The organism is Massilia sp. LjRoot122 (assembly GCF_964252725.1).
Taxonomy (GTDB): Bacteria; Pseudomonadota; Gammaproteobacteria; order Burkholderiales; family Burkholderiaceae_D; genus Telluria.
The window spans coordinates 2,670,330-3,585,632 of the sequence record NZ_CAXUPB020000001.1 but is presented as its reverse complement, the minus strand read 5'-3'; the positions used below and the strand labels follow the sequence as shown (position 1 = coordinate 3,585,632).

Genomic DNA, 915,303 nt, shown 5'->3' with positions numbered 1-915,303 from the left:
CGACGAGAAGCGCGAAGGCTATCTGCTTCCCTGCGTGGCGGCGGCGCGCGGCGATCTCGAGCTCGAGCTGCCCCTGGCGCGCCGCATCGCCTGGGAAGATTAGGGACGGCCCAGGGCGCGTTCGATCACGGCCAGCACCTGCGGCCAGGCGGGCGAGGTCGCCGCCACCTCGTCGTAGTGGCTGGCGCCGGGCAGGATCACGACTTCGGCGGCGTCGCCGGCCTTGCGCGCCCGCATCGCGTAATCCTGGGCCACGCGCGGCGGCGAGATGGTGTCCAGCTCGCCCGTGACGAGCCAGGTGCGGCTGCCGTTCGGCATCAGTTCCGCCGCATTCGTATCCACGAACACGTCCGGCCGGTCCGGGCCCGGCATGCCGGCCAGTTCGGCGGTGTCGCGCCCGCAGCTGGACTTGATCAGGGCTGCTTCGTTGCGCAGGTCGGCCAGGCCGCCCAGGCTGACCACCGCCGGCACCTTCAAGGGACTGGCTCGGTGCAGCGGGCCGCTCGGGATACGCCCGCGTCCCGCCATCCACTGCACCAACTGGCCACCGGCCGAGTGGCCGACCGCGACCAGGCGCTGCAGGTCGAGCGGGTAGCGCCCGGCCTGCGCGGCCAGCAGCGCGAGCGCCGCATGCATGTCCTCGTAGGTGCCGGGATAGCCGCCGCCCGCTTCGTCGGTACGCCGGTATTCGACGTTCCAGACCGCGATGCCGCGCGCCGCCAGTGCGCCCGCCATGTTGCGCAGCTGGGTGATGCCGCCGAACTTGCTGGTCCAGCAGCCGCCGTGCACCAGCACCGCCACCGGGAAGGGCCCGCTGCCGGCCGGCAGGAACAGTTCCGCATACTGCGAGGGCGCCGCACCATAGGCGAGGCGCGCGGTCGGGTCCGGCCCATTCAGCGCCAGGTAGTCGGCCAGTTTCATGGGCGTGGCGGCGCAGGCGGTGTGCATGCCGGCCGCGAGCAGGGCGGCGAACAGGAGGGGGCGGAGATTCATGGTCGGTCAGCAAATAGTCGAGCAGTGACTATAGCGCACGATTGAAAACCCGGCCTCGGCATCCATGCTAGGCTGCATCCAACGTAACCACGTCAACAAGGAGGAGTGCTATGAGCCAATCGAAATCAGGCGGCAACCAGACCAACAAACAGTCGGACAACATGTCCGAGGAAGACCTGGCCAAGCAGCGCGCCGGCAAGACCGAGAAGAGCAGCCATGACCACATGTCGCGCCAGAAGGCCGGCAAGGGCGAGGGCGCCGGCGGCGGCGCCAAGCAGAAGGCGCAGCGCTGACCGCTGCCGGGCATGCCGCCTGCGCGGCATGCCTGCACCCCTGTCACCACCATCCGAGAGGCTGACCATGACCATGCTTGCTCAAGATACCAAGCTGCACGGCTCATCCCCCGTGCATGCCCACAGTACCCCGGAACCGGACGTCCACGATCCGAAGCCGACGCCCGACCCGCGCCCGCCGGTGCCGGACGACGTCCCCGACCCGGTCAATGCGCCGGTCGAAGAGCCGCGCTTCCCCGAAGCCCCGATCCGCGCCGGCTAGGCGCCACACTCCTCAGGCCGGCCTGGTGCGGGCGTGCAGCCTGTAGCCGGCCGGGCTGGACTTGTAGAGCCAGCCGAACAGCACCGAGAAGACCAGGAAGATCAGCACGTTCAGCCAGGCCGTGGCGGGCGTCGCGGCGTAGCTCAGTTGCCTGAACAAGGTGACCAGCAGGGCGATGCTTGTCATCGCCAGGTTCCCCAATAGTACGTAATGGATCTCCGCGATCTGCGGCGCAGTGCTGGCGGCCCAGTTCATCACTGCCCACCCCAGCAGCATGGCGCCGGACAGCATGGCGAAATACACACCGGAGTCTACGAGCAAGGGCGAGCCGTACATGGCCATCAGCGCGTTCGGCGCGATGATCTGGATGATGCCGTACAGGGTCGCGACGACTGCTGCACTCCTGAGAACGATGCGATGGTTCATGATGAGCTCCCTCGATGTCCGACCGCCCGCGTCTGCGCGCAGGCCTGCCGCAGTCCGGCGGGCTGCCCTTCCAGCATAGGATGGATATGCGCCAGTGCAAGCGCGACTGATGGGGGAGTTTTGCCTGCCCGGCGGTGAGCGAGCAGGCAGGCCTGGCGCTCAGGCGCCGGACTTTTCGGGGGTGGTGGACGATTCCTGGCGGGCCTGGCCGCCGGACGCGGGCAGCGGGGGAATCTGGCGGATCATTTCCTCGGTTTCCAGTTCTCCAGGCGATTTCTCGCCGCTGCCGATATCTGCTTCGTGAAACACGTTCGGGCCGTTTGCCGCAGGATCGACTTGGCGGGTCGGGTCGTTCATGGTGCGCTCCAGTGGGTTGTCGATATGGATGATCCTAGCAGGGCTCCCCCGGCGTCGGCGCGCGGCTGGCCGATCCATGTCATGTTCCTGACACGTTTGCTTGCCTATAATGGTTCGAGACACAAGACCAGCCAGCGACCCCGGAGAAACCATGGGCCACACCTTGTACAACACGATCTACCTGGGCCGCAGCCCGCTGTATTACTCGCGCCGGGCGCGCCTGGCACTGGCCTTCGGCGTCGCCGCCAGTGCCGGCCTCGGCTGGTTGGCCTTGCGCGCACTGCGCTGATGCTTGCTCTCGGCCGGCGCGCCTTGTACCATGGCGCCCCTGACGCATAGAAAAGCAGAATGAAAAACGAACAACTGACGACGGACGAATACGACGCCCTCGAACTGGTACGCCGCGGCGTGAAGCGCGATAACCCGGGCGCTTGCGTTGGGCGCAATGCCAAACGCCTGTCGGGACTGAAGATGATGGAGACCACCCGCGACGGGCGGATCGTGCTGACGGAGAAGGGTCAGCAGGTGCTGTTCCTGCGCCGCTGCGTGCGCGCGCTGGAAGCGCTGGCCGCCGACCCGGCAGCGAGCGTGGATGGCGACGTGGCCCGTTTCCTCAGCGCCAAATCGCATATCGCGCCGCTGGAAGCCGGCGGCTACCTCCTCACCGACAGAGGCCGCGAATCGCTGGCCGATATCGCACAGCAACAACAACAACAGCGCCGCTAGGGCGCTGTTGGTTCACTATCGGACTGCCACCTAGTTTGAACGGCGGCGGCTCGGGTATACCAGCACCCGCACCGCCACTTCCGCCGGCACGTTCATCGTCGCCAGGAATTCCGCTGCGCGCTGCAGTCCGAGGGTCGGGACCGAGGCGATCGCCTGGTTGACCAGGTCGCGTGTGCGGATGTCGGTGCGCTGCCGGCGGACGCTGGCGTCGGCGGAGGTGTTCAGCTCACCTAGTTCATTCATCATCATAGATATCCGTATGTCTGGGGTTGCAAAAGAGACACGGCTATTCTATCGCTAACAATGTTGTATAGCTAGAAATAAATGGCGTTTTGAAACTTATTTCAGCAATGCAATAGAGAACCTTGATCGGGATCAGGCCAGAGCGGGATCATCGGCCTTTTCCGGGGCCGCCTGGCGCGGCGGCGGCAGCGCGCGGCGCTGGATCAGCAGCTGTTCGAAGTCCTCGGCCGCCAAGGGCTTGCTGAAGAAATAGCCCTGCATTTCGTCGCAGCCATGGCTGCGCAGGTAGTCGAGCTGCTCGGCGGTCTCGACGCCTTCGGCGATCACGGCCAGTTTCAGGTTGTGGGCCAGCGCGATGATCGAGGTGACGATCGCGGCGTCATTGGCATCGTGGGTGATGTCGGCAACAAAGGAGCGGTCGATCTTGAGTACGTCGATCGGGAAGCGCGACAGGTAAGACAGGCTCGAATAGCCGGTGCCGAAATCGTCGATCGACAGGTTCACGCCCAGCGACTTCATGCGGTGCAGCAGTTCCACCGCCGGCGTGACGTCGCTCATGAACAGGCTTTCGGTCAGTTCGATCTCCAGGCAGTCCGGGTCGAGCATGGTGTCGGTGAGCACCGATTCCAGGTTGGCGATCAGGTCGGGTGCGCCGAACTGGCGTGCCGACAGGTTCACTGCCACCCGCAGCCTGCCCAGGCCGGCATCCTGCCAGGCCTTGTTCTGGGCGCAGGCGGTGCGCAGCACCCAGGCGCCGATCTGGACGATCAGGCCGGTCTCCTCGGCGATGCCGATGAAGCGCACCGGCGGCACCATGCCCATCTCCGGATGCTTCCAGCGGATCAGCGCTTCCATGCCGACGATCTGGCCGGTCTTGAGGTCGACCTGCGGCTGGTAATGCAGCACGAATTCGTTGCGGTCGAGGGCATTGCGCAGCGCGCTTTCGATGCGCACCCGCTCCATCGACGCCTCGTTCATGGCCGGGGTGTAGAACTGGAAGTTGTTGCGCCCCATCTTCTTGGCGCTGTACATCGCGATGTCGGCGTGCTCGATCAGGCTGTCGGCCGGCGTGCCTTCGCTCGGGTAGACGGCGACCCCGATCGAGCAGGTGACGAAGAATTCCTTGGTGCCGAGCATGACCGGCTGGGCTACCGAATCCATCACGCGCTGCACGATCTCGGCGCCCAGCGGCTCGTCGTGATGCTCGGAGACGATGACCACGAATTCGTCGCCCGACAGGCGCGCCACGGTGTCGGTGTCGCGCAGCGAGCCGGTCAGGCGCGCCGCCACCGTCATCAGGAGCACGTCGCCGGCCTTGTGGCCCATCGAGTCGTTGACGAACTTGAAGCGGTCGAGGTCGATCAGCATCACCCACATCGGGCGGCCGCTGCGGTTGGCGAAGGCGATCGCCTGGCCGAGGCGGTCCTGCAGCAGCGAGCGGTTGGGCAGGCCGGTCAGCACGTCGTGCTGGGCCACGTGGTGCACGCGCTGCTCGGTGAGCTTGCGTTCGGTGATGTCGCTGCCGGTGCCGCGGTAGCCCAGCAGGGCGCCGCCGTCGTCGAACACCGGCTGGCCGTTGACGCAGAACCAGCGGGTGTCGCCCTGCGCATCGACCACTTTGTATTCGAGGTTGGCGAAGGGTTCGTGGGCCTTGACCTGGGCGATGTGGGCGCGTCCGGCCTCGGTCTCCAGCAGCGCCGGCGCGTGTTCCCAGCGTGTCTTGCCGAGCACCGACTCGACGGCGACGCCGGCCTTTTCGGTGAAGCCGCCCGTGACCATGGTGAAGCGCAGGTCGCGGTCCTGTTCCCAGTACCAGTCCGAGGACATCGACACCAGCTGGCGGAAGCGCTGCTCGCTCTGCTGCAGGGCGCGCTCGGCGCGTTCGCGCGCGGCCATGTCCTCGACCAGGCGGCGGTTGGTGCGGCGCAGGTCGGCGGTGCGCTGGCGCACCAGTTGCTGCACCTTGCGTGCGCGCTGGCCCGAGGCTTGCACGAAGGCCGTACCCAGCAGGGTCATCAGGATGCCGCCGACCAGCAGGGCGCTCGAGGCCATGTGGTCCTGCAGGAAGGGACGCGGCGCGCTGGCCACCTCGACATGCCAGGACTTGGCGGCAATGCGCAGGGTCCGGGCGCTGTGGCCGGTGTGGCCGGTCGAGAGGAAGCCGGCCAGCCAGCTGTCGGCGGGCTTGCGGGTATCGCCGGTGGAGAACATCAGGTTGGCCGGGCTGGCCTGGTTGCCGGCATAGACCGACACGAAGATGTCGCCCGAGGCCTCGCGCGGCTCGAGCAGGCCGGTGGCGGCCAGCGAGGCACGCACCAGTTCCGGGCCGCGGATGACGATGGCAGTGTCACCGGCCAGCGTGCCGTGGCGGTCGAGCACCGGCATGATCAGGCTGAAGGCCGGCTGCTTCTGTTCGTCCTGCGCCAGCTGGAACAGCTCGGTGGCGGCGGCGCGTCCCTCGCCCCTGGCCACCGCGAGTGCGCTCATCACCTGCACGTTCTCGGTGATGTTCAGGCCGAAGGCGCGTTCATTGCCGGCCATCGGCTCGATGAAATCGACGATGTGATAGCGCGCGCGCTGCGGCGCCTTCACCAGGCCCTGGGGCTGCAGCTCGGTGAACACGGTGCCCGGACGGATGCGCTGCAACTCGGCTTCGACGGCGGCGCGTTGCTCGCCCGCGACCGTGCGGTGGAAATTGAAGGCCTGGATGTAGGGATGGCGCTGGAGCAGGGCCGCGGTGAAGTCGCGGAAATGCTCGCGGCTGACCGGCTCGCCGCGGGCGAACAGCTGGTTGGTCACGGTCAGCACTTCGACCGCCTGGTCGATGCCCTGGCGCACGGCCGCCACGCGCTCGTCGGCGCGCTGGGCGAATGCGAGCGACATGTTGTCGTACTCGAGGTGGCTCACCCCCAGGAACAGGGCGCCGGATACGGCAAGGCCGCCCCCGAGCGTGAGGGCTGCCGCGAGAGTCAGCGACAGGGACAGGCGACGCACCATGGAAGCTTCCAGAAAGTCCGTAAAAAGCTGTCGGGCCAAGCCTGCATCAAAGCTTGCCAACAGGCATCAGGACGGAAGTGTGTCACAACCGGACGCTGTTGGGCAAACGAAATGTCGCGAACTGTCACACCGCCAGCACAGGCTCAATGGCGGCGCCATGCCAGCCAGGCAAGGACGCAGCGCGCCAGCAGGCGGTTGAGCGGCGCCGCGCCCAGGCCGCGGTTGCGCAGCAGGTCGCGCAGGAGGCGCAGGGGACGGCCGGGGGCGGCGAGGGCAACACGCGGGCGCTGGGCCAGCAGGATCTGGTTGTTGCCGGCGATGCCGGACAGCCAACAGGCATGGCCGTCGAAGGCCGCCTGCAGGCGTTGTACGGCGGTCACATAGTCGGGATCGTAGGTGAAGATGTTCGCCGCCAGCACGCCGCCGGGACGCAGGAAGCGCCGGCAGTGCGCATAGAAGGCGGCGCTCGACAGGGCGGGCGGCAGGCCCGCGGCATCGAAGCCGTCCACCAGCAGAACGTCGGCGCCAGCGTCGCCGGCATGGGCCAGCCAGTGCGCCGCGTCGCAATGCAGCACTCGCAGGCGCGCATCGTCGGGCGGGACATGGAATTGTTCGCGCAGTGCGATCACGTCGGCCCGCACTTCCAGGACGGTGATGCGGGTCCGGGGAAAGTGGCGGTGGCAGAACTTCGCCAGCGAACCGCCGCCCAGGCCGACCATGACGATGTGGCGTGGACGCGGCGCCAGCAGGGCGAAGCACATCATGGCGCGCGCATAGGGCAGCACCAGGGCGGCAGGTCGCGACAGCCGCATCGCGCTCTGGATGTCGCCGGGCGTGAATTCCAGCGTGCGGCGATCGCCCCGGGTGGTGACGATGGGTGGGGTGGACATGATGCCAGTATAGGGGAGGGCGGTGCTGTTGCGCGCTTCGGCTTGTTCTGCGGCATCGCTTTCTGATAAGCTGACCATTCGAACAAGCCGACCACTCCCATGTTCCTGGACCATCCTTCGATCACCGCCACCAACGCCCAGACCGAGTCCGACCGCCTCGAACGCCTGCAGCGCGTGTACGGCTACGCGATGGCCCTGGCCGATAGTGCCGGCAACACCGGTTTCGTCGACAAGCTGACCCAGCTGCACGACCACAAGGGCACGCTGATCGTGTTCTGGCAGGCGCCGCCGTCCGCCGAAGAACAGGCGTATTTCAGCCGCGCCTGGGCCAGCAAGGTCGGTGACGGCACCACCCTGGTCGAACACGAATTCTGATCTAGCCCATGACAAACCTGGACGCGACCACGATGGTGCTGGTGCTGGCCCTGGGCAACCTGGCCCTGTGTGCGCTGCTGACCTTCTTCGACCACGGTCCGGTGCGCCCGCCGGCCTTGAACGCGTGGGCGCTGTCGAAGCAGGTCCAGGCCGGCGCCTGGACCGTGCTGGCGCTGGGCAGCGCCGGCGTGGTGCCCGAGGCCCTGGCGCTGCCGGGCGGCTATGCCCTGCTGTTCGCCGGCGTCGCCATCGAAGCCGGCGCGGCCTGGGAAGAGGCCGGCCGCCATGGCTGGCGCCGCCCCACGCTGCTGGCGGGCGGACTGGCGATCCTGGCCTTCTTCGTCTGCTACCTGATCGACGAGCAGGGCCTGCGCAGCCTGGCCGCCTCGCTGCTGCTCGGCGCCCTCTACCTGAACGGCGCCGCGGCGCTATCCAGCGGCTGGCGCCAGGCCAGCCTGCTGCAGCGCTTCCTGGCCCTGGTCACCGCCGTGCTGGCGCTGGTGGTGGCGGCGCGCGGCCTGTCGGTGCTGCTGTTGCCGGGCGGCTGGCGCTGGCTCTCGAGCGAACTGCTGCGCCAGCTGTCCAGCGCCGCACTCTACCTCCTGATGCTGGCCAACGCCTTCGGCGTGCTGCTGCTGGCGCGCGAACGGGCCGGGCGCGAGCTGGCGCGCCTCGAAGTGGTGGACCCGCTCACCGACGTGCCGAACCGGCGCGGCTTCTTCAATGCGCTGGCGCCCTGGATGGCCCTGGCGCGCCGCCCCGGCCTGCCGACCGCCCTGGTGGTGCTCGACCTCGACCAGTTCAAGCGCGTCAACGACGGCTACGGCCACCCGGCCGGCGACGCCGTCCTGCGCCATGTGGTGGAGCTGTGCAAGCGCCAGCTGCGCGATTCCGACCTGCTGGGGCGCCTGGTGGGTGTCGAGTTCGCGATCCTTCTGCCGCGCACCCAGCTCGACGAGGCCGTACTGGTGGCGGAGCGCATCCGCGCCGCGATCGCCAGCTCGCCGGTCAAGAGCGAGCGCGCGATGATCGCCATGACGGCCAGTTTCGGCGTCACCGTGATCCGGCCGGAAGACAGCACCGTGACCCTGTTCCAGCGCGCCGACGATGCACTGCGCGCAGCCAAGGGGGCGGGGCGTAACCGGGTCAGCCAGGCGGTGGCGGCGACGGTCGAGGTGTAGTAGCGGTCTCGCTGCCTTACCTGAGGTGAGAGCCAGGGGCAGGTCTGACAATCAGACCCGGCCTCAACAGGGATCTGGGTCAGGTCTAGCAGTCAAGCACGGCCTCAACATGAACCGTGGAAGAGGACTGTCCAAAAGTCAGACCTGACCCCTTGCGAGGTCCTGCCTTACCTGAGGTGGGCATCCACGTCGCGAGGATCGGTCAACTTGATCACGCCTTTTGCGACATACAGCACGATCAGGATGCCGACGACATCGCCGGTGATCATCGCCGTCATTGCAGCCCAGTCCACCATCCCTGTCTGCACCCAGATGAAGGCATGGTGAAACGCCGGGCTCATAAGTCCACATAACAGCCCGGTGAACAAGAGCCGTTGCGCCGTGAGGTTCCCGAGTCGCGGCCCCAGGTCGAACCAGTGTTTCGCGAAAAGATAGGCGAGGTAGGGACCACCGGCTCCGGCGATCGCGCCGTACACGGCACGGGCTTCATCCTGGAACAGGAAATGATGGAAGTTGAGGTAGAAGCCTGCCACCAGCAGGCCGAGGAAGCCGGGGAGCCCGAACAACAGTGTTGCCAGGAGCCGGATTCCGGCAGGCAGGAATACCCAATTGACGCCACTGCTTTGCTCGAGTTGAATAAACAAGAGCTCGTTAACCCAGTTGAGCCCGAGAAACGCGATCACCGTGATCGCCACGCTGCCCAGGTCTTGTACGGTTTTTTCTTTTAGAAGGGACATTGCATCAACCGGTATATTTTGTTGCCTTTAAGTAAGGCATTGTACCTATTTCAGATCCTCATGCATGGTCTTCATTCGTGACTGGCGCTCGCCAGGCGCGTCACATTCCCGTCACATCGCGGACGTATCCTGCAGCATCCCCGCTGCCGGACCCGCCCATGTTCCATCCGACTCCCACGCCTTCCCGTTACGCCGCCGTCGAACTCGGCTCCGACAGTTTCCGCCTGCACGTCGGGCGCATCGAGCAGGGCGAACTGGTACTGGAGGCGACCCTGTGCGAGCGGGTCGCCCTGGGCGCGTCCTTCGAGGAGGACGGCAGCCTGTGCGACTCCGCGATGCGGCGCGCGTTGGCCTGCCTGCGCGAATTCGCCGAGACGCTCGACGCCTGGCATCCGCAGGCGGTGCGGGTGGTCGCCACCGCCGCACTGCGCATGGCGCGCAACGGCGCCGTCTTCCTGCCTGCCGCCGAACGGGCGCTGGGGCGTCCCATCGAGCTGATTGCCGGCGACGAGGCCGGACGCCTGGTCTACATGGGCGTGGCCAGCACGCTCGGCGACGGCGATGAGTCGCGTTTGGTGGTCGACATCGGCGGCGCCTCGACCGAGCTGGTACTGGGACGCGGCGCGGCGATCGAGCGCATCGAATCCTTCAGGGTCGGCGCGGTGCGCCAGAGCCTGAGCTTCTTTGCCGATGGCCGCATCGACGCCGCCGGCTTCGATGCCGCCGTGCGCTCCGGGCGCAGCCGCTTCGCCGAGACCGCGCTGGCCGGCCGTCACCGGGAGAAAGCCTACGGCGCCTGCGGCACCGTGCGGGCGCTCAGCGAAATCGCCCGCGCAGACCGGCTGGCCGGCGAAAGCCTGACGCCGGCAGTCCTGGACGAACTGCGCCAGCGCTTCCTGCGGGCCGGTCACGTGGCGCGGGTAGGCCTGGCCTGGCCGGCGGCGGCGCGCACGCCGCACCTGGCTGGCGGCCTGGCGCTCCTGATTGCACTGGTGGAGGAGTGCGGCGTCGGCGAGGTGGTGCCGGTCCATGCCGGCTTGCGCGTGGGCGCCCTGTGGGACCTGCACCGGCGCGCCGGCCCGGCCGCTGGAGCGGCGCGGCGGCTGCCGGAGCCGAGAGGAATGTCACTCCGCGGCTGACTGTCGTTTCCGTGCTAAAAATTCATTTTTGCTGTTGTTTGGAAACGTCTGGTGGCATACTTGTGTTGTTTGTTCAACCACGCCCGCCACCCGTTTTCCATGCGCCGCCGCTTATCCCGACCCGCCCTGTCCGCCCTGGCCGCCTGTTGCCTGCTGCTGCAAGTGCGGGCCCAGGCCGCGCCGGCCGACCACATCACCCTGTGCTTCGAGCGCCAGGAAGTGCGGCCCTGGCGCACGCTGGACGGCGGCGGCCTGAACTTCGAGCTGCTGGCCGAAGTCGCCAGGCGCACCGGCGTCACCTTCGACTACCAGAGCATGCCCTGGAAGCGCTGCCTCGAGCAGCTCAAGGCGAACCAGGTCGGCGGCGCCTTCGCGGTCAGCTTCAACCGTGAACGCATGGCCCTCGGCGCCTACCCGGGCGTGGCGCCGGGCGCGTCCGAGCCCCATGCCGACCCGTCCAAGCGCATGCATATCGATACCTACATGCTGGTGCGCCGGCGCGGCAGCCGCCTCGACTGGGACGGCAAATCCTTCCGCAACCTGGACGGGCGGGTCGGCTTCCAGCTCGGCTACTCGGTGGGCGACTTCCTGCGTGCCCAGGGTGTGGCGATCGACGACGGCAGCCAGCGCTCGGACGAGCTGGCGCAGAAACTGATCGCGGGCCGCCTGGCCGGCGCCGCGCTGGGCGGCGGCGACGCCGCGCGGCTGATGCGCGGTCCCTACGGCAAGCGCCTCGAGGTGCTGCCGCTGCCGCTGATCGAAAAACCTTATTTCCTGGTGCTGTCGAGCGCCCTGGTGGCGAGCCGGCCGCAGCTCGCCGCACGCCTGTGGGACGCGGTCGAGGAGGTGCGCAATACGCCCGCCTACCGCAAGCGCGAGCAGCAGGCGCTGGGCGCCAGCCCGGCGGGCGGCCTGGGAGTGCATCATTAAGCGCCGCCAGGGCCGCCTGCGCGTGGTGCCGCGCCGCCTGGTCGAGAACTGGCGCCAGAACATCGTGTTCCGTCTGGGCGCCGGGATCGTGCTCGCGGTGGCCCTGTCGACCGGCGTGTATACCACTTACACGCTGCACACCCTGCGCCTCGACGCCGATGCCCGCCTGCAGGAGCGCATCGAGCGCCAGGCCAAGGTGCTGCAGCACGCGCTGGCGCGTCCGCTGTTCGACATCAACAGCGCCGCCGTGAACTCGGTGGTCGACGCACTCGGCGCCACCCCCGAGGTCCAGACCCTGCGCGTGCTGGCGCCGGACGGAAGCCTGATCGCGGGCCTCGGCAACCCGGACGAACCCGAGGCCGACCTGCGCGTGCGGCGCCGCATCAACTACCACGACGGCACCCGCACCTATGCGGTCGGCGCGATCGAACTGGCCTTCTCGCGCCAGCAGATCGACGAAGACCTGCGCAAGCAGATCGTGCACACCGCCGCCGCCAACATCCTGCTCACGCTGGCCATCGTCGCCTGCGTGTTCGTGGTGGGGCGCCGCATGTCGCAGCCCTTCGCCGACATCCAGGACGCACTCGAGAAGCTGGCGCGCGGCGAGACCGACATCCGCCTGTCCGGCATCGGCCGGCGCGACCAGGTCGGACGCCTGTCGTCCGCGGTGCGCAGTTTCCGCGACACCCTGAACCGCCTGCGCCAGGCCGAGCAGGCTACCTCCGGCCTGCTGCGCGAGAAGAGCCGCATCGAGCAGCAGTTGCGCGAGCTGAACGAAGACCTGGAACAGAAGATCGCCGCCCGCACCGAGGAACTGACGCAGTCGAACCTGCGCGCGGAAGCGGCAAACGTCGCCAAGTCCGAGTTCCTGGCCAACATGAGCCACGAGATCCGCACGCCGATGAGCGCGATCATCGGCATGGCCTACCTGGCGCTGCGCACCGACCTCAATCCCAAGCAGCAGGACTACGTCGGCAAGATCCACCGCGCCGCGCTGTCGCTGCTGGGGATCATCAACGACATTCTCGACTTTTCCAAGATCGAGGCCGGCAAGCTCGACGTCGAGCAGGTGCCGTTCTGCCTCGACGAAGTGCTCGGCAACGTGGCCAGCGTGACCAGCCAGCGCGCCGCCGACAAGCGCCTCGAATACCTGTTCCACGTGCCGCACGCGGTGCCTCGCAAGCTCGTGGGCGACCCGCTGCGCCTGGGGCAGGTCCTGATCAACCTGGTCAACAACGCGGTCAAGTTTACGCCCGCCGGCGAATTGCAGCTGTCCTGCATTCCACTCAAAGGGGCCGAGCCGGGACGCGTCAAGCTGCGCTTCGCCGTGCGCGACACCGGCATCGGCATCGGCGAGGAGCAGCAGGCGAAGCTGTTCCGCGCCTTCAGCCAGGCCAACGGTTCGACCACGCGCGAGTACGGCGGCACCGGCCTGGGACTGTCGATCTCGCAGCAGCTGGTCGGCCTGATGGGTGGCCGCATCGCCGTCGACAGCGCGCCGAACGCCGGTTCGACCTTCCATTTCGACCTCGACTTCGCGCTCTCGGGCGAACCCGAATCGACCCTGGTGGGGCCGGCGGAACTGAACGGCGCGCGCGTGCTGGTGGTGGACGACAGCGCGCTGGCGCGCGCCATCCTGCGCGAGGCGCTGGCGGCGTTGCCGCTGCGGGTCGAATGCGCCTCGGACGCGCGCCACGCCGAAGGCGCAATCATCGCCGCCGACGCCGCCGGCATGCCTTACCGGCTGGTGCTGACCGACTGCAGCATGCCGCGCATGGACGGCATCGAGCTGGTGCGCCGCATCACCTCCAACCAGGATTTGTGCGCGCCGCCGCTGACCGTGCTGGTGACGGCTTTCGGGCGCGAGGACGTGCAGGCCCGCGCCGAAGAGGCGGGCGTAAACGGCTTCCTGTTCAAGCCCTTCGTGCAGTCGGCGCTGTCGGCCACCCTGGCGGGCCTGTTCACGGCCGCTGCCCCGGGCGCGGCCGGCGCCGGCGTGGTGCGCGCCCACCAGCAGGGGGCGCGGGTGCTGGTGGTGGAGGACAACCTGGTCAACCAGCAGATCGCGCGCGAACTGCTCGAGGCCCAGGGCGTCGACGTGGACGTCGCCTCGACCGGCCACCAGGCGCTGGAAAAACTGTTCGATGCCGGTCCGGGCGCCTACCGCCTGGTGCTGATGGACCTCGAGATGCCCCAGCTCGACGGCCACGCCGCCACCGTGGAACTGCGCAAGGATCCGCGCTTCGACGACTTGCCGGTGATCGCGATGACGGCGCATGCGCTGTCCGAGATCCGCGAACGCTGCCTGAACGAGGGCATGCAGGACTACATCACCAAGCCGGTCGACCCGGAAAAGCTGTACGCCACGCTGGCGCGCTGGATGGGCAAGGCGATGCCGGCACGCGCCGCATTGCCTGCGCCCGACCTGGCCCCGCTGCCCGGCCTGGCCGGCATCGACTCGGCCTTCGGCCTGCGCAACGTCGGCGGCAACAGCGCGCTCTACGTCGAGCTGCTGGACCGTTTCCGCGTCTCCCAGCGCGACGCCGGCTGCAGTATCCGCAGCGACCTCGATGGCGGGCGCCTGCGCGACGCGGCCAGCCGTGCGCATTCGCTGCGCGGCGTGGCCGGCAACATCGGCGCGCGCGAACTCATGGCGCTGGCCCAAGAGATCGAAGAGCAGGCCTCCCGGCCTGCGCCGAATGCCACTGAGCTCGACCGCAGCGTCGGGGCGCTGGAACGCGCCATGGCCGACCTGATGGACTCGCTCGACTGCTACTTCGCCAACGCGCCCGAGGTGCCGGCCGCCGCGCCGGCCGCGGGCGGGCAGCCGGCCGCCGACGATGCGCAGCTCGCGCGGGAGGCCGCGGACCAGCTGGAACGCCTGCTGGCCGAGTTCTCGGGCGAGGCTACCGACTATTTCGACACCGTGCGCGCCCCGCTGGGCCGGCTGCTCGGCTCCGGCGCGCTGGCGCGCCTCGAGGCGCACCTGTCGCGTTACGAATTCGAAGAAGCGCGCCTGGTGCTGGCCCAGGCCCGGGGTGCTTCTTCCTCCATCGCGGAACACATATGAACGCCCTGCAGGACAAACACTACCGGCCGACGATCCTGATCGTCGACGACACGCCGGACAACATCATGCTGCTGTCGCGCCTGCTGAAGGACAAGTACCACACCAAGGTGGCCACCAACGGCAGCACCGCGCTGCAGGTCGCCGCCGCCACCCCGGACCTGGACCTGGTCCTGCTCGACGTGATGATGCCGGGGATGGACGGCTACGAAACCTGCCGCCAGCTGAAGGCCAACCCGGCCACCGCCGACATTCCGGTGATCTTCCTGACCGCCAAGAACCAGATCGAGGACGAGGCGATGGGCCTGTCGGTCGGCGCGGTGGACTACCTCGGCAAGCCGATCAGCCCGCCGATCCTGTTCGCGCGCGTGTCGACCCACCTGACCCTGCGCGCGGCGCGCAAGCTGCTGCAGGAGCACAACCAGAACCTGGAGCGCATGGTCCAGCAGCGCACCGCCCAGCTGCTCCTGATGCAGGAGGCGCTGATCCTGGCGATGGCCTCGATGGCCGAGACCCGCGATGGCGGCGCCAACCACATCCGCCGCACCCAGCACTACATGCGTGCGCTGGCCCTGAAACTGCGCAGCCATCCGCGCTTCGCCGCCAGCCTGAGCGACGAAAACATCGAGCTGATGACCAAGTCGGCGCCGCTGCACGACATCGGCAAGGTCGCGATCCCCGACCACATCCTCCAGAAGCGCGGCAAGCTCGACCCGGAGGAGTTCGAGGTGATGAAGCTGCATGCCGCCTACGGGCGCGACACCATCATGCTGGCCGAGAAGCACCTGGGCGGCAGCAACAGCTTCCTGATGTTCGCGCGCGAGATCGCCCATTCGCACCAGGAGAAGTGGGATGGCAGCGGCTATCCGGAAAGCCTGCGCGGCGAGGACATTCCGGTGTCGGCGCGCCTGATGGCCGTGGCCGACGTGTACGACGCGCTGATCTCGCGCCGCGTGTACAAGCCGCCGTTCACGCACGCGCAGTCGCTGGACATCATGGGCCAGGGCCGCGGCACGCATTTCGATCCGGACGTGCTCGACGCCTTCTTCGCGCTCGAAGAGGAATTCGCGCGCATCGCGCAGGAGTTTGCCGACGAAGAGGAGCCGGCCTAGCGTATTGGCAGTCAGGGGCCAAATCGACTATATTGTTTAGCTGTTTGAACGATGGAGTCAGTAATGCCCAGGAAGTCAGCTGCCGTCCCGGCGGCAGCAAAGGGTGCCGCGCGCGCCAAGGCCGCGCCGGCGAAAGCCGCGAAACCGGCGCCGAAAACGCCGGCCAAGTCCACCAAGCCTGCCGTCAAGGCGGCCGCCAAGGCGGCGGCGAAGTCGCTGGCGGCCCCCACGCCGAAACGCGCCCCGCGCAAGCCGGCTGTAGCACCAGCGGCAGTGCGCGACGTGCCGGCTGCCGCGCGCCCGGTACTGGTGCGCGACAGCTTCACCATGCCCGAGCAGGAATACGCCGTGCTGGCCGAGGTCAAGCAGGCCTGCCTGCGCGCCGGCATCGACGTCAAGAAGAGCGAATTGCTGCGCATCGGCGTGGCCCTGCTGGGCCAGGTCGACATCGGCACGCTCAAATCGGTGCTGGCGGCACTGCCCCAGCTCAAGACCGGACGGCCTCCGGCCACACCGTAGCGCATCCTGCGCCAACGGCCCCGCAAAGCCGGTCCGTGCGGGTTGTCAGTGGATCGAGGCGCTGGTCAGTTCCTTCAGTTCGCGGATCGGGATGTTCGACTTCTCGTGCATGCGCAGCAGGATGGTTGCGCCGACGTTGAGCTTGCGGTGGCGGATCTTGCTGATGATTGGCGGCTGCACCTCGAGCACGCGGCACAGCTCGGCATCGTTTTTCAGCTGCATGCGCTCGATCAGGGTATCGAGCAGCTTGTTGGGCACGAAGCTCGACGGCTCCAGGGCGCGGGCCCGGTGCATCGCGGCGAGCATTTCCTGTTTTTTCTGTCTGACGCTCATGTTGCTTCTCCGAATTTGTAAACATGGATTCGGGACAGATCGACTGTTCTGGAAATAAGCCCTGCCTGTTGTGATCAGGTATTTGGTGGCGGGTCGTTGTGATATTACTACGATTGCGCCACGCACGTTTCACGAATTGAGCGCAACTCGTCGGTAACTTGCTTATTTCTTCGCGGAATTTACGCTAATTTCAATCCGGAACGAGTCAGGAGCAAGACCTGGTCGGCCATGGCGGCCGCGGCGTGGGAGTGGGTGACCATGATGGCGCCGGCGCCGCTCTGACGGGTCTCGCGGCGCAGCAGCGCGAGGATGCCGCCGGCGGTCTCGGGGTCGAGGTTGCCGGTCGGTTCGTCGGCCAGCAGCAGGGCGGGGCGGTGCACCAGGGCGCGCGCGATCGCCACCCGCTGCAGCTCGCCGCCGGACAGCTGGCGCGGGAAGTCGGCGCCGCGCCCGGCCAGCCCGACCGCGGCCAGCATCTCGTCGGCGCGCGCATCGGGCTCACGGTTCAGCAGCAGCGGCAGTGCGACGTTCTGGTGCAGGGTCAGGTGCGGCAGCACGTGGAAGGCCTGGAAAATGAAGCCCATGCGGGTGCGGCGCAGGCGGGTCGCGGCCGCGTCGTCGAGCGCCGACATCGGCGTGCCGTCCACCAGCACCTGGCCCGAGTCCGGGGCGTCCAGGCCCGCGATGATGTTCAGCAGGGTCGACTTGCCGACCCCCGACTCGCCCATGATCGCCACGAATTCACCGGCGCGGAAGGTATGCGACAGCCCCGACAGCACCGTGCGGCCGCCGTAGGACTTGCTCAGCTTGTCGAGTACGAGCATGGTTCTCCTTGATATCAGCGCGTCAGCGCGCGGCGCAACAGGAAACTGGCGGCATCCACCGCCGCCACCAGCAGCAGCATCGCCAGCACGACGGTGGCCGCGCTCTGCATCTGGAACAGCGACAGGTGGTATTTCAGCATCTGGCCCAGGCCGCCGGCGCCCACCACGCCCAGCACGGCGGCGGCGCGGATATTGTTCTCCCAGCGGTACAGGGTATAGGACAGCATTTGCGGCAGGGCTTGCGGCAAGGTCGCATACAGGAAGGCCGCCAGGGCCGAGGCGCCGTTGGTGCGCAGGCTGGCTTCCGGCAGCGGCTCGGTGTTCTCGAGGGCGTCCGCGAACAGGCGCCCCAGCACACCGCTGGTGTGGGCGGCCAGGGCCAGCGTGCCGGCGAAGGGCCCGAGGCCGGCCGCGACCAGCAGCAGCGCGGCCCACACCAGTTCGGGAATCGAGCGCAGGATGTTCAGCAGGACCCGCGTGATGCCGCGCAGGGCGGCGCCGGCACGTCCGGCCGCGGGCAGGGCCAGGGCCATGCCGCCGGCCGCCGCCAGCAGGGTGCCGACCAGCGACATGGCCAGGGTCTCCCACAGGGCGGACCCGGTCTTCGCGAGGAAGGCCGGGTCGGTCTCGGGCGGCGTGAAACCGGACAGGAATTCCGCTGCCGATCCCAGGGCTTCGGGTGTCAGGAAAGCGGCCCACTGCAGCGGCAGCGAGGCGAAGCTGGCCACGACCAGCGCAAGCAGGGCGGCAAGCAGCACCAGCGTGCCGAAAGCGCGCGGCGGTGGCGGAGGCGCGGACTTCATGCCAACCTCCGGCGCAGCAGCTTCGAGACCAGGTCGGCCAGCGCCACCAGCAGCACGAACATGATCAGCATGGTCGAGACTTCACCGCCCGCCATCATCTTGGTGGATTCCTCCATGCGCTGGCCGAGGCCGCCGGCGCCGACGAAACCCATCACCGCCGAGCCGCGGATCGCGCACTCCCAGCGGTACACGGTATAGGACACCAGTTCGGCGCTCGACTCCGGCAGCGCCCCGTACAGCAGCGCGCTCAGGCGCCCGCTGCCGTTGGCCAGCAGGGCGTCGGTGGCGTGGGCGTCCGACGATTCGAGGATTTCGGCATAGACCTTGGCCAGCATGCCGCAGTAGGTGAGGGCGATGGCCAGCACGCCGGCGGTCGGCCCGAGGCCGACGATGCGCACGAACAGCAGCGCCCATACCAGTTCCGGTACGCTGCGCAGCAGCACCAGCACCCAGCGCAGCAGCTGGCGCAGCAGGGCCGCGGCCGGGTGCATGCGCCCGGTGCCGAGCCGCGAAATGGACAGGCGCTCGCTGATCAGCATGGTGGCCGGGACCGCCCCCAGTAGCGCCAGGCTCAGGCCGGCGGTGGCGATGGCGACGGTCTGCCAGGTCTCGCGCAGCACCAGGGCCAGGAACTCGGCCCCGAGCGCCGGGCGCAGGAAATCGGAAAGGAAGCCCCAGGCCGCCGCCAGGCTTTGCGGATCGAACAGCAGCCAGGGCTTGAATTCGCTGGCCACCAGCATCGGCCACAGGAGCAGCAGGCACACGAGCGTGGCGGCGACGCGGCCGCGCCAGGCCGGATCGGGATGGGCGGCAGACATCAGAAGCAGGCGCCGACGGCGATGCGGTCGGGCGATTCGTGCGGGTGCTGCGGGTGCGGCTGGACCTGGTCGTTCTCGTAGAGCGCGGCGATCATGGCGTCGCTGACGGCTTCGCGCGGCGCATCGAACACGATGCGGCCTTCGCGCAGGCCGACCAGGCGCGGGAAATGGGCGCGCGCCATGTCGACCTGGTGCAGGCTGCACACCAGGGCCGCCTTGCGCTCGGCGGCTTCCTGCTGCAAAGTGGCCAGCGTGTGGCGGGCCAGCGCCGGGTCGAGCGCGGAGATCGGCTCGTCCACCAGCAGGGCTTCGGCACTGGACAGCAGCAGGCGCGCCAGGCCGCAGCGCTGGCGCTCGCCGCCGGACAGGCGGTCGACCCGCGCATACAGCTTGTCGCCCAGGCCGAAGCGCGCCAGGGCGGCGTGCGCCGCGTCCGGATCGCCGGGGCGCAGCAGCGAGGCGAAGGCTTGCCACAGGCTCATGTGGGGCAGGCGCGCCGCCAGCACCGCTGTCACCACGCGCTGGCGCGGCGGCAGCGGCGGCGTCTGCGGCGCCAGGAACAGGCGCGCGCGCAGGCGGTGGCGTGCGCCCTGCGACAAGGCCCAGGGTTCTTGCCCGAACACGGAAAAGCCACCCGCGGCCGGACGGTGGGCGCAGGCCAGGGTGGCGAGCAGGGTGGTCTTGCCGGCGCCGGAAGGGCCGATCAGGGCCAGCTGCTCGCCGGGTGCGATGGCCAGGTCGAGGTCATGCAGGGCGGGAGCCGCATGTGGGGCCGCCGCCAGGTGCCTGACCGTGAGCTTGTCGAGCCGGAAGCTCATCGCGCCCCGGGATTACTTCAGCAGGCCGGCGTTGCGCGCCGCCGCTTCAATCGCCGAGTAGTTCGACGTCCTGGTGGGGATGAACTTCGTGGCGCGCTGCAGTTCCAGGATCTGCTTGCCTTCCGGGGTCGAATCGTCCAGCGCCAGGAAGGCGTCGGTGATCTTCTTCTGCAGGGCCGGGCTCATGTCGCTGCGCACGGTCCAGTTGTAGTCGTAGTAGCCGGGCGTGGTATAGAACACGCGCACCGCCTTCGGGTCGACCTTCTTCGCTTCCACCAGCTTTTCCCAGACTGAGATGTTGAGGGCGCCGGCATCGACCTTGCCGCCCGCGACCGCGGCCACGGTGGCGTCATGCGCGCCCGAGAAGGCGACGCGCTTCAGGTCGGTGTCCGGATTCACCTTGGCGCCCAGCAGGAAGGAGCGCGGCATCAGGTGGCCCGAGGTGGACGACTCGGAACCGAAGGACAGGGTCTTGCCCTTCAGGTCTTCCAGCTTGTTGATCTCCGGCTTGGTGGTGACGAACACCGAGCGGAACTTCTCGTCCTCGGCGCGCTGCACCAGCGGGGTGACCTGGCCCTTGCTGCGAACATTGGCCTGCACGAAGGTGAAGCCGCCAAACCAGACCATGTCGATCTTGCGGTTGATCAGGCCCTCGACCGAGGCGGCGTAGTCGGTCACCGGGGTGAACTCGACCTTCAGGCCGGTCGCCTTGGCCAGGTAGTCGCCCAGCGGCTTGAACTTGCGCTGCAGTTCGGTCGGTGCTTCGTCGGGAATGGCCGAGACGCGCAGCACACCCGGCGTGTTCTGGGCATACGCGCCGCCGGCGGCGAACATCAGGCCGGCCGTGGCGGTAGCGGCGAACATGGTTTTCAGAACACGCGAAGGGGAGAACGGAGTCATGTTGGCTTTCTTATCGAACATATTGAATGTGGGAACTAACGAACCGCGGTCGTCACGCCTGCACCGCAGGCGAAAACGGTGGATGGCCGAATTCCGCTATGATGGCCAAAACGGCAACCCGGCTTCGGCTCTGCAAGCTTGGGGCATCCCTCAGCCATTCTGCATGGTGCGGCATGGCGGCACGAATGATAACGCTTATGCACATCTCCTGCACGGAAGACCGCCCGCGCGCCGCCAACGCCCACGTGGCGGACGAGCTGCACGCCGGCCTCGAGGCGCCTGAGGCCTGGATCTCGCCCAAGTTCCTCTACGACGCCCTCGGCTCCAAGCTGTTCGAGGCCATCTGCGAACTGCCCGAGTACTACCCGACCCGCACCGAGGCGGCCATCTTCGCGCGCCACGGCGCCGAGATCGCGCGCGTGGCAGGCAGCGGCGCCACGCTGGTCGACCTGGGCGCCGGCAACTGCGCCAAGGCCGCCTCGCTGTTCCCGCTGCTCCAGCCGGCCCAGTACGTCGCGGTCGACATCTCGGCCGAATTCCTGTGCGATGCCCTGGCGCGCCTGCGCCAGCGCTTCCCGCACATCGACATGCAAGGGCTGGGCATGGACTTCTCCAGCCGCTTCGAACTGCCGCCGACGGTAGCGGCGGCGCGCCGCCTGTTCTTCTATCCCGGCTCCTCCATCGGCAACTTCACGCCCGACGAAGCGCAGGGCTTCCTGCGCCGCCTGCGCCTGCAATGCGGCGACGATGGCGGGGTGCTGATCGGCGTCGATCTGGCCAAGGACAAGGACACGCTGGACGCCGCCTACGACGACGCCCTCGGCGTCACCGCGGCCTTCAACCTGAACGTGCTGCGCCACGTGAACCACCTGGTCGGCGCCGACTTCGACATCCGCGCCTGGCGCCACCACGGCTTCTACGACCCGGCACGCGGCCGGGTCGAGATGCACCTCGAGGCCGTGCGCGACCAGGAAGTGCACTGGCAATGCGGCGGCCAGGCGTGCAGCCGCAGGTTTGCGGCCGGCGACACCATCCACACCGAGAACAGCTACAAGTACCAGCAGGCCGACGCGATCGCGCTGCTGGAACGCTCCGGCTTCGAGGCCACCCGCGTGTGGACCGATCCGCAGCGCTGGTTCGCGGTCATCCACGCACAGGCGATCCACTGATGGGCATCGGGCAGCGCGAAGACATCCTGCACGCGTTCTCGCGGGTGCGCGGCCGTTCGCTCGAGATCGCCGCTCCCTTGTCGGGCGAGGACTGCTGCGCGCAGTCGATGCCCGACGCCAGCCCCGTCAAGTGGCACCTGGCGCACACCACCTGGTTCTTCGAAACCTTCATCCTGGAAGCGCACGAGGAGGGCTTCGCCCCCTTCCATGCCGTCTTCCGGGTGCTGTTCAATTCCTATTACAACGGCATCGGCGCCAAGCACCCGCGTCCCCAGCGCGGCCTGCTCACGCGGCCCTCGCTCGACGAGGTGCGCGCCTACCGGCTCGACGTCGACCGCCGCATCGGCAGGCTGCTGGGGGCAGGCGCCGACTCGAACGTGGCGGCGCTCGTCGAACTCGGCCTACAGCACGAACAGCAGCACCAGGAGCTGATGCTCACCGACGTCAAGCACCTGCTTGCGCAGAATCCGCTGTACCCGGCGTATTCGGCGCAGGCGATGGAAGCGGGCGCGGCGCCGGAACCGCAGACCTGGATCGAATTCGACGGCGGCCTGGCCGAAATCGGCTACGGCGGCAGCGGCTTCTGCTTCGACAACGAGCTGCCGCGCCACCTCACCTATGTCGCACCGTTCGAGCTGGCCTCGCGCCTGGTCACCAACGGCGAATACCGCGAATTCATCGACGCCGGCGGCTACCGCGATCCCGCGCTGTGGCTGGCCGAGGGCTGGGACCGGGTCTGCGCCGGCGAGATGCTTCACCCGCTGTACTGGATCGCCGGCGAGGATGGCGGCTGGAGCGAGTTCACCCTGCACGGCGTGCAGGCGCTCGATCCGGGGCGCCCGGTCACCCACGTCTCGCTGTACGAAGCGGACGCCTATGCGCGCTGGCGCGGCCTGCGCCTGCCGACCGAGGCGGAGTGGGAATTCGCCGCGCGCCAGGCCCTGCTGGACAGCGGCGGCCTGCACCCTGAGGCGGCCGAAGGCGACGGCCTGCTGCAGATGTTCGGGGCCTGCTGGCAGTGGACCAGCAGCAGCTACGCGCCTTACCCCGGCTATGCGCCGGCCGCCGGCGCCATCGGCGAGTACAACGGCAAGTTCATGGTCAACCAGTACGTGCTGCGCGGCTCCTCCTGCGCCACCCCCGGCGGCCATGCGCGCGCCAGCTACCGCAACTTCTTCCCGGCCGGAGCGCGCTGGCAGTTCACCGGGATCAGGCTGGCGCGATGAGCCGTCGCCGGAGCTGGCGCGAGCGCCTGCTGGACCAGCGCGCGAACGTCTGGATCCTGTCGCATCCCTTCGCCTTCACCCTGCAGGTCATCCGCGGCTTCCGCGCCAACCAGGGCCTGCTGCTGGCCGGCGCCGTGGCCTATTACGCCCTGCTGTCGATCGTGCCCTTCCTGATGCTGGTGGTGGTGGCGCTGTCGCATTTCATCGACCAGGCCGAGCTGCTCGAGACCATGCGCCGCTACCTCGGGCTGCTGGTGCCCGGGCAGACCGGGCCGATCGTGGACGAGGTGGCCCACTTCCTCGGCAACCGCGAGCTGATCACCTGGCTGCTGGGCGCGACCATGCTGTTCTTCAGCTCGCTCGCCTTCACGGTGCTGGAGAACGCGATGAGCGTGATCTTCGTCCACCGGGTGGCGGTCAGGCGCCGCCACTTCCTGGTGTCGGCCGTGCTCCCGTACTGCTACATCCTGGCGCTCGGCCTCGGCGTCATGATCGTCACCCTGGTGGCGGGGACGCTGGAGGTGATGGGCCAGGAGAGCGTCTGGCTGTTCGGCGTCGAGTGGTCGCTGGGCGGCGTCTCGGGCGTACTGCTCTACCTGCTCGGGCTGCTGGGCGAAATCCTGGTGCTGACCTCGATCTACCTGGTGATGCCGGTCGGGCGCCTGTCGGTCTGGCATGCGCTGGTGGGCGGCATCACCGCGGCGCTGCTGTGGGAGATCGCGCGCCACGTGCTGATCTGGTACTTCTCGACCCTGTCGCAGGTGAACGTCGTGTACGGCTCGATGACGACCGCGATCGTGGTCATGTTCAGCCTCGAGATTGCCGCCACCTTGCTGCTGCTTGGCGCCCAGGTGATCGCCGAGTACGAACGCGTCGGGCATGGGGAGGTCGACCGGCCGCCGGAGCCGATGCACACCGAGCCGCCGGGCTAGGCTGGGGCTTGTGTTCACGGGATCTGCGCAAAGTCGTTCTCGACGGAAACTCGAATTAACTTGGAGCAATTTCTTTATTCGCTCGATGGTTACAGTAGGGTACATGGCCGCGCTGTCGCGGTCATCCCCTCGACCAACTACCAGGAGAGCCATCATGCGCCTTACCATCCCATCCGCCGCCGCCATTGTCGCCCTTGTTGCCATCGTCGCTACTCCGCTAGCCGGAGCTGCGGAAATGGGACCAGCGAGCACGCAACAAATGGCCGAGGTCGCGGGCGATTACGAACTGAGCGATGGTCGCCGTTTGGAAATCAATTTTGATGGGTTCAAAGTCTATGCCCGCCTCGACAAGGGGCCTCGCGAGAGAATGCGTGGCACCAGCAACGGCGAATTCAGCACGCTCGATGGCAAGATCCTGGTTCGGCGCAAGGAGGCAAGCGAGGGCCCGGCGGTCGAAGTCAGGCTTCGCAATCAGCCTGAACTGGCGCTTCGCTGAGTCTCCACTTTTCCCTTCCACGACCTGAGCCATGCCCGGCAAACCGGGCCTTCGGCTACACTGCCGGGCATGGCGCACTTCACTCTTTGCTGGGAACTCGGCGGCGGGCTCGGACACGCGGGCCGCCTGAAATCGATCGCACTGCCGCTGCGCGCGCGCGGCCACCGGGTGAGCTTCGTGTTGCGCGACCTGGTCCTGACGCGCCGCCTCCTGCTGGGACTGGATATCCCGACCCTGCAGGCGCCGGTCTGGCTGCACCGCACCGCCGGCCTGCCGCCGGACCAGGCCAGCCTGGCCGAGATCCTGCTCGCCTGCGGCTACCTGGACGCCGACGCGCTGGCCGGCCTGTGCGAGGGCTGGCGCGCCTTGTTCCAGCAGGGGCGTCCCGACCTGGTCATCGCCGACTACGCGCCGACCGCACTTCTCGCGGCGCGCAGCCTGGGCTTGCCCGGCGCGGCGGTGGGGCCGGGCTTCACGATGCCGCCCGCCGGCGAGCCGCTGCCGCCCTTGCGCGGCTGGGAAGCGCCGCAGCCGGAACGCCTGCGTGCGACCGAGGCGCGCCTGCTCGACAGCGCCAATACCGTCCTGGCCGCGCATGGCGCGGCGCCGCTGGCACGCGGCGCCGAGCTGCTGCTCGGCGACCACCCGCTGTTGTGCACCTGGCCCGAGCTCGACCACTTCGGCCGCAGCGGCGGCGGTCCCTGGCTGGGGCCGAACCTGCCGCAGCCGGCCGCAGGGCCGGCGCAGTGGCCGTCAGGGGAGGGGCGGCGCGTGTTCGCCTACCTGCGCCGCGGGGTGCCGGAATCGGCCGAGGTGCTGGGGGCGCTGGTGCGCCGGGGCTGCCGGGTGCTGTGCTACATGCCCGACGTCGCGGGCGGCGCGCCGGTCCCGGTCGACAGTCCCCTGATCCACTATGCATCCGCGCCGGTGGGGCTGCCCGCGGCATTGACAGGCTGCGAACTGGTGGTCAGCCACGCGGGCGAAGCGCTGGTGGCGCAGGCCTTGCTGGCCGGACGGCCGCTGCTGATGCTGCCGCATGCGGCGGAAAGCTTCCTGATGGCGCGCCGGGTGGCGCAGCTGGGGGCGGGGATCAATGCGATGGGGCTGCCGCGTCCGCGCGACTGGGATGCGATGGTGGCGGCGCTGCTGGAACGCCCGGCCTACAGCGAGGCCGCGGCGGCTTTCGCGCACCGCCATGCGGATTTCGATCCGGCGCGCCAGGCCGAAGTGCTGGCGGACCGTTTCGAAGGGATGGTCTCTTAGGCGACGCTGACCCGGGGCGTGCCTGCTTCCATGCGGCCGATCACCGCCGCTTCGGCGAAGCCTTCGCGCGCGAACAGCGCGAGCACCTCGTCCACGCTGGCCGGATCGCAAGACACCAGCAGGCCGCCCGAGGTCTGCGGGTCGGTCAGCAGGGCGCGCTGGGCCGGGGTGACGGCGGCGCCGAGTTCCACGTCCTTGCCGTAGGCGTCCCAGTTGCGGCCGGAGGCGCCGGTGAAGAAACCGTCCTGCGCCAGCTGCAGCACGCCCGGCAGCAGCGGCACCTTGTCCATATCGAGCGTGGCCGACAGTTTCGCGCCGCGCGCCAGTTCCAGCAGGTGGCCGAGCAGGCCGAAGCCGGTGACGTCGGTCAGCGCGTGCACGCCGGGCATGTCGGCCAGCAGGCGGCCAGGCTTGTTCAGTTTGGTCGTGTTGGCGATCATCGCCGCATAGCCGTCTTCGCCCAGCGCATCCTTCTTCAGGGCGGCCGACAGCACGCCCACGCCGAGCGGCTTGCCGAGGACCAGCACGTCGCCCGCGCGGGCGTCGGCATTGCGCTTGACCTTCGAGGGGTGCACCAGGCCCAGCACCACCAGGCCGTAGATCGGCTCGACCGAATCGATGGTGTGGCCGCCCGCAATCGGGATGCCGGCGTCGGCGCACACGGACTCGCCGCCGCGGATGATCTGGCCGATGGTCTCGAGCGGCAGCTTGTTGACCGGCATGCCGACCAGGGCCAGGGCCATGATCGGGGTGCCGCCCATCGCGTACACGTCCGAGATCGCATTGGTCGCGGCGATACGGCCGAAGTCGAAGGGATCGTCGACGATCGGCATGAAGAAGTCGGTGGTGGCGATCAGGGCCTGCTCGTCGTTGAGCTTGTAGACGGCGGCATCGTCGGCGGTCTCGATGCCGACCATCAGCTCCTTCGGCACCGGGAAGCCGGCGGACTTGTTCAGGATTTCGGCCAGCACGCCCGGGGCGATCTTGCAGCCGCAGCCGCCGCCGTGCGAGAAGGAAGTGAGTTTGATGGCTTGCTCGGCCGTGGTGCTCATCGTGGTGCTCATCGTTATTCCGTGTTTGTGCTTGCGTCTGGCGCATGAAGGAGAAGATTATCCACCAAGTCGCGCAGCGCCGCTTGCTCGGCGCTTGGGGCGAACAGGGCGGTGCGGGCCGCGCACTGGCGCCGCAACAGGGCGTCGAAGGCGGCATCGCCAATGATCCGGTCGATCAGGCGCGCCAGCGCGGCCGCGTCGCCCGCCGTGAAATAGCCGGCGTAATCGTCGCCCAGCATGCCGCGGTTGCCGTTGATATCCGAGGCCAGCACCGGCACGCCGCTGGTGACGGCTTCGATGATCACGTTGGCGCCGCCTTCCATACGCGAGGTGATCGCCATCGCGTGGCAGCGCTTGAGGCGCTGGCGTGCGGCGGCGTGGGGCAGGGCGCCGAGCCAGCGGTAGCGCAGGTTGTGCGACTGGCAGCGCTCGGCGGCCCGGCCCAGCGCCGGGTCGAGTGCCGCGCCGATGTGCTGCAGGCGCGCGGCAGGATGCGTCACCAGGTCCGCGGCGCGGATGAAGCTCATGGGGTCTTTCTCGTCGCGCAGGTGGCCGATCATGCAGATGTCGCGGTAGCGCGGCGTGGCCGATGGGCGCCATGGACGCAGGGCCGGCGCCGACTGGTAGATGACGCGGGCCTTGCCGTGCAGCGCCTGCGGCAGCAGGGCCAGGCCGGCCGGCTGCAGCAGGACCAGGGCCGTGGCGCGATCGAGGGAAGCGCGTGCCTGCGCGTCGGAGCCGATGTCGCGGTAGAGGTCGGTGCCGGTCAGGACCAGCACGGACGGCCGGTCGGGATGGGCATTACTGAAGGCTGCCAGCGCAGCGGCCGAGCGGCGCGCATGCAGGGCGATCATCAGGCTAGGCGCCGGATCGCCGGCCGACCAGCCCCCCGCGATGTGCACCTCGTGGGCGCCGCGCAGGAAACGCGCCCAGCGGCTCGCGGTCTGCCAGTTGCCGTTGTTCTCGCGGGCGGTCGCGGGGCTGACGATCACGATGCGCTTGCGCACTGCCGGGTTCTCCAATAGTCGGGATTGCGATTATACGCCGGGAGCAGGGACGAAAAAAATGGCTGCCGAGGCAGCCATTTTTCATGGGACGTTCAACGATCAGTATTCGCCGAAGCTGCGGCGGGTGCCGTCGGCCGAGCGCGGATGCGCCGGCTTGGCAAAGCCGCCTTCACGGCGTGCGCCTTCCGGGCGGTTGCCACGGTAGCCGCCTTCGCGCGGTGCGGTGGCCGGTGCGCCTTCGCGCGGTGCCGCGTCGCGGCGGTAGCCGCCTTCACGCTGCGGACGGTCGCCGTAGCCACCGGTACGCGGTGCGCCGAAGCCTTCACGCGGACCGCGGTCGGCATAACGGCTGTCCGCAGGACGGGCATAGCCGGCTTCACGCGGCGCGCGGTCGGCGAAACCACCTTCACGCGGTGCACGGTCGCCATAGCCCGGCTTGGCGAAGCTGCGCTGGCCCGGCTTGGCGGCATTGCGGCCGTCGCCCGGTTTCCAGCCTGGACGCGAACCCGAGCGGGCAGGCGCCGAACGCTTCGGCTCGAAGCCTTCCACGACGTCGACCGGAATCAGCTGCTTGGTGAAGCGCTCGATGCGCTTCACGTTCATGCCTTCCGCGTGGTTCACCAGCGAGATCGCCAGGCCGTTGCGGCCTGCACGGCCGGTACGGCCGATGCGGTGCACGTAATCTTCCGGGAACTTCGGCAGGTCGTAGTTCACCACGTGGGTGATGGTCGGCACGTCGATGCCGCGGGCGGCGACGTCGGTCGCCACCAGCACGCGCACCTGGCCGCGGCGCATGCCGTCCAGGGTGCGGTTGCGCGCGCCCTGGTGCATGTCGCCGTGCAGGGCAGCGGCCGCGAAGCCGGCGATGTTCAGGCGGTCGGCGATCATGTCGGCGTCACGCTTGGTGGCGGTGAACACCACGGCCTGGTCCATCGTTTCGTCGCGCAGCAGGTGGTCGAGCAGGCGGTTCTTGTGCGACAGGTCGTCGACGAAGTGCACCTTCTGCACGATGTTCTCGTGGCGGTTGGTCGCGCTAAGGATCTGGATGGTCTGCGGATCCTTGGTGATGCGGCGCGCCATGTTGCCGACGACGCCGTCCAGGGTGGCCGAGAACAGCATGGTCTGGCGACTGGCCGGGGTAGCGGCGACGATTTTTTCGATATCGTCGATGAAACCCATGTCCAGCATGCGGTCGGCTTCGTCCAGCACCAGGATTTCCAGTTGCGAGAAGTCGATCTTGCCCGATTCCATGTGGTCGATCAGGCGGCCCGGCGTTGCCACCAGGATTTCAGGATTCTTCGACAGCAGTTGCATCTGCTTCGGGTAAGGCATGCCGCCCAGGATCGACACGGCGCGGATGCGGCGCATGTCCGAGGTATATTGTTCGGTCGCGGTGGTCACTTGCAGTGCCAGTTCGCGGGTCGGGGTCAGGACCAGCATCTTCGGCTGGGCCGGGGTGAAACGGACGCGTTCGCCACGGGCGCGCGCCGACTGCGCGCTCTGCGCAGGGGTGCGGCTCTGGGGCGCCGGTTCGATGCCGGCCAGCTTGTGCAGGGCCGGCAGCATGAATGCCGCGGTCTTGCCCGAGCCGGTCTGCGAGGACACCAGCAGGTCACGGCCGGCGATGCCGGCGGGGATGGCCTGTTCCTGCACCGGAGTCGGCTTGGTATAGCCGGCGGTGGCAACTGCCTTGACGAGCGACGCGTGTAAACCTAGTGCTTCAAAACTCATGTGTACTTTTACTTTCGGAATAAATCATGATCGCGCGTGTCGAAACGACGAGCGCAAAATAGCAACGCGAACCAACACTACGAAATGACTCAGAAATGAAAGAAATTTCGGCACAAAAGCTTTGCGCCGGGACGGTGTCTTGGTGCTGACACACAGGGCGGGAGGGCTTTTCAGGAGGGCGATAAATGTATCGCCAGGCTTGCGATGCTGCTTGGGTACTGCTGTGGTGAACTGCTGGATCCTGTCTGTTCGGACCTGCTATTGCAGCGCACAAACGACACTATACAGGAGTTTGAAAAAGTCTGCACGCGTTCGCACAGTTGTGCGAACGCGGCGGGCGCAGCGGGCGTTAGATTAAGGCCGGCTTAAGTGCCGGCATGTTGCAGTGCGCTTCAGCGCTGCTTGCGCTTGGACGAGGTGTTGCGGGAGATACGCTTCTTGCTCGACGTGCCTGCCTTGGCCTTGTAGCGCGAGGCCGAGGCCTTCACGCGTGGGCTGCGTTCGGCTTCGAAGGCCACCACCGCATTCTCGATGATGTTCTCGGCGATGTCGCCGGCTTGCGAGGCCGAGGCCTTCGGCACCAGGATGGTGGAGCCGGCTTTCAGGGTCGTTTTCGCCGGGATGTTATTGGCTTGGCGGATGATTTCCGGGGTGGTGCCGAATTTCGATGCCAGCGAGGCGATGGAGACGCGCGCACCGGTGATCTTGTGCGTGGTCCAGGTCGACAGCTCGCGGCCCCACTGCGCCAGGTTCAGATGGAACTTTTCGGCGTTTTCCTTCGGCAGCAGGATCTTGGTCTTTTCGCCGCCGGTGATCACCGGCTTCTTGAACTGCGGATTCAGCGCGCGGAATTCGTCGAGCGACATTTCGGCCAGCTGGGCGGCGACGGCGACGTCGATGTCGCTGGTCTTGTCGACGGCGGTGAAGTAGGGCTGGTTCTCGATCGCCGGCAGGGCCACGTTGTATTGCGACGGGTTGGCGACGATATTCTTGACTGCCTGCAGCTTCGGTACGTAGTTGCGGGTTTCGGCCGGCATCAGCTCGGCGAGGCTGTCGAAGTCGGTGCCCTTGCCGAGCGCCTGGTTCTTCTTGATGATGCGCTGGATGTTGCCTTCGCCCCAGTTATATGCTGCCAGGGCCAGCTGCCAGTCGCCGAACATCGTGTACAGGCGCTGCAGGTAGCTCAGCGCCGCATCGGTCGAGGCCAGCACGCCGCGGCGCTCGTCCTTGAACATGTTCTGCTTGAGGTTGTAGTCCTTGCCGGTGCCCGGCACGAACTGCCACAGGCCGGCCGCATTGGCGGTCGACAGGGCCTGCGGGTTGAAACCGGACTCGATCACCGGCAGCAGGGCCAGCTCGGTCGGCATGCCGCGCTTTTCCAGTTCCTGCACCACGTGGTAGAGATAGGGCGAAGCACGGCCCGAGATGCGCTTGAGGCTGTCCGGACGTGCGCTGTAGGCCTGAGTGTGGCGTGCGACCAGGCTGTTGTCGAGGTCGGGAATGGCGTAACCGCTGCGGATACGGCCCCAGACGTCGGTTTCCTTGTACTCGTCGACCTTCAGCAGGCCGGGCGCCAGCGGCGCGGCGCTACGGGCGCTCAGTACGGCGGCGGGTGCGGCGCCGGCAGGCGCGGTGTCCATCGCGTAGGTGATCGGGGAGGTGGCCAGCAGTGCCAGCGCGGCAGTCGCTACAGTCTTGCGGATCATGTCGTGCATCGCTTTCCAATGTTGCGTTCGAGAACGAACGTACTGGTCAAGAGGGCAGTGTACGTAGTCATGCTTGAGTCAGTCAAGGCATATGTCCTCATCGTTACAAATTTCTTGCCGCACTTCATTCCCGAAAATTAACATCATGAAAACAGACATTGCCGGAAGATGCAGGCGAAATCGCGGCAGGAAGCTGCGGATGGCCGGTGCTGGGGCAAGCCCCGGCTGGCCCGTCCGTTTTATGGCTAGCCTAGCTTCCGAGGGGTGTCAATCTATGAGGGCGCGCAAAGTGTGCGTACAATCCGGCTTCTGCCATCCGCGTTTTTTTTGATTTGTCATCCATGAGTATTGCAAACCCGAACGCCGACGACGACGCCATCGTCGCCGCCACCCGCCGCTGGCTGGAGCGGGCCGTCATCGGCCTGAACCTGTGCCCCTTCGCCAAGTCCGTCTACGTGAAGGAGCAGGTGCGCTACGTCGTCTCGAGCGCGACCACGCCGGAAGCGCTGCTGGAGCAGCTCATGGACGAGCTGCAGCATCTGTCGGATACCCCGGCCGAGCAGGTCGACACGACCCTGCTGATTCATCCCTTCGTGCTGAACGATTTCGCGGACTACAACGAATTCCTGGACGTGGCCGACGCGGCGGTCGAGGACATGCAGCTCGACGGCGAACTGCAGGTGGCGAGCTTCCATCCGGACTACCAGTTCGCCGACACCGATCCCAACGACATCGCGAACTACACCAACCGCGCGCCGTATCCGATCCTGCACCTGCTGCGCGAGGACAGCATCGACCGTGCGGTCGAGGCTTTTCCGGAGGCGGCCGAGATCTTCGAGAAGAACATCGATACCATGGAAAAGCTCGGCCACGACGGCTGGGACAAGCTCGATGTCGGACCAGCGCGCTAAGCCGGCCGAGCGTCCGGACACGCCTTGTGTCGCGGTATGCTCGACCACCTTCGACGAGATCTGCCGCGGCTGCGGGCGCACCGTGGCCGAAGTATCGCAGTGGGTGGTGATGAGCGCCGACGAAAAGGAGCGCGTGTGGGAACGCATCCTGGCGCAGGGTTATCCGCGCAGGAATACGTAGGGGTGATCTGGTCCAGTGGACCAGATCACGCTATGCCGCCCACGCGTTCAGCTGTCCTCAGTGCGGTCGCGGCATATTATCTTTTGGCTATCACCGCTCGCACATCAAAGACCCAGGTAATCCCGTTTCCCGATCGGCACGCCGTTGTGGCGCAGGATCGCGTACGCGGTCGTCACGTGGAAGAAGAAGTTCGGCAGCACGAAGCCGGTGAGGTAGTCGTCGCCGCGCTCGAAGTGGCGCGCGCGCTCGCCGGCGCCGTGGGTGACGGCGCGTTCGCCGGCCGCGTCGAAAGCCTCGCGCGGCAGCGATTCGATGTAGCCGAGGGTCTTGGTGATGCGCTGCTGGAGTTCGGCGAAGCTCTGTTCATTGTCCTCGTAGCGCGGCACTTCCTCGCCGGCCAGGCGCGCGCTCGCGCCCTTGGCGAAGTCGGTCGCGATCAGCACCTGGCCCGTCAAGGGGAACATGTCCGGGAACAGGCGCGCCTGCAGCAGGGCCGCCGGCTCGATCTTGTTCTGCTGGGCGTGGGCTTCCGCCTTTTCCAGCACGCCTCCCAGGGCGCGCAGCATTTTCTGGAATACCGGAACCGACGCGGAATACATTGACAGGCTCATAGTTTCTCCTCTGAAAGATTCAATCATAACAAGTCTTGTCGCGTCCTGCCGACACTGCCCCGGCAAGCCGCCATTTGCTACATGCAATTTGCTGACTCTTCGTCATTCAAGATGCATAATCAGGCCATACCTATTGCCATAAGTAAATAATAATTCCTGCCAGGCGGCGGGGACAGGCCCGACACCGATGCCCCTGCGACGTTTTTCTCTCCCAGCGCCAGTCCGCGGCCTGTTCGCCAGGCTGCGCAAGCTCTACGGCCGCTCGATCTACGGCGCGCTGCTGCTGGTGGTGTTCGGCGGCCTGGCCGTGCCGGCCGTGGTGGGCGGCTACTTCCTGATCGGCGTGCAGGAGCACGAAGCGACCGTCCACACGCTGAACGATGCCTTGCAGCGCAATGCCGACATCCTGGCCCTGGGCGTCCAGGAATCATTATGGGACATGAACACCGAAGCGGCGCGTGCGCTGGTCGATTCCTTCGTGCGCGATCCGGCCATCGTGCGCGTCGAAGTGCGCGACCTGGCCCAGGCCGACTTCATCAACCGCCACAATCCGGTCCCTGCGGGTGTCCGCCTGTACCGCGCCGAGCGTGAGATCGTGGTGCGCGGCCAGGTCATCGGCCATGTCGCGATCGAGATGGGCGACCACCATTTTCAGGAAGATCTGCGTGTCAAGCAGCGTAACTACGCCGTGGTGCTGGCGATCCAGCTGGCGGTGTCGCTGCTGCTGATCGCGCTGCTGCTCAGGCGCCGCCTGCTGTCGCCGCTGCGCACGCTCACCGGTTTCTCGGACCGCCTCGCGCGCGGCGACTTCGACACCCCGCTCGACCTGCCGGCCGACGACGAACTGGGGCGCCTCGGCGGCCAGATGGAGCGCATGCGCACCGCGATCGGCCAGCTGTTCGCCGACATCGGCCGCCGCGAAGAACAGTTCCGCACCATCGTGACCCAGGTGCCGGGCGCCGTGTTCCGTGCCCGCCCCGGTGGCCACATCGACTTCGTCAGCGACGCCATCGAAGAGATCTCGGGTTACCCGGCCGAGCGCTTCATGCTGGCCACCACCGACGACTGGGGCAACATCGTCCATCCGGAAGACCGGCGCATGCAGCGCCGCGCGACCCGGGATGCGCTGGCCGCCGGCAGCGCCTATGAAATCGAGTACCGGATCATCGACGCCGGCGGCATCGAGCGCTGGGTGCTGGAGAGCGGCCAGCCGCAGGGTGAGTGGGGCAGCGAGGACTTCCGCGTCGACGGCATCATCTACGACATCAGCGAGCGCAAGCACGACGAGATGCGGATCGAGGCCTTGCTCACCGAGCAGGGCGCGATCCTGGACAACGTGATGTTCGGCGTGCTGTTCGTGCGCGAGCGCCGCATCGTCTCGGCCAACCGCCGTGCCGAGGAGTTGTTCGGCTTCCGCGAGGGCGAGATGGTGGGCCGCGCGATCGAGATCCTGTTCCCGGGCCGCACCGGCTACGAGCGCCTGTGGCTCGAGAAGTACCCGAGGATCGCGCAGGGTCCGGATACCGGCGAGGAGATCCAGTTCCGCCGCCGCGACGGCTCGGTGTTCTGGCTGCTGGTGAGCGCTTGCGCGCTCGATGCCGTGCGCCCCAACGAGGGCAGCATCTGGGTGTTCGCCGACATCACCGAACGCAAGCTGGCCGAGGAAAAGCTGCGCCTGTCCGCCACGGTGCTCGAGCACATCGCCGACGGCGTGGTGGTGCTCGACGCGACCGGCCGTGTGGTCGCCACCAACCCGGCCTTCACCCAGATCACCGGCTACACCGAGCGCGAGGCCCTCGGCCAGCAATCCAGCCTGATGCGCGCCAGCCGCCATGATCCGGCCTTCTACCAGCAGTTGTGGCATGACCTGGCCGACACCGGCTTCTGGCGCGGCGAGCTGTGGGAGACCCGCAAGAACGGCGAGGGTTTCCTCGAGTCGCTTACCGTCTCGAGCGTCCAGAACGACGAAGACGAGGTGACGCACTATGTCTGCGTGTTCAGCGACATCACCAAGGTCAAGGAATCCCAGGACAAGCTCGACCACCTGGCCCACCACGATCCGCTGACCGCGCTGCCGAACCGGCTGCTGTTCCACGACCGCCTGCAGCACGCGCTGATCCGCTCCGCGCGCGAGGACCGGCAACTGGCGGTGCTGTTCATCGACCTGGACCGCTTCAAGAACGTCAACGACACCCTCGGCCATCACGTCGGCGACGAGCTGCTCAAGCAGGTAGCAAGCGCGCTGTCCGGCTGCCTGCGCGAGGGCGACACCCTGGCGCGCCTGGGCGGCGACGAATTCATCGTCCTGCTGGAAGACGTCGACGGCGCCTTCGGTGCCGGGCATGTGGCGAACAAGCTGATGACCCTGTTCGAGCAGCCTTTCACCGTGTCCGGCCACGAGCTGTTTGTCACCGGCAGCGTCGGCATCAGCCTGTTTCCCCAGGACGCCACCGACCTGAACATGCTGGTGCGGAACGCCGACATCGCCATGTACCAGGCCAAGGCGCGCGGCCGCAACGGCTTCCAGTTCTATGCGCCCTCGATGAGCGGAGAGGGCGTCGAGCGCCTGCGCCTGGAAGCCCTGCTGCGGCGCGCGATCGAGAAGCACGAAATTTACCTCCACTATCAGCCCCAGGTCGACATCGACAGCGGCCGCCTGGTCGGGGTCGAGGCGCTGGTGCGCTGGAGCAGCCCGGAGCTCGGGCAGGTCAGTCCGGCGCGCTTCATCCCGGTGGCCGAGGATACGGGTTTCATCAACCAGCTGGGCCAGTGGGTGCTGGCCGAGGCCTGCCGCCAGATGGTCCGCTGGGACCGCGCCGGCCTGCAGGTGCCCAAGATGGCGGTGAACCTGTCGGTGCGCCAGTTCGAGCGCGGCAGCATCGCGCCGACCGTGGCCGCGGTGCTGCGCGAGAGCGGACTGGGTGCCGGACGCCTGCAGCTGGAGGTGACCGAATCGGTCATCATGAACACGGGCGATGCGCTGGACTACATCAACGACCTGCGCGCGGTCGGCGTCGGGCTGGCGATCGACGATTTCGGCACCGGTTATTCCTCGCTGGCCTACCTGAACCAGTTGCCGGTCCAGACCCTGAAGATCGACCGCAGCTTCATCCAGGACATCGCGACCGATGCCAACAACGAAGCGATCGCGGTGGCGATCATCCAGCTCGGCAAGAGCCTGAACCTGTCGGTGGTGGCCGAAGGCGTGGAGACCGAAGCGCAGGCGGCCTTCCTGCAGCGCCACGGCTGCCGCCTGGCGCAGGGCTACCTCTACGGCCGCCCGGCGGCGCCTGGCGATATACTGTCGCGCTGGAGACAAGGACAGGAAGGGCAGGATGAATCGACCGGGGCTGGAGTATCCGAACGAAGCGAAGCTTGAGGAGGCGGCGCCAAGGAAGACTGCCGCAAGGCGCGGACTCTCGCGGCGCGGTTTCCTGTTGGGCGGCATCCTTGCCGGTGGCAGCCTGCTGGTCGGCTGGGGCCTGCAGCCGCCGCGCCAGCGCCTGCATAGCGCCAGTCCGCTGGCGCTCGGCGACGCCGTTGCCCTGAACGGCTGGATCGCCATCGCGCCGCACGGCGCGGTGTCGGTGGTGGTGCCGCGCAGCGAGATGGGGCAGGGCGTGCACACCGCGCTGCCGATGCTGGTGGCCGAGGAGCTGGACCTGTCCCTGGCCGCGGTGCGGATCGTCCAGGCCCCGATCGACAAGATCTTCGCCAACCTCACCGTGCTGCGCGAAAACCTTCCCTTCCATCCCGACGACGCCGGCAGCACGCGCCAGGGCGCCCAGTGGCTGATGGCCAAGCTCGGGCGCGAGCTGGGCATCATGTTCACCGGCGGCTCCACCAGCGTCAAGGATGCCTGGATGCCGATGCGCGAGGCCGGCGCGGTAGCGCGCGCCATGCTGCTCAAGGCGGCCGGCGAACAGTGGAAGACGCCGGTGGCGCGCCTGCGTACCGAAGACGGCTTCGTGCTGCACCCGGACGGGCGCCGCGCCGGCTACGGCGCGCTGGCGGGCGAGGCGGCGCGGGTCGGCGCCGGCATCGATGCCGGCGGCGTGCGCCTGAAGGAGCCGAGCGAGTTTCGCCTGATCGGCAAGCCCGTGCCGCGCCTGGACAGCCGCACCAAGGCCGATGGCAGTGCGCGCTTCGGCATCGACGCCCGCGTGCCCGGCATGGTGTATGCCGCCGTCAAGATGGCGCCGGCGGTCGGCGCCACCCTGGCCGGCTTCGAGGGCGCCGCGGTGGCCTCCATGCCGGGCGTGCTGCAGGTGGTCGCGCTGCCCGGCGTGCCGGGAGAGCGCACCGGCGCCGGCGCCGGGGTGGCGGTGGTGGCTGGCAGCTGGTGGCAGGCGCGCCAGGCCGCGCAGGCGCTGCCGGTCACCTGGAACGAAGGCGACGCGGCCAAACTGTCGACCGCATCGGTGTTCGCGGACTTCGCGCGCGCCCTCGACGAAGAGAGCGGCTACGTCTACCACGAAGCGGGCAGCCAGGACGTGCAGGGCGCCGCCATGACGGTGACGGCCGAGTACCGCGCACCCTTCCTGGCGCATGCGGCGCTGGAACCCATCAACTGCACCGCGCAGGTAGCAAGCGGCAAGGTACGCCTGTGGGCCTCGACCCAGGTGCCGAGCGTGGCGGTGGACGTGGCGGCGCGGGTGGCCGGGGTCGACCGTGCCGACGTGGCGATCGAGGTCATGCTGCTGGGCGGCGGCTTCGGGCGCCGCCTGGAAGCCGACATGGTGGCGCAGGCGGTGACGGTGGCGATGGCGGCGGGCGGCCGGCCGGTGCAGCTGATCTGGACGCGCGAAGACGACACCACCCACGACGTCTACCGCCCGGCCGCGCTGGCGCGCTTCCGCGCCCGCCTCGATGCGGACGGCGGGATCCTGGCCTGGGACAACAAGTCGGCCAGCGGCGCCATCGGGCATCAGTACTTCCCGCGCAACCTCGGCTTGCCGGGCCTGGGGCCGGACAAGACCACGGCCGAAGGGGAATACGACATGCAGTATGCGATCGCCAACCAGCGCATCGCCCACGTGATCGTGGACAGCCCGGTGCCGCTCGGCTACTGGCGCTCGGTCGGGCATTCGCATAACGCCTTCTTCAAGGAGAGCTTCATCGAGGAGCTGGCGCACGCGGCGCAGCGCGACGGCGTCGCCTTCCGGCACGCGCTGCTGCGCGATCACCCGCGTGCGCTGGCGGCGCTGGATGCCGCGGTGGCGCGCGCCGGCCGGCCGCCGGCAGGACGCGCCCACGGGGTGGCGCTGCACCGCTCCTTCGGCAGCACGGTGGCCCAGGTGGCCGAAGTCTCGGTGGAGGGAAAGCAGATCCGCGTGCACCGGGTGGTGTGCGCGATCGACTGCGGACTGGCGGTGAACCCGAACATCGTGGCCCAGCAGGTGGAAGGCGGCGTGCTGTTCGGGCTGTCGGCCGCGCTGCACGGCGAGATCACCCTGAAGGATGGGCGGGTGCAGCAGTCGAACTTCGGCGATTATCCGGTGCTGCGCATGCACGAGGCGCCGCTGGTGGAAACCATCGTGATGCCGAGCGCCGCGCATCCCGAGGGCGTGGGCGAGCCGGCGGTGCCGCCGGTCGCGCCGGCGGTGGCGAGCGCCGTGTTCAAACTCACCGGGCAGCGGCTGCGCAGCCTGCCGCTGCGCCTGGCCTAGACGGCCAGCAGCGTGCGCAGATTGCAGTCGCGCTGCCAGGCGCGCCGCTCTTCGCTGGAGCTGGCCCAGCGCGCCATTTCTTCATCGCTCTGGGCGGCCTGGGCCTGCACCAGGCGGTCGGCCACGGCGCCGTCGGGCAGCATGGTGCCGAAGAAGGCGACCGTGTCGCCGCGCTGCACCAGCAGGGTAGGGAAGTTGTCCACGTCGAGGTCGCCCACGATGTCGGCCTGGTCTTCGATGTCGATCCAGACGAAAGTCTTGTCGGGATGGCGCTGGGCCAGCTCCTCGAAGGTGGCGCGGTAGGACGAGCAGGTGCCGCACCAGGCGGCGCACAGGCAGGCGACGGTCAGGGCCTCGCCGCCAATGGCGGCAGCGATGTCCTCGCGGTTGTCGGAATCCAGGGTCAGGCTTTGCATGGGATGAATTTTACCGTGTGTAGCCGAGCGGGTAAAATATGGGCATGTCCACCATTCTCGCCATTGAAACCTCGTCCGAGCTCGCGTCCTGCGCGCTGCTGGCCGGGGACCACGTCATCGCCCGTTCCACATCCGGCGTGCGCACCCATTCGCAATCGATCCTGCCGATGGTGCAGGAACTGCTGCGCGAAGCCGGCCTGGGCCTCGCCGACTGCGACGCCATCGCCTTCGGAGCCGGTCCCGGCTCCTTTACCGGCGTGCGCACCGCCTGTGGCGTGGCCCAGGGCCTGGCCTTCGGCGCCGGGCTGCCGGTGCTGCCGATGGTGACCCTGGAAGCGATGGCCGAAGCCTGCCGCGCGCGCACGCAGGCCACCGAGGTGCTGGCCGTGCTGGATGCGCGCATGGGCGAGGTGTACTGGGCGCAGTACCGTCATGACGCCGCGCGCGGCGCCTGGATCGAGGTCGCGGCGCCCGCGCTGTGCGCCCCGCAAGACCTGGAACCGCTGCCGGCCGAAGGCCTGGCCGCCTGCGGCAACGGTTTCTCGGCCTATCCGGAGGCCTTTGCCGGCAAGGCCTTCGCGGCTGGCGCCCTGGACGACATCCTGCCGCATGCGCGCGAGCTGGCGCTGCTGGGCGCTCCGGCGCTGGCCGCCGGGCTGGCCGTGCCGGCGGCCCAGGCCCAGCCGCTCTACCTGCGCAACAAGGTCGCCTACACCAGCGCCGAGCGCCAGGCGATCAATGCCGCGAAGGCCGGGGCATGATGGCATTGCACGACGCCGCCGCGCTCAGCTTCACGCCGATGAGCTTGGGCGACGTGGACGAGGTCCATGCGCTCGAATGCAGCGTGTTCCCGCACCCCTGGAGCCGCGGGAATTTCACCGATTCGCTGGCCAGCGGCTACGACGCCTGGACCGCGCGCGATGCCGCGGGTGTGCTGGCCGGCTACTACATCCTGATGTACGCGGTCGACGAAGCCCACCTGCTGGACGTGGCGGTGGCCGCCGGCCGCCAGGGCCAGGGCCTGGGGCGCCTCCTGCTCGACCGCATCGGCGCCCGCGCCCGTGAGCAGGGCATGGAATCGGTGCTGCTGGAAGTGCGTCCGTCGAACGAACGCGCGCTGGCCGTGTATCGCCGCTACGGCTACCGCGAGATCGGACGCCGCAAGGGATACTACCCGGCCCACGGCGGACAGCGCGAGGACGCCATCGTGATGAGGATCGCCCTGTGAATAGCTTGAGTAGTCGCGACGCGGCCTTCCTGGCCGAGATGGGCATCGGCCCGCTGTGGAAGCTGCGCGCCGTGCCGGAGACCATGACGGAAGCCGTCGCGGAATCAGCGCCGGAACCCCTGCCGCAAGCGGCGCCGCCGGCCCCGGCCCAGCCGCTGGCGCCGCCGCCGATGCCGCGCCAGGTGGCCGAACCCGCCGCGCGTCCGGCCTGGACGCCGCCCGTCAGCGAAGACCGGGCCTGGGGCGCCGAAGCCGAACCGGAACGCCTCGACGTATCGGCGCTGGACTGGCCGGCCCTGCGCCAGGCCATCGCCGCCTGCAAGCATTGCAGCGCCTGCAGCGAGGGCCGCAAGCCGGTGCTCGGCGCGGGCGCGCGCCAGGCGCGCTGGCTGGTCGCCGCCGGCACCGCCAGCGCGGCCGATGAAAAAGCCGGGCAGCCGCTCACGGGCGAGGCGGGCAAGCTGCTCGACAATATGCTGCTCGCCGTCGGCATGTCGCGCGAGACCGACGTCTACGTGACGCCGCTGGTGAAATGCCGCCCCGCGAACGCGAACGGCGGCGACCGCGCGCCGACCGCCGAGGAAGCGGCGGCCTGCCGTCCCTTCCTGGAGCGCGAGCGCGAACTCACGGGCGCCGGCCTGGTGCTGACCCTGGGCCAGGTGGCGGCCAACGGCCTGCTCGGCAAGCCCCTGCAGGAGCCGCTGGCCGGCAGCCGCGGCGCGGTCCACGCGCTGGGCGCGGTGCCGCTGGTGGCCACCCTGCATCCGGGCGAGCTGCTGCGCCGCGGCGCCGACAAGGCCCTGGCCTGGGCCGACTTGTGCCGTGCACGCACCGCCGGCGAACGCGATGGACGCGCCGGCTGAGACCTACCAGCAAGGCTTCCACCGCCGCTGGGGCCACCTGCGGCGCGCGCGGGTGCGGGCGCTGGCCTGGCTGCTCGACGCGCCCGACCTGCTCGATGCGCAAGATCCGCTGTGGGCCGGCCGCATCGCCAGCCTTGGGCCGGTGACGCCGGAGGTCGCCGCCTGGCTGGCCCGGCTCGACCACGATCCTGCCGCCCTCGACGCGGCGCTGGGCGGGAAGATCTACACCCGCCTCGGCCTGTATGCCGAAAAGCTGCTGGCCTTCTATTTCGCACAGCAGGGCCGGCTGGTGGCGCATGGCCTGCAGGTGCGCGCCAGCGCCAACGACACCGTCGGCGAATTCGATTTTCTGTTGGAGGATGGTCCGGACGCGGTCGAGCACATCGAATTCGCGACCAAGTTCTATCTGCTCGACGGAGAAGCGGGCCAGGAACAGGATTGGCAACTGAGCGCCTTGGTCGGCCCCAACCTGGCCGACAGCCTCGGCCTCAAGATGCGCAAGGTCTTCGAGCGCCAGCTCAGCCTGGGCGGGCACCCGGCCGCGCAGGCCTTGCTGCCGCGTCCCGTGGCAAGGGCGCGGGCGCTGGTGAAGGGCTGGCTGTTCTATCCCTCCGGCAGCTGGCCGGCGATGCGCGGGATCGCCGCCGGCCATTGCCGCGGCTTCTGGTGCGCGCTCGAGGAGATCGATGCCTTGGCAGGGGAGGAATTCCTGATCCTGCCGCGCCTGCAGTGGCTGGCGCCTTTCCGCGCCGCCTCGGCGGTCTGGATGTTGAACCGCGCCCAGCTGCACGCCGAACTGTCGGCGCAATTCGAGACCTCGTCGACCCCGGTACTGGTCGCGGTGGTGCGCCACACGCCGGGGAAGATCGAGGAAATCGAGCGCGGCTTCATCGTGCCGAACGACTGGCGCGAGCGCGCCGCCGCGAGAAGGATGGTGAAAACCGTCTGAATCAGTGCTTGCCTTCGCCGATCAGCGCCAGCGAATCGTGCTCGCGCTGGTTGGCCGCATGGCGGCGCCCGATGAAGTACATGATGCCTGCCACCGACAGCCCGAACATGACGACGATGATGTCCAGGTCGAGGTTCAGGGTGATCATGATCGCGTACAGGGCCAGCATGGTCAGGATCGACAGGTTCTCGTTGAAGTTCTGGACCGCGATCGAGTGGCCGGCGCTCATCAATACGTGGCCGCGGTGCTGCAGCAGCGCGTTCATCGGCACCACGAAGAAGCCCGACAGGAAACCGATCAGGGTCAGCAACGGGTAGGCCAGGCTCACCGAGGTCACGAAGACCATGCTGCACACAACCAGGCCCATGATGATCCCGAGCGGGATCACGGTCAGCGATTTACGCAGCGGGATCATGCGCGCCGCCATGGCCGCGCCCAGCGCGACGCCGATCGCGACCACGCCGATCAGGTTGGTGGCTTTATCGAGGGGCATGTGCAGCGAGCGCTCGGCCCATTTCAGCACGATGAACTGCAGGGTGGCGCCGGCGCCCCAGAACAGGGTGGTGACGGCCAGCGAAATCTGGCCCAGCTTGTCGCGCCACAGGGTGGCCGAGCAGTTGGCGAAGTCGGCGATCAGCTTGGCCGGATTGCGCTCCTGGTGTTCGTAGCGGGCGCCGGTATCCGGAATGCGCAGGTTGAACAGGGCGGCCAATATATAGACGCCGACCACCACCGCCATCGCGGCCTCGGCGCCGGTGTCGATGCCCGGCAGCTCCAGGCCCAGCAGGAAGCCGGAACCGCGCTCGCTCACCAGGGCGCCGCCGGCGACGGTGCCGAAGATGATCGACATGACGGTCAGGCCCTCGATCCAGCCGTTGGCCGGCACCAGCTTCTCGGGCGGCAGCAGTTCGGTCAGGATGCCGTACTTGGCGGGGGAGTAGACCGCCGCGCCGAAGCCGACCACGGCATAGGCGAGCAGCGGGTGCACGCTCAGGAACATCAGCGCGCAGCCGGAAATCTTGATCAGGTTCGCGATGAACATGACGCGGCCCTTGGGCAGCGAATCGGCGAAGGCGCCGACGAAGGCGGCCAGCAGCACGTAGAAGAGCACGAATGACAGCTTCAGCAGGGGTGTCAGCGAAGCCGGGGCGTTCATCGACGTCAGCAGACTGATCGCAACAAAGAGGAGCGCATTGTCTGCCAGCGACGAAAAGAACTGCGCCGCCATGATGGTATAAAAGCCACGGTTCATTCGAAAAGAGTAAAAACTGGTTCGAGTTGCTTTATACCATGAATGACCCTTGCGCCAAAAGAAAACCGGCCATGTCAAAAGCGCGTATGAGCCCGGTCCGGTAAAATAGACCCTCTCCGTCATCCGCCCTCAAAAGCTGGTTTTCGCCATGCCACGACCGCTTTCCGCCACCATCCACCTCGAATCCATGCAGCATAATCTGCAGCGGGCACGCGCCGCGGCGCCGCAGGCGAAGATCTGGGCCGTGGTCAAGGCCAATGCCTACGGACACGGCCTGGAACGCGGCATGCGCGGCTTCGCCCAGGCCGACGGCCTGGCCCTGGTCGAGACCGAGAACGCGGTGCGCCTGCGCGACAGCGGCTGGATCAAGCCGATCCTGCTGCTCGAGGGGATCTTCGATGCGTCGGACGTGCCCCTGCTGGCCGAGCACAACATCAACAGTGCGGTGCATAACATCGAGCAGATCAAAATGCTGGAATACACCCGGCACTACCGCCCGATCGACGTGCACCTGAAGATGAATACCGGGATGAACCGCCTGGGCTTCCGCCCCGACGACTACGCGGCCGCCTACAAGCGCCTGCGCGCCATCCCCGACGTGCGCCACATCACCCACATGACGCACTTCGCCAATGCCGACGAGCTGGAACACCCGCGCCTGACCATCGCCGAGCAGGTGCGGCGCTTCCGCTTCGGCGCCGGCGAACTGCCGGGCGAGCGCAGCCTGTCGAATTCCGGCGGCGTCCTGCACCAGGCGGAACTGGGCGACGCGCTGTCGAACGACTGGGTCCGGCCCGGCATCATGCTCTACGGCGGCACCCCCGGCGGGCGCAGCGCCCAGGACTATGGCTTGCGGCCCACCATGACCCTGCGTTCCGAGATCATCGGCATCCAGCGCATCGAGGCCGGCGACACCGTCGGCTACGGCAGCCGCTTCGAGGCGACCGGGCCGATGACGGTGGGCGTGGTGGCCTGCGGCTATGCCGACGGCTACCCGCGCCACGCGCCGCACGGCACCCCGGTGATCGTCGACGGCGTGCGCACGACCTTGGTCGGCCGGGTCTCGATGGACATGATGACGGTCGACCTGACGCCGATCGCGAATGCCCGGGTCGGCAGCAGGGTGACGCTGTGGGGCGATGGACTCCCGATCGACGAGGTGGCCCAGGCCGCCGGCACGATCGGCTATGAACTGATGTGCGCACTCGCGGGGCGGGTGCGCGTACTTGAAGGAAGAATGGGAACCGATGGCTAAGACCCGAACCGCCTATACCTGCAGCGAGTGCGGCGCGACCGCCGCCCGCTGGTCCGGCCAGTGCCCGGATTGCAAGGCCTGGAACACGATGGTCGAGAGCGTGATCGAGCCGCAGGGCGTGAACCGCATGTCGCAGACCGCGCACAAGGCGCTGGCGCAGACCGCGCCGGTGCTGTCCTTGAAGGACATCGACGCGCTCGACGTGCCGCGTTTCGGCACCGGCATCGAGGAATTCGACCGCGTGCTGGGCGGCGGCCTGGTGGCCGGCGGCGTGGTGTTGATCGGCGGCGACCCGGGTATCGGCAAGTCGACCCTGCTGCTGCAGGCGCTCGCCAACCTGGCCGCCACCCGCAGTACCTTATATGTGAGCGGCGAGGAATCCGGCGCCCAGATCGCGCTGCGCGCACGCCGCCTGTCGGTCGACTCGGCCGAACTGAAGCTCCAGGCCGAGATCCAGCTCGAGAAAATCCTCGGCACCCTGGCCGACCTGAAGCCGGAAGTGGCCGTGATCGACTCGATCCAGACCCTGTATTCGGATGCCCTGACCTCGGCCCCGGGCTCGGTGGCCCAGGTGCGCGAATGCGCGGCCCAGCTCACCCGGGTGGCCAAGCAGACCGGGGTGACCATCATCCTGGTAGGCCACGTCACCAAGGAGGGCGCGCTGGCCGGCCCGCGCGTGCTCGAGCACATCGTCGACACCGTGCTGTACTTCGAAGGCGACACCCAGAGCAGCTTCCGCCTGGTGCGCGCCATCAAGAACCGCTTCGGCGCGGTGAACGAGCTGGGTGTGTTCGCGATGACCGAGAAGGGCCTGAAGGGGGTGTCGAATCCCTCGGCCCTGTTCCTGTCGCAGCACGACAGCCAGGTGCCGGGTTCCTGTGTGATGGTGACCCAGGAGGGCACCAGGCCCTTGCTGGTCGAGATCCAGGCCCTGGTCGACGCCAGCCACCTGCCGAATGCGCGCCGGCTCTCGGTCGGCCTGGAGCAGAACCGCCTGGCCATGCTGCTGGCGGTGCTGCACCGCCACGCGGGCATTGCCGCCTTCGACCAGGACGTGTTCATCAACGCGGTCGGCGGCGTCAAGATCACCGAGCCGGCCGCCGACCTGGCGGTGCTGTTGGCGATTAATTCGTCGATGCGCAACAAGCCGCTGCCGCGCGGCCTGGTGGTGTTCGGCGAAGTCGGCCTGGCCGGCGAGATCCGCCCGGCGCCGCGCGGGCAGGAGCGCCTGCGCGAAGCGGCCAAGCTGGGCTTCTCGATCGCCATGATCCCGAAGGGGAACGCGCCGAAGCAGAAGATCGAAGGCATGACCATCGTTGCCGTGGAGCGCATCGACCAGGCCTTCACCAAGCTGCGCGAGCTCGACTAACTCATCCATATCAAGCATAACAATTCAACGTGTATTCAGAACAAAGAAAATCCGAACGTAAAGTATTGCGGACGCGCGCCCGCGTCACCATGGAGGGCGAGGCGCCCGTCAGCGGCCGTACCAGCGACCTCGGCGCCAACGGCGTCAGCATCAGCCTGCCGGACCCGCTGCTGGTCGGGCAGACCGGGCAGCTGAGCTTCGACCTGCTGGTCGACGGCAAGATCGTGCCGATCAGCGCGCGCGCCAAGGCGCTGTATTGCATTTTCAGCAACGGTGAATTCAAGATCGGTTTCCAGTTCCTGAACCTGGAGCTGGCGGCGATGACGGCGGTGGCGCGCTTCCTGCGCTAAGCTTCCGGCCAGACAAATGAAAACGGCGAGCGCCCTGTGGGCCTCGCCGTTTTTTCGCTTTATGACATTGGTCCGAATCCGGACCGGCACTATTCGTGATAGTGATCGTAGAACCCGTCTTTGCTGCCCCGCACCTCTTGGAAGATCTCGAAAGCAACGAGTCCCGCCAAGCCGCTGAGGATGCCAAATACCATGATGCTGAACATAAATCCGAACGCCTTTCAGCATTCCCTCCCTATAAAGATTACAGTTTCAGCTTAGCAGAAGAGGGCGTATTTACAAGGGCAGGGGGAGGCCGGACGCATGAATATTTTCATGTCGCCAAAGCGCGTGACACAGCCGCAGAAACTGCGTCAATATACGGCCGCGCGCCGAATTATTACATCTGTCATGAACTTGTCATATTCGGCCAGTAGACTTCGCAGCGTCAATGAACGGGATGTCCCCGAGCCTCTCTGAAAAGGATCCATCATGCGCATGAAGCATCTGTTTGTCTCGATCGCCATCGCCGCCTCCGGCCTTGCCGCCACCGCCCAGGCCGCCAACATCACCGGCGCCGGCGCCACCTTCCCCTACCCGGTCTACGCGAAATGGGCCGAGCTCTACAAGAAGGCATCGGGCACCGGCCTGAACTACCAGTCGGTCGGCTCGGGTGCGGGCATCAAGCAGATCAAGGCCAAGACCGTGCATTTCGGCGCCTCCGACATGCCGCTGCCTGCTGCCGAGCTGAACGCCGCCGGCCTGTTCCAGTTCCCGGCGATCATGGGCGGTGTCGTTCCTGTCATCAACCTGCCGGGCGTCACCCCGGGCCAGGTGCGCCTGTCCGGCGCCCTGATCGCCGACATCTACCTGGGCAAGATCACCAAGTGGAACGCGCCGCAGATCGCCGCGCTGAACCCGGGCGTGAAGCTGCCGGCCGAGGACATCACCGTCGTGCGCCGCGCCGACAGCTCGGGCACCTCCTTCCTGTGGACCGATTTCCTGTCGCAGGCCAGCCCGGAATGGAAGCAGAAGATCGGCGCCGGCACCGCGGTGAAATGGGCCGTGGGCGTGGGCGGCAAGGGCAACGAAGGCGTCGCCGCCAACGTGCAGCGCATCAAGGGCTCGATCGGCTACGTCGAGTGGGCTTACGCCAAGAAGAACCGCATGCAGCACACCCAGGTCCAGAACCGCGAAGGCGCCTTCCTGCAACCCAGCGACGAGGCCTTCATGGCCGCCGCCGCCGGCGCCAACTGGGCCGGCACCCCGGGCTTCGCCGTGGTGCTGACCAACCAGCCGGGCAAGGCGAGCTGGCCGATCACCGGCGCTTCCTACATCCTGCTGCACAAGAGCCAGGCGGACGGTGCGGCAGCCAAGGAAGTGCTGAAGTTCTTCGACTGGGCCTACAAGAACGGCGATGCCGCAGCGGCCGAGCTGGACTACGTGCCGATGCCGGACACCGTCACCAAGCTGGTGCAGGACGCCTGGCGCGCCAACCTGAAAGACGCTGCGGGCAAGGCGGTCTGGTAAACCTTCGCGCGTGCCGGGAAGGGTCGCCCCGAGCGACCCTTCCGTTTGCCAGAAAGATTGACAAAAAATTATGAGCGTACAACCATCCGTCGCGCTGAATGACCTGGCCGACCCGGCAGCGGTCGATGCCGCCCACCAGTCCGCCGCCCTGCGCAAGACCATGCGCAAGCAGCGGATCCAGGACTTCTTCTTCCACAAGATCACGCTGCTGTTCGCCGCCTCGGTGCTGGTGGTGCTGGTCGGGATCATCGTCTCGCTCGCCATCGGCGCCGCGCCGGCCTTCAAGGAATTCGGCGCCGGCTTCGTTACCCGCGTCGAATGGGACCCGGTGGGCGACCAGTACGGCGCCATGATCGCGATCTGGGGCACGCTCGCCACCTCGATCATCGCGCTGGCGGTGGCCTTCCCGATCAGCTTCGGCATCGCCCTGTTCCTGACCGAGATCTGCCCGGCATGGCTGCGCCGCCCGATGGGCACCGCGGTCGAGCTGCTGGCCGGCGTCCCCTCGATCATCTACGGCATGTGGGGCCTGTTCGTGTTCGCGCCGCTGTTCGCCGACCACGTCCAGCCGCTGCTCAAGTCCACCATCGGCCAGCTGCCGGTGATCGGCCAGCTGTTCCAGGGCCCGACCATGGGCATCGGCATCCTGACCGCGGGCCTGATCCTGGCCATCATGATCATCCCCTTCATCGCCTCGGTGATGCGCGACGTCTTCGAGATCGTCCCGACCGTGCTGAAGGAATCGGCGTACGGCCTGGGCTGCACCAAGTGGGAAGTGGTGCGCAAGGTGGTGCTGCCCTATACCCGCAACGGCGTGGTCGGCGGCGTGATGCTGGGCCTCGGCCGCGCGCTGGGCGAGACCATGGCCGTCACCTTCGTGATCGGTAACGCCCACGACCTGTCCTGGTCGCTGTTCTCGGCCGGTAACTCGATTTCCTCGACCCTCGCCAACGAATTCGCCGAAGCCGCCTCGCCGCTGCACGTGTCCTCGCTGTTCGCGCTGGCCCTGATCCTGTTCGCCATCACCTTCATCGTGCTGTCGGCGGCCAAACTGATGCTGGTCGGGATGAACCGCAAGGAAGGCACCAAATAATGAACACCATCGCCAAAAACCCGGTCTACCGCAAGCGCCTGCTGGCGCACCGCATCGGCATCGTCCTGTCCGTGCTCGCCATGGGCATCGGCCTGGCCTTCCTGGCCTGGATCCTGGCCACCCTGCTCATCAACGGGCTCGGGGCACTGTCGACCACCATGTTCACGGGCGACACGCCGGCCCCCGGCAGCGAAGGCGGCGGCCTGCGCAATGCGATCCTCGGCAGCCTGATGATGGTCGGCCTGTCGACCCTGATCAGCACCCCGATCGGCATCCTGGCCGGCATCTACCTGGCCGAATACGGCGAGAACAACAAGTTCGCCCAGATCACACGCTTCGTCACCGACATCATGCTGTCGGCCCCGTCGATCGTGATCGGCCTGTTCGTGTACGCGCTCTACGTCGCCAAGGTGCAGCACTTCTCGGGCTACGCCGGCAGCATCGCGCTGTCCCTGATCGCGGTGCCGGTGGTGGTGCGCACCACCGACAACATGCTGCGCCTGGTGCCGAACAGCCTGCTGGAAGCGGCTTACGCCCTGGGCGCCCCGCACTGGAAGGTGGCGATGACGGTGCGCCTGCGCGCCGTGAAGGCCGGCGTCATCACCGGCGTGCTGCTGGCCCTGGCCCGCATCTCGGGCGAGACCGCGCCGCTGCTGTTCACCGCGCTGAACAACCAGTTCTTCAGCACCGACATGAACGCGCCGATGGCCAACCTGCCGGTCGTGATCTACCAGTTCGCCATGAGCCCGTACGACGACTGGCGCTCGCTGGCCTGGGGTGGCGCGCTGCTGGTGACCTTTACCGTGTTGATGCTGAATATCCTGTCGCGGACCATGTTCAGCCAAAAAACTCCGCGCTAATCTACTTATACAAAACGTGATGACCCAAGCCATGCACAACCCGGCACCCAGCGCCGCCAAGAGCAAGACGATCGAGATCTCGGGCCTGAATTTCTTCTACGGTAAAACGCAGAGCCTCAAGAACGTCTCGCTCGACATCCACGACAAGCAGGTGACGGCCTTCATCGGCCCCTCGGGCTGCGGCAAGTCGACCCTGCTGCGCACCCTGAACCGCATGTACGATCTGTACCCGGGGCAGCGCGCCGAGGGTTCGATCATGTACCGCGGCCGCAATATCCTGGAGCCGGGCGTCGACGTCAACATGCTGCGCGCGAAGGTCGGCATGGTGTTCCAGAAGCCGACCCCGTTCCCGATGTCGATCTACGACAACATCGCCTTCGGCGTGCGCCTGTACGAGAACCTGTCGAAAGGCGAGATGGACGAGCGCGTGGAGTGGGCGCTGAAGAAGGCGGCCCTGTGGGAAGAAGCCAAGGACAAGCTGAACAAGAGCGGCCTGTCGCTGTCCGGCGGCCAGCAGCAGCGCCTGTGCATCGCGCGCGGCGTGGCCGTGAAACCCGACGTCCTGCTGCTGGACGAGCCGACCTCGGCGCTGGACCCGATCTCGACCGCCAAGATCGAAGAACTGATCAGCGAGCTGAAGCAGGACTACACGATCACCATCGTGACCCACAATATGCAGCAGGCTGCGCGTTGCTCGGATTACACTGCCTACATGTACCTGGGCGAACTCGTGGAGTTCGGCGAGACCGACCAGATCTTCATGAATCCGGCCCGCAAAGAGACGCAAGACTACATCACCGGCCGTTTTGGATGATGGGACCTCGATAAACCTACTGCGCGTCGGAGTGACGCCCTGCGATGCTCGCCGTACCGGAAGTACGGCTGCGCTTCTCGGACGCCACTCCTTCCGCTCGCTACGGTTTCTCGAGGCCCTGTGACGATAACAATATATTGGTACTAGGAGAGTTTTTATGACGGGCGAGCATTCATCCAAGCAGTATGACCAGGAACTGGAAGCGATCAGGTCCAAGGTCCTGCTGATGGGCGGCATGGTGGAAACTGCGTTCGACGAAGCGCTGGAGTGCTTCCGCGTGGGCGACAGCGCGCGCGCCGACCGCGTGATCGCCGACGACCAGGCCGTCAACCAGCTCGAAGTGCAGCTCGACGACGCCTGCAGCCACCTGATCGTGCGCCGTCAGCCGACCGCGAACGACCTGCGCACCGTGATGGCCACCATCAAGGTCATCACCGACCTCGAGCGCATCGGCGACGAGGCCTCGAAGATCGCCCGCACCGCCAAGAGCCTGCACGAGCGCAACAGCATCACCTTCGCCCACTACGACATGGTGCGCACCATCGCCAAGGGCACGGTCGACCTGCTGCACAATGCACTGGATGCCTTCGCGCGCCTGGACGGCCGCCAGGCGCTGGAGCTGATCGCCGCCGACGAAGTGATCGACCACGAGTTTCGCACCATCCTGCGCAACCTGATCACCTTCATGATGGAAGATCCGCGCACGATCTCCTCGGCGCTGGACACCCTGTGGGTCGCCAAGGCGATCGAACGCATCGGCGACCACGCCAAGAACATCGCCGAGTACGTGATCTACGTGGTCGAAGGCCGCGACATCCGCCACAGCAAGCCGGTGGCGAGCGAACCGGCGGCGTCCTGAGCATGGCGGACAACACGAGCGTCCTGGTAGTCGAAGACGAACCGGCGATCGTCGAGCTGGTGAAGTACTCGCTGCGCGAAGCCGGCTGGGATATCCGCACCGCCGATACCGCGGGCGGCGCCTGGGACAGCATCGCGCGCGGCAAGCCCGACCTGGTGCTGCTGGACTGGATGCTGCCCGACCAGAGCGGCCTGCGCCTGCTGTCGCGCCTGCGCGCCGACCGCGACTTCCAGGAGATCCCGGTCATCATGCTGACCGCCAAGAGCATGGAAGAGGACAAGATCGCCGGCCTGAACACGGGCGCGGACGACTACGTCACCAAGCCGTTCTCGCCGCGCGAACTGCTGGCCAGGAGCCGCGCGCTGCTGCGCCGGAAAAGCCCGCACCTGGCCGAAGCGCCCCTGCGTGCAGGCGCCGTGGTGCTGGACCCGAACAGCTGTACGGTGTCGGTCGAGAACCAGCAGATCGACATCGGCAATGCCGAGTACAAGCTGCTCAAGTTCCTGATGGCGCACCGCGAGCGCGTGTTCTCGCGCGCCCAGTTGCTCGACAAGGTATGGGGCGACCATGCCGTGATCGAGGAGCGCACCGTCGACGTGCACGTGCTGCGGCTGCGCAAGGCGCTCAAGAGCGCCGATGGCCTGATCCGCACGGTGCGCAGCGTCGGCTACATGCTGTCCGAGAAATAAATGCGCTCCATGAGTCCCAAGCTACTGTTCTGGGTGCCGGCGGTCCTGCGCCTGGGCCTGGTGTTCGTCGCCGCCGGCATCGTCTGGTGGATGTCGAGCCTGGTGGAAGCCCTGGCCTTCACGCTGGCGGCCGTCATCATCGCGCTGTTCGTCCAGCTGCGCTACCTGCACGAACTGGGCGAGTGGCTGAACGCCCCGCACAGCAGCCGCTTGCCGGACGGCTGGGGCGCCTGGACCGACGTCTTCGCGCGCCTCTACCGGCTGCGGCGCGAGGACGAACGCCACCAGGCCGAAATGGCCGAGTGGCTGGCGCGCTTCCGCGAGGCGATGCAGCTGCTGCCGGAAGGCGTGGCGATCATGGACGACGTTCTGTTCCTGGAGTGGTGCAACGAGGCCGCCGAGCGCCACCTCGGCCTGACCATGGCGCGCGACAAGGGCCTGCGCGTGACCAACCTGGTGCGCCATCCCGAATTCATCGACTACGTGATCCTGGGGCGCTACGAGCAGCCGCTGACCCTGTCCTTCCGCGGCCGCAAGCTGGAATGCCGCATCATTCCATTCGAGAACCGGCGCCAGATCCTGGTGACCCACGACGCCACCGATACCGAAAGGATCGAAGCGATGCGGCGCGACTTCATCGCCAACGCCTCGCACGAGCTGCGCACGCCGCTCACCGTCATTGTCGGCTTCCTCGAGATCGCGATGTCGGACCCGGGGCTGGACGTGGCCACGCGCACCGCCCACCTGAGCCTGATGACCGAACAGGCGCAGCGCATGCAGCGCCTGATCGGCGACATGCTGACCCTGTCGCGCCTGGAGTCGGACGACTTCCCGCTGAGGCGCGAGCGGGTGGACATGAAGGCGATGGTCGATTCGGTGGCGGCGGAAACGCGCGCCCTCTCTAGCGGCCGGCACCAGGTCGAGGTCGAGTTCGACGGGCCGGACGTGATGGGTAGCCAGGAAGAACTGCGGAGTGCCTTTGCCAACCTGGCCTCGAACGCGGTGCGCTACTCGCCGGACGGCGGCACGATTCGCCTGAAATGGACGCGCGGAACGGACGACCTGCGTTTCTCGGTGATGGATTGCGGCATCGGCATCGAGCCGATCCACATCTCGCGCCTGACCGAGCGCTTCTACCGCGTCGACAAGAGCCGCTCGCGCGAGACCCAGGGTACCGGCCTCGGTCTGGCGATCGTCAAGCACGTGCTGCTGCGCCATGGCGGGCGTTTGCTGATCAGCTCGGTGCCGGGGCAGGGGAGCAGCTTTACTGCCGTCCTGCCGAACACCTCGCTGCCGGGCTAGTCCCAATGTTCTGGTCGGTCGCTGCTCGGGTTACAATCGTGCCTCGTTCTTTTCGGCACCCCATATGTTCTCTCGTCGTAGCTCCCTGATCGCCTGCGCCGCACTGTTTCTTACCGCCTGCGGCAGCACCCCGACCCAGCCTCCCGCAACGCCCGTCGCCCAGCAGGTCACGCCACCCGCGCCGCCGCGCAAAGTGAAGATCGGTCTCGCCCTCGGCGGCGGCGCCGCGCGCGGCTTCGCCCATATCGGCGTCATCAAGGCGCTGGAAGCCCAGGGCATCGTGCCCGAGATCGTGGTCGGCACCAGTGCCGGCTCGGTCGTCGGCTCGCTGTACGCCTCCGGCCTGAACGGCTTCGCGCTGCAGAAGACGGCGCTGGCCATGGACGAAGCGACGATTTCCGACTGGGCCCTGCCGCTGTTCGGCAAGTCCACCGGCGTCCTCAAAGGCGAAGCGCTGCAGAATTACGTCAACAAGGCGGTCAACAACGTGCCGATGGAACGCCTCAAGATCCGCTTCGGCGCCGTCGCCACCGACCTCAAGACCGGCCAGCCGATCCTGTTCAACAAGGGCAATACCGGCATGGCCGTGCGCGCCTCGTCCGCGGTGCCGAGCGTATTCCAGCCGGTGAAGATCGGCGCCAAGTCCTATGTCGACGGCGGCCTGGTCGCGCCGGTGCCGGTGAAGTTCACCAAGGACATGGGCGCCGAGTTCATTATCGCGGTGAACATCTCGAGCGCCACCGAAGGCGCGGCCACCGCCAGCTCGCTCGATGTGCTGATGCAGACTTTCAGCATCATGGGGCAGCGCCTCAACTATTTCGAGCTGAAGGAAGCCGACGTCGTCATCACGCCGAATCTCGGTAACATGGGCAGCGCCGACTTCAGCAACCGCAACCTGGCGATCCTCGCCGGCGAGCAGGCGGCGGCGGCCGTCATGCCCCAGATCAAGGCCAAGCTCAAGGCCAAACAGCAACCCCAGTAAAAGGATCCATCATGCAATCGAAGCCTTTCCTCACCCTCGAAGACGTCAAGAAGATCGCCGCCGGCGCCGAAGCAGAAGCGCTGCGCAACAACTGGGCCGTGTCCTTCGCCATCGTCGACGACGGCGGCCACCTGCTGTGGTACCAGCGCCTGGACGGCGCCGCGCCGGCTTCCTCGTACATCGCGCCGGCCAAGGCGAAGACCGCCGCCCTCGGCCGCCGCGAGTCGAAGATCTATGAAGACGTGATCAACAATGGCCGCGTGTCCTTCCTGTCCGCTCCCGAGCTCGAGGGCATGCTGGAAGGCGGCGTGCCGGTGATCGTCGACGGCCACGTCATCGGCGCAGTAGGGGTGTCGGGCGTGAAGTCGAACGAAGATGCGCAGATCGCCAAGGCCGGGATTTCGGCATTGACGGGTGCATAAGGCTGAGCCTTGCACCTCGTTGGCATCGGAAGGCACCTGCGGGTGCCTTTTGTTTGTGCGCCCAGCATGGGCGCACTCTTGTGGGTGAAAGTCCCGCCGCGAGCTGACCACAGCGAGCGAAGCGAAGCACAACTGCATAAGGGCGACCGAGTGTGGGGAGGAAGTGTGGAGCGAAACTGCGAGCCGATGAACAAGAATCGGATATGAGGCGCTGCCGAGCAGGGCGAGCGGGCAAACAACCGCGAAGCTCTTGTGGTCAAGGTGAAGTGGCGTAAATCCGGCGGTTGTGCAGGGAAGGAGTGCGTTCTTACCTGGGGAGATCTCGTCTTGTGCCTGAAAGGGCGACGAAAAAAAAAAATCGGAGCGAGAAGTCAGCAGAGGCCGTAGTAGTCGCAGTGTGGGCGAAGGGCCGAACGAGTAGGAGTGTCGAACAACTTGTCGATGAATCGTGTACGGCATCAGATGCCCGCTCAAGCGGGGCAGGTCGCGGCAAGGCGGGGTGAAGCCTCGTCCAAAGCGATCAGCGATGAAACACGATTCCCGCGACAAGACTTGGCAGGCACAGGGCGAGACTTGCTTGCGCAAGCGCTCGCTAGAGAGAACATGCAACGCGCGTGGAAACGCGTGAAGGCGAACAAGGGAGCTGCAGGTGTCGATGGCCTGGACATTGCCCGGACCGGACAGCGCCTGAAGCACGCTTGGCCCCTCATCAGGCAGCAACTGATGAATGGCACGTACCGGCCCATGCCGGTACGGCGCGTGGGCATTCCGAAGCCAGATGGAAGCGAACGTGAACTGGGGATACCCACCGTGACCGACCGTCTGATTCAGCAGGCACTATTGCAGGTGCTGCAACCGCTGATCGATCCCACCTTTAGTGAGCACAGCCACGGATTCCGGCCCGGCCGGCGTGCGCGTGATGCCGTGCTTGCAGCACAGCAGTACGTGCAGGAAGGCTACCGCACAGTGGTCGACGTCGATCTGTCGAAGTTCTTTGATCGGGTCAACCACGACATCCTGATCGACCGCCTAAGGAAACGTGTGCACGACGCTGGAATCATCCGGCTGGTGCGCGCCTACCTGAACGCGGGCATCATGGATGGCGGCATGGTGGTCGAGCGGAGCGAAGGGACGCCGCAAGGCGGTCCGCTCTCGCCGCTATTGGCCAATGTGCTTCTCGACGAGGTGGATCGGTTGCTGGAACGACAGGGACACCGCTTTGCCCGCTATGCCGATGACTGCAATGTATATGTGCGCAGCCAGAAGGCAGGCGAGCGGGTGATGGCCCTGCTCAAGCGCCAATACGACAAGCTGCACTTGAAGATCAATGAATCAAAGAGTGCGGTAGCCAGTGCGTTCGGCCGAAAATTTCTGGGCTATGCCCTATGGGCTGCCCCGAAAGGCGAGGTTAAACGCGCCGTGTCGAAGAAGGCATTGGAGACGTTCCGGCAGAAGATCAGGCAGCTTACTCGCCGGACTGGTGGACGCAGTATTCGCGAAGTAATTGAACGTCTGCGCTCTTACGTGTTGGGATGGAAAGGCTATTTCGGCTTGGCACAAACATCAGGCGTCCTGCGCAAGCTGGATGAATGGATGCGTCACCGAATGCGTGCGATTCATCTCAAGCATTGGAGGCGAGGCACGACAATCCACCGGGAGCTACTGAAGCTAGGGGCCAAACCGAACGTCGCGCTGCTGGTGGCCAGAAATGGCCGTCGCTGGTGGCACAACAGCCGACTCGCCCTGAACAACGTGCTGACGATTGCCTACTTCGACCGCCTTGGCATGCCTCGGCTCACTTAACCTCAACTACTCGAACCGCCCGGTGCGGACCCGCATGCCGGGTGGTGTGGGAGGGGCCCGGCCAGGCTCAATGGCCGCCCCTATCCCGATTATTTCGCAAAAGCAGCAAAACAGGGCCTTGCGCGCCGGTTTCGGGCAGCTTTGGGCAAAATCAGCGCCACTTTTGTAAAATTGCTGCATTGCCGAATAGGGGCATTTCGCGCTATAATTTGGAAGTTTAACCATTCACACATTTGCCGTAGCGCCTACCCACCATCCCTCATTCAACTAGATGTCCAGCTACCGGCACAGGCACGTCCGCCCGGGTTTGTTGGATGTCGGTCTGACGTGGCGCAGCTACGGTAACTTTATTGGGAGTTACCCTTGCCGCCATTTTTTTCTGGCCCAGCCGTCCCGGCCATCCTGGCCCTCGCTGACGGAACGATTTTCAAAGGAGTTTCCATTGGTGCCGCCGGTCATACGACCGGTGAAGTGGTGTTCAACACCGCGATTACCGGCTACCAGGAAATTCTCACCGACCCCAGCTATTCGCGTCAGATCGTCACCCTGACGTACCCGCACATCGGCAACTACGGCGTCAACCCGGCCGACGTCGAGGCCTCCAAGGTCCACGCCGCCGGCCTGATCATCCGTGATCTGCCGCTGCTGGCATCGAATTTCCGTTCCACCCAGTCGCTGTCGGACTACCTGAAGCAAGAAAACGTGGTCGCCATCGCCGGCATCGACACCCGCAAGCTGACCCGCATCCTGCGCGAGAAGGGTGCGCAGGGCGGCGCCATCGTCACCGGCACCCAGGGCAACCAGCCCTCGGAAGCCCAGGCGCTGGAACTGGCGCGTTCCTTCCCGGGCCTGTCGGGCATGGACCTGGCCAAGGTCGTCTCGGTGAAAGAGCCCTACGTGTTCACCGAAACCGAATGGAAGCTCGGCGAAGGCTTCGGCAAGCAAGAGAATCCGCAGTACCACGTGGTCGCCTTCGACTACGGCGTCAAGCGCAATATCCTGCGCATGCTGGCCGAGCGCGGCTGCAAGGTTACCGTGCTGCCGGCCCAGTCCACCGCCGCCGACGCGCTGGCGCTGAACCCGGACGGCATCTTCCTGGCCAACGGCCCGGGTGACCCGGAACCCTGCGACTACGCCATCAAGGCCAGCGCGGAGCTGATCGAGAAGGGCATCCCGACCTTCGGCATCTGCCTCGGCCACCAGATCATGGCGCTGGCATCCGGTGCCAAGACCATGAAGATGAAGTTCGGCCACCATGGCGCCAACCACCCGGTGCAGGACCTCGATTCGAAGAAGGTACTGATCACCTCGCAAAACCACGGCTTCGCGGTCGACCCGGAAACCTTACCTAGCAACTGCCGCGTCACCCACGTGTCGCTGTTCGACGGTTCGCTGCAGGGCTTCGAGCGTACCGACAAGCCTGCCTTCTGCTTCCAGGGCCACCCGGAAGCCTCGCCCGGCCCGACCGACGTTGCCTACCTGTTTGACCGCTTCATCAACATGATGCAAGCCGCGGAGAAGAAATAAATGCCAAAACGTAGTGATATCAAAAGCATCCTGATCATCGGCGCGGGCCCGATCGTCATCGGCCAGGCGGTCGAATTCGATTACTCGGGCGCCCAGGCCTGCAAGGCCCTCCGTGAAGAAGGCTACAAGGTCATCCTGGTCAATTCGAACCCGGCGACCATCATGACCGACCCGGAAACTGCGGACGTCACCTACATCGAGCCGATCACCTGGAAGGTCGTCGAGCGCATCATCGACAAGGAGCGCCCGGACGCGATCCTGCCGACCATGGGCGGCCAGACCGCGCTGAACTGCGCGCTCGACCTGCACCACAACGGCGTGCTCGAAAAGTATAACGTCGAGCTGATCGGCGCGACCCCGGAAGCGATCGACAAGGCCGAAGACCGCTCCAAGTTCAAGGACGCGATGACCAAGATCGGCCTCGGTTCGGCACGCTCGGGCGTGGCGCACTCGATGGACGAGGCCTGGACCGTGCAGCGCGGGCTGGGCTTCCCGACCATCATCCGCCCGTCCTTCACCATGGGCGGCAGCGGCGGCGGCATCGCCTACAACGAAGAAGAGTTCGAGCAGATCTGCAAGCGCGGCCTCGAGGCGTCGCCGACCAACGAGCTGCTGATCGAAGAGTCGCTGCTCGGCTGGAAAGAGTACGAGATGGAAGTCGTCCGCGACAAGAAGGATAACTGCATCATCATCTGCTCGATCGAAAACCTGGATCCGATGGGCGTCCACACCGGCGACTCGATCACCGTCGCGCCGGCGCAGACGCTGACCGACAAGGAATACCAGATCATGCGCAACGCGTCGATCAACGTGCTGCGCGAGATCGGCGTCGACACCGGCGGCTCGAACGTGCAGTTCGCGATCAACCCGAAAGACGGCCGCATGATCGTCATCGAGATGAATCCGCGCGTGTCGCGTTCCTCGGCGCTGGCCTCGAAGGCCACCGGCTTCCCGATCGCGAAAGTGGCGGCCAAGCTGGCTGTTGGTTTTACCCTTGACGAGCTGCGCAACGAGATCACCGGCGGCGCGACCCCGGCCTCGTTCGAGCCCTCGATCGACTACGTGGTCACCAAGATCCCGCGCTTCACCTTCGAGAAATTCCCGACCGCGGACAAGCACCTGACCACCCAGATGAAATCGGTGGGCGAGGTGATGGCCATGGGCCGCACCTTCCAGGAATCCTTCCAGAAGGCCCTGCGCGGCCTGGAAGTCGGCGTCGACGGCCTGAACGAGAAGACCCGCGACCGCGAAAAGATCGAAGAAGAACTCGGCGAACCGGGTCCGGAACGCATCTGGTACGTGGGCGACGCCTTTGCCCAGGGCTTCACCCTGGAAGAGGTGCACAACCTCACCAAGATCGACCCGTGGTTCCTGGTGCAGATCAAGGAGATCGTCGACATCGAGCTGTGGCTGGACCACCAGAAGCTCGACAGCCTGGACAAGCCGCTGCTGTACAAGCTGAAGCAGAAGGGCTTCTCGGACCGCCGCCTGGCCTTCCTGATGCAGACCACGCCGCAAGCCGTGCGCGAGCGCCGCCATGCGCTGGGCATCCGCCCGGTGTACAAGCGCGTCGACACCTGCGCCGCCGAGTTCGCGACCAACACGGCCTACATGTACTCGACCTACGACGAGGAGTGCGAGTCCAACCCGACCGACAAGAAGAAGATCATGGTGCTGGGCGGTGGCCCGAACCGCATCGGCCAGGGCATCGAGTTCGACTACTGCTGCGTGCACGCGGCCCTCGCCATGCGCGAAGACGGCTACGAGACCATCATGGTCAACTGCAACCCGGAGACCGTGTCGACCGACTACGATACCTCGGACCGCCTGTACTTCGAATCGCTGACCCTGGAAGACGTGCTGGAAATCGTCGACCTGGAGAAGCCGGAAGGCGTGATCGTGCAGTACGGCGGCCAGACCCCGCTGAAGCTGGCACTCGACCTCGAAGCCAACGGCGTGCCGATCATCGGCACCTCGCCGGACATGATCGACGCGGCCGAAGACCGCGAGCGCTTCCAGCAGCTGCTGCAGAAGCTCGGCCTGCGCCAGCCGCCGAACCGCACCGCGCGCACCGAGGCCGACGCCCTGGCGCTGGCCGAGGAAATCGGCTACCCGCTGGTGGTGCGTCCGTCCTACGTGCTGGGCGGCCGCGCGATGGAGATCGTCCACGAGCAGCGCGACCTCGAGCGCTACATGCGCGAAGCGGTCAAGGTGTCGCACGATTCGCCGGTGCTGCTGGACCGCTTCCTGAACGACGCCATCGAAGTCGACGTCGACTGCATCTCGGACGGTGAAGCCACCTTCATCGGCGGTGTGATGGAGCACATCGAACAGGCCGGCGTGCACTCGGGCGACTCGGCCTGCTCGCTGCCGCCTTACTCGCTGTCGCAAGAGACCATCGCCGAACTGAAGCACCAGACCTCGCAGATGGCCAAGGCCCTGAACGTGGTCGGCCTGATGAACGTGCAGTTCGCCATCCAGCAAAAGGAAGTCGACGGCAAGACGGTCGATACTGTGTTCGTGCTGGAAGTGAACCCGCGTGCCTCGCGTACCGTGCCTTTCGTGTCGAAGGCGACCGGCCTGCAGCTGGCCAAGATCGCGGCGCGCTGCATGGTGGGCCAGACCCTGGCCCAGCAGGGCATCACCCAGGAAGTGACGCCGCCGTTCTACAGCGTCAAGGAAGTCGTGTTCCCGTTCGTGAAGTTCCCGGGCGTCGACACCATCCTCGGACCGGAAATGAAATCCACCGGCGAGGTGATGGGCGTGGGCATGACCTTCGGCGAAGCCTTCGTGAAGTCGCAGCTGGCGGCCGGCATCATCCTGCCGACCAAGGGCACGGTGTTCCTGTCGGTGAAGGGCACGGACAAGCCGCGCACCGTCGGCGTCGCGCGCGAGCTGGTGGCGCTCGGCTTCGAGCTGGTGGCCACCAAGGGCACGGCCGCCGTCATCGAGGCGGCCGGTATCCCGGTGCGTTCGGTGAACAAGGTGATGGAAGGCCGTCCGCACGTGGTCGACATGATCAAGAACCGCGAAATCGTCATGGTGGTGAACACCGTGGAAGAGAAGCGTTCGGCGATCAAGGACTCCGCCACCATTCGTACCTCGGCCCTGCAGTCGCGCGTGGTCACCTACACGACCATCGCCGGCGCGGAAGCCGCGATCGAGGGCATGCGCCATCTGGAAGACCTGCGCGTCTACGATTTACAAGGTCTCCATAAAACCTTAAACTAAGCAGCAAGTAGTACCTCTGAACCACAGAGCTCGCGTGGCTTGCGCCACGCGCCTCTGTGGTTTTCACTTGGTACGTCCAATCACGAACAAGTACAGACAGACATGAACACTACCGTACCACTGACCAAATACGGCGCCGAGCTCCTGAAGGACGAGCTGCACCAGCTCAAGACCAAGGAACGCCGTATCGTGATCGATGCGATCGCCGAGGCGCGCTCGCATGGCGACCTGTCCGAAAATGCCGAGTACGATGCAGCGAAGGAGCGCCAGGCCTTCGTGGAAGGCCGTATCGCCGAACTCGAAAGCAAGCTGAGCGCCGCACAGATCATCGATCCGGCCACGCTGGATGCGGAAGGCCGCGTCGTCTTCGCCTCGACCGTCGACCTGGAAGACCTGGAAAGCGGCCAGAAGGTGAGCTACCAGATCGTCGGCATCGACGAAGCCGACCTGAAACTGAACAAGGTATCGGTGACCTCGCCGATCGCCCGCGCCCTGATCGGCAAGTATGCCGGCGACGTGGTGGAAGTGCAGGCCCCGTCGGGTCCGCGCGAATACGAAATCCTCGAAGTCCGCTACGTCTGATGCCGGACAGTCTCCCGCGTTCAGCGTCGCGAGTGGCGGCCGCCCGGCTGCTGGTGGCGGTGCTGTGGGCGGGCGCGCTGTGGGCGCTCGGCTATATCGCGGCGCCGGCGGTGTTCGCGGCGGTGCCGAGCACGGTGGCGGGCGACGTCGTCGCGGTTCTCCTGCATCGCCTGGGCTGGGTGTCGCTCGGCTGCGCGGTCCTGATGCTGGCGCTGGTGCGGCTGTCCTCCGACCTCGACGCCGGACGCCGGCGTTTCCTGAACCTGCTGGTGCTGGCGATGCTGGCCTGTGCGCTGGTGATGTGGGCCGGGCTGCAGCCGGCCATGGCGCAGATGCGTGAACTGGCGGGGCCGGGCGGGGTGAGGGCGTCGCCGTACTGGACGCAGTTCGCCGTCATGCACGGGGTGTCGCAGCTCTTTCACGTGATCGAGAGCCTGCTGGCGGCGATGCTGGTGCTCAAGAGCCGCTAACGACATTATTCTCACCATTAGCGTAAGATCCGTCGCTCCGGCGTAGGCCGGAGCCTAATTTCCCCTGAATACCAAAGCCTGCGCCGAGATGACGGCTCATAGGTTAATGGTGAAAGCAGGCAAACGACAGGCGAAAAAAAACCGGGTCACCCCGGTTTCTGTCACTTGTTCAGTGAATTCTTCTTGGTCGAAGCCTGACGCGGTTTGGCGCGCTTGATGTTGCCGCCCGCGGTAACGCGTTCATTCCCCTTCAGCATGACCTTGGTGACGCTCGGCTTCTTGGTGCCGCTGGCGCTGGCCTTGACGATGGTGACTTCGCGCATGCCCTTGCCGGCCTTGCTGCTGCGTTCCTTGACGGTTTCCTTCTTCGGACGGTAGAGCACCAGCAGCTTGCCAATGTGCTGGACCGGCGCTGCGTCGAGTTCCGCGCAGATCTGCTCGTACATGGCGATGCGTGCTTCGCGGTCGTCGCCGAACACGCGGACCTTGATCAGGCCGTGTGCGTCGAGGCTGGCTGCGATTTCCTTCATGACCGATTCGGTCAGGCCGGATTCGCCGATCATGACGACTGGGTTGAGTCCGTGGGCTTCGGCGCGCAGTGCGCTGCGCTCGGCCGGAGTGAGTTTAAGCATAATAATTTTTAGGTGTACCTTTAAAAGCAGTATTCTACGCGAATGGCCAAGAACAAATTAAACAAAAACTGGTTGCACGACCATATTAACGACCCTTACGTCAAACTGGCCCAGAAAGAGGGCTACCGTGCCCGGGCGGCCTACAAGCTGAAGGAAATCGACGAAAGCGAGAAGCTGATCAAGCCGGGGCAGGTCATTGTCGATCTCGGCTGCACCCCGGGCAGCTGGGCCCAGTACACCCGGCGCAAGCTGGCCGGTGCGGACGGCGGCGGCATCCACGGCACCATCATCGGCCTCGACATGCTGCCGATGGAACCGATCTCCGACGTCCAGTACATCCAGGGCGATTTTCGCGAAGAGGAAGTGCTGGGCCAGCTCGATGAACTGTTGCAAGGACGCAAGGCCGACCTGGTGCTGTCCGACATGGCGCCGAACCTGTCGGGGATTCCAACCGCCGATGCGGCGCGGATGGAACACTTAATCGACCTGGCAATTGAGTTTTCGCAAATGCATATGAAGCCGAGCGGGGCATTGCTGGTGAAATGCTTTAAAGATATGGGATTTACCCAGATACTGGAAAAGTTTCGTACTGAATTCAAGACGGTCAAGCAGGTCAAACCCAAGGCGAGCCGGGACAAATCGTCCGAAATTTTCCTGCTTGGGCGTGGTCTGAAGAATCCGGCAGCCTAAATTTACCGAAAACGCTGCTTTGCCCTTGATATTCGGCGCGGCAACCGCACATCAGCCGCGTGAGGCTGGCTGCGCGAATGCTTGCGTGGCCGGTGTAGCATGAAAAAATGGCATTTCAGCACTATTGCTGTGCGTCGCGTAGCGGCGTCGGCTTATTGCGGTTAAAATCGTCATACTGAAATCGGTAGAGATGCAATCCGCATCGGAGGAGTTTTCGTGAATAATATGTTTTCCAAATCCGCCATCTGGGTGGTCGTTGCGCTGCTGTTGTTCATGCTGTTCAAGCAGTTCGACAACCACAGCGTCGCCGGCGGCAGCAAGACCATCGCTTATTCCGAGCTTCTCGATGAGGTGAAGGCACGTCGCATCAAGGACGTCGTGATCGAAGGCTCGAATATCACCGCGACCCGCCAGGATGATTCCAAGGTGCGCGCCACCGCGACCATCCTCGACCGCGGCCTGATCGGCGACCTGCGCGAAAACGGTGTGCGCTTCGACGTGAAGCCGCCCGAGGAGCCTTCGTTCCTGCAGCAGGTCTTCATCTCCTGGTTCCCGATGCTGCTCCTGATCGGCGTGTGGGTGTTCTTCATGCGCCAGATGCAGGGCGGCGGCAAGGGCGGCGCTTTCTCCTTCGGCAAGTCGAAGGCGCGCATGCTGGATGAAACCAACAACACCGTCACCTTCGCCGACGTCGCCGGTTGCGACGAAGCGAAGGAAGAAGTTTCCGAGATCGTCGACTTCCTGAAAGACCCGACCAAGTTCCAGAAGCTGGGCGGCCGTATCCCGCGCGGCGTGCTGATGGTCGGTCCTCCGGGTACCGGTAAAACCCTGCTGGCGCGCGCCATTGCCGGCGAAGCGAAAGTGCCGTTCTTCTCGATCTCCGGTTCGGACTTCGTCGAGATGTTCGTCGGTGTCGGTGCGTCCCGCGTCCGCGACATGTTCGAGAATGCCAAGAAGCACTCGCCCTGCATCATCTTCATCGACGAGATCGACGCCGTCGGCCGCCACCGCGGCGCCGGCATGGGCGGCGGCAACGACGAGCGCGAACAGACCCTGAACCAGCTGCTGGTCGAGATGGACGGCTTCGAAGCCTCCTCGGGCGTGATCGTGATCGCCGCGACCAACCGCGCCGACGTGCTGGACAAGGCGCTGCTGCGTCCGGGCCGTTTCGACCGCCAGGTGATGGTGGGCCTGCCGGACATCCGCGGCCGCGAACAGATCTTGAACGTGCACATGCGCAAGGTGCCGATCGGTACCGACGTCAAGGCCGACATCCTGGCGCGCGGCACCCCGGGCTTCTCGGGCGCCGACCTCGCCAACCTGGTCAACGAGGCCGCGCTGTTCGCGGCACGCCGCAGCAAGCGCCTGGTCGAGATGATCGACTTCGAGGACGCCAAGGACAAGATCTACATGGGTCCGGAGCGCAAGTCGATGGTCATGCGCGAGGAAGAGCGCCGCAACACGGCCTACCACGAGTCGGGCCATGCGGTCATCGCCAAGCTGCTGCCGAAGGCCGACCCGGTGCACAAGGTCACGATCATGCCGCGCGGCTATGCGCTCGGCCTGACCTGGCAGCTGCCCGAGCACGATGCCTTGTCTGGCTACAAGGACAAGATGCTGGAAGAAATCTCCATCCTGTTTGGCGGCCGTATTGCTGAAGAGATCTTTGTCGGCCAGATGTCGACCGGCGCCTCGAACGACTTCGCCCGCGCCACCAAGCTGGCCCGTTCGATGGTGACCCGTTTCGGCATGTCCGAGAGCATGGGCGTGATGGTCTACGAAGACAGCGAGAACGAAGGCTTCTTCGGCGGCGCCACCAAGACCATCTCGGAAGCGACGCAGCAGAAGGTCGATGCCGAGATCCGCAACATCCTCGACACGCAGTACGCCCTGGCGCGCCGCCTGCTCGAAGAGAACCGCGACAAGGTCGAGATGATGACCAAGGCGCTGCTCGACTGGGAAACCATCGACGCCGACCAGATCAACGACATCATGGCCGGCCGTGAGCCGCGCCAGTCGAAGACCAGCATCCTGACCAAGCGCAACCCGCCGGGTGACAGCGGCCCGGGCGGCGTGGCACCAAACGCCACCGCGCCGGCTTGATCGCCTGAACCACCCCTGCAAAAGGCATCCATCCGGATGCCTTTTGCTCGTTAACACGTCCTTTTTTGCCATGCCCAAGAACCTGCAATGCGGCCAGTACAGCTTCGCGCTGGAAGGCCCGGCCTCCACCCATCCGGTCGTGATGGGCATCCTGAACGTCACCCCGGATTCGTTTTCCGACGGCGGACGTTACCAGGGCCTCGAATTCGCGCTCTCGCACGCCGAGGAAATGATCCGCGACGGCGCCGCCATGATCGACATCGGCGGCGAATCGACCCGCCCGGGCTCGCCGAGCGTGCCGGTCGCGGAAGAACTGGCGCGCGTGATGCCCACCTTGTATGCTTTGCGCACCCTGGACGTCGCCTTGTCGGTCGACACCTGCAAACCGGAAGTCATGCGCGAGGCGATCATCGCCGGCGCCGACATGATCAACGACATCAACGGCTTCCGGGCGCCGGGCGCCGTCGAGGCCGTGCTCGACAGCGATTGCGGCCTGTGCCTGATGCACATGCAGGCCACGCCGCAAACCATGCAGCAGGCGCCGGAGTACGGCGACGTGGTGCGGGAAGTGATCGACTTCCTGAACGAACGCGTCGACACCCTGGTCCGCGCCGGCATCGCGCGCGAACGCATCTGCATCGACCCGGGCTTCGGCTTCGGCAAGACGGTCGAGCACAACTATGCGCTACTGCGCCAGCTCGGCCGCATCCGCGCCGAGGTCGGCCTGCCGGTGCTGGCCGGGCTGTCGCGCAAGTCGATGATCGGCGCCGTCACCGGCCGTCCGGTCGAGGCGCGGGTGGCCGGCAGCATCGGCGGGGCATTGGCTGCGGTCGCGCATGGCGCTAGAATTGTGCGTGTGCATGATGTGGCAGAGACGGTCGATGCGCTGAAGGTATGGCGCGCCGGAACTGAAGCTTAGAGCGCCTAACAATTCCCCCGATGGCTGCGTTGCATCGTCTCGCCGTACTAGCGTACTGTCTTCGACGATGCGCCTTGCCCTTGGGGTTTTGTTAGGCGCTCTTAGTAGTTAAGATTAATAATTCACGATTGATTCGGAAAAGAGAACAAGAATGGCACGGAAATATTTCGGTACGGATGGCGTTCGCGGCCTGGTGGGAGAAGCACCGATTACGCCCGACTTCGTGATGCGCCTCGGCTACGCAGCGGGTACGGTGCTGGCCAAGGGCAGGAAATCGAGCAGCGGCCGCCCGGTGGTCCTGATCGGCAAGGACACCCGTATCTCGGGCTATATGCTGGAAGCCGCGCTGGAAGCGGGCTTCTCGGCCGCCGGCGTCGACGTGATGCTGGCAGGCCCAATGCCGACCCCGGCCATTGCCTACCTGACCCGCGCGCTGCGCCTGCAGGCGGGCGTCGTGATCTCGGCCTCGCACAATCCTTTCCAGGACAACGGCATCAAGTTCTTCTCCGAGCACGGCACCAAGCTGCCGGACGCGGTGGAACTGGAAATCGAAGGCGCGATCGATCAGCCGATGGGCTGCGTGCCTTCGGACAAGCTGGGCCGCGCGACCCGCCTGCGCGATGCCCAGGGCCGCTACATCGAATTCTGCAAGAGCACCTTCCCGAACGAGCTGGACTTGCGCGGCCTGAAGATCGTGGTCGACAGCGCCCACGGCGCGGCCTACAACATCGCGCCGCACGTGTTCCACGAACTCGGCGCCGAAGTCGTCTCGATCGGCGCCTCTCCTGACGGCCTCAACATCAACGCCGGCGTCGGCGCGACCGCGCCGAAAGCGCTGTCGGAAGCGGTGGTGGCCAACAAGGCCGACCTCGGCATCGCGCTGGACGGCGACGCCGACCGCCTGATCATGGTCGACGCCGGGGGCCGCGTCTACAACGGCGACGAGCTGCTGTACCTGATGGTGCGCGACCGCATGTCCACCGGCCCGGTGGCGGGCGCCGTCGGCACCCTGATGACCAATATGGCGCTGGAAGTCGCCTTCAAGCAGATGGGCGTGGGCTTCGCGCGCGCCAAGGTCGGCGACCGCTACGTGCTGGAAGTGATGCAGGAGCGCGGCTGGCTGTTCGGCGGCGAGAGCTCGGGCCACCTGCTGGCCCTGGACAAGCACACCACCGGCGACGGCATCGTGTCGGCGCTGCAGGTGCTGTCGGCGCTGGTGCGCAGCGGCAAGTCGCTGGCCGAATGCTGCAGCGAGCTCAAGCTGTATCCCCAGACCCTGATCAACAAGCGGGTCGCGCCGGGCTTCGACTGGACCAGCGACCAGGCCCTGGTGGCCGAGAAGGAAGCGGTTGAGCGTGAACTGGGCGATACCGGCCGCGTCCTGATCCGCGCCTCGGGCACCGAGCCCCTGATCCGCGTCATGGTCGAGGCCAAGGAAGCCGATGTGGCCGAATCCATGGCGCGCCGCATCGCGGACAAGCTGGCCGCCTGACAGCAGGCAAGGGTGCGCGATTTGACGCGCACCCGTTGCGGGAGTATGATCAATACCATATCGGAGTGTAGCGCAGCCCGGTAGCGCACCTGGTTTGGGACCAGGGGGTCCAAGGTTCGAATCCTTGTACTCCGACCATAGCTTCCCCTGCGGGCTGTCGTTCGACAGCCCGTTTCATTTCCGTCGGCCTGGCCTGGGCGCCTGCCGTCTTCATCTGCCCATAGCTCAGTTGGATAGAGCATCAGCCTTCTAAGCTGAGGGTCGCTGGTTCGAACCCAGCTGGGCAGGCCATCCCCGATCACGCGCTTGCGCAAACCGCTGCCGCGGCACTTTCACGAATGCCGCCCGCTGCAGTAAGATCACGGTCCCGGCGCCGTGTCGCCCGTTCCCGACCATTACTTTCGGATCTCAATGCTTTTCCTGACTGTTCCCTATGCCGAGAAGGATGAAGCGAAAGCGCTCGGCGCCCGCTGGAATCCCACCAAACGCCGCTGGTATGTCCCGGACGGCGTCGCCACTGATGCCTTCGCGAAATGGGCCGGGCAGGGCGCCGATGGCGCTGCCCCGGCCGCTGCGGCGGGGGCGGGAAAGCGCGTCGACAGCTACCAGGGCAAGACCGTGACCGGCACGCACTACGTCGCGCTCGACCACGACTGCAATCCTTTCGAGCCCTGCGCGCAATGTGCCGCGGCGCTGGCCGATACCGAATGGCAAAAGGCGCGCCTGCACCTTGCCGGGCTGGTCGCCAAACTCTAGCCGCCCTCTAGGATCGCAGAGGCAAGCGAACGCCGTCCACCGCGCTGCCGTGTTAACGTTCCGGCAGCGCAGGCCGTCCCGGGCTGCGCGTTTCCGGAGGCCGACCATGTCGTTCGCACGACTGTTCCAGCGTTGTATTCGTGTTTGCGTTCCATTGCCGATCCTGTTTGCAGCGCTGTGCGCCACGGTGTCCGTCGCCCACGCCGACGCGACCGCCACGCCGGCCCAGGGCGAGACCTTCACGCTGCAGCTGGCGGCGGACGCTGCTCCGGCGCAGGCTCTTGAGGCCGGCACGGGCACGGTGCAGTTCATCGGCACGGCCACGGTCATCATCCGCTTCCAGGGCTTCACGATCCTGACCGATCCGAATTTCCTGCACAAGGGCGACCACGTGCACCTCGGTTATGGCCTGACCTCGGAACGCAAGACCAACCCGGCCATCAAGTTCGAGGAATTGCCGCCAATCGACCTGGTCGTGCTGTCGCACTTCCATGGCGACCATTTCGACCAGCTGGTGCAGAAACGGCTCAAGCGTTCCACCCCGATCGTCACCACCAAGGAAGGCGGCGAACGGCTCAAGCGCCACGGGTTCACGCGCACCTTCGGACTGAGCAGTTGGGACCGGCTCGAGGTCAGCAAGGGTGATGCGCGCCTGCGCGTGACCGCCACCCCTGGCCGCCACGGACCGGCGGGCGTGGCGGTGCTGCTGCCCAAGGTGATGGGCTCGGTGCTGGATTTCGGCGCCGATCCGGCCGCACCCGACTACCGCATGTACATCAGCGGCGATACCCTGGTCTACGACGACATCCGCGCGATTCCGCAACGCTTCCCGAACATCGACCTGGCGCTGCTCCACCTGGGCGGGACCCGCATCCTCGGCGTGGTCAAGGTCACGATGGACGGCAAGGACGGGGTGCGCATGATGCAGGTGGTGCGGCCGAAGAAGACCGTGCCGATCCACTATAACGATTACGACGTGTTCAAATCGCCGCTCGAGGACTTCGCGCGCGAAGTCAAGGCGGCGGGACTGGAAAAGGACGTGGTCTACCTCGCCCACGGCGAGACGTATTCGTTCAGCCGGGTACAGCCTTAGCCGGCCGGGTCGGGAAGCAGATCTGCTCAATCGTGCGCACTCGCCATACTGCCGAGTAAACGCTATGATGCTAGCCTGACAATAATTGCTTCCAAGCCAGGCATGCCCCGAGCGCACGACTCCAGCCCGAACGATTCCCTGGCCCAGCGCGACCGGCGGCTCGTCACCGGCATCGCGGTATCGGCCTTGCTGCACGGCCTGCTGCTGTCGCTGCAGTTCGGGATCCCCGGTTTCGATGCCGGCTCGGGCGGGCCGATCCAGGTCACGCTGGCCCCGCCGGCGCCGGCGCCTCCACCCTTGCCGGCTCCCGTGGACCTGCCCGCATCGCCCCTGCCGCCGCTGCCGCCCGTGCCGGCGCCGTCCGCTGCGCCCGCCAGGGGCTTGCGCCTGGTCGACCCGCGCCCTCAGCGGGTCGAGCTGGCGCAAGCGGTACAGCCCAAACCTGCCGCCAGGCCGGTGCGGCGCCAGAAGCCGAAGCGCCGCGCCCCGGTGGCGGCGCCGGTGATCGCATCGCTGGCCCAGCCCGATGCACCCTTCGTCGTGGCGCCTCCGCCAGCCGAGATCGAACCCGACACCGTCCCGAGTGCCGTCAGCAGCGACGCCGACGCCCCGCCCGCGCCTGACGAGGTGGCCATCGCGGCGCGCGAGGACGAGCAGGCCAGCGAGGCCGAGCGCCAGCGCCAGGAAGAAGCGGACCGGGTCGCCGCGGCCGAAGCGCGCCAGCGCCGCGAAGCGGAGACCGCGCGCCTGCTGCGCGAAGAGCAGGAACTCGTGACCAGGCGCGAACGCGAAGCGCTGGCCCAGCGCGAAGCTGCCCTGCAGGCGGAAGAGCGGCAGCGGCTGGAACGGCAGCAGGCGGAGCAAAAATTCGCCGAACAGGAGCTGGCGGCACGCCAGCTTGCGCAGCAGCAGCTGGTCGAGCGCGAGCAGGCCGAGCAGCGCGCTGCCGAACAGCGCCAGGCCACCCAACTGGCGGCTGAGCGGCTGGCGGCCGAGCAGCAGGCGGCCGATCAGGCGCGCGTCGCCCGGCAGCAGCTGGAAGAGCGCCAGCGCGCCGAAGCCGAGCAGCAGCGCCTGGCCCAGCTGCGCGAGCGCGAAGAGGCGCTCGCGCGGCAGGCGGAGCAGCAGCGTGCGGCCGAGCGACTCGCCGCCGAACGCCTTGCGGCCGAGGAAATCGCGCGCCGCCAGGCCCAGGCGCAGGTCGAGGCGGAGGCGCGCCGGCGGGCCGAGGAACTCGCGCAGCGCCAGGCCGCCGAGGAGCAGGCGCGTCGCCTGGCAGAGGAGCGCCTGCAATCGGAACGGCTGGCGCGCGAACGTGCCGAAGAAGCGGGGCGGCGTGCCGCCGCCGAGCGGCTGCAGGCGGCCTCGGGCCCGGCCCTGGCGGGCAACGGCATGCCCGGGTCCGGCGCTGGCGGCCATGGAAGCGCGCCCGGCGACGGCGCGGGAGACCGCTCCGCAGGCGGCGCTCCGGGCAGCGCCACGGCCAGCCGGGCGCGCGAACTGCTGCGAGGCATCACGATCCCGAACGTGGCGCCGCCCCCGGCGCGGCCTTTCGGCGATGCCGCCGGATCGCGCCGGGCGCTGGCCGACGGTGCCGAGCGCGACGTGCCGCTGCGCCTCTACGTCGACAGCGTGCGCCAGAAGCTGGAACGCACGGCGGTCCTTGGCGGCGCCCAGTTTGCACGCAGCGAGGTCAGGATCGATCCCCTGGTCAGCCTGTCGCTGCGCAGCGACGGCAGCGTCGACGAGGTCACCATCGTGCGTTCGAGCGGCCGTGCCGACATGGACGATGCGGTACGCCGCTTCGTCCGGCTCAACGCCCGCTACTCCGCCTTCCCGCCGAATGTCGCGGCACGCTTCGACGTCATCGAAATCCGCCGCATCTGGCGCTTTGCCGACGGCTTGAAGTTACTCGAGGAATTACGCTGAACTGCGCCGCAGCCGCTGTTTGATCAACTACAAAGCCAAGCCTGATGGACACCGTACGCTGAACTGAACCGTTCAAGTAAGACGTCTATTTTTGATAGGCAACAATCATGGCTGCGATTTGTTCAGTTGCAATATCGGCTTGCCGGCTGCTCGTGCTGGCATATGCCCTTTTCCTTGTCCTGCCGGGCTGCACGACGGGCATCGGCTTTGCCGGTGGCGGCGGCAAGGATGGCGGCGGGGGCGACGCGCCGCCGACAGAACTGATCACCGAGAAGCTGATCGACAGCGAGCGGCGCGCGCTGGCCGAGCAGTCGCGGCAAGACCTGTCGCCGCTGATCGTGCCCAATCCCGCCCCGTACACCATCGGCCAGGGCGACATCCTGTCGATCGTCGTGTGGGACCACCCCGAGCTTGCCGGCGGCGGCATGACCGCTGCCACTGCCGCCAGCGACAGCGGCACCCCGGCGCCGAACGTGGTCCCGCCAGGCTTCGCCGTCGACCATATGGGCCGCATCCAGTTTCCCCTGATCGGCCTGCTGCACCTCGAGGGGCAGACCGAAGAGCAGGCCAGGGCGCTGCTGAGCAAAAAGCTGGCGCGCTACATCGCCCAGCCGAGCCTGACCCTGCGCGTCCAGTCCTACCGCAGCAAGCGGGTCTACATCGACGGTGAAGTCAAGGCGCCCGGCCTGCAGGCGATCAACGACATTCCCATGACCCTGGTCGAAGCGCTGAACCGCGCCGGCGGCATGCTGCCCAGCGCGGACCAGAGCCGCATCATGGTCGAACGCGGTCCGCGCCGCTACATGATCAACCTGCGCGACCTGGTGCAGAAGGGCGTCAACCCGGGCACCGTGCTGCTGAAACATGGCGACGTGGTGCGGGTGCACTCGCGCGACGAGAGCAAGGTCTTCGTTTCCGGCGAGGTGGTCACGCCGAAGGCGCTCACCATGCACAACGGCCGCCTCACCCTGAACGAGGCGCTCGGCGAGAGCGGCGGCGTCAGTCCCCTGAGCGGCGACGCGCGCCAGATCTATGTGGTGCGCAAGACGCCCGAGCGCACCCGCGTGTTCCAGCTAGACGCGCGCGTGAGCGGCGCCCTGGCGATGGCCGAATCCTTCGAGCTGCGGCCGAAGGACGTGGTGTACGTTGCCGCCTCGCCGCTGGCCAACTGGAACCGCCACCTGAGCCTGTTGTTCCCGGGGGCGCTGACCTCGGCGGTCGGCGTGACGACCCGGCCCTGAACACCAGCCTCCGAGCACCCGATCCCGAGCACCCGTTACCGAGCGAGGTCCGCCACCATGAGCAATCCTGCCGACGCCCATCCGCTGACCCACATTTCCCACAGCCCGCCCGTGCTGTCGGTGCCCTTCGACCCGCGGCCGCCCGAGCCCTTGCCGGAAGAACCGACCGTCGACCTGAAGGGCTATTTCAACACGCTGTACGACAGCCGCTGGCTGATCGGCAGCATCACGGCCTTCATCACCGTCGTCGCGGTGCTGTATGCGCTCGTCGCCAAGCCGGTGTACGAGGCCAACCTCATGATCCACGTCGAAGAGGAAAGCCCGAACGCGTCCAAGAACATCCTGAGCGAGGCTTCATCCCTGTTCGAGACCAAGAAGGCGGCCATCGCCGAGATGGAGCTGCTGCGCTCGCGCATGGTGGTGTCGCGCGCGGTCGACAACCTCCAGCTTTACATCGAAGTCCAGCCGAAATACTTCCCGGTGGCCGGCTTCTGGTTCGCAACCCAGAACGCGGGCAACCTGTCCAACCCCGGCCTGTTCGGCTATGGCGGCTACGTGTGGGGCGGCGAGAAGGCCGACGTCTCGGTGTTCGAGGTGCCCGAGTCCTGGCTCAACCGCGAATTCGTGCTGACCGCGCGCGCCGGCAATCGTTACCGCTTTTCCGGCGGCGGGCAGCGGCTGGCCTTCGACGGCACCGTGGGCCAGCGCTACCGGGTGCCGCTCCCCGACGGCCTGCTCGAGATCAAGGTGGACCGCCTGTATGCGAATCCCGGCGCACGCTTCCGCATCAAGCGCAAATCGCGCCTGGGGACCATCCAGGCCATCCAGAGTTCGATGGTGATCACCGAGCAGGGCAAGCAGTCGGGCGTCATCGAAGTCAAGCTGCAGGGCGAGAGCTCGGCGCGCATCAACAGCCTGCTGAGCGAGATCGGGCGCGAGTACATGCGCCAGAACCTGGCCCGCAAGACCGAGGAAGCCGAGAAGTCGCTGGCCTTCCTGAACCAGCAGCTGCCCATCCTCAAGCGCCAGCTGGAGCAGTCCGAAGACCGCTACAACCAGTTCCGCAATGCGCATGGCACCGTCGACCTGCGTGAGGAAGCACGCATGAGCCTGACGCAGGCGGCGGCGGCGCGCACGCGGCGCATGGAACTGATCCAGAAGAAGACCGAGCTGCTGTCACGCTTCACCGAAGACCACCCGGTGGTGGTGGCGATCAACCGCCAGCGCAAGGAAGTCGATGCCGAGATCGAGGCCATCGCCGGCCGCATCCGGACCTTGCCGGTGATGGAGCAGGACGAAGCGCGCCTGACGCGCGACATCAAGGTCAACACCGACCTCTACACGGCGCTGTCGAACACCGCGCAGCAGCTGCGCCTGATCTCGGTCGGGCGGGTCAGCAACGTGCGCCTGGTAGATGCCCCGATCGCGCCGGAGAAACCCATCAAGCCGAACCGGCCGCTGATCGTCGCGATGGCGGTCGTGACCGGGCTGTTCCTGGGCACCCTGATCGCCTTCACCCGCAAGGCCATGCGCGGCGGGATCGACGACCCGCAGAAGATCGAACGCATGCTGCGCGCGCGGGTCGTGTACGCCTCGATCCCGCACAGCGGTAACCAGGACAAGCTGATGCGCAAGTGCAAGCCCGACGGCGTGCTGCCGCTGCTGGCCCAGATCCTGCCGGAAGACCCGGCGGTCGAGAGCCTGCGCAGCTTCCGCGCGGCGCTGCAGTTCTCGATGCCGCACTTCAAGAACAACGTGGTCATGATGGCCGGCCCGACCCGCGACCTCGGCAAGTCCTTCATCGCCGCGAACTTCGCCGCCGTGATGGCGGCCAGCGGCAAGCGCGTGCTGCTGATCGACGCCGACATGCGCAACGGCCACCTGCACCGCTACTTCGGTGTGGAGCGCGGCAAGGGACTGTCGCGCGCGATTGCCGGCGGCGCCGGCGTGGACGAAGTCATCCACCGCAACGTGCTGGACCGGCTCGACTTCATCCCGACCGGCGAATTGCCGACCAACCGGGCCGAATTCCTCCTGCACCTCAATTTCGGCACTCTGCTGGAGACGGTCAGCCCGCAATACGACCTGGTGCTGATCGATCCGCCGCCTTTGCTCGCAGTGGCCGACGCCCTCATCATCGGGGCGCATGCGGGCGCCGTATTCCTGGTGACCCGCTCGGCGGTGACCACGGAAGGGCAGATCAACGAGTCGATCAAGCGCCTGAACCATGCGGGGATCTCGCCGCGGGGGGTGCTGTTCAACGACATGGCGCTCCGGCTGGGAGACTACCGTTCGCAGTATGGGGGCGGGCCGCAGCTGGCTTATGTCGCCTGAGCCGCCCTTGCGTGACGGGTGAATCGATGGGCCGGCGCAGGCTTGCTCATCGATTCGATCGGTCTGTAAGGCCAGGCGGTGCGCGCGCCTGAGGAGCGCCTGACAGAAGCTTCTACTTGCTTGTCGAGCAACACCTCCGCTTACTGCGCCTTAACGAACTGCTGCAACCGACCAGAAGCGGACCTGCGGCAAGCCAAAGCTTTCGTTTTCAAGGGCGTATGAATGCGACCATTCAATGAGCACACGGAAGTCTCAGTAACTAAAGATTCGAAAAATGAAGGGCCGATACCGTCAGCATGGCGGCCGACTTTAAAGAGCATCGTTGATGCCTTCGTTCGTCATGACTACCGTCTTGCAGATGGCGTTGCCGGAGTCGCTCCGGTATCCGAGAAGACCGCGACGCAGATTCGCACGTACATTCAAGAGTACGGCGCGGAGCTGGTTTCACTTCCACAAGAGTCGTGGGCGACATCGGTGTGTATCTGGATGGGCGATCATTGGGACGCCCTGATCGATCTCTGGACGGAAGAGGAGGGAAGTAGCGATCTCGTGTTACAGGTTCACGTATCAGAGGTGGGCAGTGAACCTCTTGTGACCGTCTACATGGTATACGTCCCCTGACACAAGTCCGGCCACGTGCGGTCCCTGACCGATATTTTGTTCGCGGCGCCGGCCAATTGACTTGCCTCCTGTGTAGCTTGGATAAGCCAGCGGAGCAAGTGTTTTCCCGTTGGGAGCGCCGTTCACGCATCCAACTTACCTGACCATCACTAAGCTTCCGTCCCTAGGGTCTCGTTGACGGCGCCGATACAGGCGACGGCGGAAGTCTTTCGCTGATGGGCGCGTTAGCCAGGCGCCAATCGCCATGGCGCTTGGCCCCCTGTATGTCGGCGATGGTCTTGCTGCGCCGATTACGCGACACCGGGTGCTGGCGCGCCTTTGCTGCCGGTAGAGCGGCAGCAAGCCGATCCGGGCGGCCGTCCGCTACGACCGCCCGCATGACGCCGCATCAGTCCGGAGATAGCGCGACGCGGACCGGCTTGGAGCGCGGCGTCAGCAGCCAGTTCTTCATGGCGTTGCGGATCCGGACGGTATGCCGTTCGAACAGCAGGTAGAACACGTAGGCCACCAGCACGACCATGCCGAGTACGAAGAAATACCACAGGAAATCCGTCGCGACATTCGGGTTGAGACCGTCGCGGCCGAGGTACTGGTGTCCCAGGTAGCGCATCAGGTCGATGACCGGGATATGGAGCACGTAGAGAGAGAACGAAAACTCCGAGAAGAACACCGCCACCCGGTTGGCCCGGGCATAGGCCGGCGCCGATGTGTCGACAGCTTGCTGGAGCGAGGCAAGCAGGAGCAGGAAGGGAATGCCGCAGATGATGTCCTGCACGAAGGAGCCGGGCACCAGGTCGTCATTGTTCCCGCGCAGCCGGTAATACACGAACAGCGCCAGGGTCAGCACCAGCAGCAGGCCGCGGCAGACCTGGCCGCAGTCGATGCGGATGCGCGAGAACGCGGCGCCGAGCAGCCATACGGCGAAGTACAGCGAGATCATGTCGCGCAGCGTCGACAGCAGCAGGACGAGGGCTGCTGCTGCGGCGGCCCGGCGCAGCACGCCGCCGCCGGCGAGCACCAGCAGCAGTAAGGGGAACTGGATGTAGTACCAGGTTTCGTGCGCCAGGCTCCACAGCGGATAATTCCCGCCGAAGTCGGGCACGGTGACCGTCTGCAGGCCGAACAGGTTGCCGGCAAACGCAGCCGCCGAAAACTCGTTGGCCGGGTCGAAGTCCATCGGTCCGGGCGCGGCGGCGCCGATGACCAGGCCGACGGCCAGGGTCAGCAGCAGGGTGGGGAGCAGGACGGTCCAGAGCCGGGTGAAGCGGTCGATCGCATAGTGGGCCAGGGCCTGCGGCTTGCCGAAGCGGTTCATCAGGCTGCCGCCTACCAGCCAGCCACTGATGAGGAAGAACACGACCACCGCCTGGTGCGCGAAACCGGTGAAGAAGGCCAGTCCCAGGTAGGCCAGGCTTGGGTCTTCCAGGGTGCGCAGGCCCGGATAGATTTCGGCGCGCAGGTGTGAAGCCGCGACCTGCAGGGCGGCAAGGCCGCGCAGTGCGGAGATCAACAGCGACTGCACCGCGTTCTCGCCCAAAGGCGCTCGTGCTTGCCAATGTATCGAGGGGAAGGAAATCATGTGTCTCTCCATTGGTAGAAAACTGCTAGCCGCATGTGTCCCAGGAATAGGGCTGCGTATTGCCGGACAACACCAGCGCGAGCCGGATCATCCAGTAACCGACATGCGCCGACTGCATCAGCGAGGCCGATGCGACGAAAACCGCTACTGCGCAAACCGCGGAGGCCGGGCCGGCAGCGGCGCCGTGCGGCCCGGCCTGGTGACCGGTTTGATGCCTGGCTTGATGCTCGGCCTGATGCTCGGCCTGATGCTCGGCCTGATACAAGGTGCCGACGCTGGCGCAGGCGCCGAGCAGCCAGCCGGTCGCCGCTTCCGCGACCGCATGTTCGTCTTGCCCCACCAGCACGACGGCCATTGCCAGTCCCAGTCCGAGGCCGGCGCCCGCGGCCGTCAGCGCAAGTCCGCGTCCGGCCGGGCGGCACAGCAGGTAGCCCAGCACCGGGTACACCGCCGTCACACCGGCGGCGTGACCGCTGAAGGCCTTGAAATCGAGCACGGCGATATCGAGGCCCCAGCCCAGGTAGGCGACCTTGCTGCCGCCGACCAGGGCCATGGCGCCGGTGTACAGCAGTGCCCAGGCGATCGCCCCACGCCAGGCACGGGCGGCCAGCAGCCAGGCGCCGGCCGCCGCGGCCAGCGGCAGGGTCAGCTCGAGGTCGCCGAGGTGCATCAACTGCATCGCAGGTTCGCCGTTCAGCGCACGACGGCCAGCAGCGTGTGCGCCAGGATGCGCACATCGCCCCAGAAACTGCGTTCCTTCACATAGCGCACGTAATAGTCCAGCTTGACCGGCAGCACGGCTTCGACATAGGCCCGCTCAGGATCGGCGGCACGCGCCAGGATCGCGTTCTCGTCCTTGTAGCGGATTGCGGCCCAGTCGGTAATGCCGGGCGCGACCGACAGCACCAGGCGCCGCTGCTCGGGCGGATAGCGGTCGACGTAGCGCGGCACCTCGGGGCGTGGACCGACCAGGCTCATGCTGCCCTGGACGACGTTCCATAGCTGGGGCAACTCGTCGAGCTTGTAATGGCGCAGGAAGCGGCCGGCGCGGGTGACGCGCGGGTCGGCACCGACCGTCAGCTGGGGCCCGTCTACCGTACGCTGCTGCATGGTGCGGAATTTATAGATCGTGAACAGGCGGCCGCAGCGCCCGACGCGTTGCTGGCGGTACAGCACCGGGCCCGGCGAATCGAGCCTGATCCAGAAGGCGATCAGCAGCAACACGGGCGCCAGCACGAGCAGGCCCGCTGACGCGCCCAGCAGGTCGAAGGCGCGCTTGCTCATGACAGCAGCTCGTGCAGCGCCGCGACCACGCGGTCCTGGTCCGAATCGAGCATCCGGGTGTACAGCGGCAGCGTGAGCATGGCCTCGAAGCTGGCTTCGGCGACCGGGAAGGCATCCGGATTCAGTCCGTAGCTGTCGCGCCAGTAGGGCTGGCGGTGCAGCGGAATGAAGTGCACGCTGGTGCCGATGCCGCGTTCGGCGAGTTCGCCGATCAGTTCGTCGCGGCCGATGCCGGCGCCTTTCTGGAGGCGGATCACGTACAGGTGCCAGGCATGGGTGCTGCCCAGTTCGGGACGGGCCGGCAACTGCAGGGGCAATTCGGCCAGGGCCTCGTCGTAGCGCTGCGCCAGCCAGCTGCGGCGCTGCTGGAAGCGGTCGATCTTGCGCAGTTGCTCGATGCCGATTGCGGACGCGATGTCGGTCAGGTTGTACTTGAAGCCGGCGGCGATGACCTCGTAGAACCAGGACGGCACGCGCGAGGTGTAGCGGTCGAAGGCGTCCCGGCTGATGCCGTGCAGGCGCATGGTGCGCATGCGCGCGGCCAGTTCGGCATCGCGGGTCACGACCATGCCGCCTTCGCCGGTGGTCATGGTCTTGTTCGCATAGAAGCTGAAGACGGTGATGTCGCTGCCGAGCGTGCCTACCAGCTTGCCGTCCAGCCTGGTAGGGAAGGCGTGGGCCGCATCGTCGATGACGCGCAGGCCGTGGCGGGCGGCCAGCGCCAGGATGGCGTCCATGTCGCAGGCCAGGCCGGCGTAATGGACCGGCATCACGGCCCGGGTGCGCGGGGTGATCGCGGCAGCAAGGGCGGCAGGCGAGATGTTCAGGGTGACCGGGTCGACGTCGACGAATACCGGCCGGGCACCGAGGTAGCGCACGACTTCGGCGGTGGCGGTGAAGGTCATGGTGGGGACGATGACTTCGTCGCCCGGCCCGATGCCGACGCATTCCAGCGCCAGGTGCAGGCCGGCGGTGGCGGAATTGACCGAGATCGCTTCCACGTCGCCGCCCAGGTAGGCGCGGAATTCCTGTTCGAAGTTGCGGGTGACCGGTCCGGTGGTGACCCAGCCGGAGCGCAGGCAGGCCGACACGGCACGGATCTCCTCGTCGCCGATGTCGGGCAGCGCAAAGGGCAGGAAGCGTGGTGGGATGTCGTCAATTGGGTCAGTGCTCGGCTTTGCTGCGGCCAGTGCCTGTTCAGCCATGAGAAACCTCGTGTGCGAAAGTGGTCAGGAAACGTTGTCCGAGGACGGGATAGGTGAGCTTGGCCAGCGCGTAGGCGCGCCCGCGCTCGCCCAGCGCGCGCCGTTCACTCCTGGACATGCCCAGCAGTGCGGCCAGCCCATGGGCAAGGGCGGGCGGGTCTTCGGGTGTCACGGTCAGGCCGCAAGCGGCCTCGCGCACCGGGTCGTTGCCGGCTTCGACCGCGTGCAGCACCGGGCAGGCCCCCATCATGTAGTCGATCAGCTTGTTCGGCGCGATGCCGAAGCGGTACAGCGGCTGGCGCTGCCAGCCGAGGTAGGCGATGTCGAGCTGCGCCATCAGGGCCGGGATCTGCGCCTTCGGGATCGGTGGTGCGAAATGCAGGTGCGCGAGCCCCAATTCACGGGAACGCCGTTCGAGCCGCGCTTTCTCGGGGCCGTCGCCCACCAGCACGAAGGCCAGCGGCTGGTCCCGCATGAGCGCGGCCGCGTCGAGCAGGGTGTCGAGCGCATTGGCCAGGCCGTGGCTGCCGGCATAGCCGACCACCGTGCGTCCCTGGGCCCGCAGGCCGGCCAGCAGGGCGTCGAGCGCCTCCGGCAGCGCCGGCGGCGCCGCCAGCCACTCGTCCGGATCGGTCCCGTTCGGGATCAGGTGCAGCTTGTGCGGCGCCATGCCGCGCGCCTCGAGGTGTTCGCGCACCTTGGGCAGGATCGAGACGATGGTGTCGGCGTGGCGGCAGGCGTAGTCTTCGGCTGACTGCAGCAGCCGGATGAAAGGATGGTGACGTGAGAAGCCGCCCAGTTCCATCGGCGACAGCGGCCACAGGTCGTGCACTTCGTGCAGCAGGCGGGCCCCGGCCAGGCCTGCGATCCGGTGTGCCGGCCAGATGTCGAGCGGGTAGGTGCTGGAGGCGATGACGACCTGCGGCGCGACCTCGAGCGCCAGCGCGCGTGCTTCGCGCCACAGGCGCAGGACGAAGGACGCCATGTTGCGGACCCGCGCCAGGCCGTTGCCGCGGTAGGGCGGCGTGGCGAACCAGGTGTAGTCGATGCCGTCGATGGTCTCGTCGCGCCGCGTGCGTCCGGCCATCTCGGGCCCACGGGCACGCACGTGGGCATGGCTGGCCGCGACGATCCGCACCCGGTGCCCGCGCCGCACCCATTCGCGTGCCAGGTAGTAGGGCCGGTATTCCATGCCGTGGTGAACCGAGCCGGCATAGTGATTGATCAGGAGGATGTTCATGGCCATATTCGTGTCGTGTCTGCCTTGTGGGCGCCTGTGTGCCTCAGGCGCGCCATGCGACTTCTTCGACCAGGCGGCGCACGTTGAAGCGCGTGCTTTCGACCCAGTTGGTTTCCCACTGCACCGGATGGGTCAGCAGGCAGATGTGCTGGTACTTCCCCAGCGCCTCGAAGGGCGACAACGGGTAGTAGTAGACCGGATGCTTGCGGTCGCTGATGTAGACGTCGAAGCAGCGCAGCAGTTCGGCATCGTAGGATTCGCATTCGATCCCGCAGCGCTTGCGCAGGGCCTCGTCGCGCAGCAGCTCGTGGTTGATGACCTTCAGGCGGCGGTTGGCGAAGTCGCCATGGCTTGCCACTGTGGTGATGGGAAAGCCCAGGCGTTCGACGATCTGGCCGACGTTGCGCGCGAACAGTTCGCGGATCTCGGGAAAGCGCTGGCGTACGGCATCGGCGCAACGCAGGCGATGCCGTTTGGCGAAGTCGGCCACCTCTTCGTAGTGATAGCTGGCTTCGCTGCCGGCGGCTTCGATGTCGCGCATGAAGCCGTAGTCGAGGGTACACAGGCGGAAGTAATAACTTGCGTGTACGCCATGGCGCGACTCGATGGCGAACATCTTCTTGGCGGTGCGCAGGTCGCTGTCGATGTCATGCCGGTGTACGAAGCTGCGCCCGGTCGGGGTACCGGGCGGGCTGCCCGCGCCATGGACCTGGCGGAAGAATTCGCGCACCGACAGCTGGGCGTAGCCTGCGGCGGCCACCTCGCGCACCAGGGCATCGTATTCGCCCAGCCGGCTCGGCATCAGGTAATCGGCATACACACGGTTGAGCATGGCGTTCATTGCAGGCTGTAGCTGGCGCGATAGGGGCGGAAACCCAGGATGGTCTTGAAATGGCGGAGTCCCGGCTGGGCACCGAAAAAGGTGTCGTACATGACGTAGCGGACTTGGCCGGCATCGATCAGCCGGCAAACCGCCTCGCTCAGCAGCAGGTGCATGATGCCGTCGTTATTGCGGATTCCCATCATTTGGGAAAAGGAGGCGAAATTTCCGTAAATTCCCAGCGTCGCATAAGCGACGAGCTTGCCTTCCGGATTCAATACTCCCCAATAGATAAAATGTTTTTGTTGGTTGAAACTTTCCTGCTTCGCCAGGTATTTCTCGTCCATTTTCCGGCCCTGGCGGACATCGAGGCTGGTGTTAATCTCGTGGATATCATCGACATGGTTATTCCGGTCGATTTCGCGCACGACATATCCGCGGCTGCGGGCCCGTTTGGCATGGTAGCCACCCTGGTTCTTGCCCTTGATGTGTTCGAGGTAGGCTTCGCGCGTCGGATATTCCGACAGGTCGATCAGGGCAGCGCCGAGGGTCTTGTGCCGGATGATCTTGAATCGGGGATGCGGTTTCGTGTAGGCGCGATAGGTCGCCTTGATATCGACCGGATCGATTTGTTGCGAGAAATGAAGCCGGGCACGCGGCAATTTCATTACCTCTAGAAACGTATTGTAATGTTGCAAGAACATGCTGGGTCTCATATTTCTTTGATAACTAAACAATACGGCCGATGGCGCTGGTTCTTCTTGAACTAACGTAAATCCCGGTCTTCAAAATCAATCGATCGGACGGATTGAATGCGCGGGCAAGCCGGGCTTGCCGAAAAACCTTTTTCGATATGGCCGGGGCGCCAGCAAGTCTGCGTAAAACGCAATTAATTTATCGGCTTCGTTTTCCCAGTTATAGCGTTCGAGGACGGCACGGCGGCCATTCGCGCCCATCTCGCGCGCCTGCTGCGGATGGCTGGCCAGGTGGTCGATGGCGGCGGCGATCGCGGCCGGGTCGTGCGGGTCGACACAGAGGCCGCAACGGCTGCCTTCGACGATGTCGCGCCAGAGGGGAAAGTCTGAAGCGATCACAGGAATGCCGGCAGCCATGTATTCGAACATCTTGACCGGCAGGGCTTCGCGGTAGCTGGCGGTCGGGTGCAGCGTGACCAGGCCCAGGAAGGCGCGCGCCATCACCCCGGCCACACCCCCGCGGTCGAGGTGGCCGAGTGCATCGACCCGGCGCCAGCCCGGAAGGCACCGGACCTCCGCTTCCAGTTCGGGCTCGGCGAAGCTGCCGGCCAGCGCCAGCCGCGCCGGCGAGCGCAGCAGCGCGCATGCCTGCACCAGTTCGCGTACGCCGCGGATCGCCGAGATGCTGCCCACGTAGCAGAAGCTGTTGCGTGTTTCCGAGGCCGTCCGCGTGGCAGCAGCGCTTGCGGCCGCTGCGAATTCCTCGGCGCGCGGATAGTTGTTGACGTCCACTGTCAGGGGATTGTGGGTGGACAGCCGGTCGCGGATCAGCGGCGTGGCCGCCAGCACTCCGTCGAAACGGCGCAAGGCGGCGCGTTCGAGCTGGACGAAGGCGCGTGACAGCAGGCGCGCGCTGTGCGGCGACAGGTAAGGCTTGTCGAGCAGCTGGGAAGGCACGTCCTCGTGGGCGTCGAACACCACTTTGCGGCCGCCAAAGGCGAGCCGGAGGCCGACCGGGATCAGCTCGGGGTCGTGCAGATGGTAGACGTCGGCATCGAGTGCCAGGGCCGCACGGCCGACCCGCCAGGTGCTGCGCAGCATGCGTTCGCGCCGGCCGGACGGGCATCCGACGTCGACGATCCGGATGCCGTCGCGGCAGGCGTCGCCGAGGCCGTCCGCCACCACGAGGGCGAGCTCATGCCCGTGGCTGGCGAGGCTGCGGCACTGCTTCACGAAAATCCGGGTATCGAAGCGCGGATGTGCCGAGCTCAGGTGCACGATGCGGGCCATGTTTCCTCTCGTAGGAGTAACGCGCGCAGGCGCCGAGGGTGGCGCTGAGCAGCATGTCGGTGAAATAGTGGGACGTCAGCAGCAGCAGGACGGTGACGCAGGCAAACGCGAAAGCGCACATGAACAGGCCGCGTGCGCGGGCGGCGAAATACTCGTGGAAGAACATCGGCGTGATCGGCACGATCGCCAGCGCCGCCAGGTAGACCATGCCGAACAGGCCGAGGTCGACCCAGGCCGACAGCACGTTGTGCGAGTAGTAGCCCGGCTTGTAGCTGGCATAGTCGCCGAACAGCGGATGCGCGGCCACGGTCTGCCAGGCATGCACGGTCAGTTGCTGGCGCTTGTTGGCCGAGGTCGAATGCGACAGGTCGAGCAGCTCGAGGATGCGGTTGGAGGGCAGGGAGGCCAGGATCTGGTCGAAGTACATGGCCAGCAGCGCCCCCAGCATGACGGCGGCCAGCAGGAAGTAGAGCTTGTGGCGCGAATAGTAGAACTCGACCAGCGGGATTGCGAACATCAGGGCCGCGAACTCGCTGCGCGCCGTGTTGACGAACAGGGTGGCGGCCCCCAGCGCATGCAGGACCAGGCGCAGCGGCAGGCTGCGGGTAAAACAGACCACCGCCAGGTAAGTAAACAGGTAGGAGCGCGAAAATCCCTGGTAGGTAGCGAGCGCGTCGGCGTCCTTGGCGATCCCCAGCGCGCCCAGGTAGAACACGCCGTCGACCGAGTTCGCGAAGGCGATCGAGGACATCGCAGCCAGGCTGAGCAGCCCGACGACCCGGAAGCGCCGGCCTTCGAAGTCGATGAAGCTGAACTGGATGAAGACGAGCACCATGAACAGGACACCCAGGATGTGATTCGTCACGATGGCGCGGTTCGCGCCGGCGGCAGCGTTGACCACGACGACGGTCAGGAAGTAGGCGAAGAACAGGCCGTAGTGGAGGTCCACCATCGTCAGCCGGCGCCGGTCGCGCCGCATGCGCGACAGGTAGATCAGGCACATCGGGGCGGCGAACAGCACCGCGACCGGCGCGAAATAGCCACCCAGGAAGGCACCGGTCATCCCGGTGCCGAGCAGGGTGTGGTAGAAGAAGAAGCCGGGGAAGAGCGCAAAAAAGCAGCCGATCAGCACCAGCTGGTCGCGCCGCTCCCACCCGCGCAGTTCCCCTCCGCCCTTGCGCAGCGTCTTCATGCAGCCGCCAGCAGGTTGCGCGAGCACTGCCAGGACATGTGCAGGTAGATCAGGTAGAGGCAGCAATACCCGATCACGTAGCACAACACGTTCTGCGCCACGCTGCCAGGCGCCAGGAAGGCGCCGAAAGTCATGGCGAACAGCGCGACCTGCCACCACAGGTCGGCCTTCTGGCGCCCGGCGACGAAGAACACGTAGCTGAGCGGACTGGCGACGAAGTTCAGCAGGAACAGCGGGGCCATCAATTGGGCCAGCTCGCCGGAGGCGCGCCAGTTGGCACCGAATACCCAGGCGAACAGCTGCGGGGCGAACAGCAGCAGGAGCAGGGCCGGGCCGGCGCCGAGCGCCATCAAGGCCTTGAAGGTATGGCGGTAGGCACGGGCGCAATTGCCGTGTTCCTCGAATTCGCGTACGGATTCGCGCTTGAACACTTCCAGCACGGAAGCGGCGAGCAGCGAGACCGGGGCCGACAGCACGCGCTGGGTCAACGCGAACAGGCCGGCGGCCAGCGCGCCGTGGCGCATGCCGATCAGGAACAAGGGCAGCTGGCTGACCATGCCGTTGAGCAGGTTGGATGGCAGCGAGTAGCGCCAGAATTTCTGGTGCCGCAGCAGGTGGGCGCGCTGTTCGGCGTCGAGACGCCAGCCGATCGGCGCGCTGGGCGGGCGCAGCAGCATGCGCGCGGTGGCGAAGCCGGCGGCCGTCCCGAACAGGTGCCCGAGCACCAGGCCGACGCCGCCCAGGCCAGCATGCAGCAGGGCCAGCTGGGTGGCGACGATGATGGCGGCGGTGGTGACCTTGGCGCGCGCCGCCTTGCCGAAGGCATTGTGCGAGGTGGCGAAGGCCAGCATGGTCTGCATGCAGGCGGTGAGCCAGGTGGCGGCGCCGATGCTCAGCAGGGCGGTCCAGGGCAGCCGCGCAGCGGCATCGATGCCCGCCAGCCGCGCCCCGGCGGCCAGCAGGGTCAGCGCCAGGGCGGTGACGCTGCTGCTGTAGAACACGACCCGGAAGCAGGCGCGCTGCCGCTCCGGCTCATGGTCGAGGATCATCGCGGCTTCCATGCGCAGGGTGGCGCCGATTGCCGCGACCGCGACGATGCCGAGCCAGACGCTGTAGGCGCCCAGCTCGCCGGGGGTGCACATCCGGGTCAGGAGCGGCGCGGCCAGCAGCGGCAGAGCCTGGGCGCCAATGGCCCCGCCCAGCACCGTGGCCACGTTACGCCAGAACGGCGGCACCGGCATCGAGCGCAGCCTCATGCCGCCAAGCTCATGCCGCCTTGCCGGCCTGGACGGACGCCCGGAGCGCCTCGCCGAGGGCCTGCACCACGCGCTGCGCGCTCGGGCGGTCGAGGTAGGGACCCATCGGCAGACTCAGCACCTCGTGGGCCAGGCTGGCGGCCACCGGGCAGCCACCTAGGCTGGCCCAGTGCGCGTAGGCGGGCTGCTGGTCGATCGGCACCGGATAGTGGACCGCGGTCGGGATGCCGGCCGCCTGCAGGGCTTCCTGCAGCCGTTCGCGCTGCGGGACCAGTACCGTGTACTGGGCGTAGACGCTGCTGCGGTCCGGCCGGCAGCCGACCGGCTCGAGCAGGTCGCCAAGCATGCTGCCGAGCAGGTCATCGTAGCAGGCTGCGGCGCGCTGGCGCTGCTCGATCTCCCATTCGAAGCGGTCGAGCTTGGCCAGCACGACCGCGCATTGCAGGGTATCCATGCGTCCGCCCACGCCGACGCGGGTGTGCACGTAGCGGCGCGACTGGCCGTGCACGCGGATTTCGCGCATGGCTTTGGCGAGGCTGTCGTCGCTGGTGAAGAGCGCGCCGCCGTCGCCGTAGCAGCCGAGCGGCTTGCTGGGGAAGAAACTGGTACAGCCGATGGTGGACAGGTTGCAGCTCGGGCGGCCGCGGTAGGTGGCGCCGAAGCTCTGGGCGGCATCTTCGATTACCGCCAGGCCATGGCGCTCTGCGATGGCGTTGATCTCGTCCATGTCGGCCGGCTGGCCATACAGCGACACCGGAATGATGGCGCGGGTGCGCGGGGTGATGCGCGCCTCGAGCAGGCGGTGGTCGAGGTTGCAGGTGCCGGCCTCGACGTCGACGAACACCGGCGTGGCGCCCAGCAGCACGATTGCCTCGGCGGTCGCGATGAAGGAGAAGGGCGTGGTGATGACTTCGTCGCCGGGCTGGACGCCGAGCGCCATCAGCGCGATGATCAGCGCCTCGGTGCCGGACGAGACCGTGATGCAGTGGTGCGCGCCGGTGAAGGCGGCCAGCCGGCCTTCCAGTTCGGCCACCTCGGGCCCCATGATGTACTGGCCGTGGTCGAGGACGGTCTGGATCCTTGTGTTGATCAGTTCGCGGGATGCGAGGTATTGCGACTTGAGGTCGATGAAATCCATGGGGTCCTCGTCAGGGTTGGGGGGCAGCGCGTTCGAGATGGCAGGCGCCGTCATGCAGCACGTACAGGTCGCCGGTGTGGGGGCAGCGCGCTTCGCCATCGAGCTTGCCCTCGGTGTCGGCGCCGGGCAGCGGAAGCGCGAGGCGTTCGCCGAAGCGGCTGATCCAGCCGATCTGGCGTGCCGGGACCCCGGCCACCAGCGCGAAGGGCGGGACGTCGCGGTTGACGACGGCGCCGGCCGCCACGAAGGCGTACTCGCCGACGGTCACGCCGCACACGATGGTGGCGTTGGCGCCGATGGTGGCGCCGCGCCGCACCAGGGTGCGCCGGTATTCGTGCTTGCGCATCACCGCCGCGCGCGGGTTGTAGACGTTGGTGAACACCATGCTCGGACCGCAGAACACCTCGTCTTCGAGCGTGACGGCGTCGTAGATCGAGACATTGTTCTGGACCTTGCATTGGTTGCCGAGGACGACGTCGTTGCCGACATAGACGTTCTGGCCCAGCGAGCAGTCCTCGCCGATGCGGGCGCCGGCGCAGACGTGGGCGAAGTGCCAGACCCGGGTGCCGTCGCCGAGGGCGGCGCCGTGGTCGACGATGGCGCTGGAGTGGATGACGATGGCCATGTTCAATACTCCAGCGGCAGCGCGATGCGCTTGCCGTCGCGCGCCGAGCGGTAGGCGGCGACCAGCACCTCGAGCGACTTGAGGCCTTCGCGCCCGTCGGTCTCCGGCTCGGCCTCGCCGCGCAGCACCTTGATCACGTTGTCGTAGTAGAGCGGGTGGCCGAAGCCGTAGACCGAGGTGGTCTGGTAGCTGGCTTCCTTGACGTGTTCGTCGTCGGGATCGGGTTTGGCGAATTCCCACTGCTGCACTTCGTTGACGGCGACGCCGCCGATGCGCACGCTGCCGTGCTCGCCCAGGATGGTGATCGAGCCTTCCATGTTGCGCGGGTAGGTCAGCATGGTGACGTTCATGGAGCCCAGCGCGCCGTTGCGCCAGCGCAGGCTGATGACGCCGGTGTCCTCGACCTCGATGTCGCGCGCCAGGGTGGCGGTATAGGCCTGCAGGCTTTCCACCGGACCGACGATCCAGTCGATCAGGTCGACATAGTGGCTGGCCTGGTTCATGAAGGCGCCGCCGTCGAATTCCCAGGTGCCGCGCCACTTGGCGCTGTTGTAGTACTCGTCGGGGCGGGTCCAGAACACGTTCAGGTTGACCATGTAGATGCGCCCGAAGCGCTTCTTCTCGACCGCACTCTTGAGCAGCTGCAGGGTGGCGTTGCGGCGGTTCTGCTTGACGACGAACAGGTGCCGGCCTGCCGCATCGGCCGCGGCCACCATGGCCTTGCCGTCTTCCCAGCGCGTTGCCATCGGTTTTTCGGTGACGACGTGGTGTCCGGCGCGCGAGATCTGGATCGCCTGCTGCGGGTGCAGCCCGGACGGCGTGCACAGCACGAAGGCGTCGGCTTCGCACTCGGCCAGCATACGGTCGAGGCTGCGCCAGGCGCGCGCCCCGGTGGCGCCGGCGGCACTGTCGAGCGCGCGCGGGTCGATGTCGCAGACCCCGACCAGCTCGCAGCGGTCGTGGTGTTCGCGGATGGCATTCATGTGGTTCTTCGCAATGCGGCCGCAGCCGACCAGGGCGAAGCGGATCTTGCGGTCGGTGATGGCAGGGGGGTAGGAACGCATCTTGTTCTCCGGGTGTCGGGCGCTTGTTGGTCGGTAGGTCGGGCTCAGGCCTTGACGACGTTCGGCAGGCGTTCGGTGTAGACGCCGCGGGTGTCGACGATCAGGTTGGCGTATTGGCGCACCAGTTCGTAGTCGAAGGCGCTGTGCGCGGTGGCCAGCAGCACCACGTCGTAGGACGCGATGAGGTTCGGGGTGAGCGGCACGCTGGACAGCTCGAAGCGGTGTTCACGCATGCGCGGGAAGACCGGCACGTGCGGGTCGGAGTAGTCGACGGTGGCGCCCTTGCGGCGCAGGATCTCCATCAGGGCCACCGAGGGCGATTCGCGCATGTCCTCGACGTCCTTCTTGTAGGCAATCCCGAGCACCAGCACGCGGCTGCCCATGATCGAGCGGCCGCGCTCGTTGAGCGCATCGGCCACCTTGCCGATCACCCAGTGCGGCATGTCGCTGTTGATCTCGCCGGCCAGCTCGATGAAGCGGGTATGTACGCCGTACTCACGCGCCTTCCAGGTGAGGTAGAAGGGGTCGATCGGGATGCAGTGGCCGCCCAGGCCCGGCCCAGGGTAGTAGGGCGTGAAGCCGAAAGGCTTGGTGGCGGCCGCCCGGATCACCTCGTGGATGTCGATGCCCATGCGGTCGGCGATGATCTTCATTTCGTTGACCAGGCCGATGTTGACGGCGCGGTGGATGTTCTCGAGCAGCTTGGTGAGTTCGGCGGCGCGCGTGGAGCTGACCGGCACCACGCGGTCCACCGCGGCCCGGTACAGGGCCAGACCGGCCTCGAGACAGGCGGGGGTGCTGCCGCCGCAGACCTTGGGGATGGTGCGGGTCTGGAAGTGCGGGTTGCCCGGGTCTTCGCGCTCGGGCGAGAACACCAGGAACAGGTCGCGTCCCACGGTGAAGCCGCGCGACTCCAGACGCGGGCGCAGTTCTTCTTCGGTGGTGCCGGGATAGGTGGTGCTCTCCAGCGACACCACCTGGCCTTCGCGCACATAGGGCAGCAGGGCGCTGACGGTGCCCAGCACATAGGACAGGTCGGGCTCGCGGAAGGCGTTCAGCGGCGTCGGCACGCAGATGATCAGGGCGTCCGCCTCGCCGGCGCGGGTGAAGTCGGCGGTGGCTTCGAAGCCGAGTTCGCGCGCCGAGCAGATCGCATTGGCGTCGATGTGCTTGATGTAGCTCTCCCCGCGGTTCAGTCGCTCGACCTTGTCGGTGTCGATGTCGATGCCGAGCACCTTGAAGCCTTGGGCCGCGTAGCAGAGGGTCAGCGGCAGGCCGACGTAGCCAAGTCCGACGATGCCGATGACGGCAGTGCGGTCCTGCAGCTTGTCCAGCAGCTGCTCAAGGTGAGGGGAGATGTTCTCGTCGCGCATGTGTTTCCTCGTCGGTCAGTGGCAGTGGTGAAGGGTGTGAATGCGGGGCTGCGCGGATCTAGATCCGGAACGGCACGAATTTCTTGATCAGGCTCGGGCCCTGGGTGTCGGCCACCAGGGGCGGCGGCGCCAGCGGCGAGGTCGGCACGTACTCGGCGACGATGGCCTTGACCATCGATTCGATGGTGCCGCGCTCGTGGGTCTCGCAGGCCATCATCAGGCAGGTGATGCAGGTCTCCAGTACGCTGGGACGCAGCGCGCTTTCCTTCATGCGCATGATGCGCGGGTGCTCGCTCGGGAAAACGGTGCCGTCGGTCAGCAATTCCTCGTGCAGCTTCTCGCCGGGGAACAGGCCGACGAACTGGATCTCGATGTCGCCGCGCGGGTTCTGCGGCGTGCGCTCGGTCAGGCCGGACATGGCGATCATGGTGCGTGCGAGGTCGACGATCTTGACCGGTTCGCCCATGTCGAGCACGAACACGTCGCCGCCCTTGGCCATGGCGCCGGCCTGGATCACGAGCTGGGACGCTTCGGCGATCAGCATGAAGTAGCGCGACACTTCCGGATGGGTGATGGTCATCGGCCCGCCGCGCGCGATCTGGCGCTGGAACAGCGGAATCACCGAGCCCGACGAGCCGAGCACGTTGCCGAAGCGGACCATGCAGAAGGTCGTGTGGGCGCCGTGGCGCACCGCGGCCGCCTGGAAGATCAGCTCGGCGATGCGTTTGCTGGCGCCCATGATGTTGGTCGGGCGTACCGCCTTGTCGCTCGAGATCAGCACGCAGGTCTCGACCTGGTGGCGGGCGGCGGCGCTGGCCACCACCTGTGCGCCCAGCACGTTGTTGCGCAGGCCCTCCACGATGTTGGCCTCGACCAGGGGCACGTGTTTATAGGCGGCCGCGTGGTAGATCGTGTTGACCTTGCCGTCGCGCAGGACGCGGTCGATCAGGTCATTGTTGCAGACCGAGCCCAGGTGGGCATGGATGGCCAGGCCGGGGAAGCGCGCGGTCAGTTCCTGGCGCACCGTATAGAGCGCGTACTCGGAGTGGTCGATCAGGTGCAGCTCTGCCGGGGTGAGGGTGACGATCTGGCGGCACAGCTCGCTGCCGATCGAGCCTCCGGCGCCGGTGACGAGCACGCTCTTGCCGCGCACGCAGCGGGCGAACAGGTCGAGCCGCGGCGGCACCGGCGGGCGCCCGAGCAGGTCTTCGAACTTGAGCTCGCGGATTGAATCGCGCGCCGGTGGACGGTCATCGGCCAGGTCGACCAGGCGGCTCAGGATCTTGACCGGCACGCCGGCCTGGCCCAGGCGTTGCATGATGTCGCGCAGGCGCTCCGGCGACACCGAGGGCAGGGCGATCACGATGGTGCGGATGCCCTGGGCCGCGACCAGTTCGGCCAGGCGCGTGGTATTGAACACGCGCAGGCCGGCGATGGTGCGCTCGTTCAGGGCGCGCTTGTCGTCGAAGAAGCAGACCGGGCGGTATTCGTCGCTGTGCCGCATCGCCTGCACCAGGCGCGCCCCGGCATCGCCGGCGCCGTAGACGGCGACCGCGTCGGAACTGCCGGCGCGCCGCCCGCCGTAGGCGCGCAACAGGTTGCGCAATCCGATGCGGGAAATGACGACATACGAGAAAACCACGAACCAGTAAATGGCGAGCGCGCTGCGTGGAAAACGCGGCTCGTTCATGATGATTAATATGACATAGACGCAGAGAATGGCGAATGCAAGCGCGGCGCCGGTAAAACTCAATAAGCGCTGGTCGATAAAGCGGATAACGGCCCGGTATAAATCGGAAATGGAAAATGCGGCGATCGTGACGATGGCTACCAGCGCATAAGAAGCCGGCCCGAAATTCTTCGCAAGCTGTAAATCGCCGCCCCGCAATATCATCGCGATCAGGAAGCATGCCGGTAATGCCAGCAGGTCGACGCCCACCATCAGGGCGATTTTGCTGGTCCGGCTCATCGACACCATCCGTACGCAAAGCTGGCTGAAAAGATCGGAGCTGAAATTGGACATGGCAATCCGCTGCGGGTTAATAATGCATTGAAAAAGCGAGAACGCGGGTTCGAGCGCAACGATACATAAGGCGAGATAATCCTTGTCCTTATCCAGAAATTATCTGGAACATATATCCAGAAGACGGGAAGGAAGTTTTGTAAATTTATTATCTGGCGACCACTACTTACGGAGTTTGACCTGACTCAACGGCGGCAAGTGAATTAATTAGAAACCGCCTAAAAATAATAATAGGAAATGAAAATAGGAAATAAATCGCCTATTTAATTTCCATTGATTATTTAATTGATGAGCGGAACTGATGAGCAGGACGCGGCCGTGCCCGGGGGGATAAAAGAGCGGGGAGCTCGACTCGAGTCGAACCAAATGTAAGCTGAAGTGTCCAAATGTGATGATGGAAATCACAATCGGGATCGGACAGGCCGCGAGGCTGGTGGGGGCCACGGTGACGCTGCAGCGCTGGGACCGGGAGGAGCGGCTCGTCCCGGTAGCACGCACCGCCAGCAACCGGCGCCGCTACACCGAGCACCAGCTGCGCGTGGCAATGGAAAGCGACCATGTTGCTGGCACACCGGATCAGGATTGACGCGAGCACAGCCCAACGCGACTATTTCGCGCGTGCGGCCGGCACCGCCCGCCGCGTCTGGAATTGGGCCTTGGCCGAATGGCAGCGCCAGACCGCGCTGGGCTTGTCGCCGAACGCGATGGCGCTCAAGAAGCAGTTCAACCGCATCAAGTACAGCGATCCGGCCTGGCTCGATGCCGACGGCCAGCCCTGGCTGCGCACCATTCACCGCGATGCCCACGCGCAGCCTTTCGCCAACCTGGCCAGGGCATGGAGGCGCTACTTCGATCAGCGCCGCGCGGGCCAGCATGCCCACCCGCCGCGCTTCAAGAAGAAAGGCCGGTGTGTCGACAGCTTCTACCTCGCGAACGACAAATTCCGCCTGGATGGGATGAGCGCCGTGCTTCCCAAGCTCGGCCGGGTGGCGCTGCGCGAGGCGCTGCGCTGGCCGGGCAGGATACTGGGCGCAAGCGTCGCGCGCGAGGCGGGGTACTGGTTTCTTACTGTCCAGGTCGACGTTCCGGAGCAGGAGGCGCGACGGTCCCGGACCGGGGATGGGGTCACCGGCGTCGACCTGGGCGTGAGCAGCGCCGCGACCCTGTCGAGCGGCGAGAAGATCGCCGCGCCGCGCCCCTTGAAGGCAGCGCTGCGCCGGGTGCGCATCCGCAATCGCCGCCTGTCGCGCAAGCTGGAGAGTGCCAAACTTGCCGCCGGGATCACAGGCCGGATCCCGAAGGGCACGCGCTTGCCGGTATCGAACAACCGGACCGGGGCAAGCAAGGCACTGGCGCGCCTGCACGCCCGCATCGCGCGGGTGCGCCACGATTTCCTCCACAAGCTCACCACCCGACTCTGCCGCGAAAACCAAGCGGTCGTGATCGAGGACCTGAACGTGAAGGGCATGCTGGCCAACGTGCGCCTGTCGCGCGCGATTGCCGACGTCGGTTTCTACGAAATCCGGCGCCAGCTGCAGTACAAGGCGCTGCGCTACCGCACGGAGCTGGTGCTGGCGGACCGCTGGTATCCGTCGAGCAAGCTGTGTTCCAGGTGTGGCACGAGAAACGGCGGTCTCGCCCTCGGCCAGCGCAGTTGGACCTGCGGCGAGTGCGGCGCCGACCACGACCGCGACGTGAACGCCGCGATCAATCTGCAACGGCTCGCCACCGGCGCCTTCGCGGCGGCAACGGCGCTACCCGTGGCGAGCCAGGCGGTAACGCCCGGCACTGCCGCCGGCCTGGTGCCGGCGGGAGGCGGGAAAGTCACGCCTGTCAGGTACGAGCCCGGTCAGCAGGACGGCTCGGGGCAGGAAGAGAACGGTACACACTTTTGTCCACGTTTTCGATAGCAGGGGTCAGGCGCCGGGGCGGCCCGGACGCGGCTGCGGCGCCATCGGCGGCACCGTGATCTGTTCGTTCAGGCGCAGGAACTTGAAGCCGGCCAGCACCTGGCCGGGCTTGCCCTCGCGGGCATTGCGCGCTTCGCGTTCGGCCGCGCGCGCGATGAAGGAGTCGAAGCTCTCCTCGCGCACCTGCGGCGCCTGCGAGTGCAGGAAGCGGCGCTCGCCGTCGGGGCCCAGCACCACCAGGCCGACGTGCGAGGCCCAGTATTCGCCATTGCGGGTCGAGATCACGTTCACGAAGTCGCCTTCCTGCAGGCGTCCGGCGATCGCCGCCACCCCTTCCTTCGGCACGTAGGCCTGGCGGCTGGTCTCGACCGGAATCTCGCGCACGGTGTTGTGGCGGGTGCGCAGGAAGCGCGCGCGGTCCACGGTCATCGCGTACGAGGGCCCATCCGGGCCGGCCAGTTCGGCGCTGACGTCCGTCACCAGCCAGCGGTTGGCCACATTCCAGTCCATCTCGGTGTAGTGATTACGGCTGGCCACGCCGATCACGCCGTCGCGGTAGCGGATGCGCTGCAGCATCCAGAAGAATTCTTCCCATGACTGGGAAAGTGCCATCGCGTAGGTGTGTTCCGCAAACACGACGCAGTCGCTTTCCTTCAGGCTGAACAGCGGCAAATTGTCGTGTATTTCATACGGAAATTCGCCCAGCAAGTGCAGCGAGTAGGGCTGGCCGAGGTTCTTGCGGCCGATTGCCGCGATGCGCTTGCGCAGGTCGGGCTCGGCCGTGTGAACGTGGGCGATGTAGCGGCCCGCCTCCTGCGGCGTCATCTGGTAGATCGGTTTCTGCAGCACGGCCGCGAGCGGGATTTCCGCGGCCGGGGTGGCGCTTGTCGGGGCAGGCGTGCTGGCGCAGCCGCCGAGGGCGGCGCCGGCGAGCAGCAGGCAGCTGAGGCGTACGGCAGTGGACATGGTGGATACCGGTGTCAGTTGAAGGTGCGGTCACGCTACTCCTGCGTGCGCGCGCATGGGTAATGAAATTATGTTTATTCGGTATAACTTTTGCAATGCTCGCATATGTACATTCCTCAAAGTTATATAGCCGCGAAAACAAGTGATTATTCAGCAACGTGCACTTCATCAATACTCCCGAGAATGGCAGCGATGGCGCCTGCCATTGCAGACCAATAGCTATAAAACTCAGGAGAGACTCTATGTTCAAGCAGAAGCCGCTCGCAGCGGCCGTATCGATGGCGGTACTGGGACTGGCCGCCGTGCCGGCAATGGCGCAGGATGCCCCTGCCGGCCCGATCCAGACCGTCGAGGTCACCGGCATCCGCGCCTCGCTCGCCAAATCGCTGGCCGTCAAGCGCGACGCCGCGGCCAACGTCGAGGTGATCACCGCCGAAGACGTCGGCAAGATGCCGGACAAGAACCTGGCCGACTCGCTGCAGCGCCTTTCCGGCGTCGCCGTACGTACCGACTACGACGAGGCCGAAAAGGTCTCCATGCGCGGCACCAATCCGGACATGTCGCTCATCATCTTCAATGGCCACTCGGTCTCGAGTGCGGACTGGTACGTGTCCGACCAGGCGTCGAGCTCGCGTTCGACCAGCCTGTCGCTGATGCCTTCCCACGTCCTGCAGCAAGCCGTCGTTTACAAGACCTCGCAGGCGAACATCATCGACGGCGGTCTGGCCGGCACCATCAACGTCAGCACGCGCAAGCCGCTGTCGCAAAAAGAGAAGGTCTCCGGCCTGATCAGCGTCGGCGCCAGCTATGCCGACCTGCCGGGCCGTTATGCGCCGGACATGAACGGCTCGGTCACCTGGAAGAACGATGCCGGCACCTTCGGCGTGCTGGCCGCACTGTTCTCGGAAAAGCGCTACGTGCGCCGCGACTCGGTGTCGCGCTTTGCCTACGGCACCAGCAGCGGCTGGGGCGAGATCAACACCGCGACCATGCTGGGCATCACCGACGCTTCGCTGGCCGGCACCGGCTACAAGGCCGCGGACCTGAACGGCGTGCGCCTGCCTGGTTCGATGAGCTCGGAATTCGTGGAGTCCGTGCGTGACCGCAAGGGCGGCATGCTGTCGATGCAGTTCAAGCCGAACCAGGACCTCGACATCACCATGACCGGTTTCCACTCCAAGATGGAAGCCGACAACCACGGCCGCCTGACGTCGAGCGCGATCTACTCGATGTTGCTCGGTAAAAACCAGCCATTGGGCTCGACCGTCGCCACTGCGGCCAACACCAATTCGAACGGCCAGCGCGTGTACGCGCAGATCCGCAATCCGGTCATCGTCAACGAGACCACGGTCTACGGCCACCAGCTGAAGGTGCTGAAAGCCGCCGACATCGTGTTCGCCGACGGGACCACGCCGCAATACGTCGGTAACTCGGAAGGCTTCTTCCGCGAAGGCGCAACTGCTGAAGGTTCCTTCCTGGACCTGGATGCGAAGTACCGCGTCAACGAGGACTTCACGATCAAGTCACTGCTGTCGACCACCCGCGGCATCGGCGCCACCCAGCTCGACCAGGGCCTGACCCTGGCCCGCTACGGCACCGGCATCTCGTACGCCCTGGGCGGGCTGCACGATGCGCCCTACGTCAAATACCACAACGCCGGCAGCAACCAGCCTGGCCTGAACGCGGACGGCAGCGGCTACACCATCGTCGACCGCGCCGCATCGGGCGTGCGCACCGTCGACAAGGAGTGGAGCGCGCAGTTCGACGGCGAGTACAAGCTGAACAAGGGCTGGATCCAGTCGCTGGAAAGTGGCGTCCGCTTCGCCGATCACGAGCGTACCAGCGCCCGTCGCGGCCCGGCCTTCCGCAGCGGCATCTCGGTCGATCCCGCCACCGGCAAGGTCGTGTCCAACACCCCGACCCCGACCAGCGGCTGGCAGCCGTATCCGGGTGACTTCGGCGCCGACCTGGGCGGCGGATTCTGGGACAACACCGGCTTTACCTACACCCGCCAGGCTACCAAGGACTACATCGCTGCCAACACCAAGGTGACCAGCGCCGAATGGGAGCGCCGTGTGAACTCGGAGCTCAATATCAAGGAACGCCAGACTGCGGCCTACCTGATGGCCAACCTGGAGAACGGTCCGTGGTCGGGTAACGTCGGCCTGCGCTTCACCCGCACCGAGATCGACGCCCTGATCCCGACCCCGATTCCGGCTGGCGCCTGCGATCGTACCGAGCCGGGCAAGCCGGCGACCACCTGCGCCGCCTATCCGGGCGCGATCACGACCACGGGCGACGCCACCGCGTATTTCGACGGACAGCCGTTCAATCCGAAGTCGGGCATCCTGTACTACAAGACGCCGACCAACCGCACCTTCGACAACTGGCTGCCGAGCTTGAACGTGCGCTACGAGGTGTCCAAGGAGATGCTGGTGCGTTTCGGTGCCGGACGTACGATCGGCCGCCAGAACTACAACCTGCTGGGTGCCGGCTTCGGTACGCCGGTCTGCGACGCCAATGGTTGCCGCGTGACCGGCCCGAACCCCGACATGCGCCCGCTCACCGCGGACAACCTGGACCTGAACTGGTCCTGGTACTTCGCGCCGCGCTCGATCGTGGCAGTGAGCCTGTATCACTCGAAGATCGACGGCTACGTCAAGACCGGCGCCACCGGCACCTCGACCGTGGACCTGCTCGACCCGCGTGACCAGACCGTGAAGACCTTCGCGATCAACACGGCCTCGCAGCAGGGCGCACGCATCAAGGGCATCGATGTCCAGTACGAACAGCCGTTCGGCAAGACCAACTTCGGCTTCACCTCCAACGTCAGCCGCGCTTCGACCAAGGTCGACGACGGCCGTCCGATGGTCGGCGCATCCGAATGGACCGGCAATTTCGGCCTGTACTACGAAGACGACAAGCTGTCGACCCGCCTCGTCGCCAATTACCGCGGCGACTACGTCAACAGCAGCACCGCGCCGGCGCCGACCGCGAACAGCCAGGGCCTGTCGACCATCAACGGCGTCCTGATGCCGACCGCACCGACCTACGCCGATGCGGTGACCACGCTGGCGTTCTCGCTGAACTACTACTTCAGCAAGAACCTGGAACTCGCGTTCAGCGCGACCAACCTGACCAATGCCAAGCGCGCTCAATATCGCTACAGCGAGGAAGAGCAGCAGAAGCTGGACGTCAGCGGCCGCCAGTACTACCTGAACCTGCGCTACAAGTTCTAAGCCTCGTTCGACCCGTGTGCAAGGGGAGCTTCGGCTCCCCTTTTTTGTATGCCGCCGGGGTGCCGCTTCCGTCAGGTCCCGGCGCCTTGTAGGAGACGGCCTATCGAAAAATGTGCGGCACCTAACGGTGGTTTCGAGAGCCCATCGCTAAGATGGGAACCGTCTGAGTGAGGGACCTGTGCGGCAAACGCGCGGTAGCCAACAGCTCAACAGGTTAGCCGGTCGCCTCGAGGACCGGCACCAATTCGGGCCGGCGCGCATGCGGCGGCTCCCAACGGAAGTGGAGGTCGCCATGTCCGAGATCAAGCAGCCACCCAAGCACCTGGTACGCGAATACCTCGAGCGCCGCGCGCGGGAAAGCGCGCCGCCGCCGACGCCAGAGGAAATCCGCCGCCAGCTCGGCTGGGGCATGCTGATGCCGTCCGATCTGAAGATGGGCACCAACCGCTCCTAATTCTTCCCGCGCCAGGACGGCGCGGGCCACCACCGTGCAGACGGTGTCCACCCAGGAGACGTTCATGACCAAGAGTATCGGCAACAAACACGAGGCACAACACCGCGGCAAGAAAGAGCGACTCGAGATCCGCCGCACCAACATCGCGCGTGAAGCCGTGAAGATGGCCGAAGCACGCGCCAAGTACCGCAACCAGGTCAAGGGTCGTCCACAGATGGACCTGTCGGCATCGGCCTGAGCCCAGTTCTTCCGTATTACGCTGCCCATCTGGCCCGCCCTCGAGGCGGGCTTTTTTTCGTCCTTCGCCGGCGTCCGCCGAAAATTTCGCCATTCACCGCCCGCGCGCCGCCATTCACCGAAAGGCGCTTTCCCGGTTGCCGGGCCTTCGGTATCGTGTGTGCATTCCAATCACAGATGGAGTCACGCAACATGCATACCGAAGAAGCTTACCGCTGGCGCAAACAGGTGGTCTGGGGCTTGCTCCTGATCGCCGTCGGCACGGTCGTCCTGCTCGATCGCCTGGATTATCTCGACCTGGGCGCCTACTGGCACTATTGGCCGCTGCTGCTGGTCGTGGTCGGCATCAACCAGACCATCGGCTATCCGAGTCCACGCGAATTCGGCAACGGCCTGTGGACCGTCTTCATCGGCCTGTGGCTGTTCGCCTGCTTCGAACACATCTTCGGCCTCACTTTCGGTAACAGCTGGCCGCTGTTCATCCTGGCCTGGGGCGTCAAGCTCGTGTTCCAGCCCCTGGTCGCGCGCCGCTTTGCGCAACAGCCTGCCCTCAAGCACATGGAGAACAAGCATGAAGGATAAACTCCAGACGAAGGGCCTCACCAGCCAGGTCGTGCTCGGCCTGCTCGTGATCCTCATGGGACTGCTGTTCCTGCTCGATAACCTCGACGTCATCGAGGTCCGCAGCTTCATCTCGTTCTGGCCGATGGTGTTCATCATCCTCGGCATCGTCAAGCTGTGCGACACGCAGACCCGCGGCGGCCAGATCCTCGGCGCGGTCTTCATCGGCGTCGGCGTGCTGTTGAGCCTGGACCGGATGGACATCATCGATTTCAACTGGCGCACCCTGTGGCCGCTGTTCTTCATCGGCTTCGGCGTCTACACGCTGTACAAGGCACGAACCGGGCGGCGCCTGATCTCGATCGACGGCGTCAAGGGCGAGAACGACCTCGGTGGCGAGGGCGTGGTGGACGTCACCGCCATCCTCGGCGGCTTCGACCGGCGCGTCTTCACCCCCAACTTCCGCGGCGGCGAGATCACGGCGGTGATGGGCGGCTGCGCCCTCGACCTGCGCAATTCCTCGATCCAGGGCGAGGCCGTGGTCACCGTGTTCGCCTTCTGGGGCGGGGTCACCCTGAAGGTCCCGACCGACTGGACGGTGGTCCTGAACGGCACGCCGATCATGGGCGGCTTCGAGGAAAAGACCATCGCGCCGCCCGATAACAGCAAGCGCCTGATCGTGCGCGGCTACGCCATCATGGGCGGCGTGGAAATCCGTAACTGATGACGGGGGCCTTCTGGGCGCGGCGCAGCGTCGCGCTCTACCTGCTGGCCTGGCTGATGCTGGGCGTGCTGCTGGCGGGGCTGATCGTCACCGCCACCGACGCCGGTCCTGCCGCCGGGCTGCTGTTCGCGCTGCCGCTGACGCTGTGCTACGCCTTCGCCTGCGGCTTTTCCGCCTACTACCTGTGCCGCGCCTATCCCCTGGCCCAGCGCAGGCTGGGCGCCGTACTGACGGTGTTCTTCTTCAGCGGGCTGAGTGCGGCGCTACTGTGGTGCGCGGCCGGCAGCGCCTGGGCCGCCCTGTGCCGCCTGCTGGTGCCGGAAGCAGCGGTGGCGGTCAACCGGCCCTTCGCGGCGCTCATGTTCGGCATCGGCATGCTGCTGTACTGGATGACCGCAGTGGCACACTACCTGGCGCTGGAGTTCGAGCGGGCGCGCCGCGCCGAGACGCGCGAACTGGAGTCGCGCCTGCTGGCCCAGGACGCGGAATTGCGCATGCTGCGTACCCAGATCGATCCGCACTTCCTGTTCAACAGCCTGAATTCGATCAGCGCGCTTACCGCGATCGACCCCGGCCGGGCGCGTGACATGACCCTGCAACTGGCCGGCTTCTTTCGCCAGACGCTCGGATTGGAAGCGCACCGAAAGGTATGCTTGAAGGATGAGCTGGCGCTGGTCGAGCGCTTCCTGTCGATCGAACAGGTTCGCTTCGGCCCGCGCCTGATGTTCGAACACAGCGTAGGCGAGGGCGCCGGCGCATGTTTGCTGCCGCCGATGATCCTGCAGCCGCTGGTGGAGAACGCGGTCAAGCACGGCATCGGCGGCATGCTCGAAGGCGGCACCATCCGCGTCGACGCGGAACGTGCGGGTTCGCTGCTGCGCATCCGTGTCGAGAACGATGTCGATCCGGATGAAGCCGGGCGCGCGGCGGCCGGCAATGGCATCGGGCTGGTAAACGTGCGCCAGCGGCTGGCGGCGGCCTATGGCAGGGAAGCCAGCGTGCACTGGGCACGCGAAGACAATACATTCCGGGTGGACCTGGTGCTGCCCGCGGACACGGAGGAGACGTAGGTCATGCGAGTACTGATCGTTGACGACGAACACCTGGCGCGCGCGCTGCTGCGCGAGTACCTGGCCGGCCATGCCGACATCGAGATCGTGGGCGAATGCGCGAACGGCTTCGAGGCAGTGAAGGCCATCGGCGAGCTCGATCCGGAACTGGTCTTCCTCGACATCCAGATGCCCAAGCTGGATGGTTTCGAAGTGGTCGAGCTGGCGGGTGCCGGGCCGCACTATGTCTTCGCCACCGCCTACGACCAGTTCGCGCTGAAAGCCTTCGAGGTGCATGCGATCGATTACCTGCTCAAGCCCTTCAGCCGCGAACGGCTGGCGCAGGCGCTGGACCATGCGCGCAGCCGCCGTCCGCAGGCGCCGCGGCTGGACGCGGTGGTGCAGGAGGCGGCGCAACGGCGCGGCTACCTGGAGCGTGTGCTGATCAAGGAGGGAGCGCGCGTGCACGTGGTGCCGAGCGCCAGCATCGACTACATCGAGGCGCAGGACGACTATGTGCAGGTGGCGGCCGGCGGCAAGGCCCACCTGAAAAACCAGCGCATGTCCGAGCTCGAGGCCCAGTTGGATCCGCAGGTCTTCATCCGCATCCACCGCTCCTACATCGTGAACGTCGGGGCGATCGCGCGCATCGAACCGGCCAGCAAGGACAACTACTGCGCGGTGCTGAAGGATGGGACGAAACTGCCGATCAGCCGCAGCGGTTACCAGAAAGTCCGCGACATGCTGAATTAAACGCGGCCATCGACGACCCACCAGGCGGGCAGCAAGGCCCGCACGTCGGGGCGCCCGAAGCGGTCGTCGATCAGCCAGACCACGCCGCGGTCGGTCTCGGTGCGGATCACCCGGCCGGCCGCCTGTACCACCTTCTGCATGCCCGGATAGAGGTAGGTGTAATCGTAGCCCGCGCCGAACATCGCCTGCATCCGTTCGCGCAGCTGTTCGTTCACCGGGTTCACCTGGGGCAGGCCGAGCGTGGCCACGAAGGCCCCGATCAGGCGGTCCCCCGGCAGGTCGATGCCTTCACCGAAGGAGCCACCCAGTACCGCGAAGCCGACACCGCGCCCCTCCGGCGTGAAGCGTTCGAGGAAGGCGGCGCGCTCCGGCTCGCTCATGCGCCGCTCCTGGCGCCAGGCCGGGACCTCCGGATGGCCTTGCGCCAACTGCTCCAGCACCTGCTCCAGGTAGTCGAAGCTGCTGAAGAAGGCGAGATAGTTGCCGGGCCGTTCGGCGTACTGGCGCGCGACCAGGTCCGCGATCGGGCCCAGCGAGGCAGCGCGGTGCTGGAAGCGGGTCGAGATGCCGCCGGCGATATGGACCTCGAGCTGGCTGGCGCTGAAGGGCGAGGCGACGTCGGCCCAGGCGGTATCAAGCGGCATGCCGAGCAGGTCGCAAAAATAATGCCAGGGGCTGAGCGTGGCCGAGAACAGGGTCACCGAGCGCGCCAGCGTGAAGCGCGGCGCCAGGAAGGGCGCGGGTACCACGTTGCGGATGCTGATCGTCGAGTCGCGCACGCCCGCGCGGGTCAGGTCGCACAAGGAATGATCGCCGAAGGACTCGGCCAGGCGGATGAAGCCCAGGGCGTCGAAATGGAAGCGCTGCAGGTCCGGGTTGAGCGGGCCAGGGTGCTCCGCCAGGAAGTCGTTGACGGTGCTGGTGGCGTTCTGCAGCGCGTCGAGCAGCTTGCCGGGCACCTCGGGCAGCACCTGATAGGGCGCCGGGGCTTCCTTGTCGACGCCGGTCCAGGCGCGGCCGACGCGTTCCAGCGCCTTGTTGACCAGCTCCGGCGCATTGGCGCGTGCCGCGCGCAGGTTCGCGCGTTCCAGTTCCGCGCTGTACATCGAGCGCGCGCGCGATACCATGTTGTGGGCCTCGTCCACCAGCACGCTGGCCTTCCAGCCGCGTTCGAGCGCCAGCGCGTAGAGCATGGCGCTGCCGTCGAAATAGTAGTTGTAGTCGCCCACCACCATGTCGGCCCAGCGCGCCATCTCGCTGCCCAGGTAATAGGGGCAGACTTCGTGGGCCAGCCCGAGCTCGCGCAGGGCGTCCCGGTCCAGCAGCGCGACCTGTGCCGCGGCCGCGCGCGCGGCAGGCAGGCGGTCATAAAAACCTTTCGCCAGCGGGCAGGCATCGCCCTGGCAAGCCTTGTCCGGATGCTCGCAGGCCTTGTCGCGCGCGGTGAGTTCGAGCACGCGCAGCGGGATCGTGGTGCCGGCGCCGAGGCTGGCGGCGGCGTCCAGCGCCAGCCGCCGTCCCGGCGTCTTGGCGGCCAGGAAGAAGACCTTGTCGAGGCTTTGCGAGGGCATCGCCTTCAGCACCGGGAACAGGCTCCCCACGGTCTTGCCGATGCCGGTCGGCGCCTGCGCCAGCAGGCAGCGCCCGCTGGTGTTGGCGCGGTAGATGTTCTCCGCCAGCTCACGCTGGCCCGGGCGGAAGTCCGCGTGCGGGAAGCGCAGCGTGCCCAGGGCCGCATTGCGGGCGGCGCGCTGCGCGGCCTCTTGTGCGGCCCAGTTCGAGAAGCGTTCGCACAAGTCGGCGAAGAGGGCGGACAGCTCGGCCGCATCCCGGGTTTCGCGCAGTACCGTTTCCTGGCCGCTGCCGATGTCGTAGTAGACCAGGGCCAGGTTGACCTGCTCCAGGCCCAGTTGCCGGCACAGCAGGTGGCCGTAGACCCGCACCTGCGCCCAGTGCAGGTGGCGGTGGTTGTCGGGGATGGAGGAGAACTTGCCGCGGTGGGTCTTGATCTCTTCGATCAGGTTCTGGTCCGGGTCGTAGCCGTCGGCGCGCCCGCGTACCTGGAGATTGCCCCAGCAGCCCTCCAGCGCCAGCTCGGTGCGGTAGTTGGGGCCGCGCCGGCTAGTGACCACCGCATGGCCGGCGATGCCTTCCTGGGCGGTGGGCGAGGGCGTGAAGCGCAGGTCGAGGTCGCCCTGTTTGGCGGTGAACTCGCACAGGGCCCGCACTGCGACGCTGTAGCCCGCGTCGACCGTCAAGCGGCCTGCTCCCACTGCAGGTAGCACACCGACACCGGCATCCCATGCGTCGCGCAGTAATCGATCCAGCGCAGCTGGTTGTCCTGCAGGCGGTCGCCCGGGCCCTTCACCTCGATCATGGTGTAGCGGCCCTCGGCCGGCCAGAACTGGATCAGGTCGGGGAAACCGGTATGGTTGGCCTGGACGTCCGCCAGGATGCGCTCGCACCACTTGCGCAGGTGCTGCGGCGGGATGCAGGCCAGCGCCAGCTCGAGCAGTTCCTCGCTCAGCGCGCCCCAATACACGAAGGGCGAGGCGATGCCCGCCTTGTCGCGGTAGTTGGCGCGGATGGTGCCGCGGTAGGCGCCGCTCTCCAGTTCGGCCAGGCAGGCCGCGAATTCGGCTTCGCGGCGCTGGTGAAAGTCCGGGCTGTACAGGTCGGCCGGTCCGCGGTGGAAGGGGTGGAAGAAGGCGCCGGGTAGCGGCGCGAACACGGCGCGCCAGCACAGCAGGCCGAACAGGGAATTGGCGAGTGCATTCTCGACGTAGAACACCGGTGCGTCCTCGCTTGCCAGGTGCTCGCGCACCACGCCTTCGACCCACCATTCTCCGCCCGGCATCGGCAGGCTCAGGTCCAAGCGCTCGACCGGGGCGCTGCGGCGCGCCGGCAGCCTGGCGTGGCCGAGCCGGCGCGCCAGGCGCGGTCCGATGCGCAGCAGGTGCTGGCGTTCGGCCTCGCTCTCGGGCGCGGCCTGGGCCAGCTGGAACAGGGCATAGGCATCAATGAAGCGCTCATGCTTTTCCAGCACCCGGATGGCGCGCCCGCGCGCGCCCAGGTAACGGCATTGCGCGTAGACGGCATGGGCATTGTCCCAGTCCTTGAGTTTTTCATAGCCCTGGCCGATCTGGAACAGCAGTTTTTCGCGCCGGCTGACCAGCCAGTCGTTGTCGAAGACGTGCGAGGGCAGGTCGCGCAGCACCTCGTCCAGCGCTTCGCCGGCGTAGAAGCGTTCCTTGCAGTCGTGCAGGCGCAGGTAATGCTCGACGTCGGCGCGCGAGCGGAAGCCGCGCGAAGCCTGCGAGATCTCGACCTGTTCGAAGCGGAACATGCCGAGGTCGGACAGCACGAATTCGGTCCAGTCCTGGTGCAGGTTGCCGAAGAAGATCAGGCGCAGGCGGTCGCACAGGGGCTTGACCAGGATGCGCAGGGCGACATCGCTGCAGCCGGGGTACCAGCTTGAAAAAGGCCGGTCGTCGCCGCATACGGCGCGCAAGGCTTCCAGCTGCTCGGCCTTGCGCGCGTTCTTTTGCTGCAGCCGGGACTGGAAGGCGTCGGCGATCTCGGGCTTGGACAGCAGCTCGAACAACTCGTCGAGCGAGAGCAGCGGATCGGTTTCGATCCAGCCGGTGTCGAGCAGGAGATGCGCGGCCTCGACCGGGCAGCCGATCTCGGCATAGACCAGCTTACTGGCGCGGAACAGATTCCCCTTGCGCATGACCATGCGCACGAACAGGGCGCGCGCATTCTGCGGCAAGCCGGGGAAGGCGGCAAGGAAGGCGAGCTCGTCGGTGTCCAGCAAATCGCGATACCGCTCACCGATCCAGTCAAGGACGCGCTGGAAATTGTCCAGATAATAAAACTCGTTTTCCAGAACCCTGATCATCTCGTGCCGCCGTACTGTGCTTATGTACAGTATAACTCCACGAGGAATCAATAGCCCAGCAGTATCCCAATTTTTCGCCGGTTTTCTTTGTCATTTGCAGGCTTTTCGCCACGTTACTGGCGTGCCGGACGGGCCTGGCAAGCGTCGTTCGGACACAGCAGCTCGGTCATCTGCGAGCCTTCCGGGGCGTGGCCGTTGGCGTGCACGATGACGGCGGAGATCAATGCCACGTCCGCATCCACCGGGCCTTCCGTGGCCTTGCCCGGGGTGGCGCCGCGCTGGGCCTTGGGCGCTACCGGACGAACGGCGCCTTTCGCGACCATGACCGGCTTGGGTCTGGCGGGCGTGACGACCGGCGGACGGGGCGGCGCTGCGGCCCTGGCCACGCGCGGCGCCGGCGCGGCTGCCGCGGGCGCAGGTTTCAACAGGCGCAGGGGCGGTACCGCGTCGCCCGGGGCGGGCTGGTCCACCTGGTCGACGATCAGGGCCGCTTCGGCCGCCGGCGCCATGGCGACTTGCCGCAGGAGCGCGCCGACCGTGGGCTGCTGCGGCACTTGCCGCGCTTCGGCCAGCACCGTGTCTTGCGCTTCCAGCCGCGGACCCTCGTTGTTGGCGGCCAGCCAGACCAGCGCCCCGGTCAGTGCCACCGCCAGCGAAGCGCCGGTGCCGTACCAGGCCAGCCGCACGCCCGATGCCTTGCTGCCGCGCTTGCGCGCAGGTTCGCGCTCGAGCAGGGCCAGGATGCTGTCCTCACCGGAGGTAGCGACGCGGCGGGGCGACATCAGGTTCGGACGCATGGACGTGGATTGATTTTCGTCTGTAGGCCGCACGGCAACCCTCCTAAGATTGGTTCTTCCAATTCTGATTAGAAACAATCTTGGAGCTAGCGATGCTGATTTTTCTCGCCCTTCTGTACTTTTGTCTGGCGACGGCAGCGATCTGGCTTGCCTTGTTCCCGGGCGGACGTGCCGTTCTCGCACGCGCGCTGACCGCATTCAGGCATCGCCTGTCGCAGCGCGCGGTCGGCTGGCAGATCGCGGGCAGCCAGTATGCCGGTGCGGTGCGGGGGAATATTCCGCGCGATCTCCTGGGCAGCATCGTCGCGTTCGTCCGGCGCCACCGCATCGCCTGCGCGATCGGCGTGCCCGCCGTGCTGATTCCCTCCCTGCTGGCGCTGGCCCTGAGCAGTCCGGCCATGCTGCCGGTCTACGAAGGCGAAGCCGCCGCCCCGGACGTCCAGGTCGCGGCCCTGCTGCAGGGCGAGCGCCTGGTGCCGCCGGTGGCGCTGCCGCCGATGGCCTTCACCACTGCGGAAGTCGCGCTGGTGCGGCCGATGCTGGTGAACGCAAGCCGTAACTGGGGCCTGCTGCACCCCGACTTCAGCCAGCGTCTGCTGCTGGCCTTCAAGATCATGAAGGAAAAGCACGGCTACGAAATGGCGCTGCTCGAAGGCTACCGCAGCCCGGCGCGCCAGGACGAGCTGGCGCAGGCCGGCAGCCACGTCACCAATGCACGCGCCTTCCAGAGCTGGCACCAGTACGGCCTGGCCGCAGATTGCGCGTTCTGGCGCAACGGCAAGCTGGTGATTTCCGAAAGAGACCCCTGGGCGATGCGCGGTTACCAGCTCTATGGCGAGGTGGCCGAATCGCTCGGCCTGACCTGGGGCGGGCGCTGGAAGATGATGGATTTCGGCCACACCGAACTGCGGATGCGCGGCGTGATGCGGCGCTGAGAAGAAGCGGCGGCCGCGAGGGGGGAATCGCCTTGCCGGGCAACCCTTGAGCCGTCGCAAGTGTCGCCCAGCGAGGGCGTGCGAGCATTTCCTATAGAACATCCCTCCAACCTACCCACCTTGCTCCCGCTATGGCACGAATCTGGCAGTTACTGACCGACAGCCGAGTGCTGGTCGCGATCGGCATCGCCGCGCTTGCGGCTTGCCTCTTCATCGGCGCCGACCTGATCGGCATCGACCCGCTCTGGGCGCTCATCGCAGGGCTGCTGCTGCTTGCCTGTTGGGGCATCTGGTGGGCGGTCCGGCGCTATCTCCGCGGGCGTGCGGCGAAGCGGCTGGGCGAGGCCATCATCCCCGGCGACGACAAGCTTGAGGCCGGCGCTACCGGCGACATGGCGGTCCTGCGCAAGAACATGCTGGAGGCGATCGCCACCATCAAGACCTCCAAGCTGGGCCTGACGCGCGGCGCCTCGGCGCTCTACGAGCTGCCCTGGTACATGATCATCGGGAACCCGGCGGCAGGAAAGAGCAGCGCCATCGCACGTTCCGGCCTGAGCTTCCCGATCCCCGGCAACAAGGCGCTGCAGGGCGTGGGCGGCACCCGCAACTGCGACTGGTTCTTCACCACCGACGGCATCCTGCTCGACACTGCCGGCCGCTATTCGGTGCAGGACCAAGTCCAGGAAACCGACCGCGCGGAGTGGTTCAGCTTCCTCGACCTGCTGAAGAAACACCGTCACAAGGCCCCGATCAACGGCATCCTGATCGCCGTCAGCGTGGCCGAACTGGTGGCCGGGCCGACCAGCGCCTCGCACGAACTGGCCAAGAGCCTGCGCACCCGCGTGCAGGAGCTGACCGAGCGCCTCGGCGTGCACGCGCCGGTCTACGTGGTCTTCACCAAGGCCGACCTGGTGGCCGGCTTCACCGACTTCTTCGCCGACACCGAACGGGCGGAACGCGACCGCATCTGGGGCGCCACGCTGCGTTACAACCGGCGCAGCGCGCCGCAGGACGTGCTGGGCTTCTTCGACGAGCACTTCGACGAGCTGTACGACGGCCTCAAGGAGATGAGCCTGGCGAACATGGGCGCCAACCGCAGTACCCAGATGCGCCCCGGAGTGTTCACCTTCCCGCTCGAGTTCGCGGCCATCAAGACGCCGCTGCGCGCCTTCCTGTCCACCCTGTTCGAAGAGAACACCTACCAGTTCAAGCCCGTGTTCCGCGGCTTCTACTTCACCAGCGCGCTGCAGGAAGGCTGCGTGCAGGACCTGTCGAGCAAGCGCGTGGCCAGCCGCTTCGACCTGGCCTTGCGCGAGCACAAGGGCGAGGAAGTCGCCGAGCAGTCCGGCTACTTCCTGCTCGACCTGTTCCGCAAGGTGATCTTCGCCGACAAGGAGCTGGTCAAGCGCTACACCAATCCTTCCGCGGCGCGCTGGAAGGTGGCGGCCTTCTTCGGGGCGACCATCCTGCTCGGCTGCGCGCTGGGCGGCTGGAGCTGGTCCTACATGGGCAACCGCCAGCTGGTGGCCAAGGTCCAGTCCGACCTCGACAAGGTCGCGAAGCTGCAGGCCGGCCGCATCGACCTGCAGTCGCGCCTGGAAGCGCTCGACATCCTGCAGGACCGCATCGAGCAGCTCGACAAGTACCGCAAGGAGACGCCGTGGGCGCTGGGCCTCGGCCTGTACCAGGGCGAGGCGCTGGAGCGCAAGCTGCGCGACGAGTACTTCGCCGGCGTACGGGCGGTGATGGTGGAACCGGTGACCGCGGCGCTGGAAACCATGCTGGCCGAGGTGAATGCGAATGCGGCCCAGCTCACCCCGGGCACGGCGCCGGATGCGGCTGCCGCACATCTGGTGTCTGCCTCCGCAGCGGCGCCAGGCGCGGGACAATACCAGAGCGTCTCCGCCACCAGCGTGGCCGATGCCTACAATGCGCTCAAGACCTACCTCATGTTGGGCGACAAGACCTATGCCGAGCCCGGCCACCTGAACGACCAGCTGACCCGCTACTGGCGCACCTGGCTGGACGCCAACCGCGGCAGCATGCCGCGCGAGCAGATGATCCGCAGCGCCGAGCGCCTGCTGACCTTCCACCTGTCGCAGGTGCAGGACCCGGCCTGGCCGCAGATGACGCTCAAACTGAGCCTGCTGGACAGCACCCGCGAGCACCTGCGGCGCGTGGTGCGCGGGACCCCGGCGCGCGAGCGCGTCTACAACGACATCAAGACCCGCGCCGCGACCCGCTTCCCGGCGGTGACGGTGGCGCGCATCGTCGGCGAGCAGGACCAGGGCCTGGTGGCCGGCAGCCATGCGGTCTCAGGGGCATTTACCCGACAAGCCTGGAAGGAATATGTGCTGGGCGCGATCCGCGACGCTTCCAGCAGCGAGGCGCAGAGCGCAGACTGGGTGCTCAAGACGGTATCCAAGGACGACCTGACCCTGGAAGGCAGCCCCGAACAGATCCAGAAGGCCTTGATCGAGCTGTACAAGGCCGAGTATGCGCGCGAGTGGCTGAAGTTCGTGCAGGGCGTGGCGATCGCCGACCTGAAAGGCTTCGACGGCAGCGTGCAGGCCATGAACCGCCTGGGCGACCCGCAGGCCTCGCCGATCGCCAAGCTGCTGAAGACGATCTACGACGAGACCGTGTGGGACAATCCGGGCGCCGCCGGCGCCGGCCTGAGCAAGACCGAGCGCGGCTTCGCCGACTGGTTCAAGGAAAAGATCCTGCGCCGCGCACCCGCCGACGCACGCACGCTGGCCAATGCGGTCGACCCGGCCGCGCTGCTGGGCGCCCAAGGAACGGGTCCGATCGGGCGTGAGTTCGCCGGCGTGGCGCGCCTGGTCGGGACCAGGGAAAAGGATGCCTCCCTGATGACGGGCTACCTCGACGCCCTGTCGAAACTGCGCACCCGCCTGAACGCGCTGAAGAACCAGGGCGATCCCGGCCCCGGCGCCAAGCAGTTCATGCAGCAGACGCTGGAGGGCAGCGGCTCCGAACTGGCCGACGTGCTGCGCTACGTCGACGAGCAGATGCTGACCGGGATGAGCGACAGCCAGAAAGCGGCGCTGCGCCCGCTGCTGGTGCGCCCGCTGATGCAGACCTTCGCCATGATCGTGCTGCCGTCCGAGGCCGAGATCAACAAGACCTGGCAGCTGCAGGTGGTCGAACCCTTCGAGCGCACGCTCGCCACCAAATACCCGTTCGCGGCCGGCGGCAACGTGGAGGCCACTGCCGCGGAGATCGGCCAGATCTTCGGCCCCGAAGGCGAGGTGGCCAAGTTCGTCAACACGGCGATGGGGCCGCTGGTGGTGAACCGCGGCGGGGTGCTGGCGCCGCGTACCTGGGCCGACATCGGCATTACCCTGGCGCCGCAGGTGGTGTCCGGCTTCCCCGGCTGGATCGCGCCGCTGTCCTCGAAAGGCGTGGCGACCGGCGGCGGCCCGCAGACCGTGTTCCAGATCCTGCCGCAGGCGGCGCCCGGCACGCTCGAGTACACGCTCGACATCGATGGCCAGCAGCTGCGCTACAAGAACACCCAGCCGGCCTGGACCAATATGGTGCACCCGGGACCCCAGGGCGTGGCCGGTGTGCGCATCAGCGCCGTCACCTTCGACGGGCGCAGCGTCGAGCTGCTGAATGAACCGGGGCAGGCCGGCCTGAAACGCATGATCGACGCGGCCCAGAAAAAGAAAAAGGACGGCGGCGTGTACGAACTGCGCTGGAGCGCGGGCAACGTGGCGGTGACGGTCGACCTGAAGATCGTCAGCAGCGCGGCCGCCAACGGCAGCGGCGAGCAGGGGCAAGGCTACCGCGGGCTGAAACTGCCGAGCACCATCGTCGGCCGCCAGCCCGAAGGTGAATCCGGCCAGCCGGCCCTGGCCAGCGTGAACGGAGGCCAGTGATGCGCGGCCCGGCTTCGGAACGGATCGGCTACTTCGGCAAGGTCCCGGCGCGTGCGGATTTCGTCAAGCTGTCCGACGATCCGGCCGCGATCGCGATGCTGGACCGCTGGCTGGCGCAGGTGATGACGCAGCTGGCAGAGGATGCGCGCTGGCGCATCAACTACGACGCCATGCCCCCGGTCAGCTTTGCGCTGGTCGGACCGGCGCGCCGCCACGCCATCGCCGGCCACCTGCTGGCCAGCCACGACCAGTCGGGCCGGCGCTTCCCCTTCCTGGCCGCGCGCACCCATGCGGTGCTGGACCCGGCCGCGTTCGTCACGCGCTGCCCGCTGGCCTTCGCGCCGCTGTGGACCTTCCTCGAGTCGCGCTGCCCGCGGGTGCTGTGCGACGCCGATCCCGGCCCGCACCTGCAGGCGATCGCCGAGGCCGCCGTCACCCTGGGCGACGCCGAGCCGACCCTGTCGCACCTGCTGGCCAACGGCACCGTCGGCTCGCTCGGCGCGCTCTTGGGCGAGCGCCAGTTCGCGCGCATGGTGCTGGCGCTCGGGCTGCTGCTGCAGCCGGTGATGCACAGCCAGCCGGCCGAATTGCACAAGAGCCTGGTGCTGCCGCTGCCGAACGACGCCCAGCAGCGCTACCCGGTGGCCGCCTTCTGGCTGCAGCTGGTGGCGCCTTTCCTGCGCCGCTCCAACTTCGACCTGGCGATCTTCATCACCCGCCAGGAAGGCCGGCCGGTGCTGGTGGTGGGCTTTTGCGCGGCCCTGGCCGAGACCCTGCGCGCGCTGGTCGATCCGCTGGTCGGCGCCGAGCAGCAGGTGCGCCTGAGCGATACCGGCTGGATCGACGAGCAGCTGTACATCGACATCGACGTCCGGTCGCTGGCCAGCTACCTGGCCCAGGCCGACCTGCCGCTCGGACTGGCGCGCGACATGTTCATGAAGACCTTCATCGGAGCTGCGACGTGAAATTATCCGCATTGATCTTGTCCGTGCTTTTTTCCGGCGCCGCGCATGCCCAGCAGGAAGCGCCGGTGGTCGTCAGCGGCACCGTGGCCGATGAAGCCACCAGGGCCGCGCTGCTCGAGCGCCTGCGCAGCGTCTATGGCGCCGCGCGCGTGGTCGACCAGCTGTCGGTCGGCACCGTAGCGGCGCCGGCCAACTGGAACGAGTACGTGGCGAAGCTGATCAACCCCAACCTCAAGCTGGTCAGCCGCGGCGAGCTCAAGGTCGAGGGCAGCAAGGTCAGCCTGCGCGGCGATGTCGCCAGCGAGGAGCAGCGCCGCCAGATCGCCGGCGACATCGCGGCCAGCCTGAACCCGACCTACACCGTCAACAACGGGCTGCGGGTGGCGGTGTCGGAACAGGGCGTGCTGGATGCCGCGCTGGCCGACCGGATCATCGAGTTCGAGTCGGGCAAGGCGGCGCTGACCGAAGCGGGGATGGCCGTGCTGGACCAGATGAGCGCGGCGATGCAGAAGCTGAAGGGCGTGAAGGTGGAGGTGATCGGGCATACCGACAATGCCGGCTCGCGCGCCGGCAACCTCTCGCTCAGCCAGGCGCGGGCGGAGGCGGTCAAGGCCTATATCGTCGGCAAGGGCATCGCGGCGGACAGCATCGCGGTGTCGGGGGAGGGGCCGGACCGGCCGGTGGCGGACAACCGCACGCCGGAGGGCAAGGCGCGCAACCGCCGGATAGAGTTCAAGGTGATTCAGTAGGTGTGCTTGCAAACTTGGATCCCGGCCTGCGCCGGGATGACGGTCTTTAGGCCAACGGTGCAAGCACGTCGTCCCGGCGCAGGCCGGGACCCAAGTTGACTCTAGTACTAAGGCAGGGTAATCGTCACATGCGCCGCCTTCGGCGGCAGCTTCACCAGGTCGTTGTACGCGGCCATCTGCATCCCGGTCTCGTTCGACAGCGCCGTGCGGAAGCCCAGGTAGGCCCCCAGCCCCGCCACCATGAACACGGCGCCCAGCACCCACAGCGACAGATCGCTCTGCAGCCGGTTGACCACCTGGTCGGGACGCTCGGCGTGGGGCGCGAAACCGCGGGTGCGGCCGCGCATGCGGGCGATCTCGTCGCCGAGGCGCGCCACCAGGTAATCCAGCTTGTCGCGGCCGTCGAGGGCGTAGCGGCCCTGGAAGCCGAGCAGCAGGCACATGTGGAAGACTTCGAGCGCCTCCACGTGCACCTGGCCCTTGGCGCGCAGGTCCTCCAGACGGTGGAAGAAGTGTTCGCCGGCGAGCTGGTCGCCGAACACGCGCAGCTGCAGCGGCCGGGTCTCCCAGGCCTCGCGTACCTCGAAGGTCGAGCGCAGGATGATCTCGTCCACGGCCGAGCAGAACGCGTACTTGGCCGCGGTCACGTCGTCGGCCGAGATGCCGAGGGCCTTGGCGTTGCGGTCGACGTCGGCGAGGAAGCCGGTCATGTTGTCGGAGAAGGCCACCTTGTCCTGCGGCCCGCAGCCGTTCTTCAGCAGGAACAGGGCGTAGAAGCCCTCATACATGATGTCCACCAGGCGCTGGGGCGGGCGCGCGGCTTGCAGCCCGGGTTGCGGCGCCACGCGCCGTTCGACGAAGGCGCTCATGCCGCCACCGCGATCAGTTCGAGGCGCAGGTCGCGGATCCCGTTCGGGACGTAGATCGAGATCGCCTGCGATTTCAGCATCGTTTCATACAGCATGCCACGGTTCTCCAGGATGAAGTAATAGGTATCGGGCCGCACCGGCACCGCCGCCGGCACCTGGGGCGCGTGCACCAGCTTCACGCCGGGCAGGGCCGACAGCACGAACTTGTCGACGTCTTCCGGCGCGCCCACCTTGAACTGCAGGGGCACCACGTCCACCAGCTGCAGCGCCGGCATGTCGGCCGCTACCGCCAGGTAGAGCGTGGTCTGCAGGTTGATGCGCCCCGAATCGAGCGCGCCCAGGTAGTACGAGGGGCGCTCGCGGTTCAGGACGATCGTGAAGTAGCGCGACGAGATCACGGTGTCGAGCAGGTCGCGGATGATGCCGTCCAGGCGCGCGAATTGCGGGCCCGGGTCGGCGTGCACGTAGGCCGGAAGATCTTCCAGGCGGTAGCTGCGCGAGTAGGTCATCAGCCCGCCGGCCAGCGCCAGCAGCTCGCCGAACAGGCGTTCCGGGTGCAGGTCGCGGTGGCCCAGGTAATGCGAGAGGGCGGCGTAGCCGGTGCTGGCCGTGTGCAGCAGCCAGAAGGCGGACACGTCGCCGCCGCGGATCTCGATCACGTTCTTGCTCGGCTCCCGCAAGTGGCCGTACAGGGCGTTGACCTTGGCCAGCAGTTTTTCCATCAGGCGCGCCAGGTTCAGGTGCAGGCCCGGCGCGGCGTCGATCGACAGGCTGGGCGGCACGAAGGAGGGATCGGCCTCGAAGCCGCCGGTCGGCACGCGCCTCAGCCGCACCAGGGGAAAGCTGTCGTAGGCTTCCAGCGGCTCGGTGTCGGCCACCAGCCGCAGCGCCTTGCGCAGGTAGGTGACCGGGGCCTCGGCGGCGCGCGTGTACAGGTCCTGGGTCTCGCGCTCGTGGGTGGTGAAGCGGGCGTCGGGCTGTACCTCGCCTTCGGGTGCGGCGTTGTCGCCCCAGGCCTTGAGCGCCGGCAGGGCCGCATGGAAGGTCACCGACTGCAGGCCGGCCGGCAGTTCGCCCAGGCGCACCTGCAGTGGCAGCGGATCGCCTTCGGGCGCGCGAACCACCTCGCCGTCCGGGAACAGCACCGACAGCTCCTCGACCCGCAGGATGTCGTGGCGCAGGGCGTCGTAGTCGACCACCAGCTTGCGCACGCCCCAGGCATAGGGATGGAGCGCGCAGGCCGTCTGGTTCAGGCGCGCCTCGTGGTAGCGGTCCTGCTGCTGGAAATGCTGGGGCCGGAGGAACAGTCCCTCGCCCCACAGAAGCTTCGCTGGCATGCTCATCAAGCGCCTCCCGGCTCAAGAAATTCCTAGCTTGGCGGAAACAACGTTAAGTTCATTGACAGCGCACAGAAGAAAGCATCGAGGATTGGGAACCACTGGTCAGGGCGCAGGCATGCAGGCCGACCGTCAGGCCGCCGCGTTCGGCATCGGCCGCCGCCACCGTCGTACGCCAGCGCCCCTCCGCCGGGCGCTGGAACAGGGCGACCAGCGCCAGGTGGCTGGCTTCGCGGCTGATTTTTTCCGTCGCCTCGTAGCGCTGGCCCGGGACCAGCATGATCTCGCGCACCGCGACCAGGTCGCTGCCCAGCGCCGCGCGCTCGGCCTGCGGGTCCAGGAAGGCGGCGTAGGGCGCCTGCTCGAAGGCATCCTTCTGGCGCAACGCATACAGGCGCACCGAGAGCGCGAGCGGCTGGCCGCGCTTGTCGAGGTTGAGCTTGGAGGAAGCATGCAGGCGCAGTGCCACGCTGCGCGGCGGCTTCTGCGCATCGGGAATCTCGGGCGGCTTGCGCAGGCCGGTGGCTTCGAGGGCTGCGCCGGCGATCCCGTTGCTGCCGCAGCCGGACAGCGTGCAGGCGGCCAGCACGATACCAAGGAGTGAACCTTTCCTCATTGCCATTTCCTTTACTCATAAATTGCAAGGTCAAGGGGGGATTGAACCGCAGTGGTAGGCAAAGCTTGTGATCACGCGCAAGCGCAAGCCCTCTACGCGCAAAAGAAGGCGAACTCGGCTTTGGTTGACAGTGCGCAACTTCACCACAAAGCGCTTGCGAATAATGGTGGCTGGTTTAACTGTCGTGGAGAAAACAGCATGATGTACACACGCTTGATGCCTTTGATCGTGGGAGTCGTCGCCCTGGCCGGGTGCGCCAGCACCCCACCGTCAGCACCCGCCAAGTCGACCGCCGCCGTGGGGGAACAGGTCTTCACCCAGGCCGATGCCGCGATTGCGGCGAAACAGGAAGAGAAGGCCTATGCCATGCTCAAGGCCGCGGGCGAGGCTCACCCGGTCGACAAGCGGCCCTGGGTGAAGATGGCGCAGATCCGCTTCAATGCCGGGGTCTACGGCGAGGCGATCACCAATGCGCACGAGGCCCTGGAGCGCGATCCGGACGACACGGTGGCGCACAGCATCGTCGCCGTCGCCGGCCTGCGGGTGGCGAGCGAGGCGCTGGCCGACCTGACCCGGCAAAACAACCTGAACGGCGACGTGAAAAGCGAGGCCCAGGACCTGGCCAAGCTGCTGCGCACCGCGCTGGGCGAGCAGCACCTGTTCAAGAAAGCCGATATGCCCAGGGCGGCGACCGTGCGCTCGCGGCCCGCATCGGCCGCTGCGTCGTCCGCACGCAAACCGGCGGCCGGCAGCGGCAACGATCCCTTCTCCGGACTGAAATAAAACCCGCGCGGCCGGTCCCGCCGGCTGTCCCATCCCCCGCAACCTGGAGTCGACATGGCCAAGAGTGAAAGCGTGCAGAAACGCTTGCAGAAGGTGCGCGCGCCGCGCGTGCAGATGACTTACGACGTCGAGATCGGCGACGCCATCGAAAACAAGGAACTGCCCTTCGTCGTCGGCGTGGTGGGCGACTTCGGCAACGACCCGGCGGCCGAGAAGAAGCGCCTGAAGGACAAGAAGTTCGTCAACGTCGATGCCAGCAATTTCGACGAGGTGCTGGGGGCGGTGGCGCCGGTAGCCAGCTTCCGGGTGGACAACCACCTGTCGCAGGAGGGCGGACAGTTCGCGGTGCAGCTGCAGTTCAAGGAGATGAACGACTTCCGTCCCGAGTCGGTGGTGCGCCAGGTGGCGCCGCTCAACGGCCTGCTGGAAGCGCGCACCAAGCTGGCCGACCTGCGCAACAAACTGGCCGGCAACGACAAGCTCGAAGACATCCTCAGCGAAGTGCTGGGCAATACCGAGAAGCTGGCCAGCCTGAAAAAACAAGGCAAACCTGAAGGGGAGGCATGATGGCGGCAGTCCTCGATACCGCAAGCAAGGCATTATCCACCGTCGAACTCGACAGTTCGCTGCTCGACCAGATCGTCGAGCAGAGCCGGGTCGCGAAATCCAGCAGCGAACACGAACGGGCCCGCGACATCATCTCGGAACTCGTGACCCAGGTCATGCAGGGCACCATGGTCATGTCGAACAACCTGTCGGCCATGATCGATGCGCGCCTGGCGGAGCTGGACCGCATGATCTCCGAGCAACTCTCGGCCGTGATGCACGCGCCCGAGTTCCAGAAGCTGGAACGCAGCTGGACCGGTCTCAATTACCTGGTCAGGAACAGCGCCACCAGTGCCAATTTGCAGATCCGCATGCTCAACGCCAGCAAGCGCGAACTGGTGAAGGACTTCCAGTCGGCCCTGGAATTCGACCAGAGCACCATGTTCAAGAAGGTCTACGAAGAAGAATTCGGCACCTTCGGCGGCGCCCCCTACGGCACCCTGATCGGCGACTTCGAGATCTCGCGCCAGCCCGAGGACATCTACTTCCTCGAGCAGATGTCGCACGTCGCCGCCGCCAGCCACGCGCCCTTCATCACATCGAGCGACCCGGGACTGTTCGGCATCGAGAGCTTCGGCGACCTGGGCAAGCCGCGCGACCTGGCCAAGGTCTTCGATACCGTCGAATACGCCAAGTGGAAGGCCTTCCGCGAATCGGAGGATGCGCGCTACGTCGGCCTGACCCTGCCGCGCTTCCTGGGCCGCCTGCCATACAACCCGATGGACGGCATGACGACCGAAGGCTTCAATTACGTCGAGGACGTGGACGGCAGCGACCACTCGAAATACCTGTGGTGTAACGCCGCCTATGCCTTCGCGAGCAAGCTGACCAAGGCCTTCGAATCCTATGGCTGGTGCGCGGCGATCCGCGGCATGGAAGGCGGCGGCTGCGTGGAAGACCTGCCGACCCACACCTTCAAGACCGACGAAGGCGAGGTGGCGCTGAAGTGCCCGACCGAGGTGGCGATCACCGACCGCCGCGAGAAGGAGCTGTCGGACCTCGGCTTCATCTCGCTGGTCCACTGCAAGAACACCTCGTACGCGGCCTTCTTCGGTGCCCAGTCGGCGCAGAAGGCGAAGAAGTACAACAACGAGGCGGCCAATGCCAACGCCGTGCTGTCCTCGCAGCTGCAGTACATCTTCGCGGTCTCGCGCATCGCCCACTACATGAAGGCCATGATGCGCGACAAGATCGGCAGCTTCGCCGCCGCATCCAACGTCGAGGACTACCTGAACCGCTGGCTGACCCAGTACGTGCTTCTCGACGACAACGCGAGCCAGGACCAGAAGGCCCAGTTCCCGCTGCGAGAGGCCAGCGTGCAGGTGTCCGAAGTCCCGGGCCGGCCGGGCGTCTACCGCGCAGTGTCCTTCCTGCGCCCACACTTCCAGCTCGACGAGCTGTCCGTTTCGCTCCGACTGGTCGCGGAGTTGCCCCAATCGACCAATGGCTAAGCATTTTTCTTAAACCTGAATGGAGTAGAACATGGCAATTGACGTGTACCTGCAGATCGACGGTATCAAGGGCGAATCGATGGACGACAAGCACAAGGACTGGATCGAGTGCCTGTCGGTGGACTGGGGCGTGAAGCAGCCGCGTTCCGCGACCGCTTCGACCGGCGGCGGCCATACCGCAGAACGTTGCGAGCATGAGGAAATCAAGTTCATGAAGCTGGCCGACCTGTCCTCGCCGATCCTGCTGCAGACCTGCTCCGCAGGCAAGACCATCCCGAAAGCCAAGCTGGAATTCATGCGCGCCGACGGCCAGGGCGACCGGGTCAAGTACTTCGAGATCGAGCTGGAGAACGTGCTGATCGGCGCCGTCGAGCCGAACGTGAAGGAGGGCAGCATCATCCAGGAGAAGGTCGGCCTGAAGTTCTCGAAGATCAAGTGGAAGTACACCCAGCAGAAGATCGGCGGCGGTTCGGGCGGCAATACCTCGGGCGGCTGGGACCTGGCGGCCAACAAGGTCGTCTAAAGTCTGACGCCTGCGCGCGGCGCTCGCGGCTGGATCGCGGCGCCGCGCGCATTTTTTTCGAAGTGTCCCGACACCGGAGGCAGCATGAAAGGCTTCAAGCCGGGCCTGCTGGACCGCCTCATGGATGAAGGCCCCGAGGGCAGCGCCGGCACACTCCTGAGCGCCGAGCAGCTCAAGGACAGCGTGGCGCGCGACCTAGAAGCACTGCTCAACACGCGCCTGGCCTTCGACCCGGCCGTCCTCAACGCCTATCCGGAAGCGCGCGGCTCCTTGCTCCACTACGGCCTCCAGGATTTCGCCGGCTACTGCCTGACCAGCAGCATCGACCGCGCCGCCGTCTGCGCCAGCATCCAGGACGCCATCGAAGCCCATGAACCGCGCCTGCGCGAGGTCAGCGCCACGCTCGAGCTCGTGCCGGGCAGCGTCAACCGCCTCAACTTCGTCATTCACGCCCGGCTGGCCTCCTGCGACATCAGCGAGCCGGTGAACTTCAACGCGGTGCTGCAGCCCTCGTCGCTGCATTACGCCGTCAAGCGCAGCGGCCGGCGGACCTGATCCGCGGCCGGCCAACCACCACAAGGACCCGACACGATGGACATCAACCTCAAGACCCTGATCGGCAAGCTGAACGACACCACCCGCGCCGCCGCCACGCGCGCCGCCTCGATCTGCGTCGGCCTCGGGCAGTACGAGGTCGAGATCGAGCACCTGTTCCTGGGCCTGATCGAGCAGCCGGGCAGCGACCTGTCCGTGATCGCGCAGGGCTGCGACGTCAGCCTGACGGGCCTGGAGAGCGATTTACGCAAGGAGATCGCGCGCTTCGCCACCGGCAGCGCGCGCACGCCGGTGTTCTCGCGCCACCTGCCGGTACTATTCGAGCATGCCTGGCTGATCGCGTCCTTGGGGAATGGACAGCCGAACCAGATCCGCAGCGGCCACCTGCTGCTGGCGCTGCTCACCGAAGCGTCGCTGTCGCAGCTGGCGATGCGCGCTTCGCCGCTGTTCAGGCAATTCCCGATCGACCGGCTGAAGCACGAGTTCCAGAAGATCACGCGCGGCTCGCAGGAGGCGCAGCCTGTGGTGATGGAGCAGCCAGATTCTCCGGGCGACGCCGCCGACGAGATCGCGGCCGGTCCGGCGCGCGCGACGCCCGCGCTCGACCAGTACACCACCTGCCTGACCCAGCGCGCGCGCGACGGCACGGTGGATCCGGTGATCGGGCGCGATCCCGAGATCCGCCAGGCGATCGACATCCTGATGCGGCGGCGCCAGAACAACCCCATCCTCACCGGCGAGGCCGGCGTCGGCAAGACCGCCGTGGTCGAAGGCCTGGCCCTGCGCATCGCGCAGGGCGACGTGCCCGAGGTGTTAAAAGGCGTCGAGATCCACACCCTCGACATGGGCCTGCTGCAGGCAGGCGCCAGCGTCAAGGGCGAGTTCGAGAACCGCCTGAAGAACGTGATCGACGAGGTCAAGAAGAGTCCGCACGCGATCATCCTGTTCATCGACGAGGCCCACACCATGATCGGCGCCGGCGGCACGGCCGGCCAGAACGACGCCGCCAACCTGCTGAAGCCGGCCCTGGCGCGCGGCGAGCTGCGCACCATTGCGGCCACCACCTGGGGCGAGTACAAGAAGTATTTCGAGAAGGACGCGGCGCTGGCGCGGCGCTTCCAGGTGATCAAGGTCGAAGAGCCGGACGAGCCCACCGCCTGCGCCATGCTGCGCGCGATGGCGCCGCTGATGGAGAGCCATTTCAAGGTGCGGATCTACGACGATGCGGTGAGCGAGGCGGTGCGCCTGTCGCACCGCTACATCAGCGGCCGCCAGCTGCCGGACAAGGCGATCAGCGTGCTCGATACCGCCTGCGCCAAGGTCGCGCTGGGCCAGAGTTCGACCCCGGCGGCGCTGGAAGACTGCAGCCGCAGCATCGAGCGCATCGACGCCCAGATGGCTGCCCTGCAGCGCGAGGCGAATGCCGGCGCCAGCCACGAGGACCAGCTGCTCCAGCTGCGCCGGCGCCGCGGCGCCCTCGACGACGAGCGCATCGGCCTGCAGCGGCGCTGGGACGAGGAGCAGAAGATCGCCGCCGAGATCGGCGAGATGCGCACCGCGCTCGAAGAAGGAAGAACCCAGGACGCGGGCGAACTGCGCGCCCGGGTCGACCGCCTGCGCAGCCTGCAGGGCGAGATGCTGCTGGTGCCGGTGCAGGTGGACGGCCACACGGTGGCCGAGATCGTCGCCAGCTGGACCGGCATCCCGCTGGGCCGCATGGTCAAGGACGAGCTGAATACGTTGATGAAGCTGCAGTCCCTGCTGGACGAGCGCATCCTGGGCCAGTCGCATGCGAGCCAGGCCGTGGCCCAGCGGGTGCGCACGGCGCGCGCCAACCTGGACGATCCGAACAAGCCGAAGGGCGTGTTCCTGTTCGTCGGTACTTCTGGCGTGGGCAAGACCGAGACCGCGCTGGCCCTGGCCGACATCCTGTACGGCGGCGAGCGCAAGCTGGTCACCATCAACATGAGCGAATACCAGGAGGCGCACAGCGTCTCGGGCCTGAAAGGTTCGCCGCCGGGCTACGTCGGCTACGGCGAGGGCGGCGTGCTGACCGAGGCGGTGCGCCGCAATCCCTACAGCGTGGTGCTGCTCGACGAAGTGGAAAAGGCCCATCCCGACGTGCTGGAATTGTTTTTCCAGGTCTTCGACAAGGGTGTGCTGGACGACGCCGAAGGCCGCCAGATCGACTTCCGCAACACCATCATCATCCTGACCTCGAACGTGGGCTCGAGCCAGATGATGGGGGCCTGCCTGAACAAGCCGCTCAGCGAAGTGCCGGCGCCCGAGCAGTTGACTGAGCTGATCCGCCCGCAGCTGATGAAGCACTTCAAGCCGGCCTTCCTCGGCCGCCTGGCGGTGGTGCCGTTCTACCCGATCCGCGACGAGGTGCTCACGAATATCATTCGGCTGAAGCTCGAGCGCATCAAGGCGCGCATCACGGACAACCACCTCGCGCGCTTCGAGTACGACGACGCCCTGGTGTCGGCGGTCCTGAGCCGCTGCACCGAGGTCGATTCCGGCGCGCGCAACGTCGACAACATCCTGAACGGCACGCTGCTGCCCGAGATCGCGGACAACGTCCTGGCGCGGATGGCCGAGGGCGGCACCATCACCCGGGTCAAGGTGGGCGCGACCAAGGCCGGCAAGTTCAAGTACGCGATCGAATAAGGAGCCCTCATGCTGGATATCGAAACACTGCTGGCGCCAGTCAGTGCGGACCGGCCCTGCGGCGAGGACCTCGCGTTCTCGCCCGAGTTCGACGCCATCAACCGTGCGCGCCAGGCCGACGATCCCTCGATCGAGCAGGGCGCCTGGGTGACGACGCTGAAGGAGGCCGACTGGAAGTTCGTGTCGAAGCGCTGCATCGAGCTGATCGAGACGCGCAGCAAGGACTTGCAGCTGGCGGTCTGGCTGGCCGAGGCCGAGGCCAGGACCGCCGGGCTGCCCGGCCTGGCAGGCAGCCTGCGCCTGCTTGCCGCCCTGTGCGAGCGCTACTGGGAAGACGTGCATCCGCTCCCCGACGAAGACGGCAACGAGCGCCGCATCGGTAACCTGGCCTGGATCGCTGCGCGCATCGCGCCCCTGGTGAAGGAGGTGCCGGTGGCCGCGGGCGTGACCCTGATGGCCTGGGAAGCGGCGCGGGCGCGCGGGCCGGACAGCGTGGCGGAACTGGAAGCGGCGCGTGCCAAGGTGGCGCCGGCCGCGCGCCAGGCGCTGGCCGAGGCGGCGCACGACTGCCTGGCCGCGCTGGCGGAACTGGAGCGGGTCGTCGACGCGCGGCTGGGCGCCGACGGTCCGAGTTTCGGCGCCGCCCGCGCGGCCCTGCGCGACGTCGAGGACCTGGCGGTGCCGGACACGCCGCGCTCCACGCCGGCGCAGGCCATGCCCGTGGTCGTGGCTGCCGGCGCGCCGCTGCGCGTGCAGGGAGCGGCCAGCGATGGCCCGCTGCAAAGCCGCGAGCAGGCGCTGGCGCAGTTGCGCGCCGTGGCCGAATTCTTCCGGCGCACCGAGCCGCACAGCCCGGTCGCCTACCTGGCCGAGAAGGCCGCGCGCTGGGGCGAGCAGCCCCTGCACGCATGGCTGCGCTCGGTCATCAAGGATGAGGCGTCGCTGGGACGGCTGGAGGAATTGCTGGGGATTGAAACGGAGGGGAGCTGAAAGAAGATTTCATCCTGGAGCCCAGGATGAAATCTTATGTCATTTCTTAGGTAACTTATTACTCGGCTGGCTTTTGCGTGCCCGGCTGCACCAGCGAAGTCGCTTTCGCGATCTGGGCTTCGACGGTCTGCACCGCCTGGCGCGTGGCCTGGGTGACCTGCTCGTAACCCTTGAAGGCATTGTCGATCGCGGTCTTGATGATCTCGACCGCGTTCTCCGAGCCCGGCTTGACGTTCTGCGTCACGTCGTAGATCAGCGCCGACAGGGTGCTCTTGGCTTCGGCCACGTGGGTATCGGCGGCCTGGCGGAATTCCTGGTGCATCTCGTCGATGATGGACTTGAGCTGCTCGCGGTATTCCGCGGCGCCGGCGGCGCCCGGCTGCATGCGCGCATGCAGCTCCGCGATGGCCGCTTTCGGGTCGCCAAACTTGGCCATCCCCGCGGCCATCCCGCCCGTCATCCCCTTGGCCATTTCCTGGCCGGCAGCGATCGACCCTTCCATCGAGCTTTTCGCTGCATTCATGTTCAGCGCCATTACCTGTTCCACGCCCTTGACCGTCTTGTCGGCCAGGGTGTTGAAGGTCTGCATCTGCAGGTCGAACAGGGTCTTGGTGGCGTTGGCAAACTGCTCCGGACTCGTGAACATCGGTGTCTCCTCAGTATTGGAATAGATCGGATGAGTCTTGCTACCCCATTATTTAGCAACAATGAGTTTTTCGCAACGCGCGTCTCGGTAGGGGCCGCCAGATTTTTCCCAGCCGGCGCCCAAAGGCGTCTGCGAACAGGCGAGGGCGCCATTCAGCTTGCTGCGCCACTGGTAGTACGGCGCCGGGCCGGCGAGGGCGCCATGGGCCGCCAGTCCGAGCGCGAGGAGGAGAGTGAAGTGCTTCATGAGCTGTCGAGCTTACCCCCATCGTGCAACAAGTCAAGCATTGCGTCGACTTTCCTCCTCGCCGAACCACAGGCGCCTATGCCAGCCTGTTGTAGCGCAGCACGATCTCGTAGCGGCTGTCTTCGTCGTCGCTGATGTATTCGCGCCGTTCGCGGTACTGGCCGGGAATCTTGTCGAGCGGCGTTACCCTTACCCTGATTCCTTGCGGCGTGATATGTTCGCTCGCCGCGGGCAGCGGGACGTCCACATTGGTCAACCCGGCCAGGTCCTCGGCAGTCGGGCCGATGATGTCCTCGATGATCGGATCGGCCGGCGCCCACAGCGCAACGAACACATCGATCGCGACGACCACCGCGGCCGCGATGGCGGCGGCGATCAGACCCTTGAGGCCGAAGCCGGCCAGCTTCGACGCGATGCCGCCGGCCTCCTTGAGGTGGTCGAGTACGAAGGCCAGCTGGTCTTTCAGGATGTCGATGAAGGCATCGAGCGTGCTCTCGATCTGGCGTTCGAATGCTTCTTCGCCATCGATCTCGAAGCCCCGGATCGACAGCGCGGCACCCAGGATCGGCTGCTGGTGCGAGAACAGCAGGTGGTCCATGGCGCGCGTTTCGCCCGTGTCGACGTCGCCGAAGCGGATCGGCGCGCCGCCATTGGGCAACTGCGCCTCGCCGGAGCTCAGGTCGGGAAACAGCGGCAGCGCCAGGATCCGGATGCCGACTTCGTCCGAGCCGAAAGAAGCGGGAGACGTCTCCGCACGCGCGTACAGGGTCTCGCTCCTGATCTGGAAGCGCGCGCTCGACGGCGTGGCGACGCTGACGTACTCGACGTTCGACAGCAGCACGGGCCCATGGCCGGGGAAGGGACTGAGGTTGGGCACCGCGACCTGGAAGCCGTACACGCCGGACGGCAGGTCGGCGGGCACCTCGAAGCTGAGGCGGTCGTGCACGCGGCAGTCGAGGATGGTGCGGTCCTGCCCGCCGATGTTTTCCGAGAGCGGCGTCTCGTCGTCGCCGCACACCTGCGCCGGGACTTCGCGCAGCACCGTCCCGGGTGCCGACCGGGCCGATATCCGCACCGTCGCATCGATGCTGGAAAAGTTCACTCCCTCCAGCAGCACGCCCTGGCCCGCTTCGATCTGCGGCACACGCTGGCAGGCGCCGCTCAGGGTGTTGCCGGGGCAGTCGGTGGTCTGCACTTCGCATACCTGTTTCGGTTCGTTGCCTTCCAATATGACGCGGCAACGCTGCTGCAGTTCGTCCGGCGTGTACTCGCCCGCGGCGAGCGGCGGCGTGAAATAGCCGGTACGCAGACCGTTGACGCGGCAGATCCGCACCAGCGGATCGAAATTCTCTTCGCCGGGGATGTAGGGGCGCACCCGCACCCGTCCCGGATGTTCTTGCGTGGCACAGGCTGCGTCGCCGAAGGCCTGGACGCCGACGCGGTCGGCAATCTCCTGGGCAAAGCCCACCGACAATTGCTCAAGGTCGAGCGCCTGGTCGATGGAGGGCAGCAAACCGGGTGCGAACAGGCGCTTGCGCTCGCCATTGCTGAGGCTGTCGAGCGAATCGCTGGCACAGGCCAGTACCCGTTTCAGTTCCGCCGGCAGCCGGCGCAGGGTGGCAAAACCATGCTCCTCGAGCGCATTGGCGGGCGTTTTGCCCGCGAGGAAGCGCCGCGTCAGGTGGAAGAACGAGGCGCCGAGCGCGCTCGGGACGGGCTGGTTAGCCAGCAGCCTGTCGAGTTTGTTGCGCCGGCTCTGCTTCGGCTTGGCGCCGAGCGACACCGGCACGCAGGCGCCGGGAACGCCGGGCGGACAGGGATGCTCGCCATCCGGCGGCGGGCATGGCGCCCCGCCCGGCGGCGGCGCGGAGCAGTTATAGATATGGATGGTGCCGCTGTTCTGGATCTGGATGTTGATGCTGCAAGCGCCTTCATGTCCAGGCCGGGTAGTGCCCGACAGATTGTCTTTGCTCGATTTCATGATGTAATCTCCGTAAAGAGGCGGCCGCAGGCCGTGGATCAACAAGCAGACTCGACACTAGTGACCGTAGCGCGGGATCCGGCGAGGCCCTTGGATTGGGCTCAATGGCCGCGTCGGCCGCCGAAAAGGAGAAATCAGAAATGACCATGCAGCAAAGCAGCACGCTGCTCAATATTGGCGACGCCGCGAAGGCTTCCGGCGTGTCGGCCAAGATGATCCGCCACTACGAATCGATCGGCCTGCTCAAGGAGGCGAAGCGCACCGAGGCCGGTTACCGCGTGTACAGCGAAGAGGATGTGCGCGTGCTGCAGTTCGTCCATCGCGCGCGTGCGCTCGGCTTTTCGCTCGAGCAGATCGGCAAGCTGCTCGACCTGTGGCAGGACCAGGACCGCGCCAGCGCCGACGTGCGGGCGCTGGCGCGCACGCATATCGATGAACTCAACCGCAAGATCGCCGAGATGGAAGCGATGCGCCGCACCCTGGAGGCGCTGGCCTCGTCCTGCCATGGCGATGCACGCTCGAGCTGCCCGATCCTGGACGATCTGGCCGCGCAATAAGGGGAGGAGGTAAACGCAAAACGCCGTAAGCCTTTTTCAAAGCTTACGGCGTTTTGCGGGACCGTAGTCCTAGGTAGAGTTTGGTGCCCACGGAGGGACTCGAACCCCCACACCTCGCGGCACATGGACCTGAACCATGCGCGTCTACCAATTCCGCCACGTGGGCACTGATACTGCTACAACAAAACTGCTTGCGGAGATACATCCAGTAGATGGTGCCCACGGAGGGACTCGAACCCCCACACCTTGCGGCACATGGACCTGAACCATGCGCGTCTACCAATTCCGCCACGTGGGCACTGATACTGCTTACATCTCACAACGGTACAACGAACTGCTTGCGGAAAACTGCTCCGGTAGAGTGGTGCCCACGGAGGGACTCGAACCCCCACACCTCGCGGCACATGGACCTGAACCATGCGCGTCTACCAATTCCGCCACGTGGGCACTGAACTGCTAACTCTGCTACAATATCAGGCTTTGTCATTTTTCGCTAGATCAACTTTCGTCGGATCGCAGCGTAGAACGTACTTCCTGCTACTGCTTTCTCTCTCGCTTCGGCTTGCGGCCGTTGCTGAAGAGACCGAGATTATAGCGGAAGGATTTCAAAAGTCAAAGTCCCCGCGCTGGGGTTTCCACCAGACTTCCCCGAGCACGGTTCGCTGCATATGTTAGGCGAATCGCATCGCTCTCCGTTACACTACGCCTGTCAAGGTGTCAATCTATCCCCGGCGGCCGCATCGGCGGCGCCCATCACTAAGAGAAATAAGAAAACGATTTGAAGCAACCTACTCATACCATTCCTAGCCGCGAGGAAATCCTCGCAGTCTTTCGCAGTGCCAAGGGTCCGATCGGCGCGGCCGAACTGGCGCGCGCCCTCAAGGTCAAGCCGGCCGCGCAGGAAGTGCTCGGCCGCCGCCTGAACGCGATGGAACGCGACGGCCAGATCCGCGCCGACGTCAGCGGCACCTATCTGCTGGCCGACCAGTCCGGTTTCATCACCGGCCGCGTGAGCGCGCACCGCGACGGCTTCGGCTTCGTCATTCCGGACGAGGGCGGCGACGATCTCTTCCTGAACGACAAGGAAATGAACAAGGTGCTGAATGGCGACCGCGTGCGCGCACGCGTCACCGGCACCGACCGCCGCGGCCGCCCGGAAGGCACGATCGTCGAAGTCATCGCGCGCGCCAACACCCACCTGATCGGCCGCCTGATGAACGAAGGCGGCGTCTGGATCGTCTCGCCGGAAGACGTCCGCATCAGCCAGGACGTGCTGGTGGCGGACGGCCCCGGCAAGGCCAAGGCAGGGCAGGTGGTCAGCGTCGAGCTGATCGAGCAGCCTTCGCGCTTCCAGCAGCCCACCGGCAAGATCGTCGAGGTGCTCGGCGAACTGGACGACCCCGGCATGGAAATCGAAATCGCGGTGCGCAAATTCGGCGTGCCGCACGTCTTTTCCGCCGCCGCGCTGAAGCAGGCCAACCGCCTGCCGAACGAAGTGGTCGAGGCAGACCTGCTTGATCGCGTCGACTTGCGCGACGTGCCGCTGGTGACCATCGACGGCGAAGACGCGCGCGACTTCGACGACGCGGTCTATTGCGAGCCGGTCAAGATCGGCGCTACCCGCGGCTACCGCCTGCTGGTGGCGATCGCCGACGTCAGCCACTACGTCAAGCCGAACGATGCGCTCGACGTCGACGCGATCGAGCGCAGCACCTCGGTCTACTTCCCGCGCCGCGTGATCCCGATGCTGCCCGAGAAGCTGTCCAACGGCCTGTGTTCGCTGAACCCGGCGGTCGACCGCTGCACCCTGGTGTGCGACATGGTCGTGACCCAGGACGGCGAAGTGACGGCCTACCAGTTCTACCCGGCCGTGATGCACTCGGCCGCGCGCCTGACCTATAACGAGGTCGCCGACATCCTCGGCAACACCGGCGGTCCGGAAGCGCAGCGCCGCCCAGGCATCGTGCCGCACCTGCTGAACCTCAACGAGGTGTTCCGCGCGCTGCTGAAGGCGCGCCAGGAACGCGGTGCGATCGACTTCGAGACCACCGAGACCTACATCGTCTGCAATGCCGTGGGCAAGATCGAAAAGATCATCCCGCGCACCCGCAACGATGCGCACCGCCTGATCGAAGAATGCATGCTGGCCGCGAACGTGTGCGCGGCCGACCTGCTGATCCGTCACAAGCATCCGGGCACCTTCCGCGTCCACGCCACGCCGACCGAAGAGAAGCTGCTGCAACTGCGCACCTTCCTGAAACTGGTCGGCCTGAACCTGGGCGGCGGCGCCAAGCCGAGCGCGCGCGACTATGCCGAGGTGATGCAGAAGATCAAGGAGCGTCCCGATGCGGGCCTGTTGCAGACCATGCTGCTGCGCTCGATGCAGCAGGCCGTCTACAGCCCGGACAACGTCGGCCACTTCGGCCTGGCCTACGAGGCTTACGCCCACTTCACCAGCCCGATCCGCCGCTATCCCGACCTGCTGACCCACCGCGCGATCAAGGCCATCCTGCTCGGCAAGAAGTACGAGCCGAAGGGTATCGAGCTGGGCAAGCTGAATACGACGGTGTCGAATTCGGCGCGCAAGCAGGCGGCCAAGGACAAGGCGGCCGGCACCCAGAAGAACGAGAAGGACCTGACGATCTGGGACGCCCTCGGCGTGCACTGCTCGGCCAACGAGCGCCGCGCCGACGAGGCCTCGCGCGACGTCGAGAACTGGCTGAAGTGCTACTTCATGCAGGACAAGCTGGGCGAGGACTTCACCGGCACCGTGTCCGGCGTGACCCCGTTCGGCATCTTCGTCACGCTCGACCAGCTCTACGTCGAGGGCCTGGTGCACATCAGCGGCCTGGGTACCGATTACTTCCAGTACGACGAAGCGCGCCACGAACTGCGCGGCGAGCGCAGCGGCCAGATCTACAAGCTGACCAGCAAGGTCAACGTGAAGGTGGCGAAGGTCGACCTCGAGTCGCGCAAGATCGACCTGGTGCTGGCCGAAGCCGCCGAGAGCGTCCCGGCGCCGATGGAGCGCGCCCGCAAGGCCGCGGTCGATGCAATGGAAGGCAAGGCGCCCAAGGGCCGTAAGGGCAAGGGCGCAGCCGCTCCTGCACCGGTGCAGGCTTCGCGCTTCACGAGTACCGAAGACGAGGCCGGCGAGGAAGACGAGGATGTCGTCTTCGTGCCGCCGCCGCGCGTGCCGCGCAGTGCCCGCAAGCCTGCCGCCAAGACCGAGGCCAAGACCGCGGCCAAGGGCGCGGCCAAGAGCGCCGGCAAGACCGCCAGTAAAACACCAACCAAGCGTGCGTCCAAGAGCGCACCAGCAACCAAAGCGGTGGCCAAGACCCCCGCGTCCAAAACCAGCAGGAAGAAACAGTAATACATGAAAAATAAAATGTTATTCGGGTTCCACGCGGTGACCTCGCGGCTGCGCCACGAGGCCCAATCGGTGGAAGAGATCTTCGTCGACGCCGCACGCCAGGACCGCCGCATGCAGGACCTGATCGCCAACGCCAAGGCGGCCGGCGTACGCGTGATGCCGGTCGACGCATCGCGCCTCGACAAGATCACCGGTACCCGCCGCCACCAGGGCGTGATCGCCTTCGCCAGCCAGCTGGCGCTGGCACGCAACCTGGACGAGCTGCTGGACGCCATCGAAGGCCCGCCGCTGCTGCTGATCCTCGACGGCATCACCGACCCGCACAACCTGGGCGCCTGCCTGCGCGTGGCCGACGGCGTCGGTGCACATGCCGTGATCGTCCCGAAAGACCGGGCTGTGGGCTTGAACGCGACCGCCGCCAAGGTGGCGAGCGGCGCGGCCGAGAGCGTTCCCTATATCACCGTGACCAACCTGGCGCGCACCATGCGCGACCTGAAAGATCGCGGTATCTGGCTGATCGGCACCTCCGACGACGCCGACAAGGGCCTGTACGAAGCCGACTTCACGGGCCCGGCCGCGCTGGTGATGGGTTCGGAAGGCGAGGGCATGCGCCGCCTGACGCGCGAGACCTGTGACCTGCTGGTCAATATTCCGATGTTCGGCTCGGTCGAGAGCCTGAACGTGTCGGTGGCCTCGGGCGTGTGCCTGTATGAGGCACGGCGCCAGCGGATCGCGCGCGAGGGCTAACGGTCTTCACGTAAATTGGGTACCGGCCTTCGCCGGTACGACGTGCTTGTGCTAGTGGTAAGTCTCACTGTTAGCGAGACGCTAACGGGGTTTCCCCCTCAGCCGTAAAACCGTCATCCCGGCGCAGGCCGGGATCCAATCCCCTCGCTCAGCCACAAGCGCATCCTTCCCCCCGCAGTCCCCCCCAAGCAAACCCCCGCAACATACGCTACCATCCCAGTTGGTTTGCGATCATCCTTATTATGTTTTCCAACTTACGCGACGATATCCAGAGCATCATCCAGCGCGACCCCGCCGCCCGCAACGGCTGGGAAGTCCTGACCTGCTACCCCGGCCTGCACGCCGTGATCATGCACCGCTGGGCGCACGCCTGCTGGACGCTCGGACTGAAGTGGGTCGGCCGCTTCATCTCCTACCTCGCCCGTATCATCACGGGCATCGAGATCCATCCCGGCGCCACCATCGGCCGCCGGGTCTTCATCGACCACGGCTTCGGCGTCGTCATCGGTGAAACCGCCGTGGTCGGCGACGACTGCACCATCTACCAGGGCGTCACCCTGGGCGGCACCACCCTGGTGGCCGGCACCAAGCGCCATCCGACGCTGGAGCGCGGCGTGATCGTCGGCGCCGGCGCCCAGGTGCTGGGCGCGTTCACGGTGGGCGAGTACGCCAAGGTCGGCTCCAACGCCGTGGTCATCAAGCCGGTGCCCACTGGTGCCACCGCGGTCGGCAATCCGGCTCACATCATCCGCAAGGAAGACCAGTCGCGCAGCGCCCACCTGTTCGCCGCCTACGGCGTCACGCCCAACGGCGACGATCCGCTGTCGAAAGCCCTGCGCGGCCTGATCGACCACGTCGCGCGCCAGGACGAGCAGATCGAACGCCTCACCAACACCATGCGCGAGGCCGGCCTGTGCTGTCCGAAGGTGGCGGAGGGTGATAAACTCGATTCGGAACAATTGAACCGACTGGTCGACTGAGGAATCGCATGACGAATGAAGTGACGGGCACGCCCGACGGCGCCGTATTGGACCCGATGGAAATCCGCGTGCTCGCGGTGCTGGCAGAGAAAGAGGCGCTGACGCCCGATAATTACCCGATGTCGGTGAACGCGATCGTCAACGGCTGCAACCAGCTGTCGAGCCGCGACCCGATCATGCAGATGACCGACGAGACGGTCCAGGACACCCTGCAGCGCCTGATCGAGAAGAAGCTGGTGAATGCGATCTCGCAGGCCGGGGCCCGGGTCGTGAAGTACGAGCACCGCATGCGCATCAAGTGGACCCTGGAGCAGGACAAGGTGGCCGTCCTCAGCATCCTGATGCTGCGCGGCCTGCAGACGGCCGGCGAGATCCGGACCCGCACCGGCCGCCTGCACGAGTTCAGGAGCGTGCCGGAAGTCGAGACCGTACTGCAGTTCCTGATCGATAAATACCCGCCGCTGGTCGCCCGCCTGGACCGCGCGCCCGGCACCAAGGAGGCGCGCTACGGCCACCTGCTGGGTGGCGAGCTCCCTGCCTTCGAGGCGCCCGCCGCCGGCGCCGGCCTCGGTGGAGGAGGCGCCAGCCGCGTCGGCCAGCTGGAACAGGAAGTCGCCGCCCTGCGCGGCGAACTCGAGGAACTCAAGGCGCAGTTCGAGGCGTTTCGGCAGCAGTTCCAGTAGGCGCTTTCGGTTCCGCGAACGTCAGTTCGATCACGGCATCGTCGCTCCAGCTGAAGTTACCGATCGGTACGTGGAAGGTCCCTCCCTTGACTTCCAGTTTCGCCGAGCGGTTCGCGTCGACGAGCACTGCGCCGGCAAGCGGCTGGTCGCTGCGGAAGGGAAAGTGTGCTTTCTTGCTCACACCTTCCCAGCGAAAATCTTCCGGGTCGCCGAAGAAGTCGCACCAATCCGTCCGCAGCAGGATGGTATTGATGGTCAACACCCAGAAGGTCGGGATCTCCGCCTTGGCCATTGCCACCGTCACCTTGCACTCTAGCCGCAAGTCGCCCAGGCGCCGCTGGTTGGCGGACAGGCCGGGCGTGCGGATTTCGGGATCGGTGCGGTAGCTGCGGCGCTTGCGGTTCAGCTCCAGCTCGCTCTCCGCGTCCGCCGCAGCCTCGCTGCGCGGCACCACGAAACGCATGTCAGCATCGATTGCGATCGGCATGTTGAAGCCGCTGTCGCCCACGAGGCGAATCGCCAGCGGCTGCTCCGACTCGTCCTTCGCCTGCGACCTGAGCCGGAACCGCAGCCGATCGGCCGCAGGCGCCAGTTGCCGGTGCCTGTCGAAGGCATCCAGGCCGGCCAGGATGACCTTGTATTTGCGGACTTCCGGATTGCGCATGGCGTTCACATGCACGGGCTCGAGTTCGCGGACCGGCTTTTCCTCCGCGGCGGCAACGCTGCCGCAGAGGAGCAGGGCGCCGAGTGCGATCGCATGAATGGCGCGCATGCGAATCAGCCCTCGTCGCGCCAGCGGCGCAGGCGTACCGCGACGGCGATCATGGCGACGCCGATGGCGGCGGCGATCCAGACGCCCGGGCTGGCGAGCGTGGAGTAGGACACGCCCAGCAGCGTCATCGGATCCAGGCCGTACTGCTGGTTGATGACTTCGATGTCCGGCTGCGACAGCCAGATCCCCGGCACCAGGCCGCCCAGGCCGCGCACCACCACTTCGCTGACGAACCAGTCGACGTCGAACACGGTGTTCGACACGTGGCCGACGATGAAGTTGAACCACTTCAGCACCAGGGCCACGACCAGCGGCGTACCGACCGCCCACAGGAAGACCTTGGAGCGCGCCCAGCTCGACACCATCAGGAGCCAGCCGACGGTCGGCAGCGCCCAGATGATGTACAGCGGCAGGAAGGCCAGCAGGTATAGGGGGCTCAGGTAGAGGTTCGGCTCCATCAGCACCGGTGCGAACAGGTTCATGCCCTTGCCGGTGGCGCTGATCATGCCGAGCACCAGCAGCACCAGCGCGGTGGCGGTACCGATCGCGATCGTGATCACCGGAGCGACGACCAGGGCGGTGACGACTTTCGACAGCACGGTGTCGCGGTCCGACAGCGGCAGCGACTTCCAGAACAGGATGCTGCGGTCGCGGCGGTCGTCATGCAGGGCCGACAGGCAGTAGAAGAACACCACCACGGTCAGCACCAGGAACAGCGGCGCGGCCAGGCCCATGTAGCTCGAGGCGGCGACGTGGGCGATCTTGTAGCGCAGCGCCGACGGCACGCCCTGGATCGATACCACGGTCTGGCCGTCGATCTGGATGTTCTCGTGGCCGCCGAAGCTCATGGCGTACATGAAGCCCACGCCGACCAGCAGGACCATCGCGGCCGCCACCGCCACCGGCGTCCAGAAGAAGGCGCCCTTGTGCTCCCAGAACTCGCGCCGGAGCAGCCATTTCATTGTTTTCATGCGTAGGTTCCTTTCATGGTTGCCACGAACAGGTCGGCAACGCTGGGATTGCGGGTCTCACCGAGCTGGGCCAGCTGGGTGCGCGACACGCCGTCGAACAGCATCACCGACTTGCCGAACACGCTGCGCTGGTCGATCGGGGCCAGCGCATTCGCCGCGCCGACCTTGTCGGGCGGGACCATCACTTCGGTGTAGCGCTCGCCGATCTCTTCCATCGACGCGGCCAGCACGATCTTGCCGTCGCGGATGAACATCAGGTCGGTGAGGATGTGCTCGACTTCTTCCACCTGGTGGGTGGTGATGACGATGGTCTTCTGCTCGTCGAAATAATCTTCCAGCAGGTTCTGGTAGAACTGCTTGCGGTAGAGGATGTCGAGGCCCAGGGTCGGCTCATCGAGGACCAGCAGCTTGGCGTCGATGGCCATCACCAGCGCCAGGTGCAGCTGGACGATCATGCCCTTCGACATTTCCTTGACCTTCATGGTCGGCTTCAGCTTGGTATGCGCGATGTAGCGCTCGGCCTTGGCGCGGTTGAAGCGCGGATGCACGCCTTCCACGAAGTCGACCGCGTCCTTCACGCGCATCCAGCGCGGCAGGATGGCGACGTCGGCGATGAAGCAGACTTCCTTCATCAGGTCGTCGCGCTGGGTGCGCGGGTCGAAGCCCAGCACCGACAGCTGGCCGTCGAAGTCGATCAGGCCCAGGGCGGCCTTGAGCGTGGTGGTCTTGCCCGAGCCGTTGGGGCCGATCAGGCCGACGATGCGGCCGGCGGGAACCTCGAAATCGATGCCGTCGACGGCGCTGCGCTTGCCGTAGCGCTTGCTCAGGCCGCGTGCGGAGAGCACGGCATTCATGCTGAGCCTCCCGGAGCATTGCCTGCGGAGGCCTGCAGCAGTTGCTCGACGTTCAGGCCGAGGCGGCGGATACGTTCGACCATGGCCGGCCATTCCTCGCGGATGAAGCGTTCGCGTTCGGTGGCCAAGAGTTTCTCGCTTGCTCCTTCGGTAACGTACATGCCAATCCCCCTTCGTTTTTCCACCAGGTTTTCGTCGACCAGTTCCTGATAAGCCTTGGACACGGTGATCGGATTCAGTTGATATTCGGCCGCGATCTGGCGAACCGAGGGCAGGGCGTCGCCGGCTTTCAGAATACCGTCGAGCATCATGCCCACCACCCGCTCCTTGAGCTGGCGGTAAATGGGTGCGTTGTCATTCCAGCCGACTGTCATGTCCAGTCCTCCCTTGTCTTGGCACTGCATTGTTCATGGTGGTCTCCCGTGTCGTACTCGGTGGTGATGCGTTGAGGTGGTGTTGTAGTGAAGTATAACAGTGGCTTGGTAAATGTAAACATACATATTGAACAAAAGTGCGGGCGCGGCATCCAGGCGCACTTTGGTAGGATGGGAGGATCGATAAGGAAGGAGGGAGCGATGCTGACGTGCCCGAACTGTGGCCTCTCGCCGCTGACGCATGCGATCAGGGAAATGCAGTACAACTACAAGGGACAGAGCACGACCATTCCCGATGTGTTGGTCGAGCATTGTGCCGGGTGCAAGGAAGTGATGTTCGCGGCGGGCGAGCACGACCACTACGGCGAACTGGTCGCGGCCTTCCGCAAGCAGGTGGATGCGGACGAGCTCAAAACGATCCGGGCGATGCGCAAGCGGCTGGGTTTAACCCAGCACAAGGCGGATGAGATGTTCGGGGACGGGGCAGGGGATTTCGCGCGCTATGAATCGGGCGAGGCGCATGCGCCGGTGGCGCTGGTCAAGCTGTTGCGGCTGCTGGGGAAGCACCCCGAGTTACTGGATGCGGTCCGGTAGGGTGGGCGGGTCTCCCGCCCACGCGTTCAAGCAGCTGAAGATTAGCCCTAGCGTCTGCTCATATCGGATTTGAACGCGTGGGCAGGAAACCTGCCTACCCTACGGTAACCCGTGCTGCGTGATGGTGCCATCGTCAGCGAGTTCTATCCACCCGCCACGCCGCGGCTCGGCATCCAGTTCCCAGTCCGGCAGCACGTAACGCAGCTTGCCGTTCGTTTCATGCACGGCCGGCCGGTGCGTATGCCCATGAATGATGACGCTCGCATCCGTCTCGCCGTACAGCTTCTCGACGGCCTCGGGCGCGACGTCCATGATCTCGTAAGACTTGCCCGCCTGCGCCTCGCGGCTGCCTTCACGCAGTCCGGCAATGATGGCCTTGCGCTGCGCCAGCGGCATGCCGAGGAAGTGCTGCTGCCACTCCCGGTCGCGTACCTGGGCGCGGAAAGCCATGTACTTGAGGTCGGCGGTGCACTGGGCGTCGCCGTGGACCAGCGCAATGCGCTTGCCGCCGGCGCTGATGACGTGCGGCTCTTCCAGAAGGCTCAGTCCGGCCGCTTCGGCAAAGCCCGGTCCGACGAGAAAATCGCGGTTACCGGCCAGCCAGTACACGGCCGTGCCCGCAGCGCTCACGGCGCGGATGGCCGCGATGACCTGCTGGTGGAAAGGCTCGGCAAGATCGTCGTCGCCGGCCCAGTATTCGAAGATGTCGCCGAGCAGGTAGAGCCGCTCGGCATGCACGGCGCGCTCGGCCAGGAAGCGGAAGAAGGCTTCGGCCGTGCGCGGGTGTGCGGCCTGCAGGTGCAGGTCGGAGATGAACAGCGCAAACGTGCGCTTGGGCGTGGTCATCGAACTGATGGGTATTGCTTGCCCTGGCGCACTGCGATCATCAGATGACTTCGACTTTCTCGATGACGACCGGATCGGCCGGCACGTCCGAGTGCATGCCGCTGCGGGTGGTCTTCACGCCGTTGATCTGGTCGACGATGTCCTGGCCTTCGGTGACCTTGCCGAACACGGCATAGCCCCAGCCGTCCTGGCCCGGATAGTTCAGGAAGGCGTTGTCCTTGGTGTTGATGAAGAACTGTGCCGATGCCGAGTGCGGCGCCGAGGTGCGGGCCATGGCGATGGTGTACTTGTCGTTCTTCAGGCCGTTCTTGGCTTCGTTCTCGACGGTCGTCTCGGTCGGCTTTTGCTTCATGCCCGGTTCGAAGCCGCCGCCCTGGATCATGAAGTCCTTGATCACGCGGTGGAAGATGGTGTTGCTGAAGTGACCCTTGTTGACGTAGTCGATAAAGTTGGCAACGGTCTTCGGCGCTTTTTCGGCGTCCAGTTCGACGGTGATGTTGCCCATGTTGGTAGTCATGCGTACGCTGGTCATCTTGTGTCCTGTTCCTTGGTTATTGTTGAGATGCGAGATTGCACATCCGCTATTTTACAAGCTTGTCGCCTTTGAGCACGCTCACGGACTTAATGAAGATCGGCGTCACCGGCACGTTCTGCATGCCGCGCACGTCGTCCACCACCACGCCCTTGATCTTGTCCACGACTTCCTGGCCTTTCACGACCTTGCCGAAGACGGTATAACCCGAGCCCTTGTAGTTCGGGTAGTCGATGCCCGAATTGTCGGCCACGTTGATGAAGAACTGGGAAGTTGCCGAATCCGGATGGTCCTCGCGCGCCATCGAAATCGTGTACGGCTGGTTCGACAGGCCGTTATTCGATTCGTTCTTGACCGGCTTGTTGGTCTTGCGGCCCTCGAACTTCTCGTTCATGCCGCCGGCCTGGATCATGAAGCCGTCGATCACGCGGTGGAAGATCGTGCCCTTGTAGAAGCCCTGCTTGACGTACTGCATGAAGTTGGCGACCGTCTTCGGCGCCCGTTCTTCGTCGAGCTGGACGACGATCTCGCCCATGCTGGTCTTGATCGATACTTGCGGACCCTTGACGACGGGCGCGGCGGGCGCTGCCTCGGCGGCGGGTTCGGTCTGTGCTTCCTGGGGCGCGGCCAGTGCGGCGCCGGAAAGGAGCAGGGCGCCGGCGCCCAGGGCGATGCCCTTGAGCAGCGAGCGGCGGAAGGCAGTAGTCATCGTCTTGGCTCTCCTCTGATGGACACCGCGCAAAGCGGTGTCAAGTCTTTTCCCGAAAAATAAAGCTGAGCCATATGCGGCCAGACGGGATTTTAACAATGCTATACTTTGCGCAGAACGTCCCATTCTATCAAAGAAGAATAACACCCGAGGGTACAGACGGTCTCGACGCAATACCCACGGTTTGCCCCGATCCGCTCCCTCACCAGATTACACCCATGAGCCAACTCAAGATTTACAACACGCTCGCGCGTGACAAGCAGGTATTTGTCCCGATGGAAGCCGGCAAGGTCGGCATGTATGTGTGCGGCATGACCGTCTACGATTACTGCCACGTCGGGCACGCGCGGATGATGATGGCCTTCGACGTCATCTATCGCTGGCTCATGGCATCGGGCTACGAGGTTAACTATGTCCGTAACATCACGGACATCGACGACAAGATCATCAAGCGCGCGGTCGAGAACGGCGAGACCATCGGCGCCCTGGTCGAGCGCAACGTGAAGTACATGGACGAAGACATCGCCGCGCTCAATATGCTGCCGCCGACCGTCGTGCCGCGCGCCACCGAGTACGTGCCGCAGATGCTGTCGATCATCGAGCAGCTCGAGTCGAAGGGCCTGGCCTACCGCAGCGATGACGGCGACGTGAACTACGCCGTGCGCGGCTTCGAAGGCTACGGCAAGCTGTCCGGCAAGTCGCTCGACGACCTGCGCGCCGGCGAGCGCGTCGACGTCAACAGCGGCAAGCGCGATCCGCTCGACTTCGTGCTGTGGAAGGCCGCCAAGGAATCCGAACCCGCGGAAGCCAAATGGGACTCCAAGTGGGGCAAGGGCCGTCCGGGCTGGCACATCGAGTGCTCGGCCATGTCCTGCGCTACCCTCGGCCAGCATTTCGACATCCATGGCGGCGGCGCCGACCTGCAGTTCCCGCACCACGAGAACGAGATCGCCCAATCAGAAGGCGCGTTCGGCGGCAACATGGTCAACTACTGGATCCACAACGGCTTCGTGCGCGTGGATAACGAGAAGATGTCCAAGTCGCTGGGCAATTTCTTCACCATCCGCGACGTGCTCAAGCAGTATGACGCCGAAATCATCCGCTTCTTCATCCTGCGCGCCCACTACCGCAGCCCGCTGAACTATTCCGACGCCCACATCGACGACGCCAAGGGCGCGCTGACCCGCCTGTACACGGCGCTGTCGACGGTGGACATCGACGCCGAGCAGCCTGCGGTCGACTGGGACGAAGCCCACGCCCTGCGCTTCCGCGAAGCCATGGACGACGATTTCAACACGCCGCTGGCCGTGGCCGAGCTGTTCGACCTGGCCAGCGAAGTCAACCGCAGCAAGTCTGTGGAAGCCGCGCGCCAGCTGAAGGCCCTGGCCGGCGTGCTGGGCCTGCTCGAACGTGCGCCGCAAGCCTTCCTGCAAGGCGGCAGCGAGGGCGGCGATGCCAGTATTGACGATGCCATCGCACGCCGTGCCGCCGCCAAGAAAGCCCGCAATTTTGCCGAAGCGGATGCCATCCGCGCCGAACTGACTGCCGCCGGGATCATCCTGGAAGACAAGCCGGACGGAACGACGACCTGGCGCCGCGCATAATGGCGGCCGACAAGGACACGCCGGGCCTCGAGGCCGGGGCGCAGGACGAACTTTCCGTCCCCGCCTACTGGGCGGAAGCGAAGGCCGCACTGATGGGGCGCGACCGCATCATGGCCAAGCTCATCCCGCAATTCGGCGACCTGCACCTGCGCGGTCATCCCGACCCCTTCACCACGCTGGCGCGCTCGATCGTGGGCCAGCAGGTGACGCCGAAGGCGGCCGACGCGGCCTGGGGCAAGCTGCTGGCGATCTGTCCGAAGCTGTCCCCGAGCCAGGTGATCAAGGCCGGCGCCGCCGAGCTGGCCGGCTGCGGCCTGTCCAAGCGCAAGACCGAATACATCCTCGACCTGGCCGACAGTTTCAAGGCCAAGCGCGTCCATGCCGACCTGTGGTCGCAGATGGACGACGAGGCCGTCATCGCCGAGCTGGTCCAGATCCGCGGCATCAGCCGCTGGACAGCGGAGATGTTTTTGATATTTAATCTGCTCCGGCCGAATGTGCTGCCGCTCGACGACCCCGGCCTGATCCAGGGCATCAGCCAGAATTATTTCTCTGGCGAACCTGTTTCGCGCAGCGATGCGCGCGAGGTCGCGGCCAACTGGGAGCCCTGGCGCACGGTGGCCACCTGGTATCTGTGGCGCAGCCTGGACCCACAACCCTGATGTGATATCCGACGCGGGTACGGTAAAATAACGCCCAAAACAGGGCCAGAGCGGCTGCGCCCCATCCATAAGCGCTGCTGCCACGAAACAATCCGGAGGTACAATGACTAAAACAACTTTCCTCAATTTTGAGCAGCCGATCGCCGAGCTCGATTCCAAGATTGAAGAGCTGCGCTTCGTGCAAGACGACTCCGCAGTGGACATCTCCGAAGAGATCGACCGCCTGGCCAAGAAAAGCCAGCAGCTCACCAAGGACATCTACGCCAAGCTGACCCCGTGGCAAGTGTCGCAGATCGCCCGTCACCCGCAGCGTCCGTACACGATGGACTACGTGAACGCGATCTTCACCGACTTCCACGAACTGCACGGCGACCGCACGTTCGCCGACGACCAGTCGATCATGGGCGGCCTGGCGCGCTTCAACGGCCAGGCCTGCATGGTCATCGGCCACCAGAAGGGCCGCGACACCAAGGAGCGCGCGATGCGCAACTTCGGCATGCCGCGTCCGGAAGGCTACCGCAAGGCCATGCGCCTGATGAAGCTGGCCGAGAAGTTCAACCTGCCGATCTTCACGTTTGTTGACACCCCAGGAGCGTTCCCGGGCATCGACGCCGAAGAGCGCGGCCAGTCGGAAGCAATCGGCCACAACCTCTACGTCATGGCCGAGCTGAAAGTGCCGCTGATCGCCACCATCATCGGTGAAGGCGGCTCGGGCGGCGCGCTGGCGATCGCCGTCGGCGACGCGGTGCTGATGCTGCAATACTCGACCTACTCGGTGATCTCGCCGGAAGGCTGCGCCTCGATCCTGTGGAAGACCTCGGAGCGCGCCTCCGACGCCGCCGACGCCCTGGGCCTGACCGCACATCGCCTGAAGGCCATGGGCCTGATCGACAAGATCGTCAACGAGCCGCTGGGCGGCGCGCACCGCGATCCGAAGCAGATGGCCCAGCTGCTCAAGCGCGCGCTGGCCGACACCCTGCGCCAGTTCCAGGGCATGAAGACCAAGGACCTGCTCGAAGCGCGTCACCAGAAGCTGATGAGCTACGGCAAGTTCAAGGAAACGCTGCCGAGCGAAGAGTGAGTCCCAAGCATGCCGGAGGCGCTCCGGCAGTCTTTGCGCAGGCCATGGACGGCCTGCGCGACATCCATACCCCTTCCTCCATGGCGATTGCCTGCAGCGGCGGCCTCGATTCGATGGCCCTGCTGCGGCTGGCGCACGCCTGGGCGGCGGGGCAGGGCATTCCCCTGCACGCCTTCCACGTCCATCACGGGCTGAGCCCGAATGCGGATGCCTGGCTGGCCCACTGCGCGCAAGCCTGCGCGGCGCTCGGCATCGCCTTCGACCATCGCCACGTCGAGGTCGTCAAAGGCAAGGACGGCATCGAGTCGGCGGCGCGCAAGCTGCGCTACCGCGCCCTGGGCGAGCTGTGCGTGCAGCACGGCGTGCCGCTGCTGCTCACCGCCCACCATCTCGACGACCAGGCCGAAACCGTCCTGCTGCAACTGCTGCGCGGTTCCGGCCCGGCCGGCCTGTCCGGCATGGACGCCGCCAACCGCGCGCCCGGCCTGCTGGGCGATCCTGATCTGGTGATGGCGCGGCCTCTGCTGGCGCTGTCGCGCGCCCAGCTCGAAGCCTATGCGCAGGACGAAGGCCTGGACTGGGTCGAGGACGAATCGAACAGCGATCCGCGCTACGCGCGCAATGCGCTGCGCCATGGCGTGATGCCGGCGCTGGCTGCCAGCTTCCCCGGCTACCAGCAGCGGCTCGCGCGTGGCGCGTCCCACGTGCAGGCGGCCCAGCGCATCCTCGACGAGGTGGCGGAGCAGGACCTTGCCGCCTGCCAGGACGGTGAGGCCATCGACCTGGCCCGCGTCCAGCGCCTCAGCCGCGACCGCACCGACAATATGCTGCGCCACCTGTTCTCGGTGCGTGGCCTGGCCATGCCCTCGACTGCCTGGCTGGGAGAAATGGTGTCCCAGCTGTTCTCGGCGAGAGAAGACGCCCAGTTGAAAGTGACGCATCCGGCCTGCCACATCCGCCGCCACCGCGGCAAGCTCTACCTCACACCGAAACTGCCGGACCTCGCCGGCATGCGCGACCCCGACGACGAAGGCGTGCTCGTCAAGGAAGGCGAGGCTTTCCGCTGGAATGGGGAAGCCGCGCTGGCGTTTCCGGCCTACGGCGGCGTGCTGCATTTCGACCCTGCGCCGCAGGGCTTCGATCCGGCCTGGCTGCGCAGCCAGCCTTTGATGATCGATTTCCGCAAGGGCGGCGAACGTTTGAAACCCGCCGCGAATCGTCCCAGCCGCGGGCTAAAGGCGCACTACCAGGCGCTGGGCGTACCGGCCTGGGAGCGCGAACGCGCGCCGCTGGTCTGGGCCAGCCACGCGCTGCTGTTCGCCGCCGGCATCGGCATGGATTGCCGCTGCATGCCGGACGGGGAAGGGGAGCGGGTCGCCTTGCGCTGGGTGCCCGATCCTATTCAGGCTGGGTAGAGAGTTACTATACGAAAAAGGTATTACTTTATTTTCTTTTCGTATAGCTTTTTCTCCCACCAGCCTTGTGATACTGCGCTGCAGCATGCTAGAGTAAAGGTCCCCTTTTGATCTTTCTACAAGCTGGAACCCTTCCTGATATGGCTTTAATTGTCCACAAATATGGCGGAACGTCGATGGGCTCGACGGACCGTATCAAGAATGTCGCGGCCCGTGTGGCCAAGTGGCATGATGCCGGCCACCAGATCGTCGTGGTCCCCTCGGCAATGTCCGGTGAAACCAACCGCCTGATTGGACTGGCCAAGGAAATCATGGCGCAGCCGGACCCGCGCGAACTGGACATGATTGCCTCGACCGGCGAGCAGGTCTCGGTCGGTCTGCTGGCGATGGCGCTGCTGGCCATCGGCAAGGACGCCGTCTCCTACACCGGCTGGCAAGCCGGCATTCGTACCGACTCCTCGTTCACCAAGGCCCGCATCCAGTCGATCGACGACACCCGCGTGCGCGCAGATCTGGAAGCCGGCAAGATCGTGATCATCACGGGTTTCCAGGGCATGGACGAAGATGGCAACATTTCGACCCTGGGCCGCGGCGGTTCCGACACCTCGGCAGTGGCGATCGCCGCCGCGCTAAAGGCCGACGAATGCCTGATCTACACCGACGTGGACGGCGTCTACACGACCGACCCGCGCGTGGTGCACGAGGCGCGCCGCCTGGAGAAGATCACCTTCGAGGAAATGCTCGAGCTCGCATCTTTGGGCTCGAAGGTCCTGCAGACCCGCTCGGTCGAGTTCGCAGGCAACTACCAGGTCCCGACGCGCGTATTGTCGTCGCTGACCGATCCCCTGATGCCGCTGGACGAAGAAGCGAAGTCCGGCACCCTGATTTCGTTTGAGGAAGAAAGCAACATGGAACAAGCCGTCATCTCCGGTATCGCCTTCAATCGCGATGAAGCCAAGATCACCGTCCTGGGCGTGCCGGACAAGCCTGGCGTCGCCTTCCATATCCTCGGCCCTATCGCCGAGGCCAACGTCGAAGTGGACATGATCATCCAGAACCAGTCGGTGGATGGCAAGACCGACTTCACCTTCACCGTGTCGCGCAACGACTACGTGAAGGCGATGAGCGTGCTGGAAGGCCAGCGCGAGGCCCTGGGCGCGGCCAAGATCCTGGGCGACGCGAAAGTGTCGAAGGTCTCGGCGGTCGGCGTGGGCATGCGCAGCCACGTCGGCGTGGCCTCGCAAATGTTCCGCACGCTGGCGGAAGAGGGCATCAACATCCTCATGATTTCGACCTCGGAAATCAAGATTTCGGTGCTGATCGACGAGAAGTACATGGAGCTGGCGGTACGTGCTCTGCACAAGGCTTTTAACCTCGAGCAAGCTTAACAATTTTCAAAATTTTTAGGCGTGCGTCCTTGACGCAACAGGCACCAGCCCTTAAGATGCCTGCACTCAGCGCTGACTGACAACAGTTGGTTCTGATTGGAGACGTGGCCGAGTGGCCGAAGGCACTTCCCTGCTAAGGAAGCATACGGCTTATACCCGTATCGTGGGTTCGAATCCCACCGTCTCCGCCAAGACAATTGTTTTAGAGAAATCTTTAACATTCATGAGACTCGCTAGCTATGAGAGCTAGCGGGTCTTTTGTCTTTCTGGGCCTTAGATTTTCTATCAATACGGGTCCGCTTCGGGATTTGTATTGGTCGGCTTGGCTACAGCGGACCGTTGCCGATGGGATGTTGGAACTGAACCGGACATACTGCCGTACCAGCATGCGCGCCCAGCCGCTCTGGGGATATGCAGGAGTGCCTGCAAGGCGCCGCCCGGCCCGCCGATGCTGGCCGCTGATCGAGATCACGACCAATGGCTTGTTCCCTCAGCTTCGGGAACGATGCGCGTCGAACCGGTATCTCCGCTGCCTTTGCCGGCCCAGCCACATCATTTGCAATGCTGGCGCATCATCTCCATGTGCCGCTGGCGCATCTCGGGCGACATTTGCTGCATGTGGCGATCCATCATTGCCTGGCGCTGCTCGTCGGGAGCGCGCTGGATGTCGCGGTGCATCGCGCACATCTGCTTCATGTCCATGCCGCCCGGGCCCATGTGGCCTTCCGTGGCCGGCGCGCCTGGCTGCCCGCTTGCGGTCGCGGCCCCCGTCGTGCCGCCCATCGTCATGTCGGCGCTGGGTCGTCCAGCGCTTCCCGCCGTCTGGGCGGGATGATGGTGAGCGTGCATGTCGCTGCTCCCGGGCGCCGTGCAGGCCGACAGTCCCGCCGCAGTAATCAGCGCTGCGAGGAAGTGGACAGAGTTGTTGTACATGGTTGCCATATCAGTTCTCCTCAGTAAGATGTCCATGGGCCCGGATGGGATCCCTTGGTCGAACAAACACCGCTGCCGTCGCTGCGACAGCGGTGTTGATGCGCGCATCGCTTCCTGCAGGCTGATACGGCATGAAGGCAGGCGCGTTGTTCATCGCAACCTGAGCGCATTGCCGATTACCGATGCGGAGCTCAGGCTCATCGCCAGTGCGGCAATCATGGGCGATAGCAGCCATCCGGTCGCCGGATAGAACACCCCTGCCGCAATCGGAATGCCGAGCGCGTTGTAGAGGAGGGCGAACAACAGGTTCTGCTTCATGTTGCGCACCGTCGCCACCGACAGCTGGCGGGCGGTTGCGATGCCGCGAAGGTCCCCTTTGACCAGGGTGAGCTGGGCGCTGTTCATGGCCACGTCGGTGCCGGTGCCCATGGCCACGCCGACGTCGGCCTTGGCCAGTGCGGGCGCATCGTTGATGCCGTCGCCGGCCATCGCGACGATGCGGCCCTCGCGCTGCAGGCGCTCGACCAGCGCCAGCTTGTCGGCCGGCTTGACCTCGCCATGGACTTCGTCGATGCCGAGTCGCCGTCCAACCGCCTGCGCGGTCGTGCTGCCGTCTCCGGTGGCCATGACGACCCGGATGCCGGCTTTGCGCAGTGTGTCGAGCGCCTCCCTGGTACTGGACTTGACGGGATCGGACACCGCCAGCAGGCCGGCCGGCGCGCCGTCGACAGCCAGATACATGACGCTGGCCCCTTCCGCACGGAGGGCTTCGGCCTGCGATCCGAGCACTCGCACGTCGACCCCGCATTCCGTCATCAAGGCCGTGTTGCCCAGTGCAAGCCGGCGCCCGCCGACGCTGCCGCGCACTCCGATCCCGCTGGCGGACTCGAAGCCGTCCGCCTTCTCGAGAGCAAGCCGACGCTCGCGCGCAGTGCGGACGATGGCATCGGCCAGCGGATGCTCGCTTCCCTGGTCGAGGCTGGCGCCCAGGCGCAGCACTTCGTCCTCAGTAAAGCCAGGAGCGGCGACGGCACGCTCGAAGGCCGGCCTGCCTTCGGTCAGGGTGCCGGTCTTGTCGACGATCAGGGTATCTACCTTGCGCAGATGTTCGATCGCGGCGGCGTCGTGAAACAGCACGCCGCGGGTCGCCGCCTTGCCCGTCGCTACCATGATCGACATCGGCGTGGCCAGACCAAGCGCGCAGGGACAGGCGATGATCAGGACCGCAACCGCATTGATCAGGCCAAACACCCAGCGCGGCTCGGGTCCGAACAAGCCCCATGCGAGCAGGGTCAGAATGGCGATCGCGACCACGCCGCTGACGAAATAGCCGGCCACGACATCGGCCATGCGCTGCATCGGCGCTTTGGTGCGCTGCGCCGCCGCGACCATTTGCACGATCTGGGCCAGCACGGTCTGTGCGCCGACCTTCTCGGAGCGCATGACCAGGGCGCCGCTGGTGTTCAGCGTGGCGCCGATCAGGGCGTCGCCCGGACGCTTCGCCACCGGCATGGGCTCGCCGGTCAGCATCGATTCGTCGACCGCGCTGTTGCCGTCAGTGACCACGCCGTCTACCGGCACTTTCTCGCCCGGACGGACGCGCAGCAGGTCGCCAACGTGGATCTGCGCGAGCTCGACGTCCTGCTCGCTGCCGTCGGGGGCGATCCGGCGTGCCGTCCTGGGCGCCAGGCCGAGTAGCGACTTGATCGCGGCCGAAGTCCGGGACCGGGCTTTCAGCTCGAGCAGCTGTCCCAGCAGGGTGAGCGAAATGATGACGGCCGCCGCCTCGAAATAGACGCCGATGCGGCCCATCGACAAGAAGGACGCCGGGAACAGTTGTGGCGCGACGGTCGCCACGACGCTGTAGACGAAGGCGGCGCCGGTTCCCAAGGAGATCAGGGTCCACATATTTGGACGACGGGTGCGCACCGAGCGAATGCCGCGGACAAAGAAGGGCAGACCGGCCCAGAGCACGACCGGCAAGGACAGTATCAACTCGATCCAGCTCTGGGTACGCGCGTCCAGCAGGCCTGCCTGGTGGCCGAACATCGCCAGCGCGGTGACGGCGACGGTCAGGGGCAGGGTGAGCCAGAAGCGCCGGCTGAAATCGCGGAGTTCGGTGTCGTCTTCCTCAGCGGTTGCGGGAAGCAGCGGTTCGAGCGTCATGCCGCATATCGGACAGTTGCCTGGATGGTCCTGCCGTATCTCTGGGTGCATGGGACAGGTGTAGATCCCACTGACAGCGGTGGCCGGATCGGAGCGAGGCGGATGCGGTCGCGCGAACCCCGGTGGAGCGGCATCGTGGGGCGCATGCAGGTGTGTTTCCATGACTTCCGCGCCGTCTAGTGCGCCAGCAGTACCGGCAGCGTCATCGACCGCAGGACTGCTGCGCTGACCCCGCCCAGCAGCGATTCGTGCAGGGGCGAACGCCCATAGCCCCCCATGACCAGCAGGCCGGCACCGGTCTCGGCTGCCGCCGACAGCAAGGCGCCGGCGACGTCGAAGCGGCCGCCCTGGTGGCGGCATACCTGTGCGGCGACACCCTGGCGGCGCAAGTACTGCAGCATCGCCTGTGCCGAGGCACGGGCCTCGTCCGGCCACGCACGGCCATCGTCCACGTGCACGATGCCGACGCCGGGTGCCGTCCGCATCAGGGGTAGGGCCGCGATGAGGGCACGGGTCGCTTCCACGCTGCCGTCCCAGGCGAACAGGATGTCGCCTTCGAGGCCGGCTGCACCGGCTTCCCGGGGCACGACCAGCAGGGGCCGCCCGCACTCGCGCAGCAGGTAGCCGGGCAGTTCGCTGGCGGATCCGCGCGTGGGCAGCGCCTGGTCGGGCTGGCTGACCACGACCAGGTCGGCATAGCGGGCATGCAGGGCGATCCCGCCGGCGTCATCGTCGATCATGCGTTCTTCCACCAGCGCGACCCCCTCTTGCGAAGCGACCTGCGCGAAGCTGCGCAGCGCGTCGGCCGCATTCGCGCGCATGGCGGCGCAACATTCCGCCAGTGGCGTCCCTTCCCGCACCAGCACGTCCGGCGGAAGGAAGCGCGAGATGCCCGTCGGCGCACAAGCGCTCAGGTGCGCATCGAAGCGGCGCGCCAACTGGGCGGCGATGCGGAAGCGGGCAAGCGCGGACGGGCTGGCATCGGCATGCACGAGTATGCTTTTGTACGTCATCGGCGCTCCTGGAATGATCCCCTGTCCCAAGGGTAGGCCAGGGCCTGTGGCCCGTCCACCACGACAGCGCAAATAGCATGTCTGAGTGCGGCCAATTTGATCTCAGTCAAATTTTTTGTCAGATCCTTGTTTAATCTCTGGGGTATATCTACCAATCGAGAGGCCGGGTCCGATGAGTGTCAGGAATCTGGAGCATTTTTTTAGTGCGCAGTCGATCGCCGTAGTCGGCGCCTCGGCGCGCCTGGGCAGTGTGGGTGCGACCGTGCTGGCGAACCTGATGAGCGGCGGCTTCCAGGGGAAGATCTGGCCGGTGAATCCGAAATACCGGCAGTTGGAAGGCCTCGCCGTGTTTCCGGAGATCGATACGCTGCCAGGCTGCCCGGACCTGGCGGTGATCTGCACCCCCGCAGCCACCGTACCGGGCATCATCGCCAGCCTCGGCCGACGTGGTTGCAGGGCGGCGATCGTGCTCAGTGCCGGGCTGGACGCCACGGGGGCGGATGGGCGCAGGCTGCGCCAGGCCATGCTGGCAGCGGCCCGGCCTTTCCTGCTACGCATCCTCGGCCCCAACTGCGTCGGCCTGCTGGTGCCGGGCATCGGCCTGAACGCCAGCTTCGCACCCGGCGCCGCACTGCCCGGACGGCTGGCGTTCGTCGCGCAGTCCGGGGCGCTGGTCACCACGGTGCTGGACTGGGCGAGCACGCGCCGGATCGGCTTCTCGTGTTTCGTTTCGCTGGGCGACGGCAGCGACGTCGATTTCGGCGACCTGCTCGACTACCTGGCTGGCGATCCCGACACCGATGCCATTCTCCTGTATGCGGAGAGTGTGCGCCAGGCGCGCAAGTTCATGTCCGCCGCACGCAGCGCCGCGCGGGCCAAGCCGACCGTGATCGTCAAGGCGGGCCGCGTCCAGGAGGCTGCGCATGCCGCCTACAGCCATACCGGGGCGATGGCGGGCTCCGACCTCGTCTATGACGCGGCACTGCGCCGTGCAGGCATGCTGCGGGTGCATACCACGGCCGAATTGTTCGATGCCGTGGCCGTCCTGGCGCAGCCGCGCCGCCCGGCCGGAGGGCGCCTGGCGATCCTGACCAATGGCGGCGGTCCCGGCGTGATGGCCACCGATGCACTGATCAGCGGCGGCGGAAGCCTGGCGCAACTGTCGGCGGCCACCATCGAAAGGCTGTCGCAGGGATTGCCGCAGACCTGGTCGCATGGCAATCCGGTCGACATCATCGGCGACGCGCCTGTGGAACGCTACCGGCTGGCGCTCGACAGCCTGCTGGAAGATCCCGGCGCCGATGCGCTACTGCTGATCCATGCACCGACCGCCATCGTCTCCAGCGCGGAGATCGCGCGCGCCCTGCTGCCGCCGATGCGTTCCAGCCGCCGGCCCGTACTGTGCTGCTGGCTGGGCGGCGACAGCGCCGCCCAGGCGCGCAGCCTGTGCCGCGATGCCGGCCTGCCGGTGTTCGACACGCCGGAAGAGGCCGTGCGCGGCTTCCAGCAACTGGTGGATTACGGCCGCAACCAGCGCCTGCTCGAACAGGTGCCCCCGGCCGGCGCGTTGCCGGCTCCCGACCGGGCCGCCGCGCGCGCGCGTGTCGCGGCCTTGCTGGCGGAGGGCGCAAGCGGGGTGGGTGAGGCGGATGCAAAAATGATCCTCGGCGCCTACGGGATCCCGGTCGTGGCGACCGACACCGTGCGCGACGCGACCCAGGCGCTGGTGGCGGCGCGCCGGATCGGCTACCCAGTGGCGCTCAAGATTCTGTCGCCGGACATTGTTCACAAAAGCGACGTGGGGGGCGTCGCACTCGACCTGGCCGACGACGCCGCACTGGCGGTAGCGCTCGACGCCATGGTCGCGCGCATACGCCGGCTCCAGCCGCAGGCGCGGCTGGACGGCTTTACGGTGCAGGCGATGGCGCGCCGTCCCCAGGCCCACGAGCTGATCGTGGGCCTGGCCACCGATCCGGTATTCGGCCCGGTGGTGCTGTTCGGCCAGGGCGGTGTTGCGGTCGAAGTGGTGGATGACCGGGCGGTGGCCTTGCCGCCGCTGAACCGGGTACTGGCCGCCGACCTGGTGGCGCACACCCGCGCGGCGCGCCTGCTGGCCGGTTTCCGCGACCGCCCCTGCGCCGACCTGGAGGCGCTGTACGACGTCCTGGTGCGGGTAGGGCAGCTGGCGGTCGACCTGCCCGAGCTGGTGGAACTCGACATCAACCCTCTGCTCGCCGACAGCGCAGGGGTCGTCGCCCTCGACGCCCGCATGCGCCTGGCGCCGGTGGTGGCGGGAAGCGATCCGTTGGCGCGCCTGGCGATCCTGCCTTACCCGGACGCGCTCGAGCGCCATGTCGACAGCGCGCTCGGGCCGCTGGTCCTGCGTCCGATCCGGCCGGAGGATGCGCCGGCGCACCAGGCATTCTTCCAAGCCCTCGCGCCGGAAGACGTGCATTTCCGCATGTTCGGCATGATGCGCGAACTTTCGCCGTCCCAGCTGGCGCGCTTCACCCAGATCGACTACGCGCGCGAAATGGCCTTCATCGCCACTCGGCCAGCGGAAGGCGGGGAGGAGACGCTCGGCGTGGCGCGTGTGAGTATTGATCCCGACAATGTCGTGGGTGAGTTCGCCATCGTGGTGCGGTCCGACCTCAAGGGCAATGGTCTTGGGCGCATGCTGATGGCCTGCCTGCTCGACTACTGCGGCGGACGCGGACTGGCCCGGGTGCGCGGTACCGCACTTGGCGACAACGCGAGCATGCATGCCCTGGCTCAGGCCTGCGGCTTCGAGGTGAGCCCGGGTGCCGACGGCACCGTCGAGATGACGCTCGACCTGCAGGCGTCCGGAGCCCGCTGATGGGTACCCGGATCCTCATCGTGCAGGGCCACCCCGACGGCGGCCGCCAGCACCTGTGTCACGCGCTGGCGGCTGCATATGCGGACGGCGCCCGCTCCGCCGGACATGAGGTGGACGCGGTCGAACCGGCTCGGCTGCGGCTGCCACTGCTGGTCAGCCAGGAGGAGTGGGAGTCCGCTGCCCCGCCCGCCGTCGAGGCGGCGCAGGAGGCGATCCGGCGCGCGCAACACCTCGCTTTTTTCTACCCTCTCTGGCTGGGTGACATGCCCGCCATGTTGAAGGGCTTCATGGAACAGGTGGCACGGCCAGGCTTCGCGATCGATCCTGCTTCGCGCAATCCGCTGCGGGCCGGGCTGTTAGGCGGGCGCAGCGCACGCCTTGTGGTGACGATGGGGATGCCCGCGCTGGCCTATCGCTGGCTCTACGGTGCCCACAGCGTCCGGCTGATGCACCGGAATATCCTTGGTTTCGCCGGCATCGACCCGGTGCGCAGTACGATCGTCGGTGGCGCAGGAACGCTCGATCCGGCGCGCGTCGAGCGCTGGTGTGCGCGCCTGCATGCCTTGGGTGCCGCGGCCCGCTGAAGCGCTCAGGGCTTCAGCACATAGCTGCCCGGTGCCGGCGCACCTCCTGCGGCGGGCGGCGGCGCTACCAGCGACCCGGCCTGGCCAGCCAGCCATGCTTCCCATGCCGGCCACCAGCTCCCTTCGTGTTCTACCGCCGCGCGTTCCCAGCTGTCTGGATCGACGTAGGACGCGTCGTGCGCATGCCTTGCCAGCTGGTAGCTGCGCCGCGGCGTACCCGGCGGCGACACCACGCCTGCGTTATGTCCGCCGGAGGTCAGCAGGAAGCTGACTTCGGTGTCCGTCAGGGGCAGGATCTTGTACACGGAGCGCCACGGCGCCACGTGGTCGGTGCGGGTGCCGACCGCGAAGATCGGAAGGCGGAGGTCGGCCAGCGAAACCGGGCGGCCGTCGACGAGGTAGCGCGCAGCGGCCAGGCTGTTTCCGAGGAAGAGCTTGCGCAGGTACTCCGAATGCATACGGTAGGGCATGCGGGTGGCGTCTGCATTCCATGAGGCCAGGTCGTTGTCCTTGTCCGGAATGTCGAGCAGGTAGTGGCGCAGGCGCCGCGACCAGACCAGGTCATTCGAGCGCAGCAGCTGGAATGCACCGGCCATCTGGCGCGCATCGAGGTAGCCCTGTTGCCACATGGCCGCTTCCAGGAAAGCGACCTCGCTGTGGTCGATGAACAGGGACAGCTCCCCCGGTTCGGTGAAGTCGACCTGGGCCGCCAGCAGGCTGAGGCTGGCCAGGCGGGTGTCGCCGTCGCGCGCCATGGCGGCGGCAGCGATCGCGAGCAGGGTCCCACCCAGGCAGTAGCCGCAGGCGTTCAGCCGCGGCGCGCCGGTCTGGGAGACGATGGCGTCGATGGCTGCCATGACGCCGAGCCGGCGGTAGTCTTCCAGCGACAAGTCGCGGTCTTCCGGTCCCGGGTTCTTCCAGGAGATCATGTAGACGGTATGCCCGCGCTCGACGAGGTAGCACACCAGCGAATTCTGCGGCGACAGGTCGAGGATGTAGTACTTCATGATCCAGGCCGGCACGAACAGCAGCGGTACTTCGTGCACCGATGGCGTGGCCGGATCGTAGCGCAGCAGTTCGATCAGGCGGTTCGACATTACCACGCGGCCGGGCGTGATCGCGACATCGCGGCCGGGCAGGTAGGCGAGCGGCGGACGGGAGGTGGCGAGTGCATTGCGGGCGTCACTGGCAGCGCGCTGCATGCCGTGCAGGAGGTTGCGGCCGCCGCTGGCGGCGGTCGCCTGCTGTGCGGCGGGATTGGTCGGGATGAAATTGGAGGGCGCAGCCGCATCGAGCAGCTGGCGCGCCACGAAGGTCACGACATCGGTGTGGTGGGGCGCGACGCCGCGCACGCCGCAGGTGGCGTGGTGCCACCATTGCTGCGTCAACAGGAATCCCTGGCTGAGCACATTCCATGGCCAGGCATGCCAGGCCTGGTCGGAGAAGCGCTTGTCCTGTGCTAGGGGCTGCAAGGGTTCGGCGCCGTGCCCGATGGCCGCAGCCGTTCCGTATTCCAGCCAGCGTCCGACGCTGGACTGCGCCAGCAAGGCCAGTTCCAGCTGCTTGTCCGGCGACAGGACCAGGTGGCTGGCCCAGTCCTGCCAGGCCAGTGCCAGCGCCGCCGGCGACACGTGCGCCGTGAAACGGCCGAGCCAGGCGTTCAGGACCAGGTCGGCCGAGTACTGCTCGCCGCGCCATTCGGGCGACGGCGTGTGGCGGCCGCCTTGCCAGGTACTGCCTTCGCGCCGCAGCTCGCTGCGCGGGATGTCTCCGGGACTAGCTTCCACGGATCAATGCGCGATGAGCAGCGGGATGGATGCGCTTTCCAGCAGTGCGCGGGTAACGCCTCCGAGCACCCACTCGCGGAACCGGCTGTGGCCGAAAGCGCCGGTGACCAGCAGGCCTGCGCCGCAATCGCGCGCCAGCCCCATCAGGACGTCGCTGTCGACCACCTTGGTGCGCTCGACATGCACCTCGACGCGCACGCCATGGCGCGCAAGATACAGGGCCATGTCGGCGCCGGGCTGCTCGCCGTGCAGCCCGGACCGCTGGTCGGGATTGATGATCGCGAGCTGGACATTCTGGGCGCGCTGCAGCAAGGGCAGGGCGGCGCTGATGGCGCGGATCGCCGGCATGCCGCCATCCCAGCCGATCACCGCGGTGCCGGGAATGACGGCATTGTCATAGTCCGGCGGGACCACCAGTACCGGGCGGGCGCCGTGCAGGGCGACGTACTCCGGAAGGTGGGCGACCCGCGACAAGGGACTCGGCACGGCGACGGCGGACGAGGGGAGGTCCTGGCTGAGCACGACGAGGTCGGCGTAGCGCGATTCCAGCAGCAGGGCGTAGGCCGCGTCGTCGTCGCTCGCGTGGGCTTCGAACGATTCCACCCTGAGGCGGCTCGCCTCTTTTCTGAACGCATCCAGGCGCGCCTGTGCGGCATCGCGCAAGCCCTGGAAGTCGGACTCGGGCAGCGGCACCGGGGCGCCAAACGAGCCCGTCAGCACCGCATAGTCGAGCCAGCTGACGCCGGTGGCAGCCATGCCGACAAGGTGAGCCCCGTGGTCGTTGGCAAGCAGGGCGGCGGCGCGCAGGCGGCTGTCCTGCGCCACGCCGCCGTCGATGTGCACTACGATGGTTCTGTACATGGGAGGTCCTTTCAGGAAGGGTGAGGGAACATTCCCGGCAAATGTCGGCTGCTGCCCTGTCGACCGCGCACCATCCGTCACAACTGTAAGATGTCTGCGAGCAGAAGTCAGGATGAGATTTGATAGAGATCAAATGCAACAGCAATTTCGCGGCAATCTACGCAAGCCTCAGTCGGCACGTAACCTCTGGAGCAGGGCGGGATCGCTTCGGTAGATGTCGTCGGCGAACAGCGCGCGGCCCTGGCGGTCGGTCACGGCGGTCGCGTAGAACAGGATGACCGTCACCGGTTCGCCCAGCACGACCCGGCGGGTCGGCCCCGGCCGCATGGCTGCGGCCACGCGAGCGGCACTCCATTCCACGGGATCGGCCAGCACGAACTGCGCGAGCTCGGCGGGCCGTGCGACCCGGATACAGCCGTGGCTCAGGTCGCGTCGAGCGCGGCTGAACAGCTCTTTCGCGGACGTCGAATGCAGGTAGATGTTCATCGGATTCGGCATGGCGAACTTGACTTCGCCAAGCACGTTCATTGCCCCCGGCCGCTGCCTGACGCGGACCGCGCCCGAGCGGATCAGGGAGATCGTCTCGGCGCCGGCCGCCGGCAGCAACTGTCCCCCGGTCGACACCAGTTCCATGTCGTTTTGCCGCAGGTAGGCGGGGTTGCGCACCAGCTTGGGGACGATCTCGCCGACTTCGATGCTGCGCGGCACATTCCAGTAGGGATTGAACTCGAGATAGCGCATGGTTCCGATGAATAGGGGCGTGGGTGTCTTGGCAGCCTTGCCCACGATGACCCGCATTTCGAGGACCTGCGCCGCCGCTCGTTCCCGAGGGTCGAATGCCCACAGGCGATAGGCGGGCACGTTGACGGTGATCGTCCGCCCCGACAGTGGCGGCAGCCAGCGCAGGCGTTCCATGGTCAACGCGAGCTGTTCGGCGCGTCGACCGGGAGCGACCGACAGGGCGGCGATGGACGCGGCCCCCAGCATGCCGTCTTCGGCCAGGCCGTGTCGCGACTGGAAGCGCCGGACCGCGTCCGCCAGGACACTGCCATATATCCCGTCGTCCTCGATGGCGGCGTCCGGGGCAAGGTCGCCCAGCAGCTGCAAGCGCTGGTGGAGCAGGGCGGCGCCGGCATATGGAGCGCCTGCGACGATGCCCGCGGGTCCGGCCGGCGGCAGGACCGGCCACTGCGGCGCCAGCCTGGCGAGCTCGCGGTAACGCGCCAGCGTCTCCTTGACCCTCCGGTACAGTGGAAGGGCCGGTGCGGCGGCGTCGACGGCATGCGGCAGGCTCCCGCCATTGACGGCGCTGCGCAGGTGTTCGACCAGGTCAAGGCCTGCGGGTGCTTCCGCCTGGCGATAAGGGGAGCGGGTGCGGCCGGCATGCAGGTCGGACAAAAACTGCAGCATGGCGGTGCTGAGGTCCCGCTCGAATCCGCCGGCATCACCGCGCAAGCCATCCAGCCTGCGCGCCAGGGCGTCGGCGCCGTAGTGTCGGGGATCGAGGCCGTGCGCGGCGGCGTCGCCCAGAATCTGAAGCGCCAGCCGCGCCTGGGACTGGCCATCGTCCAGCCAGCGCGGGGGAGAACCGGACGCATACAGGCGCGCCGCCAGGACGCCGGCGTCGAGAGGGGCGGCGGCCGCAGGCATGCTGGCTGCCAGGAATAGCAGGAACGCGAGGCCATACTTGGCCGGAAGGGAAGATTGCATTGGTCGTGCTGCTGAAGTAATGCCTAGAGGATAAGGGCGTAAGACGAACAGCGTCTTTGACCTGAGTCAAAATGCTAACGAATAAATGTGCTAGGACGGATTCGCTGCATAAGCCGTGCTTGATCTGAGTCAAACAAATAATTGACTGATCGCTCCACACTGATCTCGGTATCGGATATCGCACCACTCGTTCCAAGGCTCCCATGTTTCACAAAATCCTTGTGCCCACCGACGGTTCAGCGCTGTCGGAAGCCGCCGCGGCCGCCGCGGTGGCGCTCGCGCGCGGCAGCGGCGCCGAGATTGTCGCGCTGTCGGTCGCTCAGCAGGGCGATCCGGCGCGTGAGCAGGTCGAAAATGGCGACTGGGCGGCGCAGCGGATCCGCGCGCTGAATGCGGCTGCGCAGCGCGCCGGGCGCGTGGCCCGGCTGGCGCAGGAGGCCGGCGTGCCGCACAGCCTGGTGACCACCATGGCTTCTTCCCAGCACGATGAAATCATCCGTGTCGCGCTCGAGCTGCATTGCGACCTGATTTTCCTGGCTGCGCATGGCCAGTGCGGGGTGACCAGGCTGATCGCCGCGCGTGTACCTCAGCTTGTGCTGGCTTACTCGCCCATTCCGGTGATCTTGTACCGGGGCGGCACGGTGCCTGCCTGATTCTCAACGCCGGCCGCCCGGCATTCTTGCGGAGGTTCATCATGTACAAGCGAATCCTGCTGCCGACCGACGGGTCGCAAGCATCCATGCGCGCGGTCCGGGCAGGCGTCGACTTTGCCAGGAGCGTGGGGGCCGAGGTAGTCGCCATGACGGCGACGCCCAAGTTTCACTCCTTTACTACCGATGCCGTCATGCTGGAGGAAACTCCGCAGCAATACGCACAGTCCAGCCGGGAGCGAGGACAAGCGCTGCTCGATGCCGTGGCAGTCGTCGCGCGCGAAGCCGGTGTGCCTTGCACTGTCGTACAGCTCGTCTCTGACGATCCCTATGAAGCCATCATCGCCACCGCACGCGAACAGACATGCGACCTGATCGTCATGGCTTCACATGGCCGCCGCGGCATCAAGGGGCTGTTGCTGGGCAGCGAAACCCAGAAAGTGCTGGTGCACAGCGCCATTCCAGTCATGGTGCATCGTTAACTGCCGGCTATTTGTCAGGACATCCCATCATGTACAAACGTATCCTGGTACCCACCGACGGCTCGCCCGTCTCCGCGCTGGCGGCCGATGCCGCGATCGAGATGGCCCGCTCCACCGGCGCCGAGATCGTGGCGTTGTCCATCGTGGTCCCCGAGGCCGTCCTGCCATCGATCGAGGGTGCGATGGTGTTCGACCCGGGCCAGCAGGTCAACGTGCTGGAGGAGCACGCCCATGGCTTCGTCGGCGCCATGGCCGAACGGGCCCGGCGCGGCGGTGTCGGATGCCGTCCCGTCACCCGGATCGATCCGGACCCCGCCAGGGCGATCGTCGAGGCCGCGCGCGAGTATGATTGCGACCTGATCGCCATGGGTTCACACGGACGTCGGGGGCTGAGCCGCTTGCTGGCCGGGAGCGTGACCCAGGCCGTGCTCGCCTACGCACCCGTCCCGGTCATGGTATTCCGGCCGGCGCTGCCTGGCGAGCAGGCGCAGGCGCTGGCGCGGGAATGCCCCAGCGCTGCGCCGGCCTGAGGCAGGGGCGGCATGCATCGCGCCAGGCACTGGTTTGCCATGTCCGCCGTCCCGGCCCAGGCGACGGCTAGCCCATGGCGCCGCATGCACGCCGCATGTGGGCGCCTGCTTGGGACGCTCGAGCCGGAGGAGGAACGCGAATTCGGCGTGGCGCTCGACCGCATGCTGTCGGCCATGCTTCCAACCCTCGGCCTCGTGTTCGGCATTGCGGTCGTGCTGTTCAGCGCCTGGGATTACTGGATCGCTCCCGAGTGGGCCGGCGCGACCGCGCTGCTCCGCCTGTCGCTCGTGCTGGTCGGCAGCCTCGGGTATGTCTCCTGGAGTACCCGGTTCCCGGTAGCGTGGCGCGGCGGCCTGGTCTACGTGACGCACACGGGAGCGATGATCCTCAGCTCGGCGGCGCTGCCGGATGGACTGGTGTTGGCCTTGCCGGCGATAACCGGCGTAATGTTTCCCCTCGCCTTGGTCGAGCCGCGCCTGCACCGGCTTTTCCTGATGGTCCTGTTGCCGTCTCTCCTGTTTACCATCCTTGGCGCCGCGGCGCTGCAGAAGCACGTCTTTATCGGCTGCCTGCTGGTCTACCTGGTATCGCTCGTACTCATGGCAGCCATGGCGGTGTCGCAGGGGCGATGGCGCCGTGCAGCCTTTCTCACCGAACGGGCCCTTGCATTTGCCGCCCATCACGATAGCCTCAGCGGTGTTCTGGCACGAGGCTACCTGATCGAACTGGCGAACCACGACGTGGCGCTGGCAAAGCGTTATGGACGGCCTCTGACCATCTGCATGATCGACATCGACCACTTCAAGCGGGTGAACGACACGTTTGGGCACCCCGCCGGCGATGCACTGCTGTGCGAGGTCAGCCGGGTGTGTGCGGCGCAGTTGCGGGCCAGCGATTACTTTGGACGGATCGGCGGTGAAGAGTTTGTCAGTGTCATGCCGGAAACCAACGAGGAGGATGCCTATGCCTGCGCCGAGCGGATGCGCCGCGCGGTTGCCGCCATCCGGCACGACACGCCGAATGGGACGATCGGGTGCACCATCAGCATTGGCATCGCGGCCCTGCACCAGGAACACGGGGAATTCGCTACCCTGCTGGCCGCGGCCGATGCCGCCTTGTACCAGGCCAAGTCACAGGGCCGCAACCGTACTGTGCTGGCGCCGCCTCAGGCTTTCTCCTGACTGCTGCCCGGCTCACCGGGCGCAGCCGATATCAATGCTTCCAGCTGTCCGGGGGCGAGCAATTCGATGTCGCGCTTGTCCAGGGCGATCCACCGCTCGTCACGGAAACGCCCCAGCAGGCGGCTGATGCTTTCGATCGTCAATCCCAGGTAGTTGCCCATGTCGGCGCGCGACATGCGCAGGCGGAACCGTCGTCCCGAATAGCCGCGCTCGGCGTAGCGTGCGGACAGGTCGAGCAGCAGGGTGGCGAGGCGTTCGGCTCCGCTCATGTCCGTATGCAGCAGTGCCGTCTGCTCGCGCACGATCTCGTGGCTCAAGGCGGAATGAAAGCGCTGCATCAAGGATGCGGAATGATGCAGCGTTTCCTGGAATCTGTTGTAAGGGATCTCGCATACTTCGCTGTCTTCGAGCGCAATCGCGGTCGAGGAGTGCCGCCCGGCGTAGATCGCGTCGAGCCCCATGAGATCGCCGGCCATGTAGAAAGCGGTGACATGCGGATGACCCCGGTGGTCGGGCCGCGATGACTTCAGGTGGCCGAAGCGGACCGCGTAGATCATGGCAAAGGAATCGTCCTTGCGGAACAGTACCTCGTCGCGGGCCAGGCGTCGCCGGTAGCCGATCAGTTTGTCGAGCCGAAGGATGTCGCGCGCATCGGTGCCCGATGGAAGACACAGGTCGCGCGCAACGCAGCGGGAACAGCTCGCTATCGAGGGCGGCGCGACCGGCGCGCAGGGTTCGGCATGGAACGTCATGTCGTTCATATGTCCTCCCATGTGCCAGGAGCGGCTCATGGGTCAGTATCGGGCAAAGCGGCTGATCCGGCAAGGCGGATGTGGCGCCGTGCGCCCGGCCTCTCCCCGCGTAAGGCCGGCGCATGAGGTTCGCGATCTATGTTTTTTGCTAATTTTTGATTTGGATCAAATGCACTTCAAGACAACAGGCTTGCTGTCGGCTTAGAGTTGGGCAAGCTCGCCTGCAAGCGGGCAAACCGGGGAGGGCAATGGTCAAGGATTCTTTGATGCCGGGCTTGCTTTGGAGTCTCGATGATGCCTGACGTTTCAGAAACCTCTTCGCATGGCCTGGACGGCGCCGAAGCCGCGCGGCGCCTGGCGCGGGACGGCCCCAACCGGCTGCCCGACGCCGGTGGCAGGCGCTGGCAGCGGATCGCCGCCGACGCCGCACGCGAGCCGATGTACCTGCTGCTGGCAGGCGCCGCCGTTCTCTACCTGTTGCTGGGCGAGCCGCGCGAGGGCGTGTTTTTGCTCGGCATGGTTGTCCTGATGCTCTGCATGACCCTGTTCCAGGAGGGACGCACCGAACGCGCGCTGCAAGCCCTGCGCGACCTGAGTTCGCCGACCGCGCTGGTATGGCGCGACGGCAGGGCACAACGCCTTCCGGCTGGCGACCTGGTCGAAGGGGACCTGATCGAACTGTGCGAGGGTGACCGCGTACCTGCCGATGCGCTGCTGCTGGAGGCGGCCGGCCTGATGGTGGACGAATCCCTGTTGACGGGTGAATCCGTCCCCGTCGGCAAGCTGGCATCGCCGCAAGGAAGTGAGCCGGCGGCCCCGGGTGGCGCCGACCAACCATGGGCGTACTCCGGCACGCTGGTCGTGCAGGGCCACGGACTGGCGCGGGTCAGCGCCACCGGTGCGCGCAGCGAGATCGGGCGTATCGGCGCGGCGCTTGGCGCAATTGCCGCGCCGCCCGGGCGCCTGCAGCGCGAAACCGCGCGGCTGGCACGCCGCTTTGCGCTGCTGGGCGGGGCGGTGAGCGCCTTGCTGGTCGGGCTGCTGCTGGTCAGGGGCAGCGAGCTCGTGCAGGCGCTGCTTGCCGGTATCGCCTTGTCGATGTCGATGCTGCCCGAAGAGTTCCCCGTCATTCTCACGGTGTTCCCCGCCATCGGGGCGTGGCGCCTGGCGCGCAGCCAGGTGCTGACACGCCGCTTGTCCGCCATCGAAATCCTTGGCTCCACTTCGGTACTGTGCGTCGACAAGACCGGCACGCTGACCGAGAACCGCATGGCCGTGGCCCGGCTGTGGCGAGACGGTGCCGCATACGATCCCACATCGGCTGCGCCGATGCCGGCGCCGCACCAGGAGCTTCTGAGGCAGGCCTTGCGGGCCAGTCGCGCGCTGGGCAGCGATCCTATGGAGGCTGCATTCTGGCGCCTGGCAGCCGACGTCTTGCCCGACCGCGGGGCCGTACCGGACGGCTGGTCATTGCAGCATGAATACGGATTGACTCCGCAGCGGCCGGCGCTGGTGCATGTATGGGATCGTGGTGAGGGCACGGTCCAGGTGGCGGCCAAGGGCGCACCCGAAACGGTGGTGGCGCTAAGCTGCGCGGCCGCGTCCGTCCGGCAAGAGGTTCTTGCGGCAGCCGCCGAGATGGCGGCCGCCGGGCTGCGGGTGCTGGCGGTGGCCCGCTCGTCCGCCGCCCATCAACCGTGGCCGGAGGATCCCGCCGATCTGGGGCTCGACCTGCTTGGGCTGGTGGCACTGGCCGATCCCTTGCGAGCAGACATTCCCGACGCCGTAGCAGCGTGCCGGGCCGCAGGCCTGCGCATCGTGATGATCACCGGCGACCATCCCGACACCGCCCGCGCCATCGCACGCCAGGCCGGTATCGGCGCCGGCGAGACGCTGACCGGCGCCCAGATCGCGGCCCTGGATGGCGAGGCGCTGGCACGCCGGCTCGACGGCGTGGACGTGTGCGCGCGCATCGCGCCACAGCAAAAGCTGGACATCGTGCAGGCGCTGCAGCGCGGTGGCGCCGTCGTGGCCATGACGGGGGATGGCGTGAACGACGCACCGGCCCTGCGCGCTGCCAACGTCGGCGTCGCGATGGGGCGGCGCGGTACCGACGTGGCACGCGAGGCGGCCGAGTTGACCCTTCTCGATGACCGGTTCGCTTCACTGGTCGAGGCGATCGCATCCGGGCGCCGGATTTTCGGCAACATGCGCAAATCGATGTGCTATGTGATGGCGATGCACGTGCCGATCGCCGGCATGGCCCTGGTTCCGGTACTGCTGGGCTGGCCGGTCATGCTGTATCCGCTCCACATCGTCTTCCTCGAGCTGGTCATCGACCCCGCCTGTTCGCTGGCTTTCGAAAACGAGCCGCCGGAGAAGGACCTGATGCGCCGGCCTCCACGCGCGCCGGACGAATCGCTGTTCGGCCGGGCAGCCGTCGTCAGCGCGCTGGTGCAGGGCGCATGGGTACTGGGGCTTCTGGTCGCACTGTATGGATGGACCTTGTCGCACTTGCCCCAGCCGGAAGCACGTACGGTCACGTTTGCTGCACTCGTCCTGTGCAACCTGGCGCTGCTGATGTCGAACCGCCAGCGCGCTGGTGTCGGCGGCATTCTTCGGATCGCCAATCCGGTGTTCTGGGGGATTACCGTGGTCGCGCTGCTGCTGCTGGCGCTGGCGATCTACCTGCCGGCTGCCGCCGCGATGCTGCGACTGACGCCGCCGCCGCTGTCATTCCTGGCGGCCGCCGGCCTTGTTGCGGCCGCCGCACTGGCCGGACTCGAGTTGCGCAAATGGGGAAGGGATGGTCCGCGTCGTTTTTGACTTGCATCAAACACCTTCCATGATGAAGCGCACAGACTGCCCACTCTGAAACGACGACGAGAACAGGCCCGGTGATGATATCCAATTTGTTGCTGACCAGACATCCGCACGGGATCGTGCATGCAATGACGCTTGCCCGCAAACGGCTGCTCATCTGTATCAGCAAGGCCGCGCAGGAACCGGACGAACAGTTCTCCAGCGCTTTCGTGCGGCTGGTCGCCGCCGCCGAGTGCACCTTCCGCAACGAAGAGACGCTCATGGAAACCGCCGGCCACCCCGGCTTCCGGGACCGGCGCCGCGACAACGCATTGCTCCTCGGTGCCCTGCATCACGCGGCCTCCCAGGTGGAGGCTGGAAACCTGGCGCTCGGTCGCGAGGTCATGGCGGCATTGCCTGGACTGCTTTCCCTGCATCGAATCAGCGCACTGCGCATGCTGGCATCCAGCGCACCGCGCGGGTTTATCCGGGGAGGCATGTTCCGCACCGGACGCCTGCTCACGAAGGCGGGAAGCCGTCCGGGACGGGAGGGCGTGCGATGAGCTATCGGACCATCGTCGTGCATGCCGACCTGTCGCGGCACGCGCCGAAGCGCATCCGTCTTGCAGCCCAGCTGGCCCGGGCCCACGACTCCCATCTGATCGGCGTCGCTGCCACGGGCGTGTCGCGTGAGGTGTTCCCGCACGGATACCAGGCCCAAGCGGGGACGCTCGAAGCAAGTGTCTTCGGTCCCCTCCACGACAGCGCGACACGGGCCATCGAGCATTTCGACAGGATCGCCGCGGAAGAGGGCGTCTCACACGAATCGCGCCTGGTCTGGGACCTGGCCAGCGACGCTCTCGCCAGGCAGGCCCGGTTCAGCGACCTCGTGGTGGTCAACCAGGACGACCTGAGCGAAGCGCTGGCTGAGACGATCGGGCGTATCCCAGAGTATGTTGCCTTTACCAGTGCCCGCCCGGTGCTGGTCGTGCCGTGTGCGCCCGTCGCGGGGGCACCAGGCCAGCATGTCCTGCTTGCCTGGAACGGCAGCAAGGAGGCTTCGGCCGCCATTCGGGCGGCGATACCGCTGCTGCGGAAAGCGACTCGTGTCAGCGTCGTTGCCTTCCGTTCACCCGACGACACCGATTTGCACGACCTGCGCTACCAGGCCGATCTCGCTGCCTACCTGGCCCGGCACGACGTCGCGGCCGAGATCATGGCCTTCGACCGCCACATCGATGGCGGCCATGCCCTGCTCGCGATGGCCGCGCAGGAAGCCTACGACCTCATCGTGATCGGCTGCTACGGCCATTCCCAGTTCCGCGAGCTGTTCCTTGGCGGCGTCACCAGTACGCTGCTCCACGACGCCACGATACCGGTGCTGATGGCCCGCTGAGCGGGTGAAAGACCGGGGCCGCACACCTTCAGGGGGCGACATGCAGATGATGAATGCAGCAGTATTCACCGGTCCGGGGCGCATTGCGCTCGACCGCAAGCCGGTGCCGGTCCCCGGTCCGGGAGAGGCCCTGGTCAGGGTGACGATGACGACGATTTGCGGGACCGACGTGCATATCCTGAAGGGTGAGTATCCGGTTGTGCCGGGACTGACCATCGGCCATGAACCGGTCGGCGTCATTGCCGAACTCGGTGCGGGGGTAGAGGGCTACGAAGTCGGGCAGCGAGTGGTAGTCGGCGCGATTACTCCTTGCGGACAATGTCATTCCTGCCTGGAGGCACATCAATCGCAATGTGGTGGCCATGCCATGGGAGGGTGGCGGTTCGGGAACACGATCGATGGCTGCCAGGCGGAATTTGTACGGGTACCGTTTGCTATGGCCAACCTGGCGCCGATACCGGATGAGCTGAGTGACGAACAGGTACTGATGTGTCCCGATATCATGAGCACCGGTTTCGGCGGCGCAGAGAATGGCGCGATTCGGATCGGCGACACCGTGGCTGTCTTCGCCCAAGGTCCGATCGGCCTGTGCGCCACAGCTGGTGCGCGTCTGCGCGGCGCCAGCCGGATCATTGCGATCGACACCGTACCCGCTCGTCTCGAGATGGCCAAGCGCCTGGGCGCCGACCATGTCGTCGATTTCCGCACGACCGATCCGGTGCAGGTGATCCTCGACTATACCGACGGTCAAGGCGCCGATGTTACGATCGAAGCACTGGGTACCCAACAGACCTTCGAAAGTTGTCTGCGCGCCCTGCGTCCGGGCGGCACGCTTTCGAGCCTGGGTGTCTATTCTGGCAAGTTGCACTTGCCGCTCGATGCGTTCGCTGCGGGGCTAGGCGACCATAAGCTCGTCACCACGTTGTGCCCTGGCGGCAAGCACCGGATGCGTCGTCTCATAAACATCGTGGCATCGGGAAGAATCGATCTGCGGCCTCTGGTGACCCATCGCTTCCCGCTCGAGAAGATTGAAGAAGCCTACGAGCTGTTCGCTAACCAGCGCGACGGTGTACTGAAGGTGGCGATCTTGCCCTGATAGAAATCTGGCATAAGCTCGGTGCATGTCAAAATGTCGTTCATGCGTCAGCCTCGCAGCGACAGAAGTTCATGCCAGATGGGCTTCCGGGAAATCTGGTGGCGCTGCATCCCGTGGGTCACGCAACAACAAAACCGGAATTGCAGAGTTTGCGAGGACGTGCTGCGCGACGCTGCCGGCAAAGAGCTTGTTTGCGTCGTTGGGTCCGTGCGTTCCCATGACAATCAGGTCACAGCCGTACTCTTCCGCCACCCGAATGATCTCTGGACCTGGCGCAGAAGACAGCGGAGTAAGCGCCTCACAATCCACGTGGCTGGCCTGAGCAATGCGCGCTACCGTGTCGACATGAGCGCGAGCAGCTTTACGAGCGCGTATCAACTCCGCCTGCGCATCGGGCACTTCTGCGGCTTCGTCCCGCATTGAGAAATACGGTTGCGCAACCGACACCGCGACGATGCGCCCTGCGCCGGAGCGTGCGAGCTCGATGCCCATTTGTGCAGCCCGGACCGCCAAGTCCGAGCCATCGGTAGCAATGCAAATTCGTTCGAGGAACATGATTGTCAATCAGTGGCTAAGCAGAGCACAGCATTACCATTTCGCGCACACAGCGGTTTGACCATTGTCAAAAACGAAGCAGATTCTGCGTGGCGGAATGGTGGCGCCTTTTGCGGTCAGAAGCGGACCTCAGCGGTCCACACTAAGCCAAATAGAGACCGGTCAATAAGTTATTTGATCTGACTCAAAAATAGATGAAGTTTGATAGGAGACTACGCAAAATACCGAATGGCCGAAGCCCGCGAGCGCGGGACCGCAGTAAGATTGTCGAACCCACTTGCTGCATGCCGCCGCTGGACAGCACCGGGCACCACGGCGCCTGCAATCGACGCCAAAAGTGAAAGCCCGTCCGTTGCGGCGGCCTGATGCACAGATGATGGAGGACGCAGCATGCGACGATTTTTTCCTGCCTTGGCAGTTGCTGTGCTCGCACTGCCACACATGGCGGCAACGGCAGCACCCGCATATGTTCCGTACACGGTCGTCAGCGGGAAATATGCTTCAGCAGTTGCCTTGAACGACAAGGCACACTATGCAGTGAACAGTTCTCCACCCGATGTACCGTTTCAGGTCGCATCCATTTCGGATGGACTGTCCAGCTTCAATATTGGACACATAGGCGGTTCCACGACGCGCATCCGTTCGCTCAACAATCATGGCGATGCCGTGGGAGAGGGCACGACGCACGAGGGCGCCCTCCAGTCCTTTCTTTATTCCGATGGGCAGATGCGCAACCTGACGGTGGCCTACGGGCTTCGCGCGGCTTCTGCGATAAACGACGCCGGAACCATCACCGGGCAAAGCGCAGACAACCGTGCAATGACGATCAGGGACGGTAAGGCCGAGGTCTTCGGCCCTCCGAATAGTACGGCGGACGCCATCAACGACAGGGATGACGTGCTGGTCGGCTATGCGCCGGAAGGCTTCGGTACCCGTACCGCGATATACAGTCGTGTCCTCGGAACACTGGAGCTCCTTCCATTGCTCGGCGGCCCGCACTTGGTCGGGACCGCTATCAGCAACGACGGCTGGGCGACCGGATATGGCTTTACCGGCGATAATCGGGTACATGCCTTCCTGTACGATGGAGCAGGGATGCTCGACCTGACCCCATCGGCCGGGAGTAGCACTGCCTACGACATCAATAACTTGAATCATATCGTCGGCAGCATGGACAATCGGGCCTTCTGGTACGGCGGTGGCGTCCTCGTTGACCTGAATACACTCATCGATCCGGAAGCGGATATCCTGCTCACGGCGGCCATCGCCATCAATGACCATGATCAAATCCTCGCGAAAGGATGTGACCGGGCAGGTGTATTTTGCTATGACACCGTCTTATTGAACAGTGTCACTGCAATCCCGGAGCCAGAGACGTACCTGATGCTGGTAGCTGGTCTGGCATTTCTGGCCGCGCGAAGACTGGCCGCCATCGTTCGGTGGCACCGATTGTCGTCATGATACGCGCGCATCTGGACAAGCCGGAGACCTTCATGTCCATCTCTATCAAACGCAACTGTCTGCTGTTGCTGGCGCTACCGGGCATTGCCTTGGCCGATCCGATGCCGGTGACAACGCATTCGGTCGGCACCAGCCATATCGATAACACCGTCCTGAGCGTGCTCGGTCTCGCCAATCTGACCACGACCACGCCGCTGCCCTTTGAGTTGACGCTCACTTCGACATTCGACCCTGATACGATTCCGTCGTTCTGGGCTTTCAATGATGGTGGTGAGGTCACGATTGACTTTCGCATAGGTAGCCAGGCCTACCGCTACGCAGGCAGCGCTACCAGTTCTGTGAATGTCTATAACCAGTCCCCCACTACCTACGCATATAGCCATTACATCTGGTTCGACAAGCAAGGCCCGTCCGAGGCAAGCTATACGGTCCGCTTCTCACATACCCTGTATTACCTGCCGGGTAGTCTTGGACTCAGCGACCCGCTTATGCCATTTCGCGCTGACGAGAAGGATGGCCTATACGGTTATTACACCATTGACGCGGTTCCAACCGATCCTGATGTGCCACTCAGTTGGCAGATGTCATCGTCCAACACCAATGCTGCACTCTCTGTACAGGTTGGAGTCGTGCCGGAACCTGCATCGTTCGCCCTGCTGGCGGCGGGTCTTTTGACCCTCGGTTTGCGCCGGATTTCGGGGTGACTGGTTGTAGCAGCGCGACTGGCACCAACCCAGCGTTGTGACGCTCGCCGTTTAGTATCGAAGCCTTGCGCATTTCCGCAGGCATTGGCTCATCTCCTTTTCGAGCATGGGAGAAGCCGTCGCTTGGGGTAAGGCTTACTCGATAGAGACCTCGTTGACAAGTTTTTCGCCGCGTTCGAAGGCGCTTATGCTGTCGATCGTCGTCTGCATGATCTGCCCGATCGCTTCGACCGTAAAGAAGGCCTGGTGGCCGGTGACGATCACGTTTGGGAAGGACACGAGGCGTTGGATAACGTCGTCGCAAATAATCTTCGAGGACAGGTCCTGGAAGAACAGGCTGGCTTCCTGTTCGTAGACGTCGATCGCCAGCCCGCCGAGCTGCCCGCTCTTGAGCGCAGCAATGGCGGCCTCGGTATCGACCAGGCCACCCCTGCTGGTGTTGATAAGGATGCAGCCGCGCTTCGCGCGGGCAAGGCTGTTCGCATTCACGATGTATTTGGTCGCGTCGGTGAGCGGGCAGTGCAGGGAGACCACGTCGCTTGACGACAGCAGTTCGTCAACCGGCACATAGCGCGCGCCGGCCGCTTCGAAGGTGGAATTGGGATGCGGGTCATGGCCGAGGACTGTGCAGCCGAAGCCCGTCATGATCCTGGCGAAAATGCTGCCGATCTTGCCGGTGCCGATGACTCCGACCGTCCTGCCGTGCAGGTCGACCCCCATCAGGCCGTCCAAGTCAAAATTGCCGTCGCGAGTACGGGCGCTGGCGCGGGCGATCTTGCGGTTTACCGCCAGCAGCAGGCCGACAGCGAATTCAGCCACGGAATAGGGCGAGTAATCGGTGACGCGTACCACGGCAATGCCGTGCCGTGCCGCCGCCGCGATATCAATCTGGTTGTAGCCGGTGGAGCGCGTTGCCACCATGCGGGTGCCTTGCTTCGCCAGTATATCCAACACCTCGGCATCGACACTGTCGTTGACGAAGACGCAAACAGCTTCGCATCCCTCGGCCAATACCGCACTGGCCGTTGTGAGGCGATCGTCGAAGAAGCGCAGTTCGTGGCCCGCGCGCTCGTTGGCCCGCGCCAGCATGGTTCTGTCGTAGCGCCGTGCGCTAAATACTGCCGTCTTCATATTCTCTCCCTCAGCGCACCTGTGTCGTTAGCACGATTACGCTTTGCTAAATTCGCTAATCCGCTAATCGCTGGCAGGTGACCTCGTGCGGAAGACCGTAAAAAATGCTGGTGTTTTTTCCATCTGTTGACCTAGTTCGCTGTACAGATGCGCATTGTCATGCTCTCGAATCACGTATAAATCCCGAAAATTGTTAGGACACGCATAACGGTCCGCAACCGGGCCAAGAGTTGGCCTTCTCCTATGCTGTCACAGAGCGCTGGGTTTAAGTGTTCAATGCCCAGATCATTTCTTATTAATCTAGATTTTGGCGAAGCAGGATCGATTTGTGTACACCTTCCAATAGGCCTTGCTCTTAGCAAGCAGGGATCTAGACTGGCAATGCCCACCTTGGGCATCGTATTTGCTGGGTATCAGCGTTAAGCTTAGGAGAGCATTATGGCTCGCAAGTTTGGTCCTCGCATAGACCGGCGGAGCGACCAATGCACTTCGTCAATTATCGATGCGGCAATAACCACATCGGCCACAAATGATTTGTTTTCTGTTGCGAAGGCCTTAGGTGAGAGAGGCGTTGAGCTGAAAGTGATAGCGCGTACCCTAATCAAGCCGGCGAAACGCCGCGCCGCGCCGCGCTAAGTCTGCTTCAATGTCGTGCATCAGACGCACGAGCGTTCTCATGTACGACACCGTGTATGCATTTACGACACTATGGTTTCGTGCTGCAGGATCTCCGAGGACTCCGCTTAACGAGGCACTTCGCCCGACTTCTCGTCGGGTCTCTTTTTTGTGCCCGTAGCGTGTTCATTCTACGAGTTCCCCCTTGAAGTGTGAAGTATTGGCTCCACTCCTCTCTAAGAGGGAGGAGACATGAAATCCGCATTGTTGCTTGAGCAAGATATAGATTCTTGCGCCCGAACAGCTCAGGCGCTAAAGTGGCTTGGCTACACTGTTGCCCCGATTCGCACTGCACAGCAGGCATTGAGTGCGGTTCGAATGCTAAAGTTCGACCTGATCGTGACCAGTACAGCTGAAAAACCAAATGATCGGAGAGCACTTACTGGAGAACTTAAACGCTCGGCTCCCGGGTCATCAATTGTTCTTATTGCCGACGATAGAGCTCAGCAGCAGGAAAAACAACTGAAGAGCTATCCCGGAGTTAGCGCCGTGATCAAGCGTCCTGCGTCGCTTGAAGCCTTGCGAAAGGCGGTCGAATACCAACTGGACTATGAGTTGCTGCCAGCGCGCTTTTCTACAGAGCAGGAGCGTCGGCGGTCCTGAGCTAGATTGCACCTTTAACGGCCGGTTGCCGCCATTCCGTGGTCGGCATGTCGCTGGATCAGAGTAAACTCAAGCACTGTGCGGCAAGCCAAGGTTCTGGTTGGCCGGTACCGCCACGTCGATTAGCTTCGGCTTCGGAAGCTTCAGCTCGCCCATGAGCTGGACAAAGTCCGCGCGGCTCCGGTTGACCATGCGTGCGTTATGACGTTTTTCCCAGCCGATCGTCGACACCGCTTGGCCCTTGTAGTCGTGGCCGGGCCACATCAAGGTGTCGTCCGGCAGCGTAAACAGCTTGCTCGTGACGCTGTCGTACAGTGATTCCGCGCTGCCGCTTTGGAAGTCGGTGCGCCCGCAACCGTCGATCAACAGCGTATCGCCCGTGAACACGTTGCCGCGCCAGACGTAGCTCATGCTGCCGGCGGTATGACCTGGCGTGTGCAGAACGCGGATCTCCTCATCGGCGCCGAAGCGGATGACGTCGCCATCTTTCAGCTGCAGCTCGGCAGGCGTGATGCCGCAACCACCTGGAACTGCAGCAACCGCGCCAGTCAGTTCGCACAGCCTGCCAGCCGAGGTCACGTGATCGGCATGGGCATGGGTCTCGAACACGTAGCGCAGCTTTAAGCCGAGGCGCTGCAGGTGCTGAAGGTCGCGTTCCCAGTGTCGCTCTACAGGGTCGATGATGACCGCTTCCTTTTCTCCTGGCGCGACGAGGATGTAAGTAAAGGTCGAAGAGTCGGTATCAAACAGCTGGATTGGGTTCAGGTTCATCTCGTTCTCCAAAAAACTTCACGTAATGCAATCAAGAGAGCAGGGCCTTGGCCCCCATGCCGAGCGCGGCGAGGGCCGACACTACGGCGAACGCCTTTTGTAAGGCGGGTCCCGCCACCCGGGCTGCGAGCGAGCGGCCGCCGAGCATCCCGGCGAGGGCACCACCCGCGAAAGGCGCCGCGGTGGACCAATCAATACCGCCCTGTGTCGCCGAGGTGGCGACCCCTGCGATGGAAATGATGGCGATGACGGCAAGGGAGGTCGCCACAGCCGACTTCATCGTCAGGTCGGTGTAGCGCTGCAGGGCGGGCACCATCACGAAGCCACCACCGACACCAAGCAGTCCCGAGAGGAAGCCAGCAAGCGCGCCCGACAGACTGAGCGCCCGCATGCATGGGCGGGTCCAGACGAAGCGGCCGGTCTGTTCGCCGCGCACACATACGAGCTTGTCCGGGCCCTGTGCTGCCGTCGTCCCGGCAGCCTGGCGCCAGGTCTTGGCAGCGACATAGAGCAGGGTCATGGCGAACAGCAGGCCCAGCCACCGTCCATCAACCGCACGTGCAGCCCATAGGCCAACCGGCGACAGCAGCATCCCGGTCACCGCGATCAGAAGCGCGGCGCGGTAACGCACTTGTCCCCCTCGCAATCCCAGTACCGCACCCAGCGCCGCCGCCATCCCGACCGCCAGCAGGCCGATCGGTCCCGCCTCGGCTACGCTCATACCAGTGCCGAACACGAGCAGTGGGACAGCCAGGATGCCGCCGCCGGCACCGGTCAGCGCCAGGATCAACCCAACGACGAGGCCGAACACGGCGGCCAGCGGCAGTGCGTCCATGGCTCAGGCCTTCCCGGTGGCGAGAGCCTTGCGGCCGTTAAACCATTCGAGCAACTCGAACAGGCTCATACCGGCCACCATGGCCAGCGCAAAGATCCATGGCTTGGGATCGCCGGTCGCCAGCGAGGCCAGCGCCGGACCAGGGCAGTAGCCCGCCAGACCCCATCCGGCACCGAAGGCCAGCGAACCGAGCACCAGTCGGCGGTCGATCCGGGTTGCGGTCGGAAGACGCATCGCTTCTCCGAGCAGCGAGCGTTCGCGCTTGCCGGCAATGCGGAATGCAACCAGACCGACGAGGATTGCGCCTCCCATGACGAAGGCCAGCGACGGGTCCCAGTTACCAGCAAGGTCGAGGAAGCCGATCACCTTGGCCGGATCTGTCATGCGCGAAACGATCAGGCCGATGCCAAATACAACTCCAACAATGAATGCCATCAGGATGTTCATATCGGTGTCCCTATGTCTCAAACGAAGAGGTGGCGCGTCACGAAGACGGTGGCGAAGCCGGCCAGCATGAATGCGGCGGTGGCGACTAGTGAACGCGGCGATTGCCGCGACAGGCCGCAGACGCCGTGCCCGCTCGTACAGCCTGCGCCATAACGGGTGCCCAGGCCAACCAACAGTCCAGCGATGGTCAAGGTCACGTCGTCGGCAGCGACTGTGGCAACCGGGAGCGCCGAGAACATTGCGTAGGCGAGGGGGGCGGCAGCGAGGCCAAGCGGGAAGGCCACACGCCAGCCGATGTCGCCACACGCGGGACGCAGCAGGCCCCCGAGAATGCCGCTGATACCGGCGATCCGGCCGTTGAACAGTACGAACCCAGCTGCAGCGGTGCCGATGATCAGTCCGCCTGCGAGCGAGGTCCAGGGGGTGAAGTGGATCCAGTCGATGTTCATGTTTTTACTCCTTGGGTGGGCAGGCAGAACTGTTGATACAGGACCTGCATAACCGCAAGCGCTTCACTGCTGTCGATGCGATAGAAGATCTGCTTTCCTTCACGGCGCGTACTGACCAGATTTTCCTCGCGCAGTACGGTTAGCTGCTGGGACAGGGTAGGCTGGACGATCCCCAGAAGGGTCTCTAGCTCGCTGACGCAGTATTCGCCCTGTGTCAGCTGGCACAGCAGCATCAGCCGGTCGGGATTGCTCAGTACTTTCAGAAGGGCGCAAGCCTGCGCCGCTGCAGCCCGCATTTCGTGCAAATTGAGTTGTTGTGTGTCAGCCATGGCTCACCTCAGTTAATCTATTGAGATACATTATATCGACACACAATCTATCTTTCAATATACTGTGGTTTTGTTTCGATATACAGGAGAGCACCATGACCATTCGTTACCTCAACAAGGACTATGCAGTGGCGCCACAGGTCTTGCCGTCAGATGTCGCCCATTTGAAGGAAAAGGGCTTCGCCACGCTGGTCTGCAACCGGCCTGACGGCGAGGGCGGCGACCAGCCGTCGTTCGCCGAGATTGCCGCTGAAGCGCAGAAGCACGGCATGCAGGCACTGCACCTGCCGGTCATTCCGGGGAAGATCACGCTGGCCGACCGCGATGCCTTTGCCGCGCTGTACGCAGCGGCGCTGAAGCCTGTGCTCGGGTTCTGCCGCACGGGCATGCGCGCCGAGATGCTCTGGAACGATACACATGATCGACTGCAAGGTCAGTCGGGGACTGTTGGGAACGGTTTTGAAGGTAGAGGTGCTCAGCTGTGACCAGACTCCGTGCCTCCGGCCTGGCGTTCGCGATTAACGATGCATTGCGGATTCTGGGCCGCGGACATAACGCGAAAATCGGGGATGATGATGCCATTTGCTAAATCGAGCCGATCTCTACGTTCCGGCGTCGTCCATTCGATGAGGACCCTGCATGACAGGCATGCGCATGGTCCGCCGTCTCCATGGGTTTCTTCTGTCTCGAAGAAGCTCTTCTGGACGGCCGGTGGCCGTGCGTCGCTTTATCAGGCGCTGACGCCTGACTTTGATTGCCCGGGAGTCCGCGTAAAGAGGTTTTTGCGCACACAAACCGTCCATCATGACCATCGCTAGCGGCCCCATCTCCGCCTTGTACTGCGCAGCCGTCACTCAGGCCGGGAGTGGCAAGCTATTTGTCAGCAACAGCATTGCCGGCGTTGCTGCGCGCGTGACATCGCCGCTACCCATGCCCGCTAGCTGATACGCTGGTGGTCGTTCGGTCCGTCGGTGCGAAGGCAAGCGACCTTATGACGCTATCTGCAGGTAGAATTTGGCCGTGGGAAGTCGCGCAATGTTGAGTGCAGGATTCTCCTTCATTGTCCTGCTTCGACCAGGGTATGTAAGCGAATGAGAAGGGGTAGGCTCCAAAGTGGTATTGGCTGAACATCAGTAACCATGCAGGCCTTGCGCCGCAATACGAATTCCACCGTCTCCGCCAAGTTGCAAAAGAAGAAGCCACCGCAAGGTGTAATGCCGTTCAGTTAAGACTGAGCGGCATTTTTCTTTTGGGGTGTTGTAAACGGTAGCTAAGGCTGTTAACCTGCGTCACCATGTTTGATGACGCGCTCCATTTCCTCGTGCAGGCCCAGGAAGACCCAGACTGGGCCCGCCTAGGGCAGCACTTGCCTTACGAGTGGATCGAGCAAGCGGTTGCATATACTGGCAAAGCGAGCATTCGACAGCGCCGCTTACCGGCCGAGCAGGTAGTGTGGTTGGTGGTGGCCCTGGCGCTGTACCGTCACCAGTCCATCAGCGAAGTGGTCGACGACTTGGACTTGGCATTGCCGGATGCGCAGGTGCCTTTCGTCAGTAAAAGCGCAGTCGCCCAGGCACGGCAGCGTCTTGGCGCCGAACCGCTTCGGGCACTATTCGAAATCTCGGCAAAGGCTTGGTCTGAGCAGGATCGAAAGCAGTACTTGTTCAAGGGCCTGAGCCTGTTCGCGATGGACGGCACGACCTTGAAGACTGCCGACACGCCGGAGCTGCGTGAGCATTTTGGAGAGCAGGTCTATCCCAGCGGACGCATCTCCAGCTATCCGCAGGTACGCGGCGTGACCTTGACCGCGGTGCCGACCCACTTGATCCGTGATGCGAAATTTGGTCCTTATGGGATCAATGAGATGCTCTATGCAAAAGAGCTGCTTGCATCGATTCCAGACGACTCCCTTACCGCCTTCGACAAAGGGTTTCTGTCGGCTGAGATTCTGTGCGGCCTGACCATGGTTGGAGCAAACAGGCACTTCATCATCCCAGCCAAGGCCAACACCAAGTGGGAAGTCGTCGGCGGCACATCTGACGATGCCGTAATCGAAATGCGCGTATCGCCCCAGGCACGCAAGAAGTGCCCGGACTTGCCTGAAACCTGGCGCGTGCGCGCGATTACGATCATCGACCAGAGTGCACGCAAGCACGTATTGCTGACATCACTGTTCGACACCAAGCGCTACACAGCCAAGGACATCGCCGCTTGCTATACCCAGCGCTGGCGGATTGAAACGAGCTATCGCGAGCTTAAGCAAACAATGATGGGCATGGCGCTAACCCTGCGCAGCCGCACCGTCGACGGCGTGTATCAGGAAATTTGGGGAGCCCTGACCGCTTACAACCTGATCCGGCTGGAGATGTCCAAGGCGGCACTAGAGGTGAAATGCGAGCCGACCGAGATCAGTTTCATCCGCGCCTTCCACATCATCCAATACGAACTACATTGGGCAGCGGTGACCCGAGCATACGGCAAGTTGCCTGCGTTAATGCAGCGCCTTCGCCAACGCCTCGTCATGCTCCTGAATGAAGAACGGCCCGGCCGAAAAATCGACCGGGCCGTCAAGGCCTTACCTCATCGTTACACCGTTCGTGTCCTGAAGAAGGACCTTAACTGAACGGCATTACACCGCAAGGTGGCTTTTTCTTTTGCAAATGCGGAGACGAGGAAAGCGCCTGCGCGCTCTCCGTGTGGGATTCGAAGGGTTTCGCGTACCCGCGAAACCGCGGCCCGCGGAACGTGGGTGAATCCCTCTGTCTCCGCCAGATTGATGTTTGCTGAGCTTTAGCAAACACTTGAAACCCAGGCACTCGTACCAGTAACTTTCCCACAATCTCTAGCGATGAGTTGCCGCTGTTTCTTGAAACGTTGCGCAGCAATGAGGCATGCATGCAAGCGGTGACGGGATGAAAATTGGTGTTATCACACTGATCCTCGCCTAGTCAGAACTCCCAGTGAAGTGATGCACACCGCCTTGCGGTCGACCGCGGATCACTTCCGCGGGTGTGGCCTCGGATACGGACCATGGGTCAGTCCCAGCGCCCATTTGATGGCTTCGCTATACATCCTGACGATCTCAGGGTCCGAGTACGCTTCGTGCGTATGCCCAAGGCTCGATGCGAAGACCCGTCCGTTGCCATACGATTTGATCCATGCGACGGGCATGTCGTGGTCGGACGGCACTTCGTTTTCTATGCCGAGCGTTGGGACCGCGGTCTCGTCGATGCGCAGCAGAACATCGATGTCCTCGCGCGACCAGTTGCGTACCGTGTACAGTTCGTCCTGCTTCACGAAGCGAGCTGGAAAGAATGCGGTGGCGGGGAATGCCGTATTTTCAGTTCGAAGAGGGAAGGGATAGATGGGCTGCTCCACCGTATTGAATGGATGGCCTACCTGTTCCGCACCGACCATGTCGATGTAGTCTGGCCAGTCATGATTCGCATCCAGGCCGCCGTGCATGACAACGAGGCCCTTTCCTTTGCGAACGAAGTCCAGCAGCGCCTTCTTCTGGAGCGGAGACAGTTGCCAGTCCCCATCCGCACTGGCCACGACGACAGCATCGAAGTCGCCGAGCCCCTTCGGCTGGAAGCCTGCATTCATAGGGCCGCCGCCCGCGGGATTCACGAGTGTGAAGTCGGTGCGCAATTCCGCCTCCCATAAGCCGCTGTCCCGGCCCCAGCGATGCACTCCTGCCATTGCCGTGGAAATCGAGTCGTGCTGGAACTTGCGCGCGCCGCCGAGCACGAGCACCCGCTTGACGGTGGGCGAGCGCGGCCCGGTTTTCAGCTTAAGAAAATAGTCCTCGATGGACTGGCCAGGGGCCGGGCCCGGACCGGGCAGTTTCATGGTGGACGGTCCGGGCCAAGTTCCCTTGAAGACCTTGCTTGGCGCCTTATCGTTGACTGCCGACGCGCCAATCGGCAGGGCCAGCAGCAAGCCGAGAAACGCGGCGACGGTGCGCAGGCCATTGCCTGCTTTGGGGGTGTTGCGCTTCATCAGTATTCTCCGTGGCCTTGGATGCGTACCGACTCTAGTCCATCGGCGCCGGCCCGGGCAGTCGCCATTGCTGATGGCAGCAATCGGATTTGATGATTGGAATTCCTCCAGTGCTTGTGTCTTAATTGCAAGTGGCAGCAACAGCCAGCACCAAGGCAGTCTTCGAACTCGTAAACCTGACTAGGAATCGAAATGCAAGTAAGAAACATCGCAGCAGCTTTTCTGGCCGCCTGCGGGTTTGGCCTGGCCGCCACCGCCACGGCCCATCCGCCGGCGCCGGAGGGCGTGCGCTACCAGAACCCGGTCCTGCCCGGATTCTATTCCGACCCGAGCGCCTGCCGGGTCGGGAACGACTACTACATGGTGCACAGCAGCTTCGGCTACTTCCCGGGGGTACCCATCTTCCACAGCAAGAACCTGGTGAACTGGGAACAGATCGGCCATGTGCTGACGACGGCGCGCCAGGCGCCGCTGGAAAAGGCCGGGATCACGCTCGGCATTTTCGCGCCGACCCTGCGCTGCCATGGCGGCACCTATTACATGATCACGACCAACGTGACCAATAAAGGCAATTTTTTCGTGACCGCGAAGGATCCACGCGGCCCTTGGTCCGACCCGGTCTGGATCGACATTCCGGGCATCGACCCGAGCCTGTTCTTCGACGACGACGGCAAGGTATGGGTGACGTCCACGCTCAACTGGGGCAAGGATATCCACGAAGGCATCTACCTGGCGCAGGTCGACCCGGTGAGCGGCAAGCTGCTGTCCGAGCGCAGGAACATCTGGGCGGGTACCGGCGGGCGCTATCCCGAAGGGCCGCACCTGTACAAGAAGGATGGCTATTATTACCTGATGATCGCGGAAGGCGGCACCCAGTTCGGCCACAAGGTCACCATCGCCCGCAGCACGCACGTTGATGGACCGTACATGGCCAATCCCGGCAATCCGATCATGACCCATGCGGACAACAATGCCAGGGACAAGCTGTTCCAGGGTGTGGGCCATGGCGATCTGGTGCAGGCACAGGATGGCTCCTGGTTCATGCTGGCGCACGCCTTCCGCGTCAACGGCGAGCACCAGCACCTCGGCCGCGAGACCGTGCTGGCGCCGGTCCGCTGGGACAAGAACGCGTGGCCGGTCGTCAACGGCGACGGCACGATCGCGGCGGATATGATCGCGCCATCCCTGCCGGCGCCGGTGCGCAAGCAGGGCTACGCCCAGAAGGACGGCTTCGACGGCCCGCGCCTGGGCCTGGCATGGAATTACCTGCACAACCCCGTCGCGGCGAATTATTCGCTGACAGCGCGCCCTGGCTACCTGCGCCTGCTGGGCGCGCCGGCGACCCTCGCCAAACCGGATGACCTGACTTTCATCGGCCGCCGCCAGCAGCACTTCGATTTCGAGGCCAGCACCGAGCTCGAGTTCGATCCGAGCGCCGCCGGGCAGGAGGCAGGACTCACGCTGTTCAAGGATGGCGAGCACCACTACAAGCTGTCGGTCCAGGCGAGCGGTGGGCGCCGCGTGCTGGTGCTGGCCTACCACCTCGGCAAGATCCGCCACGTGGAGCGGCAGGCCGAGCTCGCGCCCGGCCCGGTCCGGCTGCGCGTCTCCGGCGACAAGGACAGCTACGCCTTTTCCTATGCGCAGGGTAGCGGCAAATGGCAGGAACTGGGCCAGGCCGATACCCGCTACCTCAGTTCGGTGACCGCGGGCGGCTTTACCGGGGTGTATATCGGCTTGTATGCCTCCGGACCGGCCGCGCCGGCGGACATCAACTGGTTCGACTACCGGCCGAAGGGCGAATGATGCATTAGCGCAAGCCGGACGGAGGCCAGTTCGTTCCGTCCGGCAAGCCTCGGAAATTCCGATAGCTGGTATCGGCGAAAACCATTGTCCGTCTTTACAAGCTGGGGCTAATCTGACCATCGTGCCAATGCAAATTGCATACATAAATAGAGCACGTTATAGGAGACAGACATGACGATCCTCAAGCACGCCGCTGGCGCCTGCATTTTGGTGCTGGCCGCCGCCGGCGCCGACAGCCTCCTGTCGGCCCCTGCGCCGAACCAATCCAACCCGGCCGTCCAAGCGGCAGGTGGCCACCCGCCGACCGTCGACATGCGCCAGTTCCAGCGCGTATTCAATTGACCCGAATCGCATGAGCGCCGCGCCCGTTAAGGGCGCAGCGGCGTGGGTACAGCCGCACCGATAGCGGGCTATCGGAATACGTGACTGGTGGCGGCAGGGCGGATGTTCGTAGAGTAGGGACTTCACCCTCCTACAGGATTGCTCGTCCATGCCACCCCTGACTCCCTCTTCGAACGGCGTGAACCGCCGCCTGTTCCTGACCCTGTGCGGCATGCTGGCCAGCGCCGCCGTCGCGCCCACGACATTCGCCGCCCCTTTTCGTTCGCCCCGCATCGACAAGCTGATCGCCCGTATGAGCCTCGAAGAGAAGGCCGGGCAGCTCAGCTGCTTCACCGACGTGGTGCGCTGGTCGCTCACCTTCATCAATCCCACCGTCAATCCGGCGCTCAAGGAGCAGCAGCTGGCCGACGTACGCGCCGGGCGGATCGGGGTGCTGATGAACGGCTTCGGCGTCGAGGGCGGACGCCGCCTGCAGAAGGCCGCGCTGGAAGAATCGCGCCTGGGCATTCCCTTGCTGTTCGCGGGCGACATCATGCACGGCTACAAGACCGCCTTTCCGATCGGCCTGGGTGAAGCGGCCAGCTTCGATACGGCACTGGCCGAGCGCACCGCGCGCGCCGGCGCCAGCGAAGCCACCGCCGAAGGCGTGCACTGGAATTTTGCCCCGATGGTCGATGTCGGGCGCGACCAGCGCTGGGGCAGGGTGGCCGAAGGCGCCGGCGAAGATGTCCTGCTGAATGCGCGCATGGCAGCAGCGCGCGTCAGGGGCATCCAGGATGGCGACCTGCGGCGCGACGATACGATGGCGGCCACCGCCAAGCACTTCGCCGGCTATGGCGCCGTCAGCGGGGGCATGGACTACAACACTGTCGATATCAGCCAAGCGGCTTTCCGCGACATCCACCTGCCGCCATTCAGGGCCGCCTTCGAGGCCGGCGCACCCACCACCATGGCCGCCTTCACGGTGCTCAATGGCGTGCCGTCGACGGGCAATCCATGGTTGCTTCAACAGGTGCTGCGCAAGGAAATGGGGTTCAAGGGGCCGGTTATTTCCGACTATGCGGCCGATGCCGAACTGATCGTGCACGGCTTCGCGGCCGACGAACGCGATGCGGTGCGGATCGCCTTCCTGGCGGGTATCGACATCAGCATGCAGAGCGGCTTGTACAACAAGCACCTGCCGGCGCTGGTGCGCGATGGCGTCATCCCGGTGGCCGCGGTGGATGCGGCGGTGGGGCGGGTACTGGCGCTGAAGGAGGCGCTGGGCCTGTTCGACAATCCCTACCGCTCGCTCGACCCGGAAGCGCCGGCCAGGCGGATCGGCACCCCCGAGAACCGGGCGCTGGCGCGCGAGGCGGGCGCACGGTCGATCGTGCTGCTGAAAAACGAGAACAGCCTGTTGCCGCTGCGCGCGAACATGCGCATCGCGCTGATCGGTCCGTGCGCCAGCGGCAAGGACAATGTGGTGGGTCCCTGGGCCTTCTTTGCGCAGGCCGACGCGGTCGACCTGGAAGGCGGCCTGCGCGCGGCGCTGGACGGCGGGACCACGCTCAGCGTGACGCCGGGCTGCGGCTACGAGCTGCCGATCGAGGGCGGTGTCACGGCCGCAGTGGCCGCGGCCATGGCTGCCGACGTGGTACTGCTGGCGGTCGGCGAAAGCCAGGACATGTCGGGTGAAGCGGCCTCGCGCGCCGACATCGGCTTGAGCGCGGCGCAACTGGAACTGGTCGAGGCGATCCGCCGCACCGGCAAGCCGGTGGTGGCGGTGCTGCGCCATGGCCGCGCACTGGCGCTGCCGCCGGCGCTGCAGGCCAGCCGCGCCATCCTCGCCACCTGGTTCCTGGGCAGCCAGGCCGGCCATGCGATCGCCGACGTCCTGTTCGGCAAGGTCAATCCGTCCGCCCACCTGCCGGTCAGCTTCCCCCTGGTGAGCGGGCAGCAGCCGTTCTTCTACAGCCACCTGGGCACCGGCCGCCCCGACGACCCGGCGGGCCAGAACCACATGTTCAAGGCGCGCTACCGCGAGGCGAGCAATGCCGCGCTCTACCCGTTCGGCCATGGACTGAGCTATACCCGGTTCTCGCTGTCCGGATTGCGCCTGTCGTCGGCCCAGCTCGCCTGGGATGGCAGCTTGAATGTGCAAGCGAGCTTGCGCAACGTGGGCGAACGGCGCGGCGCCCGGGTGGTGCAGTTGTACGTCCGCGACCACGTGGCCTCGCTGGCCCGTCCTGTGCGCGAGCTCAAGGATTTCCAGCGGGTGGAGCTCGACCCGGGCGAGTCGCGTGAAGTCTCGTTCACACTGACCCGCAGCCAGCTCGGCTTCGTCGGCGCCGAAGGACGCACGTTGAGCGAGCCCGGCGCATTCACGCTATGGGTAGGCGACAGTTCGCTCGGTGGGCTGAGCGCCGGGTTCGCACTGATGGCGCGCTGATCACCGTTGCATGTTGTAAACACCGCAAGGCGGGAAAGCATTTACCCGCCGCTCCGTTCTTTCACTTGTTGCCCTTATTTTTCCTTCGGTGTATTGTTGGAAAAAAAATGAAAGCGCTTTCCCGCGTCAACAAGGAGACTAGACATGAACGTTCAGAGCATGCGGTTCAACCGCCTCGACCTGAATCTGCTGATTGGTTTGGATGTGTTGTTAACGGAATGCAGTATCACGCGGGCAGCGCGCAGGCTATGCCTGAGCCAGTCGGCGGCCAGCGGCATCCTGGCCCGCCTGCGCGAATACTTCGACGATGAGCTACTGGTGCAATCCGGCCGCAACATGGTGCCCACGCCCCTGGCCCTGTCGCTGATGCAGTCGGTGCGCGAAATCCTCATGAAGATCAAGCACACGGTCGAGACGGCGGTGGAATTCCGCCCCGAGACCACGACCCGGCACTTCCGCATAGTCGGGTCCGACTTCGTGAGCTCGGTGGTGCTGACCCACCTGACCACCTACCTCAACCATGTCGCGCCTTTCGTGACCATGGAAATCCTGCAGCCGAACGAGCGCTCGCAGTCCCAGCTCGAGCGGGGCGAGATCGACCTGCTGTTGATGCCGGAACGCTACCTGTCGCGCAGCAATCCGAGCGAAGTGCTGTTTTCCGACGATTTCAGCTGCATCGTCTGGAAAGGCAATGCAGAGGTCGGTAAGCAGCTGAGCGAAACCGACTACCTGCGCCTCGGACATGTGGCGACCTCGTTCGGTTCGCACCAGCACGTCGCCTTCGATGAGTGGTTCTTCAAGAGCATCGGACTGAACCGCCGGATCGAGGTCATGTGCTCCTCGTTCAGCATGCTGCCGCAGTTTGTGATCGGCACCCAGCGCATCGCCACGCTGCAGCGCCAGCTTGCGCTGCAGCTGGCGCGCTATTACCCGGTGCGAGTGCTCGAACCTCCGGTGACCATTCCCAAAATCGTCGAATGCATGCAGTGGAACCAGTCCAACGACAGCGACCCGGCCCACGTCTGGCTGCGCACGCTGCTGCGCCGCGCCGCCCAGGAAAACACGGGCGAGGCGGGGATGCCTTATTGCGCCAAGCCGGCGACGCAGGTGGCGCGCGGAGCTGACATCAGCTGGACCGGCCCGACCAGGCCGGAATCGCGCAAGGGTGCGCTGGCGGCGTAGACGGCGGTCACGCCGGTGACACGCTCGGCGCCCGGCTGGGCGTCGCCCACCAGCCGGTTGACCCACAGGTTGGTGACACGGATCTCGAGTTCGTTCGGCCCGGTACGCAGCAGGTCACGGGTATCGAAGCGGTAGGGCGGCTTCCATGCGGTGCCGAGCAATTTGCCGTTCAGGCTCACCTGCGCCAGGTCGTGGACCTGGCCGAGATCGAGCACGATACGCCCTGGTGCATGTCCATCGATGGCGAAGGTCTTGCGGTAGCTTGCCGTCCCAGAATAGTGACGCAGGCCGGGCAGGGCGCTATGGTTCCACAGCTGCAGCCGGTCCATCGTCAGCGGTGCCTCCGGTCCGCCCCGTCCCACGTCGAAACTCAGCTGCCACGGACCGTCGAGTGTCTGCAGCGCCGCCGGCTCGGCGGTGCTGGCCATGCGGCCCGGCGTCGCCGCCTTGCGCGGGAATACGACGAACAGGGATTGCTGCGGGCCCAGTTGCAGCGGGACGCTGGCGCCGCCGGCCTGTTTGTCATAGCTGGCCACGGCCACGCAGCCGGTGTCCGGATGCCAGATCTCGGGCGCCAGCGGCGCATCGCGGAACGAGGCCGCCACTGCGCGCGGCTCGGCACTCGTATTCGCGACAAAATAGACCTCGTGCTCTGGAGTATGCCGTTGCGTCACCATGACGCCGTCCTGCCCGCCGCTCAGGGCGACCGCGGGACGCAGGCCACGCCTGGCCAGCACGCCGGCCAGGTCGCCGCTGCCGTGGACAATGCCGCGGCCGAGCTTGCGTATGGTGGGCGCGCTGCCGACAGGCCCCCACAGTCTATCGGCCAGGCGCGCGAACTCGTCGGTCTTGTCGGCCAGGCTGGGTGTACCAAGGGGGCGCCGGCCGACCACGGTGGCGCCGGCCTCGGCCAATGCCGAGATGCGCTTCAAGGCGCCGACCGTCATGCGCTGGCTCGATCCGCCCAGGTACAGCACCTGGTAGCGGCCGCCGCTGCGGCTGGTCAGCTGGCCATCCTTGACCGAGAACTGCTGCGCCAGGGCGGTGAGGTTGACGTAATCGAAGCCGTAGCCGGCCGGGATGTCCTCGTTCGGCCTGGCGCCGAACAGCGCGGTGATTGGCGCTTCTTCGCCATAAAAGTAGGCGATATCGGCCGCGTGCCGACCCTGCTGCAGCATGAAGGAGGCGCGCGCCAGGTAATCGATCCAGGGCCGGGCCTGTTCCGCCCAGGTCTCGTGGCGCGAGAAATACTGGCCCAGGAAGGGCGCCAGCGACATGCCGGGCGTGAGGCCTTCGAGTGGCTGGTGGGCCGAGGTATGGATCACGATGCGGTTCACGCCCAGCGCGAACTCGATGTCGGCAGTCTTCTTCAGGTCGCGCGGCGCGAAGCCCCAGGGCTGGCCGAAGGCCGTCATAGACTCCGCCGCGACCAGGTTCCGGCCCCAGACGCTCGCCACAGAGGCCGCGCCCTGGATGTCGGCCACGAAGGTGGTGCGCGGCTGCCCCCCGGCCGGGACCGCCCACATGGCGGCCATCGGCACGTCGGCATGGCGGCGCATGTCCATGTCGTCGCCCAGTTGCGGGCGGTTGTCTTCCAGCGCTTCGCCGTAGACTTTCAGGCCCTGCCTGTGCGCGCTGGACGCCACCGTGGCGTAGTGCCCATCCGTGTACAGTTCGGAAATCGTGCGGCGGAAATCCCACAGGAAGCGATCGCTCGCCGCCGCGTCGTCGACGATCCGGCCGGTCAGCGCCGGCAGCCACTGCACCAGCGGATAGCCGCGCCGCTCGGCAAACGCCGTTTCCATCCCGTCGGTCCAGTTCTGGAACCCGGACTCGATGCTGTCGTTGAGCAAGGCGCCCACGCCGCGCCGTCCCAGCAGTTCCGGGCCCACCGCCTTGGCTACCCGTCCCAGGTAATCGTCCATGTACTGGCGCACGTGCCGGGCATTGAGCTTGTCGACTTCGAGGCCGGTCGCTTCCTTCGGCGCGGGGCCGTTCTGCTTGCCGGTCAGGCTGTAGCCGAAGCGCAGGATAGTCCATCGTCCGGGTGGCACGGTCCAGTCGAGGCGGCCGTCGGCTTGCAGGTGGCGGGTCAGGTCAATGACGCGCCGGGCCGGAATGCCCTGCGCCGCTGTTGGCGTATCGATCGCATAGTAGTCGCGGGCGGCGGCGAAGCCGGCTTTTTCCTCGGCCCGGTGCACGCGCGCCTGCGCATGGAGCATGACTTCGGCCAGCGGGAAGCGTTCGGCAGCCTTGCCGAAAGGCGGCAGCAGCACGCCGGGCGCGGCCGGCGGCGGCCCGCCCGCGGCGCTGGCCTTGAGCAGTACGCGCCAGTGCTTTGCCGTATGTGCGGGAAAGGCGATGGTCTGCCGTGGTGCGGTGCTGAGCGGGACCGGCGCGATGTCGCTGAAGTGCACGCCATCCAGGCTTGCCTGCAGCACGACCTCCGGCAGCGGCGCGGTGCCGAAGCCGGTCGGCGCCGGGATCGCCAGCGTCAGCGCCTGGAAGCTGACTGCCTGCGGGTAGTCGAGCGTGACCCAGGTAGCGCCGTCGCCGCCAAGCGCGAGCTGCACCGGCTGGCCCAGGCGCCCATCGCTCAGCTGCGCCGTCACGTCTACTCCAGCGCGGCTGAGGATGCGCGCCGGGACCGGTGCGGGGGCGTCGGCCGGCAGCGCCAGCACCGCGACGTCGCGGTACCAGCCCGGCGCGGCGGCGTGGTCCGGGCTTTCGGCGTGGGCGGCCAGGTCCAGGAAGGGGCCTGCCACGGAGGGCGGCGCGGGCACGGCCGGGTTCCTGTTGCCGCCTTCGACCGTCAGCTCGCTCCATACCAGCTTCTTCATGGCCTGCGCCGGTTTCACCCAAGGGCCCCCGGTCAGGCTCCAGCCGGGCGAACTGGCAACGGCGAATTCGAGGCCCAGACGCTGCGCCTCGCCGGCGGCCGTGCGCAGGTAAGCCTGCCAGGCCGGGCTGCCGTACACGGTGCGCTCGGCAACGATTTTCGGGGTCTGCAAGCTGGCGTCGAATTGCTGGAGCCCGCCGAGCCCGACCCGCTTCATCCACTGCAAGTCACGCAGGATGCCCGGCTCGCTGACGTTCCCGTCCATCCAGTGCCACCATGCGCGTGGGCGCGCCGCGTCGGGGGGATTCACGAAGCCCGCATGCAGCGGACCGGCAAAGCTTGGCGCTGCGAGCAGCGAAGTGATCAGGAGCGCGAGTGTCTTGCGTTGCATGGCGATTGGGTCACAGGATGGCGGGAGCCCCAGTGTAGTCGGGCAGCGGGTTCAGGTGGAAATTGCCATTGGCGATAGCTGGCGTCGGCCAGGCTGATAGCAGGCGTATCAGGCAAACGAATAGGTCAACATCGACAGCGACAACTTTGCCGATGCGTCAGGCTGAAGTAGTCTTGGGTCATCGCTCGCACCACAGCGACCCACAACAAGAGACCCGAGCCTCGATCCGCGGGGACGTCATTGGAGATACCATGCAATACAAACGACTTTTGGAATGCCTGCTGACCAGCGGCGCGCTGCTGATTTCCAGCCAAACCGCTTTCGCCCAGGTGGCGCCGCAGCCTGCCGAAGAGTCCGCAGCGGGCGGCCAGGACGCGGCACGCGCACCAGCCAAGAAGCAGGATGACAGCGTGGTCGTGGTGACGGCCAACCGTGTGCGTACCAATGCCCAGACCACCGCCGTGGCCCTGAACGTGTATAACGGCGCGGCACTGGCCGACGCCGGCGTCAACAACGTGCAGGCGCTGCAGACGATCGACCCGAGCATCAACGTCACCAGCTCGACCGGCGCGGCCTATGTGGCAATGCGCGGCATCGCCTCGACCGACGTGACCGAGATCGGCGATCCGGCAGTGCCGATCGCGCGCGACGGCTTCTTCACCAACCGCTCGTTCACCATTGCCTCGTCGATGTACGACGTGCAGCGCGTCGAAGTGCTGAAAGGCCCGCAGGGCACGCTGTTCGGGCGTAACTCGACCGGTGGCCTGATCAACATCATTACCGCCAAGCCGACCGAGGAATTCGGCGGCTACCTGAGCGCGGAGCTGGGCAACTTCAGCGCGCGCAACCTCGAAGGCGCGGTGAACATCCCGCTGAGCGACAAGGTACAGATGCGCTTCTCGGCCGTGTCGCGCCAGCACGACGGCTACCGCACGCTCACCGGCATCGGCCTGGAAGGCGACGACGAGAACACCAAGTCGGCGCGCCTGCAGCTGGCCTTCCAGCCGGTGGACGGATTCGACGGCCTGGTGTCCTACCAGAAGGACCGCATCGATGCGGTGGGCGACGTGACCAAGGTGTTCCCGCTGGCCACGGTGGCGCCGATCGGCGACGCCAGGACCTTCCCGGGCTGGGCGCCGACGGTGACCGATCTCACGGGCGAACGCCTGCGCTGGGAATTCAGCTACAACAAGCTGCCGTGGGACCTGACGCTGACCTATGCCGGCGGCTACGACAAGCAGGATTACCACCACGAGACCGACGCCACCGGCGCCGGCTATCCGGGGATCCGCCAGTTCATCCAGAACGAAGATCCAGCCACGCGCAACCACGAGATCCGCATCGCGACGCCGCTCAAGGGCCGCTTCACCGCCCAGGCCGGCTACTTCTACTTCGAAGAAAAGAACGTGATCGACAACGGGGTGTTGACCCTGTCGGTCAATCCCGGCCTGCCGCAGACCTATGCGAACACCTACGGCATCAAGTTCGACTACCAGATCAAGACCAAGACCGAAGGCCTGTTCTCGCAGGTCGGGGCCAATCTGACGGACGACCTGAAGCTGACGCTCGGCGCCCGCTATTCGCGCGATGAAAAGACCCGCACCGGGTCGGCACGCCTGACACTGGGCGCGCTGGTCAACCCCTTCATCGGTGCCCCGCCGGTCACCAATCCCGGCAACGGCCAGATGAACGATTCGAAACCGACCTTCCTGGTCGGCCTGGACTGGACGCTGACGCCGCAGAACTTCCTGTATGCGAAGTTCGCCACCGGCTACAAGGCCGGCGGCTTCAATTCGAACGGCAGCGCCGCCTCGGTGCCCTACGATTCCGAAGCCGTGAAGTCCTTCGAGGTCGGCAGCAAGAACCAGTTCTGGGACCGCAAGATCAAGTTCAATGCCGCGCTGTTCTACCAGGACTACACCAATTACCAGGCCTCGCAGTTCTCGGATGCGCTTTCCAGCGGCAATGGCGTCTTCAACGTCGGCAGCGCCACCATCAAGGGCCTGGAAACCGAACTGGTGGCCAATGTCCCGGATGTTGCGCGCTTCGACCTGAACGCGACCTTCCTGGACGCGACCTTCGGCAAGGGCATCATCGTGCGTGATGGCTCGAACCCATCGGTGGCGCGCAACATCGGCGGCAACCACCTGCCGAACGCACCGAAATACGTGCTGACCGCGGGCGTCCAGCGCAGTTTCGACATCGGCAGCGGCGAGCTGATGGCGCGCCTGTCGGCCAAGCACTCGAGCGAGTACTACTACACCGTGTTCAATTTCCCGGACACGCGCTCGCCGTCCTACACCACGGCCAATGCCTTGCTCAGCTATAAGCTGCATAGCGGCAACTGGGAGTTCCAGGCCTTCGTCAACAACCTCACCGACAAGGTGGTGCTGGCCAATGCACAGCGTAACTACGTCGGCGGAACCAACCCGGTGCAGTTCCAGCCGCCGCGCACCTTCGGCGTGCGCGTGCGCCATACCTTCTAAGCGAAGGTGGCAGCACACGGCGGCTTACCGCCGTGCGCCGACCTGACATTCGAGCGGCAGGCAGGTACCTTCACCGGGCACCGCCTGCCGCTTTTTTATTCCCAGTGTAAAAGGAGCTGTTTGTTGAAACGAAAATCGCACGCATGCCGCCTGGCGTTCGCCCTCGTCGTGCTGGCCGTCCAGGGCTTGTCGACGGCAGCGGATGTAGAGAGCCAGCCCAAACCCCGCTTGTTCGTGTTGACCGATATGGGAGCGGATCCCGACGACACCCAGTCCCTGGTCCGGCTGCTGCTGTACGCGAACGAGATCGATATCGAAGGGATCGCCGCCACCACGTCGATGCCGCAGAAGACCAGGGTAACCCCTGAGTTGGTGCACGAAGTCCTGCGGGCCTATGGTGTCGTCCAGGGCCAGCTGGCGGTACACGACCCTGCCTTTCCGCGCGCCGGGCTGCTCGCACAACGCGTTGTCGCAGGACCGGCGCGATACGGCATGGCGGGAGTCGGCGCGGACCAGGGGTCGCCGGCATCCAGGGCCCTGGTGAGCGCCCTGGAATCCAGCGACCCCAGGCCGCTGTGGGTGTCGGTCTGGGGTGGCCCCAATGTGCTGGCCCAGGCCTTGTGGTCGATTCGCGCCAGGCACGCTGCTGGAGAAGCGGAAAAACTCTATGCGAAGCTGCGCGTGTATGCGATCTCGGACCAGGACGATTCGGGACCGTGGATACGAAAGTCCTTTCCATCGGTCTTCTATATCGTGACACCCGGGAGCTGGGGCCGGGCAACCTGGCGGGCAATGGCCAGCGCGCAGGCAGGATCGGATGCCGAGGTGGTCAGTCCGGCCTGGCTCGCGCGGCATATCCAGCAGGGGCATGGGGCGCTCGGCGCCATGTATCCCGACATCGCTTACGGCATGGAGGGCGATACCCCGTCCTGGCTGGGACTGATACCGAACGGATTGTCCGATCCCGAACGCCCGGACTGGGGCGGCTGGGGCGGGCGCTACGAGCTGGCAACGCCACCACTGCTTCCTGCAGATCCGCGCATGCCTCCAGGCGCCGAGTTGAGAATTCCTGAAACGCGGCCAATCTGGACCAACGCGCAGGACAGTTATCCGCCCCCGACCGCGTCATCGCCCTTCGCCCACGCCTCGCACGCCACGGCCGTCGCACGCGTTCGCGACAACTTCGTCACCCTCTGGCGCTGGCGTACCGCGGTCCAGAACGATTTTGCGGCGCGGATGACGTGGGCGCATTCGCGTTTCGAAGACGCCAATCATCCGCCCCTTGCGCGCCTTGCCGGACCACGCGACATCCGGGTGCGCTCAGGCGGCAGCTTCGATCTGGACGCAAGTCCCAGTTCGGATCCGGACGGCGATTCGCTGAGCTTTCGCTGGTATCAATACCCGGAGGCAGGCTCTTACCGGAAAACGATCGGTCTTGGCGGACGTTCCCAGAACCTCAGGACCATCCACGGCATCGTCGCTCCCGAGGTGAGCAAGCCGGAAACGGCCCACTTCATCCTCGAGGTGACGGACAAGGGGACACCGCCACTGACGCGATACCAGCGCGTGATCGTACACATCAGCCCCTGAGCTTACAGGTCCAGCACCAGCAGCGGCGATGTCGAGCGCGAGCAGCAGACGGTCATGCAATCGTTGGCTGCGTGTTCCTCGTCGGTCAGGAACAGGTCGCGGTGGTCCGGGGACCCGGCGAGCACGCGGGTGATGCAGGTACCGCAGACACCCTGTTCGCAGGAGGTTGGGACCACGATTCCTTCGATCTCCAATGCCGCTGCGATGCTCTGTTCCGGCGCCACCTGGATGATCTTGCCTGTGCTGGCGATCTGTACGCCAAAGGCTCCGCCGCCAGCGCCCGCGGTCTCATTCGAGAAGTACTCGCGGTGCAGGCGGGCTTCGTTCCATCCGAGCCTGCGGGCTGCGTCGAGCGCGGCGCCGAGGAATCCGGGCGGACCGCAGACATACAGGTGTTTTCCTGCATGCGGCGCGCCGATGATGGCGCCGAGTTCAGCGCCGCCCTGGTCGTCGAAGTGCGTACGTGCCTGGCCGGCCCAGGCCGCGCCGGAGATCCGGTCGAGGAAGGCTGCCGTGCCCGCGCTGCGTGCAAAATAGTCGAGCGAGAAGCTCCGGCCGCGCATGGACAGGTGCTCGGCCATCGCCAGTATCGGCGTGATGCCGATCCCGCCGGCCAGCAGGACAGATTCGGACGCCCCCTCGTGCAGCGCGAAGTGACACCGCGGCTCACTGATGGTCAGGACGTCGCCGATGTGCACTTCTTGATGCATGGACCGCGATCCGCCGCGTCCGCCCGGCTGGTCGAGCACGCCGAGCAGGTAGCGATGACGCTCCGCAGGGGAATTACAGAGTGAGTATTGGCGAATGTGGCCTCCCGGCAGCGCGACGTCGATATGGGCGCCCGCGGCGAAGACGGGCAAGGGTTCGCCCAGCGGGTGCCTGAGTTCGACGACGCAGATGCCCGGGACGACCTCGGTTTTAACGGTGACCCTGACCGCCAGCCGGGAACCGTGGATCATGCCTGCTCCTGCGCGATCAGCTTGTCGAGCACACGGCGCGCGCGGATGGCGCCGGCATCACTGGCCAGCAGGACAGGCTTGAGCGACCAGAAATCGCGGTCGCCGATGGCTTCCTGCTGTGCCTCCAGCATCGGCAGATCCTCTTCTTCGAAGGGTTGGCGCGCGCCTGCGACAATGTTCTCTACGACAGACTCACCGTGCGGGCCGGCCGCGCGGGCCATGGAAACGGCATACCAGTAATGGGTCGTGCTTTCGGTCTCGGGACTGAACAGGTGCGGGAACATTGGTGCACCGGGATTCTTCTCGCGTGGCGTGCCGGAAGGAGTTGCGCCCGCATCGAGCAGCATGCATGCGGGCGCATCCCAGCGCACATCGAACCAGCGGTCCACCGCGATACCTTGCGGCAGCCTCATGACGTCGTACAGGAAATCCGACATCCGGTCGTTGGAGGTGCTGCGCGAGATCGTCACCTGGTTGCCCGATTGTGCGACCTTGGTGGCGGCATCCTTTACGCCAGGGCTGCCCAGCGTGCCGGGATGCAGGAACTCGATGTGCGACAGGTCCAGGATGTTGTCGGTTTCAAGGACATAGTTGGCGCGCGCGTGCAAATAGCGCTTGCCGACGTAGTGCGTCGCCGGGTCCATGCAGGAAAAGTCCGGAATCAAGGCCGGGTCGGCCTTGTCGGCATCGCCCATCCAGACCCAGACCACGCTGTAGCGCTCGACCGTCGGATAGGCGCGCACGACGGCGGCCTTGGGGATGACGCCATTGCCGTGCGGGTTGTGCACGCAGGCGCCGCTGGCGTCGAATTCCAGCCCGTGGTAGGGGCAGCGCACGCAGTCGCCCTTGTGGGTGCCTTTCGACAGGGGGGCAAAGCGGTGCGGGCAGCGGTCGAGCAGGGCATGCACGACCCCTTGGGTGTCGCGGAAAAACATGAGCGCTTCGCTCAGCAAAGTCCGGCGGAACAGTTCATCCTTGCCGATTTCATGATTCCAGGCTGCGACATACCAACAATTCTTCAAGAACGCCATCGTAGTTCCCCGTGCGGTTAAAAAATGGACAGGCCTCACTGTATTACTGCGGAGCGGCGCAAGCTAGTCGCCATTCTTGATGGCAGAAATCGGAACTTTCGATTGGCAAAAACGCGTTTTTGATGACTTAATTCAGGCTCGGATGCGTCACAAATTCCCCGGCACCGGCTGGAAATAATTCCCCTGGGTGGAGAAAGGTATGGAATAATCGCCTCAGCGAATACGAATACGAATTCGGATTCGATAAAAGATACACGCCGGCTCGGCCGATACCTGAGGAGATTGAAAACATGCTTGAACGCACCCTTGTACAAAGTACCGGGTTTCGCAATGTCGGCGCTGAAGGCGCCCGCACCGGTTTCGAGTTTCGCCTGAGACTCCCGTCGTACCGCGGCCTGCGCGCCAGCCTGGTCGACGGCGTCGACGTGACCGTGAATGGAGAGCGGTTTTCCTGCGAAGACAATCGCTACGCGCTGGCAGATCGTGAGTTGAGCATCGGGCAGTTGCGGGATGCCGTCGATTTGCGCTGGCCGCTTGGCGAGACCTGCGTCGTGCGGGTCGCGCGGCCTGGAGGCCTGGCCACCGGCACCCATCAGATCACCGTCGGGATCCGCATCCGCCAATCGTATATCCCGATCGAATTCCAGCCATCGGTGTTTACCGAAACGCGTTACGCCACGGTGGTCCAGCCATGAACACGGCACTCAAATACGGGGTGTCCCTCTATAGCTATACCGACGATCTCACCACCGTCATGAACCTGGAGGATGCGTTCGACGCCATCTCCGACCTGGGCGCTACCGGCATTGAAATCCTGGGCGAAGCGCATGTGCCGGGGTATCCGGCGCCATCGGCGGCCTGGATCGACCGCTGGTTTTCCCTGCTCGAACAATTCCGGCTCGAGCCCACGAATTACGGAAGCTGGATCGATACCCGCCTGCACCATGCCCGGAGCATGACGGCAAGGGAGGGCGCCGAGGACCTGGCCCGCGATATCCGGATCGCTTCCCAACTGGGGTTTCGCTACGTGCGTCCGAAGATCGGCGTAGTGTCCTTCGACCTGGTGCCTGACCCGATCTGGGAAGAAGCGGTGGAGCGCTGCCTGGACCTGGCCCACCAGTCCAACGTGATCATTTGCCCCGAGATCCACGCGCCCACACCGATCCGCCACCCGGTCGTCGACGCGTATATCGCATTCATTGAGCGCACCGGAACCAGCAATTTCGGCCTCTTGATCGACACCGGCATTTTCCAGGACCGCCCGCTCCCGTATTTTCCCGGAGAGACCCCCGAGATGCGCCGCGACTTCCTTGACGGGATCAAGGTGCCGCCCGCTGACTTCCTGGCGATTGCGAAGTACGTCGTCTTCATCCAGGCCAAATTCCATTCGATCACGGACGCCTTGGTCGACGAAAACATCCCTTGGGAAGCCATCATTCCGGTGCTGAAGCAAGCCGGATATGCGGGTTATATCTCGTCCGAGTACGAAGGAGACCGGGCGCCATGGCGGGCGGTGGAGCAGGTACGCCGGCAGCACGCGCTGATCCGCGAGATCGAGCGCGAATACGACGCAAAAACCTGATAATGAGGAGACCACAGGAATGAGCAAAGGGAAGATCGCCATCGTCGGGGCTGGCCCCGGAGGCATGGCTGCGGCCTTGGCCGCGCACAAGAAAGGCTTCGAGGTTCAGCTGTTCGAGCGCTATCCGGAGGTTAAGCCGGCGGGAAATATCTTGAACCTGTGGCCGCCACCACAGAAGATTCTCGAACTGATCGGCGTCGACACGCACCATCTGGGCGCGCCTTGCTCGATCCGCTTCGAGCGCAATGATGGGCGCAAGCGCGCCGATGTCGTGCTGCCTGAGGACGTGGTGCGCGAGTACGGCGGCGGGTTCATCGGCTTGATCCGCTGGGGCCTATACAAGCGCATGTTGGATAGCATGCCGGCCGGCATGCTGCAGCTGGACCACGACTGTGTCGCCATCGAGGATCGCGGCAGCGACGTCTGCCTGAAGTTCAAGAACGGCCGGGAGTACGTCGCCGACATCGTCATCGGCGCCGATGGCCTGAACTCCTTCGTGCGCCGGCACTTGTGGGGCGAGGAGCCAATTCGTCATCAAGGGCTGCACCTCGTCGGTGGCTACCTGCTGTGGGACGGCGAAGCGCCGACCGAAGGCGTCATCGCGCACGACCGCACTACCCAATGCAGCCACACGCCGATCCGGCACGGCGACCAGGTCGGCTACGAGTGGTGGGTGCTCGAGGCCTGTGACCCGGATGCGCCGCCACCGCCTGATTTGCTGGGGTGGGCCGCCGAACGTGCGCGCCGCTTTTCGCCATTGGTACAGGACCTCATCGCCCGCACCCCACGCGAACACGTGCAGCGCTGGCCGATCCGTGACCGCGTGCCGCGCAAGCGGTGGTCACGCGGACGCATCACCCTGGTCGGCGACGCCGCGCATCCGACGTCGCCCTACGCCGCCTATGGCGCCGGGATGTCGATCGAGGACGGTTACTTCCTGGCGCACGAACTGGCGGCGGTGGACCTGCGCGATCTTGTGGCGACCCGGGGCGCCTTGCAGGCCTATGAGGAACGCCGCAAGCCGCATACGGCGCACGTCGTCCAGGAGGCCTACATGACCGGGAAGGTGTTCCACCACACCCCGGCGCCCTTGCGTGCGTTGCGCGACCTGGTGTATGACTACACGCCGCTGCTGCAGAAAGTCGTGGGTGACGCAACGCCAAGGCATATCTGTGCGCAGCTGGAGGAAATCCGCCAGACGCTCGCCCCAAGAGAAGAGGGTGTCGCTGGTGCCGGGGTCTAGCAACCGGGTAAACTTGGCGGGTCTAGACATGGAGAATCGATGAAACCGCTAAAACCCGCCAAGCCAAGCGCCACCCCCCAGCAGCAGCGCAGCCGTGAATCGCACGAACGCGTGATTTCCGCAACCTGCCGCCTGCTGGTCGAAGAAAAGGGCGCGGACTTCACGCTGGCCGATGTCAGCCGTGAATCGGGTGTCTCGGTCGGCGGCATCTACGGGCGTTTTGCGAACCGCATGGCGCTGGTTCAGGAAGTGCAGCTGCGCACCAACGAGCTGATCGCGCAGGAGAACGGCGCGAACATCGCGCAGGCGCGCCGGGAGTGCACGAGCGGCAAGGAGCTGATGGTGCGCATGGTGCGCGATGCTGCGGAGTCGCTGCGGCGGCACAAGGACATCGTCAAGGCACTGGTCGATGCCTCGCTGTCCGATCCGGTGGTCGCCGCCGAAGGCCTGCGTGCATATGCAAGCCACCTTGGCCTGTTCAAGGAAGCCTTGCTCGACTACCGCGACGAGATTGCGAGCCCGGCGCCGGAGCAGGCCATCGAATTTTGCTTCCTCAGCATCTATGAACTGCTTGCCAGCCATTTTGGCTTCGGCCGCAGGCACAGTGCCGGCGACGGACAATGGGAGCTGCTGGTCGCCAACCTCCAGCATCAATGCGTGGCCTTCCTGACGCTGCCGCCGGCGCCGGCGCCTCAATTGAAACCGACAAGCAGCAAAACAAGAAAAAAGGAAAAACCATGAATCAGACTATGTCCGCGCCGGGCGCGGGCGGCAGGGTGGCAGGCAGGTCGCAGGGCCTGGCGCTGATCTTTATCGCGGGATTGCCGACGATGGCCATCGTGTCCCTGGTGCCGAACCTGCCGCAACTGTTCGGCCGTTTCGCCAGCGTTCCACATGCGGGCTTCTGGGTGCCGATGATTCTGACGCTGCCATCGCTGTGCATCGCCTTGTTCTCGCCGCTTGCCGGCAGCCTGTGCGACAAGATAGGCAGAAGGCCCGTCATGCTGGCGTCGCTGGCGCTGTTTACCTGCGTCGGGGTCCTGCCCGGCACGATGGACGATCTCACGTCGGTTCTGATCACGCGCTTTTTTGTCGGTGTCGCCGAAGCCGGCATCCTCACGTCGCAAAATGCGCTGATGGGCGACTATTTTTCTGGCAGCACCCGCCAGCGCTGGTTGGGATTACTTAGCGTCATCAGCCCGATGATTGCGGCCGCTTTCGTGCTCGCCGGAGGCATGCTCGGTTCGATCAGCTGGCATGCTCCCTTCTTGCTGTACCTGCTCGGCGCGCCGACCTGCATCTGGGCGGCGCTCAGTCTTCATGAGCCAGACCGCGTCGCTGAGGTGCGCAGCGCGGCGACTCATGCCGGTTCCGCTTTCCCCTGGCGTGCGGGCTTGCTGGTAGCGCTGGTCACGATCGGCATGTCGGTTCTGTATTTTGTCCAGGCGGTCCAGCTGGGACGAATATTCCATGAACATGGGATCGCCTCGCCGGCGAGCATCAGCCTGTACGTCACGCTCGCCAGCACAGGCGTGGTTCTCGGCGGTATCGTGTTTGCACGCATGACGGGACTCTCCCTCCCGGCGCGCATCAGCCTGATGCTGCTGACCTTGGGCATCGGCTACACGGGCCTTGGCCTGGCGCCCAATGCCGGCAGCGCGCTCGCGTTCGCCCTGGTCGCCCAATTCGGCAATGGCCTGACGATCCCGACGCTCATCGGCTGGGCGCTGGACAAGTTCAGCCTGGAACACCGGGGCAGGGGCATGGGCGTTTGGGCGAGCAGCTTCTTCATCGGGACCTTCCTGAGTCCGCCGCTGCTCGATGCGGTCATTGTCATGTCGGGCTCGTTCCTGGCGGCCGTGGCGGCCACCGGCGTCTTGTGCGTGGTCCTGGCTTGCCTGGTGTTCGTGATGCGCGGTAGCGCGGCGCAGCCAGCCGTGAACAAGACAACTTGAACTGCACGATGCAGTCTGCTCCGGCCGGCGACGGGCGTCCGGGGCAGGCAGCGTGCAAAACACCTTGCTCAGGCGCGTCGAATGTCGCGCTATTGCTTAGCGGTTTTTTGCAGCAGTTGTATCCGTACCGTGCCGATCTTGTTCAAGAGGAGCAGGCCCAGGCGCTGGTCGCCATTCAGGCGGCGGCCCGGGACCCAGCGTCCTCCGGCGAACTTGCCTTCTTCGACCACATCCAGTTCGGCCAGCTTTCCATCCTTCGCGAAGTCCGCCGTAAAGTCATGCCCGACCAGATAGAACTCGCCTGGCTTGCCGGCTACGATCAGTCCGAACGGACGGGTATCGGAAAATGACGGGCCGTGTGCCGCGTTGACGGTTTCCGCCACCGCGGTGGCGGCTTTCGGTGGAACTGGAATGCCGGCATCGAGCAGCATCTTCGCGGTCGTCGCGGCGGTGCCGCGCACCGTGATCTCGTAGCCGGCCAGGCTCTGCGTCACCGGTGCCGCATTCTCCAGAAGGACCGCGCGCACCCGGTCGCTTGCCTGCGCGGCGGTGATCAGCGGCGCCATCGACCCCAGCGCGGCGTAGGCTTGCGAAAGCTGGTTGCCCGGGAAACCATCTTCGATACCGAACACGGAGAATCCCAAGGCCTTGTGACGTCCGATGGCCCAGAATGCGTTACCGGTCTGGAAGCGCGCTTCCGGGATGAAGATCGGGTTGTCGGCGCGGTCGAAGTCCGCAAGCGTGCCCTTGAAGTCGTCGATGTAGATGTCGGGGGCAAGGAAAGCGATTGGCGGGGCTGCGGCTTTCCAGACGTCCGCCACGCGCGGTACCGGCCCGCCGCTCGGATAGTCGCCTGCCTGCGGCTGGCCCGGCTGGGGGCCGAGCCAGGCGTTCACGTACATCGGCAAGGGCAGCACTTGCGCGGCGTCCTGCACCACCGCATTGATGAAGCGTCCATAGGCCCACGCCATGAACACTTCTTCGGCCTGCCAGTCGGTGCCGAACACCTCCGCCCAGCTACCTTGCTGGCGGTATTGCTGGCGGCCCCAGACTGCGGCAAGCTCCGGCCTCAATGTGGCCCGATGGCTGGCCAGGTAGGCCATCAAATCGGCCGGCACCGGCGCCTCCCACTGCTGCTGTGCCAGCGCGGAGCGGTCGCGGCTGTCTCCAAGCAGGCCGATTTCATTATCGACCTGCAGCATGACGACAGTGTGCCCGGGGTCGGATTGCTTCAGATGGCGGACCAGCGCGGTGAATGCCTTGCGCTCGGCATCCTGCAGCGCGCTCGAAAACGGCGACAGTACAGGATTGGGCATCGCTCCCGGATAGGTGAAGCGCTGCGGCTTGGTCGGATGAATGAGCACGCGTGCGAAGCGCGCCTGGTCGGCCCTGATCCAGCCGGGGGCGTAGGTCGAGCGTGCGTTCTTGAAGGATCCGAACCAGATCAGCACCAGCCGCAGGCCATTGGCGCGGGCCGCGGCGACCTGGCTGTCCAGGGAGCGGAAATCGAAGTGTCCTTCGCTGGGCTCGACCATATCCCAGCTGACCGTGCTGACCACCGTATTCAGATGCATGGCCTTCAGTTTCGGCCAGATCGGGGCCATGTAGGCGTCCGACGACGCACTGGAATTGTGCAATTCGCCAGCCAGCATCAGGAACGGCTTGCCGTCCACATGAAGCTGCGTGACCGGGCCCGAGCGCACCAGTTTCGGCATCGGCGCGGCGTGCAGCGGGAACCATGAGATGGCAAACGCCGCAATTACGATGGCAGCACAGTTTCTTAACACTTTTCTTTCTCCGGTAGATGATAAATGGGTGAGCTCAGGCGTTCTTGCGGTCGCGATACTCAGCCAGGATGGTGCCGACTCTAGCGCATGCGTGCTGCCTGGAGAAGTCGGGGTTTCTGATACTGAGGCATCGGAACTTGCAATTGGTCTCTCGCGCGGAAATTGTAGTTACAGGGAAGCGGCCCCGCTGATGTCGAGCTATCGGAATATACGACTGGTCATGACGCTGCGCTTATCCATAGAGTAGGGATTTGGCTCTCACACAGGAAATACGCTTTCATGATCCCATTATCCGCTTCTCCGTCGGCTGGCTTGAATCGCCAGCGATCCAGGTACCTGCGCAGTAGGTCGGTAGGTATTGGGGTGACATTCCTGGTCCTCTCCACCAGCCTCGCTCCCCAAAAAGTGAGGGAGTTCTAATGGTTACTCCAGTCATCAGCCCCGCTAGCACCGCAACTAAACAACTGCCCTCGGGCATCGGCAATACTGCCGTGTTGTCGCTGTTGTCGAGTTTGTTCTTCACGTGGGGATTCATCACTGTCATCAACAATACGCTGCTGCCCCATTTGCGCAGCGTTTTCGACCTGAACTACACCCAGACGACAATGATCGAGTCGGTCTGGTTCATCGCCTACTTTGTCGCCTCGATTCCATCGGCGCGCCTGATCGAGCGGGTCGGCTACAAGAAGGCGATGGTCATGGGTTTGATCATCATGGCGATCGGCGCACTGATGATGATTCCAGCGGCACGGCTTCCATCCTATATGGTCACACTGTGCGCGCTGTTCGTGATCGCCTGCGGCATCACTCTGCTGCAGGTGTCGGCCAATCCTTATGTGGCCGTGGTTGGTTCGGCCGCGACGGCCTCGTCGCGCCTGAACCTGGTACAAGCTTTCAACTCGCTCGGTACCACGCTGGCGCCCTTGTTCGGCGCCTACCTGATCCTGGGGCGCTCGAATTCGGGCACCGCCGTGGCGGGACAGGTCCTGACCCAGGCCGAACGCCTGGCGGACGCGCGGGCAGTCCAGTTGCCATATCTGATTGTGGCTGCTGTGCTGGTGCTGCTGGCGCTGGCGATCGCCCGCTTTCCACTGCCGGCACTGCACGCTGCCAGCCGTCGGGCGAGCAGGGAGGAGCGTGCCTCCTTGTCGCTGTGGCGTCACCGAAATCTGGTTTTCGGTATCCCGGCCATTTTCATTTACCTGATCGCCGAGATCGGCGTCGCCAACCTGTTCATCAACTTCGTCGCGCTGCCTGATATCGCGAACCTGAACCATGAACAGGGCGCGCACTTTCTATTCCTCCTGTGGGGAGGCATGATGCTTGGCCGCTTCGGCGGTAGCGTGCTGATGCGCTGGATGTCCGCTGAGCGTGTCCTGGCCGTGGCGAGCATTGGCGCCTTTGTCGTGATGCTGATCGCTGCGTTGGGAACAGGACATGTCGCAATGTGGGCGCTAATTTCCGTCGGCCTGTTCCACTCAGTAATGTTCCCAACCATCTTCACACTGGGGATCAAGGGCCTGGGTCCGCTCACCGAGGAGGGGGCCGGCCTGCTTATCATGGCAATTGCGGGCGGCGCGCTGGTGATCGTGCAGGGCTGGCTGGCCGATACGATTGGCTTGCAACTGTCCTTCCTCCTGACAGCAGCGTGCGAACTGTATATTTTGTTCTTCGCAGTGTGGGGAGCACGCACCAACGACCTCCGCGCTCATGAATAGTTCGACATTTCTCAAACGCTCTGGGTAAGTGTAATCATGGACAGGCTAGGAGACTGCGTCTCCTAGCCTGATGTTTTTTCCTGAACGATCAATATGAAAGTCCGAACCCGATTCGGAATAGTGGTGCGGCACTGTCGTGCGGCACATCCGGCCGCTGCCCCGCGACGGCGACCTCGGACGACGGCAACTCGAGCGGCAGCTTGCCTTGTGGCTTATGTTTGCCAGTCAGGACATCCAGCAGGGCCGCATCGCTGACTCCGAAATTGGCAATGACCGCGCTGGCCTTGTCGACAATGTTGGTGAGGATGGCCGGACGATCCAGGTACACCGTGACGATGGTTGGAAGCTTCGCGCTGATCTGCCTGATGGCGTCGTAATCGGCGTTGCCATCCCGGAATGCCAGGCTGCCCTCGTGCGTCATGGCGCCGAATATATACGTGGGGTGCAGCGCTTCGAACGGCGCCGCCGTCCTGACGATCGCCAGGTCGGCCTTGGCCGGATCGTCGACCACCTGCAAGCCATACTGTCTTGCCACGCCGGCGTCGACGCCGCGCAGGAAAACCCTGGTGCCCGAGGCCTTGAACGGAAGCAGCTTGCCTTTGTTTTGCAGCAGCACCAGTGAGCGGCGCTGCGCATCGAGCGCCTCGGCCTGGAAGGCCGGGGTGTTGACGCGCGCGGCGGCCGCGGCCTCATCGACGAAGGGATTGTCGAACAGGCCCTGCTCGAACTTCTGCAGCAGGATGCGTTTCGCCGAGCGGTCCACCAGTTCGATGCCCAGCTCTCCGGCCCTGACCGCTTCGATGAGTTCTTCCGAGGCTTCGGTGCCGCCGAACTGGTCCACGCCCGCCTGGACCGCCTTGACCATGCGTGCACGTTCGCCGAGGTGTTCGACACCCCAGGGCGTTCCCCACTTATGGAAGAAGGCAAACGGATTCGCCCCTTTGGGAATGCCTTCCGCGCAGTCTTCCCTGCAGTCCTTGGTGACCGCCCAATCGCTCAGGACCACGCCCTGGAAGCCCCTGCGGCCGCGCAGCAGGTCGGTCAGCAAGGTCTTGCTGAAGGCGCCTCCGACCGGTTCGAGGGTGATCCCTTCGACCGTGACAGTTCCGTCAGGCACAGAATAGGTGGGCATCACCGAGCCGACTTTGGCAGCGAATGCGCCGTCGAACGCCTTCAAGTGGTCAGCAAAACTGCCCCCCGGGAAGGTCATCAGCTTTCCGTAGGGATTGTGGCTGTCCCAGCCGTCCTTGGCGGCGCCGTAGCCCACCCAATGCTTGACCACTGCGACCACGCTGCCGGGATGAATCCCGCCGCTGCCGTTTTGCAGTCCCTCGATATACGCCTGCACATGCCTGCTCGCGATACCGGCGTCTTCGCCGAAGGTGCCGAAGCTGCGCGACCAGCGCGGCTCGGTCGCCAGGTCTGCCATGGGCGACAGGCCGACGGCGACGCCGAGCGCACGGTATTCCTGGCGTACCGTATCGCCGAAGCGCCGGGTCAGTGCCGGATCATCGATGGCGGCCAGGCCGAGCGTGTCGGGCCAGGTCGACAGGGATCCGGCCGCGACGCTCTGGCCTACAGTTGCCTGGAAATGGTTGCGTGGATCGGTGCTGACCGAGATCGGGATGCCGAGTCGCGTCTGTTCCGCAAGCGCCTGCAGGGTGTTATGGGTGGCTGCCAGCGTGGCCGCATCGCCGTTCTGGCGGGTGAGGAAGGTGTTCATCGACTTCCCGGCGAGCAGCTTGCGCGTTGCCTCGATGTTCAGCCTGGCGTTGCGTTCGTCCAGCACCACGGTCGCATGGATCATGACGCCCGCTTTCTCTTCGAGCGTCATCAGCGCGACCAGGTTTGCGGCCCGCGCCTGGGGCGACAGGCGCCAGTCTTCATAGGGATCGAGCGCCCCATTACGATTCAGGTCGCGGAAGCGCAGGCCGCCGATGACGAGTGTCGGGGTAGAACGGCTGCCGAGGTTCGGCTGCATGCTGTCCGGCATGTTTCCTGGACCGGTGGCGCAAGCGCTCACGAGGATGCTGCTTGTCAGCGTCACGACGATGGGAGCTCTCATCTTGTATTCCTGTTGTTATATGTGTTTTATTGCGGGACGCCAGCCTGAGGTTCCGTGACCTCGTGCCCGCCGGGCAGCGCCGGCAGGTGCCAGCCGACCAGGCCCGCAGCGACCAGCAGCGCCAGGAACAGCGGCAGGGTCTGCAGGTAGGCGCTGCCGAATTCCGCTGCGCTGCCGGAAGCCGACCAGCCGCGCCCGTAGAAAAACAGCAGGCCGGACAGCGCCACGCCGATCGCGCCGGCCAGCTGCTGCACCGCGCTGAGCAACCCTGAAGCGACGCCGGCGGCGGCCAGCGGCACCTCGTGCAGGGTGGCGTTCGTCAGCGGCGGTCCGCACAGGCCCAGGCCGACGCCCATCCCGAACTGGCCCAGCGCCAGCGGCAGCAGCAGCAGCACCGGCTGCGTCACCACCCAGCCGATCAGGCAGCTAGCTGCGGCCAGCGCCAGCAATCCGGGGAAGAAAGCCCGCACGCCCAGGCGCCGGTGCAGGCGCGGCCCCAGCAGGCTGATCCCGACCATGGCGCCGATCGCGATCGGGGCGCAGGCATAGGCCATCCGGGTGGCCGACAGACCATGCCCGTTCTGCAGCACGAAGGTCATCACCAGCAGGTAGCCGGGGATCACGGGCTAGACCAGCAGGTTGCACAGCAGGCCCAGCGCGATACGCGGACGCTCGAGGAGCAAGGGCGGCACCAGGGCGTCGCCATGGCGCCGTTCGCGCCAGTCCAGGTAGCGCCAGGCACCCCAGCCGATCGGCGCCGCCAGCAGCAGGAGCGTCACGCACCATAGCGGCCAGCCGCGCCCCGGGCCCTCGATCAGCGGCACCAGGATGCACAGCGCCAGCACGATCACCAGCCAGGCGCCGGGATGATCGATCCGCACCCGCCTGGCCGCATGGGTCGCGGGCAGCAGCAGAGCGCCCGCGGCCAGGCTGAAGACCCCGATCGGCAGGTTGATCAGGAAGGCCGAGCGCCACCCCAGCCCGAGGAAGTCGGCATCGATCAGCAGGCCGCCGACGATCGGGCCCAGGGCAGCGGAAAAACCGCCGAGGAAGCCGAACACGGCAAACACCTTGTAGCGCTGCGCCGGCGGGTACATCACCTGTACCAGCGCCATCACCTGCGGCACCATCAGGGCGGCGCTGGCGCCCTGCAGCACGCGGCCGATGGCCAGCGCCTCGCTCGACGGGGCCAGGCCGCACAGCAGCGACGTTCCGGTAAACAGCGTGACACCGACCAGGAACACGCGGCGGTAGCCATAGCGGTCGCCGAGGCGCCCACCCACGATCAGGAGCACGGCGAAGGCCAGCGCGTAGCCGGCCACGATCCATTCCAGCACGGCCTTTTCGGCATGCATGGTCGCGCTGATCGAGGGAATCGCGACGTTGACGATGGTCACGTCGAGCAGGTCCATCACGAAGGCCAGGGCTACCGTGAGCAGCGCGGCCTGGCGGCGGCGCGCGGACATCGGCGCGGTCGTGACTTCCGGTACCGGCTCCGTGTCCGCCGCGGCGGGAGAGGGGAAAGCGGTCATCGCGGCCCTTACTCGCAATGCGCGAAACGCGGCTGGTCGAGCGCACTGGCGGCGCCGGTGAGGGCGGCCAGGGTGTCGGTGATGACATGGGTCGGCACCGCCTCCAGGTAGCCGCGGAAACGTCCCTTGGCCTCGAAGCATTCGCGGAACCGGGTGGCGAAGAAGCGCTCGCCCAGGCGCGGAATGATGCCGCCGCCGATGAAGACGCCGGCGCGGGCGCCCAGCGTCAGGGTGACATTGCCGGCGAAGTTGCCGAGCAGGGCGCAGAACACGTCAACGGTGTCGATGCACAGCGGGTCCTGGCCGGCGAGGGCGGTCTCGATGACCTGCTCGGCAGTCAAGGCTTCGGCCTGGCGTCCCGCCACCGCCGCCACCGCTTCGTGCAGCAGCGGCAGGCCAATGCCTGCCAGCAGGCGCTCGGCCGATACATGCGGCAGGCGGGTGCGCACATAGGCGAGCAGGGCGCTTTCATGGTCGTTGGTCGGCGCCAGGGTCGCATGGCCGCCCTCGCCCGGGATGGCGATCCAGCCGCCAGGCGTGCGCACCACGCCGCCGACGCCCAGGCCGGTGCCGGGGCCGATGGCGGCCATTACCGCGCCGCCGCCGCTGCGCTGGCGGTCGGTGCGCAGCTGGCCCGGCTTCAGGTGCGGCAGGGCCAGCGCCAGGGCTTCGAAGTCGTTCAGGATCGCCAGCGTTTCCAGGCCCAGCTCGCGCTGCAGGGCGGCGCGCGAGAAGCTCCAGCCGTTGTTGGTCATTTCGATCAGGTCCGAGCGCACCGGGGTGGCCACCGCGAAGCTGGCGGCCACCGGACGCGCGCCCGTTCCGTCCAGGTAGGCGCGCGCCGCCTCGCCGAGGCCGGCATGGTCGGCCACCTTGAGGCTGGCAATCGCAGCGGGCGCGGCGCCCGGCTGGCCTATCAGGCCGAAGCGGACATTGGTGCCGCCGACGTCCGCGACCAGGCGCGGATAGCCGGTCGCGGCGGCGCTTCCGGTGTGTGCCGCAGGGGCAGGCGTGGCGGGGGCGCTCGTGGCGGTACGGCTGGCAATCGCTTCCATGGTGTGTCTCTCGCTGTGTTGTCGTGATGGCGGCCGCAGGCCGCCAGGGGAAATACGTGGCCTAGATGCGCGACGCGGTGTCGATCAGGCGCTGGCGCAGCCACAAGACGGCGGCGTCGTTGTTGCGGTACTTGTGCCACTGGAGCATCTGCACCAGGCGCGGAATTTTGAGGGGCGGCTCCCACAGGCGGATCGGCAGGTAGGCCTGCGCCTGCTTCGCGACGCGGCGCTGCACGGTGGCGATGCGGTCGGTGCCGACCACCAGCGCGGGCAGGGCGGCCATGGTCGGAGCCGAGACCTCGATGCGGCGCTTGACGTCGAAGCTGCCGATGAACCAGCCGTCGAAGGTGGAGGCCTGCTGCTCGCCGGAGAAATTCGCGACCACGTGGCCGCAGGCGAGGTAGTCGTCGAAGCTCATGCACTCGCGCACGCGCGAATTGCCTTCCCAGGTGACGCAGACGTATTCGTCCTCGAACAGCGCGGCCGAGGGGTGGCCCTTGGCCAGGTACTGCGAGGGGATGACCAGGAAATCGGCCTTGCCCTGCTCCAGCATTTCGTCCGGGCGTGCGGTCTGGCTGCGCAGGTGGATGCGGATGCCCGGGGCGTCCCGGTAGAGCGACGCGAGCAGTGGCGGGATCAGCACGGTGGTGGTGAAGTCCGAGGCCAGCAGGGTGAAGTCGCGCTGTTCGGTCGTGGGGTCGAACTCCGGCTGCGTCGCGATGGTGGAGTCGATCCGCATCAGTATTTCACGCACCGGTTCGATCAGTCCCAGGGCACGCGGGGTAAGCAGCAGCTGGCGCCCCGATGCAACCAGCAGCTCGTCTTCGAAATAGGCGCGCAGGCGCGACAGCGCATTGCTGGTCGCCGGCTGGCTCAGGTGGATCTTTTCGGCCGCCCGGCTGATGCTGCGCTCGGTCAGCAGTGCGTTCAGGACCACCAGCAGGTTCAGGTCGAGCTTGTTGAATCGCATGCGCGGCCCCCGTGCTTCAGGCCGATTCGCGCACGACCAGGGCGTGCTGCAGGGTGCGCGACTGCGGCATGCCTCCGGCCAGCTGCTCGAGCAGCAGCTCGGCGGCCGCCGCGCCCAGCTCGAACATCGGCTGGGCGATCGTGGTCAGGGTCGGCTCGAACACCTGGGAGAGCGGAATATTATCGAAGCCGACCACGGCGATGTCCTCGGGAACCCGGCGGCCGGCGCGGCGGAAGGCCTTGATCGCGCCGATCGCCAGCGTGTCGGACACGGCGAACAGGGCGTCAGGGGAGGTTTCCAGCGCCAGCAGGGCGCCGGCCGCTTCCATGCCGAAGCTGTAGTCGGTGCCGCGCGCGATGCGCACCAGTTGCGGATCGAGCTCGATGCCGGCGCGGCGCAAGGCCTGTTCGTAGCCGGCATGGCGCTGGCGCGCCCACAGGTAGTTTTCGTCGGCGCTGATCAGGGCGATGCGGCGGCGGCCGCGGTTGATCAGGTACTGGACCGCATCGATGGCGGCCTGCTGGTGGTCGATGCTGGCGTGGGGAATGCCGCTGTCGGGGATGAATTCCGAGCAGGACACCCAGGGCAGGTCCGGGATTTCCTGCAGCAGCGGCTGCATCTGCTGGAAGTTGGCCAGGCTGATGACGCCATCGGCCAGGCGGTTGTACAGGGCGTCGAGCGACTGGCTGTCGCGCGAGACGGTGTCCGAGGTGCCGCTCAGGACGATGCTGTAGCCGCCGCGGCGCGCCGCCGACTCGACGCCCTTGACGATCTCGGAATAGAAGGGGTTGGCGAAGTCGGGCACCAGCACCAGCAGCAGCCGGCTCTCGCCGCGCATCAGGCTGCGCGCCAGCGCATTGGCCCGGTAGCCAAGCGCGGCCACGGCGGTCTCGACCCGCTCGCGCGTCTCGGCGCTGACCGGTTTGCTGTCGTTGAGTACCCGCGAGACGGTCGCGATCGAGACGCCGGCGCGGGCGGCGACGGCCGAGATCGAGGTGGCGCGGCCATTGGTGGAGGCGGCGGAACTGCTGCTGTTGCGTTTCGAATTCATCGGTGCTTTGTTTTGTAATTCTTATGGGACTTGGGGAAAGCGTTTTCCTAATATACCTGAGAAATCTGCTGCTGCAACATTCCGTGTATTGGAATTTCGGATAGCTGCCATTGATAAAATGATGGGCTTAAAGCGGGAAAAGATGAGGAAAAGAACGGGAAAGCGAATATCATTGTTTTGTCATGTTTTTCCCGCATGAATCTGTGATGAGCAAATGATGCAGTGAGCACACTGCACAAAAGAACAAGGAGACATTGTATGCCCCATCCCACACGTGTCGGCAACGCCGCGTCGCCGGCATGCGCCGGGTATTTCACTGCGCCGGCTCTCGGCCTGGCTGCACCCTCCGACCCTACCAAAAGGAGCTGACGTGACCACACACATCCAGGCTAGGCGCCAGGCTGACTGGCGCCAGGGATGGATCCTCGTCTTCGCCGGCTTCCTGCCGGTAATGGCGATCATCGCCCTGACGCCCACGCTGCCCACCCTGATGGCGCACTTCAAGGACGTCCCGAATCCGCAGCTGATGATTCCGCTCCTGATTACGGCGCCGAGCGCCTGCATCGCACTGTTCGCGCCCGGTGCCGGCCTGATCACCGACCGCGTCGGCCGCCGCAACCTGATGCTGTGGGCGATGGCCCTGTACGGCGTGGGCGGCTTCATCCCCATGTTCATCGATAATTTCTGGGCCGTGGTCGCCGGCCGCGTCGTGATCGGGATCGGCGAAGCCGCCGTGCTGACCGTCGCCAATACGCTGATGGCGGACTACTTCGACGAGAAGGAACGTCATAAATGGCTGATGCTGCAGGGCATGGTCGGTTCGATCCTCGGCTCGGTGACCATCGCCTGCTCGGGCTACCTGGCTTCGCTCGGCTGGCAATGGCCCTTCGTGGTGTACGGCATCGCCTTCCCGATCCTGGTGGCCAGCTGGTTCTACCTGTACGAACCGCAAGCGCGTTCGGCGGCACAACTGGAGCAGGCGGCGCGCGCCCCGGCCGGGCGCTTCCCCTACTGGGTCGCGATCTGCATCTGCGCGGTCACGATCGTGCTGGGGATTATCTATTACGTCCAGGTGATCCACTTCTCGGTGCTGCTCAAGGAGCTCGGCGTGAGCGACCCGAAATCGATCGGCCTGGCGATGGCGATCCCGAGCATCGGCGTGCCGATCGGATCGGTACTGTTCAAGCTGACCGCCCGCTACGGCGCCGGCACCCAGATCGCCCTGGTGTTCCTGGGCTACTGCGTCGGTCTGACCGGCATCGGTCTGGCGCCCGACTACAAGATTGCGCTGGGCTTCGCGTTTATCCAGCAACTTGCCAACGGCATCATCATCCCGGCACTGATCGCCTGGACCCAGAGCAAATTCGCGTTCGAGCACCGCGGCCGTGGCATGGGCTGGTGGGCCAGTTCCTTCTTTGCCGCCCAGTTTGTTTCGCCAGCCTTCGTCAACATGGCGCGCGGCCAGTTCGGCGGCCTGCAGCCGGCCTTCGTGGTATTCGGCGTCATCGCCGGCGTCTGCGCCCTGTTCGCCGTGCTGGCCAGGATCCGCGCCGTCCCGCCCGCCGTTGCCGCAACCAGCAATCCCTGAAGCTTCGCCTGTCCAACCTGAAAAGAACGAGCATGAACAAACAACACAATATCAAGCGTGGGGTATCGCTCTACAGCTACCAGTACGAGACCTTCCTGGGCAAGATGACGCTGGACGACTGCATCGCCCATGCGGCCGGCACCGGCGCCAGGGGCATCGAGATCCTGGGCGAGCAGTCGTTCACGAACTTCCCGAACGTGCCGCAAGAGCAGATCGACGGCTTCTTCGCTTCGCTGGAGCGTCACGGCGCCTATGCGCAGTGCCATGACATGTTCCTGGACACCAAGCTGTACAAGCACCGAAAGCTGAACTTCGATGAAATGGTGGCGTCGATGCAGCGCGACCTGCGCTTCGCCAAGCGCCTGGGCGTCAAGACCATGCGCATCATCGTCAATACGCCGCCGGAAGTGGTGGTGGCCTGCGTGCCGCTGGCCGAGGAACTCGACATCCGCATGGGCATCGAAGTGCACTCGCCATTCCACTTCGACCATCCGTGGATCCTGCGCTATACCGAACTGACCCGCGCCACCGGGTCCGACCACGTCGGCTACATCCCGGACATGGGCATGTACATCAAGCAGTACCCGCGCGTGTTCCGCGACCGCTTCCTGCGCATGGGCGCGACGCCGAAGATCGTCGAGTTCATCCTGGAAGCGCATGCCGCGCGCGTACTGCCCGACTACGTGCTGATGGACATCCGCAAGATGGGCGCGACCCCGGTCGACCTGCAGATGGCGGAAACCCTGCGCCACAACATCTGGAGCAATCCGCGCCGCATGCTCGAGTTCATGCCATGGATCTTCCACATCCACGCCAAGTTCTTCGAGATCGACGAGACCGGCAAGGAACCGGCGATCCCGTACGAGGAAATTATTCCGGTGCTGATCGAGGGCGGCTACACCGGCCACCTGTCCAGCGAATACGAGGGCCAGCGCCACATCGAGGATGCCTTCGAAGTCGACGGCCGCGAGCAGGTAAAGCGCCAGCAGGACATGTTCAAGCGCCTGCTGGGCGAATAAGAAAGGGAAGACCATGTACGACCAACACATCATTTATCCGGGCAGCCTGCGCAACATGGATGGCGAGGGCTGGAGCATCGGAGCACGCCTGCCTTACTACCGCGGCCAGCCGCTGTCGATCGTCGAAGACATCATCCTCACCATCGACGGGGCCACGGTGCCGCGCGAGCAGGTGCGCTTCTCGGTGCGCGGCAAGACCTGGAGCCTCGACCAGCTCGACGACTGCACGGCCGAGCGCTGGGAATTCGGCGAAGTGGCCACCGTGACGGCCGTCGGCCAGCAAGGCCTGGCCGCCGGCGAGCACCAGGTCGGCGTCGCGGTACAGCTGCGCATTTCCTACCTGCCGTGGAGCCCGACGACCAGTTGCACCCGCACCGAAACGCTGGCGGGCTGACCGGAACGACACCATGACCACCACCATCAAGGGCCCGGCCATTTTCCTGGCCCAGTTCGCGGGTGACGCGGCGCCCTTCAACTCCTGGGAGTCGATCACGCGCTGGGCCGGGAACCTCGGCTACAAGGGCGTGCAGCTGCCCTCGAACGATGCGCGCCTGTTCGACCTGGCGCGCGCCGCCGAAAGCCAGGACTATTGCGACGAGATCGCCGGCATCGCGCGCGCCAACGGCGTCGAGATCACGGAACTGAGCACCCACCTGCAGGGACAGCTGGTGGCCGTGCATCCGGTCTATGACGATTCCTTCGACGTGTTCGCGCCGCCCGAGCTGCGCGGCCGCCCGCAGGCGCGCCAGGAGTGGGCGGTCGGGCAGATGCTGCTGGCCGCGAAGGCGTCGCGCCGGCTCGGGCTGGACGCCACCATCAGCTTCTCCGGTGCATTGGCCTGGCCCTACCTGTACCCGTGGCCGCAGCGTCCGGCCGGCCTGGTCGAAGCCGCATTCGATGAGCTGGCAAAACGTTGGCTGCCGATCCTGGACGCCTATGACGAGGCAGGCGTCGACATTGCCTTCGAGCTGCATCCGGGGGAAGACCTGTTCGACGGAGCCACGTTCGAGATGCTGCTGGAACGGGTCGGCCATCACCCGCGTCTGGCGATCGCCTACGACCCTTCGCACTTCCTGCTCCAGCAGCTGGACTACCTGGAATTCATCGACCTCTACCATGACCGAATCAAGGTCATGCACGTGAAGGACGCCGAATTCCGCCCCAGCGGCCGCCAGGGCGTGTACTCGGGCTACCAGGGCTGGATCGACCGGGCCGGGCGTTTCCGCTCGCTGGGCGACGGCCAGGTCGACTTCAAGGCGATCTTTTCCAAGTTCGCGCAGTACGGCTTCAAGGGCTGGGCGGTGCTGGAATGGGAATGCTGCCTGAAACACCCGGAGCAGGGCGCGCTCGAAGGCGCTCCCTTCATCCGCGACCACATCATCAAGGTGACCGACAAGGCATTCGACGATTTCGCCGGCGGGCAAAGCGACCCACAGCAGATCCGCCGGATGCTCGGCCTCATCGAAGCATAAGCAAGGAGACAAGATGGACCGCAGAACCCTGCTAAAGCGCATTGCGCTGGTTGCCACCGCTACCTACTGGAGCGGTGAGACGCTGGCGATGGAACTGGCCCAGGCCGCGGCCGGCCGCGACGAAGGCGCTGCGGCCGCCGTGGAGACCTTCCCGGTCGCCCAGCGCGCCACCCTCGCGGCCGTGTGCGAACTGATCATCCCGAAAACCGACACGCCGGGCGCGATCGAGGCCGGTGTGCCGGCCTTCGTCGCTGACATGTATGCCCACTGGATGCTGCCGGCCGAGCGCAAGACCCTGCTGGCCGGCCTGTCCGACCTCGACGCGGCAAGCGCCAAGGCCCATGGCAAGGGCTTTGCCGGCGTCACCCCTGCGCAGCAGGCCGCCCTGTTCGGCGCGGCGCGCGCGGCGGCAAGCGGCTACCAGTCGCGCGGCTTCGGCGCGCGCATGGCCGATCCCGGCGCCCCCTTCTTCTTCAAGATGCGCGACCTGGTCACGCTCGGCTACTTCACGTCAGAAGCAGGCGTGAACGCGGAACTGGCCTACGTCCCGGTGCCGGGACGCTGGGACGGCGACATCCCGATCAAAACCTGGAATAAGCAGATTCAGTTATGAGCTACGAATTCGATGCAATCGTGATTGGCTCCGGCATCACCGGCGGGCTGGCGGCCAAGGAGCTGACCCAGCGCGGCATGCGCGTGCTGGTGCTGGAGCGCGGCCGCGCCATGGAACACCAGAAGGACTACAAGACCGAGTTCGTGCCGCCCTGGGATGCGCCGCACCGGGGCCAGTTCGACCGCGACGAGATTGCACGCGACTATCCGATCCAGTCGAAGCAGCCGCACGGCCAGTTCAAGTGGGACAACAAGGACTACTGGGTCAAGGACAGCGAAAACCCCTACGTCCAGGCCAAGCCGTACTCCTGGATCCGTTCCAGCGTGCTGGGCGGACGCTCGATGCTGTGGGGCCGCCAGGTCTACCGCTGGAGCGACCTCGATTTCGAGGCCAACAAGCGCGACGGCCACGGCAGCGACTGGCCGATCCGCTACAAGGACGTGGCGCCGTACTACAGCCGGGTAGAGAAATACATCGGCGTCTCGGGCGAGAACCTGGGCCTGGCGCATTTCCCGGACATGGAGATGCAGCCGCCGATGGAGCTGACGGCGGCCGAAAAGCACCTGCGCACCGCGATCCGCGCCAAGTGGCCGGAGCGCTACCTGACCATCGGGCGCACCGTCAACCTGACGAAAGAGCACAACGGCCGCGGCCCCTGCAACTACCGCAACATCTGCCAGCGCGGCTGCTCCTTCGGCGCCTATTTCTCGTCGCTGTCGGTGACCCTGCCGGACGCCCAGAAAACGGGCCTGCTGACGGTCAAGACCGACAGCGTGGTGCACCGGATCGTGACCGACCCCAAGACCGGGCGTGCCCGCGGCGTGGAAGTGATCGACGCGAAGACCCGCGAGCGCCGCGTCTACACTTCGCGCATCGTGTTCCTGAACGCCGGCACCGAAGCCAGCGTGCAGATCCTGCTGCAGTCGACCGATGCGCGCAACCCGAATGGGCTCGGCAACAAGGGCGACGTGCTGGGCCGCTACATCGTCGACCATGACGCCGCCAGCGCCTTCGGCGTGCTGCCGGGCCTGGCCGACCGTTATTTCTACGGCCGCCGTGCCAACGGCATCTACGTGCCGCGCTTCCGCAACCTGAAGGGTTCGCGCGAAGAAGGCATCGATTTCGACCGGGGCTACGTGATGCAGGGCGGTTCGACCCGCATGGGCTGGACCGACATGGCCGGCGATGGCGACGATTTCGGCGCCGACTTCAAGAAGCGCCTGGCCACTCCCGGGCCCTGGGTGGTATTCCTGGGTGGGGCGCTCGAAGTGCTGCCGCGCCACGAGAACCGCATCACGCTGGACGCGGCCGCGCGCGACCGCTTCGGCCTGCCGCAGCTGCGTTTCGACATCAGCCGCAGCGCCAACGAAGCGAAGATGGCCGAGGACGCGACCCGCGAAGCGAGCGCGATGCTGGCGGCTGCGGGCGCCCAGGGCATCCGCAGCATGCGCTTCGGCGACCTGCCGGGCGTCACGGTGCACGTGCAGGGCGGGGCGCGCATGGGCAATGACCCGATGCAGTCGGTGCTCAACCGCCACAATCAGGTACATGGCGTGCCGAACGTGTTCGTCACCGACGGCGCCGCCATGGCCTCGGCCGGCAATGTCAATCCGTCGCTGACCTTCATGGCGCTCACCCTGCGCGCGGTCGAGTATGCGGTCGGCCAGGTCAAGGCGGGCAAGCTGTGACGCCTGCACAAGGATCGCATCGGCTCCGGCTCGGCATGGTCGGCGGCGGCGAGGGCGCCTTCATCGGCGCCGTGCACCGTATCGCGGCGCGTCTCGACGACCGCTACGAGCTGGTGGCCGGCGCATTCTCGTCCGATGCCGGCACCTCGCAGCGCTCCGGCCAGGCGCTCGGGCTGGATCCGCAGCGCGTGTATGCCGACTACGCCGCGATGGCGCGCCAGGAAGCGGCGCGCCCGGACGGCATCGAGGCGGTCAGCATCGTCACCCCCAACCACCTGCATGCGCCGGTGGCGCGCGCCTTCCTGGAGGCGGGCATCCACGTCATCTGTGACAAGCCGGTGACCACGACCGTGGAAGACGCACGCATGCTGCAGGCGCTGGCGCGCAAGCAGGGCCTGCTGTTCGCCGTCACGCATAACTACTCGGCCTATCCGATGGTGCGCCAGGCGCAGCAGATGGTGCGCGAAGGCCAGCTGGGCGAATTGCGTGTGGTGCAGGTCGAATATGCGCAGGACTGGCTGGCCGAACCGCTCGAGCAGGACGGCCAGAAGCAGGCCGCCTGGCGCACCGACCCGGCGAAATCGGGCGGAGGTGCCATCGGCGACATCGGCACCCACGCCTGGCAACTGGCCGACACCATCGTCGGTCGCCCGGTACAGGCGCTGGCCGCCGACCTGGCCTCGCTGGTGCCGGGCCGCGCCGTGGACGACAATGTGCAGGTGCTGCTGCGCTACCAGGGTGGCGCACGCGGCATGCTGTGGGCCAGCCAGGTGGCGATCGGCCACGCCAACGGCCTGCGCATCCGCGTCATCGGCAGTGCGGGCGGGATCGACTGGTGCCAGGAGCAGCCCGACGAGCTGCTGTACACGCCGCTGGGCGAAGCGACCCGCATCCTGCGGCGCGGCACCGCCTCGGCCGGCGCTGCGGCGGCGCGCCTGTCGCGCATTCCGGGCGGCCACCCGGAAGGCTACCTGGAAGCCTTCGCCTCGCTCTACAGCGAGATTGCGGCGCACCTGCTCGCGCGGCGCGGCGGTGGCAACGCTCCCAGCGATGCCCAGTTCCCGACCATCGACGACGGCCTGCGCGCCGTGCAGTTCATCGAAACCGTCCAGGCTTCCGCACGCGCCGGCGGCAGCTGGATCACCGTCCCCCATTGAAGGACCATCATGAAGAACAATTTTAGCGATTACCTGATCGCCGCCGAGGGCAGCGCGGTCCTGGACGGCATGCTGCGGCTCGAGGTCTGGCTGCCCTGGTACCGGACCCTGCCCCTGTCGGTGGTCGAGGTGGCCGGGCTGAGCGTCGATGGCGTTCCGATCTCCCTGGACGGCGCCGAACTCGAACTCAACGGCAAGCGCTTCGGGCTCGCCGCCCTGGCCGAGCTGACCGAGGAACGCTGGTTCGTGCAGGACTCCGCCTGGCTGCACGTGCCGCTGGCGACAGCGAAGGCGGGAGCGCCTTGCCGCGCCGAGCTGCTCGTCAAGCTGTATCCGCCTTATATCCCGATGCTGACCTGGGTCACGCGCGGCAGTGCCAACGTCTGAAAAGGAACCGACATGCAATCGCAACCATCCCAAGGGATGCAACTGGGCGCGACCCTGTTCGCCTTTACCAATGAATGGCATGCCCGTGAGTACAATCTCGAGCAGCTGATCGCCAAGATCGCGCAGCGCGGGCTCGGACCCGGCCTGGAAGTCATCGGCTTCCAGAGTTTCCGCGACTTTCCGCAGATCAGCGACAACACCGCCGCGCGCTTCCGCGACCTGGTGGCCGAGCATGGCCTGACTCCGTCGTGCTTCGGTCTGAACGCCGATGTGGCGATCCGCCGCGGCCGCATGATGAGCGTGGACGAGCAGGTGGCCTACCACATCCCGCAACTGGAATCGGCCGCCAAGCTCGGTTTTCCGGCGGTGCGCCTGCAGTTTGCCGCGCCGGCCGAGGTGGCGATCCGCCTGCTGCCGCTGGCCGAGGAATACGGCATCAAGATGGGGCCGGAAATCCATGCGCCGCTGTCGCCCGATTCACCGCCGGTGCAAGCCTGGCGCGAAGCCTACGCCAAGGCCAATTCGCCGCTGCTCGGCTTCATCCCCGACTTCGGCTGCTGCGCCCGCACGCTGCCGCCGAGCTATCTCGACAACCTGCGCGAGCAAGGCATGCCGGAAGACCTGCTGCAATTGGCGATCGAGGTCTGGCACCTGCCGCAGGATGCGGGCTGGAAGCGCGGCGAATTCGCGCGCCGTGTCGCGCCCCTGGGCGCCGATCCGTCCGTCGTCAGCGCCCTGTCGGTGATGTTCAACATCGTCAGCCCGAACCGGGCGGAGGTATGGCGCGAGATGGTGCCGCAGGTGATCCACATCCACGGCAAGTTCTACGACTTCGATGCCGATGGCAACGAGTCGGCGATTCCCTACGACGAGATCCTGCCGGTGTTCCAGCAGGGCGGCTACCAGGGCTTCATGTCGAGCGAATGGGAAGGGCATCTGTATTCCCGCGCCGACGCGTTCGACATGGTGGAGCGCCACCAGGCGCTCTGCCGCCGTATCCTGGGGCAGGCAACATGAACGGTGCCATGAAGCCGGCGCTGGCGGCCTGCCTGCTTGCGGCATCGGCTTTCAGCCATGCCCAAGCCGACCTGGCGAAAGAAAAGAGCTGCATGGCCTGCCATGCGCTCGATGCCAGGATCGTCGGCCCCGCCTTCAAGCTTGTCGCCACGAAGTACCGCGGCCAGAAGGACGCCGAGGACCAGCTGGTGCGGAAGGTCATCAAGGGCAGTGCCGGCGCCTGGGGACCGGTGCCGATGCCGCCCAATCCGCGCGTAACCGAGCCCGAGGCGCGCAGCCTTGTGAAGTGGGTGCTGTCCCAGCAATAGGGACAGGCGGCGTTCAGCTGCGGATCAAGAACGCCAAGCCCAGGGAGAAGCCCTATACGCTTGCCGATGGTGGTGGCCTTTACCTCGAAGTGACGCCAGCCGGCGGAAACCATTGGCGCATGAAGTACCGCCAGTCGAATGGCAAGGAAAACAAGCTTCACTTCATGCTCGCGAAGTGGCAGCCGCAGACGGCCCACGATATCCTCCACCGCTTCGAACAGGACGTCTTCCCTCAGCTTGTTGCCTGCCCTGCTAGCAAGGGCACGCTGGAAGGGTTCCTTGAACGTACCCGAAGGACTCGACTGGAGCGATGGTTGTTGCCCGATGAAGTGGCACGCGAAGATCGATGAGCGGCAGTAGCATTTGAGACCTCACCGCATCGCATTCGCCGGTCTCCGCAGTGTCGCAGACCCGTGCCTGAACGAAGCGGATGCAAGTTGCAGCACGCGGATTGATCATGCAAAGCCTCCGGTTGGCAGCTGCGTCCGCTGGCCAAGACCCTGGAGGGATAACCGACAGATCAAAGCGCAGATAGTCGAGGCGGATATGCTCGTGCGTAATAGGCGGCGCAAGCACAAGTTCTCCAGGTCCGTCCCTAAAAATGGCATGCTGCCGCACTGCGTCAGTTCCAGTGGTGTCGGTCGGGTATACCTTGACTGCTGCTGCGGCAGCGCGGCGCGTCACCTCTTGCAAGGTATTGAAGACATACAGCAGGCGGGCCGTTTCGATGATCCCGAAAACGAGGGAGAAAAAAATTATCGCGAGCAGGGAAAACTCCACGGCGGCCGTGCCGCCCTGCATCCTGAGATGGCGCTGGACTTTGCGCCTTGGTAGCTTAGTTGCCGACATAGCGCATGGTATGGTTAGCAGTAATGCGTACGCCGTACCATCCAACGTCAACCATGCCGAATGGATCGGACATTGTAAACGTCAGCCTGACACGTACAGTCCTGGGCAATGTTCCTTCACCCAGGTCCCCACAGTTTTCGGCATCGCAAAATGCCCTCGGCCCCGTGATTTCCGAGTCTGGGGCGAGTTCGGCGATCTCCCGGCGTGCGATCTCGATGGCCAGGTCTCCGGCTTCTTCGGCAAACCCTGGCGACATCATTTCCGAGCGCGGTACGGTTGACAGGTAGCGTGCAGCATCCTGGGCCGCTTTCTGTGCCGCCGTGTAATGCCACAGACAGCGTGCAAAAAATAGCGGGAAAAAAATGAGTGCTACAAGGATTGGCAGCAGGATCGCTAGCTCGATCGCCGCAACACCGGTTTCACGCTTCCCCGGCCTTTTCGCAAGTATCAACGTCTTCTTGTTCATGGGAAAAGCTCCACGCGGCCCGATAATGACTGTTCAGGGACGATGCCGGCGAACTCAGCGACGAGGCTTTCGTCTGTGGCGGGGATCGTCATGAAAAACCGTCCGATGCCCGCTACGGTCGCCTGCGCATTTGCCCCAGCAGGAGCAGGCGAGCATGATAGGAGCGGAATGTTCAGCACCCGCCGGCGCGGTACCGCGAGCGGCCTATTGGCAGGACCAGGCGCCACGTAGTTGCCGCTGCCCGTCAGGCCGGACTGGTACGGTGTCGGAGGTGAGCCAGGGTATCCCGACGCAGTTGGGCCGAACTTGTACAGGTTCTGCCAGTCGCTAGTCGCAAACGTAGGGTAGCCGCTGGCTGGCTCGGACGCATTGACAGGGGAGGGAGCCTTGGCGGCTTTGGCAAATGCCCAAAGGGGGCCGTAAGCGCCGGGAGACGATGGCGGGGTTGACAGGTCTGCCACCGTCTCGAGCTTAGCTTGGGCTACTGCCGGTTCTGCGGCCCGGCTGCCAGTTCCCGGGTTCATCCACCTGACTGCGCCAGCGGTATCGTAGGCATAGGATTTGATGTTGATGTCCGGCGGGGCGCCGTTCGGTAGGCATGCAGTGCCGGCATACTGGTCGAATCGTGTGTTCAGAGCCGCACGCAAGGAGGCTAGCGGAGCAGACGAGGGCAGTTCTGATACACGGATTTGGCCTCCCGTGACCCGTTGCACCCACATCGAACCACTGCATACAAAAGGTTCCAGCGATGAGATGCTGAACGAATTGCTGCTCGTTCCAGGCGCAGCAACCGGGTTGACCGCGAACCGCAGCGGTTCAGTGCCGCCAGGATTGAGCTTCATAAGGTCATAGCTTATTCCACGGCGAAAGCCAAATTGCACTAGCTCGGACAGTGTGGCGCCGGATGCACTGCTTGCAGTGCGTACCGCAGCTGCATCGGGCGACATTGCACAGATTCCGATCGGGGTCACATCCACCGACGTTCTGCCGGCAACCGCGCTATCGGCGATCTGAATCGAAGCGAAGTCGCTACTGAAGATTTGTATAAAAATGGTATCTACCTGGCCAATCGCCGGGTCGAGGCGGGAAGTGTCGACCTGTGCAAAGTAGAGCGCGCCTACCAACGCGGCTGAAGATCCTGCAGCTGACGACGATGGAATCCACGTCCCAGCGCGCTCGGAAGAAGCGCTAAAGCTCAGCGCTTCGTCGCTCCATGTAAAAGCTGCGCCATCGTTGAAATGCTGGTATCGGAGGGTTTCTGCAGTTTCCCTGGCTGCGGTTCTTGCTGCAGCGATTCCTGCCGGTGTGCCGTTAAGCTCGCGTGCAGCCGCAAGCGCCGCAGCTTTAGCCACACCGTAGACGTCGACTTTGCGGTTATAGAGCCGCCCGATATCGACCGCCAGGCCACAAAAGCCAATGATCACGATCAGTAAAGGAACGAACATAATTGCAAAGGCGCCGTTCTGACGGGGAGGCAGGACGCCTGGCTTATGGCTCAACTGGTATGTGCTAGCGCTGGAGCGAAGGCGCAGTGCATTTCGCTGTGGTCCCATATTTTGCCTCGTCAATTCCTGTAGGTGCATTCAATGGCTCTGCGGATCTAATAGGGTTGGGCCGCACTGGCGCAGGCAGACGCATATTTGCCTGAAACTTGTTCGTCCACGGATAAACAAGCGGGTCTGGCTAGGTGTCGAAAATAGCCGGATGGATGCCGCCTTTGACCGCTGTGCTTTGCGCAGCCATGCTGCGTTTCGATCGGCGCGATTGTTCTGCCACCTGCATCAGCCCAATACAGGCAGCTACCCAGAACGCCCAGGCCGCGAAAGGGAGAAACATGACGTCGATTGCCTGATGCCGAAGCCATAAAGCCGCCGCAAATCCGCCAGTAGTCATTGCGCAGGACAGGGCGGGGTGGTGCCGGCTCAGCGGCAGCCGGCCCCAGGGCACATAGTTGAGCGCCATGGCAACGGCGGCCAGCAGAAAGACGCTTCCGTTAGCGACCAGGCTGCCAAGAACAGCGCCCATTGCTGACAGGAGCAGGGCCGTTGAAAGTGCGCCGCCGCGGGAGACCCCCGGCGAGCCAGCTTGTCCTGCGGTGCTGAGCTGCCCGTTTGCAAAATGCCAGGCCGGCCAGGCAGCAATTACTAGTCCAAGAACTGCCACCGCTATGTGTGCCCGATGATTTGCACCTATCAGGAAGAACCATGTGTGAAGGAACGCCCACCCAACAAGCGAAAAGAACAGCGGTATGAATGGCCTGTATAGGCCAGGCTTCTTGAGCTGCACGGCGCCCGAGTCCATGAATAAACCTTTCGTTGCTATGCTGGCCACCTCGGCAAGGTCGCTCAGTCATTGACTGCTTGCATAAGGAGTGTGAGCTTTGGGAGGGCATGCTGCAAGTAAAGTGCTTTTGAACATTGACGAGCGTCAGCGAACCACGACGAGCGTTTTATGTGCGGAGTGTCAAGACACTTTAAAGCTCTGTAGGATAGGAATACCGGCACCAAGCGGGATGACCGGAGGGGTTATGCAAATAAAGAAGCCACCCGAGGGTGGCTTCCTTATTTGCAACTTTCCGGAGACGAGGAGAGCGCTGCGTGTTCTCCATGTTCCGATAACGGACCGTCATGCGCGAAAACCAAACAGACTCTCGCTTGCCTTGCACGGGCATTAAATGATTTCGCCCCTCAACGCCCGGGTGATGTCAGTTGTCACACCATTCGCACAGACATCGGTCAATCCACCGGCAATCTTGTGCGAAACGCCGCCCGCTTCGATCGTGACGAAATAGCTGATCTGCGCCATGGCGCGCCGCTTGTGGTTGGCCACGGCAACAACTGCATTGCTCATCGCATTGGCGGCCACGACCGTGCCCACCGTCATCGCGTTACCGGCCGCGACATAGCCGGTCATCGGCAATTCGTAGGTGTTGTCGAATGCGTTCTTGATCACCAGGCGATGAATATCGTTGGCGCGAAAGAATTCTTTCGAACCGGCTAGCGTGACACCCTGTGAATTGACCAGCAACTCGACATCATAGGCATGCCGTCCCTCAGTCTGCTTGCGCAAGAACCAGCTGCTGAACCACTTATACGACTTGTACCAGCCATAAAAAAACGCGACCGCGGTAGCCATCGCATAGATTGTCATCAGGAACCCGTTCAGGCCAATGCCGAGTGCCGAAAGAATCGGGCCCGCGATCATGCCCAGCACAGTGCCGGCGAGCGAGAAAAATACCCACGCGGGGATTGTGCACAGCAGCAGGCGCGCGATGGAAAAACCGGCATCAGGGGAGCTGGCAGGGGTGATCCTGAATGTGACGCCGTCAGGGCCAACGGTCTTGCTGTATGAGGCTTCGATGTTAGGCATACTTCTTCTCTCCTGAATTGAGCAACTATCAGTGTCATCTTAAATGCCAAAGATAATGAAATTGCTAATTTGCAATGTCATTATCATAACTCCCGTCAACTTCGGGATTCTATCCAATCGTTGCGGCAGCATTGTTTTGTGCATTCCTTACCCTAAAACGCCTGTTTTCGCGATTTTTTAAAAAAAAAACCGAAGCAGGCGTTATAGCTGTAGATGGCTCAGCCATTGGCTATTTATGCTAACTGACTAACAGGAAAAACAGCTCATGTACAAACGTTTACCGTTGCGCTATGCTTTGTCTAATTTCAAAAAGACAACATCGATCTTGTCCGCCGAGGGCAATACCGAGTGCAATGCAAGCATGCCGTAACCATGAGTGACCAGGACAAAATCGTCGAATATTGGAATCGTCGCGGCCGCGGCCTCAGCGAGGTCGAGTGGACGGAGTTCTATCAACTCCTCGTACCGCTCCTGATGCGTACCCGCCTCCCCGCCGAGTTTGCCGATGAGGCCAGGCGCCGGGACCTCGTCAATATTTTTTTCCAGGACAAGGTCTTCCTGAATGCAGCGACGACCAAGGCCGGACCTCTGGTGCACGCCCATGCCTTGCACGCCTACCTCAAGCGCTTCGCATCGGACTTGCTTAGCGAGCCGGAAACCTCGCCATCGCTGGACACAATAGGCTTGCGCGAGCCTGCTGCACCCGACTTCCCGGCGCATGAGCGGCTCCTGCGGGAAGCCGGTATCGATGTGCGCGAAGCAATGCGCCGCGCCGATGAGCTCCTCGGTATGCTCAACGCCGGTGAAGCCGCTTACCTTCGGCATAACACCTGCGCCAACCGGGAGGAAAGCGAGCCGATCTCGATCATTGCCCAGCGACTCGGGATCGGCACCGCTTTCCATTTCAAGGCGCGAAAGCTCGGCATCACGCGCAGCAAGGGCGAGACCTATCGGGGTTACGAACAAACCCGTATCGGACGCTGGCTGGTCGACGTCGGGGCGCGGCTCGAACTCGACTGGCGCGAGGAGATCGCGGCCCTGCTCATCCTGTTGTGCGAGCGCGTGCGCTCGCAGTTGCGGAGAGCCGCGTGAGGCCTTGCCTGTACCCGCCGCTGGCACGGATCGAGGCTGACCTGTTTGGTGAGGATCGTGGCGTGCAAGACGATCACGAAGCGGCAACCATCCCCGCTTCCACCGCAGCCTGCCATGCCGACATGCCCGAGTTCCTGGTCGACCTCGTGCGGCGGCGTATCGCCGTCCAGTCGGCACACCCGCCCCAGGCGCTGGCAGTGGGTCAAATTCGGCAACTCGACCACATCGCCTTGCCGCACGGTTCGTCGCGCCAGATCGGCCGCAGCTGTGCGGTCCTTCTCGGTGCCTGCCTCGGGGGCGCACGCTGGAGCGGTTGGATGGTCGCCCAGGAGTCCGACTATGCGGGCGACTGCGACCTGGTGCTGCAGGAGGACGACGGCGTGATCGCGCCCGAGGCGGCGATGGTACAGGCATGGAATCCGGTGGAGTGCCGCCTGCGCGGCGACGAAGCGATACTGGGCAGCTTGTCGGCGCGGGCGCTTGGCGCAGTCATGCATCTTGCCGATCCACTGCGTGCCGACGGGGACTGGATTGCGCCGCGTCCGGGCCGGATCGGCGCATGGGACCTCGACGGCCGCATTCCGGTGGTCACCGGCACTCCCTTGGGCGGAGAAGACGATCCGCGGCGTGCCTACCAGGTCCTGTACGGCAGGCTCGCGCAGGAACTGCGTGCGGCCGCTGTGGCGCATGGGCGTACAGCCGGGCGTACTGCGCCGCGGGAATTGTTCGAGCGGCTGCGCACAAACCTGGTCCGGCCCGCATGGACCTTCGGCGCCATCGCGCTGGCCGCTTTTCAGGGAGCGTGGATACTCGGTGCGCAGCATGCACCGGTCACTGGCGCGACGGCCTATCGGAGCGGGACCAAGGCAGCCGGCATGCATGCCTGCACGCCACGCGTGCGCATCGTGTTTCGCGCGGATGCGCCCTTTGCCGACGTCGTGCTGGCCTTGCGGCGCGCGGGCGCGACGGTGATGCAAGGTCCTTCCGAGGATGGGGAAATCTGGGTGTCGCCGGAGGAGGGTAACGAGGCGGGCCGGATGGCGCAGGCGCTGGAGCGAAGCCCGCTGGTCGAGCAGGCCGACCTCGTTGTGCCGGACAGCGGTCCTTGCGCCGAATGATGCGCGCCCTTGTCGTGCTTGTCCTGTGCCTGGTTCTCCTCGTGGGCGGCACGCCGCCGGCCGCCGCAGCCGGGGCCGCGAAGGTGGCGCTGGTACTGGGTAATGAGCGCTATGGCGCAGGCAATGCGCTGCCGAACGCAGCCAATGACGCACGGCTGATGGCCCGGACCCTGGCCGGCCTCGGATTCACGGTCGTCGAAGCCTACGATCTGGATCGCGACCGGCTTGCACGCACTGTCGCTGATTTTTCGGCGCGAATGCCGGCAGGTGCCACGGCCTTCGTCTATTACGCAGGACACGGCATGCAGATTGGTGGGGCCAGTTACCTCACACCCGTGGACATGCCGGTCACCGGCGAGCAGGGCGCGCGCCTGCGCGCATATCCGCTCAAGAACATGCTCGAGCGCCTGGCGCATGCCGGGTCGGCGGTCAACATCGTCGTGCTGGACGCGTGCCGCAATAACCCCTTCCAACCGTCGGGCACGGTTCGCTATCGCAGCCTGCGCGACCTGGGCCTGTCCAGGACGCGGGCTCCGCGAGGCACCTTCATCGCGTATTCCACCGCGCCCGGCCAGCTGGCGGCAGACGGCAAAGGACCGAACAGCATCTACACCGCGACGCTGGCGCAGGCCCTGCGTGGAGCGGACCAGGAACTCGAAGCCATCTTCCGCAAGGTGGGCCAGGAGGTAAGGCGCAAGACGCTCGACGACCAGATTCCCTGGTATGAATCGTCCCTGGCGGGGGCGGTCCACGTTGGGCCGCAGGCCGCCCGGGACGCCGGGCCCCGTGTCGCAAGCGCCGGCGTCGGCCAGCCATCGGCCAGCCGCGGCATGGCGGTCGAGGATGGAAGCCGGCAATGGTACCGCCAGATGAGCGGAGCCGACTGGCAGCAGGTGGACTGGGAAATCAGGCAGCGTGTACGCCACCTGACACCAGACGAAATTCCCGCCCTGACGCACGTGGCGAGCGGTGGTAGCGTGCTTGCCCAGACGGTGCTCGGCATCGCGCTGCGCGACGGCGTCGACCCGATCCGGCATGCCGATGGCGGACCGACCGCCCGGCTGCGTGCCAACAATACGGCGGCATGGCGTTGGCTGCGCAGGGCGGCCCAGGCTGGTTTTCCGGTAGCGCAGGCCGAGATCGGCGAGATGTATTACCGCGCACACGGGACGGCGCGCGACCTGCGCGAGAGCCGCCGCTGGCTCGAACAGGCCGCCTCCGCGAATTATCCGCGCGCCAGCCTGGACCTGGCACAGCTCGACCTGGAAACCGGGTCTGGCGGCGACATGCAGGGTGCTGCGCGGTCGCTGCTCGAGATCCTGCGGCCGCCGTCCATGCCGGCCACGCCATGAATCGCGGTGCGCGCATGCATGCCGATTTTTCAAAATCGGACCAACTGGACGTTTTACAAGGACGCCGCCGTCTGGCCCGCTGGCGGCGACGGTGCGCATCAACGCTGCAGGAACCGCATCACATGACCCGGATGAACTTCACCTTGCCAATCCTCGCGCTCCTGTCCGCGGCCGTTGCCGGCTGCGCCGTACAGGGCACGCCCGGCCGCGACATGCGCCTCGCCATCGACAACGCCGCGCTGTTCGGCCGGACGGTCGAGGAGTTCGTTCTGCCGGACGGCAGCGCGGCTTCGCTGCGCGAGTTCGAGCGACGTTTCTCGCTCAAACTGGGCGCCTATGCCCGCGTCGTCGAGATCGACAAGGCCACGACGGTGCGCTTCCGTTCGGCCCAGGAAGTGGACGGCTTTACCCTGATCGTGCTCGACAAATCGGAGCCGGGCTGTCGCCACAAGCTGCACCTGCTGGCAGTGAAGGGCCCCGAAGTGCGCGCCTGGGAGGTCGGCAATTGCAAATCGACCCCATCGGCTTCCGTCGGCGGCGGCGTTGCGAATTTCGATGTGTCGACCGGTGCCCGCACGACCCGCTACCAGTTTTCCGGGGGGCGCCTGCTGTACAGCGACCTGGGCCCGGGCCGTGCGCCGATCGTGGCCGGCAGGACTGAGGCTGCCGCCAGCCAGTCCATTCCGGTGGCCGCTGTGCCGGCGCGCCCCGCACCTGCCGAGTCGGTCGCCCGGGCGGGGAACGGCGGCAGCGGACGTGGCCCTGCCGCCAATGTGGCCAATGCGGCTGGCGGCAGCATGCCCGCCGCGGGGAAACCGCTACGGCGGATCTCGACGCTGCCGCACGGCGAGCTCGATTTCGAGCGCAAGGAGCAGGCGCCGCGCACCATGTACCTGAATCGCTGATGTCGACCCGCGCGACCGTCTGGCTGGCGATCCTTACAGCCGTCTACCTGTGCCTGGAACTGGGTTTCAATGCGCGTCTGGTCGATGCGCTGGGCGGTCACGTGAGCGTCGACCAGGTGCATCGGCTGGAGAATTACGGACGCGCACTGTCCGGGGCTGCGGTCGCGCTGCTGCTGCTCCAGCTGGCGGTGCATTTCCGGCCTGCCGTGCGGGCGTGCACCCGAGGTGCTGGCGCCCTCGCTTATTGGGTCGCGACCATGGCGCTGTGTGGCGCTGCTGCCACCGGGGTTTTCGTTTCGCTAGAAGACCTCACCGAGCGTCTGGTCGACGGCAGCAGCGGCGACTTCCGGCGCGCCAGCATGACGGCGGTACTGGCGAAAGCGGCCATGGTCGACGGCGTGGTTCGCCTCGGCGACCTGTCCGGCGCCGACCAGGTGTCGAGCACGCCCGAAGGAAAGGCCTTCCTGGCGCTGTTCCCGCTGTTTGCCGGGTCCATGGCCTCGCTCGAATCGGCGTTTGCACCCGACAAGAAACCCCAGTTGCGCCGCATGGTGGAGCAGGAGATGGGCGGTGCTGCCGATTACTATGCCGCTTATCGGAAGGCGATCGAGAAGACACACGCGCGCTGGCGCGACTATGACCGGGCCGACCACGCGAAGGTGGAGGCCAGGCTCGCGCAGTCGCTCGAGGCCGAGCAGGACAGGGCTTGGGCGCAATACCTGCGCGACCTTGGCCGGCGCGGCTGGTCGCCTTACACCGTGCCCTATGAGGCGCAGGAACGCGTGCGTGCGAAGATCCGTACCCGCGTTCCGGTACCGGACAACTGGGACCTGACCGACGAGGACGCATTCCGCGAAGCGCTTGCGCGCAAGGCGCGGGGCGCGGCCGGCAAGCGGACGGTGGCCCGCGCGCTCAGGGTCAACGGCCGCGCGGTGCCGCTCGGTCTCGGCTGGGAGCAATTCCTGGCCCATCCGGCCGTGCAGGCCGAATTGCGCGATGGCCTGCGGCTGCCCCGCAACGTGGACGTGCAGCCGCGCTACCCGACCGGCGAGGCATTCCGCCGCCGCGTGTTCGATCCGGCGGTAGACCTGCAGTTCAGGAAGCAGTGGGTTGCCTACGAAGCGGACGGCGCCAAGCTCGGCAATGGCGGCCGTTACGAGAAGCAGGGGCGTGACGCCGCGCGGGCCGTCATCGTGCCGCCGCTGGCCCTGTTCTTCTCGCTGCTGGGGGCGTTGACGCACATGACCAAACTGGCCTGCATGCTCAGCTACGCCGCGCTGCGGCAAAGAGCGGGCAGCGCCCGCTACACCGGACGCGTCATGGCCGTCATCGTCGCGATCGCCGCCGCCGGCACCGTTTCGCTTTGCTATCTCGACAACGCGTTTACCCGGAGTCCCGGCTATCTGCTGCTCGAAAAAAGGATCGCCGATTCCGACCAGGCGCCCGTGCAGGCATGGGCCATGGCCCGGGCGCTGCATGGCGTCGCAGTGGGGCAGGGACTGTTCTTCCCCGTGAACGAAGCGATCCGGACGCGCTTGCTGTTCAATCTGAAGTATGGCTTCGAGCCCCAAGACCATGACGAACACTGAAACGATGACCTCGACCACGATCGCAGTCCTGCTGGCACTGGGCCTCGCCGGCCTGGCGCACGCGCAGGAAACCGCCCCGCGCCACCTTGCCGACCTGGAGGCAAACGGCGTGGTCTTCATGGACGACATCAATACGCCGCTGCTGCACCATGCCGCCACCGGAACGGCATACAACCCGCGGGTGTTGGCACGCGGCGACGAGCATACTAAGGTCCCGCGTCCCGAAGGCCGGCTCCGGGACCGGTTGCACGAGCAGGACGAGTTCGTTCGCCAGGAAGCCATGCCGCTCTGGCAAACTTTTCTCGACGGGCGGATCGCGGTCCTGCGACAGGCCCGCGCCTACCTGATCCCGGTGAATGTGCGCTGGATGGATTACGACTTCGCGCGCGCGCGCTTTCCTATCGCGCTGGAGATGAACAAGCGTGCGTCTCTCAACGCCGGGCCGACCTATCACTGCGCCGGCGCCTTCGATGTCGGGCCGCAGCGTTCGTTCAAGACGGCTTGTCTGCACGCGGTGAACGAGGATCAGAACGATGCTTTCCTGCGCTCCTTCCCGGTCGAGGACCACGTCCTGGCGCGCCGGCTGCGCCAGGAGCGGGACAAGTACCTGATGTTCGCCGTCGCCGAACCTGCCGGCAAGTACCGCGTCCTGCGCGGCAACGAGATCCGCTACATGCCGCTGGAGATCTATGCGGCCGCGGGCTACCAGCCGGTAAGGATCACCCAATTGGTCCTCGCCACGCCGGAGGGCGAGGTAATCGCCGTCGCGCGCAAGAACTCCACGCTGCCCCGGGCGGAGCCTGCGGCCAGACCTGTACGGTCCGATGGCGGTGCCGCCGCCCCGGCCAGCCCGACAGCCCCCCCTGGCTGGACGCTGGTGGGGCAGGACGCCACGTCGGCTCTTTACGCCGACCCGGACAGCGTCCGGCGCGAGGGAGCCATCGTCATGCTCAGGACGCTGACGGACTTGGGCGAGCAGGCCGGCATCGGCATGAAGTCGGCGGTGTCCTTGTACGAGAGCGACTGCGGCCGGCGAACCACCCGGCTGTTGCGCCACAAAGGCTTCGCCGGGCGCTTCGGCAAGGGTGGCGTGTTCGCCGAGGCGCTGGAGCCGCAGCCAGCGATGGCCATTGTCGTGGGGAGCATCGGCGAATCGCTGTTCAATTACGCCTGCAACGCTAGTTCCGCGGCGCGCTAGCGCGCCGTCCTTCGCCAACATGAAGCACCTCCAACTACCATGAAGATCACGCACTCCGCCCTGTTTGCCGCACTGCTGTGTATCGCCGCCGCGCCGGCCGCCGCAACGCCTAGCCTGCAAGGAGGACTGGGCCCGCAGGTGGTGTTGGACGACCTGAACATCCTGTTGCTGTACGGTGCTCGGACCGGGGCGGCCCTCGATCCCCTGGGACTGGTCGAGATGACCGATGGCCGGTCTTCGCCGGACATGCAGGAGGCACTCGCGCGCTACCGGCAGGCGCAGAATGCACGCGAGCGCTTCGAACGCAAGGCCCTGATCGAGTATGCGCTCAAGGAACGCCGGGACAGACTGAGCGAGGGACTTCCTTATGTACTTCCGCTGGCGTCCGCCATCGGTCCTTTCGATGCGACGCGCCGCTTGTTTCCGCTGCAGTTGCGGCTCGATGCCGAGGGCCGGGATCGCGAGCCCGGCAAGCAATGCCTCGCGCCCTACCGGTTCGGCCGTCTGAGCGTGGTGGCCTGCCTGGCTTCATCGAGCCTGGCGTCGGGAGACCCGATCTTCACCACGCTGCCGGTCGAGAATCCGGCCAGCGCCGCGCTGATCGCCGAACGTCACCGCCAGGGCAAGTTGCGCTTGTACGCGCTGGCGCGCGATGCCGGGCCCCATGCCGTCACCGACAAGACGGAGGGCGTGGACGGCATCAGCCGAACCTGGACACAGCCCCTGCATCTGACGGGCCTGGTCCTGATCGACAGCGACACACATCAGGTCCTCGGCGTCGCCCAGGCACAAGGGCGCGCGCAGCCTGACGCCAGCCCGGGGACGTCTGCTGGTCTCCCCGGTAGCGCGGGCAGATCCGGCAGTTCGGAAGGTCCGGGGAGCTCGGGCAGCCCGGCTGGCGGCACCCTGGCGGACGGGTCGCCGCCAAGCCGCGATCCGGTCACGCCGGCCCCGCGGCAGGGACCGGGCGGAAACCCGCGCGACCCCTGGCAAGCACCGGAACCGGCAGGGCCGCCGGGGCCGGCCGACGGCAGCCCGCCGCCCATGGTGGCCCAGGCGCCGGACTTCGACCGACTCCTCGCCCTGCTTTCCTTTGCGGTTTATAGCGACAACGAAAAATACGTGCAGACCCGCGAAGAAATCGAGGAACTCAGCGCCAAGATGGCCCGTATCGAGAGCGATCCGGCCAGGAACCCTGGCATTAGGGCGAAAGAGCTCAAGAAACTGGCGCGCATGCTGGAAAGCGCGCAGCGCACGCTTGCCGAACACGCCCAGATGCTGGCGGTAAAGGACAAGCTGCCGACGACGCATGGATTGATGGCGGTCGAGAACGACCGCGCGCGCAAGAGCGACCGAATGTTCTTCGAGCATTTCCGGACCAGGGAGGGGCGTCACGTGATCGTCTTTCGCGGGACCGACAACCGGGCCGACTTCGAAACCGATTTCCAGCTCGCCACCACTCCCGAGATGCTTGGCGAGATCGCAGAGAAGCTCAAAGGTGGCAGGGCCGGCGGCATGCGCGCCGCGCTGGGCGGTTGGGTGCAGGAGCGCGCTGATCGCCAGGTTGCCGGCAATCCGGCCGCCTTCGTTCTGGCCGACACCCTGGTCCAGTCACTGGTACGCACTGGCATCAAGCCGGCAGATATCATCCTGACCGGACATTCGCTCGGCGGCGGACTGGCACAGTACGCCGGCCGGCGCAACGGTGTTGGGCTGGTGGTGAGCTTCAATCCCGCGCCCCTGAGTCCACGGCAGCTGGAGTTGCTGCCCGCACGGAATCCGGCCATGCAGACGGTCACCCGCAATTACATTGCATTCGTTCCGGCGCCGAACGGCGATGGCGGCACCTTCGATCCGGTATCGAGTGCGCTGGCCGATATCACGACGCTGCGCAATCCCCGCAGCCTGCGGGTTCTTGGGGACAAGCACATCGTCACGGTGTGCAACGATCTCGATACCGCGCACTTCAAGGCATTCGAGGACAGGGCGCAGGCGGTGGTGTCGACCCTGACACTGGCGACGATGTCGGCCGGCCGGGGGCGCATCGTGAACGGCGCAACGGGGCTCGGCATCGCGAGCGGCGTCAACGGGGCCGGTACCGAGCGGACCTCGGCCATTGTCCAGGGCGGGCTATCGGGACGCAAGGCCGGGATGGGGGTGGGTGCCGTCATGAACTGCATGCGCAACCCCTTTCTGTGCAGTGCCGTCGCCGCCGGCGGCGGCATTGCCAGCATTGGTGCCCGCATCAAGACGGCCGAGTACTACAGCATGTACACCGCACATAGCATGAAGCGGATGTATGAATCGCTGAACGGGATCGGCCCGAACACGTGCAACGCGCCTGAACCTTCCCTGGTGCCGGCCGGCGCCGAGGCCGGGGAGCCGGATCTGGATACGATGCCCCGGGAAGTAACACAGGGTGCAGGTGGATAGCGGCGGCCTGATTCCAGGGCCCGCCGTCCGCCTGCCATTTAACATCAACCACATTTTTCAGTCTCTCAAATCATCCATCCATGAGTAAGCGTAAAGTCGGCTACGGCCTGTTCTCCCCGAAGACACTAGGCGAAGCCTTGCAAAAAGTCCGGCCGGGAGATGTCCTGAGCATTGCAAGTGACCACCGGCCGGGCGGAGTGCCCCTGGCCATGGCAACCGCCCTGACCATCGAACCACGGAGCCCGGAAGAAAAGCTCGTACTGGGCGAACCGATCAACATCACCAAGGGCGCCCGGGTGGTCTTTCGCGACCTCACGATCGCAGCACCCCTGTCGCTCCAAGGCCCATGCGAAGCCGTCTTCGAACGCTGCATTTTTACGGCGGGCGGTGATGCGCTCAGAATGTCAGGGAGTGCACGGCTGGTGATCCGGCAGGGACAGGGCAGGGGCAGGATCGTGGCGGGGGGCGAAACCGGTGCGGCGGCCACGCTCGAGATGCACAATCTTCGTTGGGAGGGCTCGGAAGAGGGCGCCCTGGCGCTTTCCAACGTGAACGCGGAACTGAAGTCACTGATCGTGGCGGGCGGAGGCATTGTTGCAGACGGGAACGGCAGCCTGTCCTGCGATCAGCTGGTCGTCGACGGACTGGCGAGGCACGGCCTGGCCTTGCGTGGCAACGTACGCGCCGAGGTGAGCGGATTGGCGATGAGCGGTTGCGGTATTTTGGTGGACGGCAGCGCGATTCTCCTGCTTCGCCAGGCACGCATCGATCGTTCGGCACAGGCGGCGATGACGCTGAAAGGCAAGGCGCGCGCCGAGGTTGAGGCGCTTGAAATGACGGGCAATCTCGATAGTGGATTTGTTCTCCAGCAGCAGGCCAGCCTGAGGGCGACCGGTTGCAGGCTCAGTGACGGACAGAAGGGCTGTGTGTGGGCGAACGACACGGTCCAGGTCGCACTGGTCGACTGCGAGCTCCTGGGCGGCGGCCCCAAGTTTCCTGCCATTGTTGCGACGTCGAAGGCGCGTGTTACCGTCCAGGGTGGTCGCATCGCCGATACCAACTCCAACGGCCTCTGGTTGCGCGACGAAAGCGTGACCGAAGTCGCGGGAACAACGATCGAATTCACCCTGGCGGCCAATGCCGAGACCGAGGACAGCGCACAGCTCAAGCTGGTCGACTGTACGTTGAACGGCGGAAAGGGCTACGCGCTGCAGGCTGAAGGCGGGTCACGGATACAGGCGACGGGCTGCCGCATCCATGGCCATGCAAAAGGTCGCATGCTGCGTGATCCGGAGGCGACGATTGACCTGCAGCGCTGCAGGCTGCGCGACGATGTTGCCCTTGCGATGGCGATCGCCGAACTCAATTCCCTGGAGGGGCTTGCCACCGTCAAGTCCGAAGTAAGCAAGCTGATCGACCTGGTGGAGGCGGAGCGGCGCCGTGCCGAGGCTGGCGTGGCGGGCAGCACGATCGCCCTGAACCTGGTCTTTACAGGAAATCCGGGTACCGGGAAAACGACGGTAGCGCGCCTGGTCGGCAAGGTGTTTTCGGCGCTCGGCCTGCTCAAGCAGGGACAACTCGTCGAGACCGATCGCAGTGGCCTGGTCGGCGAACACATCGGCCACACCGCGCCGAAAACCCGGAAGGTCATCGATTCGGCCGTGGATGGCGTGTTGTTCATCGACGAAGCCTACACCTTGTACGTGCCCGACTCGACTCGCGACTTCGGACCTGAGGCGATCACGACGCTGATGAAGGAGATGGAGGACCGGCGGGGAGCGATGGCGGTGATCGTGGCCGGATACGAAAAGGAGATGAACAACTTCTTCGATGCGAATCCGGGCATGCGCTCGCGCTTCAACCGCTATGTCCATTTCCCGGATTACGATGCTGCCGAGTTGACCCGCGTCTTCTCCGCGCTGGCGAAGAAGCGCCAGTTTGCATTGACCCGCGATGCGCAGGCACGGGCCGGACATGTCTTCGAACAAATGGTACGTACCAAGGGCAAACACTTCGGGAATGCGCGCGCCGTGCGAAGCTACCTGGACAGCGCGATCGAACGCCAGGCGAGCCGCCTGCGAGTGCAGACTCAGGCCGATCCGCTCGTCCTGGAAGTCGACGACCTGCCGCCGCTCGGCCGTGCCGAGGAACTCGACTTCAATGCCCTGCTGGGCAAGCTGGACGCCTTGACCGGGCTTCGATCGGTGAAGGCGGAAATCCGCAAGCTGGCGAGCCTGGTGCGGGCGCAGGAACGGCGCCGCGAAGCCGGCATGGTTTCCACACCCGTGTCGCTGCACCTGGTGTTCGCGGGAAGTCCCGGTACCGGCAAGACGACGGTCGCGCGCCTGGTCGGTGAACTGTATGCCGCTCTCGGCCTGCTGGAGAAAGGCCATGTCGTGGAAGTGCAGCGTTCCGACCTGGTGGCAGGCTATATCGGGCAAACCGCCACGCGCACAAAGGCAAAGATCGAAGAAGCGTATGGCGGCGTGCTCTTCATCGACGAAGCCTATACCCTCGTCAACGGCAACGAGCGGGACTTCGGCACGGAAGCAATCGATACCCTGCTGAAGGAAATGGAAGATAATCGTAACCGGCTCGCGGTGATTGTCGCGGGCTATACCGACAAGATGAACGGATTCATCGCCTCCAACCCTGGACTCGCTTCCCGTTTCACCCGGTATGTCGAGTTCGAGAATTACTCGGCTGACGAACTTGCCCAGATTTTCAGGACACTGGCAAGCACGCACGGGTTTGAGCTCAGCGCCGAGGCGCAAGCGCGGGTAAGGCGGGCGATCGACGATCTGCTCATGATTGCCGACCCCCACTTCGGCAATGCAAGGGTGATGCGTACCCTGTTCGAGGCCGCCATCGAGCAGCAGGCCGTGCGGATCGGCGACGACGAACATGCCCCGGTAAATGCGATTGAACCGACCGATATCGAACTTGCATCGATGGCGTGAGCTGGTGACGCAGGGTTCAGAAAGCGCAATCGTGTCATTGAGCTAGGGAGGCGATGGATATAGGGGGATGGCGCGAATAGGAATCCCGCACGGAGAGCGCTTCCGTGTGGGATTCGCAGGGTGCCGCGTACGCGCGTCAGCGCGTCCCGCGGAACATCGGCGAATCCCCGGGGTGGGCCAGATTACTTCGCCTTCCTCGACGACCAGTGCACATGCACGATCGCCCAGCCATCGCCTTTTTTCTCGAGCACAAGCGTCCCGGTACCGAGCTGATGCACCGGCTTGCCGTTGGCGGTACCGGTCGTCTCGGTCTCCTCCATCACCAGGGCGATATTGCCGTCAATACGCTCGGTCTGCTTGAGGACCTTGCGCGTCGAAGTCTTGGCAAACGCCATGTCGCCCCCAAGGTGATGGTGCGCATACTCATCGCGCGACCGCTCGACATATCCCGCCTCATAAATTGCGACCTCGGGCGCCAGCAGCGCGAGCGCCTTCGCCTTGTCGCCGCTGGTAAGCGCGTCATGAAACGCCGCCACGGTCTCCTTGGGCGAGGCCGCGAGGCTGCTCCCATGCACGCCGAAGAGCGCGCCTGCGATGAGGCATACTGCGAGTGACTTCGTGAACATCAATGCTCCTTGTATTGTCGTTGTTGTTTAATCCGCCGTAGGCGGCGGGGTCGAGGTAAGAACAGCCGCGGCAATGAGGGCCGCGACCAGAACGATTGCTTCGATGCGCAGCACCGTCGCGAACCGGCGGCCGGCGTCACGCTGCGATTGTGCGGTATCCCGCAGGGATGCGAGCAACGATGGCATCACAAAGAAGCGGTTGAACCCGCCCAGCGCCGCCGCGCCCAGGACGAGCCCGAGCTTGACGAGCAGGGCACTCCCGTAGGGATTCCCGATCAGATCCTCGGGGCTGTCCAGCACGCGCCAGGTGCTGGCCACACCGCTCAAAACGATGCCGCTCAGGGCGACGGTCGCGCTGCGCGAGAGCGCGTCGACGTAGCGCGCACAGTCCGACCTGCTTTCCGAAACACTGCCAGGCTGGGCGCGCAAGACGACCAGCCCCGCCACGATCACTTCGCCCACCCAGACGCTGACCAGCACCAGGTGAACCCAATCGGTAAGCAGCGCCCAGGTAAAGTCGCCACCGGCCCCCGCATGGCTGACCATGCTGCGGCTGTACAGCAGCACCCCGAGCGCGGCGATGCGGACCGCCGACGAAGCGCCGCCCGACTGGACGCGCACATCGGCAGCACAGACCGCGCCCGTCACGACCAGCGCCGCAGCCCCGATCATCCAGGCAAGGCCGTAATGCGTCGCCGTGAGCACCGAGCCTACCGCGGGCAAGGCCTCGGCCAGGGGTACTTCCGCCATCGACGCGGCTTCGAGCCACAGGATCGCCACCAAGGCAGCCATCGCCGCGCCAGTCGCCCCGAGCAGGGTCCGGCGCAGGTGCGGCAGCAGCGCGGCGGCCCAGGGCGACCGCGCGCTGCGCAGCCACAGCCCCGCCGCGCTCCCCCCGACGAGCACCGCACACGCCAGGTTCAGCGCAACGGTGAGGGCACGCTGCAGCAAGGCGAAGTCGGTTTCCACTTACTTGACCCGGAACCCGAACTCGCCCTTGACCTTGTGCCCGTCGCGGGTGACGGTGCTCCACTGGACGCGGTAGGCGCCTGCATGCAGGGCAGGCATGGCCGCGACCAGTGCTTTCGGGTTTGCAGGATCCACCTCGATTTTCGAGGGAGTAAGCACGGCACCGTGTTCGTCGACCAGCTTGATCTTGCTGAACGGGAGTTCGAGCGGGTCGCTGAACTGCAGGCGCAACTGTGCCGGCGCCGGGCTGACCATGCTGTTCGCCTGCGGCGACGAGGTTTCCAGCCTGGTGTGGGCGAGGGCGGCAGAGGTGCCGATCAGGGATGCGGCCGCAGCGGCGGTGACGATGAGGTGTTTGAAGTGCATGCGATTCTCCTTACTGCGCCTTCTGCATGTGCACGATGGTCACCGCGCCGTTCATGCGTTCGGCCGCAAACCTGACCTGGTCGCCCACCTGGACGCCGTCGAGCATCGCAGGCGCCTTCACACGCAGGACCATGGTCATCGGGGCCATGTTGAGATTTTTGATCTCACCGTGGCGCAGCGTGATCTTGCCGGCCTCCTTGTCGATCTTCTTCACCTCGCCCTCGGTCAGGGCGGCCGCTGCCGGGGCTTCGTGGCCGGCCGCATGCGGGCCGTGCGCGCCATGGCCTGCATGTGCGCCGTCCTGGGCGAGTGCGAACGGGCTTGCGGCTGCCATCAGGATGGCCAGGGTCAGAGTCGAGAGTGCATTCATGGTGTATTCCTTGTGGTTGTGGTGTTCGAAAATACTGCTTGCTTCGTCAGTGATGGCCCTGGTGGCCCTTCGGTTTGCGTACAGTGACCTCGACTTCCGGCGCTTTCGCCGCGGGCATAGCCTGGCCGCCCGCATGGTGGTGGCGCACCGCCGCCGGCGCTTCGCCTTTCCATTCATACGCGACCGTCCCGGCCGGATGCTTGTACCAGCCCGGATCCTTGTAGTCGCCCGGCTTCTGGTCCTTGCGCACCTTCAGCACGGTGAACATGCCGCCCATTTCCACGCCGCCGAAGGGGCCCTGGCCCGTCATCATCGGCAGCGTGTTGTCCGGCAGCGGCATCTCCATGTCGCCCATCGAACCGCCTTTCTCGCCCATCACCATGTAGTCGGGGACCAGTTTGGTGATCTTTTCGGCGACGCCGCGGTGGTCGACCCCGATCAGGGTCGGTACGTCGTGGCCCATGGCGTTCATGGTGTGGTGCGACTTGTGGCAGTGGAAGGCCCAGTCGCCCGGTTCATCGGCAATGAACTCGATGGCGCGCATCTGGCCCACCGCGATGTCGGTCGTGACTTCCGGCCAGCGCGACTCGGGCCGGGTCCAGCCGCCGTCGGTGCCGGTCACCTCGAACTCGTGTCCGTGCAGGTGGATCGGATGGTTCGTCATCGTCAGGTTGCCGGTGCGGATGCGCACGCGGTCGCCCTGGCGCACGTTCATGGTGTCGATGCCCGGGAAGACGCGGCTGTTGAAGGTCCAGATATTAAAGTCGAGCATCTCGTTGACCCGGGGCGTGTAGCTGCCCGGCTCGATGTCGTACGCGTTCAGCAGGAACACGAAATCGCGGTCGACCTTGTGATGGGCAGGGTTCTTCGGGTGCGTAACCCAGAAGCCCATCATCCCCATGGCCATCTGCACCATTTCGTCGGCATGCGGGTGGTACATGAAGGTACCCGCCCGGCGCGCGACGAATTCGTAGACGAAGGTCTTGCCCGGCTGGATGCCTGGCTGGGTCAGGCCGGTTATGCCGTCCATCCCGTTGGGCAGGCGCTGGCCATGCCAGTGGATGCTGGTGTGCTCGGGCAGCTTGTTGGTCACGAAAATGCGTACGCGGTCGCCTTCCACCACTTCGATGGTCGGCCCCGGACTCTGGCCGTTGTAGCCCCACAGGTTGGCCTTCATGCCGGGTGCGATCTCGCGCACCACGGGTTCGGCGATCAGGTGGAACTCCTTGACCCCATTGTTCATGCGCCAGGGCAGGGACCAGCCGTTCAGCGTAATAACCGGGTTGTAGGGGCGACCGTTGGGTGGCGGCGGTGGCGGCTGGGTGGCCGCGCTGCGCATGATCGGCGCTTCCGGGAGGGTAGCCGCGCCGGCGCGGCTCACCAGGCCGGCGCCGACCAGCGCCGCGGCGCCGGTAAAGAAATCTCGACGAGAACTCATTTCACTTCCTTGTCAGTGTGCAGGCGCCGCTGCCGCGGAGGCGGAAGGGGCGGCCGTCAGGGACGCCGTTGCTCCGCCGCTGCCGTTGATGGCGGCCTGCAGTTCGGTTTCGGCGATCCAGAAATCGCGCTGGGCTTCGATCGCGGCGTTCACCCCGGTGATCTGGGCGCGCGCATCGGCCAGCAGCTCGAAGACGCTCATGAGCATGCCGTTATAGCGCAGCAGGGTTTCTTCTGAAATCTTCTTCTGGAGCGGAATGACTTCGTCGCGGTAGTGCATGGCGACGTCGTAGTTCGTCCGGTAGGCCGACCAGGCCTCGCGCACCTGCGAGCGGGCGGTGATGGCGGCTTGGGCGGTCCGGTGGACCGACTGCATGTAGAGCCCCTCGGCCTTTGCGACCCGTGCGCCGCCCCAGTCGAACAGCGGGAGGGCCAGCTCGATCTCGTAGCCGTTCTCGCGCGGCGCGCCGGTCTTGCTCGCGTTGGCGTAGCCGGCTTCGAGCACGTTGACGACGCCGGTCGCGCGCGTCAATCCCAAGGCGCGTGCGGTCGATTCGGCCTCCAGCTTCGCGAGCTGGACGTCGAGGCGCTGCTGCATCGCCAGGCTTTCGACATTGTTCCCGTCGCGCGGCGCCGCCGGCAGGTCGGGCAGGCGCTCGGGAAGCCTGAACGCGGTCTGCGTTCCCCACACGCCCAGCAGGCGGGCAAGCCCCTCGCGCGCGGCGGTCGCACGATGGCGCGCACGCGCCAGCTGCGCCGTGGCCTCGGCCGAGAACACCTGTTCTCTGGCCTGGTCGAGCGCACTGAGATTCCCGGCCTTGGCCATGCGCTGGGCCAGTTCGGCGCTGGCCTGGGCGGCTTCGCGCACCTGTTCCGCGTAGCGCGCGGACTGGCTTGCGGCGACCGCGGTGAACCAGGCCTTGCGCGTATCGGCGGCCAGGCGCACCACGTCGAGGGCGGCAGTCAGTTGCGCGCCCTTGAAACGGCGCGCTTCGATGTCGCGCCGGATCGGCATGGTCAGCAGGCCGACGAGGTCGAACATGACGCTGCGTTCGATCTCGGTTTCGCCGTGAGCAGACATGCGGCTGAAGCTGAAGCCCGGGTTGCGCATCCGTCCGGCCTGGACCAGGTCGGCTTCGGCGACGCCCAGTCCTGCAAGCGAGGCGCGCAAGCCGCGGTTATTGAGCAGGGCAACGCGCACGGCGCTGTCGGCCGTCAGCGGCTCCTGCAGGAGCCGGTCGAGTTCCGCCCGGCCGGAAGCGCCGTCGTCGGCTGTCTTCGGCAGGCGGACGTCCTGGCCCGTACGGACCGTGGCCATGCTGGACACCGTGTCGAGGCCACCGTCCTGCGAAAAGCCGGCGCAGCCGCTCAGTACCAGCACGAGCGCGCCGGCGGCGATGGCGCGCAGCCGGGGTGGCAAAGTTTGCTTTGTCATGATCTTGCCCTGGCGTTAATGGTGTTGGTGGTCCGCGGGTGCAGGCTTGTCCGGCTGAGCGGGAGCCGCCGGGGAATGCCCGTGGCCCGGCGCCGCGGCGACTGCCTCGTTCGCCTGGCGCCAGTTGTTGTCCGGGGTGGCGCCGCCGTCACGCGGCTGGCGCGAATAGCCGGTCATCGCCGACTCGTACACGGGTTGGGGGACCGTCACGGCCGGGTCGCTCGGATCGGGCGAGCGTGACGGCTGCTGGGCGTGCGCCGGGGCCGTCGCCACCAGGACGCCGAAGGCGGCAGCCAATAGCATTGGTTTCATCGTGAATCCTCAACGTCAATCATGGGACGTGCGCCGGGCGCACGGTCGCTTGGGATGCAGGCGCGGCGTGCGCACAGGCGGCCGGCGTCAGCTTCCGGATCGATCAGGCGGATGGATGCCGGGGAGGTCGCTGCGGACCGTCCGGGATGAAGCCGTCGGCCAGGGCCGAAGGCGACACGAGGACGGCGTCCGAGCCGTCGAAGCTGGGGAGAGGGAGGAAGGCGGAAGGCGGCGCCACTGCGCCCGCACAGACCGCCGAACAGGCGCTGCAGGAAGAATGCGGCTTTTTCACGATGTCCGGCGCGGATGCGTGTTCGTCCGCTGCCGGGCTGGCGCCGTGCTCCATGTGCGCGGTATGATCGCCGCCATGATGCGCCACGTCGGCTGGGCTGGATGCGTGCTGCTGAACCGGCGCGCAGGACATCCCGACGCTCGCGGCGACCGCATGGAGCGGCAGCATGAGCATCAGTAGCCAAACGAGCAATGTCTTGACGGTGCGGTTCATAGATGGGCGGAGTATAGCACGGCGATTTTCGGCTGATAACCGGCTTGTTGCAGCGTCATGAAACCCCTTGACCTTCCCACCATCGGAAGGATTACAGTGGAATCAGCCAACTCCTGGAGTCCCATCATGAAACCAATCGAGCAAGTCAATCAGTCGTCCGCCATGCGCCCGACGCTTCCCTCGCTGCCGGACAGCCGTCAAGACCGGCAAGAACCCGGCACCTGCATGTTCTGCCGATACCGGCGTGCGCCTGCGCAGCAGCAGGAGACTTCCCATGCCTAAGATACGTGTCCTTCCTCACCCGGAATGTGCGCCCGCGGGGGCGTTGATCGAGGCCGCGCCCGGCACCAGCATCTGTGACGCCTTGCTCGCGCAACGTGTGGAAATCGAGCACGCATGCGGCAAGGTCGGAGCCTGCACGACCTGCCACGTCCTCATCCGTGAGGGGTTCGCATCACTGAATGCGGCGAGCGACGCCGAAGAAGACATGCTGGACCGCGCCTGGGGTGTCGAAGCGCAGTCACGCCTGTCGTGCCAGGCCATCCTTGCCGACGCCGACCTGACGGTCGAGATCCCGCGTTACACGCTGAATCATGCCAAGGAAAACGGCTAGCGCGCCAGCAGCGCTTCGATCGCCTCCGCCTCGCCGGCGCTGAGCGCCGCCATGCGCGCCGCCTGCACCGCCTCGATGACCTGCGCCGGCCTGCTGGCGCCGATCAGCGCCGAGCTGACGGCCGGCTGGCGCAGCACCCAGCGCAGGGCCAGCTGGGCCAGCGATTGCCCGCGCTCCTGCGCGAAGGCGTGCAGGGCGCGCGAGGTCCGCAGGCGCTCGTCGGTGAGGTGCTCCTTGCGCAGGAAGCCCACGCTGCCGGCCGCACGCGAGTCGCCGGGCGGCTCGCCGCTCAGGTAGCGGTCGGTGAGCAAGCCTTGCGCCAGCGGCGAGAAGGCGACGCAGCCGATGCCTTCCCCTTCCAGCACGGGGAGCAGGCCGTCTTCGACCTGGCGCGTATACATGTTGTAGCGCGACTGGTTGACGATGCAGGGCGTGCCCAGCCTGCGCAGTTCGGCCGCCGCAATGGCGGTCTGCTCGCCGGAATAGTTCGAGATGCCGACGTAGAGCGCGCGGCCGCTGCGCACGATGTGGTCGAGCGCGGCCATCGTCTCTTCGATCGGCGTGGCCGGGTCGGGCCGGTGGTGGTAGAAGACGTCGACGTAGTCGAGTCCCATGCGCTTCAGGCTCTGGTCGAGGCTGGCCACCAGGTATTTGCGGCTGCCCCAGTCGCCGTAGGGGCCGGGCCACATGGTGTAGCCGGCCTTGGTGCTGACCACGATCTCGTCGCGGTAGGGGCGCAGGTCGAGGTCGAGCAGGCGCCCGAAGCTGCTTTCCGCCGATCCCGGCGGCGGTCCGTAATTGTTGGCCAGGTCGAAGTGGGTGATGCCCAGGTCGAAGGCGGTGCGCACGATCTCGCGCTGGCGCGCCGGATCGTCCACGCCGCCGAAGTTGTGCCACAGGCCGAGCGAGACGGCGGGCAGGCGCAGCCCGCTGCGGCCGCAGCGGCGGTAGGGGACGGCCTCGTAGCGGTCGGCGGCAGCCTGCCAGCTCATGCGACGATGCCGGCGCCGGCCGCGGCGCGGCAGACGTAGACGGTCGCGCGCATGCCGTTCGGCGCGGTGTAGGAGCGGGCCACGGCTTCGCGGGCGGCGTCGACCAGATTCTCCGGCACCAGGGCCACCACGCAGCCGCCGAAGCCGCCGCCCGTCATGCGTACGCCGCCGGCCTTGCCAATGACGTCCTTGACGATGCCGACCAGCTGGTCGATGGCCGGCACGGTGATCTCGAAATCGTCGCGCATCGAGGCGTGCGAGGCTTCCATCAGCTCGCCCATGCGCGCCAGGTCGCCAGCGGCCAGCGCCTGGGCGGCGGCCGCCACGCGGGCGTTCTCGGTGACCACGTGGCGCGCGCGGCGCAGCACGGTCGGATCGAGTTCGGCGCCGCGCGCCTCGAGCGTGGCCAGGTCGAGGTCGCGCAGGGCTGGCAGGGCGAAGTGGCGGGCGGCAGTCTCGCACTGTTCGCGGCGGGTGTTGTAGGCGCTGTCCACCAGGCCGCGCGTGACGTGCGAGTTGAAGATCATGATCGCGGCCCCGGCAGGCATCGGCACCGGTTCCACCGCGAGCGAGCGGCAGTCGATCATCAGGACGTGGTCCTGGACGCCGCAGGCGGAGCTGATCTGGTCCATGTTGCCGCACTTGCAGCCGACGAAGTCGTTCTCGGCGCGCTGGGCGACCAGGGCCATGTCGACCGGGCTCAAGGCCTCGAAGCCGGGCAGGGTGGCGAACAGCCGGCACACCGCGACCGACAGCGAGGCGGACGATGACAGCCCGGCGCCCTGCGGCACGTCGCCGGCGATGGACAGGTCCATGCCCTGCATCGGCAGGCCGCGCTGGACCAGTTCGCGGACCACGCCGCGCACGTAGTTCGCCCACATCGGCGCTTCGAGGCGTTCGATCGGCGCATCGAGCGAGTATTCGTCGATCGCGCCTTCGTAGTCGGCGGCCAGCACCCGGACCAGGCGGTCCTCGCGCAGGCGCGCCACGATCACGGTGCGGTAGTCGATCGCGCAGGGCAGCACCAGGCCGTCGTTGTAGTCGGTGTGTTCGCCGATCAGGTTGACCCGGCCCGGGGCCTGGACCTGGATGCTGGGGACCTGGCCGAAGGCGGCCTGGAAAACGGCGGCCGCGCGGGCCAGTGGGGTGTCGTTCATCTTACTGTCAGGAAGTAGGCTGGGTATGGAGGTAATGCACGCTTGATACCGCGCGCAGCTGGGCGGCGGCCTGCTCGGGCGTCAGGTCGCGCTGGGTTTCGGCCAGCATCTCGAAACCGACCATGAACTTGCGCACCGAGGCCGAACGCAGCAGCGGCGGGTAGAAGTGGGCGTGCAGCTGCCAGGGCGCGGTATCGTCTTCCGAATAGGGGGCACCGTGCCAGCCCATCGAGTACGGGAAGGAGGCCTGGAACAGATTATCGTAGCGCACCGTGAGCTGCTGCAAGGCCAGGGCCAGGTCGGCGCGCTGGGCCCCGTTCAGGTCTTCCAGGCGCTTGACCGGAAAACGCGGCAGCAGCAGGGTCTCGAAGGGCCAGCTGGCCCAGTAGGGGACCACGGCCAGCCAGTAGTCGGTCTGGACCACGACGCGCTCGCCGTCGGCCGCTTCGCGTTCCACGTAGTCGAGCAGCATCGGCTTGCCCTGTTCGGCGAACCAGGCGCGCTGCTGGCGGTCTTCGGCGGCCGGCAGGTCGGGCAGGAAGCTGGTTGCCCAGATCTGGCCGTGGGGGTGCGGATTCGAGCAGCCCATCACCGCGCCCTTGTTCTCGAATACCTGCACCCAGCGGTGGCTGGCGCCGAGTTCCGCGCATTGCTCGCACCAGGTGTCGACCACGCCTTCGATGGCCTCCAGGCTCAGGAGGGGGAGCGACTTGCTGTGGTCCGGCGAGAAGCAGATGACGCGGCTGGTGCCGCGCGCGCTCATGCTCTGGAACAGCGGATCGGCACCCGGCGCGGCGTCAGGCGTGTCGGCCATCAGGGCCGCGAAGTCATTGGTGAACACATAGGTGCCCGTATAGGGCGGATTCTTCTCGCCGTTGACCCGCGTGTTGCCGGGGCAGAGGTAGCAATCCGGGTCGTGCGCCGGCTTGGCCGCGCGGTCGACGGCTTCCTGCTGGCCCTGCCACGGGCGCTTGGCCCGGTGCGGCGATACCAGCACCCAGTCACCCATGAGCGGGTTGTAGCGGCGGTGAGGATGGTCGGTGGGATTAAACATCGAGGGCCTCGCGTTGTTGAACGTCACTGTCAAAGGATGAATGGTAATGGGTTTCGCTTTCCAAGCACGCATGCTTGGCAAAATGCTCAGGTTTGTGACTGCTTGGAACGGCCACTGCCGAACAGCAATCAGCTTCGTGAGTGTTTCGGGCAAGGCGTCGTATTCGCTTGCGGCGCGCGGCGGGCTTTACATAGACTGGCAGCCCGCTCATGTTGCTCATCGCACACCATGCACTCTTTCGATTTCGCCGGCGCCGGCCCGCTGCGCAAGCTTGCGGCCCGCGTTTGCCTGTCCTGCCTGTCCTTCCTCATGCTGGCTGGCGCTGCGCAGGCGGCCACGACCAGCCTGAACGGGGGCTGGCAGTTCTACCGCGACGACAGCCGGCGTATCGGCAGTGCCGAACAGGTGCCGGCGAACGCCTGGACCCGGGTCGAGCTGCCGCACGCGGCGCGCCTCGAGCCGCGCGTTCCGACCGACCCCTGGCAGGGCACCGCGTTCTACAAGAAACGGCTCGAGGTGAAGCTGCGCCCGGGCGAGCGCGCCATCCTGCGCTTCGAGGGCGTGATGAACGTGGCCGACGTCTGGCTGAACGGGAAGCACCTGGGCCAGCACCTGGGCGGCTATCTGCCCTTCGCCTTCGACATCACCGATGTGTTGCGCGCAGGTGGCGGCAACGAACTGGTGGTGCGCGCCAATAACGAGGACAACCCCATCACCGGCCCCAAGCCGCTCAAGCAGCTGGACTATATCCAGCACGGCGGCATCTACCGGGGCGTCAAGCTCATCATCAAGCCGGCGGTGCACATCACGGACGAGATGCTGTCGGACACCCCGGCCGGCGGCGGCGTCTTCGTCAGCTATCCGCAGGCCGACAAGGCGGCCGCGGTGGTGCAGGTCAAGGTCGAAGTCAGCAATACCTCAGGTAGCGCGTACACGGCGACCGTGCGCCACACGCTGGCCTGGAAGGGCCGGCAAGTGGCCCAGGCCGAACAGCAGCTGCGCCTGGCGGCCGGCGAGCGCCGCCACCTCAGCATCCCGCTGCGGCTCACCGGGCCGAAGCTGTGGTCGCCGAAGGAACCGAACCTCTACCAGTTGACCAGCAAGGTGCTGGCCGCCGGCCGCGAAGACGTGGTGGCGACCCGGATCGGCGTGCGCCGCCTGGCCTTCGAGGGCGGAAAGCTGCTGCTCAATGGGGAAGCGGTCCAGCTGCGCGGCGTCAACCGGCACCAGGAATATCCCTACGTCGGCTATGCGCTGTCGGAAGGGGCCGACTATCGCGATGCGCTGCTGATCAAGAAATACGGCTTCGACTACGTGCGCCTGTCGCATTACCCGCAGTCCCCAAGCTTCATGGCCGCCGCCGACGAACTGGGCCTGCTGGTCGTGCCGGGCATCCCCGGCTGGCAGTTCTACCATCCCGACCCTGCCTTCAGCCGCCAGGCGCTGCGCACCTGCGCCGACATGATCCGGCGCGACCGCAACCATCCGAGCGTGCTGGCCTGGGAGTGCTCGCTGAACGAGACCCAGATGCCGGATGCCCTGGTGCAGGCCCTGCACGACACCGTGCATACTGAATACCCGGGCGACCAGGCCTTCTCGGCCGGCTGGGTGCCGCAACACTACGACATCTACCTGCAGGCGCGCCAGCACCGCCTGGGCAAGAAGCATGCGCTCCCAAGCAAGCCGCTGATCGTGTCCGAGTATGGCGACTGGGAGTACTTCGCCCAGAACGCCGGCTTCAACCAGGAAGCCTGGGCCGACCTCAAGCCGGCCGACCGCTCCAGCCGCCAGGCGCTGGGGCAGGGCGAGACCCGCCTGCTGCAGCAGGCCAGGAACCTGGCCGAAGCCCACGACGATAATTTCACCACGCCGGCCTTCGCGGACGGCTACTGGGTCATGTTCGACTACGCACGCGGCTATGCCCAGGACCTCGAAGAGTCGGGCGCGATGAGCATCGAGCGCCTGCCCAAGTTCGGCGCCGAGTTCTTCCGCTCCCAGCGCGATGCCGGGGAACGCTCACCGCGCTGGGGCGGCGGGCCGATGGTCTTCATCGCCAGCTACTGGCAGCCCGATTCCTCGCCGCGCGTGCGCGTGTTCACGAATGCCGAGGAAGTCGAGCTGCGCCTGAACGGTAAGACGATCGCGCGCCACAAGAGCAAGCCGTCAGCGGCGCATCCGCGCCTGGCCCATCCGCCGCTGGAATTCGATACCGGCGGCTTCGCGCCCGGCGAGCTGGTGGCGCTGGCCTATTCGGGCGGGCGGGTGGTGGCCGAGCACCGCGTGCGCACGCCCGGCGAGCCGGCGAAGCTGGCGCTGGCGCTCGATGACCTGGGCGTGCCGGCAGCCAAAGGGGATCTGGTCTTCGTGCGCGCCCGCCTGCTCGACGCCACAGGGACGACCGTGCCTGCGAACGGACGCGAAGTCCGCTTCGCGGCCGGTCCGGGAACGGAAATCGTCGGGAGTGCCAATGTGAGCACCGAGGCCGGGATCGCCAGCGTGCTGGTGCGGGTCCAGGGGCCGCGCGTCCATCTGAAGGCGGAAACGGGCGCCTTGATCACCGACATGACAGGGTTCGACACCGGGCCGCCCTGACCCGTGCAGCACATCTCAGGCATACGTAGGCATTACACATACATCAGCCAACGGAGACAGCATGTTCTATAACAAAGCCAGAGCCTCGACCTTCCTCCTTGCACTGCTGGCCGCGGCCGGCAGCGCCAGCGCAGTCATCACCATTCCCGGCATGCAGGTCGAAAACCTGAACCGCGGCGTGGTCGCCATCACCTCCGGTTCCGGCGTGTTCATCAGCTGGCGCCAGCTCGCCACCGACGCCTCAGGCACGGGCTTCAACGTGTACCGCGGCGCCACCAGGCTGAATGCATCGCCGCTGAGCGCGCTGAATTTCACCGATACATCCGGCACGGCGACCGACGTCTACACCGTTCGTGAGGTCGTGGGCGGCGTGGAGCAGGGCGCTTCCAGCGCCGGCCCCACCTGGGCCAAGGCCTACAAATCGATCCCGGTGCAGGCGCCGCCGGCGGGCGTCACGCCCAAGGGCGAGGCCTACACCTATGAGCTGAACGACGGCGCGCCTGCCGACCTGGACGGCGACGGCAGCTACGAGATCATCGTCAAGTGGCAGCCCACTAATGCCAAGGACAACTCGCAGTCGGGCTACACCGGCAACACCTACCTCGACGCCTATCAACTCGACGGCACCCGAATGTGGCGTATCGACCTGGGCAAGAACATCCGCGCCGGCGCCCACTACACCACCTTCCTGGCCTACGACTTCGATGGCGACGGCCAGGCCGAAGTCATGGCGAAGACCGCGGACGGCACCGTCGACGGCAAGGGCGTGGTCATCGGCTCCCCGAGCGCAGACCACCGCAACACGAACGGCTACATCCTCACCGGGCCGGAATTCCTGACCGTGTTCAACGGCCTCACCGGCGCGGCCATGAAGACCGTGAACTACCTGCCGGCGCGCGGCAGCGTGGCGGCCTGGGGCGACAACTACGGCAACCGGGTCGACCGCTTCCTGGGCGGCGTGGCCAACCTGGACGGCAACCGTCCGAGCGCGATCTTCTCGCGCGGCTACTACACGCGCGCGGTGATCGCCGCCTGGGACTGGCGCGACGGCGCGCTCACCAGCCGCTGGGTGTTCGACACCGACGTCGCAGGCAGCGCGGCGCGGGGGCAGGGCGCGCACTGGTTCGCCACCGGCGACGCCAATGGCGACGGCCGCGACGACATCGTGTACGGCGCCGCCACCATCGACAGCTACGGCCAGCTGCTGTACACCACCCGCCTGGGTCATGGCGACGCACTCCACTTCGGCAAGTTCGACCCGGACCGCGCGGGACGGCAGGTCTACATGATCCACGAAAGTCCAAGCGTCTATGGCGCCACCGGCTCCGGCATGCACGATGCCGCCACCGGCGCCCTGATCTGGGGCGCGAGCGGCTCGAACGCGGACGTGGGACGCGGGGTCTGTTTCGACGTCGATCCGGCTTATCCGGGCGCGGAATGCTGGGCCTCGCGCGGCGGCCACCGCACCGCCACCGGCGCCCTGATCAACGCGAGCGCACCGGGCTCGATGAATTTCGCGGCCTGGTGGGACGGCGACCTGTTGCGCGAAGTGATCGGCAGCGTCGCGGTCCAGAAGTGGAACCCGGCCACCCGGACCCTGTCGACACTGATCGACCCGGCTAGCTTCGGCGCCGTTTCCAACAATGGCACCAAGGCGAACCCGGTCCTGACGGCGGACCTGCTCGGCGACTGGCGCGAAGAAATCGTCTACCGCAACAGCAGCAACACCGAGCTGATGGTGTTCAGCACCACGACCCCGACTGCTACCCGCATCAACACCCTGATGCAGGACCCGCAGTACCGCGGCCAGGTGGCGGCGCAGAACGCCGGCTATAACCAGCCGCCGCACCCGAGCTTCTTCCTGGGCCATGGCGCCACCTCCTTCCCGCAGGCGCCGGTGCACGTGCCCTACGACGGTACCGGAACGATCCAGGCCGAAACCGCCATCGTGGGCGGCAACACGGCGGTCAAGGATGAGGGCGGCGGCTTCCGCCACCTGGGCTTCCTGAACTTCCCACTGGACGGCGGCAGCGCGGAGTTCAAGCGCATCAATGGCGGGGCGGGCGGACCGAAGACCATCACGATCCGCTACGCGAACGGCGACCAGGCGACGCGCACCGGCATGCTGCGGGTGAACGGGGTGCCCCACGGGCTTGCGTTCAGGCGCACCGGCGGCTGGAACACCTGGGCGACCATGAGCGTCACCGTCCACCTGGCCCCCGGCCAGAGCAACACCTTGCGCTTCGAATCCACGGGCCGGGGAATGGGCAACATCGACGAGCTGATGGTGCCCTGAGGGCGAAGGACACACGCATACAAATGAAAAAGCTTCACAACTCAGTTGCCGCCGGCGTGCTGCTGGCGGTTCAACTGCTCTGGGCCGGCCAGGCATGGGCCGCAGCGCCTTCCGACGTCCACGTGGCCCGGGCGGTGCTGCCGGACCAGCCTTTGACAGTCAGCCTCGATCGTCCCGACTGGACTTACCGCGCGGGCGATCCGGCCATCTTCCAGGTCAGGATCGACAAGAAGCCTTACCCGCGCGAAGGCATCCGGATCACCTACCGGCTGGGGCCGGACATGCTGGAGGGGCCGGAACGCAGCGCCGTGGTGCCGGAGGACGGTCTGTTGCTGGCGGCGCCCGGCCACTTGAAGCCGGGCTTCGTGCGCTGCATCGTCAAGGCCGCCATCGACGGCAAGGCGCTCGAAGCGGTGGCGACGGCGGCCTTCAGTCCGCTCGAGCTGCGCCCGGTCCAGACCGAGCCCAAGGACTTCGACGCTTTCTGGGCCGCGCAGAAGCGCGACCTGGCAGCGATCGAGCCGGCCTTCCGGCTGGTGCCGGCGCCCGCGCTCTCCACGCCCGAGGTCGAGGTGTCCTACCTCAGCTACCAGAACGTCGGTCCGGGCAAGCGCGCGACCCGCATGTACGGGGTGCTGTCGGTGCCGCGCGGGGTGGGTCCGTTCCCGGCGGTGCTGCACGTGCCGGGCGCCGGCGTGCGCGGCTACAAGGGCACGCCCGAGCTGGCGGCGAAGGGCTTCATCACGCTGCAGATCGGGATCCACGGCATCCCGGTCGACCTTCCGGCCGAACTGTACGAAGGGCTGAACTACGGGGCGCTGGATGCCTACAACCGCTTCAACCTGGACGACCCGCGCAGCTACTACTACCGCCGCGTCTACCTCGGCACCCTGCGCGCGCTGGACTACCTGGTCCAGCACCCGAAGTGGAACGGCAAGCAGCTCGTGACCCAGGGCGGCAGCCAGGGCGGCCAGCTCTCGATCATGGCCAGCGCCCTGCATCCGCGGGTATCGCTGACGCTCGCCTCCTACCCGGCCTACAGCGACGTCACCGGCTACCTGCACGAGCGCGCCGGCGGCTGGCCGGCTCTGTTCCGCAAGGACGGCGAGGGCCGCCGGCAGGACCAGCCGGTCGAACCGAAAGCCGCCACCTCGGCCTACTACGACACGGTGAACTTCGCCAAACGCCTGCGCACCCCGGTGCTGTACTACGCCGGCTACAACGACACGGTGACCCCGCCGACCTCGGTGTTCGCCGTGTATAACGTGATTCCCACCGCCCGGACCCTGATCGTCGAGCCGCAGCAGGTGCACCTGACTTCGCAGGCGCACCGCGAGACCATGGACCGCTGGCTGATCGAACACGCGCAAGGGCGGCGCTGAAGCCATGGGAGCGGGAAGCAATCAAGAAGGTGATTACTTCGCGCCGGCTGGAGGATTGCCGTCCCGCCCCTCGTCTTACCTGTTGACGGTGTCGTGCACGCACCCTTGGGCGCATGCAAGCCGTCGACTCCATGGGTTTCTCCCGCTTGGCAGAAACTCTTCCGCACGGCCCATCCGGCCGTGCTTTTTTTTGTCCGAACACCCGTACCAGGAGCACCCATGAGCAAGTCCACCGCGCGCACACCATCCAGCATCGCCGCCCTCGCGGGCGCGCTGGCGGCGGCGCTGTCCTGCGCAGCCGGCGCGCAGGCAGTGAGTAGCGCGCCGGTCGTCTTCGACCGGATCGCCGACGTCGCCGCACGGGTCGCCAGTCCGCCGCTTGACGCCCGCCCGCTGGTGCGCTGGTGGTGGTTCGGTCCCGCCGTCGTCCCTTCCCAGCTGGAACGCGAGATCGCGGCCATGCAGGCCGGCGGTTTCGGCGGCTTCGAGATCCAGCCGGTGTATCCGATGGAGCTCGATGACGCCGCGCGCGGCATCCGCAACATGCCGTATTTGTCGAAAGACTTCCTGGACGCCGTCTCTTTTGCCAACCGCAGCGGCCGCGCCAAGGGGCTGCGCGTGGACATCACGCTGGGTTCGGGCTGGCCTTTCGGCGGCCCGCATGTCGGCATCCACCACGCGGCGGCGCGCCTGCGCATGGCGGCCATCGAGGTGCCGGCCGGGAGCGCCGGCTTTGCACTGCCGGCCGTAATGAACGGCGAGCGCCTGCTCGCCACCTTCGTCGCCCCCGGCAGCGCCAAACAATACGAGGCCGCCCGGCTGCAGCCGTTTGAGGCCGTTCCCGGCGCGGGCGGGCGCGCCGCCATCGCCCCGGCCGCCGCCGACCGGGTGGTGCTGGCCTACATCGCCAGCCGTACCGGCCAGCAGGTCAAGCGCCCCGCGCTCGGCGCCGAGGGCTTCGTGCTCGACCACCTCAGCCGTGACGCCGTCGACCACCACCTGAAAACCGTGGCCGAACCGCTGCTGAAGGCCTTCGGCGACCAGCCTCCCTACGCGGTGTTCTCGGACAGCCTCGAGGTCTACGGCAGCGACTGGACCGCGGACTTCGTCGAGGAGTTCAGGAAGCGCCGCGGCTACGACATCCTGCCCCAGCTGCCGGCCGTGTTCAACGGCATCGGGGAGCATGCTGGCGCGGTCCGGCGCGACTGGGCGCTGACCCAGACCGAACTGGTCAACGAGCGCTACCTGACCCCGATGGACGACTGGGCCAGGGCGCACAAGACCCTGTTCCGCTCCCAGACCTATGGCGAGCCGGCGGTGTCGATGTCGAGCAATCGCCTGGTCGCGCTGCCGGAAGGCGAGGGGCCGCAGCACCGCGCCTTCTCCTTCACCCGCCTGGCCACCTCGGCCGGCCACCTGTACGGCCGCCCGGTGATCTCGGCCGAGACCTGGACCTGGCTGAACTCGCCGGCCTTCACCGCCACGCCGCTCGACATGAAGGCCGAGGCCGACCGCATGCTGCTCGAGGGCGTGAACCTGTTCGTCGGCCACGGCTGGCCCTACACGCCGCCCAACACGCCCGAACCCGGCTATTCCTTCTATGCGGCGGCCGTGTTCAACGACCACAACCCCTGGTGGAACGTGATGCCGGACGTGACGGGCTACCTGACCCGCATGAGCTGGCTGATGCGCCAGGGCGCGCCGGCCAACCAGGTGGCGCTGTTCCTGCCCAACGACGACGTGTATGCCAGGGCCGTACCGGGCAAGGTGTCGCTGTCGGCCGGGATGCACCACTATGTCACGCCGGAGCTGAGCGCGCAGATCCTCGACGCCGGCCACAACCTCGACTACGTCGATGCCGAATCCATCCTCGCGCTCGGCCTGAAGCATCCGGTACTGGTGATGCCGCGCGTGAGCCGACTGGCGCCCGAGGTGCTGGACAAGCTGGCGGCCTACGTGCGCGGCGGCGGCAGGATCATCGCGGTGGGCGGCACGCCCTCGCTGGCGCCGGGCTTCAAGGACGCGGCGCGGATCTCCGCGAAAGTCGCCGCCGCCTCGAAGGCCTTGTTCGCATCGGGCCCGAACGTGCAGCTGGTGCCTGACGATGGCGCCGTCGGCGCGGCGCTCGGCAAGGCGCTGGCGCCGGACCTCGAGCTTGCCTCGCATGCCGCCGACGTCGGTTTCGTGCGCCGGCAGCTGGCGGACGCCGACATCTATTTCATCGCCAACACCGGCAACGGGGCAGTAGAGACCACCGCCACCCCGGGCGTACGGCGCGCCCACGCGGCCTGGCTCGATCCGGACAGCGGCAGGCTGACCCGCGCCCCGGCCGGCGCGGCGCTGCCGCTGTCGCTGGCGCCTTACGAGTCGCGCGTGCTGGTGCTGTCGGATGCGCCGCTGAGTGCCGCCGAGACGCCGCGTCCCGCAAGCTCGCGCGTACTGGCCGAGCTGGGGCGCGACTGGCAGCTTGCCTTCCCGGGCAAGCCCGGCCTGCGGGCGATGCCCCAGCTGCGCTCCTGGACCGAGGAGGAAGACACGCGCTATTTCTCGGGCGTGGCGACCTACGGCAAGCTGGTCGAGCTGGACGCCGCCCAGCTGGCCGGGCGGCGTATCGTGCTGGACTTCGGGCCGGGCACGGCCCTGGCCAGCTCGCCGAAGGTACCCGCCGGGATGCGCGCCATGTTCGAGAGCCCGGTGCGTGAAGCGGCCGAGGTCTACGTCAACGGCAAGCGCGCCGGCGCGGTCTGGCATCCGCCTTACCGCGTGGACGTGACGGGGCTGCTGACCCCGGGCCGCAACCGCATCGAGGTCAAGGTCGCCAACCTGGCCGTCAACGCGCTGGCGGGCCAGGCCTTGCCGGATTACCGGCTCCTGTCGGCGCGTTACGGCCAGCGCTTCGTTCCCCAGGATACGGCGCTGATCGCGCCACGGCCGGCGGGGCTGCTCGGGCCTGTCAGGCTGATCGGTGAAAAGAGCCCGTAGGAGGCGGACACGCCCCATCGCCTATCCATGGCAGACTAGGGCACCTGACTGGAAACGGACACCGCATGAACGAGCACATCCAACCCGTACCCCTGGACAAGGCTTACCGCCTGCTCAACCACGGGCCGACCGTGCTGGTCTCGGCCAGGCACGAGGGCGTGGACAACGTGATGGCAGCGGCCTGGGCCTGCGCCCTCGATTTCGCCCCGCCCAGGCTCACCGTCGTGCTCGACAAGTCGACCCGCACCCGCGCCCTGGTCGAGGGCAGCGGCGCCTTCGTCATCCAGCTGCCGACCGTGCGCCAGCTGCGCCTGACGCACGAGGTGGGGAATCGCAGCCTGCTTGCCGAGCCGGACAAGCTGGCGCGGGCCGGCGTCAGCCTGATGCCCATGGACGGCGTCGATGCGCCCTTCGTGGAAGGATGCTCGGCATGGCTGGCCTGCCGGCTGCTGCCCGAGCCGCACAACCAGCAGGCCTACGACCTGTTCATCGGCGAGGTGACGGCGGCTTGGGCCGATGCGCGCGTGTTCCGCGACGGCCACTGGCATTTCGAGACGGCCGATCCGGCCTGGCGCAGCATCCATCACATCGCTGGCGGCAATTTTTATGCGATCGGCGAGGCCATGCGCGCGCAAGATGAATGAGGGGGCAGCGGCGTCGCCCTTGTCGTGAGTGTCATCCTATTCCCGTTTTTCGACACATTGTTGTAAATCGGATACTAAAATTCTGTTCTGGAAATTTGGTATCTGTTAAAGTTCCGCCTGGACGGCGGCCACGCCGTCACTGAATGAACGGATGTGTATGCCTGCTGCTCTCTTGCCCCCAGACGAACTTGACCGGCTGTCGATGCTCGATGCCCTGCACCTGCTCGACACTCCGCCGGAACCGGTATTCGACCGCGTCACCCGCCTTGCCAGCCGCCTGCTGGACGTGCCGATCGCGCTGTTCTCGCTGGTCGACGCCGACCGCCAGTGGTTCAAATCGTGTGTCGGCCTCGAGGTCGCGCAAACGCCGCGCGAAGACGCCTTCTGTGCCCATGCGATCGGCATGAGCACGCCGCTGGTGGTGAACGATGCGCGCGAGGACGAGCGCTTCCAGGACAACCCCCTGGTCAACGGACCGCCGAATATCCGTTTCTATGCCGGGGTGCCGATCCGCACCACGGCCGGCCTCGCGGTCGGCACGCTGTGCGCGCTCGACACACGGCCGCGCACGCTCAGCGAGGACGAGGCGCAGGTCCTGAACGACCTGGCCGCGATCCTGACCAAGGAAGTGCAGTACCGCGAGCGCATGGCGGTGGCGCGCGACCACCTGGCGCGCTCGGGCGACGTGCTGGACGCCAGCGAGGCGCGCTTCCGCAGCGTGTTCGAGATCGCCGACGTGGGCATCGCGCTGGTGGCGCCGGACGGCGGCTGGATCAGCGTTAACAAGGCCCTGTGCGACATCGTCGGCTACAGCGAAGAAGAACTGTGGGGCCTGAGCTTCCAGCAGATCACCCATCCGGATGACGTCGCGGCCGACCTCGGGCAGCTGGGGGCGCTGCTGCGCGGCGAACTCGAGCATCACCAGATCGAGAAGCGCTACATCCGCAAGGACGGCCGCGTGGTCTGGGTCAGCCTGAACGTGTCGCCCAAGCGCAACGCCGAGGGCCAGGTCGAATACTTCGTCTCGGTGATCAAGGACATCCAGGCCCAGAAGACGGCGCAGGGCGAGATCGCAGCCCTCAACGCCGACCTGGAGCACCGGGTGCAGGAACGCACCGCCGAACTGCTGGAGGCCAACCGCATGCTGACCGCGGCCGTCGAGCGCCAGCAGGCGACGGAAAGGGAGCTGCGCGCGCGCGAGGCGGAAATCCGCAACGTGGTGGAGAACGCCAACGACGCCTACATCAGCCTGGACGAAGCGGGCGCGGTCACGGCCTGGAACCGTCAGGCCGAGGAGACCTTCGGCTGGCCGCGCGCGGAGGCGCTGGGGCAGAAGCTCGAAGAGCTGATCATTCCCGAGGAATACCGCGACCGCCACCGCGACGGCATGCGGCGCTTCCTGTCGACCCGGGTCGCGCGCGCCGTCGACCAGCGCCTGGAGCTGCCGGCCCTGCGGCGCGACGGCAGCAGCCTGACGGTCGAGGTGCGCATCCGCGCGCACGACCTCGAGGACCGCACCATGTTCAGCGCCTTCCTGCATGACATCACCGCGCGCAAGCAGGAGCAGGCCCAGCGCGAATACGAGAGCCGGCACGACGTGCTGACCGGCCTGCTGAACCGGCGCGCGCTGCTGGAGTCGATCCCGCTGGCCCAGGCCAGGGCCGGCCGCAACGGCAAGACGGTGGGCATGCTGTTCATCGATCTGGACGGCTTCAAGGCCGTCAACGATTCGCAGGGCCATGAGGCCGGCGACGCCTTGTTGCGCGAGATCGCCGCGCGCCTGCGCGCCGGGGTGCGCAAGACCGACAGCGTGTACCGCCTGGCGGGCGACGAGTTCACGGTGCTGCTCGAAGACATGGCCGACACCTTCGACGACGCCCATACCGTGGCCGAAAAGCTGATCTCGAGCATTGCCGAACCGGTGCTCTTGCCGGGCCGGGCGGTGCGCGTGCGCGCCAGTATCGGCATCGCCCTCGACAGCGGCAAGGCGGAGCGCGCGCCGGACGAACTGCTGAAGGAAGCCGACCACTTCATGTACCAGGCCAAGAAGGCCGGGCGCGGCCGGGTGTGCTCGGCGCGCCATCCCTGTTAAATAAGTGCTTGACCTTCCCATCGTGGGAAGGAATATCCTTCGGGTATGGAAATCCTGCACGAAGGAGGCAATATGGATACGAGAACCACATCCGGGGACGGCACGGTCCTGCGCATCGAGGGCATGACCTGCGCCTCCTGCGTGGCACGGGTCGAGAAAGCGCTGGGCAAGGTCGCCGGCGTGACCGGCGCGACGGTCAACCTCGCCACCGAAAAGGCGACGGTGCACGGCCAGGCCGCGACAAGCGCGCTGGTGGCCGCGGTGCGCGAGGCCGGCTATGAGGCCATCGAAGCGGCAGCCCACGCCCCGGCGCAGGCGGTGCGAGGAACAGCGGCGCAGAAGGGCGGCTTGCCGGCCTGGTGGCCGGTCGCCGCCGCGGCCCTGCTGAGCCTCCCGCTGGTGGCGCCGATGCTGGCCCAGCCTTTCGGCCTCGACTGGATGCTGCCCGGCTGGCTGCAGCTGGCGCTGGCCACGCCGGTGCAGTTCTGGCTTGGCGCGCGCTTCTACCGCGCCGGCTGGAAGGCGCTGCGCGCCGGCAGCGGCAACATGGACCTGCTGGTCGCGATCGGCACCAGTGCCGCCTACGGCCTGTCCTTGTACCTCTTGCTGCGCCCCAGCCACCATGGCGCCCCGCACCTGTATTTCGAATCCTCGGCCGTGGTGATCACCCTGGTCCTGCTCGGCAAGTGGCTCGAAGCCCGCGCCAAGCGCCAGGCGGTGGCGGCGATCGGGGCGCTGGAGGCCCTGCGCAGCGAGGAAGCGCTGGTGCGGCGCGGCGCGACGGACCTGCGCATTCCCCTGGCCGAGCTGCGCGTGGGCGACCTGATGGTGGTGCGGCCGGGCGAGCGCGTGCCGGCCGACGGCAGCGTGGAAGAGGGCCGCAGCCACCTCGACGAATCCCTGCTGACCGGCGAGAGCCTGCCGGTGGCCAAAGGGCCGGGCGAGCGCGTGGCCGGCGGCGCCGTGAATGCCGACGGTCTGCTGCTGGTGCGCGCCACCGCGGTCGGCGCCGAGACCATGCTGTCGCAGATCATCCGCATGGTCGAGGATGCGCAGGCGGTCAAGGCGCCGATCCAGCGCCTGGTGGACCGGGTGAGCGCCGTGTTCGTGCCGGTGGTGCTGCTGGTGTCGCTCGCCACGCTGCTTGGCTGGGGCCTGGCGACCGGCGACTGGCAGGCGGCGCTGCTGAATGCGGTGGCGGTGCAGGTGATCGCCTGTCCCTGTGCGCTCGGATTGGCGACGCCGGCCTCGATCATGGTCGGTACCGGGGTGGCGGCGCGCCACGGCATCCTGATCAAGGACGCCGAGGCGCTGGAAACCGCCCATGCGCTCGGGGTGGTGGTGTTCGACAAGACCGGTACCCTGACCGAGGGCCGGCCGCAACTGGTGGCAGTGGAGGGCGCGGACCCGGCGCGGGTGCTGCAGCTCGCCGCCGCCGTGCAGCAGACCAGCAGCCATCCGCTGGCCCGGGCGGTACTCGACGCCGCCACGGAGCGCGGCACCAGCCTGCTGCCGGCGGCGGAGGCGCGTGCGCTGCCGGGCCGCGGCGTTCAGGCCGGGGTCGGCGACGCCGTGGTCCTGCTCGGCAACGCACGCCTGATGCTGGAGCAGGGCGCGGCGCTTGGCGAGCTGGAAGCGCGCGCCGCCGCCCACGAAGCCCTGGGACGCACCGTGTCCTGGCTGGCGCTGCGCCATGCCGGCGGCGCGGGCAGCATCGAGGTGGCCGGGCTGCTGGCCTTCGGCGACACCCTCAAACCCGGCGCCGCCGCCGCGGTGACGCGCCTGCGCAGCATGGGCATCGAGGCGGTGATGCTGACCGGCGACAGCGAGGGCGCGGCGCGCGCTGTCGCCGCCCAGGCCGGCATCGAACGCTATCATGCCGGCGTGCTGCCGGGCGACAAGGCGCGCGTGGTGGCCGAGCTGATGGCGGCCAAAGGCCGGGTGGCGATGGTCGGCGACGGCATCAACGACGCACCGGCGCTGGCCGCGGCCGACGTCGGCATCGCGATGGCGAGCGGCACCGAGGTCGCCATGCAGACCGCCGGCATCACCCTGATGCGCACCGACCCCGGCCTGGTGGCCGATGCGGTGGCGATCTCGCAGCGCACCTACGCCAAGATCCGCCAGAACCTCGGCTGGGCCTTCGTCTACAACGTGGTCGGCATTCCGCTGGCGGCCTTCGGTTTCCTCAATCCGGTGCTGGCCGGCGCGGCGATGGCGCTCAGTTCGGTCAGCGTCGTGGCGAATGCGCTGCTGCTGCGCGGTTGGCGCCCCAGCGAGGCATCCACGCAACACACTTCCATCACCCACCGGGCCGAAGCGCCCATCCAACAAGGAGCACATAACATGCATACATTGACTGTGGAAGACATGAGCTGCGGACATTGCGTCGGCCGCGTCACGAAGGCCGTGCAGGGCGTCGACGAGGCCGCCAAGGTCAGCATCGACCTGCCGAGCAAACGCGTGACGATCGACAGCGACGCCGACCTGGAGCGGATCGTCGCGGCAATCGACGCGGCCGGCTATCCGGTGAGCGCACGATCCTGAAATATTAAAAAAACAACTGCTCAGTTGCGGCAAAAATGCGTTATATTTTTAAGCACGTTGGATAAAAGGCTGGCGCACGGACGGAGCACGACTTCTCGAGCAGCATTCCCCTGGGATGATAGATGCGATACGGTGTTTTGGCAGAACCGGCAGATCTTGCGAAACACCCTCCCTCCGGGGCGCAGCAGCGCAGCGTCCTCGTTGTGCTCGGCGTGCTGGCCGTGCTGTTCTCGCTGCTGGCGCCGTTCGCGAGCACGGCGCTGCCGGTGGCCCCGGAATTCATCCCGATGTACCAGTCGGTACTCATCGGCAGCAACCTGCTCACCGGCATCCTGCTGCTGGGCCACGTCCACACCAGCCGCTCCTGGTCGCTCGGCATCCTGACGCTGGGCTATTTTTTTACTGCCCTGATCGCGCTGGCCCACATGCTGACTTTCCCGGGCCTGTTCTCGGCGCACGGCGTGTTGGGCGGGAACGACCAGACCACGCCCTGGCTGTTCATGATCTGGCATGCGCTGTTTCCGCTGTTCGTGATCGGCTATGCGAGCAGCTACCGGCGTCCCTTGCCGGCCCACTTCCTGCGGGTCGGTACGCTGTTGACCGCCCTGTTCGTTGCCGTGCTGGTGTTGATCTGCACCAACGGGGCGCCCTACCTGCCCGAGCTGATGGACGGATACCGCTTCCGGCCCGCCTACCGCTGGATCAGTGCCACGGTGCTGGCGCTCTCGCTGGTCGCCCTGTGGAAGACCGCGCGCAAGCGCCCGCGCGCCGTGCTCGACGTCTGGCTGACGATCTCGATGTCGGCCTGGGCCTTCGAGGTGATGCTGTCCTGCCTGCTCAACGGCGGCAGTTTCGACCTCGGCTTCTACGCCGGGCGCCTGTATGGCCTGTCGGCCTCGCTGTTCGTACTGGGGGCGGTCGCCATCGACAACATCGCCCTGCATGCACGCCTGCGCGACACCGTCGAAGAGATGTTCGAGACGCGCGCCCGCGCCCAGTGGCAAAGCCTGCTCGGCGAGGTGCTGCGCCAGTTGCCCGATGGCGTCCTGATCGTCGACCGCGAGGGCCGCTGCGTGATGGCCAACGACCAGGCCGAAGAAATGGCGGGCCGCTTCGAGCACGCCGGGACGGAAGGCATGCCCGGTCCGGCGGCGATGCTGTCCCTGATCGGCGCACCGGTGCGGCGCGCGATCGCCGGCGAGGCCTTCCACGACGCCGTGCTCGAGAGCGCGACGCGCGACGGGCGGCGCGTGTTCACGGTGAGCGGTGCGCCGCTGCGCGATGGCGCGGCCGAACTGGCGGCGGCGGTGATCGTGCTGGACGACGTCACGGAGCGTACCGAAGCGAGTGCCGCGCTGGCGCGGGCGCTGGACCAGACCCGCTACCTGATCGAGAACACGCCGCTGGCGGTGATCGAGTGGGACCGCGACTTCGTGATCCGCCTGTGGAACAAGCGTGCCGAGGAGCTGTTCGGCTGGAGCGCCCAGGAGGCGGTGGGACGGCGCATCGACGCGCTGCCGGTGATCCATGAAGAGGACGCCGGCAAGGTGGCGGGCGCAATGGGACGCCTGCTCGATTCGGCCACGCGCTACGTCAAGTCGAGCAACCGAAACCGCACGCGCGACGGCCGCACCCTGTGCTGCGAGTGGTACAACTCGGTGCTGCACGACGAGGAAGGGCAGATCGACCGGGTATTCTCGCTGGTGCTGGACGTCAGCGAGCGCGAGGAAGCGATGGAAGGCCTGAAGGAGGCCGACCGCCGCAAGGACGTCTACATCGCCACCCTGGCGCACGAGCTGCGCAACCCGCTGGCGCCGATCGCCAACGCCGCCTCGCTCCTGCGCGGCAAGCAGCTGGCCCAGGATCGCATCGAATGGATCGCCGCGATGGTCGGGCGCCAGACCGCCCAGATGGCGCGCCTGCTCGACGACCTGCTCGACGTGACCCGCATCAGCCGCGGCAAGATCGAACTGCACCGCGCGCCGCTGGAGCTGGGACGCCTGCTGCGCGACACCCTGCAGACCAGCATGCCGCTGATCGAGGCCGGGCGCCACACCGTCGCGCTCGACCTGTGCGAGGAACCGGTATGGGTCGACGCCGATGCCCTGCGCCTGACCCAGGTGCTGGCGAACCTGATCAACAATGCCGCCAAGTACACGCCGCCGGGCGGGCGCATCCAGATCCAGCTGCGGGAAACCGACGGCGAAGCGCAGGTGAGCGTGAGCGACAACGGCATCGGGATCGAGCCGGACATGCTGGCGCGCGTGTTCGACGCCTTCGTGCAGGTGTCGAGCGCCAGTCACCTGGCCCAGGGCGGACTGGGAATCGGGCTGTCGCTGGCCAAGGGCCTGGTGGAGCTGCACGGCGGCCAGCTCGGGGCCCACAGTGAAGGCCCGGGGCAGGGATCGCGCTTCAGCGTGCGGCTGCCGGCGATCCAGCCGGCGCCCGCCGTCGACGCGGCCGAACAGCAGGCGGCCGGCGGCGCGGGCCTGCGCAAGCACGTGCTGGTGGCGGACGACAACGTCGATGCGGCCGAATCCCTGGCCTGGCTGCTGCGCTCCGAAGGAGCGACGGTGGAAGTCGGCCATGACGGGGCCCAGGCGCTGCGCCTGTACCACGAACACCCGGCCGACATCGTGGTCCTCGACCTTGGCATGCCGGAAGTGGATGGGCTGGAAGTCGCAAGCATCCTGTCGCGCCGCACGCCGCGCCCCTTCCTGGTGGCGGTCACCGGGCGCGGACGCCAGGAAGACCGCGCGGCCTCGCTGGCGGCGGGCTTCGACGAGCACCTGACCAAGCCGGTGGCGCCGCAACAGTTGATCGACCTGCTGGCGAAGCTGTAGGCCGGCCGATGTTGCCGGCCATGCCAGCGACTGTTAGCATGCTGGCGACATTACTTGGAGGGGCCATGCACATGCTGTTTCGCCTGTTTGGCCCACGCCTCAGGAAAACCCAGGAAGACATCGCCGGCCGCGCGGCCGAGGTGATCGCCCACGTGCTCTTCGATGTCGGCCTCGACCGCTTCCTGGCGGGCAGCATGGTGCTGGACAGCCAGTTCCGCCTCCACTTCTACGCGGCGGCGCCCCGGCTTTCCTCCACCATCCTGGCCAGCGTCGCCGTTCACGAGATCGAGGAAGCGCGCGTATTCCGCACCCACGTGATGGAGCGCGGCATCGACACGCCGACCCTCGAGACCCATACCCGCATCATGGCGGACAGCATGATGCGCGTGCTGCGGCTCCAGTCATCCGACCTGCGCGCGCTCCCGGCCGTGCGCATCGAGCGGCGCAGCCTCCTGCGGCGGCGCTGAGCGGTCCGGTGCGCGCCGCCTTGCGAAGCGGCGCTATCCTTCCAGGCGTGGCGCAAGGGCGCCCGCTTCACCGAGGAAAGGTCACCGGCATGAGCGTACGCAACCTCGAGCACCTGTTCGCACCGAAGTCGCTCGCCCTGATCGGCGCCTCCGAGCGGCCGGGCAGCCTGGGCGCGACGCTCCTGCACAACCTGCTGGCCGGCGGCTTCAAGGGCGAGGTCTGGCCGGTCAACCCCAAGTACGGCGAGCTGGCCGGGCGGCGCTGCTACGCGAGCGTGGCGCAGCTGCCCTCGGTGCCGGCGCTGGCCGTGATCTGCACGCCGCCCGCCACCATTCCCGCCATCGTGCGCCAGCTGGGCGAGCGCGGCACCCGCGCGGCGGTGGTCCTGAGCAGCGGCGTGGCGGATGGACGTGAAGCACGTGGACGCAGCCTGCGCCAGGCCATGCTCGACGCCGCCAATCCCTACCTGCTGCGCCTGCTGGGGCCGAACAGCGCCGGCCTGCTGGCGCCCGGTCTCGGGCTGAACGCCAGCGTCGCCACCAGCGGGGCGCTGCCGGGGCGGATCGCCTTCGTGTCGCAATCGGGCGCGCTGATGGTCGGGGTGCTGGACTGGGCGCGCACGCGCGGCATCGGCTTCTCGCACTTCATTGCGCTGGGCGACGCCGCCGACGTCGACCTGGGCGACGTGCTCGATTACCTGGCCAGCGACGGCGGCACCTCCGCCATCCTGCTCTACCTGCAGGACCTGCGCTATGCGCGCAAGTTCATGTCGGCGGCGCGGGCGGCGGCGCGCAGCAAGCCGGTGCTGGTGCTGAAGGCCGGGCGCGAAGACGATCCGGCACCTAGTGCCGCCAGCGAAAGCGGGGCGCTGGCGGGTCGCGACGACGTGTTCGACGCCGCGATCCGGCGCGCCGGCATGCTGCGCGTGTACACCACCGACCAGCTGTTCTCGGCGGCCGAGACCCTGGCCTATGCGCGCCCGTTGCACGGCGAGCGCCTGGCCATCGTCAGCAACGGCGCCGGCCCGGGCGTGCTGGCGCGCGATGCGCTGGCCTATGGCGGCGGGGTCGAGGCGCAGTTCTCCAGCGAGGCGCGGGCGCGCCTCGATGCGCTGCTGGCCCCCGGCTGGGGACGCGGCAACGTGGTCGACCTGCAGGGCGGGGCGGCGCCCGAACTGTACCGCGAGACCCTCGAGATCCTGCTGCAGGACCCGGGCGTCGATGCGGTGCTGGCGATCCAGTCGCCCACCGCGACGGTCGCCAGCCGTGACGTCGCCAATGCCATTGCGCCGCTGGTGCGCAGCGCCTCCAAGACCCTGCTCTCGTGCTGGCTGGGCGGGGCCGCGGTATCGGAAGCGCGCGCGATCGCATCCGGCGCGCGGCTGCCGGCCTTCCGCACGCCGGAAGACGCGGTGGCCGGCTTCATGCAGCTGGTGCACTACCGGCGCAACCAGAACCTCCTGATGGAAGTCCCGCCTTCGATGGCCGGCACGGTGGCGCCCGACCGCGCCGCGGCGCGCGCCCTGGTGCGCGAAGCGATCGCGGGCGGGCGCTACCTGTTGTCCGACCCCGAGACCAAGGCCATCCTGCGCACCTACGGCATGGCAGTGGTCGAGACGCGCCAGGCCGCGACCGTCGAGGAAGCGGTGAGCGCGGCCCGGCGCATCGGCTATCCGGTGGCGGTCAAGATCCTGACGCCCGACGTGATGCACAAGTCCGATTTTGGCGGCGTGACGCTCGACCTCGACAGCGAGGAGGGTGTGCGCGCCGCGGCCACGCGCATGCGCAGGCGTCTCGCCGAACTGTTCCCGCAGGCGCGCTTCGAGGGCTACTCGGTGCAGGCCATGGTCCGGCGCAACAACGGGCACGAGCTGATCGCGGGCGCGGCCCTCGACCCGGTATTCGGGCCGGTGATCGTGTTCGGGCAGGGCGGGGTGACGGTGGAGGTCACGCACGACTATGCGGTGGGCCTGCCGCCTTTGAACCTGGTGCTGGCGCGCGACCTGGTCGACCGCACCCGGGTCGCCAAATTATTGGCCGGCTATCGCAACCGGCCCGCGGTGAACATGGACGCGGTGCTGGCCTCGCTGGTGCAGGTCTCGCGCATGGTCTCGGACATCCCGGAGATCGTGGAGCTGGACCTGAACCCGCTGCTGGCCGACAGCCGCGGCGCCGTGGTGCTGGACGCGCGCATGCGCCTGGCCCTGGCCGACCGGTCCGGCAGCACCCTCGACCGGCTGGCGATCCGGCCCTATCCGCGCGAGCTGGAGCAAACCATCGAGTGGCAGGGTGCGCCGCTGCTGCTGCGGCCGATCCGGCCCGAGGACGGCCCGGCCCACCTGGCCTTCTTCGACGCCTTGACGCCGGACGACGTGCGCTACCGGATGTTCGTACGCATCCGCGAGTTGCAGCCTTCGCAGCTGGCGCGCTTCACCCAGATCGACTACGACCGCGAGATGGCCTTCATCGCGACCCGCCCGAACGCGCAGGGCGTGGCCGAGACGCTGGCGGTCGGAAGAGTGGTGGCTGACCCGGACAACATCACGGCCGAATTCGCGGTGACGGTGCGCTCGGACCTGAAGGGCATGGGGCTGGGGAAGATCATGATGCAGAAGCTGATCGACTACTGCCGTTCGCGCGGGACGCGCGAGATCGTGGGCGAGGCGCTGCCGCAGAATTCGCGGATCACGGGGATGGTCAAGAAGCTGGGGTTTACGGTCAAGTCGACCGGGCTCGAAGGCATGCGCGAAATGCGGCTGGTCTTGTAGGGTGGGCGGGTCCCCCGCCCGCGCGTTCAAACCCCCGTAAAGCAGTCTGCGCGGTCGTTCTAAGGGTGGTTGAACGCGTGGGCAGGAAACCTGCCCACCCTACGAAAGAATTTTTCAATGCGGGCGTTTAGTTGAAATAATATTTCACCGCCTGAACCGAACGTCTTCCTGCACCACTTTCGCATCCCCCTTCGGCTTCTTGGGCTTCTTCGGCTTCTTGACGATCTTCCCGCCCGCTTCCGTCACCGGCACCCGGTGCTCCGGTTCGAAGCCGCCTTCTTCCACCCGCTCCAGGGTCTGGCGGGTCAGGGCCTCGATCGCCGCCAGGTATTCCACTTCGTCGGCGCACACCAGCGACACCGCCTCGCCCGAAGCGCCGGCGCGCCCGGTACGCCCGGTGCGGTGCACGTAGTCCTCGGCCACGATCGGCAGGTCGACGTTGACCACCACCGGCAGGTCGTCGATGTCGAGACCGCGCGCGGCGACGTCGGTCGCCACCAGCACTTTCACATCGCCCGCCTTGAAGCGCTCCAGCGCGCGCAGGCGCGCCGGCTGCGGCTTGTCGCCGTGGATGGCGTCGGCCGGGATGCGCTTGGCGTCCAGCAGGCCGACCAGCTCGTCCACGCCCTTGCGGGTCTTGGCGAAGGCCAGCACCTGGGTCCAGCCGTGCTTCTCGAGCAGGTGCAGGAACAGCTCCGGCTTGCGCTTCTTGTCGACCGTGACCAGCCACTGCTTGACTGCGCTGACGGTGGTGTTGCGCGGCGTCGCCTCGATCCGCACCGGCTCGCGCAGCAGCTGGTTGGCCATGGCGCGGATCTGGTCCGAGAAGGTGGCCGAGAACAGCAGGGTCTGGCGCTTCTTGGGCAGGGCCGCGAACACCTGGTCGAGCTCTTTTGAAAAGCCGAGGTCGAGCATGCGGTCAGCCTCGTCCAGCACCAGAGTCGTCACTTCGTTGAACTTCACGGCATTCTGGCGGTGCAGGTCGAGCAGGCGGCCCGGCGTGGCCACCAGCACGTCCACGCCCTTGCGCAGATTCATCATCTGCGGATTGATGCTGACCCCGCCATAGGCCACCATGGTGCGCAGATTCAGTCCGGCGCCATAGGTGCGGAAACTCTCGTGCACCTGCTCGGCCAGTTCGCGGGTCGGCACCAGCACCAGGGCGCGCGCGGCATTGCTGCCGACCGGCGTGCTTTTCTTGAACAGGCGCTGCAGGATCGGCAGGGCGAAGCCGGCGGTCTTGCCGGTGCCGGTCTGGGCCGCGGCCATGACGTCCTTGCCGGACAGCACGGCAGGAATCGCCTGTTCCTGCACGGCGGTCGGGGTGGTGTAATCGAGCGAAACGAGGGTCTGGACGATCGGTTCGATCAGTCCGAGGGCAGCAAAGGGCATGGAAACCTAACGGCAAGTAAATGTACAGGCCGTAGTTTAGCTTGCCGGAGGCCGGTATGCGAGGCGAAAGCCTCCGGTCAGGCGGAGACGACGATGTCCGACAGGTCGACGATCGGCTTGGCCGGCTCGCGCTGGTCCTTGCAGCCGCCCATCAGGAGGCAGGCAAAAACGAACGCAACAGGTAAGAAGCGGCGCGGTGGCATGATGGCTCCTTGATAAGAGATGCCATCATACGCCGTCCGCGTCGGAGATGCATACAAGTTTAGAAGTTGTACGTGATGCTGGCGCGCAGCACCGGGTAGACCTTGTAGTCCGCGGCTTCTTCGCTCAGGCGCAGTTCCTCGACGGCGACGTCACTGGCCAGCTTGCCGCACACGGCGTTCGAGGTGGTGCAGCCGCGCGGGATCAGGTTGACCTGGGCCTTGCCCTGGTAGATGGCGCCGATGTCGGTGGCGAAGTTCCAGCGCTTGTTCGGGGTCAGGGCGTTGCCCCAGCCGATGCCGATGTAGGGCGCGGCGCGGCGGAAGCTTACGTCGCCCTCGAGGCGGCCGATGTCGCTGGTCGAGTAGGTGTTGCCGTTGAAGCTGAAGCTGCCGCTGGCGCTCGGCACGCCGACCGCCTTGAAGCGGGTGCCGTTGTACACGAGGCCGCCGGTCAGGCGGAAGCTGCTCTGCGAGATCAGGTACCAGTCGAACAGCACGTCGAAGGTCGCCAGCTTGCCGTCGAACTTGTAGTCGACCAGGCCCGAACGCTTGTCGAAATCGTGCTTGAGGTAGTTGGCGCCGAAGCGGCCGTTCAGGTTGCGCTCCATCGGGACGACCAGGTGCAGGCCGGCGCCGGTGGTGCCGAGGTCGGCGGTGACGGCCGCGCCCAGCTGGGCGTGGGCCGATGCGCCCATGGTGATGGCGGCGAGGGCAAAGAGGGTGTGCTTGAGTGCCATGCTGTAGAACCTTTCGAATTCAAATCAGCGGGCATTGTAGCCGCACAGTCCGCCAGCAGCGGAAAAACCGCAGGCGGGTGAGGGCAATGTGCAACGGTTTTTTTGTGCCCATGCGGACCGGTTTCGTCGCCGCTATCCCGCCTCCGTCGCATAATGTCACCTGGCAATCGAGACCGGACGTAATCTGGCGCTGCCCTTCCTACTGAAAGAACATCATGATCGCAAGCATTATTCACCTCGGACGGCTGCTGCTGGCCTGGCTCGGCTGCTACCTGTTCCTGTGCATCCTCCTCAACGAGACCGTCTTCCATCCGCTCGAGCGCGACCCGGGCGGCTGGTTCGCCGTGGGAGCGCTGCTGCTCGGCACCTGGGTGGCGTCCGGCGTGTTCTCGCACATCCGCCGGGTGCGCCTGGTGGCGGGTGTCGTCAACGGCGGCACGCTGTCGAACCGCCAGCGCCGCCAGATCGAGATCCCCTTCGAGGCCGGCGAGGCCTTCGACCTGATCGACGCCGCGATCCGCGAACTGCCGGGCATCGAGATCGTCGACTCGGCCCGCGACAGCCTGCAGGTGCGCGCCAAGGTGGCCCGCATCGATCCCTACGGCGGCCATGGCCGCAACCAGGGCGAGGGCCAGGTCGCCAGCTGGGCCCTCGACCGCTTCGGCACCCACCGCAACCAGATCCTGGCCACCGTCACCCCGAACGGCGACGACGCCGGCAGCGTGACCCTGATCTGCGAGCCGGAACCGGCGGCCTGGACCGACCTGTTCCTGGTCGACCATGGCACCAACCTGGAGAATGCCGAAGCCGTCGTGCGCGCCGTCACCCGCCGCGTGGCCGAGCGCCGCCGCGGCGAGGCGGCCCAGGTGCGCCAGACCGCCACCGAGAAGGAACTCACGGTGGCCAAGCTGAACCTGCTGCACGCCCAGGTCGAGCCTCACTTCCTGTACAACACCCTGGCCAGCGCCCAGGTGCTGACCCGGACCGACCCGGCGCGCGCCGACGAGATGCTCGGCAACCTGATCCAGTACCTGCGCCATTCGCTGCCGCGCACCGAGGACGCGCCCTCGACCATCGGCGAAGAGCTGGAGCGCGCCCGCGCCTACCTCGACATCCTCAAGATCCGCATGGGTCCGCGCCTGCAGTTGCAGATCGACGTCCCGGAACCGCTGCGCGGGGTGCTGTTCCCGACCATGATGCTGCAGACCCTGGTCGAGAATGCGATCAAGCACGGGCTGGAACCGAAGCCGGGCGGCGGCACCGTGTGGATCCTGGCGCGGCAAGTCGACAGCGCGGTGGCGGTGACGGTGGCCGACGACGGCCGCGGCTTCACTGCCGAAGGCGGCGGTACCGGGGTGGGCCTGCGCAACGTGCGCGAACGCCTGCGCCTGGCCTACGGCAATGCGGCTTCGTTCTCGATCGTGGCCAACTTCCCGAACGGCGTGGCGGCCACCATCACCGTGCCGAACGCCGTCAACGGCACCACCACCCTGAGCGGCGCCGTCAAGGCCGCGGGAGCCTATCATGACTGAGCGCCTCAAATGCGTCGTCGCCGAAGACGAGACCCTGCTGCGTGAATCGCTGGTGCAGCTGCTCGGGCAGGTATGGCCGGAACTCGACATCGTCGCCGCCTGCGAGGATGGCGGCAGCGCGCTGGAAGCGATCGCCGAACACCGTCCGCAAGTCGTGTTCCTCGATATCCGCATGCCGGGCCTGAGCGGGCTGGAAGTGGCCTCGAGCCTGGTCGAGGCGGGCATCAAGACCGAGGTGGTGTTCGTCACGGCCTACGACCAGTATGCGATCGACGCCTTCGAGCGCGGCGCGGTGGATTACCTGCTCAAGCCGGTGGCGCGCGAGCGCCTGGCCGGTACGGTGGGCCGGCTCCGCGAGCGCCTGGCGAAGGGCGGACCGGACGTGCAGCAGCTGCAGGCGCTGCTGCAGCAGCTGGCGACGGTCGCGCCGCCCCAGCCGAAGGCGCCGCCGCTGGTGTGGCTGACCGCCAGCCGCGGGCAGGAGACGCGCCTGATCCTGGTCGACGACGTCGCCTACTTCCAGGCCGACAGCAAGTACACGGTGGTGATGACGGCGGACGGCGAGGCGCTGCTGAGGAAGCCGATCCGCGACCTGCTGGACGTGCTGGACCCGACCATGTTCAAGCAGGTGCACCGCTCGACCATCGTCAACCTGCGTGCGGTGGCCGGCGTCTCGCGCGACGAGAGCGGGCGCGGCACCCTGCGCCTGAAGAACCGGCCCGAGACCCTGGCGGTGAGCCAGCCCTTCATGGCGCTGTTCCGTAACATGTAGGATGTAACGGGATGTTAAAAGTTGCGCAGAGTGTAAGAGTGTGGGCTGCCGCACATAAGGATGAGTGTTTCCAGTGGTAAAGTACACCCATCAACGCAACTTATAGAGGCACCCATGAAAGCCCTGATTCTCTGCGCAGCCCTCGCGGCGGCTTCCTTCCCGGCCCTGGCCCAGACCAACGTCAGCATCAGCGTCGGCCAGCCCGGCTTCTACGGCCGCCTCGACATCGGCGACTTCGGCCCGCCGCCGGTGTATGTGGCGCAGCCGATCATCGTCGAACGCTACGAGCGCGTGCGTGCCCAGCCGGTCTATCTGCGCGTGCCGCCGGGCCACCGCAAGAACTGGAGCAAGCATTGCCGCAAGTACGGCGCCTGCGGCCAGCCGGTGCTGTTCGTGCAGGACCGCTGGTACTCGGACGTGTACGCGCCGCGCTACCGCGAAGTGCACTACCGTGAACGCTACGACGACCGTGGCGGCCGCGCCGAGCGCTACGATGACCGGGACCACGGCCGGGACCATGGCCACGGCCATGGCAAGCACAAGGACAAGGACAAGGGCCATGGCCACGGCAAGGGCCACGGCAAGGGCCACGACTAAGCGTCGCACAGACGGCCGCATGGAATCTGCGCGGGCTGCTATTCCGGCAGCGGCGCTTCGGGCGGCAACAGGCCTTCGTGCACCAGTTCCTGCCAGAAGGGTGCCGGAATCTTCACCTCCATCTGGTCCGCATTGCGGCGCAGGTGCCGGGTGCTGCTGGCGCCGGGGATGGTCGCGGCCACCACCGGATGGGCCGCGCCGAACTGCAGCGCCGCCGCGGCCAGGTCGACGCCGTGGCGCGCCGCCACCTGGCGCAGGCGTTCGCGGCGTTCATGGTGCTGCGACTTGGCCGGCACGTAGTCGTAATGGTCGCCGCCGGCCAGGAAGCCCGAGTTGAACGGTCCACCCAGCACGATCCCCGCGCCGCGTTCGGCGCACAGCGGGAACAGTTCCGCCAGGGGCGTGGTTTCCATCAGCGTGTAGCGACCGGCCAGCAGGAAGATGTCGGGGTCGGAATCGCGCAGCGCGCGCAGGCAGGGTTCGACCGTGTTCACGCCCAGGCCCCAGCCCTTGATCAGGCCTTCTTCCCGCATCCGCACCAGCTCCTCGAAGGCGCCGCCCGCGCCGGCCGCGATCCGGTAGTGATGGTCGAACCCGTCCCCCAGGTGGTCGGGCGAGAGGTCGTGCACATAAACGATGTCGATGCTGCCCAGGGCCAGCCGCTGCAGGCTGTCCTCGACCGAGCGGCGCGCGCCCGCTGCCGTGTAGTCGGTCACGCGCCGGAACGGCAGCGAGGACACGAAGGGCGGGGCGATGTCACCGGCCGGGTCGGGCACCAGCACCCGTCCGACCTTGGTCGACAGCGTGTAGTGCCGGCGCGGGCGGCTGCGCAGGGCCTGGCCGAAACGGTGCTCGGACAGGCCGGTGCCGTAGTGCGGCGCCGTGTCGAAATAGCGGATGCCTGCTTCCCATGCCGCGGCGACGGTGGTGTGGGCCGCCTCGTCGCCGGTGCTGTGGTACATGTCGCCCAGCCCGGTGCCGCCAAGGCCCAGGCGCGTGATCGGTCGGTAACGCTGGTTCATGGTGTCCTTTCGTGTCGGTGGTCGCGCCATGCTACACCGGCGGCGGGTGCCACGCGCTTTGCGCCAACGTAGTAAGATGACCACATCGCCCATGTGCCGGCATTGCCGGACGGGTGCCATGACGGAGGCTTACTTTGCGTAGCGAAATCGTGATCGTGGGTGGCGGTGCGGGCGGCCTCGAACTGGCCTGCAAACTGGGCCGCAAGCTCGGTCCGTCGAAGGTGACGCTGGTGGACAGCCGGCTTTACCATATCTGGAAGCCCTCGCTGCACGAGGTGGCGGCCGGCACCCTGGACATCCACCAGGAAGGCCTGTCCTACCAGATGCTCGCGCATGACAATGGCTTCAACTTCGTGTTCGGGCCGATGACGGCGCTCGATGCGGCGGCGAAGACCATCACGGTGGGCGCGATCGTCGCCGCTACCGACAACGACGAAGTCCTGCCCGAGCGCCGCATCCATTACGGCTCGCTGGTGCTGGCGGTGGGCAGTACCTCGAATTATTTCGGCGTACCCGGCGCCCAGGAACATACCATTTCCCTGAATGCCACCGAAGACGCCGAGCGCTTCCGCCTGCGCATGCTGCGCCTGATGCTGGCGGCCGAACAGGAGCATGAAGAAGGCAAGGGCACCGGACTGGATGTCGTCATCATCGGCGGCGGCGCCACCGGCGTGGAGCTGGCGGCCGAACTGCGCGAAGCCTCCGGGGCCTACGTCACCTACGGCTTCGACCAGCTCGACGTCAAGCGCGACGTGCGCATCACCATCCTCGAAGGCGCGCCGCGCGTTCTGGCGCCCTTGCCCGAAAAGGTATCGGCGGCGGCGAGCGAGCTGCTGGCCAAGCGCGGCATCCGCGTCGTCACCGACTGCCGGGTCACCCGGATCGAGCGCGACAAGGTGACCGACAAGGAAGGGAACGTCTATCCTGCCAAGCTGTGCGTCTGGGCGGCCGGCATCAAGGCGCCCGACCTGCTGGCGACCCTCGGCCTGCCGACCGCGAAAGGCGGGCAGGTCGAGGTCGACGCACACCTGCGCGTGAAAGATGCCGCCGATATCTATGCGTTGGGCGACTGCGCCGCCTGCGTGGACGGCAACGGCAATGCGGTACCGCCGCGCGCCCAGGCCGCCCACCAGCAGGCCGACTACCTGGTCACCAGCTTCATCCGCAAGTCCAAGGGGCAGGCGCCGCAGGATCGGCCCTACGAATACCGCGACTACGGGTCCCTGGTGTCGGTCGGCCGCGACACCAGCGTGGGCAGCCTGATGGGTTCATTGCGCGGCGCCAGCTGGTTCGTGCAGGGCACGATGGCGCGCCTGATGTATACCAGCCTGCACCTGATGCACCACCGCGCGGTGCTGGGAACGATGCGCACCGGCGTGCTGGCGCTGGCGCGTTTCCTGGTGCGGCGCGCCACGCCGCTGGTGAAGCTGCACTAGGCGCGCGGCGCCTGCTTCGGCAAGGTCACGCGCAGCACGGCGCCGCCCGACTCGCCGGCGCCGAGTTCCAGCGTGCCGCCCAGGAAGCGTGCGCGCTCGCGCAGCAGGCGCAGGCCGTGGCAGCTGGTGGACTCCAGGATTCCGTCGTGGCGCGGCAGGCCGGCGCCGTTGTCGCGCACGGTCAGCATCACTTGCTCGCCGTCGTCGTCCAGGATCACCTCGGCTTCGGTCGCGCGCGCATGCGCCACCACGTTGCGCAGGCCTTCCTCGGCGCAGCGCAGCAGCACCACGCCCTGGGTGCGGGAATAGGTGGCGTCGTCGTCGGGCAGGCTGGCGCGCGCCTTGATGCCGTGCGCCGCGGCGAAGCCGGGCACCAGTTCGGCCAGCGCGGCCTTCAGGCCGAGGAACTCGAGCTTGTCGTTCCACAGGTCGAGCTGCATCTTGCGGTTGGTCTCGATGATGTTCGCCAGCAGCTGCTTCATCTGCGCGCTGCGGTCGCGCATCGACTGGTTGTCGGCCGGGATGTGCTGGCTGAGCAGCGCCAGGTGCATGGTCAGCGCCGTCATCGACGAGCCCAGGCTGTCGTGCAGCTGGCGCGCCAGCAGGCGGCGTTCCTCGTCCCAGCGGGCGGCGAGGTAGCCCAGCATCTCGGTGAGTTCAGCGGTGCGGTCCGTGCCCGGCGCCGCGCTTGCGGCAGCGGCCAGGTCGGGCCGGAGATGTGCCGGTTCGGTCATCGTAGGCTCGGTTAAAAGTTTCCCAAATCATACAACAGTTGGCGTTTTGGCGGCGCGCAATGGCGCTGCAGCGTGGCGGCGCGGGAACACCTGACAGCGTGTGCTGCCGTACAGTCGGGTTGGCGGATTCGGGCGAAGCTTGGGGCGTGGCGGATGCCACCTTGCCAACAAACGAGTGAAAAAACGGGGGTACTACAATGACGACCGCAAGCAAACCGCAGGATGCCATCACGCTGCTGACCGCGCAGCACCGCGAAGTCCACGCCATGTTCGAGAAGTTCGAGAACATGACCGACCGCGCCAAGGTCAGCAAGAAAAAGCTGGCCGACGAGATCTGCCAGGCGCTGATCATGCACACCACGATCGAGGAAGAAATCCTGTATCCGGCAGTGCGCGAAGCGACCGAAGAGACCGAGGACATGGTGGACGAAGCCGTGGTCGAACACGCGTCGGCCAAGGACCTGATCGCCCAGATCCAGGAAATGGACCCGGGCGACGACCTGTACGACGCCAAGGTGAAGGTGCTGGGCGAGCTGGTCGACCACCACGTCGAGGAAGAAGAGAAGGAAATGTTCCCGAAGATGAAGGAACTGAAGCTGGACCTGCAATCGCTGGGCCAGGAGATGGCGGCGCGCGCCGCGGAACTGCAGTAAGAACCAACGCGGGCGCCGCCGGACAGACCGGCGCCCCGCCTCAGGCCGCGTCCGCCGCCTGCACGCCGGCCGGCACCAGTGCTTCCAGCAGCTGGTCCATGCTGACCGGCTTCACCAGGTGCTGGTCGAAGCCCGCTTCCATCACGCGGCGCTTGTCTTCCGCCAGCCCATAGCCGGTGAGGGCAATCAGCCGGATATGACGGGTGGCCGGGTCGCGCCGCAGGCGGCGCGCCACTTCGTAGCCGTCGATGCCCGGCAGGCCGATGTCCACCAGCGCCGCCGCCGGCTTGCCGGCCAGCGCGGCCGCCACGCCCTGCAGGCCGTCCGCCGCCGTGGCCACCGGGAAGCCGTGGGCCGACAGCATGGTCGCCATCATCTCGCGGCCGTCTTCATTGTCTTCGATCAGCAGCACCGCGGGCTTGCCGAGGCCGTCGCCGAGGGCGTTCTGCGGCGCCGTGTTGGCGACCACGGGTTCGGTGCGCGGCAGGCGGATCATGAAGGTACTGCCTTGGCCGCTGCCGGAACTGGCGGCGCTGACGCTGCCGCCGTGCAGTTCGACCAGGCGGCGCACCAGCGACAGGCCGATACCGAGTCCGCCCTGCGAGCGGTCGATCGAGATCGCCCCCTGCACGAACACGTCGAAGACGTGCGGCAGCAGTTCTTCTGGAATGCCGACGCCGCTGTCGCGCACCGTCAGCACCACGTCCTCGCCGGACTGGGCCACGTTGATGTCGATGCTGCCGCCCGCGGGCGTGTACTTGAGCGCGTTGTCCAGCAGGTTGGTCGTGATCTGTTCGAGGCGGGTCGGGTCGCCGTCGACCCAGCCCGGTGCCAGGTCGACGCTGAAGCGGTAGCCGGCGGTGCGGCCGGTGGCGCGCAGGGTTTCCAGGCAGCCGCCCACCAGGTTCGACAGGTCGGTCGGCTTGCGGGCCAGCAGGATCTTGCCGGACATCGCGCGCGACAGGTCGAGCAGGTCGTCGACGATGCGCGACAGGTGCTGGCTCTGGCGCTGGATGATCTGCTTGGCGCGGGTGACGGTTTCGGAGTTGGCGCCCGCCATGCCGATCAGCGAGGAAGCGCTGCTGATCGCCGACAGCGGGTTGCGCAGCTCGTGCCCGAGCATGGCGAGGAATTCGTCCTTGGCGTGGCTCTTGCGCTCGGCGTCGCGGCGCTCTTCCATCTCACGCACCAGGCGGCGGTTGGTCGCGGTCAGCTCGGTGGTGCGCTGCGACAGCTTCTCGGCCTGGCGCTTGAGCTGTTCGTTCTTCATCGCCAGCGCCACGAACACCGAGACCTTGGCATGCAGGATCTGCGGGATCACCGGGGTGAACAGGAAATCGGCGGCGCCGCGCTGGTAAGCCTTGAGGCGGTCGATCTCGTCGGCCAGGAAGGCGGTGACGAAGATGATCGGGATGTCGGCCGAACGCGCGCGCTGGTGGATCGCCTCGGCGGTCTCGAAGCCGTCCATGCCGGGCATGTTCACGTCGAGCAGGATCACGGCGAAATCGTGGAGCAGCACCTGGCGCAGCGCTTCCTGGCCGGACCGTGCGGAATGCACGGTGTAGTTGCTTTCATCCGCCCATTGGTCGAGCAGGCTCGTCAGCGCAAGCAGGCTGGCGGCATCGTCGTTTACGACCAGGATCTTCGGTTTGTCAGTGTGTGCCACGATGGTTCTTCATGCTTTCGCTAAAAGGCCTTGCCTTCCGGAAAGATCATACCCAAGTTTGTTACGTTTAGGAAAGCCCTGTAATAACAGAGAATGATATCACGGGCAAATTAAGTGCAAATAGGCAAAACTTCAATCGTGCGCCTCGTGACGATGTACGCTGCCGCACATACGCCACGAGGCGCTTGTGCGATAGTAAATCCGTCCAGTTCAACCGACTTTATGGCGGACGGGGCTGCCTACATGAAAGGACGCACAATGAATATCGACTCTATCGTCAAGCAGGATTATCGCGGCAAATCGCTCAGTGAGCTCGTCAATTCGCCGCTGACCGCCCTATGTGGCGTCAACGAACAACAGGCCAGTGCCTTCGCCGCCGCGGGCGTACATACCGTGGGCGACCTGGCCAACCTCCAGATTGTGAATTATGCAATAGCCATCAAGGCCCTGGCCGGCTGCGACGCTGCTTCCGGCAAGGACCAGGCGGAAGAGGGGCTGCTCGACGACGCCGTCGAGATGACCTTCCCGGCCAGCGACCCGGTCTCGGTCCAGTCCAGCATCACCCGCATCGAAGTGGCGCCGGACAGGGTAGACGCCAGCCGCGACCACCAGGCGGCGCAGTCGATCGAGGCGCACAATGAAGATGCCTTGCGCACGGCGGAAATCAACACCCGGTATTTGCAGAAGGATGAGGGCGGGAATCGCTGAACGTTAGCGGTTCTGAAGCTTCAAGCGGGCCATGGGCGGCGGAAGCTGCCTGTGGCCCGTTTGCTTTGGTGGCGTGCGGCGAACTTGGGTTCCCGCCTGCGCGGGAACGACGGTTTTAAGGATAACAAATAAAGGATTTGCGGCCTGCAGCCTCAGCACGTCGTTCCCGCGAAGGCGGGAACCCAATTTTGCGTGCCCGAAGGCGATCCGCTCAACGATGCGCCGCCGTCTCCGGCACGGGTGCAGCCACCGGCGCTGGCGCCTTGGCCGCCGTCTGGCGATTGGCTGCCGGCGAGCAGAAACGGTTCTTGCCGGCGCGCTTGGCTTCGTACAATGCGTAGTCGGCGATGCTGATCAGGGCGTCGACCGATTCGGCGTCGTCCGGATAGATGCTGATGCCGATCGAGGTCGACAGGCGCAGGGTCAGGTCGTTGATGAAGTAGGGCTCGGACACCGCCTCCACCAGCTTGGCGGCCGGGCCCTGGGCGTCGGCCAGGCAATGGATGTCGCCCAGCACCACCATGAATTCGTCGCCGCCGAGGCGCGCCACCGTGTCTTCCTTGCGCGAGCTGGCCAGCAGGCGCTGCGACACCATTTTCAGGATGTCGTCGCCATAGGCGTGGCCATAGGTGTCGTTGATCGCCTTGAAGCCGTCCAGGTCCAGGTACATGATCGCGGCCTTGGTGTGGCTGCGGTTGGCGTGCTGGAGGGCGGTTTCGATGCGGTCTTCCAGCAGGCGGCGGTTGGGCAGGCCGGTGAGGGCATCGTGCAGCGCCAGTTCCTGCTGCGCACGCGAATACTGGGCCAGCTCCTTGTAGAGCAGGCGCACTTCAAGCATGTTGTGGATGCGCTTGTGCACCTCGAGCAGGTCGAAGGGTTTGCTGATGAAGTCGCGGGCGCCGGCTTCGAGCGCGGCAATCTTGAAGCTCGGCTGGGCGGTCAGGGCCAGCACCGGCAGGTAGCCGCCCTGTTCGATTTCCTTCAGGCCCTTCATGACCTGGAAGCCGTTCAGGCCAGGCATCTGCAGGTCGAGCAGGATCAGGTCGTAGTTGTGCTCGCGATGCAGCGGGCATACCTGTTCCGGCAGCATCGTCGAACTGACGCAGGTGTAGCCTTCTTCGCGCAATATCTCTTCCATCAATTCGATATTGTCGGGCGAGTCGTCCACCACCAGGATCTTCGCGTTCAAAATGTCTTGTCTGCTCGGCATGCTCGGTCTCTTCTATGCTGTCGGAAACGTGTTCCATTTCCTTTTGGAATGGCCACCTCCCATATCTTCATAGTCTAGCAAAGCCCATAAAATTTCTTGTAGGACAGCGCCGCGTGTCTGGGTAGGATCATTATTGACCATAGTCGCGCGCGCCGCCATTCACCATTTGTGCAGTCGGCGTGGCCACCGACGCCACCGCGGCAATCAGCTCGCCGGGTTCCACCGGCTTCGAAATATGGGTCGAAAAACCCGCTTCCAGCGCCTTCAGCCGGTCTTCCGGCCGGGCGAAGGCGGTCAGGGCGATCGCCGGCAGCTGCCCGCCTTCGGCGCGCGGCAGGGCCCGCACCCAGCCGATCAGCTCGAAGCCGTCGACCTCGGGCATGCCCAGGTCGCTGATCAGGACGTCGGGCCGCTCGGCCCGCAGTGCCTCGAAGGCTTCGCGCGCGCTGGCCGCGACCCGGACCCGGGCGTGGCAGTCGGTCAGGATGCGCGCGATCAGTTCGCGGCCGTCGCGCGTGTCGTCCACCACCAGCACCGTCAGCCCGGCGAGGTCGCGCACCGCGGCCTCCGGCGCTTCCGGCGCCGGCAGCGGCGCCGGCGTCGCGCGCCCGGCACGGCTGAGGCCCGCCGGCGCCTCGGCGCGCGGCAGTTCGATCGTGAAGCTGGCGCCCAGGCCTTCGCCCGCGCTCTCGGCGCGCACCGTGCCGCCATGCTGCTCGACCAGGTGCTTGACGATCGACAAGCCCAGGCCCAGGCCGCCGTGGCGGCGCGTCATCGAGGCGTCTTCCTGGCGGAAACGCTCGAACACGTGGGTGATGAATTCGGGGCGGATGCCGGCGCCGTTGTCGCGTACCGTGATCGCCACCACCCGGCCGCCCGGCGAATTGTCATTGCCCCGCTCGTCGACCTCGACCACCACCTGGCCGTCGCGCGGCGTGAACTTGATCGCGTTCGACAGCAGGTTCCAGATGACCTGCTGGAGCCTGCCGGCGTCGCCGGCCACGAGCGCGCCCGGCGCGGCATAGAGTTTCTCGATGGCAATGTGCTTGGCGTCGGCTGCCGGCCGCACGGTTTCGATCGCGGCGTCGATGAAGGAGGCGGGGGCGATGGCCTGCATGTCGAGCAGTACCTTGCCCGAGGTGATGCGGCTCATGTCGAGCAGGTCCTCGATCAGCTGGGCCTGGGCGCGCGCGTTGCGCTCGATGGTCTGCAGGCCGCGCTGCAGGTCGGCGCCGTCGCGGCTGCCGCGGCGCAGCACCTGCGACCAGCCGAGGATGGCCGACAGCGGGGTGCGCAGCTCGTGCGACAGCGTGGCCAGGAATTCGTCTTTCATCTGGCTGCTGCGCTCGGCCTCGGCGCGCGCCTCGCGCTCGTTCTCCAGCAGCACCTCGCGCTCTTCGGCGGCGCGGCGGGTGGCTTCGTACAGGCGGGTGTTGTCGACCGCGATCGCGGCCTGGGCGGCGATGCCGCGCACGATGCGCTCGCTGCGCTCGGTGAACACGGCGGGTTCCGGGTGGCCGAAGAACATGGTGCCGAGCAGCTCGCCCGAGCGCGCCGCCACCGGGACCGCCATGTAGCTGCGCACCGCCGGGTGGCCGCTGGGAAGACCGAACTGCGGCGCACTGCCGGCGTGGCGCGGGTCGTCGCCGATGTCGTCGACCCGCACCAGGCCCTGGGCCCGCAGGGCGGGGCCGAACAGGGCATTGGTGCGCGGCTCGGCGAAACTCTGGAACTCGCTCGAGGTGGCACCCGACAGCGTCACCATCGAGAACAGGGTGCCGTCGCCTTCCTGGTCGTAGTGGATGAAGGCGCCGAAGCGGGCGCCGCTCACGGCCAGGGCCGCCTCGGTGGCGGTGCGCAGCAGCGAGCGCAGGTCGCGGGTCGAGGCCAGGATGCTGCCGGTATTGTTGAGCAGTTCGAGCACGTGCGACTCGTCGCGCAGCGCCTGCTCGGCGCGCTTGACCTGGTCGACGTCGGTGTTGGTGCCGAACCAGCGTATCACGCGACCCTCGGCGTCGCGCACCGCGCTCACGCGGGTCAGGTACCAGCGGTAGCTGCCATCGGCGCCGCGCAGCGGGAATTCCATCTCGAAGGGCTCGCCGGTGCGCATGGTCTCGTACCAGCGCGCCATCACCGGCTGCAGGGTGCCGGGCTCGATCACGTCTTGCCAGCCCCAGCCCACGCTCTGCTCCGGCGTGCGCCCGGTGTAGGCATACCAGCGGTCGTTGAACCAGACGATCGCGCCGTCGGTGCCGGCCATCCAGGCCAGCTGCGGGATGGTGTTGGCCAGCGCGCGCAGCAGTTCCTCGCTCTGGCGCAGGCTGTCCTCGGCGCCCTTGCGGCCAGTGATGTCCTGCACCACGCCGGTCATCCCGACCAGGGTTTCCTGGCCTTTGAGGTCGGCGTAGTCGGGGCGTCCGACCAGGGCCACCCAGCGCGGCGCGGCATCGCTGCCCTCGTGCGGGTTGACCCGGCATTCGATGTTCAGGTCGGCGCGCGCCTCGAAGGCCTTGAGCACGGCGCGCCGCACCTGGATCCGGTGTTCCGGGTGCAGGCGGGCGCGCAGCTGCGGCCAGGGCAGGGGCGTCTCGGCCGGCAGGCCCAGGATGCCGGCCGCGCGCGGGCCCAGGATGACGCGGTCGAGGGCGGCGTCCCAGCGCCAGTCGCCCAGGCGGCCGGCCGCCAGCGCCACTTGCAGGCGGTTGTTGTTCTCGACCAGGGCCTGCTGGTCCAGCTTGCGCTGGGTGATGTCCTGGAAGTAGAGCGTCAGTCCGTCGGGCGAGGGGTGCAGGCGCATCTCGAGCCAGCACTGCAGGCGTGCGTAATAGAAGTCGCGCACCACGGTCTCGCGCTGCTCCATGGCGCGCCGGCAGTCCTGGGCCACCGAGGTGCCGTGCAGGTCCTCGAACTCGTCCCACAGGTTCTTGCCGATCAGGCCGGCGCGGCTTTTCTCGAGCGGGGCGATCATGTCGAGCGCGCGCCCGTTGATATAGATGATGCGCCAGTCGCGGTCGACCGCGCAGAAGCCGTCCGACAGGCTCTCGAGCATGTTCTCCATGCGCTCGCTGGCGCGGCGCAGCGCCTGCTGGGCGGTCAGCAGCTCTTCCTCGGCGCGCTGGCGCGCGGCCAGCACGCTCTGGGCGTTGCGCAGCGCGGCCGAGCGCATCATCTCGAGTTCGCGCTCGTCGCTCATGCGGCCCGCTCCAGGACGGCGGCAGCCAGCCGCGTGCCTTCGACCCGCGCGCGCACCTTGGCAAAGGCCGTGGCGCGGCTGACGCTGTCGTCGTCGAAGAAGGGGGCGAAGCCGGCATCGTCGGTCGTGCCCAGGCGGCGCGGGTCGAGGTAGCGTGCCGCCAGCAGGACCCGGTCGCGTACCTGTTCCGCGCTCTCGATGCGCGGATCGGCGGGATCGGTCACGCCGACGAAGATGCGCTGGTCCGGGCGCGCGTAGTCGCGCGCGATGCGCAGCACGCGCTCGGGTTCGGGCTGGCCGGCCATCGCAATATAGAAGCTGCCGGCACGGATCTCGAACAGCGCCGGCAGCAGTTCGGCGTAGTCGATCGCGCCCGTTGCGTCGACCCCGGAGGCCGACACGTGCAGCCCGATCAGGGCGCGCTCGGCGCCGGAAAAGCGTTCCAGCGCCATATTGTTCAGGTGGACGAAGCTGGCCAGCAGGGCGCCGCTCGGGTCGAGCCGCATCGCCAGCGGGCCTTCGGCGAAATCGACCTGCACCTTGTGCGCGCCGGCCTCGAGGCAGCGCCGGATCTCGGTCTCGTGTTCGCGCACGAGGTCGTCCAGGAATTGTTCGCGCGAATAGCCGGGCAGGCCGTCGGGCGGGTAGAGCAGCGACAGCGCCGAGGGCGAGATGATGGCCTGCTTGACCGGCTGGGTGGCGTGCAGCCGCGCCGCGCGCAGGTACTGATCGGCGTAGCGCTGGTAGCGGAACGGACCGTGGGTGAGGCGCGGCATGCGGTGGGTGGCGCCGCCCGCTCCGCTGCGCAGGGGAATCCGGAAGCCGTCGGGCGCGGTGTTGGCTGCGCCGTGGACCGGATAGCTCCAGAAGTTCTCGAGCTTGCCCTGTTCGCCGTCGCTGATGACGCTTGAGCCGGTCGCCTCGAACGCGGCCACGGTCGCGCGCACGGCGTCGTCGAGCAGGAGCGCGAGCTCGCGCATCCCGGCGTCGCCGCGGATCGCGGCGACCAGCTCGGGCGGGCGGGGAATGCTGCCGATCGGTTCAGTCGGAATCATCGTCGCTGGCATGGTGGCAGGCCGCTGGCGCGCGGCTGCGCACGGTCCAGCATGACCAATGTCGTCCATTGTAGCCCAGCCGAAGCCCGCCGGCACAGGGCACCGGGCTCACCTGGCCTGCGCCGGCTGGCGCGCCACTTTCGCCAATGCATCCTGGAGCTGGTCCAGCTCGTAGGGCTTCTGCAGCGACAGGTAGGGAAACTCGAGGTGCCGCAGCAGCGAGTCGCCATAGCCTGACGCGAAGATCACTTTCAGTGCCGGATTGTCCGTGAGCGCGCGGCGCGCCAGGTCCACGCCGGACATGCCGGGCAGGCTGACGTCGGAGAACAGCACCTGGTAGCGCCGTTCTCCCAGAAGCTTGAGAGCGTCGTCCGGATGGGCCACGCCGTCGGCTTCGTGGCCGAAGGCCTTGAGCATCTCGCACACCAGGTATTGGGAGTCGAGGTTGTCTTCGACCACCAGGATGCGCAAGGAGGCGTTGTCCGGTTCCGGTTCGGCCTGGACCGGCTGGGGCGCGGGCGGGGCCAGCAGGAAATGCACGCCGCCGACACCGCCGCCGCCGTCGGGCAGCGGGGTGAGGTGGAGGTCGCAGCGGTGCTCGCGCAGGCCGTCCGCATGGCGGAAACCGAGCGCGGCCCCGGCCACCAGGCCCGGTTGCCCGGCCCAGGCCTGTTGCAGCGCGCTGCCGGCGCTCGAGAGCGGCGGCGGCAGCACCGAGGGCACCGAACCGCCCGGCACACGGCCGCAACCGAGTCCGGCCAATGCGGCATAGGCCTCGTTGAAGACCAGGATCGTTTCGCGTCCCCACACGAGCAGTCCCGGCAGGGGCGAATTGAGCAGCAGGTCGGCGGCGACGCGCAAGGGGGCCGGCCAGCCGGCCGGCTCGCCCAGGCTGCTGCCGGACCAGTCGTAGGAGACGGAGCTGCGCGGATGGTGGGCGCTGCGCGGATCGTGATCAGGCATAGGCGAACTGTTGTAGGAACGAAAACATGGCGGCCATCCTACACCAAATGCTGCCGAACCGCCGCCTCCATTCGTGCGTGCGAACAGCCAAAAAAAAGGTTCTTCACGGATTTCCGGGAAACGCGGCTTTGATCTTCAGGAAGAAGAATTCGCTATCCCGGTATCCGTAGGCCATTCGCTTCATCACCTTGATACGGTTGTTGATGCCTTCGAGCTGTCCGGTGTGCATCGGCCAGCGCAACCGCGCTGCGATGCCTCGCCAGTAAGGTTTGAGCTTGGCGGCAAACTTCCTTAGCGGCTCGATCCCGCTGTCGCGTGCCATCTTCAGCCAGTTGCGCCAGGCGAGAAGCCACTGCCATCCGCCGGATGTCTGCCAGAGTTCCTTGAGTGCCGTTTTCATCACATACACCGTCATCAAGGCTTGGTTGGCGGCCAGCAGTTCGTCCAGATTCGCCTGCTGGCTCGGCGGGACGTTTTCCCGATTACGCAGCAGAAGCCAGCGCGAGCGCTTCACGACTTTGCGCTGGGGTCGGTCGTCTCGCAGGCGATTGGCTTCGTCGACTCGCACCCGGTCGATCACCTCACGGCCGTACTTGGCGATGACGTGAAACAGGTCGTAGACCACGCGTGCCTTCGGACATTGCTGCTGCACTTCCAAATCAAACGCGGTATTCATATCCATCGCGACAGCTTCGATGTTGGCGCAGCGTTCAGGGCCTAGCCATTCAAAGAACGGACGGATGGCCTCGCGGCTGCGGCCTTCGCCGACCCACAACACACGTCGGGTGTCGGCATCAAGCACAACTGTGGCATAGCGGTGGCCTTTGAACAGCGCAAATTCGTCCATCACGAGGCGGATCGGCTGCGCCGGGGGCAAGTAAGCAAGTTGCCGCTCCAGGCGCGCGCGCTCGATCTGCCGCACCGTCCCCCAATGCAGGCTAGCGAGCTTGCACACATGGGCCACCGGAAGCTTCTCACACCACGCCCCGACAAAATCGGCCAACGCACGCGTCACCCGCGCATGGCGGTCAAGCCAGGTCACGCGTTCGGTTCTGGTGCCGCACATGCTGCACTTCAGACGGCGCAATGGCACCCGCAGCCGCACCGCCCTTCCTTGCATCGGCAACTCTCGAATGATGCGCGTAGCGACATCATGGACTTGGTAGCAATGCATCCCGCACCGGCTACAGACCATCGCCGCAGCAGGATCACGACACAGTGTGATCCAGACAGCATCTTCCTGAACATCCAATTTGGTGGCGGTAAAGCCTTCCCAGAACGGAAGGCTAAGATTATGATCCGGCATGAGAGCGGTAAGTTGAGTTGGTTGAGTTTGGTCGCACAAACACAATAACTCTTCTTTACTGCTCTCTTGCGTTTACAACAGGTTCATCCCGGAAATCCGCGATGAACCAAAAAAAAGCCCGCTTCAGGGAAGCGGGCTGAATCTATTTCCTTGGAGGAGAATAGAGGAGACAGGAAGGATGATGCTGCATTGCCGCAAATTCGTCCAATTTATATTTCAAATGACTGCCATCAATTTTATTAATAAGCATTTGTCAACCGGGCCGTGGCTTTCGCGCGACGGCGGCGCAGCCTCTATCGTGCGCTCTTGGTGCAGGACAGAAAATGTTCTACGATGGCAACTATGTTAAAACCCTCCCAGCTTGCCTGCGTCTGTGCGGCATTGTTCGTGCTGCACGCAAGTGGCGGGCAGGCGGCCGTGCCGGCCGGGCAGGCCGCGCAAGGCGAGCCGGCGCTGGAAGACTATTCGCTCGAACAACTGGCCGATATCGTCGTCACCTCGGTATCGCGCCAGCAGGGCCGGCTCAGCAATGCGCCGGCTTCCGTCTACGTCATCAGCGGCGCCGACATCGCGCGTTCCGGCGCGGCCACCATCCCCGAAGCCCTGCGCCTGGCGCCCAACCTGCAGGTGGCCTTGACCAGTGCGCAGGAATATGCGATCAGCGCGCGCGGCTTTTCCTCGCCGCTGGCGAACAAGCTGCTGGTGCTGATCGACGGCCGCAGCGTGTATTCGCCGCTGTTCTCCGGCGTCTTCTGGGAAGCCCAGGACGTGGTGCTGGCCGACGTCGACCGGATCGAGGTGATCAGCGGTCCGGGCGGCACGATCTGGGGCACCAATGCCGTCAATGGCGTCATTAATATCATCACGAAGAGCGCCGCCGACACCCAGGGCGGCCTGGCGGTGGTACACGCAGGACATCGCTACGCGGGCGCCGTCGTACGCCATGGCAAGCGCCTCGCCAACGGCAGTCATGTGCGCGTGTACGGCAAGCGCGACGAGGCCGCCGCCGCGCCGGCGGAGGGCCCGGCGGGCGAGGGCGGTGGCGTCGGCCGGCGCCAGGCGGGATTCCGGCTCGACTGGGACGGCGCCGACCAGGCCCTGAGTGTCAGCGGCGACCTGCACGCCGGCGCCCTGCGGGCGTCGCGCGAACCACGCACGGATTTTTCCGGCGCCAACCTGGTGGCCCGCTTCGACACAAGGCTGGCCGGCGACGCCGAATTGCGGCTGCAGGCCTGGATCGACCAGGAACGGCGCAGGCAGCCCGGCGTCGGCAAGCATTCGCTCGACACGGCCGATATCGAAGCCCAGGTCGCCATGCGGCCGGGTGCGCGCCACGCCTTGACCTGGGGCGGCGGCTACCGCCATGCGCGCGACCGCTTCGAGAACGGCCCGATCCTGCAGTTCGCGCCGACCCGCCGCCGCATGCGCTGGAGCAATCTATTTGTCCAGGACGAGTTCGCCGTGACGCCGGTGCTGCGCGCGACCGCCGGGCTGCGCCTGGAGCACAATGACTATACCGGCACCGAAGTACTGCCGAGCCTGCGCCTGGCCTGGGACCATGCGCCGGACGCCATGCTGTGGGCGGCCATCTCGCGCACGGTGAGGGCGCCGGCACGGATCGACCGCGACATGCGCCTGGTCGACCCGCGTTCCGGCGGCCAGCGCTACCTCGTGGCGGGCGGGCCCGACATGCAGTCCGAAACCGCCCGGGTGCTGGAACTGGGCTACCGGGCCCAGCCCACCACGGCGCTGTCGTATGCGGCGACCCTGTTCTACAGCAATTACGAGCGCCTGCGCACCCTCGAGCCGCAGCCCGGCGGGGCGCTGATCCGCAACCTCGGCCATGGCCGGGCGCGCGGCCTGGAAGCCTGGGGCAGCTGGCAGCTCATGCGCGGCTGGCGCGTCTCGGCGGGCGCCGTGTTGCAGGATGTCGACACCGGCGTCGCCCCGAACCGCATCGATGCCTCGTCACTGCTGGGCCTGGCAACGAACGACCCGCGCAGTTACTGGATGCTGCGTTCCTCGCACGAGCTCAAGCGCGGCCTGGCGGCCGAGCTGCTGCTGCGCCGCGTCGCGCGGCTGCCGCAGCCGGCCGTGCCGGGCTATCATGAACTCGACGCACGGATCGCATGGCAGTATCGTCCCGGCGTCGAACTGGCCCTCACGGGCCGTAACCTGTTGCATGCCCGCCATCCCGAATTCGGGAGAGCGGGCGTGCGCCAACTGGCCGAACGCAGCGTGTTCGCCAGCGCATCGCTGCGTTTCTGAAGGTCCATGACAAAATTAAAGACACACCTCCCTGACCGAATGCGGCGCCGCCTGGCTTGCCGGGCGCTGGCAGCGGCAATCCCGGCGCCGCTGCTCCTGGCCGCGGCCGCGGGGACGGCGCCGCCCGCGTTCGCCGACGGGGGCGGCACCCAGGCGCTCGAACGCCGGGTCAAGGCGGCTTTCCTGTACAAATTCCTCGGTTATGCCGAATTCCCGGCGCAGTCCTTTGCCGATCCGGCCGGTCCGCTGACGATCGCCGTGGTCGGTTCGGAGGACATGGCGGCCGAGCTGGCGCGCATCGTCGCCGGCCGCGTGATCGCGGGGCGTCCGATCGCGGTGCGCGCGGTACGCGAGCAGGAGGCGCCGCCGCCGGTGCATCTGCTGTTCGTGGCCGGCGCCGACAGCGAACGGGCCGGCCGCGTGCTGCGCACCGCGCCCGGCTCCTACCTTACCGTCACCGAATGCGAGGGCGGCCTGCGTTATGGCAGCGTCATCAATTTCCGCATCGTCGACGAGCGCGTGCGCTTCGACGTTTCGCTGGACGCCGCCGAAAAGAAGAACGTGAAGCTCAGTTCGCGCCTGCTGACCGTGGCGAACCGGGTGCAGAAGGGAGGGTCGTGATGGGCATGCACGATACCGGTTCGGTCCGCAGCAAAATGATCCTGATGGCAGTGGCGACCACGATCGTCGCCCTGCTGTCCGCCGCCGTGGCCATGATCGTGGTCGACGTGCGTACCTTCCAGAAGGTCTGGGTGGACGATCTCACCACCCAGGCCGACATCGTCGCCGACGTCGCGGCGCCGGCGGTCTCGTTCAACGACACCGCCGCCGCCGCGCGCAGCCTCGGCGTGCTGCGGGTCCGTCCCCAGATCCTGTCCGGCGCCATTTATACCAATAGCGGGCAACGCTTCGCCACGTACGCCAAGACGGGGGCGGAGACGCGGTTCCCGGCGCGCCCGGAAGCGGCGGGCTACCGCATCGAGCAGGGGGAACTGGTGGTGTTCCGCCCGATCGTCGAAAATGGCGAGCCGCTCGGCACCGTCTACCTGCGCTCGCGCTTCGGCCTGCTCGACCGCGTGCTCAGCTACGGCGCCATCCTCGGCGGCGTGATGCTGGGCGCGCTCGTGATCGCCGCGCTGGTGGCGTCGCGCCTGCAGGCCTCGATCACGCGCCCGCTGGAAGCGATGACGGACGTGGCGCGCCAGGTGATGCTGCGGCGCGACTTCACCCTGCGCGTGCCGGGCAAGGAAAAGGGCGAGATCGGCGTGCTGGTCGAGGCCTTCAACGACATGCTGGCCGAGATCGGGCGCCGTTCCGATGCCCTGCAGGCGGCCAACCGCACGCTCGAACACGAGATGACGGTGCGCGAACGCGCCGAACAGGCGCTGATCGTGGCCGACCGCAGGAAAGACGAATTTCTCGCGACCCTGGCGCACGAATTGCGTAATCCGCTGGCGCCGATCCGTACCGGCCTGGACATCCTGCGCATCCGCAGCGGCGACGCCCAGGCGACCCAGCGCGCCACCGACATCATGGAACGCCAGCTGCGCCAGATGGTGCGCCTGGTCGACGACCTGCTGGACGTCTCGCGCATCAATACCGGCAAGTTCACCATCAAGATGGGCCGGGTCGAGCTGAAGGCCGTGGTCAACGATGCCCTCGAGGTGGTGCGTTCCTATATAGAACTGCATGGCCACGAACTGGTGATCGACTTGCCGGACCGCCCGGTGTTCCTGCACGGCGACGCGACGCGCCTGGCCCAGGTGCTGTCCAACCTGTTGAACAACGCGGCCAAATACACCAACCGCGGCGGGCGCGTCACCCTGAGCGCCGGCGTCGAAGACCGCACCCTGGTGGTGGAAGTGGCCGACACCGGCATCGGCCTGGCGCCCGACATGCTGGACTCGGTATTCGAGATGTTCGTGCAGGTCGATTCGACGCTCGAGCGCAGCAATGCCGGCCTGGGCGTCGGGCTGTCGCTGGCGCGCAAGCTGGTGGAGCTGCACGGCGGGACCATCGAGGCGAAGTCGGAAGGTCTGGGCCTCGGCAGCCGGTTCGTGGTGCGGCTGCCGATCGTGGTCGATCCCGAGCCGATCGCCAAGCCGACGCCGGCTGCCTTCATCAGCACCGAGAGCTACCGGATCCTGCTGGCCGACGACAACGTCGACTTCGTCAACAGCATCGGCGCGCTGCTCACGGCCATGGGCCACAGCGTGGTGATCACCCATAACGGCCCGGACGCACTGGCGGCGGCGGCACGCTTCTGTCCGGACTACGCCTTCCTCGACATCGGCCTGCCGCACATGTCGGGCTATGACCTGGCGCGCGGGATCCGCAAGCTGGCCTGCGGATCGATCACGGTGCTGATCGCCGTCACCGGCTGGGGCCAGGAGAAAGACCGCCAGCTCGCCTTCGAAGCCGGCTTCGACCACCACATGGTCAAACCGGTGCGCTTCGAGCAGATCGAGGAAATCCTGGGTAACCGCAGCCTCATCAAGAAAATGCGTACCTGAGCCGGACAAGCGGCTGGCGCGCTGCCCTGAATACCTGGCCGGGACAGTCCGGCCAGGTCGGTAAGCCTGTCCACCTAGGTCAGCGGCCAGAACCAGACCTTCGAGGACATCCAGTAGCAGTCTCCCTCACACGTGCTTCTGCGCGAGGTAGGCGGAAAGGTCCCGCTGGCTCGGCTGAAGCTGGCGCCGCATGTATTTGCCTGCTTTGACAATCAGGCGGGGACACGGCGTGGCAATGCCGGCGCCGTTGAGCGCCAGGCTTACACGGATGGCACAGGTGTTTTCCCATGCCGGCACGCCGATAAGCTCCGGATAGCCGATCCAGGTGTACAGTTCCTCAGCCGGGATGCTGTGCTTGTCCGGGTAGTGACGCCGCAGGGCAGCGTATGGTGGGCGGTTCATGATTTGTCCTTCCCAGACTGGCAAGGGTATTTCACCCGCCATATCTCGACGAACAGGTCTGCGGCGTTCCTCTTGAGTTGCTCTGGTGAGAGACCCTTGATCCCGTCGATCACCGCATCCTCGAGGACGTCGGGCTTTGGCTTGTATGGCTGCCCGTAACACCAGCCCTTACCCTCGGTTGCGTCGTGCACACCGTGGATATACATCCTGGCCCTCTGCTCGTCCACGTGCACCTGCAGGCTGCTCTTGCCTTGGATGGGTGGAAAGGCGACTAGCGAGAGGAAGCGCTCACCAGTCATCCATGGGGCCTGGCTGACATTCTGGCTCCAGGACGGCGCCACCGATAGCAAGGATGCGAAAAAGAGCGCCCGCATCACGCAATCCTGTTCGTGGCCAAGTCCCAGCCGCCGGCCGTATTGCCGCCGCTGCCGCCGCTGATCTTTTGCTGCGCGTACTTCCAGCGCACCCTAGAGAACTTCAGTCCCATACTCTCGCTAGGAGCGTCGCCACCTGCAAAGCTTGGTGCGACATGCGCGATCAGAACGTTTTCCAGTTCGACCTCGAAGTACTTGATCGGATCTCCGTTGCCGTCTGCCCGCATCATTTCCAGCTTGGCTTTCGGGATCGTCTTTCCGCATGCGCAGAGCTGAGCCAGCATAGGCGACGCCAGGTCGATCAGCTTGGTAATGCTGATCTCGCTTAGCTCGGCTCGCTCAGCGGTGTGGCCGCCGCCAGTCGATGCCGTCGCGCTCTTCGGTTGATGGATATTCCAGTTGATCGACGTGCACTCGATCCAGCCGAGGTGCTGTGAGTCTGCCGACTCGCCCTTTATACCGTCAAGCTGCAGGTAATAGTCTGCTGCCATGATTCCTCCCGTGTCGTGATCGTGGAATCATGATGGGATAGGCGACCAGTAACTTGGCAGTAGTCAACGATCGGGGGGCGACAGATCAATGAGGTCGCTTGCCCGCTATCTCAAGTACTGGAACATACCCAGCCTGGCCAGTCATGGATGGCGGGGTAGCGCCCCCACACGGATTCGACGGGCGAAAAAAAACGGAAGCGCTTGCGCGCTTCCGTCATGTGCTACGCCGGGCTGCTATCAGGCCTGCTTGGCCTTGCGGCGGCGTGCCAGGAAGCCCAGGACGCCGAGGCCGCCCAGCATCATGCCGTAGGTTTCAGGTTCCGGAACCGGAGCCAGCATCACGGCACCGCCGAACGAGGCGCCGGCATCCGACACCAGGTTACCGCTGACCCGCAGGTAATAGTCACCGGCGGCCAGGTTGCTGGAGGTGATGCTCCAGACATCGATGGCGCCGCTTTGCAGCATGGTGCCATTGGTGATCAGGGTGTCGTCTTCGCCATACAGGGCCAGGCCAGTGATGTCCAGGCCCACGTCGGCGCTACGGCTGATCGACGAGATGATCGCATCGAGATTCATACCGACATCACCGTCGACAGTGAAGGTGAAACGGTCAGCGAAGGTGTTCCCTTCGTTATCAGCTTCGAAGGTGTCGCCGAAGAAGGCGCTGTTGTCGATCAGCTCGAGCTCCTGTGGGGAGTTGCCGACGACTTCCTGGGCCATTACAGCCGACGAACCAAACGAAGCGGAAGCAAACACAATTGCAGCAATCAGAGATTTTTTCATTTCTTTCCTCGCTTTAGAATCAGCCGCGTCCTGCAGCCTGGGTTTCAAGTATCGGGGAACTTCATGCTATCAAAAGGATAAAAAAAAGCACGCGAAAGTGTGATTGAACGGTCAACGTGTGGTTTGCATTCCATCAATCAACAAATTTCCACGAAGATTTACTGATCTGGGCTTCTCTATAGGAGAACTCGTCCAATAGAGGTTGATGAGTAGAAAAAAATTATTGGGTTGCTGAAAATGTGTCAGCACAGTCCTACGAAAAGAGAAGGGCCTTTCCGGCGCCGGCCTCCCGCCGTTTCAGCCCGGTTTAATGAAGGAAGCGTAGAAGTTAGTGTGTTTTGCTTGCTGTTGCTGAGTTACCCCAGCAGCGGAAGCTGTGCGCTGGCGACGCGCCGGCAAGGCGGCGCAGCGAATACGCCTACCGAAGTGGGAAAAACGAGGAGGGTAGGGCGGAAAAGAAAAATGGCCCAGAATTGCTTCTGAGCCATTTTAAAAAAGCTTGGTGCGGCTGGCAGGAATCGAACCCACGACCCCTTGGTTCGTAGCCAAGTACTCTATCCAGCTGAGCTACAGCCGCCCGAGGCACGCATTATAGCAGCACTGAATGGTTTGGCAAACCCCCCGATTCGTTGACCCAGGACCATTCGGATCCGATCCGCTCCGCCCCGTTGCGAGGAGGACGCCTTGTCGATCAGGCGCCTGCGGGAAGGAGGGACCGAATTGTGCTGCCGTGAGATGCATCTTCCCAGAGCCATCTTAGGAAGTCCTTAAGCAGCCGGGTTGGCCGCTGATGCTCGGCCCGGTGCTGAAGCGGAGGAGCGGTCGCGCAATGAAAAAAGGGACCAGATGTTTCCATCTGGTCCCTCAAATTCTGGTGCGGCTGGCAGGAATCGAACCCACGACCCCTTGGTTCGTAGCCAAGTACTCTATCCAGCTGAGCTACAGCCGCCCGATGCACGCATTATAGCAGGGGTTCGCGCATTGGCAAAGCCTCATTGGCATCCGAGCAAAACTTGCTCGAAACGACGCGATCGCCGTCTCACCCGTACTGACAAGGCCCTGTCACCGCTGCGCATGCGAGCACTACTATCGGCATGGCCACGCCAACGACTAGCAGCAATCGAACTCATCCCCAGGCAAAGGTGACAGCGCGACGAAAAAAGGGACCAGATGTTTCCATCTGGTCCCTCAAATTCTGGTGCGGCTGGCAGGAATCGAACCCACGACCCCTTGGTTCGTAGCCAAGTACTCTATCCAGCTGAGCTACAGCCGCCCGATGCACGCATTATAGCAGCGCGTTTTTATTTCCGGAAGTGTCATTTTTTTCCGTAGGCAAACCAGCTCTGGTAGATTAACCGGGTTGATCGATCTAGGATGCCTATGTTTGCCTTGAAGCCGGGAGCGCGCCTCGCCCTGGCCGCGCTCTTGCTGTTGTTATTGTCATGGATCTGGGCGGGCTGCGCCTCGGCCGCGCCGCGCAGCCTGCGATTCGAACGCATGTCGATCGAGCAGGGCCTGTCGCAGCAGTCGGTGCTCACCATCCTGCAGGACCGGCGCGGCTTCATGTGGTTCGGCACCCAGGCCGGCCTGAACCGCTTCGACGGTTACCGCGTCACGGTCTTCCGCAACGACCCGAACAATCCCGACAGCATCCCCGACAACTATGTCATGGCCTCCTATGAGGACGAGCAGGGCCGCCTGTGGTTCGGCACCAAGGGCGGGCTGACCCGCTTCGACCACGTCAGCGGAAAGTTCGTGCGCCATGCGCCGCCGCACGATGCGGCACGCGGCAATGGCAACCGCAGCGTGCCGGCGATCGTCCGCGCGCCCGGCGGCGGGCTGTGGCTGGCAAGCGGCGACGGCCTGCTGCACTTCGATCCTGCCGGCGGGCGCTTCCGCAGCTACCGCCACGATCCGGACGACGCGGGCACGCTGCGCGACAACCGCATCAGCGCGCTGGCGCTCGACGGCCAAGGCAATCTGTGGATCGGCACCGCGGCCGGTCTCGACCGCCTGGCCCCCGGCGCCGGCCGTTTCGAGCACTACGACATCGATGCCGGCGATCCACAGCGCAATACGGTTCTCGCCCTGTCGATGGGACCGCGCGACACGCTCTGGATCGGCACCGAGCTCGGCCTGCATGCCTGGCGCCTGGACCGCGGGCGGCCGGCGCAGGCAGGGCGGCGCCGGATCGACCTCGCCACGGTGCCGGGCGATGTGCGCGTCAATTCCCTGTATCACGACGCCGGCAACACCCTCTGGGCAGGCACCGACGTGGACGGTCTCAAGTGGCTTGACCCGGCCAGCGGGCGCTTCCTGGGCTACCGCAACGACCCGGCCGACCCGCATACGCTGTCCGACAACCACGTCGGCGCGATCCTGGTCGACCGCACCGGCACCCTCTGGGCAGGCACCCACTACGGCGGCGTCAACCGCACCGACCTGGCCAGCGGCGGCTTTACCCGCTACGGCGGCGCCCAGGGACTGGGACGCGCCAAGGTGCGCGCGATCGCGGACGGCGCCGGCGGCGGGCTGTGGATCGGCACCAGCGGCGATGGCCTGATGCACATGGACCGGCCCGGCGGACGCATCGTGCGCGCCGGCGGGGGCGCCGTCCTGGGCGACGTCGTCTCCGCGCTGGCACTGGCACACGGCCGCACCTGGATCGGCACGCCGACCGGCCTCGCATGGCGCGACGCTGGCGGACGCTTCGGCCGGGTAGCGCTGGGCGCCGACCCGGCCGCCAATTACGTGCAGTCGCTCCATGCAGGGCGCAGCGGCATGCTGTGGATCGCTACGCGCGGCGGGCTGGCCGCACTGGCGCCGGGCGCCCGCATGGTGCGCAGTTGGCGGCACGATCCGGACGACCCGGACAGTCTGGGCGAAAACTACGGTTTCGCGGTGCTGGAAGATCGTCAGGGCATCGTCTGGATCGGCACCGAGACCGGCCTGGAGCGCTACGATCCGGCCACCGGCCGGTTTTCGCGCTACCGCCACGATCCGGACAATCGGGCCAACCCGCACGGACTGCGTCACAGCCGCATCTATTACCTGATGGAGTCGGCGCGCGGCGAGCTGTGGGTGGGCACCGCGGGCGGCCTGCACCGCATGGAGCAGGGCAAGGACGGCGTGCGCTTCCGCTTCTATCCCTTCGCCGGCGGCCAGGAAGCCGTGCCGATCGGCGCCGTGCTCGAAGATGACCACGGCTACGTCTGGGCCAGCACGACGGTCGGGATCACGCGCGTCGACCCGGCCAGCGGCAGCGTCAAGAACTACACGGCGAAGGACGGCCTGGTGGACGGCTCCTACTTCGTCGGCGCGGGACTGCGCGGAGCCGGTGGACAGATGTATTTCGGCGGCATCAACGGCCTGACCGCCTTCGAGCCGGATGCGATCCGCGACAACCCGTATGCGCCCGCAGTCGTGCTGACCGACCTGCTGGTGCTGAACCGCTCGCGCGCCGCGCCCAACTTCCACGGGCAAAAGGAATTGACGCTGTCGCACCGCGATTCGGTGTTCTCGCTGGAATTCGCCGCGCTGCATTACGCCGACCCGGACGGCAACCGCTACGCCTACCAGCTGGAGGGCTTCGACCACGAATGGGTCGACACCGACGCCCGCCGCCGTTATGCGACCTATACCAACCTCGATCCGGGACCCTACGTGTTCCGGGTGCGCGCCAGTAACAAGGACGGTGTCTGGAGCGAGAAGCCGGCCACCCTGCGCATCACGATCACGCCGCCGTACTGGAAGACCTGGTGGTTCCGCAGCCTGGCCGCGCTGACGGTCGCGGCGCTGGTCACGGCCGGCTACCGCCTGCGCATCCGCGCGCTGGTGGCGCAAAAGCTCCTGCTCGAAAGCGAGGTCGGCACGCGCACCGACGAACTGCGGCGCCAGAAGGAATCGGCCGAGCGCCGCAAGCAGGAAGTCGAGGAACAGAAGGAGGTCGTGGAGCAGGCGCACCGCAACATCGCGCTGCTGTCCGACATCGGGCGCGCGCTGACCGCCAACCTCGAGCAGGAAGCGATCATGCGTACCTTGTATGAACACGTCCATGCGCTGATGGACGCGCGCCTGTTCGCGGTGGTGCTGCGCCAGGCGGAACGCGGCACGCTGTCCTATGCGTATGTGGTGGTCGATGGCGAACGGCGCGAGGCCTTCGAGCTGGCGGATGATCCGGAGCGGAACCTCGCCGCCTGGGCCATCGTGCGCGGGCGCGAAGTGCTGGCCGGCGATATCGGGCCGGCCTTGCCGGACTACCTGCCGGCGCTGCCTCCCGGGCGCGAACTGGAACTGGCCTTGCCCTGCGCCTGGCGCGCCGGCATGGCGCCGCGCTCGCTGCTGCTGGTGCCGGTGATGGTCGGCGAGCGGGTGCTGGGCGCGCTGATCGTGCAAAGCCCGGCACCGCAGGCCTTTGGGCAGGTCCACCTCGACATGCTGGAAACCCTGGCGGCCTATGTCGGCGTCGCGATCGACAATGCCAGCGCCTACCGCCAGCTCAAGGATACCCAGGCGCAGCTGGCGGCCCGGGAAAAGCTGGCCTCGCTCGGCTCGCTGGTGGCGGGGGTCGCCCACGAGCTGAATACCCCGATCGGCAACAGCCTCCTGATGGCCAGCACGCTGCAGGAAAAGACCAGCGACATCGCGACCCGCTTCGACGGCGCGAGCCTGCGCCGCTCCGACCTGGCAGAGTATGTGGAGGCCTCGCGCGAGGCCTCCAGCCTGATCATGCGCAGCCTGCACAATGCGGCGGAACTGGTGAACAGCTTCCGCCAGGTCTCGGTGGACCAGGCCAGCGCCCAGCGGCGCCGCTTCGACCTGGCCCAGGCCTGCCAGGAAATCGCGGCCACCCTGATGAACACCGTGCGCCTGGCCGGGCACCGGCTCGACCTCGCGGTGCCACCGGGGATCGTGATGGACAGCTTCCCGGGGCCGCTGGGACAGGTGATCATCAACTTCGTCAACAACGCGCTGCTGCATGCCTTCGACGGGCGGTCCGGGACCATGGTGCTGGAAGCCGGCCTGGGGGACGGGGGCAGCGTGCGCATCGTATTCCGCGACGACGGGCGCGGCATCCCCGCGCAAGACCAGGCGCGCATCTTCGATCCCTTCTTCACCACCCGCATGGGGCAGGGCGGCACCGGCCTGGGCCTGAACATCAGCTGGAACATCGTCACCACCCTGCTCGGCGGGACGGTGCGGGTCGAGAGCAGCCCGGGGCAGGGCGCCGCCTTCATCCTCGAACTGCCGCTGCGCGCGCCGGATCCGCAGGCGCCGCAGGGAGCGGCGCAGGCGGCGGAGACGCTCGGGGGGACTTAAGCGACCACGTTCTGCGGCCGCCCCGCGGCCCAGGCTTCGATGTTATCGACCAGCATGTCGGCCAGGGTCTGCATCGCGCCGCCGCTGGCCCAGGCCACGTGCGGCGTCAGGATGAAGTTCGGCAGGCGCAGCTGCAGCAGCGGATTGTCGGGAAGCGGCGGTTCCTTGCTCAGGACGTCGAAACCGGCGCCGCCGATGCGGTTCGACAGCAGGGCCGCGGCCAGTGCCGCTTCGTCGACCAGGCCGCCGCGCGCCGTGTTGATCAGGAGGGCAGTCGGTTTCATCAGCCCCAGTTCGCGGGCGCCGATCAGGTGGCGCGTCGCTTCGGTGAGCGGCAGGTGCAGGCTGACCACGTCGGCGCTGGCGAGCAGCTCGTCGAGCGGCAGCTGCAGCACGCCGGGATCGTCGACCGGCGAGCGCGAGCTGGCGGCGATCTCCATGCCGAAGGCGCGCCCCAGCTGGGCCACCTTGCGTCCCAGCGCGCCGTAGCCGACGATGCCGAGGCGGCTGCCGGCCAGGTCGCCGATCGGGTGGTCCAGCAGGCAGAAGCGGCTCGAGCGTTCCCAGCGTCCGGCTTCGACGTCGGCCACGTAGGCGCGCAGCTGGCGGCGCAGCGCCAGCAGCAGGGCGAAGCAGTGCTCGGGCACCGATACCAAGGAATAATCGCGGATGTTCGAGACCACGATGCCGCGCGCCCGGCAGGCGGCGAGGTCAACGTTGTCGGTCCCGGTGGCGGCCACCGCGACCATCTTCAGGTCCGGCAGGCGCGCGATGGCCGCGGCGCGCAGCGGGACCTTGTTGGTGACGGCCACGCTGGCCCCGGCCAGACGCGCGACGACCTCATCCTCACTGCTTGCGGCGTGGTCCTGCCATGCGTGGTCGAAGGCGGGGGCGCGCACCCGGGCCTGCAGGCTGTCGCGGTCGAGGAAGACGATACGGTGCATGGCGTACTCGCGGCTGGGAAAAGCCTTATTGTAGACGCCGGAAATGACAAAGGACAGGCGAACCTGTCCTTTGGTATATGGGGGCCTGGGCGGCGTCTATCTGGTGGCGGCAGTCGTCATCTGCTCGCTCTTGGTTTCGGCATGGTCTGCTGCTTTTTCCGCCTTCGCTTCAGCCTTGTCGGCCTTGGCTTCGGCTTTCTTCTTGTCGGCTTTGGCCTTGCTCTTGGCGACGTCCTTGCGTGCATCGGCAGCGGCCTTGTCTGCTTTCGCATCCGCCTTCGCGACCTGCTTGTCGTGCTTGGCTTCAGCCTGGGCAACTTCCTTGGCGGCCTTGGCGTCGGCCTCGGCGACGGTCGCCTGTGCGAACGCCGAGGTGGCGAACAGGCCGGCGATCAGGGTAGCAACGATCTTGCGCATAGTGGCTTCCTCATTCAGGTTGGCAACCGGGAAGATTCCCGTGTTGGCAGGCATTCAACGAGAGCGGAAACCACAGGTTGACCGCATTTACATCCGCTTACACTTGGGGGGCAGGGTTAACTGGCGTACAGTCGCGCCGGCCAGCGTGAACCTACACTGTTCCTACGCCGTTAGCCGGGAGGTGCCACATGCCAGACGCGCTCAAACTGTACAAGGCCAAGCGCAATTTCGATATCACGTCCGAGCCAGCGGAAGGCGGCTTGCCCGCGACGGAGGCGCTGACCTTCGTCATCCAGAAGCACTGGGCCAGCCGCCTGCACTACGATTTCCGCCTGGAACTCGACGGGACGATGAAAAGCTGGGCCGTGCCCAAGGGGCCGAGCTACGATACCCACGACAAGCGCATGGCCGTGCACGTCGAGGACCATCCGATCTCGTATTCCGACTTCGAAGGCACCATTCCCCCCAAACAATATGGAGCGGGCAAGGTCATCATCTGGGACAAGGGCACCTGGGAGCCGGTCGGCGATCCGCACGAGGGCTACCGCAAGGGCAACCTGAAGTTTGAGATCCATGGCCACAAGATGCACGGGCGCTGGGTGCTGGTGCGCATGAAAGGACGTGGCGAGGACAAGCAGGAACCCTGGCTGCTGATCAAGGAAAACGACGAGTACGCCCGCCCGGCGGCCGAGTTCTCGGTGGTGGACGAGATGCCCGACAGCGTCAAGCAACTGCCGATGCCGAAACCGGCGCGCGGCAAGGTGGCGGCGCTGAAGGCCGAGGCGCAAGCCGAAGCGCAGTCTGAAGACGGGGTCAAACCCGCGCGCAAGCGGGCGGCCAGGACGGCTGCCAAGCCCGCAGCTAAATCCACGCGCAGCAGGAAGAGCGCGGCGCCCGGCCTGCCGGAGGGCGTGGTCGAAGCGGCGCTGCCCGAGGCGTTTTCGCCCGAACTGGCGACCCTCGTCGACGCGCCGCCGCACGATCCGGAAAACTGGGTGTTCGAGATGAAGTTCGACGGCTACCGCATGCTGGCGCGGGTCGAGAAAGGCGAAGTGCGCCTGATCACGCGCAATGCCAACGACTGGACCGACAAGCTGCAGCCGCTGCGCAAGGAGCTGGAGCGCATGAAGCTGCCGGACGGCTGGTATGACGGCGAGATCGTCGTGCACGACGACAAGGGCAAGCCGAACTTCGGCCTGCTGCAGCTGGCCTTCGACGGCGTGCGCACGGCCGACATCGTGTACTTCGTGTTCGACGCCCCCTACTGCAACGGCTACGACCTGCGCGACGTGCCCCTGGTCGAGCGCCGCGCGGCACTGGAACAGATCCTCAAGAAAGCCAAGTCCGACAAGGTGCGCTTCTCGGCCGAGTTCGGGAACAATCCCGACGAACTGGTGGTGGCCGCCTGCAAGGTCGGGCTGGAAGGCGTGATCGGCAAGCGGCGCGATTCGCGCTACGTGTCGCGCCGCTCGCCCGAGTGGATCAAGCTCAAGTGCGGCCTGCGCCAGGAATTCGTGATCGGCGGCTTCACCGATCCGAAGGGCTCGCGCAAGGGCGTCGGCTCGCTGCTGCTCGGCACCTACGACCGCGAGGGCGTGCTGCGCTACGCCGGCAACGTGGGCTCGGGTTTCAACCACGCTTCCCTGATGGACATCAGCGAGCGCCTGGAGGCGCTGCGCACCGACCAGAGCCCCTTCCCGCCGCGTGCGGTGCCGGGACGCCAGCACCATTGGGTCAAGCCGGTGCTGGTGGCCGAAGTCAGCTTCTCGGAATGGACCAGCACCGGCTCGGTGCGTCATCCGGTGTTCCAGGGCCTGCGCCAGGACAAGCCGGCCAAGGGCATCACGCGCGAAGAGCCGCGCCATATCGAGGACATCGACAAGCCCGCCCTGGCCGACGAACCGGTGAGCCCGCCGCCCGCCGGCCTGCACGGCAAGCTGCCGGAAACCCTGCGCGTGACCAACCCGGAACGGGTGGTCGACCCGTCCACCGGCATCACCAAGCTCGACATCATCCGCTACTACGCGCTGGTGGGCGAGCTGATGATGGAGCACCTCAAGCGCCGTCCGCTGACCCTGGTGCGCGCGCCGGCAGGGATCGGCGCCGAGCTGGTGTTCCAGAAGCATGCCGACGTCAGGAAGCTGCCGGGCGTGAAGCAGATGGATGCGGCGCTCGATCCGGACAACCCGCCGATGCTGGAGATCGTGGGCGTCGAGGGCATCCTGTCGGTGGCGCAGTGGAACGCGATCGAGCTGCACACCCAGAACGCCTTTGCCAAAAGCTACGAAACCCCCGACCGCATGGTGTTCGACCTCGACCCGGGCGAGGGCGTGGAGTGGCAGCAGATGCAGGAAGCGGCGCAGATCATGCACGCCTTCCTCGACGAGCTGGGCTTGCCGTCCTTCCTCAAGACCAGCGGCGGCAAGGGCCTGCACGTGGTGGTGCCGGTCAAGCCCGAATACGGCTGGGACACCGTGAAGGCCTTTTCGCAGGCCATCGTGCGCCACCTGGCGGCGACCCTGCCGGACCGCTTTGCCTTCAAGAGCGGGCCGAAGAACCGGGTCGGCAAGATCTTCATCGACTATCTGCGCAACGGGCGCGGCGCGACCACCATCTGCGCCTGGGCGGCGCGCGCCAGGCCGGGGCTGGGCATTTCGGTGCCGCTGGAATGGGACGAGCTCATGAAGCTCAAGTCGAGTGCCCAGTGGACCGTCGCGAACGTGCACACGCGCCTGGACAAGGGCAACGAGCCCTGGGCCGGCTATGCAAAGGCGGCCAAGGGCTTGACCAGGGCAATGAAGGTGCTCGGCTTCGACGAGTGAGCGGTGGCTTAGAGCGCCTAACAATTCCCCCGATGGCTGCGTTGCATCGTCTCGCCGTACTAGCGTACTGTCTTCGACGATGCGCCTTGCCCTCGGGGTTTTGTTAGGCGCTCTTAATCGGTCGTGCGTCCCAGGGCGGCCAGCGAGGTCCGGACACCACGCCCGTAGGCCGGGTCGGCCTTGTCGAACTGGCGCAGCTGGCGCTGCAGGATCTCCTCATCCACGCCGCTCAGCGGCCCCGCCAGGTTGTCGCACAGGTTCTGGCGCTCTTGCCTACCCATCAGGCGGAACAGATTGCCGGCCTGGGTGTAATCGTCCTCCATGCCGCGGAAATCGTAGCGGCCGGCGTCGCCCGTGATCGGCAGCTCCGGCTCGCCGTGCCCCATGCCCAGCGCGCCACGGCCTTCGCTGTCGATGGTCGCGTAGTTGCGCGCAGCGCCGCCATTGGCGATCGCCATCGCGCCGTCGCGCTGCTGGTTGTGGAAGGGGCAGCGCGGGGCGTTGACCGGCAGGTGCTGGTGGTTGGTGCCGACCCGGTACAGTTGGGCGTCGTGGTAGGCGAACAGGCGGCCCTGCAGCATCTTGTCGGGCGAATAGCCCATGCCCGGCACCACGTTGGCGGGCGAGAACGCGGCCTGCTCGACCTCGGCGTGGTAGTTGTCCGGATTGCGGTTCAGTTCCAGTACGCCGACCGGCAGCATCGGGAAGTCGCCATGCGGCCAGACCTTGGTGAGATCGAAGGGATTCCAGCCGGTGCGCTGTTCCCAATCGGCCAGCTGGGCGGCCGTTGCCACCTGCATCTTGACGTCCCACTGGGGGAAGTCGGCCCTGGCGATGGACTCGAACAGGTCGCGCTGGGCGTAATCGGCGTCAAGGCCGGCGATGCGGGTGGCTTCGGCCGTGCTGAGGTTCTTGATCCCCTGGCGGGTCTTGAAGTGCCACTTCACGTAGACGCGTTCGCCGGCGTCGTTGATCAGGCTGTAGGTGTGGCTGCCGAAGCCGTCCATATGGCGGTAGCCGTCCGGGGTGCCGCGATCCGAGAACAGGATCGTTACCTGGTGCAGGCTTTCCGGCGCCTTGCTCAAGAAGTCGAACATCATGTTGGCCGACTTCAGGTTGGTCTGCGGATCGCGCTTCTGGGTGTGGATGAAGTCGGGGAACTTGATCGGATCCTTGAGGAAGAACACCGGGGTATTGTTGCCGACCAGGTCCCAGTTGCCTTCCTCGGTATAGAAGCGCAGAGCGAAACCGCGCGGGTCGCGTTCGGTGTCGGCGCTGCCTTTTTCGCCGCCCACGGTCGAAAAGCGCAGGAACACCGGGGTCGTCTTGCCTATCTCCGAGAACAATTTCGCCTTGGTAAAGGGGCGCAGGTCGTGGGTGACGGTGAAGCTGCCGTAGGCGCCCGAGCCCTTGGCGTGGACGACGCGCTCGGGAATGCGCTCGCGGTTGAAGTGCTGCAGCTTCTCGATCAGGTGGAAGTCCTGCAGCAGCAGCGGGCCGCGCGGGCCGGCGCTGAGCGAATTCTGGTCGTCGGCGACCGGGATGCCGGAAGCGGTGGTCAGGCGGGGTTGGCTCATCGGGAATCTCCTTGTGATTAATCAATAAGGAAATTCTATGGCTCAACGGTAAATTAATAAATTTAATTAATTAGATCGGTTCAATAGTTTTTTCCTTAGGCGTCGCCGGAAGCCGCGACGCCCGTCCTGGCGGGTGCCGCTTCCTCGTCCTCGCGCTTGTCGGAGCGGACCCCGGGCAGCCGGTCCACCGCGATCAGCTTCTCGGCTGCGGCATGCGAGGCCGCGAACACGCTGTCCGGCGAGAGCACCAGCTGGATGCCGGTGCTGCTGACTTCGTCGATGAGCCGGTCGAGCGCATCGATGCGCGAAGGGTCGGGGTTGACGCTGCGGATGTAGATCATGCGCACCGCGCCCGGACGGCGCCGCACGACCTCGGTATAGATCTCCGGATCCTGTTCGCCGCTGTCGCCGATCAGGACGAACTGCATGCCGGGATAGAAGTCCAGGATGCGCTCGATCTGCTCCAGCTTGTGGTTGCCGTGCTCGTTGATCTTGAGGACCTGGCGCACGCTCAGTTCGCGCAGCAGCAGCGGGCCGAGGGGGATGTCCTGCAGTTTCAGGAATTCCACCAGCGGTCCATACAGGTGCCAGGGGCTGCTCGAGACGTAGAACAGGGGATTGTCCTCGGCCCCGCCGGCGCCGTCGCGCAGGGCGCGGTAGAAGGCGGCGACGCCCTTGAACGGCTTGCGCGTGTGGTGGTTGGTGCGCGCCAGCATCAGGGCCATGTTCAGCTTGTTGGTGACGTTGGTCCACAGCACGGTGTCGTCGATGTCGCTGATGATGCCGAAGCGCGCCGTCGCGGCCGGCACCAGCACCTCGGCCACCGTGCGCAGGGGCTGGCCGTCGGGCTGGATATTGTCCGGGAATTCCAGCTCGATGGTATGGCGCCCGCCCGCCAGCGGCGTCGCGGCCTGGATATCGAAGGAAAAATAGCCGCCGCGGTCGGTACGCGCCTCATGGGTGGCGCCGCCGAAGTGCGCCAGCACCCGCGCATCGGCCACCTCGTCCGACTCGAGGCGCTGGTAGAAGGCGACCAGGTTGGCCCAGCCGCTGTCGGCGACGCTTTGCTCGCGAAAGCCGTATTCGTCCAGCAGCCGGCCCTTGAGCCAGATGCGGGTGGCGTTGCCGAAGCCGAGGTAGGGCACGGCCATCAGGGCGCGCCCCTGTTCGGGCGAGCGCAGGCGGCGCAGCACGCCGCTGGCGAGGGCGCCGGCGGTGCGCGCCAGGCGCCGGCGCAGCGGCGTGGTCGACACCACCGGTGCGTCGGCACGCTCCACCTTGTCGGTCGAGGTGGCCGAGCGCGGCGCGCCATGCTCGACCCAGACGCTCGCCATGTCGTTGCGGGTGAGGAGCAGGGCCTGCTGCACCTCCTGCGGCTTGGCCGGATTGACCGGGGTCGCCATCACGTGCACCGCGGTGCCGCTCTCGCGCAGGCGCGCGATGTCGTCTTCCGACAGCAGTCCCGGATTGAGGAAAAGACTGGCCCGGCCGAGGTCGACCCGGCGGGCGATGTCGTCGAAACCCGCCCTTGTCAGGACGAGGAAGGGCATGCTGCTCATGCGGATTCCTCTTTCGCCACCGGTTCGTTCTTGAAGATGCCGCGGATGTTGGTGACCATCAGCGCCGCCTGCAGCGCGATCAGCGCCCAGGCCTCGTCGTGGATGCCCCACACGATCCACAGGATGTTACTGACGATGAAGGTGCAGAAGCCGAAGACGCGGCGTCCGGCGCGTTGCGATCCGATCAGGTAGGCGGCGAGCAGGGTGACCAGCATCGCCGGCCACTGGAGGAAGTCGATGAATTCATCCATCCGTCAGGCCGCCTTCCTGCGGCGCGCGGGGGCCGTCGATGCTGCGCCGGTGGACTTGGCGGCGGCTTTTTTGGCAGCCGGCTTGGCCGCTGCTTTCGCGGCGGTCTTGCGCTTGGGGGCGGCGCCGCTGGCGGCCACGCGGTCGGTGCCGTGCGCGGCGGCCTTGCGCGCGCGCGGAGGCGACGCTTCCTCTTCGTCTTCCTCTTCGGCGGCGGGCCGGCGCTTCTTCGGCGGCGGCGGTTCGTCGTCGTCATCATCCTCGGCGGCGGCCGCCTTCCCGGGCTTCTTGCCCAGGCTGGCCTGCAGCAGCGAGACCAGGTCGATGACCTTGCCGGTCTCGCGCTTCGGTTCACTCGGCTCGGGCATGGTGATGGTCTTGGTCTGGTGCGCCTTGACCTTCTTCTCGATCAGGGCCAGCACGTCCTCGCGGTAGGTGTCGTGGTACTGCTCGGGCTCCCAGTCTTCGGCCATGCCCTGCACCAGGGCCATCGCCATCTTGAGTTCCTTGTCGGTGATGGCCGCCTTCTTGTCGCTGGCCGTCGGGATCTTGAGGTCGCCCGCGTCGCGGATCTCGTCGGCGTAGCGCAGGGTGTTCATGACGATGGTATCGCCCACGCACACCAGGGCCGCGAGGTGCTGCTTGACCCGGATGACGACGCGCGCGATGCCGATCTTGCCGGCCTTGCGCAGGGTTTCGCGCAGCAGCGCGTACACCTTGTCGCCGCCCTTGCCGGGCGCGAGGTAATAGGGCTGCTCGAAGTAGAGCAGCGAAACGTCTTCGGCGTCGACGAAGGCCAGGATGTCGATGGTCTGGGTGGCCTCGGGATTGGCGCGCCGCAGGTCCTCGTCCGAGAGCACCACGTATTCGCCGCTGGTGTACTCGTAGCCCTTGACGATGTCGTCCCAGGAGACTTCCTTGCCGTTGCCCTTGTTGTAGCGCTTGAAGCCGACCGGCGAGAAGTCGCGGCGGTCGAGCATGGTCAGGTCGAGCCCCTTGTTGTCGACCGCCGGATACATATCGACGGGGATGTGCACCAGCCCGAAGCTGATCGCACCCTTCCACATGCTGCGCGGCATGGCAGTCTCCTTGTCTGGTTATTCTTACTCGCCCACGACCCCGGTGATCGGCAGGACCACCCCGGTGATGTAGCCCGAGCATACCGGCGAGGCCAGGAACACATAGGCCGGCGACAGCTCTTCCGGCTGGGCGGCGCGCTTGAAGGTGGTGCTGGCGCCGAATTCCTTGATCTTCTCGGGCGACTGGTCGGCCGGATTCAGCGGGGTCCAGACCGGGCCAGGGGCGACGCAGTTGACCCGGATGCCCTGCTCGATCACGCTGGCCGCCAGCGACATCGTGAAGGCGTGGATCGCGCCCTTGGTGGCCGAATAGTCGAGCAGCTTGCCCGAGCCTTTCAGGCCGGTCACCGAGCCGGTGTTGATGATCGACGAACCCTGCTTGAGGTGGGGCAGGGCGGCGCGCGCCATGTGGAAATAGCCGTAGATATTGGTGCGGAAGGTCTCGTCGAGGCGTTCCTCCGTGATGTCGAGCAGGGAACCGGCATGCTCCTGGAAGGCGGCGTTGTTGACCAGCACGTCGAGGCGGCCGAATTCGGCGACCACCTTGTCGACCGCGTCCTTGCAGAAGGCGGCATCCTTGACGTCGCCGGCGATGGTGACGCAGCGGCGGCCTTCGGCCTCGATGCAGCGCTTGGTTTCCTCGGCGTCTTCGTGTTCGTTCAGGTACATCACCGCGACGTCGGCGCCTTCGCGCGCGAACAGTACCGCGACCGCGCGCCCGATGCCCGAGTCGGCGCCGGTGACGATGGCGGCCATGCCTTCCAGCTTGCCGCTGCCCTTGTACTGCTCGGCCATGAACTTCGGCTTCAGCGCCATCTCGGCTTCGATGCCGGGCTTGGCCAGGTGCTGCTCAGGCATCGGCGGCGCCGGCTGCGGGATCCCGGTCTGCACCGCCTCGCTGCTTTCCGCCTTCTGCATGCTGGCGTCCTTCTGGTCCTGGCGGCTCTGGATCGCCTTCTGCTTGTTCGCTACGTCATCCTGATGTGCCATTGCTAACTCCATGAACGTTCAATCGACCGGGAGAGTATCGATGCGGCACCGGCAAGCGACGGTGCGCTTCCACACACTCCAAGACAATTCTTCACTATCCGCTCGCGTGGCTATCTGGCAAACTTGTCATTGATTTTTAACAAACTGCTTGTCAGGAAATAAAAATGAAGGAAGGGATGCCTCCACAGGCAAGCACACAAGGCGCTCTGTCCGGCCTGTTCGTCAACCCGGCCGCGCAGCGCCGCAGCGACTTCCAGCGCGCCTGCGCCGGCCTGTTCGACGGGCTGCGCGTGGCCGACGGCGCCGAGCAGGCCGCCACGCTGCTGGCGCAGCAGCCGGCCCGCGTGCTGGTGCTCGACCTCGAGCGCTTCGAGATCGGCATCGACCTGCCGGCGCTGGGCCAGCTGATCGCGCAGCGCGCCGGCGCCCCGACCCTGGTCCTGTGCCCCTTCACCAATGCGCGCTGGCTGCCGGCGCTGATGGCCTACGGTCCCCTGTCCTATGTGATCACGCCGCTGGTCCCGGAACACCTGAGCGCCGCCGTGGCCGCGCGCCTGCGCGAAGGCTTCGCGCCGCCGCCCGCGGCCGGTCCGGTGGAAACCGAACTGGCGGCGCTGCTGGCGGTGCGCAGCGAAGCGCAGCAGGCGCTGGCCGAGGCCGACGACAGCATCCGCTTCGGCGAGCGCCTGTGCGTGGCCCTGCTGGGCTGGCCCGGCGTGACCCATGCCGCGATGTTCCAGCTGCACGACGGGACCGATCTGCGCCTGGAAGCGCAGCACGGCAAGGCCGGCCTCGACCTGGGGGCGCTGCTGGGGCGCGGCGAGCGCCTGCTGCAGTCGCCGCTGCGCCACGCCTTTCCCGGCTTGCTGGCGGCGGCCGGCGGCGAGACCGTGCTGCTCGACGACGTCGCCAAGGCCGGCGAAGCGGAGCTGGCGCAGGCGCTGGGCGCGCATGGCGTGCAGATGGTGCTCGGGCTGCCGATTCCGGCTGCCGGTCCGGGCGCCCCGCGTGGATCGCTATGCCTGCTGTTCGAGCATGGGCGTGCGTTCTCGCGCGCCCAGCTGGGCGTCTTCGACGACCTGGCGCAGCTGGCCGCCTTCGGCCTGCGCATGGCGGAACTGATGCGCGAAAGCGAAGAACTGCTCGGCCGCGTCACCCAGCTGGCGACCCTCGACGCGCTCACGGGCGTGGCCAACCGCCGCCATGGCGAATTCCTGCTGGAGCAGGAGATCCGGCGCGCACGCCGCTACCGCCTGCCGCTGGCCCTGATCGCCTTCGACATCGACCGCTTCCGCAACGTCAACGACGCCTACGGGCATCCGGTCGGCGACATGGCGCTGCGCGCGGTCACCGACACGGCGCGCGCACTGCTGCGCTCGAGCGACGTGCTGGTGCGTTCGGGCGGCGAGGAATTCCAGGTAATCGCGCCGCATACCAGCGCCATCGATGGCCTCAAGATGGCCGAGAAACTGCGCGCGGCCATCGAGCAGACCGAGATTCCGGGCTGCGACCACGTGACGGTCAGCCTCGGCGTGGCCCAGCTGGGCGAGACCGAGAACGGCGATTCGTTGATGGTGCGGGTCAACGCGGCGCTGGCGCGCGCCAAGCGGGCGGGGCGCAACTGCGTCGAGCTCGCCATGCAGTAGGTGGCATGATAGGCTAGCGGCTTTTCTGGCAGGCAATACCCTATGCTTCAGTGGCTGCAGCACTACCGGCGCGCGATGCTGCCGGGCGACATCAGCGCCGGCATCGTCGTCGCGATGATGATGATCCCGCAAGGCATGGCCTACGCCCTGGTGGCCGGCCTGCCGCCGGTCGCCGGGATCTACGCCAGTATCGTGCCGCCGCTGCTGTACGCCCTGTTCGGTACCAGCAGCACCCAGTCGATCGGCCCGATGGCGATCATTTCGCTGATGACGGCATCGAGCCTGGCGCCCCTCGCCGCCCCGGGCAGTGCGCTGTACGGGGTGCTGGCGGCCCAGCTGGCGCTGCTCTCGGGCGCCGTGCTGCTGGCCTGCGGCTTGCTGCGCATCGGCTTCCTCGCCAACTTCTTTTCCCGCCCCGTGATGAGCGGCTTCACCATCGGCTCGGCGATCCTGATCGCCTGGGGCCAGCTGCGCCCGCTGCTCGGCGCGATGCCGCCCGCCGTGCACTGGCCGAGCGCGGTGCTGGGCCTGGGCGCGCTGGCCCTGCTGGTGTGGGCGCGCCACTTCATGGCCGCTACGCTGGCGCGCCTCGGCCTGTGGCCGGTGGCGGCCGACATCGGCGCCAAGCTGGCCCCGATGCTGGTGGTGATCGGCGCCACCGCGCTGGTGGCCGCACTCGGGCTGGACGCGCAGGGCGTGGCCGTCACCGGCGCCGTGCCGGCCGGGCTGCCTGGACTGAACCTCGCCACCTCCGGCGCACATTGGCAGGCGCTGCTGCAGCCGGCGCTCCTGATCGGCTTCATGATCTTCCTGATCAGCATGTCGGGCGCGCAGGCGCTGGCGCTCAAGCGCGGCGAAAAGCTGGGCAGCAACCGCGAACTCGTGGGCCTGGGCGCGGCCAACCTCGGCAGCGCCCTGAGCGGCGGCTTCCCGGTCACCGGCAGCATCTCGCGCTCGGCGGTGAACTTCGCGGCCGGCGCCAACACCCAGCTGGCCAGCATCATCACGGCCGGCCTGCTGGCCGTGGCCCTGGTGGCGCCCACCGGCTGGCTGGCGCTGCTGCCCTTGCCGGTGCTGGCGGCCACGATCATCGTCGCGGTGCTGGGCATGCTCGACCTGTCGCTGCTCCACACCGCCTGGCGCTACGACCGCGCCGACGCCGCGGCGCTGCTGGCCACCGGCGCCGGCGTGCTGGTGCTGGGTGTCGAGGCGGGCGTGGTGGTCGGTCTGGCGCTGTCGATAGGGGCGCTGATCTGGCGCGCCAGCCGCCCGCACATCGCGGTGCTGGGCCGCATCGCCGGCAGCGAGCACTTCCGCAACGTCGACCGCTATTCGGCCGAGACGGCGCCGGGCCTGCTGATGCTGCGCGTGGATGCCGGCCTGTTCTTCGGAAACGTCGAGGCGGTGAACGAACGCATCGAGGACGAACTGGCGGCCCGTGCCGGTACCCGCCACCTGGTGCTGGTGCTGTCGGCGGTGAATGCGATCGATACCTCGGCCCTGTTCGGGCTCGGCGAGCTGAATACCTCGCTGCGCCAGCGTGGCGTGCTGCTGCACCTGGCCGAGGTGAAGGGGCCGGTGATGGACCGGCTCAAGCAAAGTACCCTGCTGCAAGCGCTCAACGGGCGCCTGTTCCTGAGCGCCGCTATGGCCTGGGACGAACTGGCCGTGCGGCACGACAGTGCCTGAATCCCAAGCTTGTATTGACGCCAGGTAATTGGGCAATTAGGATGGGTTCGGCGCAAAACTAATATGACGCGCGACCGGCCGGTGGCCGCGATCGCACGCGCCGAATCAAAAGGGTAGGGATGACCCGACAACAGACGCCGGCGGCCCGTGTCGCCGTTCGCAGCACAGCTGCGGCCCTTGCGCTTGCCGCGCTCGCAGCCGTCGAGGTCCATGCGGCCGAGATCAAGGCCAGCGGCCGCCTGTTGGCGGGCAATATCTACCGGGTCCAGGAGCGCGACCCCCATCTGCTCACCAGTGTGAATGCCGGCGCATCCGGCCTGTCCGGCCTGGGCGGCGGCGGCAATGCGGACGACGCCAACCTCAACTACGCCAGGGGCGAGGCGGCCTCGCGCGCCATCCGGGCCGTGGTGGAGCTTGCGGCGGTGGAAGGCAACTGGTCGGGCCTGGTACGCGCGAAGGCCTGGCATGATGCCGGTCTCGCGCGCGACGGCCGGCCCTGGGGCAACGTTGCGAACAGCTATGCCGCGGGCGCGCCGCTGTCGGACAGCGGTGCCCCGCGCCTGTCGCGCTTCTCCGGCATCGCGCTGCTCGACGCCTGGGTGCAGGGCAAGGCCACGCTGGCGGGCATGCCGGTGCTCGGGCGCGCCGGACAGCAAACCCTGGCCTGGGGCGAGCGCTCGATGACGCCGGGCGGCCTCGAGTCGCTCAACCCGCGCGACCTGGCTGGCCTGCACCGGGCGGCGCCGGTGGCGGCCGAGACGATGCTGCCGCGGCCGATGCTGTTCGGACGCATCGAGCCCCGCATCGGCCTGCGCTCCGGCGTGGCGTTCGAGGCTTACTACCAGACCGGCTTCCGTCCTTCGGCACTCGACGTCTGCGGCACGCTATGGTCGATGAGCGACTACCTGGTGGACGGCTGCGACCGGGTGATGAGCGGCCAGCCGATGCTCAGCGACCGCGCGCGCATCCCCCTCGGCGCCTACCTGAAGCGGCTGCCGACACCGAAGCCGGAGACAAAGGAGTTCGGCGTCGGCGCCACCTGGCGGATCGATGAAGCCAGCGAGTTCGGCCTGTATCACGCGCGCTACAACGCGCGTACCGCGCTGCCGGGCCTGCGCCGTTCGACCCGGCCCGGCGGTCCGGCGCTGATCCCCGGCGATCCGGATGGGCGCAACATGGCCTATTTCACCGAGTACGCCGAAGGCCTGCGCATCACGGCGGCGACCTTCTCGCACAAGCGTGCCCGCACCAGCATGCACGGCGAAGCCTCGTACCGGCCCGCAGTGCCCTTCATGCTGGCGCCGGGCGACGTGCTGCCGCCCTTCATGAGCGCGACCACGCCCTCGCTGCTGCGCGCGCGCGCCGATGCGGTGGCACCGGGCGACATTTTCCATGGCTACGACCTGTATGCGGTCTGGCAGGCGCAGGCCGGCGTACGCCACGAATGGATGCTGGCGGGGCTGGGACTGGCGGCCGGCGCGGAAGTGGTCGGCAAGCACACCCGGGGCCTGCCGGATCCGGCAAGTCTGCGCTACGGCCGCGCCGACATCTTCGGCGTCGGCGCGGTCAACGGAAGCTGTGCGGTGAATACCGCCGATGCGGCGCGCCAGTGCAGCCTGCGCGGGTATGCGACGCCGAACGCCTGGGGCTACCGGCTGCACCTGGACCTGCGGCTGCCGAAGCTGGCGCCGCAGCTGGCGGGCAGCGCCAGCCTGCTGTTCGTGCACGACGTGAAAGGCTGGTCGGGAGACCTGCTGCTGAACGAAGGTCGCAAGTCCGCCAACCTGGCGCTGCGCTTCGAGTACCGCCAGCGCTACCTGGCGGAGCTGGGCTACCAGCCGTCCTGGGGTGGGGATTACCATGCGGCGGCCGACCGGGATACTGCCTCGGTGGCGCTGGGCCTGAAATTCTGAGCTGCGCCGGGGCCGGGGCCCCCGATCAGGCGCGGCGGCGTTGCGGCTCGGCCGGGTCGCGCGGCGGCGCCAGCTTGATCGGCGCGGCCTGGTCCGGATAAAGCGCCTGGCGCCCCTCGTAGACCGCCGCGATGGCGGCCATGTCTTGCTCGGTGTCGCCGCTCAGGGTGAGGGTGTGGACCACGCTCAGTACCTTGGCGCGGTAGTCGATGTAGACCAGCAGCAGCGGCACCCTGGCGGTGGTGGCCAGGTGGTAGAAACCGCTTTTCCAGTGCGGGCGGTAGCTGCGCGTTCCTTCCGGCGTGATGCCGATCCAGCACCAGGGCGAGGCGAGCATGTTCTGGGCCAGCTGGCGGGTCGCGCCCATCGAGGCGCGGCGGTCGACGGCGATGCCGCCCCAGTAGCGCATGATGGCGCCCATCGGGCCGCGGAACAGCGAATCCTTGGCGAGCCAGCTGAACTTCAGGCCGATCGCCCACTTGCCCAGCAGGCCAACCAGGAAGTCCCAGTTCGAGGTGTGCGGATAGACGACGGCGATTCCATGCGGTCCCGGCAAGGGTTTGAAGTGCACTTGCCAGCCGGCCAGATTCAGCAGGCGAAGCGCAGTGCGCTGGCCCCAGGTGGGAAGTGCCGCGGGACGCAGCAGGTGTTCGCTCATCGATTCTCCGTCGCTGTACAAAATCTTATTTTGCGGCAGCTAATATTTGCCGCCGGAAAATAAGCGAGGAATTCTATAGCGAGCCGCAGCGGGGAACAAGGGAAAAAGCTGGCGCCGGACATGAGCTGTGGTTATGATGCCGCTAATTTTTCAGCAATATTGACGAGCATTCAACACATGGATATCACGATTTACCATAACCCGCGCTGCGGGACCTCGCGCAACACCCTGGCGGCGATCCGTGAGAAAGGCGTGGAGCCGCAGGTAGTGGAGTACCTGGCGACGCCGCCTTCACGTGAACAGCTGCGGGCGATGATCGCCGCCTCCGGACTGACGGTGCGCGAGGCGGTGCGCAGCAAGGAAGCCCTGTTCGGCGAACTCGGGCTGGACCAGCCGGGCGTCGACGACCAGGCCCTGCTCGATGCCATGGCCGCGCATCCGGTCCTGATCAACCGGCCCTTCGTCGTCACGCCGAAGGGCGTGCGCCTGTGCCGGCCGTTCGAACTGGTGCACGAAATCCTCTGAGCCGCAGCTTCCTACTGTGCCCCCGGCGAGGGCACGCCCGCGGGTTCGGATTCGGTATAGGGCACGGCGCCGATGTCGATCTGCCTGCGCGGACGCAGGGCCACCGCGTCGCCGGCGCCGGGCGCCATGCCCTTGCCGATGGCCGGCGAGCCCGGCTGGAGCCGGAAGTCGGGCGTGGTGAGCGTCCGGCTGTAGTCGGCGAACAGCGGCGCGGCGGTGACAGTGCCGCTATGCTGGCGCCCGGCCGACAGCTTCCAGTCGCCGCCCGCGTTCTGGAACACGAGGTTGTTGCGGTAGCTGATGTTGGCGCCGGTCGCCCCCTGTTCGAGGATGCCGTGGCCGTTGTCGTAGACGATGTTGTTGGCCGTGTGCGTGTGGTCGTTCGGCCCCTTGCTGTGATAGAAGTCGCCGCCCCCGACCACGATGCCGGTGCCGCAGCCGACCACGGTGTTGCCGCGGATCGTCACGTGGCTGGCGTCGTGCCACAGGTGGATGCCGGCGCCCGAGGCGCGGTAGATGATGTTGTCGCGCACGCTCGCTGTGGTGCTGACGTAGATGCCGTGCATGTAGCGGCATTCGGGCGGGCCGATGTCGTGCACGTGGTTGCCGACCACCTCGGCGTCGTTGCCCTTGTAGTAGCTGTCGATGCCGATGCCGGCGCCGCCCTTGGCCTCGCAGGGCACGTCGTTGCCGACGTGGTGGATGTGGTTGTGGTGGATGCCGTTGTGCGAGCCGCCGTTGTAGATGCCGCTCAGCCACTTCATGCCGCTCTGGTACTGGCTGCCGTCGATGTCGAAGCCGATGATGTCGAGGTAATTGGCGCGGTTGTCCCAGGCCGCCGGCTGGCGCGAATCGAGCGGCGGCACCAGCCGCGCGGCGCCGCGTTCGATCGATTCGAACACGATGCGCGCCTCCGCGGTGCCGTGCGTATTGGTGCGCACACCGCCGAAATAGGTGCCCGGGGCGACGTGCACCGTGGTGCCGGGCGTAACGGCCTGGGCGGCGCGGGTGAGCGTGCGGAAGGGCTCGTCGCGGGTGCCGGGATTGCTGTCCGAGCCGGACGGCGACACGTACAGGTGCGTGCGCACCAGTTCGGGGATGACGAGGTCTTCCTGCCCCGGCTCGCGCAGGCGGCAGCCCGACAGCAGCATGGCAAGGAGCAGCGCTGGAAACAGTGCATGCTTGGCGGACCGGACGACGGTGAACGGGTAGTGGCGCATCTTTCCCTCGCGGCAGCGAACGTGAAAGGCCAGTTTGACCCGGCATAAGCGGGAAGGGGGCCGGTTGCCTCAAATGTGTACTTTGAGGGTGCGCAACACGCGGCGCAGCCGCCTGTTATGCCGCCTGCGCCACCGCCGGCATATACGTGTCGATGAACTCGGCAGGCATGCGGCGCGGACGGCCGCTGCTGATCTCGATGCAGACCAGGTCCCAGCGCCCGCGCAGCACGGTGGCGCCGTCGCTGTCGCGCACCAGCTGGAAGCGCCGTTCCATCGCCAGCTTGCCGTCGCCCCCCACCAGCCAGGTGGCCAGGGTCAGGGCCTCGCCCAGCAAGGTGGGCAGCAGGTAGTCGTACTCGCCGCGCCGGATCGCCATCGCACGGTCGAGCCGGCGGTAATCGTCCAGCGTCAGGCCCAGGCGTTCCGAATGCGCCCAGCCGGCCTGCTCGCACCAGCGCACGTAAACGGCATTGTTGGTGTGGTTCAGGCCGTCGATGTCGCCGGCTTCCGGGGTGACGGGCAGGGTGAAGGGTTGCGGGTAATCCCAGTCCAATGTGGCCTCGACGCAATAAGGAAACCGCCATTGTACGGCCCGCCGCACGGGGTGCTGTCTTGACGCCTCAGCCGTCCCAGTCGAGCTCCACCAGCAGCGCCTGGTGGTCGGAGCCTTGCTCGCTCGCATCCACCCGTACGCGCCGGACGTGCCCGGCCAGGTCGGCGCTGGCGAACACGTAGTCGAAGGTGAAGGGGGCGGAGGCGTCCGGGTTGGGGTCGTGCAGGCCGACGGTCGGGGCGTGGCGCCGGCCCGGCTGGGCCAGCTGCCAGCAGTCGCGCCAGGGCTGGACGCCGTCGCCGAAGGGCGCCAGCAGGCGCTGGTGTTCGGGCGAGCCCGGCAGCATGTTGAAGTCGCCTGCGAGCAGCGCCGGCATGGCGCGCGGTGGCACGGCGAAAGGACCATGGCCCGGCGCCGGCGGACAGCAGGCGTGCAGGCTGGCTTCGCGGTGCAGTTCGCGCAGGCGCTCGACCTGGGCCATGCGCTGGCGCTGCGAAAAATACTCGAGGTGGACGGCCATGACGCGCAGCGGGCCGCCGGGCGCGGCCACGGTCAGCTCGAGGCCCGTGCGCGGCATGCTCATGACCTCCGGCTCGGCGGGCCAGGGCAGGGAGTGGCGCAGCGCCTGCAGCACCGGATGGCGCGAGAATGCCATCATGCCGAAGCGGCGGCGCGCACCCGCCTTGCCGTCCGCCGCCCCGGTATCGCAGGCGAGGGCCGCGAATCCGGCATAGCCCGGCAGGCGCTCGCGCAGCATGGCGAACTGGTCTTCGCCGCCCGCGGTGTAGCCGCTTGAAACTTCTTGGATACAAAGCATATCAAAACTGCAAAAGCGGTCGAGGCATGCGATGATGCGGTCGAGGTCGGTCTTGCCGTCCGGGCTGCGGCCGGCCTGGATATTCCAGGTAACGAGCTTGAACATGGAAGGTCCTTTCTGTGGACCTTCAGGCTAGCGCGCGGCCCGGGCGGGCCGTTTGAACAAGGTCAGGCGTGCAGGAGAACCCGTCCGCCGCCAGTACGGGAGTGCAATGTTTACGATGATCCTGCTGCTCTATCTGCAGCAGCACCGTGATGTCATGCTCGAGAGCACGAGCCTGCGCGGAACTTACAAGACGAAGAAAGCCTGCGAGGCTGCTGCCGTGCGTGCGCGCGGACCCTTGCCGACGCCGCAGGGCTATGCGGCTGCCTGGCATGACGCGATGTGCATTCCGATCAACCGCAACGTGATCGTCAACGAGGGCAAGCCGGTCAACCTGGGCAAGCTGCTGCAGGGCCGGCCGCCGGTGGTGTGCGAGGGCACCGGGGCCTGGCGCCGGGTGGCGGAGCTGTGCGCGCCGCCGTCGGCGCCGCCGGGCGGCAAATGACTCAGGTCCTTGCTGCCGGATAGACGCGCCGCCGCAGGAAGCCGAGGCCGGCAGCGCCGATGGCAAGCAGCGCGATGCCGCCCGGCTCCGGAACCGCCGTAAAGAAGCCGCGGATCTCGCCGCCCCCGAAGGCGGTGGTGTGGATATTGAAGTAGGCGCGCTCGGAGGCCAGTCCGGCAAGGAAGGCCGCCCGGGCCCCTGCAACCGTGCCGCCGTTGGCGGTGATGAATCCGGGATTGTAGGTCGCGGCTTCGGTCAGGCTGAGGAGGCGCTGATAGCTGCCCGATGTGGTGCCGACGGGGAAGTCCGGGAAGGTCGGCACGACGGTGGCGGGCGAGGCGGTGCCGGTCAGGGGAAGCGCGGTGCAGCAGTGGATATGGGCGATCGTCGTGGTGCCGGTCAGCCCGGTCCAGTTCACCAGGACCGCCATCGTACCGGCGACGTCGTCGATGAGCAGGCTTGCCGTGCCGATGCCCGGTGAGTCGTTACGTGGCGACTCCTTGGGGCCGGTCATGGTCGTGGTGAAGGTGAGGATGGCTGCCTGCGCCGCAACATTGGCGAACAGAAGCAGGAAAGTGCAGAAGCTCAGAACGATACGTTTCATGGCTACTCCTTTCAAAAGGTATAGCTGAGCTGAAGCATAAACCGTGCCCTTGCGGCTGTACGCAGGAGAGACGGAGCGCGTGCCAGCCGATGCCGCAGCAAGGTGTAAATACTTCCGACACCTGCCTGACATGCAGCTCCACAACTAATCACCCTTCCAGTCGGCATGGCTGGGACAGCGGATCGCACCAGCGCTGCCTCCGCCTCCCTGCGTGTCGAACATCGTTGCCCCGCCACCCTCGGCGCCGCCGATGCGCGGCTTGACGCCGCCGCCAGTGCGGCACCAGACCTTGCCTCCCTGGCGGAAGCGGTAGATCACCTGGCCGTCCGGTGCAGTGTAGCTGTCGCTGGTCAGGCTTCGGCTGCTGTCCTTGTGGGCGCCCGCGAGGGCCTCCCGCAAGCGCGCGATCGGCGTGTCGGCCACCTCGGGCACGCCCGATTTCCCCTTGCGCAGTTCGCGGTCGATGAGTACGGCGTCGCGCCTGGCGCGGCCGACCATCGCGTCCAGTGCCGATTCCGCCGGCGCGGGCGCTGCGGTAATGGCGAAAGGATCGGCGACGCTTGCCGGGGATTCCGGCGCGGGAGCGGCCGGTTCCGGCTCACGGGCCGCGGCCGCCGGCCTGCTGTCGGCGCGCGTATCGCGTGTGTTTGGCGTGGGGCGAGGAAGCGGCGGCGCCGGCGGCGGCACGGGGACCAGCTCGATCACCCGTTCCCCGCGGGATTCCTGGGGCGGCGGATGCGCGATCCGCCAGCTCCAGGCCAGCAGCAGGTGGACGCCCAGCGTGGCCAGCAAGGGCCAGCCGCGGCTGACAGCCGGGCGGCGCGGGAATGCCGCCTGCACCGGGTGTTACGACTTCGCCGTCATGACCTTCTTGATCGCCACGCAGCGCTGGTCTTCCTGCAGCGTGTCGAGCAGCGAGCGGCGGGTGCCGGCCGACAGTTCCTTCATGGTGTCGGCGGCGCGCTGCAGGCGCTGCACGCTGCTTGGGGTGCAGCTGGCCGGGATCATCGTGCCGGCGTAGCTGCGCATGAAGACCGGGCCGGCCGCCTTGTCGATCGCCGGCAGCTTCGCCAGGCGCTCGGCTGCGGTCTGCTCGGCCAGCTTGTGCTGCTCGACCGGATACATGCTGCCCATCGCGGTGCGGATGCGCGAGAACGGCAGCTTGGTCTTCAGGTCTTCGACGGTGCTCATCCACTCGGCCTTGACCTTCGGATCCGGACGGACAACGGTCGCGGCCAGCGCGGCGCCCTGGCCGGTGTCGGACTTGTCGCGCGCCTGCTCGGCCTCGAGCAGGGCAGCCGCGCCCGGATAGTTGAAGCGGTTCAGGCGATTGATGATGGCCCAGCGCTGGTCCTGGCCGATGTTCAGGCCTTCGGTGCCGCGTCCATCGAGCATGCCGGCCAGGCGTGCCAGCGCTTCCGGGCTGTTCGCCATGCCCATATAGGTGCCGAACCAGCGGCGCTGGAAGTTGGCGTTGCCCTTGTGGGCGACGACGCCGTTCCAAGCCATCTCTTCCAGCTTCTTCCTGGTCCCGTTCGCGTAAGCGTTGTCCAGACCCATCGCGTCGAGGTAGTACTTCGACGAGCCGACCTTGCCCAGCACGTCGCCCAGCAGGGTGTAATCCTTCTCCTGCGGCGCGTTGGCCAGGGCCACGTCGATGAATTCATTCAGCGGCAGCTTGGCGTCGCGCACGCCGTCCCACAGGGCTTGCCACAGCATGGCGCGCAGCAGCGGGTCTTCCACGCCGCTCAGGGTAGTGCGGGCGGTCTCGAAGGAGCGCTTGTCGAGGTTGACCTTCACGAAGCCCCAGTCCTCGTAGTTCGGATAGACCAGGTCGGGGCAGGCCGTGCCGACCATGCCCGGCACCTTCGTGGTGGCGCCCTTGTAGGTGACCGGCACGTTCTTGGCCAGCACCAGCTTGCCGTTCTCCAGCTTGAAGGCGCCTACCTGGACGCGCTGCTCGCGCAGGGTCGGCAGGGTCTTGCTCGGCGCGGTCTGCGCCAGCGAGAAGGCCTTGATCTTGCCGTTCGAGCAGCTGTAGTTGGCGGTGATGGTGTTCACGCCGGCCTGGTACAGCCAGTCCCTGGTCCACTTGCTTAAATCGCGGCCGGCGGCCTCGCCCAGGCTGCCGATGAAGTCTTCCAGCTTTGCGTTCTGCCACGAGTACTTGACCAGGTAGTTGTGCACGCCCTGGCGGAACACTTCCTCGCCCAGCATGTGGCGCAGCTGCTTCAGGGTCGAGGCGCCCTTCGAGTAGGTGATCGCGTCGATGTTGTCGAAGGCGTTGGCCGACGACGGCACCGGCACCTCGATCGGGTGGGTCGAGACTTTCTGGTCCTGGTTGTAGGCGCCCTGCTTGTCCTGCTGGTAGAAGGACTGCCAGGCGTCCTTGAACTCGGTGGCTTCGGCGGTGGCCAGGGTCGCCATGAAGGAGGCGAAGCTCTCGTTCAGCCACAGGCCGTTCCACCACTTCATGGTGACCAGGTCGCCGAACCACTGGTGCGCCATCTCGTGCATGATGACCTCGGCCAGGCTGGCTTTCTGCGCCGGCGTCATCTCGGACTTGTACAGGAAGCCGCCTTCGGCGAAGGTAATCGCGGCGGCGTTCTCCATGGCGCCGTACAGGAAGTCGGGCACCAGCAGCTGGTCGTATTTCTCGAACTGGTAAGGGATGCCGAAGTAATTGTCGAAGAACTCCAGGCCGCTCCTGGTGTAGCGGAACCAGTCGTTCGGCGTCACCTGCTTGGCGACGGACTGGCGCGCGAACAGGCGCATCGGGTACTTGCCGCTCTTGTCTTCCCAGACCTGGTAGGGGCCGGCGTGCAGCGAGAAGTTATACGGGCTGAGGCTCTTGGTCTTCGGGAAGGTCCAGCGCTTGCCGCCGGCGGCGTCGGCGACAGCCGACTCGCGGGTCGCGGTGATCACGTGCCAGTCGCCTGGTGCGTTGACGGTGACGGTGTAGGTGGCACGCAGGTCGGGCTGGTCGAACACGGCGAACATCTGGTGCGCGGCGGCCGGCTCGAAATGCGAATACGTATAGACCCGGTTATCGACCGGATCGACCATGCGGTGCAGGCCTTCGCCATTGGTGCTGTGCAGGCGCTCGTAACTGATGGTGACGGTGTTGCGGCCCTTGACCAGGTCTTCCGGTGCGAGGGTGATGAACCAGTTGTTATAGCGCGTGGCGACCTGCTTGCCATTGACGGTGACCGATTTCACGGTCGCCTTGTCCAGGTCGATGGTCAGGGCCGAGTCGGTGTCCTTGAGGTCGAAGCTGGCCGTGGTGGTGCCGGCGAAGCTCTCCTTGCCGGTTAGCGTGAAATCGAGCACGTAGTCCACGTTCGACACGCGCGCCGAACGCGCCATCGCGTCGGCTTCCGACAGGTAGGCGTTCTCGGCGCGGGCAGGGGCCGGGGCAGCATTGGCGGTGTTGAAGGCGAAGGCGGAAGCGATGGCGAGGGCCATCACGCGGGGGGCGAAGTGTTTCAACGTGGTCTCCTGGGACAGCGCAGGCTTGGTGCGCGGAAAAATAATCGCGCAAGAATAGCATGAGCGGAGTGCCGTTTACACCACATACATATACGATTGCGGGGCGTATGTACGGGCGAAAGGAGAGGGTGGTGGTGTGCGGAGAACTTGGGTTCCGGCCTTCGCCGGAACGACGGTTTTGGAGCTAACATCGAGAAGGACTGTGCAATTCTGCCACTGGCCTAAAGACCGTCATCCCGGCGAAGGCCGGGATCCAAGTTGCTAGCGTTTAGTTGGCTTAACCAAGCGTCGGATAGTCGATATACCCCTCCGCCCCCGGTGCATAGAACAGCTCCGGCTTCGGCTGGTTCAGCGGCGCATCTTCCTTCAGGCGCTTCGGCAGGTCCGGATTGGCGATGAACCACACCCCGAAGGCCACCGCATCGGCTTCGCCCGAGGCGATCAGGGCTTGCGCGCTTTCCTTGGTCAGCTTCTCGTTGGCGATGTACACGCCGCCGAATTCCTTCTTCAGGTAGGCGCGCAGGCTGTCGTCGCCGATGGCTTCGCGGGCGCAGATGAAGGCGATGCCGCGCTTGCCGAGTTCGCGTGCGACGTAGCCGAAGGTCTCACGGGGATTCGCATCGCCCATGTCATGCGAGTCGCGGCGCGGCGCCAGGTGCATGCCGACGCGCTCGGCGCCCCATACCTCGATGCAGGCGTCGGTCACTTCCAGCATCAGGCGGGCGCGGTTCTCGACCGGGCCGCCGTACTGGTCCTTGCGCTGGTTGGTCGAATCCTGCAGGAACTGGTCGAGCAGGTAGCCGTTGGCGCCGTGGATCTCGACGCCGTCGAAGCCGGCCTTCTTCGCGTTCTCGGCGCCCTTGCGGTAGGCGGCGACGATCTCGGGGATCTCGGACAGCTCGAGCGCGCGCGGCGTGGTGTAGTCGCGCTTCGGGCGCACCAGGCTGACGTGGCCCTTCGGCGCGATGCTGGACGGCGCCACCGGCAGCTGGCCGTCGAGGAACACCGGATCCGAGATGCGGCCCACGTGCCACAGCTGCAGGACGATGCGCCCGCCCGCCTTGTGCACGGCCTCGGTGACGATCTTCCAGCCTTCCACCTGCTCGTCCGACCAGATGCCCGGGGTGTCGGCATAGCCCACGCCCATCGGCGTCACGGCGGTCGCTTCCGACAGGATCAGGCCGGCCGAGGCGCGCTGCACGTAGTATTCGGCCATCATCGCATTCGGCACGCGGCCCGGGCCGACGGCGCGCGAACGGGTCAGCGGCGCCATGATGATGCGGTTCGGCAGTTCGAGTGCGCCCAGCTTGATCGGGTCAAACATGCTCGTCATGGTGGTCATTGTGTACTCCTAAAGTCCGTCGTTCAGTTGGTCGAGGAAGGCCTGGATGACTTCCTCGTTTCGCTGGAAGAAGATGAACTGTCCGACGCGCCGCGTATGCACCAGCCCCGCCTTGTGCAGGGTCGCCAGGTGGGCCGACACGGTCGATTGCGACAGGCCGGTGCGCTGGTCGATCAGCTTGCAGCACACGCCCAGGTCGAGCGGGTGCTCCTGCTCGGCGAAATGCTGGTGCGGATCCTTCAGCCAGTGCAGGATCTGGCGCCGTACTGGGTTGGCCAGGGCCTTGTGGATCGCGTCGATGTCCATATGCTCTTCCTTGTATCGGGTTCTTTCGATCCGAATATCGTCATCTTACGATATGTTCGGAAATCCTGCTGGCGACGCCATCGCTTCTAGCGATGGCGCCGTGATCGGTGCTTACTCGCGGCCGAAGCTCGGGTTCGGGCGGGTCAGGTAATACCACTCCGAGTTGGCATTCGCCTTCGCGTCCGGGAACAGGATGCGGCCGCTGAACTCGGCCACCACCTTGCTGCCGTCGGCGCGCACGCCGACCTCGTCGCCTTCCTGCACCGGGTCGAAGCTTGCCCAGGCGCGCTTGAACTGGTCGTCGGCATGCAGCTTGTCGTGCACCACGACCATCGACAGCGCTTCCATCTCCTCGAAGGGCACCGGTTCCGGGTCCGGGGCCGCGATCAGCTTCAGGTGGGCCAGCGTGTTCATGATGGCGCGGTAGGCCACCTCGGGCGCCGCCGGGTCCACGTGCTGGCCGCACTCCAGGGTCAGCGCATAGCCGCCGGTGGTGCGCATGTACTCGGTGGTGCCGACGCCGTAGCGCAGCACGGTTTCCAGTTCGTCGGCATTGCGGCTGCGGCGCTTGACGCCGTCGCCGTAGGCCGCCAGCCAGCCGTCCACGAAGCGCTTCACGCCCAGGCGGCGCGCCCAGGCGCGTTCCTTCTCCGCATGCTGGAAGGGCTGCAGCGGGCCGTCGTTGTTCAGCGGGCCGACCATCACGAAAGGCTGGCCGCCGACCGCATTGAAGGAGTGCAGGTCGAGCAGCACCTCGTGTTGGGCGAGCAGGGGGCAGAGCCAGTTGGCGATCTGGTCCTCGAAGTCCTGCGGGTCGTCCTTGGGAAACAGGTTGCGGTTCAGGTTGCGGTCGCCGTTGCGGGTGTTCTGCTCGTAGGCCTTCGGGTTCACCACCGGCACGAAGGTGACGCTGCCGGCCGTGATCCGCAGCGTGCCGCTGTCGAGTTCTTCCATCACGCGGCGGATCGCGATGGTGCCGCAGACTTCGTTGCCATGGGTCGCGCCCATGATGATGACGCGCGGGCCGGCCTGCAGGCCGGTGTAGTTGACGGACTTGAATTGGTACTTGCTCGGGGAAGTCATTGCGGTGGCGATCCGGGGAATAAAAGGTGCCGATATTTTATCGGACATTTCGGGAGAGCCCATGGCATCATTCGCCATTTACTCACTGCGCTGACCAGCATGTCCCCTGCAAGCATCCGCGTCCATGGCCTCGATACCCTGCGCGCAGTCGCCGTCACCCTGGTGGTGCTGCACCATTACGTGCTGTTCGTGAGCGACGCGCCGACCTTCGGCTGGGTGGGCCAGGTCGGCTGGGTCGGCGTCGACCTGTTCTTCGCGCTGTCGGGCTACCTGATCGGCAACCAGATCTTCGCCGCAATGAAGAGTCCGGGCGGCTTCTCCCTGAAGCACTTCTACGCGCGGCGCCTGCTGCGCACGCTGCCGAACTACTGGGTGGTGCTGGCCCTGTACTTCCTGTGGCCTGCCTTCCGCGGCGATGCTCCCTTGCTGCCGCTGTGGGAGTACGCGAGCTTCATCCAGAACTTCGCGCTGGAGCCGGGCAGCGCCTTCTCGCACAGCTGGTCGCTGGCGATCGAGGAGCAGTTCTACATGTTGCTGCCGGCAGTGGCGCTGCTCGGCGCCCTGTTCGGGGGATCCCTGCGGCTGGCCTGGACGGGCATCGCGCTGGCCTTCGTCGCCGGCGTGCTGCTCCGCGCCGGGCTGTGGCAGGAGATGAATGGGCAGAACTATAAGCTTTACTTCTATTTCAAGTACATTTATTACTCGAGCTTATGCAGGTACGACGAGCTGCTGGCCGGGGTGGCGCTGGCGCTGCTGCGCAACCACCATCCGCGCATCTGGGGACAGCTGACCCGGCGCGGCAACCTGATGGCCTGCCTCGGCTTGCTCGTAACGGCGGTCGCATTCTGGTTCTTCGTCGACGACCGCTACGGCTTCGGCATCACCGTGTTCGGCTTCCCCGCCATGGCGCTCGGCTTCTCGCTGCTGATCGTGGCCGCCGTGGCGGAAGGCGCGCTGCTGCGCAGCCTGCGCGTGCCCGGCGCGGGGCCATTGGCGCTGTGGTCCTACGCCATCTACCTGCTGCACAAGCCGCTGTGCGTGCTGGCCGCGAAGTGGATGAAGGCGCAGGGCTTCGGCGCCGAGCATCCGCTGACGATCGCGGCGCTGCTGGCGCTGTCGGTGCTGAGCGGCTGGCTGCTGTTCAAACTGGTGGAGACGCCCTTCATGCTGCTGCGCGAGCGCTATGTGCCGAGCAATGCGGCGCGTCCGGCGCTGCTCAGGCCCGCGCCTCGATGACGCCGAAGGCGGCCGGCGCATCCGCCAGGAAGGCGAGGATGGCATTCGCCTGCACGTGCGGCTCGTAGCCGGAAGTATCGCGGATGGCCTGGCGCAGGCCGGGCACGGTTTCCACCGTATGCGGGCTGCGGTAGGCCGCGACCAGCAGCTGGGCCAGGTCGCCCGGGGCGCCTTGTCCGCGGCGCAGGCGCTGTTCGATGATGCCCAGCAGGGTGCGCTGCATGCGCGGGGTCGGATTCAGGATCTCGCCGAACAGTGAGGGCGTGTTGGCGATGGCCTCGCACATGCGCTGCTCGATCGCATCGGGTTTCAGGTCGGAGGGAATGTCGAAATAGGCCTTGTTCCAGCGCGTGCGTGCGTAGGCATGGCCGGGCGGGAAGGAGTCCGCGGTGTCGAAGCCGAGCGCGCGGCTGGCGCGCGCCAGCAGGTCGGCGACGGTGTCGATCAGGGGCATAAAAAAAGGTTCTTCACGGATTTCCGGGAAACGCGGCTTTGATCTTCAGGAAGAAGAATTCGCTATCCCGGTATCCGTAGGCCATTCGCTTCATCACCTTGATACGGTTGTTGATGCCTTCGAGCTGTCCGGTGTGCATCGGCCAGCGCAACCGCGCTGCGATGCCTCGCCAGTAAGGTTTGAGCTTGGCGGCAAACTTCCTTAGCGGCTCGATCCCGCTGTCGCGTGCCATCTTCAGCCAGTTGCGCCAGGCGAGAAGCCACTGCCATCCGCCGGATGTCTGCCAGAGTTCCTTGAGTGCCGTTTTCATCACATACACCGTCATCAAGGCTTGGTTGGCGGCCAGCAGTTCGTCCAGATTCGCCTGCTGGCTCGGCGGGACGTTTTCCCGATTACGCAGCAGAAGCCAGCGCGAGCGCTTCACGACTTTGCGCTGGGGTCGGTCGTCTCGCAGGCGATTGGCTTCGTCGACTCGCACCCGGTCGATCACCTCACGGCCGTACTTGGCGATGACGTGAAACAGGTCGTAGACCACGCGTGCCTTCGGACATTGCTGCTGCACTTCCAAATCAAACGCGGTATTCATATCCATCGCGACAGCTTCGATGTTGGCGCAGCGTTCAGGGCCTAGCCATTCAAAGAACGGACGGATGGCCTCGCGGCTGCGGCCTTCGCCGACCCACAACACACGTCGGGTGTCGGCATCAAGCACAACTGTGGCATAGCGGTGGCCTTTGAACAGCGCAAATTCGTCCATCACGAGGCGGATCGGCTGCGCCGGGGGCAAGTAAGCAAGTTGCCGCTCCAGGCGCGCGCGCTCGATCTGCCGCACCGTCCCCCAATGCAGGCTAGCGAGCTTGCACACATGGGCCACCGGAAGCTTCTCACACCACGCCCCGACAAAATCGGCCAACGCACGCGTCACCCGCGCATGGCGGTCAAGCCAGGTCACGCGTTCGGTTCTGGTGCCGCACATGCTGCACTTCAGACGGCGCAATGGCACCCGCAGCCGCACCGCCCTTCCTTGCATCGGCAACTCTCGAATGATGCGCGTAGCGACATCATGGACTTGGTAGCAATGCATCCCGCACCGGCTACAGACCATCGCCGCAGCAGGATCACGACACAGTGTGATCCAGACAGCATCTTCCTGAACATCCAATTTGGTGGCGGTAAAGCCTTCCCAGAACGGAAGGCTAAGATTATGATCCGGCATGAGAGCGGTAAGTTGAGTTGGTTGAGTTTGGTCGCACAAACACAATAACTCTTCTTTACTGCTCTCTTGCGTTTACAACAGGTTCATCCCGGAAATCCGCGATGAACCTAAAAAAACGGGATGCACGTTCGTCATCCCGTCAGTGTATCAGGCAGCGAACTTGCCCGCCCTGAAGTCATCGAAGGCCTGGTACAGCTCCTCGGTGGTGTTCATCACGAAGGGGCCGTGCTGGGCGATCGGCTCGTTCAGCGGGCGTCCGGCCAGCAGGATCAGCCGGGTCGGCTCCAGCGCCTTGATGCGCACGCCGTCCGCCCCCGCCGCATTGTCGAGCACCGCCATGCGGGTCTTCGCCACGGCCTTGCCCTCGACCACCACCTCGCCGCGGTACACATACAGGAAGGCATTGTGCCCCTGCGGGAGCGGCTGTTCGAAGCTCACGCCGGCCGGGATCTCGAGGTCCAGGTACAGCGGCTCGGTGTGCTCGCGCTGCACCGCACCCGCCACGCCATGGGTTTCACCGGCGATCACCTGCACCGTCACGCCGTCTTCATTCGTGAAGCGCGGCACTTCCTCTGTCGGGATGTCGCGGTACCACGGGTCCATCAACTTGTCCTTGGCGGGCAGGTTGAGCCACAACTGGAAGCCCTCCATCAGGCCCTCGTCCTGCTCCGGCATCTCGGAGTGGATCACGCCGCGGCCGGCCGTCATCCACTGCACGCCGCCGTTGGTCACCAGGCCTTCGTTGCCGGCGCTGTCGCGGTGGCGCATGCGGCCGTTGAGCATATAGGTCACGGTTTCGAAGCCGCGGTGCGGGTGCTCCGGGAAGCCGGCGATGTAGTCGCCGGCCTTGTCGCTGCCGAAGGCGTCCAGCATCAGGAAGGGATCGAGGCGGCGCTGCAGGGAACCGGTGAGCACGCGGTTGATCTTCACGCCCGCGCCCTCCATCACGAACTGGCCCTGGACCAGGCGTTCGACGCCGCGCGATTTGACCAGCGTTGCGGTAGTTTGGGTCATGCTGTTCTCCTTGTGTGTCGGTTCTTCACGCGCCGCCTCCAGGCGGCGATTCTCAGGCCAGTGCTGCTTCCACCGCTTCGTTGGCTGCCTGCTGGCCCTTGGCCGCGGCATCCGGACCCATGTTCAGGCCCGACGAGTAGATGAAGGTGTGGTCGGTCATGCCCAGGAAGTTCAGCAGCATGCGGATGTGCGGCACCTGCGGATCGGCTTCCACCGGGTAGACGCCGCCACGGGCGGTGGCCACGTAGACCTTCTTGTTCTTCAGCAGGCCTTCCGGACCGGTCTCGGTATAGCGGAAGGTGACGCCGGAGCGGGCGATCGCGTCGAACCAGTTCTTCAGCTGCGCCGGCATGCCGAAGTTGTACATCGGGGCGCCGATCACGATCACGTCGGCAGCCTGGGCTTCGGCGATCAGGGCGTCGTCCAGGGCCACGCGGGCAGCCTGTTCGTTGCTGCGCTGTTCCGCCGGAGTGAACAGGGCGCCGACGGCGGCGCCGTCCAGCAGCGGGTGCGGCTCGGCGCCGAAGTCACGGCGGACCAGCTTGGCGTCCGGGTTGGCGGAGACCAGTTTATTGACGATCAGATTGGTGACGCGGGTCGATTCCGAATCATTGCCGCGGACGCTGGAGGTGATGTGCAGGATGTTCATGTTTGTGTCCCTTCGTTTCCAAGAAAAGTGTTGATGGACACACTTTAATGGTTCCATAATCGTGGCGGAAGCCCGTAGAATGGATAACATTATTCTGCTGATGGAACAATCATGGACGTAGAACCGAATGACTTGCTGCTGTTCGCCCGGATCGTCGAGGCGGGCAGCTTCAGCCGCGCCGCCGAGCGCGTGCAGCTGCCGAAATCGACCGTGTCGCGCCGCATCGCGCTGCTCGAACAGAAGCTGGGCGAGCGCCTGCTGCAGCGGACCACGCGCAAGCTGATGGTGACGGAATTCGGCGCCAGCCTGCTCGAGCACGCGCGCAAGGTGGTGGAAGAGGTCGAGGCGGCCGGCGCCCTGGCCCAGCACCGCCAGGCCGCACCCAGCGGCAAGCTGCGCCTGTCGGTGCCCGGCGACTTCGCGAATATCGGCCTGCACGAGGTGATCGCGCGCTTCATCGAGCGCTATCCGGCCGTGTCGCTGGAGATGGACCTGTCGCCGCGCAGGGTCGACCTGATCGCCGAGAACTACGACATCGCGATCCGCATGGGCGATCTGCCGGACGATTCCTCGCTCAACGCCCGGCCGATCAACGTGGAGTATTTCGGCCTGTATGCCTCGCCGGCCTACCTGGCGCGGCACGGCCTGCCCGAGCATCCGGACGATTTGCCAAAGCACGATGTGCTATGCCTGCTGAGCCGCAACGGCGGCGCCGTGCCCTGGGTGCTGAGCCGCGGAAAACTGCGCTGGGAGCGGCAGCTGCAGGCGCGCCTGACCGCCAACTCGCCCGAACTGCTGGCCAGGATCGCGGCGCGCGGCGCCGGCATCGCCGGCAGTTCGCTGACCTTTGCCCAGCCCTACCTGCGCACGGGTGAACTGGTGCGGGTGCTGCCGGAGTGGGATCTGCCGACCGCCAGCGGCTGGGCGGTGTTCCCGGGCCGCCGGCTGATGCCGGCCAAGACCCGGGCTTTCCTGGATGTGATGGAAGAGGCCTGCCGCGAGCGCGGCCACGGGAAGGGCGTCAGCGCGGACGGTTCCCCATGACTTCGCCCAGGCGTACCGGACGCTCCGGCGCCCAGTCGCCGTTGAAGGCAATCGTGCCCTTCTTGAACAGCATGACCACGGTGGAGCCGAGCAGGAAGCGGCCCATCTCTTCGCCCTTTTTCAGCACCACCGGCTGCGAGTCGTAGTTCCATTCGCAGATGCGCGGCATGCGCGGCGGGTTGACCACGCCATGCCAGGCGGTGGCCATGCTGCCGACAATGGTCGCGCCGACCAGGGTCATGACGAAGGGGCCGTGTTCTTCCGATTCGAACACGCAGACCACGCGCTCGTTGCGGGCGAACAGGCCCGGCACGCCGCGCGCCGTGGTCGGGTTCACCGAGAACAGCTTGCCCGGCACATAGATCATGCGCGTCAGGCGGCCGTCGCAGGGCATGTGGATGCGGTGGTAGTCCTTCGGGCTCAGGTAGAGGTTGGCGAAGTGGCCGTGCCGGAAGTGCTCGGCCAGCGAGGCGTCGCCGCCCACCAGTTCGGCGGAAGTGAACTTGTGCCCCTTGGCCTGGAAGATGTGGTGGTCGTCGATGTCGCCGAACTGGCTGATCGCGCCGTCCACCGGGCACACGAAATCGGCCTGCGCCAGCGGACGCGCGTCCAGGCGCAGCGGGCGCGTGAAGAATTCGTTGAAGCTGCTGTAGCTCGCGATGTCCGGGTTCGCCGCTTCATCCATGTTAACGCCGTACTTGCCCACGAACCAGCGGATCAGGCGCGTCGTCATGGCGCCGCCCTTGGCGCCGGCCACGCGGCCTGCGAAATTGGTCAGCGCCGTTTTCGGCATCACATATTGCGGTAGAACTTTTAGACGGGACACTTTTACGGGCCTCTCGGTGTGAAATCGATCGCGCATTATAGCGGCCTTGTCGCAGGGAAATGTACAGAAATGCATGAGGGGGCCGCCTCAGGCGCAGTGTACTCCACTGTGGTAAGCCGGGGCGTATGCATCAAAAGTTGCCACATGCATATTCGATTCTTGCAGACAGGCCATGTTGCGTCTGAGACAATTGCCACCCCTCTCACTTTTGACGTAACCATGTCCTCCATCTTCCGTCCCTTCCGCCTGACCGCACTCGCCGCCGCGGTCAGCCTCTGCCTCCCGGCCCTCGCTGTATCCGCACAGGAGGCCCAGGCGCCGAAAGCCGACGCCAAGGCCGAGGGCGGCAAGAAGATCTCGCAGGTGGAAGTGAAGGGCACGGCGGACACCTACGATGCGCGGCGCGACGACACCGCCACCAAGATCGTGGTCAACAGCGAAGAGATCACCAAGTACGGCGACACCAATGTGCTCGACGTGCTCAAGCGCGTGCCGGGCATCACGGTCAACAGCAGCAACGGCCGCGGCGGCGAGATCCGCATGCGCGGCCTGGGCGCGGGCTATACCCAGATCCTGGTGAACGGCGAGCGCGCGCCGGCCGGCTTCTCGATGGATTCGCTGGCGCCGGACTCGATCGAACGCATCGAGGTGCTGCGCGCCGCCAGCGCCGAGTTTTCGACCCAGTCGGTGGCCGGCACCATCAACATCATCCTGAAGCGCTCGGTGAAGAACCGCCTGCGCGAACTGAAGCTCGCGGCCCAGGGCTCGAGCAACGGCTACGGCCCGAACGCCAACCTGCAGATGTCGGACCGCGACGGCGCCTTCTCGTACTCGCTGTCGGCCAACGCCTTCCAGGATCGCTTCGAGTTCGAATCCTGGGGCACGGAGACGGCCACGGCGCTCAATGGCCAGACCACCTCGCTGCGCACGCTGCGCCTGCCGCAAAAAGGCCAGGTCAGCGGCCTGAACCTGGGCCCGCGCCTGAACTGGACCCTGGGCCAGGACAATATCCTGACCTCGCAGACCTTCCTGAACTACCACCGCTTCAAGAACCGCTTCAACCAGGACACCACCACCCTGATCGGCGCGCCGCCGCCTTACCCGGACCTGTTCAACGCCTTCGAGAACGAGAACGGCTTCCTGCGCTCGGACCTGAGCTGGGCGCGCAAGTTCGAGTCGGGCGCCAAGCTCGACCTGAAGGTCGGCGTCAACGCCGGCAATAGCGACAGCAGTTCGCACCGCACTGCCGCCACCATTGCCGGTGTGCCGCTGCTGGACACCACCAGCGAGCTGACCGGCCGCGACCGCGGCGTAAACAGCACCGGCAAGTACAGCCGGACCATCCAGAAAGGCCATACCTTCGCCTTCGGCTGGGACGGCGGCGTCGATACCCGCGACGACGAACGCAATGAAATCAATCGCGTGCGCGTGAGCGGCAACCTGCCGCAGTATGAGGTCTCGGAAGCACGCGTGAAGCGCCTGGCCGTGTTCGCGCAGGACGAGTGGAACATCACCCCGGCCTGGTCGATGTACCTGGGTGCCCGCTGGGAAGGCATCCGCACCCGCGTCACCGGCAATACCTTCGGGCGCGGCGAGTCGAGTTCCAACGTCTGGAGCCCGATCATGCAGACCCTGTACAAGTTCCCGAGCAAGAGCGGCAAGGGTGGCGGCGACCAGCTGCGCCTGGCGCTGACCCGCACCTACAAGGCGCCGAACGTCGGCAGCCTGACCCCGCGCCGCCAGGTCAGCGAAAACAACAGCCCGACCGAACCTGACTTCCGCGGCAACCCGAACCTGAAGCCGGAACTGGCCTTCGGCATCGACGCGGCCTATGAACATTACTGGGCCGAGGGCGCGCTGGTGTCGGTGAGCGTGTCGCAGCGCCGCATCGACGACTTCACCCGCAACCTGACCTTCTTCGACGGCGAGCGCTGGATCCAGACCCCGAGCAACCAGGACAGCGCGCTGACCCGCTCGCTGGAAATCGAGACCAAGTTTCCGCTCAAGGCCGTGATGCAGGATGCGCCCGCGGTCGACCTGCGCGCCAGCGTCAACCGCAACTGGTCGCGCGTCGAATCGGTGCCGGGTCCGGACAACCGCCTCGACCAGCAGACCCCGCTGACGGTCAACCTGGGCGCCGACTACAAGCTGGGCGCCTTGACCACGGGCGGCAGCTTCGCCTTCCGCAAGGGCGGTCCGGTGCGGGTATCGGTGAACCAGCGCGCCTACGTCGCGCCGCGCCGTGAGCTCGACTGGTATGCGCTGTGGAAGTTCGATGCCAAGCGCCAGCTGCGCTTTGCGATCAGCAATATGTTCCACCAGGACTTCGTCAACGACAACACCTACGAAGATGCACGCTTCGGTTCGCAGAACCGCAGCTTCACCTTCCCGCAAGGGGTGCGCTACCGCGCGACCTACGAGCTGAAGTTCTGATCGCCCAGCCGTTCAAAGCGAGCCCGGCCGGCGTGCCGGGCTTTTTCTTGCCCATGGAATCGTAAATTGCTATGTCATAGCAATAAAAGAGTCCATGCGACGTTTACATTCTTCTATCAACTGGAATATAGTTGTTCACATTAATTGAACAACTATTTCTGGAGACTGGAGAATGGCTTTGCTGAAACCTCGACATCTTGCTGTCCTCATCGCCGGCGTATGCGCCCCGGCACTCGCCCAGCAATCCACCACGGGCGAGCCCATCCAGCAGGTCGAGGTGAAAGGCGCGAACTACGACGCACGCCGCGACGACACCGCGGCGCGCGTCGTCATCAAGAGCGAGGAGATCGTCCGCTACGGCGACACCGCCGTGGCCGACGTGCTCAAGCGCATCCCCGGCGTCACCGTCACCACCGGCAACGGGCGCAGCACCCAGATCCGGATGCGCGGCCTGAGTGGCGGCTATACCCAGATCCTGGTGAACGGCGAACGCACCCCGGCCGGCTTCGCGCTCGATACCCTGTCGCCCGACATGATCGAGCGCATCGAAGTGCTGCGCGTCGCCACCGCCGAGTTCTCCGCCGAATCGGTGGCCGGCACCATCAACATCGTGCTGCGCAAGAAGGTGAACAAGCGCCAGCGCGAAGCCAAGCTGGGCTACCTGCTGTCGAGCGACTTCCGCGGCCCGACCTTCAGCACCCAGGTGGCCGACCGCGGCGACAAGTCGTCCTGGTCGTTCTCTGCCAGCGGCAACCACGACAGCCTGTCGCGCGACTGGAGCGGCCGGGAGGAGAACATCCGTCCCGACGGCGTGCGCGACATGCTGCGCACGACCTACGCGCGCGAGGAGGGCCGGATGAACCGGCTGAACCTGAGCCCGCGCCTGAACTGGACCCTCGACAACGGCGACACCCTCGCATGGGAAACCATGTTCAACAGCGCCAGCTTCCGCAACAACGGTCATCCGGTGGTGACCACCGTGCTGGGACGTCCGCCGCGGACGCCCGACCTGTGGACCTTCGGCGAGTTCGACGACCGCACGCTGAAGTCGGACCTGCACTGGACCCGCAGCCTGGCCTCCGGCACGAAGCTCGACACCAAGCTCGGGGCCGAATGGTCGTCGCACAAGCGTTTCGTGCGCCGTAGCGGCCGCGATGCGGCGGGCTTGCCCGAGACCGAGGGCAGCACCCTGTCGGATACCCATGCGCGGGGCCTGAACTCGACCGGCAAGGCGACGCGCGGCATGGAAGGCGGCCATGTGCTGGCGATGGGCTGGGACCTGCGTGTCAACGCAAGTTCGGAAATCCGCTCCGAGCGCGACCGGGTCCGGCGCTTCGCCCCCGGCCAGCTGCTCGACGAAGGCTTCCGCGCCAACGTGAGCCGCGCCGCCTTCTACCTGCAGGACGAATGGACCATCGATCCCCAATGGTCGGTCTACCTGGGCGCCCGCTGGGAAGGCGTGCGTACGCGCGTGTCGGGCGATGCCGTCGAATCGACACGGGTGCGTTCCAGTGTGCTGAGCCCGATCCTGCAAACCCTGTACAAGATCCCGTCGAAGGATGGCAAGCAGAGCGACCAACTGCGCCTGGCCCTGAGCCGCACCTACAAGGCCCCCGACCTGGGCAGCATCGTGCCGAAGCGCTCGGAATGGGAGAACAACAGCGCCACCGAGGCCGATTACCAGGGCAACCCGAAGCTGAAGCCGGAACTGGCCTGGGGCATCGACGCCGCCTACGAACACTACTGGGCGGAAGGCGCGATGGTCTCGGTGAGCGGCGCGCTGCGCCGCATCGACGACTACACCAGCAACCGCATCTACTTCGACGGCCTGCGCTGGATCTTCACGCCCGTCAACGACGACCGCGCCGTCCTGCGCAGCCTCGAGATCGAGACCAAGTTCCCGCTCAAGGCGCTGTACGCCGGGGCGCCGGCAATCGACCTGCGCGCCAGCGTCAGCCGCAACTGGTCGCAGGTCGACTCGGTGCCCGGCCCGCACAACCGGATGGAACAGCAGATCCCGCTCACGGCCAACCTCGGCGCCGACTACAAGTCGGGAGCGCTGGCGGCCGGCGCCAGCGTGGCGCACCGGCGCGGCGGTTACGTGCAGGTGGCGGCCAATCGCGGTTTCTACAGCATCGCGCGCACCGACCTGGACGCCTACGCGGCCTGGACCTTCAATCCGAAACTGGTCCTGCGGCTTGCCCTGTCCAACCTGCTGGGCGAGGACAGCGCCTTCGAGCCGAGCTACTTCGACCCTGTCACCGGCCTGGAAAAGCGGCGCTGGGACTACCCCAGCGGCATCAAGCTGCGCACCACGCTCGAGATCAAGTTCTAGGCAAGCCGCAGCAGCGCCGCGCCGCCCGCGATCAGGACGGCGCCGGCGATGCGCGCCGGGCCCACGCGTTCACGCAGTACCCAGGCCGCGATCGCTGCCGCGAACACGATCGAGGTCTCGCGCAAGGCGGCGACCACCGCGATCGGCGCCAGCGTCATCGCCCACAGCGCGCTGCCGTACGACGCGGCGCTGGCGAAGCCGCCGCCGAGCACGAGCCAGGGTTTGGCTGCCAGGTAGGGGCCGAGCCGGCCGCGCAGCCGGGGCCGCGAGGTGATGGCGACGCCTGCGCCGGCGAGCACGAACAGCCAGGCCGTGTAGGCCGCCGGCGCGCCGGAGCGGCGTACGCCCAGCCCGTCCACCAGCGTATAAGCGGCAATCACGAGCGCGGTGAGCAGGGCGAGCACCAGGGTCCGGCGCGAGGAGCGCAAGCCGCCACCGATGCAGATCACGGCGCCGCCGGCACACACCAGGGCGACTGCGCCCCACTGGACGGGATGCAGCGCTTCGCTGCCGCTGTTCGCGAGCGCCACCAGCACCGGCGCGGTTCCGCGCATCAGCGGATAGGCATGGCTGATGTCGGCATCGCGGTAGGTGGCGGCCAGCAGCGTGTAGTAGCCGACCTGCAGCAGGCTGGAAGCTGCGATGTAGGGCCAGCTGGCGGGATGCGGCGCCGGAAGCCAACACAAGGCGAGCGCGCCGAGCAGCCCGGCGCCGAGCGTGACCGCGACGGCCGCGAGCAGCTTGTCGTGCTCCGCCTTGATGGCCGCGTTCCAGGACGCGTGCAGCAGCGCCCCGCCCAGCACCGCGACGAGCACGGACGTCGGCATCAGGCGCGCATCTTTTCGTTCTGCTCCCTGGCGTGGGTGTCGTGCACCCGGTGGGTGCGGAAGTAATGCCAGGCCACCAGGACCGCCAGCGCCTGCAGCGCGGCGCACAGCAGGAAATGGCTGCCCATGCGCCAGTCGCCCGGCGGCAGGTGGCTGACGGTGGCCAGGATGGCGGTGCCGAGCAGCGGGGTGACGATCACGCCCAGGCTGCTGATCGACTGCAGGGAACCCATGAGCTCACCCTGCTGGTCGGCCGGGGAAGCCTTGGACACGATCGCCTGCAGCGCCGGGGTGGCGGCGAAGGCCAGCACATTGCAGAGGATCAGGGCATACATCATCCAGCCTTGCGTCGCCAGGCCATAGCCGAGGAAGGCGAAGGCGCTGGATGCGATCCCCATGAGCGCCAGACGCACCTCGCCGAAGCGCCGGATCAGCACCGCCAGCAGGCCTGCCTGCACCACCGCCGACACCAGCCCGACGCAGAACATGGCGATGCCGTTGTCGCGCGGCGTCCAGTCGAAGCGGAAGGTGGTGTACAGCACCCAGGTCGATTGCAGCATCATCTGGCCGAAGGTCACCAGGGTGATCACCAGCACCAGGCCGCGGATCTCCTTGCGGCGCACCAGGCGCAGCAGGGCGCCGAGGGGATTCAGGCGCGCCCAGGCGAAGGGCGGGCGCTGGCCCGGCGCGAGCGATTCCGGCACCATGAAATAACCGTAGACCAGGTTGGCGGCGCCGAACAGCGCGGCCACGTAGAAGGGCAGGCGCAGGTCGTTGTTGCCCAGCAGGCCGCCCAGCATGGGGCCGCAGATGAAGCCGAGACCAAAGGCGGCGCCGATCTTGCCGAAGCTCTTGGCGCGGTTCTCCCTGGTCGAGATATCCGAGGCATAGGCCGAGGCCACCGACATGCTGGCCGAGGACATGCCGCCGATGATGCGCCCGACGAACAGCCAGAACAGGGACGGCGACCAGGCGGTGATGAGGAAGTTGATGCACATGCCCGCCATCGAATACAGCAGCACCGGGCGGCGCCCGACGCGGTCGCTGAGCGCGCCCAGCGCCGGCATGAACAGGAACTGCAGTACGCCGAAGGTCGCGGCCAGCACGCCGAACCACAGGGCCTGGTCGTCGCGGCTCGGCACGAATTGTCCGACCAGCAGGGGCATCACCGGGACGATCAGTCCGATGCCCAGCATGTCGATGAAGATGCAGACCAGGACGAAGTTGAGGTTCCCCGGAGTGGTCTTCGTGGTATCGGACTTCGGCGCGGTCGGACTGGTCATGGGTGTCTCGGAGGGCTGACGTCTGGCTATCTTAACATCGAGCAAGCGTCAGTCGAATGCCGCACCATCGGATACGCCGCACTCGGCGGCAAACTCCTCGCGGAAGGCCAGCAGGCGCGCCAGCCGTTCCCCGGCCAGCGCGCGGCCTGCTTCCGTCTGCATCATCCCCGGCAGCTTGGCCAGCTTGACCATGATGTGGTCGAGCGCGTAGCTGCGGTCGTCGAATTCGCGTGCCCGTCCCAAGGGGTCGTCCGGATGCGCGAGGCCGCTGCCCATGCGGCCGGCAATATAAAACATGCGCGCCAGGCCGACGGCGCCGAGACCGTCGAGGCGGTCGGCGTCCTGCACGATCTTCGCTTCCAGCGACTCGGCCGGGATATTCGCCGAGAAGCTGTGCGCCTCGATGGCATGCGCCACCGCGTCCAGGCGCTCGGGCGGGAAATTCATCCACGCCAGCTGGTGGCGCGCCAGCTGCGCCGAGCGGCGCGAGGCCTGGTTGCGGTCCGGGTCGTTCTTCGGCAGGTTGACCAGGTCGTGCAGGTAGCAGGCCGCCATCACCACCAGGGCGTCGGCTTCCGGATACTGTGCCAGCAGGGCCTGGGCATTGCGCCAGACCCGTTCGAGATGGGCGCTGTCATGGGCGCCGTCGCCGCCGCTGGCGCCCGCGGCCATGGCGCCCAGGCGCGGGCGCCAGGTGGCGAGCTCAGTCTTGGGTGGATCGTTGGTCGGATTCATGGTGGTCATCAGTGGCGGGGAGCGGCACGGCGCGCTGCGACAGCGCGTCCGCCTGGCCGTTCTTGTGGCGGGGTATCCAGCGCAGGCCGGCGCCGGGCAAGCGGCCCAGCAGGGCGCGCGCCCGCGCGCGGTAGGCACGCAGCGCCAAGGCGCTGGCGCTGTCGGGCGCATTGACGTCGTCGATCACGACCTGGCTGTCGCCATGGACGATGAGCGTGTCCGCGCCGTGTTCGAGCGCCGCTTCGAGGACGGCGATCAGGGCCAGGTATTCGGCTTCGCTGCTGTTGCCGTAGCCGGCGGCGCGCGACAGTTCGATGCGCAGGCCGCCCGGGCCTTCGAGCACCGCGCCAATGCCGCAGCGGCCGGGGTTGGGGTGGGCCGAGCCGTCGAACCAGGCGCGCCAGGCCGGCGCCGAGGCGGGAGCGGCACTGCGCCGGGCCAGCGCCGCCGCGGCTTGCGCGCGGCGGGCGGCGGCGCCGTGTTCACTGCGCAGGCGTTCGGCGGCGCGCGCCGCCAGCAGCTGCTCCAGTCCGGCGACGCCGGCGCGTTGGCTCAGGGTGGCACGCAGTGCCTCAAGCTCGGACATCCCGGTACGGGCGGCGAGCTTGCGGCTGGTGGCGAGTTCTCCCTTGAAGGCGGCAGCGAAAAGGGCGTCGTAATCTGGCATGGGCGCAAGAATAGCAAAAAGGCAGCCGAAGCTGCCTTTTTCCGTTGATGGACCCTTGATGGTGCGATCAGCGGCGGTAAGGATTTTCCGGCCGGCTGTCGTAGCGGTTCGGTACCCGGTCGCCGTCGACGTCGCGGTCGTGGCGGTTGGGGATGCCGTCGTTGTCCAGGTCGCGGTCGTAGCGGTTCGGCACGCCGTCGCGGTCGGTGTCGCGGCGGCCGCCACGCTCGTAGCGGTCGGGCATGCCGTCGCGATCGCGGTCGCGGTTGTAGCCGTATCCATACCCGCGGCCGTCGCGGTAGTAATCGCGGCCGTCACGGTAGCCGCCCGCGTACACCGGGGCATAGCCGCGGCGCTCGTAGCGGTCGGGGATGCCGTCGCGGTCACGGTCCCAGCGCCCCGGCTCCATGTACCAGCCGTTCTGGCGCTGGTGCCAGCGCGGCGGGGCATATACATACCCCGGGCGGGCCGAGACCCAGTGACCCGGCACCCAGGCGTGGCGGTGGCCGCGCCATTCCCAGTAACCCGGGGACCAGACATGGCCGTGGCGCGGGCCCGGCACGTGTTCATAGATGGGCGCCGGCGGGGCCGAGCCGATGTAGAGTTGGAAATCAGTCTGCGCCATGGCCTGTGTCGGCGCGAAGGCGGCGCCAAGGGCGATCAGGGCAGCGAGGGTAAGCGTGCGTTTCATGTCGGGTCTCCAGATCCAAAAACGGATGACCCACTATATCGCCGGATGTCGGCGGAAGGGAGCGTTGAAGCAGTTGCTTACATCTGAAACAGATGGGGAGGCGAAGCACCCAGCTACCTGATACATATTGCGCTGCCGGCTGCCGCCCGCTGTCGCGCCTGGGCGACAACGGGCAGGCCTGCGGCACTCATCCACGAGCCCCGGTTGCTTGCTTCTCTTCGGCCGACAGACGCTTGGCGCTGACCGTCACGGTGGCCATCCGGTCGCCGCTGGCGACCATGGCGGCGTCGGCGCTGTAGTTGCGGGCATGGGCGTCCGGGATGGCATCCATCAGGTAGCTGCCCGAGACGGTGAGGCCCATCGCGACGACGAAAGCGGCTTCCATATGTTTCATGAGGTTCATGGTGTTTCTCCTTGCGGGTGGGTGGTCGATGTGTGCACTGTAGGCCAGTGCATTCCGTGGCGCGAGCCGATTGCGACGAGACGCGGAAAACGCGGGACGACCTGTCGAAAAGCCCGTGCGAAGCTGCACGCGCTTGACGCGAACGGATGGGTTTCAGCCGCCCCCCGCTAGTCATCCGCGAAGCGGCCTGGCCGGGCCGCGCCAACCAGGCAGACCGATGACAGCGACACTCGCCTCACTGATGGGTTTCATCGCCGCCGGACGCACCGCGCGGCGCCGTGCGCGCAACCTGCGCCTCGGCGCGCGCGCCGCGCCTGCGCACCGGCTGGCCTTCGATCCCTGGCTGCTGCTGGGCTGCGCCGCGGCGCTGCTCGGGGCCGTGGTGCTGGCGCTGGCGGCCCGTTCGCTGTCGGCAGCGGATGCCGCCGCACCGTCCGGCCACGCCGCATTGTCCACCCTCCAGCCGCTGCTCGGCGGCGTGACCGTGCGCGTGCCGCGTGAGCCCGGCATCGCGGTGGTCCAGCACGGCACCGGCGCGCTGGTGGTGGCGTCCGGCATGCGCCTGGAGGCGCCGCTGCGCATCGACCTGTGCACGCAGCTGTCCGACCCGCAGCGCGCGCGCCTGCTGCCGCTGCGCATCGCTTACCCCTTCGCCGAAGCCGCCGGCGCCTCTCGCAATCTGCTGCTGGCCGTACCGGGCTCCGGCATGCCCCGCATGGAGCTGCGCGGCGATGCCGGCGGAGACCTGCGGCTCGGCTGGAGCGCCGGCGTGGGGCGGGCGGCGTGGATCGGCGACGCCGGCCAGGGCGTCGCGACGCGCGCTGCCCGCGGCGAAGGCCTGCTGGGCAAATCGGGCTGGCTGGTATGGAAGGACGGTGCCCTCAGGTTTACGCGCCGTGCGAGCAGCACCTGTCCGCAGGCCGGCGAGCTGCTGCTCCAGCGCGCGGTCGCGGGCGCGGCCGGAGTGGGGCTGGTGCAGGCTTTCGGGGACGGCGTGGCCCTGCCGGCGCTGACCCTGGCAGCCGGTGAGTACCAGGTACCGGCGGCCCGGCCGCGCGGCCTGGAAGACGCCTTGTTGTTCGAACAACTGCAGGCGCGCGGACTGGTGCGCCTGGGCCGCAACGGCCTGGCCGAGCTGGCGCCGCGCGACCTGGCCGCCTGGCTCGCCGCAGGGCCGGGCGGGCGGGCGCCGCTGCCCGGCTGGGAACAGCTGCGCCTCGACGATGCAGGCCGCAAGCTGCTCGAGCGCCTGTACTACCGCGCCGACGGCGCCTTCGTGCGCGAGCAGCTGCGGGTCTTCAACAGCGAACGCCGGCTGCTGGCCTGGCGCCAGCGGCCGGGCAGCCATGCGGCATGGCAGGCCAGCGTCGGCGGCGTGCCGGCGGCGCAGGACGAAGGCTTGCCGGTCGCGGCGATGCGCCTGTTCGCACGCCTGCCGGAAGGCTGGGCGCCGTGGCGCCGCATCGGTGCCTGGGACGGCGGCGGACCGGCCGCCAGCGCGGTGCTGGTGCTGGACCGCCCCGAACGCAGCGAGCTGCTGCTGGCCGGGCGCCTGCGCCGGGTCGAGGGCGCGACGGCAAGCGTCGTGGATGCCTGCGACGGGCGCGCCTGCCGCGATCCCGGCGCGGTCCAGCGGGTGCTGCTGGCGCCGCTGCCGGGCGCGCGCCGCATCGTGCTCGAGCTCGAGCCGCTCGACCTGGCGCGCCTGGCCGGCAGTTCGGATGCCGCCTACCGCCACCTGCGCGCCGAGGGCGGGCGCCTGGCCTGGCACGCGCTGCCGGCGGCGGACGGCGCGCCGCGCACGGCATTGGCCGAGGTCAGTCTCAGCGGGCGCGATGGGAAAACCCTGTGGACCGACGGCAGGGCCAGCGCCGAGGCCCAGGCGGCCGGCCTCGGTCCGCTGCTGGGCGTTCACCGCGAGCATGGGTCGAGCGTGGCCGGCATGCTGGCGCGCCTGCCGGGAAGCAGCCACACGGCGCGTCTCAGCCTGGATCTGGGCCTGCAAGGACTTGCACAGGCGGCGCTCGACTGCGTCGGCCTGCGCGAAGGGAGCTGGGACGGCAAGCGCTGCAGCGGCGCGCGGGTCGCGCCGGGCGGGCGGCAAGCCGGCCTGGTACTGCTCGACGCCGGCAACGGCGACCTGCTGGCCGCCGCCGGCGGCGGCATGGGCGCGGCGGATGCCGGACGCTGGGCGGAACTGCGCGACTTCGACCGCGCCGATCCGGCGCGCAGCCCCTTGCGCCTGCCGGCCTTCCAGCACGACGGCGGCGCGCAACGCGCCGCCGGCTCGACCTTCAAGGTGGTCACCGCCCTCGGGCTGGAAGCGGCGGCGCGCGGCGACGCCCGCTTCGAACGCCTGCTGCAGGGCATGCCGCTGGCCGAGATCGACGCCATGGCGCGCAATGCCGGCTACGGCTTCCGCACCGGTGCCCCGGCCTATCCGCTCGAAGGCGGCGCCCGTATCACCAACTTCCGCGAACAGCTGGCCGGCGCCCGCGCCGTCGAAGGCCGCCTGGGCCTGGCGCAGGCCATGACCCACAGCGTGAACACCTGGTTCGCCTGGACCGCCGAACTGGGTGACCGCAGCCTGGGTGGCCGCCCACAAGGCGGCGTTCCCGGCGTACGCGAACTCGAGCCCGGCGCGCTGGATGGGCTGCGCCCGGTGGCCGGCATGGCGCGCCGGCTGGGCTTCGGCAGACCGCTGCGCCTCGACGGCGGCCTGCTGCCCGAGGACTTCCGCTGGTCGGCCTGGGACGCACTGCAGGCCAGCCCCTCCATGCTGGACCCGATTGCCACCTGCCATGAGGTGCGCCAGATGGCGATCGGCCTGCGCATGCAGGCGACCCCGCTGCAGATGGCGCTGGTCGCCGCGGCGGTCGGGCAGGGCCGGACGGTGACGCCGCGCCTGCTGCTGGAACTGGACGGGCGCGAAGCGGCCGTGCAGCCGGGCGCCGGCCTGGGCGTGCGCCTCGACCGGGTGCGCGCCGGCATGAAGGGCGTGGTCGATGGCGGCACCGCGGCGGCAAGCTTCCGCGGCAGGGAATTCGACCGCCTGCGGCCCGGCCTGTTCGGCAAGACCGGCACGGCGCCGACCGGCGAAGACGGGATGGCGACGGTCTGGTTCATGGGCTGGCTGGAGCCGGGCAGCCTGCCGGGGCAGACGCGCCGGCTTGCCTTCGCCGCCTTCGTCAGCCAGTCGCAGCTGACCGGGGGCGCGCATGCCGCCCCGATCATCGCCGCCTTGTTGCGTTCCATGCAAGATTCCGGACAGGCCCGGTCCTCTGAACAGAAGGGCGATTGAGCCTCATCTGCGCGCCTCGATTTTGTGTTTGTATGGCATCATCTATTGACAATCCGCCCCGGGCGGATGGCCATCGAGGATGAGGAAGGTATGCGTTTGCCGGGAACCCGGTACCAGGAGCACGGTTGGGAGCAGGTCCGCAAGTTGCTGGGTCAGTGCTCGCTGCAGGCGCTCGCCCGCATCGACCCTGCCGGGCTGGCCGGGCCGGAGGCCGACGCACTGCTGGCGGACTACGTGGAGGCGATGGCGCCACTGCTGCATGGCGGCGGCCGTGGCGACTTGCCCGGCAACAGCTATGGCGACACCGTCCGCGAGCTGGCCCTGAGCCTGCTGCTCGAACTGCAGGCGCGGCCGGCCGAGTGGGCCGGGCTGTGCACGGCGCTGGCCGGCGAGCACGCGCGCATGGGGGCGTTCTGGACCCTCCCTGGCGGCGAGGCCCTGCTGCGCAAGAAATTCAACGACCTGTACGCCGTCCTGCGCGACAAGGTGGACAGCGACAACTACCAGGCCGCCTGCGGCCGTCCCTGCAGCCCGAACCGGATCTACGCCTACCGCATGCTCGACACCGCCTACGGCGAGCTGGCGCGCCTGTTCGCGGCCTGGCGCGAGCACCGCGCTCAGGTGGGCGCGATCCTCGGGCGCGTGCTGGACGCCGAGCCGATCGAGGCGCGCCGGCTGCGCAGCATCGGCGACTGCCGCCCCGAATGGATCCTGGGCTGGAGCGCGACGCTGGAGGGATTCACGGGCGCGGCCGGACCGCTGCACACCCGTTCCAAGCGCTTCGCCAGCCTGAAGGACAATCCGGCCAGGATCGGCGCCATGCTGCGCGAGATCGGGGAATACGACACCCTGTCGGCGAACCGGGACCGCGACTGGCTGCAGGATGCGCACGACGCCGGTGCCTGGCTGGACGATTACTGGCGCGTGCTGGGCGAATCGGAAGAGGCGAGCACGCCGGGCCCGGACCGCATCCTCGAAGCTCGCCAGGATGAACTCGACCTTGCCGTGGCGGACGAACAGGACGCATCGGAGCTGGAGCCCGTGCCGCTGCTGGACCAGGCCTTGGCCCAGCGTGTTTCACTGTCCCCCCGCTACCTCCAGGAAGCGGCGGCGGCCCAGGAGCGCGGCAGCTGGGCGCTGCGGATGATGGAGGGAGATTCGCTGCCGGTGCGGCTGGCGGTCTACCTGAAGCTGCTCGGGCCTTTCGACGACAGCTATCCGTCCGAATGGCTCGATGCAGCGACCGGCGAACTGCCGACCATGCAGCAGCTCGCGCTGCTGGACGAGGTTTCGCTGCCGACCCTGCGCAAACGGCGCGACGCCGCCATCGCCAGACTGGGCACGGCGGCCGGCACCAAGGAGGATACGTGATGGGCATGACGGAACTGGACCGCAAGCTGCAGGCGCAGCTGGTGGCGGGACGCCGGGTCGACGGCGACCGGCTGATGCTGGACGATGCCGTGCTGCTGGGGGCGCTCGACGGCAGCCGTCCGCTGACGGCGAGCGAGCGGGCGGCGCTGCAGGCGTCGCCCCTGACCGCGCGTCGCCTGCGCACGCTGGCCGACGGACGCCGTGCTCAGGCGACGGCACGCGGCTGGCAGGGCAGCCGCGGCATGCTGCGCGCCGCCGACGGCGGCGGCGGATTCGACGCCCTGGCGACCGACGACGGCGCCTGGCGCCTGCACGTGGTCGAGGGTCGGGTGATCCTGCAGCTCGATCCGCAGTCGCCCTTCGCCGCCGGACTGCTGCGCGGCGGACAGCGACTGCGCGTGCTGGATGGCGCAGGCGGCACCGTGCTCGAAGGGGTGCTCGACAGCGACGGCGAGTGCGAAGGCCCCTGGCCTTTCGCGGAGCCGCCGGCCCGCCATTTCCAGCAGCACGGCGGGCGTTTCAGCGTGGAACCGGCCCGGAACTAGCATGCTGAACCTGTTCACACGGCCCTTCCGCCAGCCGGCCCCGGATCTCAGCGGCCTGGGTGCGGACTTCATCGCGCTGCCGCTGGCGAAGGGCTGCACGGTGCCGGCCGGCTGCTTCGCCGTGCTGGCCAACCCGGAAGGGCGTACCCGGCGCCTGAGCGAAGGCGCGCGCGTCATGCCGGTCGACGGGGAAAGCGCCTGGTGCGTCCATCCGGGGCCCTACGCCTGTGACCTGACGCCCTTCGCCGCCGCGCCGGAAATCGGCCTGCGCGTGAGCATCGCCATCGACACGCCGGATCCGCGCGAGCCCCAGCAGCGCTTCGACCTGTTCCTCGCCAGCGAAGCGGAAGAACGGCTGGCGCTCAACGCGTTCGTCGCCGCGCTGCAGGCGGCCCTGCAGCGCGAACTGGCCCAGGGCAACCTGGATCTTCCGCCCTGCACCAGCTTCGAGGAGTGGAATGCCTTCCGTACCGGCTTCAACCAGCTGCTGTACACCCGCTTCGGCGTGATGGTCGACGACTGCGTGCCGGTCGACCTGGGCGCGGCGCGCGACCTGGCGGCGCTGCTGGCGGCGCGGCTCGCGATGCAGCCCGCCCCGTCTCCCGCAGTCTTGCCGGCGCAGGAAGCCTTCGATCCCGCCCTCGAGGATGCGAAGGCACTGCGCCGCCTGTTCCTGGAACTGCCGGGCCTGATGTGCGGCCTGCGCCTGGCCGTGCTGCCGGCCGACTGTGCGGGCTTCCGCCGCCACCAGGAACTGCTGCGCCGGCTCGACCTGGTCAGCCTGTCGGTGGGCACCATGCCCGCGCTGGCACTGGCCGCGCCCGGCCAGCCGCTGGCGGGGAGCGAGCAGTTGCGGCGCGCGCGCCACAGCCGGCGCGCCGCTGCCGCGCTCGACGAAGCCTGGGCTCTGCTGGCGCGCATGAAACTCAGCGACGTTGCGGCGGTACCGGCCCTGTTGGAAGAGCTCGACCGCATCGTCGCCAATCTCGAATGCGACTGCGCGGCGCGGCGCGAAGTCGCCGGGGAGGGCGCATGAACGCAGCCGTCGTCACCGTCCGCAGCATCGCGCCGGACGGCTCCTTCCTGAGCGTCACCGCGAGCCTGCGCCCGCGCGCGGGCCGCGCCGACCTCAAGTGCAGCGTGCCGGATGCGCCGGCGCTGGCCCAGCGCATGCAGGAGGTGGTGCGCCTGGCGCGCCATACCGAGCCGCGCTTCGACAGCCGCGACCAGGTGGTGCTCGGCCTCGACCGTGCACCCCTTGCGGGCAGCCGCGACTGGGAACTGGCCTGCGTGCTGGCCGACCGCATGGTGCGCGGGGTCTGGCAGCCGCAGCGTCCGGTCGTCGCGAACGGCTGGTCCGACGCCTGGCAGCTCGGACGGATCGACGGCCATGGGCTGGGCCAGGTGCCGGTCGGCGTGCTGGCCGGCGGAGAAGCCGGCCTGCCGCACCTGGGCGCCCTGACCGGACATCCGGATCCGGCGGCGGCGACGTCCACGGCGCGCGCCTGGTTCCCGCTGGTCAGCGGCGGCGCCGGCGACAGCCTGTGCTGGGTCGAGGTCAGCGTGCGTCCGGCCCCGCATGAAGGCGACGAGGAGGCCAGCATCGCGGCCCCGGGCGTCGATGCCGCCCTGCAGGCGCGGGTGCGCGCGGTCTTGGGCGCGGCGCGCCACTTCGACGGCCGCGGCCTCGGACAGTGGCGCAGCACGGTGCGGTTCGGCGAAGCGCGCTTCCAGGGCGGCTCCTTCGAGCTGGCTCTGGTGATGGCCGACCGCATGGCGCGCGGACGCGAGTTCCTGGCGCGCGGGCGGGTGCTGGCCACCGGCCAGTCCACGGCCTGGCACGCGGGGCGGGTCGAGGCGGTCGAGGGCATCGAGGCCAAGTGCGCGCTGCTCGGGCGCGAAGCCGCGCCGGGTGACCGCATCCTGCTGCCGCGCGCCTGGGAGGCCGGGCTGGCGCCGGGCTGGCGCGAGGAGCTGAAAGCACGCGGGGCCAGCCTGGCCTGCGTGGACAGGATCGGGATCATTTGAATCGCGGCCCGGTTTGCTAGAATCGATGGGCAGTGTGTTGCACGGAATGAAACGGAGTCGACTATGTTCCAGATGTTCGGAGTGAAAGGCGCCAGCTGCCCGCGCTGCGAGCGCAAGCAGGGCGGCGACGCGCGCTATTGCCCCGGCTGCGGCCTGATCCTCGGCGCGCCGCGCAACCCGCCGGTGCTGCGCGAGAACCGCTGGGTCGCCGGCCCGGACGAACTGGCCGTGTTCTTTGGCGTGCGCGAACTGTCCGGGGTCTTCGTCAAGACCCTGCGCGTGCCGGCCACGGCGCGCGCCTACATCCTGCAGGGCGACCAGGCCACCGAAGTGCCCCAGGGCGAGTACGAGATCGAGGGCTTCTTCACCCGCCTGAACCACCTGCTGCGCGACCAGCACGCCGAGATCCTCGTCACCCGCACCGGTGCGCTGCCGGTCGACTTCCGCTTCGATGACGTGCTGACTTCCGAACAACTGGCGGTGAGCGTACGCCTGGCGGTCAGCCTGCGCATCGAGAACGTGCCGGCCTTCGCGCGCCATTTCATGACCTTGCCGGGCACGATCGGGGTGAACGAACTGCGCGAACTCCTGGCGGCGCCGATGCGCCAGCTGGCCGAGGAATTCGTCGGCGCGCGCTCGATCCGCGAGATGGCCGGCAATCGCGCACTGCGCGAGCAGCTGGACGAGCGCCTGCAGGGCGGCCTCAGGCTGCTGCTGGCCGAATACGGGCTGGCGGTGGTCAAGGTGGACACCGTCGAACTGCGCCACGACAAGTACGACGCCAACCGCGCCAGGGTCGGCAGCCTGTGGCTGGCCGCCGACGAGCGCCACGTGCAGGTCGAGCACGCGAAGCAGCTCGACGACCTGTATGACGCCGAGGAATGGCAGCGCCTGCGCCGCGCCGAACAGGCCGCGCGCGTGCGCCAGCGCGAACGCGAACTGCGCCAGGACGACGCCATCGCGCGCGCCGAGCTCTCGCTCACGGGCGCCGACCGCGCCCATGCGGTGCGGGCGCGCCAGATCGAACTGTATGCCCGCATCCTCGACGCCACTTCGCGCAAGCAGGCGCTGGAACGGGGTGCCGGCGACGTGCTGGCCGAGCTCGAACACGAACTCGCCAAGAAGGGCGCACGCCGCCTTGATGAAGCCCTGGAATGGAAGCACCTGCGCGTCCTGGCCCAGGTCCGCATGCGCAGCGAGCTCGAAGTGGCGCAGCAGGATGCCCGGCAATCGCAGGCGATCGCGCGCCAGCGCTTTTCGCAGGGACTGCTGCAGCAGCAGATCCGCTACAAGATGGAACAGGCCGCGCTGATCGAGGATGGCGCGCGCAAGCAGGAGCAGCTCACGCGCCTGCGCGCCGATGAGGCGGATGCCGCGCGCCGCGCCCGCGCGATCGACGAGGAAGAACACCTCACGCGCCACCAGAGCCTGGCGCTGGCCAATGCGGCGCGCCGGCGCGAGGCCGAACGCCTGCAGGAGTGGGAAGACGAGCAGGCGCGCCAGCGCATCGACAGCACCCGCACCGCGGCCCAGCAGGACAAGCTGAGGCGCACCATCGAACTCGATGCGCGCCAGGCGCAGGCGATGCAGGACGTGCAGCTCGATGGCGAGGAACGCCGCCATGCGCTGGAGTTGCGCCGCCTGGAGGCCTTCGCCGCGATGGACGATACGGCCAAGCTCGCGCTGGCGGCGGCGCCGAACGCGGCCGTCCTGAACGATTTCATGAAAACCCGCGTGCACGCGAGCATGGACGCCGACCAGCTGGCCGCGCTGGCCAAACTCGCGAGCGAAGGCAAACTGAGCTCCCAGGAAGCCTTGCAACTGGTGCGCGAGGAACAGGCGCGCCGCGAGCTCGAGGTCGACCGCGACCGCCGCCACCAGGTCGAGCTCCTGGCAACTCAGGCACGCTTCGGCGCCGGCATCGCGGCCGCCGTGCGCGCCTGCGCCCACGGTCATCCGGCACGCGAAGGCGAAGCTTTCTGCGGCACCTGCGGCGCGGCCTTGCCCCATTGATGCAAGCGATGCAGACCGCCATCGACAAGATCCGCGAATTGCGTGCCCTGCACGAGGATGGCCTGCTGAGCCGGACCGAGTTCGACCTGCGCAAGAACGCGATCCTCGATGCGGCCTATCTGCCTGCTGCGCCGGAGCCCGAGGTGGTCGAAGCACCTGGCCGGCGCGAGCGCCCCGGCACCGAGCTGGGCCTGATGGCGGGGCAGGAACTCGGCCCGCAGAACCGGCGCTACCGGCTCGAGCGCCTGATTGCCCACGGCGGCATGGGCCAGGTCTGGCAGGCGACCGACCTCGCCACCCACGCGGAACTGGGCCACAGCGCCCAGGTGGCCCTGAAGATCCTGCCGCCGCAGCTGACGCAGTCGGCGCTGCAGTCCAAGCTCCTGATCCAGGAAGCGACGCGGGCGCGCCGCCTGGCGCATGAGAACATCGTGCGGGTCTACGAATGGGCCCAGGACCCGGCCACCACGAGCTATTTCATCATCATGGAATGCCTCGAGGGCGAAGACCTCGACAGCCTGCTGGCGCGCGAGGGACGCTTGCCCTTCGAACGCGTGCTGGACCTGCTCGAACCGGTCGCCGCCGCCCTCGACTATGCCTGGGACAAGCATGGCCTGGTGCACCGCGACATCAAGCCGGGCAACGTATTCCTCACCAGGCGCGGCGAGGTGAAGCTGCTCGACTTCGGCATCGCGGCGCGTGCCCGTGCGGGCGGCAGCGCCGGCGCCGTGCTGGAGGCGCCGGCCAGTTCCGGCACCGCCGGCTACCGCGCGCCCGAAGCCGGCCAGCCGGCGGGACAGCCGGCGCCGGCGCTGGACGTGTATGCGGTGTCGATGATGATCTACCAGATGCTGGACGGCGCGCTGCCGCCGGATCCCGGCGTGGCGCCGGAGGCGCTGAAGCCGCACCAGTGGCAAGCCCTGCGCGCGGGCTTCGCGCACGATCCGGCGGCGCGTCCCGCGAGCGTGCGCGCCCTGCTGGACGGCTTGCGCAATGCCGCCGGCCCGTCGCCCGAGGAGCTGGCGGCGCAGGAGGCGCTGGCGCGCGCCGGGCAGGAACGCCGCGAACGCGAGCTGGCGGCGCGCCGCCTGGCCGAAGAGCAGGCCCGGGCGGCGGCCAAGGCCGTGATCGACCGCCAGCGCCGCGAGCAGCAGCGCCTGGAGCGCGCCGCCCAGGAAGAATCGCGGGCGGCGCGCAAGGAAGCGCTGCGCCGGCAACTGCTGGCCAAACGCGAGGAAGAAGCCGCCAAGGCGCGCCTGGCGCAGGAAGAGGCCCAGCGCAAGGCGGCCCAGGCCAGGCTGGCCGCAAGCTACCTCGCCGAACAGAAACGCGCGCGCGAACTGCAGGCGGCGCGCAGCGCCGCCGAGCTCCAGCAGCTGATCCCGACGCCCGGCAGCCCCGTCGCCGATGAGGACGGGGTGCTGCGCGATCCCTTCCTCGAGGGCGAAGGCAGCGGGCCCGCGCTGGTGCTGGTCCCGACCGGACGCTTCCAGATGGGCTCCCACGAGCACGAGCGCAAGATCGCGATGGCGTCCGGCGCCCAGCAGAAATGGCTGGAGCGCGAGACGCCGCAGCGCTGGGTCGGCATCGAGCGCCCGTTCGCACTGGGGCGCTATCCGGTCACGGTGGGCGAGTGGCGCGTGTTCGTCGAGGCCACCGGCTGGGAGCCGCAGGGCGAAGTCAACTGGCTGGCGCCGGGCTTCCCCCAGACCGACGCGCATCCGGTGGTGGGCGTCACCTGGCACGACGCCCAGCGCTACCTGGCATGGCTGTCGGCCGGCACCGGCAAGCGCTACCGCCTGCCGAGCGAAGCCGAATGGGAATACGCCTGCCGCGCCGGCACCCGCACGGCCTTCAGCTTCGGCGACACCATCAGCCCCGAGCAGGCCAACTACGACGGCCGCTTCAGCTACAACGGCGGCCCATGCGGCGCCTACCGCGCCGGCACCACCCCGGGCGGCATGTTCCCGCCCAATCCCTGGGGCCTGTTCGACATGCACGGCAACGTGTGGGAGTGGGTGCAGGACGTGGTCCATGACGGCTATGAAGGCGCGCCCCTGGACGGCAGCGCCTGGGAAGCGGGCGGCGACGCGGCCCGCCGCATCCTGCGCGGCGGCTGCTGGCTGTACAACCCGCGCTACCTGCGCTCGGCCCTGCGCAACGGCTTTTCCAGCGTACTGGCGAACGACATCGTGGGCTTCCGGGTGCTGCGTGAGCTGATGTGAGGCGCGCGGATGGTGTACATTAAAAAGCATCATCCAGCACAGAGGAACCGCCATGCCCATTGCCCACCTCTTCAAATCGCATGACAAGGACCTCGGCGGCGGCTTCACGGTCCGGCGCATCCTGCCGGCGGCCGCGCGCCAGTCGGTCGGCCCCTTCCTGTTCTTCGACCACATGGGGCCGGTGGAAGCCCAGCCGGGCGCACGCCACGACGTGCGCCCGCATCCGCACATCGGCCTGGCCACGGTGACCTATCTGTTCGAGGGCGCCATCATGCACCGCGACAGCCTCGGTACCGAGCAGCGCATCGAACCGGGGGCGATCAACTGGATGACCGCCGGCAGCGGCATCGTCCATTCCGAGCGCACGCCGGACGACCTCCTGGACCGGGTGCGCCGCACCCACGGCCTGCAGCTGTGGGCGGCGCTGCCGCGCGAGCACGAGGAGGCGCCTGCCGCGTTTTCGCACACGCCGGCACAGGACATCCCGGAAATCGAATTCGAGGGCGCGACCGTGCGCGTGCTGGTCGGCAGCGCCTTCGGCCGCAGCTCGCCGGTGCCGACCTTCAGCGACACGATCTACCTGGACGTGCAGCTGGCGCCGGGCGGCGCGATCGAGCTTGGCGGCCTGCCCGAGGAAAGCGCCGTGTACGCGCCGATCGGCGCCATCGAGGTGGACGGCGAGCCGATCCCGGGCAACACCATGGCGATGCTGGAGCCGGGCCTGCCGGTACGGGTGTCGTCCAGCGCCGGCGCGCGCTTCGTGCTGGTCGGCGGCGCGCCGCTGGACGGGCGCCGCTACATCTTCTGGAACTTCGTCTCCTCCAGCCGCGAGCGCATCGAGCAGGCGGCGCGCGACTGGGAGGCGAATGCCTTCGTGCCGGTGCCGGGCGACGCCGAGCGTATTCCGCTGCCGGCCTGGCCGGCGGCATGGAAGCACGACGAACGCCGCGACTAGCTGATCGCTTCGATGCGGTAGGCGCAGCGGCGCGCCCCGGCCAGCTGGTGCTCGACCCGCTCGACCCGGACGTCAGGGCCCAGCACGCGCCTGAATACGTCCAGCTCCGAGCGGCAGAAATTCTGGCAGCTGCGCGCGGCGGCGCAGATCGGGCAGTGGTTCTCGACCAGCAGCACGCTGCCGTCGGGCTCCACCTGGGCCTCGGCCATATAGCCTTCGGCGTCGCGCATCAGGGCCAGCGCGGCAGCGCGCTGGGGCAAGGGAGCGCCCGGGTCGACCGCCGCGCGGTAGGCCGTTTCGCTGGCCGCTTCGCGGGCATCGATCAGGCGGTCGATGGCGCTTTCCCCGAACAGGGTCCTGACCTGGGCGATCAGGTCGACCGTGAGCGCCGCGTGGCGGTCGGGGAAGCGCGCATGTCCCAGCTCGGTCAGCTGCCACAGCCGCACCGGGCGGCCGACCTTGCCGGCGGTGTCGACGTGGCTGACCAGGCCTTTCTCTTCGGCCGCCTCGAGCTGGCGCCGCACCCCCATCGAGGTCAGGTGCAGGGTATCGGCCAGTGCCTGGGCGGTCTGCGCGCCCCGGGTCTTCAGCAGCAGCAGTGTTTGTTCAGCCGTATTCATTGGTGATTCCTATGCGAATTCCTGATGTGCCGGCGCGGCCTGGCGGCTCCAGCGCCGCATCGAAAGCGCCGCCCAGCCCGCCAGCAGGCCGCCCGCGACCAGCACCAGCCGGGTATCTAGCAGGGCCAGCAGTCCGCCGCCGAGCGCCATGAGGATCTGGGCAAGGCAAAAGGTGGTGGACAGCAGGCCCATGACGGCGCCCTGGCCGTGCCCGGCGAACTGCTCGGCCGCCCAGGCCTGCAGCGTCGCATTATAAAAGGCATGCGGCAGGCCGAACAGGATGATGGCCGCCATCCCGACATGCAGGCTGCCGATCCCGACGCACAGCAGGGCGAGCGCCACCGCGCCGGCGTGGTTGCCGGCGCGCAGGCGCGGGTCGAGCGCGTGGGCGCGGCCCGCGAACAGGGCGGTGACGGTCATGGTGCCGCACAAGAGCATGTTCACCAGGGCGATCCCGGCCGCGTCGTAGCCGCCGGTCTCGACCAGCCACAGGGGGAAGAATTCGTAGAAGCCGGCCACCCCACAGGAGTAGGCGAGGTGGATGAGGAACAGGGTCTGCAGCGGCCCGTGGCGCAGCAGGGTGAAGGCATGGCGTTCGCGCGCCAGCGACCACCAGCGGCCGCCGCTTGCACGATCGCGGACTGGCTCCCGCTCCAGCACCAGCATCGCGAGCAGGCCGCCAAGCAGCAGGCCGCCGGTCGCGATAAAGAAGGGCAACGTGATGCTGTAGCCCGCGCTCAGGCCGGACAGCAGCGGACCGGCGAGCCAGCCCAGGTGCGAGGAGCCGTTCAGCCAGGACAGGGCATGCTTGCGCAGCGGACCGTCGAGGCGTTCGGCCAGCAGGGCGCGCAGGATGGCGCCGTTCCCCTCCAGCACACCGGTGCCGAAGCGCGCCGCGATCAGCAGCGGATAGGACTGGATCAGCAGCGCGTAGGCCGTCAGCAGGTGGCCCGCGGCGGCGCCGACGGTGGTCAGCAGCAGGATGCGGCGGCGTCCGAGGGCGTCCGACAGGGAACCCAGCACGGCACTGCCGAGCAGCATGCCGGCCGGGTTGACCATCAGGGCGATGCCGAACAGCAGCTTGGGCGGCAGGCCGAGGAAGCTGGCCAGCCCGCCCGGTGCGGCGCTGGAAAACAGCGGCGGCAGCAGCGGATAGGCCAGCGATGCGCCGATGGTCGACAGCAGAGCGAGCAGGCAGGCGCTCCCGATGAGCAAACCGTTCTTCATACGAATCCCCGGCAGTGAAGTATTGCCGGAAGTGTAAGCCGAGTTCAGCATATAAGTAAACGAAAATGTTTATTTATTTGTGCTTGATCGCAAGCTCTTGTTGCATGGCTAGGTGGCGCCCCGCGGGATCTGGTCGGCGTAGATTGGGAGTCCCACCCAGGGTAAGTCCACCTTATGGAAGGACGCGCCATGAAAATTCCAGACCATCTCCGGATTCCCGTCATCGTCTTCGCGCTGCAGGCCGCGCTGCTGGCGGGTACTGCGCTGATCTTCCTGGTACTGCGCCCGCCGGGCTCCTGAGGGCTTGACGCCGGTTCAGGCGTCGAGCCAGGCAGCGGGCAGGCCGGCAGGCAAGCCGCGCCGGCGCACGCCGGCGCGGGGAGTGCGTGCGCGCATCTCGATCTGCGCTTCCGGGTAAGGCTCGGCAGCAAAGCGCAGCTGCGGGCCAAGGCCGCGCAGGTGCTCGATGGCGGCGCCCGGCGCCAGCGGCGTCTCGATGCCGGTAGCCGGGTCCAGGTGCCAGAAGCCGCCCTCGCGGTGGAACAGGACCGGCATGCCGGCCGCGCGCGGCTGCGCGGCGATGTCCGCTCGTCCGGGATCGCGGGTGGGATCGGTATCCGGCGCGAGGATGTAGAAGGCTTCGGCGCACGCCCCCGCATCGACGCGGTGCAGGACCACGCCGTGCGGCAGCAGGGCCGTGACTTCCAGCTCGACCACGCCGCGTATGCTGGCCGTCAGTGCAATCCGCATGCCGAGCCGCAGCGGCGCCGGCGCATGCTTGCCAGGCCAGACGCCGTCGAGCAGCAGGCCGTAGCGCGACACGTCTTCGATCTCGAAGCCATGCCGGCCCTGGCGGATCAGGGCATGGCGGCCGGACAGGCGCCGCGTCAGCCCGCCGCGCTCTTCGCCGTGCTCGCCGTAATGCGTCAGCAGCAGGTCGGCCTCCGGCTCGAATTCCTCGAAGCGTCCCAGCACGCACTCGTCGAGCGCGAACAGGCGCAGGTGGCGCTGGGTGCTCGAATCGGGTTCGGCATGCACCAGGCAGGCGCTGTCGGCCGGGCAGGGATGGATGGCCGGGCCGACCGGCACGTCGATTTCGATCAGGTCCTCGTCCCAGGCGATGGTGGAAAAGCCCAGGTCGACCTTGCCGCCGCCGTCGCGCGGATCGCGCAGGTCGAGCTGGGCGATCGACGCGTTGCGCGCCGTGACGTCGATGTCGAGACTGCCGCCGCCCGGTGCCTGCACGCGGGCGATGCCGGCGTCGTCGGCCGTGACGCGCACGTTTTTATGGGTGGCGAGGAAGGTCTGGTGGATGTCGCCCAGGCTGGCGTCGGGGCGCGGGACCAGGATCACCGGCGAGCAGGTCCAGGTACGTGCCGCCGCCGGCTGCTGCGGATGGCGGCTGTGCAGCTCGACGTCGATGCGGTACTGCCCGTGCTCCAGGCCGCGCGAGGAGAATTCGAGGAAGACCAGGCGCCAGTCGCCGCGCGAGGTGCGCTGGAACAGATAGCTTTCGCCGTCGCGCAGGCGCAGGCCGGAACGCACCAGCATCCTCACCTCGGCGGCGCAATCCATCGGCATGCCGCGCAGTTCCAGCTTGATGGCCTGGCGGCCGCCCGCCGCGCGCGGGTCGAAACCGCTGATGTGCAGTTGCGGGCGCTGTAGCGGCGCGGCGGATTGTGGGGCAGTCGCCGGCGCGCGCTGGGCGCGCAAGGCGCTGATGACGTCAAAACTCGCGGGCAAACCGCCGGCGGCTGCGGCCTCGGCCGGCTGGGAATGCCCGTGCTCGCAGGCCTGCTCGCCTGGCATGACCCAGACGGTGCAGTGCGGATGCTCGGGATTGCGGCAGCGGTTCATGGCGCGGTGGCGGGTTCGATTACGTTCGACAACATGGCAAGCTTACGCTGTTTTCCAGCCCAGCGGCGCGCCGCATTCATTGATTAGCAACATTATTTTCTGTTAGGAATTTTTTAATTCCGGGACTCGCCCGGCAGGGCCGTCTCGTCGGCATGCGCACCAAGCTGCGGATGCAGCGGACGCAGCACCAGGGCGGTCAGGTTGTCCGCATGCAGCCCGTCCGGCGGGGCGCTGTCGAGCTCCTTGAACAGGCGCCCGACCATGGCGGCGGCGTCCGGCGCCCCGGCCAGCAGCGCGGGCCAGCGCCCGACGAAGCGTTCAGGGTCGGTGCAGGACCAGAAGCCGTCCGTGGCCAGCAGGTAGGCCGCGTCTGTGCGCAGGGACAGGACGCGCCGGTCCGGCAGCGCGCTCAGCCAGGACGGCAGGTTCAGCGGCGTGAGTTCGAACAGCGGGTCGGACAGCTGGGCAGGGTTGCTGAAGGCATTCCCGAGGATGAAGGCCTGGGCGATCTGGGGCGAATGGGCGCCATGGACCTGGCGCCACCACGCGTCCGCGTCGAGGCGGCCGGCCAGGGCCGCCGCGGTGGCGGGGACGTGGTCGACGGTGAGCGGCATGGCCTGCTGCGGGCCGATCTCGTACAGGCGCGAATCGCCCACGTGATACAGCAGGGGCGGGGCGCCGGCCGGCAGTTCCAGCATGGTGAGGGTGGTGCCGGGACGGGCGCCGGCCTCGAAGGCGAAATGGCGCTGCAGCTCGGCGTGCAGCAGGTCCAGGTGGCGCCCGAGTTCGGGCGCCGTGCGGCAGGGTGGAATGCCCAGCAGCCCGGCGGCGACCGCCTCGGCCGCCTCGCGCCCGTGGCCATGCCCGCCCATCCCGTCCAGCACCGCCACCCGGCCATGGCCGGAGGGCCAGCCTGGCAGCCGGGTGCGCCGCGCTTGCTGGCCGAGCAGGTGGACGGCCTGGCCCGCGAAGTCGATGACGACGAAGTTGTCCTGGTTTTCCAGCCTTTGCTGCGGACCGCTGCCGCGCCGGCTGGCGACGGCGACCTCGTAGTGCGGGGCGAACTGGAAAGCGGACAGGATGTCGGAGGCGTCGGGCATGGGCTGGATCGTGATGGCAATCCGGCTACTTTACACCTGAACAAGGCCGCCCGAAGCGCGGATCAGAGGGGATTTTTCCGGTTTCCGGCCATCAGGATGAGGGCATTGGCCAGCACGCAGGCCCCGGCGGCGCCGAGGGCGGCGCGCACGCCCCAGGCATCGGCCACCTGGCCCCAGACGATGCTGCCGCCGACGTAGCCACCGGACATGACGAACAGGTAGATCGACAGCGTGCGGGCGCGGACCTCGGCCGGGAAGGACAGCTGGGCCGCGGCGTTCAGGGTCGAGACCGTGGCCGACCAGGCCATGCCGCCGCACAGGATCATGGGCGCCAGCAGCGCCAGCGAGCTGCCCAGCGACATGCTCACCAGCATCAGGCCGTACACGACGAGGGCGCCGGCCAGGACGCCGGACTTGTCGAAGCGGACCCGCACTTGCGGCAGGAAGAAGGCGGCCAGCACGCAACCGCCGCCCAGGCAGCCCATCAGGGTGCCGTAGGTGCCGGACTCCATGCGCAACACGTCGCGCACGAACACGGGCAGCAGGCTGGCGAAGGCGATGGTCGAGAAGAACACCGAGCAGACGTTGCGCAGGATGCGGCGGTAGCGCGCGCAGCCGAAGGCAGTCCTGACGCCGAGTACGAAGCGGGTGCGGAAGCCTTCGCGTTCCGGCGCCTGGGGTGTGTGCTCGCGCCACCAGACCCAGTACACACCCAGCAGGCCGGCAAACGAGAGGGCATTGGCCAGGAACAGGGCGCTCGGCCCGATCCAGCCGAACAGCAGCCCGCCCAGCGCCGGCCCGATGATGGCGGACAGGTTGTACGAGAGGTTGTTGAGGGTGGCCGCGGCCTCGACTTCGTCCGGATCGACCAGCCCCGACATCGCGGCCTGCCAGGCCGGCCAGACGAAGGCCGTGCCGACGCCGATGCAGAAGGTCAGGATCAGCACCGGGGTGGCGGCCCCCAGCCCGGTGGTCACCAGCAGCGCCATGGTGGCGGCGCACAGCGCCATGTAGAGGTTGCAGTAGAACAGGAACTTGGGCCGGTGCACGGCGTCCGCGACCACGCCCGCCAGCAGGGCGAACAGGAAGATCGGCACATAGCTCGCGGTCTGCACCAGCGAGGTGATCGAGGCCGACCCCGACAGCGAGGCGACCAGCCAGGCCGAGGCGAAGGTCTGGATCCAGGTGCCCATGTTCGACACCATATTGGCCAGCCAGATGTTGCGGTAGCGCGGGTGGCGCAGCGGACGGGTCAGGGGCACCCTGGCGCGGCGCGCAGGAGCGGAAGCACCCAGCGGGATGGCGGCGCCGGACTGGTTGTCGGCAGCTGTGGCGGCGCTGGTGCTGGAGTCTGGCATGGTCTGGACAGTGTAGGTGGCTTCCCAGCCTACGGTCAATTAAATTGCCCTGCGGAAAATGTTTTCTATGATATTGTGGCGTTCCCAAAACACGTTTGCCATGACAGACATGCTGATCCGACCGCTGGTGGCCACGGACATCCCAGCCGTGGCTGCATTGCTGCGCGAGCTGGCGCGCGAATACATCGTGCACGAATCGCCGCCGGAGGGCGCATCCACCTTCCTTGCCGAGAACGACGAGATGGGCGTGCGCGGCTTTCTCGCGCGCGGGCATGTGTATCACGTGGCCCTCGTCGACGGTGCGCTGGCCGGCTTCGTCGCCGTGCGCGACCGCAGCCATCTGTTCCACCTGTTCGTCGGCAAGCGCTGGCACCGCTGCGGGGTGGCACGCGCCCTGTGGGACGCGGCACGCGATGCGGCGCTCCAGGCCGGCGGCGACGGCAGCTTCACGGTGAACTCCTCGAATTTCGCGGTGCCGGTGTACGAGGCCTTCGGCTTCGTGCGGGTCGGCCCGACCCAGTGCGCCAAGGGACTGTACTTCAACCCGATGCGCCTGGTCGGTTCAGAAGAAGCCTGAGCGCGGAGCCGCAACGCTTTCGTCGGCCCGGCGCAGCCACAGGCTGCTGGCCCAGCCGTCCAGGCGGCGCCCATCCACCACGGCGCTGACCTGCCACCAGTCGCCCCGGCGCAGGCCGGTCACGGTCACGCGCGTCCCGGCAGGGACCACGGCCAGGCGGCGTGCGTGGATGCCAGTGTCCTCGCGCAGGTTCAGGTGCTCGCGCACGCGGTAGTGCGCGCCGGCGACCGGGGCTTGCGGCCCGGCGCCATGCGCCAGGGCCGGCGCGGCCGGGTCCGGCCGGAAGGCCGCGTGCAGCAGTCCGCCCAGCAGCGCCGTCCCGCACACCAGCACAGCCAGGGCACGCGCATTCGGCCGGCGCCACCAGGCGCGTGGAGTGAGCCAGGCCGCCAGGCACAGGGTCAGCAGCAGGCCGGCGCCATAGGCCGCGAGGGTGGTCAGGCTGGGCATGGCATCCCTCAGGCGTCGAAGCGCAGCACGTAGTGGCCGGCCACCAGGTGGTGGCCCGGCGGGACCAGGTAGGGCTGCTCCTGGCTCGCGTCCAGGATCTGCGCCACCATGCGCAGCTCGGCATCGAGGTGGAACAGGGCCTGCGTCTCGGACAGGCGCACCACGCGCAGGCCCTCGGCCGTGGCTTCCCAGCTGAAGGCATTGCGCGACAATCCCAGGCGGTCGGCGCTGCTCGCCGCGCTGCCGTCGGCGTGGCGCAGGAAGCGGGGCGCATCGAGCACGCGTAGCGCGGCCAGTGCCGGCATGCCGCGTCCGAACACCAGGCGGGTGCCGGCGGCGGCCGGCTGCACCGGTCCCTGCGGGACGGCCAGCAGCGCCGCGTAGCGGTCCGCCATCTGCGGCGGCACCGCGTGCAGCTGGACGCTGGCGCCGTCGAGCGGCGCGAAGCGCGCGGGGACGCCGACGCGCTGGCGTCCCGCCGAGGTGATCGCATGGACTTCGTCGGCATCGTCGACCAGGAAGCGGATCACGCTGTCCTTGCCCGGCGCCGCCGGGGCGAGGCCGGCGCCGAGGCCGATCTCGAGCGAGGCGGCGCCGGTGTCGCGGTAGCGGCTCAGGCGCGGCAGCGCCAGCGCGGCCAGCGTGATGCGGTGGCGCGCGACCGGCGCATAGGTGGCGTCGTTCTCCGGCGGCAGCGGCGCCGCCGCCGGCACCGGTGCAGATTCGGGCACCGCCAGCGGCATCGCGGTCATGTCGTTATCTGCGGCGGCGCGCGGCTTCCAGACCGAGGGCGTGCGCAGGGGCGGCGCGCCCGGCGCGTCGGCCGCTGCCGGCGCCCCGACGCGGCTGATCTTCAGCAGCAGGCGCTGGCCGCCGGTTTCCTGTTTGCCGCGGATGACGTAATAGCCGTTGGCCTCGTCGAAGCGGCAGTCGAGGCTGTCCTTGGGCCTGACCTGGACCTCGACCGGCGCATCCGGGCCGTCGTTGACCAGCAGGATGCCGCCCTCGTCGCCGAAGGGCCAGCCCGGCACCGCGAAGGTGGCCGCCGCTTCATCCTGCCCGATCAGGGTCAGGCGCTGGTTCGGGTAGACCGCGCATACCGGCTGCCAGACCGCGCTGTCGCGCGAGGCCGTGACGGTGTACAGCAGCTGTTCGCCCGGGGCCGGCAGGTAGACGGCGTGCCCGAACTTCACCTTGACTTCGCCCGCATCGACCGCATCGGTGCCGACCACGTGGTAGCGCACCTCGTCGCCCTTCAGCAGGTCGCCGAAATCCTTCTGGTGCAGGGCCGCCAGCGACGCCGCCAGGTCGCGCACCCGCGCGCCGCGCGTCAGGTGGCGGTCGTCGTCGACCTCGTCCTGGGGCAGCATCAGCGTGACGTGGGAGAAACAGCGGGTGGCGGCGCGGCCGCGCTGTTCGCGCGGCGAGCGCTCCAGCAGGTCGCGCAGCAGCGGCCGGCGCGAGAACAGCGCCAGGCCGGGCGCCTGCCACAGCGCCTCGGCGTTGAACACATCCCCTACCTTGGCCAGGATTTCGTGTTGGACGTAGACCGGCATCTTGGATTCTCCTCGAAAGATTGAACGCTCGCCATGCCGAACGCTAGCAGGGGGCAGATGAAAAACAGCAGGTGCGAGCCGCCGGCCGACAGAAAGCTCATCGGCTGGCCCATGATGGGAAACAGCGCCAGGTTGGTACCCCAGGACAGCAGGAAGTGCCCGGCCAGGAAGGCCGCGCCGCCGGCCAGCAGGAAGCACTGGAAACGCCCGAGCCAGGCGCGCCGGAAGTCGCCAGCGCCGGCCGCCGCTGCCCAGGCCGCGGCGGCGGCGTGCAGCAGGGCCGCCAGCAGCGCCGCCTGCAAGATCCACATCAGCAGGCCGCCGGCCAGGCCATGGCGGTTGATCAGGAAGGAGGGGGCGAAGTCGTCCTGCACCGCCGGGATGCGCAGCGCCTCGCCGCCGGGCCCGCCCAGCGAAGCGATGCCGAGCAGGCCGTCCGCGCCGAGCCAGCCGCCTGCGCGCACGGCACCGGCCCCGAGCAGCATCTGCTGGCCGGTGTGCGGGTGGGCGGCCGGGTCGGCCCAGACCTGGAAACGCTCGGCGTAGAAGCCGCCGGCGAATCCGGGCGCGGCCGACTGCAGCGCAAGCGCGCCGCCCAGCAAGGCGCAAGCCAGGCCGCCCGCCAGCGCCGCCTGCAGCCGGCGGCCGGTGGCCAGGCACCAGGCCAGCAGAGTGACGGCGGCCCACACCAGCAGCAGGATCAGGGGCGAGTAATCGTCCACCTGCACCAGCGCCACGGCGAGCAGCAGCACGAACAGCAGCACCGGCGCCAGCATGCGCAGCCAGTCGCGCCAGTTGCGGCGGCCACCTGTGGCGGCGCCGGTCGCCAGCGCGAGGCAGTGGGCACTGAGGGCGGCCAGGGCGAGCTTGGCGAATTCCACCGGCTGGACGTCGAACACGCCGGTCTCGTCGCCGAAGGCGACCTGCAGCACCAGGCCGGCCAGCGCCGTGACGGCGAGCGCCACCAGCAGCCATTCGGTGCCGGGCCGCGACAGCATGCCGCGCGCCAGGCCGCCGAGCAGCAGCAGGCCGAGCGGCAAACCCGCAGCCAGCAGCACGCAGCTGGTTTCGACGTGGCGCAGCCAGGCGGTGTCGCGCGCGCCTAGTCCCAATTCCAGCTGGACCAGCAGGCCGGCGCCGAGCAGCAGCACGGCGAAAATGCCGAGCATGGACAGGCGGCGCGGCCACAGCAAGGCATGCCAGAGCGCGGCCCAGGCCAGCAGCAGGGACCACCCGGTGCCGGGTGCGTCGCCGCCGCGCTGCATCACGAGCAGCAGCAGCGCAATGGCGGGAAGGGCGCTGGACAGGGCGATCCGCACTGCCGCGGCGGCGCTGCGTACAGGGCCCGACAGGCGCAGGCCCGCGGCACCCGCCAGCAGAAACATGCACAACGCGGCGCAGCAGGCCGGCGTGGATGGTAGCGGCGAGTGCCACAGCGCGCGTTCGCTCCAGTTCCGGTGCACGCTGGACGGCAGCTCGGCCTTCGGCTCCGCGAACAGCGCCACCTGGCCGGCCGGCTGCAGGATCAGGGAGTCGGCGCTGCGCGACAGGGTGAAGCGCGTGCGGCCGACCGCGATCGCATCCACCCCGTCGAGCGCATGTTCGCGCTGGGCGGCGTCGATCCAGTGGCCGCCGTCCTGCAGCAGGACGGGCTGGGTGCCGCGCACCTCCAACGCCAACCCGCCCATCGCGGAGCGCGCCAGGGTCAGCTTGCCGGTGTCGAGCCCCGGGACCGGCAGGCGGTTGCCGCAATAAAGGTGAGCGCCGAAGGCCAGCGGCCGGCGGAAGGCGAGGGCAGCCGGTGCGATGCGGTTCCAGGCGCCGGCCAGGCGCGCCGCCATGCCCGCATCGGGGCAGGCTGCTTGCGGCCTGCCGTCGCGCCGCAGCAGCGCGCCGTCGTACTCCCAGTCATGGCGGCCGTCGCGCAGCAGCACGCGCTCATGATCCGCCGCGACGATCTCGAACAGCGCGGCCCCGGCCTGCAGCTGCTGGCCTGCGGCCAGGCTGAGGCTGCCGGTACGCAGGCGCTGGCCGCCGCGGGTGAGTACGGCGGCTTGCGCCGGACTGGCGTTGCGCAGCCACCAGCGTCCCGCGCCATCGCGGCGCACCACGAACTGCTGCGCCGCCGCGCGTGGGGCAGCCAGTTCGGCATGGCCGAGCGTGGCCGAGGTGCCAGGCGCAAGGCGCAAGCTGATCGACTCGGGCAGGTAGCGCGGCGGTGCCAGCAGCATGGCGAGGAGCTGCAGCAAGCAGACGCAGGCCAGGGCGAGCGCGGCGCCGGCCAGGCGCAGCTTCATGCCGCCCTCGCCAGCGCTGGCGTCATCGCTTCGCGGACCGCGCCCAGCATGCGGCTGATCTCGAGTGCGTGGGCAGGACGGCCGTCCGGTGCGGCTGCCAGCAGGGCGCGCAACAGGGCGCTTGCCTGCGGTCCGCCTGCGCCGAAGGCTTGCGCGAAGCCGGCCGCTTCGTCAGGGTGCAGGGTCGGCGGCAGGCCGCCGTGTTCGCGGCGCAGGATAGCGGCGCCTTCGCGGCCGTGGCTGGCAAAGGCCTGGCCGCAGGCCGCGCCGTAGCGCAGCATGCGGCCGCACACCAGCCAGTAGAGCAGGGCGCCGAGCCCGAAGTAGTCGCTGCGCGGCTCGCTCAGGTACTCGCCGCGGGCGTGGGGAAAGAACTGCTCCGGCGCCTGCCAGCTGGCGGTGCCGGTATAGGCATGGGCGCCCGCAGCGCGCAGCGCGCGGCTGGTGCCGAAATCGGCCAGCTTCAGGTTCCCGCTGCGGCGGTCGAGCAGCAGGTTGCCGGGCTTGAGGTCGAGGTAGCGGAACCCGGCCGCATGTACCTTGGCCAGGGCCTGGTTGACCTGGGCGGTCCAGTCGAGCGCCTGCAGGGCGTCCGGCAGCTGCCTGGTGGCACGGCGGACGCCGAGGTGGGTGGCCAGATCGCCGTCCAGCAGTTCCAGGGCCATCGCCGGCAAGCCTTCGTGAACGCCGCTGTCGAGCAGGCGCACGATATGGCGTCCATCCCAGGGCGCCAGCCGGGCCAGGAACTGTTCTTCGGCGCGGGCGGCGTCGCTCCAGTGGTGGCGCAGGGCGGCGGGAGCGCGCGCCATCTGCCTGGTGTTGACCAGCTTGACGGCGACGCTGCCGACCGGCGCCTCGGCGCGCCACACCACGCCGTAGGCGGAGCCGCCCAGCGTTTCGCACAGCCGGTACTGGCCGCGCGCCATCGAAACGATTGTGCCTTGCTGGACCATGCCCGCCTCCGCAACTGGCGCCGTGCGCCCTCGGGGAGGCCAAGCGGGGGGAGGGAGAAAAGGAAGAGAAAACGGTGGGCGTAAAAAAGCCGCGCAGTGCGCGGCTTTCCTGATCAGCGGCCGTAACGATCCCAGCGGTCACCGCGGTCCCAGTCGCGGCGGTCATGGCGATCGTGGCGGTCCCAGTCGCGGCGGTCGTGACGGTCCCAGTCGCGGCGATGCTCGACGTAGACCGGGCGCGGCTGGACATACACCGGACGCGGTTGCACGTAGACCGGACGCGGCTGGACGTACACCGGGCGCGGCTGGACGTAGCCATAACCATAGCCGCGGTTGTCGTACTGACTGTAATGACGGTTGTCGTAGTAGCGGCGGTCGTCGCGGGTCGAGATCGAGTTGCCCAGCGCCGCACCCAGCACGCCGCCCACCAGGGCACCGCTGCCGCCGCCGGCGCTGTGGCCGATCGCCGCGCCGACCACGGCGCCGATTGCAGTATTCCGGCCACGGTCGTCTGCCATTGCCGCTGGGGAGACGGCAACCGCGGCCAGGACCACCGCACCAACAATTTTAGGTGTCAACATGGCTTTTCCTTTTGCCTCTGCGGGGATCAGGATGATCGAACGACGCCAGGCATGGATCGAACTATAGACGTCGTCGTTCGCGCTGCCATCCGTTAATACAGATTATTACAAACGGACATCTAAGCGACACAAGCGAAGCGGCCCTTGCAGAGGGGCGGGCCTGCCCCATCTAACAATTGTTACCGTTTTCCGCCGTCGAGCGTCCTTTCGTGAACCGTTCCTTCGCCACCATCCTGTCCCTGCTGGTCCTGCTGCAGGTCTATATAGGCATGCGCCTCTTGCCCGACCTGGCGCTGGGCCTGCTTTTCAACGTGGCGGGGGTATTGCTGCTGGTCCTGCTCACCGTGCTGGTGCCGGTCGGCTTGATGTCGGCCTCGCTGCGCCGGCGGCGCTGGTCGCCCCTGGTTTCGTGGCTGGGCCTGCTCTCGATGGGCTTCTTTTCCTCGCTGCTGGTCACCACCCTGGCGCGCGACCTGGTCCTGCTGGCCTTGCGCCTGGCCGGGCAACTGAGTCCCGAATTCGTGCGCGGCAGCGCCGCCGCGGCGCCCTTGCTGGCCTTGGCCGTCACCGTGCTCGGCTTCGTCAACGCGCGCCGGCTGGCGCGGGTGGTAAAAGTCGAGGTGCCGATCGCCGGCCTGCCGCCGGCCCTGCACGGCTATGCAATCGCCCAGGTCTCGGACATCCATGTCGGCCCGACCATCAAGCGGCCCTACCTGAATGCCATCGTCAACCGCGTCAACAAGCTGGGCGCGGACGCGATCGCCATCACCGGCGACCTGGTGGACGGCAGCGTGCATCGCCTGGGCCTGCACACCCAGCCGCTGGCCCGCCTGTCCGCCCGCGACGGGGTGTTCTTCGTGACCGGCAACCACGAATACTATTCGGGCGCCGAAGAGTGGATCGCCGAGGTGCGCCGGCTCGGCATTACCGTGCTGCTGAACCAGCACGTGATCCGGCGCCGTAACGACGCCACCCTGATGATTGCCGGCGTGGCCGACTACACGGCCCACCACTTCCACCCGGCGCACAAGAGCGATCCGCGCGCCGCCGCGTCCGGGGCCGGGCTGGTCCCGGACGTGCGCATCCTGCTCGCGCACCAGCCGCGCAGCGCGCCGGAGGCAGCGGCGGCGGGCTTTCATCTGCAGTTGTCGGGCCATACCCATGGCGGCCAGTTCTTCCCGTGGAATCTGTTCGTGCCGCTGCAGCAGCCCTTTGTCGCCGGCCTGCACCGGGTGCGCGACATGTGGGTTTACATCAGCCGCGGCACCGGCTACTGGGGGCCGCCGAAGCGCTTCGGTGCGCCGTCCGAGATCACACTGGTCAAACTGGTGCCCGCCTGAGCGCCGGTGTAAAGACGCTAACATTTCTCCCAAAAAACTTTCCGTTTGCGCTATCGTTGGAATCCCAAGCGCACACCAAGGATTCGACGCATGAACCGCAGCAGCCGCCATCTTCCCGTCCTGACCGTTCTTGCCGCCGCGCTGTTCAGCAGCGCGGCCATGGCAGCCAGCCCCGGCAACGATCCCGCGGCGCTCGCGAAGATCCGCGACACGGCGATGCAAAGCGACTATGCCTGGGAACGCATCGCGGACATGACCGACCTGATCGGCCCGCGCCTGTCCGGCTCGCCCGGCGCCGCCGCGGCGGTGACCCAGGTGGCGGAAGCGATGCGCAAGCTCGGCGCCAAAGTGAGCCTGCAGCCGGTGAAGGTGCCGCACTGGGTGCGCGGCGCCGAGACCGGCGAGCTGGTCGAGTACAGCGGTCGCCCGCAGGGCATCACCCAGCGCGTCGTGCTGACCGCCCTCGGCGGTTCCGGCGCGACCCCGGCGGCCGGCCTCACCGCGCCGGTGGTCGTCATCAAGAGCTTCGATGAACTGAAGGCGCGCGGCGCCGAGGTGAGGGGCAAGATCGTCCTGTTCGACGCCGCCTTCGACCAGCACCAGGCCGACCGCGGCCTGGCCGGACAGGCCTATGGCCAGGCCTCCGCCTACCGCCGCGACGGTCCGCGCCTGGCGGCCGAGCTGGGCGCGGTCGCGGCACTGGTGCGCTCGGTCGGCGGCGCAGCCTACCGCCTCCCGCATACGGGCTCGACCGGCCTGCAGGACAATGCGCGCATCCCGGCCGCGGCAGTCACCGCCGAAGACGCCATGTTGATGAGCCGCCTGGCGAAGCGTGGCCCGCTCGCCATGAAGCTGGTACTGACGCCCCAGAACTTGCCGGATGCCGACAGCTACAACGTGATCGCTGACCTGCCGGGTACCGACAAGGCGGACGAGATCGTGATCGTGTCCGGGCACCTGGATTCCTGGGACCTCGCCACCGGCGCCCACGACGATGCCACCGGCGTCGCCAGTGCGATGGCCGTGCTCGAGACCCTCAAGAAACTCGACTACCGTCCGCGCCGCACCATCCGCATGATCGCCTGGATGAACGAAGAGAACGGCACCCGTGGCGCGCGCGGCTACCTGGCCGCAGAGCAGGCCAATGCCGAGAAGCACATCGGTGCGATCGAGAGCGACAATGGCGCCGGCCGTCCCTTCGGCCTGCGTGCCAGCGTGCCTGCCACTTCGAGCAAGCTGTTCGCTCCGCTGCAGGCGGCGCTGCAGCCGATCGGCGCAGGCATCTTCCGGCGCGAGGATGCGCTGTCGACCGGCGACCTATCCGGCCTGGAACGTGCAGGCGTACCGAGCTTCGCGCCGCTGATCGACACCTCCGCCTATTTCGATTACCACCACACCCCGGCCGATACGCTCGACAAGGTCGACCCCGACCACCTGCGCCGCCACGTGGCCGTGATGGCGGCCACGAGCTGGTTCCTGGCGAACATCGAGCAGCCGATCGGCCGCGCGAACGTTCCCGAGCGCTGATCGGCACACACCGCCCGGTCCCGGCAGCGCGCCGGGACCGGGCCGGCCTCAGGGCACGGCGATGCGCCGCACCGCGCGCGCATGGCCCCGGTAGGGGCGTCCGTAGATGGTCTGGATGCCGCTGGCGAAATTCTGCCCCCAGACCAGCTGGGTGCGCGTTTCGTGCGGCTCGCTCGACCAGTACCAGTTGCGTTCGAAGGCTTCACGCTGGTTGGCGAACAGCAGGGCCAGTTCGCGCCGCGTCGGTAGCACGCCGCCGCGCGCGACCGCCCAATCGACGGCGCTCGGCCAGCTGACGTCGACCGCTTCGCCCGGCAACAGCACCAGGTGGTAGTCAGGATCTTCTTCCTTGCCCAGGATTAGTCCCGCATAGGCTTCGCCTTCTTGCAGCAAAGCCCGCACTTGCATGTACTCGCCCATTTAACACATCCCTTTAGTTGGTAGCCACTTTTTAAGACCGCTTGAGGCGAGCTTTGGTTGCGTGCGTCGATTCGATCTAGCTCATGCAAGTGTTTGATTTCCATGGAGAAAGTTATCTTAAAGGATTAATACTCCAAGAAAATATTTTTGGAAAAACGTTGAACTAAGGAAGTTTCCACCGCTCAAAGGGTTACATTCACTTTGATGAGGCATGGAATCTGCATGACACAATTCAGTATCAAATCCCTGCTGTGCTGCAGCGCCGCCGTCGTGCTGACCGCCTGTGGCGGCAACATCGACGCAGGCGGCGAGCAGCTGTCGGCCACCGCCGCCGGCGTGACCACCGATGCCGGTGCCGCAAGCGCCCCAGGCATCGCCGCACCGGCCGCAGCAGTCGAAGCAGTCGACGCAATCGCTGAAGCAGCACCCACGGCAAAGGCTGAAGCAGCCCCCGCAGCAAATACCGAAGCGGCACCCGCCGCACGCACCGCCGGCGCCACAGCCCAGGCGGCAGACGTGACGACAGCGGCATTTGAACTGGCCGGCTACGACAGCACCCCGCCTCAAGCGCGGGCCGGGCAGCAGGACGCCTCCATCAAGCAGTAACCAGCAGTTCCATCCCGCACGGGCGCTTAGCGCCGCCCGCGCACCCAGAGGCACACATGTGTGTGCCTGATTAAGCAACCAGGACGATGCCACCGCTCTTTCACAGGTGGCCGGCTGTACCGGATTCCCGGTGCACCGGGGCTTTTTTTGCCCGCTGTTCCCAGCCCACTCAGTCGGGCACACAGGAAAACTACAAATGACCAAGACCTTCGCTTTCGCTTCGAACTTCCGCCACAACGCCGCCCTCTGCGCAAGCGCCGCTGCCCTGCTGGGCGCCTTCGGCAGTGCCGCCGCCGCGACGCCGGCCACCACCTATAACTACTACGTGTCGCCGACCGGTTCGGACACCGCCGCCGGCACCAAGACCGCACCGTTCAAGACCCTGGCGCGCGCCGCCAAGGCAGCCATCAAGCCGAGCACCACCGTCTGGGTCGCTCCGGGCACCTACGCCGGCGGCATCAAGACCACCGGCAACGGCAGCGCGACCGGCCGCATCTACTGGGTCTCGACCACGAAGTGGGGCGCCAGGATCGTCCCGCCGGCCAGCTCGACCAACAAGACCGCCTGGGACAACCGCGGCCACTACGTCAGCATCATCGGCTTCGACGTCGACGGCAGCAAGATCGGTTCGGGCACCAAGTGGACCTTGGGCATCTACACCGGCGGCTCGTACAACGTGATCGAAGGCAACCACGTGCACCACATGGCCACCACCATCCCGTGCAGCAGTGCCGGCGGTTCGGCGATCGGCGTGGACAGCTACTTCAAGGGCGTCAAGGGCGACGTGATCGGCAACGTCGTGCACGACATCGGCCCGGCCGGCTGCACCTACGTCCAGGGTATCTACCACTCGACCTCGGGCACCATCAAGAACAACGTGGTGTACCGCATCGGTTCGGCGGCGATCCACCTGTGGCACGACGCGACCGACGTGAAGATCATCAACAACACGGTGAGCTCCTCGGTGTTCGGCATCATCGTCGGCGGCGGTGACTATTACTTCACTTCGGCCGGCGCCAACAACGTTCACGTGCACAACAACATCGTGTTCGACAACAAGTACGGCATTTCGGAGCAAGGCAAGACCGGTACCGCCAACACCTACAAGAACAACCTGGTGTTCCAGAACCCGACCTACAACATCTCGCTGCGTAACGGCCTGAAGGCGACCAACACGATCAGCTCGAACCCGCTGTTCGTCGGCTACTCGCGTACTGCCGCCATGCCGAACTTCAAGCTGACCACCAGCTCGCCGGCAATCGGCCGTGGCCTCGCGACCTACGCGCCGGCCACCGACATCGATGGCCGCGCACGTAACGCGACCACCGGTTTCGACCTGGGCGCCTACCAGCACTAAGCAGTACCCCGCAGGACCCCGTAGTACCAAGCAAGTAGTTCCATCCCGTGCAGGCGGCCTCCGCCGCCTGTGCACCCCGAGGGCGCACGCACCGCGTGCGCCTGATTAAGCAACCAGGAACACGCCACCGACCTTTTACAGGTGGCCGTCGTACCGGATTTCCCGGTGCATGGGGCACTTTTTGCCCGTGATTCCAAGCCCACTCATTCGGGCACACAGGAAAAACACAGATGAACAAGACTTTCGCTTTCGCTTCGCACATCCGCCACCACGCTGTCCTCTGCGCCACCGCAGCAGCCCTGGTCACCGCCTTCGGTGGCGGCAACGCAGTCGCCGCCACCTCGGCCACCTCGCCGACCCTGGAAGCCGCGACCACCGCGCAAACAGAACAGATCCGCCAGCTGTACCTGGATCTGCTGGGCCGTGAGCCGGATGCCGCAGGCCTGGCCTGGTGGGCACAAGCGCTGGACAACGGCGTCACCATGGAATTCATCGCCGCCCAGCTGAAGGCAAGCGAGGAATACGCGAAGCGCACGAATACCGGCTCGACCGCGACCGGCGGCATGCCGACCATCCCGGCCACGACCTACAACTACTACGTGTCGCCGACCGGTTCGGACACCGCGGCCGGCACCAAGACCGCACCGTTCAAGACCCTGGCGCGCGCCGCCAAGGCAGCCATCAAGCCGAGCACCACCGTCTGGGTCGCTCCGGGCACCTATGCCGGCGGCATCAAGACCACCGGCAACGGGAGCGCATCGGGCCGCATCTACTGGGTCTCGACCACCAAGTGGGGCGCCAAGATCGTCCCGCCGGCGAGCTCCACCAACAAGACCGCCTGGGACAACCGCGGCCACTACGTGAGCATCATCGGCTTTGAAGTCGACGGCAGCAAGATCGGTTCGGGCACCAAGTGGACCCTGGGCATCTACACCGGCGGCTCGTACAACGTGATCCAGGCCAACCACGTGCACCACACCGCCACCACCATCCCGTGCAACAGCGCGGGCGGTTCGGCGATCGGCGTGGACAGCTACTTCAAGGGCGTCAAGGGTGACGTGATCGGCAACGTCGTGCACGACATCGGCCCGGCCGGCTGCACCTATGTCCAGGGTATCTACCACTCGACCTCGGGCACCATCATGAACAACGTGGTGTACCGCGTGGGCTCGGCGGCGATCCACCTGTGGCACGACGCGACCGACCTGAAGATCATCAACAATACGGTGAGCTCCTCGGTGTTCGGCATCATCGTCGGCGGCGGTGACTACTACTTCACTTCGGCGGGCGCCAACAACGTCCACGTGCACAACAACATCGTGTTCGACAACCAGTACGGCATCTCGGAGCAGGGCCGTACCGGCAAGGGCAACACCTACAAGAACAACCTGGTGTTCCAGAACCCGAAGTACAACTACCGACTGCTGAACGGCCTGACCTACACCAACACGATGACGTCGAACCCGCTGTTCGTCGCTTACTCGCGTACCGCGGCGACCCCGAACTTCAAGCTGAGCGCCAGCTCGCCGGTGATCGGCCGCGGCCTCGCGACCTATGCACCGTCGACCGACATCGAGGGCCGCGCACGTAACGCGACCACTGGTTTCGACCTGGGCGCTTACCAGCACTAAGCAATCCGTGTAGGCGAACAAAAAACTCGCAGGCGCAAGCCTGCGGGCTTTTTTACGTTTGGTAAAAAATCAGTCGACCAGGGGCAGGGCCATCTGCGGATCCTGCGCACCGGCCCGGTTCACCGCGGGCGTCACCTTGTACCATTCGAAGGCGTCGCAGGGCAGGGCGGCGCGGCGCGCCAGGTCGAGGGCTTCTTCGGGCGAAAGCTCGGGATTGAGCCAGAGTTCGGCATCGGCCGCTTCCAGCACCACCGGGCGGCGGTCGTGGATGTCGAGCATGCCTTCGTCGGCCGCGTCGGTAACCAGCACGAAGCCCGCCTCGGCCCGGTTCTCGGTGAAGCTGCCGAAATTCGCCAGCGCCAGGAAAAACAGCGGCGCACGGTCCTTGCGGTGGATGTGCCAGGGCTGCTTCTTTCCCTTCTCGCCAGTCCATTCGTACCAGCCCTCGGCCGGGACGATCGCGCGGCCTTTCTTCAGCAGCGGTTTCCAGTAGCGGTTGGTGAGCTTGTCCATGCGCGCATTGACCATGATCGGCACCTTGCCCTCGGCCCAGCGTGCGCGGTAGCTCCAGAACACGTCGTCGATGCGGCGTTCGCCGTCCTGCAGGTGCATCACCGGGCGGTAGCTGCCGGGCGAGACGTTCCAGGCAGGCGTGGATTCGCTGTCGTAGACCGCATCGGTCCATCCGAACACACTGGCGTAGTAGCGAGCCGTCTGGCTCTGGTCGAATCGTCCACACATGCTTTCATGGTAGCGCAGGCGCGCGCAGGGCGCGGCACGCTAGCGCTCGGATGAGTTCGCGTGCCCGTGGTGCGCGGTGGTATGCTCGCGGGTAAATCGAATTCAATGGAGAAGGCTGATGGCAACTGGCTGGTGGAGCGTACTGAAAACGGTGCCGTGGAGCGAAGTGATCAATGCGGCGCCGCAGGTGGCGACCGGCGCGCGCAGGCTGTGGGACACGGTGGCGCGCAAATCCGGCACGGCGCCCGGCATGCCTGCGGCGGGAATGGAAGCGGCGCCCGAAGAAGACATCTTCGGCCACCTGCTCATGCGCGTCGAAAAGAACGAGATGACGCTGGCCGACCTGCGCACCCAGATGCTGCAGGCTTCCGAAATCATCGCCAACCTGGCCGACCAGAACGCCCAGCTGATCGCCAAGATGGATGCGGCGCGCAGCCGCATGCTGTGGCTGGGCGTGGCGACCGGGGTGTCGGCTATCCTGACGCTGGTGGCGCTGGCGCTGGTCCTCGCACGTACCTGATCCGGCATGAAGATCGTCCTGATCCTGGCGACGCTGTTCGTCTTCGTATCGATGCTGCTCAACGCGGCCCGGCGCCGCGGCAAGCTGGACAGCAAAGCCGACCGCGCCGTCGCCGAACTGGCGACCTCGATGCGCATCTTCGTGTATGGCCTGCTGTTCTTCGTGGGCCTGGTCTGCCTGGCAGTGGCCTACGAATCCCTTTACTGAATGCCTTGCTGCATGTTTGTGCGAACACGCTGACAAACTCGCGGGAGAAAACGGCGCTTGCAGGCCGGGAGAGCGGACCTATCTTGGTTACGTTCTCTGGTGGATAGTTCTACCTCTCTCCGCGTGTCTCCAGCTCAGTGTTGACTGAGTTCTTGGCCGCTGCCGGAACCGGCAGCGGCATTTTTTTGCCACTGTCCGGTCTAACGCAATTCGATCTTCCCGTACAGTCCACGCGTCTCATTTGCCGGCCCGGCCGTGAAGAACAGGGTATTGGTGGCCTGTCCCTGCACGCCATTTCCGAACGCAATGCCCCACAGTCCATCGATCACGATGGGCGTGCGGTCTTCCTTGTTCAGACTGCCGAGCAGGGCTCCGGAATGGGGGCTGTATGCATGAATCCTGCCGTCACCCGAGTTTGCCACCAGCAAGGCATTGCTGAAGTCGCCGAAATTCGCCGGTGCGATCGTCATCCCCCATGGCGCATCCAGCACGCCGCCGGTGACAAGGCGTCCGATGAAGGCGCCATTCGTGCTGAACACATTGATGATGCCCAGGCCGGCACCCGTGGTTTCGTCCAGGTTGGTGCCGCTTTTCTGGGCGTAGGATACATAGATGCGATCGTTGACGCCCTGTATGCCAAATGGAACATAACCCGCCGGCAGCCCTGGATCGATGAAGTTACCGCCAGGCAGGGTGACGCGCTGGTAGTTGGTGTCGTACACGTCGACCCGGCCATTGCGGAAGTCGGTCGCGTACAGGAAACTGGCGCCGGCCGACGTGCCGATGGCCAGGCCCTTGTAGACGGCGCCGGCCGCGCCGGTATCGACCGCGGTCACTGCATTCAGGCGGTTCACGGCCGGCGACCAGCCCGACACCGTGCCGGCTTCGCCCACGAAGATGAAGGCGCTGGGTCCGGTGATGCCGTTCTGGGTGACGCGGAAAGCCTGGGCGCCATTGAACACGATGCCGGTCGGCCGTGCCGGGCCGGCGGTCCCCGCAGGGATCGCGACCACCAGCGTTTGCGGCGCCCCGGCGCCATCGTAGAGGGTGGAATTGTTGGTCGCGTTGTTCGATATCCAGACGAAGCCGGTCGGATTGAACGCGATGCCCCAGGGGTTGACCAGGCTGGCGTCGTTGCGGGCCGCTGCGCCGGCACTGTCGGCAACCAGCGCGGTGCTCGCATAGGTGCTGCTTACGGTCGGCACCACGACAGGTGGCGGTTGGGTGGAGATCGGCGCCATCATGGGGGAATCGCTGCCGCCGCCTCCACAGGAGACCGATGCTGCGGCGAGCGTGAAGGCGAGCATGGCCGCCCTGAACAGGGCGGTGTGTCTGGACTGGATGGTCATGATTACTCCTGTCAGTGGCGGGAAGGTCGCACCTGGGTGAATACCGCCGCAGCGCTGAAAGGTTCTCTGCTTGCCCTAGAAAGCATAGCTGGCGCTGGCAGCCAGTGCGCGCGCATGGCGCGCCCTGGCAACCGGGTCGCGCTGCCGCGCCAGCCATGCGAGCTGCAGCGTGCAGTCGCCCACATCGGCGTCCAGTCCCAGCCGCAGGTCGGCCCGGTTGCGACGGCTGCTGCCGTGTTCCCCGATGCGGTGCAGCAGTCCTGCGCGCGCCACCAGGCGCAGGCGCTCGCCCAGTGGATGAAAGGCATTCAGCTCGAGATACGCTGTCTTGCCCGCGCCGTAGTAGGACGGCGACAAATAGAACCGGACGCCCGCGCGATCGAAGGACAGGCCGGCGTAGGCCTCGAGGTAGTCGTAGCGGCGTTCACCCGGGAAGACCGCCTGGCTGGCGCCGAGCTCCCAGCTGGCGCCGGACGCAAGGCGGCGCGCGTGGCCAGCGTAGGCCACCAGCTGGGACTTGGCGCTGCTGCCCGGCAGCTCGACCATGGAGAGGAAGGTCCCTGCATACCATCCTGCAGCGGCGTCGTGCTCGATCCGCAGCTGCAAGGCCGGCCGTCGGCTGCTCAGGGACAAGCCGCGCAGGCTGTGCTCGGATACCAGGGCAATGCTGCCGCTGGTCTGGGCGCCTGCATGGCGGGATGTGGGCAGGGCGAGGAGGGCAAGGGCGGTGCGCAGGACGATGCGCCGGAAGGGGAGGCGCAGGAAGCCGGTCAACGCAGTCGCGGCGGGATGGCGGCGGGACGGGGCGGGCATGGGCAGGCGCAGGCTCCGGCAAGGCGCGCCAGGATGGCGCATGTCCCCATGTTAGCAGTGTCCGTCCCTGTACAGCAGGCCGCGTCCATTCCGGGGATGTCTCCCAGCACCTGACGCAGCAGCGCAGGCCGCGCCGCGGGGGCCACGCCGGCCACCAGGGCCAGCAGCCCGCTCACATGGGCGGCGGCGTAGGACGAGCCCGAAACGAAGCCCCAGCGTCCGCCAGGCACGCTGGTCGGAATATCGCTGGCGGGTGCCAGCAGGGCTCGATGGCGCAGCGCACCGGCGCTCGCCGCGTCGCCGGCCACCGCGAGCACACCTGGGTGGGAAGCAGGGAAGCCACCGTCGGGCCGCGCCGGATCGATCGCACCCACCACCAGTACCCCACGCGCCTGGGCGGCGTCCAGCAGGGCGGCCAGGAGGCGGTCGGGCGGTCCGCCGAGGCTCAGGTTGATGACCCGCGCCTCGTTCATCATGGCGAAGTTGATGGCCTTGCCGAGGCTGAGGCTGGTGCAGCGGGCGCGTTGCCCCTCAGCTTCCCGGCAGGCGCGCAGCGCCATCAGGCTCGCTCCCGGCGCGATACCGGCAATGCCCGCCCCGTTGCCTTCACGCGCGCCGATGATGCCGGCCACCGCGGTGCCGTGGCGCTCTGCAGCCACGGCGGCGCCGTCGACAAAGTTCCTGGCGATGCCGACCTGGCCCTGCAAATCGGGATGCGCGGCATCGACCGCACTATCGATGACCGCGACCCTGACGCCGCCGCCGGTACCGATGCGGTGCAGGTCTGCAAGCGGCCAGTGACGCGCCGCCGGCTGCAGCGGCAGCAAGGGATCGGGGCCGCTCAGGCCTTCGAACTCTTGTACCGCCTGCGCCCATTCCACGCGCGGATCCCGGCCCAGGGCGTCGAGCAAGGCATCGAAAGCCATTCCGTCTCGCGCTTCCATGACGAAGCAGTCGACGCCGATGATGGGCATGGGCCAGTCGCTGACCAGCTTCAGTCCGTACTCCTGCGTGATCGCGAGCGCTGTGCGGCGGCGCGCGGCCCTGCCGGCGTCGTTCAGGTAGGAGCCGCCGTAGCCTGCGTCGGGCCGGTAGTGCCGGGGCGGCAGGCGCAGCATGACCAGCAGCTGGCGTGCTTCGCCCGGGACGGCCGCCACAGGAGCGCCTGCCGGCGCCGGCGGCGGGGCGGCCGCGGCCGGCGGCAGCAGGACTGCCGGCAGGCACAAAATGGCCGCGGCGAGCCTCATCATGGCGCAGGGGCGCCGTCCAGCGGCTGCGCCAGAGTGACGGTCTTTTCAGCCCGCATGCGCTCCAGCGCCGGTGCGAGCTTGTCATGAGGCAGTGCAAGCACGTAGGCGCCGGCTGCGCTGGGACCGTCGACGACGCGGGCACTGCCGGCCCGAAGGATGCGGCGCAGCTCGCGTTCCGGGGTGCCAGGAGCGAAGCGCACGACCGCGTTGGCCTCCGGCGAGGTGCTGCCGAGCGCCTGGTAGGTGGCCGCGGGGTCGCCAGGACGGACCAGTAGCCCCAGCAGTAGCACGATAAGGCCGAACTGGGCCGCACTGGCAATCCGTAGCCAGCGGCTATCGTTGGCGGCGGGACGCTGCTCCGGGCCGGGGAAAGGGGCCGGCGCCGCCCGCGGGGCCGGGGGCAGGTCCCCTTGTTCCAGCCGCGGACGCAGGCGTTCCAGGGCCCGTTCGGGGTCGAAGGCGGGCGGCTGCGGCGCGGCGCGGCGTATGGCCTCCAGTGACGCCAGGTCCCTGCGGCAGGCAGAGCAGACCCGCAGGTGCGCTTCGGCGCGAACGCGCTCCTGCTCGGCCAGTGTTCCGTTGAGCAGCCACGGGAGGATCAGCTGCGCCTCCGCGTGCGGCATGTCGCCGACATCGGCGAACTGATTCATGTTCGTTCCTCCATCTGCGTGGCAAGCAGGCTTGCCAACCTTTGGCGGGCATGGAACAGGCGTGTCTTGACCGTGTTGACGGGGCATTCCACAATCTGCGCAATCTCGGCATAGCCCATGTCGTGGTAGAAGCTCAGCTCGAACACGGCGCGTTGCGCCAAGGGCAGGGCCTGCAGCGCCAGCGCAAGCGCCTGGCCCAGGCAGGCGATCTCGAACAGGCGTTCGGGCTGCGCGTCGGGGCTGCCCTGGCACGCATCCGGGCAGTCGGCCTGGGGCTCGTCCAGTCCGCGCAAGGCATTGCAGGCCCGGCGGTAGGCGATCGCGAAGATCCAGGTCGACAACTTGCAGCTGCCGTCGAAGCTGCCTGCCTTTTGCCAGACGACAAGCATGGTATCGTTGACGATCTCCTCGATCAGCTGGGTGCTGGGCGTCATGCGCCAAAGGAAGCGCGCCAGACGTGGAAAATACAGCCGGTAGAGCTTTTCGAAGGCGCAGCGGTTGCCGGCAGCGACCTGGCCGATCAGCCAGGGTTCACCGCCTGGTCCTGCGGCACTTGCCTGGGCCGGGCTCTTCACGCCGTCGCTCTCCTGTTTGCCGTCTATACCGGCGCGCCTTCGAAAAGTTCATGGACGCGGCATCGACCACAGTATCATGGACAATCCAACAATGTCTCAGGGTATGTTAGAATCTCGCGCGCTGCCCGGATGGTGAAACTGGTAGACACCCGGGACTTAAAATCCCGTGCTCGCAAGGGCGTGCCGGTTCGATCCCGGCTCCGGGCACCAGTATTCATGCGTGTCTCAAGAGAATACGGTGCTGAGGCAGTATTTCCGCAAAGTGGGCAATCCTGTGCCGCAGCCATGCCCCGACATTCCTCCTTATTGCCTGCCGTTTGGCCGCGTCATGGGTCGCCCGCTACCCTGGCCGTCAACGTAGGGGTCGCTCCCCGGGTTGGATGAGGATAGGGCAACGGACCTTGTTCCCTATTTGTGATCGCTGGCAAGTTTCCAATGGTATTAGCAATGCGCACAACTGATAAGAATACGCCATTAAGTGAGCCCTTCTCGCTGTACCTCGACCTGACAAGGTTTCTAGCAGCCTTAATGGTTGTGTTTGCTCACTATATACAGTCCGGAATCGTCAGCGGCGCCGAGTCTTTCTTGTTCCCGAATATGGGACGAGAGGCTGTTGTAATTTTTTTCGTACTTTCTGGATTCGTCATTGCGTTCGTTACGGAAAACAGGAGTGCATCTGCGCGAGAATACGTGGCAGCGCGACTCGGGCGTATCTATTCAGTCGCGATACCGACACTGATCATTGCATGGATTCTTGCTTCTGCCGTTGGCGGCCTGGATTCATACCAGCTGGCGAAGCCGTACATCTATATTCCATTGCATCTGCTCTTCCTTGGGCAAAGCTGGAGTCTATCCGAAGTGCCTCCCATGATGGTACCGTTCTGGTCATTGTGTTATGAGGTTTGGTACTACGCGCTTTTTGGTGTCGCTTATTATTTGAAAGGGTGGAAAAGGACTGCTGCGCTTCTAACCGTGCTGGCAATCATGGGATTCAAGCTGTGGCTTTTACTCCCCGTGTGGCTCAGCGGCGTGGCCTTGTACCACTTGCAGCACAGGATTGCGTTGACGCAGCGCGTCGCGCGCATTGGACTCGTTTTCACTGTTTTGCTTCTGCTGATGTATAACCTGACCGGTACGGAACAGGAACTCCGGGCATTAGGCATAGCAATCTGGCCATTTTCCTCATTCGCGCTCGGCAGCTCTGACCGATTCCTGGCGGACTATGTAGTATGCGCTTTGGTCGTTATTAACTTCCTATGCGCGCGTCATGCTGGACTGCGTGGGCTTGTGCAGTATGGCAGCCAGATCCGGGCAGTCGCCTCCTATACCTTTACCCTTTACTTGTCACACATGCTCGTAGTGCTGGTATGGCTGAAGTTGTATTCTCATAACAGCAATCGCTGGTTGGATATTGTTGGGCTTACGCTGTGTATAGGGCTTGCTACAGTTGCATTGGCTCAGCTGACGGAACGGCGCAAGGACAAGTTTCGGCGCCCCATCGATTGGATGCTGCGGCAATCGATGCCCTTCAAGGCTTGAACGACATCGCCGGCAGCGCTATTGCGCCCCGTAAAATTACCGTCAGCGTCGTCCTCACATTCTTCGAGGTGAACTAAGGCGAGGGCACGATCGCTGCCACTTTACGCCCTTGCTCATCCGGCGGCGGCGTGTTCCCGCGCGCCGTGATGTCGCGATCCGCCCGCTCGTACACCTGGCTGCTATGGCGCCACCACAGCACGCCTGCGACCACGCCGGCGGCGATCGCAATCGGCGTGGGTGTGGACAGCAGCACCATCAGATTATTGACGGCGGCACCGGTCCATACCGCGCCCGAGCTCTTGATCACCAGGCGCTTTTCGTCTTGCGGCAGGTCGTCGGCCAGTTTCACCAGGCCGATCTTGGCACCGGTGAGCACGATCAACCCGGCCGGCGAGGTCGTGATCAGCGGATTCATTTCGAGCGCGCCGGCCGACAGCGCCAGACCGGTAGTGATGCCGTCTGCCATCGCCGCATGCATGGCGTTCTTGTCGAGCCGCTCCAGCCGCTTCTCGGGGGAGGGCACCGTCTCGCCGGCCATGTCCTGCGCCGCTCGCGATGGCGGATTCCCGGTCGCGCACCCTGTGAGTGTGGGAACGACCAGCAGGATGGCGGCTGCAAGCCTGATCAGGCGCTGTGCGAGTACGGTGCTTAGCTTTGGCATGATCCAACTCCTTGCGATAACGGTGCGATCGGAATTCGCCGCTCATAGGCGCTGCCGGCTGGCAATGGTCAATTAAGCAAGCTTAATAATCAGTACATACCTTTTTGATAAGATTGGCATGCGAAACCACAATGCATGAAATGAGAAATGTCAGGGAAGGGATCGGGATGCCGATGTTCATCGGAGGCCGCATTTTGCGGTGCTCATCCATTGGTCCTGCCGCCGGTATGGTGTAGCATGCCGGACGGCGGCTCAATTCGTTGCCGCAGCAGCAAGAGGACACCAATTGAACATCACCATCAACGACGAACTGCGTGCCTTCGTCGACCCACTGACCGACATCGAATACGCCGCGCTCGAGCGCAGCCTCCTTTCCGAAGGCTGCCGCGACGCGCTGGTGCTGTGGCGCGATACCCTGATCGACGGTCACAACCGCTACGAGATCTGCCAGAAGCATGGCATTCCCTTCCGCACCGTCCACAACAACAACTTCGCGTCGATCGACGACGTGATGCTGTGGATGATCGACAACCACCTGGCGCGCCGCAGCGTGTCGGACTTCCAGCGCGGCGTGCTGGCTCTCAAGAAGAAGGAAATCGTCACCGCCCGCATGGCGGAGAAGATGGCCGAGGAGCCGCCCAAGCCGGAAGCCGACGACCTGGATTCGCGCCCCCCGCCGCCATGGAATACCCGCGAAGAAGTGGCCAAGGCCGCGCGCGTGTCCGCCAATACCATCAGCCAGATCGAACGCATCCAGAAAGCCGCGACCCCTGAGCTGCGCGAGGCCGTGCGCACCGGCGCCATCTCGATCAATGCCGCCGCCAACGTGGCCCAGCTGCCCGAAGAGATGCAGAAGGCCGCCGTCGCCGGCGGCCGCAAGGAGCTGCAGCAGGCTGCGCGCCAGGTGCGCGAGCAGAAGATGGCGACCCGCCCGAAGAAGGAAGCGCCGGCGGGCGATCCGGCCGACGAGCTGGCCGCGGCGCGCGCCGAGATCGCCTCGCTGAAAGACCGCGTCGCGACCCTGCTGACCGAGAACGAAGTGCTCAAGCAACGCCTGATCCACGCCGGCATCACACAATAAAAAGGAGACACCGCATGTCGCAATCGCGCACGACCACCACCCGCATCCTGCTGCCGGCCATCCTGGCCTGTGCCCTGGGCGCTGCCGTTCCCGTCCTGGCCGCGCCGGCATCCGCGCCGTCCGCCACCCAGGCGCCCGGCGCGAGCGAGCTGGCGCGCTGGAAGAAAACGGCGGAGCGGGTGACCATCATGCGCGACAAGTGGGGCATTCCCCACGTGTTCGGTAAAACCGATGCGGACGCGGTGTTCGGCCTGCTGTACGCCCAGGCCGAGGATGACTTCAACCGCGTCGAACTGAATTACATCAATGCGATGGGCCGCCTGGCCGAGGTCGAGGGCGAGAAGGAAATCTGGCGCGACCTGCGCATGAAGATGTACATCACGCCCGCCGACATGCAGGCCAAGTATGCCGCCAGCCCGGCCTGGCTCAAGGAGCTGATGAATGCCTTCGCCGACGGCCTGAATTACTACCTGCACACCCACCCGGAAGTGAAGCCGAAGCTGATCACCCGCTTCGAGCCCTGGATGGCGCTGAGCTTCAGCGAAGGCAGCATCGGCGGCGACATCGAGTCGATCGACCTGAGGGACCTCGAACGTTTCTACAAGGCGCGCCCGCAGGCGACGATGGCGTCCAAGGTGGCGGCGCTCGACAATGCGCTGGACGCCGAGCCGCGCGGCTCGAACGGCTTCGCGATCGCGCCCAAGCTGTCCGCTTCCGGCAACGCGCTGCTCCTGATTAACCCGCACACCTCCTTCTACTTCCGCCCGGAAGTGCACATGGTCAGCGAAGAAGGCCTGAACGCCTATGGCGCCGTCACCTGGGGCCAGTTCTTCATCTACCAGGGCTTCAACGACAAGGCCGGCTGGATGCACACCTCCGGCGGCGGCGACGTCATCGACGAATACCTCGAGACCGTGGTCGAGCGCGGCGGCAAGTTCTTCTACAAGTACGGCAATGAAGAGCGTCCGATGCGGGCGAGGGCGGTCACGCTGCCGTATAAAACCCCGTCCGGCGCGATGGCGAGCAAGACCGTCACCGCTTACTTTACCCATCACGGCCCGGTGGTGCGCGAGCAGGGCGGCAAGTGGGTGTCGGTGAAGATGATGGACGAGCCGCTCAAGGCGCTCACCCAGTCCTACACGCGTACCAAGGCGCGCGACTACGATGCCTTCTACAAGGCGATGGAGCTGCGCACGAATTCCTCGAACAACACCGTGTACGCGGACGCCAAGGGCAACATCGCCTATTTCCACGGCAACTTCATCCCGAAACGGGACCCGCGCTTCGACTGGAGCAAGCCGGTGGACGGCAGCACGCCCGCCACCGAATGGCAGGGTCTGCACGCCATCAAGGAAACCATCACCCTGTTCAACCCGGCCAGCGGCTATATCTCGAACACCAATAACTGGCCCTTCAGTGCCTCGGGCGCGAACAGCCCGAAGCGCCAGGACTGGCCCGACTACATGTGGTCGCTGCCGGAAAATGCCCGCGGCCGGCATGCCGAGCGCGTGCTGAAGGATGCCAAGGGCTTCACCATCGACAGCCTGATCGCCGCCGCCTACGACAGCCACCTGACCGCCTTCGAGCCCCTGGTGCCGCAACTGCTGAAGGATCATGAGGCGCTGCCCGCAAGCGATCCGCGCAAGGCCGGGCTGGCGGCCCAGGTCGCGGCACTGCGTGATTGGGACTTGCGCTTCGGCGTGGCCTCGGTGCCGACTTCGCTGGCCATTTACTGGGGTCAGGATATGGTGGCCCAGCACGCGCCGCGCGCTCGCACGGCCCGCGTGCCGACCGTCGACTTCATCACCAGCAGCCTGAATGCCGAGGAGCGCCTGGCCTCGCTGCAGCGCGCCTCCGATAAGCTGACGGCCGATTTCGGCACCTGGCAGACCCCATGGGGCGAGATCAACCGCTTCCAGCGCATCAGCGGCGACGTCGAGCAGCAGTACGACGACGGCAAGCCGAGCTGGCCGGTAGGCTTCGCCTCGGCCAACTGGGGTTCGCTGGCTTCCTTCGGCATGGTCGCCAAGCAGAAGACCAAGCGCATCTACGGCGACCGCGGCAACAGCTTCGTCGCGGTGGTGGAATTCGGCCCGCGCGTGCGTGCCAAGAGTATCCTTGCAGGTGGCAACAGCAACAAGCCGGCCTCGAAGCACTTCGCCGACCAGGCCGAAATGTACAGCCGCGGCGAGTTCAAGGACGTGCTGTTCTACAAGGAAGACATCGAGAAGCACCTGGAGCGCAAGTACCAACCAGGTCAGTGAGGGCTTTATGCGCATGAGCGAGCGGCACAAGATGCTGGCAGGCGAGCCTTACCACGCCGGCGACTCCGAGCTGGTGGCCGAACAGTCCGTCACCGCCGCCTGGCTCGCGCGCTACAACGCCGCGCTCGGCCAGCCGGCCGCGGTCTGGCGCACCCTTCTGGCCGAGCGCCTGGCGGCGCTGGGCGAGGGCAGCATCGTGCGTCCGCCCTTTCATTGCGACTATGGCTGGAACATCCGGCTCGGCAGCCGGGTCTTCATCAATTTCAATTGCGTGATCCTGGACGTCGCCCCGGTCTCGATCGGCGACGATACGCGCATCGGCCCGGCGGTGCAGATCTATACCGCCGAGCATCCACTGGATGCGGCGCAACGGCGCAGCGGGCTGGAATCGGGCCGGCCGGTGGCGATCGGCAGCAACGTCTGGATCGGCGGCGGCGCCATCATCCTGCCGGGTGTGACGATCGGCGACGATGCCGTGGTCGGCGCGGGCAGCGTGGTGACGCATGACGTGCCGGCCGGCGCCCGCGTCGCCGGCAATCCGGCGCAGGTGCACGCCCGCTGAGGCTGGTGCTGGGGCAGGGGCGCTTGTTATAATCCGGCAATTATCCTTAACGACAACGTAGTCCAGCTCAGCGCCGTGGCAAAACTCTATTTCAGGTATTCGGCGATGAACGCCGGCAAATCGACCGCCCTGTTGCAGGTGGCGCACAACTACGAAGAGCAGGGCCAGAAGGTCAAGCTCTACACGGCGGCGATCGACGACCGCTACGGCGTCGGCCTGATCACCTCGCGCCTCGGCCCGCAGCGCCAGGTCGACCTGTTCGACAGCGAGACGGACTTCCTGGCGAGCGCGCCGCCGGTCGCCTGCATCCTGGTCGACGAGGCCCAGTTCCTCAGCACGGCGCAAGTGCAGCAACTGCACCAGGTGGCGCAGGTGCGCGGCATCCCCGTGATCTGCTACGGCCTGCGCAGCGACTTCCGCGGCGAGCCTTTCCCCGGCTCGGCTTACCTGCTGGCGCTGGCCGACGACATCGAGGAAATCAAGAACATCTGCAGCTGCGGCAAGAAGGCGACCATGAACATCCGCGTCGATGCCGAAGGGCGCCGCATCCGCGAGGGCGAGCAGGTCAGCATCGGCGGCAACGAAAGCTACCGCCAGGCCTGCGGCCGCTGCTTCTACGCCCGCTGAGCCGCTGCCGGCGGCGGGTTCTCCATGGGCGACATGCTGTTGTACCTGCTTCCCTCGGCCGCGCTGGCGCTGCTGCTGTGGATCGGCTCGGGCGCGCATCCTTTCTTCTTTCTGTTCACCGCCGCCGGCACCCTGTGCCACGAGCTGGCGCATTTCTCGGTCGGCCTGCTCACCAATGCCGAGCCCATCGGCCTGAGCGTGATCCCGAAGCGCATCAAGAAAGCAGGGAAGGGGCACAACTGGGAACTCGGCTCGGTCACCTTCGCCAACCTGCGCTGGTACAACGCGGCGCCCAGCGCGCTGGCGCCGCTGCTGGTACTGGGCCTGCCTTTTGCCGTGGCCTGGTGGCGCACCCGCCATGGCCTCGTGTTCGAACCGCTCGACCTGGCGCTCGCCTTGTTCCTGGCGCCGCAGTTCCTGTCCTTCTGGCCCTCGCCGGTGGACTGGCGCCTGGCGGCCCGCTCCTGGCCCTGGATTCCGGTGCTGTTGCTTGCCGGCCTGACCATGTATTACCGCGCGGAATTGCTCCAGCTTGTCAAAGGGTGAATGCCTGGCTTATGCCAGCCTTAATTGGCGGGCGTAAATCAGCAGATGCTGGCTCTGGCTCCCCCAAGCTTCCTGTAGAATGGCCCACGAAGGGCGTATTGACCGGCTTGCCTCGCCGGTCGCGCCGAGGCACTGTATTTTCGTTTCGGAGAGACGACGAATGAAGAAGCACCACCTGATCATGGCCGCAATGGCCTTCGCGATGTCCGCCCACGTGGTGACTGCCCAGCCCGAGAAAGTTGCCGCCGTTGCGCCGCTCAAGGCTGCCGGCGCCGGCGCCGGGTCGGCCGCCGCCACGCTGCAGCTGAAACCGCTCGCCGAACAGACCCAGGCGGCGCTGTGGGCCTCGCGCGTGCTCGGCCGCTACCACTACAAGGCGGTGCCGCTCGACGACGCCATGTCGGTCAAGATCTTCGATAAGTTCTTCGAAGGGCTCGACAGCGAAAAACTGTACTTCGTGCAGACCGACGTCGACCAGTTCGCGCCGATGCGCACCAAGATGGACGATGCCATCAACAACGAGAATCTCACCGTTCCGTTCGCCATCTACAACCTGTACCAGCAGCGCTTCACCGAGCGCATGAACTACGCGCGCCAGCTGCTCAAGACCAAGCCCGACTTCACCCTGGACGAGTCGATCGAGCTCGATCGTGAAAAATCGCCCTGGGCCAAGAACGAAGACGAAGTCCGCGAACTCTGGCGCAAGCGCGTCAAGAACGACTGGCTGCGCCTGAAGCTGGCGGGCAAGGAAGAAAAAGCCATCCGCGAGACGCTCGACAAGCGCTACGAGAACTACGTCAACCGCATCCGCAAACTGAACAACGAAGACGTGTTCCAGATGTTCATGAACGCGTATGCCACCGCGATCGAGCCGCACACCAACTACCTGGGCCCGCGCTCGGCCGACAACTTCGACATCGCCATGCGCCTGTCGCTGGAAGGCATCGGCGCCGTGCTGCAGTCGCGCGACGAATACACGGTCATCCGCGAAATCGTGCCGGGCAGCCCGGCTGCGCTGTCGGGCAAGCTGAAGGTGGGCGACCGCATCACCGGCGTGGCGCAGGGCAACGGTCCGTTCACGGACGTGCTCGGCTGGCGCATCGACGACGTCGTGCAGCTGGTGCGCGGCGAGAAGGGCAGCACCGTGCGCCTCGACGTGCTGCCGGGCGATGCCGGTCCGGACGCCAAGCACGTGACGGTGTCGATGGTGCGCAAGAAGATCAGCATGGAAGAGCAGGCCGCCAAGAAGTCGATCATCGAAGTCAAGGATGGCGCCTTCAAGCGCCGCGTCGGCGTCATCTCGCTGCCGACCTTCTACCTCGACTTCGAGGCGCGTCGCCGCGGCGACAAGGATTACCGCAGCGCGACCCGTGACGTGGCCCGCATCCTCGGCGAGCTCAAGAAAGAGAAGGTCGACAACGTCCTGATTGACCTGCGCAACAATGGCGGCGGTTCGCTGACCGAGGCCATCGAGCTCACCGGCCTGTTCATCGACAAGGGACCGGTGGTGCAGCAGCGCGACGCCCAGGGCCGCATCGAGGTCGAGTCCGACCAGCAGCCGGGCCTGTCCTGGGACGGTCCGATGGGCGTCCTGATCAACCGCGGCTCCGCCTCGGCCTCGGAAATCTTCGCCGCCGCGGTCCAGGACTACGGGCGCGGCATCGTCATCGGCGAGCCGAGCTTCGGCAAGGGCACGGTCCAGACCTTGATCGACCTGGACCGCTTCTCGCCGGCCGAGAAGGTGCGCTACGGCGAGCTCAAGATGACCATCGCGCAATTCTTCCGCATCAATGGCGGCACCACCCAGCTGCGCGGCGTGACGCCGGACATCAAGCTGCCGCTTCTGTCCGACCTCGAGAGCTTCGGCGAATCGTCCTACGACAATGCGCTGCCCTGGGTGGCGATCAAGCCGGCCAGCTATGCGGCCGCGGGCGACCTCAAGGAGCTGATCGGCCCGCTGCAGAAGCGCCACGAAGCCCGTATCGCGAAGGACAAGGAGTTCCAGTTCCTGCAGGAAGACATCGCTGAAATCCTGAAAATCCGCAAGGAGAACGCGATTTCGCTGAACGAAGCGGTGCGCCGCAAGGAACGCGACGCCCAGGATGCCCGCGCCAAGCTGCGTGAAGCACGCCTGGCCGGCGCCAGCGGCACCAACACCGACGAGCCGGCCGCCAGCCCGGCCGGCAAGGAAGCGCGCGGCAAGGTGCCGGCGCCGACCAAGCCGGCCAAGGCCGTGACCGCAGTGCGCGGCTCGCCGCGCCAGGACGATGGCCTGCAGTACGACGAGCGCGACCTGCAGGCGGAGCTGGCGGCAGAAAAGGCCGCCAAGGACGCCAAGGACATCCTGCTGCAGGAAGCCGCCAACATCCTGGCCGACGAGGTGGGCATGCTGCGCACCGACACGCGGATGGCCTCGCGGGCCATGCCTTACATGGCGACGCCGCGCGCCGGCAACTGATCTCCGGGCGCCGGGCGCGCCCGTGCTGAACCGGCACCATGGCCGGGTCTCGCGAAAGCGGGCCCCGGCCATTTTCTTTGGCGCGCTGCGCGGTGCCACAAATAACCATTAAGACATCAAAACGTAGAACAAAAGTGGACTTATGGTCAGGTCAGGTAGGACGGTTCCTACCGCTTTTCGAGCAGATTTCTCAGTTCCATACCCTGCGCACGGTTGAGTAATGTTTTGCAGGATCTTCTTTTTTACTTGTGATAGGATAAGTCCACGGTTGTAATAAAAACAATTGAACATCACTCAAGGAGTTAACTTTATGCTAATCCGCCGCCTCGTGATCGCTAGCCTTCTGGCCTGCGCAACCGCTGCCCATGCCGACACCATTACCACCCAGGCCGCACCGCCGTCCGGCGTCGTGTCCGGTTGGACCACCGCTAATGGAACCGACGTGCTGAGTTCCGGTGTGCTGCAAAGTAATCTCAACCTCGTCGCCGGCGTGGCCCACGGCGCCGGTGCGAGCCTCGCAGACGCGCTCTTCAGTAAAGTCTCAAGCAACGGCGCTGGCCAGTCGCTCGTGTTCCAGCAAGGCATCGAGGCGAACTACCTGCTGGCGTCCGGCCATGGCATCCTGGCTGCCACCGCAGGTCTGGGCGCGTCGGTGGTCGGTTCCGCTGAAGGTGCGATCATTTCGAATGGTGGGAGCGCGGCGCCTGGACTGGTTGCCGGCGGCGGCAACCAGACCGTCTCCAACGGCGGCGGCAACGGCGGCGGCAACGGGGGCGGCAACAACGGGGGCGGCACGAACGGCAACGGTTCGGGCGGCACGGGTTCGACCGGCAACGGCGGCCAGGCCGGCGACAACGGCAATCAGCCGGAGGTGATCTTCATCCCGCCACAGGCCAACAAGCCGAACGACAAGGGCCTGGCCATTCCGACCCTGGTCACCCCGGAAGCAAGCGTGCCGGAGCCATCGAGCATCGCGCTGATGCTGCTGGGTATGATGGGCGCCGGCGCGGTCGCCCGCCGCCGCACCCGCTGATTCTCTGCAGGGTGGCTATCCACTCTGCATGGTTTCAAAATTCTTGACTGGACGGCAAAACTGTCGGGTACAATCCTTGTGAACGATCGTGCTTTTCTAGGCGGCGACAACAAGGAGACGACATGGACCTGCACTACACGGACGAGGACCTGGCCTTTCGCGACCAGGTCCGCGCCTTTCTCGATTCCCACCTGCCGAAAGACCTGCAAGCCAAGGTGCTCAAGCACCTGCGGCTGAGCAAGGACGACTTCGTCCGCTGGCACAGGATCCTTGCCGAACAGGGCTGGGTCGCGCCCGGCTGGCCGGCTGAATTCGGCGGCCCCGGCTGGACGCCCGTACAGCGCCACATCTTCGAAGAAGAATGCGCCCGCGCCGGCACCCCGCGCGTGATGCCATTCGGTATCGACATGGTCGCGCCGGTCATCATGGCCTTCGGCAGCCAACAACAAAAAGACTATTTCCTGCCGCGCATCCTGTCGTGCGAAGACTGGTGGTGCCAGGGCTATTCGGAGCCGGGTTCCGGTTCCGACCTCGCTTCGCTCAAGACCACGGCCGTGCGCGGTGTGGACGCGGAGGGTGAGCACTACATCGTCAACGGCCAGAAGACCTGGACCACGCTGGCCCAGCACGCCGACATGATCTTCTGCCTGGTCCGCACCGACCCGTCGGTGCGCAAGCAGGAGGGCATCTCCTTCCTCCTGATCGACATGCATGCGCCCGGCGTCACCGTGCGTCCGATCATCATGCTGGACGAAGACCACGAGGTGAACGAAGTCTTCTTCGACAATGTCCGGGTGCCGGCCGCCAACCTGGTCGGCGAGGAAAACCGCGGCTGGACCTATGCCAAATACCTGCTGGGCCATGAGCGCACCGGCATCGCGGCGGTCGGCCGCAGCAAGCGCGAGCTGGCTTTCCTGAAGCGCCTGGCGCTGCGCGAGCACAAGAACGGCCGCCCGCTGCTCGAGGATCCGCTGTTCGGCGCCAAGGTCGCCGAGCTCGAGATCGAGCTGATGGCGCTGGAGATGACCGTGTTGCGCGTGCTGGCCAAGGGGAACAAGGCGCCCGGGCCGGAAGCCTCGGTGCTGAAGGTGCGCGGCACCGACATCCAGCAGGCCCTGACCGAGCTGATGCTGGAAGCGGCCGGCCCGCTGGCGCTGCCGTTCGACCCGGCCTACCTGGAGGGCGAGAGCGAGCAAAGCGTGGCCGGGGACGACGATGCGGCGCCGCTCGCGTCCTATTACTTCAACTACCGCAAGACCTCCATCTACGGAGGCTCGAACGAGATCCAGCGTAACATCATCGCCCAGATGATCCTGGGGCTGTAAGGAGAACCCAATGAACTTCGATTTCAAGGAAGAGCAGCTCCAGTTCGCCGATGCGCTCAAGCGCTGGATCGGCCGCGACTACGGCTTCGAGCAGCGCCGCGCCATCGTGCGCTCCGAACAGGGGACGTCCGATGCGGCCTGGGCCACGCTGGTGGAGCTCGGCATGACGGCGCTGCCGGTGCCGGAACAGCAGGGCGGCTTCGACGGCACGGCGGTCGACCTGTTCGTCGTGATGCGGGAACTGGGGCGCGGCCTGGTGGTGGAGCCGTATCTCGCCACGGTGCTCGGCGCGCACTTTCTGAAACTGGGCGGCGCCCACGGCGCGCTGCTCGAGCGGGTCGCCGCCGGTGAGCTGAAGCTGGCCTGTGCGCTGGGCGAGCGGCAGTCGCGCCACGACTTGCGCGACATCCTCACCCGCGCGGAACAAGCCGGCGGCGGCTGGCGCCTGAGCGGCGCCAAGAGCGCGGTGGTGCACGGGCTCGAGGCGGGCGTGCTGGTGGTGTCGGCGCGCAGCGCCGGCGGCCAGCGCGACGAAGCCGGCATCACGCTGTTCGCAGTACCGGCCGATGCGCCCGGCGTGCAGCTGAGGACTTATCGTAGCCTGGACGGCCAGCGCGCTGCAGATGTTCGCTTCGACGGCGTCGAACTGCCCGCCAGCGCCATGATCGGCGTGCCGGGCGCCGGCTGGGACATCCTGGAAGCGGCGGCCGATTATGGCGCCGGCCTGCTGTGCGCCGAGGCATTGGGCGCGATGGAAGCGCTGTTCGATGCCACGCTGGAGTACCTCAAGACGCGCCAGCAGTTCGGCGTCCCGATCGGCAAGTTCCAGGCGCTGCAGCACCGCATGGCCGACATGGTCATCCACCTGGAGCAGGCGCGTTCGATGGCCTTGCTGGCGGCGGTGAAGCTCGATGCCGGGGACAGCGCGGAGCGCCGCCGCGTGGTGTCGGCGGCCAAGTACCGCGTCGGCCAGGCGGCCCGCTTCATCGGCCAGCAGGCGGTGCAGCTGCATGGCGGCATGGGCGTGACCGACGAGCTGGCGGCCGCCCACTACTTCAAGCGCCTGTCGATGATCGAGCTGACGCTGGGCGACCGCGACCACCACCTGGCGCGCTTCATGGCGCAGCCGGGCTTCCGGCAGGCTGCCTGAGGAGGGCACATGACGCGTCAATGGTATTTCGAGGATTTTTATCCCGGCCAGGAGATCGCGCTCGGCGAGCGCCCCGTGACCGAAGAAGAGATCATCGCCTTCGCGCGGGAGTATGACCCGCAGCCCTTTCACGTCGACCGCGACGCGGCCGCCGCCTCGATCTATGGCGGCGTGATCGCCAGCGGCTGGCATACCTGCAGCATGATGATGCGGATGGTGGTCGACGGCATGATGTGCAGCGCGTCGAGCATGGGTTCGCCAGGCCTGGACGGCGTGCGCTGGCTGCGCCCGGTGCGTGCCGGCGACACGCTCAGCGTGCGCTACCTCACCACCCAGGTCAAGGCCTCGAACTCGAAGCCGGATCGCGGCGTGGTGTGGTCGAAGTGGATCGCCACCAACCAGCACGGCGAAGAGGTCTGCACCATCGAGGGCATGGGCATGTTCGGGCGCCGTCCCGCGGGAGCGGGCGATGCCTAGATCGATCCCGTTCGCCGACCTGCCGCGGCTGGTCGGCACCGAAGTGGCGGCATCAGGCTGGTTCACGGTCGGGCAGGAGCGTATCGATGCCTTCGCCGAGGCCACCGAGGACCGCCAATGGATCCACGTCGATCCGGAGCGCTGCGCGCGCGAGTCGCCCTTCGGCGCACCGGTGGCACACGGCTTCCTGACCCTGTCGCTGCTGCCGGCGATGCTGGAGAGCGCGCTCGTCATCGAAGGCATGCGCATGGGGCTGAACTATGGGCTGAACCGGGTGCGTTTCCCGGCGCCGTTGCCGAGCGGGAGCCGGGTGCGCGGGCGCTGGCTGCTCGCGGCCTGCGAGCCGATCGAGGGCGGGGTGCAGTTGACGTGGAGCGTGACGATCGAGCCGGAAGGCGAGGGCGCCAAGCCGGTCTGCGCCGCCGAGTTCCTGGTGCGCGCTTACGTTTGACTAGGAAAAAGTGTTCTTCCCTGAGTTAGCAGTAGATCCGTCATCCCGGCGCAGGCCGGGATCCAATTCCGTAGCGTAGTGCTGCAATCCGCGTTAGCCGATACGCGAGCAAACTTGGGCCCCGGCCTTCGCCGGGGCGACGGGCTGACTACTTCGGTACAGCAGGTGGTGCGCTGCTGAACTAAGCTTGCGGCCCCGCGTACTTCGCCAACTCCAGCTTCGCCACGGCATTCCGGTGCACCTCGTCCGGCCCATCCGCCAGCCTGAGCGCCCGGTTCCCCGCCCACTGGTAAGCCAGCGGGAATTCATCCGACACGCCCGCCGCGCCATGGGCCTGGATCGCCCAATCCAGCACGTCCTGGGCCACGTTGGGTGCCAGCACCTTGATCATGGCGATCTCCGCCTGCGCCACCTTGTTGCCGACCGTGTCCATCATATAGGCGGTCTTGAGGGTCAGCAGGCGCGCGGTGTCGATCCGGATGCGGGCTTCGGCGATGCGTTCGCGCCAGACGCCCTGGTCCGACAGCTTGCGCCCGAAGGCTACCCGGCTCTCGAGCCGCCTGCACATCAGCTCCAGGGCGCGCTCGGCCACGCCGATGGCGCGCATGCAGTGGTGGATGCGGCCCGGCCCCAGGCGGCCCTGGGCGATCTCGAAGCCGCGACCCTCGCCGAGCAGCATGTTCGCGGCCGGCACGCGCACGTTCTCGAACCGGATCTCGCAATGCCCATGCGGTGCGTCGTCGTAGCCGAACACCGGCAGCGGCCGCACGATGCTGATGCCCGGGCTGTCGGCCGGGACCACGATCATGGATTGCTGCTGGTGGCGTGCGGCAGCCGGATCGGTCTTGCCCATCACGATGAAGACCTTGCAGCGCGGGTCGCCGGCGCCGGAGATCCACCATTTGTGGCCATTGATGACGTAATGCTCGCCGTCACGTTCGATGCGGGTGGCGATGTTGGTCGCATCCGACGAAGCGACGTCGGGCTCGGTCATGGCGAAGGCCGAGCGGATGTCGCCGCGCAGCAGCGGCTCCAGCCAGGTGTTCTTGATCTCTTCCGAAGCGTAGCGCTCCAGCGTTTCCATGTTGCCCGTGTCGGGCGCCGAGCAGTTGAAGACCTCGGGCGCCCAGGGCACCCGGCCCATGATCTCGCACAGCGGGGCGTAGTCGAGGTTCGACAGGCCTTCAGGCGCGCGGGTGGAGCGCGGCAGGAACAGATTCCACAGTCCGGCCTCGCGCGCCAGCGGCTTGAGGCGCTCGATCAGGTCCAGCGGCAGCCAGCGCGTGCCCTTGTCGCGGGCATTGGCCGCGATCTCTTCGCTGAAGGCGCGCTCGTTGGGATAAATGTGATCAATCATGAAGGCGAGCAGGCGCGCCTGCAGTTCCTTGCAGCGCTCCGAATAGGCGAAGTCCATGTGCTTGTCCTTGCAATAGGGGGATCAGTTGCTGCGCGAGGCGAACTGCCAGGCCATCTCGGCCATGGGGCGCGCCGCCTTGCCGTTCTCCAGGGCCTGGGCGCTCGCGGCGGTGCCGTCCACGTAGCGCTTCATGATCCCCTGCATGATGCCGGCCAGGCGGAACATGTTATAGGCCAGGTAGAAGTCGAAGTCCTCGGCGCGGATCGTCTTGCCGGTGCGTTCGCAATAACGCGCCACGTAGTCGTCCAGGGTGGGTATGCCGAGCCCTGCCAGGTCGAGGCCCGCGATGCCGCGGAAGCGCCCAGGTGGGATGTGCCAGCTCATGCAGTGGTAGGAAAAGTCGGCCAGCGGATGGCCCAGGGTGGACAGTTCCCAGTCCAGCACCGCCAGGATGCGCGGCTCGGTCGGGTGGAAGATCATGTTGTCCAGGCGGTAGTCGCCATGCACGATGCTGGTGTCGTCGCCGGGCGGGATGTGCCGGGGCAGCCATTCGATCAGGCGCTCCATCGCCTCGATTGGTTCGGTAACCGAGGCCTGGTACTGCCTGGTCCAGCGCTCGATCTGGCGCGCGAAATAATTCCCCGGCTTGCCGTAGTCGGCGAGGCCGACCGCCGTGTAGTCGACCGTGTGCAGCTTGGCGATCACGCGGTTCTGTTCGTCGTAGATGGCGGCCCGTTCGCTCGGGCTCATGCCGGGCAGCGACTGGTCCCACAGCACGCGGCCCTCGACGCACTCCATGACGTAGAAGGCGCGCCCGATGATGGCCTCGTCCAGGCACAAGGCGTACTGGCGCGGCACCGGGAAGCCGGCACCGTGCAGCGCCGTCATCACGCGGTACTCGCGGTCGATCGCATGGGCCGAGGGCAGCAGCTTGGCGGCCGGCCCGGGCTTGGTGCGCAGTACGTAGCGTTGGCCGCCCGCGGTGAGCCTGAAGGTGGGGTTGGACTGGCCGCCCTTGAACTGCTCGGCGAGCGGGGCACCGCCGGGGTAGCCCTCGACCTGCGCGGCGAGCCAGGCGCCCAAGGCGTCGACGTCGAAGCGCTGGCGTTCGGACACCTCTTTGGTGCCCATCATTTCCTCGTACATGGCGTCTCCATGATTGTGCTTTGTTCTTTATTCTAGCGTGGAAGCGTACGGCCGTGCTATTTTTGAATGCGCCTATCTGCCTTTGCTGTATTGGGCGAACAATTGCTCCATGGTGGTGGCGCGCGCATCCGGTTGCAGCGGTCCCGGCGGCACGTAGTTGACGAAGCGGACCACCCAGTCGGCCGGGTCGTCGCCGACGTCGAGCGCATTGATGCAGCCGGCCGCCTGCGCCAGCCCGCCCAGGAACAGGCGCTGGCCGGTCAGGGCAAGCGACAAAATCGCGCAGTTGACGCCGCCGTGCAGCACCAGCAGCAGGGTGTCCCAGTCCCGGTCCGCGCGCAGCCGCGCGATGGCGGGATGGACCCGGTCCATCATCTCGCCCACCGATTCGCCGCCGAGGAAGCGCTGGTCCTCGTCCACCAGGCCCTCGAAGGCGCCGGTGAAGGCGCGCTTCAGTTCATCGGTCGGAATCGCGGACAGGCGGCCGCCGCGGATCTCGTGCAGGTCCGGCCAGGTCTCCGCTTCGATCGGCTGGCCGCTCGCCGCCAGCACCCGCCGGGCCGTTTCCACGGTGCGCGGCAGGCCGGAGACGATCACGCGGTCGAAGCGCACGCCGGCCTCGCGGAAGGCGTGGCCGGCAGCGTCGGCCTGGAGCTGGCCGGCCGGGTTCAGTGCCACGGTCTCGGGAAGATGGGGGCGGCCGGTGTCGTCGAAATAGGTAACGCTGCCGTGCCGCATCAGGTAGATGCGGCGACGCTGCGCCGGTGTGCGGGGCTCATCCATGGGGGCGTCCTTGTCGTTTTTTCTTGGCCATCTTACACGCGATGCCATTTCATCGAGGCGAAACGGCGACACTTTTCGTCACTATCGATAATTCCGGCAGTCAATTTTTGTATGTTCTGGCATAAAATATTCGCTGCAAGTAATAAAACAAGGGATGTCATGGCAAGGCCGGAAAAAATTCGCCTCGGCGAGGTGCTGATCCAGCAGAAACTGCTGTCGGAAGAGCAGCTCAACCAGGCGCTGGCGGACCAGAAGCGCACCGGGCGCAAGCTGGGCCGCGTGTTCGTGGAGAGCGGTTTCGTCACCGAAGACCAGATCTCGGGGGCACTCGCGCGCCAGCTGAACATCCCCTACATCAATCTCAAGTTCTACAACATCAACGCCGAACTGGTGCGCCTGCTGCCGGAAACGGCCGCGCGCCGTTTCCGCGCCCTGGTGCTGGAAGACCGCCGCGAAACCCTGCTGGTGGGTGTCTCCGACCCGACCGACTTGTTCGCCTACGACGAGATCGCGCGCCTGCTCAAGAAGACCGTCGAACTGGCCGTGGTCAACGAGACCGAGGTGGTGGGCGCGATCGACCGCATCTACCGCCGCACCGACCAGATCACCGACTTCGCGCGCGAGGTCGAGCAGGACCTGGGCGACACCTCGATCGACTTCGGCGCGCTGGCCGCCAACCCAGGCCTGGAAGAGGCGCCGATCGTCAAGCTGCTGCAGTCGGTGTTCGACGACGCCGCCCAGGTGCGCGCCTCCGACATCCACATCGAGCCGCAGGACGGCCGCCTGCAGATCCGCTTCCGCATCGACGGCGTGCTGCACCTGCAGACCGAGGCCGACCTCAAGGTGGCCACGCCGCTGGCGCTGCGCCTCAAGCTGATGGCCGACCTCGACATCTCGGAAAAGCGCCTGCCGCAGGACGGCCGCTTCGCGGTCAAGGTGCGCAACCAGCGCATCGACGTGCGTATCTCGACCATGCCGACCCAGTACGGCGAATCGGTGGTCATGCGTCTGCTGAACCAGGGCGGCACCACGCTGCGCCTGGACGCGATCGGCATGCCGCCGCGGATCGTCGAGCGATTCCGCGCGCTGGTGCAGCGTCCCAACGGCCTGGTGCTGGTCACCGGCCCGACCGGTTCCGGCAAGACCACCACCCTGTACAGCGCGCTGTCCGAGCTGAACTCGGTGGAGAAGAAGCTGATCACGGTCGAGGACCCGGTCGAATACCGCCTGAAGGGCATCAACCAGGTGCAGGTGAACGACAAGATCGACCTGTCCTTCGCGCGCGTGCTGCGCTCCGCGCTGCGCCAGGACCCGGACATCGTGCTGGTCGGCGAGATGCGCGACCAGGAAACCGCCCAGATCGGCCTGCGCGCCGCAATGACCGGCCACCTGGTGCTCTCGACCCTGCACACCAACGATGCCGCCTCGACCCCGCTGCGCCTGATGGACATGGGCGTGCCGCGCTATATGGTGGGCGGCTCGCTGCAGGCGGTGCTGGCCCAGCGCCTGGTGCGCGTGATCTGCGAAAGCTGCACCACGCCTTACCAGCCGACCCCGGGCGAAGTGACCTGGCTGCGTTCCGAACTGGGCGAGCGTGCGGCCACCACGGCCTTCTTCCACGGGAAGGGCTGCTCGCACTGCAACGGCACCGGTTTCCGCGGCCGTACCGGCGTCTACGAACTGCTCGAGATGACGCGCGCCGTCACCGAGGCGGCCAACCATCCGGACCCGGGGCACTTCCTGAAAGTGGCCCACGCCGAGATGGAGGGCGAGACCTTGCGTCGCCACGGCGTCAGCCTGGCAGTGCAGGGCAGGACCACCATCGCCGAGGCGATGCGCATCAGTAACCAGTACGACGACTGATGCCTTACTTTTCCTACAAGGCGCGCAACGGCGCCGGCGAACTCCTGCAGGGCATCCTCGAAGGCGCCGACAGCGGCGCCATCGCCGACCAGCTGTTCGGCAGCGGCGCCACGCCGATCGAGATCAGCCCCAGCCGCAAGGGCCCGGGCTCGAAAGCGGGCGGCGAGGGCCTGCTGGCGCGACTGAACGAGAAGAAGGTCACGTCGATGGACGTCCAGCTGTTCAGCCGCCAGATCTACACCCTGCTCAAGTCCGGCGTGCCGATCATGCGCGGCCTGGCCGGCCTGCAGGAATCGGCCATCAACAAATCCTTCGGCAAGATCATCAAGGACCTGCGCGAGTCGCTCGACGCCGGCCGCGAGCTGTCGACCGCGATGGCGCGCCATCCCAAGGTCTTCGACACCTTCTATCTGTCGATGGTGCGGGTGGGCGAGATGACCGGCCGCCTGGAAGAAGTCTTCCTGCGGCTGTTCGACCACCTCGAGTTCGACCGCGACATGCGCGAGCGGGTCAAGACCGCGCTGCGCTATCCGACCTTCGTCATGATCGCGATGGCGATCGCGATGGTGATCGTAAACGCGTTCGTGATACCGCAGTTCGCGTCGGTGTTCAAGTCTTTCAAGGCCGAGCTGCCGCTGATGACCCGAATCCTGCTGGCGACCTCGAACTTCACGGTCGCCTACTGGCCGGCCATGCTGGCCATGGTAGGCGGCGCGGTGTTCGGCTTCCGCAGCTGGGTCGCAACCAGCAAGGGCCGGATGGCCTGGGACCAGTACAAGCTGCGTTTGCCGATCGCCGGCAAGATCATCCACAAGGCGACCATGGCGCGCTTCGCGCGCAGCTTCGCGCTCTCGACCCGCAGCGGGGTGCCGATCGTGCAGGCCCTGACGGTGGTGTCGCAGACCGCCGACAACGCCTACCTGTGCTCACGCATCGAGGGCATGCGCGACGGTGTCGAGCGCGGCGAGAGCATCCTGCGCACCTCGGTGGCCGCCAACGTGTTCACCCCGATCGTGCTGCAGATGATCGCGGTGGGCGAGGAATCGGGCTCGCTCGACGAGCTGATGGACGAGATCGCGCAGATGTACGAGCGCGAGGTGGATTACGAACTGAAGACCCTGTCGAGCCAGATCGAACCGATCCTGATCACCTTCCTCGGTGTGATGGTGCTGATCCTGGCGCTGGGCATCTTCCTGCCGATCTGGGACCTGGGCAAGGCTGCCCTGCACGGAGGGAATTGATGCGGCTCATCCGGGCCCGGGGAGCGACCCGCTTCGAGTTCGCCGTCTGCGCCATCGTGACGGCGCTGCTGGCGGGGGTGCTGCTCGGACGGCTGCTCGAGTGGCGCGCGCAGTCCGAGCGGACCGCCGCATACCACGTGGTGGGGGCGCTGCGCACTGCCATGGCGGCGCGGGCGGCCCAGTCCGGAGCGGCGGGCGGACAGGAAGCTTTAGTTGCCTTATTGCAAGAGAACCCGATGACCTGGCTTGCCAGAAAGCCAGCGAACTATCTTGGCGAGTACTACTCGCCCGACCTGGCGACATTACGGCGTGGCGCATGGTTCTTCGACCGTACTGATCGCACTGTCAATTATTTGCTAAGTAGCGACACTTTTTCTTCTGGGACATCTAACTTGCTCAAGTTCAAGGTAGAATTATCCAGTTCGAATTATCCGGCCGGTAATAGCGGGCGGAGCCGGAAGCTCGGCGCCCTGGTCATCGACGAAGTCGGGGCCGGAAACCAATAACCCAAGACCGCGGGCTCACCCGCACAATTTCTACGGAGAGAATTACATGAACAAATATTCCAGCAAGGGCGCGCAGGGCGGTTTCACCCTGATCGAACTGATCGTCGTGATCGTGATCCTGGGCATCCTGGCTGCGACCGCGCTGCCGAAGTTTGCCGACCTGGGTGCTGATGCCCGTCTGGCCAGCCTGAAGGCCGCCAAAGGCGCCGTGTCTTCGGCTTCCTCGCTGGTGCATGCGAAGGTATTGGTGAAGAACCATACACAGTCGACGATCAACATGGAAGGCGTGACCGTCAGCCTGGACGATGGTTACCCAAGTGCCGGCGCTTCGCTGGCTCAGGTTGCTGGCCTGAGCGCGACCGACTACGATTTCGGCACCGTAGCAGCAGGCGGCGTTCAGACCTTCAAGGTGAAGGGCGCAGCCGATGAGAGCAAGTGCGCATTCACCTACACCCAGGCAACGTCGACCAGCGCACCGGTGATCGCGGACGTTACCGGTCTGGATTGCAAGTAATCGACCGTCCCAGCTTCGCTGGGAACTCTCACCCTGGACAGTGATGATGAACCGATGAACCATCGTTTCAACATGGCGCGCCAGGGTGGTTTCACGATGGTCGAACTGATCATCGTGATGGTCCTCGCCGGCATCCTGGCAGCCGTCGCCGGCAGCCGCTTCTTCGAGCGCAGCGGTTTCGACGCCGATGCTTTCGCGGACCAGACCCGCGCCTTGCTGCGCTACGCCCAGAAGGCGGCTATCGCGCGCAACACCCCCGTCTTCGTCCAACTCGACGACAACCGGATCGCCCTCTGCTATGACAAGCCGCAGGGCAACTGCGCAGCCGCGAACCGGGTCGCCGCACCCGCCAGCGGTATCGGGGGCGCCGCTTCCGAAACCCACTGCCAGGATGAGCGCTGGTTCTGCCTCGGCTTGCCTGAGGGTGTGCAGGTCTCGCTGTCCGCGGCCATGACCGAATTCAGCTTCGATGCCCTGGGGCGCCCGATCGCGACCAGCGGCAAGTTCGACGGCCTCGTCATGACCATCGCCAGCCCCGGCGAAACCCGCACCGTGTCCGTGAACCAGGAAACCGGCTATGTCCAGTAAGCCGGCGCGCACAAGCTTCCAGGCGGGCCTGACCATGATCGAGCTGATCATGTTCATCATGATCATCGGCGTCGCGCTGGCCGGCATCGTCGGCGTCCTGAACCTCACCACCAAGGCCAGCGCCGATCCGCTGCGCCGCAAGCAGGCCCTGATGATCGCCGAAGGCCTGCTCGAGGAAGTCCAGCTGGCGCGCTTCACCTACTGCGACCCGACCGCCGACAAGGCCGGCGACGAGGCGGTCAATGGCAGCGCGGACTGCGACGTGCCCGAGAACTGGGGCCCGGAAGCGGGCGGCAAGCGCCCCTTCGACAACATCAACGATTATGCGGCGGCCGCCAACGGCGCTGTGAACGCTTTCAACAATGCCGACGGCAAGCTGACCGACGCCAACGGCGAGCCCATGAACGTCGAAGGCTATACGGCCAGCGTCAGCATCACGCCGGAATCGATCGGCGGCATCCCCATTGCCAATCCAGCCTCGGCCGACGTCGACGTGCTGCGCATCCGCGTCGAAGTCCGCTACGACGGCGAGAGCATCGTGCTCGACGGCTACCGCACGCGCTACGCGCCGAATTTCCTATGAAGACGCCGATGACTACCGGCCGCGCGCGCGGCTTCACGCTGGTCGAGGCGGTCCTGGTGATCGTCATCATCGGCATCATCGGCGCCATCGTCGCCGTGTTCATCCGCGCCCCGGTGCAGGGCTACGTCGATACCGCCGCGCGTGCCGCCGCGACCGACGAGGCCGACCTGGCGCTGCGCCGCATGGCGCGCGACCTGCGCCTGGCGCTGCCCAACAGCGTGCGCGTCAACGACGAGGGCAGCGCGGTCGAATTCCTGCTGACCAGGACGGGCGGACGCTACCTGACCATGGACGACGACGTGGACAAATTCCCCGTCCTCGATTTCGACAACGAAACGAACCGCAGCTTCACTGCCGTGGGCGGCACCATGCGCCGCATCGAGAAGGGCGACTTCATCGTCGTCTACAACGTCGGCGGTGGGGCCGCGGATCTCGAGTCGGACGCCTATCAGTACAGCTCCGGCGCCAAGGGCAGGAACATCGAGCGGGTCGCCGCCGTCGACTATGCCTCGCCCGACAATCCGATCGTGACGATGGACAGCAATCCCTTCGCCACCCAGACCATGCCGATGCGATCGCCCAGCGACCGCTTCCAGGTCGTGACCGGTCCGGTCAGCTATGCCTGCGAGCCCCTGCAAAACGGGGGCAACGAACTGGTGCGCTATTGGGATTACGCGATCTCGCCCGGCCAGAACGCGCCGCCAAAAGGCAAGCCGCAGCGCGCCGTGATCGCCTCGCACGTGGCCGACTGCAGCCAGATCTTCCGCTACGGCAGCGACGCCACCCGGCGCAGCGCGCTGGTGATCCTGAACCTGGCGCTGCGGGTCGGCGAGGACAGCGATGCCCTGGTCCGCCTGGTCAGCCAGGTCCACGTGGACAACACCCCATGAAGCCGATCGCACAGTTTGTTCTCCGTTCGCGCCAGGCCGGTGTCGGCCTGGTCACCGCGATTTTCCTGCTGGTCGTGCTGGCCGGTCTCGGGGTGGCCTCGGTCACCCTGTTCACCTCGCAGCAGGCCAGCGCCAACCTCGACCTCGAGGGCGCCAAGGCCTACCAGGCGGCGCGCGCCGGCATCGAGTGGGGGCTGTACGAACAGCTGCGCCACGGGCGCTGCGTGGACGGCACGTCCTTCGGCTTTCCCGCCACCAGCACCCTGGGCAGCTTCCGCGTGACGGTGGGCTGCATCCCGCTCAACGAGATGAAGAACGCCGACGGCGATCCGGTGATGCGCTGGCGCCTCCGTGCCGTGGCCTGCAACCAGCCGGTCGAAGGCGCCTGCGGCCAGCAAGCCCCGAACAATCCCGATTACGTACAACGCCGGCTCGAGGTAGAGATATGAGAACGCTGCTGAACTTCACCCGCATGGCGCTGTGCGCCGGACTCGGCGTCCTGGCCGCACCGGCCGCCGCCGAACCCCTGGCCCTGACCAAGTCCTTCGAAGGCAACCTCAATTTCGCCGGCACCCAGGCCAGCCTGCAGAGCAAAAGCAGCGGCGCCAAGGTGTGCGACCTGACCAGCAGCGCACAGGCAGGCATCACGCTGCCCACCGGGAGCAGCGTGGTCTCGGCCACCCTGTACTGGGCCGGCACCGGTGCGATCGATACCGAAGTGTCCTTGAATGGCAGCGCGGTGACCGCGCCGGCGGAACGGCGCTACAGTTCGTCGATCGACGGCCTGACTTACTTCGCCGGCGCAGCGGACGTGACCGCGCTGGTGCAGGGCAAGACTTCGTTCACCTTCGCCGGCCTGAGTGTGTCCACGGCCGACATCTACTGCTCGAACAAGCAGAAGGAAAACGCGATCGTGGCCGGTTTCGCGCTCGCCGTGGTGTACTCCCACGCGTCCGAGCGCTACCGCACGGTGAATGTGTACGAAGGCCTGCAGGCCGTGAAGAACACCAGCCTGACGGTGCAGATGCCCGACTATACGCCGCCTGCCGTGAACACCGGTTCCGGGCGCTTCGCCTACATCGTCTGGGAAGGCGACAAGACCGGCCAGCAGAAGGGCGACTATGTCACGTTCGCGGACCAGGTGGTGCATTACTCGCCCTACGTCCAGAAGGACAATGCCTTCAATTCCAAGAGCAGCGCCAACTTCGACGAAAATTCGGGCGGCATCGACTTCGACGTCTTCGATCTTCCCGGTCCTCCCGCGTCGACCGGCGATGCCAAGGCGGTGTTCACGACCGCGAACGACCGGGTACTGCTCGGCACTGCCATCGTCGCCCTGCCGTCGAAGCCGGCCGACCTGTCCATCAAGAAGACTCAAGCCGGAGAATTCAAGCTCGGCAACGAGATCACCTATACCCTGGCCGTGAGCAACGAGGGTGCCCGTGCCGACGCCAACGTGGTGGTCCGGGACACGCTGTCGGGCCTGCTGACCTATGTGTCGGCCAGCGGTACCGACTGGACCTGCACGCTCGCCGAGCGGACGGTCACCTGCAAGTACAACAAGCCCCTGGCCCCCGGCGCCGGCGCCAGCGTCCAGATCAAGGCAAAGATCACCACCGACGGCAAGGTCACCAACACCGCCGAGGTGTCGGGAACGGCCGATGGCGTCCCCGGCAACAACAAGTCGACGGTCGAAGGCGATACCGGCGGCCTGCCGGTCAGCCGGGATGCGTATGTGTTCACCACCGGCCCCTGCCTGGCGAATGCGGTGATCAAGCCCTCGGGCGAGGGCTGCGCCCGGTTCACGGGACCGGTGCTGGCCGGCAGCAAGCCCACGATCTACATCACCAGCGCGCAGAGCGGCGTCGCCAAGGCGCCCAGCACGACCGGCGCGACCAACGTAAACGTCGTCTTCAGCCTCGAATGCAATAACCCGACCACGACGGCGGGCACCGACGCCAGCTATGCAGGCAAACCGCTGGGCGACTGCGTGGCGAACGATACGCCGGCCGGCAGCGCCGGTGCGGCGGCCACTCTCCAGTTCGCGGCGAACGAGGTGTCGAAGCCCTACGAGTTCCATTATCCGGACGTGGGACGGGTAACCCTGCGCATGCGTGACGCCGTCGGCAATGTCATCGCCAGCAGCTTCAGTTCGCTCCCGAGCTCCCTGAAGGCCGCCTACAGGCGCGGCGATGGCGTGCTCAACCCCGGCAGTTCGGCGCTGACGGAAGCGGGCTTTGCCGAGGCCGGCGAGCCCTTCCAGGTCGTCGTGTCCGCCTACGGGGTGGACGGGAACACGGTCATGCAGAACTTCGGTCGCGAGTCCGGCGAGTTCGCACTGGCCGGCAAGCTGGAAGTCCTGGTGGATGGGGATGACCTCGAAACCAGGCTGCTGGAGTCGCAAAGCGAATGGAATGTCAGCGCGGGGACACTGTCCCGTGGCTTTGTGTGGAACGAGGCGGGGACGGCCCGGCTCAAGACCAGCCTGAACGGCTACCTGGGCAGCAGCGTCACGCTGGCGACCGATTTCGTGACCGTCGGCCGTTTCTATCCCGCCTACTTCAGGACCGAAACCGATGGCGGCTTCGGCTGCCTCAAGCGCATGGGATGCCCGGCGGATGCCCCTCAGCTGGTGACCCGCGCAAGCTTCTCGAAACAGTCTTTCGATGCCATCGTCCGCGCCTACGGACGCAATGGACAGGTGCTGCAGAAGTTCAAGGATGCCCTGGTGCCGGCCATTACCCTGACCGCCGTCAGCATGCCCGGTGAAACCGGCAAGGAACTCGACAAATTCAGCAAGGGCGCCGACCCGGCCGCTGCGACCGAGCGCCAGGTCGCCTACCGGCTGGCCACGGGCTACGACGCCAAGGCCGGCACCCGCAACTGGACCGTGCCGACCGCCGTGCACGTGCGGGCCAGCGCGCCGGAGCTGCGCAAGACCGCGGCCGGCGCCGAGCCGCACACCATCAGTTCGCTGCGCGCGGGCACCCCGTCGGTTGAAGGCGGCATGATGGTGATCAACGGCCGCCTCATGGTGGGCAATACGCTCGGCACGCCGCTGGCGAAAACGCCGGTGCCGCTGCGCGCGCAGTACTGGAGCGGCAGCGCCTGGGAGGCGAACAGCCTGGCCGAGCAAACGGAGCCGGTCATGGGGACGGTGGAGTTTTCCGAATGCCGCCGCAGCCTGCGCCTGAACACGGCGGCGAACGGCGCCTGCGACATGAGCGTCGTCATGGTCGCCGGCACGAAATCCGGCACCGAGCAGGTCGCGCTGCCGATGCTCAAAGACGGCAAAGCCAACCTGATCCTGGCGCCGGTCGGAGACCGGACCGGCAACGTCGACCTGTTCATCAATGGCGAGGAATACCTGCCGAGTACCTTCGGCCGCGTGAGCTTCGGGCAGTTCAAAAGCCCGGTTATTTACGTGCGCGAGATGTATTGACAAATAAACGTGGCAAAGCGGCCCTAAAAACTGCTTGTTTTGAGGGTCAAGTCTAGATTTTGTGATCCCATGAGGCTCGGCTTGAATATAATCAAGTCTTTGCCGTACCGAAATCATTTCCGGGATTACAGACCGCTTGCATGCGTTTTTTTAAGAGAGCCAAGAAAAAAGATGGCTGGCTGACCATTGCTGTCCTCGACGACGCGGTGGTGGCCACCAGCATCAAGCCGGTCACGGAGGGCATGCCCTTCGTGCGCTTCGCCCATTTCTTGCCCGGCAAACCCGACGTGGAGGCCCTGGAAAAGGCCGCGCGCGAAGGGCAAGCCAATGCCTACCGCTGCGTGACCCTGCTCGGCCCCGGCGAATACCAGCTGATCAGCCTCGAGGCGCCCAACGTGCCGCGCGAGGAAATGAAGACCGCGGTGCGCTGGCGCCTGAAGGACATCCTCGACTTCCCCGTCGACGAGGCGACCGTCGACGTGCTCGACATCCCGGTCGACGCCAGCCAGATGCGCGCCCAGCAGTCGGTATTCGTGGTGGCAGCCCGCAATAGCGTGGTCAAGCCGCGCCAGCAGCTGTTCCGCGATGCGAAGGTCGGGCTCAGCGTGATCGACATTCCCGAAATGGCACAGCGCAATATCTCGGCCATGCTCGCGCCTGAAAGCCGCGGCATCGCCATGCTGTCGTTCAGCCCGGATGGCGGCCTGCTGACCGTGACCTATCGCGGCGAGCTCTACCTGTCGCGCCGGATCGACGTCACCCTCGACCAGCTGCTCGAGCCGGACCACGACCGCAAGCACGCCAGCTTCGACCGCATCACCCTGGAACTGCAGCGCTCGCTCGACAACTTCGAGCGCCAGTTTTCCTTCATCAGCATCGCCAAGCTGCTGCTCGGGCCCTCGAGCGTGAGCGGCCTCGACGATTACCTGTCGAGCAACCTGTACACACCGGTCGAGACGCTCGACCTGGCCAAGGTGTTCGACCTGAGCAGCACGCCCGACCTGCTCGACGCCGCCATGCAGCAGCGCTTCTTCATTCCGCTCGGCGCCGCCCTGCGCACGGAGGAGGCGGCATGAGCCAGCAGATCAACCTGTTCAACCCGCAATTCGAGCCGCAGAAGAAGGTGCTGTCCGCGGCCACGATGGCGTTCTCGCTGCTGGTGCTGGCGGCCGGCCTGGCCGCGCTGGCCAGCTACGGCAGAGTGCAGACGACGTCCTTGCAGGCCGAGGCCGATGCCGGCGCCAAACGCCTCGAACGGAAGCAGGCGCGCCTGGCCGGCGTCAGCGCCGAGTTCGCGCCGCGCCAGAAGAACAAGGAGATCGACGCCGAGATCGCCGAGGCCCAGGTCCAGCTCGCGGCCTTGCGCAACATCTCGCGCGTGATCGAGCGCGGCGAGCTGGGCGACACCGCCGGCTATGCCGGCTACTTCAAGGCTCTGGCGCGCCAGAGCGCAACCGGGCTGTGGCTCACCAACGTCTCCGTATCCGGCGGCGGCAGGGACATCGGCATCCGCGGACGTACCACCGACCCCGCCACCATACCGGGCTACCTGTCGCGCTTGACCGGGGAGCCGCTGATGCAGGGGAAATCCTTCGCCAGCCTGTCGATCAGCCAGCCCGCAGCCGTCAACGGCCCGGACGGCAAGCCCGCCGCCGCGCCCTGGGTCGAGTTCAGCCTGCAGTCGGTGCCCGAGGAGCCGCGCAAATGAAACAGCGCCTCCTTGCCCTGATGGCGCGCGTCGACGCGCTGACCCTGCGCGAGCGCGGCCTGCTGTTCGCCGCCGTCGCCGCGGTCATCGTCTTCATCGGCCACACCGTCGTGCTGGGACCGATCTACCGCGAGCACGCCGCGCTGCGCACCCAGATCGGCCAGCAGCAGAACAACCTGATGGGCCTGGACGGCGAGATCACCGCCAAGGTGCTGGCCTACCAGGTCGATCCGGATGCCCCGGCGCGCGAGAAGCTGGAAGCCATCAGGCAGGAGACCGCTGCCCTGGGCGACTCGCTGCTGGCCATGGAACACGGCCTGGTGCCGCCCGAGCGCATGGCCCCGCTGGTCGACACCATCCTGCGCGCGAATGCCCGCCTGAAGCTGGTGTCGATGCGCACGCTGCCGGTCGAATCGATGACGGCGCTGGGCGCGGAGCCGCAGGCCGTTTCTGCTCCTGCTCCTGCTCCCGCTCCCGCGGCGGCCGGCGCCGCCCCCACCCCTGAATTGCTGTACCGCCACGGCGTCGAAGTCACCGTGCGCGGCAATTATCTCGACATGGTCGATTACATGAGCGCGCTCGAAGCGATGCCGACCCGGCTGTTCTGGGGCAGGGCGCAGCTCGACGTGGAAGAGTACCCGGCGTCGCGCCTGACGCTCACGCTCTATACCCTGAGTCTGGACCGCAAATGGATGAAGCTGTGAAAAAACTCACCCTGACAATCGTCTCCGGCCTGCTGTATGCAGGCCTCCCGGCCGCCGCGCAGACCCTGGCCGATCCGACCCGCCCGCCGGCCGCCTTCGATGTGAGCCGCCCCGAGGGCGCCGCCGACGGCCTGCCGCGCCTGCAGTCGGTGCTGATCGCGCCGCGCAGCGGCGGACGCCATGTCGCCGTGATCGACGGCGAGACGGTGCGCCTGGGCGACAGCTTCCGTGGTGCCCGCGTGGCGCGCATGACCCAGAACGAGGTCGAGCTGGTGCGCGGCCGCGAACGCCAGGTGCTGCGCCTGGATGCGGCGGCTGACGCCGTCGCGGGCATGACCCGCGCGGCCCAATGACGAAGCCTTCGATGACCAGGACCACGATGATCAAGCTCTCCCTGTTGTCGGGTGCCGTCGCCGGCGCGCTGCTGCTGGCCGGCTGCCAGAGTACGGGGCAGCACGAGACCTATGATGCGATCGGCAAGGAGATGGCCAAGGCCCAGGCCCGCCCGGCGGCTGCGCCGGCGGTCGACGACGCCGTCGCCAACGCGCTGCTGCCCCCGCCCAGCGCGCTCGCCAGCCAGCTGCCGAAGGCCAGGCCGGCCCTCGAGGAACGTTTCAACGTCGCCTTCAACAATGTGCCGGCGCAGCAGTTCTTCCGCTCGATCGTGGCCGGGACCCGCTACAACATGCTGGTCCATCCCGAGGTCAGCGGCAGCATCAGCGCCAACCTGAAGGACGTGACCATCGCCGAGACCCTGGAAGCGATCCGCGAGATGTACGGCTACGACTACAGGATCGACGGCACCCGCATCACGATCCGCCCGCTGACGATGCAGACCCGGATGTTCCAGGTGAACTACCTGACCGCCAAGCGGCGCGGCAGCTCGAACCTGCGGGTCAGCTCGACCTCGGTCGCGAACGCGGGCCGGGAAGGAACCGGCAACCGCAACAACCAGGGGAGCGGCCAGGGCAACCAGGGCGCCAACAACGGGCCGGACACGCTCGGCAACGGCAACGCCCAGGTCGACAGCACCGACATCCGCACCACCTCCGACAACGATTTCTGGGGCGAGCTGAAGCTGGCGCTGGAAGCCATCGTGGGCTCGAAGGAGGGCGGGCGCAGCGTCGTCATCAGCCCGCAATCGGGCGTGCTGGTGGTGCGCGCCATGCCGGATGAATTGCGCAGCGTGGACGCCTACCTCAAGGCGACCCAGCTGGCGGTCGACCGCCAGGTGATCCTGGAAGCCAAGATCCTCGAGGTGGAGCTGAACGACAGCTTCCAGAGCGGGATCAACTGGGCTTCCTTCGCCTCGATCAAGAGCTCGCACCCGAACCGCGTTTCGGGCGGGATGATCGCGCCGGGCGCCAGCTTGGCGCCGCTGCCGTACACCGGCGGCCAGCCGGGGCTGATCAACAATGGCCAGGGCCTGGCCGCCAGCACCGGCTTCTCGCTGTCGAATGCGGCCACCGCGGCCGGTTCGCTGTTCGGCTTCGCCTTCCAGACGAATAACTTCGCCGCCCTGATTTCCTTCCTGGAGTCGCAGGGCCAGGTGCACGTGCTGTCCAGCCCGCGCGTGGCGGCGATGAACAATCAGAAGGCCGTGCTGAAGATCGGCACCGACGAGTTCTTCGTCACCGGCGTAACCAACACCATCAACAGCAACGACAACGGCACCACCAATACGCCGAGCGTGACCCTGCAGCCCTTCTTCTCGGGCGTGGTGCTGGACGTGACGCCGCAGATCGACGACAAGGGCAACATCCTGCTGCACGTGCACCCGTCGGTGAGCCAGGTCTCGACCGTCACCAAGAACGTCGATCTCGGTTCGGCCGGCACCCTGACCCTGCCGCTGGCGGCGTCGGAGACCTCGGAGCTGGACAGCCTGGTGCGCGGCCAGAGCGGCCAGGTGGTCGCGATCGGCGGCCTGATGCGCCAGGTGTCGCGCGGCGATGTCGACCAGCTGCCGGGCGCCGACAAAGTACCGGTGCTGGGCGCGCTGTTCCGCAACAAGCAACGCGTCAGCCAGAAGCGTGAGCTGGTGGTGCTGATCAAGCCGACGATTGTCGAAGGCGCCAACGACTGGAGCCAGGACCTGCTGGATTCGAGCCGGCGCATCGAGGCACTGGACCCGCGGACCCGGGAGCGCAAGTAATGTACGCGGCCCATTTTGGCCTGCGCGAGCTGCCTTTCGGGATCACCCCGGATACCAGCTTCTTCTTCGGCAGCGCGCATTCGCAGGAAGCCTTGAACACCCTGCTGGTGGCGGCGCGCAGCGGCGAAGGCTTCATCAAAATCACGGGCGAGGTCGGCACCGGCAAGACCCTGTTGTGCCGCAAATTCATGGCCACGCTGGGCGAGGGCTTCGTCACCGCCTACATCCCGAATCCCTACCTGGAGCCGCGCACCCTGATGCTGGCCCTGGCCGACGAACTGGAAATCGTGCTCGAGCGCGACGTCGACCAGCACCAGCTGCTCAAGGCGATCAACCTGCGCCTGCTGGAACTGGCGGGCCAGGACCTGCGCGTGGTCCTGTGCCTGGACGAAGCCCAGGCGATTCCCGTGGAGAGCCTGGAAGCCCTGCGCCTGCTGACCAACCTGGAAACCGAAAAGCGCAAGCTGCTGCAGATCGTCCTGTTCGGCCAGCCGGAACTGAACCGCAAGCTGGAACTGGAATCGATCCGCCAGCTGGCCCAGCGCATCACCTTCCATTACCACCTGGGCGCGCTCAGCCGCGACGACCTGGATTACTACGTGGCGCACCGTCTGCGCGTGGCCGGCTTCACCGGCGCGCGCCTGTTCACCCGCTCCGCGATCCGCGGGCTGTACCGCGCCAGCGGCGGCGTGCCGCGCCTGGTCAACATCATGGCGCACAAGGCCATGATGCTCAGCTACGGCCAGGGCAAGCGCGAAGTCGCGGGCAGCCATGTGGCCACGGCGGCGCGTGATACGATCGGCGTGCAGCGCACCATCAATGCCTGGCTGGCCGGGGGCGCCGTGGCCGCATCGGCGGCCGCCGGCCTGGCATGGGCGTTTGCACGATGAGTTTGATCAACAAGATGCTGCAGGACCTGGATGCGCGCGCCGGACAGCCCGGCGCGGCGCCGCTTCCGTCCGACATCAGGCCGGTTGCGCCGACGGAGCGCAGCCTGCCCTGGAAGCGCGTCGCCGTCGTCGGCGGCGTCGCCGTGGCACTGGTGGCGGCGGGCCTGGCCGGCTGGCGCTTGCTGGGACAGAAGCCGGCGCCCGCCCAGGTGGCGGCTCCGGCGGCAGCTGCCGTGCCTGTGAAACCCGCCGAAGTGGCGCCCGTGATTGCCCTCGAGATTCCGGTGCCGCCACGCCAGGATGCCGCCGCCTCGGCTGCGCCTGTCGAGGCGCCGATGGCCGCCGAGCCTGCGCCGGCGGAGGAAGCGCCGCGAGCGGTGGCCAAGGCCGACAAGCCGGCCGCGCCCAAGCTGGCCAAGGCCGTTCAGCCGGCCGAGCGCAAACCGGTGCCGAAGGCGGTGAAAGCCGCGGCGCCGGCGCCTGCCGCGAAGGGCGGCCGGGACGAGACCCCGGCGCAGCGCGCCGAGAATGCCTACCGGCGCGCACTGGCCAGCCTCGACGACGGCCGCGTCACCGAGGCGATCGCCGGCCTGCAGGGAGCCTTGAAAGTCGATCCGCGCCACGAACCCTCGCGCCAGACCCTGGTCAGCCTGCTGATCGAAGCGAAGCGCCCGGACGAAGCGCTGCGCCAGCTCGGCGCCGCCCTGGCGCTCGACGCGCGCCAGCCGGCGATGGCGATGCTGATGGCGCGCCTGCAGATGGAGCGCGGCAGCCCCGGCATCGATACGCTGCTGCGCACCTTGCCTTACGCGGCGGGCAACGGCGAATACCATGGCTTCCTGGCCGGCGCCCTGCAGCGCGAGGGACGCCACCGCGAGGCGGCCGAGCACTACGGAGTGGCGCTGCGCACGGCGCCGCACAACGGGGTATGGTGGATGGGGCTGGGCATCTCGCTGCAGAGTGAGAAGCGCAACCCGGAAGCTGCCGGGGCCTTCCAGAAGGCGCTCGACAGCGGGACGCTGACGCCGGAGCTGCAAGGTTTCGTGGAGCGCAAGCTCAAGCAGCTGGTTCGGTAGGGTGGACGGCTTCGCCGTCCGCGCGTTCAACTCCGGCGTGCGTTGCGGCGACTCGACCGATAGTTGAACGCGCGGTCGGCAGAGCCGACCACCCTACGGCTTACAGGCGGCTTAAGGTCTCCAGCGCCTTCTCGAGCGTCTCGTCCTTCTTCGCAAAGCAGAAGCGCACCACACCCGATTCGGTCGGCTGGCTGTAGAAGGCCGACACCGGAATCGCCGCCACCTTCGCCTCGACGGTCAGCCACTTCGCAAACTCCGCTTCCGGCAAATCCGAGATCGCGCCATAGCGCACGCACTGGAAATAGGTGCCGTCCGCCGGCAGCAGTTCGAAACGCGAGCCGGCGAGTCCCTCGCGGAACAGGTCGCGCTTCTTCTGGTAGAAGGCCGGCAGCTCCAGGTAGGGCGCCGGGTCGGCCATGTAGGCGGCGATCCCATGCTGCATCGGGGTGTTCACGGTGAACACGTTGTACTGGTGGACCTTGCGGAATTCCACGGTGAGTGCGGCGGGGGCGGCCACGTAGCCGACCTTCCATCCGGTCACGTGGTAGGTCTTGCCGAAGCTCGAGATCAGGAAGGCGCGCTCGGCCAGCACGGGATGCCGCGCCACCGAGGCATGCTGCGCGCCGTCGAAGACCATGTGCTCGTACACCTCGTCGGACAGGACCAGGATCTCGGTGTCCGCCACGATCGCGGCCAGTGCTTCCAGGTCGGCGCTGCGCAGGATCGAGCCGGTGGGATTGTGCGGCGAATTCACGATGATCATGCGGGTGCGCGGGCTGACCGCGGCGGCCACCCGGTCCCAGGGCACACTGTAGCCCTGCTGGTCGACCCGCATCGCCACCGGCACCGGCACGCCGCCCGCCAGCGCGATCGCGGGCAGGTAGCAGTCGTAGGCAGGTTCGATGACGATCACCTCGTCGCCCGGGTGCACGCTGCACAGGATGGCGTTCTGGATTGCCTGCGAGGCGCCGCTGGTGACGGTGATCTCGGCGGCCGGGTCGTAGTGGCGGCCGTACAGCGTCTCGACCTTGGCGGCGATCGCCGCGCGCAGGGCCGGCACGCCGCTCATGAAGGGATACTGGTTGTGGCCGGCGCGCATGGCGTCGTCCACCAGGTCGATCAGCTTGGGATCGCAGCCGAAGTCGGGGAAGCCCTGGCCCAGGTTGACGGCGCCGTGCTCCATGGCGAGCTGCGACATCTGGGTGAAGACGGTGGTGCCGACGGCGGGCAGGCGGGTACGCAGGACGGGAGTGCTCATGACGGAAGAAAGAATCGCATTGGTCTTATTCTAGCGCGGCGGCGGCATGGAGCTTGAGCCAGGCCTCGGGCAGCATGATCTTGAACAGCCCTTCGCGCGCGGTGCGCCGGGCCAGCTTGAGCAGGGCCTTGTCCTTGGTGACCAGCACCTCGGCGCCGGCGTCGCGGGCGATCTCGAGGAATTTCTGGTCGTCGCGGTCGGTGCAGACCGGCAGGCGCAGGTGTTTCGCATCCGGCGCCACCACCCGCAGCAGGGTATCGAAGCGTTCGACCGCCCGGGCGCGGCTGGTTTCGTCCAGCGGCAGGTGAGGGTACTTGAGCACCGCCAGGTATTCGTCGCGGCAGTCGGCACGCGTCACGGCGACCAGGGCCCCGGATTCCAGCGCAGCCAGCAGGGGCGCCCAGCGCGCATCGTGGAACACGAACAGGTCGAGGCAGACATTGGTGTCGATGACGATGGGTTTGTCTGAAACGGGTATCATGTGGGCAATTTTTCTTTAGTTAGTCTGTCTGAACCGATGCTGATTGTCCTGTCGCCCGCAAAATCCCTCGATCTCGAATCCCCAAGCACCACCAAGAAGAGCAGCACACCGGACTTCATCCCGCGCGCCGCCGAGCTGATCGAGGTGCTGCGCGGCTATTCGCCCGCTAGAATAGCCGAGCTGATGGATCTGTCGGATACGCTGTCCATGCTCAACGTCTCGCGCTATGCGCACTGGAGCGAAGACCATGGCGAGGCGCGCCAGGCGATCATGTCCTTCGATGGCGACGTCTACACCGGCCTCGACGCGCGCAGCCTGGGTGCGAAAGAAATCGACTATGCGCAAAAGCACCTGCGCATACTGTCCGGCCTGTATGGCCTGCTGCGTCCGCTGGACCGCATGCATCCCTACCGCCTGGAAATGGGAACGCGCCTGAAGAACCCGCGCGGCAACAACCTGTATGCCTTCTGGGGCGACAGCGTGACGGAGGCGCTCAATGCCCAGATCGCGGCGACCAGGGCCAAGGCGCTGGTCAACCTGGCGTCGGAAGAATACTTCAAGTCGGTCAAGCCGAAGCAGCTCGGGGTGCCGGTGATCACACCGGTGTTCGAGGACTGGAAGAACGGCAAGTACAAGATCATCTCGTTCTTCGCCAAGCGCGCCCGCGGCATGATGGCGCGCTATGCGGCCCAGCACGGCATCAAGGACCCGGAACAGCTGAAGGGCTTCGACCTCGACGGCTATGCCTTCGAGGCCGCGGCTTCCGGCGAGAACACCTGGGTGTTCCGCCGCAAGCTGGCCGCCTGATTACAGGGCGTCCTTGGGAGCAGCCTTCGGGCCCGACTTCGACCAGAAGCGCCACCATGGGGCGTCGCCCACCGCGTTCGGGTTCAGGAAGCGGCTGTTCGGGTAGTTCAGCAGCAGCACGCGCTGGGTGTCGTCGCGCAGGACCGGCATGCCGAGCTTGTCGTAGGAGCGCATCATGAGGAACAGCGCTTCTTCGCGGGCCGGCGCGTCGCTGTATTCCTGCACGGCGAGCTGGGCGCGGTTGAGCGCAGCCAGGAAGGCGCCGCGGCGGTAGTAGTAATTCGCCACGTGCACTTCGTACTGGGCCATCGCGTTGACCAGGTAGTTCATGCGCGCGATCGAATCTTCGCGATACTTACTGTTCGGGAACTTGTCGACCAGGGCCTTGAAGGCGGCGAAGGCTTCACGGGTGGCCTTCGGGTCACGCTCGGTCGGATCCTGCGAGTAGATGAAGCTCAGGAAGCCCAACTGGTCGTTGAAGTTGATCAGGCCACGCAGGTAATACATATAGTCGACCTGGGCGTGGTTCGGGTGCAGCTTGATGAAGCGCTCGACCGCGGCCAGGGCCTGGGCCTGGTCCTGGGCCTTGTAATGAGCGTAGGCAATTTCCATCTGCGCTTGCGCGGCATAGGTGCCGAACGGGTAGTTGGATTCCAAGCGCTCGAACAGCTTGATTGCTGCTTCATAGTGGCCGCCGCTCATCTCATCGCGTGCCTCAGCGTATAATTTCTCCGCTGTCCAATTTTTGGTGTCGTCATCCGACTTCGGCAGGATGCTGCAGGCGGACAGACTCAGGGCCAAAGCGGCAACCAACACAGACAATTTTTTTTGCATAGCTCTTTGCAAGAAAGTTTTACCTAGATTCAACGAACGGCTGATTATAGCCGATGGGACTCACGTGATATTAACTCCTGCGCCGAATTCGGCGGAAATGCCTCTCGACCCCGATCTGGACGAGACCTTAGACGATGAACTGGAAGGCGGGTTCGAGCTCGCTCCCGGTACCGACCTGTCGCCGATCACCCTGCAGCTGAGCCCCGAAGCCTGCGGCCAGCGCCTCGACAAGGTGGTCGCCGGCCTGGTGCCGCAGTTCTCGCGCAGCCGTCTGCAACTGTGGTTCGACGGCGGCTTCGTCAAGGTCGACGGCAAGTCCGCGCGCGGCAAGGACACCGCCTACGGCGACGAAACCGTGCTGATCGAGCCGCAGGCCGCGCCGGAAGACACCGCATTTGCGCCGGAAGCCATGACGCTCGACATCGTGCACGAGGACGAGGACATCCTCGTCATCAACAAGCCGGCCGGCCTGGTCGTGCATCCGGGCGCCGGCAACTGGTCGGGCACGCTGCTGAACGGCCTGCTGCACCACTGCCCGCAACTGGTGGGCGTGCCGCGCGCAGGCATCGTGCACCGCCTCGACAAGGATACCAGCGGCCTGATGGTGGTCGGCAAGACCCTGGCCGCGCAGACCGACCTGGTGCGCCAGTTGCAGGCCCGCACCGTCAAGCGCGAGTACTTCGCGCTGGTCTGGGGCACGCCGCAGCTGTCCGGCACCATCAACGCCCCGATGGGCCGCCACCCGCGCGACCGCGTCAAGATGGCGGTGTCCTCGGGCATGTTCGGCAAGCCGGCCATCACCCATTACAAGCGCGTCGCCAGCGGCGACCTCGATCGCCGTCCGGTGTCGCTGGTGCGCTGCAGCCTGGAGACCGGCCGCACCCACCAGATCCGCGTCCACATGCAGCACCTGGGCTTTGCGCTGGTGGGCGACTCGGTCTACGGCAAGCAGCACCTGGTACCGGTGTTCCACCGCCAGGCGCTGCAGGCGCGCCGCCTCGGCCTGGTCCATCCGGGCACCGGCGAGCCCTGCGAATGGACGGTGCCGCTGGCAGCCGACTTCGCGGAACTGATCGCCAGGGCCGGCATCCCCGAGCCGGGCGACGACGACGCCGAGGAATGATGGAGCGCTCTGCACTGGTCTGGCCGGACTGGCCCGACCTGCCCTCGAAGGTCGGGGCGCTGGCCACCAGCCGCGACGGCGGCGTCAGTCGGGGTCCGTATGACGACGGCAAGGGCGGCGGGGGACTCAATCTCGGCATGCATTGCGGCGATGACCCGGACGCCGTGCGGACCAATCGCGAACGCCTCCAGGCGTATTTGCCGGGCCGCCCGGCCTGGATCGCCCAGGTGCATGGCGCCGACGTGGTCGACGCCTGTACGGTCGGTCCGGACCAGCCGGTGAGGACCGGCGACGCCGGCATCGCGTCTGATGTGGGCGTGGTCTGCGCGATCCTGACCGCGGACTGCCTGCCGGTGCTGTTCGCCGACCTCGACGGCAAGGTGGTGGGTGCGGCCCATGCCGGCTGGCGCGGATTGGCGGCGGGTGTGCTGGGCGAGACCGTGCGCGCCATGCGCGCGGCCGGCGCCGGCGAGATCACTGCCTGGATGGGGCCGGCGATCGGACCGCAGGCCTTCGAGGTGGGTGAAGACGTGCGCGAGGCTTTCATGGCCGCGATGCCGGGAGAAGCGACCCTTGCCGCGTTCCGGCAAAAATCTGACCAACCGGTCAAATTCTTGGCCGACATGCCGGCGCTGGCGCGCCTGATGCTGGCGCGCGACGGCGTCACGCGTGTCCATGGCGGCAATCTCTGCACCGCCACGGCGCCAGAGCGCTTCTATTCCTACCGCCGCGACGGGGTGACCGGCCGCCAGGCCAGCCTGATCTGGATCAAATGATGGGGGCGGGCCTGGGCGAGAATGCTCAGTCGCCGCCACCGCCACCGTCGCCGCCGTCGCAGCCGGCGTCATCCGTTGCACAGGACTTGCCGCCGGCCATCGCCGGCACGCCACCGTCGCCCGCCGACCCCGCTGTCGCGTTGCGTGCCTGCGCTTCACGCCGCGCACGCCGCCGTTTTGACCCTGTGAGATAAAAAACAATGGATAATGGCAGGGCGCAATAGAACACGAAGGTCATCAGGCCGTGCACGATGGTCGGTTCGGTCGCTGCCATCAGGGCGACCACGTAAATCCAGGCAACGGCGACGATCCACATGAGCTTCTCCAAGGTTTCTACTCTGTACTGTACCCCGATTCTAAACAACGGATGCCGACATGAACATGCCTGACCCCCAAGCTTTTGCTGCCTCCTGGATGACCCAGTTCGCCGATCCCAACCTCTGGCAGGGCTGGATGACGATGCCGAGCATGCCGGCAATGGCGCCCCAGGCCGCCGGGGCCAACCCGCTGGCCGGCCTGCTGAAGGATGTCGGCGCCGGCATCGCGCCGGCCAGGCTCGAAGCCATCCGCGACGACTACCTCAAGAAGGCCGGGCAGCTATGGCAGGACTTCGTCAGCGGCAAGACGCCCGAGTTCCATGACAAGCGCTTCTCGTCCACCGAATGGCGCGAACACCCGATGTCGGCGTTTTCCGCCGCGTCCTACCTGCTGAATTCGGAATTCATGCTGGCCCTGGCCGACGCCGTCGAGGCCGGCCCGCGCGAGCGTCAGAAGATCCGTTTCGCGGTCCAGCAGATGGTCGATGCCATGTCGCCGGCCAATTTCTTCGCCACCAATCCGGAAGCGCAGAAGAAGCTGATCGAGACCAAGGGTGAAAGCCTCACCAAGGGCCTGGCGAACATGCTGGCCGACATGCAGAAGGGCCGCATCTCGCAGTCCGACGAATCGGCCTTCGAAGTCGGCCGCAACGTCGGCACCACGCCGGGCCAGGTCGTGTTCGAGAACGAGCTGTTCCAGCTGATCCAGTACACCCCGGCGACCCCGACCGTGAAGGCGGTGCCGCTGCTGATGATCCCGCCCTGCATCAACAAGTTCTACATCCTCGACCTGCAGCCTGAAAACTCCCTGGTGCGCTACGCGGTGGAGCAGGGCAATACCGTGTTCATGGTCTCCTGGCGCAATCCGGACCGCAGCCTTGGCAACACCCGCTGGGACGACTACGTCGAGACGGGCGCCATCAAGGCGATCGAGGTGGCGCGCGAGATCAGCGGCCAGGACAAGACCCACGTGTTCGGTTTCTGCGTCGGCGGCACCATCGCCGCCACCGCGCTGGCGGTGCTGGCGGCGCGCGGCCAGCAGCCGGCAGCCAGCCTGTCGCTGCTGACCACGCTGCTCGACTTCCAGGACACCGGCGTGCTCGAAGTCTTCGTGGACGAAGCCCAGGTGGCCCTGCGCGAGCAGGCCCTGGGCAGCGGCGGCCTGATGCCGGGCCGCGACCTGGCCACGACCTTCTCGGCCCTGCGCCCGAACGACCTGGTGTGGAACTACGTGCAGCAGAACTACCTGAAGGGCAAGGAACCGCCGGCCTTCGACCTGCTGTACTGGAATGCCGACAGTACCAACCTGCCGGGCCCGATGTTCTGCTGGTACCTGCGCAATACCTACCTGGAAAACAAGCTGAAGCTGCCGGGCGCGCTGACTGTTTGCGGCGTGCCGGTCGACCTCGGCCGGATCGATTGCCCGGTCTTCCTCTATGGTTCCAAGGAAGACCACATCGTGCCCTGGGAAGCCGCCTTCGCCTCGATGGACCTGCTGAATCCGAAGAACCCGAAGGCCAACCGCTACGTGCTGGGCGCCTCGGGCCACATCGCGGGCGTGATCAACCCGGCCTCGAAGAACAAGCGCAGCTATTGGGTCAATGACAAGGCCGGCAAGGCGCGCCCGAAGACGGCCGAGGCCTGGTTCGCGGGCGCGACCGAGCAGAAGGGCAGCTGGTGGCCGGAGTGGGCGAAATTCCTGGCCGAGAACGGCGGCGCCGACGTGCCGGCGCCTGCGGCCTTCGGAAACGAGCGCTACCAGCCGACCGAAGCGGCGCCGGGCCGCTACGTCAAGGCCAGGGCAGACTGATCGCGCACATATCAAAATAACCACGGAAGTTTGTAGTCTAATAATTGCTGCACCTGCGCGCAGGTCGTGGTATGGTGTGGGCTTGTCCGTCCCGCTGGGCAACAATCGTCTTTGCGGAACGGGCTCCGGACCGGCTACTTTGGTAAGCAATCAAGAAAAATAGCGTGCGGTCGACGCTACCGCAACGCACAACATGAGACATGAAATGAGTAGTGTGAAAAAGAGTGCTGAACGCCTGATCAAGAAGTATCCGAACCGCCGTCTGTACGACACCCAGACCAGTTCCTACATCACCCTGACCGACGTGAAGCAACTGGTGCTCGACGCCGACGAGTTCACCGTCGTCGACGCCAAGAGCAACGAAGACCTGACCCGCAGCATCCTGCTCCAGATCATCCTGGAAGAGGAGGCCAACGGCGTCCCGATGTTCTCGAGTTCGGTACTGGCCCAGATCATCCGCTACTACGGCCACGCCATGCAGGGCATGATGGGTTCTTACCTCGAGAAGAACGTGCAGGCCTTCACCGACATCCAGAACAAGTTCACCAGCAATGCCGCCGGCGCCCTGGAGGGCAAGCCCTTCAGCCCGGAAATGTGGACCCAGTTCATGAACGTCCAGGGCCCGATGATGCAGGGCATGATGAACAACTACATCGACCAGTCGAAGAACCTGTTCCTGCAGATGCAGGAACAGATGCAGAACCAGAGCAAGGCCATGTTCGGTGCCTTCCCGTTCCCGGGCATGACGCCGCCGCCGACCGACAAGAAGTAAGCAAGTAGCAAGAGTCGTCGTTTTACGACATCAGTCGGCCCTGTCCTGGGCCGGCTTCCCACCCCACCGGTTCCCCCGAGGGACCCGCTTCGGGTACAATCGTGGATTGCCCAGATTCTTTGTCGTCCGCCCATGACCGAACTTCGCCGTATTCCTTCCTCCGCCAACACCGCAGCCGCCCCAGCCGCAGCCGCCGCGCCTTCGCTCGTCATCCCGAGCCCGGCCGCAGGCATCGCCGCGCCGAAAGTCGGCTTCGTGTCGCTCGGCTGCCCGAAGGCGCTGGTCGATTCCGAGCAGATCCTGACCCAGCTGCGCGCCGAAGGCTACCAGACCGCCAAGTCCTATGACGGCGCCGACCTGGTCATCGTGAACACCTGCGGCTTCATCGACGCCGCGGTGCAGGAATCGCTGGACGCGATCGGCGAGGCGCTGGCCGAGAACGGCAAGGTCATCGTCACCGGCTGCCTGGGCGCCAAGAAGGATGCCGCGGGCGACGACATCATCACCAAGGTGCACCCGAAGGTGCTGGCCGTGACCGGCCCGCACGCGGTCGCCGAGGTGATGGAATCGGTCCACCTGCACCTGCCGAAACCGCACGACCCCTTCCTCGACCTGGTGCCGGACCACGGCGTCAAGCTGACCCCGAAGCACTACGCCTACCTGAAGATCTCGGAAGGTTGCAACCACCGCTGCAGCTTTTGCATCATCCCGTCGATGCGCGGCGACCTGGTGTCGCGCCCGATCCACGAGGTGCTGCAGGAAGCCGAGAACCTGTTCAAGGCCGGCGTCAAGGAACTGCTGGTGATCTCGCAGGACACCAGCGCCTACGGCGTCGACGTCAAGTTCCGCACCGGCTTCTGGAACGGCCGCCCGGTCAAGACCCACATGACCCAGCTGACCGAAGAACTGGGCAAGCTGGCGCGCCAGTACGGCGCCTGGGTGCGCATGCACTACGTCTATCCGTACCCGCACGTCGACCAGGTCATCCCGCTGATGGGCGACGGCCATGTGCTGCCTTACCTCGACATCCCGATGCAGCACGCGCACCCGGACGTCCTGAAGCGCATGAAGCGCCCGGCCAGCGGCGAGAAGAACCTCGACCGCATCCAGGCGTGGCGCAAGATGAACCCGGACCTGACCATCCGCTCGACCTTCATCGCCGGCTTCCCGGGCGAGACGGAAGCCGAATTCGAATACCTGCTGGACTTCCTGCGTGAAGCGCAGATCGACCGCCTGGGCTGCTTCGCCTATTCGCCGGTCGAGGGCGCGACCGCCAATCTGCTGGACAATCCGGTGCCGCAAGAAGTGCGCGAAGAGCGCCGTGGCCGCGTCATGCTGCTGCAGGAAGAGATCTCGCTCAAGCGCATGCAGGCCAAGATCGGCAAGACCATGCGCGTGCTGGTCGACGAAGTCGGCGCCCGCGAAGCGATCGGCCGTACCGCCGCCGACGCGCCGGAGATCGACGGCGTGGTCCACATCAAGCGCGCCCTGGCGCCGGGCAAGGCCAAGCCGGCCGTGGGCCAGTTCATCGACGTGGTGATCACCAAGGCCGACGCCCACGACCTGTGGGCCACGGTGGCCTGAAGCGGGCAGCAAACATGACCCAGAAGACCGTCCAGACTTCCCTGATCCACAGCGATTACGAAGCCCCGGGCGGCTTCGACGCCTTCCCGCCCGGCGTGCACCGCGCCTCGACGGTCCTGTTCGAGAACGTCGCCGCGATGCGCTCGGGCCAGTGGAAGGACAAGACCTCCTATACCTACGGCCTGCACGGCACGCCGACCACCTTCACGCTGGAAGCGCGGCTCGCGCAGATCGAGGGCGGCAAGCACTGCCTGCTGGCGCCCTCGGGCCTGTCGGCGATCGCGATGATCAACTTCGCGCTGCTCAAGAGCGGCGACGACGTGCTGCTGCCCGAGAACGTCTACAACCCGAACCGCGAACTGGGACGCTGGCTGTCACAGGACTTCGGCGTGAGCGCGCGTTTCTACGATCCGATGATCGGCAGCAGCATCGCGGCGCTGATCCGGCCGGAGACAAAGCTGGTCTGGACCGAGGCGCCGGGTTCGGTGTCGATGGAAGTGCCGGACCTGCCGGCGATCTGCAAGGCGGCGAAGGACAAGGGCGTGCCGGTAGCGCTCGACAACACCTGGTCGGCCGGCCTGGCGCTGCGCGGCTTCGACGTCGGCGCGGACATCGTCATGCACGCGCTGACCAAGTACCAGTCGGGCGGTGCCGACCTGCTGATGGGCGCCGTGATCACGCAGGACCGCGCGCTGAACGACCAGCTGGCGCAGGCGCACATGCGCCTCGGCCTGGGCGTGGGCGCCGACGATGCCTACCTGGTGATGCGCGGCCTGCCGAGCATGAAGCTGCGCTTCGAGGCACATGACCTTGGTGCGCGCAAGCTGGCGGCCTGGCTCAAGGCCCGTCCCGAGATCAGCAAGGTGCTGCACCCGGCCTTCGAGGATTGCCCGGGTCACGCCAACTGGAAGCGCGATTTCCAGGGCGCCGGCGGCCTGTTCTCGGTGCTGTTCGATCCGCGCTATACGGAAGAGCAGACCGACCGCTTCGTGGATTCCCTGACGCTGTTCGGCCTCGGCTACAGCTGGGGCGGTCCGAACAGCCTGGTGATGCCTTACCGGATCCGCGCGATCCGCAGCCAGTGGCAGGAAGAGGGCGTGCTGGTGCGCTTCAATGTCGGGCTGGAAGACACGGACGACCTGATCGCCGACATCGGGCAGGCGCTCGCACAGCTCTAACACCCCGAGCGGCGGCAATGGAAGATCAGCCAAGCGGCCCGGCTGTCAGCTACAAACGCTGCGCACTTGATTCCATGGACGGATAGCCGGGCGACCTGGCTTCCGCCTGAGCCGGGGCCCGCTGGTTCAGGACACTGTTGTATTCATGACGATCATCATTTCCACAAGGAAACTTCCGTGATAAACTTGCTTTAGAGTAAGTTTAATTATTTCGCAGCAATATTGCGAAAATCATATAGGGAAGAATGATGACCACCACCACTTCGTCCGTCAGCACCACGCTGAATGCCACCACCGACGACCTGATCCTGACCGGAACGGCTGACATCAACGGTACCGGCAATTTGCGCAACAACACGATCACCGGGAACTCCGGTGCGAACGTTCTGAACGGACTGGCCGGCGCGGATACCCTGATCGGCGGTTCCGGCAACGATACCTATGTGGTGGACAATATCGGAGACAGGGTGGTCGAACAGCCGGGCGAAGGCGTGGACTCGGTCCAGGCCAGCGTTGCCCATACCCTGTCCGAGGATGTCGAGCACCTCACCCTGACCGGTACCGGGAGCATCGCGGGCGGCGGGAACGCGCTGGACAACACGATCACCGGCAACAACGCCAGCAATACGCTCAGCGGCGCGGCCGGCGACGATAGCCTGGTCGGCAACGGCGGCAACGACCTGCTCGACGGCGGGGCGGGTGCCGACACGATGCTGGGCGGAGTGGGCAACGATACCTATGTGGTCGACCAGGCCGGCGACAGCGTGAGCGAAGCGGCGGCTGCCGGTGCCGACACGGTCAAGTCGGGCATCAGCTATACGCTGGGCGACAACCTCGAACACCTGACCCTGACCGGGGATGCGGCTATCGATGGTGTCGGCAACGCCCTCGACAACGTCCTCACCGGCAATGGCGGGAACAACAGCCTCGGCGGCGGAGCCGGCGACGATACCCTCGACGGCGGCCAGGGCGCGGACCGGATGAACGGCGCCAGCGGCAACGATACGTATGTGGTCGATGATGCGGGTGACCTGGTGGACGAACTGGCGGACGAAGGCGTGGACTTGGTCGAGTCCGGCATCAGCTACACGCTGACCGCCAATGTCGAGAACCTGGTGTTGACCGGCGGCGCCGCCACCAGCGGCACCGGCAACGAGCTCGACAACGATATCACCGGTAATGCCGCGTCCAACGTCCTGTTCGGGCTGGCCGGCAAGGACACCATCAACGGCGGCGCCGGCGCCGATCAGTTGCACGGTGGAACTGGCGATGATACCTATATCGTCGACAACGCGGGAGACGTGGTCTTCGAACTCGACGGCGAGGGGACGGACAAGGTACTGTCGAGCGTCACCCACGTCCTTGGCGCGGCGGTCGAACACCTGACACTGACCGGTGGCGGCAACGCCGCGGGCAGTGGCAATGAGCTCGACAACACGATCACCGGCAACACCGGCAGCAATATCCTGAGCGGCGGCACCGGCAACGACAGCTTGCAGGACAATGGCGGCAACGACCTGCTCGACGGCGGCACGGGCGCCGACACCATGCAGGGCGGCATCGGTAACGATACCTATGTGGTCGACGACGCCGGCGACCTCGTTTCCGAAGCCTTGAGCGCCGGCCTCGACACCACTCGCTCCGGCATCGACTACACCCTGACCGACAACGTCGAGAACCTGGTGCTGACCGGCGTGCAGGACCTGAAGGGCACGGGCAACGCACTGGGCAACGTCATGACTGGCAACAGCGGCAACAATACGCTGAACGCGGATGCCGGCAACGATACCGTGAACGCCGGCGAGGGCAATGACCTGGTGGACGGCGGCGAGGGCAACGACCAGCTCAATGGCGAAGCGGGCGAGGACACCCTGAATGGCGGGACCGGCAACGACAGGCTGGACGGCGGCATCGGTGCCGACAGGATGACCGGGGGCATTGGCGACGACATCTACGAGGTCGACGATAACGGTGACATCGTCGCCGAAGACGCGGGCGCCGGCACCGACCTGGCCGAGTCGAGCATCTCCTATACCCTGACCGCGAACGTCGAGAACCTGACGCAGACCGGCAGCGCAGACATTCACGGTAGCGGCAACGAACTCGACAACATCATCAACGGCAATGCCGGCGCCAATACCCTGTATGGCCTGGACGGCAATGACACGCTCAATGGCAATGGCGGCAGTGATTCCCTGTCTGGCGGTAACGGCAACGACCTGCTCAACGGCGGCCTTGACGCCGACAGCATGAGCGGCGGCACCGGCGACGACGTCTACATCGTCGACCACGCCGGCGACATCGTTGTCGAGAACGCCGGCGAGGGCGTGGACAAGGTGCAGTCGAGCGTCGCCTATACGCTGACGGACAAGGTCGAGAACCTGAGCCTGACGGGCATCGGCTCCATCAGCGCCAGCGGTAACGAGCTCGACAACACGATCATCGGCAACAGCGGCCACAATGTCCTGTTCGGCGGTGCGGGCAACGACACCCTGAACGACAACGCCGGCGACGACCGGCTCGACGGCGGCACTGGCGCCGACACCATGGCCGGCGGCGCTGCGAACGACACCTATGTGGTCGACAACGCGGGCGACGTCGTGATCGAGGGCGTGGGCGCGGGCACGGACACGGTCGAATCCAGCGTCGACCATACCCTGGCAACCAACGTCGACAACCTGGAGCTGACCGGTTCGCAAGACCTGGTGGGCAACGGCAATGCGCTGAACAACGTCATTACCGGCAACAGCGGCAATAACAGCACCGATGCCGGCGCGGGCAACGACACGGTCCATGCCGGCGAAGGCAAGGACGTGGTCAGCGGCGGCGACGGCAATGATGCGCTGTACGGCGAAGGCGGCGACGACCGCTTGCAGGGCGACGCGGGCAATGACCTGCTCGACGGCGGCCTGGGTGGCGACCACATGGCCGGCGGCCTCGGCGACGATACCTACAAGGTCGACGATGCGGGCGACCTGGTCGTCGAAGACGGCGCGGCCGGCACCGATCACGTGCAATCCAGCATCACCTATACGCTGACCGCGAACGTCGAGAACCTGACGCTGACCGGCGCGGCGCACATCGACGGCGCCGGCAACGCGCTGAACAACATCATCGTCGGCAACAGCGGCAGCAACCGGCTGGATGGACTGGGCGGCAACGACACCATCCGCGCAGGCGCCGACAACGACACGCTGAGTGGCGGCGACGGCAACGACACGCTGTATGGCGAAGCGGGCGACGACCAGCTGCAGGGCGACGCCGGCGACGACGTGCTGAACGGTGGCGTGGGCAACGACAGCATGCAAGGCGGCAGCGGCGACGACACCTATGTCGTCGACAGCGCCGCCGACCTCACGGTCGAGGCGGCAGACGAGGGCACCGACACCGTGCAGGCGGGTGTCAGCTACACACTGGCGGCGCAGGTGGAAAACCTGGTGCTGACCGGTTCGGCCAATACGGCCGGCACCGGCAACGCGCTGGACAATGTCATCACGGGCAACACCGGCGCCAACGAGCTCAGCGGCGGCGCGGGCAACGACACCCTGGTCGCCAACGCCGGCAACGACATGCTCGACGGCGGCACCGGTGCCGACACCATGCACGGCGGGGCCGGTAACGACACCTATGTGGTCGACGTCCTCGGCGACGTGGTGGTCGAAGGCAGCGGCGCCGGTAGCGACACGGTCGAGGCCGGCATTGACTACACGCTCGGCGCCAACGTCGAGAACCTGGTCCTGACGGGCGACGCCCTGAACGGCACCGGCAATGCGCTCTCCAACACGATCACCGGCAACGCCGGGGACAACCTGATCGACGGCGGCGCGGCCGCGGATACGCTGAGCGGCGGCGCCGGCAACGACACTTATATCGTCGACACCGGCAGCGACGTGATCGTCGAGGCGGCGGGTGGCGGGATCGACCTTGCGCGCGCCAGCGCCAGCTACGTGCTGGGCGCCAACGTCGAGCACCTGGTGCTGACCGGCCTTGCGGCGATCAACGGCACCGGCAACGCCCTGGACAACAGCATCACGGGCAACGATGCGAACAACGTCCTGAACGGCGGGGCCGGCGCCGACGCGCTGGCAGGTGGCGCTGGTAACGACAGCTACGTGGTGGACGACGCCGGCGACACCGTGGTGGAGAACGCGGGCGAGGGCCTGGACCTGGTGCAGGCCAGCGTCAGCCACCATCTCTCCGCCAACGTCGAGAACCTGACCCTCGTGGGCAACGGCGCCATCGACGGCAGCGGCAATGAACTGGACAACGTCATGACCGGCAATGCCGGCGCCAACCGGCTCGATGGCGGCGCCGGCAGGGACACGCTGTCCGGCGGGGCCGGCGCGGACGTCCTGGCTGGCGGCGCCGGCGACGATACCTACCGCTTCGGACGCGGCGACGGCGCCGACCGCATCGTCGATGCCGAGGGCGGCAACACCCTGCACCTGGCCGGCGGCCTGACCCAGGCCGACCTGGTGGCGAGCATGTCGGGCAATGATTTGGTGCTCGGCATCAAGGGCACGAGCGACAGCGCGCTGCTGACCGACTGGTTGAATCAGGCCGAGGGCGCGAGCCGCGTGGTCTTCGACAATGGCAGCGCGCTCGACCGTGCGGGCCTGATCGGGCTGCTGGGCAATGTCCCGATTGCGCTTGCCGACAAGCTGGGAGCGCGCGAGGATGGCGGCGTGGTCCAGGTCGCGACCAGCGCGCTGCTGGCGAACGACAGCAACCCGGCCGCGGGCGTGGTGGCGGTCGGCGCATCGGCCCTCGGCGCTCAGGTGGCGCTGGCCGGCGACACGGTACGGTACGACATCGGCGCCGGCTTCCAGGAACTGGGGCAGGGCGAGGTGCTCAAGGACAGCTTCAGCTACACGGTCCAGGACGATCTCGGCCGCAGCGCCACCGGGGTCGTCCATGTCGAGATCACGGGCGTGAACGACGGCCCGGTCGCGACGCTGGACAGTGCCGCGTTCAAAGAGGGCGAAGCGATGACCGGCAACGTGCTTGCCAACGACAGTGACATCGACCGCGGCACCGTGCTGCAGGTGGCGACGCCCGCCACCATGGCCGGCGCCTACGGCACCCTGCTCATCGACAAGGCGGGCAACTACAGCTACACCCTGAACGCCGCCGGCGCCTACGACGCTTCGCAGGCCGTGGACGGCGTGTTGACCGAGCGCTTCGACTACGTCGCCACCGACGGCATCGCCAGCGCGTCCTCCACGCTGGAGATCCGGGTGACCCTGTCCAACCAGGCCCCGGTCGCGGCGGACGACGCAGTGCAGGTCGCGGAAGACGGCGTGGGCGTCAGCGGCAATGTGCTCGCCAACGACCGCGACGCGGATGCCGGCACGGTCCTGCGGGTCGTGGCGCCGGGCAGCTACGTCGGCACCTACGGCACCCTGGTGCTGGCGCAGGACGGCAGCTACACGTACAGCCTGGACAAGGGCGATGCCCGGATACAGTCGCTGGCCGAGGGCCAGACCCTGGTCGACAGCTTCGGCTACGGCGCGACCGACGGCAGCGCCGCGGTCCAGTCGAGCCTGACCGTCACGATCACCGGCAGCAACGACGCGCCAGTCGTCATGGCCGATGCCGCCTCGGTGGCAGAAGACGGCGCCGTGACCGCGAGCGGCAATGTGCTGAGCAACGACAGCGATGCAGATGCCGGCGCGCTGCTCACGGTCGTGGCCCCGGGCACCTACACCGGTGCCTATGGCACGCTGACGCTGGCGCAGGACGGCAGCTATACCTACCGTCTGAACAATGACGCGAAAGACGTGCAGTCGCTGGCGCAAGCTGCCGTCGTGGTTGACCGCTTCAGCTACGGCGCCACCGACGGCAGCGCGACGGTCGGCGGCAGCCTGGCCATCAGCATCACCGGCAGCAACGACAAGCCGGTGCTGGCTGCCGATACCGCATCGATGCTGGCCAATCAGCGCTCCGTCAGCGGCAACCTGCTGTTGAACGACAGCGACATCGACGCCGGCACCGCGCTCGGCACGCTCGCGGGCAGCTTGTCCGGCAAGTACGGCACGCTGGTGCTGACGGCCGATGGAAGCTATACCTACGAGCTCGCGGTATCCGCCGCGATCGCATCGATGGGGCGCGGCACGAGCGTGGTCGAGCAGTTCGACTACACCGGCAGCGACGGCCTGGCTTCGCTCCTGTCTTCGCTCGCGATCACGGTGAACGGCATCAACGACGCTCCGGTGCTGGCGAAGGCGCTGGCGGACATGCACATCAACTTCAACAAGGGCTTCTGGTTCCAACTGCCGGCCGGCAGCTTCGCCGATGTCGACAAGGGCGACACCCTGGTCTATTCGGCGACGCTGGCCGACGGCTCGGCCCTGCCGTCGTGGCTGAAGTTCGACGGCGCCACCGGCACCTTCTCCGGTACCGCGCCGAAGGCAGTCACCTCACTCGAGCTGCGGCTCACCGCGACCGACAAGGCCCTTGGCGCCGGCGGCAACCTGTCGGTCTCGGACGTGTTCAAGCTGTTTGTGAACCACGGCAACAACGGCGGCGGCAACGGCGTCGATGCGGCGCCGTCGGGCCAGCAGACCGACAAGGACAGCCCGCCGGTGGACAACCCGTGGGTCCTGCAGGGCGGCCAGAGCGGGGGCGGCAAGCTGGTGCTGCCGGCAGCGGCTGCTACCGATGCGGGCTACCACTACGGTGCGGCCGATAGCGGCCCGGCACTCCTGGTCGGCGTCCAGGACACGTATGGCGCCGACCTGCTGATCGGCTGAGCCAGAACGCGCGCCGGCATGCAAGAAGGGGCGTTCGCATCGCTGCGAACGCCCCTATCTCTTTTATTCTTGCATGCCGACGCGACACGCCGTCGGACACGCGGCCGATTCAGCCCGGCATCGAGCGGTTGCTGTTCAGGTCGACGAAGCCGCGGATGATGCGGTAAGCCGCCCACAGCCAGGCCGCGCCCCACACGACCACGGCAATCGGGATCCCGATGATGGTGGCTGCCATTACCCAGGCGACGATCGACCAGACCAGGTACCACCAGAACGAACGGATCATCCAGCTGTGGTGCGAATACACGATGGTGCCCTGGGTCTCGGGGCGCTTGACGTAGTTGACGATCAGTACCAGGATCGACAGCACACCTGCCGAGAACAGGAAAGTCAGGGCGTGTGCGACATACAGGATGCGCGCGAACTGCTTGGCGTCTTCGGTTCCGCGATCCATTACCAGGTCTTGCGACATCAGCTTTCTCCTCAGTGGGAAACCGGGAACGCCCCGTATGCGACGCATTGTAGCAGCGAGTGCTGCCGTTTTGCCAACATGAGGGCGAGGACGCCTTTCTTCAAGATTAGCGCAGTTGCGATTCGACCCAGGCGACCAGCCGGCCGGCATCCATGGCGCCGGCCTGGCGCGCCACTTCACGGCCTCCACGGAACAGCGCGATCGTCGGGATGCTGCGGATCGCGAACTGGGCCGACAGGTCCTGGCTGCGCTCGGTATCGACCTTCAGCAGGCGCACGGCCGGCTCGAGCCGCTGCGCCGCCTGCGCGTAATACGGCGCCATCATCTTGCAGGGACCGCACCACTCGGCCCAGAAATCGACCAGCACCGGGATGTCGTTGCGCGTGACGTGCTTCGTGAAGCGGGCGCTGTCGACGTCGAGCGGACGGCCGCTGAACAGCGCCTGGCTGCACTTGCCGCACACGGGCGCATCGCGCAGGCGCTCGGCGGCCAGCCGGTTCACCGCATCGCATTGCGGGCAGACGATATGGATGGGGTCGCTCATTGTTTTCTCCTCCGTTCAACATTTGCGATTATTGTAAGCCCATCATCCCACGTCCGCAGGCATGCGCCGCCGCACCCGGGCATTCCGTAGAATCTGGCCATTGCCATTTTTGCCAGACCATGACCGATCAACCGACATCGCCCGGCCGCCTGCTGGTCGGCTGTGCGGGCTGGAGCCTGCCGAAGGCCGACGCCGCCCACTTTCCTGTCGAGGGCAGCCACCTCGAACGCTACGCCGCCGTGTTCCCGGCGGTGGAGATCAACACGTCCTTCTACCGTCCTCACAAGCCCGACACCTACGCCAGGTGGGCGGCCTGCGTGCCGGAAGACTTCCGCTTTGCGGTCAAGGTGCCGCGCACGATCACGCACGAGGCCCGCATGGAGGATGCCGGAGCCCTGCTGGAGCGCTTTGCCGCCGAAGCCGGCCAGCTCGGCAACAAGCTGGGCTGCCTGCTGGTCCAGCTGCCGCCGAAGTTCGGCTTCGTCGACGAGCCGGCGCGCATCTTCTTCCGCCAGTTGCAGGAGCTGTTCGGCTGTGCGGTGGCTTTCGAGGGGCGCCATCCGAGCTGGTTCTCCGAGTCCGCCACCGCACTGCTGCAAGAGAGCGGCGTCACCCGCGTGATCGCCGACCCGGCGGCCGGCCAGCCCGGTCCGCACGTGGCGACCAGCAGCGACACCGTCTACGTGCGCCTGCACGGCAGCCCGCGCATCTATTACTCGCGCTATTCGGCCGAGTACGTCGAGTCGGTGCGCCGCGAGCTGGCGCGCCAGACCGCCGCCGGGCGCAACTGCTGGTGCATCTTCGATAACACGGCGGCCTTCGAAGCCGTGCCGAACGCGCTGCAGCTGCTGCACGGGCTGGAAGGACAGGCAGTGGACGAAGCTGCCATCCTGTCGCCGCCATGGTGAACGCCAGCTTCCGTTTCTACGACGGCCTGGGCGACTTCCTGCCGCGCGAGCGGCGCGGCCGTGAATTCGACACGCCCTGCGCGCGCGAGGCCACCGTCAAGCACATGATCGAGGCGCTCGGCGTGCCGCATACCGAGCTTGAGCTCATCCTGGTGAACGGGGAGCCGGCCGGCTTCGAGCACCTGCTGCGCGAGGGTGACCGGGTAGCGGTCTATCCGGCCTTCGGACAATTCGAGGTGCGCCCGCTGCGGCCACTGCGCGCCTGGCCGGAAGGGCGGCTGCGCTTCGTCGCCGATGCCCACCTGGGCGGCCTGGCCCGGCTGCTGCGCATGGCCGGCTACGACACCCTCTACGACAACCATTACCACGACGACGAGATCGAAGGCATCGCACGCGAAGAGGGCCGGGTACTGCTCACGCGCGACCGCGAGCTGCTCAAGCGCCGCACCGTGGAACTCGGCTGCTACCTGCATGCGATCGATCCGCCCGAACAGTTGCGCGAACTGTTCGCGCGCCTGCGCCTGGGCGGCGGCATGCGCCCGTTCACGCTGTGCCTGCACTGCAACCTGCCGCTGCGGCCCGTTGCCAAGGACGAGGTGCTGGCGCGCCTGCCGCCGCGCGTGGCCGAGACCCACGAGGACTTCACCACCTGCGACGCCTGCGGCCGGGTGTACTGGAAGGGCTCGCACCACGCGCGCATGCAGGGACTGCTGGAGGGCGTGGCGGCCGCGCCGACTGAGGTAAAATTGCCGCCGACCCCAGACTTCATCCCATGACAGCGTGACTGAACCCGTTTCGCCGTTTCCCTTTCCTGTCCGCACAGAGTGCCCACCCGGCGCCTGCGTGTGCGAGCGCGAGCGCGTCATGGCCGACCCGCAGGCCGACCACCGTCCGCTCGCGCTGACGCGCCAGCAGGAACAGAAGCTGGTCGAGCGCATCGAGCGCGTCGAGAGCTACGAGGACCTGAAGCACGTGCAGGCCCTGATCCGGAACAACCTGGGCGCCGAGCTGCGCATCGAGCCGGGACCGAACGAGGTGCGCACGGTGCGCGGCATTATCGTGGTGCTGGAAGAGAAGCCCGGGCTGTGCAAGAAGGCGCGCCAATCGGTGCCGGCCGCCGTGCGCCGCTGCCTGAGCGAACGGCCCGAGATCGCCTATGCGCTGCTCGATGCCCACGACCTGTTCGGCTAGGCCGGAAGCCTAGCCGGCCAGTTGCAAACCGTTCTCTTCGCACCAGCGCTGCAGCGCGGTCCGGGTGACGTCTTCGTGAAAACGTTCCCAGTCTTCAGCTGCGCCGCGCTCTTCCAGCAGGCGGGCGAAGCCTTCGGTGTTCCGGTCGCGGAACAGGTCGCGCACCCTGTCCTGGTCGTCAGCCAGGTAGGTCGCGGCGAAGCGAAGGACGAGTCCGTCTCCGATGCCAAGCGTAGCCGCGGAGGGCACAGGAACGTAGCCTTCGTTACCCCCGCTCGCCGTCGGTATTGGCGCCTCCTCGTCCGTGTACTCGTCGTTCAAGAGGTGGATCATGCCTGTTTCGCGCGACACCATGGCCGTGACCGTACCCCCGCCATCCTCGACCATCATGGCCGCTCCTTCGAGTTCATCCAGATCGACTGTTGGCATGGCTAGTCCTATGCGAGTAATCGGAGATGAGCAGTATGAAGCGGGTAGGCGCGGCACCTGCGCACGGTTGACCGCCAATGAAGAGCGATGGCGAAGCGGCGCCAGGGAGGATCAGATTTCGTCCTCGATCAGCCCAGTCGGTAAGCTTTCCGCATACACCGGAACGGCGGGTAGTTCATCAAGGAAGACCAATCGTTCGCTGCTTAGCACAGCCTCGTCAACTTCATGACAGTCATTTAATTTCTCGAGCATAATTTCTCCCTGTTGCGTGAGCAGATACGACGACAATAAGTGAGTGTCCTGCGCCGCACAATTCAAGAGGGCCTGTATTTCTGTAGGTCTTTCCCTACTCAAGGGTAAGTGCTGCTGCAGCTGCACACTGCCGGCTTGAGATGACGTGACCATGCGACGACGCTTCAGCCCCTAAGGATGTCGGTGGCCACATGGTCGTCGGGCACACCAGCTACCAGGAATATCGCGCCACTGGCGTGGCCGGTCCGCAGCGGCAGGATTGTCTGGTACGCAGGCGATGCGTACCATTGCCGCGCGGCCGTGATGTCGGGAAATTCGATAACGATCAGGTCGCCGTGGAATTCGCCTTCCAGCAGCTCAACGGGATCGCCATGCACCCGGAATTTGCCGCCGAATGGGGCCAGGGTCGCATCGATTCCTTTCAGGTAGGCGACGATGGCTGGGCCCATTTCTACCTGGGTCAAGTGGCCGACCGCGAATGCACTCATGGTGTTCTCCTTCCTCTCATGCGACTGCCGGGATGGCTGTCAGTGAATGCAGTGTCTTCCCGGCCGCGCATCGCGGCAATTACCTGTCACGTAATAGGCAAGCTGGCGCCGCACGCTTTTTGCTTGGCTCTTATACAATGTGGACGAAGCGGCAAGCGCCGCATGTTTCGTTTTCAGGAGAAGAACAATGTCGGGCTACAGCATCAACATCGAACAGAAAACCCTCAGCGGCAACAACTTTCGCGAGGTGTTGTACACCACCAAGCGCAGCCAGCTCGTCATCATGACCTTGCAGCCGGGCGAGGAAATCGGGATGGAACACCATGAGGGCCACGACCAGTTCATCCGCGTCGAAGCGGGCGAGGGCGTCGCGATCCTGGACGGCGAGAAGCATGCGCTGGAAGACGGCGTGGCGCTCGTGATCCCGGCCGGCACCGAGCACAACGTCATCAATACCTCGCAGACCGAGCCGATGCGCCTGTACACGCTGTACACCCCGCCGGAGCATCCGGACGGCATCGTCCACGCCACCAAGGCCGAGGCGGACGAGTACGAGAAGCACCATCACGAGGGTTGATCCAAAAAAAGGGCCGGCATTCCTGCCGGCCCTGGTCGTCCGAGCGTTCGCTCAGCGGCGATAGTGGAAGGGGAAGCGCGTCCCGATGTGGCCACCCCAGCCACGATGGCGTCCCCAGCCGCGGCCGAAGTCGAAGCCGAGGCCGATCGAGATCGGCGGGTAGTAGTAGCGCGGCTGGTACACCGGTTCCGGCACGTAGACGGGCTGCGGCACGTACACCGGCGCCTGCTGCACATAGACCGGCTGCTGCTGCACGATGACCGGCGTGCTGCTGTAGCTCGTGGTGGTGCCGGTCTGGCCGGCAGCTGCGGCGCGCGCGCCCGTGCCGAGCGGGACCGGCGTCACCGACACCACTTGCCACTGGCTCGGGTCGCCCGAGCGGGGATAGCCCTGGCCGGCGTAGGGGTTCGGGCCGGGCGCGGCGCAGCCGGCCAGTACGGCCAGCGACGCGCTAACAATGATGAGTTTCTTCATGGCGGTCCTCCTGATTTTCCCATGATAAGAAAACCCGGTCACCTTGCCGCGCAGCTTTACAGCTTGTTACAACCGCATCACGCCAGCATGGCCGTCAGCTCGCCGAGCGGCACGGCCGCCGCCAGCGCCTGGTAGCCGGCATCGTTCGGGTGCAGCCAGTCGCGGCTGTTGTAGGCGCTGCGCAGGCGTGTCGGCGCCGCCGGATCGCGCAGCACCATCTCCCAGTCGATCAGCGTGTCGAACTCGTTCGCGGAGCGCAGCCAGCTGTTGACCTGCTGGCGCACCGCCTCGCGCGCCGCCGTGTAATAGACGAAGCCGGCCATCGGCGGCAGGGTCGCCCCCATCACCCCGATGCCGCGTGCGTGCGCCCGCGCGATCAGCTGGCGGTAGCCGGCAATCAGGTCGTCGCGCATCTCGCTCAGCGCCGTCCCCGAGGCGTACACGATGTCGTTGATCCCGATCGCCGCGATGACGGCGCTGACGCCGGGTGTGGCAAGCACGTCGCGGTCGAAGCGTTCCAGCACGTCGCGGCCGGCCAGCAGGGCGTTCGGGTCGTCCAGCAGCAGGCGGTTGCCGGCAATGCCGCGGTTGACGACGCCGATCCGGCCCGCCGCACCGAGTTCCGCCTGCAGGCGGCGCGCAAGATAGTCGGGCCAGCGCCGGTTCTGGTTGCCGGTGCTGCCCTGGCCGTCCGTGATCGAATCGCCGATCGCGACTACGCAGCGCGCACCGCCATCGACGTCGAGCTCGGTGAGGAAAGGCCAGGAGGCGATCGAGCGCGAGATGGTGAAGGTGCTGTTGGCCGTGAAATTTCCCGAGGTCGACACGTAGTTGGTCTGCCAGGAATCGCGGTGGATCGAGGTGGCGTACACGGTTCCCGGGAAATACAGGCTGATCGCCACGTCGGCAAAGGGCGTAATCTGCAGGTAGACGGGATCGGACACCATGGGCGAGCCCGGCTGTATGGTGACCGAGGTCCGGCCGCCGAAGGTCAGCGAATGGTTGGATCCGGCCACCACGGCCTGGCCCGCGCTGCGCAGGCCGATCTGCGCCGCGCCGATCGTCAGCGGCGTGCTGCCCATCTCGTTCGACAGCCGCACCCGTACCCGGCTGCCGCCGATGCTGGCGCGCACGATCATGCGCAGCGTTTGCGCCGAAAAACTCATGGTACTGGCCGACGGCGGCGGTCCTGCGGGGGCACAGCCCCAACTCGCACACCAGCCCGGACGCCATGTTTGCGCAGATGCGAGAGGCGGGGCCAGGAGCGATCCTGCCACTGCGGGAAGGCCGCGCAGGAAGTGCCGGCGGCCGGGATGAGGACTGGAAAGAGAACGATGCGACGCGCGGAAAGCCGGGAAAGTCATGGCGTGCTCCTGTCGAATGAGGGGCAGCCGCGGCGCGGCCGCATCACCAACATAGACCAGCAGCGCCACTCATCCAATCGTGCATGCGCCAGCTTTTGCGCTGGCTCGTGCTTTCGCAAAGAACACGCTATGCGTGGGAAACTAATGCAAATGGCGCGGGTTCACGCGCGCATGAAAATTATTTCTGCAAGATTGTCAGCAGGCCATCCAGGCCGGAGAAGTTCAGCGCCACGGATGCCTGCGCGCGCACCACCGGCTTGGCGCGGAAGGCCACCGACAGGCCGGCGATGCCCATCATCCTGAGGTCGTTGGCGCCGTCGCCCATGACGATGGCCTGGGCAGGGTCGATGCCGTATTGCGCGCACACGCGCTGCACGGTGCGCATCTTTTCTTCCGCATCGACGATGCCGCCGAGCACACGGCCGGTCAGCTTGCCGTCCGCCACTTCCAGCACGTTGGCATGGGTCACGTCGAGCGACAGGCGCTGCTGCAGGCGTTCCGTGAAGAAGGTGAAGCCGCCCGACACCAGCAGGGTCTTCAGGCCGGCCGCCCGCACCGCCTGCAGCATCGCTTCGCCGCCCATCGAGATGCGCAGGCGCTCGTCGTAGACGCGCTGCAGGGCGCCGGCGTCGAGGCCTTCGAGCAGGGCCACGCGGCGCGCCAGGCTGGCGGCGAAATCGAGTTCGCCGCGCATGGCCGCTTCGGTGATCTCGGCCACCTGGGGCTTGAGCCCCTGCATGTCCGCGATCTCGTCGATGCACTCGATGGTGATGAGGGTCGAGTCCATGTCCATCGCCACCAGGCCGAAGTCGCGCAGGCTGCGGCCCGCTTCGATGAAGCAGGCATCGACCTGGGCGGCGAAGGCTTCCGCGTCGATGCGCTCCTTGAGTTCGGCGGAGAAGGGAACATCCTCGCAGCGGACGGCGTGGCCGCCGAGGCGGGTCACGCGCGCCGGCCCGGCGATTGCCGCCAGGCGGTCGAGCGTATCGGAAGAGGCCTGCGGCCCCTGAAGCACCAGGTTCATGGTCATGGATTAGGCGAGCAACTGTTTGATGGTCTGTTTTACCTGCGTCACGCGGGCGGCGAGGTCGGGCATGCTGGCGCTGATGCGCAGCTTGTCCTGGCCGGCGAGCTTGATGTGGTGGTTCTTCTGGATCAGGGTGATGATCTTGATCGGGTCGATCGGCGGCTTTTCCATGAACTGCAGATTGGCCGCTTCGCCGTGGGCGTCGATCTTGACGATGCCGACCGCCTTCGCGGCAATCCGCAGGCGGTGGGTCTCGATCAGCGCCTGGACCTGTTCCGGCATCTTGCCGAAGCGGTCGATCAGTTCTTCCTGCATGCCGTCGATCTTGTCCTGGCTGTCGCAATTGGCCAGGCGCTTGTAGATCGACAGGCGCTCGTGCACGTCGCCGCAGTAGTCCGAGGGCAGCAGGGCCGGCACGTGCAGGTTGATCTCGGTGGTGCTCGACAGCGGCGCCGCCAGGTCGGGCTCCTTGCCCGCCTTGAGCGAACGCACCGCCTCGTTCAGCATGTCCGAGTACAGCTGGAAGCCGACTTCGAGCATCTCGCCCGACTGGTTCTCGCCCAGCACCTCGCCGGCGCCGCGGATCTCGAGGTCGTGCATCGCGAGGTAGAAGCCGCTGCCCAGTTCTTCCATGGCCTGGATCGCGTCCAGGCGGCGCTGCGCCTGCTTGGTCAGGCCGCTCACGTCGCTCACCAGCAGGTAGGCATAGGCCTGGTGGTGCGAGCGACCCACGCGGCCGCGCAGCTGGTGCAGCTGGGCCAGGCCGAAGCGGTCGGCGCGGTGCATGATGATGGTGTTCGCGGTCGGCACGTCGATGCCGGTCTCGATGATGGTCGTGCACAGCAGGATGTTGAAACGCTGCGCCACGAAGTCGCGCATCACCTTTTCCAGGTCGCGTTCGTGCATCTGGCCGTGGGCCACGCCGATGCGCGCTTCCGGCAGCAGCGCCGAGAGCGAGGCGCGGCGGTTCTCGATGGTCTCGACCTCGTTGTGCAGGAAGTAGATCTGGCCGCCGCGCTTCAGTTCGCGCAGGCAGGCTTCGCGGATCACGGAGCCGTCCTCGCTGCGCACGAAGGTCTTGATGGCCAGGCGCTTCTGCGGCGCGGTGGCGATGATCGAGAAGTCGCGCAGGCCTTCGAGCGCCATGCCGAGGGTGCGCGGGATCGGGGTCGCGGTCAGGGTCAGCACGTCGACTTCGGCGCGCAGGGCCTTAAGCGCCTCTTTCTGGCGCACCCCGAAGCGGTGTTCCTCGTCGATGATGACCAGGCCCAGGCGGGTGAACTTGACGTCCGGCGACAGCAGTTTATGGGTGCCGATCACGATGTCGAGGGTGCCGTCGGCCATGCCCTTGATCGCGTTGTTGATCTCCTTGCCGGTGCGGAAGCGCGACAGCTCGGCGATCTTGACCGGCCAGTCGGCGAAGCGGTCGGCGAAGGTCTGGGCGTGCTGCTCGGCCAGCAGGGTGGTCGGCGCCAGGATCGCAACCTGCTTGCCGCCCATGACGGCGATGAAGGCCGCGCGCAGCGCCACCTCGGTCTTGCCGAAGCCGACGTCGCCGCACACCAGGCGGTCCATCGGACGGCCCGAGGTCATGTCCTTGATGACGTTGTGGATGGCCTCGGCCTGGTCCGGCGTTTCGTCGAAGCCGAAGCTGCCGGCGAAGTTCTCGTAGTCGATGCTCGAATACTCGAAGGCGTGGCCCTGGCGCGCGGCGCGCCGCGCGTACAGGTTGAGCAGCTCGGCGGCGGTGTCGCGCACCTGTTCGGCGGCCTTGCGCTTGGCCTTGTCCCACTGGCCGGAGCCGAGCGAGTGCAGCGGTGCGTCCTCGGGCGAGGTACCCGAATAACGCGAGATCACGTGCAGCTGCGAGACCGGCACATACAGCTTGGTCTCCTTGGCGTATTCCAGGTGCAGGAACTCGGTCTCGCCTTCGCCCAGGTCCATGCTCATCAGGCCCATGTAGCGGCCGATGCCGTGGTTGATGTGGACCACCGGGTCGCCGATCTTCAGCTCCGACAGGTCGCGCACCATGGATTCGACCTGGCTGGTCGCTTCCTGCTTCTTCTTGCCGGCGCGGCGGCCCGAACCGGCGTACAGCTCGGTCTCGGTGATGAAGACCAGCTGGCCGGCGGCATCCTCGCTCAGCTCGAAGCCGGCCTGCAGCGGCGCGACGCCGAGGGCCAGCTTCGCGCCGGTGGCGCGGAAGCCCTCGAAGCCTTCGACCGGGGCCAGCTCCAGCCCGTACTCGTGGAAGTACTGCTGCAGGGTCTCGCGGCGGCCGGCCGAATCGGCGGCGATCATCACCCGCGTATCGGTACGCAGCAGGTAGGCGCGCAGATTGGTGAGCGGATCGTCCAGGCGGCGGTTGACCGAGATGTCGGGCAGAGGCGCGGACAGCTCCGAGGCCGGCGCGGCGGGATCGCGCGCGATGGTCCAGCGGCCATGCGGCTTGGCGCAGGTGAAGAACTGCTCGGCGCCCAGGAACAGCTCGCGCGGCTCGAGGATCGGCCGTTCGCGGTCGCTCTTGAGGAACTTGTAGCGCGACTCGGTATCGAGCCAGAAGCGCTGGATGGCCGCTTCGATGTCGCCCACCAGGGCCAGCGTGGCATCCGGCGGCAGGTAGTCGAACAGGGTCGCCGTCTCTTCGAAGAACAGCGGCAGGTAGTACTCGATGCCGGCCGAGGCGATGCCGCTGCCGATATCCTTGTAGACCGGCGAGCGCGAGGGATCGCCCTCGAAGCGCTCGCGCCAGCGGCCGCGGAAGGCGGTGCGGGCCGCTTCGTCCATCGGGAACTCGCGCCCCGGCAGCAGACGCACTTCCTTTACCGGATACAGTGAGCGCTGGGTGTCGGCATCGAAGGTACGGATCGATTCGATCTCGTCGCCGAACAGGTCGAGGCGGTAGGGCAGGACCGAGCCCATCGGGAACAGGTCGATCAGGCCGCCGCGCACCGAGTATTCGCCCGGCGACATCACCTGCGACACATGGGTATAACCCGCCAGGGTCAGCTGGGCCTTGAGCTTCGCTTCGTCCAGGCGTTCGCCCTGGCGGAAGAAGAAGGTGTAGGCTGCCAGGAAGGACGGCGGGGCCAGCCGCACCAGTGCGGTGGTGGCCGGTACCAGCAGCACGTCGCACTGGCCGTTGCGGATCTCGTGCAGGGTGGCGAGGCGTTCCGAGACCAGGTCCTGGTGCGGCGAGAACGCGTCGTAGGGCAGGGTTTCCCAGTCAGGCAGCAGGTGGCAGGACAGTTTGCCGTCCGCGAACCAGGGAATCTCGTCGAGCAGGCGCTGGCCGTCGCTGGCATTGGCCACGAGGACGGTGAGCATCTGCTGCTTGTCCTTGAGCGCCAGCGCGGCGGTGGCGAGCGCATAGGCGTCGCCGGAGCCGTGCAGCGTCGGCAGGGCAAAACGGGTTCCGGGCTTGGGAAGATTTTTCTTGAGATCGAAGGGCATTGAGCGCGCAGTGACGTTCGCAACAGTGGCTGACCATTATAGACGAATGGTCGGGCGCTTGCCGGGGCAGGACGCCTCGGGAAGCAGCCGTCACGGGGCCGGTGCCTTTGGCGAGCGAGGTGAAGAATGAGAAGTGCAATGAGGCATTTTAACGATCCGGGCGCGGTGGCCCAATACCACCAGGGACCGCCGCGGCTGGTGCCGGGCTTTTGCGACCTGCAGCGCATGGCCCTGGTGCTGCTGGCCGAGCGCGCGCCGCCTGACGCGCGGGTGCTGGTGCTGGGCGCGGGCGGCGGGCTGGAACTCAAGGCATTCGCCGATGCCCAGCCGGGATGGACCTTCGACGGCGTGGATCCTTCGCATGAAATGCTGGCGCTGGCGCAGGACACCGTCGCCGAGCACGCCGATCGCATCCATCTGCACGAGGGTTACGTCGACGTGGCCCCGGACGGCCCTTTCGATGCCGCGGCCTGCCTGCTGACCATGCACTTCATGCCGCTGTGCGAGCGCCGCCACGCGCTGCGCGCCATCCGCCAGCGCCTGCGGCGCGGGGCGCCCTTCGTGGTGGCCCACATGAGCTTTGCGCAGGACGAGGACGAGCGCGCGCTGTGGCTGGCGCGCGACGAGGCCTATGCGGTGGCGGCCGGCGCGCCGCCCGAGGAAGCGCAGCACCGGCGCGAAGTGATCGAGCGGGTGCTGCCGGTGCTGGCGCCGCAGCAGGACGAGGCACTGCTGCGCGAAGAAGGCTTCAAGGATGTGAGCATGTTCTACGCGGCGGGTGTGTTCCGCGGATGGATCGGGTATGCGTGAGTGGCGCGGGGCGATGAAGGCCTACTGTTCGTCCGCACGCAGCTTGGCGTAGATGCGCGCCTGCTCGGCCGGCAGAGATGCCGCCAGTTCTTTGCTGCCGTCCAGGCCCGCATCATCCAGAACCTGCAGCTTGGCAAGTCGATCTCCCTGGTGCAGGGCCTGCGCCAGCGGCGTGGCCTCGTCCTGTCCGGCGTGCAGGATCGCCTGGCCCACCGCTGGCGGCAGCTCCCACAGCAACGCGATCCGTGCCGACAGGGTGCGCGCGCTGTCCAGCAAGGCGTGGGCAAAGGCATCGGACTGCGGCAGCGGCGCCGTCCCCGCCACTTGGTCGATCAGGCGGAAGGCGACGATCAATCCGACATTCTGCATCAGTCCCGCGAGGTAGGCCTCGAAGGGATCGGCGCCGAGGGCGGGCGCCGCCATCGCGGCCGCGAGGGCGCACTTCTCGGACTGGCTCCACAGCTGGGGCGCGGCCTGGCGCGCCAGCCGTCCGGCCTGGGCGCCGATCACCGGGCGGAAGGCGACCCGCGCCAGCAGCATCCGCAGGCCGTTCTGGCCCAGCAGCATGAGTGCGCCTTCGATGTTGACGATCCTGGACGCGGGGCGGTAATACGGGCTGTTCACTTCGCGGATGACTTCGGCGACCAGGGTCACGTCCTGCGCCACCTGGCGCGCCAGTTCGGCCCCCGGCAGGGTTTCATCGCGCAGGCTGCGCAGGAGTTGCGGAATGACGGCGGGCACACGCGGCACCAACTCGGCCGCTGCTTCCGGCTGGCGCGCGAGGCGCCCCAGTTCATTGAGGATCAATTGTTCCGGCGCATCTCCCAGGTGCGCGCTGCCGCCCGCCAGCCAGCGATAAAAAGCCAGGTCGAGGTCGAGGTCTGGTGGCGGATTTACAACGCCGGAGGGCGCTGGAGCGAACTGTGCCGGAGATTCTTGGGTGTCTGGACGGGACGGTCCGCCGAACAGGCGTGCGAGCCAATTCTTCATATCGGGAAGATGCAGTGCGGCCCGTAGGGACGAGCGACAGCCCGGCCGAGCGGCCTCACGAGGGCCGCAGCCAGGCTGCGGGGCCGGGAACTTTCGGCCGGAAGACTGCGGACAGGCGCGGGAGAGCGCGCGCCAGCCCGGTGCTTGCCGCTCAGCGGCCGGTACCCGAGGTCGGCGGGTTGGTGACCGGCGGCGTCGTGGTGGTCGGCGTCGCCGAGGTGCCGGTGCCGGTGCCGGTATCGTTGGTGGTGCCGGTATTGGTACCGCTCTGGCCTGACGGGCTGCTGGTGCCGGTGGCACCGGTGCCCATCGACGAGCCTGAAGTGGTGTCCGAATCCATGCCGGTCGTTTTGCAGGCGGTCAATGCCAAGGCCATGATGCCGCCCAGCAGGGCGGTTTGCATCTTGTTCATCGTGTTCTCCTCAATGTGGATGGGTCAGATCATCATGCGAGGTGCGTAGTGCGCGTGAAATAGGAACAGAGCGTCAGTCGCTGTAGGACCGAACGTACGTATTGTGCGGCATACCCCCGGACTCAGCGGCCGGTAGGCGGCGTGCTCGTGTTCGACACGCCGGTGCCGGCCTGGCCGGCCGAGGACGGGACGCCGCTGCCGGTGCTGCTGTCGCGCACGACGCCGTTATTGCTGCCGCCCATGCCGGTGGCGGTGGTCGCGCCCGGCGAGGTCGAGCCGGAGGTGGTGGAATCGGTCGCGGTGTCGGTGGTGCTGCAGGCGGCCAACGACAGGGCCAGCATGCCGCCCAGCAGTGCGCTGTGGAATGCTTTCATGGGACTCTCCTACGGTGGATGGGTCCGCCAATCATGCGAGGAGCCTGCCGCAGGTGAAATAGGAGCAGGGCGGCAGATGATGTAGGACCGGCCGCACAAACTGATCAGCTCAGCTCAGGCCGCCATTTGCTCGTGGGCGGCCAGCCAGGCGAGCAGCGCGTCGGACGGCAGCGGGCGGCTGTAGAAGTAGCCCTGGCCCTTGGCGCAGCACTGGGCGCGCACGACGTCCGCCTGGGACTGGGTCTCGATGCCTTCGGCCACGGTCTTCATGCCCAGGCTCTGCGCCACCTTCACCGTCGCTTCGATCAGCACGCGGTGGTGGTGGCTGGTGTCGGCCTGGCTCACGAAGGAGCGGTCGATCTTGACCGTGTCCACCGGCAGCAGGTGCAGGCTCGACAACGACGAATAGCCGGTACCGAAATCGTCGAGCGCCAGCTGGATGCCGAGCGCCTTCAGTTCATGCAGGCGCTGCTGGATTGCCTGGTCCTGGGCCGCCAGGCTCTCGGTGACTTCGAGCTGGAGCTGCTCGGGCGGCATGCCGGTGACCTGCAGGACGCGGCGCACGCTGTCGATCCAGCCCGGCTGGCCGAGCTGGGCGCGCGACAGGTTCACCGCGATCAGGCGCGGCGCCGCCTCGCCCAGGCGAGCGCGCCAGTCCATGAAGTCGCGGCAGGAGCGTTCGAGCACGAAGTCGCCCACCGCGCCGATCAGGCCGCACTCTTCGGCGACGGCGATGAACTCGATCGGCGGAACGATGCCGCGCACCGGATGGCGCCAGCGCACCAGGGCCTCGACGCCGGCCGCATGGTCGGTGCCGCCGTCCGCCAGCAGGCCGACCACCGGCTGGTAGACCACGAACAGCTGTTCTTCCGCCAGGGCCTGGCGCAGTTCGGCCTCGATGCCGGCGCGGCGTGCCGCACGTTCGCGCATGGAGGCTTCGAACACCAGGTGGCGCGCACCGCCGGCGCGCTTGGCCTCGACCATCGCGATGCCGGCATCGCGCAGGATTTCGTCGGCATCGCGCGCGCCGCCCTGGGCACCGTCGGCGCCCCAGGCCAGGCCCAGGCTGGTGCCGCACACGACTTCCTGGCCCTGCACGCGGTAGGGACGGGCCAACGCATCGAGGATGCGGCCGGCGACGCGCTCGGCGTCCTCGCGCGAGCGCATCCCGTCCAGCAGGACGACGAATTCGTCGCCGCCCACGCGTGCCGCCAGTTGGCCGGAACCGCTGGAAGCATCGATATGGTCGCTCGGCGGACGCAGCGCGCCGCGGATGCGGTCGGCGATCTGCACCAGCAGTTCGTCGCCGGCGGCCTGGCCGAGGGTATCGTTGATGCGGCGGAAGCGGTCGCAGTTCATGAACAGCACGGCAAACTCACCACTGGCGAGCGGCCGGGCGACCAGGTGCTGCAAATGCTCGCGCACGGCTTCGCGGTTCGGCATGCGCGTCAGCGCGTCGGTGCGCGCGGCATTGCGCAGGCGCCGCAACAGGGTTTCCTGCTCGCGCTGGACTTCCTGGGTGGCGTCGGTGACCACCGCCATCAGGCGTTCGCTGTCGAGCTTCATCAGGCTGATCGCCAGCACCTGCGGGCTGCCGGGCGCGGTCAGTTCGGGCGGCAGCGTCGCACGCAGGCCTTCGCAGATCACACCCGAGGCTTCGCGGAACTCGCCCGCCAGCTGCGGCAGCTGCGGCGCGATCGGCGCCAGTACCGCGTACAGGTTGTCGAGGCCGGTGTTGCGGGCGATCGGCATCAAGAGGTTCGAGGCCATCGGGTTGAGCATGTCGACCGTGCCGTCGGACGTGATCTGGGCCAGGCCGATCGGCGCGCGGTACAGGAACTGTACCAGGGCTTCGTAGGCGTCGCTCGGGTCAGGCAGCATGGGGCTCACCTTCGGCATCGCCATCTTGTTCCGGCTGGTGGACGGGACTGGCCCCCAGTTCCGGGCGCCAGCGTTCGACGCGGTTGCGGCCGGCCCGCTTGGCGGCATACAAGGCCTGGTCGGCGCGCTTGAGCAGCAGGTCGATGCCGCCGTCGCCGTCGTCCAGGCTGGCGACGCCGGCGCTCACGGTGTAGCGGATGCGCGCGCCGTCGAAGTGCACGACCTGGGCCGCCACCGCCGCGCGCAGGCGCTCGGCCACCACGGCCGCGCGCGGCAGGTCGGTGGACGGCAGCAGCACCGCGAACTCCTCGCCGCCGATGCGCGCCACCACGTCCACCTCGCGGAAGGTCTCGGCCAGGATCGCGGCAAGCTGCTGCAGCACCGCGTCGCCGCCCGGGTGGCCGTGGCGGTCGTTGATGGCCTTGAAGTGGTCGGCGTCGAGCGCGATCACGGCGGTCGGCCGCGGGACCGCCGTGCTGCGTGTAAGTTCCTGTTCGGCCGCCTCGAAGAAGGCACGGCGGTTCGCCAGGCCGGTCAGGTAGTCGCCGAAGGTTTCGCGGCGGCGCCGCTCGCTGGCTTCGCGCTTGTCGGTGATGTCGCGCAGGATCAGGCAGTAGGCCGCGCCGTCCGGCTCGGCGCCGCCCGGCGGCTCGCGCTCCGGTAAGGGTGCGATCAGGGCGCTGCCCCAGAAGCCGCTGCCGTCGGCGCGCACGCGCCGGCCTTCGTCCAGGCTCCAGCCGTCGCGCTCGGCGTCGCGCAGGCGGTCGAGCAGGTGCTCTTGCGTCATGGCGTCGGGCGGATAGAAGATGGAATAGGGGCGGCCCACCGCCTCCTCGCCGAAACCGGTGACGCGGCCGATGCTCGGATTCCATTCGGTGATGGCGCCCTGTGCGTCGAGGCCGGCCAGGGCGTAGTCGGTGATGCCGGTCAGGATGGCGTTGAGCCAGGCGTCGTTCTGGCGTAGCTGGCGATCGCGGCGCACCTGCTGGGTGACGTCGTCGATCACGGCCATCAGGCGCGAAGCGTCCAGCTTGAGCAGGGTGAGCGCCAGGATCTGCGGGACCTTCTTGCCGGCGCCGCCGGCGTTCAGGTGCAGGTGCAGGCCGTCGCAGATCTTGCCGGACGGCGGGGCGTAATCGGCGCACAGGTGGCGCAGCTCGGGGGCGACGCCTTCGAGGGCCGTGAACAGGTTGTCGAGGCCGCCGTCGCGCGACAGCGGCATCAGGAGCTGGGCCGAGATCGGGTTCATCATGACGATACCGCCGTCGATGTCGGCCTGCACCAGGCCCACCGGCGCCAGGTACAGGAACTGGATCAGCGCCTCATGCTCGGCGCGCAGCTGTTCGTGCAGTTCAGTGGTGTCCACCTGGTCGCCTGCTCTGTGCTCAGCGCGGCTGGCGCTGGACCAGCACGTAGCGGTTGGCGCTGGCCGGACTGGCCAGCAGGCGCAGGGCCACTTTGACCGGGCGCATGCGGAGGGTCAGGACGTAGTCGATGGTGTCGTCCAGCGCGCTGCCGCCGTCCATCGCGTCTTCGAAGCGCTGGGCGACCATGAAGTTGTTCAGGCAGGGCGCCACGTTGGTGAACAGCGGCTGTCCGATCACGCGCTGCGGCGACAGGCCGGCCGCCTGCGATTCGAAAGCGTTGTAGCGCTGCACCTTGGTGTCGGCATCGAAGCCGATCACGCCGAAGTCGAGCTGGTCGAGCTGTTCCGGCGAGCAGTTGTCGAGCTGTGAGACCAGGTCGGCGGTCGAAAACGACAGGGTAGGTGCATTCATGGCGTAATTTTCCGGGCGAGCGCGTCCGTTGATTTGAGGAAATTGATGTTGACATGCCGTCAGTGTCCTTGTCAATTGTGTGTGGCCACTCTTTGACAGTTGGCGTTGTCAAACATCACTTTTGAGCTCAGCCGCTGCCGACTTGACAGCACGGGGCGGCGTCGGCACCATCGGCGACTCCCGACGCGATGCCCCGACATGACCATATTGACACCCCTTGATGCGCGCTGGTGGACGCACCGGCCGACCCTGCTGCGCGTCCTGTCCGACCTGCTGGCCGGCGAACTGGCCCTGATGCGGCCGGGTATCCTGCGTCGTCCGCTGCCGTGGCCGCCGGAGCTGGACCTGAAGGCCGAGCTCGGCGCCGATTCACTCGAACTCCTCGGGCTGGCGACCGCGATGGAACAGGTGCTCGGGATCGGCTGCATCGGCGAGGAGCGGGTGCTGGCCTTTCCGCGGCTGGACGCCTGGGTCGAGGCCGCGGCCGCCGGGCTGGACAAGGGCACCGATTCGCTCAGTTTCCGCACTTCCGGCAGTTCCGGCGCGCCGAAGACCTGTACCCATACCCTGGCCGACCTGTGGCAGGAGAGCGCTGCGCTGGCGGCGCTGTTTTCCGGCACCCGGCGCATCGTCGGCCTGGTGCCCTCGCACCACATCTACGGCTTCCTGTTCACGGTCCTGCTGCCGCGCGCGCTCGGACTGGGCCCGGAGGCGGTCGTCGACCTGCGCGGCGCCTCGCCCGGTACCGTGGCGCGGCAACTGGCGCCGGGCGACCTGGTGGTCGGCTTCCCCGATTTCTGGCGCGCCGTCACGCCTGTGGCCGGTGCGCTGGCCGAGGGCGTGACCGGCGTGAGCTCGACGGCGCCATGCCCTGACGAGGTGGCGCGCGCAGTCGCCGCAAGCGGCGTGGCGCGCCTGGTGCAGGTCTACGGCAGCTCGGAGACGGCCGGTGTCGGCTGGCGCGACAGCCCGGACGAGGATTACCGGCTGTTTCCGTACTGGCAAAGGGACGACGATCCCGCGCTCTTGCGCCGGGTGCAGCCGGACGGCAGCCAGGCCGTGTATCCGCTTCAGGACCGTCTATCCTGGAGCGCAGCAGGCCGCTTCCGTCCCGTCGGCCGGGTCGACCACGCCGTGCAGGTAGGGGGCATCAACGTCTTTCCCAACTACGTGGCCGACGTGCTGCGCATGCACCCGATGGTCGGCGAAGTGACGGTACGCCCCATGCGACCGGACGAAGGCCATCGCCTGAAAGCCTTCGTGGTGCCGCGCGGGGGCAAGGATACGGCCGATTTGCGCGCCGAGCTGACGGCGTGGATCGGCGAGCGCCTGTCCACGCCGGAACGTCCCGCAGCCTGGTCGTTTGGCGCCGCGTTGCCACGTCAGGCCAACGGCAAGCTGGCCGACTGGATCATCGAGGCGTGGGACTGAGCCTGCTCAGCGTTCAATGAACATCTCGAAGCCGCCCCAGAACATGCGCTTGCCGTCGAAGGGCAGGCCGCCGGGCGACATCATGGGCGCCAGGCGCGGGTCTTTCATTACCTTCTCGTTGACCTCGTCGCGCTTCGCGCGCGATTCGTAGATGATCCAGGCGAATACCACGGTCTCGTCATCTTGAAGGTTGACGCTTTGCGGAAACGAGGTCAGTTGGCCCGGCTTGACGTCGTCGGCGATGCATTCGCGGTACTCGAGCGCGCCGTGTTCGCGCCACACCGTGGCCGACAGGTTCGCGAGCTCGCGGTAGCGTTCGATATTTGCCTTGGGAAGGGGAAGGACGAAACCGTCGACGTAGGCCATGCTGTTCTCCTCAGGATGAATGAATTCGGACCCTCCGCTAACAGACCTGGAGCCGGCCCGCCTTGTTCCCGCACTGGACAGGAAAACGTCAGCATAGCATTAGAAAATCGTGGATGGGGGTGGCGGCGGTGGCGGTGGCGCGGGAGTCGCCGGTGGGGGCAGGGGCGGCTCGCCCGTAACCGGATCCAGCTCGACCGGCGGGTTGTCGAGCCCCGGATCGATGTCGATGGCGCGCAGGTCGGGCCTTTCCATGAACTCCTCGAGCACCCAGTCGTCGTCTTCGCGCACCACGCCCTCCGGCTCCAGCTGCTCTTCCTGCGGCGGCACTTTCGCCAGGGCCACGCGCATGTAGTCGATCCAGATCGGCAGCGCCAGCGTGGCGCCGAATTCGCGGCCGCCGAGGGAGCGCGGTTCGTCATAGCCCATCCAGGCCACCGCCACCACCTTGCCGCCGTAGCCGGCGAACCAGCCGTCGATGGCGTCGCTGGTGGTGCCGGTCTTGCCGGCGATGTCGCTGCGTCCCAGCTGCTTCACGGCGGCCGCGCCGGTGCCGTAGCGGGTCACGTCGCGCAGCATGCTGTTGGCGATGAAGGCGGCGCGTGGGTCCAGCACGCGGTCGGCATCCTGGGGTGCGGCCGGCTTGTTCTCCTGCAGGATGGTCCCGTTGCCGTCGCGGATCTGGGCGATCAGGTAGGGCTTGACCCGGTAGCCGCCATTGGCGAACACCGCATACGCGCCAGCCATCTGCAGCGGCGTCACCGCGCCGGTGCCCAGCGCCAGGGTCAGGTTCTGCGGATGGCGCGCGAGGTCGAAGCCGAAGCGGCCCAGGTAATCATGGGTGTAGTCGGTGCCGAGCGCGCGCTGCAGGCGCACCGTGGGGACGTTCTTGGAATGCGCCAGCGAGTAGCGCATCGTGATCGGGCCGTCGAACACGCCGTCGTCGTTCTGGGGCGTCCAGGTCTCGCCCGCGTTCTCGCCCGGCATCTCGAGCGGCTCGTCGAGGATGCGGGTGCCCGGCGAATAACCCTTGTCGAGCGCCGCCGCGTACACGAAGGGCTTGATCGCGGAACCGGGCTGGCGCCAGGCCTGGGTCACGTGGTTGAACTTCTGCAGCTTGAAGTCGAAGCCGCCCACCAGCGCGTGGTAGGCGCCGGTCTCGGCGTCGATGGCGACGAAGGCGGCCGCCACCTGCGGCACCTGGGAGATCGCCCAGCTTTGCTTGTCCTTGTCCTTGCGCTGGCTGATGCGCACCACTGCACCCGGCGCGATGCGCAGCGCTTCCTTCGCGTTGGCGGCGAGGCCGCGCGCGGCGAACTTGAGGCCCGCGCCGTCGATCGTGATCTCGTCACCGTTCAAGGTCTCGACCCTTACCTGCTGCGGCGAGGCCGCAATGACCATGGCCGGCAGCAGACCATCGCTCGGGGTGCGCTTCTGCAGCGCCTCGATGATCGCTTCCTCGCGCTCGACCGGGTCTTGCGGCAGTTCGATGCGCGCCTCCGGGCCGCGATAGCCATGGCGCTGGTCGTAATCGAGCACGTTGCGGCGCACCGATTCGTAGGCCGCATCCTGCTCCGCCTTGAGGATGGTGGTGGTGACCACGATGCCGCGCTCGTAGGCTTCTTCGCCGAACTGGGCGAAGACGGCCTGGCGCGCCAGCTCGGCCACGTAGTCGGCCTTGGTATCGAAGACCTGGCCGCCGCGCTTGAGGCGCAGGGGTTCGTCCAGGGCCTGGCGGTATTCGGCTTCGGTGATCTGGCCAAGTTCGTATAGCCGCTTGAGCACCGTGTGCTGGCGCTGCTGCGCGCGTTTCGGATTGGCGATCGGGTTGTGGCGCGACGGGTTCTGCGGCAGGCCGGCCAGCATCGCGGTCTCGGCCAGCGTGAGTTCGTCGAGCGACTTGCCGAAGTAGCTTCGCGCGGCGCTCGAGAAGCCGTAGGAGCGGTTACCGAGGAACATCTGGTTCATGTACAGCTCGAGGATCTGGTCCTTGGTGAGCGCATCCTCGATGCGGTAGGCCAGCGCCACCTCGGTGATCTTGCGCGACAAGACCTTTTCCTTGGACAGGAAGAAGTTACGCGCCACCTGCATGGTGATGGTCGAGGCGCCGCCGGACCCGAAGCCTTCGCGCAGGTTGGTGAAGACCGCGCGCGCCGCGCCGCGCCAATCGATGCCCTTGTGCTGGTAGAAGTGCGCGTCCTCGATGGCAAGCAGGGCCTGTTTCATCCGGGTGGGGATCTTGTCGATGGTGACGAAGTCGCGCCGCTCGACGCCGAATTCGCCGATCAGGTGATTGTCGGCGGTGTAGACGCGCAGCGGGATCTTGGGCTGGTAGTCCAGCACCGCGTCGATCTTGGGCACGTTCGGCAGGATCACCGTCATGGCGTAGACCGCGATGCCGGCCGCCAGCCCGACCAGCAGGGCGAGCGTGAAGAACAGGAACATGCGCAGGCGCCGGGGGCGCTTGGCGGGCTTGGTGGCAGGCTTGGTCACTACGCTACTCTCGAAAGATGGCTGTATGTACGGCTGGTACGGCCCATTGTATCCCTTCGCATTCTAACCGTTCAAACCGCTTTCATTCCATTTGGGCATATGCGATAGTCACGCCTTCAGCTCTACCAGAGTATGTATTCCAGAGGACCATCCATGCCTTACGATTCGAATCCGGCCGGCTTCAAGCCCTATATCCCGGCCAGCGCCAGGCTGCCCGAAATGACCCTGCGCGCCCTCATCATGGGCACGGTGCTGGGCATGATTTTCGGCGCCTCTTCGTTGTACCTGGTGCTGAAGGTCGGCCTGACGGTCAGCGCCTCGATCCCGGTGGCGGTCATCGCCATCACCCTGTTCCACACCGCGAAGAAGTTCGGCGCGCGCGAATCGACCATCCTCGAGAACAGCATCACCCAGACCGCCGGCTCGGCGGGCGAATCGCTCGCCTTCGGGCTGGGCGTGACCATGCCGGCCATCATGATCCTCGGCTTCGACCTGGAGCTCTCGCGCGTGATGCTGGTGGGCGTGCTGGGCGGCCTGCTGGGCATCCTGATGATGATCCCGATGCGCCGCACCATGATCGTCGACGCCCACCGCGAACTGAAGTACCCGGAAGGCACGGCCTGCGCCGAGGTGCTCAAGGCCGCGGCCACCGAGACCTCGCGCGCCGCCGCCGGCGAGGAGCGCATCGAAGGTTCGGACGCGGCGCGCGACGCCAAGCGCCGCGCCATGCTGATCTTCGGCGGCTTCGGCATCGGCCTGCTGTACAAGACCCTGAGCGTGTCCTTCAAGGGGTGGCGCGACTACGTCAACTTCGAATTCGGCAATCCGCTCAGGGGCGGTTCGGCCGGCGCCGAAGTCTCGCCGGAACTGCTCGGCGTCGGCTACATCATCGGCCCGCGCATCGCCTTCACCATGGCGGCGGGCGGGGTGCTGTCCTACCTGCTGCTGATCCCGATGATCAAGTTCTTCGGCGAGCTGCTGACGGTGCCGCTGGCGCCGGCGACCACCCTGATTAAGGACATGGGCCCGGACGACGTGCGCAACGCCTACGTGCTCTACATCGGTGCTGGCGCGGTTGCCGCCGGCGGCCTGATCGCGCTGGCGCGCTCGATGCCGGCCATCTGGAACGGCTTGCGGGGCGGCCTGGCGGGCATGAGCAAACAAGGCGCCGTTGGCGGCAAGGCGGACGGAGAAACCCTGCGCACCGAGCGCGACATCCCCCTGAAATGGGTGCTGATCGGCTGCCTGGCCATCATCGCCATCATCACGGTGGCGACCCCGCTGCACATGAACCTGCTGGGCGCACTGTTGATCCTGGTGTTCGGCTTCCTGTTCGCGACCGTGTCCTCGCGCCTGACCGGCGAAGTCGGCTCGTCCTCGAACCCGATCTCGGGCATGGCGGTCGCCACGCTACTGTTCACCTGCCTGATCTTCCTGCTGATGGGCTGGACTGGCGGCCAGTACTACGTCACCGCGTTGTCGGTCGGCGCCATCGTCTGCATCGCCGCCAGCAATGCCGGCACCACCTCGCAAGACCTGAAGACCGGCTTCCTGGTCGGTTCGACCCCGCGCATGCAGCAGTACGCGATCCTGTGCGGCGCCTTCGCGTCGGCCCTGATCCTCGGCCCGATCCTGCTCAAGCTGAATGACGCCGGCACCGTGTACGTGCCGGCGGCCCAGGTGGCGCCAGGTATCACGGTCGACGCCTCGAAGCTCACCGAGACCGCCCGCCTGCAGGGCCCGCAGGCGGCCGATGATGGCAAGACCTACAAGGTCTGGCAGAAGACGGATACCGCCGGCGGACCGGCCGGCAAATACCTGGTGGCGGACGACGGCAGGCTGGCCTACCTGGTCGATCCGGGCATCAACGGCACCCACAAGACCCGTCCGGACGGCACCGAGGTGAAGAAGTACGATGCGCCGAAGGCTGTCCTGATGTCCTACATCATCAAGGGCATCCTCGACCAGGAACTGCCCTGGACCCTGGTGCTGTTCGGCGTGATGATCTCGGTGGTGCTCGAGATGGCGGGGGTGCATGCACTGGCCTTCTCGGTGGGCGTCTACCTGCCCCTGATCTCGACGCTGCCGATCGCGGTGGGCGGCATGGTGCGCTGGCTGGCCGACCGCCGCAACAACAAGCTGCCGCAGAATGCCGCCATGAACGCGGAAGAGCGCCAGGCCGCGGGCGACCGCAGCTCGGGCACGCTGCTGGCGTCGGGCTACATCGCGGGCGGTGCGCTGGCCGGCATCATCATCGCCATCACCGCCGGCGTGCTGACCGATTTCGACAGCACCATGGCGAAGTGGGCGGAGGCCTCGAATCCCTTCTTCGCCGGTCCGAATGCGAACCTGCTGACCTTGATACCCTACGGCCTGATCATCGCCCTGCTGTACTGGGTGGCGCGGGAAAAAGCGAAGAAGTAAACGACAAAGGCCCGGATCGCTCCGGGCCTCTTTTTTTTATGGCCGCAAGCTCAAACGAAGGCCAGGTCGTGTTGCCGGATCACGTCATCCAGCCAGTCGCCGGTATGGCCGAAACGGTAGCCAAGCGCCTTGGCACGCGAGGTGTCGAGCGCCAGAGGCGTGGCGAAATCGAAGGGCGACAGGATGCCCGGTGCGTCGGCAGCCAGGTTCAGGCTGCGTGGGGTCTCGTCGAGGACCTCGGCCACGCGCGCATGCAGGTCGAAGGCCGACAGGGCCCCATCCGAGGCCGCGTTGACCGGGCCGCGGAAATCCTGCATGCCGGTCCACAGCAGGAAGTCGGCCGCTTCCTGGGCTTCCATGAACGAGACCTTGGCCGCCGCGTTGGTGTAGCGCAGGGTGCCGCGCAGGCGCACCAGGTCGACGTAGTGGGCCAGGCGGCCGGTGAAATCTTCCGGGCCGCCCAGCACGTGGGCCAGGCGCACGGTCGCCAGCGGCAGGCTTCCGTCGCGCTCCAGGTAGGCCTCGGCCTGCAGCTTGCCGGCGACGTAGCTCTCGATGGCGCGCGCCGGGTCGTGCCAGGGATAGGCCGTATCGATGCGCTGGGCCAGCACCGGCAGGTCGGCCTCGCGCAAGGCGGTGTCGCGCGGCGCGAGTTCGCGGTAGGCGTCGATGGTCGATGTCATGACGTAGCGGCCGACCTTGCCGGCGAAGACGCGCACCGAGATGGCGGCATCCAGCGGCGAATAGCACATCTGGTCGAACACGACATCGTAGCTGCGGTCGCGGAAAGCATTGCGCATCGCGTGCTCGTTGCGGCGGTCGACGCGGATGCGGGAAATCCGCTCGCCGAAGGGATCGGGTGCGTAGCCCCGGGTGGCAACGGTCACGCGGTGGCCTGCGCGCAGCAGGCGCTGGACGAGGAGCTTGCCGAAATATCGGGTTCCGCCGATCACCAAACAATTCTTTTGCATGACTTTCCCTTGTAGGATCGAGTATATTTTCTGCAAAGCAGCAAAAACCATCAACCGAGAAAAAGTGCAGGCGTTGAATAAGAAAAACTTATGCAAGGAGGCGGTATGAAGCCCTTACGCAGCTTGTCGGGCCTGATCGACTTCGATTGCGCGGCGCGCTGGGGCAGTTTCAAGCTGGCTGCGCGCGAGCTGCACAAGACGCCGGCGGCGGTCAGCCTGCAGGTGAAACAGCTCGAAGAGAACGTCGGCTTTCCGCTGTTCGTGCGGCATCCGCGCCACATTTCGCTGACCGAGAAGGGCCAGGAGCTGGCGATCGCCACCGGACGCATGCTGGCCGACCTGCGCGCCAAGGTCGCTGCACTGCAGCGTGGCGACGAAGAAGCGGTGCTGCGGATCTCGACCACGCACTCGTTCGCGATCAAGTGGCTGGTGCCGCGCATGCACCGCTTCACCAAGCTCTACCCGGAACTCGACATCCGGATCGATTCCAACGACGCGCCGGTGGACCTGCAGGCCGACAGCACCGACGTGGCGGTGCGCTATGGCCCGGTGAGCGAAGGCGACCCGACGGTGCTGTTCCGCGAACGCCTGGTGCCGGTCTACAGCCCCGAACTGCTGGCGCCCGGCCAGGACGCCTTGAGCCTGGCCGACCTGCCGCAGCATAACCTGCTGGTGGTGCAGTCGCCGGAAGCCTGGCTGCAGCTGCTGAACGAGAACCGCGCGCTCAAGGGCAAGTACGATTTTTCGCGCGTGTACACGCACTGGGGCGTGCTGGTGCAGGCCGCCGTGGCCGGGCAGGGCGTGGCCCTGGTGCCCTACGGGATCGCCTTCGAGGACATCAAGTCGGGCGCGCTGCGCCAGATTCCCTGCCGCAGCGCGCGCTTCGAGAGCGGCTACCGCTTCCTGGTCAATCCGCACAAGGAGCACATGCTCAAGGTGCAGCGCTTCCGGGACTGGATGGTGGCCGAGATGCGCGAGATGGAATCGACGCTGGACCGGCGCTGAAACGCCAGTCCCAATGAAAAACGGCAGCCCGCGGGGCTGCCGTTTTTATTTGAAGCGGAAATCCGCTTACTTCACGCCGTGCATCAGTTTCTGGATGAGCGGAGCCAGCAGGAACAGCAGCACGCCGCCGACCAGCAGGATCCAGAAGCCCGAGGTATAGCCGTCCAGCGCCGAAGCCACCGACATGCCCGATTCGCCCGAGACGTGCGAAGCGAAGATGCCCGACAGGTTGTTGCCGATACCGGTCGACAGGAACCAGCCGCCCATGCCCAGGCCGACCAGGCGGGTCGGGGCCAGCTTGGTGACCATCGACAGGCCGATCGGCGACAGGCACAGCTCACCGATCGACTGGATCGTGTACACCGCCAGCAGGGTCCAGGCCGGGATGTGGCCGGTCGAGTCCAGCAGCTGCGACAGTGCGTACATCAGCAGGCCGAAGGCCAGGCCGTTGATGATGATGCCCAGGCCGAACTTGCGCGGGATCGACGGGTTCGCGTTGCGCTTGCCCAGCGCCACCCAGATGGCGGCGACGATCGGCGCGAACAGGATGATGGCAACCGAGTTCACCGACTGATAGTACGCGACCGGGATTTCCCAGCCGAAGAAGTTGCGGTTGACGATCTGGTCGGCCAGGAAGGTGAAGGAGCTGCCGGCCTGCTCGAAGAAGCACCAGAACAGGATGTTGAAGAAGAAGATGATCATCATCGCGATGGTCTTGTCGCGCGATACCTTGCCTTCGCGGACCCCTTCGACGATCAGCATCAGCGCCAGGATCACGAACATGATCGACAGGACGATCTGCAGGTTGGCGGCGCCGGCGCGCAGCAGGAAGTACACGACCGGGATCACGAGGAAGGAGCCGACGATCACACCGATCAGGCGCTTCGGGCTGGCGAGTTCGCCGACCGGGGCGCCGATGCCCTTGAGCTGCTTGCGGCCGACGTAGAACCACACCAGAGCGAACAGCATGCCGATGCCGGCGGCGAAGAACACCGCCTTGTAGGCCGGGATCGCGCCGTCGCTGAGGCGTTCGGCCAGCTCACCGGTCACGATCGGCGCGAAGAAGGCGCCGGCATTGATGCCCATGTAGAAGATGGTGAAGCCGGAATCGCGGCGGGTGTCCTCGATCGAGTACAGCTGGCCGACCATGGCCGAGATGTTCGGCTTGAACATGCCGTTGCCGACGATGATGGTGGCCAGGCCGAGCTTGAAGATGTCCGGGTCGGGCAGGGTGATCATGAACAGGCCGGCCGCCATGAAGACGGCGCCGACCAGGATCGAGCGCTGGTAGCCGATGACGCGGTCGGCCACGTAGCCGCCGAACACGGCGCCGGCGTAGACCAGCGCGAGGTAGGAACCGTAGGTCAGGTTGGCGTCGGCCTGGCCGACGGCGTCGCCGCCGTAGAACTGGGCGACGATGTAGAGCACCAGGGCCCAACGAATGCCGTAGAACGCGAAGCGTTCCCAGAATTCGGTCATGAAGAGCATCCACAGTGGCGCTGGATGGCCCATGATCTGCTTGAACTCCGGGATAGGTCCCTTGGCTGAAGTAGCTGCACCGCTCATGCGGTTCCTCCAATATGAATAACTGCGTTATATGAGTCGATCTTTTTTACCTGAAAAATCCGTGTCCCGGAAATTCCAATAGGCACGCATTTTAGTGTAAATCGGTCATCGCAAGCGAACTTTTTCTGGATGTGGTATTGACGCCCGCAGACGGTGCGCAACGCATCGTGGAATGCTCCCAATCGGGGCGCAAAATGTTGCACTTTGGCGTATATTGGCAATCAGGCCAAACCGTATTACAGAGTGAAAGGGAAAACAAAACCATGACCCATGACGTTGTCGATATCCTCATTTCTCCGGAAGGCCGCCTGGAAGTCCTGTCGAAAGCCGAAGTCACGAAACTGCTCGACACCAGCAAAGCCGGCTTGTACGACATCTTCCGCAAGTGCGCACTGGCCGTGCTCAATTGCGGCAGCTCGATCGACGATGGCAAGGAGCTGATGGAGCGCTACCGCAGCTTCGAGATCAGCATCCTGCAGCGCGAGCGCGGCATCAAGCTCGATATCCGCGGCGCGCCTGCAATTGCCTTCGTCGACGGCAAGATGATCCGCGGTATCCACGAGCACCTGTTCGCCGTGCTGCGCGATATCGTGTACGTGCATTTCGAAATCACCTCGAATCCCAAATTCGACCTCAACCGTCCGGACGGCATTACGGACGCGGTGTTCCACATCCTGCGCAACGCCAATGTGCTGCAGCCGCAGCGCAATCCGAACCTGGTGGTCTGCTGGGGCGGCCATTCGATCAACCGGATCGAATACAACTATACGAAGGAAGTCGGCTATGCCCTCGGCCTGCGCGAGCTGGATATCTGCACCGGCTGCGGCCCGGGGGCGATGAAAGGCCCGATGAAAGGCGCGGCAATCGGCCATTCCAAGCAGCGCATTTCCGGCGGACGCTATCTCGGTATTTCCGAACCGGGCATTATCGCGGCCGAATCGCCGAACCCGATCGTCAATGACCTGGTGATCATGCCGGACATCGAAAAACGCCTGGAAGCGTTTGTCCGTACCGGCCACGGCATCATCGTGTTCCCGGGCGGCGCCGGCACGGCCGAGGAGATCCTGTACATCCTCGGCATCCTGCTGCACCCGGAAAACGCCGAAACGCCTTTCCCGCTGATCTTCACGGGCCCGGCCACGGCGCGCGCCTATTTCGACCAGATCGACCAGTTCATCGGACTGACGCTGGGCGAGGCGGCGCAGAAGCGCTACAAGATCATCATCGACGATCCGGATGCGGTGGCCCGTGAAATGTATGCCGGCATCAAGGCGGTGCGCGAATTCCGCAAGGCGCACAGCGACGCGTATTACTTCAACTGGCGCCTCAAGATCGACCCGGAATTCCAGAAGCCCTTCCGCCCGACCCACGAGAACATGCGCAACCTGAAGCTGCACCGGGCCCAGGAATCGCACATGCTGGCGGCGAACCTGCGCCGGGCGTTTTCCGGGATCGTTGCGGGGAACGTGAAGGAGGAGGGCATCCGTGCGATCGAGCAGTACGGCAAGTACGAGATCCAGGGCGAGAGCGCGATCATGGAACCGATGGATGCGCTGCTGGCTTCCTTCGTGGAGCAGAGCCGCATGAAGTTGCCTGGTAAAGCTTACACGCCTTGCTATACCATCGTTCAGTAGGCGCTGTTAGTACTACTAGCTCAAAGACCGTCATTCCGGCGAAGGCCGGAATGACGGTCTTACTGTCAGGTGGAATAGTCAAGTATGCCGAGCGCGTACAAAAACCAAAAGGCGGCCGTGCGATAGCACGGCCGCCTTTTTATGCGAGCAAGAAAGCTCAGTCTTCCTTGCGCAGGTGCGGGAACAGCAGCACGTCGCGGATGTTCGGCGAGTCGGTGATCAGCATCATCAGGCGGTCGATGCCGATACCGCAGCCGCCGGCCGGCGGCATGCCGTATTCCAGCGCGCGGATGTAGTCGGCGTCGTAGAACATCGCTTCATCGTCGCCCGCATCTTTCGCTGCCACCTGCGACAGGAAGCGCGCGGCCTGGTCTTCCGGATCGTTCAGCTCCGAGAAGCCGTTGGCGATTTCGCGGCCCACCATGAACAGCTCGAAGCGCTCGGTGATGCCTTCGCGGGTGTCCGAGGCGCGTGCCAGCGGCGACACTTCGACCGGATAGTCGATGATGAAGGTCGGCTCCCACAGCAGGGCTTCGGCGGTCTCTTCGAACAGCGCCAGCTGCAGCGCGCCCAGGCCGGCGGTGGCGAAAGGCTTGACGCCGAACTTGAGCAGCTCCTGCTTCAGGAAGTCCATCGAGTTCAGCTGCTCCGGCGTGTAGCCCGGCGCGTACTTGTCGATCGCTTCGACGATGGTCAGGCGCTGGAAGGGCTTGGACAGGTCCAGCTCGCGGCCGCCGTAGGTCAGCACCGCGCTGCCGTGGGCGTCGATCGCGGCCTGGCGGATCACCTCTTCGGTGAAGTTCATGATCCACTTGTAGTCGGTGTAGGCCGCATAGAATTCCATCATCGTGAATTCCGGGTTGTGACGGACCGACACGCCTTCGTTGCGGAAGTTGCGGTTGACTTCGAACACGCGGTCGAAGCCCCCCACCACCAGGCGCTTCAGGTAGAGTTCCGGCGCGATGCGCAGGTACATTTCCATGTCGAGCGCGTTGTGGTGGGTGACGAAAGGCTTGGCCGCGGCGCCGCCCGGGATCGGGTGCAGCATCGGGGTCTCGACTTCCATGAAGCCGTTCTTTTCCATGAAGCGGCGCATCGACGACATCGCGGCGGTACGCGCCTTGAAGGTGCGGCGCGTCTCTTCGTTCATGATCAGGTCGACGTAGCGCTGGCGGTACTTGGTCTCCTGGTCGGCCAGGCCGTGGAATTTGTCCGGCAGCGGGCGCAGGGCCTTGGCGATCAGGCGCAGCTTGGTCACCTTCACGGTCAGCTCGTCGACCTTGGTCTTGAACAGCGTGCCTTCGATGCCCAGGATGTCGCCCAGGTCATACGTGCGCAGGGCGTCCATGGCTTCTTCGCCGGCGCTGTCGAGCGTGACGTAGATCTGGATGCGGCCGGAAGCGGCCGGGCCCGAGCTGTCCTGCAGGGTGGCGAAGGCCGCCTTCTTGCCGGCTTCGCGGCGCAGCATCATGCGGCCGGCCATCACCACGTTCACCGGCTCGGCTTCCAGCTCTTCGCGGGTCTTGCCGCTGTAGGTCTCGACCAGGTCGGCGGCCTTGTCCTGCGGGACGAAGTCGTTCGGGAAGGCGTTGCCGTGCTGGCGCAGCGCGGCCAGCTTGGCGCGGCGCTCGGCCATGATCTTGTTCTCGTCGAGCGCCACGACGGGCGACTGGTCTTGGTTTTCCGTAGTCATGATGGGATAGGCAGTTCTTATTAGGTTTAGGCGAACAGCAGTTCGGCCTTCAGTTCGGAGAAGTCGCGCACGATGGCGATGACGTTGTCGAATCCGGTAAACGCGGCAGCGGGCAGGGTGGTTGTCAGGACGATGCAGGACATGCCTGCGCGGCGCGCCGCTTCCACGCCCAGCGGCGCGTCTTCGAACACGATGCAGTTCTCGGGCGCTACGCCGCACAGTTCGGCCGCCTTCAGGAACACGTCCGGATGCGGTTTGCCGCGGGCGACGTCGCTCGCGCCGACGATGGCGTCGAAATGGCGGCGCAGCGCGAGGCCGTCGAGCGTGAATGCGACGTTGGCGGGCGGCGCCGCGGTGCCGACGGCCAGCTTCACGCCATTCGCCTTCGCCTGGGCGATCAAGCCATCGAAGCCGTCGACCGCCTTGAGGTGCGGTGCGTACAGCTCGCGATAGACCGATTCCTTCTCGTGGTTGAGCAGGGCCACTTCATCGTCGCTCAAGTGGTCGCCCAGGTAGCTGCGCATGATCTCGCCACCCTGGCGGCCGGCCGTCGCACGGAAGAATTCGTCCGCATCGAGGGCCTGGCCGCGGCGCGCGAAAAAGCTGAGCCACGAGTCCGTGTGGAAGGCCATGTTGTCGACGATGGTGCCGTCCATGTCGAACAGGAAGGCGCGTGGTGCCGTCGTCATTTACACGCCCTGCTTCAGCGAAGCGGAAATGAAATCGTCCAGGTCGCCGTCCAGCACGTTCTTGGTGTTGCCGGTTTCGAAGCCGGTACGCAAGTCCTTGATGCGCGACTGGTCCAGCACGTAGGAGCGGATCTGGTGGCCCCAGCCGACGTCGGTCTTGGAGTCTTCGAGCTTCTGCTGCTCGCTCATGCGGTTGCGCAGCTCGAGTTCGTACAGCTTGGCGCGCAGCATGTCCCATGCCTCGGCCTTGTTGCGGTGCTGCGAGCGGTCGTTCTGGCACTGCACCACGATGCCCGAGGGGCCGTGCGTCAGGCGCACCGCGGAGTCGGTCTTGTTGATGTGCTGGCCACCCGCGCCGGATGCGCGGTAGGTATCGATGCGCACGTCGGCCGGGTTGATCTCGATCTCGATCGAATCGTCCACCTCCGGGTACACGAACAGCGACGTGAACGAGGTGTGGCGGCCGTTGGCCGAGTCGAACGGCGACTTGCGCACCAGGCGGTGCACGCCGGTCTCGGTGCGCAGGTGGCCGTAGGCGTACTCGCCGTCGACCTTGATGGTGGCGGTCTTGATGCCCGCGACTTCACCCTCGGACTGTTCCAGGATCTCGGCCTTGAAACCCTTGCGTTCGCAATAGCGCAGGTACTGGCGCAGCAGCATGGAAGCCCAGTCCTGGGCTTCGGTGCCGCCGGCGCCGGCCTGGATGTCGATGAAGCAGTTCGCATGGTCCATCGGATTGCTGAACATGCGGCGGAATTCCATCGACTCGATGATCTTCTGGATCGCCTCGGCATCGCCGCCGATCGATTCCAGGGTGTCGTGGTCGCCTTCTTCCTTTGCCATCTCGAACAGGTCGGTGGCGTCGGCCAGGTCGGCCTTGGCCTTTTCGAGCGTCAGCACGACGGCTTCCAGCGCTTTCTTTTCCTTGCCCAGGTCCTGGGCGCGCTTCTGGTCGTTCCAGACGGTCGGGTCTTCCAGTTCCTGGTTGACCTGTTCTAGTTTCTCTGACTTGCGATCGAAGTCAAAGATACCTCCGAAGTTCGGCTTCACGGCTGGTCAGGTCGTTCAGCAGGGCGGAAATGGCATTGATGCGTTCAGCTTCCATGGTCTCGGGCAATCTCTTGAATTGGTTGAATCGAACCTTCGATTATACCCCAGGACGGTCCAGGACCGGCTGATCCGGTCGCCGTTGCTTGCTCCGCAGCATAGTGCTGGCATATCATCGCCCGGTTCTGTTCAACCGACATGCCATGGCCACCACCTTGCGTTACCAAATCTGCATCGCTTTCGCACCCGTGCTCCTCAGCGTCCCGGCGCTCGCCGCCAAGCCGGCCGCCGGCAGCACCGCCACGCTGGCGGTGCTGGAGACCACCGACCTGCACTCGAACCTGGTCGGCTACGACTACTACAAGCTGGCGCCGGAAGCCTCGCATGGCCTCGACCGTACCGCCACGCTGATCCACCAAGCGCGCAAGGAATTCCCGAATACGCTCCTGCTCGACAATGGCGACACCATCCAGGGCACGGCGCTGGCCGATTACCAGGCGCAGGTGAAGGCGCTGCGCTGCGACCAGACCCTGGGCATCTACAAGATCATGAATGCGCTGAAGTACGACGGCGCAGGCATCGGCAACCACGAATTCAACTACGGCCTCGCTTTCCTGAACCAGGTGACCGGCAGCCGGTTCCAGGTCGCCGGCGTGGAGCAGCCGAAGCGCTGCGCCGGCCCGGCCTTCCCGACGGTGCTCGCCAACGTCTACAGCGCGAAGACGAAGAAGCCGCTGTTCAGCCCCTACGCCATCATCGACAAGCAGGTCGCTGCGCTGGATGCCAAGGGCAGGCCGGTCAAGGCCACGGTGCGGGTCGGGATCATCGGCTTCGCGCCGCCGACCATCATGGAATGGGACAAGCGCTGGCTCGAGGGCCGCGTCTACACCAGCGGCGTGCGCGAGGCAGCGCAGAAGTATGTTCCCGAGATGCGCCGGAAGGGCGCCGACCTGGTGGTCGCGATCTCGCACGGCGGCCTCGATGACAGCCCCTATACGCCGACCATGGAAAACGCCAACTGGTACCTGGCGCAGGTGCCGGGCATCGACGCCATGCTGCTGGGGCATTCGCACCAGCTGTTCCCGGCCGCCGACAGTACCGTGGCGCAGTTCAACCTGCCGGGCGTGGACAAGGCCAGGGGCCTGGTGCATGGCGTGCCGACCGTGATGGCGAACCTGTGGGGCAAGCACCTCGGCGTCGTCAAGCTGCACCTGAAGCACGACGGCAAGCGCTGGCGCGTCGAGCAGGACAAGACGCGCGTCGAGGCGCGCGCCACTCAGACGGGTGCCAAAACCTACGTGGAGGCCGATCCCGCCGTCATGGCCCTGGTACAGGAAGAGCACGAAGCGACTATCCGTTATGTGAAGACGCCGGTCGGCCGGACCGACTTCCGCATGTCGAGCTATTTTGCCGACGTGGGCGAGATCTCGGCGCTGCAGGTGATCAACCAGGCGCAGACCGAATATGTGCAGAAGTACGTCGCCGCCAACCTGCCGCAATACAAGGACCTGCCGGTGCTGTCGGTGACCGCGCCCTTCAAGAGCGGCGTCGCCGGACCGGCCGACTACACCGACGTCAAGGCGGGCGACCTGGCGCTGAACAACGCCGCCGACCTCTACCTCTACCCGAATGCCTTGTACGCAGTGAAGGTGAACGGCGCCCAGTTCAAGGCCTGGCTGGAGAAGGCGGCGCAGCGCTTCCATACCATCGACCCGGGCAAGGCCGAGCCGCAGGCGCTGGTCAACCTGGCGGTGCCGAGCTATAACTTCGACACCGTCACCTCGCCTGACGTGTCCTACGAAATCGACGTGACGCGCGCGCCGGGCGAGCGTATCCGCAAACTGTCCTGGCGCGGCAAGCCGGTCGTGCCGGAGCAGGAATTCCTGGTCGCGACCAATAACTACCGTGCCAGCGGCGGCGGTCACTTCCCGGGGCTGGACGGCAGCAAGACCGTGATCGCCTCGCCCGACAATAACCGCGACGTCATGATCGCCTACGTCCGTGCGGCGAAGGGGCTGACCCGTGCGGCCAATGCGTCCGCGCGCAGCTGGCGCTTCGCTCCCGTGAAGACCGCCGGCCCGGTGGTGTTCTCGTCGGCGCCGGGCATGGTGGAACTGGCCCATGCGGCCGGGCTGCACAAGGTCAGCCAGATTGCCGCCGACGACGGGCGCGGCAAGCGCATGGCCTTGTACGCGATCGACCTGTCGCAATGAAGCGCTTATTCCTTGCGGCGCTGGCCGCCCTGATGCTGGTCCAGCCGGTGCTGGCCCAGCATGGCGACGAGGCCGACCTCGCCCTGCGCCGCGGGATGGCCTACCGCGACGGCGGCAAGCCGGCGCTCGCCGCCCACTGGCTCGGCGTGGCAGCGGCGCGCGGCATGCCGGAAGCGATGTTCCTGCTGGCGAACATGCTGCTCGAAGGGGATGGCGTGCCGAAGGACGAGGCGGAGGCGCGGCGCTGGCTGCTTGAAGCGACGCAGCTGGATTATCCGGAGGCCTGGCAGCAGCTGGGGATGATGGAGAAGGATCCGGAGAAGGCGGCGCAGTATATGCGGCGGGCGGCGCATGCGCTGACGCACCGGGGCGAGGGTAAGCGCTGAGGCCGCGCCGGCCTGCTCAGTGTAGCGACTTCTTTTCCGGCTGCACCAGCACAAACGGACTCACCACCGAGGCCCACAGCGTCGCATCGGCCGCCGTCCAGGTCTGCGCCTGCAGGTCGCTGACCTTGGCCACGGTACCCGCCGTCATCCATTTGAGGATACTGTCCTTGTCGTCGTGCGCGACGCGCAGCGCGACGTCGATCAGGTCCAGTTCCTCGCTCACGTAGATCACCGAACCGCTGGCGAAGTGGCGTTCCAGCTCGCTCCATTTGACGCGGCCGGTTTCGCGGTTGATCTTGTCGTGCAGCTCGGTGTCTTTTTCGGGATTGGTCTTCATATGCTTGGGATGTCTAGGTGATCTCGACCGCCGGTTGCGGCGAACCCGCCCATGTTAACCGATAGGTCTGCGCCTTGCGTACATTGCCGACCAGTGCGGGGCGGAAGCAGGCGAGGCAGGTGCCGTTCGGGTCGCGTACGCTCGGGTAGATGATGCCCATCGACTCGGCGTCCAGCAGCTCGGCCGCCAGCGCCTGCGAAGCGATGTAGCTGTCCGGGTCCAGGCAGTGTTTATAGGCCTCGACGCCGCGCACGTCGTGGAAGCCGGCGCTGAAATCGGCCAGCAGCATCTGGTAGCTGACGCTGTCGTCGAAACGATTGATTTCGGAATACTCGACCGTCTTGTGGAAGATGACTTCGGCAAGCGCCGTCTCGGGCGCGAAGGCGCAGTACCAGGCGCCGCGCTCGCCGTCGTTGAAGCGGCTGCCTTCAGGACGCGCATAGGTGAAGGCCGCATTGATGATGCGGAAGTTCGGTACGCCGAATACCAGCTCGTCCATCCCTATCCCCGGCAGCAGGCCCGACTCGCCGCGCAGGCGTTCGTTGGTGGCGTTGTCGAGGTCGAACAGGTCCGCCAGGGTCGCGTCGCTGTCTGCCAGCGGCGCCAGCACGGAATCTTCGACATCGGCGAAACGGGAGGGAATCAGGCGGCAGGTGTCGTACTGGCGCAACTGGGTGAGTTTGTGCAGCAGCGGCAAGATCAGAGACCTCCGCGGCGGGCGTCCAGCAGCTTGCGCACCGTTTGCATGGCAATCAGGCCGCCCGCCAGCATGTAGGCCAGCGGCGTACGGCCGGCGAATACCGGATTGGTATTCGGGAGGTGGACCCACTCGTCGGCGAGCTTGTCGCCGTACAGGATGTGCAGGGCCTTGTAGATGCCGAGCAGGTAGGACACACGCGTGATGCGGTCGACTTCCAGCACCCGGTCGGGATTCTTCTTCCAGTCGTACCAGGTCGAGGAGGACAGGCCGCCGAGCAGCTCGCGCGCATCCTCGTCGCGCACTCCCCAGGCTGCCGCCAGCTTGAAGAAACCGATCAGCGCAGAACGCGACAGGCGCTCACGCTCGGCCCGCGAATTCAGGTCGACCAGCACCGCCGGTTCGAAGCGGCTCTTGGGGTAGGCGTAGGCTAGGCTCATGGTAATCTCCGTAATTGGAGTTGTTATACTCCGATTTCGGATAAATTGCAACTACCGGTTGTAAGCGGAGCGCACCCGTGACAGAATCGTCAACCTTTCCATACAGAAAAGGTTCGGGAGGATACACCGATGCGCCTGCGTTCGCTTTCTCTTCTTGTTGCATGTCTGATGCTGGCGACTGCCGGCAATGCGCGCGATTCCAACAATGACCTGAAAAAACAGGTGATGGAGTCGGAACGCGCTTTCGCCGCCACGATGAAGGCGCGCGATTTCGAGGGTTTCAAGCGTTTCATCGCGGACGAAGCGATTTTCTTCGGCGCGGAAGGACCGCTGCGCGGCAAGGGCGCAATCGCCAAGGGCTGGCGCCAGTTCTACGACAAGCCGCAGCCGCCGTTCTCCTGGGAGCCGGAAGAGGTCGAAGTGGTGGATTCGGGGACGCTGGCCTACAGCGGCGGGCCGATCTACAACGCGGCCGGGCAGCGCATCGGCCGCTTCAATTCGATCTGGCGCCTGAAGGCGCCGGGGCAGTGGGAAGTGGTGTTCGACCGCGGCTCGGATTTCGGGCCGCCGCCGCCGAAGAAGTGACGAACGTGTCCAGCCTGCTGCCCACACCCGCAAGCCTCGACCGCCCGGAAGGGAAGCGCCGCTACCTCCTTGCGGCGCCGGCTGGTGCGACATCCGGCGGACGGGGGCTGGTCATCGTGCTGCACGGCGCCGGCGCGTCGGCGGACCAGGTGCTGGGGCTGTCATTTCCCCCTTCGCCACTATCCCTGTGGCTGGACATCGCCGCGCGCGAGCAGCTCGTGGTGATCGCGCCGGATGCCGGCAAGGGCGGCTGGAGCGATTGTTTCGCATCGGAGGCGCGCGTGGCGAGGAAGGACGACGTCCGCTTCATCGGCGCGCTGATCGAGCATGCGATCGCCAGCCACGGTGTCGACCCCACGCGGGTTTACCTGATCGGCGTGTCGCGCGGCGGCTGGATGGCCTATGCCGCGGCCACCGGGATCCCCCACAAGCTGGCGGCATTCTCGGTGGTGCTGGCGGGGATGCCGCCGCCCGGCCGCAGCAAGGCACCCGGCACGCCGCTGCCGGCGCTGATCTTCGGCTGCACGGCCGATCCGCTGATCTACTACCACGGCGGCAAACCCTGGTATGCGCTCGGCTTCGCCGAACCGGTACGCAGCATCGAGGACAGCGTGCACGCCTGGCGCGAACTGGCGGGTTTGCCTGATACGCCGGAAGTCGTGCGGCTCGCGGCCAGCGAAGTCCGCGCCAGGACCAGCGTCACCCGCTACATGTGGGGGCAGGCGCCGGATGGACTGCAGGTCGGCCTGTACCGGATCGAGGGCGCCGGCCATGCGGAGCCCAGCCGCTTGAAGCGCTATCCGCGCTTCATCAACTGGCTGACCGGCTTGCAAAACGCCGACCTGGAGGTCGCGGAAGCGGCCTGGGAGTTTTTCCGCGAGAAGCGGGCCAAGCTGCCCATGTCAGGCTGAGGGGCGGTCGTTACGCCGCTTCCGCGTGCTCCACCAGCAGCTGCACCTTGGTCACGCCGTTGTATTCGTTCGCATCCAGCCTGAACGCCACGCGCGCCCGCTCCGGCAGGCTGTCGGTATGTCCGAACCAGATCGCATCGTAGCGCCGGCCGTTCTTCTCCAGCAGCAGCTTGAGGTGGCGCTCCTTCAGGATGCGCTGGCTGACTACGCGGAACTCGTCGCAGAACACCGGCGGCGCGAAGCCCTGGCCCCAGACCTGGCCATCCATCTGCTCGATGAACTGGGTCGAGTAGAACTCGTCCTCGAGCGGACCGTCGGTTTCGATGATGCGTTCCAGCTGGGCCTCGGTCAGCCAGGACTGGCCAACCGCCTCGAAAGCCTGCTGGAAGCTGTCGAAGTGGTCGGCGCGGATGGTCAGGCCGGCCGCCATCGCGTGCCCGCCGAACTTGTCGATCAGGCCCGGCACCCGCTTGGATACCAGGTCGAGGGCGTCGCGCAGGTGGAAGCCCGGTATCGAGCGGCCCGAGCCCTTGATCCAGCCTTCGCTGCCCGGGGCGAAGGTGATCGTCGGCCGGTAGAATTTTTCCTTCAGGCGCGAGGCGACGATGCCGATCACGCCCTGGTGCCAGCCTTCGTCGAACACGCTGATCGTGCTCGCGCCCGAGGGCTCGAAGCTGTCCAGGTGCAGCAGGGCGGTGTCCTGCATCTCGGCTTCGATCTCGCGGCGTTTGAGGTTGATCTCGTTGAGCTGCTGGGCGATCGCCCAGGCGCGGCCGACGTCGTCGGTCACCAGGCATTCGATCCCGAGCGACATGTCTTCCAGCCGGCCGGCGGCATTCAGGCGCGGACCCAGCGCGAAGCCGAGGTCGAAGGGCGAGGCGCAGCGCGCTTCGCGGCCGGCCACCCGGAACAGGGCGGCCACGCCGGCGTGCATGCGGCCCGCGCGCATGCGCTTGATGCCCTGGGCGACCAGGATGCGGTTGTTGGCGTCCAGTCGCACCACGTCGGCCACCGTGCCGAGCGCCACCAGGTCGAGCAGGCTGTCCAGCTTGGGCTGGGTCTGGGCATCGAACACGCCGCGCTTGCGCAGCTCGGCGCGCAGGGCCAGCAGCACGTAGAACACCACGCCCACGCCGGCCAGGTGCTTGCTGGGGAAGCCGCATTCGGGCTGGTTGGGGTTGACGATCACACGCGCCGGCGGCAGCGCGTCGCCCGGCAGGTGGTGGTCGGTGACCACGACTTCGATGCCGCGCCGGTTGGCTTCCAGCACGCCGTCGATGCTGGCGATGCCGTTGTCGACCGTGATGATGATGTCGGGCGATTTTTCGCGCGCGGTCAGTTCGACGATCTCGGGCGTCAGGCCGTAGCCGTACTCGAAGCGGTTCGGCACGATGTAGTCGACGTTCGCGCCCATCATGCGCAGGCCGCGCAGGGCGGTGGCGCAGGCGGTGGCGCCGTCGCAGTCGTAGTCTGCGACGATGGTCATGCGCTTGTTGGCGGCGATGGCGTCGGCCAGGAATACGGCGGCCGCATCGATATGGCGCAGCGCGCCGGGCGGCACCAGGGCCGCCAGTTCGCTCGACAGCTCGCGCACATCCAGCAGTCCGCGCGCCGCGTAGATGCGCGCGAGTACCGGGTGAACCCCGCCCTGGCGCAGCATTTCGGAGGTGCGGAAGGGGCAGGGGCGGGTGGTAATACGGGTTGGGGTACTCAAGTCAGTCGTTCCAGTGTCGGCCGGCGCCAGAACGTGCGCTGCGCCATGGCGGTCGTGGTGAATTCGGCAAGGGCTTCGCGGCTGCTCAGCACGAGGCGCAGCTTCCTGATGCGGCCCTGCACCAGCGCCGCGTGCAGGGGCGCGAACAGCTGTTCTTCCAGCTGCTGGACCTGCTGTACCCAGGTGCCCCAGTCGGCCGCGATGGCGGCTTCGGCCAGGTAGCCGACCACGAGCGTACCGTCCTGGGCCAGCGCGCCGTCCAATTCGTCGAGCGACCCCAGCGCGCGGCTCGACAGGCCGCGGATCCAGCCCGGCACGCCGATGCTGCTCAACTGTCCGGGCAGGCGCGGCGCATCGGCCGCGGCGCCCCACAGCCAGAACGAGTTCACGACCGGCAGCCGGCGCCCCTCGCGCGCGGCGTTCACCGGATGGGTGTGCCACAGCATCTGCATTTCGTTCTGCAGCCTGCGCAGGGGCAGGGCCTCCTTGCCGCGTGGGACGAAGTCGCTCAGGTCCATGCCGGCCACCGCGTCCGGGGTGGCGGTGTCGATGCCGGTCCAGTCGTCGGCGCGCAGGAACCAGGTCTGGGCGTCGCCGTACAGCAGCGCGTGCCCGACGTCTTCGCACAGGGGGCGGGCCGCCTCGTACAGGGCGCGGCTTTCATCTTCGCTTAAGCCCAGGTGGCGCAGATCGGCCATCATGGAATGGCTGCGCGCGATCTGGATGTGGGCCGGGTTGACGATGAACCAGGTCCCGCCCGCCGGGTCGAGTCCGAAGCCGCGCATGGCGGCCGCGGCAAACGCCGGACGCCCGTCCTGCGCCAGTCCGAGCGTCCGCGCCAGCCATTGCTCGTGCGGCAGGGCGCGCGCGGTATCGGCGGCCGCGCTGCGTTGGTGGGCGCTGGTGCGGGTGAGCAGGGAAGCCAGCGCCGGGGCCTGCAGGGCGCGGATCAGGTCGGGCGCGAATTCGGGGAGCGGGAGCAGGTGGGGCAGGACGAGGGTAATGTGCGGCATACCGCTATTTTAGGGCAAATATGGGGTGAGCGAACGGTCCCCCACACGCGCCTTGCTTTCTTTTGCGCCACGAAACGGCGATGTCTGGCAAACTGTCGGGTTGGCAAACCAATAACGTACATTTACTGACGCATTTATTCACCCATGAGTATCACCCACAAGCTGCCCTATGAATGGCAGGTCGGCCTGCGCTACACCCGGGCCGGCAAGCGCAGCGGGCGCAACAGCTTCATTTCCTTCATTTCGATGGCCTCGGTGGCCGGCATCGCGCTCGGCGTCGCCGCCCTGATCGTGGTGCTGTCGGTGATGAACGGCTTCCAGAAGGAGGTGACCGCGCGCATGCTGTCGGTGCTGGCGCACGTGGAAGTCTTCGATGTGCGCGGTGAGATGCCGGGCTGGCGTACGTCCGTCCAGGAAGCGCTGCGCAACCCGGAAGTGCGCGCCGCCGCGCCCTTCGCCGAAACCCAGGCCATGCTGCTCAGCGACGGCGTCATGAAGCCGGTCCTGCTGCGCGGTATCGATCCGGTCCAGGAACCCAGGGTGTCGGATGTGGGCAAACACATGCGCGAAGGACGTTTCGAGGCGCTGCAGCCGGGCTCCTTCAAGGTCGTCATCGGGCGTGCGCTGGCCAACTCGCTCGACGTCAAGGTGGGCGACCGCCTGACCCTGCTGATGGCGTCGGTTCCGGCGCCCGGCACGGCTTCAGGCGGCACCCTGCCGCGCACCCGGCCGCTGACCGTGGCCGGCATCTTCGAGGCCGGCCATTTCGAGTTCGACTCCTCGCTGGCCTTCGCCAACATCGAAGATGCCCAGGGGCTGGCCGGCGTCGCCGCACCGGCCGGCATCCGCCTGCGCCTGGCCGACATGCAGGGGGCGCCGCGGGTGGCGGCCGAGCTGCAGCGCAGCATGTCGGGCGAGCTGTTCATCCGTGACTGGTCGAAGGTCAATGCGATCTGGTTCGCGGCCGTGGAATCGCAGAAGCGCATGATGTTCATCATCCTGACCATGATCGTGGCGGTGGCGGCCTTCAACCTGGTCTCGACCCTGGTGATGACGGTGCGCGACAAGCAGTCCGACATCGCCATCCTGCGCACCCTGGGCGCCTCGCCGCGTTCGATCATGACCATCTTCATGGTGCAGGGCACCCTGGTCGGGGTGCTCGGGGCCCTGCTCGGCGTGAGCCTGGGCGTGGCGGTGGCGCTCAACATCGACGTCATCGTGCCCTTCATCGAGCGCAGCTTCAAGGTGCAGTTCCTGTCGCAGGAGGTCTACCTGATCAGCGAGATCCCGTCCCAGTTGCGCTGGGCCGACGTCGGCTGGATCGGCGGCGTGGCCGTGCTGCTGGCCTTCGTGGCGACCTTGTACCCGAGCTGGTCGGCCTCGCGCGTGAAGCCGGCCGAAGCCCTGCGCTATGAATGAACCGACTCGACAACGACGGAGACCATGAGACTCACCCAGAATTTGCCCTATGAATGGCTGGTCGGCCTGCGCTACACGCGCGCCGGCAAGCGCAGTGGCCGCAACAGCTTCATTTCCTTCATTTCCCTGATCTCCGTGGCCGGCATCGCGCTGGGCGTGGCCGCCCTGATCATCGTCCTGTCGGTGATGAACGGCTTCCAGAAGGACGTCACCGACCGCATGCTGTCGGTGCTGGCCCACATCGAGGTGTTCGATCAATCGGGCAGCATGCCCGACTGGCGCGCCGCCGGACAGGAAGCCCTGAAGAACCCGGCGGTGCGCGCAGCCGCGCCCTTCGTCGAGACCCAGGGCCTGCTCGAGGGGCAAGGCGTGATGCGGCCCTCGGTGATCCGGGGCGTGCTGCCCGCCGAGGAACCCAAGGTCTCCGACATCGCAAAGCAGATCCGCCAGGGCAGCCTCGCATCGCTCCAGCCGGGCTCCTTCAACATCGTGCTGGGCTATGCGCTGGCGCGCGCGCTCAACGTCGGCATCGGCGACAAGGTCACCATGCTGCTGGCGCAGGGGCAGGTCACGCCGGCCGGCCTGCTGCCGCGCAGCCGCAGCTTCACCGTCTCCGGCATCTTCGAAGCCGGCCACATGGACTTCGACGCCGCCCTGTCCTTCATCCACGTCGAGGATGCGCAGCGCATGGAACGCCTGCCTGCGCCGATGGGCCTGCGCCTGCGCATCGACGACATGCACCAGGCCCCGCTGGTGGCGGCAGAGCTGAAGCAATCGATGCCGGGCAGCCTGGAGATGCGCGACTGGTCCAAGCTCAACGCCAACTGGTTCGCCGCCGTACAGACCGAAAAGAAGATGATGTTCATCATCCTCACCCTGATCATCGCGGTAGCTGCCTTCAACCTGGTGTCGACCCTGGTGATGACGGTGACCGACAAGCAGGCCGACATCGCCATCCTGCGCACCCTGGGCGCCTCGCCGCGCTCGATCATGAAGATCTTCATGGTGCAGGGCGCCCTGGTCGGCATCCTCGGCACCATCCTGGGCGTGGGTGGGGGCGTGCTGGTGGCCCTGAACATCGACGTCATCGTTCCTTTTATCGAAAGTCTGTTGGGAGTGCAGTTCTTGTCGAAAGATATCTACCTGATCAGCGCGGTCCCGTCCGACATGCGCTGGCCGGACGTTTTCAAGATCGGCGGCGTGTCCGTGCTGCTGGCGTTTGCTGCGACCCTGTACCCGAGCTGGTCGGCGTCGCGCGTGAAACCTGCGGAGGCGCTGCGTTATGAGTAATCCAATGAATAATTCTGCCGCCCCGGTGCTGGCCTGCCGCGGCCTGGGCAAGACCTTCAGGCAGGGCGACTACACGGTCAAGGTGCTGGACGCGATCGACTTCGCCATCTACCGCGGCGAACGGGTCGCCATCGTCGGCGCTTCCGGCTCCGGCAAGTCGACGCTGCTGCACCTGCTGGGCGGGCTCGATACGCCGTCGACAGGTGCCGTCACCCTGCTGGGCGAGGATTTCGCAACCCTGTCTGAGACCCGCCGCGGCGAACTGCGCAACTCCTCGCTCGGCTTCGTCTACCAGTTCCACCACCTGCTGCCGGAATTCTCGGCGCTCGACAACGTCATGATGCCGCTGATGATCCGGCGCGAAGGGCGCGACGCCGCACTGAAGAAGGCCGAGGCGATCCTCGGCCGCGTGGGCCTGGGCAAGCGCGTGGTGCACCGCCCCGGCGAACTGTCGGGCGGCGAGCGCCAGCGGGTGGCGCTGGCGCGCGCCCTGGTGACCGAACCGGCCTGCGTGCTGGCGGACGAACCGACCGGTAACCTCGACCACAGCACCGCGCAGGCCATCTTCGACCTGATGCTGGAGCTGTCGCGCACCCTCGGCACGGCCTTCGTCATCGTCACCCACGACATGGAACTGGCGCGCCGCTGCGACCGCGTATTCCGGCTCACCGAACACGGGCTGCTGCCGGTGGAGTCCTGAGCATGTGGATCGACACCCACTGCCACCTCGACGCCCATGAATTCGGCGAGGAGTCGCTCGCGGTGGCGGCGCAGGCCGGGCGGGCCGGTGTGTCGATGATCGTCGCGATGGCGGTCGAGCGCGCCAACTTCGACACGGTGGCCGGGCTGGCGGCGCGGGCCCCGAACGTCAGCTATGCCCTCGGCATCCACCCGATCTGCGTGTCGCAAGCGCGCGACGAAGACCTGGAGGTGCTGCGCGGCGCGGTGGAGGCGGCGCTGGACGACCCCAACTTCGTCGGGGTCGGCGAGATCGGGCTCGATTTCTTCATCCCGCTCCTGTGCGAACCGGCCATGCGCGCGAAGCAGGAGCGCTTCCTGCGCGAGCAGCTGCGCATCGCGCGCGACTTCGGCCTGCCCGTGATGATGCACGTGCGCCGCTCGCAGGACCAGGTGCTGAAGCACCTGCGCCAGATCCGCCCCCCGGCCGGCATCGCGCACGCCTTCAACGGCAGCTTCCAGCAGGCGCAGAACTACATCGACCTGGGATTCCACCTCGGCTTCGGTGGCGCCATGACCTTTACCCGCGCGCTGCAGATCCGGCGGCTGGCGGCCGACCTGCCGCTCACGGCGATCGTGCTGGAGACCGATTCGCCGGACATCGCGCCGTCCTGGATCCACCCGGGGCGGAACACGCCGGACCAGCTGCCGGCCATTGGTGCGGCCCTGGCCGGACTGCGCGGCATTGGCGTGGACGAGGTGAGGGAAGCCGTCCACCGGAACACACTGGCCGCGATTCCGCGCCTGGCCGGCTACCGGCCAGATCCTGGACAAATAGCTAAGTAGCAAAGTAGCAGTCGCTGCGCCGACAAGGTGCAAACCTTGGGCAGCGGCGCCGCTCGACCGTGGCTTCCGGGTTTAGTTCGTCGGGAGCGCTGAGGCACGACAAGGCTTCAACTGTTCCGTTCTGCCAAGATGCACTCTTCGCTGCGAGGGCAGCACTGACACCCGGGAGAGTGATTTGGATAGCGCGAGCGAATTCCTGCGGATGCTGAGGCACGAGAAATCGCTGACCACCGCCCACCGGCCGATCCGCTTGCGGCTGGGGCATGCCGACCACCTTGCCGACGAATTGCTGCTGCCGCAGCGCGTCCAGGGCCACGAATCGGTCTGTGGCGGCTTCGACTACGTCATCACCTGCGTCGCCGATACGCCGCGCCTCCCGCTCAAGGAACTCATCGCCCTGCCGGCCGAACTGCAAATGGTGACCGACCGCGGCCAGCTGCGCGGCATCTGCGGCATCGTCGCCGAGGCGCGCGCCGGCGACCACGACGGCGGCCTGGCCGTCTACCAGCTGGTGCTGCGCGACGCGCTGGCGGTCATGGAAAAGCGCGTCAACAGCCGTGTGTTCCGCTACCAGAACGAACTCGAGATCGTGCAGGTCCTGTTCGACGAATGGCGCCAGTCGAACAGCATCATGGCCAGTGCCTTCGACTACGAACTCGACCCGCTGTTCGACATGCGCCTCTACCCGCCGCGCGAACAGACCATGCAGTACAACGAATCCGACGCTGCCTTCGTACGGCGCCTGCTCAAGCGCCGCGGCATCGCCTGGACCTTCCGCCCGGGCCGCGCCCGCGCCGGCAGCACGGACCAGGAACCGGACGACACGCCGGTCCACACCCTGATGCTGTTCTCCGATCCCGCCTCGCTGCCGCGCAGCGCGGCCGGTACGGTGCGTTACCACCGTGTCGATGCCACCGAAGAACGCGACACGGTGGTTTCCTGGTGCGCCGCCCGGCGCCTGCAGCCGGGCACCATCACCCGCCACAGTTGGGACTACCGCAATCCCACCGGCACGCAATTCATGACCACCAGCGCGCGCAGCATGGCCGACCAGGGCCGCAGCGGCAACGCCATGGCGGCCACGCTGGACGACTACCAGGTCGACATCCCGCATGCCGGTAACGACGTCGAAGATCACTGGCGGCTCGGCCAGGTGCGCATGCACCGGCACGAATTCGACACCAAGTGCTTCCACGGTGAAGGCAGCGTGCGCGACCTGTGCGCGGGCGAATACTTCACCCTCAGCGGCCACCCCGAAATCGACACCCACCCGGAGGCCGAACGCGATTTCGTCGTGACCGCCGTCTGGCTGGAAGCCGAGAACAACCTGCCGGCCGACCTGTCGGCGCGGGTACGCCGCCTGATGGGGCCCTACAGCCCCGAGAATGCCATGCTGGCGCCGAACGAGCATCCGGTGGGCGGCGACGGCGTCCGCACCCGCATCCGCTTCGACGCGGTACGGCGCGGCGTCCCGCTGGTGCCCGCCTTCGATCCGCGCCACGACCTGCCGCATCCGCAGCTGCAAAGCGCGATCGTCACCGGTCCGCCCGGCGAGGAAGTGCATTGCGACGCACTGGGCAGGGTGAAGATCCGCTTCCCGGGCATGCGCGGCGCCGACCACAAGCATGCCCATGGCGCCGGCGCTTCCGACACGCCGGCCGATTCGGCCTGGGTACGGGTCGCCTCCAACTGGGCCGGCAGCGGCCCCGGCGCCAGCCGGCAGTGCGGCACCCTGTCGCTGCCGCGCGTGGGCAGCGAAGTCCTGGTGGCCTTCCTGGGCGGCGATCCGGACCGGCCGGTCATCCTGTCGCAGGTATTCAACCAGCGCGGCGATCCACCGGCGCTGAGCACGGCCGGCGGGCTGCCCGGCAACCGCTACCTGTCCGGCACCCGCAGCCACGAGATCGGCGGAGTACGCGGCAACCAGCTGCGCTTCGACGATACCCGCGGCGAGATCAGCGCCCAGCTGGCGAGCGACCATGGCGCCGCCCAGCTGAATCTCGGCTGGCTGACCCAGCCAAAAGCCAACGGCACGGCCGAGCCGCGCGGCGAAGGCGCCGAGCTGCGCAGCGACCATACCGTGGCGATCCGGGGCAAGGATGGGGTGCTCCTCACCGCCGAAGCGGCGCCGGCGGCCCAGGGAACTCACCTGGCGCGTGCCGGATTGGTCGGCCTGGCGGAGCTGATGCAGAACATCGCGGAAGAGGTGGCCAAGCTGGCGGAACAGCACACGGACGACGAGCCGAGCGCGAAGCGTCTGGGTGACCTGTCCGAGAAACTGCGGCGCTGGGACCAAGGATCCAATGTGGCGCCGGGCGAGAAGGGCGCCGAGCCGATGGTGGCCGTGACGGCGCCGGCGGGCATCGTGCTGGCCAGCCAGGACAATGTCGCACTCGGCTCCGAGAGCCAGGTCGACGTGGTGAGCGGTGGCGATGCGCGTACGTCGGCAGGGCGGAACATCTTCCTACGTGCGGCGCGCGGGATCAGCGCCTTTGCCCAGGCCCTGGGGGTGAAACTTGTGGCCGGGAGGGGCAATATCCTGCTCGAGGCCCATCAGGGGGCTGTGGAAGTCAAATCCTCGGGCAAGATCAGCCTGATTTCGGCGGAAGCGATTCACATCGAAGCGCCGATGGTCCGGATCATCTCCCAGGGCGCGCAGACGGAATGGGCCAATGACACGATCACGCAGCAGAGCGCCGGCGAACACCGCATCAAGGCGAGTACTCTAATCCGGGGCGGGGCAGGCAGTGGCGATCCGACCAAGCCCGAATTTGCAAAGACTTCATTAAAAACGACGGAAAGACTTGTCCTGCGCCATCTCCAAACGCGGGAACCAATTCCATATCAAAATTACATTGCCCACCTCAGCGATGGCAGGACCATCCAGGGCACCAGCGATGAAGAAGGCCGTACCGCGCTGGTGCAAAGCGATGAGCTGGGGCCGGTGCGATTCGAGCTTCTTCCGTCGACTACTTAAGCTGTCGGGAACCGTCATGCGTGAACCGACCAGGCCGCTGCCTTCGCTCGTCCCTTTGCCGCATGGCGGCTGGGGAGTGGATTCGTATATGTCCTCTGCGGACTATACGATCCGGGGTCTTGGGCTCGTTCCTCCCAATACCATCCTCCCGGTTATCGTGGTCCCAGGAATCATGGGTACGAATCTGCGAGCTAAAAAGAAGCCGCGTCAAGGGCGTATAGAAGATGAACGAAACAAGAAGGTAAAGCCAGGGGAACCAGTCTGGCGCCCGCCTAACGGTGCGCTTGACGGAATTAATGCCGCAAGACGATGGGCGAACTTCACCTCAAAAGACCGTCAGCTGCTGTTTGATGCTTCGACTCTGGAAGTGGACGATGGCGGGCCAGTCCTCCTCCCTGACTCTAATGACGGGTATGTTCTGACCGAGCGTGAGGTGCGCGAACGGGGGTGGGGCGAAGTACATGCGGATTCGTATGGCGCCTTGCTGTACGCTTTGCAAACACGCTTGAATCAAACGTTCGGGTTTGACGAGCAGAGGAGGCAGCGGTTCATCAAACAGCATTGGAAGGACGTCATGGCCTCTGATCCGCAGAGATGGGGACTGCGGAATTTCGCGCCGCTGACGGAGAGCCATCTCGCGAAGCACGCCCAATGCTATTTTCCAGTCTACGCTGTGGGATATTGTTGGTTGCTGGATTGCCAAACTTCCTCGGAGCTGTTGGAAAAACGAATATTGGCCATCATAGAATCGTGGACGCAAACAAAGCGCCGGTGCGACAAGGTTATTCTTGTTACTCACTCGATGGGCGGGCTGGTTGCGAGGGCATGTGCGAAACGCATCCCTGACAAGATCGCGGGCGTTATTCATGGGGTTATGCCAGCGCTTGGCGCACCGGTTGCGTACCGTCGGATCGCGAGTGGAACAGAGGCATCTAGTCCGGGTAATGACCCGATTGCAAACCTCGAAGCGACTACGATCGCCAAAATCCTTGGACAGACAACCCAGGAAACCACGCCGGTTCTGGCAACGTCTCCCGGCGCGCTTGAACTATTACCGAATCACCTATATCCCCAGCCTTGGTTACATGTCCGGGTAATCAAATCGGTCGGCGGTGCTCAAAAGGCAGCATATGGCGTGAAGGATGATGCCGTTCGCTATCGAGAGAGCGTTGCAGACTACCTGCATTTGCCGAACGCACGTACACCGAATCCCTACGATGTGTACAGGGACTTAAAGTCGTGGTACCGACTAATCAATCCAGCGCTCGCCGATCCGGCCGGCAAGTATCGAGAAATACTTGGGGGGAATGAAAAGGCCATCAGAAAGGCGATTGAGACGGCCGAGAACTTCCACAGGGGCCTTGGGGATTATTATCACCCGAACACCTATGCGTTTTACGGCGACGATGAGAGCAAACGATCATATGGTCAGGTGAGATGGACGGCGCGGCAAGGCGGGGCGACGATTAGTGCCTTGACTACCGGGAACATTGCAGCTGCGAAGTTCCTTGGCTACACGCCTGGTGGTAAGCGGCGCATCCTCGTCGAGGATAGGAGCGAACTCCACTTCGAACCGGAAGAACAGGAAGCTCATGGCGATGGAACTGTTCCTTCTCAGTCTGGTATTGGCGTTACAGGTAAGGTCAAACAAGCTTTTTCAACCCGCGGCTACGATCATCAAAAGACCTATAACAACGATGACATGCTCATGTTAACACTGCGCCTCATTGTCGAGATCGTCCAGGAGATGCCGTGAGGAGTTCGGGCCAAAGCAGGCTGGCGAAAATGCTGGCCGGGGTCCTGTTCGCTGGAATGGCAGCTACCTGGGCTGTTGGCGAGGTATTGGACACACACGAGATGGCGCGTCGGGATGAACATGAGGTAGCACGTATGACTCAAAAAATGAAACCGGTTTGTGTTGGCAGGTTCTTAATCGACATGCCAGAGGAAGCGCAGGTGGAAGTGGGTCAAGTTCGTATCCACGGGTTCAATATTGCAGCTTATGGTGAATCGCCGGAGGAGTTCCAGAAACGTCTTTCCGACCGTGAGACGCAAATCAAGGCCAAACCAGACCGACTCGGCGGAAACAAGAATCTGGAATCATCAACGGAAGTAAATACCGACAGTGGGGTTGTTGGGAAGATATTCGTGCATAGCCGCACAGTAACTGAAGGCACAGCGGCCAACGGGCTCGAGCTGGAGCATTACCGCTATGAAGGTGTCGCGGTTGAGGCACTCGTCCACGGTGCCGGCATCAGTATTGATTTGGTTGCAGACGATTATCACCCTGATCGGATTGACAACCTCTCCAGACTGGTGGCTCAGCTCGTACCAAGTCCCGAGAATAAAATTCCCGCCGAATCCGGATTTTGCATCGATCGTGCTTATTTTCGCGAGCCGCTTACGGCGGATCAGGCTGAGCAAATCACGTTGTTCGCCGGTCTGCCCAGCCACCCGGACGTCGACTTCGTGCTCATTCTTGCCGCAGGCCTCAAGCCTGACGAGCAAGGCCTTTTAGAGAGAGCTGGCGCTACCGAAGAGCGTTTTTCGCTGGCGGAAAGAATGCGAATGTCCAAGTTACGCGCTGCGCCCAGGGAAATCTCTGGCCTTCCTGGAGAGGAATTGGTGGAACTGTTCGTCGAGGAAAATGACGCGCGTGTCCATAATTTCTGGTGGGAGGTAAATGGTACGGAAGACAACGTGCTGATACCGCACTTCGTCTTCCAGATGAATACAGGCAAAAGTAATAGCGGTCCCGTCCCATCCTCTTTGTCAGATGGCGTTGCGCTCGGGTTATGGGACAAGATCACATCCAGCATTCGATTGCATGCTGCAACACCTCGCGTAGTTAGCCCGGTTCACCAGGTTTCAATTCCGATCGGGACCTACGCTGCGGCTGGAGAGCAGTGTCCAGAAAGCGGCTGGTGGCTTTGCAGTGATGGCGGTAATGGTATTGGTGTGCTCGGCGGCCAACGGCAGTACATCAAAAAGGGAGAACTGATGCCGCAGGCTCTGCTACTGCCTCCGCCGACCTTATGGGAGAAGATGCGCGGTCTGCAGCCGAGTTACGAATCGAAGAATCGAACATTTTGGAAACTTGTTGATCACCGCGCGCGCAAAAGACTCCCACCAAGCTTGCCGTTGGCGAAAGCTTCAATGCCAACTGGCGCGACGGTAGCTGTCGGTGTGCCAGCCGAAGCAAATGCTAACCGCGCGGGAATCGGTACATTTTCCTCAACGGGAGTCCCTTGCCCGGCGAGCGGCTGGTGGCGTTGCGAAGAATCGCACGCACTCGACGGAACACGCTGGTTTGCCCAAGGAAGGTTGCTGCCACCTGCTACGTTTACCGTAGCGCCAGGAATCTTCGGTCATTCGTCGAACGCACCGCAAGCAATTCAACGCCGCAGCGCCTGGCGCTTGATGCGATTGGCAGATGCCCCTGATTACGCAGACAGGGACCAATCCGTGATCCGCGACCTGCCGCCCTCGACTGAACAAGCCTAGGCCGCCGCTTTGCCGGGGGAACTGGGCGACTTCTCAGCATGTTAATCTCGACTTCAAGGAGTACACATGCAACGCATGTTTCAGGCTGGACTGATCCTGGTACTCGCCGGAGGTGTTGTCGCGGCTCTGGCTAAAGTCGGGGGTTCCGGCGCTGAGCATGAAAATCACGAGCTAGCACGACTGACCGGAAAAATGAAAGCGATATGCGTCGGCAGACTCCTGATCGACATGCCCCTTGAGGCAGAGGTAGATCTGGGACGAGCCAGCATGAATGGTTTTGATGTTGCGGCGTTTGACGAAGCAACAGATGAGTTTCACGCCCGTCTTGCTCAACGTGAAGCGGAAATCAAAGCCAAACCTGATCGGCACGGTGGCAACAAGAATCTCGAGTTAGTGAAAGAAGTTAAAACTGATAGTGGTTTGGTCGGAAAAATACTTGTTCATAGCCGGGTAGTGCACGAAGGGACGGCAGGAAATGGGCTCGTCAATGAGCGCTACCGCTACGAAGGTATCGCTGTCGAAGCGCTGGTACACGGTGCCGGTGTAAGCATCGACCTGGGTTCTGACTTCTACTTTCCGGACAAGATAGACGATCTTCAAAGGCTCGTTCACCAGATCGTGCCAAACCCACGAAATAAAATCCCTGGAGAACCCGGATTTTGTATCAACCGCGCGTACATTCGGGATCCGCTTAGGGCAGACCAGCGGGAACAGATCACGATGTTTGCGAATTTGCCCAGCCACCCGGATATCAGTTTCTCATTAATACTGGCTGCTGGCGTTAAACCTGATGTCGACGGACTGCTCAAGCGCGGAGCTGCTTCCGAAGACGAACTTCGACTCACGGAACGTTGGCGACTCACTCGCTTGCGCGCCGCGCACCGTACGATTGGCGGCTTGACGGGCGAAGAATTGCTTAGGCGCGTAGTCGAGGCAAATGATGCTGTAGTCTTTAGCTTCAACTGGGAGGTGAATGGTACTGAAAATGATGTGTTCACTCCGCATATGACTTTTTCCATGAGAACTGGAAAGAACGACTTTAGCCCGGTGCCAACATCCATGTCGGAAGATTCGGTGCTTGGACTGTGGGACAAAATCTTGTCGAGCATACGGGTACGGACAACAACCGTAGAGAGAGCGCGCGAATCAGCTAATGCCGCGGCAGTTCGAACAGGAAAACTTGCGATTGGCAAACTTTCAACTACACCTGTGTAGAACTCCCTGCTGCGGTGCGTTGTCTGATATTGCAAGTGCCAATTTTACTGCGTAGCCGCAACGCCAACCCCACCGGCTCAGCTACATTCCAGCTTTCCCCGCAAGGAGAGCAGGAATGACCCACAAGCGCTTCTACATCCGCGCCGGCGCCACGACTACCGCGGGCGGCACCGTCAGGGCATCCAGCACATGCATCACCCTGGACGGCATGCCGCTTGCCCGCGAAGGCGATCCGGTCGATTGCCCCGAATGCGGCGAGCAGGGTGTGATCCAGTGCGTCATGCCGCGGCTTCGCGATCTATCCGATGGCAAGGAATGCGCGCTGAGCGATGACCTCTGCATCTGCGCCTGTTCGCCCCCGCCGAAACTCGTCGCCGACCAGTTCAGCGATTTCCAGCTCGTCGCCGCGAGCCCCGCAGCCTAGTCGAACAGCCTCAAGCACCTCCTGCTGCCGCCCGGCCCATGCGCTGCGCAATCCTCGCCTTCCTCACCGGGGTGTGCTGGCTGCAAACGCGTGCCGAGTTGCCGGAACCGGAAGTCCTCACCGGTGCCGTGGGCGTGGCGCTGATCCTGTGCGCCTTGCGCAGGCAGCCGGCGATCCTGCTTGCCGCCACCGCGCTCGGCGTTTCATGGGCGGCCCTGTTCGCCCACCTGGCGCTGGCTGATGGGCTGCCGCGCGAACAGGAGGGCAAGGACGTCGCCATCGTCGGTACGGTCGACAGCCTGCCGCACGAGTTCGACGGCGGCGCGCGCTTCAACGTCCGCGTCGAACGGGTGTTGACGCCGGGCGCCACCGTGCCGCGGAAGATTGCCGTCTCATGGTACGGACCAGCACCCGCCAAGGACGGCAGCGACGCAGTGCGGCCCGGCGAACGCTGGCAACTGGTCGTGCGCCTGCAGCGCCCGCACGGCAACGCGAATCCCTATGGCTTCGACTACGAGGCCTGGCTGCTGGAGCAGGGCGTGCGCGCCACCGGCTACGTCCGACCCGCCGGCGCACGCAACATCCGTCTCGATGCCTTCGTACCGCGCCTTGGCCATGCGGTCGAACGCGCGCGCGCCGGACTGCGCCGCCACATCCTGCGGCAGCTCGAGGGCAAGCGCTATGCCGGCGTGGTCGTCGCGCTGGTCATCGGCGACCAGCGCGGCATCCCGCAGTCGGACTGGGACATCTTCAACCGCACCGGCATCAGCCACCTGGTCTCGATCTCGGGCCTGCACATCACGATGGTGGCAGGGCTGGCAGCATGGGCCATGTCCGCACTGTGGCGCCGTTCCTTCTTCATCGCGGGCGCCGCCTTGCCGCTGCGCCTGCCCGCGCAAAAGGCCGCGGCCCTGCTGGGTGCGCTGGTGGCGCTGCTGTATGTGCTGCTGGCCGGCTTCGGCGTGCCTGCGCAGCGCACCTTCTACATGCTGGCCGCGGTGGCGGCCGCGCTCTGGCTTGGGCGGTCCGTCGCGCTGTCGCACGTCCTGTGCCTGGCGCTGGCCGTGGTGGTGCTGATCGATCCCTGGGCCGTGCTGGGGGCCGGATTCTGGCTGTCGTTCGGAGCGGTGGCCATCATCCTGTACGCCGGCCTGGGGCGCGTGCGGGACGAGCGCGGATGGCGCCAGACGCTCGGCACGGCCGCCCGCACACAGTACGCCGTCACCATCGGTCTGGTGCCGCTGACGATGCTGCTGTTTTCCCAGGTCTCGCTGGCCAGCCCCTTCGCCAACGCCGTCGCCATCCCGGTCATCAGCCTGCTGGTGACGCCCCTGGCCCTGTTCGGCGCGCTGCTGCCGGCGCCGCTGGCGGGGTGGGTGCTCGGCCTGGCGCACCTTGCCATCGAACTGCTGGCCGAAGGATTGGGCCTGCTGGCCGCCAGTCCGCTCGCGATCCTGAATGCACCGGCGCCGCAGCCCTGGGTGTTTGCGCTGGCGCTGGCCGGCACGCTGTGGATGCTGGCGCCGCGCGGCTGGCCGCAGCGGTGGGCCGGGCTGGCCGCATGGGCGCCGATGCTCACCCAGTTGCCGACCGCGCCGGCCGCCGGCAGCTTCACGGTCACCGCCTTCGATGTGGGGCAGGGCATGGCCCTGCTGGTCGAGACCGAGCGCCACCGGCTGCTCTACGACAGCGGTCCGCAGTACGCCCCGGGCGCCGACGCGGCGGGACGCATCCTGCTGCCCTACCTGCGCGGCCGCGGCATCGGCGCGCTGGATGCGCTGGTGGTGTCGCACAGCGACGTCGACCACGCCGGCGGGGCCCGCACCCTGCTCGAGGGTGTCAAAGTGGCGCAGCTGCACTCCTCGCTGGGCAGCGGCCACCCGGTGGCACGCGCCGCCGCGCGTCACAGCCGCTGCAGCGCCGGGCAAGCCTGGGCCTGGGACGGCGTGCACTTCGAGATGCTGGGCCCTACGCTGCAATCGTACGACAACGCCGGCTTGAAAGCCAACGCGCGCAGCTGCGTGCTGCGCGTCGCCAGCCAGGGCAGGGCAATGCTGCTGGCTGCAGACATCGAGGCCGCGCAGGAAGCGCAGCTGCTGGAAGGGGCGGCAGGCCGCCTGCGCGCGGACGTCCTGCTGGCGCCGCACCACGGCAGCGGCACCTCGTCGACCGCGGCCTTCCTGGCGGCGGTGGAGCCGAAGCTCGGCATCTTCCAGGTGGGCTACCGCAACCGCTAGCGTCTCCGTGATTAAGTACCCATAGTGTACCACGGGCGGATTTCAGGGAAAAGCTGACCAGTCTTACGCTATCCAACAGTGTGCATGCAACACGATCACACAAAGCGACAGGCAGTGATAGACCACTTCCCACGGTATTCCCCCGGTGTGAAGGTGCTTATTTGTTAAGCAGCCAGACTTCTTCCTTCTTCTTTTCCTGTACAGAAAACAGGCACGAATCGCCTCGATACCGGGTGTTCCCGCACTAGGAAATGATTACCGTATTTACGGTGATTGTGAATCACGGTTTTCCTGGTGTGTCAAGCGAAATCGTGTCAAAAGTTGACAAAAGGCAGGTCGTGACTTATACTGTCATTACGTGGTAGCAAATGTCGTAATTGTTGTCCCCTCCTGCTATCGATACTGGCTCAACCTCCCAGAGCCGAATTCACACACAATCCCAACAATCCTCAAACATAGGAGCGATCTGCTATGGCGCATCAACACGCTATTCCGGCTTTCGGCAAGCCGCTCAAAACTGCCGAGTACTACCAGATGATCGACGGTATCGTGAACACACTCCGTCCATTCTCCACCCTTCGCACGGTGGCGAATCATCTGAACTCTTTGGGTCTACGCACTCCGGGCGATCTTGAATGGCATCGTCTACATGTAAGTAATTACATTCGCCAACGCGGCCTGAACACAAACACCAACACAAACTGAAAGGAAGCAAATGTCTGTAAGTACACCTGTGGCCGCTGATACGCCAGTAGTAGCACCGAAGAAGCCAATTAGCATCGAATTGATTGGGCCTGCTGTAACGATCATGGGGGAAGTCTGCGCCCACGTACGGAACGGTTACACGGTCCATAAAGACTATCCAATGAGCTTCTACCAGAACGGGAATATCTCGTTGATGCTTGTTATTGGAAATCCTGACGATTACGCTATCAAAAAGGCGCAGGAATCGACGGATGCCAGCATTGCACGCGAACAAGCGGAATATGATCGCCGCGTGAAGGAGGAAGCTAAGCTTCTGGTAGAACGACAGGCCAGAGAAGCACTGGAAAAGAGCGTAGCCGAAGCTGTAGCTGCACATGAGAAGCAGATCGCCAAACTGAAGCGTGAAGCTGAGTCCGAACTGGCTCGTTTGAACAAGTAACACCATCCTCCCGGCCTTCCTCCGGTAGGAAGCGCATCAGGCCAATCCTGGCCGTAAAAGACAATCCGAATCGCAGTCAAGCACCATTCCTGAATGGAATGCTGGCGCTCGTCTGCGTTCGCACTAAATAAGGAATTGAAATGAAATATGTATCACCAGAGTATGTGGAAGGCACAACCCGCCGTCGCGTAGTTACAGACGATGGGCAGCTACTTGAAAAGCAGAGCGTCTATCTCCCGGCGTCGGTATGGTCCACCCTTAAAACTCTTGGGTGGAAGCAGGGCCGGTCTGGTAGCCAGATCATCGAGAGTTTGATTCTGATTGCCGCAATGTCAAGCAACGAGGAATAAGACAACTCGACGAGTTACAGAAACACAGGCGGCGTATTGAATTTAGAAATCTCCTACGAAATCAATGACTTACCGGCGATATAGGTTAATAGCTAAATCGTCAAGGTAATTCATCATCGCCATAGTAGAAACGCACCAGTAACGCCACCGAAACAAGAATTGATTAAAGATAAGTTATAAGTAGTATGACTCAGTAGATATAACTAAGGAGACTACAAGAACTGTCAAACAAAAGGAAAGAAGTAATGACAAAGAAACTAGAAACTCGTATCCATCGTGCTAACGGTGGAAACCATAGCCCAGTGAACTACCGGAAGCATAAGAATATGCTCCTGACTCACCCTTACGCCATCGGCCTACTATTCCATATCGTTCTTACCGGATCGGAAGATCGTGCAACCTACCGTAAAGCGGTGGAACTACTGTGCAAGCAGCTACGAGCCAAAGGAATGCCATGCCGGTATAAAGCCTGCTACGAACGGGACAAATGGAAGCGATTTCACAAGCATATCTTTCTGCTGATTGAAGCGAAAGACACTCATCCTAATTCGATCATCCACTATTCGACTACTGGATGGTTCACCAAAATGCTAAAGGGTATGGGCCTAGGTTTCAATATCTGCTCACCAGAAGACATTATGCACTACGTAGGCGGGAAGAAGGTCAACTATGCTTATGTTCCGAAGAAAGCCGGTAGCAAACTGGAAGACTGCTGCGAATGGATCAGTTATTTGACTAAGGTACGGAGTAAGGCCGGAGTTGAGGGACAGATTTACACTGGTAGCACAAACCGGGAGCCGAAACAAACCCTCCCCCCATCTGCTGCCCTCCCAGCAGCAGTGGAAGAAGTAATTACACAAACAGAATTGAAGGAATCAAATGAAACAAGCATTGCAACGCAATATGAAGCCGGTAGCGGCTCCGAAAGCATCGCAGCCAGTGGAAGCACCGAAGCCAGCCGTAGCGCAGCCAGCACCAGTAGCACAGCCATGGTGGGCACCGGATGCGAAAGCATGGAAGCCAGCGCCAGTAGCGCCAGTAGGAAAGAAGCCAAAGATCAACGGAGATGCCGTACTGGCGGAACTGGCACGGATTACGAAGAAGTCAACCTAGCAGAACTGGTAGGCCCTGTTCCCTTCTTCCCTTATCAGCTCCCAGTGCGAACAGGGAAGCAGCCAACTAGCTTAGGGCGAAGGAGTGGGAGGAATGCTAACCAAGATATCGAACACATTCTTGTCGTAGAAGCTGAGGAGCCAGCGATCGCCTCCGGGTTCCATCGAAATGTATCGATACAAGAACTCTCCTTCATGCCCTACGCGGCCAGTAGGGGCATTCTTCACAATGTCATAGGCGTCTTCTGTCCAGAAGATTGTGTTGAGCGAAAACTCAGCATCCATGGGTAGTCGTACTTTGTGCTCATGAAAATGCAAACAACGGACTATCTTTGTAACGATTTTACTGATTCTCAAACTCGATAGTGGCATCGCAAGATGGTGTAGGTCCGGTGGAATTAGACGACCGTCTGAAGCACGGACTGTCTTGTCCTTGTATTTCTCCCTAAATTCGTTTTGCCCCTGGGCAAGCACGAACTGAAGCGCGGGACTGTTGTGCAACGTGCTACCAATAACCTTTTCCTTCCAGAGGCGGTACAGCTTTGTATCCGGCTCCGCTCCCATAGCTACGTAGATGCGGAAGAATTCGTCATCCTTCTTGTATTCATCGTTGCAAGGAGCGCAACATGGCACCGTAATCATGTTCGTAGGCTTTGGCTTTAAGAACAGGCCCTGAGGAGGCACATGCTCCCGTGTTACGGTTCCAAACCTACCACACATGACGCAAACGGCTTCTCGCTTTCCCTTCTTCCTCATTGCGGCTCCCAGTGGCCTACTTGCGACGAACTGCTGTCGCAATTTCGGTAAGCCTCGCTAGGAAGAAGTACCAGAATGCGGGTAATACACCTACCAGCACTGTGAGAAGCGCGATGCCGTAGAAGATGTTTTGAGTATTACTGTTGGCATCGTGATATGCCCTTAGTAATTCCCCTTGAATGCCTGGAGTATCTTCCCCGAGACTGACATCCGCATCGAGCTTCGAAGGGTCACAAGTAAATTCCGCAGTCTGGTATTCAGTCCACGGGCCACTTTCCTTCGCACGTTGCGCGTTGATGGTAGCCATCTTCGCTTGGCTCTCGGTTTCACATGTACGCTGAGTTGTACTTAACTTGTGTTGCATGTACCCAGAGTAGCCAAATCCACTAATCGTAAGCAGCACCGCCACAGCGACGGACTTCCAGAAGAAACGCGATGACATATTCATTGTGCTCTTATTCGTTGTCTGAGGGAAAAAATAAGTCTACCTGATTTCTACCTTAGCAAGATGGTCTGCTTTTGTCCGTCGTAGTTGACGGGTCGAAAGTTGTACCTTATGAACCCTACCTAAAACGCACCAGTTCTGCGGTTCAAAAGATACTGGACAGGAATTATGGACTAGCTCATAATAGCTTCACTATCTTTCGACCTAATCAGGAGCCAGCATGAGCCAAATCGCATACTACCGAGTCAGCAGCAACAGCCAGTCCATCGATGCTCAGCGTTCGGCCCTGTCCCAAGGCATCCAGTTCGACAAGGAATTTGCTGACGAAGGCGTAAGCGGTGCTACCCCGGCCCTGAGCCGCCCCGGCTTCGCTTCCATGATGAACTACGTACGTGAAGGCGATACGCTGTTTGTGTACGCTGTAGACCGTCTGGGGCGCGATGCGATTGACGTACAACTCACGATCAAGGCCCTGTTGGCTCGTGGTGTGACCGTGCATGTTCGTGGTCTGGGTCCGATTGCTGCCGGTGTAGGTGAACTGATTATCGCTGTTCTGTCCCAGATTGCCGATATGGAGCGCCAGCGTATCAATGAGCGTACTGCTTCCGGCCGTGAACTGGCGAAGGCTACGCTGGCTGCTACCGGGAAAACGCATCGTGGTGCTACCAGTCTCGGACGCCCAGTAAAGGCGGATGCTATCGGGGTGAAGGCATGGAAGGAAGAGAAGAAGGCGACCGTAAGCGCTACAGCAAAACACTTCGGTTTGTCGGAATCGACTGTAAAGCGGTATCTTGCAGCGTAACAGAGTTAGGAATCGATTAGAGGCCGATAGGGCCTCTTTTCAGTTTCAGGCTACCAAGTGCTCAACTCATCAATAAAAACGCCTGTAGCGCCTCCTGATGGCCTTCCTGAGCCTTTGATGGTGCTAGATGGCCCTCGATATTTCACGCTCAGGCCAATGGTCTACCGATAGCCGCCCTTGTTGGTCAAGCAAAGCGTAAGCGCCCCGTTGATATTATTCCTGGGCTGTTTGCCCATCCGTACAACATGGCATGTCGGCCAAAATTAGTTTGGAAAATCTGGCTGATGAGCTTTCTTGCCGTCCTCGGGTTGCCGCGACGAGTTAGCTCGACGGCTACGCGCCTCTGCAAGTAGCTTCTTGGTGAACTCCCGGTGACGCCGGATAGCTTCTTCAAGCTCGGCGGAAGTCATGTACTGTGGGGATTTGTCATTGTTGAGCATACGTACATTCTACTTTGGGCGGTAGCGTTAGTCTTGTACGATTGCTTTCGGACCTAGCACTTCTGATAGCCACGCCATGCCCTTAGCAGTCTCGGAGCCGTCCGAATCCTGCTCCTTCAGCGTCTCCCTCTGGTCCGCACTACGCGGAACAGGAATGATGTCGTCTCCCTTCACGATGAACTGTAGGAAGGGACGTTCAACAGTACGAGTCATAAACTCCGGCTCCTGACCTTCCGGGATCGGTAGCACTACAGTGCGTACTTGTGTTGGCCGAGTAGCGGTGTACACAGGTTCATCGCCGCCCTTGATATGCACCTTGATATTCAGGCGACAAAGTAGGGCATTGGCCCGTTGACGGTCATCCCGTTCCTTTAGCGGAATGTTCGCCAGCAGCCAGTCTCTATCGCTTTGAGCGATGGTTTGAGCGGTGTGCTTTGCCTCCAGTTCTTCCCGCTCGGCCTTCAGTCGCTTGAGATTCTTGTTTGCGATAGCAACCAGTTCGTACAAGTGGTCTTCCTCCGCGTGCTCCGCAAGCCTCTTCATGTGTCGAGCGCGTGTAGTCTCCTCTGCATGAATCGAAGCATCTACCAGCGCCATCTGGTCCGTAATCTCCGCTGCTTCGGTCTGGATGAGTCCCAAGGCTCCGACAGCTACCAGTAGGCGCTTGTACACCTCTTCACTTGCCTCCATGCGTACGCTTACAGCCTTCGTACACAGCCCCTTACGCTTGTTGGCACAAACATAGTACTTGTACTTGTAGACCGGTTCACCCCTAACGGCTGCTCCCTTCTGCTTCGTTACGAGATTCATGGTGGAGCCGCATAAGGCGCAGAAGAGCACTTGTTGCCACACCTGGAAGTTCGCTGTCTGCTTCGTAACCTTACGGCCTCGACGCGCTACCATTGCTAGCTCTGCCTTTTTCCAAGTAGCGTCATCGATCACCCGTGGGAAGTAGTTCTCAATAACTCCTTTGCCATCTTTCGGCTCCCACTCTCCAAGAACATTCCTATTCTTTAGCAAATCGTCAATACTCGACGGGCACCATGTCCCGCCTCGGAACGCTGGTACGTTGTCGGCGTTCAAACGCTGTGCGATTGAGACAAATCCATGGCCGTTGATGCATTCCCTGAATACTCGTTCCACGATGGCTGCTCGATCCGGATCAGGCACGTACTCACCTTCGACCAGCTTCAGCCACTTTGCCACTTGTCGGCCAACGGGCTTTCTTTCTGCGCTCCGGGCCTTGGCAAACTTGCTCTCCCAATCGTCCTTTGCTCGCTTCGACTTGGTAGCGGATTCCTCGTTAGCTCGTGCCATGACTAGCACGGACATAATTACGTCCATCGAACTGGCATCGGGGGAATAGACTTTCTCGCCATCCATCAATGTGCAGATATGGACTCCGGCACCCAGAATGCCCAGAAAGAGGCTCAAGGCTTCATTGACCCTCTGTCGGCTGAGCCTGTCCAAGCTTTCGATAACAAGGTAGCTGCCCTTCGGTATCTTCCCAGCTTCCACTAGATCAAGGAATCGCCTTAACTGACCCTTTTCCCCTAGGTGTTCGCCAAGGTAGCCGGATCGGCCTTGATCCAAGAACCTATCATCGGACAGGGTGAAGCCCTTCTTGGCTACCCACGCCTCACAGGCTTCCATCTGGCGTTCATAGCTACGCCCTTGCTTCTGAGTCAACCGGGAGAAGCGAATATACGAGAATGCAATTGTCATGGGTCAATTATACCGCTATCGCTACCGCCACCCGAAGGCCGAAGTCTATGAACGCTACGGCAGCCTGGGCATCCGCAGGCTGCGCACCGACGTTTCCGGCGCCGTCACGCTGCGCTTCGGCCAGGCGCTGGACGTGGCCGAGTTCCGCACGGAGCGCCGCCGCTACTGGCACGGCCGCTAGGGCTCAAGGCTGCAGCGGAAGACTGAGCCTGACCTGCAGGCCGCCGCCTTCGCGGTTCGCGGCCTTGATGTCGCCGCCGTGCGCCACCAGCACGTGGCGCGCGATCGCGAGCCCGAGTCCATGCCCGTCGACCTGGTTCGGATGCGAGCGGAAGAAGGGCCGGAACACCTCGGCCAGGTCGCTTGGGGCGATGCCGGGGCCGCGGTCGAGCACGTCCACGTGGGCGTGCTGTGCATCGGCATGCAGGACGATCTGGACGATGCCGCCGCTGCCGCCGTGGCGCATCGCATTGCGTACCACGTTCTCGAGCGCGCTCCAGAGCAGGTCCGGATCGCCCTGCACCACGATCGGGCCGGGCGCGTTCACCTTGACTTCGGGCGCGCCGGGGCCGGCCTCGAAACGCGCATCGGCGGCGATTTCGTGCGCCAGTTCGCTCAGGTCGAGTTGCTCGCGCCGGGCCAGGCCAGGCGAGGCTTCGAGCCGCGACAGCGTCAGCAGTTCGCCGACGAGTTTATCCATGCGCATGCTCTCGCGCTCGATGCGGTCGAGCGAGGAGGCGATCTTGTCCGGCTGCTGGTGCGCCAGCCCGACCGCGGCCTGCAGCCGCGCCAGCGGCGAGCGCAGCTCGTGCGACACATCGTGCAGCAGGCGACGCTGGCCGTCCATCAGGGCGCGCAACTGGGCGCTCATGCGGTCGAAGTCGCGCCCCAGGTCGTTCAGCTCGTCGCCCGCACGGCCGGCAGCGAAGCGCGGGGCCAGGTCGCCGCCGGCGGCCGCTTCGAAGGCTGCGCGCAGGGCGCGGATCGGACGCGAGAAGTACCAGGCAAGCAGGGCGGCGAACAGCAGGCTGGCCAGCGTGGCCGCGACGATGCCGGCGATCTGGCCGACGCGCCGGCCCGGACCAAAGCCCGGACCGCTCAGGCTTGCGCCCGGCCTGACCAGTCCCGCCGGACGGCCGGCACCGACGTGGATGTGCGGCACCCACTGGGGGCGCCTGACGAAGGCTAGGTAGCGTTCGCCGCCGGGGCCGGCCAGCCAGCGGATGCTGCGCTGCGGTTCGCCCGATGCCAGCAGGCGCTTGACCTCCGCTTCCAGCCCGCCCGGCACCGCACGGCCCAGCAGCTCGCGTCCCTGGCTGTCCTGCACGAACACCTGAAGACGCTGCATCTCGCCCAGCATCCCGCGCAGCGCCGGCAGGCCGCCGTGCTTCAGGGTGGCGGCCGCCGCGTCGAGGGCGATGAAGGCCGGCGGTCCGGTATCGAGTTCGGCGGCCTGGCTGCGGGCCCGGTCGCGCAGCCAGAACGCACCGCCGATGCCGATGGTGGCGGCCACCTGGGCCAGCAGGATGCAGAGGAAGAATTTCCAGAACAGGCGGCCCATGCTAGTCCCGGATCAGCTGGTAGCCCTGGCGGTAGATCGTCTGCAGGGGAGAGCGGCCGTCCGCGAGCAGGCCCAGTTTCTGGCGCAGGCTGCTCAGGTGGACGTCGATGTTGCGGTCGAAGCGGGCCAGCGGGCGGCCCAGGCCCTGTTCCGACAGCTCGTTCTTGCTGACGGGGCGGCCGGCATGGCGCGCCAGGACTTCGAGCAGGTTGAATTCGGTGCTGGTCAGCTCCACCGGGGCGCCGTCCCAGGTGGCGCGGCGCTGTTCCGGGACCATGCTGAGCTTCCCGACCGTGAGCACGGGGGCCGGACCGGCGCCGGCCGCGGCCTGGGTGCGGCGCAGGATGGCGCGCACGCGCGCGGTCAGTTCGCGCGGCGTGCAGGGCTTGGCGACGTAGTCGTCGGCGCCGAGCTCGAGGCCGAGGATGCGGTCGGCGTCGTCACCGCGCGCGGTCAGCATGAGGACGGGGATGCGGCTGTCCGCGCGGATCCGGCGCAGGGTCTCGATGCCGTTCGCGCCCGGCATCATCACGTCGAGGATGGCGATCGCATAGTCGCCGCGCAGCGCCTCGCGGGCGCCGTCCAGGCCGTTGTGGACGCAGGTGGTGCGGAAGCCCTCCTGTTCGAGGTATTCGGAAAACATCCCGACGAGTTCGACGTCGTCGTCGATCAGCAGTACATGGTTCATGGCCAGCAGGATAGCAAATGCCCGGCTGCCGGATCGCCGCGCAGGGGACGGATTTACCTTGATTTACACAGCTGAACCGGGCCGGGATGGCGGTGTCACCGGGGCCCGCGGCGGCCCGCTTATAATTTGCAGGATGCAAGCGGGTGAGTCTGGTGTAGGCATTCCCCTCTAAACCCGGCCCGCATGCTGATCACTTTCATTACAATGGCCCGTCGTCATTCACGCCATCGGCCCATGAGCAAACCCTTGCTGCATTTCTCCCACGGGAACAGTTATCCGGCCGGCACCTACAGCCGGCTGTTCCAGGCCCTGGGCGAGCACTACGAGGTGCGCGCCCACGATATGTATGGCCACGATCCGCGTTTCCCGGTCGGCGACGGCTGGCACGGCCTGGTGGATGAGTTGATCCACCAGCTGGAGGGCTACGAGCAGCCGCCGATCCTGGTCGGGCATTCGCTCGGCGGCATGCTGAGCATGATGGCGGCCAAGCGGCGGCCCGAGCTGGCGCGCTGCGTCGTGATGCTCGATTCGCCGGTGGTGGCGGGCTGGCGCGCCTTGTTGTGGCGCCTGGTCAAGCAGCGAGGCATGGGCTCGCGCTTTTCGCCGGCGCGGTTTTCCGAACGTAGGCGCAATGTCTGGCCGGACCGCGCCGCGGCCTACCAGCATTTCATCTCGAAGCCGATGTTCCAGGCCTGGGCGCCGGGCGCGCTCGACGACTACCTCGACCACGGCCTCAAGCCGCACCCGGAAGGGGTGCAACTGCGCTTCGACCGCGACGTGGAAACCCGGATCTACAATACGCTGCCGCACCATATGGGCGCGATCCTGCGCGCGCCTTACCCGCTGCCGATCGGTTTCATCGCCGGCACCACGTCGGAAGAACTGCGCCAGGCCGGGCTGGACGCCACCCGCAGGCTGGTCGGCAAGAACCTGGTGATGATCGAGGGCGGCCATTTGTATCCCCTCGAGAAGCCTGCCGAGACCGCGCAGCTGACGCACGAGATGATCGAACGGCTGCTTGCCGCCGCAGGAGGCCGGCAGCGGACCATGCCAGCGTCCGTGGTTTAGCGTAAAATCGCGGGATTGATTTTTTGGAATCTCGACAATGGCTATCAAGAGCGATAAATGGATCCGCCGCATGGCGGAATCAACCGGAATGATCGAACCCTTCGAGCCGCGCCAGGTGCGCGAATCGGACGGCCGCAGGGTCATCTCGTGGGGCACGTCCTCGTACGGCTACGATATTCGTTGCGCCGACGAGTTCAAGGTGTTCACCAACATCAACAGCACCATCGTCGATCCCAAGAATTTCGACTCGAATTCCTTCGTCGACGTGAAGAGCGACGTCTGCATCATTCCGCCGAACTCCTTCGCGCTGGCCCGCACCATCGAGTACTTCCGCATCCCGCGCAATGTGCTGACGGTCTGCCTCGGCAAGTCGACCTATGCGCGCTGCGGCATCATCGTCAACGTCACCCCCTTCGAGCCCGAATGGGAAGGCTACGTGACGCTGGAATTCTCGAACACCACGCCGCTGCCGGCCAAGATCTACGCCGGCGAGGGCTGCGCCCAGGTGCTGTTCTTCGAAAGCGACGAAGTCTGCGAGACCTCGTACAAGGACCGCGGCGGCAAGTACCAGGGCCAGCACGGCGTCACCTTGCCGAAAACCTGATTCGATTTCCGTGCTAGCCTGTCGGATATGAATCATATTGATGGGCTGAACTACCATGTCTGATTGCTGCAGCGGCGGCTGCTCCTCCGGCAAGCCGCCAGTCGACCCGCGCTACCGGCGCATCCTCTGGATCGCGCTGTGGGTGAATGCGCTGATGTTCGGCGTCGAGATCGTCGGCGGCTGGGCCGCGGGCTCGGTCTCGCTGCTGGCCGACGCGGTCGATTTCCTCGGCGACGCCGCCAACTATGGCATTTCCCTGTTCGTGCTCGCGCTGGCGCCGATATGGCGCTCGCGCACCGCGCTGCTCAAGGGCGCGACCATGGGTGCCTACGGCATCTTTGTGCTCGGTACGGCCTTGTGGCACCTGCAGGCCGGCACCGTTCCGGCGGCGCATACCATGGGCGTGATCGGCTTCCTGGCCCTGGCCGCCAACTGCCTGGTCGGCGCGCTCCTGTACGCCTACCGCAATGGCGACGCCAACATGCGCTCGGTATGGCTGTGCACGCGCAACGATGCGATCTCCAACGTGGCCGTGCTGCTGGCGGCGCTCGGCGTGTTCCAGACCGGGAGCGGCGTGCCCGACCTGCTGGTGGCCACGGTCATGGGCCTGCTCGGGCTGTCGGCCGCATACTCCGTCATCACCCACGCGCGCCGCGAGTTGCGCGAGGCGCGGAAGGCGCCTGCTGTGCCGCTCGAACTCAAGCGCCGCTAGGCAGTCTGTTTCGGTCCAGGTGGCCGAGCTTGTCCGGGTTGCGGGTCACGTAGATCGCCGTGATCCTGCCGCCATCGATTTCCACCGCCATCGTCTGCAGCATGGCGTCGCTTTCCCGGCTGAGCTGGCCGGGCAGGCCGTCGATCCGGGCCTCGCGCAGCACCTCGGCCCTGTCCCATCCCGCTTTTTCCACCAGTGCCCCCAGCAGGCGCACCACCTTGTCGAGGCCGACGATCGGGTTGATCGCCGAGTTGCGCTTGCCGCCGCCATCGCCGTAGAACACCACCTTATCGGCCAGCAGCTGCTTGAGTTGCGCGAGATCGCCGCCGCGCGTGGCGGCAAAGAAGGCGCCGGCGATGCGGTCCTGTTCCTCGCGCGAAACCGGGAAGCGCGGCCGCGCGTCCTGCACGCGGGTCCGGGCGCGGCTGGCCAGCTGGCGCGCCGCCGCGCTTTCGCGGCCGATCGCTTGGCCGACTTCCTTGAAATCCAGGTCGAACACATCGTGCAGCAGGAAGGCCGCGCGCTCGAGTGGCGACAGGCGCTCCATGGCGAACATCAGGGGCAGGGTGATGTCGTCGGCCTCGTCGTCCGGGGTGATGAAGGGTTCGGGCAGCCAGGGGCCGATGTACTGCTCGCGTTTGATACGGCTCGACTTCAGGACGTCGAGGCAGAGGCGGGTGACGGTGCGCACCAGCCAGGCCTCGGGTTCGATGATGTCCGCGCGTTCGGCGCCGTGCCAGCGCAGCCAGGCGTCCTGCACGACGTCTTCGGCTTCGGCGACCGAGCCGAGCATGCGGTAGGCGATGCGCGTGAGGCGCGGGCGGCGGGCGGTGAAGAAGGCGGTGGGGTCCATGGCGCGCTAGCTTAGCGTAAACGCAATCGGGGGGAACAATGCGCGTGGCATCGTTCCCCCCGATGGACCAGGCTTGAAGCCTTTACGCGTCCTGCATCACGCAATCCACGAAGTAGCCGCGCTTGCCGTCCACCTCACGCTTGACCAGCCCGTGCACGTCGGTCTCGAAGCCCGGGAAGCGCTCGTTGAAGTCGCGCGCGAAGCGCAGGTAGTCGACGATGGTCTTGTTGAAGCGCTCGCCCGGGATCAGGAGCGGGATGCCCGGCGGGTAAGGCGTCAGCAGGATCGCGGTGATGCGGCCCTCGAGTTCGTCGATCGCGACGCGCTCGATCTGGCGGTGCGCCATCTTGGCGAAGGCGTCCGACGGCTTCATGGCCGGGACCATGTCCGACAAATACATCTCGGTGGTCAGGCGCGCCACGTCGTACTGCTTGTAGAACAGGTGGATCTCGGTGCACAGGTCGCGCAGGCCGCGGGTCTCGTAGCGCGGGTTGGCCGAGGCGAACTGCGGCATCACCTGCCACATCGGCTTGTTGCGGTCGTAGTCGTCCTTGAACTGCTGCAGCGCCGTCACCAGGGTGTTCCAGCGGCCCTTGGTGATACCGATCGTGAACATGATGAAGAAGGAGTACAGGCCGCACTTCTCGATGATCACGCCGTGCTCGGCCAGGTACTTGGTCACGATCGAGGCCGGGATGCCGGTCTCGCCGAACTGGCCGTCCAGCGACAGGCCCGGGGTCACGATGGTCGACTTGATCGGGTCCAGCATGTTGAAGCCCGGCGCCAGCTTGCCGAAGCCGTGCCAGTCGTCCTCGGCATGGATCATCCAGTCCTTCTGCTCGCCGATGCCTTCTTCCGACGGCACATCCGGGCCCCAGACCTTGAACCACCAGTCTTCGCCGAATTCGGCGTCGACCTTCTTCATGGCGCGGCGGAAGTCCAGCGCTTCCAGGATCGATTCTTCCACCAGGGCGGTGCCGCCCGGCGCTTCCATCATCGCGGCGGCGACGTCGCAGGACGCGATGATCGAGTACTGCGGCGAGGTCGAGGTGTGCATCAGGTAGGCCTCGTTGAAGGCGTCCTGGTCCAGCTTGACGGTCTCGGATTCGCGCACCAGCACCTGCGAGGCCTGCGACAGGCCGGCAAGCAGCTTGTGCGTCGACTGGGTCGAGAAGATCATCGACTGCTTGGCGCGCGGGCGGTTCTCGCCGATCGCGTGCATGTTCTGGTAGAAGCTGTGGAAGGCGGCGTGCGGCAGCCAGGCTTCGTCGAAGTGCAGGGTGTCGATCTTCCCGTCCAGCATTTCGCGCAGGGTCTCGACGTTGTACACCACGCCGTCGTAGGTCGACTGGGTGATGGTCAGGATGCGCGGCTTCTTGTTGACTGCCTCGCGCGCGAACGGATTTGCTTCGATTTTCCTGGCGATCGACTCGGGGGTGAACTCTTCCAGCGGGATCGGGCCGATGATGCCGAGGTTGTTCCGGGTCGGCATCAGGAACACGGGGATCGCGCCGCACATGATGATCGAGTGCAGGATCGACTTGTGGCAGTTGCGGTCGACGACAACGATGTCGCCCGGCGCGACCGTCGAGTGCCAGACCATCTTGTTCGAGGTCGAGGTGCCGTTGGTCACGAAGTAGCAGTGGTCGGCATTGTAGATGCGCGCGGCATTGCGTTCGGACTTGGCGACCGGACCGGTGTGGTCGAGCAGCTGGCCGAGTTCCTCGACCGCGTTGCAGACGTCGGCGCGCAGCATGTTCTCGCCGAAGAACTGGTGGAACATCTGGCCGACCGGCGACTTCAGGAAGGCCACGCCGCCCGAGTGTCCCGGGCAGTGCCACGAGTAGGAACCGTCATAGGCGTAGTTGACCAGCGCGCGGAAGAAGGGCGGCGCCAGGCTGTCCAGGTAGGCTTTCGCTTCGCGGATGATGTGGCGCGCCACGAACTCCGGGGTGTCCTCGAACATGTGGATGAAGCCGTGCAGCTCCTTCAGGATGTCGTTCGGGATGTGGCGGCTGGTGCGGGTCTCGCCGTAGATGTAGATCGGGATGTTCGCGTTCTTGTGGCGGATCTCCTGCACGAAGGCGCGCAGGCGGGTCAGGGCGAAATCGGTTTCCTCGGCCGAGCCGCCGCCGAATTCCTCGTCGTCGATGGAGAGGACGAAAGCGGATGCGCGCGACTGCTGCTGGGCGAACTGGGACAGGTCGCCGTAGCTGGTCAGGCCGAGCACCTCCATGCCTTCCTGCTCCATCGCGGCCGCGAGCGCGCGAATGCCGAGACCGGAGGTGTTCTCGGAACGGAAGTCCTCGTCAATGATGACGATGGGGAAACGAAATTTCATGGACAGCTCCAAAGCGAAGCGCCGCGGAAGCGCTCAGCCCCGGATGGGCTTGTGCGCCGGCCACGGCACCGGAAAAAAGAGGAAACGGATTTTCGCAGAAATTAAGCGCGCCGGTGCAATTTTTTTACATTGCAAGGGTAACCACTGCGCGTGATGTTTGTCGCACTCTAGCTGGCGAGCCTGCGCCCGAGGCGCCGGAAGGCTTCCGTGAGGGCGGCAGCGCCGACCGCGGCCGCCAGCGGACCGGCCGAGAAGGGCATCGGATCGGCCTGGATGGCGGCGAAGAAGGCCAGGGTGATGCCGAAGGCGGCGACGGCGCTGGTGAGGGTGAGCAGCCAGGTGCGGCGCGCCAGCAGGGTGATGGCTGCCAGCGAGATCGCGATCTGCTGCGCGACCGCGGCGGCGGCCCACTGGCGGTGGCGGTGCAGCTCCTTCTCGGACAGGATGTTCCATTCGTTCGACGCGGTCTCGAAACGCTCGGCTTCCTTGCGGATCGTTTCCTTTTCGGCGCCGTAGCGGCGCATCTCTTCGCGGTAATGGGCCTGGTCGACACCGGGCAGGGCGGCGGCGACCTCGGCCAGGTTCTGGCGGTTGGTCTTGGCCTGGTAGTGGCTCCAGGCATTCGCCGCGCTGGTCTTGTCGATCGCCGCGTTGCTCTTGAACAGGGCGGCATTATTGTGCGAGGCGCTGCCGATGAAGCCGAACATGGTGCCGAGGGTGGCCAGGATGGCGATCAGCACCGCCACCTTGCCGGCAAAGCCGTCCCCGCCCCGGGTCCCGGGGGTGCGAATTGCCTGGTCGGTCATATGCTCAGCGCTCCCTGCGGGTATAGGTGACGTAGGCGAAGTCATAGCCGTTCGCCTTGGAATGATGGGTTTCGCGCGCCGTTTCCTGCCACAGGGCCGGGTCGATCGGCGGGAAGAAGGTATCGCAGCGGAACACGTGGTCGATCTCGGTGACGATCATGCAGTCGGCCAGCGTGATCGCTTCCTGGAAGATCTGGGCGCCGCCGATGATGCTGGCCGGCTCGCCGTTCAGCAGGTCGATGGCGGCCCGGAGGGAGCCGGCCGTGTCCACGCCTTCGTGCGACCAGTCCGGGTTGCGGGTGATGACGATGTTGCGGCGCTTGGGCAGCGGGCGGCCGATCGAGTCGAAGGTCTTGCGGCCCATGAGGATCGGCTTGCCCAAGGTGACGCGCTTGAAATGGGCGAGGTCTTCCGGCAGGTGCCAGGGCAGCTGGTTGTCGATGCCGATGCCGCGCTGGGCGTCGATCGCTACCACCAGGGTGAGGCGTGGCTCGGCATTGGTCGGGCTACCCATGTTGTTACCGTCCTGATGTAATTGCAAGTACAAAATGTTGTCGCTTTGTAAGCGGAAAGTCAAGGAATATGTACACCCGGGCTCAGACGGCGACGGGAGCCTTGATCGCTGGGTCCGGGTCGTAGCCCGTGATCTCGAAATCCTCGAAGCGGTAGTCGAACAGCGACTCCGGCTTGCGCTTGATGACCAGGCGCGGCAGTTCCTTGGGCGTGCGCGACAGCTGCAGCTCGACCTGCTCCATGTGGTTGCTGTACAGGTGGCAGTCGCCGCCGGTCCAGATGAAGTCGCCCACTTCCAGGCCGGCCTGCTGCGCCATCATGTGGGTCAGGATGGCATACGAGGCGATATTGAAGGGCACGCCCAGGAAGATGTCGGCGCTGCGCTGGTAGAGCTGGCAGGACAGCTTGCCGTCGGCCACGTAGAACTGGAAGAAGGCGTGGCAGGGCGGCAGCTTCATGTTCGGCACGTCGGCCACGTTCCAGGCGGAGACGATCATGCGGCGCGAATCGGGCGTGTTGCGGATCTGGTCGAGCACCTGCGAGACCTGGTCGATGTGGCCGCCATCCGGCGTCGGCCAGCTGCGCCACTGGTAGCCGTAGATCGGGCCCAGGTTGCCGTTCTCGTCGGCCCACTCGTCCCAGATGCTGACCCCGTTTTCCTTCAGGTAGGCGATATTGGTCGAGCCCTGCAGGAACCAGATCAGCTCATGGATGATCGATTTGAGGTGGACCTTCTTGGTGGTCAGCAGCGGGAAGCCGGCGGCCAGGTCGAAACGCATCTGGTAGCCGAACACCGACAGCGTGCCGGTGCCGGTGCGGTCGGTCTTGACGGCGCCATGCTCTTTCACATGGCGCATGAATTCTAGGTATTGACGCATACGGAATGCCTATGGGAGACAGCCCGTCATTGTACCCGAGACCGCGTGCCAATACGTCAATGCGATCACTCCTTCACTTCGGCCTCGACCAGCTTCGCGAGCAGTTCGAGCGACTCCTGCCAGCCCAGGTAACAGGATTCAAGCGGGATCATGTCGGGGATGCCTTCCTGGACGATGTGGACGTCCACCCCGCAGGCGATGTCGCGCAAGGTGACGGTGGTCTGCATCTGGCCCGGCAGCTTCGGGTCTTCGAAGGTGGCGGTGTGGCGCAGGCGCTTGCCGGGCTCGAATTCCAGGTATTCGCCGCCGAAGGAGTGGCTGTGGCCGGTGGTGAAATTGGTGAAGGACATCCGGTAACGGCCGCCGACCCGGCTGTCCATCTCGTGGACGGTCGCGGTGAAGCCGTGCGGCGGCAGCCATTTGGCGTAGGCGGCCGGGGTGGTGAAGGCGCGGAACACGCGCTCGGCGGTGGAGCGGAAGACGCGGTGCAGTTCAACGGAATTGGCGGACATGGTCGGATCCCTTGGATGGCGTGGCAGAGGAAGCCCCTCTGCCATGACGACGAACGGGCGCGCCGGAATTCGACACCGCCCGGCGATTTTTTCCCGCCCTCAGTCGCCTTCGGGCGCGCCCAGCGGGAAGTAGGAACGGAAGCGGCGCGCCTCGTCCACCGCGCGCGCAAAAGAGGGCCGGGCCAGCAGGCGGGCGCGGTAGGCGCCGACGACGGGATAGTCGGCCCCGATCGGATGGGTCCAGTCGGCATAGAACAGCGCGGGCGCGGCGGCGCAGTCGGCCAGCGAGAAGGCCTCGCCCGCGGCCCAGCGGCGGCCGGCCAGTTCGCCTTCCAGCCAGGCATAGGCGCGCTCGAGGCGCTCCGCGGCCAGCTTCACGGCCTCTTCGCGCCTGCCGGCGTCCTTGGTGAGCGCGCCCGCCACCGCCGCCTGCACCGGGTCCATCACGTGCAGGTCGAAGAAGCGGTCGAGGAAGCGCACCCCCAGCGCCGCCATCGGATCGTCGGGAAGCAGCCGCACCGGGCCCGGATGGGCCAGCTGCAGGTACTCGATGATGATGCTGGTCTCGACCACGTTGCGCTCGCCGTCCACCAGCAGCGGGAACTTGCGCAGCGGCCAGCGCCGCAGCCATTCGGGCGCGTGCTGGGGCGTCTCCGGATCGAGCGAGCGGAATTCGAAGGCGGTCGCGTTTTCGTACAGCGCAATCAGGGCCTTCTGGGTATACGAGGAAAACGGATGGCCGTACAGGATGAGCGGCATGGCGGGGACCTTTCATGCGGACAGCGAAGACGTGCGCATGACTCTAGCAGAGTTCGGGCGCCAGGCGTGCGATCGCCGGCGCCGCGCTCCGCTACAGTAGGGGCATGCCAGATTCCACCCGCTACCCGACCACCCCGGACGGCCGCTACTTCGTCGTCGCCGGCCGCCTCTGGCGCACCAGCAATCCGGCGCTGGCGCCGGAACTGAGGCAGGAACTGGTCGACCTGCTGATGGCCGCGCGCAGGCAGGTAGGCCTGGCGAAACGGGCAGGCGATCTCGACGCCGAGCGCCGCGCCCGTGCCGCGGTCGACGCGGCCAAGCATGCGCTGGGCGAGCGCGGACCCGTGTGGTGGACTGACGGCGCGCCGGATTTCAACCGGCGCATGGTGAAGAACACGCCGTATGCCGACTGGTACGCGGCCCTGCCGCCGATCGGCGGCGGCTAAGCGAGGGCCCGCGCAAACAGGGCCAGCGCCGCATGGACCTTGTCGTCCGGCGTATTCAGGAGATTGTCGCCCACGTAGAGCTCGAAGGAACTGGTGCCGGGCAGGGCGGCGCTGGCGATGCGGTTGAACATCCAGATGCCGTGCTGCTCGGCCAGCTCGCTGCGGATCGCCAGCGCGCGCTCGGGACTCACCGGAAGATGCAGGTGCAGCATGTTCACCTGCGGCGCCGCGGGGTTCACGCGGATCAGCGGATGGTTCGCCAGCGCCCGGTACAGGAAACGCGTGCGCTCCAGGTAAGCCGGCATCGCGGCCAGGCGTTCGTCGAACTGCATCGCCGCGGCGACCACGTAGGGCGAGCGATGGATCAGGTTGCCGCCCTGGCGCCGGAACCATTCGGCCGCGCGCTCGACGAATTCGCGGGTGCCGGCCAGCATCGCGCCTCCCAGGCCGCCGATGCCCTTGTACAGCGAGACGTAGACGGAGTCGAAGCCGGCCGCGACCTCGGGCAGCGGCCGCCCGTAGCCGGCGGCGGCTTCCCACAGGCGTGCGCCGTCCATGTGCAGGTGGGCGCCGCGCGCCCGGCAGTGGGCCTTGATTGCTTCCAGCGCGTCCCAGGACGGCAGCTGGCCGCCGATCTCGCGCAGCGGAAGCTCGATGCCGACCGCGCCCAGACGATCGGGAATCGCGGCCAGGTCGGCGGCCAGCCAGGGACGGTGGCGGTCGCCCGCCTGCAGGGCCTTGAAGTGGTCCAGCAGCTGGTAGTTCGAGCGTTCGTGCACGAAGATGTGGGAAGTCGGATGCAGCGCGACCAGGTCGCGCCCGCGGTCCTGGCAGGCCAGGCGCAGCGCCGTGACCTGGGCCATGGTGCCGCTGACGCAGAACACCGCCGCTTCCATGCCGAGCAGGCGCGCGACTTTGGCTTCGAAATCCTGCAGCAGCTGGCCGCTGCCGTAGAGGTCGTGCTCGACGCCCTTGGCTGCGCTCCATGCCGCCATGGCGGCGAAGACTTCGGCGGGCGGACGGGCGCGGTGGCCCGGGAAGATGGTGTGGCAGCGGCGCTGCAGTTCGGTGTCGTTCAAGGCTAGCTCCGGAAGAAGCCTGCCACTCTACACCGAACCGCGCGCCGTGGAAAAGATCAGCGGGCGCCGAGCGCCAGGCGGCGCGGTTCGGCGGCGACGCTTGCGGCGCCGTCGTCGGCGAGGCGGAACAGGCGCACCGCGCGCGCCAGTTCGGCGGCCTGGTCCTGCAGCGCCTGGGCGGCGGCGCTGGCCTCTTCGACCAGGGCGGCGTTCTGCTGGGTCGTCTCGTCCATGGCGCCGACCGCGCGGTTGACGTGCTCGATGCCGCCGGTCTGCTCGACGCTGGCAGCGCTGATCTCGGACATGATGTCGGTGACGCGCGCCACGCTTGCCAGCACCTCGTCCATGGTCACGCCGGCTTCGGCCACCAGCCTGCTGCCGGCCACGACTTCGCCGTTCGAGGCGTCGATCAGGGACTTGATTTCCTTGGCCGCGGCGGCCGAGCGCTGCGCCAGGTTGCGCACCTCGCTGGCGACCACGGCGAAGCCGCGTCCCTGTTCGCCGGCGCGCGCCGCTTCGACGGCGGCATTCAGCGCCAGGATGTTGGTCTGGAAGGCGATGCCGTCGATGACGCTGGTGATGTCCGAGATCTTGCGCGAGGACTGGCTGATCGCATCCATGCGCTCGATCACCTGGGCCACCGTGCTGCCGCCCTTCTGGGCGACGCTGGAGGCGCTTTCCGCCAGCTGGTTGGCCTGGCGCGCGTTGTCGGCATTCTGGCGCACGGTGGCGGTCAGCTGGTCCATCGAGGACGCGGTGCCGGCCAGGCTGGTGGCCTGCTCTTCGGTGCGCTGGCACAGGTCGAGGTTGCCGGCCGAGATTTCCTGCGAAGCGTGGGCGATCTGCTCGGCGCCTTCGCGCACCTTGCCGACCACGTCGGACAGCTTGGCGCCGATGGTGTTGATGGCGCCGGTGAGCAGGCCGATCTCGTCGCGGCGGGTGCTGGCGATGCGGGCCGACAGGTCGCCGTCGGCGATGCGCGCGGCGACCTCGCGGACCTCGGCGAGCGGGCGCGACACGCTGCTGCGCACCAGCATATACAGCAGCACCGCCAGCAGCGCCAGGGCGCCCAGGGCGAAACCGATGAAGCGGTTGCGCAGCTGGTCGGCGGCGGCGGTGATCTCGTCGCGGTAGGTGCCGCCGGCGATGATCCAGTTCCAGTCCTTGATGTGGGTGTAGGCCACGAATTTTTCGCGCGCCTGCGGCTCGCCCGGATTCTGCCAGTCGTAGACGATGTCGCCGCTCTTCTTCTCGAGCATTTCCTTGATGAAGAGGCGGCCGTCGGCGGCGCGGCTGGCGAGCAGGTTGCTGCCTTCCTTGGCCGGATGGACGATCAGGTCGCCGTAGGTCTTGCCTGGCGCGGCGCTCAGCACGTAGAAGTAGCCGGTCTCGCCGACCTTGATGGCACGGATGCGGTCCTTCAGCAGCTTCATGTCGTCGGTGATGTCGACGCCCACGTAGAGCACCGCCACCACCTTGCCGGCGGCGTCGCGCGCCGGTTCGTACTGGGTGATGTACTGCTTGCCGAACAGGGTCACCAGGCCGATGTAGGTGCGGCCGTCGCGCAGCACGGCGTAGGCCGGGCTGTTGCGGTCGAGCTTGGTGCCGATGGCGCGCTCGCCGTTTTCCTTCTTGACCGAGGTGGTCACGCGCACGAAGTCCTCGCCGTCGACCGCGAAGATGGTCGCATTGCCGGCAGTCTGCGCGGTGAAGGCGTCGGGGGCGCTGAAGTCGAGGTTCAGCGGCTTGCCGTCGAGCTTGAGCGTGGGCGTGGCGGTGCCGTTGATGTCCACGGTGGTGGCCGGGTCGAGCTCGAGGGTCCCGGGGACCGAGTTCCTGAAGATGTGGCCGAAACTCTTCGCCGAGCTGCTGACGCTCTTGTTGAACAGCTCCACCGTGTTGGCGACGCTGCGCAGTTCGCTGGAGACGCTCTGGCGGGAGCGCTCTTCCAGCATCGCCGAGGTGCTGAAGGTGATGGCGGCGAGCAGGGCGGCGATGACGCTGCCCATCAGGACGAAGGTGATCGCGCTGATGCGGGTGCCGACGTTCCAGTTGGCGGGGTGGTAGCTAGAGGTGTTCATGAAGGATGGCCGCAAGGTAAACACGGCCATCATACAGTCGGGTATTTCCCTATCGCAACGAAGCTTTCCCAAAATGACAAGAAAACGGCGCGTGGCAACAACACAAGTGCTTGAATTTCAAGAATTTCTATGTCAAAGGCATAAGATCCGCGTTCAGGCCGGCTGTTGCATGGGCGCGTGCGCCTGGAATTGCAGCGCCGCCAGGTTCGCATACACGCCACCATGGGCGACGAGCGCGGCATGGGTGCCCGATTCCACCACCCGGCCTTCGTCCAGCACGATGATGCGGTCGGCCCGCTGCACGGTCGCCAGGCGGTGCGCGATGATGATGGTGGTGCGCCCCACCATCGCCGCTTCCAGGGCGCGCTGGACCAGGCGTTCCGACTCGGCGTCGAGGGCGCTGGTGGCTTCGTCGAGCAGCAGCAGCGGCGGGTTCTTGAGCAGGGCACGCGCGATCGCGATGCGCTGGCGCTGGCCGCCCGACAGGCGCACGCCGCGCTCGCCCAGGAAGGAAGCGTAGCCCTGCGGCAGGCGCTCGATGAATTCGTGGGCTGCGGCCATGCGGGCGGCCGCGATCACTTCCTCGTCGCTGGCCTCGGGGCGGCCGTAGCGGATGTTCTCCATGGCGCTGCTCGAGAAGATGACGGTGTCCTGCGGGACGATGCCGATCGCGCCGCGCAAGGTATGCAGGGCCAGGTCGCGGATGTCGATGCCGTCCAGGCGGATCGCGCCCGCCTGCGGATCGTAGAAGCGCAGCAACAGCTGGAACAGGGTGGTCTTGCCGGCGCCCGAAGGGCCGACCAGGGCGACCGTTTCGCCGGCCGCGATGTCGAGCTTCAGGTGCGACAGCGCCGCCGTGTCGAGGCGCGACGGGTAGCTGAAGCTGACGTCGTCGAGGCTGACGCGGGCGCCGTTGGCCAGCCGCGGCGGCAGGGCCTGCGGATGCGCCGGATCCTGGATGTCCGAGCGCGCCGCCAGCAGTTCCAGCAGGCGCTCGGTGGCGCCGGCGGCGCGCTGGGCTTCGCCCATCACTTCCGACAGGGCGCCGACCGAGCCGGCCACGATCGCGGCATACAGGATGAACTGGCCGAGGTCGCCGCCGGTCATGCTGCCGGCAAGGACGGCGTGCGCGCCGAGCCAGAGCACGAACACGATGGCGCCGAACACCAGCACGATGGCCAGCATGGTGAGCGTCGCGCGCGCGCGGATGCGCCGGATCGCGGTCTGGAAGGCGCCGTCCACCGACTTCTGGAAGCGCAGGGCCTCGATCTCTTCGTGGGTGAAGGACTGCACCGTGGGCATGGCATTCAGGATCTCGCCGGCCAGCGCCGACGCGTCGGCGATGCGGTCCTGCGAGTCGCGCGAGAGCTGGCGCACGCGGCGGCCGAACAGCACGATCGGCAGCACCACCAGTACCAGCAGGCCCAGGATGATGGCCGTGAGCTTCGGACTGGTCACGAACAGCATCACCAGGCCGCCCACGAACAGCAGGGTATTGCGCAGCGCCAGCGAGATGCTGGTGCCGACCACGGTCTGGATCAGCGTGGTATCGGTGGTCAGGCGCGACAGCACCTCGCCGGTGCGGCTGGTCTCGAAGAACTCGGGGCTCTGGTGCACCACGTGGCGGTAGACGGCGGCGCGGACGTCGGCCACCACGCGCTCGCCCAGCCAGGACACGGTGAAGAAGCGCGCGGCGGTCGCCACGGCCAGTACCGCGGCCACGCCGAACAGGGCCAGGAAGGTGGCGTTCACGTGTTCGATGCTCTCGCCGCCTGCAACTGCGCCTGTGCTGGCGCTGGCGCCGAAGCCGTGGTCGATCATCTGCTTGAACGCGGCCGGAATCGCCAGCGTGGCGCCGGCCGCGAACAGCAGCGCGATGCCGGCGAACACGAACTGGCGGCGATAAGGGCGCAGGAAGGGCAGCAGGCCCTTGAAAGCGGCCAGGCTGCCTTTGCGGGAAGGAGTGGATTCAGCGGAATCGGTGGTGCCGGTGGAGCGGGAGGTCATCGTCTCGGTGCGGGTTCTTGTTTCTTGTTCGTTCAAAGCTTCATCGGGCGCACATAGCCCGTCATTTCCAGGTAGCCGCGGCCCAGCCGCTTGCCGTCGCGGCTGGCCGTCACCGCGCCTTCCCAGTACACCGCGCCGGTCGAGCGGCGCGAGTCGAGTTCCTGGTCGGGCTGCAGGGGATCGAGCTGCCAGCGCAGCGGACCCGTCGTGACCAGCGCGGCCACCGGGTATTCGGCGCCGGTGCGCGGCGACTTCCAGCGCGCGCTGGGCGTGAAACTGACCTGCTCCGGCGTATAGCGGGTGACCCGGCCCGCGCGATCGCGCACGGTGGCGTGCGCCCATAGTTTACCACCTTGCCTGCTGCGGATCTGGAAAGCCATCAGCGCGCCGCCGTCGTCGAGGTTCACGCCGATCCAGTCCCAGCCGGTGGCCTCGGGCTGCAGGGCTTCGCTCGACCATTCGTGGTCGAGCCAGGCGCTGCCCGTGACCTCGGTCGGGAGGCTGCCGGCGCGGCCCACCTTGCCGCTCACCTTGAGCTGCGGCTCGCTGTAGTAATGGCTGGCGTGCTGGGGGCTGGCGCCCTTGCGCGAATAGCCGCCTTCGCCCTGCACCAGCACTGGCTGGGTCGGCTGCAGGCGCAGTTCCAGCGTCAGTTCGCTGGCGCGGATGCTCACGCGGTAGCTGCCCGAGGCTTCGCGCACCATGCGCCAGTCGTCGAGCTTCAGGTCGGTGTTGCCGGTGCGCGCCCAGGCCAGGCCGAAGCCTTCGCGCGCGCTGCGCTGGTCGTGCACCAGCCGTCCCAGGGCCGGGTCGGACAGGGCGGCGTGGCCGATCACCAGCTGGCGCGGCGCGAAGGCGCTCGGGTTCTTCGGATCGTGCTCGGTGCGGCTGCGGAAGAAGGTGACCTGGAAACCGAGCGGCTTGCGGTCCGGCGTTTCGACCCAGCCGGTGACGTACCACCACTCGGTGCGGAACTCGGGGTGGGCGCCGTAATCGCGCGGGAAGGACAGCGCGGTGCCGGGCGTGACCGGCGCAAACTGCGGCGGCTCGGCCCAGACCCACTGGCAGACCAACATCAGAAAACCGAACAGCGCAGCGCGCATCTACCAATCCTCCCTGACCGCGCGTACCGGACCGCCCGACAGCGCATAGCGTCCCGACACCAGCGCCGTCGCCACGGACGCTCCCACCAGCACGGCGGCGACGCTCCCCAATAAGGTCCACGGCAGGTGCAGCTGCATCGTCCAGTGAAAGGACTGGGGATTCACAACATAAACCAGGATCAGGCTGATGACCAGCCCCAGCGCGAATCCGCAGGCCACGCCCAGCAGGGTGAGGAAGCCGCCTTCGAAGGCGAGGATGCCCAGCACCTGGGCGCGCGTGACCCCGACGTGGCGCAGCATGCCGAACTCCTTGGAGCGCGCCAGGGTCTGGGCCGAGAAGCTGGCGGCCACGCCGGACAGGCCGATCGCGATGGCGATCGCTTCCAGCAGGTAGGTGACGGCGAAGCTGCGGTCGAAGATTTTAAGGCTCATGCTGCGGATCTCGCCGGCCGACATGGTCTGCAGGGCTTTGCCGAAGGGCAGGGCGCGCACCGCCGCTTCCAATCCTTCGACGCTGCTGCCGCGCGCCGCGAACAGGGCGGCATCGGTGACCTCGGCCTCGCCGGTCAGGGCGCGGTAGTCCGACAGGCGGATCACGACCGAGCCGGCCTGGTTGGCGTAGTCGCGCCAGACCCCGGCCACGAAGAAGGCCGCCTGGCCGCCGCCCAGCGGCAGCATCAAGGTCTGGCCGACGCGCGCGCCGTACAGGTCGAGCAGGGCTTCCGACACCCAGGCCGGGCGCGCGCCCTTTGGTACCGGCGCGCTGTCGCCGACCAGGAACAGCAGGCGGCCGGGATCGCGCACGTCGATGTCGCGTGCGATGACCACCACGTTGGGACGTTCAGGCGCCAGCGACACCGGGCGGGTGCGCAGGAAGTGGGCCTGGGCCACCCCCGGCGTGGCGGCCAGGGCGGCCTGCTGCTGGGGACTGAGGAAACCGGTATTGCCGCCGCTGGCGGCGCGCACGTACAGGTCGGCCGGCAGGATGTGGGCCATCCAGTCGTCCACCGAGACGCGGAAGCTGGCCACCATGATGCCCATCGCGACCATCAGGCTGAAGCTGGCGAGGACGCCGCCGAGCGCAATCGAGGCCTGGCCGGGGGCATTCGCCAGGCGCGCCAGGGCCAGCGAGAGGACAGGCGGCGCGCGGCGGCTGCGCAGCAGCATGGCTTCCAGGTGCCGGAAGGCGTCGGCCGCCAGGCGCGGCATCAGGCCGATGCCGCCGATCAGCAGCAGCGCGATCGAGACGTAGCCGAACAGGGGCAGCTCGAACACCGGCGGCGCGAAGGCCAGTACGGCCGCAAGCAGCAGGCACAGGACCGACGGCCAGACCCGGGCCAGGCGCGCCAGGGCTGCCTCGTCGGCGCCGGACTTGATCGCCACCGCCGGGCGCGCCCGCGCCGCCTCGAGGGCCGGGGCCAGGCAGCCGAGCAAGGCCACGCCCAGGCCGAGCAGAAAGAACACGCCCGCTGCGACCGGCGTGAACTGGACTTGGGGCCGGATCCCGGGGAAGTAGCCCGCGCCCAGGTCGCCGCCGAAGAAATGCAGGGCCAGCGCCGCGAGGCCATAGCCGCCCAGGATGCCGAGCAGGGCGCCGGCGATGCCGAGGCTGGCGCCCTCGAGCAGCACCTGGCGCAGCAGTTGCCCGCGCTCCAGCCCCAGCACGCGCAGCAGCGCGAACTGGCTGCGCCGGCGCATCACCGACAGTGCCTGGGTGGAAAACACCAGGAAGGCGCCCGTGAACAGGGCCACCAGCGCCAGCACGGTCAGGTTGACGCGGTAGGCGCGGCTCAGGTTGGCGTTGCGTTGTTCCTGGTCGCCGTCATTCGGCTGGCGCACCGCGAAGCGCCCCGGGTAGGCGGCCTCCAGTTCGGCCTTCAGGCTGCGTTCGAAGGCGGCGCGGTCGACGCCGTCGCGCAGCTTGAGGTCGACCCGCGAGAGCCGGCCGAGTTTCTCGAAGCGCCATTGCATGGCGCCGATGTCCATGACGGCGATGCGCTGGCCGGCGCGGGCGCGCTGGACCGGGCCGGCCACGCGCAGGCTGACCTCACCCGTGCCCGCGCGCAGCACGATGCGCTCGCCGGCCCGCGTGCCAAGCCAGCTCTGGGCCGCCGGCGACAGGAAGATCGCGTCGTCGGCCAGCACGTCCAGCATCCGGCCTTCCTGCGGCGCGCCGGTAAGGTCGGGCGAGATGTAGCCGGCGCGGAAGGCGTCGATGCCGACGATGCGCAGCGCACCCTGCCGGTCCTTGAGGCCGGCGGAGAGTTCGAGCACCGGCGCGGCCACGGTCACCTGCGGGTGCGCGGCCAGGCGCGCGTACACGGCTTCGTCGAACAGGGGTTCGCGGCCGGCGACCTGGACGTCGGCCTGGCCCGACAGGCTCTTGACGGCCGCCGAGAATTCATTGAAGGCGGCAGCGTTGATCAGGTGGATGGCGAAGCCCATCGCGACGCCGACCGCGATGGCGGCGACGGCCAGCAGCGCCCGCACGGGATGGGCGCGCCATTCGCCGAACAGCAGCCAGCGCGTGAGTGTGCCGGAGGTTGCGCTCAGGCCGGGCATTCCACCGCCAGTGCCTCGGCCTGGCGCCGCGCCTTGAGGCGCGCGCGTTCGGCCTCCTCGCGGCTGGCGCGCGCCATGTCTTCTTCCGCCCACTTGCGCTGCAGGCGCAGTTTGTCGCAGCGGCGCTTGAGGGCGGCGGCCGCTCGCTGCGCGCGTGCGCCCTCACGTGCGGCCCCTTGCTCGCGCATGGCGCGTGCGGCCTCGATTTCCTGGAGCATGGCGCGCTCGCGGGCGATCCGCTGCAGGGATTCAGGAGCGGGCGCCGGTGCGGCCTGCACGTGCAGGGCCACTGCGGCATGGCCGCAGGGCCGGTCGTTGTAGCTGATCCTGGCACCTTCCTTGCATTTATAGATGGTGCTTGCGGCCGCAGCGCTTGAGGCCAGGCAGACGATCGCCATCGATACTTGCTTACGCATGTGCATGTCCCCGGTCATAGAATTTTGCCAGGGTTCATAATGCCGAGCGGGTCCAGTGCGGCTTTGACGGCACGCATCATGTCCACTTCGACCGCCCCCTTGTAGCGCGGCAGTTCGTCGCGCTTGAGGGCGCCCACGCCGTGCTCGGCCGAGATCGAGCCGCGGAAGGCGGCGACGCTGTCGTGGACGATGCGGTTGACGACATCCTGGTGGGCCAGGAAATCCTCGTGCCCGACAGCTGGCGGCGGCGCGACGTTGTAGTGCAGGTTGCCGTCGCCCAAGTGCCCAAAGCATACGACCTGGCAGCCCGGGAAGGCGGCCTGCAGCAGCGCGTCGGTGCGCTCGATAAATTCCGGAATGCTGGAGACGGGCAACGAGATGTCGTGCTTGATGTTCTTGCCGGCCGCCGCCTGCGCCAGCGGGATATGCTCGCGCAGCTTCCACAGGCCGAGCGCCTGGCTGCTTGAGGTCGCCAGCACGGCGTCGAGCGCGATGCCGCTGTCCAGCGCGGCACCGACGGCCGATTCGACGAGGTCGGCCGCATGGTCTTCGGACTCGTTGCTCGACAATTCGACCAGCGCATACTGCGGGTAATGCGCGGCAAAGGGCCTGGGCAGCGCCGGAAACTGGCTGGCGACCAGGCGCAGGCAGAAGTCCGACATCAGCTCGTAGCCGGTCAGTGCGGCGCCGCAGCGTTCCTGCATCAGCCCCAGCAAGGCGAGGGCGCTGCGCGGCGACTCCAGCGCGACCAGTGCCGTCAACGCGGCCTTCGGCTGCGGATAGAGCTTCAGCACGGCGGCCGTGATGACACCGAGCGTGCCTTCGGCCCCGATGAAGAGTTCGCGCAGCGCATAGCCGGTATTGTCCTTGCGCAGCCCGCGCAAGCCATCCCACACCTGGCCGGTGGCGGTGACGACTTCCAGGCCGAGGCAGAGCTCGCGGGTATTCCCGTAACGCAAAACCGCCGTGCCGCCGGCATTGGTCGACAGGTTGCCGCCGATGGTGCAACTGCCTTCGGCCGCCAGCGACAGGGGGAAGAGCATGCCGGCCTGGTGCGCAGCCCCCTGGATGTCCGCCAGGATGCAGCCGGCCTCGACCGTCATGGTGCGGTTGGCGGCATCGATCTGGCGGATGCGGTTCAGGCGCCGCAGCGACAGGACGATGGCCGCGCCGCTGGCGTCGGGCACGCTGCCGAGCACCAGGCCGGTACGCCCGCCCTGGGGCACGATGGGCACGCGCGCCGCCGCGCAGGCGGCCACCACCCTTGCCACTTCACCGGTGTCCAGGGGCAGCACGACCGCGCGCGCACTGCCGGTGAAGCGGCCGCGCCAGTCGGTGAGAAAGGGTGCCATCGCCGCGGTGTCGGTGAGCAGGTGCTGCGCGCCGACGATGGCCTCGAGGCCGGACAGAAAATCTCCGGCCGGCAGCGGCTCAGTCATGCGGCACTTTGACCTTGTCGAGCAGTTCCTTGGCCAGGCGCTTGGCTTCCTTCTTGTACGGATGCAGGAACAGCAGCGCGCAGGCGTAGTACACGAGCACCAGCACGATCTCGCCGATCGCCATGCCGCGCGAGGCTTGCGTGGTATCGGCCCAGGCGCGCACCACGCCCTCGGCGAAATACACGAGGATGACCATCGACGACCACTGCAGGGTGTACAGGTCGCGCTTGATCACGCCGCGCAGCGGCAGCAGCAGGGGCAGGGCCTTGAGCGCGAGCAGGGAGCCGCCCGGGTGCAGGGGCGCGACGAATACTTCCCAGGCCACGAGCCAGCCGATCAGCCAGATCAGGCTTGCAATCGCGCCGGCGTGAAAGACTTTTGCGGTATCCATCATTCCATTCCTTGCAGTTTGACCGCAGCAAGGGCCAGACGTTTGCCCAGGGCGATGGCGAGCACGCGCTCGTCCTCGGTCAGGGCGCGCTTGCCGTCGGCGCCGGCCCAGTGCGAGGCGCCGTAGGGGCTGCCGCCGCTGGCGGTATTCATGAGTTCAGGATGTGCGTAGGGCAGGCCCATCACCAGCATGCCATGGTGTAATAAGGGGATCATCATCGACAATAGCGTCGATTCCTGTCCGCCGTGCAGGCTGCCGGTGGAGGTGAACACGACCGCCGGCTTGCCGGTCAGGGTGCCGTTGATCCACTCGGCGGCGGTACCGTCGAGGAAGTACTTCACGCTCGAGGCCATGTTGCCGAAGCGGGTCGGCGAGCCGAGCGCCAGGCCGGCGCATTCGCGCAGGTCGTCCAGTTCGACGTAGGGTGCGCCCTCGAGGGGGATGTCGGGCGCGGTGGCCTCGGCCACGGTGGAGACGGCGGGCACGGTGCGCAGGCGCGCCTCGGCCCCGGGCACGCTCTCGATGCCCTGGGCGACCAGTTCGGCCAGTTTGCGGGTGGCGCCGTGGCGCGAGTAGTACAACACAAGAAGAGTCAGGGTCGGCTTCATCGTTGGTATTATAGGGCGCTTTGCCGAAAAGACATGCCTTTTGAAAGGGCGAATCGAACACCCGATGCTTTCCAAAACCGTCCACTCCCTGTCGCGCTCCACCACCGATATGCTGGCCCTCGGCGTCGACCGCGCGCGCGGCCTCACCCTGGGTGAAACCCGCGACCTGCTGGGCTTCGCGCGGCGCCGCCTGCGCGAGGAAAAACTGCCGCAGGTGGCAGGCAGCCTGACCTTCACCACCACGCTGGCCCTGGTGCCCCTGTTGACCATCGTGCTGGCGATCCTGACCACCTTCCCGGTCTTCGGCCAGCTGCGCACGGCCCTCGACACCTGGTTCGTGCAGACCCTGATGCCGAAGGCGATCGCCAACACCATCAGTTCCAACCTGACCCAGTTCGCCAGCAAGGCCAAGGGCCTGTCCCTGCTCGGCGCCGTGCTCCTGCTGCTGACCACGACCGCCATGATGGGCATGATCGAGCGCGCCTTCAACCAGATCTGGGGCGTGCGCCGTCCGCGTCCGTGGTCGCAGCGGGTGCTGATCTACTGGGCCCTGATCACGCTCGGCCCGATCCTGTTCGGGCTCTCGCTCACCGCCACCGGCCAGCTGTTCAGCGCCACCGGCGGCCTGGTGAAATCCCTGCCTTTCGTCGGCGCGCTGTTCTATACCCTGGTATCGATCGCCCTGACCACCGGCGCCTACACGCTGCTCTACATGGCGGTGCCGAACCGGCGCGTGGTCTGGCGCGATGCGCTGTGGGGCGGGCTGGCGGCGGCGATCGCCTTCGAGATCGCCAAGCGCGGGTTCGCGCTGTTCATCCGCCAGTTCCCGACTTACGCGATCATCTATGGCGCCCTGGCCGCGCTGCCGCTGTTCCTGGTCTGGATCTACCTGTCCTGGCTGATCACCCTGCTGGGCGCGGTGCTGGCGGCGGCGCTGCCGGTAGTCAAGTACGAACGCTGGAAGCACCAGCCCGCGCCCGGCAGCGCCTTCGTGGACGCGATGGCGGTGCTCAAGGTCTTGTACGGCAGTTCGCAGCTGACCGGAACGGCGCTGGTGTCGAGCGCGGCGATCCGGGCCCATACCCGCATCGGCTACGACGAGATGTCGATGCTGCTCGAGAAGATGGTGGCGGCCGGCTGGGTCGGCCGGGTGCAGGACGAGTTGCCGGCCCGGGCGCGCTGGGGACGCGGCGCGCGCGAGAACGTCGACAACTGGGTGCTGCTGGCCGATCCCGGCAAGCTGCGCCTGGCCGACGTCTACCGTTTGTTCGTGTTCGAAGCGGGCGGCGGCGACAGCGCGCCGGCGACCCCGCTGGCCCTCGATACGGCGGCCCTGGCGCGGCAGGTGGAAGCCGCGGTCGAGGACGGGCTGGAACAGTCGCTGGCGGCGCACTTCGGGGCCTCTTCCTAAAGTCCCCCCACCGAGGATGGGTCACGGCGGCAGGGCCGCGCACTACACTGCGCGGCATCCTGATTCCATGCGAGCCCTCCATGAAACGTCTTTCCCTGCTGCTGGTGCTGAGCGCCGGCGTCTCCCTCGACAGCCACGCCCAGTTCGGCGATTTCCTCAAGAACGTCGCGGCCGATGCCGCCCGCCAGGCCGTGGCCGGCCAGGTCCATAAGGCGGTGACCGGCGCGGTCGATTCCGCGGCCAGGAGCGTGACCCAGCCCGGCACTGCCGCAGCGCCAGCTGCGCCTCCACCCGGCTGCGCGCGCATGAAAGGCACGACGCTCGCGATCGGCACGCGCCCGGAGGGCTACCAGCCGGAAACGCTGTGGCCCGAGAATACCTGTCCGGTCTACAACGAGACCGACCTCACATTCTCGAAAGCCAAAGCCGCCAAGGCGGCCTTCGTCGAGGCCAGCAAGGTCCGCTGCAAGGACTGCGAAGGCGGTTACTGGCCGGACGCCTGGGGCTGGCGCTCGCTGGTCAAGGATAGCCGCGGCGGCAACTACGTCGATCAGTTCGCGAAGATGCTGGTCGCCCTGAAGGAAGGCGAGAGCCTGAAGTGGAAGGGCAACAAGTACGATGGGGTGGTCACTGCCACCGGCGCCCATCCGATCGGTGCAATGCCGTGCCGGCAGTTCCACTACGTCCTGAACGAGAAGGGCAGGCAGGTGGCGGAATACGACAGCCTGCTGTGCGAATACACCGGCGCCTACGCGTCGAAGGCCACCTGGCACGAGATGATCTGAGCGGCTGTGCTTACCAGCTGAGCTTGCCCGTCAGCATCTGCCAGTACATCACCCAGTCGGCGCGGAACGAGAACCAGGGTTGGGAGAACGAGGCCGGCCTGTTCTTCTCGTAGAAGAAGTGGCCGATCCAGGCGCCGCCGTAGCCGCTGAGGACCGCGAACAGCAGCCACCAGGCGTTCAGGCTGTCGATGTACTGGGCGATCGCCGCGATCGCCGAGGAGGTGCCGATGAAGTGGGCGCGCCGGCAGCGCCGGTCGGCGTGCTGGGTCAGGTAGTACGGATAGAACTCCGCAAAGCTGGCGTATCGGGCCGTCATGGCGTCTCCTGAATCTCCGCGAAAGGAATCGACGCGGCGAAACCCGCCAGGGCCTCGAGCACCGCGTCGGGCGCTTCGGCCATCATCTGGTGGCCGGCGTCCACGGTGACGATTTTGCCATGGGCGATCGTGCCAGTCAGCAGTTTCGTCGAGCGCGGCGGCGTCATCACGTCCTTGCTGCCGAAGACGAACAGGCTGGGGCAGCGCACCGCGCCGGCCGCCGCCTCGCCTCCGGCATAGCTGTTGCAGGCCGCAAAATCCGTGTAGAACAACTGGTCCGGATTGCGCGCCGACATGCGCTGCATCAGGCGGCGCGCGCCGCCCATCACCGAAAAGCCCGGGCCGGGGCAGGACGGCTTGTGCGCGATCGACGAGTGCGACCAGATGTTGACCATGTCGATCGCCGCCTGTTCATCCGTGCGCGCGGTCTCGAGCAGGGCGTCGGCGACCTTCATCGGGTAGGTCGTGCCGAGCAGGGCCAGGCCGGCGACCATGCCGGGCGCGCCGCGGCTTGCCTCCAGTGCGATCAGCGAACCCATGCTGTGGCCGGCCAGCAGCGCGCGGCGCACGCCGGCCGCGCGCATGAGTGCGATGACCCAGTCCGCCATCGCCTCCACCCTCTGCAGGGCCGGACCGGCGCTGCGCCCATGGCCAGGCAGGTCCACGGCCAATACCGCATACCCATGGTGGGCCAGGTAGCGGCTCTGCAGCGCCCACACCGAGTGGTCGTTCTGCGCGCCATGGATGAAGACTACCGCCGGCAGGGCCGGGTCGAAGGCCTTGCCGCCGGTGTAGGCGTAGGCATTGGCGCCATCGATATCGAATTGCATCTCAGGCTCCCTTCTGTGCCAGTTTCAGCGCGCGTTTCAGATCGTCGATCAGGTCCTCCGGATCTTCCAGGCCGACCGACAGGCGCATCGTGCCCTCGTTGATGCCGGCGGCCGCCAGCTGCTCGCTTGGGACCCGGAAATGCGTGGTCGAGGCGGGGTGGATCACGAGCGATTTCGCATCGCCCACGTTGGCAAGGTGTGAAAACACCTGCAGTCCGTCGGCGAAGCGGCGGCCGGCGGCGCGGTCGCCCTTCAGGGTGAAGGTGAACACGGCACCGCAGCCCTTCGGCAGCAGGCGCTGGGCGAGCGCGTGGTCCGGGTGCGATGCCAGTTCCGGGTAGGAGACCGATTCGACGGCCGGGTGCGACAGGAGGAAGTCGATGACGCGGCGGGTGTTGGCGACGTGGCGATCCATGCGCAGGCCGAGCGTCTCGATGCCCTGCAGGATGGCGAAGGCGTTGTGCGGGCTCATCGCCGCACCGAAGTCGCGCAGGCCTTCGCGGCGGGCGCGCAGCGCGAAGGCGCCGACCGTCGATTCTTCCGCGAATACCATGCCGTGGAAGCCCTCGTAGGGTTCGCACAGTTCCGGGAAGCGTCCGCTGGCCGCGTGGGCGGCGTCCCAGTCGAAGGTCCCGCCGTCGACCAGCAGGCCGCCGATCGCGGTGCCGTGGCCGCACAGGAACTTGGTGGCCGAATGGAACAGCAGGTCGGCGCCCAGTTCGAAGGGCCGCTGCAGATAAGGCGTGGTGAAGGTCGCGTCCACCATCAGCGGCAGGTGCTGCTCGTGCGCGATGGCGGCGATGGCGGGGATGTCGAGCACGTCGAGCCCCGGGTTGCCGAGCGTCTCGCCGAACAGCAGCCTGGTGTTCGGCCGGATCGCGGCGCGCCAGGCATCCAGGTCGCGCGGGTCGACGAAGCTGGTCTCGATGCCGAAGCGGCGCAGCGTGTAGTGCAGCAGGTTGTGGGCGCCGCCGTACAGCGCGCGCGAGGCGACCACGTGGCTGCCGGCGCCGGCGATGGTGGCCAGGCCCAGGTGCATCGCGGCCTGGCCGCTGGCGGTGGCGATGCCGGCGACGCCGCCCTCGAGCGCGGCGATGCGTTCTTCCAGCACCGCGTTGGTCGGGTTCGAGATGCGCGAGTAGACGTGGCCGGCGCGTTCCATGTTGAACAGGGCGGCCGCGTGGTCGGAATCGCGGAAGGCGAACGAAGACGTGAAATGGATCGGCGTGGCGCGCGCGCCGGTGCTCGGGTCGGGCGTGCTGCCCGCGTGCAGGGCCAGCGTATCGAAGCCGGGATAGTGGGGACCGCTCATCGTTGTTGTCTCATCCATGGAACGCGATGGGCCGCATCCTAGCATCTATTTATGCTTGCGCAACATTGCGTCTCACCAAATCAGTGCGATGCTGGATTTTTTGACGGGCATCGGCTACAGTCGGAGTTATGAGTTATACAAATATTGCTGCAATTACAAACCAACCGGACGGGGTGGCCACCATGAAAGTCTCCGAGATCCTGCAGGTGAAAGGCGAAATCCTCTATACCGTCACGCCCGACATGCCGCTGCTGCAAGCGGCCGAGACGATGGCAGAGAAGGACATCGGCTCGCTCGTCGTCATGGAATACGGCGACCTGGTCGGCATGCTGACCTTCCGCGAAGTGATCAAGGAGTTGCATGCGCAGGGCGGCACCCTCGGTTCGGGCACCGTGCGCAAGGTGATGGACGACAGCCCCATCACCGTCACCCCGGACACCGAAGTCAACGAAGTGCGCCGCATCATGCTGGAAAAGCACGCGCGCTACCTGCCGGTGATGAATGCCCGCACCCTGCTGGGCGTGATCTCGTTCTATGATGTGGCCAAGGCGGTGCTGGAAGCGCAGAGCTTCGAGAACCGCATGCTGAAAGCGTATATCCGCGACTGGCCGGCCGAGCAGGCGACCGAAGACTGATTTGCCGGGATCAGGCCGCCTGCGTCAGCGCCTGGTCCCCCAGCCACGCCAGCAGCGCCTCCGGCGTCAGGGGCCGCGCGAACAGGAAGCCCTGCGCCAGCGGGCAGCCCAGCGAACGCAGGATGTGCGCCTGGCGTTCATCCTCGACCCCTTCCGCAATCACCGACAGTCCCAGGTTGCTGCCCAGCTGGATCACCATTTCGGCGATGCTGCTGCCGCGCGCCGAGCCGGTGATTTCGGTAACGAAGGTGCGGTCGATCTTGAGGCGGTCCACCTGCAGCCGCTGCAGGTGCGACAGCGAGGAGAAGCCGGTGCCGAAGTCGTCGATCGCGATCGACACGCCGGTGCGCTTGATCTGCGCCAGCTTCTCGACCAGCAGCGCCGGCTCTTCCATCGCCATCGATTCGGTGATTTCCAGTTCCACGAACTCGGGCGGGGCCCTGGAATCGTCGAGTGCGCGGCGCAGCATGTCGAGGAACTGCGGGTGGCGGAACTGCACCTGCGAGACGTTCACCGACATCGTGAACGCGCGGTGCCCGGCCGCGCGCAGGCGCACCAGTTCCGCCAGGGCCTGGCGCAGCACCCATTCGCCGATGTCGACGATCAGGCCGGAATACTCGGCGATCGGGATGAAGCGGTCCGGACCCACCAGGCGCCCGTCTTCGGTGCGCCAGCGCAGCAGCGCTTCGGCGCCGAAGGGGCGGTTGGTGGCGAGGTCGACCTGAGGCTGGTAGGCCAGGAACAGCTCGCCGCGCTGGAAGCCGCTGCGCAGGGCGTGCATCATGCGCACCCGTTCGCGGATCTCGACGCCCATGCTGCGTGAAAAATAGAAGTGGCCGGCGCGCTGCTGCGACTTGGCGCGCTTGAGCGCGATGTCGGCATCCTTGAGCGCGTCGGTGCCGCTGCCCTCGTGTTCGACCAGGCGTACCAGGCCGAGCGTGGCCGAGACCTGCACGTCCTGGCCGTCGATATGGAAGGGCACGCGGAACAGGTCCTGGATCGCGGCCGGCTGCACCGCGCCGGCGTCGCCCAGCACGCAGAAGATGTCGCCGCCGATGCGCGCCACTTCCAGCTGCGCATCGCTTCCAGACTTGAGACGCGATTCCAGGCGCTTGCCCACCGCGACCAGCAACAGGTCGCCGAAGTGGTGGCCGAGCGCGTCGTTGGTCTCGGCAAAGTGGTCGAGGTCGACCAGCGCGAGCGTGGCGCTGCCGCGCTGCGGACTGGCCAGCAGCGCGTCGACCAGCTCGACCAGGCGGGTGCGGTTCGGCAGGCCGGTGAGCTGGTCGCGGAAGGCGGCCAGGTTCAGGTGCGTCACCAGCTCCACGTTGTCCAGGCCGACCGCCACCACGCTGGCGAACACGTCGAGCAGGCGGCGCTCGATGTCGCCGACCTTGCGCTCGAAGGGAATGCAGGCGGCGAAATCGCGCCCGGCCTTGCCGGGGAAATGCAGCGACAGCCAGCCCTCGGCATGGAGGCCGCCGCGCGTGCCGAGCGTGCGTCCGACCGCGTCCGCCAGCGCCGGGTGGCGCTGCGGACTCAGTTCGCGTCCTTCGAGCTGGGCATGCTCGCCGGCGGCGGCGACCACGTGCAGGACGTCGGGGCGGCCCTGGCCGCTCTCGCGCACGCACAGCACGCCGGCGGGCGCCTGCCCGAGCAGGATGGCGGCCTGGCGCAGCACGCCCTGGGCCACATCGCGCACGCCGTGCAGCGCCATCAGGGAGGCGCCGGCCTCGACGATCTGTTCGAGTCCCGCGCGGCTGGCGTCGAGGGCGCGCAGCTGCTGGTAGGAGCGCACCGCGGCGGCGACCGCCGTATACAGCTTGGTGCGCGTGAGTTCGGACTTGGTGCGGTAATCGTTGATGTCATAGCCGCGGATGGCCTCGATCTCGGGCGCATAGCCCGGCTGGCCGGTGCGCAGGATGATGCGGACCTCGATCATGCCCAGCTCTTCGCGGATCTGGCGCACCAGCTGCAGGCCGGCGTCGGGACGCTCCATCACCACGTCGAGCAGGATCACGGCGATGTCGGGTTCGCGTTCGAGCAGGCCGCGCGCTTCGCGCGCCGAGTAGGCGTGCAGGAATTCCAGCGGACGGCCCTGCATCTCGACGTTCTTCAGGGCGAAGGTGGTGGTCGAATGCACGTCGGCATCGTCGTCCACGACCAGGATGCGCCAGGCCGCAGCGGATTTCACAGGCACGGGGGCATCAGCCTCGTCGACGAAGACGAGCTCATCGCGGTCCAGTGCGCGATTTTCTCCGGCTTCGGTCATTGTGCCTGAGGGCGGCATCGGGGCAGACATGCGCTACATCTCCAGTGTGGCTGGGCTTTTGGAGCAGCCAGTATATATGCAATTGCCAATATGTAAGCCCCGGAACCGGCCGATACAAGAAAAATGTATCCTTACGGCAACTGTTTTCGGGAGCAAATGCTCAGAGGGCCGCTTCCTCACCCTTGCCGCCAGGCTGGTAGAATGACAAACCCACTATTTTGAAAACAGACCCACCATGTCCGGTAACTCCTTCGGCAAGCTGTTCTCCGTAACCACTTTTGGCGAGTCGCACGGCCCGGCCATCGGCTGCGTCATCGACGGCTGCCCGCCCGGCATGGCCTTGAGCGAAGCCGACATCCAGCCCGAGCTGGACCGCCGCAAGCCCGGCACCTCGCGCCACGTGACGCAGCGCCAGGAAGCGGACCGGGTGCAGATCCTGTCGGGCGTCTACCAGGGCGTCACGACCGGCACCCCGATCGCGCTCCTGATCCAGAACGAAGACCAGCGCAGCAAGGACTACGGCAATATCACCGAAACCTTCCGCCCCGGCCATGCCGACTACACCTACTGGCACAAGTACGGCGTGCGCGATCCGCGCGGCGGTGGCCGCTCGTCGGCGCGCCTGACCGCCCCGGTGGTGGGCGCGGGCGCGGTGGCGAAGAAATGGCTGCGCGAGCAGTTCGGCACCGAGTTCTTCGGCTGCATGACCCAGCTGGGCGACATCGCCGTGCCTTTCCAGTCCTTCGAGCACGTGCATGCGAATCCCTTCTTTGCGGCGACCGCCGACGCCGACCTGCTGGCGCGCATGGAGGCCGCGATGGACGAGCTGCGCCGCGCCGGCGATTCGATCGGCGCGCGCATCGACGTCGTGGCGCGTGGTGTCCCGGTAGGCTGGGGCCAGCCGATCTACGACAAGCTGGACGCCGACATCGCCTACGCGATGATGGGCATCAATGCCGTCAAGGGCGTGGAGATCGGCGCCGGCTTCGCGTCGGTGGCGCAGAAAGGCTCGGAGCACGGCGACGAGCTGACGCCGGAAGGCTTCGTCGGGAACAATGCCGGCGGGGTGCTGGGCGGGATTTCGACGGGGCAGGACATCACGGTCTCGATCGCGATCAAGCCGACGTCCTCGATCCGCACGCCGCGCCGCTCGATCGACAAGGACGGGAACCCGGTAATGGTCGAGACCTTCGGCCGCCACGACCCCTGTGTCGGCATTCGCGCGACGCCGATCGCCGAGGCCATGCTGGCGCTGGTGCTGATCGACCATGCGCTGATGCACCGGGCGCAGTGCGGGGATGTGAAGGTGGGGACGCCGAAGCTGGGGTGATCGTTTCGGCCTGCGGCTTCGCCGAAGCCGCACATCCCGCAAACAACCAGCCTATTCAACGTCGTCCCGGCGAAGGCCGGGACCCAATTCCGTAGAGTAGTGATGGCGCTTCGCGGATGCGATGGCGGCGGCGGAACGAACTTGGGTTCCGGCCTTCGCCGGAACGACGGTCTACAAGCTAAAGGTACTTAAGCTCGCAGTGACGGCGCGAGGACTCACACCCGCGTCGCGACTGCCTCGGTTTGATGCCGCCGCTCGACGGTGCGCACCACCAGCCCGCGCAAATCGTTCAGCAGCGAAAACTCCGTCTGGCTCAGCACCACCGTCGGGAAGCTGTCGTCCCATTCGCCGTAGATGAAGCCGGCCGGCTGGCCGTGCGCGCACAGCGGGATCACGACGAAGCAGCGGGCGTCGTTCAGCGCTTCTTTCCACCAGCCCGGCAGCTTGGCCGCGAACTTGGGATCGCGCGCGTTCTCGATGAAGATCACGCGGTCGCTGCCCAGCGCCGCATGGAACACGTTCGGTTCGTAGGCGTCGTCGAACACCAGGTTCGGCAGCAGCCCCTTGCTGCCTTCGCCCAGGCCCAGGCGCGCGCAATAGCGTCCTTCGCGGCGGTTCCGCAGGAAAGCGAAGGAGCGGGTGAAGGACAGGCCCTTGTGGATGGTCTCGAGCGCCATCGACATCATCTGGCCCGGCGTCGCGTTGATGCCGGCATCGCGCATGTCGGCCACGCCGCTCATCAAGACCTTGTTGCCGGCCATGCGCTTGCGGGTGGCGGCTGCCAGCTTGGCGCGCTTCTCGGCCGGCTTGGCCAGCGGGGCGATCGTCAGGTCGGTGGCGGCGGTCTCGCGCGCCTTGTCGATGGCGCCGAGCAGGCCGGCCGTTTCCACACCCAGCATCGGTGCGAAACTCTCGGCCAGCGCCGCCACGCGGGTGGCGGTGGCATCGTCGTCGTGCCACAGCGCGTCCGCGGCCTGGGTCGACATGGTGCCGAGTGCGGCCAGCCAGTCGTCGTGGCCGAAACCTTCGCTGCGTTCGCCCGGTTCGACGCGGCGCATGCCGGCTACCAGGTTATGCGGCAGGCCCCAGTGTTCGGCGGTGGCGCGGCCGATGGCTTCCAGCGACAGGCCGAGCTGCGCTTCGGCGGCCAGCTCCTCGCGGCCCGCGCCCGCCGTTTCGCGCAGCTGGAGCCAGCGCTCCGGCATGTAGAAGGTGACCATCATGCGGCCGAGCGAATGCAGGATCGAGCACACCACCGCTTCCTCGGGGTCGCGCGATACCGCGCTGGCCGCGACCTGCTGCGCCACCATCCCGGCCAGCACCGCCTTCTCCATCTCGATGTGGGCGCTCTCCGTGTCGGGCGTGGACTTGGATAATTCCTCGATCAGCTTCAGGCCCAGCGCCAGGTGGCCGATGGCTTCGGTGCCGAGCACCAGCACTGCCTTCGACACCGTGTTGATGCGCTGGCCAAAGGCCGAATACATCCCGCTGTTGGCGAGCCGCAGCACCTTCTGGGTGAGGACCGGATCCGACAGCACCGTCTGGGTCATCGAGAACTCGCGCTCGTCCTCGCCGCGCATGGATGCGAGGATCGCGTTGATGGCCTTGGTGAAGCCCGGCATGTCTCCCTGCCTGCGGATGCGCTCCCACAGCAGGGACAGGGTGGCTTCGGCCCGGGGCGTGCGCGCGGTATCGGCTAGTGTCGTCATGGTTTGACCGCCCGGAAGTCGGCCGGCAGTAATTCTGTGTAGAGATTTTCTTTGAGCGCAGTGAGCGCCACATGGGCCGGCATCGGCTTGCCGGTCAGGTAGCCCTGCACGTAGTGGCAGCCGAGATCGGAGAGCCAGGCCAGCTGCGCTTCGGTCTCGACCCCTTCGGCAACCACCGACAGGTCGAGGTGCTTGGCCAGGTCGAGCACCGCGTTGCAGATCGCCGCGTCCTTCTCGGCGCCCGGCAGGTCCTTCACGAAGGCGCGGTCGACCTTCAGCACCGAGATCGGGAAGCGCTTCAGGTAGGCCAGCGACGAATAGCCGGTGCCGAAGTCGTCGATCGCGATGCGGGCGCCGCGCTCGGCCATCTTGGCCAGCACCGCCTCGGCATGCACCGGGTCGACCATCAGCGTGCCTTCGGTGATCTCGAGCACCAGCTTGCTGCCCGGGGTGCCGGACAGCGCCAGCGCATCGTCCAGCACCGTCAGGAACCTGTCGCTCCTGAACTGGCGCGGGCTGATGTTGACCGAGATGTACAGCTCGCGCCCGGCCACTTCCTCGAACTGGCGAATCTGCATGCAGGCCGCTTTCAGCGCCCAGGCGCCCAGCAGGTTGATCAGGCCGTTGGTCTCGGCGATCGGGATGAAGCGCACCGGCGGCACCATTCCGAGGGTCGGGTGCTTCCAGCGCATCAGGGTCTCGAAGCCTTCGATCGTACGGCTGCGCGCATCGACGATCGGCTGGTAGTAGAGCTGGAATTCGCCTTCGCGCACCGCATTGAACATGGCCGCCTCGAGCGAGATGTCGTGCTCGGGCGGGCCCTGGTCGCGCTGGCTGTAGGTGACGGCGCGCGCCTTGCCGGTCTCCTTGGCGCGCGACATGGCGGTGTCGGCCAGCGTCACCAGCCGCACTTCGTCCTCGGCATGTTCCGGGTAGGTGGCCACGCCGATCGAGCCGGCCAGGTAGATGGTATGGCCGTCGATCTCGAAGGGCGACTGCAGGGCGGCCATCAGGCGCCCGGTGACCAGCTTGATCTGGGCCTCGTTGGCGGATCCCGGCAGGACCGCGACGAATTCGTCGCCGCCGACCCGGGCCAGGGTGTCGCTGTCGCGCAGGGTGCGGCGCAGGCGGCCCGCGGCCATGCGCAGCACGGCGTCGCCGACCGCGTGGCCGAGGCCGTCGTTGACCTTCTTGAAGCCGTCCAGGCCGATGGTCGCGACCGCGAAGCCCTGGCCCGAACGCCGTGCATTGGCGATCACCATGCGGATGCGGTCCGACAGCAGGACCCGGTTCGGCAGTTCGGTGAGCGAATCGTGGGTCGCCATGTGGCGCAGGCGCTCTTCGGTGGCGTGCTGGGCCGACATGTCGCGGCCGACGACGAGCAGCGGGGCATCGTCGCCGGAGGTGATCAGGGCGATGCGCAGTTCGAACCAGATGTCGCGCTCGCCGCAGCGGAAGCGCGCTTCGAGCAGGGCCGGGTCGCCGCTCGCGCCGGCGCTGACCAGGGCATTGCGCAGCGCCGGCTGGTCGACGTCATGGACCAGCGACACCAGCGGGCGGCCGCCCGGTTCCACGCCGCTCAGTGTCAGGGCGCGGCGGCTGGCGGCGCGCACCTGGCCACCGAGGGTGACGCGGAACACGATGTCGCCGGCCGCTTCGAGCAGGCTGTCGAGCAGCGAAAGTGGCTGCTTGCGGGGCTCGAATTTGGCGGCGCTGGAACTGGTGTGCATTCTTTAATGTCTGCCTTGTTGTTACTGGCACGCGCTGACAGGACACGTGTAAACCATGCAAGTCTACCAAACCAAGGCTGACTCTAGCATTGAAAGATTCCGAGAGGCATTAAAAATCACAAGCCCGCTCGCGTTTCGCCCGTCTTTTGTCCTAACGCAGCGGCTTGCGTTGATTCAGCCTTTGCGTTAGCGTTGTTGCAGTCTGGACAAGCGATATGTACACGACTATTGTCGCCGATTATTGCTCTCTAGCAAATTAATGCTGGTTGACTAAGTCTAATTTGATGTCAGCTTGCAACACTTAGCGGCGGTCTTCCCTATGCTTATCGGTTGAAAGAGCGAAAAATGAACCCCTTCGACACCCACGAGATCCTGAACCAGGCCCCGTCCTTCGCGGACGTGAACCTGTTCCGCTGCGACCCGGCGCTGCTGGAAGCGGTCGAGCGCGAGGGAGCCGGCTGGGCCAGGGAAGACCTGGATGCCCTCGGGGCCGAACTCGGCCGCGCGGAAGTCCTCGACCTGGCGCGCCTGGCCAACGTCAACGGTCCGCGCCTGGTGAGCTATGACCGCATGGGCAAGCGGGTCGACGAGATCGAGTTTCATCCGGCCTGGCACCAGCTGATGGCGCTGCTGATCGGGGCCGGCGCCCACGCCGCGCCCTGGCGCGCGCCGCGTGCGGGCGCCCAGGTCGCGCGTGCCGCCCAGTACCTGCTGTTCGGGCAAGTGGAAAACGGCGCGCAGTGCCCGGTAACGATGACTTTCGCCTCGGTGCCGGCGCTGCGCCGCGCGCCCGGCCTGGCTGCCGAATGGCTGCCCAAGATCCTCTCGAGCGAGTACGACCCGCGCTCGCTGCCCATCGCGCAAAAGCGCGGCGCCCTGATCGGCATGGGGATGACCGAGAAGCAGGGCGGGAGCGACGTACGCGCCAACACCACCCGCGCCACACCGCTGCCGCCCGGCGAGGCGCACGAGGGCGGCTGGCGCATCGTCGGCCACAAATGGTTCTTCTCGGTGCCGCAGTCGGACGCGCACCTGATCCTGGCCCAGACCGACGATGGCGGCAGCGCGGGCCTGAGCTGCTTCTTCGTGCCGCGCTTCCTGCCGGACGGCAGCCGCAACGCGATCCGCGTGCAGCGCCTCAAGGACAAGCTGGGCAACCGCTCCAATGCCTCGTCCGAAGTCGAGTTCCACGACGCCGTCGGCTGGATGGTCGGCGAGCCGGGACGGGGCATTCCGACCATCCTCGAGATGGGCGGCTACACCCGGCTCGATTGCGTGCTGGGCAGCGCCGGCATCATGCGCGCCGCCCTGTGCCACGCGCTGCACCACGCGCGCGGGCGCAGCGCCTTCGGACGGCTGCTCAGTGAACAGCCCCTGATGCAGAACGTGCTGGCCGACCTCGCGCTGGAATCCGAGGCCGCCACCGCCTTTGCGCTGCGCCTGGCGCGCTGTTTCGACGAACAGGACGATCCGGCCCAGGCCCTGCTGGGGCGCATCCTGACCCCGGCCGGCAAGTACTGGATCTGCAAGCGCGGCCCGGCCTTCGGGGCCGAGGCGATGGAAGTCATGGGCGGCAACGGCTACGTCGAGGATGGTCCGCTGGCGCGTATCTACCGTGAACTTCCGGTGAATTCGATCTGGGAAGGTTCGGGCAACGTCATGTGCCTGGATGTGCTGCGGGCGCTCGGCAAGTCGCTGCCCGAGGCGCGCGCGGCCCTGGCCGGCGAGCTGATGCCCGCCGCCGGCCTCGATGCCCGCTTTGGCGCCTATGCGCAGCGGTTGCTCGACGAGCTGCCGGCCCTGGCCCGGGACGAGGGCGGCGCGCGCCGCCTGGCCGAGCGCCTGGTGCTGGCGCTGCAGGCGGCGCTGCTGTTGCGCCATGCACCGGACTATGTGGCCGACGCCTTCGTCGCCTCGCGTATTGCGTGCGAACCGGGCGGCGCCTTCGGCCGCCTGCCGGCGTCGGCCGACTGCGCGGCGATCCTCGCGCGGGCCCTGCGTACCTGAACAGCGGTCCGACTTGTCGAAATGTGCAGAAAAAAAGGACAAACTGCCCTGCGGCTGGGATAATGGCGCCCCAGGCTTCACACCAGATTAGTTTAATATCGACCATGAAACAAGACCCGCGCTTTCCCAACCTCTTCATCCTGAACCACCCGCTCATCCAGCACAAGCTGTCCCACATGCGCGAGCACGACACCTCCACGCGCACGTTCCGCGAGCTGCTGCGGGAGATCACGCTCTTGATGGGGTATGAGATCACGCGCGACCTGCCGCTGACCACCCGCACCGTGCAGACGCCCCTGATGACCATCGAGGCCCCGGTCATCGCCGGCAAGAAACTGGCCATCGTGCCCATCCTGCGTGCCGGCATCGGCATGAGCGACGGCCTGCTGGAACTGGTGCCGTCGGCGCGCGTCGGCCACATCGGCGTGTTCCGCGACCCGGACACGCACGAGCCGGTCGAATACCTGGTGCGCCTGCCGGATACCAACGAGCGCACCTTCATCCTGTGCGATCCGATGGTCGCGACCGGCAACTCGGCGGTGCACGCGGTCGACGTGCTGAAGAAGCGCGGCGTGCCGAGCGAGCAGATCCTGTTCCTGGCCCTGGTGGCCGCGCCCGAAGGCATCGAGGTGTTCCAGAAGTCGCACCCTGACGTCAAGGTCTACGTCGCCTCGCTCGACTCGCACCTGAACGAGGACGCCTACATCGTGCCCGGCCTGGGCGACGCCGGCGACCGCATCTTCGGCACCAAGTAAGCCGGCACCAGGGGAGGGGAGACCATGCACGCGGCGGACCAGCAGTTCTTCTCGCGCCTGGCCTCGGCGAACGCCAGCTTCGCCGGCCGGCTGCCGGCCATCCTCGAGCGCCTCGGTGCGCTCGGCGCCCAGCTCGATCCCCTGGCCCCGGCTGCCGCCGCCAGCGAACTGCAGGCGATGCTGCACACCATGGCCGGTTCGGCCGTCACCTTCGGCTACCGCGGCCTGGGCCAGCATGCGCGCGCGCTCGAGCAGCGCTTGCGCGTCCTGACCACCTTCGAGGCCGTGGCAGCCAGCGAATGGGCCGCCTGGCTGCAAGAGCTGGACCAGTTCGTCGAAGCGGCGCGGCGCGATCCGCACGGCCTCGGTTAAGACAGCGCTAGCCTGACTGCGGCATCACGATAATGTCCTATCGCAATACATGATTGCAGAATCGTTTGATGCCGCGCAAATTTCCGGCCACTCGATGGCCTATATTTTCCCTACTGCCGGACAAAAACACGCCCATTGAAGTTGAAGTTAGGAATTTTTATGGGAATTGTTGCGAAAACCCGCTTTTTTATTTTGCGAAGTGCGTGTCGCACCGTTTTTATTCGGTATAATGCAGGATCGTTGGGTTGTAGATAGTAGTGCAGTCTGTCTGTCATTTCTTTCTTGCTTCTTCAAACGATCTTAAACGGGCGTAAGCCCAACTTAACTGAAATAGGAAATTGTAATGGCAACTGGCATCGTTAAATGGTTCAATGACTCGAAGGGTTTCGGCTTCATCACCCCTGATGAAGGCGGCGAAGATCTGTTCGCACACTTCTCGGCAATCCAGAGCAACGGCTTCAAATCGCTGCAAGAGAACCAGCGCGTTTCGTTCGACGTGACCACTGGCCCGAAGGGCAAGCAGGCCGCGAACATCCAGCCGCTGTAATCGCTCTCCAGCGATAGCAAAAATCCCCGGGTAGCCGGGGATTTTTTTTGCCTGTCGGATTCAGATCCGCCAGTACTCCGGTTGCGCATAACTGCGCCGCAGGAAGTCGACAAAGGCGCGGATCCGCAGGGGCAGGTGCTGGCGCTGCGCGAATACCGCATAAATGTCATTACCCGGCGCGGCGAACTCGTCCAGCACCGTGCACAGTTCGCCCGCCGCGATCTGCGCTCCCACTTCCCACATCGAACGCCAGGCCAGTCCCTTGCCGGCCAGCGCCCAGGCGTGCAGTACCGCGCCGTCATTGCATTCCATATTCCCGCCCACCTTCAGCGTGACCGGCTTGCCCTTGTCGAGGAAGGTCCAGCCGCGCTGGCTGCCTTCGCTGCTGATTGCCAGGCAGTTGTGCCTGGCCAGGTCGGCCAGCACACGCGGCCGCCCATGCCGCTTCAGGTAGCCGGGCGTGCCGACCACCACGCGGTGGTTGTCGGCCAGCTTGGTGCCCACCAGGTTCGAATCGTTCAGGCTGGCGATGCGGATCGCCACGTCCACGCCTTCCCCGACGACGTCCACCAGGCGGTCGGTCAAATTCAGGTTGACCGTGACTTCGCGGTGCTCGGCCAGGAAGGAGGGCAGCAGGGGCGCCACGTGCTGGCGGCCGAAGCCGGCCGGGGCCGACACGGCTAGACGTCCGGTGGCGCGCGCGCTCCGTTCCGTGGCCGCGGACTCGGCTTCCTCGAGTTCGGCGAGGATGCGCTGGCAATCCTCGAGGAAAGCGGCGCCCTCGTCGGTGAGCACGAGGCGGCGTGTGGTTCGCTGCAGCAACTTGACGCCGAGCCGCGCCTCCAGGGCATCGAGGCGCCGCCCGATCATCGCCGGCGCAATGCCCTCGGCCCGCGCCGCCGCCGACAGGCTGCCGCGCGCCACCACTTCGACGAAGGTGGAAATCTGCCTGAACTTGTCCAATCATCCTCCTGATTTGATACAAAAACGCACAGATGTAGTGAGTAAATGTATCGTTTAGCTATCTGGAAGTGAATATACTTGATGCTATGACAAACGCCAAGGCGCAGGGCTTCGCGTCTTCGGCGACACCGGTTTTCCACTTACAGGAGTTAGCGCAATGACCATCGCCACCCCCGCCGGCATGCAGATCACCGCCGAAATCAAACCCGGTTACGAACGGATCCTGACCCCAGAGGCCCTCGAGCTGGTCGCCCAGCTGTCGCGCGCCTTCGAGCCGCGCCGCCAGGAATTGCTGGCCGTGCGCGCCGAGCGTGCGCGCCGTCTCGACGCCGGCGAGCGTCCGGACTTCCTGCCGGAAACCGCCCACATCCGCAACGGCGACTGGAAGATCGCCCCGATTCCCAAGGCGCTGGAATGCCGGCGCGTCGAGATCACCGGTCCGGTCGAGCGCAAGATGGTCATCAACGCCCTGAACTCCGGCGCCGACAGCTACATGACCGACTTCGAGGACTCGAACACGCCGAACTGGGACAACCAGATCACCGGCCAGCTCAACATGGTCGACGCGGTGCGCCGCAGCATCTCGCTCGAGCAGAACGGCAAGACCTACAAGCTGAACGACAAGGTGGCCACGCTGGTGGTGCGCCCGCGCGGCTGGCACCTGGATGAGAAGCACGTGCTGGTCGACGGCAAGCGCGTCTCGGGCGGCATCTTCGACTTCGCGCTGTTCATGTTCCACAACGCGAAGGAGCAGCTGGCGCGCGGCGCCGGTCCCTATTTCTACCTGCCGAAGATGGAATCCCACCTCGAAGCGCGCCTGTGGAACGACATCTTCGTGATGACCCAGGAGGCGCTCGGCCTGCCGCGCGGCACCATCAAGGCGACCGTGCTGATCGAGACCATCCTGGCCGCCTTCGAGATGGACGAGATCCTGTATGAGCTGCGCGAACACAGCGCCGGCCTCAACGCGGGCCGCTGGGACTACATCTTCTCGTGCATTAAAAAATTCAAGCTGGACAAGGACTTCTGCCTGGCCGACCGCGCCAAGGTGACGATGACGGCACCTTTCATGCGCGCCTATGCGCTGCTGCTGCTCAAGACCTGCCACAAGCGCGGCGCGCCGGCGATCGGCGGCATGGCGGCGCTGATCCCGATCAAGAACGATCCGGAGAAGAACGAGGTGGCGATGGGCGGCGTGCGCAACGACAAGGCGCGCGACGCGACCGACGGCTACGACGGCGGCTGGGTGGCGCACCCGGGCCTGGTCGAGTTGGCGATGACCGAGTTCACCAAGGTGCTGGGCGACCGGCCCAACCAGATCGACAAGCAGCGGCCGGACATCGAGGTCAGCGCGCGCGAGCTGCTCGACTTCAAGCCGGAGACGCCGATCACGGAAGCGGGCCTGCGCTATAACATCAACGTCGGCATCCACTACCTGGGCGCCTGGCTGGCCGGCAACGGCTGCGTGCCGATCCACAACCTGATGGAAGATGCGGCGACCGCCGAAATCAGCCGCTCGCAGGTGTGGCAGTGGATCCGCTCGCCGAAGGGCGTGCTGGACGACGGCCGCAAGGTCACGGCCGAGATGGTGCGTGCGATGATTCCGGAAGAGCTGGCCAAGGTGAAGGGCGATGCGCCGAACGGCGATAACCCGAGCTATGCGCGGGCGGCCGAGATCTTCGAGCAGATGTCGACCTCGGAGACGTTTGCGGAGTTCCTGACGCTGCCGCTGTACGAAGAAATTTGATTGTCCTTCGGGTGGGCGGCGGCTGCCCACCCTACTTGAATACGTTCTTCCACTCCCGCAAAGCTGCGAAGGCCTCCACCGGCGACGCAGCTTCCTTCAGCCTGCCGGCCTCCACCAGGCTTTTCACGATCCCCGGTTCCGTGTAACGCAGGAAGGGATTCGTCCCGCGCTCCAGACCGATGGTCGAGGGCACCGTCGGCAGCCTGGTGCCGCGCTTCTCGCTCGCATCCTTCATGCGCAAGGCCAGGCCCTGGTTGTCCGGCTCCACCGCCTGGGCAAAGCGCAGGTTCGACACCGTATATTCATGCGCGCAGTAAACCAGTGTATCGTCGGGCAGTGCCGCCAGCTTGGCGAGCGAGTCCGCCATTTGTGCCGGCGTGCCTTCGAACAGCCGGCCGCAGCCGCCGGCGAACAGGGTATCGCCACAGAACAGCCAGTGTGCGCCCGGCGTGCGCCGCACATAGGCGATATGTCCCAGGGTATGGCCGGGCACGTCCAGCACGGCGAATTCCAGGTCGAGCCCGGGCACGGTGATGCGATCGCCTTCGCCCAAGGACTGGGTGATGCCCTCGATTCCGTCATTTCGGGGCCCGAATACCGGCACCGGATTGTCCGCCAGCAGGGACGGCACGCCGCCGATGTGGTCAGCATGGTGATGGGTGAGTAAAATGGCAGTCAGGGTGAGACGGTGTTCGGCCAGCGCGTCGCGGACCGGACCGGCGTCGCCCGGGTCGACCACGGCCGCGTGCACGCCGTCATGAATCACCCACAGGTAATTGTCGTTGAAGGCGGGTACGGTCAGGACCGACAGGTCGCTATGCGCTGGGCTCGTCATGGTGTGGTGTGGAACAGCAGGTGGAATAGGGAAGGCTCAAGAGTGGTATGGACAGCGCGGCATCGGAAAAATCCATTATAGCGCTCGACCACTGGCTGCAATCGCCGGCGGGCGCCTACGTGCGCGCCTTCGAGCAGGCCTGCCTCGACGAGCTGACGGTCGATATCTTCGGCTTCAATGCGCTGCAGATCGGCGTGCCCCAGCTGGATGCGCTGGCGGCCAGCCGCATGCCCAACAAGTGGCAGGCGGCCATCCGCACCTCGACCGCCGACGAGCTGGCCTTCGCGGCCAGCGGCAAGCAGATCGCGGTGGCGCTCGACTTCACCGAGCTGCCCTTCGCATCGCACAGCATCGACCTGGTGGTGCTGCCGCACGTGCTTGAGTTCGCCAGCGAGCCGCATCAGGTCTTGCGCGAGGTCGAACGCGTCCTGATCCCGGAAGGGCAGCTGATCATCTGCGGCTTCAATCCGGCCAGCCTGTGGGGCATGCGCCAGGGCGTGGGCAGGGTCACCCGCAACGGCTACCTGCCGGCGTCCGGCGAGTTCATCTCTATGCCGCGCCTCAAGGACTGGTTAAAATTGCTGAATCTCGGCGTCAGCCGCAGCCATTTCGGCTGCTACGCGCCGCCGTGCCGGACAGCCCATTGGCTGAGCCGGTTCTCGATGATGGAGTCGGCCGGCCGGCGCTGGTGGCCCTATTTGGGCGCCGTGTACGTGGTCCACGCCATCAAGCGGGTCAAGGGCATGCACATCATCGGACCTGCATGGAACAAGAAAACGAGCAAGCGCCCGGCAGCAGTGCCGGCGGCGAATAGAGAATGAGCGACACACAAACGAATTCAAGCAAGGTGGAGATCTTCACCGACGGCGCCTGCAAGGGCAATCCCGGCACCGGCGGATGGGGCGCGCTGCTGGTCTCGGGCGGCCACGAAAAGGAAATCTTCGGCGGCGAGCCGAACACTACCAACAACCGCATGGAGCTGCGCGCCGTGATCGAGGCTCTGGGCGTGCTGAACCGCCCATGCCAGGTGGTGCTGCACACCGACAGCCAGTACGTGCAGAAGGGGATCTCGGAATGGATCCACGGCTGGAAGGCGCGCGGTTGGAAGACCTCGACCCGCGAGCCGGTGAAGAACGACGATCTGTGGAAGGCGCTCGACCTGGCCCAGCAGCAGCACGCGGTCGAATGGCGCTGGGTGCGCGGCCACAACGGCCACCCGGGCAACGAGCGCGCCGACGTGCTGGCCAACCGCGGCGCGGCCTCTGTGCGCCGATAAGACAGTTGCTGGAGCCGCGGTTTGCTATACTGCGGCTCGCTTCAACTCATCAGTAAAACGTCCATGCGCCAGATTGTCCTCGATACCGAAACCACCGGCCTGAATCCCCGCACGGGCGACCGCATCATCGAGGTCGGCTGCGTGGAGATCTTCAACCGCAAGCTGACCGGAAATAATTTTCACCGCTATATCAATCCGGAGCGCGACTCGGACGAGGCGGCACTGGCGGTCCACGGCCTCACGACGGAATTCCTGAGCGACAAGCCGAAGTTCCACGAGATCGTCGAAGAACTGCGTGCATTCGTGCAGGGCGCCGAAGTCATCATCCACAACGCCCCCTTCGACCTGGGCTTCCTGAACGCCGAGTTCGCACGCCTGGGGCTGCCGCCCTTCACCGACCATTGCAGCGGCGTGATCGACACCCTGGTGCAGGCGAAGGAACTGCATCCGGGCAAGCGCAACTCCCTCGATGCGCTGTGCGATCGCTACGAAATCTCGAATGCGCACCGCAAGCTGCACGGCGCATTGCTCGACTCGGAACTGCTGGCGGATGTGTACCTCGCGATGACGCGCGGCCAGAACTCCCTGACCATGGACGTGGCGGTCGAGGCGAGTGCCGGCGGCGAACTGGGCGATGCCGGTCCGCTGGGCGAGATCATCGTGCTCGCGGCAAGCAGCGACGAGATCGCCGCGCACGAAGAAGTGCTGGCAGGCCTCGACAAGAACGTGAAAGGCAGCTGTGTGTGGAGGAATTATTCTCCAGCAGGGGTGACGGCAGGGTGATCCTGTGGCATAATACGCCTCGCTTCGGGAGGTTAGCTCAGGGGTAGAGCACTGCATTCACACTGCAGGGGTCGCAAGTTCGAAACTTGCACTTCCCACCAAGAATTCATCAGGAAAGCCGCGCACTGTGCGGCTTTTTTGTTTCTGCTTGCTGGGCATGCGCGATCGATGCAAATGCCGGTGATTGCAGTTTGATATTGATGAATCTCAATAGTTAGTGCATAATACACGCACTCGGGAGGTTAGCTCAGGGGTAGAGCACTGCATTCACACTGCAGGGGTCGCAAGTTCGAAACTTGCACTTCCCACCAGGATTACAAAAGGCCCGCAACGGAAACGTTGCGGGCCTTTTTGCATTCGGCGCTCAGGCCTGGCGCCGCCGCGGCCGAAGCTGCTGCGCGCCGCGCGCAGCCAATGCGCCGAGTCCGAACAGTGCCAGCGCATGCGGCTCCGGAACCTCGTTCATCCGGACATCGCGCAGGTAGCCCGCCGCACCGCCGCAGGGGAGCCAGCCGCAGCCCGCGCCCGGCATGCCGGCGTCGCTGTCGGCGTCGCGGATGGTGAACAGTGTGCCGTCCGACAGCAGGTCGATATGGTTTTCCGCATTGTTGGCATAAATGCGACCGCTCAGGTAGCCGCCTGCTTCGAAGCGGATGTCCATGTCGAGGTGCCCGAGGCCGTTGCGGAACTTTTCTGTTGGCGGCTGGTAGCTCATATAGCCTGCGGTACCCGGGAAGGTATACAGCAGCGACAGCAGGCCGGAATCCGGATACGAGGCGGTGTAGTCGCCGAAGGGAACGACGAAGCTGAAGGCGCCGCTATCCACGGTTTCCTGAGTGAACTCGAGTTGGAATGTGATGTTGCGCGGCGTGCCGTCATTGGTCGGGCGCCATTCGTAGATGACGCCCGCATCGCTCGCAAGCGGGAGGAGCAGGCAAGCGGCAACGGCCAGGGTGGATGCAAGTTTCATCTGCGTCTCCGAAAAATGATGTCCATTATTAACTAACAAGCAATTTTCATGACGCACCCTTGCGCTGCGATCCCCCTAAACTGTTGTAGTTTGTCCCGCGCGCAGCCAGCTGAACAGCACCGCCATCATGAAGGGACCCACGAACAGCCCGATGACACCCAGGGTCGACACGCCGCCCAGCAGACCGAACAGTACCGCCAGGAAGGGCAGGTTGACGCGGTGGCCGATCAGCTTCGGCCGGATGAACTTGTCGACCATGAACAGTTCCACCGCGCCCCAGGTGAACAGGCCGAGCGCGGCGCCGGCATGGCCCTGGCCGAGCAGCAGCAGCGACACCATGGTGAAGGACAGCGGGGCGCCGCCCGGGATCAGGGCCAGGTAGCCGGTGATCACGCCCAGCATGGCCGGGGCCGGTGCGCCGGCGATGTAGTAGGCGATGCCCAGCACGATCCCCTCGAGCACCGCGATCGAACACAGGCCGAGCGCGGTGCCGCGCACCGACAGCGGCAGGATGCGGCGCAGGTTGCCGTAGTGGTCGGGCAGCAAGCGGCTGCCTGCGCCATCGACGTAGCGCACCACGGCCGGTCCGTGCAGGTAGAGGATGAACAGGGTCAGCAGGGTCAGGAACAGGTAGAGCGCGTTGGCCAGGATCACTGAGCCCCAGAAGCGCGCCGCGCCGGTCAGGTGCGGAATCACGTCGCCGAGGGTGGTCTGGATCAGTGCGTTCAGGCCGCCGGGCACCGCGAGGTGCTCGTTCCACCAGGCGAGGATGCGCTCGGCGACGAGCGGGATGCCGGCCAGCCAGGCGGGGGGCGGTACGCCGACCTGGTTGAGTTCGGTCAGCAGGCGCTGGATGCCGACCAGTTCGTTACCGAGGGCCTTGACCAGCAGCAGCGAGGGACCGACAAAGCAGAGTACCAACAGTGCCACCAGCACCGCGGCGCTGGCGAGGCGCGGCAGGCCGCGTGCCTGCAGGCGTTCGTGCAGCGGCCAGGTGATGACCGCCAGCAGGCCGGCCCAGGCCAGCGAGCCGAGGAAGTGCTGCAGCAGGAAAGCCAGCGCGGTCGCGAACAGCACCGGCAGCACGAGTGACGAGTAGCGCATCCGGCTCCTTCAGTTCGAGGTACTCAGGCGTGCTGAAGAGCGGCGATGCGCTCCTCGCACGACGGGTGGCTGCTGAACAGCGACATCACGCCGCCGCCGGCGATGCCCGAGGCAGCCATGTTCTTCGGCAGCGCGCCGGGCGCAAAGCCGCCCAGGCGGGCCAGCGCATCGATCATCGGACGCGGCGTGCCCATGATCTGTGCGGCGCCGCGGTCGGCGCGGTATTCGCGCCGGCGCGAGAACCAGGCCACGATGATGCTGGCCAGGATACCGAACAGGATATCGCAGACGATGGCCGTGATGGTGTAGGCGATGCCGGGGCCGCTGTTTTCCTCGTCCTTGCGCAGGAAGCTGTCGACCGCGTAGGCGACCACGCGCGCCAGGAAGATCACGAAGGTGTTCACCACGCCCTGGATCAGGGTCAGCGTGACCATGTCGCCGTTGGCGATGTGCGCGACCTCGTGCGCCAGCACCGCCTCGACCTCGTCCTGGGTCATCGAGGCCAGCAGGCCGGTGGACACGGCCACCAGCGAAGCGTTCTTCGAGGCGCCGGTGGCGAAGGCATTCGGCTCGCCCTCGTACACCGCGACTTCGGGCATCGCGATGCCGGCGCGCCGCGCCTGGGCCGCCACGGTGTCCAGCAGCCAGGCTTCGGTGCCGTTCGAGGGCTGCGCGATCACGCGCGCCCCGGTCGACCACTTGGCCATCGGTTTCGAGATCAGGAGCGAGATGAAGGCGCCGCCGAAGCCCATCAGGCCGGCGAAGGCGAGCAGGGCGCCGAGGTTCAGTCCGTTAGCGGTGAGGAAGCGGTTCACGCCCAGCAGGCTGGCCGAGATGCCCAGCACCAGCATGATGGCGAGGTTGGTCGCGATGAGAAGTACGATGCGTTTCATGGTTCCGGTGTGCGTTGATCGATAGCGTCAAATGCGGCCGTGGCCGCATTTGCTCATGCATAAGGATAAAGCAACCGGTGGGTCCTGGAAAAGCGAAGAAATCAGAAACATTACTTCACTAAAATAGAAGCAATGCAGAGGGGCGCCGCAGCGGACGGCGCCCGGAAGGGCTCAGCCGTGCAGGTCGTCGTCCTTGAGGGTGCCGTTGACGTACAGGCGCAGCAGGATCGCGACCGGCGGCGGGATCACGACGCCGGTTTCGAAGCGGCTGCCGCTGGACTGGGTGACGCCGAAACGGCTCCAGAACTTTTCCTGGCTCTCGCGCTTGCGGATGCGCAGGCGGCGCAGTTCATGCGGGGCCGCCGGCCAGGGCGCGTTGTGCGGCACCGCGTCCGCCACCAGGTCGATGCCGACCGAGTCCATACCGAATTCTTCACCCATCTTGCCAGCCATTGATTCTTCCTTCCGTTCGCCCATGTCGAGACTCGCTTGCGGCCCGGCGGACCGCACCAAAGACCTGATCGTAGCCGGAAAGATATGCTCCAAGGCTCACGAAAAATCACGACCATGCACTTTTTGTAAATAGCGCTTTTGATACAGGAAATTTGCCGAAAATGGTCATGTAGCGAGCCGGTGGCCCTTCGCCCGCCGCAGGAGCCCCCACGCATGCCCGTTGAAGAGGGCGCTGTCATCCTTCGCTATGGATGGGTTTGATTGCGAGCTGAAGCAATCCGGCGGCGCCGGAACATCTGGCGCAGATCCTGGCCGGCGCAGGGCAAACTCGGGTATGATCCGGTAGTTTCTTTCTGACATCATTTTCGATCACTCCTGCCGGCGATGAACAACAAGACCGAACCCGCCAACCCGCTCGCCCTCGCTTTCGCGGCGCGCGCCGTCAACCTGGTCGACTGCGGCCTGGTCGTGCTCGACGCCGGCCACGACATCGTCCTGTGGAACGGCTGGATGGTGCCGCGCTCCGGCTATGCCGCCGCGCGCGTGCGCGACCGTTCCTTGTTCGACGTCTTCCCCGAACTGCGCGGCTCGCGCATCGAGTCGGCGGTGCTGGCGGCGCTCACCGAAGACATCGCCACCACGGTGCCGGCATCCAGCGGACGCTCGCCCTTCCCACTGCGCGAGGCGGGCAGCTTCGACGGCGCGCGCATCGAACAGGCGGTCAGCGTGACGCCCTTCAGCGAAGGCGGCGAGCGCTTCTGCCTGGTCGAGATCCGCGACGTCAGCGGCACCGTGGACCGCGAGCGGCGCCTGCTCGACCACGCCGAATCGCTGCGCGCCCGTTCCTATGTGGATGGCCTGACCGGCATCGCCAACCGCCGCCACTTCGACGTCGCCCTCGACCGCGAACTGCGCCGCGCCCAACGCAACGGCGGCGCCATGTCCCTGCTGCTGATGGACATCGATTCCTTCAAGGCCTACAACGACCACTTCGGCCACCAGGAGGGCGATGCCTGCCTGAGCACGGTCGCCCAGGCGCTGGCCGCCATGTGCAAGCGCCCGGCCGACGTGGCCGCGCGCTACGGCGGCGAAGAGTTCGCCGCGATCCTGCCCGACACCACGGCGGAGCAGGCGCGCGCCCATGCGGAGGCGATCCGCGAGCACGTGGCGGCGCTGCAGCTGCCGCATGCGCCGAATGCGCTGCGGCCGCACGTCACCCTCAGCATCGGGGTGGCCGGATTCGACCAGACGCGCCTGAATGAACCGGCGCGCCTGATCGAGGCGGCCGACAAGGCCCTGTATGCCGCCAAGCGGGGCGGGCGCGACCGCGTGGTGGTCGACGGCGACACGTCCGCAGTATCCCTGTAGAATTGCAGCTAGGAAATATTAACGCGCGTCCCTGTCAGATCCGATAGCGCCAAGTCCGGCTGCGCTCGTGTACACTCGGGCCGCGGGGCTTGCCGCGCGCTGCTGCTGCGGACACGAAGGGATGTGACTACTTCTTATGCTGATCGGCCATTACGAACCCAAGCTGGTGCTGCTCTCGATCCTGGTCGCGATCTTCGCGTCCTACACGGCGCTGAGCCTCGCGCTACGGGTCAAGCAATCGCAGGGCTATGCGCCGCATGCCTGGATGGCCGGCGGCGCCTTCGCCATGGGCAGCGGCATCTGGGCGATGCACTTCATCGGCATGCTCGCCTTCCGCCTGCCGATGCCGCTCGCCTACGATCCCGTGATCACCTTCGTGTCCTGGCTGCTGCCGGTGCTGGTCTCCGGCCTGGCCCTGTGGCAGCTGCGCCACCGCGAACTGGGCGGGCGCCACCTGGCCTGGGGCGCGCTGCTGCTGGGCCTGGGCATCAATGCGATGCACTACACCGGCATGGCCGGCATGCGCATGGACCCGGCCATCACCTACGACCCCTGGCTGTTCCTGGCCTCGCTCGCCATCGCGATCGGCGCTTCCGCCGGCGCCCTGTGGATCAGCTTCAAGCTCAACGAGAACGTCAGCCGCCACCGCCTGTTGCAGCTGGGCGCCGCCGTCGTCATGGGCGGTGCGATCTCGGGCATGCACTACACCGGCATGGCCGCGGCCCATTTCGATGCCGCCAGTGTGTGCCGTGCCGCCGGCAACGGGGTCAACCAGGACCATCTGGCGATCCTGGTCGCGGTGGTGAGCTTCGCGGTGCTCAGCATCGCCTTGCTGGCCGCGATCTTCGACACCCGCCTCGAGTCGCGCACCCGCACCCTGGCGGCCTCGCTGGAGACCGCGGCCGAGCGCCAGCAACTGTACCTGCGCGAGCAGAAGGCGCGGCTCGAGGCCGAAAACCTGGGCCAGCTGAAGGACGAATTCCTGGCCACGCTCTCGCACGAGCTGCGCACCCCGCTGAACGCGATGCTGGGCTGGTCGCAACTGCTGCTGCAGGGCCACCGCGACGAGGCGATGCTGCGCCGCGGCCTGGAAACCATCGAGCGCAACGCGCGCGCCCAGTCGCAGCTGATCGAGGACATGCTCGACATGAGCCGCCTGATGGCCGGCAAAATCAGGGTCGAAGCAAAAGCGGTGACGCCGGCCGAATTCGTCAACGCCGCGCTCGAGACCGCGCGCCCCGCGGCCCTCGGCAAGCAGATCCAGCTCGTGGCCGAGGTCGACTACGACGCCGGGCCGGTGCTGGGCGACCTCGGGCGCATGCAGCAGGTGATGTCGAACCTGGTGTCGAACGCGATCAAGTTCACCGAGGCGGGCGGCCGCGTCGCCGTCAGCGTGCGGCGCGAAGGCGATGAAGTGGCGATCGACGTCACCGACTCAGGCATCGGCATCGATCCGGACTTCCTGCCCTACGTGTTCGACCGCTTCCGCCAGGCCGATTCCTCCTCGGCGCGGCGCCACGGCGGCCTCGGGCTGGGCCTGTCCATCGCGCGCCAGCTGATCGAACTGCAGGGCGGCACGATCACCGTCGCCAGCCCGGGGCAGGGCAAGGGCGCGACCTTCAGCCTGCACCTGCCGCTCTACCAGGGTGCGGCCCCGGCCGAGCCGGCGCCGGTTTCCGTGGCGGACAGCGCTGCGGGCGCCGCGTCCACGGGCAGCCTGGCCGGCATGACCTTGCTGGTGGTGGACGACGAACCCGACTCGCTGGAACTGGTGCAGCAGGTGCTGGCCGAGACCGGTGCCGTGATCGTGACCGCCACCAGCGCCGGCGAGGCCTTGCGCATGCTCGAACGCCACCAGCCGGACCTCCTGATCAGCGACATCGGCATGCCGCTGATGGACGGGTTCGAGCTGATCCGCCGCATCCGGGCCGGGCGCCAGCGCAACCTGGCCGGCGTGCCGGCGATCGCCCTGACGGCCTTCTCGCGCCGCGAAGACCAGCAGCGCGCGCTGGAGGCGGGTTTCGACGAATACCTGGCCAAGCCGCTGCGCCCGGCGGTGCTGCTGCAGACGGTGGTCGGGATGGCGGGGCGCAGGGCGCTCAGCCGGGTGTGAGCGCCGGCTGCCAGTACATGTCGGGCAGCACCAGGTGCAGCTGGAGCTCACGCTCGTTGCCGGCAGCCTCGCCGGCAGCGCTGCCTTCGACCCCTTCGACGATGAAGCCGCGGTTGCGTCCCGCTTCCTTGCCCTTGTAAAGGGCGCGGTCGGCCAGCGCGATCGCCTGTTCCCAGCCGAAGGCTTCACCGGAACCGAGCCGTAGCGAGACCGCTCCGGCGGTGGCGCTGACCTGCAGCACGGTACCGTCTTCCAGCACCACCGGCGCGCTGGCGATGGCGTTCAGGATGCGCTGCACCAGCAGCGGGCGCCGGTCCTCGCTCACGCCCTGCGAATACACCAGGAATTCCTCGCCGCCCCAGCGCAGCACCATGTCCGATCCGCGCACCACCTCGTTCAGGCGGCGGCCCACCTCGACCAGCACCACGTCGCCGGCGGCGTGGCCATGCTGGTCGTTGATGCGCTTGAAGTGGTCGATGTCGAGCAGGGTGAAGCAATCGTTGGAGGCCGCCTCGCTGGCGCGCATCCGGTCGACGAAGGAGCGCCGGTTGAACAGGCCGGTGAGGGGATCGTGGGCGGAGCTGTGCGCCAGCTCGGCGTTCAGTTCGGCCAGGCGGCGGCTGGTCGCCTGCGACTTCCGGTACAGCATGGACACGAATCCGAGCAGCACCAGCGCCAGTAGCGCCCCGAGCGAGGCCAGCGCCAGGCGCAGGTTGCGGTTGTGGAGTTCGGCGTCCTTGACCGCGTTTTCCTGGCGCAGGCGCTCGATCTGGGCGGCGCGCTCCTTGGCGTTGAACTGCTCCTGCAGGGCGGCGAAGGCCTTGTTGCGGCGTTCGACCGCCAGGGTTTCCTGGATCTGCTCGCGCTCGCGCACCGTCTGCAAGGCCTGCTTGTGCAGGCCGGCCTTTTCCTGTGCCTCGCTCTTTTCGGCCAGGATGTTCGAGACGGCCAGCATGGCGCCGGCCTTGCGCAGTTCCTGCGCGGTGCGGTCGATGTACACCGAGCCTTCGGCATGCCGGCCCTGGCCATACAAGGCGAAGCCCAGGTTGGCATTCACCATCTGGATGATGCTCTGGTCCGTCACCTCCTCGGACAGCGCGACCGCCGTGCGGGCGGTACGCTCGGCCTCGACGTAGCGCTGGGCCTTGAGCCAGGCGTCGGATTGGTTGCCCAGCACGTTCGCTTCGATCCAGCGCAGCTCGTACCTGCGCGCCAGCACCAGCGCGCGCTCGAAAGCGGCATGGGCCTGCGGCAGCTGGCGCAGCGAGACGTAGGCACGCCCGTCCATGAAATGCATCAGGGCCTCGACCCGCGGCGGGATCGCATCCGCCTGGCCCTCGCGGCCGCTGCGCGCTTCGCGATAGGCGCGGGTGGTCTCGAGCGCCTTGACGGCGTTGTCGCTGTTGACGTACAGGCGCGCCAGCGCCAGCCTGATGTCGGCCTCGCGCGGCCCCCACAGTTCGGATTGGCCCTGTACCAGTTCCAGCGCGCGCAGGTAGTGGCGCAGCGCACGGTCGTGCTGGCCCGTCGTGTTGTAGATCGCCCCGTAGGCCACCTCCGCATGGGCCTCGAACTCCTTGCTGCGCAGTGCGCGGTAGCGGGCATTCAGGGTTTCCAGCAGGGCCATCGCGGCGGCCGGGTCATTGTCGTTGAGGCGCTTGTGGACGCGCCCGAGGCTGCCCAGCGCCACGTGCAGGGCGTCGCCGGCGCCGCCGGCGAGGGCAATGATGCGCTCGTCAACCGCATACGCTTCGCTCAACTGCCCGGCATCGCTGTGGATGCGGCGCAGCAGGCGCAGGTAGCCGAGATGCACGGCATAGGGCGCCCCCTTGGTGAAGGCGGGCGCCTCGGCCAGCAGCAGGCTGCGGGCTTCCGGAATGCTGCGCTCGGCCACCTGGGCCAGGGCGCGCAGGCGCACTTCCGGCGCGGCCGGACCTGCGGCCTGTGCCACGGGCGCAGCGGCGCAGGCCAACGCCAGCAGCAGGGACGGCAGGCTCCGGCGCCACGCACGCATCGCCGGTCGGGATGCCAGTGGGATCGTCATCGTGTTCGGCAGCGGCAAAGGATGTCGGCGGGAAGGGCGAGCGGCGGGAGGCCGGGCGGCTCGACGCCGCTGGATGCGGCGACAGGACGATTATGTTCTGTTGATTTGTGGAAATCAAGTGAGCAAAACCGCGCACGACGTATACACAACGGCCGTCGGTTTTTTGCTTGAAATAAAAGAATTATTCGCTTTTCATCACTTTACTTTGATTCCCAACAACAATCTGGTGATAATGGCGGGTCTGCAGATTTAGGCAGCAGCAGATGCGGCGACAGTCGGTTCACGCGTCAGGCATCCGGCCCTACCGGACGGATGGACAGAGCGCTACCGCAGGCATACAGTGCAGCGGCAAACACAAGACGCGGAACCCTACTATTTTTTGATTGGAGAACAAGCAGTGAGTCTTTTCAGAACTAAAAATCTTGACACGATGGTTGCCGCGGCCCAGAAGCCCGGCGGCCTCAAGAAAGTGCTCGGTCCCTTCGACCTCGTCCTGATGGGCATCGGCGCCATCATCGGCACCGGCATCTTCGTGCTGACCGGTACCGGTGCCGTGACCGCGGGCCCGGCCCTGACGCTCTCCTTCATCGTCGCCGCGCTGGCCTGCGGCTTCGCCGCGCTGTGCTATGCCGAATTCGCCTCGAGCGTACCGGTGGCCGGCTCGATCTACACCTACAGCTACTTCACCCTGGGCGAAATCGTCGCCTGGATGATCGGCTGGGACCTGCTGCTCGAATACGGCCTCGCCACCTCGACCGTCGCGGTAGGCTGGTCGGGCTACTTCCAGTCGCTGCTCAAGGGCATCGGCATCGTGCTGCCGGAGGCGCTGCGCGCCGCACCGGGCGCACAGCCGGGCGTGGACACCCTGATCAACCTGCCGGCCTTCCTGATCATGATCTTCCTGACCTGGATCCTGTCGATGGGCGTGCGTGAATCGGCGCGCGTGAACAACGTCATGGTGATCATCAAGACCGGCGTCGTGATCCTGTTCATCGTGGTCGGCGTCAACTACGTCAAGCCGGAAAACTGGCAGCCTTTCATGCCTTTCGGCTTCGGCAGCGTGATGAGCGCCGCCGCGCTGGTGTTCTTCGCCTTCATCGGCTTCGACGCCGTCACCTCGGCCGCCGAGGAAGTCAAGAACCCGTCCAAGGACCTGCCGATCGGCATCATCGGTTCGCTGGCCGTCTGCACCGTGCTGTACGTGATCGTCGCCGCCATCATGACCGGCATCGTCCCGTTCATGAACTTCAAGGGCGTCGACCACCCGGTCTCGCTGGCCCTGCAGTACGCGGGCCAGGACTGGGTCGCCGGCTTCGTCGACCTGGCCGCGATCCTGGGCATGAGCACCGTGATGCTGGTGATGGCCTACGGCCAGACCCGCATCCTGTTCGCCATGTCGCGCGACGGCCTGCTGCCGGCCAAGCTGTCGGAAGTGCATCCGAAATACGGCACCCCGTACTTCGCCACCTGGATGGTCGGCATCGTGTTCGGCCTGATCGCCGCCGTGGTCCCGCTCGACGTGCTGGCCGAACTGGTCAACATCGGCACCCTGGCCGCGTTCTCGCTGGTCTCGCTGGCCGTGATCATCCTGCGCAAGAAGCGTCCGGAACTGCACCGCGCCTTCCGCTGCCCGGGCGTGCCGGTGGTCCCGGCCCTGGCCATCATCTTCTGCCTGGCCCTGATGTCCTTCCTGAGCTGGCATACCTGGGTGGCCTTCGTGGTCTGGCTGCTGATCGGCCTGGCGGTCTACTTCCTGTACGCCCGCCAGCGCTCGCTGCTCAACACGCAGCAGTAAGCGCCCGGTAGCATTGCCCTGGAGACGCCCGGCACCGTAAGGTGGCCGGGCGTTTTTCTTGCCAGCGTGCTAAGCTAGCCCGGACGCCGGCCCATTCCGGGCCGCGGTTTTCACGGAGACCGGATCCATGAGCGCCATCGTGCTGGGCAAGGGCGACGCCCTCCTGATCGTCGACCTGCAGAACGACTTCCTTCCCGGCGGCGCCCTGGCGGTGCCGCGCGGCGACCTCGTCATCGAACCCATCAATGCCCTCATCGACCTCTACCACGGACGCGGCTTGCCCATCTACGCCTCGCGTGACTGGCATCCGGATGCGCATTGCTCGTTCACGGCCCAGGGCGGCCCGTGGCCGCCGCATTGCGTGGCCGGGTCCGAGGGCGCGCTGTTCAGCGAAGCCTTGCGCCTGCCCGAGGAAGCGATCGTGATCTCCAAGGCACTCACCGCGGCCGAGGATGCGTATTCGGCCTTCAGCGGCACCGGCCTGGGACGCAGCATGCTGGCCGACGGCGTCACCCGGCTGGCGGTATGCGGCCTGGCCACCGACTATTGCGTGCTCAACACGGTGCTCGACGGGATCGCGGCCGGCTTCGAGGTGCTGCTCGTGCTGGAAGCCACGCGCGCGGTCGAAGTCGCGCCCGGCGACGGCGACCGGGCCCTGGCGCGCATGCTGGCCAAGGGCGCGCTGCCGGTCAGGCTGTCCGCCGGCCAGCTGGTCGCGGACGCCCAGCTCGGCGCGCCGCTGTAGCAGGCAATCGGAGGACATTCAATGGCAACGGTCGGCGACTTCCTGCTCGAACGCCTGCACCAGTGGGGTGTGCGGCGTGTCTTTGGCTATCCCGGGGACGGCATCAACGGCATCATGGGCGCCTTCGGACGCCAGCAGGCCGTCGAATTCATCCAGACCCGGCACGAAGAGATGGCGGCCTTCATGGCCTGCGGCCACGCCAAGTTCACTGGCGAGGTCGGGGTCTGCCTGGCCACCTCCGGTCCGGGCGCGATCCACCTGCTCAACGGCCTGTACGACGCCAAGCTCGATCACCAGCCGGTGGTGGCCATCGTCGGCCAGCAGAAGCGCAGCGCGCTCGGCGCCAGCTACCAGCAGGAGGTCGACCTGCTGTCCCTGTTCAAGGATGTCGCCGGCGACTACGTGCAGATGGCGGCATCCAGCGAGCAGCTGCGCCACCTGGTCGACCGGGCGGTGCGCATCGCGCTCAGCGAGCGCTGCGTCACCTGCATCATCCTGCCGAGCGACCTGCAGGACGAAGACGCGGTGCCGCTGCCGCCGCGCGAGCATGGCTACACCTTCAGCGGCGTCGGCGTCGCCAGCAGGGCGCTGGTCCCGCCCGAGGAGGCGCTGCGCGCCGCCGCGGCGATCCTGAATGCGGGGAGCAGGGTGGCGATCCTGGCCGGGGCCGGGGCGCAGGGCGCGCACCGGGAACTGGCCGAGGTGGCCGAGCTGCTGGGCGCGGGCGTGGCCAAGGCGCTGCTGGGCAAGGCCGTGCTGGACGACGGCTTGCCCTTCGTGACCGGATCGGTCGGTATCCTCGGCACCCGGGCCAGCAAGGACATGCTGCAGGACTGCGACACCCTGCTGATGGTCGGTTCGAGCTTCCCCTACGCCGAGTTCCTGCCGCCGGAAGGGCAGGCGCGCGGGGTGCAGATCGACATCGACGGACGCATGCTGGGCCTGCGCTATCCGATGGAAGCAAACCTGCAAGGGGACGCCGGGGCCACCCTGCGCGCCCTGATTCCCTTCCTGGAGCGCAAGCAGGAGCGCGGCTGGCGTGCACGGATCGAAGACGACAGCGCCGCCAGCCGGCGCCTGCTCGCCGCGAAGGCGATGGAGCCGGCCGAGCCGGTGAATCCGCAACGGGTCTTCACCGAGCTGTCGCCGCGCCTGCCGGAGGACGTCATCATCGCGGGCGACTCCGGCTCGGTGGCGGCCTGGTACGCGCTGCACCTGCAGCTGCGTCCGGGCATGCTGGCCTCGCTGTCCGGCACCCTGGCGACCATGGGCTCGGCCGTGCCCTATGCGCTGGCGGCCAAGCTTGCCCATCCGGGGCGGCCGGTGATCGCCCTGGCCGGCGACGGCGCCATGCAGATGAACGGCATCAACGCCCTGATGTCGATCGCCTGGCACCGCGAACGCTGGACCGATCCGCGCTTCGTGATAATGGTGCTGAACAACCGCGACCTCAATTTCGTCACCTGGGAACAGCGCGGCATGCAGGGCCAGCCCAAGTACGAGCCTTCCCAGCGGCTGCCTGATTTTTCCTATGCGGCTTATGCGCAGATGCTGGGGCTGGACGGGCGGCGGGTCGCGGACCCCGAGGAGCTGGGCGCCGCCTGGGACCAGGCATTTGCCAGCGACCGGCCCTTCGTGCTGGAAGTCGTGGTGGACCCGAACATTCCGCCCTTGCCGCCGCACATGGTCGAACAGCAGCAGGAGCAGTATGCGCAGGCCATCGCCAAGGGCGACCCCGAGGCGGAGGATGTCAGGCGGGGCGCCGACGCCCAATCGGAATCTTGAGCATATGGCAAGAAGTTTGCTGTCCGGTGATGGTTCTTTTGTAATCCCTTTCTTACATCCTCACAGCGCCGCTACCGATTTTGTGTACATGGACCAGCCCGGATAATGTTGCCACCGTCCTAAGACACAAAAAAGAATCCGAGACCATGAATTCGATGCTGTTAGCTGAGACCACGAAGCTTGCGGCGCCAGGCGTTTCCGCCACCCGGGAACGCGCGAAGCGCCTGTACTTTTCGCTGTACGAGAACGCGCGCGCGCATCAGGACGAGGCGCGCGCCTATGTCGCCGACCAGATCGCCGCCGTGCGGGCGCTGCCGAGCGACCTGCCCGCCACGCTGGCAGCGCTGCCGGCCTGGGTCGAGGAACGCACGGGTGCCGTCGGCGCCCAGTACCGCGACTACCTGGCCGCGCGCAAGAACGGCGCGCCGCGCCGCTATTTTTCCTGCCGCGCGCACGCGCTCTACTTCATCAAGGCGGTCGCGCCGACCAAGCTGGTCGACGGCGCCTGGCTGTATGGCCTGCTGAAGCACTGGGACAACCCGGCCTACCACGAGCTGATCAAGACCTACCTCGAGGAACTGGGCGAGGGTGCGCCGAGCAAGAACCACGTCACGATCTACCGCAAGCTGCTGGCCACGCACGGCTGCGAGGGCTGGGAGCATCTCGACGAAGAACACTTCGTGCAGGGCGCGATCCAGCTCGCGCTCGGCCACAACACCGGACACTTCCTGCCCGAAGTCATCGGCTACAACCTGGGCTACGAGCAGCTGCCGCTACACCTGCTGATCACCTCGTACGAGCTGAACGAGTTCGGCATCGATCCGTATTACTTCACCCTGCACGTCACGGTCGACAATGCGGCCAGCGGCCATGCCCAGAAGGCGGTGCAGGCCCTGAAGAACCTGATGCCGCGCGTGGGCGACGCCGACGCCTTCTACCGCCGCGTGCTCGACGGCTACCGCCTGAACGACATCGGCGCCAGCACCACCTCGTGCATCGCCGGCTTCGACCTGCAGGCCGAGCTGGTCGGCATCCTGGCGTCCAAGAGCAGCGTCGGCAAGAACATGCACTCGGATTACTGCCGCGTCGCCGGCCGCTCGGTCAACGACTGGCTGGGTGATCCGGCCCGCATCCCCGACTTCCTGGGGGCGCTGGAGCAGGCCGGCTGGATCAAGCGCGGCGAAGACGTCGAGCACAGCCGATTCTGGCGCCTGGTGCATGGCGAAAAGGCCGAGATGTTCGGTGTCTTCAACGCCTATGAGCAGCAGGTGCTGCGCGACTGGATCATGTCGACCCCGGACGGCAAACGCGCGGAAGGACAACGCTCGCTGACCTGGCGCGCCCGCCAGCGCACCCTGGACAACCTGGGCCAGCATGCGGACCGCAGCGCCGATTTCCCGGAACGCGGCCTGATCCGCCGCCACCCGCGCCTGGAAGCGCCGGACAACGAACTCCGGCTGCTTGAAGAACAGGTGGCCGCGGCCGCCGGCAAACAGGACGCGATGGAACTGCTGGGCGGCCTGATGGCGCCCGAGATCCACCACACGGCGGTGGGCCTGATGGCCACCCGCATGTACACGCGGCTGTTCGACGCCTGAATCGCCGCAACCAGCCAGCTCTTCTGCCATAACGATTACAAGGATCTATTCGTGCAAATCCTGGAACAACGCTTCCTGCGTGGACCGAACGTCCACGCCGATTCACCCTGCCTGCTGAGCGTGATCGACCTGCAGGAGCTGTACGGTCTCTCCTCGAAAGACATCCCCGGCTTCAATGACGCATTGCTGGCCGCGCTGCCTTCGCTGGCCGGCCAGGTGCTGCCGATCGGCGCCCGCGGTGGCTTCGCCCAGCGCCTGCGCGAAGGCACCTATCTCGGCCGCGTGATCGAGCAGGTCACGCTCGACCTCCAGACCCAGGCCGGGGCGCCCGCCAGCTATGGGCGCACGCGCCCGGTCGCCGGCCGCCCCGGGGTGTTCCGCATCGTCTGCGCCTACCAGGCGGAAAAGCTGGTGCAGCCGGCCTTCCAGCTGGCCGTGGACCTGGTCACGGCCCTGGGAAATGAAGAAGAGTTCGAGCTGGGGCCGCGCCTGGAGGAACTGCGCTCGATCGTCGCCCGCCACGCGATCGGCACCAGTACCGCGGCGGTGCTGGCGGCCGCCCATGAGCGCGGCATCCCGACCCAGCGCATCACCGAGGACGCCAATTTGTTCCTGCTGGGCTGGGGCGTGAAGCAGAAGCGCCTGCAGGCCACCACCACCGGCGACACCAGCTTCATCGCGGTGAAGATCGCCAGCGACAAGCAGCTGACCAAGGCCCTGCTCAAGGAAGCCGGTGTGCCGGTGCCGGAAGGTTCGGTGGTCACCGATGTGGAGGACGCCCAGCGCGCGGCCAGGCGCCTGAAGGCGCCGGTGACGCTCAAGCCGCTCGACGGCAACCAGGGCAAGGGCGTGACCGTCGATTGCCGCGACGACGAACAGGTCGCGCGCGCCTTCGAGTTCGCGCGCCAGTACGGCCGCCGCATCATCGTCGAACGCTATGTCGAAGGCTGCGACTACCGCGTGCTGGTGGCCGGCGGCCAGGTGGCGGCGGCCGCGATGCGGCGCCCGGCCCATGTGGTGGGCGACGGCGTGGCCAGCATCCGCACCCTGGTCGAGCGCGAGAACCGGAACCCGGCGCGCGGCGCCGGCCACACCAACATCCTGACCCAGATCGCGCTCGACGAGCATGCGCGCGATGTGCTGGCCAAGCAGGGCTACGATTTTGACAGCGTGCTGCCGGTGGGCGTGACGGCCGAACTGCGCGGCAATGCCAACCTGTCCACCGGCGGCACCGCCGAGGACGTGACCGACCTGCTGCCCGAATCGACCCGCCTGCTGTGCGTGCGTGCGGCCGCCAAGATCGGCCTCGACGTGGCCGGCATCGACATCGTCTGCCGCGACATCGCGCTGCCGCTCGACGCCCAGCGCGGCGCCGTCATCGAAGTCAATGCGGCGCCCGGCATCCGCATGCACCAGTACCCGAGCGCCGGCCAGCCGCGCGACGCCGGCGACGCCATCGTGCAGGGCTTGATGGGCGATTCGGACGGGCGCATCCCGACCGTCGCGGTGACCGGCACCAACGGCAAGACCACCACCACGCTGCTGATCGCGCACACCGTGCGCCTGGCCGGCAAGGTGGCCGGCGTGACCACCACCGAGGGCGTCTTCATCGACGGCAAGCAGGTGGCCAAGGGCGACTGCACCGGCTACTGGTCGGCGCGCACCGTGCTCGGTTCTCCCGACGTCGAATTCGCGGTGCTGGAAACGGCGCGCGGCGGCATCCTCAAGCGCGGCCTGGCGTTTGATCGCTGCGACGTCGGCGTGGTGCTGAACATCGCGGCCGACCACCTCGGCCTGGACGGCGTCGACACGGTGGAAGACCTGGCCCAGGTAAAGGCAGTGGTCGCTACCTCGGCGTCGAAGGCGGTGGTGCTCAACGCCGAAGATCCGTTGTGCGTGGCCATGGGCCGGCGTACCAAGCCGGAAGCCGAGATCGTGTACTTCTCGATGGACCCGGAGAACCCGGTCTTCCTGAACCACCTGGAAGAGGGCGGGCGCGGCGTCTACCTGCAGGACAATGCGGTGGTGGTCGCCGACGGCAACCTGCACCAGGAGCTGCTGCGGGTGGAAAGCATGCCGGTGGCCTTCGAAGGCCGTGCGCGCTTCAACATTGCCAACAGCCTGGCGGCGACCGCAGCCCTGATGGCCTCCGGCTTCAGCAACATGCAGATCGCCACCGGCCTGTCCACCTTCGTATCGAACGGCCGCAACAACCCGCTGCGCACGAACATGTTCGATATTCGCGGCGTGACCGTGATCGTCGACTACGCGCACAACCCGGCGGCCTACAAGGCGATGGCCGAGATGGCGCGCGCCCTGCTGCCGGGGCAGCTGGTGGGGATCGTCACCGCCCCGGGCGACCGCCGCGACGAAGACCTGCGCGAGGTCGGGCGGGTGTGCGGCGCCCGCTTCGACGAGCTGGTGGTCTACGAATCCCAGAGCCGCGGCCGCGAAGTGGGCGAGGCGGTCGACCTGATCCTGGACGGTGCGGAGGAAGCGGCCGGCATGAGCGACACCCTGCACCGCGTGATCGAGGTCGGCGAGGCGATCCGCTACGGCCTGGAGCTGTGCCGGCCGGGCGACGTGCTGGTGTTCGCCTGCGGCTCCTCGCTGCAGGTATTCGTGGATGCGCTGCGGGTCAACGATCCGGAGAGTGCGGACCTGGTGGCGGCGCAGGTGTAAAGCTGCGCCAGGACGACGGAAGCGGCCTGCGGGCCGCTTTTTTACTTAACAGATCAGAAGAAGAACTGCAGCGCCAGCGTAAACACGTTCGGCTTCAGGGCGCTCGGCTTTTCCAGCGGCAGGCGCTCATACTCGGCCGTGATGGCGGCATTCGGCGTGATCGAATACTGCAGGCCGAAAGCGCCGTAGGCACCGGTCTCGTTCTTCCTGCCGAGCGCCGCGGGCGCGGGCGGAGGCAGGGCGGTGCGCCGGGTCTGGGCCACGCCCAGCTTGCCGTAGACGCTCAGTTTTTCCGTCAGTGGGATGCTCGGCTTGACGGCGATATACATGCCGTAGCCGTTCCTGAAATCGACGGCGCCGCCTTCGACCGCCAGCTGCTTGCCGAACTGGTAGCCGCCGAAGACCTTGGGGCTGGCCTTGGTGGCCGCGCCGACATAGTCGACCCCGGACACGCCGACGCCGGCATAGGCCTGCGGCGCGCTGCGCACCGGTTCGGCACAGGCGGCGCCCGCGGCGACCATGCCTGCCAGGAGAACGGCGAAGACTTTCTGCATACCTTTTCCTTCCGATGTTCGAGCCGGTCCGCTGTCGTGAGGAGCGGGCCGGGTTACGGATGAGCAAGGTAACAGTAGAGCAGTGGCATGAAAATGCCAAATTGTAACGAAATGCAAAAGATGCACTGATTACTACCCGCTTGCTCATCCGTTTAAGGAAGGCTTAAGGGAAAACGCCTCGATCAGATCGCAGCGGTTTCGATCCGGCGCGCCAGTTCCGGCTTGTCCGGACGCAGTGCATCGGTCAGTTCCGACAGCGTGGTACCGCAGCCGAACACCAGCACGTCGCCCGGTTGGCACAGCGACAGGCCGTGGCGGATCGCGCTGTGCGAGGGCAGGACCACGCTCAGCGACTCGTCCGCCAGCTTGCCGATCTTCGCGCCGCGCACCAGCAGCGCTGCGGTCTCGCCGTCCGGGCGGCCGCGGTTTTCGGTCTCGTAGACCACCAGGTCGTCGAAGCCGGCGGCGCAGGTGCGGCCGATGTCGATCAGGTCGGCGTCGCGGCGGTCGCCGGGTGCGGCCACCACGCCGACCAGGCGACCGGCCGTCATTGCGCGGGCGCTCTCGGCCAGCGCGGCATAGGCGGCGCAGTTGTGGGCGTAGTCGACGATCACGGTCACGCCGTCGACGTCGAACAGGTTCGAGCGCATCGGGTTGTGCTTGGCGTCGGACACGAAGCTGCGCAGGCCGTCCGCGATCTCCTGGTTGCCGAAACCGTTGGCGGTCAGGGCGGCGGCCGCCGCCAGGGCATTGGCGATGTTGTAGCGCGCGGCGCCGCCCAGCGAGACCGGCATCTGGCGCGCATCGACCAGGGCTTCGTGGCGCGCGCCGTTGGCCAGCACCAGGGTCTGGTCCTGCAGGTAGACGGCACGGCCGCCGTTCTCCAGGTGGCGCAGCAGCACGGTGTTTTCGGGATCGAGCGAGAAGTAGATCACTTCCACGCCGTCGCGCAAGGCGTGCGCCATCGCCACGCAGTAGTCGTCGTCGGCATTCAGCACCACGGCGCGCGAGGCGCGCCGCGCCACCACCGCCTTGACCCTGGCCAGGTCGTCGAGGGTGTCGACGCCGTCCAGCCCCAGGTGGTCGCTGGAGACGTTTAGCACCACCGACACGTCGACCCGGTCGTAGGCCAGGCCGCGCTTGAGGATGCCGCCGCGCGCCGTTTCCAGCACCGCAAAATCGACGCCCGGATCCGACAGGATGCTGCGCGCCGAATGGTAGCCGGTGCAGTCGCCCTTCCTGGTGGGCTTGCCGTCCACGTACACGCCTTCGGTGGTGGTGACGCCGGTGCGCAGGCCGGCCTGGCGCACCGCATGGGCGATCAGCAGCGAGGTCGTGGTCTTGCCGTTGGTACCCGTGACTGCGACGGTCGGGATGCGTCCGTCGCAATCGCCGAACAGCGCGTCGACGATGGCCGCGCCGGCGTCGCGTGGGGTGCCGCGGCTCGGGTACTGGTGCATGCGGATGCCGGGTGCGGCATTGACCTCGATGATGCCGCCGCGCTGCTCGCGCAGGGGCTTGGCGATGTCCTGGCAGACGATGTCGATGCCGGCGATGTCGAGGCCGATGGTACGCGCGGCGCGGATGCAGATGTCGCGGGTCTCTTCCGGCAGCAGGTCGGTCACGTCCTCGGCGGTGCCGCCGGTGGACAGGTTGGCGTTGCCGCGCAGGTCGGCCGTCACGCCGGCGGCGAGCACGGTGTCGAAGCCGTAGCCCTGCTTGGCCAGGGTCTCGGCGGCCAGCGCGTCCATCGGGATCTTCGTCAGGATGTTGGTGTGGCCTTCGCCACGCGCCGGGTTGCGGTTCTCGATCTCGACCAGCTCGCGGATGCTCGAGCGGCCGTCGCCGCTGACGCAGGGCGGGCGGCGCCAGGAGGCGGCGGCGACCTTGCGGCCGGTGACCAGCACGCGGTAGTCGCGGCCCTGCAGGTGCTCTTCGACAATGACCTTGCGGCCGTACTTGCGCGCATGGGCGAAGGCGCGCGCGACCTCTTCCGGCGTGCTGCAGTTGGTGGTGACGCCCTTGCCCTGGTTGCCGTCGAGCGGCTTGACGGTGGCCGGGCCGGACAGGCGGCGCGCGGCGCGCAGCGCGTCTTCCTCGCTGGAGACGGTGGCGCCGGGCGGGACCGGCACGCCGGCCACTTCCAGCAGCGCCTTGGTCAATTGCTTGTCGCTGGCGATGCCGACCGCGATCGAATTGGTGGCGCCCGTGATGGTGGCCTGCAGGCGCTTCTGGCGGCTGCCCCAGCCCAGCTGGAACAGGTTGGCCTCATCGGTCAGGCGCAGCGCCGGGATGCCGCGCCGCTGCGCGGCCTGCACCACGGCGTTGGTGCTGGTGCCGATGGCATGGTCTTCGGCGGTCTCGCGCAAGGCCTTCAGCGCCGCGTCGAGGTCAAATGGACGGTTTTCGGCAAGGGCCTGGACCAGGTCGATGGCGACGCGCAGGGCCGCCTGGGCCACTTGCTCGCTTGCATAACCGCACACCACGCGGCGTGCGCGCGGCTGGCCCCCGATTGCCAGGGTCGCGCCAAAGCTCCCCGCGGCACCGGCCAGGCGCTGGAGTTCCATCACGACCGGTTCCAGCGCCTCGACCACCAGGGCGTCGTCGGCCAGGCGCACGGCGGCGTCCGGCGGCAGCTCCGGGAGCAGGGCGAACAGGCGGGCGGCGAAGCCGGCGCACTTGCCGGATTCGTTGGCGGCGCCATCGTCGATCACGGCCATCAGGCAGGGGCTGTCGGCATACAGGTTGGGGCCGCGCAGCAGGCGTTTTTCCTTGATCTTCATGAAATCGGGTTCCGTTTAGTGACGTTTTCCAAAAAATCGAGCAGGGGTGGGGGCAGGCCTTGTCCGGGCGCCGTCGGCCCGCTGGGTAACTGGTAGCTGCTGCCGGCCGGGAGCAGGTGCAGGCGCACGTCGATCAGTTCCGGCGTGTCGCGGTCCTTGATGTCGGCCACGTTGGTGATCATGGTGCGGCCGTCCACGATGGTGACGGCGCCCTGGCCCAGCACTTCGATCCCGCGGCCGAGTTCGACCACCAGCGCGGTGTCTTCATCGATGCCGATGCCCTGCAGGTAGGGGTTCTGGGCCACCACGCTGAGCAGGCGCGAAAGGCGCTGGCGTTCCGAGAAGTGCTGGTCGATGACCACCCGGTGCAGGAAGCCCAGCCCGGCGCCCAGGCTTACCGAGCCTTTCTCGGGCAGGATCTCGGCCCGGCCCTGGGCCAGCATGTGGCCGGACATGGCCGAGGCCCCGGCGCTGGTGCCGCCGATGGTGGCGCCGCGTACTTTCAGTGCGACGTGCATCGCGGCGTCCAGGGCGCTGCCGCCGATCAGGGCCAGCAGGCGTTTCTGGTCCCCGCCGGTCATGAAGATGCCGGTGGCTGCGTCGACCTGGCGCACGAATTCCTCGCTGTTGGCCTGCTGGCGGGTGGTCACCTCGAGGTGGCTGCGGGCCTCGACGCCGAGGTTGCCGAAGGCGTCGTCGTACATGCTCCACATCTCGTCGGCGATGGTGCTGGCGGCGGTGATCACGACAATGTTGGCGTCGGCGCCGCCCGACAGTTCGACGAAGCGCGTCAGGATCTCCATTTCGCGCTTGCGGTCTTCATGGCCGCCGATGATCACGAGGTGGCCATTCTTCTTGTGTTCCTGGTCGCTCATCGCTGGGTCATCTTCGAATAGGGCATGCCCTGGTTGCAATAGGCGCCGGCTTCGGTACGGGTCACGCCGATCAGGCCGATGTCCACTTCCTTGTCGAACAGTTCGACGCCGCGCTTGAGCGCTTCCTCGAGCGCCATGCCGTGTTCGACCCAGCCGTAGACGGTGCGCGCCAGCAGGTGGCGCACGATGTGCTCGCCGATACCGGTGGCGGCGATCGCCCCCAGCGGACCGGCATAGAATCCGCTGCCGATGATCGGGCTGTCGCCCACGCGCCCCAGCAGGCAGGGCGCCGAGCCGCCGGTCGAGCAGGCGACGGCAAAGTGGCCGTCCGGGCCGCGCACCACGGCGCCGACGGTGTCGCAGGCGCTCGACTTGGGCAGCTGCAGCGGCGTCTTGTAATTCCAGAAGCGCTCGAACAGGCGGTTGTCGATGCCCGGCATCAGCGGCACCGAGCCGGCCAGTTCCTGCATCAGCTTGCGGTGGTCGGAGCGCTGGCGTTCCGAGACCGGCGCGCCGCCCGGCATGCCGAGCGAACGCGCGAAGCGCTGCGCGCCTTCGCCGGCCAACATCACGTGGGGCGTGTCGGCGATGGCGCGCGCCAGCTTCACGGGATTCTTCACGTCGCGCACGCAGGCCACGGCGCCGAGGCGGCCGCGGGTGTCCATGATCGAGGCATCCATTTCGATGGTGGCGCCGTCCAGGCCCAGCGTCGAACCGCTGCCGGCGTTGAAGCGGCCGTCGTCCTCGAGCGCGGTGACGGCGATGATGGCGGCGTCGAGCGCGTCGCCGTTGACTTCGAGCTGCGCCAGTGCGCGGCGCGCGGCCAGCACGCAACCGTCCTCGTGTTCCAGCGGTGCGCCTGCGCCGCCGTGGACGACGACTGCGCCGGCCTGTTGGGGTGTGCTCATGTGGTCCCTGATCCTTGTTATTGTGCGTTGCAAGATGCGCAGACTTATTGTCACGCAGTCAAGATCAGCATTATCCGCAAGGGCAGGCCCGCACCAAATCGGTACAGTTGCCGTGCTTGTGTAAGAAGTAACTTACAGGGAACGCCCCGGCGGGGCGTAAAGAAGTGAGGCGCCGCGCAGGGCGCTGCGCAGCGCGCGGACGAGTTCGAGGCGTCCCGAGGGTGTCAGAAAACGCCCAATCTCGACACGCACGCCGCGCGCCTCGATCACCACCAGTGTGCGGATGCCGGCATCCGGCAGGTCGACACGGGCATGGCCGGGATCGAGCCTGACCTGCGAGCGGCGGGCGCCGTCCGCGGTTTCGACCAGCAGGCCGCCGCCGTCCAGCAGGACGCGTTCGTGGTCGAGCGCATGGCGGCAGTAGTGGAGCAGGGCGGCGCCCACCGCCGCGGTTTCGAGCAGGGCAAAGGCGAGCACCATCCAGGCGCCGCGCAGGGTGAAGACCAGGGCGATGCCCAAGGTGGCCGCGCACAGCAGGGCATACACCAGCAGTGCCTGGCGCGGCGTCATCGAACAGTTGCGCTTCATCAGCCATTCGGCCGGCTGGTCGTCCATGGTGGTCACGGTGGGCTGTCAATACGGGTGTGTACCAGTTTGCCACAGCCCGGAAAAAGGCAACGCCCGGGCGGGCCGGACGGGGCGCTTATCTGTTACCATATCGGCCCCCGACACGTCCCCTCCTACGAAAAACTTCCTATGGCGCTCGCATGCGGCCTTGATTTCGGCACCTCCAATTCCACCGTCGGCTGGCTGCCCGGCGGCAGCTTCCAACCCGGCGCCAGTGCCTTGCTGTCCCTGGAAGACGGCAAGGCGACCCTGCCTTCGGTCGTGTTCTTCAATGCCGACGACGAAGAGGTGAGCTATGGCCGCGCCGCGCTGGCCGACTACCTGGAGGGCTATGAGGGCCGCCTGATGCGCTCCCTGAAAAGCCTGCTCGGCACCAGCCTGATCGACGGCCAGACCGAGGTGGCGGGACGGGCGCTGCCTTTCAAGGCCCTGCTGGGCCAGTTCATTGGCGAGGTCAAGCGCCGCGCCGAACGCCAGGCCGGCCGCGACTTCGGCAGCGCGGTGTTCGGGCGCCCGGTGTTCTTCATCGACGACGACGGCGAAGCCGACCGCCGCGCCCAGGACACCCTGGAAGAGGTGGCCAGGTCCTGCGGCTTCCGCGAGATCGCCTTCCAGTACGAACCGATCGCCGCCGCCTTCGATTACGAATCCCGGATCGACCGCGAGGAACTGGTCCTGATCGCCGACATCGGCGGCGGCACCTCGGACTTCTCCCTGGTGCGCCTCGGTCCCGAGCGCAGCAGGCGCCCCGAGCGGCGCGACGACATCCTGGCCAACGGCGGCGTGCACATCGGCGGCACCGACTTCGACAAGTACCTGAGCCTGGCCAGCGTGATGCCGCTGCTCGGCTACGGCACGTCCATGCTGTCCGGCGCCGCCATCCCGTCGAGCTACTACTTCAACCTGGCCACCTGGCACACCATCAACCAGGCCTACACGCGCAAGAGCATCGCCCAGCTGGCCGACCTGGTGCGTGACGCCGCCGAGCCGGCCAAGCTGGTGCGCCTCCAGAAGCTGATCGACGAGCGCGCCGGCCACTGGCTGGCGATCCAGGTCGAGGCGGCCAAGATCGGCCTGTCGGGCAGCCCGACCGTGACGATGGAACTCGACCGGCTGGCGCCGCCCGAATCGCTGGAGGTGACGCGCGCCGGTTTCGAAGCCGCCATCGCGGGCCTGGTCGACAACGTCGGCGCCACCGTGACGCGCCTGTTCTCGGAAGCGGGCGTGGAAGCGGATGCCGTGGACACCGTGTTCTTCACCGGCGGATCGAGCGGCGTGTCGCTGCTGCGCGAACGCATCGCGGCCCTGGTGCCGCGCGCACGCAAGGTCGAGGGCGACCTGTTCGGCAGCATCGGCGCCGGCCTGGCCCTCGACGCGCTGCGCAAATTCGGCTAATTCATCAAGGACGAACCATGAGTGTGTTTGAACGCCCGATCGTGATGCTCGACTTCGAGACCACCGGCCTCTCGCCCGAGATGGGCGACCGCATCACCGAAGTGGCGGCGCTGCGCATCGTCGGCGGCGAGATCCGCGAGCGCTACGTCTCGCTGGTGAACTGCGGCGTGCGCATCCCGTCCTTCATCACCCAGCTGACCGGCATCACCCAGGAGATGGTCGATACGGCCCCGCCGAGCCAGGAGGTGGTGGCCGAGCTGCTCGATTTCATCGGCGGCGACATGCTGTCGGCCCACAACGCCAGCTTCGACGAGAAGTTCCTGAAGGCCGAGGGCTGGCGCATCGGCCGCCCGACCGGGCACTGCGGCCTGGTCTGCTCGCTGAAGCTGGCGCGCCGGCTGTTCCCGGGCCTGCCCAGCTACAAGCTGGGCAAGCTGTCGAGCCGCCTCGGCATCCAGTTCCGCGGCGCCGCCCACCGGGCCGAGGCCGACGCCGAAGTCGCCGCCCACGTGCTGCTGCATGCGGCGCGCCAGCTCGGCAGCACCCACGGCCTGGAGCAGGTCGCACCCGACCTGCTGGTGTCGGTCAACAAGCTGGCCGCGGCCAAGGTGCCGGTCTTCCTCGACAAATACGCCAGCCTGGAGCGCGAGCGCCGGGCCGCGCCCCGCATTCCGTCCTGATACCACGGCTTTGCACGCGTGTGGCGTCCCCACGATTGTGCGGACGCAAACCACGGGTGGGGCGCACTCCTTAAAATTTTAACAACGGCGGAAGCTTGTGTTCCGCCTTTGTCGAATGACGGCGAGGGCCGCAAGGGGGTAGGATGAATCGCCAGAACGCCGCCCGCGAGGGACACGAAGTCTTCCAGTGGTTCCTGCCCGCCGCCGAGCGCGGCGATGCCTACGCACAGTTCAACCTCGGCCTGCTGTACAAGCACGGCGAGGCCGTCGGGCGCGACGACGTGCGCGCCCTCGAATGGATGCAGCGCGCGGCCCGACAGGGCCTGGCGGTCGCCCAGAACCATCTCGGCGCCATGTACTGCAACGGCCGCGGCGCCCCGCGCAGCGACGACCTGGCCGCGCGCTGGTTCGGCCGTGCCGCCGCCCAGGGCGATCCCGCCGCCCAGCAGAACCTGGGCCAGCTCTACCGCAAGGGGCGCGGCGTGCCGCAGTCGCACGAAGTCGCCTTCGGCTGGTTCTACCGCGCCGCCGAGCAGGGCCTGGCCAGCGCCCAGAACCTGCTCGGCGAATGCTATCTGCAGGGGCTGGGCGCGCCGGTGAGCCACCCGCTCGCCATGGCCTGGTTTCGCAAGGCCGCGCGCCAGGGTCACGGTCCCGCCCAGCTCAACCTCGCCCTGATGTACCGCCGCGGCGACGGCGTCGAGGCCGACAACGCGCAGGCGGTCTGCTGGTTCCGCGAGGCTGCCGCCCAGGGCATCCCGGCGGCGCAGCGCTTCCTTGGCCAGGCCTATGCCAACGGCCAGGGCGTCCCCACCGATCCCGCCCGCGCCATCGCCTGGCTCGAGCGCGCCGCCATGCAGCACGATACCGAGGCCCAGTACGCGCTCGGCACCCTGCTGGCGGCCGGCCATGGTTCCGGCGACGACGAGCGCGCGCTCGAGTGGTTCCTGCGCGCGGCGGCGCGCGGGCATGCCCAGGCGCAGTACTGCGCCGGCGTCATGTACAGCACCGGCCGCGGCGGTGCGCGCGACCCGGCGCGCGCGCTCGACTGCTACCTGCGCGCGGCCGAGCAGGGCGCCGCCAACGCCCAGTTCAGCCTCGGGGTCATGTATGCCAGGGGCGACGGCGTGCCGCGCGACGAGGCCCGCGCCGCCGACTGGTACCGGCGCGCCGCCCAGCAGGGCGACGCCAGCGCCCAGAACAACCTCGGCGTCCTGTACGCCAACGGCCAGGGCGTAGCGCACGACGACACCCTCGCCACCTACTGGTACCGGCAGGCGGCCGAGCAGGGCCATGCGCTGGCCCAGTACAACCTGGGCGGCATGGTCAACAGCGGGCGCGGGGTCGAGCGCGATCCGCTGCGCGCCTATATGTGGATGCTGTTGGCGGCCGGCGCGGGCCAGGAAGGGCGGCGCCCGCGCGGCGGCGTGGCCGGGCGGCTGGGGGCGAGCGGCGGGCCGTGGGCGCGTGCGCTGGCCTCGCGCGTGCGTGCCGCCCGGCGCCAGCAGCAGGGGCAGGGCTGGCATCCCTGACCTGTCGGTATTGACAGGGCCAGGTGCGTATGCGAGCCCGACAATTCGCGCTATGATGGCCGTCGGCGCAAGCCGACCCCATGAATAACTCGAATGAGATCAACATGACCCTGAGACACGCGACGCTCGTCGTCCTGCTGGCGGCAGCCTTCGGCGCCAACACCGCGCTGGCACAAAGCTGCCCTGCAACCGCCCCTTCGCTGACCTACCCCTTATCGAAGAAGGTGGACCACACCGACAACTACCACGGCACCACCGTCGCCGACCCCTACCGCTGGCTCGAGGACGCGAACAGCGCCGAGACCAAGGAGTGGGTGACGGCCCAGAACAAGGTGACCCAGGCCTACCTGGCGCAGATCCCGCAGCGCGCGGCGATCCGCGAGCGCCTGACCAAGCTGTGGAACTACGAGCGCTACAGCGTGCCGGGCAAGGAAGGCGGCCGCTACTTCTATACCCGCAACGACGGCCTGCAGAACCAGTCGGTCCTGTTCACCCTGAAGAACCTGGGCGACAGCCCGCGCGTCCTGCTCGACCCGAACACCATGTCCGCTGACGGCACCGTCGCCCTGGCCGGCGCCGAAGTCAGCCCGGACGGCAAGCTGCTGGCCTACAGCACCGCCGCCTCGGGTTCGGACTGGAACGAGATCCGCGTGCGCGACATCGAGACCGGCAAGGACCTCGAAGACCACGTCAAGTTCGTGAAGTTCTCCAACACCGCCTGGACCAAGGATGGCAAGGGCTTCTTCTACAGCCGCTACGACGAGCCGAAGGAAGCGACCAAGCTGGCCGACGTCAACTACTTCCAGAAGCTGTACTACCACCGCATCGGTACCCCGCAAAGCGCCGATACCCTGGTGTACGACCGCCCCGACCAGAAGGAATGGGGCTTCGGCGGCAGCACCACCGACGACGGCCGCTACCTGGTCATCACCACCACCAAGGGCACCGCGCCGAAGTACCGCGTGTCGTACAAGGACCTGTCCAAGCCTGACTCGAAAGTCGTCGACCTGGTCGACAACTTCGACGCCGGCTACAGCTTCATCGACAACATCGGCAGCGTCTTCTACTTCAGCACCGACCGCAATGCCCCGCGCAAGCGCATCATCGCGATCGACGTGAACAAGCCGGCGGAGAGCAACTGGAAAGAGATCGTCGGCGAGGGCAAGGACACCCTGGCCGGCGCCGACATCATCAACAACCAGCTGGTGCTCGAGTACCTGAAGGATGCGCGCAGCGTCGTGCGCGTGCACGACCTCAAGGGCAAGCTGGTACGTGAAGTCAAGCTGCCGGGCATCGGCACCGTGGGCGGCCTGTCGGGCAAGCGCGGCGAGACCGAGACCTTCTACTCCTTTGCCGGCTTCACCACCCCGACCACGATCTACCGCCTGAACCTGAAGACCGGCCAGAGCACCGTGTTCCGCCAGCCGAAGGTCGACTTCAACCCGGCCGACTACGAGACCCGCCAGCAGTTCTTCACCTCGAAGGACGGCACCAAGGTCCCGATGTTCATCGTGTCGAAGAAGGGCCTGAAACTGGACGGCTCGAACCCGACCTACCTGTACGGCTACGGCGGCTTCAACATCTCGATGACCCCGGGCTTCTCGCCGGCCAACCTGGCCTGGATGGAGATGGGCGGCGTCTACGTGGTGGCCAACCTGCGCGGCGGCGGCGAATACGGCGAAGCCTGGCACCAGGCCGGCACCAAGCTGCAGAAGCAGAACGTGTTCGACGACTTCATCGGCGCGGCCGAATGGCTGGTCGCCAACAAGGTGACCTCGCCGAGCAAGCTGGCGATCGGCGGCGGCTCCAACGGCGGCCTGCTGGTGGGCGCGGCCATGACCCAGCGTCCGGAACTGTTCGGCGCGGCGATTCCGGCGGTGGGTGTGATGGACATGCTGCGCTTCCACAAGTTCACCATCGGCTGGGCCTGGACCTCGGACTACGGCTCGTCGGAGAACCCGGAAGAGTTCAAGGCCCTGGTCAAGTACTCACCGCTGCATAACCTGAAGCCGGGCACCTGCTATCCGGCCACCATGGTGACCACGGCCGACCACGACGATCGCGTGGTGCCGGCGCACAGCTTCAAGTACGCCGCCGCGGCCCAGGCTGCCCAGGCAGGCGCGGCGCCGGTCCTGATCCGCATCGAGACCAAGGCCGGCCACGGCGCTGGCAAGCCGACCACCAAGCAGATCGAGGAAGTCGCGGACCGCTGGGGCTTCCTGGCGCGTGAGCTGAAGATGGACGCGGCGACGCAGGCAGTTGGCGGCAGCAAGTAAGCTGCGGGCTGACTAAACGACAACGGCCACCCAGGGTGGCCGTTGTTTTTCATGGAACGTCTGCGTTAACGCTGCACGACGACCAGCAGCGCCTTCGCTTCCGTCTTCCCCGCATTCCGGATCACATGGTCATGATCGGCCGGATACCGCGCGGTGCCTCCATGCTTGATCTTCTTCTTTTCCGCCCCCACTTCCAGCTCGATCGTCCCGCTGATCACGGTCAGGTGTTCCTTGGTCCCCGGATCGTGGGCCTGCGAGGCCATCTCGCCGCCCGGCGCCAGGGTCAGCTCGTACCACTCGTACTTGCCCGCCAGGTCCATCGGGCCCAGGATGCGCAGCGAATAGCCGGCGTGGGCGCCGGGCAGGGTGGGCGTCTCGTGGGCATCCACCACGCGGATCAGGTCCACCGCCCGCACTTCGGACGAGAGCAGTTCGCCGATCTCCACGCCCAGGGCATTCGCCAGGCGCCAGGTGATGGCGATGGTGGGATTGGCCTTTTCGCGCTCGATCTGGGACAGCATCGACTTGGACACCCCGGCGATACGTGACAAATCTTCAAGGGTCAGGCCGCGCGCCAGGCGCAGGCGCTGTAGCGTGGCGCCAACTTCCGGCGGGGCGTTATTTGTTACAGTCATTGTGATTGCCTTTGGCTTGCCAAGTTCATTAGCTGGGGGTAATATTCAATATATTGAATTTTCGTTCGACATACAGAACTCGGTTTCATGAACCGAACGGGTCCAACGATACGACATTCGCCAACCACCGGTCAAGCCGGACCAAACCAGGAGCGGAAACACCATGAGCGACCAAGCATTCTATAGTGGCCTCCAATCGAAACTCGAGACGCTGCGCAACGACGGCCTGTTCAAGCCCGAGCGCGTGATCGCCTCGCGCCAGGGCGCAGAAGTCCTTGCGCAGGACGGCCGCACGCTCATCAATATGTGCGCCAACAACTACCTGGGCCTGTCCGGCGACCTCGAGACCTCGAAGGCCGCTGCGGAAGCGCTGGAAAAATACGGCTACGGCCTGTCCTCGGTGCGCTTCATCTGCGGCACCCAGACCGTGCACAAGGAACTCGAGCAGAAGCTGTCCGAATTCCTCGGCACCGAAGACACCATCCTGTACGCGGCCGCCTTCGACGCCAACGGCGGCGTGTTCGAGCCGCTGTTCGACGAGAACGACGCCATCATCTCGGACGCCCTGAACCACGCTTCGATCATCGACGGCGTCCGCCTGTGCAAGGCCGCGCGCTACCGCTACGCCAACAACGACATGGCCGACCTGGAAAAGCAGCTGATCGCGGCGACCGAAGCAGGCAAGCGCCACAAGATCATCGTCACCGACGGTGTGTTCTCGATGGACGGCACCATCGCCCAGCTGGACAAGATCGTCGCGCTGGCCGAAAAGTATGGCGCCCTGACCATGATCGACGAATCGCACGCCTCCGGTTTCATGGGCAAGACCGGGCGCGGCACCCACGAGCACTGCGGCGTGATGGGCAAGATCGACATCATCACCGGCACCCTGGGCAAGGCCCTGGGCGGCGCCATGGGCGGCTTCACCTCGGGCCGCAAGGAAGTCATCGAGACCCTGCGCCAGAAATCGCGTCCCTACCTGTTCTCGAACACACTGGCGCCGATGATCGCCGGCGCCTCGCTGTCGGTGCTGGACCGCATCTCGAAGTCGACCGAACTGCGCGACCGCCTGCACGAGAACACCGCATACTTCCGCAAGGAGATCGAGCGCATCGGCTTCACCATCAAGCCGGGCACCCACCCGGTGGTGCCGGTGATGCTGTTCGAGGCGCCGATCGCACAGAAATTCGCGGCCCGCATGTTCGAACTGGGCGTGCTGCTGTCGGGCTTCTTCTACCCGGTGGTGCCGATGGGCCAGGCGCGCGTGCGCGTGCAGCTGTCGGCCGCGCACACCCGCGAGCAGCTCGACACCGTGCTGGCCGCCTTCGAGCAGGCCGGCCGCGAGCTGGGCATCCTCAAGAATAACTAAAGACAGATCGGAACAGATACATGGAACGCATCCTCATCATCGGCGCCAACGGCCAGATCGGCAGCGAGCTGGTCACCGCCCTGGCGCAGCAGCACGGCGCGGACAAGGTCATCGCCTCGGACATCGGCAGCAACAACGTCTACGGCGCGGCGCGCTATACCCAGCTCGACGTGCTGGACAAGGACCGCCTGTCCCAGCTGATCGACAGCGAAGGCATTACCCAGGTCTACCAGCTGGCGGCACTGCTGTCGGCGACCGGCGAAAAGGCGCCGCTGAAGGCCTGGACCCTGAACATGGACGGCCTGCTGAACATCCTGGAAGTGGCGCGCGAGCGTGGCGAGGCCGGCAAGCCGCTGAAGATCTTCTGGCCCTCGTCGATCGCCGCCTTCGGCCCGAACACCCCGGCCGAGTCGACCCCGCAGTACGCGGTGATGGACCCGACCTCGATCTACGGCATCAGCAAGCTGGCCGGCGAGCGCCTGTGCGAGTACTACCACAGCAAGTACGGCGTGGACGTGCGCAGCATCCGCTACCCGGGCATCATCAGCTTCAAGTCGCCTCCGGGCGGCGGCACCACCGATTACGCGATCGCCATCTTCTATGCCGCCCTCAAGGGCGAGACCTATGAGTGCTTCCTGGGTCCGGAAACCACGCTGCCGATGATCTACATGCCGGACGCGATCCGCGCTACCATCGAACTGATGGATGCCCCGGGCGAGAAAGTCGCGATCCGTTCCTCGTACAACGTGGCTGGCGTGTCCTTCAACCCGCGCGAACTGGCCGCCGCGATCAAGACGTCGCTGCCCGAATTCGAGATCGCCTACAAGCCGGACAGCCGCCAGCAGATCGCCGATTCCTGGCCGAAGAGCCTGGACGACAGCCGCGCGAGCGCCGACTGGGGCTGGAAGGCCCGTATCGGCGTCGACGAGATGGTCGCCGATATGCTGAAGAACATCGACGTCGGCGTCACCGCCTGATTTTCACGGCACATCACCGCAGCCTCATAACAATAAAAAACTGAAGAGCGAGACAATAGATGGACATGAGTGTTTTTGATCTGTTCAAGATCGGTATCGGGCCATCGAGCTCCCACACGGTGGGCCCGATGGTGGCGGCGCGCCGCTTCCTGCTGGAATGCGGCTCGCTGGAGAACGCGGTCGGGGTCGAGGCCCACCTGTACGGGTCCCTGGCCCTGACCGGGGTCGGCCACGCGACCGACAAGGCCGTGATTCTGGGCCTGATGGGCGAAACGCCGCAGGGCGTCGACCCGGACACCGTCGAAGACAAGCTGGCCGAGGCCGAGATGGACGGCGTCCTCAGGCTGCTGGGCACGAAGGAAGTGCCTTTCCAGTACCGCACAGGCCTGGTCTGGCACAAGCAGTCGACCCTGCCGGAGCACCCGAACGGCATGCGCTTCATTCTGCAGCTGGCCGACGGCAGCATCATCGAGCGCATCTATTATTCGGTCGGCGGCGGCTTCATCACGGCGGCCGGCGAAGGCCAGAACCGCGCGCCCGATGCGAATGCGGTCAGCGTGCCTTTCCCGTTCAGCACCATGAGCGAGCTGCTGGCGCAGGGCAGGGAACATGGCCTGTCGATCCCGCACATGCTGCGCGCGAACGAACTGGCGCGCATGAGCGAGGCCGAACTGGACGCGGGCCTGGACCGCATCTGGGAAGTCATGCGCGAGTGCATCGCCCACGGCCTGGTCACCGAAGGCGAGCTGCCGGGCGGCCTGAACGTCAAGCGGCGCGCGGCCAAGCTGTGGAAGCAGGCACACTGCGTCGAGGGCAAGCGCGTCAACGAACTGCCGCATGATGCGACGCACCATGTGACCCTGTACGCGATGGCGGTGAACGAAGAGAACGCGGCCGGCGGCCGTGTCGTGACGGCGCCGACCAACGGTGCCGCCGGCATCATCCCGGCGGTGCTGCGCTACTACGCCGAGGACTGCCGTCCGAGCGATCCGGCCAAGGGTATCCGCGACTTCCTGCTGAGCTCCGCCGCGATCGGCATGCTGTGCAAGAAGAACGCCTCGATCTCGGGCGCCGAAGTCGGCTGCCAGGGCGAAGTCGGCGTGGCCTGCGCGATGGCGGCGGCCGGTCTAGTGGCGGCGCTCGGCGGCTCCAACGAGCGCATCGAGAACGCGGCCGAGATCGGCATCGAGCACCACCTCGGCATGACCTGCGACCCGATCGGCGGCCTGGTGCAGATTCCCTGCATCGAGCGCAACGGCATGGGGGCAATCAAGGCGATCACGGCGGCTTCGCTGGCCATGAAGGGCGACGGGACGCACTTCGTCAGCCTGGACAATGTGATCGAGACCATGCGCCAGACAGGGGCCGACATGCAGGTGAAGTACAAGGAGACCTCCTTGGGTGGTCTCGCCGTGCATGTGGTGACCGTGAATCACGCAGCTTGCTGAGCTCAAGTCAACTTGGGTCCCGGCCTGCGCCGGGACGACGGTCTCCAAGTTGTTGGCCTTAAGACCGTCATCCCGGCGCAGGCCGGGATCCAATTCTGTTCCGCAGCAACCCACATTTTTTTGCACCACAGCATACGATCCATTCGGGCGCTATAATAAAAGTTCAACCTTGGCCCCTACCGGATTTCCTACCGTATGCATTACGTCTCCACCCGCGCAACCAGCGCGTCCGCAGCACGCAATCCCCAACGTTTTTCCGACATCCTGCTGGCGGGCCTGGCCCCGGACGGCGGCTTGTATCTTCCTGAAGAGTACCCGCAAGTCTCCAAGGAAGAACTCGACGCATGGCGCAAGCTCTCCTACGCCGAACTGGCCTACGAAATCCTGCGCAAGTTCGCGACCGATATCCCCGACGCCGACCTGCGCGCCCTGACCGCCAAGACCTACACGCCCGAGGTCTACCGCAACGCCCGCACCGACGAGTCCAGCGCCGACATCACCCCGCTGCGCGTCCTTGAGGACGGCGCACAGGGCAAACTGGTCCTGCAAGCCCTGTCGAACGGCCCGACCCTGGCCTTCAAGGACATGGCCATGCAACTGCTCGGCAACCTGTTCGAGTATGCGCTGGCCAAGAACAACGATGAACTGAACATCTTCGGCGCCACCTCGGGCGATACCGGCAGCGCCGCCGAGTACGCGATGCGCGGCAAGCGCGGCGTGCGCGTGTTCATGCTGTCGCCGCACAAGAAGATGAGCGCCTTCCAGACTGCGCAGATGTTCAGCCTGCAGGACCCGAACATCTTCAATATCGCCGTCGACGGCGTGTTCGACGACTGCCAGGACATGGTCAAGGCCGTATCGAACGACCTGTCCTTCAAGGCGCGCCACAAGATCGGCACCGTCAACTCGATCAACTGGGCGCGCGTGGTGGCCCAGGTGGTGTACTACTTCCGCGGCTACCTCGCCGCGACGACCAGCAATGACCAGAAGGTCTCCTTCACGGTCCCGTCGGGTAACTTCGGCAACATCTGCGCCGGCCACATCGCACGCATGATGGGCCTGCCGATCGACAAGCTGGTGGCCGCCACCAACGAGAACGACGTGCTGGACGAATTCTTCCGCACCGGCGTGTACCGCGTGCGCAAGCCGGCCGAGACCTATCACACCAGCAGCCCCTCGATGGACATCTCGAAGGCGTCCAACTTCGAGCGCTTCGTGTACGAACTGGTGGGCCGCGACGCCGAGCGCACCCATGCGCTGTTCCGCAAGGTCGACACCCATGGAGGCTTCGACCTGTCAGGCGCAGCGGGCAGCGACGGCGACGAATGGAAGCTGGTCGGCCAGTATGGCTTCGCCTCGGGCAAATCGACCCATGCGGACCGCCTGGCGACCATCCGCGACGTGCTGGACGACTACGGCATCACCATCGATACCCATACCGCCGACGGCATCAAGGTCGCGCGTGAACACCTGCAGCCGGGCGTCCCCATGATCGTGCTGGAAACCGCGCTGGCCGCGAAGTTCAACGAGACCATCCTGGAAGCAATCGGCATGGATGCCGAGCGTCCGGCAGGCTTCGAGGACATCGAGGCGCTGCCGCAGCGCTTCGTGGTCATGGGCACCGATGTGGATACCATGAAGGCCTACATCGCCCAGCACACGGGGCTGTGAGATGAAGCCGCCGATGCTGTCCGTGCGCGAGGCCCTGGGCCGGCTGCTCGATGCGGCGCGGCCGCTCGAGGGCATCGAGCGCGTGCCGACCCTGGAAGCCAATGGCCGCGTGCTGGCCGAAGACCAGCATGCGACCATCAACGTGCCCTCCGCCGACAATACCCAGATGGACGGCTACGCGGTGCGCGCGGCCGACTGCGAGAGCGGCAGCGCGACCCTGCGCGTGGCCCAGCGCATCCCGGCCGGCAGCGTCGGCGAGCCGCTCGAGCCCGGCACCGCCGCCCGCATCTTCACAGGGGCCCTGATTCCGCCCGGCGCCGATGCGGTCGTGATGCAGGAGCAGTGTGAGGCGGTGGGCGACAGCGTCACGGTGCGCCACGCGCCGCGCGCCGGCGAATGGATCCGCCGCACCGGCGAGGACGTCGCGGCGGGCGCGGTGATCCTGCCGGCGGGCACGCGCCTGCGCAGCCAGGAACTCGGGCTGGCCGCTTCCGTGGGCCTGGCCGCGCTGCCGGTACTGCGCCGCGCGCGCGTGGCGGTGTTCTTCACCGGCGACGAACTGGCCATGCCGGGCGAGCCCTTGACGCCGGGCGCCATCTACAACTCGAACCGCTTCACCTTGCGCGGCCTGCTGGAGAACTTCGGCTGCGACTTCACCGATTACGGCATCGTGCCGGATTCGCTGGAGGCGACCCGCGCGACCCTGCGCGAAGCCGCGCGGGAGCACGACCTGATCATCACCTCGGGCGGGGTCTCGGTGGGCGAAGAGGACCACATCAAGCCGGCCGTCGAAGCCGAAGGGCGCCTGGACATGTGGCAGATCGCCGTCAAGCCGGGCAAGCCGCTGGCCTTCGGCGAGATCCGGCGCGAACAGGGCGCCTCGTACTTCATCGGCCTGCCGGGCAACCCGGTGTCGAGCTTCATCACCTTCCTGCTGTTCGTACGGCCCTTCCTGCTGCGCCTGCAAGGCGTGCGCGGACCGGTGGAGCCGCGCGGCTACAGCATGCGCGCCGACTTCGCGCTGCCGAAGGCCGACCGCCGCAACGAATTCCTGCGTGTGCGCGTGAACGCGGCCGGTGGGCTCGACCTGTTCCCGAACCAGGGCTCGGGCGTGCTGACCTCGACCGTCTGGGGCGAGGGCCTGGTGGACAATCCGCCGGGCCAGGCCATCGCCGACGGCGACCTGGTGCGCTTCATTCCCTTCGCCGAACTGCAGCACTAGGATCACCATGAAAATCAGTTTGCGGTATTTCGCATCGGTGCGCGAACAGCTCGGCACCGGACAGGAAAGCCTGGAATTGCCTGCGGTTGCAACGACTGTGGGTGCGGTGCGCGAGGCGTTGGTGGCACGCGGCGGCGCCTGGGCCGAAGCCCTGGGCCAGAACCGCGCCGTGCGCATGGCCTGCAACCAGGTGATGTGCGGCCCCGAGACCGAGGTGGTCGACGGGGCCGAGGTGGCCTTCTTTCCGCCCGTGACGGGCGGCTAGGTCAGATCATCGCGATCGACTGCTCGGCCAGTTCCAGCAGCTTGGCGCAATTGCCGTTCTTCTCGCCATACTCGCGCCAGGCATTGGTACGCGCCACCGCCTGCCACTTGCGCAGGGCTTCGGCGTTCAGGTCGACGATCTGGGCACCGGTCTTGGCGTACACCGCGGCCACCGCCGCGTCGTCCGTCCGTGCGGCCTTGAGCGCGAAGCCTTCCAGCTCGGCGCCCACGGCCATCACGGCAGCCTGCTGCTGCTTGCTGAGGCGGTCGAACACGGTGCGCGACATCATCAGCGGCTCGAACATGAACCAGTAGGCGCCGCCGCGCGCCGTGGTGACGGCGCGCGCCGATTCCTGCAGGCGAAAGGAGATCAGCGAAGTCGACGAGGTCAGCGCCGCGTCGAGGGTCCCGGCGCGCATGGCGGCCTGGATCTCGTTGGACGGCAGGTTGACCACGGTGGCGCCGGCATCGGCCAGCAGGCGGTCCATCTCGTGCGAGCCGCCGCGCACCTTCAGGCCGGCCACGTCTTCCGGATGCAGGATCGGCTTGCCGCGCGAGGCGACCCCGCCGGCCTGCCAGATCCAGCTGACCACCACCAGGCCCTGTTCGTTCAGGATGCGGGTCAGCTCGCGCCCGACCGGCGCATTCTTCCACGCATAGCCCTGCTCGTACGACGTGACCAGTCCGGGCATCAGGCCGATGTTCGCTTCCGGGGCCTCGGCGCCCGCATACGACAGCGGCACCAGGGCCATGTCCAGGCTGCCGTTGCGCAGTGCGCCGAACTGGGCGTTGGGCGCCATCAGGCTGGCGCCGGGATAGATCGAGAACTTCAGGCCGCCGCGGGTGTGCCGTTCGACATTGGCCGCGAACATGCGGCACAAGCGGTCGCGGAAATCGCCTTCTGCAAGGCTGCCGCGCGGGAACTGGTGGGAGATCTTCAGATTGTTTGGCTGCGCCCATGCGGACTGCATCCAGAGTGGACTGGACGCGATTGCGCCCAGCACTGTCCTACGGGACATTGCTGCCCTGTTCATTACCGACATACACATCCTCCAAGATGTTGAAACGGACTGCCTTGGCGAGTCGTGGCGGCCTCGTCGAGCGGGCGCCATCGTTCGTTATAGCGGATACAAGAATATTCCTGTTACATGTATTGTCAAGAAGAATCTTATAGATATGTCAAACGCATGCATATAGCAGGGGTCCGTCTTGATCCAGCCTGGAGGGTGGCGAATCAGGGCTTGGTGTCGGGATGGCGGCACATGGCGCACTCGGCGCCGCGCTCGGCCCGGTAATAGCGCGAGCCGATGAAGATGGCGGCCGCGATCACCGACCAGGCCAGCGACTCGCGCCAGCCGGTCTCGAAGGCCTCGCCGCGCAGGAACACGTCGATGCCGACGAGCAGGGCGAACATCGAGCCGGCGGCCAGCAGGTACTGGCCGCTCCAGTAAGTCAGTTTGTGCATCGGGTGCTCCTTCAGGGTTACAGACGGTTGAGGAAACGGCGGACCGCGTCGGCTACGGCATCGGGCTGGTCGAACATGGCGAAATGGCGCGCCTTGGGCACCGGTTCCACAATCAGCTGGGGCGTGCCGGCGAGCAGGCTGCGGTAGTGTTCGAGCTTCATCATGGCGGTGACCTGGTCCTGGCTCGCATCCGGTTCGAAGTAGGGTACCAGCACCAGCACCGGTGCGGCAATCTTCGGCAGGCCGGGACGCAAATCGGTGCCCAGCAGCTCTTCCATGTAGGCGCCGACGGCGGCGCGGTCGCTGCGCAGGGCCAGCGCGGCCAGGTCCTCGGCCTTGCCCATGTCGACCAGGCCCTGGCTGCGCATGTACTGCTTTTGCTGCTCGGCGTAGGCATCCGCCGGTGCCGCTTCCAGCCGGCGGCGCACGCTGGCCGCCATGAGCGGGCGCTGCTCCGGCGCCAGCGCCTCGGTGCCGGGGAAGACCGGCAGGCCGTCCAGCGAGATCACGCCGCCCACCTGGGCCGGAATGTCCTGGGCCACGGCGAAGGACAGGGCGCCGCCCAGGCTGTGGCCGATCAGCACCGGCTTGTCGAGCCGGCGCGAAATGACCAGTTCCTGCAGGGCGGCGCGGGCCGCCGCGAGCGGCGGGCCGTTCGGGGCCGGACGGCCGTCGAAGCCGGGCAGGGTCACGACGTAGACGGCGCGCTCGCCGCTGAAGCGCCGCACCAGGTCTTGCCAGGCCCAGGGGCCGCTCGCCAGGCCGGGAATCAGGACCAGCGGGCGCCCGCCCTGGCCGTGGCGTTCGACCAGCATGCCCTGGATCTCGAAGCGTTCGGCCGGCGCCATGCGCATGGCGAAGCGGTTGGCGGCGGGCGCCGCCTCTGGCGCGGGGGCGGCATGTACTGGCAGGGTGGCGGCAAGCGCCAGGGTGAACAGGAATGCGGCTTTCATGGTGTCTCCGGGTCTGGGGTGAAGATGGATTCGATCGGTTGGCCGAACAGGCGGGCGATGGCGAAGGCGAGGGGCAGGCTGGGGTCGTAGCGGCCGGTCTCGATCGCATTTACGCTCTGGCGCGAGACGTCGAGCATGTCGGCCAGCTCGGCCTGGCTCCAGCCGCGCTCGGCCCGCAGGGATCGGATGTGGTTGTTCATCGGTCGAGCAGCTTGCGCACCAGCTGCACCAGGATGACGGCGCCACACAGGACGCACCACACGGTGAACATCGACAGCTTCGGATAGCCCGCGGTCTCGAGGAAGCCGTAGCTGAAGCTCAGGCCGGCGGTGATGGCGGCCGCCAGGGCCACGTTTTCCAGCAGGCGCATGCGCATGTATTCGTCGATCCGCCCGAAGTGGCGCGCGATGACCCACAGGGCCGCGCCGAAGCCCATCATCGGCGACAGCAGCACCAGGGTGCGCGCCAGGCCGTCTTCCATCGGCCGGCCCCAGCGGATGGCCGCGATCAAGAGCACCGTGTACAGCGCCAGCGATGCGAACAGTTCCCGCAAATAGGCTTTCCCGACCCGCTTTTCATGCATGACATCCTCCAACAAGTAAAGTATGCTTGACATCGTAGTCAAGGAAACTAGACATGTCAAGTTCCCTTTACATGTTTATGCGGGCCGCAAACTCGACTACAATGCCGCTCCTTCGCCTACCCTGAATGCCGATGAGCCAGCAGCCCAGCCAATCCCCACGTGTCGCCGTCATCGGCGGCGGCCCCGCCGGCCTGATGGCGGCCGAAGTCCTGGCCGCCGGCGGCGTGCAGGTCGACGTCTACGATGCCATGCCCTCGGTCGGCCGCAAGTTCCTGCTGGCCGGGAAGGGCGGCATGAACATCACCCATTCGGAAGCGCTGCCGGCCTTCCGCGCACGCTACGGCGCACGCGAGCCCGAGGTCGCGCGCTGGCTGGACGGCTTCGACCCGCAGGCGGTGCGCGACTGGATCCATGCGCTCGGCATCGACACTTTCGTCGGCAGCTCGGGCCGGGTCTTCCCGCTCGAGATGAAGGCCGCGCCCCTGCTGCGCGCCTGGCTGCACCGCCTGCGCGAGGCCGGCGTACGCTTCCACATGCGCCATCGCTGGCTCGGCTGGCAGGATGGGCGCCTGCGCATGGCGACGCCGGATGGCGAGCTGCTGGTCGATGCCGACGCCACCGTGCTGGCCCTGGGTGGCGCGAGCTGGGCCCGCCTCGGTTCCGACGGCGCCTGGGTGCCGCTGCTGGCCGAACAAGCTGTGGAGGTCGCGCCGCTGGTGCCCTCCAACTGCGGTTTCGACGTCGGCTGGAGTGCGCATTTCAAAGAGAAGCATGCAGGGGCGCCGCTCACCACGGTGGCCATCGCGTGGCGCGGTCGCGACGGAACGCTGGAAAAACGCCAGGGCCAGTTCGTGGTCACCCAGACCGGCATCGAGGGCAGCCTGGTGTACGCGCTGTCGGCGCCGCTGCGCGACCAGATCGCCCGGCAGGGCAGCACCACGGTCTGGCTCGACCTGCTGCCCGACCTCGACGCGGCGCGGGTGGCGGCGGAAGTGGCGCGCCCGCGCGCTTCGCGCTCGATGTCCAGCCATCTGCAGGGCCGGCTCGGCATCAAGGGCGTCAAGGCGGGACTGCTGCACGAATGCCTGTCGAAGGAAGATTACGCCGACCCGGAGAAACTGGCGGCCGCGCTGAAGGCGCTGCCCCTGGTCTTGCAGCGCGCGCGCCCGATCGATGAAGCGATCAGCAGCGCCGGCGGGGTGCGTTTCGAGGCGCTGGAGGATGGCAGCGCGATGCTGCGCGCGCTGCCCGGGGTGTTCGTGGCGGGAGAAATGGTGGATTGGGAAGCGCCGACCGGCGGCTACCTGCTCACTGCCTGCTTCGGCAGCGGCCGCGCCGCAGGGCGCGACGCGCTCGAGTGGATCAATCGGTAAAGGTCACCGCACCGCTGCCCGAACGGCTGACGCTGCGCTCGGCCGGATTGCCGATCACCTCGATGTCGCCGCTGCCCGAGATCGAAGCGGCGACGCTCTGGGATGCCCGCACGGTGCTCTGGCCGGAACCGGTCTGGCTGACCTGCACCTTTTCTGCGCGCAGGTGGCGCGCATCGAGTTCGCCCGAACCGCTGGCATTGGCTTCCAGTTCGCGGGTGCTGCCGACGATGGTCAGGTGTCCCGAGCCGCTGAGCACCGCATCGAAGCGCTCGATGCCGGAGCCGGCATTCAGGTCCAGTTCGCCGCTGCCGCTCATGCCGGCATCCACCTCGCGGAAGCGGCCATTGAAGTGCAGGCTGCCCGAGCCTTCCATGCGCACCTTGATGCGTTCGCCCGAAAAACCGTTGACCGTGCTGTCGCCGCTGCCGTCCACCGTGACGCCCGTCAGGCTTGGCAGCACCAGTTCGACTTCGAGCGGGCGGCGGTGGCCCAGCACCATGCCGCGGATGCCGATGTGCAGGACCTCGCCTTCCTTGCGGACATCGACGTTGTCCAGCAGGCGCGCCTCGCCGCGCACCTTCAGCGACGGCGCCGAGCCGTAGCGCAGGGTCAGGTCGATCGGTCCTTCCAGGTCGACCGCGTCGACCCCGGCCGGCAGCTCGCGGTTCTCGCTCGCCACCTGGCGGCCTTCGCTGGCCGCGGCCACGCCGTTGGCGCGCAGCGCCGCGTAGCTCAGGCCGATCAATACGAAGGCCAGCAACAGCAGGCTGAATCCGACTTTCAGCAATCCGCGCATGTTCAGGCCCCCTTCAACAGCGACAGGTTCATCTTGATATAGCGTTTCAGGCCGATGAAGGTGTACCTGGTGATCACCAGCGAGAGCAGGAACAGCAGGATCCCGCCCAGCACCATGCCGAGGCCGACGAAGGTCTGGGCGGTGCGCGATTCGCCGTCCATGTCGGTATTGATCTGGATGCCGGCGTCGGCCACCTTCTCGGCGCGGCGGATCACCGCCGTGGCCCTGGCCTCGTCGTCCGGATTGTCGTCCGCCACGGCGGGATCGGCCCGTTCGTCTTCGACCACGTGGATGCCCTGCTTGCCGATCGAGACGCGGGTGCGCACGTTTTCCGTGGTCTCGCGGCGCTCGCCCGACTCCATGACTTCGATCCGGTGCAGGGGATTGTTCAGGACCAGTTCGTTGGCGCCGGCCAGGCCGCTCGCGGTGATGGCGATACCCGAGACGTAGAAGCCGAGGGCGGTGCCATATGCGGCGACCAGCAGGGCGGCATACACGGCCGCTGGAATCGCCATGAACAGGTTGAAGACCAGCAGACCCACCCCGGCGACGAGCATGCGCACGGCATTCGCGGGGGTCTTCTTTTCCTTGAATGCGTCCATGTGGGCGCTGGCACGCAGCGTCACCGCGACCTTGCGCGGATCGCCCAGCTCCTCGGCGATGCTCGCCTCGGAGCGGCCGGCGGCCACGCCGTCCACGAAACGCTGCTCGTACCAGGCCAGGGTCTTGGCCTGGATCTCCGGCGGCAGGCCGGTCATGGCCCGCTTGAGCGCGTCGAGATATTCCAGTTTGCCCATGTGTTGTACTTCTTCAGTGATCAATGGTGACCCACGACCGGGATCGAACCGATCGCGTAGGCCGTGGCCGGCGAAGAGCCGCCGATGAGTTCAGGCTGGACCAGCACGGCAGTGCTGGACACCACGACGGCCAGCAGGCCCAGGGTACGCAAACCGAGTTGGAGCTTGTTCATGTTGTTCAATCCGTAAGACATGTTTCGATGTTGCTAGCTTACGGAAGGGGAAGCATCCATGCCATCGGCATGCGACAGTCTGCGTTTTTCGCGGGGCAGGGTGCCGTAGGCGCGGATAAGCGCCGCGGCCTCGATGCCGCTGCGCACTGCGGTTTCCAGGGTCGCCGGGTAGTCGCTGGCGGTATAGTCGCCCGCCAGCACCAGGCCCGGCAGCGGGGTGGCGTTGGCAGGGCGGGCCAGGCCCGGGGTGCAGGAAAAGGTGGCACGCTTCTCGGTGATCACCCGCGTCCACTGCGGCGCGGCCAGTTGCGGGCATGCCAGGTCGCGGGCCAGCTGGGCGGCGATGCCGGCGGCCAGCGCGTCCTGGTCGAGCTGGGCGGCGGCGCCGGCGGCGCTGACGACGACTGCCAGCAGGCCCGGCTGGGCGGCATCGAGCTGGCCGCGGTCGAAGACGAACTGGCCCCAGCGCCCCTGGGCGGGATCGTCGAGCAGGGCGTAGAAGGGCAGGTCCAGGCGGACCGCCGGGTCGACCTGCAGGTAGCAGGTCGCGATCGGCTCGTAGTCCAGGGCGGAGAGCTGCCGCGCCAGGTCCGGCGCATGTGGCGCGAGCAGGGCGGCCGACTGGGTGGCGGGCGTGGCCAGCACGAGCGCGTCGAATTCCGCCTCCTGCCCCGAGAGCGCGGCCTGCCAGCCGTCGCCGGACGGCGTTGCGGCCGTCAGCTTGGCCCCTGTGAGCACCTTGCCGCCGTGCGTTTCGACGAAACGCGCCGCGGCCTGCGGGAACAGGGCGCCCATGTCCATGCGCGGCAGCAGCATGTCCGAGGCGGCGCGCCGCTTCGCGCCCAGGCTGTCGCGCAGCACGGCCAGGAAGACCTTGGCCGAGGCGCGTTCGGGCGGCGTGTTCAGCGCCGCGATGCACAGCGGGTGCCACAGCAGGCGGTTCAGGCGGGGGGTCTGGTCGTAGCGGTCCAGCAGCTCCCCGACCGTGCAATCCTGATACAGCACCCAGCCCATTGTGCGGCCGGTGGTGGTGAAGCGCGCCAGGGCCAGCTTGTCGGCGCGGGTCAGGCCTTTGGCGCGCAGCAGCGCGGCGAGCAGGTGGAAGGGCGCCGGCCAGCGTGGGGCGACGAAGTCCATGCCGCCGCTGCGCTCGGGATAGCGCATCTGCACCGGCAGGCGCAGCAGGGCCGTATCCGGGTCGATGCCGACCTGGCGCAGAAGGCGCAGCGTCGCGTCGTAGGCGCCCAGCAGGATGTGCTGGCCGTTGTCGAGCAGTTTTCCCTGCACTTCGACGCCGCGCGCGCGGCCGCCCAGCGTGCGGGCGCTCTCCGCCAGCGTGACCTGGGCGCCCTTGGCGGCCAGCTCCACGGCGGCGGCGCAGCCGGCCCAGCCGCCGCCGGCGACCAGGACCCGCAGCCCGGCCTCAGGTGCGGACATAGGTCTTCCAGGCCAGCCACAGCTTGCGCAGCGGCGTCAGCGAAATGCGCTGGTTCAGCACCTGGAAGTTGTCGCGCGCGATTTCGTCGAGCAGGGTGCGGTAGATCGCCGCCATCATCAGGCCCGGGCGCTGCGCGCGCCGGTCTTCCTTGGGCAGCAGGGCCAGCGCCTCGTCGTAGGTACGCTGGGCGCGCTCGTTCTGGTACCGCATCAGGGCCTCGAACTTCTCGCTGTGGCGGAAGTTGAGGATGTCGGCCGCGGTGACGTTGAACTGCTGGAGCTCGTTCACCGGGATGTAGATGCGGCCCTTGCGCGCATCGTCGCCGACGTCGCGGATGATATTGGTCAGCTGGAAGGCCAGGCCGAGCTTCTCGGCATAGGCCAGGGTCTCCGGCCGGGTGGTGCCGAAGATGCTGGCCGACAGGATGCCGACCACGCCCGCCACCCGCCAGCAGTATTTCTGCAGGCCGGGGTAGTCGAGGTAGCGGCTCTGGTCCAGGTCCATCTCCATGCCGTCGATGATGGCCTGCAGGTGCTGCTCTTCCAGCTGGTAGGTCGCGATGTGCGGCTGCAGGGCCTGGGTCACCGGGTGGGTCGGCGTGCCCTTGTACATGGTCGAGACCTCGGTGCGCCACCAGGCCAGCTTGATGCGCGCGACCGAGGCGTCGGAAGTCTCGTCGACGGTATCGTCCACCTCGCGGCAGAAGGCGTAGAGCGCCGTGATCGCACGGCGGCGCTCCGGCGGCAGGAACAGGAAGCTGTAATAGAAGCTGGAGCCGCTTTGGACCGTCTTTTGCTGGCAGTAATCGTCGGGGGACATGTATTGTTTGTTGGTGCTGAATGCTTAATGGGTGATGCGGGGTAATGCGAATCCGCTATTTTACATGCGCAGAGCGCGCCAGCCGACCACGAGCCAGTCGGGCGCGGCCAGGGTGGGACGGCGCCGGAACACGTCGTAGTCGGCCCGTTCGATGGCTTCCAGGATGCGCAGGCCGCCCTGCACCATGAGGCGCAGCTCCCAGCCGATCCGGCCCGGCAGGCGGTGGACCAGCGGGGAACCGCCGAGCATCAGGCTGCGGGCGCGCTCGACCTCGAAGCGCATCAGCGCGCGCCAGGCCGGCGTCGAAGGGCCGGACGCCAGTTCCGCCTCGCTCACGCCATGGCGTTCCAGGTCTTCCAGCGGCAGGTAGATGCGACCCTTGGGCAGATCGATCGCCACGTCCTGCCAGAAGTTGATGAGCTGGAGCGCGGTGCAGATCGCATCCGAATCGCGCAGGTTGCGCTCGTCGACCGCATCGTAGAGTTCCAGCATCAGGCGGCCGACCGGGTTGGCCGAGCGCCGGCAATAGTCGAGCAGGGCGGTGTAGTCGGGGTAGCGCGTGGTCACCACGTCCTGCCTGAAGGCCGACAGCAGGTCGTGCATGGGCGCGACCGGCAGGCGGAACTCGCGCACCACGCCGGCCAGGCGCCCGAACATGGGATCGGCCGGGGTGGCGCCATGTTCGATGGCCCGCAGTTCCCTGCCGTAGCGTTCCAGTTCGGACAACCGCTCGGCAGGCGCGGCGTCGCCTTCATCGGCGATGTCGTCGGCGCTGCGCGCGAAAGCGTAGATCGCTTCCACGGCCGGCACCAGGCGGCGCGGCAGCAGGAAGGAGGCAACCGGGAAGTTTTCGTAATGCTCGACTGGCATATTTGACTGTTGACTCTAATGTCGGGTTCTTGTCTGTTTCCCTGATTATAATTGCTTGATTACAAATGCCCTAACCGGCCACCAAGGCCAGAGGATTCGACGTGTCTGCTCTCCAGCTGTTTCGCCGTACCCGCACTGCATATGCCGCCCCGCTCTTGCTTGCCCTGCTGGCCGGCTGCGACAAGCCCGCACCCGAGCCAGAGGAGGTACGCCCGGTGCGCGCCATCCAATTGGCCGCCGGCAACGGCGCCGAGCGCGTCGAATTCTCGGGCGACGTCCGTCCACGCTATGAATCGCGCCTGGGCTTCCGGGTCGGCGGCAAGATCGTCGAGCGCAAGGTCGACGTCGGCGCCAACGTCAAGGATGGCCAGGTCCTGATGCGGCTCGACCCGCAAGACCTGCGCCTGGCCGAGGCCCAGGCGCGCGCCAGCCTGCGCGCCGCCGAGACCGAACGCGACCTGGCCCAGGCCGACTACAAGCGCCACCAGAACCTGCGTGCCCAGAACTTCGTCAGCCAGGCGGTGCTCGATGCCAAGCAGGCGGCCTTGCGGGCGGCCCAGGCCAATGTGGATGCGGCCCGTGCCGGCTTCCGCGGCCAGTCGAACCAGGCCGGCTATGCCAACCTGGAATCGGACGCCGACGGCGTGGTGACGGCGGTCGACGCCGAAGTCGGCCAGGTGGTGACCGCCGGCGCGCCGGTGGTGCGCGTGGCCCGCACCGACGAGAAGGAAGTCGTGATCGGCATCCCCGAAGACCGGGTCGGGCAGCTGCGCCAGGCCACGGAGGTCAACGTGCGCCTGTGGGCGAACCGCGAAGTGGCCATCCCCGGCAAGATCCGTGAGGTGTCGCCGGTGGCAGACCCGGCCACCCGCACCTACACGGTCAAAGTGGCGATCCCCGCCAGCCCCGAGGCGCGCCTGGGCATGACCGCCACCGTCGACATGGCCGTTGCCGGCAAAGGCGGTGACACGCAACTGCGCCTGCCCCTGAGCGCACTGGTGCAGGACAAGGGCGCGACCAGCGTCTGGGTGGTCGAGAAGGGCGCGGTGCAGCTGCGGCCCGTCCAGCTGGCGGGCCAGTCGGGTAACGAGCTGCTGGTGGCGGGCGGGGTGCAGCCGGGCCAGACCATCGTGACGGCCGGCGTGCACCTGCTCAAGCCGGGCCAGAAGGTCCGCATCCTGACGGCGGACGTCTCGCGCCGCGGCGACACCGAAGCCGCCGCAGCGGGCGGAGCCGCGAAATGAGGGGTTTCAACCTGTCGCGCTGGGCGCTGGAACACATCCCGCTCACGCGCTACCTGATCGCCGCACTGCTGATCGGCGGCATCCTGAGCTACCAGCAGCTGGGCCAGGACGAAGATCCGCCGTTTACTTTCCGCGCGATGGTGGTCAGCGCCGTGTGGCCGGGCGCCACCGCCGTGCAGATGGCCGAGCAGGTGACCGACCCGCTCGAGCGCAAGCTCCAGGAAACGCCCTACATCGACCGCATCCGCAGCTTTTCCAAGCCGGGCGAGACCACCATCATCCTCGAGCTGCGCGAATCGACGCCGCCGGCCGACACGGCGCCGACCTGGTACCAGGTGCGCAAGAAGATCGGCGACATGGCGGGCACGCTGCCGCAGGGCGTGATCGGCCCCTTCTTCAACGACGAATTCGGCGACACCTACGGCTCGATCTTCGCGCTCTCGGGCGACGGCTTCACCCAGGCCGAGATGCGCGACTATGCCGACTTCGTGCGCCAGCAATTGCTGAAGGTGCCGCTGGTCTCGAAAGTCGAGCAGTTCGGCGTCCAGGAAGAGAAGCTCTACATCGAATTCTCCAGCAAGAAGTTCGCCCAGCTGGGCATCCCCTTCGAGCAGATCGTCAACCAGATCGCCACCCAGAACCAGGTCGAGGCGAGTGGCGTACTGGTGACCCCGAGCGACAACCTGCAGGTGCGCGTCACCGGGGCGCTGAAATCGGTCGAGCTGCTGGAGAACCTGCAGCTGCGCGCCGGGAGCACCACCTTCCGGCTGGGTGATTTCGCCGTCGTGAAGCGCGGCTACCAGGATCCGCCCAAGGACAAGATGCGCTTCAACGGCAAGGAAGTGATCGGCCTGGGCGTGTCGATGGAAAAGGGCGGCAACATCATCAGGCTGGGCGAAGGCCTGGACGCGACGGTGAAGCGCATCCGCGCCCAGCTGCCGGTCGGGATCGAGCTGGAGCACGTATCGGACCAGCCGCAGGCCGTCACCGCCTCGGTCAATGAATTCATCAAGGTGCTGGTCGAAGCCGTGATCATCGTGCTGGCCGTGTCCTTCATCGCCCTCGGCCTGCACACCAAGCCGAAGCTGCGCATCGACGTGCGCCCCGGCCTGGTGGTGGCGCTGACGATTCCCCTGGTGCTGGCGATTACCTTCCTGTTCATGCGGGTGCTCGACATCTCGCTGCACAAGATCTCGCTCGGCGCCCTGATCATCGCGCTCGGCCTGCTGGTGGACGATGCCATCATCGCGGTCGAGATGATGGTGCGTAAAATGGAAGAGGGCATGTCGCGCTTCGAGGCGGCCACCTTCGCCTACACCTCGACGTCGATGCCGATGCTGACCGGGACCCTGATCACCGCCGCCGGCTTCCTGCCGATCGGCCTGGCCAAGTCGGCCGCCGGCGAGTACACCTTCACGATGTTCTCGGTGAATGCGCTGGCCCTGCTGATCTCCTGGGTGGCAGCGGTGGTGTTCACGCCCTACATCGGCTACGTCCTGTTGCGTGTCAAACCGCACGGGCAGGGTGAATCCTCGCACGACGTGTTCGACAGCCCGGCCTACGAGCGCTTCCGCCGCCTGGTGCACCGCTGCGTCGAGTGGCGCAAGACCACGATCGCGCTGAGCCTGGGCGTGTTCGCGCTGGGCGTGTTCGGCTTCAATTTCATCGAGAAGCAGTTCTTCCCGGATTCCAGCCGTCCCGAGCTGATGGTCGAGATGTGGTCGCCGGAGGGCACCAGCTTCGCGGCCAACGAGGCGGTCGTAAAACGCTTCGAAGGCTTCCTGAGGCAGCAGCAGGGCGTGCAGAGCGTGACCAGCTATGTCGGCACCGGCAGCCCGCGCTTCTACCTGCCGCTGGACCAGATCTTCCCGCAGTCGAACGTGTCGCAGCTGGTCGTGCTGCCGGTGAACGCCGAGGCGCGCGAGGCGCTGCTGCGCAAGATCGAGGATGCCTTCCGCAACGATTTCCCGGAGGTGCGCGGGCGCGTGAAGCTGCTGCCGAACGGGCCGCCGGTGGCCTATCCGGTGCAGTTCCAGGTGCTGGGCCCGGACATCGGCATCGTGCGCGGCGTCGCCGACCAGGTCAAGGAGGTGATGCGCGCCAACCCGAACACGGTGGGCGTCAACGACAACTGGAACGAGGCGGTGAAGGTGCTGCGCCTCGACCTCGACCAGGACAAGCTGCGCGCCCTCGGGGTGACCTCGCAGTCGGTGCGGCGCGTGATCAATACGACCCTGAGCGGCACCCCGGTCGGCCAGTTCCGCGAGACCAATCGCCTGATCGACATCGTCGTGCGCCAGCCTCTCGAAGAGCGCTCGACCATTACGCGTCTGTCGGAGGCCCTGGTGCCGACCGCCGGCGGCGACGCGGTGCCGATCGGGCAGGTGGCGCGGGTCGCCTTCGTGTGGGAGCCGGGCGTGGTCTGGCGCGAGGGGCGCGAGTGGGCCATCATGGTGCAGTCGGACGTGAAGGCCGGCATCCAGGGCCCGACCGTCACCGCGCAGGTGGACGAGAAGCTGGCCGATATTCGCGCCAAGCTGCCGGCGGGCTACCGGGTGATGGTGGAAGGCGCGGCCGCCGACAGTTCGGATGCGGAAGCTTCGATCATGGCCAATGTGCCGCTGGTGCTGTTCATCGTGTTCACCCTCCTGATGCTCCAGCTGCACAGCTTCTCGCGTTCGTTGCTGGTCTTCCTTACAGGCCCGCTGGGCATCGCCGGGGCGGCCATGGCGCTGCTGCTGTTCGGCCGGCCCTTCGGCTTCGTGGCGAACCTGGGCGTGATCGCACTGTTCGGCATGATCATCCGCAACTCCGTGATCCTGGTCGACCAGATCGAGCAGGACATCGCCGCCGGGGCCGAGGCCTGGGACGCGATCGTCGAGGCGGCGGTGCGGCGCTGCCGGCCGATCCTGCTGACGGCCGCCGCGGCGGCGCTGGCGATGATCCCGCTGTCGCGCTCCGTGTTCTGGGGCCCGATGGCAGTGGCGATCATGGGCGGGCTGCTGGTGGCGACGGCGCTGACCCTGCTGTTCCTGCCGGCGCTGTATGCGGCCTGGTTCAGGGTCAAGAAGCCGGTCGGCTCGAAAACCGTTTAAGCTTCTTCGACCACCAGCAGGGGAGTCGTCATCCCGGCGCAGGCCGGGATCCAATTTTGCCAGCGAACCACAGGCGCTTGCTTGCATCCGCTAACGTGAGGCAACGAAATTGGGTTCCGGCCTTCGCCGGAACGACGGCTCATCTGCTAACGATGAACAGGTATGCATATGGCTGAGCTGTAAGACATCTATATAGAAGAGCTCCCCACCCCCGCACGCCTAGAAAAAAGCGTCCAATAGTGACAGAAAATCCAGTAAAATAACCGGCTGAAGTTGTAGCCCCTAAACAGAGGAGTGCAGGGCGGCCGGTTTCACTGTCGGGCGCCCTTTGTTTTTGTGGCAAAAAATGCAATCCTGCGCGAGGATGGCGAAATTGGTAGACGCACCAGGTTTAGGTCCTGACGCCAGCAATGGTGTGGGGGTTCGAGTCCCCCTCCTCGCACCACGAATAATTATTTTTTTGGACGATTTTTATAATGGCAACTGCAGTCGAAACCCTGGGTAAACTCGAGCGTCGCTTGACGATCACTTTTCCGGTAGCTGACGTCCGTAGCGAGGTCGAAAAGCGCCTCAAGAAGCAGGCCAAGACGGCAAAGGCCCCGGGCTTCCGCCCAGGCAAGGTGCCGCTCAAGATGGTCGCTGCCCAATACGGTTACCAGATCGAATCGGATGTGCTGAACGACAAGGTCGGCCGCGCCTTCAATGACGCCGCCAACGAGAACCAGCTGCGCGTTGCCGGTTTCCCGAAAATCGAGCCGAAAGAAGAAGCGCCGGAAGGCATGCTGGCCTTCGACGCGACCTTCGAAGTCTACCCGGAAGTCGTGCTCGGCGACCTGGCCAATGTCGACATCGAAACCGTGTCGGCCGACGTGACCGACGCCGAAATCGACAAGACCATCGACATCCTGCGCAAGCAGCGCGTGCACTACCACACCAAGGGTGAGGCAGGCGAGCACGGCGACGGCGGCGAGCCGGTGGCCGCCAACGGCGACCGCGTGACCGTGGACTTCGTCGGCCGCATCGACGGTGAAGAGTTCGCCGGCGGCAAGGCCGAGAACTACGCCTTCGTGCTGGGCGAAGGCCGCATGCTGCCGGAATTCGAAGCCGCGACCATCGGCCTGAAAGTCGGCGAGAGCAAGACCTTCCCGCTGCCTTTCCCTGAGGATTACCACGGCAAGGACGTGGCCGGCAAAACCGCCGAGTTCACCATCACCCTGAACAAGCTCGAGTGGGCCCACATGCCGGAAGTCGACGCGGAATTCGCCAAGTCGCTCGGTATCGAAGACGGCTCGATCGAGAAGATGCGCGAAGACATCAAGACCAACCTGCAGCGTGAAGTCAACGCCCGCGTCAAGGCCCGCAACAAGGAAGCCGTGATGGACGCCCTGGTCAAGGCCACCGACCTGGAAGTGCCGAAGGCGATGATCCAGCAGGATTCGGAGCGCCTGGCCGAAATGACCCGCCAGGACATGATGCAGCGTGGCATGGACGTCAAGGCGATGCCTTTCCCGGCAGAGATGTTCGCCGACAAGGCCGAGCGCCGCGTGCGCCTGGGCCTGATCCTGTCGCAGCTGGTTTCGGACAATAACCTGCAAGCAACCCAAGAGCAGGTCAAGGCCCAGATCGAAGACTTCTCGCAGAGCTACGAAGATCCGAAGGAAGTCCTGAAGTACTACTACAGCGACCGCCGCCGCCTGGCCGAAGTGGAAGCTCTTGTATTAGAAGAAAACGTCGTTAACTATGTCCTCGGCAAGGCGAAGGTCGGCACCAAGACCATCGCTTTCGATGAACTGATGGGTGGCAACCCACAGGGTTAAGGAATTTCCAACCCGAAAGGGTGCGTTGTGGTTCAATCGTAGGGTGGGCGGGTCTCCCGCCCGCGCGTTCAAATCACTGTGATGCCGCCTGCGCGGCTATTCCATTGCTGGTTGAACGCGCGGGCGGCGAAGCCGCCCACCCTACGTGTCTGTGTGAACTGCACGCGTCTGCTAAGATTGGATTTCTGAACCCCTTTTTAATAGGAACGAGACAGGTATGATTCGTAATCCGGCATTGGATACCCAAGCCCTCGGCCTCGTGCCGATGGTGGTCGAACAAAGCGGCCGCGGCGAGCGCGCCTATGACATCTATTCGCGCCTCCTCAAGGAGCGCGTGATCTTCCTGGTCGGCCCTGTCAACGACCAGATGGCCAATTTGATCGTGGCACAGATGCTGTTCCTGGAAAGCGAGAACCCGGACAAGGACATCTCGCTGTACATCAACTCGCCGGGCGGTTCGGTCTCGGCGGGCCTGGCGATCTTCGACACCATGAACTTCATCAAGCCTGACGTGTCGACCCTGTGCACCGGCCTGGCCGCCTCGATGGGCGCCTTCCTGCTGGCCGCAGGCGCCAAGGGCAAGCGCTTCTCGCTGCCGAATTCGCGCGTCATGATCCACCAGCCGTCCGGCGGTTCGCAGGGCATGGCCTCGGACATCGAAATCCAGGCCAAGGAAATCCTGTACCTGCGCGAGCGTCTGGCCCGCATCATGGCCGACAACACCGGCCAGAGCATCGAGCAGATCCACCGCGATACCGACCGCGACCGCTTCATGTCGGCGGAAGAAGCTGTCGAATACGGTATGATCGACCGCGTCCTGACCAACCGCGCCTAAGCGCGTTGCGACATCGACCAAGGTGTTGCCAAAAAACGCCCGGGCGGAACTACGTTCGGGCGTTTCGTTTTTATTTCAGGTAGCATGTTCGTGTACGCACTTGTTGCGTACCCGTATTAGCGATATATTCATTGCAATTCATTAAATTACCTGCCCCATGTCTGACAAAAAATCCTCCAGCGGCGAAAAACTTCTGTACTGCTCGTTCTGCGGAAAGAGCCAGCACGAAGTCAAGAAGCTGATCGCGGGACCGTCGGTGTTCATCTGCGATGAGTGCATCGATCTGTGCAACGACATCATCCGCGACGAGACTTCCAATGTCGAATCGGTGGCGGGCGCCAAGTCCGATCTGCCGACTCCACACGAAATCACCGAACTGCTCGACCAGTACGTGATCGGCCAGCAGACGGCCAAGCGCATCCTGTCAGTGGCGGTGTACAACCATTACAAGCGCCTGAAGCACCTGGGCAAGAAGGACGACGTCGAACTGGCCAAGAGCAATATCCTGCTCGTGGGCCCGACCGGTTCCGGCAAGACCCTGCTGGCCCAGACCCTGGCGCGCATGCTCAACGTTCCCTTCGTGATCGCCGACGCGACCACCCTGACCGAAGCCGGCTATGTCGGCGAGGACGTCGAGAACATCATCCAGAAGCTGCTGCAGAGCTGCAATTACGAAGTCGAGAAGGCCCAGCGCGGCATCGTGTATATCGACGAGATCGACAAGATCTCGCGTAAATCGGACAACCCGTCGATCACGCGCGACGTGTCGGGCGAGGGCGTGCAGCAGGCCCTGCTGAAGCTGATCGAAGGCACGATGGCGTCGGTGCCCCCGCAGGGCGGCCGCAAGCATCCGAACCAGGACTTCGTCCAGATCGACACGACCAACATCATGTTCATCTGCGGCGGCGCCTTCGACGGCCTGGCCAAGATCATCCAGAACCGTTCCGAAAAGAGCGGCATCGGTTTCGCCGCCACGGTCAAGAGCCAGACCGAGCGTGCAGCCAGCGAGATCATGATGGACGCCGAGCCGGAAGACCTGATCAAGTTCGGCCTGATCCCGGAACTGGTCGGCCGCCTGCCGGTCGTGGCGACGCTGAACGAGCTCACCGAGGAAGCGCTGATCCAGATCCTGATCGAGCCGAAGAACGCCCTGATCAAGCAGTACTCGAAACTGCTTGAAATGGAAGGCGCCGAACTCGAAATTCGTCCTGCGGCCCTGCACGCGATCGCCCGCAAGGCGCTGGCGCGCAAGACCGGCGCCCGCGGCCTGCGTTCGATCCTCGAACACGCGCTGCTGGACGTGATGTATGAATTGCCGAGCCAGCAAAATGTGGTCAAGGTCGTGATCGATGAAAATACGATCACGAACGCCGCAAAACCTTTGCTGATTTACAGCGAAACGCCGAAAGCATCCGGCGAAAACTGAAAAAAGACGCGCACTCTTGCCACAAAAGTCTTGCCGTACGGATTCTTGAGCGTACAATTTACCTCAATAATAGACGTAGGCTTCAATCGAAAAGCCACTCGCGGGAGCCCTCGCGCAGTGGCTTTTTCATTTGAAAAGACGACTTTTATTGGAACGGCTATATTTTCACTTAATTGATAATGTTTTACCGGTAGAAAATATATTCGCGGTGGTCTTGAGATTTACGCTGCGAGCGCCCAAGTTCAGCAACACGTTTCTATAAGGTATGCCATGACAACTACGAAATTAACCGAGCAAACGACGCTGCCTCTCCTGCCGCTGCGCGATGTGGTCGTGTTCCCGCATATGGTGATACCTCTGTTCGTCGGCCGTCCGAAGTCGATCAAGGCCCTCGAGGCCGCGATGGAGCAGGGCAAGAGCATCATGCTGGCTGCGCAAAAGGCCGCAGCCAAGGACGAACCTTCCGCCGCAGACATCTACGAGATCGGCTGCGTGGCCAATATTCTGCAAATGCTGAAGCTGCCCGACGGTACCGTGAAGGTCCTGGTCGAGGGCGCCCAGCGCGCGCGCATCGATCAGATCACCGATGGCGCCACCCACTTCACGGCCGAGCTGACCCCGGTCGCCTCGGAAATCGGCGACGATTCCGAAGTCGAGGCCATGCGCCGCGCCATCGTCCAGCAGTTCGACCAGTACGTCAAACTCAACAAGAAAATCCCGCCCGAGATCCTCGCTTCGCTGGCGGGCATCGACGACGCCGGCCGCCTGGCCGACACCGTCGCCGCGCATCTGCCGCTCAAGCTCGAGCAGAAGCAGGTCATCCTCGAGATCTTCAACGTCGCCAAGCGCCTCGAGCACCTGCTCGGCCAGCTGGAAGGCGAACTCGACATCCTGCAGGTCGAAAAGCGCATCCGCGGCCGCGTCAAGCGCCAGATGGAAAAGTCGCAGCGCGAGTACTACCTGAACGAGCAGGTCAAAGCCATCCAGAAGGAACTCGGTGAAGGCGAAGACGGCGCCGACATCGAAGAGCTGGAGAAGAAAGTCATCGCCGCCAAGATGCCGAAAGAGGCACTGGAAAAGGCGCAGGGCGAGATCAAGAAGCTCAAGATGATGTCGCCGATGTCGGCCGAAGCCACCGTGGTGCGCAACTACATCGACACCCTGGTCGGCCTGCCGTGGAAGAAGAAGTCGAAGGTCACCATCGACCTGGAAAAGGCCCAGCAGGTGCTGGAGTCGGATCACTACGGCCTCGACAAGATCAAGGAACGCATCCTCGAGTACCTCGCGGTGCAGCAGCGCGTCGACAAGCTGAAGGCCCCGATCCTGTGCTTCGTCGGTCCTCCGGGCGTAGGTAAAACTTCGCTGGGCGAATCGATTGCCCGCGCGACCGGCCGCAAGTACGTGCGCATGGCCCTGGGCGGCGTGCGTGACGAAGCCGAGATCCGCGGCCACCGCCGTACCTATATCGGCTCGATGCCGGGCAAGGTGCTGCAGTCGCTGTCGAAAGTCGGCGTGCGCAACCCGCTGTTCCTGCTCGACGAGATCGACAAGATGGGCGCGGACTTCCGCGGCGACCCGTCCTCGGCCCTGCTCGAGGTGCTGGACCCGGCGCAGAACCACACCTTCAGCGACCACTACGTCGAAGTCGACTTCGACCTGTCGGACGTGATGTTCGTGGCGACCTCGAATTCCTTCAACATCCCGCCGGCCCTGCTGGACCGGATGGAAGTGATCCGCCTGTCGGGTTACACCGAGGATGAGAAGACCAGCATCGCGCAGCGCTACCTGCTGCCGAAGCAGATCAAGAACAACGGCCTGAAAGAAGGCGAGATCAAGGTCGAGGAATCGGCGATCCGCGACATCATCCGCTACTACACCCGGGAAGCCGGCGTGCGTTCGCTCGAGCGTGAAATCTCGAAGATCTGCCGCAAGGTCGTGAAGATGCTGCTGATGACCAAGTCGGAAAAGCGCATCCTGGTGAACGGCAAGAACCTCGACAAGTTCCTGGGCGTGCGCCGCTACGACTTCGGCGTGGCCGAGAAGGAAAACCAGGTCGGCCAGGTGGTCGGCCTGGCCTGGACCGAGGTGGGCGGCGACCTGCTGACCATCGAAGCCGTCAACGTGCCGGGCAAGGGTGCGATCATCCGCACCGGTACCCTGGGCGATGTGATGAAGGAATCGATCGAGGCAGCCCGCACGGTGGTCCGTTCGCGTGCGCAGCGCTTCGGCATCAAGGCCGAAGCCTTCGAGAAGACCGACATCCACATCCACGTGCCGGAAGGCGCGACGCCGAAGGATGGTCCGTCGGCCGGTATCGGCATGACGACGGCGCTGGTCTCGGCCTTCACCGGCATCCCGGTGCGCGCCGACGTGGCGATGACCGGCGAGATCACGCTGCGCGGCGAAGTCCTGCCGATCGGCGGCCTGAAGGAAAAGCTGCTGGCGGCGCATCGCGGCGGCATCAAGACGGTCCTGATCCCCGAGCAGAACGTGAAGGACCTGGCCGAGATCCCGGACAACGTCAAGAACAAGCTCGAGATCGTGCCGGTGCGCTGGATCGAGAAGGTGCTCGAGGTTGCACTGGAGCGCCAGCCGGAAGCGCTGGCGGACGTGCCGGCCGCCGTGGCCGTCACCCCGGCCCCGGCTGCGGAAGCTTCGACGGACGTGGTTAAGCACTGATCGCAGTACGTGATCGATAAGACAGGCGCTTCGGCGCCTGTTTTTTTTCGTGCCTGCCGCGTGCATGAAGTGACGTATGCATGCAACCGACACCGGCCTCCACGGATGTTGCTTGACAGACCAATGTTGCCCTTGTTTAATACGCGCTTGCACTTTTGCAGGAAGGCGCCGCGGCGTCCAACGTATAAACGAGGGTTAGAGTGAACAAGACAGAACTGATCGAAGAAATCGCGAAGTCCGCGGACATTACCAAGGCTTCGGCGACGCGTGCTCTCGACGCGATGATCGTCGCGGTGACCGAGTCGCTGAAGAAGAACGACAGCGTCACGCTGGTCGGCTTCGGCACCTTCACCGTGGGCGAGCGCGCCGCACGCACCGGCCGCGATCCGCGCACCAAGGAACCGATCAAGATTGCAGCTGCAAAGGTTCCGAAATTTAAGGCTGGTAAAGCGCTGAAAGATGCTGTAAACTAATGCCTTCTCTGCAGTGACACGCAGGGAGCACTAGCTGAAAAGCTAATGCAATGAAGTGTTTTTGTTGGAGCGGTAGTTCAGTTGGTTAGAATACCGGCCTGTCACGCCGGGGGTCGCGGGTTCGAGCCCCGTCCGCTCCGCCAACATCCACAACATTAGTCTGGAGCGGTAGTTCAGTTGGTTAGAATACCGGCCTGTCACGCCGGGGGTCGCGGGTTCGAGCCCCGTCCGCTCCGCCAGAACATTCAGGATAGAAGTGCTCCCCCTGCGGGGAGCACGGATAGGGCGAGAAGGGATTCCCTTGCAAGGGAATCCGCGGCCCGCGGCACGTGGGCGAGCCCCGTCCGCTCCGCCAGAATTCAGTAAGGTCCGGAGTCTGCGAAGGCTCCGGAATACAAGAAGGGGCGAACGCGAGTTCGCCTTTTTTTTTAACTTGTGCTGTTAAAGCATTATCAATCTAGGCTGACCATGTTTGATTTTGTCCGTAACAACAAGCGCGTGATGCAGGGCCTGCTGTTGGTCCTGATCGTGCCTTCGTTCGTGTTAGTTGGTCTCGAGAGCTACCAGGACCGCGGCGACGCGGCCACCGGCGTGGCCACCGTGGCCGGCCAGAAGGTCACCCAGCAGGAATGGGAAGAAGCCCAGCGCCGCCAGATCGACCAGGCGCGCCAGATGATGGGCCCGCAGTTCGACCAGAAGATGTTCGAGACGCCGGAAGCCAAGCAGGCCATCCTGAACAACCTGGTGGCGGAACGCGCCATCCGCGCCGAGATCGCACGCACCAACATGAGCGTGGGCGACGCCGCCCTGGCCAAGAGCATTGCCGAGATCCAGGCCTTCCGCAAGCCTGACGGCAGCTTCGACATGGAGCAGTACAAGGCGGCCCTGGCCGCCCAGGGCATGACCCCGGCCATGTTCGACCAGCGCCTGCGCAGCGACCTGACCATGCAGCAGCTGTCGAACTCGATCCAGGCGACCGCCTTCGCGCCGCGCTCGGTGAGCGCGCGCCTGTCGGACATCAGCGACCAGGAACGCGAAGTCCAGGAAATGCAGTTCCCGATCGCGCAATTCCTGCCGCAGGTGAAGGTCACCGACCAGATGGTCAAGGCCTATTACGACAAGAACGCCCAGCTGTTCACGATCCCGGAGCAGGTGAAGGCCGAGTACGTCGTGTTCGACGCCGCCGCCGCCGAAAGCCAGGTGCAGGTGACGGACGCCGAAGTCACCGAGTACTACAACAAGAACCTCAAGAGCTACACGACGCCGGAACAGCGCACCGCGAGCCACATCCTGATCAACCTGGCGCGCGACGCCAAGCCGGCCGACCAGGCCGCCGCCAAGGCCAAGGCCGAAGCGGTGCTGGCGGAAGTGCGCAAGAACCCGGCGAACTTCGCCGAGATCGCCAAGGCGCAGTCGCAGGACCAGGGTTCGGCCCAGGCCGGCGGCGACCTCGGCGTGGTCGAGAAGGGCGCCTTCGTCAAGCCGGTGGAAGACGTGATCTATGCGCTGAAGGAAGGCGAAGTCAGTGGCGTGGTGCAGTCGGAGTTCGGCTACCACATCATCAAGCTCACCTCGCTCAAGGCCGCCGAGCAGAAGCCGCTGCTGGCCGTGAAGGATGACATCGCCGCCGACCTGAAGAAGCAGAAGGTGTCGAAGCGCTACTCGGAAATGGCCGAGACCTTCACCAACATGGTGTACGAGCAGTCGGAAAGCCTGAAGCCGGTGGCCGACAAGCTGGGCCTGAAGATCCAGACCGTCGACAAGCTGACGCGCAAGCCGAACCCGCAGCTGGGCACGGCACCGTACAACAACGAGAAGTTCCTGGCGGCCCTGTTCGGCACGGACGCCGTCAAGAACAAGCGCAACACCGAAGGCGTGGAAGTGGCGCCGGGCGTGCTGGTCTCGGGCCGCGTGCTCGAATTCAAGCCGGCCACCAAGCGTGCGCTGGCTGACGTCGACGCCCAGATCCGCCAGCGCGTGACCCTGGAAGAAGCGGCCCGCCTGGCGCGCGCCGCCGGTGAGCAGAAGCTGGCCGCGGCCAAGGCCTCGGGCGATGCGACCGGCTTCGGCGAGCCGAAGCTGGTGACCCGCACCAAGGAACCGACCATCAATACCACCGCCGCCGTCGCGGTGCTGAAGGCGGATGCGACCAAGCTGCCGGCCTACGTCGGCGTGGAGATCCCGGGTCAGGGCTATGGCGTGTACCGCATCAACAAGGTAGCGCAGCCGGCCGCACCCGACGTCAACCGCCGCAAGCAGGAAGCCCAGCAGATCTCGGGCATGGTGGGCCAGTCGGAGCTGTTCAACTACGTCGAAGCACTGAAGACCAAGGCCAAGGCCAAGATCAACGTGCAGCCGTCGCAGCTCGGCGTCAAGACCGACGGCGAGTGATCGCCACGAAGTAGCAAGGCATGAAAAAGCCCGGCTGTGTGAGCAGCCGGGCTTTTTGTTATTCGGGCGATGAACAGCGTTAGTGGCTCATTCATCCCGCACCTTCAGCACGTCATCCCGGCGAAGGCCGGGATCCAATTCCGTCTCACAGTGAGAACGCAAATGCTTGTGGCGGCGCGTGCAAACTTGGGTCCCGGCCTGCGCCGGGACGACGGATCATCTGCTAGTGCTGAAAGCGAGGCAGTGGGTTTTCAGGCAGCATGCAGGCGGCGCGCCGCCGCGACGAAATCATGCTCGGCGATGTCCTTCAACTCCAGCACCTCCGCCTTCGGAAACTGCACGAAATTCCGGTCGATCGAACGCACATAAGCCGGATCGTAGTGCTCCACCAGCAGCTGGTCGACCAGCTCCGCCATCGCCCCGCTGTTGGCCATGTCGTGCCAGGCCTTGATCTTCTCGTTCCCGTGCAGTTGCGCCAGGTGGGCCAGCTGGCCGGTGAGGGCGTCGGGATTCTTGCAGAAGTGCGCATAGTCTTCCATCAGCAGCCGCACCCGGTTCTCGCGCGATAGCGACAGCGAGATGCAGGGCGAGGCGCGCATGCGCTCCATCACCGCGTCCGGCACGCGCAGGTTGCCGACCTTCTTGCTCTCGGATTCGACGAACACCGGCTTGGACGGATCGAAGCGGCGCAGCTTGTCCCAGATCTGGCTCTCGAACATCTTCTGGCTCGGCTGGGGTTCGTCCGGCAGGTGGCCCAGCACCGAGCCGCGGTGGGCCGCCAGGCGCTCCAGGTCGAGCACCTGCGCGCCCAGGCGGTCGAGGGTTTCCAGCAGCCGGCTCTTGCCGCTGCCGGTGGTGCCGCAGACCACGCGGAAATCGAGTTCCGGCGGATTCTCCAGCGCCGTGGCCACGTGCGCGCGGAAGGCCTTGTAGCCGCCGTCGAGCTGCACCGCCGGCCAGCCGATCTTGGCCAGGATGTGGGCCAGCGAGCCGCTGCGGTTGCCGCCGCGCCAGCAGTAGACCAGCGGCTTCCAGTCGCGCGGCTTGTCGGCCCACAGGGTCTCGATGTGGCGGGCGATGTTGGCGGCCACCAGCGGCGCGCCGAGCTTCTTCGCCTCGAAGGCGCCGACCTGCTTGTACAGGGTGCCGACGCGGATGCGCTGCGCGTCGTCCAGCACCGGGGCGTTGACCGCGCCGGGAATCCGGTCGAGCGCGTATTCCGACTCGCTGCGCGCGTCGATGATGGTATCGAAGGTATCGAGTTCGGGGAGGATGTCGGCGAAGCTCAGGACGGCAGGGTATTTCATTATTCTTTCACGAGCGGCGCGAATTGCGGCCAGATGTTGTTCAGGATGATCGGGTGGGCGGCGGCGGTCGGGTGCAGGCGGTCTTGCTGGAACAGCGCCGGCTTGTCGGCCACGCCCTCCAGCATGAAGGGCACCAGCGGCGACCTGGTTTCGCTCGACAGCTTCTTGAACATGTTGAAGAAGCTCTCGGTGTAGGCGCGCCCGTAGTTCGGCGGCATGCGCATCCCCACCAGCACCACCTTGGCTTTCTTTTGCTGCGCCATGCTCACCATCGCGCGCAGGTTACTTTCGGCCGAGGCCACCGGCAGGCCGCGCAGGCCGTCGTTGGCGCCCAGTTCGAGCACCACGATGTCGGGCCGGTGCTGGTCGAGCAGGGCCGGCAGGCGGGTGCGGCCGCCGATCGTGGTCTCGCCGCTGATGCTGGCGTTGACCACCCTGGCCGGAATTTTCTCGGTCTTGAGCTTCTGTTCCAGCAGCGCCACCCAGCCGGCGCCGCGCGTGATGCCGTATTCGGCCGACAGGCTGTCGCCCACCACGAGCACGGTTTTTGGTGCAGAATAGGCGCTTGCCGATGCTGCCAGGGTCAGGCAGGCAGCAACAGCCAATTTTTTAAGACTTTCAAACATCATTCGCATGCGTGATCACCCCGAGGCGTACAAGAACGGTCCGGCCAATGAAACAGTCAGGACGCCGGCGATCGCCGTCAGCGGCCTGTCGAAGCGGGTGGCGGACGCCAGCGGCGAACTCACCATCCTGCAAAACATCGATTTTACCGTGCAACCGGCCGAGACGCTCGCGCTCGTCGGGGCTTCCGGTTCGGGCAAGTCGACACTGCTGGGCCTGCTTGCCGGCCTGGACACGCCCTCCGAAGGCAAGGTACTGCTCGACGGTACCGACATCTTCGCCCTCGACGAAGATGGACGCGCCGCTTTCCGCAAAGCCAAGCTGGGCTTCGTGTTCCAGTCCTTCCAGCTGCTGGCCCACCTGAATGCCGTGGAGAACGTGATGCTGCCGCTGGAATTGCGCGGCGACGCCGATGCCCGCGCCAAGGCCGAGGCGATGCTGGGCCGCGTGGGCCTGGCCAGCCGCCTGCGTCATTATCCGAAGTACCTGTCGGGCGGCGAGCAGCAGCGCGTGGCCCTGGCGCGCGCCTTCGTGACCGAGCCGCCGCTGCTGTTCGCGGATGAGCCGACCGGCAGCCTCGATGCCGCCACCGGCGAATCGATCATCCAGCTCATGTTCGAACTGAACCGCGAACGGGGTTCGACCCTGGTGCTGGTCACGCATGATCCGGCGATGGCGGCCAGGTGCGGTCGCACCATCACCATCGCCGCCGGGCGCCTGGCCTGAATTTGTAGGGTGGGCGGGTCTCCCGCCCGCGCGTTCAGCTAAGGCGTGAGCAGCGACAACGCTTCCACTGGTTGAACGCGCGGGCGGCGAAGCCGCCCACCCTACGTTAACCCAGCTTCTCGGTAACCAGGAGGTTCAGCACGGCCCGCGCCGCGGCAGGCAGTTCGCCCGCCGTCATGCCGATCGGACCGACGCCCTGCGCGACCAGCAGGTCCGCCGCGGCGCCGTGGATCCATGCGCTGCCCAGCGCCGCTTCCCATGCCGGCCAGCCCTGGGCCAGCAAGGCCCCGCAGATCCCCGCCAGCACGTCGCCGCTGCCGGCCGTCGCCAGTCCGGCGTTGCCGGTCGGGTTGATGAGGATGGTCCCGTCCGGACGCGCGATCACCGACCCCGAGCCTTTCAGGATCACCGCCGCATTGCTGCGCAGGGCCATCTGGCGCGCGGCCTCCAGGCGGTCGGCCTGAATCTGCGCCGCCGTCATGCCGAGCAGACGGGCGCCTTCGAGCGGATGCGGCGTGAGTACCGCCGGGCTGCTGCGCTGCGCCAGCCGTTCCAGCAGGTCGGGACTGGCGCCGATCAGGGTGATGGCGTCGGCGTCGATCACCAGCGGGCTGTCGCTGTCCAGGGCCTTGGCCAGCAGGCGCATGGCCGCGGCCGAGCCGCCCATGCCCGGTCCGATCACCAGGGTGCGCCCGTCGAAGGCGAAGTCGTCGGCCGGGCGGAACATGATTTCGGGCTGGACGCTGTCGTAGCCGGGGCCGGGGTCGAGCATCGCGACGAAGGTCCGTCCCGCTCCCGCATACAGGGCGCCGCGCGCGGCCAGCACCGGTGCGCCGGCCATGCCGTGGGCGCCGCCGATCACCGCCACGTCGCCGAAACTGCCCTTGTGCGTGTTGTGGCGGCGCGCGGCCAGCCGGTGCGCGAAGGCCTCCGCCGATCCCATGCGGGCGGCGGGGGCGGGCAGGTGCGCGGGTCCGACGCCCAGCCTCTCGACCCGCAGTTCGCCGGCGAAGTCGCGTCCGTCGGCCGTATGCAGGCCCGGCTTGTCGCCCAGGAAGGTGATGGTGTGGGTGGCCCGCACCGCGATGCCGTCCGGCCCGATCACGGCGCCGGTGTCGGCATCCAGGCCGCTCGGCACGTCCAGTGCCAGGATCGGACACCGGATGGCGCCGAGCGAGGCGACCAGGTCGCGGTACTCGCCCTCGAGCGGACGCGCCAGGCCGATGCCGAACAGACCGTCGACCACCAGTCCCCATTGCCCCTCGGGCGGAAGCATGTCGATGAAGCCGACCGTGCCGGCCCGCGCCCGTTCGTGGGCACTCGCGGCCTCGCTGGAAGTCTCCCGCTGTCCGGGCAAGTGCAGCACGGTCGCATCGATGCCGGCATCGGCCAGGACGGCCGCCATTTCCAGCGCGTCGCCGCCGTTGTTGCCGGGGCCGGCGAGCAGCAGCACGGGCAGGTCGCGCCTGCCGCCCAGCAGTTCGAGCGCGTACTTCGCTGCCGCTTCGCCGGCGCGCCGCATCAGGGTGCCGGGCGCCAGGTTCGCATATGCCGCACGTTCGATCTCGCGCAGCTGCGCCACGGTGTACAGGTGATTGTCCATGGCCGCATTGTCATGCATTTTCGCCAAAACGGTCGCGCGTCCGGACTACAATAAGCGTTTTGATTGACGCGTCGGGAGTAATGACATGGACTGGCAGTTCTGGATCGATCGTGGCGGCACCTTCACCGACATCGTGGCGCGCAGGCCCGACGGCACACTGGTCACGCACAAGCTGCTGTCCGAGAATCCCGAGCAGTACCGCGACGCGGCGGTGGCCGGCATCCGCCACCTGCTCGGCCTGGCCGGCGGCGAGCCGGTCCCGGTCGCCCAGGTGGAAGCCGTCAAGATGGGCACGACGGTGGCCACCAACGCGCTGCTGGAGCGCAAGGGCGAAGCCACCGTGCTGGCGATCACCCGGGGCTTCCGCGACGCCCTGCGCATCGCCTACCAGAACCGTCCGCGCCTGTTCGACCGCCACATCGTGCTGCCCGAACTGCTGTACGGCACGGTCATCGAGATCGAGGAGCGCGTGGGCGCGCACGGCGAGGTGGTCTTGCCGCTGGATGAAGCCGCAACGCGCGCCGCACTCCAGCAGGCGTATGACGGGGGGCTGCGCTCGATCGCCATCGTCTTCATGCACGGCTACCGCTATACGGCCCACGAAGCGGCCACCGCCCGCATCGCACGCGAGATCGGCTACACCCAGGTGTCGGTGTCGCACGAAGTCAGCCCGCTGATGAAACTGGTGGCGCGCGGCGACACCACCGTGGTCGACGCCTACCTGTCGCCCATCCTGCGCCGCTACGTCGACCAGGTGGCGGGCGAGCTGCCGGGCGTGAACCTGCAGTTCATGCAGAGCAGCGGCGGGCTGACCGATGCGCGCGCCTTCCAGGGCAAGGACAGCATCCTGTCCGGCCCTGCGGGCGGGATCGTCGGCATGGTGCGCGCCAGCCAGCTGGCCGGCTTCGAGCGCGTGATCGGCTTCGACATGGGCGGCACCTCGACCGACGTCTCGCATTTTTCCGGGGAGTTCGAACGCGTGTTCGAGACCCAGGTCGCCGGCGTGCGCATGCGCGCGCCGATGATGAGCATCCACACGGTGGCGGCGGGCGGCGGCTCGATCCTGCACTTCGACGGCACCCGCTACCGCGTTGGCCCCGACAGCGCCGGCGCCAACCCGGGCCCGGCCAGCTACCGGCGCGGCGGCCCGCTGGCAGTCACCGACTGCAACGTCATGCTCGGCAAGATCCAGCCCCGGCACTTCCCGCGCCTGTTCGGCAGAAGCGGCGACCAGCCGCTCGACCTGGACGCCGTGCACGCCGGCTTCGCCGCGATGGCGGACCAGATCGGCGCGGCCACCGGCAGCCGGCCCGCGCCCGAGGAAGTGGCCGAAGGCTTCATCCAGATCGCGGTCGGCAACATGGCGAATGCCATCAAGCAGATCTCGGTGCAGCGCGGCCATGACGTGACCGACTACGCGCTGACCAGCTTTGGCGGCGCCGGCGGCCAGCACGCCTGCCTGGTGGCCGACGCGCTCGGGATGAAGACGGTGTTCATCCATTCGCTGGCCGGCGTGCTGTCGGCCTACGGCATGGGCCTGGCCGACCAGACCGCGATGCGCGAACAGGCCGTCGAGCTGCGCCTGCTGGAGGCCGGCAGCGACGCGCTGGCCGCGCGCCTCGCCGCATTGGGCGCGAACGCACGCGAGCAGTTGCTGGGGCAGGGCGTCGCACCGGAGCGTATCGCGCTGGTGCAACGCGTGCACCTGCGCTACGAAGGCACGGATTCGGCCATCGTCGTGCCTTTCGGCGAGGTCGAGACCATGCAGGCCGCCTTCGAAGCTTCCTACAAGCGCCGCTACTCCTTCCTGATGCCGAGCCGCGGCCTGGTGGTCGAGGCGGTGTCGGTGGAAGCCATCGGGCGCTCGGATGCACCGGCCGAGGCGCCGGCGCAGGCCGGCTCAGGCGGCGCGCAAGCGGCGCCGGATGAGCGGGTGCGCATGTTCAGCGGCGGCGCTTGGGTCGATACCGGCGTGTTCCTGCGCGATGGCATCACGCCGGGCGACATCGTGAACGGGCCGGCCATCATCGCCGAAGCGAATGCGACCACGGTGGTGGAACCGGGCTGGCAGGCCCAGGTCACGCCGCACAATCACCTCGTGCTGCGGCGCGTGCAGGCCTTGCCCGAGCGGCGCGCGATCGGCACCACGGCCGACCCGGTCATGCTCGAGATCTTCAACAACCTGTTCATGTCGATCGCCGAGCAGATGGGCCTGCGCCTGCAGAACACGGCCTATTCGGTGAACATCAAGGAGCGCCTCGACTTCAGCTGCGCGATCTTCGATGCCGACGGCAAGCTGGTGGCGAACGCGCCCCACATGCCGGTGCACCTCGGCTCGATGGGCGAGAGCATCAAGACCGTGATGCGCAAGAACGCCGGCCGCATGAAGGCGGGCGACGTTTACGTGCTGAACGACCCGTACAACGGCGGCACCCACCTGCCCGATGTGACCGTGATCTCGCCGGTGTTCGACGAGGCGGGCAAGGAGATCCTGTTCTACGTCGGCTCGCGCGGCCACCATGCCGACATCGGCGGCACCACGCCGGGCTCGATGCCGCCGGACTCCGAGCACATCGAGCAGGAGGGTGTCCTGATCGACAACTTCAAGCTGGTGGACGGCGCCGACGGCGTGCTGCGCGAGGCCGAGGCCCGCGAGCTGCTTACCGAGGCGCGCTACCCGGCACGCAACCCGGACCAGAACATGGCCGACCTGCGCGCCCAGGTGGCCGCGAACCAGAAGGGCGTCGAGGAACTGCACAAGATGGTGGCGCACTTCGGCCTGGACGTGGTGCGTGCCTACATGGGCCACGTGCAGGACAACGCCGAGGAAGCGGTGCGCCGCGTGATCTCGGCGCTCAAGGATGGTCGCTACAGCTACGATCTCGATAACGGCGCGCGCATCGAGGTGGCGATCCGTGTCGATCAAGAAAGCCGCAGCGCGGAGATCGATTTCACCGGCACCTCCAGCCAGCTGCCGAACAACTTCAACGCGCCGTCCGCGGTCTGCATGGCGGCGGTGCTGTACGTGTTCCGCACGCTGGTGGATGACGAGATCCCGCTGAATGCCGGCTGCCTCAAGCCGCTGAAGGTGATCATCCCGCCGGGCTCGATGCTCAACCCGCACTATCCGGCCTCGGTGGTGTCGGGCAACGTCGAGACCTCGACCTGCATCACCAACGCGCTGTACGGCGCGCTGGGCGTGATGGCGGCGGCGCAGGGGACGATGAACAACTTCACCTTCGGGAATGCGCGCTACCAGTACTACGAGACGATTTCGGGCGGCTCGGGCGCGGGCCCGGGCTTCGACGGGACCGACGTGGTGCAGACCAATATGACCAACTCACGCCTGACCGATCCGGAGATCCTGGAATTCCGCTTCCCAGTGCGGCTGGAGAGCTACGAGATCCGCCACGGTTCGGGCGGGGCGGGGCGCTGGCACGGGGGCAACGGCGGGGTGCGCAAGGTCCGCTTCCTGGAGCCGATGACGGCGGCGATCCTGTCGAACAACCGGGTCCATGCGCCCTTCGGGATGGCGGGTGGCGAGCCGGGCGAGCGTGGGCGGAATACCGTGCTGCGCGCGGATGGGACGGTCGAAACCCTGGGCCATATCGGCAAGGTCGGGATGGAGCCGGGCGATCTGTTCGTCATCGAGACGCCCGGAGGCGGCGGCTACGGCAGGCCCTAGGTCGAGATACCGTACTTGCGCTTGGCCTGCTGGAATTCCTCGCTCAGCGCCGCCAGGCGCGGATGCCCGGCATCCAGCGCCCGCAGCCGCTCGATCTGCTCAGCCGCGACTTCGCTCAGCGCGTGGTCCCATCCCAGCTCGTTCACCTGGCGCAGGATGCCGCCGGCCACCGCGACCATCACCTGCTGGTTGCCCGGCGCCATGTGCAGCGCCTCGAGCAGGGTCTGCACCGCGCCGCGCACGTCGCCCATGTTGCGCTTTTCGTCCGCCACGCCGAGCAGGATCTGGGCCTGCGCGCGCAGCTGCTCGCCCATGCCGTCGGCCAGGTCGGGCCGGCCCGCGCGCACGAACACGCTAATTGCCTGGTCCACCGTCACCGCGCCCGCAGCGTCGTGCATCACGTTCATCATGACGCTCGAGGCCTGCTCGTCGAGCTGGTGTTCCAGGCAGGCTTGCGCCAGGCCGATCTTCAGGTTGGGCGACAGCCCGCTGCTGGTGCGCGCCGCGCTCACCGCGTTCGAGAGTTCCGCCACCGCCGCGCTGACGTTGCCCATTTTTTCCTGCAGCAGGGCGTTCGAATAGGCCTTGCAGGCATCGACGTTGGCGTTGCCGCGCAGCGAGCGCTCCAGGTCGCGGATCACGCCGCCGGCGCCCGCGACGTCGCCGCGGGTGACCATCGCCCTGACCAGGTTGACGTGGTCTTCGGGATTGCGGAATTCCGAGTAGCGCGCCTTGCTCACGACCTGCTTGAAGGATTTTTCGGCGGCTTCGGCATCGCCGTTTTCCAGCGCGACCTCGCCCAGCTTGCGCAGGCGGCGCACCATGTGCGGCGAGATCGCCACCGCTTCTTCCAGTACTTTCTGCGCGTCCGTGGTGGCGCCGAGCCGCTCGTGGCAGCGGGCCAGCAGGTCGTAGGCGGCCATCAGGCGCGGATTGGCCTGCACCAGCTGTTCCAGCGTGTCGCGCGCTTCCTCGACCTCGCCCTGTGCGAGCCTGGTACGGGCCAGGCCGAGCCCGGCCCAGCCCAGCGGGCGCTCGGCCAGCACGTCGCGGTAGATCGCGCCGGCCACCAGGTGATCGCCGACCGAGACGTGCAGTTCGGCCTTCAGGCGCAGGAAATCGAGGGCATAGCGCGGGTTCGCGAGGGCGGCGCTGGTACAGGCGCGGATCGCCTCGACCGGCTTGCCCTGCGCCGCCAGCTGCCAGACCGGGAGCAGGGCAGTGCGGCGTTCCAGCGCGCGCTTGATGCGGGTGCTCAGCATCTCGACCGTGAAGGGCTTGAGCACGTAGTCGGTCGGGGTCAGCTCGGCCGCGCTGACGACCTTGTCGTACACGCCCTCCGAGGTGAGCATGATGAAGATGGTCGATGCGGTGATCAGGCGGTGGTGGCGCAGGTCTTCCAGCAGCTGCTGGCCGTCCTGGCCGTCGCCGCCCGGGCCGCCCAGGTCGTACTCGCACAGGATGACGTCGTAGCTGCGCTTGGCGAGCTGCTTGATCGCGGTGCCCGCATTGATCGCCGACTCGACTTTGGTGATGCCGGCCTGGTTCAGCATGTTCTGCAGGCTGCCGCGCATGCCCTGGTTGGGATCGACGATCAGTACCGTGAGGTTGGCGTTCTCTTGCATCTCGCTCCGTCCTGTTCGGTGCCTGCGCACCTGTTGTCATTATCTAGCCCCTACAATACCGATTAGTTCCTGCAGGATCAAGAAATGTCCGCGCTGTAAGTTGATCCTGCAAGGTCGGCACTGATAGGAATGCAACGCTGTATAATAGCGGGCTATCTTCCACCCTAGCAGCGACGCTGCATCAACCAACTTCTCAGCCATGTTGATTCTGCCGGGTTCCAACGCCCTGTCCGCCTTCCGTAGCCAACGCCTCCTGTCGCAACTCCAAGCCGTCGCACCATCGATCGCGGCAGTCCAGGCACGCTTCTTCCACTTCATCGACAGCAGCGCAGCGCTGAGCACTGACGATACCGAGCGCCTCACCGCCATGCTCACCTATGGCGAACCGGCGGCGCAAACTTTATACGAAGGCGTGACCGAAGAGTTCTTCGTGATCCCGCGCCTGGGCACGATCTCGCCGTGGGCCTCGAAGGCCACCGACATCGCCCACAACTGCGGCATGGCGCACGTGCACCGCATCGAGCGCGGCGTCGGGTATACCGTCGTGCTGAAAGGCGGCATCCTCGGCACCGGCATCGGTGCGCCGAAGAAGCTGGGCGAGCAGGAAGTGCAGGCCGTCGCGGCCCTGCTGCACGACCGCATGACCGAAACCGTGCTGCGCAACGCCGACGAGGCCCAGCGCCTGTTCGACGAACTGGCCGGCCGTCCGCTCGAGACCGTCGACGTGATCGGCGAGGGCCGCGAGGCACTGGTGCGCGCGAACACGGAACTGGGCCTGGCGATGTCGGTCGACGAGATCGACTACCTGCACGAGGCCTTCACGAAGGCCAAGCGCAACCCGACCGACGTCGAGCTGATGATGTTCGCGCAGGCGAACAGCGAACACTGCCGCCACAAGATCTTCAACGCCGACTGGATCATCGACGGCGTCAAGCAGGACAAGTCGCTGTTCGGGATGATCAAGAACACCCACCAGCTGAACCCGCGCGGCACCGTGGTCGCCTACAGCGACAACTCCTCGATCATCGAGGGCGCCACCGTGACCCGTTTCTTCCCGCGGGAGAAGCAGGAATATGGTGCGTCGACGGAACTGGTGCACACCCTGATGAAGGTCGAGACCCATAACCACCCGACCGCGATTTCGCCCTTCCCGGGCGCCTCCACCGGCGCCGGCGGCGAAATCCGCGACGAAGGTGCGACCGGCCGCGGCGCCAAGCCGAAGGCGGGCCTGACCGGGTTCACCGTGTCGAACCTGCTGCTGCCGGATGCCCAGCGTCCGTGGGAAAACGCGAGCGACGTCAGCGCCGGCCCGAATGGCCGCGTGGACGCCGTTTACGGCAAGCCGGAGCGCATTGCCTCGCCGCTGCAGATCATGATCGACGGCCCGATCGGCGGCGCCGCCTTCAGCAATGAATTCGGCCGTCCGGTCCTGGGCGGTTACTTCCGTACCTACGAGCAGAATGTCGGCGCGGCAGGCAGCGTGTTCGGCTACCACAAGCCGATCATGATCGCCGGCGGCATCGGCAGCATTTCGGCCGCGCACACCCACAAGGACGAGATCCCGGTCGGCAGCCTGCTGATCCAGTTGGGCGGTCCGGGCATGCGCATCGGTATGGGCGGCTCGGCCGCATCGTCGATGGCCACCGGCACCAACACCGCCGACCTGGACTTCGACTCGGTCCAGCGCGGCAACCCGGAGATGGAGCGCCGCGCCCAAGAAGTCATCAACGGCTGCTGGCAGATGGGTGAGGACAACCCGATCATCTCGATCCACGACGTGGGCGCCGGCGGCCTGTCGAACGCCTTCCCCGAAATCGTCAACGACGCCAAGCGCGGCGCGCTGTTCGACCTGCGCAAGGTGCCACTCGAAGAATCCGGCATGGCACCGAAGGAAATTTGGTCAAACGAGTCGCAAGAGCGATATGTGTTGGCGATTTCGCCAATGGACCTTGATAAATTTGCATCGATTTGCGAGCGCGAGCGCTGCCCGTATGCAGTGGTCGGCACCGCGACCGAAGAGCGCCAGCTGCGCGTGATCGATCCGCAGGAAGGCAATAATCCGGTCGACATGCCGATGGACGTCCTGCTCGGCAAGCCGCCCAAGATGCTGCGTGACGTCGAACATGTCAGCTATGACTTCCCGGCCATCGACCTGACCGGCATCGAGCTGGCCGAAGCCGCGCGCCGCGTGCTGCTGCTGCCGACCGTGGGCGACAAGTCCTTCCTGATCACCATCGGCGACCGCACCGTGGGCGGCATGACCGTGCGCGACCAGATGGTCGGCCCGTGGCAGGTACCGGTGGCCGACTGCGCCGTCACCGCCATGTCCTACGAGGGCTTCCTGGGCGAGGCGATGGCGATGGGCGAGCGCACCCCGCTGGCCGTGATCGACGCCGCCGCTTCCGGCCGCATGGCCGTGGGCGAGGCGATCACCAACATCGCCGCTGCCGCGATCGACCAGATCGGCGACATCAAGCTGTCGGCCAACTGGATGGCGGCCTGTGGCCAGCCGGGCCAGGACGCCGCGCTGTTCGACACCGTGAAGGCGGTCGGCATGGAACTGTGCCCGGCGCTGGGCGTGTCCATCCCGGTCGGCAAGGATTCGCTGTCGATGCGCACCACCTGGAACGATGAGGGTGCGAACAAATCGGTGATCTCGCCGGTGTCGCTGATCGTCTCGTCGTTTGCGCCGGTAACCGACGTGCGCCGCTCGCTGACCCCGCAGCTGCGCACCGACCTTGGCGACACCGCCCTCGTGCTGGTCGACCTCGGCCGCGGCAAGAACCGCCTCGGCGCCTCGGCGCTGGCGCAGGTCACCCAGCAGATCGGCGACAGCGTGCCGGACGTCGATGCGCCGCAAGACCTGAAAGCCTTCTTCGACGCCATCCAGCGCCTGAACAAGGAAGGCAAGCTGCTGGCCTACCACGACCGCTCGGACGGCGGCCTGTTCGCCACCCTGTGTGAAATGGCCTTCGCCGGCCGCGCCGGCGTGTCGGTCAACCTCGATATCCTCACCATGGAAGGCGAGCATGCTTCCGACTGGGGCGATGCCAAGAACTGGACCACGCAAGTGGGCGAGCGCCGCAACGAGATGACCCTGCGCGCCCTGTTCAGCGAAGAGCTGGGCGCGGTGCTGCAGGTGCGTGCGGACGAGAAGCAGGCCGTGATGGCCGTGCTGCGCGAGCTGGGCCTGGGCGCCTGCAGCCACATCATCGGCAAGCTGAACGACCGCGGCGTGATCGAATTCACCCGGGATGCCAAGGTGATCTATAGCGAAAAGCGCAGCGAACTGCATCGCCTGTGGAGCGAGACCAGCTGGCGCATCGCGCGCTTGCGCGACAACCCGGTCTGCGCCGACCAGGAATACGACCGCCTGCTGGACGAGAGCGATCCGGGCATGTCCCCGGTGCTGACTTTCGACCTGCGCGAGGACGTGGCCGCGCCCTTCATCGCGACGGGCGTGCGTCCGCGCGTGGCGATCCTGCGCGAGCAAGGCGTCAACTCGCACATCGAGACCGCCTGGGCGATGCACCAGGCCGGCTTCGCCGCGATCGACGTGCACATGAGCGACCTGATCGCCGGCCGTGCCAGGCTGGATGATTTCCACGGCCTGATCGCGGTGGGCGGCTTCTCCTACGGCGACGTGCTGGGTGCGGGCGAGGGCTGGGCCAAGACCATCCTGTTCAACCCGCAGCTGGCGGATCAGTTCGCGAAGTTCTTCGCACGCCAGGATACCTTCGGCATGGGTGTCTGCAACGGCTGCCAGATGCTGAGCAACCTGAAATCGATCATCCCGGGCGCCCACGCCTGGCCGAAGTTCACCCGCAACAAGTCGGAACAGTTCGAGGCGCGCTTCGGCATGGTCGAGGTGCTCGATTCGCCGTCGATCTTCTTCGCCGGCATGGCGGGCACCCAGGCACCGATCGCGATCGCGCACGGCGAAGGCTTCGCCGACTTTTCGCTGACCGGCGATATCGACGCAGCGGTGAAAGCCATGCGCTACATCGACAACCGCGGCCAGGCCACCGAGACCTATCCGTTCAACCCGAACGGCTCGCCGGGCGGCCTGACCGCCGTCACCACCGAGGATGGCCGCTTCACCGCCATGATGCCGCACGGCGAACGCGTGTTCCGCACCGTGGTCCATTCCTGGGCGCCGGATGCATGGCCGGACGAGTCGCCATGGCTGCGCATGTTCCGCAACGCGCGCAAGTGGGTGGGTTAAACCCCTGAGCTCGCTCGAGCCCACGACCAAAAGCGCCTCCTCGGAGGCGCTTTTTTCATGTCCGCCCGAGTTCAGCTACCCCAGATCGGCTCGTCTTTGCTGCCGTTCCCGCCCGGCGTGCCCGGCGGCTTTCCGGCGCCCGCACCGACGTCCGGCACGGAGCCGCCCTGGCCGCCGGAACCGCTGAGGTTGCTATCCGCGTTCGAGGCCTGGCTGCCCGGATTGCCGCCGCCGGCCGCGCCGCCCATCGGACCGGCACCACCCTGGTTCGACATCGCACCCGCCGTGCCACCGGCCACCGGTTCGGTGGCGCTGCCATGGCCGCTCTGCGGCTTGCCCGGCGGGTTCACCTGGGCTTCGGGAGGCGAGCTGACGATACCGCCGCCGCGCCCCGCGGGATTCGCGGTGTAGTGCCCGGCATTCGACTGCAGGTCCTGTTCCTTGCGTTCATCCTTGTTCATGGTCTGCTCCTGTCAGCGTTCTTTGGACCCATGGTAGCCCGCCGCGCAAAATGCTCAATAGGACGGGCGAGCAGGAACGCGTAGGAGTAGGGCGCAGATCACCATTCTTTCTGGAAAAATAGTGTGTAAAATCAAGAGCTTGGCTCGCTGAGTTGACGCAAGCCTGTATGCGAGGCGGGCGCGCATCATGGGGTTCCGACGGTCTGGACCGTCACCACATCCACGGAGGAACCCATGACGACGCGTACCGGCTTCAGCTGTTTCGCTTCCCGATTCATCCTTGCCGCCAGCCTTCTGCTCGGACTCGGCAGCGCCTCGAACGCGGCCTACGCGAGCGAACCGGTGCGCGCCGAACTGGGCGCCGCCGGCTGCGACGGGCTGCTCCTGGCCCGGGGCGTCACGCCCGACGCCCTGCTGGCCGACTGCACCTGCCCGCCGAAGGGCTGCGTGCGCACCCAGGGCTACTGGGGCAACAAGCCGGGCGTGGTCTGGCCCAAGGGCTACGACCGTGAGGCAGACTTCTTCGGGAGCGGCCTGAGCTGGCAGGAGGTGCTCGACAGGCCGACCCGCGGCGACGCCTACTTCATCCTGGCCCACCAGTACATCGCGGCCGTGCTGAACACGGCCTCGGGTGCCTCGGCCCCGAACAGCGTGCGCTCGGTGATCATCGCCGCCGGCGCCTGGTTCGCCACTGCCGCTCCCGGCACCTGCGTGCGGGGCGCCTGCCAGCTGCAGCGTTCCTGGGCCGGCATCCTCGACGAGTACAACAACGGAGAGTACCCCGGCGGCCCGAAGCATTGCGACGAAGACTGAACACGCGCGAGGCAGGCATAAAAAAAGCGCTCCCGGGGGAGCGCTTCTGTCGACGGCGGGGCCGTTCTTACTGAATCTTAGCCTTCTTGACCAGGCTTTCGCGGTACTGCGCCAGCTGGCGCTGCTGCAGCTGTTCCGCGACCTGCTGCTTGACTTCGTCCAGGGCCGGGATCTTGGCCGCGCGGACGTCTTCCAGCTTGATCACGTGGAAGCCGTACTGGCTCTTGACCGGGGTGTCGGTGATCGCGCCTTTTTGCAGAGCGGTCATGGCCTTCGAGAACTCAGGCACGTAGTTGGCCGGGCTTGCCCAGTCCAGGTCGCCGCCATTGGCTGCCGAACCGTCTTTCGACTGGGCCTTGGCCAGGTCTTCGAACTTGGCGCCGCCCTTGATCTTGGTGATGATGGCCTTGGCTTCGTCTTCGGTGGCCACCAGGATGTGGCGGGCGCGGTATTCCTTGTCGCCGACCTGGGCCTTGTAGCGGTCGTACTCGGCCTTGATCTCGGCATCCTTGATCGGGTTCTTCTTGACGTAGTCGGCCAGCATCGCGTTGATGATGATGCTCTGGCGGGCGTTGTCGATCGCTGCCTTGACGTCGGCGCGGCCGCCGATGCCTGCCTTGTCGGCTTCCTGGATCAGGACTTCACGGCCGATCAGGTCTTTCTTGATCGCTTCGCGCAGCTGCGGCGAATCGGTGGCGCGGCCCTGGGCCACCACTTGCTTGACCACCTGGTCAACCTTCGCCGCCGGGATGGGCTTGCCATTGACGGTAGCGGCGTTCTGCGCGAATGCAGGCGCGGCGATCATCGCGGTCACGGCAAAGCTGATTGCCAAGGACAGGCGGGCTGGCTTCAAAATCATTGTTAAGGTCCTATCTAAACACGAAAAGTTCGCCGCGCGGCGGCATTAACCGGTGCCTCGCGGCACCGGCGGTAGTACATCTTACTGCACCTTTGCCTTTTTGACCATTTGGTCACGGTAGTCAGCAAGCTTTTTCTGGGCCAGGGCGTCCTGGATCTGCGGCTTGACTTCGTCCAGCGACGGCAGCTTGGCGGCACGGGTGTCGTCCAGCTTGATGACGTGGAAGCCGTTGGCGGTCTTGACCGGATTCTCGGTGACGGCGCCTTTCTGCAGGCCGGTGAAGCCGGCAGCGAACTCAGGCGGGAACGAGGACGGGCTGGCCCAGTCCAGGTCGCCGCCGTTGTTGGCGGTGCCGGTGTCCTTCGACTGCTTGGCCAGGTCTTCGAACTTGGCGCCGCCCTTGATCTTGGCGATCACGGCCTTGGCGTCGGCTTCATTGTCCAGCAGGATGTGGCGCACATGGTATTCCTTGTCGCCGGTCTGGGCCTTGAAGCGGTCGTACTCGGCCTTGACTTCGGCGTCGGTCACCGGGTTCTTGCTGATGTAGTCACGGGCCAGCTGGTTGACGACGATGGACTGGCGGGCGTTGTCGAGTGCTGCCTTGACTTCCGGCTTCTTGTCGTAGCCCTGCTTGATGGCTTCCTGCATCAGCACTTCGCGGGCGATCATCTCTTGCTTGATCGCGTTGCGCAGCTGCGGCGAATCCTGGCCCTGGCCGGCAGCGACCAGTTGCTTGACGGCGTCTTCGACACGCGAGGTCGGGATGGCTTTGCCGTTCACGACGGCGAGGTTCTGGGCGAAGGCAGGGGCCGCGGCAACGGCGATCAGCGCTAACAGCAGGCGTGCTGGCTTAAAGGTCATTTCTGGAATTCCTGTGGGAAGGGATGTACTTGGACGAGATTTTGATTAGTTCTTTTACTTCAAGTTCTGGTACTTGGCGTTACATATTGTCGGCCACTATTCTTAAAGCTCACTGAAATACTCAACAGCGGCCGGCAAGCATCAAGCCGCCTCAGCCGGTGCGATGGCCGTAATGGCCAGCGCATGGATTTCCGCCTTGTTAATCATTTCGTGAACGGCATCATACACAAGACGATGGCGCATGACCAGCGTGAGGCCCTGGAACTTCTCGGAGACGATTTTCACGCTGTAATGGCTGCCGCCGGAAGCGGCGCCGGCGTGGCCGGCGTGCAGGTGCGAGTCGTCGCTGATTTCCAGCACGGTCGGGGCGAGTTCGGCCTGCAGGCGCTCGCGCAGGCGTTCGGTACGGTTAGCTTCCATTTTGAGCATCCTCCTGGATATGTTTGGACAGGAACAGCGATTGAATGACGATGAAGGCGAACAGGATGCCGGTGATGCCGAACAGCTTGAAGCTGACCCAGGCGCCGGTATCGCTACGGAAGACCACGAAGGCCATCAGGAGGTTCAGCAGGCCCAGGACGGCGAAGAAGGCGATCCAGGCGTGCAGGACGCGGTTCCAGACGGCGTCGGGCAGGTTCATCGCGCCCCCGAGCGCCGAGCGCATCAGGTTCTTGCGGTAGAGCAGATGCGCCAGCAGCAGGGCGGCGCCGAAGGCCCAGTACAGGATGGTCGGCTTCCACTTGATGAAGGTGTCGTCATGGAAGTAGATGGTGGCGCCGCCGGCCACCACCACCACTCCCAGCGACAGCCACAGCATGCCGTCGACCTTCCTGCGGCGCGCCAGCAGGTAGACGATCTGCAGCACGGTCGCCAGGATGGTCACCGCGGTGGCCAGCAGGATCGGCGACTGCGAGGCCGGTACCGCGCCGCCCGAAACCAGGCCCCCGAGGTAGTCGGTGACCAGGCCGTGGGCCCATTCCTGATTGTTTTCCCCATACTTGTAAATGCCGAAGAACAGGATCACCGGCAGCATGTCGAACAAGAACTTGATCATTGAGCACGCCCTCAGACAGGTTCGAAACGCAGCGCGGCGGAATTGATGCAATAGCGCAGGCCGGTCGGCGGCGGGCCGTCTTCGAAGACGTGGCCGAGGTGGGCGTCGCACACGGCGCAGATGATCTCGGTGCGCACCATGCCGTGCGTGCGGTCGACTTTCTCGATCACATTGGCCGGGTCGAGCGCCTTGAAATAGCTCGGCCAGCCGCAGCCGGAATCGAACTTGGCGTCCGACTCGAACAGCGGGGTGTCGCAGCAGACGCAGTGGTAGATGCCGTGTTCGTGGTGGTCCCAGTACTTGCCCGTGAAGGCTCGCTCGGTGGCGGCATGGCGGGTTACCTGGTACTGCATCGGGTCGAGCTGGGCACGCCAGTCGGCGTCGCTCTTGGTCACTTTGTCGTTCATGGTGGGTCTCGCTTGTTTCTTGATGTTCAGGAAGAGCAGCTCACTTCGAGGTGGGCCGCCCAGTCGGGCGGCAGGGCCGCGTAGGCCTCGTTTTCCGGCTGCTCGTCGAAGGGGCGCTCGAGCACCGACAGCAGGCGGTGCACGCCGCCGAAGTCGCCGTTCTGCGCCTGTTCGATCGCGGTCTGGGCCAGGTAGTTGCGCAGCACGTACTTCGGGTTGACGCGCTGAATGGCGGCGCGGCGCATGTCGTCCCGGCTGTTCTCGGCGCGCAGGCGGGCACGGTACTGGCCGGCCCAGGCATCGAAGGCTTCGCGGTCGATGAACAGGTCGCGCAGCGGCGCATCCTGCTCCGGTCCGCCGTCGAGCTTCAGCTCGCCCAGGCGGCGGAAGAACAGGGTGAAATCGGCATGGTTCGCCTGCAGCAGCCCGAACATGGCATCGAACAGGGCGCTGTCTTCCTCGCGCGCATCGACCAGGCCGAGCTTGGCATGCAGCAGTTCGTCCAGTTTGGCGCCAAAGGCAGGGCGGTAGGCGTCGAGCGCTTCCTCGGTGTCCTCGGGCGTGCCGATCAGCGGCAGCAGGGCGTTACCGAGCGCGTAGCAGTTCCAGTGGCCGACCGGCACCTGGTTGGCATACGAGTAGCGGCCGCCCTGGTCGGTGTGGTTGCAGATGTGGTTGGCGTCGAAGGCTTCCATGAAGCCGAAGGGGCCGTAGTCGAGGGTCAGGCCCAGGATCGACATATTGTCGGTATTCATCACGCCATGCATGAAGCCGACCGCCTGCCAGTGAGCGATCATGTGCGCGGTACGGCGCGTGACTTCGGCCAGCAATTCCTTGTAGGGATTGGCCGCGCCCGCGAACTCCGGATACCAGTTCTTGATGACGTAGTCGGCCAGCAGGCGCAGTTCGTCCTGCTTATTGCGGTAGTGCCAGTGCTCGAAGGAGCCGAAACGCACGAAGCTCGGCGCCATGCGCGTGACCACGGCGGCGGTCTCGACGGTCTCGCGCACGACCCGCTGATGCGAGCCGGTCAGCATCAGCGCCCGGGTCGTCGGGATGCCGAGCGCGGCCATGGCTTCGGAGCACAGGAATTCACGGATCGAGGAGCGCAGCACCGCGCGGCCGTCGCCCATGCGCGAATAGGGCGTCAGGCCGGCGCCCTTGAGCTGCAGCTCCATCCGGCCGGCCGGACCGGGCAGGTCGCCCAGCACGATCGCCCGGCCGTCGCCGAGCTGGCCGGCCCAGACGCCGAACTGGTGGCCCGAATAAACTGCCGAGAGCGGCTGCGAGCGCACCGCCACCTTGTTGCCGGTGAAGACGGCAACGAAATCCTCCTGCGCCAGTTCCTGCGGGTCGAGTCCGACCAGCGCCGCCGCGGGTGCGCTGGCAGCGATGAAGTAGGGCGCCGGCAGTGGCGTCGGCATCAGCCGGGTATAGAAGGCCGGCGGCAACTCGGCGAATGAGTTGTCAAAGGGAAGTTCGTCAGCAGTAATGGCAGCTCCTGGATTATTCATGCGCTATCGGCAGGATTCTACCGTACCGGGCCGATTCCATTGGCGCACGGGTGGGCGTGCCATGCTGCGGCGCGCAATCGAATTGCATTGACGTGAGGTCAAGGGCCGGTCGACACTCAGCGTAGTGTTGCCAATCTGACCATGGAGAACCGATGAGCGTCACGCTTGAACCGCTTGAACCCTACCCCGCCAGCCCCCTGATGGGGCAGATGATGGACCAGCCGCTGCTGGTGTCGAGCATCATCGCATTCGCCGCCCGTCACTATGGCGCCGGCGAAATCGTCTCGCGCCGGGTCGAGGGCGACATCCACCGTTACACCTACCGCGACTGCGAGGCGCGCGCGCGCCGCATGGCCCAGGCGTTGCAGGGCCTCGGGGTAGGGATGGGCGAGCGCGTCGCGACCCTGGCCTGGAACGGCTACCGCCACATGGAGCTCTACTATGCGGTATCGGGTTCGGGCGCCGTACTGCACACCATCAACCCGCGCCTGCATCCGGAGCAGATCGCCTACATCATCAACCATGCCGAAGGCCAGTACCTGTTCTTCGACATGACTTTCCTGCCCGCGATCGAAGCGATGGCGCGCCACTGCAAGACCATCAAGGGCTATGTGGCGATGTGCGATCGTGCCCACATGCCGCAGGAGACCGGCATCCCGACCTTGCTGTGCTACGAAGACCTGATCGCGGCGTCCTCCGGCGACTACGCCTGGCCGGTCTTCGACGAGCGCTCGGCCGCCGCGCTGTGCTACACCTCGGGCACCACCGGCAATCCCAAGGGCGCGCTGTACTCGCACCGTTCGACCGTGCTGCACGCCTATGCCTCGAGCATGCCGAACGCACTGAACGTCTCGAGTGCGGACACCGTGCTGCCGGTGGTGCCGATGTTCCACGTGAACGCCTGGGGCCTGCCGTATTCGGTGCCCCTGTCCGGCGCCAGGATGGTGTTCCCGGGCCCGGCCCTGGACGGCAAGTCGCTGTACGAACTGTTCGAAGCCGAAGGCGTCACCTTCTCGGCCGGCGTGCCGACCGTCTGGCTCGGCCTGGTCAACCACGTGATGCAGAACGGGCTGCGCTTCTCGAGCTTCCGGCGCACCGTGATCGGCGGCTCGGCCTGCCCGCCGGCGATGATGGACACCCTGATCGACGAACTGGGCGTGCAGGTGGTGCACGCCTGGGGCATGACCGAGATGTCGCCGCTCGGCACCGCCTGCACCCTGATGGGAAAACACAGCTCCCTGCCGAAGGAAGAACAGCGCGCCGTGCTGCGCAAGCAGGGCCACGCCATCTATGGCGTCGACATGAAGATCGTGGACGACGACGGCAGCGAGCTGCCCTGGGACGGGACCACCTACGGCCACCTGCTGGTGAAGGGTCCGTGGGTGGTGTCGGGCTACTTCCGCGGCGAGGGCGGCGAAGTGCTGCAGGACGGCTGGTTCCCGACCGGCGACGTGGCCACGATCGACCCGGACGGTTACCTGCAGATCACGGACCGCAGCAAGGACGTGATCAAGTCGGGCGGCGAATGGATCGGTTCGATCGACCTGGAGAACGTCGCCATGTCGCACCCTGCCGTGCTGCAGGCGGCCTGCATCGGCGTGCAGCACCCGAAATGGGCCGAGCGTCCGCTGCTGGTGGTGGTGAAACGCCCCGGCGCCGAGCTGGGCCGCGAGGAATTGCTGGCCTTTTTCGAGGGCAAGGTGGCGAAATGGTGGATCCCGGATGACGTGGTATTCACCGAGGCGCTGCCGGTTGGCGGCACCGGCAAGATCCAGAAGAACAAGCTGCGCGACATCTACCACGAGCACCGCCTGCCGACCGCCTGAACCGGATCACGCATCCCAGCCTGGCGGATCGCCACGGCGGTACAGCGCCTCCAGGTCGCCATGCGGCAGCGGCCGCGCGAGCAGATAGCCCTGGATCTCGTCGCAGCCATGCTGCTTCAGGAAGCATGCCTGGCCCGGCGTCTCCACGCCTTCGGCATTCACCCGCATGCCCAGTGTCCGGGCGAAGGAAATCACGGCCAGGGCCACCGCGGCGGCGCTCTGGTCGGTCTCGATCTCGTGCACGAAGGAGCGGTCGATCTTCAGCTTATCGACGGGGAAGTTGCGCAGCGCGCTGAGACTGGAGTAGCCGGTGCCGAAATCGTCGATCGAGATCGTCACGCCCAGGCCCTTCAGCTCGCGCATCAGGCCGGAGGCGTATTCGAGGTCGTGCATGATCGAGCTTTCGGTGATCTCCAGTTCCAGGCAGCTGGGAGGCAGGCCGGTGTCGGCCAGTACGCCGCTGACGACGTCGACGATGCGCCGGTCACGCAATTGGCGGGCCGCGACGTTGACGGCCACCGATTTGCCCGGCAGGCCGGCCCCGTGCCACAGCATGGCCTGGCGGCAGGCCTGGGCCAGCACATGTTCGCCGAGCGCCACGATCAGGGACGAATCCTCGGCCAGCGGAATGAAGGCCTGGGGCGGCAGCAGTCCGCGCTTCGGATGCTGCCAGCGTACCAAGGCTTCCGCGCCGCGCCAGGCGCCGGAATGCAGGTTCAACTTGGGCTGGTAGTGCAGCACCAGTTGCCCGCCGGGGATGGCTTCGCGCAGCTCGGCTTCGAGTTCCATGCGTTCGGCCACCGCGGCGTCGCGGGTGCTGGCGTAGAACTGGACGCTGTCCTTGCCCGAGCGCTTGGCCCGATGCATGGCCGAGTTCGCGCGGCGCAGCAGCAGCTCGGGGTCTTCGCCGTCGAAGGGGTAGACGCTGGCGCCGATGCTGCTGGTGACCACCACGTCCTTCCCGGCGAGCCGTACCGGTTCGCGCACCGCGCCCAGCATCTCGTGGAGGCTGGGACCACTGCGTTCGACGCTGTCCAGGCCGGCCAGGATGATCACGAACTCGTCCGAGCCGATGCGGGCCACGGCCTCGCAGTCGGGTATCACGTGGCATAGCCTGCGCGCCGTCTCGCACAGGAAGGCATCGCCGCAGGCGTTGCCCAGGCCGGTGTTCATGAAACTGAAGCTGTCGAGGTCGAGATAGGCCACCACCACCACGCGGCCGTCGCGCCGGGCATGGGCGATGGCGGCATGCAGGCGGTCGATCAGGAGCGGCCGGTTGGCCAGTCCGGTCAGGAGATCGTGGGTGGCGCGGTACTCGAGCTCACGGGTCCGTTCGGCGACCCGTTGTTCGAGCTGGTCGCGCGACTGGCGCAGTTCTTCGTTGAGCTGCACCAGGCGTTCCTGGTAGAGGCGCGCGGCGAGCACCCGGCTGATGGTGCTCGAAATATTGCTGAGGAAATCGCGGTAGGGACGCAGGGCGGCTTCGTCATCCATCTGCACCACCAGGCAACCGAAATGCTGGTCGGGCGTCTGGATCGGGAAGCAGCGGCCTTCGTCGCCGATGTTTTGCTGGAAGTTGCGGGCCGGCGCCTGCGCGGCGCCTCCCTTGCAGCGTTCGAGCAGCGCGGCCAGCGCCGCGGTGGGCGGTGTCGTGCGGCCCTCGAGGTGGACGTGGGCGTCGGCGATGCCGGGCACGCCCGCCAGCGCGCGCCGCACGAAGGCGGCCAGGCGCTCGTCGTCGGGCAGCGCGTCGATGGCCTGCTGGATGACCAGCAGGCGCCCGAGCACGGCCGCGGTGGGCTCGCCCGTGTCAGCTCCCATGCGGGCGTCCATGGCCGTCGGGCGGATGCTGGTAGAAGGGGTTGCGCAGGATATGGCCGCCGACGATCATCACCGGATGGACCTGCATGACGTCGAACATCATGGCGCCGTCGAACTGGCGCAGGTCGTACTGGCACATCACGGTCACCGGCGCTTCCTTGACCAGGTCGTTGATGCGCGACTCGCATTCGATGATGCGGTCGGCGCCCGGGATGCCGCGCAGGGCCCAGGTCATTTCGCCTGCGAAGCGGGCGCCGGCATGGCCGCTCGCCAGACCTTGCTGGTACTTGGCGCGCAGCCGCGCCAGCATCGCATCCGGGTCGAAGGCGCCGTCCGGATAGTAGCCGTCGCGTGCGGTCGCCATGGCGATCTGGCCCGACAGGCCTTCGGCTGCCCGCAGCAGATCGAGTTCTCCCATCACGCGCGGCAGGTCGGCAACGCCGGGCACGTCGGCGACGTAGTCGAAGGTCTCGTGCTCGAGCAAGGCGTGGCGCGCGAACAGCGGCAGGATGCGGCGCCGCTCCTCGTCGTCGTTGTAGAGGTAGCAGATGTGCGTGCCTTCCGGATAGCGCTCATCCGTGAATCCAAGGCAGATGTGGCGTCGTTCATGGCTCATGCGGCACCTCCAGTGTCCTGTGGGGGACAGGATACACCGCTGCTGGGGAGGGAGGTGCCCGTTTGCCGGCGTGCTCAGCTCCGGCCGGGGAGTACGTAGCGGAAGCTCGGCTCGATGCCGAGCATGTGCAGGTGGTGCACGATGTCTTCCAGCGTCGCGTCCTTCAGCAGCAGGCCTTCCTGCGCGGCTGCGGGAGGCGGCGGCGCTGGTGCTTCGGTCTGCTTGAGGGACACCAGGGCATCGAGGAACTGCTTCTTGCCGATGCTCTCCAGGCCCTCCAGGAAGCCCAACTGGGCGGCGAGGGGCGGCGCCATCTCGAGTCCGGCCTCTTCGGCGAACGAGGCGCCCATGCCCGGGTGGATGAAGGCGGCCCACTTGCCGGACGCCGGGTTGAAGCTGGGCGGCAACTGGACCTGTTCGATCGGCTGCAGTTCGAGCTCGGGGAAATGGGTCTCGCGCAGCATCGCCACGAAACGGCGGATATCGCCCTCCGGCACCGGTTCCGCCAGCGACAGCCAGAGCCGGTAGCCGCTGTCGCCGGTGATGCTGACGGCGGGCGCCGGGAAGCCGAAGTGTTCCTGCAGCAGGTTGGCCACTGCGCACAGGGCTGTCCAGTGCGCTTCCGGCGCGCCCCCGCGCTGGCTGGGGAAATCGATGACGACGGCACGGGTCAGCCCCTCGCCCGACACCAGCGGGACGGCCGGGTGCCCCGACAGCTCCGTGGGCGCGGCGATTCCCGGCATGAGGTAGAGGCGTGTCAGTTGTGCGATGAGTTTGTCCATGAGCGGCAATCAGAAGAGGCTGGCAAGCCGCTATTCTGGCATACCGGCCGGCCTCAGAAAATAATACGAACGTTCTTTTAGTTGAGGTATAGTGAAGCGGTTCCGTCAGGCCGGAGCGGGCCGACCACTTACAAGGAGAAAGAAGAGACATGAGCGCCGACTACACTGTCCAGGGCAGCGTTGCCGTGGTGACCTTGAATAATCCGCCGGTGAACGGCCTGGGCCTGGCGACACGCAGCGCCGCCGTCGACGCGATCCGCCGCGCGGAGAGCGACGATGCGGTGCAGGCGATCGTCCTCACCGGCGCCGGCAAGGCCTTCTCGGGCGGCGCCGACATCCGCGAATTCAATTCGCCGAAGGCACTGACCGAGCCGACCCTGCACACGCTGATCCGGGTAGTCGAGGATTGCAGCAAGCCGGTCGTGGCCGCGATTCACAGCGTCGCCATGGGCGGCGGCCTCGAACTGGCCCTGGGCTGTCACTACCGCGTCGCCCTGCCGGGCGCCCAGATCGCGCTGCCGGAAGTGAAGCTCGGCCTGCTGCCGGGCGCCGGCGGCACCCAGCGCATGCCGCGCGTGGTGGGCCTCGAGATGGCCCTGAACATGGTGGTCTCGGGCACCCCGGTGCCGTCCGAGAAGCTGGCCGGCACCGCACTGTTCGACCAGGTCTACCCGGCCGGGACCGACCTGCTGGCGGCCGCAGTCGAATTCGCCGGCAAGGTGGCCGATGTGCGGCCGCTGCCCAAGGTGCGCGACCGCCAGGTCGATTACCCGAACCACGAAGCCTTCCTGCAGTTCTCGCGCAATTCGGTCAAGGCCATGGCCGGTCCCTTCCCGGCGCCGCTCGAATGCCTCGAGACCGTCGCCGCCTCGGTCACCAGGCCCTTCGAGGAAGGCCTGAAGTTCGAACGCGAGCGCTTCCTGCACCTGATGCAGACCCCGGAATCGAAGGCCCTGCGCCATGCCTTCATGGCCGAGCGCGCGGCCAGCAAGGTGCCGGACGTGCCCTCCGATACGCCGGTACGCAAGATCGAGAGCGCGGCCGTGGTCGGCGCCGGCACCATGGGCGGCGGCATCGCCATGAACTTCGCCAACGCCGGCATCCCGGTAACGATCCTGGAAACGCAGCAAGCGGCGCTGGACAAGGGCCTGGCCACGATCCGCAAGAACTACGAGAACACCGTCAAGAAGGGCAAGCTGACGCAGGAGAAGTGCGAGCAGCGCATTGCGCTCATCAGGGGCACGCTGTCCTATGCCGACATCGCAGCCAGCGACATCGTGATCGAGGCCGTGTTCGAAGACATGGGCGTGAAGGAGTCGGTGTTCCGCCAGCTCGACGAGAGCATGAAGCCGGGCGCGATCCTGGCCTCGAACACCTCGACCCTGGACCTGGACCGCATCGCGGCGTTCACCCGCCGCCCGCAGGACGTGATCGGCCTGCATTTCTTCAGCCCGGCCAACGTCATGAAGCTGCTGGAGATCGTGCGCGGCAAGGAGACCGGCAAGGACGTGCTGGCCACGGCCCTGGCCCTGTCGAAGAAGATCAAGAAGACCGGGGTGGTCTCGGGCGTGTGCGACGGCTTCATCGGCAACCGCATGCTGGAGCAGTACCTGCGCCAGGCCTACTTCCTGCTCGAGGAAGGGGCATTGCCGGAGCAGGTGGACGGCGCGATCGAGAAGTTCGGCTTCGCGATGGGCCCCTTCCGCATGAGCGACCTGGCCGGCAACGACGTCGGCTGGTACATCCGCAAGCGCCGCGCCATCGAGTCGCCGCACATCGCCTATTCGAAGACCGCCGACCTGCTGTGCGAGCAGGGCCGCTTCGGCCAGAAGACCGGCGCCGGCTGGTACGACTACCAGGCGGGCGACCGCAAGGCCTATGCCTCGCAAGCGGTGAACGACATGATCGTGCGGCATTCGCGGGACATCGGGCTGGAGCGCCGCGCGATTTCGGATGCCGAGATCGTCGAGCGCCTGGTGTACGCGCTGGTCAACGAGGGTGCGAAGATCCTGGAGGAAGGCATCGCGCTGCGCGCCTCGGACATCGACATGGTCTACCTGAGCGGCTATGGCTTCCCGCTGCACCGCGGCGGCCCGATGTTCTACGCGGATGCAGTTGGCCTGCCGAAGGTGCTCGACACCATCCGCAAGTATGCCGCCGGCCGCCACGGCGACGCCTGGAAACCGGCGCCGCGGCTGGAACGCCTCGCCGCCGAGGGCAAGGGCTTCAACGGCTGAGCGGCTCGTTCAGCGCGCCGGCCGGCGCCGGGGCCGCGCGCGTGGCTTCGGCCGCGGCTTCCGCCTGTAACTCCTTGTTGAGGAAGTAGTTCAGGGCGGTCCGGATCACGGCGATCGCGGCCAGCTTGCCGATCCGGTCCCAGGTCGGCGCGACCGAGGTCGACAGGATGTCGGCCGCCAGCTGCAGTTCGAGGGCCAGGGTCAGGTAGCGTGCGAAACGCAGGCGGATCGGCGTGAAACTGCCGCCGCGCTCGAACAGCAGGTGCCGCACCAGGGCCAGCACCACCAGCACGATGCCGGCTGCAATCACGATGGCGCCCAGGGCTTCGACGAACAACCGCAGCCATTCGACGCAGGCCTGGACCTGCTTTTCCACGTGCTCGAACACGGAAGCTCCTTTCGATGGTGGCGGGAAGCCGCCCTGCGCCTATACTGTCGTCTGAACCAAGCACTTGCCAGCCACATGAAGACAAAAAACGCCGCCCTTGCCGCTGCCATTGCCATCGGCGCTTTCGCCGTGATGACCTATGCCAGTCCGCACTGGCAACTGTACCGGATGCGCGCCGCGGTCGACGCGCGCGATGCGCAGGCGCTGGCACGCTACGTCGATTTTCCGCGGCTGCGCGAGAGCGTCAAGATCCTCATCATGCGCCGCCTGGGCGCCGACAGCATGCTGGCCGGCGAGCGCAAGAACCCGTTCGCGGCCTTCGGCCAGAAGATGGCGCTCGCGGTGATCGACCCGGTGGTCGATGCGGCCGTCTCCCCGATGGGCGTCGCCGCCATGCTCGACTCCGGCGACGTGCGCGTGCGGCCCATGCAGGACAGTGCGCCTGGGTCAGCCGACGAAGGGCCGCGCGGCGAAGCCCGCGAAAAGCCGAACTACGATCTGTCCTACCGCAGCCTGAACCAGGTGGTGGTGGCGCGCGCGGATGGTGGCGGCGCGGTGTTCGTGCTGGACCGGGATGGGCTGTGGCGCTGGAAGTTGGTGGCCGTCGAGTTGCCGGAGGAATAGCGTAGTCAAGCCAGGATGTGACGATCTGTGAGTTTACTCCCCCGGCCGAGGTGATAGCATCGACGGGTTTGTGACTAGCTGAGAGTACTGATGACGAATCCGATGTTGACGAACCTGGGCCGGAAGTGGTGGTTCGTCGGTGGACTGAGCGCTGCGAGCGGATCGGTGACCTTGCCCTTGCTGCACGCGGCTGGATTGGGGTCGCCGGAAACCTGGCCCCAGTGGCTGGTCTGCTTCCTGTGCTTCAGCGGTGTCTGGAAGTGCCTGAGCTTCATCGCCTGGTTCGCCGTGCTGCTGCTTGCACCATCCAGCACGCTGCTCGATCCGGTCAAGCGCTAGGCTGCCTGCCACGCAAAAAAATGCCGCTGTCTCCAGCGGCATTTTTCATTCGACCGGATGATCCTCAGTCGTGGGCGTAGATGTCGTTATCCTTGGTCTCGCGGATGAACAGGCCGCCGATGACGACGGTTGCCAGCGCGATGATGATCGGATACCACAGGCCGTAGTAGATGTTGCCCTTGAAGGCCACCAATGCGAAGGTGACGGTCGGCAGCATGCCGCCGAACCAGCCGTTGCCGATGTGGTAGGGCAGGGACATCGAGGTGTAGCGGATACGGGTCGGGAACATCTCGACCAGCATGGCCGCGATCGGACCGTACACCATGGTCACGTAGAGCACCAGGATGAACAGCAGCAGCACCAGCATTGGCTTGTTGACGCCAGCCGGATCGGCCTTGGCCGGGTAGCCGGCGGCGCTCAGCGCACCGGTGACCTGCTTCTTGAGCGCGTCTTCCTGGGCCTTCGACGCGGGGTCGAAGTTCAGGTTATCCGGCGTCATGACCGCATTGAAGGACTGGAAGGTGGTCTCGCCGACCTTGACCGCAGCCACAGTGCCGGCCGGGGCCTCCTGGATGTTGTAGCTCACCGAGGCGGCGGTCAGCATGCGGGTCGCGATGTCGCACGAGGACGGGAATTTCTTGGTGCCGGTCGGGTCGATCTGGAGGTGGCAGGTGTTCGGATCGGCGACGACGACCACCGGTGCGGTCTGGATGGCGCGCTCCAGGGCCGGGTTGCCGTAGTGGGTGATGGCCTTGAAGATCGGGAAGTAGGTCGCGGCGGCGATCACGCAGCCGCCGAGGATGATCCACTTGCGGCCGATCCGGTCCGACAGCGAACCGAAGAAGATGAAGAAGGGGGTGGCCAGCGCGAGCGAGATCATGATCAGGATGTTCGCGGTCGGCTCGTCGATCTTCAGGGTCTTGGTCAGGAAGAACAGGGCGTAGAACTGGCCGGTGTACCAGACGACGGCCTGGCCCATGGTCAGGCCGGCCAGGGCCAGGAAGGCGACCTTGGCGTTCTTCGGCTTCAGGAAGGCTTCCGACAGCGGCGCCTTGGAGGTCTTGCCCTCGGCCTTCATCTTGGCGAACGCCGGCGACTCGGCCATCGACAGGCGGATCCAGACCGACACGCCCAGCAGGATCACCGAGACCAGGAAGGGAATGCGCCAGCCCCAGGCCTGGAACTCTTCCTCGCCCATGGCGGTACGGGTGCCCAGGATCACCAGCAGCGACAGGAACAGGCCGATCGTGGCGGTGGTCTGGATATAGGAGGTGAACAGGCCACGCTTGCCATGCGGCGCGTGTTCGGCCACATAGGTAGCCGCGCCGCCGTACTCGCCGCCCAGCGCCAGGCCCTGCAGGATACGCAGCGAGACCAGGATGATCGGCGCCGCGATGCCGATCGTCGCGTGGCTCGGCAGCAGGCCGACCAGGAAGGTCGAGGCGCCCATGATCAGGATGGTTACCAGGAAGGTGTACTTGCGGCCGATCATGTCGCCGAGCCGTCCGAACACGAGGGCGCCGAAGGGACGCACGATGAAGCCGGCCGCGAAGGCCATCAGGGCGAAGATGAAGGTGGTGGTGGGGTCGCCGATGAAGAACTGCTTGGCGATGATGGTAGCGAGCGAGCCGTACAGGTAGAAGTCGTACCACTCAAAAACGGTGCCGAGGGAAGAAGCGAAAATGACTTTCCGTTCTTCCTTGGTGAGTCCGGCGGAGGAAGGTGCAGCTTTCCCTCCGGCGGTCATGCCGGGTGTGATTGCCATGTGTGTCTCCGTATAAGTATTAGTGTCACCGGAAATGCTGATTTTCTGTCAGCTGTCGCGGAGTGTGTGCCGCTTTCCTTACACGATAATTACTCGAGGCTTACACGAAGCTTACAGATCAGCTGTGCAGTGGCGGGAAGAACCGGGCTGAATTGCGTGTTTACGCTCTGGCGGCGAGCGTGCTGCGGCGCGCAATATGACTTGTCAAAATATTTACGAACGACCGTACTTATCATGATATTCTCGATCGCTCCCAAGCCTGGCCTCTGAAGCGCACAATGACGGGGCTGTTCGACATGATTTGAAAGGAAGAGAATGATCAAGCATATCGTGATGTGGAAGTTGAAGGACGAGGCCGAAGGCGCCGACAAGCTGAGCAATGCGCGCGAGGTGAAGCGTCGGCTGGACGAGTGCGCGCACATCGTGCCGGGGCAGCTGAAGTTCGAAGTGGTACTGGCCCAGCCTGGGCTGGAAGCGACCTATGACGTGGTGCTGTACTCGGAGTTCGCCGACCGGGCGGCGCTGCAGGCCTACATCGATCATCCGACCCACAAGGCGGTGGTGCCCTTCATCGGGGCGGTGCGCGAAGGACGGCAGTGCATGGATTACGAGGTGTGAGCGTGCGCTGAGGCGGCGTTCACGACATAACAATAAACGGAGACGAAGCAATGCGCAGCACCCAGGAACTCTTCTCACTCAAGGACAAGACCGCCATCGTCACCGGCGGCTCGCGCGGGCTCGGCCTGCAGATGGCCGAGGCGCTCGGCGAGCAGGGCGCCCGCGTCGTGATCTCTTCCCGGAAACAGGAAGAACTCGACGAGGCCGTCGCCCACCTGAAGGAACGCGGCATCGATGCTTCAAGCATCGCCGCCGACCTGTCCGACGAGGCCCAGGTCCAGGCCTTCGTCCAGGAAGCCGTCGCCCGCCTCGGCCACGTCGACATCCTGGTCAACAATGCCGGCGCCAGCTGGGGCGCCCCGGCCGAGGACTACCCGCTCGAGGCCTGGGACAAGGTGATGGACCTGAACGTGCGCAGCATTTTCCTGGTCACCCAGGCGGTCGGCAAACTGTCCATGATCCCGCGCCGCTACGGGCGTATCATCAGCATCTCGTCGATCGCCGGCCTGGCCGGGAATCCGCCGGGCACCATGCAGACCATCGCGTATAACACCTCCAAGGGAGCAGTCGTGAACTTCACGCGCGCCCTGGCCGGCGAATGGGGCCGCTACGGCATCACGGTGAATTCGATTGCCCCGGGCTTCTTCCCATCGAAGATGACCAAGGGCGTGCTGGCCGCCTTCGGCGCCGAGAACCTGGCCAAGGATGCGCCGCTGAACCGCCTGGGCGACGACGAGGACCTGAAGGGCGCGGTGGTGCTGTTCGCCTCCGACGCCGGCAAGCACATCACCGGACAGACGCTAGCCGTCGATGGGGGCGTGTCAGCCGTCTGATCCACCCAAGGGGAGAAGCGAGATGAAGGATTTTCGCGGCAAGGTTGCCGTCATCACGGGCGCGGCCAGCGGGCTGGGGCGCGAGTTCGCCAACACCGCCGCCGGCCTGGGCATGAAGCTGGTGCTGGCCGACGTCCAGCCCAAGGCGCTCGAACACGCCTCCGAGGAATTGCTGGCCCAGGGGGCCGAGGTGCTGGCCATGGTGTGCGACGTCAGCAAGGGCTCGCACGTGCAGGAACTGGCCGATTCGGCGATTGCCCGCTTCGGCCACGTGCACCTGGTGTTCAACAATGCCGGCGTCGGTTCCGGTGGCCTGATCTGGGAAAACTCGGAGCAGGACTGGGAGTGGGTGCTGGGCGTGAACCTGTGGGGCGTGATCCACGGCGTGCGCGTGTTCACCCGGGTCATGCTCGAATGCGCGGCGCGCGACGGCGATTTCGAGGGGCATATCGTGAACACGGCCTCGATGGCCGGTCTGCTGACGCCGCCGGCAATGGGCGTCTACAACGTCTCGAAGCACGCGGTGGTGGCGCTCACCGAGACCCTGCACCATGACCTGGGACTGGTCGACGCGCCGATCAAGGCCTCGGTGCTGTGTCCATATTTCGTGCCGACCGGGATCGCCCATTCCGAGCGCAACCGGCCCGACGACCTGGCCAGCCACGAGCGCACCACCGCCAGCCAGGCGGCGTCACAGATGCTGACTGAAAAGGCGGTCGAGTCGGGCAAGCTAACGGCCCAGGACGTGGCGCGCATCACCTTCGACGGAATCCGCGAGGAGCGCTTCTACATCTACTCGCATCCGCAGACGCTGGCGTCGGCGGCGGAGCGCTTCGAGGCGATGGTGGCGGGCAAGCCACCGGCGGATCCGTATGCGGCGACGCCCCAGATCACGGAGATGTTGAAGGCGGGTATCAAAGGGCGGCGCTAAATCCTGGCCCGCGACCTCAGCACGTCGTCCCGGCGAAGGCCGGGACCCAAGTTTGCAGGCGTACCGGCAACGCACGCGAATTGGGTTCCGGCCTTCGCCGGAACGACGGTTTTGGGGCTAGCGGTTAAACAACTCACCGGTTCGCACAGAACCCCGGATCACTGTTGGTCGCCCCCGGCGCCAGGTCCGGATTCCAGTCCGCACCTTGCAGGCTCATGATGCCGCCGTCGAGTGTGTACTTGCCGTTCCACATGCCGCCCGGCGTGCCCTGGACCGGCAGCTGGACGGTCCAGCGCAGCGCTTTCACCGTACTGTTGTTGGTGACCGCGACCTTGGTGCAGTAACCGCTGCCCCAGTCGCCGGTGATCACCAGCTTGGCGCTGAGGGCGCCGGCCGGCAGCTGCGGCGGAGTTTCCACCGGCTTGGCAGGACGGGTCGCGCACAGGCCGATTTCGGTCGAGTCACCCGGACGCAGCATCTTGTTCCAGTTCATGCCCTTCACGACCAGCTTGTTGTTCTCGAGCGTGTAGCTACCGTTCCACAGCGAGGTCACGGTGTCCGGGAAGTCGGTCTCGGCCACGAACCAGCCCGCCACATCGCCGACGTTTTTCACCGTCATGCTGCCGCACCAGCCGCTGCCCCAGTCGTTCGGCTTGTCGAAAGTGATCGACACCGTCGGCACGGGCGCCGGCGGCAGCGGATTCGGGTAGGGGCCCGGCTCGACCGCGTTCGGATCCAGGAAGGCCTTCTTGGTGGCGGTCAGCAGCGGGTTGTTGACCCCGTCCGTGGTGCCGTAGTTGACCAGCCAGATGATGGTGCCGGCCGCGCCTTCGCCAGCGCGGGTCGAATGCGCCCAGGCGCCCTTGGCGGCGATGGTCGCCGGTTCCTCGTAGCTCAGGTAGCCGGTCGCCCATTCTGGACGGGTGGCCGGGGTGTAGCCGCCCGGGTAGGTGCGGTAGCTGGTCTGTGTCACCTCGTCCCAGGCATGGATGCCCTTGTCCAGGTAGCCGTGCTTGTGCAGCTGGGCATAGTTCCAGCGCACGTCGAACACCGACCACTGGCTGAGATCGCCGTCGGTTTCCTGGTCCGGGCCGGTGTAGGGCGGCGCATAGTTCATGCCGTAAAAGCCCAGGCCCATGCCCAGCTTGGCGCGCGGGATGCCTGCGTCCTCGTACATCTGGATCGTGCTGGCGATCGACATCGGACGCGAGCTCTTGTGCCCGGTCAGGGGCGCGAAGGTGGTCGAGGTCCAGCCCTGGCCGAACCAGCCCATGCCGTAGCTCATGAAGTTGTACTGGTCGACCAGCTTCGCCACGCGCTTGTGGTGCTCGCTGACCTGGTCGATGTTGGTGTTCAGCATGCCGGCCGGGAAGGTGATGATCACGGGCTTGTCCTGGTAGCGCGGACGCGCATTGGCCTCCGCGCGGATGTCCGCGATCAGGGCTTCCAGCAAGGCCTGTTCCTCGACAGTCTTGTCCGCGATGCCTTCCCAGTCGACGTCGACGCCGTCGTAGTCCTTGGCCACCATGTAGTCGACCAGGTTCTTCACGAAGGTCGGGCGCACACCCGGCTGCGAGGAGGCGATGAAGCCGGCGTTGTCGCCTTCGCCGCCGAGCATGATCAGCGCCTTGGTGCCGACCTGGTGGGCGCGCATGACCAGGTATTCCTCGACGCTCTTGTCCCAGGCGGCGCCGGGACCGAGGTCGCGGCGCTCATGGGCGCTGCCGGCGCCGGGCACGATTTCGCCCGGCAGGCCGCTTTTGCCGCCGCCCGGGCCGATGCGCGCGAACACGAAGTGGGTCATCGCCGTCATGTCGACGTGCTCGGGCGCCTGGTAGTCGCCGTTGTCCCAGAAATAGGCGCCGTAGTAGCCGGTCACCCACTTGTTCGCAGGGGCGGGCTCGGAAGCCTGCGTGCTTGCGGCAGCGGCCAGCAGGCCCAGGAGGGCCAGGCGTTTCAGAGTGGTCTTCATCGCGTTTCCTTATGTGATTGCTATAAGGAAACACTGTAGCAGCGCGCACACCCGGCAAGATGTCGTGCAAATGTAATGCCCCCACCGGTGGGGGCGCGGGGCCTCAGGCCACCTGGCCTTCGGGCTGCAGTACGCGCTCGTGCAATGCCGGTTCGCCCTCGCGGTACAGCATGACGACCGTGGAGGTACGGGTGCCGTAACCCTCCATCTCGATGCACACCGGCGACAGCATGCGCTCGACCTCGATCGGCATGCCGGTTTCCGGCAGGCGCAGGTCGGGGGCGCGGGTCGTGTCCGCCAGCATCTCGAAATAGGCGTCTTCCGGCGCACCCTGGCACAGCAGGCTGGCGAACTGCGCCTTGGTGCGCAGCACCTTGGGCCAGGGGGCATCCAGCAGGCCGTTGGAGATGCCGTAGATCCGCCCCGGTTCCAACGGTTGGCCGTTGCGCGGGTCGGCGCCGCCGCGGTTCGAATACCAGTACAGGGTGTCGCGGTCGCCCAGCACCAGGTTGTAGCCGTTGTAGACGTCGCCCCGTGCGATCACCTGCGCCAGGTAGTCGGCGGCGGACAGGTCTCCGGTGAGGAAGCCCGCCACCAGGTCGCCGCGCGAGGGTGCGTTCTCGCGCCGCTCGGCCGGGCCGCGGATATTCGTGAGGGCGGCGAACTTCGGGCCGTTCGGGCCGGTCGTGGTCACACCCATCCAGCTGCCGCCGCCCTGCAAATCGCGTCCCGCGATCACGTGCGGGTGTTCGGGCCAGGACGCGGCCGGGGTGGCGGGACGGGCATAGAATTCGTCGCGGTTGGCCGCGGCGATGATGGGCACGCCGGGCAGCACCTGCCAGGCAAAGACGATCAGGCACATAGGCTCAGGTCCGTAAAGATTTCGGACCGGCGCGGCCCTTGGATGAATGGCTGCAGGCCGGCATCAAGCGCCGCCTGCTCGACGGCGGCGTCGAAGCCCTCCGCTACCGCTGGATAGACTTCCATCCAGGTCTGCAGGCCCTCGCGCGCCTCGGGGCGGCGCTTGAGCTGTGCCGGCGCACCCAGCTGCGCCTGCATGGCGCGCACGCGGGGAGCAAGGCTGGCGGCGTCGCCGTCGCGCACCTTGTAATAGACGTACAGGTCGATCATCGTCGCTTAGACGTCGAGCGCGTCGAGATGGTAGGGCATGTGCTGGAAAGTCAGGGCCGGGCCGCCGGCGGCGCCGTGGCGCACGTCTTCGCCGAGGGCGCTCAGCTTCATTTCCACCAGCAGGTCGGCGCCGCCGAGGCCATTGGCGGCCGCATTGACCACCATGCCGCAGGGTTGACCGGGGTCGGCCATCGAGAACACCTCGTCGCCGGCCCGCGCCGCCGGGTTGGCCACCGTCGCCAGCGCCGTGCGACGCTTGAGCTTGCCAAGGTACTGGCTGCGTGCGACGATTTCCTGGCCCGGGTAGCAGCCTTTCTTGAAATTGACGCCGCCCAGCAGTTCGAGGTTGACCATCTGCGGTACGAATTGCTCCTGGGTGGCGGCAGTGATCTGCGGCACACCGGCGTGGATGCTGGACAGCTGCCAGGCCTGGTTGCCGCCCAGCGCCAGCTCCCCCGCCAGTCCCGGCAGGGCGGCAGTGGCGGTGGCGGCATCCGTCAGCCACAGGTAGCGCGGTGCGCCGAACACGTCCGCGAGGCGGATCACGGTGCCCGCGGGACCCTCGACCTTGCCGTAGGGCGCGGCGGGCAGCTCGGCCACGTGGCGGCGCAGCGCGGTGTCGGCCTTGGCGCCACCCAGGCCGAGCACGGCGGCGAAGGGCGCTTCATCGCTGGCGTCGCGCAGCTTGGCCTTGGCGCGCAGCACGAACATCGTCAGGCGCTTCTGCAGCGGCGCCTGGATGGCGCGCGGCAGCTGCAGGTAGACGGTGTCCGGGTCGACGCCAGTGCTGCGCCAGTACAGGAAGCTCGCCTGCAGGCGGCCCTTCGGGGTGCAGTAGCCGGCCAGCCGGGCTTCGGCACGGCCGAGGTGCTCGACGTCATTGGTCAGCTGATTGTGCAGGAAACCGGCGGCCTCGTCCCCGGCAACGGCGATGAGGCCGAGGTCGGTGACGGGGGCGACGAAACCGTCGGCCAGCTCGGCGGCCGTCAGGGGGCGGCCGAAATCTTCCACTTGGGCGGCTTCGTCAATATGAAAGCGGGCACCGAGCGAGGAAAGCGTATCTGTCCAGTTGAGCATAAATCCAGTTAGTATTAGCAATTAGCTTTATCATTACGGGCTCATTATAAAGATGTCGGCAAAATCGCGCCGGACGGGGTCAAACCCGCGGCGAAACCCAAAACAAAAAAACATGGCATTCATCAAAAAACTCCTGGTCACCGGCGTCATCGTGTCGGTGGCCGCAGTCGCCGGCTTCTCGTACTGGGCCAAGAGCCCGCTCGAGACCGGCGGCCAGCCCATCGAATTCACCATCAACCCGGGCAGCGGGGTCGGCGCGGCCGCCCAGCAGATGGCCAAGGCCGGCGTGCCGGTCAATCCGCAGCTGTTCAACATCCTGGCGCGGGTGACCGGCCAGGCCGGCAAGATCAAGGCCGGCAGCTACGAGCTCAAGCCGGACACCACGCCGCGCCGCCTCCTGAGCCAGATCGTGCGCGGCGAATTCGCGCAGGAAGCCGTCACCATCGTTGAAGGCTGGACCTTCAGGCAGATGCGCGCCGCGCTGGCCGCCCACGAGCGCCTGCGGCACGACACCGTCAAGCTGTCGGACGAAGAGCTGATGAAGAAGATCTCGTCGGAGTACACCAAGCCTGAAGGCCTGTTCTTCCCGGATACCTATTTGTTCGCCAAGGGCTCGTCCGAGCTGGCGATTTATAAACAGGCCCACCAGGCCATGCTGAATCACCTGAAGGCCGCCTGGGAAAGCCGCGACACCAGCCTGCCGTACAAGAACCCCTACGAAGCCCTGATCATGGCCTCGATCATCGAAAAGGAAACCGGGCAAAAGAGCGAGCGCAACATGATTGCCGGCGTGTTCGTCAACCGCCTGCGCACCGGCATGATGCTGCAGACCGACCCGGCCGTGATCTACGGCATGGGCAAGAATTTCGCCGGGGATATCCGCAAGCAGGACCTGCTGACCGACACCCCCTACAATACCTATACGCGTGCCGGCCTGCCGCCGACCCCGATCGCGCTGCCTGGCGTGCAATCGCTGGCGGCCGCGCTGGCCCCGGCCAAGACCCAGGCCCTGTACTTCGTGGCGCGCGGCGACGGCAGCAGCCAGTTTTCGGACAACCTCAACGACCATAACCGTGCGGTCAACCAGTACCAGCGGCGGACCAAGCAATGACCCAAAGCAGTATCGAAGTACCCGGTAAGTTCATTACCTTCGAAGGCATCGACGGCGCCGGCAAGTCGACCCACATCGGCTTCGTCGCCGAGTTCCTGGCGGCGCGCGGCAAGACCGTGGTGTCCTCGCGCGAGCCGGGCGGCACGCCGCTGGGCGAGAAGTTGCGCGAGCTGCTGCTGCACGAAAAGATGCATCTGGAAACCGAGGCCTTGCTGATGTTCGCCAGCCGCCGCGAGCACCTGGCCCGGGTGATCGAACCGGCGCTGGCACGCGGCGACTGGCTGCTGTCGGACCGTTTCACCGACGCCAGCTTCGCCTACCAGAGCGGCGGGCGCGGCCTGTCGCGCGAAAAGATGGAAGCGCTCGAGCACTGGGTGCACCCGGTGCTGCAGCCGGACCTGACCCTGCTGTTCGACGTGCCCCTCGAGGTGGCGCGCCAGCGCCTGGACGCCACCCGCACGCTCGACAAGTTCGAGCGCGAACAGGCGGACTTTTTTGAAAAGTGCCGCAATGAATACCTGCGCCGCGCGGCGCAATTCCCCGAGCGCATCGTTGTCGTGGATTCGACCCAGTCTATCGCGGCGATCCAGGTGCGCCTGGCAGAAGTATTGGAGAAATTGTTGTGACGATGTATCCCTGGCAAGGAGCGGCATGGGAGCGCCTGCAGCAGATGCGCGAGCGCCTGCCGCATGCCATCCTGTTCCACGGTCCGGCGGGCGTGGGCAAGGCCGACTTCATGGAAAGCTTTGCCCAGGCCCTGCTGTGCGAGAACGTGCGCCCCGACGGACACGCCTGCGGCGCCTGCGCCTCCTGCGGCTGGTTCCTGCAGAATAACCACCCGGATTACCGCCGCGTGCGGCCGGAAGCGCTGGAAGACGAACCGTCCGAGTCGGAGGAAGGCGGCGAGTCCACGGGCAAGTCGAAATCCACCAAGGCGCCGTCCAAAGAGATCAAGATCGAGCAGATCCGGGCCCTCAGCGACTTCATGAACATCTCGACCCACCGCCAGGGCCTGCGCGTGGTCGTCCTGTACCCAGCCGAGGCCCTGAACATGCCGGCCTCGAACGCGCTGCTCAAGACCCTGGAAGAGCCGCCGCCCGGCACCGTCTTCCTGCTGGCCTCGAACAGCCTGGACCGCCTGCTGCCGACGATCCTGTCGCGCTGCCGCAAGTTCGCGCTGCCCATGCCTTCGATTGATGAGGCGCTGGCCTGGCTCAAGGAGCAGGGCGTGCAAGACGCCGACAGCTGGCTGCGCGAGCAGGGCGGCGCCCCGCTGGCGGCGCTCGCCGAGGCGGAGGCCGGCAGCCGCGAGGACATGGAGGCGCTGCTGCACTTCCTGGCCAACCCCAGCGTGGATGGCGCCATGCGCGCGGCCGAGAAACTGTCGAAGGCCTCGCTGCCGGCCCTGGTCGCCTGGCAGCAGCGCTGGCTGTACGACGTGTTTTCCACCAAGCTGTCGGGGCGGATCCGCTATTATCCGCGCTACCAGAAGGAACTTGCGGGCCTGGCGGGCAGGGTGCACACTGCCAGCCTGAACCGGGCCATCAAGGCCGCCAACGAGCGCCGCGCGGTGGCCGATCACCCCTTGTCGGCAAAATTGTTTGTCGAAGATATGTTGCTTGAGTACACTTCATGCTGCGCATGAAAGGACACCGATGAACGCCACCACCCTCGACCCGAACGTCCCGCAGCAGCCGCGGCCGTCCGTACTGTCGCTGGCGATCAAGGAAAAGGCCGCGCTGTATGCGGCCTACATGCCTTTCCTGAAGAACGGCGGCATGTTCGTGCCGACGACCAAGCCCTACAAGATCGGCGACGAGATCTACCTGATCCTGTCGCTGATGGACGACCCCAACAAATACCCGATCGCCGGCAAGGTGGCCTGGATCACCCCGGCGGGCGCCAACAACAGCAAGGCGCAAGGCATCGGGGTGCATTTCCCGGCCGACGAAGCCGGCCAGCGCGCCAGGCTGAGGATCGAAGAGATCCTTGGCGCGGCCCTGCGCTCGGCACGCGCCACCCATACCCTTTAGTTCAGTTTTTCTTACTATGCCGTCTTACGACCATCGCCTGGCCACGCGCGACGATCTGCCCCTCATCGTCGACATCTACAACTCCACCGTCGCCTCGCGCGAAGTCACCGCCGATACCGAACCCATCACGGTCGCGTCGCGCGAACAATGGTTTGCGGACCATACTCCGGAGCGACGGCCGCTGTGGGTGATCCACGATGCGGACGACAGCAGCGCGCAGCCGGAAGTGCTCGGCTGGCTGTCCTACTCGAACTTCTATGGCCGTCCGGCTTATTCGGGCACGGCTGAGGTGTCGATCTACATCGCCGAGAAGGCGCGCGGCAAGGGTATCGGGCGTTACTGCCTGGAACTGGCGATCGCGTTCGCGCCGAACGTGCAGGTGCACACGCTGCTGGGCTTCATCTTTGGCCACAATGCGCCGAGCCTGGCGCTGTTCGGCAAGTATGGTTTCGAGAAGTGGGCGCATTTCCCGCGGGTGGCGAACCTTGATGGGATCGAGCGCGACCTGATCATCCTGGGCAAGCGGGTCGCGTAACTACTTCATCCGTTAGCCCTTGCGCCGTCGTCCCGGCGAAGGCCGGGACCCAATTCCCATGTGCATTGAGACCGCATGCGCTCGTGGCCGGGCACGCGAACTTAGGCTCCGGCCTTCGCCGGAGCGACGGTTCCACGGGTGGTGGTGCAAGGCAGGTCTGCGGCTCATTCCCGCCCCTCCGGTTACAATACCGGCATGTTTATCGATTCCCACTGCCACATCAATTTCCCGGAGCTGGCGGCCCGGATGCCCGAGATCCTGGCCAAGATGGCCGAGAACAAGGTGACGCACGCGCTGTGCGTCTCCGTCGACCTGCCCGACTTCCCCCAAGTCCTGGCCCTGGCCGAACAGCATCCGCACATCTTCGCCTCGGTCGGTGTCCACCCCGACTATGAAGACACCCCCGAACCCAGCGTCCAGCAACTGGTCGAACTGGCCAATCACCCGAAAATCGTCGCCATCGGCGAAACCGGCCTCGACTATTACCGCCTCGAGGGCGACCTCGAATGGCAGCGCGAGCGTTTCCGCACCCATATCCGGGCCTCGCGCGAGACCCGCAAGCCGCTGATCATCCATACCCGCGCCGCCAGCGCCGACACCATCCGCATCATGAAGGAAGAGGGCGCCGGCACGGAGGCGGGTGGCGTCGCGGGCGTCATGCACTGCTTCACCGAATCGCTGGAAGTCGCCCAGGCGGCGATGGAGCAGGGCTTCTACATTTCCTTCTCCGGCATCGTCACCTTCAAGAGCGCCAAGGAGCTGCAGGAAGTCGCGAAAGCCGTGCCGCTCGAGCGCATGCTGATCGAAACCGATTCGCCCTACCTGGCGCCGGTGCCCTTCCGCGGCAGGATGAACGAGCCGGGCTACGTGGCCCACGTGGGCGAGTTCATCGCCAACCTGAAGGGCGTCTCGCTGCCCGAAGTCGCGGCCCAGACCAGCGAGAATTTCTTCAAGCTGTTCAATACCGCAAAGGCCTGACATGAGCACCATCCTCCGCAGCTGCCTGCTGGCAGCGCTCCTGCACACCGGCCTGGCTGCCGCCGCGACGCCCGCCCAGGTTGCCGAGTTCTTCCGTGCGGTCCAGGTCGACAACGTCTCCGCCGTGAAGGAAATGGTCGGGAAGGAAGTCAACCCCAACGAGATCAACCCGGTCGGCGGTGAGCCGGCCCTGGTGCTGGCCGTGCGCGAGGGATCGATGCGGGTGTTCGACGCGCTGCTGGTCCATCCCGGTACCAATCTGGAAGCGAAGGCCATGAACGGCAATACCGCCCTGATGATGGCGGCCTTCAAGAACAACCGGCGCGCCGCCGACGCCCTGCTGGCCAAGGGCGCGAAGGTGAACCGGCCCGGCTGGACGGCACTGCACTATGCCGCTGCCGGCGGCAGCGAAGACATCGCCCGCTTGCTGATCGCGCGCAAGGCGAAGCTGGATGCGGTGTCGCCGCGTGACAGCGGCGCCTACACGCCCCTGATGATGGCGGCGCGCGAGGGCCAGCCGGGCCTGGTGCGCCTGCTGCTGGAAGAGGGTGCCAACCCGAGGCTGAAGAATACCGAGGGCCTCACCGCGGCCCAGATCGCCGAGCGTGCCGGTCAGACCGACATCGCGGCCACCATTTCCCGCTACCAGCGCTGACGTTTTAACATGCCCGTCCGGAACTGGACGGTAAACACCCCGCAGCTCCGCGCATGGCCGCAATGCATCCTTGGCCATAATGCCTTCACGCTACAACGACCATGAAGGAAAGACGGGGCCAACCATGTTGAACGAACGCGAAATCGAAAGCTGCTACCTGGGGCAGTTCATTCCAGTCCACTACCATCACAATATGCTGATGGACCAGAACCGGATGCACAGCTTCAAGTCCGCCATCCATTACGCGGTCCGTCCGGGCGCAAAAGTGCTGGAACTGGGCGGCGGCACGGGCGTCCTGTCCTTCTTCGCCGCCCAGAAAGCGGCCAAGGTCTACTGCGTCGAATTCAACCCGGACATGGTGCGCGAGGCGCGCAAGTTCCTGGCCCTGAACCCGAACGGCCACAAGGTCGAGGTGATCCATGCGGACGCCTTCGACTACCTGCCGCCGGAGCCGGTGGACATCGTCATCTGCGAGATGATCCACGTCGCCATGCTGCGCGAGAAGCAGGTCGAGGTGATCGAGTCCTTCAAGCGCCGCTACCTGGCCAAGTTCGGCGGTCCGCTGCCGGTCTTCCTGCCGGAAGCCGTGATCATGGCGGCCCAGCCGATCGAGCAGGAATACGACTTCGAAGGCTTCCACGCGCCGATCGTGCAGTTCCAGGAGACCGGCGTGGTCTACCCGGGCACCGTCGAGCTGGCGCAGCCGGCCGTGTACAGCCTGATCGACTTCAGCCAGCCGGTCGACAATGTGTTCGCCTGGGAAGGCGGGATCGTGGTGGAGAAGAGCGGCACGCTGAATGCGATGCGCTTCATCACCAAGAACGTGCTGGCCATCGTGCAGGAAGAGTCGAACACGATCGACTGGCTCAACCACTACATGACCTTGCCGCTGGCCCAGCCGGTCAAGGTGCAGGCAGGCGACCTGGTGCACGTGGCCTTCCAGTACCGGGCCGGCGGCTCGATTCCCTCGCTGCAGGCCTCGCTGCGGGCGCAGGTGGTGAACCAGCGCGTAGCGGAGCCGGTGGCGGCCTTCGCCTGACTCACGGGGCCGGTTCTCGGAGCCGGCCCATCCAGGCAGCATTTTCCTCCATCCACCCCACCTTTTGCGCCGTCTGTCGCAGACGGATTGTCGCTTCCGCCACGCTCGCCTACAGTTCTCCTGCACCGTCAAATCCTAAGGAGCGAGAACAATGTTAGGTTTCCTGCTATGGTTGCTGCTGCTGTTCCTGTGCTGGCCCATTGCCCTGCTGGCCCTGCTGCTCTACCCGCTGGTATGGCTGCTCCTGCTGCCGTTCCGGCTGCTCGGCATCGGCGTCGAGGCGGTATTCGAGTTGCTGCGCGCCATCGTCATGCTGCCGGCGCGCATCCTCGGGGCGTCGCCTGGCCGCTGATTGTGTCCGGCTGAGTGTGGTCCAATTAACAGACGACAGCGTTTCGATCTTCTACTGTGGAACTGCCCGCTTTCATCGGGAAAGCGGGCTTTGACTTGAGGAAACGACTATGCGCCTGGATATTTACCGTAGACCAGATACCGACGGCAAGCTGTCCTACCTGGCAGTGCCGGAAGCACGCAACATCCCTGAAGAAGCCACCAATACCGACTGGGAAATCGAGGCTCGCGCCATCGAAGTCGACGACGACGCCGACCAGCTCCAGGACTACGACCTCGCCAACGTGGCCGGACAGATCAGCGAAAAGGGATATGCGATCACCTCGGTGCAGCACTGAGTTTCCAATGTCGGGCCGCTAACCGGGCCCGCTACCGGTAAGGGCGCCGGCGCTCCGCCAAGGAGTTGCTGGCGCAACATAGTTTCCCAGTATTACGACCCGGCTCCGGACGGCCGCGTGGCCGTTGTGGTATCCTGCGTCCCTTGTCAAGTAGCCAGCACGGACGGAGGTCGCAATGAAATGGGTAGTGGTCGGTTTTTATTTCCTGTCGATCCTGCACATCCACTTCCGCGGCCGTGTGCGCCTGCCTTTCCGACGCCAGCTGTTCGACCACTCGTCGTTCATGGCGCCGATTAACATCTTCATGCACAAGTTCTCGCGGGTGCCGAGCACGCCCTACATCCCGGTGAGCGAATTCCCGGAGCTGGCGCGCCTGCAGGAAAACTGGCCCATCATCCGCGCCGAGGCCGAGAACCTGCTGGCCCTCAAGAAGATCAAGGCTGCCGAGCAGAACGACGACGCCGGTTTCAACTCCTTCTTCAAGAACGGCTGGAAGCGCTTCTACCTGAAGTGGTATGACGCCAGCCATCCTTCGGCCGAGCGCCTGTGCCCCCAGACCTATGCACTGCTGCAGTCGATCCCTTCGGTGAAGGCCGCGATGTTCGCCGAGCTGCCGCCGGGCGGCAAGCTGAATCCGCACCGCGATCCCTTCGCCGGCTCGATGCGCTACCACCTGGGCCTGGCCACGCCGAACGACGACCGCTGCTTCATCGAAGTCGACGGCGAACGCCACAGCTGGCGCGACGGCCAGGGCGTGGTGTTCGACGAAACCTTCATCCACTGGGCCATCAACGGCAGCGAGAGCGACCGCGTGATCCTGTTCTGCGACGTCGAGCGCCCGATGCGCTACCGCTGGATGGGCGCCTTCAACCGCTGGTTCGGCCGCACCGTGATGACCGCGGCGGCGTCGCCCAACGAGACCGGCGACCAGGTCGGCCTGGTCAGCAAGCTGTTCCGCATCTCCTTCACCATGGGCCAGTACCGCCGCCGCTTCAAGGCCTGGAACAAGACGGCCTATAACATCACCCGCGTGGCACTGGTGATCGGGCTCGCCGCCTTCATCTACTGGATCTGACCGACGGCACGCCTGGCGCGTGCCGCCCAACTCCCGTTGGTAGCACAATGGTGTTTTACCAAACACGACAGGGAGGAAGGCATGGCGAAAGTCCTGGTTCTGTATTACTCGACGTATGGCCACATCGAGACGATGGCGCAAGCGGTCGCCGAAGGCGCACGCGCGGCCGGCGCGACGGTGGACGTCAAACGGGTGCCCGAAACCGTGCCGGAAGAAATCGCGCGCAACGCCCACTTCAAGCTGCAGCAGGACGCGCCGATCGCCACCGTCAACGAACTGCCGGACTACGACGCCATCATCATCGGCGCGCCGACCCGCTATGGCCGCATGCCGGGCCAGATGGCAGCCTTCCTCGACCAGACCGGCGGCCTGTGGGCGCGCGGGGCGCTCCACGGCAAGGTCGGCGGCGCCTTCACCTCGACCGCCACCCAGCACGGCGGGCAGGAGACCACCCTGTTCTCGATCATCACCAACCTGCTGCACTTCGGGATGCTCGTCTCCGGCCTGCCGTACAGCTATGCCGGGCAGATGACGCTTGACGAGATCGTCGGCGGCAGCCCCTACGGCGCCTCGACCATCGCCGGCGGCAAGGGGGAGCGCCAGCCGAGCGAGCTCGAACTGGGCGGCGCCCGCCACCAGGGCGAGCTGATCGCGCGCACGGCCGCCAAGCTGTTCGGCTGAGGGGCAAAAGCGGGCCATCCCCGGCAGGGACATGGGAAGTTTGCTATTGTTGGCAGTCCCGCAACTCTCGTGGACCTGCCATGAACGATCTCAGCGCTTTCGACATCACCGCCAGGTGGCCCGCGCAGCACCCCGACTGCATCCAGCTGTATTCGCTGCCCACGCCGAACGGCGTGAAGGCATCGATCATGCTCGAAGAAACCGGCCTGCCTTACGAGCCGCACAAGGTCAGCTTCGAGACCAATGACCAGATGTCGCCGGCCTTCCTCTCGCTCAACCCGAACAACAAGATCCCGGCCATCATCGACCCGGATGGCCCCGGCGGCAGGCCGCTGCCCCTGTTCGAATCCGGCGCCATCCTGATCTACCTGGCCGAGAAGAGCGGCCGCTTCCTGCCGGCCGACCCGGCGCAGCGCTACGGCGTGATCCAGTGGCTGATGTTCCAGATGGGCGGCATCGGCCCGATGTTCGGCCAGCTCGGCTTCTTCCATAAATTCGCCGGCCGCGACTATGAGGACAAGCGCCCGCGCGACCGCTATGTGAACGAATCGAAGCGCCTGCTCGGCGTGCTCGAAGGCCAGCTGGCGAAACACCAGTGGGTGGCGGGCGAGGAGTACACGATCGCCGATATCGCGATCTTCCCCTGGGTGAACAACCTGGTCGGCTTCTACGATGCCGGCGAACTGGTGGGGATCCAGGACTTCCCGCGTGTGATGGCCGCGGTCGAGGCCTTCAGGGCGCGGCCGGCGGTGGCGGCGGGACTGAAGATTCCGGCCTGAGGACGGCTGGCCGGTGCCGGCGCCGCAGCCCGAGCATCGCGGCGAGCGCCGCGCCACCCAGCCAGATGCTGCCCGGCTCGAGGACGTCGGCGGGTGGCGCAGGCTGTTCGATGTCGGTCGGTGGCCGCGTCGGACCCATGTCCGGCGTGGGAATGAAGGCTTCGGTGACGGTATCGCGCTCGGGGAACAGCGGCCCGCTGCCGGGCGGCAGCAAAGCTTGCTGCCCAGGTTCGCCCGAGGCGCCGCCACCGGACTGCGGCCCGCCCGGCTGCTCGTCTGGAACTGGCAGGAGTACAGGCGGCAGCTCGATGCCGGGGAGGGGCGGCATGCCCGTTTCGGGCTGTGGCGTCGTCGCGGGAACTTCGCCGCCCGCTTGCGACGCGGGCGTGGTGATGCCGGAGGATGGCGCCGTAGCGCCGGCCGAAGCGTCGGCGCTGACCGATCCGGTAAGCGGTGCGGGATCCGAAGCGATCACCGTGTCCGAAGAAGCCGCCGGCCGCGGCTCGCTGCGTGCGCTTCTCGACGAGCCCGACAGGCTCATGGTCGGGAGGAGGCCCCCATCGGTGGCGCTCGACGCGTAGGTGCGGCGGGACGGCGTGGCGCCCGGTGTACGCTGGCCCATATGACGCGGATTGGCGTCGTTGCCGGGCATGGAGACCAACAGGCCGTCCGGTCCCAGCGCATATTGTTCGCCTTCACCGGCGCCGAGTTCGACAGCCTCGTCGAGCACTTCCATGGTGGGCGCATGGTCTTCCACGGGGTACTGGGGCAAGTCGGAAATGCGGTTGGCGCAGCGCGCGCGCATTTCATTGCGGCCATCGCTCAGCAGGGTCTCGCCCGGCGCCAGCATGACTTTGTGCGCGGTCCAGTAAACCTTGTCGCCCTTGCGGTAAGAGACGTGGACGGCGCGCGGCTTGTCGACCACCACGGCGCGCGCCTTGTCGACATTGAAGCTCGCGTAGTGGGCTGCAACCACCCGGTCGATGCGGACGACGCGCGCAAGTTCGGCCTGGCCGGAGACACCGCCCGGCACGACTGAATAAGGATAGACGCGGCGTACTCCGGCTTGGCCCGGTTCACCGGCCGGGGCGGCATCGGCGACGGCCAGCAGGGGCAGCTGCGTGTGTGCGGAAATCGGATCGGCGTCCCACTCCAGCGTAAACAGCACGGCCATGCCGGCCAGGCCCGCGCCGAGCACGGCGGCCATGCGCTTGTGCAGGCGGGCACGTGATAGCAAGCGGCGGCTGTAGGGATAGCTGCGGTCCATGTCGGATGAAAAGTAGGAGTGATCCTACAGAGTAATTCATTTCTGTTAATAAATCCACGTTTCCTTTGCGAAAATTGACGACGATGTTGTAAAAGGGGAAATTGAACGCAGGGAACACACTTCGATTACTCAGATCGGTACGTAGTTCCACGTAGTCTTCTAGCCGTGTTGTCAAGCGCTGAATAGGATAAACTGTCGGCTCAATGGCAATTCACTAACAAAGGATGGAGACTATGCGATTATTCTTCGGGACCGGAATCAAGCTTGCGTGTGCAGTGGCCGCATCGGCAATTTCCTTCAGCGCGATGGCGCAAAACTGGCCGGGCTCGACGGTGACGGTGGTGGTACCGTGGCCGCCGGGCGGTCCGTCGGACATCGCGGCGCGTCCGCTGGCCAAGGGCCTGACCCAGTCGCTGGGCCAGACCTTCGTCATCGACAACCGCGCCGGCGGCGGCGGCAACATCGGCACCGCTGCCGTGACCCGCGCCAAGCCGGACGGCCAGACCCTCCTGATCACCTCGAGCGCACCGATCGTGATCAACCCGAGCCTGTACAAGAAAATGAGCTTCGACCCCCTGAAGGACCTGGCGCCGGTCACCAACCTGCTGCGGGTGCCGCTGGTCCTGGTGACCCACCCCTCGGTGCCGGCCAAGAACCTGAAGGAGCTGATGGCGCACATTCAGTCGAAGAAGGGCCAGTTCTCCTATGGCTCCTCGGGCAACGGCACGCCCCAGCACCTGACCAGCGAACTGTTCGCCAGCGTCACCAAGCTGGAGATGACCCACGTGCCCTACAAGGGTTCGGCGCCCGCGATCACCGACCTGGTGGGCGGCCACATCCCGCTGATGTTCGACAGCACCATCGCGATCATGCCGCACATTAAGGCCGGCAAGGTCAAGCCGATCGCGATCTCGAGCGCCAAGCGCTCGCCGCTGCTGCCGGACGTGCCGACCTTCGCCGAAGCCGGCCTGCCGCAGATCGAGTCCTACGCCTGGTACGGCTTCTTCGCGCCGGCCGGCACCCCGAAGCCGGTGCTCGCCAAGATCAATGCCGAAGCGCAGAAGGTCATGAAGGGTCCGGAGTTCCAGAAAGTGCTGGCCGACACCGGCTCCGACTACGTGGGCGACACGCCTGAGAACTTCAGCAAGTTCGTCCAGGCCGAGCACGAGCGCTGGTCGAAAGTCGTGAAGCAGAGCGGCGCGACCGTCGACTGATACGCTGCCGCACCAACAAAAACGCCGCCTCGGGCAACCGGGCGGCGTTTTTTTATGCCTTGATCAGGACTCAGGCACGCGGGCGCTGTTTGTGGAAGACCAGCGGGCTGTAAGGCACGGCCGAAGGCGGCGGTTGCTTGAGGATGTTTTCCTTCATCGCGCCGACCACGTGCATCTCGCAGGGCTTGCAGTCGAAACGCAGGGTGTAGCGCTCGTTGCCGCTCACCAGGGTCATCGGCTCGGCCTTGACCTGGCCCTGCACGCCCTGCACGCCCTTGGCCTGTTTCGGGCACAGGTTGAAGGAGAAGCGCAGGCAGTGCTTGGTGATCATCAGCGAGACTTCACCCGGTTCTTCATGCGACTCGTAGGCCGCATCGATCAGCTGTACGCCGTGCTTGTGATAGAAGGCGCGCGCCTTTTCGTTGTAGACGTTGGCCAGGTAGCTCAGCTGCGGGTCCGGGTAGATGGCCGGCGGTTCCACCGGCGCCTTGCGTTCCGGACGTTCCCAGCTCGCCAGGCGCGCCGCCTCGTGCGCGGCGACGGCGTCGCGGCGCAGCGCATTGATGGCGGCGGACGGCACGAACCATGGCTGCGACAGTTGCAGCTCGCTGGATCCGGCCTCGAACATCGTGTTGCCGAGCTTGGCGATGCTGGTGCGCAGGGCGCTGTCGGCCTGGGCTGCCTGCTGGGCCGGCTGCAGGGCGATCGCGGCCTCGGTGACGGTTTCGATACCGTCCTCGTCGCGCAGCGTCAGGCGCAGGCCGCCCGGCACTTCGGACAGGGCCAGGTCGACGCGGACCTTGCGCTCGGACGACTTCTTGCTCAGCGCCGACTCCCACTGGTGGTCGCGGTTGCGGTGGATGATGGTGCCCAGCTTCAGGCCTTCCAGGCTCTTGACCATCTCGTTGGGGAACACGCGCCAGCGCTGGACATCCTCGTCCTCACCCAGTTTTTCGGCCTTGTTGGCCTGGATGCCGACCGTGGTGCGCTTGTTCATGTAGTTCAGGCCGTCGCCGTTGGCCATCGGCGCATTGGTGGCGAGCTCGATGAAGTCCGGCCCGATGCGCGTGACGGTGCCCAGTTCGACGCCGATGTACTTGGGCGAATCGAAGGCGCCGATGTCTTCCTGGCGGCCGAGGGCGAAGTAATCGGTGTGCCCGCGGTGGAAGTTCTTGTCCACGTCCGGGGTGAACAGCACGCGGGTGGATCCGCTCGAGGCGCGGGTGTATTCCGGGCGGCGCTCGAGCAGCTCGTCGAGCAGCAGGCGGTAATGGGCCGTGATGTTCTTCACGTAGCCCATGTCCTTGTAGCGGCCTTCGATCTTGAACGAACGGATGCCGGCGTCGACCAGCGCTTCCAGGTTGGCGCTCTGGTCGTTGTCCTTCATCGACAGCAGGTGTTTTTCGTAGGCCACTACGCGGCCCTGGCCGTCGCTCAGGGTGTAGGGCAGGCGGCAGGCCTGCGAGCAGTCGCCGCGGTTGGCGCTGCGGCCGGTGTCGGCGTGCGAGATATAGCACTGGCCCGAGAACGCCACGCACAGCGCGCCGTGCACGAAGTACTCGAGCGGGGTGTCCACTTCGCTTTTGATCTTCCTGATCTGCTCGACGGTGAGTTCGCGCGCCAGCACCAGCTGCGAGAAGCCGGCATCGCCCAGGAACTTCGCCTTTTCCACGCCGCGGATGTCGCACTGGGTGCTGGCATGCAGCTGGATCGGCGGCAGGTCCATCTCGAGCAGGCCCATGTCCTGGATGATCAGGGCGTCGACGCCGGCCTCGTACAGCTGCCAGATCTGCTTGCGCGCCAGATCGAGCTCGCTGTCGTGCATGATCGTGTTCATGGTCACGAAGATGCGCGCCCGATAGCGGTGGGCGAACTCCACCAGGCCTGCGATGTCTTCCAGCGGGTTGCTGGCATTGTGGCGCGCGCCGAAGGCCGGGCCCCCGATGTACACCGCGTCGGCGCCGTGGAGGATGGCCTCGCGGCCGATCTCGGCGGTTTTGGCGGGCGACAGCAGTTCAAGCTGGTGGTCGAGCAGTGACATGGCGGATTCCTTGATGCGAAGGCCGAAATTATAGCCAGATCAAGGCCTTAAGTCATTCGCCATCGTTCAGAACTTCAGGACTTCGCCATCGGCCGGAATGCGTACCCGGTCTTGGATACCATGTTGCCTGACATGCTCTTTTAACTCCTTGCGGCTCAGGGTCATGTGGTTGATCGCATCCATATGCGTCGCAATGATGGTCGCGTTCGGCATCTGCTGGTAGGCGCGCAGGACATCGTCCTTGCCCATGATGATCGAGCCGGCGTAGCCGATCATGCGCGCGTCGCCGGCGTTCATGAGGATGAGGTCGGGCTTGAACTTTGCCAGCGCCTGGTCGACGCCGGTCCGCCAGAGCGTGTCCCCCATGACGTAGACGGTTTTCGCGCCCGGTGCCTGGAAGACGATACCCATCGCCTTGCCCAAGGCTTCCGCAAGGGGCTTCTTCGCGTACATCTCATCCGTACCGTGTTGTCCGCCCGTCTTGCTCAATTGCACGCCCTCGAACACGGTCTGCTCACCGAGGATCCGGACATTGGTAAAACCCTGGTCGCGAATCAGTTTGGCATCCTTTTCATCCTGGACGAACAGGGGAATCGCCTTCGGGATGTGCTGGTGGTCGCCGCCGTCCCAATGGTCGAGGTGGGTATGGCTGACGATGACTGCATCGACCCCGTTCATGATGGTCTTCACCGGCATCGGGAGTTCGACCAGCGGGTTGCGCAGGCTGCTGTTGAAGGTGCCTTCGAAGCCCGGATAACGGCCTTTCTTAGCCAGGAAGGGGTCGAGCAGGAAGGTCTTCCCGCCATAGTTGATCTTCGCCGTGGCGTTGCGGATTTGCTGAATCTGCACCGGCTGCGTGCTCGCACCCGGGGTGGCCGCCTGGGCCGCTGCGCCGACGGCGAGGGAAAGAATGAGGGTCGCGACTGTCGAATGTTGCATCTTGCTGCTCCTAAAGTGATATTGGATGCAGCATTGTGGGCGCAGGAAGGAAGCAGTAACATTGACCCGCATGCCAATTAACGACACTTTCGGGCCACCACCCGCATTTCCTCATCCATGACCACGAAACTTCCCGTCGTCGCCCTGATTCTCTACCCGAGTTTCAGCCCCTTCCACTTTTCCGTGCCTTACCTGGTATTCGACACCGTGTTGCCTGAAGGCCGCTTGTTCGACCTGAAGATCGTTTCACCGGGTGCCCAGCCCCTGACTGCGGAGCGTGCAATGACGGTCCATCCGGACGGCGGCCTGGAGCTGACGGAGACGGCCGACATTCTGATCGTGCCGGGATGGCACGACCTGGACGCCCGTCCAGGTGCCGACCTGGTGGCGGCGCTGAGGCGTGCCCATGCGAGAGGCGCCCACGTGGTCGGCCTGTGCTACGGTGCCTACGTACTCGCCTATGCGGGGCTGCTCGACGGCAAACGGGCGTCGACGCACTGGATGGCCGAGAAGGATTTCAGCGTCCGGTTCCCGCGCGTGAAGCTCGACATGAATGCGCTCTATGTGGACGAGGACAAGCTGATCACGTCGGCAGGGACTGGTGCCGGTCTCGACTGTTGCCTGTATATCGTGCGTGCCGTCCATGGGCCCAGGATCGCCAACAAGCTGGCGCGAACGATGGTCATCCCGCCGCATCGCGAAGGCGGCCAGGCGCAGTTCATCGAACAACCGATGGCCCAATCGACCCAGGATGCCCAGGTCAACCGGCTGCTCGACTACTTGCGGGAAAATCTCGGCCAGCAGCACAGCATCGATGCCCTGGCGGCAAGGGCGGCGATGAGCCGCCGGACATTTACCCGCCACTTTTACAAGGCGACGGGAATGACCCTGGTCGACTGGCTGGTCAACGAACGCTTGCAGCACACCCGCGAGCTGCTGGAAACGACGTCGCTGCCGGTCGAGAGAATTGCTGAGTCGGCCGGCTTCCAGACAGCGGTGTCGCTCCGCCAGCATTTCAAGAAGCGTTTCCAGGTGAGCCCAAGAGATTGGCGCCGGACCTTCGGACAGAGCTCAGCCACCGAGCCGGGCCAGGCTCACTCGAGGTTCTCGTGGTGATCGGCCACCCCCTGTTTCCAGTAAGCCGAGACGCGCATCGCATCTTTCGGCAAGCTTTTTTCCTCGAGGAGCAGGGCGCGCACCCGCTTGGCGGTCGCGGCTTCGCCCGCGTACCAGGCAAATCCTTCACCCGCAGGCAGGGCGAGCGCAGACAGCGCGTCGACCAGTTCTGCGTCGCTGTCGACCCAGGCCGCCTCCACTTGCGCCTCTGACGGCAGAGGAAGGCGATCGTCGCCGTCCGCGGCGATCACGGCGAACACGCGGCTGCCTGCCGGCAGCTCGGCCAGCCGGCGGCGGATGGCGGGCAGGGCGCTGCGGTCACCCGCCAGCAGATGCCAGTCATAGTCCTCGGGAATGATCATCGAGCCGCGCGGACCTGCGATAATGGCCGGCTGGCCGACCGTGGCGCGGCGGGCCCAATCGGATGCCGCGCCTTGCTCATGCAGGGCGAACTCCAGGCTCAGCTCGCGCGCGTCGGCGTCGTAGTCGAGCGGCGTGAAGTCGCGCCGGACCTGCGCGCCGTCCGGGCCGTCGAAGATGAACTTCACGTGGTCGTCGAAAGAAGCAGAGGCGAACAGGGCCAGGGCGTCTCCACGGAAAGTGATGCGCAGGAAGGATGCGCCAAGCGGCGCGATGCGGGCGACGGCGAGCTCGCGGATGTGCAGTTCATGGCGGACGCGCTGTACGCCCCGGCGGAGTGGCTGTTCCATGTCGATCCAATTTAGTTGATAATGTCATCCATTATGGAAAATCTAGTTGACGATGTCAACCATCGTGATACAGCTGCGCGCGATGGCGACGTGTTCGAATCGATCCACGAGATCATGCACTTGTACCGCGCGCAGCAATACCGCTCGCTGCGCGCCACGCCGCACGAACTGACCCACATGGAAAACAAGGCGCTCGGCTATATCGCGCGCCACCCCGGCGCCACCGGGCGCGACCTGGTGCAGCGTTCCGGTCGCGACAAGGCGCAGGTGACGCGCCTGGTGCAGGGCCTGCGCGAAAAAGGCCTGGTCGACGCGCGCACGGATGCCGCCGACCGGCGCAGCACGCGCCTCTACCTCACTGCCGGCGGCGCGGCCGTGCATGCCGAATTGCACGAGGCCGGGTTGGCGCTGGCGGCCCAGGCACTCAGCGGCCTCGACGATGCCGAGCGGCGCCAGCTCGCAGGTTTGCTGGGCAAGCTACAGGAAAGCCTGCGCAGCTCCGCTCAGGACGCGCCGAGCCGGGTGAACAGCGAGGGGTAGCGCAGCACCAGGCCGTCCGGGTCCAGTTCGAGTTCGGCCTGGAAGGACCCGATCGGCCCTTCGTACAAGTAGCGGCCGTCCGGCAGCTGGGTGTAGGCCTGGTCGAGGCGGCATGCCGCCAGCGAGGGAATGGGAATGTAGACGACCGTGATGGCGCTGCGTTGGCGCAGAGCGGCGCCGAGGCGGCGCACCGGGAGGGTGTTGGTGAAGGGCGTGGCGGCGATGTCGACGTCGATGCAGCCGGACAGCGAGGGCTGGTCGGCGCCGTCGCCGTCGCGCCAATGCCCGTCGCCGTCGCTGGTCAGCACCAGGGATGCGCCGCCGGCCGCGTGTACTTCGACCGAGCGCACTCGCCACAGGCTGTCGCAGCAGATCCGGTAGCTGCAGCCGAAAGGGCCGTCGCCGCAGTCGCCGATGACGACGCCGTCCGCGACGATCACCTCGTCCCGGCGTTGCAAGCTCAGGTGTTCCAGTCCGATCCCGTCCTCGGACTGCCAGCGGTACGCACGCCGCATGCTTGCCTCCGAATCAGGCACTCCAAGGAATAAAATAGCACGCCGTGAGCGCCCTTGCAGGCCTCAGTCGTTGCGGGGAAAGGCGCGCCGTTCGTTGCGGCGGCGGCGTTCGGGCTGATCGAAGGCGCGCAGCAGGATGTCGCGCGGGATGTGGCAGTTGTCGAGATAGTCGAGGGCGAAGCGCAGGCCCCGGGTTTCCGCCAGAAAAAAGGCGTACTCGGCGGCTACTGCAGTGTCATCGTCTCGTCGTCGTTGCGGCATGGTGTGCTTTCCGCGGGATACAGCGGCCAGGTGGCGCGCATTCCCGCTTGTCCGGTCGGCGAAAGCATGACGCTTCCGCCTGGCCGGTACCCCCGATATCGCACCGACTTGTTGTCAATAATACATGGGGCAGGATGGCGCACGATGTCGAATGTGTTAGTGTTTGTTACATCACAACGAATCTCTTACTGGCGCAGGACGCGGCGGATCGTGTTGGCCAGGTCCTCGGCCGAGAACTTGGCCACGTAGGCGTCGGCCTGCACGTTCTTGACGTGCTCTTCGTTCGTGGTGCCCGACAGCGAGGAGTGGATGATCACCGGCAGGCTGGAGAAGCGCCCGGTCTTCTTGATGTTGCGGGTCAGCGTGAAGCCGTCCATCTCCGGCATCTCGAGGTCGGTCAGCACCAGGGCGATCTTGTCGTGCACGGTCTTGCCTTCGGTCTCGGCGGCATTCGCGATGCTGTTGAGCTGGTCCCAAGCGTCCTTGCCGCTCTTGGCCATGATGAAGGGCAGGCCCATCACTTCCAGGCCCTGTTCGATCAGGGCGCGGGCGACCACCGAGTCGTCGGCGGCCAGCACGACCGAGCCCGGCTTGATCTGGATCTTCGAACCGACCGCCTGCTGGCTGATCTCCGGACCGGAATCGGGATTCATGTTGCGCAGGATGGTTTCGACGTCGAGCACCTGGGCCAGGCGGCCCGGCTGGCCGTTCTCTTCCGGCAGGCGGGCGATACTGGTGACCATGCCGCTGCCGGCGGCACGTTCGGCCGACATCACCTGGCTCCAGTCCAGGCGCACGATTTCCTCGACGCTCTCGACCGCGAAGGCCTGGGTGGTGCGGGCGAATTCCGTGACCAGCATGATGTTCAGGCCGGTCTTCGGCTTGACGCCGGCGATGGCCGGCAGATCCAGCACCTGGATGATCTGGCCGCGCAGGTTGACCACGCCCAGCACGTGCGGCATCGAACCGGCCACGGCGGTGATTTCCGGCATGGCCACGATCTCGCGGATCTTGAACACATTGATGCCGAACAGTTCGCTGCGCTCGCCGTTTTCGTCGCCGCCGAGGCGGAACAGGAGGAGTTCGAATTTGTTGGTGCCGGTGAGGTTGCTGCGCTCGTCGACTTCTTGTTGAACCGATTTCATATTCCGCCGCCTGAAAAATTAATGCCGATGGGAAAGCATTTTACGTGGGAAACATCCCAAATCGTAAAGACCGCCAGCAAAAAGCTCGTGATTTTTCACATGCTCACGGCGGGAAAACAACAAATCACCCTTATGCAGCAAGCCCCGGCTTGACTGGCGCCCCGCGGTCCGGCGCCACGAAGGCCAGGCCTTCCTCGAAGGAGCGCAGGATCATGTCGACATAGGCCTCGACCAGCGCGCGCTTGGGCAGCTGCTCGTCGTAGGGCAGCAGCACGGTGACCATCAGCGCTTCCGGCAGGTCCTTGCGCAGTTCGGCCACCGCCGCGCGCCAGGCCTCGAAATTGTCCTGGCGCGGATAGGTGATGAAGACCGTGGAAACCAGCTCGGGGCCGCTGCCCTCGGGCTTGTCGATCGGCGCGCCGACCACCAGGCTGCGCGCGTCGACGTCGCCCTCGCGCAGCGCGCGCACCAGCAGTTCGGTGAGGAAGTCGTCGCGTTCGGACGGCAGCCCGGCGCACAGCACGATCGAGCCGAGCGGCACGTCGAGCGAACCCTGCCAGCGGCCGAAACGCGCCTCGCGCATCTGGCGCAGGTGGGCGCCGATGTTCGCGTCCAGCAGCGGCACCGGCTTGCGGCGGTTGCGCGCGCTGCGGTCCGAAGCCGAGGCGACGGTCTCGGCGATGTTGGCGATCACGGCGCGCATGCGCGCTTCCTGCGCCTTGTCGATGGTGCCGGTGCCGAGGTCGGACACCGCCATGCGCAGGCCCGGCAGCAGCACGTGGTCGCAATAGCGCGCGAAGCTGTAGCGGCGCACGTAGGCGCGCGCATCCTTGGTCAGTTCGTCGGCTTCGCCGGCCAGCACGCGCTGGTGGAAACGCTCGGCGTCCGACATGTTCGGCGCGTCGCCCAGCAGGATCGTGATCGGCGCCAGCGCCCGCACGTGGCGCCCGGCCACGACCAGGCACAGGGTCAGCGGAGTCGACAGCAGCAGGCCGACCGGGCCCCACAGCGCGCCCCAGAACAGGGCCGAGACGATCACGGCCAGCGGCGACAGGCCGGAGCTGTGGCCATAGACTTTCGGCTCGATGAAGTTGGCCAGCACCAGCTCGAAGGCCAGGAAGATCGCCATGCAGGTGAGCGCCAGCGACCAGCCGGGGTCGATCGCCGCGACGAAGACCGCGATGATCGTTCCCGCCAGCAGCACGCCCAGGTAGGGCACGAAGCGCAGCACGCCGCTCAGCACGCCCCACAGGATGGCATGCGGAATCCCGGCCAGCCATAGCGACAGGCCGATCACCGCGCCGAAGGTCGCGTTCACGATGAACTGCGAGAAGAAGAAACGCGACACGCCCTGGGCGGCGTCGCCCAGGGTGCGGATGGTGCGGCTGACTTCGGCCTGGCCGGCCAGGCGCACCAGGCGGTCGCGCAGCGAACCCTGTTCCAGCAGGATGAAGACCAGCAGGATCAGGACCACGCCGGCCTCGCCGATCGGCCCCCAGACCAGGTTGATGACGCGCCCCAGCGTGTCCTTCATGGTGCGCGGAGTGCGCACCTCGACCGGAATCGGCTGGTTCGGGTTGACGACCAGGTTGCCGCGCCGTACGCGCACTGCCTCGGCCGCCGGCGCCGGCACCGGGGCAACCGCGCTCAGCTCGGCCTCGATGCGGGTGATCGGGCGCTCGACCAGCTCGCGCACCTTGGCCACCTTGGTCTTGATCGCGGCCCGGTACTGCGGCAGGTCGCGCGTGATCGTCACCAGCTGGTCGAACAGCACGGCGCCGACCCCGCCGACGCAGGTGGCCACCAGCGCCACCGACAGCAGCACGGCGGGCATGCGCGCCAGCCCGACCCGGGTCATGCTGCGCACCAGCGGCGCCAGCACCAGGCTCAGGATCAGCGCGAGCGCCAGCGGCTCGAGCACTTCACGTCCGAAATACAGCAGGGCGACGACGCAGGTCGCGCTGACGACGGTGCTGGCCGTCAGGCGCAGGGAAGGTGGCTGGAGATTCATGCAGGGCGGATCCGGAAGCGTCAGTGTGATAACCGGGTATGTATAAAGCAAAATGTTCACTTCGCCAAGTGCCTGGTGCAAGAACGCTCAGCCAAATGCGAAAAAGCCAGAAGTGCATATCGATTATTCGTAGTCATCGCTGCAAGTCCTCGCTAGAATCGGCGGCATTCGACCCCATGACAAGGACCGCCCATGCGCAAGCTGCTTCTTGCACCTTTGTTCGCCGCCGTGCTCGCCGTGCCGGCACTGGCCCAGACCCTGCCGTCCGTGAACGTGCCGCCCGAGGTCGACCAGCTGCTGCGCGCCTATGAGCGCGCCTGGGCCGCGAACGATGCCGCCGCCCTGGCCGCGCTGTTCGCCCCGGACGGTTTCGCCCTGCCCAGCGGCCAGCCGCCGGCGCGTGGGGCGGACAGCATCCGCCAGGCCTACTCGCACGGCGGCGGCCAGCCGACCACCCTGCGCGCGCTCGACTACCGCGCGTCCGGCGACCTGGCCTACATGGTCGGCGCCTACGGGCCGGCCGGGCAGGGACGCGACTTCGGCAAGTTCGTGCTGGTGCTGCGCAAGGTCGACGGCCGCTGGCTGATCGCCGCCGACATCGAGAACGCCAACGGGCGCATGGGGCCGCCGCAGCGACCGCTTGCCCGCTAGGTTCTCAAAGATGATGTGCTTACGGTGCGTGCAGCGCCGGGGGCACCGATTTGCTGCCCCACCACTTTTTGTAGTTGGCCGCATAGGCGCCGGACTTGATGTAGTCCGCGACGAAAGCGTTCACGAAGTTCAGCAGCGCGGGATCGCCCTTGGCCATGGCGATGCCGATCGGCGTATTGCCGTAGGTCGCGGGCAGGGTTTGCAGCTGATCGTTCTTGCTGGCCAGGTAGTCGAGCAGCGACGCATCCTCGATGCCGGCGTCGACGCGCTTTTGCTGCAGGAGCAGGACGCCGTCCGGCGCGAAGTTGTCGGTGTAGACGAACAGCGCCTGCGGCGCCGACTGCTTCAGGAAGGCGTCCGCCGTCGTGCCCCGCCCGACCACGACCCGTTTGCCGTTCAGGTCCGCCAGGGTCTTGATGCGCGCGCTTTTTTGCGCGATCACACACAGGCCGGCCAGGTTGTAGGGAATTGAAAAATCGACCACGCGCGCGCGTTTGGGCGTGATCGAGACGTTCGCCACCACCAGGTCGAGCTGCTTCGACATCAGCATCGAGATGCGCGCATCGCTGGAGACATCCGAAAAGCGCACCGGCACGCCGAGCCGCGCGGCAAGCTGCCTGGCGACGTCGACGTCATAGCCGACCGGTTCATTGCCGGCATTGCGGAAACCGACCGGCTCGCCGCCCAGCGAGACGCCGATGCGCACGTAGCCGCGCGCCTTGATGTCCTCGATGCGGCCGGCCTGTGCGTGCGCCGCCGCCAGCATCAGGACCGCGGTGGCGGCGCACTTTGTCAAACGATGCAGCATGATCTGTCCTTTCATGATTGGACTGCGGAGGCGACGCGCAATTCCGGCGCGGCCATGCGCTCGTCCCAGTACCAGTAGCGTATCTCGTCGTCGCAGTGGTAGTTGACCACCCGGTGGTTGCCGTGGGCGTCGATGGCGTGGATGACCACGCCGGCCAGGAAACCGGTCTTCAGCTCGGACAGCTCTTCCACCGCCAGCTTGAGGGCATCTTCCAGGCTGTAGCCAAGGCGCATTGCCAGCACGATGCTGCGCGAGGTCCCGCAGCGCATGGTCATCTCGCCGGTGTGGGTGCAGGCCGCGGCGCCATAGCGGCTGTCCGCATAAAAGCCGGCGCCGGGAATCGGCGAATCGCCCAGCCGGCCCGGATACTTCCATGCCCAGCCGGAGGTCGAGGTCACCACGCCAGTGTTGTGCAGCGCGTCGCGGCCCAGGAAGACCGTGGTGTCGCGCACGCGTTCGGGATCGGTGATGGTGTTGCTGAGCGGGGCCAGCGGAATATCGGGGAAGGCTGCCCGCTGTTCCGGCGACATCTCCTTCTCCAGCTTCTCCCACCACACGCGCTTGCTGTCCGGGTGCAGCACCTCGTCGACGGCGAAGCCGCGCTCGGTGGCAAAGCGGCGCGCACCCTGGCCGGTCAGCATCACGTGCGGCAGGTGCTTCATCACCTCATACGCCAGCGCGGATACGGGCAGGGTGGCCGGCACCGCCCCGACCGCGCCGACCGCGCGTGTCGTGCCGTCCATCACGCCTGCATCGAACTCCATCTCGCCCAGCATGTTGGGCCAGCCGCCGTAGCCGACGCTGCGCACCCTGGCCTCCCGTTCGACCCTGGCGATGCCGCTGACCATGGCGTCGATGCCGGCGCCGCCCTCACGCAGCAGCGCGACCGTGGTGTCGAAGCCCGGCCAGGCCTCGGCGTTCGCTAACAGCATCTTCATGACTTGCTCATTTTCGAGAGGAATTGGGCGATGCGCGGCTGCGCCAGGCCGCCATCCGCCGCGAAGAAGCGCGCGGTCGGCAGGTCGGCCAGCAGCCGGCCCCGGTCGAGGAACACGATGCGGCTGGAGATCTGGCGGGCGAATTCGATTTCGTGGGTGACGAACAGCATGGTGGTGCCGCTGCCCGCCAGCCTGGCCAGGATGTCCAGCACCTCGGCCGTCATTTCCGGGTCGAGTGCGCTGGTGACTTCGTCCAGCAGCAGGTAGCGCGGTTTCATCGCCAGTGCGCGGCAGATGCCGACGCGCTGACGCTGTCCGCCCGAGAGCTGGGCCGGATAGGCATCGGCGCGTTCGCGCAGCCCGACGGCGGCCAGCAGTTCGCGCGCCTCTTCTTCGGCCTGGCGGCGCGGCAGCTTCAGCACTTCCACCGGGGCCAGCGTGATGTTCTGCAGCGCCGTCATGTGCGGGTACAGGTTAAACAGCTGGAACACGGTGCCGCAACTGCGGCGCGCCAGCCGCAGCTGGCCGGGATCGTCGACCCGGTGGCCATCGACGGAAATACTGCCGCCATCGAGCTTCTCGAGGCCATTGATGCAGCGTATCAGCGTCGACTTGCCGGAGCCGCTGGCCCCGAGGATGGACACGACCTCGCCCGGCGCGATGCGCAGGTCGATGCCGTCGAGTACCGTGGTGGCGCCGAAGCGCTTGGCCACGCCTTCTATCTGGATCATCCTATAGCCCCTTCCATTCAGTATGCACACGCAGGCGCGCCTCGGCGCGGGCGCAGCTTGCCGCGATCAGGCGGGCCATCAGGTAGTACAGCAGGCCGATCACGGTCCAGACGATGAAGGGCTTGAGCGTGCGCAGGTTCAGGATCGCGCCCACCTTGGTCAGGTCGACCACGCCGATCACCGAAATCAGGGAGGTCACCTGCAGCTGGTTGACCAGCAGCCCGGCCAGGGGCCCGACACCGAAGGCCGCCGCCTGCGGCGTGACCACGTGGCGCAGGCATTGCCAGCGGCTCAAGCCGAACACGCGCGCGGTTTCCAATTGGTCGCGCCCGACTGATTCGATGGCGGAGACGGCAATCACGTAGACGAAGGCCGCCGTGTTGCCGGACAGGGTGATGAGGGCGGCTTCCACAGGCGTCAGGTCGGTCTGCAGCAGCACGGGCAGGCCGAAGAACACCAGGAACAGCTGCACCAGCACAGGGGAATTCTTCAGCAGCTCGGCCAGCAGGGCGGCCAAGGGGGCCAGTAGCGGCGTGCGGTAGTAGCGCAGCAGCGCCCAGGCCAGGCCGAGCATCAGGCCGATCACGGTCGTCGCGGCGAACAGGCCGACCGAGACCCCCAGGCCCTGCAGCAGCAGGAGCAGGTCGTGCGGCGTGAATTCGGCGTAGCGCATCAGGCCAGGTCCCGGTTCAGGCGCCGGTGCAGGGCGCCTGCCGACAGGGACACCAGCCAGGTCATCACGGCATACATCAGCAGGAGCAGCAGGTAGACCTCGAAGGGCTGGAAGGTATCGGAGGCGACGATCTTCGCGCTGCCGGTCAGTTCATTGAGCGTGATCGCCGACAGGATGGACGAGGTCAGGATCAGGTTGACGAATACCGATCCCAGGGGCCGGATCGCCGTGCGCAGCGCGATCGGCAGCACGATGCGCCGGGCAATCGCCAGGCGCGACAGGCCGCTCACCTGCGCCGCCTCCAGCACGCCCGGTTCGACCGCCAGGATGCCGGAACGGATCACGTCGGAGGTAAAGGCGCCGCCCGCCAGCGACAGCGCCAGCACCCCGGTGTCGAAAGCGCTCAGTTCGAGACCGATCTCGGGCAGGCCGTAGAACAGGAAGAACAACTGGACGATGAAGGGTACGTTGCGGAAGACGTCGACATAGACTTCGGCCGAACGGCGGGCCAGCGGCGATGCGGCGGTGCGCATCAGGGCCGCCGCAATGCCCAGGGCGAGGCCGCCGGCCAGGGCCAGCGCGCAGGCGAGGGCGGTCAGCCGCGCACCGGCTGCCAGGTCGCCAAGGTAGGGGGCAAGAAGGGTCGGATCGAAGGTCAAACAGGGGCTCCGCAAGGGTATCCCGTCGAGTGTTGCATACGCCCCTGTGGATTTCAAGCGAAGGGCGGTTTCACCCCTGTAGTTTAGCTTTCAGGGCCGCGACTTTAGTGGGACTGGTGCGGCGCCGGCTGCCGGAATCGAAGCCGAGGGCCGCCACCTGCAGCGCCGGCGCAGGCAGCGGCTCGGAGCAGGAGGCGTGGATCTCGCGCAGTGGCAGCCGTGCGCGCAAGACCTGTACGTTGTCCGCGTTGATACCAGCGCCGGGCATGATCGTGATGCGGCCGGCGGCGGCGTCGAAGCAGCGCTGCAGGCCGTCCAGTCCTTGCGGCGCGCTGGGGGCGCCGCCGGAAGTGAGGATGCGCTCGAAGCCGAGCTCGATGGCCAGGCCGGTTGCCTGCGCAAGATCCGGGCACAGGTCGATGGCGCGGTGCAGCGTGCAGCGCAAGCCATGGTCACTGGCGCGGCGCACCAGCCGCTCCAGCGTGTCCCGGTCCAGCCGGCCGTCCGGCAGCGAAGCACCCAGCACCACGCCTTGCAGGCCGGCGGCGGCGACCGCGTCGATCTCGTCCAGCATCAGCGCCGTTTCCGCAGCGCCGAAGCAGAAGTCGCCGCCACGCGGACGGATCATGGCGACCACCGGCACCGGGCTGGCGGAGGCCGCGCGCAGCAGGCCGGCGCTGGGCGTCAGCCCGCCGATGTCGAGCGCGCTGCACAGCTCGATGCGGTCGGCGCCGCCGGCAAGCGCCGCGGCGAGTCCGGCGGCGTCGTCGACGCAGACTTCCAGCGTGATCGCATCAAGCATGTGCGGTTTCCAGTTTTTCCTGGCCCAGCCAGGCCGCGCCGATCAATCCCGGTTCCGCGCCGGACTGGCCGGGCACGATGATGGGCGCTGCGGTCTTGCGCAGGATCGCGGCGCGTACCGCCTGGTCGAGCCGTGCGATCAGCGGCGCGCTGTTGGCCAGTCCGCCGCCGACCGGCAGGATCGACGCGCCGAGGGTGTTGATCAGCATCGCCAGCGGTCCGCGCAGCAGATCGACGAAGCAGGCAATCGTGTGCTCGGCGGCGGCGTCGCCGGCCTCCCACGCGGCGACGGTCTGGCGGCTGTCCAGCAGCTGCCCGTGCAAGGCCAGGTGCAGGCGCTCCAGGCCGCGCGCGCCGCCGACCGTGTCGAGGCAGCCGCTCTGGCCACATCCGCAGGGGAAGCGCGGAATGGCTTGCGGCGGCGTTCCGGCAAAGCTTGCGGCGACGGGGCCGTGGCCCCATTCGCCGGCGAAGCCGCCGGGTCCGCCGATCAGCCGTCCGCCGATCACCAGGCCGCCGCCGACGCCGGTGCCCAGGATCAGGCCGAACACGGTGGCATGGCCGCGGCCGGCGCCGGCCTGGGCTTCGGCCAGGGCAAAGCTGTCGGCGTCGTTGATGATCCAGACCGGCAGCCCGAGCGCGGCGCCCAGGTCGGCGGCCAGCGTGCGGCCGTCGATGCAGGGAATGTTGGCGCACTTGATGCGGCCGTCAAGCGGGTCGATCACGCCGGCGATCGAGATGGCGACGCCGCGCGAGGGGCCGCCGGCCGCGATCAGCGCCCCCATGGCGGCGGTGAAGGCGGCGAAGTCGTGGACGGGCGTCGGGACGCGCTGCAGTTCGCCGATCCGGCCGTCAGCGGTCGCGACGGCACATTTGATGGCGGAACCGCCAATATCGAAGCAGGTAATCATGCTGGAGCTCTCGGAAGTGATTTTGTAAGATCGCCACCGTCGTCCCTCATAGCAGCACAGCTCCCTCAAAAGTCTCGGTCTGAGAGTTTTGCTTCCTTTTTTGGGAAGTAAAACTAGCACTTCGCTGACGCATGTACTAATTTGTTCAGATCAGTGTCATCTCAGACCACCCGGAGGGGGCGATGGCCACAGCAAAGACTCCACGATCGGCGCAGCGGGCGCGCGTGCTTGACGCCTATCGCGGGCGCGGTCGCCAAAACAGCAATCTTTGGCTTGGCTACAGTGTCAAGCAGAACGAAGATCTCATTTTTCATTCCGACCGTAGTTTTGTCCACTGGCTCGCGTTCCTCGAAAGCGATCCTTCGGTCGTCGGGTTTTACCCCATTTCTAGAGATTTGAGCACTGTGCTTGAAGTTGCTCCCGAGTGCGCAATGGTGGTCGATCGTTCAAAGCAGCAACTAGAGGTGCACATCGTCGCCGCAGCCGCACGTGAGCTTGCGACAGTCCAGACGGATTCCGGGCCCGCAACGGTACGGATGATTTGCCTCGACGAACTGCGCGCACGTTCGCGCCTTGCAGTTCACTGGCTAAAGGCAGTCAACTACGCAGGCATGCTCCGGTACATGAACGTCGCTGCCGTCATGAACCATCTGGCTTTGGCACTCACACGCAGGCACTCAGGATCGCTCGACGACCTGATTGATGACTTGGCCGGGCATGATCGCGCTACTGTATTCGGCGCCGTTGTGAGAGCGGCAATTCACGGTCGGGTCGACCTTGACCTGTCGTCACATGGATTGTGCGGGGCGAGTCGCTGGGCAAACCGAGTCGCGCGGGCGCAGTAGCGACATGGGCACACGAGAGTCAGTTATCAAGGACGCTGTGCCGATTGCCTTGTGGCCGACGGTGCTCGACGTTGAGTTTGAAGACAAACAACGAGAACATTTTCGAGCGCAGGCAGAGGCAATGCGCCTGTACTTCGCATGGGTTCCCGTTGCCGAAATCGAAGCTCGAACCGGCATCCATCAAACCTGGCTACCCAGGCTGGCGAGACGCTGTCTTGAGATCGCGCCTGACGGGCGTATTCAAGGCTTCCGTGCGTGCATTCCGTTTGCTCGCGCCAAGGACTATTGCAGGGTCAGCAAACTGCCGCATAATCCGCCGGGAGTTCCATCTGGGATGGCCGGCGCACTCGGCATGGTGCTTCGGCGATTTCCAGATATCGAAGAGCAGCTGGTTCTGTACATCAAGAATGAAGCGAAGCATCTTGCCGTTCCAGAGTTCAAGCTTAGGCCATGCGATCTGCACAGAATCTTTATTCGCTGCCTGACAGAGAAAGGGGTGACGTCCAGCGAGTGGCCATTCACCACGCAGTACAGGGGGCTCCGCTCCATCCAGGCATATATGGGGGAAGTCCTGAATCAGCATTTTGCGCGAAGTGCAGCGACACGCGGCGACAGCGCGGCCCGGGCGCACGTTAATGTAGGGCGCGGTGTTGCGCCACTGCTCAGCTTTGACGAACCATACGATGCAGTTGAGATCGATACATACAAAATTGAAGCGCATGTTACGGTCGCGTTCCAAACGCCGGATGGACTTGAAACTGATTTAAGGCTGGACCGGCTGAACCTGATTGCAGTGGTTGATCGCTTCAGCAGTGCTGTGTTGGCGTACACAGTTGTTTACCGGCCTGAAATCAGTGCGGACGACATCCTCAAAGTTATTCGGAATGCAGCATGCGGGGCCTGGAAGCCTATGGAACTGAGCATTCCAGGATTAGCCTATCCGGAAGGCGGCGGTCTGCCGAACGGGGTGATCGCTGGCGCGCACGAGGCACTATGGAACGCGACAATGTTCGATGGTGCGCTGGCGCATTTGGCGTCGACCGTCCACGCCCGAGCCCGTGCGGCACTAGGCTTCGCTATCAACTGGGGGCCGGTCGCGCATTTCGAGCGCAGGCCAAATGTCGAGAGAACATTCAACCAGATTGGCAGGACCTTGTTCAAGCGACTTCCATCGACGACCGGTTCGCATCCACGCAGCGGTCGTGCAGACGAGGCGGAGCGTAAAGCAGTAGACCTTCACATCAGAGCGGCAGAAGTGGAGCAACTTCTGGACGTTACGTTCGCGCAGCATAATGTCACCCCTTCAGAAGGGATATCGAACCTGACTCCACTACAGGTAATCAGCTACTTTCTTGAGCGTCCGGAACGTTACGAGTCTCGCCGACGCCCTGCTGGCATGGCGGCGGAAGCGGGATTCGGCCAATACGAATCAGCAGTTGTTCGAGGCGATCGCAGCACGGGCAGGCGTCCCTATATCCAGGTCGACCGCGTGCATTACACCAACGAGGTCCTGGCCAGCTCCGGCCACCTGATCGGAGCGCGATTACTGTTGGACGTGGACGAGGATGATATGCGGCAGGTCAAAGCTTACCTGCCCAATGGCGGCGAGTTGGGCGTGTTGAAGGCCCACGGGAAGTGGGGAGTGACCAAGCACAGCAGACGTACTCGAAAGGCAATCAACAGTCTCATAACGAAGAGGCTGATCACCATCACCACGTTCGACGATCCCCTGCAGGTGTACATGCGTCACTTGGCCAGCAAAAAAGGCGGTCGCGCGACTCAAGGCCCAAAGCCGAAACAGGCAACCGAGCTTGTCCGGATTAGTAAAGACGCAGGCTTGGATGCAAGCGTCATACGGGCTCCTTCGCCGGCACCTGTCGCTCCCGGCAGCTCCCGTCGTGTCCGCGACGAGACCCGCGGGCGCCTGCTGGATGAGCCGACATTCGATTTCTTCTCCAAGGTCAAGAATCGGAGGTAGTCATGCCGAGCCACGAAAACCAGCCTGACGTTAAGCGGGCCAGCACGTCCACGTTTGATGCCGACATGCGGGAGCGTCTGCTGCCCAGCCATCCGATCAGGGGAGGGGACTATACGCTGCCTACACCAATGATGCAGCGGACTTATGCGCTTGTTCGCGAACTGGTCTGGGCCCGCCGGACCGGGACAGTGTTTTATTCGTCGCCACGCATGGGAAAGACGCGCTGCGCGCTCGCTATTCGGGACTTGCTGCGAGCAGAGTTCCCCAACATTTATGTAACTTTGCTCAGTACACGCCCGAGTGGGCGCCCAACGACTTCGCACATGCTGCGGCTCATATTGGAGGCTGAGTCGCACGTCCTTTCGAAACGGCCCGATCCGAACCTATTATTCGGAAATGCAGTGGCCGATATTCGTGTGAAGGCTGGGCGCATCGGGGCGAAACAGTATGTCTTACTGATTGACGAGATGCAGCTGTTGAACGACGCCGACCTCCAGCAGCTGGTGTGCTTTCATAACCAGCTGGAACTTCAGAACCTGAAGATGACGGCGATATCCTTTGCGCAGCCGGAAATTTTGCATCGGCGAACCAGCCTGCTGGCAAATAACGCTAGGCAGATTATTGGGCGATTCTTGAGCGATACGCTGCAGTTCGACGGGTGCTGCAGCGAGGGCGATTTCGGTGCTCTCCTACGGTGTTACGATATGGCATCGGAATATCCGGAAGGATCAGGGATCACTTACACGCAGTTCTTTTTCCCGGTAGCTTTTCGCGCCGGATTTCGTCTCGAGACATACCGCACTGCTCTGTGGGACGTGCTGCACCGCGCAGCTGGCAGTATTGCCGATCAAGGCGTTCCGATGGAACACATCTGTCTGACAATTGAAGATCTATTGCTTTCACTTAGGCGGCAGGATCACACCGGCTTCCGCATCGATGGCGACGACATTGATGCCGCCGTATCAGCATCGAAGCTGCGTTCCTTTAGCGACGTACTGAACTGAAGCACCGGAGCGACTTATGCGCACGCGTGCTAATGCGTTAAGGCTAACTTGGGATCCGGCGTTGCACTTCCCCTTTGAATCTGGTTGGTCGTTGTTTCGAAAGGTCATGATTCTTAATAACTTGAACGAGCTTGAGCTTGGCGATCTGATTTCGCGCCCGAAGATGCCAAGAACAAAGTCGCGCATACGGAACTGCGCCGACAGCAGCTGGATCGACTTCACCCGCTTCAGTGAGTTGCTTGAAGTGCCGGCGAGGGACCTTAAAAACGGGTTTTGGGACCAGCTCGGCATCAAGGTGATAGGCGGCGAAAGGAGCTCTTCGAGATTCTGCGGTTACTGCTGGCATTCGCACCAGTTCCACTGCCTGTTCTCCGACCTGGGTTGGTTAAGACGCTGCCCCTGGCACAATTCCGATATCACTCGTCCAAACACGCTGGGAAAGCCAGCTCAGTTCAATGAAGTGTTGAGAAGTGACCTAGACCAGATGTCGCTAGACAAGCTGCTGTCGATTTCACCCATGAAACGTGACGACCGGCATCGCATCATTGGCTATATCGTCGAGTACCTCGAGTGGTGGCGTGCGGTGCAGGGAAAAGTTCCGGCCGCTGACGTTCTACTGCATGATCTTATCAGCACTATCGAACCGACCGAGCAAAGTAAGTTGGAGGTGGCGTGGCAAGCTGGCTTTGCCAAGGAGCAGGCACCTCTGCAATATGAATCGTGGATACTCGAGGGGACACCGTCAATCGCATGCAGGTACGTCCGGGTGACCGATGCGGGAAGAGCGCCCGATCTTTCAGAGGATCGCACGACGGTTCGCGACGACACCGGCAGGTGTTACCGCGCCATGCGACGCCACATCTTCCGAAATTTTGTGCGGCGTCACCGGAGATGCCTGTCCAAACTTTCGAAATTGGATCAAGACGATCGATTGTCTCTAACGGGAAGCGGAGTCTGCGCGACTTGCTTGGCTTACGTGGTCTGGCGGATGTCGACAGAAAGTCTAATGATCATGAAGGGACTGAGTATTCCCAGGAAGAGCAACTACGAGCTAAGGCTTTCGGAACCATGGACTCATAACCCGTCAGATGACCCAACCCGCCTCAGCTTCACATACATGCAGTTCTTTGGGCTTTGGGCAGCAATAGTCGATCGCCTGGGCAGGGGAGGCTTGAAAGTCTCCTTGCAAGATACGGTATCGACACCTCAGGTCGTGTTTGCTCGGGATGAGTCCCGTCCTTTTGATTCCCCGCTCCGAACACTACATTGTCTCTATCCTGATCCTGCAGCTCTGGTCTCGCGTGCGGGCCGTCCGTGCAAAGTGCCATGGACACTGCTTTCAAGCGAGCAGCAGTGCGTCTTGCGGACCTGGGAGTGGCTGAATACGTTGAGGCCAACAGAGAAGTCCTTGTTCGAAATCTATCTGGAGACGAGCCCGGACGCCGTGACGACGTTGCATCAATTGTGGGTGTAGAAATCTGGGCTGATCGTAGTTCATCTCCGCAGATCGCCGAAGTGCTCTCCCGCTTCGAGGTATCGGATTGCAGACTGGACGTCACGCCACCCGACATATTCCATCAGAGTTTTCAGGTCCCAACCGTTCGATGTCGCCCAGGAAGCGAACCCACGGCGTAAAGAATGCCCACTGTACTCATCGGCGGATGCGATACCCGCAGCGAGGAACAATGATCGAAGCAAGGGAACCAGACTATTGATGTGCAGTCCTTCGCAGCTAATATTGCCCCAGCGATCGATGCCCCGAAACACTGGCCCTTCCGTAATGCCTGAAAGCGCAGTCCAGGCTGTGTAGGCGTCGACCGGGCAAAGTTTTTGCAATGCAGGCGTCTTGAATGTCAATCCTTGAGCATCTCTATCGCCTTTAGAGATGGGCAAGAAGCAGCTAATTCCCTTCCCGGGGACTGCCTTCGTATGCTCGACTCGAAGACGGGTAAGTTCGTCGCCACGGAATCCGCGCCAAAATCCTAATAACAGGAGTGCGCGGTCGCGGGTATGACGCAGCGCATCGGAGCGGCGACCATGCTCAGTCGCCAGTGCGATCATTTGGTCGAGCCAGGCCACGATCTGGTTCACTTCCTCAAGCTGAACCGGCTTGGCTTGCTTTTGCTGAGAAGGGTGCAACGATCGAATACCCTTGAGCACTTTGCGTACGATTGGGGCCTTGGTCGGGTCTGCGAAGCCATGTTCAAGATGCCATGAAGCTAAGGCAGCCAAACGCTGGTTCAGGGTACTTATAGACAGCGCGCTCGCATGTTCTGCGAGATATCGCGCTATCGTATCTCCGCTTGCAGGCAGAAGACCTCCCCATTGCACTTCAAAGTGCTCAACCGCTGAGCGATAACTTCGATGAGTGTTTTCCCGCGATGCGGCGTTGAGGTAAGTGTCGATGGTGTTCATGAGGTGCTCCTAGCGTTGCCACGTACCCAGATGTCGAAGCACGTCCGCACCACGACGGATCTCGCCATCTCGCATCCGATAGCGGAATCGGTCGTCGCGAGCGTAGATCTGCCGCTGCCAGTGGCCCAGAATGACGCCGTTCATCAAGGCTACCTGTGCCTCGTCGGCATCGACAACTTCGTCCGGACCCTCGAATGTTCCAATCATTGCCAGATCGTGGGAAATGGTGAACAGAACTTCGGTCCCACGAAGTGCAAAGCCAGGCCCTCCTAGGCCATCGGTCATCGGGCGATCCGCCCACTGCAGAATAACTGGATGATCCGAGGTGATGAATCCACCAGTGCCAGGCAGAGCGCGAGCAAGAAGCCACCGCCGTTGCCCAAGCAGCGGCAGCACCGAATCGACAAGCTTCAACTCCTGGCCAACATGGTGGGTGGTTGACACGGAGATTGCGTACTCGTCTCTGTCGACGAAGTCCCGCATCCGCTCATACGGCAGGATGTCCTCGGATTGCAAGGCGCCGACACGCGCAGCCTGCGCAAAACTCGATTCGTATCGCTCTTTTGTTGCAAGTGTCAAGTCCATTACCCGCTTCATGACTTGCTCGAGGCTGCGCCGAACGTTCTCGCGCATACCAGGATTGCGAACGGCGAGCAGTGCAATCAGGTTCAGTACCAAGTTCCGGTCCTCCGGATCCTTGATCTCCCGTTCGCGGCAAATACGCTCAAGCGCCTTGTCGAGCTTGCCTTCGAACACGGCAATTCCTGACTCAACGTAGTCGGGCGGGATGCCGTCAATGTCAACGCGGTTGAAGTCACGGCCTGCAGCCACATTGCGGGGGACCGTCGGAAATTGACGTCCGGTCTCGAAATCGGTGACGTGCAGCGTCGACTTCTTGCTACGGCCTTTCGTAAATCCCTTCAAGTAGCATTGCGGGACCCAGTGGTGATTTCGCGAGATGTTAGCAGTCATGGTATATCCAAGGTGCTCGCAGAGGGCTGGTGTAATGGTGACAGCACATTTTAGCGCGTCAGCACTCGTCACGCGGGATAATTCTTGATTATCCCATGCGTAAAACCCAACAAACGTAGCGGGTGATTCGATCAAATTAGTATGTATTATGATAGTATGTACATCAGTACGAAATTTCCGATTGGGGTGAATTATGGCGCGTGCAGGAGTGTATTTTTCCGATGTAAAGCGTGCACGGGACGCCTTGATTGCCAAGGGGCGCCGCCCCTCGATCGACGCAGTACGCGCTGAGATGGGCGACACCGGTTCGAAGACGACCATTCACAAGTACCTTCGGGAGCTTGAAGCGCAAGAGGAAGTCCGCAGCTATTCAGTCAGTGAGGCAATCCAGGAACTAGTCGCCAGGCTTGCTGAACAGCTAAAGAGCGAGGCTGGTGTCGAGATCGCTGACCTGCGCGAACAACTCGCGACCGAACGGGAAAAACATGCTTTGGATCTAAAGGCTGCCGAAACAAACTTGGCAGCAGCAAACGCCAGCATCGACGAGATCAGCGCGACGTTGTCATCGACTCAGGATCAGCTCAGTATTCTTCAGAGCCAGTTCCATGAAGAGCAAGTTGCCAGGCACACGGCTGAGCAACGCAGCCGTGACATCGTTGAGCGATTGGCCGATTCGGAAAGACATCAGAAGTCTCTGGAACAAAAGCATGCGCAGGCGCGCGAAGCATTGGAGCACTTTCGGACGGCAGTGAAAGATCAGCGGGAGCAAGAAGGGCGACGTCATGAACAGCAGGTTCAATCTGTACAAGCCGAATTGCGTCAGGCTAACCAGAGCACGGCGCTCAAGCTAGAGCAGCTGACACAACTGAACAAGGAAGCCGCAGCCCTGGCTGCAGAGCTGGCAGCCGGAAAACAGGCGCTTTATCAGGAAAAGGAATCCATTCGGGCCCTCAGGCGCAGGATCGAGCAGCTGGAGTCGGTTGAATCACGGGCCGCTGCACTGGAGGCCCAGCACAACGACGTTCGGGCTCGCAAGCAAGAAATCGAAGCTGAACTCGCGAAGGCGAACGAGGCGTGTAGCGAGCTTCGTCGACAGAACGCGGCTCTCGAAAGCGAGCTTGCCAGCACTCGTCTGACGAATACGCTTGAACAGAAAATTGCACAGTTGCAGAAGGCCGTGTTCGGACCTGATCAGCCTGCGGCAACAACGGAACCAGCAGGAGAGTAACGCGCTTTCGCGGCCCGGCAACTGTTGTGGCGAGCGCTTGACGCTGGCATGGTTTCGCCCGATGCGACTCGTCGGAAACTAGTTGCCCGTTCGCGGTCCATCTGGCGCGGCTGGATCGGCGCCGAGTGCACGCAGAATGGCGCACGATTCGGTCGTATCGTTACTGACGCAGCGGCCACGAAGTGTTCGCAATTGTGCTTCGAGCGCCGCCAGGGCCTGAATACGCTTTTCCACCAGCGAAATGTGCCTGTCCAGCAGTTCGTTCACCCCTGCGCACTCCTGTTCAGGATGATCGCGCAAATTCGACAGCACCCTTATTTCGTCGATTGTCATGTCGAGCGCACGGCAGTGGCGTATGAAGGACAGCCGTTCGCTGTGCCTCTCATCGTAATTACGGTAGTTGTTCGCAGCCCGCTCGGGCGCTTTGAGCAGTCCGATGCGTTCGTAGTATCGAATCGTTTCGACCAAGCATCCCGACCGGTCCGCCAGCTCACCAATTTTCATCCTGCACTCCACGATAACCCTTGACCCTGTACCCGCTATATGGTTTTAAATGGAGACTATACACAGTTTCCCGGAGGTTGGAATGTCGGAATGTCAGAGCAAATCGTGTTGCGCCCCGTCGGTCGCACCAGGACCAGCGTCCGAGCCGGTACAAAGCGCCGGCGCGGTCCTGGAACTTCGCATCGCACAGATGGATTGCCCGACAGAAGAAGGCTTGTTGCGCCAGTCGCTGTCCCGTGTACCCGGCATTGGAGCCTTGGAATTCAATCTGGTGCAACGCAAGCTGCGCGTGTCGCACAGCCTGGCCGATACCGCCCCCATCCTGGCGGCCGTTCGCGCGGTCGGCATGGAGCCCGTTGTCGGGGGCGTAGCACGGGCCGCCGACAAAACGCATCCGACAGTCTTCACGGTCGAGGATATGTGTTGCCCAACGGAAGAGGCGCTCATCCGCGGCAAGCTCGAAACCATGCCGAACATCGAACGACTCGAGTTCAATCTCATGCAGCGGACACTGAGTGTTTGGCACGGCGGCCCGGCTACTACGATCGAAGAAGCCCTGCATTCGCTTGGCATGCGGGCCGTCGTCGTCGGTGAAGAACGCGGGCAGGATTCGGCGCACACGCAGGAACGTGCTCCGAACAGGCAGGCGGTGAGCCTTGCCCTGGGTCTGGCTGCGGCAGTCGGCGCGGAAATCCTTGCGTGGAGCACCGGCCAGGAAAATTCCCTGCCTGTCATCCTGCTGTCGCTCGCCGCCATCGCCATCTCGGGCCTGGGCGTCTATAAAAAAGGCTGGATTGCCCTGCGCAACCGCAACCTGAACATCAACGCCTTGATGTCGATTGCCGTGACAGGAGCCGTCCTGATCGGCCAGTGGCCGGAGGCCGCGATGGTCATGGTCTTGTTCGCGATCGCCGAGCTGATCGAAGCGCGCTCCCTTGACCGTGCGCGCAACGCCATCCAGGGACTGATGGCACTGGCGCCCGACACCGTCAGCGTTCGCCTTGACGACGGCAGCTGGGCGGAGCGCGATGCCGCAAGCGTCGCAGTCGGCAGTGTTGCAAGAGTGAGGCCAGGTGGACGGATTGCCCTCGATGGCGATGTGACCGAAGGACAATCCACAGTCAACCAGGCGGCTATCACAGGCGAAAGCATGCCGGTTGCCAAAGGACCCGGCGACAAAGTTTTCGCCGGAACGGTCAACGAGAACGGCTCCTTCGAGTACCGGGTCAGCGCCGCCCATAGCAATTCGACACTGTCGCGCATCATCCGGGCGGTGGAAGAAGCTCAGGCGAGCCGGGCCCCGACGCAGCGTTTCGTTGACCGGTTCTCGCGCATCTATACGCCTGCGGTGTTTGCGATTGCCGTGCTGGTCGCCGTCGTCCCGCCTCTGGCCTTTGGCGGCGACTGGATGCCGTGGATTTACAAAGCTCTCGTGATGCTCGTAATCGCCTGTCCGTGCGCGCTGGTCATCTCCACGCCAGTCACCATCGTCAGCGGCCTGGCCGCGGCGGCCCGCGCCGGCATCCTGGTCAAAGGTGGCATCTACCTGGAGCAGGGTGGACATCTGCGTTCGATCGCACTGGACAAGACTGGCACCATTACTCAAGGCAAGCCCGTAGTGACCGATGTACAGGTGTTGCTTGGTGACGGCGAACGCAATCGTTGGCTGGCGGCCTCGCTTGCCGGCCGGTCCGACCATCCGGTATCGAGCGCGGTCAGCCGCCATTGGGACGGCCAGGCACAGTCAGTTCCGCTGGCCGAGGTTGGGGACTTCGAAGCAATCGCCGGGCGTGGCACCAAAGGGCGTATCGGCGGCGCGTGGTACTACCTCGGGAACCACCGTCTGGTGGAGGAACTGGGCATCTGCAACGCCGAGACGGAGGCCACCTTGGGCCGTCTCGAACAGGAAGGAAAGACAGCCGTCGTGCTGTGTGATGATTCCGCGCCGCTCCTGGTGATCGGCGTCGCCGACACGATCCGCGCAACCAGTCGCGCGGCGATCGCCGAGCTCCACCAACTGGGCGTGCGGACGGTCATGCTCACCGGCGATAATGCCGTGACGGCGTCGGCGATCGCGCGCCAGGTCGGCATCGACGACGCGCGCGGCAACTTGCTGCCGGAGAATAAGCTAGCGGCTATCGAAGACGAGCGCGCGAAGTACGGCACAGTAGGCATGGTCGGGGACGGCATCAACGATGCGCCGGCACTGGCGAAGGCCGATATCGGCTTCGCGATGGGAGCCGCCGGCACAGATACCGCCATCGAAACGGCGGACGTCGCCCTGATGGACGACGACTTGGGCAAGCTCGCGCAGTTCGTACGCCTGAGCCGCAAGACCGCCGCCATTCTCCGCCAGAACATCGTGCTCGCCCTGGCGATCAAGGCGGTCTTCATGGTCCTTGCTTTCACGGGAACGGCAACCCTGTGGATGGCTGTGTTCGCCGACATGGGAGCGAGCCTGCTCGTCGTGTTTAACGGGTTGCGCCTGCTCGATCGCTCGCGGACGCAGGCGTCGCCAACAGCCGGCAAGATCAACCTGGTTCAGGACGACATGCCCGCCTGAACGTAATTTTGCGGCCGCAAGGAGCGCTCCGTAAGTTCGATCAGAATGTGGATGACCTTGATGTGCAGTTCCTGGACCCGGTCGGCGTAGCGGCCCGCGCTGGTACAGATGCACACGTCGGCATGTTGGGCCAACGGCGATCCAGGACGTCCTGTCAGGCCGACCACCTTCATACCGCGGGTTCGCGCCGCCTCGGCTGCGAGCACGACCGACGGGCTGCTGCCGCTCGTGCTGATGGCAAACAGCAAGTCACCGGCGGCGCCGTTCCCCTGGACGAAACGGGCGAATACGTGCTCGTAGCCATAATCGTTGGCGACACAGCTAAGGTAGCTTGGGTCGCTGATAGCGACGGCCGCCATCGCCGGCCGGTCGTCGCGGAATCGCCCGGACAATTCTTCCGCCAGATGCATGGCGTCGCACATCGAGCCGCCATTGCCGCACGATATCACCCGTCGACCGGCTTCCATGGTTCCGACCAAAAGCTGGGCGGCGGCCTCGATGTTCCTGAGCTGAGCTTCGTCGCCAAGCAGGCGGTCGAGCCCTTCGCGCGCTTCGACAAGGCTGTTCCTGATGTGTTCGATCATCGTGTTGCTCCTTCGTGTTCGTGTGCATGCCCCGCATGCTCGCCGTTGTCAGCGTCCATGGCCGGCCCGAACGAGTGCTCATCGGCTTCCTGCTCGCATGGCGTCGCTTCGATCTGCACCGTGCTGTGATGGATGTCGAACTCGGTCGCGACTATGCTGCGCACCGCCACCAGCAGCGCCTGGGGATCCGTGATGTCCGCCTGATGGACCACATGGACGGTCAGGCTCGACTTGCCGCTCGTGATTGCCCAGACATGCAGGTCGTGCACGCTAACCACGCCAGGCACGCGAAGGATCGCGTCCCTGACCTGGTCGATACCCAAGCCCTCCGGAACACCTTCGAGCAGTACATTCATGCTCTCCTTGAGCAGCGTCCATGTGCGTGGCAGCACCCAAAGGCCAATCCCGACAGCAATCAGGGAATCGACCCAGCCCCAGCCTGTGTAGCGGATGACCAGCGCGCCGATGATGACACCAATGGACCCAAGCATGTCACTCCAGACCTCGAGGTAGGCCCCCTTCACGTTCAGGCTACTGTCCTTTCCGCTGGAGAGTAATCGCATGCTAATAAGGTTGACCATCAGCCCAAAAGCTGCGACGACCAGCATCGTGCCCGACTCGATGTCTGGTGGCGTGCCAAGACGTTCGTAGGCTTCATATAGGATATAAATCGCTACAAGAAACAGCAGGATCGCATTGAAGGCCGCGGCGAGGATTTCGAACCGGTAGTAGCCGAAGGTGCGTGCGCTGTCGGCCGGACGCTTTCCGATACGGATCGCCGCCAGCGAGATGGCGAGCGCGGCCGTATCGGTGAACATATGCGCTGCGTCCGAAATAAGTGCGAGACTGTTGGTGAGGATGCCGCCAATAATCTCGGCAATGAGGAAAGCAGTCGTGAGGATCAGTGCGATCCAGAGTGGCCGCTCATTCTGGCCCGGTTGTGGTGCGTGAGAATGCCCTGCGCCCATTCAATTCCTCCTGTTTAAAGTCCCGTTAATAAATTTTTTTGCAACGATCAGCGGCGGCACGTCTTCACCTACATTTCCTCGTTGTCACCAGCTGACCCTCGGGCGGCTTTTTCTGCTTCGCCGGCCTTTTTGTACTTCCGCCAGCCGAGATACAACCACACGAGCCCTGCCAGGACCAGTCCAGCCACGATGACGATGGCGACAAAGTGATCCTGCAGGGATACGGGTGCCTGTTGTTGAAGCACATTCATTTCTTCCTCCAAGCCAAACCATTACATTCAGACCGAACTTCACTCGAGCAGTTTTTTGAAACGAAGCAATGAACGCACGAACAGCACGAGCACGAGCCCCAGGCCGGCGGCGGCGTCGAGCTTTCCACTATCAGTTAGGCCCGTCACCAGATACGCAATGAGCGCAAGTACAGCAGGTGCCGCCGAGAGCAGTGTATCGGCAGCAATGCCGGTGCGTCGCCACCTACTCGACTGGCGAACCCATGCCACTTTGCCGGTCGCAAGTGCGGCGAAGACGCCTGGTAACGCCCAGGCCACGACAGCAGCGATGTCGATCGGCTCAGCGTGCGCAAGGCCGTGAATGCCTTGCGCAGCAACGCGCATGACGAGAAGCAGGCAGGCCGCCGACATCGCTATGAACAAGAACAGGTAGTCGAACACGTCCACGTTTTTCCTTGTGGATTGCGCGCTCCCACTTGCCAGCAGCGCAGACCCGACGCTGGCAAGATGGTGCGCAGCGCCGGCAAGCAGCAGCACGCTCTCCAGGGCGACGCCGCCGATCGCACAAGCCACGAAAGATGCGCCGTGCAGGGCGACCTCGAGCCGTACAGCGTTCGAGGCCGATGTCCGGACGGGCCGGCCCTTCTTCTCCGGATAGTGGGGCAAGCGCATCCGGCAGCCTCACTGCACGACTACCTTCCCGGCCGGTGCGGGCATCTCAACCTCATCCTTGCGATGCGCGAAGCGGTAGAGAAGCGGGAGTACCAGCAAGGTGAGGGCGGTCGAGGACAAAATGCCGCCGATCACGACCGTGGCCAGCGGCCGCTGTACTTCGGCGCCGGTGCCGGTCGCAATTGCCATCGGGACAAAACCAAGCGATGCCACCAGCGCGGTCATGAGAACCGGTCGCAAGCGGGTCAACGCGCCGTGGCGGAGAGCCTGGTCAAGTCCCATTCCTTCCTCGCGCAAGGTCCGGATGTACGAAATCATCACCAGCCCGTTGAGCACTGCCACCCCCGACAGGGCAATGAACCCAATTGCGGCCGAGATCGACAGGGGGATACCCCGCAGCGCGAGCGCGGCCACGCCTCCGGTCAACGCGAATGGAATGCCTGTAAAGACCAGTAGACCGTCCTTGACGTTGTTGAACATCATAAACAGCAGGGTAAACACGATGAACAGGGCTAAGGGTACGACCAGCCGCAGCCGCGTGGTGGCCGACTGCAACTGCTCGAAGGTGCCGCCCCAATCGGTCCAGTAGCCGGCCGGCACTTTCACTTCCTTGGCAATCGCCGCCGCGGCATCAGGCACGAAGCTGCCAATGTCGCGTCCGCGTACATTGGCGCTCACGACAATCCGACGCTTGCCGTTCTCGCGGCTGATCTGGTTCGGTCCCGGTGAGAATTCGAGACCGGCGACCTCGCCCAGCGGGATATAGCTGGTAGCGCGACCGTCGCTGGCAGGAAGCGGGATGGGGAGCTGGCGGAGCGCGTCGAGGTCGGTGCGCAGGTTTTCCGGCAGGCGCACCACGATGTCGAAGCGGCGGTCGCCCTCGAACATGGTTCCGGCGTCGCGCCCACCGGTGGCGATGGCCAGCGCTTCCTGGACGTCGCCGATGTTCAGGCCGAAGCGGGCGGTCTTCTCGCGGTCGATGTTCACGGTCAGCATCGGCAGGCCACCGGTTTGCTCGACCTTGACCTCCTCGGCGCCGGGGATGCGGCCGAGCACCCGGGCAATCGCCTGGCCGGTCGTCTCCAGGACTTCCATGTCGTCGCCGTACACCTTTACCGCGACGTCGCTGCGCACACCTGAAATGAGCTCGTTGAAGCGGAGCTGGATCGGCTGCGAAAACTCGTAGGCATTGCCGGCGTATTTGCTGGCTTCAACCTCGATCGCTTCGATCAGCTCGGCACGGGTTTTCTTCGGTGCGGGCCAGCTGGACTCCGGCTTGAGCATGATGTAACCATCCGAGATGTTCGGTGGCATCGGATCGGACGCGATTTCCGCCGTGCCGGTGCGCGCGAACACACGGTCGATCTCGGGGAACTTCGCCTTCAGGCCGGCCTCGAGCTTCTTTTGCATCTCGACCGACTGGCTCAGGCTGGTTCCAGGGATGCGCAGCGACTGCAGTGCCAAGTCGCCCTCGTTCAGGCTCGGGATGAACTCGCTGCCGAGCCGGGTTGCCAGCAGGCCAGCCAGCACGACCAGGACTACCGCCCCGGTGATGACAGGGGCGGAATTGCGCAGCACCTTCTCGAGCAGCGGTGCGTAGGCGCGGCGGGCGAAGCCCATGATCCGGTTTTCCTTTTCGGCCACGCGATTCCCGATGAACAGGGCGACGGCGGCCGGAATGAACGTGATCGACAGGATCATCGCGCCCAGCAGCGCGGCCACGACGGCAAATGCCATCGGATGAAACATCTTTCCTTCGACACCGGACAGGGCGAAGATCGGCAGGTACACCACCATGATGATCAGCTGGCCGAACAGCAGGGGACGTCGCGCTTCCTTCGCAGCGGCAAACACTTCGTGGAAGCGCTCGGCCAGCGTGAGTTCGCGCCGGTGATGTTCCTGGGCGTGCGCCAGGCGCCGCACGCAGTTCTCGACGATGACGACGGCCCCGTCAATGATGATGCCGAAGTCGAGGGCGCCCAGGCTCATCAGGTTGGCACTGACCTTGTAAGTCACCATTCCGGTGAAGGTGAACAGCATCGCCAGTGGGATGACCATGGCGGTGATGATCGCCGCACGAATGTTACCCAAGAACAGGAAGAGGATGACGATCACCAGGACCGCGCCTTCGAGCAGGTTCTTCTTGACGGTATTGATCGCCTTGTCGACCAGGACGGTGCGGTCATATACCGGGATCGCCTTGACGCCGGCGGGCAGGGATCGGTTGACCTCCACCATCTTCTCCGACACCGCATGCGAAACTGCTCGGCTGTTCTCGCCGATCAGCATGAACACCGTGCCGAGCACGACTTCGCGTCCGTTCTCGGTGGCGGCCCCGGTGCGCAGCTCACGGCCGATGTCGACGGTGGCGACGTCGCGCACGCGGATCGGTATGCCGTCGATGTTGCTGAGGATCGTATTGCGCACATCGTCGAGGCTGCGCACCTGGCCCGGCGCCCTGATCAGGAATTGTTCGCCGCGCCGCTCGATATAGCCGGCGCCGACGTTCGCGTTGTTGCGCTCGATCGCGGTCACGACGTCGGCCAGCGACAGGCCGTACGAGCTGAGTTTGGCGGGATCGGGGGCGATCTGGTATTCCTTGGCAAAGCCCCCGATCGAGTTGATTTCGGTGACCCCGGGCACCTGGCGCAATTGCGGCTTGATGATCCAGTCCTGGACTTCGCGCAGGTCGGTCGGCGTATAGGGCGTTCCATCTGGCTTTTTCGCGCCCGGGTCGGCCTCGACCGTCCACAGGTAGATCTCGCCCAGGCCGGTCGAGATCGGCCCCATCATTGGCACGACACCTCCGGGCAGGCTTTCCCGTGCCTCCTGGATGCGTTGGTTGACAAGTTGGCGGGCGAAATAGATGTCGGTGCCGTCCTTGAAGATGACGGTTACCTGAGACAGGCCGTAGCGCGAAAGCGAGCGGGTCTGTTCCAGCCCGGGCAGCCCGGCCATCACATTCTCGATCGGGAAGGTGACGCGCTGCTCGACTTCGAGCGGTGAGAACCCGGCCGCCGATGTGTTGATCTGTACCTGGACGTTGGTAATGTCCGGAACTGCGTCGATCGGCAGTTTCTGGTAGTTGTAGATGCCGACCGCGGCCATGGCGGTCACGGCAAGCATGACGAGCCATCGATGCTCGATGGCAAAACGAATTATTCTTTCAAACATGGCGGTATCCTCGATCAGTGCTCATGCTCGGCGCTGCCTTTGGCTTGCTCGGCTTTCACCACGAAGCTGCCACTTGCAACATATTGGGCGCCGGCGGCCAAGCCTTCGGCAATGGCGACGTGCTTGCCGTCGCTTGCACCGATTTTCACGGGCTGCGCCTTGAAGCCGTTGGGCGCCTTGACGAACACCACCTGCTTGCCTTCCAGTTCCTGCACCGCCTCAGCCAATACCGTCACTGGTGCCTCGGTCTTGCCGCGCACCAGTTCCACGTTGACGAACAAGCCCGGACGCCATGCGCGGCCCGGATTGTCGATGACTACGCGCGCGGTCGCACTGCGGGTCTGCTCGCCGAGCAGACTTCCGACGTAGCTCACCTTGCCGGCGACACTGGCGTTGCCGGCGGCTGGCCGGATGCTGACTGGCTGCCCCACGCGAATATGTCCCAAGTCCTTGGCGGTGACCGCCATTTCCACCCAGACAGAGGAAAGGTCGGAAACGAGGAAGGCGTTTGCGTCTTCCTTGACTGCCTCGCCCTGGGACAGGTGCTTCTCGACCACGACCCCGGTGAATGGAGCTCGCAGAACGTAGCGGTTGACGGCGCCAGATGCCGGCTCGGCACCCAGTGCGGCCAGCTTGGAGCGCGCCGATTGCAGTTCGATCTGTGCTTCGCTGTAGGCTTGGCGGGCCTGCAAGTAGTCCTGTTCGGCGGAGATGCGGTCCACCCACAGCTTTTTCTCGCGTTCATAGGTAAGGCGAGCCAGTTCCAGGCGCTTGCCTGCGGCGTTCGCCTGACTGCGCAGCTCGGCCAGCTCTGGGCTGGCGATGACGGCCAGTTGCTGGCCTTTCTTCACGTCCTGGCCCAGAGTCGCCGAGACGGCTTCGACGACGCCGGCGACACGCGGGACGATATGGGCCGTGCGGTCTTCGTTGAAGCGCACTTCGCCCGGCAGCGTCACGGTAGCGTCGATGCTGGCCGCGCCTGACGTCGCAATGGCGATGCCGGCCAGCTGCGCCTGCTGGGGCGTCATCTCTATCAAGCCTGGTTCGTCATCTGCGTGGCCAACTTCCGCCCCTGCGGGTTTTTCGCCGGATTCCTCGGCATGGGCGCGTTCGCCTTCGCTCTCCGCTGCGGGCGCGTCCTTCTTCCAGAACACGATAGCCAGTGCAAGGACGATGCCGACGGCAAGCACGATCAGGATGGAAAAAAGATTCTTTCGGTCAATATGAAGTTTCATGGAGTGGTCCTGTTTTCTGGAGCAGCGCCGGTGCCGGCAAGACGGCCAAGGTCGGCGACGGCCCGATAGCGCTCGTATAGCGCCTGGATGTATTGGGTGCGGATCTGCAGGAGCGTGCGCTGCGCGTCGAGCACGTCGAGGAAGCCGAACTTGCCTGCCTCGAAACCAGTCACGGCCGCGTCGAATACGCGCTGGGCCGCCGGCAGGATTTCCTCCCGCATGCTGCGCACCTGCTCACGGGACAGCTGGGCACGCTGGTGGGCGTCAGCCAGTGCTTGGTGCAAGCGCAGTCGTTCGGCGTCGAATTCCGCTTGCGCCTTGTCGGCCCGGGCGAGCGAGGCCTGCAGGGCGCCTTGATTGCGGTTGAAGAGCGGAAGCGGCACCGACAGGCCGACGACGGTTTGCGAGCGGCCGATCTCGTCATCCTTCTTGCTCCCGACGATAAGCGTGACGTCAGGAATGCGCTGTACCCGGTCGAGACCGACCTGCGCCTGTTCGCGTTCAATCTGCAGGCGCGCCCGCCGCACCCGGGGGGCCTGGGCAAGCCCTCGTTCCAGCTCGGCCAAAGGCGGAGGAGGGGTCAGGTCCAGGTCGGGCATAAACAGTGAATGCTGAGGAGGACTGGTATCTCCCCAATACGCGGCCAGCTTGTAGAGTGCGACCGTCGCTTTGGCCTCGGCCTCGACGAACTCGAGGCGGGAGGACGCCTGCGCGACGCCGGCCCGGTCCTGCTCCACTGGCGACACCCGGCCAGCCGCGACGCGCTTGGCGGCCGCCATCGTCGCCTTGGTGGCCACATCGAGCGAGGCCTGCGCAAGGCGAACTCGTTCCTGTGCGGCGAGGGCGTCGAAGTAGGCGATGGTAACGTCGCCGCGCAGGTCGATCCTCGCAGCGTCGAGGCTGCCCGCCGCGAGTCGTTGCTCGCTGTCGGCCAGCCGGATGCGTGCCGAACGCTTGCCGCCAAGCTCAAGGACCTGGCTGAGCTGGACGGTTTGCGTGCGGGTGCCGCGTTGGGTCCCCTCGCGCACGAAGGAGAGCTCCGGGTTGGGAAAGAGTGCGGACTGTCGGCGCATGCCGCCTGCAATAGCCACATCGAGGGCGGCGGCGCGCAAGCCTGGATTTGCCGCCAGCGCTTTCTCGACAGCCTGGTCGAGGGTGAGCGGTGTATTAGCTGCCGGCACCGCCTCGTGAACCGAATGCTCGGACGTAGATTGAGCTGCCGTCTGGGCAGCACTCGGGGACGCCTGTGCAAACAGCACGGACGCCCCAAGGACGAAATACTTGAAATGCATGAATAACTCCGGTCGTTGAAAACGAAGACTATTCAGCGGCGATATGCGCCAAGCGTGCCTGTACGGCTGCTCGACTAAATTAGGAAATTAAGCACCTCGCCGCCGAATCAGACGGCGGAGATCCACTGAGGCCGCTCAGGACGGGCGGGAAAGGAAGAAGAGTAGGGGGACGACACGCTGGGCGGGGCCCCGCGATTCGCAAGCGCGACTGCGACTACGGTCGGAAGGCCGTCCAACGCAAGCGTGGCATGCGAACAGGACGAGCAATGCGAGTGCAAAGCAGCTTTTTTCACGGCACCGGTCGGACTATCGTTCGTATCGGTGGAGGCTCGATGCGTGTCCGCGTCCGAAGAATGGTGTCCAAAATGCTGTGCGGCACGTCCCGACTCGTGCTCGCAATAGGCGGCGACCGCGGTCCAGCTCAGCTGGAGCGCGAAAATCGTCAGTACGAGCATGATGAATCGACGGGCGGCCATGGCAAAAGTATAGCACGGCGCTCCCCGTGAGCCTGAACATGCGCCAAGACCGGCGCGGACCCGGGTGGGAGCCGCACCAGGCAAGGCAATCGGCACGTCGATCTTTATCTGGTCAGTCCGTATTCGATTTCAATCGTAACGTCTCCGAAAGCGTCGTTGCCGATGCATGCGGCGACTTGCTCCCGGATTGACTGCACGCGATCGGCGGGTGCGTCGGTCTTGACAACTAAATGGGTAGTAAGAACATGTGACTCGCCGTCGATTGACCAGCTTCGGGTATCGTGGATGTCGACGACTCCGGGAATAGCCTTCGCCGCGCTTTCGAAGGCACCGACATCGAAGTCGGTCGGTGTGCGCTGCATGAATACCTTGAGAATCTTGCGAAGGTTCCGGAAAACGTTCCAAAGGACAAACAAGGAAATAGCAATCGATAGTGCCGGATCGATCCATGGGAGATCCCATACAGCCATGACTGCCGCACCGATCAGCACAGCAATCCAGCCGAGCGTATCCTCGAGCAGGTGCCAACTGACGACTTTCTCGGTGAGCGAGGACCCCTTGCGCACGCGAAGCACGGCCGCGCCGTTGAAGATCACCCCGATTACGGCAATGACGATCATGCCGGTGGTGTCCACGTCTTCAGGCTCGATCAAGCGCTGTGTTGCCTGCCAGAGAATAAAGCCAATACCAGCGACAAGAACGACAGCAGTGATCAGGCCACCGAGTAAAGAATAGCGGGCGTAGCCGTAGGTGTTCCCTGGCGTGCTGCCCCGTTTTGACAGGCGGTCGAAGTACCAGGCAAGGCCGAGCGAAATTGAATCTCCCAGGTCATGCACGGCATCGCTGAGGATCGATACGCTGTTCGTCCATAGTCCGCCGATTAATTCGATGATGGTGAAGGTGAAGTTCAACAGGAAGGCGACCTTCAGGTTGCCGCTCCCGTGCCGGGTGCCATGCGTGTGTCGATCTCCCATCAGCAGATGCCCTTTTATCAACTGGCGTGAAGCCGTGGTTTCTTTGCAAGTTGACAAGGATGTTACAGGTTTATTGCTTGATGAGCCGCGCGGATATAGAGTGGGCCGGAAACTGCGTTTGGATACAGAGTGGAACCCGGCATCGTCGACTTACTGCCGTGTAGCCATTGCTATCAGTGCAGGAATATTCGACGTCAAGGAGAGACATAATGAAACTGGACCGCGCGCTTCAGCGGGAAATTCTTGAGTTCCTCGCCGATCACTACGCGGGTGATCGTCAGGACGTCTTCCCGCAGAGAGAACTGACTGCTGAGGAAGACGACAAATACACAACCAATCTGCTTTACCTCGAAGCCCACGGCTTAGTCGATTCCGGGCTCGAGAAGGGGGTGGACGGTCATTGGTCCAGCGCCGGAGCACGGATCACCGCACGAGGACTGGATTTTCTTGCGGACGACGGTGGCTTGACGGCAATCTTGGGCACGGTCACGGTGAGGTTTCACGACGATACCATCCGCGAACTCATCGCGATGCGTATCGAGCAGTCTGGGTTGCCAGCCGATGAGAAAACTGGGTTGTTGAATCAGTTGAAGGCGCTCCGCGGGGAGTCGATAAAGCACTTGACCATGAAGCTCCTGGATACCGGACTTGAGCATGCTCCCAAAGCGCTGCCGGTCATTCAAAATTTCCTGGAGACCCTCGCGCGCTAGCCGGCGCAGGTCGCACCAAGCTTCGAACTGGCGAACGTAGGTCGACGTTCGGGCAAGTGGAGTTGAAAGCTGAGCTGGGATGGGATAGCTTGAGCGATACCCGTCGCAGCTCAATTGGAAGTAAATTTGTCAGATCCGTGCACGAGGGTGCATCTTACAGATTTACTTCCAAAGATCTTACAAGATTACTTCCGAGAGCTGCTGGGCATCATAATGGCAAACCTTTCCGGAACGCTAGCCGTCAAGTACGCATAATCTATATTATGTTAAATACGCTATCCGAAGGTGCTTGCGCCGCTGGTCTGTTCAGGGCCTTGCGTCGTCCGGGTACGTTTCACCGTTGATGACCTCTACTCTCACTGGCTGATGCAGCTATGCCTGGTCGATGGCTTGCGCGGGCTGCAGTCCAAGCTGCATATCGAAGCGCGAACCGGCTTACGCACGCCACAGGATTGCCGAGGCATCGTCCGCGCGCTTCACCGAGCTCGAGGCCGAGGCTTGCGCCGCCGCCTCGAAGCGCCGCAATTCCTCGACGGCCGCCTGGAGCCCGTGTTCCATGCACAGTGCGAACAGGCTGGCGGGCGTGTGCAGCGCATAGGTGTCCACCAGTCGGTAGAAGCCGTCCGTCATGGCGAGCACCATCGAACCGGCCGGGGCCTCGACCGTGAAGCTGCGCGCACCGAAGGCGCCGTTCGGGCGCAGGCACAGGGAATTCGTGCCGGCGACGCTGTTCTGGTATTCGCGCCGGCTGCGCAGCATCGGCATCAGCCGGGCCTGCCTGGCTGCCGGGTCCGCGAGGCCTTCGGCACGCAGCTTCGCGATCTCGGCGCGCAGGATCGCCTCCTGGGGATTGATGAAGGGATCGAGGTCGAGGATCTCGCCGTCTGGTCTGCGCATCAGGACCTTGCAGTCGCCCAGGCAGTACAGGTCAAACCGGTTGCCGGCTGCGGTCCTGCGTGCGCGCACCCAGCTCAGTGCTGCGATCGGCCACGCGTACAAAGGGATCTCCTGGCCGGTACTCCGCTCGCGGAATTCATGGTAGACCGCATCGACGGCGGCGCGCACGGCGTCCTCTTGACCGAGGCCGGATGCGATGGCGGCGCCGAGCGCCGCGGTGAATCGCGTGACGAACCAGACCACGTCGCCGTTCACGGGGTCGATGTAGTCGTGGTCCGCGACGGAAGTGCCGCCATCGACGATCACGAGCTCGGTCGTGTCGGGCGTGCTGAAACTGCCGGCCCAATCTTCGTTATGCTGCGCCGTGGCGCCGGAAGAAACCGCTTCGATTTGCATATCCATTGTCGTCCCGCCTTTTCGATAGCCCGTCATCATACCGAAGCTGCCGTTCAGAACGAACTCGACATTATATATGCTAATGTCGAGTGAAATATGGCATAGAAATGCTGTAATTTCACTTGCGAAAGCATGGAGATGCTATCGTCGTTTTCGTGTACGCAATCTGCTGCGGGTAATGCAGTCTCCTGCCTTTCCTATTGCAGAGATTGCAAGCTAGAATCTCGGCCCATGCACCGCTTCCTTTCCGCCAGGCCAGCCGGCCGCGTCGCCCTGTTCATCGCTCTCCTGTCCCTGGCCGCCCTGCTGCTGACCCGCCCGTCAAAGAGCGGCGACTTCCAGGAATATGCGCTGATGACGATCGCCCTCGCCGGCCACGGCACGCCCGACATCCGCCTGCCCGACGTCGAGCGCGCGCACCGGCTGTCGCCCGAGATCGGCTTCGTCTCCATCCACGATCAGCTGCGCGCCGGCATGCAGCAAGGCCTGGCGCATCCCTTCCCCGGCTTCGTGCGCGGCAAGGACGGCGGATACTATGCGATCCACTTCTTCGCCTATCCGGCCCTGGCCGCCCTGCCCTTCAAGCTGATCGACAGTCTCGGCGGCAAGCCATTCAAGGCCTACCAGGTGGTGAACCTCACGGCCCTGGCCATCCTCAGCATCGCGCTGTACCGCTTCACCGGTTCGCCGCGGCGCGCCATGTTCGGCACCCTGTTCTTCCTGCTGTCCGGCGGAGTCCTGTATTCGAACTGGTGCAGCCCGGAGTTCTTCAGCGCCTGCGCCCTGCTGTCCGGCCTGGTGTTCGTCCTGCTCGGCCGCCCTTACCTGGCCGCGCTGCTGGCGGGGATCGCGGCGATGCAGAATCCCCCTCTGGTCTTCTTTGCGGTGTTCGCGCCGGCGATCCGGGTCTGCTACCTCCATGCACACGAAGGCGCAAGCTGGGGCGCGGCGCTGCGCCAGGTCCTGACGGGCCACACCGTCCTGGCCTCGGTCCTGCAGGTACTGCTGGCGGCGCTGCCGGTGCTGTTCAACGTGGCCGTGTTCGGCGTCCCCAGCATCATCGCGACGCTGGCTACCGACCCTGCGCTGATCTCGCCGGCACGTCTGTTCTCCTTCTTCTTCGACCTGAACCAGGGCGCCGTGGTCGGACTGCCGGTCGCCATGGCGCTGGTGCTGGTCCAGCTGGCCGGGAAAGACCGCCTGCGCTGGCTGCCGCACACGCTCGCTGCGCTGCTGTTCGGCGTCGTGATGGCCCTGCCCTCGCTGTCGACGGTGAACTGGAATTCCGGGTCGGCGGGCATGATGCGCTACGCGTTCTGGGGCGGCATGCCCATCCTGTACCTGGCCCTCGCCCGGCTACAGCATGCGCGGCGCTGGCCGCTCGTGCTGCTGGGGGCGATGCTGCTGGTACAGGCCGGCACCGTCGCTTTTGCGCGCAGCTACCGGCATGTCGAATTCAGCCCGCTCGCCAGGCTCATGCTGGATCATTTCCCTGGCCTGTATGCGCCGGAACCGGAGATCTTCCTGGAGCGCAGCGTGCATGTGGACGGCGCCGCGCGCGACCACGTGGTGGCGGCCTACCCATCCTTGTCCGCCGCGCGCAAGATCCTGTTCAAGGCCGATTCCACCGAGGCCCATGCCATCCTGTGCGGCGCCGGCGGCCGCGTCGCCCTGGACCGCGCCGGCGCGCCCTGGCCCGGCGGTTGGCGCTACCTCGACGGTCCGCCCGTCTGCGTGAGCAGTACGCGGCCCTGAGCGCGGTGCCCGCGCACGACTGGCGGTGCACCGTTTGCAGCCTGGCCGCGCGTGGGTAAGAATGCGCTATGCGAACTGATCACTCGAAAGGAAGAGCATGGGCATCACCGTGAACAATACGCGGCCGGATACGGCCAAGGTCATCCTGGTCGGCGAAATGATGGACGGGAGCTTCGACGCCCGGGTGATGGCCGAGACCGACGTGCCGTACACGAAGTACTGGGACAACGAACTCGAGCAGCGCATCATCTACCTGCACCCGGACCAGGAACAGCTGGCGTCGATCGTCGCGGCCTTGAACGAGGGCCGGCTGTCGCTCGACGACCTGCAGAATTTCGGCAGCTCGGACGGCGGCACCTCGGACCTGCCGATCTGAGGCCGGGCCGGCGTCGCGCGCTCTCAGGGCAGCAAGCCGCTCCCTTTTGAACCCACGATCTCGTCGTGGCGTTCGTGGTCCTGCTTGTGCAGGTAGGCCGCCGTGGTCGCGATGTTCGCGTGGCCGGCCGTGTCCTGCAGCGTCTTGAGCTGGACACCGCTGTTGGCGTGGTTGGTCAGCATGCTGTGGCGCAGCCAGTGGGTCGATGCCTGGCGCAACGCGGATGCGCTGTCGCCGTCGCCCTGGGCGGCCGCACGGTCGGCGGCCGCCATGAACACCGCCTTGAGCGCCTCCGACGCCGCTTCGTCGGTGATGCGCAGGGCCTCCCTGCTGCGGCTGGAGAGCACCAGCGGCGTGCGGTCGGCGCGGCTGGCCTGCGGCAGCAGGCCGAAGGCCTGGCGGTAGTCGCGGAAGGCGGCCAGCATCGCCGGTGGCACCGGCAGGCGGCGCGGCTTGGCGCCCTTGCCCATCACGTCCAGCCACCAGCGCCCGTCGCCCTCGCTGTAGATGGCGCCCATGTGGGCGCCGACGATCTCGTTCAGGCGCGCGCCGGTCTGGGCGAAGGCCACCAGCAGGAAGCGGTCGCGCTCGCGCTGGCGGATCGCGGCCGGCGTGTCGGCGGCACGCGCCGCGACGGCGTCGAGCGCGTGCGCGATCGCCTGCGGCGACAGGTAGCGCGTGATGCGGCCCGCATGGCTGGCGCGCACGTTGCGCACCAGCCGCGCCGGGTTGCGTCGCAGGTAGCCGGTCTGCTCCGCGTAGCCGAGCAGGCCCTTCACCGCGATCATTGCCTGGCGCCGGCTGGCGTCGGACAGCGGCCCCGAAAACGGCCGGTAGCGCGGATCGTTGCGCGGCCACTTGGTGGTGGAGATCCATTCGGGCGGCGGATTGCGGATGAATTCCTTGTAGGCGTTCAGGTCGCCGACCGTCAGCCCCTGGAAAGTCTTGCGCGCCTCTTCGCGGCACCAGGTGAGGAAGCGGTACAGCTCCTTCTGGGTGTTGGCGATGGATTTCGGGCTCAGCTCTCCCTGGCCGATGTATTCGCGCGCCAGTTCGGCGTCGGACCTGGCGTCGGTCGCCGGCTCGTCGGCGACGCCGCGGAACACGGCGCCGCGCGCGCTGGCCGCAAGGCGCAGCGGCGAGTCGTCGGGGAGCGGATCGAGGTCGATCGGGAGGAAGCTGGGCATGGGCGGCGTGGATACTGTGTTTATGTACAGTATAGCATCGCCGGGCCGGGGCACCAAGCGCAGGGCTCGGGCATAATGCGGCTTATTCGTTCATATTCGGAGTCATGATGCTCGCCCGTTTCTTCGTCAATGCCGGTTTCGCCGCTCTTCTCTCCCTGCCGCTGGCCGCCAGTGCCGCCCAGCCGGTGTTCGAGGTGTACAAGACCGAATACTGCGGCTGCTGCAAGGAGTGGATCAAACACCTGGAGGCGAACGGCTTCAAGGTCCAGGCCCACAACGTTGCCGACACGGCCGACTACCGCGAAAAGTTCGGCATCCCGGCACAATACGGCTCCTGCCACACCGGACGGGTCGGCGGCTACGCGGTCGAAGGCCACGTTCCGGCCGCCGACATCAAGCGCCTGCTGGCCGAGAAGCCGAAGGCGCGCGGGCTGGCCGTGCCGGGCATGCCGATGGGGTCGCCGGGCATGGAAGGTCCGCGCAAGGATCCCTACGAGGTGCTGCTGGTGAAAGACGGCGGCAAGACCCGCGTGTACAAGCGCTACGAATAAGCTGGGAATAAGCGCTGCGCTGCCTGCGCAGGATCGTCGGCATAATGGGTTTTCCAGCATAGAAGGAGCCCGAGATGAGCAATCAGAATCCAGCGCAGGACCCGTCCACGACACTCGGCGTCGGCGGCAGCACCAGCGGCCAGCAGGGCGCGACGCCCACCCACGAATCCCAGCAGGAGACCGGCGGCAGCGGCGGCGACGGCCTGACCCGCAACCAGGCCGGCGAAACCCTGAACGCCCCCGACGGCACGCCGGCTGTCGGCCGGCACCCGGAAGCCGAAGGCAGCGCGATGACGAACAGCGCCCGCGGCCCGCAGGACACGCGTCCGAACCAGGCCAGCCCGACGGGCACCGGCCTCGGTACGCCGGAGACCGGCGGCAACCAGGACGAGCGCGACCTGCCGCCTCCCCGCTAGGCTTGCCTTCCTTTACATCCGGATGCTGCCGTGGTCGGCATCCAGGTCCGGCGTCGAGCCGGTCACGGCAGCCTTGGCCATGGCGAACATGCGCACCATCTTGCTGTCGTTCGCATCCCAGTACTCGGCCGCATGCGGCATCACCCGCACCAGCACGACGTGCTCGTCCTCGGGACCGGCCGGGAACCAGGCCTGCACCATCGGGTTCCACAGGGCGTGGATCTGGGCCCGGTCCACAACGCGTTCGGCGCGGCCGCTGACCGAGACCCAGGTGCTGTCGTCCGGGTTGGCGAAGCTCACATTGACCTCCGGCTGGTGGGCGATGTTGTCCCACAGCTCGGTGGTCGTGCGAGTGTAGAACCACAGGCCGCCTTCGGCATCCACCTGCTGCTTGGTCATCGGCTGGCTGACCAGGTGGCCGTTCAGGTCGCGCGTGGTGAACATGGCGAAGCGCATCGGGCCGATCTTGTCCTGCAGGGCGGCCGCGTGTGCCTGGGCGTTGTTAGCTGTCATGGGATACCTCACTGATAGGTGGAAGGCCGATCCTAGCGCGCGGCCGCCGCCCGATCCGTGCGTGGGCGTACACTGTCCCGTCCTTGTCCCTCCGGCCACGCCCTGACGAAGAATGTCCAAATCGACTATAGTGATGCCTCTGTACAAACATGACATTGCCATGAAATTTGACGTCGCTATTGTCGGCAGCGGGCTGGCCGGCCTGTCGGTGGCCCTGCACCTGGCGCAGACGCGCAAGGTTGCAATCATTTCCAAACGTGCGCTGCTGGATGGGGCAAGCAACTGGGCCCAGGGCGGCATCGCCGCGGTGCTCGATTCGGGCGACAGCCACGACCAGCACATCACCGACACCCTGGTGGCCGGCGCCGGCCTGTGCGAGGAAGCGGCCACCCGCTACATCGTCGAGAACGGCCGTGCGGCGATCGAGTGGCTGATCGAACAGGGCGTGCCCTTCACCCGCGACGAGACGGCCGAACTGGGCTTCCACCTGACCCGCGAGGGTGGTCACAGCCAGCGCCGCATCATCCACGCGGCCGACGCCACCGGCCACGCGGTGCAGGTCACGCTCGAGCAGAAGGTGCGCGCGCACCCGAACATCGCCCTGTTCGAGCACCACTGTGCGATCGACGTCATTACCTCCGACAAGTTGACCGGCAAGGGCCTCAGCGGGAATGCCCCGCACCTGGTGGGCCAGCCGCGCTGCTACGGCCTGTACGTTCAGGACGAAGAGAGCGGCCAGGTGCTCACCTTCGAAGCCGAGCACACGGTGCTGGCCACCGGTGGCGCCGGCAAGGTCTACCTGTACACCACCAATCCCGACACCGCCACCGGCGACGGCATCGCGATGGCCTGGCGCGCCGGCTGCCGGGTATCGAACATGGAATTCATCCAGTTCCACCCGACCTGCCTGTACCACCCGTATGCGAAATCCTTCCTGATTACCGAGGCGATCCGCGGCGAAGGCGGCCTGTTGAAACTGCCGCCGGAAGCCGGCGCCGCCGCCGGCACCCGCTTCATGCCGGCCCACGACGAGCGCGGCGAACTGGCGCCGCGCGACGTGGTGGCGCGCGCGATCGACTTCGAGATGAAGAAGCGCGGCCTGGACTACGTCCACCTCGACATCAGCCACCAGGATCCGGAATTCCTCAAGGAGCACTTCCCGACCATCTACGCGCGCTGCCTGGAGCTGGGCATCGACATCACCAAGGAGCCGATTCCGGTGGTGCCGGCGGTGCACTTCACCTGTGGCGGCATCGTCACCGACTTGGCCGGCCGCACCGACATCCCCGGCCTGTACGCGGTCGGCGAGACCGCCTGCACCGGCCTGCACGGGGCCAACCGCCTGGCCAGCAATTCGCTGCTCGAGTGCGTGGTGGTCGGACGCGCCTGCGCGCACCAGATCGCCGCCGCGCCGCCGATCGAGAACCCGGTGCTGCCGCCCTGGGACGAGTCGCGCGTCACGAACGCCGACGAAGAAGTGGTCATCGCCCACAACTGGGACGAGCTGCGCCGCTTCATGTGGAACTACGTCGGCATCGTGCGCACCACCAAGCGCCTCGAGCGCGCCCAGCACCGCATCGCCCTGCTGAAGGAAGAAATCGACGAGTACTACCGCAACTTCCGCATCACGCACGACCTGCTGGAGCTGCGCAATCTGGTCGAGGTGGCCTCGCTGATCGTCAACAGCGCACTGTCGCGCCACGAAAGCCGCGGCCTGCACTATTCGCGCGACTTCCCGGACACCCTGCCGAAGGCGCTGCCGAGCGTGCTGACGCCGGAACGCCGCTGATATCCCCGCCGGCCTGCGCATGCGGGCCGGCTACCCCATCATGCATCGCCCTGCCCTCACCCCATCCACCATCTTCCTGTTGACCGTGCCGCCCGTGCTCTGGGCCGGCAACGCCATCGTCGGCCGCCTGGTGCGCGACGCGGTGCCGCCGATGACGCTCAACCTGATCCGCTGGACGATCGCGCTGGCGCTGCTGCTGCCCCTCGGACGCGCGGCCCTGCAGCACGGCAGCGGCGTGCTGGCCGACTGGCGCCGCTATGCCATGCTCGGCCTGCTCGGGGTGGGCCTGTACAACTCGCTGCAATACCTGGCCCTCCAGACTTCGACACCGATCAACGTGACCCTGGTCGCTTCCGGCGTGCCGGTCTGGATGCTGCTGGTCGGCCGCCTGTTCTATGGCGTGCCGGTCAAGCGCAAGCAGATCGTGGGCGCGCTGCTGTCGATTCTCGGGGTGCTGGTGGTGCTGTGCCGCGGCGACATCCATCAATTGCTGGGACTGCGCCTGGTGGCCGGCGACCTGTACATGATCTTGGCGACCATTGCCTGGTCCTTCTACAGCTGGATGCTGATGCAGCAGAAGGACGTCCCCGGCCTGCGCGCCGACTGGGCGGCCTTCCTGCTGGCCCAGGTCGGCTATGGGGTGCTGTGGTCGGCCGCCTTGACGGGCGGCGAATGGGCACTGCAGGACGTGCACATCGCCTGGAGCTGGTCCCTGGCGGCGGCCCTGCTGTACGTGGCGATCGGGCCGGCGATCCTGGCGATGCGCTGCTGGGGCGCCGGGGTGCAGCGCGCAGGACCCAGCATCGCCGCCTTCTTCATCAACCTGACGCCGCTGTTCACGGCGCTGCTGTCTTCCGCCTTCCTGGGCGAGGCGCCCCATCTCTACCACGTGCTGGCCTTCGGCATGATCGTCGGCGGCATCGCGGTCTCAGCCAGGTAATCCGGTCAGGGCGTTCAGCCCGGAAAGGTGTGTTGGTGCCGGCGGCCGGGATGTTACGATCCCAGCCAATGGAGGTATTGCAACATGGCAGAAGGTTTCACCGTTCACGACCGCGCCGAGGCGCTGGCGGAATTCCTGGAACGGTATCCGCGCGCGCTGGTGTTGACGGGCGCGGGCCTGTCCACCGCCTCGGGTATCCCCGATTACCGCGACCGCGACGGCACCCGGCGCGGGCGCCAACCGATCCAGGGCCCTGAATTCCGGCGCTCACCCGACATCCAGCGCCGTTACTGGGCGCGCAGCATGGTCGGCTGGCCGATCATGGCGAAAGCCAGGCCCAACAATGGTCACCATGCCCTGGCCCGGCTCGAGAAGCACGGCAAGTTCGGCTACTTGCTGACCCAGAACGTCGATGGCCTGCACCAGCAGGCCGGCAGCCTGGCGGTGCTCGAGCTGCACGGCAACGTCCACAGCGTGGTCTGCATGCATTGCAAGGCGCAGTTCCCGCGCGCCTTCGTGCAGACCCTGCTGAACGAGGCGAATCCCGAACTGGCCAACATCATGGCGACGCCGCTGCCCGACGGCGACGCCGCGATCGAGCCGGATGCGCTCGAGGACTTCCACCTGCCCTGGTGCGTGCATTGCGGCGGCGCGCTGGCGCCGGATGTCGTATTCTTCGGCGACGGCATCCCGCCGCCGCGCACCGCCTGCGCGCTGGCCCAGATGGAAGCAGCCGACGCGCTGCTCGTGGTGGGCTCGTCGCTGATGGTGTACTCGGGCTACCGCTTCTGCCGCATGGCGCATGAGACGGGCAAGCCGATTGCCGCGGTCAACCTCGGGCGTACCCGCGCCGACCACCTGATCGCACTGAAAATAGAAGAGTCGGCCGAACGGCTGTTGCCGGGCGTCGCCGACCTGCTCCACGCGGAGGAGCCGGAGGAGTCACAACCATTACTCGACCACAGGGGGATTTTGTGACCAAGCGCTACCGCACTACCACGACCAACACCGCCAACACCACCGGTTCGACCGGCCTGCGCACGGGCGCCATCCTGGCCGGCATCGGCCTGGCCGCCTCCTTCCTGTACGTGCGCGCCAAGACGAAGCAGGCCGAACGCGACAACCCGCCCCAAGGAAATTTCATCGAGGTCGACGGGGTGCGCCTGCACTACCTTGACCGCGGCACCGGCCCGGCCCTCGTGCTCCTGCACGGGAACGGCGTCTACTCGAAGGATTTCGAGATCACCGGCCTGCTGCAGCGGGCGTCCGAGCACTACCGCGTCATCGCCTTCGACCGGCCGGGATTCGGCTACAGCGAGCGTCCGCGCAGCACGGTCTGGACCCCGGACAAGCAGGCGGCGCTGCTGCACCGCGCGCTCGAACAGATCGGCGTCGAGTCGGCCATCGTCGCCGGCCACTCCTGGGGCACGATGGTCGCGCTCGCGATGGGGCTGCAGCAGCCCGATTTCGTGCGCGGGCTGGTGCTGCTGTCGGGTTACTACTACCCGAGCATCCGGCTCGACGTCGCCACCATGACCCAGCCGGCCGTGCCGATCGTCGGCGACCTGCTGCGCTATACGGTCTCGCCGCTGATCTCACGGGCCTTGTGGCCGGGCATGGCCAAACGCACCTTCTCGCCGAAACCGGTGGACAAGCGCTTCGACGCCTTCCCGGTGTGGATGGCCCTGCGGCCGAAGCAGCTGCGCGCCGCCGCGGCCGAGACGGCGATGATGATTCCCTCGGCTGCTTCGCTGTCGAAGCGCTACGCGGAACTGAAGGTGCCGACGGTGATCGTGGCCGGGACCCAGGACAAGATCGTCGATGCCGGCCACAACTCGGAGCGGCTCAGCGAGCGGCTGGCGCTGAGCCAGCTGGAACTGGTGCCGGGCGTGGGACATATGAGTCACTATGCCCATCCGGACAAGGTGATGGCGGCAATCGACGCGATCGCGGCGCAGGTGGGCGAGCCGATGCATATGCGCACGCCGGAGGCGGAGGCGCTGGCCAGGGCGAGTGAGAGTGGGGTTTGAGGCGATCTATACCACTGCCGTCATAGTCGATCGTTAGCTTAGAAACCGTCATTCCGGCGAAGGCCGGAATCCAAGTTTGCCTGCGTTTCGACTGCGCTTGAAGCTAGTGGTTTGCCAAGGAATTGGATCCCGGCCTTCGCCGGGATGACGGTCTTGAGGGCGGAGGTGCCAAGTACTTAAGCTTCAGCCCTTGAGCACGTACTTGATGACGATGCCGGCGGTCAGCGCGATGAAAATCACCATCGACAGGCCGCCATGCAGCATCGGCGTTCCGATCGACACTTGCGCCGTGCGCGGATCCATTTCCATCCGGACGGCCTTGCCGAACATGACCGGCCGCAGGAAACCGCGGACGCCGACCAGCACCATGCCGATGCCGAAGCACAGGTCGGCCGTGTTGTCGGTGCTCACGCCGTTCGCCAGGGTCGGCAGGCCCAGCAGCAGCCCCAAGGCCAGCCACATGAGCCTTGCGCCCGTGGAAATACGCAGCCTGCTCCAGTCCATCACGCCGGCCCCACGATGCGCAGCGAATAATCGGTCGCGCGCACGTCCTTGGTCAGGCTGCCGATCGAGATGCGGTCGACGCCGGTCTCGGCGATCGCCCGCACGGTCTGCAGGTTGATACCGCCCGAAGCTTCCAGCAGCGCACGGCCGCCGTTGACGCGCACTGCATCGCGCATCATGTCGAGGTCGAAGTTGTCCAGCAAGACCGACTTGACGCCTGCTGCCAGCGCTTCCTCGAGCTGGGCGATGGTCTCCACCTCGATCTGCACCGGCGCGCCCGAGTTCAGCGCCGCGGCCGCCTGCAGCGCCCGGGTGACGCCACCGGCCGCGGCGATGTGGTTTTCCTTGATCAGGATGCCGTCGTACAGGGCCATGCGCTGGTTCTTGCCGCCGCCGACGCGCACCGCGTACTTCTGCGCCAGGCGCAGGCCAGGGAGGGTCTTGCGGGTGTCGAGGATGGCCGAGCTGGTGCCGGCGATCAGGTCCACGTACTTGCGGGTGGCGCTGGCCACGCCCGACAGCAGCTGCATGAAGTTCAGGGCCGCGCGCTCGGCGGTGAGCAGCGAGCGCGGGCAGCCTTCGATGGTGCAAACCACCGAATCCTTGGCCATCAGGTCGCCCTCGGCGTACTGCCAGTCGATTGCGATGTCCTGGTCGACGGCCAGCATCACGCCCTCGAACCAGGGCGCGCCGCACAGCACCGCTTCTTCGCGCACGATGACGCGGGCCTGCACGCGTGGCTCGACGGGCACCAGCATGCCGGTCAGGTCGCCGGTGCCGACGTCTTCCAGCAGCGCCGCCAGGATGTTGGCCTCGAAGGCGGCTTGCAGTTTTTCGTCGAGCTGTTCGTCGGAAATGAAGGGATTGCGCAGGGTCGTCATGCCGGGCCTACTCCGTTGAACAGGGTGGCGTTCTGCTCGAGCGCACCGCTCGGCAGGGCTTGCGCCTTCTTGGCGGCGGCGAAATCGAGCATGCGGTCGATCGCGCGCTTGGCCTGGCGGCCGATTTCCGGATCGACGTGGACTTCGTTGGCACCGCTTTCCAGGACTTCGGCCAGGTTCTTCAGGCCGTTCATGGCCATCCACGGGCAGTGCGCGCAGCTCTTGCAGGTCGCGCTGTTGCCGGCGGTCGGCGCTTCGATGAAGTGCTTGCCCGGGGCCGCTGCGCGCATCTTGTGCAGGATGCCGTTGTCGGTGGCGACGATGAAGGTGGTCGCCGGCAGGTTCACCGCGGCGTTGATCAGCTGGGTGGTCGAGCCGACCACGTCGGCCTGGGCCACCACATTCGCTGGGGATTCCGGGTGCACCAGCACCTTGGCATCCGGATGCTCGGCCTTGAGCAGGTCGAGTTCGATGCCCTTGAATTCGTCGTGCACCAGGCAGGAACCCTGCCACAGCAGCATGTCGGCGCCGGTCTGCTTCTGGATGTAGGCACCGAGGTGACGGTCCGGCGCCCACAGGATCTTCTTGCCCTGCTCGTGCAGGTGCTTGACGATGTCCAGGCCGATCGACGAGGTCACCATCCAGTCGGCGCGCGCCTTCACGGCGGCGCTGGTGTTGGCGTACACCACCACCGTGCGGTCCGGATGCTGGTCGCAGAAGGCGGCGAATTCGTCGGCCGGGCAGCCCAGGTCGAGCGAGCACGTCGCGTCCAGGTCCGGCATCAGGATGGTCTTTTCCGGGCTCAGGATCTTGGCCGATTCGCCCATGAAGCGCACGCCGGCCACGACCAGGGTCTGGGCCGGGTGGTCACGGCCGAAACGCGCCATTTCCAGCGAATCCGACACGCAGCCGCCGGTTTCTTCGGCCAGGTCCTGCAGGTCGGCGTCCACGTAGTAATGGGCAACCAGCACCGCATTGCGCTCTTTCAGGAGGCGATTGATGCGCTCCTTCAGTTCGGCTTTTTCGCTGGCCGTCGGGGTGGCGGGCGTGCGCGCCCAGGCCTCGGCCGTGCAGGCCGCACCGGCCTGGGGCCGGTCGTATTCATAGGTCTTGATCGGTGCGATGATCATGCGGCGTGCTCTCCTGTCAGTCGATGCCCTGGCTCGTCAGATACTCTTCGTAGTTCCCGCGGAAGTCGACGATCTCGTTTTCGCGGATCTCGAGTACGCGGGTGGCCAGCGAAGACACGAACTCGCGGTCGTGCGAGACGAAGATCATGGTGCCGGCGTATTTATCAAGAGCAATGTTCAGCGACTCGATCGATTCCATGTCCATGTGGTTGGTCGGCTCGTCGAGCAGCAGTACGTTGTGGCGGCCCAGCATCAGCTTGCCGTACATCATGCGGCCCTTTTCGCCACCGGACAGCACCTTGACCGATTTCTTGACTTCGTCGCCGCCGAACAGCAGGCGGCCCAGGATCGAGCGCACGGCCTGGTCGTCGTCGCCTTCCTGGGTCCACTGGCCCATCCAGTCGGTCAGGTTTTCGCCGCCGGCGAATTCCTCGGTCGGATCCTGCGGCATGTAGCCGACGTTGGCGTTCTCGGCCCACTTCACGCGGCCCTGGTCGGCTGCCAGACCGGTGATGTCCTGGCCGCCGATGCAGCGCAGCAGCGTGGTCTTACCGGCGCCGTTGGCGCCGATGATCGCGATGCGCTCGCCCGCCTCGACCATGATCGAGAAGTTCTTGAACAGCTGGCGGTCGTAGGCTTTCGACAGGCCCTCGGTCTCCACCGCCAGGCGGTGCAGCTTCTTCTCGCCTTCGAAGCGCACGAAGGGATAGGCGCGCGAGGACGGCTTGAATTCCTCGATCTTGATCTTGTCGATCATCTTGGCGCGCGAAGTCGCCTGGCGTGCCTTGGACTTGTTGGCCGAGAAGCGGCGCACGAAGTCCTGCAGTTCGGCGACCTTTTCCTTGGCCTTGGCGTTGTTCGCCAGTTGCTGGTTGCGGGCCTGGGTCGAGGCCAGCATGTAGTCGTCGTAGTTGCCCGGATAGACCTTCAGGGTGCCGTAGTCCATGTCGGCCACGTGGGTGCAGACCTGGTTCAGGAAGTGACGATCGTGCGAGATGATGATCATCGTCGAGTTGCGCTGGTTCAGGATGTCTTCCAGCCAGCGGATCGTGTTGATGTCCAGGTTGTTGGTCGGTTCGTCCAGCAGCAGGATGTCCGGGTTCGAGAACAGGGCCTGGGCCAGCAGCACGCGCAGTTTCCAGCCCGGCGCCACTGCGCTCATCGGGCCCTGGTGCAGGTCGCTGGCGATGTCCAGGCCCAGCAGCAGCTCACCGGCGCGCGCTTCGGCCGAGTAGCCGTCGTATTCGGCGACCTTGCCTTCCAGTTCGGCGGCGCGCATGTAGTCTTCGTCGGTCGCTTCCGGATTGGCGTAGATGGCGTCGCGTTCCGAGATCGCGTTCCAGAGTTCGGTGTGGCCCATCATGACGACGTCGAGCACGCGCACGTCTTCATAGGCGAACTGGTCCTGGCGCAGCTTGCCCAGGCGCTCGCCCGGGTCGAGGCTGACGTTGCCGGCCGAGGGTTCGAGGTCGCCGCCGAGGATCTTCATGAACGTCGACTTGCCGCAGCCGTTCGCGCCGATCAGGCCGTAACGGTTGCCTTCGCCAAACTTGACGGAGATGTTCTCGAAGAGCGGCTTGGCGCCGAATTGCATCGTGATATTGGCAGTGGATAGCACTAGGAAACCTTTAGAAGCGGAGTTAGCAACGGTGTTGCCGGATAACCCGCGATTTTACCATCGCGGGGCCGCAGGGCGAAATCCGGCCCCGATTCCTTCAGGCGCCAGTAGCAGCGCGGCGAACGGTCGGGTAGTCCGACAGCTGCAGGCTGAAGCCCTCGGCATGGGACAGCAGCCTGCCCTGGGCGCCGAAGGGGATGGTCACCCGGCGCGGGATGTGGCCGAAGCTCAGTCCCTTGATGACCGGAACCGGCAGCGTGGCGCGCAGGTGGGCCAGCATGGTGTCGAAATCGTAACCATTGTCGTTGGCGCCCAGCGTATAGCCGGAAAAGTCGCCCAGCACGATGGCGCGCTGGCGTTCGAGCACGCCGGCATGCTGCAGTTGCAGCAACATGCGCTCGACCCGGTAAGGGTGTTCGCCAATGTCTTCGAGATACAGGATGCCGCTGTCGACCTGCGGGAAGTAAGGCGTCCCCAGCAGCGACACGATCATTGCCAGGTTGCCGCCCCAGACGGTCCCCTCTTCCTGGATGCCGGGGTTGCCGGCAAGGCATTCGGTGATCGTATGCGTCGGCCCCTGCAGGCAGTGCCAGAAGTCGTCCAGCGTGAACTGCACCGGTTCCCTGGCGCCGAAGTCGCCCGCGATCATCGGTCCGGCATAGCTGAGCGCGCCGGTGCGTGCCATCAGGCCCATGTGGATTGCCGTGATGTCGGAAAAGCCGACCACCAGCTTGCCGCTGGCCGCAAGCGCCTCGAAATCGATCTGCGGCAGCAGGCGCGTGGTGCCGTAGCCGCCGCGCAGGGCCATGATGATCTGTACATCCGGGTCGGCGATGGCCGCCTGCAGCTGGGCCAGGCGGCCCTGGTCGGTGCCGCCGAAGCGTTCGTGGATGCTGGCATGGTCGTAGTAGTTATGGACCAGGCAGCCGTGGTCCTCGAGGCGGGCGATGCCGCGATCGACCGCGCAGGGGTCGAGTGCCTGGCCCGCCGGGGCGACGATGGCGATGCCGATTTGTTGGGTGATCACTGTTTGACAAAAAGCCGGGGTGTGGAGTCTGGCAACATCTTACCCCTGGCGTGGGCATCGATCAAGGCGGTGAGCCGCTCGAGCAGTTGCGGCGGAAGGTCGTGGCCCATACCCTCGATGATTTCGAGGCGGGCACCGGGAATCCGGCTGGCCGTGTCTTCGCCGCAGGCGGGCGGAACCAGCGGGTCGTCGGCGCCGTGGATCACCAGTGAGGGCACCGTGATCGTGGACAACTCGGCGCAGCGGTCGCCGGACGCGGCAATCGCCATCATCTGGCGCGCTACGCCGCTTGGGCAATAGCTGCGGCGTACAGAGCGCGCCACGCGCTTGCGCAAGACCTTGTCCGGCGTCGGATAGGACGGGCTGCCGATCGCGCGCATCAGGGCGACGCCGTGCTCGATGATGCTCTCGATGTCGCCCGGATCGCCCGGACGGCGCGCCAGCAGCTTGCGGATCTTGTTTTCGGGACCGGGTAGTCCGCGCCGGCAGCTGCTCGACATGATCGAAGTCAGGCTCAGGATGCGCTGCGGATAGCGCGCCGCCAGGATCTGGCAGATCATGCCGCCCATCGAGACCCCGACCACGTGGGCGCGCGCCACGCCCAGCGCCGACAGCACGCCGATCGCGTCTTCGGCCATGTCGTCGAGGCGGTAGGCGGCGCGCAGCGGCCAGCCGAGCTTCGATTTGAGCCAGGCCAGCCCCAGGTTGGGCACGCCCGCCTGTTCGAACTTGGTGGACAGGCCGCAGTCGCGGTTGTCGAAACGGATCACGTAGAACCCGAGCTCGACCAGGCCGTCGACGAACTCGTCGGGCCAGGCGGTCAGCTGCATCCCGAGCCCGTGCACCAGCAGCAGCGGTGGGGCCTTGGGGTCGCCCGCGGTGTCGAAGGCGATGCGGATTCCATTGGCGTTCAGCGTGGGCATGGCAAGGTGTCGGGCGCGTTGGCGCCCGGCGGAGAACTCGTCGGGCAGATTTGGCTCGCCATCATGGCGGCATGCGGCCAGCATAGCACTTTCGCCACTGCAGGGGCGCTCGTGCCGGCGTACGACTTGTCTTACGCCGGCAATTTGCGGGCGGCTGCCCGCCGCTCAGCGAAAAAGGCCTTGAGCAGGCTGCTCGCCTCCTCGGCCATCACGCCGCCCGTCACCTCGGTATGGTGGTTCAGCTGATCGTGCTCGAACAGGTTGACGACCGAGCCGGCGGCGCCGGTCTTCGGGTCGACCGCCGCGTACACCACGCGCGCCAGGCGCGCGTGCATCATCGCTCCCGAGCACATGATGCAGGGTTCGAGGGTGACATAGAGTTCACAGCCCGGCAGGCGGTAATTGCCGAGTTTCTCGGCCGCCGCGCGCAGCGCGACGATCTCGGCGTGGGCGGTGGGGTCGTGGCGGCCGATCGGCTGGTTATAGCCCACCGCGATCACTTCGCCGTCCTTGACCACCACCGCGCCGACCGGCACTTCGCCTTCGGCCCAGGCCAGGCGCGCCTGGTCCAGGGCCAGCTGCATATACCGTTCAGGCATCGGTAATTTCGGCCCAGCAGTTCGGGGTCTCATGCAGCACCAGCTTGTGCAGACGCAGACCGGTGCCGTAGCGGTCGGTGAAAACCGTCTTGAGGATGTTGAAGGCGACGCGCGCCAGGTTTTCCACCGTCGGGATGCAGTCGATCACGACGGTCTTGTGGTCGGGCAGCGAGGCGAGGAACTCGCGGACCCTGTCATCCTTTTCGTACACGAGGAAGGCATGGTCCCACACGTCGACCAGATGCTGTTTGGCCAGCGTCTTGACGTCCGAGAAATCCATGATCATGCCGTTGTCGGAATTTCCTTCAACATCGATGACTTCGCCGGTCAGGGTGAGTTCGAGGGTGTAGCGGTGGCCGTGCAGGTTGCGGCACTGGCTCTTGTGGTCGGGAATGCGATGGCCGGCATCGAATTCCAGCTTGCGGGTAATGGTCAACATCGGAATTAGGGAATCTGAAGCAGTTTGTGGGTCTGGAGGCTGAGCTTCCACTTGGGATTGCGGCGGCAGGTCTCGATCGCCAGGCGGGTGTTGTGCGCGGCGAGCGGGCCGTCCATCGGCTGCACGTAGAAGTTCTCGAAGTCGAGCCCCTCGTAGGCGGCCAGGTCCTGGCCCGCCTGCGGGATGACGACCTTGATCTCGTTGCCTTTCGCGACCACCAGCTCGGACCCCATCTTGGGGCTGACGCAGACCCAGTCCACGCCTTCCGGCACCGGCAGGGTGCCGTTGGTCTCGATCGCGATCGTGAAGCCGTGCGCATGCATCGCGTCGATCAGCGGGCGATCCAGCTGCAGCAGCGGCTCGCCGCCGGTGAACACGACGTACTTGCTGGCGGCATGCGTTTGCGGCCACAGGCTGTCGATCTCGGCCGCGAGCAGCTCGGGCGTGCGGAATTTGCCGCCGCGCTCGCCGTCCGTACCGACGAAATCGGTATCGCAGAAGGTGCACACGGCGCTGGCGCGGTCGGCTTCGCGGCCGGTCCACAGATTGCAGCCGGAAAAGCGGCAGAAAACGGCCGGACGCCCCGCATGGGCGCCTTCGCCCTGCAAGGTGTAGAAGATCTCTTTGATGCTGTAAGTCACGGTAAACCTCTCGTCAACCTTCCATTATAGCCTGCGCCGGGCCGGCGCGCATGCATTGAGGATGAGCAATATTGCTTGTAAGACTCAGGTGTAACTTCTTACGGAAGATTCCGAATGCCTGTCAGAAGGACGCCATGAACAAGCCTACTAGTTTCCTAGCCTGCATTTCAGGATTTACCTCGACCCTGCTCGGCCTGGCCGCCAGCGCACCGGCTGCCGCGGCCATGCCGGTTCCCCTGCCCCTGCGCGGCGTCCCGCCCGAGACCGTGGCGGCCGCCCTGGTGACCCTGGCGGCAATCGGCCTGGCGTTGCTGCTGGAGCGGCGCTCCCAGGCGGCGCAGGAACGCAGCCAGGCGCTGGAACAGCAGCTGGATGCCGAACGCGGTGCCCATGCCGACGTCGACAACGCGCTGGCCGGCAGCCATGAAGTGCTGTGCCGGCTGGTGCGCCAGCAGGAGAACGTGCGCGAAGCGGAACGTAGCCGCATTGCCCGCGACCTGCATGACGAGCTGGGCCATCGGCTGCTGTCGCTGCGCGTGGAACTGGCCTTGCAGCAGGCCGCCGTGCGCGGCACCTCGCCCGCGGCGCATGACAAGCTGAGCACCGCCATTGCCAACCTGGACGTCGCGATCCGTTCGGTGCGCTCGATCGTGTCCGGCCTGCGTCCGATCGCCAACGGACAAAGCCTGCGCCAGGCGGCCGAACACCACCTGGCCGACTTCGCCCGCCTGCACGGGCTGGACTACCGCTTCGACGGCGGCAGCGAGGCCGCCGCCGGGGACAGCCGGCGCGACCAGGAGCTGGACGCGGTGCTGTTCCGCGTGATGCAGGAGTCCCTGTCGAACGTGGCCCGTCATTCCCAGGCCACCATGGTATGCGTCACCCTGGTCGAATCGGCCGGCGAAGTGCTGTTGAAGGTCGAGGACGACGGCATCGGCCCGGCTGCCCTCGACCACCTGGATGCGCGCGGCTGCGGCATCCTCGGCATGCGCGAGCGGACCGAGGCCTTCGGCGGAACCCTGAGCGTCCTGCCGGGCCGCCGCGGCGGAACCGTCGTCAGCGCCGCCCTGCCCCTGGCGCGAACGCCGGCTCCCGCTTGAACTTGCTCAAAATCAATAAGGTCGATCCTGCGCGGTAGCAAAATCGTTTCCTGTCGGCAGTCAATCCGGCTGCCGCACCGGAACCGCAGAGGACGATCATGATCAGCCAATACAGCTCCAGGGCCAGCGCGCCTGCACCGACCGCACTCGTCGAGGACGGGGCATTCGTGGGGCAGCTGGTGGCGTCCCTGTCGATCCCGGTGTTCGTCCTCGACACCGAGGCCAGGGTCATGATCTGGAACCGGGCCTGCGAACTCCTGACCGGCGTGCCGGCCCATGAAGTGCTGGGCACGGGCGATCATTGGCGCAGCTTCTATGAGCACCGGCGCCCTACCCTGGCCGACCTGGTGCTCCAGAACCGCGTCGACGACGTGCGCCGCATCCTGCCGCGCTGCGCGTCGGAAGGCTCGCCGGCAAGCCTGTGCATCGAAAGCTGGTTCGACATGCCGCGCGCCGGCCGGCGGCGCTACCTGGCCGCCGACGCCAGCCCGATCTACGGCGCCGACGGCGAGCTGGCGGCCGTGGTCGAAACCCTGCGCGACCTCACCGACGAGAAGATGGCCCAGGTGGCACTCGAACAGCTGGCCACCCGCGACGGCCTGACCGGGCTGGCCAACCGGCGCTGCTTCGACGACACCCTGCATGCCGAGTGGGCACGTGCCCTGCGCCAGCAGCAGCCGCTGTCGCTTCTCATGGTCGACGTCGACAACTTCAAGGCCTACAACGATGCCAACGGCCACCTCGGCGGCGACGAATGCCTGAAGCGCATCGCGCGGGCGGTGGCGAGCGAAATGCGGGCCAATGACCTGGTGGCGCGCTACGGCGGCGAGGAATTCGCGGTGATCCTGCCGAACCAGTCGCTCAAGGGCGCCGCCATCGTCGCCGAGCGCATCCGCTGCCGGGTCGAGCAGCTGCAGCTGCCGTCCACCGCCCCCACCCGCCACGTGACGGTCTCGATCGGCGCCGCCACCGCCATCGCCGGACCCGACAACAATGCCAGCCAGCTGGTCGCCACCGCCGATGCGGCCCTGTACCGCGCCAAGCACATGGGCCGCAACCGCATCAGCCTGCCCCTCAGCGAAGCGGCATGAAGCGCGTCCAGCCGGGACGTATGCATACCTGATTGCGCTGTTCTTTCCTTGTCGAATATTCTATCCTTCGCGGATAGCAATATTCCAAAAAGGAGAGAACGTGTTGAAACTCACCCTGCAGCGGAGCGCGCTCGCGACCCTGATTCCCGCGGCCCTTCTGGCCTTCGCGCCCGCAGCCGCAGCCGCCCCGGCGGCCAAGGCGACCGGCAGCGCCGACGTCCTGCCCTTCAAGGCAATTGAGAAAATCCTGCCGAACGGCCTGAAGGTGATCGTGGTGCCGACCGGCTTCCCGAACCTGGTCTCGGTGCACATCCCGGTGCAGACCGGCTCGCGCAACGAAGTCGAGCCGGGCAAGTCGGGCTTCGCCCACTTCTTCGAACACATGATGTTCCGCGGGACTCCCACTTATCCGCCGGAGAAGTACCAGGAGATCATCACCAGGGCCGGTGCGCGCCAGAACGCCTACACCAGCGACGATCTCACCAATTACTACACCACCTTCGCCAAGGAAGACCTGGAAACCGTGCTGGAGGTCGAAGCCGACCGCTTCCAGCACCTGTCCTACCCGGTCGAGGCCTTCAAGACCGAATCGCGCGCCGTGCTGGGCGAATACAACAAGAACAGCGCCAACCCGATGCAGAAGCTGTTCGAGACCCAGCGTGAAGCCGCGTTCTCGACCCACACCTACCGCCACACCACGATGGGCTTCCTGAAGGACATCGAGGACATGCCGAACCAGTACGAGTACTCGAAGGTCTTCTTCGACCGCTGGTACCGTCCGGAACGCACCACCGTGATCATCGCCGGCGACGTCGAACCGGCCAAGGCGGTGGCCATGGTCGAGAAATACTGGGGCGCGTGGAAGCGCGGCAGCTTCAAGTCGAACGTGCCGGTCGAAGCGGCGCCCAAGGGCGCGCAGTACCGCCACGTGGCATGGCAGACTCCGACCCTGCCGCTGGTGACGGTCGCCTTCCGCGCCCCGGCCTTCTCGGAAACCCGGAAAGACCAGGCGGCGCTGTCGATGCTGCTGTCGCTTTCTTTTGGGCGTACCTCGACGCTATACAAGCGCCTGGTGCAGGACGAGCAGAAGGTCGACCAGCTGTTCGACTTCGTGCCGAACCGGGTCGACCCGACCCTGGCCACGATCGGTGCGCGCGTCAAGAAGCCGGCTGACGCCGTCTACGTACGCGACGCCATCCTGCAGACGGTGGCGAAGCTGCGCGACGAGCCCGTGACGGCGAGCGCCCTGGCGGACGCCAAGTCGGCCAACAAGTACGGCCTGATCCGCTCGCTGGACAATACCGAGGCGATCGCCTCGACCCTGGCCTCCTACGTGCACTTCGACCGCTCCTTCGGCACCCTGAACCGCTACTACCGCGTGGTCGACAGCCTGACCCCGGCCGACCTGCAGGAGGCGGCGCGCAAGTACCTGGTGGATGAATCGATGGTGGTCACGACCCTGTCGCACGAGGCCCTGCCGCCAGAGATCCAGACCCTGCCGAAGCTGGCCGATCTGGTCCCACAGGCCAGCGACGCGAAATTCGACGTGCTGGTGCAAAAGTCGGCCCTCCCGCAGATCCGCTTCAAGCTGCTGTTCGCAGCCGGTTCGGCCCACGACCCGAAGGGCAAGGAAGGCCTGGCGGCCTTGACGGCGGCCATGCTGGCTTCCGCCGGTTCGCGCGAGCGCAAGATCGATGAAGTCACCAAGGCCCTGTTCCCGCTGGCCGGCAGCTTCAGCGAACAGACCGACAAGGAGATGACCACCTTCACCGGCTCGACCCACAAGGACAACTGGGACCAGTACCTCGGCATCGCCCTGCCGCTGCTGGTGGACCCGGGCTTCCGCGAGGAGGACTTCCGGCGCCTGAAGGACGCCCAGAAGAACGCCCTGAACCTCGACCTGAAGGACAACAACGAGGAGGAGTTCGGCAAGGAAAGGCTGCAGGCGAACGTCTTCGCCGGTACGCCTTACGGCCATCCGGTGCTGGGCACCGCCAGGGGCATCGAGGCCATCACCCTGGACGACGTGAAGAACTTCTACCGCCAGGCCTACAGCCAGGGCGCGGTCCGCGTCGGCATCTCGGGTGAGGTCTCGGAAGCCATGGTCGCCTCGCTCAAGACGGCGTTGGCGCGCCTGCCGGCCGGCGCCGGCCTGGCAGCCACACCGGCCATCCGCGGCCGCATGCCGAACGGCCTGGACGTCGAGATCATCGAGAAGAACACCCGCGCGACCGCGATTTCCTTCGGGCTGCCGCTGGAAGTCACCCGCTCGCACCCGGACTTCCCGGCCCTGTGGATGGCCAAGACCTGGTTGGGCGAGCACCGCGCCTCGAGCGCGCGCCTGTACCAGCGCATCCGCGAAGAGCGCGGCATGAACTATGGCGACTACGCCTATATCGAGGCCTTCCCGCGCGGGATGTTCCAGTTCTTCCCCAACCCGAACCTGGGCCGCAAGGCGCAGCTGTTCGAAATCTGGATCCGCCCGGTGGCGCCGCAGAACGGCCACTTCGCGCTGCGCGCCGCCCTGTTCGAGCTGGACAAACTGATTTCGAACGGCCTGTCGCAGCAGGATTTCGAGACTACCCGCGGATACCTGATGAAGAACGTCTTCGTCATGACGGCTACCCAGGACCAGCAGCTGGGTTACGCCCTCGATTCCCAGTGGTACCGTACGCCGGAATTCACGCGCATGATGCGCGAGGGCCTGGCCAGGCTGACCGTGGCGGACGTCAACGCGGCGATCCGCAAGCACCTGTCGAGCAAGAACCTGTCGGTGGTGATCATCACCAAGGATGCGGCCGGCCTGAAGGAAAAGCTGGTGACGGATGCCTTCTCGCCGATCAGCTACGACGCGAAGAAGCCGCAGGCGCTGCTGGATGAAGACCGGCAGATCGGGTCGATGAAGCTGGGGATCCGTCCGGAGGCGGTGAAGATCACGCCGGCGGTGCAGGCGTTTGCGGACTAAGCTGCTCCCTGTGTGAGTGAAATCGGCGCCCGAGGGCGCCGATTTTCTTAGCTGGCTGTTGCGCCGGAGATCATGAGGTCATCCGATCCCATCCGTGGCGTACCGCCGACTTCATCTTGTCCCAGGTCGACTGCCCGCCGCTGCCGTAGCGGGTGTCCCAGTCGGTCCGCAGCTCGTTCTCCACCTCGCCCCACTGGCGGCCGCGGTATTTCTCGTTGCGCGCCATCTCGGAGCCGTAGGCATAGGCCGGCTTGTAGTCGTCATAGCTGCCGGCGTCGGTCGCCGTGCTGTAGGTGGCGTTCCAGTGGCTGCGGTAGGCGCGGTCGTCGTCCTCATCGTCCGTCATGCGATCCCAGCCGTGACGGACGGCGGCCTTCATCCGGTCCCAGGCGCCGATCGAGGTGTCGCCATGGGTGGCGGTGCTGATGCGCGAGTCCCAGCCCCTGCGCATGTCGCCTTCGATGTCGTCCCACGGGCGGTTGCGGTACAGCTCGCTCTTGCGCATTTCGGAGCCATAGGAATAGGCCGGCTTGACGCTATCGTAGTCGACGCCCGAACTGCTCAGGTGCTGGTCGTAGTGGCTGCGGTAATAGCTGTCATCGTCGCGGTCCGGAGTCATGCGGTCCCAGCCGCGGCGAACCGCCGCCTTCATGCGGTCCCAGGTGTCGCCGGCGGTATTGCCGCTGCGCGTGCTCCAGTCGCTGCGCAGGTCGTTTTCCACCTCGTCCCACTGGCGGCCACGGTATTTGTCGCTGCGCGCCATTTCCGACCCATAGGCGTAGGCCGGCTTGACGCGCTCATAGTCCTCGCCGCTGTAGTTGGCGAGGAAGTGGTTACGGTAGTAATCGTCATCGTCGCCGAACAAGCTGCTGCCGATATCCAGGCTGCTGCTCCCGGATGGCGAGTAGATGCGCGACTTGCCGCGCCGCGTCTCGACCTGGCGCATGCCGCCGGAAGAGGATCCGCCCATGGCGGAATCGCGCTGCATCGATGCGCCGGCGCCGCCCTGGATCGCGGAACCTTCCAGGGCGGAACCCTGCAGGGTACCGCCCTGCCCGCCCGAGCTCCGGATGCCGCGGTCGTTCTGGGTGCCCTCGAGCGACGACCCCTGTACCGAGTTTTCCTGCAGCGTCGAGCCCTGCAGCGAGGTGCCGCCGGTGGCGCTCAGGCCGCTCTGGCCCTGCGGCTCCTGGTAGGTGGTGCCCATCGGCTCGGCCTGGTGCAGCGACTGCTGCTGGAAGATCTTGCGGTCGCCCGGGTTGTCGAGCTGCTGATTGACGCCGCTGCCGGACTGCATCGACATGCCGCTGTTCTGCTGGATGCCGCCGGCGCCGCTCATGCGCACCGACTCCGAGATGCTGATGTCGCTGCCCGAGGCCTGCTCGTCGATGTCGGTCGGGCCGTAGCGCTCGACGATGTCGGCCGCGCGCTCGACCTCGGGCAGCGAGTCCGCGCGCACCGTCAGGACGTGGTGGCCGCGCGTTACCGCGCCTTCGTACCTGCTGGCGTGCTCGCTGTTGTCCGCACCGAACAGGTCGGTGAAGAAATGCTTGATCTGCGCGCCGATGCCGGTGTCGCGGTCCTCGGCCAGCGTGTCGCTGCGGCCGGTGACGCTGTCGGTCATGCCGGTCGGGTCGGAATTGGAGAGCTTGACCTCGTTGCGCGAAAAGCCCGAGGACGTCAACTCGTTCATTGCGTTCTGTGCGTCGGTCCGGTTGTCGAACACGGCTACAAGAGTATGTTGCATGGTCGTTCCTCCGTTAGGGTGAGTGGCGGAGCGCGGCGGCAGGCTGGCGAACCGTCCGGCGCCGGCCCGCTCTGGCGAAAGGGACGACGTCGCGACGGCTCTGGTGCCTACCCGCGGTGCGCTGTAGCACGGGACCAGATTACTCCAATCGCGGCAGTACGCGCGCGCGGCTGGCCGGACAATAAAAACGGCGCCCGCAGGCGCCGTTCGTGTGGTCGGAAAGCCCTGGGTCAGTAGCTGCGGCCGGTAGGCGTGTCGCCGGTCATGCGGTCCCAGCCGTGACGAACCGCGGCCTTCATCTTTTCCCAGGTCGACTGCCCGCTGCTGCCGTAGCGGGTATCCCAGTCGGAGCGCAGGTCGGACTCGACCTCGTCCCACTGGCGCCCGCTGTAGCGGCCGCTGCTGGCCATTTGCGAGCCGTAGCTGTAGGCCGGGGCGTAATCGTCGTACGATCCCCCCGTCGCACCGTAGGTGGTGTTGAAGTGGTTGCGGTAGTAGCTGTCGTCGTCGCGCAGGTCGGAGCGCGCCGTGGTTCCGTCCAGGCGCTGCACGTCGACTTCGGTGTGGCGCACGGTGTCCTGGATCTGCTGCTGGCGCTCGTTGACCTGCTTGCCGACCGTGACCTCCTCGACGATGCGTGCGGACTTCTCGACCACCGCTTCCTCGGCCGTTTCACGCATTTCGATGGTCTGCTCCTTGAAGGCGGTGGCGTCCGCCGCGCTGATCGGCTGGTCCACGGCGCGGCGCTGCACGTCCACATGTTCCTCGCGCAGGTTGACGCTCTCGTTGACCGGCGTTTCGACCACGCGCGAGTAGATGCGCACGCCGCCGCGCTGGACTTCGCGCTTGCCGACCCTGAGCTGTTCCTCGACCACCGGGATCGATTGGGTGCTGCCGGTGCGGCCGGTTTCCATCGCGGTGTCGCGCTGCAGCGAAGAGCCGGTCAGGCTGCCCTGCTTGTTGATCGAGGCCGACTGTGCCGAGGCCGAGGTCGACTGCATGCCGCTCTGGCTGCCCGACAGCAGGGCGCCGCTCGAACCCATCTTGCCGACGCTGTCCGAGTGCTCGTCGATGTCCACCGGGCCGAAGCGCTCGACGATGTCGGCGGCGCGCTCGACTTCGGGCAGCGAATCGGCAGTCAGGGTCACGACGTGCTTGCCGCTCGACACAACGCCCTCGTAGCGGCTCACCCGGCTAGTGTCGTCGTCATCGCTGAACAGGTCACTGAAGAAGTTCTTGATGCTGCTGCCGATACCGGTGTCGGAGTGCGTGGCGGTGGTCGTGGTGGTGGTGCCGGCCCCCATGCCGGTCGTGCTGTCGCCGGACATCCGTACGTCCGAACGGGAAAAGCCCGAAGCGAGCAGTTCATCCATCGCGCCTTGTGCATCTGCGCGGTTGTCGAATACAGCTACCAGAGTATGTTGCATGGTCGATCCTCCGTCATGGTGGTGAGTCAGGGTGTCGGCGGCTTGCCGGCCTCGTCGAAACGCTCGACCTCGACCTGCTCGGACTTGAGCGGGACGGTGTCCTGGTAGCGTTCTTCGTGCCGGGTGCGGGTGATGTGCAGTTCTTCCTTGATGCGCAGGCGGCGTTCGACTACCAGCACCTCTTCGAGAACCGGCACCACCAGCGTGTCGCCTTCGTAGCGGGTTGCTGGAGCCTCTTCCAGCGCGACGATCCGGTCTACCGGCACATGCCGCACATCCACCTCGTCGCGCATGAGACGCTCGTCGATGGTGACCGGCTGTTCGGTGACTGTCTTGTGAACCCGGACGCCGCGCCCGGTTTCGACGACGCGGGTACCAACGGCCAACTGCTCCTCGACCACGGGAATGCGCTGGCTTTCCTGCGGATTGCTGTCGGGGATGGTGCTGGACATTGGCGGGCTCCTCGCATCGCGGCTATCAAGGGAATCGAGCTTACTCCATGCCTGCGGGGGCCTGCGCACCCTTGACTCTTGGAATGATGAGCGCGCCGGACGCGCTGGATGCGTGCCGGCGGAGGAGACGACGAAAGGGGTTATGCGAAGGCGCTGTCACCGTAATCTATGGATGACTCTGATCGCAATGCGCAGCAATTGTTCAGCAGAAGTAATCCGTCCGCCATCAAGTGCCCAGCGCCAGCCCAGGTAATTTGGCAAATAGCGCGAGGCGACGCCGTGGAAACGGGCCAGCCATTCGCGCAAGCGCTGGTGATAGGCATTGACGTTCTGGAAATGGATGGCGCCGGCGCTGCCGCGACGGACCCGCTCGCCCGCACTCAGGCTCACTGCCTCGTGGGCGATGCCGTGTTTGCGGGAAAAAGCCCGGTAGGCGGCGTTCGCGTCGCTGACCAGCAGTACTTGCCTGTCGAGCTTGGGCAAGAGATGGCGCTCCAGCTGCGCCACCGTCAGGGCGCCGCGGCCAACGAGCGCGTCGATGGTCTGGCCGCTGCGGTCACGCGCGACCAGGATGCAGTCGAGTTCGCGTGATATCCCGCGCCTGCTGGCACGGCCGCCACGCTTGCGCGGCGCCCGCTCCAGTTTGCGCGCGCCTTTCTGAGACTCCAGCATGAACATTTCATCGGCCTCGACGACACCGCTCAAGCACTGCGGCCGGTCGTACTTGACCCGCTGCAGAAAGCGGTGACGCCAGCGAAAGGCGGTGTTGCGGTGTACCTCCACCTGCTTGGCCGCGGCGCGCACCGGTTTCGAATCGAGTACTGTGGCGAGGTAATCAAGCCATTTTTCGCGCAGCCGTAGCCGTGCCAGTGGGGTCCCGCTCAGGTCGTTGAAGGTGCGCCTGCATTCGCGGCAACGGTAGCGCTGCAGGCCGTTGGCCTGGCCATGCCGATAGTAGCGTTCGCATGCGCAGCGCGGGCATTGGCGTTTAGCCGCGCCAATCTGCCCGATCAGGGCGACTACCTGGTCGAGCCCGGCAGCCGGATGCAGCGCGGCAAGCGTTTGCAGCCGTTGTGGCTGGTTCAGGGTGGGCAGCTGTGCAAACCATTGAGTGAAGCTGGGCGCTTTCATGGCGGGTTCCTGTCGATGCGGACAGGTCTTGGACCATGGGGGAGCTCAGCAGTTCAATCCTCATCCATAGCTAACGATGACAGCGCCTAGGCGAAAGGGTTGTCGACGGTCTTGACGTCGGGCGGCGGCAGGCGGTCCGGCAGTTCGCGCGCTTCGAGCGCGGCGACGATGGCGCCCAGCTGTTCGTGCAGGCGGCGCGCGGCCGCCAGCCCGGCCTGGTCGGCGGTCAGGTCGAGATCGCCGGAGATGGTGATGCGGTCGAGCCGGTTTTCCAGCATCAGATTACCAATCTCGAGGACGTCGGCCTCGTTGGCAAAGGGTTTGAACGATTTCTTCGCGGGCATGGCGTCTCCTCGGCTGCGGGGGTAGTCAGTTGCGGCGTTTCTTCTGGCGGATCTGCGGCAGCGCCAGCATGCGCTCCTTCTGCTGCAGGCTCAGGGAGGGCAGCAGTTCGATGCCGACGATGCGCTCCAGTTCGGCGACCGGGATCACATGGATGGGCGCATCGCTCCGGTTCTCGACGAACCAGGCGGCGGCCGCCTTCTGGCGGGGACTGTACACCACCTTGTAGAGGTGGCTCGGCACGATCACGTTGCCGACCTTGCGCAGGCTGCTGCCGAGGAAGGCCGGGCCCGTGAGCACGTACAGCGAACCCTCGCGCTTCGCCATCTTGCGCACCGCGCCTTCGATCGGCGCCCAGATGTGGCGGTTGTGGTCGCGGTCCTGCGGCACCATGTTCGCCAGCGAGAAGCTCTCGCGCTGGGCGCGCCGGTCCGGCATGTCGCCGTTGGGAGCCAGGTGGCCGCGGTCGAAGCCGCTGCGCGCATAGTCGGACAGCTCGGCGCGCTGCGCACGCGGCAGGCGCGGCTCGGGATGGAAGGCATTGTCGCGGTCCAGGCCCTGGGCCGCCTCCAGCTGGGAGGGCGCCAGGTGTTCAGCCGACCACAGCGCGGTGCGGGTCACGCCCGAATGCATGACCCCGAATTCGCTGTAGCACAGCTCGCGTGTCGCGGCGGCCAGCTTCGGGTTGCGGATCTCGGGCGCGCGGCCGTCGAGGTAATGATCGGGGCAGCTCGCCGCCTGTGCGGCGCCGGCGGCCAGCAGCACGCCGGCAAGGGAGACTCGGGCAAGCCGGGCCAGGATGGAACGGAACATGGGTATACGGGGAATCAGGAAGCGTTGCTGCGCATTGTAGCCGAGCACCGTTGAGCGAGGTCAAACAATGCCTGCGTCAAGACGCGCACGATTGAAAATGTCCTTTCCGCCGAGAATGAGATACACTTGCGGCTTTCTCAACAAAAGATTCCTTTTGGGAAACTACACCCGAAGCGAATGAACCGTCCGCCGATCCCAGAGGACTTGCGCCGTTTTGTCCTGACGAGCGTACCCTCCGTGCCCTTCCTCGAAGCCTTGCTGCTGCTGCGCGCCAATCCCGGCCAGCAATGGACCAGGGAGATGCTGGCCAGCCGGCTGTACACCAGCGAGCGCACGGCCCAGGGCCTGCTCGACGAGCTGTGCCGCTCCGGCATGGCCGGTCCCTGCCCGGCGCCGCAGGAGCACTGCTACCTGTACACCCCGGCCTCCGACGAGTTAAGGGAACGCATCGACCGCCTGGCCGAGCTGTACGCACGCCACCTGGTCGACGTCACCAATCTCATCCATTCCACACTCGACCGCAAGGCGCAGCAGTTCGCCGACGCCTTCCGCCTGCGAAAGGATACCTAATGGGCGAACTCATCTATACCTTGTGCATGCTGACCTCGCTGGCCTGTACCTGGCTGCTGTTTGCCAGCTACCGGCGCACGCGTTACCGTCTCCTGTTCTGGAGCGGGCTGTGCTTTGCGGTGATGACCTTCAATAACCTGTTCCTGATTTTCGACAAGATCGTGTTCCCGAATGTCGATTTCATGCCGCTGCGGGTCATCAGCGCCCTGGTGGCCTGTCTGTTGCTGCTGTACGGCCTGATCTACGAGAAGGAGTGAGTGAGGCGATGATTCAGATGATGTATGGCGCGATCTCGATGGCTTCGCTCACGATCGCCCTGTTCTTCCTGCGCTTCTGGCGCAACACGGGCGACCGCTTCTTCCTGTATTTCGCGCTGTCTTTCTTTATCGAAGGGCTGCACCGCGTGTATTCGGCCGTCCTGAACGAAGCGGGCGAGGATTCGCCCCTGCACTACCTGATCCGGGTGCTCGCCTATGGCATGATCGTCTGGGCGATCGTCGAGAAGAACCTGCCGCGCAAGGACCGGGACGACTAGCGTGCGCCCCCGTCTTTGTACGGGGCGTAATAATGGGGCCATGAAAAACCGCCGACAGGAGGACAGCATGGCTCCACCCACCCAGCCAGACCAATCGACATCCCAGCCGCAGGCCAAGCCGATCGCCGGCGGCGGCCAGGACCAGCGGTCGGAAAACCTGCTTCCCGGCGAGGAAGGCGCGGAAGACGGCCGTTTCGACGTGGCCGAGGAAGTCAGCCTCGACCAGCATTCCGACGAAGCGCGCCGGGTCGGCCAGATGCCGGCGAACGGCATTGCCGACGCCGTGCCGGATGCGCTCAAGACCCCGGTGCCCTCGCAGGGCGTACCGGACAAAGCGTAATCCCCGAGGGCCGCCGCCGGCGGCCCTCCTCTCCCTTCAGCCTCCCATCGTCACGCCCATCTTCAGGCCTTCGATCGTGTGCGCCTGGCGGATCGGCTCCAGCTGTTCCACCACGCGGCAGGCCAGGTGCTTGCGCACGTCCTCGGGCAGGCCATCGTAATAGGCGCGCGACATCTGCAGGTCGTGCTTGATGGCGTTGGTCGCATCGGGGGCGTCGGCGCCCAGCACCAGCACCGGGCGCGACAGGTTCGAGCGGTTGGCGGTGCCGCGGTGGATGGTCAGTGCCGAACGGGCCGAGATGTCGCCCACCTTCGGCAGCTTGCGCTGGGCCAGCGCCTCGTAGCGCGGGTACAGGGCCTTGTCGGGGAACATCGGATCGCCGTCGAACAGGTCCCACTGGGTGCCCGGGGCGATCTCGAAGGGTCCCATGTCCTCGGTGACGTCGACGGTGGTGATGTTGAAGGCAAGCGAGCTGAGGCGCCGCCCCTGTACCGTTTCCGGCGGTGTGGCGAAGTCGCGGTGCCAGGGCTGGTGCATGGCGCCCGGCCCGGGCACGTCGAAGCCGACTTCGACGATGCGGTAGTCCGGCCCCAGCACCGCACTGCATACCGCCATCACCCAGGGGTGGCTGGCGATCGTCACGAAGGAGCGCAGGCGTTCCGGGTGCACCTCGACGTAATAGCGGTTGGGTCCACGATTGAGGGCGCCGCCCTCGCGCTTCAGCGCTTCCTCGAACAGCATGTCGATGTCGGCGCGCAGTTCCCCGATCAGTTCGCGGCTGTAGGCGCCGCGGCAGGCGATGATGCCGTCTCCGTACAGGCCGCGCATGATGTCGGCCACTTCGTATTCTGCGCTGCTTGCTCTGTCCATGTTCCACTCCTCCAGTCTTGCCAACGGCGTCAGGCCGTGCTCGGGAAATACTACTGGCAATTGCCGGAGCGCGGCGCAAGCCTATGGGCGTTGACAGGAAGGCATCGGGACCGTAGATTGACGCCCAGACGACAAAGGATCCGCGCATGCTTCCACACTCTGCCCGCAGGGGCCGGCCTTGACGCCGCCCGGCCACGCCAGCGTACTGTTCATCTGCGAGCGCCCGCTCCCCGATCCGGTGCTCGGACAGGTGGCGGACGAGCTGGGTGAGGCGATCGTCCATGTCCGCTCGGACGACGAGGGACTGGCACAGGCGCGCCGGCATGATTTCGCCCTGATGCTGGTCGGCTATGCCGGCGACGCGGCCGCGCTGGCCACGACCGTCCGCCAGCTCCGTGCCGCGCGCCGTTCGGCGCACACGCCGGTGGTCGTGATCGGCGCCCCCGCCCACCCTTCCTTCCCGGTCGAGCCGCTGTACGAGGCCGGCGCGGTCGCCGTGCTGACCGAGCCCTTGTCCCCGGTCATCCTGCGCGCCAAGCTGCGCTTCTACATCGACGCATTCGAGGCGGCGGCAGAGCGGCGCCGGGCCGAGGCGGCCCTGATCGAGACCGGCGCGCGCCTGGAATCGATCATCGCCGCGGCCGAACTGGGGATCTGGACCTGGGACATCGACTCCGGCCGGGTCGCCGGCGACGCCCGCATGGCGGCCTGGTTCGGCATCCCCGATGCGCTGCGCGACGACGCGCCGGTGGAGCGCTACTTCGAGGCCGTCCACCCGGACGACGCGCCTGCCGTCCAGGCCCTGCTGTCCGACGCTGCCGCCCGCGGCCTGCCCTACGACGCGACCTTCCGCATCCGGCGTGCCGGCGGCGCGTGGCGCTGGGTCATCGGGCGCGGCCACGTGGCGCGAACGGAAGACGGCGGTGCGCGGCGCATGCACGGCGTGGTCATCGACGCCTCGCGCCAGTTCGAGGCCGAGCAGCAGTTGCGCCTCAGCGAAGAACGCTACCGCACCCTGTTCGATTCGATCGACCAGGGCGTGTGCGTCATCGAAATGATGTATGACAATACCGGGCAAGCCTGCGACTACCGCTTCCTGGAAACCAATCCGGCCTTCGTCAAGCAGACCGGCCTCGCCGATGCGGTCGGCCGCACCATGCGCCAGCTGGCCCCGGGCCACGAACGCCACTGGTTCGAGATCTACGGCCGCGTGGCCGCCACCGGCGAACCGGTGCGCTTCATGAACGAGGCGCGCCAGTTGGGCCGCTGGTATGACGTCTATGCCGCACGCATCGGGCTGCCGGAGCAGCACCGGGTCGCGATCGCCTTCAACGACATCACCGAGCGCCGCAACAGCGAGGAGGCGCTGCGCAAGATGGCGGCCGACCTCGAGGAAGCGAACCGGATCAAGACCGAATTCCTGGCCACCCTCGCCCACGAGCTGCGCAATCCGCTGGCGCCGCTGCGCAGCGGCCTGCAGTTCATCCGGCGCGAGCCGGGCGATCCTGCCGCCGTGGCCCGCATCCACGAGATCATGGAACGCCAGCTCGGCCAGCTGGTTCACCTGGTGGACGACCTGCTGGACGTGGCCCGCATCACGCGCGGGCAGATCGTCCTCAAGCGCGAGCGGATCGACCTGGCAGACGTGCTCGCCGCCGCGGTCGAGACCAGCATGCCGCTGATCGAGGCGGCGCGCCACCACCTCGACTTGCGCCTGCCCGAGGACGCTCTGACGCTGGATGCCGACGCTACCCGGCTGACCCAGGTGGTGTCGAACCTGCTCAACAACGCGGCGCGCTATACGCCGCGCGGCGGCAGCATCGTGCTGGCCGCGGAACGCGACGGCGACGAGGCCGTGATCGCGGTGTCCGACAACGGTATCGGCATCGATCCGGCGCGCCTGGACGACGTCTTCAAGATGTTTACCCAGATCGGCGAAGGCCGGCGCCATGCGGCCGGTGGGCTGGGGATCGGGCTGTCGCTGGTGCGCAGCCTGGTGGAGCTGCACGGTGGCAGCGTACGTGCGGCGAGCGCCGGCACCAACGCCGGCAGCGTGTTCACGGTACGCCTGCCGCTGGGGACCCCGGCAGCGGCGGCAGCGCCGGAGAGCGGAACGGCCGGCGCGGCGCCTGCTGCTTCCCCACAGCGCGAGGCCCGGCGCGTGCTGGTGGTGGACGACAACCGCGACGCCGCCGAGACCCTGGCGGCGGTGCTGGGCCAGCTCGGCCACCAGGCGCTGGTGGCGAACGACGGCCACCAGGCACTGCGCATGATGGCGGGTTTCCAGCCGCAGGTGGTGTTCCTCGACCTGGGCATGCCGGGCATGTCGGGCTACGAGGTGGCCGAGGCGGTCCGGCGCGATCCCCGCAACGCGGAAGTGCGCCTGGTGGCCCTGACCGGCTGGGGCGGCGAGGCCGACCGCGAACGCAGCGCGCGCGCCGGCTTCGACCGGCACCTGACCAAGCCGGCAACCACGGCCGCCATCGAGGAAGTGCTTTCCTGAGCGTTCACCAGTCGATCGAGAGCAGCACCTCGCCCATGCGCGGCCAGCACAGGCCGGCCACGTCGGTGCGCGCGGCCCAGCGGTAGCCATCCATCTCGGGCGTCGGCACGCCGGTCACATGGTGCGGGAACGTGGTGCTGCAGTGCAGGTGGGCCAGGCTGTCGAGGCCGGGCCCCGGCTCCGCCATGAACAGGTGCAGGCGCTTGTCGCGCCGGTAGCCGAACGGCCCGAGCTCGCGGAAGCTGGCGGCCTCGAACACCAGCCCGGTTTCTTCGCGCAATTCGCGCATGGCCGCTTCCAGCTCGGTCTCGCCGGGGTCCCGCATGCCTTTCGGAATGTCCCATTTCGGGGTGTGGGTAACGTGGCACAGCAGCAGCTCACGCCGCGGATTGACCACCAGGGTGCCGCACGAGACGCTGTGTTTTGCCATAGCTTATTGGGTGCCTTCCCGCCGATGCGCTTGTCGTCGGACCACTGTATCGGCGAGCCCGAGGGCCTGTCAATTGTGCGCGCCGCAAGCCGCACGCACCGCACACTGTCGCCTCTTGCGGTATGCGCGATGGAGATGTGGATGGAATTTTTGTTGAACAACAATGACTTGGAAAACTGGAGCATGGCAATCGGCGTCTGCCTCGGCGCGACCGCCGCCATGGTCTTCCTGCGCATGATCTTCCTGCGCCGGCTGGGCGATTTGTCGCTGCGCACGGTGACGCGGATCGACGACCTGGTCGTCAAGATGCTGAACCGCACCTACCTGGTGCTGCTGCTGGCGATCGGCGTCTACCTCGGCAGTATCTTCCTGGTGATGCCGGACAGCTGGCGCCTGGTGGTGTCGCGGGTCGCGGTGGCGTCCCTGATCCTCCAGCTCGGGATCTGGGGCGACACCGCCCTGCGCGGCTGGCGCAGCCAGCTGCTCGCCCAGCCGGGCGACGGCGCGCGCAAGGCCTCGAGCACGATCCTGTTCTTCATGCTGCGCCTGGTGGTCTGGACGGTCGCCTTCCTGATGATGCTGGATAACTTCGGCTTCAACATCACCACCCTGGTGGCCAGCCTGGGGATCGGCGGCATCGCGGTCGCGCTGGCGACCCAGAACATCCTCGGCGACCTGTTCGCCTCCTTGTCGATCATGCTCGACAAGCCCTTCGAGGTCGGCGACTTCATCATCGTCGGCGATGCGCTCGGCGCGGTCGAGTACATCGGCCTGAAGACCACGCGCCTGCGCGGCCTGGGCGGCGAGCAGATCGTGTTCTCCAACGGCGAACTGCTCAGGAGCCGGATCCACAACCACAAGCGCATGCAGTCGCGCCGGGTCGCCTTCATTCTGCGGATCGCCTACGGCACCAGCGAAGCGCAGGTAACGGCGATTCCGGCGATGATCCGCGACATCGTCGGCAGCCGCAGCGACGTCGACTTCGAGCGCGCCCACTTCTTCCGCTACGGCGACTGGTCGCTCGACTTCGAGGTGGTCTACCACTTCAAGAGCCCGGACTACATCCTGCACATGGATGCGCAGCAGGACATCCTGCTCCAGGTCTACCGGGCCTTCCAGCGCGAAGGCATCCAGTTCGCCCACCCGCTGTCGGTGGTGCGGGTCGCCGGTGCCCACGATCCGGTCGGAGGCTGGCCGCCAGCCGGCGCATCCCCGGCCGAACTGATGAAGCACTGACCCGATGACGCTGCCGTATGCGCCGGAGCGGTCCTACACCGATGGGCCGGGCAGTCCTATTCCGTAGCCGAGGCCGGCGGCCTAAGATGGAATCACCTCTTCCGGCAAGCGCCCCGCAGGACGCGGGGCCCGGGCCGAAGGGATTCCGACTCACCCTGTCATCGATAAAGGAGATCATCATGGCATCGAACAACCAGGGCAACAGCAAGCGCGGATTCGCGTCGATGGACCAGCAGAAGCAGCGCGAGATCGCGTCGAGCGGCGGCCGCGCGTCTGGCGGCGGCAACCGTGGCAACTCGCAGAGCGGCAGCGGCGGCAACAGCCAAAGCGGCGGCAACAGCGGCAACCGCGGTTTCGCCTCGATGGATCCGCAGCGCCAGCGCGAGATCGCCTCGCAAGGCGGCCGCGCCGCACATGCCTCGGGCAATGCCCACGAGTTCAGCTCCGAAGAGGCGCGCGAGGCCGGCCGCATGAGCCACAAGAATGACGGCAACCAGCAGAGCGGCAATCGCGGCAACGGCGGCGGCAACGGCGGCGGACGCGGCGGCAACCGCTAAGCGCATGCACTGATCCTCACACGATCGCGACAGCCGGCGGGACGTCCCGCCGGCTTTTTTGCGTCTCCATTCGTAATGGGCCCGAAAAAGAACACGGCGGCGGTATCCCGAAGGATCCGCCGCCGTGCCGTCGCCAGCCAGCGCTTCCGGTTACCCGGGGCGCTGGCCGCTTACCCTGTCAGGCGGTCTTCGCCACCGGCACCTGATTGGCCTTCACCGGCACGGCCTTGGCCTCCGGCGTTGCCGACAGGCGCGCGTGGCGGCCCGGGACGGCGCTCTCGATCAGTTCGTGCATGCGCGATGCGGTCAGGTCCCATGAGGTGTTGGCGACGACCTCGCGCATGCGCTTGCCCATGGCCTGGCGTTCGCTCTCGCTCATGGCCAGCTGGCGTTCGCAGGCGGCGATGAACTGTTCCGGGGTCTCGGCAATGGCGACCACGTCGCCATACGGCACCTTGACGTCGGTGATCGGGGTCGACACGGCCGGCAGTTCCGCTGCCATGTACTCGAGCACCTTGGTCGGGCTGATGAACTTGGTCGAGTCGTTGATCGCGAACGGCAGCAGGCAGACGTCCCAGCCGGCCAGGAACTTCGGCAGCTGGTCGTAGGTGCGCTGGCCCATGTAGTGGACGTTCGGCTGCTTCGGCAGCGTGGCCGGGTCGATCTTGACCACCGGGCCGACCATCACGATCTGCCATTCAGGATGGGCGTCCGCCATCTTCGACACCAGTTCCACGTCCAGGCGCTCGTCGATCACGCCGTAGAAGCCGAGGCGCGGGTGCGGGATGTGGGCCTGGTCCGGGTGCGAGATCGCGCGGTCCTGGGCCTGGCGGAAGTGCTTGGCGTCGACGCTGCTCGAGAAGCAGTGGGCGTTGGCGTGGCGGTCGCGTTTCGACTGGTACAGGCTGGGACCGCCGGTGAAGACGACGTCCGCCATGTTGAGCAGCGCACTTTCACGCTGCAGCAGCTGTTTCGGCGCGTTCTTGAACATCGCCAGCTCGTCCATGCAGTCATACACGATCTTGGACGGGTTCAGGCCTTGCAGCAGCGGCAGGGCCATCGGGGTGTAGAACCAGACCACCGGCTGCGTACCTTCCGGCACGAGGTCGGCCAGCAGGGTCTGCAGGGTCGGGATCTGGTCGTCATGGAAGCCTGGTGCATGGATCGCGGTATGCGGCTGGCAAACCGTGATGTTCGGCGCTACCGCCGTCTTCTTCAGGTATGCCTGCCCTTCGCTGTACACCGGTTCCTCGACAAACACGATATCGTAGTGTTCCGCCAGACGGGTCATCAGGTGCTGTGGACGCTGGAAGACAAAGTCCCAGCGAAGATGGCAAAACACGATCAAGGTCGGCATATTCAGTTCCTTTCGCCTTCGTGGCGCTATTTTGTTGGTAAAGCCTGGCGGTTCTTCTCTCTGTGCCAGTCCCCGGCAGCACGCAACGCGGCACCGGACCCCGGAATCGTAACATGCAAAATTTCCAATATTTTCATTTATGCATTGCAACATTTCTAATTAGAAATATTGCAAGCAGATGTTACAAAGACGGTTCATAGGGGAGACCCTACGGCCGAGCGCACTCATGTAGGGCGCCTCCTACATCCAGACAGGAAAATCCACTACGAACTGCCGCCGCACTTTTAACCGTACACGGGCGTGCACGACGCTGCCAAGCCTGCCTTTTGCCGTTTTTCATTCGGGAAAAGCTGGTCCGTACGGCCTCCGGCAGACGCGAATCGCCTTGTCGCCTAGCAGAAACGCGGCTGCTGCGGGTGCCGCCAATACCTTGATCTGGGCCTGATTCAGCCCGGCTGATAGGGCTCGGCACCCTCGGCGTGCCCGTCCTCGCTGAAGCCGGTCGCCACCGATACACCCTCCAGGCCGAGCGACAGCAGGGCATCGCACAGGTTGTCGATCTCGGCGCCGAGGTCGGCAGCCAGGTCGACCGGGGCCTCGACGCTGCCCCAGGGCGTGCCGCCGTCCAGGGCGTACAGGTTGATGCGCAGGATGATGTGTTCGCCCGCGTCGAGCGGCGCGACCGCGGCGTGCACCTGGTCGGCTTCGAGGTCCTTGGCGGCCAGCGTCCGCGCCACCTCGGACAGGATGCCGAGGGTGCTCAGCTCGGCGACGCCCTGCTCCTTGGCGCCGTAGAACAGGTCCTGGTAGAGGAAGTCGACGTGGATGCCTTCGGGATCGGCCGCCAGCAGGCGCCGTACCAGCAGCGCCACCTGGAAGGTCCAGGCACGGTAGCGCTCCTCGCGCGCGGCATACCAGGCGTCGGCGCCCTCTTCGTCCGCCGGCACCGCATAGAAGGGATCGTCGAGACGCTTGAGCGAGAAGCCGAGCAGGAAGCGCAGTTCCAGCGCCGACTCGTCCGGCGCGAAGCGCTCGCCGCTCCAGCCGCGGATGCTGGCCTCGATGGTCGGCGCCGGCTGCAGCTTCTTCTCGAGCAGCGACGCGGCGGCCTCGCGCAGCATCTCCTGCAGCCTGGAAAAGGTAATGTGGTCGATCTCGGCCAGGTCGTAGGCATGCTGGACCAGCACCAGCTTCGCGCCGGCGCTCTCGAGCGCGGCCGGCTGGAAACTGGCGGCCAGCGCCTCGAAGGCCTCGGCATCCTGGAAAGCTTCCACGGCCTGCAGGCCGCCGCGGCTGCGCACGAACAGCGGGATCAGGAAGGCGTCGATCTCGTATTCGCCATCGTCGCGGCGCAGGCGCAGGTTGGCGGCTTCTTCCTCGATGCGGCCGCGCAGCAGGCGGCAGGCCTCCGGGTCGGTATAGCGCGCCACCTCGATGGCCTCGTACAGCGCTTCGTCGCGCTTCTTGCGCAGCAGCTTGCGCACCGCGCCCAGCAGCTCTTCCTCGCGCTCGTCGGCGCTGCCGAAGCCCGGTGCTTCCTCGCGCTCGGCGATGGCCAGGGCCAGGTCGGCCAGTTCCTGGGCCATGGCACTGTTGTCGGGCTCGCGCGGATTGTTGGAGGTACGGGGCAGCGGACGCTTATTCTTCGGCATGACGATGGGTCGATATTAATGTTGGAGTTGCCATGTTAGCGCATTGGCACGGCGGCGCGTGGCCCGGATGCGCCGGGATGGTATGCTTCAGCCAAAACAACCAAGGAGCGCAGCGATGCTCGACCGATTCTTCAAACTCACCCAAAGCGGTACCGACGTCCGTACCGAACTGCTGGCCGGCCTGACCACCTTCCTGACGATGGTCTACATCATCTTCGTCAACCCGTCGATCCTGGGCGACGCCGGCATGCCGAAGGATTCCGTATTCGTCGCCACCTGCCTGGTGGCCGCCCTCGGCACGGCGGTCATGGGCCTGTATGCGAACTATCCGATCGCGATGGCGCCCGGGATGGGACTGAACGCCTATTTCGCCTATGCGGTCGTGCTGGGCATGGGGATCGCCTGGCCGGCGGCGCTGGGCGCGGTGTTCATCTCGGGCTGCCTGTTCATCCTGGTGTCGGTGCTGGGCCTGCGCGGCATGATCGTCAACGGCATCCCGACCTCGATGCGGGTCGCGATCACGGTGGGCCTGGGCATGTTCCTGGCCCTGATCGCGCTGAAGAACGCCGGCATCGTGGTCGCCAACGAGCCGACCCTGGTCAAGGCCGGCGACCTGCACAAGCCGCAAGCCATCATGGCCGTGGTCGGTTTCTTCGCCATCGTCGCGCTCGACCGCCTGCGGGTGCGGGGCGCGATCCTGATCGGCATCGTGCTGGTGACGGTGCTGTCCTTCTTCTTCGGCGGGAACACGTACAACGGGATATTCTCGGCGCCGCCCTCGATCGAGCCGACCCTGTTCAAGCTCGACATCGCAGGCGCCCTCTCCGCCGGCATCCTGAACATCGTGCTGGTGTTCTTCCTGGTCGAACTGTTCGACGCCACCGGCACCCTGATGGGCGTGGCGCGCCGCGCCGGCCTGCTGGTCGAGGGCAAGATGGACCGCCTCAACAAGGCCCTGCTGGCCGACAGCGGCGCCATCGTCGCCGGCAGCCTGCTGGGCACCTCGAGCACTACCGCCTACCTGGAAAGCGCTTCCGGCGTGCAGGCGGGCGGGCGCACCGGCCTGACGGCGCTGACGGTGGCGCTGCTGTTCCTGGCCTGCCTGTTCATCGCGCCGCTGGCCGCGGTGGTCCCGCCCTACGCCACCGCACCTGCCCTGCTGTTCGTGGCCTGCCTGATGCTGTCCGACCTGGGCGAGGTCGAATGGGGCGATTCCACCGAAAGCATCCCGGCTGCGGTCACGGCGCTGACCATGCCCTTCACCTTCTCGATTGCCGAAGGCATCGCTTTCGGCTTCATCACCTACGCCGTGCTCAAGCTGCTCACCGGCCGCGCACGTGAAGTGGCGCCGGTGGTGTGGGTGATCGCCGCCCTGTTCACCTTCAAGATCGTCTGGGTCGGCACCTGACGCTCTTAGTCGAGGATGACCGAGCCGTCGCTGTCGCGCCGTACCCGCGTAATGCCCGGCTCCTCCGCTTCCAGGCGGCGCGCCTCGCGCTCCTGCGGGCTCAGTCCGGCCTGTTCCCCCTCGCCGGCGGCGCTGCGCGCCGCCAGCAGCTCGTCGCGCCGGGCGAAGGCCTGGGCGAACACCTTTTCCAGCTCCTTCGCTTCCCAGGGCTTGGCGACATAGCGGTACACCTCGGCGCGGTTGATCGCATCCATCACTTCGACGACATCGTTCGAGGCCGACAGCACCAGGCGCACGGCGTCCGGCTGCACGGCCTTGAATACCTGCAGGAAATCGCCGCCGCTCAGGCCGGGCATGCGGTAGTCGGACATCACCACGTCGAACTCGGCCTCGTCGCAGCGCAACAGCGCCTGCTCCGGGTCCTGGCAGGTCTCGATCGCCACTGCGCTTTCGGGCAGGAAGCGGCGCAGGGCGCGCTGCAGGGCGCTCAGGACGTTCGGTTCGTCGTCGACCAGCAGGACGCGTCTCATGTCGCTTCTCCTTCCATTCTTACATGCACGGTGAAACTCTCCCTGCCGGATTTCTCGAAATCGGCGATCTGCCCGATCAGGCGCTCGGTCAGCACGTGGTCGGCCGACAGCAGCAACTGGCCGTCGCGCGTGATCAGGTCGCGCGTCGTGCGCATGCCCGGACGCAGCGCCGACACCGGCAGCGCCCGGTCGGGCGGCGCTTCCGGCGCCGGGCTGCGGCCCGTGGTCACTTCGATGAACGCAGCCACCACCGCCGGATCATAGCGCGTGCCGCGCCGGTCCAGTATCAGCGCCGCCGCCTGTTCGCGCGAGAGCTTGTTGCGCGCGAGAATACCGAGCTGCAGGTTGTCGTAGTCGCTCGCCACCGCCAGGATGCGCGCGCCCAGCGGGATGTTGAGCCCCGCCAGCCGGTCCGGATAGCCTTCGCCGTCGAAGCGCTCCTGGTGCGAACGGACCAGCGCGGCCGCCTCCGCCAGGTCTTCCAGCGGCATCAAGAGCTGCTGGCCGCGCATCGGATACTGCCGGTACTGGTTGACCTGCTCGCCGTTCATCATCGACACCGGCAGTTCGAGCAAGGTGTCGGGAAAGCCGATCTTGCCGATTTCGTGCAGCAGCCCGGCCACGAACACCTGCTGGGTCTCGTGCGCGATCATACCCATGCGCTGGCCGATGCGGCGCGCCAGATCGGCCACCCGGCGCGAGTGGCCGGCCAGCCTGGCGTCGCGCAGCTCGATCATCCCGGTGAACACCCGGATCGAGGTCAGGAAACTGCGCTTGAGCTTTTCGTGCGAGGCCAGCAATTCGTCGTGGGCCGTCTTCAGCTGGGCGGTGCGGCGCGCCACCTGGGCCTCCAGCCCCTGGTTCAGCTCGCGCAACTGCTGGTTCTGGTCTTGCGTCAGCGCTTCCAGGCGCCGCTTCTCCTGTTCCAGCGCGCGGCGCTCGAAGGCATGGCGAACCACCAGCAGGATATCGTTGTCGTCCCAGGGCTTGGTGATGTACCGATAGATCTGGCCGCGGTTGACGGCGCCCATGATCTGGGCCACGTCGGCGTGGCCCGTCAGCAGCATGCGCAGCACGTCCGGATGGGCTGTGCGCGCGCGCTCCAGGAACTCGGCCCCGTCCATTTCCGGCATGCGCATGTCCGAGATCACCAGATCGACCGCGCGTTCCTCCATCATGGCCAGCCCCTCGCGCGCACTGCCGGCGCACAGGATCTCGTAGCCCTGGGAGCGGAACAGGCGGCGCAGCGCGGACAGGATGTGCGGCTCGTCGTCCACGCACAGGATCACCCCCTGCCCGCTCACCGCGACTGCTCCTGGCCGGGCGAAGGCAGGTGGCGCACCGGCAGCGTGATGCGGAAGCTGGTGCCCTGGCCCGGCTCGCTCCGGACCGTGATGTGGCCGTTATGCTTCTGGATGATGCCGTACGAGAGCGACAGCCCGAGGCCGGTACCGCTGCCGATCGGCTTGGTGGTGAAGAAGGGATCGAAGATCCGCGGCAGGTGCTCCTTCCCGATGCCGCTGCCGTTGTCGGTGATCTCGACCCAGACGCTGCCGCCGGCGCTGCCTGTGCTGCCTGTGCGGATCGTGATCCGCCCGCGCGCCGGCCCGATGGCATGGGCGCCATTGACGATGATGTTCATGAACACCTGGTTCAGCTGCGACGGCAGGCATTCGATCTCCGGGATGTCGCCGTACTCGCGCACCACGTCGGCCTTGTACTTCACCTCGTTGCTGACGATGTTCAGGGTCGAGTCGATCCCGGCGTGGAGGTCGGCCCACTGCCATTCCTGGTTGGCGTCCACCCGTGAGAAATCCTTCAGGTCCTGCACGATCTTGCGCACCCGGGTGATGCCTTCGCGCGACTCGGACATCAGTACCGGGATGTCCTCGATCAGGTAGTCGAGGTCGATCCCGGCGCGCATCTGGCGCAGCCGCGCCAGCACTTCCGGCGACCCGATGTTCGCCTCGGCTTCTTCATAGGCCTTGAACATGTCGAGCATGCGCGCGATGTAGGTGCCGAGGGTCTCGAAATTCGAGAACACGTAGCCGATCGGATTGTTGATCTCGTGGGCGACGCCGGCCGCGAGCTGGCCGATCGAGGCCAGCTTCTCCGATTGCACCAGCTGCTCCTGGGCCTTGGACAGGCGCGCGTTCAGTTCGGTCAGCTCGGCGTTCCTGCGCATCAGTTCGGACTCGGCCGCTTCGCGCTTGCGAATGTCCTCTTCGAGGCGCTGCATCGCCAGTTCCAGCTGCTCGGTCGCGCTGGCTGCCGCTTCAACCGGCGCCGCCTCGGGCTGCCGGCTCGCGTGGGTGCTCATGTCCTATTCCTTTCAGGGTCTGGATGCCAGGATCTGGCAGGTGTCTTCGAATTGCGCCTCGGTCTGCGCGAACACGGCCCGCAGGGCGGGCGGCGTGAGGTGCAGGCTGTCCCATGCACCCTGCACCAGGGCGGGCACCAGCTCGTCCTCGTCCCCGGCCAGGTCGAGGCCATGCGAGATCACGTTGGCCACGTGCACCACGGCAGGCAGGTCGCCATAGTCCTGCTGCAACGGATGATGATGATTTGCAATGGTACGGCAAATCATCTCGGGTATGCGCCAGTGCTGGGCCAGGGCCCGGCCCACCTGGGCATGGTCGATGCCCAGCACGGCGCGCTCGGCCTCGAGCAGCCCGCAGTCGCGCAGGCTGCGCTGTGCCAGCACCTCCGCGTAGTGCTCGGGAAAGCGGGTCACCAGCACCAGGCGCCCAAGGTCGTGCAACAGCCCGGCCACGAAGCTCAGCTCGGGATTGCAGCGGGCATGGCGCGCGAGCGCACGCGCGCACAAGGCGGTGGCGATCGCATGGCGCCAGAAGCCGTCGAAATCGAAGCCCTGCGCCCGTCCTTCCTGGAAACCGCCGATCACCCCGGCCCCCACCACCAGCGAGCGAACGCTGTCGAAGCCGAGCACTGCGATCGCCTGGCTGATGGTGCGCACGCGCGACTGGAGGCCGTAGAATGACGAGTTGGCCAGGCGCAAGGTCTTGGCCGCGAGTGCCTGGTCGTTCGAGACCTTGGCCGCAAGCTCCCCGAGTTCGACCTCGGGATCGTCGAAACTGGCCAGCAGCTCGGTGACCACGAGCGGCAATGCAGGCAGGTCCTGCAGCCGCGCAAGCGCCTGCTCGAGCGTGATCTGGTGCGCGCTCACCGCGCCTCCATCCGGTAGTCCTGCAGGCAGGCCCGCAGCTCGGCGTCCACACCTTGGGCGCCGTGGCGGAACAGGTGCGCCAGGCGGGCGGCGGCACGTTCGCGCCGCGCACCGGACCGGTCCGGACCATCCGGCTCTCCGGCGACCCGGACCCGTGCGACGCCGCGCCGCGCGAGCGCCGCCAGCAGGCCGTCGGTCAGCACGCTGTCGCGGTGCAGCAGCACCGTGCCAGCCTGGTCGAGCAGGTCGCAGGCGAGCGTCATGCCCACCGTCGCCTCGTCCAGCATGACTTCCCTTGAAGCCTCATTCATCTTGCTCTCCTGAGCGGATCGGGGAAAAGGACAGCAGGGTCCCGCGCGAGCGGGTCCCACGGCCCATGTTGTGGGCCACCACCTCGTAGGTCCGCCCGCCCATCTCGGTCGACAGCGATGCGCCGCCATCCAGGCCCTCGAGGTCCAGCAACAATCCTGGCATCACTTCGGCGGCCGAGCTTCCCAGCAGTGTACCGCTGTCGCCGAACAGGCGGCGTGCGGCCACGTTGGCGTAGGCGACCTGGCGGTCTTCGTCGAGCGCGAGAATCGGCAGGGGCACCCGCTGCAGCGCTTCGCGCACGATGTCGAGCGAAATGCTGTCGCGCCGGATCTGTTCGCGCTGCTGTTCCAGCACGTCCTCCAGCTGGCGGTTGGCCGCGGCCAGCTCGTGGTTGGCGGTGCGCAGCTCCAGTCCGAGGCGCCGGTTCTCGTCCACCATCTCCTTGTTGCGGAACGCTTCCTCGATATGTGCGCGCAGCTGGGTGTCGTCCCAGGGCTTGGTGAGGAACTTGTAGATCGCGCCTTCGTTGACCGCATCGGTCACCGACTGCAGCTCGGTGAAGCCGGACAGCACCATGCGCACCGTGTCCGGGTGCGACTGCTTCACCACGCGCAGGAACTCGACGCCGGTCATGCCGGGCATGCGCTGGTCCGATACGATCACGTCGACCGCCTCGCGCTCGAGGATCGCCAGCCCTTCCTGGCCGCCGGATGCGGTCAGGATGCGGCAGCCCATGCCGCGCATCTGGCGCTTGAGCGCGGCAAGGATGTTGGGCTCGTCGTCCACCAGCAACAAGGTACGTTCGCGCTTGTGCAGGCGCAGCAGGCGCGCAGGCAGGCCGGCGTTCCCCGCCAGCAGCGCACCCGCCGCTTCCGGCGTCAGCGGCGGCGCGAGCAGTTCGCCTTCGACCTCGTCGCACATATTGCGGGAAAGGAATTCGCACTGAGCCTCGGTGTCGACTCCGCCCGCCAGGACCCGGATGCCAAGGCTGTGCGCCATCGACACGATCGCGTCGGTGATGGCCTCGGCGCCGCGGTGACCCGGCAAGTCGCGGATCAGGGAGCGGTCGATCTGCAGGACGTCGATCGGCAGGCGGCGCAGCTCGGCAAGGGTGACCTGGCCGGTTCCGAAGCGGTCGATCGCCAGCCGCACACCGAGGGCGCGCAGGCCGTTCAGCACCGGCAGGACCTGGACATCCTCGCCCGCCACCGCGCTCTCGGCCAGCTCCAGGCGCAGGCAGTGGGGCGGCAATCCGGTCTCCGCCAGCACCTGCCCGACCTTCCCGGGCAGGCCGGTTTCCTTCATCTGGCGCCGGCCCAGGCCGAGCGCCAGGGCAAGGTCGCCGCACCCGCCGTCGCGCCAGGCGCGGACCTGGCGGCAGGCCTGCTCCAGCAGCCAGGCGCCGAGCACGGCGCCGGTCCCGCTTTCTTCCGCCACCGGCAGGAAGCGTTCCGGAGGCAGCAGGCCCAGGACCGGATGCTGCCAGCGCAGCCGGGCCTGGACCCCGGCGACCCGGCCGCTGCTCAGGTCTGCCCAGGGCTGGTAGACGATCTGGAACTGGCCGGCGGCCAGGGCTCCGCCGAGGGCGCGTTCCAGTTCCAGGCGCTCGTGCGCCTGCTGGTGCATCTCCGGAAGGAAGTACTGGAACTGGTGCGGACCACGCTGCTTGGCCGCATACATCGCCCGGTCGGCGCAGTCGATCAGCACGTCGGGGTCGGTGCCGTCGGCCGGGAAATTGGCGATGCCGGCACTGCAGCCGACCTCGAATTCCTGGCCGTCGATCGCGACCGGCTCGGCGACGGCGCCCATGATGCGCTCGATGGCGGCCCCGCTGAGCGGCCCGCCGGCGCGCTCCGGCAGGACCAGCACGAACTCGTCGCCGCCGAGGCGTGCCACCATGTCCCCGATGCGCACCGCCTGGCTCAGGCGGTCGGCGATGGTGCTCAGGAAGATGTTGCCCGCCTTATGACCCAGGCTGTCGTTGATGAACTTGAAGCGGTCGAGGTCGAGGAACAGCACCGACACCGCCTGCCCGGCACGTCCGGCGGCGGCGATTTCCTCCTGCAGGCGGCGCCGCAGCAGCTTGCGGTTTGCCAGTCCGGTCAGGGCATCGTGGGTTGCCTGGTATTCGAGTTCGCCGGCGTAGCGGCGCTTCTCGGTAATATCGTGCTGGACCACGACGAAATGACGCACTTCCCCATCCGGCCCGGCACATGGGGCGATATACATTTCGCACCAGAGTTCGGTCCCGTCCTTGCGCTCGGTGCGCAGCAGGACGTCGCCGCCGCGCCGCTCGCGCGCCATGGACATGATGTCGCGCACGCCGCTCCGCGCCAAGCCCTTGCCGAGCATGCGGATGCAGCCCTGGCCGATCACCTCGGCGGCGCGGTAGCCGTTCAGGCGTTCGAAGGCGGGATTGACATATTCGACCGGATAATCCGGTCCTTCCGCACTGGCGATGATGATGCTGTTGACGCAGGCCTCGATCGCCTGCTGGCGCAGCTGCAGGCTGGCGCTGGCCCGGGTCAGCTCGGCGGTGCGCTGGTCGACCATTGCATGCACCCTGCGCGCACGCGTGGCCAGCACGCCGGCAAAGGCGGCCGCGCCCAGGCTGAGCAAAAGCCCGCCGGCGAGCGTCAGCAGTGAACCAAGATGATCGCGCAGCAACGCGGGCGCCGGCGGGCTCACCACCAGATGCAAGGGCTGGCCGGCAACCTTGATGGTGCGCGCCACCGATTGCGGCCGATCCCCGTCGAAGATCAGGGCGCCGCGCGGCGCGGTGGGACTTTCTTTCAGGTAAACCAGATGGCGCGGGTCGGGCCCGGCTGCCGCATACAGCCGGACCGACCCGACCGGGCGCTGCCCTGGGGGCTGTGCGCCGAGGGTGCGCTGCACCAGCGCATGGCTGCTGAAGATGGCCGTGGTATAGCCGGCGACGCGGTCGCACTGGTTTCCACCCGGCGCTACCACGGTCCCGTCCCGGTACACCGGCATCATGATGACGAAACCCGGCTGCTGCCGGTTGCCGAAGAAGAGATTGAACTCCCCGGTCATGGCGGCCTCTCCGCTCCGGCAGGCGCGCCGCATCGCGGCTTCCTGTTCCGGCCGGGCGCCCGCATCCAGGCCGAGCGCGCCCTCATGGCCTTCCTGCGGGGCCAGGTAGTCGACCACCCGGTAGCTGGGCCGGCGGGCAGCCGGAACCAGCCGGCCGTCAACCAGTTCGCGCACGGCGAAGCCGGGAAGCTCGCGGCGGCGCGCGGCCTCGAACTGCGCACGCTCGGCGTCGGGCACCAGTGCCTGCCAGCCGATCACCTCGACCTGCGAATGGCGTTCGAGCATCGGCCGCGTGAACGCGGCGAACTGTGCGCGCGAAACCGGCTGCATGGTCGTGAACAGGCGCGTGACCGTGCCGAGCACGTCCACCGTGGCTTCGAGCCCCTCGCGCAGGAGCGCGATGCGCTGGTTGGCCGCCTCCTTGAATTCGGCGCGCTGGCGACCCTCCTCGACTTCATGCACCGCGCCGTAGACCAGCGCCGTGAGGACCAGGCCGCAGGCGAAGGTCAGCGCGGGCGGCAACCAGGAATGCCGGCGCGTCATCATGCCTGCCCGGCGCCGCGCGACGCCGTCCGTTTGCCCTCATATTCGGCGAATGCCTCGCGCAGCGCCGCGTCGAGCTCCTCGTCGATCCAGGGCTTGGTCAGGAACTTGAAGATGGCCCCGTGGTTGACCGCGTCCGTCACCGATTGCAGGTCGGTGTAGCCCGACAGCACCATGCGTGTCACCTCCGGGTACATATGGCGGACCCGGGACAGGAAGGTGGCGCCGTCCATGCCGGCCATGCGCTGGTCGCACAGGACCACGCCGATCTCGGTCGTCGCCATGATCTCGAAGGCTTCCTCGGCGTTCGCCGCGGACAGGACCACATAGCCCTTGTGGCGCAGCGCCCGCCGCACCGCCGTCAGCAGGTTCACCTCGTCGTCCACGTACAGCAGGGTGCGGGCATAGGGTGTGCGCGCCAGCAGGTCGAGGCTCAGCGAGACTTCGTCGCGCAGCAGCTGCTCGCAGATCTCGGCCGGCACCGGACGGCTGAAGAAGAAGCCCTGGATCTCGTCGCAGCCGTGGTCGGCCAGCAGCGCCAGCTGGCCCTGGCTTTCGACGCCCTCGGCGATCACGGTCAGGCGCAGCCCGTGCGCCATCGCGATCACCGCGCGCGAGATCGACAGGTCGTCGGGATCGGAGACGATGTCGCGCACGAAGGACTGGTCGAGCTTGAGCTTGTCGACCGGGAAGCGCTTCAGGTAATTCAGGTTCGAATAGCCGGTGCCGAAGTCGTCGATCGCCAGGCGCACGCCCATGCCCTTCAGCTCGCGCAGGATCGCGAAGGATTTCTGCGGGTCGGTCATCGAGGCGCTTTCGGTCAGCTCGAGTTCCAGCAGGCGCGGCTCGAGGCCGGTCTCCTCGAGGATGCGCGCCACCGTGGCCGGGATATGCTCGGAAAACTGGCGCGCGGACAGGTTGACCGACACCGGGACGACGCGCAGCCCGGCCTCTTGCCAGGCGCGGCACTGCATGCAGGCCTGGCGCAGCACCCATTCGCCGATCGGCAGGATCAGGCCGGTTTCTTCGGCCAGGCCGATGAACTGGCCGGGCGGCACCATGCCCAGTTCAGGGTGGCGCCAGCGTACCAGCGCCTCGACGCCGATGATGGCCCCGCTCTTCAGGTCGACCTGGGGCTGGTAGTGCAGCAGGAATTCCTCGCGTTCGATCGCGCGCCGCAGCGCACTCTCCAGGCGGAAGCGGGCGTCGGCGCCCTGGTTGAACTCGGGCCGGTAGAATTCGCAGCGTTCGCCGCTGCCGGCGTCGGCCCGGCTCAGCGCATTCTCCGCGCCCTGCGCCAGGGTGTCGAAATCCTCGCCGTCGTTCGGGAAGACGGTGATGCCGATGCGCGGGTCGAGGTGCAGTTCTTCCTGTTCCCAGCTGAAGATCAGGTCCATCTCGGCCAGCAGCTGGCGCGCCAGCAGGCCCAGCTCCTCGACGCTGGAGCGCACCGCCACCAGCGCGAAGATGCCTTCGTTGTAGCGCGCCACGGTGTCGCTGGCGGCGCCGCTGCGGACCGCCAGGCGCCGCGTCACCTGCAGCATCAGGTCCTGCTCGGCCTGGGCGCCCAGGGTTTCGCGGATCAGGCGCATGCGCCCGAAACGCAGCAGCAGGAAGCCCATCACCATGCGCCCGGCCAGGGCCTGCTCCTGGGCCTGGCCGACGCGGTCGCGCAGCAGCACCCGGTTGGGCAGCCCGGTCAGGATGTCGTAGTTGCTCAGGTACTTGAGCCGTTCCTCGGCGCCGCGTAGCTCGGTGACGTCAAGGCCGGTCGAGAGCACCGCCTCGATGCGGCCGTCGGTCCCGCGCAGCGGCGCGGTCGACCACACCACCGAGCGTACCCCGCCGCTGCGGGTCAGCCACTCGGACTGTAGCTGCGGCGGCAATTGCTCGAGCGGCAGGTCATGGTAGAAGCGCCGGAGCGCGTCGGGGTCCCCTTTCATCTGGAACACTTCCCAGGCCGGGCGCCCGACCGCTTCGTCGGCGGTCCAGCCGAAGGCCTCTTCGGTGGCGCGGTTGAACATGCGGATGCTGCCGTCGGCGCCGGTCAGCACGACCAGCGCGGCGGTGGTCTCGACCACGGCGGACAGCAGGTTGCGCTCGGACTGCAGGGCCTGAGTACGCTCGCGCACCTGCGATTCCATGTTGGCGTACAACTGCGCGCGCTGGACGGCGACGCCGATCTGATGGCCGATGGTGCCGAGCACCTGCAGGTCGCCGCCGGCCTGCGCGGCGGCCGCGACCTGCAGGTGCAGCAGTCCCAGGCTGCGCCCGCCCGCGCCCAGCGGCACGCAGGCGACCGTCGCGGCCAGGCCGGTGCACTCGTGCAGGAATTCCGGCTCGCGCAGGCTGCCCTCGGTCAGGCGCTGGGCGCAGCGGCATGCCAGCACCTCTCCCGGCTGCGGCGCGCCGCCGGCCAGCTCACGCACGGCCACCACGCGCAGCACACCGTCCTCGTCGTACAGGCTGACGCAGCCGCCCTCCACGCCCGGGAAATCGAGCACGCCGTCGAGCGCGCCGTCGGCCACCGCCTGCTCGCTCATGGCGGGATTGAGCGCCCCGGCGATCTGGTACAGCCCCTGCAGCGACTGGTAAGAGCGCGTGATCCTTTCCTGCTGGGCCTTGAGCTCCTCGGTCATCTGGATCGCTTCCTCGTAGGTCGAGATCAGGAGGTCGAAGATCTGCTGGCGTTCGGCCGTGATGAAGTGGGTTTGGCCGCCCAGGCTGACCCGCATGCCGAGCTGCACCCGCTCGTCGCTGCGCAGGTAGCGGTTGGCCAGGATGAAGCGGATGCGGCCCAGCAGGTAGCGGGCATCGAAGGGCTTGCGGATGAAATTGTCGGCGCCGCAGTCGAGGCCGCGGATCACGTCGTACAGGCTGGTCAGCGAGGTCAGCAGGATGACCGGTATGTCGCGCAGGTCCGGGTCCTTCTTGACCTGCTGGCACAGCGTGAAACCGTCCATCACCGGCATGTTGATGTCGCTGACGATCAGGGTAGGACGGCGCTCGCGCGCCGCCGCCAGTCCTTCTTCGCCGTTGCCGGTGATGCGCACCCGGTAGCCGCCCTCGTCCGTCAGCAGGTGGGCCAGGTGGCGGGCCTGGGTCGCACTGTCCTCGACCACCAGGATTTCGACTTCGTCCTGTACTTCGGCGCTATGTTCGTGGTTTTTAATCATTGCTGGTTTCTATAAGCCGAGGACGGACAGTCCCCCCTCCGGCTGGTTGGCTATCGTGTGCAGGGCCTTGCCGATCCGGGCCGGCTCCAGCACCAGCATCGCGGCTCCCAGGCGCAGCGCTTCGCCCGGCATGCCGTATACCGCCGCGCTGCCGCGGTCCTGCACGATGGTGACCGCGCCGTCGTCGCGCAGCCGTTTCAGTTCTTCGGCGCCGTCCTTGCCCATTCCGGTCAACAGGACCGCAACCGCCGCCGAGCGCAGCTCCGGCGGCAGGGAACGGAACAGGTGGGCCACGGCCGGCCGCATGCCGTGTTCCGGGACCCCTTCCACCAGGGCTGCCTCGAGCGAGCGGGTGACCTCGAGCTGGCTGCCTTCGGGCGCCAGATAGCCATGGCCCGGCATCAGCTGCTGGCCATGGGCGGCCACCGAGACCGGGAATCCGCTGGCCTGGCCCAGCCATTCGGCCAGCCCTGCGGTGAAGCCGGGGGCGATGTGCTGGACCATGACCACCGGCAGCGGAAATGCCGGGCCAAGCTCGGCAAGAATGTCGCGCAGCACGGCCGGGCCGCCGGTCGAGGCGCCCAGCACGACCAGGCGCCGCGGCGCCGGCCTGCGCGCCGGCGCCGGCGCGGGAGGGCGGGCCGTTGTCGCGCTGCCGTTCCAGCGCCGCACCACGCGCACCTCGGCCATCGACTTCACGGTCCGCACCAGGGCCCGGGCGCTCTCGGCATACTCGGGATGCGCCGGGCCGGGCGGGCGCCGCACCAGCACCAGCGCCCCCGCCTCGATCGCGTGGAAACCCGCCTCGACCTCGGCATGGCTGCCGGCGCCGCTGACCACCACCACCGGGGTCGGACAGGCCTGCATGATGCGCCGGGTGGCTTCATAGCCGTCCATGTTCGGCATCTGCAGGTCCATCGTGATCACGTCCGGGCGCAGCCGCAGCGCCATCTCGAGGCCCTGCGCGCCGTCGGGCGCGCAGCCGACCACCTGCAGCGCCGGATCGGCGCCAAGGATGTGCGCGAGCAGCTCGCGCACCGAAGGCGAATCGTCGACCACCAGGACCCGGATCATCTTCATCAGCATTCCTCGCCGGGTTCAGGTGAGGCGGCGCAGGGCCGCAAGCAGTTGGTCATGGTCGAACGCGCCCTTGGTCAGGTAGGCATCGGCGCCCGCCTGCAGGCCACGCTCGCGTTCGGCCGGGGTCTGCAGGGAGGTCACCAGGATCACCGGCAGCTCGGCGGTCTTCGGTTCGGCGCGGATGCGGGCGGTCAGGGCCAGCCCGTCGAGCTGGGGCATCTCGACGTCGCTGACGACGGCGTCGAAGCGCCGATGGCGCAGCAGCGACAAGGCCGCCAGGCCGTCGGGGGCGGTCTCGACCTCGCAGCCGGCGCCTTCGAGGATATGCTTGAGCAGCAGGCGCGAGGTGAGCGAGTCTTCGGCCACCAGCACCCGCGTGGCGCGGCCGCTCCCGGCATGGGCGCCGGCCTGCGGCCCTTCCGGCGCCGCGGGCACGGCGCCGCTCGCGTGCCCGGCAATGTCGTCCATCGCCAGCACCGGCACCAGGGCGCCGTCGCCGAGCTGGGTGGCGCCGCTGACGTGGCGCACGCGCTGCAGCAGCGGGCCGAGCCCGCGCGGCAGGATGTCCTGCTCGGCCAGGATCTCGTCCACCAGCAGGGCGAAGGGACGAGCGCCGCCCACCAGCAGCGCGACGCCTTTGGCCGGACCTGCTGCCTCGGGCGCCCCCGCCAGGGCGGCCAGCCGCACCAGGGGCAGGACGCGGCCCTGCTCCACCACCGTCTCGCGGTCCTCGACCATGCCGGTATCGGCCGGCCCCAGTGCGCGCACCGCCTGCAGCGCCGCCAGCGGCACCGCATAGCGCTGGCCGCCGCAGGCCACCACCAGCGCGCGCTGGCTTGCCAGGCTCACCGGCAGCAGCAGCTCGAAGCGGCTGCCGGCGCCTGGCGTGCTGTCGAGCGCCAGCGTGCCACCCGCTGCCGCCACCTTGTCGGCGACGATCGACAGGCCGATGCCGCGGCCGGAAACCTGGGTCACTTCGGCCCGGGTGGATACGCCCGCACGCAGCGCCAGGGCCAGGCGGGCAGCTTCGTCCAGCCGCCCGGATTCGGACGGCGACAGGCCGGCGGCGCGCGCCAGGGCGGCGCCGTCGAAGCCGGCGCCGTCGTCGCTGAGCTCCAGCAGCACGTGGCGCGCGTCCGGCTGGCTGACGGCGATCTTCAGGGTGCCCACCGCGGACTTGCCGGCCGCCAGGCGTGCGTCGGGGGGCTCGATGCCGTGGTCGACCGCGTTGGTCGCCATGTGGATCAGGGCTTCGCGGATCACGCCCAGCAGGCGGCGGTCGATGCGCACGCCAGCGCCCTCGATCACCAGCGTCACCTCCAGCCCGCGCCCGCGCGCCAGCTTGCGGACCAGCGACGGCAGTTCGTCGAGCGCTTCGGAAAACGGCACCAGCGCGGTCTCGAGCACGGCCTGCATCAGGCGCTGGCGGGTTCCGGCCAGGCCCTGGCAGGCCGCGCCCAGCGACTGCGCGAGGCGCGCGCACTGCAGTTCCGGCGCGGTCGCGTCGGCGGCGCCGGCGCGCCGCTGCTGCGCCAGCGCGGCGGCAAGTGCGCGCAGCTCGCCTGCCTGATGCTGCAGGCACAGCTCCGCCGCCAGCAGGGCCTCGGCCTCGGTCCGGATCGCGTCGAGCTGGGCCGCATCGACCCGCAGCAGCGCAGGCAGCGCGGGGCCGGCCGGGGTCTCTTCCGCTGCCTCGTCCGCTGCCTCGTCCGGGGCTTCCTGTTTCGCGGCTTCCTGGACCGGCGGCGGCGCGGCGCGAGCGCTCACGATGGCCTCGCTTGCGTCCCCGGCCTGCACCGCCGCGGCGGCCTGGTCGAGTTCCGCACACAAGGCCAGGGCACGGTTCAGCGTACGCCCGGTGGGCGTGCCGGCCAGCTCGCGTGCCAGGGTCAGGGCACGGTGAAGCAGGTCGAACTGCGCGGCGCCGAGCAGCCCCGGCGCCCAGTGCAGCGCCCCGCACAGACCTTCCAGCGCGTGGCACAGGCGCTCGAGGTGGTCGAGGTCGACCGAGCGCGCCGCCCCCTTGAGCGTGTGCAGGGTCTTGAGCACCGCTTCCAGTCCTGCGGGCCGTTGCGCCGCTTCTGCTGCCTCCAGCGCGATGAGGCCGTCCCCGATGTTCGCCAGGTGGCCGCGTGCCTCGTCGGCGAAGATCGCCAGCAGCCTTTGCTGGAAGCTCCCGTTCGGATCGCTCATCGCGGATTGCCCATGCGCACTAGACCTTGAAGCGTTCGCTGAGCTGGCGCAGCGTCAGCCCGAGTTCGTTGAGGTTCTGGGCCGCCTGCTCGGCCTGGCGCGAGCTGGCCGCATTCTCGGCGCTCACCTGATGGATGTTGCTCATCGCCAGCGCCACCTGGTCCATGCCTGCCAGTTGCTGCTGGCTCGAGGCCGCGATCTGGGCCGCCGCCTCGGCCGCATCGGCGATGCCTTCGGCCAGCGAGCGGATCGCTTCGCCCGCATCCTGGCTCTGGGCCACGCCCTGGGCCACCGTCTTCGAGCCCTGTTCGGTGATCATGACGGCGGCGCCGATCGACTTCTGGATGTCGCCGAGGATCTCGCGCACCTGGCGCGTCGCCTGGCGCGACTGCTCGGCCAGCGCCCGCACTTCCTGAGCGACGACGCCGAAGCCCTTGCCGTGCTCGCCGGCCTTGGCGGCTTCGATCGCGGCATTCACCGCCAGCAGGTTCGACTGGTCCGCCAGGTCGCCCACGGTGGCCGTGATGTCGGCGATCGCCTGGCTGCGTTCGGACAGGCGCACGATGGTCCCCGCGATCGATTCCATCTGCTCCTGCACGTTGCGCATCCCGCGCATGCCTTCTTCCACCGCCTGGCGGCCGCGCTCAGCGGTCCCGGTGGCCTGGCGTGCGGCATCCGAGACCCGGCGCGACTTGTCGCTGGTGAGCATGGCGGTCTGCTTGACTTCCTCGACCGTGGCCGTGGTTTCGCTGACCGCCGCGGCGGTCTGGGAGGCTCCCGCCGCCCCCTGCATGGTGCTGGCCAGGATTTCGGTGGCGGCCGCGCCCAGGGTCGCGATGCCGCTGTTGGTTTCGGTCATCAGCTGGCGCCATGCGCCCACCATCTGCCCCAGCGCGGCCAGCAGCTGGCCCACTTCGTCCTTCCCGCGCGGCGCCGGCACCGCCACGCTCAGGTCGCCCGTCGCGATGCGGCCGGCAACCTGGGTCGCCTGCTTCAGCGGCGCGGCGATGATCCGGTCGAGCCAGTACACCAGCGCCGCGGCGGCCAGCAAGGCAGCCAGGTTGGCTGCCAGCAGCACGCCCCTGGTCTGCTCGCCCAGCGCCGTGGTGGCGTGCATGCGCGCGGTGGCGTGCGCGAACTCCTGGTTACTGACCCGCTCGGCGATGTCGCGCAGTGCGACGAAGCGCTGTTGCAGCGGCCCGACGATGGCGCGGCCCGCCTCCTGGCGGCGCCCGGCGGCCAGCAGCGGCGCCACCTCGCGCTCGCGCAGCGCCATGTAGTCGCGCAGGCTGGCGGCCAGCTGGCCGTAATTGGCGACATTTCCTGCGGACGCGCCGCCGGGCCCCTGCGGCAGCCGGGCACCGGCATCGAGCTTGAGCCCGATGTCGGCGAGGTTCTTCATCACGTCGGCGCTGAGGGTCAGTGTCGCCGCTGCGTCGGCCCCGCCGGGGTCGCCGACCACCGCCGACAGCATCGCCACCCGGTCGCGGTTGAGCTCATTGCGCACGCGCATCGCGTCGAATGCGATTTCCAGGTCGTCCTCGAACAGGGCGCGTTGCGATGCCTCCATCTTCGTGGTGGCGTGGTAGGTCAGCGCGCTGACGCCGGCCAGCAGGGCGATCATGAGGCCGAAGCCGGCGACCAGCTTGGCGCGCGTACTGGCATTGCTGAAAAAGGCCATTGTGGTTCTCCTAGTAGGCTTATTGGCTGTGGACCACCAGCGTGCTGTCGGCCAGCATCCGGCGCGCGTCGAGCACGGCGGTACGGTCGGGCGCGACGCCGAGCAGGTAGCCGGCGCGCAGCGCTCCCAAGCCGGGCAGCCCGGCCGCCATGGCGGCGCGCGGGTAATGCTGGACGCCGACGATCGCGTCCACCTGGAGGGCGAATTCCATCGAATCGCCCTGGAGCACCACCAGCGCCGTGGGCTCGCTCAGCCGGGTGACCGGCAGCGACAGCAGCGTGCGCAGTTCGAGCACGGCCAGCACCCGCCCGCGGAAGGCGGCGATGCCGGCCACGTGGTTCGGCAGGCCTGGCAGCGCGGTGAGTGGCGGCAGCGCGCCGGCATGGACCACCCAGGCGGTTTCGAGGCCATAGCGCGCTCCACCGATCTCGAAGACCAGCAGATGCAGCGCAGTGCCGTCCTCCCCCGTTTCTTGCGGGTCCTGGCCTTGCGGTGCCCGCGCGAGCGCCGCCGCGCGCGTGCGCAGCAGCGCGCGCCCGCGTTCCGGATCGCCGGCGTCGGCATCGAGCTCGCCGGCGCTGCGCGCAAGGCGCGCGCGGATCGCGTCCCAGTCGAAGCGGTCCGGCGCCGTCATGCGGTGCGCTCCAGCCAGCCGGCGACCGACAGCCGCAGCGCGCCGGCCTGCCAGTCGCGCGCGCCGGGGACCGGGGCATCGGCGGGCAGCGCCGCCAGCAGTGCGGCGGCGGCGGAAAAGGCGCGCCGTGCCGCCGCCCGGCGCTCCAGCGCGGCCTGGGCGACGCCGTCGAGGTAATGGCCGATGATCGATTCCGGTTCCAGGTACAGCAGGCGCTGCAGGTGGCGGCGCGCCGCGGCGGCCATGCCCTGCTCCAGCGCGATCTGCGCCGCGGTCTGGTGCAGCTGGGCCGCCAGCGGCCACTGGTTGGCCGCGCGCGCCAGGCAATGCAAGGCCGCGCTGCCGTCGCCGGCGCCGGCCAGCTGCTCGGCCTGGCGCAATGCCGCCTGGTACCCGCTTGCGGCCGTGGCATGGAGCGTGGCCGGCGCCGGCGCCGAAACCGTGCAGGGCCGGGGCACCGCTGCCTGTGCGGTGACGGCGCCGGGCGGCCGGCGTGGGCGCACCGGGGGCGCCAGCGGCGCCGGCGGCGCCGGCGGCGCGGCGGCCGGCCCGGCGGTCTTCTGGTAGAACACCGCATCCGGGTGGTAAGTTGCGCTGAAGCCGGCGAACAGCTCGGCGCAGGCTTCGCTGGGATTCACCACCAGCCAGCCGCCATCGACCAGGCAGGCGCGCAGGCGCGCGATCACCTGCGCCATCAGGGGCCGCGAAAAATACATCAGCACGTTGCGGCAGAAGATGATGTCGAGGCCGGCGGTGCCGTTTGCCGCCGACGGATACAGCGGCAATACCAGATTCAGCTGCGCGAAGCGGACCTGCTCGCGGATTGCCGGCACCAGGGCGTACTGCCCGGCGCCGGCCGGCGTGAAGTAGCGTTCGCGCAGCGACGGCACGGTGCGGCGGAAGGACCACTGGCGGTACAGCCCGGCGCGTGCGTGGGCCAGGCTGGCCGGATTCAGGTCCGTGCCCAGGATCGACACCTGGCCGGGGGCCAGCGCCGGCAGCGCCTCGCGCAGGGCGATTGCCATCGAATAGGCTTCCTCGCCGGTGCAGCAGCCCGCACTCCACAAGCGCAGGGCCGAGCGTGGATCGGCAGCAAGCCGTGCGCGCGCGTAGTCGCACAGCAGCGCGAAGCCGCGCGGCTCACGGAAGAAATAGGTTTCGCCGACGGTCAGGTGGCGGGCGCACAAGTCGGCCTTGTCCTGGTCCCATGGACCCGCGAGCAGCCAGTCGGCGAGCGCGCCCGCCCTGCCCTCGCCGCGCGCTTCGGCCATGCGGCGCAAGCCGTTGCCCAGGTCGCGGCGGCGCGCCGCGCTGAAGCGCAGGCCGGTTTCCGCTTCGACGCGGCGGGCCACCAGTTCCATCCGGTTTGCCGCTTCAATGCTTTCCATCGGGTCCTCCGGCCAGCGCTTCCGCCAGTGCTTCCCGCTCCTCGGGGAACAGGACCTGGGCCGGATCGACGATCAGGCACAGGCCGTCGTCCAGCCGCACTACGCCCTTGACGTAAGGCGGCGCTTGCAGCTCGCTCGGCACCGCGCCGTCCAGGATGTGCTCGCCGACGCCGTCGATGCGGTCGACCACGATGCCGCAGGCCAGTCCGGCCACGTCCAGTACGAGGATCTGCTGTGCCGGCGACAGCGGCGAGCGCGGCAGGCCAAGGCGGTAGCACAGGTCGAGCACCGCGACGAGCTCGCCGCCGAGGTTGAGCAGGCCGAGTACGACCTCGCCCGCGCCGGGAATGGGCACCGGCTCGGCAGCGGAAATGGCACGCCGCACGCTTCCCAGCGGCAAGGCCAGGCGCCGGCCGCGGCATTCGAACTCCAGCAACTGTGTCGTACTGCTCACACTCGTCATACGGTTGGCACCGCGACACGGCGCTACCCCGTCACGGCCTGATCTATCTCAATAACAAGATAGTAGCCATTTCGGATCAGCCCGCTATAGTGAGGGGCGCGGGAGGCGGCCGCGCTGTCATATATGGCGGGCCGGGCGCCTCATGTCATGACATGCGCAAGTGCTTGATATTAAAGACTTTATGCCTTCCGCATGGGCCTTGTTCCCGACCGCGTCGTCGCAAAAATAGCCTCCTCTGTCGTAATTTCTATGACAGGAGCGCAGGTCGGGCGGTTGCCCTGAAACAACAAAGATGATGAAACCTCAAGTTACCAGGCCGTGCTGCACCGCATAGCGAATCAGCGCGGCGTTCGAGGCCAGTTCCATCTTCTGGAAAATGCGGGCGCGGTAGGTGTTCACGGAGCTGGCGCTGATCCCGAGTTGTGCGGCGACCTGCTTGACCTGCAGGCCGGCGCCGATCAGGACCAGGATCTCGCGCTCGCGCACGGTCAGGCGCTCGTGCGCCGAGGGCGCGGCCTGCTCGCAGGCCTGGCGCGCAAGCTGCTCCGCCAGGCGCGGCCCGACATAGGTGCCGCCCTCCATCACCTGGCGGATCGCCTTGACCAGTTCTTCGGCCGCCATGGTCTTGGTCACATATCCGGCTGCCCCCGCCTTCAGCGCAGCGAGGCCGTACTGCTCTTCGCCGTACATGCTGAGCATGACGACGCGCTGTTCCGGGTAGTGGCGGCGCAGCTCGGCCAGGCCCTCGAGGCCTTCATGGCCGGGAAGGCTGATGTCGAGCACCACCAGGTCGGGGCGGTACTTCGCGATGTGCGCCAGGGTGCCGGCCAGGTCGGCCGCCTCGGCGACCACCCGCAGGCCCGGCGCGCCGCGCAGGATCTTCTTGACGCCTTCGCGGATGAGTACGTGGTCGTCGGCAATGACGATGCCGACCGGGCTGGTACCGGGGTGGATATTGGGGCTGGGGCTGTTCATGCTGCTTCCTTGCGTTTGTTCAGTGGCACCCGGGCGGACACCAGGGTGCCCGTGGGTGCGATCCGGCGTACCCATAGTTTGCCGTCGACCAGTTCGGCGCGCTCGCGCATGCCGCGCAGACCGAGGGCCCCGGCGCGCCGCTGCCTGCCGGGTGCGATGCCGACGCCGTTGTCGCGCACCCGCAGCGCCAGGCCCGCCCCGCAGGCGCCGATGCTGACCCAGATCTCGGTGGCCTGGGCATGGCGCAGCACATTGGTGAGCGCTTCCTGGAAGATGCGCAGCAGCGCAGCAGCCGCCGCCCGGGATGGATGCGGACGGTCAGGATCGAAGGCCAGGTGGCAGGCGATGCGGGTACGCCGTTCGAAGTCGCGCGCATACCAGTCGACGGCGGCATACAGGCCCTGCTCGTCCAGCGCCGGCGCGCGCAGCTCGGTGGCGATCTCGCGCACCAGCGTGATGGCGCGCTCCAGCATGGTGCTGGCCGAGCCCAGTTCGTGGTCGATGTCGACGCCATCCAGGCCGCCGGGGCCGGCGCGCACGCCGTCCTGGAGCAGCTTGATGTCGATCTTCGCGGCCGACAGGATCTGCCCGAGCTGGTCGTGCACCTCGCGGGCCAGCGCGGTGCGCTCGGCTTCGCGCACGGTCTGCAGCCGCTCGTAGAGCAGGCGCAGCTCGCGCGCCGACGTGTGCCGTTCGGCGTCGGCGCGCTTGCGCGCCGTGATGTCCCAGGCCATCGTGACGAAACATGGTTCGCCGCGCAGTGCGGTGCCGATCAGCGACACGAAGTGGGCCACCCATAGTCTGCGGCCGTCCGGCAGGCGGTAGCGCGCCTCGGCCTGGAAGGTCTCTATGTCGCCGGCCAGCAGGCGCGCACCGCCGGCGCGCAGGCGCGCCAGTCCTTCCGCCTCGATCCAGGCCTTGGGCGACTGGCCGGGAAGCGCCGCCTCCGGCAGGCCGGTCAGCTCGGCATAGGCGCGGTTGACCCGCAGCAGGCGCTCGTCCATCCCGGAGACCGCGATCCCGGCCGGCGCCCGGTCGAACACGGCCGCCAGCAGCTGGTTCGCCGCGCTCAACTCCGCGGTGCGCTGCGCCACCCGCTGTTCGAGACTCGCATGCGCCTGGCGCAGTGCCTGCTCGGCGCGCTTGCGGGCGGTGATATCGTTCGCAAACAGGATCACGCCGCCGGGCGCGGGATAGCAGCGGGCCTCGTACCAGCGCTGCTCGTCCACGAAGCAGCATTCCTCCGCCGCGCTGCGGCCCTCGGCGGCGGCCGCGGCCAGGCTGCGCATCAGTCCGTCGTGCGCCAGCGCCGGCAAGACCTCGGCGATGTGGCGGCCGCGGGCGGCGCCGCGCGCCATCCCGAACGCGGAGACGGCGGCATCGTTCATCGACAGCACCCGCAACCCGCGGTCCATGCCGACGAAACAGTCGCTGGTGCCTTCCAGGACGCTGGCGAGGTCGCCCTTGACCTGGTCGATCTGGCGCCTCAGCATGCCCTCCTGCTCGATCGCCGCGCGGCGCACGCGCGCCAGCTGCACGTGGCCGCGCACGCGGGCGATCAGCTCGCGCGCGCTGAAGGGCTTGGCCAGGTAATCGTCGGCGCCCGCGTCCAGCGCCTCCAGGCGCGCCTCCTCGCCGGCGCGGGCCGACAGCACCAGCAGCGGCACCGTATGGATCGGCTGCTCGGCGCGCACCCGGCGCACCAGCTCGAGGCCGTCGATACCCGGCATCATGATGTCGAGCAGGACCAGGTCGGGCGCGGCACTGCGAATCAGGGCGAGGCCGCTGTCGGCGTCGCGCGCCGCGAGCACGCGGCAGCTGCCTTCGAGCAGGCGCGTGATATAGCGCACCACGTCGGCGTCATCGTCGATCACCACCACCTGCATGGCATCCGCCGCCGCCGCGGGCGGTCCGGGCGTGCCGCGCTCCGGCGGCTCCTGCGCCGCCTCGGCATAGCGCGCGAGTTCGGCGGCGAACTGGCCGCGCCAGTGGCCCCGGGAGCCGATGTTGCCGCCCCGGCCGTCCTCCCGCACGGCGGCCGCGTCCGCGCTACGCCACGGAACCGTTACCGTGAAGCAGGCGCCGCGCCCGAGCGTACTTTGCACCCCGATTTCGCCGCCATGCAGGCGCACCAGCTCCTGCACCAGCGCCAGGCCGACACCGCTGCCCTCGGCGGTGCGCCCGGCCGCATAGTGGCTGCGGTAGAAGCGTTCGAAGATGCGCGTGACATCTTCCGGCGCGACCCCGATGCCGCTGTCGGTCACCGTCAGGCAAAGGCTGTCGCCGCGGCGCGCCAGGCGCAGCGCAATGAGGCCAGAGGGCGTGTACTTGAAAGCGTTCGACAGCAGGTTGAATACGATCTTTTCCCACATGTCGCGGTCCAGCATCACCTCGCCGCCGGCCGCCGTGCAGTCGACGTCCAGCTCCAGGCCGGCCGCCTCGACCGCCGAACGGAACAGCGAGGCGATCTCGGCCGTGACCGCGGCGGCATCGACCGGCGCCGGCTTCAGCGGCAGGCTGCCGGCCTCGATGACGGCGAAATCCATCAGCGATGCGACCAGCCTGTGCAGGCGCTGGGCATTGCGGAGCGCCATCGCGAGCGGTTCGCGCATCGGCGCCGGCAGCGCCGCGCCGTGCTGTTCGATGAGCATGCCCAGCGGCCCCAGGATCAGGGTCAGCGGGGTCCGCAGTTCGTGGCTGGCGCTGGCGAAGAACTGCGAGCGGCTGCGCTCCAGCTCCGCCATGGCGGTGCGGCGGCGCGCCTCGGCGACGTCGGCTTCGGCGATCGACACGGCATGCGCGACCTGGCCCGCCACCGATTCCAGGAAGTCGCGGTAGGACGCATCCAGCACGATATAGGGGCTCATGCCGAGCAGGAGCGCCCCGGCCGGTGCGTCCTCGCCGCCGCGCCGGAACGGTACGGCGAACAGTTGGCGCGGCGGCAGCGGCCACGGGCCGCAGGGTCCCGCCGCTGCCAGGACCGCGGCCGCATCGCACAGTTCGATCCTTGCCGAGGCCAGGCAAGTTGCGGCGCAGCGCAACAGCGCAGTCTCGACCTCCGGGGGCAAGGGTGCCGCGAGTCCGGTCACGAAGCCGAGTGCGGGCGCCTGGCCGGGTGCTTTCACGAACAGGACCGCCAGCGGCAGGTCATGGGGGTGGCGTTCGAGCGCGGCGCGTACCAGGGCCAGCGGGTCGTCGCCATGACCGCGCAGCGCGACCTGGGTAGCGATGTCCGCCGCGGCGCGCTGGCGCCGCTGTGCCAGCACCCGCTGCGTCGTCTCCAGGAAGGTGACGAAAACGCCGCCGACGCTGCGATCGGCCAGGAAGATCGGGCTGTACGAGAAGGTCAGGTAGCACTCCTCGGTACGGCCGTTGCGTTCGAGTACCAGCAGCAAGTCGTCACTGCGTGTTGCCTTGCCGCTGCTGCGGACCGACTCCAGCATCGGCCCGACCGTTGGCCAGACTTCCGGCCAGACGGCTTCGACAGGCTGTCCGAGGGCCCAGGGATGCTTGTCCCCGAACAGGTTGCTGGCGGCGTCGTTGTACAGGTAGACGAAGCGCTCGCCCCACACGACGGCCATCTGGAACAGGGAATGCAGGCAGATCCCGGCCGCGCCGCGCAGCTCGCCTGGCCAGCCGGAAACCGGCCCCAGCAGCGACTCATCCCAGTCGCGCCCACGCAGCACCGCAAGTACGTCGCCGTCCCCGGAGAACAGCTCGGCCGCTGCCTGATGATTGTCCATTTAACCTGCCCCAACCGGTTTCCAGACCGGCCCCGGGAAGATTCTACAGATTCTGGACGGAAATCTGCAAACTGTAAAATGTATGTATGCCACACTCGGAGGCTGTTGCTGGGGGAGCGGGCGTTTCGCCAGGCTGAAAGTGTCGCATTCTGCTGCTTCTAGGATACAATCGACGCTCCTTTTCCACGAACGACCAGCCGGCAGCCGTCAGCCAAGCGATCGCTGGTGCAGCCGCACAATTGCTTATGAAATCACTCCATATCCTCGCAAAGGCGCTGGTGCTGACCATCGGCGCGACCCATGGCCTGGCCCAGGCCGAGCTCGACCTCCCTGTCGTCGGCAACGTCCACGCTCCCATCATGATCGCCAAGCCGGAGATTCCCGAAGGGGGCTGGTTCACCTCGGCCGAACTGGGTGCGATCACGACCTCGGGCAATACCACCGGCACCTCGGTGACCGGCAAGATCGAGGCACGCCACGAGACCGAGAACTGGAGCCATGAGTTCATCGTCAGCGGCTTCTTCAAGGAAGACGAACACGAGAACGAGGACGGCCAGACCGAACGCACCAAGTCGGCCGAGCGCATCGCGGCCTCGGCCAAGGCGTCCCTGAAACTGCTGGGCGAAGGCAAGCGCGCCTTCATTCTCGGCTCGCATGTCAACGACCAGTTCGGCGCCTACACGCGCTATTCCTCGATCGCGGTCGGTCACGGATCACGCTGGCTGAACTCGGATGAAAAGACCCTCGACGTGGAAGTCGGTCCGGGCTATTTCACCGGCGAACGCGCCACCGGCGAGGACGAAAGCGGCCTGACCGTGCGCGGCGCGGCCCAGTTCCGCTGGCGCGTCAGCCCGTCGGCCTTCTTCGCACAGACGGTCAGCGTCGAGAAAGGCACCTCGAACACCCGCTCGGTGGCCGAGACCTCGCTCAGCACCAAGATCAACTCGACCATGCAGATGAAGGCGGGCTTCAGCGCCCGCAACGACAGCAGCGTGCCGGTCGGGAAGAAGAACACCGACACCCAGACCTCGCTGACGATGGTCTACGCGTTCTGAGGCCTACAGTCCGAAACCTTCCGCAGTATTCGTGAATGCATTGATCCCGGCGCTCATGGCCGTGATCAATGCGCGCTCGGCCGCCGAGAGATGCGGGTGCCAGACGTCGAAGATCAGCACCACACGCAGTGCATCACTGTCGTTCCAGGCCTCGTGCTCGATGGTGTCGTCGAACACCCAGGCCTTGCCCTCTTCCCAGGCGCGACTATCGTTGCCGACCCGGAAACCGCAGCCGGACGGCACGATCAGCGGCAGGTGCGTCACCAGGCGCACGTTGCTGACACCCGTGTGCGGCGGGATCCTGGTACGCGGTTTCAACACCGAAAACATCGCGCTCGGCGTGCGTCCCGGCTGCTCCGGCTGCGGCGCGCTTCCCAGGAGTGCCATCGTGCGCGGGCAGCGCAGCGCGTTCTCTTCGACGCGCTCACCGTTGTCGATCAGGCGGAAAGCACTCCAATCCAGGTTGCGGTTCAACTGCGCCCACTGGGCCACAGGCTGGTCGTCCGCATAATTGATGTAGGGCGTGAAGCCCTCCCTGGCCGCCTGCACCGCCAGGAATTCGTCGCGGATCGCGCCGGTGGCGGCCTCGAAGTCGTCCAGCCAGGGGAAGTCCGCGCGTTCGAAGAAGGATACCGGGGCCAGGCCCTGATAGTGGAACATCTGCGGCTGCGGGTCGTAGCGGCGCTTGCGTCCCAGCATCACGTCGAGCGAATCGCGGAAGCGGCGCAGCTCGCGGCTCCCGTGTTCGCCGCCCAGTTCGCGGTAGAAGGGAGCCAGGTAATCGTCGAGGAAGCCGCCGAATTCGCGGGTATGGTTCTCGTGCCATGCCAGCGCCTCGCGCACGGCGGGCTGCAGGTCCGGCGCCAGCGACTCCAGCGGCGGGGCCACCGCCGCCACGGCGGCGCAGGCGCGCGCCGCTTCCTGGCGCCGCCCCTGCCGGATGCACAGGCGGCTGCGCAGCACCAGCGCCACCAGGTCGTAGGGATCGACCGTGAGGGCGCCGCGGATGGCCGCCTCTTCGGCGCTTTCGTCCTGCAGGGCGAGGCAGACCACGGCCAGGTTCAGCCATTGCTGGACTTCACGTCCGTCGGCCGCCACCAGGCGCTCGAGCAGGCTGCGCGCATAAGGCAGGTCACCGGCCTGGAAGGCCAGGTGCGACAGCGAACGCAAGGCGCGTGGATGGCCCGGCGCCCGGGCCAGGATGCTGCTCCATAGCTGGCCCGCGCGACGTTCGTCGCCCCGGCTGCCGGCCTGCAGCGCCTCGCGTTCGAGGGCTGCGATCTGCTCGATATCTGCTTGCTGCATACTTTCCCAAAAGCATATGTATTGACCCATTTTGGGTCAAATGTATGCACAATGGCAAGCAGTATTTACGTGTCAGCGAGAAGCCGGCTGCAACGGCGTACTCGGCCGCGCCCTTCCGATCGCCAGCAGGGCCAGCAGGCTGAGCAAGGCTGCGGCCGTCAGGTAGTAGCCGACGAAAGCCAGTCCGTAATTCGTGGCCAGCCAGGTGGCGATATAGGGCGCCAGCGAGGCGCCCAGGATGCCGGCCAGGTTGAAGGTCAGCGAAGCGCCCGTATAGCGTACCTCGGGCGGGAACAGCTCGGCCAGCAGGGTGCCGAGCGGTCCGTAGGTGAAACCGACCAGGCACATGCCGAGTACCATGAAGCCGCCCACGGCCAGCAGCGTGCCGGCGCCGAACAGCGGCCCGAACAGCAGGCCGAACACGGCAATCGCCGCGCTCACCAGGATCATCGCCATGCGCCGCCCGTGGCGGTCGGCCAGCAGGGCCGAGGGCGGGATGGTCAGGCCGAAGAACACCACCGCGACCAGCTGCACCGTCAGGAACGCCTGGCGCGAGAAACCCAGTCTGGTCGTGCCCCAGCTCAGGGCGAACACCGTCATCAGGTAGAACACGACGAAGGTCGCCAGCGCGATGACGGTGCCCAGCACCAGGGCGCGGGTGTGATCCTTGAGCACCGCCAGTACCGGCACCTTGACCCGCTCGTTACGGTCGAGCACTTTCTGGAAGTCCGGGGTTTCGGTGATCTTCAGGCGCACGTAGAGGCCGACCAGGACCAGCAGCGCACTGGCCAGGAAGGGGATGCGCCAGCCCCAGCGGAAGAATTCCTCGTCCGGCATCAGGGTGCCCAGCAGCAGGAAAGTGCCGCCGGACAGGAAGAAGCCGATCGGCGCTCCCAGTTGGGGGAACATGCCGTACCAGGCGCGCTTGCCCGGCGGCGCGTTCTCGGTCGCCAGCAGCACCGCCCCGCCCCATTCGCCGCCCAGGCCCAGGCCCTGGCCGAAGCGGCACAGCGCCAGCAGCAGCGGCGCCAGGGTGCCGATCGAGGCATAGGTCGGCAGCAGGCCGATCAGCACGGTCGAGATGCCCATGGTCAGCAGCGCCGCCACCAGCGTGGCCTTGCGGCCGACGCGGTCGCCGAAGTGTCCGAACACGGCCGAGCCCACCGGGCGCGCGAAGAAGGCGATGGCGAAGGTGGCCAGCGACTGCAGGGTGGCGGCGGCCGGGTCGGCAGCCGGGAAGAACAGCCGCGGGAAGACCAGCACCGCGGCGGTGGCGTAGATGTAGAAGTCGTAGAACTCGATGGTGGTGCCGATCAGGCTCGCGAACAGGACGGTGCGCGGTTTGTTGGCCGGCTGGACGTTCGGTGCGGCTACGCTCATGCGGCACCGGCCTGGGCCAGCGCCACGCGCACTTCATCGCTGGAGACCGGGCGCACCACGCGCGCGACCTCCTGGCCATCCTTGAGCACGACCACGGTCGGCCACAGCTTGATGCGGAAGGAGCGCCCGAGCGGCCGGCCCGGGCCGTCTTCCACCTTGACGTGGCGGACGCCCTGGCTGCCCGCCAGGGCCTCGTCGATCAGCGGCTCGGCGGCGCGGCAGTAGCCGCACCAGTTGGCGCCGAAATCGAGCATCACGGTGCCCGGCATCGCATCGACGGCGCTGCGCTCGGGCTGGGCGGTTTCATAGGGTGCGGACATACGGGTCTCTCCTCCAGGTGCCGGTGTTGATTTGATATTGCAAGCGTACCTCAAAAAGTTGCCGCTGGCACGGTCCTGGGCCTCGGCCGGGTCGTTCCTGGGTCGATATCGTCCGCTTACGTGAGCCAGCGTACGGAAGCACGCTGCTGGGGCTGGCACTCTGGCAGCAAGCAATGTGATCAAGGAGGCAATCATGTCTGACAACCTGCAAAACCGCGGTGCGCAAGACCGCAGCCGCATCAACGTTAACGAGGAATGGGAAGTGCGCCACTGGACCGAGGCCCTGGGCGTCAGCAAGGAAGAGCTGGAACGCGCCGTGCAGCAGGTCGGCCCGAGCGCCGACGCCGTGCGCGAGCACCTGAAACGTCACTGATCCAGGCTGCGGGCGCCCTGCCCGCGGCACCCGTCCGGCGCCCGCGCAAGCGGCCGCCGGCGTCAGCCTGCCCGCAGCACCGCACCGATACGGCGCGCGCCGCCTGCCCCACCTGTCTCCTGCGGCATGCGCGTGGCCGGCGCCGGCCGTCCGAAAGGAGCACCGTTTGAGTAATGTCCAACAGTTTTTCTCGTCCCTGAACATCACCCTGCCGAACGCCCTGTTCGCCCTCGGCGCGGCCGTCGCCAGCTACGCGCTGATGCACGGCGCCCTGATCCTGTTCCGCCGCCGCCTCGGCCAGCTGAGCGAGGAACGCCAGCACCGCACCATCGCCCAGGTGCTGAGCAAGACCCTGGCGCGCACCGGCACCCTGGCCATCATCGCGACCGCCATCCTGATCGGCCTGTCGGTGCTCGACCTGCCCGAACCCTGGAACACCCGCCTGGGCCACCTGTGGTTCTTCACGCTCGGCATCCAGCTCGCGATGTTCCTGCACCGCGCCGTCAAGATCGGCTCGCAGCGTTACTTCCTGAGCCATGGCCGCGGCGCCGCCGACCACCAGGTCACGGTCGCCCACACGGTCGTGATCTGGCTGCTGCAGACCGCGGTCTGGGTGGTGTTCGTACTGGCGATGCTGTCCAACCTCGGCATCAACGTCACCACCTTCGTCGCCAGCCTGGGCATCGGCGGCGTGGCGCTCGCCCTGGCCGTGCAGAACATCCTGGGCGACCTGTTCGCCTCGATGTCGATCGCCGTGGACAAGCCCTTCGAAGTGGGCGACTCGATCAGCGTCGACAATTTCAGCGGCACCGTCGAGCACGTCGGCCTGAAGACCACCCGCGTGCGCGCCCTGGGCGGCGAACAGATCATCATCGCCAACGCCGAACTGCTGCGCAACACTGTCTACAACTACCGCCGCATGAGCACGCGCCGGATCCAGTTCGCCTTGCGCGCCAGTCCCGCCACGCCGCGCGAACTGGCGGCCCGCGTGCCGGAACTGCTGCGCGCGATCGTCGGCAAGCACGAGAAGGCGCGCTTCGACCGCGCCCACCTCAAGACCGTGGACCAGAACTGGATCGAATACGAGATTGTCTACACCATGCTCGACACCGACTATAACCTCTACATGGATACCCAGCAGGCCATCAACCTCGACGCCATGCAGATGTTCGAGGAACTGGGCATCTCGACCGCGCCGCCTCCCCAGCAGCTGCTGTTGCAGGACGCTCCGGAAGCACGCGACGTGCGCGGCGCGGACAAGACTGCGGCCAACGAACAGGCGACGGGCGCCGCGCGCCCGCGCATCCTTAAACATTGAAGGGAGAACGGCATGAACCAGCCGAAGCAGCAGCAGGAACCACCGGGAACCGAAGCATTGCTCACCCCGAAGGCCGACCACGGCGAGAGCAGCTACGTCGGCTCGGGCAAGCTGAAGGACAAGGCCTGCATCATCACCGGCGGCGACAGCGGCATCGGCCGCGCGGTCGCGCTGGCGTTCGCGCGCGAGGGCGCCGACGTGCTGGTCTCTTACCTGAACGAGCACGAGGATGCGAAGGAAACGGCGCGCCTGGTCGAGGAAGCCGGGCGCAAGGCGGTGCTGCTGCCCGGAGAGCTGGCCGATCCGGCCTACTGCCGCGCCATCGTCGCCAGGGCGGTGGAGGAATTCGGCCGCATCGACGTGCTGGTCAATAACGCCGCCTTCCAGATGAGCCATGATGCGCTCGAGGACATCCCGGACCAGGAATGGGACTACACCTTCAAGGTGAATATCACGGCCATGTTCCACATCTGCAAGGCGGCGCTGCCGCACATGAAGCCGGGCTCCTCGATCATCAACACGACCTCGATCAATTCGGACAACCCCAAGCCGACCCTGCTGGCCTATGCGGCCACCAAGGGCGCGATCGCCAACTTCAGCGCCGGGCTGGCCCAGCTGCTGGCCGAAAAAGGCATCCGCGTGAACTCGGTGGCGCCGGGCCCGATCTGGACCCCGCTGATTCCCTCGACCATGCCGCCCGACCAGGTGGAAAGCTTCGGCCAGCAGGTGCCGATGAAGCGCCCCGGCCAGCCGGCCGAGGTGGCACCGGTCTACGTACTGCTGGCCTCCGATCAGGCCAGCTACATCTCGGGGGCGCGCGTCGCGGTGACGGGCGGTACCCCGATCCTCTGACGGCCGTTTACTCGGCGCCACGGCCTTGCGCCGAGGCGCTGCCGCCCAGCGACAGCGAGGCCGAGGCCGAGGCATTGCCGCTTGCGGACGCCGTGCCGACTGCGCTGCGCGCGCCGCCTGCCGCCGCTTCGCCGCCCGCCGCGACACGCTGGCCGGCGGACTGCACACGTCCGGCGCCGCTGCGCGCGCCATCGCCCACGACATCCGCTGCCCGGCGCAGGCCTGCCTCTGCACCCCGCGACATGCCGGCCGAACCACCAAGGCCGAGGCCCAGGCCCGCGCTCCCTTCGCCGCTGGCCGCGGACGATGTGTTGCCGGAACCGGAAGCTGCGCCGTCCAGGGCGGCGCGCTGCGACATGGACGCTGCGCCCGATACCGCGCCCTGGGCGGCGCCGCCGATGGCCGGTTGCGCTTCCGCCGCCGCATTGCGCATGCGCTCGCCGGAGGCATCGAGCTGGCCACGTACTGCGGCGCTGCCGCTGGCGGCCGCGTCGCGTCCCGCGTCCCGCAGCGCGCCGGCACGTGCGCCGGCCTCCGACACCGCGCTCGCACCCCGGCCGAACGCACTACGGCCTTCCGAGGCGACACGGCCGGCCATCCCCGTGGCTGCACCGGCATCCAGGCGTCCGGAACCGCGCATCATGCCGGAAGCATCGATGCCGCCCATGCCGCCCATCCGGCCCATCCCGCCCCCGCCGATCATGCCGCCCACCGAGCCGCCGAGCCCGCCTCCACCGAGCAGTTGGGCATGCGCGGAAGCGGCAAGGCCCAGGGACAGGGCGAGGGCGAGGTGTTGAGCGATTTTCTTGGCTTTCATGGTGTTCTCCTTGTCAGTGGCGCGAACTGATTTCGCTGCCGATACATGGAAAACGATGCGCTGTGGCGATTTATTCCATCCGCGCAAAAATATTTTTCAGCGCAGGCGCGAGGGATCGATCCGCAAGCCCGCGCCGACCACCCCGTGACCGATCGCATTGCTGATGCTGCCGTTCGAGGCGGACGCCGCTTCGCGCACCAGCGCGGCCAGTGCGCGCCGGGCAGCCTCGCGCTCAGGGCGCTGCAACTGGCGCGCCAGCAGGGCCGCCACGATCGGCGCCGCATACGAGGTCCCGCGCACCTGGCGGTAGGGAGGGCTGCCGGGCACGGCGCTGACCATCTGGCTGCCGGGTGCCGCGAACATGACATGGGGCCCGCGCCCGGCCTCGGGCAAGACCTGGCCGCGGCGGTCGACGCCGCTGACGCCGACCACGCCCGGGTAACTGGCCGGGTACAGCGGCGGCGCCGCCGGCCCGTCGTTGCCGACCGCGGCGACCAGCAGGTGGCCGCGCGCCAGCATGGCCTCGACCGCGCGCGCCAGCGCCGCATTGCGCGGGCCGACCAGGCTGATGTTGACCACCCCGACCTGCTCGCGCGCCAGCCAGCCGAGTGCGCCCATGATCCGCTCGACCGAGCCGCCGGCCGGGTCGTCGCAGTAGACGTCGGCCGCGTACAGGACGCCGCCGGGCGCGGACCCGCTGAAGTGGGCCGAGCGTCCGACCATCAGCGCGGCCACGGCCGTGCCGTGCGGAGCCGGGCGCTGCGCCCCGCCGCAACCCCACTGGCGGATGTCGATCCCGTCGAACACGGCATGGGAACGGTCGACCCCGCTGTCCACCAGGCCGACGCGAACGGCAGCCGCGCCGGCCGGGCCGGGGACGGCGGGAGCATCGCTGTCGCCCTGGGCGCCGCTGCCGGTAAACAGATGGTTGAAGTCGTAGACACCCTCCGGATCGGCGCTGCGCAATGCCTCCACCAAGGCCGCCGCCGCCTGGCCCTGCGGAACGCGGAACACCACCAGGCGCTGGCCGAGCTCGGGAAAGTCCTGCTCGCGGCTGACCGTCAGGCCGGCCGCGGCCGCCGCCTCCAGCCCTGCCTGGCTGGGGTACCAGGCCAGGATCTCGCCGCGCACTGCGACATTCCCGAAGGGATCGCGTTCCAGCCGGTCAGGATGGCGCGCCAGGAGGCCGGCTAGCTGGTCCACGCGGAGCCGCCCCAGATCGGGCAAGGGTGTCCGGTCGAGCAGCCGGCCGGGCGCCTGGCGCAGATCGCCGAGATCGAGCGGTCCGATACGGTTCGGCAGCGGCAGCGACGGCAGGGACGGCAAGCCCAGCTGGGCCTGGGCCGGCACACAAGGACCAAGCAGCAGGAAAACAAGAAGGAAACGACGCATCATGCGCGTCAATATGCAAGCGGATTTCATGCGAGGATCATATATTATCTACAGTTGATAATTGCGCTTAGGATATGTATTAAACGCGTGGCGGATGGAAGAAAATCCCTGCGCCGGACGTTTTAACGAGAGACACCACGAAAAACATGCTTGCGACCGACATTGCTGCCCTGCTCCCAAGGATGCGCCGCTTCGCGCGTTCGCTCACCTTCCATCGCGAAGACGCGGATGACCTGGTCCAGCTGTCGATGGAGCGTGCACTCGGCCGCAGCGAGCAATGGGCGCCCGGCACACGCCTCGACAGTTGGCTGTTCCGGATCATGAAGAACGCCTGGATCGATGAAGTGCGCAGCCGGACGCGCCGCGACGCGCTGTTTGTCCCGGAAGAGGCAGGCGAACACGTCGGCGACGATTTCGCCGAAGCGCACCAGCAGCGGCTGGCGATCCAGAAGGCGGTCAGCCTGCTGTCGGAAGAACACCGCCTCGTGGTCGGCCTCGTCCTGGTGGACGGGCTGGCCTACAAGGACGCCGCCGAGGTGCTCGAGATTCCCGTGGGAACGCTGACCAGCCGCCTGGCGCGCGCCCGTGAAGCCCTGCAACAGATCCTGTCCGACCAGACGAGGAAATCATCATGAGCACGACCATGCACTACGACGACGACACCCTGATGGCCTATGCCGACGGCGAACTCGACCCGGAACAGCGGGCCGCGATTGCCCGGGCCATCCAGGATGACCCCGCGGTCGCGGCGGCGGTCGCACGCCACCAGGCGCTGCGCCAGGACGTCTTCGCCGCCTTCGCTCCCACCCTCGACGAACCCGTGCCGGAACGGCTGCAGCCGCCGGCGGCACGGGTGCACGATCTGGGCGCGGTCCGGGCCGCGCGCGCGGCCAGCCAGGAACAGTGGGAACAGCGGCGGGTCCAGCAAGGGCGCCCGGCCTGGCCGCAATGGGGCGCCCTGGCCGCGTCGCTGGTGGTCGGCGTGCTGGCGGGCAGCCTCGGGAGCGGCTGGTTCGGCAGCGGCACGGAGCTGGTGCGCGGCCCCGCGGGCGAATTGAGCGCCGGCGGCCGCCTGGCCCAGGCGCTCGACCGGCAACTGGCCCAGGACAGTGGCAGCGGCGAGCTCAGGATCGGCTTGAGCTTCGTTGCGCGGGACGGCAGCTATTGCCGCAGTTTCCAGCTGGGCGGCTCGGCCGGCCTGGCCTGCCGCGAAGGCGGCGGCTGGCGCGTTCCGGTCCTGGCCGACAGCCCGGCCCAGGCGGGCGCCTACCGCCAGGCTGCGGCCCCCTTGCCGCCCGCCGTGCTGGACGCCGTCGATGCCCGTATCGCCGGTGCCACACTCGATGCCGCCGCCGAACGGGCAGCGCGCGCACGCGGCTGGGAAGCGGCGGCCGGCGCTACACGTCCATGAAAAACATGCTGAACGCACAAGTAAACCTGTTAAGCTTTACTCTATTGCCCTGACACAAACTCTGGCTGGATGAAAACACGTACCCACCTGTTCCTCATGGCCGCCGCCATCCTGATCCCGGTCGCGCTGGCGTTCTGGATCGGGGTGTCGATGCTGCTGGACTGGGAACGGGAGTCGCGCATCCAGCGGGTCCAGGAGACCGCGCGCTCCACCGCACTGCTGGTGGACCGCGAGATCGCGGTGAAGGAAGCGCTGCTGCGCGTCATCGCGAACTCCGAAAGCCTGGCCGAACAGAACTACGCGCGCGTGTACCGGCTGGCCACCCGCACGAACGCCGGCGACGCCCTGTCCTGGACCATCCTGGTCGACGCCCAGACCCGGCCCATCTTCAATACCCTGCGGCCCTTCGGCAGCGCGCTGAAGGGCACGAACCGTCCCTATGCCGCCGAGGTTTTGGGCAGCAACAAGACGCGGGTCTCCGGCTACTTCAAGGGCCCGACCTCGCAGCGCCCGGTGGTCTCGGTGGACGTGCCCACCCCGCCCGGCCAGGCGCCGCGCTATGTGGTCAGCCAGATCTTCGATGCCCGCTACTTCGAGCGCGTGTTCGCCAACCGCGCGCTCGAGCCGACCTGGCTGGTCGGGATCTTCGACGCCCGCGGCGTCACCATTGCGCGCAACCGGCATGCCGGCCAGGCCGCCGGACGGCCGATGCACCCCGAGATGCGCAGCGCCGCCCTGCATGCGGGCAGCGGCGTGCTGCGCCACGTGACACATGAAGGCACCGAGGTCTATGGCGTGTACACGCGCGCGGCCGTCAGCGGCTGGACCGTCGTGATCGGCGTGCCGGTCGCCGAGATCGAATCGGCCGCGCGCACCGCCGCCCTGTACGCGACCCTGGCCCTGCTCCTGCTGATGGGAATGGCGGTCCTGATCGCCGTCTTCTTCGGCAACAAGCTCACCAACGCCCTGCAGCAGGCCGGCAGCGTCGCCAATTCGCTGGCGCGCGGCGCCATCGCCCGGCCGCGCCCCACCAGGGTGGACGAAGTCGACGCCCTGCTCGACGGCCTGCACTACACCAGCGAAGCCCTGTCGCGCGAAAGCGCGGCGCGCCAGGCCCTGCAGCACGAGCGCGAACAGCTCCTGGTGAGCGAGCAGCGCGCGCGCCGCGTGGCGGAGGCGCAGAGCCGGGCCAAGGACAGCTTCCTGGCCATGCTCGGGCACGAATTGCGCAATCCGCTAGCGGCGATCTCGGGCGCCATGAGCGTGCTCGACATGCCGGCCATCAAGCCCGAACTGGCCGCCAACGCGCGCGAGATCAGCCGGCGCCAGATGCGCCACCTGACCCGGATCGTGGACGACTTGCTCGACGTCCAGCGCATCCTGTCGGGCAAGATCGTGCTGCAATATAGCCCGGTGAACCTGGGCGAGGTCCTGCATGCCTGCGTCGAAGCCAAGCGCCTGGTCGATGCCGGCAATCACCACTGGGAAGTCGCGCTCGAGCCGGCCTGGGTCGATGGCGACCGCACCCGCCTGGAACAGATCGTCGACAACCTGCTGCACAACGCCATCAAGTACACCCCGGCCGGCGGCGCAATCGCGGTAAGCTGCAGCTGCGGCAGCGGCGCCAGGGAGGTTGTGGTGGAGGTGCGCGACACCGGCATCGGCCTCGCACCCGAACTGCTGCCGGCCATCTTCGACGTGCTGGTACAGGGGCCGACCAGCATCGACCGCGCCCAGGGCGGCCTCGGGCTCGGCCTGGCGCTCGTGAAGGAACTGACGGCCCTCCACGGCGGCAAGGTCTCGGTGCACAGCGCCGGCCAGGGCCAGGGCTGCAGCTTCACCCTGGTGTTCCCGCTGCGCCAGGACGCCGGGTCCGCCGGCCAGCACGGACTGGACGCGCGTCAATCCTCCCTCGACCCGGCCTGAACCCTGTAAATCCGCGGCTTTGCCCATAGCTGTCCACTATCGGACGCTTCATGGACCAACCGCTCATGCGAACCTTCCTGCGCAGCCTGCTCATCGCCGTCGTCCTGCTCGCCGCCTGGGGCCTGCTCGAACCCTGGCTGCGCCATGCCTTCTACGCCATGCGGCTGGCGGCGATGCCGGCGCCGAGCGCACTGGCCATGCCGGTCAACGGCGTACGCCCGAAGGCCCTGCGCGACACCTGGCATGCGAGCCGCAGCGAGGGCCGCAGGCACGAGGGCATCGACATCTTTGCGAAACGGGGAACGGCGGTGCGCGCCGCCACCGAGGGCATCGTGCTGCGAGTCGGGAGCAACCGCCTCGGCGGCCAGGTGGTGTGGGTGCTGGGACCGGGCGGGCAGCGGCATTACTACGCCCACCTCGACCGGTTTTCGGACGTGGCGCCGGGCATGCGGGTCGAGGCGGGCCGGGTGCTCGGCTATGTCGGCAATACGGGGAATGCGAAGACCACGCCGCCGCACCTGCACTACGGCGTGTACGGCGCGGGCGGGCCGGTCAATCCCTACCCGCTGCTCAGGGATGGGCCTAGATGATCTCTTCTTCCCCGGTCGGCGGCGGAGGCGGCGCGATCTCCGGCAGCTGGGCCGGCGGCGGTGCCGTCTGGAGCGGCGGCTGCGGGATCGGCCGTACCGGTTCGGCCGGCGCCGCCTCGATGACTTCTTCCTCGTCCTCGATCGGGGCCGGATCGGGCACCTCGGACTCTCCCTCCATGGCGTCTTCGATCTGCAGTTCGCCAGGACCTTCCTCGATGTATTCCGGTTCCTCGACCGCGCGCGGCGGCGGTGCCTGGCGGCCGCCCGGCAGCAGGGCATTCGGGTCGATCTTGCCGTTGTCGACCGCGCTGCGCATGAAGTCGCCCACCAGCAGCAGGGCATTGTGGCCGCCCTGCCCCCAGTAGCTGCTGCGCATCGCGACGCGGTTGTCGTTGAAGCCCACCCAGGCGCCGGCCACCAGGTTCGGGTGCATCAGGATGAACCAGCCGTCCGTGTTGTTCTGGGTGGTGCCGGTCTTGCCGGCCAGGTCGCCGTAGACGCCGAAGCGGTAGCGCACGCCGCCGCCGGTGCCGCGATTGACCACCCCGCGCAGCATGTCGATCAGGTTCAGGGCGGCGTCCTGCGACAGCGCGCGTTGCGGCGCCTCCGGCGCGAAGTCGGCGACCACCTTGCCCTCGCGGTCGGTAATGCGGCGCACGAACACCGGCTTGCGGTACTCGCCCTGGGCGGCGATGGTGCTGTAGGTGCTGACCATTTCCAGCAGGGTCACCGGGCTGGTGCCCAGGGCCAGCGAAGGCACGGCCTGGAGCCGGCTCTGGCGGATGCCCATGCCCTGGGCCAGGCGCACGATCGGGTCCAGGCCGACCTGCTGCATCACCTGCGCCGTGATGGTGTTCTTGGAAAACACCAGGCCGTCGCGCATGGTCATCATGCCGCCGCTGCTGCCCGACATGTCGGTCGGGCGCCAGACCGTGCCGCCCACCTTGATGTCGGTGACCGCGTCGCGGTAAGGCTGGTCGGGTGCGATGCCGGCCTCGAGCGCGGCCGCGTAGACGATCGGCTTGAAGGTCGAGCCGGGCTGGCGCGCGGCCTGGACCACGTGGTCGAACTGGTCGCGCTCGAAGCTGCGGCTGCCGACCCAGGCGCGCACTTCGCCGGTGTGCGGGTCCATCGCCACGAAGCCGGCCTCCAGGCGCGTCTTGCCGGCCTTGAGTTCGCGCATGAAGGCGCGGTCGCCTTTCAGGCGCTTGAGGGCGGCGGCGGGCGCTTCGCCCTCCTCGACGGCGCGGCGGTACTCGGCAGTTTCGCGCACGAAGGCGTCGAGCTGGCGCGGGTGCGAGCTCCAGTAGTAGGCGAAGGGGTCGACTTCGCCCCGCATCGCGGTATACATGCCGGTCGAGGTCGAACGCGGCATGCCGGAGTATGCCCATTCGACGTCGGCGACCGCCTGCAGGGTATTCGACTGGCGCTCGACGGCGCGCACGGCCGCTTCCTGCAGCTGCAGATCGAGCGTGGTGTGGACCACCAGGCCGTCGAGCTGGAGGTCGTAGTCGTTTTCCTCGGCCCAGTCGAGCAGCCATTTGCGCACGTAGGCGGTGAAGTGGTTGTCCTTGCCGCTGCGGTCGTTCAGGCGCGCGAACCGTACCCGCAGCGGGCGCTTGGCCAGCGCGCGGTGGCGTTCCTCGCTGAAGGCGCCGTGCTTGGCCATCTGCGACAGCACCACGTTGCGGCGCGCCTTCGAGCGCTCCGGGTTGGCGACCGGATTGTAGTAATGGGTGCCCTTGAGCATGCCCACCAGGGTGGCCGCTTCCAGCACGTCGAGGCGCGCGGCGGGCTTGCCGAAATAGGTGCGTGCCGCCATTTCGATGCCGTAGGCGTTGTACAGGAAGGGCACCGTGTTCAGGTAGGCCTCGAGGATCTCGGTCTTGCTGTAGGTGTTCTCGATCTTGATCGCGGTGATCAGTTCCTTCATCTTGCGGTTCAGGCTGCGCGCCCGGCCGATCTCGTCGGGGAACATGTTGCGCGCAAGCTGCTGGGTGATGGTCGAACCGCCCTGGGCATCGCCCTTCAGGGTCGCGAGCAGTGCGCCCACGACGCGCCGGAAGTCGACGCCATGGTGGTCGTAGAAGCGGTGGTCCTCGGTCGAGATCAGCGCCTTGATCACGTGCGGCGAGATCTGCGACAGCTTGATGCGTTCCTGCAGGCCCTTCTCGAACGTGCCGAGCTCCTTGCCGTCGGCGGACAGGATCACGCTCGGACGCGCCGTGCTGGCCTGGCGCAGGTCGGCGATGCCGGGCGTGAGCGGAATCAGGATCACCAGGTACAGGAAAAAGGCCATCAGGCCGGCTGCCAGCGTCCACAGGCCGATGAGCAGGACCTGCTCGGCGCGCGGGCGGTCGCGCAGGCGCGCCTGCGCCATCGAGTATCCGGCCCGGGCGCGCCCTCTGGCGCCCTCGACCAGGCGCTTGCCATGCTGGCCGAGCGCGGCGCGGCGCGAGCCGCCGGCTGGGTCCTGGCCCGACCCGGCACGGGTGCCGTCCCGGGATTCGGTATTCTGTTCCTGATCCACTATAGAAATCCTTGCTGCAAATGCCGATTGGGGGTGCCCGTCCGCGCACCCTGTGTATGCGGCAAGTATAGCTGACCGGCGCGCCAACCCCGGTCCTGCTCGTCAGGCATGTTCTTCGGTCGGCTCCACCCTGCCCTTGCGCAGCAGCAGTTCGACCGCCTGCACCGGTTCCGGGCGGCTGTAGATGTGGCCCTGGACCTCGTCGCAGCCGCAGCCGCGCAGATAGTCGAGCTGTTCGAAGGTTTCGACGCCTTCGGCGATCACCTGCATGCGCAGGCCGTGCGCCAGCGAGATGATGGCGTCCACCATGGCGGCGCCATCCGGGCTGACCATGTCGACGACGAAGGAGCGGTCGATCTTGAGCACGTCCACCGGAAAGCGTTTCAGGTAGGCCAGGCTCGAGTACCCGGTACCGAAGTCGTCGATCGAGAGCTTGACTCCCATGGCCTTCAGGCAGCGCATGGTCTCGATCGCGGCCTCGACGTCCGCCATCATCATGCTCTCGGTGAGCTCGATTTCGAGCGAATCGGCGCCCAGGCCGGTTTCATCCAGCACCTGGCGCACCATCTGCACCAGGTCGGGTTCGGAAAACTGGCGCGCCGACAGGTTGACGGCGATGCGCAGCGGCCCCAGGCCCGCGCGCTGCCACTGGCAGTTCTGGCGGCAGGCCGCGCGCAGGACCCAGGCCCCGATCGGGACGATCAGGCCGGTTTCCTCGGCCAGCGCGATGAAGCGCTCCGGGCGCACCGTGCCGAACTGCGGATGGCGCCAGCGGATCAGGGCCTCGGTGCCGACCACCAGTCCGCTGCCGAGATCCACCTGGGGCTGGAAATACAGTTCGAACTGGTCGTCGCGCAGGGCGCAGCGCAGCGCGCTTTCCAGGGCCAGGCGGTCGATGGCGTGGGCATTCATGTGCGGCGCGTAGAACTGCACCGCGTTGCGGCCGGTCTGCTTGGTACGGTACATCGCGACCTCGGCATGCTTGACCAGGGTTTCCGGATCCTTGCCGTCGGCCGGATAACCGGCCACGCCGGCGCTCGAACCGAACACCAGGGTCTGGTCGCCCAGCTTGAGCGGCTCGGCGATGGCCTCGCGCACCGCCTGCACCTGGGCGGCGGCCTGGCGCTCGTCGCTGCAGCCGGTCAGCACCAGCATGAAGTCGTCGCCGCCCGCGCGTGCGGCGGTGTCGGCCTGGCGGACCGCACCGGCGATGCGCGCCGCGATGGCGCGCAGCGCGTCGTCGCCGAGGCGGCGCCCGAGTGTGTCGTTGACCAGCTTGAAGTGGTCGATGTCGAGCGCCACCGCCCACACCGGCATGCCGTTGGCGCCGGCGATGGCGCGTTCGATGCGGTCGGCCAGCAGCGCGCGGTTGGCCAGGCCGGTGAGCGTGTCGTAGCGCGCGCGGTGCGCCAGTTCGGCCTCGTAGCGCTTGGCGACGGTGACGTCGTAGGTGGTGACCACGAAGTGCTCGGTTTCGCCCAGCGCATTGTTGACGGGGGCGAGATAGACCTCGCTGATCAGCTCGCGGCCGTCGCGGCTGGCCTGGCGCACCAGGGCGTGGCCCTTGCGGCGTTCGTGGAGTGCCTGGCGCAGTTCTTCCAGTCCGGGCTCCTCGCTGTCCGCGCTCGCCAGCGTGGCCAGCGGCCTGCCCGCCAGCTCGCCCGGGCCGTAGCCGAGCGTGCGTTCGCAGGCCGGGTTGGCGTATTCGATCGGATAGCCCTGGCGGGTGGCGCTGATCAGGAGGATCGGGTTGGCGGCGGCTTCGATGGCGCGCTGGTGCAGGCGCAGCGCGCCGGCGGTCAGGGCCAGGTCGGCGGTGCGGCGCTCGACCAGCGATTCGATGCGCCGGGTGCGTGCGCTGCGCTGCTGCACCAGGGCGGCGGCGGCCAGGGTCAGCACGAAACCGTAGCCGAGGATCGACAGCGAGCCCACCTGGCCGTCGAGCCGGCGCGCCAGGCGTACGGCCGTCAGGTCCCAGTGCGAACCGGCGACCTCGAAGCTGCGCGTGAGCGGCTCCGGTCCGCCGCCGAGCCAGCGTTCCCAGGCGGCCTGCGGCTGCGGTGCGCCCGGGTGGCTGAATACGGCGACGCGCTCGCCCGCGCTGCTGCGGCCGTAGAGTGTCAGGGAATAGTCGCCTTCGGTCAGCAGGCGCGCCGCGTGCAGGCTGCCGCCGACCAGAAGGCCGGCGTCGATCACGACGTTGGTGTTGCCAATCGTGGCGGCGCGCCGCCCCGTCACGCTGGACAGGTCCGCATCGGCCCGGTAGACAGGCATCGCCACCACCATGCCGCGCAGGGAGCCATCGCCCTGAACCAGGCGCAACACGGGACTGGCGGTCGGTTCGCCCGTGTCGATCGCACGCTGGATGAACCCGCGCACCGCCCTCTGCGACCAGGCGTCATAACCGAAGACATTCGCGTTCTGGGCGATCGGGACTACATAGTCGTTGACGAGATAGCGCTCGCGCCGGCCCGCCGGGACCAGTCCGCCGGCAGGACCGCGCTCGCGAATGACGAAGCCGGGCCAGAAGCGCCGGCGCGCGGCTTCGAAGGCGGGCCGTTCGGCCGCGCTGACGAAGCGCTGGAACTCGAGGCCCATCAGGTAGCCGTTGCGCGCCGCCAGCGGTTGGGCAAATGCATCGAAGGCCTCGCGCGAGACCTTGCCGTCGTTGGCCACGAACAGCAGGTTCAGCGCGCGCAGGTCGAGCACGGCGCCGGCGAAGGCACGCGTGACGGCCGCCGTGCGCACCTCGGCGCGCTGCTCGAAATCGGCGCGTGCGCTGTCCGCCTCCAGCTCGCGCGCCACGCCGAACAGCATAGCCGTCAGCGCGAACCCGGCAAGAGAGGTCGCCGCGGCGGCGCGCGAGACGAGACGCCGCCGCCGGAATACCGGATGGGCGAACAGCCGATTCATGTCGCCCATCCTAGCAAAAGCAGCCCGGCGGCGCGCCACGTTACGGCTGCGCAAAGGCCGGGCCTGCCAGCGCGGCGGGTGCCCCGGAGGGCGCCGATTTCCGCTATGATCGCGACATGCCAGAGAACCACGCCCCCCTTCCGGACAACGAGCAACCGATGCGCGTACTGCGGCAGTTCCGTATCGTTTTCAACGCAGTCAAAAGCCATTTCCGCCAGGTCGAGCGCGAGGCCGGGCTCGGCGGCGCCCAATTGTGGGCGCTATCGGTCATCGACCGCCATCCCGGCATCGGCGCCACCGGGCTGGCGCGCGAACTCGACATCCACCAGTCGACTGCCAGCAACCTGGTGCGCGGGCTGGTCGAACGCGGCTTCGTGACCGGCAGCCGCGAAGGCGCCGACCGGCGCAACGTGGCCCTGCAGGTGCAGCCGGCCGGACGCGAAGTGCTGCAGCGCGCCCCGCTGCCCTTCGCCGGCGTGCTGCCGGATGCGCTGGCCAGCCTGGATCCGGCTACCCTGATGCAGCTGGAACGGAACCTGGAGAGCCTGATCGCCCAGCTGGGGGTGGACGACGAGGCAGGCAGCGTGCCGCTGGCCCAGCTGTAGCGCTAGCGGGACTCGAAGATCTCGCTCGCCACCCGCGCCAGGTCGTTCATGCCGCCTCCCTGGGCCAGGTGACGGCGCAGCAGCCCGGCCTGGCCCCCATCCTTCATCAAGGCCTCGATCACCGCGCGCGCCTTGCCGAATTCCGGATCGGGCGAGCGTTGGCCGAGACGTTCGAGGTCGGCCCGGATCACTTCCGCCACCGGCGCCGAGAACCCGGTTTCCGGGTCGATCCAGCTGGCGTCGACGCCGTCGCGCGCCGCGTTGAAGCGGTTCCAGGTGTACAGCTCGCGGCTGCCGTTGGACGGCCAGGCCCCCGGCCGGCTCGCGAACTCGAGGCACAGCTCGCGCGCATAACAGGCCAGCGCGGCCGCATATTCCGGCTTCAGGGGCGTGTCCAGCACGCGCAGCTCGATGGTGCCGTACTCCGGCTTGGGCCGCACGTCCCAATAGAAATCCTTGATGCTGTTGACGATGCCGAAACCGGCCAGGCGGTCGAAATAGTCGCGGAAATCCTGCCAGCTGCGGAACTCGGCCGGCTGGATGCCGCTCATCGGGAAGGCGCCGACCACGTTGCTGCGCGAGCTGCAGAAGCCCGACACCTCGCCCTGCCAGCAGGGTGAATTGGCCGACAGGGCCACGAACAGCGGCGCGCGCTGGGTCAGCCAGGCGCACAGGCGTATCGCCTCGTCGGCCGTGCCGGCGCCGATGTGCACGTGCATGCCGAATACGGTGAACAGCTTGGCGAGATAACCGTACTTGCGCTCGGACTCGAAGTAGCGCTCCTTCGGATAGATGCGCTGCTCGCTCCAGCGCTGGAAGGGATGGGCGCCGCCGCCCGAGATCGAGGCGCCGACCTCGAAGGCGGCGCGCTGCACCGTACTGCGGATGTGTTCCAGCTGCTCCGCGGCCTCGCCGTAGGAGCTCAGGATCGAGGTCGCCACTTCCAGCATCGAGGTGGTGATCTCGGGCGTGTGGACCCAGGGTTTGTCGTGCTTGTCGAGCACGCGCAGGATGTCGGGTGCGGCCGGGAACAGGTCGTAGGTCAGGCGGTCGAGCACCATCAGTTCCAGCTCGATGCCCATGGTGCCGACGGTCGAGGGCTTGAAATCGGGCAGGAAGGCCGGGCCCTTTCCGGACACGGCGTTCGCCTGTGCCTCGGCGCTCATTTCATTGATCGCGATCTCGCTCATGCGCGGTCCTCCTCGTTCGGTGCACGTTGATAGGTTTCGCCCGCCATGCGCAGGCCGAGCCAGGTCAGGCCGGGCGCCAGCAGCACGTTCAGGGCCAGCAGTGCGCCCATCAGCGCGGTGGAGGTCGGGTCCAGGCCGGTGTAGGCATTCAGGGTGGTGTCCACCACCAGCCCGCCGTAGCTGACCAGGGAGCACATCGACAGCGCCATCGCATGCTTCTTGTTGCGGTCCCAGGCGCTCGCCGGCCACAGCGCCAGGCGGGTGGCCGCGATGCGCACCGCGAACACCGCCAGCGCCGCCAGCAGGATCGGGCCTTGCGCCAGCTGCTGCAGGTCGACCAGGGCCGCCGACATCAGGAACAGGAGCACGTAGCCGATGTCCTGCGCCGTCTTGAGCTGGGCCTGGAAGACGTTGTCGCGCCGCTCCACGTTGCGCAGCAGGAGGCCCATCAGCAGCAGCGACAGCAGCGAACTGGATGCGGTCACCGAGCACAGGCCCAGGTCGATCAGCAAGGCGGCCAGCAGCATGCCGGGACGCATGGTCGCCGGCACCCTGCACAGGCGCGTGGCCGCGGCATACAGGCCGTAGGACAGCAGCGCGATGGCCGCGCCCAGCACCAGCTTGCCGCCCTGGCGCATCAGCTCTTCACCGAAACCGGTAGCGGCGTCCAGGCCCTGGCTGCGCGTCCAGGCCGTGGTCAGCGCCAGCACCAGCAGCGCGACCAGGCTGCTCAGCCCGACCATGTTGGCCGTGGCAAAGGTGCTGGTGCCGCTCGCGTTCTCGTCGGCCACCATGGAATTCACGATCACCGGGTTCACCGCGATCAGGATCGAGGCGATGAAGATCGAGGCGCCCCAGGGAAGCTCGCACAGGCGCAGGGTGAGCGCCACCGCAAGCAAGCGCGCCAGCGTGGCCAGCAGCAGGCTGCCGCCCTGGCGGCCGCTGCGCAGCAGCCAGGCCAGGTCCATCTTGCGGCCGACCTCGAACAGCACCAGCGCCGCGGCGGCATTCAGCAGTTCCTGGAACTGGGCCAGCAGCGCGCGGTCGATCAGGTTGCCGCCGGTGGCGCCCAGCAGCAGACCGGCGACGACGGCGCCGTACAGCTTCGGTACCTTGAGGCGCTGGAGCAGCATGCCGGTCACCAGCGCCAGCATCAGGCCGGCGCCCAGCACGGCGAGCGGCGAGAACAGCCACAGGGGCGTCGACAATTCTTCATTCATGGCGGGCCTCCCAGGCGTGGGCGAGCGCTTCGAGTTCGCGTTCGGTCAGGGCGGCGCGTGCTTTGGCGGCTTCCTGCAAGGCCGCGCCGCCGCCGGCGGCCGGCAGCTCGCTCGAGATGCGCGCACGCACGGTGCCGCCTTCGCTGCGCAGCGGAATCCACAGCTGGCCGTGCATACCGGCGCCCTCCTTCCACACGGCCAGGAACTTGGCGCCGGTGCGGTCGCCGGAAATGGCGGGCTCGATCAGGGTGAAATTGCGCAGCCATTCAGCGGCCGGGAAGCGCCGCGCCAGCAAGACCTGCATCGCGCTGCGCTGCTCCAGGCGGGCGTCGTCGCGCGAGTACGGCAGATGCAGTTGCGCCTGGCCGAGGCTGGCCGTGCGCAGGTCGAGGCAGGCGCCCTCGCTGATCCAGCGCCAGGTCTCGGAGCCCAGCAGGCGCGGCTTGCCGTTGGTGGCGTCGAGCCAGGCCGTCATCAGGGGCGTGCGCGCCGGCGCCGGATTGGCGGCGTCGATCGCACGGACCGCCTGCGCAATGGTGTTCCAGTGGCCGGCCTGCCAGTTGCGGGTCGGCAGGCGCTCGGACGGGCGCCAGCGCCACAGCACGGCCGACCATTGGCCGTTTTCCTGGCGCCAGACCATGCCGGTCTGCTGCAGGCCGCCGGTCTGCACCAGCAGCGACTGCCCGCTCCAGGCGGCGCTCCAGGGCCGCAGCACGACGCGGGTGCCGGCGCCGAGACGGTGCCAGGCGATTGCCGGCGCCGGCAGGCAGGTATTCGGATTGGCGGGCAGCACGTCCCAGTACAGCATCTCCAGGTGCTGGCTCCAGGCGCAGTGGCGCAGCGTGGGCGTGCCCATGGGAGCCAGGCCCGCTTCGACGGGAGCCGCGCAGTTGCCGGCGCGCGAATCGCTCAGGGGCGTGAAGTCGGCAACGCCGGGCGCCGCCGGCTTGCGCGGGGCCGCTTCGGCCGGCAAGCTGCACAGCGCGAGGACGGCGGCGATCGACGGAAATAAGAAGGTATTCAAGCTTCCTCCGGAGGGGCGCGCAGCCGAAGCATGGGCTTCGGACTGGCGGTAGGCCGGCGGGCGCCGCGATCGCGCCAGCCGCGGCAGGCAAGGCCGCGGCACCGAAAAAAGTCCCCCGGCATGGTGCGGGGGACGAAAAGAAACGGACTCAACCGCCTCATCGCTGATCGGGTTCCAGGTCGTTGCTGGCTGGCACCACGCAGCTATGATGGACTAAAAATATATCGAAGGCAACCTAATTTGTGCAAATGTATTTATTCGCAAGGCTCAGTTCTGACGCATGTGCAGCAGCGGATAAGGCCGCCCCGCGTCATCGCGCGGCGAGCGTCCGGTCGCCTCGAAACCCATGTGGCGGTAGAAGCCCACGGCCTGCAGGTTCTGCTCATTGACGTCCACCGTCAGGCGGCCGGCGAGGCTGCCCGCGTGCGCCAGCAGGATGGGGCCGACACCCTGGCCGCGGCTGGCCGGGTCGATGAACAGCGCGTCGACGTGGGCCCCGCTCAGGCCCAGGAAGCCGCGCGCCCGGCCGTCCGCATCAATGGCGACCCAGACCCGGGTGGCCGGCAGGTAGTGTTCGGCGACCAGGCTGTCGATCTCGCGGAAATCGGCGTCCGACAGGAAGTCGTGGGTGGCGCGGACGCTGGCGCGCCAGATGGCCGCCAGCGCGGCGGTGTCGGATTCGGTAGAAAGCCGGATGCGAGGCATGGGTGCGCGTGTTGTACAAAACCTAATTGTGCCTCATTGCAGGCTATTAATGCTTAAAATCACGATAATCGACCGCAAGGAGCGTGCATGGACATGCCGGTATGGCTGCAGGCAGGACTGTGGGGACTGCTGGCCGGCGGCGCCCTGCTGCTCGGGGCGGCCGTGGGCTACCGGCTGAATGTGCCGCAGCGCCTGATCGCCGCCATCATGGCCTTCGGCAGCGGGGTGCTGATTTCGGCCCTGTCCTTCGAGCTGATGGAACGGGCCTTCCGCACCGGCGGCTTCGCTTCGACCGCCGCCGGCTTCCTGGCCGGCGCGACGGTCTACACCCTCGCCAACTGGCGCCTGTCGCAGCGCGGCGCACGCCACCGCAAGCGTTCGGGACGCCAGCCGGCGGCCAGCGACAAGGGCGGGAGCGGCCTGGCGATTGCCGTCGGCGCCCTGCTCGACGGCATTCCTGAATCGATCGTGATCGGACTTTCCCTGCTCGGCGAGCGCGGCGTGAGCATCGTGGCGGTGGCGGCGATCTTCCTGTCGAATATCCCGGAAAGCCTGTCGAGCGCGGCCGGCATGAAGCGCGCGGGACGCTCGCCGCGCTACATCTTCGGAATCTGGGGCGGGATCGCGCTCGCATCCGGCGTGGCCGCCCTGCTCGGCTATGCCGTGTTCCGCCACTTCTCGCCGCAGATCGTGGCTGCCACCACGGCGGTCGCGGCGGGTGGCGTGCTGGCGATGCTGGTCGACACCATGATTCCGGAGGCGTTCGAGGAGACCCATGATTTCGCGGGCCTGATCACGGTGACGGGCTTCCTGGCGGCCTTCGCGCTCACCAAACTGGGGCCGCGTATCTGATGCGCTTGGACGCTCAGGCAAACAGGCCTTCGCCGTTCCAGCGCGGCGCCCTGCAGGCGGAACGGGCCGGCACTGCCTTGCCGGCCAGGCCGCGCGCCGCCAGCAGGCGCGGAAAGGCGCGACAGTAGCTCGACTGGACGCCCGCCAGGCGGGCCAGTTCGCCGTATTCCACCACCATTTCCGGCGGCATCGCCGCCAGCACCTGCTCGACCCGCTCGCGCCAGTCTTCCGCCAGGGCTGGCATCCGCTCTTCGAGAAGCGCGACGCGATCGCCTGCGCGGATTGCGCCACCGACCAGCACCCTGGCCAGCATGCCGCGCCGCCCGCCGATGCTGCGCGCCAGTCCCGGGCGCTGGCGTTCCAGGGCGCCACAGGCTTCGCACTGGAAGCTCAGCCGGAATACGGCCTCCGCCCCGACACGCAAGAGCATTCCCGAGGCGAGACGCGCGGTGTCGATGTCCAGCAGCAGGTTTTCGCGCAACGCGAATGGCGGAAGTTCCAGATCGTCGTAGGCGGCGCTCCCTGCCAGCAGGACCTGGCGCGGCGAACGCGGATCGCAGTGCCGGTCGCCCTCCAGGCCCAGGCTGGCAAGCGCCGTGGCCGACTCCACCGCCGTAGGCGCGACGCTGCGCGCCGCACGCAGCGCGATGGACACTAGCGTGCCGCTCATCCCTGCCCTAGCGCCGCGCCGGCGCTGGCGGCATCGAGCGCAGGTAGGCGACCAGGTCGCGCAGCTGGCGGTCGCTCATCATGTTCCAGAAGCGCATGCGGTTGCCGGGAACGACCGCGTCGGGGTCGCGCAGGAAGGCGGCAAGGCGCCGCTCGTCCCAGACGAAGCCGGCCTTCTTCATGGCCGGCGAATATGCGAAATCCGGCGCGGCGCCGGCGCGGCGGCCAATGATGCCGTTCAGCTGGGGACCGAAGTTGCTGCGCGCGCCGGGCCCGACCTGGTGGCAGTTGGCGCAGCGCTTGAAGGCGGCGCGTCCGGCCTCGATCGGGTCAGCGGCAAGCGCATGCGTGGCGAAGCCGAACAGCAAGCCGAGTGCAAGGACACGCATGCCGGCGCCCTACTTCACCCGCTGCTTCTCGAGCTTGCGCGCCAGGGTGCGGCGGTGCAGCCCGAGGCGGCGCGCCGCTTCCGAGATGTTGAAGTCGGTCTCGGCCAGCACCGCGTGGATGCGCTCCCATTCGAGCGTCTTGATGGACGTGGAACGGTTGGTGACCTCGACCTCGGTATTGCCGGCGATGTGGCCGAAGGCGGCCTCGATGTCGTCGGTGTTCGAGGGCTTGGCCAAGTACTGGACCGCGCCCAGCTTGATCGCTTCCACGGCGGTGGCGATGCTGGCGAAGCCGGTCAGGACCACGATCAGCATGTCCGGGTCGTGCTCGTGCAGCAGCTGTACGCAGGCCAGCCCGGAGCTGTTCCCCTTGAGCTTGAGGTCGACCACGGCGTAGTTGGGCGAATGCGCGGCCAGCAGGGCCGCCGCCTCGTCCTGGCCCGGCGCGACCAGCACGCGGTAGCCGCGCCGTTCGAAGGAGCGGCTCAGGGTGCGCGCGAAGGCCTCGTCGTCCTCGATGATGAGCAGCAAGCGCTCAGTGGTGTCCGTCAAAAGCCTTCCTTTTCCAGTTCGATGCTCGACAGCGGGAGCGTGAGCGTGACTTGTGCCCCGCCTTCCTGGCGGTTCACCGCGGTGACCGATCCGCCCAGCTTGCGCACCACGTTCACGGCCAGGAACAGGCCCAGGCCATGCCCCGGCTTGGTCTTGGTGGACTGGTAGGGCTTGCCGATCTGGCCCAGCATGGCGGGGGCGAAACCCGGGCCGCGGTCGGTCACGGCGACATACAGGCTGCCGTCCTCGATCCAGGCGTCCAGCCCGACCCAGTCCGGCGACGCTTCCAGTGCGTTGTCGAGCAGGTTGTCGATGGTCTGCTTGAGCGCCGAGTCGAAGGCGACCGGGCGGTCTTCCAGGATACGGTTATTGTACTGGAAGGCGGGCGCCGAGCGGCTCGCGCGCCAACCCTTGACCAGCCCGTCGAGGAAGCTGCGCACGGTGGTGCGGACCGCCGATTCGCCGCGCGCCTCCCCGGCCGACAGCAGGATGCCGCTGACGATGGACTTGCAGCGCTGGAGCTGGGTCTGCATCTCGGTGATCTCTTCCAGCAGGCTGGGGTCGTCACGGAACTGGGGCATGCGCTTCCAGTCGCCGAGGATCACCGAGACGGTGGCGAGCGGCGTGCCCAGCTCGTGCGCCGCGCCCGAGGCCAGCAGGCCCATGCGGACGATATGCTCTTCCTCGACCGCATGTTGGCGCAGCGACGCGAGCTGTGCCGCTTTCTGGCGCAGGGTGTCGGAAATACGCGAAATGAACATCACCAGCAGCGCCGCGTTCAGCGCGAAGCACACCAGCAGGCCCTGGATGTACAGGCTGGCGATCCCGCGCGCATGGTCGAAAGGCAGCGCAAGCGGCTGGGCGTACATGGCCAGGCCGGCCATGCAGGCGATGGTGATCAGGACGATGGTCCAGGTCCACAGCACTTCCAGCAGCACCGCCGACAGGATCACCTGCAGCAGGTAGAGGAAGGCGAAGGGATTGGTGATGCCGCCCGAGAGGTAGAGCAGCACGGTCAGGCTGGCCACGTCCACCAGCAGGGCCATGAACATCTCGCCGTTCGAGACCGGGCGCCGTTCGTGCCAGCGCAGGTGGCTGGCGACGTTGAAGGCGATCAGGCAGGCCAGCACCTGCAGCATGTGCACCAGCGGCAGCTCGATGCCGAAGATCAGGATGGCCGAGGCGATGGTCGTGATCTGGCCGATCACGGCGATCCAGCGCAGCTCGATCAGCTGCAGCATGTTCTTGTGGCCGGCCGCGAACTCCACGTTCGCGGCGGCCGCCTGGGGCGAGCTGCGGCCCGCCTTGGCGAAGAAATCGAGGGGATTCTGGATCATGCCGCCCTTGGGTTGTCAGTCGTCGTCGCGGATTTTACCGCCATGACGGCTGACCCACCACCATGCGCCCAGCACCATCAGGGCCAGCGCATACCAGGTCAGGGCATACACGAGGTGATTGTTGACGAACGAGATGACGGTCAGGCCGCCCACGGCCCGTTCGGGGGCACCGGCCGGATCCTGGTCCTTGCCGGCATCGACAAAGTATGGCGCCACATTGGACAGGCCACGCGCCGCGGCCAGCGCCTGCACGTCGCGCGAGTACCAGCGGTTGTTGGCCGGGTCGTTCTCGCGCAGGAAGCCGCCGCCCGGCTCGCTGATCCGCAGCAGGCCGGTGATTTCGACACGCTCGCCATTCGCGGCGCAGGGATTGGCGCTGGCGCGGCGTGACGAGTAGCTTCCGGATTTGTTATCGGCGGCGGGAATGAAACCGCGGTTGATGAAGACGATGTGGCCCTCGGCCGTGCACAGCGGCGTGAGCAGCCAGAAGCCCGCGCCCAGTTCGGACAGCGCCTGGACGGGGGTGGTGAATTCGTAGAGGTAGTGCCCGGCAAGACGTACGCGCCGGTATTCGTCGGATTCTTTGGTGACCTGCGCCCAGCGCGCCGCAGGAGGCGGCGCCACCGGGGCAGCGTTCACACGCGCATCGACGCGCGCGATCAGGTCCAGCTTCCATTGCAGGCGGATTAGCTGCCAGGTGCCGAGCCCAAGAAAAAGCGCGGCCAGCAACAGGGCCGCCGCCACCAGCATCCGCCGCGCAAAGGCGCCGCGCGGCGGATGGGAGGCTGGTCCTGCCGGCTGGTCCCGCATTGACTGCTTACTGCGTGTCGTGCATGCCGTGGGTGGTGTCGCTTGCCCCACCCATGGCCGGCATCATGTTGGCGTTCATGTGCGTCATGACCCAGATCGAGCCCGACAGCACGATGACCAGCAGGACCACGGTCAGGATCATGGCCATCATGTTCCAGCCGTCTTCCGACTTCGAGTTCATGTGCAGGAAGTAGATCATCTGGACGACCACCTGCACCGCGGCGAAGCCGAGGATCACGAAGCGGGTCGTTTCCGGCGGCAGGACCTTGCCCATCACCAGCCAGAACGGGATCGCGGTCAGGATCAGCGACAGCACGAAGCCGATCGCGTAATCCTTGGGGCTGTAATGCGTCACGTAGGTTTCGTGGCCATCGTGGTTGTGGCCATGCTCATGGTGTTGCGCGCTCATGGCAGGACTCCCATCAGGTAGACAAAGGTAAACACGAAGATCCAGACGACGTCCAGGAAGTGCCAGAACAGCGACAGGCACTGCAGGCGGCGGAAGTTCTCGCCGGTCAGGCCGTGCTTGGTCAGCTGGACCATCAGGGTGACGAGCCAGATGAAGCCGAACAGCACGTGCAGGCCGTGGGTGCCGACCAGCGAGAAGAACGCGGTCAGGAAGCCGCTGCGCGACGGACCCGCACCTTCATGGATCAGGTGGTAGAACTCGTACAGTTCGAGCGACAGGAACGCCAGGCCCAGCAGGCCGGTGACGCCCATCCACAGCACGGTCTTGCCGACGTTCCTGGCCTGCGCCGAGATCATCGCGAAACCGAAGGTGATCGACGACAGCAGCAGGAAGCCGGTGTTAATGGCGATCAGCGTCAGGTCGAACAGCTCGGCGCCGGTCGGACCGCCGGCGTAGTTACGGCCCAGCACCGCAAAGGTGGCGAACAGGGACGCGAAGATGAGGCAGTCGCTCATCAGGTAGATCCAGAAGCCCAGCAGGGTGCCGTTCTCCGGATGGTGTTCGCGCACCAGGTAGCGCGCGGTCACCTCGTCGGCGGTCAGGCCGCCGTTCATGGTTGCTTTAATTTCAGACATGGCTCATCAACAGACGGGTATGCGCTTCCTCGGTGCGGGCCACTTCTTCCGCCGGGATGTAAAAATCGCGCTTGTAGTTAAAGGTGTGGATGACGATCGCGGCCATCATGGCGACGAAGGACAGGCCGACCAGCAGCCACATGTGCCAGATGACGGCGAAGCCCACCACGGCCGACAGCGCCGAGATGCCGAAGCCGGCCCAGGTGTTCTTGGGCATGTGGATTTCCACGAAGTCCTTCAGCGGACGCTGGTAGCCGTTCTTCTTCATGTCGGCGAAGGTGTCGTTGTCGTGCACCACCGGCGTGAAGGCGAAGTTGTAGTCCGGCGGCGGCGACGAGGTCGCCCACTCCAGGGTACGGCCATCCCAGGGATCGCCGGTGACGTCGCGCAGCTTGGCGCGGTCTTTCCAGGTGAAGAAGATCTGCAGCAGCAGCGCGCCGATACCGCCGGCGATCATCAGGGTGCCGGCCAGCGAGATCTGGAACAGCCACTGGACCGATGCATCCTCGAAGTGGCTCACGCGGCGGGTGTAGCCCATGAAGCCGAGGATGTACGGCGGGGTGAAGGCGACCCAGAAGCCGATCGACCAAAGCCAGAACGACACGTGGCCCCAGAACTGGTTCAGCTTCACGCCGAACATCTTCGGCGCCCAGTAGTTGAAGCCGGCGAACAGGCCGAACACGACGCCGCCGATGATCACGTTGTGGAAGTGCGCGATCAAGAACAGCGAGTTGTGCAGCACGAAGTCGGCCGCCGGGATGGCCAGCATCACGCCGGTCATGCCGCCGATGACGAAGGTCAGCATGAAGGACACGGTCCACATCATCGGCAGCTCGAAGCGGATACGGCCGCGGTACATCGTGAACAGCCAGTTGAAGATCTTCGCCCCGGTCGGGATCGAGATGATCATCGTGGTAATGCCGAAGAACGAGTTGACGCTCGCCCCGCTGCCCATGGTGAAGAAGTGGTGCAGCCACACCAGGTAGGACAGGATCATGATCACGACGGTCGCATACACCATCGAGGTATAGCCGAACAGGCGCTTGCCGCAGAAGGTCGAGACGACTTCCGAGAAGATGCCGAAGGCCGGCAGGATCAGGATGTACACCTCCGGGTGGCCCCAGATCCAGATCAGGTTCACGTACATCATGGCGTTGCCGCCGCGGTCGTTCGTGAAGAAGGCGGTGTCGAACAGGCGGTCCATGCCCAGCATGGCCAGCACGGCGGTCAGGATCGGGAAGGACATCACGATCAGGATGTTGGTGCACAGCGAGGTCCAGACGAAGACAGGCATCTTCATCAGGCCCATGCCCGGTGCGCGCATCTTGATGATGGTGACGATCAGGTTCACGCCCGACAGCAAGGTACCGACACCCGCGATCTGCAATGACCAGATGTAGTAGTCGACGCCGACCCCGGGGCTTGCCAGGATGCCCGACAGCGGCGGATAGGCCAGCCAGCCGGTACGTGCGAATTCACCCACGAACAGCGACGCCATCACGAGCACGGCGCCCATGGTGGTCATCCAGAACGAGAAGTTGTTCAGGAACGGGAAGGCGACGTCGCGCGCGCCGATCTGCAGCGGCACCACGTAGTTCATCAGGCCCGTCACCAGCGGCATCGCCACGAAGAAGATCATGATCACGCCGTGGGCGGTGAAGATCTGGTCGTAGTGGTCCGGCGGCAGGAAGCCCTTGTTGGCGCCGAAGGCGAAGGCCTGCTGGGCGCGCATCATCAGCGCGTCGGCAAAGCCGCGCAGCAGCATGATGACCCCGAGGATCATGTACATGATGCCGATTTTCTTGTGGTCGATACTGGTGATCCAGTTGGTCCACAGGTTGCCCCACTGGCGGAAGTAGGTGATCAGGGCCACCAGGGCCAGGCCACCGACGATCACGCCGGCGAAGGTAGCGATCAGGATCGGCTCGTGGAACGGAATCGCGTCCCAGCTGAGCCGACCGAAGATGAGCTTCGTCAGGTCGAGAGAGTCTTGCATGATTACTTCTTCACAGAAATGTTATTGGTGCTGACCAGGGCCGCCTTGGCTTCCGGGACCACGCAGATCTCCGCGTCGGCCATCTGGGCGGCAGACGTCTTCGGCAGCGCGCGGACCGCGGCGGCGACCTGGTTGCGCTTGTGGTCCTGGGCCATCTGCTCATTCATACAGACGTTGCCTTCGGCCACGCAACGGTTCAGGATGCGGTTGAACAGCGCGGTTTCCACCTGGCCGTAATGGCGCACCGGCTCGCGCACGGAGGGCTTTTCCAGGCTCAGGTAGTCGGCGCGGTTCAGTACGCCCGGATTGGTCTTCATCTTCTGGACCCAGGCATCGAAGTCGCCGGCGCTCACGCCCTTGTAGGCGAACTTCATGTGCGAGAAGCCTTCGCCGCTGAAGTTGGCGGACAGGCCCTGGTAGTCGCCGGTCTTGTTCAGCACCGCGTTCAGGGTCGTCTCCATGCCCGGCATCGCGTAGATCATGCCGGCCAGCGTCGGGACGTAGAAGGTGTTCATCACGGTCGAGGCGGTGATCTTGAAGCGGATCGGGGTGTCGATCGGCGTCACCAGCTCGTTGACCGAAGCGATGCCCTGCTCCGGATAGATGAACAGCCACTTCCAGTCGAGCGCGACGACCTGCACTTCCAGCGGCTTGGTGGAAGCCGCGATCGGGCGGTTCTCGTCGATGCGGTCGAGCGGACGATAGGGATCCAGCTTGTGGGTCGAGACCCAGGTGATCAGGCCGAGCACGATGATGATCAGGAGCGGCGCGCCCCAGATCACGAGCTCGAGCTTGGTCGAGTGGTCCCAGTCCGGCTCGTATTTCGCATTCGCGCCCTTGCGGTAGCGCCATGCGAACAGGACCGTCAGGATCATCACCGGGACGATGATGATCAACATCAGCAGGACCGAGACCGTGATCAGATCTGCCTGCTGTTTTGCAATATCGCCGGTGGGATTCATCACGACCGTGTTGCAGCCGGCCAGCGCTGCAAGCGGGAGTAATGGGAGTCCGCGGCGGACAATTTTAGGAATCATGCTAGGTATCTAACGTTACATGGGAATAAGAACATGCTACTGTAACGCCAACGGCCTACGGCAACCATTGGACACTTTGTCCCACCCTTGCTATATTGAAACTACGGCAATGCCGTTCACAATAGAAACAAAGGCGCGATTTCAGGCTGTCGAGGCCAGCTGACCTCAGGAGACGAAGATATGCAAAGCACGACGACGTACGGCGGCGCAGGTGCCGCTCCGATCACCCACCCTGCAAGCGGGGCCCGCAACATCAATGCCCGGGATGGTGAAATCCATCCGGCCGACATCGCTGTCGGTGTGGTCATTGGCAGGGCCTCGGAGTATTTCGAATTCTTCGTCTACGCCATCGCCTCGGTTCTGGTCTTTCCAGCGGTCTTTTTCCCTTGGGCGGATCGACTCGAAGCGACACTCTACTCGTTTATCGTTTTTTCGTTCGCATTCATCGCGCGCCCCATCGGTACGGTGGTCTTCATGGCCATCCAGAACCGCTTCAGCCGCGAAGTCAAGCTCACCATAGCCCTGTTCGTCATGGGCACATCCACGGTGGTCATTTCCTTCCTGCCCAGCTATGACCGGATCGGCATGCTGTCCATCGTGATCCTGTCGCTGATGCGCATCGGCCAGGGCGTGGCCCAGGGCGGCTCCTGGGACGGCCTGCCTTCGCTGCTGGCCCTGAGCGCGCCGGAGCACAAGCGGGGCTGGTATGCAATGCTGGGCCAGCTCGCCGCACCGATCGGCTTCCTGATCGCCGCCGGCCTGTTCGCCTACCTGCTGACCAACCTGTCGCAGGACGACTTCCTGGTCTGGGGCTGGCGTTTCCCCTTCTTCTGCGCCTTCATGATCAACATCGTGGCCCTGTTCGCCCGCCTGCGCCTGGTGTCGACCAGCGAGTACTCGCGCCTGCTGGACGCCCACGAGCTCGATCCGGCCCCGGTCGGTGAACTGGTGAAATCGCAGGGCAGCAACATCGCCATCGGCGCCCTCGCCGCCCTGGCCAGCTATGCGCTGTTCCACCTGGTGACGGTGTTCCCGCTGTCCTGGATCCAGCTCTACGATACCCGCCCGATGGACGAGTTCCTGCACGTCCAGATGTGGGGCGCAGGGCTGGCGGTGCTGGCGATCCTGGCCTCGGGCTATATCGCCGACAAGGTCGGCCGCCGCACCACGCTCGGCACCCTGGCGGCGCTGATCGGCCTGTTCGCTCTCGCCGTGCCCTCGCTGATGGATGGCGGCATCACCGGCCAGAACACCTTCATCCTGGTCGGCTTCGTCCTGCTGGGCCTGTCGTACGGCCAGGCCGCCGGCGCCGTGACCGCGAATTTCAAGCAACAGTACCGCTACACCGGCGCGGCCCTGACCTCGGACCTGGCCTGGCTGGTCGGCGCGGCCTTCGCCCCGCTGGTCGCTCTCGGCCTGTCGGCGCACTTCGGCCTCGGCTACGTCAGCCTCTACCTGCTGTCGGGTGCGGTCGGCTCGCTGGCGGCACTGAGCCTGAACCGGGCGCTGGAGATCCGCGACTAAAGCGGCTGGCGCGCACGAAAAAAAACGCCCCGCGGCGCCTGGCGCCCGGGGCGTTTTTCATTCTGGAGTCGCTTCAGCCCAGGGTGTACAGCGGCGGCTCGGCCGTCAGCCCCTGCTTGACGGCACGGGTCAGCTCATCCACCAGCACCTCGCTGGCGCCGGCCTCGAGTGCGGCGAAAGTTCGCTCCACCACGGTGGCGGGCGACAGTTTCGGCAGGTCGAAGCCGCGCGTCAGGTCGGTGTCGATGAAGCCCACGTGCACGCCGAGCACCTGGGTGCCCTGGGAGCGCAGGGCGTCGCGTACGCCGTTCGTCAGATTCCAGGCTGCGGCCTTGGTGACGGCGTAGGCCGCCAGCGGCGGATTGCTTTTCCAGCTCGCCACCGACAGCACGTTGATGAAGGCCCCACCTCCCTGTCGCTGTAGGACCGGTGCGAAGCCCTGGCTGAGGTTCAGGATGCCGAACACGTTCGTTTCCAGCATCCAGCGCAGCGATTTGGCACTTTCCGCACCCAGCAGGCTGCCGGTATTCGCCACCCCGGCGTTGTTGATCACCAGGTCGACGTCATCCAGCTGTTCGGCCAGCGCCGCCACGGCGGCCGCGTCGGTGACGTCGAGCCCGACCGGGACGACGCCTTCCAGCAGCACGGTGGCCGGGTCGCGCGCGGCGGCGTAGACCTTCTTCGCACCGCGGGCGAGGGCCTGGCGCGCGAATTCGGCGCCGAGGCCGCGGTTGGCGCCCGTGACGAGCACGGTGGCATTCTGGATGTTCATGGCATTTCCTTTCAGGAGTAATATGATGCGCGTCATATGATGGGTATCATATTTAAGCGCGAAGAAGGGCCGACATCGGGCCGGCCGGGCGCCCTACTTCGGCATAAGGAACAGGGAAAGCAGCACCCGGCGCGCATCAGCCAGCGCCGCCCTGCCCCCGGCATTGTCGCCGTGGATGCGCGCAAGCTGCAGGTTGCCGACCAGGGCGCCGGCGATCACGCCGGCGAGTGCCGGATCGGCGCCTTCGGGCAGCGCCAGCGCGACCCGGCGCACCAGGCGGTCGACGCGCTGGGCCGATGCCTTGCGCACCACCTCTTCCTGGCGCGGCATCTCGCTGGCCAGCGCGCCGACCACGCAGCCCTGCTCCGGATGGGCGAGATGCTCGTCGGACAGGTAAAGTTCGATCAGTGCCTGCAGGGCGTTGCCGGTCTGCAGCGCGCGCGCGGCGATGCGCTCGTCCAGTACCGCGCTGCTGATCGCGCCCGCATGCTCGATTGCCTCGACCAGGAGCGCGTCGCGCGAATCGAAGTGGGCGTAGAAGCCGCCGTGGGTCAGGCCGGCCTCTTTCATGACCTCGGCCACGCCGACGCCCGCATAACCGTGGCGCCGTACGGCGCGGCTGGCAGCTTCGATGATCCGGTGGTGGGATTGTTCGCGCTTGCTGGATTTGGCAGTGCCACTCATGACGGCCTCCGAAATATGATGGAGGTCATATTACGCCCATCATATTTTTCCTGTCAAGCGAAGCGTAGAATCTTCCCCACGCTGGATGGTCAAAACCACTTGGATGCGCGGAGGGGCCATGACGCACAAGGAACTGGTCAGGATCGCGGCCGGAGCGGCCGTGATGGAAGGCATGCTCGAACTGCCGGAATCGGCGCTCGGCATCGTGCTGTTCGCCCACGGCAGCGGCAGCAGCCGGCATAGCCCGCGCAACAACTTCGTGGCCGCCCAGTTGCGCGGCGCCGGCATCGGCACCCTGCTGCTCGACCTCCTCAGCCCCGGCGAAGACGCCGTCTACGCCACCCGGTTCGACATCGGGCTGCTGAGCGAACGCCTGGCCCTCGCCGCCTCCTGGCTCGGCACCGAGCCGCGCAGCGCACCGCTCTCCCTCGGCCTGTTCGGCGCCAGCACCGGCGCCGCCGCCGCACTGCAGCTGGCTGCGCGCGACGGATCGGGCATTGCGGCCGTCGTGTCGCGCGGCGGCCGTCCCGACCTGGCCGGCCCGGCGGCCCTGGCTGCGGTGATCGCGCCGACCCTGCTGATCGTGGGCGGCGACGACGGGCAGGTGCTCGACCTGAACCGGCACGCCCTGTCCCTGCTCCGCTGCGACAAGCAACTCGAGATCATTCCCGGCGCCACCCACCTGTTCGAAGAGCCGGGCAAGCTCGAGGAAGCTGCCCGGCTGGCCACGGACTGGTTCGTGCGGCACCTGAGCCCACCGTGATGTCCGAGCCGCTGCGCCTGGTGCTCGGCGGCGATCTCATGCTCGGCCGCCTGGTGGCGAAGGCCATCGCGCGCCACGGGCCGGCATACCCGCTCGGGCCCATCGCCGGCCTGCTGCGAGCCGCCGACCTCAGGATCGTCAACCTGGAATGCGCGATCACGCGCAGCATGGCGCACTGGGACGGCGCCCCCAAGGCTTTCTATTTCGGCGCGCCGCCGGAGGCCGCGCTGACGCTGGCCGGCGCCGGCATCGACATCGCCAGCCTCGCCAACAACCACAGCCTGGATTACGGTGTGACGGGCCTGCGCGACACGATTGCCGCGCTCGAAGGCCAGGGCATCGCGCACGCCGGCGCCGGCGAAGACTTGTCCGCCGCACTCCGGCCCGCGCTGGCCGACTGCCGGGGACTGCGCTTCGGCATGGCCGCCTTCTGCGACCACCAGCGCGATTTTGCGGCCGGGCCCGCCCATGCCGGCATTGCCTGGCTCGACCTGACGGACGAAGTGAAAGCCCGGGAGACGCTGGAGCGCGCGCTGGCGCCGCTGCTGGCGGCCCGGGTCGACTGGCCGATCCTGTCGCTGCACTGGGGGCCGAACATGGCATGGCGCCCCAGCACGGCTTTCCGCCGGCTGGCCCATGCCGCGGTCGACATGGGCTGGAAGATCGTGTTCGGCCACAGCGCCCACGTGTTCCAGGGCATCGAAGTGCGGGACGGCTGCCCGATCCTGTACGCGGCCGGCGACCTGGTCGACGATTATTACGTGGACCCGGCCTTCCGCAACGACCATCAGTTGCTGTTCGAGCTGGAACTGGACGGTGGCAGGCTGCGGCGCATCCTGCTGCGCCCGGTATTCATCGCGCAGTGCCGCACCAGCCCGGCCAACACGGCGCAAGCGATTTGGATCGGGCGCCGGATGGGCGCCCTGTGCCGTGAACTGGGCACCCGGCTCGATACCGCCGGCCAACCGTGGACGATCACGCCACTGTTCAACTGAGCGCCGTGTCGAGCACCGTCATCAGGATGAAGCCGAACACCAGGGCGATGCTGGCGAAGGTGCCGTTGCCGTTCTGCCGGTACTCGGGGATGACGTCGTTGACGATCACGAGCAGCATCGCCCCGCCCGCCGCGGCCAGGGCGAAGGGCAGCAGGCCCGCCGCGATGCCGATCAGGGCCACGCCGAAGGCGGCCGCCACCGGCTCGATCAGGCCGGAGGCGATGCCCAGGCTGACCGCAGTCAGGCGGCTGTAGCCGACCGTGCGCAGGGCCAGGGCCACCACCAGGCCTTCCGGCACGTCCTGGATCGAGATCCCGGTGGCCAGGGCATTCGCCTTTTCGATGTCGATGCCGGCGTAGCCGACCCCGATCGCCAGGCCTTCCGGCAGGTTGTGCAGGGCGACCGCCCACACGAACAGCCAGGCGCGCCGGACCGACATCCCGGCCTCGCCCTGGGCGAGGATGCCCCCGGTATGGACCGCGCGGCTGAGCAGCAGAATCGCGCCGGCGCCGGCCATGATGCCGGCACCGGCCATCAGGCTGGCCTCCCAGCTGCCGGAACCGGCCGCCCTGGCTGCCGCGATCGCCGGGATCACTAGCGAGAACGCGGTCGCGCCGAGCATCACGCCGGCGCCGAAGCCGAGAAAGCAGTCGTAGGCGCGTTTCGAGAAATTCTGTGCAAAGAGCACCGGCAGCGTGCCCAGCGCGGTGGCCGCGGCCGCGGTCGCGCCGCCGAGCAGCGCGCGGTGCATCTTGGGATTGGCGCTCATGATCTGCTCGACCAGGCTGCCGAGCAGGAGGATGCAGCCGACGCTGCAGATGAGGATGCCGACGGCGCGCCGGAAGGTCAGCGCGCGCAGCAGGGTGCGGGCGGCAAGCAGGCGCTTGTCATCCGTTTTGTCTATGTGAAAATTCATGCAATACCCAAAGAATGGCCGCGCGGCCGGCGCTTCGGAATGGCCGCGCGGCGCGTGCTTACTTCTTCATTGCCTTCGTACCCTTGGCAGTGCCTTTATCCTGGGGCTTGCTCATGCCGGTATCGTCGAGCTGGCCGCCTTTCGAGCCCAGCTCGGCGCTGCCCATGGCGCTGCCGGATTGCCCTGCCATCGTACCACCGCCGGCCGACTGCATGCTCATACCGAGTTCGGCACCGGTGCGCGGCGAGGACATCGGATCGGACATGGTGCGCATCGCCATCTGCTTGAGGATGTCGATGTCGCCGCCCGGCAGGGCCACCTCGGCCTCGCCCGAACCGCCGTCGACCGCCTGCTGCTTTTCCCGGTCGGTGACGAAGTCCCAGTCGGCGCCCTGGTTCCACGGGCCGCGCATCTCGCCCGGGCCCTGCGACATGTTGTAGTACACGCTGGCAAAGCGCGGATCCGCCGGCATTTTTCCCGGTGGGAAGTTCGGTTCGATGGCGTACAGCGCCTTCTCGAAGGATTTCTGGTGCGCCACTTCGCGCGTCATGAGGAAGCCCAGCGCTTCCTTCACGCCCGGGTCGTCGGTCAGCGCGATCAGGCGCTCGTAGACGATTTTGGCGCGGGCCTCGGCGGCGATGTTGGAGCGCAGGTCGGCGGTCGGCTCGGTGATCGAGTCGATGTAGGCGGCGGTCCAGGGCACGCCGGCCGAGTTCGTCAGCGGGGTGCCGGCGCCGTACAGGACCTGGGTGATATGGCTGTCATTGCCTGCACCGGTGATCGCCTTGTACATGTCGGCTTCGCTGTCCACGGCCTCGGCCAGGCGGCCCTTGGCACCCTTGTTCAGCATGGCCACGATGTGCCCGATCACCTCCAGGTGGCTGAGTTCCTCGGTGGCGATGTCGAACAGCATGTCCTTGCGGCCCGGATCGTCTTCCGATACCGCCTGGGTGAAATAGCGCATGGCCGCGGCGAGTTCGCCCTGCGGTCCGCCGAACTGTTCCAGCATCAGGTTGGCCAGGGCTGGATTCGGTTCGCTGACGCGGACCGTGTATTGCAGGCGCTTGTTATGTGCAAACATGAACAATTCCTCCGTCGATGAGTGTTGGCGCGCCCGTCCTGGGCGACGCCACGAGATGGCTGCGGCCTCGGCCGCAGCGCGCATATCTCATGTTGGCAGCGTGACCCGGCAGTGTGGATCAGGTGTTCGCGCGTGCCCTTGTAGGACTAGGGCGACAATTAATGAACTTGATGGAAATGTTGAAATTGATAAATAAGCGTATGTACAGGGGCCGGTTTTCGGGCTTTTGGCCTGATTGCGAGCCTGTACCCGCCCGGGTATGCGAAGCCAGCCGACATGGGCGCGGCGCGTACTCCTACAGTAAAGACGAGTGGCGCGGCACTACCATGTTAGCTATATGACTATAAAGGGGGTACCGATGTTTAACCTGAATAAGCTGAGCCCGACGATCACCAACATGATCCGCTTCGACCACTCGCATGTGATGGTGACCTTCCACCAGTACGAAAAGGACAAGCCGCCGCGCGTCAAGAAGGCGCTGGCCGACACCATCTGCGATGCGCTCGAGATCCACGCCAAGCTCGAGGAAGAGATCTTCTATCCGGTGATGCGCCAGCGCGATGCTGGCGAGCCCTTCATGCACAAGGCCGAGCCCGAGCACATGGAAATGCGCCGTCTGATCGCCGAACTGCGCCGCACCAGCGGTTCCGACCCGCGCCACGACAAGCTGGTGATGGAACTGATGCGCGACGTGATGCACCACGTGGCCGACGAGGAAACCACCCTGCTGCCGCACGCTGAAGCCAAGCTGAGCCGTGACGCGCTGACCGACCTGGGCGCCCAGATGACCCGCCGCCGCATGCAGCTGGTGGGGCCGAAGGCCGGCAAGCTGGCCAAGGAACATGCCGTCGGCTTCGGCGGCAGCGCCGCCGCCATGGTGGTGGGACTGGCCGGCGCGCTGTTCGCGGCAAAGGCATTGGGGCCGAAGAAGACCTGGAAGTCGAATCCGGCCTGATACCGGATCGCCGCACTTCCCTGCCGGCCGCAGGCGCGATGCCTGCGGCCGGCATATTTTTAGCGTGAGCTCAGGCGAACCAGCCCAGCACGAACGGCACCAGCCAGGGCGCGATCAGCGCGGTCAGCGCACCGTTCAAGCCCATGGCGAGGCCGGCGAAGGCGCCCGTCGTGGCGCCGGACTGGAAGGCGCGCGCGGTGCCGATGCCGTGCGAGGCCAGGCCGAGGGCGAAGCCGCGCGCCGCGGGCGAAGCGATGCCGAGGCGGTCGAACAGCCACGGCCCGCAGACCGCGCCGAAGATGCCGGTCGTGATCACCATGGCCGCCGTCAATGCCGGGATGCCGCCCAGTCGTTCCGACACCGCCATCGCGATCGGCGAGGTCGCCGATTTCGGGCTCAGGGTCGCGGCCAGCTCCGGGCCGGCGCCGAGCAGCAGCGCAATCGCCACGCTGGAGACGATCGCCGTCACGCAGCCGAGCAGCAGCGCCGCGGCCAGGGGCAGGAAGGCGCGGCGCAGGCGCGGCAATTGGCGCACCAGCGGCAGCGCCAGCGCCACCGTCGCCGGCCCGAGCAGGAAGTGCACGAACTGGGCGCCGGCGAAGTAGCGCTGGTAGGACATGCCGGTGAGCCAGAGCAGCAGCACGACCAGCGCGATCGAGATCGCGACCGGATTGGCCAGCGGCGCGCCCTTGAACCAGGCGGTGACGCGGTGGGCAGCCAGGTAGGCGCACAGGGTCATCGTCAGGCCCAGCAGCGGCGAGGCGGACAGGTAGACCCAGAACTGGCCGAGATCAGGCATCGCCGTCACCTCGTGGAAGGCGGCGCAGCAGCAGGCCGGTGAGCGCCAGGGTGAGCACCGTGCTGGCGACCGTCGACGTGACGATGGCCAGCCAGTGGCCGCTGCCGCTGGCGGCGGTGGCGACGATGCCGACGCCGGCCGGGACGAACAGCAGGGACAGGTGGGACAGCAGGGTGTTGGCGGCCTGCTCGATCCGTTTTTCCAGCGGCGGCCAGGCCAGCAAGGCGGACATCAAGAGCAGCATGCCGGCGACCGGGCCGGGGATCGGCAGTTTGAGCAGGAAGACGATGCCTTCGCCGAGGCATTGGAACAGCAGGAGGATGGTGAAGGGGGCGAGCATGAGGCGCTTGAATGATGAAAGCGCTCAGGATAGCAAAATGGGGCCGATGCTACCGGCATCGGCCCGATTGACTCAGGCTTCGGCGGCCGCTCCGGCAATCGCCCCACGACGCAGCTGATCGCGCTCGATCGATTCGAACAGCGCCTTGAAGTTGCCCTCGCCGAAACCGTCATCGCCCTTGCGCTGGATGAACTCGAAGAACACCGGCCCCAGTTGCGTCTCCGAGAAGATCTGCAGCAGCAGGCGCGGTTTGCCCTCGGTGACGCTGCCGTCCAGCAGCAGTCCGCGCGCCTTCAGTTCGGCCGCGTTCTCGCCGTGGCCCGGCACGCGCTCGTCGAGCATCTCGTAATAGGTTTCCGGCGGAGCGCTCATCAGGGGCACGCCGGCGGCGCGCAGGCTGTCGACGGTCTTCATCAGGTCATCGGTGAGCAGCGCGATGTGCTGGATGCCCTCGCCATTGAACTGCATGAGGAATTCCTCGATCTGGCCGCCGCCCGACTTGCCCTCTTCGTTCAGCGGGATGCGGATCATGCCGTCCGGGGCGGTCAGCGCTTTCGAGGTCAGGCCGGTGTATTCGCCCTTGATGTCGAAATAGCGGATCTCGCGGAAGTTGAACAGCTTCTCGTAGAAGCCTGCCCAGAAGCTCATGCGGCCGCGGTAGACGTTGTGGGTCAGGTGGTCGATGATCTTCAGCCCGTGGCCGACCGGGTTACGGTCCACACCTTCGATGAACTCGAAGTCGATGTCGTAGATCGATTTACCGTCCTCAAAGCGGTCGATCAGGTAGAGCGGCGCGCCGCCGATGCCCTTGATGGCCGGCAGGCGCAGCTCCATCGGGCCGGTCGGGATCTCGACCGCCTGGGCGCCCAGTTCCAGCGCACGGGCATAGGCCTTGTGCGAATCCTTGACGCGGAAGGCCATGCCGCAGGCAGAGGGACCGTGCTCGGCGGCGAAATAGGCGGCGTAGCTCTTCGGCTCGTTGTTGATGATGAAGTTGATGCCACCCTGGCGGTACAGGCTCACCTGCTTCGAGCGGTGCACCGCCACCTTGGTGAAGCCCAGCTTCGCGAACACGTCTTCCAGCACGCCCGGCGTCGGCGACGCGAACTCGACGAACTCGAAGCCCATCAGGCCCATGGGGTTCTCAAACAGGTCTGCCATTTTCTCTTCCTTGTCTCTGTCGTTGATCTGCAGCCGTCTCCACGGCCGTCATTCTGCAAATACTTCCGCCAGCAGCCCGCGCAGCCACTGGTTGCCCGGGTCCTGGTTGTAGCGCCGGTGCCAGAACACATTGGTCTGCAGCGGCGGCAGGGCCAGGGGCGGCACGATCCATTCCAGGCCGAAGGGCCCGGCGGCGCGCTCGGCCAGCTTCTGCGGCACCGTCACCACCAGGTCCGAGCTCGCCACCATATAGGGCACCGCGGTGAAGTGCGGCACCCGGAAGCGCACCGCCGGCCCGATCCCGGCACGCGCCAGCAGCGCGTTGATGCGGTCGTACGGGCTCTCGCTCGCATCGACCAGCATGTGCTCGGCCTTCACGAAACGCGCCAGCATGACTTCACCCTTCCCCAGCGGATGGCCCTTGCGGAACATCGTCACGTAGGGCTGGCGGAACAGCTGGCGCTGGTACAGGGCTTCCGAGATATCCTCGAAGGGCCCGACTGCCAGGTCCACCCGCCCGCCTTCCATTTCTTCCTTCAGCGCCAGCGTCCCGGCGCGCACCGAACTGATGTCGACCTGCGGTGCCAGCAGCCGGCAGCGTTCGATCAGCGCCGGCATGAAGTAGATTTCGCCCACGTCCGTCATCGCCAGCACGAAGCGGCGCTGGCTGCTGGCCGGATCGAAGCGGCTGCGCTGGTTCAGCGCCAGCGCGACCTGGGCCATCGCCACGCCGATCGGCTCGGCCATCTGCGTTGCGAGCGGCGTCGGCTGCATGCCGGCGGCGGTGCGCACGAACAGCTCGTCCCCGAAGGCCCGGCGCAGCCGCGCCAGGGCATTGCTGACCGCCGACTGGCTCAGTCCCAGCCGCTTGGCGGCCGAGGAAATCTGGCGTTCCCGGTAGACTTCCTGGAAAACCGAGAGCAGGTTCAGGTCGATGGTGTGTGGTTCGATCATGGGCGCGTTTCAGGCAGGCTGCATTGTCGGTGCGGCCGGGCCGCAGGAACAGCAATATTTAGGTAGTGAATAGTCTACATTTTTCTATTCATCTCGTAAAACATGCTGAATTCTTCTACAGTGGCGGCGAACCCATAGCGAAGACACCCAGGAGAAACCAGCATGAGCCCTAGCGTTGACCGCCCGTCCGCCACCATGAGCGGCTTCGGCAACGAATTTGCCACCGAAGCCCTGCCCGGCGCCCTGCCGCAGCACCGCAATTCGCCGCAGCGGGTGGCCTACGGCCTGTATGCGGAACAGATCTCCGGCACCGCGTTCACGGCGCCGCGCAGCCACAACCGCCGCTCCTGGCTGTACCGCATCCGCCCGGCCGCCGTCCACGGCAGCTTCACCCAGGTCGACGCCGGCCGCATCGTCAGCCGCTTCGATACCCCGGCCCCGCCGAACCAGCTGCGCTGGAGCCCGCTGCCCATGCCCGACGCCCCCACCGACTTCATCGACGGCTGGGTCACCATGGCCGGCAACGGCTCGCCGGAAGCGATGACGGGCTGCGCGATCCACCTGTACGCCGCCAACAAGGACATGCAGGGCCGCTACTTCTACAGTGCCGACGGCGAGCTGCTGGTCGTGCCGCAGCAGGGCCGGCTGGCGATCGCCACCGAACTCGGGCTGCTCGAACTCGAACCGCACGAGATCGGGGTGATCCCGCGCGGGATCCGCTTCCAGGTGACGCTGCCGGACGGCGCCGCGCGCGGCTATGTCTGCGAGAATTTCGGCGCCCTGCTGCAGCTGCCGGACATGGGGCCGATCGGCTCGAACGGACTGGCCAACCCGCGCGACTTCCTGAGCCCGGTCGCACGCTACGAGGACCGCGAGGGCGACTTCGAACTGCTGGCCAAATTCTGCGGCGGCCTGTGGCGCGCCCCGATCGGGCATTCGCCGCTCGACGTGGTCGCCTGGCACGGCAACTACGCCCCGTACAAGTACGACCTGCGCCACTTCAACACCATCGGCTCGATCAGCTACGACCATCCGGACCCGTCGATCTTCCTGGTGCTGCAGGCGCCCTCCGACACCCCGGGCGTCGATACCCTGGACTTCGTGATCTTCCCGCCGCGCTGGCTGGTCGCCGAAGACAGCTTCCGCCCGCCCTGGTTCCACCGCAACGTCGCCAGCGAGTTCATGGGCCTGATCCACGGCGCCTACGACGCCAAGGCCGAAGGCTTCGTACCGGGCGGCGCCAGCCTGCACAACTGCATGAGCGGGCACGGTCCGGACGCCGCCACCTTCGACAAGGCCAGCAGCGCCGACACCAGCCGCCCGCACAAGGTGGCCGACACCATGGCCTTCATGTTCGAGACCCGCCAGGTGCTGGTGCCGACCCCGCACGCGCTGTCCTCGCCGCAGCTGCAGCCCGACTACCAGCAGTGCTGGGCCGGCATCGCCAAGCATTTCCGCCCGGATGCTAAATGATGCCAAGCTGACAAGCCGTGTGGCGCAAATCCGGGCCGGCATGCGATGATGCGGGCGTGCGCCGCTCCGGGTGCGCCCGGACGCGGCCCGGATAGTCCGACGGAGGCCCCGCGCCAGTGTTGACCGACATATTGATCATCTCCTTCCTCATCCTGATGAATGGAGTGTTCGCCATGAGCGAGTTGGCACTGGTCTCGGCCAAGCGCATGCGCCTCGAGCGGCGCGCGGAAGAAGGCAGCCGCGGGGCGCGCGCCGCGCTCGAGCTGGCGGACGATCCCAGCCACTTCCTGTCGACCGTGCAGGTCGGGATCACCCTGATCGGCATTTTCAACGGCGCATTCGGCGAAGCCTCGCTGGTCAGCCACCTCACGCCCCACCTCGAAACCGTGCCGGTGCTCGCGCCCTATGCGCGCGAGCTCGCGCTCGGCCTGGTCGTGATCAGCATCACGATCGCCTCGATCATCTTCGGCGAGCTGGTCCCGAAGCGCATCGCGATGGCCTACCCGGACGCGATGGCGACCCTGATCGCCCAGCCCCTGCGCATGCTGTCGGTCGTGATGGCGCCCTTCGTCAAGGGGCTGTCGCTGGCCACCAATGCCATCGTGCGCGTGATCGGCATCCACCAGGCCAAGGAAGAAGCGCCGACCGAGGAAGACATCGCCGGCATCATCAAGGAAGGCGCCGACACCGGCGTCTTCGAGAAAACCGAATACGACATCGTGCAGCGCGCGCTGCGCCTGGACGACCAGCACCTGAAATCCCTGATGACGCCGCGCGTCGACCTGGTGATCCTCGACCTCGAGGAAGACCGCGCGGTCAACCTGGCGACCATCGCCGCCAATCCCTACAGCCGCTTTCCGGTCTGCCGCGGCGACCGCTCGCATATCCTGGGCTACGTGCTGATACGCGACCTGTTCGGCCAGGCCGTGCGCACCGGCTCGCTGGAAGCGATCGACCTCGACGGCGCGGTGCAGGAGCTGCTCTACGTGCCCGAGACGGTCAGCGCCATGGCCCTGCTCGAGATGTTCAAGAAGAACCACGCCGAGCTGGCCCTGATCGTCGACGAATACGGCGACATCCAGGGCATGGTCACGCTGAGCGACGTGATGAGCGCCCTGGTGGGCGACGTCACCGTCGCCGGCGAGGAACACGACGCCGACGCGGTGCGTCGCCCGGACGGCAGCTGGCTGCTGGACGGCGGCGTCGCGCTCGACCGCTTCCGCGACCTGCTCGAGAGCACGCACGACTTCCCGGGCGAGGACGAAGGCGCCTACCACACCCTGGCCGGCTTCATGCTCTACCAGCTGGGCTACATCCCCAAGCCCGCCGACACCGTCGACTGGCAAGGCTTCCGCTTCGAGGTCATGGACATGGACGGCAACCGCATCGACCGCATCATGGTCTCGCGCTACGAAGCGGTGGCGCCGGAGCCGGAGCGGGATTGAAGGGAGCGGGCGCGATGGATGCCGTCAGCCTGGGCCCCTTGGTCCTGCCCACCGCGGTCTTGCTGGTCCTTGGCGCCATCCTGAGCGCCAGCCTGCTGGCGGACTGGTTCAAGCGCCGCCGCGGCCAGGACCCCGGCCCGATCCTGTGGAAGATGATCCTGGCCGGCTTCGTCGCCGCCCGCGCAGTGTTCGTGCTGCGCCACCACGACCTGTTCGCCGGGCGCCCCTGGACCGCCTTCGACTTCCGCGACGGCGGCTTCGATTCCACTGCCGGCCTGCTGGTCGCCTGCGTCATCGGCGCCGAGCTGACCCGCCGCCACGCCCTGCTGCGCCGGCCGCTGCTGGCCTCCAGCCTGGCCGGCATCGGCCTGTGGCTGGGCGGCACCCTGGCCCTGCAGGCCTTCGCGCCGCCGCAGGCGCCGCTGCCCGAGCTGAACCTGCGCCGGCTCGACGGCGCTGAAGTCGCGCTGCGCAGCTTCCAGGGCAAACCCCTGGTCGTCAACCTGTGGGCCACCTGGTGTCCGCCCTGCCGCCGCGAGATGCCGGCGCTCGGCGCGATGCAGGCCAGGCGGCCGGACCTGGCCTTCGTGTTCGTCAACCAGGGCGAATCGGCGCTTGCGGCGCAGGCCTTCCTGGCGGCGCAGGGGCTGCACATGGAGAACGTACTGAGCGATCCGGCCGGACAACTGGGGGCGCGTACGGGGTCGGTGGGGTTTCCGACGACGCTGTTCTATGATGCCCAAGGGCGGCTGCGCTTCCGGCATGTGGGGGAGTTGTCGGAAGCCTCTCTCAGGGAGAAGCTGGGGGCGCTGACGCGCTGAGCCGGCTTCCCTCGATGGCGAAGCTGTGGTACAACACGCACCGCACCCAGGAGACCCCATGCAAGTCACCCCGATCCAGCTGTTCGACGCCGAATCCTCGACCTACACCTACATCCTGTCCGCCCCGGACAGCCGCGATGCGGTGATCATCGACCCGGTCGACCGCCACTGGCAGCGCGACCTGGCGCACGTCGAACGCCTCGGACTGACGCTCACCCACGTGCTGGAGACCCACGCCCACGCCGACCACGTCACCTCGGCCGGCAAGCTGCGCGCGCTGACCGGGGCCAAGGCCTGCGTGCCGAGCGGCTGCGGGATTCCGCCGGCCGAAGTGCAGCTGCAGGACGGCGACGTCATTCCCTTCGGCCTGCGCGAGCACATCGCGGTGATCCACACCCCCGGCCACACCGCTGGCAGCATGTGCTACCTCTGGCGCGGCAACCTGTTCACCGGCGATACGCTGCTGGTGGACGGCTGCGGGCGCACCGACTTCCAGGGCGGCAGCGCCGACGCCCTCTACGACAGCGTCACCCGCAAGCTGTTCGCCCTGGACGACGCGACCCGGGTCTGGCCCGGCCACGACTACAAGGGCCAGTCGGTGTCCAGCATCGGCTGGGAAAAGCGCCACAACGCGCGCCTGGCCGGCCGCTCGCGCGAGGATTTCATCTGCCTGATGGAAGGGCTCGACCTGCCGCGGCCGAAACTGATGGACGTGGCGGTACCGGCCAACCGCAACCTGGGCCTGGCGCACAGCGTCTAGTCGGGGGCGAAGCATCCGTACGCACAATTCGATATAATATTTCCTTTATACAAGTTATAGTGCGCTTAAGACATTATTGGTGACTGTCGAGCGGACGTACCGAGGCAGCCGCATGAAACAGTTCTACGATCTCGCGCACTGGCGCGCCCGCATCTTCTCCAGGCTCATGTCGACCGTGCTGCTGTTCGGCGTGATTGCTGCCGTGCCGAGCGCCACGCTGGCGATCGCTGATGGAATGTGGCAGGTCGCCGCGATGGATGTCGTCGCCCTCGCCTGGCTCTTCGGGATCTGGTGGTTTGACCGCATCCCGTACACCCTGCGCGTCTTTAACTTCCTCGCAGTGATCTTCCTGGTCGGTGTCGGCCTGATGCTCACGGTCGGACCGGTCAGCCAGATCTTCCTGATGGCGCCGCCCGTGCTGGCGGTTGTCCTGCTCGGGACGCGCCAGGCCCTGGCGGCCCTGTTCTTGAGCGGCTTCACCATCCTCGGCCTCGGCCTGGGCGGTTATGCTGAGCTCTTCGTGTCGGGCATCGGCGATAACGAGCTGCTGTCGTCGCTCGTCGTCACCCTGAACTACCTGTGCGTCGGCGCCGTGATCACCATTACCTGCGGCACCCTGGTCAAGGGCCTGTCCGAAACCCTGGGCGAAGTGCACGGCTTCGCCGAATCGCTCGAGATCAAGCAGGAAAAACTGCACGAACTGAACGCCGAGCTGCGCCTGACCTCGGCCGCGGTGGCGCGCCTGAACGACATGGTGCTGATCGCCCTGGCGGTCGACACGCCTGGCGCGCACCAGCCAATCATCTTCGCCAACGAGGCCTTCGAGCGCCGCACCGGCTACAAGCGCGACGAGATCATCGGCGAAAGCATGCGCCTGCTGCACGGCCCCGAGACCGATCCGGACGAGGTGGCACGCATCCTGCGCGCGGTCAGCCGCAACGAACCGGTCAAGGCCGAACTGCTGAACTACACCAAGGGCGGCGATCCATATTGGGTCGAGATGGAAATGGTGCCCTTTGCCAGCGAGGGCGGGCGCCATAGCCATTGGGTGGTGGTCGGACGCGACATCACCGAGCGCCGCAACTCGGCCAGGGCGATCCATAATCTCGCCTTCTACGACGTGCTCACCGGCCTGCCCAACCGCCGCCTGCTGACCGAGCGCCTCGACGCGCTGGTGGCCGCGCGCCATGCCGGCGGCGCCTTCGGCGCGCTGCTGTTCATCGACCTCGACAACTTCAAATACGTGAACGACGCGCGCGGCCACGCCACCGGCGACGCCCTGCTGCGCAGCACCGCCGAGCGCCTGGTGGCGGCGGTGCGCAGCCGCGACACGGTCGCGCGGCTGGGCGGCGACGAGTTCGTGATCCTGCTGCAGGACCTCGGCCACGACGCCGGCGCCGCCACCGAGGCGGCCGTCAGGGTCGCGCACAAGGTGCTCGCCGCGCTGGGCGAGGAAGTCAGGATCGACGAGCAGATGTACCGCTCCACCGGCAGCATCGGCGTGGCCCTGCCCCTGCATCCCGACCAGAACGGCCACGACCTGCTGCGCGAAGCCGACGTGGCGATGTACCAGGCCAAGGCGAGCGGGCGCAACGGCGTGGCCCTGTTCGAGACCACCATGCTGGCCGAGGCCGAACAGAAGCTCACGCTCGAGCGCGATCTCGCCACGGCACTCGAGAACGGCGAGCTGGCCATGCACATGCAACTGCAGGTCGACCACAACCAGCAGCCGGTCGGCGCCGAGCTGCTGATGCGCTGGCGCCGCGCCGACGGCATGCTGGTACCGCCGGACGTGTTCATTCCGATCGCGGAAAGCACCGGCCTGATCGTCCCGCTCGGGAATTGGGTGCTGCGCCAGGCTTGCGAGGCCTGGCTGCGGCTGGCTGCGGCCGGCCATCCGCTGCCGCTGTCGATCAATGTCAGCCCGGCGCAGTTCCGCCAGCCCGACTTCGTCGACCAGGTGCGCATGGTGCTGCTTGACACCGGCGCGCCCGCGGAACAGCTGATCTTCGAAGTCACCGAGGGCCTGCTGGTCACCGACCTGGACGAGACCATCGCCCGCATGCATGAACTGGCCGGCCTCGGCATCCGCTTCTCGGTGGACGATTTCGGCACCGGCTACTCGAACCTGGCCTACCTCAGGAAGATGCCGCTGTACGAGCTGAAGATCGACAAGAGCTTCATCCGCGACACCCCGAACGACGTCAACGGCACCGCGATCGTGCAGTCGATCCTCGCGATGGCCGACCATCTCGGCCTGCGCGTGGTCGCCGAGGGCATCGAGACCGCGCAGCAGGCGCAATACCTGTCCGATCACGGCAGCCCGTGCATGCAGGGCTATCTGTTCTCGCGTCCGGCGCCACTCGACGAGCTGATGGCGGCGCTGGCGCAGATGGACGGGCAGGCCGCGGCCTGATCCTGAAGGAGCACGACATGGCGCACCAGACCATCCTCGAGATCCAGACCCAGGGGCGCGGCACCCGCGACATCACGGCCGCGGTGGCCGAGGCGGTGCGCGCATCAGGCCTGCAATGCGGCCTCGCCCACCTGTTCGCGCAGCACACCAGCTGCTCGCTGCTCATCACCGAGAACGCCGACCCCGACGTGCGGCGCGACCTCGAGACCATCCTCGGCCGCCTGGCTCCGGACGGCGATCCCGCCTACCGCCACGATGCCGAAGGACCGGACGACATGGCGGCCCACGTGCGCAACATGCTGACCGGCTCAGGCCTGAGCGTGCCGGTCGGCGGCGGCCGCCTGCTGCTCGGCACCTGGCAGGGCATCTACCTCTACGAACACCGCAGCGCGCCGCACCGCCGGCGCGTGGTGCTCACCATCCTGTAAGCCTGCCCGATTCCCCCCGCCGTGGGGGAAGACCCGGGCGCTCTGTGTATCTACACTGCATGCAGGCCGTGACGCTGCACCCGTGAGGCGCAGGGAAGACGGCCCCGAGATTCCAGCACCGCATTGCAAGCAGCACCATCAAGGAAGGCCCTCGCCCATGGATGTCCTCGACGATATGCGGCCAGCGGCCTGAACAGGCGGCGCCATATGTATCCATTGGTCGTGGACAGCTTCGCCGCGAGCCGCTAGTCTGGTGCCTCGTTCCCCACCCGAGGTTCCGCCATGCTCCATCCCTTCGCCAGGCTGCGCAGCGCCGCCGCAATGTTGCTGGCCCTGCCCGCGTTCGCCTTTGCCGCCGCGCCGGCGGCGCCGGCCGCCGACCACCACCAGCACCTGTTCAGCCCCGCCATCATCGCCCTGATCAACCCGGCGCCGGGTCCGGATGCGCTGCGCGAGATCCCGGTGACCGAGCTGGTCTCCCTGCTGGACAGCGCCGGCATCCGGCGCGCCGCCGTGATGTCGACCGCCTATATGTACGGCCGGCCGTCGCGCGTGATCGAAGACGAATACGCCAAGGTCAAGGCGGAAAACGACTGGACCGCCGCCCAGGTGGCGACCTACCCGGACCGCCTGCGCGCCTTCTGCGGTTTCAATCCGCTGAAGGAGTATGCGCTGGCGGAACTGGAGCGCTGCGCGGCCCACCCGCAACTGCGCACCGGGATCAAGATGCACTTCGGGAATTCCGATGTCCAGCTCGAGAACCCGGCCCACATCGCCCGTCTCAAGGAAGTGTTCCGTGCCGCGAACCGGCACGGCATGGCGATCGCGATCCACCTGCGCGCCTCGATCTCGCTCAAGCGTCCCTATGGCGCGGCCCAGGCGCGTGCTTTCATGGAGCAGCTGATGCCGCAGGCGCCCGACATCGTGGTGCAGGTGGCGCACTTCGCCGGCAGCGGCCCCGGCTACGAAGACCCGCCCTCGAACGAGGTGATGCGCACCTTCGCCGAGGCGGCCGCGCGCAAGGACCCGAACACCCGCCGGCTCTACTTCGACGTGGCCTCGATCGCCACCCCCGACATCACGCCCGAACACGCGCGCGAGATGGTCGAGCGCATCCGCATGGTCGGCATCGACAAGATCTTCTATGGCTCGGATGCGGCCACGCCCACCAACATGAAGCCGCGCGAAGCCTGGGCCGCGTTCCGCGCCCTGCCGCTGACCGAGGCGGAGCACAAGCGCATCGCCACCAACGTCGCTCCGTATCTGCGCTGACTGGCGCCGGAACGCATCCCTGCCGGGAAGGACATCTTGGAACCGCCACGAATATTGGCTAGAATGGCATACATCGCCCCAATTACCCGGATTCGATGCGCCGCTCCTTCCCCGCACTGTTCAGATGCATTGCGCTGTTCCTCGTCATGACCCTCATGACCTCGGGCATCGCGATGGCATCCTACCTGTGCCCGGAAATCATCGGCAAGCCGGCACCCATGCCCATGATGGAGGGCGAGCCTTGCGCCGGGATGGACATCGAACGGCCCGCCCACTGCGCCGAGTTTTCGGCAGACCCCAAGGCGTCGGTGGATCAGCATAACCCGATTCCCGCACTGAGCCTGCCGTCTCCCGCCAGCCTGGTCCGTATCCTGGCCCCGGTCCCGGCGCTCGCAATCATCCTGCCCGGGCCCGGCGGCCTTCCCGAGCCCGGCACCGATCCGCCTTACCTCCGAACCCTGCGTATTCGCGTCTGATGCCTCCCGTCTGGTATGTGCCCGGCCAAAGCCGGCGCCCGTTTTCATTCGTGGAGGATGTATGCATTCTGTTTTCATGTCGCGTGCCGGCGTGCCGGCCAGGGCCGCGCGTTCCGGCCCCGCCGTGTTCGTGGCCCTGCTCTTATTACTTTCCAGGGGCGCCAGTGCCGGCGCGGACGGACTCACCCTGGACCAGGCCCTGGCGCTTGCGAGCTCCGTCTCGGCGTCCGCGAAGGCGGCGCGGGCTTCGGTCGCGGCAAGCGAACATGCTGCCGCGCGCGCGGACCAGCTGCCCGATCCTACCCTGAAACTGGGCATCGATAACCTGCCTGTAACGGGCCCGGACCGCTTCCGTCCCACCGCCGATTTCATGACGATGCGCCGGATCGGCATCGAGCAGCAATGGGTTTCCCGCGGCAAGCGGCAGGCCCGGACCGAGCTGGCACGCCGCTCGGTCGAGGCCGTCGAGGCCATCCATCTCGACAAGCTCGCAGCTATCCGCGTCGAGACCGGGAAAGCTTGGATGACCGTGCTGCACAAGCAGCGGGCACTCGCCCTGACCAGGTCGATTGCTCGCGAAATGGAGAGCGAGCTTGCCGCCCTCCAGGCAGCGCATCGCGGGGCCAAGGCCTCGGCCAGCGACGTCCTGCAGGCAAGGGCCGAGCTGCTGCTCGGCGGCGACGACGTCGAGGCCGCCGAGCAGGACCTGGAAACGGCCCTCCTCCAGCTACGCCGCTGGACCCGCACCGACGCCATGGCGGTGTCCAATGAAGCGCCGAAGCTGGATACGGCCTTGAGCCGATCGGCCATGCCGGATCTGGACAGGATGCACCCGGCCGTCCTGAATGCACGCCGTAGCGTCGACCTGGCCGACGCCGACGCGGGGGCGGCCATACAGGAAAGCCGGCCCGACTGGTCATTCGAAGCCGGCTTCGCCCAGCGCGGCGCCCAGTTTTCGAACATGGTGTCGTTCGGCGTCAGCATCCCCTTGAGCATCCACCGCTCGCAGCGCCAGGATCGGGAGATCGCGGAGAAAGCCGCACTGGGCACGCGCGCAAGGCTTGAGTACGAGGAGGCGCTGCTCGAGACGCGATCGTCGGTCGAGGCCCGGCTGGGGCAGCTCGACAGCCTGAAGCGCCGCATCGCGCGGCTCGAAAAGGAGCTGCTGCCGACTGCGGCCCGGCAGGTCGAGATTGCGCTGGCCGGCTATCGCGGTGGAACGGGAACGCTGAGCGCGGTATTCAAGGCCCGGCGTGCCGCCCTGGAGCGCAGGCTGCAGGTCAATGCGCTCGAGCTGGAGGCGGCGATGATCTGGGCGGAACTCGAGCTGCGTCTGATCCCACAGGACATGGCAAGTACCGGGAGGGCCGGCCAATGAAACGCCCCCTGGCTACGAAGATTCTTTTCCTCGCCCTTGCGGGCGGCCTGATCGGCTATGGCGGCTACTGGTTGGGCGCGAACAGCTCTGCAGGCACCGCCGCCCCGACCGACCCGGGCAAGCGCGTGCTGTACTGGCATGATCCGATGGTCCCCGGCAAACGCTTCGACAAGCCCGGGAAAAGCCCGTTCATGGACATGCAGCTGGTCCCGGTGTATGCCGGCGAGGGCGAGTCGGCCGGGGTCAGGATCTCGCCGACCCTCCAGCAGAATCTCGGTGTGCGCTTCGCAACGGTGCGGCGCGAGGAAGTCGCGGACGCGCTCGCTCTGGTCGGCACCACCCAGTTCGATGCGCGCCGCGAGGCGCTCATCCAGAGCCGCACCGCCGGCTACATCGACAGGCTCCACGTTCGCGCGCCACTGCAAACAGTGAGGCGCGGCCAGCCGGTCGCCTCGGTGTTCGTCCCGGAGTGGATCGCGCCCCAGGAGGAATACCTCGCGCTCAAACGCGGGGGCGACACGGCGCTTGCCTCCGCCGCCCGCCAGCGCATGCGCGCGCTCTCGATCCCCGACTCCCTTGTCACGCAACTGGAGCGTAGCGGACGTGTGCAGACGCACCAGCTGCTCGCCTCGCCCGTTTCCGGGATCGTCAGCGAACTCGGGGTGCGCGAAGGCGCCCAGGTCACACCCGGCATGACGATCGCCAAGGTGGTTGGCTTGCAGACCGTCTGGCTGCTTGCGGAGCTGCCGGAAGCCCTGATCGGCGCCGCGCGAATCGGCATGCGGGTGAGCGCGACGGCGGACGGCCACGCCGGGCGCACGTATGAAGGCAAGGTGAGGGAAATCCTGCCGGGCGTGAACGCCGCTACCCGGACCGCCCAGGCCCGTATCGAACTGGACAACCGTGACGCAGCGCTGATGCCGGGCATGTTGATGCGCGTCCGGCTGAGCGCTGCGGCGGCGCAGCCCCGCCTGATGGTGCCGACCGAAGCCGTGATCGCATCGGGCAAGCGCTCCGTCGTCCTCGTGGCACAGGGCGACAGTGTGCGGCCGGTGGTCGTCAGCACCGGCCGCGAGATCGGCGACGCCACCGAAATCCTGAGCGGCCTCGAGGAAGGCCAGAAAGTCGTCGCCTCCGGCCAGTTCCTGATCGATTCGGAAGCCAGTCTGAAGTCGGTCCTGCCCAAGTTCTCGGGCGAGGCGTCCGCGCCGCCGGACAAGCCCGGCAAGGCAGCGGCAACCGTGCATACGGCCGTCGGCAAGGTGGAGCAGGTGTCGGACGATGCCATCACGCTGACGCACGGGCCGGTCGCCACATTGCAATGGCCGTCCATGACCATGGATTTCATGAAGCCCACGCCGGCTGCGTTCAAGGACATCAAGGCCGGCCAGACCGTCGAATTCGACTTTGTCGAGGGCACCGACGGCTATGTGCTCAAGCGGGTCGTGGCAGCCGGGGGTGGCAAGCCATGATCGCGCGCATCATCCGCGCCTCGATCACCGCCCGGGTCTGGGTCTTGCTTGCGGCCGGCCTGCTGGCGGCATGGGGCGTCCATTCACTGCGCACGACCTCGCTCGACGCCCTGCCCGACCTGTCCGACACCCAGGTCATCATTCGCGCCCAGTATCCCGGCAAGGCGCCGCAACTGGTCGAGGACCAGGTCACGTATCCCTTGACCACCGCCCTGCTGTCGGTGCCCGGAGCGACCTCCGTGCGCGGCTATTCCTTCTTCGGCGACGCCTTCGTCTACGTACTGTTCGATGACGCGACGGACCTGTACTGGGCACGTACGCGCGTGACCGAATACGTCAACCAGGTGCAGAACCGCCTTCCCGCAGGTGTGAGGGCTGAGCTTGGCCCCGATGGCACCGGCGTGGGCTGGGTCTACGAATATGCCCTGGTCGATCGCACCGGGCGGCACGACCTCAGCCAGCTGCGCGCCCTCAACGACTGGTTCCTGAAGTTCGAGCTCAAGACGGTGCGCGACGTCGCGGAAGTCGCCAGCATCGGTGGCATGGTCCGGCAGTACCAGATCGTCCTCGACCCGGACAGGCTGCGCGCGTTCGGCATGTCGCACACCCGGGTGCTCGATGCGCTCGCGCAGGCCAACCAGGAGTCGGGCGGATCCGTCGTCGAGATCGCGGAGACCGAGTACATGGTGCGCTCGCACGGCTACCTGCGTTCGCTGGAGGACTTCCGCCACATCGTCCTGAACGCGAGCGAGGCCGGCACACCGGTCCTGCTGCGTGACGTCGCCTCGGTGCGCCTGGGACCCGAGATGCGGCGCGGTATCGCCGAGCTCAATGGCCAGGGCGAGGTTGCCGGCGGCGTTGTGATCATGCGGTCCGGAAAGAACGCGCTCGACACCATTGCCGCGGTCAAGACAAGGCTCGACACGCTCAGGCACGCGCTTCCGAAGGGTGTCGAGATCGTCACGACCTATGACCGTTCGACGCTGATCTCGGCATCGGTCGCCAACCTGGGAAGCAAGCTGGTCGAAGAGTTCGTCGTCGTCGCGATCGTGTGCGCGGTCTTCCTGTTCCATCTGCGCAGCGCGCTGGTGGCCGTACTCACCCTGCCGCTGTGCGTGCTGGCCGCATTCATCGTCATGCGCTACCAGGGCGTCAATGCCAACATCATGTCGCTCGGGGGCATTGCGATTGCCGTGGGCGCCGCCACCGATGCCGCGCTCGTCCTGGTCGAAAACGTCCACAAGCACCTGGAAGCCCATGCCGACGCCAACCCGGCGCTCACGCCCGACGCCAGGACCCGCTGGGAGATCGTGGCCCATGCTTCGGTCGAAGTCGGACCTGCACTGTTCTTTTCGCTGCTGATCGTGACCCTGTCGTTCATCCCGGTGTTCGCGCTCGAAGCCCAGGAAGGCAAGCTGTTCGCCCCGCTCGCCTACACCAAGACCTACACGCTTGCGGCCGCCGCGGGGCTGGCCATTACCCTGGTTCCTGTACTGATGGGTTATCTGATCCGGGGCCGGATTCCGAAGGAGTCGGCCAACCCGGTCAATCGCCTGCTCATCAAGGCTTACCGCCCGCTGCTCGAGGCCAGTCTCCGGCACCCGAGGGCCACCCTGGGTATCGCCGTCATCGCACTCGTTCTGACGGCCATTCCCATCTCGCGCCTGGGAGGCGAGTTCCTGCCACCCTTGAACGAGGGCGACCTGCTTTACATGCCCTCGGCACTGCCCGGCCTGTCCGCCGCAAAGGCCAGCGAACTGCTGCAGCAGACCGACCGCCTGATCAAGACGGTGCCCGAGGTGGCGACCGTGTTCGGCAAGGCGGGCCGCGCGGAGACCGCGACCGACCCGGCGCCGATGGAAATGTTCGAGACCACGATCCAGTTCAAGCCGAAGGAACAGTGGCGGTCCGGGATGACCGTGGAGAAGCTGGTGGAGGAACTTGACCGTGTCGTCAGGGTGCCGGGACTGTCGAACGTCTGGGTGCCGCCGATCCGCAACCGCATCGACATGCTTTCCACCGGCATCAAGACGCCGGTGGGCATCAAGGTTTCCGGACCAGACTTGGGCCAGATCGACAAGCTGACGACCGCCATCGAAGCCGCGGTCAAGACGGTGCCGGGCGTCAGTTCCGCACTCGCCGAACGGCTCAGCGGCGGCCGCTATATCGACGTCAGCATCGACCGGCTGCGCGCCGCGCGCCATGGGATGGGCGTGGCCGACGTTCAGACAGTGGTGTCCACGGCGATCGGTGGCGACAAGGTGGGCGAAGTCGTCGACGGGCGCCAGCGCTTCCCGATCAACGTGCGCTATCCGCAGGACTACCGCGACTCGCTTCAAGCCCTGCGTGAGCTGCCGATCGTCACCGCTCGGGGCGCGCAGATCCGGCTTGGCGACGTGACGACGATTGTCGTGACGGACGGTCCCCCGATGATTCGAAGCGAGAATGCGCGCCTGTCAGGCTGGGTATATGTCGATGTCCGCGGCGCCGACCTTCTCACGGTCGTCCGCGCGATGCAGGAGCGGGTCCGCGACGAGCTCAGGCTGCCGCCAGCTTATGCCATCGGCTGGTCGGGGCAGTTCGAATATCTCGAGCGCGCTTCGGAGCGCCTGATGACCGTGGTTCCGCTCACCTTGCTGGTCATCTTCGTGCTGCTCTACCTGGCCTTCCGCTCCGCCGCGGAGGCCGCGCTTCTGATGGCGACGGTGCCGTTCGCACTCGTGGGCGGGTTCTGGCTGGTCTGGCTGCTCGGCCACGCCGTGTCCGTGGCGACCGCGGTGGGTTTCATCGCACTGGCGGGGCTGGCGGCGGAGTTCGGTGTCGTCATGCAGGTCTATCTGCGCCATGCGCTCCAGCGCCGGCTCGATGCGGGGCGCGCAATGAGCAGCGAACTGGTGCTGGAAGCGATCAGGGAAGGCGCGCTCCTGCGGGTACGGCCCAAGGCAATGACGGTTGCAGTCATCGTCGCCGGCCTGCTTCCCATCATGTTCGGAAGCGCGGCCGGCTCCGAGATCATGCAGCGCATTGCCGCACCGATGATCGGCGGAATGGTCACGGCGCCGTTGCTGTCCTTGTTCGTCATTCCCGCTGCCTGGCGACTGTTGCAGGAGCGCTCGGTGCGCCGCACGCGGGATTCTTCCCTGCCCTCAGGCAGTCACGATTGAGCCCCTCCTGCTGAGCGCCGGCAAGGATGGGGCCATGCTATCTTTACCCGGCAACGTCGCACGCCGCCCCGAGGTCTCCGCATGCATCCTTCCAACATCGTCCTCCTCGAATTCCACCCCGAACGCGACGAGCTTTGCTACGGCAAGGAGCTGCGCGACGGCCTCTCGGTCGCCCTGCGCATGGGCAGCTCGCTCTGGCTCGCCAACGACGAATCGGTCAGCCTCGAACGCCTGACGGTGTGCGAGGAAGACAGCACCGGCCGCAGCAGCTTCACGCGCGGCCACCGCCAGTACGCCCTGCACGACTACCTCGACCTGCCGTTGCCGCCGCACGGGGAATCGGAAGACGACATCAACGAAGCCGACATCGAGGGCCTGGCCTGTGACGGCAAATACCTGTGGCTGGCCGGCTCGCACAGCCTGCGCCGCAAGCAGCCGCGCGACGGCGACGGCGTCAAGAAGGCGCACAAGCGCCTGGCCTGCGTCAGCGCGGACGGCAACCGCTACCTGCTGGCGCGCATCCCGGTGGTGAAGGACGGCGACGGCTACACCCTGGAAAAGGAAACCGTCCACAAGCATAAGAGGCGCTGCGCAGCAATGCTGCGCGGCGACCAACACGGCAACGAACTGACCGCCCTGCTGAAGGAGGACGAGCACCTCGGTCCCTTCCTCGCCATCCCCGGCAAGGACAACGGCTTCGACATCGAGGGCCTGGCGGTGGCCGGCAAACACTTGCTGCTCGGCCTGCGTGGCCCCGTCCTGCGCGGCTGGGCGCTGGTGGTGGAGGTGGCCCTGGTCGACGACGAGCAGCCGGGCCGGCTGCGCCTGGCGCCGGTCACCGAGGATGGCCGCCTGTACGCGAAGCACTTCCTCGACCTGGGCGGTCTCGGGATCCGCGATCTCTGCGTGCACGGCAAGGATATCCTCGTGCTGGCCGGGCCGACCATGGACCTGGACGGCCCGGTGACCCTGTTCCGCTGGCGCGGCGGCGCTGCAAATGGCAATGGCGCGGGCAAGGACGGCGTGGTCGCGGCCGACGAACTGGAAAGGGTGCTGGAACTGCCCTTCGGCCGCGGGGTCGACCATCCCGAGGGCATCGCGCTGTTCGCGACCCAGGAGGACGGCAGCGAAGGGCTGCTGGTGGTGCACGACGCGGCCTCGCCGAGCCGCCAGATCGGCGACAGCACCCTGGTGGCCGACGTCTTTACGCTGCCACGACGTGAACGTCGAGCAAACGCAAAACCGGCAAAATAAATCTGCTGACATGCATATTTCCGCACGTTCGTGATTTTTGTTGAATTTCGCGCCCCGGTCGCGATGGTATTCTCGCCGCCTCGCTTCTGATTCCTTGCAATGACTCCCAAGAACACCCTGTGGGCGCTGCTGGCGCTCATGTTTGCCTGCGGTATGGCAGACGCCCTGTACGCCGCATCCCACGTACACATGCCGGACTGGTGGGCCCTGCTGTCGGCCTTCCTGCTGAACTTCCTGCCCTACTACTGGTATCGCCTGGACAGCGAGGCGCGGCTGTTCCGCCGCTCCCGCTGGCTGAGCTCGGCGGTGGTCGGGATCTCGCCGCTCGGCATTCCGCTCTACCTGCTGCGCAGCCGCCCGCAGGGCAGCCGCCTCACGTCGCTGGCGCGCATGTCGGGCTTCCTCCTGATGATGCTGGGCGCGGCGGCGGCCGGCGTGTTCGCCTTCTTCGTGATGCCCGGCTGATCCGCCTGCGCGCGGCCGGCGATGGCCGAATGTTGTGTTTTCGGCCTCGTTGAAGGGCCTGGTTTGTTGTATCCTCTTTAACACTCCCTTCAAGCCACGAAAGTTTCCCATGACTTCTTCGATGCGCGTTCGCAGCCTCCTTCTACGCAGCTGCCGGATCGCCGTGTTGGCCCTCGGCGCCTTGGGTGTTCAGGCAGCCCATGCCGAAAAGACCTACAAGTACTACGCAGTCGGCGATACCAGGGATGTTGCCCTCGCCCGGCCCGCACATGCCGCGCTGGTGCTGATGGGTGGCGGCCCGGACGTGGACGATGCGTTCAGATGGATGATCCGCAAAGGTGGCGGGGGCAACTTTGTCGTGATCCGCGCCACTGGAACGGAAGCCTATAACCCCTACATTTTTGCGATGGGAGGCGTCCGCTCGGTCGAGACCATTATCGTGCCGAGCCGCGGCGCGGCAAGCGATCCGTTTGTCCTGCAGCGGATACGCGGCGCCGAAGCACTCTTCATTGCGGGCGGCGACCAGAACGACTACCTGACATACTGGAAGGGCACGCCGCTGGCCGCCGCCTTGCAGGAACTTGCCGGCCGCAACATCCCGATCGGCGGCACCAGCGCCGGCCTGGCGGTGCTCGGCCAGTTCATCTACTCGGGCGCCAACCAGTCGGTGACCTCGGCGGAGGCGCTCGCCAACCCCTACGGTAGGAACGTCACCCTGGACCGCGATTTCCTGGCGCTGTTGCCACTGGCCAGGACGATCACCGATTCGCACCTCGATTCACGCGACCGCATGGGGCGCCTGGCGACCTTCATGGCACGCGTCGTCCAGGACGGCTGGACCAGCGCCGCGCGCGGCATCGGTGTCGATGTCGAGACCGCGCTGCTCGTCGAGAATGGCCAGGCAACGCGGGTCGGCGCCGGCTCCGCATACTTCCTGCAAACGGTCGGCCTGCCCCAGGTATGCTCGCCAAAAACACCCCTGACCTATCAGAACATCAGTGTCCGGCGCCTTTCCGGCACCGGCGCATTCGACCTGAACAATTGGGCCGGATACGGTGCAACGACCGATTATGCGATCTCGGCGGTCAAGGGTGCGCTGGTATCCAGCCAGCCAGGCGGTGCGATCTATTAGCGGCGCGCCTGCAGCGTCGGATTTGCTATGCTGGCAGCGAAGCCGCGCGCCGCGCGGCCAGCCCTTGAAGAATGGAGAACAGCATGCGCAAGATCATCATGATGGCCATTGCAGGCCTGCTCTGGAAAAAATTCGGCGGCAAGATGGCGCAGCGTTACCCGCTGGGCCACCGCACTTACCGCCGCTTCTGACACACCGGGCAAGAGCGCCGGCAAAGTTTCGCCCGGCGCGCCTTCCTTGCAGTAGAATCGCTGGCTTTAAGGCAACTCTCCCTTAAGGCCGACGATGGACGACGCGAAGCATGAACTCAAACGTGGCTTGAAAAACCGCCACATCCAGCTGATCGCCCTCGGCGGGGCGATCGGCACCGGGCTGTTCCTGGGCGTGGCCCAGACCATCCAGCAGGCCGGCCCCTCCGCCCTGCTCGGCTATGCGTTCGCCGGCCTGATCGCCTTCCTCATCATGCGCCAGCTCGGCGAGATGATCGTCGACGAACCGGTCGCCGGTTCCTTCGGCTATTTCGCCAGCAAGTACGGCAGCCCGATGGCCGGCTTCGTCTCCGGCTGGAACTACTGGGTGATGTACATCCTCGTCAGCATGGCCGAACTGTCCGCGCTCGGCATCTACGTCCAGTACTGGTTCCCCGAGATCCCGACCTGGGTCTCGGCGCTGGGCTTCTTCGTCCTCGTCAACCTGCTCAGCCTGATGAACGTCAAGGCCTTCGGCGAGCTCGAATTCTGGTTCTCGATCATCAAGGTTGCGGCGGTGGTCGGCATGATCGTGTTCGGCTGCTACCTGCTGGCCAGCGACACGGCGGGCCCGCAGGCCGGCGTGGCCAACCTGTGGCAGCACGGCGGCTTCTTCCCGAACGGCTTTGCCGGCCTGGCGCTGTCGATGGCGGTGATCATGTTCTCCTTCGGCGGCCTGGAAATGATCGGCATCACTGCCGCCGAGGCCGACAACCCGGGCCGCACCATTCCGCGCGCCATCAACCAGGCCATCTGGCGCATCGCCATCTTCTACGTGGGCGCGCTGGCCGTGCTGCTGATGCTGTATCCGTGGCAGAAAGTCGTCACCGGCGGCAGCCCCTTCGTGCTGATCTTTGCCGCCCTCGACAGCAATATCGTGGCCAACGTCCTCAACCTGGTGGTGCTGACGGCGGCGCTGTCGGTCTACAACGGCTGCGTCTACGCCAACAGCCGCATGCTGTTCGGCCTGGCCGAACAGGGCAATGCGCCGCGCGCCCTGCTCACCGTGTCGAAACGCGGGGTGCCGCTGGCGGCGCTGGCGGTATCGGCGGTCGCTACCGGCATCTGCATCTGCATCAACTACTTCCTGCCGAAGCAGGCCTTCGGCATGCTGATGGGTCTGGCCGTGGCCGCGCTGGTGATCAACTGGGGCATGGTGTGCTGGAGCCACCTGCGCTTCCGCCGCGCCAAGCTGGCCGCCGGCCAGGCGACTGCCTTCCGCAGCCCGTTCTTCCCGCTGACCAACTACCTGTGCCTGGCCTTCCTGGCCGGCATCGTGGTCGTGATGTACCTGACCCCGGGCCTGCAGCTGTCGGTGTGGATGATCCCGGCCTGGCTGGCCCTGCTGGCGCTCGGCTACCGGCTGCGCCAGCGCAGCGTGAGCGCCGCCCCCGCTTTGGTAAAGACGCCATAAAACGACACTGGGGCTGCGTTGTCGTGTTGCGCTAGCTCAATAGCTGCGCTGTTGATAAAGTGTTACTCCTGATCTATCCACGGTGAAGGAGTACGCTTGAAAAAGATTGTCGCCAGTTTCGTCGCAGTGAGCCTGTTCGCTGCGGATGCCGCCACCTTCGTCGCGGCGCAGGACTATAGCAAGTACAGCCAGGAAGCCCTGGACAAGGAACTGGCGCAGATCGCCACCTCCCGGCGCAGCGTGATGGTGCCGATGCGCGACGGCGTCAAGCTGTCGACCGACATCTACATGCCGAAGAACGCGAACGGCAAGCTCCCCACCATCTTGTGGAAGACGCCCTACAACGAGGGCAAGCTGAAGGGGGCGACCCAGCGCTACGTGATGGAATCGCTCAAGCGCGGCTACAGCTTCATCGTCCAGAACGAGCGCGGCCGCTACTTCTCCCAGGGCAAGTGGGAAATCCTGGGCAATCCCCAGACCGACGGCTACGACACCCTTACCTGGATCGCCGAGCAGCCCTGGTCGAACGGCAAGGTCGGCACCTTGGGCTGCTCCTCGTCGGCCGAATGGCAGCTGGCCCTGGCCGCCCTGAACCATCCGGCGCATGCCGCGATGGTGCCGATGGCGGCCGGCGCCGGGATCGGCAAGGTCGGCCGCTTCCAGGAGCAAGGCAACTGGTACACGGGCGGCGTCCCACGCAACCTGTTCTTCGTGTGGCTGTACGGCGTCGACAACCCGCTGCGGGCGGAACTGCCGGCCTCGATCACCGACGAAAAGCTGCGCACCCGCATCCAGGCCTACAACGACCTCAACCCGAACAAGCCGCAGGTCGACTGGAACAGGCAGATCAAGCACCTGCCGGTCAACGAGCTGCTCAGCTCGCTGGGCGAGCCGCCGGGAAGCTTCGAGCAATTGATCGCCCGCAGCCCGGCCGATCCGGCTTGGCGCCAGGGCGGCCTCTACCATGAAGGCATGGGCTGGGGTGTTCCGGCGCTCTGGTTCAACAGCTGGTACGACGTCTCGATCGGCCCCAATCTCGAGCTGTTCAAGCACGCGCGCGCGGCCGGCACCGACAAGGAAGCGAGTGCGAACCAGTACGCCGTGGTCGCCCCGAATCCGCACTGTGCGTTCGCCAAGCTCGGCCCGAACATGACGGTGGGCGAGCGTGCCATGGGCGACACCAGCTTCGACGTCGACGGCGCCATCTACGGCTGGTTCGACCGCTGGCTGAAAGGGAATACCAAGGCCTTCCCGGCCGACACGCCCCGTGTCCGCTACTTCGAGATGGGCGCCAACCGCTGGCAGCAGGCGGGCACCTGGCCGCCGGAGACGGCGAAACCGATGCGCCTCTACCTGCGCTCGGGCGGCAAGGCGAATTCGCTCTACGGCGACGGCCGCCTGACGGCGGAAGCGCCGGCCGCCAACGAGGCGGCGGACCGCTACCGCTACGACCCGATGAACCCGGTGCAGACGATCGGCGGCGGCGACTGCTGCAACGGCGGCATCGTCGTGCCCGGCGCCTTCGACCAGCGCCCGGTCGAGGCGCGCAACGACGTGCTGGTCTACACCAGCGAGCCGCTGACCAAGCCGGTCAGCGTGGCCGGTTTCGTGGACGCGGTGCTGAAGGTCTCCTCAAACGCCAAGGACACCGATTTCGCCGTGAAACTGGTCGACGTGGCGCCCGACGGCACCGCCTGGATCATCGGCGACACCATCTTCCGCGTCCGTTACCGCAACGGTTTCGACAAGCCGGAACTGCTCACGCCCGGCCAGGTCGTGACGATCCGTCCGACCCCGATCACGACCGCGATCCAGTTCGGCGCGGGCCACCGGATCCGCGTCGAGGTGACGTCCTCGAACTTCCCGAAGTTCGTGCGCAACCTGAACACGGGCGGGCCGAACGAGAGCGAGAAGCTTGGCATCGTCGCGGATAATGCGCTGCACCACGACGCCGTCAACCAGAGCTACATCGAGCTGCCGGTCGTGCGCTAGACGGCGTCGCCTAGCTGGCCGCCCGCGCCAGCGCGGCGGCGGCCTGCTCCCGCGCCTGCACCTGGCGCACGATCTCGCCGAAGGCCATCGGCCGCCCGAACAGCCAGCCCTGCGCATACTGGACGCCGTGCTTGAGCAGGAAGTCCGCCTGCGCCTGGCTTTCCACGCCTTCCGCGATCATGCGCAATCCGAGGTCCTTGGCCATGCCAATGATGTGCGCGACCACCTGGCTGGTCGGCGCCCCGGTGCCGATCGCCTCGATGAAGCTGCGGTCGATCTTCAGGTAGTCGAGTTCCAGCGATTCGAGGTAGGACAGGCTCGAGTAGCCGGTGCCGAAATCGTCGATCGCGAGCGCAAAGCCATGGCGCCGCAGCGCGCCCGATACCTCGCGCGCCACGACCGGGTCGAGCAGCCCGCGCTCGGTCACTTCGAGGATCAGGTTGGAAGGCGCGGCGCCCATCTCCCGCACCGTGCGCTGCAGGCAATCGAGGAAGCCTTCGGAATGGAAGTCGGCCGGCGCCAGGTTGACCCCGATGTGGAAGCGCGGGTGCTCCTGCAGGAAGGCGTGGGTATCGCGGCAGACCATGTAGAGTACCTGGCGCGTCAACTTGACGATCATCGCGTTCTGTTCGGCGATCGGGATGAACAGGTCGGGCATCACGATCTCGCCGGTGGGGCGGCGCCAGCGCACCAGTGCCTCGACCCCGATCCATTGCCCGTTGCGCAGGTCGACGACCGGCTGGTATTCCAGGAAAAATTCCTTGCGCCGCAGGGCGGTCTTGACCGCGAACGGCAAGGCCATCTGCTGGCGCGCGAGGTAGAGGATGGCCAGCGTCAGCACAATGCCGGCCAACAGCCCCGCGGGCACCAGGCGCATGGCGACGTCCTGCGAGCGCCCATGGAGGTAATGCAGCGGTACCGCCGCGATGCCGGCCGCCCGGTAGACCTGCGAGCGCACCACGGCGACGACGTAGCCGTCTTCCTCGAAGACGACCTCGCGCCGGTCGCCGAGCCGTTTTATCCAGTCCGGATCGACATGTCCGCGCGCGCTCAGCGGGGCCGGATAGTCGAAGGACATGACGGCAAGCGCAACGTCCGGTTCGCTCTTGGCGGTGTCGATCGGCAGGCCGGCGTGCAGGATGGCGCCGAAATCGCCGAACTGGACCACGAGAAAACGATGTTGCGGTGCAAAGGGGAAGCGCACGTTCGTGCGGACCAGGGCGCCGCGCCTGCTGCGGTAGGTGGGTGCGCCCAGTTCCAGGACCTGTGCCGAGCCGACGATGGACGAGCACGGCATGCGGTTGCCGACGATATGGCCGACTGCCTGGATATAGGTCGACGCAAGGTCGACCTCGCGCATCACATCGATGGCGACCGGCGCGCAGGGCGCCGCGGCATGCGGGGCGAGCCGGACAACGGCGGCCTCCACCTGGGCAGCTGTCTCGTTGCCGCGCACCACGACGTCGCGCGCATAGCCGAGCGCATGGGCGCCCTCGGCCTTGAAGGCCTGGCGCTCCGACTCTTCGATCGCAAGCCAGATCGGCAAGCCGATCCCGGCAATGGCAACCAGCAAAGTCAGCAGGACGACGGCGGTCTTCTTCACGATTTCCTGCGCATGGGCATGGACGGGCGACTCCGTGAGTCCATACTACAGACGCCGCGTGCGGCGGGCAACCGGCGCAGGCGTGCGAGCCCCCTCCTGTGCCGGGTCCGCCACGTCCCAGGGCCGCTATGCTGCATAGCAATATGAAAATAGTTTGCCGGGGCCTTCGTGTGCGCGGCCGTTGGCCGTATCATGCTTGCCGCAAGTCACCTTACAAAGGGGAAGCGTTTATGAGTCAGAGTAAGCCTCTGTCGCTGCACGTACCGGAGCCTACCGGCCGTCCGGGCTGCAAGACCGATTTTTCGTACCTGCAATTGAGTCCCGCCGGATCCGTCCGGCGTCCGCCGATCGACGTGGCGCCGCTCGACACGAGCGACATCGCGACCGGCCTGATCCGCGTCCTCGACGAGAACGGCGATGCCGTCGGTCCCTGGGCGCCGGAACCCGACCGCGAACTGCTGCGCTTCGGGCTGCGCACCATGATGAAGACCCGCATTTTTGACGCGCGCATGGTCATCGCCCAGCGCCAGAAGAAAATGTCCTTCTATATGCTCTCGCTCGGCGAGGAAGCCATCGGCACGGCCCAGGCCCTGGCCCTGGAAGACGGCGACATGCACTTCCCGACCTACCGCCAGCAGAGCCTCCTGTTCGCCAAGCAGGTGCCGCTGGTCGAGATGATCTGCCAGCTGCTGTCCAACGAGCGCGACCCGCTCAAGGGCCGCCAGCTGCCGGTGATGTACTCAGTGCGCCGCGCCGGCTTCTTCACCATTTCCGGCAACCTCGCGACCCAGTACCCGCAGGCCGTGGGATGGGCCATGGCCTCGGCCATCAAGGGCGATACCAAGATCGCCTCGGCCTGGATCGGCGACGGCGCCACCGCCGAATCCGACTTCTCGACCGCCCTCACCTTTGCCCACGTGTACCGCGCGCCGGTCATCCTCAACGTGGTCAACAACCAGTGGGCGATCTCGACCTTCCAGGCCATCGCCGGCGGCGAGAGCGTCACCTTCGCCACCCGCGGCATCGGCAGCGGCATCGCCTCGCTGCGCGTGGACGGCAACGATTTCCTGGCCGTGCTGAGCGCCTCGCGCTGGGCGGCCGAACGCGCCCGCTCCAACCTCGGTCCGACCCTGATCGAATGGGTCACCTACCGCGCCGGCCCGCACTCGACCTCGGACGATCCCTCGCGTTACCGCCCGGCCGACGACTTCCAGCACTTCCCGCTGGGCGACCCGATCGCGCGCCTGCGCCAATATCTCACCAAGCAGGGCTGGTGGTCGGACGAGGAGCACGACAAGGTGCAGGCCGAACTCGAAGCGGAAATCCTCGCGGCCCAGAAAGAGGCCGAGTCCTACGGCATCCTGGGCGACGAGCGCGCCCCGAGCGCCGCCACGATGTTCGAGGACGTGTACAAGGAGATGCCGGAGCACCTGCGCCGGCAGCGACAGGAACTGGGAGTATGAGCATGGCACGTGACGATCAAGCAGTAGACAAGGACACGGCCACCATGCCGATGACCATGATCCAGGCGCTGCGCTCGGCCATGGACGTGATGATGGAGCGCGACCCCAACGTGGTCGTGTTCGGCCAGGACGTGGGCTTCTTCGGCGGCGTGTTCCGCGTCACCGACGGCCTGCAGGCGAAATACGGCAAGTCGCGCGTGTTCGACGCGCCGATCTCGGAAGGCGGCATCGTCGGCACCGCAGTGGGTATGGCGGCCTATGGCCTGCGCCCGGTCATCGAGATCCAGTTCGCCGACTATTTCTATCCGGCGACCGACCAGATCGTGTCGGAAGCGGCGCGCCTGCGCTACCGCTCGGCAGGCGAGTTCACCTCGTCGATGGTGATCCGCATGCCCTGCGGCGGCGGCATCTACGGCGGCCAGACCCACAGCCAAAGCCCGGAAGCCTTCTTCACCCACGTGTGCGGCCTGCGCACCGTGATGCCGTCCAATCCCTACGACGCGAAAGGCCTCTTGATCGCGTCGATCGAGAACGACGATCCGGTGATCTTCCTGGAACCGAAGCGCCTGTACAACGGCCCCTTCGACGGCCACCACGACCGTCCGGTCGTGCCCTGGTCCGGCCACGCGCTCGGCAACGTCCCGACCGGCTACTACAAGGTCGAGCTCGACAAGGCGGCCGTGGTCCGTCCCGGCAACGACGTCACGGTGCTGGCCTACGGCACCATGGTCTGGGTCTCGGAAGCGGCGGCGCGCGAGAGCGGCGTCGATGCCGAAGTCATCGATCTGCGCAGCATCTGGCCGCTGGACCTCGAGACCATCGTCAACTCGGTCAAGAAGACCGGCCGCTGCGTGATCGTGCACGAAGCCACCCGTACCGGCGGCTTCGGCGCCGAACTTGCGGCGCTGGTGCAGGAACACTGCTTCTACCAGCTGGAGGCGCCGATCGAGCGCGTCACCGGCTGGGACACCCCTTACCCGCATGCGCAGGAATGGGCATATTTCCCGGGCCCGGACCGCGTCGCGGCGGCCCTGAAACGCACGATGGAGGGTCGCTGACCATGGGCATTCACGTCATTAAAATGCCGGACCTCGGCGAAGGCATCGCCGAAGTCGAAGTGGTGGCCTGGCACGTCCAGCCGGGCGACACGGTCAAGGAAGACCAGGTACTGGCCGACGTCATGACCGACAAGGCCACCGTCGAGATCCCCTCGCCGGTCGCCGGCACCATCACGAGCCTGGGCGGCGCCGTCGGCCAGTCGCTGGCCGTGGGCGCGGAACTGATCCGCCTCGAGGTCGAAGGCGCCGGCAACTTCTCCGGTGAGAAGGCGAAGCAGGAACCGGTGAAGTCGGCGGCCGCCACGGCGCCGGCGGAAGAAGTCGGCGATCCGCAGCTGGCCGCGGTGGCCCACGCGGAGGCGTCGAATGGCGCAGCGGCGAAGGCGGCGGCTCCCGCAGCGCCTCCTCCACCGAAGGCGCCGGCCCCACAATCGCGCGCTTACCAGAACGGTCCTGTCCCCATGCGCGCCGATGGCGAAAAACCGCTGGCCGCGCCGGCCGTGCGCCAGCGCGCCTGGGACCTGGGCATCGAACTGCAGTTCGTGCACGGCAGCGGTCCGGCCGGCCGCATCACCCACGCCGACCTGGACGCCCACGTGGCCGGTCGCCGCGGCGCCGGCACCGGTGCCGGCAGCGACAACCGCTATGCCAAGCTCGAAGGCGAGCACGCGTCGCCGGTCATCGGCCTGCGCCGCAAGATCGCCGAGAAGATGCAGGAGGCCAAACGCCAGATCCCGCACTTCACCTATGTCGAAGAGATCGACGTCACCGAACTGGAACTGCTGCGCGCCCAGCTCAACGCCCGCTATGGCGCCGAACGCGGCAAGCTGACCCTGCTGCCGCTCCTGATGCGCGCCGTGGTGCTGGCGATCCGCCAGTATCCGATGATGAATGCGCGCTACGACGACGCCAACAACCTGCTGACCCAGTACGACCCGGTCCACCTGGGAATTGCGGCCCAGACCGAGGCCGGGCTGATGGTGCCGGTGGTGCGCCATGCGGAAGCGCGCGATCCCTGGGACAGCGCGGCGGAAGTCGCACGCCTGGCCGATGCGGCGCGCACCGGCAAGGCAACGCGCGAGGAGCTGAGCGGCTCCACCATCACCATCACCAGCCTTGGTCCGCTGGGCGGCATCGTCACCACCCCGGTCATCAACCGGCCGGAAGTGGCGATCATCGGCACCAACCGCATCGTCGACCGTCCGGTGATCCGTGACGGCGCCATGGTGGCGCGCAAGATGATGAACCTGTCGTCCTCGTTCGACCACCGCGTGATCGACGGCCAGGTCGCGGCGAAGTTCATCCAGACCATCCGCGGCTACCTGGAAACGCCGGCGACCATCTTCGTGGAGTAAGGAAAAGGTGAACTACGTGGAGACTTTACACACTACTTTACTCATCATCGGCGGCGGTCCCGGCGGCTACGTGGCCGGCATCCGTGCCGGCCAGCTGGGCGTCCCGACCATCCTGGTCGAAGGCGCCTCGCCCGGCGGCACCTGCCTGAACATCGGCTGCATCCCCTCGAAGGCCCTGATCCACGCGGCCGACGCGTTCTGCAAGGCGCGCAGCTATGCGGCCGAGACCTCGCCGCTGGGCATCAGCTTCGGCACGGCGGCGGCCGCGGTCGAGCCGCGCATCGACCTGGAGCGCACGGTGGCCTGGAAGGACGGCATCGTCAAGAAGCTCACCGGCGGCGTCGGCGCCCTGCTCAAGAAGAACGGCGTCAAGCTGGTCGAGGGCTGGGCCACTATCCTGGACGGCAAGACCGTCGAGGTGCGGCCGGAAGGATCAAGCGAAGCGACCGTGCGCATCCGCTGCGAGCACATGCTGCTGGCCGGCGGCTCGCTGCCGGTCGAATTGCCCTTCATGCCTTTCGGCGGTCCGGTCATTTCCTCGACCGAAGCGCTGTCGCCGGGCGACATCCCGCAGCGCCTGGTGGTGGTCGGCGCCGGCTACATCGGTCTCGAGCTGGGCACCGCCTACCGCAAACTGGGCAGCCAGGTCACGGTGGTGGAAGCGGCCGACCGGATCCTGCCGGCCTATGACGCGGACCTGGTGAAACCGGTGGCCGCGGCCCTGGGCCGCCTCGGTGTCGAACTGCGCCTGGCCACCTCGGTGCTCGGCATGGACGAGGATGGCCGGCGCGTGCGCGTGCGCGACGCCTCCGGCGTGGAAGCCCTGCTGGAAGCGGACCGGGTGCTGGTGGCCGTCGGCCGCAAGCCGCGCACGGTCGGCTGGGGCCTGGAAAACCTGATGCTGGAGATGGATGGCCGCGCCATCAAGGTCGACGACCAGTGCCGCACGTCGATGCGCAATGTCTGGGCGATCGGCGACCTGGCCGGCGAACCGATGCTGGCGCACCGCGCCATGGCCCAGGGCGAGATGGTGGCCGAGATCGTGTCGGGCAAGCGCCGCCATTTCGCGCCTGCCGCGATTCCGGCAGTCTGCTTCACCGACCCCGAGATCGTGGTGGTCGGGATGTCGCCGCTGGATGCCGACAAGGCCGGCATCGAGATCGTCACGGCCAACTTCCCGTTCAGCGCCAACGGCCGCGCCATGACCATCGAAAGCACGGACGGCTTCGTGCGCGTGGTGGCGCGCAAGAGCGACCACCGCATCATCGGCTGGCAGGCCGTGGGCGGCGCCGTGTCGGAACTGGCGGCCGGCTTCACCCAATCGATCGAGCTGGGCGCCCAGCTCGAGGACATCGCCGGCACCATCCACGCCCACCCGACCCTGGGTGAAGCGGTGCAGGAAGCCGCCCTGCGCGCGCTGGGACACGCGCTGCACATCTAGCAAGGCGCTGCTGCTGCCGAAACCGCCCTCAAGGGCGGTTTTTTTATGTTCGCACGTGGGCAGGCGCCGTCAATTCTTTGCACAATTCGACTCACAGGCAAACGGCATGTGCATATCCCGTTACATTTGCAAACATTATTTGCACTTTTGTGCGATCTGAAAGATTGCGATAAGCGTATCCCAGCTGCAATAATCGCCTCGCGCTCGGGAATGAGCCCCAGCGCATCACAAGCTCAAAGAGGCACACAATATGTTCAAGAAAATCGCAGCCGCTACCGCCCTGATCATCGCTTCGTCGGCAGCCTTTGCCGCACAACCGAATACCTTCTACGCCGGCGCGGACGTCGGCCGCACCAAGGTCGATGACATCTCCGGCCGTGAGACCAGCGTCGGCGCTTTCGTCGGCTACAACTTCCATCAGAACTTCGCCGTGGAAGGCGGTTACCGCCGCCTGGCCGACTACGACATGGGCCCGGGCAGCGTGAAGGTCGACCAGGCCCACCTGTCGCTGGTCGGCAGCCTCCCGGTCAACGAACGTGTGAGCGTTTACGGCCGCCTCGGCGTGAACAGCCTGGAAGGCAAGATCAAGGCCGCCGGCTTCGAAGAAAAGGATTCGACCACCAAGGCGCTGTACGGCGTCGGCGTGAACTACGCCTTCACTCCTGCCGTCTCGGCGCGCGTCGAAGTGCAGAAGCCTTCCAGCGATTCGACCAACGTCAGCGCCGGCGTCGCCTTCCAGTTCTAAGCGGCTCCCCGCCCATCGCAGCCCGGCCCCGGCCGGGCTTTTTTACGTCCGGCGCCGTGCCGGCGCCGACAGCACGGCGCCAAGCCGCAGCGCCGTGTCGACCACGGCGTCGATGTCCGGCGCATAGCCCTTGTCGATCCAGCGCAGCGCGATGTGGATCACGCCCCCGACCACGCCCGCCTGCAGCAGCTCATCGTCCGGTGCACCCGGCGCGGCGACGATGCGCGCCACTTCGCGTCCGATGGCACGCAGCGCGGCGTCGAAGGCCTGGTCCACCGCCCGGCTGACGCCGCGGATCTCCACCAGGAAGACCCGCGCCGACTGCGGCTCGCGCTGCAGGGCGGAAAAGTAGGCATGCAGCATCGCGCGCGAGCGTGCGATCCGGCCGCGGCCCGCTTCGTGCGCGGCGCGCGTGATCTCGCCCAGCACAGAATAAGTCACGGCATTGAAGGAATCGATCAGCAGCGCTTCGCTGTTGGGGAAGGATTCGTAGAAGTAGCGCTCGGTCAGGCCGGCGGCCTCGCAGACCGCCTTGACGGTGGCCTGGTGGTAGCCGCGCTCGCCATACACGGCGATGGCCGCGGCGACCAGGCGCGACCTGCGGTCGGCGCGCCGCTCCTCCTGGGACAAGCCACGGTAGGAACGGCTGGTAGTGGTGAGCTCTGCTTTCATGTTGACATTCTACACAGAAACTTGTCACCCCGATTCTGACAATGTACAGTGTCAGTATAAGCAGAATAAACGAGACACCATGCATTCACCCGCACCCACGCCCGCGCCGCCCGATCCTCCGCTGGATGTGCTGATCGTCGGCGCCGGCCTGTCCGGCATCGGCGCGGCCAGCGCCCTGCAGCAGGGCTGTCCCGGCAAGCGCTACGCGATCCTCGAAGCGCGCGACGCCATCGGCGGCACCTGGGATCTGTTCCGCTATCCCGGCATCCGCTCCGACTCCGACATGTACACGCTCGGCTACGCCTTCCGTCCCTGGCTGGATGCCAAGGCGATCGCCGACGGCCCCGCCATCCTCGACTACGTGCGCGGCACCGCGCGCGAGCACGGCATCGATCCGCACATCCGCTATGGCCACAAGGTGGTGGGCGCGAGCTGGTGCAGCCGGCAGGCGCTGTGGACCGTGCAGGCGCAACTGGCCGGCGGCGAGTCGCGCACGCTGCAGGCCCGCTTCCTCTACCTGTGCAGCGGCTACTACAGCTACGACCAGGCCTACCGGCCGCGCTTCGAGGGCGAGAACGAATTCCAGGGCCGCATCGTGCAGCCGCAATTCTGGCCCGCGGACCTGGATTACAGCGGCAAACGGGTGGTGGTGGTCGGCAGCGGCGCCACCGCCGTCACCGTGGTGCCGGCGATGAGCGAGCGCGCCGCCCATGTCACCATGCTGCAGCGCAGCCCGAGCTACGTCGTCGCCCGCCCCGCACATTACCGCTTCGCCCAGCGCATGCAGCGCCTGTTCCCGCAACGGCTGGCCTATGCGCTGACGCGCTGGCGCGTGATCGGCGAAAGCATGTTCCTGTACTGGCTCGCGCGCAGCAAGCCGGCGCTGGTCAAGCGCAAGATCGTCGAGATGGCCGGTCAGCAGCTCGGCTCGCGCGAGGCCGCGGCGGCCCACTTCACGCCTGACTACAAGCCCTGGGACCAGCGCGTCTGCGTGGTGCCGGACGGCGACCTGTTCAAGGCGATCCGCGCCGGGCGCGCCTCGGTGGTGACCGACCACATCGCGCGCTTCACGCCGGGCGGCATCCAGCTGCAATCCGGGCGCGAGCTGGCGGCCGACCTGGTGGTCATGGCCACCGGCCTCACCCTGCAACTGTTCGGCGGCGCCGCCCTGGTGGTGGACGGGAGAGTCATCGATCCGAGCCGCGCCATGTCCTACAAGGGCATGATGCTGAGCGGCGTGCCGAATTGCGCGCTGGCCTTCGGCTACACCAACGCCTCCTGGACCCTGAAGGCCGACCTCACCGCCGGCTGGGTGTGCCGCCTGCTGCGCCACCTGGACGCGCGCGGCCAGGCCATCGCGGTGGCGCGGCGCGACCCGGCGGTGCCGGAAGCGCCCTTCCTCGACTTCAGTTCCGGCTACGTCGAACGGGCCCGCCACATCCTGCCCAAGCAGGGCGCGCACAAACCCTGGCAGGTCTACCAGAACTACCTGCGCGACCTCGTCACGATCCGCTACGGCCGCATCGACGACGGCGTGCTGCGCTTCGGCGCGGCAGGGGAACTGCCATGAAGCTGGCCAACCGTGTTGCCGTGCTCACCGGCGCCGGCGGCGGCATCGGGCGCGCCACCGCGCTGGCGCTGGCACGGCGCGGCTGCCACCTGGCGGTGGCCGACATCGACGGCGCCGCCGCCGCGGACTGCGCCCTGGCAGCACGCCAGCTGGGCGTGCGCGCCTCCAGCCACGCACTCGACGTGGCCGAGCGCGGCGCCGTACGCGCCCTGCCGGCCCAGGTCCTCGATGCCCACGGCCGGGTCGACCTGCTGGTCAACAATGCCGGCGTCGCGCTCGGGGGCAGCTTCGAGCAGATCGCCGAAGACGATTTCGACTGGCTCATGGAGATCAATTTCGGCGCCGTGGTGCGCATGACGCGCGCCTTCCTGCCGCTGCTGCGCAGCAGCGACGATGCCCGCATCGTCAACCTCTCGAGCATCTACGGCATCGTGGCGCCGCCGGGCCAGAGCGCCTACGCGGCCAGCAAGTTCGCGGTGCGCGGCTTCAGCAACGCGCTGCGCCACGAGCTCGAAGGCAGCAGCGTGGCGGTCAGCGTCGTGCATCCCGGCGGCGTGGCGACCGCGATCGCGAAGCATGCGCGGGCCCCGAGGGGCGCCCCGCAGCAGGAGATCGAACGCGGCCGCGCGCTGGCCCAGCGCCTGCTGCGCATGCCGCCCGAACAGGCCGGAGAGCTCATCGTGCGCGGCGTCGAGCGGCGCCAGGCCCGCATCCTGGTCGGCAGCGACGCGAAAATCGTGGCACTGCTCGAACGCCTGAGTCCCGTCCACTACTGGACACTGTTGAAGAAAGCGAGCGGAAGATGAGCCTGTCGATCCTGCTGTATTCGATTGGCGGCCCCGGATTGCTGCTCTTGCTGCTGGCGGCGTTCAGCCATCGCACCGCCCGGCGGATCGAGGCCTTCCTGCCGCCCACGGGCAGCTTCGTCGAGGTCGAGGGCGTGCGCCTGCACGTGCGCGACGAGGGCAGCGGCCCGGCGATCCTGCTGATCCACGGCCTGGGCGGCCAGATGGCGCACTTCAACTACGGCGCGGTGCGGGCACTTTCCACGCGCTACCGCGTGGTGGCGGTTGACCGCCCCGGTTCCGGCCATTCGACCCGCCCCGCCGGGGTGCCCGCCGACCTGTCGACCCAGGCGCGCGCCATCGCCGCCCTGGTCGAGCGGCTCGGGCTCGAGCGGCCGACCGTGGTCGGCCATTCGCTGGGCGGGGCCACCGCCCTCACGCTCGCGCTCGACCATCCGGACCGGGTCGGCGCCCTGGCCCTGGTGGCGCCATTGACGCACGCGCCCGAAGGCGTGCCGCCGGCTTTCCGCGCGCTCACCATCGAGACGGCCTGGCTGCGCCGCCTCTTTGCGGCGACGCTGGCAGTCCCGCTCGGCATCGTGGCGAGCAAGGGGGTTCTGCAAGAGGTGTTCGGTCCGGAAGCGGTGCCGCGCGATTTCCCGACCCGCGGCGGCGGCCTGCTCAGCCTGCGCCCGGGCCAGTTCCTCGCCAGCTCGGCCGACCTGCAGGCCCTGGCGGGCCACTTGCCTGGGCTGGAACAGCGCTATGCCCAGTTGAATGCGCTGCGTTTGCCGGTCCACGTGCTGTTCGGGCGCGACGACCGGCTCCTCGACTGGCGCGCCAACGGCCAGGCGCTGGTGGACAAGGTCCCCGGCGTCCGCCTCGAACTGGTCGAGGGCGGCCACATGCTGCCGGTGACCCAGCCGGATGTCACCGCAGGTTTCATTGCCAGTGTCGCCGGCTGAGATCGACCGGCTCAGCGTTCGCGCGGTGCCGTCCCCTGGTCATACTGATCGGCGTCAGTCTCACCCGTGGGCTTGGCGGCCTGCTGTCCCGACTGCTGACTGCCTTGCTGACCCGACTGCTTGTTGCCCTGGCCCATACCTTCCATCCCGGTCTGGATCTGTCCGCCCTGACTGCTGCCGCCACTGAATGCCTGGTCCGATTCCTGGTCCGTAGTGTTGCCGGCGAGCAGGTCATCGGTGCGGCTGGCCGACTGCTGGCTGCCTTGCCCCTGGCTGCCCATCTTGCCGATGTCGCCGGTGCCGCCCACACCCATGCTGCCGGCGCTGCCGCTGCCGTCGCGGGTGGCCTGGTCGTAGTTGCGCCCCTTGGCGTTCTTGCCTTCGCTCTGCATCGACATGCTGGCCTCCTTGTCATGAATATCCTTGCATGATAGTCCCACACGAGGCGCGCACGAATAGTCCGCGGCCGGACCCCGCTGTAGGACGGAAGCTGAACCACAGAGCAGACAGGCTCAGGATGCCGTCGCCAGCTGCCCCAGCGCCCGCACCAGGCTCTGCAGGTCGTAGGGCTTGCGCAGCACCACCGCATCCGGCCAGTTCGCCACTTCTCCGTTGCCGGTGGCAAATACGATGCGCACGCCGGGCGCGTTGCTGCGTGCCTGTGCCGCCAGCGCGTCGCCCCACATGCCCGGCAGCTGGACGTCGGTGATCAGGACATCGGTGGCGGCCGTGATCATCGGCAGGGCCGTCTCGGCATCAGGGGCCGATTGCACGCTGTGGCCCAGGTGCGCGAGCAGGGCCGCAGTGTTCGCGCGGATATCCTCCTCGTCCTCGACCAGGACGATCGCGAGCCCGGAAGTTGCCGGCGCTTCAGCCGGCGCGTCGGCCAGCCGCTTCTGGGCGGCCAGCACTTGCCGGATGCGCCGCGCCAGGCGTTCGCGGGTGTAGGGCTTGCCCAGCAGTTCGACGCCGGGGTCGAGCCGGCCGCCATGCACGATGGCGTTCTCGGTATAGCCCGAGGTGAACAGCACCGCCAGCTGCGGCAGGCGCTCGCGCGCCATGCGCGCCAGCTCCGGGCTGCGCAGCCGGCCCGGCATGACGACGTCGGTGAACAGCAGGTCGACCTGGACCCCGCTCTCGATCACGGCCAGGGCGCTGGCGGCGTCGGGCGCCTTCAGTACCCGGTAGCCGAGACCGGACAGCATCTCGACCACGGTGGCGCGCACCGCTTCATCGTCTTCCGCCACCAGGATGGTCTCGCTGCCGCCGACGGCCTGATGCTGCTCGACCGGGCCGATCGGTTCTTCGGGCGCCGTCGAGCGCGGCAGGTAGAGCTTGACGGTGGTGCCCTGCCCCACCTCGCTGTAGATCTTCACGTGGCCGCCGGACTGCTTCACGAAGCCGTACACCATCGACAGGCCGAGGCCGGTGCCCTTGCCTTCCTCCTTGGTCGAGTAGAAGGGCTCGAAGGCGCGCATGGCGACCTCCGGCGGCATGCCGCAGCCGGTGTCGCTCACGGCCAGCATCACGTACTGGCCCGGCATCACGTCGCCCTGGGCGCGGCAGTACAGGTCGTCGAGCACCGCATTGGTGGCTTCGATCGTCATGCGGCCGCTCCCGTCCATGGCGTCCCGGGCATTGATGGCCAGGTTCAGCAGCGCGTTCTCGACCTGGGCCACGTCCACCGCGGTGTTCCACAGCCCGCCCGAGATCACCATCTCGATCTCGATCTCCTCGCCCAGCGAACGGCGCAGCAGGTCTTCCATGTTGGTCACCAGCCGGCTGATCTTGATCACCTTCGGCTCGAGCGGCTGGCGGCGGCCGAAGGCCAGCAGGTAGCTGGCCAGCTTGGCGCCCTTGTCCACGGCAAGGCGGGCGTTCTCGATCCAGCGCGCGCAGTCGGGGTTGGGAGCGCCGCGCCCCAGCCCGGACATCTGCAGCAGCTGCAGGTTGCCCGAGATGATCTGCAGCAGGTTGTTGAAATCGTGGGCCACGCCGCCGGTCAGCTTGCCGATGGTTTCCATTTTCTGCGACTGCTGCAGGGCCAGTTCGGTGCGGCGGATGGTCTCGAGCTGCTCGCGGTCGGCCGTGATGTCGCGCCCGATCGCGTGCACGAAGCGCGCGTCCGGCGCCGCGGTCCAGGACAGCAGGCACCAGCCGCCGTCCTTGCGCCGGTAGCGGTTCTCGAACTTGTTCACGTAACCGCCCTGGCCCAGCGCCGCCATCTGGGCGATGGTGGCGGCACGGTCCTCGGGATGGACCAGCTCCATGAAATTCTTGCCCAGGATGTCGGTCTCCTGCCAGCCCAGCAGCGCGCCGAAGGCGGGGCTGACCGCTTCCACCCGGCCGTCGAAGGCGCATACCAGCAGGATGTCCTTCGACAGCCGCCACATGCGGTCACGCTCGGCCGTACGCAGCGCCACCTGGCCCTGCAGGTCGTCGTTCAGCGCGGCGTAGCGCTGCGCCGTCGTCTTCTGCTCTTCGATGTCGGTGTTGGTGCCGACCCAGCCGCTCACTTGTCCGTCCTCCCCGCGCAGGGGCAAGGCACGGTTCAGGTGCCAGCGGTAGCTGCCGTCGGCACGGCGCAGCCTGACCTCGGCCTCGAACACGGTGCCGGTGGCCACTGCCTCGGTCCAGCGGCCGCGCACCGCGTGCAGGTCGCCGGGATGGACGATGCGTCCCCAGCCTTCGCCCTGCAGATCCTCGTAGCGGCAGCCGCTGTAGGCGAAGATCCGGTCGTTGAACCAGTCGAGCCGGCCGCCGGCGTCCGCCGCCCAGACCTGGGCCGGCATCGCCTGGGCGAAAGTGCGGAAGCGCGCTTCGCTGGCGCGCATGGCGTCCTCGGCGCGCACGCGCTCGCTGACGTCGTTGCCCTGCACGAAGATGCCGATCACGGCGCCCGCTTCGTCGCGCACCGGCTGGAACACGAAGTCGAGATAGTGCTGGTGGCTGAGGCCATCGCCGCCGGTGAGCCAGATCTCGGTGGCGGCCCCGGTATGCGGCCTGCCGCTGGCGTAGACCTGGTCGAGCAGCGCCAGGAAACCCTGCGCGGCGACTTCCGGCAGGACCTCGCGCACCGTGCGGCCGACCACGTCGGCGCGTTCGACCAGCCCGAGGTAGGCCCCGTTCACCAGTTCGTAGCGGTGTTCCGGGCCGGTCAGCATCGCCATGAAGCCCGGCGCCTGGGCGAACATGGCGCGCAGGCGCTCCTGCTCGCCGTCCCGGTAGCGCTGGGCGCGCACCTTGTCGGTGGTCTCGACCACCAGCGCCAGCACGCCGGCAATGCCGCCGTCGGCGGCGACGATGGGCGAGTAATCGAGGTCGAGCCAGACCTGCTCGGGATGGCCGTGGCGGGCCAGCATCAGTTCGGCGTCGCGGTAGGACAGCGTGCCGCCGGCCAGGCAGACCCGCATCACCTTGTCGTTGAAGGCGGCTTCGTCGGGCCAGCTGGCGTGCACCGGCGCGCCGAGCTGCTGCGGATGGCGCTCGGCCGCGATCCTGGCATAGCCCTCGTTGTAGATCATGACCCCGTCAGGGCCCCACATGCTCACCATCGGCACCGGCGAGCGCAGGATCAGCTCGACCGTACTGCGCACGACCGCGGGCCAGGCGGCGATGGGACCGAGACTGGTGGCCCCCCAGTCGAATGCGTCGATGATCTCGCCGAGCGGGCCTCCGCCATCAGCGAAAAGCCGGGGTACTGCCACTGCCGGATGCGCCATGCTGGTCATGTCCGTTTGTAAAACGGCAATTGTAATATCTCGGAACTAACATTGAAACAAGATTGTGTCGTGTCATTACGCATGGAAGACACATGACTTGGTTTACAATCATTCCATTCTTGCAATATACGAACCTTGATGTCTTCCTTGCCTTCTTCTTCCGCGCACCTGCGCGCCCTGGTCGTCTTCGCCGACCCCTCGCTGCAGCGCTCGCGCATCAGCCGCCGCGTGGTGGAGGCCGTCGCCGGCCTGCCCGGGGTCGAGGTGCGCGACCTGTACCAGCTGTATCCCGACTTTTACATCGACGTGCGGCGCGAGCGCGAGCTGTTGAAGGCCGCGCCGCTGGTGGTCTTCGTGTTCCAGCTCGCGTGGTATGCCGTGCCGTCCCTGCTCAAGGAGTGGCTCGACAGCGTGTTCAAACCCGAATGGACGGAAACTCCGGGCCGCCTGCGGGGCAAGTCCGCGTTCGCGGCGGTGGCCTGCGCCGGCAGCAGCCTCGAATACCGGGCCGAGGGCCTGCACGGGCGCCCGCTCGAGGACTACCTGGCGCCGCTCGCGCAGACGGCGAAGGCCTGCGGCATGGACTGGCTGGCGCCGCACGTGTTCTACGGCGCCGATGCCGGCGAGCCTGACGCGGCCGGCCGGCACGCGGAAGAACTGCGCACACGCCTGGCCCGGCACATCGAGGGAGCGGCCGATGGAACATAATCTCCTGCTCAACGCGCTGGTCTACCTGGCCGCCGCCGTCATCGCGGTGCCGGTCGCCAAGCGCCTCGGCCTGGGCGCGGTGCTCGGCTACCTGCTGGCCGGGATCGCCATCGGTCCCTGGGGCCTGGGCCTGATCCGCGAAGTCGAGGACATCCTGCACTTTTCCGAATTCGGCGTGGTGCTGCTGCTGTTCGTGATCGGTCTCGAGCTCGAGCCGCGCCGCCTGTGGGCGCTGCGGCGTTCGATCTTCGGCTGGGGCGCGGCGCAGGTCCTGGGCGTGGCCGCGGCGCTGCTCTTGGGAGCTGTCCTGGCCGGGATCGGCTGGAAGACCGCCCTGATCGCCGCCCTGGGCCTGTCGCTGTCCTCGACCGCGATCGCGCTCACCACCATGCAGGAACGGCACCTGATCCCGACCACGGCCGGCCAGGCCGGCTTCTCGATCCTGCTGTTCCAGGACATCGCCGCGATCCCGATGATCGCCCTGGTGCCGCTGCTGGGCGTGCCCGACTCGCACCCGGACGCCGGCTGGACCGGCGTGCTCAAGGCCGTGGCCGTGATCGGCGGCCTGGTGCTGGCCGGGCGCTTCCTGGTCCGCCCGCTGCTGCGCTTCATCGCGCGCACCGGCATGCGCGAGATCTTCACCGCCTTCGCCCTGCTCCTGATCATCGCGATCTCCCTGTTGATGGCCTCGAGCGGGATGTCGATGGCGCTCGGCGCCTTCATGGCCGGCGTGCTGCTGGCGGATTCCGAATACCGCCACGCGCTCGAGGCCGACCTCGAGCCCTTCAAGGGCCTGCTGCTCGGCCTGTTCTTCATCGCGGTCGGCATGTCGGTCGACTTCGGGGTCTTCCTGGCCCAGCCCTGGCGCATCCTGGCGCTGGCGGGGGCCTTCCTGGCCATCAAGCTGGCGGTGCTGTGGCTGCTGGCGCGCTGGTTCGACATGAAGGGGCGCCAGCGCCTGCTGTTCGCCTTCCTGCTGTCGCAGGGCGGGGAATTCGCCTTTGTGGTGTTCGGCGCCGCCGCCACGGCCCGGGTGTTCGATCCCGACACCGCATCCAGCCTGGTGCTGGTGGTGGCGCTGTCGATGATCGCCACGCCGCTGCTCCTGATCCTGTACGACCGCGTGCTGGAGCCGCGCTGGCGGCGCCGCCCCGCCCGCGCGGCCGACGCGATCGACGCCAACCAGGGCCACGTGATCATCGCCGGCTTCGGGCGTTTCGGCCAGATCGTCGGCCGCCTGCTGCACGCCAACCAGGTGCCGCTGACCATGCTCGACCACGATCCCGACCACATCGACACGCTGCGCGAGTTCGGCTTCAAGGTGTTTTATGGGGACGCGACCCGCATCGACCTGCTGCACGCGGCCGGCGCCCGGCATGCACGCGCGCTGGTGCTGTCGATCGACGGCATCGACGACAGCCTCAAGCTGGCGGCCGCGGTGCGCGCCGAATTTCCCGACCTGCCGATCCTGGCGCGCGCCCGCAACGTGACCCACTACTACCAGCTGATGGACCTGGGCGTGACCGTGATCGAGCGTGAAACCTTCGATGCGGCGCTGATGCTGGGCCGGCGCGCGATGGAGGAACTGGGCTTCGGCGCCTTTTTCGCGCGCCAGGCCGCGATGCGCTTCCGCGAGCACAACCTCCGCAGCGTGCTCGAGGTCTACCCCTACTACAAGGACCGCGAACAGTACGCCTCGATGGCGCGGCGCGCGCGCGAAGAGCTGCACGCGATGTTCGAGCGCGACTTCGTGGCCCTGAAGCGCGAGCGCGACAGTGACGATGCGGATGAATAGACGCTCTGGCAAGTACGCGTAAAATTTGTCCGAACAGGTGTCGTAATTTGGCCGCGTCATGTGTAGTTTCCACATGGAAATGGCTATACTTGGTGCATACGGGCCCAGCAGCCCGCGCGCCCATCACCGGCGGCCCTGCCGCGACACCCGTGACCAGTTTCGATACTTCCATTGCCTCGCCGGACGGGCATACCCTGCTCGCCGAGGAAAACGCGGCCTTCATCGACACCGCGCTCGACCTCCTGATCGTGCACGACGCCGACGGCCGCATCCTGCGCGCCAATGCGGCCGCCCGCACGCTCCTGGGCTATGAACCCGCCGAGCTGGTCGGCCTGCACTTCACCCACCTGGTCCACCCGGACCACCACCAGAAAGCGCTTGCCGTCGCCGCCAGCCTGCGCCTGGAGCATCCGGAGGCCACCGACGTTGCACTGCGCGTACGCCGCAAGGACGGCCGCGTGATCCAGATGTCGAGCGCGGCGCGCTGGTCCGAGGCGCACGGGCGCATGTTCGTGGCCGCGCGCGACGTCACCGGGCATGTGCAGGCGCGCGAGGCGCTGGAACGTTCCGAAGCGGCCCTCAACAGCATGCTCGAGAGCATAGGCGACGCCTTCTTCGCCGTCGACAGCGGCTGGCGCCTGACCTATGCCAACCAGAAGGCGGGCGACTTCGTCGGCGTCGACGCCGCCCGGGTGATGGGCCTGCCGCTGCTGGAGGTCGCGCCCGACCTGCTGCATTCGCCGACGCTGGCCCATTACCAGCGCGCGATGGCGACCCGCGAACCCGACACCTTCGAGACCTTCTGGGAGCCGCGCCAAGTGTGGCTGGAGGTACGCGTCTACCCGGCCGAGGACGGCATTTCGGTGTACTTCCACGAGATCACCGCCAGGCGCGACGCCGAACAGGCACTGCGCAAGAGCGAACAACGCTTCCGCAAGCTGTTCAACCAGGCCGGTGACAGCGTCATGATCGTCGACGCTGCCATGCGCATCGTGTCGGTGAACGACCGCGCCTGCGCCCGCCTCGGCTACAGCCGCGAAGAATTCCTCGGCATGCCGGCCACCGACCTCAACTTCGGCATCGCGGAAGCGCGCGCGATTCTGGAAGGCCTGCGCGCAGGCCGCGCCCAGCTGCTGCGCACCGACAAGCGCTGCAAGGACGGCAGCGTGTTCCCCGCGGAAGTGCAGATCTCGCGCTTCGACGACGAAGGCACGGAATTCTTCCTGGCCGTGATCCGCGACCTGAGCGACCGCGCCGAGGCCGAGCGCCAGCTGCGCGAGAGCGAGCAGCGCTTCCGTGAAGTGATCGAATTGACCCCGGCCGGCTACCTGCTGGCCGGCCGCGACGGCGCCCTGCAGGACGTCAACCCGGCCCTGTGCGCCCTGTCGGGCTACCCGCGCGACATGCTGCTGGCGCTGCGCCTGGCCGAGCTGTTCGTGTCCTTTCCGCTGGCCGCGCTGGACAGCGGGGACGAGGGCCCGGCCGCGGTGCAGGGAGTGGAGGCGGTGCTGCGGCATCGCCACGGCTACCATATCCACGTGCTGTTCAACGGCAGCATCAAGCGCGACCCCGAAGGCCGGGCGCTGTCGCTCACCGGCCTGATGACCGACATCACCGGACGCAAGGCGGCCGAGAGCCGGCTGCAGGAACTGGCCACCCACGACACCCTGACCGGCCTGCCGAACCGCGCCCTGCTGGGCGAGCGCGTCCAGCAGATGCTCGACACCTGCCCTCACGGTACCTCGTTGGCGGTGATGTTCCTCGACCTCGACCGCTTCAAGGAAGTCAACGATTCCTTCGGCCACGAGATGGGCGACGTGCTGCTGTGCGAGGTCGCGGCGCGCCTGCGCAGGGTGATCCGTCCCACCGACATCATCGCCCGCCTCGGCGGCGACGAGTTCGTGGTGGCCGCCCACTGCGCCAGCGGCCAGGCGGCGGCACGCCGCATCGCCGACAAGCTGCTGGAAGTCCTGACCGCCCCGGTGAGCGTGGGCGGCAGCGACGTGATCGTCGGCGCCTCGATCGGCATCAGCATGTACCCGCAGGATGCCCAGACCCGCGAGCTGCTGTTCCAGACCGCCGATACCGCCATGTACCGCGCCAAGAGCGCCGGCCGCAACCGCTACTGCCTGTTCGAACCGGAGATGACGGTCGCCGCCCAGGCGCGCATGGCACTCGAGGTCTCCCTGCGTCCCGCGCTGGCGCGCGGCGAGTTCGAGCTGCACTACCAGCCGCGCTATGCCCTGGAGGGCCTCAACCTGTACGGCGTGGAAGCCCTGATCCGCTGGAACCACCCGGAACGCGGCCGGGTCCCGCCGCAGCAGTTCATCGGGATCGCCGAGGAGACCGGTCTGATCGTGGAGATCGGGCGCTGGGTACTGGAAGAAGCCTGCACCCGTACCCGCCGGCTGATGGACGAATACCGGCGCAAGGTGGTGGTGTCGGTGAACGTGTCGGCGCGCCAGCTGGCGCATGCCAGCTTCGCCGCCGAGGTACGCGCGACCCTGGCGCGCACCGGCCTGCCGGCCGACTGCCTGGAACTCGAGCTGACCGAAAGCGCGCTGATCGAGGACATCGAGCGCACCGCCTCGATGCTGCGCGAACTGAAGGGGCTCGGCATCCAGATCGCGGTGGACGACTTCGGCACCGGCTACTCGGGCCTGGCCTACCTGCGCCGCTTCCCGATCGACGTGCTCAAGCTCGACCGTTCCTTCGTCATGCAGCAGGACGGCAACGTCACCACCTTCGACTTCGTGAAGGCCTTCGTCGACCTGGCCCACGCGCTGGGCATGGCGGTGGTGGCCGAGGGCGTCGAGACCGAAGAGGTCATGGAATTCCTGCAGGCGGCGCGCTGCGACCAGGCGCAGGGCTACTACCTGGCGCGGCCCATGCCGCTGGAGCAGTTGCGCGCCCTGCTGGATTGCGAACCGCGGGCGCCCGCCAGCTAGAACGCATCACGGGGAAGCCGGCCCAGGGCCTTGCCGTCCACATTGTGCAGGTAGAGTCCCGCGTCGGTCTCGGTGGCCCCGGTGATGTTGAGCGAGGCGCCGCCGGGATCCTGCAGGCTGGCCACGACCTTGCCATCCTCGGTGAAGGCCAGCACGTGGCCATAGGGCGCCGGCATGCGCCACAAGGCGCGGGGAATGCGCAGCGCCAGCTCGCGCAGGAAGGGCTTTCCGCTCATCGCATCGAGATCGTTGCGCTGGCCGGCCAGGCCGAGCCAGATCCTGCCGTCGCGTCCGGCCGTCAGGTTGTCGGGGTAGCCGGGCAGCTTGTCGAGCACGACGCTGGCCAGCGGCGATGCCTGCCGTACATCGAGCCGGTCCGCGGCCATGCTGATCTTCCACACGCGGTAGCGCCCGCTCTCGGCGACGTACAGGGAGCTGCCATCGGCACTCGTCACGATCCCGTTCGCGAAGCTGAAGCCATGGGCGACGATCCTGGTCGTGCGCGTGGCCGGATCGTAGGCGAGCACGCGCCCGGTCGCAGAGCCCTCGAACATGTCCAGCATGGCCGCTTCCAGCGTGCTGCCGCCCCACTGCCCCGGCGTGAACCGGGTGGACGAATCGGTGAAGTAGATCCTGCCGTCGGGGGCGACCGTGAGCGCATTGGCGAAGGCGATCGGACTGCCGTCCACCGTAGCGCTCAGCACTGTCACCGCACCGTCCGCGCCGATCGCCAGAAGGCCCTTGATGGCGTCGGCAACGATGAGGTTCCCTTGCGCATCGAATCCCAGGCCGAGCGGGCGGCCGCCGGTGCTTGCGACGCGCTCCTGCGCGCTGCCGTCGGACGCCATCCGCAGGATCGTGCCGTTCGCGAGCGCGGTGTGGATCCTGCCGTCCGGGCCGATGGCGACGTGTTCCGGGCCGCTGCCGTGCTGCAAGCGGATGAGCTGCTGCCGGCGCAGCCGCTCATTGGCCGCATACACCCCCTCATAGGCCGGCGCGGGCGGCGCCTGCCAGGCGACGGCGTCCACCGGGACCGGCCACAGGCACAGGTAAGCCGCAAGGACAAGGATGCTCAGCATGGGAAAGGCGACGGACTTGGGGAACGGGGATCGCATGGATGCACGTGAGCTCGGAGGCAGGCGCCGGAAGGATGGACAAGCCGGCAGTGTAAGTACGAACGCCACCGCTGGCAATGCGCCTTGCATGGCAGCGCCCCGCGCAATCCGTGTACGATGCGGTTTTCCGAACCACATGGAACGACAATGAAACCGGCAATCGCGGTATATGGAAACGTCTGGCCCGCCCCCGAACTGTCCGCGCTCGAGGCGGCGTTCGACTGCCACGTCATGGCGCGCATGAGCTCCGCCGAGCAGGCGGCTTTCTTCGATTCCGCGGCAAAGCGGGTGCGTGCCGTGCTGACCACCGGCATCGTCGGCATCGATGCCGCGCTGGCTGCCCGCTTCCCGGCGCTGGAACTCGTATCGGTGCATGGCGTGGGCCTGGACGCGGTCGCCCTCGGGCCGCTGCGGGCGCGCGGCATCATCGTGACCAATACGCCGGACGTGCTGACCGAGGACGTGGCCGACCTCGCGGTAGCGCTGCTGCTGGCCACGGCGCGCCGCCTGCCCCAGCTGGACCGCTACGTACGCGCCGGCCATTGGGAAGAGAAGCTGCCCTTGCAGCCGGCGCGCAGCCTGCGCGGCAAGGTGGCCGGCATCTACGGCTACGGACGCATCGGCCAGGCAGTGGCCAGCCGGCTGCGCGCCTTCGGCATGGCGATTCGCTACTACCAGCGCAGCGAGGGGCCGGAACCCGGCCTGCGCAGCCCCTCGCTGGCGGCGCTTGCCCGCGAGAGCGACTACCTGGTGGTGTGCACCCCTGGCGGCGCCGAGACCCGGCATGCGGTCGACGCGGCGGTGCTGGACGCCCTCGGCCCGGAAGGCACGCTGGTGAACATCGCGCGCGGCTCGGTGGTGGACGAAGCGGCACTGGTGGAAGCCTTGTCATCCGGGCGATTGGGCGCGGCAGCCCTCGACGTCTTCGAGGACGAGCCCGTCGTGCCGCCGGCCCTGCGGGCGCTGGACAATGTGGTGCTACCGCCGCATGTCGGCAGCTTCACGGTGGAAGCGCGCCAGGCGATGCGCGACCTGGCCATCGACAACCTGGTCGCGCATTTCGCCGGCAAGCCGGTGCTGACGCCGGTCCTGCCCTAGCGTCTGTAGGGTGGTCGGCTCCGCCGACCGCGCGTTCAACTCCGGCACGCATTGCCACAACACGGCCGGGAGTCGAACGCGCGCACGGCGGAGCCGTGCACCCTACATCACCAGCCCGGCCGGCGCCGCCTGGCGGGTGAAGCTAGGCCCGGCCGTCGCCGGCCGCCCGCCCTCCCACACCAGGCGGTCGATGCACATGCGCCGTCCGGTCATGCCCGGATCCCAGGCGTGGTAGACGATCCAGTCCTGGCTGCCGTCCGGCGAGATGGTGAAGGAGTTGTGGCCGGGGCCGATGACGTTGCCGGGCCGCGAGCGCATCAAGAGGGCTTCGTCGCTGCCTTCCGGCCGTGTGAAGGGCCCCAGCGGATGGTCCGCCACCACGTAGCTGACCCCATAGTTTTCCTTCTCCCAGGCGCCGCCGCTGTAGAAGCAGTAGTACTTGCCGCCGTGGGCCAGGACCGACGCCCCCTCCACCGTGTGCCAGTCGTACACCGCGTCGTACATCGCCCGCCCCCGCTTGAACAGGTGCCAGTCGGCGTGCGGGCGCGCCACCGTGCGCGGCTCGCCCGCCAGCCGGTCCATGGTCACCAGGCGGTCGACCACGATGCCGGTGCCGATGCGGTGATCGTCCTCCAGTTCGAGGAAGTCGACGCAGTAGTACAGGTACCACTGGCCGTCCCGGTCGCGAAAAGGATGGGCGTCGATCGAGAACTGCAGGCTTGGGACCAGCAGCAGGCCCTGGTCCACAAAAGGGCCGACCGGATTGTCGGACACCGCCACGCGCAGCTTCTGGTGCTTGCCCTCTTCATCGCCGGACGAGTAATACATCCAGAACTTGCCCTCGCTATGGGCGACTTCCGGCGCCCAGAAATGCTGGTCGCCGGGCGCCGCGATGGCATAGCCGGCGCGGTGCCAGTCCACCAGGTCGTTCGACACCAGCACCGGGAAGCGCCCGCCCCCCGGCCCCGCCGGCGCGGTGCCGTAGGCGTAGTAGCGCCCTTCGTGCCTGAGCACGAAGGGATCGGCCATGATCTCCGGATAGACCGGATTGCAGTACGTCTTCAGCATCGTCCCTCCCCTACATCTGATAGCGCAGGCTCAGGCCATACGTGGTCGGGTTGTAGCGGATGTCGCGCGGCCGGATCGGGTCGCCCAGGTAGCTCTCGTAGCGCTCCTTGGTCAGGTTGATCGCGTCGAAGTTCAGCGTCAGGTTCGGGGTGATCGCGTAGCCGACGCTCAGGTCGACGTAGGTCGAGGCCTTGACGATGCGGTCCTGGCCGAAGCGCGGTTCGGCGATCTGCTCGACGTACTTGCCGCGCCGGGTGGCCGCCAGGCGCCCGGTCCAGCCGCCGCGCTCGTACAGCAGCGCGAAGTTGTAGCTCTGGCGCGCCACGCCGACCATCTCGGTGGTGGTGTAGCTGCCGCTGTTCAGGGCGGTGCGGGTCTGGTTCTCGCCGTCGATCCAGGTGTAGTTGAACTGCGCACCCAGGCCGCTCCAGGCCCCAGGCAGGAAGTCGAAGAACTTCTGGATGCCGAATTCGGCGCCCTTCAGCTTGCCCTTGCCGGAGTTCTGCGGGCGGTTGACGCGGTAGTTCACGCCGTTGATGACTTCCTGCTGTTCGAAGTTCTGCAGGTAGCCGTCGATGTCGCGGTGGAAGATCGCGATCTGGGCGAAGCCGTTGTCCTGGAAGTAGTACTCGAGCGTGGCGTCGCTGTTGATCGACTCGGTCGGCGCCAGTTCGGGGTTGCCGGCCGAGCCGGTGCCGGGCGCGTTCACGGTCGGCGGGATCAGGGACAGCGCCGGGTTCAGCTGCGCGAACTCGGGCCGGGTGATGGTCTTGCCGACGCTCAGGTGCGACTGCAGGCGGTCGCTCCAGTTGACCACCGCCGACACGTTGGGCAGGAAGTTGGTCTCGTCGCTGTCCTCGCTGATCGCGGTGACGACGTCGCCGATGCGGCGGTTGCCCTCCAGCTTGCGGTCGACCTTCACCAGGCGGCCGCCGACGTTGCCGGTCATGCCGATCCCGCCCAGCGCGGCCTTCCAGCGTGCGCCCAGGTGCAGGGTGGCGGTGCGCTCGCGCTGTTCGAACAGGCGCATCGGGTCGTCCGCCACCCGCCCGGCCGGCTGGCCGTAGAAGGCGCGCACGCGGTCGGCCTGGTCGATCAGGAAGTCGCGCGAAGGCGTCACCCAAGGGCCGCCGAGGCGGTCCAGGCCCGGCACCAGCGACTGGAAGGACGGGCCGAAGGACGCCACCGGAGACGGCCGCACCGCGCCGCCCGGCAGGTCGTTGGCGCGTTCGCCGCTGTGGAAGCTGACTTCGCGGTTCGACAGGCGGATGCCCCCGGTCAGCGCGGTGATGAAGCCGTCGCCGAGGCGGTAGACCGAATCAAGGCGGAACTGGGCCTGCTCGCCGCGCGACTCACCCCAGTTCTGCACCATGCCGCGCAGGACGAACTGGTTGGGGTCGCGCAGGGGATTGCTGCTGGTCGGGGTCGTGATGGCGTTGTAGCCGCCATGGCCGTCGCGCCCGTAGGTGTAGACCGCCGAGCTGGCGCCCGGGATCTGCTGGTCGACGATGACGGTGTCGTTGACGTAGTCCGAGCGCGAGAAAGCCAGGTTGCTGTCGACCGACAGCGGGCCCTGGCGGTATTTGGCGCCGAAGTTCAGGAAGTGGGTGGCGGTGTGCTCCTTCACGCCCCAGGTGCTGGTCGCGGTGTACGGGTCCCAGTCGTAGGGTCCGCCGAACTGCGCCGCGGCCGCGTTGGCCGACTGGATCGGGCAGATCACGCCGACCGGCGTGTTGCAGTAGCTGCCCTGCGGGGCCAGCACCACGTTGGACAGGCGCGGGGTCCAGGTGGCGATGTTCAGGATGTAGTCGACTTCGGCCCTGCTGCCATAGCCGGTGCCCAGGTACTGGGCACTCAGTTCGGTGTTCGGGTTGAGCTTCCACTGGACGGCGGCATGAACGCTGCCGCGCTCGCGGTCGCCGGCATTGTAGATGCCGCCGATGTTGGGCAGCTCGCCCAGCCGGTCGCCCGGGCGCAGCGGCGCGATCGGCTGGTCGTCGTTGAGGCGGGTCGCGGTGCCGTCCTGGCTGACCGAGAAGATGCGGTCGGGCCGGTCGACCCATTGCACCGGCATGGCCCAGCGTTCCTTGTTGTAGGCGATGTCGACCAGCACGCCGATCTCGCCGACGCCGGTCTGCCAGCGGTTGCTCATCAGGACCCCGCCGCCCGGATTGGTCTTTTCCTTGCGCGCTTCGCTGCCTTCGACGTAGTTGCGGCGGCCTTCGAGGAAACCGGTGACGGTATAGCCCTTGAAATCGAAGGGCGCGCGCAGGCGGATGTTGACCGCGCCGGCGATGCCGCCCTCGAACTGGTTGGCGGTGGCCGACTTGTACACGTCCAGGCCGCCGATCGACTGCACCGGCAGGTCCTGGTAGGACAGGCGGCGGCCGGTGCCGGTGAAGATCTCGTTGCCGTCGATGGTGGTGGCCACGTCCGGCAGGCCGCGGATGATCACGGAGCTGGTCTCGCCGCGATCGCGGCCCACCTGCACCCCGGCGATGCGCTGCAGGGCGTCGCCGGCGGCGCGGTCGGGGAACTTGCCGATGTCGTCGGCATTGATCGAGTCGACCACCTGCTCGCTGTCGCGCTTGATCTGCTCGGCCGAGCGGATGCTGCTGCGGATGCCGCTCACCGTCACCGTGGCGATGCCGCCGCCGGCCGGCGCGGGCGCTGCCACCCCGGCCTGGCCGGATTCGCGCGCGGCGCTTTCGGCGGTCGGCTGGGCCGGGTCCGTGGTGGTCTGGGCGGCGGCAAAGCCGATGTGGGCGCACAGCAGCATGACGGCCGTGCAGACCGGCCGGACTTTCAAGTGTCGCATCGAGGTCTCCTGAAAAAACGGTTACGGTGCCGGCATCCCTGACTCCGGACGGGCCCGCCGATATTGGAATCGTTATTAGTCATAATTTATGACCAATATGACAAAAGCTATCCGAATTCGCAGCGAACCGGCGCACTCAAGAAAGCGTCAGAACGCCGCGATTTTTGCCACGGAATCACGCTCCACCAGAGGGCAATCCATCTTCATGCTGGTGCGCCGGGAGACCCCACCGTTCACTTGGGCAATCAAACTTTCGGCGGCCCAGCGGCCCATTTCGTAGTTTGGTAACAACACTGTGCTGAGCGGCGGCTGGGTGTAGCGCGCGATGTCCTGGTCGTCGTAGCCGACCACCGAGACCTGGCGCGGCACGTCCAGCCCGCGTTCGCGTACCGCTTCGATGGCGCCGACCGCCATCAGGTCGTTGGCGCAGAACAGCGCCGTCGGCGGGTCCGGCAGCGCCAGCAGCGCCTGCGCGTGGGCGTGGCCGCTGCTGACCTGCCAGTCGCCCTCGCGCACCAGCAGCGGCTCGAACGGGATGTCGCGCGTGGACAGGGCCTGGCGGTAGCCCTTGAGGCGCTCGGCGGCGGCCTCGATCCAGCCCTCGCCGTTGATGAAGCCGATGCGGCGGTGGCCGGCATCGAGCAGGTGCATGGTGGCGGCATAGCCGCCCAGGACCTCGCTCGGCACCACCGAGGAATACAGGCGTTCGCGCCGCTCTTTCTGGTAGCAGTTCAGCAGCACCGTGGGCACCTGGGCCAGCAGCGCGGGCACCGTGACGGCGCGCGTGAAGATGGTGGCGTACACCACGCCCAGCAGCGCGGGATCGGCCAGCATGCGCGCCAGCACCGCCCCTTCGTAGGCGGGGTCGTTGCGGGTGGCGTAGGCGGACAGCAGGCAGTCGTGTTCCCAGGCGGCGTCGCGCGCGCCGTCGATGGTCTGCATCGCGTGCGGGCTGGTGGACAGCTCGTCGCTGAGGTAGACGATCAGGTTGCGTGCCTCGATTGGTGCCGCGTGGCCCATGCGCTCGACCGGGTAGCCCAGCTCGCGCGCGATGCGCAGCACCTTGTTGCGGGTGGCCGCGGATACCTTGGCGCCGCTCATGTGGTTGATCACCAGCGACACGGTGGACTGCGAGACCCCGGCCAGCTTGGCGATGTCGGTCATGGTGGGCCGCCGGGGGCGGCCCTGCCCGCTCATCGCATCTGCGGCGCGCGCGGCAGCGCGGCGCCGTCGGCATCGAACAAATGGCCCTGGCCCGGGTCGAACGCGAGCATCACCCGGGCGCCGGATTCAGGACAGGGAGCATCGGGGCGGCATTTCAGCGACACCATCTCGGCCACGCCGTCGACCTGGGCGTAGACGATGGTGGCGTCGCCCAGGTATTCGACCAGGACGACCGTGGCCGGGATGCCTGCCGCCAATTCATCGGTCTCGACGCGCAGGTGCTCGGGCCTGACGCCAAGCGTCACGGCGGCGCCGGGCGCGGCCCGCGCCGCATCCGCGGCCACCTGCACGACATGCCCGCCGGGCAGGCGCACATGCGCCGCCGCGCCCTCCTCGCCCGCCAGCGCCCCAGGCAGGAAGTTCATGCGCGGCGAACCGAGGAAGCCGGCGACAAAACGGTTGGCCGGTCGCTCGTACAGGTCGAGCGGCGTGCCGGCCTGCTCGATGCGCCCGCCGTTCAGGACCACGATCTTCTGGCCCAGGGTCATGGCCTCGACCTGGTCGTGGGTCACGTAGATCATGGTCGCGCCGAGTTCGCGGTGCAGGCGCGCCAGTTCGACCCGGGTCTGGCCGCGCAGCGCGGCATCCAGGTTCGACAGCGGCTCGTCGAACAGGAAGACCTCGGGCTTGCGCACGATGGCGCGGCCGATCGCCACCCGCTGGCGCTGGCCGCCCGACAGGGCCTTCGGCCGCCGCTCCAGCAGGTGGCCGATCTGCAGGATCTCGGCGGCCCGCGCCACCCGCTCCCCGATTTCAGAGCGCGGCACACCGGCCAGCTTGAGGGCGAAACCCATGTTCTCGGCCACCGTCATGTGCGGATACAGCGCATAGCTCTGGAACACCATGGCGATGCCGCGCTTGGCCGGCTCGACGTCGTTGCAGACCATCCCCCCGATCTCCACCGTGCCGGAACCCACGTCTTCCAGCCCGGCGACGATGCGCAGCAGGGTCGACTTGCCGCAGCCCGAAGGGCCGACCAGCACCACGAACTCGCCGTCGGCGATGTCCAGGTCGATCCCCCTGATGACGGGGTTGTCCTCATACTGCTTGGTGATGCCTTGCAGGCGTACAGATGCCATGGATTCTCCGTTCTTATCCTTTTAATCCGGTCGCGGCCAGGAAGCCATGCGTCACGCGCCGCTGGAACAGCACATAAGCCAGCGCCACCGGCAAGGCACCGATCAGCGCCGCCGCCATCAGCTGGGCGTAGATCACGCCGTAGGCGTCGTAGGTCTGCGTCAGGCCCAGCGGGATGGTCATCATGTCGTTTTCCGTGACGATGATGAAGGGCCACAGGAAGTTGTTCCAGGCGGCGATGAAGGTGACGATCGCCATCGCCCACACGATGTTCCCCGACACCGGCAGGTAGACGTTCCACAGGATGCGCAGCGGGCCGGCGCCATCCATCACGGCGGCTTCCCGGAAGTCGGCCGGCACGGTGTCGAAGAACTGCTTGAACACGTAGATCACCACCGGCGCCACCACTTGCGGCAACACGATGCCGGCGTAGCTGTTGATCAGGCCGAGCTGGTTCATGATCCGGAACAGCGGCACCAGGAGCGCCTCGAAGGGCACCAGAAAGGCCAGCATGGTCAGCGCGAACAGCAGCGTGCGGCCGCGGAAGCGCAGCTGGGAGAATGCGTAGGCCGCCGTCAGGGACAGGGCCATGGTCACGACCGTGACCAGGACGGCCACCAGCGCACTGTTGAACAGCCAGCGGCCGACCCGTCCGGCGCCCAGCACCTTGGCGAAGGCTTCCACGGTCCAGGTCTGCGGCAGCCAGTGGAAGACGGTCGACACGGTTTCGTGTTCGGGCCGCAGCGCCGTGCTGGCCGCCCACAGCAGCGGGGCGATCCAGAGGACGGCCAGCAGCAGGGCCGTGACTGCGCCGACGAGGCTCCAGGCCACGTTGGTCCGCGCCTTCATGCCTTGCCCCGGGAAAGCCAGCGCGAGAATGCCGCCTGGGCCAGCGACAGCGCGACGACGATCGCCACGAAGGCCATCGCGATCGCGGCGGCGTAGCCGGCGTCGCTCTGCGTGAACGCGGTTTCGTACATGTAGTGCAAGGTCATCCTGGTCGTGTTGAACGGTCCCCCCACGGTCAGGATGTAGGTCTGGCCGAACACCTTCATCGAGGCGATCAGCTGCAGCACCAGTGCCAGCCCGACCACCGGCCGGATGGCCGGCCAGGTAATGGTCCGGAACAGGGTGAAGCCGCGCGCCCCGTCCAGGGCCGCGGCCTCGTACAGGTCGGCCGGAATGTTGCGCAGCCCCGCCAGGAACATCAGCATGTTGAAACCGACGGTCCACCAGACGGTGGCGATCGCCACCGACGGCAAGGCCCAGCTCACGTCGGCCAGCCAGGCGCGCTCGATGCCCAGCACCTGGTTGATCACCCCGGTGGAAGGCTGCAGCATCCAGTCGGCGATCAGGGTCATCACCGAGATCGGCAGGATGTAGGGCAGGAAGAAGGCGCCCTGCAGCCAGGCGCCGGCGCGGGTGAAGTGGTTGACGAGCAGGGCCATCACGAGGCCCAGCGCCGTCAGCGGAATGACCGTCAGGAGCGCGAAGTAGAAGGTATTGCCGACTGCCGACCAGAACGAAGGGTCTTGCACCAGCGTGACATAGTTGGCAATCCCGATGAAAGCGTTGGTGCGCGTGAGGCTGCTGTCGGTCAGGCTCATGTAGAAGGTCTGCAGGGTCGGCAGCAGGAAGAACACCGTGAACGCAATCCCGAAGGGCGCCAGCAGCATCAGCGCCGGCAGTCCCTCGCGGCATCGCGCTCCCGCCGTCTGACCCACATAGAAATCAGCCATCCGCATCCTCCTAGTAGCGCGGGGCGCGCTTGCGCAGCAGCAGCGCCGCTTCCGTTTCGAACATGCGCAGGGCCTGCGCCGGCGCGAGCTGGGACGACAGCGCCGCGGGCAGGTATTTCGAGGCCATCGCCTCCAGCGGACCGGCGGCGCCCATGTACCAGGCATCGGGCGCGTAGACGACGTCGCGCGGAACGCCGGCGTACAACCGGTTCGGCATCAGGGCCAGCGCGGCGGGCGATTCGGCCGCGGGCCGGTAAGCCAGCACATGGCCGCCCTCGGCCCAGCCCAGCGAGTTCTTGCTGACGAAGGCGATGAAGCGCATCACCGCGCGCAGTTTGTGCGGCGTCATCGGCCGCCCCTCGCTGGCCGGAATCGCGAAGGCATGGGAATCGGCCCACACGCCCCGGTTGGCGTACATGCGCGGCATGGGCACGATGCCGTAGTCGAAACCGAGGGTGCCGTTGGCGGTGGCGCGCAGCATTTCGGGCACTTCCCACACACCGTTGATCATGAAGCCGGCATTCCCGCCGATGAACTGGCTGGTCGATGCGGCGTAGTTCAGGCCGGACTGGGCATAGCCCCTGGCATACCAGCTGCTGATCCGCGCCAGCGAATCGATGCCCGCCGCCCCGTAGGCGAAGCGCCCGTTCCGGATCAGTGGCGCGTTGCGTTGCGCCAGCATGGTCAGCCACAGCCGCCACACCGCGTAAGAGCTCTGGTTGCTCTCCATCGTCATGCCCGGGCGTCCCGTGGCCTGGCGCACCGCGCGGAAGGCATCGGTCAGCGCATCGATCCCCTCGATCGGTTTCAGCGTGCCCGTCTCATCGAGCAGGCCGGCCTTGCCGACCAGGGTCTTGTTGTAATACAGGACCAGCGGGTGCAGGTCGAGCGGCACGGCATAGGTCTTGCCGGCGTGCTGGGATTTCTGCCACTGGCGCGGATAGAAGTCGGCGGGGTTCAGGCCGGCTTCAAGCAGTTCCTGCGGCGCGATCGGCCGCAGCACGCCGCCGCCGGCCAGGTTGGTCATGCGCGACAGGTGCACGGTGGCGATGTCGGGACCGGCGCCGACCACCGAGGAGGTAATCAGCTTGGTGTAGAAGGGTTCGCCCCATTTTAGGGTGGTGCTGACCACCCTGACCTCGCGCTGGCTGGCGTTGAAGCGCTCGACCAGCGCCGCCATGCGCGCGCCGTCGCCGCCGCTCAGCAGCGTCCACATGCGCACCTCGGTCTGGGCGAAGCCGGACGTGGGCGCGCACAGCAGCACGGTGGCCACTGCACCGGCGAGGCGCACGGTCATTGGGGTCAAGCCTGTCTCCTGGCGTCTTTTTTATCATTAATACTAACAAATAAATATTACCAATGGCTGTCCTGCAGGCAAGCGTGCGCCCGGGTAGAATCGTGTTTTGTCTGGCGGTATGCGTATGTGGATCGGTGTGTTGTGCGGCCTGCTGGCCGGGGCCATGTGGGGCCTGGTGTTCGTCGTGCCGGAGCTGCTGGGCGACTTCTCGGCGCTGGAACTGGCGGTCGGCCGCTACCTTGCCTACGGCGCGATGGCCCTGGTCCTGCTGCTGCCGCGTTTGAAGACCCTGCTGGCCACCCTGGTCCCGGGCGACTACGCGGCCCTGCTGCGCCATGCGCTGGCCGGGAACATCGTCTACTACATGCTGCTCGCCACCGGGGTGAAATACGCCGGCGTGGCGCCGACCTCGCTGATCATCGGCATGCTGCCGGTGGTGGTCACCCTGATGGGCCGCAACGACCACGGCGCCGCGCCACTGGGGCGCCTCGCCCTGCCGCTGCTGCTGGTGGGGGCCGGCATCGCCTGCATCAATGCCGACAGCTTCCTGCACGCCGGCCCTGGCGCTTCAAGCGCCGACATCCTGCTGGGTGTGGCCTGCGCCGCCGGCGCCCTGCTGTGCTGGAGTTGGTATGCGCTGGACAATGCGCGCTACCTCAAGCGCAATCCACAGTTCTCGAGCGCCCAGTGGTCGGCGCTGTACGGACTGGCCACCGGCGTGATCGCGCTGTTCATCGGCGCCGGCGCCTGGGCATGGAATCTCGCATCTGCGGTTTCGGAAAGCCCGGCGCGCGACTGGCAGCTGTTCTGGACCTGTAACGTCCTGCTCGCGCTGGGCGCCTCGGTCATCGGCAACGGGCTGTGGAACGTGGCCAGCCGGCGCGTGCCGGTGACCCTGTCCGGCCAGCTGATCCTGTTCGAGACCCTGTTCGCGCTGCTCTACGGCTTCCTGTACCGAGGCCATGGACCGCGGGTACTGGAGCTGGCCGCGATCGCGCTGCTGGTGGCGGGCGTGACCTGGTCGGTGCGCGCCCACGCCGGCATGGAAGCGCCGTCAGCGCGCCAGCCGCTCGACCCGGACCTCGCCGAAGGTGACGCTGTGGCCGGCGCCGCCCATCGCCACCAGTCCTAGCTTCGGGCCTGCCCCCAGCTGGTGGGTCCAGGTACCGCCCCGGACCCAGTCCTTGCCGTCCTGTTTCGACCACGCGGTGTAGTGCTCCTCCGTACCGGCGCGGCGGATGTCGATCCGCAAGCCGGTCCATTCGCCGGGCGTCCCGACCACGGTATTGCCGTAACGCGGATAGCCCTTGCCGACCGGCGCCACTTCCTTGCCGAACTCCACCTGGCGCAGGCCGTCGTGCGCCAGCTCGACCAGCTTGACGTAGTTGTCGTCGTCCCGCATCACGACCAGTCCGGCCTGCACCGGCTGCGCGCAGCATTCGAGCGGCGCGTCGAGCCGGATGCGCGCCTCGATGCGCAGGTCGCCTTCCGGCAGCGCGCTGGCCAGCAGCGCCGCCGTATTGGTGTCGACGTGCAGGTCGGTGCCTTGCGTCGCCATGCGCAGGCCGGGCTGGCCGCTGGCCCAGCTGCCGGCGGCTGCGGGCCGCACCCAGCTCCAGCGTGGATCGAGCGCGCCCGGACCGAAGCGCTCGGCCCACACCGGCGTCGAGGCCTGCGCCTTGCCCGGTGAGGACGAAACCGGATCCGCCGGTCCCGGCGTCACTGCAGGACGCGGCTGCGGCGTGTCCGACGGCCCCTCGCCGCGGTTGACCACCGGCCAGCCGCCGACCCAGTCGATGCGGTCGAGCAGCAGCGGGCGCCGGGTCAGCTTGTCCTCGACGCTGAAATAGCCCTGCTTGCGGTCGACCGCATGGTAGAAGGTCCACCACTGGCCGGACGGGTCCTGGAACACGGTGTTGTGGCCGGCGCCGATCCAGCGGTTGCCGTTCTGCTGCAGCACCGGCGTGCCGCCCACGCGCGCGGCCGCCATGTCATTGCCGTCGCGGTCGAGGAAGGGGCCTTCCGGATTGCTTGCGCGGCCGACGTAGAGCGCGTAGCCGGTCAGCGGGCCGCGGCAGCAGTCGGTGCTGGAGGCGAACAGGTACCAGTGCCCGCCATGCCGCACCACCTCGGCACCTTCGTAGCGGTTGGCCGCGCCGATGCGCACCGGATTGCCCTCGACCCGCAGGCCATCCTTCGCCAGCCGCTGCACGTAGATGCCGCCGCCGTAGCTGCCGTAGTACAGGAAGCGGTCGCCCTGCGCGTCCTCGACCACGTCGGGATCGAAGGTCCAGTGGAAGTTGCAGCCGGCGCCGGCGCCGACACGCCTTGGCGGCACCACCAGCTGCGCAGCCGGCGTCCATGGCCCGGCCGGCGAGGCACTGGTCGCGACCGCGATCCCGCTGTCGTTCTCGCAGCCCTTCTCGGGGCTGTGGCGGTCGGCGACGTCGGTGACCGTGAAGTAGAGGTAATAGCTGCCGTTCTGGTACACCGGTTCGGGCGCCCACAGTCCGGCCTTGGGCCCGGCGATGCCGGGCGGGCGCTGGTCGAAGGAATCGCGCACGAAGTACCAGTTGACCAGGTCCATCGAGCGGTAGACCGGCATCATGCGGAATTTCCAGCCCCTGCCCTCGCGTTCCTTGTGGCTGACCGGGTCCATGGTGCAGTACAGGTACCAGACCGAGGGCGCCGTGGTGCGGTCGCGCAGCAGCGCGGGGTCGGCGCAGCTCTCGGCCAGGCTGCCGTCGGCCAGGCGCAGCGGCAAGGGGTTGGTATAGGTGGACGGTCGGCTGGGCTGGGCGTTTGCAGCCGTGCAGGCGAGCAGCAGGCTGGCGGCGCAGAAGCGCGGGAACGGGCGCATTCGGTCTCCTTGTGCGCCGGCGTGTGGCGCTCTTGTTTCCTGAAAAATATTCGAAATGACAGGCCGACGGCGCACGGATGCCGTACGCGCTGCCGACCAGTCTGTTCAAGAACTTGACGGAATAGCCATCTGGGTGGCGAAAATGTTGTATCAAGGTATTATTTCTGTTCAATTATTTTTGTAGGACTACTGCCCGTCATCATGACCTGCTAGACTGCCGAGCTGGCATCCCGCAATGCAACGAAGGTTGCAAAAATAGAACATGTGGGTGCAGCCCGCCAAGGGCAGTCACAAGAAAAACCAGGGAGTTTCGTCATGAAAGCAAGGCAGGTTCGACCGGCGCAAAAGCTGCTGGCCGTGTTGGTATCGGGTATCGCATGGGGCGTCGGCGTGGCCCAGGCCGCGCAGGAACAGGACAACGCCGTGCCGGAAGTCGTGGTCACGGCCCAGCGCACCGTCTCCACCGCTTCGCGCACGCCGGTGGCCATGAGCGTCTTGAGCGGCGAACAGTTGCGCCAGATCGGCGCCGACAATCCCGCAGCCCTCGCTGCACGCCTGCCCAACCTGCACATCGACCAGGCCTTCTCGGGCCTGCGCGTCACCATCCGCGGCATCAGCAACAACGACACCACCGACAAGGGCGATCCCTCGGCCGCCTTCATGCAGGACGGCGTCTACATCGCGCGTCCGGCCGGCCAGGCCGCCAACTTCCTCGACGTCGACCGCATCGAAGTGCTGCGCGGCCCGCAGGGCACCCTGTACGGACGCAATACCACGGCAGGCCTGGTCAACGTGATCTCGAACGCCCCGACCGACAGGCTGGAAGGCCGCGTCGCGGTCGAAGCCGGCACCTACGGCAACCGCAAGCTCGAAGGCGTCGTGAACGTGCCCGTGAACGCTGCGCTGGCCCTGCGCGCGGCCGTCAGCACGCGCAAGCAGGATCCCTTCCTGAACAACGGCCAGGGCACCGGACTCCGGCCCGGGATGGACCGCGACGACCGTGATGCGCGCCTGAGCGCGAAGCTGGCCATCGGCCGCGACGCCGCGCTTCTGCTGCGCTACGACCACAGCGAAGCCAGCAACAACAACGACCGCTTCGTCCCCGACAGCAATTTCTACTCCGGTGTCGCGAGCGGGGCGCCGGTCTGGCGCGACAGCAGCGCCGACCAGGCCCTGACCATGGGCTTCCGCCCGGCGAATATCGCCCCGGTGCAAGGCATGCAGGACCGCCGCGCACGCGGCCTGCTGGCGGACCTGAGCTGGAACCTGGGCCCGGCCACCGTCTACTACCTGGCCTCGCACCGCGAGCTGGACCAGCAGATGGTCAACAACTACTACTACCGGATTTCGCCTGCGATCGCGCTCGGCGTGATCAATACCTACGACGGCGCCAACACCCAGGACTCGCACGAGCTACGCATCGCCACCAATGGCAGCGGCCCGCTCAGCGCCCAGGGCGGCCTGTACTACTTCACCGAAGAATCCGACACCAGCTATGCCTTCCAGGGCCTGCGCCCGGTCGGCCTGCCGCCCTACTATGCCTTCCCGCTGGTGACCGAAGCGCAAAGCCGTGCCGTATTCGGCCAGCTGAGCTGGCGCGTGGGTGAAAGCCTGCGCCTGACCGCCGGCGCACGCCGCACCCTCGACGGGAAGGAGCGCGTCGGCTCGACCGATTTCCAGCAGGGTCCGGTGTTCAACCCGGCCACCGACCGCCGCCTGCTGAACGCCGCCGCCCTCGAGACCAGCCGCACGACCTGGCGCCTGGGCGGGGAATTCGACCTGGCCCCGACGACCCTGGCCTATGTCAGCCTGGCCACCGGCTACAAGGCCGGCGCCTTCAACGACGGCTGCGTGGCCGGCACCACGGCGCTCGGCATTGCCTGCCCGGCGGCGCTCGCCGTGACGCCCGAATTCCTGTACTACCAGCCGGAAGAACTGCGTGCCTGGGAGGCCGGCTTCAAGTCGCGCCTGCTGGGTGGCCGCCTGACGCTGAACGCCGCCGCCTTCCACTACGACTACACCAACCTGCAGCTGACCGGGAATGCCATCGTGGCCGGCGCGCCGCGCCTGCTGACCCGCAATGCCGGCGCCGCCCGCAGCCGCGGCATCGAAATCGACGGCGAGCTGCGCGTCGGCAGCGGCGGGCGCCTGAACTACGGCCTGACCCTGCTCGACGCCCGCTACGTCACCTATATGGCCACCCCGAGCGTGTCCTGGGCCGGCCGCAAGCTGGACCGCGCACCGAGCCACGTGTTCACGCTCGGCTACCAGCAGCGCGTCGCCCTTGCGGGTGGCCAGCTCACCGGCGGCCTGTTCGCACGCGCCAGCGGCGAGTACGTGCTGGCGGTGCCGAGCCAGCTGCTGGTCTACCGCGTGCCCTCGCACACCAGCACCGACGCCACCCTGTCCTGGGCGCCGGACGGCGCGCGCTGGAGCCTGCTCGCGCGCGTGCGCAACATCGAGAACGACGTCCGGCCGTCGATCATCGACAGCTTCGGCATGACCACACCGACGGCCCCGCGCACAGCGGACCTGCGCTTCGATTACCGATTCTGAGGCAAAGCCGGACCCTGGTCCGGCTTTCTTGTTTCCGCAACCTGCGTTCCTGGAGGCTGAATGAAGCGCGACGTGATGGACCTGCAATCTCCCGCAATGCGGGCCGACCCGCCTGCCGACGACACCGTCGCCCGCATGCTGGCCGGCGCCGAAGGTCCGCACGAGATGGCGGCGCGGGTGTCCGCCATCAACCGCGAACTCCAGCGCTGGGAGAGCAATGGCGGCCTGGCCGCCTGGGAACCGGGACCGGACACCGATCCGCACATCGCCGGCGCGCTGAAAGACTACCTGGCGGGCTGCCCGGCGCTGCCCGACTGGGCCGATCCGGCCAGGATCGCGCGCGCCGAGACCCTGTTCATGGACATGAGCATGCTGTCCTGCACCCTGCTGTTCTGCGCCAGCCTGCCCGAGTGCTACGTGCTGCCGGACCTGTCGGCGGTGCTGCAGGCGGCCGGCCAGCTGGAGCAGCACACCGATTACCGGATCCGCTCGACCGCCGCCATGATCTTCCCGGTCATGATGCGCGGCGGGCTCACCGCGCCCGAGGGCGGCGGCGTGTCGCAGGCGCTCAAGGTGCGCCTGATCCACGCCACCATCCGCCACCTGATCCTGCGCGGCGCCCCGCCCGCCACGGGCGCGCAGGCCTTGCAGGCCATGCCGGCGCTGCAGGCGCTGGCCCCGGCCGGCGGCGGGATCTACCACGTGCTGTACGCCCACGGCTGGGACAGCGCGCGCGACGGCCTGCCCTGCAACCAGGAAGAACTGGCCTACACCCTGCTGACCTTCAACTACGTCTTCCTGCGCGGCCTGCGCCGCCTCGGCCTGGGCCTGGAGCGCGCCGACGAGGAAGCCTACCTGCACGCCTGGAACGTGCTCGGCCACGTGCTCGGCATCGAACGCGAACTGATGGCCTGGACCATGGACGAGGCCGAAGCCCGCTTCGCCGATATCCAGGCGCGCTCCCGCATGCAGCCGCGCCAGCCCGACCCACGCCCGCCGCTTGCCGCGGCCCTGATGCGGGAAATGGAAAACCAGATTCCGCTGCGCGTGCTGAAGCCTTTCCCCACCCTGCTCACGCGTCGCCTGTGCGGCAAGGACGCCAGCGCCGATCTCGGCCTGAATGGGCGCGTGTCCCTGCTGTCGCGCCTGTTGTTCACGCTCGGTTTCGGCGCCGTGCGCGGCTTCGACAGCGTGGTGCGCCTGTTCGTGCCCGGCTTCTCGATCTCCCGCATGCTCACGCGCGTGGCCGGCTACCGCCTGGTGACGCGCTTCCTGATGGATCAGACCCGCCCGTTGCGCCTGCCCGACGCCCTGCTCGGCCAGGTCGAGGACACCCTCGGCGGCTGGCAGCGCGACCCGCGCGCGCCGCGCTGGCTGAACCGGGTCGAAGCCCGCCTCGCCGGCCGCGCTGAACGGACGCCCGCATGATCGCTCCCTCGGACCCGCTGCACGCGGCGCCCACGGCCTCCACGAATGCCGCGGCCGCGGCCTGGCGCAGATTCATGTTCCTCGCCCTGCCCACCCTGCTGGCCCTGGTGCTGGTCCTGGCGTCCCAGGGCGCCCGCACGGCTGCCGTCGCGCATCTCGAGCTCGGCCGCCATACGCCCAGCATCGATGCCTGGCCCGCGACCACGCTGCTGGTCGACCAAGGCAGCAAGCTCGACGCCGCGGCGGCGCTGGCGGCCGCAGGGCGCTACCTGCGTCCGGACACCGCCCCCGGCGTGCTCAAGCTGATCCAGGAGCCGCATTGGGTCCGCATCCCGCTGCGGGTCGCCCCCGATGCGCCGGAAGACTGGGTGGTGCAGATCGATTTCGGCATCCTCGACTACGTCGAGTTCTACCTGGAAGACCGCGGCCGGCTGCGCAAGCTTGCCAGCAGCGGCCGGCGCCTGAAGGAAGAAGGCGCGCTCAAGGGCCGGGTCCCCGCAGCCGCCCTCAGACTGCAGCCGGGCCGGGACTACACGCTGCTGGTGCGGATCAACGCCAAGGGGCCGCGCATCGCCCCGATCGCCATCATGCAGCCGGACGCCTACAACCGCGCCGCGCTGGGCGAGCAGATGCTGCAGGGCCTCCTGTTCGGCATTGCCGCCTGCCTGGTCGCCTACAGCGTCGGCCAGTGGATCACCCTGCGCGAGCCGCTGTTCGGGAAGTACGCCATGTACGTGGGCGGCATCGCCGTCTATTCCCTGGTCTGGTTCGGCCTCGGCGAGCAATTCCTGTGGCGCGGCCATGAATGGTTCAGCAGGCACGTGATGGGCATCTCCTCGCAGATCGCGTCCGCCGGGGCCTACCTGTTCGTGGAACAGATCCTGGCGCGGCCCGGCAAGGACCGGCGCTTCAGCCGCTTGATGAAGGGCGGCGCCGCCCTGTGCCTGCTGGCCGGCCTGCTGTGGGGCCTGGGCCTGCTGGACCACCGCTTCCTGATCGTGTTCACCATGACGGTGGGCGCGGCGCCGATGTTCCTCGGCCTGCCCGGCGCCTGGCGCCGCATCCGCGCGGGCGACGAGATCGGCATCTACTTCCTGTTCAGCTGGTTCTTCAGCGCCGGCGGCGCCGTGGTACAGGGCATGCTGGCGGCGGGCCAGGTGCCGGCCAACTTCTGGACCATGCATTCGCTGCAGCTGGGCGTCACCATCGACATCCTGCTGTTCCTGCGCATCCTCGGCCTGCGCGGCAAGGCGATGCAGGTCGCGATGCTGCGCGCCGAGGCGGAAGCGCGCATGAAATCGGAATTCCTGGCCAACATGAGCCATGAAATCCGCACACCGATGAACGCCATCATCGGCATGAGCCGCCTGGCCCTGATGGGCGAGGCGCCGCCCAAGCTGCGCAACTACCTGAGCAAGATCCTGGGCGCCGGCGAACACCTGCTGGGCCTGATCAACGACATCCTCGACCACGCCAAGATGGAAGCCGGCAAGCTGGCGATCGAGAAGCTGCCCTTCGACCTGAACGAGATGCTCGAGCACCTGGCCAGCGTGACCAGCATGAAGAGCGACGCCAAGGGCGTGGAACTGATCTTCCGGGTCGGCGCCGGGGTGCCGCAGCGCCTGGTGGGCGATCCGCTGCGCCTGGGCCAGGTGCTGGTGAACCTGGCCGGCAACGCCGTCAAGTTCACCGACCAGGGCGAGATCGTGGTGGCGGTCGAACTGCTCGAGCGCCGCGACGGGCAGGTGACGCTCGAATTCTCGGTGACCGACACCGGCATCGGCATGTTGCCCGAGCAGATCGGCCGCCTGTTCCAGTCCTTCGCCCAGGCCGACAGCTCGACCACCCGCAAGTACGGCGGCACCGGCCTCGGGTTGTCGATCTCGCGCCAGCTGGTCGAGCTGATGGGCGGCCGGATCGCCGCCACCAGCACCCCGGGCGCCGGCAGCCGCTTCGCGTTCACGGTGCCGCTGGGTGTGCACGAGGGCGCGGCCGAAGGCCAGGGAAGTGCGCTGCGCCATCCGATGCTGCTGGACGTGCGCGCGCTGGTGGTGGACGACAGCGCCACCGCACGCGCCGCGCTGGCCGAGATGCTGGCCAGCTTCGGCGTGCCGGCCGATACCGTGGCCTCGGGCGAGGAATGCCTGGCCGTGCTGGCGCAGGCCCAGGATGGGGGCCGGCCCTACGGCATCGTCCTGATGGACTACCTGATGCCGGGCCTGGACGGGGTCGAGACGATCCGTCGCATCCGCCAGGCGCTGCCCGGTACCAATCCGCCGCCCGCGATCCTGATGGTCTCGGTGTGCACCCGCGACACCGTGCTGGAACAGGAAGGCGAGCTGCCGGTCGACGCCTTCCTGCACAAGCCGGTCGGCCCGGCCCTGCTGTACCACAGCATGCTGCAGGCCCTGCACCCGCAACTCGCCCTGCCGGATGCCGGCAGCGCGCCGCCGCTGCCGGCGCTGGCCGCGATGCTCGATCTTCCGCGCCTGGACGGCGCCCGCATCCTGCTGGCCGAGGACAATGCCAACAACCGCGAAGTAGCGCTCGACTTCATGGCCGCCGCCCGCATGCAGGTGGACGTCGCCTTCAACGGCGTCGAAGCGGTGCGCATGGCGCGCGAAGGCGATTACGACCTGATCCTGATGGACATCCAGATGCCCGAACTCGACGGCCTCGACGCCGCCCGGGAAATCCGCAGCGATGCGCGCCTGCGCGCGCTGCCGATCGTCGCCATGACCGCGCACGCCCTGGCCAGCGACCGCCTCAAGAGCCTGGAAGCCGGCATGGTCGACCACGTCACCAAGCCGATCGACCCCGACCTGCTGTTCTGCACCCTGCTGAAGTGGATCGACCCGGCGCGCCTGGCCGGGCGCCCGCTGCCGGCCACGAGTCCGCAGGCCTTCGAGGCGCCGCCGGCCCTGCCCGCGCTGCCGGCACTGCCGGCACTGCCGGCGGTCCCAGGGCTCGACTGGCACCGCGCGCTGGACAAGGTCGACGGCCAGCGCAGCCGCCTGGAAAAGCGCGCCAGCAGCTTCGTGCGTGAATATGCCGACGCCCCGCGCATCCTGCGCGAAGCCCTGAGCGAGGGCGACCATCCGCGCCTGCAGTCGCTGGCGCACAACCTGAAGTCGAGCGCCGCCTACGTGGGCGCCTTCGAGCTGGCCGCGGCCGCGCACCGCCTCGAGCAGGACCTGCGCAACGGCCAGTCGGCGCGCCTCGCGGCCCAGGTCCCCGGCCTGGTCAACGCCGCCGAAACCGTGCTGGCAGCCCTGGCCCAACTGGCCGCGGCGGCGCAGCCGGGCCGGACCGATCCGGCTGCCCTGGCGCCCCTGCTGGCGCGCCTGCGCCGGCACCTGGAAGCCGACGACGCGCGTGCCGACGACACCCTGTCCGAGCTCGAAGCCCTGCTGGGCGGCAGCGCGCACGCCGCCACCCTGGCCGAGATGCGGCGCGCCGTCCACGACCTCGAATACGCGGCCGCCCTGACGCCGCTGGCGGCCCTGGCCGCACGACTTGAACTGAAGATGGAGGATGTGGCATGAACGGAGTGGAGATCCAGAAAGTGCTGGTCGCCGACGACGATGCCGTGAACCGCGACGTGCTGGGCGAGCTGCTCAAGCCCGAGTACACCGTGCTGCTGGCCAAGAACGGCGCCCAGACCCTGGAGCGCGCGGCGCGCCACCTGCCCGACCTGATCCTGCTCGACGTGATGATGCCGGACATGGACGGCTACGAAGTGCTGCGCCGGCTGCGCGCCGATCCGCTGACCGAACACATCGCCGTGATCTTCATCTCGGGCCTGGACCGGCCCGAGGACGAGGCCAACGGTCTCAAGATGGGTGCCTCGGACTATATCACCAAGCCCTTCAACCAGACGGTGGTGATGGCGCGCGTGGCCCTGCATCTGCAGGTGGTGCGCCAGCGCCGGATGCTGGAGCGGCTGGCCAACATCGACGGCCTGACCGAGCTGGCCAACCGGCGCCGCTTCGACGAGGTCTACGAACTGGAATGGCAGCGCGCACGGCGCTCGGGCCGGCCGCTGTCGCTGGCCCTGCTCGACATCGACGCCTTCAAGCAGTACAACGACCGCTACGGCCACCCGGCCGGCGACCGCGCCCTGCGTGCAGTGGCGCGCCTGGCCGCCGGCGCGATGCGCGGCCCGGCCGAGCTGGCGGCGCGCTACGGCGGCGAGGAACTGGTGCTGCTGCTGCCCGAGACCGGCGCGGACGAAGCACGCCAGCTGGTATCGCAGCTGCGCGAAGCCGTGCTCGGCCTGATGATCCCCCACGAGGCCTCCAGCGTGGCCCAGGTGCTCACCGCCAGCGTCGGCGGCGCCACCCTGGAGCCGGACAGCCAGGAAGAAGCAGCGGCCCTGTTCGAGGCCGCCGACGCCGAGCTGTACCGCGCCAAGCAGGCCGGCCGCAACCGCGTCGTCTGGCGCATGGCGCCCTGACCGACCGTTCCACAGAACTACCATGATGTCCAACTTCAAGCACTTCAGCCTTTCTCCGTCCCGCGCTATGCACACCGCATGGCGCGCGTTTCTCCTTCTGCTCCTGCTGGTCCTGTCCGGCTTGACTGCCTTGCCGGCCCAGGCCAGCGGCCTCGCGCTCACGCGCGCGGCCGAGCGGGTCGAGGCCTGGCCCGCGGTGACCATCCTCCCCGACGCCGCCGGCCGGCTCGACGCGGCCGGCGCCCTGGCGCGCGGCGGCGAATTCGTGCGCCCGCAAACGGCCGACGCCAGCCTCGGGATGCAGCCCGGCACCACCTGGGTGAAGATCCCGCTATCGGTTGCGGCGGACGCTACCAACGGCTGGGTGATGCAGATCGACTTCGCCCTGCTGGACGAAGTCGACGTCCACCTCGTCGGTCCCGAGGGGCTGCGCCACGTCGCCAGCATGGGCCGCATGCAGCAGGCCGCGGGCGACAGCCTGAAAGGCCGGGTGCCCGCCGCGGTGCTGCGCCTGGCGCCCGGCAGCGAGTACACCGTGCTGCTGCGGGTCGCGTCGCGCGGCCCGAAGATCCTGCCGATCAGCTTCATGCAGCCGCACGCGGTACTGTCCGATGCGCTCGGCGAGCAGATCCTGCAGGGACTGCTGCATGGCCTGCGCATCACCCTGTTCCTGTATGCCATCGCCCAGTGGCTGTCGCTGCGCGAACCGCTGTTCGGCAAGTACGCCCTGCAGGCGGGCGGCGTGACCCTGTACTCGGCCTGCTGGTTCGGCACTGCCGGCCAGTACCTGTGGCCGGGAAATGCCTGGATGCTGGAACACGGCGCCGGCATCGCCTCCATCATGGCCTCCTGCGGCGCCTACCTGTTCGTCGAGCAGTCGCTGGCACGTCCCGGCAAGGACCGCATCTTCAGCCGCCTGATGAAGACCCTGGCGGTGCTCTGCCTGCTGACGGCGGTCGCCTTCGCCGGCGGCCTGATCGGGCACGAGAAGCTGGTCCTGATCGTCGGCACGCTCGGCATCCTGCCGATGCTGTGCGGCCTGCCCGGCGCCTACCGCCGCGCCCGCGCGGGCGATCCGGTCGGGATCTACTTCCTGATCGGCTGGGGGGTCGCCTTCGCCGCCGCCTTCGTCACCGCCCGCCTGATCAACGGCAAGCTGCCGGCAAACTTCTGGACCATGCACGCCCTGGTGTTCGGCAGCACCTTCGACATGCTGGTCTTCATGCGCATCCTGGGCCTGCGCACCAAGGCCATGCAGACCGCGATGCTGCGTGCCGAAGCCAGCACCCGGATGAAGTCGGAATTCCTGGCCAACATGAGCCACGAGATCCGCACCCCGATGAACGCCATCATCGGCATGAGCCGCCTGGCCCTGATGCGCGAACCTTCGCCGGCGCTGCGCAACTACCTGGACAAGATCCTGGGCGCCAGCGAGCACCTGATGGGCATCATCAACGACATCCTCGATTTTTCACGCATCGAAGCGGGCAAGCTGGCGATCGAATCGGTTCCCTTCGACCTCGACGACATGCTCGAGCAGCTGGCCAGCCTGACCGACGTGAAGCTCGACTCCAAGGGCATCGAGCTGGTGTTCCGGGTCGGGCCCGGGGTGCCGCAGCGCCTGGTGGGCGATCCGCTGCGCCTGGGCCAGGTGCTGGTCAATTTGACCGGCAACGCCGTCAAGTTCACCGAACGCGGCGAGATCGTGGTGGCCGTGGAAGTGCTCGAGAGCGATGCCCGGGGCGTGACGCTGGCCTTCTCGGTGAGCGACACCGGCATCGGCATGAGCACGGAACAGATGGGACGCCTGTTCCAGTCCTTCAGCCAGGCCGACAGTTCGACCACCCGCAAGTACGGCGGCACCGGCCTGGGCCTGTCGATCTCGCGCCGCCTGGTGGAACTGATGGGCGGCGCCATCACGGTCAGCAGCACGCCGCAGGTGGGCAGCTGCTTCACCTTCACGCTGCCGCTGGGCGTGGCCGACGACGGCTCCGCCGCGGTGCGCCAGGCGCTGCTGCCGGACCTGCGCGCCCTGGTGGTGGACGACAGCGCCAGCGCGCGGGCGGCGCTGTCCGAGATGCTGGGCGCCCTCGGCGTGCGCGCCGACACCGCGGCCTCCGGCGAGGAAGCCTTGGCACGGCTGGCGCGCGCGGCCGCCGACGGCCAGCCCTATCGCCTGGTGCTGATGGATTACCTGATGCCGGGCCTGGACGGCGTCGAGACCATCCGCCGCATCCGCCAGGGCATCCCTGCCGGTGGCGGCACGGCGCTCGAGGCGCCGCCGGCGATCCTGATGATCTCGGCCTGCACCCGCGAGGCCGTGATGGAGGAACAGGGCGAACTTCCGGTCGACGCCTTCCTGCACAAGCCGGTCGGCCCGGCCCTGCTCTACCACAGCGTGCTGCGGGTGCTGCAGCCGCAGGCCGGCGCCGGCCCTTCCCCGGCCCGCCTGCCCGTCATGGCCGAGTTGCCGCGCCTGGACGGCGCGCGCATCCTGCTGGCCGAGGACAATGCGAATAACCGCGAAGTGGCGCTCGACTTCATGGCCGCCGCCCGCATGCAGGTGGACGTCGCGTTCAATGGCGTCGAAGCGGTGCGCATGGCGCGCGAAGGCGATTACGACCTGGTGCTGATGGACATCCAGATGCCCGAGATGGACGGCCTCGCCGCGACCCGCGCGATCCGCAGCGATGCGCGCCTGCGCGAGCTCCCGATCGTGGCCATGACCGCGCACGCGCTGCCCAGCGACCGTGAGCAGAGCCGCCTGGCCGGGATGAACGACCATGTCACCAAGCCGATCGATCCCGACCTGCTGTTCTGCACCCTGCTCAAGTGGATCGACCCGGCCCGCCTGAAGGGCCGTCCGCTGCCCCAGGCCGCCCCCGCCGCGGCAGCATCTGCCGCGCCAGCGGCGCTTCCGGCGCTTCCGGCGCTGCCAGGCATCGACTGGCGCCTGGCGCTGGAGAGCGTCGAGGGCAACCGCGGCCGCCTGCAGAAACGCGCGGGCAGCTTCGTCCGCGAATACGGTCCCGCCCCCGCCATTTTGCGCGAAGCGCTCGCCGCGGGCGACTATCCGCGCCTGCAGTCGCTGGCGCACAACCTCAAGTCGGGTGCGGCCTACGTGGGCGCAGTGGAACTGTCGGCCATCGCCGGCCGCCTGGAGCAGGACCTGCGCACCGGCCAGCTGGAGCGCATTGGCGTGCAGGTGCCGGCGCTGGTGGCGGAGACCGACATGGTGCTGGCCGGGCTGGCGCGGGTGGCGGCCGCCGTGCTGCCCGCACCGGCCGGCCCGGCCGCACTGGCGGCCGTCATCGCGCGCCTGGACAGCTACCTGCGCACCGACGATGCACGCGCCGAAGATGCCCTGGCCCAGCTCGAGTCGCTGCTGGCCGCCGGCGTGCACGCCGGCCAGGTCGCTGCGCCGCTGGCCAGCGTGCGGCGCGCGGTGGCGGACATCGAGTATGCGGCTGCGCTGGCGCCGCTGGCGGCGCTCGCCGCACAGTTGGCGCCCCGAGCCGAAGCCAGCGCCTGAACCGGGACGCAGGCGGCTCGCTTCAGCCGCGGCACACCAAGCCGAAGCGCGTGGCTTCGCATCCTCGCTTGAGGCAGGCGGTGGCGTGGTAGCCGGCCGCGCGGCACAGGCGCAGGGTTTCGGCCAGCGGGCTTTCAGGTTCTGGCTGGGACGGCGGCGCGCTGCGCGCGGGAACTGCCGGCGCACGCGCCAGCACGCGTTCGCGCGCGGGTTTCGGCGTGGACGCAGGCGCTGCCTTCCTGACCGCAGGCGGCTTGCGTTTTTCGGGGGCCGCGGCGACACGACGCTCCGGCGCGCGCTTCACCGCCGGCTTCTTCACAGGCGGCGCAGTGTCCGCCACTGGAGCAGCCGCAAGCGGCGCAGCGGCGGCCACTGCCGGTAACTCATCGGCCGGCGCCGCCGCGACCGGATCGGGCGGCAGCAGTTTGAGTGGCGGAGGCGCCGCCGCTTCAGGCTCAGGCGGCAATGCGGGCGTAGCCGCCGGCACCACAGGCGGCGCTGCACTCGCCTGCGCCGGGCTATGGTCCGCCACCACCGCCAGCGTCGATTCCACCTGGGTGTCGCGGTACATCCACGCAGCCGCGGCGGCGACCGCGACGCCGGCTGCAAGTCCAAGGGTCCAGCCCAGGGCCTTGCGTCCCCAACGTTCGGTCCACGGCGGTGGTTCCGGCTGCAGCGGTACCGACCAATCCGGCTCGCGGCTGGAGAAGGAGGCGACTTCCGGCGGTATCCTGGGAGGTGCGCGTGGCGTCTCGGGTACGGGCGCGGGCTGCTCTTCCTGGGGAGCCGGCGGCCGCGCTTTCCACGCCCCGTGCTGCTGGGGCTTGGGCGCGGGCGGCGAAGCCGGCCCGCGGTTGCGCCAGACACCGGCGCGCTGGTGGACAGGCGCGTCCGCCGTGCCGGATGGCGCGGGCACTACTGGTGGAGCTGCCTGCGCTTCGGGCGGAGGCTGCTGTGGTGGGACAGTCCGCTTGCCGCGTACCGGCACTGCCGGCAGGCGCGACTGGCTGTCGTCGAGGTCTTCCAACAACTGGTTCTTCATGGGGCGAGGCCTGCTTTGGAACAGGCCGAGTGTAGCCGAATCGACGGAAACTTGCGTGCTGCGGTGCGGCATGCGTGCTTCAGGTCTTGGCCGGCCGGTGTGTGATCACCCGGTAGAAATACCAGGCCAGCAGGATCCCCAGGATGCCCTTCGAGACCGGATCGACGTATTTGCCCACCTGTTCGTAATTGCTCTCGAGCACAAATCCAGCACCCGTCAAGACCCCGGTCCAGGCCAGCGAGCCGATCGTCGAAAACAGCAGGAACTGGCCCCAGGACATGCAGGCCAGGCCGGCCGGCACCGAGATCAGGGTGCGGATGGCGGGAATCAGGCGCCCGAACAGTACCACCGAGCGGCCGTGCCGGTCGAAGGCGGCGATGGCCTTGTCAATGTCTTCGCCCGTGACCGTCATCCAGCGCGCATGGCGGTCGGCGAAGCCCTTCATGCGCTCCTTGCCGTACTTGCGCGCGCCCCAGTACCAGGGCAAGGCGCCTGCGACCGAACCGGCTGTGCCGGCGATCAGCACGCCAATCACGTTCAGGTCGCCGCGCGCGGCGACGAAACCGGCAAAGGGCATGATCAGTTCGGAAGGAATCGGCGGGAAGATGTTTTCGACAGCCATCAACAGGAATACGCCGAGGTAGCCGCTCTTTTCCAGGAAGTTGGTGATGAACTCGAACATGGTGAATTGCAGGTAGCCGGTCGAACTTTACCCTACCATGTTGCCGGGAATGCTTGCGCCCGCCTGCTACCGCCCGGTATCCATGCGACAATCCGCCTTGAACATCCGACAACAGGGATAAAGGACCGCAATTGCTGAAGCTCAGCCTGGACGCACTCGAGATCGTCGAAACCATCGCCCGCAAAGGTTCGTTCGCGGGCGCCGCGAAGGAGCTGTTCCGCGTTCCCTCCACCATCTCCTACACGGTCTCCAAGCTCGAGGACGACCTCGGCGTGCGCCTGTTCGACCGCTTCGGCCCGAAAGTCGCCCTGACGGCGGCCGGCAAGGAGCTGCTCAAGGAAGGACGCTACCTGCTGCGCGCCGCGGGCGACCTCGAGTCGCGCGTGCGCCGCGTCGCTTCCGGCTGGGAAACCGAGCTGGCGATCGGCATGGATTCGATGCTGTCGCCCGCCGGCCTGCAGCCCGATATCGAAGCCTTCTATGGCGTGGCCGACCAGACCCGGCTGCGCCTGGTGAGCGAGGTGCTGTCCGGCACCTGGGACGCGCTGCTCGACCGCCGGGTCGACCTGCTGGTGGGCGCGGCCGGCGAAGGCCCCTCGGGCGGCGGCTACACCGCCGAGCCGATCGGAACCAGCAGCTTCGTGTTCGCTGTGGCGCCGAACCACCCGCTGGCCGCCATCGACCGCCCGCTCGACAAGTCCGACCTGCTCGACTACCGCGCCGTCGCGGTATCGGACTCGGCGCGCCAGCTCGGTCCGCGCACGGTGGGCCTGCTGTTCGGCCAGGACATGCTGGCGGTGCCGGACATGGAGACCAAGTACGCCTTCCAGCTGCGCGGCATCGGCTTCGGCTTCCTGCCCGAGGCCTGGGCCAGGCCCGCCATCGAGGCCGGGCTGCTGGTCGAGAAGGAGGTGGTCGAGCCCAAGCCTGACGAGAGCTTCTACCTGGCCTGGCGCAGCGGCGAGGAAGGCGCCGCGCTGAGCTGGTGGCTGCGCCGGGTGCGCGAACAGTCGCCGTTCACGCGCATGATCACGCGCCACTGCCACGAGGCCGAACGCGCAGGCTGGGAAAGCCAGTCTCAGGCCGGCCGCGCGAAATAAACGAAGGTACTCTTCGGATACAGGTGGCGGTAGACCGGGCGCGCCAGAGTCTTGAGCGCGGACTTCGGCTCCATCCAGCCACTGCTGGCGTTATACAGCTTGCGCAACGAGGGCCGCAGCGGTACCAGGCCGGCCTCGCGCCCGAGTGCGCACAGCGAATCGTAGGTGAAGTTGTTGATGTGCTCGAACGGCGCGATGGCCATGATGTCGCCCTCGCTCAGCGCCCCGAAGTCCTTGCTGCGCAGCAGCTTGCCGATCGACCTGGCAGCATTCGGCACGCTGATCTTGACCAGTCCGCCCGGCCGCAGGGCCGCGGCCAACTGTCCCAGCATGTCGCCCGGCTCGAGCAGGTGCTCGAATACCTGTTCGGTATTGATGAAATGAAATTCGTCGTGCGGCAGCGTCGCGGAATCGACAACCGGGATGCCGCAGGACTTCGCGTAGGCTATCCTTGCCTGCGACAGCTCGGCCCCGCACACGTCGACGCCATAGGCGCCGGCCATCTTGGCCCATTCCGCCCAGCCGAAGCCGAAGTCGAGGGCCTTGATCGCGCTCGGACGCACGTGGAAGTGGTCGAGCATGAACTCGACCTGTTCGGCCAGGTAGCGGTAGTCGTCCAGGCCCCAGCGCGCCGCGACCGCTTCGCGTTCGGTGGCGGGCAGCCAGCGGTCGTAGATTTCGGCCAGCAGCGCGGGCGCCGGCACCTGGGCCTGGAAAGCCAGGCCGCAGTGCGCGCACTCGGCCAGTTCGTAGTCGTAGCCGGCGAAGTCGCGCTCGACCCGGTGCTCGTAGTGCTCCCTCATGTAGCGGGTGATGCCGGGACTGTCCAGCGGTTCGCGGTACAGCGTGCGGGTTGCCGTGTGCCGGCAACCCGGGCAATGGTCGCGCCTTACCAGCACAGGATCGGACGAATCAGGCATGCCGGCCTCCTTCATGCAGTCGGGATCGTTGGATGAGCAGCCAGCGGCGATAGTATGCCAAACGAGGCTGCGCCGCCGATTCGCGCCAATCGTGCGCGGCGCGATCAAGCCGCTTCGGTGTCGATCCGGATCGTCCCCGACAAGGTCTTGTGCACCGGGCATTTGTTGGCGATGTCGGTCAGGCGCGCGCGCTCCTCGAGCCCGAGCGCCCCCACGTACTCGATCCGGCGCCGCAGGCTGTAGCCCCCGTCCTGCGGGCCATGGCTGATATGCACCCGCACGTCGTCCAGCGCCATGCCCTTGCGGCGGGCGTACATCGTCACCGTCAGCGTGGTGCAGGCGGCCAGGGCGGCGGCCAGCAGGTCGTGCGGTTCCGGGCCGCTGTCCTCGCCGCCGAGGGCTTCCGGTGCGTCGCTCAGCAGCTGGTGCCTGCCGACCGTGATGAGCTGCTGCAGCTTGCCGCTGCCTTTCCGTGCGCTCACTTCCATGCCGCTCTCCTTGTGCTTGCCGGCTTACTGCGGCAGATCGAAAACGAGGATCTCGGCCGCTTCGGCCTGCTCCAGGCGCACCGTGTCTTCCTCGGTGATCTTGAGCGCATCGCCGCCCTGCAGCACCACGCCGTTGACCGTGGCACGGCCGCGGATCACGTGGACGTAGGCCTGGCGGCCGGCGGCCAGGGTATGCGTCAGCGCGTCGCCGCCGTTCATGATGGTGGCGTAGATCGCGGCATCCTGGCGCATCGACACCGAACCCTCGCGGCCGTCGTTCGAGGCGATCAGGCGCAGGCGCCCCTCTTTCGACGCGGCGTCGAAGTGCTTCTCTTCGTAGCCCGGCGGCTCGTTGGTGGTGTTCGGCTCGATCCAGATCTGCAGGAAGTGGACGCCCTCCTCTTTCGAGTGATTGAACTCGCTGTGCACCACGCCGCTGCCCGCGCTCATGCGCTGCACGTCGCCGTAGCGCAGCACCGAGCCGTTGCCCATGCTGTCCTGGTGCTCGAGCGCGCCTTCCAGCACGTAGGAAATGATTTCCATGTTGCGGTGGCCGTGCGACTCGAAGCCGCGGCCCGGGGAGACCCGGTCCTCGTTGATGACGCGCAGTGGACCGAAGCCCATGTGCTTCAGGTCATAGTAATGCCCAAACGAGAAGCTGTGCTGGGATTTCAGCCAACCGAAGCTGGCGGCGCCGCGTTCATTGCTTTTACGTACGTTCAACATGCTGTGCTCCTTTTCGTGAATGGACCATCGACGCCTTCGATCCTTGCCGCCTGTGCTGCCAGCTGGCTTGATTTCGCTGTCGTTCGATGCGATGGAGTCATTATGCGCGGCTGCTCCGGAATTGAAAAACGAGTAATTTGCAGCGCATTCATCGAAATTTTCGAACATCGATTCAGAGGGGTGCAACCGTATCGGGCGCAGTATGGTCTAATCAGTCCGGCCCCCCCGCCAAGGAAGCCCAGATGCAGCCTGCCCCGCCCGACCCCAACACGCTCGACGACGACACCCTGGCCTTCGTGCGCCGGGTGTTCCAGCATGCCCGCGCCGGCGAGACCGCGGCGCTCGCCGAGCTGCTGGCGCAGGGCCTGCCGCCCAACCTGCGCAACGAACGCGGCGACAGCCTGCTGATGCTGGCCTGCTACCACGGCCACGCGGACACGGCGCGCGTGCTGCTCGCGCATGGCGCCGATCCGGAACTGATGAACGACGCCGGGCAGACGCCACTCGCGGGCGCCGCCTTCAAGGGCGACCTGGCGGTGGCCACGCTCCTGCTGGACCATGGGGCCCGGGTCGAGACCGCCGGGCCGAACGGCAAACAGGCCCTGATGTTCGCGGCCATGTTCAACCGCAGCGACATCGCCCGTCTGCTGCTGGCGCGCGGCGCCGATCCGGGGGTGGCGGACGCGGACGGCGTGACCGCGCTGGCGGCGGCACGGCGCATGGGAGCGGCGGATACGGCGGCGCTGCTGGCGGCGACAGACTGATGGCCTGCTCGGCCGTTCGTTTGCCTGGGGCAAGATTGCAAACTATCTCTGGTTCTGGCGTAATACATCCAAGGAACCCGTCGGTTCAGCAAGGCACACAATGGAAAGACCGCGCATACCGCTGGATGAAGCACAGCGCCTGGCCGCCCTGCACGCCACCCGGCTGCTGGGCAGTCCCCCTGAGGAAACCTTCGACCGCATCACGCGCACGGCCGCGCGCCTGCTCGACGTGCCGATCGCCCTGGTGTCGCTGATCGACAAGGACCGCCAGTGGTTCAAGTCACGCACCGGGCTCGACGCCAGCGAGACTCCGCGCGAGATCTCGTTTTGCGGCCACGCCATCCTCGCCGATGAACCGCTGGTGGTGCCCGACGCCGCCCAGGACGCACGCTTCGTCGACAACCCCCTCGTGACCGGCTCGCCTCACCTGCGTTTCTATGCCGGCGTGCAGCTGTATTCGGTGGACCGCAAGAAGATCGGCACCCTGTGCGTCATCGACCGCAAGCCGCGTGAGCTCGGCGAAGGCGAGCTGGATGCCCTGCGCGATCTGGCGCGCATGGTCGAGCAACTGGTCTACCACCGCCAGCTCGCCATGGCGGCCCAGTCGCTGAGCGAAGAGCTACAGGACGAGCGCGCCGGCCACCACGGCGCGCACGAGGGCGGCGCCCCCGCCTCCGGCGAACTGGCCTGGCTGGTCGCCCACGACCTGCTGACCGGGCTGCCGAACCGCCAGGCCATGCTGCGCGCCATCCAGCAGAGCATCGCCGGCTGGCGCGAGCACGGGGTGACGGCCCTGGTGGCCTGCATCAACGTCGACCGCTTCAAGCGCTTCAACGAGACCCTCGGCCACCGGGCCGGCGACGAAATCCTGGTGGGGCTGGCGACCAGCCTGCAGGCGCTGCTGCGCGAAGGCGACATGCTGGCGCGCGCCGGCAGCGACGAATTTCTCCTGCTGCTGCATGCACGCGGCGAACATCCGGAGCCGGAACGTGCGTTCGACCGCATCATGGCGGCGGCCAGCCGGGCGATCCCGATCCCGGGCGGCGAGATCGCCCTGACCTGCAGCGTCGGCACCACCGTGCTGCCGGAGGACGGCGACGATGCCGACGCCCTGCTGAACAACGCGGTTACCGCAATGCGCCACGCCAAGGCCCTGGGACGCGGCGAGATCGTACGCTTCACGCCCGCATTGCGCACCGAGCACGGGCGCCGCCTGACCCTGGAGAGCCACCTGCGGCGCGCGATCGCCCAGGACGAGCTGTTTGTCCAGTACCAGCCCAAGGTCGACCTGCGCAGCGGCTGCCTGGCCGGCTTCGAGGCGCTGGTGCGCTGGCGCCACCCGGAATACGGCATCGTCCCGCCCGACGAGTTCATCCCGATCGCCGAGGAAAGCGGCATGATCGTGCCGATCGGCGAGTTCGTCCTGCGCAGCGCCGTGGCCCAGCTGGCCGCCTGGCGCGCGGAAGGCCTGCCGCTGGCGCCGGTGGCGGTCAACCTGTCGGCGCGCCAGTTCCTGCAAAGCGACGTGATCGCCACCGTCGGCGCGCTGCTGGACGCATCCGGGCTGGCGCCGGGGCTGCTGGAACTGGAGCTGACCGAGAGCGTGTCGATGGCCGATCCGGAACGCAGCGTGGTGGTGATGCAGGGGCTGGGCGATCTCGGCGTCATGCTGAGCATCGACGACTTCGGCACCGGTTATTCCAGCTTCGGCTACCTGCGCCGCCTGCCGCTCGACAAGCTCAAGATCGACAAGTCCTTTGTCCAGGACATGGCGCACAGCGCCGAATCGTCGGCCATCGTGCAGGCGATCGTGGCCATGGCCCACCGCCTGCAGCTGGCCGTGATCGCCGAAGGGGTCGAGACCGCCGGCCAGGTCGCGGCGCTGCGCAAGGCGGACTGCGACCAGATCCAGGGCTACTACTATTCACGGCCGCTGGCGGTGGAAGATTGCGCCGCCTTCATCCGGCGCTATGCCGCCGACCCCTCCGCCGCCTGAGCCGATACGGCGGCCGCGCCGCTGCGCTCGACCTGGCGCCGGAAGAAGAACAGCCCCACCAGCATCAGCGCGATCGGCGCCAGGGTCAGGTAGAAGGCGAACTGTCCGTCGAAGCGCCCGAACACATAGCCGGTTACCATCGAGCCGGTGGTGCCGCCCAATGCGGAAAAGATCACCAGCAGGCCGGTCATCGGCGCGTGCTGGTGCTTCGGCAGGGAGCTGAGCATCACCGAATTGATGCCCGGGTAGATCGGCGCCATGAACAGGCCGATCAGCGGGAACACGAAGGCCGCCAGCGGCGCGCTGCTCCAGCCCACGTTCGGGTCGTGCGCGATGCCCTGGCTGAGCGGCAGCGCCAGCAGCACGGTCGCGCCCATGCCGAGCACGCAGGCGACCATCACCGGGAACCAGTTCAGGCGGCGCATGATCATGCCCGCCGACAGCCGGCCGGCGGCGAGGCAGAAGGCGAAGATGCTGGTGGCCTGCACGCTCATCGCCGCCGGCAGCTTCAGGATCTCGTTGTTGAAGGTCGGCAGCCAGGTGCCGACGCTCTGCTCCACCAGCACGTACAGGAAGGCGGTGAGCACGAACACGCAGACCAGCGGACGCAGGAACAGGCGCAGCATCTCCAGGAAGTCGGCCGCCGGACCGCGGCTGGCACTAGGTGCCGCCGCGCTTTCGTCGAAGCGGGTCGTCGCTACCAGCACGAAGGTCAGCGCGCACAGGCCGGACAGCAGCCAGTAGACGTTTAGCCAGCTGGTCGAGGCAGGGGCGGACGAATCGATGAAGGCGCCGAAGATCCAGTAGGCGGCCAGCACGCCGACCATGAAGAAGCCCTCCAGGGTATTCATGATGCCGGCATGCTGCTTGCGGTCCTGGGCCACCAGGCCGACCGTCGAATACACCGACACCTTCACCAGCGCGAAGGCGACGCCCACGCACAGGAACAGCAGCTTGGCCGTGGCGAAGCCGGGCACCAGCGGCATGGCAAGGGTGGCGCAGGCGACGATGGCCAGCGCGGCCAGCATGGCGCGCTTGTAGCCGATGCGCGGCATGCTCGAGGCCACCAGGAAGGACACGATCGCGATCGGCAAGTCCTTGAAGCCTTCCAGCATGCTGGCCGAGGACTTGTCGACGCCGTAGTTGTTGATGACCTGCAGGATCACCGTGCCCACGCTGTTGAGCAGGATCGCGAACACGATGTAGATGAGGAAGAGCGCCAGCAAGATGCGGCGCCGGCTCGGTGGATGATTCACGCTGTCTCCTTGGTCGTTGTAATTTTGCGTGCTTGTATGACGATTCGTCAGTAATCTGCGAGCCGGAAGTGCTCCATCGAGGGGATCACGACATCTGCCCGCGTGAGCACTTGGGGACTGCCGACGCCGACCGCGACCATGCCCGCATCCTTGATCGAGGCCACCCCCGCCACCGCGTCCTCGACGCCGAGGCAGTCCGCGGCTGCGACGCCGAGCTGGCGCGCGGCAGTCAGGAAAATCTCCGGATGCGGCTTGCTGTTGGCGATCAGGGCCGCGTCGACCACCTCGTCGAACCGGTTCCGGATTCCCAGCTTGTCCAGCACCGTGAAGGCATTCTTGCTCACCGAGGCCAGCCCGATCTTCAGGCCGGCGCCGCGCACCTCGTCCAGCGCGCGCAGGACGCCCGGCAGCACGTCGCCCGGGGTCATGGTGGCGATCAGTTCCACGTAGTGCCGGTTCTTGGCGTCCGCCAGCGCGCGCTTTTCCTCCTGGGTAAAGCTGCGGCTGCCCTGGGCCAGGATCAGCTCCAGGGAACCCATGCGGTCGACGCCCTTGAGCTGCTCGTTGAAGGCCTCGTCGAAAGGCAGGTCCAGGGACTCGGCCAGGCGCTTCCAGGCCAGGTAGTGGTAGTGGGCGGTGTCGGTGATGACGCCGTCGAGGTCGAAAATGACTGCTTTGTAGTGACTCATCATGACTCCATGCGCTTGAACGGTTCGGCCTGCGTCAGCACCAGTGCGGCGCCGTGGTGGGTGCAGGCCAGGCTGTCGCCTGCAAGCAGGCGGTATTCGGCCGCGCCCGTGTCGACCGTGACTTCCAGCAGCGCGCCCTGCACGTGCACGCGGAAGCGGTAGCGCTGCCATTTCGCCGGCAGGGTCGGGGCGAAGCGCAGGCCGCTGCCGGTCAGGCGCATGCCGGCGAACCCGTAGGCCACGCCCAGCCAGGTGCCGGCCATCGCCGCCGTGTGCACGCCATACTCGGTGTTGGCATGGGTGTTGTCGAGGTCGAGGCGTGCGGTCTCCATGAAGTAGGCATAGGCCTTGTCCGCATGGCCGACTTCCGCCGCGATGATGCTGAAGATGCAAGAGGACAGCGAGGAGTCGTGGGTGGTCACCTTCTCGTAGAACTCGAAATCGCGGCGCTTGTCGTCGATCTCGAATTCATCGGACAGCAGCAGCAGTGCCAGCACCACGTCGGCCTGCTTGCAGACCTGGTGGCGATAGATCACCAGCGGGTGGTAGTGCAGCAGCAGCGGGTACTTGTCGGCAGGCGTATTCGCGAAGTCCCAGGGCTTCTTCGACAGGAAGCTGTCGTCCTGTTCGTGGATGCCGAGCGCCGTGTCATACGGCAGGTGCATGGCGGCGCAGGCCGCGCGCCAGGCCGCGATCTCGGCCTCTTCCAGCCCGATCGCCGCCGCGATGCGGGCCCACTCCTCGGGGCGCTCCGCATGCAGGCGGTCGGAGATCTCCGTGGCGAAGCGCATGTGCATGCGCGCCATCGCATTCGTGTAGTAGTTGTTGTTCACCACCGCCGTGTATTCGTCCGGGCCGGTCACCGCATTGATGCAGAAGCGCCCTGCGCGGTCGTAGCTGCCGATGCCCGTCCAGATGCGCGCCGTTTCCAGCACGATCTCGGCGCCGTATTGCGCGATGAAGTCGAAGTCGCCGGTCGCCAGCAGGTACAGGCGGATCGAATAGGCCACGTCGGCATTGATGTGGTACTGGGCGGTACCGGCCGGGTAGTAGGCCGAGCATTCCTCGCCGGCGATGGTGCGCCAGGGGTAGAGCGCGCCGCGCTCGTGCGACATCTGGCGCGCCCGTTCGCGCGCCTTCGGCAGGCCCTTGTAGCGGTACTGCAGCAACGCGCGTGCGATCTCGGGCTTCGAGAACAGGAAGAACGGGAACACGTAGATCTCGGTGTCCCAGAAATAGTGTCCCTCGTAGCCTTCGCCCGTGACGCCCTTGGCGGCGATATTGGTCTTGCCGTCGCGGCCGACCGACTGCAGCAGGTGGTACTGGTTGAAGCGCACGCCCTGCTGGAGGGCGTCGTCGCCCTCGATCTCGACGTCGGCCTGGGACCAGAAGTCCGCCAGGTAGCTTTCCTGCCCGGCGGCGAGCGCGGCAAAGCCGTCCTGCACGGCCTGCTCCAGCTCGGCGCGCACCAGGGCCGCCACTTCAGGCTCGGGCAGGTCGCGCGAGCTGGCATAGGCGATGTACTTGTGCAGCACCAGGGTCTCGCCCTGGGCCAGCGTGGCCGCGAAGCAGCGGCCGTCGTCGATGTCCGAGCCCAGGATGCCGGCCACGCCGGAGGCCGTGCAGGCGATGCCGGTGGCGAGCAGGAAGCCGCTGTTGCGGGTGCGCTGGCTCAGGATCAGCCCCCGCTCCGTGGCTTCGCGCCCGGCCGCCACCAGCGCCGGACCGGTGATCGCCGAACCGACGCGCGGGTCGTCGCCCGCCTGCATATTGGTGACCGCGCTGTCGATGCCCGCCTCGAGCCGCACCGCGCCGGCGAAGTTCAGCGCCGTCACCCGGTACTCGATGGCGGCCACGTGCTTGCGTTCGAAGCACACCAGGCGGCGGCTCTCGATGCGCAGGCGCTTGCCGTCGCCCAGCTCCCACTCGACCATGCGCTCCAGCACCCCCTTGCGGAAGTCGAGGCTGCGCTCGTAGGCGGTGATACGGCCACCGGCCGCGTCCACGCGGCGGCCGTCGACGAAGGGGACGATCGGCTTCGCGTTCGGCACATTGAGCATGAACTCGTTGATGCGGGCCAGCCCGTAGGCGTTTTCCGGGTAATGGATCGACTCCGTCTCGTGGAAGCCGTTCAGGTAACTGCCTTCGAGGGTCTGCCCCGGCTGGCCCGGCATGTCCTCATGGGTGCCGCGCAGGCCGATATAGCCGTTCCCGAGCGCGAACAGGGTCTCGTGCAGGAAGCTGCGCGCCGGGTCGATGCCGCGTTCGCAGATGCGCCAGGGTTCGGGTGGCAAGGCGATGTTATCGATGTCATTTACCAATTCAGTATCCTCGTCTGGATCGCACGCGGCGATGATGGTCTTCTGTCGGGTGGTCAGGTATGCCGGACGATCAGGGTCGTCGGCAGCATTTCGGATTGCACGGGCTGGCCTTCGATCATGGCCAGCATTTTCTTTGCGAGCAGCACGCCGCCGTCGCGCAGGTATTGGTGGACGCTGGTCAGCGGCGGCACGAAGCTGGCCGCGCCCGGCGTATCGTCGTAGCCGATCACCGAGATGTCGTCCGGCACCCGCAGGCTCGCTTCGGTCAGGGCGCGGATCGCGCCCATCGCCAGCAGGTCGCTGGCGGCGAACAGGCCGTCGCAGGCCAGGCCGGGCTTCTTCTTGAGCAGGGTCGACACGCACTCAAAGCCGGCTTCGAAGGTGAAGGCCTTGGGGCGCTGGATGTGGACGGTGGCCCGGCCCGACAGCGCGTCGATGAAGCCGGCGCAGCGCTCCTGCACTTCCGCGTGGTCGACGTCGCCCAGGAAGATCAGCTTGCGCCGGCCCTGCTCCAGGAAACGCTCGGCCGCGCTGGCGCCGCCCTTGCGGTTGTTACTGCCGACCACGACGTAGTCGCTGCCGGCCTGGGGCGCGCCCCACACCACCAGCGGCAGATTGGTCTGCTGGAGGGTACGCACCGCCTCGCCGTGCGAGCCCTGTCCCAGCAGGATCAGGCCGTCGGCGCCCTGCACCGGCGCGGTGTCGAGCAGCTGCTTCGAGGTCAGCACCACGCTGTAGCCGGACGTGGTCAGTTCCTGGGTAATACCGCCCAGCAGCTCGAGCGGATACGGGTCCGACATCGGCCGGCCCTTCACCGGCGTCATCTCCACCACCACGGCCACCGAATAGGAGCGGCGCATGCGCAGGTTGCGGGCGCTGATGTTGAAGCGGTAGCCCTGCTCGCTGGCCAACAGGCGGATCTTCTCGCGCGTCTTCTCGGTCACCAGCGGGCTGTCACGCAGGGCGCGCGACACCGTGATGGTCGATACCCCGGCAAGCTTTGCCAGATCTTCCATCGTCGGTCCGGGGTCGCCCGGTGATTTAGCTTGTTTCGCGTTGGCCATAGTGAAAAAGGGATGCTGCTGAACGGTAAGCATTATGACAGGTTTTTATGTTGTGTCGATAGCAAATGACATCGATATCAATTTCATTGACATCGATAACATTCAATGATTCAATGACACCACTTTCCTTGTTGATCATTTATTCGACAAGGCATCGCCGGGGAGGAGACGCCCCGCCAGTAGCCGCATTTACAACAACAGAGAGCCTACTCACATGAACCACGCCTCGCAGTTCCCGCGCCTGTCCGCCATTTCGCTCGCCGTCCTCGCCCTCTCCGTCCATTGCCAGGTGATGGCGCAGGATGCAAGCAGCGCCCAGGGGGCGCCCGCCACGCCGGCGGCCGTCCAGCAGGAAATCCAGCAGGTGGTCGTCACCGGCACCGCCTCCGCCAGCGGTACCCGCAAGATCGACGCCGCCTTCAGCATCACCACCGCCAGCGAAGAACAGCTCAAGACCGCGGCCCCGATCAGCACCGCCGACGTCATGAAGCTGGTACCGGGCGCCTATGCCGAACCGACCGGCGGCCAGTCGGGCGCCAACATCCAGGTGCGCGGCTTCCCCTCGGGCAGCGATTCGCCCTTCGTCTCGGTGCAGATGAACGGCAACCCGATCTACCCGGTGCCGGTACTGTCCTTCTTCGAGGGCTCGTCCTCGTTCCGCCTGGACGACACCATCGAGCGCGTCGAAGTGCTGCGCGGCGGCCCGAGCACCATCTACTCGGTGGGCCAGCCCGGCGCCACCATGAACTTCATCCTCAAGAAGGGTACCGACACGCCGGAAGGCAGCCTGCGCTTCACCGCCGGCACCGGCAACCTGCGCCGCCTCGACGGCGTCTACAGCGGCAAGATCGCCGAGGGCTGGTACGGCATGATCGGCGGCTTCTACCGCGTGACCGATGGCGTGCGCAAGTCCGGCTTCCCGGCGGACGACGGCGGCCAGCTGTCTGCCTCGCTCACCCGCAGGCTGGACCAGGGCGAGCTGACTTTCTACGCCCGCGCCACCTCGGACAAGAACGCCTTCTACACCGGCGTGCCGCTCATTTCGAGTAACGAAGGCCGCACGATCAGCGAGTTCCCCGGCTTCGATCCGCTCACCGGCACGCTGATGAGCAATGAGATGCGCAACTTCACCGTCGAAGCCGCGCCGGGCCGTACCCTGAACTACGACCTGGGCGATGGCCGCGGCCTGAAATCGACCGTCTTCGGCGCCGACTTCCAGCAGAACCTGAACGGCTGGCAGGTCTCGAACAAGGCGAATTACTTCAGCGGCGACCTGAACACGATCGCCATGTTCACCGGTAACAACCCGCTGAGCGCCGCGGAATACCTGAATGCTGCGATCGCTTCGGCCAACGGCAATGCCGCCACCTTGGCCGCGGCCGGCGGCGTGCGCGCCACCAGCGGCACCATGAGCTGGGTGAAAGGCGGCGCCGTCGCCCCGAACCAGCAGGTGGTACAGGCCGGCCTGTGGGCGGTCGAGAAGAAGCTGAAGTCCTTCACCGACGAGTTCCGCGTCAGCCGCGACATCGGCGCCCATACCGTCACCGCCGGCGCCTACGTGGCCAACTACTCCTCGCGCGACGTCTGGTTCCTGGGGAACAGCCACCTGATGAGCGCCACCCCGCAGGCCAGCCTGATCAACGTCCGCCTGGACAACGGCGTGGTGGTGTCGAACAACGGCAAGGACGGCAACATCTTCTATGCCCCGGTGGCCTCCTACGACGGCGACAATACCGCCCTGTACCTGGCCGACGAATGGCGCATCAACGACCGCATCAAGCTCGATGCCGGCGTGCGCCGCGAGAAGCAGCGCCTGAGCGCCTCGATCTCGAATCTGGGCTCGGTGGACCCGGACAACAACCCGCTGACGGTCTATAACAACGGCACCTCGGCGCCGACCGGCAGCTTCACCGGCCTGAAGCGCGACGACTCGGTGAATTCCTTCACCCTCGGCGGCCTGTATAAACTGTCGAAGGACGCGAGCGTGTTCGTGCGCGCCAACCAGGGCCATACCTTCATCTACTTCGACGACATGCGCAATGCCGGCAGCCAGGCCGTGCTGGACGACCGCACCCGCGTGCCGACGCCGAAGGTCAAGCAGTTCGAAGTCGGCTTCAAGACCGCGAACCCGCTGTACAGCGCCTACGTGAACGCCTTCTTCACCGACTTCACCGGCATCTCCTTCCAGCAGATCACCACCAGCGGCGTGCTGTACTCGGTCAGCGGCTCGGAAGGCAAAGGCGTGGAATTCGAACTGGCGCTGCGCCCGCTGGCCGGCCTGCAGCTGCAGCTGACCGGCAACTGGCAGGATTCCGAGTACAAGGACAACCCTGCGATCGAAGGCAATACCGTGCAGCGCCAGCCGAAGTTCCAGTACCGCTTCTCGCCGAGCTACCGCATCCCGGTGGGCGACCGTGCGGTGCGCGTGTACGGCACCTATTCGCGCATCGGCAGCCGCTGGGCCGACCAGGCCAACCAGCAGTTCCTGCCGGCCTACGAAACCCTCGACCTGGGCGTGCTGGCGGAACTCGGCAACAACCTGGAACTGCGCGTCAGCGCCACCAACGTCACCAACGAACTGGGCCTGACCGAGGGGAATTCGCGCCTCACCGGCGGCAACGGCAGTGGCCCGATCAATGCGCGTCCGCTGTTCGGCCGCGCGGTGGAAGCCTCGCTGACCTATCGCTTCTGATGTAAAGCTTGTTGTTCTCCTCTTCGGCGGGACTTCGGTCCCGCCTTTTTTTTGGGGGGCCGATATAATCCGATGTCTGTATAACCGCCTGAAGGATCACGATGAAAGCACTGCCCCTCTTCCTGCTGCTCTTGTCCGGCGCCGCCCTGGCCGACGATGCGGCCATCCTCAAATGCCGCAGCTTGGCCGATACCGGTGCGCGCCTGGCCTGCTACGACGCCATCCAGGTCGGGGCGAAGCCGGCCGTGGCCGCCGCCGTTGCCGCGCCGGTCCGCAAGGAAGAAAACTTCGGCATCGAAGTGAAGAAGCAGCGCGAAGCGGAGCCGCAGTCGATTACCAGCACCATTCCGGGCGACTTCCAGGGCTGGGGCCCGGGTTCGCAGATCCGCCTCGCCAACGGCCAGGTCTGGCGCGTCATCGACGGCAGCGAAGCGGTGCTGCCGCGCATGCGCGATCCGAAGGTGACCATCGAGCGCAATCTGTTCGGGACCCTGTTCCTGAAGGTCGAAGGCTCTAACAATTCGGCGAAGGTGCGCCGGGTCCAGTAAGCGTGCGCACCATGTAGCGCGCCAGGCCGGGGTAGCTGGCCAGGGCGGTCAGCGCCGCCGGGCAGGCTGCGTGTTCGATGCGATAGCCGAGCGCCGACCAGAAGCCGGCCGTATCCTGCACCGACACCAGTGCCGACCACGCGAATCCGCGTGCGTGCGCCTGCTCCAGCAGGTGGCCGGCCATCCTGCGCGCCAGGCCGCGGCCGTGCGCGCGCGGGGCCACCGCCAGGTCGTGGAGGTAGAGCGTATCGGCGTCGCAGGCGGGCGCAAACTCCGCGCCGAGCGGCGTCACCAGTCCAAGGCGGCTCGGGTAAGCGAACAGGTAGCCGCACATGCCATTCCCGTCTTCAGCCACCACGCAGCTATCGCCGGCAGCGCGCATCCGCGCCCGCAGCACGGCGGCTGCCTCCTGCATCGACGGCGGGTAGCAGGCCGCCTGTACCGCGAGGACGGCATCGAGATCTTCCAGGCGCATGGCGCGGATCTGGCTGGAGTATGCGTGCGGCATGGATCGGTCCGGTCAAAGGGCGGGATGATAGCAGGCCGGGAAGGCCTTCGTCGTTCGTCGCACCCGGTCGTCGTTCGTCGCCTGGGCGTTTGCCGCAGCCGGAAGCTTTCCTAGACTAGCCACATTGCCTTATATTGAACACCAAGGAGAGCAAGATGTGGCGCAAGATCATCGATTGGTACGACGACCTCGAACGTGAACACCTGGCCGTGCTGGAACGGCCCGAGCTGGCGGCGCAGGTGGCCCCCGGTTACCGTCGCAAGATGGCCGACGCCATCACAAAGATGTCGCCGATCGAGCGCCGGCAGATGCGCGAGTTTGCGCTCAGGTACCGCGGGGCGCGCCTGTGGATCACGGTCGCCGTACTGGCCGGCTGCTTCACACTGGCAGGCATCGCAATGGGCCTGATCACCGGCAAGGGCAACTGGCACATCCCCATCCTTGCCTGCAACCTGCTCGGCTTCGGGCTGCTGTTCGGCGGCCTTGGCGTCTGGTTCAATGCCAGCCAGGCCTTCCAGAACCGGCGCAAGTTCATCCTGGGCCTGCTCTGCGGCGGTATCGGCGCCGGTGTCGGCATCGCATTGGCCGACGGCAGGCCGCTCGTCGAGCAGGCTCCGAAGCTGATGGAAATCATGCCGACGGCAAGCATCATCGCCCTGGTCCTTGCCACGCCTCTGCTCCTCCTCGGCTCCTACCGGCGCCGCCAGCACGCCGCGCTCATGGCGCAGCTGCAGCGCGACGCCGAGCGCGAGCGGCTGGCGCGCGAACTGAGCGAGTCGCAGCTGCGCATGCTGCGCGCCCAGATCGAGCCGCACTTCCTGTTCAACACCTTGGGTGCGGTGCAGCAGCTGGCCGCCGACGGCGCGCCGCGCGCCGCCGCGCTGACGGCCGACCTGATCGCCTTCCTGCGCGCCAGCTTCAGCGACATGCGCTGCGAGCAGGTGAGCCTGAAGAGCGAATTCGCCACCATCGAGTCCTACCTGCGTGTGATGCAGGCCCGCATGGGGACGCGCCTGGTGTTCGCGCTGTCGCTGCCCGGCGAACTGGCCCGGGTGGAGATCCCGAGCATGCTGGTCCTGACCCTGGTGGAGAACGCGATCAAGCACGGCATCGAACCTTCGCTGCGCGGCGGCGAGATCCGCGTCACGGCCGAAGCGCACGAGGACATGGTCCGCATCTGCGTCCATGACAGCGGCGTTGGCATGAGCGACACGCCCGGCGACGGCGCGGGCCTGGACAACGTGCGGCGGCGCCTGCAGCTGGCCTACGGCGGCGCGGGCGGCCTGGCGCTGCGCGATGCCGATCCGGGTCTGGTGGCGGAACTCACCGTACCCGCATCCATCAAGGAGGCCGCATGACCCGGGTATTGATCGCCGAGGACGAACCGCTGATGCGCGAGCGCCTGGCCGGCATGCTGGCCGGCTGCTGGCCGGACGCCGAGGTAGTGGCGCTGGCGGAAAACGGCAATGATGCCTGGGACGGCTTCCTCGAGCACGAACCGGAGGTCGTCTTCCTGGACATCCGCATGCCGGGGCTGTCCGGGCTGGAAGTGGCCGAACGCATCGGCGACAGCGCCCACGTGGTATTCGTCACCGCCTATGACCAGTACGCGGTCGAGGCCTTCGACGCCGGCGCGGTCGATTACCTGCTCAAGCCGGTACAGCTTGATCGCATGGAACGCGCGGTGGCGCGCATCCGCGCCAAACTGAACAAGCCGCCGGCCGACCTGGGCGACCTGCTGCGCCACCTGAAGACCGCCCTGCCCGGCGCCCGTGCCGAGAAAATGAAGTGGATCAAGGCCAGCGTCGGCAAGCAGATCCGCCTGATCGACGTCGACGAAGTCCTGTTCTTCCAGTCCGACACCAAGTACACCCGGGTGGTACTGGCCGATTCCGAAGCGCTGGTGCGGATCCCGCTGAAGGACCTGCTGGGTGGCCTCGACCGCGACCGCTTCTGGCAGATCCACCGCGGCACCCTGGTCAACGTCGGCGCCATCGCCGCCGTGGAGAAGATCGATGCCGAGCGCATGCAGGTGCTGCTGCGCGGCTGCGCGGAGAAGCTGCCGGTGAGCCGGACCTTCACCCACCTGTTCCGCGACTGAGACACCCGAGTCCGTCATTCTCGGAGTCGTGACATTTTCCCTGTTATATAATTTACATGAAGGCCCGGTCCTGGTGTGCATGGCCTTTTCTTTCATCGAACAGGGGCGGCATGACGACAGGCAGCAGCAAGGAAGAACGGGGCCACCTTCCCCACGACGAGGCCTCCGGTCACGGTCAGCGCGAAGACTGAGGCCCGATGGTCAAGCACATCCTGCTGGTCGACGACGAAGACGCGATTGCCTATGTCTTCAAGCGCTACCTGGAACGCGCCGGCTTCCAGGTCACGGCCGTGCTCGATCCGGCCGAGGCGCTGGCGATCGGCAGCGCCGGAGGGATCGACATGCTGGTCACCGACTTTCGCATGCCCGGCATCACCGGCGCCACCCTGATCGGGCGCCTGCGCGAGCACACGCCGGCGCTGCCGGCCCTGATCGTGACCGCCTACGGCGCCGAGGTCGGGGTGGCGGAGGCCGGAGTACGCGTCCTGAACAAACCGCTGTCGCCGCAGGAGCTGGTGGACGCCGTGGTGCTGGCGCTGGATGAGCGATAGCGTCAGGGGCCCTGCGACCGTTTCAATCTTCAACGATATCCGCAAACTCCGTGGCGAGATAGTCGACGAGCGCGCGCACCGACGGAAGCAATCCTCGCCGCGAAGGAAAGACCGCATGGATGATTTCGCGCCGTGGCGCCCATTCTGGAACAACCCGGACCAGCGAACCGTCCGCCAGCTGGTCGCAGACCATTAACAGCGGCAGCTGCACCACACCGACCCCCATCAAAGCGGCATCCCGCAAAGCCAACATATCCGTCGTCACGAAGCGCGGCACATGATGCACGACCGCCTGTGCATTGTTCGGCCCATATAAGGACCAGTTGAAAGTTTTGTGCACGGTGCCGAGACCAAGACTCGGCAAGCCGTTCAGTTCTGATGGTGAGACAGGCAGACCATGGGATTGAATCAGTGCGGGGCTGGCAACCAGGCATTGGCCACGATCGGCCAGGACGCGGATCACCAGGTCGCTATCCTCCAAGGGCGGTGGACGCACGCGGATTGCGACGTCGATCCCTTCACCGACGACATCGACAGGTCTGTTGGTGGCTTCCAGGTGCAGGGTGATGAGCGGATACTGTGCCATAAAACCGGCCAACATCCTGCTGACATGCACGTGCAAAAGCGAAATTGGACATGTCATCCGGATGAAACCCCGCGGCTCGGCGCGCGATGCGTCGACCACTTGCTGGGCTGCCTCGGCCTCCACCAGCATTGCCCTGCAATGCTCGTAATATGAGCGCCCGATGTCGGTCACGACGAAACGGCGCGTGGTCCGCTGGATCAGGCGAATGCCCAATTGCTCTTCCAGCAAAGCTATACGGCGGCTGAGTTTGGATTTTGGGATGCCCAATGCCCGACCCGCCTGGGCAAACCCGCCATGATCGACGGATTTTACAAAATAATACAGGTCGTTCAAGTCTTGCATGGCCTTGGTCATCGTTCCAGAGATGGGACTATGACTCCCAATTTAGCATACTACACACGCCAGCGTCCCAAGACTAAGCTGTCTCCATCACTTCGATTGTCCGAAGGATTTTCTCAGGAGAGCAGCATGAAAAAGCTTCTTGGCGTCTATAGCGCGCCTAGTCCGCACTGGGTCGGCGATGGATTTCCTGTCCGCTCCATTTTTTCGTACAACAACCATGGACGACAGCTCAGCCCTTTCCTCCTGCTCGATCTTGCCGGTCCTGCCCATTTCACCCCGGCCGAGAAACAGCGTGGCGTCGGTGAACACCCGCACCGCGGCATGGAGACCGTCACCATTGTCTACAAGGGAGAAGTTGCGCACGCGGACTCTACCGGGAAAGGTGGAACCATCGGCCCTGGTGACGTCCAATGGATGACTGCCGGTGCCGGAATCCTCCATGAAGAATTCCATTCTCCGGGCTTCAGTCAATCCGGTGGTCAGCTCGAGATGGTCCAGCTATGGGTCAATCTGCCGGCGAAAAACAAGATGGCTGCACCCGGCTATCAGGCGATCTCCGCCAGCGACATTCCATCGGTCTCGCTGCCGGGTGGCGCGGGTTCCGTGCGCGTGATTGCCGGCGCGTTCGAAGGCCACCACGGCCCGGCGCATACCTTCACGCCAATGAATGTGTGGGGCCTGCGCCTCACACAAGGTCGGCTTGCAGAGCTGACGCTTCCTGAAGGATGGACAACTTCTCTGATCGTTCTTCACGGATCAGTACGAGTAAATGGCGACGCCCAGGTGCGTGACGCGCAGATGGCTGTCCTGGATCGGACCGGTCAACAGGTATCGATTGAGGCCAACACTGATGCAGTGGTGCTCTTGCTTGCTGGTGAACCAATCGATGAACCGATTGTCGGACATGGTCCCTTCGTCATGAACACTCAGCAGGAAATCGCGCAGGCGATCACTGACTTCCAAAGCGGCCGCTTCGGCACGATGCCGCGTTGAGAAAAAACGGGCGGCGCGTCAATGAAACACGTGCCGCCTTTGATCAATCATTCCCAGGAGTTCAATATGAGTACGCCAGCAAATTTCAACGGACAACGTCCCGTGATCGATCCCAACGACGCCGTCATGTTATTGATCGATCACCAAAGCGGCCTGTTCCAGACTGTAAAAGACATGCCGATGACGGAGCTGCGTGATCGCGCCGCAGTGCTCGCCAAAATGGCGAGCCTGGGGAAGCTGCCGGTCATTACCACTGCCTCTGTTCCACAAGGGCCGAATGGACCGCTGATCCCGGAAATCCACGCCAATGCGCCGCATGCCAGATATGTCGCGCGCAAGGGTGAAATCAATGCCTGGGATAACCCCGACTTCGTCGCTGCGGTCAAGGAAACCGGCCGGAAAACGCTCATCATCGCCGGCACCATCACCAGCGTCTGCATGGCTTTTCCGGCCATCAGCGCCATTGCCGAGGGGTACAAAGTATTCGTTGTCGTCGACGCATCAGGCACCTACAGCAAGATGGCCCAGGAAATCACGCTTGCCCGTGTCGTACAGGCCGGTGCTGTTCCAATCGATACGGGGGCAGTCGCTTCCGAAATCCAGAAGACCTGGAACCGTGATGACGCGATGGAGTGGGCTGGCGTGTACACCAAGATCTTCCCACCATATCAGCTTCTCATCGAAAGCTATATGAAGGCGCAGGAGGTCTCGAAGAACAACGAAACCCTGGACTCGCAGCGTACGTAACAGGAGCGCTGCCATGCCACAAGTCGACCCGTTTTAGGAGATAAACATGACTAGCGAAGCGATCCGTGATCCGCAGAAGGATGACCTACTCACGCCACAGAATGCCGTGTTCGTCATCATCGATTACCAGCCTGTGCAAGTGAACTCCATCGCATCGATGGATCGACAACTGCTCGTGAATAATATCGTCGGCACGGCGAAAGCAGCAGTTGCCTACGGCTTACCAATCATCCATTCCACGGTCAACGTGAAGACTGGGCTGAACAAGCCGCCCATTGCACAACTCCAGAAAGTCCTGGCAGACTATCCAACCTACGATCGCACGACGATCAATTCGTGGGAAGACGTGGAGTTCCGCAAGGCCGTCGAGGCGACCGGCCGCAAGAAGATCATCATGACCGCATTGTGGACGGAAGCCTGCCTGAGCTTCCCGGCCCTCGATGCACTAAGGGAGGGTTATGAGGTGTATGTCGTGGCAGATGCCGTGGGTGGCACCTCGGTAGTGGCACACGACATGGCATTGCGCCGTATCGAGCAGGCCGGCGGCCAGATGATCAGCGTGCCACAATTGTTCTGCGAACTGCAGCGCGACTGGGTACGCAAAGAGACGGTTCCTGCGTTTATGAACCTCTTCATTGAAACCGGCGGCACTGCCGGCATTCAATTCAGTTACGACCGCACGGAATAAGCGGTCAAGGGCGGGTTCGATCGAGCCCGCCTTTTGTCCGTCCACCTACGCGTTACCGACAAGCGTGATGTTCTCGTCAGTGCCGTCGGTGTAGACCCCCATGCTGGTACGTCCCGAAAACTTATTGTTCGAAACGACGGTGGGGCTGCCGTAAATGTGAGCCAGCGCGATATGCGCCTGGAAGGGGCTCGGTGTTTTTCCTCCACTGCGCCGGTTCAGGACCGACACGCTGCAATTCGAATCCAGTTTGTTGGAATCGATCGTGTGCCCGCCAGTGTCGGGCCACCTGGCCCGATCGCCGCCGCCGTACATCTGGATGCCGTTCCCTTCATTGTTCGAGATAATGTTGCCATACACCGAGCACTTGCTGGCCCCATCGTCCGCGCCAATGCCGACGCCTTCCGATCCATTGTCCAGCGGGCCGCCGTAGTTATAGTTGAACCTGCAGGTGTTGTAGCGGATCGTATGTCCGGATACCGCGTCCTGCCCGGCCTTCGACGAGAGCTCGATGCCCCGGCCGTAATAGCTTGAGGTCAGTGTCCCGCCGTTGGCATTGCAGACGTTGCGCTCGATGATGTAAGACTTGGCGAAGCCGCTGATATGAATCCCGAAATTCATATTGTTGCTGCAGGTATTGTTGCCCACGTAGCTGAGATCTCCACCGTTGATGAAGATGCCGGTCAGCATGCCGGTCACGGTATTCCTGTCCAGCGTGGCGGCATTCCCCTGGACACAGTAGATACCGATCGCCCTGCGGTTCGGGTTGTAGGCGACGCCGGCTGGCGGAGATACGCGGTTCCCGCGAATCACGAGACGCGTGATGAAGGAGGCGCTGTTATAGGTTTCGCAGCGGATGCCATACGAGGTCACCGAGCCGCCGCCGCGGTGGCGGACCGTATTATTGAGCAGGCGGATGTCGTCGATATTGATGCCCCCAGCGACCAGTATCCCTTGGTTGCCATACGTCGGGCCATTGCTGACGACGTCGAGCACGCAGTTGGAAATGGCCACGTTGTTTTTTTCGAAGACATAGACGCCGGCGCAATTCGAGCTGACGTTGTTGTTCTCGAAGACGCATCCGTTGCCAAGCCAGATGATCGCCACGTCGCTCCCCTCCGGCAAGGCGTTGTTCCGGATGTCCAGATTGCGGTAGGTGACGAAATCGCGCTCCTGCTGGTATGCCGCGATCGCGGCGCCGTTGGCCGGCGTGGTGGGCGCCGCCGGCAGGACGATGACCGGTTTTGGCTGAGACGTATCGTCCGCGCCATTGGATCGAAAATAGGCGCCAACGGTGATGCGCTGGAGCGCAGTGCCGCTCGCCGACAGCTGGAAAACGCCCGAATACGTCGTGCCCCGTTTCTGCAGGTAGGTATGGCCGGGTGCCCAGGTGACGCTGGTCCATGAGCGGAACGGGTTGGCGAGCGTTCCGTCACCCGGACCGGTGACGCCTGGATCGATGTAGTGCACATTCGCGGTGCGTCCGGTCTGGGCCATTGCCAGCTTGGGGAGCACTGTCCCCGCGCAGGCGGAGACGCCCACGCCGGAGGCAATCCGGAGGAAACTTCTTCTCTTGGTCATCACGGTTCCAATCGAGATCTGAGAACATGGCGCTCGGCCGTATTGACCAAGTGTTCTGTCCGCTGGAACGATGCTACGCCTTGCGGTCGCAAAGCGGCAACGACTCTCTGTTAAATTCGCTATGCTGAGTTGCGGCAAAACCAATGCCTGAGCCCTCAGCTCGGCCTGCCGGCTGTTCCGTATCGTACATGCCTTGACGGCCCGGTGCGCTTCCGCCATGCTAGTAGATTGACAACGTCTGCATCGTCCACAAGGCTTGCACGGCGGCGCCACCGGCCTGCGGCCACCCATCGCAGCGCCTCCCGCGCCACCCGTAACAGCGCAGGCGCACCTATAGACAGGCTTTTGCACGCATAGACAGGACGACCGCATGACCCCGAACGAAAACGCCCGGCCGCCGCACGCCGCGACCGAATACATCCTGAACGCCAGCTGCCGCGCCGGCATCGGCATCGTGGCCGCCGTCGCCACCTTCCTCGCCGAGCGCGACTGCTACATCTGCGCGCTCGAGCAGTTCGACGACGATTCCACCGAGCGCTTCTACATGCGCGCCGTGTTCCGCCTGCAGGCCGGCTCGCCCAGCATCGAGAACATCCGCGAACAGTTCGGCAGCGGCTGCGCTGCCCGCCTGGAAATGCAGTGGAAGATCCACGACCCGGCGGACGCGGTCAAGACCGTGATCATGGTGTCGAAGGACGACCATTGCCTCGACGACCTGCTGTACCGCCGCCGCAACGGTGAACTCAATATGTCGCTCACGGCGGTGGTGTCGAACCACCTCGACCTGCGCCCGATGGTCGAACGCGAAGGCATCCGCTTCATCTTCCTGCCGGTGACCAGGGAAAACAAGGCGCAGCAGGAAGCGCGGCTGCTGGAAGTGGTCGAGGAAACCGGCGCCGAGCTGGTGATCCTGGCGCGCTACATGCAGATCCTGTCGGACGAGCTGGCGCGCCGCCTGGCCGGGCGCTGCATCAACATCCACCACTCCTTCCTGCCCGGCTTCAAGGGCGCCAAGCCCTATCACCAGGCCTTCGACCGCGGCGTCAAACTGATCGGCGCCACCGCCCACTACGTCACGCCGGACCTGGACGAGGGCCCGATCATCGAGCAGATGGTGACCCGGGTCGACCACAACTTCAGGCCGGAGCAGCTGGTGCGCATCGGGCGCGACAACGAATGCATGGCACTGGCGGCGGCCGTGAAGTTCCACATCGAGCGCCGGGTTTTCCTGCACGGGAACAAGACCATCGTTTTCCGCGGGCCGTGAATCCGTAGGGTGTGCGGCTTCGCCGCACGCGCGTTCAAATCCCTTCGATACGACGCGCGACCGTCCATATACTGGTTGAACGCGCGGTCGGCATAGCCGACCACCCTAGCGCTCCCCTTCCTTGTCCATGCGCTGCTGCAGCAACCATAGCCGCGCGTAGATCCCCTTGCGCCGCAGCAGCTCCGCATGCGTGCCCTGCTCGACGATGCGCCCGCGGTCCATCACCACGATGGCGTGCGCATTCACGATGGTCGACAGGCGGTGCGCGATCACCAGCGTGGTCCGGTTCTGCGACAGCCGGTCCAGTTCGCGGGTGATCGCGTGTTCCGAATCGGCGTCGAGCGCCGAGGTGGCCTCGTCGAAGATCAGGATCGGCGGGTTCTTGAGCACCGCGCGCGCGATGGCGATGCGTTGCTTCTCGCCGCCCGACAGGTTGACGCCGCGCTCGCCCACCGGCGTGTCGTATTTTTCCGGCAGCGAATCGATCAGCTCGTGCAGGTGGGCGGCGCGGCAGGCCTGCACCACGTCCTCGCGCGTGCTGCCGCTGCGCCCATAGGCGATGTTGTTGCCGATGCTGTCGTTGAACAGCGCCGTTTCCTGCGGCACCACGCCGATGGCCTGGCGCACGCTGGCGGCGCCGCACTGGCGAATGTCCTGGCCGTCCACCAGGATGCGTCCGCCCGCAGGGTCGTAGTAGCGCAGCAGCAGGCGCGCCAGCGTCGACTTGCCCGAACCGCTGCGCCCGACCACGGCCAGCGTGGTGCCGGGCGCGATGCGCAGGCTGAGGTCGACCAGCACCGGGCGCGCCGCCTCATAGTGGAAGCTGACGTGCTCGAACACGACTTCGCCCTGGCGCGCCTGCAGGGCCGGCGCGCCGGGCGGGTCGAGGATCTCGGGCCGCTCGCGCAGCAGCTCGAACAGGCGTTCCGCGTTCACCCAGGCGTCGCGCGCCTCGCGGTACACGAAGCCGAGCGCGTTCAGCGGCAGGCAGACCTGCAGCGCATAGGCATTGATCAGGACCAGGTCGCCCACGCTCATGGTCCGCGCCAGCACCGCCTGCCCGGCCAGCACCATGATGGCGGCGACACCAAGGGCGATCACCGCGCTCTGGCCCACGTGCAGGGAAAACAGCGCGCGCTGGTTCGAGCGCCCGGCCTCGGCCCACTCGCCCATGATGGCGGCGAAACGGCGGGCCTCGCGCGCTTCGCCGCCGAAGTACTTGACCGTGTCGTAGTTGATCAGGCTGTCCGCCAGCCGGCCCTTGGCGGTGGAATCGAGCTTGTTCACGCGGCGCTGGTAGACCACGCGGCGCGCCGTGAACACCAGCGTGAAGCCGGCATACAACAGGAAGGTCACCAGGATGATGCCGGCGAAGCCGGCGGCATAGCGGCTCAGCATGATCGCCAGCACCAGCCCGATCTCGACCAGGGTCGGCACGATGGTGAACAGGCCGATGCCGAGCAGGAAGGCGATGCCGCTGGTCCCGCGGTCGATGTCGGGCAGCAGGCTGCCCAGCTTGCGCTGCGCATGGAAACGCGGTCCCAGCGCGTGCAGGTGGCTGAAGGTCTTTTCGGCATAACGGGACACTGCCGCCAGCGTGACCCGCACGAACAGCAGGTCGCGCCATTCGTTGAACAGGGTGGACGAGAAGCGCAGCAGGGCGTACCCCACCAGCAGATAGAGCGGCAGGCTGGCCGGCAGGGACACTTGCGAGAATGCGTCGATGATGCGCTTGAGCAGCAGCGGCACCGCGACGGTCGCAAGCTTGGCCACCAGCAGCAGCACGACCGCCGCCGCGATCCGCCAGCGGTGCTGCCCCAGCACCTGCCACAGCTCGGCGCTGATCCGGGCGCCCCGCGCCGCTTCCTCCTTGCCGCCTGCCATCGCCTCTCCTCCCGGGCTGTATGGCAGTTGGACAAGCCAGAGCCCTGCAGCGTTCAACTTCTTGCCCCCACAGTGCCTCAAGACAAAATAAGTTGCCATGGAGTTACAATCGGTGAGCATGTACCGTTATGGAAAATGGCACACTGCGTTTCCAGCGCTGTAAAGAAAGCCGTCATGCTTCGCCCCACCCCTTCCGATTCCCTGGCCATCGACCCGCTCAGTGGCGAGTTCGCCGACCGCGGCACCGAATCCGCCTATCTGTCCCACCACCTGGAAGCGACCCGCGCGCAACTCGCCTTCACCCTGCTGTTCTGCACCCTGTACTTCCTCGGCTTTTTCGCCACCGACCTGGCGGCGCTGGGCATGGTGCCGGACACCGCGCTCCTGCTGGGCGCGCGCGTGCTGGTGGCAGCCACCGCAGGCAGCTGCGCCTGGCTGGCCTGGCGGCGCCCGCTGCCGGTCGCCGCCACCCGGATGGCCGCCAGCGTCGCCGAAGTCGTGGCGCTCGCCTGCTTCATGTTCATCGCCGTGCACCGTCCCGGCGAATTCCACTGGCATGCGATGTCGCTGGCGATCATGGTGCTGGTGATCTACCTGTATATACCGAACCGGCTCGCCTATGCGCTGGCGATCGCCGCGACCGCGACCGCGGGCTTCCTGATACTGACCCTGGCCTGGGCCGGCATGGGCTTCGCCGACCTGCTCACCCTGGGCATGCTGCTGGCGCTGGTGAACACCTTCGGCGCGCTGGCGGCGCGCCGCTACAACGCGGCCTTGCGCGAAGAGTACCGCGGGCGGCGCATCCAGCAGCATGCGGCCGAACGCGACCACCTGACCGGCTGCTACAACCGCCGCCACCTCCACGAGAAACTGATGGGGCCGGCGTCCGGCCCCCTGGCCGTCATCCTGTGCGACATCGACAACTTCAAAGGGGTCAACGACACCCACGGCCATGCCGCGGGGGACGCCGTGCTGCTGCGCTTTTCCAGGCTGTTGCAGGGGGTGGTGCGCGAAGGCCTCGACAGCGTGGTGCGCTACGGCGGCGAGGAATTCCTGGTGATCCTGCCTGGGACCGGGCTGGACGAGGCCGTCCGGCTGGCCGAATGGCTGCGTTCGCGCTTTGGCGCCGCGCCGGTCAATACCGGACCGGGCGCGCCCCCGGTCGATGCCACGGCCAGCTTCGGCGTGGCCGCGGCGGCACCCGGCAGCAGCGCTTCGCTGGAAGCCCTGATCGATGCCGCCGACAAGCTGATGTATACCGCCAAACGCAACGGGCGCGACCGCGTGGAAGCGCTGGCGCTGCCGGCGCTGCCCCTGGCCGCTGCGGCCTGAGGTATCGCCGGCCGATACCGGGCCGGCAATTCCGTGCTACTCCGCCTGCATTCCTTGCGCGGATGTCGCACGGTGCGGATCATGGCCCTACGTTCACTACGGAGGTCCCCATGAAACGCTTCATCTTCGCCGCCCTGCTCGGCCTGGCCTGCACCACCACCCACGCCGCCCACGCCGCCGGCCAGTCGGCCCTGTCGAACGCCAGCGCCAACCTGTCCGGCGTGGTGGTCGGCGGTTCCATCCTGACCCTTGCCGCCACCGGCAACGTGGTGGTGGCCAGCGTCAGGACGGTCGGCGACGGCCTCGAAGTGGTGCTGGAAAACGCGGCCGACGCCAGCCGCGCCACGGTGCGCCTGTCCGGCCAGGCGGCGGCCGGCGTGTCGATCGCGGCCGGCACCACGCTCGAGGTGGTCACCGCCTCGACCGGCTGCGTGCTGGTGATGTCGGGCAAGGCGATCGCTTTCCTCCCGAACGAAGCGGGCAAGGCCTTGCTGCACCATGCGAGGGCGATGTGATGGCGGGCCGCCTGTTCGTCGTCGCCGCCGTCGTCGCCGCCGCGCTGGCTGCCGCCCCGGCCCGGGCCGGGCAGCCCTGCGAGGAACGCCCGCTCGCCCCGCACGAAGTGGTACTGTCGATGGACCTGGCCCAGCGCACCGTACAGGCCCTCGATGCCAGCGGCGCCCAGGTCGCCCTGGTGGCGCGCGCCGGCCAGGACCTGAGCCGTTACCGCCTGCGCTATTCGCACATGGGGATCGTGGTGCGCGACCATCCGAAGGGTCGCTGGACCGTGGTGCATGCACTGAACGACTGCGGCAGCGCGGTCTCGGGCCTGTACCACGAAGGCATGGGCAACTTCTTCCTGACGGACCTGTACCGCCACGAGGCCCAGCTGGTGATCCCGGGGCCGGAAGCACAGGCCAGGCTGGCGCAGCTGGCCGTCACCCGCACCCCGCTGCGCCTGCATGAGCCGCGCTACAACATGCTGTCCTACGTCTACTCGACCAAATACCAGAACTCGAACCAGTGGGTGCTCGAGACCCTGGCCGCCGCCATGGCGCCTCCGGGCCAGGTCGAGACGCGGGCCGAGGCGCAACGCTGGCTGCGCTCGATCGGCTTCCAGCCGCCCACCGTGGAAATATCGGCCGCGACCCGCCTCGGCGCCCGCATGTTCCGTGCCAATGTCGCCTTCGACGACCATCCCTACGAGCGCCGCATGGCCGGCCAAATCGACACCATCACCACCGACGCCGTGGTCCGGATGGTGCGCATGGTCGATCCGCAGGCAAGGACCATGACCGTCGATTGATCCGGACTGCGTGTGTGAACTAACCGAACAGGCCGGAACGGGCGGTTATGGTTGTGGCTTCGCATACGAAAGGACGGCCATGGACCAGCACCAGGAATATCCGCTCCGGCTGCGCATCAACGGGGAAGACCGGCAGTTCCGGGTCGAATCCTGGGTGACGCTGCTCGACCTCCTGCGCGAGCGCGCGGGCCTCACCGGCACCAAGAAAGGCTGCGACCACGGCCAGTGCGGTGCCTGCACCGTCTTGCTGGACGGCAAGCGCATCAATTCCTGCCTGACCCTGGCGGTGATGCATGACGGCCGGGAAGTACGCACCGTCGAGGGCCTGGCCGAGGGCGATGCCCTGCATCCGCTGCAGCAAGCCTTCATCGACTGCGACGCCTTCCAGTGCGGTTACTGCACCCCGGGCCAGCTGTGCTCCGCGGCCGGCTTGATCGCCGAAGGACAAGCGAAGAGCGTCGACGACGTGCGCGAACTCATGAGCGGCAACCTGTGCCGCTGCGGCGCCTATCCCCAGATCACCCGGGCGGTGACGCAGGTGATGGGCATCGAGGGCAAGCCCGGCGAGGGCGACAAGGCCTTCACCACGGGTCCGGTGCTCGCATGAATCCCTTCACATTTACCCAGCCCAGCGACGTGGACGCCGCGCTGGCCCGCCTGGCCACGGCGGGTGCGCGTCCGATCGCCGGCGGCACCAATTTGCTGGACCTCATGAAGGAAGGAGTCATGCAGCCGGGCGAGCTGGTCGACATCAACCGCCTCGGCCTGGACCAGATCGAGGAAGCCCCGGGCGGTGGACTGCGCCTAGGCGCCCTGGCCCGTAACGCCGACACCGCCTACCACCCGCTGGTACGCGAGCGCTATCCGCTGCTGAGCGCCGCCATCCTGGCCGGGGCCTCGCCCCAGCTGCGCAACATGGCCAGCAACGGCGGCAACCTGATGCAGCGCACCCGCTGCTACTACTTCTACGACCTCGCCACCCCCTGCAACAAGCGCGAACCGGGCAGCGGCTGTTCCGCCAGGGAGGGCCTGAACCGCCAGCTGGCCATCCTCGGCACCAGCGAGCACTGCATCGCGACCCATCCGTCCGACATGTGCGTGGCCCTGCGCGCGCTCGACGCCGTGGTCCAGGTGCGCTCGCAGCGCGGGCAGCGCGACATCCCCTTCGCCGACTTCCACCGCCTGCCGGGCGACCGCCCCGAGCTGGACAACACGCTCGAGCCGGGCGAGCTGATCACCCACATTACGCTGCCGGATGCCGGCCGCTTCGCGCGACACGCCGCCTACATCAAGGTACGCGACCGCCTGTCCTATGCCTTCGCGCTGGTGTCGGTCGCGGCGGCCCTCGATCTGGAAGGCGGGACGATCCGTGCCGCCCGCATCGCCCTGGGCGGCGTCGCCCACAAGCCCTGGCGCGTCGAAGAAGCCGAGCAGGCGCTGGTTGGCAAAGCCCCCGGCCTCGAGACCTTCGGCGCCGCCGCCGACATCCTGCTGCGCGGCGCCCACGGCTACGGCCAGAACGACTTCAAGCTCACGCTGGCGCGCAACGCCATCGAGCAGGCCTTGACGACCGCCGCGCGCGGCACCGAGTACGCGAAGGGAGAACAGCGATGAGCGACCTGATTCCAGAATTGCGCACCCCGACCGCGCCCGAAGGCACCGGCCGCGTGCACAGCGGCATGCCGGTGTCGCGCGTGGACGGCCGCGCCAAGGTGACCGGTCAGGCGAAATACGCGGCCGAGCACGAAGCGCCCGGCCTGCGCTACGGCGTGGTGGTCAGCGGCAGCATCGCAAAAGGCCGCATCACCGCCATCGAGACCGATGCGGCGCTCGCCGTACCCGGCGTGGTGGAGGTGCTCACCCACCTCAACCGGCCCAGGATGCGTTCCTGGGACCTCGCCTACAAGGACATGACCGCACCCGGCGGATCGCCCTTCCGGCCATTGTTTAGCGATCGCATCTTCTACAGCGGGCAGCCGGTGGCGCTGGTGCTGGCCGACAGCTTCGAAGCGGCGCGCCACGCCGCCCAACTGGTGCGCGTGAGCTACGCGGAAGAAGCGCATGAAACGGATCTGTTGGCCACCCTCGACCAGGCCTATGAGCCGCGTCCAATGAAGGCCGGCTTCACGCCGCCCAGCTCCACCGGCGATGCCGACCAGGCTTTCGAAGCGGCCGAGGTGAAGATCGAATCGCAGTTCTACCACGGCGTCGAGCACCACAACCCGATGGAGATGCACGCCACCACGGTGGTCTACGGCGAGGATGCTCACCTGACCATCTACGAAAAAACCCAGAGCTCGCAGAACAACCGCTGGTATGTCTCACAGGCCTTCGGCCTGTCGAAGGACAAGGTCACCGTGCGCAACCCCTACGTCGGCGGAGCCTTCGGCTCCGGCCTGCGGCCCCAGTACCAGCTGACGCTGGCCGTGATGGCGGCCCTCAAGCTGAAAGGTTCGGTGCGGGTGGTCTTGAGCCGCCAGCAGATGTTCAGCTTCGGCCACCGTCCCGAAACCTGGCAGAAGGTGAAACTGGCGGCGAACGGGGACGGCAAGCTGCAGGCCATCGTCCACGAAGCCATCCACGAAAGCTCGCGCCTCGAGGATTATGTCGAGGTGGTGGTCAACTGGTCGGGGCAGCTCTACGCCTGCGACAACATCAAGCTGGGCTACAAGATCGTGGCCCACGACCGCCATTCGCCGATCGACATGCGGGCGCCCGGGGCCGCCCACGGCATGCATGCGCTGGAAGTGGCGATGGACGAACTCGCGTACAAGCTCAGGATGGATCCGCTCGAATTCAGGCGCATCAACTACGCCGACCGCAATCCGCTGGACGGCAAGCCCTACTCCAGCAAGGAGCTGAGCCAGTGCTACGACAAGGGCGCCGCGCGCTTCGGCTGGCAGGACAGGCCGCTCGCGCCGCGCTCGATGCGCGACGGGGACGAACTGGTCGGCTGGGGCATGGCGACCGGCATGTGGGATTCGCTGGTGATGCTGGCGCGGGTCAGCGCCGTGCTCCATGCGGACGGACGGCTGGTGGTGAGCAGCGCCGCCTCGGACATCGGCACCGGCACCTATACGGTGATGTCGATGATCGCCGCCGAAGCCATGGGCCTGCCACTGGAGCGGGTCACGTTCCAGCTGGGCGACTCGACCCTGCCCTTCGCGCCGGTCGAAGGCGGCTCCTCGCACGTGACCACGGTGGGCAGCGGCGTGCACGGCGCCTGCGACAAGCTCAGGAAGCGCCTGATCAAGCTGGCCAAGGCCATGCCCGGCTCGACCCTGGCCAAGGCGCGTCCGCAAGACCTGGAATTCGCCGACGGCACGCTGCGGCTGCGCAAGCGGCCGGAAACGGCGGTGCCGCTCAGCGAGGTGCTGGCCGCCGCCGGCGTCGACAGGGTGGAAGAGAAGTTCTTCATGAAGCCCTCGATGCTCAAGCAGCGCAAGTACACCCGCGCCGTGCATTCGGCCGTGTTCTGCGAGGTGCGGGTCAACGAAAAGCTCGGCATCGTGCGCGTGACCCGGGTAGTGAACGCCGTGGCGGCCGGCCGCATCATCAGCGCCAAGACCGCCGCCAGCCAGGTGATCGGCGGCGTGGTGTGGGGCATCAGCCAGGCGCTGCACGAGGAAAGCTTCACCGACCACCGCTTCGGGCGCTTCATGAACCACAACTACGCCGAGTACCACGTTGCGGTGAACGCCGACGTCCACGACATCGAGGTGATCTTCGCCGACGAGGACGACCGCATCGTCAGCCAGCAGCTCGGCGCCAAGGGCGTGGGCGAGATCGGCCTGGTCTCGGTGTCGGCGGCGATCAGCAATGCGATCTTCCATGCGACCGGCAGGCGGCTGCGCAGTACGCCGATTACGCCGGATAAGATCCTGCTCGGAGATCAGGTGAGATGAAGCAAACTCTCTCAACGTCGTCCCGGCGCAGGCGGAGCAATGCCCTTGGCATTGCTCCCCCAAGTTGTATGCGTATCAGCTAGCGCGTGCATTCGTAGCTACGGCACGGAATTAGGTTCCGGCCTTCGCCGGAACGACGTTTACGCGTTGCGGACTGACGGTGGTGTAACCGGCCAAGCCTAGTTCCCCCGCACCTCGAAGCGGCTCGTGGACACCACCAAGCCCGCCGCGTCCACCAATTCCAGCCGGTGCTCGCCCACGGCCGGCTTCCACGCGACCGGCTCGGCGGCCGGCCCGGCATCGCGCCCGTCGAGGCGCCAGCGGTGCCCGCCCGCACCCTGGGCCTGGAACAGCACCCGCTCGACCCGGTCCGGGATGTCCGGATCCACCGCCATGATGCCGCCGTCCGGCGGGTACACGATTCCGGGCCTGCGCCGTGCCGCCGGCACCGCTTCGACCAGCGCCGTCTCGGTGCCGCCCAGGAACCATTCCTCGCGCGCCGGCTCGTGCGCGGGCGCATAGGCCACCGCCCGGCGCACCAGTCCGGGAGGCGCCGCGCCCTGCCTGCCCGGCCGGTCGCGGTGCAGGAAATCCATCACGTCGCGCCACACCGGCGCGGCGCCGGAGATGCCGGACACGTCCCACATGGGCTGGCCGTTGAAATTGCCCACCCAGACGCCGACCGTGTAGCGGTCGGTATAGCCGATGCACCAGTTGTCGCGCATGTCCTTGCTGGTTCCGGTCTTTACCGCGTTCCAGTAGGCGGTGGCGAGATCGCTGCGCAGGCCGAAGCTGGGACTGCGCGCGCCGCGGTCGGCCAGGATGTCGCCGATCACGTAGCTTGCGGCCGCGTCCATTACCGGTGTGAGGGGCGCGGCGGCGCGCGGACGCAGCGTGAGCGGCCCGTAACGGCCGCCGTTCGCCAGCGTGCGGTAGGCATTGCCCAGTTCGAGCAGGCTGACGTCGGCCGAGCCGAGGGCCAGCGAGGGACCGTAGAAATCCGGATCCTCGGTGAGCGAGCCGAAGCCGAGCGCCTGCAAGCGGGCGTGAAAGCGCTCGACGCCCGCCAGCAGCAGGGTGCGCACCGCCGGCACGTTCAGCGAACTGGCCAGGCTGGTACGCACGCTGGCATAGCCCCGGAAGGCGCGGTCGTAGTTCTGGGGCACGTAGGCGCCGCCACCGGCGGCGACGTCGAGCGGACTGTCGTCCAGCAGCGAGGCGGCGGTGAGCAGGCGCCGCTCCAGGGCCAGCCCGTACAGGAAAGGCTTGAGGGTGGAGCCGGCCTGGCGCGGCGCCGCCGCCCCGTCGACTTCGCCCTTGCCGGTATTGCCGACGTAGGCCAGCAGCTCGCCGCTGGCATTGTCGATCACGACCACGGCGCCATCGCCGACGTTGCGGTCGGCCAGCTCACGCACGTGGCGCCGCAGTGCGTCCAGCGCCGCCGCCTGGACCCGGGCGTCGAGCGTCGTGCGCACCCCGGCGCCGGCCTGCCCCAGCAGCCGGCGCAATGCCGGCGGCGTACCCGGCTTCGCAGGCTGCGCCGGCCGCGCCAGCGCCACCGCAGCACGAAATTCAATGGCCCCGCAGCCGCCCGGCAGCTTCAGTTCCGCCGCGAGTTGGCAGGCCCGGCGCGCCACGGCTTTCGGGGCGGCCGAGGGAGCGCGCAGCAGCGCCGCCAGGATCGTCGACTCGACCCCGTCCAGTCCCGAGGGGGCCTTGTTGAACAGCGCCCGCGAGGCCGCGCCGACGCCCTGCAGCTCGCCGCGGAAGCCGACCAGGTTCAGGTAGGCTTCCAGGATCTGCGCCTTGCTCCAGCCGGCCTCGAGCTCGCGCGCCGCCAGGGCCTGGTCGAACTTCTGCAGCCAGCTGCGGCCCTTGCCGGTGGCGCGCAGTTCGGCATCGAGCAGGCCGGCCAGCTGCATCGTGATGGTGGAGGCGCCGCGCGGGCGCTGCCGGAACAGATTGTCCCAGGCCGCCTGGCCGGCCGCGCGAAGGTCGACGCCGCCATGCTGCATGAAGCGCTGGTCTTCGGCCTGCAGCACTGCCGCGCCCAGCATGGGGGAGATGTCGGTCAGCGCCACCCAAGGGCCGCGGCGGGCACGCATATCGACCCGCACCGAATCGATCACCTCCCCGTGGCGGTCGAGCAGGCGCGCCTCCGACGGCTGCCAGGCGGCGCGCACCTGCTCCGGCGTCGGCACGGCCGCCATCGCCATGGCGGGTGCCGCCAGCAGGGCTGCGCACCAGCGCCGCATCAGCGTCCCACCACCACCGGCGCGTTCGGCGACTCGCCGAACATCTCGGGGCTGTACATCGCCTCGACCCGCGTCGGCGGCAGGCTGAAACGCCCGTCGTTGTTCAGCCGCACGGTGTACTCGATGCTCCACTTGCCCTTCGGGACCCAGGAGTAATAGGCGCGGAAGGCGCCCGCCGTGCGTTCTTCGAAGTCGGGCTGGACCCAGCCCTGGCGCACTTCCCCGCCGGTGGCAATGCGCGAGTCGCCGCCCAGGCCGGTGCCGAGGATGCTGGCGCTTGCCGGAATCGGGTCGTCCACCACCACCCAGCTCATATCCGCCTGCGCTTCCAGCTCGAGCCGAACGCGGTAGACGTCGCCGCGCGTCCAGCCGCCCGCCGTCTGCTGTTCCACCGGCGTCACGGTACGCGTGATCCGGTAGCCCCTCGAGAGCGGGGCCTTGAGCGGAATCGCCGCCAGGTTCTGGACCGTGGCCCAGGGTTTGCCACTGCCCTCGTGGCGGATCGCCAGCGGCGCGGCCTTGTCCGACCAGGCCTGCAGCACGCTCGCAGGCACGGTGCCGGTCCACTGCTTGCCGGCCAGCTGCACGCTGCTCTTGCCCATGACCGGCACCGCTTCATATTTTTCCGAGAACCTGCGCATCGCCAGCACGCCCCAGGCATTGGCCAGCGTCGTATCCCAGCGCCCGCGCTGCTGGCGGCCCAGGCTGCCGCGCGCGACCCGGCCCATGTCGGCTTGCCAGGCCGGGTTGTCGAGCATCGCCAGCAGCAGGCGGTTGGCGTTCACGTCGGGCGACACCATCAGCCACCACCAGTCGTCGCTGCGCTCGGTCGAGAAGCCCATGGTCGTGCCCTGCAGGTTCAGGCGCGCACGCAGGATCTGCTGGGCCTGGGCCAGCAGTTCCGCGCGCCTTTCCAGTCCGTCCGAACGCTGCAGGATCAGATACCAGTCGATCACGGCCGACGTCGGCCACAGGTTCGGTTCGACGCGGAAGGACTGCAGCCAGTTCTGGCGCACCGGCTGGCTGCGCGACAGTGCTTCCAGGGCCGCGATCTTGCGCACGGCCAGTTCGCCGGTGCGCAGTCCGCTGCCGCGGACGATGCGGCCTTCGACGAAGGCGATCAGGGCCGCTTCCATGCGTTCGCGCTGTTCGGGAGCGATCTCGTAGCCGGCTTCGTGCGTCACCGACAGCACGTAGGCGGTCAGCGCATCGTCGCCCTGGCCCATCGTCGGGAAGTACTTGAGCAGGCCGTCGCCGTCGAGGTGGGCCGGGAGGGTGGCGGCCACGCCTTCCCACATCCGGGCGTCGCCGAGCGCCACGGCTTTCGAGGTGCGCTGCTCGAAGCAGGTGTAGGGATACTGGGCCATGTAGTCGCGCACCCCGGCCAGGCTGCCGGCCAGGCGTGGGCTGAACGTGGTGCGCACGCCGCCCTTGCCCGGCAGCGCGTCCGCCGGGCGCTGCACCGTGATGGTCTTCGGCGCATCGACGTGCAGCAGCGTGGCCTGATAGGTACGGACCGGCACCGCCTCGGCGACGTTCTGGCTGATCCGGATACTGTCGCGCGCAGTGCCCGCGGCGGCATCGACCTGCCAGCGCAGGCTGCGCGCCCGTGGCACCGTCACGTCCCAGCTCACTTCGCGCGCGGCGCCAGGCTCCAGGGATACGGCCTGCGCCGCCAGCACCTGCGGCGTGGCGCCGTCGGCCGCCATGCTGGCGCCCAGCTTCACTTCCAGCTTGCCGCTCGACGCATTGCGCAGCGTGAAGCCGGCACGCAGACGGTCGCCCTCGCGCACCAGCGACGGCAGGCCGGAGAGCAGCATCAGGTCCTGGGTGCTGCGGATCTCGCTCGCCCCGGTGCCGAACAGGCCGGCGCCGGCGCTGGCGATGGCGACGATGCGGAAGCTGGCGAGCGAGTCGTTCAGCGGCACCGGCAGCTCGGCCTCGCCCTGGGCGTCCAACAACACCTTGCCCTGCCACAGCAGCAGGGTGTCGAACAGTTCGCGGCTGGCGCCCCGTCCACCGCCGCCGCCGTGGGCCACCGACTTGCGGCCGAAATGGCGTTTGCCGACCACCTGCATCTGGGCGGTGGAGGTCTCGACCTGCTGGCTGCGCGTCCGCATCATGGCGTCCAGCAGCTTCCAGCTGTCGTTCGGCTTCAGCTCCAGCAGCCCGGCGTCGACCGCGGCCAGCGCAATCTCGGCGCCCGCCGGCAGCGGCTTGCCGTCGTGGCGCCTGACCTTCACGCGTACCTTTGCCCGCTCGCGCACCCGGTAGACCTGGCGCTCGGGCAGCACCTGCACGTCCAGCTCGTGCGCGCCCCAGCCGACCTTGACCGGCACAATGCCCAGCTTGTAGGCCGGCTTGCCCAGGTCCACCAGGGCGCTCGGCTTCACCCCAGCCACGCGCCCGCGCACGACCAGGGCGGACACGAAGACGTTCGGCGCGTAATGCGCCTTCATCGGGATCGACACCGTCGGATCCTTCGCCGACAGGCGCCGCACAGTATCGAGAATGCCTTCGCGCTCCACCGTCACCAGCACGGTGGCCTCGCGGAAGGGCGAGCGCAGCTGGAAACTGGCCTGCTCGCCCGGCTCGAAGCGGGGCTTGGCCGGCAGCAGGTCGATGCGGTCGTTGTCGGAGACGTCGAACCAGCTTTCGCGCGCATTTTTGTCACCCTTTGTAACCCAGACCTCGTGCCGGGTGACCGAGGCGCGGCCCTCGGCGTCCAGGGCACGGGCGCGCAGGATGATGTTGCCCTCGCCTGGGGCCGGCACGTCGCACGGCAACAGGCCGCGCGCATCGGTGCGCCCGCGGCATCCGCCCTCGATACGCTTGATCTCGCTGGTCGATTCATAGGCATAGAAGCCGCCCACCAGGCGGCGCCGGTGCGAATGGGTCTCACGCCGGAAGAAGTCGACCTGCACCTCCACATCCGCCGCCGCCTTGCCGTCCACGCCGGCGGCCGCCACCTGGAACTTCAGGCGCTCCTTGTTCATCCAGTCGCCAGTCCTGATCCCGACCGCCAGTGCCGCCGGCCACAGAGGCACCCGGGTGGACGCAGTCAGGGTTTCACCGTTCACGTCCTGCCAGCTGAGTTCCGCCAGCAGGCTGCGCGGCCGGTCGACCTGGGGCAGCTCCGGCACCGTGATGCGCGCGGCGCCATGGCGGTCCAGTGTCAGGCGCTGGGTGCGTGTGGCCTCGCCCTGCCGCAGGCCATCGCCTGGCGGCGTTTCCTCGTCACCCTCTTCCCAGAATTCCTCGTCGCCGCCCTCGCCCAGCTTCTCGATACCCTCCTTGACGTCGCCGCCGCCGAAGCTGAATCCTTCGAAGGCGTCGAAGCCGGCGTGGGCATCCTCGACCACGCTGCGCAGGGTGACCGGCGCCTTGCCGGCCGGGCCGCCGTTCAGGTAATTCACCTGCGCGTCGATGGCCAGGCTGCGGGCAGCCACCACCGGCAGCGCGGGCCCTTTCAAGACTGCCTTCATGGTCGGGACGCGGAATTGCTCGACCCGGAATTCGCCGGCCAGCTGGTTGCCCACCACCACCTGGTAGCCGCCCAGCTTCGATTCGGCCGGAATCTTCCACTCGCCGTGGGCCTGGCCGGCCGCATCCCAGGACAGCGGCAGCGCGATCTTGTCACCGCTGCCGTTGTGCACTACCCAGGCCTTGGCCGGCAGCGCGGCCTTGTCGAGGGTTTCTTCGCCGAGCCAGGCATATGCGGTGTTCGGCGCCCGATCGCCTGCCGTCACCAGGGCCATGCCGGTACCCACGCGGCGGCGCAGGAAATGCTTCATGTGGACCGTTTCGCCGGCACGCAGCAGCGTCCGGTCAAACACGGTGGCGACGAGCCGGGTGTCCTCGTCCAGGCTGCCCTGCTGCAGATTGAAGCGCCAGGGTTCGATGCCCTTCTGCCAGCTCGACAGGGTAAAGGTGAAATCCTCGCCGCTGCGCGCACTGACGAACAGATTGTCGCCGCATTTCGCCTGAGGCAGCGCAGCGCGGATGTGGGCGATGCCGTCGGCGTCGGTACTGCCCGACCACAGCTGCTTGCCGGCGCAGTCGCGCGCCGCCACCTGCGCGCGCGCCACCGGGCGCCCCTTGTCGAGCGAGGTCACCCACACCAGCGAGGATTCGGCGCCGCGCTTGAGGTGGGCCGCCATATTGGTCACCAGCGCGGCGCTGCGCACCCAGGCGCTGCCGCCCTTGTCGTTGAGCGCCTTGCCCAGCAAAGGACTGGCGATCTCCACCACGTAGAAACCCGGTTTCTTGAGCGGTATGCCGATCACCTCGAAGGCGCGCCTGCCATTCGGCCTGGGCAGGGCGAAGCGCTCGATCCTGCCCTCTGCCCTGGCCCCGAGCAGGGATACCTTCAGGCTGCCTTCCGGCTGGGTCCAGGGATCGCGCCCATACGTATTCAGCTTCGCCAGCCAGGCCAGCACGTCCTGCTCGCGCTCGACGCGCAGGCTGGCCCCACTGCGCACGGCGGTGGCGAGCTGCGGTTCGACGTTGCGCACCGTGAGCGGCAGCAGGCGGTCGCCGCGCGCCTCGATGATGCCGAAGGGCGCGGCAAACTTCACCAGCGGCGGCTGGCGGTCGACCTTGAGGCTGAGGGCCTTCTTCGGCACCGCGAGGCGGCGGCCGGCGTCGTCGCGCAGCGAAGCGGGCACCCGCAGGGTCAGGGTGGCCAGTTCGGGGAAAGGCCCGGCGAAACGCAGCGCAGCGGCAAATTCGCCTTTCGCCTCCTCGTCGAAGACTGGCAGGTGACGCTTGCCGCCGCTCTCCTCGAGCACCAGCCCTTTCAGCTCCGCCACCGGCACCGGGGCGCTGAAGTTCACCCGCACCGGCAGGAAGGGAACGCAGCCGGCGCGCGCATTGGTCCGCTCGCAGCCCAGGGTGAGACGGAACTCGGGACGCGTGCGGAAGGCCAGCTCCTGGTCCTGGGCGGTGGCGATGCCGTTCGGCGCCGCCACGCCCTGGCCCCAGACCAGGGTCAGGTCGGTATCGGCAGGCAGCGTGCGCCGGCACTGCAGGGCCGCCACCAGCAGTCCGGCCTCGGCCTTGGTCCGCCCCTTGGCGTGGGCAGCCAGGTGACGATCGACGAAGTCGCGCCGCGCCGCCAGCAGTTGCGCGCGTTCTTCGCCCTCCAGCAGGCGCACGCCGATCTTCTCGTTGACGCCGCCGGCGCGGCACCAGGCATGCCGTACGACCGACTCAGGCGTGGCCGGCGCATCCAGCGCCAATAGAAAGACCTGGTCCTCGTCCAGCCGGCTGCCTTCCATGGGCTGCATGCGAACCACCGCCGGGCCGCCGGTGCCGAAGGAGAAAGCGCGGACGCCGCCAACCGGCTGTCCGGCCAGGTCGCGCAGGCCTTCGCGCAGCGTGAAGCGGCAGGCGGTGGCGCCCGGCAGATCGCGCTCGAAGTCGACACTCCAGGTGCTGGCGTCGACCCAGCGTCCGGTGCCGCGGGCGAGCTCGCCCGCGCCTGGGCAGTTGACCGCGAACGGCGCGCCGGCGCGCAGGTCGCCGAAGGCCACCATCGGCGCGGAAAAGCGCGCGCTTACCTGGCGTACCCGCTTGACCTGTCCTTCCGGACTGAAGCCGGCGACGGTGGTCGGGACAGTAGCCGGGGGAGCCGGCTGGGCGAGCAGCACGGGCATGCACAGCGACAGCGCCAGGGGCGCCAGCAATCGGTTCAAGGCAGGCATGTCTTCTCCGCAGGACAAAGCTGCCAAGCTAAGGCTGCGCGTACATTGCTGGCTTGGCGATGCTCAACAGTTCAGGTGAGTGTGTGGCGCGCGTATGTTTTTGTCAACACGCCGGCATGCACGCGTCGCTGGCCATGCCAGGCGCATGAGAGCGAGACCCAGACGGGGCGGGTGTTTCCACATTGTTCAGCTACTTTTCCCTCTCGCCATACGGGTTTCCACGTAGTTGCAAATCTATCTATTTGCTGGTACAACCAGTCCTGCGTATGCACGCACTCCATGCACGCTGGCTGGCTCTGTCGTGTCCTGCATCGTGGCTGTCATGGAGCGTTTTTGCGTCGCCATACTGATAAACCGAGATAAAAACCGAGGTTAGAGGAAGACACCCATGAAAACGACATTCCTGCGCTCCACCGCAGCCATTGCCCTGGCCTTCGCGGCCTTCGGCGCTTCAGCCCAGAACTATCCAACCAAGACCATCACGATGATCGTGCCCTTCGCCGCCGGCGGACCGACCGACACCGTGGCGCGCCTGGTGGCCCAGTCGATGGGCAATACCCTGAAGCAGCAGATCATCATCGAGAACGTCGGCGGCGCCGGCGGTACCATCGGTGCGGCGCGCGTGGCCAAGGCCGCGCCTGACGGCTACACGATCTTCATGCACCACATCGGCCACTCGACCGCGCCGGCGCTGTATCGCAAGCTGAGCTACAACGCGATCGACAGCTTCGAGCCGATCGGCCTGGTCACCGACGTGCCGATGACCCTGATCGCCAAGAAGGACTTCCCGGCCAAGGACTTCAAGGAACTGCTGGCCTACGTGAAGGCCAACAAGACCAAGGTCACCTATGCCAACGCCGGCCTGGGCTCGGCCTCGCACCTGTGCGGCATGCTGTTCCAGACCGCCATCGGCGTCGACCTGACCACGGTGCCTTACAAGGGTACCGGTCCGGCCATGAACGACATGCTGGGCGGCCAGGTCGACCTGATGTGCGACCAGACCACCAATACGACCAGCCAGATCAAGAGCGGCAAGGTCAAGGTCTACGGCGTGACCACCAAGGAGCGCCTGGCGTCGATGCCGAACGTCCCGACCATGAACGAAGCCGGCCTGCCGGGCTTCGAGGTGGCGGTGTGGCACGGCATGTATGCGCCTAAGGGCACCCCGAAGCCGGTCATCGACACCCTGTCGAACGCCCTGCGCACGGCGCTCAAGGACCCGACCGTGAAGCAGCGCTTTGCCGACCTCGGCACCGAACCGGTCGCGGATAACCGTGCCCGTCCGGAAGCCCTGCGCGCTCACGTGAAAGCGGAAATCGACCGCTGGGGTCCGATCATCACCAAGGCCGGCCAGTACGCCGACTGATCCGCAGCAGCGATGCGGAGGGCTGCGCGGCTTTCGGGCACGCGCAGCCTTTTCAACACCTGACAACAACAAGCAAAACAAGCAACTAAGGGGTTCGCAGTGACTTCCATCGTCCGCCATCCGAAGAATTTCTGGATCGGCCTCATCTTCCTATGCTTCGGCCTTGCCGCCATCTACCTCATCGGTGACAACGAGATGGGCAGCGCCGGCCGCATGGGACCGGGCTATTTCCCCACCGTCCTCGGCGGCCTGCTGGCCCTCGTCGGCCTGGGCGGCATCATCCGCTCCTTCATCGGCACCAGGTCCGAAGCCCATGACGCGATCGGCACCTTCCACATCAAGGACATCGCCATCATCCTCGGCGCGGTGATCCTGTTCGGCATCCTGATGCGCGGCGCCGGCCTGCCGGTCGCCGCCTTCGTACTGGTGTTGCTGAGCTCCTTCGCCAGCAAGCAGTTCAAGCTCGGCAGCTCCCTGCTGCTCGCCGTCGGCCTGGCGCTGTTCGCCGTGCTGCTCTTCGTCAAACTGCTCGGCCTGCCGATGCCGATCATCGGCCCTTGGCTGGGAGGAATGTAAGACATGGAAATCTTTGCCAACCTGGGACTGGGCCTGGAAACGGCCTTCACCCTCACCAACCTGTTCTACTGTCTGGTCGGCGTGTTCGTCGGCACCGCCGTCGGCGTGCTGCCCGGCCTCGGCCCGATCGCCACCATCGCGATGCTGCTGCCGGCCACCTTCGGCCTGCCGCCGGTCTCGGCGCTCATCATGCTGTCGGGTATCTACTACGGTGCCCAGTACGGCGGCTCGACCACCGCGATCCTGGTCAACCTGCCGGGCGAATCGTCCTCGGTCGTCACCGCGCTGGACGGCTACCAGATGGCGCGCAGGGGCGAGGCCGGCAAGGCGCTGGCCACCGCGGCCCTGTCCTCCTTCTTCGCCGGCACCGTGGCCACCATCCTGCTGGCCCTGTTCGCCCCGCCGCTGGCCGACCTGGCGCTGAAGTTCGGCCCGGCCGAATACTTCTCGCTGATGGTGCTAGGCCTGGTCGCCTCGGTGGTGCTGGCGAGCGGCTCCCTGCTCAACGCGATCGGCATGGTCCTGCTCGGCCTGCTGCTCGGCCTGATCGGCACCGACGTCAACTCGGGCGCCCAGCGCTACACCTTCGACGTCCCCGAACTGGCCGACGGCATCAACTTCGTGATCGTCGCGATGGGCATGTTCGGTATCGGCGAAATCATCCGCAACCTCGAGCACGGCGAGGACCGCAACCTCTTGATGAAGAAGGTCTCGGGCCTGATGCTGACCAAGGACGACCTCAAGCGCATCATCGCGCCGGTCCTGCGCGGCACCTTCCTGGGCTCGGCGCTGGGCATCCTGCCCGGCGGCGGCGCCATGCTGGCATCGTTCGCGTCCTATTCGATCGAGAAGAAGATCTCGCCCAACGCGAAGAATTTCGGCAAGGGCGCGATCGAGGGCGTGGCGGCGCCGGAATCGGCCAACAATGCCGGTGCCCAGACCTCCTTCATCCCGATGCTCACCCTCGGCATTCCGTCGAACCCGGTGATGGCGCTGATGATCGGCGCGATGATCATCCAGGGCATCCAGCCGGGACCGGCCGTCATGACCGAGCAGCCGGCGCTGTTCTGGGGCCTGATCGTCTCGATGTGGTTCGGTAACCTGTTCCTGGTGGTGCTGAACCTGCCGATGATCGGCCTGTGGGTCAAGATGATCCTGGTGCCTTACCACCGCCTGTATCCGGCGATCCTGATGTTCTGCGCGATCGGCGTGTTCAGCCTGAACAACAACGAGTTCGACATCTGGCTGATGGCTCTGTTCGGCCTGTTCGGCTACATCTGCGCCAAGCTGGGCGCCGAACCGGCGCCGATGCTGCTCGGCTACATCATCGGCCCGATGATGGAGGAATACCTGCGCCGCGCGCTGCTGCTCTCGCACAGCGACCCGATGGTCTTCGTACGCAGCCCGATCAGCGCCACCATGCTGGCGATGGCGGCGATCGCGCTGGGCATCGTGCTGCTGCCCTCGCTGCGCAAGAAGCGCGAAGAAGCCTTCCACGAGGACGAGTGAGCTAGGATCGCGTGGCCGGCACAGCCGGCCACGCGATTCGAAACATCATTTTTCTACAGAAACTAAGCGGGCTCTGCTGAACAAATTAATGCTTCGGCGAGCCATGCGCCTCTGCAGACATTAGCCGCCATGCGTGGAAACTGAACGACCGCGACTCATACTGCATTGATGTGCCCCAAAGCTAAATTTATCAGTTCGAGGGCGACGTGGAACACAGCTGTGCCGGCACGCCTATGTTGATATCGTGATTTTGTTTGTGGAAAATTGAGCGTATCTCTACGTAGCATCTTCGCTACTGATCAATATTCCAAACGAACATATGGCGTTTCCCAAATTTTACACACCGTTTTCATCGCCTGATATCAAAGTGATGAATCTGTCAAATTCGGGGACAAGCTTTCTTGCCACCTCGATATCGTAGTTGGCAATTAAACTGTCCAATTCTAGCCGAGCTTTTTTGCCGAATCGCTGATCGAACTCCTTGCGAGATATTCTTCCGTTGTTGGCAGTGTAGAAGGCCGGATCTAGGCCTGCAGTCATCCACGCTTCCAATGCTGGACTCGCGAAAACAAGATGTACCTTGCTCTCCGACTTCAGCCGCTCTTGCAAAAGAGAAAAGCGGCCGATTAGATCAGCATCTGCGAGAACAATTAATTTGTCGTAGGCTTGGTCGTGCTGAGGCTCTATCATTGCACGCAACGCGTGCACAAGCGTGGAGCCGCCACCTGTAGAGATGGCGAAAAAATTGGGCAAATTGAGCTTTTGCACGAGGCCGCGAACGAACTTGCGATCCAATTCGCCTTCTACCAGGATCGCAATATGCGAAGCCCGACTGTGAACGTCGTCCTTCGCTTCTCGATTCACGACGAATTCATTTTTTACTGCTGCACTCCAGCGTAAGAGCATAGACCGCAAGTCGACGATGCTATCAAAGGCGGCAACCCAGTTACTACGCTGTTGCTTCGTAATCCAGTCGACAAAATCGAAGACGCGATTGTTCTCGACGTATGCAGGGAGAAAATCAGTCACATTCTGATTGCGCCGCCTGGTTTCTTTCTCATCAAGCATACGCTTTCGAGCAAAAGTCATTACGGGCATCTTATGCTCGAAAGCAGTAATAAGTTCACACCAACTTATGCTGAGCTGTTCCACCGGGATCGTGATTTCCTTGTTCAATACCCGGCCGCTTTCATCATGCTGACGAATTTCGATGGTCTGATTCGTTATGTACGGTGCTCCAATGCCCTTGTAGCGACCGCCATAGCGTCGATCCACGATGCACACTACGACGTCGCACTTCTTTACGGCCTCTAAGCATTCGTCATGCGAATGCCCGAAGTGCACGGGAAATGTCGCATTTTCGTGGTACACGACTTCATGCCCGTCCTTCTCAAGCTCGTGTATCACAAACGCACGAACATCGTATAAATCGTAAGTTGTTGACGAGAGGAAAATGCGCACTGTTGTAGTGTTACTCTATTTAGGATTAAAGAACAGTAGCAAATGGGCGCAACTTCTTGATCCTGCCACGACCTCAAGCCGGCTCAAGAATTTTGTCAACGAGTTTGTCGAGCTGGCTCTCAGCCAATCCTCGGCTTGCACGCATTTCTTTCGCCCGCAACACCGCAGCCTGAATCGCTCTACATTCGGTGATGCCGGCCACGCGGGCCCGGGCAAACAATGCGCTAGCGGCTTGGTAACCTATAAACGCTCGTTCCTCTACCAAACGCTGCGCCAGCCATTCCAAGTGTTCAGGCATGTATTTCATTTGCAGGATGACGGTTGCTGCGAGATGGTCACCCGGTGATGTACTTTGAATTAGTTCGTTGATATAACATGCTGCGGCGATCGCGTGCGGTCGCATGCGTTGAACAACTTCAGTCATCTTTCTTGTGCGCTCCGGAGAGAAAAGTTCAGCTCTCCTAATGGCCTCGTACTCGCCAGCCAGCTTATGTAATGGTTGAAGCACGATCTCAGGCCGATTTAGCGGGGCCGCATCCGCGACCTCTTGGGCCGCATTCAAACTCGCCGACGATGGGACAACAGCGGGTGCGGCATCTGTGCCTACGTTCGCCTCTGCCTCATGCTGGCCAATCCTCTCGGCTCGAGCAACAGCGCTCCTATAGCGACCTAATTGATCATCGGAACGTACCATCGCACCCTGAATGAACAAGCGCATGTAGAGGTACATTGTAAGAAAACCTAATAGAGAAAAACCAACAATCAGCGCCGTTGCTATTGATATCTCAGTATCGGTCGGATTTGTACGGACCGCCGCAGCCGCATTCACACTGATGCCCGTTATTTCGGCCTTCAGTTCCTTTAGATTAACGAGCGTAAGACCGACAAGGATTTTGGTCAGCCAGTCCGAAACCTCTTCCAAATTGGTATTTGGACGCGCGCGTTGAGCAAGCTGTCCGGCTGAGGAACTTGTTGTCTGCTCCTGCAATGTGGTACCCGCGGCAGTTTCAGCCGCCGGCGTAGACCCTTCGATTTTCAGGGTATTGGCAGACTTCGGTATTCCAAACAAGAAGCCAGCTGTCCCGCCAGCGCAAAACGAGGCGAAAACCCAGAGCAGTACAGGGCCGATGGCATTAGCTTTCCAGCCAATGACGCATGACGCACCGAGAGCAACTATAAGCAGCGGCGTGAAAAGCAAATGGATGCCACGCAGGTCATCACTGAGATCGTTTCGCTTGATGACCTGCTCGAATCTTTTTTGCAAACCGGAGGTCGAAGAAGCAAGTGCATGCGGACCATTTTTTTTAGACATCGCTTTAGACTTTTGATAGAAATCGATCTGTTTTCTTATTGAGGAGAACACTGAACGCCGCATAGAGGCCTCATCTCGTCAACTTAGGATTATTTCATAGAATCAACTCCAAAAACGCGCTGATTATCACACTCGGCGCCTTCGGAAGCTTTCCAACCGCAATTAACGACGTGCGGATGATGGAAGTTAGATAAGCTGCTAGCTGACTAGTGTTCGTTTTCCTGGGACAGGTGAGAGTGAGAGACTCGAGCTTCAGAGCGATGAATATAAGATGCGCCTATTTGGCAGCGGGTGAGGCACTTGACATGGCTCCCGCGTCGAGACAACTCTGCATTCAGGCTTCGCCGTAAGGCGTATACGCTTACAGTTCCCGGCGATCCGACGCAGCTATATAACTACACTAGAACAGCGCGCCCTGCGGACTGGTCAGCCGCGCGAAGCTGTCGCCGACAAAAGGCAGGATCGCATCCGCAATCGGCTCCAGCTGCTTCGTCAGATAGTGTTCGTAGTCGATCGGCGCCCGCCGCAGTTCCAGCGGCTCCGGCCCCGCGGTCGTCATCACGTAACGAATCCAGCCTCCCCTGCGGTATTGCGCCGGCCGTCCCTGGCCGGTGTGGAAGGTGTCGGCCATGCGCGCCGCCCGCACGTGCGGCGGCACGTTGCGCTCGTACTCGTCGAGCGGACGGCGCAGGCGCTTGCGGTAGACCAGCAGTTCGTCCAGTTCCCCGCGCAGCGTGCGCGCCACGTAGTCGGCCACCCAGGCCTCGTAGGGTTCGCGCCTGAAGACGCGCAGGTAGAGTTCCTGCTGGAACTGCTGCGCCAGCGGCGACCAGTCGGTGCGCACCGTCTCCAGCCCCTTGTAGACCACGTCCTCCTTGCCGTCCGCATCGACCACCAGGCCGGCGTAGCGCTTCTTGCTGCCTTCGTCCGAGCCGCGCACCGTGGGCATCAGGAAGCGCGCGTAATGGGTATCGAATTCCAGTTCCAGGCTCGATTCCAGCCCGTAGTCCTCGCGCAGGTGCTCGCGCCACCAGCCATTGACCCGCTCGACCAGGGCGTGCCCGATGCGCTCCGCCTCCTCCTGGCCGTGCGCCCCGCCGAGCCACACGAAGGTCGAGTCGGTGTCGCCGTAGATCACCTGGTAGCCCTGGGCCTCGATCAGGGCGCGGGTGCGGTGCATGATCTCGTGGCCGCGCATCGTGATCGAGGACGCCAGGCGCGGGTCGAAGAAGCGGCAGGCGGTGGTGCCCAGCACGCCGTAGAAGGCGTTCATGATGATCTTCAGCGACTGCGACAGCGGCGCATTGCGCTCGCGCTTGGCCTGCTCGCGGCCTTCCCACACCTGGCGCACGATGCCGGGCAGGCAGTGGCGCGTGCGCGAGAAGCGCCCCCCGCGAAAGCCCGGGACGGTGTCGTCCTCGGGTTCGGCCAGGCCGGCGACCATGCCGACCGGGTCGATCAGGAAGGTGCGGATGATCGAGGGATACAGGCTTTTATAGTCGAGCACTACCACCGAGTCGTAGAGGCCGGAGCGCGAATCCATCACGAAGCCGCCGGGACTGTCGCCTGCTGCGACGTCGCCGATGTTCGGCGCGACGAAGCCCTGGCGGTGCATCAGCGGCATGTAGCGGTGCTCGAAGGCCGCCACCGAGCCGCCCATGCGGTCCACCGCCAGCCCGGTGACGCTGGCGCGCTCCAGCAGGAAGCGGATCAGCTCCGTCTTCTCGAAGATGCGGGTGACGAGTTCGCAGTCCTTCAGGTTGTAGAAGGCCAGGGCCGGCTTGTCCTCGGCGAACATGCGGTTGATCTCGTCCATCCGGCTGTAGGGATTGTCGATCGCCTTGCCTTCGCCCAGCAGGGCCTGCGACACCGACTCCAGGCTAAAGGAGGAAAAGCTGTAGGTGGCCGAACGCAGGGCCTCGATGCCGTCGATGACAAGGCGTCCCGCGATCGATACGAAGAAGTGCTCCGAGCGGCCGTGCTCGCGGGTCTCGATGGCGCTGCCGTCGCGGCCCAGGCGCAGCGGGCGGCCACGGCGCTCGGCCGCCTGCACCAGCATGCGCAGGTCGAACTGGATCACGTTCCAGCCGATGATGGCGTCAGGGTCGTGCCGTTCGATCCATTCTTCCAGGCGGTCGAGCAGTTCGGCGCGGCTCGCGCAGTAGTCGAGCTGGAAGTCCAGTGCGCGTTCGGCGCCGTTCGGCTCGCCCAGCATGTAGACCTGGCGCTGGCCGCAGCCCTCCAGTCCGATGCAGTACAGTTCGCCGTGCTGGTTGGTCTCGATGTCGAGCGAGACCAGGCGCAGTTGCGGGCGGTAGTCGCCGTCCGGCTTCAGCTGGGCGTCGAGGATCAGGCGCGGGTCCTGAGCGTCGGGACTACCCTGCACCACTACCGGCGCCGTGATGAAGCGCTCCATCAGGTAGCGTTCCGGCGGGCGCACGTCGGCTTCGTAGACGTCGACGCCGAACTCGCGCAGGCGCTTCTCCAGGCGCAGCAGCTGGCGGTACTGGCGGCAGTACAGGCCGAGCACGGGCCGGTGCTGGAAGTCGCACAGGGACAGCTCCTTCAGCTCCCAGCCTTTTTTTTCGCTATGCAGCACCAGCTCTGCCGCGGCGCGCTGCTCGAGCGGCAGGAAGGCGACCGGCAGCTGCGGCGCCAGGCGCACGCAGCGCGGCCCCTCATCGGTGGCGATCCAGAATTCGACTTCGGTGCCGGCATCAAGATCGCGCCAGTGCCGGGTCAGCAGGAAGCCCTGCAGCGCAGATGTGTCCATCACGAAAAACGCGCCAGCTCCGCTTCGCTGAAGCCGGCCTGGCGCCGCGCCTCGATGTTGAAGGGACCTTTCAACACGGGCGCCTTGTAGCGAACGGTCAGCTCGGCGTAGGTCGCCACCGGCTCCAGCCCGCGCAGGGCGCACAGGTGCAGGTACCAGCGGTTGCCGATCTCCACGTGGCCCACCTCGTCGCGCAGCAGCACGTCGAGGATGGCGGCCGCCTCCTGGTCACCGGCCTGGGCCAGTTTGGCGCGCAGCGGCGGGATCGCATCGAGCCCGCGCGCTTCGAGCGTACGCGGCACCAGGGCCATGCGCGCCAGAACGTCGCCGCGGGTCTTCGCGACCATCTCCCACAGGCTGTCATGGCCCGGGAAGTCGCCATAGGCGTAGCCCAGGGTGGCCAGGTGGGCGCTCAGCATGTTGAAGTGCAGCGCCTCCTCGCCCGCCACGCGCAGCCAGTCGGTGTAGTAATCCTTCGGCATGCCGGGGAAGCGCCACAGGGCGTCGAGGGCCAGGTTGACGGCGTTGAACTCGATGTGCGCCAGCGCGTGCACCAGCATGGCGCGGCCTTCTACGGTCGCCATCGAGCGCCGCCCGACCAGGCGCGGCGACACCAGCTCGGGTTTGGCGGGACGGCCGGGAATGCCTTCCGGCGCCTCCAGCGCTGCGTCGGTGTCGACAGTCCAGTCGCCGGCCAGGTGGGCGGCCACCATCGCGGCCACACCGGCGGTCTTCAGGGCGGGGTCGGTGTCGAGCAGGGATTGCAGAGCGCGTGCGCGAAGCTCCGGCGTTTGCGCCATCATCTAGGCCTTCAGATTATCAAAGGCCTTAGTGTACCAAAGCGCATCGCCTGCGTTAGCATGGTGGTTTCGACAATCCCTGTCCAGCCCATGCGACACGAGCTCCCTGCCCTGATCCTCATCGACATGCAGCAATGCATGGCCAGCCCCTCGGCGGGGGCACGCAACAACCCTCGGGCGGAGGCCAACATCGGCGCGCTGCTGGAAGCCTGGCGCGGGCGCGGCGCCCCGGTGGTCCACGTACGCCACATGTCGCGCTCGCCCGGGTCGGGTTTCGCGCCAGGTCAGCCCGGCGCCATGTTCCAGCCGGCCTTCGCGCCGTGTCCCGGCGAGCATGTGGTCGAGAAGAACGTGCCGGACGCCTTCATCCACTCCGGACTGGAACGCTGGCTGCGGGTACGCGGCATCGAGCGCCTGGTGGTGGCCGGGGTCAGCACCAACATCTCGGTCGAGTGCAGCGTGCGCAGTGCCGGCAACCTCGGCTTCAGCGTGACCCTTGCCGCCGACGCCTGCTTCTGCTTCGCGCAGCGCGACCATGCGGGCACGCAGCGCAGCGCGGACGAGGTGCATGCGATGTCGCTGGCCAACCTCGCCGCAGAGTACGCCGTGGTCGCCAGCACCGCGGACGCCCTGTCCTTGCTGGATTGAGTCGGGCAAACCACACTCTACCCAAAGCGCATTGTGGCAAAAGCGGCAAGCTTGATAAGATGGCCGACCCGGCTTCATATTTACAGCCGATCTACCGCAAAGGATCCGCGCCATGTTTGCCCGCCCTGACCTGCAATCCCGCCTCATCCTCGCCATATCGGCCTTCGCCCTCGAGGTCTGCCACCTCGGGTGGGAATACACCCACGGCGGCGTGCCGGCCCACCACCTGCTGAACAATCCCGAGCTGCCCGCGATCTCCAACTGGTGGGGCCTGCTGGTGGTGCCGCTGCTGGTCTGGTTCCTGGTGGGGCGCATCCAGCGCCGCGCCGCGACCCTGGTGCAGACCGGCAGCCGCGAGCGCTTCCGCTCCCTCGCGCAGGCGCGTTTCGCGATCGCACTGCTGTGGGGAGCGGCGCTGGCGCTGGCCTTCACGCTGGGCCATCCCGCCGTCACCTGGATTTTCTTCGGCGCCTTCGCCGCGGCCCTGTTCGTGCACGCCTGGCGCGCCGAGTTTGTGCTCGGTTTCGCGCTCGGCTTGACCTTCACCTTCGGCGCCGTGCTGCCGGTGCTGATTGCCTCCGTGATCGCGGCCTGCTCCTTCGCGGCCCACCTGCTGGCGGGGACCGTGCTGCGGCTGGTGCGCGGCGGCCGCGCCCGCGGCGCCGGCCTGCCCTAAGCCAAAAAAATGCCTTACATCTGCCGGAACAGGTGGGCGTACACCGGGCTGACGCGCGGCTGCTCCGGACGCTCGCGCAGGGTGAGCATCACCTTGCCCATCGTGTCGCGCCCGGCGCTGGCGACGCAGGACATGTTCACCACCATGCTGCGGTTGATCTGCCTGAACTGTACCGGGTCCAGCTGCGGCAGCAATTCCTTGAGCGGCACCCGGATCAGGGATTCGTGTTCGCTGGTGGCCACGTTGACGTACTTGTCGGTGGCCTGGAAGAACACCACCTCCGACACCGGAATCATGCGCACCATGTTCCCGACTGCGGCGCGCACGAAGTCAAGGCGTTCGGGCCTCGCCGTGGCCGGCACCAGGGCCTGCAGCCGGCCGACCAGCTGGGCCAGCGGATCGCTGGCGTCCTCATCTTTTCCTTTGGCGAGCAGCCCCTGCAGGCGTTCGACGGTGCGGGCCAGGCGCGTCTCGTTCACCGGCTTGAGCACGTAGTCGGCGGCCGCCTGCTCGAAGGCCTGCACCGCGTAGTCGTCGTAGGCCGTCACGAACACCACATGCGGGAAAGGCGCGGGACCTTCCCAGCGCTCGGCCAGTTCCTCGGCAGCTTCGATACCGGTCTGGCCGGGCATCTTGATGTCCATGAACAGCACCTCGGGTTTCAGCTGCAGCGCCTGCTCGACGGCGGCCACCCCGTTCGGCGCGGTGCCGACGATGTCGAGCTCGGGCCACAGCTTGGCAAGCAGGCGGGCGAGGGTCGCCGCCAGGATCGGTTCGTCTTCTGCAATCAGGGCACGGATGCTCATGCGGTCTCCAGGGGTAAGGTCAAACGGACAAGGGTGCCATGCGGCTGTGCCGGATGCAGCATGACGGAGGCAAGCTCGCCGTACAGCACGCGCAGGCGCTCGCGGGTGGTGCTGACGCCGACCCCGCCGCCGGCGCGGCCCGCCCGGGCCCCGTCCAGGCCCAGGCCGGTGTCGGCAACCTCGATCGTGAGCAGCCCATCGTGGGCGCGCGCCGAGATCCGGACGGTGCCGCCATCGATCTTCGGCTCGAGGCCGTGCACGATGGCATTCTCGACCAGGGGCTGGAGCAGCATTGGCGGCAGGCGCACCTGCTGAAGTTCGGGCGGCAGGTCGAGGTGGTAGGCCAGGCGCTCGGCCATGCGCACGCCCATCAGGCCGAGGTAGGCTTCCATCGCGGCAAATTCTTCCCCCAGTGTCGTGCTTTCCGAGCGCGAGGCCCCGAGCGTGGCGCGCAGATACTGGATCAGGTGGTCGAGCATGGTGTTGGCGCGCTCCGGATCGAGCGAGATCAGCCCCTGCAAGTTGGCCAGGGTATTGAACAGCATGTGCGGCTCGATCTGGGCCTGCAGCAGGCGCAGCTGGGCCTGCAAGGCCTGGCGCTCGATGGTTTCGGCGCGCAGGCGCGCCGCGTGATGCTCCTGTTCGGCGCGCCGCAATCCCTCGCGGTGCACGGCCAGCAGCGTTCCTGCGCACAAGACCAGGAAAGTCAGAGCGACCATGCTCAGGCGCGGCAGCGTCGGGTAATCCGCCAGACCCGGCGGGTTGTGGTCGAGCAGCCGGCCGACGACTTGCGCACCGGTGAAGTGAGCGATCGGCGCGGCCAGGGCCGATACGCCAGTCAGCGCCAGCCACTGACGGCGTTTGCCGCTCGGCTCAGGCCAGAACAGCAGGCGCGCCGAGTCAACGATCGCAAAGCCCAGAACGGCGATGAGGCAGGAGTAGAGGAGCTGCTCGTAGAGGGTCTCCGGCCGGCCGACCACCAGGGTGATCATCACCGCCGCGACGACCCCGATGGCGAGGGCCATGCGCAGGTCGCGCAGGAGCCTCGGGAGGAAGGACGCTGCCGGGGAGGAGACGGCGGCGGCGCCGGGATGGGTCAGGCTTGTCATGCTGTCTCGTTTCGAATGTCATCAGGATGGCCAGCATTCTCTCCAGGCAATGCCATGTAGGCAAGCCGGCTGCGACGAAGCCGCTTTCCGGTGCCGTGAACCGACTTCCCGCTCGACCGGAGTGTGGCGCAGGCGCCGCCGGAACGCGCCGAGGCAGTGTCATCCGCAGGCCTTTCCTGTAGGATAGCGCCTTTGCCGCTAAGCCCGGCAGTTCATTGTCATTACCAACAGAGTCGCGGACCGGCCCAGCCCGGCTCGCAGGGAGTTTATGGAGCTTTCCCCGCCAGCGCGCACGACAGCGCGCAGCCGCACCGCCCTCGCCTGTCTCGCCGTGGTGCTGGCCATCGCCGCCGCCGAAGCGGCACGCTGGACCCGCAGCGCGCGTGCCGCCGCCGCCCCCTCCACGGTGCAGACCGTCCTGCCGGGACGTGCGACCCTGTCCGAACTGTCGCGTTCCCTCATCCCGATGCCGCAGAATACGCCCTCGGCGCACGCCAGCGCGATGGCGACCCTGCCGGGCGACCGCATGCTGAGCTTCTGGTGGGCCGGCAGCCGCGAGAGCGGCCCGGACGTCAAGGTCTATGCTGCCCGATGGCAGGATGGCAAATGGGGTGCGCCCTGGGAAGTCGCCAGCCGTGATTCCCTCGGCAAGGCACTCGGCTACGGCGTGCGCCGCATCGGCAACCCGGTCGCCTGGACCGGCCGCGACGGGCGCATCCACCTGTACGTGGTCGCCACCGGCCTGGGTGGATGGGCGGCCTCGCGCGTCGCCCACATGGTGTCCGCCGACGAAGGCAAGTCCTTCGAGATGAAGCGCGTGCTGCCGATGTCGCCGCTGTTCAATACCAGTGTGCTGGTGCGCACCAATGCGGTCGGCCTGGTCGACGGCGGCTGGTGGCTGCCGGTGTATTTCGAGATCGGCATCAAGTACCCGATGATGATGGCTTTCGATGCCGACGGCGAGCCGACCGGACTGGGACGGATCGGCGCGCGCACCACCACCCTGCAGCCGGCGATCGTGCCGGTATCGAAGCTTGAAGTTCGGGCCTGGATGCGCGACGCCAGCGACGAGCGGCGTGTCCAGCATGCGCGCAGCCACGACGGCGGCGCCAGCTGGGAAGACCTGCCGCCGCTGGAACTGAACAACGAAAATACCTCGATGGCCGCGCTGCGTTTGGCGAACGGCGACTTCCTGATGCTGCACAACCACATCCGCGCGGGCGGTTCCTCGCGCAGCCTGCTGCGACTGTCGCTGTCGAAGGACGGCCATACCTGGCGCACCGCGGCCGACGTCGCCAGCGGCGAAGCGGGCGACGAATTCTCGTACCCGACCATGCAGCAGGTCGGCAACGAGCTGCACGTCACCTATACCTACCAGCGCCGGGCGATCGCACATCACCGCTTCCGGATCAGCTTCGGGGAGAGCATCTGATGGCCCTGCCCGAGCTCCTGTCGCAATTCGTCTACGCCCGACTGGCCTGGGCGCTGGTGCTGGCCGCGCTGCTGGCCAGCGTCTGGCCCTGGCGCCTGCCGCGCCGCGCGCTGGCCGGCCTGGCCGCGGCCTGCCTTGCCCTGACGGCGCTGCCGGGATCGTTGTCGCCGGCTTGGCACCTGGGCCTGGCTTTCCAGTACCCAAGCGGCCTGTTGACGGGTCTTTGCGTCGCCGCGCTGGCAGGGCGCTGGCGCAGTGCCGGCGGCACGGCCCGCGTCCTGCCTCTGCCGCTGGCCGCGCTGCTGGCCGTGACCGGCACGCTGCTCTACCTCGACGCCTTCGGCCTGCTCGCCGGCGGTTATTATTACGCCGGCTTCGGTCCCGGTGCGGCCCTGTGCGCGGTGCTGCTGGCGGCTGGCTGTGCGCTGGCCGCCGTGCGCGGCCGGGGCAGGACCCAGGCCTGCGCCATGCTCGGCGCGCTGCTGCTGTTCTCGCTCGCGCGCCTGCCCAGCGGGAACCTGTGGGACGCCCTGCTCGACCCGCTGCTGTGGGGCTGGTCCCTCGTTTCTCTCGGCGCTGCCGCCCTGCGCGCCCTGCCGTCGGGCCGCGCGCAGGCAGTCGAATCGTTTTCACCCATCAAGGAGTAGTCTGTGGCAAACAAGAAGTGGTTTCTCCATCCCGCAATCGCCACCGGGATTGTCATCAATGTCTTCGTGCTGCTGCTCGCCGTCGCCTGGTCGGGCGAGCCGGCCAAGCTGAACCGCCTGCTGGTCGAGGACGGGATCGTCGAATGGATGCAGTTCCTCTGCTTCAGCGCGATTGCCGGCCTGCTCGCCTTCGCGTTCTCGGAACGCCTGAAGCGCAGCGACCGCGGCGTGCTGGAATTGCTCGCGCTGGGTGGACTGAGCCTCCTGTGCGCCCTCGCAGCCCTGGAAGAGATCAGCTGGTTCCAGCGCATCCTCGACGTCCAGTCCTCCGATTTCTTCCTGCAGAATAACCGCCAGGGCGAGACCAATCTCCACAACCTCGCCGTCGGCGAGGGCAGCCTGCACAAGAACGTGCTGCTGAAGCTGATCTTCATCGCCGGCATCACCCACAACCTGATCCTGCCGATCGTGGCGCGCTTCAAGCCGGCCGTAGGAAGCTGGGTCGAATCGCTGGGCCTCTACCTGCCGCCGCTGTCGGCCTCGGTGCCCTACCTGGTGCTGGTCGCCCTGTCGCACGCCCTGTTCGATCACCCGCGCAAGGGCGAGCTGGGCGAGATGTTCGGCGCCGTCCACTACATGGCGACCGTGTTCGGCGCCTATTTTGCCGGCGTGGCCTACAGCCGTCCGACCCTGTTCGAGAACGCGGCCGACATCCGCCGCCTGTCGAAGCTGTTCGCGCTGTGGATGCTGTTCCTCTTGATGACCGGCTGGCTGCTCAGCGCCGGTGCCGGCGCCGTCGTCAAATGAAATGTAGGGTGGACGGCTTCGCCGTCCGCGCGTTCAGGCACACCTGGAATAGCCGCGCAGCTATTCAATCGATGTTTGGACGCGCGGTCGGCACAGCCGACCACCCTACGTATTCCCGGTCCTTTTAGAACCCGTAGTTCATGCGGGCATAGAGGTAACGGCCGCCGCGGCCGAATGGCGCGTAGTTCGCGAACGGCGTATTACCCGTGCTGTTCAGCACCGGCGGCAGGGTCTCCGGATACTGGTCGAACACGTTGTCCGCGCCCAGCGCCAGGCTCAGCTTCGGCGTGAAGGCATAGCGGGCCTCGAGGTCGACCAGCGTCTTCGCACCCATCCAGAAGTCCAGCGCCGCCGTGGTGCCTGGCGACAGGGTCTTGCCGTAACGGGTGGCCCGGAAGGTGGCGCCCCATTGGCCCAGCTTCCAGTTCACGTTGGCGCTGATCTTGTTCTCCGGCTGCCCCTTCTCCAGCGACAGCACGTTCAGGCGGTCGAACAGCACCGGCGCCGGGCTCAGTGCCGCCAGCTGCGCCGT

Annotated in this window: 794 protein-coding genes, 15 tRNA genes and 3 pseudogenes (2 of these 812 running past the window's edge); 422 read left to right on the top strand and 390 right to left on the bottom strand. The window is 66.4% G+C overall.

Annotated features, from left to right (window positions below; all coding sequences use genetic code 11):
- Positions 1-103, top strand: the end of a protein-coding gene (locus ACSQ25_RS15665) for a 2Fe-2S iron-sulfur cluster-binding protein (protein ID WP_436106598.1). It extends 197 nt beyond the left edge of the window; only the last 103 of its 300 coding nucleotides appear in the window; its start codon lies beyond the left edge, outside the window; the stop codon is at positions 101-103.
- On the opposite strand, the gene ACSQ25_RS15660 is transcribed toward ACSQ25_RS15665, so the two are convergent.
- Positions 100-993, bottom strand: a complete 894-nt coding sequence (locus ACSQ25_RS15660) for an alpha/beta hydrolase (RefSeq protein WP_436106597.1) — start codon at positions 991-993, stop codon at positions 100-102. The two genes, ACSQ25_RS15665 and ACSQ25_RS15660, sit on opposite strands and share 4 nt — an antisense overlap.
- Before the next feature lie 110 nt (positions 994-1,103).
- On the opposite strand from ACSQ25_RS15660, the gene ACSQ25_RS15655 reads away from it, so the two are divergent.
- Positions 1,104-1,286, top strand: a complete 183-nt coding sequence (locus tag ACSQ25_RS15655; protein WP_436106596.1) for a hypothetical protein — start codon at positions 1,104-1,106, stop codon at positions 1,284-1,286.
- Positions 1,287-1,353: 67 nt separating this feature from the next.
- Positions 1,354-1,548, top strand: coding sequence for a hypothetical protein (locus tag ACSQ25_RS15650; RefSeq protein WP_436106595.1), 195 nt, complete (start codon positions 1,354-1,356; stop codon positions 1,546-1,548).
- 12 nt (positions 1,549-1,560) lie between these two features.
- Here the strand turns inward: ACSQ25_RS15650 and ACSQ25_RS15645 are convergent, their stop codons facing one another.
- Both ACSQ25_RS15645 and ACSQ25_RS15640 read right to left on the bottom strand, forming a co-directional pair.
- Entirely contained in the window at positions 1,561-1,974 is a 414-nt protein-coding gene (locus tag ACSQ25_RS15645; protein WP_436106594.1) for a hypothetical protein, read from the bottom strand.
- A 159-nt stretch (positions 1,975-2,133) separates the two neighbouring features.
- Positions 2,134-2,331 carry a hypothetical protein gene (locus ACSQ25_RS15640; RefSeq protein ID WP_436106593.1) on the bottom strand — a complete coding sequence of 66 codons (198 nt, stop codon included), beginning with the start codon at positions 2,329-2,331 and terminating at the stop codon, positions 2,134-2,136.
- Positions 2,332-2,482: 151 nt separating this feature from the next.
- Here ACSQ25_RS15640 and ACSQ25_RS15635 point away from each other — a divergent pair, with 151 nt between their 5' ends.
- Complete coding sequence (locus ACSQ25_RS15635; protein ID WP_436106592.1) at positions 2,483-2,620, top strand: hypothetical protein; 138 nt, start codon at positions 2,483-2,485, stop codon at positions 2,618-2,620.
- A gap of 59 nt (positions 2,621-2,679) precedes the next feature.
- On the top strand, positions 2,680-3,057 hold the full coding sequence (locus tag ACSQ25_RS15630; RefSeq protein WP_436106591.1) for a hypothetical protein: 378 nt from the start codon (positions 2,680-2,682) through the stop codon (positions 3,055-3,057).
- Between the two features lie 30 nt (positions 3,058-3,087).
- On the opposite strand, the gene ACSQ25_RS15625 is transcribed toward ACSQ25_RS15630, so the two are convergent.
- The 3 genes from ACSQ25_RS15625 to ACSQ25_RS15615 all read right to left on the bottom strand — a co-directional run bounded on the left by ACSQ25_RS15625 (position 3,088) and on the right by ACSQ25_RS15615 (position 7,187).
- The gene (locus tag ACSQ25_RS15625) at positions 3,088-3,303 is read right to left on the bottom strand and encodes a hypothetical protein (RefSeq protein WP_436106590.1); all 216 of its coding nucleotides are present in this window, start codon (positions 3,301-3,303) and stop codon (positions 3,088-3,090) included.
- 129 nt (positions 3,304-3,432) lie between these two features.
- Positions 3,433-6,297 (bottom strand): bifunctional diguanylate cyclase/phosphodiesterase, encoded by a 2,865-nt coding sequence (locus ACSQ25_RS15620; RefSeq protein ID WP_436106589.1) that lies wholly within the window; start codon positions 6,295-6,297, stop codon positions 3,433-3,435.
- 143 nt (positions 6,298-6,440) lie between these two features.
- Positions 6,441-7,187, bottom strand: coding sequence for a fused MFS/spermidine synthase (locus tag ACSQ25_RS15615; protein WP_436106588.1), 747 nt, complete (start codon positions 7,185-7,187; stop codon positions 6,441-6,443).
- Positions 7,188-7,286: 99 nt separating this feature from the next.
- On the opposite strand from ACSQ25_RS15615, the gene ACSQ25_RS15610 reads away from it, so the two are divergent.
- Both ACSQ25_RS15610 and ACSQ25_RS15605 read left to right on the top strand, forming a co-directional pair.
- Positions 7,287-7,562: a hypothetical protein gene (locus ACSQ25_RS15610; protein WP_436106587.1), complete on the top strand. Its 276-nt coding sequence runs from the start codon at positions 7,287-7,289 to the stop codon at positions 7,560-7,562.
- A gap of 8 nt (positions 7,563-7,570) precedes the next feature.
- The gene (locus ACSQ25_RS15605; protein WP_436106586.1) at positions 7,571-8,743 is read left to right on the top strand and encodes a GGDEF domain-containing protein; all 1,173 of its coding nucleotides are present in this window, start codon (positions 7,571-7,573) and stop codon (positions 8,741-8,743) included.
- 167 nt (positions 8,744-8,910) lie between these two features.
- Here ACSQ25_RS15605 and ACSQ25_RS15600 read toward each other — a convergent pair whose 3' ends face one another.
- Positions 8,911-9,480, bottom strand: coding sequence for a hypothetical protein (locus ACSQ25_RS15600; protein WP_436106585.1), 570 nt, complete (start codon positions 9,478-9,480; stop codon positions 8,911-8,913).
- A gap of 158 nt (positions 9,481-9,638) precedes the next feature.
- Here ACSQ25_RS15600 and ACSQ25_RS15595 point away from each other — a divergent pair, with 158 nt between their 5' ends.
- The 5 genes from ACSQ25_RS15595 (at position 9,639) to ACSQ25_RS15575 (ending at position 16,247) form a co-directional block, all read left to right on the top strand.
- Positions 9,639-10,619 (top strand): Ppx/GppA phosphatase family protein, encoded by a 981-nt coding sequence (locus tag ACSQ25_RS15595; protein WP_436106584.1) that lies wholly within the window; start codon positions 9,639-9,641, stop codon positions 10,617-10,619.
- 99 nt (positions 10,620-10,718) lie between these two features.
- Positions 10,719-11,549: a substrate-binding periplasmic protein gene (locus ACSQ25_RS15590; protein ID WP_436106583.1), complete on the top strand. Its 831-nt coding sequence runs from the start codon at positions 10,719-10,721 to the stop codon at positions 11,547-11,549.
- Positions 11,550-11,571: 22 nt separating this feature from the next.
- On the top strand, positions 11,572-14,619 hold the full coding sequence (locus ACSQ25_RS15585; RefSeq protein ID WP_436106582.1) for a response regulator: 3,048 nt from the start codon (positions 11,572-11,574) through the stop codon (positions 14,617-14,619).
- On the top strand, positions 14,616-15,728 hold the full coding sequence (locus ACSQ25_RS15580) for a response regulator (protein ID WP_436106581.1): 1,113 nt from the start codon (positions 14,616-14,618) through the stop codon (positions 15,726-15,728). The genes ACSQ25_RS15585 and ACSQ25_RS15580 overlap by 4 nt, the downstream gene beginning before the upstream one ends.
- Before the next feature lie 63 nt (positions 15,729-15,791).
- The gene (locus tag ACSQ25_RS15575) at positions 15,792-16,247 is read left to right on the top strand and encodes a hypothetical protein (protein WP_436106580.1); all 456 of its coding nucleotides are present in this window, start codon (positions 15,792-15,794) and stop codon (positions 16,245-16,247) included.
- 45 nt (positions 16,248-16,292) lie between these two features.
- Here ACSQ25_RS15575 and ACSQ25_RS15570 read toward each other — a convergent pair whose 3' ends face one another.
- The 6 genes from ACSQ25_RS15570 to ACSQ25_RS15545 form a co-directional block, all read right to left on the bottom strand.
- Positions 16,293-16,580: a hypothetical protein gene (locus ACSQ25_RS15570; protein ID WP_036211798.1), complete on the bottom strand. Its 288-nt coding sequence runs from the start codon at positions 16,578-16,580 to the stop codon at positions 16,293-16,295.
- A 179-nt stretch (positions 16,581-16,759) separates the two neighbouring features.
- Positions 16,760-17,404, bottom strand: coding sequence for an ABC transporter ATP-binding protein (locus ACSQ25_RS15565; RefSeq protein WP_436106579.1), 645 nt, complete (start codon positions 17,402-17,404; stop codon positions 16,760-16,762).
- A 14-nt stretch (positions 17,405-17,418) separates the two neighbouring features.
- On the bottom strand, positions 17,419-18,207 hold the full coding sequence (gene phnE / locus ACSQ25_RS15560) for a phosphonate ABC transporter, permease protein PhnE (RefSeq protein WP_436106578.1): 789 nt from the start codon (positions 18,205-18,207) through the stop codon (positions 17,419-17,421).
- Positions 18,204-19,025: a PhnE/PtxC family ABC transporter permease gene (locus tag ACSQ25_RS15555; protein ID WP_436106577.1), complete on the bottom strand. Its 822-nt coding sequence runs from the start codon at positions 19,023-19,025 to the stop codon at positions 18,204-18,206. The genes phnE and ACSQ25_RS15555 overlap by 4 nt, the downstream gene beginning before the upstream one ends.
- Positions 19,025-19,843 (bottom strand): phosphonate ABC transporter ATP-binding protein, encoded by an 819-nt coding sequence (locus ACSQ25_RS15550; RefSeq protein WP_436106576.1) that lies wholly within the window; start codon positions 19,841-19,843, stop codon positions 19,025-19,027. The genes ACSQ25_RS15555 and ACSQ25_RS15550 overlap by 1 nt, the downstream gene beginning before the upstream one ends.
- Before the next feature lie 12 nt (positions 19,844-19,855).
- A complete protein-coding gene (locus tag ACSQ25_RS15545; protein WP_436106575.1) occupies positions 19,856-20,743 on the bottom strand; it encodes a putative selenate ABC transporter substrate-binding protein in 888 nt (295 codons plus the stop codon).
- 197 nt (positions 20,744-20,940) lie between these two features.
- On the opposite strand from ACSQ25_RS15545, the gene egtD reads away from it, so the two are divergent.
- The 5 genes from egtD to ACSQ25_RS15520 all read left to right on the top strand — a co-directional run bounded on the left by egtD (position 20,941) and on the right by ACSQ25_RS15520 (position 25,829).
- On the top strand, positions 20,941-21,912 hold the full coding sequence (gene egtD, locus ACSQ25_RS15540; RefSeq protein WP_436106574.1) for an L-histidine N(alpha)-methyltransferase: 972 nt from the start codon (positions 20,941-20,943) through the stop codon (positions 21,910-21,912).
- Positions 21,912-23,138 (top strand): ergothioneine biosynthesis protein EgtB, encoded by a 1,227-nt coding sequence (egtB, locus tag ACSQ25_RS15535; protein WP_436106573.1) that lies wholly within the window; start codon positions 21,912-21,914, stop codon positions 23,136-23,138. The genes egtD and egtB overlap by 1 nt, the downstream gene beginning before the upstream one ends.
- The gene (locus ACSQ25_RS15530) at positions 23,135-24,070 is read left to right on the top strand and encodes a YihY/virulence factor BrkB family protein (RefSeq protein ID WP_436106572.1); all 936 of its coding nucleotides are present in this window, start codon (positions 23,135-23,137) and stop codon (positions 24,068-24,070) included. The genes egtB and ACSQ25_RS15530 overlap by 4 nt, the downstream gene beginning before the upstream one ends.
- Before the next feature lie 154 nt (positions 24,071-24,224).
- Complete coding sequence (locus tag ACSQ25_RS15525; RefSeq protein ID WP_436106571.1) at positions 24,225-24,566, top strand: hypothetical protein; 342 nt, start codon at positions 24,225-24,227, stop codon at positions 24,564-24,566.
- 69 nt (positions 24,567-24,635) lie between these two features.
- Complete coding sequence (locus tag ACSQ25_RS15520) at positions 24,636-25,829, top strand: glycosyltransferase (RefSeq protein WP_436106570.1); 1,194 nt, start codon at positions 24,636-24,638, stop codon at positions 25,827-25,829.
- Here the strand turns inward: ACSQ25_RS15520 and selD are convergent.
- From selD to ACSQ25_RS15500, 4 genes are all read right to left on the bottom strand, one after another.
- Positions 25,826-26,881 carry a selenide, water dikinase SelD gene (selD, locus tag ACSQ25_RS15515; RefSeq protein WP_436108087.1) on the bottom strand — a complete coding sequence of 352 codons (1,056 nt, stop codon included), beginning with the start codon at positions 26,879-26,881 and terminating at the stop codon, positions 25,826-25,828. The two genes, ACSQ25_RS15520 and selD, sit on opposite strands and share 4 nt — an antisense overlap.
- Before the next feature lie 14 nt (positions 26,882-26,895).
- Positions 26,896-27,888: a selenoneine biosynthesis selenosugar synthase SenB gene (gene senB, locus ACSQ25_RS15510; protein ID WP_436106569.1), complete on the bottom strand. Its 993-nt coding sequence runs from the start codon at positions 27,886-27,888 to the stop codon at positions 26,896-26,898.
- A gap of 99 nt (positions 27,889-27,987) precedes the next feature.
- Entirely contained in the window at positions 27,988-29,619 is a 1,632-nt protein-coding gene (locus tag ACSQ25_RS15505) for a DEAD/DEAH box helicase (RefSeq protein WP_436106568.1), read from the bottom strand.
- 392 nt (positions 29,620-30,011) lie between these two features.
- Complete coding sequence (locus tag ACSQ25_RS15500; protein ID WP_436106567.1) at positions 30,012-31,334, bottom strand: transglycosylase SLT domain-containing protein; 1,323 nt, start codon at positions 31,332-31,334, stop codon at positions 30,012-30,014.
- Between the two features lie 332 nt (positions 31,335-31,666).
- On the opposite strand from ACSQ25_RS15500, the gene ACSQ25_RS15495 reads away from it, so the two are divergent.
- A complete protein-coding gene (locus ACSQ25_RS15495) occupies positions 31,667-32,236 on the top strand; it encodes a DUF1415 domain-containing protein (protein ID WP_436106566.1) in 570 nt (189 codons plus the stop codon).
- Positions 32,217-32,417, top strand: a complete 201-nt coding sequence (locus tag ACSQ25_RS15490) for a DUF1289 domain-containing protein (protein WP_436106565.1) — start codon at positions 32,217-32,219, stop codon at positions 32,415-32,417. The genes ACSQ25_RS15495 and ACSQ25_RS15490 overlap by 20 nt, the downstream gene beginning before the upstream one ends.
- Positions 32,418-32,521: 104 nt before the next feature.
- Here the strand turns inward: ACSQ25_RS15490 and ACSQ25_RS15485 are convergent, their stop codons facing one another.
- Positions 32,522-33,028 carry a DUF1993 domain-containing protein gene (locus tag ACSQ25_RS15485; protein ID WP_436106564.1) on the bottom strand — a complete coding sequence of 169 codons (507 nt, stop codon included), beginning with the start codon at positions 33,026-33,028 and terminating at the stop codon, positions 32,522-32,524.
- A 187-nt stretch (positions 33,029-33,215) separates the two neighbouring features.
- Between ACSQ25_RS15485 and ACSQ25_RS15480 the strand changes: the two genes are divergently transcribed.
- Positions 33,216-36,407, top strand: a complete 3,192-nt coding sequence (locus ACSQ25_RS15480) for a bifunctional diguanylate cyclase/phosphodiesterase (protein ID WP_436106563.1) — start codon at positions 33,216-33,218, stop codon at positions 36,405-36,407.
- Complete coding sequence (locus tag ACSQ25_RS15475) at positions 36,364-38,697, top strand: molybdopterin cofactor-binding domain-containing protein (protein WP_436106562.1); 2,334 nt, start codon at positions 36,364-36,366, stop codon at positions 38,695-38,697. Before ACSQ25_RS15480 ends, ACSQ25_RS15475 begins: the two co-directional genes overlap by 44 nt.
- On the opposite strand, the gene ACSQ25_RS15470 is transcribed toward ACSQ25_RS15475, so the two are convergent.
- Entirely contained in the window at positions 38,694-39,113 is a 420-nt protein-coding gene (locus ACSQ25_RS15470; protein ID WP_436106561.1) for a thioredoxin family protein, read from the bottom strand. The two genes, ACSQ25_RS15475 and ACSQ25_RS15470, sit on opposite strands and share 4 nt — an antisense overlap.
- A gap of 44 nt (positions 39,114-39,157) precedes the next feature.
- Here ACSQ25_RS15470 and tsaB point away from each other — a divergent pair, with 44 nt between their 5' ends.
- From tsaB to ACSQ25_RS15450, 4 genes are read left to right on the top strand one after another with little or no spacing between them, the layout of a single operon-like run.
- Positions 39,158-39,874: a tRNA (adenosine(37)-N6)-threonylcarbamoyltransferase complex dimerization subunit type 1 TsaB gene (tsaB, locus tag ACSQ25_RS15465; protein WP_436106560.1), complete on the top strand. Its 717-nt coding sequence runs from the start codon at positions 39,158-39,160 to the stop codon at positions 39,872-39,874.
- Positions 39,871-40,341 (top strand): ribosomal protein S18-alanine N-acetyltransferase, encoded by a 471-nt coding sequence (gene rimI, locus ACSQ25_RS15460; protein WP_436106559.1) that lies wholly within the window; start codon positions 39,871-39,873, stop codon positions 40,339-40,341. Before tsaB ends, rimI begins: the two co-directional genes overlap by 4 nt.
- Positions 40,338-41,204: a uracil-DNA glycosylase gene (locus ACSQ25_RS15455; protein ID WP_436106558.1), complete on the top strand. Its 867-nt coding sequence runs from the start codon at positions 40,338-40,340 to the stop codon at positions 41,202-41,204. The genes rimI and ACSQ25_RS15455 overlap by 4 nt, the downstream gene beginning before the upstream one ends.
- Positions 41,188-42,153, top strand: a complete 966-nt coding sequence (locus ACSQ25_RS15450) for a DUF1853 family protein (RefSeq protein ID WP_436106557.1) — start codon at positions 41,188-41,190, stop codon at positions 42,151-42,153. The genes ACSQ25_RS15455 and ACSQ25_RS15450 overlap by 17 nt, the downstream gene beginning before the upstream one ends.
- Position 42,154: 1 nt before the next feature.
- On the opposite strand, the gene lplT is transcribed toward ACSQ25_RS15450, so the two are convergent.
- Positions 42,155-43,405 (bottom strand): lysophospholipid transporter LplT, encoded by a 1,251-nt coding sequence (gene lplT, locus ACSQ25_RS15445; RefSeq protein WP_436106556.1) that lies wholly within the window; start codon positions 43,403-43,405, stop codon positions 42,155-42,157.
- Positions 43,406-43,553: 148 nt separating this feature from the next.
- On the opposite strand from lplT, the gene alr reads away from it, so the two are divergent.
- From alr to ACSQ25_RS15355, 18 genes are all read left to right on the top strand, one after another.
- Entirely contained in the window at positions 43,554-44,660 is a 1,107-nt protein-coding gene (alr, locus tag ACSQ25_RS15440) for an alanine racemase (protein ID WP_436106555.1), read from the top strand.
- Positions 44,653-46,029: a DNA repair protein RadA gene (gene radA, locus ACSQ25_RS15435; protein ID WP_436106554.1), complete on the top strand. Its 1,377-nt coding sequence runs from the start codon at positions 44,653-44,655 to the stop codon at positions 46,027-46,029. The genes alr and radA overlap by 8 nt, the downstream gene beginning before the upstream one ends.
- 29 nt (positions 46,030-46,058) lie before the next feature.
- Positions 46,059-46,379 carry a PilZ domain-containing protein gene (locus ACSQ25_RS15430; protein WP_436106553.1) on the top strand — a complete coding sequence of 107 codons (321 nt, stop codon included), beginning with the start codon at positions 46,059-46,061 and terminating at the stop codon, positions 46,377-46,379.
- 95 nt (positions 46,380-46,474) lie between these two features.
- Positions 46,475-46,795, top strand: a complete 321-nt coding sequence (locus ACSQ25_RS15425) for a hypothetical protein (protein WP_436106552.1) — start codon at positions 46,475-46,477, stop codon at positions 46,793-46,795.
- Between the two features lie 55 nt (positions 46,796-46,850).
- Complete coding sequence (gene pstS, locus ACSQ25_RS15420; RefSeq protein WP_436106551.1) at positions 46,851-47,888, top strand: phosphate ABC transporter substrate-binding protein PstS; 1,038 nt, start codon at positions 46,851-46,853, stop codon at positions 47,886-47,888.
- Between the two features lie 70 nt (positions 47,889-47,958).
- Positions 47,959-48,981: a phosphate ABC transporter permease subunit PstC gene (gene pstC / locus ACSQ25_RS15415; RefSeq protein ID WP_436106550.1), complete on the top strand. Its 1,023-nt coding sequence runs from the start codon at positions 47,959-47,961 to the stop codon at positions 48,979-48,981.
- The gene (gene pstA, locus ACSQ25_RS15410) at positions 48,981-49,841 is read left to right on the top strand and encodes a phosphate ABC transporter permease PstA (RefSeq protein ID WP_436106549.1); all 861 of its coding nucleotides are present in this window, start codon (positions 48,981-48,983) and stop codon (positions 49,839-49,841) included. Before pstC ends, pstA begins: the two co-directional genes overlap by 1 nt.
- A 19-nt stretch (positions 49,842-49,860) precedes the next feature.
- Entirely contained in the window at positions 49,861-50,655 is a 795-nt protein-coding gene (gene pstB, locus ACSQ25_RS15405; RefSeq protein WP_436106548.1) for a phosphate ABC transporter ATP-binding protein PstB, read from the top strand.
- Positions 50,656-50,812: 157 nt separating this feature from the next.
- A complete protein-coding gene (phoU, locus tag ACSQ25_RS15400; protein ID WP_436106547.1) occupies positions 50,813-51,514 on the top strand; it encodes a phosphate signaling complex protein PhoU in 702 nt (233 codons plus the stop codon).
- Between the two features lie 2 nt (positions 51,515-51,516).
- A complete protein-coding gene (locus ACSQ25_RS15395; protein WP_436106546.1) occupies positions 51,517-52,203 on the top strand; it encodes a response regulator in 687 nt (228 codons plus the stop codon).
- A 9-nt stretch (positions 52,204-52,212) separates the two neighbouring features.
- A complete protein-coding gene (gene phoR / locus ACSQ25_RS15390) occupies positions 52,213-53,505 on the top strand; it encodes a phosphate regulon sensor histidine kinase PhoR (RefSeq protein WP_436106545.1) in 1,293 nt (430 codons plus the stop codon).
- A gap of 64 nt (positions 53,506-53,569) precedes the next feature.
- Positions 53,570-54,487: a patatin-like phospholipase family protein gene (locus ACSQ25_RS15385; protein WP_436106544.1), complete on the top strand. Its 918-nt coding sequence runs from the start codon at positions 53,570-53,572 to the stop codon at positions 54,485-54,487.
- Between the two features lie 11 nt (positions 54,488-54,498).
- Positions 54,499-54,909 carry a GlcG/HbpS family heme-binding protein gene (locus ACSQ25_RS15380; RefSeq protein ID WP_436106543.1) on the top strand — a complete coding sequence of 137 codons (411 nt, stop codon included), beginning with the start codon at positions 54,499-54,501 and terminating at the stop codon, positions 54,907-54,909.
- Between the two features lie 441 nt (positions 54,910-55,350).
- Positions 55,351-56,712 (top strand): group II intron reverse transcriptase/maturase, encoded by a 1,362-nt coding sequence (gene ltrA / locus ACSQ25_RS15375; protein WP_436108037.1) that lies wholly within the window; start codon positions 55,351-55,353, stop codon positions 56,710-56,712.
- Between the two features lie 363 nt (positions 56,713-57,075).
- Complete coding sequence (gene carA / locus ACSQ25_RS15370; protein WP_436106542.1) at positions 57,076-58,239, top strand: glutamine-hydrolyzing carbamoyl-phosphate synthase small subunit; 1,164 nt, start codon at positions 57,076-57,078, stop codon at positions 58,237-58,239.
- On the top strand, positions 58,240-61,470 hold the full coding sequence (gene carB / locus ACSQ25_RS15365) for a carbamoyl-phosphate synthase large subunit (RefSeq protein ID WP_436106541.1): 3,231 nt from the start codon (positions 58,240-58,242) through the stop codon (positions 61,468-61,470).
- 102 nt (positions 61,471-61,572) lie between these two features.
- On the top strand, positions 61,573-62,052 hold the full coding sequence (gene greA, locus ACSQ25_RS15360) for a transcription elongation factor GreA (protein ID WP_436106540.1): 480 nt from the start codon (positions 61,573-61,575) through the stop codon (positions 62,050-62,052).
- Positions 62,052-62,522, top strand: a complete 471-nt coding sequence (locus ACSQ25_RS15355; RefSeq protein WP_436106539.1) for a DUF4149 domain-containing protein — start codon at positions 62,052-62,054, stop codon at positions 62,520-62,522. Before greA ends, ACSQ25_RS15355 begins: the two co-directional genes overlap by 1 nt.
- Before the next feature lie 161 nt (positions 62,523-62,683).
- Here ACSQ25_RS15355 and yhbY read toward each other — a convergent pair whose 3' ends face one another.
- Positions 62,684-63,154, bottom strand: coding sequence for a ribosome assembly RNA-binding protein YhbY (gene yhbY / locus ACSQ25_RS15350; protein WP_436106538.1), 471 nt, complete (start codon positions 63,152-63,154; stop codon positions 62,684-62,686).
- Between the two features lie 42 nt (positions 63,155-63,196).
- On the opposite strand from yhbY, the gene ACSQ25_RS15345 reads away from it, so the two are divergent.
- The 12 genes from ACSQ25_RS15345 (at position 63,197) to ACSQ25_RS15290 (ending at position 76,332) form a co-directional block, all read left to right on the top strand.
- Positions 63,197-63,844 (top strand): RlmE family RNA methyltransferase, encoded by a 648-nt coding sequence (locus ACSQ25_RS15345; protein WP_436106537.1) that lies wholly within the window; start codon positions 63,197-63,199, stop codon positions 63,842-63,844.
- A gap of 216 nt (positions 63,845-64,060) precedes the next feature.
- The gene (gene ftsH, locus ACSQ25_RS15340) at positions 64,061-65,947 is read left to right on the top strand and encodes an ATP-dependent zinc metalloprotease FtsH (protein ID WP_436106536.1); all 1,887 of its coding nucleotides are present in this window, start codon (positions 64,061-64,063) and stop codon (positions 65,945-65,947) included.
- A gap of 70 nt (positions 65,948-66,017) precedes the next feature.
- Positions 66,018-66,866: a dihydropteroate synthase gene (folP, locus tag ACSQ25_RS15335; protein WP_436106535.1), complete on the top strand. Its 849-nt coding sequence runs from the start codon at positions 66,018-66,020 to the stop codon at positions 66,864-66,866.
- Between the two features lie 151 nt (positions 66,867-67,017).
- The gene (gene glmM / locus ACSQ25_RS15330; protein WP_436106534.1) at positions 67,018-68,358 is read left to right on the top strand and encodes a phosphoglucosamine mutase; all 1,341 of its coding nucleotides are present in this window, start codon (positions 67,018-67,020) and stop codon (positions 68,356-68,358) included.
- 61 nt (positions 68,359-68,419) lie between these two features.
- Positions 68,420-68,496: transfer RNA gene (locus tag ACSQ25_RS15325), tRNA-Pro, on the top strand.
- A gap of 76 nt (positions 68,497-68,572) precedes the next feature.
- Positions 68,573-68,649 (top strand) — tRNA-Arg (locus ACSQ25_RS15320).
- 120 nt (positions 68,650-68,769) lie between these two features.
- Positions 68,770-69,114: a DUF5710 domain-containing protein gene (locus ACSQ25_RS15315; protein WP_436106533.1), complete on the top strand. Its 345-nt coding sequence runs from the start codon at positions 68,770-68,772 to the stop codon at positions 69,112-69,114.
- Positions 69,115-69,220: 106 nt separating this feature from the next.
- Positions 69,221-70,207, top strand: coding sequence for an MBL fold metallo-hydrolase (locus ACSQ25_RS15310; RefSeq protein WP_436106532.1), 987 nt, complete (start codon positions 69,221-69,223; stop codon positions 70,205-70,207).
- 102 nt (positions 70,208-70,309) lie between these two features.
- Positions 70,310-72,136, top strand: a complete 1,827-nt coding sequence (locus ACSQ25_RS15305) for an energy transducer TonB (RefSeq protein WP_436106531.1) — start codon at positions 70,310-70,312, stop codon at positions 72,134-72,136.
- A 152-nt stretch (positions 72,137-72,288) separates the two neighbouring features.
- Positions 72,289-73,377: a polysaccharide biosynthesis/export family protein gene (locus tag ACSQ25_RS15300; RefSeq protein ID WP_436106530.1), complete on the top strand. Its 1,089-nt coding sequence runs from the start codon at positions 72,289-72,291 to the stop codon at positions 73,375-73,377.
- 57 nt (positions 73,378-73,434) lie between these two features.
- Entirely contained in the window at positions 73,435-75,711 is a 2,277-nt protein-coding gene (locus tag ACSQ25_RS15295; protein WP_436106529.1) for a polysaccharide biosynthesis tyrosine autokinase, read from the top strand.
- A 222-nt stretch (positions 75,712-75,933) separates the two neighbouring features.
- Entirely contained in the window at positions 75,934-76,332 is a 399-nt protein-coding gene (locus ACSQ25_RS15290) for a DUF7668 domain-containing protein (RefSeq protein WP_436106528.1), read from the top strand.
- A 388-nt stretch (positions 76,333-76,720) separates the two neighbouring features.
- Here ACSQ25_RS15290 and ACSQ25_RS15285 read toward each other — a convergent pair whose 3' ends face one another.
- From ACSQ25_RS15285 to ACSQ25_RS15215, 15 genes are all read right to left on the bottom strand, one after another.
- Positions 76,721-77,911 carry an acyltransferase family protein gene (locus ACSQ25_RS15285; RefSeq protein WP_436106527.1) on the bottom strand — a complete coding sequence of 397 codons (1,191 nt, stop codon included), beginning with the start codon at positions 77,909-77,911 and terminating at the stop codon, positions 76,721-76,723.
- Between the two features lie 25 nt (positions 77,912-77,936).
- Positions 77,937-78,590 (bottom strand): hypothetical protein, encoded by a 654-nt coding sequence (locus ACSQ25_RS15280; RefSeq protein ID WP_436106526.1) that lies wholly within the window; start codon positions 78,588-78,590, stop codon positions 77,937-77,939.
- Between the two features lie 14 nt (positions 78,591-78,604).
- Positions 78,605-79,195 carry a sugar transferase gene (locus ACSQ25_RS15275; protein WP_436106525.1) on the bottom strand — a complete coding sequence of 197 codons (591 nt, stop codon included), beginning with the start codon at positions 79,193-79,195 and terminating at the stop codon, positions 78,605-78,607.
- Positions 79,192-80,400 (bottom strand): DegT/DnrJ/EryC1/StrS family aminotransferase, encoded by a 1,209-nt coding sequence (locus tag ACSQ25_RS15270; RefSeq protein ID WP_436106524.1) that lies wholly within the window; start codon positions 80,398-80,400, stop codon positions 79,192-79,194. The genes ACSQ25_RS15275 and ACSQ25_RS15270 overlap by 4 nt, the downstream gene beginning before the upstream one ends.
- Positions 80,393-81,640, bottom strand: a complete 1,248-nt coding sequence (locus ACSQ25_RS15265) for a glycosyltransferase family 4 protein (RefSeq protein WP_436106523.1) — start codon at positions 81,638-81,640, stop codon at positions 80,393-80,395. Before ACSQ25_RS15265 ends, ACSQ25_RS15270 begins: the two co-directional genes overlap by 8 nt.
- Before the next feature lie 43 nt (positions 81,641-81,683).
- On the bottom strand, positions 81,684-82,481 hold the full coding sequence (locus ACSQ25_RS15260) for a hypothetical protein (protein ID WP_436106522.1): 798 nt from the start codon (positions 82,479-82,481) through the stop codon (positions 81,684-81,686).
- Positions 82,478-83,164 carry a hypothetical protein gene (locus ACSQ25_RS15255; protein WP_436106521.1) on the bottom strand — a complete coding sequence of 229 codons (687 nt, stop codon included), beginning with the start codon at positions 83,162-83,164 and terminating at the stop codon, positions 82,478-82,480. Before ACSQ25_RS15255 ends, ACSQ25_RS15260 begins: the two co-directional genes overlap by 4 nt.
- Positions 83,165-83,251: 87 nt before the next feature.
- Entirely contained in the window at positions 83,252-84,445 is a 1,194-nt protein-coding gene (locus ACSQ25_RS15250) for a glycosyltransferase (protein ID WP_436106520.1), read from the bottom strand.
- Positions 84,351-85,637, bottom strand: coding sequence for a hypothetical protein (locus ACSQ25_RS15245; protein WP_436106519.1), 1,287 nt, complete (start codon positions 85,635-85,637; stop codon positions 84,351-84,353). The genes ACSQ25_RS15250 and ACSQ25_RS15245 overlap by 95 nt, the downstream gene beginning before the upstream one ends.
- Positions 85,634-86,893 (bottom strand): lipopolysaccharide biosynthesis protein, encoded by a 1,260-nt coding sequence (locus ACSQ25_RS15240; protein WP_436106518.1) that lies wholly within the window; start codon positions 86,891-86,893, stop codon positions 85,634-85,636. The genes ACSQ25_RS15245 and ACSQ25_RS15240 overlap by 4 nt, the downstream gene beginning before the upstream one ends.
- 10 nt (positions 86,894-86,903) lie before the next feature.
- On the bottom strand, positions 86,904-88,031 hold the full coding sequence (locus ACSQ25_RS15235; RefSeq protein WP_436106517.1) for a DegT/DnrJ/EryC1/StrS family aminotransferase: 1,128 nt from the start codon (positions 88,029-88,031) through the stop codon (positions 86,904-86,906).
- A 10-nt stretch (positions 88,032-88,041) separates the two neighbouring features.
- Complete coding sequence (locus ACSQ25_RS15230) at positions 88,042-88,656, bottom strand: acyltransferase (protein WP_436106516.1); 615 nt, start codon at positions 88,654-88,656, stop codon at positions 88,042-88,044.
- A gap of 2 nt (positions 88,657-88,658) precedes the next feature.
- Complete coding sequence (locus tag ACSQ25_RS15225) at positions 88,659-89,720, bottom strand: Gfo/Idh/MocA family protein (protein WP_436106515.1); 1,062 nt, start codon at positions 89,718-89,720, stop codon at positions 88,659-88,661.
- Positions 89,721-89,764: 44 nt separating this feature from the next.
- Positions 89,765-91,093, bottom strand: a complete 1,329-nt coding sequence (locus ACSQ25_RS15220) for a nucleotide sugar dehydrogenase (RefSeq protein ID WP_436106514.1) — start codon at positions 91,091-91,093, stop codon at positions 89,765-89,767.
- A gap of 58 nt (positions 91,094-91,151) precedes the next feature.
- Positions 91,152-93,062: a polysaccharide biosynthesis protein gene (locus ACSQ25_RS15215; RefSeq protein WP_436106513.1), complete on the bottom strand. Its 1,911-nt coding sequence runs from the start codon at positions 93,060-93,062 to the stop codon at positions 91,152-91,154.
- A 445-nt stretch (positions 93,063-93,507) separates the two neighbouring features.
- On the opposite strand from ACSQ25_RS15215, the gene ACSQ25_RS15210 reads away from it, so the two are divergent.
- Positions 93,508-93,702, top strand: a complete 195-nt coding sequence (locus ACSQ25_RS15210; protein ID WP_436106512.1) for a MerR family DNA-binding transcriptional regulator — start codon at positions 93,508-93,510, stop codon at positions 93,700-93,702.
- Positions 93,674-95,026, top strand: coding sequence for an RNA-guided endonuclease InsQ/TnpB family protein (locus ACSQ25_RS15205; RefSeq protein WP_436106511.1), 1,353 nt, complete (start codon positions 93,674-93,676; stop codon positions 95,024-95,026). Before ACSQ25_RS15210 ends, ACSQ25_RS15205 begins: the two co-directional genes overlap by 29 nt.
- A 6-nt stretch (positions 95,027-95,032) precedes the next feature.
- Here ACSQ25_RS15205 and ACSQ25_RS15200 read toward each other — a convergent pair whose 3' ends face one another.
- Positions 95,033-95,992, bottom strand: coding sequence for an N-acetylmuramoyl-L-alanine amidase-like domain-containing protein (locus ACSQ25_RS15200; RefSeq protein ID WP_436106510.1), 960 nt, complete (start codon positions 95,990-95,992; stop codon positions 95,033-95,035).
- A gap of 242 nt (positions 95,993-96,234) precedes the next feature.
- On the opposite strand from ACSQ25_RS15200, the gene ACSQ25_RS15195 reads away from it, so the two are divergent.
- The 7 genes from ACSQ25_RS15195 to ACSQ25_RS15165 all read left to right on the top strand — a co-directional run bounded on the left by ACSQ25_RS15195 (position 96,235) and on the right by ACSQ25_RS15165 (position 103,009).
- The gene (locus tag ACSQ25_RS15195; RefSeq protein ID WP_436106509.1) at positions 96,235-99,231 is read left to right on the top strand and encodes a TonB-dependent receptor; all 2,997 of its coding nucleotides are present in this window, start codon (positions 96,235-96,237) and stop codon (positions 99,229-99,231) included.
- A 292-nt stretch (positions 99,232-99,523) separates the two neighbouring features.
- Positions 99,524-99,685 carry a hypothetical protein gene (locus tag ACSQ25_RS15190; protein WP_200883101.1) on the top strand — a complete coding sequence of 54 codons (162 nt, stop codon included), beginning with the start codon at positions 99,524-99,526 and terminating at the stop codon, positions 99,683-99,685.
- 64 nt (positions 99,686-99,749) lie between these two features.
- Complete coding sequence (locus ACSQ25_RS15185) at positions 99,750-99,923, top strand: hypothetical protein (RefSeq protein ID WP_227800944.1); 174 nt, start codon at positions 99,750-99,752, stop codon at positions 99,921-99,923.
- Between the two features lie 191 nt (positions 99,924-100,114).
- Complete coding sequence (locus ACSQ25_RS15180; RefSeq protein WP_436106508.1) at positions 100,115-100,504, top strand: LiaF transmembrane domain-containing protein; 390 nt, start codon at positions 100,115-100,117, stop codon at positions 100,502-100,504.
- Positions 100,494-101,207: a LiaI-LiaF-like domain-containing protein gene (locus tag ACSQ25_RS15175; protein WP_436106507.1), complete on the top strand. Its 714-nt coding sequence runs from the start codon at positions 100,494-100,496 to the stop codon at positions 101,205-101,207. Before ACSQ25_RS15180 ends, ACSQ25_RS15175 begins: the two co-directional genes overlap by 11 nt.
- On the top strand, positions 101,207-102,277 hold the full coding sequence (locus ACSQ25_RS15170) for a sensor histidine kinase (protein WP_436106506.1): 1,071 nt from the start codon (positions 101,207-101,209) through the stop codon (positions 102,275-102,277). Before ACSQ25_RS15175 ends, ACSQ25_RS15170 begins: the two co-directional genes overlap by 1 nt.
- A gap of 3 nt (positions 102,278-102,280) precedes the next feature.
- The gene (locus ACSQ25_RS15165) at positions 102,281-103,009 is read left to right on the top strand and encodes a LytR/AlgR family response regulator transcription factor (RefSeq protein WP_436106505.1); all 729 of its coding nucleotides are present in this window, start codon (positions 102,281-102,283) and stop codon (positions 103,007-103,009) included.
- Here the strand turns inward: ACSQ25_RS15165 and ACSQ25_RS15160 are convergent.
- From ACSQ25_RS15160 to ACSQ25_RS15150, 3 genes are all read right to left on the bottom strand, one after another.
- A complete protein-coding gene (locus ACSQ25_RS15160; protein ID WP_436106504.1) occupies positions 103,006-105,267 on the bottom strand; it encodes an ATP-dependent DNA helicase in 2,262 nt (753 codons plus the stop codon). The genes ACSQ25_RS15165 and ACSQ25_RS15160 overlap by 4 nt on opposite strands.
- Positions 105,264-106,910, bottom strand: coding sequence for a VRR-NUC domain-containing protein (locus ACSQ25_RS15155; RefSeq protein ID WP_436106503.1), 1,647 nt, complete (start codon positions 106,908-106,910; stop codon positions 105,264-105,266). Before ACSQ25_RS15155 ends, ACSQ25_RS15160 begins: the two co-directional genes overlap by 4 nt.
- A 113-nt stretch (positions 106,911-107,023) precedes the next feature.
- Positions 107,024-107,707, bottom strand: coding sequence for a hypothetical protein (locus tag ACSQ25_RS15150; protein WP_436106502.1), 684 nt, complete (start codon positions 107,705-107,707; stop codon positions 107,024-107,026).
- 92 nt (positions 107,708-107,799) lie between these two features.
- On the opposite strand from ACSQ25_RS15150, the gene ACSQ25_RS15145 reads away from it, so the two are divergent.
- The 4 genes from ACSQ25_RS15145 to ACSQ25_RS15130 all read left to right on the top strand — a co-directional run bounded on the left by ACSQ25_RS15145 (position 107,800) and on the right by ACSQ25_RS15130 (position 114,258).
- Positions 107,800-108,642 carry a M15 family metallopeptidase gene (locus tag ACSQ25_RS15145; RefSeq protein WP_436106501.1) on the top strand — a complete coding sequence of 281 codons (843 nt, stop codon included), beginning with the start codon at positions 107,800-107,802 and terminating at the stop codon, positions 108,640-108,642.
- Between the two features lie 131 nt (positions 108,643-108,773).
- Positions 108,774-112,544, top strand: a complete 3,771-nt coding sequence (gene tssM / locus ACSQ25_RS15140; protein WP_436106500.1) for a type VI secretion system membrane subunit TssM — start codon at positions 108,774-108,776, stop codon at positions 112,542-112,544.
- Entirely contained in the window at positions 112,544-113,509 is a 966-nt protein-coding gene (tagF, locus tag ACSQ25_RS15135) for a type VI secretion system-associated protein TagF (RefSeq protein ID WP_436106499.1), read from the top strand. The genes tssM and tagF overlap by 1 nt, the downstream gene beginning before the upstream one ends.
- Entirely contained in the window at positions 113,506-114,258 is a 753-nt protein-coding gene (locus tag ACSQ25_RS15130) for an OmpA family protein (protein ID WP_436106498.1), read from the top strand. The genes tagF and ACSQ25_RS15130 overlap by 4 nt, the downstream gene beginning before the upstream one ends.
- A gap of 107 nt (positions 114,259-114,365) precedes the next feature.
- On the opposite strand, the gene icmH is transcribed toward ACSQ25_RS15130, so the two are convergent.
- From icmH to tssJ, 3 genes are read right to left on the bottom strand one after another with little or no spacing between them, the layout of a single operon-like run.
- Positions 114,366-115,127, bottom strand: a complete 762-nt coding sequence (gene icmH, locus ACSQ25_RS15125) for a type IVB secretion system protein IcmH/DotU (RefSeq protein WP_436106497.1) — start codon at positions 115,125-115,127, stop codon at positions 114,366-114,368.
- Positions 115,124-116,470, bottom strand: a complete 1,347-nt coding sequence (tssK, locus tag ACSQ25_RS15120) for a type VI secretion system baseplate subunit TssK (protein WP_436106496.1) — start codon at positions 116,468-116,470, stop codon at positions 115,124-115,126. Before tssK ends, icmH begins: the two co-directional genes overlap by 4 nt.
- A 52-nt stretch (positions 116,471-116,522) precedes the next feature.
- Positions 116,523-117,080 (bottom strand): type VI secretion system lipoprotein TssJ, encoded by a 558-nt coding sequence (gene tssJ, locus ACSQ25_RS15115; protein ID WP_436106495.1) that lies wholly within the window; start codon positions 117,078-117,080, stop codon positions 116,523-116,525.
- A 198-nt stretch (positions 117,081-117,278) separates the two neighbouring features.
- Here tssJ and ACSQ25_RS15110 point away from each other — a divergent pair, with 198 nt between their 5' ends.
- From ACSQ25_RS15110 to tssA, 7 genes are all read left to right on the top strand, one after another.
- The gene (locus ACSQ25_RS15110; protein WP_436106494.1) at positions 117,279-117,863 is read left to right on the top strand and encodes a tetratricopeptide repeat protein; all 585 of its coding nucleotides are present in this window, start codon (positions 117,279-117,281) and stop codon (positions 117,861-117,863) included.
- A gap of 54 nt (positions 117,864-117,917) precedes the next feature.
- Positions 117,918-118,430 (top strand): type VI secretion system contractile sheath small subunit, encoded by a 513-nt coding sequence (tssB, locus tag ACSQ25_RS15105; RefSeq protein WP_436106493.1) that lies wholly within the window; start codon positions 117,918-117,920, stop codon positions 118,428-118,430.
- Positions 118,430-119,920 carry a type VI secretion system contractile sheath large subunit gene (gene tssC / locus ACSQ25_RS15100; protein ID WP_436108086.1) on the top strand — a complete coding sequence of 497 codons (1,491 nt, stop codon included), beginning with the start codon at positions 118,430-118,432 and terminating at the stop codon, positions 119,918-119,920. Before tssB ends, tssC begins: the two co-directional genes overlap by 1 nt.
- A 31-nt stretch (positions 119,921-119,951) precedes the next feature.
- Positions 119,952-120,443, top strand: a complete 492-nt coding sequence (locus ACSQ25_RS15095) for an Hcp family type VI secretion system effector (RefSeq protein ID WP_436106492.1) — start codon at positions 119,952-119,954, stop codon at positions 120,441-120,443.
- A gap of 84 nt (positions 120,444-120,527) precedes the next feature.
- Positions 120,528-120,998 carry a type VI secretion system baseplate subunit TssE gene (gene tssE / locus ACSQ25_RS15090; protein ID WP_436106491.1) on the top strand — a complete coding sequence of 157 codons (471 nt, stop codon included), beginning with the start codon at positions 120,528-120,530 and terminating at the stop codon, positions 120,996-120,998.
- A 36-nt stretch (positions 120,999-121,034) separates the two neighbouring features.
- Positions 121,035-123,668: a type VI secretion system ATPase TssH gene (gene tssH / locus ACSQ25_RS15085; protein ID WP_436106490.1), complete on the top strand. Its 2,634-nt coding sequence runs from the start codon at positions 121,035-121,037 to the stop codon at positions 123,666-123,668.
- Positions 123,669-123,677: 9 nt separating this feature from the next.
- Positions 123,678-124,658 carry a type VI secretion system protein TssA gene (gene tssA, locus ACSQ25_RS15080; RefSeq protein ID WP_436106489.1) on the top strand — a complete coding sequence of 327 codons (981 nt, stop codon included), beginning with the start codon at positions 123,678-123,680 and terminating at the stop codon, positions 124,656-124,658.
- Between the two features lie 58 nt (positions 124,659-124,716).
- On the opposite strand, the gene ACSQ25_RS15075 is transcribed toward tssA, so the two are convergent.
- The 3 genes from ACSQ25_RS15075 to ACSQ25_RS15065 all read right to left on the bottom strand — a co-directional run bounded on the left by ACSQ25_RS15075 (position 124,717) and on the right by ACSQ25_RS15065 (position 127,531).
- Positions 124,717-125,304, bottom strand: coding sequence for a phasin family protein (locus tag ACSQ25_RS15075; protein ID WP_436106488.1), 588 nt, complete (start codon positions 125,302-125,304; stop codon positions 124,717-124,719).
- 48 nt (positions 125,305-125,352) lie between these two features.
- The gene (locus ACSQ25_RS15070) at positions 125,353-125,550 is read right to left on the bottom strand and encodes a hypothetical protein (RefSeq protein WP_436106487.1); all 198 of its coding nucleotides are present in this window, start codon (positions 125,548-125,550) and stop codon (positions 125,353-125,355) included.
- A gap of 76 nt (positions 125,551-125,626) precedes the next feature.
- The gene (locus ACSQ25_RS15065; RefSeq protein ID WP_436106486.1) at positions 125,627-127,531 is read right to left on the bottom strand and encodes a hypothetical protein; all 1,905 of its coding nucleotides are present in this window, start codon (positions 127,529-127,531) and stop codon (positions 125,627-125,629) included.
- Between the two features lie 140 nt (positions 127,532-127,671).
- Here ACSQ25_RS15065 and cueR point away from each other — a divergent pair, with 140 nt between their 5' ends.
- Complete coding sequence (cueR, locus tag ACSQ25_RS15060) at positions 127,672-128,088, top strand: Cu(I)-responsive transcriptional regulator (protein ID WP_436106485.1); 417 nt, start codon at positions 127,672-127,674, stop codon at positions 128,086-128,088.
- Between the two features lie 81 nt (positions 128,089-128,169).
- Here cueR and ACSQ25_RS15055 read toward each other — a convergent pair.
- The 3 genes from ACSQ25_RS15055 to ACSQ25_RS15045 all read right to left on the bottom strand — a co-directional run bounded on the left by ACSQ25_RS15055 (position 128,170) and on the right by ACSQ25_RS15045 (position 128,535).
- A tRNA-Leu gene (locus ACSQ25_RS15055) sits at positions 128,170-128,254 on the bottom strand.
- Between the two features lie 47 nt (positions 128,255-128,301).
- A tRNA-Leu gene (locus ACSQ25_RS15050) sits at positions 128,302-128,386 on the bottom strand.
- A gap of 64 nt (positions 128,387-128,450) precedes the next feature.
- Positions 128,451-128,535: transfer RNA gene (locus ACSQ25_RS15045), tRNA-Leu, on the bottom strand.
- A 331-nt stretch (positions 128,536-128,866) separates the two neighbouring features.
- Here ACSQ25_RS15045 and rnr point away from each other — a divergent pair.
- From rnr to ACSQ25_RS15025, 4 genes are all read left to right on the top strand, one after another.
- On the top strand, positions 128,867-131,464 hold the full coding sequence (gene rnr, locus ACSQ25_RS15040; RefSeq protein ID WP_436106484.1) for a ribonuclease R: 2,598 nt from the start codon (positions 128,867-128,869) through the stop codon (positions 131,462-131,464).
- Between the two features lie 3 nt (positions 131,465-131,467).
- On the top strand, positions 131,468-132,211 hold the full coding sequence (rlmB, locus tag ACSQ25_RS15035; RefSeq protein WP_436106483.1) for a 23S rRNA (guanosine(2251)-2'-O)-methyltransferase RlmB: 744 nt from the start codon (positions 131,468-131,470) through the stop codon (positions 132,209-132,211).
- A 242-nt stretch (positions 132,212-132,453) separates the two neighbouring features.
- Positions 132,454-133,191: a serine O-acetyltransferase gene (cysE, locus tag ACSQ25_RS15030; protein ID WP_436106482.1), complete on the top strand. Its 738-nt coding sequence runs from the start codon at positions 132,454-132,456 to the stop codon at positions 133,189-133,191.
- Between the two features lie 8 nt (positions 133,192-133,199).
- Positions 133,200-133,874 (top strand): YceH family protein, encoded by a 675-nt coding sequence (locus ACSQ25_RS15025; RefSeq protein WP_436106481.1) that lies wholly within the window; start codon positions 133,200-133,202, stop codon positions 133,872-133,874.
- Here the strand turns inward: ACSQ25_RS15025 and ACSQ25_RS15020 are convergent.
- The 4 genes from ACSQ25_RS15020 to ACSQ25_RS15005 are packed head-to-tail and all read right to left on the bottom strand — an operon-like array spanning position 133,834 to position 136,845.
- Complete coding sequence (locus tag ACSQ25_RS15020; RefSeq protein ID WP_436106480.1) at positions 133,834-134,646, bottom strand: hypothetical protein; 813 nt, start codon at positions 134,644-134,646, stop codon at positions 133,834-133,836. The genes ACSQ25_RS15025 and ACSQ25_RS15020 overlap by 41 nt on opposite strands.
- A gap of 5 nt (positions 134,647-134,651) precedes the next feature.
- Complete coding sequence (locus ACSQ25_RS15015; protein WP_436106479.1) at positions 134,652-135,617, bottom strand: hypothetical protein; 966 nt, start codon at positions 135,615-135,617, stop codon at positions 134,652-134,654.
- Complete coding sequence (locus ACSQ25_RS15010) at positions 135,614-136,471, bottom strand: ABC transporter ATP-binding protein (protein WP_436106478.1); 858 nt, start codon at positions 136,469-136,471, stop codon at positions 135,614-135,616. Before ACSQ25_RS15010 ends, ACSQ25_RS15015 begins: the two co-directional genes overlap by 4 nt.
- Positions 136,468-136,845, bottom strand: a complete 378-nt coding sequence (locus tag ACSQ25_RS15005) for a GntR family transcriptional regulator (RefSeq protein WP_436106477.1) — start codon at positions 136,843-136,845, stop codon at positions 136,468-136,470. The genes ACSQ25_RS15010 and ACSQ25_RS15005 overlap by 4 nt, the downstream gene beginning before the upstream one ends.
- 201 nt (positions 136,846-137,046) lie before the next feature.
- Between ACSQ25_RS15005 and ACSQ25_RS15000 the strand changes: the two genes are divergently transcribed.
- The gene (locus tag ACSQ25_RS15000; RefSeq protein ID WP_436106476.1) at positions 137,047-137,439 is read left to right on the top strand and encodes a type II TA system antitoxin MqsA family protein; all 393 of its coding nucleotides are present in this window, start codon (positions 137,047-137,049) and stop codon (positions 137,437-137,439) included.
- Between the two features lie 99 nt (positions 137,440-137,538).
- Here the strand turns inward: ACSQ25_RS15000 and ACSQ25_RS14995 are convergent, their stop codons facing one another.
- From ACSQ25_RS14995 to ACSQ25_RS14985, 3 genes are read right to left on the bottom strand one after another with little or no spacing between them, the layout of a single operon-like run.
- On the bottom strand, positions 137,539-138,285 hold the full coding sequence (locus ACSQ25_RS14995) for a UDP-2,3-diacylglucosamine diphosphatase (protein ID WP_436106475.1): 747 nt from the start codon (positions 138,283-138,285) through the stop codon (positions 137,539-137,541).
- A 40-nt stretch (positions 138,286-138,325) separates the two neighbouring features.
- A complete protein-coding gene (locus ACSQ25_RS14990) occupies positions 138,326-138,817 on the bottom strand; it encodes a peptidylprolyl isomerase (protein ID WP_436106474.1) in 492 nt (163 codons plus the stop codon).
- Positions 138,818-138,866: 49 nt separating this feature from the next.
- The gene (locus tag ACSQ25_RS14985) at positions 138,867-139,526 is read right to left on the bottom strand and encodes a peptidylprolyl isomerase (protein ID WP_436106473.1); all 660 of its coding nucleotides are present in this window, start codon (positions 139,524-139,526) and stop codon (positions 138,867-138,869) included.
- Between the two features lie 218 nt (positions 139,527-139,744).
- Here ACSQ25_RS14985 and cysS point away from each other — a divergent pair, with 218 nt between their 5' ends.
- The 6 genes from cysS to ACSQ25_RS14955 all read left to right on the top strand — a co-directional run bounded on the left by cysS (position 139,745) and on the right by ACSQ25_RS14955 (position 145,867).
- Entirely contained in the window at positions 139,745-141,130 is a 1,386-nt protein-coding gene (gene cysS / locus ACSQ25_RS14980) for a cysteine--tRNA ligase (protein WP_436106472.1), read from the top strand.
- Positions 141,130-141,792 carry a DNA-3-methyladenine glycosylase family protein gene (locus ACSQ25_RS14975; protein WP_436106471.1) on the top strand — a complete coding sequence of 221 codons (663 nt, stop codon included), beginning with the start codon at positions 141,130-141,132 and terminating at the stop codon, positions 141,790-141,792. Before cysS ends, ACSQ25_RS14975 begins: the two co-directional genes overlap by 1 nt.
- Before the next feature lie 103 nt (positions 141,793-141,895).
- Positions 141,896-142,873, top strand: a complete 978-nt coding sequence (locus tag ACSQ25_RS14970) for an acetyl-CoA carboxylase carboxyltransferase subunit alpha (protein WP_436106470.1) — start codon at positions 141,896-141,898, stop codon at positions 142,871-142,873.
- A gap of 44 nt (positions 142,874-142,917) precedes the next feature.
- Positions 142,918-144,288, top strand: coding sequence for a tRNA lysidine(34) synthetase TilS (tilS, locus tag ACSQ25_RS14965; protein WP_436108085.1), 1,371 nt, complete (start codon positions 142,918-142,920; stop codon positions 144,286-144,288).
- Between the two features lie 140 nt (positions 144,289-144,428).
- Positions 144,429-145,676 (top strand): aspartate kinase, encoded by a 1,248-nt coding sequence (locus ACSQ25_RS14960; RefSeq protein WP_436106469.1) that lies wholly within the window; start codon positions 144,429-144,431, stop codon positions 145,674-145,676.
- A 98-nt stretch (positions 145,677-145,774) separates the two neighbouring features.
- Positions 145,775-145,867 (top strand) — tRNA-Ser (locus ACSQ25_RS14955).
- A gap of 361 nt (positions 145,868-146,228) precedes the next feature.
- On the opposite strand, the gene ACSQ25_RS14950 is transcribed toward ACSQ25_RS14955, so the two are convergent.
- The 3 genes from ACSQ25_RS14950 to ACSQ25_RS14940 form a co-directional block, all read right to left on the bottom strand.
- Positions 146,229-146,618, bottom strand: a complete 390-nt coding sequence (locus tag ACSQ25_RS14950; RefSeq protein WP_436106468.1) for a hypothetical protein — start codon at positions 146,616-146,618, stop codon at positions 146,229-146,231.
- A 141-nt stretch (positions 146,619-146,759) separates the two neighbouring features.
- Positions 146,760-148,937 carry a copper-transporting P-type ATPase gene (locus ACSQ25_RS14945; protein WP_436106467.1) on the bottom strand — a complete coding sequence of 726 codons (2,178 nt, stop codon included), beginning with the start codon at positions 148,935-148,937 and terminating at the stop codon, positions 146,760-146,762.
- 14 nt (positions 148,938-148,951) lie between these two features.
- Complete coding sequence (locus ACSQ25_RS14940) at positions 148,952-149,788, bottom strand: universal stress protein (protein WP_436106466.1); 837 nt, start codon at positions 149,786-149,788, stop codon at positions 148,952-148,954.
- A gap of 172 nt (positions 149,789-149,960) precedes the next feature.
- Here ACSQ25_RS14940 and ACSQ25_RS14935 point away from each other — a divergent pair, with 172 nt between their 5' ends.
- Together ACSQ25_RS14935 and ACSQ25_RS14930 are read left to right on the top strand one after the other, a co-directional pair.
- Positions 149,961-152,645 (top strand): bifunctional acetate--CoA ligase family protein/GNAT family N-acetyltransferase, encoded by a 2,685-nt coding sequence (locus ACSQ25_RS14935; protein ID WP_436106465.1) that lies wholly within the window; start codon positions 149,961-149,963, stop codon positions 152,643-152,645.
- Positions 152,645-153,229, top strand: coding sequence for an NAD(P)H-dependent oxidoreductase (locus tag ACSQ25_RS14930; protein WP_436106464.1), 585 nt, complete (start codon positions 152,645-152,647; stop codon positions 153,227-153,229). Before ACSQ25_RS14935 ends, ACSQ25_RS14930 begins: the two co-directional genes overlap by 1 nt.
- Before the next feature lie 5 nt (positions 153,230-153,234).
- On the opposite strand, the gene ACSQ25_RS14925 is transcribed toward ACSQ25_RS14930, so the two are convergent.
- From ACSQ25_RS14925 to ACSQ25_RS14915, 3 genes are all read right to left on the bottom strand, one after another.
- Positions 153,235-155,016 carry a PHA/PHB synthase family protein gene (locus ACSQ25_RS14925; protein ID WP_436106463.1) on the bottom strand — a complete coding sequence of 594 codons (1,782 nt, stop codon included), beginning with the start codon at positions 155,014-155,016 and terminating at the stop codon, positions 153,235-153,237.
- Positions 155,017-155,019: 3 nt separating this feature from the next.
- Positions 155,020-155,877: a universal stress protein gene (locus ACSQ25_RS14920; RefSeq protein WP_436106462.1), complete on the bottom strand. Its 858-nt coding sequence runs from the start codon at positions 155,875-155,877 to the stop codon at positions 155,020-155,022.
- A gap of 168 nt (positions 155,878-156,045) precedes the next feature.
- Complete coding sequence (locus ACSQ25_RS14915) at positions 156,046-157,587, bottom strand: L,D-transpeptidase family protein (RefSeq protein ID WP_436106461.1); 1,542 nt, start codon at positions 157,585-157,587, stop codon at positions 156,046-156,048.
- 203 nt (positions 157,588-157,790) lie between these two features.
- Between ACSQ25_RS14915 and ACSQ25_RS14910 the strand changes: the two genes are divergently transcribed.
- The 4 genes from ACSQ25_RS14910 (at position 157,791) to ACSQ25_RS14895 (ending at position 160,431) form a co-directional block, all read left to right on the top strand.
- Positions 157,791-158,240, top strand: coding sequence for a universal stress protein (locus ACSQ25_RS14910; RefSeq protein WP_436106460.1), 450 nt, complete (start codon positions 157,791-157,793; stop codon positions 158,238-158,240).
- 41 nt (positions 158,241-158,281) lie between these two features.
- Entirely contained in the window at positions 158,282-158,719 is a 438-nt protein-coding gene (locus tag ACSQ25_RS14905; protein ID WP_436106459.1) for a universal stress protein, read from the top strand.
- Between the two features lie 29 nt (positions 158,720-158,748).
- On the top strand, positions 158,749-159,249 hold the full coding sequence (locus ACSQ25_RS14900) for a universal stress protein (protein WP_436106458.1): 501 nt from the start codon (positions 158,749-158,751) through the stop codon (positions 159,247-159,249).
- Positions 159,250-159,333: 84 nt separating this feature from the next.
- Positions 159,334-160,431 carry a GGDEF domain-containing protein gene (locus tag ACSQ25_RS14895; protein ID WP_436106457.1) on the top strand — a complete coding sequence of 366 codons (1,098 nt, stop codon included), beginning with the start codon at positions 159,334-159,336 and terminating at the stop codon, positions 160,429-160,431.
- On the opposite strand, the gene ACSQ25_RS14890 is transcribed toward ACSQ25_RS14895, so the two are convergent.
- On the bottom strand, positions 160,416-161,192 hold the full coding sequence (locus tag ACSQ25_RS14890) for a helix-turn-helix domain-containing protein (RefSeq protein ID WP_436106456.1): 777 nt from the start codon (positions 161,190-161,192) through the stop codon (positions 160,416-160,418). The two genes, ACSQ25_RS14895 and ACSQ25_RS14890, sit on opposite strands and share 16 nt — an antisense overlap.
- Before the next feature lie 282 nt (positions 161,193-161,474).
- Here ACSQ25_RS14890 and ACSQ25_RS14885 point away from each other — a divergent pair, with 282 nt between their 5' ends.
- The 4 genes from ACSQ25_RS14885 (at position 161,475) to ACSQ25_RS14870 (ending at position 166,477) form a co-directional block, all read left to right on the top strand.
- Complete coding sequence (locus ACSQ25_RS14885) at positions 161,475-164,009, top strand: cation-translocating P-type ATPase (RefSeq protein WP_436106455.1); 2,535 nt, start codon at positions 161,475-161,477, stop codon at positions 164,007-164,009.
- A 74-nt stretch (positions 164,010-164,083) separates the two neighbouring features.
- Entirely contained in the window at positions 164,084-164,548 is a 465-nt protein-coding gene (locus ACSQ25_RS14880; RefSeq protein WP_436106454.1) for a hypothetical protein, read from the top strand.
- On the top strand, positions 164,545-165,381 hold the full coding sequence (locus ACSQ25_RS14875; RefSeq protein WP_436106453.1) for a universal stress protein: 837 nt from the start codon (positions 164,545-164,547) through the stop codon (positions 165,379-165,381). The genes ACSQ25_RS14880 and ACSQ25_RS14875 overlap by 4 nt, the downstream gene beginning before the upstream one ends.
- A 40-nt stretch (positions 165,382-165,421) precedes the next feature.
- The gene (locus tag ACSQ25_RS14870) at positions 165,422-166,477 is read left to right on the top strand and encodes an NAD(P)-dependent alcohol dehydrogenase (protein WP_436106452.1); all 1,056 of its coding nucleotides are present in this window, start codon (positions 165,422-165,424) and stop codon (positions 166,475-166,477) included.
- A gap of 69 nt (positions 166,478-166,546) precedes the next feature.
- Here ACSQ25_RS14870 and ACSQ25_RS14865 read toward each other — a convergent pair whose 3' ends face one another.
- A complete protein-coding gene (locus tag ACSQ25_RS14865; RefSeq protein WP_436106451.1) occupies positions 166,547-167,032 on the bottom strand; it encodes a universal stress protein in 486 nt (161 codons plus the stop codon).
- Between the two features lie 390 nt (positions 167,033-167,422).
- Between ACSQ25_RS14865 and ACSQ25_RS14860 the strand changes: the two genes are divergently transcribed.
- Together ACSQ25_RS14860 and ACSQ25_RS14855 are read left to right on the top strand one after the other, a co-directional pair.
- Positions 167,423-168,493: a PEP-CTERM sorting domain-containing protein gene (locus tag ACSQ25_RS14860; protein WP_436106450.1), complete on the top strand. Its 1,071-nt coding sequence runs from the start codon at positions 167,423-167,425 to the stop codon at positions 168,491-168,493.
- Positions 168,494-168,525: 32 nt separating this feature from the next.
- Positions 168,526-169,197 carry a PEP-CTERM sorting domain-containing protein gene (locus ACSQ25_RS14855; protein WP_436106449.1) on the top strand — a complete coding sequence of 224 codons (672 nt, stop codon included), beginning with the start codon at positions 168,526-168,528 and terminating at the stop codon, positions 169,195-169,197.
- 135 nt (positions 169,198-169,332) lie between these two features.
- On the opposite strand, the gene ACSQ25_RS14850 is transcribed toward ACSQ25_RS14855, so the two are convergent.
- Positions 169,333-170,328 carry a 2-hydroxyacid dehydrogenase gene (locus tag ACSQ25_RS14850; RefSeq protein ID WP_436106448.1) on the bottom strand — a complete coding sequence of 332 codons (996 nt, stop codon included), beginning with the start codon at positions 170,326-170,328 and terminating at the stop codon, positions 169,333-169,335.
- An 867-nt stretch (positions 170,329-171,195) separates the two neighbouring features.
- Here ACSQ25_RS14850 and ACSQ25_RS14845 point away from each other — a divergent pair.
- A complete protein-coding gene (locus ACSQ25_RS14845; protein WP_436106447.1) occupies positions 171,196-171,606 on the top strand; it encodes a hypothetical protein in 411 nt (136 codons plus the stop codon).
- Between the two features lie 69 nt (positions 171,607-171,675).
- Here the strand turns inward: ACSQ25_RS14845 and ACSQ25_RS14840 are convergent, their stop codons facing one another.
- Genes ACSQ25_RS14840 through ACSQ25_RS14820 form a run of 5 tightly spaced genes read right to left on the bottom strand, consistent with a single transcriptional unit; the run spans position 171,676 to position 174,437 of the window.
- Positions 171,676-172,377 carry an MBL fold metallo-hydrolase gene (locus ACSQ25_RS14840; protein ID WP_436106446.1) on the bottom strand — a complete coding sequence of 234 codons (702 nt, stop codon included), beginning with the start codon at positions 172,375-172,377 and terminating at the stop codon, positions 171,676-171,678.
- A gap of 31 nt (positions 172,378-172,408) precedes the next feature.
- Positions 172,409-173,212 carry a sulfite exporter TauE/SafE family protein gene (locus ACSQ25_RS14835; protein ID WP_436106445.1) on the bottom strand — a complete coding sequence of 268 codons (804 nt, stop codon included), beginning with the start codon at positions 173,210-173,212 and terminating at the stop codon, positions 172,409-172,411.
- 3 nt (positions 173,213-173,215) lie between these two features.
- A complete protein-coding gene (locus tag ACSQ25_RS14830; RefSeq protein ID WP_436106444.1) occupies positions 173,216-173,659 on the bottom strand; it encodes a YeeE/YedE family protein in 444 nt (147 codons plus the stop codon).
- 17 nt (positions 173,660-173,676) lie between these two features.
- On the bottom strand, positions 173,677-174,108 hold the full coding sequence (locus ACSQ25_RS14825; RefSeq protein ID WP_436106443.1) for a YeeE/YedE family protein: 432 nt from the start codon (positions 174,106-174,108) through the stop codon (positions 173,677-173,679).
- A complete protein-coding gene (locus tag ACSQ25_RS14820) occupies positions 174,105-174,437 on the bottom strand; it encodes a metalloregulator ArsR/SmtB family transcription factor (protein WP_436106442.1) in 333 nt (110 codons plus the stop codon). Before ACSQ25_RS14820 ends, ACSQ25_RS14825 begins: the two co-directional genes overlap by 4 nt.
- A 95-nt stretch (positions 174,438-174,532) precedes the next feature.
- Here ACSQ25_RS14820 and ACSQ25_RS14815 point away from each other — a divergent pair, with 95 nt between their 5' ends.
- A complete protein-coding gene (locus ACSQ25_RS14815) occupies positions 174,533-174,922 on the top strand; it encodes a TIGR01244 family sulfur transferase (protein WP_436106441.1) in 390 nt (129 codons plus the stop codon).
- 809 nt (positions 174,923-175,731) lie between these two features.
- Positions 175,732-177,060 carry an IS4 family transposase gene (locus tag ACSQ25_RS14810; protein WP_436105139.1) on the top strand — a complete coding sequence of 443 codons (1,329 nt, stop codon included), beginning with the start codon at positions 175,732-175,734 and terminating at the stop codon, positions 177,058-177,060.
- 374 nt (positions 177,061-177,434) lie between these two features.
- Here the strand turns inward: ACSQ25_RS14810 and ACSQ25_RS14805 are convergent, their stop codons facing one another.
- Positions 177,435-178,439 (bottom strand): ThuA domain-containing protein, encoded by a 1,005-nt coding sequence (locus tag ACSQ25_RS14805; protein WP_436106440.1) that lies wholly within the window; start codon positions 178,437-178,439, stop codon positions 177,435-177,437.
- A 192-nt stretch (positions 178,440-178,631) separates the two neighbouring features.
- Between ACSQ25_RS14805 and ACSQ25_RS14800 the strand changes: the two genes are divergently transcribed.
- The 4 genes from ACSQ25_RS14800 to ACSQ25_RS14785 all read left to right on the top strand — a co-directional run bounded on the left by ACSQ25_RS14800 (position 178,632) and on the right by ACSQ25_RS14785 (position 184,200).
- Positions 178,632-180,245 (top strand): glycoside hydrolase family 43 protein, encoded by a 1,614-nt coding sequence (locus ACSQ25_RS14800; RefSeq protein WP_436106439.1) that lies wholly within the window; start codon positions 178,632-178,634, stop codon positions 180,243-180,245.
- Positions 180,246-180,416: 171 nt separating this feature from the next.
- Positions 180,417-180,587, top strand: a complete 171-nt coding sequence (locus tag ACSQ25_RS14795; RefSeq protein WP_436106438.1) for a hypothetical protein — start codon at positions 180,417-180,419, stop codon at positions 180,585-180,587.
- A 148-nt stretch (positions 180,588-180,735) separates the two neighbouring features.
- A complete protein-coding gene (locus ACSQ25_RS14790; protein ID WP_436106437.1) occupies positions 180,736-183,018 on the top strand; it encodes a glycoside hydrolase family 3 N-terminal domain-containing protein in 2,283 nt (760 codons plus the stop codon).
- 144 nt (positions 183,019-183,162) lie between these two features.
- Positions 183,163-184,200 (top strand): LysR family transcriptional regulator, encoded by a 1,038-nt coding sequence (locus ACSQ25_RS14785; RefSeq protein ID WP_436106436.1) that lies wholly within the window; start codon positions 183,163-183,165, stop codon positions 184,198-184,200.
- On the opposite strand, the gene ACSQ25_RS14780 is transcribed toward ACSQ25_RS14785, so the two are convergent.
- The gene (locus ACSQ25_RS14780) at positions 184,101-187,430 is read right to left on the bottom strand and encodes a glycosyl hydrolase (protein ID WP_436106435.1); all 3,330 of its coding nucleotides are present in this window, start codon (positions 187,428-187,430) and stop codon (positions 184,101-184,103) included. The two genes, ACSQ25_RS14785 and ACSQ25_RS14780, sit on opposite strands and share 100 nt — an antisense overlap.
- A gap of 251 nt (positions 187,431-187,681) precedes the next feature.
- Between ACSQ25_RS14780 and ACSQ25_RS14775 the strand changes: the two genes are divergently transcribed.
- Together ACSQ25_RS14775 and ACSQ25_RS14770 are read left to right on the top strand one after the other, a co-directional pair.
- On the top strand, positions 187,682-189,916 hold the full coding sequence (locus ACSQ25_RS14775) for a TonB-dependent receptor (protein WP_436106434.1): 2,235 nt from the start codon (positions 187,682-187,684) through the stop codon (positions 189,914-189,916).
- A gap of 123 nt (positions 189,917-190,039) precedes the next feature.
- Entirely contained in the window at positions 190,040-191,506 is a 1,467-nt protein-coding gene (locus ACSQ25_RS14770; RefSeq protein WP_436106433.1) for a nucleoside hydrolase-like domain-containing protein, read from the top strand.
- Between the two features lie 2 nt (positions 191,507-191,508).
- Here the strand turns inward: ACSQ25_RS14770 and ACSQ25_RS14765 are convergent, their stop codons facing one another.
- Both ACSQ25_RS14765 and ACSQ25_RS14760 read right to left on the bottom strand, forming a co-directional pair.
- A complete protein-coding gene (locus ACSQ25_RS14765) occupies positions 191,509-192,465 on the bottom strand; it encodes a PDR/VanB family oxidoreductase (RefSeq protein ID WP_436106432.1) in 957 nt (318 codons plus the stop codon).
- On the bottom strand, positions 192,462-193,496 hold the full coding sequence (locus tag ACSQ25_RS14760; protein WP_436106431.1) for an aromatic ring-hydroxylating dioxygenase subunit alpha: 1,035 nt from the start codon (positions 193,494-193,496) through the stop codon (positions 192,462-192,464). Before ACSQ25_RS14760 ends, ACSQ25_RS14765 begins: the two co-directional genes overlap by 4 nt.
- 290 nt (positions 193,497-193,786) lie before the next feature.
- Here ACSQ25_RS14760 and ACSQ25_RS14755 point away from each other — a divergent pair, with 290 nt between their 5' ends.
- The 5 genes from ACSQ25_RS14755 to ACSQ25_RS14735 are packed head-to-tail and all read left to right on the top strand — an operon-like array spanning position 193,787 to position 198,276.
- Entirely contained in the window at positions 193,787-194,191 is a 405-nt protein-coding gene (locus tag ACSQ25_RS14755) for a C-glycoside deglycosidase beta subunit domain-containing protein (protein WP_436106430.1), read from the top strand.
- Positions 194,188-195,078, top strand: coding sequence for a sugar phosphate isomerase/epimerase family protein (locus tag ACSQ25_RS14750; RefSeq protein WP_436106429.1), 891 nt, complete (start codon positions 194,188-194,190; stop codon positions 195,076-195,078). The genes ACSQ25_RS14755 and ACSQ25_RS14750 overlap by 4 nt, the downstream gene beginning before the upstream one ends.
- Positions 195,079-195,097: 19 nt before the next feature.
- The gene (locus ACSQ25_RS14745) at positions 195,098-196,321 is read left to right on the top strand and encodes an FAD-dependent oxidoreductase (RefSeq protein WP_436106428.1); all 1,224 of its coding nucleotides are present in this window, start codon (positions 195,098-195,100) and stop codon (positions 196,319-196,321) included.
- Between the two features lie 39 nt (positions 196,322-196,360).
- A complete protein-coding gene (locus ACSQ25_RS14740; protein WP_436106427.1) occupies positions 196,361-197,062 on the top strand; it encodes a TetR/AcrR family transcriptional regulator in 702 nt (233 codons plus the stop codon).
- The gene (locus ACSQ25_RS14735) at positions 197,059-198,276 is read left to right on the top strand and encodes an MFS transporter (protein ID WP_436106426.1); all 1,218 of its coding nucleotides are present in this window, start codon (positions 197,059-197,061) and stop codon (positions 198,274-198,276) included. The genes ACSQ25_RS14740 and ACSQ25_RS14735 overlap by 4 nt, the downstream gene beginning before the upstream one ends.
- Before the next feature lie 89 nt (positions 198,277-198,365).
- Here the strand turns inward: ACSQ25_RS14735 and ACSQ25_RS14730 are convergent, their stop codons facing one another.
- A complete protein-coding gene (locus ACSQ25_RS14730; RefSeq protein ID WP_436106425.1) occupies positions 198,366-199,991 on the bottom strand; it encodes a DUF5597 domain-containing protein in 1,626 nt (541 codons plus the stop codon).
- A 491-nt stretch (positions 199,992-200,482) separates the two neighbouring features.
- Between ACSQ25_RS14730 and ACSQ25_RS14725 the strand changes: the two genes are divergently transcribed.
- The gene (locus ACSQ25_RS14725; RefSeq protein ID WP_436106424.1) at positions 200,483-201,781 is read left to right on the top strand and encodes a sugar MFS transporter; all 1,299 of its coding nucleotides are present in this window, start codon (positions 200,483-200,485) and stop codon (positions 201,779-201,781) included.
- Between the two features lie 88 nt (positions 201,782-201,869).
- Here the strand turns inward: ACSQ25_RS14725 and ACSQ25_RS14720 are convergent, their stop codons facing one another.
- From ACSQ25_RS14720 to ACSQ25_RS14700, 5 genes and pseudogenes are all read right to left on the bottom strand, one after another.
- Positions 201,870-203,846, bottom strand: coding sequence for a glycoside hydrolase family 3 protein (locus tag ACSQ25_RS14720; RefSeq protein ID WP_436106423.1), 1,977 nt, complete (start codon positions 203,844-203,846; stop codon positions 201,870-201,872).
- A 26-nt stretch (positions 203,847-203,872) separates the two neighbouring features.
- A pseudogene (locus ACSQ25_RS14715) lies at positions 203,873-205,312 on the bottom strand (MFS transporter).
- A 74-nt stretch (positions 205,313-205,386) separates the two neighbouring features.
- Positions 205,387-206,433, bottom strand: coding sequence for a glucokinase (gene glk, locus ACSQ25_RS14710; protein WP_436106422.1), 1,047 nt, complete (start codon positions 206,431-206,433; stop codon positions 205,387-205,389).
- A 61-nt stretch (positions 206,434-206,494) separates the two neighbouring features.
- Positions 206,495-207,403: a LysR family transcriptional regulator gene (locus tag ACSQ25_RS14705; RefSeq protein WP_436106421.1), complete on the bottom strand. Its 909-nt coding sequence runs from the start codon at positions 207,401-207,403 to the stop codon at positions 206,495-206,497.
- Positions 207,404-207,419: 16 nt separating this feature from the next.
- Positions 207,420-208,454, bottom strand: coding sequence for a LacI family DNA-binding transcriptional regulator (locus tag ACSQ25_RS14700; RefSeq protein WP_436106420.1), 1,035 nt, complete (start codon positions 208,452-208,454; stop codon positions 207,420-207,422).
- Between the two features lie 370 nt (positions 208,455-208,824).
- Here ACSQ25_RS14700 and ACSQ25_RS14695 point away from each other — a divergent pair, with 370 nt between their 5' ends.
- From ACSQ25_RS14695 to ACSQ25_RS14645, 11 genes are read left to right on the top strand one after another with little or no spacing between them, the layout of a single operon-like run.
- The gene (locus ACSQ25_RS14695) at positions 208,825-210,042 is read left to right on the top strand and encodes an MFS transporter (RefSeq protein ID WP_436106419.1); all 1,218 of its coding nucleotides are present in this window, start codon (positions 208,825-208,827) and stop codon (positions 210,040-210,042) included.
- Positions 210,043-210,074: 32 nt separating this feature from the next.
- On the top strand, positions 210,075-211,061 hold the full coding sequence (locus ACSQ25_RS14690; RefSeq protein ID WP_436106418.1) for a sugar phosphate isomerase/epimerase family protein: 987 nt from the start codon (positions 210,075-210,077) through the stop codon (positions 211,059-211,061).
- Positions 211,062-211,074: 13 nt separating this feature from the next.
- On the top strand, positions 211,075-211,455 hold the full coding sequence (locus tag ACSQ25_RS14685) for a C-glycoside deglycosidase beta subunit domain-containing protein (protein WP_436106417.1): 381 nt from the start codon (positions 211,075-211,077) through the stop codon (positions 211,453-211,455).
- Positions 211,456-211,468: 13 nt separating this feature from the next.
- A complete protein-coding gene (locus ACSQ25_RS14680) occupies positions 211,469-212,533 on the top strand; it encodes a sugar phosphate isomerase/epimerase family protein (RefSeq protein ID WP_436106416.1) in 1,065 nt (354 codons plus the stop codon).
- 13 nt (positions 212,534-212,546) lie between these two features.
- The gene (locus ACSQ25_RS14675; protein WP_436106415.1) at positions 212,547-213,146 is read left to right on the top strand and encodes a gluconate 2-dehydrogenase subunit 3 family protein; all 600 of its coding nucleotides are present in this window, start codon (positions 212,547-212,549) and stop codon (positions 213,144-213,146) included.
- A complete protein-coding gene (locus tag ACSQ25_RS14670; protein ID WP_436106414.1) occupies positions 213,143-214,834 on the top strand; it encodes a GMC oxidoreductase in 1,692 nt (563 codons plus the stop codon). The genes ACSQ25_RS14675 and ACSQ25_RS14670 overlap by 4 nt, the downstream gene beginning before the upstream one ends.
- A 35-nt stretch (positions 214,835-214,869) precedes the next feature.
- Complete coding sequence (locus ACSQ25_RS14665; protein WP_436108084.1) at positions 214,870-215,991, top strand: Gfo/Idh/MocA family protein; 1,122 nt, start codon at positions 214,870-214,872, stop codon at positions 215,989-215,991.
- 9 nt (positions 215,992-216,000) lie between these two features.
- Positions 216,001-216,378, top strand: coding sequence for a C-glycoside deglycosidase beta subunit domain-containing protein (locus ACSQ25_RS14660; RefSeq protein ID WP_436106413.1), 378 nt, complete (start codon positions 216,001-216,003; stop codon positions 216,376-216,378).
- A 12-nt stretch (positions 216,379-216,390) separates the two neighbouring features.
- Positions 216,391-217,395: a sugar phosphate isomerase/epimerase family protein gene (locus tag ACSQ25_RS14655; RefSeq protein WP_436106412.1), complete on the top strand. Its 1,005-nt coding sequence runs from the start codon at positions 216,391-216,393 to the stop codon at positions 217,393-217,395.
- The gene (locus tag ACSQ25_RS14650; RefSeq protein ID WP_436106411.1) at positions 217,392-217,703 is read left to right on the top strand and encodes a c-type cytochrome; all 312 of its coding nucleotides are present in this window, start codon (positions 217,392-217,394) and stop codon (positions 217,701-217,703) included. The genes ACSQ25_RS14655 and ACSQ25_RS14650 overlap by 4 nt, the downstream gene beginning before the upstream one ends.
- Positions 217,682-218,053 (top strand): Arm DNA-binding domain-containing protein, encoded by a 372-nt coding sequence (locus ACSQ25_RS14645; RefSeq protein WP_436106410.1) that lies wholly within the window; start codon positions 217,682-217,684, stop codon positions 218,051-218,053. The genes ACSQ25_RS14650 and ACSQ25_RS14645 overlap by 22 nt, the downstream gene beginning before the upstream one ends.
- Here the strand turns inward: ACSQ25_RS14645 and ACSQ25_RS14640 are convergent.
- From ACSQ25_RS14640 to ACSQ25_RS14620, 5 genes are all read right to left on the bottom strand, one after another.
- A complete protein-coding gene (locus ACSQ25_RS14640) occupies positions 217,956-218,504 on the bottom strand; it encodes a TadE family protein (protein ID WP_436108083.1) in 549 nt (182 codons plus the stop codon). The genes ACSQ25_RS14645 and ACSQ25_RS14640 overlap by 98 nt on opposite strands.
- 34 nt (positions 218,505-218,538) lie before the next feature.
- Positions 218,539-219,018 (bottom strand): TadE family protein, encoded by a 480-nt coding sequence (locus ACSQ25_RS14635; RefSeq protein WP_436106409.1) that lies wholly within the window; start codon positions 219,016-219,018, stop codon positions 218,539-218,541.
- Complete coding sequence (locus ACSQ25_RS14630) at positions 219,015-220,517, bottom strand: pilus assembly protein TadG-related protein (RefSeq protein ID WP_436106408.1); 1,503 nt, start codon at positions 220,515-220,517, stop codon at positions 219,015-219,017. Before ACSQ25_RS14630 ends, ACSQ25_RS14635 begins: the two co-directional genes overlap by 4 nt.
- Before the next feature lie 184 nt (positions 220,518-220,701).
- Entirely contained in the window at positions 220,702-221,304 is a 603-nt protein-coding gene (locus tag ACSQ25_RS14625; protein ID WP_436106407.1) for a hypothetical protein, read from the bottom strand.
- 384 nt (positions 221,305-221,688) lie between these two features.
- A complete protein-coding gene (locus ACSQ25_RS14620; RefSeq protein WP_436106406.1) occupies positions 221,689-222,387 on the bottom strand; it encodes a hypothetical protein in 699 nt (232 codons plus the stop codon).
- A gap of 372 nt (positions 222,388-222,759) precedes the next feature.
- On the opposite strand from ACSQ25_RS14620, the gene ACSQ25_RS14615 reads away from it, so the two are divergent.
- The 8 genes from ACSQ25_RS14615 (at position 222,760) to ACSQ25_RS14580 (ending at position 235,034) form a co-directional block, all read left to right on the top strand.
- Positions 222,760-223,479 carry a hypothetical protein gene (locus ACSQ25_RS14615; RefSeq protein WP_436106405.1) on the top strand — a complete coding sequence of 240 codons (720 nt, stop codon included), beginning with the start codon at positions 222,760-222,762 and terminating at the stop codon, positions 223,477-223,479.
- Positions 223,480-223,541: 62 nt separating this feature from the next.
- A complete protein-coding gene (locus ACSQ25_RS14610; RefSeq protein ID WP_436106404.1) occupies positions 223,542-224,597 on the top strand; it encodes a hypothetical protein in 1,056 nt (351 codons plus the stop codon).
- Positions 224,594-225,949, top strand: coding sequence for a caspase family protein (locus tag ACSQ25_RS14605; RefSeq protein ID WP_436106403.1), 1,356 nt, complete (start codon positions 224,594-224,596; stop codon positions 225,947-225,949). The genes ACSQ25_RS14610 and ACSQ25_RS14605 overlap by 4 nt, the downstream gene beginning before the upstream one ends.
- Positions 225,950-226,071: 122 nt before the next feature.
- A complete protein-coding gene (locus ACSQ25_RS14600) occupies positions 226,072-226,854 on the top strand; it encodes a hypothetical protein (RefSeq protein WP_436106402.1) in 783 nt (260 codons plus the stop codon).
- Positions 226,854-228,443 carry a hypothetical protein gene (locus ACSQ25_RS14595; RefSeq protein WP_436106401.1) on the top strand — a complete coding sequence of 530 codons (1,590 nt, stop codon included), beginning with the start codon at positions 226,854-226,856 and terminating at the stop codon, positions 228,441-228,443. The genes ACSQ25_RS14600 and ACSQ25_RS14595 overlap by 1 nt, the downstream gene beginning before the upstream one ends.
- Positions 228,430-229,641, top strand: a complete 1,212-nt coding sequence (locus ACSQ25_RS14590) for a surface-adhesin E family protein (RefSeq protein WP_436106400.1) — start codon at positions 228,430-228,432, stop codon at positions 229,639-229,641. Before ACSQ25_RS14595 ends, ACSQ25_RS14590 begins: the two co-directional genes overlap by 14 nt.
- A 39-nt stretch (positions 229,642-229,680) precedes the next feature.
- Positions 229,681-232,074 (top strand): hypothetical protein, encoded by a 2,394-nt coding sequence (locus tag ACSQ25_RS14585; protein ID WP_436106399.1) that lies wholly within the window; start codon positions 229,681-229,683, stop codon positions 232,072-232,074.
- An 80-nt stretch (positions 232,075-232,154) separates the two neighbouring features.
- On the top strand, positions 232,155-235,034 hold the full coding sequence (locus tag ACSQ25_RS14580) for an AAA family ATPase (RefSeq protein ID WP_436106398.1): 2,880 nt from the start codon (positions 232,155-232,157) through the stop codon (positions 235,032-235,034).
- Positions 235,035-235,216: 182 nt separating this feature from the next.
- Here the strand turns inward: ACSQ25_RS14580 and ACSQ25_RS14575 are convergent, their stop codons facing one another.
- The 8 genes from ACSQ25_RS14575 to ACSQ25_RS14540 all read right to left on the bottom strand — a co-directional run bounded on the left by ACSQ25_RS14575 (position 235,217) and on the right by ACSQ25_RS14540 (position 241,009).
- Positions 235,217-235,660, bottom strand: coding sequence for a YybH family protein (locus ACSQ25_RS14575; RefSeq protein ID WP_436106397.1), 444 nt, complete (start codon positions 235,658-235,660; stop codon positions 235,217-235,219).
- Positions 235,661-235,687: 27 nt separating this feature from the next.
- Positions 235,688-236,629, bottom strand: coding sequence for a copper resistance D family protein (locus ACSQ25_RS14570; protein WP_436106396.1), 942 nt, complete (start codon positions 236,627-236,629; stop codon positions 235,688-235,690).
- Positions 236,630-236,995 (bottom strand): copper resistance CopC family protein, encoded by a 366-nt coding sequence (locus tag ACSQ25_RS14565; protein ID WP_436106395.1) that lies wholly within the window; start codon positions 236,993-236,995, stop codon positions 236,630-236,632. It abuts the gene before it with no gap.
- A gap of 10 nt (positions 236,996-237,005) precedes the next feature.
- The gene (locus ACSQ25_RS14560) at positions 237,006-237,365 is read right to left on the bottom strand and encodes a copper-binding protein (protein WP_436106394.1); all 360 of its coding nucleotides are present in this window, start codon (positions 237,363-237,365) and stop codon (positions 237,006-237,008) included.
- Positions 237,366-237,411: 46 nt separating this feature from the next.
- A complete protein-coding gene (locus tag ACSQ25_RS14555; protein ID WP_436106393.1) occupies positions 237,412-238,803 on the bottom strand; it encodes a multicopper oxidase family protein in 1,392 nt (463 codons plus the stop codon).
- 12 nt (positions 238,804-238,815) lie between these two features.
- Positions 238,816-240,237, bottom strand: coding sequence for a TolC family protein (locus ACSQ25_RS14550; RefSeq protein ID WP_436106392.1), 1,422 nt, complete (start codon positions 240,235-240,237; stop codon positions 238,816-238,818).
- A gap of 15 nt (positions 240,238-240,252) precedes the next feature.
- Positions 240,253-240,549: a hypothetical protein gene (locus ACSQ25_RS14545; RefSeq protein ID WP_436106391.1), complete on the bottom strand. Its 297-nt coding sequence runs from the start codon at positions 240,547-240,549 to the stop codon at positions 240,253-240,255.
- Positions 240,550-240,652: 103 nt separating this feature from the next.
- Positions 240,653-241,009: a hypothetical protein gene (locus tag ACSQ25_RS14540; protein WP_436106390.1), complete on the bottom strand. Its 357-nt coding sequence runs from the start codon at positions 241,007-241,009 to the stop codon at positions 240,653-240,655.
- A gap of 171 nt (positions 241,010-241,180) precedes the next feature.
- Between ACSQ25_RS14540 and ACSQ25_RS14535 the strand changes: the two genes are divergently transcribed.
- Complete coding sequence (locus ACSQ25_RS14535) at positions 241,181-241,336, top strand: hypothetical protein (RefSeq protein WP_436106389.1); 156 nt, start codon at positions 241,181-241,183, stop codon at positions 241,334-241,336.
- Complete coding sequence (fdx, locus tag ACSQ25_RS14530; protein ID WP_436106388.1) at positions 241,329-241,667, top strand: ISC system 2Fe-2S type ferredoxin; 339 nt, start codon at positions 241,329-241,331, stop codon at positions 241,665-241,667. The genes ACSQ25_RS14535 and fdx overlap by 8 nt, the downstream gene beginning before the upstream one ends.
- On the opposite strand, the gene ACSQ25_RS14525 is transcribed toward fdx, so the two are convergent.
- From ACSQ25_RS14525 to ACSQ25_RS14515, 3 genes are read right to left on the bottom strand one after another with little or no spacing between them, the layout of a single operon-like run.
- Positions 241,664-242,659, bottom strand: a complete 996-nt coding sequence (locus tag ACSQ25_RS14525) for an aldo/keto reductase (RefSeq protein ID WP_436106387.1) — start codon at positions 242,657-242,659, stop codon at positions 241,664-241,666. The genes fdx and ACSQ25_RS14525 overlap by 4 nt on opposite strands.
- Positions 242,656-243,816 (bottom strand): galactokinase, encoded by a 1,161-nt coding sequence (galK, locus tag ACSQ25_RS14520; RefSeq protein WP_436106386.1) that lies wholly within the window; start codon positions 243,814-243,816, stop codon positions 242,656-242,658. The genes ACSQ25_RS14525 and galK overlap by 4 nt, the downstream gene beginning before the upstream one ends.
- Before the next feature lie 7 nt (positions 243,817-243,823).
- Positions 243,824-244,870, bottom strand: a complete 1,047-nt coding sequence (locus ACSQ25_RS14515; protein ID WP_436106385.1) for a UDP-glucose--hexose-1-phosphate uridylyltransferase — start codon at positions 244,868-244,870, stop codon at positions 243,824-243,826.
- Positions 244,871-245,098: 228 nt separating this feature from the next.
- Between ACSQ25_RS14515 and ACSQ25_RS14510 the strand changes: the two genes are divergently transcribed.
- The 10 genes from ACSQ25_RS14510 to ACSQ25_RS14465 all read left to right on the top strand — a co-directional run bounded on the left by ACSQ25_RS14510 (position 245,099) and on the right by ACSQ25_RS14465 (position 265,483).
- Positions 245,099-247,462 (top strand): glycoside hydrolase family 2 TIM barrel-domain containing protein, encoded by a 2,364-nt coding sequence (locus ACSQ25_RS14510; RefSeq protein ID WP_436106384.1) that lies wholly within the window; start codon positions 245,099-245,101, stop codon positions 247,460-247,462.
- 61 nt (positions 247,463-247,523) lie between these two features.
- Positions 247,524-249,758: a carbohydrate-binding protein gene (locus tag ACSQ25_RS14505; protein ID WP_436106383.1), complete on the top strand. Its 2,235-nt coding sequence runs from the start codon at positions 247,524-247,526 to the stop codon at positions 249,756-249,758.
- 23 nt (positions 249,759-249,781) lie between these two features.
- A complete protein-coding gene (locus ACSQ25_RS14500) occupies positions 249,782-251,140 on the top strand; it encodes an acetylxylan esterase (RefSeq protein WP_436106382.1) in 1,359 nt (452 codons plus the stop codon).
- A 219-nt stretch (positions 251,141-251,359) separates the two neighbouring features.
- A complete protein-coding gene (locus tag ACSQ25_RS14495; protein WP_436106381.1) occupies positions 251,360-254,122 on the top strand; it encodes a glycosyl hydrolase in 2,763 nt (920 codons plus the stop codon).
- Between the two features lie 65 nt (positions 254,123-254,187).
- Positions 254,188-254,766, top strand: coding sequence for a flavin reductase family protein (locus ACSQ25_RS14490; RefSeq protein WP_436106380.1), 579 nt, complete (start codon positions 254,188-254,190; stop codon positions 254,764-254,766).
- A 157-nt stretch (positions 254,767-254,923) separates the two neighbouring features.
- Positions 254,924-256,858: a PAS domain S-box protein gene (locus tag ACSQ25_RS14485; RefSeq protein ID WP_436106379.1), complete on the top strand. Its 1,935-nt coding sequence runs from the start codon at positions 254,924-254,926 to the stop codon at positions 256,856-256,858.
- 72 nt (positions 256,859-256,930) lie between these two features.
- Entirely contained in the window at positions 256,931-259,405 is a 2,475-nt protein-coding gene (locus tag ACSQ25_RS14480) for a heavy metal translocating P-type ATPase (RefSeq protein ID WP_436106378.1), read from the top strand.
- Positions 259,406-259,542: 137 nt separating this feature from the next.
- Positions 259,543-262,248 (top strand): ATP-binding protein, encoded by a 2,706-nt coding sequence (locus tag ACSQ25_RS14475; protein ID WP_436106377.1) that lies wholly within the window; start codon positions 259,543-259,545, stop codon positions 262,246-262,248.
- Positions 262,249-262,313: 65 nt separating this feature from the next.
- Entirely contained in the window at positions 262,314-262,715 is a 402-nt protein-coding gene (locus ACSQ25_RS14470; RefSeq protein ID WP_436106376.1) for a hypothetical protein, read from the top strand.
- 89 nt (positions 262,716-262,804) lie between these two features.
- Complete coding sequence (locus tag ACSQ25_RS14465) at positions 262,805-265,483, top strand: bifunctional acetate--CoA ligase family protein/GNAT family N-acetyltransferase (RefSeq protein ID WP_436106375.1); 2,679 nt, start codon at positions 262,805-262,807, stop codon at positions 265,481-265,483.
- 144 nt (positions 265,484-265,627) lie between these two features.
- On the opposite strand, the gene ACSQ25_RS14460 is transcribed toward ACSQ25_RS14465, so the two are convergent.
- The 3 genes from ACSQ25_RS14460 to ACSQ25_RS14450 all read right to left on the bottom strand — a co-directional run bounded on the left by ACSQ25_RS14460 (position 265,628) and on the right by ACSQ25_RS14450 (position 267,815).
- The gene (locus ACSQ25_RS14460) at positions 265,628-266,875 is read right to left on the bottom strand and encodes a DEAD/DEAH box helicase (RefSeq protein WP_436106374.1); all 1,248 of its coding nucleotides are present in this window, start codon (positions 266,873-266,875) and stop codon (positions 265,628-265,630) included.
- A gap of 77 nt (positions 266,876-266,952) precedes the next feature.
- The gene (locus tag ACSQ25_RS14455) at positions 266,953-267,078 is read right to left on the bottom strand and encodes a hypothetical protein (RefSeq protein ID WP_436106373.1); all 126 of its coding nucleotides are present in this window, start codon (positions 267,076-267,078) and stop codon (positions 266,953-266,955) included.
- Positions 267,079-267,137: 59 nt separating this feature from the next.
- Complete coding sequence (locus ACSQ25_RS14450; protein WP_436106372.1) at positions 267,138-267,815, bottom strand: hypothetical protein; 678 nt, start codon at positions 267,813-267,815, stop codon at positions 267,138-267,140.
- Between the two features lie 215 nt (positions 267,816-268,030).
- Between ACSQ25_RS14450 and ACSQ25_RS14445 the strand changes: the two genes are divergently transcribed.
- From ACSQ25_RS14445 to ACSQ25_RS14435, 3 genes are all read left to right on the top strand, one after another.
- Positions 268,031-269,347: a sensor histidine kinase gene (locus ACSQ25_RS14445; RefSeq protein ID WP_436106371.1), complete on the top strand. Its 1,317-nt coding sequence runs from the start codon at positions 268,031-268,033 to the stop codon at positions 269,345-269,347.
- A complete protein-coding gene (locus ACSQ25_RS14440) occupies positions 269,340-270,119 on the top strand; it encodes a LytR/AlgR family response regulator transcription factor (RefSeq protein WP_436106370.1) in 780 nt (259 codons plus the stop codon). The genes ACSQ25_RS14445 and ACSQ25_RS14440 overlap by 8 nt, the downstream gene beginning before the upstream one ends.
- A 114-nt stretch (positions 270,120-270,233) precedes the next feature.
- Entirely contained in the window at positions 270,234-270,716 is a 483-nt protein-coding gene (locus tag ACSQ25_RS14435; protein ID WP_436106369.1) for a hypothetical protein, read from the top strand.
- A 38-nt stretch (positions 270,717-270,754) separates the two neighbouring features.
- Here the strand turns inward: ACSQ25_RS14435 and ACSQ25_RS14430 are convergent, their stop codons facing one another.
- A complete protein-coding gene (locus ACSQ25_RS14430) occupies positions 270,755-271,738 on the bottom strand; it encodes an aldo/keto reductase (protein ID WP_436106368.1) in 984 nt (327 codons plus the stop codon).
- Positions 271,739-271,872: 134 nt separating this feature from the next.
- Here ACSQ25_RS14430 and ACSQ25_RS14425 point away from each other — a divergent pair, with 134 nt between their 5' ends.
- Entirely contained in the window at positions 271,873-273,174 is a 1,302-nt protein-coding gene (locus tag ACSQ25_RS14425; protein WP_436106367.1) for an NAD(P)/FAD-dependent oxidoreductase, read from the top strand.
- Here the strand turns inward: ACSQ25_RS14425 and ACSQ25_RS14420 are convergent.
- Positions 273,171-273,908 (bottom strand): sensor histidine kinase, encoded by a 738-nt coding sequence (locus ACSQ25_RS14420; protein ID WP_436106366.1) that lies wholly within the window; start codon positions 273,906-273,908, stop codon positions 273,171-273,173. The genes ACSQ25_RS14425 and ACSQ25_RS14420 overlap by 4 nt on opposite strands.
- A gap of 197 nt (positions 273,909-274,105) precedes the next feature.
- Between ACSQ25_RS14420 and ACSQ25_RS14415 the strand changes: the two genes are divergently transcribed.
- Positions 274,106-274,561 (top strand): hemerythrin domain-containing protein, encoded by a 456-nt coding sequence (locus tag ACSQ25_RS14415; RefSeq protein ID WP_436106365.1) that lies wholly within the window; start codon positions 274,106-274,108, stop codon positions 274,559-274,561.
- 40 nt (positions 274,562-274,601) lie between these two features.
- Here ACSQ25_RS14415 and ACSQ25_RS14410 read toward each other — a convergent pair whose 3' ends face one another.
- Positions 274,602-276,227 (bottom strand): response regulator, encoded by a 1,626-nt coding sequence (locus ACSQ25_RS14410; RefSeq protein WP_436106364.1) that lies wholly within the window; start codon positions 276,225-276,227, stop codon positions 274,602-274,604.
- Positions 276,228-276,485: 258 nt separating this feature from the next.
- On the opposite strand from ACSQ25_RS14410, the gene ACSQ25_RS14405 reads away from it, so the two are divergent.
- Positions 276,486-276,935 carry a hypothetical protein gene (locus ACSQ25_RS14405; protein WP_436106363.1) on the top strand — a complete coding sequence of 150 codons (450 nt, stop codon included), beginning with the start codon at positions 276,486-276,488 and terminating at the stop codon, positions 276,933-276,935.
- A gap of 211 nt (positions 276,936-277,146) precedes the next feature.
- Here the strand turns inward: ACSQ25_RS14405 and ACSQ25_RS14400 are convergent, their stop codons facing one another.
- The 5 genes from ACSQ25_RS14400 to ACSQ25_RS14380 form a co-directional block, all read right to left on the bottom strand.
- Complete coding sequence (locus ACSQ25_RS14400; RefSeq protein ID WP_436106362.1) at positions 277,147-278,145, bottom strand: diguanylate cyclase domain-containing protein; 999 nt, start codon at positions 278,143-278,145, stop codon at positions 277,147-277,149.
- Between the two features lie 130 nt (positions 278,146-278,275).
- Complete coding sequence (locus ACSQ25_RS14395; protein WP_436106361.1) at positions 278,276-281,338, bottom strand: ATP-binding protein; 3,063 nt, start codon at positions 281,336-281,338, stop codon at positions 278,276-278,278.
- Positions 281,335-282,393 carry a 5-methyltetrahydropteroyltriglutamate--homocysteine methyltransferase gene (locus ACSQ25_RS14390; protein ID WP_436106360.1) on the bottom strand — a complete coding sequence of 353 codons (1,059 nt, stop codon included), beginning with the start codon at positions 282,391-282,393 and terminating at the stop codon, positions 281,335-281,337. The genes ACSQ25_RS14395 and ACSQ25_RS14390 overlap by 4 nt, the downstream gene beginning before the upstream one ends.
- 108 nt (positions 282,394-282,501) lie before the next feature.
- Complete coding sequence (locus tag ACSQ25_RS14385) at positions 282,502-283,356, bottom strand: response regulator (protein ID WP_436106359.1); 855 nt, start codon at positions 283,354-283,356, stop codon at positions 282,502-282,504.
- A 103-nt stretch (positions 283,357-283,459) separates the two neighbouring features.
- Complete coding sequence (locus ACSQ25_RS14380; protein WP_436106327.1) at positions 283,460-284,662, bottom strand: ISL3 family transposase; 1,203 nt, start codon at positions 284,660-284,662, stop codon at positions 283,460-283,462.
- A 387-nt stretch (positions 284,663-285,049) separates the two neighbouring features.
- Between ACSQ25_RS14380 and ACSQ25_RS14375 the strand changes: the two genes are divergently transcribed.
- From ACSQ25_RS14375 to ACSQ25_RS14365, 3 genes are read left to right on the top strand one after another with little or no spacing between them, the layout of a single operon-like run.
- Positions 285,050-286,930 (top strand): TonB-dependent receptor plug domain-containing protein, encoded by a 1,881-nt coding sequence (locus ACSQ25_RS14375; protein WP_436106358.1) that lies wholly within the window; start codon positions 285,050-285,052, stop codon positions 286,928-286,930.
- 39 nt (positions 286,931-286,969) lie between these two features.
- Entirely contained in the window at positions 286,970-287,551 is a 582-nt protein-coding gene (locus ACSQ25_RS14370; protein WP_436106357.1) for a YfiR family protein, read from the top strand.
- The gene (locus ACSQ25_RS14365) at positions 287,551-289,443 is read left to right on the top strand and encodes a hybrid sensor histidine kinase/response regulator (protein WP_436106356.1); all 1,893 of its coding nucleotides are present in this window, start codon (positions 287,551-287,553) and stop codon (positions 289,441-289,443) included. The genes ACSQ25_RS14370 and ACSQ25_RS14365 overlap by 1 nt, the downstream gene beginning before the upstream one ends.
- Positions 289,444-289,569: 126 nt before the next feature.
- Here the strand turns inward: ACSQ25_RS14365 and ACSQ25_RS14360 are convergent, their stop codons facing one another.
- The 7 genes from ACSQ25_RS14360 to ACSQ25_RS14330 form a co-directional block, all read right to left on the bottom strand.
- Positions 289,570-289,845: a hypothetical protein gene (locus ACSQ25_RS14360; protein ID WP_436106355.1), complete on the bottom strand. Its 276-nt coding sequence runs from the start codon at positions 289,843-289,845 to the stop codon at positions 289,570-289,572.
- The gene (locus ACSQ25_RS14355; RefSeq protein ID WP_436106354.1) at positions 289,842-290,219 is read right to left on the bottom strand and encodes a Rap1a/Tai family immunity protein; all 378 of its coding nucleotides are present in this window, start codon (positions 290,217-290,219) and stop codon (positions 289,842-289,844) included. Before ACSQ25_RS14355 ends, ACSQ25_RS14360 begins: the two co-directional genes overlap by 4 nt.
- On the bottom strand, positions 290,219-290,710 hold the full coding sequence (locus ACSQ25_RS14350; RefSeq protein ID WP_436106353.1) for an Hcp family type VI secretion system effector: 492 nt from the start codon (positions 290,708-290,710) through the stop codon (positions 290,219-290,221). Before ACSQ25_RS14350 ends, ACSQ25_RS14355 begins: the two co-directional genes overlap by 1 nt.
- Positions 290,711-290,947: 237 nt before the next feature.
- Entirely contained in the window at positions 290,948-291,493 is a 546-nt protein-coding gene (locus ACSQ25_RS14345; protein WP_436106352.1) for an FxDxF family PEP-CTERM protein, read from the bottom strand.
- 500 nt (positions 291,494-291,993) lie between these two features.
- Positions 291,994-292,070: transfer RNA gene (locus ACSQ25_RS14340), tRNA-Arg, on the bottom strand.
- Positions 292,071-292,365: 295 nt separating this feature from the next.
- Positions 292,366-292,442, bottom strand: a tRNA-Arg gene (locus tag ACSQ25_RS14335).
- Between the two features lie 247 nt (positions 292,443-292,689).
- A tRNA-Arg gene (locus ACSQ25_RS14330) sits at positions 292,690-292,766 on the bottom strand.
- A gap of 107 nt (positions 292,767-292,873) precedes the next feature.
- Between ACSQ25_RS14330 and ACSQ25_RS14325 the strand changes: the two genes are divergently transcribed.
- On the top strand, positions 292,874-296,812 hold the full coding sequence (locus tag ACSQ25_RS14325; RefSeq protein ID WP_436106351.1) for a two-component regulator propeller domain-containing protein: 3,939 nt from the start codon (positions 292,874-292,876) through the stop codon (positions 296,810-296,812).
- Here ACSQ25_RS14325 and ACSQ25_RS14320 read toward each other — a convergent pair.
- The gene (locus ACSQ25_RS14320; RefSeq protein ID WP_436106350.1) at positions 296,809-297,756 is read right to left on the bottom strand and encodes a D-2-hydroxyacid dehydrogenase; all 948 of its coding nucleotides are present in this window, start codon (positions 297,754-297,756) and stop codon (positions 296,809-296,811) included. The two genes, ACSQ25_RS14325 and ACSQ25_RS14320, sit on opposite strands and share 4 nt — an antisense overlap.
- A gap of 96 nt (positions 297,757-297,852) precedes the next feature.
- On the bottom strand, positions 297,853-298,173 hold the full coding sequence (locus ACSQ25_RS14315; RefSeq protein WP_436106349.1) for a hypothetical protein: 321 nt from the start codon (positions 298,171-298,173) through the stop codon (positions 297,853-297,855).
- Between the two features lie 188 nt (positions 298,174-298,361).
- Here ACSQ25_RS14315 and ligD point away from each other — a divergent pair, with 188 nt between their 5' ends.
- Positions 298,362-300,995: a DNA ligase D gene (ligD, locus tag ACSQ25_RS14310; protein WP_436106348.1), complete on the top strand. Its 2,634-nt coding sequence runs from the start codon at positions 298,362-298,364 to the stop codon at positions 300,993-300,995.
- A gap of 113 nt (positions 300,996-301,108) precedes the next feature.
- Here ligD and ACSQ25_RS14305 read toward each other — a convergent pair whose 3' ends face one another.
- From ACSQ25_RS14305 to ACSQ25_RS14285, 5 genes are all read right to left on the bottom strand, one after another.
- Entirely contained in the window at positions 301,109-302,572 is a 1,464-nt protein-coding gene (locus tag ACSQ25_RS14305) for a catalase (protein WP_436106347.1), read from the bottom strand.
- Positions 302,573-302,667: 95 nt separating this feature from the next.
- The gene (locus tag ACSQ25_RS14300) at positions 302,668-304,131 is read right to left on the bottom strand and encodes an App1 family protein (protein WP_436106346.1); all 1,464 of its coding nucleotides are present in this window, start codon (positions 304,129-304,131) and stop codon (positions 302,668-302,670) included.
- Positions 304,128-304,382: a hypothetical protein gene (locus tag ACSQ25_RS14295; RefSeq protein ID WP_436106345.1), complete on the bottom strand. Its 255-nt coding sequence runs from the start codon at positions 304,380-304,382 to the stop codon at positions 304,128-304,130. The genes ACSQ25_RS14300 and ACSQ25_RS14295 overlap by 4 nt, the downstream gene beginning before the upstream one ends.
- 3 nt (positions 304,383-304,385) lie before the next feature.
- Entirely contained in the window at positions 304,386-305,459 is a 1,074-nt protein-coding gene (locus ACSQ25_RS14290) for a Ku protein (RefSeq protein WP_436106344.1), read from the bottom strand.
- Between the two features lie 24 nt (positions 305,460-305,483).
- Positions 305,484-306,449: an SDR family oxidoreductase gene (locus ACSQ25_RS14285; RefSeq protein ID WP_436106343.1), complete on the bottom strand. Its 966-nt coding sequence runs from the start codon at positions 306,447-306,449 to the stop codon at positions 305,484-305,486.
- Positions 306,450-306,613: 164 nt separating this feature from the next.
- Between ACSQ25_RS14285 and ACSQ25_RS14280 the strand changes: the two genes are divergently transcribed.
- From ACSQ25_RS14280 to ACSQ25_RS14270, 3 genes are all read left to right on the top strand, one after another.
- Positions 306,614-308,095: a diguanylate cyclase gene (locus ACSQ25_RS14280; RefSeq protein ID WP_436106342.1), complete on the top strand. Its 1,482-nt coding sequence runs from the start codon at positions 306,614-306,616 to the stop codon at positions 308,093-308,095.
- A 42-nt stretch (positions 308,096-308,137) separates the two neighbouring features.
- Positions 308,138-309,784, top strand: coding sequence for a SulP family inorganic anion transporter (locus tag ACSQ25_RS14275; RefSeq protein WP_436106341.1), 1,647 nt, complete (start codon positions 308,138-308,140; stop codon positions 309,782-309,784).
- A gap of 119 nt (positions 309,785-309,903) precedes the next feature.
- Positions 309,904-311,697, top strand: a complete 1,794-nt coding sequence (locus tag ACSQ25_RS14270) for a DUF1302 domain-containing protein (protein WP_436106340.1) — start codon at positions 309,904-309,906, stop codon at positions 311,695-311,697.
- A 25-nt stretch (positions 311,698-311,722) separates the two neighbouring features.
- Here ACSQ25_RS14270 and ACSQ25_RS14265 read toward each other — a convergent pair whose 3' ends face one another.
- On the bottom strand, positions 311,723-312,355 hold the full coding sequence (locus ACSQ25_RS14265; RefSeq protein ID WP_436106339.1) for a 1-acyl-sn-glycerol-3-phosphate acyltransferase: 633 nt from the start codon (positions 312,353-312,355) through the stop codon (positions 311,723-311,725).
- A 177-nt stretch (positions 312,356-312,532) separates the two neighbouring features.
- Between ACSQ25_RS14265 and arsC the strand changes: the two are divergent.
- Positions 312,533-312,877, top strand: a pseudogene (gene arsC, locus ACSQ25_RS14260) (arsenate reductase (glutaredoxin)); the annotation flags it as partial.
- A gap of 14 nt (positions 312,878-312,891) precedes the next feature.
- Here the strand turns inward: arsC and ACSQ25_RS14255 are convergent.
- From ACSQ25_RS14255 to ACSQ25_RS14245, 3 genes are all read right to left on the bottom strand, one after another.
- Positions 312,892-314,100: a right-handed parallel beta-helix repeat-containing protein gene (locus ACSQ25_RS14255; RefSeq protein WP_436106338.1), complete on the bottom strand. Its 1,209-nt coding sequence runs from the start codon at positions 314,098-314,100 to the stop codon at positions 312,892-312,894.
- 115 nt (positions 314,101-314,215) lie between these two features.
- Positions 314,216-314,653: an acyl-CoA thioesterase gene (locus ACSQ25_RS14250; RefSeq protein WP_436106337.1), complete on the bottom strand. Its 438-nt coding sequence runs from the start codon at positions 314,651-314,653 to the stop codon at positions 314,216-314,218.
- Positions 314,654-314,720: 67 nt separating this feature from the next.
- Positions 314,721-315,575, bottom strand: coding sequence for an endonuclease/exonuclease/phosphatase family protein (locus tag ACSQ25_RS14245; RefSeq protein WP_436106336.1), 855 nt, complete (start codon positions 315,573-315,575; stop codon positions 314,721-314,723).
- Positions 315,576-315,681: 106 nt separating this feature from the next.
- On the opposite strand from ACSQ25_RS14245, the gene ACSQ25_RS14240 reads away from it, so the two are divergent.
- The gene (locus ACSQ25_RS14240; protein ID WP_436106335.1) at positions 315,682-316,017 is read left to right on the top strand and encodes a hypothetical protein; all 336 of its coding nucleotides are present in this window, start codon (positions 315,682-315,684) and stop codon (positions 316,015-316,017) included.
- Between the two features lies 1 nt (position 316,018).
- Here the strand turns inward: ACSQ25_RS14240 and ACSQ25_RS14235 are convergent, their stop codons facing one another.
- The 6 genes from ACSQ25_RS14235 to ACSQ25_RS14210 form a co-directional block, all read right to left on the bottom strand.
- Positions 316,019-316,621, bottom strand: coding sequence for a CHRD domain-containing protein (locus tag ACSQ25_RS14235; RefSeq protein WP_436106334.1), 603 nt, complete (start codon positions 316,619-316,621; stop codon positions 316,019-316,021).
- A gap of 144 nt (positions 316,622-316,765) precedes the next feature.
- Positions 316,766-317,461: a hypothetical protein gene (locus ACSQ25_RS14230; protein ID WP_436106333.1), complete on the bottom strand. Its 696-nt coding sequence runs from the start codon at positions 317,459-317,461 to the stop codon at positions 316,766-316,768.
- Positions 317,462-317,467: 6 nt separating this feature from the next.
- Complete coding sequence (gene pepN, locus ACSQ25_RS14225; RefSeq protein ID WP_436106332.1) at positions 317,468-320,110, bottom strand: aminopeptidase N; 2,643 nt, start codon at positions 320,108-320,110, stop codon at positions 317,468-317,470.
- A 277-nt stretch (positions 320,111-320,387) separates the two neighbouring features.
- A complete protein-coding gene (locus ACSQ25_RS14220) occupies positions 320,388-321,443 on the bottom strand; it encodes an alkene reductase (RefSeq protein ID WP_436108082.1) in 1,056 nt (351 codons plus the stop codon).
- Positions 321,444-321,461: 18 nt separating this feature from the next.
- The gene (locus ACSQ25_RS14215; RefSeq protein WP_436106331.1) at positions 321,462-321,758 is read right to left on the bottom strand and encodes an ArsR/SmtB family transcription factor; all 297 of its coding nucleotides are present in this window, start codon (positions 321,756-321,758) and stop codon (positions 321,462-321,464) included.
- A 111-nt stretch (positions 321,759-321,869) separates the two neighbouring features.
- Entirely contained in the window at positions 321,870-322,841 is a 972-nt protein-coding gene (locus ACSQ25_RS14210) for a succinylglutamate desuccinylase/aspartoacylase family protein (protein ID WP_436106330.1), read from the bottom strand.
- Between the two features lie 99 nt (positions 322,842-322,940).
- Here ACSQ25_RS14210 and ACSQ25_RS14205 point away from each other — a divergent pair, with 99 nt between their 5' ends.
- Positions 322,941-324,077, top strand: a complete 1,137-nt coding sequence (locus tag ACSQ25_RS14205) for an acyltransferase family protein (RefSeq protein WP_436106329.1) — start codon at positions 322,941-322,943, stop codon at positions 324,075-324,077.
- On the opposite strand, the gene ACSQ25_RS14200 is transcribed toward ACSQ25_RS14205, so the two are convergent.
- The 4 genes from ACSQ25_RS14200 to ACSQ25_RS14185 all read right to left on the bottom strand — a co-directional run bounded on the left by ACSQ25_RS14200 (position 324,058) and on the right by ACSQ25_RS14185 (position 327,410).
- A complete protein-coding gene (locus ACSQ25_RS14200) occupies positions 324,058-324,531 on the bottom strand; it encodes a hypothetical protein (protein ID WP_436106328.1) in 474 nt (157 codons plus the stop codon). The genes ACSQ25_RS14205 and ACSQ25_RS14200 overlap by 20 nt on opposite strands.
- 13 nt (positions 324,532-324,544) lie before the next feature.
- A complete protein-coding gene (locus ACSQ25_RS14195) occupies positions 324,545-325,747 on the bottom strand; it encodes an ISL3 family transposase (protein WP_436106327.1) in 1,203 nt (400 codons plus the stop codon).
- A 147-nt stretch (positions 325,748-325,894) separates the two neighbouring features.
- On the bottom strand, positions 325,895-326,761 hold the full coding sequence (locus ACSQ25_RS14190; protein WP_436106326.1) for a pirin family protein: 867 nt from the start codon (positions 326,759-326,761) through the stop codon (positions 325,895-325,897).
- Positions 326,762-326,813: 52 nt separating this feature from the next.
- A complete protein-coding gene (locus tag ACSQ25_RS14185; RefSeq protein ID WP_436108081.1) occupies positions 326,814-327,410 on the bottom strand; it encodes an FMN-dependent NADH-azoreductase in 597 nt (198 codons plus the stop codon).
- A 111-nt stretch (positions 327,411-327,521) separates the two neighbouring features.
- On the opposite strand from ACSQ25_RS14185, the pseudogene ACSQ25_RS14180 reads away from it, so the two are divergent.
- Together ACSQ25_RS14180 and ACSQ25_RS14175 are read left to right on the top strand one after the other, a co-directional pair.
- A pseudogene (locus ACSQ25_RS14180) lies at positions 327,522-327,650 on the top strand (helix-turn-helix domain-containing protein); the annotation flags it as partial.
- 165 nt (positions 327,651-327,815) lie between these two features.
- The gene (locus ACSQ25_RS14175; protein WP_436108080.1) at positions 327,816-328,454 is read left to right on the top strand and encodes a substrate binding domain-containing protein; all 639 of its coding nucleotides are present in this window, start codon (positions 327,816-327,818) and stop codon (positions 328,452-328,454) included.
- Here the strand turns inward: ACSQ25_RS14175 and asd are convergent.
- Positions 328,432-329,316, bottom strand: a complete 885-nt coding sequence (gene asd / locus ACSQ25_RS14170; protein WP_436106325.1) for an archaetidylserine decarboxylase — start codon at positions 329,314-329,316, stop codon at positions 328,432-328,434. The genes ACSQ25_RS14175 and asd overlap by 23 nt on opposite strands.
- A 183-nt stretch (positions 329,317-329,499) precedes the next feature.
- Here asd and ACSQ25_RS14165 point away from each other — a divergent pair, with 183 nt between their 5' ends.
- Positions 329,500-331,713, top strand: coding sequence for a TonB-dependent receptor plug domain-containing protein (locus tag ACSQ25_RS14165; protein WP_436106324.1), 2,214 nt, complete (start codon positions 329,500-329,502; stop codon positions 331,711-331,713).
- A 172-nt stretch (positions 331,714-331,885) separates the two neighbouring features.
- The gene (locus ACSQ25_RS14160) at positions 331,886-334,048 is read left to right on the top strand and encodes a TonB-dependent receptor plug domain-containing protein (RefSeq protein ID WP_436106323.1); all 2,163 of its coding nucleotides are present in this window, start codon (positions 331,886-331,888) and stop codon (positions 334,046-334,048) included.
- Here the strand turns inward: ACSQ25_RS14160 and ACSQ25_RS14155 are convergent.
- The 6 genes from ACSQ25_RS14155 to ACSQ25_RS14130 all read right to left on the bottom strand — a co-directional run bounded on the left by ACSQ25_RS14155 (position 334,045) and on the right by ACSQ25_RS14130 (position 338,654).
- Positions 334,045-334,875, bottom strand: a complete 831-nt coding sequence (locus ACSQ25_RS14155; RefSeq protein WP_436106322.1) for an EamA family transporter — start codon at positions 334,873-334,875, stop codon at positions 334,045-334,047. The genes ACSQ25_RS14160 and ACSQ25_RS14155 overlap by 4 nt on opposite strands.
- The gene (locus ACSQ25_RS14150) at positions 334,875-336,158 is read right to left on the bottom strand and encodes a TCR/Tet family MFS transporter (protein ID WP_436106321.1); all 1,284 of its coding nucleotides are present in this window, start codon (positions 336,156-336,158) and stop codon (positions 334,875-334,877) included. Before ACSQ25_RS14150 ends, ACSQ25_RS14155 begins: the two co-directional genes overlap by 1 nt.
- Before the next feature lie 48 nt (positions 336,159-336,206).
- Positions 336,207-336,893, bottom strand: a complete 687-nt coding sequence (locus ACSQ25_RS14145; RefSeq protein WP_436106320.1) for an HD domain-containing protein — start codon at positions 336,891-336,893, stop codon at positions 336,207-336,209.
- Positions 336,862-337,560, bottom strand: a complete 699-nt coding sequence (locus tag ACSQ25_RS14140; protein WP_436106319.1) for a ribonuclease HI family protein — start codon at positions 337,558-337,560, stop codon at positions 336,862-336,864. Before ACSQ25_RS14140 ends, ACSQ25_RS14145 begins: the two co-directional genes overlap by 32 nt.
- Before the next feature lie 67 nt (positions 337,561-337,627).
- Positions 337,628-338,251, bottom strand: coding sequence for a binary toxin-like calcium binding domain-containing protein (locus tag ACSQ25_RS14135; RefSeq protein WP_436106318.1), 624 nt, complete (start codon positions 338,249-338,251; stop codon positions 337,628-337,630).
- A gap of 187 nt (positions 338,252-338,438) precedes the next feature.
- A complete protein-coding gene (locus ACSQ25_RS14130) occupies positions 338,439-338,654 on the bottom strand; it encodes a hypothetical protein (RefSeq protein ID WP_436106317.1) in 216 nt (71 codons plus the stop codon).
- A gap of 217 nt (positions 338,655-338,871) precedes the next feature.
- Between ACSQ25_RS14130 and ACSQ25_RS14125 the strand changes: the two genes are divergently transcribed.
- From ACSQ25_RS14125 to ACSQ25_RS14090, 8 genes are all read left to right on the top strand, one after another.
- The gene (locus tag ACSQ25_RS14125; protein WP_436106316.1) at positions 338,872-341,955 is read left to right on the top strand and encodes a penicillin-binding transpeptidase domain-containing protein; all 3,084 of its coding nucleotides are present in this window, start codon (positions 338,872-338,874) and stop codon (positions 341,953-341,955) included.
- Positions 341,956-342,045: 90 nt separating this feature from the next.
- Entirely contained in the window at positions 342,046-343,326 is a 1,281-nt protein-coding gene (locus ACSQ25_RS14120) for a hypothetical protein (RefSeq protein ID WP_436106315.1), read from the top strand.
- Positions 343,326-343,871 (top strand): hypothetical protein, encoded by a 546-nt coding sequence (locus ACSQ25_RS14115; RefSeq protein ID WP_436106314.1) that lies wholly within the window; start codon positions 343,326-343,328, stop codon positions 343,869-343,871. The genes ACSQ25_RS14120 and ACSQ25_RS14115 overlap by 1 nt, the downstream gene beginning before the upstream one ends.
- A 1-nt stretch (position 343,872) precedes the next feature.
- Complete coding sequence (locus ACSQ25_RS14110; protein ID WP_436106313.1) at positions 343,873-344,907, top strand: hypothetical protein; 1,035 nt, start codon at positions 343,873-343,875, stop codon at positions 344,905-344,907.
- Positions 344,904-345,899: a hypothetical protein gene (locus ACSQ25_RS14105; RefSeq protein WP_436106312.1), complete on the top strand. Its 996-nt coding sequence runs from the start codon at positions 344,904-344,906 to the stop codon at positions 345,897-345,899. The genes ACSQ25_RS14110 and ACSQ25_RS14105 overlap by 4 nt, the downstream gene beginning before the upstream one ends.
- A 63-nt stretch (positions 345,900-345,962) precedes the next feature.
- Positions 345,963-347,912, top strand: a complete 1,950-nt coding sequence (locus tag ACSQ25_RS14100) for a hypothetical protein (RefSeq protein ID WP_436106311.1) — start codon at positions 345,963-345,965, stop codon at positions 347,910-347,912.
- Between the two features lie 8 nt (positions 347,913-347,920).
- On the top strand, positions 347,921-350,137 hold the full coding sequence (locus ACSQ25_RS14095; protein WP_436106310.1) for an SUMF1/EgtB/PvdO family nonheme iron enzyme: 2,217 nt from the start codon (positions 347,921-347,923) through the stop codon (positions 350,135-350,137).
- 52 nt (positions 350,138-350,189) lie between these two features.
- Positions 350,190-351,092 carry a pirin family protein gene (locus tag ACSQ25_RS14090; RefSeq protein ID WP_436106309.1) on the top strand — a complete coding sequence of 301 codons (903 nt, stop codon included), beginning with the start codon at positions 350,190-350,192 and terminating at the stop codon, positions 351,090-351,092.
- Here ACSQ25_RS14090 and ACSQ25_RS14085 read toward each other — a convergent pair.
- From ACSQ25_RS14085 to ACSQ25_RS14065, 5 genes are all read right to left on the bottom strand, one after another.
- A complete protein-coding gene (locus ACSQ25_RS14085) occupies positions 351,089-351,712 on the bottom strand; it encodes a helix-turn-helix transcriptional regulator (protein WP_436106308.1) in 624 nt (207 codons plus the stop codon). The two genes, ACSQ25_RS14090 and ACSQ25_RS14085, sit on opposite strands and share 4 nt — an antisense overlap.
- A gap of 9 nt (positions 351,713-351,721) precedes the next feature.
- Positions 351,722-352,939, bottom strand: coding sequence for an MFS transporter (locus ACSQ25_RS14080; protein ID WP_436106307.1), 1,218 nt, complete (start codon positions 352,937-352,939; stop codon positions 351,722-351,724).
- Between the two features lie 315 nt (positions 352,940-353,254).
- Positions 353,255-354,796 (bottom strand): FHA domain-containing protein, encoded by a 1,542-nt coding sequence (locus ACSQ25_RS14075; RefSeq protein ID WP_436106306.1) that lies wholly within the window; start codon positions 354,794-354,796, stop codon positions 353,255-353,257.
- Between the two features lie 113 nt (positions 354,797-354,909).
- Entirely contained in the window at positions 354,910-355,896 is a 987-nt protein-coding gene (locus ACSQ25_RS14070; protein ID WP_436106305.1) for a PP2C family protein-serine/threonine phosphatase, read from the bottom strand.
- A gap of 62 nt (positions 355,897-355,958) precedes the next feature.
- Positions 355,959-357,254: an MFS transporter gene (locus ACSQ25_RS14065; RefSeq protein ID WP_436106304.1), complete on the bottom strand. Its 1,296-nt coding sequence runs from the start codon at positions 357,252-357,254 to the stop codon at positions 355,959-355,961.
- Positions 357,255-357,363: 109 nt separating this feature from the next.
- On the opposite strand from ACSQ25_RS14065, the gene ACSQ25_RS14060 reads away from it, so the two are divergent.
- A complete protein-coding gene (locus ACSQ25_RS14060) occupies positions 357,364-357,831 on the top strand; it encodes a GNAT family N-acetyltransferase (RefSeq protein WP_436106303.1) in 468 nt (155 codons plus the stop codon).
- On the opposite strand, the gene ACSQ25_RS14055 is transcribed toward ACSQ25_RS14060, so the two are convergent.
- The 5 genes from ACSQ25_RS14055 to ACSQ25_RS14035 all read right to left on the bottom strand — a co-directional run bounded on the left by ACSQ25_RS14055 (position 357,817) and on the right by ACSQ25_RS14035 (position 363,668).
- Complete coding sequence (locus ACSQ25_RS14055) at positions 357,817-358,281, bottom strand: SH3 domain-containing protein (RefSeq protein ID WP_436106302.1); 465 nt, start codon at positions 358,279-358,281, stop codon at positions 357,817-357,819. The genes ACSQ25_RS14060 and ACSQ25_RS14055 overlap by 15 nt on opposite strands.
- A gap of 8 nt (positions 358,282-358,289) precedes the next feature.
- Complete coding sequence (locus tag ACSQ25_RS14050) at positions 358,290-359,837, bottom strand: hypothetical protein (RefSeq protein WP_436106301.1); 1,548 nt, start codon at positions 359,835-359,837, stop codon at positions 358,290-358,292.
- Positions 359,798-362,134 (bottom strand): FtsW/RodA/SpoVE family cell cycle protein, encoded by a 2,337-nt coding sequence (locus tag ACSQ25_RS14045; protein WP_436106300.1) that lies wholly within the window; start codon positions 362,132-362,134, stop codon positions 359,798-359,800. The genes ACSQ25_RS14050 and ACSQ25_RS14045 overlap by 40 nt, the downstream gene beginning before the upstream one ends.
- Positions 362,131-363,087: a protein kinase domain-containing protein gene (locus ACSQ25_RS14040; RefSeq protein WP_436106299.1), complete on the bottom strand. Its 957-nt coding sequence runs from the start codon at positions 363,085-363,087 to the stop codon at positions 362,131-362,133. The genes ACSQ25_RS14045 and ACSQ25_RS14040 overlap by 4 nt, the downstream gene beginning before the upstream one ends.
- A gap of 113 nt (positions 363,088-363,200) precedes the next feature.
- Positions 363,201-363,668 carry a YMGG-like glycine zipper-containing protein gene (locus tag ACSQ25_RS14035; RefSeq protein ID WP_436106298.1) on the bottom strand — a complete coding sequence of 156 codons (468 nt, stop codon included), beginning with the start codon at positions 363,666-363,668 and terminating at the stop codon, positions 363,201-363,203.
- 269 nt (positions 363,669-363,937) lie between these two features.
- On the opposite strand from ACSQ25_RS14035, the gene ACSQ25_RS14030 reads away from it, so the two are divergent.
- Both ACSQ25_RS14030 and ACSQ25_RS14025 read left to right on the top strand, forming a co-directional pair.
- Entirely contained in the window at positions 363,938-365,008 is a 1,071-nt protein-coding gene (locus ACSQ25_RS14030; protein WP_436108079.1) for a metallophosphoesterase, read from the top strand.
- 90 nt (positions 365,009-365,098) lie between these two features.
- Positions 365,099-366,535, top strand: a complete 1,437-nt coding sequence (locus ACSQ25_RS14025; protein ID WP_436106297.1) for a M20/M25/M40 family metallo-hydrolase — start codon at positions 365,099-365,101, stop codon at positions 366,533-366,535.
- Positions 366,536-366,583: 48 nt separating this feature from the next.
- Here the strand turns inward: ACSQ25_RS14025 and ACSQ25_RS14020 are convergent, their stop codons facing one another.
- Positions 366,584-366,943: a DUF1566 domain-containing protein gene (locus ACSQ25_RS14020; protein WP_436106296.1), complete on the bottom strand. Its 360-nt coding sequence runs from the start codon at positions 366,941-366,943 to the stop codon at positions 366,584-366,586.
- Positions 366,944-367,177: 234 nt separating this feature from the next.
- On the opposite strand from ACSQ25_RS14020, the gene ACSQ25_RS14015 reads away from it, so the two are divergent.
- The 3 genes from ACSQ25_RS14015 to ACSQ25_RS14005 all read left to right on the top strand — a co-directional run bounded on the left by ACSQ25_RS14015 (position 367,178) and on the right by ACSQ25_RS14005 (position 370,549).
- Positions 367,178-367,561: a hypothetical protein gene (locus ACSQ25_RS14015; RefSeq protein WP_436106295.1), complete on the top strand. Its 384-nt coding sequence runs from the start codon at positions 367,178-367,180 to the stop codon at positions 367,559-367,561.
- A 196-nt stretch (positions 367,562-367,757) separates the two neighbouring features.
- Positions 367,758-368,918: a choice-of-anchor Q domain-containing protein gene (locus ACSQ25_RS14010; protein ID WP_436106294.1), complete on the top strand. Its 1,161-nt coding sequence runs from the start codon at positions 367,758-367,760 to the stop codon at positions 368,916-368,918.
- A gap of 230 nt (positions 368,919-369,148) precedes the next feature.
- Positions 369,149-370,549 carry a choice-of-anchor Q domain-containing protein gene (locus ACSQ25_RS14005; protein ID WP_436106293.1) on the top strand — a complete coding sequence of 467 codons (1,401 nt, stop codon included), beginning with the start codon at positions 369,149-369,151 and terminating at the stop codon, positions 370,547-370,549.
- A gap of 69 nt (positions 370,550-370,618) precedes the next feature.
- Here the strand turns inward: ACSQ25_RS14005 and ACSQ25_RS14000 are convergent, their stop codons facing one another.
- Positions 370,619-371,290, bottom strand: a complete 672-nt coding sequence (locus ACSQ25_RS14000) for an SOS response-associated peptidase (RefSeq protein WP_436106292.1) — start codon at positions 371,288-371,290, stop codon at positions 370,619-370,621.
- A 118-nt stretch (positions 371,291-371,408) separates the two neighbouring features.
- Between ACSQ25_RS14000 and ACSQ25_RS13995 the strand changes: the two genes are divergently transcribed.
- Positions 371,409-371,810 (top strand): hypothetical protein, encoded by a 402-nt coding sequence (locus ACSQ25_RS13995; protein ID WP_436106291.1) that lies wholly within the window; start codon positions 371,409-371,411, stop codon positions 371,808-371,810.
- A gap of 6 nt (positions 371,811-371,816) precedes the next feature.
- On the top strand, positions 371,817-372,017 hold the full coding sequence (locus tag ACSQ25_RS13990) for a hypothetical protein (RefSeq protein ID WP_436106290.1): 201 nt from the start codon (positions 371,817-371,819) through the stop codon (positions 372,015-372,017).
- Between the two features lie 200 nt (positions 372,018-372,217).
- Here ACSQ25_RS13990 and ACSQ25_RS13985 read toward each other — a convergent pair whose 3' ends face one another.
- From ACSQ25_RS13985 to ACSQ25_RS13965, 5 genes are all read right to left on the bottom strand, one after another.
- Complete coding sequence (locus ACSQ25_RS13985) at positions 372,218-373,366, bottom strand: TIGR03118 family protein (protein ID WP_436106289.1); 1,149 nt, start codon at positions 373,364-373,366, stop codon at positions 372,218-372,220.
- 75 nt (positions 373,367-373,441) lie between these two features.
- Positions 373,442-374,179 (bottom strand): TorF family putative porin, encoded by a 738-nt coding sequence (locus ACSQ25_RS13980; RefSeq protein ID WP_436106288.1) that lies wholly within the window; start codon positions 374,177-374,179, stop codon positions 373,442-373,444.
- Positions 374,137-375,429, bottom strand: a complete 1,293-nt coding sequence (locus ACSQ25_RS13975) for a S8 family peptidase (RefSeq protein ID WP_436106287.1) — start codon at positions 375,427-375,429, stop codon at positions 374,137-374,139. The genes ACSQ25_RS13980 and ACSQ25_RS13975 overlap by 43 nt, the downstream gene beginning before the upstream one ends.
- Complete coding sequence (locus ACSQ25_RS13970; protein WP_436106286.1) at positions 375,426-376,079, bottom strand: zf-HC2 domain-containing protein; 654 nt, start codon at positions 376,077-376,079, stop codon at positions 375,426-375,428. The genes ACSQ25_RS13975 and ACSQ25_RS13970 overlap by 4 nt, the downstream gene beginning before the upstream one ends.
- Positions 376,076-376,654 carry an RNA polymerase sigma factor gene (locus tag ACSQ25_RS13965; protein WP_436106285.1) on the bottom strand — a complete coding sequence of 193 codons (579 nt, stop codon included), beginning with the start codon at positions 376,652-376,654 and terminating at the stop codon, positions 376,076-376,078. The genes ACSQ25_RS13970 and ACSQ25_RS13965 overlap by 4 nt, the downstream gene beginning before the upstream one ends.
- A gap of 123 nt (positions 376,655-376,777) precedes the next feature.
- Between ACSQ25_RS13965 and ACSQ25_RS13960 the strand changes: the two genes are divergently transcribed.
- Positions 376,778-376,864, top strand: a tRNA-Leu gene (locus tag ACSQ25_RS13960).
- Positions 376,865-377,089: 225 nt separating this feature from the next.
- Positions 377,090-378,193, top strand: a complete 1,104-nt coding sequence (locus tag ACSQ25_RS13955; RefSeq protein ID WP_436106284.1) for an acyltransferase family protein — start codon at positions 377,090-377,092, stop codon at positions 378,191-378,193.
- A gap of 73 nt (positions 378,194-378,266) precedes the next feature.
- Here ACSQ25_RS13955 and ACSQ25_RS13950 read toward each other — a convergent pair whose 3' ends face one another.
- Entirely contained in the window at positions 378,267-378,854 is a 588-nt protein-coding gene (locus tag ACSQ25_RS13950; protein WP_436106283.1) for a hypothetical protein, read from the bottom strand.
- 286 nt (positions 378,855-379,140) lie between these two features.
- Between ACSQ25_RS13950 and ACSQ25_RS13945 the strand changes: the two genes are divergently transcribed.
- From ACSQ25_RS13945 to ACSQ25_RS13895, 11 genes are all read left to right on the top strand, one after another.
- Positions 379,141-379,935: a hypothetical protein gene (locus ACSQ25_RS13945; protein ID WP_436106282.1), complete on the top strand. Its 795-nt coding sequence runs from the start codon at positions 379,141-379,143 to the stop codon at positions 379,933-379,935.
- Positions 379,936-379,949: 14 nt separating this feature from the next.
- On the top strand, positions 379,950-382,199 hold the full coding sequence (locus tag ACSQ25_RS13940) for a penicillin acylase family protein (protein WP_436106281.1): 2,250 nt from the start codon (positions 379,950-379,952) through the stop codon (positions 382,197-382,199).
- A 7-nt stretch (positions 382,200-382,206) separates the two neighbouring features.
- Positions 382,207-382,761, top strand: coding sequence for a sugar O-acetyltransferase (locus tag ACSQ25_RS13935; RefSeq protein WP_436106280.1), 555 nt, complete (start codon positions 382,207-382,209; stop codon positions 382,759-382,761).
- Positions 382,762-382,836: 75 nt separating this feature from the next.
- The gene (locus ACSQ25_RS13930) at positions 382,837-383,388 is read left to right on the top strand and encodes a thymidine kinase (protein WP_436106279.1); all 552 of its coding nucleotides are present in this window, start codon (positions 382,837-382,839) and stop codon (positions 383,386-383,388) included.
- Positions 383,389-383,412: 24 nt separating this feature from the next.
- Positions 383,413-383,934 carry a hypothetical protein gene (locus ACSQ25_RS13925; protein ID WP_436106278.1) on the top strand — a complete coding sequence of 174 codons (522 nt, stop codon included), beginning with the start codon at positions 383,413-383,415 and terminating at the stop codon, positions 383,932-383,934.
- 160 nt (positions 383,935-384,094) lie between these two features.
- The gene (locus ACSQ25_RS13920) at positions 384,095-386,392 is read left to right on the top strand and encodes a carboxy terminal-processing peptidase (protein ID WP_436106277.1); all 2,298 of its coding nucleotides are present in this window, start codon (positions 384,095-384,097) and stop codon (positions 386,390-386,392) included.
- Between the two features lie 328 nt (positions 386,393-386,720).
- Positions 386,721-387,425, top strand: a complete 705-nt coding sequence (locus tag ACSQ25_RS13915) for a PEP-CTERM sorting domain-containing protein (RefSeq protein ID WP_436106276.1) — start codon at positions 386,721-386,723, stop codon at positions 387,423-387,425.
- A 122-nt stretch (positions 387,426-387,547) separates the two neighbouring features.
- Positions 387,548-388,750: an acyl-CoA dehydrogenase family protein gene (locus ACSQ25_RS13910; protein WP_436106275.1), complete on the top strand. Its 1,203-nt coding sequence runs from the start codon at positions 387,548-387,550 to the stop codon at positions 388,748-388,750.
- A 10-nt stretch (positions 388,751-388,760) separates the two neighbouring features.
- Positions 388,761-389,900, top strand: a complete 1,140-nt coding sequence (locus tag ACSQ25_RS13905; RefSeq protein ID WP_436106274.1) for an acyl-CoA dehydrogenase family protein — start codon at positions 388,761-388,763, stop codon at positions 389,898-389,900.
- A gap of 9 nt (positions 389,901-389,909) precedes the next feature.
- A complete protein-coding gene (locus tag ACSQ25_RS13900) occupies positions 389,910-390,377 on the top strand; it encodes a MaoC family dehydratase (RefSeq protein WP_436106273.1) in 468 nt (155 codons plus the stop codon).
- Positions 390,370-390,828, top strand: coding sequence for a MaoC family dehydratase (locus ACSQ25_RS13895; protein WP_436106272.1), 459 nt, complete (start codon positions 390,370-390,372; stop codon positions 390,826-390,828). Before ACSQ25_RS13900 ends, ACSQ25_RS13895 begins: the two co-directional genes overlap by 8 nt.
- Before the next feature lie 181 nt (positions 390,829-391,009).
- On the opposite strand, the gene ACSQ25_RS13890 is transcribed toward ACSQ25_RS13895, so the two are convergent.
- From ACSQ25_RS13890 to ACSQ25_RS13880, 3 genes are all read right to left on the bottom strand, one after another.
- Entirely contained in the window at positions 391,010-392,242 is a 1,233-nt protein-coding gene (locus tag ACSQ25_RS13890; RefSeq protein ID WP_436106271.1) for an acyl-CoA dehydrogenase family protein, read from the bottom strand.
- Positions 392,243-392,266: 24 nt separating this feature from the next.
- Entirely contained in the window at positions 392,267-393,331 is a 1,065-nt protein-coding gene (locus ACSQ25_RS13885) for a phosphotransferase (RefSeq protein ID WP_436106270.1), read from the bottom strand.
- A gap of 72 nt (positions 393,332-393,403) precedes the next feature.
- The gene (locus tag ACSQ25_RS13880; protein ID WP_436106269.1) at positions 393,404-394,114 is read right to left on the bottom strand and encodes a histidine phosphatase family protein; all 711 of its coding nucleotides are present in this window, start codon (positions 394,112-394,114) and stop codon (positions 393,404-393,406) included.
- Positions 394,115-394,273: 159 nt separating this feature from the next.
- Here ACSQ25_RS13880 and ACSQ25_RS13875 point away from each other — a divergent pair, with 159 nt between their 5' ends.
- The 16 genes from ACSQ25_RS13875 (at position 394,274) to ACSQ25_RS13800 (ending at position 410,271) form a co-directional block, all read left to right on the top strand.
- Entirely contained in the window at positions 394,274-395,977 is a 1,704-nt protein-coding gene (locus ACSQ25_RS13875) for a GspE/PulE family protein (RefSeq protein WP_436106268.1), read from the top strand.
- Positions 395,977-397,218: a type II secretion system F family protein gene (locus tag ACSQ25_RS13870; protein WP_436106267.1), complete on the top strand. Its 1,242-nt coding sequence runs from the start codon at positions 395,977-395,979 to the stop codon at positions 397,216-397,218. The genes ACSQ25_RS13875 and ACSQ25_RS13870 overlap by 1 nt, the downstream gene beginning before the upstream one ends.
- Entirely contained in the window at positions 397,218-397,724 is a 507-nt protein-coding gene (locus tag ACSQ25_RS13865) for a hypothetical protein (RefSeq protein ID WP_436106266.1), read from the top strand. The genes ACSQ25_RS13870 and ACSQ25_RS13865 overlap by 1 nt, the downstream gene beginning before the upstream one ends.
- A 46-nt stretch (positions 397,725-397,770) precedes the next feature.
- Positions 397,771-398,238 carry a type II secretion system protein gene (locus tag ACSQ25_RS13860; RefSeq protein ID WP_436106265.1) on the top strand — a complete coding sequence of 156 codons (468 nt, stop codon included), beginning with the start codon at positions 397,771-397,773 and terminating at the stop codon, positions 398,236-398,238.
- Between the two features lie 54 nt (positions 398,239-398,292).
- The gene (locus tag ACSQ25_RS13855; RefSeq protein ID WP_436106264.1) at positions 398,293-398,826 is read left to right on the top strand and encodes a pilus assembly FimT family protein; all 534 of its coding nucleotides are present in this window, start codon (positions 398,293-398,295) and stop codon (positions 398,824-398,826) included.
- Positions 398,816-399,409 (top strand): type IV pilus modification PilV family protein, encoded by a 594-nt coding sequence (locus tag ACSQ25_RS13850; protein ID WP_436106263.1) that lies wholly within the window; start codon positions 398,816-398,818, stop codon positions 399,407-399,409. The genes ACSQ25_RS13855 and ACSQ25_RS13850 overlap by 11 nt, the downstream gene beginning before the upstream one ends.
- An 8-nt stretch (positions 399,410-399,417) precedes the next feature.
- Positions 399,418-400,299 carry a prepilin-type N-terminal cleavage/methylation domain-containing protein gene (locus ACSQ25_RS13845; protein ID WP_436106262.1) on the top strand — a complete coding sequence of 294 codons (882 nt, stop codon included), beginning with the start codon at positions 399,418-399,420 and terminating at the stop codon, positions 400,297-400,299.
- Positions 400,296-400,748, top strand: a complete 453-nt coding sequence (locus ACSQ25_RS13840) for a pilus assembly PilX family protein (protein ID WP_436106261.1) — start codon at positions 400,296-400,298, stop codon at positions 400,746-400,748. The genes ACSQ25_RS13845 and ACSQ25_RS13840 overlap by 4 nt, the downstream gene beginning before the upstream one ends.
- Positions 400,745-403,741, top strand: coding sequence for a DUF6701 domain-containing protein (locus ACSQ25_RS13835; protein ID WP_436106260.1), 2,997 nt, complete (start codon positions 400,745-400,747; stop codon positions 403,739-403,741). Before ACSQ25_RS13840 ends, ACSQ25_RS13835 begins: the two co-directional genes overlap by 4 nt.
- A gap of 140 nt (positions 403,742-403,881) precedes the next feature.
- The gene (gene pilM / locus ACSQ25_RS13830) at positions 403,882-404,817 is read left to right on the top strand and encodes a type IV pilus biogenesis protein PilM (protein ID WP_436106259.1); all 936 of its coding nucleotides are present in this window, start codon (positions 403,882-403,884) and stop codon (positions 404,815-404,817) included.
- Positions 404,814-405,449, top strand: coding sequence for a PilN domain-containing protein (locus tag ACSQ25_RS13825; protein ID WP_436106258.1), 636 nt, complete (start codon positions 404,814-404,816; stop codon positions 405,447-405,449). The genes pilM and ACSQ25_RS13825 overlap by 4 nt, the downstream gene beginning before the upstream one ends.
- Entirely contained in the window at positions 405,446-406,153 is a 708-nt protein-coding gene (locus ACSQ25_RS13820) for a hypothetical protein (RefSeq protein ID WP_436106257.1), read from the top strand. The genes ACSQ25_RS13825 and ACSQ25_RS13820 overlap by 4 nt, the downstream gene beginning before the upstream one ends.
- Positions 406,150-406,506, top strand: a complete 357-nt coding sequence (locus ACSQ25_RS13815) for a hypothetical protein (RefSeq protein WP_436106256.1) — start codon at positions 406,150-406,152, stop codon at positions 406,504-406,506. Before ACSQ25_RS13820 ends, ACSQ25_RS13815 begins: the two co-directional genes overlap by 4 nt.
- A gap of 11 nt (positions 406,507-406,517) precedes the next feature.
- A complete protein-coding gene (gene mshL, locus ACSQ25_RS13810; protein ID WP_436106255.1) occupies positions 406,518-408,305 on the top strand; it encodes a pilus (MSHA type) biogenesis protein MshL in 1,788 nt (595 codons plus the stop codon).
- Positions 408,305-409,195: an ExeA family protein gene (locus ACSQ25_RS13805; protein ID WP_436106254.1), complete on the top strand. Its 891-nt coding sequence runs from the start codon at positions 408,305-408,307 to the stop codon at positions 409,193-409,195. The genes mshL and ACSQ25_RS13805 overlap by 1 nt, the downstream gene beginning before the upstream one ends.
- Positions 409,192-410,271, top strand: a complete 1,080-nt coding sequence (locus ACSQ25_RS13800) for a tetratricopeptide repeat protein (protein WP_436106253.1) — start codon at positions 409,192-409,194, stop codon at positions 410,269-410,271. Before ACSQ25_RS13805 ends, ACSQ25_RS13800 begins: the two co-directional genes overlap by 4 nt.
- A gap of 100 nt (positions 410,272-410,371) precedes the next feature.
- Here the strand turns inward: ACSQ25_RS13800 and ACSQ25_RS13795 are convergent, their stop codons facing one another.
- Both ACSQ25_RS13795 and ACSQ25_RS13790 read right to left on the bottom strand, forming a co-directional pair.
- Complete coding sequence (locus ACSQ25_RS13795; protein WP_436106252.1) at positions 410,372-411,529, bottom strand: pyridoxal phosphate-dependent aminotransferase; 1,158 nt, start codon at positions 411,527-411,529, stop codon at positions 410,372-410,374.
- Between the two features lie 25 nt (positions 411,530-411,554).
- Positions 411,555-412,010, bottom strand: coding sequence for a putative toxin-antitoxin system toxin component, PIN family (locus ACSQ25_RS13790; protein ID WP_436106251.1), 456 nt, complete (start codon positions 412,008-412,010; stop codon positions 411,555-411,557).
- Positions 412,011-412,046: 36 nt separating this feature from the next.
- Here ACSQ25_RS13790 and yaaA point away from each other — a divergent pair, with 36 nt between their 5' ends.
- Positions 412,047-412,817, top strand: a complete 771-nt coding sequence (gene yaaA / locus ACSQ25_RS13785) for a peroxide stress protein YaaA (protein ID WP_436106250.1) — start codon at positions 412,047-412,049, stop codon at positions 412,815-412,817.
- Here yaaA and ACSQ25_RS13780 read toward each other — a convergent pair whose 3' ends face one another.
- Positions 412,818-413,651 (bottom strand): outer membrane protein assembly factor BamD, encoded by an 834-nt coding sequence (locus ACSQ25_RS13780; RefSeq protein WP_436106249.1) that lies wholly within the window; start codon positions 413,649-413,651, stop codon positions 412,818-412,820.
- Positions 413,652-413,748: 97 nt separating this feature from the next.
- Between ACSQ25_RS13780 and ACSQ25_RS13775 the strand changes: the two genes are divergently transcribed.
- Both ACSQ25_RS13775 and pgeF read left to right on the top strand, forming a co-directional pair.
- Positions 413,749-414,774, top strand: coding sequence for an RluA family pseudouridine synthase (locus tag ACSQ25_RS13775; RefSeq protein WP_436106248.1), 1,026 nt, complete (start codon positions 413,749-413,751; stop codon positions 414,772-414,774).
- A complete protein-coding gene (pgeF, locus tag ACSQ25_RS13770) occupies positions 414,774-415,550 on the top strand; it encodes a peptidoglycan editing factor PgeF (RefSeq protein WP_436108078.1) in 777 nt (258 codons plus the stop codon). Before ACSQ25_RS13775 ends, pgeF begins: the two co-directional genes overlap by 1 nt.
- Before the next feature lie 25 nt (positions 415,551-415,575).
- Here pgeF and ACSQ25_RS13765 read toward each other — a convergent pair whose 3' ends face one another.
- Positions 415,576-415,866 carry a hypothetical protein gene (locus ACSQ25_RS13765; protein ID WP_436106247.1) on the bottom strand — a complete coding sequence of 97 codons (291 nt, stop codon included), beginning with the start codon at positions 415,864-415,866 and terminating at the stop codon, positions 415,576-415,578.
- A gap of 59 nt (positions 415,867-415,925) precedes the next feature.
- On the opposite strand from ACSQ25_RS13765, the gene phaC reads away from it, so the two are divergent.
- From phaC to ACSQ25_RS13740, 5 genes are all read left to right on the top strand, one after another.
- Positions 415,926-417,677: a class I poly(R)-hydroxyalkanoic acid synthase gene (phaC, locus tag ACSQ25_RS13760; protein ID WP_436106246.1), complete on the top strand. Its 1,752-nt coding sequence runs from the start codon at positions 415,926-415,928 to the stop codon at positions 417,675-417,677.
- Positions 417,678-417,882: 205 nt separating this feature from the next.
- Positions 417,883-418,449: a polyhydroxyalkanoate synthesis repressor PhaR gene (gene phaR, locus ACSQ25_RS13755; protein WP_436106245.1), complete on the top strand. Its 567-nt coding sequence runs from the start codon at positions 417,883-417,885 to the stop codon at positions 418,447-418,449.
- Between the two features lie 132 nt (positions 418,450-418,581).
- Positions 418,582-420,033 (top strand): 30S ribosomal protein S12 methylthiotransferase RimO, encoded by a 1,452-nt coding sequence (rimO, locus tag ACSQ25_RS13750; protein WP_436106244.1) that lies wholly within the window; start codon positions 418,582-418,584, stop codon positions 420,031-420,033.
- Between the two features lie 14 nt (positions 420,034-420,047).
- A complete protein-coding gene (locus ACSQ25_RS13745; RefSeq protein WP_436106243.1) occupies positions 420,048-421,211 on the top strand; it encodes a cystathionine beta-lyase in 1,164 nt (387 codons plus the stop codon).
- A gap of 248 nt (positions 421,212-421,459) precedes the next feature.
- Positions 421,460-427,963, top strand: coding sequence for a VCBS domain-containing protein (locus ACSQ25_RS13740; RefSeq protein ID WP_436106242.1), 6,504 nt, complete (start codon positions 421,460-421,462; stop codon positions 427,961-427,963).
- 109 nt (positions 427,964-428,072) lie between these two features.
- Here ACSQ25_RS13740 and ACSQ25_RS13735 read toward each other — a convergent pair whose 3' ends face one another.
- Together ACSQ25_RS13735 and trxC are read right to left on the bottom strand one after the other, a co-directional pair.
- A complete protein-coding gene (locus ACSQ25_RS13735; RefSeq protein WP_436106241.1) occupies positions 428,073-428,435 on the bottom strand; it encodes a DUF4870 family protein in 363 nt (120 codons plus the stop codon).
- A 106-nt stretch (positions 428,436-428,541) separates the two neighbouring features.
- A complete protein-coding gene (gene trxC, locus ACSQ25_RS13730; RefSeq protein WP_436106240.1) occupies positions 428,542-428,979 on the bottom strand; it encodes a thioredoxin TrxC in 438 nt (145 codons plus the stop codon).
- 119 nt (positions 428,980-429,098) lie between these two features.
- Here trxC and ACSQ25_RS13725 point away from each other — a divergent pair, with 119 nt between their 5' ends.
- Genes ACSQ25_RS13725 through ACSQ25_RS13715 form a run of 3 tightly spaced genes read left to right on the top strand, consistent with a single transcriptional unit; the run spans position 429,099 to position 431,078 of the window.
- Complete coding sequence (locus ACSQ25_RS13725) at positions 429,099-429,887, top strand: DUF72 domain-containing protein (protein ID WP_436106239.1); 789 nt, start codon at positions 429,099-429,101, stop codon at positions 429,885-429,887.
- Entirely contained in the window at positions 429,881-430,663 is a 783-nt protein-coding gene (locus ACSQ25_RS13720; RefSeq protein WP_436106238.1) for a Mut7-C RNAse domain-containing protein, read from the top strand. The genes ACSQ25_RS13725 and ACSQ25_RS13720 overlap by 7 nt, the downstream gene beginning before the upstream one ends.
- A 4-nt stretch (positions 430,664-430,667) precedes the next feature.
- Positions 430,668-431,078 carry a hypothetical protein gene (locus tag ACSQ25_RS13715; RefSeq protein WP_436106237.1) on the top strand — a complete coding sequence of 137 codons (411 nt, stop codon included), beginning with the start codon at positions 430,668-430,670 and terminating at the stop codon, positions 431,076-431,078.
- A gap of 9 nt (positions 431,079-431,087) precedes the next feature.
- On the opposite strand, the gene ACSQ25_RS13710 is transcribed toward ACSQ25_RS13715, so the two are convergent.
- The 3 genes from ACSQ25_RS13710 to ACSQ25_RS13700 form a co-directional block, all read right to left on the bottom strand.
- Positions 431,088-431,507 carry a hypothetical protein gene (locus tag ACSQ25_RS13710; protein WP_436106236.1) on the bottom strand — a complete coding sequence of 140 codons (420 nt, stop codon included), beginning with the start codon at positions 431,505-431,507 and terminating at the stop codon, positions 431,088-431,090.
- 111 nt (positions 431,508-431,618) lie between these two features.
- On the bottom strand, positions 431,619-431,759 hold the full coding sequence (locus ACSQ25_RS13705; RefSeq protein ID WP_436106235.1) for a hypothetical protein: 141 nt from the start codon (positions 431,757-431,759) through the stop codon (positions 431,619-431,621).
- Positions 431,760-431,923: 164 nt separating this feature from the next.
- Entirely contained in the window at positions 431,924-432,247 is a 324-nt protein-coding gene (locus tag ACSQ25_RS13700) for a DUF1330 domain-containing protein (protein ID WP_436106234.1), read from the bottom strand.
- A gap of 187 nt (positions 432,248-432,434) precedes the next feature.
- Between ACSQ25_RS13700 and ACSQ25_RS13695 the strand changes: the two genes are divergently transcribed.
- Positions 432,435-432,824: a cupin domain-containing protein gene (locus tag ACSQ25_RS13695; protein WP_436106233.1), complete on the top strand. Its 390-nt coding sequence runs from the start codon at positions 432,435-432,437 to the stop codon at positions 432,822-432,824.
- Between the two features lie 51 nt (positions 432,825-432,875).
- On the opposite strand, the gene ACSQ25_RS13690 is transcribed toward ACSQ25_RS13695, so the two are convergent.
- The 4 genes from ACSQ25_RS13690 to mfd form a co-directional block, all read right to left on the bottom strand.
- Positions 432,876-433,298, bottom strand: coding sequence for a hypothetical protein (locus ACSQ25_RS13690; protein ID WP_436106232.1), 423 nt, complete (start codon positions 433,296-433,298; stop codon positions 432,876-432,878).
- A 77-nt stretch (positions 433,299-433,375) separates the two neighbouring features.
- Complete coding sequence (locus tag ACSQ25_RS13685; protein WP_436106231.1) at positions 433,376-434,464, bottom strand: SGNH/GDSL hydrolase family protein; 1,089 nt, start codon at positions 434,462-434,464, stop codon at positions 433,376-433,378.
- Positions 434,465-434,840: 376 nt separating this feature from the next.
- Entirely contained in the window at positions 434,841-435,686 is an 846-nt protein-coding gene (gene serB, locus ACSQ25_RS13680) for a phosphoserine phosphatase SerB (RefSeq protein ID WP_436106230.1), read from the bottom strand.
- Positions 435,687-435,695: 9 nt separating this feature from the next.
- On the bottom strand, positions 435,696-439,142 hold the full coding sequence (gene mfd, locus ACSQ25_RS13675) for a transcription-repair coupling factor (protein WP_436106229.1): 3,447 nt from the start codon (positions 439,140-439,142) through the stop codon (positions 435,696-435,698).
- A 138-nt stretch (positions 439,143-439,280) separates the two neighbouring features.
- Between mfd and ACSQ25_RS13670 the strand changes: the two genes are divergently transcribed.
- Entirely contained in the window at positions 439,281-439,952 is a 672-nt protein-coding gene (locus ACSQ25_RS13670) for a class I SAM-dependent methyltransferase (protein WP_436106228.1), read from the top strand.
- A 21-nt stretch (positions 439,953-439,973) separates the two neighbouring features.
- On the opposite strand, the gene ACSQ25_RS13665 is transcribed toward ACSQ25_RS13670, so the two are convergent.
- The 6 genes from ACSQ25_RS13665 to ACSQ25_RS13640 form a co-directional block, all read right to left on the bottom strand.
- On the bottom strand, positions 439,974-440,942 hold the full coding sequence (locus tag ACSQ25_RS13665; protein ID WP_436106227.1) for an HDOD domain-containing protein: 969 nt from the start codon (positions 440,940-440,942) through the stop codon (positions 439,974-439,976).
- 151 nt (positions 440,943-441,093) lie between these two features.
- Complete coding sequence (locus ACSQ25_RS13660; RefSeq protein ID WP_436106226.1) at positions 441,094-441,354, bottom strand: hypothetical protein; 261 nt, start codon at positions 441,352-441,354, stop codon at positions 441,094-441,096.
- 122 nt (positions 441,355-441,476) lie between these two features.
- Entirely contained in the window at positions 441,477-441,728 is a 252-nt protein-coding gene (locus ACSQ25_RS13655; RefSeq protein WP_436106225.1) for a hypothetical protein, read from the bottom strand.
- 114 nt (positions 441,729-441,842) lie between these two features.
- Entirely contained in the window at positions 441,843-443,609 is a 1,767-nt protein-coding gene (locus ACSQ25_RS13650) for a putative bifunctional diguanylate cyclase/phosphodiesterase (protein ID WP_436106224.1), read from the bottom strand.
- Positions 443,599-444,975 (bottom strand): diguanylate cyclase, encoded by a 1,377-nt coding sequence (locus tag ACSQ25_RS13645; protein WP_436106223.1) that lies wholly within the window; start codon positions 444,973-444,975, stop codon positions 443,599-443,601. The genes ACSQ25_RS13650 and ACSQ25_RS13645 overlap by 11 nt, the downstream gene beginning before the upstream one ends.
- Positions 444,976-444,994: 19 nt before the next feature.
- Positions 444,995-445,387: a PAS domain-containing protein gene (locus ACSQ25_RS13640; protein WP_436106222.1), complete on the bottom strand. Its 393-nt coding sequence runs from the start codon at positions 445,385-445,387 to the stop codon at positions 444,995-444,997.
- Between the two features lie 198 nt (positions 445,388-445,585).
- Here ACSQ25_RS13640 and ACSQ25_RS13635 point away from each other — a divergent pair, with 198 nt between their 5' ends.
- Positions 445,586-446,818, top strand: coding sequence for an AMP-binding enzyme (locus ACSQ25_RS13635; RefSeq protein ID WP_436106221.1), 1,233 nt, complete (start codon positions 445,586-445,588; stop codon positions 446,816-446,818).
- 6 nt (positions 446,819-446,824) lie between these two features.
- On the opposite strand, the gene ACSQ25_RS13630 is transcribed toward ACSQ25_RS13635, so the two are convergent.
- Positions 446,825-447,184, bottom strand: a complete 360-nt coding sequence (locus tag ACSQ25_RS13630) for a DUF1428 domain-containing protein (protein ID WP_436106220.1) — start codon at positions 447,182-447,184, stop codon at positions 446,825-446,827.
- Between the two features lie 99 nt (positions 447,185-447,283).
- Positions 447,284-449,626 (bottom strand): penicillin-binding protein 1A, encoded by a 2,343-nt coding sequence (locus ACSQ25_RS13625; RefSeq protein WP_436108077.1) that lies wholly within the window; start codon positions 449,624-449,626, stop codon positions 447,284-447,286.
- Positions 449,627-449,827: 201 nt separating this feature from the next.
- Between ACSQ25_RS13625 and ACSQ25_RS13620 the strand changes: the two genes are divergently transcribed.
- Positions 449,828-452,098, top strand: coding sequence for an OPT family oligopeptide transporter (locus ACSQ25_RS13620; RefSeq protein ID WP_436106219.1), 2,271 nt, complete (start codon positions 449,828-449,830; stop codon positions 452,096-452,098).
- A 50-nt stretch (positions 452,099-452,148) separates the two neighbouring features.
- Here ACSQ25_RS13620 and ACSQ25_RS13615 read toward each other — a convergent pair whose 3' ends face one another.
- Entirely contained in the window at positions 452,149-453,069 is a 921-nt protein-coding gene (locus ACSQ25_RS13615; RefSeq protein WP_436106218.1) for an NAD-dependent epimerase/dehydratase family protein, read from the bottom strand.
- Positions 453,070-453,174: 105 nt separating this feature from the next.
- Here ACSQ25_RS13615 and ACSQ25_RS13610 point away from each other — a divergent pair, with 105 nt between their 5' ends.
- On the top strand, positions 453,175-454,074 hold the full coding sequence (locus ACSQ25_RS13610) for a LysR substrate-binding domain-containing protein (protein WP_436106217.1): 900 nt from the start codon (positions 453,175-453,177) through the stop codon (positions 454,072-454,074).
- 66 nt (positions 454,075-454,140) lie between these two features.
- Here the strand turns inward: ACSQ25_RS13610 and ACSQ25_RS13605 are convergent, their stop codons facing one another.
- Entirely contained in the window at positions 454,141-455,640 is a 1,500-nt protein-coding gene (locus ACSQ25_RS13605; protein WP_436106216.1) for a peptide MFS transporter, read from the bottom strand.
- A 263-nt stretch (positions 455,641-455,903) separates the two neighbouring features.
- On the opposite strand from ACSQ25_RS13605, the gene ppnN reads away from it, so the two are divergent.
- Complete coding sequence (ppnN, locus tag ACSQ25_RS13600; protein ID WP_436106215.1) at positions 455,904-457,274, top strand: nucleotide 5'-monophosphate nucleosidase PpnN; 1,371 nt, start codon at positions 455,904-455,906, stop codon at positions 457,272-457,274.
- A 157-nt stretch (positions 457,275-457,431) separates the two neighbouring features.
- On the opposite strand, the gene lysS is transcribed toward ppnN, so the two are convergent.
- The 3 genes from lysS to prfB all read right to left on the bottom strand — a co-directional run bounded on the left by lysS (position 457,432) and on the right by prfB (position 460,761).
- Positions 457,432-458,967 carry a lysine--tRNA ligase gene (gene lysS / locus ACSQ25_RS13595; RefSeq protein ID WP_436106214.1) on the bottom strand — a complete coding sequence of 512 codons (1,536 nt, stop codon included), beginning with the start codon at positions 458,965-458,967 and terminating at the stop codon, positions 457,432-457,434.
- A 26-nt stretch (positions 458,968-458,993) separates the two neighbouring features.
- The gene (locus ACSQ25_RS13590; protein ID WP_436106213.1) at positions 458,994-459,656 is read right to left on the bottom strand and encodes an HAD family hydrolase; all 663 of its coding nucleotides are present in this window, start codon (positions 459,654-459,656) and stop codon (positions 458,994-458,996) included.
- Positions 459,657-460,761 (bottom strand): peptide chain release factor 2 gene (gene prfB / locus ACSQ25_RS13585; RefSeq protein WP_436106212.1). Its coding sequence is split into 2 segments (ribosomal slippage): positions 459,657-460,679 and positions 460,681-460,761, totalling 1,104 coding nucleotides; the frame shifts between segments, so codons are not numbered across the junction. It lies immediately after the preceding gene.
- Between the two features lie 145 nt (positions 460,762-460,906).
- Between prfB and ACSQ25_RS13580 the strand changes: the two genes are divergently transcribed.
- Both ACSQ25_RS13580 and ACSQ25_RS13575 read left to right on the top strand, forming a co-directional pair.
- Complete coding sequence (locus tag ACSQ25_RS13580) at positions 460,907-462,916, top strand: bifunctional 2',3'-cyclic-nucleotide 2'-phosphodiesterase/3'-nucleotidase (protein ID WP_436106211.1); 2,010 nt, start codon at positions 460,907-460,909, stop codon at positions 462,914-462,916.
- Complete coding sequence (locus ACSQ25_RS13575) at positions 462,913-463,302, top strand: tetratricopeptide repeat protein (RefSeq protein ID WP_436106210.1); 390 nt, start codon at positions 462,913-462,915, stop codon at positions 463,300-463,302. Before ACSQ25_RS13580 ends, ACSQ25_RS13575 begins: the two co-directional genes overlap by 4 nt.
- A 16-nt stretch (positions 463,303-463,318) precedes the next feature.
- Here ACSQ25_RS13575 and ACSQ25_RS13570 read toward each other — a convergent pair whose 3' ends face one another.
- Genes ACSQ25_RS13570 through ACSQ25_RS13560 form a run of 3 tightly spaced genes read right to left on the bottom strand, consistent with a single transcriptional unit; the run spans position 463,319 to position 464,776 of the window.
- A complete protein-coding gene (locus ACSQ25_RS13570) occupies positions 463,319-463,639 on the bottom strand; it encodes a DUF2288 domain-containing protein (RefSeq protein ID WP_436106209.1) in 321 nt (106 codons plus the stop codon).
- A 13-nt stretch (positions 463,640-463,652) separates the two neighbouring features.
- Positions 463,653-464,336, bottom strand: coding sequence for an RES family NAD+ phosphorylase (locus ACSQ25_RS13565; protein WP_436106208.1), 684 nt, complete (start codon positions 464,334-464,336; stop codon positions 463,653-463,655).
- 2 nt (positions 464,337-464,338) lie between these two features.
- The gene (locus ACSQ25_RS13560; protein ID WP_436106207.1) at positions 464,339-464,776 is read right to left on the bottom strand and encodes an antitoxin Xre-like helix-turn-helix domain-containing protein; all 438 of its coding nucleotides are present in this window, start codon (positions 464,774-464,776) and stop codon (positions 464,339-464,341) included.
- A gap of 168 nt (positions 464,777-464,944) precedes the next feature.
- On the opposite strand from ACSQ25_RS13560, the gene ACSQ25_RS13555 reads away from it, so the two are divergent.
- A complete protein-coding gene (locus tag ACSQ25_RS13555; protein WP_436106206.1) occupies positions 464,945-465,361 on the top strand; it encodes a YybH family protein in 417 nt (138 codons plus the stop codon).
- On the top strand, positions 465,358-466,272 hold the full coding sequence (locus ACSQ25_RS13550) for an alpha/beta hydrolase family esterase (RefSeq protein WP_436106205.1): 915 nt from the start codon (positions 465,358-465,360) through the stop codon (positions 466,270-466,272). Before ACSQ25_RS13555 ends, ACSQ25_RS13550 begins: the two co-directional genes overlap by 4 nt.
- Before the next feature lie 10 nt (positions 466,273-466,282).
- On the opposite strand, the gene recJ is transcribed toward ACSQ25_RS13550, so the two are convergent.
- On the bottom strand, positions 466,283-467,932 hold the full coding sequence (recJ, locus tag ACSQ25_RS13545; RefSeq protein ID WP_436108076.1) for a single-stranded-DNA-specific exonuclease RecJ: 1,650 nt from the start codon (positions 467,930-467,932) through the stop codon (positions 466,283-466,285).
- 50 nt (positions 467,933-467,982) lie between these two features.
- On the bottom strand, positions 467,983-468,999 hold the full coding sequence (locus ACSQ25_RS13540; RefSeq protein ID WP_436106204.1) for a hypothetical protein: 1,017 nt from the start codon (positions 468,997-468,999) through the stop codon (positions 467,983-467,985).
- Positions 469,000-469,143: 144 nt separating this feature from the next.
- Between ACSQ25_RS13540 and ACSQ25_RS13535 the strand changes: the two genes are divergently transcribed.
- The 13 genes from ACSQ25_RS13535 to ACSQ25_RS13475 all read left to right on the top strand — a co-directional run bounded on the left by ACSQ25_RS13535 (position 469,144) and on the right by ACSQ25_RS13475 (position 486,486).
- Positions 469,144-470,418, top strand: a complete 1,275-nt coding sequence (locus ACSQ25_RS13535; protein ID WP_436106203.1) for a lipoprotein-releasing ABC transporter permease subunit — start codon at positions 469,144-469,146, stop codon at positions 470,416-470,418.
- Between the two features lie 24 nt (positions 470,419-470,442).
- The gene (locus tag ACSQ25_RS13530; protein ID WP_436106202.1) at positions 470,443-471,708 is read left to right on the top strand and encodes a lipoprotein-releasing ABC transporter permease subunit; all 1,266 of its coding nucleotides are present in this window, start codon (positions 470,443-470,445) and stop codon (positions 471,706-471,708) included.
- 4 nt (positions 471,709-471,712) lie between these two features.
- Complete coding sequence (lolD, locus tag ACSQ25_RS13525; RefSeq protein ID WP_436106201.1) at positions 471,713-472,408, top strand: lipoprotein-releasing ABC transporter ATP-binding protein LolD; 696 nt, start codon at positions 471,713-471,715, stop codon at positions 472,406-472,408.
- A 2-nt stretch (positions 472,409-472,410) separates the two neighbouring features.
- Positions 472,411-473,232: a TatD family hydrolase gene (locus tag ACSQ25_RS13520; RefSeq protein WP_436106200.1), complete on the top strand. Its 822-nt coding sequence runs from the start codon at positions 472,411-472,413 to the stop codon at positions 473,230-473,232.
- Positions 473,233-473,407: 175 nt separating this feature from the next.
- Positions 473,408-476,209, top strand: coding sequence for a type VI secretion system Vgr family protein (locus tag ACSQ25_RS13515; protein WP_436106199.1), 2,802 nt, complete (start codon positions 473,408-473,410; stop codon positions 476,207-476,209).
- A 16-nt stretch (positions 476,210-476,225) separates the two neighbouring features.
- Complete coding sequence (locus tag ACSQ25_RS13510) at positions 476,226-477,965, top strand: esterase/lipase family protein (RefSeq protein WP_436106198.1); 1,740 nt, start codon at positions 476,226-476,228, stop codon at positions 477,963-477,965.
- A gap of 29 nt (positions 477,966-477,994) precedes the next feature.
- Positions 477,995-479,713, top strand: coding sequence for a T6SS immunity protein Tli4 family protein (locus tag ACSQ25_RS13505; RefSeq protein WP_436106197.1), 1,719 nt, complete (start codon positions 477,995-477,997; stop codon positions 479,711-479,713).
- 66 nt (positions 479,714-479,779) lie between these two features.
- Positions 479,780-480,928, top strand: coding sequence for a T6SS immunity protein Tli4 family protein (locus ACSQ25_RS13500; RefSeq protein WP_436106196.1), 1,149 nt, complete (start codon positions 479,780-479,782; stop codon positions 480,926-480,928).
- Between the two features lie 115 nt (positions 480,929-481,043).
- On the top strand, positions 481,044-481,352 hold the full coding sequence (locus ACSQ25_RS13495; RefSeq protein WP_436106195.1) for a PAAR domain-containing protein: 309 nt from the start codon (positions 481,044-481,046) through the stop codon (positions 481,350-481,352).
- A 38-nt stretch (positions 481,353-481,390) separates the two neighbouring features.
- Positions 481,391-483,589 (top strand): DNA internalization-related competence protein ComEC/Rec2, encoded by a 2,199-nt coding sequence (locus ACSQ25_RS13490; RefSeq protein WP_436106194.1) that lies wholly within the window; start codon positions 481,391-481,393, stop codon positions 483,587-483,589.
- A 471-nt stretch (positions 483,590-484,060) separates the two neighbouring features.
- Positions 484,061-484,294 (top strand): hypothetical protein, encoded by a 234-nt coding sequence (locus tag ACSQ25_RS13485; RefSeq protein WP_436106193.1) that lies wholly within the window; start codon positions 484,061-484,063, stop codon positions 484,292-484,294.
- A 10-nt stretch (positions 484,295-484,304) separates the two neighbouring features.
- Positions 484,305-484,733, top strand: coding sequence for a hypothetical protein (locus tag ACSQ25_RS13480; RefSeq protein WP_436106192.1), 429 nt, complete (start codon positions 484,305-484,307; stop codon positions 484,731-484,733).
- Between the two features lie 595 nt (positions 484,734-485,328).
- Positions 485,329-486,486 (top strand): hypothetical protein, encoded by a 1,158-nt coding sequence (locus ACSQ25_RS13475; protein ID WP_436106191.1) that lies wholly within the window; start codon positions 485,329-485,331, stop codon positions 486,484-486,486.
- A gap of 481 nt (positions 486,487-486,967) precedes the next feature.
- On the opposite strand, the gene ACSQ25_RS13470 is transcribed toward ACSQ25_RS13475, so the two are convergent.
- Positions 486,968-487,399: a hypothetical protein gene (locus ACSQ25_RS13470; protein ID WP_436106190.1), complete on the bottom strand. Its 432-nt coding sequence runs from the start codon at positions 487,397-487,399 to the stop codon at positions 486,968-486,970.
- Positions 487,400-487,616: 217 nt separating this feature from the next.
- Between ACSQ25_RS13470 and ACSQ25_RS13465 the strand changes: the two genes are divergently transcribed.
- Positions 487,617-488,198, top strand: coding sequence for a recombinase family protein (locus ACSQ25_RS13465; protein ID WP_436106189.1), 582 nt, complete (start codon positions 487,617-487,619; stop codon positions 488,196-488,198).
- A 467-nt stretch (positions 488,199-488,665) separates the two neighbouring features.
- On the opposite strand, the gene ACSQ25_RS13460 is transcribed toward ACSQ25_RS13465, so the two are convergent.
- The gene (locus tag ACSQ25_RS13460) at positions 488,666-490,363 is read right to left on the bottom strand and encodes a recombinase family protein (RefSeq protein WP_436106188.1); all 1,698 of its coding nucleotides are present in this window, start codon (positions 490,361-490,363) and stop codon (positions 488,666-488,668) included.
- Between ACSQ25_RS13460 and ACSQ25_RS13455 the strand changes: the two genes are divergently transcribed.
- Entirely contained in the window at positions 490,362-490,544 is a 183-nt protein-coding gene (locus ACSQ25_RS13455; RefSeq protein ID WP_436106187.1) for a hypothetical protein, read from the top strand. The genes ACSQ25_RS13460 and ACSQ25_RS13455 overlap by 2 nt on opposite strands.
- Before the next feature lie 3 nt (positions 490,545-490,547).
- Here the strand turns inward: ACSQ25_RS13455 and ACSQ25_RS13450 are convergent, their stop codons facing one another.
- Together ACSQ25_RS13450 and ACSQ25_RS13445 are read right to left on the bottom strand one after the other, a co-directional pair.
- Complete coding sequence (locus tag ACSQ25_RS13450) at positions 490,548-491,924, bottom strand: sensor histidine kinase (protein ID WP_436106186.1); 1,377 nt, start codon at positions 491,922-491,924, stop codon at positions 490,548-490,550.
- 1 nt (position 491,925) lies between these two features.
- Positions 491,926-492,612 (bottom strand): response regulator transcription factor, encoded by a 687-nt coding sequence (locus tag ACSQ25_RS13445; RefSeq protein ID WP_436106185.1) that lies wholly within the window; start codon positions 492,610-492,612, stop codon positions 491,926-491,928.
- Positions 492,613-492,846: 234 nt separating this feature from the next.
- On the opposite strand from ACSQ25_RS13445, the gene ACSQ25_RS13440 reads away from it, so the two are divergent.
- The 3 genes from ACSQ25_RS13440 to ACSQ25_RS13430 are packed head-to-tail and all read left to right on the top strand — an operon-like array spanning position 492,847 to position 494,996.
- A complete protein-coding gene (locus tag ACSQ25_RS13440) occupies positions 492,847-493,680 on the top strand; it encodes an alpha/beta fold hydrolase (protein WP_436106184.1) in 834 nt (277 codons plus the stop codon).
- 37 nt (positions 493,681-493,717) lie between these two features.
- Positions 493,718-494,284, top strand: a complete 567-nt coding sequence (gene dcd, locus ACSQ25_RS13435; RefSeq protein WP_224944872.1) for a dCTP deaminase — start codon at positions 493,718-493,720, stop codon at positions 494,282-494,284.
- Between the two features lie 55 nt (positions 494,285-494,339).
- Positions 494,340-494,996 (top strand): cation transporter, encoded by a 657-nt coding sequence (locus ACSQ25_RS13430; RefSeq protein ID WP_436106183.1) that lies wholly within the window; start codon positions 494,340-494,342, stop codon positions 494,994-494,996.
- On the opposite strand, the gene ACSQ25_RS13425 is transcribed toward ACSQ25_RS13430, so the two are convergent.
- The 7 genes from ACSQ25_RS13425 to ACSQ25_RS13395 all read right to left on the bottom strand — a co-directional run bounded on the left by ACSQ25_RS13425 (position 494,983) and on the right by ACSQ25_RS13395 (position 501,658).
- On the bottom strand, positions 494,983-495,849 hold the full coding sequence (locus ACSQ25_RS13425; protein ID WP_436106182.1) for a sigma-70 family RNA polymerase sigma factor: 867 nt from the start codon (positions 495,847-495,849) through the stop codon (positions 494,983-494,985). The genes ACSQ25_RS13430 and ACSQ25_RS13425 overlap by 14 nt on opposite strands.
- An 82-nt stretch (positions 495,850-495,931) precedes the next feature.
- Entirely contained in the window at positions 495,932-498,190 is a 2,259-nt protein-coding gene (locus ACSQ25_RS13420) for an Orn/Lys/Arg decarboxylase N-terminal domain-containing protein (RefSeq protein ID WP_436106181.1), read from the bottom strand.
- 167 nt (positions 498,191-498,357) lie between these two features.
- Positions 498,358-498,996, bottom strand: a complete 639-nt coding sequence (locus ACSQ25_RS13415; RefSeq protein ID WP_436106180.1) for a DUF4337 family protein — start codon at positions 498,994-498,996, stop codon at positions 498,358-498,360.
- Between the two features lie 4 nt (positions 498,997-499,000).
- On the bottom strand, positions 499,001-499,510 hold the full coding sequence (locus tag ACSQ25_RS13410; protein WP_436106179.1) for a dihydrofolate reductase: 510 nt from the start codon (positions 499,508-499,510) through the stop codon (positions 499,001-499,003).
- An 82-nt stretch (positions 499,511-499,592) separates the two neighbouring features.
- Entirely contained in the window at positions 499,593-500,387 is a 795-nt protein-coding gene (gene thyA / locus ACSQ25_RS13405; protein ID WP_436106178.1) for a thymidylate synthase, read from the bottom strand.
- A gap of 65 nt (positions 500,388-500,452) precedes the next feature.
- Positions 500,453-500,899, bottom strand: coding sequence for an SRPBCC family protein (locus ACSQ25_RS13400; RefSeq protein WP_436106177.1), 447 nt, complete (start codon positions 500,897-500,899; stop codon positions 500,453-500,455).
- 99 nt (positions 500,900-500,998) lie between these two features.
- A complete protein-coding gene (locus tag ACSQ25_RS13395; protein WP_436106176.1) occupies positions 500,999-501,658 on the bottom strand; it encodes a glutathione S-transferase family protein in 660 nt (219 codons plus the stop codon).
- 104 nt (positions 501,659-501,762) lie between these two features.
- Between ACSQ25_RS13395 and ACSQ25_RS13390 the strand changes: the two genes are divergently transcribed.
- Positions 501,763-502,104: a hypothetical protein gene (locus ACSQ25_RS13390; RefSeq protein WP_436106175.1), complete on the top strand. Its 342-nt coding sequence runs from the start codon at positions 501,763-501,765 to the stop codon at positions 502,102-502,104.
- Here the strand turns inward: ACSQ25_RS13390 and ACSQ25_RS13385 are convergent.
- The 9 genes from ACSQ25_RS13385 to wrbA (ACSQ25_RS13345) all read right to left on the bottom strand — a co-directional run bounded on the left by ACSQ25_RS13385 (position 502,101) and on the right by wrbA (ACSQ25_RS13345) (position 513,790).
- Complete coding sequence (locus ACSQ25_RS13385; protein WP_436106174.1) at positions 502,101-503,183, bottom strand: threonine aldolase family protein; 1,083 nt, start codon at positions 503,181-503,183, stop codon at positions 502,101-502,103. The two genes, ACSQ25_RS13390 and ACSQ25_RS13385, sit on opposite strands and share 4 nt — an antisense overlap.
- A 56-nt stretch (positions 503,184-503,239) precedes the next feature.
- Positions 503,240-505,264, bottom strand: coding sequence for a methyl-accepting chemotaxis protein (locus tag ACSQ25_RS13380; RefSeq protein WP_436106173.1), 2,025 nt, complete (start codon positions 505,262-505,264; stop codon positions 503,240-503,242).
- A 153-nt stretch (positions 505,265-505,417) separates the two neighbouring features.
- The gene (locus ACSQ25_RS13375; RefSeq protein WP_436106172.1) at positions 505,418-507,271 is read right to left on the bottom strand and encodes an ABC transporter transmembrane domain-containing protein; all 1,854 of its coding nucleotides are present in this window, start codon (positions 507,269-507,271) and stop codon (positions 505,418-505,420) included.
- Positions 507,272-507,303: 32 nt separating this feature from the next.
- The gene (locus tag ACSQ25_RS13370) at positions 507,304-508,374 is read right to left on the bottom strand and encodes a lipocalin-like domain-containing protein (protein WP_436106171.1); all 1,071 of its coding nucleotides are present in this window, start codon (positions 508,372-508,374) and stop codon (positions 507,304-507,306) included.
- Positions 508,375-510,936, bottom strand: coding sequence for an FtsX-like permease family protein (locus ACSQ25_RS13365; RefSeq protein ID WP_436106170.1), 2,562 nt, complete (start codon positions 510,934-510,936; stop codon positions 508,375-508,377).
- A complete protein-coding gene (locus ACSQ25_RS13360; protein WP_436106169.1) occupies positions 510,924-511,352 on the bottom strand; it encodes a DUF4124 domain-containing protein in 429 nt (142 codons plus the stop codon). Before ACSQ25_RS13360 ends, ACSQ25_RS13365 begins: the two co-directional genes overlap by 13 nt.
- Before the next feature lie 14 nt (positions 511,353-511,366).
- Entirely contained in the window at positions 511,367-512,791 is a 1,425-nt protein-coding gene (locus tag ACSQ25_RS13355; RefSeq protein WP_436106168.1) for an FAD-binding oxidoreductase, read from the bottom strand.
- Positions 512,784-513,185 (bottom strand): DUF2069 domain-containing protein, encoded by a 402-nt coding sequence (locus tag ACSQ25_RS13350; RefSeq protein WP_436106167.1) that lies wholly within the window; start codon positions 513,183-513,185, stop codon positions 512,784-512,786. The genes ACSQ25_RS13355 and ACSQ25_RS13350 overlap by 8 nt, the downstream gene beginning before the upstream one ends.
- Positions 513,182-513,790 (bottom strand): NAD(P)H:quinone oxidoreductase, encoded by a 609-nt coding sequence (gene wrbA, locus ACSQ25_RS13345; protein WP_436106166.1) that lies wholly within the window; start codon positions 513,788-513,790, stop codon positions 513,182-513,184. The genes ACSQ25_RS13350 and wrbA (ACSQ25_RS13345) overlap by 4 nt, the downstream gene beginning before the upstream one ends.
- Positions 513,791-513,899: 109 nt before the next feature.
- Here wrbA (ACSQ25_RS13345) and ACSQ25_RS13340 point away from each other — a divergent pair, with 109 nt between their 5' ends.
- Both ACSQ25_RS13340 and ACSQ25_RS13335 read left to right on the top strand, forming a co-directional pair.
- The gene (locus ACSQ25_RS13340; protein ID WP_436108075.1) at positions 513,900-515,201 is read left to right on the top strand and encodes a YihY family inner membrane protein; all 1,302 of its coding nucleotides are present in this window, start codon (positions 513,900-513,902) and stop codon (positions 515,199-515,201) included.
- A gap of 80 nt (positions 515,202-515,281) precedes the next feature.
- Positions 515,282-515,986 carry a hypothetical protein gene (locus ACSQ25_RS13335; RefSeq protein WP_436106165.1) on the top strand — a complete coding sequence of 235 codons (705 nt, stop codon included), beginning with the start codon at positions 515,282-515,284 and terminating at the stop codon, positions 515,984-515,986.
- A gap of 10 nt (positions 515,987-515,996) precedes the next feature.
- Here ACSQ25_RS13335 and ACSQ25_RS13330 read toward each other — a convergent pair whose 3' ends face one another.
- From ACSQ25_RS13330 to ACSQ25_RS13320, 3 genes are read right to left on the bottom strand one after another with little or no spacing between them, the layout of a single operon-like run.
- A complete protein-coding gene (locus tag ACSQ25_RS13330; RefSeq protein ID WP_436106164.1) occupies positions 515,997-516,302 on the bottom strand; it encodes an Mpo1-like protein in 306 nt (101 codons plus the stop codon).
- A complete protein-coding gene (locus ACSQ25_RS13325; protein WP_436106163.1) occupies positions 516,299-517,132 on the bottom strand; it encodes an alpha/beta fold hydrolase in 834 nt (277 codons plus the stop codon). The genes ACSQ25_RS13330 and ACSQ25_RS13325 overlap by 4 nt, the downstream gene beginning before the upstream one ends.
- Position 517,133: 1 nt before the next feature.
- On the bottom strand, positions 517,134-518,444 hold the full coding sequence (locus tag ACSQ25_RS13320) for an O-acetylhomoserine aminocarboxypropyltransferase (protein ID WP_436106162.1): 1,311 nt from the start codon (positions 518,442-518,444) through the stop codon (positions 517,134-517,136).
- Between the two features lie 182 nt (positions 518,445-518,626).
- Here ACSQ25_RS13320 and ACSQ25_RS13315 point away from each other — a divergent pair, with 182 nt between their 5' ends.
- On the top strand, positions 518,627-519,079 hold the full coding sequence (locus ACSQ25_RS13315; RefSeq protein ID WP_436106161.1) for a CBS domain-containing protein: 453 nt from the start codon (positions 518,627-518,629) through the stop codon (positions 519,077-519,079).
- Positions 519,080-519,089: 10 nt separating this feature from the next.
- Here ACSQ25_RS13315 and ACSQ25_RS13310 read toward each other — a convergent pair whose 3' ends face one another.
- Positions 519,090-521,381 carry a GGDEF/EAL domain-containing response regulator gene (locus ACSQ25_RS13310; RefSeq protein ID WP_436106160.1) on the bottom strand — a complete coding sequence of 764 codons (2,292 nt, stop codon included), beginning with the start codon at positions 521,379-521,381 and terminating at the stop codon, positions 519,090-519,092.
- 205 nt (positions 521,382-521,586) lie between these two features.
- Here ACSQ25_RS13310 and aroC point away from each other — a divergent pair, with 205 nt between their 5' ends.
- Positions 521,587-522,681: a chorismate synthase gene (aroC, locus tag ACSQ25_RS13305; RefSeq protein ID WP_436106159.1), complete on the top strand. Its 1,095-nt coding sequence runs from the start codon at positions 521,587-521,589 to the stop codon at positions 522,679-522,681.
- Positions 522,682-522,896: 215 nt separating this feature from the next.
- Here the strand turns inward: aroC and ACSQ25_RS13300 are convergent, their stop codons facing one another.
- Positions 522,897-524,390 (bottom strand): HDOD domain-containing protein, encoded by a 1,494-nt coding sequence (locus tag ACSQ25_RS13300; RefSeq protein ID WP_436106158.1) that lies wholly within the window; start codon positions 524,388-524,390, stop codon positions 522,897-522,899.
- Positions 524,387-526,120 (bottom strand): putative bifunctional diguanylate cyclase/phosphodiesterase, encoded by a 1,734-nt coding sequence (locus ACSQ25_RS13295; RefSeq protein ID WP_436106157.1) that lies wholly within the window; start codon positions 526,118-526,120, stop codon positions 524,387-524,389. The genes ACSQ25_RS13300 and ACSQ25_RS13295 overlap by 4 nt, the downstream gene beginning before the upstream one ends.
- 345 nt (positions 526,121-526,465) lie before the next feature.
- Between ACSQ25_RS13295 and ACSQ25_RS13290 the strand changes: the two genes are divergently transcribed.
- The 4 genes from ACSQ25_RS13290 to ACSQ25_RS13275 all read left to right on the top strand — a co-directional run bounded on the left by ACSQ25_RS13290 (position 526,466) and on the right by ACSQ25_RS13275 (position 529,801).
- The gene (locus ACSQ25_RS13290; RefSeq protein WP_436106156.1) at positions 526,466-528,127 is read left to right on the top strand and encodes an isovaleryl-CoA dehydrogenase; all 1,662 of its coding nucleotides are present in this window, start codon (positions 526,466-526,468) and stop codon (positions 528,125-528,127) included.
- A 104-nt stretch (positions 528,128-528,231) separates the two neighbouring features.
- Positions 528,232-528,882 (top strand): uracil phosphoribosyltransferase, encoded by a 651-nt coding sequence (gene upp / locus ACSQ25_RS13285; RefSeq protein ID WP_436106155.1) that lies wholly within the window; start codon positions 528,232-528,234, stop codon positions 528,880-528,882.
- A 24-nt stretch (positions 528,883-528,906) separates the two neighbouring features.
- Positions 528,907-529,254, top strand: a complete 348-nt coding sequence (locus ACSQ25_RS13280; RefSeq protein ID WP_436106154.1) for an Hpt domain-containing protein — start codon at positions 528,907-528,909, stop codon at positions 529,252-529,254.
- 343 nt (positions 529,255-529,597) lie between these two features.
- Positions 529,598-529,801: a cold-shock protein gene (locus tag ACSQ25_RS13275; protein ID WP_027867533.1), complete on the top strand. Its 204-nt coding sequence runs from the start codon at positions 529,598-529,600 to the stop codon at positions 529,799-529,801.
- A gap of 60 nt (positions 529,802-529,861) precedes the next feature.
- On the opposite strand, the gene ACSQ25_RS13270 is transcribed toward ACSQ25_RS13275, so the two are convergent.
- Positions 529,862-530,764, bottom strand: coding sequence for a LysR family transcriptional regulator (locus ACSQ25_RS13270; protein ID WP_436106153.1), 903 nt, complete (start codon positions 530,762-530,764; stop codon positions 529,862-529,864).
- A gap of 157 nt (positions 530,765-530,921) precedes the next feature.
- Between ACSQ25_RS13270 and aceB the strand changes: the two genes are divergently transcribed.
- On the top strand, positions 530,922-532,511 hold the full coding sequence (aceB, locus tag ACSQ25_RS13265; RefSeq protein ID WP_436106152.1) for a malate synthase A: 1,590 nt from the start codon (positions 530,922-530,924) through the stop codon (positions 532,509-532,511).
- 31 nt (positions 532,512-532,542) lie between these two features.
- Here aceB and gloB read toward each other — a convergent pair whose 3' ends face one another.
- A complete protein-coding gene (gene gloB / locus ACSQ25_RS13260) occupies positions 532,543-533,346 on the bottom strand; it encodes a hydroxyacylglutathione hydrolase (protein ID WP_436106151.1) in 804 nt (267 codons plus the stop codon).
- Positions 533,347-533,393: 47 nt separating this feature from the next.
- On the opposite strand from gloB, the gene ACSQ25_RS13255 reads away from it, so the two are divergent.
- The 5 genes from ACSQ25_RS13255 (at position 533,394) to ACSQ25_RS13235 (ending at position 535,716) form a co-directional block, all read left to right on the top strand.
- Entirely contained in the window at positions 533,394-534,167 is a 774-nt protein-coding gene (locus ACSQ25_RS13255; protein WP_436106150.1) for a class I SAM-dependent methyltransferase, read from the top strand.
- Positions 534,164-534,622, top strand: a complete 459-nt coding sequence (gene rnhA, locus ACSQ25_RS13250; protein WP_436106149.1) for a ribonuclease HI — start codon at positions 534,164-534,166, stop codon at positions 534,620-534,622. Before ACSQ25_RS13255 ends, rnhA begins: the two co-directional genes overlap by 4 nt.
- Before the next feature lie 63 nt (positions 534,623-534,685).
- A complete protein-coding gene (gene dnaQ / locus ACSQ25_RS13245) occupies positions 534,686-535,405 on the top strand; it encodes a DNA polymerase III subunit epsilon (protein ID WP_436106148.1) in 720 nt (239 codons plus the stop codon).
- Positions 535,406-535,431: 26 nt separating this feature from the next.
- A tRNA-Val gene (locus tag ACSQ25_RS13240) sits at positions 535,432-535,506 on the top strand.
- 135 nt (positions 535,507-535,641) lie between these two features.
- Positions 535,642-535,716: transfer RNA gene (locus ACSQ25_RS13235), tRNA-Val, on the top strand.
- A 53-nt stretch (positions 535,717-535,769) separates the two neighbouring features.
- Here ACSQ25_RS13235 and ACSQ25_RS13230 read toward each other — a convergent pair.
- The 4 genes from ACSQ25_RS13230 to ACSQ25_RS13215 all read right to left on the bottom strand — a co-directional run bounded on the left by ACSQ25_RS13230 (position 535,770) and on the right by ACSQ25_RS13215 (position 538,795).
- On the bottom strand, positions 535,770-536,375 hold the full coding sequence (locus tag ACSQ25_RS13230; RefSeq protein WP_436106147.1) for a PEP-CTERM sorting domain-containing protein: 606 nt from the start codon (positions 536,373-536,375) through the stop codon (positions 535,770-535,772).
- 75 nt (positions 536,376-536,450) lie between these two features.
- Positions 536,451-537,479, bottom strand: coding sequence for an AI-2E family transporter (locus ACSQ25_RS13225; protein ID WP_436106146.1), 1,029 nt, complete (start codon positions 537,477-537,479; stop codon positions 536,451-536,453).
- 23 nt (positions 537,480-537,502) lie between these two features.
- Entirely contained in the window at positions 537,503-538,372 is an 870-nt protein-coding gene (gene htpX / locus ACSQ25_RS13220) for a protease HtpX (RefSeq protein ID WP_436106145.1), read from the bottom strand.
- A 171-nt stretch (positions 538,373-538,543) separates the two neighbouring features.
- Positions 538,544-538,795 (bottom strand): helix-turn-helix domain-containing protein, encoded by a 252-nt coding sequence (locus ACSQ25_RS13215; protein WP_436108074.1) that lies wholly within the window; start codon positions 538,793-538,795, stop codon positions 538,544-538,546.
- A gap of 414 nt (positions 538,796-539,209) precedes the next feature.
- On the opposite strand from ACSQ25_RS13215, the gene ACSQ25_RS13210 reads away from it, so the two are divergent.
- Positions 539,210-540,193, top strand: coding sequence for a diguanylate cyclase domain-containing protein (locus ACSQ25_RS13210; RefSeq protein WP_436106144.1), 984 nt, complete (start codon positions 539,210-539,212; stop codon positions 540,191-540,193).
- A 136-nt stretch (positions 540,194-540,329) separates the two neighbouring features.
- Positions 540,330-542,306 (top strand): MHYT domain-containing protein, encoded by a 1,977-nt coding sequence (locus ACSQ25_RS13205; protein WP_436106143.1) that lies wholly within the window; start codon positions 540,330-540,332, stop codon positions 542,304-542,306.
- Here the strand turns inward: ACSQ25_RS13205 and ACSQ25_RS13200 are convergent.
- Entirely contained in the window at positions 542,293-544,350 is a 2,058-nt protein-coding gene (locus ACSQ25_RS13200) for a diguanylate cyclase (protein WP_436106142.1), read from the bottom strand. The two genes, ACSQ25_RS13205 and ACSQ25_RS13200, sit on opposite strands and share 14 nt — an antisense overlap.
- 397 nt (positions 544,351-544,747) lie before the next feature.
- Here ACSQ25_RS13200 and ACSQ25_RS13195 point away from each other — a divergent pair, with 397 nt between their 5' ends.
- From ACSQ25_RS13195 to cphA (ACSQ25_RS13175), 5 genes are all read left to right on the top strand, one after another.
- Positions 544,748-546,145: an amino acid transporter gene (locus tag ACSQ25_RS13195; protein WP_436106141.1), complete on the top strand. Its 1,398-nt coding sequence runs from the start codon at positions 544,748-544,750 to the stop codon at positions 546,143-546,145.
- Between the two features lie 127 nt (positions 546,146-546,272).
- Positions 546,273-546,890, top strand: coding sequence for an isochorismatase family protein (locus tag ACSQ25_RS13190; RefSeq protein WP_436106140.1), 618 nt, complete (start codon positions 546,273-546,275; stop codon positions 546,888-546,890).
- A gap of 21 nt (positions 546,891-546,911) precedes the next feature.
- Positions 546,912-548,675, top strand: coding sequence for a thiamine pyrophosphate-requiring protein (locus ACSQ25_RS13185; RefSeq protein ID WP_436106139.1), 1,764 nt, complete (start codon positions 546,912-546,914; stop codon positions 548,673-548,675).
- A 146-nt stretch (positions 548,676-548,821) separates the two neighbouring features.
- Complete coding sequence (locus ACSQ25_RS13180; RefSeq protein ID WP_436106138.1) at positions 548,822-550,273, top strand: iron-containing redox enzyme family protein; 1,452 nt, start codon at positions 548,822-548,824, stop codon at positions 550,271-550,273.
- Between the two features lie 51 nt (positions 550,274-550,324).
- Entirely contained in the window at positions 550,325-552,955 is a 2,631-nt protein-coding gene (gene cphA / locus ACSQ25_RS13175) for a cyanophycin synthetase (protein ID WP_436106137.1), read from the top strand.
- A gap of 53 nt (positions 552,956-553,008) precedes the next feature.
- On the opposite strand, the gene ACSQ25_RS13170 is transcribed toward cphA (ACSQ25_RS13175), so the two are convergent.
- The 5 genes from ACSQ25_RS13170 to ACSQ25_RS13150 form a co-directional block, all read right to left on the bottom strand.
- Complete coding sequence (locus ACSQ25_RS13170; protein WP_436106136.1) at positions 553,009-553,509, bottom strand: outer membrane beta-barrel protein; 501 nt, start codon at positions 553,507-553,509, stop codon at positions 553,009-553,011.
- A gap of 182 nt (positions 553,510-553,691) precedes the next feature.
- On the bottom strand, positions 553,692-556,292 hold the full coding sequence (cphA, locus tag ACSQ25_RS13165) for a cyanophycin synthetase (RefSeq protein WP_436106135.1): 2,601 nt from the start codon (positions 556,290-556,292) through the stop codon (positions 553,692-553,694).
- Entirely contained in the window at positions 556,289-557,167 is an 879-nt protein-coding gene (locus ACSQ25_RS13160; RefSeq protein WP_436106134.1) for a cyanophycinase, read from the bottom strand. Before ACSQ25_RS13160 ends, cphA (ACSQ25_RS13165) begins: the two co-directional genes overlap by 4 nt.
- Entirely contained in the window at positions 557,164-558,075 is a 912-nt protein-coding gene (locus ACSQ25_RS13155) for an isoaspartyl peptidase/L-asparaginase (RefSeq protein ID WP_436106133.1), read from the bottom strand. Before ACSQ25_RS13155 ends, ACSQ25_RS13160 begins: the two co-directional genes overlap by 4 nt.
- Positions 558,076-558,207: 132 nt before the next feature.
- Positions 558,208-558,690 (bottom strand): DUF2244 domain-containing protein, encoded by a 483-nt coding sequence (locus ACSQ25_RS13150; protein ID WP_436108073.1) that lies wholly within the window; start codon positions 558,688-558,690, stop codon positions 558,208-558,210.
- Between the two features lie 141 nt (positions 558,691-558,831).
- Between ACSQ25_RS13150 and ACSQ25_RS13145 the strand changes: the two genes are divergently transcribed.
- The 4 genes from ACSQ25_RS13145 (at position 558,832) to ACSQ25_RS13130 (ending at position 564,585) form a co-directional block, all read left to right on the top strand.
- A complete protein-coding gene (locus ACSQ25_RS13145; RefSeq protein WP_436106132.1) occupies positions 558,832-560,097 on the top strand; it encodes an Hsp70 family protein in 1,266 nt (421 codons plus the stop codon).
- Positions 560,098-560,114: 17 nt separating this feature from the next.
- The gene (locus ACSQ25_RS13140; RefSeq protein ID WP_436106131.1) at positions 560,115-560,777 is read left to right on the top strand and encodes a 3'-5' exonuclease; all 663 of its coding nucleotides are present in this window, start codon (positions 560,115-560,117) and stop codon (positions 560,775-560,777) included.
- A 143-nt stretch (positions 560,778-560,920) separates the two neighbouring features.
- On the top strand, positions 560,921-562,309 hold the full coding sequence (locus ACSQ25_RS13135) for a tetratricopeptide repeat protein (protein WP_436106130.1): 1,389 nt from the start codon (positions 560,921-560,923) through the stop codon (positions 562,307-562,309).
- Positions 562,310-562,413: 104 nt separating this feature from the next.
- Positions 562,414-564,585 (top strand): prolyl oligopeptidase family serine peptidase, encoded by a 2,172-nt coding sequence (locus ACSQ25_RS13130; protein WP_436106129.1) that lies wholly within the window; start codon positions 562,414-562,416, stop codon positions 564,583-564,585.
- 65 nt (positions 564,586-564,650) lie between these two features.
- On the opposite strand, the gene ACSQ25_RS13125 is transcribed toward ACSQ25_RS13130, so the two are convergent.
- Entirely contained in the window at positions 564,651-565,220 is a 570-nt protein-coding gene (locus tag ACSQ25_RS13125) for a helix-turn-helix domain-containing protein (RefSeq protein WP_436106128.1), read from the bottom strand.
- 163 nt (positions 565,221-565,383) lie between these two features.
- Here ACSQ25_RS13125 and ACSQ25_RS13120 point away from each other — a divergent pair, with 163 nt between their 5' ends.
- The 6 genes from ACSQ25_RS13120 to moaD all read left to right on the top strand — a co-directional run bounded on the left by ACSQ25_RS13120 (position 565,384) and on the right by moaD (position 572,172).
- Positions 565,384-566,589 (top strand): glycine C-acetyltransferase, encoded by a 1,206-nt coding sequence (locus ACSQ25_RS13120; RefSeq protein WP_436106127.1) that lies wholly within the window; start codon positions 565,384-565,386, stop codon positions 566,587-566,589.
- 20 nt (positions 566,590-566,609) lie between these two features.
- Positions 566,610-567,566, top strand: a complete 957-nt coding sequence (locus ACSQ25_RS13115) for an NAD-dependent epimerase/dehydratase family protein (protein ID WP_436106126.1) — start codon at positions 566,610-566,612, stop codon at positions 567,564-567,566.
- 59 nt (positions 567,567-567,625) lie between these two features.
- Positions 567,626-569,014 (top strand): L-serine ammonia-lyase, encoded by a 1,389-nt coding sequence (locus ACSQ25_RS13110; protein WP_436106125.1) that lies wholly within the window; start codon positions 567,626-567,628, stop codon positions 569,012-569,014.
- A 195-nt stretch (positions 569,015-569,209) separates the two neighbouring features.
- Positions 569,210-570,685, top strand: a complete 1,476-nt coding sequence (thrC, locus tag ACSQ25_RS13105; protein ID WP_436106124.1) for a threonine synthase — start codon at positions 569,210-569,212, stop codon at positions 570,683-570,685.
- 13 nt (positions 570,686-570,698) lie between these two features.
- On the top strand, positions 570,699-571,907 hold the full coding sequence (locus ACSQ25_RS13100) for a molybdopterin molybdotransferase MoeA (protein WP_436108072.1): 1,209 nt from the start codon (positions 570,699-570,701) through the stop codon (positions 571,905-571,907).
- A 7-nt stretch (positions 571,908-571,914) separates the two neighbouring features.
- On the top strand, positions 571,915-572,172 hold the full coding sequence (gene moaD, locus ACSQ25_RS13095; RefSeq protein ID WP_436106123.1) for a molybdopterin converting factor subunit 1: 258 nt from the start codon (positions 571,915-571,917) through the stop codon (positions 572,170-572,172).
- 1 nt (position 572,173) lies between these two features.
- Here the strand turns inward: moaD and dctP are convergent, their stop codons facing one another.
- The 5 genes from dctP to ACSQ25_RS13070 form a co-directional block, all read right to left on the bottom strand.
- Entirely contained in the window at positions 572,174-573,190 is a 1,017-nt protein-coding gene (dctP, locus tag ACSQ25_RS13090; protein WP_436106122.1) for a TRAP transporter substrate-binding protein DctP, read from the bottom strand.
- Between the two features lie 215 nt (positions 573,191-573,405).
- Positions 573,406-573,636, bottom strand: coding sequence for a hypothetical protein (locus ACSQ25_RS13085; RefSeq protein WP_436106121.1), 231 nt, complete (start codon positions 573,634-573,636; stop codon positions 573,406-573,408).
- A 17-nt stretch (positions 573,637-573,653) separates the two neighbouring features.
- Positions 573,654-574,589 (bottom strand): alpha/beta fold hydrolase, encoded by a 936-nt coding sequence (locus ACSQ25_RS13080; protein WP_436106120.1) that lies wholly within the window; start codon positions 574,587-574,589, stop codon positions 573,654-573,656.
- The gene (locus ACSQ25_RS13075; RefSeq protein ID WP_436106119.1) at positions 574,586-574,789 is read right to left on the bottom strand and encodes a helix-turn-helix transcriptional regulator; all 204 of its coding nucleotides are present in this window, start codon (positions 574,787-574,789) and stop codon (positions 574,586-574,588) included. Before ACSQ25_RS13075 ends, ACSQ25_RS13080 begins: the two co-directional genes overlap by 4 nt.
- Positions 574,786-575,172 (bottom strand): hypothetical protein, encoded by a 387-nt coding sequence (locus ACSQ25_RS13070; RefSeq protein ID WP_436106118.1) that lies wholly within the window; start codon positions 575,170-575,172, stop codon positions 574,786-574,788. The genes ACSQ25_RS13075 and ACSQ25_RS13070 overlap by 4 nt, the downstream gene beginning before the upstream one ends.
- Before the next feature lie 125 nt (positions 575,173-575,297).
- Between ACSQ25_RS13070 and ACSQ25_RS13065 the strand changes: the two genes are divergently transcribed.
- The gene (locus ACSQ25_RS13065) at positions 575,298-576,545 is read left to right on the top strand and encodes a TIGR03862 family flavoprotein (RefSeq protein WP_436106117.1); all 1,248 of its coding nucleotides are present in this window, start codon (positions 575,298-575,300) and stop codon (positions 576,543-576,545) included.
- On the opposite strand, the gene ACSQ25_RS13060 is transcribed toward ACSQ25_RS13065, so the two are convergent.
- Genes ACSQ25_RS13060 through hpnC form a run of 6 tightly spaced genes read right to left on the bottom strand, consistent with a single transcriptional unit; the run spans position 576,535 to position 581,438 of the window.
- Positions 576,535-577,341, bottom strand: a complete 807-nt coding sequence (locus ACSQ25_RS13060) for a head GIN domain-containing protein (protein ID WP_436106116.1) — start codon at positions 577,339-577,341, stop codon at positions 576,535-576,537. The genes ACSQ25_RS13065 and ACSQ25_RS13060 overlap by 11 nt on opposite strands.
- A gap of 2 nt (positions 577,342-577,343) precedes the next feature.
- On the bottom strand, positions 577,344-578,138 hold the full coding sequence (locus ACSQ25_RS13055; RefSeq protein WP_436106115.1) for a DUF1700 domain-containing protein: 795 nt from the start codon (positions 578,136-578,138) through the stop codon (positions 577,344-577,346).
- A 20-nt stretch (positions 578,139-578,158) separates the two neighbouring features.
- A complete protein-coding gene (locus ACSQ25_RS13050; protein WP_436106114.1) occupies positions 578,159-578,311 on the bottom strand; it encodes a hypothetical protein in 153 nt (50 codons plus the stop codon).
- A 33-nt stretch (positions 578,312-578,344) separates the two neighbouring features.
- A complete protein-coding gene (hpnE, locus tag ACSQ25_RS13045) occupies positions 578,345-579,748 on the bottom strand; it encodes a hydroxysqualene dehydroxylase HpnE (protein WP_436106113.1) in 1,404 nt (467 codons plus the stop codon).
- A complete protein-coding gene (gene hpnD, locus ACSQ25_RS13040; RefSeq protein WP_436106112.1) occupies positions 579,735-580,568 on the bottom strand; it encodes a presqualene diphosphate synthase HpnD in 834 nt (277 codons plus the stop codon). The genes hpnE and hpnD overlap by 14 nt, the downstream gene beginning before the upstream one ends.
- Before the next feature lie 60 nt (positions 580,569-580,628).
- The gene (hpnC, locus tag ACSQ25_RS13035) at positions 580,629-581,438 is read right to left on the bottom strand and encodes a squalene synthase HpnC (RefSeq protein ID WP_436106111.1); all 810 of its coding nucleotides are present in this window, start codon (positions 581,436-581,438) and stop codon (positions 580,629-580,631) included.
- Positions 581,439-581,539: 101 nt separating this feature from the next.
- Between hpnC and ACSQ25_RS13030 the strand changes: the two genes are divergently transcribed.
- From ACSQ25_RS13030 to ACSQ25_RS12980, 11 genes are all read left to right on the top strand, one after another.
- On the top strand, positions 581,540-582,682 hold the full coding sequence (locus ACSQ25_RS13030) for an efflux RND transporter periplasmic adaptor subunit (RefSeq protein WP_436106110.1): 1,143 nt from the start codon (positions 581,540-581,542) through the stop codon (positions 582,680-582,682).
- Positions 582,679-585,777: an efflux RND transporter permease subunit gene (locus ACSQ25_RS13025; RefSeq protein ID WP_436106109.1), complete on the top strand. Its 3,099-nt coding sequence runs from the start codon at positions 582,679-582,681 to the stop codon at positions 585,775-585,777. Before ACSQ25_RS13030 ends, ACSQ25_RS13025 begins: the two co-directional genes overlap by 4 nt.
- Before the next feature lie 358 nt (positions 585,778-586,135).
- Positions 586,136-586,222: transfer RNA gene (locus ACSQ25_RS13020), tRNA-Leu, on the top strand.
- A gap of 31 nt (positions 586,223-586,253) precedes the next feature.
- A complete protein-coding gene (gene tig / locus ACSQ25_RS13015) occupies positions 586,254-587,594 on the top strand; it encodes a trigger factor (protein WP_436106108.1) in 1,341 nt (446 codons plus the stop codon).
- A gap of 217 nt (positions 587,595-587,811) precedes the next feature.
- Positions 587,812-588,429: an ATP-dependent Clp endopeptidase proteolytic subunit ClpP gene (clpP, locus tag ACSQ25_RS13010; protein WP_436106107.1), complete on the top strand. Its 618-nt coding sequence runs from the start codon at positions 587,812-587,814 to the stop codon at positions 588,427-588,429.
- Positions 588,430-588,586: 157 nt separating this feature from the next.
- Positions 588,587-589,855 (top strand): ATP-dependent Clp protease ATP-binding subunit ClpX, encoded by a 1,269-nt coding sequence (gene clpX / locus ACSQ25_RS13005; RefSeq protein ID WP_436106106.1) that lies wholly within the window; start codon positions 588,587-588,589, stop codon positions 589,853-589,855.
- A gap of 270 nt (positions 589,856-590,125) precedes the next feature.
- Complete coding sequence (gene lon / locus ACSQ25_RS13000) at positions 590,126-592,534, top strand: endopeptidase La (RefSeq protein ID WP_436106105.1); 2,409 nt, start codon at positions 590,126-590,128, stop codon at positions 592,532-592,534.
- A gap of 200 nt (positions 592,535-592,734) precedes the next feature.
- A complete protein-coding gene (locus ACSQ25_RS12995; RefSeq protein ID WP_436106104.1) occupies positions 592,735-593,007 on the top strand; it encodes an HU family DNA-binding protein in 273 nt (90 codons plus the stop codon).
- 66 nt (positions 593,008-593,073) lie between these two features.
- Positions 593,074-593,150: transfer RNA gene (locus ACSQ25_RS12990), tRNA-Asp, on the top strand.
- Positions 593,151-593,169: 19 nt separating this feature from the next.
- Positions 593,170-593,246: transfer RNA gene (locus ACSQ25_RS12985), tRNA-Asp, on the top strand.
- Positions 593,247-593,475: 229 nt separating this feature from the next.
- Positions 593,476-595,398, top strand: a complete 1,923-nt coding sequence (locus ACSQ25_RS12980) for a SurA N-terminal domain-containing protein (RefSeq protein ID WP_436106103.1) — start codon at positions 593,476-593,478, stop codon at positions 595,396-595,398.
- A 251-nt stretch (positions 595,399-595,649) separates the two neighbouring features.
- On the opposite strand, the gene mnmH is transcribed toward ACSQ25_RS12980, so the two are convergent.
- Positions 595,650-596,705 (bottom strand): tRNA 2-selenouridine(34) synthase MnmH, encoded by a 1,056-nt coding sequence (gene mnmH / locus ACSQ25_RS12975; RefSeq protein ID WP_436106102.1) that lies wholly within the window; start codon positions 596,703-596,705, stop codon positions 595,650-595,652.
- Positions 596,705-597,331 carry an arylesterase gene (locus tag ACSQ25_RS12970; protein WP_436108071.1) on the bottom strand — a complete coding sequence of 209 codons (627 nt, stop codon included), beginning with the start codon at positions 597,329-597,331 and terminating at the stop codon, positions 596,705-596,707. The genes mnmH and ACSQ25_RS12970 overlap by 1 nt, the downstream gene beginning before the upstream one ends.
- Positions 597,332-597,338: 7 nt before the next feature.
- On the opposite strand from ACSQ25_RS12970, the gene ACSQ25_RS12965 reads away from it, so the two are divergent.
- Complete coding sequence (locus tag ACSQ25_RS12965) at positions 597,339-598,055, top strand: ABC transporter ATP-binding protein (protein WP_436106101.1); 717 nt, start codon at positions 597,339-597,341, stop codon at positions 598,053-598,055.
- A 106-nt stretch (positions 598,056-598,161) separates the two neighbouring features.
- Here ACSQ25_RS12965 and ACSQ25_RS12960 read toward each other — a convergent pair whose 3' ends face one another.
- Positions 598,162-599,658, bottom strand: a complete 1,497-nt coding sequence (locus tag ACSQ25_RS12960; protein WP_436106100.1) for an NAD(P)H-hydrate dehydratase — start codon at positions 599,656-599,658, stop codon at positions 598,162-598,164.
- 85 nt (positions 599,659-599,743) lie between these two features.
- Here ACSQ25_RS12960 and ACSQ25_RS12955 point away from each other — a divergent pair, with 85 nt between their 5' ends.
- Positions 599,744-603,343, top strand: a complete 3,600-nt coding sequence (locus ACSQ25_RS12955) for a hydantoinase B/oxoprolinase family protein (RefSeq protein WP_436106099.1) — start codon at positions 599,744-599,746, stop codon at positions 603,341-603,343.
- On the opposite strand, the gene ACSQ25_RS12950 is transcribed toward ACSQ25_RS12955, so the two are convergent.
- Positions 603,340-604,968, bottom strand: a complete 1,629-nt coding sequence (locus ACSQ25_RS12950; protein ID WP_436106098.1) for a tetratricopeptide repeat protein — start codon at positions 604,966-604,968, stop codon at positions 603,340-603,342. The genes ACSQ25_RS12955 and ACSQ25_RS12950 overlap by 4 nt on opposite strands.
- 199 nt (positions 604,969-605,167) lie before the next feature.
- Between ACSQ25_RS12950 and purL the strand changes: the two genes are divergently transcribed.
- A complete protein-coding gene (gene purL, locus ACSQ25_RS12945) occupies positions 605,168-609,193 on the top strand; it encodes a phosphoribosylformylglycinamidine synthase (protein ID WP_436106097.1) in 4,026 nt (1,341 codons plus the stop codon).
- 71 nt (positions 609,194-609,264) lie between these two features.
- Here purL and ACSQ25_RS12940 read toward each other — a convergent pair whose 3' ends face one another.
- Positions 609,265-609,654 (bottom strand): hypothetical protein, encoded by a 390-nt coding sequence (locus ACSQ25_RS12940; RefSeq protein WP_436106096.1) that lies wholly within the window; start codon positions 609,652-609,654, stop codon positions 609,265-609,267.
- A gap of 234 nt (positions 609,655-609,888) precedes the next feature.
- Here ACSQ25_RS12940 and ACSQ25_RS12935 point away from each other — a divergent pair, with 234 nt between their 5' ends.
- Positions 609,889-610,467 carry a hypothetical protein gene (locus ACSQ25_RS12935; protein ID WP_436106095.1) on the top strand — a complete coding sequence of 193 codons (579 nt, stop codon included), beginning with the start codon at positions 609,889-609,891 and terminating at the stop codon, positions 610,465-610,467.
- 67 nt (positions 610,468-610,534) lie between these two features.
- On the opposite strand, the gene ACSQ25_RS12930 is transcribed toward ACSQ25_RS12935, so the two are convergent.
- The 6 genes from ACSQ25_RS12930 to ACSQ25_RS12905 form a co-directional block, all read right to left on the bottom strand.
- Positions 610,535-611,326: a peptidylprolyl isomerase gene (locus ACSQ25_RS12930; RefSeq protein WP_436106094.1), complete on the bottom strand. Its 792-nt coding sequence runs from the start codon at positions 611,324-611,326 to the stop codon at positions 610,535-610,537.
- An 81-nt stretch (positions 611,327-611,407) separates the two neighbouring features.
- Entirely contained in the window at positions 611,408-612,187 is a 780-nt protein-coding gene (locus ACSQ25_RS12925) for a peptidylprolyl isomerase (protein WP_436106093.1), read from the bottom strand.
- 141 nt (positions 612,188-612,328) lie between these two features.
- A complete protein-coding gene (locus ACSQ25_RS12920; RefSeq protein ID WP_436106092.1) occupies positions 612,329-612,607 on the bottom strand; it encodes a BolA family protein in 279 nt (92 codons plus the stop codon).
- Entirely contained in the window at positions 612,597-613,238 is a 642-nt protein-coding gene (locus ACSQ25_RS12915; RefSeq protein WP_436108070.1) for a septation protein A, read from the bottom strand. Before ACSQ25_RS12915 ends, ACSQ25_RS12920 begins: the two co-directional genes overlap by 11 nt.
- Positions 613,239-613,252: 14 nt before the next feature.
- On the bottom strand, positions 613,253-613,648 hold the full coding sequence (gene msrB / locus ACSQ25_RS12910) for a peptide-methionine (R)-S-oxide reductase MsrB (protein ID WP_436106091.1): 396 nt from the start codon (positions 613,646-613,648) through the stop codon (positions 613,253-613,255).
- A gap of 26 nt (positions 613,649-613,674) precedes the next feature.
- Positions 613,675-615,162, bottom strand: coding sequence for a protein adenylyltransferase SelO (locus tag ACSQ25_RS12905; RefSeq protein ID WP_436106090.1), 1,488 nt, complete (start codon positions 615,160-615,162; stop codon positions 613,675-613,677).
- Positions 615,163-615,314: 152 nt separating this feature from the next.
- On the opposite strand from ACSQ25_RS12905, the gene ACSQ25_RS12900 reads away from it, so the two are divergent.
- Positions 615,315-616,988 carry a 3-(methylthio)propionyl-CoA ligase gene (locus ACSQ25_RS12900; RefSeq protein ID WP_436106089.1) on the top strand — a complete coding sequence of 558 codons (1,674 nt, stop codon included), beginning with the start codon at positions 615,315-615,317 and terminating at the stop codon, positions 616,986-616,988.
- A 6-nt stretch (positions 616,989-616,994) separates the two neighbouring features.
- On the opposite strand, the gene ACSQ25_RS12895 is transcribed toward ACSQ25_RS12900, so the two are convergent.
- The 3 genes from ACSQ25_RS12895 to ACSQ25_RS12885 form a co-directional block, all read right to left on the bottom strand.
- Positions 616,995-618,809, bottom strand: a complete 1,815-nt coding sequence (locus ACSQ25_RS12895; RefSeq protein WP_436106088.1) for a putative bifunctional diguanylate cyclase/phosphodiesterase — start codon at positions 618,807-618,809, stop codon at positions 616,995-616,997.
- The gene (locus ACSQ25_RS12890; RefSeq protein ID WP_436106087.1) at positions 618,799-619,425 is read right to left on the bottom strand and encodes an MEDS domain-containing protein; all 627 of its coding nucleotides are present in this window, start codon (positions 619,423-619,425) and stop codon (positions 618,799-618,801) included. The genes ACSQ25_RS12895 and ACSQ25_RS12890 overlap by 11 nt, the downstream gene beginning before the upstream one ends.
- 74 nt (positions 619,426-619,499) lie before the next feature.
- Entirely contained in the window at positions 619,500-620,207 is a 708-nt protein-coding gene (locus tag ACSQ25_RS12885; RefSeq protein WP_436106086.1) for a hypothetical protein, read from the bottom strand.
- Between the two features lie 149 nt (positions 620,208-620,356).
- On the opposite strand from ACSQ25_RS12885, the gene ACSQ25_RS12880 reads away from it, so the two are divergent.
- Positions 620,357-622,444, top strand: coding sequence for a 3-hydroxyacyl-CoA dehydrogenase NAD-binding domain-containing protein (locus ACSQ25_RS12880; RefSeq protein ID WP_436106085.1), 2,088 nt, complete (start codon positions 620,357-620,359; stop codon positions 622,442-622,444).
- Here ACSQ25_RS12880 and ACSQ25_RS12875 read toward each other — a convergent pair.
- Positions 622,434-622,832: a DUF1622 domain-containing protein gene (locus tag ACSQ25_RS12875; protein ID WP_436106084.1), complete on the bottom strand. Its 399-nt coding sequence runs from the start codon at positions 622,830-622,832 to the stop codon at positions 622,434-622,436. The genes ACSQ25_RS12880 and ACSQ25_RS12875 overlap by 11 nt on opposite strands.
- A 75-nt stretch (positions 622,833-622,907) precedes the next feature.
- Between ACSQ25_RS12875 and ACSQ25_RS12870 the strand changes: the two genes are divergently transcribed.
- Together ACSQ25_RS12870 and ACSQ25_RS12865 are read left to right on the top strand one after the other, a co-directional pair.
- The gene (locus tag ACSQ25_RS12870) at positions 622,908-623,456 is read left to right on the top strand and encodes a DUF2939 domain-containing protein (protein WP_436106083.1); all 549 of its coding nucleotides are present in this window, start codon (positions 622,908-622,910) and stop codon (positions 623,454-623,456) included.
- Between the two features lie 90 nt (positions 623,457-623,546).
- Positions 623,547-623,795 carry a hypothetical protein gene (locus ACSQ25_RS12865; protein WP_436106082.1) on the top strand — a complete coding sequence of 83 codons (249 nt, stop codon included), beginning with the start codon at positions 623,547-623,549 and terminating at the stop codon, positions 623,793-623,795.
- A gap of 64 nt (positions 623,796-623,859) precedes the next feature.
- Here the strand turns inward: ACSQ25_RS12865 and ACSQ25_RS12860 are convergent, their stop codons facing one another.
- A complete protein-coding gene (locus ACSQ25_RS12860; RefSeq protein WP_436106081.1) occupies positions 623,860-625,560 on the bottom strand; it encodes an MFS transporter in 1,701 nt (566 codons plus the stop codon).
- A gap of 315 nt (positions 625,561-625,875) precedes the next feature.
- Here ACSQ25_RS12860 and ACSQ25_RS12855 point away from each other — a divergent pair, with 315 nt between their 5' ends.
- The 3 genes from ACSQ25_RS12855 to ACSQ25_RS12845 are packed head-to-tail and all read left to right on the top strand — an operon-like array spanning position 625,876 to position 627,942.
- On the top strand, positions 625,876-626,178 hold the full coding sequence (locus ACSQ25_RS12855; protein WP_436106080.1) for a Dabb family protein: 303 nt from the start codon (positions 625,876-625,878) through the stop codon (positions 626,176-626,178).
- Between the two features lie 50 nt (positions 626,179-626,228).
- On the top strand, positions 626,229-627,011 hold the full coding sequence (locus tag ACSQ25_RS12850) for an SDR family oxidoreductase (RefSeq protein WP_436106079.1): 783 nt from the start codon (positions 626,229-626,231) through the stop codon (positions 627,009-627,011).
- 22 nt (positions 627,012-627,033) lie between these two features.
- Positions 627,034-627,942 carry an SDR family oxidoreductase gene (locus ACSQ25_RS12845; protein WP_436106078.1) on the top strand — a complete coding sequence of 303 codons (909 nt, stop codon included), beginning with the start codon at positions 627,034-627,036 and terminating at the stop codon, positions 627,940-627,942.
- Positions 627,943-628,075: 133 nt separating this feature from the next.
- Here ACSQ25_RS12845 and ACSQ25_RS12840 read toward each other — a convergent pair whose 3' ends face one another.
- The 4 genes from ACSQ25_RS12840 to ygfZ all read right to left on the bottom strand — a co-directional run bounded on the left by ACSQ25_RS12840 (position 628,076) and on the right by ygfZ (position 632,122).
- On the bottom strand, positions 628,076-629,914 hold the full coding sequence (locus ACSQ25_RS12840; protein WP_436106077.1) for a glycosyl hydrolase family 18 protein: 1,839 nt from the start codon (positions 629,912-629,914) through the stop codon (positions 628,076-628,078).
- 103 nt (positions 629,915-630,017) lie between these two features.
- On the bottom strand, positions 630,018-630,776 hold the full coding sequence (locus ACSQ25_RS12835) for an NRDE family protein (RefSeq protein WP_436106076.1): 759 nt from the start codon (positions 630,774-630,776) through the stop codon (positions 630,018-630,020).
- A complete protein-coding gene (locus ACSQ25_RS12830; protein ID WP_436106075.1) occupies positions 630,767-631,045 on the bottom strand; it encodes a DUF4936 family protein in 279 nt (92 codons plus the stop codon). Before ACSQ25_RS12830 ends, ACSQ25_RS12835 begins: the two co-directional genes overlap by 10 nt.
- A gap of 6 nt (positions 631,046-631,051) precedes the next feature.
- Positions 631,052-632,122, bottom strand: a complete 1,071-nt coding sequence (ygfZ, locus tag ACSQ25_RS12825; protein WP_436106074.1) for a CAF17-like 4Fe-4S cluster assembly/insertion protein YgfZ — start codon at positions 632,120-632,122, stop codon at positions 631,052-631,054.
- 112 nt (positions 632,123-632,234) lie between these two features.
- Here ygfZ and mltG point away from each other — a divergent pair, with 112 nt between their 5' ends.
- The 13 genes from mltG to ACSQ25_RS12760 all read left to right on the top strand — a co-directional run bounded on the left by mltG (position 632,235) and on the right by ACSQ25_RS12760 (position 641,697).
- Complete coding sequence (gene mltG / locus ACSQ25_RS12820; protein WP_436106073.1) at positions 632,235-633,233, top strand: endolytic transglycosylase MltG; 999 nt, start codon at positions 632,235-632,237, stop codon at positions 633,231-633,233.
- Entirely contained in the window at positions 633,230-633,859 is a 630-nt protein-coding gene (tmk, locus tag ACSQ25_RS12815; protein WP_436106072.1) for a dTMP kinase, read from the top strand. Before mltG ends, tmk begins: the two co-directional genes overlap by 4 nt.
- 2 nt (positions 633,860-633,861) lie before the next feature.
- Entirely contained in the window at positions 633,862-634,878 is a 1,017-nt protein-coding gene (locus ACSQ25_RS12810; protein ID WP_436108069.1) for a DNA polymerase III subunit delta', read from the top strand.
- Positions 634,879-634,888: 10 nt separating this feature from the next.
- Positions 634,889-635,266, top strand: a complete 378-nt coding sequence (locus tag ACSQ25_RS12805) for a PilZ domain-containing protein (protein ID WP_436106071.1) — start codon at positions 634,889-634,891, stop codon at positions 635,264-635,266.
- Between the two features lie 16 nt (positions 635,267-635,282).
- Positions 635,283-635,801 carry an N-acetyltransferase family protein gene (locus ACSQ25_RS12800; protein WP_436106070.1) on the top strand — a complete coding sequence of 173 codons (519 nt, stop codon included), beginning with the start codon at positions 635,283-635,285 and terminating at the stop codon, positions 635,799-635,801.
- A 195-nt stretch (positions 635,802-635,996) separates the two neighbouring features.
- Positions 635,997-636,779, top strand: a complete 783-nt coding sequence (locus ACSQ25_RS12795) for a TatD family hydrolase (protein ID WP_436106069.1) — start codon at positions 635,997-635,999, stop codon at positions 636,777-636,779.
- Position 636,780: 1 nt separating this feature from the next.
- Complete coding sequence (locus ACSQ25_RS12790) at positions 636,781-637,434, top strand: ankyrin repeat domain-containing protein (protein ID WP_436106068.1); 654 nt, start codon at positions 636,781-636,783, stop codon at positions 637,432-637,434.
- A 124-nt stretch (positions 637,435-637,558) separates the two neighbouring features.
- Positions 637,559-638,473, top strand: a complete 915-nt coding sequence (locus tag ACSQ25_RS12785) for a methyltransferase domain-containing protein (protein WP_436106067.1) — start codon at positions 637,559-637,561, stop codon at positions 638,471-638,473.
- Between the two features lie 151 nt (positions 638,474-638,624).
- Complete coding sequence (locus ACSQ25_RS12780) at positions 638,625-638,825, top strand: hypothetical protein (protein ID WP_436106066.1); 201 nt, start codon at positions 638,625-638,627, stop codon at positions 638,823-638,825.
- A 109-nt stretch (positions 638,826-638,934) separates the two neighbouring features.
- A complete protein-coding gene (locus ACSQ25_RS12775) occupies positions 638,935-639,162 on the top strand; it encodes a DUF6139 family protein (protein ID WP_436106065.1) in 228 nt (75 codons plus the stop codon).
- Positions 639,163-639,337: 175 nt separating this feature from the next.
- Positions 639,338-640,237 carry a lipid A hydroxylase LpxO gene (lpxO, locus tag ACSQ25_RS12770; RefSeq protein WP_436106064.1) on the top strand — a complete coding sequence of 300 codons (900 nt, stop codon included), beginning with the start codon at positions 639,338-639,340 and terminating at the stop codon, positions 640,235-640,237.
- A gap of 81 nt (positions 640,238-640,318) precedes the next feature.
- Positions 640,319-640,918 (top strand): NAD(P)H:quinone oxidoreductase, encoded by a 600-nt coding sequence (wrbA, locus tag ACSQ25_RS12765; RefSeq protein WP_436106063.1) that lies wholly within the window; start codon positions 640,319-640,321, stop codon positions 640,916-640,918.
- 80 nt (positions 640,919-640,998) lie between these two features.
- Positions 640,999-641,697, top strand: a complete 699-nt coding sequence (locus ACSQ25_RS12760) for a glutathione binding-like protein (RefSeq protein ID WP_436106062.1) — start codon at positions 640,999-641,001, stop codon at positions 641,695-641,697.
- Here ACSQ25_RS12760 and ACSQ25_RS12755 read toward each other — a convergent pair.
- Entirely contained in the window at positions 641,651-642,964 is a 1,314-nt protein-coding gene (locus tag ACSQ25_RS12755) for a hypothetical protein (RefSeq protein ID WP_436106061.1), read from the bottom strand. The two genes, ACSQ25_RS12760 and ACSQ25_RS12755, sit on opposite strands and share 47 nt — an antisense overlap.
- A gap of 233 nt (positions 642,965-643,197) precedes the next feature.
- Between ACSQ25_RS12755 and ACSQ25_RS12750 the strand changes: the two genes are divergently transcribed.
- Positions 643,198-644,178: a Bug family tripartite tricarboxylate transporter substrate binding protein gene (locus ACSQ25_RS12750; RefSeq protein WP_436106060.1), complete on the top strand. Its 981-nt coding sequence runs from the start codon at positions 643,198-643,200 to the stop codon at positions 644,176-644,178.
- A 70-nt stretch (positions 644,179-644,248) separates the two neighbouring features.
- Here the strand turns inward: ACSQ25_RS12750 and ACSQ25_RS12745 are convergent, their stop codons facing one another.
- Together ACSQ25_RS12745 and ACSQ25_RS12740 are read right to left on the bottom strand one after the other, a co-directional pair.
- Positions 644,249-646,219, bottom strand: coding sequence for a peptidase U32 family protein (locus tag ACSQ25_RS12745; RefSeq protein ID WP_436106059.1), 1,971 nt, complete (start codon positions 646,217-646,219; stop codon positions 644,249-644,251).
- A 66-nt stretch (positions 646,220-646,285) separates the two neighbouring features.
- Positions 646,286-647,158 (bottom strand): MBL fold metallo-hydrolase, encoded by an 873-nt coding sequence (locus tag ACSQ25_RS12740; RefSeq protein WP_436106058.1) that lies wholly within the window; start codon positions 647,156-647,158, stop codon positions 646,286-646,288.
- A gap of 117 nt (positions 647,159-647,275) precedes the next feature.
- On the opposite strand from ACSQ25_RS12740, the gene ACSQ25_RS12735 reads away from it, so the two are divergent.
- The gene (locus tag ACSQ25_RS12735) at positions 647,276-648,274 is read left to right on the top strand and encodes a GlxA family transcriptional regulator (RefSeq protein ID WP_436106057.1); all 999 of its coding nucleotides are present in this window, start codon (positions 647,276-647,278) and stop codon (positions 648,272-648,274) included.
- Here ACSQ25_RS12735 and ACSQ25_RS12730 read toward each other — a convergent pair.
- Positions 648,253-648,984 (bottom strand): siderophore-interacting protein, encoded by a 732-nt coding sequence (locus tag ACSQ25_RS12730; RefSeq protein WP_436106056.1) that lies wholly within the window; start codon positions 648,982-648,984, stop codon positions 648,253-648,255. The genes ACSQ25_RS12735 and ACSQ25_RS12730 overlap by 22 nt on opposite strands.
- A 33-nt stretch (positions 648,985-649,017) precedes the next feature.
- Here ACSQ25_RS12730 and ACSQ25_RS12725 point away from each other — a divergent pair, with 33 nt between their 5' ends.
- Positions 649,018-649,524 carry a MarR family winged helix-turn-helix transcriptional regulator gene (locus ACSQ25_RS12725; RefSeq protein ID WP_436106055.1) on the top strand — a complete coding sequence of 169 codons (507 nt, stop codon included), beginning with the start codon at positions 649,018-649,020 and terminating at the stop codon, positions 649,522-649,524.
- Here the strand turns inward: ACSQ25_RS12725 and ACSQ25_RS12720 are convergent.
- From ACSQ25_RS12720 to ACSQ25_RS12705, 4 genes are all read right to left on the bottom strand, one after another.
- Positions 649,488-650,039, bottom strand: coding sequence for a putative glycolipid-binding domain-containing protein (locus ACSQ25_RS12720; RefSeq protein ID WP_436106054.1), 552 nt, complete (start codon positions 650,037-650,039; stop codon positions 649,488-649,490). The two genes, ACSQ25_RS12725 and ACSQ25_RS12720, sit on opposite strands and share 37 nt — an antisense overlap.
- A gap of 63 nt (positions 650,040-650,102) precedes the next feature.
- Entirely contained in the window at positions 650,103-650,300 is a 198-nt protein-coding gene (locus tag ACSQ25_RS12715) for a hypothetical protein (protein ID WP_436106053.1), read from the bottom strand.
- Between the two features lie 185 nt (positions 650,301-650,485).
- Entirely contained in the window at positions 650,486-651,445 is a 960-nt protein-coding gene (locus tag ACSQ25_RS12710; protein WP_436106052.1) for a chemotaxis protein, read from the bottom strand.
- Positions 651,446-651,575: 130 nt separating this feature from the next.
- Positions 651,576-653,456 carry an AI-2E family transporter gene (locus tag ACSQ25_RS12705; protein ID WP_436106051.1) on the bottom strand — a complete coding sequence of 627 codons (1,881 nt, stop codon included), beginning with the start codon at positions 653,454-653,456 and terminating at the stop codon, positions 651,576-651,578.
- Positions 653,457-653,648: 192 nt separating this feature from the next.
- Here ACSQ25_RS12705 and ACSQ25_RS12700 point away from each other — a divergent pair, with 192 nt between their 5' ends.
- On the top strand, positions 653,649-654,107 hold the full coding sequence (locus ACSQ25_RS12700; protein ID WP_436106050.1) for a YybH family protein: 459 nt from the start codon (positions 653,649-653,651) through the stop codon (positions 654,105-654,107).
- Between the two features lie 19 nt (positions 654,108-654,126).
- On the opposite strand, the gene ACSQ25_RS12695 is transcribed toward ACSQ25_RS12700, so the two are convergent.
- The 7 genes from ACSQ25_RS12695 to ACSQ25_RS12665 all read right to left on the bottom strand — a co-directional run bounded on the left by ACSQ25_RS12695 (position 654,127) and on the right by ACSQ25_RS12665 (position 659,628).
- The gene (locus ACSQ25_RS12695; RefSeq protein WP_436106049.1) at positions 654,127-654,915 is read right to left on the bottom strand and encodes a transporter substrate-binding domain-containing protein; all 789 of its coding nucleotides are present in this window, start codon (positions 654,913-654,915) and stop codon (positions 654,127-654,129) included.
- A gap of 11 nt (positions 654,916-654,926) precedes the next feature.
- Positions 654,927-655,853 (bottom strand): isoaspartyl peptidase/L-asparaginase, encoded by a 927-nt coding sequence (locus ACSQ25_RS12690; RefSeq protein WP_436106048.1) that lies wholly within the window; start codon positions 655,851-655,853, stop codon positions 654,927-654,929.
- Positions 655,850-656,584 carry an amino acid ABC transporter ATP-binding protein gene (locus tag ACSQ25_RS12685; RefSeq protein WP_436106047.1) on the bottom strand — a complete coding sequence of 245 codons (735 nt, stop codon included), beginning with the start codon at positions 656,582-656,584 and terminating at the stop codon, positions 655,850-655,852. Before ACSQ25_RS12685 ends, ACSQ25_RS12690 begins: the two co-directional genes overlap by 4 nt.
- 1 nt (position 656,585) lies before the next feature.
- Complete coding sequence (locus ACSQ25_RS12680; RefSeq protein ID WP_436106046.1) at positions 656,586-657,257, bottom strand: ABC transporter permease subunit; 672 nt, start codon at positions 657,255-657,257, stop codon at positions 656,586-656,588.
- Complete coding sequence (locus ACSQ25_RS12675) at positions 657,257-657,916, bottom strand: amino acid ABC transporter permease (RefSeq protein WP_436106045.1); 660 nt, start codon at positions 657,914-657,916, stop codon at positions 657,257-657,259. Before ACSQ25_RS12675 ends, ACSQ25_RS12680 begins: the two co-directional genes overlap by 1 nt.
- A 70-nt stretch (positions 657,917-657,986) precedes the next feature.
- A complete protein-coding gene (locus ACSQ25_RS12670) occupies positions 657,987-658,718 on the bottom strand; it encodes a copper homeostasis protein CutC (protein WP_436106044.1) in 732 nt (243 codons plus the stop codon).
- Complete coding sequence (locus ACSQ25_RS12665; RefSeq protein ID WP_436106043.1) at positions 658,711-659,628, bottom strand: ROK family protein; 918 nt, start codon at positions 659,626-659,628, stop codon at positions 658,711-658,713. Before ACSQ25_RS12665 ends, ACSQ25_RS12670 begins: the two co-directional genes overlap by 8 nt.
- 182 nt (positions 659,629-659,810) lie before the next feature.
- Here ACSQ25_RS12665 and ACSQ25_RS12660 point away from each other — a divergent pair, with 182 nt between their 5' ends.
- The 4 genes from ACSQ25_RS12660 (at position 659,811) to ACSQ25_RS12645 (ending at position 664,929) form a co-directional block, all read left to right on the top strand.
- Positions 659,811-660,473: a hypothetical protein gene (locus ACSQ25_RS12660; protein WP_436106042.1), complete on the top strand. Its 663-nt coding sequence runs from the start codon at positions 659,811-659,813 to the stop codon at positions 660,471-660,473.
- A gap of 4 nt (positions 660,474-660,477) precedes the next feature.
- Complete coding sequence (locus ACSQ25_RS12655) at positions 660,478-662,451, top strand: hypothetical protein (RefSeq protein ID WP_436106041.1); 1,974 nt, start codon at positions 660,478-660,480, stop codon at positions 662,449-662,451.
- Positions 662,452-662,453: 2 nt separating this feature from the next.
- Positions 662,454-663,455, top strand: coding sequence for an ATP-binding protein (locus ACSQ25_RS12650; protein WP_436106040.1), 1,002 nt, complete (start codon positions 662,454-662,456; stop codon positions 663,453-663,455).
- Positions 663,456-663,561: 106 nt separating this feature from the next.
- Positions 663,562-664,929 carry a hypothetical protein gene (locus tag ACSQ25_RS12645; RefSeq protein ID WP_436106039.1) on the top strand — a complete coding sequence of 456 codons (1,368 nt, stop codon included), beginning with the start codon at positions 663,562-663,564 and terminating at the stop codon, positions 664,927-664,929.
- Positions 664,930-664,949: 20 nt separating this feature from the next.
- Here the strand turns inward: ACSQ25_RS12645 and ACSQ25_RS12640 are convergent, their stop codons facing one another.
- The gene (locus tag ACSQ25_RS12640; RefSeq protein WP_436106038.1) at positions 664,950-665,870 is read right to left on the bottom strand and encodes a site-specific integrase; all 921 of its coding nucleotides are present in this window, start codon (positions 665,868-665,870) and stop codon (positions 664,950-664,952) included.
- Positions 665,871-665,879: 9 nt separating this feature from the next.
- On the bottom strand, positions 665,880-666,842 hold the full coding sequence (locus ACSQ25_RS12635; protein ID WP_436106037.1) for a DUF4238 domain-containing protein: 963 nt from the start codon (positions 666,840-666,842) through the stop codon (positions 665,880-665,882).
- 208 nt (positions 666,843-667,050) lie between these two features.
- Here ACSQ25_RS12635 and ACSQ25_RS12630 point away from each other — a divergent pair, with 208 nt between their 5' ends.
- Complete coding sequence (locus ACSQ25_RS12630; RefSeq protein ID WP_436106036.1) at positions 667,051-668,070, top strand: DNA-binding protein; 1,020 nt, start codon at positions 667,051-667,053, stop codon at positions 668,068-668,070.
- 78 nt (positions 668,071-668,148) lie between these two features.
- Here ACSQ25_RS12630 and cadR read toward each other — a convergent pair whose 3' ends face one another.
- On the bottom strand, positions 668,149-668,574 hold the full coding sequence (gene cadR / locus ACSQ25_RS12625; protein WP_436106035.1) for a Cd(II)/Pb(II)-responsive transcriptional regulator: 426 nt from the start codon (positions 668,572-668,574) through the stop codon (positions 668,149-668,151).
- 82 nt (positions 668,575-668,656) lie between these two features.
- Between cadR and ACSQ25_RS12620 the strand changes: the two genes are divergently transcribed.
- Positions 668,657-671,137 (top strand): heavy metal translocating P-type ATPase, encoded by a 2,481-nt coding sequence (locus tag ACSQ25_RS12620; RefSeq protein ID WP_436106034.1) that lies wholly within the window; start codon positions 668,657-668,659, stop codon positions 671,135-671,137.
- Here ACSQ25_RS12620 and ACSQ25_RS12615 read toward each other — a convergent pair.
- From ACSQ25_RS12615 to ACSQ25_RS12580, 8 genes are all read right to left on the bottom strand, one after another.
- A complete protein-coding gene (locus ACSQ25_RS12615; RefSeq protein WP_436106033.1) occupies positions 671,116-671,721 on the bottom strand; it encodes an SIS domain-containing protein in 606 nt (201 codons plus the stop codon). The genes ACSQ25_RS12620 and ACSQ25_RS12615 overlap by 22 nt on opposite strands.
- Positions 671,718-672,689 (bottom strand): cation diffusion facilitator family transporter, encoded by a 972-nt coding sequence (locus ACSQ25_RS12610; RefSeq protein WP_436106032.1) that lies wholly within the window; start codon positions 672,687-672,689, stop codon positions 671,718-671,720. The genes ACSQ25_RS12615 and ACSQ25_RS12610 overlap by 4 nt, the downstream gene beginning before the upstream one ends.
- Before the next feature lie 68 nt (positions 672,690-672,757).
- A complete protein-coding gene (locus tag ACSQ25_RS12605) occupies positions 672,758-672,940 on the bottom strand; it encodes a hypothetical protein (protein ID WP_436106031.1) in 183 nt (60 codons plus the stop codon).
- Between the two features lie 39 nt (positions 672,941-672,979).
- The gene (locus tag ACSQ25_RS12600) at positions 672,980-673,591 is read right to left on the bottom strand and encodes a hypothetical protein (RefSeq protein ID WP_436106030.1); all 612 of its coding nucleotides are present in this window, start codon (positions 673,589-673,591) and stop codon (positions 672,980-672,982) included.
- 9 nt (positions 673,592-673,600) lie between these two features.
- Positions 673,601-676,765 carry a CusA/CzcA family heavy metal efflux RND transporter gene (locus tag ACSQ25_RS12595; protein WP_436106029.1) on the bottom strand — a complete coding sequence of 1,055 codons (3,165 nt, stop codon included), beginning with the start codon at positions 676,763-676,765 and terminating at the stop codon, positions 673,601-673,603.
- A gap of 14 nt (positions 676,766-676,779) precedes the next feature.
- Complete coding sequence (locus ACSQ25_RS12590; RefSeq protein ID WP_436106028.1) at positions 676,780-678,000, bottom strand: efflux RND transporter periplasmic adaptor subunit; 1,221 nt, start codon at positions 677,998-678,000, stop codon at positions 676,780-676,782.
- Positions 677,997-679,292, bottom strand: coding sequence for a TolC family protein (locus ACSQ25_RS12585; RefSeq protein ID WP_436106027.1), 1,296 nt, complete (start codon positions 679,290-679,292; stop codon positions 677,997-677,999). Before ACSQ25_RS12585 ends, ACSQ25_RS12590 begins: the two co-directional genes overlap by 4 nt.
- A gap of 580 nt (positions 679,293-679,872) precedes the next feature.
- The gene (locus tag ACSQ25_RS12580; protein ID WP_436106026.1) at positions 679,873-680,742 is read right to left on the bottom strand and encodes a cation diffusion facilitator family transporter; all 870 of its coding nucleotides are present in this window, start codon (positions 680,740-680,742) and stop codon (positions 679,873-679,875) included.
- Positions 680,743-680,951: 209 nt separating this feature from the next.
- Between ACSQ25_RS12580 and ACSQ25_RS12575 the strand changes: the two genes are divergently transcribed.
- Positions 680,952-681,452: a hypothetical protein gene (locus ACSQ25_RS12575; RefSeq protein WP_436106025.1), complete on the top strand. Its 501-nt coding sequence runs from the start codon at positions 680,952-680,954 to the stop codon at positions 681,450-681,452.
- A 435-nt stretch (positions 681,453-681,887) separates the two neighbouring features.
- Here the strand turns inward: ACSQ25_RS12575 and ACSQ25_RS12570 are convergent, their stop codons facing one another.
- Positions 681,888-682,751 carry a hypothetical protein gene (locus tag ACSQ25_RS12570; protein ID WP_436106024.1) on the bottom strand — a complete coding sequence of 288 codons (864 nt, stop codon included), beginning with the start codon at positions 682,749-682,751 and terminating at the stop codon, positions 681,888-681,890.
- Positions 682,752-682,976: 225 nt separating this feature from the next.
- On the opposite strand from ACSQ25_RS12570, the gene ACSQ25_RS12565 reads away from it, so the two are divergent.
- Both ACSQ25_RS12565 and ACSQ25_RS12560 read left to right on the top strand, forming a co-directional pair.
- Complete coding sequence (locus ACSQ25_RS12565; RefSeq protein ID WP_436106023.1) at positions 682,977-684,500, top strand: hypothetical protein; 1,524 nt, start codon at positions 682,977-682,979, stop codon at positions 684,498-684,500.
- 97 nt (positions 684,501-684,597) lie between these two features.
- A complete protein-coding gene (locus ACSQ25_RS12560) occupies positions 684,598-684,876 on the top strand; it encodes a hypothetical protein (protein ID WP_436106022.1) in 279 nt (92 codons plus the stop codon).
- Positions 684,877-684,899: 23 nt separating this feature from the next.
- Here the strand turns inward: ACSQ25_RS12560 and ACSQ25_RS12555 are convergent, their stop codons facing one another.
- A complete protein-coding gene (locus ACSQ25_RS12555) occupies positions 684,900-686,063 on the bottom strand; it encodes a tyrosine-type recombinase/integrase (protein WP_436106021.1) in 1,164 nt (387 codons plus the stop codon).
- A gap of 107 nt (positions 686,064-686,170) precedes the next feature.
- Here ACSQ25_RS12555 and ACSQ25_RS12550 point away from each other — a divergent pair, with 107 nt between their 5' ends.
- Both ACSQ25_RS12550 and ACSQ25_RS12545 read left to right on the top strand, forming a co-directional pair.
- Positions 686,171-686,614 carry a DUF411 domain-containing protein gene (locus ACSQ25_RS12550; RefSeq protein WP_436108068.1) on the top strand — a complete coding sequence of 148 codons (444 nt, stop codon included), beginning with the start codon at positions 686,171-686,173 and terminating at the stop codon, positions 686,612-686,614.
- Between the two features lie 74 nt (positions 686,615-686,688).
- Positions 686,689-687,030, top strand: a complete 342-nt coding sequence (locus ACSQ25_RS12545) for a hypothetical protein (RefSeq protein ID WP_436106020.1) — start codon at positions 686,689-686,691, stop codon at positions 687,028-687,030.
- A 12-nt stretch (positions 687,031-687,042) separates the two neighbouring features.
- Here ACSQ25_RS12545 and ACSQ25_RS12540 read toward each other — a convergent pair whose 3' ends face one another.
- Complete coding sequence (locus ACSQ25_RS12540; RefSeq protein WP_436106019.1) at positions 687,043-687,543, bottom strand: pyridoxamine 5'-phosphate oxidase family protein; 501 nt, start codon at positions 687,541-687,543, stop codon at positions 687,043-687,045.
- 160 nt (positions 687,544-687,703) lie between these two features.
- Between ACSQ25_RS12540 and nadB the strand changes: the two genes are divergently transcribed.
- From nadB to ACSQ25_RS12520, 4 genes are all read left to right on the top strand, one after another.
- A complete protein-coding gene (gene nadB, locus ACSQ25_RS12535; RefSeq protein ID WP_436106018.1) occupies positions 687,704-689,332 on the top strand; it encodes an L-aspartate oxidase in 1,629 nt (542 codons plus the stop codon).
- Positions 689,333-689,372: 40 nt separating this feature from the next.
- A complete protein-coding gene (locus ACSQ25_RS12530; RefSeq protein WP_436106017.1) occupies positions 689,373-690,272 on the top strand; it encodes a DMT family transporter in 900 nt (299 codons plus the stop codon).
- Positions 690,273-690,356: 84 nt separating this feature from the next.
- Complete coding sequence (locus ACSQ25_RS12525; protein WP_436106016.1) at positions 690,357-691,250, top strand: NAD-dependent protein deacetylase; 894 nt, start codon at positions 690,357-690,359, stop codon at positions 691,248-691,250.
- Positions 691,247-692,302 (top strand): alpha/beta fold hydrolase, encoded by a 1,056-nt coding sequence (locus tag ACSQ25_RS12520; RefSeq protein ID WP_436106015.1) that lies wholly within the window; start codon positions 691,247-691,249, stop codon positions 692,300-692,302. Before ACSQ25_RS12525 ends, ACSQ25_RS12520 begins: the two co-directional genes overlap by 4 nt.
- A gap of 183 nt (positions 692,303-692,485) precedes the next feature.
- Here ACSQ25_RS12520 and ACSQ25_RS12515 read toward each other — a convergent pair whose 3' ends face one another.
- From ACSQ25_RS12515 to queE, 9 genes are all read right to left on the bottom strand, one after another.
- Entirely contained in the window at positions 692,486-692,764 is a 279-nt protein-coding gene (locus ACSQ25_RS12515) for a hypothetical protein (RefSeq protein WP_436106014.1), read from the bottom strand.
- A gap of 41 nt (positions 692,765-692,805) precedes the next feature.
- Positions 692,806-693,687 (bottom strand): carboxylating nicotinate-nucleotide diphosphorylase, encoded by an 882-nt coding sequence (nadC, locus tag ACSQ25_RS12510; RefSeq protein ID WP_436106013.1) that lies wholly within the window; start codon positions 693,685-693,687, stop codon positions 692,806-692,808.
- On the bottom strand, positions 693,684-694,817 hold the full coding sequence (nadA, locus tag ACSQ25_RS12505; protein ID WP_436106012.1) for a quinolinate synthase NadA: 1,134 nt from the start codon (positions 694,815-694,817) through the stop codon (positions 693,684-693,686). The genes nadC and nadA overlap by 4 nt, the downstream gene beginning before the upstream one ends.
- 16 nt (positions 694,818-694,833) lie before the next feature.
- Positions 694,834-696,435: an ABC-F family ATPase gene (locus tag ACSQ25_RS12500; protein WP_436106011.1), complete on the bottom strand. Its 1,602-nt coding sequence runs from the start codon at positions 696,433-696,435 to the stop codon at positions 694,834-694,836.
- A gap of 97 nt (positions 696,436-696,532) precedes the next feature.
- Positions 696,533-697,462, bottom strand: a complete 930-nt coding sequence (ldcA, locus tag ACSQ25_RS12495; protein ID WP_436106010.1) for a muramoyltetrapeptide carboxypeptidase — start codon at positions 697,460-697,462, stop codon at positions 696,533-696,535.
- Positions 697,459-698,385: an alpha/beta fold hydrolase gene (locus ACSQ25_RS12490; protein WP_436106009.1), complete on the bottom strand. Its 927-nt coding sequence runs from the start codon at positions 698,383-698,385 to the stop codon at positions 697,459-697,461. The genes ldcA and ACSQ25_RS12490 overlap by 4 nt, the downstream gene beginning before the upstream one ends.
- 131 nt (positions 698,386-698,516) lie before the next feature.
- Complete coding sequence (gene tadA / locus ACSQ25_RS12485) at positions 698,517-698,984, bottom strand: tRNA adenosine(34) deaminase TadA (RefSeq protein ID WP_436106008.1); 468 nt, start codon at positions 698,982-698,984, stop codon at positions 698,517-698,519.
- Positions 698,977-699,423, bottom strand: coding sequence for a 6-carboxytetrahydropterin synthase QueD (gene queD, locus ACSQ25_RS12480; RefSeq protein ID WP_436106007.1), 447 nt, complete (start codon positions 699,421-699,423; stop codon positions 698,977-698,979). Before queD ends, tadA begins: the two co-directional genes overlap by 8 nt.
- A gap of 5 nt (positions 699,424-699,428) precedes the next feature.
- Entirely contained in the window at positions 699,429-700,064 is a 636-nt protein-coding gene (gene queE / locus ACSQ25_RS12475; RefSeq protein ID WP_436106006.1) for a 7-carboxy-7-deazaguanine synthase, read from the bottom strand.
- Positions 700,065-700,198: 134 nt separating this feature from the next.
- Here queE and ACSQ25_RS12470 point away from each other — a divergent pair, with 134 nt between their 5' ends.
- The 3 genes from ACSQ25_RS12470 to ACSQ25_RS12460 all read left to right on the top strand — a co-directional run bounded on the left by ACSQ25_RS12470 (position 700,199) and on the right by ACSQ25_RS12460 (position 705,220).
- Entirely contained in the window at positions 700,199-701,164 is a 966-nt protein-coding gene (locus ACSQ25_RS12470) for a sensor histidine kinase (RefSeq protein ID WP_436106005.1), read from the top strand.
- Positions 701,165-701,262: 98 nt separating this feature from the next.
- Positions 701,263-702,255, top strand: a complete 993-nt coding sequence (locus tag ACSQ25_RS12465; RefSeq protein ID WP_436106004.1) for a sensor domain-containing diguanylate cyclase — start codon at positions 701,263-701,265, stop codon at positions 702,253-702,255.
- Positions 702,256-702,355: 100 nt separating this feature from the next.
- Complete coding sequence (locus ACSQ25_RS12460) at positions 702,356-705,220, top strand: M16 family metallopeptidase (RefSeq protein WP_436106003.1); 2,865 nt, start codon at positions 702,356-702,358, stop codon at positions 705,218-705,220.
- A 70-nt stretch (positions 705,221-705,290) separates the two neighbouring features.
- On the opposite strand, the gene ACSQ25_RS12455 is transcribed toward ACSQ25_RS12460, so the two are convergent.
- From ACSQ25_RS12455 to ACSQ25_RS12430, 6 genes are all read right to left on the bottom strand, one after another.
- Positions 705,291-706,967 carry a hypothetical protein gene (locus ACSQ25_RS12455; protein ID WP_436106002.1) on the bottom strand — a complete coding sequence of 559 codons (1,677 nt, stop codon included), beginning with the start codon at positions 706,965-706,967 and terminating at the stop codon, positions 705,291-705,293.
- Between the two features lie 230 nt (positions 706,968-707,197).
- Positions 707,198-708,394: a YsnF/AvaK domain-containing protein gene (locus ACSQ25_RS12450; protein ID WP_436106001.1), complete on the bottom strand. Its 1,197-nt coding sequence runs from the start codon at positions 708,392-708,394 to the stop codon at positions 707,198-707,200.
- A 26-nt stretch (positions 708,395-708,420) separates the two neighbouring features.
- Positions 708,421-708,846, bottom strand: coding sequence for a DUF2382 domain-containing protein (locus ACSQ25_RS12445; protein ID WP_436106000.1), 426 nt, complete (start codon positions 708,844-708,846; stop codon positions 708,421-708,423).
- Between the two features lie 156 nt (positions 708,847-709,002).
- Positions 709,003-709,977 (bottom strand): IS1595 family transposase, encoded by a 975-nt coding sequence (locus tag ACSQ25_RS12440; protein WP_436105999.1) that lies wholly within the window; start codon positions 709,975-709,977, stop codon positions 709,003-709,005.
- Between the two features lie 86 nt (positions 709,978-710,063).
- On the bottom strand, positions 710,064-710,321 hold the full coding sequence (locus tag ACSQ25_RS12435) for a hypothetical protein (protein WP_436105998.1): 258 nt from the start codon (positions 710,319-710,321) through the stop codon (positions 710,064-710,066).
- 25 nt (positions 710,322-710,346) lie between these two features.
- Positions 710,347-711,132 carry a DNA/RNA non-specific endonuclease gene (locus ACSQ25_RS12430; RefSeq protein ID WP_436105997.1) on the bottom strand — a complete coding sequence of 262 codons (786 nt, stop codon included), beginning with the start codon at positions 711,130-711,132 and terminating at the stop codon, positions 710,347-710,349.
- Positions 711,133-711,309: 177 nt separating this feature from the next.
- On the opposite strand from ACSQ25_RS12430, the gene ACSQ25_RS12425 reads away from it, so the two are divergent.
- From ACSQ25_RS12425 to ACSQ25_RS12410, 4 genes are all read left to right on the top strand, one after another.
- Positions 711,310-711,702: a hypothetical protein gene (locus ACSQ25_RS12425; RefSeq protein ID WP_436105996.1), complete on the top strand. Its 393-nt coding sequence runs from the start codon at positions 711,310-711,312 to the stop codon at positions 711,700-711,702.
- A complete protein-coding gene (locus ACSQ25_RS12420; RefSeq protein ID WP_027864053.1) occupies positions 711,702-711,959 on the top strand; it encodes a DUF5985 family protein in 258 nt (85 codons plus the stop codon). Before ACSQ25_RS12425 ends, ACSQ25_RS12420 begins: the two co-directional genes overlap by 1 nt.
- An 8-nt stretch (positions 711,960-711,967) precedes the next feature.
- Positions 711,968-712,237, top strand: coding sequence for a DUF5985 family protein (locus ACSQ25_RS12415; RefSeq protein ID WP_436105995.1), 270 nt, complete (start codon positions 711,968-711,970; stop codon positions 712,235-712,237).
- A 67-nt stretch (positions 712,238-712,304) separates the two neighbouring features.
- Entirely contained in the window at positions 712,305-712,577 is a 273-nt protein-coding gene (locus ACSQ25_RS12410; protein ID WP_436105994.1) for a hypothetical protein, read from the top strand.
- A 36-nt stretch (positions 712,578-712,613) separates the two neighbouring features.
- On the opposite strand, the gene ACSQ25_RS12405 is transcribed toward ACSQ25_RS12410, so the two are convergent.
- Positions 712,614-713,447: a phytanoyl-CoA dioxygenase family protein gene (locus tag ACSQ25_RS12405; RefSeq protein WP_436105993.1), complete on the bottom strand. Its 834-nt coding sequence runs from the start codon at positions 713,445-713,447 to the stop codon at positions 712,614-712,616.
- Positions 713,448-713,625: 178 nt separating this feature from the next.
- Between ACSQ25_RS12405 and ACSQ25_RS12400 the strand changes: the two genes are divergently transcribed.
- Entirely contained in the window at positions 713,626-715,950 is a 2,325-nt protein-coding gene (locus ACSQ25_RS12400) for a hybrid sensor histidine kinase/response regulator (protein ID WP_436105992.1), read from the top strand.
- Positions 715,951-715,954: 4 nt separating this feature from the next.
- On the opposite strand, the gene ACSQ25_RS12395 is transcribed toward ACSQ25_RS12400, so the two are convergent.
- Positions 715,955-716,380, bottom strand: a complete 426-nt coding sequence (locus tag ACSQ25_RS12395) for an NUDIX domain-containing protein (protein WP_436105991.1) — start codon at positions 716,378-716,380, stop codon at positions 715,955-715,957.
- Between the two features lie 141 nt (positions 716,381-716,521).
- Here ACSQ25_RS12395 and ACSQ25_RS12390 point away from each other — a divergent pair, with 141 nt between their 5' ends.
- A complete protein-coding gene (locus ACSQ25_RS12390; protein WP_436105990.1) occupies positions 716,522-717,616 on the top strand; it encodes a mechanosensitive ion channel family protein in 1,095 nt (364 codons plus the stop codon).
- Positions 717,617-717,633: 17 nt separating this feature from the next.
- The gene (locus ACSQ25_RS12385) at positions 717,634-718,173 is read left to right on the top strand and encodes a KGG domain-containing protein (RefSeq protein ID WP_436105989.1); all 540 of its coding nucleotides are present in this window, start codon (positions 717,634-717,636) and stop codon (positions 718,171-718,173) included.
- A gap of 178 nt (positions 718,174-718,351) precedes the next feature.
- Here the strand turns inward: ACSQ25_RS12385 and ACSQ25_RS12380 are convergent, their stop codons facing one another.
- Both ACSQ25_RS12380 and ACSQ25_RS12375 read right to left on the bottom strand, forming a co-directional pair.
- Positions 718,352-719,530, bottom strand: coding sequence for a glycosyltransferase (locus ACSQ25_RS12380; RefSeq protein WP_436105988.1), 1,179 nt, complete (start codon positions 719,528-719,530; stop codon positions 718,352-718,354).
- Positions 719,531-719,976: 446 nt separating this feature from the next.
- A complete protein-coding gene (locus ACSQ25_RS12375) occupies positions 719,977-721,182 on the bottom strand; it encodes a hypothetical protein (protein ID WP_436105987.1) in 1,206 nt (401 codons plus the stop codon).
- 115 nt (positions 721,183-721,297) lie between these two features.
- Between ACSQ25_RS12375 and ACSQ25_RS12370 the strand changes: the two genes are divergently transcribed.
- Positions 721,298-722,590: an NCS2 family permease gene (locus ACSQ25_RS12370; protein WP_436105986.1), complete on the top strand. Its 1,293-nt coding sequence runs from the start codon at positions 721,298-721,300 to the stop codon at positions 722,588-722,590.
- Positions 722,591-722,595: 5 nt separating this feature from the next.
- On the opposite strand, the gene ACSQ25_RS12365 is transcribed toward ACSQ25_RS12370, so the two are convergent.
- The 15 genes from ACSQ25_RS12365 to ACSQ25_RS12295 all read right to left on the bottom strand — a co-directional run bounded on the left by ACSQ25_RS12365 (position 722,596) and on the right by ACSQ25_RS12295 (position 745,549).
- Positions 722,596-723,120, bottom strand: coding sequence for a response regulator (locus ACSQ25_RS12365; RefSeq protein ID WP_436105985.1), 525 nt, complete (start codon positions 723,118-723,120; stop codon positions 722,596-722,598).
- Positions 723,117-724,424, bottom strand: coding sequence for an HD domain-containing phosphohydrolase (locus ACSQ25_RS12360; protein ID WP_436105984.1), 1,308 nt, complete (start codon positions 724,422-724,424; stop codon positions 723,117-723,119). Before ACSQ25_RS12360 ends, ACSQ25_RS12365 begins: the two co-directional genes overlap by 4 nt.
- Complete coding sequence (locus tag ACSQ25_RS12355) at positions 724,421-725,440, bottom strand: ATP-binding protein (RefSeq protein ID WP_436105983.1); 1,020 nt, start codon at positions 725,438-725,440, stop codon at positions 724,421-724,423. The genes ACSQ25_RS12360 and ACSQ25_RS12355 overlap by 4 nt, the downstream gene beginning before the upstream one ends.
- 12 nt (positions 725,441-725,452) lie before the next feature.
- On the bottom strand, positions 725,453-726,307 hold the full coding sequence (locus ACSQ25_RS12350; protein WP_436105982.1) for an HDOD domain-containing protein: 855 nt from the start codon (positions 726,305-726,307) through the stop codon (positions 725,453-725,455).
- Positions 726,304-726,618, bottom strand: a complete 315-nt coding sequence (locus tag ACSQ25_RS12345) for a hypothetical protein (RefSeq protein ID WP_436105981.1) — start codon at positions 726,616-726,618, stop codon at positions 726,304-726,306. Before ACSQ25_RS12345 ends, ACSQ25_RS12350 begins: the two co-directional genes overlap by 4 nt.
- The gene (locus ACSQ25_RS12340; RefSeq protein WP_436105980.1) at positions 726,611-730,219 is read right to left on the bottom strand and encodes an EAL domain-containing protein; all 3,609 of its coding nucleotides are present in this window, start codon (positions 730,217-730,219) and stop codon (positions 726,611-726,613) included. Before ACSQ25_RS12340 ends, ACSQ25_RS12345 begins: the two co-directional genes overlap by 8 nt.
- Positions 730,216-733,392: an EAL domain-containing protein gene (locus ACSQ25_RS12335; protein ID WP_436105979.1), complete on the bottom strand. Its 3,177-nt coding sequence runs from the start codon at positions 733,390-733,392 to the stop codon at positions 730,216-730,218. The genes ACSQ25_RS12340 and ACSQ25_RS12335 overlap by 4 nt, the downstream gene beginning before the upstream one ends.
- A gap of 9 nt (positions 733,393-733,401) precedes the next feature.
- Entirely contained in the window at positions 733,402-734,472 is a 1,071-nt protein-coding gene (gene cheB, locus ACSQ25_RS12330) for a chemotaxis-specific protein-glutamate methyltransferase CheB (RefSeq protein WP_436105978.1), read from the bottom strand.
- Between the two features lie 18 nt (positions 734,473-734,490).
- Positions 734,491-736,665, bottom strand: coding sequence for a hybrid sensor histidine kinase/response regulator (locus ACSQ25_RS12325; protein ID WP_436105977.1), 2,175 nt, complete (start codon positions 736,663-736,665; stop codon positions 734,491-734,493).
- A gap of 19 nt (positions 736,666-736,684) precedes the next feature.
- A complete protein-coding gene (locus tag ACSQ25_RS12320) occupies positions 736,685-738,346 on the bottom strand; it encodes a methyl-accepting chemotaxis protein (RefSeq protein ID WP_436105976.1) in 1,662 nt (553 codons plus the stop codon).
- A 19-nt stretch (positions 738,347-738,365) separates the two neighbouring features.
- Positions 738,366-738,980, bottom strand: a complete 615-nt coding sequence (locus tag ACSQ25_RS12315; RefSeq protein WP_436105975.1) for a chemotaxis protein CheW — start codon at positions 738,978-738,980, stop codon at positions 738,366-738,368.
- Positions 738,977-740,368, bottom strand: a complete 1,392-nt coding sequence (locus ACSQ25_RS12310) for a CheR family methyltransferase (protein WP_436105974.1) — start codon at positions 740,366-740,368, stop codon at positions 738,977-738,979. Before ACSQ25_RS12310 ends, ACSQ25_RS12315 begins: the two co-directional genes overlap by 4 nt.
- The gene (locus ACSQ25_RS12305; RefSeq protein WP_436105973.1) at positions 740,355-740,822 is read right to left on the bottom strand and encodes a chemotaxis protein CheW; all 468 of its coding nucleotides are present in this window, start codon (positions 740,820-740,822) and stop codon (positions 740,355-740,357) included. Before ACSQ25_RS12305 ends, ACSQ25_RS12310 begins: the two co-directional genes overlap by 14 nt.
- A gap of 312 nt (positions 740,823-741,134) precedes the next feature.
- Positions 741,135-741,806: a response regulator gene (locus ACSQ25_RS12300; protein ID WP_436105972.1), complete on the bottom strand. Its 672-nt coding sequence runs from the start codon at positions 741,804-741,806 to the stop codon at positions 741,135-741,137.
- A complete protein-coding gene (locus tag ACSQ25_RS12295) occupies positions 741,803-745,549 on the bottom strand; it encodes an ATP-binding protein (RefSeq protein ID WP_436105971.1) in 3,747 nt (1,248 codons plus the stop codon). The genes ACSQ25_RS12300 and ACSQ25_RS12295 overlap by 4 nt, the downstream gene beginning before the upstream one ends.
- A gap of 245 nt (positions 745,550-745,794) precedes the next feature.
- On the opposite strand from ACSQ25_RS12295, the gene ACSQ25_RS12290 reads away from it, so the two are divergent.
- Positions 745,795-746,604 carry a DUF481 domain-containing protein gene (locus ACSQ25_RS12290; RefSeq protein ID WP_436105970.1) on the top strand — a complete coding sequence of 270 codons (810 nt, stop codon included), beginning with the start codon at positions 745,795-745,797 and terminating at the stop codon, positions 746,602-746,604.
- A gap of 3 nt (positions 746,605-746,607) precedes the next feature.
- Here ACSQ25_RS12290 and ACSQ25_RS12285 read toward each other — a convergent pair whose 3' ends face one another.
- The 3 genes from ACSQ25_RS12285 to ACSQ25_RS12275 form a co-directional block, all read right to left on the bottom strand.
- Positions 746,608-747,909, bottom strand: coding sequence for an aspartyl/asparaginyl beta-hydroxylase domain-containing protein (locus tag ACSQ25_RS12285; RefSeq protein ID WP_436105969.1), 1,302 nt, complete (start codon positions 747,907-747,909; stop codon positions 746,608-746,610).
- 72 nt (positions 747,910-747,981) lie between these two features.
- Positions 747,982-749,289, bottom strand: a complete 1,308-nt coding sequence (locus ACSQ25_RS12280; RefSeq protein ID WP_436105968.1) for an MFS transporter — start codon at positions 749,287-749,289, stop codon at positions 747,982-747,984.
- Positions 749,286-749,609, bottom strand: a complete 324-nt coding sequence (locus tag ACSQ25_RS12275) for a thioredoxin family protein (protein WP_436105967.1) — start codon at positions 749,607-749,609, stop codon at positions 749,286-749,288. Before ACSQ25_RS12275 ends, ACSQ25_RS12280 begins: the two co-directional genes overlap by 4 nt.
- A gap of 193 nt (positions 749,610-749,802) precedes the next feature.
- Between ACSQ25_RS12275 and ACSQ25_RS12270 the strand changes: the two genes are divergently transcribed.
- The 3 genes from ACSQ25_RS12270 (at position 749,803) to ACSQ25_RS12260 (ending at position 752,152) form a co-directional block, all read left to right on the top strand.
- Positions 749,803-749,982, top strand: a complete 180-nt coding sequence (locus ACSQ25_RS12270) for a DUF3606 domain-containing protein (RefSeq protein ID WP_436105966.1) — start codon at positions 749,803-749,805, stop codon at positions 749,980-749,982.
- Positions 749,983-750,148: 166 nt separating this feature from the next.
- On the top strand, positions 750,149-751,300 hold the full coding sequence (locus tag ACSQ25_RS12265; RefSeq protein WP_436105965.1) for a mechanosensitive ion channel family protein: 1,152 nt from the start codon (positions 750,149-750,151) through the stop codon (positions 751,298-751,300).
- A 12-nt stretch (positions 751,301-751,312) separates the two neighbouring features.
- Entirely contained in the window at positions 751,313-752,152 is an 840-nt protein-coding gene (locus ACSQ25_RS12260; protein ID WP_436105964.1) for a glucose 1-dehydrogenase, read from the top strand.
- A 7-nt stretch (positions 752,153-752,159) separates the two neighbouring features.
- Here ACSQ25_RS12260 and ACSQ25_RS12255 read toward each other — a convergent pair whose 3' ends face one another.
- Both ACSQ25_RS12255 and ACSQ25_RS12250 read right to left on the bottom strand, forming a co-directional pair.
- Positions 752,160-752,969, bottom strand: a complete 810-nt coding sequence (locus tag ACSQ25_RS12255) for a hypothetical protein (RefSeq protein WP_436105963.1) — start codon at positions 752,967-752,969, stop codon at positions 752,160-752,162.
- Between the two features lie 96 nt (positions 752,970-753,065).
- On the bottom strand, positions 753,066-754,364 hold the full coding sequence (locus tag ACSQ25_RS12250; RefSeq protein WP_436105962.1) for a S8 family serine peptidase: 1,299 nt from the start codon (positions 754,362-754,364) through the stop codon (positions 753,066-753,068).
- 143 nt (positions 754,365-754,507) lie between these two features.
- Between ACSQ25_RS12250 and ACSQ25_RS12245 the strand changes: the two genes are divergently transcribed.
- The 4 genes from ACSQ25_RS12245 to ACSQ25_RS12230 all read left to right on the top strand — a co-directional run bounded on the left by ACSQ25_RS12245 (position 754,508) and on the right by ACSQ25_RS12230 (position 758,288).
- Entirely contained in the window at positions 754,508-754,996 is a 489-nt protein-coding gene (locus ACSQ25_RS12245; protein ID WP_436105961.1) for an RNA polymerase sigma factor, read from the top strand.
- Positions 754,993-755,772 carry an anti-sigma factor family protein gene (locus ACSQ25_RS12240; protein ID WP_436105960.1) on the top strand — a complete coding sequence of 260 codons (780 nt, stop codon included), beginning with the start codon at positions 754,993-754,995 and terminating at the stop codon, positions 755,770-755,772. Before ACSQ25_RS12245 ends, ACSQ25_RS12240 begins: the two co-directional genes overlap by 4 nt.
- Before the next feature lie 69 nt (positions 755,773-755,841).
- Positions 755,842-757,698 (top strand): sensor histidine kinase, encoded by a 1,857-nt coding sequence (locus ACSQ25_RS12235; RefSeq protein WP_436105959.1) that lies wholly within the window; start codon positions 755,842-755,844, stop codon positions 757,696-757,698.
- A 50-nt stretch (positions 757,699-757,748) separates the two neighbouring features.
- Positions 757,749-758,288, top strand: a complete 540-nt coding sequence (locus ACSQ25_RS12230) for a M23 family metallopeptidase (protein WP_436105958.1) — start codon at positions 757,749-757,751, stop codon at positions 758,286-758,288.
- On the opposite strand, the gene ACSQ25_RS12225 is transcribed toward ACSQ25_RS12230, so the two are convergent.
- Together ACSQ25_RS12225 and ACSQ25_RS12220 are read right to left on the bottom strand one after the other, a co-directional pair.
- Complete coding sequence (locus ACSQ25_RS12225) at positions 758,281-760,818, bottom strand: PBP1A family penicillin-binding protein (protein ID WP_436105957.1); 2,538 nt, start codon at positions 760,816-760,818, stop codon at positions 758,281-758,283. The two genes, ACSQ25_RS12230 and ACSQ25_RS12225, sit on opposite strands and share 8 nt — an antisense overlap.
- A gap of 102 nt (positions 760,819-760,920) precedes the next feature.
- On the bottom strand, positions 760,921-763,731 hold the full coding sequence (locus tag ACSQ25_RS12220; protein ID WP_436105956.1) for a bifunctional diguanylate cyclase/phosphodiesterase: 2,811 nt from the start codon (positions 763,729-763,731) through the stop codon (positions 760,921-760,923).
- 158 nt (positions 763,732-763,889) lie between these two features.
- Between ACSQ25_RS12220 and ACSQ25_RS12215 the strand changes: the two genes are divergently transcribed.
- Positions 763,890-764,336, top strand: coding sequence for a MarR family winged helix-turn-helix transcriptional regulator (locus tag ACSQ25_RS12215; RefSeq protein WP_436105955.1), 447 nt, complete (start codon positions 763,890-763,892; stop codon positions 764,334-764,336).
- A 2-nt stretch (positions 764,337-764,338) separates the two neighbouring features.
- On the opposite strand, the gene ACSQ25_RS12210 is transcribed toward ACSQ25_RS12215, so the two are convergent.
- The 4 genes from ACSQ25_RS12210 to ACSQ25_RS12195 all read right to left on the bottom strand — a co-directional run bounded on the left by ACSQ25_RS12210 (position 764,339) and on the right by ACSQ25_RS12195 (position 768,475).
- Positions 764,339-765,526 (bottom strand): YbdK family carboxylate-amine ligase, encoded by a 1,188-nt coding sequence (locus ACSQ25_RS12210; protein ID WP_436105954.1) that lies wholly within the window; start codon positions 765,524-765,526, stop codon positions 764,339-764,341.
- Positions 765,523-766,746 carry a cation:proton antiporter domain-containing protein gene (locus ACSQ25_RS12205; protein WP_436105953.1) on the bottom strand — a complete coding sequence of 408 codons (1,224 nt, stop codon included), beginning with the start codon at positions 766,744-766,746 and terminating at the stop codon, positions 765,523-765,525. The genes ACSQ25_RS12210 and ACSQ25_RS12205 overlap by 4 nt, the downstream gene beginning before the upstream one ends.
- Positions 766,739-767,770, bottom strand: a complete 1,032-nt coding sequence (locus tag ACSQ25_RS12200; protein WP_436105952.1) for a hypothetical protein — start codon at positions 767,768-767,770, stop codon at positions 766,739-766,741. Before ACSQ25_RS12200 ends, ACSQ25_RS12205 begins: the two co-directional genes overlap by 8 nt.
- A 267-nt stretch (positions 767,771-768,037) precedes the next feature.
- Positions 768,038-768,475 carry an acetyltransferase gene (locus tag ACSQ25_RS12195; protein WP_436105951.1) on the bottom strand — a complete coding sequence of 146 codons (438 nt, stop codon included), beginning with the start codon at positions 768,473-768,475 and terminating at the stop codon, positions 768,038-768,040.
- Between the two features lie 87 nt (positions 768,476-768,562).
- On the opposite strand from ACSQ25_RS12195, the gene ACSQ25_RS12190 reads away from it, so the two are divergent.
- A complete protein-coding gene (locus tag ACSQ25_RS12190) occupies positions 768,563-769,327 on the top strand; it encodes a ZIP family metal transporter (protein ID WP_436105950.1) in 765 nt (254 codons plus the stop codon).
- Positions 769,328-769,340: 13 nt separating this feature from the next.
- On the opposite strand, the gene ACSQ25_RS12185 is transcribed toward ACSQ25_RS12190, so the two are convergent.
- From ACSQ25_RS12185 to cyoA, 9 genes are read right to left on the bottom strand one after another with little or no spacing between them, the layout of a single operon-like run.
- Complete coding sequence (locus ACSQ25_RS12185) at positions 769,341-769,997, bottom strand: MOSC domain-containing protein (protein WP_436105949.1); 657 nt, start codon at positions 769,995-769,997, stop codon at positions 769,341-769,343.
- 7 nt (positions 769,998-770,004) lie between these two features.
- The gene (locus ACSQ25_RS12180) at positions 770,005-770,385 is read right to left on the bottom strand and encodes a c-type cytochrome (protein WP_436105948.1); all 381 of its coding nucleotides are present in this window, start codon (positions 770,383-770,385) and stop codon (positions 770,005-770,007) included.
- Positions 770,386-770,394: 9 nt separating this feature from the next.
- Complete coding sequence (locus tag ACSQ25_RS12175; RefSeq protein WP_436105947.1) at positions 770,395-770,937, bottom strand: response regulator transcription factor; 543 nt, start codon at positions 770,935-770,937, stop codon at positions 770,395-770,397.
- The gene (locus ACSQ25_RS12170; RefSeq protein WP_436105946.1) at positions 770,934-772,274 is read right to left on the bottom strand and encodes an ATP-binding protein; all 1,341 of its coding nucleotides are present in this window, start codon (positions 772,272-772,274) and stop codon (positions 770,934-770,936) included. Before ACSQ25_RS12170 ends, ACSQ25_RS12175 begins: the two co-directional genes overlap by 4 nt.
- Before the next feature lie 15 nt (positions 772,275-772,289).
- Positions 772,290-773,084: an SURF1 family protein gene (locus ACSQ25_RS12165; protein ID WP_436105945.1), complete on the bottom strand. Its 795-nt coding sequence runs from the start codon at positions 773,082-773,084 to the stop codon at positions 772,290-772,292.
- Positions 773,085-773,091: 7 nt separating this feature from the next.
- Entirely contained in the window at positions 773,092-773,493 is a 402-nt protein-coding gene (gene cyoD, locus ACSQ25_RS12160; RefSeq protein ID WP_436105944.1) for a cytochrome o ubiquinol oxidase subunit IV, read from the bottom strand.
- The gene (gene cyoC / locus ACSQ25_RS12155; protein WP_436105943.1) at positions 773,490-774,128 is read right to left on the bottom strand and encodes a cytochrome o ubiquinol oxidase subunit III; all 639 of its coding nucleotides are present in this window, start codon (positions 774,126-774,128) and stop codon (positions 773,490-773,492) included. Before cyoC ends, cyoD begins: the two co-directional genes overlap by 4 nt.
- Positions 774,121-776,124 carry a cytochrome o ubiquinol oxidase subunit I gene (cyoB, locus tag ACSQ25_RS12150; protein WP_436105942.1) on the bottom strand — a complete coding sequence of 668 codons (2,004 nt, stop codon included), beginning with the start codon at positions 776,122-776,124 and terminating at the stop codon, positions 774,121-774,123. Before cyoB ends, cyoC begins: the two co-directional genes overlap by 8 nt.
- Positions 776,125-776,126: 2 nt before the next feature.
- Positions 776,127-777,161, bottom strand: coding sequence for a ubiquinol oxidase subunit II (cyoA, locus tag ACSQ25_RS12145; RefSeq protein WP_436105941.1), 1,035 nt, complete (start codon positions 777,159-777,161; stop codon positions 776,127-776,129).
- A 180-nt stretch (positions 777,162-777,341) separates the two neighbouring features.
- Here cyoA and ACSQ25_RS12140 point away from each other — a divergent pair, with 180 nt between their 5' ends.
- Positions 777,342-778,685, top strand: a complete 1,344-nt coding sequence (locus tag ACSQ25_RS12140; RefSeq protein ID WP_436105940.1) for an MFS transporter — start codon at positions 777,342-777,344, stop codon at positions 778,683-778,685.
- Positions 778,686-778,758: 73 nt separating this feature from the next.
- On the opposite strand, the gene ACSQ25_RS12135 is transcribed toward ACSQ25_RS12140, so the two are convergent.
- Both ACSQ25_RS12135 and ACSQ25_RS12130 read right to left on the bottom strand, forming a co-directional pair.
- Complete coding sequence (locus ACSQ25_RS12135) at positions 778,759-779,457, bottom strand: SDR family oxidoreductase (RefSeq protein ID WP_436105939.1); 699 nt, start codon at positions 779,455-779,457, stop codon at positions 778,759-778,761.
- Between the two features lie 93 nt (positions 779,458-779,550).
- Positions 779,551-780,141 (bottom strand): TetR/AcrR family transcriptional regulator, encoded by a 591-nt coding sequence (locus ACSQ25_RS12130; protein WP_436105938.1) that lies wholly within the window; start codon positions 780,139-780,141, stop codon positions 779,551-779,553.
- A 118-nt stretch (positions 780,142-780,259) separates the two neighbouring features.
- Here ACSQ25_RS12130 and ACSQ25_RS12125 point away from each other — a divergent pair, with 118 nt between their 5' ends.
- Both ACSQ25_RS12125 and ACSQ25_RS12120 read left to right on the top strand, forming a co-directional pair.
- The gene (locus tag ACSQ25_RS12125; protein WP_436105937.1) at positions 780,260-780,904 is read left to right on the top strand and encodes a dienelactone hydrolase family protein; all 645 of its coding nucleotides are present in this window, start codon (positions 780,260-780,262) and stop codon (positions 780,902-780,904) included.
- Positions 780,904-781,899: a CapA family protein gene (locus ACSQ25_RS12120; RefSeq protein ID WP_436105936.1), complete on the top strand. Its 996-nt coding sequence runs from the start codon at positions 780,904-780,906 to the stop codon at positions 781,897-781,899. The genes ACSQ25_RS12125 and ACSQ25_RS12120 overlap by 1 nt, the downstream gene beginning before the upstream one ends.
- Here the strand turns inward: ACSQ25_RS12120 and ACSQ25_RS12115 are convergent.
- Positions 781,892-782,815 carry a ZIP family metal transporter gene (locus ACSQ25_RS12115; RefSeq protein ID WP_436105935.1) on the bottom strand — a complete coding sequence of 308 codons (924 nt, stop codon included), beginning with the start codon at positions 782,813-782,815 and terminating at the stop codon, positions 781,892-781,894. The two genes, ACSQ25_RS12120 and ACSQ25_RS12115, sit on opposite strands and share 8 nt — an antisense overlap.
- 58 nt (positions 782,816-782,873) lie before the next feature.
- Entirely contained in the window at positions 782,874-783,896 is a 1,023-nt protein-coding gene (locus tag ACSQ25_RS12110) for a manganese catalase family protein (protein WP_436105934.1), read from the bottom strand.
- 358 nt (positions 783,897-784,254) lie between these two features.
- Between ACSQ25_RS12110 and ACSQ25_RS12105 the strand changes: the two genes are divergently transcribed.
- Positions 784,255-784,851, top strand: coding sequence for a hemerythrin domain-containing protein (locus ACSQ25_RS12105; protein WP_436105933.1), 597 nt, complete (start codon positions 784,255-784,257; stop codon positions 784,849-784,851).
- Between the two features lie 70 nt (positions 784,852-784,921).
- On the opposite strand, the gene ACSQ25_RS12100 is transcribed toward ACSQ25_RS12105, so the two are convergent.
- From ACSQ25_RS12100 to ACSQ25_RS12085, 4 genes are all read right to left on the bottom strand, one after another.
- Entirely contained in the window at positions 784,922-785,659 is a 738-nt protein-coding gene (locus ACSQ25_RS12100; RefSeq protein WP_436105932.1) for an LrgB family protein, read from the bottom strand.
- Positions 785,643-785,990 (bottom strand): CidA/LrgA family protein, encoded by a 348-nt coding sequence (locus tag ACSQ25_RS12095; protein WP_436105931.1) that lies wholly within the window; start codon positions 785,988-785,990, stop codon positions 785,643-785,645. The genes ACSQ25_RS12100 and ACSQ25_RS12095 overlap by 17 nt, the downstream gene beginning before the upstream one ends.
- A 72-nt stretch (positions 785,991-786,062) precedes the next feature.
- Positions 786,063-787,151, bottom strand: a complete 1,089-nt coding sequence (gene hppD, locus ACSQ25_RS12090) for a 4-hydroxyphenylpyruvate dioxygenase (protein WP_436105930.1) — start codon at positions 787,149-787,151, stop codon at positions 786,063-786,065.
- 48 nt (positions 787,152-787,199) lie between these two features.
- Positions 787,200-788,105 (bottom strand): LysR family transcriptional regulator, encoded by a 906-nt coding sequence (locus ACSQ25_RS12085; protein WP_436105929.1) that lies wholly within the window; start codon positions 788,103-788,105, stop codon positions 787,200-787,202.
- A 162-nt stretch (positions 788,106-788,267) separates the two neighbouring features.
- Between ACSQ25_RS12085 and hmgA the strand changes: the two genes are divergently transcribed.
- The 16 genes from hmgA (at position 788,268) to ACSQ25_RS12005 (ending at position 809,715) form a co-directional block, all read left to right on the top strand.
- Positions 788,268-789,578: a homogentisate 1,2-dioxygenase gene (hmgA, locus tag ACSQ25_RS12080; RefSeq protein ID WP_436105928.1), complete on the top strand. Its 1,311-nt coding sequence runs from the start codon at positions 788,268-788,270 to the stop codon at positions 789,576-789,578.
- A 116-nt stretch (positions 789,579-789,694) separates the two neighbouring features.
- On the top strand, positions 789,695-791,023 hold the full coding sequence (locus ACSQ25_RS12075) for a hemolysin family protein (RefSeq protein ID WP_436105927.1): 1,329 nt from the start codon (positions 789,695-789,697) through the stop codon (positions 791,021-791,023).
- A gap of 14 nt (positions 791,024-791,037) precedes the next feature.
- A complete protein-coding gene (locus ACSQ25_RS12070) occupies positions 791,038-791,844 on the top strand; it encodes a redoxin family protein (protein WP_436105926.1) in 807 nt (268 codons plus the stop codon).
- A gap of 58 nt (positions 791,845-791,902) precedes the next feature.
- A complete protein-coding gene (locus ACSQ25_RS12065) occupies positions 791,903-792,604 on the top strand; it encodes an MBL fold metallo-hydrolase (RefSeq protein ID WP_436105925.1) in 702 nt (233 codons plus the stop codon).
- Between the two features lie 112 nt (positions 792,605-792,716).
- Entirely contained in the window at positions 792,717-795,020 is a 2,304-nt protein-coding gene (locus ACSQ25_RS12060) for a putative bifunctional diguanylate cyclase/phosphodiesterase (RefSeq protein WP_436105924.1), read from the top strand.
- A 17-nt stretch (positions 795,021-795,037) separates the two neighbouring features.
- On the top strand, positions 795,038-795,448 hold the full coding sequence (locus tag ACSQ25_RS12055; RefSeq protein WP_436105923.1) for a secondary thiamine-phosphate synthase enzyme YjbQ: 411 nt from the start codon (positions 795,038-795,040) through the stop codon (positions 795,446-795,448).
- A gap of 282 nt (positions 795,449-795,730) precedes the next feature.
- Complete coding sequence (locus ACSQ25_RS12050) at positions 795,731-796,720, top strand: amidohydrolase family protein (protein ID WP_436105922.1); 990 nt, start codon at positions 795,731-795,733, stop codon at positions 796,718-796,720.
- A 95-nt stretch (positions 796,721-796,815) separates the two neighbouring features.
- Positions 796,816-797,196 (top strand): hypothetical protein, encoded by a 381-nt coding sequence (locus ACSQ25_RS12045; protein ID WP_436105921.1) that lies wholly within the window; start codon positions 796,816-796,818, stop codon positions 797,194-797,196.
- Positions 797,197-797,257: 61 nt separating this feature from the next.
- Entirely contained in the window at positions 797,258-798,574 is a 1,317-nt protein-coding gene (locus ACSQ25_RS12040; RefSeq protein ID WP_436105920.1) for a TolC family protein, read from the top strand.
- Positions 798,571-800,046 carry an efflux RND transporter periplasmic adaptor subunit gene (locus ACSQ25_RS12035; protein ID WP_436105919.1) on the top strand — a complete coding sequence of 492 codons (1,476 nt, stop codon included), beginning with the start codon at positions 798,571-798,573 and terminating at the stop codon, positions 800,044-800,046. The genes ACSQ25_RS12040 and ACSQ25_RS12035 overlap by 4 nt, the downstream gene beginning before the upstream one ends.
- On the top strand, positions 800,043-803,210 hold the full coding sequence (locus ACSQ25_RS12030; RefSeq protein ID WP_436105918.1) for an efflux RND transporter permease subunit: 3,168 nt from the start codon (positions 800,043-800,045) through the stop codon (positions 803,208-803,210). Before ACSQ25_RS12035 ends, ACSQ25_RS12030 begins: the two co-directional genes overlap by 4 nt.
- 81 nt (positions 803,211-803,291) lie before the next feature.
- Positions 803,292-804,464, top strand: coding sequence for a DUF3616 domain-containing protein (locus tag ACSQ25_RS12025; RefSeq protein WP_436105917.1), 1,173 nt, complete (start codon positions 803,292-803,294; stop codon positions 804,462-804,464).
- Between the two features lie 99 nt (positions 804,465-804,563).
- Positions 804,564-804,929 carry a hypothetical protein gene (locus tag ACSQ25_RS12020; protein WP_436105916.1) on the top strand — a complete coding sequence of 122 codons (366 nt, stop codon included), beginning with the start codon at positions 804,564-804,566 and terminating at the stop codon, positions 804,927-804,929.
- A gap of 109 nt (positions 804,930-805,038) precedes the next feature.
- Entirely contained in the window at positions 805,039-806,061 is a 1,023-nt protein-coding gene (locus ACSQ25_RS12015) for a cyanophycinase (protein WP_436105915.1), read from the top strand.
- Positions 806,062-806,346: 285 nt separating this feature from the next.
- On the top strand, positions 806,347-807,723 hold the full coding sequence (locus tag ACSQ25_RS12010) for an amino acid permease (RefSeq protein WP_436105914.1): 1,377 nt from the start codon (positions 806,347-806,349) through the stop codon (positions 807,721-807,723).
- A 96-nt stretch (positions 807,724-807,819) separates the two neighbouring features.
- Positions 807,820-809,715, top strand: a complete 1,896-nt coding sequence (locus tag ACSQ25_RS12005; protein ID WP_436105913.1) for a CocE/NonD family hydrolase — start codon at positions 807,820-807,822, stop codon at positions 809,713-809,715.
- Positions 809,716-809,725: 10 nt separating this feature from the next.
- Here the strand turns inward: ACSQ25_RS12005 and ACSQ25_RS12000 are convergent, their stop codons facing one another.
- Positions 809,726-811,318 (bottom strand): EAL domain-containing protein, encoded by a 1,593-nt coding sequence (locus ACSQ25_RS12000; RefSeq protein WP_436105912.1) that lies wholly within the window; start codon positions 811,316-811,318, stop codon positions 809,726-809,728.
- Between the two features lie 230 nt (positions 811,319-811,548).
- Here ACSQ25_RS12000 and ACSQ25_RS11995 point away from each other — a divergent pair, with 230 nt between their 5' ends.
- From ACSQ25_RS11995 to ACSQ25_RS11975, 5 genes are all read left to right on the top strand, one after another.
- The gene (locus tag ACSQ25_RS11995; protein WP_436105911.1) at positions 811,549-812,781 is read left to right on the top strand and encodes a 3-methyl-2-oxobutanoate dehydrogenase (2-methylpropanoyl-transferring) subunit alpha; all 1,233 of its coding nucleotides are present in this window, start codon (positions 811,549-811,551) and stop codon (positions 812,779-812,781) included.
- A gap of 44 nt (positions 812,782-812,825) precedes the next feature.
- Positions 812,826-813,839 (top strand): alpha-ketoacid dehydrogenase subunit beta, encoded by a 1,014-nt coding sequence (locus tag ACSQ25_RS11990; protein WP_436108067.1) that lies wholly within the window; start codon positions 812,826-812,828, stop codon positions 813,837-813,839.
- Between the two features lie 2 nt (positions 813,840-813,841).
- On the top strand, positions 813,842-815,194 hold the full coding sequence (locus ACSQ25_RS11985) for a dihydrolipoamide acetyltransferase family protein (protein WP_436105910.1): 1,353 nt from the start codon (positions 813,842-813,844) through the stop codon (positions 815,192-815,194).
- A 16-nt stretch (positions 815,195-815,210) separates the two neighbouring features.
- On the top strand, positions 815,211-816,635 hold the full coding sequence (gene lpdA / locus ACSQ25_RS11980) for a dihydrolipoyl dehydrogenase (RefSeq protein WP_436105909.1): 1,425 nt from the start codon (positions 815,211-815,213) through the stop codon (positions 816,633-816,635).
- A 250-nt stretch (positions 816,636-816,885) separates the two neighbouring features.
- Positions 816,886-817,380, top strand: coding sequence for an outer membrane beta-barrel protein (locus tag ACSQ25_RS11975; RefSeq protein ID WP_436105908.1), 495 nt, complete (start codon positions 816,886-816,888; stop codon positions 817,378-817,380).
- 42 nt (positions 817,381-817,422) lie between these two features.
- Here the strand turns inward: ACSQ25_RS11975 and ACSQ25_RS11970 are convergent, their stop codons facing one another.
- Positions 817,423-818,052, bottom strand: a complete 630-nt coding sequence (locus tag ACSQ25_RS11970; protein ID WP_436105907.1) for a TetR/AcrR family transcriptional regulator — start codon at positions 818,050-818,052, stop codon at positions 817,423-817,425.
- A 79-nt stretch (positions 818,053-818,131) separates the two neighbouring features.
- On the opposite strand from ACSQ25_RS11970, the gene ACSQ25_RS11965 reads away from it, so the two are divergent.
- Genes ACSQ25_RS11965 through ACSQ25_RS11955 form a run of 3 tightly spaced genes read left to right on the top strand, consistent with a single transcriptional unit; the run spans position 818,132 to position 821,372 of the window.
- Complete coding sequence (locus ACSQ25_RS11965) at positions 818,132-819,622, top strand: flavin-containing monooxygenase (protein WP_436105906.1); 1,491 nt, start codon at positions 818,132-818,134, stop codon at positions 819,620-819,622.
- The gene (locus tag ACSQ25_RS11960; protein ID WP_436105905.1) at positions 819,619-820,428 is read left to right on the top strand and encodes an SDR family NAD(P)-dependent oxidoreductase; all 810 of its coding nucleotides are present in this window, start codon (positions 819,619-819,621) and stop codon (positions 820,426-820,428) included. The genes ACSQ25_RS11965 and ACSQ25_RS11960 overlap by 4 nt, the downstream gene beginning before the upstream one ends.
- Positions 820,425-821,372: an alpha/beta fold hydrolase gene (locus tag ACSQ25_RS11955; RefSeq protein WP_436105904.1), complete on the top strand. Its 948-nt coding sequence runs from the start codon at positions 820,425-820,427 to the stop codon at positions 821,370-821,372. Before ACSQ25_RS11960 ends, ACSQ25_RS11955 begins: the two co-directional genes overlap by 4 nt.
- Positions 821,373-821,383: 11 nt before the next feature.
- Here ACSQ25_RS11955 and ACSQ25_RS11950 read toward each other — a convergent pair whose 3' ends face one another.
- Together ACSQ25_RS11950 and ACSQ25_RS11945 are read right to left on the bottom strand one after the other, a co-directional pair.
- On the bottom strand, positions 821,384-821,770 hold the full coding sequence (locus ACSQ25_RS11950) for a hypothetical protein (RefSeq protein WP_436105903.1): 387 nt from the start codon (positions 821,768-821,770) through the stop codon (positions 821,384-821,386).
- 114 nt (positions 821,771-821,884) lie between these two features.
- A complete protein-coding gene (locus tag ACSQ25_RS11945) occupies positions 821,885-825,094 on the bottom strand; it encodes a PAS domain-containing protein (RefSeq protein WP_436105902.1) in 3,210 nt (1,069 codons plus the stop codon).
- A gap of 147 nt (positions 825,095-825,241) precedes the next feature.
- On the opposite strand from ACSQ25_RS11945, the gene ACSQ25_RS11940 reads away from it, so the two are divergent.
- The 3 genes from ACSQ25_RS11940 to ACSQ25_RS11930 all read left to right on the top strand — a co-directional run bounded on the left by ACSQ25_RS11940 (position 825,242) and on the right by ACSQ25_RS11930 (position 830,545).
- Positions 825,242-825,802, top strand: a complete 561-nt coding sequence (locus ACSQ25_RS11940; RefSeq protein ID WP_436105901.1) for an NAD(P)H-dependent oxidoreductase — start codon at positions 825,242-825,244, stop codon at positions 825,800-825,802.
- Positions 825,792-827,597: a glutathione-regulated potassium-efflux system protein KefC gene (gene kefC, locus ACSQ25_RS11935; RefSeq protein ID WP_436105900.1), complete on the top strand. Its 1,806-nt coding sequence runs from the start codon at positions 825,792-825,794 to the stop codon at positions 827,595-827,597. Before ACSQ25_RS11940 ends, kefC begins: the two co-directional genes overlap by 11 nt.
- A 149-nt stretch (positions 827,598-827,746) precedes the next feature.
- Positions 827,747-830,545: a sensor domain-containing protein gene (locus tag ACSQ25_RS11930; RefSeq protein WP_436105899.1), complete on the top strand. Its 2,799-nt coding sequence runs from the start codon at positions 827,747-827,749 to the stop codon at positions 830,543-830,545.
- Here the strand turns inward: ACSQ25_RS11930 and ACSQ25_RS11925 are convergent.
- A complete protein-coding gene (locus ACSQ25_RS11925; RefSeq protein WP_436105898.1) occupies positions 830,542-831,624 on the bottom strand; it encodes an SMP-30/gluconolactonase/LRE family protein in 1,083 nt (360 codons plus the stop codon). The two genes, ACSQ25_RS11930 and ACSQ25_RS11925, sit on opposite strands and share 4 nt — an antisense overlap.
- Before the next feature lie 183 nt (positions 831,625-831,807).
- On the opposite strand from ACSQ25_RS11925, the gene ACSQ25_RS11920 reads away from it, so the two are divergent.
- A complete protein-coding gene (locus ACSQ25_RS11920) occupies positions 831,808-832,758 on the top strand; it encodes a 2-hydroxyacid dehydrogenase (protein WP_436105897.1) in 951 nt (316 codons plus the stop codon).
- A 102-nt stretch (positions 832,759-832,860) separates the two neighbouring features.
- On the opposite strand, the gene ACSQ25_RS11915 is transcribed toward ACSQ25_RS11920, so the two are convergent.
- From ACSQ25_RS11915 to ACSQ25_RS11885, 7 genes are all read right to left on the bottom strand, one after another.
- The gene (locus ACSQ25_RS11915) at positions 832,861-833,826 is read right to left on the bottom strand and encodes a glycoside hydrolase family 43 protein (protein ID WP_436105896.1); all 966 of its coding nucleotides are present in this window, start codon (positions 833,824-833,826) and stop codon (positions 832,861-832,863) included.
- 10 nt (positions 833,827-833,836) lie between these two features.
- Positions 833,837-836,644 carry a TonB-dependent receptor gene (locus ACSQ25_RS11910; RefSeq protein ID WP_436105895.1) on the bottom strand — a complete coding sequence of 936 codons (2,808 nt, stop codon included), beginning with the start codon at positions 836,642-836,644 and terminating at the stop codon, positions 833,837-833,839.
- A gap of 147 nt (positions 836,645-836,791) precedes the next feature.
- Positions 836,792-837,808: a LacI family DNA-binding transcriptional regulator gene (locus ACSQ25_RS11905; protein WP_436105894.1), complete on the bottom strand. Its 1,017-nt coding sequence runs from the start codon at positions 837,806-837,808 to the stop codon at positions 836,792-836,794.
- A 29-nt stretch (positions 837,809-837,837) separates the two neighbouring features.
- Complete coding sequence (locus ACSQ25_RS11900; protein ID WP_436105893.1) at positions 837,838-838,947, bottom strand: ABC transporter ATP-binding protein; 1,110 nt, start codon at positions 838,945-838,947, stop codon at positions 837,838-837,840.
- 13 nt (positions 838,948-838,960) lie between these two features.
- Positions 838,961-839,794, bottom strand: coding sequence for a carbohydrate ABC transporter permease (locus ACSQ25_RS11895; protein ID WP_436105892.1), 834 nt, complete (start codon positions 839,792-839,794; stop codon positions 838,961-838,963).
- Entirely contained in the window at positions 839,791-840,684 is an 894-nt protein-coding gene (locus ACSQ25_RS11890; RefSeq protein WP_436105891.1) for a carbohydrate ABC transporter permease, read from the bottom strand. The genes ACSQ25_RS11895 and ACSQ25_RS11890 overlap by 4 nt, the downstream gene beginning before the upstream one ends.
- 10 nt (positions 840,685-840,694) lie before the next feature.
- A complete protein-coding gene (locus tag ACSQ25_RS11885) occupies positions 840,695-841,981 on the bottom strand; it encodes an extracellular solute-binding protein (protein ID WP_436108066.1) in 1,287 nt (428 codons plus the stop codon).
- 124 nt (positions 841,982-842,105) lie between these two features.
- On the opposite strand from ACSQ25_RS11885, the gene ACSQ25_RS11880 reads away from it, so the two are divergent.
- A complete protein-coding gene (locus tag ACSQ25_RS11880; RefSeq protein ID WP_436108065.1) occupies positions 842,106-843,113 on the top strand; it encodes a DMT family transporter in 1,008 nt (335 codons plus the stop codon).
- Here the strand turns inward: ACSQ25_RS11880 and ACSQ25_RS11875 are convergent.
- The gene (locus tag ACSQ25_RS11875) at positions 843,036-844,841 is read right to left on the bottom strand and encodes a family 43 glycosylhydrolase (protein ID WP_436105890.1); all 1,806 of its coding nucleotides are present in this window, start codon (positions 844,839-844,841) and stop codon (positions 843,036-843,038) included. The genes ACSQ25_RS11880 and ACSQ25_RS11875 overlap by 78 nt on opposite strands.
- A 315-nt stretch (positions 844,842-845,156) precedes the next feature.
- Here ACSQ25_RS11875 and ACSQ25_RS11870 point away from each other — a divergent pair, with 315 nt between their 5' ends.
- From ACSQ25_RS11870 to ACSQ25_RS11850, 5 genes are all read left to right on the top strand, one after another.
- The gene (locus tag ACSQ25_RS11870) at positions 845,157-847,397 is read left to right on the top strand and encodes a TonB-dependent receptor (protein WP_436105889.1); all 2,241 of its coding nucleotides are present in this window, start codon (positions 845,157-845,159) and stop codon (positions 847,395-847,397) included.
- A gap of 60 nt (positions 847,398-847,457) precedes the next feature.
- A complete protein-coding gene (locus ACSQ25_RS11865; RefSeq protein WP_436105888.1) occupies positions 847,458-848,825 on the top strand; it encodes an oxygenase MpaB family protein in 1,368 nt (455 codons plus the stop codon).
- Positions 848,822-852,370, top strand: coding sequence for a response regulator (locus ACSQ25_RS11860; protein WP_436105887.1), 3,549 nt, complete (start codon positions 848,822-848,824; stop codon positions 852,368-852,370). The genes ACSQ25_RS11865 and ACSQ25_RS11860 overlap by 4 nt, the downstream gene beginning before the upstream one ends.
- On the top strand, positions 852,367-853,281 hold the full coding sequence (locus ACSQ25_RS11855; RefSeq protein WP_436105886.1) for a diguanylate cyclase: 915 nt from the start codon (positions 852,367-852,369) through the stop codon (positions 853,279-853,281). Before ACSQ25_RS11860 ends, ACSQ25_RS11855 begins: the two co-directional genes overlap by 4 nt.
- A 67-nt stretch (positions 853,282-853,348) precedes the next feature.
- Positions 853,349-856,813: a response regulator gene (locus tag ACSQ25_RS11850; protein WP_436105885.1), complete on the top strand. Its 3,465-nt coding sequence runs from the start codon at positions 853,349-853,351 to the stop codon at positions 856,811-856,813.
- 22 nt (positions 856,814-856,835) lie between these two features.
- Here the strand turns inward: ACSQ25_RS11850 and ACSQ25_RS11845 are convergent, their stop codons facing one another.
- Both ACSQ25_RS11845 and ACSQ25_RS11840 read right to left on the bottom strand, forming a co-directional pair.
- Positions 856,836-857,855 (bottom strand): hypothetical protein, encoded by a 1,020-nt coding sequence (locus tag ACSQ25_RS11845; protein WP_436105884.1) that lies wholly within the window; start codon positions 857,853-857,855, stop codon positions 856,836-856,838.
- 79 nt (positions 857,856-857,934) lie between these two features.
- Positions 857,935-858,537, bottom strand: a complete 603-nt coding sequence (locus ACSQ25_RS11840; protein ID WP_436105883.1) for a DedA family protein — start codon at positions 858,535-858,537, stop codon at positions 857,935-857,937.
- A gap of 131 nt (positions 858,538-858,668) precedes the next feature.
- On the opposite strand from ACSQ25_RS11840, the gene ACSQ25_RS11835 reads away from it, so the two are divergent.
- Positions 858,669-859,637, top strand: a complete 969-nt coding sequence (locus tag ACSQ25_RS11835; RefSeq protein WP_436105882.1) for a LysR substrate-binding domain-containing protein — start codon at positions 858,669-858,671, stop codon at positions 859,635-859,637.
- Here ACSQ25_RS11835 and ACSQ25_RS11830 read toward each other — a convergent pair.
- The 3 genes from ACSQ25_RS11830 to ACSQ25_RS11820 form a co-directional block, all read right to left on the bottom strand.
- Positions 859,616-860,557, bottom strand: coding sequence for a class I SAM-dependent methyltransferase (locus ACSQ25_RS11830; protein ID WP_436105881.1), 942 nt, complete (start codon positions 860,555-860,557; stop codon positions 859,616-859,618). The two genes, ACSQ25_RS11835 and ACSQ25_RS11830, sit on opposite strands and share 22 nt — an antisense overlap.
- Before the next feature lie 104 nt (positions 860,558-860,661).
- A complete protein-coding gene (locus ACSQ25_RS11825) occupies positions 860,662-861,045 on the bottom strand; it encodes an OsmC family protein (protein ID WP_436105880.1) in 384 nt (127 codons plus the stop codon).
- Between the two features lie 24 nt (positions 861,046-861,069).
- Complete coding sequence (locus ACSQ25_RS11820) at positions 861,070-861,771, bottom strand: pirin family protein (RefSeq protein ID WP_436105879.1); 702 nt, start codon at positions 861,769-861,771, stop codon at positions 861,070-861,072.
- 242 nt (positions 861,772-862,013) lie between these two features.
- Between ACSQ25_RS11820 and ACSQ25_RS11815 the strand changes: the two genes are divergently transcribed.
- Both ACSQ25_RS11815 and ACSQ25_RS11810 read left to right on the top strand, forming a co-directional pair.
- The gene (locus ACSQ25_RS11815; RefSeq protein WP_436105878.1) at positions 862,014-862,535 is read left to right on the top strand and encodes an ankyrin repeat domain-containing protein; all 522 of its coding nucleotides are present in this window, start codon (positions 862,014-862,016) and stop codon (positions 862,533-862,535) included.
- Between the two features lie 100 nt (positions 862,536-862,635).
- Entirely contained in the window at positions 862,636-864,531 is a 1,896-nt protein-coding gene (locus ACSQ25_RS11810) for a putative bifunctional diguanylate cyclase/phosphodiesterase (protein ID WP_436105877.1), read from the top strand.
- Here the strand turns inward: ACSQ25_RS11810 and ACSQ25_RS11805 are convergent.
- From ACSQ25_RS11805 to ACSQ25_RS11790, 4 genes are read right to left on the bottom strand one after another with little or no spacing between them, the layout of a single operon-like run.
- On the bottom strand, positions 864,504-865,787 hold the full coding sequence (locus ACSQ25_RS11805; RefSeq protein WP_436105876.1) for an MFS transporter: 1,284 nt from the start codon (positions 865,785-865,787) through the stop codon (positions 864,504-864,506). The two genes, ACSQ25_RS11810 and ACSQ25_RS11805, sit on opposite strands and share 28 nt — an antisense overlap.
- A 47-nt stretch (positions 865,788-865,834) precedes the next feature.
- Positions 865,835-866,479: a beta-phosphoglucomutase gene (gene pgmB / locus ACSQ25_RS11800; protein WP_436105875.1), complete on the bottom strand. Its 645-nt coding sequence runs from the start codon at positions 866,477-866,479 to the stop codon at positions 865,835-865,837.
- Entirely contained in the window at positions 866,476-868,797 is a 2,322-nt protein-coding gene (locus ACSQ25_RS11795) for a glycoside hydrolase family 65 protein (RefSeq protein WP_436105874.1), read from the bottom strand. The genes pgmB and ACSQ25_RS11795 overlap by 4 nt, the downstream gene beginning before the upstream one ends.
- A gap of 53 nt (positions 868,798-868,850) precedes the next feature.
- On the bottom strand, positions 868,851-869,813 hold the full coding sequence (locus tag ACSQ25_RS11790; protein ID WP_436105873.1) for a LacI family DNA-binding transcriptional regulator: 963 nt from the start codon (positions 869,811-869,813) through the stop codon (positions 868,851-868,853).
- Between the two features lie 262 nt (positions 869,814-870,075).
- On the opposite strand from ACSQ25_RS11790, the gene ACSQ25_RS11785 reads away from it, so the two are divergent.
- The gene (locus ACSQ25_RS11785) at positions 870,076-872,553 is read left to right on the top strand and encodes a TonB-dependent receptor (RefSeq protein WP_436105872.1); all 2,478 of its coding nucleotides are present in this window, start codon (positions 870,076-870,078) and stop codon (positions 872,551-872,553) included.
- 101 nt (positions 872,554-872,654) lie between these two features.
- Complete coding sequence (locus tag ACSQ25_RS11780; protein ID WP_436105871.1) at positions 872,655-873,101, top strand: hypothetical protein; 447 nt, start codon at positions 872,655-872,657, stop codon at positions 873,099-873,101.
- Here ACSQ25_RS11780 and ACSQ25_RS11775 read toward each other — a convergent pair.
- On the bottom strand, positions 873,067-873,609 hold the full coding sequence (locus tag ACSQ25_RS11775; RefSeq protein WP_436105870.1) for a GNAT family N-acetyltransferase: 543 nt from the start codon (positions 873,607-873,609) through the stop codon (positions 873,067-873,069). The two genes, ACSQ25_RS11780 and ACSQ25_RS11775, sit on opposite strands and share 35 nt — an antisense overlap.
- A 155-nt stretch (positions 873,610-873,764) precedes the next feature.
- On the opposite strand from ACSQ25_RS11775, the gene ACSQ25_RS11770 reads away from it, so the two are divergent.
- From ACSQ25_RS11770 to ACSQ25_RS11760, 3 genes are all read left to right on the top strand, one after another.
- Positions 873,765-874,967: a sensor histidine kinase gene (locus tag ACSQ25_RS11770; protein WP_436105869.1), complete on the top strand. Its 1,203-nt coding sequence runs from the start codon at positions 873,765-873,767 to the stop codon at positions 874,965-874,967.
- Positions 874,964-875,710, top strand: coding sequence for a LytR/AlgR family response regulator transcription factor (locus ACSQ25_RS11765; RefSeq protein WP_436105868.1), 747 nt, complete (start codon positions 874,964-874,966; stop codon positions 875,708-875,710). The genes ACSQ25_RS11770 and ACSQ25_RS11765 overlap by 4 nt, the downstream gene beginning before the upstream one ends.
- Positions 875,711-875,907: 197 nt before the next feature.
- Positions 875,908-876,261 (top strand): response regulator, encoded by a 354-nt coding sequence (locus tag ACSQ25_RS11760; RefSeq protein ID WP_436105867.1) that lies wholly within the window; start codon positions 875,908-875,910, stop codon positions 876,259-876,261.
- A gap of 22 nt (positions 876,262-876,283) precedes the next feature.
- Here ACSQ25_RS11760 and ACSQ25_RS11755 read toward each other — a convergent pair whose 3' ends face one another.
- Positions 876,284-877,189 (bottom strand): LysR family transcriptional regulator, encoded by a 906-nt coding sequence (locus ACSQ25_RS11755; RefSeq protein ID WP_436108064.1) that lies wholly within the window; start codon positions 877,187-877,189, stop codon positions 876,284-876,286.
- A gap of 126 nt (positions 877,190-877,315) precedes the next feature.
- Between ACSQ25_RS11755 and ACSQ25_RS11750 the strand changes: the two genes are divergently transcribed.
- From ACSQ25_RS11750 to ACSQ25_RS11740, 3 genes are all read left to right on the top strand, one after another.
- Positions 877,316-878,182 (top strand): pirin family protein, encoded by an 867-nt coding sequence (locus tag ACSQ25_RS11750; protein ID WP_436105866.1) that lies wholly within the window; start codon positions 877,316-877,318, stop codon positions 878,180-878,182.
- A 66-nt stretch (positions 878,183-878,248) separates the two neighbouring features.
- Complete coding sequence (locus ACSQ25_RS11745; protein WP_436108063.1) at positions 878,249-878,929, top strand: hydrolase; 681 nt, start codon at positions 878,249-878,251, stop codon at positions 878,927-878,929.
- A gap of 46 nt (positions 878,930-878,975) precedes the next feature.
- On the top strand, positions 878,976-879,617 hold the full coding sequence (locus ACSQ25_RS11740; protein WP_436105865.1) for a hydrolase: 642 nt from the start codon (positions 878,976-878,978) through the stop codon (positions 879,615-879,617).
- Between the two features lie 45 nt (positions 879,618-879,662).
- Here ACSQ25_RS11740 and ACSQ25_RS11735 read toward each other — a convergent pair whose 3' ends face one another.
- Positions 879,663-881,195, bottom strand: coding sequence for a right-handed parallel beta-helix repeat-containing protein (locus ACSQ25_RS11735; RefSeq protein ID WP_436105864.1), 1,533 nt, complete (start codon positions 881,193-881,195; stop codon positions 879,663-879,665).
- A gap of 370 nt (positions 881,196-881,565) precedes the next feature.
- Between ACSQ25_RS11735 and purU the strand changes: the two genes are divergently transcribed.
- Positions 881,566-882,462: a formyltetrahydrofolate deformylase gene (purU, locus tag ACSQ25_RS11730; protein ID WP_436105863.1), complete on the top strand. Its 897-nt coding sequence runs from the start codon at positions 881,566-881,568 to the stop codon at positions 882,460-882,462.
- A gap of 105 nt (positions 882,463-882,567) precedes the next feature.
- Here purU and ACSQ25_RS11725 read toward each other — a convergent pair whose 3' ends face one another.
- Positions 882,568-884,346, bottom strand: coding sequence for an ABCB family ABC transporter ATP-binding protein/permease (locus ACSQ25_RS11725; RefSeq protein WP_436105862.1), 1,779 nt, complete (start codon positions 884,344-884,346; stop codon positions 882,568-882,570).
- A gap of 174 nt (positions 884,347-884,520) precedes the next feature.
- Here ACSQ25_RS11725 and ACSQ25_RS11720 point away from each other — a divergent pair, with 174 nt between their 5' ends.
- The 6 genes from ACSQ25_RS11720 to ACSQ25_RS11695 all read left to right on the top strand — a co-directional run bounded on the left by ACSQ25_RS11720 (position 884,521) and on the right by ACSQ25_RS11695 (position 890,889).
- Positions 884,521-885,678 (top strand): diguanylate cyclase, encoded by a 1,158-nt coding sequence (locus tag ACSQ25_RS11720; protein ID WP_436105861.1) that lies wholly within the window; start codon positions 884,521-884,523, stop codon positions 885,676-885,678.
- A 110-nt stretch (positions 885,679-885,788) separates the two neighbouring features.
- Complete coding sequence (locus tag ACSQ25_RS11715; protein WP_436105860.1) at positions 885,789-886,193, top strand: hypothetical protein; 405 nt, start codon at positions 885,789-885,791, stop codon at positions 886,191-886,193.
- Entirely contained in the window at positions 886,193-886,984 is a 792-nt protein-coding gene (locus ACSQ25_RS11710; protein ID WP_436105859.1) for a DUF2145 domain-containing protein, read from the top strand. Before ACSQ25_RS11715 ends, ACSQ25_RS11710 begins: the two co-directional genes overlap by 1 nt.
- Positions 886,985-887,063: 79 nt before the next feature.
- The gene (locus tag ACSQ25_RS11705) at positions 887,064-887,591 is read left to right on the top strand and encodes a (2Fe-2S)-binding protein (RefSeq protein WP_436105858.1); all 528 of its coding nucleotides are present in this window, start codon (positions 887,064-887,066) and stop codon (positions 887,589-887,591) included.
- Positions 887,588-888,598 carry an FAD binding domain-containing protein gene (locus ACSQ25_RS11700; protein ID WP_436105857.1) on the top strand — a complete coding sequence of 337 codons (1,011 nt, stop codon included), beginning with the start codon at positions 887,588-887,590 and terminating at the stop codon, positions 888,596-888,598. The genes ACSQ25_RS11705 and ACSQ25_RS11700 overlap by 4 nt, the downstream gene beginning before the upstream one ends.
- Positions 888,595-890,889 carry a xanthine dehydrogenase family protein molybdopterin-binding subunit gene (locus ACSQ25_RS11695; RefSeq protein WP_436105856.1) on the top strand — a complete coding sequence of 765 codons (2,295 nt, stop codon included), beginning with the start codon at positions 888,595-888,597 and terminating at the stop codon, positions 890,887-890,889. The genes ACSQ25_RS11700 and ACSQ25_RS11695 overlap by 4 nt, the downstream gene beginning before the upstream one ends.
- Before the next feature lie 179 nt (positions 890,890-891,068).
- Here ACSQ25_RS11695 and pbpC read toward each other — a convergent pair whose 3' ends face one another.
- Positions 891,069-893,144, bottom strand: a complete 2,076-nt coding sequence (pbpC, locus tag ACSQ25_RS11690) for a penicillin-binding protein 1C (protein ID WP_436105855.1) — start codon at positions 893,142-893,144, stop codon at positions 891,069-891,071.
- Positions 893,144-898,849 (bottom strand): MG2 domain-containing protein, encoded by a 5,706-nt coding sequence (locus tag ACSQ25_RS11685; protein WP_436105854.1) that lies wholly within the window; start codon positions 898,847-898,849, stop codon positions 893,144-893,146. The genes pbpC and ACSQ25_RS11685 overlap by 1 nt, the downstream gene beginning before the upstream one ends.
- Before the next feature lie 388 nt (positions 898,850-899,237).
- Between ACSQ25_RS11685 and ACSQ25_RS11680 the strand changes: the two genes are divergently transcribed.
- The 3 genes from ACSQ25_RS11680 to ACSQ25_RS11670 all read left to right on the top strand — a co-directional run bounded on the left by ACSQ25_RS11680 (position 899,238) and on the right by ACSQ25_RS11670 (position 902,300).
- Positions 899,238-900,215 (top strand): tripartite tricarboxylate transporter substrate binding protein BugD, encoded by a 978-nt coding sequence (locus ACSQ25_RS11680; protein ID WP_436105853.1) that lies wholly within the window; start codon positions 899,238-899,240, stop codon positions 900,213-900,215.
- A gap of 99 nt (positions 900,216-900,314) precedes the next feature.
- On the top strand, positions 900,315-900,791 hold the full coding sequence (locus ACSQ25_RS11675) for a tripartite tricarboxylate transporter TctB family protein (RefSeq protein WP_436105852.1): 477 nt from the start codon (positions 900,315-900,317) through the stop codon (positions 900,789-900,791).
- A gap of 3 nt (positions 900,792-900,794) precedes the next feature.
- The gene (locus ACSQ25_RS11670) at positions 900,795-902,300 is read left to right on the top strand and encodes a tripartite tricarboxylate transporter permease (RefSeq protein WP_436105851.1); all 1,506 of its coding nucleotides are present in this window, start codon (positions 900,795-900,797) and stop codon (positions 902,298-902,300) included.
- 336 nt (positions 902,301-902,636) lie between these two features.
- Here ACSQ25_RS11670 and ACSQ25_RS11665 read toward each other — a convergent pair whose 3' ends face one another.
- The 4 genes from ACSQ25_RS11665 to ACSQ25_RS11650 form a co-directional block, all read right to left on the bottom strand.
- A complete protein-coding gene (locus ACSQ25_RS11665; protein WP_436105850.1) occupies positions 902,637-903,761 on the bottom strand; it encodes a DUF4062 domain-containing protein in 1,125 nt (374 codons plus the stop codon).
- A gap of 73 nt (positions 903,762-903,834) precedes the next feature.
- Positions 903,835-905,136, bottom strand: a complete 1,302-nt coding sequence (locus ACSQ25_RS11660; RefSeq protein WP_436105849.1) for a hypothetical protein — start codon at positions 905,134-905,136, stop codon at positions 903,835-903,837.
- A 337-nt stretch (positions 905,137-905,473) separates the two neighbouring features.
- On the bottom strand, positions 905,474-907,846 hold the full coding sequence (locus ACSQ25_RS11655) for a DNA polymerase II (protein WP_436108062.1): 2,373 nt from the start codon (positions 907,844-907,846) through the stop codon (positions 905,474-905,476).
- Entirely contained in the window at positions 907,846-908,646 is an 801-nt protein-coding gene (locus ACSQ25_RS11650; protein ID WP_436108061.1) for a ferritin-like domain-containing protein, read from the bottom strand. Before ACSQ25_RS11650 ends, ACSQ25_RS11655 begins: the two co-directional genes overlap by 1 nt.
- Positions 908,647-908,736: 90 nt before the next feature.
- Here ACSQ25_RS11650 and ACSQ25_RS11645 point away from each other — a divergent pair, with 90 nt between their 5' ends.
- Both ACSQ25_RS11645 and ACSQ25_RS11640 read left to right on the top strand, forming a co-directional pair.
- On the top strand, positions 908,737-909,294 hold the full coding sequence (locus ACSQ25_RS11645) for a cysteine hydrolase family protein (RefSeq protein WP_436105848.1): 558 nt from the start codon (positions 908,737-908,739) through the stop codon (positions 909,292-909,294).
- Positions 909,295-909,406: 112 nt separating this feature from the next.
- Complete coding sequence (locus ACSQ25_RS11640) at positions 909,407-909,970, top strand: hypothetical protein (protein ID WP_436105847.1); 564 nt, start codon at positions 909,407-909,409, stop codon at positions 909,968-909,970.
- 14 nt (positions 909,971-909,984) lie between these two features.
- Here the strand turns inward: ACSQ25_RS11640 and ACSQ25_RS11635 are convergent, their stop codons facing one another.
- Both ACSQ25_RS11635 and ACSQ25_RS11630 read right to left on the bottom strand, forming a co-directional pair.
- Entirely contained in the window at positions 909,985-910,776 is a 792-nt protein-coding gene (locus ACSQ25_RS11635) for a LytR/AlgR family response regulator transcription factor (protein ID WP_436105846.1), read from the bottom strand.
- Entirely contained in the window at positions 910,773-911,885 is a 1,113-nt protein-coding gene (locus ACSQ25_RS11630) for a sensor histidine kinase (protein ID WP_436105845.1), read from the bottom strand. Before ACSQ25_RS11630 ends, ACSQ25_RS11635 begins: the two co-directional genes overlap by 4 nt.
- A 268-nt stretch (positions 911,886-912,153) precedes the next feature.
- Here ACSQ25_RS11630 and ACSQ25_RS11625 point away from each other — a divergent pair, with 268 nt between their 5' ends.
- From ACSQ25_RS11625 to ACSQ25_RS11615, 3 genes are read left to right on the top strand one after another with little or no spacing between them, the layout of a single operon-like run.
- Complete coding sequence (locus ACSQ25_RS11625; protein WP_436105844.1) at positions 912,154-913,317, top strand: exo-alpha-sialidase; 1,164 nt, start codon at positions 912,154-912,156, stop codon at positions 913,315-913,317.
- Positions 913,317-913,964: a hypothetical protein gene (locus ACSQ25_RS11620; protein WP_436105843.1), complete on the top strand. Its 648-nt coding sequence runs from the start codon at positions 913,317-913,319 to the stop codon at positions 913,962-913,964. The genes ACSQ25_RS11625 and ACSQ25_RS11620 overlap by 1 nt, the downstream gene beginning before the upstream one ends.
- Positions 913,965-913,967: 3 nt before the next feature.
- Positions 913,968-914,771: a hypothetical protein gene (locus tag ACSQ25_RS11615; RefSeq protein WP_436105842.1), complete on the top strand. Its 804-nt coding sequence runs from the start codon at positions 913,968-913,970 to the stop codon at positions 914,769-914,771.
- Between the two features lie 124 nt (positions 914,772-914,895).
- Here the strand turns inward: ACSQ25_RS11615 and ACSQ25_RS11610 are convergent, their stop codons facing one another.
- A protein-coding gene (locus ACSQ25_RS11610) for a TonB-dependent receptor plug domain-containing protein (RefSeq protein ID WP_436105841.1) crosses the window boundary here: on the bottom strand, positions 914,896-915,303 show its 3' portion. Its footprint extends 2,082 nt past the window's final position; only the last 408 of its 2,490 coding nucleotides appear in the window; its start codon lies beyond the right edge, outside the window; it ends in the stop codon at positions 914,896-914,898.

Coding starts and splice junctions, on each gene's coding strand:
- ACSQ25_RS15660 (WP_436106597.1), bottom strand. CDS start 993: ATGAATCTCCGCCCCCTCCTGTTCGCCGCCCTGCTCGCGGCCGGCATG.
- ACSQ25_RS15655 (WP_436106596.1), top strand. CDS start 1,104: ATGAGCCAATCGAAATCAGGCGGCAACCAGACCAACAAACAGTCGGAC.
- ACSQ25_RS15650 (WP_436106595.1), top strand. CDS start 1,354: ATGACCATGCTTGCTCAAGATACCAAGCTGCACGGCTCATCCCCCGTG.
- ACSQ25_RS15645 (WP_436106594.1), bottom strand. CDS start 1,974: ATGAACCATCGCATCGTTCTCAGGAGTGCAGCAGTCGTCGCGACCCTG.
- ACSQ25_RS15640 (WP_436106593.1), bottom strand. CDS start 2,331: ATGAACGACCCGACCCGCCAAGTCGATCCTGCGGCAAACGGCCCGAAC.
- ACSQ25_RS15635 (WP_436106592.1), top strand. CDS start 2,483: ATGGGCCACACCTTGTACAACACGATCTACCTGGGCCGCAGCCCGCTG.
- ACSQ25_RS15630 (WP_436106591.1), top strand. CDS start 2,680: ATGAAAAACGAACAACTGACGACGGACGAATACGACGCCCTCGAACTG.
- ACSQ25_RS15625 (WP_436106590.1), bottom strand. CDS start 3,303: ATGATGAATGAACTAGGTGAGCTGAACACCTCCGCCGACGCCAGCGTC.
- ACSQ25_RS15620 (WP_436106589.1), bottom strand. CDS start 6,297: ATGGTGCGTCGCCTGTCCCTGTCGCTGACTCTCGCGGCAGCCCTCACG.
- ACSQ25_RS15615 (WP_436106588.1), bottom strand. CDS start 7,187: ATGTCCACCCCACCCATCGTCACCACCCGGGGCGATCGCCGCACGCTG.
- ACSQ25_RS15610 (WP_436106587.1), top strand. CDS start 7,287: ATGTTCCTGGACCATCCTTCGATCACCGCCACCAACGCCCAGACCGAG.
- ACSQ25_RS15605 (WP_436106586.1), top strand. CDS start 7,571: ATGACAAACCTGGACGCGACCACGATGGTGCTGGTGCTGGCCCTGGGC.
- ACSQ25_RS15600 (WP_436106585.1), bottom strand. CDS start 9,480: ATGTCCCTTCTAAAAGAAAAAACCGTACAAGACCTGGGCAGCGTGGCG.
- ACSQ25_RS15595 (WP_436106584.1), top strand. CDS start 9,639: ATGTTCCATCCGACTCCCACGCCTTCCCGTTACGCCGCCGTCGAACTC.
- ACSQ25_RS15590 (WP_436106583.1), top strand. CDS start 10,719: ATGCGCCGCCGCTTATCCCGACCCGCCCTGTCCGCCCTGGCCGCCTGT.
- ACSQ25_RS15580 (WP_436106581.1), top strand. CDS start 14,616: ATGAACGCCCTGCAGGACAAACACTACCGGCCGACGATCCTGATCGTC.
- ACSQ25_RS15575 (WP_436106580.1), top strand. CDS start 15,792: ATGCCCAGGAAGTCAGCTGCCGTCCCGGCGGCAGCAAAGGGTGCCGCG.
- ACSQ25_RS15570 (WP_036211798.1), bottom strand. CDS start 16,580: ATGAGCGTCAGACAGAAAAAACAGGAAATGCTCGCCGCGATGCACCGG.
- ACSQ25_RS15565 (WP_436106579.1), bottom strand. CDS start 17,404: ATGCTCGTACTCGACAAGCTGAGCAAGTCCTACGGCGGCCGCACGGTG.
- phnE (WP_436106578.1), bottom strand. CDS start 18,207: ATGAAGTCCGCGCCTCCGCCACCGCCGCGCGCTTTCGGCACGCTGGTG.
- ACSQ25_RS15555 (WP_436106577.1), bottom strand. CDS start 19,025: ATGTCTGCCGCCCATCCCGATCCGGCCTGGCGCGGCCGCGTCGCCGCC.
- ACSQ25_RS15550 (WP_436106576.1), bottom strand. CDS start 19,843: ATGAGCTTCCGGCTCGACAAGCTCACGGTCAGGCACCTGGCGGCGGCC.
- ACSQ25_RS15545 (WP_436106575.1), bottom strand. CDS start 20,743: ATGACTCCGTTCTCCCCTTCGCGTGTTCTGAAAACCATGTTCGCCGCT.
- egtD (WP_436106574.1), top strand. CDS start 20,941: ATGCACATCTCCTGCACGGAAGACCGCCCGCGCGCCGCCAACGCCCAC.
- egtB (WP_436106573.1), top strand. CDS start 21,912: ATGGGCATCGGGCAGCGCGAAGACATCCTGCACGCGTTCTCGCGGGTG.
- ACSQ25_RS15530 (WP_436106572.1), top strand. CDS start 23,135: ATGAGCCGTCGCCGGAGCTGGCGCGAGCGCCTGCTGGACCAGCGCGCG.
- ACSQ25_RS15525 (WP_436106571.1), top strand. CDS start 24,225: ATGCGCCTTACCATCCCATCCGCCGCCGCCATTGTCGCCCTTGTTGCC.
- ACSQ25_RS15520 (WP_436106570.1), top strand. CDS start 24,636: ATGGCGCACTTCACTCTTTGCTGGGAACTCGGCGGCGGGCTCGGACAC.
- selD (WP_436108087.1), bottom strand. CDS start 26,881: ATGAGCACCACGGCCGAGCAAGCCATCAAACTCACTTCCTTCTCGCAC.
- ACSQ25_RS15505 (WP_436106568.1), bottom strand. CDS start 29,619: ATGAGTTTTGAAGCACTAGGTTTACACGCGTCGCTCGTCAAGGCAGTT.
- ACSQ25_RS15500 (WP_436106567.1), bottom strand. CDS start 31,334: ATGCACGACATGATCCGCAAGACTGTAGCGACTGCCGCGCTGGCACTG.
- ACSQ25_RS15495 (WP_436106566.1), top strand. CDS start 31,667: ATGAGTATTGCAAACCCGAACGCCGACGACGACGCCATCGTCGCCGCC.
- ACSQ25_RS15490 (WP_436106565.1), top strand. CDS start 32,217: ATGTCGGACCAGCGCGCTAAGCCGGCCGAGCGTCCGGACACGCCTTGT.
- ACSQ25_RS15485 (WP_436106564.1), bottom strand. CDS start 33,028: ATGAGCCTGTCAATGTATTCCGCGTCGGTTCCGGTATTCCAGAAAATG.
- ACSQ25_RS15480 (WP_436106563.1), top strand. CDS start 33,216: ATGCCCCTGCGACGTTTTTCTCTCCCAGCGCCAGTCCGCGGCCTGTTC.
- ACSQ25_RS15475 (WP_436106562.1), top strand. CDS start 36,364: ATGAATCGACCGGGGCTGGAGTATCCGAACGAAGCGAAGCTTGAGGAG.
- ACSQ25_RS15470 (WP_436106561.1), bottom strand. CDS start 39,113: ATGCAAAGCCTGACCCTGGATTCCGACAACCGCGAGGACATCGCTGCC.
- tsaB (WP_436106560.1), top strand. CDS start 39,158: ATGTCCACCATTCTCGCCATTGAAACCTCGTCCGAGCTCGCGTCCTGC.
- rimI (WP_436106559.1), top strand. CDS start 39,871: ATGATGGCATTGCACGACGCCGCCGCGCTCAGCTTCACGCCGATGAGC.
- ACSQ25_RS15450 (WP_436106557.1), top strand. CDS start 41,188: ATGGACGCGCCGGCTGAGACCTACCAGCAAGGCTTCCACCGCCGCTGG.
- lplT (WP_436106556.1), bottom strand. CDS start 43,405: ATGAACCGTGGCTTTTATACCATCATGGCGGCGCAGTTCTTTTCGTCG.
- alr (WP_436106555.1), top strand. CDS start 43,554: ATGCCACGACCGCTTTCCGCCACCATCCACCTCGAATCCATGCAGCAT.
- radA (WP_436106554.1), top strand. CDS start 44,653: ATGGCTAAGACCCGAACCGCCTATACCTGCAGCGAGTGCGGCGCGACC.
- pstS (WP_436106551.1), top strand. CDS start 46,851: ATGCGCATGAAGCATCTGTTTGTCTCGATCGCCATCGCCGCCTCCGGC.
- pstC (WP_436106550.1), top strand. CDS start 47,959: ATGAGCGTACAACCATCCGTCGCGCTGAATGACCTGGCCGACCCGGCA.
- pstA (WP_436106549.1), top strand. CDS start 48,981: ATGAACACCATCGCCAAAAACCCGGTCTACCGCAAGCGCCTGCTGGCG.
- pstB (WP_436106548.1), top strand. CDS start 49,861: ATGACCCAAGCCATGCACAACCCGGCACCCAGCGCCGCCAAGAGCAAG.
- phoU (WP_436106547.1), top strand. CDS start 50,813: ATGACGGGCGAGCATTCATCCAAGCAGTATGACCAGGAACTGGAAGCG.
- ACSQ25_RS15395 (WP_436106546.1), top strand. CDS start 51,517: ATGGCGGACAACACGAGCGTCCTGGTAGTCGAAGACGAACCGGCGATC.
- phoR (WP_436106545.1), top strand. CDS start 52,213: ATGAGTCCCAAGCTACTGTTCTGGGTGCCGGCGGTCCTGCGCCTGGGC.
- ACSQ25_RS15385 (WP_436106544.1), top strand. CDS start 53,570: ATGTTCTCTCGTCGTAGCTCCCTGATCGCCTGCGCCGCACTGTTTCTT.
- ACSQ25_RS15380 (WP_436106543.1), top strand. CDS start 54,499: ATGCAATCGAAGCCTTTCCTCACCCTCGAAGACGTCAAGAAGATCGCC.
- ltrA (WP_436108037.1), top strand. CDS start 55,351: ATGAATCGTGTACGGCATCAGATGCCCGCTCAAGCGGGGCAGGTCGCG.
- carB (WP_436106541.1), top strand. CDS start 58,240: ATGCCAAAACGTAGTGATATCAAAAGCATCCTGATCATCGGCGCGGGC.
- greA (WP_436106540.1), top strand. CDS start 61,573: ATGAACACTACCGTACCACTGACCAAATACGGCGCCGAGCTCCTGAAG.
- ACSQ25_RS15355 (WP_436106539.1), top strand. CDS start 62,052: ATGCCGGACAGTCTCCCGCGTTCAGCGTCGCGAGTGGCGGCCGCCCGG.
- yhbY (WP_436106538.1), bottom strand. CDS start 63,154: ATGCTTAAACTCACTCCGGCCGAGCGCAGCGCACTGCGCGCCGAAGCC.
- ACSQ25_RS15345 (WP_436106537.1), top strand. CDS start 63,197: ATGGCCAAGAACAAATTAAACAAAAACTGGTTGCACGACCATATTAAC.
- folP (WP_436106535.1), top strand. CDS start 66,018: ATGCCCAAGAACCTGCAATGCGGCCAGTACAGCTTCGCGCTGGAAGGC.
- glmM (WP_436106534.1), top strand. CDS start 67,018: ATGGCACGGAAATATTTCGGTACGGATGGCGTTCGCGGCCTGGTGGGA.
- ACSQ25_RS15315 (WP_436106533.1), top strand. CDS start 68,770: ATGCTTTTCCTGACTGTTCCCTATGCCGAGAAGGATGAAGCGAAAGCG.
- ACSQ25_RS15310 (WP_436106532.1), top strand. CDS start 69,221: ATGTCGTTCGCACGACTGTTCCAGCGTTGTATTCGTGTTTGCGTTCCA.
- ACSQ25_RS15305 (WP_436106531.1), top strand. CDS start 70,310: ATGCCCCGAGCGCACGACTCCAGCCCGAACGATTCCCTGGCCCAGCGC.
- ACSQ25_RS15295 (WP_436106529.1), top strand. CDS start 73,435: ATGAGCAATCCTGCCGACGCCCATCCGCTGACCCACATTTCCCACAGC.
- ACSQ25_RS15290 (WP_436106528.1), top strand. CDS start 75,934: ATGCGACCATTCAATGAGCACACGGAAGTCTCAGTAACTAAAGATTCG.
- ACSQ25_RS15285 (WP_436106527.1), bottom strand. CDS start 77,911: ATGATTTCCTTCCCCTCGATACATTGGCAAGCACGAGCGCCTTTGGGC.
- ACSQ25_RS15280 (WP_436106526.1), bottom strand. CDS start 78,590: ATGCAGTTGATGCACCTCGGCGACCTCGAGCTGACCCTGCCGCTGGCC.
- ACSQ25_RS15275 (WP_436106525.1), bottom strand. CDS start 79,195: ATGAGCAAGCGCGCCTTCGACCTGCTGGGCGCGTCAGCGGGCCTGCTC.
- ACSQ25_RS15270 (WP_436106524.1), bottom strand. CDS start 80,400: ATGGCTGAACAGGCACTGGCCGCAGCAAAGCCGAGCACTGACCCAATT.
- ACSQ25_RS15265 (WP_436106523.1), bottom strand. CDS start 81,640: ATGAACATCCTCCTGATCAATCACTATGCCGGCTCGGTTCACCACGGC.
- ACSQ25_RS15260 (WP_436106522.1), bottom strand. CDS start 82,481: ATGAACGCCATGCTCAACCGTGTGTATGCCGATTACCTGATGCCGAGC.
- ACSQ25_RS15255 (WP_436106521.1), bottom strand. CDS start 83,164: ATGTTCTTGCAACATTACAATACGTTTCTAGAGGTAATGAAATTGCCG.
- ACSQ25_RS15250 (WP_436106520.1), bottom strand. CDS start 84,445: ATGGCCCGCATCGTGCACCTGAGCTCGGCACATCCGCGCTTCGATACC.
- ACSQ25_RS15245 (WP_436106519.1), bottom strand. CDS start 85,637: ATGAAGACGCTGCGCAAGGGCGGAGGGGAACTGCGCGGGTGGGAGCGG.
- ACSQ25_RS15240 (WP_436106518.1), bottom strand. CDS start 86,893: ATGAGGCTGCGCTCGATGCCGGTGCCGCCGTTCTGGCGTAACGTGGCC.
- ACSQ25_RS15235 (WP_436106517.1), bottom strand. CDS start 88,031: ATGGATTTCATCGACCTCAAGTCGCAATACCTCGCATCCCGCGAACTG.
- ACSQ25_RS15230 (WP_436106516.1), bottom strand. CDS start 88,656: ATGGCCATCGTCATCCACTCCAGCGCCATCGTCGACCACGGCGCCGCC.
- ACSQ25_RS15225 (WP_436106515.1), bottom strand. CDS start 89,720: ATGCGTTCCTACCCCCCTGCCATCACCGACCGCAAGATCCGCTTCGCC.
- ACSQ25_RS15220 (WP_436106514.1), bottom strand. CDS start 91,093: ATGCGCGACGAGAACATCTCCCCTCACCTTGAGCAGCTGCTGGACAAG.
- ACSQ25_RS15215 (WP_436106513.1), bottom strand. CDS start 93,062: ATGAGCCGGACCAGCAAAATCGCCCTGATGGTGGGCGTCGACCTGCTG.
- ACSQ25_RS15210 (WP_436106512.1), top strand. CDS start 93,508: ATGATGGAAATCACAATCGGGATCGGACAGGCCGCGAGGCTGGTGGGG.
- ACSQ25_RS15205 (WP_436106511.1), top strand. CDS start 93,674: ATGTTGCTGGCACACCGGATCAGGATTGACGCGAGCACAGCCCAACGC.
- ACSQ25_RS15200 (WP_436106510.1), bottom strand. CDS start 95,992: ATGTCCACTGCCGTACGCCTCAGCTGCCTGCTGCTCGCCGGCGCCGCC.
- ACSQ25_RS15195 (WP_436106509.1), top strand. CDS start 96,235: ATGTTCAAGCAGAAGCCGCTCGCAGCGGCCGTATCGATGGCGGTACTG.
- ACSQ25_RS15190 (WP_200883101.1), top strand. CDS start 99,524: ATGTCCGAGATCAAGCAGCCACCCAAGCACCTGGTACGCGAATACCTC.
- ACSQ25_RS15185 (WP_227800944.1), top strand. CDS start 99,750: ATGACCAAGAGTATCGGCAACAAACACGAGGCACAACACCGCGGCAAG.
- ACSQ25_RS15180 (WP_436106508.1), top strand. CDS start 100,115: ATGCATACCGAAGAAGCTTACCGCTGGCGCAAACAGGTGGTCTGGGGC.
- ACSQ25_RS15175 (WP_436106507.1), top strand. CDS start 100,494: ATGAAGGATAAACTCCAGACGAAGGGCCTCACCAGCCAGGTCGTGCTC.
- ACSQ25_RS15170 (WP_436106506.1), top strand. CDS start 101,207: ATGACGGGGGCCTTCTGGGCGCGGCGCAGCGTCGCGCTCTACCTGCTG.
- ACSQ25_RS15165 (WP_436106505.1), top strand. CDS start 102,281: ATGCGAGTACTGATCGTTGACGACGAACACCTGGCGCGCGCGCTGCTG.
- ACSQ25_RS15155 (WP_436106503.1), bottom strand. CDS start 106,910: ATGATCAGGGTTCTGGAAAACGAGTTTTATTATCTGGACAATTTCCAG.
- ACSQ25_RS15150 (WP_436106502.1), bottom strand. CDS start 107,707: ATGCGTCCGAACCTGATGTCGCCCCGCCGCGTCGCTACCTCCGGTGAG.
- ACSQ25_RS15145 (WP_436106501.1), top strand. CDS start 107,800: ATGCTGATTTTTCTCGCCCTTCTGTACTTTTGTCTGGCGACGGCAGCG.
- tssM (WP_436106500.1), top strand. CDS start 108,774: ATGGCACGAATCTGGCAGTTACTGACCGACAGCCGAGTGCTGGTCGCG.
- tagF (WP_436106499.1), top strand. CDS start 112,544: ATGCGCGGCCCGGCTTCGGAACGGATCGGCTACTTCGGCAAGGTCCCG.
- icmH (WP_436106497.1), bottom strand. CDS start 115,127: ATGAGCGCCTTCGTCGAACGGCGCGTGGCGCCGCAACCCGGGCTGCAA.
- tssK (WP_436106496.1), bottom strand. CDS start 116,470: ATGAGCATGCCAGCGAAGCTTCTGTGGGGCGAGGGACTGTTCCTCCGG.
- tssJ (WP_436106495.1), bottom strand. CDS start 117,080: ATGAGGAAAGGTTCACTCCTTGGTATCGTGCTGGCCGCCTGCACGCTG.
- ACSQ25_RS15110 (WP_436106494.1), top strand. CDS start 117,279: ATGATGTACACACGCTTGATGCCTTTGATCGTGGGAGTCGTCGCCCTG.
- tssB (WP_436106493.1), top strand. CDS start 117,918: ATGGCCAAGAGTGAAAGCGTGCAGAAACGCTTGCAGAAGGTGCGCGCG.
- tssC (WP_436108086.1), top strand. CDS start 118,430: ATGGCGGCAGTCCTCGATACCGCAAGCAAGGCATTATCCACCGTCGAA.
- ACSQ25_RS15095 (WP_436106492.1), top strand. CDS start 119,952: ATGGCAATTGACGTGTACCTGCAGATCGACGGTATCAAGGGCGAATCG.
- tssE (WP_436106491.1), top strand. CDS start 120,528: ATGAAAGGCTTCAAGCCGGGCCTGCTGGACCGCCTCATGGATGAAGGC.
- tssH (WP_436106490.1), top strand. CDS start 121,035: ATGGACATCAACCTCAAGACCCTGATCGGCAAGCTGAACGACACCACC.
- tssA (WP_436106489.1), top strand. CDS start 123,678: ATGCTGGATATCGAAACACTGCTGGCGCCAGTCAGTGCGGACCGGCCC.
- ACSQ25_RS15075 (WP_436106488.1), bottom strand. CDS start 125,304: ATGTTCACGAGTCCGGAGCAGTTTGCCAACGCCACCAAGACCCTGTTC.
- ACSQ25_RS15070 (WP_436106487.1), bottom strand. CDS start 125,550: ATGAAGCACTTCACTCTCCTCCTCGCGCTCGGACTGGCGGCCCATGGC.
- ACSQ25_RS15065 (WP_436106486.1), bottom strand. CDS start 127,531: ATGAAATCGAGCAAAGACAATCTGTCGGGCACTACCCGGCCTGGACAT.
- cueR (WP_436106485.1), top strand. CDS start 127,672: ATGACCATGCAGCAAAGCAGCACGCTGCTCAATATTGGCGACGCCGCG.
- rlmB (WP_436106483.1), top strand. CDS start 131,468: ATGAAAAATAAAATGTTATTCGGGTTCCACGCGGTGACCTCGCGGCTG.
- cysE (WP_436106482.1), top strand. CDS start 132,454: ATGTTTTCCAACTTACGCGACGATATCCAGAGCATCATCCAGCGCGAC.
- ACSQ25_RS15025 (WP_436106481.1), top strand. CDS start 133,200: ATGACGAATGAAGTGACGGGCACGCCCGACGGCGCCGTATTGGACCCG.
- ACSQ25_RS15020 (WP_436106480.1), bottom strand. CDS start 134,646: ATGCGCGCCATTCATGCGATCGCACTCGGCGCCCTGCTCCTCTGCGGC.
- ACSQ25_RS15015 (WP_436106479.1), bottom strand. CDS start 135,617: ATGAAAACAATGAAATGGCTGCTCCGGCGCGAGTTCTGGGAGCACAAG.
- ACSQ25_RS15010 (WP_436106478.1), bottom strand. CDS start 136,471: ATGAATGCCGTGCTCTCCGCACGCGGCCTGAGCAAGCGCTACGGCAAG.
- ACSQ25_RS15005 (WP_436106477.1), bottom strand. CDS start 136,845: ATGACAGTCGGCTGGAATGACAACGCACCCATTTACCGCCAGCTCAAG.
- ACSQ25_RS15000 (WP_436106476.1), top strand. CDS start 137,047: ATGCTGACGTGCCCGAACTGTGGCCTCTCGCCGCTGACGCATGCGATC.
- ACSQ25_RS14995 (WP_436106475.1), bottom strand. CDS start 138,285: ATGACCACGCCCAAGCGCACGTTTGCGCTGTTCATCTCCGACCTGCAC.
- ACSQ25_RS14990 (WP_436106474.1), bottom strand. CDS start 138,817: ATGACCAGCGTACGCATGACTACCAACATGGGCAACATCACCGTCGAA.
- ACSQ25_RS14985 (WP_436106473.1), bottom strand. CDS start 139,526: ATGACTACTGCCTTCCGCCGCTCGCTGCTCAAGGGCATCGCCCTGGGC.
- cysS (WP_436106472.1), top strand. CDS start 139,745: ATGAGCCAACTCAAGATTTACAACACGCTCGCGCGTGACAAGCAGGTA.
- ACSQ25_RS14975 (WP_436106471.1), top strand. CDS start 141,130: ATGGCGGCCGACAAGGACACGCCGGGCCTCGAGGCCGGGGCGCAGGAC.
- ACSQ25_RS14970 (WP_436106470.1), top strand. CDS start 141,896: ATGACTAAAACAACTTTCCTCAATTTTGAGCAGCCGATCGCCGAGCTC.
- tilS (WP_436108085.1), top strand. CDS start 142,918: ATGGACGGCCTGCGCGACATCCATACCCCTTCCTCCATGGCGATTGCC.
- ACSQ25_RS14960 (WP_436106469.1), top strand. CDS start 144,429: ATGGCTTTAATTGTCCACAAATATGGCGGAACGTCGATGGGCTCGACG.
- ACSQ25_RS14950 (WP_436106468.1), bottom strand. CDS start 146,618: ATGGCAACCATGTACAACAACTCTGTCCACTTCCTCGCAGCGCTGATT.
- ACSQ25_RS14945 (WP_436106467.1), bottom strand. CDS start 148,937: ATGGAAACACACCTGCATGCGCCCCACGATGCCGCTCCACCGGGGTTC.
- ACSQ25_RS14940 (WP_436106466.1), bottom strand. CDS start 149,788: ATGACGTACAAAAGCATACTCGTGCATGCCGATGCCAGCCCGTCCGCG.
- ACSQ25_RS14935 (WP_436106465.1), top strand. CDS start 149,961: ATGAGTGTCAGGAATCTGGAGCATTTTTTTAGTGCGCAGTCGATCGCC.
- ACSQ25_RS14930 (WP_436106464.1), top strand. CDS start 152,645: ATGGGTACCCGGATCCTCATCGTGCAGGGCCACCCCGACGGCGGCCGC.
- ACSQ25_RS14920 (WP_436106462.1), bottom strand. CDS start 155,877: ATGTACAGAACCATCGTAGTGCACATCGACGGCGGCGTGGCGCAGGAC.
- ACSQ25_RS14915 (WP_436106461.1), bottom strand. CDS start 157,587: ATGCAATCTTCCCTTCCGGCCAAGTATGGCCTCGCGTTCCTGCTATTC.
- ACSQ25_RS14910 (WP_436106460.1), top strand. CDS start 157,791: ATGTTTCACAAAATCCTTGTGCCCACCGACGGTTCAGCGCTGTCGGAA.
- ACSQ25_RS14905 (WP_436106459.1), top strand. CDS start 158,282: ATGTACAAGCGAATCCTGCTGCCGACCGACGGGTCGCAAGCATCCATG.
- ACSQ25_RS14900 (WP_436106458.1), top strand. CDS start 158,749: ATGTACAAACGTATCCTGGTACCCACCGACGGCTCGCCCGTCTCCGCG.
- ACSQ25_RS14895 (WP_436106457.1), top strand. CDS start 159,334: ATGCACGCCGCATGTGGGCGCCTGCTTGGGACGCTCGAGCCGGAGGAG.
- ACSQ25_RS14890 (WP_436106456.1), bottom strand. CDS start 161,192: ATGAACGACATGACGTTCCATGCCGAACCCTGCGCGCCGGTCGCGCCG.
- ACSQ25_RS14885 (WP_436106455.1), top strand. CDS start 161,475: ATGATGCCTGACGTTTCAGAAACCTCTTCGCATGGCCTGGACGGCGCC.
- ACSQ25_RS14880 (WP_436106454.1), top strand. CDS start 164,084: ATGATATCCAATTTGTTGCTGACCAGACATCCGCACGGGATCGTGCAT.
- ACSQ25_RS14875 (WP_436106453.1), top strand. CDS start 164,545: ATGAGCTATCGGACCATCGTCGTGCATGCCGACCTGTCGCGGCACGCG.
- ACSQ25_RS14870 (WP_436106452.1), top strand. CDS start 165,422: ATGCAGATGATGAATGCAGCAGTATTCACCGGTCCGGGGCGCATTGCG.
- ACSQ25_RS14865 (WP_436106451.1), bottom strand. CDS start 167,032: ATGTTCCTCGAACGAATTTGCATTGCTACCGATGGCTCGGACTTGGCG.
- ACSQ25_RS14860 (WP_436106450.1), top strand. CDS start 167,423: ATGCGACGATTTTTTCCTGCCTTGGCAGTTGCTGTGCTCGCACTGCCA.
- ACSQ25_RS14855 (WP_436106449.1), top strand. CDS start 168,526: ATGTCCATCTCTATCAAACGCAACTGTCTGCTGTTGCTGGCGCTACCG.
- ACSQ25_RS14850 (WP_436106448.1), bottom strand. CDS start 170,328: ATGAAGACGGCAGTATTTAGCGCACGGCGCTACGACAGAACCATGCTG.
- ACSQ25_RS14845 (WP_436106447.1), top strand. CDS start 171,196: ATGAAATCCGCATTGTTGCTTGAGCAAGATATAGATTCTTGCGCCCGA.
- ACSQ25_RS14840 (WP_436106446.1), bottom strand. CDS start 172,377: ATGAACCTGAACCCAATCCAGCTGTTTGATACCGACTCTTCGACCTTT.
- ACSQ25_RS14835 (WP_436106445.1), bottom strand. CDS start 173,212: ATGGACGCACTGCCGCTGGCCGCCGTGTTCGGCCTCGTCGTTGGGTTG.
- ACSQ25_RS14830 (WP_436106444.1), bottom strand. CDS start 173,659: ATGAACATCCTGATGGCATTCATTGTTGGAGTTGTATTTGGCATCGGC.
- ACSQ25_RS14825 (WP_436106443.1), bottom strand. CDS start 174,108: ATGAACATCGACTGGATCCACTTCACCCCCTGGACCTCGCTCGCAGGC.
- ACSQ25_RS14820 (WP_436106442.1), bottom strand. CDS start 174,437: ATGGCTGACACACAACAACTCAATTTGCACGAAATGCGGGCTGCAGCG.
- ACSQ25_RS14815 (WP_436106441.1), top strand. CDS start 174,533: ATGACCATTCGTTACCTCAACAAGGACTATGCAGTGGCGCCACAGGTC.
- ACSQ25_RS14810 (WP_436105139.1), top strand. CDS start 175,732: ATGTTTGATGACGCGCTCCATTTCCTCGTGCAGGCCCAGGAAGACCCA.
- ACSQ25_RS14805 (WP_436106440.1), bottom strand. CDS start 178,439: ATGAAGCGCAACACCCCCAAAGCAGGCAATGGCCTGCGCACCGTCGCC.
- ACSQ25_RS14800 (WP_436106439.1), top strand. CDS start 178,632: ATGCAAGTAAGAAACATCGCAGCAGCTTTTCTGGCCGCCTGCGGGTTT.
- ACSQ25_RS14795 (WP_436106438.1), top strand. CDS start 180,417: ATGACGATCCTCAAGCACGCCGCTGGCGCCTGCATTTTGGTGCTGGCC.
- ACSQ25_RS14790 (WP_436106437.1), top strand. CDS start 180,736: ATGCCACCCCTGACTCCCTCTTCGAACGGCGTGAACCGCCGCCTGTTC.
- ACSQ25_RS14785 (WP_436106436.1), top strand. CDS start 183,163: ATGAACGTTCAGAGCATGCGGTTCAACCGCCTCGACCTGAATCTGCTG.
- ACSQ25_RS14780 (WP_436106435.1), bottom strand. CDS start 187,430: ATGCAACGCAAGACACTCGCGCTCCTGATCACTTCGCTGCTCGCAGCG.
- ACSQ25_RS14775 (WP_436106434.1), top strand. CDS start 187,682: ATGCAATACAAACGACTTTTGGAATGCCTGCTGACCAGCGGCGCGCTG.
- ACSQ25_RS14765 (WP_436106432.1), bottom strand. CDS start 192,465: ATGATCCACGGTTCCCGGCTGGCGGTCAGGGTCACCGTTAAAACCGAG.
- ACSQ25_RS14760 (WP_436106431.1), bottom strand. CDS start 193,496: ATGGCGTTCTTGAAGAATTGTTGGTATGTCGCAGCCTGGAATCATGAA.
- ACSQ25_RS14755 (WP_436106430.1), top strand. CDS start 193,787: ATGCTTGAACGCACCCTTGTACAAAGTACCGGGTTTCGCAATGTCGGC.
- ACSQ25_RS14750 (WP_436106429.1), top strand. CDS start 194,188: ATGAACACGGCACTCAAATACGGGGTGTCCCTCTATAGCTATACCGAC.
- ACSQ25_RS14745 (WP_436106428.1), top strand. CDS start 195,098: ATGAGCAAAGGGAAGATCGCCATCGTCGGGGCTGGCCCCGGAGGCATG.
- ACSQ25_RS14740 (WP_436106427.1), top strand. CDS start 196,361: ATGAAACCGCTAAAACCCGCCAAGCCAAGCGCCACCCCCCAGCAGCAG.
- ACSQ25_RS14735 (WP_436106426.1), top strand. CDS start 197,059: ATGAATCAGACTATGTCCGCGCCGGGCGCGGGCGGCAGGGTGGCAGGC.
- ACSQ25_RS14730 (WP_436106425.1), bottom strand. CDS start 199,991: ATGCCGAAACTGGTGCGCTCGGGCCCGGTCACGCAGCTTCATGTGGAC.
- ACSQ25_RS14725 (WP_436106424.1), top strand. CDS start 200,483: ATGGTTACTCCAGTCATCAGCCCCGCTAGCACCGCAACTAAACAACTG.
- ACSQ25_RS14720 (WP_436106423.1), bottom strand. CDS start 203,846: ATGAGAGCTCCCATCGTCGTGACGCTGACAAGCAGCATCCTCGTGAGC.
- glk (WP_436106422.1), bottom strand. CDS start 206,433: ATGGAAGCGATTGCCAGCCGTACCGCCACGAGCGCCCCCGCCACGCCT.
- ACSQ25_RS14705 (WP_436106421.1), bottom strand. CDS start 207,403: ATGCGATTCAACAAGCTCGACCTGAACCTGCTGGTGGTCCTGAACGCA.
- ACSQ25_RS14700 (WP_436106420.1), bottom strand. CDS start 208,454: ATGAATTCGAAACGCAACAGCAGCAGTTCCGCCGCCTCCACCAATGGC.
- ACSQ25_RS14690 (WP_436106418.1), top strand. CDS start 210,075: ATGAACAAACAACACAATATCAAGCGTGGGGTATCGCTCTACAGCTAC.
- ACSQ25_RS14685 (WP_436106417.1), top strand. CDS start 211,075: ATGTACGACCAACACATCATTTATCCGGGCAGCCTGCGCAACATGGAT.
- ACSQ25_RS14680 (WP_436106416.1), top strand. CDS start 211,469: ATGACCACCACCATCAAGGGCCCGGCCATTTTCCTGGCCCAGTTCGCG.
- ACSQ25_RS14675 (WP_436106415.1), top strand. CDS start 212,547: ATGGACCGCAGAACCCTGCTAAAGCGCATTGCGCTGGTTGCCACCGCT.
- ACSQ25_RS14670 (WP_436106414.1), top strand. CDS start 213,143: ATGAGCTACGAATTCGATGCAATCGTGATTGGCTCCGGCATCACCGGC.
- ACSQ25_RS14665 (WP_436108084.1), top strand. CDS start 214,870: ATGGTCGGCGGCGGCGAGGGCGCCTTCATCGGCGCCGTGCACCGTATC.
- ACSQ25_RS14660 (WP_436106413.1), top strand. CDS start 216,001: ATGAAGAACAATTTTAGCGATTACCTGATCGCCGCCGAGGGCAGCGCG.
- ACSQ25_RS14655 (WP_436106412.1), top strand. CDS start 216,391: ATGCAATCGCAACCATCCCAAGGGATGCAACTGGGCGCGACCCTGTTC.
- ACSQ25_RS14650 (WP_436106411.1), top strand. CDS start 217,392: ATGAACGGTGCCATGAAGCCGGCGCTGGCGGCCTGCCTGCTTGCGGCA.
- ACSQ25_RS14640 (WP_436108083.1), bottom strand. CDS start 218,504: ATGCAGGGCGGCACGGCCGCCGTGGAGTTTTCCCTGCTCGCGATAATT.
- ACSQ25_RS14635 (WP_436106409.1), bottom strand. CDS start 219,018: ATGAACAAGAAGACGTTGATACTTGCGAAAAGGCCGGGGAAGCGTGAA.
- ACSQ25_RS14620 (WP_436106406.1), bottom strand. CDS start 222,387: ATGCCTAACATCGAAGCCTCATACAGCAAGACCGTTGGCCCTGACGGC.
- ACSQ25_RS14615 (WP_436106405.1), top strand. CDS start 222,760: ATGAGTGACCAGGACAAAATCGTCGAATATTGGAATCGTCGCGGCCGC.
- ACSQ25_RS14605 (WP_436106403.1), top strand. CDS start 224,594: ATGATGCGCGCCCTTGTCGTGCTTGTCCTGTGCCTGGTTCTCCTCGTG.
- ACSQ25_RS14600 (WP_436106402.1), top strand. CDS start 226,072: ATGACCCGGATGAACTTCACCTTGCCAATCCTCGCGCTCCTGTCCGCG.
- ACSQ25_RS14595 (WP_436106401.1), top strand. CDS start 226,854: ATGTCGACCCGCGCGACCGTCTGGCTGGCGATCCTTACAGCCGTCTAC.
- ACSQ25_RS14590 (WP_436106400.1), top strand. CDS start 228,430: ATGACGAACACTGAAACGATGACCTCGACCACGATCGCAGTCCTGCTG.
- ACSQ25_RS14585 (WP_436106399.1), top strand. CDS start 229,681: ATGAAGATCACGCACTCCGCCCTGTTTGCCGCACTGCTGTGTATCGCC.
- ACSQ25_RS14580 (WP_436106398.1), top strand. CDS start 232,155: ATGAGTAAGCGTAAAGTCGGCTACGGCCTGTTCTCCCCGAAGACACTA.
- ACSQ25_RS14575 (WP_436106397.1), bottom strand. CDS start 235,660: ATGTTCACGAAGTCACTCGCAGTATGCCTCATCGCAGGCGCGCTCTTC.
- ACSQ25_RS14565 (WP_436106395.1), bottom strand. CDS start 236,995: ATGCACTTCAAACACCTCATCGTCACCGCCGCTGCGGCCGCATCCCTG.
- ACSQ25_RS14560 (WP_436106394.1), bottom strand. CDS start 237,365: ATGAATGCACTCTCGACTCTGACCCTGGCCATCCTGATGGCAGCCGCA.
- ACSQ25_RS14555 (WP_436106393.1), bottom strand. CDS start 238,803: ATGAGTTCTCGTCGAGATTTCTTTACCGGCGCCGCGGCGCTGGTCGGC.
- ACSQ25_RS14550 (WP_436106392.1), bottom strand. CDS start 240,237: ATGACAAAGCAAACTTTGCCACCCCGGCTGCGCGCCATCGCCGCCGGC.
- ACSQ25_RS14545 (WP_436106391.1), bottom strand. CDS start 240,549: ATGAAACCAATGCTATTGGCTGCCGCCTTCGGCGTCCTGGTGGCGACG.
- ACSQ25_RS14540 (WP_436106390.1), bottom strand. CDS start 241,009: ATGCTGCCGCTCCATGCGGTCGCCGCGAGCGTCGGGATGTCCTGCGCG.
- ACSQ25_RS14535 (WP_436106389.1), top strand. CDS start 241,181: ATGAAACCAATCGAGCAAGTCAATCAGTCGTCCGCCATGCGCCCGACG.
- fdx (WP_436106388.1), top strand. CDS start 241,329: ATGCCTAAGATACGTGTCCTTCCTCACCCGGAATGTGCGCCCGCGGGG.
- ACSQ25_RS14525 (WP_436106387.1), bottom strand. CDS start 242,659: ATGAGCTGGCAGGCTGCCGCCGACCGCTACGAGGCCGTCCCCTACCGC.
- galK (WP_436106386.1), bottom strand. CDS start 243,816: ATGAACGACACCCCACTGGCCCGCGCGGCCGCCGTTTTCCAGGCCGCC.
- ACSQ25_RS14515 (WP_436106385.1), bottom strand. CDS start 244,870: ATGTTTAATCCCACCGACCATCCTCACCGCCGCTACAACCCGCTCATG.
- ACSQ25_RS14510 (WP_436106384.1), top strand. CDS start 245,099: ATGCACTCTTTCGATTTCGCCGGCGCCGGCCCGCTGCGCAAGCTTGCG.
- ACSQ25_RS14505 (WP_436106383.1), top strand. CDS start 247,524: ATGTTCTATAACAAAGCCAGAGCCTCGACCTTCCTCCTTGCACTGCTG.
- ACSQ25_RS14500 (WP_436106382.1), top strand. CDS start 249,782: ATGAAAAAGCTTCACAACTCAGTTGCCGCCGGCGTGCTGCTGGCGGTT.
- ACSQ25_RS14495 (WP_436106381.1), top strand. CDS start 251,360: ATGAGCAAGTCCACCGCGCGCACACCATCCAGCATCGCCGCCCTCGCG.
- ACSQ25_RS14490 (WP_436106380.1), top strand. CDS start 254,188: ATGAACGAGCACATCCAACCCGTACCCCTGGACAAGGCTTACCGCCTG.
- ACSQ25_RS14485 (WP_436106379.1), top strand. CDS start 254,924: ATGCCTGCTGCTCTCTTGCCCCCAGACGAACTTGACCGGCTGTCGATG.
- ACSQ25_RS14480 (WP_436106378.1), top strand. CDS start 256,931: ATGGATACGAGAACCACATCCGGGGACGGCACGGTCCTGCGCATCGAG.
- ACSQ25_RS14470 (WP_436106376.1), top strand. CDS start 262,314: ATGCACATGCTGTTTCGCCTGTTTGGCCCACGCCTCAGGAAAACCCAG.
- ACSQ25_RS14465 (WP_436106375.1), top strand. CDS start 262,805: ATGAGCGTACGCAACCTCGAGCACCTGTTCGCACCGAAGTCGCTCGCC.
- ACSQ25_RS14460 (WP_436106374.1), bottom strand. CDS start 266,875: ATGCCCTTTGCTGCCCTCGGACTGATCGAACCGATCGTCCAGACCCTC.
- ACSQ25_RS14455 (WP_436106373.1), bottom strand. CDS start 267,078: ATGCCACCGCGCCGCTTCTTACCTGTTGCGTTCGTTTTTGCCTGCCTC.
- ACSQ25_RS14450 (WP_436106372.1), bottom strand. CDS start 267,815: ATGGCACTCAAGCACACCCTCTTTGCCCTCGCCGCCATCACCATGGGC.
- ACSQ25_RS14445 (WP_436106371.1), top strand. CDS start 268,031: ATGATCGCAAGCATTATTCACCTCGGACGGCTGCTGCTGGCCTGGCTC.
- ACSQ25_RS14440 (WP_436106370.1), top strand. CDS start 269,340: ATGACTGAGCGCCTCAAATGCGTCGTCGCCGAAGACGAGACCCTGCTG.
- ACSQ25_RS14435 (WP_436106369.1), top strand. CDS start 270,234: ATGAAAGCCCTGATTCTCTGCGCAGCCCTCGCGGCGGCTTCCTTCCCG.
- ACSQ25_RS14430 (WP_436106368.1), bottom strand. CDS start 271,738: ATGAACCAGCGTTACCGACCGATCACGCGCCTGGGCCTTGGCGGCACC.
- ACSQ25_RS14420 (WP_436106366.1), bottom strand. CDS start 273,908: ATGACCGAACCGGCACATCTCCGGCCCGACCTGGCCGCTGCCGCAAGC.
- ACSQ25_RS14415 (WP_436106365.1), top strand. CDS start 274,106: ATGACGACCGCAAGCAAACCGCAGGATGCCATCACGCTGCTGACCGCG.
- ACSQ25_RS14405 (WP_436106363.1), top strand. CDS start 276,486: ATGAATATCGACTCTATCGTCAAGCAGGATTATCGCGGCAAATCGCTC.
- ACSQ25_RS14400 (WP_436106362.1), bottom strand. CDS start 278,145: ATGCCGAGCAGACAAGACATTTTGAACGCGAAGATCCTGGTGGTGGAC.
- ACSQ25_RS14395 (WP_436106361.1), bottom strand. CDS start 281,338: ATGAGCGACGAGCGCGAACTCGAGATGATGCGCTCGGCCGCGCTGCGC.
- ACSQ25_RS14390 (WP_436106360.1), bottom strand. CDS start 282,393: ATGATTCCGACTGAACCGATCGGCAGCATTCCCCGCCCGCCCGAGCTG.
- ACSQ25_RS14385 (WP_436106359.1), bottom strand. CDS start 283,356: ATGCCTGATCACGATCCGCGCAGCGCCCACCATCCGCGCAGCTCCGTC.
- ACSQ25_RS14380 (WP_436106327.1), bottom strand. CDS start 284,662: ATGCCGGATCATAATCTTAGCCTTCCGTTCTGGGAAGGCTTTACCGCC.
- ACSQ25_RS14370 (WP_436106357.1), top strand. CDS start 286,970: ATGCGGCGCCGCCTGGCTTGCCGGGCGCTGGCAGCGGCAATCCCGGCG.
- ACSQ25_RS14365 (WP_436106356.1), top strand. CDS start 287,551: ATGGGCATGCACGATACCGGTTCGGTCCGCAGCAAAATGATCCTGATG.
- ACSQ25_RS14360 (WP_436106355.1), bottom strand. CDS start 289,845: ATGAACCGCCCACCATACGCTGCCCTGCGGCGTCACTACCCGGACAAG.
- ACSQ25_RS14355 (WP_436106354.1), bottom strand. CDS start 290,219: ATGCGGGCGCTCTTTTTCGCATCCTTGCTATCGGTGGCGCCGTCCTGG.
- ACSQ25_RS14350 (WP_436106353.1), bottom strand. CDS start 290,710: ATGGCAGCAGACTATTACCTGCAGCTTGACGGTATAAAGGGCGAGTCG.
- ACSQ25_RS14345 (WP_436106352.1), bottom strand. CDS start 291,493: ATGAAAAAATCTCTGATTGCTGCAATTGTGTTTGCTTCCGCTTCGTTT.
- ACSQ25_RS14325 (WP_436106351.1), top strand. CDS start 292,874: ATGTTTGCCTTGAAGCCGGGAGCGCGCCTCGCCCTGGCCGCGCTCTTG.
- ACSQ25_RS14320 (WP_436106350.1), bottom strand. CDS start 297,756: ATGCACCGTATCGTCTTCCTCGACCGCGACAGCCTGCAGGCCCGGGTG.
- ACSQ25_RS14315 (WP_436106349.1), bottom strand. CDS start 298,173: ATGCGCAAGATCGTTGCTACCCTGATCGCCGGCCTGTTCGCCACCTCG.
- ligD (WP_436106348.1), top strand. CDS start 298,362: ATGCCAGACGCGCTCAAACTGTACAAGGCCAAGCGCAATTTCGATATC.
- ACSQ25_RS14305 (WP_436106347.1), bottom strand. CDS start 302,572: ATGAGCCAACCCCGCCTGACCACCGCTTCCGGCATCCCGGTCGCCGAC.
- ACSQ25_RS14300 (WP_436106346.1), bottom strand. CDS start 304,131: ATGAGCAGCATGCCCTTCCTCGTCCTGACAAGGGCGGGTTTCGACGAC.
- ACSQ25_RS14295 (WP_436106345.1), bottom strand. CDS start 304,382: ATGGATGAATTCATCGACTTCCTCCAGTGGCCGGCGATGCTGGTCACC.
- ACSQ25_RS14290 (WP_436106344.1), bottom strand. CDS start 305,459: ATGCCGCGCAGCATGTGGAAGGGTGCGATCAGCTTCGGGCTGGTGCAC.
- ACSQ25_RS14285 (WP_436106343.1), bottom strand. CDS start 306,449: ATGGCACATCAGGATGACGTAGCGAACAAGCAGAAGGCGATCCAGAGC.
- ACSQ25_RS14280 (WP_436106342.1), top strand. CDS start 306,614: ATGAAGGAAGGGATGCCTCCACAGGCAAGCACACAAGGCGCTCTGTCC.
- ACSQ25_RS14275 (WP_436106341.1), top strand. CDS start 308,138: ATGCTTCAGTGGCTGCAGCACTACCGGCGCGCGATGCTGCCGGGCGAC.
- ACSQ25_RS14270 (WP_436106340.1), top strand. CDS start 309,904: ATGACCCGACAACAGACGCCGGCGGCCCGTGTCGCCGTTCGCAGCACA.
- ACSQ25_RS14265 (WP_436106339.1), bottom strand. CDS start 312,355: ATGAGCGAACACCTGCTGCGTCCCGCGGCACTTCCCACCTGGGGCCAG.
- ACSQ25_RS14255 (WP_436106338.1), bottom strand. CDS start 314,100: ATGCGCCACTACCCGTTCACCGTCGTCCGGTCCGCCAAGCATGCACTG.
- ACSQ25_RS14245 (WP_436106336.1), bottom strand. CDS start 315,575: ATGTTCAAGCTCGTTACCTGGAATATCCAGGCCGGCCGCAGCCCGGAC.
- ACSQ25_RS14240 (WP_436106335.1), top strand. CDS start 315,682: ATGTTTACGATGATCCTGCTGCTCTATCTGCAGCAGCACCGTGATGTC.
- ACSQ25_RS14235 (WP_436106334.1), bottom strand. CDS start 316,621: ATGAAACGTATCGTTCTGAGCTTCTGCACTTTCCTGCTTCTGTTCGCC.
- ACSQ25_RS14220 (WP_436108082.1), bottom strand. CDS start 321,443: ATGACGAGCATGTTTGACCCGATCAAGCTGGGCGCACTCGAACTGCCG.
- ACSQ25_RS14215 (WP_436106331.1), bottom strand. CDS start 321,758: ATGGACATCGACGCGATCCACAAGGCCCTGGCCAACCCAGTACGGCGC.
- ACSQ25_RS14210 (WP_436106330.1), bottom strand. CDS start 322,841: ATGACTTCCCCGAGCAAGTACCAATTCAAGTCCGTCAACTACACCGGC.
- ACSQ25_RS14205 (WP_436106329.1), top strand. CDS start 322,941: ATGTCCCCTGCAAGCATCCGCGTCCATGGCCTCGATACCCTGCGCGCA.
- ACSQ25_RS14200 (WP_436106328.1), bottom strand. CDS start 324,531: ATGCCCCTGATCGACACCGTCGCCGACCTGCTGGCGCGCGCCAGCCGC.
- ACSQ25_RS14195 (WP_436106327.1), bottom strand. CDS start 325,747: ATGCCGGATCATAATCTTAGCCTTCCGTTCTGGGAAGGCTTTACCGCC.
- ACSQ25_RS14190 (WP_436106326.1), bottom strand. CDS start 326,761: ATGACCCAAACTACCGCAACGCTGGTCAAATCGCGCGGCGTCGAACGC.
- ACSQ25_RS14185 (WP_436108081.1), bottom strand. CDS start 327,410: ATGAACATCCTGCACATCACCTCCAGCGTCCGCGGCAATGATTCGGAA.
- asd (WP_436106325.1), bottom strand. CDS start 329,316: ATGCGCGATCGATTTCACACCGAGAGGCCCGTAAAAGTGTCCCGTCTA.
- ACSQ25_RS14165 (WP_436106324.1), top strand. CDS start 329,500: ATGTCCTCCATCTTCCGTCCCTTCCGCCTGACCGCACTCGCCGCCGCG.
- ACSQ25_RS14160 (WP_436106323.1), top strand. CDS start 331,886: ATGGCTTTGCTGAAACCTCGACATCTTGCTGTCCTCATCGCCGGCGTA.
- ACSQ25_RS14155 (WP_436106322.1), bottom strand. CDS start 334,875: ATGCCGACGTCCGTGCTCGTCGCGGTGCTGGGCGGGGCGCTGCTGCAC.
- ACSQ25_RS14150 (WP_436106321.1), bottom strand. CDS start 336,158: ATGACCAGTCCGACCGCGCCGAAGTCCGATACCACGAAGACCACTCCG.
- ACSQ25_RS14145 (WP_436106320.1), bottom strand. CDS start 336,893: ATGAATCCGACCAACGATCCACCCAAGACTGAGCTCGCCACCTGGCGC.
- ACSQ25_RS14140 (WP_436106319.1), bottom strand. CDS start 337,560: ATGCCAGATTACGACGCCCTTTTCGCTGCCGCCTTCAAGGGAGAACTC.
- ACSQ25_RS14135 (WP_436106318.1), bottom strand. CDS start 338,251: ATGAAACGCACGCTTACCCTCGCTGCCCTGATCGCCCTTGGCGCCGCC.
- ACSQ25_RS14130 (WP_436106317.1), bottom strand. CDS start 338,654: ATGAACCTCATGAAACATATGGAAGCCGCTTTCGTCGTCGCGATGGGC.
- ACSQ25_RS14125 (WP_436106316.1), top strand. CDS start 338,872: ATGACAGCGACACTCGCCTCACTGATGGGTTTCATCGCCGCCGGACGC.
- ACSQ25_RS14120 (WP_436106315.1), top strand. CDS start 342,046: ATGCGTTTGCCGGGAACCCGGTACCAGGAGCACGGTTGGGAGCAGGTC.
- ACSQ25_RS14115 (WP_436106314.1), top strand. CDS start 343,326: ATGGGCATGACGGAACTGGACCGCAAGCTGCAGGCGCAGCTGGTGGCG.
- ACSQ25_RS14110 (WP_436106313.1), top strand. CDS start 343,873: ATGCTGAACCTGTTCACACGGCCCTTCCGCCAGCCGGCCCCGGATCTC.
- ACSQ25_RS14105 (WP_436106312.1), top strand. CDS start 344,904: ATGAACGCAGCCGTCGTCACCGTCCGCAGCATCGCGCCGGACGGCTCC.
- ACSQ25_RS14100 (WP_436106311.1), top strand. CDS start 345,963: ATGTTCCAGATGTTCGGAGTGAAAGGCGCCAGCTGCCCGCGCTGCGAG.
- ACSQ25_RS14095 (WP_436106310.1), top strand. CDS start 347,921: ATGCAGACCGCCATCGACAAGATCCGCGAATTGCGTGCCCTGCACGAG.
- ACSQ25_RS14090 (WP_436106309.1), top strand. CDS start 350,190: ATGCCCATTGCCCACCTCTTCAAATCGCATGACAAGGACCTCGGCGGC.
- ACSQ25_RS14085 (WP_436106308.1), bottom strand. CDS start 351,712: ATGAATACGGCTGAACAAACACTGCTGCTGCTGAAGACCCGGGGCGCG.
- ACSQ25_RS14080 (WP_436106307.1), bottom strand. CDS start 352,939: ATGAAGAACGGTTTGCTCATCGGGAGCGCCTGCCTGCTCGCTCTGCTG.
- ACSQ25_RS14075 (WP_436106306.1), bottom strand. CDS start 354,796: ATGAACCGCTGCCGCAATCCCGAGCATCCGCACTGCACCGTCTGGGTC.
- ACSQ25_RS14070 (WP_436106305.1), bottom strand. CDS start 355,896: ATGCCCGACGCCTCCGACATCCTGTCCGCTTTCCAGTTCGCCCCGCAC.
- ACSQ25_RS14065 (WP_436106304.1), bottom strand. CDS start 357,254: ATGCCAGACTCCAGCACCAGCGCCGCCACAGCTGCCGACAACCAGTCC.
- ACSQ25_RS14060 (WP_436106303.1), top strand. CDS start 357,364: ATGCTGATCCGACCGCTGGTGGCCACGGACATCCCAGCCGTGGCTGCA.
- ACSQ25_RS14055 (WP_436106302.1), bottom strand. CDS start 358,281: ATGCCCAGCCTGACCACCCTCGCGGCCTATGGCGCCGGCCTGCTGCTG.
- ACSQ25_RS14050 (WP_436106301.1), bottom strand. CDS start 359,837: ATGCCGGTCTACGTCCAACACGAAATCCTGGCCAAGGTAGGGGATGTG.
- ACSQ25_RS14045 (WP_436106300.1), bottom strand. CDS start 362,134: ATGAAGCTGCGCCTGGCCGGCGCCGCGCTCGCCCTGGCCTGCGTCTGC.
- ACSQ25_RS14040 (WP_436106299.1), bottom strand. CDS start 363,087: ATGGTCCAGCAAGGCACAATCGTTTCGATGGCGCGCGGCCAGTACCGG.
- ACSQ25_RS14035 (WP_436106298.1), bottom strand. CDS start 363,668: ATGTTGACACCTAAAATTGTTGGTGCGGTGGTCCTGGCCGCGGTTGCC.
- ACSQ25_RS14030 (WP_436108079.1), top strand. CDS start 363,938: ATGCGCCTCTTGCCCGACCTGGCGCTGGGCCTGCTTTTCAACGTGGCG.
- ACSQ25_RS14025 (WP_436106297.1), top strand. CDS start 365,099: ATGAACCGCAGCAGCCGCCATCTTCCCGTCCTGACCGTTCTTGCCGCC.
- ACSQ25_RS14020 (WP_436106296.1), bottom strand. CDS start 366,943: ATGCAAGTGCGGGCTTTGCTGCAAGAAGGCGAAGCCTATGCGGGACTA.
- ACSQ25_RS14015 (WP_436106295.1), top strand. CDS start 367,178: ATGACACAATTCAGTATCAAATCCCTGCTGTGCTGCAGCGCCGCCGTC.
- ACSQ25_RS14010 (WP_436106294.1), top strand. CDS start 367,758: ATGACCAAGACCTTCGCTTTCGCTTCGAACTTCCGCCACAACGCCGCC.
- ACSQ25_RS14005 (WP_436106293.1), top strand. CDS start 369,149: ATGAACAAGACTTTCGCTTTCGCTTCGCACATCCGCCACCACGCTGTC.
- ACSQ25_RS14000 (WP_436106292.1), bottom strand. CDS start 371,290: ATGTGTGGACGATTCGACCAGAGCCAGACGGCTCGCTACTACGCCAGT.
- ACSQ25_RS13995 (WP_436106291.1), top strand. CDS start 371,409: ATGGCAACTGGCTGGTGGAGCGTACTGAAAACGGTGCCGTGGAGCGAA.
- ACSQ25_RS13990 (WP_436106290.1), top strand. CDS start 371,817: ATGAAGATCGTCCTGATCCTGGCGACGCTGTTCGTCTTCGTATCGATG.
- ACSQ25_RS13985 (WP_436106289.1), bottom strand. CDS start 373,366: ATGACCATCCAGTCCAGACACACCGCCCTGTTCAGGGCGGCCATGCTC.
- ACSQ25_RS13980 (WP_436106288.1), bottom strand. CDS start 374,179: ATGCCCGCCCCGTCCCGCCGCCATCCCGCCGCGACTGCGTTGACCGGC.
- ACSQ25_RS13975 (WP_436106287.1), bottom strand. CDS start 375,429: ATGATGAGGCTCGCCGCGGCCATTTTGTGCCTGCCGGCAGTCCTGCTG.
- ACSQ25_RS13970 (WP_436106286.1), bottom strand. CDS start 376,079: ATGAATCAGTTCGCCGATGTCGGCGACATGCCGCACGCGGAGGCGCAG.
- ACSQ25_RS13955 (WP_436106284.1), top strand. CDS start 377,090: ATGGTATTAGCAATGCGCACAACTGATAAGAATACGCCATTAAGTGAG.
- ACSQ25_RS13950 (WP_436106283.1), bottom strand. CDS start 378,854: ATGCCAAAGCTAAGCACCGTACTCGCACAGCGCCTGATCAGGCTTGCA.
- ACSQ25_RS13940 (WP_436106281.1), top strand. CDS start 379,950: ATGTCGCAATCGCGCACGACCACCACCCGCATCCTGCTGCCGGCCATC.
- ACSQ25_RS13935 (WP_436106280.1), top strand. CDS start 382,207: ATGCGCATGAGCGAGCGGCACAAGATGCTGGCAGGCGAGCCTTACCAC.
- ACSQ25_RS13925 (WP_436106278.1), top strand. CDS start 383,413: ATGGGCGACATGCTGTTGTACCTGCTTCCCTCGGCCGCGCTGGCGCTG.
- ACSQ25_RS13920 (WP_436106277.1), top strand. CDS start 384,095: ATGAAGAAGCACCACCTGATCATGGCCGCAATGGCCTTCGCGATGTCC.
- ACSQ25_RS13910 (WP_436106275.1), top strand. CDS start 387,548: ATGGACCTGCACTACACGGACGAGGACCTGGCCTTTCGCGACCAGGTC.
- ACSQ25_RS13905 (WP_436106274.1), top strand. CDS start 388,761: ATGAACTTCGATTTCAAGGAAGAGCAGCTCCAGTTCGCCGATGCGCTC.
- ACSQ25_RS13900 (WP_436106273.1), top strand. CDS start 389,910: ATGACGCGTCAATGGTATTTCGAGGATTTTTATCCCGGCCAGGAGATC.
- ACSQ25_RS13895 (WP_436106272.1), top strand. CDS start 390,370: ATGCCTAGATCGATCCCGTTCGCCGACCTGCCGCGGCTGGTCGGCACC.
- ACSQ25_RS13890 (WP_436106271.1), bottom strand. CDS start 392,242: ATGGACTTCGCCTATTCGGAGCGCTGCAAGGAACTGCAGGCGCGCCTG.
- ACSQ25_RS13885 (WP_436106270.1), bottom strand. CDS start 393,331: ATGTACGAGGAAATGATGGGCACCAAAGAGGTGTCCGAACGCCAGCGC.
- ACSQ25_RS13880 (WP_436106269.1), bottom strand. CDS start 394,114: ATGGATGAGCCCCGCACACCGGCGCAGCGTCGCCGCATCTACCTGATG.
- ACSQ25_RS13875 (WP_436106268.1), top strand. CDS start 394,274: ATGGCAAGGCCGGAAAAAATTCGCCTCGGCGAGGTGCTGATCCAGCAG.
- ACSQ25_RS13870 (WP_436106267.1), top strand. CDS start 395,977: ATGCCTTACTTTTCCTACAAGGCGCGCAACGGCGCCGGCGAACTCCTG.
- ACSQ25_RS13865 (WP_436106266.1), top strand. CDS start 397,218: ATGCGGCTCATCCGGGCCCGGGGAGCGACCCGCTTCGAGTTCGCCGTC.
- ACSQ25_RS13860 (WP_436106265.1), top strand. CDS start 397,771: ATGAACAAATATTCCAGCAAGGGCGCGCAGGGCGGTTTCACCCTGATC.
- ACSQ25_RS13855 (WP_436106264.1), top strand. CDS start 398,293: ATGAACCATCGTTTCAACATGGCGCGCCAGGGTGGTTTCACGATGGTC.
- ACSQ25_RS13850 (WP_436106263.1), top strand. CDS start 398,816: ATGTCCAGTAAGCCGGCGCGCACAAGCTTCCAGGCGGGCCTGACCATG.
- ACSQ25_RS13845 (WP_436106262.1), top strand. CDS start 399,418: ATGACTACCGGCCGCGCGCGCGGCTTCACGCTGGTCGAGGCGGTCCTG.
- ACSQ25_RS13840 (WP_436106261.1), top strand. CDS start 400,296: ATGAAGCCGATCGCACAGTTTGTTCTCCGTTCGCGCCAGGCCGGTGTC.
- ACSQ25_RS13835 (WP_436106260.1), top strand. CDS start 400,745: ATGAGAACGCTGCTGAACTTCACCCGCATGGCGCTGTGCGCCGGACTC.
- pilM (WP_436106259.1), top strand. CDS start 403,882: ATGCGTTTTTTTAAGAGAGCCAAGAAAAAAGATGGCTGGCTGACCATT.
- ACSQ25_RS13825 (WP_436106258.1), top strand. CDS start 404,814: ATGAGCCAGCAGATCAACCTGTTCAACCCGCAATTCGAGCCGCAGAAG.
- ACSQ25_RS13820 (WP_436106257.1), top strand. CDS start 405,446: ATGAAACAGCGCCTCCTTGCCCTGATGGCGCGCGTCGACGCGCTGACC.
- mshL (WP_436106255.1), top strand. CDS start 406,518: ATGACCAGGACCACGATGATCAAGCTCTCCCTGTTGTCGGGTGCCGTC.
- ACSQ25_RS13805 (WP_436106254.1), top strand. CDS start 408,305: ATGTACGCGGCCCATTTTGGCCTGCGCGAGCTGCCTTTCGGGATCACC.
- ACSQ25_RS13800 (WP_436106253.1), top strand. CDS start 409,192: ATGAGTTTGATCAACAAGATGCTGCAGGACCTGGATGCGCGCGCCGGA.
- ACSQ25_RS13795 (WP_436106252.1), bottom strand. CDS start 411,529: ATGAGCACTCCCGTCCTGCGTACCCGCCTGCCCGCCGTCGGCACCACC.
- ACSQ25_RS13790 (WP_436106251.1), bottom strand. CDS start 412,010: ATGATACCCGTTTCAGACAAACCCATCGTCATCGACACCAATGTCTGC.
- yaaA (WP_436106250.1), top strand. CDS start 412,047: ATGCTGATTGTCCTGTCGCCCGCAAAATCCCTCGATCTCGAATCCCCA.
- ACSQ25_RS13780 (WP_436106249.1), bottom strand. CDS start 413,651: ATGCAAAAAAAATTGTCTGTGTTGGTTGCCGCTTTGGCCCTGAGTCTG.
- ACSQ25_RS13775 (WP_436106248.1), top strand. CDS start 413,749: ATGCCTCTCGACCCCGATCTGGACGAGACCTTAGACGATGAACTGGAA.
- pgeF (WP_436108078.1), top strand. CDS start 414,774: ATGGAGCGCTCTGCACTGGTCTGGCCGGACTGGCCCGACCTGCCCTCG.
- ACSQ25_RS13765 (WP_436106247.1), bottom strand. CDS start 415,866: ATGTGGATCGTCGCCGTTGCCTGGATTTACGTGGTCGCCCTGATGGCA.
- phaC (WP_436106246.1), top strand. CDS start 415,926: ATGAACATGCCTGACCCCCAAGCTTTTGCTGCCTCCTGGATGACCCAG.
- phaR (WP_436106245.1), top strand. CDS start 417,883: ATGAGTAGTGTGAAAAAGAGTGCTGAACGCCTGATCAAGAAGTATCCG.
- rimO (WP_436106244.1), top strand. CDS start 418,582: ATGACCGAACTTCGCCGTATTCCTTCCTCCGCCAACACCGCAGCCGCC.
- ACSQ25_RS13745 (WP_436106243.1), top strand. CDS start 420,048: ATGACCCAGAAGACCGTCCAGACTTCCCTGATCCACAGCGATTACGAA.
- ACSQ25_RS13740 (WP_436106242.1), top strand. CDS start 421,460: ATGACCACCACCACTTCGTCCGTCAGCACCACGCTGAATGCCACCACC.
- ACSQ25_RS13735 (WP_436106241.1), bottom strand. CDS start 428,435: ATGTCGCAAGACCTGGTAATGGATCGCGGAACCGAAGACGCCAAGCAG.
- trxC (WP_436106240.1), bottom strand. CDS start 428,979: ATGAGCGACCCCATCCATATCGTCTGCCCGCAATGCGATGCGGTGAAC.
- ACSQ25_RS13725 (WP_436106239.1), top strand. CDS start 429,099: ATGACCGATCAACCGACATCGCCCGGCCGCCTGCTGGTCGGCTGTGCG.
- ACSQ25_RS13720 (WP_436106238.1), top strand. CDS start 429,881: ATGGTGAACGCCAGCTTCCGTTTCTACGACGGCCTGGGCGACTTCCTG.
- ACSQ25_RS13710 (WP_436106236.1), bottom strand. CDS start 431,507: ATGCCAACAGTCGATCTGGATGAACTCGAAGGAGCGGCCATGATGGTC.
- ACSQ25_RS13705 (WP_436106235.1), bottom strand. CDS start 431,759: ATGCTCGAGAAATTAAATGACTGTCATGAAGTTGACGAGGCTGTGCTA.
- ACSQ25_RS13700 (WP_436106234.1), bottom strand. CDS start 432,247: ATGAGTGCATTCGCGGTCGGCCACTTGACCCAGGTAGAAATGGGCCCA.
- ACSQ25_RS13695 (WP_436106233.1), top strand. CDS start 432,435: ATGTCGGGCTACAGCATCAACATCGAACAGAAAACCCTCAGCGGCAAC.
- ACSQ25_RS13690 (WP_436106232.1), bottom strand. CDS start 433,298: ATGAAGAAACTCATCATTGTTAGCGCGTCGCTGGCCGTACTGGCCGGC.
- ACSQ25_RS13685 (WP_436106231.1), bottom strand. CDS start 434,464: ATGAGTTTTTCGGCGCAAACGCTGCGCATGATCGTGCGCGCCAGCATC.
- serB (WP_436106230.1), bottom strand. CDS start 435,686: ATGAACCTGGTGCTTCAGGGGCCGCAGGCCTCTTCCGATACGCTCGAC.
- mfd (WP_436106229.1), bottom strand. CDS start 439,142: ATGCCCTTCGATCTCAAGAAAAATCTTCCCAAGCCCGGAACCCGTTTT.
- ACSQ25_RS13670 (WP_436106228.1), top strand. CDS start 439,281: ATGAGGCATTTTAACGATCCGGGCGCGGTGGCCCAATACCACCAGGGA.
- ACSQ25_RS13665 (WP_436106227.1), bottom strand. CDS start 440,942: ATGAAGAATTGGCTCGCACGCCTGTTCGGCGGACCGTCCCGTCCAGAC.
- ACSQ25_RS13660 (WP_436106226.1), bottom strand. CDS start 441,354: ATGAACAAGATGCAAACCGCCCTGCTGGGCGGCATCATGGCCTTGGCA.
- ACSQ25_RS13655 (WP_436106225.1), bottom strand. CDS start 441,728: ATGAAAGCATTCCACAGCGCACTGCTGGGCGGCATGCTGGCCCTGTCG.
- ACSQ25_RS13650 (WP_436106224.1), bottom strand. CDS start 443,609: ATGCTGCCTGACCCGAGCGACGCCTACGAAGCCCTGGTACAGTTCCTG.
- ACSQ25_RS13640 (WP_436106222.1), bottom strand. CDS start 445,387: ATGAATGCACCTACCCTGTCGTTTTCGACCGCCGACCTGGTCTCACAG.
- ACSQ25_RS13635 (WP_436106221.1), top strand. CDS start 445,586: ATGACCATATTGACACCCCTTGATGCGCGCTGGTGGACGCACCGGCCG.
- ACSQ25_RS13630 (WP_436106220.1), bottom strand. CDS start 447,184: ATGGCCTACGTCGACGGTTTCGTCCTTCCCCTTCCCAAGGCAAATATC.
- ACSQ25_RS13625 (WP_436108077.1), bottom strand. CDS start 449,626: ATGTTCCTGTTCTTCACGCTCGCCCTGCTGGTCGGGCTGGCGGCCGGC.
- ACSQ25_RS13620 (WP_436106219.1), top strand. CDS start 449,828: ATGCCTTACGATTCGAATCCGGCCGGCTTCAAGCCCTATATCCCGGCC.
- ACSQ25_RS13615 (WP_436106218.1), bottom strand. CDS start 453,069: ATGCAAAAGAATTGTTTGGTGATCGGCGGAACCCGATATTTCGGCAAG.
- ACSQ25_RS13610 (WP_436106217.1), top strand. CDS start 453,175: ATGAAGCCCTTACGCAGCTTGTCGGGCCTGATCGACTTCGATTGCGCG.
- ACSQ25_RS13605 (WP_436106216.1), bottom strand. CDS start 455,640: ATGAGCGGTGCAGCTACTTCAGCCAAGGGACCTATCCCGGAGTTCAAG.
- ppnN (WP_436106215.1), top strand. CDS start 455,904: ATGACCCATGACGTTGTCGATATCCTCATTTCTCCGGAAGGCCGCCTG.
- lysS (WP_436106214.1), bottom strand. CDS start 458,967: ATGACTACGGAAAACCAAGACCAGTCGCCCGTCGTGGCGCTCGACGAG.
- ACSQ25_RS13590 (WP_436106213.1), bottom strand. CDS start 459,656: ATGACGACGGCACCACGCGCCTTCCTGTTCGACATGGACGGCACCATC.
- ACSQ25_RS13580 (WP_436106211.1), top strand. CDS start 460,907: ATGGCCACCACCTTGCGTTACCAAATCTGCATCGCTTTCGCACCCGTG.
- ACSQ25_RS13575 (WP_436106210.1), top strand. CDS start 462,913: ATGAAGCGCTTATTCCTTGCGGCGCTGGCCGCCCTGATGCTGGTCCAG.
- ACSQ25_RS13570 (WP_436106209.1), bottom strand. CDS start 463,639: ATGAAGACCAATCCCGAAAAAGACACCGAGCTGCACGACAAGATCAAC.
- ACSQ25_RS13560 (WP_436106207.1), bottom strand. CDS start 464,776: ATGAGCCTAGCCTACGCCTACCCCAAGAGCCGCTTCGAACCGGCGGTG.
- ACSQ25_RS13555 (WP_436106206.1), top strand. CDS start 464,945: ATGCTGGCGACTGCCGGCAATGCGCGCGATTCCAACAATGACCTGAAA.
- recJ (WP_436108076.1), bottom strand. CDS start 467,932: ATGCTGCGCCAGGGCGGGGTTCACCCGGTACTCGCGCGCATCTACGCG.
- ACSQ25_RS13540 (WP_436106204.1), bottom strand. CDS start 468,999: ATGCCGCACATTACCCTCGTCCTGCCCCACCTGCTCCCGCTCCCCGAA.
- ACSQ25_RS13535 (WP_436106203.1), top strand. CDS start 469,144: ATGAGTATCACCCACAAGCTGCCCTATGAATGGCAGGTCGGCCTGCGC.
- ACSQ25_RS13530 (WP_436106202.1), top strand. CDS start 470,443: ATGAGACTCACCCAGAATTTGCCCTATGAATGGCTGGTCGGCCTGCGC.
- lolD (WP_436106201.1), top strand. CDS start 471,713: ATGAATAATTCTGCCGCCCCGGTGCTGGCCTGCCGCGGCCTGGGCAAG.
- ACSQ25_RS13520 (WP_436106200.1), top strand. CDS start 472,411: ATGTGGATCGACACCCACTGCCACCTCGACGCCCATGAATTCGGCGAG.
- ACSQ25_RS13510 (WP_436106198.1), top strand. CDS start 476,226: ATGCGTGAACCGACCAGGCCGCTGCCTTCGCTCGTCCCTTTGCCGCAT.
- ACSQ25_RS13505 (WP_436106197.1), top strand. CDS start 477,995: ATGCTGGCCGGGGTCCTGTTCGCTGGAATGGCAGCTACCTGGGCTGTT.
- ACSQ25_RS13500 (WP_436106196.1), top strand. CDS start 479,780: ATGCAACGCATGTTTCAGGCTGGACTGATCCTGGTACTCGCCGGAGGT.
- ACSQ25_RS13495 (WP_436106195.1), top strand. CDS start 481,044: ATGACCCACAAGCGCTTCTACATCCGCGCCGGCGCCACGACTACCGCG.
- ACSQ25_RS13490 (WP_436106194.1), top strand. CDS start 481,391: ATGCGCTGCGCAATCCTCGCCTTCCTCACCGGGGTGTGCTGGCTGCAA.
- ACSQ25_RS13485 (WP_436106193.1), top strand. CDS start 484,061: ATGGCGCATCAACACGCTATTCCGGCTTTCGGCAAGCCGCTCAAAACT.
- ACSQ25_RS13480 (WP_436106192.1), top strand. CDS start 484,305: ATGTCTGTAAGTACACCTGTGGCCGCTGATACGCCAGTAGTAGCACCG.
- ACSQ25_RS13475 (WP_436106191.1), top strand. CDS start 485,329: ATGACAAAGAAACTAGAAACTCGTATCCATCGTGCTAACGGTGGAAAC.
- ACSQ25_RS13470 (WP_436106190.1), bottom strand. CDS start 487,399: ATGAATATGTCATCGCGTTTCTTCTGGAAGTCCGTCGCTGTGGCGGTG.
- ACSQ25_RS13465 (WP_436106189.1), top strand. CDS start 487,617: ATGAGCCAAATCGCATACTACCGAGTCAGCAGCAACAGCCAGTCCATC.
- ACSQ25_RS13455 (WP_436106187.1), top strand. CDS start 490,362: ATGGGTCAATTATACCGCTATCGCTACCGCCACCCGAAGGCCGAAGTC.
- ACSQ25_RS13460 (WP_436106188.1), bottom strand. CDS start 490,363: ATGACAATTGCATTCTCGTATATTCGCTTCTCCCGGTTGACTCAGAAG.
- ACSQ25_RS13450 (WP_436106186.1), bottom strand. CDS start 491,924: ATGGGCCGCCTGTTCTGGAAATTCTTCCTCTGCATCCTGCTGGCCCAG.
- ACSQ25_RS13445 (WP_436106185.1), bottom strand. CDS start 492,612: ATGAACCATGTACTGCTGATCGACGACGACGTCGAACTCGTCGGGATG.
- ACSQ25_RS13440 (WP_436106184.1), top strand. CDS start 492,847: ATGAGCAAACCCTTGCTGCATTTCTCCCACGGGAACAGTTATCCGGCC.
- dcd (WP_224944872.1), top strand. CDS start 493,718: ATGGCTATCAAGAGCGATAAATGGATCCGCCGCATGGCGGAATCAACC.
- ACSQ25_RS13430 (WP_436106183.1), top strand. CDS start 494,340: ATGTCTGATTGCTGCAGCGGCGGCTGCTCCTCCGGCAAGCCGCCAGTC.
- ACSQ25_RS13425 (WP_436106182.1), bottom strand. CDS start 495,849: ATGGACCCCACCGCCTTCTTCACCGCCCGCCGCCCGCGCCTCACGCGC.
- ACSQ25_RS13420 (WP_436106181.1), bottom strand. CDS start 498,190: ATGAAATTTCGTTTCCCCATCGTCATCATTGACGAGGACTTCCGTTCC.
- ACSQ25_RS13415 (WP_436106180.1), bottom strand. CDS start 498,996: ATGACCGACCAGGCAATTCGCACCCCCGGGACCCGGGGCGGGGACGGC.
- ACSQ25_RS13410 (WP_436106179.1), bottom strand. CDS start 499,510: ATGGGTAGCCCGACCAATGCCGAGCCACGCCTCACCCTGGTGGTAGCG.
- thyA (WP_436106178.1), bottom strand. CDS start 500,387: ATGCGTCAATACCTAGAATTCATGCGCCATGTGAAAGAGCATGGCGCC.
- ACSQ25_RS13400 (WP_436106177.1), bottom strand. CDS start 500,899: ATGTCCGCCAATTCCGTTGAACTGCACCGCGTCTTCCGCTCCACCGCC.
- ACSQ25_RS13395 (WP_436106176.1), bottom strand. CDS start 501,658: ATGCCGCTCATCCTGTACGGCCATCCGTTTTCCTCGTATACCCAGAAG.
- ACSQ25_RS13390 (WP_436106175.1), top strand. CDS start 501,763: ATGCCAGATTCCACCCGCTACCCGACCACCCCGGACGGCCGCTACTTC.
- ACSQ25_RS13380 (WP_436106173.1), bottom strand. CDS start 505,264: ATGAACACCTCTAGCTACCACCCCGCCAACTGGAACGTCGGCACCCGC.
- ACSQ25_RS13375 (WP_436106172.1), bottom strand. CDS start 507,271: ATGACCTCCCGCTCCACCGGCACCACCGATTCCGCTGAATCCACTCCT.
- ACSQ25_RS13370 (WP_436106171.1), bottom strand. CDS start 508,374: ATGCGCGCTGCGCTGTTCGGTTTTCTGATGTTGGTCTGCCAGTGGGTC.
- ACSQ25_RS13365 (WP_436106170.1), bottom strand. CDS start 510,936: ATGCCCGGCCTGAGCGCAACCTCCGGCACACTCACGCGCTGGCTGCTG.
- ACSQ25_RS13360 (WP_436106169.1), bottom strand. CDS start 511,352: ATGCGTAAGCAAGTATCGATGGCGATCGTCTGCCTGGCCTCAAGCGCT.
- ACSQ25_RS13355 (WP_436106168.1), bottom strand. CDS start 512,791: ATGACTGAGCCGCTGCCGGCCGGAGATTTTCTGTCCGGCCTCGAGGCC.
- ACSQ25_RS13350 (WP_436106167.1), bottom strand. CDS start 513,185: ATGATGGATACCGCAAAAGTCTTTCACGCCGGCGCGATTGCAAGCCTG.
- wrbA (WP_436106166.1), bottom strand. CDS start 513,790: ATGAAGCCGACCCTGACTCTTCTTGTGTTGTACTACTCGCGCCACGGC.
- ACSQ25_RS13340 (WP_436108075.1), top strand. CDS start 513,900: ATGCTGGCCCTCGGCGTCGACCGCGCGCGCGGCCTCACCCTGGGTGAA.
- ACSQ25_RS13335 (WP_436106165.1), top strand. CDS start 515,282: ATGAAACGTCTTTCCCTGCTGCTGGTGCTGAGCGCCGGCGTCTCCCTC.
- ACSQ25_RS13330 (WP_436106164.1), bottom strand. CDS start 516,302: ATGACGGCCCGATACGCCAGCTTTGCGGAGTTCTATCCGTACTACCTG.
- ACSQ25_RS13325 (WP_436106163.1), bottom strand. CDS start 517,132: ATGCAATTCGATATCGATGGCGCCAATGCCTACGCCTACACCGGCGGC.
- ACSQ25_RS13320 (WP_436106162.1), bottom strand. CDS start 518,444: ATGAGCGGTCCCCACTATCCCGGCTTCGATACGCTGGCCCTGCACGCG.
- ACSQ25_RS13315 (WP_436106161.1), top strand. CDS start 518,627: ATGAAAGTCTCCGAGATCCTGCAGGTGAAAGGCGAAATCCTCTATACC.
- ACSQ25_RS13310 (WP_436106160.1), bottom strand. CDS start 521,381: ATGTCTGCCCCGATGCCGCCCTCAGGCACAATGACCGAAGCCGGAGAA.
- aroC (WP_436106159.1), top strand. CDS start 521,587: ATGTCCGGTAACTCCTTCGGCAAGCTGTTCTCCGTAACCACTTTTGGC.
- ACSQ25_RS13300 (WP_436106158.1), bottom strand. CDS start 524,390: ATGACGACACTAGCCGATACCGCGCGCACGCCCCGGGCCGAAGCCACC.
- ACSQ25_RS13295 (WP_436106157.1), bottom strand. CDS start 526,120: ATGCACACCAGTTCCAGCGCCGCCAAATTCGAGCCCCGCAAGCAGCCA.
- ACSQ25_RS13290 (WP_436106156.1), top strand. CDS start 526,466: ATGAACCCCTTCGACACCCACGAGATCCTGAACCAGGCCCCGTCCTTC.
- upp (WP_436106155.1), top strand. CDS start 528,232: ATGAAACAAGACCCGCGCTTTCCCAACCTCTTCATCCTGAACCACCCG.
- ACSQ25_RS13280 (WP_436106154.1), top strand. CDS start 528,907: ATGCACGCGGCGGACCAGCAGTTCTTCTCGCGCCTGGCCTCGGCGAAC.
- ACSQ25_RS13275 (WP_027867533.1), top strand. CDS start 529,598: ATGGCAACTGGCATCGTTAAATGGTTCAATGACTCGAAGGGTTTCGGC.
- aceB (WP_436106152.1), top strand. CDS start 530,922: ATGACCATCGCCACCCCCGCCGGCATGCAGATCACCGCCGAAATCAAA.
- gloB (WP_436106151.1), bottom strand. CDS start 533,346: ATGACGAGCCCAGCGCATAGCGACCTGTCGGTCCTGACCGTACCCGCC.
- ACSQ25_RS13255 (WP_436106150.1), top strand. CDS start 533,394: ATGGACAGCGCGGCATCGGAAAAATCCATTATAGCGCTCGACCACTGG.
- rnhA (WP_436106149.1), top strand. CDS start 534,164: ATGAGCGACACACAAACGAATTCAAGCAAGGTGGAGATCTTCACCGAC.
- dnaQ (WP_436106148.1), top strand. CDS start 534,686: ATGCGCCAGATTGTCCTCGATACCGAAACCACCGGCCTGAATCCCCGC.
- ACSQ25_RS13230 (WP_436106147.1), bottom strand. CDS start 536,375: ATGAAACTTGCATCCACCCTGGCCGTTGCCGCTTGCCTGCTCCTCCCG.
- ACSQ25_RS13225 (WP_436106146.1), bottom strand. CDS start 537,479: ATGCGCTACTCGTCACTCGTGCTGCCGGTGCTGTTCGCGACCGCGCTG.
- htpX (WP_436106145.1), bottom strand. CDS start 538,372: ATGAAACGCATCGTACTTCTCATCGCGACCAACCTCGCCATCATGCTG.
- ACSQ25_RS13215 (WP_436108074.1), bottom strand. CDS start 538,795: ATGGACTCGGTCGGCATCGACCTGGTGGCGGACGCGGTGCCGCACAAC.
- ACSQ25_RS13210 (WP_436106144.1), top strand. CDS start 539,210: ATGAACAACAAGACCGAACCCGCCAACCCGCTCGCCCTCGCTTTCGCG.
- ACSQ25_RS13205 (WP_436106143.1), top strand. CDS start 540,330: ATGCTGATCGGCCATTACGAACCCAAGCTGGTGCTGCTCTCGATCCTG.
- ACSQ25_RS13200 (WP_436106142.1), bottom strand. CDS start 544,350: ATGACGATCCCACTGGCATCCCGACCGGCGATGCGTGCGTGGCGCCGG.
- ACSQ25_RS13190 (WP_436106140.1), top strand. CDS start 546,273: ATGAGCGCCATCGTGCTGGGCAAGGGCGACGCCCTCCTGATCGTCGAC.
- ACSQ25_RS13185 (WP_436106139.1), top strand. CDS start 546,912: ATGGCAACGGTCGGCGACTTCCTGCTCGAACGCCTGCACCAGTGGGGT.
- ACSQ25_RS13180 (WP_436106138.1), top strand. CDS start 548,822: ATGAATTCGATGCTGTTAGCTGAGACCACGAAGCTTGCGGCGCCAGGC.
- ACSQ25_RS13170 (WP_436106136.1), bottom strand. CDS start 553,509: ATGCAGAAAGTCTTCGCCGTTCTCCTGGCAGGCATGGTCGCCGCGGGC.
- cphA (WP_436106135.1), bottom strand. CDS start 556,292: ATGAAGATCAAGGAAAAACGCCTGCTGCGCGGCCCCAACCTGTATGCC.
- ACSQ25_RS13160 (WP_436106134.1), bottom strand. CDS start 557,167: ATGAGCGACCAGGAACACAAGAAGAATGGCCACCTCGTGATCATCGGC.
- ACSQ25_RS13155 (WP_436106133.1), bottom strand. CDS start 558,075: ATGAGCACACCCCAACAGGCCGGCGCAGTCGTCGTCCACGGCGGCGCA.
- ACSQ25_RS13150 (WP_436108073.1), bottom strand. CDS start 558,690: ATGGACGACCAGCCGGCCGAATGGCTGATGAAGCGCAACTGTTCGATG.
- ACSQ25_RS13145 (WP_436106132.1), top strand. CDS start 558,832: ATGGCGCTCGCATGCGGCCTTGATTTCGGCACCTCCAATTCCACCGTC.
- ACSQ25_RS13140 (WP_436106131.1), top strand. CDS start 560,115: ATGAGTGTGTTTGAACGCCCGATCGTGATGCTCGACTTCGAGACCACC.
- ACSQ25_RS13135 (WP_436106130.1), top strand. CDS start 560,921: ATGAATCGCCAGAACGCCGCCCGCGAGGGACACGAAGTCTTCCAGTGG.
- ACSQ25_RS13130 (WP_436106129.1), top strand. CDS start 562,414: ATGACCCTGAGACACGCGACGCTCGTCGTCCTGCTGGCGGCAGCCTTC.
- ACSQ25_RS13125 (WP_436106128.1), bottom strand. CDS start 565,220: ATGACTGTAACAAATAACGCCCCGCCGGAAGTTGGCGCCACGCTACAG.
- ACSQ25_RS13120 (WP_436106127.1), top strand. CDS start 565,384: ATGAGCGACCAAGCATTCTATAGTGGCCTCCAATCGAAACTCGAGACG.
- ACSQ25_RS13115 (WP_436106126.1), top strand. CDS start 566,610: ATGGAACGCATCCTCATCATCGGCGCCAACGGCCAGATCGGCAGCGAG.
- ACSQ25_RS13110 (WP_436106125.1), top strand. CDS start 567,626: ATGGACATGAGTGTTTTTGATCTGTTCAAGATCGGTATCGGGCCATCG.
- thrC (WP_436106124.1), top strand. CDS start 569,210: ATGCATTACGTCTCCACCCGCGCAACCAGCGCGTCCGCAGCACGCAAT.
- ACSQ25_RS13100 (WP_436108072.1), top strand. CDS start 570,699: ATGCTGTCCGTGCGCGAGGCCCTGGGCCGGCTGCTCGATGCGGCGCGG.
- moaD (WP_436106123.1), top strand. CDS start 571,915: ATGAAAATCAGTTTGCGGTATTTCGCATCGGTGCGCGAACAGCTCGGC.
- dctP (WP_436106122.1), bottom strand. CDS start 573,190: ATGTCCCGTAGGACAGTGCTGGGCGCAATCGCGTCCAGTCCACTCTGG.
- ACSQ25_RS13085 (WP_436106121.1), bottom strand. CDS start 573,636: ATGCACAAACTGACTTACTGGAGCGGCCAGTACCTGCTGGCCGCCGGC.
- ACSQ25_RS13080 (WP_436106120.1), bottom strand. CDS start 574,589: ATGAAAGCCGCATTCCTGTTCACCCTGGCGCTTGCCGCCACCCTGCCA.
- ACSQ25_RS13075 (WP_436106119.1), bottom strand. CDS start 574,789: ATGAACAACCACATCCGATCCCTGCGGGCCGAGCGCGGCTGGAGCCAG.
- ACSQ25_RS13070 (WP_436106118.1), bottom strand. CDS start 575,172: ATGCATGAAAAGCGGGTCGGGAAAGCCTATTTGCGGGAACTGTTCGCA.
- ACSQ25_RS13065 (WP_436106117.1), top strand. CDS start 575,298: ATGCCGATGAGCCAGCAGCCCAGCCAATCCCCACGTGTCGCCGTCATC.
- ACSQ25_RS13060 (WP_436106116.1), bottom strand. CDS start 577,341: ATGCGCGGATTGCTGAAAGTCGGATTCAGCCTGCTGTTGCTGGCCTTC.
- ACSQ25_RS13055 (WP_436106115.1), bottom strand. CDS start 578,138: ATGGGCAAACTGGAATATCTCGACGCGCTCAAGCGGGCCATGACCGGC.
- ACSQ25_RS13050 (WP_436106114.1), bottom strand. CDS start 578,311: ATGAACAAGCTCCAACTCGGTTTGCGTACCCTGGGCCTGCTGGCCGTC.
- hpnE (WP_436106113.1), bottom strand. CDS start 579,748: ATGTCCGCACCTGAGGCCGGGCTGCGGGTCCTGGTCGCCGGCGGCGGC.
- hpnD (WP_436106112.1), bottom strand. CDS start 580,568: ATGTCCCCCGACGATTACTGCCAGCAAAAGACGGTCCAAAGCGGCTCC.
- hpnC (WP_436106111.1), bottom strand. CDS start 581,438: ATGCCAGTCGAGCATTACGAAAACTTCCCGGTTGCCTCCTTCCTGCTG.
- ACSQ25_RS13025 (WP_436106109.1), top strand. CDS start 582,679: ATGAGGGGTTTCAACCTGTCGCGCTGGGCGCTGGAACACATCCCGCTC.
- tig (WP_436106108.1), top strand. CDS start 586,254: ATGGCAACTGCAGTCGAAACCCTGGGTAAACTCGAGCGTCGCTTGACG.
- clpP (WP_436106107.1), top strand. CDS start 587,812: ATGATTCGTAATCCGGCATTGGATACCCAAGCCCTCGGCCTCGTGCCG.
- clpX (WP_436106106.1), top strand. CDS start 588,587: ATGTCTGACAAAAAATCCTCCAGCGGCGAAAAACTTCTGTACTGCTCG.
- lon (WP_436106105.1), top strand. CDS start 590,126: ATGACAACTACGAAATTAACCGAGCAAACGACGCTGCCTCTCCTGCCG.
- ACSQ25_RS12980 (WP_436106103.1), top strand. CDS start 593,476: ATGTTTGATTTTGTCCGTAACAACAAGCGCGTGATGCAGGGCCTGCTG.
- mnmH (WP_436106102.1), bottom strand. CDS start 596,705: ATGAAATACCCTGCCGTCCTGAGCTTCGCCGACATCCTCCCCGAACTC.
- ACSQ25_RS12970 (WP_436108071.1), bottom strand. CDS start 597,331: ATGTTTGAAAGTCTTAAAAAATTGGCTGTTGCTGCCTGCCTGACCCTG.
- ACSQ25_RS12965 (WP_436106101.1), top strand. CDS start 597,339: ATGCGTGATCACCCCGAGGCGTACAAGAACGGTCCGGCCAATGAAACA.
- ACSQ25_RS12960 (WP_436106100.1), bottom strand. CDS start 599,658: ATGGACAATCACCTGTACACCGTGGCGCAGCTGCGCGAGATCGAACGT.
- ACSQ25_RS12955 (WP_436106099.1), top strand. CDS start 599,744: ATGGACTGGCAGTTCTGGATCGATCGTGGCGGCACCTTCACCGACATC.
- ACSQ25_RS12950 (WP_436106098.1), bottom strand. CDS start 604,968: ATGCAAGAGAACGCCAACCTCACGGTACTGATCGTCGATCCCAACCAG.
- purL (WP_436106097.1), top strand. CDS start 605,168: ATGTTGATTCTGCCGGGTTCCAACGCCCTGTCCGCCTTCCGTAGCCAA.
- ACSQ25_RS12940 (WP_436106096.1), bottom strand. CDS start 609,654: ATGAACAAGGATGAACGCAAGGAACAGGACCTGCAGTCGAATGCCGGG.
- ACSQ25_RS12935 (WP_436106095.1), top strand. CDS start 609,889: ATGACGACGCGTACCGGCTTCAGCTGTTTCGCTTCCCGATTCATCCTT.
- ACSQ25_RS12930 (WP_436106094.1), bottom strand. CDS start 611,326: ATGATTTTGAAGCCAGCCCGCCTGTCCTTGGCAATCAGCTTTGCCGTG.
- ACSQ25_RS12925 (WP_436106093.1), bottom strand. CDS start 612,187: ATGACCTTTAAGCCAGCACGCCTGCTGTTAGCGCTGATCGCCGTTGCC.
- ACSQ25_RS12920 (WP_436106092.1), bottom strand. CDS start 612,607: ATGGAAGCTAACCGTACCGAACGCCTGCGCGAGCGCCTGCAGGCCGAA.
- msrB (WP_436106091.1), bottom strand. CDS start 613,648: ATGAACGACAAAGTGACCAAGAGCGACGCCGACTGGCGTGCCCAGCTC.
- ACSQ25_RS12905 (WP_436106090.1), bottom strand. CDS start 615,162: ATGAATAATCCAGGAGCTGCCATTACTGCTGACGAACTTCCCTTTGAC.
- ACSQ25_RS12900 (WP_436106089.1), top strand. CDS start 615,315: ATGAGCGTCACGCTTGAACCGCTTGAACCCTACCCCGCCAGCCCCCTG.
- ACSQ25_RS12895 (WP_436106088.1), bottom strand. CDS start 618,809: ATGGGAGCTGACACGGGCGAGCCCACCGCGGCCGTGCTCGGGCGCCTG.
- ACSQ25_RS12890 (WP_436106087.1), bottom strand. CDS start 619,425: ATGAGCCATGAACGACGCCACATCTGCCTTGGATTCACGGATGAGCGC.
- ACSQ25_RS12885 (WP_436106086.1), bottom strand. CDS start 620,207: ATGGACAAACTCATCGCACAACTGACACGCCTCTACCTCATGCCGGGA.
- ACSQ25_RS12880 (WP_436106085.1), top strand. CDS start 620,357: ATGAGCGCCGACTACACTGTCCAGGGCAGCGTTGCCGTGGTGACCTTG.
- ACSQ25_RS12870 (WP_436106083.1), top strand. CDS start 622,908: ATGAAGACAAAAAACGCCGCCCTTGCCGCTGCCATTGCCATCGGCGCT.
- ACSQ25_RS12865 (WP_436106082.1), top strand. CDS start 623,547: ATGACGAATCCGATGTTGACGAACCTGGGCCGGAAGTGGTGGTTCGTC.
- ACSQ25_RS12860 (WP_436106081.1), bottom strand. CDS start 625,560: ATGGCAATCACACCCGGCATGACCGCCGGAGGGAAAGCTGCACCTTCC.
- ACSQ25_RS12855 (WP_436106080.1), top strand. CDS start 625,876: ATGATCAAGCATATCGTGATGTGGAAGTTGAAGGACGAGGCCGAAGGC.
- ACSQ25_RS12850 (WP_436106079.1), top strand. CDS start 626,229: ATGCGCAGCACCCAGGAACTCTTCTCACTCAAGGACAAGACCGCCATC.
- ACSQ25_RS12845 (WP_436106078.1), top strand. CDS start 627,034: ATGAAGGATTTTCGCGGCAAGGTTGCCGTCATCACGGGCGCGGCCAGC.
- ACSQ25_RS12840 (WP_436106077.1), bottom strand. CDS start 629,914: ATGAAGACCACTCTGAAACGCCTGGCCCTCCTGGGCCTGCTGGCCGCT.
- ACSQ25_RS12835 (WP_436106076.1), bottom strand. CDS start 630,776: ATGTGCCTGATCGTCTTTGCCTGGCAGGTGCTGCCCGGCGTGCCCATC.
- ACSQ25_RS12830 (WP_436106075.1), bottom strand. CDS start 631,045: ATGATCGACCTGTACGTCTATTACAAGGTGCGCGACGGCGACGCCGCC.
- ygfZ (WP_436106074.1), bottom strand. CDS start 632,122: ATGCTCAACTGGACAGATACGCTTTCCTCGCTCGGTGCCCGCTTTCAT.
- mltG (WP_436106073.1), top strand. CDS start 632,235: ATGGCATTCATCAAAAAACTCCTGGTCACCGGCGTCATCGTGTCGGTG.
- tmk (WP_436106072.1), top strand. CDS start 633,230: ATGACCCAAAGCAGTATCGAAGTACCCGGTAAGTTCATTACCTTCGAA.
- ACSQ25_RS12810 (WP_436108069.1), top strand. CDS start 633,862: ATGTATCCCTGGCAAGGAGCGGCATGGGAGCGCCTGCAGCAGATGCGC.
- ACSQ25_RS12805 (WP_436106071.1), top strand. CDS start 634,889: ATGAACGCCACCACCCTCGACCCGAACGTCCCGCAGCAGCCGCGGCCG.
- ACSQ25_RS12800 (WP_436106070.1), top strand. CDS start 635,283: ATGCCGTCTTACGACCATCGCCTGGCCACGCGCGACGATCTGCCCCTC.
- ACSQ25_RS12795 (WP_436106069.1), top strand. CDS start 635,997: ATGTTTATCGATTCCCACTGCCACATCAATTTCCCGGAGCTGGCGGCC.
- ACSQ25_RS12790 (WP_436106068.1), top strand. CDS start 636,781: ATGAGCACCATCCTCCGCAGCTGCCTGCTGGCAGCGCTCCTGCACACC.
- ACSQ25_RS12785 (WP_436106067.1), top strand. CDS start 637,559: ATGTTGAACGAACGCGAAATCGAAAGCTGCTACCTGGGGCAGTTCATT.
- ACSQ25_RS12780 (WP_436106066.1), top strand. CDS start 638,625: ATGTTAGGTTTCCTGCTATGGTTGCTGCTGCTGTTCCTGTGCTGGCCC.
- ACSQ25_RS12775 (WP_436106065.1), top strand. CDS start 638,935: ATGCGCCTGGATATTTACCGTAGACCAGATACCGACGGCAAGCTGTCC.
- lpxO (WP_436106064.1), top strand. CDS start 639,338: ATGAAATGGGTAGTGGTCGGTTTTTATTTCCTGTCGATCCTGCACATC.
- wrbA (WP_436106063.1), top strand. CDS start 640,319: ATGGCGAAAGTCCTGGTTCTGTATTACTCGACGTATGGCCACATCGAG.
- ACSQ25_RS12760 (WP_436106062.1), top strand. CDS start 640,999: ATGAACGATCTCAGCGCTTTCGACATCACCGCCAGGTGGCCCGCGCAG.
- ACSQ25_RS12755 (WP_436106061.1), bottom strand. CDS start 642,964: ATGGACCGCAGCTATCCCTACAGCCGCCGCTTGCTATCACGTGCCCGC.
- ACSQ25_RS12750 (WP_436106060.1), top strand. CDS start 643,198: ATGCGATTATTCTTCGGGACCGGAATCAAGCTTGCGTGTGCAGTGGCC.
- ACSQ25_RS12745 (WP_436106059.1), bottom strand. CDS start 646,219: ATGTCACTGCTCGACCACCAGCTTGAACTGCTGTCGCCCGCCAAAACC.
- ACSQ25_RS12740 (WP_436106058.1), bottom strand. CDS start 647,158: ATGCAACATTCGACAGTCGCGACCCTCATTCTTTCCCTCGCCGTCGGC.
- ACSQ25_RS12735 (WP_436106057.1), top strand. CDS start 647,276: ATGACCACGAAACTTCCCGTCGTCGCCCTGATTCTCTACCCGAGTTTC.
- ACSQ25_RS12730 (WP_436106056.1), bottom strand. CDS start 648,984: ATGGAACAGCCACTCCGCCGGGGCGTACAGCGCGTCCGCCATGAACTG.
- ACSQ25_RS12725 (WP_436106055.1), top strand. CDS start 649,018: ATGGAAAATCTAGTTGACGATGTCAACCATCGTGATACAGCTGCGCGC.
- ACSQ25_RS12720 (WP_436106054.1), bottom strand. CDS start 650,039: ATGCGGCGTGCGTACCGCTGGCAGTCCGAGGACGGGATCGGACTGGAA.
- ACSQ25_RS12715 (WP_436106053.1), bottom strand. CDS start 650,300: ATGCCGCAACGACGACGAGACGATGACACTGCAGTAGCCGCCGAGTAC.
- ACSQ25_RS12710 (WP_436106052.1), bottom strand. CDS start 651,445: ATGAAATCGGTTCAACAAGAAGTCGACGAGCGCAGCAACCTCACCGGC.
- ACSQ25_RS12705 (WP_436106051.1), bottom strand. CDS start 653,456: ATGAATCTCCAGCCACCTTCCCTGCGCCTGACGGCCAGCACCGTCGTC.
- ACSQ25_RS12700 (WP_436106050.1), top strand. CDS start 653,649: ATGCGCAAGCTGCTTCTTGCACCTTTGTTCGCCGCCGTGCTCGCCGTG.
- ACSQ25_RS12695 (WP_436106049.1), bottom strand. CDS start 654,915: ATGCTGCATCGTTTGACAAAGTGCGCCGCCACCGCGGTCCTGATGCTG.
- ACSQ25_RS12690 (WP_436106048.1), bottom strand. CDS start 655,853: ATGAAGATGCTGTTAGCGAACGCCGAGGCCTGGCCGGGCTTCGACACC.
- ACSQ25_RS12685 (WP_436106047.1), bottom strand. CDS start 656,584: ATGATCCAGATAGAAGGCGTGGCCAAGCGCTTCGGCGCCACCACGGTA.
- ACSQ25_RS12680 (WP_436106046.1), bottom strand. CDS start 657,257: ATGCGCTACGCCGAATTCACGCCGCACGACCTGCTCCTGCTGCTGCAG.
- ACSQ25_RS12670 (WP_436106044.1), bottom strand. CDS start 658,718: ATGCTTGATGCGATCACGCTGGAAGTCTGCGTCGACGACGCCGCCGGA.
- ACSQ25_RS12665 (WP_436106043.1), bottom strand. CDS start 659,628: ATGATTACCTGCTTCGATATTGGCGGTTCCGCCATCAAATGTGCCGTC.
- ACSQ25_RS12660 (WP_436106042.1), top strand. CDS start 659,811: ATGGCCACAGCAAAGACTCCACGATCGGCGCAGCGGGCGCGCGTGCTT.
- ACSQ25_RS12655 (WP_436106041.1), top strand. CDS start 660,478: ATGGGCACACGAGAGTCAGTTATCAAGGACGCTGTGCCGATTGCCTTG.
- ACSQ25_RS12650 (WP_436106040.1), top strand. CDS start 662,454: ATGCCGAGCCACGAAAACCAGCCTGACGTTAAGCGGGCCAGCACGTCC.
- ACSQ25_RS12645 (WP_436106039.1), top strand. CDS start 663,562: ATGATTCTTAATAACTTGAACGAGCTTGAGCTTGGCGATCTGATTTCG.
- ACSQ25_RS12640 (WP_436106038.1), bottom strand. CDS start 665,870: ATGAACACCATCGACACTTACCTCAACGCCGCATCGCGGGAAAACACT.
- ACSQ25_RS12635 (WP_436106037.1), bottom strand. CDS start 666,842: ATGACTGCTAACATCTCGCGAAATCACCACTGGGTCCCGCAATGCTAC.
- cadR (WP_436106035.1), bottom strand. CDS start 668,574: ATGAAAATTGGTGAGCTGGCGGACCGGTCGGGATGCTTGGTCGAAACG.
- ACSQ25_RS12620 (WP_436106034.1), top strand. CDS start 668,657: ATGTCGGAATGTCAGAGCAAATCGTGTTGCGCCCCGTCGGTCGCACCA.
- ACSQ25_RS12615 (WP_436106033.1), bottom strand. CDS start 671,721: ATGATCGAACACATCAGGAACAGCCTTGTCGAAGCGCGCGAAGGGCTC.
- ACSQ25_RS12610 (WP_436106032.1), bottom strand. CDS start 672,689: ATGGGCGCAGGGCATTCTCACGCACCACAACCGGGCCAGAATGAGCGG.
- ACSQ25_RS12605 (WP_436106031.1), bottom strand. CDS start 672,940: ATGAATGTGCTTCAACAACAGGCACCCGTATCCCTGCAGGATCACTTT.
- ACSQ25_RS12600 (WP_436106030.1), bottom strand. CDS start 673,591: ATGCGCTTGCCCCACTATCCGGAGAAGAAGGGCCGGCCCGTCCGGACA.
- ACSQ25_RS12595 (WP_436106029.1), bottom strand. CDS start 676,765: ATGTTTGAAAGAATAATTCGTTTTGCCATCGAGCATCGATGGCTCGTC.
- ACSQ25_RS12590 (WP_436106028.1), bottom strand. CDS start 678,000: ATGAAACTTCATATTGACCGAAAGAATCTTTTTTCCATCCTGATCGTG.
- ACSQ25_RS12585 (WP_436106027.1), bottom strand. CDS start 679,292: ATGCATTTCAAGTATTTCGTCCTTGGGGCGTCCGTGCTGTTTGCACAG.
- ACSQ25_RS12580 (WP_436106026.1), bottom strand. CDS start 680,742: ATGGGAGATCGACACACGCATGGCACCCGGCACGGGAGCGGCAACCTG.
- ACSQ25_RS12575 (WP_436106025.1), top strand. CDS start 680,952: ATGAAACTGGACCGCGCGCTTCAGCGGGAAATTCTTGAGTTCCTCGCC.
- ACSQ25_RS12570 (WP_436106024.1), bottom strand. CDS start 682,751: ATGGATATGCAAATCGAAGCGGTTTCTTCCGGCGCCACGGCGCAGCAT.
- ACSQ25_RS12565 (WP_436106023.1), top strand. CDS start 682,977: ATGCACCGCTTCCTTTCCGCCAGGCCAGCCGGCCGCGTCGCCCTGTTC.
- ACSQ25_RS12560 (WP_436106022.1), top strand. CDS start 684,598: ATGGGCATCACCGTGAACAATACGCGGCCGGATACGGCCAAGGTCATC.
- ACSQ25_RS12555 (WP_436106021.1), bottom strand. CDS start 686,063: ATGCCCAGCTTCCTCCCGATCGACCTCGATCCGCTCCCCGACGACTCG.
- ACSQ25_RS12550 (WP_436108068.1), top strand. CDS start 686,171: ATGCTCGCCCGTTTCTTCGTCAATGCCGGTTTCGCCGCTCTTCTCTCC.
- ACSQ25_RS12545 (WP_436106020.1), top strand. CDS start 686,689: ATGAGCAATCAGAATCCAGCGCAGGACCCGTCCACGACACTCGGCGTC.
- ACSQ25_RS12540 (WP_436106019.1), bottom strand. CDS start 687,543: ATGACAGCTAACAACGCCCAGGCACACGCGGCCGCCCTGCAGGACAAG.
- nadB (WP_436106018.1), top strand. CDS start 687,704: ATGAAATTTGACGTCGCTATTGTCGGCAGCGGGCTGGCCGGCCTGTCG.
- ACSQ25_RS12530 (WP_436106017.1), top strand. CDS start 689,373: ATGCATCGCCCTGCCCTCACCCCATCCACCATCTTCCTGTTGACCGTG.
- ACSQ25_RS12525 (WP_436106016.1), top strand. CDS start 690,357: ATGGCAGAAGGTTTCACCGTTCACGACCGCGCCGAGGCGCTGGCGGAA.
- ACSQ25_RS12515 (WP_436106014.1), bottom strand. CDS start 692,764: ATGTGGCTGGCCTTGGGGCTGCTGCTGGGCCTGCCGACCCTGGCGAAC.
- nadC (WP_436106013.1), bottom strand. CDS start 693,687: ATGACGACCCTGCGCAATCCCTTCATTTCCGACGAACAGCTCGACGAA.
- nadA (WP_436106012.1), bottom strand. CDS start 694,817: ATGATCATCGCACCGATCAAGACCTATGAATACGACCGGCCCCAGGCC.
- ACSQ25_RS12490 (WP_436106009.1), bottom strand. CDS start 698,385: ATGCCCACGCTGAACGCCAATGGAATCCGCATCGCCTTCGACACCGCG.
- tadA (WP_436106008.1), bottom strand. CDS start 698,984: ATGCCTGAACGGTATATGCAGCTGGCCCTGGACCAGGCGCGCCTGGCC.
- queD (WP_436106007.1), bottom strand. CDS start 699,423: ATGTTGACCATTACCCGCAAGCTGGAATTCGATGCCGGCCATCGCATT.
- ACSQ25_RS12470 (WP_436106005.1), top strand. CDS start 700,199: ATGAACAAGCCTACTAGTTTCCTAGCCTGCATTTCAGGATTTACCTCG.
- ACSQ25_RS12465 (WP_436106004.1), top strand. CDS start 701,263: ATGATCAGCCAATACAGCTCCAGGGCCAGCGCGCCTGCACCGACCGCA.
- ACSQ25_RS12455 (WP_436106002.1), bottom strand. CDS start 706,967: ATGCAACATACTCTTGTAGCCGTGTTCGACAACCGGACCGACGCACAG.
- ACSQ25_RS12450 (WP_436106001.1), bottom strand. CDS start 708,394: ATGCAACATACTCTGGTAGCTGTATTCGACAACCGCGCAGATGCACAA.
- ACSQ25_RS12445 (WP_436106000.1), bottom strand. CDS start 708,846: ATGTCCAGCACCATCCCCGACAGCAATCCGCAGGAAAGCCAGCGCATT.
- ACSQ25_RS12440 (WP_436105999.1), bottom strand. CDS start 709,977: ATGAAAGCGCCCAGCTTCACTCAATGGTTTGCACAGCTGCCCACCCTG.
- ACSQ25_RS12435 (WP_436105998.1), bottom strand. CDS start 710,321: ATGCCCGCGAAGAAATCGTTCAAACCCTTTGCCAACGAGGCCGACGTC.
- ACSQ25_RS12430 (WP_436105997.1), bottom strand. CDS start 711,132: ATGTTCCGTTCCATCCTGGCCCGGCTTGCCCGAGTCTCCCTTGCCGGC.
- ACSQ25_RS12425 (WP_436105996.1), top strand. CDS start 711,310: ATGAACCGTCCGCCGATCCCAGAGGACTTGCGCCGTTTTGTCCTGACG.
- ACSQ25_RS12420 (WP_027864053.1), top strand. CDS start 711,702: ATGGGCGAACTCATCTATACCTTGTGCATGCTGACCTCGCTGGCCTGT.
- ACSQ25_RS12415 (WP_436105995.1), top strand. CDS start 711,968: ATGATTCAGATGATGTATGGCGCGATCTCGATGGCTTCGCTCACGATC.
- ACSQ25_RS12410 (WP_436105994.1), top strand. CDS start 712,305: ATGGCTCCACCCACCCAGCCAGACCAATCGACATCCCAGCCGCAGGCC.
- ACSQ25_RS12405 (WP_436105993.1), bottom strand. CDS start 713,447: ATGGACAGAGCAAGCAGCGCAGAATACGAAGTGGCCGACATCATGCGC.
- ACSQ25_RS12395 (WP_436105991.1), bottom strand. CDS start 716,380: ATGGCAAAACACAGCGTCTCGTGCGGCACCCTGGTGGTCAATCCGCGG.
- ACSQ25_RS12390 (WP_436105990.1), top strand. CDS start 716,522: ATGGAATTTTTGTTGAACAACAATGACTTGGAAAACTGGAGCATGGCA.
- ACSQ25_RS12385 (WP_436105989.1), top strand. CDS start 717,634: ATGCGCCGGAGCGGTCCTACACCGATGGGCCGGGCAGTCCTATTCCGT.
- ACSQ25_RS12380 (WP_436105988.1), bottom strand. CDS start 719,530: ATGCCGACCTTGATCGTGTTTTGCCATCTTCGCTGGGACTTTGTCTTC.
- ACSQ25_RS12375 (WP_436105987.1), bottom strand. CDS start 721,182: ATGCCGAAGAATAAGCGTCCGCTGCCCCGTACCTCCAACAATCCGCGC.
- ACSQ25_RS12370 (WP_436105986.1), top strand. CDS start 721,298: ATGCTCGACCGATTCTTCAAACTCACCCAAAGCGGTACCGACGTCCGT.
- ACSQ25_RS12365 (WP_436105985.1), bottom strand. CDS start 723,120: ATGAGACGCGTCCTGCTGGTCGACGACGAACCGAACGTCCTGAGCGCC.
- ACSQ25_RS12355 (WP_436105983.1), bottom strand. CDS start 725,440: ATGAGCACCCACGCGAGCCGGCAGCCCGAGGCGGCGCCGGTTGAAGCG.
- ACSQ25_RS12345 (WP_436105981.1), bottom strand. CDS start 726,618: ATGAATGAGGCTTCAAGGGAAGTCATGCTGGACGAGGCGACGGTGGGC.
- ACSQ25_RS12340 (WP_436105980.1), bottom strand. CDS start 730,219: ATGATGACGCGCCGGCATTCCTGGTTGCCGCCCGCGCTGACCTTCGCC.
- ACSQ25_RS12335 (WP_436105979.1), bottom strand. CDS start 733,392: ATGATTAAAAACCACGAACATAGCGCCGAAGTACAGGACGAAGTCGAA.
- cheB (WP_436105978.1), bottom strand. CDS start 734,472: ATGAAGATGATCCGGGTCCTGGTGGTCGACGATTCGCCTTCGGTGCGC.
- ACSQ25_RS12325 (WP_436105977.1), bottom strand. CDS start 736,665: ATGAGCGATCCGAACGGGAGCTTCCAGCAAAGGCTGCTGGCGATCTTC.
- ACSQ25_RS12320 (WP_436105976.1), bottom strand. CDS start 738,346: ATGGCCTTTTTCAGCAATGCCAGTACGCGCGCCAAGCTGGTCGCCGGC.
- ACSQ25_RS12315 (WP_436105975.1), bottom strand. CDS start 738,980: ATGACGGCGCCGGACCGCTTCGACTGGGACGCGATCCGCGCGCGCCTT.
- ACSQ25_RS12310 (WP_436105974.1), bottom strand. CDS start 740,368: ATGGAAAGCATTGAAGCGGCAAACCGGATGGAACTGGTGGCCCGCCGC.
- ACSQ25_RS12300 (WP_436105972.1), bottom strand. CDS start 741,806: ATGAACAGCCCCAGCCCCAATATCCACCCCGGTACCAGCCCGGTCGGC.
- ACSQ25_RS12295 (WP_436105971.1), bottom strand. CDS start 745,549: ATGGACAATCATCAGGCAGCGGCCGAGCTGTTCTCCGGGGACGGCGAC.
- ACSQ25_RS12290 (WP_436105970.1), top strand. CDS start 745,795: ATGAAATCACTCCATATCCTCGCAAAGGCGCTGGTGCTGACCATCGGC.
- ACSQ25_RS12285 (WP_436105969.1), bottom strand. CDS start 747,909: ATGCAGCAAGCAGATATCGAGCAGATCGCAGCCCTCGAACGCGAGGCG.
- ACSQ25_RS12280 (WP_436105968.1), bottom strand. CDS start 749,289: ATGAGCGTAGCCGCACCGAACGTCCAGCCGGCCAACAAACCGCGCACC.
- ACSQ25_RS12275 (WP_436105967.1), bottom strand. CDS start 749,609: ATGTCCGCACCCTATGAAACCGCCCAGCCCGAGCGCAGCGCCGTCGAT.
- ACSQ25_RS12270 (WP_436105966.1), top strand. CDS start 749,803: ATGTCTGACAACCTGCAAAACCGCGGTGCGCAAGACCGCAGCCGCATC.
- ACSQ25_RS12260 (WP_436105964.1), top strand. CDS start 751,313: ATGAACCAGCCGAAGCAGCAGCAGGAACCACCGGGAACCGAAGCATTG.
- ACSQ25_RS12255 (WP_436105963.1), bottom strand. CDS start 752,969: ATGAAAGCCAAGAAAATCGCTCAACACCTCGCCCTCGCCCTGTCCCTG.
- ACSQ25_RS12250 (WP_436105962.1), bottom strand. CDS start 754,364: ATGATGCGTCGTTTCCTTCTTGTTTTCCTGCTGCTTGGTCCTTGTGTG.
- ACSQ25_RS12245 (WP_436105961.1), top strand. CDS start 754,508: ATGCTTGCGACCGACATTGCTGCCCTGCTCCCAAGGATGCGCCGCTTC.
- ACSQ25_RS12240 (WP_436105960.1), top strand. CDS start 754,993: ATGAGCACGACCATGCACTACGACGACGACACCCTGATGGCCTATGCC.
- ACSQ25_RS12235 (WP_436105959.1), top strand. CDS start 755,842: ATGAAAACACGTACCCACCTGTTCCTCATGGCCGCCGCCATCCTGATC.
- ACSQ25_RS12230 (WP_436105958.1), top strand. CDS start 757,749: ATGGACCAACCGCTCATGCGAACCTTCCTGCGCAGCCTGCTCATCGCC.
- ACSQ25_RS12220 (WP_436105956.1), bottom strand. CDS start 763,731: ATGAATCGGCTGTTCGCCCATCCGGTATTCCGGCGGCGGCGTCTCGTC.
- ACSQ25_RS12215 (WP_436105955.1), top strand. CDS start 763,890: ATGCGCGTACTGCGGCAGTTCCGTATCGTTTTCAACGCAGTCAAAAGC.
- ACSQ25_RS12210 (WP_436105954.1), bottom strand. CDS start 765,526: ATGAGCGAGATCGCGATCAATGAAATGAGCGCCGAGGCACAGGCGAAC.
- ACSQ25_RS12205 (WP_436105953.1), bottom strand. CDS start 766,746: ATGAATGAAGAATTGTCGACGCCCCTGTGGCTGTTCTCGCCGCTCGCC.
- ACSQ25_RS12195 (WP_436105951.1), bottom strand. CDS start 768,475: ATGCCTCGCATCCGGCTTTCTACCGAATCCGACACCGCCGCGCTGGCG.
- ACSQ25_RS12190 (WP_436105950.1), top strand. CDS start 768,563: ATGGACATGCCGGTATGGCTGCAGGCAGGACTGTGGGGACTGCTGGCC.
- ACSQ25_RS12185 (WP_436105949.1), bottom strand. CDS start 769,997: ATGAGCGGCACGCTAGTGTCCATCGCGCTGCGTGCGGCGCGCAGCGTC.
- ACSQ25_RS12180 (WP_436105948.1), bottom strand. CDS start 770,385: ATGCGTGTCCTTGCACTCGGCTTGCTGTTCGGCTTCGCCACGCATGCG.
- ACSQ25_RS12170 (WP_436105946.1), bottom strand. CDS start 772,274: ATGATCCAGAATCCCCTCGATTTCTTCGCCAAGGCGGGCCGCAGCTCG.
- ACSQ25_RS12165 (WP_436105945.1), bottom strand. CDS start 773,084: ATGCGGGACCAGCCGGCAGGACCAGCCTCCCATCCGCCGCGCGGCGCC.
- cyoD (WP_436105944.1), bottom strand. CDS start 773,493: ATGAGCGCGCAACACCATGAGCATGGCCACAACCACGATGGCCACGAA.
- cyoC (WP_436105943.1), bottom strand. CDS start 774,128: ATGTCTGAAATTAAAGCAACCATGAACGGCGGCCTGACCGCCGACGAG.
- cyoB (WP_436105942.1), bottom strand. CDS start 776,124: ATGCAAGACTCTCTCGACCTGACGAAGCTCATCTTCGGTCGGCTCAGC.
- cyoA (WP_436105941.1), bottom strand. CDS start 777,161: ATGATTCCTAAAATTGTCCGCCGCGGACTCCCATTACTCCCGCTTGCA.
- ACSQ25_RS12140 (WP_436105940.1), top strand. CDS start 777,342: ATGCAAAGCACGACGACGTACGGCGGCGCAGGTGCCGCTCCGATCACC.
- ACSQ25_RS12135 (WP_436105939.1), bottom strand. CDS start 779,457: ATGAACATCCAGAATGCCACCGTGCTCGTCACGGGCGCCAACCGCGGC.
- ACSQ25_RS12130 (WP_436105938.1), bottom strand. CDS start 780,141: ATGAGTGGCACTGCCAAATCCAGCAAGCGCGAACAATCCCACCACCGG.
- ACSQ25_RS12125 (WP_436105937.1), top strand. CDS start 780,260: ATGACGCACAAGGAACTGGTCAGGATCGCGGCCGGAGCGGCCGTGATG.
- ACSQ25_RS12120 (WP_436105936.1), top strand. CDS start 780,904: ATGTCCGAGCCGCTGCGCCTGGTGCTCGGCGGCGATCTCATGCTCGGC.
- ACSQ25_RS12115 (WP_436105935.1), bottom strand. CDS start 782,815: ATGAATTTTCACATAGACAAAACGGATGACAAGCGCCTGCTTGCCGCC.
- ACSQ25_RS12110 (WP_436105934.1), bottom strand. CDS start 783,896: ATGTTTGCACATAACAAGCGCCTGCAATACACGGTCCGCGTCAGCGAA.
- ACSQ25_RS12105 (WP_436105933.1), top strand. CDS start 784,255: ATGTTTAACCTGAATAAGCTGAGCCCGACGATCACCAACATGATCCGC.
- ACSQ25_RS12095 (WP_436105931.1), bottom strand. CDS start 785,990: ATGCTCGCCCCCTTCACCATCCTCCTGCTGTTCCAATGCCTCGGCGAA.
- hppD (WP_436105930.1), bottom strand. CDS start 787,151: ATGGCAGACCTGTTTGAGAACCCCATGGGCCTGATGGGCTTCGAGTTC.
- ACSQ25_RS12085 (WP_436105929.1), bottom strand. CDS start 788,105: ATGATCGAACCACACACCATCGACCTGAACCTGCTCTCGGTTTTCCAG.
- hmgA (WP_436105928.1), top strand. CDS start 788,268: ATGAGCCCTAGCGTTGACCGCCCGTCCGCCACCATGAGCGGCTTCGGC.
- ACSQ25_RS12070 (WP_436105926.1), top strand. CDS start 791,038: ATGGATGCCGTCAGCCTGGGCCCCTTGGTCCTGCCCACCGCGGTCTTG.
- ACSQ25_RS12065 (WP_436105925.1), top strand. CDS start 791,903: ATGCAAGTCACCCCGATCCAGCTGTTCGACGCCGAATCCTCGACCTAC.
- ACSQ25_RS12060 (WP_436105924.1), top strand. CDS start 792,717: ATGAAACAGTTCTACGATCTCGCGCACTGGCGCGCCCGCATCTTCTCC.
- ACSQ25_RS12055 (WP_436105923.1), top strand. CDS start 795,038: ATGGCGCACCAGACCATCCTCGAGATCCAGACCCAGGGGCGCGGCACC.
- ACSQ25_RS12050 (WP_436105922.1), top strand. CDS start 795,731: ATGCTCCATCCCTTCGCCAGGCTGCGCAGCGCCGCCGCAATGTTGCTG.
- ACSQ25_RS12045 (WP_436105921.1), top strand. CDS start 796,816: ATGCGCCGCTCCTTCCCCGCACTGTTCAGATGCATTGCGCTGTTCCTC.
- ACSQ25_RS12040 (WP_436105920.1), top strand. CDS start 797,258: ATGCATTCTGTTTTCATGTCGCGTGCCGGCGTGCCGGCCAGGGCCGCG.
- ACSQ25_RS12035 (WP_436105919.1), top strand. CDS start 798,571: ATGAAACGCCCCCTGGCTACGAAGATTCTTTTCCTCGCCCTTGCGGGC.
- ACSQ25_RS12030 (WP_436105918.1), top strand. CDS start 800,043: ATGATCGCGCGCATCATCCGCGCCTCGATCACCGCCCGGGTCTGGGTC.
- ACSQ25_RS12025 (WP_436105917.1), top strand. CDS start 803,292: ATGCATCCTTCCAACATCGTCCTCCTCGAATTCCACCCCGAACGCGAC.
- ACSQ25_RS12020 (WP_436105916.1), top strand. CDS start 804,564: ATGACTCCCAAGAACACCCTGTGGGCGCTGCTGGCGCTCATGTTTGCC.
- ACSQ25_RS12015 (WP_436105915.1), top strand. CDS start 805,039: ATGACTTCTTCGATGCGCGTTCGCAGCCTCCTTCTACGCAGCTGCCGG.
- ACSQ25_RS12010 (WP_436105914.1), top strand. CDS start 806,347: ATGGACGACGCGAAGCATGAACTCAAACGTGGCTTGAAAAACCGCCAC.
- ACSQ25_RS11995 (WP_436105911.1), top strand. CDS start 811,549: ATGAGTCAGAGTAAGCCTCTGTCGCTGCACGTACCGGAGCCTACCGGC.
- ACSQ25_RS11990 (WP_436108067.1), top strand. CDS start 812,826: ATGCCGATGACCATGATCCAGGCGCTGCGCTCGGCCATGGACGTGATG.
- ACSQ25_RS11985 (WP_436105910.1), top strand. CDS start 813,842: ATGGGCATTCACGTCATTAAAATGCCGGACCTCGGCGAAGGCATCGCC.
- ACSQ25_RS11975 (WP_436105908.1), top strand. CDS start 816,886: ATGTTCAAGAAAATCGCAGCCGCTACCGCCCTGATCATCGCTTCGTCG.
- ACSQ25_RS11970 (WP_436105907.1), bottom strand. CDS start 818,052: ATGAAAGCAGAGCTCACCACTACCAGCCGTTCCTACCGTGGCTTGTCC.
- ACSQ25_RS11965 (WP_436105906.1), top strand. CDS start 818,132: ATGCATTCACCCGCACCCACGCCCGCGCCGCCCGATCCTCCGCTGGAT.
- ACSQ25_RS11960 (WP_436105905.1), top strand. CDS start 819,619: ATGAAGCTGGCCAACCGTGTTGCCGTGCTCACCGGCGCCGGCGGCGGC.
- ACSQ25_RS11955 (WP_436105904.1), top strand. CDS start 820,425: ATGAGCCTGTCGATCCTGCTGTATTCGATTGGCGGCCCCGGATTGCTG.
- ACSQ25_RS11950 (WP_436105903.1), bottom strand. CDS start 821,770: ATGTCGATGCAGAGCGAAGGCAAGAACGCCAAGGGGCGCAACTACGAC.
- ACSQ25_RS11945 (WP_436105902.1), bottom strand. CDS start 825,094: ATGGCGCATCCGGCAGTGGCAGTACCCCGGCTTTTCGCTGATGGCGGA.
- kefC (WP_436105900.1), top strand. CDS start 825,792: ATGGAACATAATCTCCTGCTCAACGCGCTGGTCTACCTGGCCGCCGCC.
- ACSQ25_RS11925 (WP_436105898.1), bottom strand. CDS start 831,624: ATGCTGAGCATCCTTGTCCTTGCGGCTTACCTGTGCCTGTGGCCGGTC.
- ACSQ25_RS11920 (WP_436105897.1), top strand. CDS start 831,808: ATGAAACCGGCAATCGCGGTATATGGAAACGTCTGGCCCGCCCCCGAA.
- ACSQ25_RS11915 (WP_436105896.1), bottom strand. CDS start 833,826: ATGCTGAAGACGTACTGCAATCCGGTCTATCCGGAGATCATGGCCGAT.
- ACSQ25_RS11910 (WP_436105895.1), bottom strand. CDS start 836,644: ATGCGACACTTGAAAGTCCGGCCGGTCTGCACGGCCGTCATGCTGCTG.
- ACSQ25_RS11905 (WP_436105894.1), bottom strand. CDS start 837,808: ATGACCGACATCGCCAAGCTGGCCGGGGTCTCGCAGTCCACCGTGTCG.
- ACSQ25_RS11900 (WP_436105893.1), bottom strand. CDS start 838,947: ATGGCATCTGTACGCCTGCAAGGCATCACCAAGCAGTATGAGGACAAC.
- ACSQ25_RS11895 (WP_436105892.1), bottom strand. CDS start 839,794: ATGAAGGCGCGGACCAACGTGGCCTGGAGCCTCGTCGGCGCAGTCACG.
- ACSQ25_RS11890 (WP_436105891.1), bottom strand. CDS start 840,684: ATGGCTGATTTCTATGTGGGTCAGACGGCGGGAGCGCGATGCCGCGAG.
- ACSQ25_RS11885 (WP_436108066.1), bottom strand. CDS start 841,981: ATGACCGTGCGCCTCGCCGGTGCAGTGGCCACCGTGCTGCTGTGCGCG.
- ACSQ25_RS11880 (WP_436108065.1), top strand. CDS start 842,106: ATGTGGATCGGTGTGTTGTGCGGCCTGCTGGCCGGGGCCATGTGGGGC.
- ACSQ25_RS11875 (WP_436105890.1), bottom strand. CDS start 844,841: ATGCGCCCGTTCCCGCGCTTCTGCGCCGCCAGCCTGCTGCTCGCCTGC.
- ACSQ25_RS11870 (WP_436105889.1), top strand. CDS start 845,157: ATGAAAGCAAGGCAGGTTCGACCGGCGCAAAAGCTGCTGGCCGTGTTG.
- ACSQ25_RS11865 (WP_436105888.1), top strand. CDS start 847,458: ATGAAGCGCGACGTGATGGACCTGCAATCTCCCGCAATGCGGGCCGAC.
- ACSQ25_RS11860 (WP_436105887.1), top strand. CDS start 848,822: ATGATCGCTCCCTCGGACCCGCTGCACGCGGCGCCCACGGCCTCCACG.
- ACSQ25_RS11855 (WP_436105886.1), top strand. CDS start 852,367: ATGAACGGAGTGGAGATCCAGAAAGTGCTGGTCGCCGACGACGATGCC.
- ACSQ25_RS11850 (WP_436105885.1), top strand. CDS start 853,349: ATGCACACCGCATGGCGCGCGTTTCTCCTTCTGCTCCTGCTGGTCCTG.
- ACSQ25_RS11845 (WP_436105884.1), bottom strand. CDS start 857,855: ATGAAGAACCAGTTGTTGGAAGACCTCGACGACAGCCAGTCGCGCCTG.
- ACSQ25_RS11840 (WP_436105883.1), bottom strand. CDS start 858,537: ATGTTCGAGTTCATCACCAACTTCCTGGAAAAGAGCGGCTACCTCGGC.
- ACSQ25_RS11830 (WP_436105881.1), bottom strand. CDS start 860,557: ATGCCTGATTCGTCCGATCCTGTGCTGGTAAGGCGCGACCATTGCCCG.
- ACSQ25_RS11825 (WP_436105880.1), bottom strand. CDS start 861,045: ATGGAAGTGAGCGCACGGAAAGGCAGCGGCAAGCTGCAGCAGCTCATC.
- ACSQ25_RS11820 (WP_436105879.1), bottom strand. CDS start 861,771: ATGTTGAACGTACGTAAAAGCAATGAACGCGGCGCCGCCAGCTTCGGT.
- ACSQ25_RS11815 (WP_436105878.1), top strand. CDS start 862,014: ATGCAGCCTGCCCCGCCCGACCCCAACACGCTCGACGACGACACCCTG.
- ACSQ25_RS11810 (WP_436105877.1), top strand. CDS start 862,636: ATGGAAAGACCGCGCATACCGCTGGATGAAGCACAGCGCCTGGCCGCC.
- pgmB (WP_436105875.1), bottom strand. CDS start 866,479: ATGATGAGTCACTACAAAGCAGTCATTTTCGACCTCGACGGCGTCATC.
- ACSQ25_RS11790 (WP_436105873.1), bottom strand. CDS start 869,813: ATGGAAGATCTGGCAAAGCTTGCCGGGGTATCGACCATCACGGTGTCG.
- ACSQ25_RS11785 (WP_436105872.1), top strand. CDS start 870,076: ATGAACCACGCCTCGCAGTTCCCGCGCCTGTCCGCCATTTCGCTCGCC.
- ACSQ25_RS11780 (WP_436105871.1), top strand. CDS start 872,655: ATGAAAGCACTGCCCCTCTTCCTGCTGCTCTTGTCCGGCGCCGCCCTG.
- ACSQ25_RS11775 (WP_436105870.1), bottom strand. CDS start 873,609: ATGCCGCACGCATACTCCAGCCAGATCCGCGCCATGCGCCTGGAAGAT.
- ACSQ25_RS11770 (WP_436105869.1), top strand. CDS start 873,765: ATGTGGCGCAAGATCATCGATTGGTACGACGACCTCGAACGTGAACAC.
- ACSQ25_RS11765 (WP_436105868.1), top strand. CDS start 874,964: ATGACCCGGGTATTGATCGCCGAGGACGAACCGCTGATGCGCGAGCGC.
- ACSQ25_RS11760 (WP_436105867.1), top strand. CDS start 875,908: ATGGTCAAGCACATCCTGCTGGTCGACGACGAAGACGCGATTGCCTAT.
- ACSQ25_RS11755 (WP_436108064.1), bottom strand. CDS start 877,189: ATGCAAGACTTGAACGACCTGTATTATTTTGTAAAATCCGTCGATCAT.
- ACSQ25_RS11750 (WP_436105866.1), top strand. CDS start 877,316: ATGAAAAAGCTTCTTGGCGTCTATAGCGCGCCTAGTCCGCACTGGGTC.
- ACSQ25_RS11745 (WP_436108063.1), top strand. CDS start 878,249: ATGAGTACGCCAGCAAATTTCAACGGACAACGTCCCGTGATCGATCCC.
- ACSQ25_RS11740 (WP_436105865.1), top strand. CDS start 878,976: ATGACTAGCGAAGCGATCCGTGATCCGCAGAAGGATGACCTACTCACG.
- ACSQ25_RS11735 (WP_436105864.1), bottom strand. CDS start 881,195: ATGACCAAGAGAAGAAGTTTCCTCCGGATTGCCTCCGGCGTGGGCGTC.
- purU (WP_436105863.1), top strand. CDS start 881,566: ATGACCCCGAACGAAAACGCCCGGCCGCCGCACGCCGCGACCGAATAC.
- ACSQ25_RS11725 (WP_436105862.1), bottom strand. CDS start 884,346: ATGGCAGGCGGCAAGGAGGAAGCGGCGCGGGGCGCCCGGATCAGCGCC.
- ACSQ25_RS11720 (WP_436105861.1), top strand. CDS start 884,521: ATGCTTCGCCCCACCCCTTCCGATTCCCTGGCCATCGACCCGCTCAGT.
- ACSQ25_RS11715 (WP_436105860.1), top strand. CDS start 885,789: ATGAAACGCTTCATCTTCGCCGCCCTGCTCGGCCTGGCCTGCACCACC.
- ACSQ25_RS11710 (WP_436105859.1), top strand. CDS start 886,193: ATGGCGGGCCGCCTGTTCGTCGTCGCCGCCGTCGTCGCCGCCGCGCTG.
- ACSQ25_RS11705 (WP_436105858.1), top strand. CDS start 887,064: ATGGACCAGCACCAGGAATATCCGCTCCGGCTGCGCATCAACGGGGAA.
- ACSQ25_RS11700 (WP_436105857.1), top strand. CDS start 887,588: ATGAATCCCTTCACATTTACCCAGCCCAGCGACGTGGACGCCGCGCTG.
- ACSQ25_RS11695 (WP_436105856.1), top strand. CDS start 888,595: ATGAGCGACCTGATTCCAGAATTGCGCACCCCGACCGCGCCCGAAGGC.
- pbpC (WP_436105855.1), bottom strand. CDS start 893,144: ATGCGGCGCTGGTGCGCAGCCCTGCTGGCGGCACCCGCCATGGCGATG.
- ACSQ25_RS11685 (WP_436105854.1), bottom strand. CDS start 898,849: ATGCCTGCCTTGAACCGATTGCTGGCGCCCCTGGCGCTGTCGCTGTGC.
- ACSQ25_RS11680 (WP_436105853.1), top strand. CDS start 899,238: ATGAAAACGACATTCCTGCGCTCCACCGCAGCCATTGCCCTGGCCTTC.
- ACSQ25_RS11670 (WP_436105851.1), top strand. CDS start 900,795: ATGGAAATCTTTGCCAACCTGGGACTGGGCCTGGAAACGGCCTTCACC.
- ACSQ25_RS11660 (WP_436105849.1), bottom strand. CDS start 905,136: ATGCGGCGTTCAGTGTTCTCCTCAATAAGAAAACAGATCGATTTCTAT.
- ACSQ25_RS11655 (WP_436108062.1), bottom strand. CDS start 907,846: ATGGACACATCTGCGCTGCAGGGCTTCCTGCTGACCCGGCACTGGCGC.
- ACSQ25_RS11650 (WP_436108061.1), bottom strand. CDS start 908,646: ATGGCGCAAACGCCGGAGCTTCGCGCACGCGCTCTGCAATCCCTGCTC.
- ACSQ25_RS11645 (WP_436105848.1), top strand. CDS start 908,737: ATGCGACACGAGCTCCCTGCCCTGATCCTCATCGACATGCAGCAATGC.
- ACSQ25_RS11640 (WP_436105847.1), top strand. CDS start 909,407: ATGTTTGCCCGCCCTGACCTGCAATCCCGCCTCATCCTCGCCATATCG.
- ACSQ25_RS11635 (WP_436105846.1), bottom strand. CDS start 910,776: ATGAGCATCCGTGCCCTGATTGCAGAAGACGAACCGATCCTGGCGGCG.
- ACSQ25_RS11630 (WP_436105845.1), bottom strand. CDS start 911,885: ATGACAAGCCTGACCCATCCCGGCGCCGCCGCCGTCTCCTCCCCGGCA.
- ACSQ25_RS11625 (WP_436105844.1), top strand. CDS start 912,154: ATGGAGCTTTCCCCGCCAGCGCGCACGACAGCGCGCAGCCGCACCGCC.
- ACSQ25_RS11620 (WP_436105843.1), top strand. CDS start 913,317: ATGGCCCTGCCCGAGCTCCTGTCGCAATTCGTCTACGCCCGACTGGCC.